Genomic DNA, 901856 nt, shown 5'->3' with positions numbered 1-901856 from the left:
TGGGTCGGATCACTGTTTCACCCGTGATGGGCAATGGTGTCGCAGATGTAAGACCAAAGCTGGTGCGGTCTGTATGACCCGCTAGGGTGTTTCAAACAGCTCCGATGAGACAGGCGTTTATCATGCGCGAGACAAAAACCGTATTGGTTCTGGGTGCTTATGGCTTCATCGGCGCATCTGTTGTGAGGCGATTGCGAGCCGAGGGTATTGCGGTCAGGGGTTTGGTGCGAAACGTCGGCATCGCTACTCGGGTTTTGCCAGATGTTGAACTTATCCAGGCTGATCTTCGAACGCTCACGCAGGTGCGCGACTGGCAGGCCATCCTGCGCGAGATTGAAATCGTGGTGAATTGCTCCGGGGCATTGCAGGATGGCGGGCAGGACGATCTGCGCGCAGTGCATCAGCTGGCAATCGCAGCTCTGGGACAAGCCTGCACGGACAACGGGGTGGCGATCATTCAGGTCTCGGCCATCGGGGCCTCGCCTGACGCTACAACCACATTCATGCGCAGCAAGGCCGAGGGCGATGCAGCCCTGCGCGCCAGTGGTGCCGTATTGTGGGTGCTCAGGCCCGGTCTGGTCATCGGGCAGAGCGACTATGGCGGCACCGCTCTGCTGCGCATGCTGGCGGCGGTGCCTGTCGTGCAACCCGTCGCTTATCCGCAGACACCGGTTCAATGCGTCGGCATGGAGGACCTATGTACCGTGATCCTCTCATGCGTTCAGGGCGATCTGCCCGAAGGCGACTATGATCTGGTTGAAGACAGTCCACACACGCTGGCTGAGGTTCTGGCGGCCACCCGCCATTGGCTTGGGTTTCCCGTCGCACACCGTGTCATATCGGTGCCTTCCGTACTAATCAAAGCGGTTGCTGGGGCTGCCGACCAGCTCGCGCGGCTGGGGTGGAGGTCGCCCTTGCGCAGCACCGCGATGAAGGTGATGGAACAGGGCGTCGTGGGTGACCCTGAACCTTTCCGCGCTGCGACTGGTCGGTCCCTGCGCGGACTTGGTGAGATTTACGATAACTTAACCTGTGCGCGTGAACATCGGTTGAGCGCTCGGATGACATTGCTGATGCCTGTAGTGATCGGAGCACTATGCCTGTTCTGGCTGCTGTCGGGGCTGATTGGCCTGACAGGGCTGTCGCAGGCATCCGAAGTTCTCATCCGTGCCGGGTGGTCCGCCGGATGGGCAGGTACAAGCGTCGTGCTGTGGTCGCTGGTTGATATCGCATTGGGGATGGCGTTGCTGTGGCGGCCTTGGGCGGCGCGAGTTTGTCTGGCTCAAGCCGCAGTCGCCGCTTTCTATTTGATTGCGGCGACACTGTTCGTGCCTGCGCTATGGCTCGATCCGCTGGGACCTCTACTCAAGGTCATCCCGGCGCTTTTGCTGTCCGTGACCGCAATCCCCATGCTTGAGAGCCGCTGATGGATCCCGACCTTATCCTGCGTTGGTTACACGTGATCGGGGCTTGCGTATTGCTGGGAACCGGCGCTGGGATTGCGTTCTTCATGTTGATGGCACATCGCACAAAGGACGCACGCGTTATTGCCCACACTGCGGGTATTGTTGTGCTGGCCGATCTGCTGTTCACGAGCTCGGCGGTCGTGCTGCAGCCTCTCACAGGCTTTCTGCTGGCGTGGCGGCTTGGATGGTCGCTTGGTGAAGGTTGGCTGCTGATGTCGATCCTGCTTTATGTCGTGACCGGCATGTTCTGGCTGCCGGTGGTTTGGATACAAATCCGCCTGCGCACTTATGCGCAGCACGCTGCAAGCATCGGTAGCGAACTCCCGCTGGCCTATTTCCGTCTGTTTCGCATCTGGTTTGCCTGCGGCATACCAGCTTTTATCACGGTATTGGCGATCCTGTGGCTGATGCTTACGCGACCCGATCTTGCGTTGTTTTAACCTACCTGAGCAACTGGTCGTAGGTATCGGGATTTCCAGACTATTAACCTCAGCGCGCGAAGCGTAAATTCGAGACATCGCCGCGCGGAGGTCTCGATTGGAATCCTTGCTTGTCCTTGTTGGTCTTATCGTATTGGCCATTCCTGTTTCGATCATCGTTTTGTTGGTCGGTCAGTCCCGGTTACGCAAGCGGGTTGAGCAGTTGGAGCGGCAACTAGCCGGGCAATTGCCTGAGCCCCCTGCTGAGACCGAGGCTCCGGTTGAACCGGTTGCAACGGAGACCAAGCCAGGACCATGGGCGGCACGACCAAAAGAGGAAGTCTTCACCGAAGAGCCTCAGGAGCCCCCCGATGATGTGCCCTCTGCCGCGCTCGTCTTGCGCGAGGACCGTTTTGCAGCGCTTGGCGCATGGCTGCGCGAGAATTGGTTTTACGCGGTCTCGGCGTTGTCATTGGCGCTGGCAGGGATATTTCTGGTTCAGTACGGGGTCGAGAACGGATTGCTGCCTCCGACCGCGCGCATTGCAGCCGCTTTGATCTTTGGCGCAGTGCTGATCACAGCCGGAGAAGTGGTGCGCCGTCGCTTTGGCGATGACGAAAGTGCCGCGACCGCGTATCTGCCTTCGGTTTTCTCGGGCGCCGGACTGGTGACGCTGTTCGGTGCCATTCTGGCCGCGCGTCAGCTGTATGATCTTATCAGCCCCGAAATTGCCCTGACTGGTATGGTTGCCGTTGCCCTGATCGGTTTGGTGCTTGGCTGGTTCCACGGCCCGCTGTTGGCAGCGGTTGGCCTGATCGGAGCCTTCGGGGCCCCCTTTGTCGTTGGTGGATCGTCAGATGACCCCACGTGGCTCTATGGTTATTTCTTCGTGATCGCCGTTCTCGGGCTGGGTATCGACACGGTCCGGCGCTGGGCCTGGATATCCGTGCTGACGCTTGTCGGAGCTTATGGCGCGGCGTTTCTTTTGGTGCTGTCCTCACCGCTCACCGAGCCCGGATACCTGACCTGCATTACAGCCTTCGCATTGATTGCCATCGCGATCCCGGTCCGGCGTTTCTGGCCCAACCACTCCGGTCCGATGATCGCTGAAGTGGTTCGACGACGGAAAGGTGATCCCTGGCCCGAGTTTCCTACTCGATTAGCCTTTGGTGCGGTCACGGCCAGTTCGGTGATCCTGTCGGTGCATTGGGCGGATTCGGCCAGCGAGTTTTGGCTGGGCGTGATGCTGCTGGCCGGACTGACGTTGGCTCTGATTCTATGGGCAAAAGATGCACGTGCGTTGCAGGATCTCACGGTGCTGCCTGCGTTGGGGTTGATCTGGTTTGTACTGGCGCACGGATTAGAATTTGGCGCAGCGGCGCGTATTTTTGCAGATACTTATGCGGAAACGGTTGAGGCCGATTTCCCGCTGATTGTCACTCTGCTGGTGGGATTGGGTGCCTTGATTTCGGTATTGGCGGCCTCGCGATCTTTCTCAGGCGGACGCGTGGCTGTGATCTGGGCTGGGGCCGCAGTTTTGTTCGCGCCGCTGATGGCGATTGCGCTCGAGGTTGGGTGGCGTCCGGCTGAGGTGATCGGAGCTTACCCTTGGGCACTACACGCCATCGCACTGGGGGCGATAATGGTTGTTCTGGCCGAGCGTTTTGTGCGGGTGGACGGAGATAACCGCATGCGGGCTTCTCTGGCCACGCTTTCAGCGCTGTCCTGTCTGAGCTTTGCCTGCATCATCGTACTCAGTTCAGCCGCGCTGACAGTTGCATTAACCGTCATGATCGTTGTGGCCGCAGCGCTGGATCGGCGTTTTGCATTGCCGCCAATGAGCTGGTTCATCTGGGCCGGAGTGCTCACGGTGACGGTCCGGCTGGTACTGGATCCGGGCCTGGATTGGGCCAACACCGCACTGCTGGCCGAAATGGTGCTGGTCTATGCCGCCGCCGTGGTCGGGTTCGTGGCGGGCTGGGCTTTGCTGAGGCCACTGAACCGACCCATCGCGTCCCTGCTGCTGGAAAGTGCGGCTTGGGCAACGGCGGGCATCCTACTGTCGCTGCTTCTGTTGCGCTGGCTTGAGGGGTTCGGCGAAGGTGGGGCGAAAGACAGTCACTGGGGGCTGAGCCTGCTGGCGGTGATCTGGTTGCTGCTGGCCTATGCGCAGGTTCAGCGCTTCTCACTCGGCGGCAAGCTGAACTACGCGCGCTATCTGCTGGCCGGTTTTTTTGCCGCGCACGGGATCGCGCGATTGGTGCAGGCTTTGTCCGAGGCGAATCCGTTGCTGAATCCGCTGACAGATCCCGTGCTTGGCCCGCCGGTTCTGAATACCCTTGCGGTGGCTTATCTTGTTCCTGCGCTGGCCATCGGCTTTTCCGCTTGGCGTATTCCAACGATGCCGGTTTTGCTGAGGCAGGCCAGCTATGGGGGCGCCTGCGCTCTGGCCGCTGTCTGGCTGGGGCTGGCGATCCGGCATGTCTGGCAGGGCGCTGGTGGCATGTTCGAGGGCAATGGCGTCACGCAGCCCGAGCTTTACACCTATACAATCACCTTGCTGGTGGTTGGGGGTGCGCTGTTCTATCAGTCGCTGGCACGCCGATCCGATCTGATGCGCAAGGCAGGGCTGGCCGTGATAGGGCTGGCCGTGGCCAAGGTGTTTCTGATCGATATCGCAGGGCTGGGCGGGCTGATCCGGGTCTTTTCGCTACTCGCGCTGGGCCTCGCACTGGCGGGGTTGGCGTGGCTCAATCGCTGGGCCAAACTGCGCCATTCGCCGCAAGGCTCGGAACCTCTGGACCATTAGGCTGTGGCGTCCTATAAGCCCGCCATGCATGACCGTTTGGCCATCATTATTCGAATTATATCCCCGGCGCTCTGATATCGCGAGACGCCGGGCAAAGGTGCTTGAGATATCGCACTGACCGCTTCGATCCATACACGACCCGAACATCCTGAGGACGCCCCAAATGTGCGCCGACACGACCCAAGCACCTGATTACAAAGACACGCTGAACCTGCCCAAAACCGAATTCCCCATGCGCGCCGGATTGCCCAAGCGCGAGCCCGCATGGCTGGAGCGTTGGGAAAAGATCGGCGTCTACGATCGCCTGCGCGAGAAAGAGGGCCGCAAACCCTTTACCCTGCATGACGGCCCTCCTTACGCGAACGGTCACCTGCATATCGGTCACGCGCTGAACAAGACCATCAAGGACATGATCGTGCGGTCGCATCAGATGATGGGCTTCGACTCGCGCTATGTACCCGGCTGGGATTGCCACGGCCTGCCCATCGAATGGAAGATCGAGGAGCAGTACCGCAAGAAGGGCAAGAACAAGGATGAGGTGAACGTTGTCGACTTCCGTCAGGAATGCCGCAAGTTTGCCGAAGGCTGGATCGACATCCAGCGCGAAGAGTTTAAGCGCCTTGGCATCACCGGAAACTGGCCCGATCCCTATATCACAATGGACTATCACGCCGAGGCCGTAATTGCGGATGAGTTCATGAAGTTCCTGATGAATGGGACGCTTTATCAAGGCTCGAAACCCGTGATGTGGTCGCCCATCGAGAAGACGGCTCTGGCCGAGGCCGAGGTCGAGTATCACGACAAAGAAAGCTTCACCATTTGGGTGAAGTTCAAGGTCGTGAACACGGGCGATGTAACGCTGGACAATGCCTATGTGGTGATCTGGACGACGACCCCATGGACCATGCCGTCGAACAAGGCCGTGGTGTACGGTGAGGACATCTCCTACGGTCTCTACGAGGTTACAGGTCGCCCCGAGGAATGCTGGGCGCGGATCGGTGAGCGTTATCTGCTGGCCGATGATCGCGCGGCGGACGTGTTTGCGCGCGCGCGTCTGGATGACTCGATGTACCGCCGTTTGTGCGATGTCACGCAGGAAGATCTGGCCAAGATCCAGCTAACCCACCCGCTGGCTGGGGCTGAGGGCAGCAATGGCGAATGGGACGACATCCGCGATTTCCGCGCTGCTGAGTTTGTGACCGATACCGAAGGCACCGGTTTCGTCCATTGTGCGCCGTCGCACGGGATGGAGGAATTCGAGCTCTACCGCGATCTGGGCATGCTCGAGCAGGTCATCACCTATAACGTGATGGACGATGGCTCGTTCCGCGCCGATCTGCCGTTCTTTGGCGGCAAGTACATCCTGTCCCGTAAAGGCGGCGAGGGTGATGCGAACAAAGCGGTCATCGACAAGCTGGCCGAGGTTGGTGGGCTGCTGGCGCGCGGCAAGATCAAGCACAGCTACCCGCATTCATGGCGCTCGAAGGCGCCGATCATCTATCGCAACACGCCGCAATGGTTTGCCTCGGTCGACCGCAAGCTGGACGATGGCATGGGTGAGATGGGCGACACGATCCGCGAACGCGCCCTGCGCTCGATCGACGAGCTGGTGAAGTGGACCCCGCAAACAGGCCGCAACCGCCTGTATTCCATGATCGAAGCGCGTCCGGATTGGGTTCTGTCCCGCCAGCGTGCCTGGGGTGTGCCGCTGACCTGCTTCACCAAGAAGGGTGCGCTGCCCACTGACGCAGATTACCTGCTGCGCAACGAAGAGCTGAACGCCCGCATCAAAGCGGCGTTCGAGAAGGACGGCGCGGATATCTGGTACACCGATGGGTTCAAGGAAAAGATCCTCGACGGCATCGCCAATCCGGATGACTACGATCAGGTGTTCGACGTGCTGGATGTGTGGTTCGACTCTGGCTCGACCCATGCTTTCGTTCTGCGTGATCGTGAGGATGGCACCGAGGACGGCATCGCTGATGTCTATATGGAGGGCACCGACCAGCACCGCGGGTGGTTCCATTCCTCGATGCTGCAGGCTTGCGGTACCAAGGGTCGTGCGCCGTACCGTAATGTGGTGACGCACGGCTTTACGCTGGATGCCAAGGGCAACAAGATGTCCAAATCGCTGGGCAACACCATCGTGCCTGAGGAAGTCGTCAAGCAATACGGCGCCGATATCCTGCGGCTGTGGGTGGCTCAGACCGACTACACCGCTGACCAGCGGATCGGGCCCGAGATCCTGAAGGGTACCGCCGACAGCTATCGCCGCCTGCGCAACACCATGCGATTCATGCTGGGCTCGCTTGCCGACTTCACCGAGGCTGACCGGGTGGAGCCGCAGGATATGCCGCGTCTGGAACGTTGGGTGCTGAGCCGTCTGGCCGAGCTGGATGAACAGGTGCGCAAAGGCTATGCCGCGTTCGACTTCCAGGGCGTATTCAGTGCGGTGTTCACCTTTGCCACGGTTGACCTGTCGTCCTTCTACTTCGACGTCCGTAAGGATGCGCTCTATTGCGATGGCGATACGTTGCGCCGCCGTGCTGCGCGAACTGTCCTCGATATCCTGTTCCACCGCCTGACCACATGGCTGGCACCGGTACTGGTCTTCACCATGGAAGAGGTCTGGCTGGAGCGTTTCCCCGGCGATGACAGTTCTGTTCATCTGGTGGATTTCCCCGACACACCCGCCGACTGGCGCGATGCAGAGCTTGAGGCCAACATGGCCAAGGTGCGCCGCGTGCGCCGCGCCGTAACCGCCGCTCTGGAAGTGCAGCGGCAAGAAAAGGTCATCGGTTCAAGCCTTGAGGCCGCTCCGATCGTCTATGTCGCGGATGCGGAAACGCGCGATTTGCTGGCCACCTTCGATGTGGACGATCTGTGCATCACTTCGGGATTGACCGTCACGGGAGATCCAAAACCCGCCGAAGCATTCCGTGTGCCGGAAATCGAAGGTGTCGGAGTGGTGTTCGAGAAGGCCGAAGGGGCGAAATGCCAGCGCTGCTGGAAGATCCTCCCCGACGTCGGACTTCACGCGCATTCGGGTGTCTGTGGACGGTGTGACGAAGCACTAAGCTAAATCAGCGGCGGAGCGCATTTGGTAGGGCCTATTGTCAGGCCCTCCCGCGCTCCGACGCATTTTTGAACGGAAGACGCAGTGGTAGCGCATGATCCGGGTTGCGCTTTACCCGCAAACACTGTCAGCATCTGGCCATGCCTATGATTGCTGTGGATACCCGGTTCGGACGCCTTGGGATTGAAGAAGAGGGCGGGGCGGTAACGCGCCTTGTCTGGAACGGTCGTGATGAGGGTGCCAGGACACCCTTGTTACTAGAGGTGGCGGCGCAACTTCGGGCCTATGACGAAGGGCGACTAACGCGGTTTGATCTGCCCTATCGTGTGGATGGGTCTAGGTTTCAACAGCAGGTTTGCGACATCATGTATGCCATCCCGTTTGGTGAGACGCTGACCTATGGTGATATTGCCAAGCAGCTGGGACAGCCAGCGCAGCCCGTGGGTCAGGCCTGCGGTGCAAATCCTATTCCCGTGATCATTCCATGTCACAGGGTTTTGTCTGCAACGGGGTTGGGAGGGTTCTCTGGAGCCGGAGGGGTTGAAACCAAAGTGGCTTTGCTGCGCCATGAGGGCGCCGCGAGCCTATTGATCTGAGACCGCAAATAGCTGTTGCAATCAGGGAGGCGCGGTTCCAACTTATACGAAATACCGAATTTGAAGGACCTGATCATATGACCGGCCAGACAGACCCTGCAGCACGTAAGAAAGCCATTATCGATCACCTGATGTCGCTTGAGGCGGAAGAGCTTGCGACGGCGCAGGCCCATTACGATGCGTTCCTGAAGGATTCCCAGCTGGATGACCGGGAAGGACACGATAAGGACGATATTGCCGCGTCGCGCGAAAATGCAGACCTGGCTGCGGCTTTCGACGCGCCGGTGCATGCGCATCATGCCAAGATCGACGTAATCGAAAACACTGATTTCAGTTTGACCGACAGGGTGCAGCCTGGTGCCGTGGTTAAGTTCAACAACCGATGTTTCGTGGTTTGCGTGTCGACCACACGGTTCGAGGTGGACGGGAAGACCTATATGGGCATTTCAACCCAAAGCCCGATCTATCTGGCTATGACTGGCCTGCAGGAAGGGGATGTGTTCACCCACAACGGTACCGAATTTGAGGTGCAGGAGGTTCTGTAACCTCAGGCCTTGCGCGGCGGGATGATCTGCTGCGCAATACCCGCGAAGACCAGATAGAGGCTGGTGATCACCAGACCCCAATGGGCCCAGCTTTCGGGGTGGAAATCAACCCATGCAGCCCAGCCGGCAAAGAAGGTCCAGCCGAAGGCCATGGGTAGTGTCAGGGACCGCCAACGCTCGGTTCTGACCGGATGGACGAACTTCAGCGGGACGAACATCGCGATCGACAGTAGTGTCACCAGCATCAGGATCACCCAGAAATTCGGCTCAAGCGCGAAGATCACGATGACGAACATGTTCCAACAGCCCGGGAAGCCAGAGAAAGAATTGTCTTTGGTTTTCATGCGCGTATCAGCGAAATACATTGCGCTGGCGAAGGTGATGACAATGATGGCAAACCAGCCTGTCCATCCGTCCATCAGGCCCGATTTGAACAGCGCAAAAGCCGGGATGAAAACGTAAGTCAGGTAGTCGATGATCAGGTCCAGAAGCACTCCGTCAAACTCGGGGGCGTTCTTTTTGACGTGGTAGTGACGTGCCAGCGGCCCGTCGATCCCGTCGACGATGAACGAGACCACCAGCCAGAGATACATCAGGCTCCATTTCTCCTCGACAGCGGCCAGCATGGCCAGCATCGCGAAAACGGCTCCAGTAGCAGTAAATAGATGAACGGCAAGAGCTTTGAATCTGAGTGTCATGGGCGTGTCATGTACGATGCGTGCGGCAGATGCAAAGCAAAAAGACGTACGGTGAAGGGATTTACGTCAGGCTTTGGGATGGGCGCGATTGTAGACTTCCATCAGGCGGGCGGTGTCCACGGCGGTATAAGTCTGAGTGGTTGAGAGAGAGGCGTGGCCCAATAACTCCTGAATCGCCCGCAGATCACCTCCGGCGGATAGAAGATGGGTGGCAAAGCTATGGCGCATGGCATGGGGGGTGGCGGTTGCAGGCAGGCCGAGTTGCATGCGTGCCTTGGCCATCACACCCTGGATTGCGCTCGGGTTCAGCGCGCCACCGCGGACGCCTCGGAACAAAGGGGCCTCGGGCGATTGGGGGTGAGGACAGAGCCGCAGATAGCGGTCGACAGCTGCGCGGGCAGCAGGGATGACCGGGACGATCCGCTCTTTGTCACCTTTGCCGAGGATGCGGAGTGTTTCTGGTAGCGGTGCGTCCTGTCCCGTCAGCGACAGGGCCTCGGAGATGCGCAAGCCGCAACCGTAAAGCAAGGTCACGACCGCGACATCGCGCGCTGCGACCCAATCCGAGGTCGACTGCATCTCGACCGTTTCGATCATGGCGCGGGCAGCGTCCTCGGCCAGAGGGCGGGGGAGCTTCTTGGTGAACTTGGGCGCGCGCGTGGATAGGACGGCGGTGGGCTCGAACCCTTCCCGTTCGGCGAGCCAGCGGTAGAAGCTTTTGACAGCTGAAAGCTTGCGGGCAAGCGATCGTGCGCCGACGCCCGAACCGCGCTGATCTGCCATCCACGCCCGCATATCCGAGACGGTGATGCGTTCGAGCGCGGCCAGCCCCTGTCGTTCGCTATGGTGCAGGGTCATGAACGAGAGGAACTCGGTCACGTCCCCACGATAGGCGTTCTGGGTATTCTCGGACCGGCCTTCTAGCGCCCGCAGGCTGTCCAGCCAGTGCTGTAATGCATCGCGACAGGCTGGTGAAATCAGGCTCACGACAGCCAGTGGCGCATGGAGCGTTCGAATACGCCTGCGAAGAATGACAGAAGATCGGTACCCAATTGCGGCGTGAAATGCCGTGGATCGCGGGCGCCCATGACGATCATGCCGGGCAGCCGACCGGTGCCGAGGTCCAGCTTGAGGCAGGCCTCGGACCGCAAATCCTCGGCTTGTGTGCCATAGACCTGAGGGTTGGGGCGGCTGATCTCGCGCAGAGTGACATCTCGCGTGGCGCCGCTACGGTCGGTGCTGAGATAGCCGTCGATAAAGTCAGGCTCAACGATGGTCAAAACACCGCCCAGCTGAGCCACGGCGGGATCGTCCTGAACGACGGTGGTTTCCAGCACCAAAGTAATGTGATCGACGCGCAGGATTTCGGCGACGTCATTGCCCAGAGCGCGCAGGAAGTCTTCGAACACCGTGGGCTCCAGCAAGCGCAGAATGGCGCGGTGGACCTGATTGGTGCCCGCCAAGTTCTCATAGGCTGCTGCGATGACCGAGCGGTGGGTGTCTTCCAACCGGTCCAGACGTTCCTCGAGCCGCTGCATCGCGATTCCGCGCAGATCGATAACGTTATCGCCGCGCGCCTGTTCGTTGGCGGCAACAAGAGCCTGCATCAGGTCTTTGTCATCCAGAACGGCGTCAGGCTCGGCCAGAATCGCCGCGCGGAGGTTGTCTTTCAATTTGGGGTCGCTGCTCATGTCCCGTCCGGTCGTTTTTTGTTTTGCGGGCTTATACCATGAGTTGCCGGATTTGCCTTGGGAAAAATGCACGCAAAGGGCGAAATTCGTTTGCGCTGTGGCGGGGCTCCCGCCCGCCATGTGCTGATCAGAGATCAGCTTTGGCCGTTGGGCCGGGCGCGATGCCTGACGGCATCGCGCGGCAGCACTAGTGATCAGAGGATTTTCTGACCGGTTTTGGCCCAATCGGCCAGGAAGGTTTCCAGACCTTTGTCGGTCAGCGGATGGTCGGCCAGTTTTTTGATCACGGCGGGCGGCGCAGTGATCACGTCGGCACCGATGCGGGCACTGTCAGTCACATGGTTCACAGTGCGGATCGAGGCAGCGAGGATTTCGGTTTCGAACCCGTAATTATCATAAACCTGACGGATGTCTGCGATCAGATCCATGCCGTCGAGGTTGATGTCGTCAAGGCGTCCGATGAAGGGCGAGATGAAGGTCGCGCCCGCCTTGGCGGCCAGAATCGCCTGATTGGTCGAGAAGCACAAGGTCACGTTGACCATCTGACCTTCATCGGTCAGCGTCTTGCAGGTCTTCAGGCCAGCCCATGTCAGTGGCACTTTGACGGCGATGTTCGGGGCGATCTTAGCCAGCTTGCGGCCTTCGGCGATCATGTCTTCGGCTTCGGTGGCGACAACTTCGGCCGAGACTGGACCGTCGACCAGATCGCAGATCTCTTTGGTCACTTCCAGAATGTCGCGGCCCGATTTCAGGATCAGCGAGGGGTTGGTGGTCACGCCGTCCACCATGCCCAGATCGTTCAGTTCGGCGATGGCGTCGATCTCGGCTGTGTCTACGAAGAATTTCATGCGGGCAGTCCTTTGATGGGTTGGCCTTGGTCGCGGATGGCTTTACCCCAAAGAGAGACATGCTGAAACCCCCCGGCCAAGGATATGCGGTGAGCGTTCAGGAGTATTTCGACCAAGGTGAGCTGGTGGCGGTGCTGACCACGCAGCCGCTGGACCGGACGCTGGATTATAAAGCGCCTGAGGGTGGGTGCTTTCTGGGCGCGTTTGTCGAGGTTCCGCTGGGGCCGCGCAAGGTGCTGGGTGTGGTCTGGGGGCCGGGGCGGGGCGGTTTTGATCTGGCCAAGGCGCGGTCGGTGATCCGGGTGCTTGAAGTTGCACCGATGCGCGAAGAGATGCGGGTATTTCTGGGCAAGGTGGCCGACTATACCCTGACACCGATGCCTGCGATGCTGCGACTGGCAACCCGCGCGCCGGGGTTGGGTGATCCTCCATCGATGCGCAAGATCTACCGGTTGGGGGACGCGGAACCGGATCGGATGACCGATGCGCGAACCCGTGTGCTGGAAGTGTTGCGCGAGTATGGCGGGTTGGCCTTCACCTTGAAAGAACTGGCCGAGCAGGCGGGGGTGACTTCGTCCGTGGTCAAGGGGCTGGTGAAACAGGGCGCGGTAAGGGAAGAGGACAGCCCGCGCGATCTGCCCTATCCACATCTTGATCCCGATCTGCCGGGGAAAGATCTGACCGAAGATCAGGCCACCGCAGTTGCCTGTCTTCAAGCCGGGCAGCGGACCGGAGATTACGGCACTACGTTGCTCAAAGGTGTGACCGGATCGGGCAAAACCGAGGTGTATCTGGAGGCTGTGGCCGAAGCGCTACGCATGGGGCGGCAGGCGTTGGTTCTGCTGCCTGAGATCGCTTTGACCGCCGAATTCTTGACCCGCGTTGAGGCGAGGTTCGGCGCGCGTCCGGCTGAATGGCATTCCGGGGCCACCATGACCGAGCGCCGCCGGGTCTGGCGCATGGTTGGGCAGGGGGAGGCGCAGTTGGTCGTGGGCGCGCGGTCGGCATTGTTTCTGCCATTCCGTGATCTGGGGCTGGTCGTCGTCGATGAGGAACACGACACCTCGTACAAGCAGGAAGACGGGGTGCATTACAGCGCACGGGACATGGCGGTTCTGCGGTCCTCAATCTGCGGCGCACGGGTTGTACTCGCCAGTGCGACGCCTTCGCTGGAAAGCTGGGCCAACGCCGAGGCCGGGAAGTACGAGCGGCTTGACCTGACCTCGCGCTTTGGGGCGGCGGTACTGCCTGAGATGAAGCCCATCGACATGCGGGCCGAGCAGATGCAGCCAGGGACGTGGATTTCTCCATCTCTGCGACAGGCGGTGCGGCAACGGATCGAAAAGGGCGAACAATCGTTGCTGTTCATCAACCGCCGGGGCTATGCGCCGGTTACGCTGTGCCGGGCCTGCGGGGAGCAGATCGCCTGTGATCATTGCGATGCGCGGATGGTGGAACATCGGTTCCTCAAACGTCTGATGTGCCACCAATGTGGTGAGACCAAACCGATGCCCGAGGCCTGCCCGTCTTGCGGGGTCGAAGGCAAGCTGGCTCCGGTCGGGCCGGGGATCGAACGGCTGGCGGAAGAGGCCGAGGTGACTTTCCCCGAGGCCAAAATTGCGATGCTCAGCTCTGACCTGTTTGGCTCGGCGCGGGCGCTGAAGGCCAAGATCGAAGAGATTGCCGAGGGGGACGCGGATATTGTCATTGGCACGCAGCTGGTGGCCAAGGGGCATAACTTTCCCAAGTTAACCCTGGTGGGGGTGATTGACGCAGATCTCAGCCTGCATGGCGCTGATTTGCGCGCGGCAGAGCGGACATTTCAACTCATGCGGCAGGTTGCTGGACGGGCAGGCCGGGCGGATAAGCCGGGTCAGGCGCTGTTGCAGACCTTTCAACCGGAACATCCGGTGATCCGCGCCATTCTATCAGGCGATGAGGAAGGGTTCTGGAAAGCCGAAGCCGCCGGTCGACAAGCCGCCGGAGTGCCGCCCTATGGGCGCATGGCGGGCATCGTCTTGTCTGGGCCTGAGGTCGGACCGGTGTTTGACATCGGCAACGCGATGGCGCGAAACGATGCGCCTCTGCGAGAAATCGGAGCGCAGGTATTTGGTCCGGCACCAGCGCCGATTGCGCGCATCCGAGGCAGACACCGCGTGCGCCTGCTGGTCAAAGCCCCCAAAGGTGCGCCCATTCAGGACGCTATCGCACGTTGGATCGCGCCCCTGCGTCTAAAAGGCGACATTCGCCTTGCCGTCGATATCGACCCGCAAAGCTTCTACTGACCCTGCGCCAGTGCAGAGCCAATGTGCGCCGCGCCCTAGGCCCTCGCCAAAGCGCAAAAATGGGCGTAGAGGGAGTCCCATGTTGAAACCCATGCCGCTTTCCGAGGCGAAGAGCCTGCCATTCTGGCGCCGTCCCATGACGCTTCTGTTCATGATGGCGTTGATGATGCCGATCGCGTTCAACGCGTGGAGTGCGCTGCTCAATAACTTCGTCATCGAAGTGGCGAATTTCGACGGGGCCGACATAGGTCTGCTGCACACGGTGCGCGAAATTCCCGGATTTCTGGCCGTTGGTGTGATCGCAGTGATCATCTTTATCCGCGAACAGGTTCTGGCCATGATCTCGCTGATGATGCTGGGGGTTGCGACGGCGGTCACGGCCTGGTTCCCCAGCCTGGGCGGGTTGTTGTTCGTGACGTTGTTCAGTTCGATCGGCTTTCACTATTACGAGACCGTAAATCAGTCACTGCAACTGCAATGGCTGCCCAAGGATCGCGCTCCGCAGATGCTGGGATGGTTGGTGGCGATGGGTTCGGCCGCGACGGCGGTGGTCTATGGGCTGATCGTGCTGACATGGGATCGTTTCGATCTGTCTTATAACTTTGTCTTCATGGCGGCGGGTGGTGTGACTGCCCTGCTGGCGCTGTTCTGCTTGATCGCCTACCCGCAGTTCGAGGCCCCCACACCGCAGACCAAGAAGCTGATCCTGCGCAAACGGTATTGGCTGTATTATGCGTTGCAGTTCATGGCAGGTGCCCGACGGCAGATATTTGTCGTTTTCGCTGGTTTCATGATGGTCGAGAAGTTCGGCTTCAAAGTGCATGAACTGACAAGCCTCTATCTGATCAATCTGATGATCAACATGATGGCGGCGCCTCTTCTGGGCAAAGCAGTGGCCAAGTTCGGTGAGCGCCGCACGCTGATCTTTGAATACACCGGTCTGGCGATCGTCTTCGCAGCCTATGGCGGGATTTATTGGTTCAGCTGGGGCGTATTGCTGGCCGCAATTCTCTATGTGATCGACCACGTGCTGTTCGCACTGGCGCTGGCGTTGAAGACCTATTTCCAGAAAATCGCCGATCCGGCGGATATCGCACCCACCGCCGCCGTGGCCTTTACCATTAACCACATCGCTGCTGTGTTCCTGCCAGCGCTGTTGGGGTTGCTGTGGGTGGTGTCTCCGGGTGCGGTCTTTGGGTTGGCGGCGGCGATGGCGTTGGTCTCTCTGGCCTTGTCCCTGCTGATCCCGCGCCATCCGGAACCGGGCAACGAAACCATTCTGTCGAAATATGCCCCTGCACCCGCCGAGTGAGCACCGCGCTTGACCTTGGCGGCCTCTGGGCCTAGGCGCTGTTTCAAATGAAACAGGAGGCCTCCATGCCCACATTCACCGCGCTGACCACTCTGACCGGCAAGAAAGCGGCCGAAAGCCTGGGCGAAGCCATGGAACGTCTGGAACCCGAACCCACCGGCGTAGGTGTGTTCGAGGTTGAGGATGGTTCGGGTCTGTGGGAAGTGGGCGGCTATTTCACCGAAACCCCGGACGAGGCAGCGCTGGCCCTTCTGGCCACCGCGTTTGAGGCCAAGCCTTTCGTAGTCTCGGAACTACCCGAAACCGATTGGGTTGCCCATGTCCGTCGTGAGCTGGCCCCGGTCGAGGCCGGACGCTTCTTTGTCTATGGCAGTCATGATGCAGATAAGCTGCCCGAAGGCAGCATTCCGTTGCTGATCGAGGCCGCGATGGCCTTTGGCACCGGTCATCACGGAACGACTCTGGGCTGTTTGAAAGCTCTGGATTTTCTTCTGGACCAGGGTTTTTCGGCCTCCAGGGTCGCCGATATCGGGTGTGGTACTGCCGTGTTGGCGATGGCGGCAGCTCGGGTCTGGGATGGCGATATCATCGCCAGTGATATCGACGAGGTTGCGGTCGATGTGGCCGAGGCCAACCTGAGGGCAAATGGTATGGCCGGTCAGGTCCACTGCGTCGAAGCCGCCGGTTTCGATCACCCGGAACTTAAGGCCCACGCGCCTTATGATCTGATCTTTGCCAACATTCTCAAAGGCCCGCTTGTGGCACTGGCCCCCGAAATCGGGGCGAATCTGCGCGCAGACGGTAAGGCGATCCTGTCGGGAATCCTCAATGAACAGGCCGATGACGTGATCTCGGTTTATCTGCAAAACGCGTTCAATCTGGTCCGCAGGGATGAGATTGGTGAATGGACGACGCTAATCTTAAGCAAACAGGGCTAAATCTGGGCCATTTGCAGGAGTTTTGTGGTTTTTTGCCACGTTTTCGTCGCATTCTCTAATTACCGTCTTTGGATGCAATCGGGGGGCGGTTTTCGGAGGCTGCCATGACAGGAAAACAACTCGAATTCGATCAGCGCATCACGCGTCTGAACAAGAAACACCAGAAACTCAGCCGGGGCTATCGGGCCACGATGCGCTCGGATGGACTGGTTGTTATGAAACCTCAGCGGATGAGATCGGCCATCCCGGCGAAGGTTCTGGTTCTTTGTTTGCTGGGTTTCTTCGGTTTCAAAGCATTCTTATTGTCGAATATCGGCGCATCTGCGTATGACACACGCGTTGCAAGCCTGGATCAGGGTACACCCGTTGAAAAGGCCGGAGCCTGGATTATGCAGGCGGATCCGGTTACTCAACTCCTCGCAGCCCAGCTGACCAAGGTTCTTTACTAAGGGTCAGATGTCCCTCCTAACGAAAACACCGCGGGCCATTCGGCGCGCGGTGTTTCTGTTCGCCCCACAGGGAGGAGGAAGGGGCGTGAGTGGTATTGCGTTGTCTTAGTAACGGCGGCCTTCGGCAACAACGTCGATGTCGCCGCGGCACAGACCGATATCGTCCAGCTCGCGGTCGGTCAGACCGCTCAGCGCGTTGCGGGTTGCGCGGGCGTCATTCCATTCTACAACGGCGTTTGCGACCGATGCGAAAGTTACGCCGATACGGCCGACGAGGCCGAATGAGCCAGTGGTGGTGCGGGTGGTATCCAATGCAGCCATATCCTGTTTCCTTCTGGTTTGCGTTAATCTCTGATCTTGCGATCTGACGGGCATCTAGGGATGTATACCGCCCCATGCAAGCGCAGAATTTGCATGTGTCCTATGCGTTTTTTGCAATGCTCGAAATTCATGAAAGCCCCTTAATTCATTGATTAATTCCAGTTTATAAAAGCGTCGAAAACAGACGGATTGCTGTCGCAAACAAGCCTCCATGCTGCAGGTGCGACATGGATGTCGTTTTCAGATCGTGTGTTGAATTCCTTGGAAAATGTTCACGCTTCGTGCTAATCGATGGAAAAAGGTCACACGAACCCGAGCAGGCCAATACAAAATATGCGAATTCTGGGCATTGATCCGGGTCTCAGGACCCTGGGATGGGGCATCATCGAATCGACAGGCAGCCGTCTAAGTCACGTGGCGAACGGCTTGTGCAAATCCGACGGCGATGATCTGGGTGAACGGCTTCTGTCGCTGCACAACCAGATTGTCGAAGTCATTGCCGAGCATCAGCCCGATCAGGCCGCCATCGAACAGACCTTCGTCAACAAAGACGGGGCAGGGACATTGAAGCTGGGTCAGGCGCGCGGTGTGGCGTTGTTGACCTTGGCGCAAGCGGGCCTGCCTGTGGGCGAATACGCCCCCAACCGGGTCAAGAAAACCGTGGTCGGCGTCGGCCATGCTGAGAAAGAGCAGGTTCTGCATATGGTCAAGTTACAGCTGCCGGGGTGCTCTCCCAAGGGTGCGGACGCCGCGGATGCTCTGGCGATCGCGATCTGTCATTCCTACTATGGGGCTGCTCCGCGGGCGCGGGTGAAAGAGGTGCGTGCATGATCGGCAAACTTACGGGACGGCTGGATTACCGCGCGGCGGATCATGTTCTGATCGACGTGCGCGGGGTCGGTTATATCGTCTATTGCTCGGACAGGACCATGGCAGCTCTGCCGGGTGTAGGTGAGGCGGTCTCGATCTACACTGATATGGTCGTACGCGAAGACCTGATGCAGCTGTACGGGTTTCTGTCCCTGATTGAGAAAGAATGGCACCGCCTGCTGTGCTCAGTTCAGGGTGTGGGCGCCAAGGTGTCGCTGGCCATTCTCAGCGCGCTGGGGCCGGATGGCGTGAGCCGCGCGATTGCGTTGGGGGATTGGGGGGCGGTCAAGGCGGCCAAAGGTGTCGGACCGAAGACGGCGCAGCGCATTGTGCTGGACCTCAAGGATAAGGCTCCGGGCGTGATGGCCATGGGGGGTACCGTGACCGAAGCGATGGATGGACCGGCGCTGGAAGTGGTCGAAACTGAGCCTTCGCCCGCACCGACGCGCGTGGCGAAACCGGTCTCGGGCTCAGCGGCAGCCTCTGCCGGGGCGCTGTCTGCGCTGGGTAATCTGGGCTATGGCCCGTCCGAGGCGGCCTCGGCGGTGGCTGAAGCAGCGGCGAACTTGCCCGATGCAGGTGAGGCCGAGCTGATCCGGGCCGCGTTGAAACTGCTGGCTCCGAAAGGGTGATTGAATGGTAGACGCCGACCCCACCCTGCGCCCTGAGCCGATGCCCGAGGACAATGACCGCGCCTTGCGCCCGCAAGGCCTGGATGAATTCATCGGTCAGGCAGAGGCACGTGCAAACTTACGCATCTTTATTCAGTCGGCCCGACAACGGGGCGAGGCGATGGATCATACGTTGTTCCACGGCCCTCCGGGATTGGGCAAGACGACGTTGGCGCAGATCATGGCGCGGGAATTGGGGGTGAATTTCCGCATGACCTCGGGGCCGGTGTTGGCCAAGGCGGGGGATCTGGCGGCGATCCTGACCAATCTGGAATCGCGCGATGTGCTGTTCATCGATGAGATCCACCGCCTGAACCCGGCGGTGGAAGAAGTGCTGTATCCGGCGATGGAGGATTTCGAACTGGATCTGGTGATCGGCGAAGGCCCTGCCGCCCGGACCGTTCGGATCGAGTTGCAACCGTTTACGCTGGTCGGAGCCACCACGCGGATGGGGTTGCTGACAACCCCGCTCCGGGATCGCTTTGGCATTCCGACACGATTGCAGTTTTATACCGTCGATGAGTTGCACGAGATCGTCACGCGGAATGCGCGCAAGTTGGGCGCGCCTGCCGATGATGAGGGCGCACGCGAGATCGCGCGGCGTTCGCGTGGAACGCCGCGGATTGCAGGGCGCTTGCTGCGACGGGTAGTGGACTTTGCCATTGTCGAGGGCGATGGGCGGATCACGCGTGATCTGGCAGACGGGGCGCTGACCCGGCTTGGCGTGGACAATCTGGGACTGGACGGGGCTGACCGCCGCTATCTGAAACTGATTGCCGAGAACTACGCGGGCGGTCCCGTGGGGATTGAAACCCTCTCGGCGGCCTTGTCCGAAAGCCGGGATTCGCTGGAAGAGGTGATCGAGCCCTATCTTCTGCAGCAAGGCCTGATCCAGCGCACACCGCGCGGGCGGATGTTGGCGCAGAAGGCGTGGACCCATCTGGGAATGGCGGCACCCAAAGGGCAGAGCGATCTGTTTGGTTGAAGCTGTGCGCTTAAGAACTTATGCCTCTCGGTGAGAGATTTGTTAGAATGAAGGGCCAAGCGTGACTCCGGAAGAGATTGAGGCGCTGTTCACCCGCGAAAGTGGAGAATTCCTGTTTGCGCGTTGGGGGCGTCCCATCGTGCCGATCGTGTTCGGTGTCGAGGATGAGACGCTCTCGACCGTCAAGGGCGCGTTTGAAGCAGTCGTCACGTTGGCCGGTCACAAGATGGCCGAGACGGATCCCGAACTCGGCGCCAATTGCATGGTTTTTTTCTTCCGCGATTGGCAAGAGCTGCTTGAGGTGCCCGATCTGGACCGGCTTATCCCGGATTTGGCACCGCTGGTCGAACGACTGGTGGCTGCTGACGCCAACCAGTACCGTATTTTCCGGTTCGAGGAAGATGGTGCCATTCGGGCGGCTTTTGTATTTCTGCGCATGGACAAAGAACTCTCTAAAGTGCCGGCAGAGACCTTGGCGCTCAGCCAGGTGGTGCAGACCATCCTGCTGTGGTCCGATGCTGCATTTCGCAGCACTTCTCCTTTGGCTATCGCCGGTGAGGCGACGATCCTGCGGCCCGATATTGCCGCGTTGATCCAGGCCGCCTACGATCCTATTCTGCCCGGTGCTGCGCAGGACCCCTCTCATGCGTTGCGCTTGTTCGCCAGATTGGAGCCGCCGCAATGAAGCATCACTACCCGGTCCGTGTTTATTACGAAGACACCGACATGGGCGGCGTGGTCTATCATGCGAATTATCTGAAATTCATCGAACGCGCCCGGTCGGACTGGGTGCGTAAGCTGGGTAATGATCAGAACGCGATGCGGGACGCAGGTATCGTCTGGGTCGTGCGGCGGATCGAGGCGGATTATCTCGCAGCCGCTAGGTTTGAAGACGAGCTAATGGTCGAGACCGAGATGGTCTCGCTCTCGGGTGCGCGGCTAACGATGTCCCAGTCGGTCAAACGCGGCGAGACGGAAGTTTTCCGCGCCGAGGTGACGGCTGTCTGCATGAATGCCGAGGGCAAACCGGTACGCCTTCCGGCAGAGATTCGCGCATTGATGTAACAATTTCACCCTTGGGGGTGGTTCTGTTGGCTTTTCACATCCATCTGCGCTAGCGTTTGGCAAAACAAGGCCAAATGGCCATCAGGCAAAACAAAGAGCAGGTTCATGGAAGCTGAAACGCTGGCGCTGGCGCAGGAGATCGATTTCTCCATGTGGGGGCTGTATGCCCGCGCGACCTTTATCGTCAAACTGGTAATGCTGATGCTGATCGGTGCATCCATCTGGTCCTGGGGCATTATCATTCAGAAGCTGATCAACTACCGCGCTGCGCGTCGCGAGGCGCAGGTGTTTGACGAAAGCTTCTGGTCTGGCAATCCGCTGGATGAATTGTTCGAGCAGATCGGAACGCAGCCCGATGGCAGTTCTGAGAAGATTTTTGCGGCTGGAATGATAGAATGGCGGCGCTCACACCGCACCGATGGCGGGCTGATCGCAGGGGCGACTGCGCGGATTGACCGGTCGATGGATGTGGCAATCGCCAAAGAGGCTGAGGGGCTGCAGAAGGGGTTGCCCATTCTGGCAACCGTGGGTTCGACAGCTCCGTTCATCGGTCTGTTTGGCACGGTCTGGGGTATCATGAATGCCTTTATCGAGATTGCCGAGCAACAGAACACAAACCTCGCCGTCGTGGCCCCCGGCATTGCCGAGGCGCTGCTGGCCACGGGTCTTGGCCTGCTGGCTGCGATCCCGGCGGTGATTTTCTACAACAAGCTCAGCGCGGATAGTGATCGGATCGTGGGCGGCTATGAGGCCTTTGCCGACGAGTTCGCCACCATCCTGTCGCGTCAGTTGGATAGCTGACGATGGGTGCGGCGGTTCAGCAAAGCTCGAGCGGGAACGGACGCAGGCGTGGGCGGCGGCGTGGGCGCGCGCAGCCGATGGCCGAAATCAATGTGACGCCTTTTGTCGATGTCATGCTGGTGCTGCTGATTATCTTCATGGTGGCCGCGCCACTTCTGACGGTTGGCGTTCCGGTTGATCTGCCCAAGACGGCTGCCAGCGCTTTGCCCGGTGATAACGAAGAACCGCTGACCGTGACCCTGACGGCCGATGGTCGGGTACAGATTCAGACCACTGACATTCAGCGCGAAGAGTTGATTGGCAGGCTGCGCGCGATTGCGGCAGAACGCAGCAGCGACCGGGTGTTCCTGCGCGCGGATGGTGCGATCCCGTACGCGCAAGTGATGCAGGTGATGGGCGCGCTTAATGCGGGTGGGTTTTCCAATGTGGGCCTTGTGACCGATACCGGCGGGCCAACGCTGGACGATGGGTGAGAGTGAGGTCGCACGGTGGATACCGGCACCAAGATTTCAGCAATTGCGCATGTCAGCCTTATCAGCTGGGCGCTGTTCGGAGGCACGTTCCGATCCGAGCCGCTGCCGATGGCTGTGCAGGATGTCTCGGTGATTTCATCCGAACAGTTTGCGGCGCTGAGCGCGCAGCGCAATGCACCCGAAGTGCCAACCGATCCGGAAGAGCTCGAGCAGCCCGAGACCCCGGATCAGATCACCGCACCGGACCCCGTGCCGGACACTCCGCCAGAGCCGGAAGCTGTACCGCAACCGGAGCCAGAGCCCGAGCCGGAGGTCCAGCCGGAAACCGTCGAGATCGCGCCTGAACCTGAACTGATCGAGGAGCTGCCAACGCTGGATCAGCCCGAACCGGAAGTGGCCGCACTGCCTGTGCCTCCGGGCCCTGAGGCTGAGCCGCAGCCTGCGGACAGAGTTGCACCTGAGGCGATTGCACCGCCTCCGCCGGAGGCGAAACCGGATGACATCGAAACCCCTCCGGTCTCATTGGACGAAGGGGCAGAGACGCAGCAGGAGCAGCAGGATCAGACCGCGCCGGAAGAGGCCGCGCCCGAGATCGTGACCGAGGCGGAAGAGGTTGAAGATCCGGCCCCGCGCACCTCTCCGCGCCCGCGTGTGCGCCCCAATCGCCCGACGCCTGAGCCCGAACCCGAGGTGGCCGAGACGTCCGAGCCCGCGCCGACAGAACCTGCACCGACCGAGCCCGTTCAGGATGAGCAGGCCATCAATGACGCACTGGCCGAGGCATTGGGGAGTGGCTCCGAGCCTTCAGGTCCGCCGCTGACCAGCGGGGAAAAGGATGCGATGCGGGTGGCCGTGTCGCAGTGCTGGAATGTCGGATCGTTGTCGACCGACGCGCTGCAGACCGTGGTGGTCGTCGGTTTCTCGCTGACACCAGATGGTAAGGTAGTCGGCGGTAGCCTGAGGATGCTGGATAGTTCTGGTGGCTCTGCAGCGTCTGCCAAACAAGCTTATGAAGCTGCGCGTCGCGCGGTTTTACGCTGTGGGGCAAAAGGATACGACCTGCCTGCTGACAAATACAGCCAGTGGCAGGATATTGAGATTACATTCAATCCCGAGAGGATGCGGATCAAATGATGAAACTTCTGACCAGCCTCTTTATTGGCCTGACCCTGCTGACAGCTCCGGCCTATGCTCAAAGCGGGCCGCTTCGTCTGGAAATTGACGAAGGCATCATTGAGCCGATGCCCTTTGCGGTCCCAAACTTCGTCCCGGACAACGCGGCGGCTGCGCAATATGCGCAGGATATCTCTCGCGTGGTGGTGTCTGACCTGACGGGAACTGGCCTGTTCCGCGAGATTTCGTCGGATGCATTCATCAGCCGGGTCAGCAGCTTTGATGCTCCGGTGCAGTTCGCGGATTGGAAGGCGATCAACGCGCAGGCACTCGTGACGGGGGCCGTGAATGTCTCGGGCAAGCGGCTGACGGTGCGGTTCCGGGTGTGGGATGTGTTCTCGGGTCAGGAACTGGGCAACGGGTTGCAGTTTGCGGGCACTACGGACGGTTGGCGGCGCATGGCGCATAAGGTGGCTGATCAGGTCTATACAAGGATAACGGGCGAGGGGGCCTATTTCGACAGCCGTGTGGCCTTTGTTTCGGAAAGCGGGCCTAAGGATCAGCGGCTTAAGCGGCTGGCGATCATGGATTATGATGGCGCGAATGTACAGTATCTGACAGACAGTGCGGCCATCGTGTTGGCCCCTCGGTTCTCGCCCACCGGCGATCGGTTGCTTTACACCAGCTATGAGACTGGCCAACCACGGATCTATCTGCTGGATGTGGGGCGCGTACAACGTCAGGAATTGCCGACACTGGAAGGTACAATGAGCTTTTCTCCGCGCTTTTCGCCGGATGGACGCTCGATTGTCTATTCGCTGACGCAGGGCGGGAATACCGACCTTTGGAAAATGGATCTGGCCTCGGGCCAAAGCGCGCGCTTAACCAATACGCCGGCCATTGAAACCGCGCCCAGCTATTCGCCGGATGGCAGCCAGATCGTGTTTGAAAGCGACCGCTCGGGGACGCCGCAGCTCTATGTCATGCCCGCAAACGGAGGTGAGGCAACGCGGATCAGCTTTGGGCAAGGTCGCTACGGCACGCCCGTCTGGTCCCCGCGCGGCGATCTGATTGCGTTCACCAAACAGAACAAAGGCCGGTTCCATATCGGTGTAATGCGCACCAAGGGAGACGAGGAACGTCTGCTGACCGCTTCGTTCCTTGATGAGGGGCCGACGTGGTCACCCAATGGCCGTGTCATCATGTTCACGCGCGAAACGCAGGGCGCCAGCGGTCGCTCGACACTGTATTCGGTCGATATATCGGGCCGTAATCTACGTCCGGTCCGCACGCCGGACGGGGGTAGCGATCCATCCTGGGGTCCATTGCAGAATTGATCTGTCCTGGCTGTGGATAACGTTCACAACGAAGATGCGGTGTGATAGAAACGCGCCAATAAACAAACGAAACACGAGGCACCTGAAATGAAACTATTGAGCAAAATCGCGGCTGTCGGGGCGCTGACCCTGATCGCCGCATGTTCCAACAATGATCCTTCCGCATTGGGCGGTGGTGGTCCCGGCGCCAACGGAGCGCTGGTGCCGGGTTCGCCGAGCGATCCGCGCTCGCCAGCCTATTTCCAGCAGACCGTGGGAGATCGGGTTCTGTTTGCGGTCGATCAATCCACGCTCAGCCCGCAGGCCCAGACCGTTCTGCAAGGGCAGGCCGACTGGCTACTGGCCAACCCCGATTTTGTGGCCAACATCGAAGGTCATGCGGATGAGCAGGGCACGCGGGAATATAACCTTGCCCTGGGCGCGCGCCGGGCGAATGCGGCGCGTGAATATCTGATCTCGCGCGGGGTGGCGGGCAACCGTCTGACCACGGTCAGCTTTGGTAAAGAGCGCCCGATTGAAATTTGCAGCACCGAGGAATGCTATTCCAAGAACCGCCGCGCGGTGACGGTGCTGACCGGCTCAACCTTGGGGTAAGATGATGCGATTTGCAGGATTGGTTCTGGCGACGGTTGTGACCGTCGCTGGTGTGGCACAGGCACAGGATCAGCAAACGCTGGCGGATATCCGTCAGGAGTTGACGGTGCTGCATGTGGAAATCCAGCGTCTCAAGCGTGAGTTCTCGACCACCGGCTCGCCCGCGCCCAACCTATCCGGCAGTTCCGTGCTGGAGCGCGTTGATGCCATCGAGGCGGAATTGCAGCGCCTGACGCGCCAGACCGAGCAGTTGAACCAGCGGGTCCAGAATATCGTTACCGATGGCACCAACCGTATCGGCGATCTGGAGTTCCGTCTGGTCGAACTGGAAGGTGGCGATCTCAGCACACTGGGTGAGACCTCGACTCTGGGTGGTGAGACGTCGACCGAGGTCGCAGTTGCCCCGACGCCCCCCCAGCCCGATGTGACTGAACAAGGTGAGTTGGCGATCGGAGAGCAGGCAGATTTCGATGCGGCCTCACAAGCGCTCGTGGATGGGGATTTCCAGACCGCAGCCAATCTGTTCTCGCAATTTGATCAGGCTTACCCGGGCAGCCCGCTGGCGGCACAGGCCAACTTGCGGCGCGGTCAGGCTCTGGAAGGATTGGGTGATACGCGCGAGGCTGCCCGGGCATTCCTGGCCAGCTTCACCGGTGATTCCGAAGGGCCGCTGGCCCCCGAAGCTTTGTTTGAGCTGGGTGCGGCGCTTGGACGTCTGGGGCAGACCGATCAGGCTTGCATCACGCTCGGCGAGGTTGGCGTGCGCTTCCCAAGCTCGGCCCCGGCAAGCTCGGCCACGCAGGAAATGGCGGCGCTGGGCTGTTCTTGACCTCTGACACCGATACGCTTCGGTCCGAAATTCTGGCACGCCTGCCAGACCCACTGCCGCGCCGTCTGGGTGTGGCCGTGTCCGGTGGCAGCGATTCGACGGCTCTGTTGCATCTGCTTGCAAGCATCGCTCGGGAAACGCAGGTCGCGCTATTTGCAGCAACTATTGATCATGGGCTGAGGCCCGAATCGGCTGCCGAGGCTGCATCGGTTGCGGTATTGGCGCAAAGCTGGGGCATTCCGCATCAAACCTTGAAGTGGCGAGATTGGGACGGGTCCGGCAATCTGCAGGATCAAGCCCGACGTGCGCGGTATCGGTTGTTGGTGGAATGGGCAGATGATCTTGGGCTGGAAGCTATTGCACTGGGACATACGGCAGATGATCAGGCTGAAACCGTTCTGATGCGGCTTGCCCGGTCGGCGGGCGTTTCTGGCCTGTCCGGCATGGCGGCAGAACGTGCTGAGGGCGGTGTCTCTTTGCTGCGCCCGATGCTTTCGATCACGCGTGCACGGCTGCGCGACTACCTGACAGAGCAGGGGATCAACTGGATCGACGACCCTTCGAATCAGGACCCGCGCTTTGATCGGATCAAGGCGCGCGACGCACTGACCCGGCTGGATCAGATCGGAATTACGGTCGAAGGTCTTTCGCGCGTTGCTGACAATCTCGCACAAGCCCGCGAGGCTTTGGCGCGATACGCGCAGGAATCCGCCCGTCATCATGTACAGGTTGTGGACGGCGATTTGTGTTTCGATCGAGAGGGTGCCACGGCGTTGCCGCACGAGATTCGTCGGCGTCTTTTGGTGGCTGCGGTCATGTGGCTGGCAAACAAAGACTATCCACCCCGTCAAAACGCTATTGATCAGGCGGTACAAGCGCTGCTGAGCGGTCAGGCGACCACTCTGAGCGGCTGTCACCTGATTCCGGATGGTAAAAATACGTGGATTTGCAGAGAGCTAAATGCCGTCAGCGCCCAGACAACACGTCCCGGCACCGTGTGGGATGGGCGCTGGGTTTTGACAGGACCCGAAGCATCCGGTGCTGAAATTCGCCCTTTAGGTGAGGATGGCATCCTGCAACTGACGGATTGGCGGTCGGCGGCCAAGCCCCGCGCGGTATTGATGTCAACACCGGCTGTTTGGGTTGATGAAACCGTTCTGGCCGCCCCATTGGCCGGTTTTGCCAATGGATGGGCGGTAAATGCTCCCTCTGGCAGGCCTGACTTCTATGCCGCAATTTTATCTCATTGAACCTGCCACAATCCTCTCTATTTTAAGGAACAACCCCGGCGGGTCCCCATCCGCCGAAACCTTCTAGGAGAATTTCCTTGGGCAACGCTCGCAACATCGCCTTCTGGGTCGTTCTGTTTCTGCTGATCCTGGCACTGTTTAACCTGTTCAGTGGCCCCAGCGGATCGCTTCAGAACAACGAACGCACTTATTCCGAATTCGTCAGCGCCGTAGACGCCGGAGACGTCACCAGCGTGACGCTGGATGGCGAACAGATCCGCTATCGCACGAATGACAATCAGGATTATGTCACCATCAAACCCGGCGATGCCGAGGTGACCAAGCTGCTGATCGACAAGAACATCCCCGTGCGTGCTGAAAAGCAGCAGCAATCCGGGTTCCAGTCGTTCCTGATCACGCTGCTGCCCTTCCTGCTGCTGATCGGTGTCTGGGTCTATTTTATGAACCGGATGCAAGGCGGCGGCAAAGGCGGGGCGATGGGCTTCGGTAAGTCCAAGGCCAAAATGCTGACCGAAAAGCATGGCCGCGTTACGTTTGATGACGTGGCGGGCATTGACGAGGCCAAGGAAGAGCTGGAAGAGATCGTAGAATTCCTGCGTAACCCGCAGAAGTTCTCGCGCCTTGGTGGCAAAATCCCCAAAGGCGCGTTGCTCGTTGGCCCTCCGGGTACTGGTAAGACTCTGCTCGCCCGCGCGATTGCGGGTGAGGCGGGTGTGCCGTTCTTTACCATTTCGGGCTCGGATTTCGTTGAGATGTTCGTAGGTGTTGGTGCGTCTCGTGTGCGCGACATGTTTGAACAGGCTAAGAAGAACGCGCCCTGTATCGTCTTTATCGACGAGATCGACGCGGTGGGTCGCCACCGTGGTGCTGGCTATGGCGGCGGGAATGATGAGCGCGAACAGACGCTCAACCAGTTGCTGGTTGAGATGGACGGGTTCGAAGCCAATGAAGGCGTGATCATTCTGGCGGCCACCAACCGTAAGGACGTTCTCGACCCCGCGCTGCTGCGTCCGGGCCGGTTCGACCGTCAGGTCACTGTGGGCAACCCCGATATCAAAGGCCGCGAGAAAATTCTGGGCGTTCACGCGCGGAAAACACCTCTGGGTCCCGATGTCGATCTGCGCATTATCGCACGTGGCACTCCGGGCTTCTCGGGTGCCGATCTGGCGAACCTCGTGAACGAGGCCGCGCTGATGGCCGCGCGTGTGGGCCGCCGCTTTGTCACCATGGAAGACTTCGAGAACGCGAAGGACAAGGTGATGATGGGGGCCGAGCGCCGCTCGATGGTGCTGACCCAAGACCAGAAGGAAAAGACCGCCTATCACGAGGCCGGTCACGCCGTGGTTGGTCTGGAATTGCCGCTGTGCGATCCGGTTTACAAGGCGACGATCATTCCGCGCGGTGGCGCGCTGGGTATGGTTGTGTCCCTGCCCGAAATGGACCGTCTGAACTATCACCGCGACGAGTGTGAGCAAAAGCTGGCTATGACCATGGCAGGCAAGGCCGCCGAGGTCATCAAATACGGTGAAGATCACGTCTCGAATGGACCTGCGGGTGACATCATGCAGGCCAGCCAGTTGGCGCGCGCCATGGTGATGCGTTGGGGTATGTCTGACAAGGTCGGCAACATCGACTATGCCGAAGCCCATGAAGGCTATCAGGGCAACACAGCCGGCTTCTCGGTATCCGCTCATACCAAAGAGCTGATCGAGGAAGAAGTGAAGCGCCTGATCCAACAAGGCTATGAGCGCGCGCACCAGATTCTGAGTGACAAGAACGAAGAATGGGAGCGTCTGGCGCAAGGTCTGCTGGAATACGAAACCTTGACCGGGGATGAGATCAAGCGGGTCATGAATGGCGAGCCGCCCAGCGAAGGCGATGATGAAGGCGATAAGCCGGACGAGGGCAACGCGCCCAGTGTCACCGCGATCCCGAAAACCAAGGCTAAGAAATCTCCGCCCGAAGGCGGAATGGAGCCGGAACCTTCGACATAAACGTAAAAACCCGGGCCTCGACCCGGGTTTTTCTTTTCAATCTGCGCCGGGTGATCTCTGGCGCATTCATACGCGATGAAAGAGGGGTACCATGCCGGTCCTGATAGAAACCGAGTTTGTGGCCGAAACTGTCTGGCTGGGACATGTTCCAGCGAGTAAATCGCTGCGGGCGCAACCTGTCGAGGCATTGACGCTCGGCTTCTCGGGCGGCCAGGGCGCGCGGCATGAGGGAGAGACACGAGCGTCCTGCGTGCGGGTCAAGAATCTGTATCCCGAGGGCACCGAAATTCGCAACGTACGCCAATTATCGGTTCTTTCTGCTGCAGAGGTGCAGATGATTGCGGATGACATGGGATTGGATCAACTGGACCCGGCCCTGATGGGGGCCAGCATCGTGTTGCGCGGTATCCCGGATTTTACCCATGTTCCCCCGTCTTCGCGGCTGCAGGCAGAGAGCGGGCTGACTATCGTGATCGACATGGAAAACCGCCCCTGTGTTTTGCCGGGGCGCGAGATCGAAGCGGAAACACCGGGTAAGGGCGCGGCGTTCAAACCTGCCGCAAAGGATCGCCGAGGTGTAACCGCCTGGGTGGAACGCCCCGGCTCTCTGCGTGTCGGAGAAAAAATGAAGCTGTTCGTTCCGGATCAGCGCCCGTGGGCGCCTGTGGTTTCCGATTAGAAACTGTTGATTGATCTTACGACGCTTCGCGACACCAGAATGTCGGAAACCAGAGTTATCTGAATGGTACACAACGGTATGGATTGCGCAGCGCCGACGCCCTGCGTCGGTTTTGCACGGCATTCAACTAAGGACTCCGGCCAATGAGCTATAAATCCGACATCGAAATCGCTCGCGAGGCGAACAAGAAGCCGATTCAGGAAATCGGTGCAAAGATCGGCATCGAATCTGCGGATCTGCTGCCCTATGGCCACGACAAGGCGAAGGTTAGCCAGGACTTCATCAACTCGGTTCAGGACCGCGAAGATGGCAAGCTGATTCTCGTGACCGCGATCAACCCGACCCCGGCAGGCGAAGGTAAAACCACCACCACCGTTGGTCTGGGTGATGGCCTGAACCGCATCGGCAAGAACGCGATGATCTGTATCCGTGAAGCCTCGCTTGGCCCGAACTTCGGCATGAAAGGCGGCGCTGCAGGTGGCGGTTACGCGCAGGTTGTTCCGATGGAGGAAATGAACCTACACTTCACCGGTGACTTCCACGCGATCACCTCGGCCCACTCGCTGCTGTCGGCGATGATCGACAACCACATCTACTGGGGCAACGAAGCTGAAATCGACACCCGCCGCGTTGCATGGCGTCGTGTGGTCGACATGAACGACCGCGCTCTGCGTCAGATCACGGCGTCTCTGGGCGGCGTGTCGAACGGCTTCCCGCGTGAGGCAGGCTTTGACATCACCGTGGCCTCCGAAGTTATGGCGATCCTGTGCCTGTCGAACGACCTGAAAGATCTGGAAAAGCGTCTGGGTGACATCATCGTTGCGTACCGCCGCGACAAGACCCCGGTTTACTGCCGAGACATCAAAGCAGAAGGCGCAATGACCGTTCTGCTGAAAGACGCAATGCAGCCGAACCTGGTTCAGACGCTGGAAAACAACCCGGCATTCGTCCACGGCGGGCCTTTCGCGAACATCGCGCACGGCTGTAACTCGGTCATCGCAACCAAAACCGCCCTCAAAGTGGCCGACTACGTTGTGACCGAAGCGGGCTTTGGTGCGGACCTGGGTGCTGAGAAGTTCATGAACATCAAGTGCCGCAAGGCGGGCATCGCCCCGTCGGCAGTGGTTCTGGTTGCCACCGTTCGCGCGATGAAGATGAACGGCGGCGTTGCCAAGGCCGATCTGGGTGCTGAAAACGTCGACGCCGTGAAGTCGGGTTGCGCCAACCTGGGCCGTCACATCGAGAACGTGAAATCCTTCGGTGTTCCGGTTGTTGTCGCCATCAACCACTTCGTCACCGATACCGATGCCGAAGTTCAGGCGGTGAAAGACTACTGCGGTGAGCACGGGGTTGAAGCGATCCTGTCGCGCCACTGGGAGCTGGGTTCGGAAGGCTCTGCGCCGCTGGCCGAGAAGGTTGTCGAGATCGTTGAAGGTGGTTCCGCGAACTTCTCGCCGATCTATCCAGATGAGATGCCGCTGTTCGAGAAAATCGAAACCATAGCCAAGCGTATCTATCGTGCCGACGAAGTTCTGGCCGACAACAAGATCCGCAATCAGCTGCGCGAATGGGAAGAAGCCGGATATGGCAACCTGCCGGTCTGCATGGCGAAAACGCAGTACTCGTTCTCGACCGATCCGACCCTGCGCGGCGCGCCGACCGGTCACTCGGTTCCTGTACGTGAGGTTCGCCTGAGCGCCGGTGCTGGCTTCATCGTGGTTGTCTGTGGTGAGATCATGACCATGCCCGGCCTGCCGCGCAAACCAGCCGCTGAGACGATTCGCCTCAACGAAGAAGGCCAGATCGAGGGCTTGTTCTAAGCGCTTGAATGATACATCTCGTGGTCCGGGGACTTCCCCGGGCCGTGAGGAGAATAGAATGCCCACTCTGACACCGCCGCGAGACTGTCATACGATGCAGGAATTGCGGCCTCAGATCGACAAGCTGGACCGCCAACTGATCGAATTGTTGGTAACGCGCTCAAGCTACATCGACCGCGCGTCCGAGCTGAAACCCGGCGAGGGGCTGCCCGCCCGCATCCCGGAACGTGTCGAAGATGTGGTGCAGCGCGTGCGCAAGAGTTCGGATGAATTGGGTATGGATCCCGATCTTGCAGAGAAACTCTGGCGCATCTTGATTGATTGGTCGATCGCCCGCGAAGAGCGTGTGCTCGGCCCCGACTGAAGACCCGGGCGCTTTCGGCGCCCGATCCGTTTTTGAAAGAAGGGATCAAAGGATGGTAGCGCAGGTTATCGACGGTAAGGCTTTTGCGGCCAAAGTTCGCGCTCAGGTGGCCGATCAGGTGGCAAAGCTGAAGGAAGAAAACGGTATCACGCCTGGTTTGGCTGTGGTGCTGGTGGGTGAAGACCCGGCGAGCCAGGTTTATGTCCGCTCGAAGGGAAAGATGACCGTTGAAGTCGGTATGAACTCTTATGAGCACAAGTTGGATGCCGACACCTCGGAAGAGGACCTGCTGGCCCTGATCGACAAACTGAACAATGATCCTGCCGTACACGGCATTCTTGTACAGCTGCCGCTGCCGAAGCATCTGAACGAGGATCTGGTGATCAACTCGATCGACCCGGCCAAGGATGTCGATGGGTTCCACATCTCGAACGTGGGCTTGCTGGGCACTGGCCAGAAGTCGATGGTCCCCTGTACTCCTCTGGGCTGTCTGATGATGCTGCGCGACTACCACGGCTCGCTGTCGGGCATGGATGCGGTTGTCATTGGTCGTTCGAACATCGTGGGCAAACCGATGGCGCAGCTGCTGCTGGGTGACAGCTGCACTGTGACCATCGCGCATTCGCGCACCAAGGACCTGCCGGATGTTGTGCGCCGCGCCGATATCGTTGTGGCCGCAGTGGGCCGCCCCGAGATGGTTCCGGGCGACTGGATCAAGGAAGGCGCAACTGTCATTGACGTGGGCATCAACCGGATCGAACGTGACGGCAAGAACAAACTGGTTGGCGACGTCGACTATGCCAGCGCCGCCGAACGCGCGGGCGCGATCACACCGGTTCCGGGTGGTGTAGGTCCGATGACCATTGCCTGCCTGCTGGCCAACACTCTGACCGCCTGCTGCCGCGCGAATGATCTGCCCGAACCAGAAGGCCTGACAGCGTAACTCTGCTTTACAGGGGCTTCGACGCAACCCCTGACATCTCATCCGGGCCGGAAAGCACCTGCGCTTTTCGGCCCGTTTTGCATCTGCATCCCAGAAAATTAATTCGCATATTAACGGGTTTGACTTAACGTCAACCGGTGATAAGCCTTCTGCTCCAGCTGGTTAGGAGGATAAGATGCCTTCCAACTAAGCGAATTCGAGAATGCGTTAGGGGCGCGCGGGTTTGTATGAGATCTAAACTGGAACCTATATTGGCGCAGGTCTACCTGCAGCGCATTCTGGCTGGCCTCGTATTCATTCCGTTGATGGCCTACTCATTCGCGCCATTTCGGGACATGACCCTATCTTTCGTCGAACGACTGGTGTTCTGGTCGGGTGTCATGCTGTTGGCCCTGGCGGCGACCTGGGCCGCGGGCAAGCTGGTGCGCGACCGATTGCTGCGCGCAGGCCTGTTGCTGCGTGACCTCGCGTTTGCGCTGTTGATCCTGATACTCTTCGCCCCGGCGTTATGGGGGCTGACCTGGGTTCTGTTCACGCTCAACGGTCTGATGGCGCCCGGATTGTTGGTGGTTGTGCCATATGGTGTGCTGTTTGCTACGGGCCTGTTGCTGGTTCGTGAGCGGGATCAGCCCGATGTGCTGGAGGAAGAGGTCAAACCACGCCTGTGCAGTCGGCTACCGTCTGGTTTTCAGGGTCAGATCTATCGGCTAACCGTCCGCGATCACTCGGTCGACGTTGTGACGTCAGAGGGGACCTTCACGATCCGCTCACGCTTTACGGACGCGATTGCCGAGATGGAGCCCGTGTCGGGCCATTGTACCCATCGGTCGCATTGGATCGTGGATGCGGCAATTACCGGGATTGAGAGGCAGAATGGCAAGACTTTCCTGCGTTTGTGCAATGATGACCTTGTTCCGGTTAGCCGGAAATACAAACCAATGCTGGAAGAGGACGGGCTTCTCTGACCCTCACCTTGGCATTGGAACCATCCGCGGATGAGCCCCGGTCAGGATCGCCCGTGCATCTGCACCCATCAGATTGGACAGCGCAACATCTGAGCTGCGCAACCCACCGGTATAAGTGCCATAGGCCGGTAAGATCAGGCGTTCATGATCGATAAGGAAAGCTGGGCGCGTGACGTGACGGCCACGCACAGATAGGCCGACTTTGGGATGATAATGCCCCGAGATCTCACCCTTCCCACGGGGCTCGGCGATATGACGGAATGTCAGCCCCTCACAAGTCCACTCGGCCAGATGCGTTCCACCCAGTTCAACCGGACCGGGGTCGTGATTGCCCTCAATCCAAATCCAGCGCCGTCCGGCCTGTAGGGTTGCGATCTGCAGCCGGTCTTCCTGCGGTAATGATTGAGAAGCACGCAGATCATCAAAACTGTCGCCCAGACAGATGACGATAGCCGCATTCGTCAACGCTAAATCAGTTATCAGTCGGGTCAGGGTATCGCGATTGTCATACGGAGGCAGGGCAGGCCCGCCCCTGCGGGCTGCCCGCTCGGACTTGCCCAGATGCAGGTCCGAGACACATAAAATCTTCTGATCTGGCCACCACAAGGCGCCAGAGCCCAGGGCAGACAACCCATGATTCGTGAACGTAAAGTCAAGCGTGTTCATGATCCGTTCTTTGCGTGTTTTCGCGTTTCGCGCAAGCGGAATCAACCGGGCATCAAGCCAGCTGCCTGCATCAGTCGGGCGCTTTCTTCGGCCAGAAGACGCTCTTCGGCTTCGCCTTTGACGGGGACTTTGCCGACCTCGAGAAACAGAGGTGCGGCCAATGGTGAGACCCGACTCAATCGTAACAAATCAACACGATCCCCGATCCGGGCGATCATCGCTTCGATTCGCCCGAAATCGACCAGCCCCCGCATGGCCTCTTCGCGAGTGATCTGCATCAGCAGGTGGTCGGGGTCGTATTTCAGTAGCGTGTCGTACAGGATATCGGATGAAAACGTCGCCTGCCGCCCGCTTTTGCGTTGCCCACCGGTGTTGCGTTCGATCAGGCCCGCAATAGTGGCTGAGGCGCGAAATGTTCGCTTCATTACGGCATTGCCCGCCAACCACGTTTCCAGCCCGTCTCGCAGCGCATCAAGCTGGAACAAAGGGCGCGGATCGGTCACCGCATCCAGCCCCCAGATCAGCGTGGCGTAGTCGGTGGCGACAAAGCCCAGAGGGGCGAGCCCTGTTTCCTCCATCCGCTTGGTCAGCAGCAGCCCCAGTGTCTGCTGCGCATTACGACCGGCAAAGCCATAGGCGCATAAATGTTCACGCCCGTTATCGGGAAAGCTCTCGATCAACAGCCGGTCGCGTTGTGGCAGCCGCGAAACGTCGCGTTGCAAAGCCAGCCAATCGGCAGTGTGGGTGGGCAACTGGGGCCAATCGGGCTGTGCAAACATACGCAGAATGCGATCGCTCAGCTGTGTCGAGGTGGCGAATTTCGTGCCCATGAAGGTCGCGATCTTGGGTTTTTTGTCCGCGCGACGGCTGACCTCAACCACCATTTCGCGCAGACCTTCATAGCGGACGATCTGGCCGCCGATCAGAAAAGTGTCGCCCGGTGTCAAAGACGCGGCAAAGCCTTCCTCCACCTCACCCAACGGTTTGCCGCCGCGATTGCGTCTCAGCCGAACCTTCAGGGTATCGGTGTCTTGGATCGTACCCAGATTCATCCGGATGCGTTGTGCGGCGCGCGGGTCACGCAGCTGCCAGCGCCCGTCAGGCCGCTGCTGCAGGCGTTGCCAACGATCATAGGCGCGCAGGGCGTACCCTCCGGTTGCGCAGAAATCCAGACAAGCGTCAAACGCGGTGCGGGTGAGCGCGGCATAGGGGCCCGCTGCGGTCATCTCAGAGAAAAGCGCATCGGCCTCAAATGGCCCTGCTGCAGCGGCGATCAGGACATGTTGGCAGAGCACGTCCCGAGGGCCCAGTCCGCGAGGTTCGCCGTCCAGATCATGCTCTTGCACCGCTTGCAGCGCAGCGACGCATTCGACCACTTCGAACCGGTTGGCGGGCACCAGAAGAGCCTTCGACGGCACGTTGTAGCGATGATTTGCCCGCCCGATCCGCTGCACCAGCCGTTTGACATTCTTTGGCGCGCCGATCTGTATCACCAGGTCGACGTCACCCCAATCGATCCCAAGATCGAGGCTGCCTGTGCAAACGATGGCGCGCAGATCACCACGCACCATCGCGGCCTCGACCCGCTCGCGTTGTTGCCGATCCAGACTGCCGTGATGGATGCCAATCGGCAGACCCTCGTCATTGGCGAGCCACAGGTTGTGGAAGAATATCTCGGCCTGCGCGCGGGTGTTGTGGAAGATCAGAGTGGTCTTGTGCTGCCTGATTTGTTCCAACACTGCTGGGATGGAGTAGGCAGCGCCACCGCCAGACCAAGGGGGCATTTCATCGGTCTGCAGCATGGTGATATCGGGATCGGGGCCAGGATCGGCCTGAATTATCCTGCAAGGATCGGGATGACGGGCCAGAAAGCGCGCAATGCCCTCCGGGTCTTCCACGGTTGCCGACAGACCTACGCGACGCAGATCGGGGCAGAGCGTCTGCAACCGTGCCAGTGCCAGCATCAGCTGATCGCCCCGCTTGCTTTCGGCCAGAGCATGGATTTCATCGACAATAATGCGCTGCACCCCGGCAAACATGCGCGGGGCGTCTTCGTACGAAGTCAGCAATGCAAGGCTTTCGGGCGTGGTCAGCAGGATATGTGGAGGATCGGCGCGTTGACGTTTCTTTTGGGTTGCAGACGTGTCGCCTGTGCGGTCCTCAATCCGGATGGGCAGGCTGATCTCATCCACTGGGATGCGCAGGTTGCGGCGAATGTCGGCTGCCAGCGCCTTGAGCGGAGAGACATAAATGGTGTGCAGCCCGTCATGCGCACCGTCGTACAGCTCGGATAAGGAAGGCAGAAACCCCGCCATCGTCTTGCCACCCCCTGTAGGGGCAATCAGCAACGTCGCCGGGTCCTGTGACCGGTCGAACATCGCTTGCTGATGCGGATGGATGGACCATCCTTTGGCGACAAACCAATCGTTAATCCGGGCGGGAATCTGCTTCATCGCTGCAGATTACCCGCTCGGGATCAGAAGGACAGGGGGTCAGTGAATGATCTTTTCTTCCTTGACGAACATGTTCGCCCAGGCGCGGTCGATCAGATCGGGGTTCATCTGGTAGGGGATGCCTTCGAATTCGCAGATCGAGATCATCTGATCGATCAGGAAGATCGGCTGGTAGTTCGCATAAATGTTGTTGATCGTCGGGTATTTGACCTTCAACAAGTGCACCAGTGCGGCCTCGTCCAATGGCATCCCGCGCTTGCGGGCCACCATGGCGAAGATCTTCAGGAAGTTCTCCTGGTTCGGACCATCGATCTTAATCTTGAAGAAGATCCGGCGCAGGGCCGCTTGGTCGAAGATCTCGTTCGGGTGGAAGTTGGTCGAGAAGATGACCAGCGTATCGAAGGGAACCTCGAACTTTTCACCCGATTGCAGACCAAGGATATCCTTGCTTTCTTCCAGCGGAACGATCCAGCGGTTGATCAGGGCCTGAGGGGGTTCGGCCTGACGTCCAAGGTCGTCCACGATGAAAATGCCACCGGTGGATTTCAATTGCAGGGGGGCCTGATAGGTCCGCGCGGTGGGGTTATAGACGAGGTCGAGCATGCTCAGCGACAGTTCACCACCGGTTACAACGGTGGGACGTTCGCATTGCACATACCGGGTATCGAAGCGTTTGCGGCGGCGCAGGCTGTTGGGGTCGTCGGCTTCTTGTTCAATCGCGGTGTGCACGATCGGGTCATAAACCGTAATCACCTGTCCAGCATACTCGATAGCCCACGGGACATAAACATTGTCACCCAGCGCGTCCCGGATCCCGTTCGAGATTGAGGACTTACCGTTACCCGGCGGGCCATACATCAGGATCGAGCGGCCAGCACTCACCGCCGGGCCCAGATGATCCAGCAGGCTGTCAGGCAGAACCAGATGGCCCATCGCCCCGGTCAGCTGATCGCGTGTGACCTGAATATTGCGGATCGATTGGCGTTTGACCTGCTCGCGATAGATGTCCAGTGGCACGGGCATCGCGCCGAAATATTCCGACTGGCTGAGGGCGTCCAAAGCGCGCGCCTTGCCTGCATCAGTCAACTGATAACCCATCTCATTGCCTGAGTTGGCATTCAGGGTGCCCGTCGCTTCCAGCAGTTTCTGTTCGCGCGCAATATCGATGAGTTCCTGCGTGACCGAACCGGGCAGACAGATTGCCGCCGCGATCTCGGTGACTGTGTCTACATTCTTGCGAAAGATCGTTTTAAGCAGAATGTCACGCATCATCACCAGCGGAAGCTGCATCTCAGCCAACCCTTTGGGGGCAGGGGGGGCCATAACGGAGGTCGTCTGCATGTTCATGAGCGGGGCTCGTCTGTCAATGTTCACACCAAAGGCCCCCTAAAGGGCCGTTTGAGGAAAATTTGACGCGGCTTTGTGGCAGGACCAAGGCGCGGGCAAGGCGCACAGATGATTGTTTACGATCCGTGAATTATGCCCAAGATCAGATAGATGGCGAGACTTCCTGCCAGAGGGAGGCCCATAGGAAACTTCTTACCCTGATCCCAGCTTTCCCAGTCCGGCGCGACTTGGCGTAATTTGGTGTGCTTGGCCAATCGGTGGGCTGTAACGGCGCCAAGCGTTGTCGCGGTCAGGATCACCATCACAAACATCAGGTCTCCCGTCCAGATAAACGGCGCAGCGGCAGCGCAGAATTTGGCATCTCCAGCACCCATCACCCCGGCGGCGTTCAGGACAATGCCAAGCAGCAAAATGACAATGATGTGAAGCAGTTGCCAACCATAGACCGGAAGCGACACTGACAGCGGGCCAAAGCTCCCAGCCACCCAGTCACCGGACCATGGCGGCAGGACAAAGAGTCCGACAACAACAAAGACCAAGGCCAGCGCCATGACTGCGTGGTTCTTGATCTTCATCTCGCGCATATCCGTGAACGCGACATAGAAACAGATCGGCAGCACGAAAGGCAAAAACCACGCCGCTGCTGCCGCTGGGATGATCATGGATCAGGCTTCCTCAAGCGCGCGGAGCGAACGGACGGCCTCGTCAAAATGCTGTGGATGGGTCGCGATGGCTTCGCGATACAGGTTTTTGGCGAGGTTGATGTCACCCTGTTTGACGGCAGAAATTGCCAGCGTATTCAGCAGCCTCGCTCGTTCGGCCTGAGTCATGGGCACTACAGGTACGCTGTAATTCCCTTGCGCGCTGCGCGCCAATACCAGGTTGTTCTTTGCGGTGAACAAAGACTGATCATGACGGATGGCTTCTGTGAAAAGCCGTTCTGCTTCGGCATATTGTCCGCGAGTCAGCTTGGAATACCCCCAGTTGTTCATCACACCTGCTGGGCGGGTCGTCAGACCAACAGCCGTTTCGTAGAAGTGGTCGGCGCTTTTCCAATCCTTTCTGGAATCAGCAACCAGCGCTTCGAGCCTATAACGTTTGAAGGTTTCATAAGTCGGGGGGATGCTATCGAGAGTTGCTTTCGCGCCGTTCCAGTTTCCGCTGCGCACTTGTGCGTCCGCGTATTCAACCTGGTCAGCGTTGTTGGCACCCTTCATGGTCAGCACGCGTTTCCACGCGGCGGCGGCCTCGGTATTGCGCTTTGCACGGGTCAGGCTGATCGCCAGCCCGCGTTGCAGATCGATGCGGTCGGGGTTCTTGATAGCTGCACCTTGGAAATAGGTAGCGGCCTCGTTGGGGTCGGCCGCGTTCAGCATCACGTCATTCAGGTTGGTCTCGTCGATGACGTTGACTTCCTGAAAGGTGCGCTCGACCTTTTCCTCTTCGGTTTCTTTGGCACAGGCGGTCAAAACCAACCCGCACGCAAACATCGTCGGAATCAAGAAGGGGTGGCGCATTTTTTGCGTCCTTTTACTGCTCTGCCTCTGTTGCCGGGTTTCTGCGCAGAACGAATTCTCCGTTACCGCGCTGCTCCAGCTCAAATTCTTGTTCTTGAGGGGTATTATTAACAGGATTTTCCATTTTTGCGAGTGCTAACCGCAAATTGTCACGGATTGCGTCACTTTCGCCATTGTCCAGCGCAAAGGCCTTGCGGAACACCTGCGAGGCCTCGGCATATTGCCCGGTCTCCATCAAGAAAACGCCCAGATTGTTCCAGGCGACAGGCCAGTCCGGATCATCTTCGACCGCACGGCGCAGCAGGGGTTCTGCTTGCCCAATCCGGCGCAGTCCCAGATTGGCAGTTCCGAGTGAGGTCAGGATTTCCGGGGTCATGCCTTGCTGAAGGGCAGCACGTGTGAACGATTCCAGCGCCAGTTCATACTCACCCGCTGCCATCAACCGATTGCCGATCGCAACCTCATCTACCGCTGGACCATCGGGATCAACCCCCGGCGCAAACGGGCCATTGGCAGAGGGCGTTTCAGTGCAAGAAGCCACCATGGCAAGAACCATGGTGGCCAATATCGTTTTGCGAAGGCTCCGATCAGAGCGCCGATTGCCTTGCTTGATCGGGAATTGTTCTACCCTAGTTCCCAAAGTCCGCGATACCTTTTGCCGAAGGGCCAACAAGGATCACCAATAGCGGAGGAACGGTCAAAGTCATAGTTGCGAGTGTCATTTTGGTAGGCAATTTGTTGGCGGCCTCTTCTGCGCGCATCACGCGCTTGTCGCGCATTTCATCGGCATAAACCCTGAGCGCATCGGCGATTGGAGTACCAAATGAGGCAGATTGGATCATGACTGTGACAAACGCGCTCACGTCCTGGACACCACATCGTGTCGCGAAATCGCGCAGGACGACGTCTTTCTCTTTACCAGCTTTCATCTCGTGAGCGACAACCTCGAACTCGTCCGCAATGTCGGGGTATGAAGCTTTCATTTCTGCAGCGACCCTGACGATCGCCTGATCCAGCGATTGCCCAGCTTCGACGCAGACAAGCATCAAATCGAGTGTATCTGGAAACCCTGCGGTGATGGCCTCCTGACGTTCAGCGACGCGCCGGGTGATCCAGTATTTTGGGATAAAGTAGCCGATTGCACCCGGGACAAGCACGCGGATGGCCATATCTTGAGTTGTCAGTTCTTCTCCATTCGAGAAGACGGTCACGAATAAAACACCCAGGATTACTCCGATAATTCCAAGAGCAAATTGAGCAAAGTGATAGAAGCGGACTGCGTCTTTCGATTGATACCCGGCCTGGCGGAGCTTGAGTTGAACCGCTGAATATTCCTCTTTGTTTTGCGGTTCGAGGAAATTTGCGAATTTCTCAAGCTGTTCATTACGCCCTGCCGCCCTCAACCGGTCCTTTTTGTTTTTCTTGGTCTTTTTGGGAGCTGCCGTCGATCGCTGCAGCTTTTTTAGCGGATCTTCCGGCTGATTCAGTATTAGCGGGATCGTGACCAGTATCATGAACAGCCCTAGGACACCGGCGACGATCAAAGGCCCGAATTCGCCAAGATTTTCTGTGAGCATATCGTTTATTTGGGTCAGAAATTCCATTGATATGTCCTCAGACTTTGATGTTCGTGAGAATGCGCATGACGATCAGGTTCAGCGTCAGCATGATACCGACAAAGAAACAGGCCGGTATGAAAAGTGAGTGGTCAATTACGTTGTCGTAATAGCCGGGGTCTTTGACCATAATAAAGACAAGACAGAACACGGGAAACCCCGACAGGAATTTGCCCGACCATTGCGCTTCTGCAGTGATCGCCTTGACGCGTCGGAATAGGCGGAACCGGGCGCGGATGACTTTAGCCAAACCCGCGAGAATTTCGGCAAGATTACCACCGGACTGCTGTTGAATCGAAACAGCAACCGCCAGAAAACGTAAATCCTGCATGTCCAGACGCTCCGCCAGATCCTTGAGCGCTTCGCCGACATCCCGGCCATAAGCACATTCATCCGATATGACACCGAACTCGGTCGCAAGTGGGTCTTCTACCTCGTTGGCAACGATCTGCACGGAAGACACAAACGGGTTACCGACACGAAGTGATCGCACCATCAGTTCAACGGCGTCGGGCAACTGCTCTTCAATCAGCGCCATACGCTTCTTTGCCTTATTGTTTACCCACGCATAGACAGCGCCAACCCCGATCGCGATAGAGATGGCGACGCGAAGTGATGTCTCAGTGGCCGTACCTATGCTCAGCCCCAGAAAGGCAAGGACTGAGACCAGAACCATAATCAAGATCAACTGCTTGGGCGAAAAGGCAATTGCAGCTTTTTGGGCCTTATCAGCAAGCAGAGAATACAGAGGTATCGTCTGCGACTTCATATGCTGCTGCATTTCTTTGCGCAGCTGCTCGAGAACCTGATCCCGCGCAATACCTTTGTCGATCATGTCCAGGCGTCTGTTGACGCGGCTGTTCAGGCTGATCGACTTACCAAAGGCAACCAGATAGATGCCCTCGACCAGGGCCAGAACCCCGACGAAGATACCGATATAGATAAGAGCCTCAACGGGCAGTTGCATTTCTCCGGTCTCCTACATCGTGGTTGGGTCGTAGATCGACGGTGGCAGGTCAAAGCCCCACAGACGGAAGCGTTCGGAATAGTGGCTGCGCACGCCGGTGGCTGTGAAATGGCCGATGATCTTGTTGTCAGGTGTCAGTCCAACCCTTTGAAACCTAAAGATTTCTTGCATCGAAATCACATCACCTTCCATCCCGGTAATCTCGGTGATCGAAGTCATACGACGTGAACCATCCTGCAGACGGCTGGCCTGTACGATCAGGTTCACAGCCGATGAGATCTGGCTGCGGACCGCCTTGATCGGCATCTCGATGCCTGCCATTGCGATCATGTTTTCCAGACGAGAGATGCCGTCCCGGGCCGAGTTGGCGTGGATCGTGGTCATCGAGCCGTCGTGACCGGTGTTCATGGCCTGCAGCATGTCAATCACCTCGGCACCACGCGTCTCGCCCACAATGATGCGGTCAGGGCGCATACGCAGGGCGTTCTTCAGACAGTCGCGTGGACTGACCTCGCCTTTGCCTTCCACGTTGGGCGGACGGCTTTCCATCCGGCCCACATGGGTCTGCTGCAGCTGAAGTTCCGCCGTATCCTCGATGGTCAGAATGCGTTCAGCGTCATCAATGAAGCTGGACAGGGCGTTCAGTGTTGTTGTTTTACCCGAACCTGTACCGCCCGAAACGATGATGTTCAGTCGAGTCGACACTGCGGCTTGAAGATAAGCGGCCATTTCTTCGGTAAACGCGCCGAAATTGACCAGATCGTCGATGCCCAGTTTGTCTTTTTTGAACTTACGAATGGAAACCAGAGAACCATCCACCGCGATCGGCGGCACCATAGCGTTGAAACGCGATCCGTCAGCAAGGCGGGCGTCGACATAAGGGTTCGATTCATCGACGCGACGACCCACGGCGGAGACGATCTTGTCGATGATCCGCATCAGATGCTTTTCATCTTTGAAGGTGATGTCGCTGATTTCCAGCTTACCCGCACGTTCCACAAAGATCTGCTGCGGTCCGTTCACCAGAATATCGTTGACCGTGTCATCCTGCAGCAACGTCTCAAGCGGGCCGAGGCCCGTGACCTCGTCGTACAGTTCCTTGTTGAGTTGGCTGCGATCTTCTCGGTTCAGAACGATGTTGCGCGCTTCCAGAACTTCGCTTGCGATTGCGCTGATCTCGGTGCGTAGCTCGGCCTCACTGGCCTTTTCGAGGGCTGCGAGATTGAGATTTTCAAGCAGTTCGCGGTGCAGTTCCAGCTTGATCTCGCCCAACCGTTCTTTGCGTTTGCGCTCTTTGTCGTTACTTACAACCTCGGCTGCTTTCTTCTGCACCGGTTTGCGGGCGACGGCCGTTGCAGTAGGGGGTGCAGCAGGCGCAGCGGGCGCGGCCGCGGGGGCAGCGGCGGGCGCTTTGGCTTCAACCGGCTGAGCCGAGGGCTGTTTCTTGTATCTTGAAAACACGGGCAGCTCCCCTTCGTGTTATGCGGCTTCGGCGTCGCTGCTGCCGAGGCTATGGAGCGATTGAGCCAGTTTGGCGATTTCCCGACGGAGCGGGTTCTTGGCTGCTGAACTGGCCAGCGGCAGGCCATGATCACCGGCTTGCATGACCGATTTGCCGCCATCGGGCAAAAGCAAGTCGATCGAAATGCCCAGGCTTTCACCCATGCGCTTGACCCGGCTCTTGCCGTTCAGATCGGTGAATTTAGGCGCCCGGTTCATTGCAAAGCGCAGTTTATTGAAAGGCAGCTCTTCGGCTTGCAGCGCGCGTTTCAGGCGCAGCGCATTCTGGGCCGAGCGCATATCCAATTCGATCAGGGCGAAATAGACATGCGCCGCATTCAGGATCGTCTCGGACCACTGAACAAGCGTTTTGGGCATGTCGACCACCACATAGTCGAAATGCGCGCGCGCGGTATCGATCACGCGCTGAATATCTTCCGGAGTGATGATGTCGAGCGGGATCATGTCCGAAGGGGCGGTCAATACCTGCAGCTTATCCTCAAAATTCTGCAGTGCCTGACCAAAGGATTCTTCGTCCATCGAGTCGGTATCCGATAGCATTTCGAAAACCGCTTCGTGGCGTGGCAGGTCCAGGTAGGTGGAAACCGTGCCGTATTGCAGATCCAGATCGATCAGACAAACCTTGGGCGCTTCCTTGGCCGAAACGGTTGCCAATTCCCAGGCGAGGTTTACAGCCATAGTTGTCGACCCAACGCCTCCGGCAAGCCCTTGAACCACAAACAGTGCACCTTCCTTTGATGCGCCACTGGCAAGAGGTGCAGCGGCGGGCTGAGGTGCAACAACCGGATCAGGTTTGTTCATCCGGTCGATTGCTTCCTGCAATTCATTCTCTGGAAGGGGGTAGGGCACGAATTCGTCGGCGCCTTTGCGCAGCAATTGATGCAGCGAGGCCGGCGTGACATCTTCTGCGATCAGGACAACCTTGATGCCTTTTTCTTTGGCCCGCACGATGATCTCGCCCATCAGCGTCAGATTGTCTTCGTCATCACCGTCCAGTGCCAGTGCCACGAATTGCAGCGATTGAGCTTCCGGTTGACTGAAAAACGCAAGCGCTTCTGCAAATCCAAGATCGCCCCAGCGCTCACCCAGCGCGGCTTCCATATCTTCGATCAAAAGATCGAAGTTCTGAACATCCCGGCTTATGGTGCAAGCCAGAATGGCGGTATTTTCGTCTTGCGGCGTCGCGCTCGTCATTAACACAATCCTCGTCGAGAGGGCTGAGCAAACCGATTGAACGCGTGGAAGGTCAGTTCTGGTTTGCTGTCGCCCGGTGCGGTCAATTTTGGCCGCAGGTCACCCAATTGTTCACAACGTCGCTTGGAAGTTGGGCAAGAATTGGGCGCAAAAGAACCAATTGTAGGGAAATGGGCGACAATGCCGCCCATGACTTGAGTATTATTCGCTGCCGCTGGTGTCGCCGTCGCGCTGAATATAGCTCAGTGGAGTGGCGCTCGCGATGTATTCTCGATAGATCACGCGGGCATATTTTCCGTCCAGCAGGTTCGGATGACGATCCACAAACCCGGATACCTCGGTTACAGTGCGACGGTTGCGTCGGTCGCGATCTGGTGTCGCCACAAGTGGTCTGGATTTTCCAAAGGAAACAACTGCTTCAAGCCTTGAGCGTGAAATCCCTTGTTGTGTCAGGAAAGCGACGGCGGCGTTCGCACGCCGCTGCCCCAAACGCTTGTTGTACGAGTCAGATCCAACCGCATCCGTATGACCATAAACGCGGAAGCGCGCCTCGGGGAATTGCTTAATCCAAGCCGCTTGCTGCAGTAGGATTCGCTGCGCCGAGACATCAAGCTTTGCACTATCAAACGCAAAGTTGATCTGTGTTGGAACTTCAGCTGCGAACCGTTGTGCCAGAATCTGGCTATACGTCAGTTCGCCATTCATGACCTGGATGTTGTTCAAGGTCGCATTGCCGAAGGTGCCAGCATCGATCTCATATCCGGCTTCGCGTGTACAACCTGCGACAGCAACCGAAAGAGCCAGTGTAATGATCCACTTATCCATTGGTTCTATCCTCTCCTATCAATCCAGGACGTAGCCATAAGACTGACCGAAATCCTGCTTGGCTACTTCGGACGCGGCACCGTTTCCAGCACGTTCTGTTCGGGCGACCTTGCCGTTTACAAAGAGATCAAACTCGCTCGGTGGTTTTACCCGGTCAGTTGGCAGAGCCAGAGCTTCGCCACGCGTTGGTGATACCAGATGTGCGGTGACAATGATGATGAGTTCGCTTTGTTCGCGTTGATACTGAGCGCTGCGGAACAGGGCACCTAAAACCGGTACATCACCCAGCCAAGGTACTTGGTTACTCAGATCGGCGAAATCATCCTGGATTAAACCCGCGATTGCAAAGCTCTCACCATCGCGAAGCTCGACAGTAGTCTTGGTTTGACGCACGATGAAGCTTGGAACGTTGTCCCCGTTGATGGTGAAGTTAGAGTTCGGGTCGATACTCGAAACTGTTGCCCCCATCTCGAGATTGATCAGATTACCGTCGACCACACGAGGCACGAACAGAACCTGCACGCCGAATTGGCGATATTCGATAGCGACGACCCCATCATCTTGCGGTACAGGGATCGGAACCTCGCCACCTGCTAGGAATTCGGCTTCCTGACCTGACAGGGCTGACAGATTCGGTTCAGCAAGGCTTCGGGCCAACCCTTTGGATTCAAGCGCTTCCAACAGCAGACGAACCTGAGTGGAGCCCGCCCCGAAACCAAAGAGGATGGCGCCGGTATTGGTTTGCACCAGCGGAATGTTGTTGCTCAAAGCGTTGGTCAGCGAACCCTGGTTGTTCAAGGTATTGAAACCAGCAGTTACGTCGCCGCCGCCAAAGCCCAGCGAAGCAGACAGGTTCTTCGCGACCGAGCGATTCATTTCTGCAAAGCGCACCTTCAACATGACCTGCTGCACGCCGCCAACATTCATCAGATTTGATACACGTTCAGGCGCGTAGCGTTCGGCCAGCTCAAGAGCGCGTGCAAGACGAGCGCTGCTGGAGACTGTGCCCGACAGGACGATGCCGTCATTGGCCGTGCGCACTTCGATCTGCTCATTTGGCAGGATCTGGCGCAGCCTTTCTTTGAACTCAGTGACATCCGGTGCAACCCGTACCCGTACATTGGTCAGAAGGTTGCCCGCTCCGTCGAACAGGGTCAGCGTGGTCATGCCTGGGGCGCGACCTAATACATAGATTGTCCGATCCGACAGCGTCGAAACGTCCGCGATTCCCGCATTTGCGATGCTGATCTCAGCAAACGGTTCTTCGCTCTCCACAACGATTGCGCGGTTGACCGGGACGTCCAGCGATTCTGCCGTCCCTTTCTTGACCACGCGAAGATTTTGGGCCCAAGCGGCATCGCCGATTGAGCTCACTACAAGCGTCAACCCCAGCAGGGTTGCGCTGATCCAGGAACGTATTGTCATGTGACCTGCCTCTCCGATCACCACTCGATTTTATGGGTCTTATGCCCTCTATCCGGAAACCCTGCGCGAAAACCGGATTTATTGCAATAATCAATGGTTTCTGGAATTTTCTTTATGTGGACAATGCGCAACATCACAACGAAATAGGCCGCGCGTAATGCGCGGCCTTTGGTCCGTAACAGACTGAATTGACGTTAGTTTGTGCAAGGGATTGGGGTTTCGACGATTTCGTTCCCACGTCGAGTTCGGACGGTGCAGACTTGTTTCTTGGGTGCCTGCGGCGCCGGGGCTGCTTCTTTGATTCCAAGCAGTTTTCGTTGATCGACTTCGATAGCGCTCGCAACCGCTTCATCCTGCGCTCCAACCAGAGCCAATGATAGCCGTCCAGTGTTTTGGGCTTGCGCGAGCGCAGCAATTTGTTCAGGTGTCGCTGCAACAGTGACCGTACGTGCAATCGTCGCACCGGTTATGTCCGATCCAGCGATTTGATCGACCGCGATCAACTGGATCTTGCTTTGAATTAAGCGCGTGATTTCCCCCTGAGCGCCTTCAACCGCGCCACGCAACGAGCCTGTCCAATAGACATCAATGTTATCTCCAGGGCGCAGAAAGCCCGATACGCCGGAGGCGACGTCAACACTGATGGCGAACGCGCGCATTCCTTTTTCAAGTTGCGACGTAAGGCCTGCGGCTTCACCGGGCCTAGTAACTTTCACCTTCATGAGTGCTTCATCTTTTTCCATCGCTCTGAGAACGAAGCGTTCGCTGTCATCGGTCTCAGGAAAAAGCACGGCTATGTCAGTGAAGCTGCCTTCAGGCACTGCTGATTCAGGCCATTGAACCATACGGACATCATCTTGCGACAGAGGTTCGCCATATCTTAGCTTACGATTCGATACGACTACGCCGATCGTTGGGACAACGCCCTCTTTGGCGCTGGCCAGCGCCTCTTGCGCGGCAAGCCGCTCGCGGGCAAGTGCACTCTGATGCTCAGTTATATAGCCCCGCGCCATATAAACTGCGCCGCCTGCCAGGACGACGCCGATGATTAAGACAAGACCAAACATAGCTCGCATATTATTACCTCACGTTCATCGTCGCGCGGATGAGTATTCAAAGCGGATGGGATGTTTTGATTGTACCCCAACGTGTTCGCGATCAACGCTAGCTTTGAATTGTGTCGAAATAAGGGACAATAAGAACAAATTCATTGTCGTATTGAGGTCGTATACCAATCGCCCCAGCTGTTTGCCGCTAAGAAAGAATAGAAAAGAGCCACATCAGATCTCTCTGATATGGCTCCAAGATTTGGCTTAGCACTAGCCGTGCTTCGATATCTTAGCTGCCGCTGTCAGAGCTGTCAGCGCTTGTCGCTCCGGTAACGCCACCAGCCGATGTGGTGCTTACAGTTGCGCCGGTCATCGCTGCTTCCACATTGTCAGCCATGCCCGAAGCACCGCCTGAGATGCCGCTGTATGCAACAGCTGCCAGGCCCACAACAGCTGCGGTCAGAACGACCCAGTCTACAGTTACGGCGCCGTCTTCGTCTTTGCGGAAGTTCTTGATGAACTTGATCATGTTACGTCCCTCCTAAAGGATCAAAAAGTAATTAACCTCGGCGTCTTCCAGAGCTTTCTCTCTCAGTCCGCTCCCGATCGTCTCGGCATGGATATATGTTTGACCCTTGTGCGTGGCAGGAATTGGGCCAATCGCGATTTTTTTCACTCAAAGCTTAACTTTTTGATGAGAAATATTGTAACATACGGAAAATAAACGAAAAAAAATAACTCCTTTTTACTTCCACCCGCCACGAGCGATGCAAAATAGCGGCAAATGAGGCGAAATTGCCCCAATTCGCGTTGTTTTTCTGGTGTAATGAGCTGTTCTCAGGTTCAAACTGTTCCAAAAGATAAAAATCGAGGCAGGCAAATGTATTTCCGGGACGCACTTATATGCGCCGGCGCGGTCGCGTTGCTAATAGGTGGCGCAGCGCAGGTCTTTGCGACTGAGCAAGAACCGCGCGGTGTTTACAAGCGGCTCTCAGCCCCCAAGCCGGGAGCGCGCGTGCGAGTCACCATCCAAATCACACCAGAACAGCATGCGACTGCTCCTTCGGCCCCCAGCACCGGGGCTTTGCTTGAGGTGCCAGACGATGTGACGCCAGCAAAGGTGCCCGCCTCGACGCCACCCAAGATTGCCGGGGCTGGGACCGGGATCGCTAAGCCTGTTGGATCCTACAAGGCGTTCTGGAATCGGGTGTCGCCCGAACTGGCGCAGGCAAATGCAGGGCGGTTGCGTGAGGCTGTGCAGGCGCTGACCGCTACGGGTGTTGCTGCGCCACGCCTGCAGACATTGCAGGAAATCGTCAATCAGCGGGGTGTTGATATTCTGCGGTCCACTGTGGGCACCAATGTGTCACCCGCGCTGGTGCTGGCCGTGATCTCGGTGGAATCGGCAGGAAAGACTGAGGCCGTGAGCTCTGCGGGGGCACAGGGTCTGATGCAGCTGATGCCGGCGACGGCCGAGCGCTTTGGGGTAAAAGACAGTTTCAAGCCCGAACAGAATATCGAGGGCGGCGTACGGTATCTGCATTGGTTGATGGAAGAGTTTGGGCAGGATCCGATTCTGGTCCTGGCTGGCTATAACGCGGGTGAGGGAGCCGTGCATAAGCACAGCGGAGTGCCGCCTTACGCCGAAACGCGGGATTATGTGCCAAAGGTCCTTGCGGCGTTTCAGGTTGCCAGCGCCTTATGTACGACGACACCACAATTTGTCTCGGACCCCTGCGTCTTTCAGACCACCAACTAAAAAAGGCCCGCATAGCAGCGGGCCTTCTGATTCATAGACGGGGCACTCAACCGACAATCGTCGCCTGAGTGGCTGCGCGCATATCGTCTTCGCTGACACCATCGGCCAGCTCTACGATCTTAAGCCCGCCTTCGACAACATCCAGCACGCCAAGATTGGTGATGATGCGATCAACGACGCCCTGGCCAGTCAGTGGCAGAGTGCACTCTTTCAGCACTTTTGAATCGCCGTGCTTGTTGGTGTGATCCATGACCACGATCACGCGGCCCACACCGGCCACCAGATCCATCGCGCCGCCCATGCCTTTGACCAACTTGCCGGGAATCATCCAGTTCGCCAGATCGCCTTTCTCGTCCACTTCCATCGCACCCAGAATCGCAGCGGCGATTTTACCGCCTCGGATCATGGCAAACGAAGTCGCGCTATCGAAATAGGACGTGCGAGACAGTTCGGTGATTGTCTGTTTCCCTGCGTTGATCAGGTCCGCGTCTTCCTCGCCTTCGAACGGGAAGGGGCCCATGCCCAGCATGCCGTTCTCGGATTGCAGCGTAATATCCTTGTCACCCACATAGTTCGCCACCAGCGTCGGAATCCCGATGCCGAGGTTTACATACATGCCATCTTCCAGCTCTTCTGCCGCGCGTGCGGCCATCTGATTGCGATCCCAGGGCATTATGCGTCCTCCTTCTTGCGGGTGGTGCGCTGTTCGATGCGCTTTTCGTGGCTGCCTTGAATGATGCGATGCACATAGATGCCGGGCAGGTGGATCGAATCCGGTTCAAGTGAGCCGCGCGGGACGATCTCTTCGACCTCAGCCACACAGATTTTACCGCAGGTCGCGGCGGGCACGTTGAAGTTACGAGCGGTCTTGCGGAACACGAGGTTCCCGGTGTCATCGGCTTTCCACGCCTTCACGATGGCGAGGTCGGCGAAGATGCCTTCCTCCATGATATAGGTCTCGCCGTTGAATTCCTTGTGCTCTTTACCCTCCGCAATCACCGTGCCTACACCTGTCTTGGTGTAGAACCCGGGGATGCCAGCACCACCGGCGCGCATCCGCTCGGCCAGTGTGCCTTGTGGGTTGAATTCCAGCTCAAGTTCACCGCTCAGGTATTGGCGCATAAACTCGGCGTTTTCCCCGACATATGAGCTGATCATCTTCTTGACCTGCTTGGTCTGCAGCAGGATGCCGATACCGAAATCATCAACACCTGCGTTGTTCGAGGCAAAGGTCAGATCCTTGGCACCCGAGGCCTTGATCGCCTCAAGCAGCATCTCTGGGATACCGCACAGCCCAAAGCCGCCCGCCGCGATGAGCATGCCGTCCGAGATCACCCCATCGAGCGCCTCATCGGCATTGTCATAGATTTTCTTCATGGAAAACTCCCCCAATGACATGGTGTTGGGCCGAGTTGTGCCGTCACGTCATTGGGAAGTCAATGAAACCCGGGCGAGGGTGGTATTTCTACCTAGCCCGCCGCCTTCTTGGTGGTTTTCTTGGCCGCCGCCTTCTTTTTCGGCGCTGCCTTTTTCTTGGTACCCTTCTTGGCCGCGCGTTCATTGACCAGTTCGATAGCCATTTCCTGCGTCACATCCTCGGGCTTGATGTCTTTGGGGATGGTCGCATTGACCTTTTCCCACTTCACATAGGGCCCATAGCGCCCGTCCAGAACCTGCATTGTGCCGCCGCCGGGGTGCTCACCTAGTTCTTTCAACGGTTTTGCCGCTGCGCGCCGTCCGCGTCCCGGATTGGCGCGCTTTTCGGCCAGCAGCTCCACGGCGCGGTTCATGCCGATCTCGAACACATCATTGGGGTCTTTGAGGTTGGCATAGACCGGTTTGGCCTCGTCGGCGAGCTGATGCATCAGGTACGGGCCAAAGCGGCCAAAGTTCGACGTGATCATACCGCCTTCAGGATGTTCCCCGATCTGACGCGGCAGGCTGAGCAGCGTCAGCGCTTTCTCCAGATCCATGTCATCCTTGCTCCAGCCGCGGGGCAGGGACGCACGCGGGGGCTTCTTATTCTCGGGCGTGGGTTCGCCGCGTTGAACATAAGGCCCGAAACGACCGGATTTCAGCCAGATTTCATCGCCTGCATCCTTGCCCAGCAGCCGTTCGTCGCCTTCGTCGCCTTCGCCCGCGATGGGGCGGGTATAGGTGCATTCGGGGTAGTTGCCGCAGCCCACAAAACCACCGGTGCGAGAGGTCTTCAGGTGCAATTGACCGACGCCGCATTTCGGGCAGATGCGCGGATCAGAGCCGTCTTCGCGCGGCGGATACAGCTGCGGTGCCAGCGCCTCGTCCAGCTTGTCTAGCACCTCTGAGATGCGCAATTCCGACGTCTCGCCAATCGCCGCCGAGAAATCACGCCAGAATTTGCCCAGCAGATCCTTGTAGTCACGGTCACCCGCACTAACGTCGTCAAGTTCCTCTTCCAGATTGGCGGTGAACTCATAGCCCACATATTGCCGGAAGAAGTTCAGAAGGAAGATCGTCACGATCCGGCCCTTCTCCTCGGGGATTAGCCGGTTCTTGTCTTTGCGCACATATTCGCGGTCCTGAATCGTGGTCACGATCGAGGCATAGGTCGAGGGCCGCCCGATCCCCAGCTCTTCCATCCGTTTGACCAGAGTGGCCTCGGTATAGCGCGGAGGCGGCTGAGTGTGGTGCTGCAATGCAAGTACGGCCTCATTGTCAGACAGGATCGCGGCTTTGTCCGAGTCGCTGGTGGCCTTGGCAAACTGATCGCGCAGCGATGTTTTGGCAAAACGCGCCGGATCGCCCTGCATGATCTGTGGCAGGCGCTTGTCATCATCGTCGACAACGTCATCGCGGCCTTCTTCATAGACACGCATGAAACCATCGAACAGCACCACCTGACCGGTGGCGCGCAGCCCGACCTGACCGTCTGTGCTGGTAATCTCAACCGTCGTACGCTCCAGCCGCGCGGCGGCCATCTGGCAGGCGATGGTGCGCTTCCAGATCAGATCATAGAGCTTGCGCTGATCCTCATCGGTCACCTTCAACGCCTTGGCATCGCGCGACATATCTGTCGGGCGAATACACTCGTGCGCTTCCTGCGCGTTTTTGGCTTTGTTCTTGTAGATGCGCGGGCTGTCCGGCACGTATTCCGCACCATAACGGTCGGTGATCGCATCGCGCGTCGCAGCCACGGCCTCGGGGGCCATGTCGATGCCATCAGTCCGCATATAGGTAATGTATCCCGCCTCATAGAGACGCTGCGCCACCTGCATCGCATGGCGTGCACCCATCCCGAACTTGCGGCTAGCTTCCTGCTGTAGGGTCGAGGTCATGAACGGGGCAGAAGGGTTGCGGGCGGCAGGTTTGGCCTCGACCGACGACACACTTAGATCGCGGCTGGTGATGGCTTGGACGGCCAGTTCAGCTTGCGTTGCGTTTGTCAGATCATGCTTGTCCAGCCTTTTACCGGCCAGAGTGACCAGACGTGCCTCATAGGTCTGCCCGCGCGGTGTTTCGAACACAGCTTTAACAGACCAGTATTCAACCGGTTTGAACGCCTCGATTTCCATCTCGCGTTCGACGATCAGGCGCAGGCAAACCGACTGCACGCGCCCCGCCGAACGCGCGCCCGGCAGTTTGCGCCACAGAACGGGCGACAGGTTGAAGCCCACCAGATAGTCCAGCGCGCGACGGGCCAGATAGGCCTCGACCAGAGGCATATCGACCTCGCGCGGGTTCTGCATCGCCTCGGTCACGGCGTCCTTGGTAATTGCGTTGAACGTCACGCGGCTGACCGGCGTATCCTTCTTTATCGAGCGGCGCTTGGTAAGCGCTTCCTGCAGATGCCAGCTGATCGCTTCGCCCTCGCGGTCAGGGTCAGTTGCGAGGATCAGGGCGTTATCTTCTTTAAGAGCGTCTGCGATGGCTTTGACATGCTTTTTGCTGTCATTGCCGACCTCCCATTTCATCGAAAACTCGTGCTCAGGATCGACTGAACCATCTTTCGGCGGCAGGTCCCGCACATGGCCGTACGAGGCCAAAACCGTGTAGTCGGGGCCGAGATATTTGTTGATTGTTTTTGCTTTGGCCGGAGATTCTACAACAACTACAGGCATTTAAGTGGAAACCTCGCTCGACGAATTGGGCGCCTTCTATGGTGGTGCAAAATGTGTGGGGCAAGACAGAATTGTCAATGCGTTCCTTTTACCGCCTGAAAAGCGGCGTGATTTCAGCATGCTAGGGGGCATTTGAGCGATATGCGCGCATCAAAACATCAGCCGATTCAAAGGACGCGCCTCCGCTCGCCAGGGATAATAGCCCGCCCGGTTGGCGCTGGATCCGCCCCTCAAGCTCAAGATCAACCAGTGCAGGGCCCAGCTCTCCGGCGGTGGCGGCAATGTCGCGCAGCAACTGATCCTCGGCAATAGGTGAAGGGCCAAGGTGATCGAGGATCTGCGCATGAATTGCCTGCACAGGGTTGCGTTTGGGGGCTGCGGTTGGCGTTTCAGGTTCCGAGAAATGCGCGACCTGTGCTGGCAGGGCTTCGAGAACATCGTCGGCGGACCGCACGAGCGTTGCCCCGTCGCGAATCAATAAATTGCATCCAGCGGCTCTTGCATCAAAAGGATGACCTGGAACAGCCAGCACCTCGCGCCCCTGATCCAGAGCGTCCCGGGCGGTAATGAGGCTTCCTGACTTGGCAGCAGCCTCAACCACGATAACCGCCTGTGCCAGCCCCGATATAATGCGATTGCGGCGGGGGAAGTGGCGCGCCTGGGGCGTCATATTCATCGGCTGTTCGGACAGGCGCAGACCCTTGTGGGCGATATCATGCGCCAGATCGGTGTTCTCTGCCGGGTAAATCACATCAACGCCCCCGGCCATGACCGCTATCGTGCCGGTCTCCAGCGATGCCAGATGCGCCGCGGTATCTATGCCGCGTGCCAGCCCTGAGACGATGGTATGTCCTTTGTTGCCCAGTTCAGAGGCTAACCCCCGCGCCATGCGCGCGCCTAGAGAGGAGCAATTGCGGGCTCCCACCATGGCGATCGTAGGTTTTTGAAGAAGAGACACGTCCCCGACGGCCCATAGCAAGGGCGGAGCGTCGTTCAGATCATCCAAGGCAGCAGGAAAATCGGCGGCCCCAAGGCACAAAAGCCGCGCCTTGGCGGCTTTTGCAGCCTTGAGCTCCGCCTCGATGACGCCGGGGGGGCAGATTTCATACCCTTCTATTCCGGCAGCGCGTGCCATTTCGGGCAGTGCGGCCAGCGCGTTCTGCGCCGAGCCATGTTCGCGCAGCAGCCTGCGAAATGTCGCTGGGCCAACCTTGCGTGAGCGCAACAGGCGAAGCCACGAAAACCGGTCCTCTTCCGTGGTGGGTGGGAGTGGGGGGTGATTGGAAGAAAGCTGCTCCTCGGTCATCCGGTGCTCCGCCTGATTGCAGAACTGGTTTACGGGTTCGGGGGTTAACAGCCTGTAAATTGCGGAAAATTAGATGCGATTTGTTGAAGGAATTCGGCTGATGATCTGCATATAGCTTTGAAAATAGATGAGAAAATTCATGCGAATTTTCTTGGCCCGGTTGGCGGGCGGATTGCGCTCAGGCGATTTAGAAGGGCACCGTGTTAACGGTGCGCCCATGTATTTTTTCTTGAGGCCGACTCAGGCGGCTGACCCACCGACAGTCAGGCCATCCATCAAAACGGTTGGCTGTCCAACACCGACCGGCACCCATTGCCCGTCTTTGCCGCACGTCCCCATGCCGGGATCCAATGCCATATCATTGCCCAGGCCGCGGATACGCTTCAATGCCGAGGGCCCATCGCCAATCAACGTAGCACCTTTGACGGGTGCGCCGATCTTGCCGTTTTCGACGCGGTAGGCCTCGGTGCAGGAGAAGACGAACTTGCCGTTGGTAATATCGACCTGACCGCCGCCGAAGCCAACAGCCCAGATTCCGTCCTTGATATCGGCGACCAGCGCCGCCGGATCGGAGTCACCGCCGAGCATGATGGTATTGGTCATGCGTGGCATGGGTTTATGCGCATAACTCTGCCGCCTCCCATTCCCGGTCGGTAATACCCCCATAAGGCGGGCGTTCTGGCGGTCTTGCATGTAACCGGTCAGGATACCGTCCTCAATCAACACCGTTCGCGAGCTTGGTGTGCCTTCGTCATCCACGCTTATCGAGCCGCGCCGGTCAGCGATGGTGCCATCATCCACCACAGTGACGCCCTTTGAGGCAATCTGCTGCCCCATCAGACCAGCAAAGGCCGAGCTTCCCTTGCGATTGAAATCGCCTTCAAGCCCGTGGCCGATGGCTTCGTGCAACAGGATACCGGGCCAGCCGGGGCCAAGCGCGACCTCCATCACACCGGCGGGTGCCGGGATTGCATCCAGGTTCACCAGTGCAATCCGCAGCGCCTCGCGCGCCTTGTCCTGCCAGTCGGCGGGGTCGATCAGGCCGTCCAGCCCGACACGACCGCCACCCCCGGCCGAACCGCTCTCACGTCGTCCGTTCTGTTCGACGATGACCGAAACATTCAGGCGTGTCATCGGGCGCACATCGCGCACTAGCACACCGTCGGGGCGCAGAATTTCAACTTCTTGAACTGCGGCAGCGATGGTGGCGCTGACCTGCACCACGCGCGGGTCCAGATCGCGGGCAAAGGCGTCAACCGCACGCAGGGTCTCTATCTTGACCGGGAAATCGGCAGATTCGATGGGATCTTCATCCGTATAAAGCCGGATATTGGTTGATCGCGGAGGCTCAGCCAGCGTACCACCACCATCGCCCACCGCTAGGCGTGCCGTTTCCGCGGCGCGTTTCAGGGCAGGGATCGAAACATCTGTTGAATGAGCATATCCCGCCACTTCGCCCTGAACAGCGCGCAGACCGAAGCCTTCGGATGCGTCATAAGATGCTGTGCGCAGACGCCCGTCATCGAACACCAGAGACTCGGACTTTCGGCGTTCGACAAAAAGCTCTCCGTCTTCGGCCCCGGCTGTTGCGGACTGCAAGACAGCAAGCGCTTCGTCTTGCGGAAGAGTGCTCTCAAAAGGGCGAAATGGGGCCTGAGTCATCGGTTGTGACCTTTCGGGTTTGATCCAGATCAAAAATAGCGTCTGTTTGACGCAAGCATTTTGCTTTATCTACCCGACGGAATATGGTTTTTAACGCGGCCAAAGACAACGGGAGAGGTGCGACCGATTCACACCTTTTCGCGAGAGACGCAAAGATCAAACGATCAGGACAGAAAATGAAGAATGCTTTGATGCTTTCCGGGCTTGCTACGGCCCTCTCCAGCCTTCCCGCCATGGCTCAGGAGCTTGAGATTATTGGCAAGCCGGTTGACGGCGGCATGGGTTTCCAGCCTGCTGCCACCAGCCTTGCCGAAGGGATTCAGTCGCTGGACAACATGATTCTGGTGATCATCACCGCGATCTGTGTGTTTGTTGCGGGTCTGCTGGTTTACTGCATCGTGCGCTACAACCAGCGCGTCAATCCGAACCCCGCTCGGTTCTCGCATTACACGCCGGTTGAGATTGCATGGACTTTGGGCCCGATCCTGATTCTGGTGTTCATCGGAGCGTTCTCGCTGCCGGTCCTGTTCAAACAGCAGGAAATTCCCGAAGGCGATATCACTATCAAAGTCGTGGGGAACCAGTGGTACTGGACCTACGAATATGTCGATCATGACTTTGCCTTCGATAGCTATCTTCTGGGCCACCCGGCCACCCTGGACGAGGGCGCGCGCCCGGCGGATGCCGACGTAACACCGTTTGTCTTGGACGATGCGATGCGGGCGAAGCTGGCCGATGCGGGCTATGGCGAAGACGAATGGCTGCTGGCCACCGACACCGCCGTTGTTGTTCCGGTTGGCAAGATTATCGTGATGCAGGTCACCGCGTCCGACGTGATCCACTCGTGGACCATTCCTTCGTTCGGCGTGAAGCAGGACGGCGTACCCGGTCGTCTGGCCGAGCTGTGGTTCCAAGCGGATAAGGAAGGCGTCTATTTCGGACAGTGCTCTGAGCTGTGCGGTAAGGACCATGCCTATATGCCGATCACTGTCAAAGTGGTCAGCGAAGAGGCCTATGAACAATGGCTGCAAGGTGCGCTTGAAGAATATGCGGGCCAGCCTGCATCCTATCAAGTGGCCTCGAACTAAGCCCTTTGCGGCCTAGGTAAACACATGCGGGCTGCGCGGAATTCGCGCAGCTTTTGCCCCGAAAAGGACCGGATATGAGCGACGCAAGCTTCAATGCCAGCACCGTTTCTGCGCAGACCCGCGCGGACGAGGCCAGCTTTGGTGATTATTTCGCCCTGCTGAAGCCGCGCGTAATGTCTTTGGTCGTTTTCACGGCTTTGGTCGGATTGCTTGCAGCTCCGGTTCCTGTGCACCCGTTCGTGGGATTCTGCGCCATTCTGTTCATTGCGATCGGTGGCGGAGCGTCCGGTGCGCTGAACATGTGGTGGGATGCGGATATCGACCGCGTGATGAAGCGCACCAAAGACCGCCCCATCCCGTCCGGCAAGGTCGAAGAAGGCGAGGCGATGGCGCTGGGATTGGCTCTGTCTGGCCTGTCCGTCATCATGCTGGGTCTGGCAACCAACTGGTTCGCCGGTGCGTTTCTGGCCTTTACCATCTTCTTCTATGTCGTCGTCTACACAATGTGGCTAAAGCGCTCGACGCCGCAGAATATCGTGATCGGTGGTGCCGCAGGGGCGTTCCCGCCGGTGATCGGATGGGTCGCGGCCACAGGTTCGATGACGCTTGAGCCGTGGTTGATGTTCGCCCTGACATTCATGTGGACGCCGCCGCATTTCTGGGCCTTGGCGCTGTTTATGCGCTCGGATTATGACGACGCAGGCGTGCCGATGCTGACCGTCACGCACGGCCGCCGTGCAACGCGCTGGCACATTCTAGTCTATACCGCGCTGCTGGCGGTGCTGGCGGTGGGTACTGCGTTCTCGGATATCGGAGGCCCGATCTATCTGGTGGTCGCACTGGTTCTGAACGGCTTGTTCCTACGGGGTGCGTGGCAGATTTCCCGCCGAAACGAAGACGATTCCGAAGCCGACAATTTCAAGGTCGAGCGCAGTTTCTTCAAACTGTCGCTGCTGTACCTCTTCCTGCATTTCGGTGCGATCCTCTTTGAGGCCTTGCTGAAACCCTATGGATTGGGAGGCTGGTCATGAGCCTGCGCAAAACCCATGAACTTCACCAGCGCCGGTTCAGCCGCAATCTGGGCGTAGGCCTGACGCTGGCAGCCTTCATCGTGATCATCTTTGGTCTGACCGTCGTGAAGGTGTCGGGCACGGATTTCAACATGGCGACGCAAGAGGTGCAGAACTGATGGCGCTTTCGGGTCCTCAGAAGACTGTTGCCCAGACTGTGGGTGTTGTGGTGCTGATGGGCAGCCTCGCTTGGGCGGCAGTGCCGTTCTATGACTGGTTCTGCCGGGTTACCGGATTTGGTGGCACCACCGGCGTGGCGGAAACCGCACCCGAGGATATTCTGGATCGCACCATCACCGTGCGCTTTGACGCCTCAAAGGCCAAGGATATGGACTGGGAGTTCAAGCCGGTCGAGCGCGAAATGGAGGTGCGTATAGGTGAAACCGGTCTGGCCTTCTATGAGGCCTACAACCCCACCGATCGCCCGATTGCCGGGCAGGCGTCTTACAATGTCGCGCCCTATTCGGCGGGTGGATATTTTCAGAAAATCGCCTGTTTCTGCTTTGAAGAGCAGGTACTGCAACCCGGTGAGCGGGTTGAGATGCCGGTGACTTTCTTCGTTGACCCTGAATTGGTCGAAGATCTGGAAGCCAAGTATGTTCATACGATCACGCTGTCGTATACATTCTATGAAATTGACCTGCCCGAGGGCTATGCCGCCCTTGACGTGCAGGCTGATACAAACAAGAACTAACGCCTGTAGGTGAGGGACGCTGATGGCACACGCAAAAGACCATGATTATCACATTCTGAACCCGTCGATCTGGCCACTGGTCGGCGCGGCGGCCGGCTTTGTGATGCTGTTCGGAGCTGTTCTGTGGATGCACGGGGTGACCCCGTGGATCTTCTGGATGGGGTTGATTGGTGTTCTGTACACCATGTTTGCTTGGTGGTCCGAAGTGGTGGTCGAAAGCCGCCAGGGCGATCATACGCCGGTTGTGCGCATCGGCCTGCGCTATGGTTTCATCCTCTTCGTGATGTCCGAGGTGATGTTCTTCTTCGCCTGGTTCTGGTCGTTCTTCAAACATCGCATGTATCCGATGTACGACTATGCTGGCACCGAATACATCCAGCCGGACATCCATGCGGTCGACCCGTTCCACCTGCCGCTGATCAACACTCTGGTCCTGCTGCTGTCGGGCTGTGCGATCACATGGGCGCACCATGCGCTGGTACATAACAATGACCGCAAGGCGCTGGTGCAGGGTCTGGCGATCGGGATCGCACTGGGCATCGCCTTTACCGCGCTACAGGGGTTCGAATATTACGAACTGCTGGCTCATGAAGGCTGGAAGTTTGGTGGCGACCAGTTCTACTCGAACTTCTTCATGGCGACCGGTTTCCACGGCGCGCATGTGATCATCGGGACGATCTTCTTGTCGGTCTGCCTGATCCGGGCGCTGAAAGGTGACTTCACCCCCGAGAAACATGTCGGGTTCGAAGCCGCGGCCTGGTACTGGCACTTTGTCGACGTCGTCTGGCTGTTCCTGTTCTTCGCTGTCTACATCTGGGGTCAGGCCCCGCTGATGTAAGCCGCGTCAGGTGATCCAATTGCAAAAGCCGCCCCTTAAGGGCGGCTTTTTCTCGATTAGGGGCGCTAGATTGCGCCCCGTACAATTGCATGGTTGCAATTCAGCCCGCGCGCGCCTTAACAAGACGCCGGTTCCCGATACGAGGTTTTACCCTGACATGCGCCGCACCCTGTTCCTGCTGATCATCGGCCTTGCCGGATTGGGCATATTGCTGTCGCTGGGCACCTGGCAGATTCAGCGGCTGGCATGGAAACAGAGCATACTGGCCGAGATCGACGCCCGTATCGCGGCAGCTCCGGTGACCTTGCCCGGGGCGGTTTCGGAAGATGCAGACAAGTACCTGCCCGTGACCGTAACCGGCGAGATGCTTCCGGGTGAAATTCATGTCCTGGTTTCGGTCAAACAGGTCGGGGCAGGGTACCGGATCATTCAGGCTTTCCGCAGCGAAGATCGGGCAATCTTGGTGGACCGGGGTTTTGTACCGACGACTGCGAAACAGATCGAACGGCTGACCGGGCCGATGGAGATCACGGGAAACCTGCACTGGCCGGATGAAGTGGACAGCTATACCCCCGAGGCGGATACCAGCAGCAACATCTGGTTCGCGCGGGATGTGCCCTCTCTGGCCGCTGCGTTGAAAACCGAGCCTGTGCTGCTGATCGCCCGGTCTGAAACCGACCCGAATGTGACGCCTTTGCCTGTGGACACAGCGGGCATCCCGAACGATCACCTACAATATGCAATCACCTGGTTTGGCCTAGCCCTGGTCTGGGCTGCGATGACCGGATACTTCCTGTGGCGCAGCCGTGCCAATTCTGAGAGTGACGCGATATGAAATACATCTCGACCCGTGGGCAAGCGCCCGAACTGACCTTTGAAGAGGCGATGCTGACCGGGCTTGCCCGTGACGGGGGCCTGTACCTGCCCGCCGAGATTCCGGTGATGACACAGGACGAGATCGCCGCTCTGGCCGGTCAGCCCTATGAGGAAATCGCGTTTCGCGTCATGTGGCCCTATGTCAGCGGCTCCTTCGCCGAGGACGAGTTCAAGGCGATCATCGCCCGTGCCTATGAAGGCTTCGGCCATGACGCCCGCGCGCCGTTGAAGCAATTGAACGAGAACCATTTCCTATTAGAACTGTTCCACGGCCCCACGCTGGCCTTCAAAGACTTTGCAATGCAGTTGATCGGCCAGCTGTTTCAGGTGGCCCTTAAGCGGCGCAATGACCGCGTGACCATCGTCGGCGCGACCAGCGGCGACACCGGCTCAGCCGCTATCGAAGCGTTTCGGGGGCTGGACGCGGTCGACGTGTTCATCCTGTATCCGCATGGCCGCGTGTCCGAGGTGCAGCGCCGTCAGATGACGACGCCTGCGGACAGCAATGTGCACGCGCTGGCCGTCGATGGAGATTTTGACGATTGCCAAGCCGCGCTGAAGGATATGTTCAACGATTTCGACTTCCGCGATGGTGTGAAGCTGGCCGGGGTGAACTCGATCAACTTTGCGCGGGTACTGGCGCAGATCGTTTATTACTTTTCGGCCGCCGTCAGCCTCGGCGCGCCACACCGGAAGGTCAGTTTCACTGTGCCAACCGGCAATTTCGGCGATATCTTCGCGGGCTATCTGGCCAAACGCATGGGTCTTCCTATCGATCGACTGGTGGTGGCAACCAACCAGAACGACATCCTGCATCGCTGTCTCTCGGGCGAAGGCTATTTCAAGGGCGACACCATCCCCTCGATCAGCCCGTCGATGGATATTCAGGTCAGCTCGAACTTTGAGCGTGCGCTGTATTATGCCTATGGCGAAGACGGCGGCGCGGTTGCGCAGTTGATGGACGAACTCAAGACCGGGGGCTTCAACGTCAGTCAAGGCGCGATGGAAGCGCTGCGCGAAAGTTTCGATTCAGGCCGTGTGTCCGAGGACGAGACGCTTGAAACGATTAAGCATACTCTGGCCCACAGCGCTGAACTGGTCTGCCCGCACACTGCCGTTGGCATCAAGGTCGCCGAAGAACACCGCGCGGCAGAGGTGCCGATGATCACGCTGGCCACCGCGCATCCTGCAAAATTCCCGGCAGCGGTCGAGAAGGCGAGCGGCGAACATCCGCCTCTTCCATCCCGCATGTCTGATCTGTATGAACGTCCGGAACGGGTGACCCGCATTGCCAACGATCTGGGCGCCCTTGAGGATCATATCAAAAGGCACATCGCTGAGTGACTGTCAGACAAGACCAACTGAAGAACGGCTTTCGTATCGTCAGTGAACATATGCCGGGGCTGCAATCTGCGGCCATCGGCATCTGGGTGACCGCCGGCGGGCGGCATGAGCGGATCGAACAGAACGGAATCGCGCATTTCCTTGAGCATATGGCCTTCAAGGGAACCGAGCGACGTTCCGCGCTGCAAATCGCCGAGGCCATCGAGGATGTGGGTGGATACATCAACGCTTACACCTCGCGCGAGGTCACAGCCTACTATGCGCGTGTGCTGAAAGACGATGTGGCGCTGGCGATGGACGTGATCGGCGATATCGTTCTGAACCCGGTCTTTGATCCGCGCGAGATCGAGGTCGAGCGTGGCGTGATCCTGCAGGAGATCGGTCAGGCCTATGACACGCCCGACGATGTGATCTTTGACTGGCTGCAGGAGCAGAGTTATCACGACCAGCCCCTTGGCCGCACCATTCTGGGACCAACCGAGCGCGTCAGTGCGTTTTCACGCGAGGACTTGTCAGGTTTCGTGGCCGAACACTACGGGCCGGAACAGATGATCCTGTCTGCTGCAGGGGCGGTGGATCACGACCAGCTGATGAAAATGGCCGAAGAGATGTTTGGCCATCTGCGGCCGCGCAAGGGTTTGACGCCCGACGCTGCACGGTTCACCGGAGGCGAGGCCCGGCAGGAAAAGGAGCTGGAGCAGGCCCACTTCGCGCTGGCGCTGGAAAGCCCCGGGTATCGCGATGACGCGATCTATACAGCGCAGATCTATTCGACGGCATTGGGTGGCGGCATGTCCTCGCGCCTGTTTCAGGAAGTGCGTGAGACGCGTGGGCTGTGCTACACGATTTTCGCCCAGACCGGGGCCTATGCCGATACCGGTACGACAACGATCTATGCGGGCACTTCGGCCGATCAGGTGGGCGAACTAGCGACGATCACTATCGACGAGATGAAGCGCGCGGCGGAAGACATGAGCCCTGAAGAGGTCGCCCGCGCGCGGGCGCAGATGAAAGCCGGGATGCTGATGGGGCTGGAAAGCCCGTCAAACCGGGCCGAACGTCTGGCGCGGTTGGTGCAGATCTGGGGGCGGGTGCCTTCGCTTGAGGACACGGTTGCCAAGATCGATGCGGTCAGCACCGAAGATGTGCGCGCCTTTGCGGAAGAAATGGCAGTGCAGGCCCCGGCGGCGCTGGCGCTTTATGGCCCCATCTCGGGCGCGCCGACATTGGGGGAACTGCAGGAGAGGCGTGCGGCGTGATGCTGTTGGGCAGACGCAAGCTGAAACTCGAAACCGAGCGCCTGACTCTGCGCCCGCCCATCCATTCCGACTTCAACGACTGGACCGCGCTGCGGCGGTCGTCAAAAGATTATCTGGTGCCGTGGGAGCCTGTCTGGGCCAACGATCATCTGAGCCGGAAATCGTTTACCAACCGGGTCTATTGGGCGCAGCGTTCGGTGGCCAGTGGAACGGCGATCCCGTTGTTTCTGTTCCGCCGCAGCGATGATGTGCTGCTGGGGGCGATCACGCTGGACAACATACGGCGGGGTCCGGCCCAGGCGGGAACGCTGGGCTATTGGACCGGTGAGACCTATGCGCGGCAGGGCTTCATGCGTGAGGCGATCGGGGCGGTTGTGCATTACGCCTTTACCCGGCTGGATCTGAGCCGGATCGAGGCGGCCTGTCTTCCGGAAAACAAGGCTTCACGTGGGTTGTTGGAAAGTTCGGGGTTCAAATACGAGGGCGTGGCGCAGTCTTATCTGCAGATCAATGGGCGGTGGCGGACGCATGTGCTCTATGCTTCTTTGCGGTCTGATCGGCGGGGCAAGACCGACGCGGGGTAGAGGGCTCTGCCCCCGCCGCGGCAAGCCGCGCCTCCCCCGGGATATTTTCGGCCAGATGAACAAGGGGCATGACTTGCTGACGTTCTGCGCTACACTCCCGTCATGCGGTGGATTGTTTTTGGGCTGATGATGTTTGCAGGCGGGGCGGTGGCGCAGGAGCGCCGGCCAAGCCATTGCATAGCTATCGCGGATGCGGCGCCCGGGATCGAGTATCTGCACAAGGCGGCCTGGCAGGACCCGGTTCCCGAGTTTTCGGTGCGGATCAGCTATGTCGCACATGCCTCGTTTCTGATCCAGACGCAGGGCGGGTTGAATGCGGTTACGGATTTTACCGGGTTCATCGGAGGCGCTGATCTGATTCCGGATGTGGTGACCATGAATCACGCGCATAGCACCCATTGGACCGCGCATCCCGATCCGGCGATACCGCATGCGCTGCCAGGCTGGGGCGAGTTCGGGCAGGGGATCGACCACTATCTCGATCTGGGTGAGATGTTGGTGCGCAATGTCTCGACCGACATTCGCTCAACCTATGGCGGGGTCGAGGAACGCGGGAATTCGATCTTCGTGTTCGAGGTCGAGGGGCTGTGTATCGGACATCTGGGTCATCTGCATCATATCCCCTCGGACGAGCAGTTTGCGGCGCTTGGGCGGTTGGATGTGGTCATGGCAGCGGTGGATGGCGGCACGACGATGCCGTTGCCCGAGATGATCGAGGTGCTGAAACGGCTGAAAAGCTCGGTGATCATACCGATGCACTGGTTCTCGGGCTTTTCGCTGGAGCGATTTCTGGTGGATATCCGGGATACGTTTCCGGTGCAGCGCGATGGGGTGTCCGAGATCGTTGTTTCGTTGCGGACCTTGCCGGACCGTCCCACCGTAGTGGTGTTGGAGCCGCAATATCTGATCGATCTGGAATAGGGCTTGTCGCTGGTGATCGCCTTTGGCAGGGATGGTGTATGGAACTGAACCCCGCCGATGAAAATTTTGCCCGCGTTATCCGCAACGCGCTCGGTAACGATGTGCTGCGCGCGCTTGAGGATCGCTATCTTGAAGAACCGCGTCGTCGGTTTGTCGGTCAGGGTGGTTTGCTGGCGATGCCGCGCTCGGTCGAGGAAGTCTCGGCGCTTGTGCGATATGCGCATGAGGCGCGAGTCCCGGTTGTGCCTTATGGCGGCGGGACCGGGTTGGTTGGCGGTCAGGTGATGGCAGAGGGTCCTGTGCCGTTGATCCTGTCACTGGAGCGCATGACCGCGATCCGTGCGATCTATCCAACCGAGAACATAATGATCGCCGAGGGTGGTGCGATCCTGGCGGATATACAGGCCGCAGCAGAACAGGCTGACCGGTTGTTCCCGCTGTCACTGGCGGCGCAGGGCTCTTGCCGGATCGGCGGCAATCTGGCCACCAATGCGGGCGGAGTGAACGTGCTGCGCTATGGCAACGCGCGCGATCTGTGCCTAGGGCTTGAGGCGGTTTTGCCCAGTGGCGAGATCTGGCATGGGCTGAGCCGGTTGCGCAAAGACAACACCGGCTTTGATCTGCGCAACCTTCTGATCGGGTCAGAAGGAACGCTGGGCATCATAACCGCAGCGGCTTTGAAGCTGTTTCCGCGACCTAATGCGGTCGGAACGGCGATGTTTCAGGTGGCATCACCTGAAGCGGCGATTGACCTGCTGTCACTGTCGCGCGATCGGGTGGGCGAGGCTGTCAGTACCTTCGAGCTGATCCACCGGCAAGGTTTGCAATTTCTGACCGAGGTTCTGCCTGATGTCCGGCAACCCTTTACGGAGCAGCCCGAATGGTCCGTTCTGATCGAACTCGGCCTGTCAGAGGGGCAGGACCCTTCTGAGATCCTTGAGATGCTCTATGCGAATGCCGAGGCACGCGGGTTGGTCAATGACGGCGTGATTGCCCAGAGCGAGGCACAACGTGCCGAGCTTTGGGCCGTGCGCGAGAACATACCGGAAGCCAACCGGTTGATCGGGTCCGTGTCCAGCCATGATATATCGGTTCCGATCTCTGACATCCCCGAGTTTATTCGGCAGGGTGAAAAGGTCGTCGCCGCGCTGGGGTCTTTTCGCCTGAATTGTTTTGGGCATCTGGGGGACGGTAATCTGCATTACAACGTATTTCCTCCGCCGGGGCATGACCGGGCGGAATACGTTGGGCAAAGGGCCGCAATCAAACGCGCCGTGCATGACCTTGTGCATGCGTTTGGCGGCTCGGTCAGCGCGGAACATGGTATCGGGCGTCTGAAGACGGAAGATTTGGCGCGGTATGGCGATCCGGTCAGGTTGAGCGCGATGCGGGCCATCAAGGATGCATTGGACCCGCTCGGGATCATGAACCCCGGCGCCGTATTGCCGGGGTGACCGCGGCCCGGGACAGTGCCAGGCCGCGATCCTGCGTTAGGACGCTGGCAAAATGACTTTGTCGATCACATGGATCACGCCATTTTCAGCCTCGATATCGGCCTGGACGACGTTGGCGTCATTGATCATCACGCCGTTATCCAGATCCACCGTGATATCTCCGCCCTGAACGGTTGCAGCGGTCATATCGTCGGACAGATCGCCCGACATCACCTTACCCGGCACCACGTGATAGGTCAGAATGGCGACCAGCTGATCCTTGTTTTCCGGCTTCAGCAGGTTTTCCACCGTACCTTCGGGCAGGGCAGCGAACGCTTCATCGGTGGGGGCAAAGACAGTGAAAGGGCCTTCACCCTTCAAAGTATCGACCAGCTCGGCGGCCTGAACCGCGGCAACAAGCGTTTCAAAGCTGCCCGCGTTCACCGCAGTGTCGACGATATCTTTGGAGTGGCCGTCCGCGAGGGCTGCGGTGGACAACAGAATGCCAGCTACTCCGGCAACAGCGTATTTGCGCAACATGATAAGGTTCCCTGGTTGAGAATGCCCTAAGTGGCATCAACCAATCTACGCAGTCGGGTCGCTGGGGGATCACAGATTTTGAACGCTTTTGTTTCTTGAATTAGGCGGCTTGCGCGCTAAGCCATCGGGCCGCCCAAATTCCAATCACAAGTTTGTGAAAAGCGTGACGGTCAGAGCCCTTCGAACTCGCACAGAACATGCACGTCCATGCCCAGATCTTCCAGAACTTTGCGCCCGCCCAATTCGGGCAGGTCAATGATGAACGCGCAGGAAATGATTTCTCCGCCCAGCCGTTCGATCAGTTTGATCCCGGCTGCAGCTGTGCCGCCGGTGGCCAGCAGATCGTCGACGACCAGAATCTTCTCGCCCGGCTGGATGGCGTCGTCGTGGATTTCCACGATGGCCTCGCCATATTCCAGCTTATAATCCTGACTGATCGTGGTGCCCGGCAGTTTGCCTTTCTTGCGGATCGGCACGAAACCAACGCTCAGTTGGTGCGCTATGGCGCCGCCCAGAATGAAGCCGCGTGCCTCAAGGCCCACAACCTTGTCGATCCGTTCGCCCGCATAGGGGTGCAGCATCTGGTCAATCGCCATGCGGAACCCGCGCGGGTCGGCAAACAGGGTGGTGACATCGCGGAACATGATCCCCTCATGCGGGAAATCGACGATGGTCCGAATGTAATCCTTGACCGTTTTGTTTCTGGACATGGGTCACCCTTTTGGCATCAAACACGCGGGGGTGTTTGGCCCATCAGGGACGGTCATGCAAGAGAACTTTGGGCCCTGCGGCTACTTGCGGCGGCGGCTGATGACGTTTGGCAGGCCATAGTACCGATACAAGGCGTCCGGCAACCATGACAGGTGCGGTTTACGCCAGTTGCGTTGATCCCGAAGAAGAAAAGCCTGCGCGACATGAAGGTTCATTGCTTTAATCTCACTTTTGTTGTTATGTGCCCGATATCTACATTTTCTATGCTATGTATATACATTGCATCGCGATATGAATCAAGGTCTGAACGGGGTCGGGGCGCGTGGCTAAGAAAGACGGAAAGAAATCCACAAAGAAAAACAGTCAGTTGGTCCTGCGTCTCGATAAGGATGAGCGAGACGCATTTGTAGAGCTGTGTAAGGAACTGGACACGTCAGCCGCACGCGAAATCCGCCGGTTCATCCGGGGATTCATGAAGGAAAACGCGGAAGAATAAGTTCAGGCAGGGCGACGCAGGACTGCGGTGGCGACGCCCATTCCGATCAAGGTCAACCCTCCGAACCGGGTCATGGCGGTGATGACGCTTGCGCGCCCGATCATGCGGCGCAATCGGTCCGCCAGCAGCGCGTAGGCCAGCGCGTTCAGCCCAGCCAGGCCAACAAAAGTGGCAATCAGGATCGCGAACTGCGGGCCGAGCGGGTCCGCCGGGCGCAGAAACTGTGGCACGAACGCGATGAAGAACGCGATGGATTTCGGGTTCAGTGCGGTTACCGCCGCGGCGTGGCCAAAAACGCTGCGGGCGGTGACATCACGTTTGGTCTCGACAGCCTGCAACCCGCCCGAAGGTGCACTGCGCAGCAGCTTGATGCCCAACCAGACCAGATAAACAGCACCAACCCATTTCAGCACAGTGAACAGAGTGGCCGAGGCCAGTACCAGCGCGCCCAACCCCAACAACGACGCAGTCATCGCCACAAGATCACCCAGAGCCACGCCGGTCGCCGAGGCAACGGCGACGCTGCGCCCTTTCGACAACGCATAGCTGAGCACAAGCAACACAGTGGGGCCGGGGATCAGCAGCAGCGCGGTCGATGCGGCCACAAAAGCCAGCCAGAGTTCTAACGACATGAGTTGTCCTATCGGTGCGTTTCCGACACCAAGCCCCGTTGCGACGGCAACGTCAACCCTTTGCGCGCTCGGTCACACGCCGCATCACCGCCTCCAACGGGCCGCGCTTGAATTTAAGGGACCAAAGTCGTGCAAAAACCGAAGACAACGCGCAAAAAAGCAGCGCGAGTAGCACAATCTGCGGTGCGCTCAGCGACCCGTCGAGTAGTCCGAACGCTTCCAACAGGCCCATCCCGATCAGAATATGCGCCATGTAAAGGGTCAGGCTCTGCCGTCCCGGTGCGGTCAGGAACGGACCGATCCGGCTGCGCTCGACCACTGGCCAGAGTTTCAGCAGCAGACCGATCACCACGCAGGCTGTGCCGGTCCCCGCCACGATATAGAACGGTCCGGGTGGGATGGATGCAGTCCCCAGATAGGCGACCAACTCCGGGTCTGAGGTCATCATCTGTGGAAACAGCGCCAGCACCGCCGCGCCAAAGCCCCACATGATCATCCGATGCTGAATGCAGAGCGTCCGGATATCGGATCGCCCGATCGCCATCCCGATCAGCAGGAAAGCGGCCCAAGGCAGCACCGGATGCCAGCCGTTGAACATTGTGTTGCGCAGAAAACCGGGCAGGGTCCAAAGGTCGGTATAGACCAGCGCTTGCCAATCCCAGCCCCGGTCATAGTCAAGAACCAGATTGGCAATCACCGCGAGGATAACGATCCCCAGCGCGCCCAGCCATAACCCGCGTTGCGAGGCTGTCAGAAACATCGCCCCCACCACAAAGTAGAGCGCATAGAAATGGAGGATATCGGCATCAAACACTGTCATGTTGATCAGGCCGATTACAAACAGAAACGCAGCACGGCGCAGCAGCACTCCCGCCGGGATGCGCGACAACCCGATGCCGATCCCCGCCAGAACAACAAACAAAGCTGCTGCGCGCCCTTCAAGTGCATTGATCAGGATCGAGGCCCAATCCGTGCCTGGCGCAACCTCAGCTGCGATGCGGAAATTCACTAAAACCATGCCGCAGAAGGCCAGAAACCGGGCCGCATCCAACGCCTCTAATCGTTTCATCAGACCTCGCAAATTTGGTAGCGGGCGGCTAAGTGCCTGCTCCTTCTCTGATATTCAGCATCAACATGGCAAGGCATGAGGCCAATTCAACCTTTTACGAGCGCAATAGCCGGGTGTTCTGACATCAGCGCAATAGGCTTAAGACTGGATGAAGCTTGATTCATATATCTTGAAACCTCCCTATGAGCCCCCAGACTCGCAGTGCAACCCAAAGGAAGAGGCGATGGCAGAGACGCAGTATTCAGATGCGAGATTGGGCAACGTCCATTTCGGTATCGGGCGCGCGAAACGCGTGTTGCTTGGCCTCCTGCTGGCCGGGGCCGTTATCTATGCCTCTGTCCTTGGCTATATGTATTTCAGCCAGCAATCGCTACTTTATAAGCCCGATGGCGAGTTGCCTGATCCGGCTTCTGTCGGGTTGGCGGATGTCGATGCATTGTCGCTGCCAATGGCCGATGGCACCGTACTGACTGTCTGGGCTGCCCCCGCCGCAATCGCTGATGCGCCGACGGTTCTGTTCTTCCACGGTCAAAGCGGAAATCTGGGCGACCGGGCCGACCGACTGCGTGAGATCCTGAACTCAGGCTATGGCCTGCTTGCGCCCAGCTATCGCGGATTTCCGGGCAGCGAGGGCGAACCCTCTGAACTGGCTCTGATCTCTGACGGTATTCAGCTTTACGACCGGCTGATTGGAGAAGGCGAGAAAGTGGTCCTGCATGGCCAGAGCCTCGGCACCGGCATCGCTGCTGCCGTAGCCCAGCAACGGCCCGGCGCAGAATTGTTAGTACTTGAGGCTCCGTTCACCGCAACCGTCGACGTCGCGGCTGAACGTTACCCGCTGCTGCCGGTCTCAGCGCTGATGAAAGATCAATTTGCAACGCGCAATCTGATCGAAAAGATCACAGTGCCAACGCTGATCTTCCATGGCACCATGGACGAGACCATCCCCCTGCACCACGGACAAGCCCTGGCCGAGATGTCCGACACCGCGCAGCTTTATGTGATCCCCGACGGCACTCATAACGACCTCTGGTCACATGGTCTGTGGGATAATGTACAGCAAACCCTGTCGCAAAACTGAGGTCAGAGCACCCGCCCAGCCACCGCATCCAGCTTGGCCAGCAAAGCCGGGTCGCGTTTTTCAGGGGCGGTCAGGATGGCATATTCCAGTGCCCGGTCACAGCCATGCGGGCAGGGCTCACGCTTGGCCCCCAGCAAGGCGGGCAGGCCCTTGACCAGCGCCCGGCCTTTCTCGGCATTGCCGGTCAGCGTGGCGATGATGGCGGCCACGTCGACCTCGCCGTGATCCGGGTGCCAACTGTCATAGTCGGTGACCATGGCGATTGAGGCATAACAAAGCTCGGCTTCGCGGGCCAACTTCGCTTCGGGCATGTTCGTCATGCCGATCACGTCACACCCCCATTGCTCGCGATACATCTTGGATTCCGCCAGCGAGGAAAACTGCGGCCCCTCCATCGCCAGATAGGTGCCACCGCGATGGATGGTAATGCCGGCGGCCTTGCCTGCGGTCTCACATGCATCAGACAGGCGCGGACAAGTGGGATGCGCCACACTGACATGGGCAACGCAGCCGGTTCCGAAAAAGCTCTTTTCCCGCGCAAAAGTCCGGTCGATGAACTGATCCACGATCACAAAATCACCCGGTGCCATGTGTTCGCGAAACGATCCGCAGGCCGAGACCGAGATCACATCCGTCATCCCCAACCGTTTCAGGGCGTCGATATTGGCGCGATAGGGCACCTCGGTCGGGGAGTGCACGTGGCCACGCCCATGACGCGGCAGGAACGCCATCTCGACCCCGCCCAGCGATCCGGTCAGGATCTGATCCGACGGCGCGCCCCAAGGCGTTTCCACCGTAACCCATTCGGCATTTTCCAGACCATCGATGTCATAAATGCCCGATCCTCCGATGACGGCGATTTTTGTTTGGGTCACGATCATTCTCCGTTGAAAATTCCTGCTGAGAGAGTTCTGCGGGCCACAGCCGTTTTTGACAAGTGGCTTCAACGGTTTGCGCGTAATTCGCGCAAGCTATGCGCCTGATGCATGTCTGGGTCCCACCACGCGCGGTATCTCAAGATGCTTTTGGCCGCTAGAAGGCCCCTTTCGCGCGAACATAACCGACCGACAGGACTGATCCATGCCCCGAGCCTTGCTGGCAAGCTTTGCCAATCGCCTAGCCATACCCGATCTGCGCTGGGTGCCCGATGAAGGGCTGACCTTCTCCCGCCTGCGGATCGAACTGCTGTCTGGTCTCACCGTTGCTCTGGCGCTCGTACCCGAAGCCGTGGCCTTTGCCTTTGTCGCTGGGGTGCACCCGCTGGTCGGCCTGTATGCCGCCTTTCTGGTGGGCCTGATCACGGCGCTGATTGGTGGTCGTCCGGGCATGATCTCAGGCGCAACCGGCGCGCTGGCCGTGGTCATGGTCGCTCTGGTCGCGCAGCACGGGGTCGAATACCTGTTCGCGACTGTAGTGCTGATGGGGATCATGCAGATCATCGCGGGGGCGATGCATTGGGGCCGCTTCATCCGTCTCGTGCCGCATCCGGTGATGCTGGGCTTTGTGAACGGCCTTGCGATTGTGATTTTTCTGGCGCAGTTGGGTCAGTTCAAAGTCCCCGGCACCATGGAAAACACGGGCCACGGTATGGGCGGCGGAGAATGGCTCTCGGGCATGCAGCTTTATACCATGCTGGGTCTGGTCGCGCTGACCATGGCAGTGATCTGGGTCATGCCCCGCATCACCCGCATCATCCCAGCGCCTCTGGCTGGCATTGTGGTCGTGGCCGCATTGGTCATCGGCGTCGGGCTGGACGTTCCGCGCGTTGGCGATCTGGCCTCGATCGAGGGTGGCTTGCCAAGCTTCCACATCCCGATGGTGCCGCTGAACTGGGAAACTTTCGAAATCATCCTGCCCTATGCCCTGATCCTCGCTGCCATTGGCCTGATCGAATCCCTGCTGACCCTGAACCTCGTGGGTGAGATTACCAACAAACGCGGAGGTGCCTCGCAGGAGTGCATCGCGCAGGGCACCGCCAACGTGGTTACCGGCTTCTTCGGAGGCATGGGCGGCTGCGCGATGATCGGTCAGTCGATGATCAACGTGAAATCGGGCGGGCGCACGCGTATCGCAGGCATCGCTGCGGCGCTGTTCCTGCTGCTGTTCATCCTCGTCGGGTCATCCCTGATCGAGCAGATCCCGCTGGCCGCGCTGGTGGGGGTGATGTTCATGGTTGTGATCGGAACCTTCGCCTGGAACTCTCTGAATATCCTGCGCAAAGTGCCTCTGACAGACGCGTTCGTGATCGTACTGGTGACTGTGGTGACGGTGATGGAAGACCTTGCTGTCGCCGTTGTGGTTGGTGTGATTGTCTCGGCCCTGGCCTATGCATGGAACAACGCCAAACGCATCCACGCCGTCACTCGGGACTCCGCTACCGAAGAGGGCGCAAAGGTTTACGAAATCCAGGGTCCGCTGTTCTTTGGTTCGTCCGAAGGGTTTGTGGAACTGTTTGACGTACCCAATGACCCTGAAACCGTGATCATCGACTTTGCAGCCAGCCGCGTAGTCGACCAATCCGCCCTTCAGGCCATCGAGAACATTGCCGCCAAATACGAGGCGGCCGGCAAGCGCGTCATGCTGCGGCACCTGAGCCGCGACTGTCATAAGCTGCTGAACAAGGCCGGCCACCTGATGGTCGACAGTGATGACGACCCGGATTACGAACTGGCTGTCGATTATTCTGTCCGAACCGGTATTTTGGGCGGCCACTGATGATATTTTGCGAGGCTCTGCCTCGCGCTCCGAGATATTTGGGGCCAGATGAAGAACGGATCCCCTGCTTCATCTGGCTATAAATATCTCGGGGGAGACGCCCGAAGGGCGGCGGGGGCAGAGCCCCCATTTCCAACCTTTCAATCGTCGGGACGGTTGAGCGAGAACAATTCCGTCACAACTGAATAATCCCGATAGCCCAATCTGGCGACGGGGTTGAACGAGGTGACGTCAAACTTGCCATCGATGATGTGATCGTCGTGCAGATGCACGCCGGTGACCTCTCCGAACACCACCCGGTTGGCCTCACCGGGAAGCGTGACGATCTGCGTGAGCTTGCATTCCAGCGCCGCGGGTGCCCCTGCAACCCGCGCGCAACTGATGGTTTCACATTCAACCGGTGTCAGCCCTGCATGGGCGAACTCATCGATATGCTTCGGCAGACCTTCCGAGCTGGCATTCATGGCGTCGCGATGCGCGTGCGCCACGATGTTGACACAGAATACGCCCGTGGCCTCGATATTGGCGATACTGTCCTTGCCGCCATTCTGATCGTGTTTCGTGCCGGTTGAGGCAAACATCACCTGCGGCGGTGTATAGGCGACCCCGTTGAAGAAGGAATAGGGGGCCAGGTTATTGATCCCTTCAGCATCGCGCGTCGATATCCAGCCGATCGGACGGGGCGTTATGATGGCGTTGAAAGGGTTGTGCGGCAGGCCGTGGCCGTCTTCGGGGCGATAGAACATCAAGGTCTCCAAGCATTTGCCCAAGGCGTATCGAAGTGCTAGGGCGAATTCCAGCAAGGAAAAGAGGGCGCGCGTGCAGCAATTCAGGATCAGGCCGGAGGCGCCGGATGATTGGTGGGAGGTCGAGGCCCTTTATGACCTGTGCTTTGCGCCCGGGCGCGAGGCGCTGTCATCCTACCGTTTGCGCGATGATGTGCCGCCTGTCGCGGGCCTTTCGCAGGTCGCACGCGACGGGCAGGGTATTCTGGCGGGCGCAATCCGGTTCTGGCCTGTGCATGTGGGTGAACACGACGCGTTATTGCTGGGCCCTGTCGCCGTGCATCCGACCCATCAGGGGGAAGGGCTGGGCGGTTATCTGATCCATCAGGGGGTCGAAGCCGGGCGCGCCAAAGGCTGGGATCGCGTCATGCTGGTGGGCGATGCACCCTATTATGCGCGGTTTGGTTTTTCTCGGCTCACAGGTGTTGAGATGCCGCCGCCTACAAACCCGGAACGGGTACTTGGGCTGGAACTCAACCCCGGGGTTTGGTCTGGAATTCAAGGGCTTGTCACTCGTTGGAGCCATTGACCCATTGAAAAACCTCTGCAAAGTGCCGATGTTTTTAAGACAGGAGGGCACTGATGCAGGACGTAGTCCTTGTCGAAAAACTTGATCCCGAGGCCGAGCTTGACCGCTTGGCGCAGCTTTACGCCTCTGCTGGAGGCTCCGGGGTTACTTTATTGAACAAGCTGGGCGGGTCGGCAGAGTCTTTGCTGGAACAGCTGCCCGAACCGGTGCGGCTTGGCCTGACCGAGGCCACCGAGCAGGCGCTTTGGCTTGCGATGCATGCCGCCGAGGGCTCGCGTCGTGCCGTGCCGGATCAAAAACCTTGGATCAATACGGCGTTGACTACGGCGATGGGTGCCGCCGGGGGGCTTGGGGGTGTGTCGACTGCTTTGATCGAGTTGCCCGCCACCACAGCGATGATCCTGCGTGCGATACAGGGCGCTGCGGCGCGGGAAGGGTTTGATCCGACGGCCGAGAACGTGAAATTCGACTCGATCCGGGTGCTGTCCGCCGCCGGGCCGCTGGAGAAGGATGATGGCGCTGATCTGGGGTTCTTTTCGATGCGTCTGACGCTGACTGGCCCCGCAATGCAACGCCTGATTGCCATGGTGGCGCCGCGTCTGTCCGTTGTTCTTGGGCAGAAACTTGCGGCTCAGTCTGTTCCGCTTTTGGGCGCGCTGGCCGGAGGGGGCACGAACTTCATCTACACGCGATATTATCAGCAGATCGCGCATGTCCATTTTGGGCTGCGACGTTTGGCAATCGACGCGGATATCCCGCATGATGAGCTGGTGAGACGTCTTTCGGGACGCATGGCTGCCTGAGGTAAGCCACGCAAAAAGCTTGGCTCATGTCCCAGTATGTGGTATTTTTCACTGTATAAACCGCAACATAAGCGGAGCGAGCAGTGAGTATGGACCGTGTTTGATGGGCGCAGTCGCGCGACGACAGATGGGCTTTCGACCGAAAGCCTCTCGCTTTCCGGGGCGCTGCCGATCTACTCTCAGGCGGCGGCCTTGTGTTATCGGGTCGATGCGGGCCAGCCTCAGATATTGCTGGTAACGACACGCAGGGCGCGGCGTTGGATCATTCCCAAAGGGTGGTTGATCAACGGGATCAGCCCATCACAGACAGCCGCCCGCGAGGCCTGGGAAGAGGCTGGTGTGCTGGGCGTTTGCGGCACCGAGAGGCTAGGGCGTTTCGCCTATGTCAAGAACAGGCCCAACAAGGCGTCAGCGTTGTGCCTAGTTGATGTGTTTCCTCTGCATGTGCGGCAGATGGCGACACATTTCCCCGAGGCCGGGGAACGCAGGCGCAAATGGCTGTCGCCCAAGAAGGCCGCACAGCGGGTGGCGTCGCCTGAACTGGCTTCACTCCTGCGTGGATTCGGACATCTCGCGCAATAGAGGCAAGATCAAGACTTGATATTGCCATGTTGGTCGGTATCTATTCGGCAACCGTATTCTGGACCTGTGATGATTCAATACGCATTGAAATGTAGCAACGGCCACAGCTTTGACAGCTGGTTTCAGTCCGCAGCCGCCTATGACAAACTGTCGGCTGCTGGGATGGTCACCTGCGCTGTTTGCGGCTGCGAAAACGTGGAAAAGGCGATCATGACGCCGCGGGTCCGACCTGCGCGCACGGCGGTTGCCGAACAGGTTCCGACCAGCCCGGACTCAGATCAGATCAGCATGTCTACCCCGTCGCCTGACGTCGAACAGGTTCTGTCCGAATTGCGCCGCAAGGTCGAAGAGAATTCGGATTACGTCGGTCAGGATTTCGCCAAGGAAGCCCGAAAGATACATCTGGGGGACGCGCCTGAACGTGCAATCTATGGCGAAGCCAAGCCCGAGGAAGCCCGCGCATTGGTCGAAGACGGCGTGCCGGTGGCGCCCTTGCCTTTTGTCCCCTCGCGAAAGACCAACTGATCAATGCATATCGTAATTACAGGCGCAGGGCGTGGGATCGGAAAAACCCTTGCAGAACAATATCGTACCAATGGTCATGCTGTTACCGGCACGGCCCGCGACGGCAGTGCCGAGGTTCGGCTGGATGTCTCTGACCCGGCGCAACAGCAGGCAATGTCCGAACAATTGCGGGACCAACCGGTCGACCTGCTAGTTTGCAACGCAGGCGTCTATCTGGACAAAGGCCATGATCTGGACGGCTACCCGGCAGAGATGTGGGACCAGACTTTTTCAGCCAATGTGACCGGCGTGTTTCTGACCATTCAGTCTTTGCTGACCAATCTGCGTGCAGCAAAGGGCAGAATCGCGATTTTGTCGTCTCAGATGGCTTCGCACACCCACGCGCCGGGGGGCAGTTACATCTATCGGGCTTCCAAAGCCGCTGCGCTGAATCTGGGGCGCAATTTGGCGACCGACCTGCGCGGTGATGGCATCGCGGTCGGTATTTATCACCCTGGCTGGGTCCAGACAGATATGGGCACGAATGCCGCAGATATCACTGCCGATCAGTCCGTCAAGGGCCTGCTCGAACGGTTTGATGCGCTATCGATTGAGACCACGGGCTGTTTCGAAACCTGGGACGGTCGCGCGCATCCCTATTGATTGGCCAATGCTGCCTTGGGAATTTCGTAGACCTCACCGGGTTCGATGAAGATCACCATGATGTCACCCGGCGTCTCATAGGTCAGCTTCGCGGTCGAGCTGCTGGAATCAGGTATTCCGTTTGTAAAGTAGATCCGCCGTACCTCTCCGGTTTTCAACTGAACGGCCAGCGTCGCGGTTCCATCTTCACGCTTGCGCAATTCGGCGGGGCAGCTGCCCATCGGCTCGCCCGAAAGTGCGGCGCAGGGCACGGTACCCAGCGAATTCTCGCCATCGGTGCCCGACAGGGTCGCGACCTGCGCGTGGGCAGCGGTTGAGATCAGGGTCAGGGCGGCGGCAAAACGATACATGGAAATCCTCATGGTCGAACAGATGCCGGCAGGCTGGCACCGGCAGACTACAATGTAAAGCGGCCCTGCGCCGCAGGTGAAACTTCTTTGCGCCCTTGCCCTTGCGTCCCCCCTCGCATAAGAGGCACGGGATCAGAAATCCCTGGCGCGGAGACTTTTGCCCCCATGCCCGTACTTGTGATGAAATTCGGCGGCACCTCGGTCGCTAATCTTGACCGTATCCGCCGCGCTGCCAAGCGTGTGGGTGTTGAGGTTGCCAAGGGGTATGACGTCATCGTCATCGTCTCGGCCATGTCGGGTAAAACCAACGAGCTGGTCGGCTGGGTTGACGAGATCTCACCGCTTTATGACGCGCGCGAATATGATGCTGTGGTGTCCTCGGGCGAGAATGTCACCGCGGGTCTGATGGCATTGACCTTGCAGGAAATGGATATCCCGGCGCGCAGCTGGCAGGGCTGGCAAGTGCCGCTGATCACTAATGGCGCGCATTCGGCAGCCCGGATCGAAGAGATCCCGCCTGAAAACATCAACCAGAAGTTCGGCGAAGGCATGCGCGTTGCGGTGGTCGCAGGTTTTCAGGGCATCAGCCCCGAAGGACGTATCACGACGCTGGGCCGGGGTGGTTCGGACACCACGGCAGTGGCCTTTGCCGCCGCGTTCGAGGCCGAGCGCTGCGATATCTACACGGACGTAGACGGCGTCTATACCACTGACCCGCGCATCTGTGAAAAGGCGCGCAAGCTGGACCGGATCTCGTTCGAGGAAATGCTCGAATTGGCCTCATTGGGGGCCAAGGTGCTGCAGACCCGCTCGGTCGAGCTGGCGATGCGCTACAAGGTTAAACTGCGCGTTCTCTCAAGTTTCGAAGAACAATCCGACGAGGCCGGTACGCTGGTCTGCGACGAGGAGGATATCATGGAATCCAATGTTGTGGCCGGTGTGGCCTATTCCCGCGACGAAGCCAAGATGACCGTCGTATCCGTGGCCGACCGCCCGGGCATCGCCTCGATCATCTTTACCGCGCTCAGCGATGAAGGCGTCAACGTCGATATGATCGTCCAGAACATCTCGGACGAAGGGCGCACGGACATGACCTTCTCATGCCCCACCAATCAGGTGACCCGCGCAGAAAAAGCGTTGCTGGCGATCAAGGAACAGGGTGAGCTGAACTATGCCGAATTGGTTGCGGACGAAGACGTCTGCAAGGTCTCGGTCGTGGGTATCGGCATGCGCTCGCAATCCGGTGTTGCGGCGAAGATGTTCAAAATCCTCTCGGATGAAGGGATCAACATCAAGGTCATCACAACCTCCGAGATCAAAATTTCCGTGTTGATCGACAGGAAATACATGGAACTTGCGGTTCAGGCGCTGCATGATGCGTTTGAACTGGACAAGGCGGCCTGAGCGTTTCAGCCAAGGGTCACGCCTGACACCATAAAACGGTTGGGCCATGGCGGACGGTACGGAAACAGAATCCCGCAAGCTGCTCGGGCGGTTACGCGAGGAGATGGCCAGCGAGGCCGCCGGTCAGGAACGCCTTGACCGGATCACGCAGCTGATTGCCGACAGTATCCGGGCAGAGGTCTGCTCGATCTATCTGTTCCGGGATGAGGAGACGCTGGAACTTTGCGCCACCGAAGGTCTATCGCCCGAGGCGGTGCACAAGACCCGGATGCGGATGGGCGAGGGGCTGGTGGGTCGTGTCGCCAAGTCCGGCAAGGTGGTGAATGCCGCCGACGCACCCTCGGCCAAAGGTTTCCGCTACATGCCGGAAACCGGAGAAGAACGGTTCTCGTCGTTCCTTGGCGTGCCGGTGCAGCGACTGGGTCAGAAACTGGGCGTTCTGGTGGTCCAGTCCCGCGAGGCGCGTGAGTTTTCGGCGGATGAGGTTTACGCTCTGGAAGTAGTCGCCATGGTTCTGGCCGAGATGGCCGAACTGGGCGCTTTCGTGGGCGAAGGCGCGGCCCTGTCGCCGCTACACCAGCAATCTGTACAGCTGGAAGGTGGCCCGGCGCAGGAAGGGTCTGCCGAAGGCCATGTCTGGCTGCATGAACCCCGCGTTGTCATTACCAACCCGATTGCGGACGATCCGCACCGCGAACGCGAGCGCCTATCCGAGGCGGTCGAAGAACTGCGTGTCGGTGTCGACAAGATGCTCGAAATATCTCAGGGCGGCGATACCGAGCAGCTGCAGGTGCTCGAAGCCTACCGGATGTTCGCCAATTCCAAAGGCTGGATGCGCCGGATGGAAGAGGATATTGCACTTGGTCTCAGCGCTGAGGCTGCGGTTGAGAAAGAGCAATCCCAGGCCCGCGCCCGCATGGGGCAGGTGACCGATCCCTATTTGCGCGAACGGCTGGCGGATCTGGATGATCTCAGCAACCGTTTGCTGCGGATCCTGACCGGGCAGGGGGCCACCAATGGCGCAGACCTGCCGCCCGATCCGATTCTGATCGCCCGCAATATCGGTCCCGGTGACCTGCTGGAATATGGCCGCTCGCTCAAGGGTATCGTGCTTGAGGAAGGCTCGGTCGGCAGCCATGCCACCATCGTTGCCCGCGCATTGGCGATCCCGCTGGTGGTGCATGTGGGCCGGATCACGACCGAGGCGTTGAACGGTGACCATATTCTTGTGGATGGCGACAATGGCGTTGTTCATCTACGCCCCGAAGATACAGTCGTCAGCGCCTTCCGCGACAAGATCGCGATGCAGGCCAAGGCGCAGGAGCGATATGCCTCGATCCGCGAAACGCCCACGGTCACGCAGGATGGCGCGCGCATCAATATGGTGATGAATGCTGGTCTGATGGCCGATCTGCCGTCGCTGGGCAATTCCGGAGCCGAGGGCGTTGGTCTGTTCCGGACTGAACTGCAATTCCTGATCCGCAACCAGATGCCGAAACGGTCCGAGCTTGTGACCCAGTATCAGCGCGTTCTGGATGCCGCGGGTGAGAAGCGCGTGGTGTTCCGGACGCTGGATATCGGCTCGGACAAGGTGCTGCCCTATATGAAGCACGTGGCCGAGCCGAACCCGGCATTGGGCTGGCGTGCGATCCGGGTTGGCCTCGACAAGCGCGGCGTGATGCGGATGCAGTTACAGGCGCTGTTGCGCGCGGCCAACGGGCGTCCGTTGACGGTCATGTTCCCCTTTGTGGCGCAGGCCGATGAGTTCCGCGAAGCCCGGTGGGAGGTCAACAAGACCATCGAGCGTGAAAAACGGCTGGGCCATGCCCTGCCGGAATCGCTTGAGGTCGGTGCGATGCTGGAAACCCCATCGCTGGCATTTGCGCCGCAAAAGTTCTTTGACGAGGTGGATTTCATCTCGATCGGCGGCAACGATCTGAAGCAGTTTTTCTTCGCCGCCGACCGCGAAAACGAACTGGTGCGCCGCCGCTATGATACGCTGAATGTCAGCTTCCTCAGCTTCATCGAACGCATTGTTGAGCGTTGCAACATCTCGGACACGCCGCTCAGCTTCTGCGGCGAAGACGCCGGGCGTCCGGTCGAAGCACTGTGTCTGGCGGCGATGGGTATCCGAACCCTGTCGATGCGCCCGGCCTCAATCGGGCCGGTCAAAAGCCTGCTTTTGCGGTCGAACCTGCAGGATGTTCGCAAGATCATCGCCGATGCTCGGCACCGTGGCGAGCAATCCGTGCGCCCGTCGGTGATGGACTGGTTGCGGTCGCAATCGTGATGGCCCTGACAGCACAAGGACAATTCCGGGCTTGATTTTCGTGTCCGGTTTCCGTATCCAGCCGGTAAATGTTAGCGATAACATAGATTGGAGCGTATCCGCGCTTCACATCCCGGCTGAAGCCCTAGATAGCAGGGTGGGGAATTCGAAAGGAAGCGGACCATGGTTTCACGCGTAATTCCGGTAGATCCGTTTGACCTCGTGCTGTTCGGCGCGACGGGTGATCTGGCGCAACGCAAGATCCTGCCAGGGCTCTATCATCGGTTCGCGGTTGGGCAGATGCCCGAAGATGCGCGCATCATCGGTACCGCGCGATCCGAGGTCGACAGCGACGGGTTTCGCGCCCAACTGCGCGTGTCGATGGATGAATTCGCCCCGAAATACGACAAAGACACTCTGGATCGTTTCCTGTCGCGTGTTGAGTATGTTCCGGTGGATGCGTTGGGGGATGCGGGCTGGCCTGATCTGGCCAAGGCACTGCGCCCGGATGTCGTGCGCGCCTTTTACCTGTCCGTGGGGCCAAGCCTTTTTTCTGGCATCGCGCAACGGCTGAACGATCACGGGCTGGCCACGCCTGACAGCCGGATCGTGGTTGAAAAACCCTTCGGCCATGATCTGGCCTCGGCCAAGGCGCTGAATGGGGGCCTGCGCGCCTGTTTCGAAGAGCATCAAATCTATCGGATCGACCATTATCTGGGCAAGGAAACCGTGCAGAACCTGATGGCCCTGCGCTTTGCCAATTCGCTGTTCGAACCGCTCTGGAACGCGACCCATGTCGATCACGTTCAGATCACCGTGGCCGAGACCGTGGGTGTCGAAGGGCGCGGCGCGTACTACGATCAATCCGGTGCGATGCGCGACATGATCCAGAACCATCTGGTGCAATTGCTGTGCCTGACGGCGATGGAGCCGCCCTCGAAATTCTCGCCCAACGCGGTACGCGATGAGAAGGTGAAGGTCATCGAAGCGCTGGAGCCGGTGGAACCCAAGGATATCGCTCGTGGCCAGTACCGCACCGAAAAAGGGGGCGATGGCTATCTGGATCACGTCGGCAACCCCGCCAGCCGCACCGAAAGCTTCATCGCGCTGAAGGCGCATATCGGCAACTGGCGCTGGGCCGGGGTGCCGTTTTACCTGCGCACCGGTAAGCGCCTGCGGGCTCGGGAATCCGAGATCGCCGTGTTCTTCCGCGATCCGCCGCATACGATTTTTCCGAATGTCGGGCCTCTGCATGGCAATGTGCTGGTGATCCGCCTGCAACCAGACGAAGGCATCACCCTCCGCACGACCATCAAGGAACCGGGGCAGGGCGGCTTCCGCCTGTCCGACGTGGCGCTTGACATGAGCTTTGCTGATGCGCTGGGCGACCACTCACAATCGCCTGACGCCTATGAACGCCTGATAATGGACGTGATCCGCGGTGATCAGACCCTGTTCATGCGCGGTGATGAGGCCGAGGCCGCCTGGGCCTGGGTCGATCCCATCATTCACGGCTGGGAAGAGCGTGGCGACAAGCCTGCGAAATATGATCAGGGCAGTTCCGGCCCCGAAGAGGCATTGATGCTGATGCATCGCGATGGGCGCCGCTGGCGTCAGATCGGAGGGTAATCATGGTCAACACAGTCATATCCGACGTCACCAAACGCATCATCGACCGCAGCGCCGATCTGCGCGGCCCGCATTTGGAACGGATGGAGCAGGCCAAATCCAAAGGCCCAGCCCGCGCGCATCTGTCCTGCAGTGGCCAGGCCCATGCCTATGCGGGTGCTGGTGAGGACCAGGATTCCATGGCAACCGGCACTGCGGGAAACCTCGGAATCGTCACCGCCTATAACGACATGCTCTCTGCCCACCAGCCTTTCGAACGCTATCCCGCCTTGATCCGCGATGCGATCCGCGTGGCGGGCGGCACCGCGCAGGTCGCGGGCGGCGTTCCGGCCATGTGCGACGGCGTGACCCAAGGCGAGGCAGGAATGGAGCTGTCTCTGTTCTCACGCGACGTGATTGCCTTGGCGACGGGTGTTGCGCTCAGCCACAACACCTATGACGCAGCGGTGTTTCTGGGCGTCTGCGACAAGATCGTCCCCGGCTTGATTATTGGCGCTCAGGCCTTTGGCCATCTGCCCGCCGTCTTCCTGCCAGCCGGCCCGATGACCAGCGGCTTGCCGAACGACGAAAAGGCAAAGGTCCGCCAGAAATTCGCTGCCGGTGAAGTGGGCCGCGAAGAGCTGATGAAGGCCGAAATGGCCGCCTATCATGGCCCCGGCACCTGCACCTTCTACGGCACTGCCAACACCAACCAGATGCTGATGGAATTCATGGGCCTGCACCTGCCAGGGTCCAGCTTTATTAACCCGAATACGCCTCTGCGCGACGCCCTGACCGAGGAAGGCGCCCGTCGCGCCCTGTCGCTCAGCGCGCTGGGCAATCACTACACGCCCGTCTGCCAGATCCTCGACGAGCGCGCTTTTGTCAACGGCATCGTCGGCCTGATGGCTACCGGAGGGTCCACCAACCTGCTGATCCACCTGATCGCCATGGCGCGGGCCGGGGGTATCGTGCTGGATTGGGAGGATTTTTCCGACATCTCCGCTGTGGTCCCTCTGGTCGCGCGGGTTTATCCGAACGGTCTGGCCGACGTAAACCACTTCCACGCTGCCGGGGGCTTGGGCTTTGCCATCGGCACGCTGCTTGAGGAAGGATTGCTGCACCCCGATACGCTCACCGTTGCGGGGCAGGGCCTGCACAACTACACCAAGGAACCCAAGCTTAAGAACGGCGAACTGGTCTGGGAAGACGGCGCAGGCCACAGCCTGAACGAAAAGATCGTCCGTCCCGCCAACGATCCGTTCCAACCCACGGGCGGCCTCTCGCGCTTGACCGGTAATCTGGGCACCGGCGTCATGAAGGTCTCGGCCGTGGCGCCAGAACACCAAGTGGTCGAAGCACCCGTGCGTGTGTTCCATGATCAGAACGCCGTGAAGGCTGCCTTCAAAGCCGGAGAGTTCACCGATGACGTCATCGTCGTCGTTCGCTTCCAAGGCCCCAAGGCCAATGGCATGCCCGAATTACATTCCCTGACACCAATCCTGTCGATCCTGCAGGGCCGGGGCCAAAAGGTCGCGCTGGTCACCGATGGTCGTATGTCCGGCGCATCTGGCAAGGTGCCCGCCGCCATCCATGTCTGCCCCGAGGCGCTGGACGGCGGGGCCATCGCCTATCTGCAGGATGGAGATCTCCTGCGCGTCGATGCCGTCAAAGGCGAGCTTGAAATCCTCACCCCCGGCGTTCTCGACCGCACCCCGGCCACTGCAGATCTCACCGCAAACCAACACGGCGTTGGCCGTGACCTCTTCAGCGCCTTCCGTCAGAATGTCGGCTCAGCCGACACCGGCGCCAGCATTTTCGGAGTTTGAACCCATGTCCAAAACTCAACGCACCCGCGAGATCTGCGCGCTGGCCCCGATCGTCCCGGTTCTGGTCGTGGATGACGCCGCCCACGCCCGCCCGCTGGCCGAAGCTCTGGTCGCCGGAGGCCTTCCCGCGCTTGAAGTCACTTTGCGCACCCCCGCCGCGCTCGACGCGATCCGTGCTATGGCCGACGTCCCTGGCGGCGTTGTTGGTGCAGGCACGCTGATCACCCCCGAGGACGTCCGCGCCGCCAAAGAGGCCGGTGCACAATTCGGCGTTTCCCCCGGTGCAACTGATGCCCTGATCGCCGCCTGCGAAGCCGAAGGCTTGCCTCTTCTCCCCGGTGCGGCCACCGCAAGTGAAGCCATGGCTCTACTGGAAAAGGGCTATGACATGCTGAAATTCTTCCCCGCCGAAGCCTCCGGCGGGGCACCCGCCCTGAAAGCCATCGGCGCACCCCTGCCGCAGATCGCCTTCTGTCCCACAGGTGGCGTGTCGCCCTCAAACGCCCTCGATTACCTGTCTCTGTCGAATGTTGTCTGCGCAGGCGGCAGCTGGGTTGCGCCCAAACAGATGGTTCAAAACGGCGATTGGGCCGGGATCGAAACACTTGCGCGCGAGGCGGCAAGCCTGACGGATTGACGCCACAGGGCGAAACGCTAGGGTAGGCCTCAATTCAAACAGGTTGCCCTCATGACAAACCAGCTCTCCCTCGCGCATGGGCGCGAGTATCTGGCCATTCCCGGCCCTTCGGTCATGCCCGACGCGGTGCTGCAAGCCATGCACCGCCCGTCGCCCAATATCTATGACGGCGAACTGATCGAGATGATGCCCGCGCTCACCCGCGATCTGAAGCGTGTGGCCGGGACTCAACATAACGTCGCCATCTACATCGCCAACGGCCACGGCACGTGGGAGGCCGCGCTTTCGAACGTGCTCGCCCTGGGCGAAACCGTGCTCGCCCCGGCCTCGGGCCGCTTCACCCATGGCTGGGCAGAGATGGCCGAGGGGATCGGTGCAAAGATCGAGCTGATCGATTTTGGCATGTCCTCACCCTGGGATATCGACCGTATCGCCGAAGCTCTGCGTGCTGATACCAGCCACAAAATCAAAGCGGTGCTCGCGGTTCATGTCGACACGTCCACGTCGATCCGGAACAATATCCCGGCTCTGCGCGCCTTGCTCGACGATCTTGATCACCCCGCTTTGCTGATGGCGGATTGCATCGCCTCGATGGGTTGCGACCGGTTCGAGATGGATGCCTGGGGCGTCGATGTCACGGTCACCGCCTGCCAAAAGGGGCTGATGACCCCGGCAGGTACCGGCTTTGTCTTTTTCAACGACAAAGCACAGGCCAAACGGGCCTCCATGCCCCGCGTCTCGCAATACTGGGACTGGCAGCCCCGCGCCAATCCCGATCTGTTCTACCAGTATTTCAACGGCACCGCGCCAACTCACCACCTCTATGGTCTACGCGCAGCACTCGATCTGATCCATGGCGAAGGCTTGGAACATGTCTGGGCCCGCCACGAACACCTTGCCAAAGCCATCTGGGCCGCTTGCGAGATCTGGACGCAAGGCGGAGCGCTTCAATTCAATGTCACCGACCCAGCGCATCGCAGCCACGCGGTCACCGCCCTGCGCCTGACCGAAGGACGTGGTACGCCGCTGCGGAACTACACTGAAAACCAGCTCGGCCTGACTCTGGGCATCGGTCTTGGGATGGAGGATTGGGACGGCTGTTTCCGGCTCGGCCATATGGGCCATGTAAACGCGCAAATGATCATGGCCATGCTTGGTGGCATCGAAACCGCCATGGCCGCGCTCGATATCCCCCGCAGCAAAGGCGCCCTCGAAGCCGCCGCAGCAGCACTCGCTAACCAGAGCTGATCCGCCTCTTCATCTGGCCACAAATATCTTCGGGGGGATCGCGCCATGGCGCGATGGGGGGCAGACAGCCCCCCTACACGGCCCGGGCCTTCGCCAAAGCCACAGGCAAAGCAGCTTCAAAGGCCGACATCTCAGTCTCCCCCCCGCAACTCACCCGAATACACCGGTTCTGAGGTGCCGCGAACGGCATCCGCACGAACACACGCTGTTCGACCAGCGAGTCCAGAACAGCCTTGGCAAACACCCCATCGCGCCCGCAATCGATCGCCACGAAATTCGTGGCAGAACTTATAGGCTCCAGCCCGTTCTCTCGCGCAATTTGTCCGATCCGGTCGCGCGCTTCGGCAATCTGCGTCTGAACTTGCACTAGCCAATCGCCATCTTCCAATGCCGCCAATGCTCCGGCCTGCGCGGCGCGATTCATGCCAAAGTGATTGCGCACTTTGTTAAAGCCCGCAATCAACTCCGGCGCACCGATGGCGTAACCCACCCGCGCCCCGGCCATGCCATAGACTTTGGAAAAGGTCCGCATCCGGATCACACGCGGATCGTCTGCAGCAACGGGCGCGGCGGTGCCTTCGGGCGCGCATTCCACATAAGCCTCGTCAAGGACCAGCAAGCAGCCGTCGGGCAGCGCCTCCATCGCGGCAACGATAGCCGCCCCTGAATGCCAGGTTCCCATCGGGTTATCCGGGTTGGCCAGATAAACCAGCTTTGCGCCCATCTCTGCCGCTTTGGCGAACAAGGCCGCCGGGTCCTCGTGATCGTCGCGATAGGGAACCGTGTGCAAAATCCCTCCGAACCCCGCCACGTGATAGTTGAATGTGGGATAAGCCCCGTCCGAGGTCACGACTGTATCGCCCGACCCGACCAGCAGCCGCACCAGATAGCCCAGCAACCCATCAATACCTTCCCCAACCACGATATTCTCGGGCGTGACGCCATGATGCGCCGCCAGTGCATGGCGTAGGTCAAAGTTCTCGGGATCGCCATACATCCAGACCTCTCCCGCCGCCCGTTGCATCGCCTCAATGGCACGAGGTGAGGGGCCAAACACGCTCTCATTCGCGCCGATCCGGGCAACGAAAGGCGCGCCACGCTGGCGCTCCTGCGTTTCGGGGCCGACAAAAGGCACGGTAGCGGGCAGGGATTGCGCAAGCGGGGTATAACGAGGACCAGTCATGGCCGCAGATAAGCGCAACCTCTGCAGAGGGGCAAGCCTTGCACCCTGTCGCAATCACCGTCAGGGTGTCCGCAACCATGGTTCGGAGGTGGCATGCGTTTTCTACTGGGGCTTGTCCTGATCGGTCTTGCTTATCTGTCGTTCTGGCCGGTCCCTGTTGATCCCGTCGCGCATGAGATGCCCAAGCCGCCCGGTTTCACTGGTGATTTTGCTGAGAACACCCATCTCGACAAAGCGCAGCTGATCTCCCTCCCGGACGGAGAGATCGGCCCCGAAGATATTGCGATCCTGCCCGGTGGTGCGGTCTACACCACCAGCCTGTCTGGCGCTCTTTATCGCATCGACGGGGATCAGCCGACCCAGGTCGATCAACTCGACGGTCGCCCTCTGGGTCTGCGTGCAGGACCGGATGGTGCGCTCTACATTGCTGACAGCTTTCGCGGTCTGATGCGCTGGTCCGGACCAGGAACGCTGGAGACGCTGGCCTCCGAGATCGACGGAGCGCCCATGATTTATGCCAACAACCTCGATGTGGCGCAGGATGGCATGGTTTATTTTTCGAACTCTTCGGACCGCTTCGATCCTGAAACGATGGGCGGCACCAAACCCACCTCGGTCATGACCATTTGGGAGCAATCTCCGACCGGCTACGTCGCGCGATATTCTCCCGACGGCAGCGTCGAGAAGATCGCCGAGGGATTTGTTTATACCAACGGTATCGCCCTTTCGCCGGACGAAGATTTCCTGCTGATCGCCGAAACGGGACGGGCGCGGGTACACAAACTCTGGCTCTCCGGCCCGAAGGTCGGAACGCAGGAGGTTTTACTCGATAACCTGCCGGGCTATCCCGACAACATCAAAGCGCAGGGCGATGGCACCTATTGGATGGCCTTCGCCAGCCCGCGCGTGCCATCCGAGGCGCTGATGCCTTATCCCTTCCTGCGCAAGGTGATCTGGCGGCTGGGCCCGATGGTGCGCCCTGCGCCGATTCACCGCGGTATGTTGGTGCAGTTCGACGGCGACGGAACCATCCTGCGGACGCTGCAGGACCCGGACGGACGGTTGGGCATTACCACCAGCGGGCAAGTTGTCGACGACCAGTTCTATGTGATGACGCTGGATTCTCCGTGGTTTGGCCGGATGCCACTCTCCGATCTGCCCTGACGTTGCAGTGGCGCCGACCGTCCCGAGCTGGCATGGTTGCCGCAACAAAGAACACCCCGGAGGTCCCATGTCCCGCGTATCCGTCGAATACAAAGACCACATCGCCCATGTCACGCTGACCCGCGGCGACAAGATGAACGCGCTGGATGATGCGATGATCAAGGCGATCCTGTCGGCGGGGCAAGAGGTCGCCGCCGCAGATATCCGCGCCGTGGTGCTGTCAGGCGAGGGCAAAAGCTTCTGCGCCGGGCTCGACATGGCCAGCTTTGCCAGCATGGCCCACACCGACCCGACCGAATGGCTGATGACCCGCAGCCACGAGGACGCCAACGAGATGCAGGAGCTCGCCCTGACCTGGCGGCGCGTTCCGGTCCCGGTGATCTGTGCCATTCAGGGCGTCGCCTATGGCGGAGGTCTTCAGATCGCGCTGGGCGCAGATATCCGCATTGCGCATCCCGAGGCCAAGCTGGCAGTGATGGAGATGAAATGGGGTATCATCCCCGACATGGGGGGCATGGTTCTGCTGCCCCAGCTTGTGCGTTCAGACGTGTTGCGTCTGCTGACTTACACTGCCCGTCCTATCGGCGCGCCACGGGCGGCGGATTGGGGACTGGTGACGAAACTCTCCGACGACCCTCTGACCGAAGCGCTTGCTCTGGCCGAGGATATTGCTGGTAAAAGCCCCTCGGCCATCCGCGCGGCCAAGCGCCTGATCGAAGTAGCCGAAAGCAAATCCCGCGCCGAGGTTCTGATCGAGGAATCCGCCGAACAGGTGGAACTTATCGGAAAGCCGGATCAGATCGAGGTCATCACGGCCCAGATGCAGGGCCGCAAGCCCGAGTTCAAATAATGCCTGCTGAGATCACACGTATCATCCTCTATTCAAAGCGCATGGATGAGATGGTGTGGTTCTACGAAACTCATTTTGGATTTACCGCCAAAAGAAAAGCAGGCGACCAGATAGTCGAGCTTGTGCCAGAAACAGGCGGGGCGCATCTTTTGCTGCACCCGGCTGGCAAGGCCGCGCGAGAAGGTCAGGTTGCGGTCAAACTCGTCTTTGACGTCGTGGATGTGCCGGCTTTTTGCGCACGCGCGCGTCTGAATGGATTGGAGTTCGGGCCAATTCATCAGGCAGATGGGTATGAATTTGCGAACGCCAAAGACCCATCGAAAAATTCGATTTCTATTTCTAGCCGGGCCTTTGTTTAACATTCTTAGCGCATAAAACTGCGCCGCGCGTCGCGGGCCATATTGTACCGCATCTCCAGCTCGGCGATGCGGGCCATGGCGGCTTTCCTGTCCGCGGGGTCGGTCAGCGTTGCATAGTCCTGCCGTGCCGCGTCCAGCTCTTTCTTGATGTTGAACTCCTCGGGCAACACCCCGGCCTGCGCCATGATCCGATGACCCGCTGTAATAGCGGGATCGCCCTGAGCTTCGGATGAGCGGTCGGGCAGGGGCTCACCTTCGCCTTCAAGACCCTGTAACTGGCCCTCGGCCTGCGCCTTTTTGATCTGGCGTTCCACCAGTTTTCCAAGCGACCCGAACATGTGCGCATCATACCGATTACGGCGACAAGGCGAAAGGGATCAAAGCATTCTGCTTGTCACAAGATGCGCGATGCCACCGGCCAGAAGCCCCCAGACCGCAGCACCCAGCCCAAAGACCGTGATGCCGGACGCGGTGATGGCCAGCGTCAGAATGGCGGCTTCACGCTCAGCAGGCACATCCAGCGCGGCATGCATCGAATTGGCCATTACGCCGATCAGTGCAACCCCGGCCAGAGTGCCCATCAACATCGGATCAGCATGGGCGGCAAAGCTGGTGATCGCCACGGCAAAGACACCAAACAGGCAGTAGAACACACCGCCCATGATCGCAGACCAGTATCGCTGCGCAGGGTCGGGATGGCTGTCCTCGTTGGAACACATCGCGGCCGTGATGGCGGCCAGACAGGTCGCGGGGGCGCCGAACGGGGCCGAAAGCAGGCTCGCGCCACCGACGGATGAAAACAGCTTGCCGGGAACGGGGGCAAAGCCAAAGCTGCGCATCACTGCGACGCCGGGGATATTCTGCGTTGCCATGGTGACGATGAACAGCGGAACGCCGATGCCGATGGCGGACGCGGCTGAGAAGGACGGCGTGGTCCAGATCGGAGCCGCGATCAGTCGGTCCGGCATCAGTTGCGTATCTCCGGCGTTCAGAGACACCACGACGGCCGCGGCGACCACGGCTGCCGGGACCGCGAACAACCGGTTGAAGCGACCCGCGATGAACCATGTCAGGATCACCGGCAGCGCCTGCCATGGAATTTCAACCGCCGCTTTGAAGGGCACAAGGCAGAGCGGCAACAACACTCCAGCCAGCATCGCCTGCGCCAGCGATGTTGGGATAGCTGCAGCCAGCCGCCCAAGGGGCTTCCACAGCCCCGCCAGCACGGTCAGAGCTCCGGCGCACAGGAACGCTCCGGTCGCGCCCGAAAACCCCTCGGCCGGGGCGGCAGACACCGCCAGCAATGCGGCCCCCGGCGTGGACCACGCGACGCTGATTGGCATTTTATACCGCAGGCTGAGGATGATGGCCGCAAGCCCCATGGCAATCGCCGCGCTCATCAACCCCGACGCCGCTTGCGCAGGCGAAGCCCCCATGGCGCCCAGCCCTTGCAGGACGATGGGGAACGAACTGAAGAACCCGACAATGGCCACAACCAACCCGGTTGAGACGGTCTGCATCGGAGGGAAAGGTCGCGCCATCGGGGCCTCGGAGGATTGTGTTGCCGAAGTGCTACCAAGCGCGGGTGGGCGCGAACAAGAGGGAAAGCTTTGAGGTTAAAGAAAAACCCCTCCGTCAGGTTTGGCGGAGGGGTTTGGATTTGAATATTTGTGAAAGATGAAGGTCAGGCGATCTCAGCCAGACGGGCGAGCGCCTCGTTCAACTTGGCCTCTTCCTCTTCGCGGGCGGCAAGGTTGGCTTTGGCTTCTTCAACCACTTCGGCCGGGGCCGATGCCACGAATTTCGGATTGTTCAAGCGACCGCGCAAACCACCGAGTTCCTTGGCCAGCTTGCCCTTGGCTTTTTCCAGCCGTTCCTTTTCCGCACCAATGTCGATGATGTCCGCCAGCGGCAGACCAAAGGAGGCACCGGGGGCGGCGATTGAGATCGTGCCCTTGGGCAGTTCATCCGCCTTGGTCAGGCTGTCGATCCGCGCCAGACGCTTGATCAGCGCCTCGTTTCGGTCCCAAGCGGCCTGGCCGTTCGCATCGATCTCGGTCACCAGCATCGGCACGTAGAGCCCCGCCGGAACCCGCATCTGCGCGCGCGCCGAGCGGGTGTTTTCGATCACCGAGATCACCCAGTTCATTTCACGATCCGCATCCGCGTCGATCAGATCTGTGGCGGCATAGGTCGGCCAATCAGCGTGCACGACCATTATTGCGCGGTTGCCGGTCAGGCCCCACAGCTCTTCGGTGATGAAGGGCATGATCGGGTGCAGCAGGACCATGCACTGATCCAGAACCCAACGCATGGTGGCGCGGGTTTCGGCCTGCGCTTCTGCGTCGTCGCCTTGCAGCAGCGGCTTGGATAGCTCCACATACCAGTCGCAGACCTTGCCCCAGACAAAGGCATAAAGCCCGTTGGCCGCATCGTTGAAGCGATAGCTTTCCAGCGCCGCGTCGACCTCTTCCCGCACGCGCGCGGTTTCGCCGATGATCCAGCGGTTTACAGCCGCTTTGGGCTTCAGGTCGGCCACGTCCAGTAACGGCACGGCGTCGGTGAAGACCTCGTTCATCTCGGCAAAGCGGACGGCGTTCCATAGCTTGGTGCCAAAGTTGCGGTAACCGGTGATGCGCTCGCGGGATAGTTTCAGCACCCCGCCGATGGCCGCCATCGAGGCGTTGGTGAACCGCAGCGCATCGGCGCCGAATTCGTCCACGATCTCCAACGGGTCGATGACGTTGCCGGTGGTCTTGGACATCTTCTTGCCCTTCTCGTCGCGGACGAGCTGGTGCAGGTAAACAGTGTGGAACGGGATCTGGTCGACCACGGCCAGCTGCATCATCATCATCCGGGCGACCCAGAAGAACAGGATGTCGAAACCGGTGACCAGAACGTCCGTGGGGAAGTAGCGCTCCAGTTCTTCTGTCTGTTCCGGCCAGCCCAGCGTGCCGATGGGCCAGAGGCCGGAGGAGAACCATGTGTCGAGGACATCGGGATCGCGCCAAACCGGGTAGACCAGCCTGGTCGGGTCTTGTTCGACCGCGTATTGAGCAAGGCTTTCAGCGAACTGATGGATCGCTTCCTGTTTGTCGGCAACTTCGACAACCGTCGCATGGCTCAGCGGGCTGGGAATGTTTGCATTGTCGTCGAGGAATTTCTCGGTAACGGCTTTAAGGCTCGCAGCGCATTCCATGACATTGCCACGGTGCAGCATGCCGCCTTCGTTCAGCAAACGGCCCAATTCGACCAAATCAAGGTCGCCGTCGTTTTCATCGTCCTTAAAGTTCTCAGCCGATAGATCGAGACCATACCAAACCGGTATCTGATGTCCCCACCACAGCTGGCGCGAGATGCACCAGGGCTCGATGTTTTCCAGCCAGTGGTAATAGGTCTTCTCGCCCGACTCGGGGATGATCTTGACCGTGCCGTCCTTGACCGCGTCCAGCGCGGGGCCGACGACCTTTTCGGCGTCGACGAACCACTGATCGGTGAACATCGGTTCGATAACAACTTTCGAGCGGTCGCCGAAGGGCTGCATGATCGGTTTGCTTTCGACCAGCGGGACCAGCTTGTCGGCCCCTTCGTGGTCGGGCTTCAACGCGGTTGATCCCAGACGGGGATCATCCGCGCGGGTCATAACGGCCAAACCGTCGGCGGTGATCTCCTCGACGACCTTCGCACGCGCCTCGAACCGGTCGAGCCCGCGCAGGTGGTCAGGGATCAGGTTGATCGCGTCGATCTCGTTCTCGGTGAACGCGCGCCCACGTGCATATTCCTGCGCCTTGCCCGCTTCTTCGGCGTAAGGCGCGCCATCGGCCCGCATCGCGCCTTTGGTGTCCATCAGGCGATACATCGGAATACCGCCGCGCTTGGCGACCATGTTGTCGTTGAAGTCGTGCGCCCCGGTGATCTTCACCGCGCCCGAGCCGAAATCAGGGTCGGGATACTCATCGGTGATGATCGGAATCTGGCGGCGATGTTCTTTCGGGCCAACCGGGATTTCGCAAAGTTTCCCGACGATTGGCGCATACCGTTCATCCGACGGATGAACCGCAACCGCGCCGTCGCCCAGCATGGTCTCGGGGCGCGTCGTGGCGATCGAGATATAATCGCGCTCTTCGCGGAAGATCACATTTCCATCTTCATCTTTTTCCAAATACTCATATGTCTCGCCACCGGCCAGCGGGTACTTGAAGTGCCACATATGACCGGCGACCTCGATATTCTCGACCTCAAGGTCCGAGATCGCGGTCTCGAAATGCGGGTCCCAGTTGACCAGCCGCTTGCCGCGATAGATCAGGCCTTTTTCGTACATGTCGACGAAGACCTTGATCACCGCGTCGTGGAAATTGGCCGAGTTCTCATGCCCGGTGCGCGGATCACGGGGCGCGCCCGCCATGGTGAACGCGTTGCGCGACCAGTCGCAGGACGACCCCAGACGCTTCAGCTGTTCGATGATCGTGCCGCCGTATTCGCCTTTCCACTCCCAGACCTTGTCCAGAAACGCCTCGCGCCCCAGCTCACGACGTCCCGGCTGCTGGGTGGCGGCCAGCATCTTTTCCACCTGCATCTGTGTGGCGATACCGGCGTGGTCCTGACCGGGCTGCCACAGCGTGTCGAAACCGCGCATCCGGTGCCAGCGGATCAGGATGTCCTGCAGCGTGTTGTTGAACGCGTGGCCCACATGCAGCGCGCCCGTCACGTTGGGCGGTGGGATCATGATGGTAAAGCTTTCATCGCGCGATTTGTTCGCGCCTGCCTTGAAGGCTCCGGCCTGTTCCCAGGCCTGATAAATGCGGGCCTCGGCCTCGGCCGCGTTGAATGTCTTTTCCATCGCCATGGGGTGCGTCCTGCGTCATCAATCTCGGGTCAGCGCCTGCAATAACGAATGCGTGCGGGAAGGGGAAGGGTCTGCGCGCTCTGGACAACGAACCCGTTCAGCCTAATGTCGCCTCTGACGCAGCCCAAAGGATCGCTCCATGGAAAAGTTCGGCAAAAGCCAGCCCGTCAAACGGACCGAGGACCTGCGGTTTTTGACCGGGAACGGCCAATACATGGATGACGCGGTACCCGAAAACGCGCTGCATGTGGCCTTTTTCCGCAGCCCGGTGGCGCATGGCCAGATCACGGCGCTGGATCTGGACGCTGCGCGTGCGGCAGAGGGCGTGCGGTTGGTGATGGCGCTGGAGGATTTGCAGGCGACAGGCATCGACACCGTGATGAACGGGGCCACTGTGCCCAACCGCGACGGGACGCAGGCGGCGGCCCCGGAACGGCACATGCTGGCCAACAAATGCGTCCGCTTCGTGGGTGAGCCGGTGGCAGTAGTGGTGGCCGATACGCTGCTGCAGGCACGCGACGCGGCTGAGTTGATCTGGATGGAAACCGAAGACCTGCCCGTAAAGATGGACGTCGGCGCGGGCGGCGAAACACTACACCCCGAGGCCCCCGACAACCGCGCCTTTGACTGGGGCCTGGGCGATGAGGCCGCAACCGAGGCCGCCTTTGCCTCTGCCGCTCACATCGTCTCGCTGAACGTAGAAGACAACCGGGTCATCATCACCTCACTTGAGCCGCGCGGATGTCAGGCCAACTGGGAGGATGGGCGCCTGCATTTTTCCTATGGCGGGCAGGGTGTCTGGGCGATGCGGGCGCAACTGGCGCAAAAGCTGAAGCTGGAAGCGGAAGATGTCCGCGTCACCACCCCGGATGTGGGGGGCGGCTTCGGTATGAAGGTGATGCCTTACCCTGAATATTTCTGCACCGCCGTTGCCGCCAAGAAATTGGGTCAGCCGGTCCACTGGATATCGGACCGGTCCGAGGCGATGCTGTCCGATCACCATGGCCGCGACCTGACCTCGCTGGGTGAACTGGCCTTTGACGCCAATCACCGGATCACCGCCTATCGCGTGCACAGCAAGGTCAATCTGGGTGCCTATAACAGCCATTTCGGGCAGGCCATCCAGACCAGCCTGTTCAGCAAGGTGCTGATGGGCGTTTATGACGTGCAAACCACCTATCTGCGGGTCGAAGGGTTCTATACCAACACCACGCAGGTCGACGCTTATCGCGGCGCCGGACGGCCCGAGGCGATCTATGTGCTGGAACGGGTCATGGACCGCGCAGCGCGCGAGCTGGGCGTCGATCCGTGGGAGCTGCGGCGCAAGAACTTCATTCGTCCCGCCGATTTCCCTTATACCTCGGCCACCGGTGAAACCTATGACGTCGGCGATTTCGACATGGTCCTCAGCCGCGCGGCCAGCCAGACCAGCGGGTTTGCAACCCGCAAGGCGGCGGATGCCGAACGGGGCCTGATCCGCGGACAGGGCCTCTGTTACTATATCGAAAGTATTTTGGGTGACCCTTCCGAGAACTCGAAGGTCGAGTTTTGCGAGGATGGCGCGGTGAACCTATACGTCGGCACCCAATCGAACGGGCAGGGGCACGAGACTGTCTATGCCCATTTCCTGTCAGATCAGACCGGGATTCCGATGGACCGGATCACCGTCGTTCAGGGCGACACGGACAGGCTCGCCCATGGTGGCGGCACGGGCGGGTCGCGCTCGGTCACGGTGCAAAGCACGGCGACGCTGGCCACCATCGACATAATGATCGCCGCATTCACGCCTTATCTCGCGGATAAGATGGGGGTCGAGGAAGACGACGTGCATTTTGATCATGAAACATTCCGGGCACCCGGCTCGAACCTGACCCCAACCCTGACCGAAGCGGCCGAGATGGCGCGTGCAGACGGGCGCATGGATCTGCTGAAGCACGAGGCCCGCGCCAATCTGGATGCCCGCAGCTATCCCAATGGCGCACATGTTGCCGAAATCGTTATCGATTCTTACACGGGCGAGACATGGGTTGATCGGTATACCGTCGTCGATGATTTCGGCAATCTTATCAATCCGATGCTTGCCGAAGGGCAGGTGCATGGCGGGGTGGGTCAGGGCATCGGCCAGGCGCTGACCGAGCATGTCGTTCACGATGCACATGGGCAACTGCTCACGGCTTCGTTGATGGATTACGCCTTGCCGCGCGCGGCTGAGATACCCATGATTAAGTTTACCTCGGCGCCGGTTCCGTCAACGTCCAACCCGATGGGGATAAAAGGATGTGGCGAGGCCGGCACGGTGGGCGCGCTGGCCGCAGTGGCAAACGCGGTTCAGGATGCGCTCTGGGATCACGGGGTGCGGCAGGCAGATATGCCTTTCACACCTCACAGAGTATGGGAATTGCTGACGCATGGTTCTGTCGCGGCTGAGTAGAAAGGTACTGGGATGGCTCGGACGGCCTCTGCGGTCCGAGCACTCGGCCGAGACGCGCCACCGCGAACCGATCAGCCATGTCATCATTCTGGACGGCACCATGTCGACGCTGGAGCCGGGCCGCGAAACCCATGCAGGCCAGACCCTGCGCCTGTGTTGCGAGATGGGCAGCAAGGTCTCGGTGTTCTACGAATCCGGCGTGCAATGGGAAAGCTGGAAATCCTCGCTGGACGTGATGATGGGGCGCGGCATCAACCGCCAGATCCGCCGCGCCTATGGCTATCTCGCCTCGCGCTACAAACCCGGCGACAAGATCTTTTTCATCGGCTACTCACGCGGCGCTTACGGGGTGCGCAGCCTTGCGGGCGTGATTGACGCGATCGGGCTGCTCAAGGCCGAACACGCCACGGTTCGCAATATCAAGCAGGCCTACCGACATTACGAATGCACCGCCAACGGCAAGGCGGCGGCTGAATTCCGGCAAGCCTTCTGTCACGAGGATGTCGCCATCGAGATGGTCGGTGTCTGGGATACGGTCAAGGCGCTGGGTCTGCGCCTGCCGCTGCTCTGGCGCTGGGCCGAGGAACGCCACGCTTTCCACAACCATCAGCTTGGCCCGGCCACCCGCCACGGCTATCACGCCATGGCGCTGGACGAGACCCGCGAGGTGTTCGAGCCGGTCTTGTGGAAATGCACCCCTGATTTCAAAGGACATATCGAGCAGGTCTGGTTCCGTGGTACCCACGGCGATGTCGGCGGTCAGTTGAACGGGTTCGAAGAGGCACGACCGCTCAGCAACATTTCCCTGATCTGGATGCTGGACAAGGCCGAGCTGCACGGGTTGCCCCTGCCCGAAGGCTGGCGCGACCGATATCCGACCGATACCCATGCGCCCTCGGTCGGCACATGGCGCGGCTGGGGCAAGATTTTCCTGCTGCGCAAGCATCGCAAGGTGGGCAAGGACCGGTCAGAGAAACTGCATGTTTCAGTCTCACCGGATGAGTTGCCCGGTTGGGTGCCGATGCCAGATTTACCGTCGCATCCGGCGCAGTAGGCAACGCTGTATCTTATCGATTTACGTGTTTTATATATATGCTGTTCACGTTGGTGCCGGGTAGACATTTCGGTGCGATTGAAAGACACACGACCCCATGCCGGATCCATATTTTTCAGAATTGAAATACCTGGGCGGACCGACTCTCGATTTCATCGAGATCGCAGTCGACGCAGGCACCGATGTGTCCGGCCTGGTCGTGACCATCTACCAGAGCAGTGGTGAGATTCGATCCACCAACACACTGGCTGGTATTACGCCGACAACGGTGGCGGGGCGCGATATTTACGTCATCGATACGACCAGTTCCGGTACATTTACCGGACTTGGGAAAACCAATGGCATCTCGCTTTCCGAGGGGTCGACGGTTTACCAGTTCAACTCTTTCAGCGATCCGCCAAGCCCGGGGCCGATTACCGCAACGGCCGGACCCGCCGGCGGCATGCAATCGACTGTCATCGGTCAGGCCGGAGCGGGCGATTCTCTGATTTCCACAGACAACGGCGGAACCTATTCGGTTAATACCGATCCCACTCCGGGAAGCATCCCTTGCCTGACCGCAGGTACATCGGTCGCCACTGATGCAGGGCCGGTTCCGGTTGAGGATCTTGAACCCGGCCAACCGATCCGTTTGGCACGAGGTGGCGCGCAACCGCTTCTGAAAATCATGTGCCGCTCGGTTAGCTCACGCGAACTGCGCCGTAACCCGAAGCTCTATCCAGTGCGAATATGCGCAGGTGCATTGGGCCAGGGCCTGCCCCGCCGGGATCTGCTTGTCTCGCGCCAACACCGCATGCTGGTGTCCTCTGCCATTGTGAAGCGTATGTTTGGCCGCCCCGAAGCTCTGGTTGCCGCCATACGGCTTGCCGGGCTGCCGGGCATCTATGTTGATGATACGGTTGACGGCATCACATACGTTCATCTGGTTCTTGCGACACACGAAGTGATATTCGCCGAAGGTGCCCCGACCGAGAGCTTGCTGATTGCTGAGGAGGCACTGAAATCAATGCCCCCTGAGACGGTTGAAGAACTACACGCGCTGTTTCCCGAGTTGTCGATCAACGCGATGGCAACAACCAAGTATCTGGTGCCGGACAATGCGCGCCAGAAAAGACTGGCGGTGCGGCATGCCCAGAACGGGTTGCATCTGCTTTCGGAATACTCCGACAGCAGATATCACGCAGACTGACATAATGCAGCCTGCGCTTCGCACAGCTTGCAAAGTTGCAGATTTACCGCCGCCGGTCGCGGCGAGAGCTCATGGGCTGGAACGCCACGCCCACATGCGCCTCGCAATAGGGCTTGCCTGCCTCAACCGGCAGGCCGCAGAACCAGAAATCCTCGGTCGCGGGGTCGCCCACGGGCCATTTGCAGGTCTTCTCGGTCAACTCCATCAGCGTCAGCTTCTTGGCCTTCTTCTCGACCTCGTTGACCTTGGCCAGCGCCTCGGGGCTGATCTCGTTGGCCGAAGGTTGCGGCGGCAAAGGCTGACCGGCAGGGATGATCTGACGGCGGGCCGGAGTGGCCGGTTTTGCTTCCGTGGCAGGGGCCGGACGGGCCGGTTCGGTCTTGGGTGCTGGTTTGGGCTTGGCCTCGGCCTTGGGTGCGGGTGCCGGTTTCTCCTTAGCTTCGGCCTTGGCCGGGCTGGCACCGGTGGCGCGGTTTGACAGGCCCAGACGGTGGACCTTGCCGATCACCGCGTTGCGGGTCACGCCGCCCAGTTCCTTGGCGATCTGGCTGGCCGACTGGCCCTCGCCCCACATCTTTTTCAGCAGCTCTACACGCTCGTCAGTCCAGGACATCATTTGCCTTTCAAAAGCGGAAAGCGGCCCCGGATTCGGGCCGCCTTGGGAATTCGTCTCAGCCCCCTATTTTAATCACTGCGGGCCGAGTTACAAGCGGTCTTCGAATCAGGTATGGGGCAGATCATGCAGAATCTCATGGATCAGGACACACGCCGCTTTGGTACGGTAAACTGGATGGGCCTCTATACGCTGGCGCGGCGCGAAACACTGCGCTTTCTGGCCGTGTGGACGCAGACTCTGTTGGCCCCTCTGGTGACGGCGGGATTGTTCCTGCTGATCTTCACCATTGCCATTGGTCCAAGCCGGCCCGACGTGATGGGCGTTCCGTTCCTGATCTTTCTGGCGCCGGGCATCATGATGATGACGGTGATCCAGAATGCATTCGCCAACACCTCGTCGTCGATGGTGATTGCCAAGGTGCAGGGAAATATTGTCGACACACTGATGCCGCCCCTGTCGCCTTTGGAAATCCTGTTGGGGTATCTGGCCGGCGGTATTGCCCGAGGTGTCCTGATTGCATTTGTCGTGGCCGCTGCGTTTCTGATCTTTCTGTCGATCGTGCCCCAGAACCTGATGATCACGCTGATCTTCGTCATCCTCGGCGGGGCCTTCATGGGCGCGCTGGGCCTGTTTGCCGGGATATTTGCCAACAAGTTCGACCAGATGGCAGCGATCACCAACTTCATTGTTACGCCGTTGGCCTTCCTGTCTGGTACCTTTTATTCGGTTGAAGCACTTCCGCCGGTCCTGAACCGCCTGAGCCACATGAACCCGGTGTTCTATCTGATCGACGGGCTGCGCTATGGCATGATCGGAGTATCCGACAGCTCTCCTTGGTTGGGCATGGCGGTCTGTGGCGCAGCAACGCTATTGGTCGGAGCAGCGACATGGCAGATGCTGCGAACGGGTTACCGTCTCAAGGCTTAGGTCGCATCGGCCAGTGATCCGGGCTGTAGGGCCACGCGGGGTCGCCCGAGCCGTGGATGCAGCCGCGCCGCTACGGCCCAGGCTCCGAACAAGGCCAGGCCGCCAGCCGCGAACACGCCAGCGACCGGTGTGATCAGCAGCACCAGCGAGGCCACGCCGGGCGTCAGAATGCCTGACACGTCGCGATAGCTGGAATAGATCGCTGACATCTCGGTCCGTTCCGAGGGTTTCACTGCCATGAGAAATGGCAATCCTGCACAGATATCCAGCACGATCAGCCATACCGATCCCAAAACCAGCGCTACGACCGAAGCGACCGGCCAGCCGGAGATCGCTGCGGCGATCACGAAACAGACCCCGCAGGCGGCAAAACCCGTGCGCACCGCCACCCGCAGCGACCGCCCCTGCACCCAGCGCAGGATCAAAGGCGCGCCGAACAACATGGCATTCGTGCTCGACAACAGGATGCCCCCGAGCTGTTCACCCAGCCCGTTCTGAATGGCAAAGATCGGCAGGTAGACCACATAGATCCACCACCCGCAGGACCGAATCATCGCAAACAGATACCCAGCCAGCAGCCGCGGCTGCGAAAAAAAGCGCGGCAGATAGGCCAGCGGATTGCTTGCCGGTCCGCGCGCCTTGGTGATCAGTTTGCCGTTGCCCAAACGCATGCTCCAGAACAGGATCAACATGGCGACCGAGGCGACTGCGCTGATGACGAAGGGGGCAGGGGCCCAGCGTTCCATCAATAGCACGCCGATCATGGGGCCTCCGGTCCAGCCAAGGGCGCTGTAGAACATGCGGCTGGTCTCGCACCGGCCAAGTTCGATCTTGCTGATGTAGTCCAGCACATAAGCGTTGAAACAGACAAAGGTCGTGACCGTGGCCACCGTGTTCAGCGCCAGCGCCAGCACGATGGAACCGGGGCTGCCCTCGATCGCCAGAACGGCGCTGACCACGAACAGGACGCATCCGGCGGTATAGGCCCAGCGCCGGGGGACGTAGCGGATAACAAACGGTATCATCAGTCCGGCAACAAGAGAGACGATCCCCACCAGAAAATACACAAACGACACTGAGGACGCGTCGCCCAGCGCGCGGTACATCACCAGCGGAAAGACCGAGATCAGGATGCCTCGGACAATGGCCTCGAAACCTGCCAGGATGCCGAAATCGCGGACCGATGGTGCAGGGGCATGGCGGACCCATTCGGGGATACGGCGTTCATGCATCTGACAATCTTTCTAATGAACTATGATCAGATTGCGCCCGGCTAAGATGATTTCATGGGGGTTTGCGACATGGGTGTCGCGCGCAGACATCGCCACGAAAAAACTTTCCCCCTATGTCTGACGCAGCCGTGCCTCGCGCCAGACTAGGATCAGACCTCCGGTCAGGATAATGGCTGACCCGATCAGGCTGACCCCATCCGGGATCACTTTGAACACCACGAAATCGTAGAAGGCGGCAAAGATCAGTGTGGCATAGCTGATGGGGGCCACAAAGGAAGCATCCGCCCGCGCCATTCCGTTGACGAAACAGGCCTGCGCACAAGCCATCAGCACGCCAATCCCCGCCAGCGCTGCCCATTGCTGGGGCGTCGGAATCTGAAACACGAAGCTGACCGCGACCGAGGCGATGGTCAGCCCCATCGCATTGTTGATCAGCAAAATCTGGATCGGAATTTCACGGCCAGAAAGTTTCTTGATGAAAATCAACTCCATCCCGATGATCGCCGCCGCCGTCAGCGCCAGCAACGCAGCGGGCTGAAAGCTGGCGGGCGTGGGGCGCAGCAGTACCAATGCGCCGATCAGCGCCACGATGGCGGCCAGCCAGCGCCAGGGGCCGACCCCTTCTTTCAGCAGCGGGATCGCCAGCATCATCGCAAAGACCGGGTTCAGGAACGAGATCGCCGTCGCATCTGCAATCGGGATGAACGCGACCGCAGCAAACATCAACGTGACCCCGAGCCAGCCAAAGCTTGTTCGCCCGATATGCAGGCCCCAATGCGGGCGGCTCAAGCGCGGGCGCAGGATACCCACGGCTGTGACGATCACTAGAAAGGCAAACAGAAACCGCCCGTGACTGATCTGCAAAGGATGCAGCGCCGGGCCCAACGTATCTGTCCCCAGCGCTTTGGCCAGCAACGTAGTCCCCGCGAGAAGGGCGCTCGCCGCAAGGATCAGCAGGGCCGCAAGGGCAGGGTTCTGGCGTATCGGGGTCATGGCTCACCCGTGCGCCAGCGTCGGGTAAATGACAAGCGGTAAATCCCGGTCTCAGAGTGATTTTTGCCCCGATCGTAAAAACGGGGTTTTCAGATCGATTGCACCCCGTTATACGACCCGCCATGATCAAACCCGCACATATCCTGCGCCTCCGACGCCGACGCCTGACCGCGTAACCGGCCCGTTTGATCCATTTGCGCTGCTCAAATGCGCGCAATCTCCACCAAATCAGTTGACGAACATGGCCCCAGTGTATCACTCACAGGGCTCAACCTATTCGAAAAGGATGATCCGATGATCCCGTCCGTTCTGCCGACCTATAACCGTGCGCCCCTGACGTTTGTGAAGGGCGAAGGCGCCTGGCTGACCGAGGCGGATGGCCGACGTTTTCTGGACCTCGGCGCGGGGATTGCGGTGAACGCGCTGGGCCATGCGCATCCGGCTTTGGTGGCTGCGCTGACTGAACAGGCGCATGCGTTGTGGCATGTCTCGAACCTCTACAACATCCCGCAGCAGCAAGCGCTGGCCGACAAGCTGGTCGAACACACCTTTGCTGATACGGTCTTCTTCACCAATTCCGGCACCGAGTCCTGCGAACTGGCCGTGAAAATGGCCCGCAAGTATTTCTATGACAACGGCCAACCCGAGAAGGTCGAGATCATCACCTTCGATGGCTCATTCCATGGCCGGTCGTCCGCTGGTATCGCCGCCGCCGGGTCCGAGAAAATGACCAAAGGTTTCGGTCCGCTGCTGCCCGGCTTCGTCCATCTGACCTTCGGAGACCTCGACGGTGTCACCAACGCCATCACTGACAAAACCGCAGCCATCCTGATCGAACCGGTTCAGGGCGAAGGCGGCATCCGCCCCGTTCCGGACGCAGAACTCAAAGCCCTGCGCCAGATCTGCGACGACAATGGCCTTCTGCTGATCCTGGATGAGGTCCAGTGCGGCGTGGGCCGCACCGGCAAGCTCTTCGCGCATGAATGGGCAGCCATCACTCCGGACATTATGATGGTCGCCAAAGGCATCGGCGGCGGCTTCCCCTTGGGCGCTGTGCTGGCCACAGAAGAGGCGGCCAGTGGTATGACCGCAGGCACCCATGGCTCCACCTATGGCGGCAACCCGCTGGGCTGCGCGGTGGGTTGCGCGGTGATCGATCAGGTCGCGACACCCGCTTTCCTTGAAGGCGTCAACCGCAAGGCGGGCCTGCTGCGCCAGAAACTTGAAGGTCTGGTCGCGGACCACCCCGAAGTATTCGAGGAGGTGCGCGGTTCCGGTCTGATGCTGGGCCTGAAATGCAAGCCCACCAATATCGACGTGGTCAATGCCGGTTATGACAACGAGGTCATCACCGTCCCCGCCGCCGACAACGTGATCCGCCTGTTGCCACCGCTCACCTTGACCGAAGACGACATCGCGCAGGCCCTGATCCGTTTGGAAAAAGCCGCGGCGCAAGTTGAAAACGCAATGGCTTCGGCCTGAACTCGCCTGATTGAAAAGTGAAATAAAATGAACCACTTCCTTGATATCCACAAAACGGACGCAGGTGATCTGCGGAACATGATCGATCAGGCCGGCGCGATGAAACAGGCGCGCCTCGGTCGTCCCAAAGCCGCCCCGGACGATGAGCAGCCTCTGGCAGGCCGCATGGTTGCGCTGATCTTTGAAAAGCCGTCAACCCGGACCCGTGTGTCCTTCGACGTTGGCGTGCGCCAAATGGGCGGGCAGACCATGGTGCTGTCCGGCAAGGACATGCAGCTGGGCCATGGTGAAACCATCGCCGACACCGCCCGCGTCCTGTCGCGCTATGTCGACATGATCATGATCCGGACCTTTGACGAAACGATCCTGACCGAGATGGCAGAATACTCGGACGTGCCCGTCATTAACGGCCTGACCGATCGCACGCATCCCTGTCAGATCATGGCCGATGTCCTGACTTTCGAGGAACACCGAGGCCCCATCGCAGGCAAAAAGGTGGTCTGGACCGGTGATGGCAACAATGTCTGTGCTTCGTTCCTGCACGCCGCAGGTCAGTTCGGTTTCGACCTGACCTTCACCGGCCCGGCACAGTTCGACCCCGAGGAGGAGTTCATGGGCTTCGCCCGCCAGAAGGGCTCGAAGATTGTGGTCGAACGGGATGCCTACAAGGCGGTTGAAGGGGCCGACCTCGTGGTCGCCGACACCTGGGTCTCGATGCACGATTCCCAGTCCGCCAAGGAACGCCGCCACAATCTGCTGCGCCCCTATCAGGTCAATGCCGACCTCATGTCGCATGCCAAGCCGGATGCGCTGTTCATGCACTGCCTGCCTGCGCATCGCGAGGAAGAGGCCACATCCGAGGTCATGGATGGCCCGAACTCGGTGATCTTTGACGAGGCTGAAAACCGCCTGCACGCGCAAAAGGCGGTCATGCGCTGGTGTCTGGGCGTCTGAGGCTCGCAGCAATCAGAGAGAGCCATATATGGCTCTCTTAAATCTCGGAGCATTCAATGCCACACGTCACCCTGGAATTCTCTGCCGGGCTCGAAAACTCTCATGATTTTCAAGCCATCTGCGAACAGCTCTATTCTGTGCTCGCCGCGCATGAAGAATTCGATGCCCCAACGCTTAAAATCCGTGCCACCTCGTTCCGGTATTTCCACATCGGGACCGAACCGCAAACCTTCATCCACGCCACGCTCTTGTTGCTGCAGGGCCGGGATGAGGCGACGCGCGCCGAGTTGAACGCGATTATTCTGAATGTTCTGGCTGCGTCTGCGCCCACGGTCGGCAGCATCACCGTGCGGGATGTTGAAATTGATCGCGCGACCTATGCCAAACGCCTGTCAGTCTGACGCGGCCTTGGCTCGCGCATGGGACCTCTAAGCGCGCCGGGTCACATCCCAGATCCGCAATCTGGCGAGCGTAGCTACGCACGCTAGAACTACTAGCACACACAATGCGATCTTGGTCATGATCTCCATCGTGCCTTCAATCAGCAGGGCATGCACGACACTGCCCAGAATGGTCACCAGCGCCAGCCCGGCATGACCCAGACGCCAGAGCCGAAATCGCAGGTTCAGGCGTAGCCGCAGAACGCCCATCGTTGCTGCAGCAAAACCCGTCCACATCGCGATCACACCCCAAACGGAAAAAGGCGTGGCCGACACGAACAGCAGCGCGTCCACAACATCCGGCGGGCTCGTGACCCACAAACCACCAACATGGATTAAAATCGCGGCGACAAGGGCCAGACCGCACCGCCTGTGCCACACGCGGCTGCGTACCGGTGAGAGCCCGGGCAGCCAGCGTCCGGCCAGCAAAGGTTGCATCAGCAGAAGGCACATCCCGACGATGCCCGCAAACCCGGCGAGGATATAGATCGGCTCGCGCCACGCCAGATAGGGGCTGAACGCCGCTGCAATGACTGGAACTAGAAGGGTGGCGGACAACGCCACCCAGATCAATACACGCCTCAACACGTATCAGGCGGGCTGCAAGACGAAATGCGCGGCAAGCGTTTTGTCCTTCGCGCTCGACATCACCGGGCGCAGGAACACCGTCTCGAATTCGCCGCTGTCATAAGCCAGATGCCCGTGCGGTTGACCAAAGGCGGGCACGATCTGTGGCATCTCCAGCCGGAATTCTCCGTTGGCATCCGTCAGCGTCGCGCCATGGCTGCGCTGATCGCGCTCATGGCCTTCGGTCGTATGCGCCCAGATCTGGATACGCTGGCCGGGCAGGGGGGCTCCGTCGCCCGCCCGCCGCACGGTGCCAGTCATCCAGAACCCGCCACCGCCGATACGCTCCACGATCGGTGCGCCCGGACGATAGTTGTTCGATCCGCCTCGCATCGACGGGGTGGGGGCCAAACCATTGGCCTGCGCGGGAACCATCAGCCCCGAAGCCAAAACCGCCCCGCCCGAGGCGATCAGAGAACGACGCGTGAGTAATGAACCGGTCATGGAACCCTCTTTTTGCGACCTCATCTGCCCCTGAAATATAGCACGCTTCTCGCGCATTCCGAGGTTGCGTTGCGAATTGTGATTTACTTTGACGCGGCAGACGACCGCTGCAATCTTGACCACAGCTTGGATTCTATCAGAAAGGCCGGTGTCATGAGCTTGACGGATCGCATCACACTAGATGAGATCGCCGCATTCCAGCGCGACGGAGCCGTGGTTCTGCGGTCCAAATTTTCGGATCATTGGCTGACCCAGCTGCGCAACGGCATCGACGCGGACCTTGCCAATCCAACCGAAAACCTGACGCGGCACACCAAAGACCCCGATGCGCCCGCATATTTCGAGGATTATTGGGCCTGGAACAAGATCCCCCAGTTCAGGGATTTCGTCCACAACTCCCCCTGCGCACCGCTGGCTGCTCAGCTTCTCGACGCGCCCTCGATCAATCTGGTGATGGACAACTGGTTCCTGCGTGAGGCCGGATCAACCTCGCGCCCGCCGTTCCATCAGGACCTGTCCTATTTCGATTTCGAGGGCACGATGTGCGTGCTGTGGCTGCCGCTTGAACCGGTAACCAAAGAAAACGGCATCGCCTTCGTCCGCGGTTCGCACCTGTGGGATAAGCTCTTCATGCGAGTGCGCTTTGCCGACGGGCATCCCAGCTATGACCCGACCGAGGTCGCGGGCCTCACCTATCATCCGCCCCCAGACGTGAACGCCGCCCCCGCAGCGTATGACCTGCTGCAATGGGATATGGAGCCCGGCGATTGCATCTTTTTCGACATGCGCACCCTGCATGGCGGGCTGTCCTCGGTCACGCCGACCGAAACGGTGCGGCGTTTCACGCTGCGGATGACCGCGCCCGATGGCGTCATCCGCTATCGCGGGGATTGGGCCAAGGGTGAGCGCGCGCAGTTCGCGGCGGAAGGCTACAGCGAAGGCGACCGGATCGACGGCGCCTTCTTTCCGCAGCTTTGGCCACGCGATGCATGAGGGCGCTGGGGTTGGTCCATAACGGAAGAACTGCACGATTTATGTGCGATTATGCGAATTACTTTCTGAATTTCCGCTCTATATCCTGCATAAGTGAACCAAAACCCCTTGCCAATGGGAGATGCAGGAATGAGCTGGAACCCAACCCACAATCCCGAATGCCTGTCCGAGAACCCCGCGCTTGAGACATTGATCATCCCGCGCGCCCGCGATCTGGGCGGGTTCGAGGTGCGCCGCGCGCTGCCTTCCGTCAAACGGCAACTGGTTGGCCCGTTCATCTTCTTCGACCAGATGGGCCCGGCCGAGTTCATCACCGAAGGCGGCATCGATGTCCGCCCGCACCCCCATATCGGCCTCGGCACCGTGACGTATCTGTATCAGGGAGAGTTCGAACATCGCGACAGCCTCGGCACCCATCAGATGATCTATCCGGGCGAGGTCAACTGGATGGTTGCCGGGCGTGGCGTGACCCATTCCGAACGCACCAGCGATGAGACGCGCGGCAAGAAACACAGCCTGTTCGGTATCCAGACCTGGATCGCCTTGCCCGAAGCGCATGAGGACATGGCCCCCGAATTCGAACATCACAAACAGGGCGCGCTGCCGCATATTCAGGATACCGGTGTCAGCGCCCGCCTGATCCTCGGCTCGGCCTATGGCGAGACCAGCCCGGTTACCATGCTGTCCGAGACCTTCTATCTCGACGTCCAGCTCGACCCGGGCGCGTCCTTCCCGTTGCCCGACAATCACGAGGACCGGGGTGTCTACGTCACCGAAGGTTCGGTCGAAATCGCGGGCGACAGCTTTGACGCAGGCCGCATGATGGTGTTCCGCCCAGGTGACCACCTCTCGGTCAAGGCCGGGCCTCTGGGCGCGCGCCTGATGCTGCTGGGCGGCGCGACCCTGAACGAAGATCGTTATATCTGGTGGAATTTCGTGTCTTCTTCGAAAGAAAAAATCGATACCGCCACCCGCGAATGGAAAACCGCAGATTGGGCAAACGGGGCCTTCCACCTGCCGCCCGGAGATGATCAGGAGTTCATCCCGATCTCGGAAGAACTGGAACGCACGCGACCAAGGCTGGCACGGGTCTGACCTGACGTCACACTGGTCTACTTCGCCCGTCCCAGCGATCCTTCCCGATAACGGAGGGTGCATCATGAAGATCGTCATCGCGGGGGCGGGCAGCATCGGTTGCTATTGCGGCGCATTGCTGGCCGCTGCGGGTCATGGCGTGACGCTTCTGGGCCGCGCCCGCGTACTTGACCCCATCCGTGCCCAGGGACTTACGGTGACAGATTTCGCCAGCCTGACCCGGACCATTCCAGCCGATCAGCTGACTCTCACCCAGGAACCCGCCTGCCTTGCCGATGCCGATCTGATCATTGTCACGGTAAAGTCCGGCGCAACTGTGCAGATGGCAGACCTGATCGCGGCTTATGCCCCGGCGAATACCACGGTTCTGTCCTGGCAAAACGGCATGGACAACATCCAAACCCTGCGCGCCGTATTGCCTGAACACGATGTCCGCGCGGGCATGATCCCCTTTAATGTCGTCCCGACTGAGGAAGCTGCGTATCACCGCGCCACCTCAGGCGAGATCATCATCGAAACCGGCCCCGGCGCTATGGCTGACCACCTCAACACAGCCGATCTGCCGGTTCAGGAAAGCGATCAGATCGAAGCGGTGCAATGGGGCAAACTGGTGATCAACCTCAACAACGCATTGAACGCGCTCTCGGGCCTGACCCTGCAGGCGCAACTGCGTGACCGCAACTGGCGCCGCCTGATGGCCGATCAGATGGCCGAGGCGCTTATGGTCCTCAAAACCGCCGGTATTCCCGTCGCCTCCACCACGCCGCTGCCCGCCTGGGCGACCCCGCATGTCCTGCGCCTGCCCACACCGCTTTTTACCCGCATCGCCGCAAAGATGCTGACCATCGATCCCAATGCGCGCACTTCGATGGCTTATGACCTGATGGCTGGCCGCCCCACGGAAATCGATAGCCTGCAGGGGGAGATCATTCGGCTGGGGCGCAGTTGCAACCTCCCCACGCCACTCAACAACCAAATTGCCCGATTGATCAAAGAGGCTCCGAACACACCTCTCAAACCCGAGCAGATCAGGCTCTGATCCGCTGCTTCATCTGGCCAAAAATATCCCGGAGCGCGAGGCAGAGCCTCGCAAAATCCCCAAACTCAGCCAAATGCCGTAAGTATCCAGAAAATCACCGCGGATATCACGGCGGCAGCCGGTACCGTCACCACCCAGGCCGCAACGATGGTCATGAAATGCGACCGCCGCACCAGCTTGCGCCGACGATGTTCTTCTCGTGCCAGCCGCAACTCGGCCGGGCGCTGTCGGTTTGACAGTTTCCACCGCCGATCCGCCTGCCATTCGCGATAGAACCCCACGCCAAATACCGCGCCCACAGCGATATGGGTCGAGCTGACAGGCAGCCCCAGCCAGCTTGCCACGATTACGGTAATAGCCGCCGACAACGCCACACAGAAGGCGCGCATCGGGTTCAGCTTGGTGATCTGACTGCCCACCATTCGGATCAGTTTGGGGCCGAATAGGAACAGACCAAAGGAAATCCCAAAGGCCCCGATCACCATGACCCAGCTCGGGATCGAAACTTTCGCGGCAAAATCCCCGAACTCCGCCGCATGTACGATGGCTGCCAGCGGACCCACCGCGTTGGCCACGTCATTCGCACCATGGGCAAAGCTCAGGAATGTGGCCGAGATCACCAGCGGCAGGCCAAACAGGGTCTTCAGCGACCGGGTGCGGTTTTCCATCCCTTCGGATTTACGCCGCACCCAGGGCACGGTCACGGCCCAGGCCAGCGCGCCAAATGCCAGCCCGATCAGCAGCGCCATCTGCAAGTCGATCTTGACGATCCGCTTCAGCCCCTTGACCGCAAGATAGGTGGCAAAAGCCCCGGCCATCACCGCGACCAATATGGGAACCCAGCGCCGGGCCGCCGCGATCTTGTCGTCCTGATACTGGATTTTCGACTTGATCAGCGCCAGAAAACCGGCAGCAATCACCCCGCCCAGAACCGGAGAGATCACCCAGCTGGCCGCAATCGCACTCATGGTGCCCCAGCTCACCGCGCTCAGCCCTGCCGCCGCGATACCTGCCCCCATGACACCACCCACAACCGAATGTGTCGTCGAGACCGGCGCACCCACCCAGGTCGCCAGATTGACCCACAGCGCAGATGAGATCAGCGCCGCCATCATCGCCCAGATGAACACGTTGCTGTTTTGCACCGACATCGGGTCGATGATCCCCTTGGAAATGGTCGAGACCACGTCGCCCCCCGCCAGCAGCGCACCGGCGCTTTCGGCAATGGCCGCGATCAGGATGGCGCCGCCCATGGTCAGCGCATTGGCCCCCACCGCCGGACCCATGTTGTTGGCCACGTCATTGGCACCGATATTGATCGCCATATAGGCCCCGAACGCCGCCGCCGCCGCCACAAGCAGCCCGCCTTCCGCCTGGCCAAACAGCACCGCAGCGATCAGCCCGGCCAGGGCGATGAACGCCAGCGCGATTCCGGGGGCCAGCATGGGACGGGCCACATGCGCATTGGCGTACTCCACACGTGAAATGCGGTGAAGATCGCTGTCCAGCGCGTGCCAGCGGGATTTGGGGGTCATGTCAGACATCAGATTTTCAGGGCCTGTTTGAATTGGCCCACGCCGCTACTCCTTTCCTCAAGGGGCAGCAACCGGTGTCGTCAAAATTTTACAAAATTGTTACATTTGCCGTAGCAAATCCTGCAATTCGGGCTCCTGCACCCGTTCTGCCGCAACCTGAGGCGAGACCCAGCAGCGGGTGCGTTGATCGACCTCGGGATAGTCCTCGGCCAGCTCGGTCACCTCGACATGGTAGACACTGGTTCGGACAGGCTGAGCCGAGCCATCTTTCAGGGTCTTATTGTACGAAAACTGCCCAACCGGGTCTTTGCGAACACCTGCGGCGCGCACACCGGCCTCTTCCCACGCTTCCTGCAACGCAGTTTCAGCGCCATCCAGCCCGTCAATCGGCCAGCCCTTGGGGATGATCCAGCGCCCGGTGTCGCGGCTTGTGATCAGAAGAACCTCTTCGCGCGACCCCGCACCACGGGTGCAAAGCGCCGCAACCTGTACCCGGTTTGGGCGCAGGATCATCGGTCGGGCAACTTCTTCCCAGATATTACGCAGCCATTTCGTCATATATCGTTTGCCTGAACAGGTTCATTCTTACTTTGAGACCTTAATTAATGATGTATAGCACATGAAACAATATTACTGTTGGAAAATGGGTGATTTTGACCGAATTTAAAGGACATGAGTCATATATGTGACCTTTGAGTAAAAATTTGTGGCCGTTTTTTCGCAAAACCCACGCCGCCCGGCTCACGATTTCCGCCGTTTTGCCCTCAGGGTCGGGTCAGCCTGGGTGGGATCTTCAGGCCAGGGATGTTTGGGATATTCCGCCCGCATGTCCTTGCGTACATCCGCATATGACCCGGCCCAGAATCCGGGCAGGTCGCGGGTGATCTGAATAGGGCGCTGGGCGGGTGACAGCAGAGTGATCTTCAACGGCTCACGCCCGACCACCGGGTGCTGGGTCACACCGAACAGCTCTTGCAGCCGGACCGAGATTTCCGGCACCGCGCCGCCATAATCAATCGGCACCTTGCGACCCAAGGGCGTCACGAACGACCCCGGCGCGCGCCGGTCCAGTTCCTGCGTCTGTGCCCAATCCAGTCGGGCGCGCAGTGCGGGCAACAGATCAAAACGCTTCCAATCCTCGGCGCTGCGCACACCCGAAAGCATCGGAAGCAGCCAATCCTCCAACCCATCCAGCAACCCCTGATCCGAGAAATCGGGCAGCTCGACCCCGCCTGCTCTCACCAGTTCTACCCGTGCTGCCAGCCGGGCCGAGGCCCCTTGCAGCCGAATGCCCAGATCGCGCACCCCGTCCAGCATCGCCCGCGCCACCGCGTCCTCGGGCACATCCTTCCAGATGCGGTCGTCCAGAGTGATCGCCCCGAACCGCTCCTGCCGCCGGGCCACCACGCGGCGTTCCCGTTTGGACCACGCGCAGCTGTCGATCCATGCGATCTGGTCGCCAAACAGATCGCGGATTTCCCCTTCGGTAATCTGCGCCGCCATGCGGACCCAAGCCTCGCGCGGGTTTCCATCGGTATCCGTCACCACCAGATAAGGCGCACTTGCCAGCGTATCACCGCTCTCCAGCACCACGCCTTTGCCACCCGAGAGCACATAGCGCGGGATATCGCCCTTGCGCCGCTGTCCGATCCGGTCGGGGTAAGCCAATGCGGCCATCGCTGCAGGGCTCAGATCGCCTGCGCCCTTGGCCTGCGCCTTCAAGCGCTTGGTTTCGCCCTTTATCCGATCCAAAGCCCCGAGATTGACCTGCCAGACCCGATTGCGCTGAAACGCCCGCACGTCACGCAGCGCCTCCAACCGCAGCAACAGATCAACCGGGGCACCCCGCAGCGGGTCCCGGTCCGCCATCAGCGCCGCCAAAGGCGCAGCCTCTGCCCCTGCGCGCACCAGCATATGCCCCAGACGGGGATGTAGCGGCAGCGCGGCAAGCGCGCGTCCATGATTGGTGATCCGCCCATTGCCATCCAATGCGCCCAGCATCCGCAACAAGGCCCGCGCCTCGGCCATCGTCCCGTCGGGCGGCGCGGTCAGAAACGCCAGATCATCGGGTTCTGCGCCCCACAGCGCCAGTTCCAAGGCCAGCCCGGTCAGGTCGGCCGCCTCGATCTCGGCTGGCGGGTAGGCGGCCAGCGCGCCTTCTTCACCCTTGGACCACAGGCGATAGCACACACCCTCTGCCACGCGGCCCGCGCGACCCGCACGCTGCGTGGCCTCGGCCCGCGTTACCCGTTCCGTCACCAGCCGCGACATGCCCGAGCCCGGATCAAACCGTGCCCGCCGCGCTTGCCCCATGTCGACCACAACGCGGATATCGGGAATGGTCAGCGAGGTCTCGGCAATCGAGGTTGCCAACACCACCTTTCGCCCCTCCTTGACCGGTGCAATCGCCGCGCGCTGTGCTGCGAAGGGCAGGGCACCGAACAAAGGTCGCACGTTGCAGGCGTCGGGCAACCGGCTGTTCAGCGCGGTTTCGGCGCGGCGTATCTCTCCCTCGCCGGGCAGAAAGACCAGCATTCCGCCGCTCGTTTCCCGCTCGGCCCGCACCACCAGATCGATCAGCGCATCCAGCCGCCGGGCCTGCGCGCCCAGAGGTTTCTCAAGCCAGCGCGTTTCAACCGGGTAGCTGCGCCCCTCGGACGTCACCAAAGGCGCATCCATCAGCCGGCCCACCGGTTCCGCATCCAGGGTGGCCGACATGGCCAACAATATCAGGTCATCGCGCAGCGCCCCGGTCACCTCAAGACACAGCGCAAGCCCCAGATCGGCATTCAGAGAGCGTTCGTGGAATTCATCGAAAATCACCGCGCCCACGCCCGGCAGGTCGGGCTCGGATTGCAGCATCCGGGTCAGAATGCCTTCGGTCACCACTTCGATCCGCGTGGCCTTCGACACCTTCACCTCGCCGCGCACGCGATAACCCACGGTCTGCCCCACCGGTTCGCCCAGCGTCTCGGCCATGCGCTCGGCAGCGGCGCGTGCAGCCAGTCGCCGGGGCTCCAGCATCACGATACGACCCTCGCACAGGTCTGCCTGCAACATCTCAAGCGGCACGCGTGTCGTCTTACCCGCGCCCGGAGGCGCCTGCAGCACCGCGCGTCCATGCGCATGCAAGGCGTTCAGAAGATCGGGAATGGCGTCATCGATGGGCAACCGGGTCATATCGCCTTATCGCCAAAGCCCCGGCCAAGGTCCAGCATCCCATGGCCGCGTCAGAGTAGGGGCTGGACAAACCGGTGCATCCCCCCTCATCTAAGGCAAATTCCAGCCGGGGGCTTACCCATGAACACTGCCGAGCTTGGCGACAGGATCTTGAACGGAGACCGCAGGGCACTGGCCCGCGCGATCACGCTGGTCGAAAGCGGGCGCGCCGACCATCGCGCGCAGGCCACCGCGTTGCTCGATCAACTGGCCAAAGCCGAACGTCAGGCGCTGCGCATCGGGCTGTCGGGCACGCCCGGTGTGGGCAAGTCCACCTTCATCGAAAGCTTCGGCATGATGCTGACGGGTCAGGGGCTGCGCGTTGCCGTACTGGCCGTCGACCCCAGCTCGGCCCGGTCGGGCGGGTCCATTCTGGGCGACAAGACCCGGATGGAGCGGCTGAGCCGCGAGAAAAACGCCTTTATCCGCCCGTCGCCCAGCCAAAGCCACCTCGGCGGTGTGGCCCGGCGCACGCGCGAAGCCATCGCGCTGTGCGAAGCGGCCGGGTTCGACGTGGTGTTGATTGAAACCGTCGGTGTCGGCCAATCGGAAACCGTGGTGGCCGAGATGTCTGACCTGTTCCTGCTGCTGCTTGCGCCTGCGGGCGGGGATGAGCTGCAGGGCGTCAAGCGCGGCATCATGGAGATGGCCGACGTCATCCTGATCAACAAGGCCGATGGCGATCTGAAAGCCACCGCCACCCGCACCTGCGCCGACTATGCGGGCGCGCTGCGCCTGTTGCGGAAACGCCCGCAAGACCCCGAGGGCTTTCCCAAGGCCATGACCGTCTCGGCGGTCGAGGAACACGGGCTCGACCAGGCCTGGGCCGAGATGCAGGATCTGACCAAATGGCGGCGAGAGGCCGGTCACTGGGACAGCAACCGCGCCGCTCAGGCGCAATACTGGTTCGAGCAGGAGGTCCGCGCCGCGCTGTTGGCCCGCCTGTCGACCGCGCAGTCGCGCTCGGAGATGGAGCGTCTTGGGGCTGAGGTCAGCAGCGGGCATCTCAGCCCCTCGGCGGCCGCGGAACAGATGCTGAGCACGCTGATGCCGGAACGGGCCTGACCCTTTATCCGGGCCTATTCGCGCGGCGAAATTCAGCTTTAGGTTGTGCTCTGGGCTGACCTGTGGTGAAAATGGTGATATCATCAGACTTTAGACCGTCAGGCTGAATGCTCAGGAGCCGCCGCCAATGCCCGATATCAACGGCACCAATGGCAATGATGATATCGATGTCACCAATGACAACGGTACCCTGAACGGGAATCCGGCCACGCCGCCAGTGACAGGTGTGCGGGGGCTTGGTGGCGATGACGATATCGACATCATCAACAGCACGATTACCGGCAATGTTCTAGGTAACGCTGGCATTGACACAATCACCGTCTCGGGCAGTACGATCGGCGGGCGCGTTGCGGGCGGGGCCGATGCTGACACCATCGATATCAACGGATCGACGGTTGGCAATATCCGGTTGGGTGGCGGCAACGACACGTTGAACTTCACCGCCACCACGGTCACCGGCGACATTCGCGGCGGCGGCGGCACAGATACGCTGAACCTGCCAGTTGGGACCGTGATCAATGATGATGTATTCGGTACCATCACCGTTGAAAACGGGGTCGGCTATTCGATATCCAGCGGCACCTTCACCCTGCCGTCGGGCACTACCGTTACCTATTCCGCCTTTGAAAATGGCAGCGGGGTTCCCTGTTTCACCCGCGACACACGGATCAAGACACCGCATGGGTCTGCCCCGATCCAGTCCCTGCGCACCGGTGATCTGATCCCCGCATTGGGGCCGGGGCCTCAGCCCATCCGCTGGATCGGTCGCCGTCGCTTTGAAAGGGCGCACCTGCAAGCCAATCCCAAACTCTGGCCCGTGCGCATCCTTGCCGGCGCGCTGGGCGGTGGGTTGCCTGCGCGCGATCTTCTGGTTTCGCGCCAGCACCGTATGCTGGTGCAGTCCAGAATCGCGCAGCGCATGTTCGGTGAAACCGAGGTGCTGATCCCGGCCATCAAACTTACAACGCTGCCGGGCATCTATGTCGATGACAGCGTTGATAGCGTCGAGTATTTCCACCTGCTATTCGACCGCCACCAAGTGATTTTTGCCGAGGATGCCCCGACCGAAAGCCTCTATACCGGGCCCGAAGCGCTGAAATCGCTCAGCCCCGCATCACGGCATGAAATCTTTGGGATCTTTCCCGAACTGGCCGAGATGAACTACGTCACGGACCCGGCCCGTCTGATCCCGCGCGGGCGTTTGCAGGCACAGCTGATCGCCCGACATCTGAGGAACAACAAACCCCTGTTGCAGACCCCGGTGATGTAGCGGAAAAGGAATTCAGCGTCTGCGCAAAGATTTCGCTGCAGCCGTCTTGACCCTCCGCGCGATTCCCACTACACGCATCCAACCAGTTTTCGGGCGCGACTTCGGGTTGCGCCCCTTGTGATTTGGCCGCGGGTCTTGTACCCGGCCTCCAGAAACAAAGGAAGAAACCATGTCGCGCCGTTGCGAACTGACCGGAAAAGGCCCGATGACTGGCAACAATGTCAGCCACGCCAAAAACAGAACTCGTCGTCGTTTTCTGCCGAACCTGAACGACGTCACCCTGCAGTCCGAAACCCTGGGCCGCGGCGTCAAGCTGCGCATCTCGGCGGCTGCCCTGCGCTCGGTCGATCACCGTGGTGGTCTGGACGCGTTCCTGGCGAAAGCCAAGGATGACGAGCTGTCCGCGAACGCTCTGAAAGTGAAGAAAGAAATCGCCAAGGCACAAGCTTCGGCCTGATCGCTTTCTCACACGAGAATTCAGCCCTGCACCTCGCGGTGTGGGGCTTTTTCTTTTTTGTCTCTGCGCGCGCACGGGATTGTCCCGAATTAATGATAAAATGCCCCGTTTAGTGATGTTGTTCACAGAATGCCCGCTGAATTTTGCATATGTTTACGCCTATTCATGGTGAGGGGGGCCTCATGTCTTTTAAAGTAACGAATTTCCTGTTGTTGTTGCCAACCACGATCATAACCGCAGTGACGCGCTGCACCCGGATGCAACGCCGGGTGAACCGTCTACATACGGGTCTGAACACCGAGTCGGTCAAGCCGCCCAAAAACTGAACCGAGCCATACTGTCTCAACCCTCCCTTTCCGCTTGATACGGTTTGGGAGGGAAGCCTATATCTTGGCCCGAGATGACGAGCTTTTTTCGCACATTGCTGCCTTATGCGCTGTCCCTGCTGGTGATCCTCACCGGGCAAGGGCTGGCTGGGTCGCGCGGTATGGATCGCGCGGTCGGGCAGATGGTGCTGTGCACCGGCTCGGGGCCCGTTGTCGTCTATATGGACGCCGAGGGCCAGCCGACCCAAGCTCCGCACTATTGTCCGGACTATGCGCTGGCGCTGCTTGGCGCGATCCACGAAGCGCCCATTGTTGTACCTCAGGCCCCGTCCCGGATGCAGGCCGCGCCTCTGTTGCGGTCGCATGACCTGATTTCCGCACCGCTGCCGCTGCACCCGGCACGTGCGCCTCCGTTCTTTGTCTGATTCCGATTCCCAAACCAAATTCAGACATTTACTTGAGGAGAGGTCAAAATGACTCTCAAATCCACCCTGCTTGCAACCCTGACCACAGTGGCCCTTGCGACTGGAGCCATGGCTGCTGATGGGATCACGGTCGACGACCCCTATGCGCGGTCTTCGAGCAAGACTGCCAAGGCCGGTGCGGCCTTCATGATGATCCAGAACCAGAGCGACACCGACGACCGCCTGATCGGCGCAAGCTCGGACGTGGCGGCGCGGGTCGAGCTTCACACGCACGTGGTCGATGACAACGGCGTCGCCAAGATGATGCATGTCGAGGAGGGCTTTGCCATTCCGGCCGGTGGAACCCACATGCTGCAGCGCGGGGGTGATCACGTCATGTTCATGGGCATCAAGGCTCCGTTCGAACAGGGGGCGACCGTTCCTGTTACGCTGATTTTCGAACAGGCCGGAGAGGTCGAGATCGAAATCCCCGTCGATCTAGAGCGATAAGCCAAAGGCAGGGGCTGGTATCAACGCCTGTCTTCGGGCCGCGCAGCGGCCGTCATCCATGCGTCAGGCCGGGCATTGCCCGGCCTGTTTCGCTACCGGTTGACGACTCGCATTTCCAGCCGATCGCCAGCCTTTTTGAACCGTGCGGCCAGAAAGAACATCACTACGGCAGAGGTCAGCGCGAAGAATGCAATCGCCCAGCCCAGTGCAACCATCCCGCTGCCGGGCCAGAAGATCAGCACCAAACCAATGATCAGCGCGAAGATGCCTGAGTTGCGCACCGTCGCGCGTTCCGGGTCTTGGGGGTGCATCTGCGGCAGCGCCATGAGCGAGCCGATGGCCACGAACAGCGCCATTGCCCCCATCAGCGTGAATGCCAGCCAAGCCACACCCTGTGGCCAGATCAGCAGCACCAGTCCGATCAGCGCAGTGCCGATCCCGACGCCGCCGACCAGCCCGCGCCGCCCGAACCCCAGCCAGGTCAGCGCGCCATCCAAAATCAGCAGCGCCCCGACCAGCCGCAGCAGCAGCGATATGCTGCTGGTGGGCCAGAACAGAGCTGCGATGCCGATCAGACCAGCCAGAATCCCGCGCAGCAGAAAAGTCCACCACAGGCTGGCCAGATTGGTGCTCAGCGTATCACGGGCGTCGATGCTGCTCTCGTCAAGGATCTCTCCATCTTTGGGCGGTAGATCAGTCATGTCACTCACTCGGCTTCCTGTTTCCTGCACCATAGACGGGAGAGTGCGCCATTGTCTGCCCTTATCGCGTGCTGCCGCGGGCCAGCAGCCCGTCGACCCAGCGCGGGATCACCTCCGACGCGGGCCCCAGATGGGTTTCGTCAAAGATCGAGCCTCCGGCAGACGGCTCAAGGTTCAGCTCGACCGTTCGCGCGCCCACAGCCCGCGCCTCTTGCACGAAACCCGCCGCAGGATAGACCTGACCCGAGGTCCCGATTGAGGCAAACAGGGTGGCTTCGGCCAGGTGATCGTAAATTTCATCCATGAAATAAGGCATCTCTCCAAACCACACCACGTCCGGCCGGGCCGAGGGCTGCTGACAGACGGGGCAGGGTTCGCCCACCTCCATCTCTGGCGGTGAGATCCAACGGTGCTCGCAAACTCCGCACAGAGCTCCCGCCAACGTGCCATGCATATGGATCACACGCTCGGCCCCTCCGGCCTCGTGCAGGCTGTCGACATTCTGGGTAACGATGACCACCTCTCCAGGCCAGTCCTTCTGCAGCCGCGCCAGCGCCTGATGGGCGGCGTTGGGCTGCGCCTTGGCGGCCTGAACGCGGCGGGCATTGTAGAACTGATGCACAAGCGCCGGGTGTCGGGCAAAACCTTCCGGCGTTGCCACATCCTCGATCCGGTGCTGCGCCCATAGCCCGCCTTCGTCGCGGAAGGTGCCCAGCCCACTTTCGGCCGATATCCCGGCCCCGGTCAGAATGACGATCTTTTCCATGCCCGCCTCTTGTATCGCGCGTTCTCATGATCTTGACCAAAGCCACCTGGGTGGCCCTGTCCAAGTGTTAGAGCATGATTGGGGTCTGCACCATCGCGGGCACGCTATGTATGGTCGGTGGCGTTTAGGGTTTTTCACATCATCGCTTGAGGCGCTTACACGCCTCAAGCGATGGACAGACCACAACAGACCAATTTGCGTCGCCCATCGAAAGGCATCAGGTATTAACTGTCGATAGAACGATCTGAACCCAGGAACGACACTAGGTTCTGCCGAACAACGTTCATTGCGCAGTTTTCTTTGACGAACGAAATTCCTTTCCGGCTTTGTTCGAGATATAAGACGGGGTTCTCGATCAATTTCTTCGCCAATCCAGCCACTTCGTCTGGTGCGCAGTACAGCGCGGATTCTCCGAAAATCTCCTTCAGACCGTGCTCCAGAATAACCGGTTTTCCGCGCGCCATGGCTTCCATCGTGTTACGTCCGAACTCCTCAATGTAGTCGTAGTGCATAAAGTTCACGAAGACATCGAGAGAATCGATGAATTCAGTGACATCAATGTCATCGAATTCATGTATTACCCAGTTTCTTGGGACGCTGGGTAACAGCCTTTTGGCTGAGGAAATGCCGCCCAAGATATGACATTCGAAGCCAGCCTCAGCAGCACAATAGGCGCGCTGCAAATCTTCGATATCGGCTGGCCACTTCGTCCAGTGATCACGGGAATGCCGCCCGATCCTTATAGGACGGTTTGCAAAATCAGGTGCGGTATCGAGCTCATCTATGACCTGCCCGGAATAAGGAGGGTGCCAGATACCAGGGTACATGTTGTCATACCCCTCAAGCCGAGACAGCGTGGTCTTAACGCGATTTGATATTGCGATCCATTCGGGCGCACGGTCAAAGTAATGCTGGCACGCGTCTGTGGCGCCTTGATCATCATACATATAGGGCGTTTCAGACCACAATTGCATGGGGCTTTGGTTAACCAGTATGCCAAGGCGATCAGCCTTTATTCTTGGCAACATGTCGATACGATGCTTCAGGATTGGTGGATGATGTACAATACATGCAGCGGCGTTGATCTGATCTTCTTTTGTCAGAAGCTCGACATTGGCCTGCCTGCAAAGATCGAGATAACCCGAGGCAACTTTCTTGAGCGAGAAATCCCAGCGTGGATAGTTGAACAGGCCAACGCGTAGACCTTCGGCTGTTGCCGCTGCAATATATCCCTCATTGCAGCGGCGTGTGCCGCCTAACAACGTCATGTCGGAAATGAGTACAAGGTCGAAACCCCGGTTCTGACGCATCAGTTTCGGCATGGCCAGTTCGGGTACAGGAAACGGCTCTTTCTGGTTTTTCCGTTTGACGATCAGGGGCTTGCCATTTGCTACTTGTTGCTCACGCCAATGCACTGACTGCATTTCATATGTTCGCCTAAGGCCGAAATTCATGCTGGACAAGGCGGTTTCAGAAGCTTGGGTCAGAGAGCCATCGTGGTGAAGCTGCAGCGTCAGCGGTGCTTTTGAGATTTTGTGGCCAATACACTCTTTGCCGAACTGAGTTTCAAAACGCTTGACCAGTTCGTTGTCTGCACCGGTGAGCACACTATCCCACTGACCGAAATCCAGGACATCGGTGCGCTTCGCCATGAACGAGGGATAGCTTCGATGCAAATATTCCAGATTGTCCCTATCGGGTCGTATATGAATACGCATGCTTTTACAGACGCGAACGGCAGTACCGAATATTCCGCGCAAATGCGGTGACTTCTGCAATGCGTTTACCTGCCATTCGATCAAGCGTGGATGAAGCCAATCGTCGCTGTCATGCACCGTCACGAATTCTCCGGTCGCCATGCCAAGCGCCCGGTTTCGGGTGAAATATGCACCCATGTTTTGATCGTTTCTGACGGCTTTGATGCGCTTATCAAACTTGGATATCTGTTGAATTCTGGCCCAGCTATCGTCCTGACTATTGTCATCAACTATGATGATCTCGAGGTTCTTCCATGTCTGATTGCGCAATGTACCAAGCGACGTATCAAGAAACTCTGCCGAGTTATATACCGGTACGAACACGGAAACGGTCGGACCTTCCGAAACAATCGATCGTGCTTGGCAATCAAGATTGCCGAACACAAATCCCTGTTCTTCGTCGATCAACTGCAGTTCTTCTAGTCCAGCTTCACGATAAATCTTGTTGATTTTTTTCAGTCTCTGGATATCAGCAACGGTTCCATGCTCGGCCAAGAGAAGGTTGCATTCGGCAAACTTCATCTCTGCGGCGTGTTTGGACTTTCTCAGATCATCAATCTTCTTCCTGGCTTCTTCTCGTCGACCGGATTGAATCAGCGCCTCAGTCAACAACACGGAAGGGCGCATTTTTTGTGCGATTTTGTGGCTGAACGCGAGCGCCTTGAAGGACTGGTCGGCTGCTTCATCCCAATTGCCACGTGCAGCGTGCCACCGGGCGAGTTCATAGGAGAGAACAGCCCGGTTTTTGTCTCCGAGCGCATCGCTCTCGATCCAGGACGGAATCGACTCTGCCGTGATCTGCCCAAACCCTTCCCAGAGCTTGCGACGAAGATCATTCACCTTTGAATGGCCGCGCGTCTCTTCAGCCTTTCTTTGCCTCTTGATGCGCTTCTTTCTCAATATGATTGGCACTGAAATTGGCAAAGTCACCAAGATCAGCAAGATCATCCCGATTCTTCTTATGCGTTTTCTATGTGTCGGAGACAAAAGCTTAATCCATACTCGAAATTATTCTGGCCCTCCTTACAACACGATCTATCCGATGCAAGGGTTAGTTGTTTCTGGGCTATCGATCTGAGCAGATCGCTGGCTAAATCTAAATCGATTCAGGCCATTTCTTGCTTATATTGATAGGTGGCATCAATTTTTTTGATGAACGTGGTACAGCTTGAGATTGTAGAGGCTATCTTGATTGACTTGCTATTCGGATCTCAGGGGCGGTGGCCCTTCCGCACGTAAATGACCTGTCATCCCGTTGATGAAAATACAGGTTTCATGCTGAAGCCAGACACCCCGGCCTTGACGATTCTAGCTCTGGCTGAGGTTCTTATCGACAATTTGAAATCGATAAAAGCTCCAAAGTATGTGCTTGAGTAGAGAGATCGCCGTGACCTGACATCGGTCGAACAACAGCGGAAATGCGTCACGTCCAGTGATGACGTGATGCCTTATACAACCCTCTGTCTGCGCAGGAAGCCTTGCCCGACCGGGGTATCGGTCATTCGTGTGCGGAGACACGGAATAGGGCATTCTGATGGGTGGATCACTCTTGCGTCTCCTCAACCCAAAGCTAATAGGCTGTGATTTTCCTGCAGGGATATCTATGCTGACGATCAGAAAACAAAGAAAAAGAACAAGCCAGGGTCCAGACGATCCGGCACTACCCGCAGATCGGGCTTATGCCCGAGTCGGGCTGCACTCATGGCAGTCAGCGATGACATGGCATTGCCGAACTCGACTGTAAGGCACTCACCCGAAATGCTCGTCAATTGAGGTTTTGTACGGTCATTCCGAGTTCCTAACTGATTATTGCGGAGTCGACTCGTAGCCTCGGAGGTGCCCCGTTGATCATTAGATCATCAGACAGATGTCGCTTCCGAGCTGAGACCAGCTCAATCTCATGGTCTGGGTTCGACGGGGTAAATCTCCAATATCGAGGCAGTGCGTTTACGCAAACGCTCCGTCAGTCAGTATGACAATCTTTTCCATGCCCGCCTCTCGCGCTACACCAGTCCCATGACACAGCGTATCCTTTTCGTCTGCCTGGGCAATATCTGCCGCTCTCCCGCCGCCGAAGGTGTTTTTCGCGCGCGCGCCCCGCATCATCGGACCGACAGCGCCGGAACTTCGGGCTGGCATATCGGAGACCCACCCTACGGCCCGATGCAACAGGCGGCCCGTGCCCGCGACATTGACCTCAGCGGCCTGCGCGCCCGCCAGATCGTGGCCGAGGATTTCCGCCGCTTCGACCTGATCATTGGCATGGATGCCGACAACATCACCAATATCGAAGCCCTGCGCCCCGACGGCAACGAAACCCCTGTCCGCCTTCTGACCGATTTCGCGCCTCACACCGATGCAAACCACGTGCCCGACCCGTACTATACCCGAGATTTTGACGGAGCATTGGATTTGATTGAAGCAGCAGTGGACGGGCTCGCGCTTCACCTGCGGAGCCAAAACTGATCGCTCTGGCAGTTTTCCAGCGCGTCAAGATGAGTTAATGGCGGCTTCAGAGGCCAATCTGGACATTGACGAGCGGCTATGCGCACCTTGAAACATGTCGCTCACGAAAGACCTTGATCTAATTTTAGAAACCGCCTTGCAAACCGATCCCAGCTTTCGGCAGATCGAAAAGGCCGTGATAGACAGTTGCATTGGTAAGACCCGGCGATACGCCTTGGAGGGCTCTATCGAAGCCTTCCTGATGTCCGCGATGCGTCTATTGGCACTTCCCAATAATGGACACACACGGTTGATCCCGAATGATGCAATCTCGGTGCTACCGCTGAGGTTCGTGAGCGTGGGGCATTCAGTGCAAGTCATTGGGGCGGCACCAGGGGTCACTGCTCCGCGAGGAGAGTTGATAGCAGTCAATGGTGCAGCTTTGAGCCAAATCGAAGCCGCCGCGGAGCAATTTCTGGCGGGAACGCCCCAAAGGAAACGGGTCATCGGGCCTATTCTTCTGGCTTGGCCCTACGCTTTGACACGTTTGGGTTTTTCGTCAAACGACGGTACGACCGAGTATCGTGTGCAGGACGAAAATGGGCAGACAACCGATCTGAAAGTGGCAAATGAAAATACTGTTCCTGGATCGACGCTCTACCCGAGAAACGAGCACGGTAAATCTGATCCAGACTGGGAGCCCGAGACCTTTGTGGAGATAAAGGACTGGCAAGAACTTGGGCTTTTAATTCTGTTGCCAAGTTTCTTTGACCCGAGCGAAACTGCGCTGCCTAAAGCCATCACATATGCAGCGGACCGCGTGGGCGCCTGCTCAAACAAAACACTCCTGATTGACGTTCGCGGAAACACCGGCGGCGATTTTCTTTTAACGATGCCCTTGATCGACGCCATCTCGCAAAGCGCAAGTCAGCAGGTTGTCGTGCTTGTCGATAAGTTCACGTTTTCCGCAGCGATAGTGTTTGTGGCCATCCTCAAACATCGTTTGGGAAATAGGCTCAAACTCATCGGGGAAGAAATGGGTGACGGGTTGACGTTCTTTGCCGAGGGCGGGTTGCTCGATTTGCCGACGAGCGGAGCGGTCATTCGATACTCATCGGCCTTTCACGATTGGAAGAATGGAACGACTGACGAAACCACTCCACCCGAGATCGCGCGGCAAATCATACCCGCAGGAGCACTGAATTTGGAGTGGGAATGGATTGCAAGACCTACTGGTGAGGATGCAAAAGGCGCTTTCTATCAGCGAATTCTCCAAAATATGAGCGGTTAGCCGAACGGCCGGCAAGGCCCGCTTAGCCGATCTTTGCCTCCGCTGGATACAAATTCGAACTCGTCTAACCTCTGCTCTAGCTCATCACCTTCAGCTGCCCACTCAACCATGGCAGCTGCGCCACAGCGGGATCGACGATCTGGCTCTGCATCAGCCGCCGGATCATGTCCGCCACCTCCTGCGGCACCTGATCTGACCAGTCGGTACGGGTGAACAGCGAGATTGTGCGCGCGAATTCGCCAAACGGGGCAGGGTGGGCCTCCATCCCGTCATGGAACCGGGCCGCGCGCATATAACCCAGCGGCGTGGTGATCGCCCAGCCCAGACCCCGCGCAACCATCGCCATCAACGCGAGGTGAGAACCGATCTCGAACCGTTCCTCGAACTCCAGCTGTTGCCGGGCCAGATGGCTTTCGATCTGACGGCTGATCAACTGCTCGCGGGCATAGCGCAAGAAGGGCAGCTCCAGCATCGGCTGTTCGACCCCCTTGGGTGCCACCAGAATGAACGGATCCTGCACCAGCGGGTATTCGACCACGCCCTCCAGCACCTCGCCTGAATGGGCCGAAACGGCCAGATGCAGGCGCTGGGCTTCCAGCTCCTCAAACAGGTCCAAACTGGGCAGCGTGATCAGCTTGAATTTCGAACGGGTCAAACTGTCGGCCAACAGTGTGGCCAGCCGGGGCGTCAGATCATTGTCGAAATCGTCGATCAACCCGATGGACAGCGTGGTCAGATGCCCCAGATCCATCACCGCCAGCTCGCTCTGGGCCACCTGCAGCTCGGCCAGAACCGCCTGCGCGCGGGCCAAAAAGCTGCGCCCGGCCTGCGTCAGCCGCATCGGCCGTCGCCCATGATCGACCAGATCAGTACCCAGAGCCTTTTCGAGATTGCGCAACTGCTGAGACACCGATGGCTGGCTGAGCCCCGTGATCTCGGCCGCCTGCGCCACCGATCCGGTCCGCGCCAGCGCCTCGAACACCTCAAGGCCCCGCAGGGTCAGCCCTTTCATCACCATCGCATATACCTTTCGCTGCGCCTTTCTGGGGCGCAGCGGGCATCAGGTCAAGGATTGCCTTGGGCTTAACTGCAGATCGCCTGCGCCATCTGGCCAAAGTTCTGATACCGATCCCACAGCGCATCATCGCGCGCGGTCTGCGACATCTTCAACTCCTGCGCCTGATGGGGGTCTTCGAACCACTTGGCCACGGTCTTCTGATCACCACGCGTCAACGCCTGATCTGCCACGCGCTGGATGCAAGTACACCGCGCCCGCGTCGCCGCCTCGCGGTCCGACGCCAAACACGCCCGCTTGATCTGCGCCGCGTCCACCGGCGGAGCAACCGCCGTCACCGATGCCGCACAAAATGCGATTAGGAGGAACTGTTTCATACTCGAGCCTCGTTTTTTGCCTGCCCGGACGGGTCTTATGCCCCTCTCGGTCTGCGGCGGAGTATGAATCAAAGTGGATTCGGGATCAATTGGGTGGTTCGAAAAAGTGATTGCAAGCGGCTGGGATGTCGCGTTTTCTGGTCCGACTTTGATTAGATCTCTTTCGTGAGACCAATATGCTTAAGAAATATGGGCGCACTTTCCACCTGCCGCAATCTCCCGGGACCACCAGCGATGACAAGATCATGTCCAGCGTTGACGCGTTGGTGTCGGCTGACGAGGTGGTCTTTACTGAAAAGATGGACGGCGAGAACACGACCATTCACAGCCACGGCTGTCACCCCCGCAGTATTGACGCACGATACCACCCGTCTCGCGATTGGATGAAGGCCTTCGCTGCCGGAATTTCGCCCCAGCTTGCCGAAGACGAGCGCATTGTTGGTGAATATCTGTTTGCGCGCCACTCTATAGCGTACTCAGCACTGCCGAATTATTTCCTGGACTTCGCCTGGATCAAGGCAAAGCGCGTGCAATCGTGGGACGCGACGCTTTCACGCTTTCTCGAGCTGGGGATCACCACTGTGCCCGAACTCTATCGCGGGCGGTTCTCTGCTAAAGTCGTGGCGGATGTGATAGCAGACTTGAATCTGGATACGCAGGAGGGGTTTGTCGTTCGCACAACGGCTGCGTTTAACGAGGAAGACATGCCCACTCACCTCGCGAAATATGTGCGCGAGGGCCACGTGCAAAGTGAGACGCATTGGATGAACGCGGAGCTGGTCAAAAACAGGTTGCTCTGAACGGTCGGAGGCCTCGCAATCAAAGGGTTTCGTTGGGGTCTCGTCCCACCTTGACCACAGCCCAATTCCGACGCATATCCCCAACCCATGACAGACCTCGCTCATATCCGCAATTTCTCCATCGTCGCGCATATCGACCATGGCAAATCCACCCTTGCTGACCGGCTCATCCAAGAGACCGGAACCGTCAAGGATCGCGACATGAAGGAACAGCTGCTCGATAGCATGGATATCGAGCGGGAACGCGGCATCACCATCAAGGCCAACACGGTTCGCATCGACTATACCGCCGACAATGGCGAGGCCTATGTGCTGAACCTGATCGACACGCCCGGCCACGTGGATTTTGCCTATGAGGTCAGCCGCTCAATGCGCGCGGTCGAAGGCTCTCTGCTGGTTGTGGACTCGACGCAAGGCGTTGAGGCGCAGACTCTGGCGAATGTCTATCAGGCCATCGACGCCGATCATGAGATCGTGCCGGTGCTGAACAAGATCGACTTGCCAGCCTCCGATTGTGACCGTGTGGCCGAACAGATCGAGGATGTGATCGGAATCGACGCGACCGACGCCATTCAGGTCAGCGCCAAGACAGGGCAGGGCATTCACGAAACGCTTGAGGCCATCGTGCAGCAACTGCCTGCGCCACAGGGCAATCTGGATGCGCCGCTCAAGGCGATGCTGGTGGATTCGTGGTACGACGCCTATCTCGGCGTCATCGTTCTGGTCCGCATCATGGACGGCACGCTGAAAAAGGGGATGCGGGTCAAGTTCATGTCGAACAACACCCTGCACCATGTCGACCGCGTAGGCGTCTTCCGCCCCGAGATGGAGATGGTCGACAGCCTTGGTCCCGGTGAGATTGGCTTCCTGACCGCCTCGATCAAACAGGTCCGCGACACCCGCGTTGGTGACACCATCACCAATGACCGCAACGGCACCGAAGAGGCCCTGACAGGCTTCAAACCCGCGCAGCCGGTAGTGTTCTGTGGCCTGTTCCCCGTCGACAGTTCCGAGTTCGAAGACCTGCGCGATGCGATCGACAAACTGGCGCTGAACGACGCCAGCTTCAGCTTTGAAATGGAAACCTCGGCAGCGCTGGGCTTTGGCTTCCGCTGCGGCTTCCTGGGCCTTCTGCACCTTGAGGTCATCCGCGACCGCATCGAACGCGAATATGATATCGAGCTTATCACCACCGCGCCGTCGGTGATCTATCACGTCTACATGAAAGACGGCGAGATGATCGAGCTGCACAACCCCGCCGACATGCCTGATCCATCCAAGGTCGACCATATCGAGGAACCGCGCATCAAGGCGACCATTCTGGTGCCCGACGAATACCTCGGCGACGTGCTGAAACTCTGCCAGGATCGCCGCGGCATCCAGCTGGACCTGACCTATGCGGGCACCCGCGCCATGGTCGTCTATGACCTGCCGCTGAACGAGGTCGTCTTTGACTTCTACGACCGCCTGAAATCGGTGACCAAGGGCTATGCCTCGTTCGACTACCAGATGACCGGCTATACCGAGGACAATCTGGTCAAGATGTCGGTGCTGGTGAATGACGAACCGGTCGATGCGCTGTCAACCATGGTTCACCGCGACCGGGCCGAGATGCGGGGCCGGGCGATGTGCGAAAAGCTCAAGGACCTGATCCCGCGCCACATGTTCAAAATCCCGATCCAGGCCGCCATCGGAGGCAAGGTCATCGCCCGCGAGACCCTCTCGGCGCTGCGCAAGGACGTGACCGCCAAATGCTACGGAGGCGATGCCACGCGGAAACGCAAACTTCTGGACAAGCAGAAGGCGGGTAAGAAGAAGATGCGCCAGTTCGGGAAGGTGGATATCCCGCAGGAGGCGTTTATTTCGGCTTTGAAGATGGATGGGTAGGGCTGTCGATCTTCAGTTTAAGCTCATCAAGCTGCCGCAGGCTCGGGGGGGCTAGTCTCGTTTTGCGAGTTCGTCCTTGATTGAACTGGTTAGAAGTGGCATGACGCGCTCACGTAGCTGTTCGATCTCAATCTTCAGCTTCTCTACCGAAACTAGTACTGCTTCCAAAATCTTTACTTGAAGTGCGTAATTTTTGTACAGATTTGCTTCGTGATTCAAATTCGCAATTCGCGCCTGCCCATTTGAAGTTGTCCAAAGAAGCTCCGCTCCTAGCTCTAATGACGACGCGATCTCAAATCTTTCCCCATTCCTTGCGACGCCTATTAGTTTTGAAGAAGTTGGGCATCCTCTTCCAACGCTGCATCGACCTGGTCCAGCACTACGAGCATGAGGCCCTTCAATTGTATAACCGTCATTCAAGTTTCCTCGCACAATTGTCCAGACGTTGTATGGATATCTGCAAACGCCTCCGCAAGCATCGCTTTCATATCTATATTGTATGCCTTCCTGAACTACTTCTCCTCCGATCCCACGATGGTTGTGCTCCAAGCGTCGCATTTCGTTTTCAAAGACGTTCTTTCGGTTTGCAGGGGATAAATAGAACTCAACGCTCAGTAATTCATCAAACCATTTGACTACTCTTTCAAAAAAGTTAGCCGCTTGATCGCGAGAGGCGCGCTGCAATACCAACAAATCCGCAAAGTACACGACCGAGTACGCAACATAATGATGATTAGAATATCCCCAAAGAATCATCGAATATATGTTTTCCTGAAAGTCTCTGGTCGCTTCCTCAACAACACTCCTACTACGGGGCCACCTTCTTGACCAAGTTGAATAGTTGTCTGCAACCGTTTGGCTTGAGGCGAGTAGTTTTACTCTAGCTTGCTGAATTGGTATTTGTTCCAGCTTTACTCCCAGTTCGGCTATTTTCGCCAAAATGAGGTCAAGCTTCCTGTCGATCTCGGCCAATTGCTTTGAAATTTGAATTAGCTGGCGCTCAATGTTTTCGATTGCTTGTCGAGTATTTCGCCCGTCTATTGTTCCGATTATCGTTGCAATGGCAGCTGTAGCCTTAATTACCAGCGCAATAGTTGCCGGGTCTGCATACAGATCAATTTCATCGTTTGAAAACAATAGGTTTTCTTCTAGCGGTTCGTAGCTGGTTGGGTCTTCGCTTACTTCTAAGAATTCACTCAGTTCGATCATAAATCTATCCTCCAAACAATATACCATATTTACCACCAAATCCGATTCGAAACACCGTTTGATCAATCTGCAAGCGACACACCTTTTTTTACTCTCGATAACACCAGCGTGCAGATAGTGGCTTCACGCAGCGCCGCCGCTGAGGCAGTGCTGCCGACTAGTGAGTTGATCGAACGAGTTTCACAGCCCGCCCTACGGCCCCATTGGTAGGTTGAAAACCCACACTACGTGGAATGGGTTTTTAACCCATCATCCACACTGTGACCCACCTCACAGCCCCAACCCCATCCCCCTGCTACACTTGACCCATCGGAATCCTCTGCAGGAGGCCCAAATGTCCACATCCATGATCCCCATCATCGCCCTCGGGTCGGCGGGTCTCTATTCCGTTGCCATGATCGCGATGAAGTTCTGGTGGAAGCTCCCCGGCGTGGGTCTTGGCCTGCTGATCGTCGCGACCCTGTTGGCCGGGGCAACGCTCGAACTCGCCGCGCTGCGCGAGGAACGGCTGGGCATCATCTATACCGGCATTCTGGGGGCCGAGGTTGTTCTGATCGCCATCGCCTCGTTCTTTCTGTTTGGCGAGAACTTCTCGTATCGCGAGGGGATCGGCATTGGTCTGGTCATCGTTGGCACCGCGCTCGCCTGGGCCTGACCCGTATGTGAAGCAATCATTAAGCCTTCTTTAGAACGCTTGTAAGCCCCGGGGCTCCTCCCAATCTGTATCCCACAGCAAGGATGTTCGCATTTGAACTCCAAAGGGTCGCTTTCAGGAGGAGATCCCCATGACCAGATATATGACTGCCGGAGCAGCCGCTCTGGCCACGAGCCTCACCCTTGCCACCGCCGCGATGGCCGATACGCCGGACCTGCGCGGAACATGGGTGGGCAGCTATACCACCGTTGGCCCGAACCGAACCACAACCGGGGATGCGCCGCGTTTCAACAATGCCGAGTGGGTGCTGGATATCCAGAAGCAGCAGGACAACGTGTTCTGGGGGCCCAGCAAGTGGCGTCCGAATGCGGCTCAGGACTGGCGCGTCATGGATGCCACCGGGACCATCTCGCTGGATGATCCGACCCGGGTCAGCATCGTGGAAAGCTCGGCCAATCCCGAGATCGGCGTCAACGCCTTGATCGATGCCCGGTATCAGGATGGCAAGATTTATGCGGATTTCCGTAGCCTGCGTCGAGGAACGACCTACAGCACCGTTCTGGAACGTCAGGTGAACTGAAGCGTCTTCGGCCTGACCGGATGTTAAAGGGGGTATATGCCGCTGCGTATTGTGAGTGCGGCAGGAGTAGTAGGTACCCCGGTCAGGTTGGAGCGCTTCTCAGGAACATGCGCCTCCACAGGGAGGAGCAGGGCCGGGCGGCGATCTCGCCGCCCGCGACAGGATCCAGCCCCCCGCGTTTGAGGATGCGGCGTTCCTCGGCTCGGGTCATCTGGATCTCGCGGACCTTCAGCGCGGCGTCGCGCGCGGTGAGGTAAGAACCGTCCGGCCCAGGTTCCATCCCCGGAATACCACGCCCTTTCGACCACCACCCGCGCAGCCCGCTGAGCGGGTGTTTGCGTCCGATCCGGCCATCATCCTGCAGCTCCCAGATCCGCTCGGCCTCGGCCATCGAGACCAACGCGGCCAGCGGTTTGCCATAGCGGGTCAGCACGATCACCTGGCGGGGGTCTTGTGCGAGGGTCGCCAGCTCTCCCAGACGGGCGCGGGCTTGGGACATGGTCAGGCGCATGGGCGAATCTCCGGTTGTACGATTCGAAAGATTGGGGGTCTGAGTGTTGTACAACTCGGACAATTCGCCCCTAACACGGCGTGCGGGGCCTTCGCAGGTGCAGAAAGTGATGAAAATCGGGGTGGGATTTCAGGTCTGGACTTTTCCGCCCACAACCCTGCGGGAAGTCGCGAATTCTTGAGATATCCACATCATTCTCCCGCCGGATATCAACAGTTTATCCACGCCTAATTTTCATGCTGCAGTGCTATTTTCTTGCCGGATCAAGGCGCTGATGTAACAGTCTAATCACTGCTTCAGTTCCTCGGGACAGGGGCGGGACGCAAAGGCCAAGGGGGTCGCAGCGGCGAAGGCAGGTTCTAGGATTTGTTCTTGGTTGCAATGGCTTACCGGTGGTGGATCAGGTGGTCCGGGCTTCGTGTTCGGGTCAGGTGGTTAGCCTCTCAGAAGGTCGATGCGGGCTGCGGCGCGACATAGCGCGTGCGGCAGTCGCCAAGGTCCCTCCGGGGGCGGCGGCAACTGGATCGAGATGCCCCTCGGGCGGATCGGACCGGCAAGGCGTCAGGAGTGTCCGCAAGGATGCATGCAAAGACCGCGTCTGAGCACCTGACGCCTTTTCCTTTTTCAGAACCATCGGTTCATACAGGCTACCACGCACCACCACCCTTCAGATGAAAACGGGGTTCTTTCGCATGAACGAAAGAACCCCGTTGGTTCGTCAGAAATGCAATGCCGCGTCTATGCACCTGTCCCATCAGATTAGCCGCCTGCAGGAACCAAGGCAACAACATATTGCGGCCTGTTGCATCGTTGCCGCAATATGCTGGAGAGGTTTAGATGTTCTCCTGAACATCCTCGGCAGCGTTCTGAATGGCGTCACCCGCCTTTTCGATGTCTTTGCCCGCGCCTTTTGCAGTTTCACATGCGGTCAATGTGAACAAGGCCAGGCCAATCATGAATGCACGGATCATCGGGAACTCCATCAGTGTTTGTTTGCTTTTGGTTAGCAGCTTTGAGAACAAACAGCTACCGGTTTTAGCGAGGAGCGAACCACGATGCCAGCCTTCGGAAAAAGCGCTCGATTAGCAGACTCATCCGAATGTCAAAGCAAACCACAATGATGAAATGACAGGAGTGATCAGGACGCTTTGGAACTGCAAAAAAGCTCATAGACCACTTCCAGCATGCGGACGGGGCGATCGTCTGCGAGCCGGTAGTAGATGGCTTTACCCTCGCGCCGGGGCACAACCAGACCTTCGAGCCTGAGCCGCGACAGCTGTTGCGAAACGGCTGCCTGCCGGGCGGATAAAAGCCGTTCCAACTCGGTCACCGATTTCTCACCAGAGACGAGATGGCACAGGATCATCAAGCGGCCTTCATGGCTGATTGCCTTTAGGAAATTTGACGCTCGCGTCGCGTTTTCAACCATCTGGTCCAGATCGTTGGGCGACATATCCTTGGTCAGCTGAGAAAGAGCCATTTTTCGTGTTCCTTACAAGTCCCGCAGTGTAATTGAGGCAGCGCGCAGCAGCCGACGCGGTGGTGTATCTTGGTACAGATATCAGGCGTGTTTTTCTATATGCACGGATCAAAATGGCGTGATGTGTCGAACACGAATGCGCGGGGTCATTCTGAATGCTTGCTCGCAAAGCCACACGCGCCGATGAACGCGCGGCCCCCCTTGCAGCCCCTCTGTGGCGGCACTAAGACTCAGGTAACTCTTCTCCGGGTAATGTCCCGATCAACATCAAAGCAGGCAGGTTCCCATGTTCGATCCAGTTGACACATACATGAACACACTCGTCCCCATGGTCGTCGAACAGACCAGCCGGGGTGAGCGTGCATACGACATCTTCTCGCGCCTCCTCAAAGAGCGGATCATTTTCATCAACGGCCCGATCCATGATGGGATGAGCCATCTTGTGGTCGCGCAACTGCTGCATCTCGAAGCGGAAAACCCGAGCAAAGAGATCTCGATCTACATCAATTCGCCCGGTGGCGTGGTGACCAGCGGCCTGTCGATTTACGACACAATGCAGTATATCAAGCCGAAATGTTCCACTTTGGTGATCGGTCAGGCGGCCTCGATGGGTTCAGTTCTGCTGGCCGGTGGCGAGAAGGGGATGCGGTTTTCGCTGCCCAACAGCCGGATCATGGTGCACCAGCCCAGCGGCGGCTATCAGGGCCAGGCCAGCGATATCATGATCCACGCGGCCGAGACACAAAAGCTGAAAGATCGCTTGTATGATATCTATGTACGTCATACCGGACAGACCAAGAAGGCGGTTGAAAAGGCGTTGGATCGTGACAATTTCATGAGCCCGGAAGAGGCCAAGGACTGGGGTCACATCGACGAGATCGTCGAAAACCGCGCCAAGATGGACGGTGACGAGGACTAAGTTCAAAACCGCGCGCTTCCGGCGTGAGGGATGATTTTGAGATTGTAGCCGCCAGAACGCTGGCCTAAGCTGCAGGCATTGACGGCAAACGCGGCCCCTTGGGTGGGGTCGCCGAGACGGAGCCCGAGGGGTAAATCATGGCGACCAATTCTGGTGGTGACGGCAAAAACACGCTCTACTGCAGCTTCTGCGGCAAAAGCCAGCATGAGGTGCGCAAGCTGATCGCGGGCCCGACCGTGTTCATCTGCGATGAGTGTGTCGAACTCTGCATGGATATCATCCGTGAAGAGACCAAGGCCAGCGGTCTGAAATCCTCGGACGGGGTTCCGACTCCCAAGGATATCTGCGAGGTGCTGGACGATTATGTGATCGGTCAGGCCACCGCCAAGCGCGTCCTGTCGGTTGCCGTGCACAACCATTACAAGCGCCTGAATCACGCCCAGAAAGCGGGCAGCGATATTGAGCTGGCCAAGTCCAACATCCTGCTGATCGGCCCGACCGGCTGCGGTAAGACGCTGCTGGCGCAGACACTGGCGCGGATTCTGGATGTGCCGTTCACCATGGCGGATGCAACCACGCTGACCGAAGCCGGATACGTGGGCGAGGATGTCGAGAACATCATTCTCAAGCTGTTGCAGGCGAGCGAATACAATGTCGAACGCGCGCAGCGCGGCATCGTCTATATCGACGAAGTCGACAAGATCACGCGCAAGTCCGAAAACCCATCGATCACGCGCGACGTATCGGGTGAGGGTGTGCAGCAGGCGCTGCTGAAACTGATGGAAGGTACAGTGGCCTCGGTACCGCCGCAAGGCGGGCGCAAGCATCCGCAGCAGGAATTCCTGCAAGTGGATACCACGAATATTCTGTTCATCTGTGGCGGCGCATTTGCTGGTCTGGACAAGATCATCGCGCAGCGCGGCAAAGGCTCTGCTATGGGCTTCGGCGCGGATGTCCGCGACAATGATGAGCGTGGCGTTGGCGAGATCTTTAAGGATCTGGAGCCTGAGGATTTGCTGAAATTCGGCCTGATCCCGGAGTTTGTTGGCCGCCTGCCGGTTCTGGCGACGCTTGAAGATCTGGACGAAGATGCGTTGGTCACCATTCTGACAAGCCCGAAAAACGCTCTGGTCAAGCAATACCAACGGTTGTTCGAGTTGGAAGACGCAGAGCTGGCTTTCACGGATGATGCGCTGAAAGCCATTGCGAAAAAAGCTATTGAGCGCAAAACCGGTGCGCGAGGTCTGCGGTCGATCCTCGAAGACATCCTGCTGGATACGATGTTCGAATTGCCGGGTATGAAGAATGTGACCGAAGTAGTGGTCAATGAAGAGGCGGTTACATCCGAGTCTCAGCCTTTGATCATCTACGCAGACACGGCAGAGTCGGCGTCCGCTGGCTAAGCACGTTCCTCAATTCACTCGGATCATTTTCGGAGACCTGGGTAGGGGGCTCTGCCCCCGCCGCCGCAAGCCGTGATACCCCCGAAGTATTTAATGCCAGATGAAGCAGGGGATCCGTCGTTCATCTGGCCGAATATATCCCGGAGCGCGAGGCAGAGTCTCGCATTTTTAACGTTTAAGCCAAATGGCAATTGGTTTCTGAGAGGGCTCGAATGACAATCAGGCGCATATCTTCAGGTGGTGAGTTCGAGGTTAAGGCAGGCTACTGCCGAGCAGTTGTTGCGGGCGGTTGGGTGCATGTCGCAGGCACAGTCGGGCAGGGTGACACCGTTGTCGAACAATGCCGATCCGCCCTTGATATCATCGGGAACGCCTTAGAGGAGGCGGGCACTTCATTCTCGAACGTGGTGCGTGTGACCTATATGCTGCCAGATCGCACCGAATTTGCGCCTTGTTGGCCTGTGTTGGCTGAGACGTTCGGAGCAAACCCGCCCGCGGCGACGATGATTGAATGCGGTTTGATCGACCCGAAGTACCGGATCGAAATCGAAGTAACCGCGATTTTGCCGGATTGACGCAGACAAGCTCCGTTGCACTGGACCTTGGCGAGCCTTTGGTCCATATCTGCGGAGACAGAAATGCCGGAGGCAGCCGATGGGAATCCTGAACAGTCTTTTGCGGGCCGTGACCTGGTGGAACGGAGCCACTCTGAACACGCAGATCTACACCTCGCGGAAGGGTGTCAAAGTCGGTGAAGACAACGAAGGCAACGTGTTCTATCGCACCGCTGATGACAGCAAGCGGTGGGTGATCTTTAATGGCGAGGCTGAGGCAAGCCGGATTGATCCCGACTGGCATGGCTGGCTGCACCGCACCTGGGATGAGCCGCCAACGGACAAGCCGCTGGCGCATAAGTCCTGGGAAAAGCCGCATCAGGAGAACCTGACCGGAACCGCGCTGGCCTACGCGCCTGCGGGGTCTTTGCGTCGTCCTGACCCGGTTGAACGCAGCGATTACGAGGCGTGGAGCCCGGAATAGGCGAGACCCAGATGTCTACTCATACCAAGACCGAAGTTATTGTCGGCGGGGTCGTGCTCGCCTGTGCCATCGCGTTTGGCGTCTACGCAAGCCAGTCCACAGGCCTGTCTCAAGCCCGCGCTGGCTATGAGTTGGGCGCGTCATTCCGCTCGCTCGAGGGCGTGGGTGTCGGCACAGATGTGCGGCTTGCAGGCGTCAAGATCGGGACAGTGACTGATGTTACGCTGAACTCTGACACCTACCGGGCCGATACACGTTTCTCTGTGGCGGATGGAATTCTCATCCCCGATGACAGCGCGATTGTGATTTCCTCGGAGGGGTTGCTGGGCGGGAACTTTGTTGAAGTGATGCCTGGCGGGTCTCCGTTTTATTTCGAGGCGGGCGATGAGATTACGGATACGCAGGGTGCGGTCAGCCTGATCTCGTTGCTGGTGAAATTCGTGGCCGGGGACGGTGGCGAATGATGCGTATGGCTCTGATGGCTGTTCTGCTGTCGGCCAGTGTCGCCTCGGCCCAGCAAAAGGTTGAGTCCGGACCGGGCGCGATGTTGCGCGGGCTTGATAAGGTCAGCGGTCAGACCGTGGATGTCGAGGTGCAGAACGGGCAGACGGAGAGTGTGTTCGGGCTGGACGTCGCTTTGGGCGATTGCCGTTATCCGGCCGAGAACCCGACCGGGGACGCGTTTGCCTATCTCACGATTTGGGAGCAGGGCAAGGCGCAGCAATTGTTTGATGGCTGGATGATCGCAACTTCACCGGCGCTGAATGCGCTGGATCATGCGCGTTACGATGTCTGGGTGATCCGCTGTATGACCCCCTGAGGTCGCTGCTTTAGATCAGCAGTGAAATCCGCGCTGACCTCAAGCGCTTGCTTTAATTCGCTATGATAGGCTGCGCGCGGTATTTCGATGGCGCCCAGCGAGGCGAGATGTGCGGTCAGAAACTGCGTGTCGAACAGGACAAATCCAGTTTGCCGCAAGCGGTCCACCAGATAGGCCAATGCGATCTTGGACGCATCGGTGCGACGCGAAAACATGCTTTCACCAAAGAAGGCCGCGCCTAAAACCACGCCATAGACACCGCCAACCAGGCGATCTGCGTCCCAGACTTCGAGAGAGTGGGCGTGGCCGGTCTTATGCAATTCGTCGTAAAGCCGACGCAGTTCCGGGTTGATCCAAGTGTCCGCCCGGTCAGCGCAACCCTCTACCACGCCTGCAAAGTCGCGATTGATGCTGATGGTGAATCCGCAGGTTCGCAGACGGCGGGCCAGACTGCGCGAGATGTGGAAACCGTCCAAAGGAAAAACGCCTCGGAACTTCGGGTCGACCCAGAAAAGTTCGGGGTCATCACGGTGTTCGGCCATCGGAAAGATACCGATGGAATAGCCGTGCAGCAGAAGTTCGGGGGAAAGGCTCATGCTGGATGCCCTGGGACCGGAAGGCCGTAACCTTCCGATCCCGTGTTCTTATTGGGCCATATTCTCCGCAAGCCAGTGCTCCAGCCAGTGGATATTGTAGTCACCGCTGTGTAGATCGGGTTCCTGCAGCAGCGCGTGGAACAGGGGAACAGTGGTGTCGATGCCGTCGACGATCAGTTCGCCCAATGCGCGTTCCAAACGTGCCAGCGCCTCGGCCCGGTCACGGCCCTGCACGATCAGCTTGGCAATCAGCGAGTCGTAGTAGGGCGGGATCGAATAGCCGTCATAGAGTGCTGAATCCATCCGAACCCCCAGACCGCCCGGAGCGTGATACGCAGTGATCTTGCCGGGGCAGGGCGAGAAATTTGGCAGCTTCTCAGCGTTGATCCGTACTTCGATGGCGTGGCCATTGATCTCAAGATCGTCCTGACCAAACGACATATCCTCACCAGCGGCGACAAGGATTTGTTCGCGCACCAGATCGACGCCAAAGATGCCTTCGGTCACCGGGTGTTCCACCTGTAGGCGGGTGTTCATTTCGATGAAATAGAACTCGCCATTTTCGTACAGGAACTCGATGGTGCCCGCGCCGATATAGTTGATTTTGGCAACCGCATCCGCACAGACCTTACCGATCTTGGCGCGTTCTTCCGGGGTGATGCAGGGGCCAGGGGCCTCTTCGAACACCTTCTGGTGGCGGCGCTGCAGCGAACAGTCGCGTTCACCCAAGTGAACCGCCTTGCCTTTGCCATCGCCAAAGACCTGAATCTCGATATGGCGCGGCGTGGTGAGGTATTTCTCGATATAGACCTCGTCATTGCCAAAGGCAGCCTTGCCCTCGGCGCGCGCGGTCATGAAAGCGCTTTCCATCTCGTCGGCGCTCATCGCGACTTTCATGCCACGGCCGCCGCCACCGGCGGTGGCTTTGATGATAACGGGATAGCCGAATTCCTCACCGATGCGCTTGGCGTCTTCCAGAGTCGGAACGCCGCCATCGGAGCCGGGAACGCAGGGCACACCCAGTTCCTTCATGGTGTCCTTGGCGGTGATCTTGTCACCCATGACGCGAATATGTTCTGCGGTGGGGCCAATGAAGGTGATGCCGTGATCTTCGACGATCTGCACGAACTCTGCATTCTCGGACAGGAAGCCATAGCCGGGGTGGATCGCCTGCGCGCCGGTGATTTCACAGGCCGAGATGATCGCGGGCACCGACAGATAGCTTTGCGGGCTGGGCGGAGGGCCGATGCAGACCGATTCGTCGGCCATGCGCACATGCATCGCATCGCTGTCAGCGGTGGAGTGGACGGCAACCGTCTTGATCCCCATCTCACGCGCGGCGCGGATCACGCGCAGGGCGATCTCGCCTCGGTTGGCAATCAGGATTTTGTCGAACATGGGCCCGCCTTACTCAACGATGACCAGAGGCGTGCCGAATTCCACAGCGTCGCCATCGCCCACCAGGATACGTTTGATGGTGCCGGATTTGGGTGCGTGGATGTGGTTCATGGTCTTCATCGCTTCGACGATCAGCAGCGTGTCGCCTTCGGACACTGAAGCGCCAACCGAGATGAACGAAGGCGCGCCCGGTTCGGGCTGCATATAGACGGTGCCGACCATGGGTGAGGTCACAGCGCCGGGGTGGCTGGCAGGATCATCCACGGCGGCAGGAGCTTCGGCAGCGGCAGGGGCGGCGACCGGAGCGGGCGCTGCGGGCGCGGCTGCCGGAACGGCGACCTGAACCGGAGCGGCAACAGTCTGCGACATACGGCTCACACGGACATTCAGGCTGTCTTCTTCGCCATATTCACGTTTGACCTGCAGTTCGGTCAGATCATTTTCGCGCAGCAATTCGGCCAGTGCCTTGATGAACGCCACATCCGCTTCGTGTTTGGTATCTGTCATGAGTGTCCTCGAAGGTTCCCCTATGGCCCGTCTGTTTCCTGCGGGCTTGGTCTGATTACGCTGGGTTATATGCTATGCGGACGGTCATGAAAAGCGCCGTTTGGGCCTTCGATTATGGGGTTTTGCGTCGTATTTCGGGCGTGGCGCCGCTCATAAGGGCATCCCTGACAGTTTGGCCACCAGCTCAGGCAGCTTTCGGGCTCCGAATTTTTCCAGCAGCCGGGCGCGATAGGCTTCGATGGTGCGATAGCTCAACCCAAGTTCGACGCCGATTTCCTTGGCCGAGAGACCCCGGCAAGACAGGATCGCCACTTCACGCTCGCGCGTGGTCAGTTCAACCAGCGGACGTTCCTCAGAGATGTCGGAAAAGCTCCAGATGCCATGCCGGAAAGGATCATCCGGTGTGAGGGATCGCCCCCGTGCGCGGCACCAGAACAGGTCGCCATCACGGCGACGCATAACCCGTTCATCAGTGTAATATCCGGTGTCGCGCATTACCTGAAGGCTGCGTGCGCCGATACGTTCCCAATCAGCAACCGATGGGTAAAGGTGCAGCAGAGGCATATTGCGATACTCGGCCTCATCCCCGCCGAAGGTCCGCGCGAACTGTAGATTGCAGCGTCGGATGATCCGGTTTTCAAGCTCGACAAGGCCGATGGGGGCGTATTCGAAGGCGGGATCGCTCATATACCTATGGTGACGCGTATTGTGCTGAAAGAGAAGGGGAGGCAACAGGTTTCCCCGATTCCAGACATCTGGAATTGTTAAGTTTGTAAATCTGCTTTGAAAATACTTGGGCAACTGTTAAAAATTATAGACTAATTCTGAAAACCAAAGCGACGATCCCAAAGGTCCAGCAGCGATGCGAGACACTCTGACAGGCAGCCGGATACGCGAAAGGCGGCAGATTTCGGGATTGCGGCAGGCCGAACTGGCGCGACAGGTTGGAATTTCGGCCTCTTATCTGAACCTGATTGAACACAATCGCCGCCGGATCGGAGGCAAGCTGCTGGTCGATATTGCCTCGGCTCTGTCGGTTGAGCCGTCGCTGCTGACACAGGGGATCGAGGCCACGCTGATCGCGGCGCTGCGCGAGGCCGCGGCGGATGCGCTGGGCCAGCAGGCGGAATTGGATGCGCTTGAGGAATTCGCGGGACGTTTTCCCGGCTGGTCCGGGGTTCTGGCGCAGATGCACCGCCGCGTGGTTTCGCTGGAGCGGACGGTGGAAACACTCTCGGACCGGCTGACCCATGACCCGCATCTGGCCGCATCGATGCATGAGGTGCTGTCGACCGCTGCCGCGATCCGATCCACCGCCGCCATTCTGGCCGAACCCGGCGACATCGAGGCCGAGTGGCAGGACCGCTTTCACAGTAATCTGCATCAGGATGCGGAACGATTGGCCGAAAGCTCCAAAGCGCTGGTGGCCTATCTGGATGACAGTCAAGAGCAGGGCGACTTACGGGGTATACCATTGGACGCGGTCGAGGCTTTCTTTGCTGAGCGGGGCTTTCACTTTCCTGAGATTGAGACAGGAGGGAAAGGCGTTGATGTGGCGTTGGACAAGCTGGAGTCGTCTGCGGCCAGAACGGTGGCGGCCGAGCTTCTGGACCTTTATGCCGCAGACGCGCGTGCCATGCCGCTTGATCAGGTTGAGGCCGCGTTGGATTCGGCAAACCCCGATCCGCTGGCCCTTGCGGCGGCCTTTTCTGTTGATTTGCCTACAGCGCTACGACGGCTGGCGTCCTTGCCCGAAGGCGTGCTGGTACGCCCTGCCGGGCTGGTCATCTGCGATACTTCGGGCAGTGTTTTGTTTTACAAGCCCACTCAGGGGTTCGGGCTGCCGCGTCACGGCGAAGCCTGCCCGCTCTGGCCCTTGTTTAGCGCGTTGAATCGCCCTCTGGTCCCGATTCGCAAGCGTGTAGTGCAACTGGGTCGAACGGCAGCTGAGTTTGAGTGTTTCGCAATCGCCTGGCCTCAACTTGTCGCAGCGTTCGGGGATGAGCCCGTATATCGGTCAATCATGCTGGTTCTGCCGGTAGAAGGTTCTGCGCAACCCGCTGAAGGTACGGCGCAAGTGGGGGCAAGTTGCCGAATTTGCCCGAAACGTGATTGCCATGCACGGCGTGAGCCTTCGATCCTGCGCGAAGGGTTTTGACAGTTTCCGGGCAGAGCGCTTAAGCTGTTTTAGACAGGTGGCCGGACGTGCGACCGGTCATGGGGAGGAATTGCAAATATGAGCCGTAAGGTTCTGCTGATCGAGGATGAGCCCAACATCACCGAAGCGATCCGGTTTCTGCTGACGCGTGAGGGTTGGCAGGTCGATACCCATGCCGAGGGCACGGATGCAGTGCAGGTCGTGCTGGCGGCCCGGCCTGATCTGGTCATTCTGGATGTGATGCTGCCGGGCAAAAGCGGCATGGAGATATTACGTGATCTGCGCGAGCACGATGAGATGCAGGGCCTGCCGGTTCTGATGCTGACCGCGCGCGGGCAATCCCGCGACCGCGAGATGGCAGAGCAGGCCGGGGTCAGCCGTTTCATGACTAAGCCGTTCTCGAATACCGAGGTTCTGACAGCTGTGCGTGACCTGCACGCGCAGGCCTCGCGATCATGAGCTCCTCGGACGAGGGTGAGGACCCTGGCGGTCCGGTCCGACCGTCGCTTTTTCTGGAGCGTCAAAGCTATCGCCGCCGCAGACTGGCTGACGCGGCGCGGCTCTTGCCGTTTCTGGGGGCGGCATTGCTGGCCCTTCCGTTGCTCTGGCCTGACAGCAATGGTGAGACCGATGCGCTGTCGCTGTCATCGGCGATGTTCTACATCTTTGCGTGCTGGGGCGTTCTGATCCTGATCAGCCTGATTTTCGGTTTTGCAGCCCGGCGTATGGCCGCGCGTGAGAAAGCCGAATCCGGGGCCGAGCTATGGCAACGCTGAACGTCCTGATACTGGTCTGTCTGGGCTATGTCGTGTTGTTGTTCGGCGTGGCCTTTGCCGCCGACCGGCTTGCTGCGCGCGGAGGCGGGAAGTGGTTGCGTTCACCACTGATCTACACGTTATCGCTGTCGATCTACTGCACGGCCTGGACGTTCTATGGAGCCGTCGGCAATGCCGCGCGGTCGGGGCTTGAGTTCGTCACCATCTATCTGGGTCCGACGCTGGTGATGGTGAGTTGGTGGTGGGGTCTGCGCAAGCTGGTGCGGATCGGACGCAGCCAGCGGGTGACCTCGATCGCTGACTTGATCTCGTCGCGCTATGGCAAGTCGAACACGCTGGCGGTTTGCGTGACCATTCTGGCGGTTCTGGGGGGCACTCCGTATATCGCGTTGCAGCTGCAGTCTATCACGCTGTCGTTTTCGATCTTTGCCGAGGCAGATCCGACCGGCCTCTATCGCGAAGGCTCCAGCGTGTTCTGGGTGGCCACTGGGCTTGCAGTGTTTGCGATCCTGTTCGGCACGCGAAACCTGGACGCCAACGAGCGGCACCACGGCGTTGTCACGGCCATCGCATTGGAGTCGGTGGTCAAACTGTTTGCCTTGCTGGCGGTTGGTATCTTCGTCGTGTGGGGTATCGCCGGTGGAATCGGCCCGATGATGGATCGAATTGATGCATCGGAAATCGGTCAGTGGAGAGTGGATGCCGGGCGGTGGACCACCTTCATCTTCCTGTCGGCTGCGGCCTTTGTCTGTCTGCCGCGGATGTTCCAGGTGATGGTTGTCGAAAACGATGACGAAAGCCATCTGCGCACCGCGGCCTGGGCCTTTCCGCTGTATCTGCTGTTGATGAGCCTCTTTGTGGTGCCGATTGCCGTGGTCGGTCTGGACTTGCTGCCGGAGGGGTCGAACCCGGACCTGTTCGTACTGACGGTGCCCCTGTCACAAGGCAATGACTGGCTGGCGATGCTCTCCTTTATCGGCGGCTTCTCATCTGCTACTTCGATGGTGATCGTGACCGCCATGGCGTTGTCGACGATGGTTTCTAACCATGTGGTCATGCCGATCTGGCTGAATACGCATGAGGGGGCGGGTTCGGTTTCAGGCGATGTGCGCACGATCGTGCTGATGGCCCGGCGGGTATCAATCGCAGCGATTATGGCGCTGGGTTATTTTTACTATCGCCTGTCCGGAGGCGGTGCGGCGCTGGCCTCAATCGGGTTGGTGGCTTTTGCCGGGATTTCGCAGATTTTGCCGGCCCTTGTGGGGGGATTGTTTTGGCGCGGGGCGACGCGAACAGGGGCTCTGGTCGGACTGAGCGTCGGCTTCTTCCTTTGGATTTACACGTTGCTGTTGCCGGGCATGGGCGGAGGAATCATCGCACCTTCGGTAATTGAGAACGGCCCCTTCGGCTGGGGTTGGCTGCGCCCGCAAGCCTTGTTCGGGATCGAGGGGATCGATCCGATGGTGCATACTGTGATGTGGTCCCTGTCGCTGAATACGATCGCCTTCTGCGTTGCCTCGATGCTGAGTTTTCCCAGTCCGCTCGAACGCCTTCAGGGGGCACAGTTCGTCAACGTCTTCGATCATTCCGCCGCACCGCGCGGATGGACCGGATCAGTGGCGCAGAGCGAAGATCTGATGATCATGACCCAGCGTATTCTGGGAACGTTGCCTGCGCAGGAGTTTTTTCAGGCCGAGGTTGCGCGGCAAAAGGGCCGCCCCGGTCGTTTGCCTGAACCTACGCCGCAATTTCTGGAGCGTCTTGAGCGCGAATTGAGCGGTTCGGTCGGTGCCGCAACCGCGCATGCCATGATCGGGCAGATTGTCGGCGGCGCGTCGGTTTCGGTCGAGGACCTGCTGGCCGTGGCCGACGAATCTGCGCAGTTGCTTGAGTATTCCGGCCAGCTCGAGGTGAAGTCGGCCGAGCTGAGCCGTACTGCACGGCAATTGCGCGAGGCGAACGCAAAGCTGACTCAAGTATCGATGCAGAAAGATGCGTTTCTCAGCCAGGTCAGTCACGAATTGCGAACCCCGATGACCTCGATCCGGGCGTTTTCTGAGATCATGCGCGACACTGATGGTTTGAGTGATGCCGAGCAGACCCGTTACGCGGCGATCATTCATGATGAAGCGCTGCGTCTGACACGCCTTTTGGATGACCTGCTGGACCTGAGCGTATTGGAAAGTGGTCAGGTCAGTCTGAACATGGGTGAGGCGACGCTGAGCCAGGTGCTGGATCGCGCTGTTTCGAGCGCGCTTACGGGTGGCGAACGGAAACTGGCGGTGAAACGTGTGCGCCCGTCCGAGCGGATTCAGCTCCACACGGATCTGGACCGTCTGGGGCAGGTGTTTATCAACCTGATCTCGAACGCGCAGAAATATTGCAACGCGGCCGAGCCGGTGCTGACCATTTCCGCTCATGATGTGGGCGGCCAAGTGGTGATCGATTTCATCGACAATGGCAGTGGTATCCCGTTCGAGGCGCAATCGATGGTGTTCGAGAAATTCGCCCGCGTCGGTTCCGACAAGGCAGGCGGGGCCGGGCTGGGCCTGGCGATTTGTCGCGAGATCATGCAGCGCCTTGGAGGCGAGGTGGCTTATCTGCCTGGGCAGGGCGGTGCAGCATTCCGGGTCAGCCTACCGCTGGCTTATCGGCAGGCGGCACAATGACGATGATATAAAGACATTCGTAACGCCCGCCGGGCTACACCAAGGGTCGCAACATCGACAAACGGTGGATTCGGGCGATGACAGTTCAGGCCAACCCAGCATTGGCGCGCAAGCTTTCGACAGGACAGGACAGCGTGGCTGAGCCGCCCCGTTCGATCCTGCGTGCCTTGCGGCTCGGGTTGGCGCGCGCTGCAGGCGATGGGCTGGGGCTGGGCTTGTCGGTGATCGGGGCAAAGCATGCCAAGCGCGCGCAGCCCGAGTTGGCCGAAAGACTGCAAGACAGCTGGCTGTTGTTGCTTTTTCTATCCGAGCAGGCAGGTGCGACAGCGGTGTGTCTGGATCCGGGATGTGTTTCGGCCATTGTCCAGCAGCAAACAATCGGGATGGTCACATCCGACCCTCCGTCTGAACGCGTCTTTACCGAGACCGATGCGGCAATGACCGCGCCATTGTTCGAGGATATGTTGGACCGTGCGCGCGGTCTTGTTGACGGGCCGGCGGATCGTATCAGTCTTTCGGGGTATGAATATGCCTCGCGGTCCGAGGATGTGCAGGCGCTGCTGCTTGCGATGACGTATGACAGATACCGTGTTGTAGAACTGACGGTCGAGCTTGCCGGTGGTGCGCGGCAGGGTGAGATTTGCATTCTGCTGCCTGACCCTCCGCAGTCTGAAAAGGAACAGGCTGAGCAGGAAAACACTCCGGGCCTGAGGCTACAGCAGGCCTCCGGCGTGATGCGGGCCGAGTTGAATGCCGTGCTCTGTCGCATGTCCCTACCGCTGACCAGCCTGTCTGAACTGGACGTGGGGGATGTTCTTCCGCTGAGCGTGGCAAAGCTGGATAAGGTTCAGATTACAACGATCGAGCGGGGGCGGATGGCGATAGGGCGGTTGGGGCAGTGCGGCGGAATGCGGGCAGTTCGAATCAACGAACACCGCGCCTCCACGGCCTTGACCTATTCAGAGCCGCAACCGTTTCTGCCCAGCCAGCCTCGAACTGACAACGCGGGTGGACAAGATATCTCGACGGCATCTGAAATCGGACTGACCGAGGGTTTGAGTAATCTCACGTCGATCGGCGTTGATGACGATGCCGGTGAATTGCTACTCACCGATTCCAAGCAAATGATCTCAGAGATTTCGCAGCTCGCAGGTCTTCCGAGGTCTGATGAAACGAGCTGAAGCGTCAGCTCTGGTCTCTCATCTGGTTCAGCGCGGGACGCAGGTTATCCAGCGCGTAGCCTGCCTTGCTGGTGGCATCGAGAATGTCATCCGTGCTCAGCCGGTCGCATTGCCCAAACGCCCAGACCACCGAACACCGCGTTCCCGAGGCGCAATACGCCAGGACAGGTCCGCTGCAATTCTCAGCCATATCGCGCTGACGGGCGACATTTTCGGGCGTCATTGTTTGGTGCGTCAATTCCAACACCTCGTACTCCAGCCCGGCGTCGCGCACGGCCTGACCGATTGCATCGGATTGCTGATCCGGCGGCACCTCGGAATTGGGTCGGTTGCAGATCACCTTGACAAATCCTGCAGCGGCGATGGCTGGCACGTCCTCAACCGTGATCTGAGGCGAGACGGCGTAGCGGGGGGTAATCGGTCGAATCTCCATGGCAATTGCTTAGGCCGCGTTTGCGATCCTGTCCAGTTGTGCCCCCACCTTCGGGGCCGCAAACATGCCTGCGATCATCGCAATCAGGAACACAATTCCGCCAGCACCGCCATAACTCAGCGACGCCATGGCTGGACCCGGGCACAAACCCGCTAGCCCCCAACCAACACCGAACAGTACCGAACCGACAACGAGACGGCGATCAAGCTCCACCCGCGGCGGGGCAGGGAAGGTGCCGCCAACCATCGGGGCCCCGCTTCGTGTCAGCCGCCACGCGACCAGCATTGGCAGGATCGCTCCGCCCATGACAAAGGCAAGCGTCGGGTCCCAATTGCCGAACACATCCAGCCAGCCCTGCACCTTGGTGGTGTCGGTCATGCCTGAAATCAAAAGACCCGTACCAAACAGAGACCCTGCGAGGAAAGCAAACAGTCCGCGCATCAGATAACCCCCAAAGTATGGCGAAACAGAACAACGGTCAGCCCGCCCGCCAGAATATAGAAAACGGTTGCCACGATACCCCGAAGCGAAAACCGAGAAATGCCGCAAACCCCGTGTCCCGACGTGCAGCCATTGGCGATGCGGGTGCCAACACCTACCAACAGGCCAGCCATGATTACGATGGCCATGTCACCCGTCAGATGGGTCTGCGACTGCGGCACGATCAGCGGGCGCAGCAGAAACGGCATCAGGATCAGCCCGGCCAAGAACGCTAGTCGCTCAGTGATCACGCTGCGGTCATTGCGTTCGAGCAACCCGCCAAGGATGCCGCTCGCGCCCATGATGCGACCGTTGCAAAGAAGATAAACGGCGGCGCCTAGTCCGATCAGAAGCCCTCCGACCAGACCCCAGACCCATTCAATCATCATGGTCGATTCCTCTTACTTTCATGCGTCAAAGTTTGTTGACCGGGATCTTCATGAAGATGTCGCCCTTTTCATCCGCTGGCGGCATCTGCCCAGCCCGCATATTCACCTGCAATGACGGCAGGATAAGGCGTGGCATCGCAAGTGTTGCGTCACGGGCATCGCGCATCTCGACGAATTCCTCGACGCTGCGCCCCTGACCAATATGGATGTTCAGTGCCTTCTGCTCGCCCACCGTGGTCTCCCACGCATATTCGTCCCGGCCTGGGGCCTTGTAGTCATGCCCGACATAGATGAGTGTCTCATCCGGTAAAGACAGGATCTTCTGGATCGAGGCATAAAGGTCTGCTGACGATCCACCCGGAAAATCGCAGCGCGCGGTTCCGAAATCGGGCATGAACAGCGTGTCTCCTACGAAGGCGGCATCGCCGATGACGTAGGTCATGCAAGCGGGCGTATGCCCGGGCGTGTGCAGAACGTCCCCGCGCATCTGCCCGATGTGAAAGCTGTCGCCTTCGGAAAACAGCGCGTCGAACTGGCTGCCATCCCGCTGGAATTCGGTCCCTTCGTTGAACACTTTGCCGAATGTGTCCTGCACAACAACGATATTCTCGCCAATCCCGATTTTCCCGCCCAATCTCTCCTGAAGGTAAGGTGCGGCCGAGAGATGGTCGGCGTGAACATGGCTCTCCAAGATCCACTCAACCTTCAGCCCGTTCTCTCGGACATACTCCACGATTTGATCCGCCGAGGCTGTATCGGTGCGCCCGGAAGCATGATCAAAATCCAACACGCTGTCGATAATGGCGCAGGCCTGACCTTCGGGTTCTTGCACGACGTATGACACGGTGAAGGTCTGCGGATCGAAAAAGGCTTTCACAATGGGCGTCATGAGGTCCTCCGGGGGTTTCAGCTCATATAGTAATAGTGGAATATGATGCAAGTTCCAAATCACGATTTGATGTCTGTCAAGGCAAACCGTCTGTTGTTTGTATATCCTTTAAGCGACCTGCGGCGTATCGCCAATTTTTTGCAGGGTCTCGGCGAGAAATTGCGATACGTTGATCGAGTCTCATGCTGATCTTAATTCTGTTACCTAAATGAGGCAGACTGGCATTTAGTGGGAGGACGCAAATGACTGCTCAGGATCTCTACACCGAAGCGGAACGTCTTGAACAAAAGCTTCACGGTGCATGTCTGGACACGCGGCTGGAACTGCAACCTTGTGTCAGCGAAGTGTTGGACAAGATGCGCGCGCGGGGCGTTCAGATACCGTCACGGCTGCGGCGGCTAGACGCGGCGCTGGTCGAGGATGCGCTGGAAGCGCGGTTTGACAATATGCCGGTCTGACCGGAATGGTCATCCAAAGGAAATCCCGAGGATGACCAGCATCAAACCGATAACGGACAGGAATAATGACGCAAGGTTCCAGGGCAGAACCGCCTGAACCGCTGCGCGCAACTCGTCATCCGTAAGGCCGGATTTGCGCGCCTTCATCACACGCAGGATACACCAGACAAGGCCGAGCAACCCGGCCAGCGACAGGGCGGCTCCGCCCCAGACGATGATGTCGAACATGGTATCTTAACCACCCTTCTGAACTGAGACCGCGCTTAGCGGATCAAAGAACGCCAGACAAGCCTGCCGCATAGAAAGCAAGCTTGCGGTCGGGCGGACGGCGATGTATCCGGCAAACTGCCCGGTGATCCGGTACCTCATTTTCAGCCTTTGGGAGAGACACAGATGGAAGATATCACCGAAGATCAGGCCGCAGCCAACTACCGCGTGACAGCAGGTGAGCTGCGCCAGTTCGTCGAACGGTTCGAACGTCTGGAGGCTGAAAAGAAAGACATAGCGGATCAGCAGAAAGAGGTCATGGCCGAAGCCAAGGCGCGCGGCTACGACACCAAGGTGATGCGCAAGGTCATCGCACTACGCAAGCGTGACAAGGACGACATCGCCGAAGAGGAAGCGGTGCTTGAGATGTATAAAGAAGCGCTTGGCATGTAGCGCGCGCCTTCAGGGTTTAATTAACCGGATATCTGGCATGCTTTGCAATCGTGCCAGATCCTGTTCATAGAGCTCTGTAAAGGCGCTGACGATATCCTGATCCCAGCCGGTCAGCTCAACTTCTTCCTCAATTGCTTCAATTTGTGCGTGTTCCTGAAAGATCTTCGCCAGTTCGGCTTTCAGACCGGCGTCGTTGGGCAGTAGACCCTGTCCTGTCAATTGCTGAAGTTCCTGTTTTCCAGCAGCGGATAAGAGAGACGACAAAAACTCATACTCCGATTCCAGTTGCGTATCTTCGGGCAATCCCGCCAGCATCCGAGCGAGATCACCCCAGATCAACGGGGAATCTTCATTGCTCCAAAGCGTTATCTTCACATCAGGCGCCAAGTCGCGCACATCTTCGATCATAGTTAGCCAGCTCAGGCAGCTCAGGTCGGTTGATCGTAGGATACCTTCCCGTTCAGCTGGGGAGAGTGACATCAAAACCTTCGGAATATAGCTGCCGGGATTGCGCAATCCGACAAATAGCTCGACCGTATCTTCCGCAAAAAGCTGATCGAGCAGCGCCAACCGTTTCCCGGCCTGTGAATAGAACTGCCCGTCCATTATGGCGGTTGTTCGTTCGCCGATATATTCTGCACTGGACAGCACGGCGCGGTTAATCTCACGCGCTTTCGGGACGATTTTCCGAAATCTTCCGAGCGTTATTTCGGCAGGCGGCCTTTCACCAACCGGTCCCAAAGCCGGTTTGAACGTGTTTTTGTAAGCTCGGCCACCCCAATACGCCGCGCCATGCTGCCCTATGGCCTTTGCATTTGTCTGGAGCAGCTTGAGCAGTGTGCCCTCGTCAGTAAAGTGCGCTCCGGCGTGGATGGCCACCTGCATTGATTTATTTCCTCCATCCGTCCGGTCGTGCTAGTTGGGTTACAGCCTGCCTTCGGCGCAGTCAAATTGCTATTCTGACGGTTGATTTTATGATGAACCGGCAGAAAAGCCGTCGCGTATTAAGATCACGCAAAAATTCGCACTTGCAGTCGCTGGCCCAAGGCATTAATCGGCTCCCAGTGCCCCTATAGCTCAGCTGGTAGAGCAACTGATTTGTAATCAGTAGGTCCGCGGTTCGAGTCCGTGTGGGGGCACCATTAACCATCTGAAATAGAAACGAAAAGGTGTACTGGGCGATCTCAGGGCGCCAGTAAACTTATTTCTAGCTTCCCTATAGCTTTCTTCAGGATTTAGACCCAGATTCGCTCGGCGGAAGCCGCAAACGGTACCCATGAGGCTTGAGTTGCGCCCCGGCACGGCGCAATGCCGCGCCGGGACTGGCGGCTGCCACGGTTAGCGAGAACCACCTCTTACCGGGCAGCCGTTGGGCTTGGATGAGCTGCCGCCGCTCGGGCGGCCAGTGCTGCTCCACGATCTGCATGGGCATGTGATCGCGGTGCGCTCGCCAGTCTTCCCAGAACTGCAGTAGCTCACGATCCATCAGGTGCCAGCACAGCTCGAACCGTTCGTAGACGGGGCAGTCGGGACCGGGCACGAGATCGCAGTGCTCAGCCAGATACACGAACCACCCGCGACGCATGTTTTCGACGCGCTGCTCCCAGCTGACGGGCTGGTCGACAGCAACCCAGTGCTTCGGGATCGATGGCAGATCGTCGATCATTTCCTCATACCCTCCCACATGGTCACCTTGCCATTGGTGCTGAAGAAGTGAGCGTCGGGGAAGGCCCGGCGCAGGAAGTTCGCCACAGAATTGGCACGCTTGCGGTCGACCAGCAGATAGTGTCGGGTCGAGCCCGGGCGATCTTGTATCACGAACCCCTTGGGATGGACGAACGGTATGGCGTCAGCCGGGATCGGAAGCTGGATGTTCCGCAGGTGCTTCTTGACCGACGACTCGTCGGCGAAGCGGCTGGGGAAACAGCGCGTCAGTAGCTCCTCGCGGGAGCACAGGACCCTCCCGTCCTCGGTGATGTACGGGGCGAACCCACGATGCAAACAGAGCTGCATCCAGTTGATGACTTCCTCTGCACTGACTCGGGCCTCGAACGTCACGCCCGGGAGTTCGAGCATGTTCTGGATGTAGATGTCGACGAGGTTGTCAGCTGTGCGCCGCGATGGCTGCACCAGCTCGATAGCCCGACGGTTCTCGCCATAGACCTTGGCGTCATACATCGCCTGCATCGCCCAGTGATCGTGCACCGGGTTGCCCCGGGCCAGCTCGTAATGGCTGCCGTCCCGCATCAGGTCGAACGCCCCGGGCTTCGAGGGCGCGTTCTCACCATCGAGGACCGGCAGCACGATCTTCTCGGCAGCGACTCGCTCGGCGCTGGCGGCCAGCACCGGGGGCGGCGGGAAGTAACGACCGAGGATGTAGAGCGCCGCGACCTTGCGGTACTTCTGCACACTGGCGATCTCGCCGAAGGCGCGGATCGCGACGTTGTCCGGTAGCTTGACCAGCCCCATCTTGTTCGCCGCCAGCAGCCGCTCCTTCAGCGTCTTCGGCACCATGAACAGGACGTCGATCCTCTTGGGCGCGTCGGGCACGATGCCGCCCTTGCAGTGGTAGCGGTTGGACAGCGAGCGGATCAGGTCGACGGCCTCCTGCGCGGCGGGTGTCAGCTCCATGCCCGGCAGGCTCTCGAACGCCCAGTTGCGGTACGACCCCCTCAGCCGGAAGAAGCGGGCGAGAGGCGTCGGCAGCGGGTCCGAGTGATACTCGCGCAGCAGGCCGACGAACGGCCTGTACAGGTCCGCCACGGCGGTCGTGGCGACGATCTCGATCCGGCTCGCCTGATAGCAGAAAGCGGGCATCTGGACGACCTGACAAGTCAGGTAGTAGCCGGTCGCCCCCTTCGCGAATCGGAGGCCCGGCAGCGTTTCGCTGTTCTGAAAGAAGCACTGCACCATGCCGCGCAGCAAGTGCACCATGCGGTACTTCAACGCGACCCTTTGGCACTGGCTGATGAAGTCGTTCGCCTCGGCCTTGTACCTCACCTCCGTCAGGTGCTCGCTGAATACTGGCGCAGGGATACGTTTGACGATGTGGTTCGACAGGGCATGCAGCGCCTTCGGCCCGGGCAGCTGAGCGAGATCGAGCTGACCCGTATGCGCAGCGCGCCGCACGGCGGCCCTGAGACGCTCGGCAGTCTGTGCCCGCAGCTTCGACGCGTTCCGGCTCTTGGCTGTCTTGAGCATCTCCCTATGCGCCTCCTCGGCGCTGATGTAGGTGGCGAGGATGTCATCGATCTCGCGGTATCCCATGCGGGTGTCAGGCAGAAGCAGCTCGCCGATGTCGCCGAGGAAGCCGGTGCTGTCGACCGGGCGTTCGTCTGCACCGGCGAAACCCATGCGCGGCGACTGGGCCTTGGCATGGGTACTGACCCAGACGTCAACCTGCTTGTCGCGCTGCTTCAGCAGGATGCAGTTATGGCGATGGCTGCAGCTGACGCAGACCGGGTCGGTGTCGCCACCGGCAGAGGCCAGCGGCTGAGTGTAGAGCTTGCGCTTGCAGTACGGCCTGCCTTTGCTATCCAGCGCGCCCATGCCCAGCCAGACGTCGCAGGTCAACTCCGACTGGTTCGCCTCGAAGAGGGCCTTGAAAGCGTAGGCGTCCTCGTAGGTCCGGGCGAACACTTCGAACCGGGGCTGGGGGCCGTCGGGGTCCTTGGCCCGCAGGGTGCGCCACCGCTCGTGGATGCGCTCGATCAGCCGGACCTCCTCGCCTTCGAGGGCCTCGCTGGTGTAAAGGTGGACCTCGCGTTCGAGCCTGATCTGCAGGCGGCGCTGGCGACGCAGCTTTCGGATGTCCTGCTCAAGCAGGCGCTTGTGCACGAGGTCTGGATCGACGGTGATGTTCAGCTTCTTCACGCGCGGTTCACCTTGCGCTGAAACTCGTCGTACCGGTCGCGCTCCTCGGGGTCAGGAGCGGCGCAATGAGCGGCGCTGCGAGGCGCTTCGACCTCGACGGTGTCGTAGCTGTCCCAGTCCGGTAGCGGGACCTCGAGCTCCGGCGGCAGGGCGATCCGGTGACGGGGCTTCGACCAAGAGCTCTTCGTTGCGCTCGGGTCTTCACCGCTGAGCAGCATCGCCTCGTAGGTCTCGATGTCGTTTTCGCAGTCCTGCTCCGCCTGCCGCAGTACCCCAATGTCCATACCCGGCCGGTAAGCGACGAGGCTACGCCGCCAGCGGGCGTAGAACTCGACCTGACTGTCCAGAACGGAACGCCGGGTGCGGGTGCTGGTGTCGTCGGTATCCATGAGGGTCTCGCATTGGACCGGCGCAGCGTACGATGCGCTGCGCCGGTCAGATACTCATTCGTTGCGACGCAGCGAGGAGCGCGGGACGTACCAGTTCACCAACTCTCCCCAGTCCTCGGGGGAACGCTGATCGATCAGGAGATCGACGTCCCAGTCGGGCAACGCCTCCGACGCCCACTTGGCGATGTAGGAGGCGGTCATCATGCCGCGCCCCTCTCCATCAGATCAACCTTAAGCTCGGCCAGCGTGTTCGGCATTCCGTGGAGTTGAAGTAGCGTGTGCTCCAGCGCGATGAACGCGTTCGCCAATTCCAGCCGCCAGTTTTCTATCTCGAACAGGGCGTCGGGATAGTCTGCGTCGACCATCTCGATGAGGTTGCTGAGCCTGCCGACTGAAAAGTGCAACTGGCCGTACAGCTCATACGTCGAGGTTTCGGAGGTGACACTGTCTGGTATCGTGTTCATGGGGTTGTCCTCTTCGGGCGGTTCTTCAGGATTTGATTGAGCCTGCGGTTGGCCTGCTCGCTGCCACTGAACAACCACGCAAAATTACCGCGCGGTGTGAAGGCGCGGCGACGAGTACCGGGCGGGGTGAGGTAAGGTGGGTGATCCGCGCCGCGTGAGATCAGGCAGTTTAAAGCATTGACCGACGAGAACCCCAGATCCTCGACGGTCTGGTCGGTGCCGATAGCCCTGTCGAGAGCCAAAGGATCGTTTTCAAGAAGCTGATCAACTTGTTCGCCGAAACCGGGGATTGTGAGATCGCCGATCCTGAACGCGTCGAACAGCATGTGAATGTTCCGCGCCATTGCAGGAACCTCCGTTGCTGATGTCGAGATCGGCAGTGCCGACCCGTTGCGATTTCGATTGATCGACCTGTGGCCACTACGCGGCAGGTGCCGTGAAGACGGGAACCCGACTTTCGTCGCCTCCCTCTTACCCGGCGTACCTAATCCGCACTTGTCGAGGGTGCGGGGGTCCCGGGGCTGGACGGTATCAGGGGATTTTTGCCTGATGCGTTCGGGGCCAGAATAGGCTTATATCTCAGGAGCTGTCAAAGAGAAAATACGGGCGGCGTGAGTGGTAACGCTATGTGGTAACGCACTTTTTCATCGTACGATGCACAGAATGGGGGGGTGCGATTTCGCAGGATCGAGGGGTTGATCCACCCCTTCACCGATGCTCTCGGCACCCAGTGCCAAGGGGGGCGATCTCCAGATGCATTTCACGCTTCACCTAGTGACTAGTCACCAACTGTCATATCGCTCCAGACAGCACTGAGACTGACAGCCAATGACCACTAGTCCGACTTACTCCGGGAAAAAGTGCGATTCATAAGGGTAATTATACTTCTCAATCGCACTTTTTCCCGGAGTAAGTCGGGGGTCCTGTCAGGAGATGTCACTCTCCTCGCATCTGGGGACTTAGGTTATCCGGGATCGAAACCGCAAATCTGCGCAAACGCGACACCCTTTTCTAGCAGCTTTTTCCGGTTCTAGAAAGCGACCCTTTTTGTGCACCGAGACGCTGCCGTCAGCCCGTCGCCCGCGATTCCTGCAGAAACGCGTCGGCTCTCACCGAGCGTTTCCTCCACGTCACGGCTGAGGAACGGTAGGGTTCCAGCTGCACCTCCACGCCGCAGCTGAGGGGCGACGGCGGCGCTGACCTGCCCAGCGGCGGCACACACAGCTCGCGCGCCGGGGGTCGCCACTCGCCGGTTCGCATCGAACCACGGGCGCGGTTTGCGTCGAACCACGGGTGCTCTCCGTCAACTTGGCGGACCCGTCGGTAACATCGTCGGAAAGCTATAGGGAAGCTGGAGATTGGGCGGTCGCGCTGATCGGCCTGCTATGCTGCGCTTCGCTGCTCTAGGCCAACTGATCACCTATCAGTCGCCAGCGCCGCGCACAGGCGCTCAGGGCCTCTGCCGGTGGTTATCGGGCCTCCGCTGGTCGCTAACGTCGTTGTACAAGGCACTCCGTGGCTTTTCGGCCAAACGAAAGCGACGCGCCCCGAAGGACGCGCCGCAGTCAGACAGATTTTGTCACACCCATGGCTCTCTCGCTTGAGAACGTTGGCAGCCATCGCATCAGTGAACGCATCAGGTCGGGCTGCCTTTGGATACCTCGATCCTTACTGCCTGCCGGGGCATCGTGCAAGCCTCCTCAGTACGTGACTGCCAGTGACTAGTCATGAGTTATCATGCTGATATTGTTTGATGTTTTCGCTTGGCGCTGCGACCCGGGGCCTGTAGTTTCCCGGGCATTCAGTGGAGCAGACACCTATGACATCACGCCGTGCCCAGCTTGCAGAAGATCGAGACCGCATCAGGCGTGAGGCCGATCCTGTTGGGTTTCTATCGCAGGTCGCCAAGGGCATGCCGGTCGGCGTCCTGAACTGGGAAGGTAACCTCGTCGAATTGGAGAGGCCCACGCTCGATCACAGGATCACAGCAGCTCGCGACCTGCTCAGCCGGATCACCCCAAGCCTGAAGGCCGTCGAGGTCGATATGAACGGCAGCACCGAGCAACAGATCAAGGTGCTCGTGAACTTCCCCTTACCGGGCAGCCAGATCGGACACAGCCCGGTGGAGATCGACCACGACGAGTTGATCGACCACGCCGCCAAGCAAATCGGACACAACATCGAGGACGCCGTCCTGCTGGACGATGACGACGAGCCAGAGCCAGAGGCAGCACAGGCCGCAGCCCCTGAGCCAGAGCCTAGCGCACAGCCTCAGCCAGCGCCACATGGCCGCAAGCTACGCAAGAGGCGTCGACCCCAACGATAACCAACCGGCGCGCAGACAGCGCCCCCACATCCATGGAGACAGGCACCATGCCCAAGTATCACAACAACCCGCCCCAGAGCCTCGAGCAGCTCGCAGGCCGCATCCTCGCCCTGATCGTCGAGCGTAATGGCGGCGACCTGACCGTCAGCTCGCGCCCCAAAGCAATCTATGCCGACGCAGCGCTGGAGCTTCTGGTCGACAACATCGAGGGCGCTTACTGGCACCCACGGCACAAGTACCTCGCCGTGTTCCCCAATGGCACCCGCGTGCACGCCGCGCTGTCCAACCGCGATGAGCACTTCTATGATCGCCCCGGCGTCGTCCATATCCACCCGGGTGCCTTCGAGCTGACCGAGGTCGCCAGCCTGTGATCCACCCCATCGCCATCCCACGCGCACCTGCCGATGGAGGTCGCGGCTCAGGCCAGATCGCCATCAACCAGCTCGAACCACGCACATGGCAGCTCACTGCATTTGATGCAGTGTCCCGCTTCAGATTTGTGGTGTGTGTATGCGGGAGAAGGTCAGGAAAATCTTGGTTCGCACTGGTGTGCGCCATCCTGACAGCGATCAACAAACCGGGTGCCACGGTCGTCTTCATCTCCGCCTCGATTAAGCAGTCCCGTGGGATCGCATGGCGCACCGCCAAGCAGCTCACCGAGGGGTTGCCGGGCGTCGTGTTCAAGGAGGCCAGCTCCACCATCGAGTTCAGCAACGGCTCCCAGATCATCCTCGCATCCGGGGAGGATGTCGAACGGCTCAGGGGCTTCTCGCTCACCATGGCGATCTGCGACGAGATCGCGATCTGGGGCGACCCGAAGAGTGCGTTCGAGGACGTGATCAGGCCCGCCCTCGCGGACCAGATGGGGCAGGCGATCTTCCTGTCGACACCAAGGGGCTTCGACTATTTGCACGCTTTGTACGAACGGGGTGAAGACGACGCCTTCCCGGACTGGCACAGCATGCGTGTCAGCTCGTTCGAACCCGGGAACCTGCCCGCGTCTGAGATCGCAACAATCAAGCTGCAGACCGAGCAGAACACGCTGCTCCGAGAATACTACGCCCGGTTCGACGCTGCAGCTGAGGACCAGCTGATCCCGGCAAGCCTCATGGAGGTTGCGCGCAAGGATCGGAACTTCTTCAGCGAGACACAGGACGTGCGGATCATCGGTGTGGACCCGGCGCGTTTCGGCGTCGACCGCTCCGTCATCCAGCGCCGGGTCGGGCTCGCACTCCTGCCGCCCATCGCCTTCGAAGAGTCGCTCGATACCATGGAGCTGGCCAAGCGGGTCGAACAGGAGCACAAAGACTTCTCCGCCGACGCGATCTTTGTCGACGCGACGGGCGTCGGCGCTGGTGTCGCAGACCGGCTTCGCGAGCAGGGCCTGCCGGTGCACGACGTCGACTTCGGGCGCGGGTCGCCTGACCCTACCAACTTTGTGAACTTCAAGAGCTGGATGTTCTGGCAGCTGCGTCAGGCGTTCGAGACGCGCCGCCTCTACGTGCCGGATGACAAGGTCCTGATCGGCGAACTGCTCAGCCTGAAGTACAGCTATGACGAGAATGGCCGGATGGCCATCGAGAGCAAAAAGGCGATCAAGAAGCGCGGCCTGCGGTCGCCAGACTTGGCCGACGCAGCAGCGCTCTGCTGGGCCGCACAGGTCTATCCGGATCGCCTCGAAAGCACACCATGGAGTGCCGCCGCAGAAGAACGGCACCGGAGGTCCCAGACAGACTGGGACCCCTACAAAGACCTGTGACTTACAAGCACACCAGCCAAAGGAGAGCGACCCATGAAGACACCCGAACTGACACCTGCAGAGATCGCCCAGCTCAAGCAGTTCCTCAAAGACCGGCGCGAACTGAACGCAGCCATCGCGGAGGCCTTCGGACGCAGTGCCGTCGCACGGCCAGTGCCCCAACAAGAGAGGCTCCACTGATGCCAGATAAACGCACCTTCCTCGCTGACGACTACCACAGCCACATGAGCCGCAGCGCCCGGGATCGGGCCGAACGTGTGCGCAAGGCGCAGGCCAGCCTCGCTGCTGACCGCGGAATGGGCACGGCCAAACCCAAGACACCACCACCGACATCGGAGGAGAAAATGTATCCACGAATGAAACAGGCGATGACCCGCGACAAGGTCAGCCGCACCCAGTCGTTCCGCGAGACCACAGGCCCCCGCAAAGTCGCCGACATGACGAGCGCCGAGAACTGGGAAGAACTGCGCAAGCGGGGCTGGCGGCTCGCGACTGAGGAAGACGTGCGCAACCTCGACCGCTATCCCAGCCTTGAGGAGCACTACGCCGTTTCTGTCGATTACACTGGTCGGCCCATCATTCGCGCCAGCACCGAGGCCGAGCGCCAGACTGGCCACGTCGAAGAGGAGATAAGCCCCAATGGATGAGAACATCGCAGCGATGCAGGCACGGATCGAGCAACTGGAGGCCGACGTCCTTCGGCTGATGAAGCGTACCTTCCCCGACGACTTCAAGCGACCAGCACCGGAGCCACCGGACCCGCTCGACGATCTTCTGGGGCCGCCCGAGTCGGACGACGATTGGTATCTCAATGCGCGCTGGGACGCGCTGATGGCGAATGCCTACTGCTTCGTCGAGTACAGCGACCGGGATGAGGCGCGGGACGAGTACATGCGCATGTGGGGCACCGAGTTGCCGGAGTATTACACCGACCCTGAGACCGGCGAGGCGGTCGAGCGGGACACGGGACGGGTCGTCACCGAAGAACACAAGCTTAAGCGCAAGATCAGCGCCTGCCGCGAAAGCCTCAAGCGGATGGAACGCGAAGGGTACGAGGATCGCGAAGACTGGACGCCCCTCGCTGACAACCGCGCCGAGCTGCACGAGGCACAGGTCGCGCTGGCGATGCTGCAGGGCAAGGAGCCGCCAAAGCGCCGCGACCCCAGTGAGGCACTGGCACGCGCCCAGCACACCGCCCGGCTAGCCACATTGGCGGAGTGATCAACATGTACAGCCCACGTACCGTGAAGACCTACACACCGACCCGGCCACCCCGGCTGACGACCGAGCAGCGCGAACTCGTCGAGACCACGCTGAACATCTGCGCTTGGTGGCTGGAGCAGAAAGGCGCGACCCATGTGGCCGTCGATCAGATCGACAGCCCGGTGATGGTCACGAACGTCGTCGGCATCCTCCAGAAGCACGAGGACAAAGTATGCCTCAAGTTCGAACCGGGCACTGAGGCAGCCTGACAGAGATCGGTCGGGGCTTGTTGGCCCTCGCCCCGGCTGACCGCGACGCGCCCGCCTTGCTTCGTTGAGCGGGCGCGTCGCACCAACCAGATCGGGCGGCGCACCGTCCGTAGCGCAGTGCCCCGGCAAATTGTCCCGGCGGACCCCACCGGGTACAGCGCATCAACCAGAGAAAGGACAACATCATGTCGAACGCAGGACAGAGCAAAGGCACCAAGGGCGGCGGTGATCGCACCCAGGGCGCGGGCGGATCGAAGGTCGGAGGCGGCGGATCGAAAGGCACCGCAGGCGGTGGCAGCAAACTTGGTGGAGGCGGATCACGCGCCTGAGACCCGCCGGTGCCTCATACGCATCGTTCCTATCCGCAATAAACGAAACGCCGCCCCCAACCGGGAGCGGCGTTTCTCATCGCGATAACCGCAATTCACATAGGCAAGGCATCCAATACATAGCTGTGAGTTTTCACCAGCGTTTCCTTGCACCAACTGCTACCTAGCCCTTAAGCCGCCCTTGGTCCCGCTTCCGCCTTTCGCTTGCGCAACAGACCGCAAGCCGCACATTCCGGACCTTCAAAAACAGGTGGTAAATGTCAGTTGAACGCAAAACAACTACCGAAGAACTAATTGTTCGATATGGCGGCTATTTATGCTGCCGTATATGCCGATGATAATGTTTCGCTGCAAGTTGCAGCTTAGCCGTAATGAAGTAGTTGATACGGTGACAACACCCAAGCGGCGCTCTATCGTGGCGGAAGGTTAATTGTTTGAGAGACTATAGATGGACCCATACGAGAACCTGTCCGAAGATGATCACGTAGCATTTCTACAGCTCGAAAAGGAATTTCGAAACGAGTTGGAAATGGGGCAAGAGGATCAAAACTCAAACTGGTCCTATATCACTGCGGACTACATGAATAAGACTCTAGCTGCAGCCGACGCATTGGGTATTGACGCTCTCTCGGAATTTATTGTGAACACGCGCGACGACAACGAGCACAACGAAAACTTCAATGATTTCCTTCGCGCCGTTGACAACGTGATTATTCAGATGCGTATCGCAAATTCACGAACTCGAAATGTCATGAGCGTAGGCCTTACCGAAGCACAAAAGACCAAGATTCACCATTTCATTGAGAAAATTCGTGGAGAAGTGGAGGCATCCACCGCACCGGTCGCGAAGAAAGAAAAGCTTTATGACATCCTAGCGAAATTGGCCCAAGAAGTAAGCAAGGCACGCACCAAATACGAGCGCTTCGCCGACCTAGCGAGATCACTTGCCGGGTTAAGTGCAGACGTCGAACGCGAAGGTGCTCGTCCTTGGTGGCCTTGGTTCGAGAAGATCATGGGGTTGTTGGATGACGCCAAGGAGGCAGAGCCGAAACTGCCTAAACCGCCTGAAATCAAAAAAATTGAACCTCCCTTAAAAGAGCTTCCCAAGCCAGATGGTGGATACGGAAACGGGGGCTATGGAGAGGGCGAGAGTCCTGATGAAGAAATACCTTTTTAATCAAAGCTTCTTCGTTGCCGCTCCACGATCTGCCCCAGTGGTTTCAAGCCGCCCTCCGAGGGGTGTTCAGTGATGCATACACGGCGAACGGCAGCTCAGTGGCCACACTAGGCTTCGCTCCGAGCCCTTAGTTGACACCGCTGTCGAACTAGGATGCTGCGAGAGCATTGAGCAACTTGCGACCGAACCAATCTCTAGTTTCACCCATACCAAGTTGAACGCGTCATGTGGGCTTGTTTCGGGAACACCAGACGGTTTCATTTTTGGGATGGTATGCCGTCAAATAGTATTGTCGATATGGATAAGTTTTATGAACCGTGTACTGAAGACGAAAAAGCTGTTTCTAAGTTTTGGCGTACGATAGTAGCTTGAGAACGGATTAGATTTGTTTGGAAGGTGTGATGAAAGTCATTGAAAGGATTGGACAAGGTGGCTTCGGTAACGTTGACCGCGTAATCTTGGCCAACGGAGAGCAATGCGCACGCAAGGAATTTGCCCAAAACCAGCCGCTTACTCTAGAACTCTTGGATAATGTGAAGAGACGCTTCTCCAAAGAGGTTAAGGTTCAATCTGCTGTTTCCCATCCAAATATTGTTCCGATAACTGGGAGCGATTTGAGCTGTGATCCACCCTATTACTTGATGCCTTTGGCCGAAAGCAGCCTCGACAAAGATCTGGGCGTAGATCGTACCCTCGGCGGCAGTTTCGTCTCGGCGTTGAGTGATATTGTCGCGGCGCTTGAAGAGCTCCACTCGATGGAGATCTACCACCGAGACCTGAAGCCCCAGAATGTACTACGCTTTTCAGAGAATGGTGGTGCAGTTTATGCCGTAAGTGATTTTGGGTTGATCTCAATGAAAGAGTCGAATCTTTCTGAATTGACAAAATCAGGAATGGGGAAAGGATCAGATTACTATACCGCACCGGAAATCCATGCCGACTTGCGCAAAGCCTCTCCTCAATCTGATGTCTACTCGTTGGGATGCATTCTTCACGACATGGTGGGCACAGAGCCGCGTATACCATTTCGTGAAATAAGAGAGGATGGAGACTTTGCGGCGATCCTTTCGGGGTGTACGAAAGATGATCCGAGCAAACGGTTTCCAACGGCGAAAGCGGTTCTCGATGCGATCTTATCGATCGAATTCGAACCCTTAGGAACAGTTAGCGCTGCTTCGGATGATTTTCTCGCTATGCTGGCCGCTACACAGCCACCTGAACCTGCTGCATGGGACGGGTTGGCTGAGTATTTGGAAACAACGGCAGAGATTGCTGACATTGCTGCTATCTGTGGCAAGCTGACTGCAGACCGCATTGATGCACTCTGCAGTTCTAACGGAACTGCAGCCAAAAGAATTGGTGTTGTGTTCTGCGAGTGGGTTTCTAGTACAGCTTTCAATTTTGAGCTTTGTGACGCTATTGCCAACCGTGTCGGGAATTTCTTCGAGGTTGGCGATCTGGAACTGAAAGTCGAGTGCCTCATGGCTCTATTGGAGATGGGAACGAGCCATAACCGTTGGTACGTGGAGCGAGAATTTGTTCGGCTGTGTGGCTCTGATATGGATGACAATTTGGCCAAACGCCTCGTTGTGAGGTTCCACATTGCTGGCGAGGCCAGTATCTGTTCAAGAATGGATCGCCTTGAGGGTTCTATAAGTTTTGGGAGAGGTGATCTGCACCCTAGACTGGTTGCTGCGCTACAAGGGCTTTGCGGATGAAAATCACATTCGCTTCAATCTCAAATGCAGGGCCACGCTCAGTGAACGAAGACTTTCTCGACTGCTGGGTTGCCAATTCTGGCGAAACCATTGCGTGTATTGCGGATGGGTTAGGTGGCATGGGTGGCGGTGAGGTCGCATCCGAATTGGCCGTTAGTCATTTCAAACAACATCTTCTAGAATGTGTTGTCACCGAGCAATCTATGCTCGAAGCGGCTCGATTGGCGCACGAGGCAATTCGCTTGGCGCAGGAGGAAGGTGCGACCAAACGTATGGCGACCACTCTGACGGCTGTAGCGTTGAAAGATGGAAGAATACTGGGAGTGCACTGCGGCGACTCTCGTGCGGCGATTGCTAGGGGGAAAGGGATCAAGCGATTAACGACCGACCACACGGAAGGGCAAAGGCTGTTTGATGCAGGCAAGTTAACTAAGGAAGAACTCGCCAAATACCCAAGAAAACATATTCTAGAAAGCGCATTAGGAGATCGGGAAACTCCCAATATTGAGCCGTTCGGATTCGACCTATTCCCAGGGGACAGAATTGTCTTAACTACTGACGGTGTCCACAATCTGGTGCTATTACGCGAGATGCAGCAATTGGCCGCAAAAGCTGCCACCCCGGCAGCGTTAGTAGATCGCGTAGCCGACGTGATTAAAGAACGTGGTGCTACAGATAACTACAGTCTCATATCGCTGTTTGCGGATTGACCGGAAATCAGAGTTGCAGGAAATAGGCTAGCGAAATTGGATTTGGTAATTTTCGAATTTATCACTTTCCCACTATGCGCGACCGCGCGAACCATCAACTTTTAGCGCTGCGAATGCCCGCTCCAATGGACGGTACGAGGCATTCTGAGACGATGGTACAGCGGGTCTAGGCTGTGTTTGCGACTTTGCAACGCCTGCTACCTGCGCATTACTGACATCCGGGGTGTTCGGTGCTGCAAACGCGGCGAATGGCGACTTGTGGTCCAAAACGCTCTAGTCTTTGAGCTCGGCGGGTGGTTCAAAAAGCAAATGCCAGCTATCCAAATTCGTCTTGTACCATGCGCCGCCATAAGGTCCGGCATATTTGGCGGGCATGGTTTCACCAGTGTAACGAACCTCAGGAATAGGACCTCTCGAAATCGGTACTTTTGAGGCATCGAAACTAGGCAGGCGTGTTTCGGTTGGTGCCTTTTCTGGTTCTCGATGGGGGATGACGACCTCGATCGGTTCTGGCTCTGGTTCCGGCTCAGGTGTGGCGGCCTTTGCTGGCACAGGCTCGCGTTCTTTTTCCTTCACACCATCCAAATCGACCAATTCAGATAGCAAGGCTTCGCGCCGGTTTTGTGCGTTGTCGCGAGGGGTCACAATTCGCAGATTGCTGGGTCGGTTGTCGGTCGGGTCGTGATTGATATGATCAACTACGCACTCTCTGGGCATCCACCGACCAAGTGCGTACGACACAATGAAACGGTGCGTGTATATTGACTTACTGCCGCTCTTGAAATGCAGATACTGTTTACCGTCGCGGTTCTCAGAGCCAAACGGCTCTTCGCCTTCCACCACGCCGTCTTTGAAACTGAACTCTTGCTCTCGAACGACAGCATCCAGAGGTGGGTAGGGGATTTCGCCGTCGCGTTCGGTGGCATACTCTGATCTGAGTAGCTCTTTGACGTACTCTACATCTTTCACTGGACAACCCCGCTCCGATTACAACCCACCGCTACAACCGAGTAGGCAATAAAACCGAGGAGCCTTCAAGGTTTGCCGATAGGTGTTGAAACAATTGGCCAACGTGGCATGATTGGTCGCCATCCGAGCTCTCGTTGGGGCAGACGATGGCTTTCATCCGCGTCCTTTTTTTGTTGCGATCTCATCCCAGTCGATGGACACCCGAGTCCATTTCTTTCTTCGCCTGAGTAAGTCAGTAATTCGCTTAGGATTCATTTTGCTTCTTGAAGTCGAGCAGGTTGCCCAACTTGGCAGTCGCGTCTCGGTTGGCCTCTTTGTAAAGGTGGGAATAGCGCTCGGTTGTGCGGCTCTCAGAGTGGCCCAGCACACCACCGACGATCTTCAGCGACAGACCCGCCGAGGCCATCAACGACGCAGCCGTGTGGCGAAGGTCATGCAGACGCACGTCCTCTATGTTGGCCGCGACCTTAATCTCGTCCCATGCCGCCTTCAGCGAACCCCGTGGCTTACCTTCGACACCGGGGAAAACCCAACGACCGGGGAAGTCTCCACGGCGGGCGCGGATACGTTCGAGGATTTCCAGCGCCTGAGGTGACAGGGTGACCTCGTGCTCGGTCTTCTGTTTCGTGGTCGAGCCCGGTTTCGTCCATTCACCTGCATCGAGATCGAACTGATCCCACGAGGCCTTCAGCAACTCGCCAGAGCGGCAGCCGGTCAGCAGCAAGAGGCGTATCGCATCAGCTGCGTCCTGAGCCTCAGCCGTCCGGTAGCCGCGGCTTTCGTAGTTTGCGAGTGCTACATTCAAATCGACCAGCTCATCCCTGCTCAGGTAGCGCTTACGTTCTACCTCATCGAAATGCTTGATGGTTGCACAGGGGTTGGTGTTTTGCGCCCGCCACTCCAGCGCGATGGCCATGTTGAACAGACCCGACATCAGCGACAGCACGCGGTTGGCCTCGTTGTGGCCATTGCGCTTTCCTTTAAATTTCACCACCACTTCATCCCGCACCTTCCGATGCAGTTCGTCTATGTCGGCACGGGTAACGTCCTTCACGAACACGCGCAGCAGTGAGGCGGGCAACTTCGTGCGCAGGCGGCGATCAGTGTCGCGCTTGTTGGAGGGGCGAAGAGTCGGGAGGTGCTTCTCGCGATATCGCTCGACCAGATCGGCGACGGTCGGCTGCTTTGCCACCGCCTGCCGGGCGCGGGTCACGTCGATCCCATCGGCTCCCTGCTGTTTCCAGTCGCGTGCGATGCGACGGGCTTCTTCGACCGCACCGGGCGCGTTAACGTCGACCGGGATGCGGGGCTCGCGGACAGGGGCATCAGCGCCTGTGCCGAGTCGGTGGCGGATGTACAGGTTCTTGTTTCCTGCGGGCGTGATCTTGCACATGAACCCCGGCAACTCGCTGCAGCGTAGTGTGATGAGCTTCTTGCCGGGGACGGTGCGGTCGATCAGGGACTTAGTCAGCTTGGGCATTTTTCCGGTCCTTGTCTGGAATGCACCGTGGGCAACGAGAACCCCGTGTCGCGGTTTCTAACTTACTCCCAGCTTCCCTCTAGCTTCCCTAGTTTAACTGCTAGTGACTGGTCTTCTTCCATCATAACTAGGAAAAACAGGGGTTTGACACAAGGCGACTAGTCGCAAAAAGTCATAAAATCTGATTTGTAATCAGTAGGTCCGCGGTTCGAGTCCGTGTGGGGGCACCAGAATATCCCATTCAATCTGTTTAAGAACAAACGGTTAGGCAGTAGTGTTTCTGCCGAAGTCCCACTAAGGCCCCACTTGTTGTCTGCCATACCTTACTATTCCTCAGCGTTCCCAAGAATCACAAAAGCGCACCAACCGGAGCGCTTTCGTTTGGGCGATATGTGAAGGGATAGACCCATCCATTCCGCCCCCTGTTGTCAATTTTGCATCGCATCCCATTCCGCCAAAGCGTGATCGAGACAGGCGCGGGCGCTGACACGCTACACCCAAAGCATAGATTTGCGCAATGGCCCTTTGGGGCCTTCTGCGTTTCGTCCCGATCCGGGCGGCAGTCGACTTCCAATCGTAGGTTGGTTTGGGACGGGGTCACCAGTGGCAGCGGGTGTCTCCGTCTCATTTTGAGATTTATTGTGACCGTGGTATCGTCTCTGGCATTGAATGGAGGCTAATTTGAAGAGAGTTTTGTTTTTGGTGGCGATGGCCACGCTATCTGGGTGTGCAAGCAATATTCTTGAGAACAAAGAGAAAGAGATTTTTGTTGGTTCAAAACCGACTGAAGTTGAGCCTACTGATAAACGGGTAGGGTCTCTTCAGGACGCCAGGGATTTGGCGCTAAGGCTGTCAGCAGCTTATTACGCCGCTGCAAATGAGTCTCAAAACACCCAAGACGCGATTAATATTATCACGAATTTGGTAGGTGCATCCGTAATCGCAGGAGCAGTAAAAGGAACTTCTGATGCTGCGTTAGCAAATCGTGGTGTCGCAGCAGTAGGTTTGCAACGGATTGGCGCAAAAGGCTTCAGCAAAACCACCATAGAGGCACTTTATGATGGTGCGCTTTCTCTGGATTGTGTTGCTGGCGTGATTTCGGTACATTTAGTTGGCGGAAAGCTAAAAGATATCGACGAAGCTGAGATAGTGACCTTGCACGCTATCCGCGAAATCAGAATTTCAGTCAGAAAAGGTTTGACCAGAGAGGTCGACACTTATTCTTCGATCTTGGAGTCGTTCAGCAGTGCGGTTCCGAAGGATGTTGATACTGGCTTTAGACTAGCAAGCCAAGGTGATGATGCCCAGGAACTGAACGCGTACCTCAAGGTTCTGAACGGCTGCGTTTCCAAGAAGGGTTTAACGGGTGCAGCCAAGGACGCCGGATAGATATCTCTCGAGATCCGGATCAAGTGCGTTTACTTGCCCGCGTAATGACTGAACTCAAATCCGAAACAATTTCGGATATCCAAGCCGGCGATAATTGCCGATATCAGCCCGGGCCAGCCAGCACGCCGCGCAGAAGCATAACCCCCCTCTGCGTCGTAGTTCCCCCGGAAAGGGGGACCATTGGGACTATTTTAGGCACGTGGTATCAATGCGTTGATCTGTTCGCAGCCGGAATTAGGCGAGTAGGTCTTTCGACTCGCTCACCACGGTTTCAACTCGTAGCCCTTGGCGAGCTCACTGATCCAGCTCTGCACATCGTCCTTAGCCATGTCCAAGCTGTCTGCCTCAGATCCCGTGTAATGAAACCCGCCGCCTTTCCTTGTTCCAGTTGGGGCAATCAGGCGGGATGACGACGTTCAAGTCCTGTTAACGTACCTTACGGTTGTATTTGGGGTTTCTTCGGTGATGATTCAGTCCAAGTAGTGCTTGCCACCACGGACTTAAGCGAAGGTTTCCAACATCGTCCTATATGCCTGCTCACCTTTACCAGTGTGGAAGTACCCCTTGACGCCAAACCTATCTCCGCTGACTACAAACGAGCCTTCAAACAGGACTTGACTTGATGCAAGTAGGTTCTTTCTGACGCTAGATTGGTTCTTTTCTGGGTAAACGCCCCAACCATTTTTTCCTTGAAAGGAAAGGTAGTCTTGCTTGTGCGCAACAAAATACTTTCCCATTTTTCGTTGCCATGCTTGGCTGGATGATTGAGCTGAATGAACACCTTGCTGTCACTATCCACCATCAACACCATCTCTCGGGCTCGACCCGTTGGATCGAAATTTGTCGCGATCCAGCAATATTTATCATCTTGAAATATGCCCCAGTGAGCCACCTTACCTTTCTGGGCGAATATACCTTGGGCGATGGAGGCACCGCCGAAAGCTGACGTTAGGATGGTCACAGCGACGAAGCGCAACAAATATGACTTCATGTTCACAATTTTCCGTAAAGACTAATGCTTCTGCCGTTCAATTATAGCGATGCAAACAGGTAGAGTTAGCAACCCTACCAAATCAAGTAAGATCGAGTATTCGTATCGTATGTTTTCGCCGTCGCCGTTTCCCGGCAGCCATCTGTCGGCAACCTTCCCAGCAATACTGGGCGTCTATCCAATATTGAACACTACATCACAACCCGGGTCTGATCTGCGGTTTAAGCCGCTTGGATCTATATCCCAAGATTCAGTGGACAGACAAATGGATCAAGATGTGATATAATCACCACGTGCCCGAAATGGGTGCCCTAAGGGGAGAAACCCACCGTCTCACAAATGGTAGAGAGTGGAGGTGGTGTGAGGGGCTGGATGAGGGGGTCTTGGCCAGCCCCTCTCTCTTTGGGGAGGCGGAACGGTGAAAGCCGCCCGTTGAAGGCACATTAGCAACTACGATTGAATACTGAAATTGAGGCTGTCCCCCAGGCAGTCTCCGGTCGTGGTTGGCAGATAGCAGCCGCCGCTTCGCGTATGGTGCAGTCTCTTGCTTACATGGCCCCAGAACCGCATGGCGGGCTTTGGTGCGCCAGAGGTCGGACTTAGGGTGAAATCGCCTTATTCCTGTCGCAGCCGGGTCAAAGTTCGATGGATACAATCAACAAAAGTGAACCATGCACCAAGATTGAGCAGTCAGATAAAATGCTGTCAGACTACATCATCGCTGGCTCCAAACTGGAGCGATGCTTCCGAACCCACGATCCCTGGGTCGTCGTCCTGCAGGCCGTATTCGTTACCTCTTTTAGTCTGATCGGGTTGGCCGTGAGCATGCTGGCTTATCGGACTCTGGAATTGCCCAGCCTGCCTTATCTTTGGCAGTTGATTATGTCCTTATGCGAGTAAGCGTCAGGTTATCCTAGCGGCTTTGCATCTGGCGTCATCCTAGAGTGCGATTTTCATTTTTGTGAGAAAATATGCCGTGGATGTGAACTGCATCACTGATCGGTTCAATAAAATCTTTCATAAACGAGATGTTAACGAGTGAACGTCTCTTTTGTTTCGGACGTTATGTTTTTCATAATCCTCCCTTTTTATTGGGCGCGCTGTACAAAAGCGCGCCCTTCTTTTTCGTGACGCCCATGGGGGATCTGATGGCCGGTAATGCTCAGACAGGGAACCCGAGTCGCTTGATCAGGTTCCAGATGTCATTGTTCGCTGTAGAGAGTTGTGCGACCACGTCCTCGATCTCTTTCATGGCCTCGTCATCCACCGTATCTTCGCGCCCCAGCTTGATATCGGTCTTGCGGTCGGCGATGCGCATAAGGATGGTCTTGGGGTTGCCGCTTTCCTGGTCGAACGAATAGATGCAGTGATTGTATTTGTTCCGGACCGACGACAGGCGCGACAGGCGCTGGGTATGTTTGAGGATCGGATCGCGTATTTCAGCGGGGCGGCCCTCCATCTTCGCTAGGCGCTCGACAAGATCGATGCGGGCGCGAGTCGTGTTCAGGGTCAGAAAGATGATGACGGCCACGTCCTTGTTGGATCCGGTCAACCCCGCGATCAGATGGATCAGCAGGCTTTCCGTGTTCGTCCACATATAGTTCAACCGGCCCACCAGAAGGATAAGCCGGTCAAACCGGGTTTCGAAGGCTTCATCCAACAGGGGCACTGCGCGCCTCATTGGGCGCGACCTCGAAATAAAAATGCGCCGCAGCTGTTCGGTTGCTGACGTCGATCTTGCCCGAGACGTTATGCATATGCAGCTTCACAGTATGCTCGGTTATACCCAGTTTGGCAGCGATGGCCTTGTTGCTTTTGCCCTGAGCGACCTGTCTCAGCACCTGTTTTTCCCGGCGGGTGAGTTTGGCATAGAGCAGCAGTTTCTCGGGTGATCGGGTCCGGGTAGCAGGCTGCTTTTCGATCGGCGCATTTGCCGCGTCTTGCAAGGCGGCCATGCTGTCGGCCAGGAAACAGGGCAGGTGTAACTCTTCATGCATCAGCAGACGTAAAATTGCGCGCCATACGTCTGGGGCGACATTCATCGGTAGATATCCGATATTGCCAAACCGCGCGCGGTCCCAGTGTTCGAACAGAAAGCGGGCCGGGCTTTTCTTGCGATAGGCGAAAGCCAGACACCCGGCCTCGGCCAGTTTTGTATATTCGGCGGGGCGGGATAAGAGATCCTCAATCATCATCTGGTCCACGACGATGATACGTTCGGCGGGCGAGTTCGCTTCGTTTTCCGCCAGGAGCGAATCCAGGTTCTCGTAGCGTGCTGCGCGCACGCCAAATTCGTTCTGAACACTTCTCAGGGTTTGGTTGGAATAAAACAGTTCCTTGCCAATAAATGCGATCGAAAGTTCTTCAGGGTATTCAATCTGACCACGTGAGTCATCTTGCAATGAGATATTCACTGTCCTTCCCCCACTAATAAAAGCGCCAGCCGCTGGAATTGAAATTGGGTGCAGGTTCAGCCGGCGCGAAACGGTAACGTAAATAGTCAAATTATCATTTGATCATAGCTGAAAGTACGAATTTCAGCAAGGGAACGCGGGAAATTGAGGCGCTGTTATAGAACTTTTGATCAGGTCGGAGTTTCGAAATTTGTCTGTAACTTTCTGAAATAAAACAGTGAATTCTTCAAAGCGCAAAAATGTTCTTCATTCCCCACAAGGTTTGCCCTTTCTAAAGGCAGTTTCTTAAAAAACCACTTTTTTAACAAAGAGTTGCCACATTTAATGCTTTCGGCCAGCTATGCACACCCTCGCATCGCTGCAAACATGACCCTGCTTCAATTGGCGAAGTTTCATTGAACCTGGCATGCCTGCGGCCCGTTTATTTCAACGACATCCCCGTGGACATGGAATCGGCTGGGCCGAGAAAGGGGGACTGACCAGACAGAAGACCAGAACTGCCGCATAAGCGTCCGTTGTGACGCTCTGTGCGTGAAATCTGTTTCAACCGCGCCTGTAGCCGCTTTGTAGATGAATGGCGGTCCGGTGCTTCAGTAAAAGTGGAATTTATTATGGAACGCAGACTAGCTCCTGTAGCGGACGTCCAAGAGATTATCGATGATCAGGACCCTGTTGTAGATGAACCATCGTCAGAAGAAGAAGTAGAACTGTCGGTTGAAGACATTAACGCTCAGCAGCAACAGCAGCAGCAGCAACAAGGTGATGACAGCAACACCAACGGTGGCGACGATAGCAACACCAACGGTGGTAACGACAGCAACACCAACGGTGGCAACGACAGTAACACCAACGGTGGTAACGACAGCAACTCGCAGTCAAATGGTGGTGACGACAGTAACACCAACAACAACAACGCATCGGTCGACATTGATTTCTCGGGCGGTGAGTGGATCCCGCGTGATGACGACAAAGTTGACGTCGACATCAAAGATGTAGAAGGCGATGTTGGTGACGTGATCACCGCGGGTGACGATGTGAATTATGATCCGGGCGACGATATCAACATCGATATCGATCTGAGCGGCCCCGGAAACGACTTCGCGTCAATCAACAGCCAGTATGCGAGTCTGAACGACAATGACACTCTGGGCACTGCAAGCGTAGAAAACTCGGGTGACTTCACCCAGAGCGGCGACGCAAATGGCGGTGAGGCCTATGCCGAAGACGGTATCGACGTAAATACCGACGGCGGTGACTCGGGTGATGGCGGCATGAGCTATGGCGGTGACGCATATGGCGACACCAATGGCAGCCATTCACTGGCCCTTGGTGGTCATTCCGGACATGCCGATGGTACGGCATCCGGCGGTAATGGTGCCGCTTCTGGTAACGCCAATAATACCAGCGTTGGTCTTGGATTGTCGGGCGCGCATGCCGATGGCAACAGCGCGGGCGGAAACGGTGGAAACGCCGATAACGATTCCGGTGCAGTCAATCTTGGAGTAGCGGGTTCCAATGCAGAATCCACCGGTGGTGAAGGCGGTAACGCCGGATCGATTGGTCTGGGTCTGGGTCTGGGACTTGCCGGATCTAATGCCGAAGGCGATGCGGGCGGTGGCGACAACGCCTCTGGTTCGCTTGCAGCTGGTCTGGGACTGGCGGGAACCGACGCTTCGAACGGTAATGCTGATGGTGGAGATGGCGACGCGCAAACCAGCGGTAACGCCGACAACACCAGTGAAGGTACCAACGAAGCCAATGATTCATCGGCTGGCGGCAATATCGGTCTTGGACTGGCAGGCGCAGGCGCGCTGGGTGCCAATGACGGGTCCGGTGGCAACGGCAATGGTGGCCAGGGTGATGGCGGCCAGGGCGACGGCGGTAACGGAAACGGTGGTTCTGGCGACGGTGGAAATGGGCCTGGTGGTGACGGATCAGGTGGTCCGGGTACCGGTGGGAACACGGGTGTAATTGAAGAAACCGTGCCATTCCTGCGTGTTGCGCCGTTGGTCGAAGAGCCCGGCGATGAAGAAGAAGAGGGCGAAGAAGAATCTGCCGCAGCTGGTGTTTCGACAGGTGATGCCAACGGTACTGGTGGAAACGGACCCGGCGGTGACGGATCTGGTGGTGCCGGTGACGGCGGTAACGGTCCTGGCGGCGACGGCGACGGTGGCAACGGTTCCGGTGGTTCCGGTGACGGTGGCCAAGGTGGCGGTCAGGCCGACGCGGATGCCGACGCAAGTGGCGTTGGTGACCAGACTGCAGCCGGACCAGTGATCGCGCAGACACCTGGCGATATCGATGGCATGACCTCGAACTGGCAAGCTCCGGACGGATCTGGTGGTGCTGGTGGTACCAACAATTCCAACGGTTCGGCTGATGCCGATGGTACCGGTACGTCAACCGCTGAAGGTACTGGCGGTGACGGCGGAACGGCCAACCCGGACGCAAGCTCGGCCGGTAGCGGTGCGGGATCTGCGGATGCGACCAACGAAGCCGGAAACGGTGGCGCGGCCGACTCCTGGGCAGATGCAGCCAATGACGGCTATGCAGAAAGCCTGGCCGAAGCGATTGCCGGATACGGTGGCGATGCCATGTCCGACAATGACGCGACATCGACCGGTACCGGTAGCGGAACAGGTACCGCGACATCTGGCGCAGGTGGCGCAGGTGGTGCTGCCGCTGCAACTGGCGGAACCAGCGGTGACGTCATGGGTACCTCGACCGGTGGTGCAACCACAGGTGCGACAAACACCGGTGGCGAAGCTTCGGGTGCCTATTCCGGCGCTGGCGGTGCAGGCGGTAACGCCGGCAGCTGGGGTTCGGACAATGGCGGTGACGGTATCGTCAACGGTGAGTCCTATGCTTCTGCAGCGGCCGTCGTCGACACATCGGCCTTCAACCAGTCGATCGTTCAGGGTGCCAACGTGCTTGGTAACTCGGTCGATACGACCATGGTTGGTGGTTCGATGACCTCGAGCTACTCGAGCGACGACACCGACGTGTAAGGCGCAAGTCTCGGGGGCCGCATTACTGGCCCCCGCACAAATGAAAACGCCGGGGCCGCATGATGCGGCCTCGGCCCAGCAAATCCAGAGCCGGAAATTTCCTGCCGGTGACGGAGTTAGGGGTCATCGAAATGTCATTCGATAGTGTTACCGAAAAGATTGCACACTTTATTGGAACTTTTGATCTTACGATTGAGCAAGCCCGCCTGAGGGATCAGTACGAAGAGTTCACCGCAATGCGCCGCAAGGCCGAACTGGAAGAACTGGAAGACCCCATCAAAATCAGAGTCAAAGCGGAATTGGATCTGGATCCGGGCAAGTATGGCCCGCTGTCCTATCTGATCAACACGCCTCCTCCTAATCCTGAGTTGCCACCTGACGTTGAGGGACCGGCGCTTCAGACAGTGGTCGCTTTGCCACCACCGCCTGCGCCCGGCTCACCGTTGCCTGACGCCGCAATGGCCGAGGCTGCTCAGGCCGTGATCATTCTTGAACCCCAGCTTGTGACCGAGTTGATCGGATCGGCTGTGACCTACACGTTCCAGTCGATCTTTTTACGCGACAACGACGTCGTCGGTGAAGGCGACTTCCGCGATCCCGAGCAGCTGACGGCTTTGGCCGAAGCGGCAATGGAGATCGCGATGTCGTTGCACGCCTTCTCAAGCCTCTCCTTTGCAATCTCGGATTACCTTTCGGTCGAATATGTCGAAGACATGGCCGAACAGATGTTGGCTCCGGTCTATGCTGATGTCGAAGGCGCAGTTGTCTATCAATTCCACGGCGAAGACGCGATGGGAGTGATCGTCAACGGCGAATACGTGAATGAAGCGCCGGTTTGGGAGGATCTTCTGCCTGCACATCATCAGCCAGAGGACGAGGAAGAAAACGCATCCCCCGATCCGTACCCGGTAGAGTGGGATCAGGATGCAAATCCGGAATTTTCCGACGGTCATGAAGTGATTGTAGGTGGCAATCTGGCCATCAATGCAGTTTCCGCCACAGTCGCCTGGGTCGATGCGCCCTACATTGCGGTTGGCGGTAAGTCGATTGAACTGACCATGGTCAGCCAGGTCGCCGTCGTTTCTGACATGGATGAAGGTACCAAGGGCGAATCCGGTACAAAAGTCGTGCAATCCTCATCGATTGAGGTCGAAGGAAACGCCGCCTATTGGGTTTCGGAAGGCGGCGAGGATGCACCGGGTCTTGTGCACGTCGATTGGATTCACGGTGATCTGATCGTGGCGAATTTCGTCAAACAGACGATCGATGCCACAGATATCGACCATATTGAAACTGAGATCTCTGCCTCGACCACGCTATACGCGATGGGCGACAATGAATTGGTCGACGTGACCAACATCCTGCAATTGGGCAGCTACTATGATCTGGTCATGATCGACGGAGACATGATCTCGGTCGATGCGTTCGTTCAGACGCTGGTCCTGATGGACGATGACATCGTGACCGGCGGCCTGCCTGAACCGCTGGACGGTTCGGATGAAAACCTCGTGATGAACGAAGTCTCACTGCTCACGGAAGGGGAAGACACCCATGAACTGATGCAGGCGCCGATGGCTGAGGCCATGGCGCTGAAGGAATCGGACATGGAAGCGTTGGAAGATGCGCTGATGAACGATCCGATGTTTGCGGGGATGGAACAGATGCGTGTCCTGAAGGTGGACGGTTCACTGGTTCAGCTGAACGTTGTGGAACAGTCGACCATGCTCGCGGATCAGGATGACGTACATCTGAGCGGCCCGAACGCCGATGAAACTGAGGTGATCGCGGGCAGCAATGCTCTGCTGAACGCGGCGAACATAACCAAGGCCGGGGTCGACTCGGTGGTGATGGCTCAGGACGGATCATATTCGGATCTGCTCTTGCATCAGGCCAGCCTGATGGACATGCCCACAAACGAGGAAATCTCTGAAATGACCAATGAGGCGATTGCCGCCCTGATGGATGAGATGGGGATGCCGGGCCATGGTGCTGAGATCGGGCCAAATGGCAATGATCTGACGCCAAGCGAGATGGCGAATGCTTCGGATGGCCTGCAAACCATGTTGGCCTGAGTTTTCTGTACATTACGAGTGACCCAAAGGTTTATTATATATGTCGATCGTTTTTTCGTCGCGACGAACCCGTTATGCCAGCCCGCTGGACCGACACGGAGGCGGCCGCCCATTTGCGCCTGAAAACTGTGAGCGGGTGACAAAGCCCTTGAAGGCCGATGCGCCTGCGGCAGAGGCCAAGTTGCGTCTGACCAAGGAGATGCGTTTGTCCGATTTCCGACCCAGTTCTGCAGCCATGACTGGTGATGTGGACGAACCATATCCGCCCTCAGATCAGGTGCCTCAGGATGAGGCGCCCAACAATAGTTCGAAACCGGATGAAACCGGCCAGAGGCAAGCGCAGCAGTCAGATTCAATGTCACAATCGCGCGTCGGCTCTCCCCTTCGGCGTGCGTCGTCGCGGCCCGCGCAAGATCAGGATCCGGTGGGCGGCGATACTGGGGTGGCCAAGCCGGAGGCCCCGGATCGTGAGAAAGCCGATCACTCGACTGCGCGCATGACCCCCTCTGCGCCATCGGACGGCAAAGACCGCATGGGCACCACGATCGAGGCGAAGGCGAACGAACCGTTGATGCGCACCAGCAAGGGCGGAGGAGACGGCAAGGGGCCACCCCAAACTTTCCACAAGCGAACCCCGCCTGAGGATTTCCAGAGAACCCTGCGCACCTCATTGAAGGCGATCTGGCGCAATTTGGCCTTTGTGCTGGTGCTGACATGCGCCACCAACGTCCTGATCCTGGCGATCCCGATCTATCTGTTCCAGATCAGTGACCGGGTCCTGACCAGCCGTTCGTTGGACACGTTGATCATGTTGACCGCGATTGTCGCAGGGGCGGTGATTTTTCAGGCTGCCTTCGATGCGGTACGGCGGTTCATGTTGATGCGCACAGCAGTTGAGGTTGCGGCCCGGCTCGGCGCTCCGGTGCTGAGCGCGGCGGCGCATGCCTCGCTGCACGGCAACGGGCGCGAGTATCAGACGCTGGGCGACCTGCAACAGGTGCGGGGTTTTCTGGTTTCGGGCACATTGATCTCATTCCTCGATGTGCCTTTTGCACCGCTGTTCATCCTGATGATCTTTCTGGTGCATCCGCAGCTTGGCATGATTGTTGTGACCACGGCCCTGATCCTGATGGTTATTGCGCTGATCAACCAGAAAATGACGGCGAAGCCTTTTGCCAAGGCAAATCAGGCACAGTCGCTGGCCAACCAGCATCTGGATTCGATGTCGCGCAACAGCCAGATCATCAACGCATTGGCGATGATCCCCGAGGCGGTGCGCATCTGGGGCCGTGACACGGCGCAATCGCTGACCTGGCAGGTCAAGGCGCAGGATCGCAATGTGATCTTCGCTGCCATATCGCGGGCTGTGCGTCTGCTGACGCAGATCGGCATCCTGGGGTGGGGGGCGTTTCTGGCCCTGCAAGGCGAGATCACCGGTGGCATGGTCATCGCAGCCTCGATCATTGCAGGCCGTGCCTTTGCTCCGATCGAGGGCTCGATTGAAGGCTGGAACACTTTCCTGCTGACCCGTGGTGCCTTTGGCCGGATCAAGGCGTTGCTGTCCAGTTCTGCCCTGCAATACGAAAAACTGCGCCTGCCGCGTCCCGAAGGCCGATTGGATGTAGAACGTCTGCTTTACGTACCCGGAGGCACCAAACGGGTGGTTTTGAATGGGATCACTTTTGCGCTGAACCCCGGAGAGACTCTGGCGATCATCGGTAATTCCGGCGCGGGCAAAACCACGCTTGGCAAGACGCTGGTGGGATCGATTCTGCCGACTTCGGGAAGTGTGCGGCTGGACCTGATGGACATCCGCAACTGGGACCCACGCCAGTTCGGTGAAAGCATCGGGTATCTGCCGCAGGACGTTCAACTGTTCCCCGGCACGATCAAGGACAATATCGGTCGCATGCGTGACGACGCCACGGATGAGCAGATCCATGACGCCGCCGTTCTGGCGGACGTACACAACATGATCGCGACGCTGCCGCAGGGGTATGAGACGGTCGTTGCCGCCGATGGTTCGCCGTTGTCGGGCGGCCAGAAACAGCGCATCGCGCTGGCGCGTGCCTTCTTTGGCAATCCGCGACTGGTGGTGCTGGACGAGCCGAACTCGAACCTGGACGTCGCGGGCGATAAGGCCCTGGCGCGTGCAATCGAGCAAGCCAAGGAAAGCCAGATCACTGTTGTCGTTATTACGCAAAAGCCGACGTTGTTGAGTGTGGTCGACAAGATCATGCTGCTGACAGACGGCCGTGTGGCGCTGTTTGGTCAGCGCGAACAGGTTCTGCAGCAACTGAACAACTCGCGACAGCAGCCGCCTGAAATTCAGGGCAATGGGGGATAAGTTATGAACGAGCTGGTAGTCCGCAAGGAAGACCCAAGCCTCTGGTATTCTGAGGTTCCGCGATCCATCACTAAGTTCATTGTGATCGGCCTGATCATGCTGGTTGTCTGCTTTGGCGGCTTTGGCGTGTGGTCCTTCCGGGCCCCACTTGCGGCGGCGGTCATCGCGCAGGGCAGCTTTGTCGCCACGGGACGCAACAAGATCGTGCAGCATCTTGAGGGCGGGATCATCGAAAACATTCTTGTCACCGAAGGCGAGGCGGTCGAGGCCGGCCAGATCATGATGACGCTGGACCAGACCTCGGCGGCGGCCAATGAGCGCGAGCTGTTCATCCGCAAAATCCGCCTGCAGGCCATGACAGAACGCCTGCTGGCCGAGCATAGCGAGCAGGAAAACCTGATTTTCTCACCCGATCTGGTCAAAGCATCGGATGATGTTGAGGTCATGACCATCCTCGACAACCAAAAGCTCAGCTTCAATGTTTCCCGCAAGACGTTGCTGAACGATATCGCGTTGCTGCAGCGGAACATGGAGGCGCTCAGGATTCGCGCCACCGGGTTCGAGGCGCAATTGACCAGCATGCAACGGCGCTCTGATATTCTTCAGGAAGAATACGACACGAAATATGCGTTGTTCGAAAAAGGATTGGTGCGCAAAGGCGACCTGAACACAATTCGCCGTGTGCAGGCTGAAGCAGAGGGACAATTGGCACGCCTGCAGGCCGAAACGGCTGAGGTCAACCAGATGTTGCTAAAATACGAAGAGCAGATTCTGCGCACCCGCTCGGCCTACCGCGAAGCGGCATTGGACGAGCTTGGCGTAATTGAAGCTGATCTTGAAAGTGTACGTGAAAAGGCGCGGCAGGCCCGCAGTGTTCTGGATCGCGCCGTCGTGCGGGCGCCGGTGACTGGGACTGTCGTACGTCTGCATCATCACACGCCCGGCGGTGTGATCGAAACCGGCGAGCAGATCGCGGAAATCCTGCCCGCCGATGCCCCGCTTATCATCGAGGCGCAAATCCCGCGCACCGAGATCGACAGTGTTGTAACCGGCCAAATCGCAACTGTGCGTCTGGTGGCGCTCAATCAGCGCACCACACCTGTTCTTGAGGGCGAGGTGTATTATGTCTCGGCCGACTCTGTGGTCGAGGACTCCGCCGGAATGCCGCAAGAGGTTTATCTGGCCCGTATCACGTTGAGTACCGACGAGATGAGCCGCGTGCGTGGTTTCATACCCACACCGGGAATGCCCGCCGAGATCATGATCCAGACCGAAGAACGTACCTTTGCCGCCTATATTGCCAAGCCGGTGGTCGACAGCATGTCACGTGCCTTCCGGGAACACTAACATGATCACTATCGCTGCATAACGACTACATCTTCCAGATTTCGCATGTTAGTTTCCCGCGAACTCAATTCGCAGGAGATGTAGCGATGCCTTTGACAGTCAAAGAGATGGTAGAGGCCGCGAATGCCGTGGTCGAACGCATTGATGCGGGCAGGGCGCAAGAGCTTCTGGCACAAGGTGCGCTGTTGTTGGACATCCGCGATGCGCCCGAATTGGAGAAGGTGGGTCGCGCCGCTGGCTCTCATCACATTCCGCGTGGAATGCTGGAATTTCGCGCTGACCTAGAACTGCCATCCTATGACCCTGAACTGCGCAAGGACCGCACCATTATCCTACATTGCGCCTCGGGCGGTCGAGCGTCGCTGGCTGGGAAGTTGCTGAAGGACATGGGGTACGAGCAGGTCTATAATCTGGGCGGGTTCACGGACTGGGTGAATGGCGGCGGCGATATTGTCGAGCCGATTGATCCGGGGATGTAGCACCCTGATCTGATACAGGTCAAAGTAGAACACATTCTGTCGCTATAATGTGAAACGCAGATATTCACAAACAGGACGACAGGCCATGCTACGCCTTGCAACCATGCTCTATTCTCTGATTGCCACTGCCCTTGCAGGCAGCGCCGTCATCGCCGTATTGGCGGCTGGAATGGTGACGGCGATGGCCATTATCTCTGCCGCAGTAGCGGGGGCGGTTGTGGCTGCGCCCGTGTCGTGGCTGGTGGCCAAGCGTCTTTACACGGGCGGTTGATCAGGCGTTCAGGAAGGTTCTGACGGCGGCTTCGAATTCGCGGGGTTTCTCGGCGTGCAGCCAGTGACCTGCGCCGGGAATTTTTGCGAACCGGGCAGCAGGGAACAGGGCGCGAATCCGGTCCCGGTGTTCGGGCAACACATAATCCGAGGCTGCGCCGGACAGGAACAGGGCAGGGCCGTTCCAGCTGCCTGATATCTCAGGAAAGCTCATGATCTTGGGCATTTCGCCGGCGAGAACGTCCAGGTTCAGCCGCCAGCGTCCGCCTTCGACATCCAAAGATTGCGTAAAGAAGCTCTGCAGGGACTTTTCCACGCCGAGATCGGCCAGCTGTGCTTCGGCGTCCGAGCGGCGTTGAACGCGGGACATGTCGACTGCTCGCATTGCCTCGATGAACTGGATTTGGCTGTGGCCGTATGTTACGGGCGCGATGTCCGCAACGACCAGCTTGCGCACCAGTTCACCATGTTCCAGGGCGAGCATCATCGAGGCCTTCCCGCCCATGGAATGCCCGACAATGTCGGCGGTGCCTCCGACGCTGTCGATCACCTCGGCCAGATCCTGCGCCAGTTGAGGATAGCCATGTTGGGCGTCCCAAAAGCTGTAGGCATGATTGCGCATGTCCACCGCAATCACCTGCCGTTCGTCCGAGAGTCGCCGCGCAATTACCCCCCAGTTGCGCGCCGAGCCATATAGGCCATGCGCAATCAGCAGGGGCGGGTGATCGGTCGGGTCGCCAAGGATGATCGTATTCAGCATGCCCCTGTGATACGCGTCGCCGGGCAGAACAACCAGCCCCATTGTCGCCCGCGTGGCACAAGGTTAAATTGCCCCGTCAGGAGGCGCAGATGACGCAGGAAACCGATATCCAGACCCAGATCGCGCAGACCATTCGTTTGCTGCGCAAAAAGCTTGGGGTGAAGGACAAGACCCTGATTGCCTCGGTTCGGCGGGCGAAGCGTCGTTTGCCGCGCAAGGTCTACAAGCAGGCGATGGTGCTGGCCCGCGCCGAACAGATGGCTGAACACCCGAAGCTCAGGATGGTTTTGGATATGCCAAAGCTCGAGAAAGCATCGGATGACGTGCAGACCCATCTGAACGCGATCAATCTGGCGGATCGGCGCTGGGGCTGGTTTCTGAGTTTTCTGGGCTCGCTGGCACTGGGCCTGATCGCGCTGGCGGCGCTGACGATTGTCGTAATGCGCTGGCGCGGGTACATCTGAACCGGTTCCAAGCCAAAGAAAAACGGCGCCCACTGAGGCGCCGTTTTCTGTTTCAGAATCTGAGTGGGATCAGAGGTTCGGATAGATCGGGAAGCGCGCGCACAGTTCGGCGACTTCTGCCTTCACTTTGGCCTCGACAGCGGCGTTGCCGTCTTCACCGTTAGCGGCCAGACCGTCCACAACCTCGATGATCCAGTCCGCGATCTGGCGGAATTCCGTCTCACCAAAGCCGCGCGTGGTTCCGGCGGGCGAACCCAGACGGATGCCGCTGGTGATGGTCGGCTTTTCGGGGTCAAACGGAACGCCGTTCTTGTTGCAGGTGATATGCGCGCGACCCAGGGCTTTCTCGGTCGCATTGCCCTTGACGCCTTTGGGGCGCAGGTCGACCAGAACGACATGAGTGTCGGTGCCGTGGGTCACCGTATCCAGACCACCTTTGATCAGTTGATCCGACAATGCCTGCGAGTTGACGACAACCTGTTTGATGTAGTCTTTGAAGGCAGGCTGCAGCGCCTCGCCAAAAGCCACGGCCTTGGCCGCGATCACGTGCATCAGCGGGCCACCCTGAATGCCGGGGAAGATCGCCGAGTTCACTTTCTTGGCGATATCCTCATCGTTGGTCAGGATCATGCCGCCGCGCGGGCCGCGCAGGGTCTTGTGCGTTGTGGTGGTTGCCACATGTGCGTGCGGGAAGGGCGAGGGGTGCTCGCCTGCGGCAACCAGACCGGCAAAATGCGCCATGTCCACGTGCAGATACGCGCCGACCATATCCGCAATCTCACGCATGCGGGCAAAGTCGATCTGGCGCGGGATGGCCGAACCACCGGCGATGATCAGTTTGGGCTGATGCTCTTTCGCCAGCGCCTCAACTTGATCATAGTCCAGCATGTTGTCTTGCTGGCGCACACCATATTGCACGGCGTTGAACCACTTGCCCGACTGGTTCGGACGTGCACCGTGGGTCAGGTGACCGCCTGCGTCCAGTGACATGCCCAGAATGGTGTCGCCGGGTTTGATCAGCGCCTGAAACACGCCCTGGTTCGCTTGCGAACCCGAGTTTGGCTGCACGTTGGCGAACTCACAACCAAACAGCTGCTTGGCGCGGTCGATGGCCAGGTTCTCGGCGATATCGACGAACTGGCAGCCGCCATAGTAGCGGCGGCCCGGATACCCTTCGGCATATTTGTTGGTCATCACCGAGCCCTGCGCCTCCATCACGGCGGCAGAGACGATGTTCTCGGACGCGATCAGCTCGATCTCGTCGCGCTGACGGCCCAGTTCGGATGTGATTGAGCCAAACAGCTCGGGGTCACGATCCGCAAGGGACTGGGTAAAGAAACCGGTATCACGAAGGTTGGCGTTCATAATGGCTCCACAGGGCTGGGGTTTATATGGCGGATTTCCTATCGGAAACCGAACGGTCGAGAAAGGTTGTAAAGCGACGAATTGGCCCGCTATGGCGTCAACTCTGGCGTAACGCGGAAAGGTATGTTTGTTTCGGAACCAAATGTGCAGCACTGGAAACCGCAAACCATGACCAAAAGAATCGCCTTCCTGGCCAGCGACGCCAAAGTGGCGCAAACCGCCCGCGACGCTTTGGTGGCTCGGTATGGCAACGCGGCGCCCAGAGATGCAGATGTGGTCGTGGCGCTGGGCGGCGACGGGTTCATGCTGCATACACTGAATGGGATTCAGCACCTCGACACACCGGTTTACGGAATGAATCGCGGCACCATCGGATTCTTGATGAATGAATATGCCGAAACCGACCTGATGGCGCGCCTCGCCGAGGCCGAAGAAGAGGTGATCAATCCACTCAGCATGACCGCGATGGATCAGTCCGGTAAGCAACATGAGGCGCTCGCCATTAACGAGGTCTCTCTGCTGCGCGCCGGCCCGCAGGCAGCCCGCCTGAAGATCAGTGTCGATGGACGGGTGCGCATGGCCGAGCTGGTCTGTGACGGGGCGCTTTTGTCCACACCTGCCGGGTCCACAGCCTATAACTACTCGGCCCATGGACCGATTGTTCCGATTGGCGCGGATGTATTGGCGCTGACGCCGATCGCTGCATTTCGTCCTCGTCGCTGGCGCGGGGCACTTCTGCCAAAAATGGCACGGGTCAGATTCGAAGTGATCGAGGCTGACAAGCGCCCGGTCATTGTTGCGGCTGATTCGATAGCTTTTCCTGATATTGACTGGGTCGAGATCAGTTCCGAACCCAGTGTGCAGCACCGTATCCTGTTCGACCCGGGGCACGGTCTGGAAGAGCGATTGATCTCGGAGCAGTTCACGTAATCGTGATCGGAATTCCCGATTTCCTCTCTGTTGTGTGAACCAGTTCACATGCGAGGGGCAGATCCTTTGTTAATTTTAATTTACTCGGAGATCACGCCAAGGTGGAAGTGAGTGGCCACCTAACGGTGTTTTCGAATGATTGCGCGTTTTATGCGCTGGCGAGGGTGGGTGGTGCTACGCTCGTCATCAGATCTCCGGGCATATTTTAGTATGCGGACCCCGGGCACAAAACCCCGGGGTCTATTTACTTCGAGAACTCCCTCAGACCTGCGTCACCATCCTGTCCCACAGAATCGGAGCCATTTGTCCAACACACTCTTCGATGGCAGCAGCGGCGTCGACGGCCATATCCTCGCGCCAACGTTGCGCGGTGACTTGTACGTTGATCGGCTGCGGTCCGTTTGGCAGCTCTGCCAGCCGCGCAGGCACGCTTGCGGCAGGCAGGCCAAGGAAGTTCATCGCATAGGAATAAACTGCGCAGCCCAACACCTCATGCACTCCTTCTGCTCCTTCGGTGTCCCGGTCGGGTTTGAAGAAGGGCTGCGGCAGGAACGGGGACAGTATCAGCGGATAATCCTGCATGAACAGCGACCATTCACGCGCGTAATGGGTGCGTTGCGCCAGCGCATGTATCAGCTCGGTTCCGACAATCGGCGGAAATTCCTGAAAATAGACCTCAAAAATCTCACGAATGGTCTCTGAGCCTGCAGCCTCTATGTCACCCTTCATCAGGGTCAGCACTTCGCCCATCAGGGCGCGATAACCCAAACGCCCGCATTCGAACACATCGGGCGGATCGACCTCAGTCACTGCATAGCCCGCATCGCTCAGGGCCTCCCGTGCGGTGTCCAGCGCCTTTGCCACCTCGGGATGCAGGTCGTAGCCAAATGTGTTCTTGGTATAGGCAACCTTTATTGGCTCTTCGAGCCGCGCCCCGTGCCAGGGCATCGGCACGTGGAAGGGATCGCGAGGATCCGCTGCGATCAGAGAAGGCATCGACAAATGCAGATCTGCCGCCGATCGTGTGATCACCCCCTGCACCGACATGGACTGAGCAAGCAATCCACGTTCCACTTTCTGGCTCGGATTCCACGCAGGCACACGTCCGAGGCCGGGTTTGACGGTAACGGCACCATTGGCGGCGGCGGGGAATCGCAGACTGCCACCGATGTCATTGCCATGTCCCAGCGCCCCAATCCCGGCCATAACAGCAGCCCCGGCGCCGCCTGATGAGCCGCCCGGCGAGATATGGCTTCCCCAAGGATTATGCGTCCGCCCATAAAGAGGGTTGTCCGTGTCGGCGCGAAAGGAAAACTCGGGTGTATTGGTCCGTCCAATCACGACGGCTCCGGCGTTTTGAAGGTTCGAGACCACAGGCGCGTCATCAGGGGCGATTACGTCCTTCAGGGCAGTAACCCCGTTGTTGGTAGAGTGCCCCTTCTGATCGACATTGACCTTGATGGTAACCGGAACACCATGCAAAGGCCCAACCGGAGCGCCGCCATCTCGCGCCTGATCAAGCGCGCGCGAGCGCTCCAAGGCTTCCGTACCAAGGTCCTCCACTACCGCATTCAGCGCGGGATTTACCTGATGCATCCGCGCCAAGGCGTCCTGAATAACCTCTTCCGCGCTCAGATCGCCTGTTCGCGTCAGCGCAGTCAGTTCGGTTGCACCAAGGCGCCAGATGTTGCCATTTGCCATGCTCGTCCTCCTCGCTTCAACCTGAGGCGAGGAACAACTAATGACAAGACCCGCTCCTGTAAAATGGATCCGCCCTTCATCTGGCCCCAAATATCTCGGAGCGCGAGGCAGAGCCTCGCACTGGCGCGTCAGCGCAAACAGGGCGCGCCGTAAGGCGCACCTTTGGTTTGCTGACTATTTACGGCGCGTAGCCAATGGTCCGCAGGGCCGAGGTGATTTCGTCCAGGATAGCCGGATCATCGATCGTGGCCGGCATCTTGTAGTCCTTGCCATCCGCGATCGACACCATCGTCCCACGCAAGATCTTGCCGGAACGTGTCTTGGGCAGACGATCCACCACCACCGCTTTCTTGAACGCTGCGACGGGGCCAATCTTGTCACGGACCATCTTGACCACATCGGCCACCACGTCATCGTGGTTCCGGTCCGAACCTGCGTTGAGGCACAGGAACCCAACCGGCATTTGCCCTTTCAACTGGTCTGAAACCCCGATCACGGCGCATTCAGCAACATCGGGATGAGCAGCCAGAACCTCTTCCATGCCACCCGTTGACAGACGATGGCCCGCGACGTTGATCACGTCATCGGTCCGGGCCATGATGTAGAGGTATCCATCCTCATCAATCATCCCTGCATCGCCGGTTTCATAATAACCTGGAAAATGCTCCAGATAGGATTTCTTGAACCGCGCCTCCGCGTTCCACAGCGTCGGCAACGTACCCGGAGGCAGGGGCAGTTTGACAGCGATTGCGCCCAACTCACCGGGTTTCATCGGATGGCCGCCTTCGTCCAGAATTTGGACGTCATAGCCCGGCATCGGTTTCGCGGGCGAGCCGAGCTTGACCGGCAATTCCTCGATCCCCAGCGGGTTTCCGGCAATGGCCCAACCGGTCTCGGTCTGCCACCAGTGATCGATAACCGGAACCTTCAATGCATCCTGTGCCCAGATGATCGTGTCGGGATCGGCACGTTCGCCTGCAAGATATAGGGCTTTCAGGCACGACAGATCGTATTGCGCCATCATCTCGGCCTTGGGATCCTCGCGCTTGACGGCGCGGATCGCGGTGGGTGCGGTGAAGAAGCTTTTGACCTTATGTTCGGAAATCACGCGCCAGAACGTGCCGGCGTCGGGTGTGCCGACGGGTTTGCCTTCGAACACGATGGTGGTGTTTCCGTGGATCAGCGGGGCGTAGCAGATATAGGAATGCCCAACGACCCAGCCCACATCCGAGGCCGCCCAAAAAACATCACCGGGGTCGACATTATAGATGTTCTTCATCGTCCAGTTCAGCGCAACCAGATGGCCCGCTGTCGGACGCACCACGCCTTTGGGGGCTCCGGTCGTGCCAGAGGTGTAGAGGATATAGGCCGGATCGTTGCCGCTGACGGGTACACATTCTGCAGGCTCGGTTCCGTATTGGAACCCGTGCCAGTTCACATCGCGCCCCTCGATCAGCTGCGCAACCTCCTGTTCGCGCTGGAAGATCACGCAGAATTCGGGCTTGTGGCTGGCAAGATCGATGGCGCCGTCCAGCAGGGGTTTATAGTGCACAACGCGACCCGGCTCCATCCCGCAGGAGGCTGCGATGATCGCTTTGGGTTTCGCGTCGTCGATGCGCACCGCCAGTTCGTTGCTGGCAAAACCGCCAAACACAACCGAATGCACCGCACCCAGACGGGCGCATGCCAGCATCGCCTCCAGCGCTTCGGGGATCATCGGCATATAGATGATGACCCGGTCACCTTTCTCAACACCCTTTGCCCGCAATGCACCGGCGAGGTTGGCGACACGGTTACGCAGCTCGACATATGAGATTTCGCGTTTGGTGTGGGTGATCGGGCTGTCATAAATGATGGCTGTCTGTTCGCCCCGGCCATTCTCGACATGCCGGTCTACCGCGTTCCAACAGGTGTTCACCTTGGCGTCGCTGAACCATTCGTACAAAGGCGCATTGTCGTCAAACAGGGCCTTGCTGGGGGCCTGAACCCAGTCGATCCCTTTTGCGGCTTCCATCCAGAAAGCGTCGGGGTCGGTTTTCCAACTCTCGTAAACGTCTTTGTACGCCATGATGGCCTCCTCCAAAACTCCTTGCGCTTTGTGTAAGGGGTACGACGCAAAGGCGACAAGCGATGCGAACAACGGCGCGTCAGTTTATCGCAAAATCTTTGCAGAATCTTTCTGTTTTGGCTGCAAACTTTTGCAAATACACTGGCGGAAGGGTTGTTTGCAGCATCCGATGCAGCTTTTTGCAAAGCTGCAAATTTATGAGTGCAAAAACCATCGCGCCTACAGAATCGCACCGAGCGCCTGTATGGGCGCCCGGGGTTATCTTGGAGTTATGCCGATGCTGCTCTACCCATAATGGGCCACTGGCGTTCCCGCAATCGCAGCCATGTTCAGCAATCCGCGGGCGGTGATCGACGGGGTCACGATATGCGCTTTATTTCCCATTCCCATCAGGATCGGCCCAACCTCAAGCCCGTCCGCTTTCATCTTCAGGATATTGCGCACGCCGCTCGCCGCATCCGCATGGGCAAAGATCAAAACGTTTGCCGCTCCTTCCAATCGCGAGCTGGGGAATATCCGCGAACGCAATTCAGGGTCCAGCGCCACATCCAGGTTCATTTCGCCTTCATAGGTGAAATCGCGCGGTTCGGAATCGAGGATTTCCAGTGCTGCCCGCAGTCGCTTGCCCGAGCCTTCGGCCTGATTGCCGAATTGCGATTGCGAACAGAAGGCGATCTTTGGTTCCAGTCCAAAACGCCGGACGTGACGCGCTGCGCCCAATGTTGTTTCGGCCAATTCTTCAGGAGTTGGTAGTTGCCGAACATGCGTATCCGCGATGAACAGAGGACCGTCTTCGAGGATCATCAGCGACAGCGCCCCGTGTGGGCGCAAGTCCCCTTCATCCAGGACCTGTTGGACATAATTCAGATGCCAACGATACTCGCCGAATGTGCCGCAGATCATGCTGTCAGCTTCTCCGCGATGTACCATGATTGCCGCGATGGCTGTGTTGTTGGTGCGCATGATGGCCTTGGCCAGATCGGGCGTCACGCCCCGTCGCTGCATGATCTGATGGTATGAATTCCAATAGTCGTAGTATCTCGGGTCATCCTGCGGGTTCACAATCTGGAAATCCTGGCCAGGACGCACGGTCAAACCCAATCGCTCGCAGCGCGCGTTGATCACATCCGGACGACCGATCAGGATGGGGGTTTCGGTGGTCTCCTCAAGAATAGCCTGGGCTGCACGCAGCACGCGCTCATCCTCGCCCTCGGCAAAGACGATCCGGCGCGAGGCGGCGGCAGCAGCTTCAAACACCGGACGCATCAACAGAGCCGATTTGAAGACGGTCTGATTCAGACGCTCTTTATAAGTCTCAAGGTCGTCGATGGGGCGTTTGGCTACACCGCTCTCCATCGCCGCCTTTGCGACAGATGAAGACACAACGCCCACCAGCCGCGGGTCAAAAGGCTTTGGAATCAGATAATCTGGTCCGAAAGTCAGTTGTTCGCCCTTGTAGGCCGCAGCGGCTTCGGCACTGGTGGTCGCCCGCGCCATTTCAGCGATGCCGTCGACACAGGCGATCTGCATGGCGTCGTTGATCTCGGTCGCGCCAACATCCAACGCGCCACGGAAGATGAACGGAAAACACAGGACGTTGTTCACTTGGTTCGGGAAGTCGCTGCGGCCCGTCGCGATGATCGCATCGGGTGCGACCTCTCGCGCGGCTTGCGGCAGGATTTCGGGCGTTGGGTTGGCCAGCGCAAAGATGATCGGCGTCTTCGCCATCTTCTCGACCATCTCGGGTTTGAGCACATTCGGCCCGCTGAGCCCAAGAAACAGGTCGGCCCCTCCGATCACATCATCCAGTGTACGCAGATCGGTTTTCTGCGCGAACTGGTCCTTATGCGGGTTCATATCCTCGGTGCGGCCTTCATAGACCAGCCCATGAATGTCACACAGCCAGATATTCTCGCGCTTTACACCCAGCTTGACCAGCATGCTGAGGCAGGCAATCCCGGCAGCACCACCCCCGGTCGAGACTATCTTGATATCCTCGAACCTCTTGCCTGCGACATGCAAGGCGTTCTTCGCCGCAGCGCCGACAACGATGGCGGTGCCGTGTTGATCGTCGTGGAAAACGGGGATGTTCATCCGTTCGCGGCAGAGTTTTTCGACGATGAAGCAATCGGGGGCCTTGATGTCTTCAAGGTTGATGGCACCGAAGGTGGGCTCGAGCGCGCAGACGATATCGGCCAGTTTCTCGGGGTCGGGTTGGTCCACTTCGATGTCGAAGCAATCGATCCCGGCGAACTTTTTGAACAGAACCGCCTTGCCTTCCATCACCGGTTTCGAAGCCAGCGCGCCGATATTGCCCAATCCCAGAACCGCTGTGCCATTGGACACCACAGCGACGAGGTTGCCGCGCGCGGTGTACTTCTCGGCATTTGCCGCATCGTCCTTAATTTCAAGGCTGGCCTCAGCCACACCCGGCGAGTAGGCGCGCGCAAGATCGCGGCCATTCGCCATAGGTTTGGTGGCTTTGATCTCAAGCTTTCCGGGCTTTGGATGGGCGTGATAGTCAAGGGCGGCCTGCCGCAGGCTGGGTGTGTCAGACATCGGCGATTTAACTCCGTTCCAGAATTTGTTTGACCGTTAAACTATTTTTTCGGGCTTGGCTACGTTGCGTCACTTCCACACCTCACAGAGACGTTTATTGTACTTTGTCACAAATCCTTTACATACGGCCAATTCGCCAGAATATTACTAGTTTCGCAGGCGGCAGGGCTTCGAGCATGAGCTACAAAGACGATCACCGCAGCGTGCCGGTTGGCACTCACACCTATTCCACGTCTGGCACAGGCTGGTTTCCACTTGGCTTGGCGCTGTCTGTGGCTGCCGTGTTCCTGTGTGCAATCGCGATCTGGCCACAGCAGGCCGCCACTTTCAACCAGGAAGGCGGTCTGATTGAGACTCTTTCGGCAGCGGCCTTGTTCATAGCGGGGTTGGTGGCGTTGATCAGGTATCGCGGACTGACGCGGATGTATATCGGGTTCGTCTGTCTGCTTTTGGCGGAACGAGAGCTTGAGGCCGATATCTATTCCGAAAGCAGCCTGCCTTTCATGGTGCTCAGCAGTTTTGATACGTTACTGGATCTGACCGCAGTGCGGGTCGCGCTGGCGTTGGTGGTCATAGGCGGAGCCGTATGGCATGGCATCCCCAACGCCTGGAGGGCGATCAAGCTCCGCGCTCCGTTCATGCTGGTGTTTTTGGGGGCCGGAAGCGTGGCCGTGATCGCGCAGCTTCTGGAGGAAGTAAGTGGTTTTTTCGAGGCCAGCCTTTCGGTCACGATGGCCGCGCGGTTGTTTGCTCTCGAAGAAACGCTCGAGATGTACTTTTCGGTTGGCATTTTGGCCGCTGTTCTGATCGGATGGCCAAAATCGAAGACTGAAGAGACAACAAATGACCTCCACCGAAAGCCAGACGCGCGCTGAAATTCGCCTACCGACCCAGGAATTACGGAACGATATCCCGTTTTACACCAAAGTTCTTGGGATGCGGATGGATATGATCTATCCGGCCGATGACCCACGGATCGCGGTTTTTTCGGGTCATGGGCTGCGGCTGCGGGTTGAAAAGGACGCGCCAGAGGCCGCAGGTACTCTGCGCATTCTCACAGACGACCCGGACGGCTTTGCCGATGGTCAGCGCAGTCTTATCGCTCCGAATGGCACGCGGGTTGAGATTGAGGAATTGAACCCTCCGATGGTGATGCCCGACACGGTACACTCCTTCGTGGTGCGCAGGCTGAAGGATCAGGCACCCTGGATCATCGGACGCGCCGGGATGCACTACCGCGATCTGGTGCCGGATCGGTTGGGCGGGTCGATCATCGCCAGCCATATCCGCATTCCCGATGGCGGCCCGGTGCCGGATATGGTGCATTTCCATAAGGTCGGATTTCAGCTGATCTTCTGCATCCATGGCTGGGTCGATGTGGTTTACGAGGATCAGGGCGACAAGATGCGTCTGACCGCCGGAGATTGCTTTATCCAGCCGCCGGAAATTCGCCACCGGGTGCTTGAGGCGTCTGACAATGTTCAGGTGATCGAGATCGGCGTGCCCGCCGAACACGTGACCGAAATCGACCATCAGATGGAGCTTCCGACGTCGCAGTATCGCCCAGATCGAGAATGGCAAGGACAGCGTTTCGTCTACAATCAGGCCAAAGACGCCGAATGGGGTCCCTTCCGCCTGCAGGGCTATATTTGTCGCGACACGACAATTGCCGAGAACACCAAGGGGGTGGCCGGTGTGCAGGTCGTACGCCTGGGACAGGGCACGCCGGAATGGGCCAGCCATGATACGGATATTCACTTTACCTTCGTCATGAATGGCGAGGTCACGTTGGAGGGCGAGGGGCGCGAACCCTATCGGTTGGAACAGGGTGATGCTTTCGTGATCCCGCCCGGTATGCGCACTCGCCTGGCCGAACCTTCCGACGATGTCGAACTGCTCGAGGTCACGTTGCCCGGAACGTTCAATACCACGATTGGCTAGAAGGCTGTGGAAATCAGCGCTTGAAGGGCTTCAAATTCTGCTACGCTTTCCGTTAGAGTGGGGTTTTCTGACCAGATGATCAAAAATCGGGAATCGCCCATGTCTCTGAAAGATGCCGCGCTCGCCGTTCGGGAAAACGCCCATGCGCCTTATTCCAATTTCAAGGTTGGGGCCGCGATCCGGTCAGGCTCGGGTACGGTATATTCTGGATGTAATGTCGAGAACGTAGCTTATCCCGAAGGCACTTGCGCCGAGGCCGGGGCAATCGCGGCAATGGTGGCCGCCGGCGAGAAAGAACTGACCGAAGTCTATGTGGTCGCCAGCAGCCCGCAGCCTGTGCCGCCTTGCGGCGGGTGCCGCCAGAAGCTGGCCGAGTTCGGAAAAGGAGACGTCGTGGTCACGATGGCGACGGTTGACGGTCTGGAAACCAGTACGACAATTGCCGACCTGTTGCCGGGCGCTTTTGACGCATCGCATATGGAAGACGGCTGAATGGACGCGCGTTCGATCATCGCCAAGCTGCGCCGTCATGAGGTGCCTACAGGCGAAGAGTTGCGGTGGTTCGCGCAGGGTCTGGCCGATGGTGGCGTCAGCGACGCGCAGGCCGGGGCCTTTGCCATGGCCGTCTGCATGGGCGGGCTAGGCGCGCAGGGTCGGGCCGATCTGACCATTGCCATGCGCGATAGCGGCGAAGTGCTGCGTTGGGATCTGGACGGTCCGGTGATCGACAAGCATTCAACCGGTGGGGTGGGGGATTGTGTCAGCCTCGTGCTGGCCCCGGCGCTGGCGGAATGTGGGGCCTATGTGCCGATGATCTCGGGGCGAGGTTTGGGTCATACCGGCGGCACGTTGGACAAGCTTGAGGCTATTCCCGGTGTGGCCACACAAATCGGACAGGGCCGTCTGGCACAGGTCCTGAAAGAAACCGGTGCCGCGATTGTTGGCGCGACAGGACAGATCGCGCCCGCGGACAAAAGGCTCTATGCAATACGCGATGTGACAGCAACGGTGGAAAGCCTTGATCTGATCACGGCGTCAATCCTGTCCAAGAAACTGGCGGCCAGCCCGGACGCGCTGGTGCTGGACGTCAAGGTGGGCAGCGGGGCGTTCATGAAAACGCTGGATGATGCGCGCAAGCTGGCAAAGGCGCTAACCGAGACGGCAAATGCGGCGGGGTGTAAAACCTCGGCTGTGATCACCGACATGAACCAACCGCTGGCCCCGGCGCTGGGCAACGCGCTGGAAGTGGCTGAGGTGATGAAGGTTATGACCAGCGGACAAGACTCGCCCCTGGCCCATATCTCTGCTGAATTGGGCGGCGTTTTGATGGCCGATGCGGGAATGTGCGCGTCGGCTGAAGAGGGCACGGCGCAGGTCACCAAAGTGATCCGCGATGGTCGTGCTGCCGAACGGTTTGGCCGCATGATGGCTGCCATGGGCGGGCCGGTGCATTTCGTCGACACTTGGGCGCGCTTCCTGCCCGAGGCCAATGTGATTCAGGAAGTGCCCGCGCCGCGCGATGGCTATGTCTCGGCCATTGATGGTGAGGCGCTGGGACTTGCTGTTGTTGCGTTGGGCGGCGGGCGTCAGGTCGAAAGTGATGAGATTGATCCGGCGGTCGGGTTGTCGGGCATCTTGCGGCTGGGCGAGAAGGTCCAGAAAGGCGCACCATTGGCCGTGGTCCACGCGGCGCGCGAAGACGCGGCGCGGCAGGCGTCTGAGGCGGTGTTGAACGCAATGACGCTCAGCGATGCACCCGCCGACCAACCACCCCATGTGCACGAGAGGATCAGCGCATGAGCCGCGCTTTCCTTGTGGTCATGGACTCGGTTGGGATCGGTGGGGCGCCGGATGCCGATCAGTTCTTCAACGGCACCGCGCCGGATACTGGCGCGAACACCTTGGCCCATATCGCGCAGGCGTGTGCGGAAGGGCGCGCTGAAGATGGACGCTCAGGCCCTTTACACCTGCCCAATCTTGATGCGCTGGGGCTGGGCGCGGCAGTGCGGCTGGCCTCGGGTGATGACGCGCCGGGGTTGGAAGCCGCGCCAACAGGGCTTTGGGGCTGCGCGCGCGAATTTTCCCCGGGGAAGGATACGCCCTCGGGCCATTGGGAACTGGCGGGATTGCCCGTCCCGTGGGACTGGCACTATTTCCCGGATACCAAACCTGCGTTTCCCGTCGATCTTAGCCGCGCTGCTGCCGATGCCGCAGGCACCGAAGGTATCCTCGGCGATTGCCATGCCTCCGGCACAGCCATCATCGCCGATCTTGGGGCCAAGCATATGAGTACAGGCTGGCCGATCTGCTATACCTCTGCTGACAGCGTGTTCCAGATTGCCGCGCATGAGGAGAGCTTTGGCCTCGACCGGTTGCTGGACATGTGCCGCACCCTTGCACCGCAGTTGCATGAGATGAAGGTGGGCCGCGTGATCGCGCGGCCTTTCGTTGGAACGGTTGAGGACGGTTTCACCCGCACCACCAATCGCAAGGACTTTGCCATCCTCCCGCCCGCACCGGTGCTGACGAACTGGGTGCAGGACGCAGGCCGTCGTGTTCATGCGGTGGGCAAGATCGGCGATATCTTCTCGATGCAAGGGATCGATACGCTGCGCAAAGGCTCGGACGCCGAACTGATGGGCCACCTGTCCGATCTGGTCGACGAGGCCGAAGAGGGCAGCCTGACATTCGCCAATTTCGTCGAGTTCGACAGCCTCTATGGTCATCGCCGGGATATCAGTGGCTATGCCCGCGCGCTGGAATGGTTCGACCGCGAAATCGGATTGATCCTGCAAAAGCTGCGCCCCGGTGACCTGATGCTGCTGACTGCCGATCACGGTAATGATCCCAGTTGGACAGGCACTGATCACACACGCGAACAGGTTCCGGTACTGGTGGCCGGGCAGGGCGCGGGCGAGATTGGGCAGATCAATTTCGCCGATGTCGCTGCCAGCGTCGCGCACCATCTGGACATCCCGGCACAAGGGCCGGGGCGGAGTTTTCTATGACCGTTGCCGACTTGCCCAAGATCGAACTGCACCTGCATCACGAAGGCGCGGCTCCACCCGCGTTCATCCGCCAGTTGGCGCATGAAAAGCGCATCGATCTGAGCGGTATTTTCAAAACCGACGGAACCTATGATTTCCGTGACTTTACTCATTTCCTCAGCGTCTACGAGGCCGCCTGCGAAGTGCTGAAATCGCCTGAAGATTTTCGCCGCTTGACGCTGGCGATCCTCGAAGAAAGCGCTGCGAATGGTGTAGTCTATTCCGAGACCTTCCTTAGCCCGGACTTCTGCGGTGGTGGCGATCTGCACGCGTGGAGAGATTATCTGACCGCCATTCAGGATGCAGCGGACGAAGCCGAACGTAAATTCAACATCACCCTGCGTGGGGTTGTTACCTGCGTTCGCCATTTTGGCCCCGAACAAGCCAAGCACAGCGCCTTTTGTGCGGCAGAGACAGCAGGCGACTGGATCACCGGCTTTGGCATGGGCGGTAATGAAGGCGTTCATACGCAGGGCGATTTCGCGTGGGCTTTTGATTGCGCCCGCGAGGCAGGATTGCGGCTGACCACCCATGCAGGAGAATTTGGCGGACCGGAAAGCGTGCGCGATGCCATTCGTGATCTGGGGGTCGAACGGGTCGGACACGGCGTGCGCGCGATCGAGGACCCGGACCTGATCCGCGAACTCGTTGACAGAAACGTGACGCTTGAGGTTTGCCCGGGCTCGAACGTGATGCTGGGTCTGTTTCCCGATTTCGCCGCCCACCCGATTGCCAGATTGCGCGATGCGGGTGTGAAGGTCACGGTTTCAACTGATGATCCGCCGTTTTTCCACACCACAATGCGGCGCGAATATGAGATGCTGGCCGCAGCCTTTGGCTGGGATGCCGAAGATCTCACCGCGTTGAATCAGAATGCCCTGAATGCGGCCTTTTGCGATGAAGACACCCGTGCGCGGGTCAAGAAAAGATTGGAGAACTCATGAGCGAACATCTGACCGTCGTCGACCACCCGTTGGTGCAACATAAGCTGACGCTCATGCGGGACAAAGGCACCTCGACCGCAGTGTTCCGGCAGTTGCTACGCGAGATCACGCTACTGCTGGCCTATGAGGTTACGCGAGAGATGTCGCTGACCACTCGCCACATCGAAACCCCTATGGAGGAGATGGATGCCCCCATTCTGGCGGGCAAGAAACTGGCTCTGGTCTCGATCCTGCGGGCCGGGAACGGCATGCTGGACGGGGTGCTGGAACTCATCCCTTCGGCTCGTGTGGGCTTTGTCGGACTCTATCGGGATGAAGAGACGTTGAAGCCGGTGCAGTATTACTTCAAAGCACCAGAAGGGCTGAAGGATCGTTTGGTGATTGCGGTTGATCCGATGTTGGCCACGGGCAACAGCTCGGCTGCAGCGATCGATCTGCTGAAAGAGCAGGGCGCCACGGATATCCGCTTCCTCTGCCTGCTGGCCGCTCCCGAAGGCGTGGCGCGTATGAAAGAGGCGCATCCCGATGTGAAAATCGTTACGGCTGCGCTGGATCGCGAGTTGAACTCGAAGGGCTATATCATGCCCGGGCTGGGTGATGCCGGCGACCGGATGTTTGGCACCAAATAGGCGCTATTGTCCGCAAATATTCTGCAGCCGAACCCAATCGCGGTCCGGCAGTACCTGTTCAAGTGTCCGCCCTGCCATCGGGTCGGCTTCGATCAGGCTCAGAACCGTTTCTCCGGTAATATCATGCGCGTAAGCGTATGGGGTTGAGGGCAGGGCGGCTTGCGCGAAGACTGCCAGCAGCGCATCGTCGGTGATCACAGGGCGCGGTTCTGACAGCACTTCCTCGGTGTAGGTATCTATGATCTCGGGCGTCAGCCCGCCTGTGGTTAGCAACCGGAATGCCGCGGCGGGGCCGGTTCGGTCCAACAACTCATCCAACGGATCCTGCTGCGCCGCGCGTGCCCGCGCTGCAATCACGTAGCCTGCTGCGACGGCGGGATCCTCGTGATCCTCGACCAATGCCCGGTTCAACAGGACTGTCCCACCCGGAAGGCTGAGGCTGTCCGACAAGCCTGCTGGCAGGATCACGATCTGTCGTACACCTGTTCGGCGGGCCAACTGATCCAGCGAGGCTTGCGCGTCCGGCGAGGCGCAGGCCTTGCCCGAGACGCGCTCGATCCGGTGCAGGATCGTATCGCCGATTTCCTGCCGCTTGATCTCGGGCACAACGGCGACCACATGGCGCTGTAGCGCACCGGGCAGCCAGAACAGCAGCAGTGCAGTAACCGCCAGCACCACGCCCGCCACACTGAGCCAGCGCAGCCGACCGGGATGTGGTCGGGCACGATCGATGGCGCGTTGCAGGCGATCGATGGCCTCGATCATGGTGGTCTCGGTCTCAGGTAGCTCCAGCGTTTCGCCCGGATCGCCATCGGGGTTGAAAATCGCCGGATAGGCACCGGGGTTTTGACGTTCCAATGCAGCCAGCGACCAGTGGGTCAGGGCCCGGTCATTGAAATCCGAAATGGTCAGAGTTGCCTCCCCAATGGACACAACAACCTCGCGCCGCTGCTCATCGGGCGTAGGGCGCCACAGACCGGTAGCTTCGATCCGCTGGTACTGTTTGAGTGCCGTCATCGGGTAATGCTGCTCGAGTAATATTTTCCTCTGAGTCTAGCATGTTGAAAACCAACGGCGCAAACCTGTTGCGCATGGTTCCGAAAATATGCTGACTGTGCCGGACCGGGCAGGCGAATTTGAGGCTAGGGTGGAGGCACGGGTGGAACAAGACAGATCCTCGGTACTGGCATCGCTTATGATGGTCTGCTCGATGATGATCATCGGGGTTATCGACAATTTTGTGATTCGTCTGGCAGAGACCATCGGGCTTTGGCAGTTTCACCTGAGCCGCGCCCTGTTGATGCTGCCTTTGATCGGTTGCCTGTCTCTGCTGGGGCTGGGCAGCCTCAGGCCACAGCGATACGGTATCGTGGCTCTGCGCAGCATTCTGATTACTGTGGCAATGCTGTTTTATTTTAGTGCGCTTGCTTTGATGCCGATTGCACAGGCGCTTGCGGGCTTGTTCACATCGCCGATCTTTGTGCTGCTCATTTCTGCTCTGGTCCTGAAGCAAAACATCGGCCCGTGGAGGATTACCGCAGTCCTGCTGGGCTTTGCAGGCATCCTTTGCGTGTTGCAACCTGATCCGAATGCCTTTGATTTCAAAACGCTGCTTCCGGTCGCAGGCGGGTTCTTCTATGCCCTGAGCGCGGTCGTGACGCGGACGCATTGTTCGAACGAAAGTACGGTTGCACTGCTGGCCGCGATGGTGGTGACACTTGGTCTGGCTGGCGGCGTGGGTTTGGTATGGCTGGCGCTGTTCCCGCTTGAGGCCGCGCCCGGCCCGGATGGCTTTGCGATGCGCGGTTGGGTCTGGCCAATATACGAAGCAGCCCCTTGGCTCGCGATACAAGCCGTCTGCTCGACGATCGCGGTGTTCATGCTGATCAAGGCCTATCAGTTGGGCGAGCCGTCATATGTCGCGGTATTCGAATACTCGGTCATGATCTTCGGCCCGCTGTTCGCGTGGGTGGCCTTTGGGCAGTCGGTCGGCCCCATGCAGATTCTGGGTATCGGTATGATTGCCACGACCGGAGTGTTACTGGGCTGGAGAGAGCGTCAGCTGCTGTTAAGGCAATCTCAGGCGAGCTGATCGGCAATCCGGATTCGGGTCTGGCTGTCTGCTTTCGTTTCCTCAAACTGCCTAAATCTACTTTCGTGCGTGGGTTTGTTTATGAAACCCCGGTGAAAAACGCCGAAATTAAGCCAAATTAGCCATAAATATGGCGAAACTAAGATGCTTTGAGGCACAAAGATCTCACCCTTCTGAATTTGTTTGAAGGTGCCAAAAGGGGGGAAGGCACGTGTTAGAAGTAGTGAGTGTTTCGGGGTATTCGAAACAAGAAGACAGAGGCCGAGAGGCCTTTTCGGGGAAAGCCGTGTCAGTACGTCGTGGGGGCCTGCTGCACGGAACCAAGGTGGCAACGACCAGTGGCTGGAAGCTGGTTGAAACGCTGGTTGCGGGTGATCTGGTGCGCACATTGGATCATGGCTTTCGCGAGCTCAGGCGCGTTTGCGTCGACCGCATCGTTGTCCCCGGCGATGAGAGACGGGCCGAGCATCTGCCAGTGCTCGTTCCGTCCCGCGCCGCCTATAACGGGCGGCCTGTCTGGCTGATGCCTGAACAGGGCATGGCGTTGGATCAGGGCAAGCTGGGGCTGGGGATTGAGGGCATCTCAATCGTGCCTGCACGTATGCTCAGCGGGGTGGGGCGGTTGCAGTCGCAAACACCGGCCCAGACCTTTGATGTAACGTCATTATTTTTCGATCAGGATGAGGTTGTCTTTATCGAAGGTGGTTTTCAGGCTTATTGCCCATCGGGACGCATGGTCGCCTCTGCGGGGATATCAAACGCCTATGAAGTCGCTGACGCCGAAGATGCCGAACTGCTGGTCGAAGCGGTTGCGACCAAGGGCGATATATCCGCCTTTGCAAACCCGTTGGGTGCGCTGCCTGCACCCATCCCGCAAGAACCAATATTCCCGATCCGGCCTCCCCTAGGGATACGCCGACCGGGGCGTCCGGGTCGGCCAAATGTGCCGCCCCTGTTTCTGCGGCCTGAATGGCAGACCTAACTTAACACTTCAAAAGAAAGATGCAGGCGCATGATTTCATGCGCCTGCATCACCTTGTTTAGGCGGCCTGAGCCTCGGGGTTGAAGCGGCCATAGAAGCTCTGACCTTTTTCCGCCATCTCGCGCAGCAGAGGCGGACAGGCGAAACGCTCGCCATAGGCCTCGGCCAGCTGATCGCAGCGTTCGGCGGCGTAAGGCGTGCCGATGATGTCCAGCCAGCTGAGCGGACCACCGGACCACGGCGCAAAGCCCCAACCCAGAATAGCGCCTACGTCGCCTTCGCGGATATCTTCCAGAACACCTTCTTCCAGCGCGCGGACCGCTTCCAGAACTTGCGCGAACATCAGACGTTCCTGCACTTCGATCAGGTCGGGCTGCGTCTCGGCCAAGGGGTACTTGTCTTGTAGGCCCTTCCAGTATTCGACGCGCTTGCCCTTGTCGTCATAGTCAAAGAAACCTGCGTTGGCCTTGCGGCCCAGACGGCCCTGTTCCTCCATCCAGAAGATCAGATCGTCTGACGGGCTTTCGGGATAGGCATTGCCCATTGCCGCCTTGGTCGCGCGTGCGATCTTGGCACCCAGATCGATCGAGGTCTCATCCGTCAACTGGATCGGCCCGACCGGGAAACCCAACTGGCGCGCGGCATTGTCGACCAGTACGGGGCTGACGCCCTCGGTGATCATGCGCGCGCCTTCGTTGATGTACGGGATGATGCAGCGGTTGGCGTAGAAGAAGCGTGCATCGTTGACCACGATCGGCGTCTTTCGAATCTGGCGCACATAGTCCAGAGCCTTAGCAACCGCACGATCACCGGTTTCCTTGCCCTTGATGATCTCGACCAGGAACATCTTTTCAACAGGTGAGAAGAAGTGGATGCCGATGAACTGCTCGGGCCGCACCGAGGCTTTCGCCAGATCGGTGATCGGCAGGGTCGAGGTGTTCGAGGCAAAGATGCAATCCTCGGGGATGATCGCCTCGACTTTCTTGGTCATTTCGGCCTTTACACCGGGATCCTCGAACACGGCTTCGATGATCAGGTCGCAGCCTTTCAGATGCTCCAGATCAGGGGTCGCTGTGATGCGGGCCAGCAGGGCCTCTTTCTTCTCAGCGGTGGCTTTGCCGCGTTTGATGCCCTTGTCCATGTAGCTTTCGCTATAGGCCTTGCCCTTGTCGGCAGCTTCCTGATCACGGTCGATTAGAACGACTTCCATACCAGCCTGTGCCGACACCAGAGCGATACCCGCACCCATCATACCTGCGCCCAAAACACCGATCTTCTTGACCCGCTGATCGGGCACATCCTTGGGCCGCACTGCGCCTTTCTCCAGCGCTTCCTTGTTCAGGAACAGTGACCGGATCATCGCAGATGAGGATGGGTTCATCAGCACATTGGTAAACCAGCGCGCCTCGATCTTCAGGGCGGTGTCGAAATCGACCAGCGCGCCTTCGTAGATCGAACTCAGCAGAGCTTTGGCTGCCGGGAATGCTCCTTGGGTTTTGCCGTTCACCATCGCGTTCGCACCAACGAAGGTCATGAAGCCAGCTGGGTGGTAGGGTGCGCCGCCGGGCATCTTGTAGCCCTTCGCGTCCCAAGGTTTGACCAGATCGGCATCCTTGGCGTTCAGAACCCATTCTTTCGCCGCCGCGACCGGATCATCCGCAACCGCGTCGATCAGTTGTGCGCCTTTGGCTTTTTTCGGGTCCATCATCTTGCCCTCCAGCAACACCGGAGCCGCCGCCATTGCGCCGACCATACGACTGAAACGCATGGTGCCGCCGCCGCCGGGGAAGATACCCAGCAGAATCTCGGGCAGGCCGATCTTGGCCTTTGGATTTGAAGTCATGACGCGGTGATGACAGGCCAGCGCGATTTCAGTCCCGATCCCGGCGCATGTGCCGTTGATCGCGCACGCGACCGGTTTGCCGCCTTTTTTCGACTTGGGGTCCATGCCCGCCAGCTCCAGCCGGCGGAGGATGTTGTGACCGCTCATGACGAAATCGAACAGAGCCTGCGCGGGTTCGTCACCAGCTTCCTGGCGGATCGTGGCCAGTGTGCTGAGGTCCATGCCGCCCGCAAACGAGCCTTCCTTGCCGCTGGTGATGACGATACCTTTGATCTCATCATCCGCCAGCGCCTGATCGATCAGTTCGCCGACCAGAGTGAACGCCTCGCGCGACAGCACGTTCATGGATTTGCCCGGAACATCCCAGGTGATGAAGGCGACGCCGTCTGCGTCTTTGCTCAGAGTGAAATCAGTCATTGTCATCTCCAATCTGGTCAGCCGTCAGCGGGCTGCCGTCTTTCCGGGTGAAGGAGAATCCGTTCTCATCATCCTTCACCATCATGTCTATGTCGCTGTAATAGCCGGTCTCGGTCGGGGTCCGTGTGCCTACCACCAGAAAGGTCGCGGGCGCATCGGTCTTGTTCACAAGGTGATGGCCATTGGCCTCACCCGCAGGCCATGCGGCGCAGTCACCGGGCAGCATCTCATGCTCACCATCGTCATCGATCAGCACGCATTTGCCGCTGAGCATAATGGCAAACTCGTCCTGCTCCATGTGGTAGTGGCGCAGCGAGGACAGAGCCTGCGGTTCCAACCGTACGATGTTGACGCCGAATTGGGTCAGCCCGCCGGCATCTCCGACGCCTTGGTTGAAACGGCCTCCAACCACTTCTGCCAGTTTTCCGGGATAGGACGAGCCCCCCCGGAACGGGATTTGCGAAAGGTCCAGCTTGGGCATCAGACGCGCTCGATGATCGTTGCTGCACCCATGCCGGACGCGATGCAGAGCGTAGCCAAACCGGTTTCCTTGTCCTGACGTTCCAGCTCATCCAGCAGGGTGCCGATGATCATCGCACCGGTTGCACCCAGCGGGTGGCCCATCGCGATGGAGCCGCCGTTCACGTTGACCAACGCAGGGTCCACATCGAACGCCTGCTGGAAACGCAGCACGACCGATGCGAAGGCTTCGTTCACTTCGAACAGGTCCAGATCGCTGATCTTCATGCCGTTGTCGGCAAGGATCTTCTCGGTCACCGGAACTGGGCCGGTTAGCATGATTGTCGGGTCGGTGCCGATCTTGGCGGTCGCCTTGATGCGGGCGCGCGGCTTGAGGCCGTATTTCTCACCGAATTCCTTGTTGCCGATCAGAACAGCGGCTGAGCCGTCCACGATGCCCGAGCTGTTGCCTGCGTGGTGGATGTGGTTGATCCGCTCCAGATGCGGGTATTTCAGCATCGCGACTTTGTCGAAGCCGGGCATCTGCTCACCCATCATCTGGAAAGATGGGTTCAACGCGCCGAGGCTCTGCATGTCGGTGCCGGGGCGCATGTATTCGTCACGGTCCAGAATGGTCAGGCCGTTCTGGTCCTTGATGGTGATCACCGACTTTTCAAACCGGTTATCTTCCCAAGCCGCAGCCGCGCGTTTCTGAGATTCAACGGCCAGCGCATCGGCGTCGTCGCGGCTGAAACCATACTCGGTGGCGATAATGTCAGCCGAGATGCCTTGTGGTACGAAGTAGGTATCCATTGCCAGCGTCGGATCTACGGCAATCGCGGCACCATCGCTGCCCATGGCCACGCGGCCCATCATTTCAACGCCGCCCGCGATATAGGCTTCGCCTGCGCCGCCTTTGACTTGGTTCGCGGCCAGGTTCACGGCTTCCATTCCGCTCGCGCAGAACCGGTTGATCGCCAGACCGGGGATCGATTGGTCGAGGTCAGAAGCCAAAACCGCCGAGCGTGCCAGACAGCCGCCTTGCTCCATCACCTGCGTGACGTTGCCCCAGATCACATCCTCAACGGCGTGACCTTCCAGGTTGTTGCGCTCTTTCATCGCGTTCAGGGTCAGGGCGGACAGGCGCACCGAGGTTACCTCGTGCAGGCTGCCATCCTTGCGGCCCTTGCCGCGCGGAGTGCGCAGGGCGTCATAGATATAGGCTTCGGTCATGGGGTCTTCTCCTTAAGCTCGATCCGACGGGTTGCCGGGCATCAGGTCGTAGGGGTGTTTCCAGCCGGGCTGTTCGCTGAGGCGCGTCAGCCAGGCGTCGATGTTGGGCCAGTCGGCACGGTCAAAGCCGAATGGTTCGGGGTAGTAGAGGTAGCCGCAGCAGCTGAGATCGGCGTTGGTCACGCCGTCCCCAACGATCCAGTCGCGGCCCTCAAGGTGGGTATTCAGAACATCATAGGCCGCTTTCAGGCGGCCTTGGTTGAAGGCAATCACATCCGCATTGCGGTGTTCTTCGGGCAGGAAGTTGCACAAGAATCGGGTCATCCCCGCGTTTGAGCTGAGCTTGTGATTGTCCCACAGCACCCAGCGCAGGATGTCGTAGTTTTCTTCCCGTGTCTTACCGCCGAACTTACCCGACTTCTCGGTGACATAAGCCTGAATGGCGCCAGATTGGGAGGTCTTGAAATCACCATCGATCAGGAAAGGCGCTTCGCCCATCACGTTGACGTCCGAGCGGAACTCGGGGCTGCGGGTGACGCCCTTGAAGAAATCCACGAAGACTGGCTCCCAATCAAGTCCCGACATTTCGAGCGCCAGAGCAGCTTTGTACGAATTGCCGCTTTCACCGAAGCAGTGCAGTTTAATAGTCATGCGATCGCCCCTCCCGTGGCGCATTGTGCATTGTCCGCCCAAGCTTACCGGCCTTGGTGCCTAGCGCTTGCGTGCCTCCAACTCGGAATTGAAGAGGCGCAACCGATGGATCAGGTTGTCCTCATCAATGACGCTGTTGAAGTTCTCGAACAGAAAAGACAGCGCTTCGCCTTCATCCAACCCTGCCTCACGGGCGAAGCCGCGGAGTTTGCGGTAGCCGTCCTCGGTCATGGCGACGGGAAATCGGCGGGTCAGGCGAAAGCGTTTTGGCATCTTGTCTCCTCCGGGATTGGGCTCGGGCAATATCGCCCGAACCCAGACTGAGATCAGAAGTTCGCCGCGTCCAGTGCCATCACCATGTCTGCGCCGGTCTGAATGCGGGCCAGATGCATCGCTGTCGCGGGCAGGCGGCGCGCCATGTAGAAACGGCCAGTGGTGATCTTGGTCTCGTAGAACTCTTTGTCCGAGGCCCCACCGTCCAGCGCTTCTTGTGCGGCTTTTGCCATCTGCGCCCACATCAGGCCCAGGCAAACATGGCCGAACATGTGCATGAAGTCATAGGACCCGGACAGAGCGTTGTTCGGGTTCTTCATGCCTTCTTGCATGAAGTACATGCCAGCTGCTTGCAGGTCTTTCGACGCAGCTTTCAGCGGTTCGATGAAGGCTTTGTCATACGCTTCGTTCTGACCTGCGTTTTCCTTGCAGAAGGTTTTGACCATTTCGAAGAACGCCATGACGTGCTTACCGCCATCCTGCGCCAGTTTACGACCCACCAGATCCAGCGCCTGAACGCCGTTTGCGCCTTCGTAGATCATCGCGATACGGGCATCGCGGGTGTATTGCGACATACCCCACTCTTCGATGTAGCCATGGCCGCCGTAGACCTGCTGCGCCTGAACGGTCATGTCGTAACCTTCGTCCGTCAGGAAGCCCTTGATGACCGGTGTCAGCAGCGAGATCAGCCCGTCTGCGTCTTTGTCACCCGAGCGGTGCGCCTTGTCGATCATGGTCGCACCCCACAAGATGAACGCGCGTGCGCCCTCGGTGAAGCTTTTCTGATCCATCAGGTTGCGGCGGATATCCGGGTGAACGATCAGCGGGTCGGCGGGGCCATCCGGGTTCTTCACACCTGTTACGTCGCGGCCCTGTAGGCGATCCTTGGCGTATTCAACAGCGTTCTGATACGCAGCTTCGGCCTGCGACAGGCCTTGCATGCCCACACCAAGACGCGCTTCGTTCATCATTGTGAACATGGCGCGCATGCCTTTGTGTTCGTCACCCAGCAGCCAACCAGTTGCCTCATCATAGTTCATGACACAGGTCGAGTTGCCGTGGATGCCCATCTTTTCTTCGATCTTGCCAACCGAAACGCCGTTCCGCTCACCCGGGGAGCCGTCTTCGTTCACGATGAACTTGGGTACGATGAACAGCGACACGCCCTTGATGCCTTCGGGGCCACCTGGGATTTTCGCCAGCACCAAGTGGATGATGTTGTCGGCCATGTCGTGGTCGCCAGCCGAGATAAAGATCTTCTGACCGGAAACCTTATAGCTACCATCGCCCTGCGGTTCCGCCTTGGTGCGCATCAGGCCCAGGTCGGTGCCACAATGCGGCTCGGTCAGGTTCATGGTGCCGGTCCATTCACAGCTGACCATGTTGGGCAGGTAAGTGTTCTTCTGCTCGTCGGTGCCGTGCGCCAGGATCGCCGAGGCCGCGCCGTGGGTCAGGCCCTGATACATGGTGAAGGCCTGATTGGAGCCCGAGAACATCTCACCCACTGCAGTACCGATCACGTAGGGCATGTTCTGGCCGCCATACTCTTCCGGCATGTCGAGACCAGTCCAGCCGCCTTCCTTCATCTGCTCGAAGGCGTCTTTGAACCCGGTAGGGGTGTACACAATCCCGTTTTCCAACCGGCACCCTTCGGTGTCGCCGACGACGTTCAGCGGGTGCAGTACATTGGTGGCCACTTTGCCAGCCTCTTCCAGAACCGCGCCGGTAAACTCGGCCTCCAGTTCGTCATAGCCGGGGATGTCCGACTGCGAGACTTTCAGAACGTCGTGCAGGATGAACTGCATTTCTTTGGTTGGCGCGTTGTAGACGGGCATGTGAAGCTCCCTTAATTCATATGTCCGGAGGCGGGTTTATTCGGCCGCCTTCTTTTCCTGTTTCATCGAGGCGATAACCTTTTCGCCCCAGCGCAACTGCTCTTTCAGTTCGTCGATGGCCTGTGTCAGCTCTTCGCGACGCGATTCCATGTCTGCCAGACGCTCGCACGCGATTTCATAAGTGCGGGACATCTGTGTCAGCTGCTGGTCACCCACGTGATACAGGTCCAGAAGCTGGCGGATTTCTTCGAGGCTGAAGCCAAAGCGCTTGCCGCGCAGGATCAGTTTCAGGCGCGCACGGTCTCGTTTGGTGAACAGGCGTTTTTGGCCTTCGCGGATCGGAAACAAAAGCTCTTTGGCCTCGTAGAACCGCAAAGTGCGGGGCGTGACATCATAGGTCTCGCACATTTCGCGGATGGTCAGTAGATCTTCGGTCATGGTTCAAACTCTCATCACTGGCGTCATGCATTCTGAGTTGCGCAGTCGATGGGCGTTTTACAACACACAAGTGACGTTTACGTAATGCGGACGCTGCGTCACAAAAAGGTTGACGTAACATCCGGTCGCGTAAGCGCAGATTTCGGCAATTATCTTGCCGTAGGGGAAGGGGCTATTTCAGTAGTTCTACGGTCTGATCGCGCAACTGTTTCAGCGCATCCATCGCCTCATCCAGTTGCGCGCGTTGCTGACGCAGCTCTTCCATCTGCCGATCCGCCATCTCGATAAAGGTAGCCATCTGCGCCTGATTGCCCTGATCTTCGTAGATCAGCAGCCACTGCCGGATCTCCTCCAGAGGAAATCCAAACTTACGACCACGCATGATTAGTTTCATCCGGGCGCATTCACGAGGCCCATAGAACCGCGACCTGCCTTCACGGTCAGGCTGCAGCAATTCGATGTATTCGTAATAGCGCAGGGTGCGCGGGGTCACGTCGAACTCGGCGCACATTTCTTTGAATGACAAACGGGTGTCGGACATTCCGGGTCTCCTTGGCTGCAACCTAGGGCGTCGTTGCCGTAAGCGCAACAGGCGGGCTTGCCCTTGGCGCAAACGCAGGCCCATAAAGGGTCAACACAAGGACAGGACCCAACCCCATGGTCGACAAGACAGTTTTAGCGCGCCAGTTCATCGAGGCGATCCCGCACGCCAAGGCCCTTGGGCTTGATCTGACCCATATCGGAGAAGGTGAGGCCGAAATCTCGATGCCTTATAACGAGCAACTGATCGGCGACCCGCGGACCGGCGTGATCCATGGCGGGGCTGTGTCGGCCATGCTGGATACCTGTTGCGGTGCCGCAGTGATGAGCCACCCCTCGGCCCCTGGCGGGACGGCGACCATCGATTTGCGCATCGACTACATGCGGGCCGCAACACCGGGGCAAAATATCCGAACCCGCGCCACCTGCTACCACATCACACGCAACGTCGCCTTTGTCCGGGCAACGGCGACGGATGACGATAACGAACGCCCCGTTGCAACCGCCTCGGGTGCCTTCACCGTGGAGGGGCGCTGAGATGGCACGACCTCGTCCCGAACCCGTACAGGTGGTCAAACAACGCCGCGATGCCGCTTTGACGGCGCTGGTTGAGGGAGTGCCGTATATCCGGTTCCTCAACATCACCTTTGATCGGCGCGGCGATGAACTGACAGGTGTGCTGAATTTCGATGAAAAGCTGATCGGCAATCCCTTTCTGCCCGCCATCCATGGCGGCGTGACCGCGGCCTTTCTGGAAGTCACCGCCGTGATAACGCTGAGTTGGGAGCATATGTTTCCTAGGATCGAAAGCGGTGAAATCGGTGCAGAGGATATTCTGACCGACGAAAACATCCGCTTTCCCAAGACCATAGATTTCACCGTCGATTATCTGCGCTCGGGCCTGCCGCGAGACGCCTATGCGCGTGCGTTCATCAACCGCTCGGGGCGGCGCTATGCCTCGGTCCGGGTTGAGGCCTGGCAGGACAACCATGCCAAGCTGTTTGCACAAGGCACAGGGCATTTCCTGATGCCACAGCCTTCGACAAAGGCATAAGCGTGGAGGACGCGACCGCGCCCATCACCCATCGGCGCGTTCTGAAGATTGCGTTGCCGATCGTGCTGTCGAATGCGACAGTGCCGATCCTCGGGGCGGTCGATACAGGCGTTGTTGGCCAGATGGGGCAGGCGGCTCCGATCGGGGCGGTCGGTATGGGCGCGGTGATCCTGTCCACCATCTACTGGATTTTCGGTTTCCTGCGCATGGGCACCACCGGGTTGGCCGCGCAAGCGCGCGGGGCCGGTGATACTGCCGAATCCGGAGCGTTGCTGATGCGCGGCCTGTTGCTGGGCGGCACGGCGGGGCTGTTCTTCATTGCAACTCAGGTCTGGGTGTTTCTTGGGGCCTTTGCATTGTCCCCTGCCAGCGCCGAGGTCGAGGCGCTGACCCGCGCCTATCTGGAAATTCGCATCTGGGGCGCGCCCGCCACCATTGCCTTATACGCGGTGACAGGCTGGCTGATCGCAGTCGAGCGGACGCGCGGCGTGTTCATCCTGCAGGTCTGGATGAATGGGCTGAATATCGTGCTGGATCTGTGGTTCGTGCTCGGCCTCGGCTGGGGCGTCGAGGGCGTCGCCATTGCCACCCTGATCGCGGAATGGACCGGCCTTGCGCTGGGGCTGTGGCTGTGTGGTGAGGCATTTGGCGGCAAGCAATGGCGGGACTGGCCGCGCATTTTTGACGCCAGCCGCTTACGTCGGATGATGCAGGTGAATGGCGATATCATGGTGCGCTCGGTTCTGCTGACCGGAGCCTTCACAACGTTTCTGTTCGTTGGCTCAGATCTCGGGGACGTAAATCTGGCGGCCAACCAAGTGCTGCTGCAGTTTCTGGAAATCACTGCCTTTGCGTTGGACGGTTTTGCTTTCTCCGCCGAGGCGTTGGTTGGGGGTGCCGTCGGTGCGCGGGATCGCCTCCAGGTCAGGCGCGCATCGGTCATGGCCTCGCAATGGGGCGTTGGCGGGGCTGTTGCGCTGGGGGTGGTGTTCTATCTGGCAGGGCCTGCACTGATTGACCTGATGTCGACCTCGCCCGAAGTGCGGAGCGCCGCGCGTGAGTTCCTGTTCTGGGCTGCGCTCGCCCCTGTGATCGGGGTAGCAAGCTGGATGTTCGACGGCATCTATATCGGTGCCACATGGACTCGCGACATGCGCAACGCAATGATCCAGTCAGTCGCGCTTTACGTGGTGGGGTTGTTTGTACTCGTGCCGATGATGGGCAATCACGGGCTCTGGGCCGCGCTGATGGTTTTGAACATCGCACGCGGCATCACGCTTGGATGGCGCTATCCCAGACTAGAGGCACAGATCGCCTAGAGCAGGTCCAACAGTTTTTCGGGCGGACGTCCGATCGCTGCTTTGTCACCCGCGATGGCCAGAGGGCGCTCAATCAGGATCGGGTGGTTGGCCATGGCCTGGATCAGCGCCTCATCGGGTGAGGTTCTGGTCAGGCCCAGCTCTTTAAATGCCTTCTCACCGGTCCGCATCATGTTGATCGCCGGAACACCCAGTTTCGACAGAACCGCCCGGATTTCATCGACCGAGGGCGCATCTTCAAGATACTTACGCACCTCAGGCTGGGCACCGTTTTCCTGCAACAACGCCAATCCGGTGCGCGATTTGGAACAACGTGGATTGTGCCAGTATTCGATCATAGCCAGTCCTCTCGTTTACTGCCCACGGCCTGCACGACCGAGGTGAATCCGTCGCGTGCCAGCAATGCGTCCAGACCTTCCGGGATATCAGAGGCCAGAGAGATGCCGCCATAGACCATCGCGGTGTAGAACTGCACCGCAGAAGCCCCTGCGCAGATTTTGGCATAGGCTTGCTCGGGTGTGCTGATGCCGCCAACCCCGATCAAAGGGATTTCTCCGTTGGTCAACTGGCTAAGCTGTGCCAGCACGCGGGTTGATTTCTCGAACAAGGGCGCGCCGGATAAACCTCCTGCCTGATCCCTGTGCGCGCTGCGCAACCCGTCGCGCGACAGTGTGGTGTTGGTGGCAATCACCGCGTCCACACCGGTTTCTCGGGCGACATCGGCAATGTCCTGCAACTCGGCCTCGGTCAGGTCCGGCGCGATCTTCAGGAAGATCGGGATCGGGCGGGGCAGGGCATCGCGCGTCTCGATTACACCGCTCAGCAAAGCGCTCAACGCCGCTTTGCCCTGCAGATCCCTCAGCTTTTCGGTGTTGGGCGATGACACGTTGACGGTGGCAAAATCCAGATGCGCCGCGCAACGGGCGAGCACCTTGGCAAAGTCTCCGGGTCGATCATCACTGTCTTTGTTCGCACCGAGGTTCAGTCCGATCACCGCGTTCTTGGGGCGGTGGGCCAGACGCTCGGCCATGACTTCCATCCCCTCGTTATTGAAGCCAAAGCGGTTGATGGCTGCACGATCTTCTGACAGACGGAACAGTCGTGGTTTCGGGTTGCCGGGCTGGGGCCGCGGGGTCACTGCACCCACTTCGATAAACCCGAAACCGACACGCGAGAGTGGCTCCAGCGCCTCACCGTTCTTGTCGAACCCTGCGGCCAGACCCACCGGGTTCGGCAATTCCAGACCTGCGACTTGGGTTTTCAGCCTGTCTGATGTGACAGGCCCAGGTGTTGGCGCAAGCCCCGAAGTCAGAGCCTTGATCGACAGCCCATGCGCGGTTTCAGGGTCAAGGCGATGCAGGGCTGCCAGCCCCAGTTTCTCGGTCAGTTTCATCCGAAGGAAGCTCCACCTTCTGTCGGCGCGCAGCGGATCAGGCGCGAGGTTTCAACAGCTGCCTGCCGGTGTATCACCGCAGCGCGATAGATGGGGTCCGTCACCATTTCCAGAAACGCATGGGCGGTGGGATAGCGGGCGATGAATACCTCGTCCCACGCCTCATCCTTCGGTCCGATCAACGTTGTCTGAAACGCACCGCGCCAGAGTATCGAAGCACCAATGCGTGCAATGATGGGCACGGTCTCGGACCCATAGTTGCGATAGGCCTGTGCGCCGGTCAGGCCGGCGTTGGCCAGCGGGTGGTCGGATGGGTAATCTGACGTTTCACGGAATTTCACCAGATTGAGCATCTCGATCGGATGGTCCCGATTGAGGTTCTTGAAAGCTTCGAATTGTTCGCGCTCGGGATCGATGAAGTGGGTCATGCCATCTCCTCCGGAAACTGATGAGCCGTTCCATCGAAGGGCAGGTCACGCGACCAGATCACGTCGGACAGGCGAATCTGACGGTAGAGATGGGGAAACAGCGCGCCGCCACGCGATACCTCCCACTTCAGATCATCGCCCATGGCGTCCGCATCACAAGCCAGAAGGGTCAGGCCTTCGACACCGGCAAAGTGCTTGGCTGCTGTCTCAGCCGCCTGCGCGGCGGTCGAGAAATGGACGAACCCATCCGTCACATCAATCGGTGCGCCATCCGAGGCTCCTTTTGCCTGCAAGGTCACCCATTCATCGGCGCGGAAAATCTTGTAAATCAGCATGAGGTCCTGATGCCTCGCGTGACGGGCAGAATCAAGCCGGATTTCCCCCTTTGACTCTCTTGGCTTCGCGGCGCACGATCTATGTAATCACTAATAGGGAGTTTCAGATGTTTACCCGATTTCTTGCATCGGCTGCAGTGCTCGGCCTGACCGCAGGTATGGCGGCGGCTGAATATAAGCTGACCATTCTGCACACCAACGACATTCACAGTCGCATCGAATCTATCAACAAGTATGATTCCACTTGCGACGCGGAAGACGAAGCCGAGGGGAAGTGCTTTGGCGGCGTTGCGCGCCTTAAAACGATGGTGGATGGCAAACGCGATGAGCTTGCAGGTCAGAATGTGCTGCTGCTCGACGCAGGCGACCCGTTCCAGGGTTCGCTGTTCTACACCACCTACAAAGGGGCTGCTGAGGCCGAGTTTATGGAAGCCATCGGTTATGATGTGATGGCCGTTGGAAACCACGAATTCGACGACGGCCCCGCAGGCTTGGCGGCTTTCATTGATACGGTCAGTTTCCCCGTGATCTCGGGCAACTTGGACCTGTCATCGTCGACTGAGTTGAAAGGCAAGGTGGATAACCACGTTGTTTTGGATGTTGGTGGCCAAAAAATAGGCATCATTTCAGCACTGGCTACAGATACGGTCGAAACCTCCAGCCCGGGCAAAGATGTCGTTTTCCAGGATGAGATCGACAGCCTTTCGGCCGATGTCGCAGCGCTGCAGGACGAGGGTGTGAACATCATCATTGCCCTCAACCACGTTGGTCTGGCCAAAGATATCGAGATCGCAGAGAAAGTACCGGGTCTGGATCTGGTGGTTGGCGGGCACTCGCACACGTTGCTGTCGAACACGGATGAGGACGCAGCAGGCGCTTATCCGACGATGGTCGGCGATGTCCCGGTTGTTCAGGCCTATGCCTATTCGAAGTATCTGGGCGAAATCACGCTGACCTTTGACGACGACGGCAACCTGATTTCGGCAGAAGGTGAGCCGATCCTGCTGGATGCCTCGGTCACCCCGGACGCAGATATCGCGGCGCGTGTCGCGGAGATGGGTGCCCCCATTGAAGAGATGAAGCAGCGCGTCGTGGCCAATTCTGCCGCTGCGATCGAGGGCTCTCGCGATATCTGCCGCGTGCAGGAATGTGAGATGGGCAATCTGGTTGCGGACGCGATGCTCGCGCGTGTGGCGGATCAGGGTGCACAGATTGCGATTGCAAATGCGGGCGGCCTGCGTGCCTCGATCGACGAAGGCGAGGTGACCATGGGCGAGGTGCTGACGGTTCTGCCGTTCCAGAACACGCTCTCGACCTTCGAGATCAGCGGCCAGGGTGTCATTGACGCGTTGGAAAACGGTGTGAGCCAGGTTGAAGAGGTCAAAGGCCGCTTCCCTCAGGTGGCGGGCATGTCCTTCACGTGGGACCCCTCGGTCGCTCCGAATGAGGGTCGTATAACCGAAGTCATGGTTGCCAAGGACGGTGGCTTTGAACCGATTGATCCGGCTGCGACCTATCTGGTGGTGACCAACAACTATGTCCGCAATGGTGGGGACGGATATTCCGTGTTCTCGGGCGACGACAAGAACGCCTATGATTTCGGACCCGATCTGGCGGATGTTACCGCTGAGTATCTGGCTGAGAATGCGCCTTACCAGCCTTATGTGGATGGACGCATCAAACAGAAATAATCTGTTTCCCCAGAAAACAGAGGCCGCCTGAATCGGCGGCCTTTGTCGTTTAGCTGAACTCGTATTCCGGCCAGAGATCGGGGGCGAACCCGTCCAGCATCGGTTGAATGTGTTCTGCAACCTCGCGCCATCCCCCGATGGAACTGGTCGAGATTTTCTTGCGCACTTGATCAGCGCTGGCCGTGCGGACCTGCTTCTCGCTTTCTTCGGGATGCATCATCCGCTCATCCCATTCGATGTCACAGAACGCGGCGACCTTTTGGCTGTTGGTATGGGGGTCAGACACAAGCTCTTCATACGAGATGGTGAGGATACGATCCCCGAATACCTTGTCCCAATGCGTCATGTACCGCCGGTAAAGGTTGGCGGAATGTGCGATTGCCTCAAAGTTTGACGCATAGCGCATGCCCGGAGCTGGGAACCGCCTGATCCATTTTGACAGCCCCACATCTCTGGGGTCGCGCAGCATATTGATCACGCGGGCATTGGGAAACGCGGATAGCAGGAAACCAATGCGCTGATAGTTATGTGGCATCTTGTCGACAAATGCAGCAGGCTCACGCGGGAGCGGCGGCGTCAGTCGGAGATACTCCCGGGCAAACTCCGCTGCAGCGTCTGCATCAAACGGTGTCTGGTCTTCAACGAACGGCCGAGAAAGATCGATGGCTAACGTGAGCTCACCGCAGCCGACAACACCCGGAGACGTACTGAGCATCACTTCCATCAACGTTGTGCCGGACCTGGGCTGACCGACCACGAAGATCGGCTTGGGCGTGTCAGAATCCTCGGCGGCCTCTACGGCCTCACGCTTCGGAAAGATTTTGCAGGTATTCTGATATTTATGTTCCTCATGGGCAGAGCGATACGGGTCGGCTTCATGCTGCATCTGATTGGCTCGTGCGAACTGCGGTAGGGCTGCAGCCAAACCTTTGCTGCGCCTGATGACCTGAGCCTTGGCAAATTCAAGCATCGAATCGTTGTGGTCACTTTTGGCGATGGCAAAGTCGATGCTTTCGGAAAGGCGCACGGCCTCTTCTTTTGTGACTGATCTGGACAGTTGATAAAGTGCCGGGGCGCATAGCGGATTGGCCTCGAACACCGTCTGAACAATGGCGGTCGCGGCTTCTGTCTCTCCATTGCGGTATAGGTCATCCGCTTTTCCAAGTGCGATTTCTTCATTGCGCGGTTCTAACTCATAGGCTCGCGATATATCGTTCGAGCTTTGATCGACAAAACCGATATGCCCATAGGCGCGGGCACGGGCTGACAACAGATCGGCATTGTCTGGATCTTTCTCCAACCGTTGCGTGGCGTGCTCAACGATCGACCGCCAGTTCTGGCCTTTCAGCTGAATTTCGTCGATGACGCGGTTCAATTCCTTGTTGTTCGGAAATTGCTTGAGCTTTTTCTCGGCATAGAGCAGCGCACGCAGTGTCTGACCTGTTTGCATCAGTGCGTTTGCCAGATTTTCGACGAACTGCGGATCGTCGGGTTTTTTCCGCGAAGCCTCTGCAAAATGTGGGATGGCTTGGGCATATCGCTTCATTTCGGTCAACACGAAACCCGCAATTGCGTGATAGGCTGGGTCTTTGGGGAATTTCTTGATCCCCAACTGCGCCTTCTTCAGGGCTTGTGGCAGCTTGCCCGCTTCAATATCGCTCAGCGCTTTGCTCTTGAGGGTTTTTACATTTTGTTGTGCCATCTGAGCGCGCCTGCCCTGTGTCATTACGAAACCAGTTCTACTGGTTCATTATCGATGCATGGTCGGTTTGCAACATCCCTTCCACAGACATGCAATCGGCTCACCGTCTTTCCTTTCGCCAATGCTCAGGCTAGACCACTGACATGGCGTTGAATTTCTCTGATCTGCCGCAGCTTTACGACCATGCGTTCGACGATATCATCGACGTACGCAGCCCGGCGGAATTTGCCGAAGATCATCTGCCCGGCGCCATCAACCTGCCGGTTCTCGACAATGAAGAACGTGCTCAGGTTGGCACGATCTATGTGCAGCAAAGCCCGTTTCTGGCGCGTAAGCTTGGTGCCGCGCTGGTCTTTCGAAATGCCGCAGCGCATGTTGAAAACAGCCTGAGCCACCACGAAGGCGACTGGCGGCCGCTGGTCTATTGCTGGCGCGGGGGTCAACGTTCGGGCTCGTTTGCCTGGATGTTGCAACAGATCGGCTGGCGAGCTGAGGTGGTCGAAGGTGGCTATCGCACCTATCGCCGGTTGGTGAAACGGTATCTCTACGACGACCCATTGCCGCACCGATTTGTGGCGCTGGATGGCTATACCGGCACTGCCAAAACTGAGCTTCTGGCGCATCTGCAGGCCCGGGGTGTGCAGGTGCTGGATCTTGAAGGGCTGGCCAATCATCGGGGTTCTCTGCTCGGTGAAATGCCGGGCGGTCAGCCTGGCCAGAAGGCTTTCGAATCCGCGCTGGCTGCGGCCTTGTGCAAGCTGGATGCAAACCGGCCTGTGGTGCTTGAGGCAGAATCATCCAAGATCGGTACTTTGATCCTGCCACCCTCAGTCTGGGCGGCGTTGCGTGCCGCGCCTCGTGTTCAGGTTACTGCTTCCATCGTGGCCCGGACCGCGTATCTGGTTCGCGCTTATGACGACATCCTGTCAGATACTGAGCGACTGCGGGATCGCCTTTCACCCTTGCGTTTTCATCGTGGTCACGAAGTCGTCGATGGGTGGATGGCCCTGATCGATGCAGGCGACAAACCGGGGCTGACCCGGGCTTTGATGGAGCAGCATTATGACCCGGCTTATGCCAAATCCCGCCGGACCCGGTCGGCTGATCTTCTTGCAGAAGTCGAAGCTCCGACATTGGATGACAAAGGCCTTTCGGCTACGGCTGAAAGGATCGCGATGGTGCTGGATCAGCTTTGAAGTCGTAACCCGGATTCCCGATCCAAGCGCCCGATGATCACTGCCGGATAGCCTGCGGCTTTCAAATCAGAGCAAAGGGATTCAGCCTGATCGGCTGGGACGGCCGCCAGTAGGCCCCCGGCGGTTTGCGGGTCATACAGCAGATCGGCTTTACCACCGCTGGGCAGATCCGGAGTTATCATGCGGTTGTCGGGATAGAGGGTCGAACGGATGCCTCGCTCGCTCAGTTTCAACGCACCTTGCATCACGGGGATTGCGCTAAGATTCAACGTCGCCCCGCAGCCGGATGCCTCGCACATGCCGTGCAAATGGCCGGCCAGACCAAAGCCGGTGATATCTGTCATCGCATGTGCATTACGCAACAAGCGCGAGGCATCCCCTTGCGGCTGGACCATTTGTGCGAAGGCTGCAGCGACCCAAGCACCATCGGCCTGACCGGCCATTTCGGCGGCCATCAGAACACCGCTGCCGAGAGGTTTGGTCAGAATCAACGCGTCGCCGGGCTTCGCGCCGTTCAGGGTGATCGGATCGGCGTCACACAGGCCGGTCAAAGTGAATCCGATGGTCATCTCATCACCCATCGAGCTGTGGCCGCCGACGATCTCGGCCCCGGCTTCGCGCATAACCTCGGTGGCGGTTGTCATGATTTCGGCCATCGTCCGCTGCTGCAGCTCTGCCGACATGCGGGGCAGGATGATCGTTGCGGTTGTGGCCTGCGGTTGCGCGCCCATAGCCCATATATCGCCAAGCGCATGGACGGCGGCAATCCGGGTCATCAGCGCTGGGTCTTCGGTGAAGCTGCGTAGATGGTCCGAGGTCATGACCTGCCGCGCACCGCCCGTTGTGATCAACGCTGCGTCGTCACCGGGCAGAGGGGTCACGTCTGGCCGATCAGGCGCTGGCAGGTTCTGAAGCACGGTTTGCAATGCGCCGCGTCCCACCTTGGCTCCACAGCCACCGCACATAGGTTTTTCACCCAAGGCTTCTTGCATTCCCGCAGTATGAAGCCGAGGCAGAGCGGGGGGCTGCATCTGCGGTAAATCGCGGAAACGGTTCATAAAACTTTGATCGATGTGGTTTTTCCATTTCCACATCAGCGGGCCGCTGAACGAGGTGCCTAAACGCTCGGCCAGTGCCGACTTGCCGCCCAGCGAGATCAGCTTCAGATAATCTTTCTGCGGCGTGTATCGGCGCATCCGGCCAGCGCCCAGGGCCGCCCTGAGATTGTCAAACAGCACAGGCGCCTCGCGCACGGCATAGACCCCGGCCTTGGGTCGCGGGTTGTCAGAGAGGTGCGCGCAATCGCCAGCGGCGAAGATCACAGGATCGCTGGACTGCAGATAGCCGTTGACGCGAATGTAACTTTCGTGAAGGTCCAGACCGCTCTCGGCCATCCATTCATAGGGCCGCGCACCAGCGGCCCCAGTTATGAAATCAGCGGGTATTTCCCGGCCATCGGTTAGCTCGACCTGTCCAGCTGATATCTGCTTGATTGCGCTGTGCTCCAGAACCTCGATACCCAGTTGCGCCATCGCTTGTCGGATCGTGGCAGCAGCTTTCGGAACCGTTGCGGTCAGGGCGGTGGCATTGTCGATCAGCGTTACCTGCGCGGTGCGTCCTTTACTGCGCAGCGCATGCGCCATGGCCATTACGAGTTCGACGCCAGCAACCCCTCCGCCAATCACTGCGACCGATGCAGGGCCGGAGCCTGCCAGATACGCGGCCCATTGCGCAGCGAACGGCCCCAGCGGTTTGGCCGGAACCGCGTGTTCCGCAAAACCGGGCAGGGCGGGCATGTCGGATGTGATCCCCACATTCACCGAAGCGACGTCAAAGGCGACCGGGGCGCGCCCGGGTACGTGAACTTCCTGCATGACGGGATCAATACCGTTGACCGCGCCCAGAATGACACGCGCACCAGCGAAACGCGCGAGCCTGACCAGATCGATATCCAATTTCCCACGCTCGTAGTGACCAGCGACAAAGCCGGGCAGCATCCCGGAGTAGGGCGCGGTGGGGCCAGGATTGATCACCGTCACCCGCGCGCCGGGCAGCGGGTTCATGCCCCATTTTCGCAGCAGCAGCGCATGCGTGTGGCCTCCGCCTATCAGAACCAGATCGCGGGTCAGGGGCAGCGGAGGTGTGTGCATGGGTCTCAGTTCGTGCTGTGGTCAGGGACATCCTCGACCTGTTCGACCGCGTGGGTGGCCCAAAGCTCATCCTCGCCCGCGTCCGGCAGATCGCTGGGCTTTTCATGACGATGAATATGCCATTTGGCAATGAACAGCGCCGTGATCGGAGCGGTCAGGAACAAGAACAGCGTGATCAGCAGCTCGTGCATGGACAGCTTGCCCTCAAGCAGAACCGAATGCGCGATTGAGGCCAGTAGGACGCCGCCGACACCCAACGTCGTTGCCTTGGTGGGGGCGTGCAGACGGGACATGGGGTCTTTCAGCTTGATCATGCCGAAGGAGCCGACAAAGCCGAAAATACCCGAAACGACCAGAAAGAAGGTGATGAGCAGTTCGTAGAAAAATGTCATACTACCCTCACTCGATGATATTGCCGCGCAGCATGAAGCGCGCATAGGCCACGGTCGAGACAAAGCCCAGCATGGCGATGATCATGGCGGATTCGAAGAAGATTTCGGTTTCGACACTCAGACCGTAAAGGATCAGCAGAGCGATAGTGTTGATCACCATGGTATCCAGCGCCAGAACGCGGGTACCGACGCCGTCGGCGGTGATGATACGCCACAAACACATCATGATCGCGGTGCCGAAACAGGCGAAAGCAAAGTAGATCGCATAGGTGATCATTCGAAAATCTCCTTCAAGCGCCGCTCGTAACGTTGTTTTATCTGATCGCGCACCTCCTCGGGGTTGGGTGCGTCAAGGCAATGGACCAGCAGACAGTGTCCTTGTGCGGACAGATCGCAGCTGACTGTGCCGGGGGTCATGGTGATGGTTCCCGCCAGCACGGTGATGGCCTCGGGCGTGCGCAGTTCCAGCGGAACGTTCACAAAGGCGGGTTGGCGATCTGCATCGCGTTTGAACAGGATGATGCGGGCCACCGCGATATTGGCCATTACGATATCCCAGAGGACCACCAACATGTACTCGGTAATCATCGGCCAATTGCGCAGCTTGGGGCGATCCGGCCAGTAGGGTTGCGTGATGAAGGGGATGATAATCCCCAACAACAGGCCAAAGACCAATGAGTTCAATGACCCGTTATTGGCCAGCAGGACCCATACGAGCGTCAGCAGAGCGGTCAGATGGGGGTGCGGAAATATCCGGCGCAGAAGCTTCATCATTCTTCCCCTCCCAGCACGGCCGAGATGTAGTCATCCGGTGTAAAAAGCTGCGCGGCAGTGTTGCTGGAGTATTCCAATGCCGGACCCGCAAAAAGCGTCAGCAGAATGAGACCCAGAACCGCTCCGAACACCGAAGTGAAGGCAAGGCCCGGATAGGGTTCGGGCGCGGTTGGTGCGCTGATGTCTTCCTCTGTTGGATCAGGCGGAACACTATATTGCGCATCATAGCATTTCCAGAAGATCATTGTCCCCGCCCGGGCCAATCCGACGATGGTGACGAAGGATCCGATCAGGATAACGGCCCAAACCGCGTTGGCATCCGGCGCCTCACGTGAGGCATCCAGAACCAGCAGCTTGCCGATAAAGCCTGACAAGGGGGGCATCCCCGCCATTGCAATAGCTCCAACAAAGAACAGGGCCGAGATCAGCCCGGTTTGCGGCATAGGTGCTTTGGGCGCGATGGCTCCGCCGCGGCGCTCCATCACCAAATCCGCGACCAGGAACATCAGGGCCGTCGCCAGCGTGGAATGGAAGATGTAATAAAGTGCCGCTGCTGTCGCGGCCTCGCTGAACAGCGAGATAGCGATCAGCAATGTGCCCATCGAGGCAATGGCACAGAAAGCCACCATGCGGGCGATATGTTGCGAGCCCAGAATGCCGATGGCACCAACGGCCAAGGTGAGCAGTGCCGCGGGCTGCAACCACGTGCCGACCAGCCCGTCGGTTACGGCAACATCCGGGCCGAAGACCAAGGTATAGACCCGCAGGATCGAATAGGCACCCACTTTGGTCATGATCGCGAACAGGGCCGCAACGGGCAGCGGTGCGTTTGCATAGCTGGCAGGCAACCAGAAATGCAGTGGCAGGACTGCGGCCTTGATGCAGAACACCAGCAAGAGCAGAACCGCCCCGACCCGCAGCAAGGCGGTGTCTTCGGGTGGAATCTCGGCCACGCGTACGGCCAGATCGGCCATGTTAAGCGTGCCGGTTACGGCATAGATCGTGCCCAACGCAAACAGAAACAGGGTCGAGCCGAGCAGGTTGTAGGCAACATACTGTACCCCGGCTTTTAGCCGCACTGAGCCGCCCGCATGCGTCATCAGACCGTAGGACGCGATCAGAAGCACCTCGAAAAATACGAATAGGTTGAATGCGTCGCCGGTCAGGAATGCTCCGCAGACACCCATAAGCTGGAAATGGAACAGCGCGTGGAAGTGCTTGCCCCGCTCATCCCAGCCAGAACCTATGGCGTAAAGGACGATCGGCAGGGCCAGCAGGGCGGTCAGCAGCACCATCATGGCCGACAGTTTATCCAGCACCATGACGATGCCGAACGGTGCGGGCCAGTTGCCCAGCTCATAAACCTGTATATCCCCACCCGAGGCCTGAGCGGTGATGGTCAGCGCAATGCCCAGCAAACCCACCACGCCCGCGACCGAGAAGATGCGTTGCAGGTCCAGGTGATAACGCAGGACCATGATGATGAATGGGGCCAGGATCGCGGGCAGGACGATCGGCGCAACGATCCAGTGGTTCATGCGTCTTCTCCCGTCGCGTCCACGCTGTCGCTTGCGCTCATGTCGATATGGTCATCCTTCGAGGACAGATAGGCGCTGAGTGCGATCATCACGATCACCGCAGTCATCCCGAAAGAGATCACGATGGCTGTCAGCACCAGCGCCTGCGGTAGCGGGTCGGTATAGGGGACGTCCTTGTATTTGTTCAGCACGGCAGGTGCGTTCAGCGCAAGCCGCCCGGTGGCAAATAGGAATACGTTTACCGCATAGGTGATCAGGGACAGGCCCAAAATTACAGGGAATGTACGGCGGCGCAGGATCAGGAAAATCCCTGCTGCGGTCATGACGCCGACTGCAGAGGCTACGAGCGCTTCCATCAGGCCTGCTCCTTCTCATTATCTTCTTCCTGAGGATGATCCCGCAGCGGGTTGATATCCATCGGGAATTCTTGCGCCATACCCGGCTGCCAGGCAAATCGCGACAGACTGTCGAGCGCCAGCATCACTGCACCCAATACTGCCAGGAACACGCCCGTATCAAACAGGATTGCAGTGGCCCATTCGAACTCTTCCAGCGGTGGCCAATTGATATAGCCGAAATCACTGGTCAGGAAGGGACGCTCGTTGAACCAGGCGCCCAGCCCTGTGGCCGCAGCGATCAGGACACCCCAGCCGATGGTGCCGTGGTAGTAGAACCTTTGCCGCTCAATCGCCCAGGTATAGCCGCTTGCCATGTATTGCATCAGGAAGGCGATGGCGACGATCAGGCCTGCAATAAAACCGCCTCCGGGTTGATTGTGACCGCGGAAGAAGATGTAGGCGCCGACCATCAATGCGATGGGCATCATAACACGGGTGACGACAACCATCATCAGGGGATGCGAATCTCCTGATTGCGGCCAGTGCGGTTTACGGTTCAGAAGATAACCACGCACGTTTGTGCTCAAGACCGCCTCAGTCAGGGCATAGATGATCAGCGCGGCAATACCCAGAACGATAATCTCGCCAAAGGTATCAAAGCCCCGGAAGTCGACGAGGATCACGTTCACGACGTTGGTGCCTCCACCGCCTTTGTAGGAATTCGCCAGATGGAATTCCGAGATTGTCGGGAAAGCAAAATCCCGCATCATCAACGCATAGATCAATGCACCCGTGCCGATCCCCGCAATCACCGAGATTGCTGCATCACGCCAACGCCGCGCGGCGCTGCTGTCCCATGGTGTCTCGGTGGGCAGGAAGTTCAGTGACAACAGCAGCAGGATCATAGTCACCACCTCGACCGAGATCTGGGTCAGGGCGAGGTCCGGGGCTGAGAGGTAGTTGAACGCCATCGATACGATCAGGCCAACAACGCCGATCAGCACCAGTGAGAGCAAGCGATTGCGATGGAACCACATGATTGCCAGTGTCGCGCCCACCAGACAGATCCAGCCGATGATCGGGATAATCTGCGCCGGAACAGGCATCCGAGTTTCAACACCGATGGTCCCCGTTGTGTACGCGTAGTAGCCAAGCCCGACAGTGAAGGCGACGAAGATGATCGCGTAACGGCTGAGGACACCGTTATGCAGCTCATCGGTGATCCAGCGACTAAGACGCGTGAACGCTTCGATGATCGCCTCAAAGATCACTTTAGCTTCAGGGCGAGGCAGAGCGTTCCAGAGCTGGTCGCCGCGTTTATGCAGTGACAGCAGGAACAGACCGCCCAGCGTTGCCACTACGGACATATAAAGCGCGGGCGTAAATCCGTGCCAGAGCTTCAGCGAGTAGTAGGGTAACTTCTCGCCTCCGATCACCGCGCTGGACACAACCGCCACCAAAGGACCGACGATTGCCGCCGAATAGAGGCCAATCAGAACAACCAACACCACAAGGAACGCCGGAGCCAGCCACAGGCCCACGGGCGGGTCATGAGGATGCGCGGGATAGTCCTCCCGTTCGGGACCCAGGAACACATGGCTGACGAAGCGGAAAGAGTAGGCCGCCGAGAACAGCGCCGCCAGCAACGCCAGACCAGGCACCAGATAATGCGAGTTCAGCCAGGTGGTGTGGACTGTCTCCTCCAGCATCATCTCTTTCGACAGGAACCCGTTCAGCGGAGGTAAACCCGCCATTGATAGGGCTGCGATGGTGCCAATCGTGAAAGTGATCGGCATCAAGTGTCGCAAACCGCCCAGCCGTTTGACATCACGCGTTCCGGTCTCGTGATCGATGATCCCGGCGGTCATAAAGAGGGCTGCTTTGAATGTCGCGTGGTTGATAATGTGGAAGATGGCAGCGACGGCGGCGAACTTGGTGCCAAAGCCCAAGAGCATGGTCACCAGCCCAAGATGAGATACCGTTGAAAACGCCAGCAGCGCTTTGAGGTCATCCTTGAACAGAGCAATCACCGCACCCAGCAGCATGGTGATCAGACCGGTGGTGGCAACGATATAGAACCACGCGTCGGTGCCCGCGAGAACGGGCCACATCCGTGCCATCAGGAACAGGCCAGCCTTCACCATCGTGGCCGAGTGCAGATAGGCTGATACGGGCGTTGGTGCGGCCATCGCGTGCGGCAGCCAGAAGTGGAACGGGAATTGAGCCGACTTGGTGAAACAGCCCAGCAGGATCAGGATCAGTGCAGGCATATAATAAGGCGAGCTCTGGATCAGTTCTTTGTTCTGAAGGATCACGCTCAGGTCATAAGATCCCACGATATTGCCCAGGATCAGCATCCCGGCGATCATTGCCAGACCACCCGAACCGGTCACGGCCAGCGCCATACGCGCACCCTGCCGCCCCTCGGGTAGGTGTTTCCAATAGCCGATCAGCAAGAATGAGCTGAGCGATGTAAGTTCCCAGAAAATAAGCAGAAGAAGGATGTTATCCGACAGAACGATCCCGACCATCGCGCCCTGAAACAGCAACAGATAGGTATAGAACTGCCCCATTGGGTCTTCGCGTGACAGGTAGAACCGAGCGTAGAGGATGATTAGCAGGCCAATGCCGAGGATAAGAAGCGCAAAAAGAAAGCCCAGCCCATCCAGCATGAAGTTTGCATTCAGACCCAAACCCGGCATCCAGTCGAACCTTGCGGTAACAACCTCGCCGCGCATCACGGACGGAATGTGGATGAGCAGCCCCATCAGGGCAAGGAAAGTGGTCAACCCTGCGGCTGAAGCAGCTGCATTTCGTCCCGCCCGGATCAGGAGGGCTGGGAATACAGCTCCGATGAAGGGAAGGGCCGCGATGAGGAATAGGGACAAGTGCGATACTCCGGTCTTGGCGGTCGATATGACTGAATTGCTAAGGATAATTTATTGGCTGCATGGAAAATGCAAGGTTTCGAAAGGCTCTAAAGATACATTCTGGATTTGAATTGCGTGCTTAACAATGACGCGAACTTGATCTGGTAGCCCGATTTGCCGAGAGCGTCGCCATTTTCGGTATGATAGAAACAGGCAGAAAGTTCAGGAGGATGCTGCATGGCAGACGTGAAGAACCGAACCCGAAGGTGGGTTTTGCTGGGCGGAAGCGCTGCGATCGCCTCGGGATTCGTGATACGTGAATACCTCCTGATCCCGCAGGATTACGTGGGCGGGCAGTTGCAAGTGGCGCAGGCCCATCAGAAAGCTGTGTCAGGTGAGGTGCTGCTAGTCGATATTCGCACCCCACGCGAATGGCGATCAACGGGTATTGGGGAAGGCGCGCGGCCACTCGATATGCGTCGTGAAGATTTTGTATCGGCGTTGATGGAACTGACGGGTGGCGACGTCTCGGCTCCTGTTGCTTTGATCTGCGCTCGTGGTGTCCGATCCGCGCGGCTGAGCAATCGGCTGACCGACGCGGGATTTACCAATATCATTGACGTGCCCGAGGGGATGCTTGGCTCTGCCGCCGGGCCGGGTTGGGTGCGCGCCGGATTGCCGGTTGAAGCTTTCTCTGAGGGGACGTGATGAAAACGCAGTATTGGATGTCTTTCTGTTTGGCGGTTGCTGGGCAATCGGCTTTCGCTGCATGCGGCCCGGTCGAGGGAACATGTGAAAGCGCCTCGGGCGAGTATCACATTGAACTGCCCGCGGCTGAAAACCCGCCACTGCTGGTGTTCCTGCATGGATATGGCGGCAGTGGTGCAGGTACCATGAAAAACCGTGGCATGGTCGATCCGTTGCTCGACCGCGGTTACGCGGTGATGACACCCGAAGGTCTGGAGCGGCCCGACCGTGGTGGCACCAAAAGCTGGAACTTCTATCCGGGATTCGGCGATCGTGATGAGACCGCGTTTCTGAGCGAAGCGGTTGAAGATGCAGCCGAACGATTTGGCATCGACAGTGATCGCGTGGTTCTGGGCGGATTTTCGGCCGGTGCCTTCATGGTGAACTATCTTGCCTGCGAAGCACCCGAGACCTTTTCGGCCTATGTGCCTGTTTCAGGCGGCTTCTGGCGTCCGCATCCTGAAGCCTGCGAAGGGCCCGTTCGGATGTTCCACACCCATGGCTGGACGGACAATGTGGTTCCATTGGAAGGTCGCCTTCTGGGTGGTGGCCGCTTTCATCAAGGCGACATCTTCGCCGGGCTGGAAATCTGGCGCATTGCCAATGGCTGTGTCGACACTAAGCCCAGTGGGTTTTCGACCACGGGCCAGTTCATGCGTCGGAACTGGATGGGATGCGCCGAAGGCAGCGCGCTGGAATTCGCGCTGTTTCCCGGCGGGCATGCGGTGCCCAAGGGTTGGGCCGATATGATGGTGGATTGGTACGAAGGATTGCCCGGCAGCTAATTATTCCGCCGGGGTGACGATGCCTTTACCCTCGATCAAGCGCTTCAACTCATCGCGATAGCGCCGTGCCGAGCGTGTGATGGCAGGCTCACTGACGTCTTCACGCATCCCGACCATGCGGCGCGCAGCGCCTGCCGATACGCCGCTAAGCGCTGATAGCGGGATCGCCAACGCCAGGCTGATCGCTATGGGGGCCAGCCAAACCGAGACCAGACCGGCGAGGATACCCACGCTCAGCGCAATGCCGCTGACAGTTTCCAGCGTGTGGCACAGCACCAGCGTGCGCAGCCCGTAGCTGCCGCCGTCGCGTGCCTGCGGGGACCAGCCCTTTTGAATGCCTAAGGCGGTGCGGAACACTGCGATCATCTGCTGCACCATCAAGATCGGAGCATAGAGGATGGACAGGACGACTTCGGACAGGAACGAGGTGAAGAACTTCCGCGTGCCGCCGAAATCCGAATAGCGCACACCGCTGAGGGGCAGGGCAGCCACGCCCAGCACCTTGGGGGCCAGCAGCATGGCGTACATCACCAGAATGATAAGTACGTGTCGCGTCTCGGACATCTCGGGCCATTGCGGGAACAGTGGATTGTCCGGGCTGAAGTAGTGCAGGACCGAGGCTTCTTTTCCCTGACCGATCAGCGCCCACATCACCAGCAGAGCAAACCAGAGCGGGGACATCAGATAACCGACCGCACCGTGGAACATATGGAACCGCGACACCGCACGGAACCCGGTCGAGCCCAATAGCTTCAGGTGCTGCAGGTTACCCTGACACCAGCGACGATCCCGCATGGCGTGGTCGATGAGGGTGGGCGGAGTTTCTTCATATGAACCGCGAATGCGTGGCAGAAAGCGCACGGCCCAACCGGCACGACGCAGCAGACCGGCCTCGACGAAATCGTGGCTCATGATCAGCTTGTCCTGGCCATTGAACGACCGCAGCTTTGGCAGACCCGCGCTTGAGGCAAACGCACAGGTGCGAATGATGGCGTTGTGCCCCCAATAATTGCCCTCTTGCCCGCACCAGCGTGCAAGCCCTTCGGCGAATGCAATGCCATAGACGCCGTTAGCAAACTGCTGCATCCGGGCAAAGACCGATTGCGCGCCGATCAGTTGCGGATAGCTCTGGATCAAACCTGCGCCCGGATCACGCGCCAGCGCATCGGTCAAGCGGGCAATTGCGCGACCAGTCATCAGGCTGTCAGCGTCCAGCACCAGCATCGCATCCCAGTCCGCACCCCAGCGGCTGACCCAATCTGCGATATTGCCGACCTTCCTATCCGTATTCTGGGGGCGGCGGCGGTAATAGAGCTCCAACCCCGGTGCAAGCGTGGTCCGCAGCGCCTCGACACTGGCCTGCTCCTGCGCCGCAATCTCGGGATCGCGCGTGTCGGACAGGATGAACATGGCATAGTGGTGCTGACCGCCACGCTTTTGCAGGTCTTCCAGCATCGTACGAGCGTTGCCCAGCACGTTCCACGGCACCTCGTTATAGACGGGCGTCAAAAGCGCCACGCGCAGTGGTTGGGGGCGGCCCTCACGCTTTGGCTGCTCTTGCCGGGACAGCGAGACCATGCCCAGCAGCACAGTGCAGACGGTGAAAGAGATCCAGAAGAAGTTGAACGAGATCAGGGTCAGCAGGATTGCTTCGACCAGATTGATCCCCTCGGCGCTGAACCAATCGGACATGACCCAGAGCAAACCCAGCGTCGCCGCCATGGCCGGCGAAAATGCGAGCGCACGCCAGAACCCGGCAGAAGGTTTCTGCCCTCCCGCAGGCACCTGCGCATCACGGAAGCCCCGCGCAAAGTTCTGCGCAGGCATCGCCAGAGGAGCCTCAGGCGGCATGATATGAAGATCGCGACTCATGTGGTCCAACGGTAGAGCCAGACCTCGGAGGCCGGCTGTTTGTCTTTCAGCAATTGCGCGCGCAGTTCGACGTGGTTGCGTTCGCCTGGTTCGAACGAAAACGCCAGCCGCAGACCGCCAGTGTCCGGGTTTCGCTGTAGAACGCCGTCTGAGGTCTCGGCATGGGGCGAGTCCACGAACACGGTGATGGCCTCGGGGTCGTCGAACAGCTCGCTGTCTTCGAAATCGATCACGGCCAGGCGACCCTCGCCAAATGTATTGTCACCCATTGCAGTATTGATCACGCGCGGCATTGGCGTGCGCTGGGGTTCCTCACCCCAGATCAGGCGATAGGACAGGTCGATCTGGCTGCCTGCCGCGTAGGGCTCCATCGGACGCCAATAGGCGACGATGTTGTCATAAATCTCCTGATCCGCGGGGATTTCCACCAGCGTGACAGTACCTTTGCCCCAATCGCCATTCGGCTCGACCCACAGGCCGGGGCGCTTGTGATAATTGGCCTCAAGGTCAGCGTAATCCGAGAATTCGCGCTTACGCTGCATCAGGCCAAAGCCGCGCGGGTTCATATCCACGAAGGACGAGATTTGCAGGCGCGTCGGGTTGGCCAGCGGTCGCCACAGGACTTCTCCGGCGCCGTTACGGATCAACAACCCGTCGCTGTCGTGGACGGCGGGGCGGAAGTCGTCAAACCGGCTGTGGTTGGTCTGATCGAACAGGAACATCGAGGTGCCGGGCGCGATGCCCACGTGAGGCAGCTCGGTGCGCGGGAAAAGCGTCGCTTCGACTTCCATGACGCAATCGGCCCCGGCAGTGACATTGAAGCGATAGGCCCCGGTGACACTGGGGCTGTCCATCAGGGCGTGCACAACCATGTCGCGCTGGCCGGGTTTTGGACGTTCAAGCCAGAACCGGATGAATTCGGGGAATTCTTCGCCATCCGGATCGCCGGTTTTCAGCGCCAGTCCACGGGCGGACAGGCCATAGACCTCGTGCAGGCCGATGGCGCGGAAGTAGCTGGCCCCTTGCCAGACGCAGAACTCGTCGGTCTTGCCGGGCCGGTGCATTTCGGTGCGCAGGCGCAGGCCCGAAAAGCCCAGCGTGTCGTCGATGGGCAGTTGCGGGACGTCTTCGGATTTGTCGAACATCGCCAGATCGAAGACGACCGGCTTGGTCATGCCGTCCTCAACAGTTGAAACCTTGACGGTGCGCGGGAAATACAAGCCTGGAGTGAAGAAATCGACGTTGAAGGGGGTCTGGGTCTCGTACCACAGCGCGCGATCCAGCCGGAATCGGATCGAGCGATATTGCTGATAGGTCAGGTCCTGCCATTCCTGCGGAACCATCTCGCGCTCGGCATAGTCACGGCTGGCCAGATCGCGGGCCATGGCGATGACATCATCGCGGCTGAACGGGGTCTCTCCGCCCGTTGCGTATGCGGCAGGGGCGAAAGCCAATGCCGTTGATGAAGTAAGAAATGCGCGACGTGTAAAATTCATTTCTTCGATTTCCAGGGATGAGACTTAAACCACGCGGCCAGATAGGCCACGCCGATAATCATGGCAAAGCCAATCATGTTAGCGACAAAGACACTGGCAACATCCCGCCCACTCAGGTCCAGTCCGACGCCGATAAGCCGTGCTGCCGCCATGGAAAATACGAAAACCGCGAGCGATTGCTGGCCCACTTTGGTGATGACCATCAGCAGGAACTGCCAGACCTTAGCGGCGGCACCTTGGCCGGTTGCGATCAGGCGGTGGCCGTGTTCTCCGGCGACAACCCAGCCCAGATAGGCCAGTGACAGGAAGTGCATATAACGGAACAGGCCAAAGTCGGTCTTGTCACGGAATTCCTTCGTCACAGGCCAGACCTTGCGGATTTCGTCAGCCAGATCAGGTGCTGCTGCATTGATCCATGTGAACACTTTCCACGAGCCAAACGGCATCGAGAAGATCAGGAACAGTGCCGCCGCCCAGATCAGGGTTTTCGACACCGGCGGCGCGGGAATCCAGCCCCGCATGAAGGCAAAGCCGGTGAAGAACAGCAATTGCCAGCCGAACGGGTTGAAGAACCATTGCCGCTCGGACCACGGCTCGGCTGGAAGGTCGAGGTAGTCGAATTGCGCGATGAACCAGATCGCGACCGAAGCCACAGCCACCGCCCAGAACCCGATCCGGTGCAACCCCATAAACAGCGGCATCATTGCCAGAACCACCAGATACATCGGCAGAATGTCGAAGTAGTTCGGCACGTAGGTCAGGGTAAATAGCCCGACCATCTGCGACGCAGGATCATTGAAGAAATGCTGCAGGTTCAGAGAGGAGATATAGTTCTTCTCGAACAACCCACTCTGATTCAGAGCTGCCATCGTCATTGCGACGAAGAAGAACAGGCAGATATGCGCCCAATAAACCTGCCAGATGCGGAAGGACACGCGCGCGGTGCCCATCCACCAGCCCTTGCGCATGAAGGCCCCGCCAAAGGCAATAGCCGAAGCCATGCCCGAGCAAAAAACAAAGATTTCGGTCGCGTCCGAAAACCCGAACCGGGCGGGGATCCATTTGGCCCACGGGTCGTTGGGAATGTGGGCAATCAGGATGATGAACATCGCGATGCCACGATAGAAATCCAGACGCGGATCGCGCGTGCGGGCAGGGGCAGCGGTCTGAGACGCCACCGGAGCAAAATCAGAAGCGGGCGAAGCAGTCGCCATACAGTTCTGTCCTTCTTGGTCTTTTCTTGTTGTTATTCGGCTGGGACGCTTTGTGCGTCGTCGCTGTCGCGTGCGGCCTCGATCAGTGCACGGCGGGCGAGTGCATAGTTGTCCTCTCCTCCGGCGCGCTTGGCGCGGCGATCGTCCAGGATGTGCTCGACCTCATCCAGACGGCCCGCGCGCAGGCCGGAATCAATTGTGATGCGCTCGAATACATCACGTTGGGCGTGGCTGCCACCCGCCAGTTGCATCCCGGCGCGGGCATTCGACAAGAAATCAAAGGCTTGGCCGTACAAACCGTCGCCGAAGGCCTCAAGCCCTTTGGCAGCAGCGATGCCCGGATCGGACATGCGGATCGGAGTGTCACCCTGATTGCGCTGGGCGTCCTTCTGGATACGCTGCAACATCTTGCCAGTCGCATCCGAACGATTGTCCCCGGTCAGCGCCAGCAAGTAGTGCAGATCGGCGAAGATCAGGCACCCGTCTTCGGTACGGGCGGCGCTGAGGTCGGCCAATTCTTCCCAACGGTTGCCGACATCAATGCCCTCAAGCTCCATCCGTGAAAGCAGCGAGGTTGCGTTCGAGATATCACGGTAATCGTCGGTTTTGTCCTGGCGAATGTGGTGATCATAAAGTTCCATCACCTGATCGACCTGACCCAGATCCAGATGCATCAGCGCCTTATGCCACCAGACGTGATAGCGGAAGTTGTTGCAATGCGCCCAGGCATCCTCGCGCCCCGCAAGCCAGTCGAGCCCCAACTGCGCGTTGCCTGTCATTTCATGAACATGCGCCACGGCGTGCAAGCCCCAGGCATCATCTGACACCATCCACAGAGCCTGACGGCCAGCGATCTCGGCCTTTTCATAAGCGCCGGTTTCCTCAAGCGCAAAAGAATGGCATCCCAGCAGATAGCCGCGGCCTGCATGATCTGGTTCGTAAGCTGGCATGATGCGCTCGATCGACCGGCGCATGCCTTGCGCATCGCCCAGAACAAAACGGGTCGCATGGCTGAGCTTCATAGCCAGAGTATCTGTGGGGTGGGCCCGTAGAATCTCTTCGAACTTTTGTACTGCCTGAGAGGGCAGGTCGGCCATGTACAGCGCCAACGCCTCAACATAGAGCCGTTCGCGGGCCGAGACTGGCTGACGTTCCATCGCCGCGTTGGCTGCGTTCAGCGCTTCGGCTGCAACGGCGATCATCTCGCGCCGACCCAGAAGAACCATGAACAGGCCCTTGACCGCATGACCCAGCGCAAAATCCGGCTCAAGTTCCAGCACTTTGCCCAAGTGCTGGGGGGTGATAGCCGCATGCGCCATGAACCCGAGCAGAACACCATTCCATGCCTCGACACTGGCGGGCTGGCTCAGGGTGTTCATCTGTCCAAAAACGTCTTGTTTCATACTCGGGTCCAATCTGGTTTCGATTTGTACACTTTACGACTTAGCAGAGTGTGCAAGCGGGTCGTAACAGTATCGACCATGCTCTCGAATTGGTGAAAACCCGTGTGTGTAAAACGCGAAAAAAACCGCCGATTCAACGGCATGTTTCAGCAACTTGCCGCCGAATTAGGCACAGTGTTTCAATCTTCAAAGGGGTTTTTGGCGCTCAGAACCGCATCTGTATCGGCCCCGCATACCGGCGGCGCACTACGATATGTTACAGGCGTGCGCGACAGGTTGAGCGGATTCCCGATCAGTTTGACTTCTCCGGGGTGGGCCTGCATCGAAATCTGCATTCCGCGCGCGGCGACCTGTTCAGTGTCAAAGACCTGATCCAGTGTCTGCACCGGCCCAACCGGAACTTTCAACGCCTCAAGCCCGGCAATGACGTTATTGGTCTCCAGCCCCCGCATGGCAGGGCGCAGGACGGCATTCAGGGCGTCGCGGTGTTCCAGACGTGCGGGGTTGGTGGCAAAGCGCGGATCGTCGGCAAGGTCGGTCTTTTCGATGAAACTGCAAAATCTTCTGAACTGACTGTCATTCCCGACCGCCAGAATCACGTGCCCATCGGAGGTCTGATAGACCTCGTAGGGCACGATATTCGGATGCCCGTTGCCGCGCCGCTGGGGCACGTCACCCGAGGTCAGATAGTTCACGCCCTCATTGATCAGCCACGCGATCTGAGCATCTACAAGCGCCAGATCAATCTGCTGACCTTCACCGGTCAGGTCGCGATGGCGCAGAGCGGCGAGGATACCCACACAGGCATACATCCCGCACATGACATCGGCGATACCAACGCCAACTTTCATCGGGGCGCCTTCAGGATCACCCGTCAGCGACATGATCCCACCATAGCCTTGCGCCATCAGGTCATAGCCGGGCTTCGATGCATTCGGGCCGGTCTGCCCATATCCTGAGATCGAGCAATAGACGAGGCTGGGAAACTCTTGCGACAGGGTGGCATAGTCCAGGCCGTATTTCGCAAGGCCGCCTGGTTTGAAGTTCTCGATCAGGATGTCCGCATGCGCTGCCAAGCGCCGGATTTCCGCCTGACCTTCGGGGCTGGCAATGTCCAGTGCAACAGATTTCTTGTTGCGATTGGAGGACATGAAATACGCGCTCAGGTCGGATCGGTTGCCCTCGGCATCTTCGACATAGGGCGGGCCCCACTGCCGTGTGTCATCACCGCCGGTGGCAGGGTTTTCGATCTTGATGACTGTTGCACCCAGATCGCCCAGCAACTGCGTACAGGTCGGTCCGGCAAGAATGCGTGACAGATCCAGAACCTTGACGCCCTTCAGCGGTCCCTCAGATGCGGCCATCATATCCTCCACGCTCGATCTCTGCTGCAATCACGGTAAATTTGTCCGCTTTTACAGCATCCTCCAGCGCGGAACGCAACTCAGAACGGTTGCGCACGGTATGGCCGTACCCACCAAAGGCCCGGCCCATGGCAGCAAAGTCGTGACGGTCGAAATCGACACCGCGATTGCCCATCTGCCTTTGGCGTTGCTTCAACTCGATCAGAGCGAGGCTTGCATCGACAAAGACCAGAAAGATCGGGTTGCCGCCCATCTCGGCAGCGGTCGACAGCTCTCCGGCGACCATGAGGAACCCGGCATCGCCTGAGAAACTGATCACCGGACGGTCCGGTTCGGCCAGTTTCAGACCGATTGCCATCGGTAAGGCGCAGCCCATGGTGCACAGCGCCGAAGACTGGATCAAGCCACGTTCTTCTACGCATTCCCACATCTGGCTGAGCAGAATACGGTGTGCGCCACTGTCTGCAGTGGCCAGCGTCTCGGGCGGCAGCACAGCACGCGTTTCAGCAATGACGGCCGCCGGCCCCCAATCTTCATCCGAGGGAAAGACCTGCGTCAACGCGGCATTTACTTGTTCCGGCTCTCCATCCGGCCACGTCTTGCGGGCAGGGTTGCCCTTGGCGATGGCCTCAAGCGTTGCGCCCGTGTCCGCCACGAGATGCAATCCGGCCTGATGCATATAGTGGTCATTCACCACCGCCGAGATATCGATAACCCGCTTGTCCTCGGGGTCCCAAATCTCGCGCCAGCCGGGGCGCATTTCGATTGGGTCATAGCCCAGACACAATATCAGATCGGCCTGTTCAACCAGCGGGACCAGATGCTTGTCGGCTAACGGGGACAGACCCGCGCCGCCCAGACACAAAGCATGATCTTCGGGTACCACCCCCTTGGCCTTGTAGGTGGTGACGAACGGAATGCCGAAATGTTCCAGAAACGCCCGCACGACGCAACGCGAGTCGTCATAGAGCACATCCAGACCGATAATGGCGAGGGGCCGTTCGGCCTGCGCCACCCAGCGGCGGGCCTTTTCCAGACATTCACCCTCGGGCGCGACGGGGGCGACCTTGACGAGACGACGGCGTTTCACGTTCGACACGCGGGTATCGGCCACCGAGATCGGAACGTCGATATGCACCGGGCCGGGGCGTGGTTGATTGGCCAGCGAAACGGCTTTGTCAGCGATGATGTCAGCCCCTTCGGCGGTCAGCATGAAGGTGCCTTTGGTGATCGAGCGATAGACCTGCGCGTGATCCATCACCTGATGCGTATAGGTCAGCGCCTCGTCCGCATCGACGCAGCCGGTCAATACGATCATTGGCACCCGGTCCTGCAATGCGTTCGCGACCACGTTGATCCCGTTCATCGCGCCAGGACCCAGTGTTGCCACCAGGATTGCAGGCGCACCATCGCGGTGGTGCACGGCCTCGGCCATGAAACCGGCGGAATTTTCGTGTTTGGCCAGGTGAAAGGTGATCCCTGCCTGTTCCAGCGCATCGACCAGTGTCAGCACCTCACCGCCGGGCATGCCGAAGGCGTGGCGGCATCCGGCCTCATAGAGGCGTTGTGCCAATAGATCCGCGGCGCGGGGGGACAGGTCCTGCATCAATCAAGCTCCGATCATCGTGTTATGCTGCAGATTGCGGAGGACGCACCCAGACGCAAGCAGGTTCACGCCACTGTGACTATTTGACGGCGCTTTCAGCAACCGCCTGAAACTTCGTATCCAGCTCCGCAGCAATTTCGCGCAATGTTTCGCCGCCCTCGTAGACATAGGGGGCAAAAACGAAACCGGGTGTTTTGTAGGACAAGGTCGCAGTCCCGTCCTCGTTTTCTGTCACATAGAAGCGAATGGGGGCTTCGATCATCGCGTTGGTCGAAGTCTCAAGCACCCGCACCGCGTAATCGTTGTTGAACGCGCCGATCACCCGATTGCCGGGAATGGTGATGCCACGCGCGGCTGCGGCTTTGGTCGGACCGGCCTGCGTGACCACGATCAGCCCGTTTTCCTTAACGGCGGCTTTGGTGTCTTCGACCAGTTGCTCATAGCTTTTGTCGCTGGGGTAGACCGCCCAGCCAGAGAGCGGTTCGGTACTGTCTGCCCAGGCAGGCAGGGCCAGCAGAGCAAATGCGATCCAGAATGCCTTCATGTGCCGACCCTCCTTCGGTGATCCCACGACTGATGGCAGAAAACCGATGAAACCGGGCTCACAATCTCGTGGGTCGCGCCAGGATTGCCGCTCAGTCCGCACGCTTTCTCAGCAAATAAATATCCATGATCCAACCATGATCTTCACGAGCGCGTGCGCGCGTGTCGATAATCTGCTGCGCCACGTCGATCAGGGGACCATTGATCAGGATTTCCTCTTTCATGCCGATATATGCTCCCCACCAGATGTCAAAATCGGCCATCTCAAGACTCTGGAACGAACATTCTCCGTCCAGCATCACCGCGACGGTCGAAGCCGTGTTAGGCCAGCCATCATCCCGGATGCGCCGCCCAGTAGTGACTATGTAAGGCGCGCCCAGTTCATTGATCGGTATTGCATGCGCCGCCGTCAGCGCCTGCAGAGCGGTGATGCCGGGGATCACCTTTGTCGTTGGTTGCGGTTCCAACCGCGCCGCAATGCGCAGCGAGCTGTCATAAAGCGAGGGGTCCCCCCAAATCAGCAGCGCCACGCGGCATGCATCGGGGTGCGCGCCCATTGCCTCATGCCAGCGCAATGCGATGGCATCATGCCACTCGTCCACCCCGCGCAGATATCCGTCATCCGAACGTCGCTCGGGGATGTCGAAATAGGCGATACGCGGTTCGGTTTCGGTGACCTGAGCGATGATCTCTTCGCGTATCCCGGCCAGATCGGCCTTGTTTTCACCCTTGCGCGGGATCAGGATCAGATCCGCCGCCTGAATCGCCTGTGACCCCTGAAAGGTCACATGATCCGGGTTGCCGGTGCCGATCCCGATCAGGCTCAACTCAATCATCCTCGAACTCCGCCAGTGGCCCATACAGAATGAGCGCCGGAGCCGTTCCAATTTCAGAACGCAGCGTCTCGGCCAAAGCACCGATTGTTGATCGGTGCAGCTTCTGTTCGGGGGTCGAGACAGACTCGGCCATGAGAGCAGGTGTGTCCAGAGGCAGGCCATGCGATTGTAATGCCTCGACCAATAGCGGGAAGGTGCGCTTGCCCATGAACACGACCGTCGTCGCCCCGGCATCGGCCAAAGCGGGCAGGTTCAGATCGGTGGGAAGCTTGCCGCTGACATCGTGGCCGGTGACAAACTGAACTCGCCGCGCCGTTAATCGGCGGGTCAGCGGGATGCCCGCCGCTGCCGCCGCCGCGATGGCCGATGGGATGCCCGGAATGATCTCATAATCTATCCCGGCTTCGCGCAAAGCGATGAGTTCTTCTTCAAGACGCCCGAACATACCGCCGTCACCCGATTTCAACCGCACGACATGCTGCCCGGTCTGTGCATATTCGACCAGCAACCGGCTGACATGATCCTGCTTGGGTGAGGGGCGTCCAGCGCGTTTGCCGACGCCCACCAGATCGGCGTCGTCGCGTGCGTGGGTCAGGATAGGGCCGCTGCTGAGGTCGTCAAACAACACTGCATCGGCTTTTTGCATCCGATCGACCGCCTTCAGTGTCAACAGTTCGGGGTCACCGGGGCCTGATCCGATGAAAGACACAAACCCGCTCATGCCGACGCCTCCGCGATCAGGTGAAAGAATGTGCCGGTAACAGTGCCACGGACCGATCCGGTCTGAGGCCCTTCCGCGCCTTCTGCGTCAAACACTCGTGCCAGAGGGGCATCGGGCTGTTCAACGATCGAAGAATAGTGGAACTCGTGCCCCCGAAGAGCGGTTCCCGCTGGCAAGCCCGGCATCGGGGCAAGTAATTCGGCCTTGCGATAACCCAGATTGAACTTGCGCTTTTGGTAGGAGGTCACCAACCCCAATAGGCCCGCCATCTCGTGCTGCACGCCGTCCTTGTCGATCAGGGCCTGACCCAAAGCCATATACCCTCCGCATTCACCATGCACAGGCTTGGTCTCGGCATGCTTGCGCAAACCGCTCTGGAAGGTCTGAGCCGCGGCCAGAGTGCCTGCATGCAATTCCGGATACCCGCCCGGTAACCACACCAGGTCCGCGTCGTCGGCCGGTGCCTCATCAGCCAGCGGTGAAAATGGTAAAATTTCAGCCCCCGCCGTGCGCCAACCTTCCAGCAAATGCGGGTAGGTAAACGAAAATGCAGCGTCTCGCGCCAGTGCGATCCGCTGTGCCGGGGGCCGCGGCAGCGCGGCTGACGATGGCCCCGCTGGGCCTGAGGAAGCCGCCCGCTTGATCGCCTCAAGATCAACATGCTCCCGCAGGAACGCGGCATACCCGACGATCGCACTTTCCAGATCCGGATGTTCGACCGCTTGTATCAAGCCCAGATGCCGCTCGGGCAGGGTCAGATCACCCCTCCTCGGTAATACGCCCAGAACCGGCAGGCCTGCGCGCTCCATGCCCAGTCGCGTCAGGCGCTCGTGGCGCGGGCTGGCGCAGCGGTTCAGGATTACGCCGGCAAAGGGCAGATCAGGATTGTACATCTTGAAGCCCAGTGCCGTGGCCGCAGCTGATTGAGCCTGACCGCCCACATCCAGTACCAGCACGACCGGCCAGCCCATCCGCTGTGCGGTCTCGGCGCTTGATCCATGACCTAACTCGCCGGGTTTGGCGACACCGTCAAACAGCCCCATCGACCCCTCGGCCACGACGATATCAGCCCCTTCGGCCTGTATAGATATCGCATTCAGCAACGGTTCTCCCATCGCCCAGCTGTCCAGATTGAACGAGGCGCGCCCCGCAGCTGCCCGGTGAAAAGCTGGATCGATGTAATCCGGTCCGCTTTTGAAAGGCTGCACAGCAAGCCCATCCTCGGCCAGTGCACGTAACAGGCCCAGCATGACCGTGGTTTTGCCGGTGCCCGAAGACGGTGCGGAAATCAAAACGCCGGGAGGGTTAGTCATCACCATGGCTCCAGCTTGACCAGGGGCTATCTGCGCTTTGCGGGCGATAGCGGCGGTCGTAGTCTTTGGAATAGAGGCAGCTTTCGTCGAACCCTTCACCCGCAAGCGCAGGTCCAACTATGATCAGCGCCGTACGCGAGATGCTTTCATCCAGCGCCTCTTTCAACGTTTTCAGTGTCGCACGGATGATCCGCTCATCCGGCCAGCTGGCGCGGTAGACTACGGCCACGGGACAATCGGAGCCGTAGGCCGGAGTCAGGTCGGCGACCACTTGATCCAGATTGCCGATCGACAAGTGAATGGCCAGCGTCGCTCCGGTTCGTGCGAAATTCTCCAGCGTCTCGCCTTCGGGCATCGAGGATGCACGTCCGGGCGTCCGTGTCAGAACCACCGATTGCGCCAAACCGGGCAGAGTCAGTTCGGTGCCTAAAGCGGCGGCTGCTGCTGCAAAGGACGGCACGCCGGGTGTTACGCTGACCGGAATCCCCATCTCTTTCAGGCGACGAATTTGTTCCCCCATCGCGGACCAGACTGACAGATCACCTGAATGCAGGCGTGCTACGTCCTGACCCGCCTTATGGGCGGCCTCGATCTCGGCCATGATCTGATCCAGATCCATCGGCGCAGTGTTGATGATCTTCGCGCCCTCGGGGCAATGGCTCAGGATTTCTTCGGGCACCAGCGATCCCGCATAGAGGCACACAGGGCACGAGGCGATGATATCGCGCCCGCGCAGGGTCAGCAGGTCGGCAGCGCCCGGTCCGGCGCCGATGAAATGAACGGTCATGTTTGTCCTCCGATGGCGATGGCGCAGGTGGCCAGCCGGTCGTCTGATATCTGTCTAGGTGAGAGCAGTCGCGCGCCCGGTCCGGCGGCGGCCAAGGCGGATGCTTCGGCAACGCTGCCGGTGCCATAGGTGGCCCGGCTGCGGTTCGAGCATGTCAGAGTGCGTTGCCCGGTCAGATCGGCAGCCGCAACGAAATGCAGGGGCAGGGCGAGGTCTTCGGCGAAAGCCGACAGCGCCGGGTGCCCCTCTTTGTCGGCAACCGTTGCCAACGCTTCGACAATTTGCCCAGACACTGCCGCTTCATAGGCAGTGCGCAGGCTGTCAGCAGTAGCCTTTGATGAAAAGCCCAGGCCAGCGACGATCATAGCGTCACGCTCCATTGAACCACCGGATAGGCCGATTTCCAACCGCGGCGCGGCCCCAGCGGCGCGGAATGCGCCAGTTCTATGCGCAGAAGCTCTCCGCCCAAGTCTTCATGCCACCGGGCTAACAGTGCCTCGCTTTCCAGCGTTACCGCGTTGGCGACCAACCGAGTTCCAGCGGGCAGCACTTCGCGCAGCCAGATCAGCAGGTCAGGGCTCAGGCCTCCGCCGATGAAGACCACATCTGGCAACGGCAGACCAGTCAACGCATCCGGTGCGGTACCATGCACGACGTTCAGGCGATCCTGCCCCAGCGTATCTGCGTTGCGGCGGATGCGCTCGGCGCGATCTTTGCGCGGCTCGATCGTCGTGGCGGTCAGGGTCGGGTCACACATCAACCACTCGATGCTGATCGAGCCGGTGCCACCACCGATATCCCACAAATGCTCGCCCCTTTGGGGGGCCAATGCAGACAGGGTCAACGCACGGATCGGGCGTTTAGTGATCTGGCCGTCGGTTTCGAAAATCTCGTCCGGTTTTCCTGTCGCTTTGGTCAGGGCGCGGCCTTCGCCATCGACCTCGAGCGCAACGCAGACCGGGTGATCGAAGGTGCCCAGCAGCGCTTCGGTCAACGAGACAGCCCGCGCGCGTTCACGAGGGCCGCCCAACGCCTCCATAACGTGCAGCCGGGTGTCGGCGAAGCCTGTCTCGGTGAGATACTGGGCCAATTCTGCGACCGCCGCGCCATTGCGCAACAGGATGATGGCACGCAGGCCGGGCGACAAATGCGGGCGCAGGCGGGTCAGCGGGGCCGCGTGCAGGCCAAAGGTTTGCGTGCTCTCCAACGGCCAGCCCAGACGCGCCGCGGCGAGCGAGAATGTCGACTGACCGGGCAGGGCGATCCATTCCCCGACCTCAAAATTGCGTGCAATCACCGAACCCGCTCCGAACCAGAACGGATCGCCTGATGCCAGAACCACGGTCGCGCGCCCGCATTCCTGCTGCAGCAATGGCAAACCGTCCGAGAAGGGTACAGGCCATTCGATCCGCCGGGCGCCGGTTTCGGGCAACAGCGAAAGATGCCGGGGAGGGCCCATGATAACTTCGGCCCGGTCCAGCACTTGACGGCTTGCGGGCGACAGGCCATCAAGCCCATCTTCGCCCAAGCCCAGAACGGTCAGCCACGGAGATTCAGACATGCCAAACCTCCTGATTCTTGGTGGTACCACCGAGGCCAACGCTCTGGCCAAAGCTGTATCCGAACAGGGGATTACGGCGATCTATTCTTACGCCGGACGGGTGGAGAAACCTCGCCCTCAGCCGTTGCCGACCCGTGTTGGCGGGTATGGTGGGGTTGACGGGCTGGCCAGTTATATCCGCGAAAACGGCGTTACTCACGTCGTGGATGCCACTCATCCGTTTGCCGCTCAGATGAGCCGGAACGCGATCGCGGCCTGCAATGAGACGCAAATTCCGCTTGCTGCTCTGACGCGCGGGGCATGGGTGCCGCAACCCGGTGACAGATGGCATCATGTGCCCGATATCGCCGCCGCGGTTGAGGCGCTTTCCGGAGTGCCACAGCGCGTGTTTCTGGCAGTTGGACGTATGCATCTTGAAGACTTCGCGGCGAAACCTCAGCACCATTACCTTCTGCGGCTGGTGGATGAACCCGAAGACCTGCCGCTGCCGAATGCAGATGTGATCGTGGCCCGAGGGCCCTTCACCGAGGCCGATGACCGCGCACTGATGCAAGATCACGGCACGCAGCTTGTTGTGTCCAAGAACGCTGGCGGCTCTGGCGCGCGCGCCAAGCTCGACGCGGCGCGGGCGCTGGGCTTGCCGGTGCTGATGATCGATCGTCCGGCCCTGCCGCAGCGGATCGAACTGAGCCATGTCACACAGGTTTTGGACTGGTTGACTCATCCCTGACCCTCATCGGGCGTAAATCGTGGTGTATAGACGATGGGCGCGCCATTCCGTTCGATCAAACGCGTGCGAGATGAGCCGACGATGACCACGGTCTGCATATCCGCCATTTCGGGTGTCGCCTCGGCCAGTGTGGAAATCCGGATCGCCTCATCCGCGCGCGATACAGCACGGGCAAACAGGATCAGCCGTTCGGGTTCGCATTCCTCACGCAGGATTTCCAGCGTCTTCACAAAGCCTTCTGGTCGAGATTTCGAGCGCGGATTGTAGAACGCCATTGAAAAGTCCGCCTGCGCGGCCAGCCGCAATCGCTTTTCGATCAATGACCATGGTTTGAGGTTGTCACTGAGGTTGATGGCGCAAAAATCGTGCCCCATCGGCGCGCCTGCCCGTGCAGAGGCCGCCAACATCGCAGTGATTCCGGGCAGAACGTCGATCCGAATATCGCGCCATACAGCCGGGCCGTTCTCCAGCGCTTCAAACACCGCAGCAGCCATTGCAAACACGCCGGGATCGCCGGACGAGACGACCACAACCTTTTTGCCCTCGGTCGCCATTTGCAGCGCGTGCTGAGATCGATCGATTTCAACCCGGTTATCGCTGGCGTGCAGGGTCAGCCCCTCGCGCTCTGCCACGCGGGCGACGTAGGGGATGTAGCCGACCACATCGGTCGCATCGGCCAATGCCGCTGTGACTTCGGGCGTCACGAGGGCCTCGTCACCCGGTCCAAGTCCTGCGATCTTGACCCAGCCACTCATGGTCGTCGCCCCTGTCCATGAACGATGATGATCGAGAAATAGGGGGTAATCTTATCGCAGGCCTCGGACAGTTTCGCCACGGTCTGGTTCGGCATCTGGGCGAATTCAACGATCCAGGCACGGTCATACAGACCGGCCGTCTTCAGGGCACGCTTCACCTTGTCGATATTGCGCCCGATCTTCATCACCACCAACGCATCGGTTTGTCCCATGCGTTCTGCCAGAGTTTCCTCGGGCAGAGTGCCAACCAGCACGGTCAGAACGTCATCGCCCCAGGTGATCGGATCGCCCGTCGCTGTCCAGGCGCCGGACATACCCGTGATTGCAGGGACAACTTCCACATCAGCATCGTCTCTTAAGCGGCTGTAAAGATGCATGAAAGATCCATAGAAAAACGGATCTCCCTCACATAGGACCACAACGTCCTCTCCTTGCTCGGACAATGCTTTCAGATGCGCTGCGCAGTCTTTGTAGAAGGCGGACAAAAGCTCATTATAGCGCGGATCGGTCACCGGTATTTCGGTTGTGACCGGGTATTCCATCGGGAATTCGACCGCATCTCCCGGGATCATCCCGTTGACGATCTTGCGCGCCTGACCGCTGCGGCCCGGCTTGCGAAAGAAAGCCACGTGGCGTGCATTGCGCAGCAAGCGGTCGGCCCGAACGCTCATCAGGTCCGGGTCGCCGGGGCCGAGGCCCACGCCATATATTTTGCCCCCGCTCATTCCGCGCGGCTCGCGATGGCGTTGATGGCTGCCACGGTAATGGCGCTGCCGCCCAGACGTCCCTTGACGATACAGGACGGGACCGGCTGTGCCTCCCACAGGGCATCCTTGGATTCGACGGCGCCGACAAAGCCCACCGGGCAACCGATGATGGCGGCGGGGCGCGGGCATTCGGGGTCTTCCAACATATTCAGCAGATGGAACAGCGCGGTGGGCGCATTGCCGATGGCGACCAGCGCGCCCTCCAGATGCGGACGCCAAAGCTCCAGCGCGGCGGCTGAGCGGGTGTTGCTCATCTCGGCGGCCAGAGGGCGCACACGGTCGTCATGCAGGGTGCAGATGACCTCGTTATCGGCAGGCAGGCGGAAGCGAGTTACGCCCTCGCTAACCATGCGGGCGTCACACAGGATCGGCGCGCCATTTTCCAGCGCGGTGCGTGCTGCGGTTACGAAACCGGGCGAGAAATGCAAGAACTCTTCCAGACCGACCATTCCGGCGGCGTGGATCATGCGGACAGCGACCTGTTCCTCGTCGGCGTCGAACCGAGTCAGATCGGCTTCGGACCGGATGGTGGCGAAGCTTTCCTTATAGATCGCCGCGCCATCGGTTTCATACGTGTAAGGCATCAGGTCAAGTCCATGTTCATTAGTGTTTCTTCGGTCAAGCCACGCTGGCAGGGCTCATCCCCCGCGCGGCCTTGTTTGACAAGATCGAATCGTCCCTCACGGCCCACCAAAGTGACATCGGCGGCGTTCATGCGGGCACAACCCTTGGCGCAGCCCGATACGTGCAGGTTGCCGGGAATGCGCGCGGCCAGTGCGCGTGCGATCCCGCGGGTTTCCACCTGGGCCTGCGGGCAGAATGGAGCGCCGGGGCAGGCGTCAGTGGTCATCAGCGGGTCGGTTTCGTTTGTGACAAATGCCGGGGCAGGTATCGCTGCCCCGCCTTCCAGCAGGATCAGCCGCCACGGCGTGACCCGAAGGGCAGAGGCGCCACTCTTCTCGATCAAATCACAGAGTTCGCGCGCAGGCAGTTGGCCGAATGCCGCGCCATAGATGGTACCTTGCGGGCAGGCACTGGGTTGAAGCGGCGCGCCAATTGGACCGGGCAAGGTGCCTTGCCAGTCGTTGGGCAAACCAATTGAAGCTACAACCCGCGTCATGCGTCGCGTCTCAGGTGTGTGATGTTCTGCAAACCAGTTCGCCAACGCGATCAACTGATCGATGGCATGGGTTTCAGACACACAACGCCCAGTATCAGCCCCGTCAGCGCGTAGGACCAGACCATCAGGGTTGGTTTCAAGCCTGATATCCGCTGAATCCGCCGCCAGCAGACGCTCGGGTCCAGTGTCGATGGCAAAGCCGAACTTGGCAGGCAAGGCGGGCAACTCGGCCAGTCGGTCGATCAACTCCTGTGTCAGACGTGCGGTCAGGTCGAGGGGTTCATAGAGCGGCGAGACCAGAATGTTGCGTCGAACCTCAATGCCGGGCTCCGCGTCCAAAAGGTTCAGCGCCGAAAGCTCCGTAAGCAGTGGCTGATGATCCGCTTCGGCAACGCCGCGCAATTGAAGGTTGGCTCGGTTGGTCAGGTCTATGGTACCGTTACCGAACCGCTCGGCCAGAGTGCACAGACCCATCGCTTGCTGGGCGTCCAGACGTGCCAGCCGGGGGCGGACCCGGACCACCAAGCCATCACCCGACATCATCGGTCGATGGGCGCCCGGGCACCAGCCCTGTACGATTGGCGCGCTCATCATAACCCCTCCAAATCGGCCCGGATCGAGTTCCGGCGCGTATTCCAAAGACCAGCCTCCAGCAGAGCGCGGAAACGGTCCTGCATGGCCTGATGCGCCTGAGGGTTGGCCTCTTGCAGGAAGGCATCTACGTCGGAGTCCCCCAGCGTCGCATCATGATAAAGATCGAACAGGTGAGGTGCGACCGTGCCGGACAGGTGGGCAAAGGAGGCCATGTGGTCCAGAGTTGCTGCGATTTCAGCTGCACCCCGGAACCCATGCCGTTGCATTCCGGCGATCCAGCCCGGATTTGCCGCGCGGGCATGCACGACACGGCTGATTTCCTCGGGCAAGGTGCGGGCGCGTGGGTTGTCCGGGTTAGTATTGTCCAGATGATAAAGCTGCGCGCTTCCGCCGGAGATCTTCTTGGCGGCGGCAAACCCTGCCTCATGCGTGGCATAGTCGTTGGCCAGCAGCAGATCGGTTTCAGTCAGGTCCTGAAGATGGACGAAGCTGTCGGCATTGGCGACGCGCTGCGAGATGCCGTCCTTATCTTGGGCGATATGTTCCCCCTCCAGCGCGAAAGAACTGGCCTCGAGCCACGCCTCGCCGGCCTGAACGCGAGCTTCGTCCGTATAGGTCTCGGAAAGATGGGTCATGTTCAACCCATAGCTGCCCGGGGCGGGGCCAAAGACGCGCGCCGCCGGTTCCTGACCGGCATAGGGATTCCAATCGGGCGCCTCATCGCGCGCCGAAAGGGCTCGCACCGCCTGACCATAGAGCGCTGACAGGGTCGGGAATACATCGCGGAACAAGCCGGATACGCGTAGCGTGACATCCAGACGTGGACGACTGAGATCGGTGATCGGCAAGACCTCGATTCCGGATACCCGTTCTGAGCCCTTGTCCCAGACAGGTTTGACGCCCAGCAGGTGCAGAGCCATAGCGAATTCCTCGCCCGCTGTGCGCATGGTGGCCGAGCCCCACAGATCGACGATTAGGCCCTTGGGATAATCACCTTCTTCTTGCAAATGCCGTCGCACCAGTTCTTCGGCCAGCTTGACGCCTTGGGTATAGGCTGCACGCGTCGGTACCGATCGCGGGTCGGTGGTGTACAAGTTCCGTCCGGTCGGCAGCACGTCCGAGCGACCGCGATAGGGGGAACCGGACGGGCCAGCCTCAATCCGTTTACCCGCCAGTGCGTCGATCAGGGCACTGCGTTCGGCATGGGCCGAGGGCGCAGGGTCAAAATTGCCGCTCACCTCGGGCACGCGGCCAAAGATATGCAGCCCGTCGCCGAACTGGCTTTCCTTGATGTCACAGACGAAGCGGTCGATGCGAGTGATGGCCTCGGCGGTGCAGGTGGCTTGATCGAGGCCAAGATCGCTTTCAAGCCCGATGGCTTGCGCTTCGTCCCGGATGTTTTCCTGCAGCCGGTCGCGGCGCTTTGGGTCCAGCCCGTCGGCGTTCGAGAATTCATCAAGCAGCGATTCCAGCCGTACCATCCGGTCGGGCGTACCGCTTTCCTTCAATGGTGGCGGTATATGCCCCAGGGTAACGGCCCCGATCCGGCGTTTGGCCTGTGCGGCCTCGCCGGGGTCGTTGACGATGAAGGGATAGATCACCGGCAGATCGCGGATCAGCGCTTCGGGCCAGCAATCGGCGGACAGGGCGACCGATTTGCCCGGCAGCCATTCCAGTGTGCCATGCGCGCCGATATGGATCAGCGCATCCGCGCCCAATCCCTTACGGAGCCACAGGTAGAAGGCGACATAGCTGTGACGCGGGGTGCGCGACAGGTCGTGGTAGTCGTCATCCCGCAGTTCGGGCGTGCCGCGTTCCGGTTGCAACGCGATCAGAGCTTGGCCCCGCCGCATGGCAGTGAAATGGAACGCGCCATCAGTGAAGGTTGGGTCGTCCTCGGGCTTGCCCCAGACGGTTTGCAGATCGGTGCGCAGTTGGTCGGGCAGGTCCGCCAGCGTGGTTTGATAGTTAGTCAGCGGCCACGAAATCCGAGCTTCTAACAGCGTTTCGCCAATCGGTTCGGCAGGCGCGGTATCATAACCCTCGGCCTGCAAGTCGGACAGCATCGCCTCGGCAGAGGCCAGCGCGTCCAACCCAACCGCATGGGCCATTTGCCAATCCTTGCCGGGATAAGTGGACAGCACCAGCGCGGGCACTTGATCCGCCTTGGGTTTATCGTCGAGGTTCAGCCAACCAATCACACGATCAATGATTGCTTCGATCCGTTCAGGTTCAGCCCGATGGGCAAAACGGGAATACTCAAGGTGCGGGTCGCGCTTTCCCGGTTCCTTAAACGAGGCGATGCCTGCCGAGATACGCCCGTCTACCTCGGGCAGAACCACATGCATGGCGAGGTCGGCGGGCGAAAGCCCACGTTCGGCTTCGGCCCACGCCTTGCGGCGCGAGGTGGCCAGAGCGACCTGAAATACCGGCACACCCGCTGCATCGAGCGGAGAGGTGCCCGATGCGCCTTTGCCCGAGAACGAAGTGGCATTGATGATCGCGGACGGGCTTAGCGCAACGACTTGATCCCGCAGCCAGTCGGCGGCAGCGGGCGCTTTCAGAGATGGAGCGAACAGACCAACAGCGTCATATCCGCGGGCACGCAGGCTGCGGATCAAGGCTGCGACCGGGGCGGTGTCCGCCGAGGTCAGGTAAGCGCGGTAAAAGGTGACGAGGATGCGTTTCGCGTCACCTGTGAACGCTTTTTCCGCTGGGATTACACCGCGATCCGGGCACCATGCGCCGCATTCGGGTAGCGTCTTGGCACCCATGACCGGCCCGGCGTAAAGTCCCGCCGCCAGCGCCATTTGAGCAAGCGCCGCCTGTGCCGCGACCTCTCCGCCGGTGTCGCACAGATGCGCCAGCCGCCGCAGGGTCGAGACGGGCAGGGTAGAGTAATCATCCAGCCGCGTATCCTCGCGACCGTCTGCGGGCAGCACGGCCAGTGCAATCCCTTTGGCCTGCGCCAGCGCCAGAACCTGCTGCAAGCCGTACGCCCAATAGGGCACCCCACCGATCAGACGGATCAGTATGCCCTTGGCCCCCTCCAACGTCTGTTCCACATAGGTGTCAACGGACAGAGGGTGTTTCAGCGCCGTCAGGTTGGCCAACCGCATCGTCGGCATCCGCCCTTCGGGGCCGCCACCGCGATGCCAGCCTGCCGCGAATGCGCCAAGGTCGCTGTCGGAAAAGGACAGCACCACCAAATCCGCCGGGCTTTGGCCCAGATCGGTCGGGGTTTCCGTTTCCTCTAACCCGTGGCTTTCGCGGAAGACGACGTGCATGGCTTTACTCGGCAGCCTCGGTCACACCCACGAGGATATCGCGGATTTCGGTCTCTTTGATATCGTCATGCTCGGCGATCACCACCAGACGCGAGCGGCGTTCCTCGCCTGGTTCCCAAGGGCGGTCATACTGATGGCGCACGCGCGCACCGACGGCCTGAACCAGCAGGCGCATGGGCTTGCCCTGAACGGCGGCATAGCCTTTGACGCGCAGGATGTTCAGTTCTTTGGCCAGACGTTCGATTTTCGCCACCAGATCGAGCGGATCGCTCTGTTCGGGCAACTCGACGATGATGCTTTCGAAATCGTCATGTTCGTGGTCGTGATGACCGTCGTGATGGCTGGGACGCGCGTCCATGTCATCCTCGGCGGCGGCTTCCAGACCCAACACGACACGGACGTCAACGACGCCCTCGGCAACTTCAACAACGGGCAGGGGGCGCGGGGCCTCTGCAGCGATGACCTCTTTGGCCTTGGCGACACCTTCGGGGCCGGCCAGATCGGGCTTGGTCAGCAGGATGATATCGGCGCAGGAAATCTGATCTTCGAACACCTCGGACAGCGGCGTTTCATGATCAATCGAGTCATCGGCCATGCGCTGGGCATCCACCACCTCGACATTCGGGGCAAAGCGACCGGCAGCGACCGCCTCGGCATCGGCCAGTGCGATGACGCCATCGACGGTGATTTTCGAACGGATATCAGGCCAGTCGAAGGCCTTTAGCAGCGGTTTCGGCAGCGCCAGACCGCTGGTTTCGATCAGGATGTGATCAGGGCGCGGCTCCAGCGCCATCAGCGCTTCGATGGTCGGGATGAAATCGTCCGCCACGGTGCAGCAGATACAGCCATTGGCCAGTTCCATGATGTTTTCCGCCGGACAATCGGGGATCGCGCAGGATTTCAGGATATCGCCATCAACGCCAACATCGCCGAATTCGTTGACCACCACGGCCAGACGCTTGCCCTGCGGGTTCTGCATCAGGTGGCGCACCAGCGTTGTCTTGCCCGAGCCCAGAAAGCCGGTGATCACAGTGACGGGAAGTTTCTCAAGGTTGCTCATTTCAGGGCTCCAATCGGGGGAATACGGGCCGCACAGTTTTTGCGGAAATGTTCGGGGCGTTCGCGCCATTTGACCAGACCATCCTCGGTCGCGAGGTATTTGGTGGCACCCTCCACGATCATGTCGACGTGGTCGGTTTCGTTGAGGTGTTCATACACGAAGGTCCAGCGATCCGGCCCCCCGCGCAAGACGATGGAACAGCCCTCATCGCAGTTCGACAAGCATTCCACGGCTTTCAAGGTGATCCCTTCGGGCAGATCGGCCTGCTCAAGCGCCTTGTGCAGAAGTGCACCGGGGCGCTGCGCATCATCTTCGACAGGCAGCCCGCGACGGCAGGTGGTGCAAACCAGCAGCTCGACCGGAGCGGTCTCGGTCATGTCTCTCATCCCCCCAAATCCTCTTCGTGGGGGACGGGGTTTCATGCGGGTCGCTTTTGACCCGACACCGGAACACCCCGTCCGGTTTAAATCTCGGGCGTTGGCAGGTCTCCCGGCTTGCGGATGTCAGAGGCGGGCCTCTGTCGGATGTCCCGCCTTCCCGGCCTTGCGGCCAGTGGCTTGGGCACCCTCTCCGTTCACGGTCGCGGGGGCGGCTGCGTTTGACGGAAAACCCGCTGACGCATTCCCTTTTCATCTGCGCACGCAGACACCAACGAAAGGGACATGCGGCACGCTTGGGCTGCTTGTCAAGCGAGTCGCGATGATCAGCGAGGAAGCAGGTAAAAAGCGACCTGTCGAGGTCGCTGGGCGGCATGATCCATCTGTGGTGACGTGTTGGCATGGATCACAAGACGCGAACAGGAGGATGCGGCGCATGAAAGTAGGGTTTATCGGGCTGGGAAATGTTGGGGGCAAGCTCTCGGGATCGCTGCTGCGTAACGGAATCGATTTGACGGTTCATGACCTGAACCCGGATCAGGTGACCCGATTTGTCACCGAGGGTGCCAAAGCCGCTGAAAGTCCGGCGCAGTTGATGCGTGATTGCGACGCGGTGATCACTTGCTTGCCTTCACCCGCCGCCTCGGACGCCGTGATGCAAGAGATGTTGCCCGAGGTCGGCCCCGGCAAAATCTGGATGGAGATGTCGACCACCGATGAGGCTGAGGTCAAACGCCTTGGTGCCATGGTCATCGAACAAGGCGGCGCAGCGGTGGATTGTCCGGTTTCAGGCGGATGTCACCGGGCTGCGACGGGCAATATCTCGATCTTCGCTGGCTGTGACCGCGAAACGTTCGAGCGTATTATGCCCTTCCTGACGACCATGGGGCGGCGCATTCTGCACACAGGTGAACTGGGGTCGGCCTCGGTGCTGAAAGTGCTGACCAACTATCTGGCCACCGCTAACCTGATCACCTGCGCCGAGGCTTTGGTGACCGCCAAAGCAGCTGGAATGGATCTTGGAACCACCTATGAGGCGATCAAGATTTCGTCGGGCACCTCGTTCGTGCACGAAACCGAAAGCCAGGTCATCTTGAACGGTTCACGCGATATCTCGTTCACCATGGACCTGGTGAAAAAGGATATCGGCCTGTTTCAGGAGGTTGCCGACCGCGCCGGTGTCCCCCTTGAGGTGAATCCGGTGATGATCAAGATATTCGAAGACGGCATCGCACGCTACGGCGAGCGCGAGTTGTCCCCGAACATCATCAAACGCCTCGAAGATGCGACCGGACTTGAGATTCAAGCACCGGGCTTTCCACCCGAAATGCTGGATGATGAACCCGAAGAGCCCGGCTATGAGGTCATTCCGCAAAACCGCGCTGCGCCGTAAGCCTGTCTGTTGTCATTGAGCCAAACCAAGTCGGCCGCTTGCAGCGGTCGGCCTGTTTCGGGTTGATCACTGACCGCATTCCGTGTCTTTGTTTGGGTAAATTTGGGAAATACGGAGCGTCCAGTGAAAACCCGCAGCCCGCACACCCATCGTGAGCTTGAACTTCTGGATGTTCTCCGTCGTCTGGGCGGGACAGCCCGAAACTCGGAACTGGCCAAAACACTAGGGGTCTCTGAGGAAACCGTGCGGCGCACGATCAAGTCGCTCTCAGCCTCGGGCGCGGTCGAACGTGTGCATGGCGGCGCTTATCTCGCCGGCACCCAAGGCGACCCCAGTTTTTTTCGCCGTATAGCGCAACACTCTGAAGAAAAGCGGTTGATCGCGGGGCATGTGGCGAGCCTGATACGGGACGGGATGACCGTCTTTCTGGATGTCGGCTCGACCACCGCTTATGTGGCCGAAGAGCTGCGGCAGTCGGGAAACCTGACCGTCGTGACCAACTCGATCGGGGTGGGGCAGACCCTGGCCGGAACCAATGGCAATCGTGTGCATTTGCTTGGGGGCGAACTGCAAAGCGATGAGCGCGGCGCATTCGGTCACGTCACGCATCGGCAGGTACAGCGTTATGCGTTTGACATCGCAGTGCTCAGCATCGATGCGATTTCGGCACGTCGAGGTTTCTTGTACCACAGTTCAGTTGAGGCAGACCTTGCGACTGTTGTCGCCAGCAACACCGACCGACTGTTTGTGGCTGCGGCGCATTTTAAATTTGGTGAAACCGCGCCTTATGTCGGACCCGAGCCGCGTATGATCGATCTACTGGTCACGGACCAAGCACCTACCGGGGATGTTGCCAAGGCATTGAAGCAATGGGGTATTCGGATCGAGATTGCAGAAACCAATCACCGGCAAGCTGGCTAGTCGTTGCGCTTAAGCGTAGCCACAATCATTCAATCAGAGATCACGATGAGTGGATTGGAAAAATGGCAGCCCGTAGGGGAATCGAACCCCTCTTTCCAGGTTGAAAACCTGGCGTCCTAACCGATAGACGAACGGGCCACTTGGTCCAGACAAGCAAAGTGGCAGCCCGTAGGGGAATCGAACCCCTCTTTCCAGGTTGAAAACCTGGCGTCCTAACCGATAGACGAACGGGCCACGCTGGCTTGTGGAGGGCCTTTTACGGTTTACCTTCCCCCCCCGCAAGACGAAAAACGCAAGCCTGCGAAACTTTTTTGACCGTTTTCGAGGTGCGTTGAAGCAGGTGTCAGACGGCCTCTGCAGCGTCTTCCAGCCGCAGCTGTACGCTCTGTCGGCCACCCCAGGTATTCACCTCAAGCCGACCCGCAAAATGGAACCGAGCGCCGCCGTGATTGGACAGGCGATCTCCCAACGGACCCTCGAATGCGCCAAAGGCGATAGCGTCCAGTCCACCGGACATGCCATCGGACAGGGACAGTTTCAGATGTGTCTCACCTACGCGCTTGGCAAAGCGCACTTGCAAGTCGGGCAGGGCATATCGAGGGGCAGGGGCCGCAGCCCCGAATGGTCCTGCTTTTTCAATCTGTTCGATCAGATCGACCGTCGCGGCCCCCGGCATCAGCGCCCCGTCCAGTTTCAGATCGGCTGGGCCGCCTTGGCCTGCGCCCTGTTTGGCGAGAAGTTCCGACAGCCGCTCCATGGCAGGCTCCAGCTGATCGCGCATCACTGTCAGACCCGCCGCCATCTTGTGGCCACCGCCCTTGACCAGCAGCCCCTCAGCCGTGAGGCGCTGGATTGACGCGCCTAGGTCAACGCCCGAGACCGACCGGCCAGAGCCCTTGCCCTCATCCCCGTCAAACCCGATCACGATGGCGGGTCGGTTTGCGGTCTCTTTCAACCGCGATGCGACGATGCCAACGACGCCGGGATGCCAACCGTTGCCCGCAGCCCAAACCAGCGGCGCATCCAGCCCGCGCTCTTCGGCCTGCGTCATGGCTGCCGCGCGCACCGCGTTCTCAATTTCGCGCCGTTCGGTGTTCAGAGCATCCAGCCGCTCGGACAGGGCTTCGGCCTCGGAAACCGAGTCGGTGCTTAGCAAACGTGCGCCCAGATCGGCCTGCCCAATGCGCCCACCCGCATTCACACGCGGCCCCAGCAGAAACCCCAGGTGATAGCTGTTGGGCGCGGTATCCATGCGCGCCACGTCCGACAGCGCGACCAGCCCCGGTCTTTGCCTTTGGGCCATAACTTTCAACCCTTGCCGGACCAGCGCCCTGTTGGCCTCGATCAGCGGCGCAACATCCGCTACCGTGGCCAGTGCCACCAGATCCAGCATCGCCATCAGATCCGGCCCTTTAGCCCCTGCCTCGCGCAATTGGCGCCCTGCTTCGACCAGCATCAGGAACACCACGGCAGCGGCGCAGAAATACCCCAGATCGCCGCTTTCATCCTGCCGGTTCGGGTTCACCACGGCCACGCAATCCGGCAGTGTTTCTCCACCCAAATGGTGGTCCAGAACGATCACATCCGCGCCCTTCGCTGCCGCGATAGGTTCGTGGCTAAGCGTTCCGCAATCCACGCAGATGATCAGATCATGGCTGGCCGCTAGTTCCTGCATGGCAGGCACGTTTGGGCCATAACCTTCGTCGATCCGGTCGGGCACATAGAGCGTTGCAGCAATCCCCATCTGACGCAACCAAACCAGCAACAGCGCCGCTGAGCTGCCCCCGTCCACATCATAATCTGCGAAGACCGCGATCTTCTGGCGCTTGCGCACGGCTTCCAGAAACCGGGTCGCGGCGCGCTCCATGTCTTTCATCGAACGCGGATCAGGCAGCAATTCCTTCAGCTTGGGCTCCAGAAATCCAGAGGCTTCCATGGCCGGCACTCCGCGGCGGGCCAGAACCTGACACAGGGCACGCGGCAGATCAGTCTGTTGCGCCATCATCTCAGCCGACCGCTCGACCTCGATCGCCGGTCCAACCCAACGCCGTCCTGTCAACGATTGCTCAACACCCAGAAACGCCACGTCTCACCTCATGCACCAAGGCCGGACCCTATCGGACCCGGCCTTTAATCTTTTTACCAATACGCTCGACGAAGGCAGCGGCGCAAGTCGCTAAGCGTCGTTATGCGACCACATCGGCGTGCGGTAGGACATACGGCGCACCGAGCCCGTCTTGGACCGCATCAGCAGTGTTGTTGTCTCAACCCAGCCCGGCTCGCGCTTGATGCGCGGCAGCAGCGAGCCGCCGGTTACGCCGGTGGCGGCAAAGATCACATCGGCTGTCACCATCTCGTCGCGCGCGTACACGCGGTCCAGATCGGTGATGCCTGCCTTGGCGGCGCGGCCACGCTCGTCATCGTTGCGGAACAACAGGCGGCCAAAGATCTGACCGCCCATGCATTTCAGTGCTGCGGCAGCCAGCACACCCTCAGGCGCGCCGCCTTGACCCATATACATATCGATGCCGGTCGCTTCGCTCTCGGCACAGTGCATGACACCAGCCACATCACCATCGGTGATCAGACGGATCGAGGCCCCGGTCTCGCGCACTTCGGCGATCATCGCCTCATGGCGTGGACGTTCCAGAATGCAAACGGTGATATCGGCAGGCTCACAGCCTTTGGCCTTGGCAAGCGCTTCGACCCGTTCGCGCGGGGTCATGTCCAGATTGACAACATTCTCAGGATAGCCGGGGCCAACCGCCAGCTTGTCCATATACACATCCGGTGCGTGCAACATCGAGCCGCGCGGACCCATGGCGATGACGGTCAGCGCGTTGGGCATATCCTTGGCGGTCAGGGTGGTGCCTTCCAGCGGGTCCAGCGCGATATCCACGCCCGGGCCGTTGCCCGTGCCGACCTCTTCGCCGATATAGAGCATCGGCGCTTCGTCGCGTTCACCTTCGCCGATGACGACAACGCCCGCGATATCCAGCAGGTTCAACTGCTCGCGCATGGCGTTCACCGCAGCCTGATCGGCGGCTTTTTCATCACCCCGTCCAACCAGCGAGGCCGAGGCCAGCGCGGCCTGTTCCGCGACCCTTGCCAGCCCCAAAGACAGCAGGCGGTCGTTAAAATCGATCTTGGCAGCACTCATATTTTGGTATCCTCAGGTCAATAAAGCCGTAATGTCCGGCATAGCTTGCGTTTCATGCAGGCCGCAAGCTCAAACCTCTTCAATCCGCAGCGCAACAGGCTCGCCCGCGATGACATCGGTATCGCGCAAGCCCTCGAGCGCGACGTCCAGTGTTGTGCGGGTGGTCTTGTGCGTGACGATCAGTACGGGCGCGGTGCTTTCGGCATGACCATACTGGCGCATCCGGTCGATTGAGACACCGGCATCCCCCAAAATGGCGGCCACTTTGGCCAGCGCACCGGGTTTATCCAGCAGGCCCAGCCGCAGATAGTAGGGCGCGGGCAGCCCTGTGACGGCAGGCTTTGCCTCTTCCAGCGACGTGGCAGGCCGTCCGAATGTCGGGATATGCAGCCCGCGCGCCAGATCACAGACATCGCCCATCACGGCGCTGGCCGTTGGTCCTTCGCCTGCGCCAGGGCCACGCAGAATGATCTGTTCGACCGCGTCACCATCCAACACAACCATATTGGTGCCGCCTTCCAGTTGGCCCAGCGGCGAGTCACTGGGAACCAGACAGGGCTGCATCCGTTGCTCCAGCCCCCGCGCGGTGCGTTGCGCCACGCCCAGCAGCTTGATCCGATAGCCCATGTCATCAGCCTGATCGATATCATCCAGGCTGATCTGCTGTATGCCTTCAATCTCGATTCCGTCGAAATTTGGCTTGGTGCCGAATGCAATCGATGACAGCAGCGCCAGTTTGTGCGCCGCGTCGATGCCGCCCACATCCAGATTTGGATCTGCTTCGAGATAGCCCAGCTGCGCACATTCCTCGAACAGCGCGTTATAGCCAAGTTGCTGCGACTGCATCCGCGTCAGGATGTAATTGCAGGTGCCGTTCATCACACCCATGACGCGCGTGATATCGTTCCCTGCCAATCCTTCGGTCAGAGATTTGATGACCGGGATGCCACCTGCCACTGCGGCTTCAAACCGGATCACACGACCTGCAGCCTCGGCCTTCTCAGCAAGCTCCTGCCCGTGGATCGCCAGCAGCGCCTTGTTGGCTGTAACCACATCCTTGCCGCTGGCCAGCGCAGCCTCGACCGAGGCCTTGGCCGGGCCGTTTTCGCCGCCCATCAGTTCCACAAACACATCGATATCGTCGCGCTTGGCCAAAGCAACGGGGTCGGTCTCCCATGCGTAGTCCGACAGGTTCACGCCACGATCCTTGCTGGCGTCACGGGCCGACACGGCGGTGATCTCAATGGGACGTCCGGTGCGCGCCTGCAGCAGGTCCGCATGGCGACGCACAATCTTGACCACGCCCACACCGACGGTTCCCAAACCCGCAATTCCAAGCCGCAGCGCCTGTGTCATTCCCTTGGGTCCTTTCGCTCGAAATTCCGCCGCTGGCGGGCCATCCTTTGCGCGCTGCCTTAGCGGGTTCAGGGCAGGGGTGCAATCCGTCAGAGCGTCTTGCGTGCTAGTTTATCTGGGCGTTTTGAAGGGCCTCGGCCCGTTTCGCCAGTGCCTCGCTGCGGGCAGTCAGGTCCTCTTCGACCTCGGCCGCCTCGTTGACCGGATCAACGGGCGCGCCCAATGTGGCATCCAAAGGAAGCAGCTTGGGGTAGGGGGACCTACGCAACGCTTCGGTTTCGCTGCCTTCCAACTCGGGGATATCGGCGCAGCCTGCGGCGGTGAGCAGCAGGAATATCAGTGGTAGAGGCTTCATAACGTGCGGCATAGTCCCCGTGATGCACCTTTTGTCAGCGCTGTTCAAGCGGGCTTCTATCTGAACAAATGTTCAGATACTGTATTGCCATGGCGCGCACGCAAGGTTCACATTCTGATATCACCGGTCCCCGTATTCGCAAGGCTGCGTTGGGCCTGTTTGCCCGTCATGGCTATGCCGCCGTGTCCATGCGGCAGATCGCGGGTGAGGTCGGCGTACAGGCCGGCGCGCTCTACAACTATACGCCCGACAAGCAAAGTTTGCTTTATCGTTTGATGCGAGAGCATATGCAGGACCTGTTGTCTGCCTATGACGATCTCACCCGATTTGATGATCCACAGGATGCGCTGCGCCAGTTCGTAGGCTTCCACATCCGTTTCCATCTGGAGCGCCCGGATGAGGTTTTCATCGCCTATATGGAACTTCGCAACCTGACGCCTGATAACTTCTCCGAGATCGAATCTTTGCGTCGCCAGTACGAGGATTCACTCGAGAGCATCTTGCAGCGTGGACATCAGACCGGGCAGTTTGCCGTCAGCGATACCAAGATCGCCACCTTGGCGGTCATTGCCATGTTGAACGGTGTGATCACCTGGTATCGCAGCGGCGGGCGGTTGTCTCTGGATGAGGTCGAACAGGTCTATTGGGACATGGTGCGCAAGGCCGTGTCCGCCTGACCCTAGTGGGCCGGGCGGATGAAGGTGCCGTTGCGCAGCTCTCGAAACGCCTGCTGCAACTCAGCCTGAGTGTTCATGACAATCGGACCATGCCACGCCACGGGTTCGTTGATCGGAGCCCCCGAGATCAGCAGAAACCGCACGCCATTGGGACCGGCCTGAACTGTCACCTCATCGCCTGAGCCAAAGCGGATGAGTGTTCTGTCCCCGGACATATCGCGGATATTGACCTCTTGCCCCGCGATCTCCTTTTCCAGCAATATACCAGTCGGTTGCGACGCATCGGCAAAAGCGGCCTCACCTTCGAACACATAGGCGAAGGCACGGCGATACGTGTCGATGCGAAAGGTCTTCCTCACACCTGCCGGTATGCTGACGTCCAGATATTGCGGATCGGCTGCGATCCCGTCGACCGGGCCGGTGCGCCCCCAGAACTCGCCCACGATCACGCGCACAATGGTGCCATCATCGTCAGTGATTTCGGGAATATCGCGGCTTTGAACATCCTGATAGCGCGGCGCGGTCATCTTCTGATCCGATGGCAGATTGCCCCACAACTGGAACCCGTGCATCTGACCGCTGGCCGCGCCTTTCGGCATCTCCTGATGCAGAATGCCCGATCCGGCGGTCATCCATTGCACGTCACCCGCCCCCAGCGTTCCGCTGTTGCCCAGCGAGTCACTGTGATCGACGGTTCCTGACAAAACATAGGTGATCGTCTCGATCCCGCGGTGTGGATGCCACGGGAAACCGGCCATGTAGTCCCGAGGGTGTTCGTTCCGGAAATCGTCAAACAGCAGAAACGGATCCAGCTCCGACGGATCCTGAAATCCAAACGCCCGGTGCAGTTTAACGCCTGCGCCTTCCATCGTCGGCACGGCCTTGCGGGTTTCCACAGTAGGTCTGAGTGACATCGAAGCCTCCATCATAACTGGACGCAATCTAAGCCGGGGGCCTGTGCAATCAATTCGCGCAGATACACGCGTTCTGTGCAGGGGTGCTCAGACCCATGACGGGCACTGTCCTTTGCTTGTCAAAGCAGCTAAAGCAGGCAAGAACGCAGGAGAGACACATGCAAGAAGACGTGCTGGCCACGGTCGCGGCCTCGGCCCCGCGCCGCTGGATGGGGGTAGGGATGCTGACCACGGTCGGAGCGCTGGTGATCTATGTCGCACTGGCCACGCCGCCTCAACTGGGCTGGCAAGTGTTCCTGCTTTTGGTCGGAGCAGCTTCATTCTGGCTGTCTCGCTGCATGTGGGTTGCAACCGCAGATACAATTGAACTGACCCGATCATCGCTACGGACGGGATCAGGGCAGGTGATATGCAGCTTGGATGAGATCGAAGCGGTCGACCGCGGCGTCTTTGCCTTCAAACCATCGAACGGTTTTCTGATCAAAACCCGCAACTCGGGGGCGAACGCCTGGGCCCCCGGTCTCTGGTGGCGCCTGGGTCGCCGCGTTGGCATCGGCGGCATGACAGCCGCCGCCGAAACCAAGTTCATGTCAGAGATGCTGACAGCGATGCTGGTAGAGCAGGGTTAACCCGCTCTGCTCATGCTCCGCTACCCTCTTGCGCGTCATCAATGTCGTTACCGACATCTTCAAGGTCAATAATCAGGGTTCTGAAGTCGGCCGAGATTTCATTTGTGAAACGCGGACGAGTGAATATGAAATTATCGAAAGAAATATCTTTCACCAGGATTTCGTTAAAGATTGGCACATATTCATTCGAGGTCTCGACCAGGATCAAAGTGTCTCGATTTGGCATCGGAGGTAGCGCTGCGCGTATGTCTTCGACATTGTCGTCCGTCCATATCCAACTGTAACCGCGCGCAGTCGACCACTGTACGTAGTGGCGATCATCGTCCTCATCAAAGACCAGCAGGGAAACACGCATAGACATTGGTGATCCATTGTTCACCATGCGTATCATCAATTCGTAAAGCGAGTTAATATAAGTATCGTTGATGGTCTCGGTTTCGCGCGAGATGAGGTCGCCGATCGTGTAGGCGGCCTTCAAGTTGGATGCGCTTTGGCGAAATCCCTCAAACCAAGTGTAAGTGGCCGTGGCAGTCCAGAGCAGCATTGGGAAAATCAGGACAGCATCAACTGTCATTGTCCCCACTTCATTCCGCTTGAAAAGCCTAAAGCTCTTTAGGAGTTTCTTTATCTGTTTCATGACTTAGATCGGCTCCTGAACAAATGCGGTGGTGGCCGTCAGAGAGTATTGCCCCGTCCCATCCGGTATCTTTTTGCCAATCGCAGAGGTTGGAAAAACCGGATCAATCCGCGCACAGGCTCGTAAGATCATCAACTCGTTCGATTGGCCATTGACGAAGTTTCTTACTGGCCTGATCTCTTCGGAATTGTCCGTGCAATCCGGTTGCGCGTCGAGGACGATGCCCTCAAATGCGCTTTGCTGGATCATCTCAAGGCGCAGATTCACCGAGCAGTTTTTGATGAAATGGGCGCGATCACAGATAACATCCTTGATGTCATCATGCTCTCTTATGGTTCCCGTTCCCAGTCGAATGTCACGAACGGTCAAGTCGACCGCTCTTTCAAGCATAGATTGATGCATCGTGACAAGTGCCAGTTCCACAGCCGACAAGATGAAGAACATGAAAGCGGGAAATATCAATACGAACTCGATCGTCGCCGTACCATTTTCCGAACGGCGAAAGCGCCGTGCAAGAGAAGCCAATTTACCCATCATTGTGTCAGTCTCAGTTTGCGGATTGACGAGGCGATCGATGCGAACGCGTCTTCGAGGTCCAACCCTTTTACATTGTACACGTGGCTATCCGAGCTCGCGCAATCCTGCAGCAATTTGTAACCACTGCGCGGAGCTTCGAATGCGATGCCATAAACGACGATTCCTTGGTCCTTGGCAGAGTTACAGATGTGTTTTGTGCGCTGGTTTTTTGCAGAGGTTTCCACCTTCGAGAAAGCCTTGCTGTACCACTCGGCCCACGCGCTGGATTGCCAGTAGTAGTTATACCGGGCGTTCCAAGCCAGCGAAACGCGATTGAAGAGTTCTGGGTAGGTTAGACGCACTGCCTCGCCGGGCTCTTCATTGGCCGCGGTCTCAGGGTCGGGTGTGCCATAGGGGTGATCCGCCCATTCGTTGCGCTGAGGCCAAAAGAAGTTTGGTTTACCCTGAGAATGATAGATGGTGTAGTCGCCTTCGACGGTGTTACTCCGGCCCCAGTTGGTAAGGTTCCCAGAATCCGGATTGTACCAGACATCCGAATATCCTTGGCGAAGCGAGGGGTTCAACATGTATTGATCGGTGTTCTTGCCATCAGTCATGACAATAGCGATTTTCAACACATCCGAGTTATAGTTTGTCGGGCGTTCGCGGAAGTTCGTCGGAACAATATTTAAGGGCGCAAATTGAGGATCTGGATCGGTTTGTGTCGCCAGTATTCCTACAATGTCGCGCATGCTGGGATCCAGTAAGGCGACACCCCATTTCATGCCGATATCGATAGATGTATTTCCGTTCGGGCTCAATTGGCTGATATGCTTCAACAATTTAGCCCGATTATTGGTGACGGGAGTAATGGCACTACCCGCGCGAACCGGACAGACCGGTATACTGATCCCGTTCTCGGAATAAGTGAACGGATCGAAATGTGCTGTACGTTCGAGCGTGTCACCACGGTGTAAATCTGCATCGCTGTACTGTTCAGGAATGAAGTTCACGCAATGGGAGTAGTTATGCTCATTGGTGACGTTCGTGAACTTGTTCAACAGCTCTTCGCCAGCATTCACCTGGGTTGCGTAGGGGATGATTGAAATCGAAATTTCGTTCTGCCCAGGCTTATCCAGCATTAAGTTCACAAAGTCAGACGCAGCGTCTCTTAGGACCGCCATTTTCGAAAAACTGGGGTCAGCAGACCGTTCGCTCATCGATCCGGAAATATCCAAGATAAGGGAAATCTCGACTGCGCCGATAGATTCTTCCGCGGTGCTTGCAGCCGGCGCAATCATGGATTCAATGCCAGAAAGGCGCATGAAGTTTGTCCGCACAACTGTTTCTGCAGTCGCCGACACCGTGCGCGAGCCAAAGCTCTCTGTAACATCGATAGATTTGAGCCTGTCGCCAAGACCTGCCTTGTCGAGATAGGCTTCTACCACATCTCGCGGTGCTGCGGTTTGGTCGAGGTCCGCGGCCGCGAGAACAGCGCGGTCAAGCGTCGATTGCAGCGTTGCGCGGTCTCGCTCATAGTTCATCATGTCCACGCCAATACCTGTAGCAGCGAGCATCGCGAGGAAAACAAACACTACAAAAAGGGTAAACGCGCCCTCCTCATTTTTGGCGAATTGCCGGAGGGTCGTAAATTTGTTCTTTGGCTTGGCAGAGCCAAAACTAGTTAGATTCTTCTTCATATTGGTGACTCCGCTGAGCAGGCCGATAAAGCCCCCAAGGAAAAAATTACTGTACAACTTTAGTGTTCAAACGTGGCGGGAATTGGGCGAAAAGGGCTTGCTTTTGGCCGGTTTGCGGGCATTTCGAAGATAATCCGGCGGTTGCGCGTGGCTCTGTTGTCGCCCTGTGGACAATTTGGTTCAGAGACGGCTTGAGAGCGACTCAGATCGTTCTGATTTGCGCAGACTTAATGAATTGTTCAAAAGTAGACTTAATGAATTGATCAAAAAATGTGCAGATGGCGATTGCGGCTTAGCGCCAGTGATGCGACAAAACGTCATGACGTTTGCCAGTTACCGGTACGGAGGATTATATGACCGGCATCAAAGAACCCAGCTTTCGTGAGAGTGTTGACCTGATGTTCAACAGGGCCGCGTCCCTGATGGATTTGCCGCCGGGTTTGGAAGAAAAGATACGGGTCTGTAACGCCACCTATACCGTGCGGTTTGGTGTTCGCCTTCGCGGTAAGATCCAGACCTTCACCGGATACCGCTCGGTCCATTCGGAGCACATGGAGCCGGTAAAAGGCGGAATCCGTTATGCGCTGGCTGTGAACCAGGATGAGGTCGAGGCGCTTGCCGCGCTGATGACCTATAAATGTGCGTTGGTTGAAACACCGTTTGGCGGCTCGAAAGGCGGATTGTGCATTGATCCGCGTCAGTATGAAGAACACGAGTTGGAGCAGATCACCCGCCGTTTCGCCTATGAACTGGCCAAGCGTGACCTGATCAACCCGTCTCAGAACGTGCCTGCCCCGGATATGGGAACGGGTGAGCGTGAGATGGCCTGGATGGCTGACCAGTATGCGCGGATGAACACTACAGATATCAACGCGCGGGCCTGTGTGACCGGCAAACCGTTGAATGCGGGCGGCATCTCGGGGCGGGTCGAAGCAACCGGTCGTGGCGTTCAATATGCGTTGCGTGAATTCTTCCGTCATCCCGAAGACGCCAAGAAAGCGGGGTTGTCCGGGAAACTGGATGGCAAGCGCGTGATCGTGCAGGGTCTGGGGAACGTGGGTTATCACGCGGCCAAGTTCCTGAGCGAAGAGGACGGTGCGCGGATTATCGGCATCATCGAGTGGGATGGGGCACTGTTCAATCCCGATGGCATCGATGTTGAGGCGGTGCGCCAGTGGATCGTCAAGCATGGAGGCGTCAAGGACTATCCGGACGCAACACATACCGCAGAAGGTGCGACTGTTCTGGAAGAGGAATGCGATATCCTTATTCCGGCGGCTCTGGAAGGCGTGATCAACCTGACGAATGCCGAGCGCATTAAGGCTCCGCTGATAATCGAAGCCGCGAATGGTCCCGTGACGGCAGGTGCGGACGAGATCCTGCGCAAAAAAGGCACCGTCATTATTCCTGACATGTACGCAAACGCCGGGGGTGTGACGGTATCCTATTTCGAATGGGTCAAGAACCTCAGCCATATCCGGTTCGGACGCATGCAGCGCCGTCAGGAAGAAGCGCGGCATGAGCTTATTGTCAGCGAATTGGAACGGCTGGATCGCTATCTGGGTGATGCATGGTCGATGTCGCCGGACTTCAAAGCCAAGTACCTCAAGGGTGCGGATGAGCTGGAGCTGGTTCGTTCGGGCCTCGATGACACGATGCGGATTGCCTATCAGTCGATGAGTGAGGTTTGGCACAGCCGCGCGGATGTCGAAGATCTGCGGACGGCCGCATATATCGTTGCGATCGACCGCGTTTCGAAGAGCTATCGCGCCAAAGGGCTCTGAGCTCAGCGTATTTAAGAGATATGCCGGACCAACTTTGTTGGTCCGGTTATTGTTGCTGGATGATGTCCACGACAATTGAATAACGACCCCGATGCCTTTGATGGTTTCATTTAGGGTGCCTTCGCTGGTGCCGGGTTTGATGGCGCGTTGACGTTGGAAGACGTCAATGAGCGAAAGATCAGCCAGCAAAGATGGGTACGGCTCAGATTGCAGGCGCTGCATTTCGGCTTCGGCATTGAAGAGGCCCCGCTCTCGCATTTCGCCCGGGTTTCGTCGCCTACAGACAAGTCCATGTCGAAAACGGGAGCGGCGCGCTCTGGAGGCGTTGATACTGCTGGTCAGAGTTGGTTTGATGCCGACCAGAACCGCAGGGAGGTCTGAATGCGTTTTTCCGGCTTGAGAGTTCTCAAGGAAGGGTTGACCGGCAACAAGGGTTGGACGCCGCATTGGCGCGACCCCGAGCCGAAGGCCGAATATGACATCGTTATCATAGGCGGCGGCGGTCACGGTCTTAGCACGGCTTATTACCTGGCCAAAGAGCACGGCTTGACCAATGTAGCTGTACTGGAAAAGGGTTATATCGGCGGTGGCAATGTGGGGCGAAACACGACGATCGTCCGGGCGAACTATTTTCTGCAGGGTAATTCCGAGTTCTATTCGCATTCCCTGAAGCTGTGGGAGGGTCTGGAGGAAGACCTGAACTACAACGTCATGCATTCTCAGCGTGGGATCATCAATCTGTTCCACTCGGATGGACAGCGCGATGCAGCGGCGCGACGTGGGAATATGATGATCAGTCAGGGCGACGACGCGATCATGCTGAGCCGCGACGAGTTGCGCGAAATGGTGCCCTATCTGAATTTCGACGATCTGCGCTTTCCTCTTTATGGGGCGCTCTATCACCCGCGCGGGGGGACGGCGCGCCATGATGCGGTCGCGTGGGGGTATGCGCGCGGCGCGGATCAGCGTGGTGTTGACCTGATTCAGAACTGCGAAGTGACCGGGATTGATATCGAAAACGGTGCCGTGCGCGGCGTGCAGACCACCCGCGGGCCGATCCGGGCGAAGAAAGTGGCGATGGTCGCAGCAGGCCGGTCGGGACAGGTGGCGGCGATGGCAGGGATGCGGCTACCGATAGAGAGTCACGTTTTGCAGGCCTTTGTGACCGAAGGACTCAAACCCTGCATCGATCATGTCGTGACCTTTGGCATGGGGCATTTCTACATCAGCCAGTCCGATAAGGGCGGGCTGGTCTTTGGAGGTGATCTGGATTTCTACGCCTCTTACGCGGCGCGGGGTAATTTGCCGACCGTTGAAAGTGTGATGGAGGCCGGGGTTGCCCTGATGCCGATGATTGGTAAGGCGCGCGTGCTGCGGTCCTGGGGCGGTATCATGGATATGTCGCCCGACGGCTCTCCGATCATTGATCGGACGGATATCGACGGGCTCTATCTGAACTGCGGCTGGAACTACGGCGGGTTCAAGGCGGTTCCGGGCTCGGGCAATGTATTTGCGCATCTGATCGCGACGGGTCGGTATCATGAGAACGCCACCGGTTTCCAGCTCGATCGCTTCCGCACCGGGCGCGGGATCATTGATGAAGAGGGCAAGGGCTCTCAACACAATCTGCATTGAGGGTGGCGATGTCGGATTTGAGTATTTCTGAAAAGATGAAGCAGGGGGCGTGGTCATGAGGATCGCATGTCCGTATTGCGGTGAGCGGGATCGTCGCGAGTTCTATTACCGCGGAGCTGCTGTCGATCTGGAACGTCCGACCCCGGATGCCGGTGAGGCCGCTTGGGATGATTTCGTTTATCTGCGAGACAATCCGGCGGGTCCAACCCGAGAGCTTTGGTATCACGAAGGTGGCTGCGGCGCGTGGATCGTCGTCACCCGCGATACGACCACCCATGAGATGTTGGGAGCGCAATTGGCGTCCGAGGTGAATACATGAGGATCGCGGGCAAGGGGCTGATTGATCGTACGCAAACGGTGCCGTTTGTTTTTGATGGCGTCGGTTATGAGGGGTTTCAGGGCGACACGCTGGCCTCGGCCTTGTTGGCCAATGGCGTCCGCCTCATGGGGCGGTCGTTCAAGTACCACCGCCCGCGCGGTGTTCTGACGGCGGGGAGCGAGGAACCCAACGCCTTGGTGACAGTCGGACAGGGCGCAGCGCAAGAGCCCAATGTGCGCGCCACCATGCAGGAGATCTATCCCGGGCTCGACGCGCGCAGCCAGAACCGTTGGCCCAGCCTTGGTTTCGATGTCATGGCGGTCAACGATCTGGCGGCTCCGTTTCTGGGGGCGGGGTTTTACTACAAGACCTTCATGTGGCCGAAGAGCTTTTGGGAAAAGCTGTATGAACCCGTCATCCGCCGCGCGGCGGGGCTTGGTGCATTATCTGGTGAGGATAATGTCGACAAGTACGAAAGCGCCTATGCCTTCTGTGATCTGCTTGTCATTGGTGCGGGGCCCGCCGGATTGATGGCCGCCTTGACCGCTGCGCGTGCCGGGGCGGATGTCATTCTTGCGGATGAGAACGCGCGAATGGGCGGACGGCTGCTGGCTGAGACCTATGAAGTCGATGACAAGCCGGGTCATGACTGGGCGGGTGAGGTTCTGGCCGAGCTGAGCAGTATGGATAATGTGCGCCTAATGACCCGCACCACGGTTGCGGGGGCATACGATCAGGGCACCTTTGCGGCGTTGGAGAAAGTGCTGCACCACACAGATCGCCGCCCGAACGGCGCTCCGCTAGAGACCTATTGGCGGATCGTGGCAAAACGCTCGGTTCTGGCCGCAGGCGCGTTGGAGCGTCCGGTGGCGTTTCGCGACAATGACCGCCCAGGTATCATGACTGCCGGAGCGGTGCGGGCCTATCTGAACCGCTGGGGTGTCAGCCCGGGAAAGAACGTGACGATCTTTGGCAATACCGACGACATTCATCGTACGGCGCGCGACTTGCTACAGGCCGGTGTCCATGTGGCCGCCGTGATCGATAGCCGCCACGACGCGCCCTTGTCGGATGACTATGAGGTGCTGCGTGGCGCGCAGGTCTGTGGCAGTTCAGGCCGCAAAGGTCTGGAATCGATCACCGTCCGACGAGCCAGTGGCGAAGATCGCATCCATACGGATTGTCTGGCGATGACCGGAGGATGGAACCCCTCGGTACATCTGACCTGCCACATGAATAGTCGTCCGACATGGAAGCGCGAGATTGAAGGCTTCGTGCCAACACCAGGGGCCGTGCCGGGCATGGTGACTGCGGGGGCGTGCAATGGCTCGTTCTCGACCGCGGCCTGCCTGCGCGAAGGCGTTGAGGCGGCTGAAGGCCTACTTGGTGATCTGGGTTTCAAAGTGCCCACGACCGCTTTGCCGCAGGCCGAGGATACGCCTTACGAGATCGCTCAGCTCTGGGCCGTACCCGGCAAAGGGCGCGCGTGGCTGGATTTCCAGAACGATGTGACAGTGAAAGACGTCAAACAAGCGGCGACCGAGAACTTCCGGTCGGTCGAGCATATGAAGCGTTACACCACGCAAGGCATGGCGACGGATCAGGGCAAGAACTCGAACGTGGCGGCGCTGGCCATTTTGGCCGATGCAACCGGGCGCGGGATACCCGAGACCGGGACCACGACGTTCCGCCCGCCCTATTCTCCGATTGCCATCGCGGCGCTGGGCGCAGGGGCCGAAGGTGCAGGGTTCAAACCGCAGCGCTTTACAACCTCGCACAAGGCGACCGTGGCGCGGAAGGCTCCTTTGATCGAGGCTGGGCTTTGGTATCGGCCCAGCTATTTCCCGAAAGATGGAGAAACCAATTGGCGGCAATCCTGCGACCGTGAGGTCAATATGGTGCGTCAGGCAGTTGGGGTGTGCGATGTGTCGACCCTCGGCAAGATCGACATACAGGGGCCGGATGCGGGCGCGTTTCTGGATTTTGTCTATACGAATATGTTCTCGACCCTGAAAGTCGGTCGTGCGCGCTATGGTCTGATGCTGCGCGAAGACGGGTTTGTCATGGATGACGGCACCACGGCGCGGCTGGGCGAGACGCACTATCTGATGACCACCACCACCGCTGCGGCGGGCGAGGTGATGAAACATCTGGAGTTCGTACATCAGGGTCTGCGGCCCGATCTGGATGTGTCGTTCACTTCCGTTACCGAGCAATGGGCGCAGTTCGCGGTGGCCGGACCGAATTCGCGCGAGTTGTTGAACGGGCTACTGGATGAACCTCTCGATGATGAAAACTGGCCATTCATGGCTTGCGGCCCGGTCTCGGTTCTGGGCGTTCGGGGGCGTTTGTTCCGCATCTCGTTCTCGGGCGAGCATGCCTATGAGATCGCCGTGCCTGCACGCTATGGAACGAGCCTATTCGACATTCTGACGGAACGGGCCGAGGCGCTGGGCGGCGGTATGTACGGGATGGAGGCTCTGAACGTTCTTCGGATTGAAAAGGGCTTTATCACGCATGCCGAGATCCACGGGCGAACGACTACCTATGACATCGGCATGGGCCGGATGGTGTCGCAGAAGAAAGACTGTATCGGCAAAACCATGTCTGAACGTGCCGGTCTGGAAGAGCCGGGTCGCGAGCGGTTGGTCGGTTTGAAGCCGATCGGTGAAAGCAGGGAACTGCTGGCCGGCGCTCATCTTTACAACGAAGAGGCTGAACCGGTGCGTACAAATGACCAAGGATATCTGACCTCGGTCTGTTACTCTCCTACGCTGGAGACGATGTTGGGCTTGGGTTTTCTTGCGGACGGACCCGAGAGGTATGGGGAAATCGTGAAAATGGTCGATCATCTGCGCGGCGTTACGACTCTGTGCGAAGTGGTGAACCCGGTCTTCTTTGACCCTGAAGGAGGACGCGTCCGTGGATAAGCTGATCGCCAAAACGCCTTGCGACGGGATGCTGCCTCTGACTGTTGGCTCGGTCACGCTCAGCGAAGAAGAAGCGGGGGCGATCCATTCGATTTCGCCTTTCAAGGGAAAGCAAAAGGCGCTGTCGGAAGCTCTGAAAACAGCGCATGGGATGACCTATCCGTCGGCCAACCGCGCAACGGGTAAAGCGGGTGCGCGGGCAATCTGGTTCGGCCCGGCGCATGCGATGCTGATGGGACCTGTACCTGACGCGACCTTGACCAAGAATGCAGCTATCGTGGACCAATCAGATGCTTGGGCTGTGGTCCGATTAGAGGGCGCTGACGTCGAAGACGTACTGGCGCGCGTGGTGCCAGTCGATCTGCGCGGCACACAATTCAAGCGTGGGCACACTGCGAGGACCTTGCTGTTTCATATGACCACATCGATCACGCGCGTTGGTGAGAACGCGTTTCAGATCATGGTCTTCCGATCCATGGCCGAGACACTGGTTCACGATTTGAAAAGGGCGATGGAAGGCGTCGCCGCGCGCGGGTAAGCTGCACTGAAAGAAACGAATCCGGGAGATCCCCATGTTGCGTATCGCCATCGTTGCGGCCCTGCTGGCCACCCCAGTGGTTGCTCAGGAAACCAAGGAACAAAGCTGTAAGTATCAGGCTGATGTGGTTGCAGCGATACAGAAGGCACGCCTTGACCGGGTCAAGGAACGCGACGTCGCGCAGGCCGTAGCTGATAGCGGCCCGACATGGCCCGAGAACTATAATGCGGCGGTTCCTCTGATTGCGCCTTGGGTATATGAGCAAAAGATGCGCGACGTGCGTAAGAAGGATCTCGGTGCGGCATGGCTGGAGCTATGTTTGCAGCAATAATCCACAGTCCGGACATTTCCCTGTGGACAACCGCGCGCCATGCCCTTGGCGCGCGTTTCGATTTCTGGCAGGTTTGAAAGATGTCTTTGCCCCCCGGATTTCTGGATGAACTACGCACACGCCTAAGCCTGTCGCAGGTTGTCGGGCGCAAGGTCATGTGGGATCAGCGCAAGTCCAATCAGGGTAAGGGCGACATGTGGGCACCGTGCCCGTTTCATCATGAAAAGACTGCCTCGTTCCACGTCGATGATCAGAAGGGGTTCTATTACTGTTTCGGCTGCCACGCCAAAGGGGATGCGATCAGTTTCGTGAAAGAGACTGAGAATGTCTCGTTCATCGAAGCGGTCGAGATTCTGGCGCGCGAGGCCGGGATGCCGATGCCAGCGCGCGATCCTAAAGCTCAAGAGAAACAGGATCGGCGCTCGCAACTGGCTGAGGTGATGGAGCAGGCGGTCCAGTTCTTCCGCCTACAGCTCAAGACCGGGGCTGGAGCCGCAGCGCGCGACTACCTGACCCGTCGGGGACTGGACGCACAGGCTTTGGATCGGTGGGAGATCGGGTTTGCCCCTGACGCTTGGCAGGCGTTGTGGGATCATCTGACCGGCAAGAACGTGGCCGAGGACTTGATCCTAGGAGCCGGTCTGGCCAAGCCGTCGAACAAGGGCAAGAAACCCTATGACACCTTCCGTAACCGGATCATGTACCCGATCCGCGACCCGCGCGGACGCTGCATCGCCTTTGGCGGTCGGGCCATGGACCCCAATGACAACGCCAAATATTTGAACTCGCCTGAGACCGATTTGTTCGACAAAGGGCGCAGCCTCTACAATCACGGCCCTGCGCGGCAGGCGGCGGGGAAGGGGCAGTCTCTGATTGTGGCCGAGGGCTACATGGACGTGATCGCTCTGGCCGAGGCCGGATTTAGCGCGTCGGTTGCGCCTTTAGGGACGGCGATCACCGAGCATCAGTTGCAATTGCTTTGGCGTATCTCAGACGAGCCCATTATCGCTCTGGACGGTGACACCGCTGGTCTGCGTGCGGCGATGCGGGCGGTCGATTTGGCATTGCCGTTGCTGGAGGCGGGCAAATCCTTGCGCTTTGCTTTGATGCCCGAAGGTAAAGACCCCGACGACCTGCTGCGCGCCGAAGGGGCGGGGGCGGTTCAGGCTGTGCTGGATGCTGCAATCCCGATGGTCAAACTGCTGTGGCAACGCGAGACTGACGGCAAGGTCTTCGACAGTCCCGAGCGTAAGGCGGCGCTGGATAAATCCCTGCGTGAGAAGATCAAGCTGATCCGCGACCCCTCGATCCGGTCGCATTACGGGCAGGAAATTAAGGACCTGCGCTGGCAATTGTTTCGCCCACAGCGACAATCGCAAAACCGAACGTGGCAACCGCGCGGAAAATGGCAGCCGCAGGCGCAGCCTGCCACGCCCGGTGCACGCGCGTCGTTTCTGGCGTCGTCCGAGAATGCGGATATCCAGCTACGTGAAGCGGCCATTCTGGCAATTGCCATCCTAAATCCGCAGGTTGTCGTACAATTTGAGCATCAGCTTGAGGAAATGGATTGCCACGATCCCGATCACGCCGCCTTGCGCGAAGCGATCCTGCGCCATGCCATCGACGATCCTGACAACCTGAAAGACCACATCGTTCAAACTTTGGGGCCGGAACCCCTTGAAAACCTGCTGGCCCTTCGCCATGTCGCAGTGATCCCCTGTGTGTACAAACCGGGCGACGTTGAAAAGGCCGAGATGACGCTGGCCGAGGAACTCGCAAAGATCAAAGCGCTCCGGGGGTTGGATGCTGAGATTGCCGAAGCGGCGGAGGAACTGTCCGATCTGGCCGATGAGGCGCTGACATATCGGCTGGCGCAAGCCGCCGAAGAGCGCAACCGCACAAGCCGTAGCCAGAACGAAGACAGGGCCGTATTCGACATCGCCGACAATGGTGCGCGAATCAACCGCGACGAGAAAGACGCGTTTGAGGCCATCATGTCGGGTATCAATTTCGAGCGGAAACGCCGGTAATGTGGTGTTTTCGTAAGGCACTGGAAAAGAAAAACGGGTAAACGGGTGGCCGAATCACTTCTACGCGCTAATGATTCGGACCAAACGAATCACCCATCCCTGCAGGAGCATTGAATGGCCGCCAAGGATACGAACGAAGACCGCAAATCCGACGAGCAGGAACAGGAAATCTCGCTGGACATGAGCCAGGCCCAGGTCAAGAAGATGATCGCCGAGGCCCGCGAGAAAGGTTACATAACCTACGACCAGCTCAATCAGGTTCTGCCGCCTGATCAAGTCAGTTCGGAACAGATCGAAGACGTTATGTCGATGCTGTCCGAAATGGGCATCAACATCATCGAAGATGAAGAGGCCGAGGAGGAAGAGCAGAAGGGCTCGACCGAACTGGTCACGACCGAAGGCCCGCGCGAGGTTGCGCTGGCCGGAGCGCAGACTGAAAAGCTGGACCGTACCGACGACCCCGTGCGCATGTATCTGCGCGAGATGGGCAGCGTCGAACTGCTGAGCCGTGAGGGCGAGATCGCCATCGCCAAGCGGATCGAGGCCGGTCGCAACACGATGATCGCGGGCCTGTGCGAAAGCCCGCTGACCTTCCAGGCGATCACGATCTGGCACGACGAATTGCTGAGCGAAGACATCCTGTTGCGGGACGTTATTGATCTGGAAACCACCTTCGGCAACCAACTGGACGAAGACGGTGACGTCGAAGAACCTGTTGTCGATACCTCTGCGGTGCAGGCTGCAAAGCCGGAAAAAGACACCGGCCCAGAGCTGGACGCTGACGGTAACCCGATTGCCAGCGACGATGACGACGATGAGGACGATCAGGCCAATATGTCTCTTGCCGCAATGGAAGCGGCACTGAAGGATCAGGTTCTGACCACTCTGGAACGCATCTCGACCGATTTTGCGATGCTGTCTGAAATGCAAGACAGCCGGATTTCAGCCACATTGAACGAAGATGGCACCTTCAGCGCCAAGGACGAAGAGACCTATCAGAAACTGCGTGCGGAAATTGTTGAGTTGGTGAACGGTCTGCACCTGCACAACAACCGGATCGAGGCGCTGATTGACCAGCTTTATGGCATCAACCGCCGCGTTATGTCACTGGACAGTTCCATGGTGAAGCTGGCTGATCAGGCTCGGATCAACCGCCGCGAATTCATCGATGCCTATCGCGGGCGCGAGCTCGATCCCAACTGGTTGGCTGAAATGGCCGAAAAGCCGGGCCGGGGCTGGCAGATGTTCATCGAACGCTCGACCGACAAGGTTGAGGAACTGCGCAATGACATGGCTCAGGTCGGGCAATATGTCGGTCTGGATATCCCGGAATTCCGCCGCATCGTGCAGCAGGTACAAAAGGGTGAGAAAGAGGCGCGGCAGGCCAAGAAGGAAATGGTCGAGGCCAACCTTCGTCTGGTGATCTCGATCGCCAAGAAATACACGAACCGTGGCCTGCAATTCCTTGATCTTATTCAGGAAGGTAACATTGGCCTGATGAAGGCGGTGGACAAGTTCGAATATCGCCGCGGCTACAAGTTCTCGACCTACGCCACATGGTGGATTCGTCAGGCGATCACGCGCTCGATTGCTGATCAGGCCCGCACGATCCGTATTCCGGTGCATATGATCGAAACGATCAACAAGCTGGTCCGGACCGGTCGTCAGATGCTGCATGAGATCGGCCGCGAGCCGACGCCGGAAGAGCTGGCCGAAAAGCTGCAGATGCCGCTTGAGAAGGTTCGCAAGGTGATGAAAATCGCCAAAGAGCCGATCAGTCTCGAAACGCCCATCGGCGACGAGGAAGACAGCCAGCTTGGTGATTTCATCGAGGATAAGAATGCCGTGCTGCCACTGGACAGCGCCATTCAGGAAAACCTCAAGGAAACCACCACACGGGTTCTGGCCTCGCTTACGCCGCGTGAAGAACGCGTTCTGCGGATGCGCTTTGGCATTGGCATGAACACTGACCATACGCTGGAAGAAGTTGGTCAGCAGTTCAGCGTGACCCGCGAACGTATCCGTCAGATTGAGGCGAAAGCGCTGCGGAAGCTGAAACATCCCAGCCGGTCGCGGAAACTTCGGTCGTTCCTGGACCAGTAAGTCAAAGGCGCCTTGGGGCGCCTTTTTCTTTGTGCCGTTCACGATGGCCGAACTTCACTTCAATTTGGCGAGAACGCGCAAGGATCGCGTGGTGGCACGCTCTATATCGCGGGTGTCCACTCATGGGACAGGCCGGGGCGAGGTGGTGACGCTGATGACCCTCGGCCACCCTCATCTGCGGTTCAGAGGATGGTCGACGCGTTTGCGGAATGCACTAGGGGCTTGTCCGGTCCAGCGTTTAAAGGCAGTGGAAAAGGCGGCCTGGTCAGAATAGCCCAGGCAATAGGAAATCTCGGACAGGTTCATACCATTCTTGATGAACGTCTGCGCCAGATCGCAGCGCAAATCCTCGACGATCTCACGATAGCTGGCCCCCTCATCCGCCAGCCGACGCGCCAAGGTGCGCGGGCTAAGACCAAGCTGCGCTGCGGCTTCTTCGGCTTGAATGATGCCACCCGGCATTGACCCGGTGATCAGACCTTCGATCTTTGCCCGCGTCTTTTGCTGAGGTGAGCGACGCTCGGCCAGCAGGCGCTCGGCATATTCCAGCAAATGGGCGCGTAGACTGGGGTCATAGGTCGGAACCGGGGTGTCCAGAGATGGCAGCGACAGGATGATCTCAAGCCGTTCCACCCCGAATATCACGGGGAACCCTCCGATTTTCGCGAATGCATCCGCGTGCTGACCAACTTCGTGTTGAAAGCGAATTTCAATCGGTTGCAGCTGGGTTTGTGTTAACGCGCGCATCCGGGCAATGGCCGCGAACAACAGGAACTCGGTGCGGCGGTGATAGCGGTGGAATCCGGGGTCCTTCCAGTTCGCCTCGAGCGAGGCGGAGTTGCCTGACACACGCAGGCGGAAGGCCAGAGCCGGGTCGATGATGCCATGAAAACGTGCGGTGTTCTCCATCACCTGTTTCAGATCGCGTGAATATTTACTGATATAGGCCGTGACGCTTGATGAAGAGCTGAACTGCAGCCCTGCGCTTGCACCAAAGGTGATATCGCCGACCGCGTCGCAGGCATGGCGTACAAACAGCGCCTCTTTATGCGCACTGTACTGAGTTGCTGGTGGAGCGATATCTGACCGTTGCAAATCGCTGTACCCGAGTACGCGATCAACGACCATTGCATTTGCACGGGCCTCAAGTGCGTGGGACAGCAACTGAATTCTGGAGATATCAACGTCCATCTATCCTGCCTGAAACACATGCGAATGTATCTGTACAGCCTAGCGGTAATACTGCACGCAACGCCAGCATTTGGACAATGACCTGAACTCGCAAGGAATTGACCGGAATTGCCAAGACGGACGGCCTGACCCGAAGTATCTTGAAATTGTTGTCGGGTTTGCACCTTTATCGGGGATAAGGTCAGAGCCTGGGCGAGCGGTCTACCAAACCGTCTCAACGGGTTCCCCGGCACCTCCCGTTCCATTCATGTCGCATTGCAGCGGTCCGATGAGCGTGCGAGCATTCCGCAATTCTGCGGCAACTCTTTTAAATATCATGCCAGACCTGACCATGCCGGAAACTGATCTGATCGTCTTTGACGGTGAATGCGTGCTGTGTTCAGGTTTCTTTCGGTTCATGTTGCATCACGACAAGGAACATCGGTTCCTCTTTGCCACTGCGCAGTCTCGGCTTGGGCAAAGACTTTATGCGCAGCTGGGTCTGCCGGTCACGGATTTTGAAACCAATCTGGTCATCGTCAACGGGCGGGTTCACCAAAGGCTGGATGCCTTTGCGGCGGCGATGCGGGCTTTGCCGGGGCTGTGGCGGGTTCTTGCACTTTGCCGATACCTGCCGCGCATCGTAAAAGACCCGCTTTATCATGCGATTGCCCGAAATCGATACGCGTTGTTTGGGCGGCGTCAGACCTGTCTAATTCCTGATCCGTCGCTAACCGAGCGGTTTGCAATCGATGGATTCTGACGACGATCCGTTTTTGCAAGCGCTCGCTGGAGGGCGGGGTCTGTCGCCAGCCGTCCGAGCCTTGCATCGGCGCGAAGGGCGGTATCTCGGGCGTTGCGATGTCACGCGGGGCAGGGGGCCGTTTGTGGCGATGGCTCTGCGTGCCGGTAGGTTCCCGCCCTCGGGCCAGGACCTGCCCGTATCGCTCAACATTCAGCGCGATGGTGACAGATGGATTTGGACGCGTGACTTCGCGGGTCACAAGACCCGTTCGTGGCTCAGCGTTGACCGATCTCGGGACTGCGTCCGCGAGCAAATCGGAGTGCTGACGATTTGGATGCGGCCCAGCCCTGCCGAAGCAGGATTGAGCATCGCGATCCATCGGCTCTGCCTGTTCGGCATTCCGTGCCCGCGGTCTCTGCTGCCCCGATCGGCTTCGACCGAAGGCGAGGATGATCAATCGCGGTTTTGTTTCGACATCTCAGCATATTTGCCCGGAGGTGGTCTGTTGATCCGATATCAGGGTTGGCTGGCACCCGATAACGAAAATCAGGGTGTCGCCTGAAATGATTGTGAGGCACACTGTTCTGACGAGCGCGCCGGGCTAAGCTATACCTCAGGTGGAAACAGGAAGATGGTAACGATGAAACAGTTTATCTCATTGGTGATTGCGGCTCTGATGGCGCTGAGCGTACCTGTCACCGCAAACGCGTCCCGCAATGGTTTTCAGACCGCGGCGATCAACAATACCGAATTCGAAGTTATTCCGCGCGGGCGCCAGGACATTGACGGTTATTGGTGTGCGGCTGCTGACTTTGCACGCCGAAATCTGGGTGCAGGTTGGCAGGACAGGATCTATGTGCTGCGCGGCTATGGCCCAAGTGTCACGACGGGGCGCAAGACAGCTGTTCAGTTTGCGCTGAAGATGCCCGCCAATGTCGATCAGCAAGGCAGTATCTCTGTCGGGTTCAAAGCCGGTGACAGCATGTCGGTACAAGGTGCGAATGGCCGCTGTAATCGCCGGTTGCTGCGCAATTGATACATGGCGCAGTCTGAATTCACGATCCAGACGCAGGGCGCGGGACTCTATGAGTTTACCGCGCCCGTGCGTACGTGGCTGCAGCCGTTTTCAGATGGTTTGCTGACGCTCTTTGTGCGGCATACGTCGTGCTCATTGCTGATCCAGGAAAATGCCGACCCCGAGGTTCAGACCGACTTGCGCGCCTTCTTCGACCGACTGGTGCCGCCTTCGGATCATCCTACGATGTCCTATCTGCGCCACACTTATGAGGGACCGGACGACATGCCTGCTCATATCAAGGCGGCGATGATGCCGGTTTCGCTGTCGATTCCGGTCACAGCCGGGCAGCCTGTTCTGGGCACATGGCAAGGCATCTATCTGTTTGAACACCGTAACGCCCCGCATTTGCGAAAGGTTGCAGCGCACTTCTCGTGACCCTTTATTTAGCGGTGAAAAATTCCGACTACCCAAATCCTAGCGGCTGTCCTATAGTTGTGGATAAGTAGGCCGTAGTGCTTACAACAAGAGGCGGAACTAGGGACGAGGAGACGGCGGATGCGCTGCCCGTTTTGCGGAAATATCGATACTCAGGTCAAGGATTCACGCCCGGCAGAGGATCACGTGGCGATCCGCAGGCGCCGGTTTTGTCCGGCCTGTGGCGGCCGGTTCACCACATATGAACGTGTGCAACTGCGCGATCTGGTTGTTATCAAGACCAATGGAAAACGCGAGGATTTCGACCGCGACAAGCTTGAGCGTTCGATCCGCATCTCGATGCAGAAACGCCCGATTGAGCCGGACCGGATCGACCAGATGATCTCGGGCATCGTGCGCCGACTTGAGAGCATGGGCGAGACGGATATTCCATCCAATAAAATAGGTGAAATCGTCATGGAGGCGCTGGCCCGGATTGACACTGTTGCGTATGTTCGCTTTGCAAGTGTCTACAAGAATTTCCAGGCGGCCGATGATTTCGAGGAGTTCGTCCACGAGTTGCGCCCGCCGCAGCCCACGACGGATGAGTGAGCGAAACAGATAAGCGATTTATGGCGCTGGCCCTGTCACTAGGGCGGCGCGGCCAGGGCCAATGCTGGCCTAATCCCTCCGTCGGGTGCGTTGTCGTGCATAATGGGCGGATTGTCGGGCGCGGCTGGACGCAGCCCGGTGGACGTCCGCATGCAGAAACCGAAGCCTTGACACAGGCCGGGTCAGCGGCGGAGGGCGCGACGGCTTATGTCTCGCTTGAGCCATGCGCGCACCACGGAAAGACACCGCCCTGCGCACAGGCATTGATCGACGCCAAGGTCGCACGCGTCGTCTGCGCAATTGAGGACAGCGATCCGCGGGTGGCCGGGCGGGGCTTTGACATGTTGCGCGCTGCCGGGATCGACGTGCAGACCGGTGTCATGGCTTATGAGGCCGAGCAGGACCATGTCGGGTTCTTCCTAAAAACGGAACAAGGCCGCCCGTTTGTGACGCTCAAACTGGCCAGCAGCTTTGATGGGCGGATCGCAACGGAGAGCGGCCACAGCCAGTGGATCACGGGCCCCGAGGCGCGGCGGGCAGTCCATGCGATGCGTGCCCGGCATGATGCGGTTATGGTCGGGGCAGGGACGGCGCGGGCGGATGATCCGTCGCTGACAGTGCGCGATCTGGGCGTGACGCAGCAACCCGTACGTGTGATCGTGTCTCGCCATCTCGATCTGCCCTTGATGGGGCAACTGGCTCGGACTGCGAAAGATATTCCAGTCTGGCTCTGCCATGGCCCGCACCCCGATGCCGAACGCGCCCGCACGTGGGAGGGGCTGGGCGCAAGGTTAATTCCCTGCGCGCTTCAGGGGCATCACGTCGACGCCGCCGACCTTTTACAACAGCTTGGTCAGGCCGGTCTGACACGCATTTTCTGCGAGGGAGGGTCGGCTTTGGCAGGCTCTCTGCTCAAGGCTGATCTGGTGGACGAGCTGGTGGGCTTCACCGCAGGGTTGATGATCGGGGCCGAGGGGCTGTCTGCAATTGGCGCGCTTGGTCTTGAGACGCTCGAAGCCGCCCCCCGGTTCGATTTGATCGAGACGCGGGTTTTGGGCGGTGACCTCCTGCATCGCTGGGCGCGGACGACGCGCTGAAGGTCAACGCCACAGATGTGCGTAGGTCGCCAATGCGCCTTGGAGTTTCGACAGAATGCGATTGATCGGTCCCCGAGAGTATGACCCCTCCTGCGCCAGTCGCTCAACGGCGATTTCGACCGGGCAGGGTTGTCCGGTCTCTGGATCGAAATAGCGCGGATAATCGATCAGCGCAGCATGCACCAGGCCCAGCAAGGACGGCCGTGCCCCCCTGCGCGCCGGAACCGCTCCCAAGTCAACCGTTAGTCCCCAGCCTGCGTAAAAGGGTGCTCCCAGAGTGGTGACTTTCACATCGCGTAATAGCGCCTCGAAACCCATCAGGGATGTCATGGTCCAAAGCTCATCCACCTGCGTCAGCAGCGTCGCGGGATCGGTCTTGTAAGCGATCACGTCAGCCAGACCCTCGGCATCGATCTGCCCATCGCGCAATCCGGCTTCGACATCAGGATGGGGTTTGTAGATCAGGACCGCATCCGGGTTGGCCTTACGTGCCGCACGCAGTAGCTCCAGATTGGTGCGGACGGTGCTGGTGCCCAACCTGATCGAGGCGTCATCTTCGACCTGCCCGGGCACCAGTATGCGGCGGCCTTCCGGAAGCAGCGGCGCGGGATTGCCTGTGTTGTACTTGCTCAGCCCGTCTGCCAACAGCTGCGCCACCAGGCGTTCGGCCCGGAGCCGTTGGTCCGGTCGCAAGGTTTCGCGCGCGGCGATCCATTCCTCCAGCCGACTTGGGCGTGTGGGGTCGTAGTAGATGCCCAGTTCATCCGTCACGAGCGAGAGAGGAGGGACAAGTTCCGCCCCCAGCCCGCGCGAGCGCAAGAAGCCATCCTCAACGTGAATAACATCAGCCGCTTCTCCAGCCCGGCTGGCCCAGCACATATGCGGTCCAGATGGTGTCTTTGGTGGCTCGGCCACAAACCGGAGCTTGCCATGCTGGCCGAACATCTGCTGCAGATGGCGGCGCTTCCACACTCGCATTCCCGATGCTGTCCAGCCCTTATGATCCTCGCGCCACGCGCGGGTGGAAGCTTCGAGCGTATCCAGCACGGATTCAAGCTCGCACAGCCTGTCATGAAACGGGTCATACCAGCGTGGATAAAGGATCATGGCTGCCGCGAACAATTGCGCGCGTGTCAGGTTGCGCTGGCGACGCTGCACGGGAAACTCGTCCTGCGTCAACCCCCAGCCAGCATAGAAGGGCTGACCGAATACACGGGGTCTATGCCCCGCCAGTATCGCTTCGAACCCCAGTTGCGACGATACCGTGTAAACGCCCACCGCCCCTTCGAGCAGGGATAACGGGCTGATCCGGGTGCTCAGGAACGAGATCCTCTCATTCAGGTCTTCTTGCAGGAAATATCCATCCCGATGGCCGCTGGCAGTCTCCGGATGGGTTCTGATCAGAATACGCGCGCTCGGGTTTTCCTCTTGCGCGACGAACAGCATTTCCAGAAATCGTGCACGGCCAGCGCCGCTTGCCGTAACGGCTGCATCACCTTCTGTCTGGTCGATGACAAGAACGTAGCCCGGATCGGGAGGTGGCTGATTCAGATCGAAGGCGGAATACTTGCTTAGATGTAATTCGTGCATGCGTGCGATACTGTCACGTGCACGGTTTAACAGCGCGGTGTTGTCCAGCGGGTGGGTGGCGAGAAGCGTTTCCAGATCGGACGGGGCGCTTGGATCGAAATGCAGGCCCGATCGGTCCAGCAGCAGGCCAATCGGCGGTTCGCCCCCACGACCGGGATGGAGCGAACGCAGGAACGCATCCTCGACCCGCAAAACCGCTACGTCGCGCTTTTCAGCGATCGACAGCCCGCGATGCGACGTCGGACTGTTGCCCCAGACGCCAACCAGATCTCCGGCCTGTGGCAGGCCGAGCTTTATATCATAACCTGCCAGCGACAGAATGCGCCGCACCCGTCGCTGTGTCAGGAACCCCCCGTTATAAACAAAAAGCCGAGAGCGTTCGCCCTCGGCTGGCTGTTCCGGCTCAACACGCATGTATCAGCCACCCGTTAGGGTTGCCACATTCGCAATCGGCGTCAGACCCCCTGCGATGAGCGAGATGGATTTGGTCCACTGCGCATACGGGGCCTCGGTCACATAGATCGTGTCATCGTCGCGGATGACGAAATCGCGGGCGATGAACAAGCCGTTGGGGGCGGTAAGGTTCAGCAGATAGATCATGCGCTGGTCACCCTGAAGATCGGCTCGACCCACGACGTTTCGGGCGATGTCCTGACGCTCTTTGCGCAGTACGAAGATACCGGTCGGATCTGAAGAGAGAGATTGAAGGCCGCCGACCTGGGCCAGCGCTTCGAGCGCCGAGAGGTCCTGGCTTTCAAAAGCCACGCGGGATTGTCCGCCAGTGGAGCCCAGTGCGATATAGGACCGGCTGTCCTGTTCGACCAGAATACGGTCACCGCCACGCAGGGCGATGTCTGTTTCAGGGTTGCGAAACAGATCGTCATACCAGATCGTACCGCGCTGATTGCCGCGAATGACAGTTACCAACGCGATGTCTGAGGCCACCGCCACGCCACCCGCACTGGCCAACATGGTCGACAGGGTGCCGGTGGGGCGTTCGATCGGGTAAATCCCCGGGGCACCGATGGTACCGGTCAGCGAAACCGTCGAGCCGTCTCCGGGGGTCCGGCTGACCTGAACCTGCGGATCGGGGGTCTGCTCTTCCAGTTTTGAGGAAATCAGAGCGCGCAGTTGTTCGGGAGTATTGCCCGCGGCGCGAAGACGCCCGGCATAGGGCACGAAGATATAACCATCGCTGTCGACCTGCAATTCGGTCAGGCTGGCGGCACCTCCTGCGGCAGAGGTCAGCAGGCCATCCTCGACGTTTTCCCAGACGGTCAGATTCAGGGTATCGCCGGGGCGAACGGTATCAGAGGCTACGCTCTGCGCGCTGCGGAAGGATTGTGAAAACCCGAATTGTGGAACGGCCGCAGCGGCGCGGGCGACGCGATCATCGACCTCGACAACAAACGCGTTGCCGCCGTTTTCAACCGATCCGGCCAGGATTTCAGTTTTGTTCGGGCCGGATTTCGGAAGCTGGCACGCCGCCAGCAGGCCGAGAGCCGCCACAAGAACGGCCCCCCGTGTCCATCGGGTTGGAAAGCGCTGCACTGCCGATTTACCTCAGTCGTCTTTGTTTTGGGAAGGTTACCCGGTAGGTTGTGAAACTTCCAGCACCACTTGATCGGGGTCAGCGAACAAGCTGCAACTGTGGCGCAGGGGCCGCGTTGCGGCCAAGAACGATTTGATAGGGGTCCTGAGGCCGCAGCATCATGTCAACGGTCCGCCGCAACAATTGGTGTCGTCCGCGACGCGAATAAAACCCGCCCGGAACCTGGCTGGTTTCCAGTAAGAACCGTCGATAGGTGCGATAGGCCGCGCTGTCAGGTGCGGTTGGTGCGGCGAAAAACGCCTCGATGGATTGGCCGGATACGAATTCTGGCTTGTCATAGACAGACCGCCCGAAAAGCCTAAGGGGGATACCGCGCCACAGCGCTTGCTGCCCCGCCGTTGAGTTTACGGTCACCGCTGATCGCGCTTCGGCCAGCAGCTTGGCCAGTTTGCCTCCAGGTACGTAATGCACACGTCCGGCAAGGCCGTGCTCGCGTGCGAACTCCTTAGCAAGCCGTCGCAGCGGCTCACGATGGTTCTCAAGCGGGTGTTCCTTGATGACCAGATGGTGATGCGCGTGCGCCCCTTTGGCGAAGCCCGCGATCACTTGCTCAAGAAAGCTGCTCATACAGCTGAAATCAGAATGTGACTGGACCGAGCTGTCATGGCCCAATTGCAGCAACACCAGATGATAGGGGAACCCGCCCCATTTGACTTTAGCCGTGGCGATCCTGCGTTGAATGCGATGAAACGGCATCAGGGATAACCGTTTGAAATACAGCCGGAACTCTGTCGAAACCGGTAAGCTCCGGTGGGGTCGGAAATTGCGATAGCGGTGATTCAGGAACAAGACGAACCAATGGTAAAGAGCGCCATAAAAGATGTGCTGACGCATATCTCCCCAATGCGATGGCGGTGGTGGGGTTGGTCCTTCAGACTGCGCAAGCGCGGCCCGCATGTCGGCCACATCCAGCTTCATCAATCGAGAGTTCCCATTCGAACCATTGCGTTCATAGGTCACCCACCAGGGGCGCAGATATCCTTCCTCAAACACATGGACGGTCAGGCCACGCTCTTTCGCGATGCGCACTGCCTGCGCATGTACCGGTCGGGTATCGCCATAGAGCACGATGTCAGTCACGCTGTGGTCGCAGATCAGATCGCTGAACGTTTGCGGCCAGCGTTCGGGTGTGTCGAGATAAGGAATATAGCTGCCCCGGTCAGACCAGAACGCCTGATCACCAGCATTGAAACCAACGCGCCAGACCCGAGCCCCCGCCGCGCCCAGCATTCGACCCAGTGAATTGAAGAACGGGCCATGTGGTCCCTGTAGAAACAGGAACACGCGCCTGTCTGGGCAGGGGGGGCTGAGTGTCATAGGGTCTGCTCTTGCCGTGGTGTTGTGGTGCGTATTGCTAAAATTATGCCTCTTTGCCACTTTGACGGCAAGGCAGGGCTTGCCGGGTGGGTCATCGATCTTTACCTGCGAAGGCGAAGCTATGCTCCGAGGGTTACCAAAATGTTTACAGGCATCGTCACCGACGTCGGCACCGTCACCGAACTGGACCAGCAGGGTGATCTGCGCGCCCGGATTGAAACTGCTTATGACACGGCAGGCATCGACATTGGCGCCTCGATCGCAAGCGATGGGGTGTGCCTGACCGTTATCGCGCTTGGTGACAACTGGTATGACGTTCAGATCAGTGCCGAGACGGTTTCGAAAACCAATCTGGACAGCTGGCGAGTCGGCAAACAGATCAATCTGGAGCGCGCCCTGAAAGTGGGTGATGAACTGGGGGGCCACATCGTATCGGGTCACGTGGATGGCGTGGCCGAGGTCGTGGCGGTCAAGGATGAGGGCGATAGTACGCGGGTCACCCTGCGCGCGCCCGCCGATCTTGCACGGTTCATTGCGCCAAAAGGGTCTGTTGCGCTGAATGGAACCTCGCTGACGGTGAATGATGTAGAGGGTTGCGATTTCGGGATTAACTTCATCCCGCACACCAAAGAAGTCACAACCTGGGACGATGTATCGGTCGGGGATCGGGTGAACCTCGAGATCGACACGTTGGCGCGGTACGTGGCGCGTTTGGCGGAAATGTCCTGAAACAGGCGCGTTGCTTGCGATGTGCAGGCTTTTGAGGACTGGCCTTTGCACCCTCACTGGTCTATTCCGCCCTGCAAACATGCCATCTGAAAGGCTGCCCCATGAGCTTTGAAACCCCCGGACCGGTCGAGGCCCAATTGCGCGAGGCGATCAGCCCGATCGAAGAGATCATCGAAGAGGCCCGCAATGGCCGGATGTATATTCTGGTCGACCACGAAGATCGCGAGAACGAGGGTGATCTGGTTATCCCGGCGGAATTTGCTGATGCCGAGGCGATCAACTTCATGGCCACCCATGGGCGCGGCCTGATCTGTCTGCCCATGACTGCAGAGCGGGTCGAGCATCTGGGTCTGCCGATGATGGCCGTGAACAACTCGTCCCGGCACGAGACAGCGTTCACCGTTTCGATCGAAGCACGTGAGGGAGTTTCAACCGGGATATCCGCCGCTGATCGCGCGTTGACGGTGGCAACTGCGATCAACGAGCAGAACACCATGGCGCATATCGCGACCCCCGGTCATATCTTTCCCCTGCGTGCCAAGCGGGGCGGGGTGCTGGTGCGCGCGGGCCACACCGAGGCCGCTGTGGATATCTCGCGCCTGGCTGGGCTGAACCCTTCGGGTGTGATTTGCGAGATCATGAAGCCGGATGGCACCATGGCCCGCCTGCCTGATCTGGTCGCGTTCGCCAAAGAGCATGGCATGAAAATTGGCACGATCAGTGATCTGATCAGTTATCGCTCGCGCAATGACAATCTGGTTGTCGAAACTTCGCGTGAGACGGTGAACTCTGAATATGGCGGCGAGTGGGAGATGCGGATTTTCACCGACCAGACCCATGGCATTGAACACGTTGTCATGATCAAGGGTGATATTACCACGCCAGAGCCGGTCCTGACACGAACCCATGCCTTGCATGAAGCGCCCGATATTCTGGGCCTCGGCCCAAAATCCTCGCGCGAACTACCCCGCGCGATGGAGAAGATTGCCGAAGAAGGGCGGGGCGTCGTTTGCCTGTTCCGTCAACCGCGCAATTCGCTGTACGCCGCGGACGACGAGGGCCCGCGCACCATCAAGCAAACCGGTCTGGGCGCGCAGATCCTGTCCAAGATGGGTGTTCAGGAACTGGTGTTGCTGACGGATTCGCCGGAAACCGTGTATCTGGGGCTTGACGCGTTTGGCCTGTCCATCGTCGGTACCCGCTCGATCCTGAAGGAAGACTGATCATGGCTGAACAAGACAAGCACGGCATTCTGCCGACGCCGACATTCGACAAACCGGTGAAGCTGCTGCTCGTGGCCGCTCCGTTCTATCGCGCCATCGCCGACAATCTGATTGCGGGCGCCAAGGCCGAGATCGAGGCCGCTGGCGGTACCTGTGAGGTTGTCGAGGTGCCCGGTGCGCTGGAGATTCCCACTGCCATCGCCATGGCCGATCGTCAGTGCAATTTTGACGGCTATGTCGCGCTGGGCTGCGTCATTCGCGGTGAAACCACGCACTACGAAACCGTCTGCAATGACTCGAGCCGTGCCATCCAGCTGATGGGCCTGCAGGGGCTGTGCATCGGTAACGGCATCCTGACTGTCGAGAATGACGATCAGGCCGAGGTCCGCGCCAACCCCGAAAAGATGAATAAAGGCGGTGGCGCAGCTGCTGCGGCCTTGCATCTGATCGCGCTCAGCCGTAAGTGGGGCTCTTCCAAAAAGGGCGTGGGCTTCAAGCCGCCGTCCGAGTCCATCCTTGTGGCGGGCGACAGCAACGGATCCACGACAGCATGACCCAGACAGACGCGCCGAAACCGGCCAAACAGAAACGCCTGATGAAATCCGCCGCCCGGCTTTATGCCGTGCAGGCGCTGTTCCAGATGGAGCAGTCAGGCCAGACGACCGAACAGGTTGTGAATGAGTTTCTGGATCACCGGTTTGGCGCTGTCTATGAAGGCGAAGAAATGCTGGATGGCGATATCAGCGTCTTCCGCAAGCTGGTTGATGACGCTGTGAACTATCAGGCGCCCATCGACCAGATGACCGACCGGGCTTTGGTGGCAAAATGGCCCATCGCGCGCATCGATCCGACACTGCGCGCTGTGTTCCGTGCGGCTGGTGCAGAGCTGACCCAAAGCGATACACCGCCGAAAGTCGTCATCACCGAATTCGTTGACGTGGCGCGTGCGTTCTTCCCCGAGGGTAAAGAGCCCAAATTCGTCAACGCCGTACTCGACCACATGGCGCGCGAGGCCCAGCCCGAGGCGTTCTGACGCCTTTACCGCGACCAGACATGCGCTAAACTGAATGTCAGAGCGCAAGGAGGTTCGCCATGCCCAAACTGGTCCGTCTCTATATCACGCAGGTTGCTTGGGGTTTTGTCATCTCGGCTGTGTTTGTCGGGGTGCTGCTGGCACTCAACGTGGCTAATCTGCGCCACCTCATTACCAGTTCGGAAATCGGTCTGATCGCGCTTGCGATGATCTGGTTCATGAACGGGATTGTCTTTGCGGGTGTGCAGTTCGCCTATGCGATCATGAGCATGGCGGAAAAGCCCAACAAGCCACGCGGCGGAACACCTGTTGCACATGGGCTGAAGCCTGCGCCCATAAAGCAGGAAGCCCACGCAGGGCGCTGAATTTTTTGGAAAATATGTGGCGGGACCACCAGTCAACCGTGCGGTTTGATTCCCGAGGACCTGTATGTACAGGTGGGCGCCAGGTAATCAGGCCAGGACCTGAACAGAGCCAGCCCCCTCGGAATTGCTTAAGGCCACCAGAATGCTACCTGTCACAAGAAGGGCAGAACCCGCCACAGGCCTAACTAGGGCGTCTGACGGGTTCGCACAAGGGGTCAGGCGTCAACAGTTTCGTGCAAGGCTGTGCGCATCTTGCCGAAATGTTCGTCCCAACCATTGTCCAGCGCAAGGATCAGACCGAAAGCGTCGGCACCCTGTGGCAGACCTTCGTGAACCAGCGCGAGGCGGGTGCCGCCCGCAACAGGCTCCAGCGTCCATTTCACAACGCTGACGGCATCGCCCATCGGTTTCACTGTGAATGTGTATTCCAGATAATGCGGTTCACGGGCTTCGCGCACTTCACCCCAGATCAGAAGGTCTCCGCTCGTGGTGCCAAACATCTCGAGCTTTTCACCTGCTGCAAGAGGGCGCTGTGGTTTATGGAACCATTCGGCCAGACGCTCGGGTTGCGTGAGGTAGGCCCAGACGGTTTCAGGCTCGGCACGCAGGAAGATGGTTTTCTGCAATACGGCGTTCTTCATTTCTTATTCCTTTCAATGGCTTCTTTCAGATTGGCAAGGCGGTCATCCCAGAACCGGTCGAAGAAACTGAGCCAGTCCAAGACCGGAGCCATCCCTTTGGGTTCAAGGCGATTGATACGTTCACGCCCACGGGCCTCGACGGTGATCAACCCGCCGTCCGACAGTACGGTCAGGTGCTTTTTGACGGCGGCGCGGGTCATGTCGAAGCGCTCTGTCAATTGCGCGATCGTCATATCCTGCGCCGCCAGCATCTGAACGATGTCGCGACGGGTCGGGTCCGCTAGTGCGCGGAACGCGTTTTGGGTCTGTGTGTTCATCGGGCACCTCAGATTAGATACCATTTGGTTTCATATTATTGAAATACCAAATGGTACTGTGTCAAGTTGCTTGATTTTTGTTCACTAATTGTTCACATTTGAAGCATGACACTCGACCTGCAACCTGGACAGAAACTTGCGCGCGGCGTATCGCGTCACTTAGCGACCCATGGCTATGTTTCGATTGAAGAATTCGTCCCATCCCGCGGGCTGCGAGTGGATGTTATGGGCCTGGGCCCTAAGGGTGAACTGTGGGTGGTCGAATGCAAGTCCAGCCGCGCCGATTATCAGTCGGATTCCAAGTGGCAGGGCTATCTGGAATGGTGCGATCGATTCTTCTGGGCAGTTGATACGGATTTCCCAACCGAGCTTTTGCCAGCGGAAACAGGTCTGATCATCGCAGATGCTTACGACGCGGAAATCATCCGCATGGGGCCTGAAAGCAAACTGGCCCCGGCGCGACGCAAGAAAATGGTGCAGAAATTCGCAGTGGATGCGGCCCGTCGTCTGCAGACCCTGCGCGACCCTCGGATTTAATCTTTGACCGCCCGAGCTGCCTGCGCGGCCGCGCGGATTTCCTCGGCGATTTCTTCGGCTTCTTCAGGATCGAAATCCATTGGTATCTCGACACCGGGGCCTTCGATGAACAGGCGTACCATGCCATGATCGGTCGGGCCGATCTGCAGGTTCGCTTCGATATCGCGTTCGGTGTTAATACCCATGTTCGCCTCCGGGAAATGCGTCTTGGTGCTAACGTGCGATGGGTTGAGAATCAAGCGGACTATGAGGTCAGATAAAGCATGGAGACGATCACTCTCAGACCATTCCGCGCCGGGGATGCGCCGTGGTTGGTTGAACAACATGATGCGCTGTATACCCGCGACGAAGGATTTGATGACAGTTTTGGCCCTCTGGTGGCGCGCATCTTAGAGGATTTCATCGCGAACAATGATCCGGCTTGCGAACAAGGTTGGATCGCCGAGCGAGAGGGCCAAAGATTAGGCAGTATTTTCTGCGTCAAGCAGGATGATCAAACAGCCAAGCTGCGCCTGTTTCTGTTGGTGCCGGAAGCGCGCGGGAAGGGGCTGGGAAAACGATTGCTGACCACTTGTATGGGCTTTGCGCGTGACGTTAGATATCACGAGATGGTGCTTTGGACGCATGAAAGCCACGCGGCCGCCTGCGGGCTTTACCGCGCTTACGGATGGGAGCTGATTGACAGCAAGCCGGTGCATTCTTTCGGAGTCGATCTGGTCGAACAAAGCTGGCGAATTCGGCTTTAATCCCCTTGCAATCCCCGCACGCCTTCGCTAAATCGCCCTTCACGAGTGCCGCCTTAGCTCAGTTGGTTAGAGCGCTGGATTGTGGATCCAGAGGTCCCCTGTTCAAGCCAGGGAGGCGGTACCATTTCCCAAAACCTCAGAACGGTTTGCCCTATGCAAGTCTTTCGGTATATCCGGTGCTTGGCAAAAGCCGCATCCTGAAGACATGAGCATGACATGCCGGAAAAACATTCCATAGACATCCGCAGAAGCGCACGCCTGAGCGTGGCACCCATGATGGATTGGACTGACAAGAATTGCCGGTATCTGCATCGTTTGCTCAGTGCTGAGACCCTGCTTTATACTGAAATGGTCACGGCACCCGCTCTGGTGCGCGGCGGCGCGCTGCATCTGCTGGACTATAACCCGCAGGAGCATCCGGTTGCGCTGCAGCTAGGAGGTTCGGACCCGCAGGAACTCGCGCAAGCGGCACAAATGGGGGCTGAGGCCGGATATGACGAGATCAACCTGAACTGTGGTTGCCCCTCGGATCGGGTCCAGTCCGGGACCTTCGGCGCGGTGCTGATGCGTGAGCCCGAAAGGGTTGCTGATTGCGTTGCGGCGACGCGTGAAGTGGTGGACATCGAGGTCACAGTGAAATGCCGCATCGGCGTGGACGAACAGGAACCCGCGGAGGTTCTGCCTGCATTCCTTGACCAAATCCGCTCGGCGGGATGTGATCGGGTCACGATCCATGCGCGCAAAGCCTGGCTGCAGGGGCTAAGCCCAAAGGAAAACAGGGATATTCCGCCTCTGGATTATGAGCTGGTGCACCGGATGAAGGCGGAATTTCCGGATATGCATATCTCGATTAACGGCGGTATCACGTCGCTGACGCAGGCACAGGAGCATCTGAAGGCCGGATTGGATGGCGTCATGATCGGGCGCGCGGCCTATCACCAGCCGACGGATATTCTGGCTGCGGCTGATCCGTTGATTTTCGAAACGGGGAAGGTTGCTGACCCCATCGAGGTGGTGCAAGACATGCTGCCCTATGTCGAGGCGCATCTTGCCAAAGGTGGAAGACTGCACCAGATCACTCGGCATATGCTGGGGCTGTTCGCAGGGCGTCCAGGCGCGCGGGGCTGGCGGCGGATGCTGTCCGAGGGTGCCGTACGTGAAAACGCGGGACCGGAAGTGATCCTGCAGGCTCTGGACACCGTCGCGGGGGTGTCACAGGTGGAACGGGTGGTTTGAGACGGCTCTGGTCCGGTATGGGGGAATAATGCCCGAGACGATGTTGTTCGCCCAGATGCTGGGCCTTTTGCTTGTGATCGGTGCCTTTGCCGGGGTGCTGGCCGGGTTGCTAGGCGTTGGCGGCGGAATCGTTCTGGTTCCAGCTTTTTTCTATGCCTTTCAAACGCTTGGATATGGCGGGCCGCAGTTGATGCAATTGTGTCTGGCAACATCTTTGGCGACGATCATTGTGACCTCAATCCGGTCGGTATTGAGCCACAACAAAAAAGGTGCTGTCGACTGGAGCATCTTGCGCGGTTGGGGACCGGGAATCGCGGTGGGGGCGGTGATTGGTGTTCTGGTGGCGTCAGCACTGCGTACGGAACTGCTGCAGGCGCTGTTTGGCGTGCTCGGTATGGTAATCGGCATCTATCTTGGCCTGGGGAAATCCGAATGGCGGTTAGGAGATGCTATGCCAAAAGGGCTGCGCCGGGCCGCACTATCACCCTCGGTCGGGTTTCTTTCGGTTTTGATGGGCATTGGTGGGGGCAGCTTCGGAGTCCCGCTGATGAGCCTCTATAACATCCCCATCCACCGCGCGGTGGCCACGGCTGCCGGATTTGGTGTGATCATCGCAGTGCCCTCGGTGATTGGATTTATGTTTCTGAACATCGCGCCGGAACACCGGCCACCATTGACCATCGGAGCGGTCAATCTGGTGGCCTTCGGCATCATCGTCGCCATGACCATGATCACCGCGCCCTGGGGTGTGAAACTGGCCCACGCGATGGATCCGAAACCGCTGAGGCGGGTCTTCGCAGTGTTCCTGACGCTGGTTGCGCTGAACATGTTGAGAAAGGCATTGGGGTGGTAGAGGCCTTTCACCAGCGGGGATGGGTGAATTTCCCTTACGAACAGGCTTTGGTGGATTGGGTCGAGCATGCTCTGCCTGTGGCACGAACATCCGTCACTGATCCGACGCATGCTAAATGGCACGATTGCGAGGGGACGTGGTTCATTGGGGTCGATGCGTTGGAAAATGACGTGCAGGGCAGGGTGGCTGGCTCTCCGGCTCTGGCTGGGTCGGCGATTGCGCTGGCGCATCAGCAATATGGGCCGATTGATCTGCACAAGGGGCAGGTCTCGGTGATTTATCCGGGTTACCCGCGACCCCGGCGCGGCGAAAGTGAGGGCGCCGCGCGATATCGCGCTCGGCGGGATGCGGCACATGTGGATGGGCTGAAGCCGATGGGGTCTGACCGGCGGCGTCGGGTCGATGAACCGCATGCGTGGATATTGGGGATCCCGCTGACCGAGGCCAGTGCCGATGCAGCTCCGATGGTGGTTTGGGATGGCAGTCACAAAATTCTTGGTGAGGCGTTTCGCGAGGCGCTGAAGGATACCCCGCGGGATCAATTGGCCAGTGCCGATATCACCGACATCTATCAGGCTGCTCGGCGTGAAGTGTTCGAGACCTGCCCGCGAATCGAACTGCCTGCGCGCCCGGGTGAGGCTTATCTGCTGCACCGTCATTGCCTTCATGGCGTCGCGCCCTGGGCCGAAGGGGCGCGGGCCGGGCCGGATGGCCGGATGATCGCCTATTTCCGCCCCGAGTTTCCCGGCGGAGTGGCGCAATGGCTCGAATCCCCGTAACTTCCTGCCATTCTTTGGTTTTGGAGGGTTGGTTCGATGATTACGGTACACACAAATGCCGATGGCACCCTGATCGAGGTTGAGCTGTCGGGTGAGGTCACCAGCACCGATTATGCGACAACGCTTGTCCCCGCGATCGAGGCTGTACTGGAAGAGCATGACGCCATTCGCCTTCTGGTAATCGTGACATCCGAGTTCAAAGGATACGATCTGGGTGCGGCCTGGTCGGATACAAAGCTGGGGCTCAGCCACTGGCGCGGGTTCGACCGGATTGGAGTTGTGGCAGATCAGGGGTGGGTGCAAACCAGCGTCCGTCTGGCCGCGCCGATCCTGCCTTGTCCGGTGCATGTGTTCGACATATCCGAACTGGAAGGAGCTCGCCGTTGGATTCGCGAATCACTGGGCGCGATCCATGTGACCGATCTGGGTGGTCCCTGTATTCAGATCAGCCTGATGGGAAAGCTCGATTCCGAAGAATACAAGCAGGCGCAGATTGATCTGGATGCATTGTTGCAAAACCGCGAAGGATTTCGGCTGTTGATTGATCTGCGGGAATTCGACGGCTGGCAGGGATTGACGGCGATGGGCGCGCATTTCCGCCTTGCCGCCGGGCATATCGGGCAACTGGATCGCGCCGCGATTGTTGGAGATAAGACCTGGCAGAAGATGGCGCAACGTATGGCGAGCCACGTTCTGGGCACCCGTACCGAGTATTTCCCAGCGGAGGATTATGAGCACGCCAAATCCTGGTTGGCTGCTGGCTGATCCTTCAAGGCTTTAAAGGTACGATCAAAGTGACGCGGCGTTACAAATCACGCAGCGTTTATCCGTGTAGTTTCGGCAAGGCATTGAAGTGTCATAAGGAAACTTGGGTGAAGCAGTTTTCTGCTAAATTATCGCAGCTTTTCCCCCTTATTCCCCCTCCGCGGTTCACTACATGCGCCGCATTGCTGCTAACAACCCAGATTTGCAAGTGCGCTGTATTGTTGACCTCATGAGGTGAGCAACCGCTGGCATTTGTCTGGACTCGGTGGGAGGAAAAAGATGCTTTTGAAGAAGTTGCTTTCCAGTGTTTTTGACGGAAGTTCCGTGTCCGCGTCACCGCGCAATCGGTCGGGGCACGATCTGTCCCAGCAGATCAGTGACAGGAATCGGATGGAAAAGACCGAGATTATGGAGCTGTTTCAGCGTGATCTGTCGCCAACGCCAGAGTTCTACAAAGCCCGAGAAAAGCAACAACCTGAAATACGCAGGTGATCAGTCACGGCTCAGCCGCGCGGCACGTCCGCCGCGGCGCTTTGCCAGACGCGGTTTGCGGTCCGGCAATTCCTGCATGATTTCTGCACGCTCGGAACTGTCCATCTTGGACCAGCGGGTGATCTCATCAATAGTACGATAACACCCGGTGCAGATGCGTTCGGTCGGATGAACAACGCAGATCTGGATGCAAGGGCTTTCGACCTCGTCCCGTTTCCAAACCATGTTTGTCATCTGCGTTTCCTTATCCGTCAAAGAAAGCGCAACCTATCCAGCGCCCCTTGCAAGATATAACCAGCTGCGACGTGATCAATAACCTGTCCGCGACGCTTTCGTGTCGTATCCGCCTCAAGCAGGGCCTTTTCTGCGGCAACGGTGCTCAGACGTTCGTCCCAGAAACCGATGGGAAGGTCCGTCAGGCGGGTCATATTTCGCGCAAATGCACGGGTGGACTGGCACCGGGGTCCTTCGCTGCCATCCATATTGCGGGGCAAGCCGAGGACGATTCCGCCGATCTCACGCTCGGTCACGATTTCGATCAGCCGTGCGGAATCCAGTGTGAACTTTTTGCGCCGGACCGTCTCAAGCGGGGTGGCCACGCCACGCATCCGGTCCGAGACGGCAACGCCGATGGTCTTCTCACCCAGGTCCAGCCCCATCAAGGCGGACATCGGAGTCAGAGACGCGGCGAAATCTTCGAACGCGTCATGGATCATTGCGCGATTCCGGCTTGCAGCGCGGCAGCGTCGATCATCTGCAGCGCCTCGGCGTCGCCAGCGAACACCTCCATGGCCTCGTTTCTGATGTCTATGGCGCGCTGACCCTCGCCCAACACACCCAGAGCGGCAATCAGGCGTGCCCATTCTTCAGGCGTTCCGCCTTCGGTCGCCAGACGATCCGACAGGCCATCGACCATGCCCCGTATCATCTCCTGTCGTTCTTCCGGCGACATCTCGGCGGCAGCACTTACGTCGTCCTGATTGGGGCCGGGTGCTGCGGAAAAGTCGGGCGCGTTGAACACCCCTGCGCGGAAGGCCAGTTCATCGATCTGTGCGCGGATCGCACTTGCCCATGGTGCGCCAGCCGGGGCGTCGTTCAAGGTTTCAACCCAAACACGATAGGCCATGTCAGGCCGCCCGGTTTGCGCCAGCATCTGACCCCAGTAGTACCGGGCCGGACCGAGGGTCGGGTCACGCTCCAGCGCCTGCCGCAATGCGCTTTCGGCTTCGGGAGAGACATATCCTCCGGCAGCCAGAATCATCATTTCAGCCAGATCAGAATAAGCTTCGGCCGGGGCGTTCGCGCCAGACAGCTCAATGACTCGTGTTTGCGCTTCGTAGCCTGCCTTGAAATTTCCGGCGTTGGTTTCGTGCTGCGCCAGAAGGATATGCCCTTGCAGATCATCCGAGCGCTCGGCCACAGTTTCACGCAGGCGGTTCAGCAAGGTGGCATAGTTTTCTTCCAGTGGAGGCACCTGAACCGGCGGTGCCAATTCTTCGGATTCAAGCTGACTGAGACGGTTGGTGCGCAGATCGTCGGCCATCTCCAATCGGGCGGTCAACGGCATGTCAGGAAAACCTGCAGCCCCCATCTGGCGATACATCGCCAATGCGCCACCCACCAGTATGATTGCTATCAAGATCAAGGCGATGACGGAAACTGCGCGCGATGGCCCCGCAGCCGAGGCCTCGCCCCGCATCTGTGTATCCGCGGCCAGAATGCGGCGTGAGATTTCGGTGCGCACGCGTTCGGCGTCTGCGTCAGCGATCACGCCACGCGCCAAATCCCGATCAACGCCCGCAAGCTGTTCGCGGTACACCCTGAGGTCATAGGCAGCTGCCGGCTCTTCCAAACGGCGGCCGCGCAACAGAGCGAACCCCAGAAATCCGGCGATCAGCAGGGCGATGAGGAATATGAGAACCCAGAACGGCATGGTCCCTCCGAAAATGTTGCCCTGATTTAGACCTCTGAGCCCGCAGACAAAAGGGACAAATGGCCGCGAGGTGCGCTCATGTCGCAATAGTGCATTATTGCGACGTTGTGCGGCGTGGGTAAACTGTCCGGGCACGGCATATCTGCGCCCAATCACCGAACCGGATGGATTCGCTTATGAAACACTACTCAGCCTTTGCTGTGGCGCGTGAAGCGCTGCGCTATCACACCGGGTGGGAACGCGCCTGGCGTTCGCCCGAGCCGAAGAAGCGTTATGACGTCATCATCGTTGGTGCCGGCGGGCATGGCCTGGCGACGGCCTATTACCTGGGCAAGAACTACGGCATCCAGAATGTTGCCGTGATCGAGAAAGGCTGGCTGGGCGGCGGTAACACCGGTCGGAACACGACCATCATCCGATCGAACTATCTGCAGGACCCGTCTGCGGCGATCTACGAAAAGGCGCGTAGCCTGTATGAAGATCTGAGCCAGGAGCTGAACTATAACGTCATGTTCAGCCCACGCGGCGTGATCATGCTGGCGCAGACCCAACACGAGATTCGCGGTTATCAGCGTACAGCGCATGCGAACGCACTGCAGGGTGTGAAAACCGAGTGGATCGGTCCCGAGCGCGTCAAGGAACTGGTGCCGATCATCAACCTAGAAGGCCCGCGCTATCCGGTTCTGGGCGGGCTCTGGCAGGAACGCGGCGGCACAGCACGCCACGATGCCGTGGCATGGGGCTATGCCCGCGCCTGTTCAGCCATGGGCATGGACATCATCCAGAAATGCGAAGTCACTGGCGTACGGTCCGAGAACGGTCGTGTTGTTGGGGTCGACACCACAAAAGGGGCCATCGACTGTGACAAGCTGGGCGTTGTAGTAGCTGGACACTCGGGTCAGTTGGCCGAGATGGCTGGCTTCCGTCTGCCGCTGGAAGCCGTTGCGCTGCAGGCGCTGGTCTCTGAGCCGATCAAACCCTGCATGGATGTGGTCGTGATGGCCAATACCGTTCACGGCTATATGTCTCAGTCCGATAAGGGAGAGATGGTGATCGGCGGCGGTACGGACGGGTTTAACAACTACACCCAGCGGGGCTCGTTCCATCACATCGAGGAAACCGTCCGCGCATTGGTCGAAACCTTTCCGATGATCTCGCGTCTGAAAATGCTGCGCCAGTGGGGTGGGATTGTGGATATGACGGGCGACCGTTCGCCCATTCTGTCGAAAACACCGCTGCAAGGCTGCTTTATCAATGCGGGTTGGGGCACCGGTGGTTTCAAGGCCATTCCGGGGTCGGGTTGGGGCATGGCACAGCTGATGGCTACGGGTCATTCGCCGCTGACCGAAGCCTTCTCGCTGGACCGCTTCAAAGAGGGCCGTTTCATCGACGAAAGCGTCGCGGCCGGGGTGGCGCACTGATGTCAGTCGCCGAAGTGAGACCCGTGAATGGTGTCCGAGCTATTTGGGCTTTCGGAACGCGGCTTGATGGCCTTCTTTTCCTCAGATCGGAAAACGAAAACGGCGATCAACCCAAACACGACAAGCGTGCCGACAATGGTCAAAACAATGGTCAAAATATCCATACTCTCAACGTGGGCGTGTGGTCGAGAGATTTCAAGCGAGGAGTAGCCTCATGCTGATCCTGAATTGCCCCTATTGCGGCGTCGATGCCGAAGAAACTGAGCTGGCCGCAGGTGGCGAAGCGCATCTGAAGCGTTATGGCCCGGGCTCGTCAGACGATGAGTTCCACGACTATCTGTTCATGCGCGAAAACCCAAAAGGCGTCCATTTCGAACGCTGGCGCCATGCCAATGGATGCGGCAAGTGGTTCCACGCCGCGCGCTGCACGAACACGCTTGAGGTCTTTGGCACCTATCCGGCGCAGACCACCGAACCGCCGCAAGAGATCAAGGACGCCATCACCGCCAAACGTCCCGGCTGGACGTGGAGAGAATACGAATGATCCGCACAGCCATCCGTAATACCGCCTGCGAAAGGTCCGCATCATGAGCACCCGTCTCGCAAAACAAGGCCGCCTGATCGATCGGTCTAAAAAGGTTTCTTTCACCTTCAACGGCACCTCTATGCAGGGCTTCGAGGGTGACACGCTCGCGTCTGCCCTGTTGGCCAATGATCAGATGATGATGGGCCGTTCGTTCAAGTACCACCGCCCGCGCGGCGTTGTCGCCAGCGGTGCGGAAGAGCCGAACGCTCTGGTCGGTCTCGGTGAGGGCAACCGGTTCGAGCCGAACCAGCGCGCCACCATGACCGAGTTGTTCAACGGCCTGACGTCCGTGTCGCAGAACCACTGGCCGAACCTGGAATTCGACATCGGGTCAATCAACACTCATCTGTCGCGTTTCCTGCCAGCTGGCTTCTACTACAAGATGTTCATTCATCCGAAGCCATTCTGGAAGCATGTCTACGAGCCGTTTATCCGTCAGTCCGCAGGTCTGGGCAAAGCGCCGGACAAGGACAACCAAGATGCGGACACCTATGAGCATTTTTACCACTTTACTGATGTTCTGGTGATTGGTGGTGGTGTCGCAGGTTTGCAGGCCGCCAAGGTGGCGGCCCAGTCCGGTGCCAAGGTGATGCTGATCGAGCAGACCGCGCACTGGGGCGGTCGCGCTCCGGTTGATGGCGGAACCATCAACGGTGAGCCTGTGGATAAGTTCGTGGAACAATTGGTTTCCGAACTCGAAACAATGGACAACGTGATCATGCGCAATCGCTGCATGGGCGCGGGGGTCTATGACCATGGCTACGTGCTTGGGTATGAGCGCCTGACAGACCACAAACCGGGTACGCAAGGCCCACGTCATCGTCTGTGGCGCATTCGTGCGAAACAGGTCGTGACCGCGACTGGTGCCATCGAGCGTCCGCTGTCATTTGCGGGCAACGATGTGCCGGGCGTCATGCTGGCGTCGGCTATGCGCGACTATGTCGTCAACTGGGGCGTCACCCCGGGTGATCGCGTCATCATTGCTACCAATAATGACGACGCTTACCGGACCGCGATCATCCTAAAACAGGCGGGCGTGGATGTCCTGCGTGTGGTTGATGCGCGCGACACGGCTGGACCCTTGGCCGAAGAGGCGCGTCAGCTGGGTATCCGTGTTGATCCCGGCAAGGCGATCGCGAAGGTCAAAGGTGGCAAGCGCGTCAAGAAGGTTGCGATCTGTAATCAAGAGGGGATTGGCGGCGCTCGGGAAGAGGTCGAATGTGACGCGGTCGCCATGTCGGGCGGCTGGTCCCCGGTCGTGCATATGTGGTCGCATTGCGGTGGCAAGCTGATCTGGGACGAGGCCAACGCGCATTTCCGCCCCGACCCATCGCGTCCTCCGCTGGGTGCCGATGGCGAAGGCTTCGTGCTCGCCGCTGGAGCCTCGAACGGTCCGCTGGCTTTGGGCGAAGTTCTGACCGATGCGGATGCGGCGGGTAAAGCGGCAGCCAAGGCAGCCGGGTTCAGCGCGAAGCGCACCAAAGCGCCGGTTGGCGAAACCACGGCCGAAGCCCCGATGGCAGCCGTCTGGCTGATGCCCTCGAATGCCGAGATTGGCCTGCGCATGAAATCGTGGCTGGACTTCCAGAACGACGTGAAAGTTTCGGACGTTCAGCTTGCCGCGCGCGAAGGCTATGAAAGCGTCGAACACACCAAGCGTTACACAACGCTCGGCATGGCGACGGATCAGGGTAAATTGAGCAATATCAATGGACTGGCGATCCTCGCTGACGCACTGGATTCAGAGATTCCGAAGGTCGGCACCACCACCTTCCGTCCGCCTTACACGCCCATTTCGATGGCGTCGATTGGCGGTGAGGCGCGTGGTGAGGTGTTCCAGCCGATCCGTCAAACCCCGATGCACAACTGGCATGATAAGAATGGTGCTGATTGGGAACCGGTCGGCCATTGGCGCCGTACATACGCCTACGTCCGTCCCGGTGAATCCGTGCATGACGCGGTGAACCGTGAGGTCAAGAACACCCGCGAAAACCTCGGTCTGCTGGATGCGTCGACACTGGGTAAACTGATCGTCAAAGGTCCCGATGCCGGTAAGTTCCTCGACATGATGTACACCAACATGATGTCCACGCTGAAGGTCGGCAAATGCCGCTATGGCCTGATGTGTTCCGAGAACGGCTTCCTGATCGATGACGGCGTTGTTGCCCGCATCGACGAAGATACATGGCTGTGCCACACCACCACCGGTGGGGCCGAGCGTATCCATGGTCACATGGAAGAATGGCTGCAAACCGAATGGTGGGACTGGAAAGTCTACGTCGCCAACGTCACCGAGCAATATGCTCAGGTCGCGGTGGTTGGCCCCAATGCCCGCAAGATGCTGGAGAAACTGGGCGGCATGGATCTGTCGAAAGAGGCGTTGCCGTTCATGGAGTGGCGCGATGGCAAGATCGGCGAATTCGACGCGCGAGCCTATCGCATCTCGTTCTCGGGTGAGCTGTCCTATGAAATCGCTGTTCCTGCCTCTCAGGGGCAGGCGTTCTGGGATGCTTTGATGGACGCAGGCAAAGAGTTCGGCGTAATGCCTTACGGCACCGAATGTCTGCACATCCTGCGGGCCGAGAAGGGCTTTATCATGATCGGCGACGAGACCGACGGCACCGTGATCCCGCAGGATCTGGGGCTGCATTGGGCGCTGTCGAAAAAGAAAGAGGACTACCTCGGCAAGCGGGCCCATTCGCGTAGCCATATGGCTGATCCTGAACGCTGGAAACTGGTCGGTTTGGAGACTGTGGATGGATCGGTTCTGCCCGACGGTGCCTATGCGGTGGGCGAGGGCGTCAATGCCAACGGTCAGCGCAACATGATCGGACGGGTGACCTCGACTTATTACTCGGCCAATCTGGGTAAAGGCATCGCCATGGGGCTGGTCAAGCATGGCCCGGATCGTATGGGTGAGATTGTCGAATTCCCGGGAACGGATGGCAAAATCTACAAAGCCAAGATCGTGGACCCGATCTTCTATGACAAAGACGGGGAGAAGCAGAATGTCTGAACCCATCAGCGCACTGAACCACGCCAGCTATGACGGTATCGCCAAGGTCGAGGAATGCGGCCTGCAGGGCATGATAACCCTGCGCGGAGACCTGTCCGACAAGGTTCTGGCCAAAACCGTCAAGGACGCCACGGGCAAGAAAGTGCCCGGTCAGCGAGAGGCTCTGGTCGAGGGCGATACCGGCGTGTGTTGGATGTCCACCGACGAGCTGTTGGTGCTTGTGCCCTATGCCGAGGTGGAGGCCAAACTGGCCGCGATGACCAACGCGCTTGGCGGTACGCATGCGCTGGCCGTCAATGTCTCGGATGCCCGTGCGGTGTTTACGGTCTCGGGCAGCAAAGCGCGCGAAGTTCTGGGCAAGGTTGCTCCGGTCGACCTGTCTCTTGCGGCGTTCCAACCGGGCCAGATCCGCCGTTCGCGCCTCGCGCAGGTGGCTGGTGCCTTCTGGATGGACGACGCCGAGACCCTGCGGATTGTCTGTTTCCGATCAGCGGCTGACTATGTGTTCAAGCTGCTGAAGGTTGCAGCGCAGCCCGGCAGCGAGGTTGGGGTTTACTAGTCGTTAAGCTGTCTACTGCGATTGCCCCGGACCTACCGGGGCAATCATGCTAATTTACAACTTTACAAACGCCGGTGCCAAAAGGTTTGTTTGCTGCATTCACATTTGTAAAACTGGTACGAACTCGAGCCGTGCTGTTCGCCGCATCTAGATTGGCCTGATACTTCATACGAAGGTTCGGTCCTTCACTCGATGGAAGGGTGACGTTCCAAAGTAGTCGATACTTACTAGCCTGTTTCACTTTGAGTTTGGCCTTGGTCCAGTCGTGATGTCTGCTGACGACTTGGGCCTCGCCCGTTTCGGCATCTATCTGGAAGTAATATTCTGGTGCGATCCAACCGTGGCTGTCGGGTTTTGTAATGTCACATTTGTATTCGATGGGCTCCGCCCAAGTGGTTTGCGTGGACAGAACGAATACGGCAATTGCTGTTGAAAGAAACTTCATAAGTCGTTTTCCTTGCTACTCTTTCGTGGGCGAAACGAAACAAGCCGCAGTCACAGTTGCAAGAAAAAAACAATTATTGCGGGAATTCATTTTGTCGCATTCTAGTCGCTGAACTTGATCGTGCGGTAGCGCGCTAATTCTTGCGGTTCAAGAAGACATTGAACGTCAATTGGACGCCCTGTTTCATCGTGGATTCCATTATAAAAGGATAGGCTCGCGAGCAAGTCGCCGGTCTTTGCCCACCGGTCCTCCTCGGTCAGCAGTGGTGAATGAAGAGATAGAAACAATGTCGGTCGTTGCGTTTTTAACCAGGACAACAAAGTCGGCAGCACAAAGAACTCGGCCCCTTCGATATCCATTTTGACCAGCGATACGTTCGACAGATTATTTGCCGCCTCGAACTGATCCCATGCAATTGTCAGGGCGTCGCTGCCATGCGTACCGTCATGCAGCAGCGAACTGGTGGAATCGCCGGGCTCTCCTCGAACCGAGGCCATGCGGGCGACGCCGAACTGATCGGATAAGGCGACGCCGAAGGCCGAGACGTTGCGGATGTCGTTCAGGTCCAGATTCCAGGCAAGATACCGGAACGCGGTGGGATCTGGTTCAAAGCACCAGACGTGTCTCGCCCTCCGGGCACCGTATAGAACCGTTGGACCAATCCATGCGCCAATATCCAGATAGTCGCTGTCGGGCGACAGGAACTTGTCCAAAACCGCAAATGTTTCAGGCTCCCAATTGCCAGCCGATGCCTTGCGCCAGAATTTTGAGTGGTAGGGATCCAGCCGGAATGCCTCACCATTCAGACTTCCCGCATAGTATCCGCGGGCGCGGTAGAACATCTTGCGCGCCTGTGTCAGCATCGCGGGCCTCCGGGTTTTCTTGTCTCAGCTCTTGACCTGCGGCATTTGCCAAAGCATGTAACCTTTGGAAACCGCAACATTCATTTCAACAGGGGGCCGAGATGGCTTTTGAACTTCCTGATCTTCCTTATGCACATGACGCGCTGGCAGCCAAGGGTATGTCCGCAGAAACGCTGGAATATCACCACGACCTGCACCACAAGGCCTATGTCGATAACGGCAACAAGCTGATTGCGGGCACTGAGTGGGACGGCAAGTCGCTGGAAGAGATCATCGTTGGCACCTACGACGCGAACGCCGTCGCTCAGAACGGTATCTTCAACAACATCAGCCAGCTGTGGAACCACAACCAGTTCTGGGAGATGATGGGCCCTGACGGTAACGCGATGCCCGGCGAGCTGGAGAAGGCTCTGACCGAAAGCTTCGGTTCGGTTGACGAGTTCAAGTCGCAGTTCAGCGCCGCTGGTGCCGGTCAGTTCGGCTCGGGCTGGGCGTGGCTGGTCAAGAACTCGGATGGCTCGCTGGCCGTAACCAAGACCGAGAACGGCGTGAACCCGCTGTGCTTTGGTCAGACCGCGCTGTTGGGTTGCGACGTGTGGGAGCATTCCTACTACATCGATTTCCGTAACAAGCGTCCTGCTTACCTGTCGAACTTCCTCGACAATCTGGTGAACTGGGAAAACGTCGCATCGCGGATGTGATTTGATCCAAACGGGATCTAAAGTGGCCTGCTGGCGGTGACGCTGGTGGGCCTTTCGTTTTATATGGGTGTTTCTATTACCGTGGTAGTGCTTCGCAAACGGCGTCAAATGACAGTTCTGAGCTTAATCTAGACATTGACGAGCGGCTGCGCCCACTGTGAGCCATGTCGCTGACGGAAGACCTGAAGCAAATTCTAGAAACTGCCTTGCCAACCGATCCCAGTTTTCGGCGGATCGAGAAAGCCGTGATAGACAGCTGCATTAGTGATTGCAGACGATACGCTTTGGAAGGCTCAAAAGAGGCCTTTCTGATTTCCGCGATGCGCCTATTGGCACTTCCCAACAATGGGCACACACGGCTGATCCCGAATGATGCGATCTCGGTGCTCCCGCTGAGGTTCGTGAGCGTGGGGCGTTCGGTGCAACTCATAGGGGCGGCACCAAGGGTAACTGCGCCGCGAGGCGAGTTGATTGCAGTCAACGGCGCAGCATTGAGCCAAATCGAAGCCGCCTCAAATGAGTTTCTGGCGGGAACGAGTCAAAGAAAACGGGTCATCGGATCAATTCTTCTGGCTTGGCCGTATGCTCTGGCTCATCTGGGGTTTTCTTCAAAAGACGATACGACCGAGTATCGCGTGCAAGACGGGAATGGGCGGATAACCGGTTTCAAAGTGGAGAATGGATATACCGTTCCTGCATCAACGCTCTACCCGAGAAACGAACACGGCAAGGTTGATCCGGCCTGGAAACCTAAGAGATTTGTAGAGATTGAGGACTGGCAGGGACTGGGGCTTTCAATAGTGTTGCCAAGTTTCTTTGATCCAGACGAAAGTGCGCTGCCGAAAGCTATCTCGGGTGCAGCAGAACATGTACGCGCCTGGCCAGACAAAACGCTCTTGATTGACATTCGTGGAAACACTGGTGGCGACTTCCTTCCAACGATGCCATTGATCGACGCCATCTCGGAAAACGCAGGCAGTCAGGTTGTTGTGCTTGTCGATAAATTCACGTTTTCCGCAGCGATCGTGTTTGTAGCCATCCTTAAATGTCGTGTGAGAGATAGGCTCAAACTCATCGGGGAAGAAATGGGTGATGGGTTGAAGTTCTTTGCTGAGGGTGGGCTGCTCGATTTGCCGACAAGCGGAGCGGTCGTTCGATACTCATCAGCCTTTCACGACTGGAAGAATGGAACGACCGACGAAACCACTCCGTCCGAGATCGTGCAGCAAATCGTACCCGCCGGGGCACTGAACTTGGATCGGGAATGGGTCGCAGGACCTGCTGATGCGGATGCACAAGGCGCGTTCTACCAACGAGTACTCAAAAGCCTGAGCGATTAGACGAACTGCCAGTAAGCCCGCTTGGCTGACTCTACAGATTGTGTCATGCGAACGTGCTGATCCAACTCGGCGACGCAGCCGCGAGAGAAAACCTGCCGATACGTCAACTTTCGACCCAAGACCTATTGTACCGGCCCGCACAACCCCTAGCTATAGTATGCGGAGGGAGAGAACCGCCAATACATTCAGGACTGATCACGCAGCGCGCGGAAACATCTAGATCGTGCGATAGATAAGCTGTGCCCGAGGGACGGGGAAAGCCACGTCAATCTTTGCAGGAGACTATAATGGCCGCACTTGAACAGGGAACATGGGTTATCATTGCTGATGGGGAAAAGGCTCTGGTGATGGAGAACATCACCGACGCGCAGGACCCCAATCTTGTTGTCGTATCCGTTGAGGAGCAGGAGGTGACCCCGGCAAAACCCTCCGACAGGGCAGGGCGCAGGTCCGATACCGGCCCTAACCAGAAATCCGCCGTGGAAGAGGATACCTGGAAGGCTCACGCTAAATCCCTGTTTGTTCAGGACGTGGCCAATCTGCTGAACCGGAAGGGGCTGAAGGGGGCCTATAAGCGGTTGGTTCTGGTCGCCAGTCCCCATGTGCTGGGCCTGTTGCGGCGCAGGTTGCATAGCGAAGTATTGGCGAAAGTGGTGGCCGAGGTGGACAAGACTTTGACCAACCATCCGCTGCACAAAGTCGAACGCATCCTCAAGTCGCGGCTTGCAAAGCCCGCCTGATCATCAAGCGAAGGCACGGGCGGTTATTACCGCCCGATTGCTTGTCCTGTTAGATCAGAAAGTCACGCAGCCGGGCGATGGCCTCATCAGGCGTTTCGACCCAAGTGATAAACTCGGCCAATGACGCATCTGCGAAGCCCTGATCAATCACCTGATCCAGCAGCGAATGCAGCGCATCCCAGTACCCGTCGACATTCAGCACCAGAATGGGTTTGTCATGCAGACCCAGCTGCCGCCATGTGAGCGCCTCGAACAGTTCATCCAGCGACCCGGGGCCGCCGGGCAGCACGATTACGGCGTCGGCGTTCATGATCATGACCTTCTTGCGCTCGTGCATGGTCTCGGTGACCACAAATCGCGTCAGATCGGTTTTGCCAACTTCGCGCTGCAACAGGTGGACAGGGATGACGCCGAACGTGTCTCCTCCGGCGGTTTGTGCAGCACGCGCAACCTCACCCATCAGCCCCACATCTCCTGCGCCGTAGACCAGACGCCAGCCTTCTTTGGCCAGCAGGGTGCCGAACGACCGGGCCGCCTCGGAATAGGCCGGACTCGCACCATTGCGTGACCCGCAATACACACACACGGATTTCTGGGACATGGGTCGGTCTCTCTGCTCTTGTGTTCGGGGTTTTGACCCCTGATAGCGGGATTGATAGGTTGGCTCAACCGTCTGTCGGAATGCTTGGCTGTCAAAGCATTTACGCGACGGAGTGAAAGGAAAAGAATGAACGCCAATTCGGGAAGCGGAAGCTCGGGCACCTTCATCTGGGGGCTGGTTGCCGGGATTGTTGCAGTGATCGCCGCTGGCGGATTGTACTTGTCGGGTATCTTCGGCACAGCGCCAGAGCCACAGACGCCTGAGGTGGCCGAGGTGGCTCAGCCAGACGAAGAGACGGCTGAGGCCACGCCAGAGCCCGAAGCCGGGCCGATCGAAGAGACGCCATCCGAAACGGTTGAGGCGGAGCCAGAAAACGAAGAGGTCGCAGCCCCCGCCGTGCAGGCGCCTGTTCTGGATCAGATTTTTGTCGAACCCGACGGCAACGCCGTTCTGTCAGGCAATGCCGAACCGGGGGGCGAGATCATCGTGCTGCTGGACGGAGAGACCGTGCACAGCTTTGTCGTGGATAACAGTGGTCAATTTGCCGAGTTTGTTACGATCCCGTTTGCAGATGCTGCGCGTGGGCTGGTGCTGGAAGTACAGGGTGATGGTGAACCCGTGCGGTCGGATGACTATCTGATTGCGGCATTGCCGAAGCCACCTGCGCCTGAGGAAACCACTCCTTCCGTTGAAGAGCCAAGCGTTGAAGTTGCCGAGGCCGAGACGACCCTGGAAGCACAGGAACCGAATGAGGAAACCACCGAGGCGGTGACGGAATCAGAACCCGAAGCGCCCGCGTCGGAGACTGCTGAGGCAGACACGACAGACGTTGCCAGTGGCGAAACGGATGTGACTGAGCAGGCTGAGGCGACGCCAGAGCCGCAACCTGAGGCGGAAGCATCGCAAACCTCCGAAAGCCAAGATCAGCAGATCGCGGTCATCCGGTCCGGAGAAGAGGGCGTCGAACTCGTTCAGCCTCCAACCGTTACGGATGTCCCGCCCAAGCAGATTGCTCTGGATACGATCGGCTACTCGGATACCGGCGACGTGGAACTGACGGGTCGCGCACAGGATGGATCGGCCGTGCGCCTTTATCTCGATAACCGGCTGATCGCCGACCTGCCACCCGCGCCGGACGGCCAGTGGCGTGGCGAAGTCGAAGGCATTGATCCGGGTGTTTACACCTTGCGCGTGGATGAAGTCGCACCCGATGGTACCGTGGTCAGTCGGCTTGAAACACCGTTCAAACGCGAACCCGTCGAAGTCTTACGCGCCGCCGAAGAGACCGAGCAGGGCGAGACCCCGAGCGAGACGCCTCCGATCCGGTCTGTCACGGTACAACAGGGTGATACACTCTGGGCAATCTCGCGTGAGCGGTTTGGCGACGGTATCCTCTACGTCAGGCTGTTCGAGGCAAACCGCGATTCAATCCGCGATCCAGACCTGATATATCCGGGGCAGATTTTCACAATCCCCGAGTAACACTCTGCCTCGGCCCGTTCGGGCCGGCGCATTCTCTGACCGCAGTCAAGGTACGTGATGAGACGATCCTCAGCCCTGAAAGTCGATGCCGACGAACAGCGTTCCGGCTGGCGCACGATCCGCAAGGTCGCGCCCTATCTCTGGCCCGATGACGAGGCCTGGGTAAAGCGCCGGGTGGTTCTGGCGCTGGTGATGCTGGTGGTGGCCAAGCTGATCGCGGTCTATACCCCGATCCTTTACAAAGGCGCGGTAGACGGTCTGGCGGGCGAAGGTGTTCCACCGCTGGCGCTGGGGGCGGTGGGGCTGACGGTGGCCTATGGCGTCGCGCGTATGATGACGGTGGGCTTTCAGCAGTTGCGCGACGCGCTGTTTGCACCGGTGGGTCAGCGGGCGCTGCGGGCTTTGGCGCTGGAAACGTTTCAGCATATCCATCAGCTTTCGATGCGCTACCACGTCACCCGACGCACCGGCGGTCTGAGCCGGATCATCGAACGCGGGGTTAAGGGTGTCGAGTTCCTGCTGCGGTTCCTGCTGTTCTCCATCGGGCCGCTGATACTGGAATTGCTGTTGGTGGCCATTATCCTGATGTGGCTGTTCGACGTCTGGTATCTGGTCGTAGTGGCGGCGACCATCGCACTGTACATCTGGTTCACCTTCGCCGTGACCGAGTGGCGCGTAAAGCTGCGCCGCGAGATGAATGATCAGGACACCGAGGCCAACCAGCGCGCCATCGACAGTCTTCTGAACTTCGAAACAGTCAAGTATTTCAACGCTGAAACACGCGAAGCTGAACGCTATGACGTTTCGATGAAGGCTTATGCCAAGGCGGCATTGAAGACCGCCTATTCGCTGGCTTTCCTGAATTTTGGCCAGTCCTTCCTGATCACCTGTGGTCTGATTGGCGTAATGGTTCTTGCCGCAATCGGTGTGCAAAACGGTCAGCTGACCGTGGGCGATTTCGTGATGGTCAATGCCTATATGATCCAGATCACCGTGCCGCTGAACTTTTTAGGCACGGTCTATCGCGAAATCCGTCAGTCGCTGGTGGATATGGGGCAGATGTTCGACCTGCTCGAACAACCTGCCGAGGTCACCGATAAGCCTTGCGCGCCGAACCTGAAAGTCAATGGGGGCGAAGTCACTCTGGAAGATGTGCGCTTTGGCTATGAGGCAGACCGCGAAATTCTCAAGGGTGTGTCCCTGACAGTCCCGGCGGGGCAGACCGTGGCCATCGTGGGGGCGACCGGGTCAGGCAAATCTACCATCGGGCGGTTGCTGTTCCGGTTCTACGATGTCACCGGCGGCGCGTTGAAGATCGACGGGCAGGATGTGCGTGATGTCAGTCAGCCCAGCCTGCACGCGTCTATCGGAGTCGTGCCGCAGGATACAGTGCTGTTCAACGATACGATCCGCTACAACATCGCTTATGGCCGGGAAGGGGCGTCGCAGGAGGATGTCGAGGCGGCGGCCAAGGCGGCTCAGATCCATGATTTTATCGCCAGCCTGCCCGAGGGCTATGACACCAAGGTGGGCGAGCGTGGTCTGAAACTGTCCGGGGGCGAGAAGCAGCGGGTCGGCATTGCACGAACGTTGCTCAAGAACCCTCCGATCCTGTTGCTGGACGAGGCGACCTCGGCGCTGGATACCGACACCGAACAGGACATCAAGGATGCGCTGGCCCGCGCGGGCGAGGGGCGCACGGTGATCACCATCGCCCATCGCCTCAGCACTATTGCCGAGGCCGACCGGATCGTCGTTCTGGAACGCGGCGAGATCATCGAACAGGGCACCCATGACGAATTGCTGGCGCGCGAAGGCCGCTATGCTCAGCTTTGGAGCCGTCAGCAATCGGATGCGCAGGCGGCCTGATCCCGCGCGCTCGATATGCTATTATGAGGCTTTGACAGGCGAAGGATTTGCTATGTTTGGATTTCTCAAAAGCCTAAGCCCCCCAATGGTCGCCGCCCTGATCCTGTTGCCCGGGATCGCCCTTGCTGACCCCATTGTAGGTGTCTGGAAGACCGAGCCGGATCGTAAGGACCTGACCTCTCACATCAAAATCACCGCGTGCGGTGACAAGTTCTGCGGTCAGATTCTGTCGGCCTATGATCCGTCAGGCAAAGAGGTACAGACCCCGAATATCGGTAAAAAACTGTTCTGGGATGTCGCCAGCGAAGGTGGCGGCAAATATGGCGGCGGTGAGTTCTGGGTGCCGTTGATCAATGTCGAAGCGGTGCCACAGATGACGCTGAAGGGCGATACGCTGCAGGTCAAAGGGTGCGAGCATCTGGTCTGTGCACACCAGACCTGGTCACGACTGAAGGGCTAAGAAAAAGGGCCGGTGGAACCGGCCCTTATCGTGTTATTCAGCTGCTTTAAGCGGTGGTCCCGGCGGTTGATCCGGGTCCTGTTTGACCTCGGTCGCGGCGCTCTCATTCCACACAATCTCGGACGCCTGCATGTCGCGCGCGCTTTGACCAATGGCCATGTCCTGCGCGATCTTGCCTGAGCGTCCCTGTGTGGCCCGCGCCAGCGCCTTGCCGCCCCAGATCGCATAGGTCGTCACCCAAACCCGCAGCGCCAGCAGCGAGGGCGTCACGATCAGCGTCAGCACCGTCGCGGTGCCCAGACCGAACACCACCGCAGTGGCCAACTGCTTCCACCACAGCGCCGTTGGACTGTCGATCGAATAGCCGCCATTGATGAAGTCCAGCGACAGCCCGAACATCATCGGCGTCAGACCGGCCATGGTGGTCAGAGTGGTTAGCAGAACGGGACGAATGCGTGCCTCGGCTGTGCGGACGATGGCCTCGATCCGGGGCATGTAGCGGCTGTATTCCTGATAGGTATCGATCAGAACAATATTGTTGTTCACCACGATCCCCGCCAGCGCCACGATGCCTGTCCCGGTCATGATGATCGAGAACGGCTGCTGCATCACCATCATACCGATCAGCACACCGGTGGTCGAAAGCACAACAGCCAACAGTACCAACACCGAGTTGTAGAACGAGTTGAATTGGGCCAGCAGGATCACGAACATCAGACCCAATGCGGCAAGGAATGCGCTGGACAGGAAGGCCTGGCTTTCGGCCTGATCTTCCTGATCCCCGGTCCATTCCCAAGAGATGGTGCGACCAAACGGATCGGTCTGCAGCCATTCTGTCAGCACCGCAATCCGCTCGTTCGGGTTGATCAGGGCAAAACTGGCGCTGCCATCGTCGATGCTTGCACGCAACTGACCGACATTCTCAGCACCGGTCAGTTGCACCAGCTCATAGTCGCTGCCATCAGGTCCCGTAATGACCGCATTGTCAGGAGTCGCACCTTCGATCAGCGGACGCACCACTGCCAGCCGCTCTTGGCTGCCATCCGGACCATCGGTCACGACCTTGCTCAGACCCGGCTCAACATCGGCTTTCACATCATAATACCGCTCCTGATCGACGCGGTTGATCTCGGCCAGTTTAGCGACCGGCTGGCGGGTCACGAAGTTTGACAGTGGCACCAGACCGTCCGGCGTACGGACCTTGAGTGTATCAAGCGTCGACAGCACCCGGTCCTGATCGGGCAGGCGGACGCGAATCTCGATCTCTTCATCAGTCGAATCCGGGCGCATCTCACCCAGCAGGATGCCGCGGGTCACAAGCTGTACCATCGCACCAACGGTGGCGACGTCGGCACCAAATCGACCGGCCTTGGCGACATCCACGTCGATCTGCCAGTCAATACCCGGCAGGGGCAGGGTGTCTTCGATCTTGATCAGTCCGGGGGTCTGTTCGAACGCCTCACGTGCGGCGAGAGTGGAGGTGGTCAGTTCTTCCCATCCGTCGCCCTTGATGCGCAGGTGGACAGGTTTGGCCGATGCAGGACCCTGTTCCAGCGCCTGAATATCAACGATGAAGCCAGGAAGAGTTGCCAGTTCTGCCGTCAGTTCGTCCAGAACATAGTTGCCGTCATATTCTGCTGCGACCACTTCCTTTTCAAAACCGAGCAAGCCAGCAATCGGCCCCCAGAACCAACCGGTGATTTGCTCGGAACTGTTCGGGCGATCTTCCCAGGGAATAAGCTCGAACTGAACCCGGCCGATGGTGTCCGCGGGGGCTTCGGCGCCGCCGTTGTTCTGATTGAGACCACCTTCGCCCGCAAAGGCAAATACGTTGATAACGGAAGGATGCGCTGCAATGACCTCCTCGGTGGCCATCACCATTTCATCCTTTTCCCTCAGCGACAGGTTGCCCCTTGCCCGCACATAGGCCGTGGCCTGTTCGGGTTCGCTTTCGACAAAGAACTCGACACCGCGGTTGTTCTCTCCAAAGGCGGTCATGACGCTGATGACGGCGAAACCGACCACAGCAATCGACACGATTGGCATGATCGGATTGCCGACCAGGAATCTGACCACATAACCAAAGGTGGTGTGTTCCTTGGCTGTGTGCACATGATCATCCGGCGCACGCTGGATTTTGGCCGCGCTCAACGTGACCGAACCCGCAAAGGCACCGAAGAGGAACATCAGCGCCCCGGCAATCGCGCCGCCGGGCAACAGATAACCGGGGTTCAGCATCTGCATCGCGCCGAGGAAGATCATATAGAGCGATGGCGGCACCAAGAGCGCGCGTACCCACCAAGGCGCGCGTGCGCGCAGCCAGTTGGAACTGCGCTCGAAACTGCGGCTCATCCGGCCCGATACGCCGCCCACGACCGGAAGATAGAGCAGCGCCACGATCAGCGACGCGGACAGGACGAAGATCAGCGTGATCGGCAGCATCTTCATGAACTCGCCGGGAATTCCGGGCCAGAACAGCATCGGCAGGAATGCGCACAAGGTCGTGGCAGTCGACGAGACAATCGGCCAGAACATCCGTTGCGCGGCCTCGACATAGGCGTGCATCGGACCGACGCCTTCTTTGATGCGCTTGTCGGCGTATTCCACCACGACGATGGCACCATCGACCAGCATGCCCACCGCGAGGATCAGACCGAACATCACCATGTTCGAGATTGTGACCCCGATCATCGCCAGAAAGGCAAAACACAGCAGGAAGGACGTCGGAATTGCAAAGCCCACCAGCAACGCGGCGCGCGTCCCCAGCGACGCAAGAACCACGATCATCACCAGTGCCACGGCGGTCAGAACCGAGCCTTCAAGTTGACGCACCATTGAATCGACGATGCGGCTCTGGTCGTTCGAGGTGCCGACATCGACAGCGGCCTGCAACTCGGCCGGCCATTTGGTCTGGGCCTCGGCGACGGTGGCTTTGATCAGCGCGACCGTGTCGATCAGATTGTAGCCCTTGCGCTTGACCACCTGCAGCGCGACGGTGGGTTCTCCGTTGAACCGGGCCGTGCCTGCGCGGTCCTCAAAAGTATAGTTGATCTCGGCCAGCTCACCCAGGGTGACCACGCGGTCGCCATTGACCTTGACCGGCAGGCCATAGACGTCCTGCGCAGTTTTGAAGGACGAGGGGATTTTGACCGAAAACGTGCCTTGTTCCGTCTCAACTTCACCGGCGGCAATCAGTTGGTTGTTGTTCTGCACCACGCTGATCAGTTCAGCGGCGGTGACGTTATAAGCCTCCAGCCGCAATGGGTCGATCACGACCTCAAGCATCTCGTCACGGTTCCCGGCGATGCCGGCCTCAAGCACAGCATCCAATGCCTCAAGCTCGTCCTGCAGGTCTTTGGCAACGCGTGCCATTGTACGTTCAGGGACGGGACCCGTCAGGTTGACGATGACGATGGGGAATTCCGAGAAGTTAACCTCGGTAATCGTATATTGCTCGGCCCCCTCGGGGAAGTCGGCCTGTGCGCTGTTCATGGCGTCGCGCACATCTGCGATGGTGGCGGATTTGTCCCAACCGAACTCGAACTCCAATAGAAGGCCCGCATAGCTCTCGGCAGCAGTGGCGGTCATCGTATCAAGCCCGTCGAGATCGGCCATCTCGGTTTCCATCGGCTTGATCAGCAGGCTTTCGCTGTCCTCGGCTGAAATGCCCGGAAACTGCACCGATACGAACAGCATCGGGATGTCGATATCCGGCTCACCTTCTTTCGGCAGGCCCACATAGGCGAACCCGCCAACAACCAGCGAGATCGCGATAAAGGCCAGAACCATCCTGGCCCGGCCTGCGGCCCAACTGACGATCCCCGTCATTGCGATGCTTCCCTGTAGGTCGGTGCAACGGTCACGCCTCTGGTGACGAATTCCTGCCCGATTACAATTATATCAGCGGTTTCAGGCAGGCCACCCACCCAAACGCCATCTGCGGTGTCGCGCAGCAGTTGGATCGGCACAAAGTCGACCACATTATCGGCGATCACGGTTCGCACGCCAAGCTGACCTTCGTTGTTCAGGGTCAATGCCGACTGCGGCAGCAGATGCGCTTTGACACCTTCGGCTGCGATCTGAATGTTTGCGGTCTGGCCATCACGGATCAGCAATTCCGGGTTGGGAACAGTGATCTCTACCTCAAATGTCCGGGTGGTCTCATCGGCTGAGCGGCTGAGGAAAGTCACACGCCCCTCGACCTGCAACCCGGTGACCAGCTGCGCCGACGCCATCGAGCCGACGATGATCCGGTTTACCTCGGTCTCGGGCACGAAACCGACCAGCTTGATCGGGTCCAGCTGGATCACGGTCGCGCACAGCGAACCGGGCTGCATCAGGCTGCCAAGCTCGGCTGTGTCACTTTCCAACAGTCCTTTGAACGGGGCTTCGATGGTGAGCCTGTCCATCTCGCGGTGCGCAGCGGCCACTTCGGCGGTTGCGGCTTCGATCCCGGCTTGGGTAGCCTCCAGCCCAGCCTCGGCGCTTTTGATGCCTGCTTTGGCCGAGCTCATTTCGGCCTCGCTCGAGATGCGGCGGGTTTCCGATCCAAACCCGGTTTCCGACAATTTGCGCGCGGCGGTCAGATTGATTTCGGCTTCGGCCAAACGAGCGTGGGATTCTTGCAGACGCGCTTCAGCTTCGGGCACACGGCTTTCGGCCTCAAGTTTGGCGGCCTTCGCTTCGGCGAGGCTTGCAGGGCGGGTGCCCGGGTCAAGTTCACACAGCAAGTCGCCCGTCTCAACAAAGGCCCCTTTGCGCTTGGGCTCGGAGACAACGGTCGAGGTGGTCTCGGCAAGAACCTCAACCTGACGGTTGGCTTTAGTCTGTCCGCGCAGCTGAACAGCACTGCCAATTTCCCGCGCAGTCGAGCGTGATACGACGACGCCAATCGCGTCCGCGATCTGTGTTTGTTCGGTTTCCGTGGCGTCAACTGGCGCTTCGGTCTGTTCTTCTCCACGGCCAGCAAACGCGAACAGCGCGTCGCGTTCGAAAACAAGGAAATACAATGCGACTATAACCAATACGGCGTTGATGAATGAAATCAAACGCATGCGGTGTATTCTCCAGATCTGATCGGCCACCCGGTTGCGGCGCTTACGCCTTGAAATGGGGCCGGGTCTTTGGCTTGTCCATACTGAACTGAATAGTTCGGTTCACTTTTTTTAGCAAGTCCCGGGGACAACCGAGCAATTGTGTGAATTCGGACACTTGGCTTGGCCCAAAGGCCGGGGTATGACATGGCGCTAGAAAACCGAACACCTAAGCCTGGGGGCAGGGATGAGCGATACCGACAGTTTCATTGATGAGGTCACTGAAGAGGTGCGCCGTGATCGCATGTTCCTGCTCTTGCGGCGCTGGGGTTGGGTCGGTGTTGTCGCTGTCATCGCCATTGTCGGCGGGGCTGCGTTCAACGAGTACCGCAAGGCGCGCGACGCGGGTCAGGCCGAGGCGTTGGGGGATGCGATTCTGACGGCTCTTGCTGAAAACGGCTCGGCCGAACGGGCGACCAGCCTGCAGGCGGTCGAGACGCAATCGGTGGGCGGAGATGCGGTGCTGAACATGCTGCTCTCGGCGGCTCAAATCGAGGCCGGGTCCGATCAGGATGCTGTAAACAGCCTGAACGCAATTGCGACACAGGGCGATCTGCCCGAGATTTATCGCGCAATCGCGAGCTTCAAGGCGTTGCTGCTACAGACGGAAACTCTGCCGGTTGCCGATCGTCGCCAGCAATTCGAAGCGCTGGCAACACCCGGTGCCCCTTTGCGTCTGCTTGCGGAAGAGCAGCTTGCTCTGATCGATGTGGCCGACGGCAATACGCAGGCGGCGCTGGACCGGCTGCAAGCGCTGCGGCAGGACGCCGAAGCCAGCATCGATCTGCAGCAGCGTGCAGCGCAGCTGATCGTGGCGTTGGGTGGTAAGCCCGAGCCCGTCGCGGCCCAACAGGGCTGACCCGGGCGGCGAAACAGGATTTCACAGACGAGTTCATAAGATCATGGTAGCACGTTACTTCTCACGCCTTGGATTGCCCGTCGCGGCGATTGCCCTGACAGCACTGAGCGCCTGTCAGGAACCCGAGACGATCCTGCCGGGCGAACGGGAAGATATCCGTCCTGCCCTTGACAATGAAACGGTTGAGACGCGCGGAGCCAAGCCCATTAGCCTTCCGGCCCAAAGCCGCAATGCAAGCTGGTCGCAAAGCCCGGGGACCCCGGCCTTCCGCACGACAAACGCCGCACTCAGCACGACGCCACAGCGGGTTTGGTCCGCCAATATTGGCAGCGGCGACAGTCGCAGACAGCGGATCACCGCTGATCCTGTTGTTGCAGGCGGTTTGATTTATACGCTCGATTCGGGCGCGAATGTCTCGGCTGTGACCCCACAAGGGCAAGTGGCCTGGACCACGAACCTTATCCCACCTTCCGAGAAAGATGGCGACGCCACGGGAGGCGGGCTCGCCCATGCTGACGGGGTTCTGTATGTCTCATCCGGCTTTGGCCGGCTGACCGCGCTGGACGCCAAGACCGGTGCTCAGAAATGGCAAAAGCGCTTGAACGCTACTGGTAGCGGCGCGCCGTTGGTCAGCGGCGGAATCCTCTATCTCGTCGCCGGGGATGAGACGGGTTGGGCCGTCAACACCAAGGATGGTCGGATTCTCTGGCAGATCGATGGCACCCCGAGCGTCGGCAATGTACTGGGCGCACCCGCGCCGGTCATCGCCTCGGAATTTTCTGTCTTTGCATTTGGGTCCGGTGACATTGCGGCAACCTTCCGCCGAGGGGGGATCCTGCGTTGGACCGCTTCAGTAGCGGGTGGTCGCCGTGGCCGAGCGGCTGCTCAGATCGTGGACGTCACCGCCGGGCCTATGGTGTCTGGCAATGCTATCCTGATCGGCAATCACTCGGGCCGTACCGTCTCGTTCGATGTCGATTCAGGTGAGCGGAACTGGACCGCGCTTGAGGGGGCGGTCGACACGGTCTGGCCAGCTGGAAACAGCGTCTTTTTGATTAGCGACCGCAGCCAATTGGTGCGGTTGAATGCTGCAGACGGTACGATTGTCTGGGCCATCGACCTGCCGGGCTTTGTCAAAGACCGGCCGGGACGCCGCGGACCGATCTTTGCCCATTACGGCCCGATCATGGCCGGGGGACGGCTGGTCTTAGCCTCGAATGACGGTTTCCTGCGCTTCTTCAATCCTGTCGACGGTGCGCTGCTGCATCAGGTCGAAGTCCCCGGCGGGGCGACGACGGCGCCTGTGGTGGCGGGTCAGACGCTCTATGTCGTGTCGACCAAGGGTGAATTGCACGCTTTCCGTTGACGACAAGATGCGTTAAAGGGCGCATCTTGAGTCTTGAAAGTTGAGTATCATGTCGCTGACCCTCGCCATCGTGGGGCGCCCGAATGTGGGTAAATCCACTCTGTTCAATCGCCTCGTGGGCAAACGCCTGGCTTTGGTCGACGACCAGCCCGGCGTGACGCGCGACCTGCGCGAAGGCGAAGGGCGGCTGGGTGACCTGCGCTTTACCGTCATCGATACGGCAGGTCTTGAGGACGCGACCGACGACAGCCTGCAAGGCCGGATGCGTCGCCTGACCGAACGCGCCGTGGACATGGCCGATGTCTGCCTGTTCATGATCGACGCGCGCGTGGGCCTGACGCCAACCGATGAGATGTTCGCCGAAATCCTGCGTAAACGGTCCAAACACGTGATCCTTGCGGCCAACAAAGCCGAAGGCAACGCGGCGGATGCCGGCGTGCTTGAGGCCTATAACCTTGGACTGGGTGAGCCTGTGCGCCTGTCAGGTGAGCATGGCGAGGGGATGACGGACCTTTATGCGCAGTTGATGCCGCTGGCCGATGCCGCCGAGGAAGCGCAAGCAGAAGAGACGCCGGAAACCAATATCGAACTGGACGAAGACGGCGAGGGCGAAGCGCCCTTGATCACCGCTGCCAAGCCGTTGCAGGTGGCTGTCGTAGGTCGTCCGAATGCCGGTAAATCCACGCTGATCAACAAGATCATTGGTGAAGATCGTCTGCTAACCGGTCCCGAGGCCGGGATCACCCGCGACGCGATCAGCCTGCGGATCGATTGGGGCGGGCCGGATGGGGACAGCACCCCGATGCGGATCTTTGATACCGCCGGGATGCGCAAGAAAGCCAAGGTGCAGCAGAAGCTTGAGAAGCTCTCGGTCTCGGACGGTCTGCGTGCGGTCAAGTTTGCCGAGGTTGTCGTGGTCTTGTTGGATGCGGCTATCCCGTTCGAACAGCAAGACCTGCGTATCGCCGATCTGGCCGAGCGTGAAGGGCGCGCCGTAGTTGTCGCCGTCAACAAGTGGGACGTCGAGGACAACAAGCAGGAAAAGCTGCGCGATCTCAAGGAATCCTTCGAACGCCTTTTGCCACAGTTGCGTGGCGCACCGCTGATCACTGTTTCGGCCAAAACCGGACGCGGGCTGGAGCGTCTGCGCGCCGCCATCCTACGCGCCCATGACGTATGGAACCGTCGCGTGCCGACGGCTGCACTGAACCGCTGGCTGACGGCCATGCTGGAGCAGCATCCGCCGCCAGCACCGCAGGGCCGCCGGATCAAGCTGCGCTATATGACACAGGCCAAGACCCGCCCGCCGGGGTTTGTCGTCATGTGCTCGCATCCTGACAAGATGCCCGAAAGCTACAACCGCTATCTGGTCAACGGTCTGCGCGAGGATTTCGACATGCCGGGCACGCCGATCCGGCTGACCTTGCGCGGTCAGGGGGACAAGAACCCCTATAAAGGACGGCGTAAGAAAAACGCCGGTGCGCTGGCGAAGCATCTCAAGGGACGGGCGTAACTGCGCTAATTTTCAGCGTTTTCAGCGAGGGGGCGTGACAGCCCCTTTTTTGCGCGCTAGCATTCAGTAGCGTGCATTTGTTTTCGCGCGCAGCTTGTCTGCGGGTTTTCCGCACATAATTTTGCAACAGGTAATAACCGGACCACCCTGGGGAGCGGGCGCGATGGATCTGAGGGAATATACTAGACAATACGCGGTACAGGATAATCGGCTTGCCGCGCTCAGCTATTTCGGAACATTTGCTGTCTATTTCGCATCGCTGACACTGGCGATCATCTATGTCGACAGCTGGTATATCATGATCCCGGCCGGGATCGTTTTTGCCTTTTCAGCCGTGCGTCTCTACGTACTGCAGCATGATTGCGGGCATCACTCGCTGTTTGAAACGCGCGAGCAGAACGAATGGGCAGGTCACGGATTGTCACCGTTTACCTTTGCGCCTTTTGAGGTGATGAAACAGAACCACAATCTGCACCATGCCGGTATCGGTAATCTCGAACATCGCGAGACCGGTGAAATTCACACCATGACACTGCGCGAATGGAATGAGGCGGGTTGGAAAAAGCGTCTGTTCTACAGGCTTTATCGCAATCCCTTCATTCTGGTTCCTGTGGGTGCGCTGTTTACTTATTTCATCCGCTATCGCTGGCCCAAGAACACTGTCCGGTTCGGTGTCATGGGTGTGGTGCTGCACAACCTTTCGATCGTCGTGTTTCTGGGGCTGCTCTATCTGATCGCTGGTACCACGGGCATTCTGGTCTGGCTGGTATTCTCGCTGCTGGGCGGGATGCTGGGCGTGTTTCTGGTGTATTTGCAGCATAACTTCGAAGACACCTATTGGGATCGCCGCCCTGATCTGGATCCGAAGATTGCGGCGCTTCAGGGATCGTCAGCGTTGGATTTCGGATGGTGGTTTGACAATGCGGTGGCTTGCATCACATTGCATGACATCCACCATTTCAACGCGCGTATTCCGTCCTATCGGCTGCGTGCATGCCACTATAGCCTGCCGCCGGAGTTTACTCCGCGCCGGATCAAATTTCCCGAAGCGGTGGCTGCGCTGAACCTCAAGCTATGGGATGAAGAGGCCAAGCGTCTCGTCCCGTTTCCAAAGCGGTCGCAAGAGCAAAGGGTGGCGCAGACCAGTTGATTGGCGGGTGCGCAGCTCTTGTCTGTGTGTATAGGCCGTGTATATACATGTGTGAGGGATGACAGGAAAGGATCCGCGATGACTGCAGTTACCGATGTGCGCGGCGTGGGACAGGCGCTGGCACAGGCGCTGAATGCAAACGGCTTTAAAACAGCCGAGGCTGTGGCGAAGGCCGCGCCCGAGGATTTGGTAAAAGTGCCGCGTATCGGTGCAGCGCGAGCCGCAATCCTGATTGCTGCTGCAAAAGAGGCGGTTGCCAAATCGACCCAGACCAAGGCTCCCGCGCGTCGCGCGCCAAACCGGAAGCCTCCGGCGCGTCGGGCACCTGCGCGCAGCACCGCAGCAGCCAAAAAAGCCGAAGCCGAACGCAAGGCCGAAACGACGCGTAAAGCGGCAGAAGAGCGCGCTGCGGCAGAGCAGGCGGCGGCGGAGGCCAAGGCAAAGAAGAAGGCAAAAGCCAAGGTTAAAGCCGAGAAAGCCGCCCGGAAGAAATCCGAGATGGAGGCTGTTTTCTCCAAGGCTAAGGAAAAGCTCAAAGAGAAAGCCAAAAAGGACAAAAAGCCCAAAGGCGACGGTAAGAAGAAGGCTGACAAGAAGAAAGCCGACAAGAAAAAACCGAACAAGAAGAAGTCCGACAAGAAATCCGGTAAATCCAAGGATAAGAAAAAGGCGAAGAAGTAATACCTTCTCCGCCTCGCTTTGGTTGACCGGCACCTGTTGAGTGCCGGTTTTCTTATGCCAGAGTGCCGTTGGTCTGCAGAGTCATCTTACCACCCAGATAGGGTGCCAGAACCTCAGGCAGGGTGACCGTACCATCTGCGTTCTGACCGTTCTCCAGCACCGCGATCAGGCAACGCCCAACAGCCAAACCCGAGCCGTTCAGCGTATGAACATATTCGGGTTTGCCACCACCTTCGGGACGGAAACGCGCATTCATGCGGCGTGCCTGAAAATCACCGGTGGTCGAAACAGAACTGATTTCGCGATAAGTGTTCTGCCCTGGCAGCCATGCCTCGATGTCGAAGGTACGGCGCGCGCCAAAGCCCATATCGCCGGTGCATAGAACGACGGTGCGGTAGGGGATGCCGAGTTGTTCCAGCAAATCCTCGGCACAGCGCAACATGCGCTTCTGTTCCTCATCCGATTTCTCAGGATGGGTGACCGACACCATCTCGACCTTCTCGAACTGGTGCTGGCGCAACATTCCCGCGGTATCCTTACCGGCGCTACCTGCCTCGGACCGGAAGCAAACCGTGTGGGCGGTCATGCGAATGGGCAGGGCGGCTTCGTCCAGTATATCGCCCGATACCGAATAGGTGAGCGTCACCTCGGAGGTCGGGATCAACCACCAGCCATTGGTGGTCTGATAACTGTCCTCGCCGAATTTCGGCAGTTTGTCGGTGCCATACATCGCTTCATCGCGAACCAGAACTGGCGTTTGCGTTTCGGTCAGTCCGTTCTTGTCGATATGCGTGTCCAGCATGAACTGCGCCAGCGCGCGATGGACGCGGGCAACACCCTTAGACAGGTTCACGAACCGGCTGCCGCTGGTCTTGGCAGCGGTCTCGAAATCCATGGCCGCAGCGACGGCGGGGATGTCGTAATGCTCCTTCGGAGCAAAATCGAACTCTCGCGGAGTGCCCCAACGGTTGACCTCGACATTGTCGTCTTCGTCTTCGCCCAATGGCACATCTTCGGCAGGCAGGTTGGCGATGCGGGCCAGTTGGTCGGTCAGCAACGCGTCCAGATCCTTGGCCTCGGTCTGCATCCGGGCAATCTCAGCCTTCTTCTCGGCGACCAGCGCGCGCAAACGCTCGAATTCAACCTCATCGCCGCGCCCTTTCGCCGCGCCGACTTCCTTGCTGGCCTTATTCTGCTCGGCCTGAGCGGTCTCGGCGGCCAGAATCTTGGCCCGTCGACTTTCGTCCAACCGCAGCAGATCTGACGACACCGGCGCGTCCCCGCGGCGCGCAAGGGCGGCGTCGAAGGCGGCTGGGTTTTCGCGAATGGCGCGGATGTCGTGCATGGTTCAGATCCTTAAATGCGTGAATCACTGAAACCGCTTATGCACCATCTGAAAGGCAGGGTGTAGCGCCGGTTACGACTTATCCGGGTCGTCGTGGGTTTCATGTGCCAGATGGCCATCCCATTCTTCGACCGGGATTTTTGGTTCGGGCGGATCAGCCATGTAGGACGGCGTCATGATCTGCACATTGTTCTCGTTGAATACAGCCACGATGTTGCGATGCAGATCCGAGCGGATTTTCGGAATGATGCTTCCGCGTGTGGTATATCCGTTGATCTGATAGTTGATCGCGTAATCCGCCAAAGCCGTCCATAAAACAAAGGGCTCAGGCTTGGCCTTGATCCCCTTGGTACGATGTGCGGCTTCGATCAGCATCGCCTCGACTTTTTCGGGCGGCTCTTCATACCCAATCCCGACAGTGGTGTGCAGCAACAACCCGTTGCCATCGGTTTTCTTTGAGAAATTTACAACGTCCGAATTCATCAACTGGGCATTCGGGATCGAGATCAACTCATTCTTGATGGACTTCAGATGTGTCTCCATCAGCTTGATCTGCACGACGTCACCGATATGGTCTCCGATCTGGATGCGGTCTCCGATCGAGGTGGACCGGCGATAGATCACAAAGAGCCCCGCCAGCATGTTCGATACGACCGAATTCGCCCCCAGCGACAGCATAGCACCCACCAGAATGGTCAGACCCTGAAATGCCGCAGAATCCGACCCCGGGATGTAAGGCACCGCAAATACCAGCGCGATCAGGATCACAACCACCCGTGCGATGTTGAACGTGGGGTTTATCCAGTGCTTTTCGAAATCGCCCATATCGAACGAGCCTGCCTCGACCGCATCGAAGAACACGCGCATGCCCCTGATAATGTACAGCGTTATCCATGTGATAAGCGCCAGCATGATCAGGTTCGGAATATAGCTGAGCACGCCTTTGAAGATCAGCAGGACTGGTTCGGTCAGATAGGTCAGCAGTAGCTGCGCGAAATATCGTGTTTCCGCAAAGGCCAGCAGAACGAAAGAGAGGTAGTAGTAGAAGCCGAGGAAGAAGATCACCAGCAGGACGAAATTCAGGCCATACCGGATCAGCGCCGCTATGGCTTCGGCCTGCACGCTTTTGGCGGTCGCGGTTTCGACGTCTCTGAGATACCGCTTTACCAGTTTCAGTGTGCGCCGACGAATCCTTCGGTTCAGCCACAGGATCACCACAACGAACAGAGCAAACCCGACCGTCCAGCCCGCTGCTTCGATGGCCCCCGAGACCCGCGCTTGTTCGGTTCGGTTCGCGCGATAGGTGACGATGGCCTCTTTGATGGCTTCCCCGTGGAGCAGGCTGAGCACATCAAGCTCCATCTGATCCAGCTCCGCATCGGCAACCGTCACGATCGAAACGATTACGTCATCGGCCAGAATGCGCGTGCCCAACTCGGTTTCTTCGAAACGTATCTCGACGGTCGGGTTTTCCGAGGCTTCAGCGACCGCGACTATGCTGTTCTGCACCCGTTCTGCGCGTTCGCTGGCAGGCAAAGCGCTGGAACCGCGCAGGAAGAACAAGGTGTCGCCATCGACAATGACGGGTGCCTTGAATACTTCGGACTCTTCTTCTGTAGCAGGCGCATCGGCAGGGGCATCCTGTGACCACGCGGGCAGCACCGGCAGGCACAGGAAGAACACTGCCGCAAGCATGCAGATCGCCGTTCTAAGGGCTTGGAAGAATTGAGTCATTATGCCTCCCTCCCTGCAACTATATCCAACCAGAGCGGTCTGCCTAGAACATATCTGCAACGTTGCATTTCAAACCTGCGGGGCAGATCGTGGTATTGGCATCGCCTTTGCTTGCAAACCCTCGGTTCAAAGCATAGGTTCCCGCCAACTTTGCAGAGAGCCCTCTGCATCATCAAAACAAAGGAATATCCCATGGAAGGTGGCGCAATCGCCCAGTTTCTCCCGCTGATCCTGATCTTTGCGATCATGTATTTCCTGCTGATCCGTCCGCAGCAGAAAAAGATGAAGGAACATCAGGCTATGGTCGAGGCCGTGCGCCGGGGCGATCAGATCGTCACCCAGGGTGGACTGATCGGTAAAGTGTCGAAGGTCAAGGAAGGCGAGAACGAGATCGAGGTTGAACTGGCTGAGAACGTCAAGGTTCGTGTCGTCAAATCGACCATCGCTCAGGTTCTGAACAAGACCGAGCCGGCGAAGTAAGTTCGCGCGACAATTCCTTGAAAAGGCAGGGTAATGCTGCAAATTGATACCTGGAAGCGGGTTCTGATCTGGGCGGTCTGCGTGATCGGTCTGATCCTGGCCCTGCCGAATGCGTTCTACACGCGCGTCGAGCAATCCAACGACGCTAAAGCCGCGATTGAGCTTGGCATTGATACGCCCGAGATGCAGGCCGAAGCGGGGCAATGGCCCGATTGGTTGCCATCGTCTCTGGTCAATCTCGGTCTCGACCTGCGTGGCGGCGCGCATCTGTTGGCCGAGGTGAAGGTCGGCGATGTCTACGAATCCCGGATGGAGGCGATGTGGCCGGAAATCCGCGATGCGCTGCGGGACGAGCGCGGTACCATCGGAACGATCCGCCGTCAGGACTCGGCCCCCGACCAGATTCGCGTGCGCGTCAGCCAGCCCGAAGGCATTTCCCGCGCTCTGGAGGTTGTGCGCGGCTTGGCACGTCAGGTGCAGACCCTGACCGGGGTAGGTGCCACGGATATCGAGGCCTTTGCTGACGGCGATACCATCGTCGTACAGCTGTCAGAGGCCGAAAAACTGGCCTCGGATGACCGTACCGTGCGTCAGTCGCTGGAAATCATCCGCCGCCGGATCGACGAGGTCGGCACGCGCGAACCGACGATCCAGCGCCAGGGTGCGGATCGTATCCTGATCCAGGTGCCGGGTATCGGCAGCGCCGGTGAGTTGAAAGAGATCATCGGGACAACCGCGCAGTTGACCTTCAATCCGGTTGTTGGTCGTGGCTCTGACCCCGACGCGATTCCGGGTGTTGGTGAAGAGATCGTGCCTTCGCTTGATGAAGAGGGTTTGTATTACACGCTAGAGTCGGCCCCGGTCGTAACTGGCGAGGAACTGGTCGACGCTCAGCCCTCGTTCGATCAGAACGGTCGCCCTGCAGTGAGCTTCCGCTTCAACACTTCCGGAGCACGCAAGTTCGGCGACTATACTCTGGATAATATCGGCGCCCCCTTTGCCATCGTGCTGGATGATGAGGTCATCTCGGCCCCGGTGATCCAAAGCCACATCCCGGGCGGATCCGGCATCATCACCGGCAATTTCACCGTCGAGGAAAGTACCAATCTCGCCGTTCTGCTGCGTGCAGGCGCTTTGCCCGCTGGTCTGGAATTCCTCGAAGAACGCACCATCGGTCCGGAATTGGGTCAGGACAGCATCGACGCGGGTAAGGTCGCCACCATGGTCGCCTTTGCCGCCGTTCTGGTCTTCATGGCTCTCAGCTATGGCCTGTTCGGTATCTTTGCCAATATTGCGCTGATCCTGAACGTTGGCTTGCTGTTCGGGCTGTTGTCTCTGATCGGCGCAACGCTGACGCTGCCGGGTATCGCTGGCATCGTTCTGACCGTCGGTATGGCGGTGGACGCCAACGTGCTGATCTTCGAGCGTATACGCGAAGAACTTAAGTCGGCCAAAGGCCCGGCGCGTGCGATCGAACTGGGCTACGAAAAAGCGCTGTCCGCCATTCTGGACGCCAACGTGACCACGTTCATCACTGCGACGATCCTGTTTGCCATGGGCAGCGGCCCCGTGCGCGGCTTTGCGATCACTCTGGGACTGGGGATTCTGACCTCGGTCTTCACCGCGATCTTCGTGACACGCCTGATGGTCGTCATGTGGTTCGAACGCCGCCGTCCGAAAACGATCGAGGTTTGACATGAGACTGAAACTTGTACCCCAAGGCACCTCGTTCGATTTCTTCAGCCGCTGGAAGATTTGGTTGGGCATTTCTGCTCTGATGATGGTCGTGGCCTTCGCCTCGTTCATGCTGCAGGGCCTGAACTTCGGCATCGACTTCCGGGGTGGCACCACGATCCGGACCGAAAGCACGCAACAGATTGACGTTGGAGCCTATCGAGACGCCATCGCGCCGCTGGAGCTGGGTGATATCACCATTACCGAGATCTTTGATCCCACCTTTGGACCCGATCAAAACGTCGCCATGATCCGTATCCAGGCGCAGGATGATGCCGAGGCCGTCGCCGCCAGCACCATCACCGCCGTGGAAGAGGCGCTGCAATCCGTGGTTCCCGATATCGAGTTCGTTTCGGTCGAATCCGTCGGCCCCAAGGTTTCAGGTGAGTTGATCCAAACCGCCGTGATCGCTGTGGTGCTCGCCATCGGGGCCGTGCTTGTCTACATCTGGCTACGGTTCGAATGGCAGTTCGCGCTGGGTGCGGTGGCAGCACTGGTTCATGACGTGATCCTGACCATCGGCATCTTCTCGGAACTGCAAATCCGTTTCGATCTGGCCATCATCGCGGCGCTGCTGACCATTGTCGGTTATTCGCTGAACGACACCGTGGTTGTTTTCGACCGGGTCCGCGAGAACCTGCGGAAATACAAGAAGAAAGACCTCAAAGAGGTGCTGAACATCTCGATCAACGAAACCCTCAGTCGGACGGTGATGACCTCGGTCACCACGCTGCTGGCGCTAATCTCGCTCTATGTGCTGGGCGGAGACGTCATCCGCGGCTTTGTCTTCGCGATGATCTGGGGTGTGATCATAGGCACCTATTCGTCGGTCTTCGTGGCCTCGACCATTCTACTGTGGCTGGGGGTCAAACGCGACTGGTCGAAACCGTCGAATACGGCGGGCAACCAGTTCGCCAATATCGATGCCTGAGTATTTCGGCCAGACTCCGACCAGTCTGGCCGTTATCATTTCAGCCGCCCTGATCGGAGGTATCGTTCGCGGCTTCTCGGGCTTCGGAACAGCGTTGATATTCCTGCCCATGGCCAGCCCGTATCTTGGCCCCTTCGGCGCGATCATCGCACTGACCATCATGGATATCTTTGGCCCGCTGCCGAACCTGCGTCGCGCCTGGAACGCAGTCGACAGGTCTGATCTTACCCGCCTGATTCTGGGATGTGCGGTGGTCCTCCCAATTGGCCTTTGGCTGCTCGCCCGCTCTGAGCCCGAGCTGTTTAGATACCTCGTCAGCCTAATCTCACTGTCCATGTTGGCCGCACTCGCGTTCGGCCTGCGCTATCACGGCAGAGTAGGGCGGGGAATGGTAACAGTAATCGGGGGTGCTGCGGGTTTTCTTGGGGGGATCGCGGGGATACCGGGCCCGGCGGTCATCCTGTTCTACATGTCGCGCCCACTCCCCGTTGCCGTCATCCGCGCCACGATCCTGCTGTTCCTGTTTGCCTTCGATTTCCTGATCCTCGGCTACCTCACGGGAATGGGGCGCGTTACGTTTGCAACCGTCGGTATGGGGCTGATGCTTGCCATTCCCAACATCGCGGGGAACTGGCTGGGTGGCTGGATGTTCCGGCCCGAGCGCGAAAGGCTCTACCGCATAACCGCTTATCTGGTGATTGCGTCAGCTGCCTTGTCCGGTCTGCCGCTTTGGGGTTAAAACCCCGCCATGCGCCTGAATGAGATCACCTATACCAACGCCCAGCCGATCGACGGCTACGGCCCCGGCTTTTTCCGCATTGGCGGGCAAGTGCATGAAGGCCTCGTGCTGACCGGCCCCACAGGAACCACAGCCTGGGGCGGTTATGCTGATGAAAACGCACTTCTGGCTTTGTCGGATCAGATCGATGTTCTTTTCATCGGAACCGGCATGGACCTGACCCACATCCCCGCCAAGCTGCGTTCAACGCTTGAAGAAGCTGGCATTGGTGTCGAAATCATGAACTCCCCCGCTGCCTGCCGTACCTACAACGTGCTGCTTTCTGAAGGCCGCCGCGTCGCGCTGGCGCTGATCCCCGTCTGAGGATCCGTTCTTCATCTGGCCGAAAATATCTCGGGGAGCGCGAGGGGCTGGCCCCTCGCTTCAAACACTCCCAACCGTTCTGCGGCATTTCCGACCTTTTTCCCGCACGCACAATCCGTTAATCGGACGTCATGACTTTGATAGTAACCGATCTGGCCATCACGCGCGGAGGCGTCCCCGTTCTGGAAGGGCTCAGCTTTTCGCTCTCTGCCGGAAAGGCTTTGATCCTGCGTGGCCCCAACGGGATCGGCAAGACAACCCTGCTGCGCACACTTGCTGGCCTGCAGCCACCGCTGGCAGGCCATATCGAAGGCGCCGATGATCAGATCGCCTATGCCTCACACTCTGATGGCCTGAAACCAACACTGACGGTGACCGAAAACCTCAGCTTCTGGGCGTCGGTCTTCGGAGTGCAGGGCATCCAGAAAGCGCTCGATGCGTTTGCGCTGAACGAACTCGCGGATCGGCACGCGGGTAACCTGTCTGCGGGGCAGAAACGGCGGCTCGGATTGGCCCGGATGCTGGTCACCGGTCGTCCGATCTGGATGCTGGACGAGCCCACTGTGTCGCTGGACAAAAACGCCGTACAGATGTTTGCCGACGCCGTGCGCGCACATCTGGGGCAGGGCGGCTCTGCCCTGATTGCCACTCATATCGACCTCGGTCTGGATGGAGAGGTTCTGGATGTCGGCCCCAACAAGGCCAAGCCCAAACCCATCGATGATTTCGACGGAGGTTTCCTGTGATCGCCCTGTTGCTGCGCGACCTGAAATTGGCCTTCCGCGCGGGTGGAGGGTTTGGTCTGGGTCTGGCTTTCTTCCTGATCGTGACCGTATTGGTGCCTTTCTCGGTCGGCCCGCAATCTTCGCTATTGTCCACCATTGCGCCTGGGGTCCTCTGGCTGGGCGCATTGCTTGCCTGTCTTTTGTCCCTCGACCGCCTGTTGGCCCTGGATTGGGAGGACGGCTCGCTCGATCTGCTGGCCACCGCGCCACTGCCACTGGAATCGGTGGTTACCATCAAAGCTTTGGCCCATTGGCTGACGACTGGCCTGCCATTGGTTCTGGCCGCGCCGTTTCTGGGTGTGTTGCTGAACCTACCGGTGCCCGGCTTCTTCTGGCTGGTTATCTCTCTGCTGATCGGCACCCCGGCCATGAGTGTCATCGGCACCTTCGGCGCAGCCCTGACCGTCGGCCTGAAACGCGGAGGTTTGCTGTTGTCGCTGCTGGTGCTACCGCTTTATGTCCCGACCCTGATCTTCGGAGCCGAGGTCGCCCGCCGCGGGGCCACGGGGATGGAGACGCAAACCCCACTGCTTATGCTGGCCGGTATCACGGCCGCCACGGTTGCACTGCTGCCCTTTGCCAGCGCCGCCGTCCTACGTATCAATCTCAGGTAACAGGATCGATGATTGACCGAGGTCAATTGAGAACCATACCGACTTGGACTAGATAGGGCTCATGACAATCGCAGCCAAAGCCAACGCCCTCTGGGAATACGCCAATCCGCGCAAGTTTCTTGCAACGAGCGAGCGCATCCTGCCGTTTTTCTGGATAACCTCGGCTGTCTGCCTGGTCACTGGGCTGGTCTGGGGGTTCTTTTTCACACCGGATGACTACAAGCAGGGATCGACCGTCAAGATCATCTATCTGCATGTGCCCGCCGCGCTGATGGCAATCAACTGCTGGCTGATGATGTTGGCGACTTCGCTGGTCTGGCTGGTCCGTCGCCATCATGTAAGTGCTCTGGCCGCGCGTGCCGCCGCACCGATCGGCATCGTTATGACCCTGATCGCTCTGGCCACCGGCGCGATCTGGGGTCAGCCCATGTGGGGGACGTGGTGGGCCTGGGATCCGCGCCTGACTTCGTTCCTGATCCTGTTCCTGTTCTATCTGGGCTATGTTGCCTTGTGGGAAGCGATCGAGGATCCCGACACTGCCGCCGACCTGACCTCGGTCCTTTGCCTTGTGGGATCGGTCTTTGCGCTCCTCAGCCGCTACGCGGTGAACTTCTGGAATCAGGGGCTGCATCAGGGCGCCTCGGTCATGCGGGCCGGGGCGATTACCGGAACGGATACCGAAGAGAAGGTTAGCAATATCTACTTCTATCCGCTGCTGCTTTGCATCATCGGCTTCGTGCTGCTGTTCATCGCACTGGTCTTCTATCGCACGGGCACGGAAATCCGATCCCGTCGGACCAAGGCACTGCTGGCGCGGGAAAGGATTAACGGATGATCCCCGATCTTGGTAAATATGCCGACACAGTCTTGTGGTCCTATGTCGTGTCAATCGGGCTTCTGATCGCGTTGGTGGGTTTCAGCGTGGTCCGGGGCCGCAAGGTACGGGCCGAGATGGAAAAGGTCGAACAAAGGATGTCGCGCAATGGCTAAGATCTCGCCCCTGATGATCGCGCCTCCGCTGATTTTCGGAGCCTTCGCTGTACTCGCTGGCATCGGCATGTTCCGCGACGATCCCAACGCGCTGCCGTCAGCGCGCGAGGGCCAGCCCGCACCGCCCGTCGTGTTGACCGAGTTCGCGGGCAAACCGGGTTTCGATGACGCCACTCTGCGCGATGGTGAGGTCAAGCTGGTCAACTACTGGGCCAGCTGGTGTGCGCCCTGCCGCGTCGAACACCCCAACCTGCAGGCACTGTCGGACGAGGGCATTCCGGTCTACGGAATCAACTACAAAGACAAGCAGGACAATGCCGAGGCTTTTCTGACCGAACTGGGGGATCCCTATGCTGGGATCGGGCGGGATGAACAGGGCCGTATGGGGCTGGATTGGGGCGTCTACGGCGTGCCTGAAACCTATGTGATCGACGGTGAGGGCACGATCATCCTACGCTTTGCAGGGCCGATAACGCAGCGGGTGATCGATAGCACGATCCGTCCCGCGCTTGAGAAGGCGGCAGGCGGTTCATAACCGGTAACCTCCGGTCGCAGCCAGTACCTCTCCGGTGACGAAGGACGCGGCGTCGGAGGCCAGAAATCTGACCACTTTGGCGATATCTTCGGGCCTTCCAGCCCGACCTAAAGCCGTATCTTTGACGAATAACTCCGTCAGTTCCTCTGACCGGGGCGCTTCGGGAATGTTGATAGCTCCCGGAGCTACCGCATTCACGCGTATCCCTTGTGGCCCGAGCTCCTTGGCCATGGCGCGGGTCCACAAGTTCAGCGCGGCCTTGCTGGCCCCATAGGTCACCGCATCCCGCGGCGGCAGAACGGCGTTCATTGAAGAAATGCTGATGATCGAGGCATCGCGTTTCAGATGCGGCAGCGCGGCTGTCAGCAATGCAGCAGGGGCCAGCAGATTCAGATCCAGAATGGCGCGATGGTCTTCTGCCTGAAACTCCTCTTTCGGCGTAGATTTCACGAGACCGGCGTTGTTGACGATCACATCAAGCCGACCGAACTGCTCCATCACCTGAGCGATCACTTTCGCAGGTTGATCGGGCGCAGACAGATCGGACCGTATGGCCAGATTTTCCCCGCCCAAAAGCTCAGGTGCTGGTTTGCTTGACAGCCACGTAAAAGCAACACGGTGATCGCGGCTGAAATCCTCGACAATTGCACGCCCTATTCCGCGTGCGCCGCCTGTTATCAATGCAACTTTTTCCATCGTTGCAGAAAATCGTCATAGCGCCGAAGTTTCAATGACGAATATGCGCAGTTATTTGCGGATCAAAATCCAGATCATTGCACCGATGAATGCAAATGTGATCAGGTTCATCAGGGTATCTGTCAGATCACCGATCAGCATGGTTCTGGCCCTCCTCCCGTAACCCTCGGAACAGGCAGACCATCAGCAGGACTGAGATGAACACAAAGGGTAACGCCCCGAGTGAGATCAGGATTTTCACCGAATTCACCGACCCGGACAGGATCATCGCCACGCTCAACAGACCCAGCAATGCGCCCCAGATCAGGCGCACGCGCGGGGGTGGGTTTTCGTCCCCATCGGTCGAGAATGTGCCCAGAACAAAAGCCGCGCTTACGACGCTGGTCACGATGAACAGAAACGCTGCTGCTACGGTTGCCAACGTCGTGATCAACGACAGGGGCAGGCGGTCGAGCAGGGCGAAGGTCACCCGTTCAATGTTCGTTTGCGTGTAGACCAACAGCTCTCCGGCGCCGTTGAGGGCCTCGAACAGGCCGATGCCGCCAAAGGCGCCAAACCAGAAGATCGAGAACAGCGTGGGTGCGAAAAGCACCCCGATCACGAATTCTCGTATGGTTCGACCGCGTGAGATCCGCGCAACGAACACGCCCACAAATGGCCCCCAGGCGATCCACCAGACCATGTAGGTAAGGGTCCAGTCGCTGAACCATTTGGCGACGTCATCGCCGAAGAAAGTGAAGGTCTGAAAGCCGCGTGGGATGACATTGGTGATGTAGTCGCCAAATCCCTGAACCACTGTATTCAGAAGATATTCGGTCGGACCGAGGATCACCGTGTAAGAAACCAAACATATTGCGATCAGCATGGCAGCATTGGACAAACGCGCCATGCCCTGACCCAGATCGATCAGCAGCGCCGGGATATATGCTGCGACCATGGCTAGAAAGACGAGGCCGATCAAAAGGGCTCCGACCGTTTCCTGACCGCCCAGAACCGCGATCCCGTCTGCCACCTGAAACACGCCCATTGCCATCGAGCCACCGACACCGATGGCAATGGCAACTATGGCCATGAAATCCGACAGCCACCCGACACGCTCGGCCCAAAGTTCGCCGGGAAACAGGCTTTTGATCGGAGCACTGACCATCATGCCCGTCCCGCGCCGAAAGCTGAAATAGGCGATAGTCAGCGCGGTCGAGCCGTAAATGGCCCATGCGTGCAGGCCCCAGTGGAAATTCGTTGCTAACATCGCCTGCTGCGCGGCGACATAGTCGGGGGCCATGCCCGAGATGAAGTTGAAATGGGTCAGCGGCTCGGCGACCGCCCAGAACAGTAGACCAACGCCCATTCCGGCGGAAAACAGCATTGAAATCCATGTGGCGGTTGAGAATTCAGGCTCTTCATCATCTCGGCCTAGACGGATCTTGCCATACGGAGAAAATGCCAGAACCAGGCACCCGATCAACATGCCCGAGGCAGCCAGCATCACAAACCAGCCACGACTGTGGAAAGTTTGCTGTACGATACCATTGGCCCAGGTCACCAAACTCTGGATGTCGATGACACCCCAGATACCGATCACAGCAATAACGCTGAGCGAGCAGACCAGCAGGGCGTTGGGTTTTTTCATGGCGGATGGCGTCCGTAGGTGACCTCTCCTAACAGTTTCAGATTTTTGAATTAATGGCCAGAAAACAAAAAACCCCCGACGCTAGGCCGGGGGTTCGGATTTGATATGACGCAGTTGCGTTACGATGCTTTTGCGAGGTTACGCAACACATACTGCAGCACGCCGCCGTTTTCGATGTACTCGATCTCGGGTGCGGTATCGATACGGCACTTCAGCGTGATCGTCTTCTCGGTGCCGTCGCCATAAACGATGGTGCAGGGAACTTCCTGCAGCGGCTCAACCGAGTCCAACCCGTGGATCGATACGGTCTCATCACCTTTCAAGCCCAGCGACTTGCGTGTGTCACCGCCTGTGAACTCGAACGGGATGACGCCCATGCCAACCAGGTTCGAGCGGTGGATACGCTCAAAGCTTTCGGCGATCACGGCCTTGACGCCCAGCAGCGCAGTGCCTTTGGCCGCCCAGTCACGCGAGGAACCTGCACCGTACTGTTCGCCGCCAAAGACGACCAACGGAGTGCCCTGTTCCTGATAGGCCATCGACGCTTCGTAGACCGAAGTCTGCGCGCCATCGGGGCCTTTGGTGTAGCCGCCTTCAACGCCGTCCAGCATCTCGTTCTTGACGCGGATATTGGCGAAGGTGCCGCGCATCATGATCTCGTGGTTGCCACGGCGCGAGCCATACGAGTTGAACTCCCGCGGTTGAACCTGACGATCTGTGAGATACTTACCGGCGGGTGTGGTCGTCGCGAACGAACCAGCGGGCGAGATGTGGTCAGTGGTGATCATGTCCCCCAGGATCAGCAGAACCTTGGCACCTTCGATGTTCGAGATCGTTCCCGGTTCGGCCCCCATGCCCTGGAAATAGGGTGGGTTCTGGATGTAGGTCGATGTCGCAGGCCAGTCATAGGTCTCCTGCTGCGGAACATCGACACCCTGCCATTTCTCGTCACCTTTGAAGACGTCGGCATATTTCGACTGGAATGCCTCGCGGGTCACGGTCTGTTCGACCAGCTCAGCGACTTCCTGTGCCGTCGGCCAGATGTCTTTCATGTAGACATCGTTGCCGTCCTTGTCCTGACCGATCGGTTCCAAAGTCAGGTCAATATCCAGCGTACCGGCCAGCGCATAGACCACGACCAGCGGCGGCGAGGCCAGATAGTTGGCGCGCACATCGGGCGAGATGCGGCCTTCAAAGTTCCGGTTGCCCGACAGAACCGAAGTGGCAACCAGATCGCCCTCGGCAATCGCTTCCGAGATCTCTTGCTGGATCGGACCCGAGTTACCGATACAGGTGGTGCAGCCATAACCCACGAGGTTGAAGCCGATCTTGTCCAGATCTTCCTGCAGATCCGCCGCCTCAAGATAGGCAGACACAACCTGCGATCCCGGTGCCAGCGAGGTTTTGACCCAAGGCTTGCGGTTCAGACCCAAAGCGGCGGCTTTGCGCGCCACCAGACCGGCGCCGATCATCACATAGGGGTTCGATGTGTTGGTGCACGAGGTGATCGAAGCGATTACGACCTTGCCCGATTCCATGGTGTAGTCTTCGCCTTTGACGGCGACTTCTTTGCCCATGGGACGCTTGAAAGTCTCCTCCATTTCCTTGGTGAAAGCGGCCTTGGCGTCGGTCAGCGCAACATAGTCCTGCGGGCGTTTCGGGCCCGAGATCGCGGGGACAATGGTGCCCATGTCCAGCGACAGGGTGTCGGTGTAGATCGGCGCATAGTCCGCGCCGCGCCAGAAGCCGTTCTCTTTCGCATAGGCTTCGACCAACGCGATACGGTCTTCATCACGACCGGTGTTGCGCAGGTAACGCAGCGTTTCGTTGTCGATCGGGAAGAAACCACAGGTCGCGCCATATTCCGGGGCCATGTTTGCAATGGTCGCACGGTCGGCCAGCGGCAGACGGTCCAGACCTTCGCCGTAGAATTCGACGAATTTACCGACCACGCCCTTTTCGCGCAGCATCTCGACGACCTTCAACACGAGATCTGTGCCGGTGGTGCCTTCGACCATCGCGCCAGTCAGCTCAAAACCAATAACTTCCGGGATCAGCATCGAGATCGGCTGACCAAGCATCGCCGCCTCGGCCTCGATCCCGCCGACGCCCCAACCCAGAACGGCCATGCCGTTAACCATGGTGGTGTGGCTGTCGGTGCCGACCAGCGTATCGGGGTAGGCGACCTCTTCACCGCTCTGGTCGGTGTCGGTCCAGATGGTCTGGGCCAGATATTCCAGGTTCACCTGGTGGCAGATACCGGTGCCGGGGGGCACAACGCGGAAGTTGTTGAACGCGTTCTGGCCCCATTTCAGGAACTGGTAGCGTTCCATGTTGCGCTCATATTCGCGGTCCACATTCATCTGGAATGCGCGCGGGTTGCCGAACTCGTCGATCATGACCGAGTGGTCGATGACCAGATCAACTGGGTTCAGCGGGTTGATTTTCTGCGCGTCGCCGCCCAGACCCTTGATGCCGTCGCGCATCGCGGCCAAATCGACCACGGCAGGCACGCCGGTAAAATCCTGCATCAGAACGCGGGCAGGGCGGTATGCAATCTCGCGCGGGTTTTTACCGCCATTCGCGCCCCATTCGCCGAAGGCTTTGATATCGTCGACCGAGACCGAAAAACCGTCATCCTCGAACCGCAGCATGTTCTCCAGCACCACTTTCAGCGCGGCCGGGAGTTTCGAGAAATCGCCCAGACCGGCCTCTTGCGCGGCGGGGATCGAGTAATAGGAAATGGACTTGCCATTCACGCTCAGGCTGCGGCGTGTCTTGGCGGTATCCTGTCCGACTTTGATGGGCATCTTATGGCCTCCCTCTCAAATGACGTGGAATATGGGATTCGCTGAGGGGTATCTGCATGACGTTTGCTTTCGGTTCAAGGTCCAACAGGCCGCCTGCGGCAATTTTTGTATACCATTGCACACATTTTCGCGAAATTTTGCCAAAATAGTCTCAAGAAACCTTGATTGGTGGTTCAGGTGATTCCGGTTTAGATCTTTAATAAGACCACTCAGACCGAGAGATTTCATGCTCAGAACAGCCGCCCTGACCGCGATTGCCTCATCTTTCTTTACGACCGCAGCCGTGGCGGAAGCCGATCCGGTGGTGGTTGAGCTGTTTACGTCGCAGGGCTGCTCGTCCTGCCCGCCGGCGGATCGGATCATGCAGGAACTGGCGCAGCGCGATGACGTCATCGGGTTGGCCTTGCATGTGGATTATTGGGATTACATCGGCTGGAAGGACGAATATGCCAGCCCCGCGCATACGGAACGTCAGCGGGCTTACGCGCGCGAAGGCGGGCGAACCATGATCTATACGCCGCAGATGGTGGTGAATGGACAGCAGGATGTTGTGGGGGCCAAAGCAGGCGAATTGAATCGTCTGATCAACGCCCACCTGACGGCCGCGCCCGAGGCTGAAGTGAGCGCGACACGTACAGGCGAAGATGTGGTGGTGGACGTCACCCCGGTCGAGCTTCCCGCTGGCCAGACCTATGAGGTGCGCGTCGTGCAGTATTCTCCGATGCGCCACGCTTCGATCCGGCGCGGTGAACTTGCAGGGTATGAGCTGGACTACGCCAATGTGGTGGAAAACTGGCAGATCGCCGGGCACTGGGATGGTGTGGCACCGCAGGAATTCAAGGTATCGCTCGCATCTGACCTGCCTGCGGTCGTGTTGATCCAACGCGCGGGTCATGGGCCAATCGTCGCTGCAACGCGTGTGAAGTGATCAGGGCATATCCTGAGGTTGCACCCCAAGTTTCTTCCACGCTTTCCAGCGGCGGTGAATCCAGAACCATTGCCCCATGTGCTGCCGTACCATCGCTTCCAGATCGTCATTGGTGAATTGGGTCATGGTCTTGGGATCGGTATGGTGCACCGGATCGTGCAACACGATCTCAAAATCAATGCCATTGGGTTGGCGCACCGCATAGCAGGGGATCAGCACCGCCTTGTATTTGATCGCCAACTCAGCATTCAGGACCGAAGTCACGGCGGGTTTGCCAAAGAAAGTCAGCTCTTCACCGCCATGGGCATGGAGGTCTGACACAATCGCGATGATGCCGCCTTTCTTCAGCGAGCGGACCATCTCGACCATGCCGCGACGGCCTTGTTCGAACATGGGCGCGCCAGTCTGATAGAAAGCATCCACATACATCTCGTTGAAATAGGGGTTGGCCATGCGGCGATAGAGGCAGCCGATCGGCTGGCCGCTGCGCGCTTGCAGTGCGACACGTGCCGCTAGGTAATGCCCGAAATGCGCGGTGATCATCATCACTGGACGCCCTTCGACAACGGCCTTGTCAAAAGCCTCGACACCCGGCCCCGAGATCTTGGCCTTGCTTTGACGGTCGATGAAACCATCGGCCGAGAAATGCTCCATGATCGCCCGCCCGGCATTGTCAGGCACCGCCCGGCAGATGCGTTTGACCTCATCCTCGGGCAGTTCAGGGCAGGTGAGCTTCAGGTTGCGCCGCACACGTGTGCGGAAGCCCACCAAGGGTGCAAGCCAGCTGGTTAAGGCCCCCATCGCGCCAATGCGCCGTTCATAGGGCAGCATACGCATGCCGCCGATCACCCCTTTCAGGAACAGGTTGGCGACATAGTATTTTCCAAGCTCAAATCGGCTCAGTTCCGACTTTTCGACGGGCATGGGGAAGGGCACCTGGGCGTTGTGAATTGCGCGATCAGACATACAGGCCCCGTTCTTTGATCACAAGTGGGGCTAGGCGTCCTCCTCCTCAGTCTCAATCTGAGTAATGGCACCTTCGTCCAGCAAGGAACGGATGGCGGCAACGATCTGTGTCATCGCCTCTTCCGCTTCGGCTTGTTTGACCTTGCCGCGATCTGCCATCTCTTCGCGCAGATTGTCGGCCATCCGAGAAGATATGTTGGACAGGATAAACTCAACCGCCGCCGCGTCGTCTTCGGTGCTTGCGCCTGCAAAGGCGGTCACAAGGACGGGCTGTTCCACTGCGCGCAGGATTACAGGAATATCACGCGGCTGAATACGCTTGGGAATATGAGCAAATATGAAGATCGATTGCCGAACTACACTGGCAAAATCTGCATCCTCTTCGTCCAGCGCAGACAGCAAACCGTCGCGTGTGGCCGCCGCTGACTGATTGAGGATCGCGCCAACCCGCGCGCCGGGGCCATCGCGAAAGGCCGGAGTGGGGCGCTGGTCCAGTTGCGCGGCCAGAGACCACCCGATGCGTTCCACCGCTTCCGGCGTCACGTTCGCGGTTTTCGAAACCGCATATGTGATCCGGCGTGCCGTTGGGCCGGGCAGGTGACCGAGGATCTGTGCTGCCGTGGCAGTTTCAAGCTTTGACAGCATCACCGCTGCCACCTCGGTGCTTTCCGCCTTGGCCATTTCGGCCAGCTCTTCCGGGGGCACCTCGCGCAAGCGTTGCCATGGATCGCCAACCTGTCGCACTCCGGCCACTTTGCGGAGCCGCGCGGCGGTTGCCGGAGCAATCTTGCCATTCACCGCGTCCAAAGCCCCGGCCAATCCATGCGGAAAGGACAGGCCAACGCCATCCAGCGCATCCACGAACTCCTGCGCCACGGCGGCCAGTGTTATCCGATCAACAAGGCCCATCTGCCCCAATTGATGGGTCAGTTTCTCCTGCAATGGATCGGGTAGTTCCTCAAGCGGGATGTCGGCGCCTTCGTTCAGGAGCAACCGAACCACAACCGCTGCTTTTTCCCGGTTGCTGAGCTGGCGGGGCACAATCCGATCTGCCCCATCATCCTGATCGGAGAGCGGGGGTTGGGCGCCCGGCGCCCTTTGTACCAATGCGTGTGTGTCCTGCATCTGCCTGCAATGCCAAGTTCGCGTTGCAGGCAGAATAAGGAGAGTCGGGTAAAGAAACCCTGAAGCTTAGTAGCTATAGGTCAGCCCAGTACGAATGGCTTCGCGCAAGGAGGCTTCGGCCCAGGTGCCCTCGCCGCCGCGTGCCTTGATCTCGCGCCATTGTGCAATGGCCAGCTCGGTCTTGCCTTCGGCGACAAAGCCCTGCGCCATGTAGCTGCGGGCCAGGATGTTGTCGGGGTTAGCGTCGATGGCCTTCTGATAGAAGGCATTGGCCAGTTCCAATTCACCCATCTTGCGGTAGGTAAATCCCCAATAGGTCTGAACCCGGTCATCCTCCTGATCCATGATGCGGAGAATGCTCTGAGCGTTTTCATATTGCCCGTCATAGGCCAGTTCACGCACCGCATCATACAATTTATCTTCGGTAAAGTTGGTTCTGTTGGGTTTTACACACCGTCCAGCCGCCTCGTCATATACGCGGCCAAACAGGCATTTCTTGGTGGTGTTGGTCGGTTTGGGAGGGCTGCTGTCACCGCCGCCTGCGGCGTGAACCATGGGGGCAAAGGCAAATGCCTGAAATGCAATTGCGGATGCAAGGACTAAGCGCATAATTTGTCTCCGTTCTCGGGGCTGCTTCTTGAAATCATAGTGCGTTCTTCAGAAAAGCTAACACCGGACGGGTCGCATTTATTCACAAACAGGAAAGAACGTCTTCAGCTGTTCACGATTTTTGTGCAGCTTTGCGCTTCCTGATCCCAGACCGAGCCTTCGGCGCAGGATTGGGTTTGTTTGGTAGAGTTACTGCATGCAATGCCAGCAGAGGCCAAGCAAACAAGGGCGATGGTGCAAAGAGCGGTTCGGATCATGATCTGTCCCTTTCGCAGAGATTATCACCGCATCATAACCGATTTTCGCGTATTCGTAAAAAGGCCCGACCTGCGTTTGAGCAGGCCGGGCCATATTTTCGGGGTTTTGCGCGTTTATTCGCCGAAGACCCGTTCAAAAATCGTGTCGACATGCTTGGTGTGATAGCCGAGATCGAATTTCTCTTCGATTTCCTCGGGGCTCAGCGCGGCGGTGACGTCGGGGTCTGCCAGCAGTTCTTCTTTGAAATCGGTGCGATGTTCCCAAACCTTCAGCGCGTTGCGCTGAACCATGGCATAGGCGTCTTCCCGGCTGACCCCTGCCTGTGTCAGCGCCAGCAGGACGCGCTGGCTCATCACAAGGCCGGGGAACTTGTTCATGTTCTCCAGCATGTTCTCGGGGAAGATCAGCATCTTGTCGATTACGCCGGTCAAACGGGCCAGCGCAAAATCCAGCGTAATCGTGGAGTCCGGCCCGATCATCCGTTCGACCGACGAATGCGAGATATCGCGTTCGTGCCAGAGCGCCACGTTCTCCATCGCTGGGATCACGGCCGCACGCACCATACGCGCTAGGCCGGTCAGGTTCTCGGTCAGTACCGGATTTTTCTTGTGTGGCATGGCTGACGAGCCTTTTTGGCCCATCGAGAAGAATTCCGCCCCTTCCAGCACCTCGGTCCGCTGCATGTGGCGGATTTCGATGGCAATGTTCTCGATGCTGCTGGCGATCACGCCCAGCGTGGCAAAGAACGCCGCGTGGCGGTCACGCGGGATGACCTGCGTGCTGATCGGCTCGGGGACCAGCCCCAACTTGTCGCAGACATGCTCTTCGACGTGCGGATCGATATTCGCGAAGGTGCCAACTGCGCCGCTGATCGCTCCGGTGGCGATTTCAGCGCGGGCATCGCGCATGCGCGACAGGTTGCGGTCCATCTCGGCATAGAAACGGGCAAAGGTCAGGCCCATCGTGGTCGGCTCGGCGTGGATGCCGTGGCTGCGGCCAATACGGACGGTGTTCTTATGTTCGATGGCGCGACGCTTGAGAGCAGCCAGTAGACCTTCGAGATCGGTAATCAGGATGTCCGCAGCGCGGGTCAGCTGCACGTTGAAGCAGGTGTCCAGAACGTCCGAACTGGTCATGCCCTGATGCACAAAACGGGCTTCTTCACTGCCCACATGCTCGGCCAGATGGGTCAGGAAAGCGATGACATCGTGTTTGGTGACGGCCTCGATCTCGTCGATGCGGGCGACGTCAAATTCCACGTCCTTGGCTTTCCACACCGCCTCGGCGTTTTTGCGCGGGATCACGCCCAGATCGGCCATAGCATCGCAGGCATGGGCCTCGATCTCATACCAGATGCGGAATTTGGCCTCGGGCGACCAGATAGCGACCATGTCAGGGCGGGAATAGCGGGGAATCATTGGCGGCAGCACCTTTTTGTGATTGGGATGAGGCGTTGGCGCGGGGTTTAGCCGCGTGCGCACGAGGGAACAAGATGCGAGTGCCGGGATGAGACGGTTTGCCCTGATTTTGTTGCTCTGGCCGGGTATATTGGCGGCGGAAGAGTTTCGCGCGCTCACGGGCGATGAGATATTGCGGGCGTTGACTGACAGGAAGCTCGAATATGGCGCAGGTATCTGGCAAATCTTCGAGGGTTCCATGCAATCCCGGTATTTCTCGGGTCGTCCAAGTACGGGGCGCTGGGCTGTACGTGGGGATCAATATTGTTCGATCTGGCCACCATCCGAGCTTTGGGCCTGTTATGACGTCCACCAACGCGGCGATACGATCCGGTTTGTCGACAAATCGGGCGGGATAACCGATGGAACCTATATCGAATGACCTTGCCTGCATCTCTTTCTGACTTCGAAGGACGCTGGAGCCTTGATCGGCTGATCCGGGACGACCGGGCAGGGCAACTGGTTCACGCCGATGGAAACGCCGTTTTTCGGCGCGAAGGGGGTGCATTGCTTTATGATGAGACCGTCACGCTGCGTATTCCCGACCAACCTGAAATGACAGGCACGCGCCGTTACCTATGGCGCGAAGCGGGCGACCAGATAGCGATCCATTTCGATGATGATCGCTATTTTCATGCTCTGAAACTGGGGCAGGACCGGGCCGAGGACCACCACGATTGCCCGCCCGACAGCTATGATGCATTATATGATTTCTCAGGGTGGCCGCACTGGAAAGTTCGTTGGAGCGTGTCCGGACCGCGAAAATCCTATGAAATGGAGACCAAATATACGCGGCGATAGCGTAATCATCTTGCAGTAGAGGCCCAGAATCTGCATTGCTGCATGCGCAAAGAGATCCGCAAGTGGAGAGAACAAAATGAATGCGAACGTATTGGCCAATGCGATTGGCCCGCGCGAGGGGACAGCGCTACGCGTCAAACAGGTTGTACTGGTTGCTCTGGGCATCGTTGCTCTGGCAGTTGCTGCAAAAATCAAAGTACCGATGTGGCCGGTTCCGATCACTATGGGCACCTTTGCCGTGCTGACCATCGGCACCGCTTATGGCGCGCGCCTGGGCCTGATCACCATGCTGGGTTACCTGCTGGTTGGCGCGCTGGGCTTTGATGTGTTCGCCGGTTCGTCGGCCGAGAAATTCGGTCTGACATACATGATGGGTGGCACGGGCGGCTATCTGGTCGGTTATGTTCTGGCGACATTGGCTTTGGGTGCTCTGGCCGCGCGTGGCTGGGACCGTTCGGTTGGCAAGCTGGCGCTGGCACTGGTTCTGGCGAACGTGCTGATCTATGTGCCCGGCTTGCTGTGGCTGGGTCAGCTTTATGGCTGGGACAAGCCAATCCTGGAATGGGGCCTCACACCCTTCCTGCTGGGTGACGCGATCAAGCTGGCTCTGGCCGCACTGTTGATCCCGGCTGTTTGGAAACTGGTCGGCGACGCCCGCACCTGATCCTACGCCTTTTGCTAAGATCCAAACCCGCGTCCGAGTGCTTCGGATGCGGGTTTTTTATTGCGGCGACAACGTCATGCTGGACAAGAGCGGGCAGGGCGGGTCAATCTGAGCCTTGAGAAATCATTAGGCTATTGAGATATGCGTATTCGACTAAAGTCAGCGCTCGCGCTGTGTGGCGCATTGTGGTTCGCAGGCGCTGCACTGGCTGAAACTCCGGTAACATATACTGATGATGGGCGAGCACTATTCCGCTTTAATGTACCCGATTTCTGGGCCGTTCGAACCGGTGGTCTGCGCGAGATCGAAGACACCGAACTGGGTGATGCCCGTGCCGTTGCACGGGTTATGGGAATCAAGCCGGTCACGGATGATAACGTCTGGATGGGCTTCGTCTCACCCGCCGGAGTATCCGATATTCAGGGTGGCATCCGCTATCTGGACGATATCGACAAGTTTCTGGTCAACGACCCAACGGTTACCAGCACCAGCGATACTCGTATAGGCGGACTTCCTGCTCGGGTGATCCGGGGCTCTGGTTCGCGTGAAGGACGCGGAGTGAATTTCACCGCGACGATCATTGATCTGCCGCAGGGCCGTGTCGCAGTCGCGGTGGCGATCCTGCGAGATGGGGCCAATCCGGCTTATGTGGACGATCTGAACGACATCTTCTCGTCCTTCCGGTCATTGCAGTGACGGAGGTTCGGATGACACGCAAACTTATCAAACGATCCGCTCTGGCTCTGGGCCTCGGCTTGTCGACCCTTTCCCTTTCGGCCTGCGACGGCGTCACAATTGGCGTTGGGTACGGGTATGACCCGTTTTATGACTCGATGCTGTGGAACGACTATTATCATAATCGTGACGTGAATGTTGACGTGGACATCAATCGGCCTGAGCGGCCCGATCGCCCAAAGCCGCCTGTTTCAAAACCTCCGCAGCGGCCAAAGCCTCCGATCGCCAAACCGCCTGCGCGTCCGCGCCCGCCCGTGGCGCGCCCTCCGGTGGCAAGACCTCCGATCCACCGCCCGTCACCACGGAGGCGCTAATCCGAAAGCAACTGCACGGCAGCGCCTTGATGGCCGATGCGCAAGGCGTTAGTCGAGCAATTCGGTCGTGATCCGTGCCGATCCTTCCAGGGTCCGGTGGACAGGGCATTTGTCCGCAATCTCCATCAGCTTGGCTTTCTGATCGGCGTCAAGCGGCCCCTCAAGCCGGATCTTGCGGCGGAACAGATCAACCTTGCCCTCACTGGCAAGCCCCGCGTCCTGCGCATGCACCTTGTTGTGGCAGACATCGACGGTAATTCCGGTCAGCGGCCAGTGCTTGCGGCGCGCATACATGCGGATCGTCATCGAGGTGCAGGCCCCGAGGCCAGAAGATACAAAACCATAGGGCGACATGCCGCGATCCGTGCCTCCATAAGAGGCCGGCTCGTCCGCCACGGCGTGATGACGCGGACCGGATTGGATGTCCTGCAGAAATCCCGACGGATCAGCCTCGGTTACGCGCACGACGCCCTCTGGCGCACCGGGTGGAGGCGCGGGCGGGCAGAGCTTGACGTAGCGAGATACCCAGGCCGCGATTACGTCGGCCGCATAGTCGGCATCCTCTGCGCGGGTGATCAGGTGGTCAGCATCGTCGAGCGTTACAAAGCTTTTCGGATGTTTCGCCGCCAGAAAGATGGTGCTGGCATTGTCGATGCTGACAGTCTCATCCCGCGGGGCATGCAGGATCAGCAGGGCTGCTTTCAGCTCGGCAATGGCCGGCGACAATGCGGTTTGTGAAATGTCGTCCACGAACGCCTTTCCGATACGGAAAGGCCGTCCACCCAGAGACACTTCGGCGCTGCCTTCCGCCTCAATCTCGGGCAGGGCAGCTTCAAAATGGTGCGAGACATGGCCGGGATCGGCGGGCGCGCCCAATGTGACCACTGCCTTAACCGAGGGGATGCCAGCGCGGGCACGCAGCACGGCGGCCCCGCCAAGTGAATGGCCGATCAGCAGTGCAGGGGCCATATCGCGCCCTGCGAGATACTGTGCCGCTGCGATGAGGTCCTCAACGTTTGAGGTGAAGGTGGTGTTCGCGAATTCTCCGCCCGAATGGCCGAGCCCGGTAAAGTCGAACCGCAGTACAGCAATGCCCATTGCGGCCAGGCGAGCAGAAATACGTCGCGCTGCCGGGATGTCTTTGGAGCAGGTGAAACAATGCGCAAACAGCGCCGTTGCCAGCACGGGCCCATCCGGCAGATCGAGGCGCGCGGCCAATTGACTGCCGTCGTGACCGGCAAAGGTGATGCGTTCGGTGGGCATGGGTGTTCCTTGGTGTTGGGATCACGCCAATACTGTGTGCTGCGGGCGGTTCGCTCAACCCTTATGTCAGAAGCGTCACGGTAAGGTGAGGATTTGACACCAAAACCTGCGCCGGATCGCGGGTCCGTCGTGTCTCATGAAAACTGAACATACATCATTGGTTGTGATGATACATCAAATAAACATTCATTTTACTAATGTATGTGGGGCGCCTACCTCTTAGCCATCACTGGTTCAAATATCGGAGGCTAAAATGGCACATGCACCCATAGTTACACCAAGACCAACTGTGCGCCCCGGAGTATTGTTTGCAATCCTCCTGACGGGCGCAATCGGCTTTGCCCTCGGGCAGAACTGGCCGCTTTTCGAATCTCAGCAAACCGTCGTGTCGGCACCAGAGGACTGGCACGGTAATGTCAAACGTTCAGATTGGGGACGGGATCGTTAACCTCTATTCCAGTCCCATAAGCTGTGCGTCGAACGGGTATTTGGTCAGGTTCTCATAACCATCTTCGGTGATCAGGACCTGATCTTCTAGCTTGATCGAGAAATCTCCGCCAACTTCGCCCACGGCGGCTTCGACGCACAGCACCATGCCCGGTTCGAGCGGGTAGTCGTATGCACCCTCGACCGCTTTGTCCGGATAGGCGACAAGGGGCCATTCATCACACAAGCCGACCCCATGCATCAGGCAGCCGTATTTCTGAGCCTGGAACTTGTCGTCCAGCCGGTGGGCATTGGCAGTCAGTTCCGGGATCGTGACGCCGGGCTTCAGCATTTCCATATTGGTCATGATGTGTTCATGCGCGTGCTGCATCGCATAGATCATGTCAGCGCGGGGTTTCTGATCGCCGATCCACCACGTGCGCGAGATATCGACACAAATACCGTAGGACCCGATCAGGTCTGTATCAAAGGCGATGATCTCATTCTGGCGTGTGATCCGCGGACCGCATTCCTGAAACCAGGGATTAGTACGCTGGCCCGAGGCCAGCAGGCGGGTCTCGATCCATTCGCCGCCGCGCCGGATGTTTTCTGCGTGCAGGACGGCCCAGATATCATCTTCAGATGTCTTTCCATCGCCCACATTGGCACGCGCAAACCGTTCCATCTCCGCAACGGCAGTCTCACAGGCATGACTGGCGCAGCGCATGGCGAGGATCTCGTCCGGCCCTTTCACGGCGCGGGTCTTTTCGGTGAGTTCTTCACCCTCCATGACGTCAAACCCCTGCGCTTCAAGTGCGCGCAAACCGTGCAGCATGATCTTGTCCACGCCCAGCCGTTTGTTGGCGCCGCCATGTTCCTCGATCAGCACCCGCACCTCGTTCGAGAATACATCAGCAGCAATGTCGATCTTGTCGCCGCGATCAAAATAGAACAGGTCCGCACCCGAGCGCTGCTCACGCACGAGCGGGTTGAATTTCGACAGAAACGGGGAGTTCTTGTAGTCCCAGATCACCATATATCCGTCTGCGCACACCAGCACGGCCCGGAACGGGTTATGAGTGTTCCACAACTGCATATTGGTGCTGTCGGTTGCGTAGCGGATGTTGAGCGGATCAAACAGCAAAACACCGCCCCAACCGCGATCCACAATCCCCTGGGTTAGCCGTTTCCAGCGATACTCGCGCATGCGTTCTAGGTTTGGCAGGCTTAACCCGGCCGCAGCCCATTCATCAAACGCCAACTGGGTCGGCCCGATCTCGATCCGGTCGTTGTCGTTGGGGGTTCCATCCCCAAGGGTGGCGCCTTTGGTCGGGTCAATCTTGCGGGTATCGCGATATGGGCTGTTCACGGGGCGGGCCTCTCTGTTGGTCTGGTCACACTGCAAAGCAAGTTTCACCTCGTCTTTAAGGTTTGCGACTGAAAGCGGGTCGCTTTTTGACCGACAGGGTTGGCAAGGGATGTTATGCCTCTGACATGACAGCGATTTTGCAACGAGACATCCCTTACGACCCTCTGGCTCCGAATCCGTTACCCGGCATACGCCCGGCTGATCCCGACCACTGGCTGCTGCGGGATGATGCCTTTGCGGGTCAGATGCAGCGGCGCGGAGCGCTTCTGGCAGAGCACAAGGCGGATGTTCTGGCGCAAAGCCCCGAGGCATTGGCCCCGGCACAAGAGTTGCTCGATCTTGTATTGCGGCAGACCTATCCGGGCTCTGCCGAACAGGTATGCCGCCCCGATGGCGTGCAGATCACGATAGACAGATCAAAGCCGTTGGAAATACTTTGCCAATTGGTGCAGGAGGATTTCTGTATCCTGCAGAAACAGGGTGACGAGCATGTCTTGACCGGAGCCATCCTGTGCTTTCCCGCAAGCTGGACGCTGTCCGAGAAATTCATGCACCCGTTGATTGCGATTCATGGGGAGGTTGACGCATACGACGCGAATATCGCCAGGCGGGTGCAGCGGTTATTCGATGGCATTCAAGTGGGTCGTCCCCTCTGGCGGTTCAATACGCTGTGGTATCACGATGCCGAGCTGTTTCAGCCTCGCAGCAATCAAGAGCCGCGCAGGATCCGGGATCGCGACAGGGCCCGATATCTGCGCAACGAGCGTCAGATCCTGCTGCGTCTGCCGCAGACGCAGGCGGTCGTCTTCTCGATCCATACATATGTTCTGTTGGCTGACCGCTTCCTGAAAATGGAAAACCCCGCCTGATGGCGGGGCTTCCAAGGAGGGTCTTCGGTAATTCTGTTAGATGCCCAAGGCGGTCGCGACCTCGGCGAAGGCGTTGGTTGAGTGCAACCCGAAAATCGCCATCGTAAAGGCCAGTACCTGCGTATTAAGGCGGAAGTCTTCACCCCGGATCAGGTTCACGGCGGCCAGGGAAATCGCAATCGGGGCCGAGACGCTAGCGACAGCACCTGTCATGCCCCAACTGGTGAGCCTTAGAATATCGTTGGGTTTCTCCGTTTCATCGACAGAAGCGGGAGAATCCTGCACAGTGACCGGCGCCTCGGGTTCAGTGCGGAATGCGATGCTGAGCAGTTGCTCATCGCTCAGCTGGATGGGACGGGGTTTGGTGGTTCTGGGTTCGTCCATCACCTCATCGGGATCAGGCAGATCAAGTCCGGCAAACCGCCCGCTGATGGAGTCGAAAATCTGCTTTCGATCCCGGGGTTTACGCGGCGCGATTGAATCAAATGCCCCAAGAAACTGTTCGATCGTCAAAACCGTCTTGGGGGACAACCACTCGACACGCTGGGTCGAACAGATGTCGACCATGCGATAGAGGATGACGACAAGCATAAGTTCGCTAATCTCGCTGTCATCCAGAAGGGCAGATACCGGGCAAATCGTGATCGTCAGCCTGTTGCTCGGCAATGATACGACGGGCCGTTTCAGTGTCTTCAGCCCGGCAGCGCGGTCCATGCGTACGTGACGCGAATGCTCGGCCTCGACGGGCGCTGAATCCAACGTAAGACGCACGAGATACTGGCTGGTGACAATACTGGCCTCAGAGGTGCTCAGCAGGGTCTTGCGCTCGACCAGATGCCCATAGTCTTCAAGCGTAGTCTTCACGACATCACAAAAGCGCTCAAGCGCGCCATCTGTGGTGCCGTTGAATTGCAGACCACCATGATACATGTGCTTTGCGGTCACAGCTTGTTCCTTTGCCGTAATATTCCTCACGACAGATTAACCGCGGATGTAGGGCAAATTTTGACGAAACGGGAGAAAAGTCAGATTTTTCCGGAATTGATTACGCTTTGGAAACCAAGAAACTAAGGGGGTGCCTTAATGTCTGTGGCAAGAATGTGGCTGAAATCAGGTTCAGCGATGTCGGTCGTCGGGCAAGATTAGTTATCGATTCGCCATGCCATAATTGCGATGGATTGCTGGTAGACCGAGGCCGCATTCCACTGCTTGATGACTGCAAAATTCGGCTCGCCCGGTTGATAGCCTTTGCCGGGTTTCCACCCTTTCTTACGAAGAAAATTTGCGGTCGAGGCCAGGGCATCGGTCATGTTGTAGAAGTCGACCTGACGGTCTCCGGTGGCGTCGACACCATAGGTCAAGGCATTGCCCGGCAGGAACTGTGTATGACCCAACTCGCCATGTTTTGCCCCTTTTGTCGCCATCGTGATACTACCCTGATCCACCAGTTTGAGTGCTCCGATGGCATGAGGGATAAAGAATTCGGATCGGCGACAATCATAGGCCAGAGTGGTGATTGCTGACACAACCGGACTATCGCCCATAAAGCCACCGAACCCGGTTTCCATGCCGTGGATGGCGATCAGGACGCCCGCCGGCACGCCGTATTGTTTCTCTAGCGCCGCATAGAATTGCGGGTTGCGGGCTTTGCGTTTGCGCCCCTGCGCGATGATCGTGTTTGCGCCACGCACCTGCATGAACTTGTCCAATGAATACTTGAAGCTTTTCTGGTTGCGGTCGGCCGCGATCGTTCTTGTTTGGTACTGGGTTTGGGCCAGCGCTTGCAGGCCTTTCTTTTTGACGCCTGCGCGTTTGGCCTGTTTCGCGAAATCCTGTTTCCAGGCTTCGAAGCCAGCGCTGGTGTTGCCACACGTGGCCGAGAAGGCAAGTCCGGGTGTGATCAGTGCGAGTGTCAGTAGAAGCGGGCGAAGCATAAGACCTATCCGTTTGGGTAAATTGAAAGTGCAGAACGCGTTGACCGCCGGTGCGACGGGTTAATAAAGATCCAGTTCTCCGGCGGCTTTCAGGCTTTCAAACCATTCGTCCGGCGTCTGCTTGATCTTGGCATGCTTGACCATCATTGCGTTCATATTCGGCAAGTTGGAGGAATTCGGCCAGTTCTCTGGCTGCCAGAGATTTGCGCGGATAACGCATTTGGGGCAATGCGCGAAAACAGTCTCAACATGGATCAAAAGCGCAAGCTTGGGCGCGTGCGCATTCACTGCCATCGATTGCAGTAGTTTGGGATCCGCACATATGCGCGCCTTGCCGCGCAGGCGCAGCGTTTCCATTTTTCCGGGAACAAAGAATATCACGCTGACCCTGGGGTCTTGCAGCACATTATGAAACGTATCTACACGTTTGTTCCCGGGCCGGTCCGGAATGGCGATCAGAGAGTCTGACAGTACCTGAACAAACCCGGGCGGATCGCCGCGTGGAGAAATATCGAGATGCCCCTCCGGGTTGGCAGAGGCGATCAGACAGAACGGAGAGGTTTCGATGAAATCGCGACACATCTGATCTAGTCCAGACAACTCTTTATCGATGATCTGGGGCAGCGGCTGTCCGCAGATGCGTTCCAAGTCTTCGGGTGAAGTTACGAAATCTGAAAATTCGGCAAATCGGGCGTCGCTGGCGGTCATATGTATTCTCCGCAGGGTGCAATGATCCAAGTGTGGAAGATCAGCCGCAATCCGTCAAACCCCGTCGAAAAAAGGGGCGCCCGATGGGCGCCCCTCTGAGAATTTTCGCAGAAAATTCTTAATCAGCAGCTGTAGTACATGCCGTATTCTACAGGGTGCGGAGTGTGCTCGTAGGTTTCGACCTCTTCCATCTTCAGCGCGATGTAGCCGTCGATCTGGTCTTTGGTGAACACGTCGCCCTGCAGCAGGAAGTCGTGATCGGATGCCAGAGCTTCCAGAGCCTCACGCAGCGAGCCGCAAACGGTCGGGATGTCGGCCAGTTCTTCAGCAGGCAGATCGTACAGGTTCTTGTCCATGGCTTCGCCCGGATCGATCTTGTTCTTGATGCCGTCCAGACCAGCCATCAGCAGCGCGGCAAACGCCAGGTAGGGGTTCGCGGCCGGATCGGGGAAGCGGGCCTCGACGCGCTTGGCTTTCGGGCTTTCGGTCCACGGAATACGGACACAACCCGAGCGGTTACGAGCCGAATAGGCGCGCAGAACAGGGGCTTCGAAACCGGGGATCAGACGCTTGTAGCTGTTGGTCGCCGGGTTGGTGAAGGCGTTCAGGGTCTTGGCGTGCTTCAGGATACCGCCAATGAAGTACAGCGCCTCATCCGACAGGTCAGCGTATTTGTCGCCTGCAAACAGCGGCTTGCCATCTTTCCAGATCGACATGTTCACGTGCATGCCAGTGCCGTTGTCACCTGCGATCGGCTTCGGCATGAAGGTGGCCGATTTGCCGTAGGCATGTGCAACGTTGTGGATGACGTACTTGTATTTCTGCAACTCGTCTGCCTGCTTGGTCAGGCTGTCGAAGATCAAGCCCAGCTCGTGCTGACAGGACGCAACCTCGTGGTGGTGCTTGTCGACCTTCATGCCCAGACGCTTCATGGTCGACAGCATTTCCGAGCGCAGGTCCTGGCTCTCGTCGATCGGGTTGACTGGGAAGTAACCGCCTTTGACGCCAGGACGGTGGCCCATGTTGCCCATCTCGTACTCGGTGTCGGTGTTCCACGACGCGTCGGTTGCATCAACTTCGTAAGATACCTTGTTGATGCTGTTAGAGAAACGGACATCATCGAACAGGAAAAACTCAGCTTCGGGCCCCATGTAAGCAACGTCGCCGATACCCGATGCTCTCAGGTATGCTTCGGCCTTCTGAGCAGTTCCGCGCGGGTCACGCTCATAGGCTTCGCCGGTGTCGGGCTCAACAACCGAGCAGTGCACGCAGATGGTTTTTTCCGCGTAGAACGGATCGACATAAGCGCTGTTGGTGTCGACCATCAGCTTCATGTCGGAGGCTTCGATCGACTTCCAGCCCGCGATGGACGAACCGTCGAACATGAAGCCTTCTTCCAGAAAGTCTTCGTCAACCTGATCGGCCATCAGTGTGACGTGCTGCAGCTTGCCGCGCGGGTCGGTGAAACGGACATCGACGTATTCGGCGTCTTCGTCCTTGATCAGCTGAAGAACTGCGTCCTTGCTCATTCTTTTGATTCCTCTGATTTGAAGATGGTGCGTTACAGGGCTTCCGAACCGGTCTCACCGGTACGGATGCGAATGGCTTGTTCGACGGGTGAGACAAAAATCTTGCCGTCGCCGATCTTGTCGGTCTTTGCGGCACCGACAATGGCCTCGATTGCGGCGTCGACCTGATCGTCGTCCAGCACGACTTCGACTTTCACCTTGGGCAGAAAGTCGACAACATATTCCGCGCCGCGATAAAGCTCGGTGTGGCCCTTCTGGCGGCCAAAGCCCTTTACCTCGATCACGCTGAGGCCTTGCACGCCCACGTCCTGCAGCGCCTCTTTTACTTCGTCCAGTTTGAACGGCTTGATGATCGCTTCGATCTTTTTCATTCCGGCTCACCTTGCATGGTTGTCTGGATCGCACTGATCACGTCTAAGATGGTGCGGCAATCCGATTGCTGTATTGCTCGATGTCAGATGCATGGAAATCAGGCGTTGGATCAAATTTTGATCGCTGTGCACAAAAAGTAATCGAAATTGAATCGCTTGAGGGAGTTGAGATGACGGAATTGCTGACCGCTGCGCAGATGCGCGCCATCGAACAAGAGGCGATCGAGTCCGGCAAGGTTACCGGCCTGGAATTGATGGAGCGGGCAGGGCAGGGCGTTGTTGAGGCGATCTTTGAAGAATGGCCAGAGTTGCGCGGGCGAGGGGCCAACCCCTCGCGCTCCCCGAGATATTTGGGGCCAGATGAAGGGGATCCCTTGCGCGCGGTGGTGTTGTGCGGTCCAGGGAATAATGGCGGTGACGGTTTCGTGGTGGCGCGGCTGCTGCGTGAGCTGGGTTGGAAGGTTGAGGTCATTCTCTTTGGTGATCCGGCCAAGCTGCCGCCGGATGCGCGGGTGAACTACGAACGATGGGAGGGGCGGACACTGGGCTTTGCTGAGACCATTGAGACGGAGATGCAGCATCCGCATCTTTCCATTGATGCGCTGTTTGGAACCGGGTTGGCGCGGCCAATCGACAATCCGGCTCTGTGGGAGCATCTTTGGCTGCACGATGACGCAGAAGATGCGTGGGAAATGCGAGGGCAGGGCGCGGGGACGGAAATCATCCCGCCACGGACGGTGGCGATCGACTTGCCATCCGGTCTTTGTTCGGATTCGGGTAAAGTGTTGGGTGGCACGTATCCCTCGCATGGTCGTCGGTGCGCGCGTTCGGCTCTGACGGTCTCGTTTCATTCCCGCAAGCTTGGGCATGTTCTGGGTGAGGGTCCATCTTTCTGTGGTCGGCTGGTCGTAAAGGATATCGGGCTGAGCCGCGTATCAGACAGCCCCGAGATCGTGCAATCGGTAGAGCGGCCAACAGCTTCAAATCTTTGCAAAGGCGGATCTGGCCATAAATACGCGCATGGTCACGCATTTGTCCTGACAGGCGGGGCTGGAAAAACCGGGGCTGCGCGCCTTGCGGGGCGGGGAGCATTGCGGATCGGGGCTGGTTTGGTGACGCTGGGCGTGCCGCCCTCAGCACAAATGGAAGTGGCCAGCCAAATCACGGCGCTGATGATGCAACGAGTCGAGGGTGCCGATCATCTGCTGGGGATACTGGCAGATGAGCGATTGAATGCGCTTTGCCTTGGGCCCGGTTTGGGGGTGGAACGCGCGCGAAAATTGGCGCCGGTTGCACTGGCGGCGCAGAGGTCGGTTGTGTTGGATGCTGATGCGCTGACAGCTTTTTCCGATGATCCTCAAAGCCTGCATAGCCAATTGCATGACCGCTGCGTATTGACCCCTCATGGGGGCGAATTTATGCGCCTTTTCCCGGATATTGCCGAGAGATTGAAAGCTGTTTCAGATGTAGGACCTGCATACTCCAAGGTCGACGCCGTCCGCGACGCTGCAAGGCGGACAGGTTGCGTTGTGCTGTTCAAGGGGCCAGATACAGTAATTGCAGCACCGGATGGGCGATGTGCGATCAATTCAGCCCTTTACGAGAGAGCCGCGCCTTGGCTGGCGACAGCCGGATCGGGCGATGTGCTTGCAGGGTATATCGCCGGGTTGCTGGCGCGCGGGCTTGAACCGATGCAAGCTGCCGAGACGGCAGCATGGCTGCACGTGGAGTGTGCGCGGCAATTCGGCCCCGGTCTGATCGCCGAGGATCTGCCAGAGAAGTTACCCTCGGTATTCAAACAACTTGATATTTAGGTATTTTGAGAAAAGAATGACATGGCACCAGCAAATCCGGTGATGCTTAGCGGTCGGTTTGCTCTGGTTGCAGTGCGTATGTCTGCAGGATGTGTAGCGCGGTGTCGAAATTTGTTAGGAGGTGTGTCGATTACGCGTCTCACGATCAATTAAAGCATTGATATAAATATAGTTTCTGAAGGCATTCGGGGTTGCCTGTAGTGAAGGCAGAATGCCCCGCCAGCAGATATCCGCCCCTGTTTTTACTGCCGTGTTTCCGGCGCCTTTGGGCCGCGCGTGAAACCTGAACTTGGATGGTGATTGAAATGACCCGCACACTTAAACTGTCTTCGATGGCTGCAATACTGGCTGCGACCACGGCAATTCCAGCCGCAGCCGAGCTGAAATACGAAAACAACTCCGGCGGTTATGTACTGCTTTACGGTCAATTGGACCCGGTCATCGTTTCGGTTGACGATGGTGAGGAAACCGAGACTCGGTTGCTCGACAACGATTTGTCCAACAGCCGGGTCGGCCTTCGGCTGATGCAGCCATATGGCAGCAATGAATTCATGTTCCGCTTTGAAACCGGTTTGGGCCTGCCAAGCACCGGTACGGCCAATCAGGACGGGACCAACACCAATGGCTGGTCGCGCGAAGATATCCGGCATGTCGATTTCTCGCTGAAGGGTGGGTACGGCAAGTTTTCAGCCGGTCAGGGCAGCATGGCTTCGGATGGGGCGGCAGAAACTGATCTCTCTTATGTCGGAACGGCTCTGTATTCCTTCACCAACGATGAAAATGGCGCGTTTTTCTACCGTGGGTCGGATGGCATTCTGAGCGATATCACCGTGGGTGACTCGGCTGGTAACTTTGACGGCGCGCGCCGCGGGCGCATTCGCTATGACACGCCGGATTTCAATGGGTTCTCGGCCGCGATTGCCTATGGTCAGAACATCTTGTCCAGCAGCGATGACGACGACTATTACGACATCGCGTTTTCGTATGGGAACACATTCGCCAATGGCGTAGAGTTTGCCGCAAGTCTCGCTTACGCTGTGCGTGACTTTGACGACGGATCGGGCAAGCGGAAGGACACGATCGGGTCGGCCTCGGTCCTGTTGCCAAGTGGTTTCAGCTTTACGGCGGCGCTCGGGTCGCGTGATGACACGGCGACAGGGGCCAGCGATCCAGACTACTGGTACACCAAGCTGGCCTATGAGGGCGATTGGGTGTCCTGGGGCAAGACCGGGATCGGTATCGACTATTTCGATGGGTCGGACTTTGAGAACTCAGGATCCAGCACCAAGTCCTGGGGGGTCGCGGTGGTTCAGCGGATCGACAGCATCAATACGGATGCCTACCTGAAGTACCGCAGCCATGATTTCGACGATACGGTCGATTTCGAAAAGAACGAGGCTTGGGTTCTGGGTGCGCTCTGGAAGTTCTGAACTTCAAGGTCTGAGAATAAGGTGCCCCGGTTAGGTCCGGGGCGCTTTTTTGTTCAAATCGGCGGCAAAACAGGACCGATAAAGGCATTGCCCCCTTGCACGTAGGGGGCTGGGCAAATAGAAGGCGTCAAATTTGCCCGGCGCGCCCGTTTTGCGCGCCCCGAATCCTATGGGGACTACCATAATGCAGGTTACCGAGACGCTGAACGAAGGTCTGAAACGCGGCTACAACATCGTTGTGACCGCAGCCGAGCTGGACGACAAGGTCAATGAGAAACTGACCGAAGCGCAGCCGGAAATCGAAATGAAAGGTTTCCGCAAAGGTAAAGTACCGATGGCTCTGCTGAAAAAGCAGTTCGGCCAACGTCTGTTGGGCGAAGCGATGCAGGAAACCATCGACGGTGCGATGAACAAGCACTTTGAAGACAGCGGTGAGCGTCCTGCGCTGCAGCCCGAGGTCAAGATGACCAATGAGGACTGGAAAGAAGGCGACGACGTTGAGGTCGCCATGTCATATGAGGCGTTGCCCGAGATTCCCGAAGTCGACCTGAAGTCGGTCGAACTGGAGAAGCTGGTTGTAAAAGCAGACGACGCAGCCGTTGAAGAAGCGCTGAACAACCTGGCCGAGACCGCTCAGAACTTCAAAGCGCGCCGTAAAGGCTCCAAAGCCAAAGATGGCGACCAGATCGTGTTCGACTTTGTTGGCAAGGTTGACGGCGAAGAGTTCGAAGGCGGATCGGCCGAGGACTACCCGCTCGTTCTGGGCTCGAACAGCTTCATCCCCGGCTTTGAAGAGCAGCTGGTTGGTGTGAAGGCCGAGGAAGAAAAAGACGTTAACGTCACCTTCCCCGAAGAATATGGTGCCGAGCATCTGGCCGGTAAAGACGCCGTTTTCACCTGCACCATCAAAGAGGTGAAAGAGCCGGTCGCGGCTGAGGTTGACGACGAGCTGGCCAAGAAATTCGGTGCCGAGGATCTGGCCGCGCTGAAAGCACAGATCGCCGAGCGTCTGGAAGCCGAATATGCCGGTGCTTCGCGCGCTGTCATGAAGCGGGCTCTGCTGGACGTGCTGGACGAGAAAGTCTCGTTCGACCTGCCGCCGTCGCTGGTTGAAGCCGAAGCCAAGCAGATTGCGCATCAGCTGTGGCACGAAGAAAACCCGGATGTCGAAGGCCACGATCACGATCCGATCGAGCCCACCGATGAGCACAACAAATTGGCCGAGCGCCGCGTGCGTCTGGGCCTGCTGCTGGCTGAGCTGGGCCAGAAGGCCGAGGTTGAGGTGTCTGATGCCGAGATGACTCAGGCAATCATGAACCAGGCGCGTCAGTACCCGGGTCAGGAACGCCAGTTCTTTGAGTTCGTGCAGCAGAACGCTCAGATGCAACAGCAACTGCGCGCGCCGATCTTTGAAGACAAGGTTGTCGACTACATCGTCGAGCTGGCTCAGGTCGAAGACAAAGAAGTCAGCAAAGACGATCTGCAGAAAGCCGTTGAGGCACTGGAAGAGGAATAATCCTCTTCCTTCCCCCACCATTCATGGGGGCACAAAAAAGCGGAGCCGTCTGGAAAAAGGACGGCTCCGCATGGGTGGCTTTGTGCTATGAGGTGAGGGGGTCAGGCCTCATGAGCAAAAGCACGGGGGGTCTGTAACAGAGCGGTCTTTTGCTCTGGGGTGAATGTGTCGGACAGAGCTTCGATCAGTTTCAGCACTGCCTGTCTCTCTGCCTCGGTCTTTGCGGCACTCATCTGCTCGACAAAGTATTTCTCAAGATCAGTGAGCGGTTTGTGGTCGCGATTTGCCGGGCTGAGTTTCTCGGTCTTTTTGGCTTCGAAGAACTCCAACGCCTTTTCTTCCTCGATAAAGACATCGTGGTGAATGTCTGCGAATTCACGAAGGCCCGAAATCCTCTCTTCACTGCAATCCAGCAGAGCGGCCATTGCCGGCACTTTACCCATCGGAACGGTTTCGCCCACATAGTCGTAGGGCGCACAGTTTGAGCGTTTGAGGACGCGGTTCATAACCGGATCAATCACGGTGATAATGTCCTGAATACCCGCGTTGCGACAGTATTCCAGCGATCCGATCATCAATTCACAAGTCGCATAAGAGACCGAGTTCATCTCTTTGCCACGTGTCAGGCGTTGCGTATCGACGCAGAACCGGGTGGATTCCCACATGGTCGCACTGCGCATTGGCGCCTCGCCGCATAGGATGTCCGAAAACACATCCGAAAGCATATGTGGACCGGTGGTCTGGAGTGCACGTACTGCGGCTACGACGTTCCCCTCATCGTCGAGACCAATTACGTATGCAGGATCCAGGTGATCGAACTGATCGATTTCTTTGCCGTCTTCGATGTGGACATCCCATCCAAGTCGTCCACCAAAAACCCGAGCGCGCAGTTCGAACATATCGTCAAGAACTTCGGTGAACAGATGTCTGTTCAGCCCATCAACTACCAAAATCATGTTAACCCCCTTCGAGTTGTCTGTCCTGTGGATAAGACGTTACCCGGATTCGCGAGCGAATCTATTGGGGGTTTCCCGTAATATTGGCTTTTTTAGGTCGGATTTCGGGGGAATTTTGCTTTAGCCCGGGTAAATTAGCCCGATTCCAATCGCACGGCCCACCGCCTGCGGTGTGGTCAGCGCATTAAGCTTTTCGCGAGAAGAGCGCAAGTGCACTTCAACTGTGCGGTGAGAAATCGACAGGATATCGCCGATATCCTGTTGCGATTTACCTGCTGCGGCCCATTGCAGAATTTCCAATTCACGGCTTGAAAGCGTCGGGTGATACAGCATCCGGCTGATCGTATCCGACGTCATCACGTTGTCATGGATGTGCACGGCCAGCGATTGCAGATCGCTGATCACGTTAGGGACCAGCTTTTTCCACTCCTCACGGCTGCAATCACGCACCGCACTCAGCAGGCCAATGTCGCCATAAGGGCCGCGTACGGGGATCGTGACCCCTTGATCGGGGATGCCGAAGTCGTGGGCGTCGCGAAACACACGCTGAAAGTCTTTACCACGTTCCAGGCGACTCCAGTCCACGGGTGCAATGCTGCGCTGGCTCATATGCAGGGTCGGGTCAATCAGGTGAAGGCCTTGTTCCTGATAATGATTCTTCCAGTCGTCGCCATATGTCACATGGCCGTGGATCGTGCCCGCAGCCGGATTCATCCCGGCATAGGCCGCGTGGTCCATTTCGTATTTGTCACAGACCTGGCGCAGGAACTCATCATAGCGAGAGTCCTGTTCGGGAAGAGTGCTGAGATCAACAATATCCATACGGTAACGACCAGCTAGACCCGAGTGAGCGGGCGGATCCCTTTGGCCAGGAAAAAAGATACTGCCTTCCCTGACGTCATAGAGCACATCACATTTCCCATATTATGACAAGAAGATGTGGGAAATGTCTGCTTTTTTAGGGGAAATGTGCCTTTAATACACATCAAATTCGCCCCTCCTGAATGAGGTTCCGCAAGGTTCCTCTGTTTGGCGATGGTGTCCGTTGTTGCGTTCGAGTGGTTATGTTTGAGCTTTAACGGGGAAATGCGCAACAAAAATGCCTATTCTGTGGCAGAAACCAGACCAGTTTCCACCAACATGCCGCGTTTTTTCGCCTCTGGGTAGTATCCCTTGGCATATAGGAAGATCGCGCGTTGCTGATCTCCGTCCGATAACAACCAAGCCCCGCGCAGGTATTTGCCTGCATACTCCAGGTTCGTATCTGCATCCAGCAGGCCCTGAGCGTTCCCGGTATAGCCCATTGAACGGGCCGTGGCGGGCAGAATCTGCAGCAAGCCGTAATAGGGACGATTCACGGCCCAAGGGCGGTGCGTGCTTTCGCGGATCGCCAGCTTATGCACCAACTCACGAGGCAACTCGTAGTGGTCTGCCCATTTATTGATCGATGCGCGCAGTTCCGGCGTTTCGTTCGGATAGAGAGGGGGATCAAACGTGTCCGCCCGGCTGGGCGTATCCGGACCGCCACACGCAGCGAGCGGTGCTGCAATCAGAAAAGCAATGACAGTGCGTCGAACGAGGGGGGGCATGGCAATACTCCGTTTTGCAGAGCCGGATGATATGGATCGAGCATCTGACCGCAAGGCCCAGGGCGGTTTCGGGCCAAAACTCGCTGCTGATGAGTGCGACAGAAAAAAAGGGCCACGCAAACGCGTGGCCCTTTAGCATTGATAGCTTCGCCAGATCAGGCTTTGGCTTCGTCTTCTTCAGCCGGAGCTTCCTCAGCAACCAGCTCTTCGTCGTCCGAAGCGGCGGAACCGATGTCGTCGAACAGTTCGGCGATTTCGAATTCAGCAGCGGCTTCTTCTTCAGCAGCCAGTTCCTGGATCGATTTACCCGAAGCCTGCAGTTCGGCTTCTTCTTCCGAACGGGCGACGTTCATCTTGATCTCAACTTCGACCTCGGGGTGCAGTTTGACCGCCAGCGAGTGCAGACCCAGTTCCTTGATCGGAGCGATCAGGGCGATCTGTTTCTTGTCGACGGTGAAGCCTGCTTCGGTCGCAGCGTCTGCGGCGTCACGCGGAGTGACCGAGCCGTACAGAGCGCCGGCATCCGATGCCGAGCGAATCACGATGAACTGCTGACCGTCCAGCTTTTCAGCCAGTGCTTCAGCTTCTTTCTTGGTTTCCAGGTTGCGGGCTTCCAGCTGCGCTTTCTGGGCTTCGAACGAAGCGATGTTCGACTCGGACGCGCTCAGGGCTTTGCCCTGGGGCAGCAGGAAGTTGCGGGCGTAGCCAGGCTTGACGTCAACGACGTCGCCCATCTGACCCAGTTTCGCAACGCGTTCCAGAAGGATAACTTGCATGTCAGTCTCTCCTTACTTCACGGCGTAGGGCAGCAGGGCGAGGAAACGGGCGCGCTTGATAGCACGGGCCAGTTCACGCTGCTTTTTCGCCGAAACGGCGGTGATGCGCGAAGGTACGATCTTGCCACGCTCAGAGATGTAGCGCTGCAGCAGACGGGTGTCTTTGTAGTCGATTTTCGGCGCGTTCTCACCCGAGAACGGGCAGACCTTGCGGCGGCGGAAAAATGGTTTTGCGGCCATGGTTTATGTCCTTTCGTCAGGCGTTGATCAGCGGCGCTCGCGGCGGCCTTCGCGCTCATCGCGCTTCTGCATCTGGACCGAGGGGCCCTCGGCATGCTCGTCGACCTTGATGGTCAGAACGCGCATGACGTCTTCGTGCAGGCGCATCAGGCGCTCCATTTCCTGAACGGCGCCAGCGGGGGCGTCGGTCTTCAGGAAGGCATAGTGGCCTTTGCGGTTCTTGTTGATCTTGTAGGCCATCGTCTTGACGCCCCAGTACTCGCTGTCGACGACGTTGCCGCCGTTGTCAGCCAGAACGGTGCCGAAATGTTCGACGAGGCTTTCTGCCTGCGCGTTGGACAGATCCTGACGCGCGATCATTACATGCTCATACAGTGGCATGTGCACTCCTGTTTATATCAAGGCGCATTTCAAAGGCGGGGCCATATGGTCCTTCGCGACCCTGCCACGAGAGGCTGCGCGATTCATAACTCCTGCGAAGGATGGCCCCGTATACACGTTTATGGCGGCGGAGCAAGCCCTGCCACAGATGCCCTTGTGAAGTCGTCCAATTTCCTTTGAGGCGCCCAATTCCTGACTCTTTTCGCCGTGAGGTTGTTCATGAAACCGGGAACACCCGGATACTTGGAAAACCACAGACAGGGCAAGACAATGGCCGTCATGAACACAAATACTTTTGTAGAAGCAGCACCCGCCGCTGCATTTGAAAAATCCGTACCCGTTCTGATCACTTTCGCGCCCAACTGGCGTGCCCGGATGGTGCTTCTGCGTGTAGTCGGAGCTTTTCTAATTCTGTCTGCCTTTTCGATGTGGCTGATGCCTGGGTCGATCATGGGTGCCGAAGTCTGGCCGCTGAAGCTGGTCGCGTCGCTGATGTTTCTGATTGTCGGGGTAAGTCTGCTGACGATTGAGGTTATGGATGCGCGTCCTGATGCCTATTTCGACCCAATCCGCCGCGAAGTGCGCATCCTGCAGAAGAACGAAAACGGTCGCCCGCAGACGGTACTGCGTCGCAGCTACGACTCGCTGGGCGGTGCACGCTTTGCGGATGATCAGGTCGAGCTGTTTGACGTTGACGGTAGCCTGCTGATGAAACTGCCGCTGGAATCGGCGGATGTCGGCTCAGCGCTGAAAGGTCAACTCAGCCAAAACGTGACGATTTTCGCCTGAATTCAGTTCTGTTCAAATAGGAACAGAATTTGTGAATCGAAAAGACTTGTGTGCTGCCTTTGGGCGGCACATTTTTGTTGGTGAGCAACCCACCCGGTTTGCAACAACACCACTGCGGAGATTGTTATGAAATCCACCCTTCTTGCTGCCGCTCTGGCCGTGTCTGCCACGACTGCTTTCGCCAGCGCCGAAAAATATGTTTTGGACCCCAGCCACAGCCAGGTCATCTTCAGCTATAATCACCTTGGTTTTTCAACTACCACAGGCATGTTCTCGGGCTTTGAGGGCGAGATCATGTTCGATCAGGAAGACCCCGGAGCGTCGAGCGTGACCGTGTCGATGCCGGTCATTGAAATGATCACCGGTTGGAAACCGCGCGAAGATCACTTCATGACCGAAGATTTCTTTGGCGCAGCCGAAGGTGATCTGGTGACCTTCACTTCAACCGGTATCGAGGTGACGGGCGAGAACACTGCCAACATCACCGGTGATCTGACCATGAACGGTGTCACCAAATCGGTCGTTCTGGATGCCAAGCTGAATCAGGTGGGTGAGCACCCGATGGCGGGCAAGCCATGGGCGGGATTTGACGCCACCACCACGCTGGTTCGCAGCGATTTTGATCTGGGCCAATTCGCACCGTTTGTTGGCGATGAGGTCGAAATACGTATCTCGGTTGAGGCTCAGAAGGCCGACTAATAGGCGCCTTCGATACGTAAGTCAGACCGCCGGAGGCACCCCCTCCGGCGGTTTTTTGTTTCATTCAGCGCGTGTCGCGGTGAGTTCCGCACTGACTGTGACCGTGAAGCCCAGCGAGTCTTCGGTGGGTTGGGACGTGCCCACACCAAAGTCCAGCCGGTTCACATCAACCGATCCGGTCATGATGGCGCTGCCGTCCTCCACCTCGAGCGTAAATGGCAGCACGATATCCATTGACTGGCCTTTGATTGTCAGCGGTCCGCGCGCCTCGTAGCCGGTTTCGGTCTTGAACAGATCGGCTTTGAACTGCGCGGTAGGAAACTGGGCGTTGTCGAAGAAATCAGCAGCCATGGCCTGGTCGGTGACGGTTCCAAGGCTGAGCGAACCGATGGAAATGGTCACGTCTGCTGAACCGGCCAGCCCGGGTTCTTCTGGCTCGTCAAAGGCGATCGCAACGGTCCAGTCAGCAAAGGTGCCGGTCACGGGGCTGTTCAGCTGAGAGATCGTGATCGACAGGGTGCCATCCTGAACCTGCCAATCCGATTGGACCTCGGTCAGTTCAGCTGTGTCGATTGCGGCGTCAGAGCTGTGCGAAAACACACCGATGGACCAGCCTCCGGCAAGCACCGCAACCCATACCGCAAGCGCAGCAACTGCGGGTGCGGCCGAGTGATGTTGCGCGGGGGGCTCTGGGGCGTTTGCGTCGCCCGGCAGCATCCGCCGTAGCGTGCTGTCCTTGTCCACCACGTGGTGCTTCAGCGCCCCAAGAATGTGCAGGATCAATGATCCGCCCAATATCCAGACAAACAGCCAATGCAGGCTGGCAGTGAACTCGGCCAGGAGGGGCGATTTCGGAACCAAAGGCAGGTTCTGGCCAAAGGGCCACAGGATCGGGGCAAAGCCCTCTGCTGCGGCGTGGTGGACCCAACCGCTCAGGGGGGCAAGGACAAGGGAGCCGTATAACAACCAATGGACCGTTTCTGCAGCAAAAGCCTCGGGCTTGTTATCGGCGTTGAGCAGCCCGGGCTTGGTCTGGGTCAGCGCCCAGAGGATTCGGGCCAGAGCGACGAAGAAAACGGTAACCCCAACGGTTTTATGCAGCGAAAACAGCCGAGCCGCCCGTGCTATGTCTTCTTCGGTGGTTGCGATATTTGGGTCGTAGATCGCATGCGCCAGTTCGTTGGCGAACCATCCCAGTGGCAGGGCGGTCAGGATCAGTAGGGCAGTCAGCCAATGAAACGCTTTTGTTATACCGCCATAGCTGGAATGCGTGTTCGTCAGGGGCATGAGGGGAGCTCTCTGCTTTGCTTGTGTGCTGCTAGGGTAGTGGGATGATGTGCGGACACAAGGCAGAGAAATGCACAGTAACGGTGTCCTGATGCAGAACGCAGGCAATGCTTGTGCCGCGCCGTCAGTCAGTTTACACCCCGCCGAAACCTGACGTCACGCAAGAGGCACCAATGACACGCGCGTTTGTTTTCCCGGGGCAGGGCGCCCAGACCATCGGAATGGGCAAGGCACTGGCCGAGGCCTATCCGGCTGCTCAGGCGGTTTTCGATGAGGTGGATGAAGCCCTGGGCGAAAAGCTGAGCGCGCTAATTTGGGAAGGCGATATCGCGGAGCTGACCTTGACGCAGAATGCGCAGCCGGCGCTGATGGCGACCTCAATGGCAGCAATGCGCGCGCTTGAGGCCGAAGGCGCGTCGATTTCAATGGCATCTTATGTGGCGGGTCACTCGCTGGGTGAATACTCGGCGCTGGCTGCGGCCGGAGCGTTGTCGGTCGCCGATACTGCCCGCCTGCTGCGGACGCGTGGGCAGGCGATGCAAAGCGCCGTGCCGGTGGGCGAGGGCGCAATGGCCGCCATTCTGGGTCTCGACCTTGAGGCGGTGCGCGCCGTTGCGGAAGAGGCCGCGCAAGGTGAGGTCTGTCAGGCCGCCAATGACAACGACCCGACCCAGGTTGTCGTGTCTGGTTCAAAGGCCGCTGTTGAGCGCGCAGCCGAGATTGCCAAGGAAAAAGGCGCCAAACGCGCAATTATGTTGCCGGTAAGTGCTCCATTTCACTGCGCGCTGATGCAACCTGCTGCAGATGTTATGGCAGAGGCTTTGGCTTCTGTGGAAATCAAGGCATCTGCCGTGCCGCTGATCGCCAATGTGCGCGCCGAGGCTGTGACTGACCCGGATGTGATCCGTCAGTTGCTGGTTGAACAGGTCACCGGCTCGGTTCGGTGGCGCGAAAGCGTGCAGTACATGGTCGCGCAGGGCGTGACTGAGGCGTGGGAGATCGGCGCGGGCAAAGCTTTGTCGGGCATGATCCGCAAGATCGATCGTGCATTGGCCTGCACAGCGGTCGGGACGCCCGAGGATGTACAAAAAGCCGTTAACCCCGGCGCATAAACAAAGGACAGTCGCCGGATTTCGGCGGCCAGAGAGGAAACATAGATGTTTGATTTGACAGGTAAGAATGCGCTGATCACAGGCGCTTCGGGTGGCATTGGCGGCGATATTGCCCGCGCGCTGTATGACGCGGGTGCCTCCGTTGGTCTATCGGGGACACGGGTTGAACCGCTGCAGGCGCTGGCCGAAAGCTTGGGAGACCGCGCGCATGTTCTGCCCTGTAACCTGAGTGACCCGGAGGCGGTCGAGGCGCTGCCGAAGCAAGCGGCCGAGGCGATGGGCTCGGTTGACATTCTGGTCAACAACGCAGGCATCACACGGGACAACCTGTTCATGCGTATGTCCGATGAAGAATGGCAGAGCGTGATCGATGTGAACATGACCGCGACGATGAAGCTGTGTAAAGGCGTGATCCGTGGCATGATGAAGGCGCGCTGGGGCCGTATCGTGAATGTCTCGTCTGTTGTGGCCGCGATCGGCAATCCGGGTCAGGCGAACTATGCTGCGTCCAAGGCCGGGATGATCGGCTTTTCCAAGGCTCTGGCGCATGAGGTTGCGACTCGTGGCATCACCGTGAACGCGGTCGCGCCGGGCTTCATCACCACGGCGATGACCGAAAAGCTGACCGATGAGCAAAAGAAAGGTCTGCTGCTCAAGGTTCCGGCGGGTCGCATGGGGGATCCGCAGGAAATCGCGGCTGCCGTTCTGTACCTTGCAAGCCCCGAAGCGGGTTATGTGACCGGAAGTACCTTGCATGTGAATGGCGGCATGGCCATGTTGTAATCGCAATTCGGGGCGGATGCGAAAGCGTTTGCCTTGCGCGTTGTCTGTGCTATAGGCGGCGCGTATGCGCAGGGACCGGTCGGAAGGCCGGTTCTCTGATTTCCCGGGGACCCGGGACCCAAACCGCCCGGAACGGGCAAAACAAGTCCATCCCGAACGGGCAAGGGCAGAACCGGGCGGACCGCCCTGAAATTGAAATGAGGAATAGACATGAGCGACGTCGCAGATCGCGTTAAGAAGATCGTTGTTGAGCACCTGGGTGTTGAAGAGGACAAGGTTGCTGAAAACGCCTCGTTCATCGACGATCTGGGCGCAGACAGCCTGGACACCGTTGAGCTGGTAATGGCGTTTGAAGAAGAGTTCGGCATCGAGATCCCGGACGACGCAGCCGAGACTATCCAGACCTTTGGCGACGCGGTCAAATTCATCAGCGAAGCTTCCTAAGCTTACCCGTCTGATCCAAAAGCGGCGCTTCCGGGCAACGGAGGCGCCGTTTTTTTATGCCTTGCCGCAATTCACACTTGCCTTGAGAGGCGTGCGCTCGTCACTCTGAAGCCTGAGGCACAATTCCGAGCGGGCAAGGGCATGATAAGATCCACCCCGATGATCAATACGGCGCGTCTGACTTTATGTGCGATGCGCCCTGAGGATTTTAAGAGATTCGCTGAAATCTGGCGTGACCCCGAGGTCGTGCGCCATATCAGTGGCGCTCCGCTGACGCGAGGTGAAGCGTGGGACAAGTTTCTGCGCAACGCCGGGCACTGGCACATGACCGGTTTCGGTCAATGGGGCGTGGTTCTGCAATCGAATCGAACGTTGATCGGCCAAGCCGGGTTCTTTTATGGAAACCGTTCTCTGGGTGAGGATTTCGATGGTTTCCCCGAAGCCGGCTGGGTTCTGACCACCGAGATGCAGGGGCAAGGGTATGGGCAAGAGGCCGCACAGGCAGCTCATGACTGGTTCGACCGGGTCATTCCCGGCCCGTTGGTCGCGCTGATTGATGCCGACCATGTGGCATCACAAAGGTTGGCTGAAAAGCTGGGCTACAAGCTTCTGCGCGAAACCGAGTACCGAGATACGCCGGTCCATCTGTTTCGCCGTGACGGACCTCCTGCACGAGTGTGAAACGCATCCGGCATGACGATGCCGCAAAATGGACGAACTGTGCCGATCTTGGTGAATTCTGCGCCAGATTGAGACTCTATGCTATCGTGGAAACCCGGAGTGATTCAGCGGAGGATATGGATCATGATGATTTACCCCACGATGGAGCTTCAGAACGGTCGATGCGTCACGTTGGACAAAGGCCGTATCGAAGACGCGATGATCTGGCATGTTGACCCGGTTGAGACCGCGCGCGGCTGGACTGCTGCGGGCGCCGAATGGATGCACCTGACGGATTTCGATGCGATCGAAGGCCGTTATACCAACGCAGAACTGGTGGAAGAGATCATTCGCTCGGCTGAGATTCCGGTGCAACTGGCTGGTGGCATGCGGACCCGTGAGCATGTGGAACATTGGATCAACAAAGGTGCTGGGCGAATCGTGATCGGCACGCTGGCGGCCTGGGACCCCCAGTTGGTGAAAGAACTCGCCAAGCTCTATCCTGACCAGATCGTATTGGCCGTTGATGTATGGCAGGGTCAGGTGATGACCGAAGGCTGGCGCAGCCAAAGCGCCTTTACGCCAGACGCCTTCATCGAAGCCTTCGCAGATACGCCATTCGCCGCCATTCTGGTCACAGATATCGACAGCGACATGGAAGATGTCGAAGCGCAGCTGGGCCTGATCTCAGGTCTGGCCGAAAAATCGCGCACGCCGATCATTGCCAGCGGTGTGGTGCGGACATCCGATGATATTTCGCGCTTGGCCTATATCCCGAATATCTCGGGCGCGATTGTTGGACGTGCGCTGTTCCGCAAGACAGTCGATCTGGGCGAGGCGCTGGAAGTGGCGAAGCTGGCCCACGAACCGATTGCTGAGTTCCAATAAACCTCTGGTATGAGGCGAAGATCCGCCCCGACTGTTCGGCAGCCGGGGCGGGTTTTGGTATCCGGGTATACGTTTAAGCTGTCGGCGGACCGCTCTCGGACATGCAAGACCTAGGTTGCTAGGTCAGAATCCGCCGTTGCTCTTGCCCCCGGACCCCGGGCCGGGGTATGAGCGGTTCTCATAACAGGAAGCAGGCAAGAGGCATTTCATGCGCAGAGTCGTTGTAACCGGTCTGGGATTGGTCACTCCTTTGGCCAGCGGGGTCGAGGAAACCTGGTCGCGTCTGCTGGACGGTGAGTCCGGCGCAGGCCCCATCACGCTGTTTGATGCCGAAGGCAGCGGGGTCACCACGACCTATGCCTGCGAAGTTCCGCGTGGCGATGGCACCAACGGGACGTTCAATCCCGATGACTGGATGCCGCCGAAAGAGCAGCGCAAGATTGAGGATTTCATCCTCTATTCCATCGCTGCGGCCGAGATGGCCTGCAAGGATGCGGGTTGGCTGCCTGATGATGAAGAAGACCGTCTGCGCACCGGTGTGCTGATTGGCTCAGGCATTGGCGGGCTGGGATCAATTGCCCAAACTGCGAACCTGATCCGGGACAAGGGTCCACGCAGGGTGTCGCCGTTCTTTATTCCGGGTGCGCTGATCAATCTGGCCTCAGGGCAGGTATCTATCCGGTTTGGCTTCAAAGGCCCCAACCACTCGGTTGTGACCGCGTGTTCGACCGGTGCCCACGCGATTGGCGATGCCAGCCGTATTATCCGTGCAGGTGATGCAGATGTCATGATCGCAGGTGGCGGTGAAGGCTGTATCTGCGAAATCGGCATCGCGGGCTTCAACGCTTGCAAGGCTCTGTCCACCAAATATGCCGATGAACCGAAGAAGGCGAGCCGCCCCTATGACATCGACCGCGACGGCTTTGTCATGGGTGAGGGCGCAGGCATTGTGGTGCTTGAGGATTATGAACACGCCAAGGCGCGTGGCGCGAAGATCTATGCCGAGGTGCTGGGCTATGGCATGTCGGGCGACGCCTATCACATCACCGCACCTTCCGAGGATGGTGACGGCGCGGAGCGTTCGATGAGAGCCGCGCTGCGCAGCGCTGGGCTGGAGCCGAAAGATCTGGACTATATCAATGCGCATGGCACTTCGACCATGGCCGATACCATTGAACTGGGCGCGGTTGAGCGTTTGCTGGGCGATCATGCCAGCAGCGCGACCATGACCTCGACCAAGTCGGCAACGGGTCACCTGTTGGGTGCGGCGGGCGCGATTGAGGCAATCTTTTCGATCCTCGCGATCCGGGATCAGGTCGCCCCTCCGACGATCAACCTGGACAACCCTGCGGTAGAAACGCCGATCGATCTGGCCCCGAACGCAAAGCGTGAGCGTGAGATCAACGTGGCCCTGTCGAACTCGTTCGGATTTGGCGGAACCAATGCAAGCGTGATCTTCGGAAAGGCCAGTTAAATGTGGCGGGCGTTGGCGTCGAACGCACTGACCGTTCTGATCGTTTGCCTGTTCCTGTTGGGCGGCGTCGTGCTGTGGGGTCAATCGCAATACACGTCAGATGGCCCGCTGGAAACTGCGATCTGCCTGCAAGTCAGACCGGGTTCGAACATGACCCGCGTCAGTCAGGAACTGGAAGATCAGGGTGCGATCAGCAGCGGGCTGATCTTTCGCCTTGCCGCTGATTATGCTGATAAATCTCAGCAACTGAAAGCTGGTAGCTTTCTGGTACGCGAAGGGTCGTCGATGGAGCAGATCGTCGACGAGATCACGAGCAGCGGGGCCAGTACCTGTGGCACCGAGATCGAATATCGTATCGGTGTAACCCGGATGCAGACCCGTGTGCGTGAGTTGAATCCGGCGACGCTGAATTTTGATGAGGTCGCTTCGTTTGTGATCGGCGAAGAGGAAGCGCCTGAAATCTATGCGGAAAAACGCGGTGAAGCGGATACGCGTTACCGTGTTTCTCTGGCTGAAGGTGTCACCAGCTGGCAGGTTGTCGAGTCACTTAAAGCGATGGATCTGCTGACTGGTGAGGTGGCTGAACTGCCCGCCGAAGGAATGCTTGCCCCTGATAGTTATGAGGTCAGGCCCGGTGAGGATCGGAATGTAATCCTGGCAGATATGCAGGAAAAACAGCAGCTTAGGATCAATGCGGCTTGGGAGGGGCGTCAGGACGGATTGCCTTTGAACAGTCCTGAGGAGATGTTGATTCTGGCTTCGATCATCGAAAAGGAAACTGGGCAGCCGGAAGAGCGCGGTCAGGTGGCGAGCGTTTTCGTCAACCGTCTGAACCAAGGTATGAGGCTGCAGACAGACCCGACAGTGATCTATGGTGTCACCAAAGGGCAAGGGACCTTGGGTCGGGGCTTGCGACGGAGTGAATTACGCCGTGTAACGCCCTGGAATACTTATGTAATCGAAGGATTGCCGCCGACCCCGATTGCCAATCCGGGTCTTGCCAGCCTTGAGGCCGCGGTTGCACCGGACAATACGGATTTCATCTTCTTTGTTGCGGATGGGACCGGGGGGCATGCTTTTGCCAAAACGCTGGAAGAGCACAATCGAAACGTCGCCAAATGGCGCGAGATCGAAGCGGATCAGAATTCGGGGAATTGAGCCGCGTGGCCTAGAATGTCCGAGTTGTACGTCGCCGGAAACACGGATCTTCCGTTTTGTACAAACCGGAGGTCCGCAGTATTTCGCGGATCGTCGTGCGCAGTAACAGTTTGGAAAGATCTGCCATGATAAGAATTGCCCTGACAGTTTTTACCCTGCTCGTGACGGCGACGGTCGCGATGGCGCATTCGCCTGTGCAGCGAACCACTCCGGTGGATGGCGCGGTTATCGATCAGGTCCCGTCTGAGATATCGCTCGTCTTCGGGCGCAAGATTCGTCTGACGCGGGTGGATTGGCAGTTGAACGGGGATCAGATGGGTACAGTTGATCTGGGCGCGGCAGGTGAATTCACGACGGAAATCGTGCTGCCCTTCGATGCGGCAGGACCGGGCGCGTATCAGATCGAATGGCGTGGCTTGTCCGAGGATGGACATCCGCAAATGGGCAGCTTTAGCTTTACGGTCGAATGACGGGTGACTGACCCGATCAGCATAGCCTCGATCCTCGCAAAATGGGCGCTTTATGTCGGTGTGCTGGGCGCCGCCGGATCCGTGTTCTGCGCGGCGCTATTTCGGGTTGAGATACGGCAGAGCCTGATTGCCTCATTCGCGGGAATTGGGATGCTGTGCGCCGTCCTCTCTTTTGCATTGAAGGGCAGCGCTTTGACCGGCGATATGTCGGGGGTTGTCGATCCCGAGATGCTGGGCCTGCTATGGCAAACTCAGAGCGGCGTGGCTCTGAGATGGCAGTTGATCGGGCTGGCGTTGATGCTTGTTGGCCTGTTTAGGCTGCGCTTTGCCCGGATTCTGCAGATCGCGGGCGGGGTGCTTGCCCTCTGCGGTCTTGCAACCATTGGCCATGTGCATGACCGGGACGCTCCGGTTTTGCTTTACAGCCTTGTCCTGCATCTGATCTGTGCGGCGACGTGGATCGGAATATTGATCCCCTTGCATCGGTTGGCCTCTGATCCGGAGCAGGCAGAGGCTGCCGCGTGGCTTGGGGAGCGATTTGGTCAGGTCGCGATGGTGTTCGTGCCGCTGCTGCTGTTTGCGGGGGGCTATATGGCCTATGGGCTGACGGGTTCGGTCGCGGTAATGCTGACCTCGGGCTATGGGCAGGTGTTGTTGGCGAAAGTGGCGCTTGTTGCTGCGTTGCTGGCGCTGGCGGCGCTGAACAAGCTGCGATTTGTACCCGGTTTGCGCGCCGGGAACTCCTTGGCGGCATCTGGTCTGGTCCGCACAATCAAGGCCGAAGCAGGGCTGATGGCCGTGATCCTGCTGGTGACCGCGATCCTGACAACCAGTGTGACGCCGCCAAGCCTGCATTGATCAGAGGGCGGGAACCCCTCTGACCCTGCCCATCACGCCGCCTTGGGGCGACGCGGACGGCGGCGTTTTTGGCCTACGGGTTTCGGTCCGCTGTTATTCTGCGGTTTCGGGCCGCGGCGGCGATTGCCCTGACGACGGGCAGGTTTGGCGGGGGTGATCGCCTCGGGCATCTCACCACTGGCCACCGGAATTTCGATCTTCATCAGCTTTTGGATCTGACGCAGCAGGTCGACTTCTTCGGCTGAGCAGAAGGCAATGGCTTCGCCCTCGCGCCCGGCGCGGGCCGTGCGGCCGATGCGGTGGACATAGTTGTCGGGCACTTCGGGCAGGTCGTAGTTGATCACATAAGCCACGCCGGGGATATCGATGCCGCGCGCAGCGACGTCGGTGGCGACGAGGATGTTGATCTCACCCGCGCGGAAGGCCTTGATGGCGCGGTCGCGCTGGCCCTGGCTTTTGTTGCCGTGGATCGAGGCCGCGTTGTAGCCATCGGCGACGAGGCCTTTCATCAGTTTTTCGGCCCCGTGTTTGGTGCGGGAAAAGACCAGCGTCAGCGCGTCCATATCCGCCGACAGGATTTCGCGCAGCTTGGCGGGTTTTGCCGGCTTTTCAACGAAATGGATCGACTGGGTGATCTTGTCCGCCGCTTTGCCGGGGGGCGAAACCTGCACCCGCTGCGGGTTGTTCAGGTAGGCGCGGCTGAGTTCTTCCATCTGCTTCGGCATGGTGGCCGAGAACAGCATGGTTTGGCGCGGCGTGCCCAGTTCCGGCGCGATGCGGCGCAGGGCGTGGATGAAGCCCATATCGAGCATCTGGTCTGCCTCATCCAGCACCAGATGGCGGACCGAGCTGAGGTCGACGGCCTTCCGCTCCATCAGGTCGATCAGTCGGCCGGGCGTGGCCACGAGGATATCGGTGCCGCGCGACAGGAACATGATCTGCTTGTTGATTGACTGGCCGCCGACCACGGTGGCGACGCGCAGTTTGGTCTTTTTGGTGAGGTTGCGCAGGCTGTCGGCGATCTGGTTCACCAGCTCGCGGGTCGGCGCAAGGATCAGGGCCTTGGCGGTTTTGGGATCGGGCTTGCCGGGCTGCGCCAGCAAGTGGTCAATCAGCGGCAGGCCGAAGGCCAGCGTTTTGCCGGTGCCGGTCTGAGCGAGGCCGAGGATATCGTGGCCGTTCAGCGCCAGCGGAATCGCCTGATTCTGGATCGGCGTGGGTTGGGTGAAATTGGCGCGTTGCAACGCGTCGTTCAGGGCGGGCGCGAGGCCCAGCATGTCGAAGTCGAACAAAGAACTATCCTTTTTCGCCCATGGCTTTGGCGCATGGGCAAGTCGCAATGGGCCGCATCCGCGACCGGCAGGGGTTGTGCGAGACCTCGGGACAGGCAGGCGGTTCCTGCGATGTCCGGTCGTCGCGTCAAGAACCCTGCGTGATGGGGAACTATGGGTGGATCGGGCGCTGTGGGGGCTCTGGATGGCCCGAATGCTCACGCTTCAGCGCTGTTTGAAGGGCACATGCGGGTTGGGCGCGAGAATGTCAAGCTGTCGGGTCGGGTTTTCCGCGTGCTTTCTGAGAGTGTTGCAGCGTTTACTGGGCCAGTCCGACCGCCTGATGGATCGCAAATCCTGTTTTGACCGCGCAATAGGTCGGGAACGGCATCCGTCCCGAGGTCTCGATATCGCGCCTTATCCAGTCGTGATCTTCCAGCTGATGCAGGGATGACGAGAGGGCGCGGTCGGTGATGGGGGTCAGGTCAGACTTGATCGCCGAAAAGCGATGCGGGGTGCCGGTCAGGGCCAGGATAGGTACGGTCCATGACTTACGAAGAAGCTTGTGCGCACTGGTGTCCGGGGCGATCTGAATGATCGCGCTGGCGATCCCGGCGGCCTGGATCCCGGCTGGGGTCAGGCGAAATTCTGGGCGCAGAGGGTGACCGTGGCCGGGGTTTCGCTCGATCAGGCCAAGCTGGGCAAGGTGATCGAGACTTGCCGCAAAGGCTGTTCGGCTGGCGCTGGTTGCGGCGAGCAAAGGGGCCTGACGACCGGGAACACCCGAATGCATCAGGGCCAGGATGTTCAGCGACCATGCGCGCGCGGTCAGCTTGACAAGTAAATTAATGTCCATAAAGTATAGTAACTATATTTTCAGACAAGGGAAAGACCGATGCCGCTCGTTTCATTGAAAAACACGATCACATTTGCGATTTCGGTCCGGGATCGCCACACCAGCGCGGATTGGTATCGCGATATGCTCGGGTTCGAACTGATCCACCATATCGATGAAGCCGGGTGGAGCGAGATGCGCACCAATGTGGAAGGCGTGACATTGGGTCTGGGAGAACAGGCAGAGCCGTCGCCGGGCAATTGCGTCCCGGTCTATGAGGTTGGTGATATTGCCACGGCGCGGGACGCTTTGGAGGCCGCAGGGGTGGCGTTCGATGGCCCGACCGAGACGATCAAAGGCATGGTCAGTACGGCAACGTTCTATGATCCGGACAAGAACGCGATGATGCTGGCGCAGGATTTGACCGGTGGTTGATGTTAACATACCGCACTGTGCCTGTTGCGTCCGTGTTGCGTAACACATTGACTTTGCGCACTTAATCGCGTACTCCTTATGTCATGCTAGAAGAAGTGGGCAACGGCCCCGGGGTGACCCGGTGGCCGTTTTTCGTTTCTCTCGTGCGGAAAAACTCACGCATGAGGTCACAGGCAAACATGATTTTGATTACCCCGGAAGAGCGGATTTCCCAGACGGCTGAATTGTTGCAGTCGCTCGAAAGATCCATTCGCGATCTGCGCCAAGCAGCGGAAGAACTGCGAAAACAGATCGGTGCCGGGGAGGATGCAGACCTTGCCGGAACAGGCAAGCAACTGGGTCAGCTAGAGGGGCTGATCCGAAGTTGCCAGAAAGTGGAGACAAGCTTTGTCGAACAACATCACAGACAAGCCGGAATTGCCCAAGGGGGCTATGCGCTCGACCTTGATCGGGCAAGATCTGAGATCGGCTGCAGGCTGGCTCGCCTCCGCGCCTGCTGCGGTGCAGGACAGATTTCTGAGTGAGATCGGGGAGGGGGGGCTGTGTGCCCTCCCTTTCCTGTTTGAGTTCTGGGCGCTGCCGCATCAGTTGCCGCCCGAGGGCGACTGGCGGTCGTGGGTGATCATGGGCGGGCGCGGGGCCGGTAAGACGCGGGCGGGGGCCGAGTGGGTGCGGTCTGTGGTTGAGGGGTCTTTGCCGTTGGATAAGGGGGAGGCGTGTCGTGTTGCGTTGGTGGGGGAGACGTTTGATCAGGTGCGCGATGTGATGATCTTTGGCGATAGCGGGATTTTGCAGTGCTCGCCGCCGGATCGCATGCCCATGTGGACGGCATCCGAACGCAAGCTGGTCTGGCCCAACGGGGCCGAGGCGCAGGCATTCTCGGCGCATGATCCTGAGGGGTTGCGCGGCCCGCAATTCGATGCGGCTTGGGTGGATGAGCTGGCCAAGTGGAAAAAGGCGGGCGAGACCTGGGATATGTTGCAATTTGCGTTGCGATTGGGGCAGCGGCCTCGGGTCTGTGTGACGACCACACCACGCAATGTGAAGGTTTTGAAGGACTTGCTGGCGTCGCCGTCCACCGTGCAGACCCATGCGCCGACCGAGGCGAACCGGGCCAATCTGGCGGACTCGTTTTTGCAGGAGGTGCGCGCGCGATACGCGGGCACGCGGCTGGGGCGGCAGGAGTTGGACGGGGTGCTGCTGTCGGATGCCGAGGGGGCGTTGTGGACCGGCTCGATGTTGGAGGCGGCGCGCTGTGCGCAGCTGCCCGCGTTGGACCGTATCGTCGTGGCGCTGGATCCGGCGGTGACGGCTGGCTCGGATGCGGATGCCTGCGGGATCGTGGTCGTCGGCGCACAGGTGCAGGGGCCGCCCGAGGAGTGGCGGGCCTATGTGCTGGCCGACCGGACGGTGCAGGGCGTTGGCCCGGCGGGTTGGGCGCAGGCGGCGATTGACGCGATGGACGAATTCGGAGCCGAACGGCTGGTGGCCGAGGTCAATCAGGGCGGGCAACTGGTGGAAGAGGTCGTGCGGCAAGTGGACCCTCTGGTCCCGTTTCGTGCGGTGCGGGCATCACGCGGTAAGGTCGCGCGGGCCGAACCTGTGGCAGCGTTGTACGAGCAGGGTCGGGTGAGCCATGTGGCGGGGCTGGACGCGCTGGAGGAGCAGATGTGCCAGATGACCGCGCGGGGGTTCGAGGGGCAGGGCTCGCCCGACCGCGTCGACGCGCTGGTCTGGGCGCTGCATGAGTTGGTGGTGGCCCCCGCGGGGGGTTATCGGAGGCCTAGGGTGCGGGTGTTGTAGCGCCGAGCGGTCAATAATATCTGCCAGCGAGTTTCGACAGAATCCAGGCAAATCGAGCGAGTAGCGTGTCCAGCGCCGTAACAGCACCTTTTGTTTGGAAACGCAGGCCGAGCCGCCCTTACGAATAACAAGCAGCCTATTCGATGTACGGATAGGCCACTGTCGATCGCCCAAATCAACGATGACCAATCTATTAGTCATGGATCTGCCCGGAGCTTGTATGACGTCCACCACGCGTACTTTTTGGTACTCGACACCGATTTTCATGTCATAAATAACTAGGGCTACGATTAGAAATAAGACACATCCCCCAAGAGCATTGAGTGTTCGCTGTATTTTTGCGCGAATTGGGATTCTCAAAAAAGTCAGCCTCTAAGAAGTAATGCGGATGACGTTAGCAATGGACTTGGGTTCGCACAATCTTTGATTGAATATTGCAAGCCAACTATCTTGCGTTGCCCATCCCCCGTACGCCCCATTCCCAAGCCTTAAACTTCTTTCCGTCATAACTCCTTTCAACAAGCCGGGCAGAGCGGCGGCAGAAAGGAGCACAGATGGTATTCGATTTCTTGCGTCGTGGATCGGCTGAGGCAGCGCCCGAGGCGAAGGCGGGCGCGGCGGGGCCTGTGGTGGCGTGGCAGACGGGTGGGCGTGTGGCGTGGAGCCCCAGGGATGCGGTGTCGCTGACGCGGACGGGGTTTTCGGGGAACCCGGTGGGGTTTCGCTCGGTCAAGCTGATTGCCGAGGCGGCGGCGGCGTTGCCTTTGGTGTTGCAGGATCAAGCGCAGCGGTTTGATGCTCATCCGATCCTGTCGTTGATGCGCCGTCCGAATGCGGCGCAGGGGCGGGCGGAGTTGATGGAGGCCTTGTTCGGGCAGTTGCTGCTGTCGGGTAACGCCTATGTCGAGGCGGTTCATGCCGAACAGGGGTTGCCGATTGAACTGCACGTTTTGCGCTCGGACCGGATGAGCGTGGTGCCCGGGGCAGATGGCTGGCCTAAGGCGTATGATTACGCTGTCGGTGGCAAGAAGCACCGCTTTGCGGCGGAAAACATCTGTCATATCAAGTCATTCCATCCGCAGGATGACCATTACGGGTTCTCGCCCATGCAGGCGGCGGCGATGGCGATTGATGTGCATAACAGCGCGTCTCGGTGGTCCAAGTCGTTGCTCGACAATGCGGCGCGGCCTTCGGGGGCGCTGGTGTGGAGGGGCGGTGATGGCCACGGGGTGATGGCCGAGGATCAGTTCCGGCGCCTGTCGGACGAGATCGAGCAGAACTATCGCGGGGCGCGGAATGCGGGCCGTCCGATGGTTCTGGAAGGGGGGCTGGATTGGAAGCCGATGGGCTTTTCGCCCTCGGACATGGAGTTTCAGAAAACCAAGGAAGCCGCCGCCCGCGAGATCGCGCTGGCCTTTGGTGTCCCGCCGATGCTGCTGGGGATACAAGGCGACGCGACCTATTCGAACTATCAGGAGGCCAACCGGGCGTTTTATCGCCTGACCGTGCTGCCTCTGGTGACGCGGGTGGCGGCGGCGGTGTCAGAGTGGCTGGCGGGGTTCTCGGGTGAGGATCTGGTGCTGAAGCCCGATCTGGATCAGGTGCCTGCATTGTCGGCAGAGCGCGATGCGCAATGGGCGCGGGTGAGCGGGGCTGAGTTCCTCACGGATGCCGAGAAACGCGCGCTGCTGGGGCTGCCGGAGTGTGGCGATGGGTGACGGGTATCCTCCGTTCGACTGCGCGCCGGGTCTGCGTCTGGCCGCGCATGAGCGGGTGGCGGAGATCCAGCACGCTCACCTTTGTCGGCGGTTAGATCAGATCGAAGAGATGATGGAACGGCTGGAGAAGCGGTTGTGGCTGACGGTCTATGGCGTGGTCGCCGTGATCCTAGCGCAGGCCTTTCAGTCGATCTTGGTGGTAACACCATGAGTTCAGTGAGTTACATGGGGAAGTTCATGGATTTGGAACATAAATTCGCACGGTTTGGAGACGGCTTGTCGGTGACCGAGGATGCGGCGATCGAAGGGTATGCCAGCCTGTTCGGACAGGTCGATCAGGGCAGTGACGTGGTGCAGCGCGGAGCGTATCGCGGCTCGCTTGACGGGCTCAAGGCCGCTGGTCAGCGGGTCAAGATGCTGTGGCAGCACGATCCGGCGCAGCCCATCGGAGTCTGGGACGAGGTGCGCGAGGATGACCGGGGCCTGTGGGTCAAGGGGCGTCTGCTGGAGAGCACTCAGAAGGGCCGTGAAGCGGCAGAGTTGATCCGGGCGGGCGCGATGGATGGCTTGTCGATTGGCTATCGCACCAAACGGGCCGTGAAGAATGACAAGGGCCAGCGGGTCCTGACCGAACTGGAGCTGTGGGAGGTGTCTTTGGTAACCTTCCCGATGCTGCCCAGTGCGCGGGTGGCGGCGAAGGGGAGCGACCCCGACGCCGAGAACACCTGGCGCAGTATAGCCGAGGTGTTCAACGACGCCCGGCAGGAGCTGGCGCGGACCTAGCGCGCCTCAAACCCCACTCAGAACAGGACATGCTGATGAGCAAGACCGAGACCCCGGCCTTGACCGGAGAGGGTGCGCCCCTGGTTCAGGAGGTGAAGCAGGCGATGGCTGGCTTCGTGAATGAATTCAAGGGCCTGAAGGCTGAAGTTAAAATCAAACTGCAACAGACAGAAGAGCGACTGACCATGCTGGATCGTAAATCAACCATCGCGGCGCGCCCGCATCTTGCGGCATCGATCGAAGACGGAGCCCCGCATCAGAAGGCATTCGACGCTTATGTGCGTTCGGGTGAGGATGACGGGTTGCGCGGGCTAGAGATTGAGGCCAAGTCGCTTTCGACGGCGGTGAACAGCGACGGTGGCTATTTGATCGATCCGCAGACGGCTGAGATGATCAAGTCGGTATTGAATTCGACCGCTTCGATCCGTTCGATTGCGTCGGTGGTGAATGTCGAGGCAAACTCATTCGACGTGCTGATCGACCACACCGATGTGGGCGCGGGTTGGGCGGATGAGACCTCGGCCACGGCTGAGACCTCGACCCCGTCGATTGATCGCATCTCGATCCCGTTGCACGAGCTGAGCGCGCTGCCCAAAGCCTCGCAGCGTCTGTTGGACGACAGCGCGTTTGATGTTGAGGGCTGGCTGGCCGGTCGTATCGCCGACAAGTTCGCCCGCGCCGAGGCGGCGGCGTTTATTGGTGGCGATGGGGCGGACAAGCCCAAGGGTATTCTGGACCACCCGGCTGTCGATAATGACGTCTGGACCTGGGGCAATCTGGGTTATGTGGCGACTGGCACGGATGGCGGTGTCGATGCGGATGCCATTGTGGATGTGGTTTATGCGCTGGGCGCGCAGTACCGCGTCAATGGCACCTTTGTGATGAACTCGAAAACCGCCGGTCTGATCCGCAAGCTGAAGGACAGCGATGGTCGCTTCCTGTGGTCGGACGGTCTGGCCGCCGGTGAGCCCGCGCGTCTGATGGGTTACCCGGTGCTGATTGCCGAAGACATGCCGGATGCGGCGACCGACAGCTACTCGATTGCTTTTGGTGACTTCCAGTCGGGCTACACCATTGCCGAACGTCCCGATCTGCGCGTCCTGCGCGATCCGTTCAGCGCCAAGCCGCATGTCCTGTTCTACGCAACCAAGCGCGTGGGCGGCGATGTGAGCGACTTTGCTGCGATCAAGCTGGTGAAATTCGGCACCGCCTAAAGCGGGCTGAATCCGGGGGGCTTTATGGCCCCTCGGGCGGCGGGCGCGGGCCGGGGTGAGATCCCCCGCGTTGTCTAGCTGCTCCCCTCCGTCCGAGCAACGTGGGGCGGCGCGTGCCCGTCAATTCCTGAAGTTACGGCCCCGGAGGGGTCCGAGATTGCGGAGTGAATGGATGATGTTGATCGAAGAAACCGCCATCGCGGATGCGGCGCTGCCGGTGGATCAGTTCAAGGCGCATCTGCGGCTGGGCACGGGCTTTGCTGAGGATGATGTACAAGATGAAGTGCTGAAGAGTTTTCTGCGCGCGGCCCTTGCGGCGATCGAGGCGCGCATCGGCAAGGTGCTCATCGAGCGCGATTTTTCCTGGAGCTTGAACGGCTGGCGCGACGCGGCGGGTGAGGTGCTGCCAGTGGCACCAGTGGGTGCAATTGGCGCTGTGACACTGACGGATGCGGCGGGGGCCGAGACCGGGTTGGATGCGGCGACCTTCCGGTTGGAGCGCGATGCGCAGCGCCCTCGATTGCGTTCGACGGGCTCGTGTTTGCCCAAGGTGCAGACTGGTGGTTCGGTGAAGATTGTTTTCACGGCTGGAATGGCTGCGGATTGGGGCGGATTGCCCGCTGATCTGGGGCAAGCGGTGCTGCTGTTAGCGGCGCATTATTACGAATATCGCGATGAGACGGCGCTGGGCGCGGGGTGCATGCCCTTTGGCGTCACCAGCCTGATCCAGCGCTATCGCACAGTGCGCTTCGGTGCAGGGGTGACGCAATGAGCGTGCCGCGATTGAACCGCAAACTGGTGCTGGAGGCTCCGGTACGTAGCGCCGATGGCGCGGGTGGATACACCGAGACATGGGCCGCGCTGGGTTCGCTTTGGGCGGAAGTCACCGCGCGCAGCGGTGCGGAACGCGCGGTCGGTGGCGCTTCGGTGTCGCGGGTTGGCTATCGGATCGTAGTCCGGGGTGCACCCGAGGGATCATCAATGCGGCCCACGCCTGATCAGCGCTTTGTTGAGGGCGCGCGCCGGTTTGTCATTCGTGCGGTGGCCGAGCGCGATCCGCGCGGCCAGTACCTGACCTGTTTTGCAGATGAAGAGGTGGCGGCATGAGCTATAGCGTTGCAGCCGCTTTGCAGGCGGCGGTGTTTCAACAACTGGCGGGCGATGCGCAGGTCAGCGCCCTTTCGGGTGGTGCGATCTATGACGCGGTGCCGTCGGGAGTGTTGCCTCAGACCTATGTGACGCTCGGGCCGGAGGAGGTGCGGGACGCCTCGGACCGGTCGGGCGTGGGCGCGGTGCATCGGTTCACGGTCTCGGTTGTGTCCGAGGCGGCGGGCTTTGGCGCGGCCAAGACGCTGGCAGGTGCCGTCTGTGACGCGCTGGAGGGTGCGCCGTTGACATTGGATCGCGGCCATCTGGTGGGCCTGTGGTTCGAACGCGCCAGCGCCCGACGCACGGGAACCGGCGGAGCAATCCGCCAGATCGATCTGAGATTCCGCGCCCGCGTGGAAGACGACTAAGCAATCAACGGAGAGAGCATATGGCTGCCCAGAACGGAAAAGACCTGTTGGTCAAAGTGGATATGAACGGCACCGGTCTGTTCGAGACCATCGCGGGCCTGCGCGCCACGCGGATCAGTTTCAACGCGGAAAGCGTGGATGTCACCAGCCTGGAAAGTCAGGGCGGGTGGCGCGAGTTGCTGTCGGGGGCGGGGGTCAAGTCGGCCTCGATCTCGGGCTCGGGCGTATTCAAGGACGCGGGCACGGATGAGCGCGCGCGCCAGCTGTTCTTTGACGGTGAGACGCCCGCGTTTCAGGTGATCATCCCCGATTTCGGCATTGTCGAAGGACCGTTTCAGGTCAGCGGCATCGAATATGCGGGCTCGCATAATGGTGAGGCGACCTATGAGATGAGCATGGCAAGCGCCGGTGCGCTGAGCTTTACGGCGCTCTGATGGCCAATCCGTGGACGGGCGAGGTGGCGCTGACCATCGACGGGGAGCAGCGGGTGCTCAAGCTGACTCTGGGCGCTTTGGCGGAATTGGAACAAGAGCTTGGCGCCGGATCTCTGGTGGAACTGGTGCAGCGGTTCGAAGGCGGGGCCTATTCCAGCGGCGATGTGCTGGCGTTGCTTGTCGCCGGGCTGCGCGGTGGTGGGGCGCAGGTGAGCCGCGATGACCTACTGCACGCCGAGATCGAAGGCGGGCCGATGGCGGGGGCCAAGGCGGCAGCCGAGTTGCTGGCGCGCGCCTTCATGGTGCCGGAGTGAGTGGGTTCGACTGGCCCGTGCTGATGCGGGCCGGGTTTCTCGGCCTGCGTCTGACGCCGGATCAGTTCTGGCGTCTGACCCCGGCCGAGCTGCGGCTAATGCTGGGGCAGGGCGCGGGGATGCCGGCGATGAACCGGGCGGGGCTGGATGCGCTGCTGGCGGCCTATCCGGACAAGACACAAGGAGAGCGTGATGACGGATCGTGAGGGTTTTGACGACCTGCAGGAGCGGGGAGAGGCGCTGGGTGACGCGCTGGGCGATGCGGCGACCATGGCCGGAGCCTTTGATGGTCAGATGCGGCGAATAAGGGCCGCGTTTGAAGAGACTGGTAAAGATGTGGCCACGCTGGAGCGCGGCATGTCCGGCGGGTTGCGCAAGGCGTTTGATGGCGTGGTGCTGGATGGGATGAACCTGTCGGGCGCGCTGGATGTGCTGAAGAACTCGATGATCCGCACGGCGTATTCGGCGGCGATCAAGCCGGTGACGGATCATTTTGGGGGCATGCTGGCCAATGGGGTTGGCAATCTGGTGCAGGGGATTTTGCCCTTTGCGGATGGAGGCAGTTTTTCGCAGGGACGCGTGATGCCGTTTGCCAATGGCGGCGTGGTCAGCGGCCCGACGATGTTCCCGATGCGGGGCGGCACCGGGCTGATGGGCGAGGCAGGCCCCGAGGCGATCATGCCACTGGCGCGCGCGGCCGATGGCAAGCTGGGTGTGCGGACACAGGGCGGGGGCCGGGCGGTAAACGTGGTGATGAACATCTCTACACCCGATGTGCAGGGGTTCCGCCGCTCTCAGGGTCAGATCGCGGCGCAGATGAGCCGTGCTTTGGGTCGCGGCAATCGCAACAGATAAGGGGAGCAGGACATGAATTTTCATGAGGTGAGATTTCCCGCCAGCCTGAGCTTTGGCTCGGTCGGCGGGCCGGAACGGCGTACGGATATTGTGACGCTGGCCAACGGGTTCGAAGAGCGCAACACGCCTTGGGCGCATTCGCGCAGGCGCTATGATGCGGGGCTGGGGATGCGGTCGCTGGACGATGTCGAGACGCTGATCTCGTTCTTTGAGGCGCGGCAGGGCCAGATGTTTGGATTCCGCTGGAAGGACTGGTCGGATTTCAAATCGGGCGCGGCGACGGCTGAGGTCGAACAGGGCGATCAGGTGATTGCGCGCGGCGATGGGGAGACGATCTCGTTTCAGTTGGTCAAGACCTACAGCTCGGGCGGGTTCAGTTATGTGAGACCTATCGTGAAGCCGGTGCTGGGGACGGTGAAGCTGGGGCTGGATCAGGATGCTCTGCGTGAGGGCATTGATTTTGAGGTTGATCTGGCGACCGGGCGGGTCATCTTCACCACACCGCCGCCCGAGCAAATTGAGATCACGGCAGGGTTCGAATTCGACGTTCCGGTGCGGTTCGATACGGACAAGATCCAGACCAGCGTTGCCAGCTTTCAGGCCGGGGACGTCCCGAATGTGCCGGTTGTCGAGGTGCGGGTCTGATGAGCGGCGACAAACAGGCGCTGCAGGCGCATCTGCAAAGCGGTCTGACCACCACCTGCCGCTGTTGGGCGATTACCCGTAGCGACGGGCAGGCATTTGGTTTCACGGACCATGACATGGAGCTGAGCTTTGACGGATTGGTCTTCAAGGCCAGCACCGGCCTGACCGCTGCAGCGATCGAGCAGGCAACCGGCCTGTCGATCGACAATTCCGAAGCGATGGGCGCGCTGTCTGATGCCTCGGTCCGGGAAGAGGATATCGAGGCGGGGCGCTTTGACGGGGCCGAGGTGCGGGCCTGGTTGGTCAATTGGGCCGATCCCCAGCAGCGCATGCTGCAGTTTCGGGGCTCGATCGGGGAATTGCGGCGTGCGGGCGGGGCGTTTCATGCGGAATTGCGCGGTCTGACTGACTTGTTGAACCGGCCTTTGGGACGGATTTATCTGAAACCATGCACGGCGGTGCTGGGGGATCGCGCGTGCCGTTTTGCTCTGGACACGCCGGGGTATCGCGCCGAGGCCGAAATTGTCTCGGTCGAGGGTACGGTTTTGCGTTTGCAGGGCGCGGAGGGTGCTGATGCGGGATGGTTTGAGCGGGGCAGGCTGGACGTGCTGGACGGTGCGGCGCAGGGCCTGTGGGCTTCGGTCAAACTGGACGAACAGGCCAGCGGCGGGCGCGTTGTAACGCTGTGGTCCGCGATTGGCGGCGGGCTGGTTGGCGGTGACCGCGTTCAACTGACTGCCGGTTGCGACAAGCGCATGAGCACCTGCCGCCTGAAGTTCGACAACATCCTGAATTTTCAGGGCTTCCCTGATCTTCCACATGAAGACTGGGTGATGGCCACACCGAAGAAAAGCGATCCAAACAGAGGGGGCAGCAGGCGGTGATCGGGGTTAAGCAAGATATTGTTGACGAGGCGCGGCGCTGGCTGGGCACGCCTTATGTGCATCAGGCCTCGGTCCGTGAAGCCGGGGCGGATTGTCTCGGCCTGCTGCGGGGCGTTTGGCGCGCCGTGAAGGGGCACGAGCCCGAGGCGGTGCCGGTCTATAGCATGGACTGGTCCGAGCCACAGGGCGAGGAGCGCATGTGGGCCGCTGCCCGCCGCCATCTGATCGAGAAATCGCCCGACGACATAGCCTCGGGCGATGTGTTGTTGTTTCGAATGCGCGACGCAGCGGTAGCCAAGCATCTGGGGATCGTCAGCGGGTCAGACCCGGTGCGTTTCATCCATGCCTATTCCGGGCATGGCGTGGTCGAAAACACTCTGAGCGAACCCTGGCGTCGCCGTGTCGTTGCCTGTTTCGCGTTCCCGCTGGAGGATCTCTGATGGCTACTATTCTTCTATCCGCCGCCGGTGCGGCGCTGGGCGGGTCGATTGGAGGGTCGGTTGCGGGTCTTTCGACGGCGATTATCGGTCGCGCGGTGGGTGCAACGCTGGGCCGGGTGATCGACAATCGTCTGATGGGGCAATCGGTCATGGGCGGCGGCAGCGAGGTGGTCGAGACCGGCCGTCTGGACCGCTTCCGCCTGACCGAAACCGGTGAGGGTGCGCCGGTGGCCACGGTGTTTGGCCGTATGCGTGTGGGCGGTCAGGTCATCTGGGCTTCGGACTTTCTGGAAACGCGCAGCACTTCGACCACGACCCAGTCCACCGGAGGCGGCAAGGGCAGCTCTCCGAAACCGGCTGAGGTGAAGACGACAACCCACAGCTATAGCTATTCCGTCTCGCTGGCGATTGCGGTCGGTGCGGGCGTGGTTGCCGACATCACGCGCGTGTGGGCGGATGGCGAAGAGGTTGAGCGCAGGTCACTGAACATGCGCATCTATCGCGGCGGTCCCGAGCAACTGCCCGACCCGTTGATCGAGGCCATTGAAGGCGCGGGTCAGGTGCCGGCATATCGCGGTACGGCTTATGTTGTGATCGAAGACCTACAGCTGGGTCCTTATGGCAATCGAGTGCCCCAGTTTTCGTTCGAGGTGGTCCGGCAGGAACAGGAGGGGATGCCCGATGCCGCGGATGCGCTGTCACGGATCGTGAAGGGCGTCGCGCTGATGCCGGGAACGGGCGAATATGCGCTGGCCTCATCTCAGGTGAACTACAGCAAGGGCAGGGGGCGCAGCTGGGCAGCGAATGTGAACTCGCCCTCGGGTCGATCCGATCTTGTGACTTCGATGCGGGCGCTGACCCGAGAATTACCGGGATGCGAGGCGGCCTCGTTGATCGTGTCGTGGTTTGGCGACGATCTGCGCTGCGGTGAGTGTCAGATTCGTCCTAAGGTCGAGCGCAAGAGCGTTGATGGCGAGAACATGCCTTGGAGCGTGTCCGGCGTTTCCCGCGCGGCGGCCAGTAAGGTCCGCTGGGTCGATGGGCGTCCGGTGTATGGCGGAACCCCAGCCGATGCAGCGGTGGTTCAGGCGATCAAACATCTGAAAAAGACCGGCAAGCGGGTCATGTTCTATCCGTTCATTCTGATGGAGCAGCTGCAGGGGAACGGTCTGCCCGACCCTTGGTCGGATGCAGGCGATCAGCCGTATCTGCCGTGGCGGGGCCGGATCACGTTGGACGTTGCTCCGGGGCGAGAGGGCTCGTCGGATCAGACTGCCGCAGCCGATGCGCAGGTGGCGGCGTTTTTTGGCACTGCAAGGGCCTCTCATTTCTCTACCGGCAGTGGCCGGGTCACCTATCGCGGCCCGCAGGAATGGGGGCTGCGGCGGTTCATTCTGCACTATGCGGCCCTGTGCAAAGCAGCCGGAGGTGTGGAGTCGTTCTGCATCGGCTCAGAGTTGCGCGGGTTGACGCAGATCCGTGGCGCTTCGGGCTTTGCCGCGGTTGCGCAGTTGCGGTCACTGGCTGCTGAAGTGCGCGAGATTCTGGGGTCGGGCACCAAGATCGGCTATGCCGCCGACTGGTCCGAATATTTTGGGTATCAGCCGCAGGATGGCAGCGGTGACCGGTATTTCCATCTGGATGCGCTGTGGGCTGACGACAACATCGAATTCGTGGGCATCGACAACTATATGCCTCTGTCCGACTGGCGCGAGGGCGAGGGTCATCTCGATGCCGGGGTCGGGTCGATCTATGATCTGGACTATCTGCGCGGCAATATCGAGGGCGGCGAAGGCTACGACTGGTACTATGCCTCGCCCGAAGCGGCAGATGCGCAGGTGCGGACGCCGATCACCGATGATGCCTATGGCGAGCCATGGGTCTGGCGTTACAAGGATTTGCGCAACTGGTGGGCCAACCGGCACCATGAACGCATCGGTGGGGTCCGGCAGGAGAACCCTACGGGCTGGGTGCCCGGGTCAAAGCCGATCTGGTTCACTGAATTGGGCTGTGCTGCCATCGACAAAGGCACCAATCAGCCGAACAAGTTTCTGGACCCGAAGTCTTCGGAATCGGAATTTCCGAAATATTCCAATGGTATGCGCGACGACTTTATACTAGTTCAATATCTTCGTGCGATGCTGGGCTATTGGGGTGATCGGCAGATCAATCCGACGTCCGAGATCTATGGCGGCCCGATGGTGGATATGTCGAACGCCTATGTCTGGGCTTGGGATGCGCGGCCCTATCCGACCTTTCCGAACCTACGTTCGCAATGGACGGATGGCGACAACTATGCGCGTGGGCATTGGTTGAACGGGCGGTCCGGGTCGCGGACGCTGGCCTCGGTGGTGACCGAAATTTGCCATGGCGCGGGGGTGACGGATATCGATGTCTCGGCGCTTTATGGTATGGTGCGTGGCTACGCGGTCGAGGACGTGATGAACGCGCGTCAGGCGCTGCAGCCCCTGATGCTGCGCTATGGGTTCGACGCGATTGAGCGCGATGGCGTGCTGGTGTTCCGCACCCGTGACGGACGTCGGCCGCATGAGCTGGAGCCTGAGCAGATTGCTATCAGCTCGGACCTAGATGGGTCAGTCGAGTATCGACGCGAGGCCGAGGCCGAGATCACGGGCCGCGTGCGCCTGCGCTTTGTTCAGTCGGATGCCAATCACGATGTGGTTGCCGAGGAAGCGGTGCTGCCGGATGACAGCACCCATGCGGTGGCGGTGAATGAGATGCCCCTGTCGATGACCCGCGCCGAAGGGCGGCAGACGGTCGAGCGGTGGCTGAGCGAGTCTCGCATCTCGCGTGAGACGGCAAGATTCGCTTTGCCGCCGTCCCTCTTGCATGTGGGAGCGGGGGATGTGGTGCGTCTGCCTGGCCTCGGGCGGGGATCGGGGGCGCTCTATCGTATCGACCGGCTGGAACAGGCAGAGATGCAATTGGCCGATGCGGTGCGGATCGAACCGGGGGTTTATGCGCGCGCTGACATGCAGGATGACGGGGTGACGGCGAAACCGTATACGGCCCCGGTTCCGGTTCTGCCGGTGTTCATGGATTTGCCCTTGATCACCGGTTCTGAGGAACCTCACGCGCCTTATCTGGCGATCTCGGCTGATCCCTGGCCCGGCAGCGTGGCGGTCTATTCCGCAGCGCAGGACGAGGATTATGCCCTGCAGGAGGTTATAGCCGGGCAGGCGGTCATCGGGTTTACGGAAACTCCGCTGCGGCGCGTCAGTGCTGGCATCTGGGACGAGGGGCCGGCGCTGCGGGTGAATCTGATCGACGGGTTGCTGGAATCGCGCGCCCGGTCGGCGTTGCTGAGCGGTGCCAATCTGGCGGCGATCGGGGATGGCACTCCGGGCAATTGGGAGCTGTTCCAGTTCGCCGAGGCCAGCTTACAGGAGACCGGCATCTACCATCTCTCTGGTCGTCTGCGCGGCCAGTTGGGAACGGACGCGCTGATGCCGGATGTTTGGCCCGAGGGGTCAAGCTTTGTTCTGCTGGATCAGCGGGTTTACCAGACCAGCCTTTTGCGCACCGAACGGCGGGTGGCCAAGCACTATCGTATCGGTCCTGTAACGCGCGGGTACGAGGATCCGGCCTATGTGCATCTGGTCGAGGCCTTCGACGGCAATGGGCTGCGCCCTTACGCGCCAGCGCATCTGCGGCGGGCGCCGACTGACGCGGGGGACATGTTCACATGGGTACGACGCACGCGGATTGACGGGGATGACTGGGGTGGGCTTGAAGTTCCGCTGGGGGAAGAGGGCGAATCCTACCTGATCCGAATTATCGCTGACGGGGCGGTTTTGCGTGAGGCGGTCGCAAGTGCGCCGAGCTGGGAATATTCGGCCGCGATGAAGGCCGAGGATGGCCTGAGCGGAGCGTATGAGATCACGGTCGCGCAGGTCTCGGCCACTTACGGGCCCGGAGCAGTTGCCCGCCTGATGGTGGTCTGACGCGCCCATGCGTCCCGTTCTGCACGGAGATATCAGCGCGGCGGCGCGGGCATTGCTGGCCGCGCCGTCGCCGGAACGTCGTCGATTATGCGTCCGGATGATCGCCGAAGCCGAACGCGCGGACAGGCATGTCCGAGCGACCAGACGGTTGCACCCGGTCTATGGCAACGGTGCCTTGATGAGCGCGGCGCGCAGCCGGGCACTGGCGGATGAGCCGGGTTTTGACGATCTGCAATATTGCCAGTGTTTTGAAATGGTTCTGAGCGCCCTGATCCGGTTTCATATCAGCCGGAGGCGCAGCTGACGCATTTGGTGGCGGCCAGATCCAGCTCTAACCTGCCGCGCGGGATATCCTCACCGCAATCTTCGCAATAGCCGTATTCACCCTCGGCCATGCGATCCAGCGCGGCCTGAAGGCGCAGGGTTTCGGTATCCCTGCGCGCCTGCTGCGCCTTGGCCATGGCCTGATTCTGCAAGGCATCCATGCGGCTGAGCCGCCCAACTGCCTGTTGATCGAGCTCGACCACGGCCTGCGCCTCTTGCCCGCTTTCGGATTGGGTTTGCAGGGCAGTCAAGTTTTGGTGGATCAAGTCTTTGAAATACTTCAGATCGTCAGGGTTCATTTTTTGTTGTAGGGCACATCAAGGGTTTGCGTTTGGTGATTTTATCACTAGATGGCATTCTAGGCGGAGCAAAGGATCAAAGCCATGTTCGAAACGCGCAGCCAAGTCACCCCTGTCGATCCGGTTTGGGATCGTATCACATCCGAGGCCCAGGCGGCCGTGGAGAAAGAACCGCTGATGGGCGGGTTGGTGCATGCCTGTGTTCTGCATCACCGCAGTCTTGAACGCGCATTGTCCTACCGTATCTCGGCCAAGCTGTGCTCGAACGAAATGTCGATGATGGTGCTGCGAGAGATCGTGGATGAGGCCTATGCCGACGACAAGGGGCTGATTGAAGCCGCGCGCGCTGACCTGATGGCGGTGTATGAGCGTGATCCGGCCTGCCACCGGTTGCTACAGCCGATCCTGTACTTCAAAGGCTATCAGGCCATGCAGGCCTATCGCGTGGCCCATTGGCTGTGGCGCAAGGGCCGCCATGATCTGGCCTATTTCTTCCAGATGCGCTCGTCCGAGATTTTCGGGATCGACATTCATCCTGCCGCCAGAATCGGCAAGGGGATCATGATCGACCACGCCCATTCCATCGTGATCGGCGAAACCGCCGTGGTGGGCGACAATGTCTCGATGCTGCATTCGGTGACGCTGGGCGGGACCGGCAAGGAAGAGGAGCAGCGCCACCCCACTATCGGCGACGGTGTTCTGATCGGAGCCGGGGCCAAGGTGCTGGGCAATATCGAGGTTGGTCATTGCAGCCGCATCGCGGCGGGTTCGGTGGTGCTGCAAGAAGTGCCGCCATGCAAGACCGTCGCTGGCATTCCCGCCAAGATCGTGGGTGAAGCAGGCTGCGAGCAGCCTTCGATCTCGATGGATCACATGCTGGGGAAAGACCAGTAAGGATCAGTTCGAGCGGTTGTTCTTTCGGTTCTGCCGCTCGCGCCGCCGCTCTTCACGCTTTTGTTTCCGCAATTCGATGCGCCTCTGACGCTCGGCTTTTTGCTGTGCGATCACGGCAGGGTCGGTGGAATTGAACTTGGAATTCTCACCCGGATAGCTGTTGGGCTTCGCGATTGCAGCCGCAGGGAGTGTAGTTGCGGTCACGGCAACCAGAAGCAGGGTTTTGGTCAGGTCAGAAATGCGCATGGTCCACCTTTGGATTGCAAAACTGTCTGCATGAAGGTGGGGAAATCGGGGGGCGTGAGCAACCGTCGGGCTGATCACGCTTTCTCACATCACAGCGGTGATCGCGAGAGGCCCCGCCGGGGTCTGAACCCCGGCAGCGGCGATTGTGTCAGGCCAGCATGACCATCGGGTTTTCCAGATTATCGACGATGGCTTGCAGCAACTGCGCGCCAAGAGCGCCGTCGATGACGCGGTGATCGACTGACATTGTAACGGACATGACAGTTGCAACCGTCAGCTCGCCATCATCACCTACAACCGGTTTCTTCAGACCAGTGCCTACGGCCAGAATACCTGCATGCGGCGGGTTCACGATAGCGTCGAAATTGTCGATGCCGAACATGCCGAGGTTCGAGACCGCGAAGGTGCCGCCCTGGTATTCATGCGGGGCCAGCTTGCGCTCGCGTGCGCGACCGGCGAGGTCCTTCATCTCGGTCGAGAGTGCCGAGAGTGATTTGGTGTCAGCGTCCTGCAGAACCGGTGTGAACAAGCCGCCTTCGATCGCAACGGCAACCGCTACGTCGGAAGGTTTAAGTTGCAGAACCCGGTCGCCCGCCCAGACAGCGTTGCATTCGGGAACCTGCTGCAACGCGTTGGCGACGGCCTTGATGATGAAATCGTTGACGCTGAGCTTCACGCCCCGGCCTTCGAGCTGCTTGTTCAACTGGCTGCGGAACTTGAGCAGCGCGTCCAGCTTGATATCGCGGCGCAGATAGAAATGCGGGATGGTCTGTTTGGCTTCGGACAGGCGTGCGGCGATGGTCTTGCGCATGCCGTCGAGTTTGATTTCCTCGTAATCGCGCCCTTCGTACATCTTGGCGACAGCATCCGCCGAAGGCCCTGCAGGCGCGGCGGCTGGGGCTGCTGCAGCTGCGGGCGCTGGTGCCGCAGCAGGCGCGGCAGTTGCGCTTTCGACATCCGCCTTGACGATACGTCCATGTGGGCCGGAGCCGGTAATCTGAGCCAGATCCAGACCCTTTTGCGAGGCAATCCGACGGGCCAGCGGGGAGGCGAAGATGCGACCACCATCGGCTTTGACCGGAGCTGCCGGAGCAGGGGCGGGCGCCTCGGGTGCCGCTGACGCGGCAGCCTCGTTGCCCGCTGCGGCTGCAGGTGCAGCCGCTGGAGCAGCGGCGGGTGCGGCCGCGATATCATCAGCGCTTTCACCATCTTCCAGCAGAACTGCGATGGCGGTGTTGACCTTGACGCCTTCGGTGCCCTCAGCGATCAGGATCTTGCCGATGGTGCCTTCGTCGACGGCCTCGAACTCCATCGTCGCCTTGTCGGTTTCAATTTCGGCCAGCAGGTCGCCCGAGGAGACAGTGTCGCCCTCTTTGACGAGCCATTTTGCAAGCGTGCCTTCCTCCATCGTTGGGGACAGGGCGGGCATCAGGATTTCGGTGGGCATCTCAGCGCTCCTCAATCAAAGTAATTTGGTCAAAAGGCGCCCTTGGGCGCCCGGTGCCGCGTGCGAGCGTCGCAATCGCAGCCTCGATTTTATCTTTGTTTTCAGCCATCCAGACATAGGCTGTCTGGTGCGAGGGGCGCGCGCCGATCAACCGCATATCCGCCGCCAGCCGTTCGGGCACAAGCGCCCGCACGGTCCGGTTGTCGATGTCAATCTCGACACGGTAGCATTCGGTTGCTGGATCGCGGCCCCTGATCTCCATTACCGGTAGGTCACCTGTTTCACCGCTGCGATCACCTCATCCGTGGTGATCAGCGCCAGCTTTTCGAGGTTCGCGGCATATGGCATCGGAACATCTTTGCCGGTGAGGGTGATGACCGGACCGTCGAGATAATCGAACGCTTCCTGCATGACCACCGAGCTGATGTAGCTACCGACGGAACCCTGCGGCCAGCCTTCTTCGACGGTCACAAGACGGTTGGTTTTCATCACCGAGTTGATGATCGCGCCGGTGTCCATCGGGCGGATGGTGCGCAGGTCGATCACTTCGGCGCTGATGCCGTCTTCGGCCAGTTTGTCTGCGGCTTCCAATGCGTATTGCATGCCGATGCCAAAGCTGACGATGGTCACGTCAGAGCCCTCGCGCCAGATGCGCGCCTTGCCCAGCGGGATGGTCAGGTCATCCACCTGCGGTACGTCGAAGGACCGACCGTAGAGGATTTCGTTTTCCAGGAAGATCACCGGGTTGGGATCACGGATCGCCGATTTTAGCAGACCTTTGGCGTCGGCTGCCGAATAGGGCATGACGACTTTCAGACCGGGAATCTGCATGTACCACGCGGCGTAGTCCTGAGAGTGCTGCGCGGCCACGCGGGCGGCGGCACCGTTGGGGCCACGGAACACGATGGGACAACCCATCTGACCGCCGGACATATAGAGCGTCTTGGCAGCCGAGTTGATGATGTGGTCAATCGCCTGCATGGCGAAGTTGAAGGTCATGAATTCGACAATCGGTTTCAGGCCACCAAAGGCCGACCCGACCGCGATACCGGCAAAGCCATGCTCGGTGATCGGCGTGTCGATCACGCGTTTAGGGCCGAATTCGTCGAGCAGACCTTGCGAGATTTTATAAGCGCCCTGATACTCGGCGACTTCTTCACCCATCAGGTAGACGTCTCCGTCACCACGCATTTCCTCGGCCATCGCATCGCGAAGCGCTTCGCGGACGGTCTCGGTCTTCATTTCAGCGTCGGCCGGCCAATCGGGCGACAGGTCCACAACCGGAGCAGCAGGGGCTGCTGTCGGAGCGGGGGCCTCAACCGCCGCAGGGGCGGCTTCGGTCACCGCTGCGGCTGCGGGTGCAGCCGCGGGCAGGGCGGAGGCGTCTTCGCCTTCTTCAACCAGGATCGCGATGGGGGTGTTGACCTTGACCCCTTCGGTGCCTTCGTCGATCAGGATCTTACCGACGATGCCTTCATCGACGGCTTCGAACTCCATCGTCGCCTTGTCGGTTTCGATCTCGGCCATGATATCGCCCGAGGATACGGTGTCGCCTTCCTTGACCAGCCATTTGGCCAGCGTGCCCTCTTCCATCGTGGGCGAAAGGGCGGGCATGAGAATTTCGGTTGCCATGTCTATTCGTCCTCTCAGGCGTAGATATCTGTCCAGAGCTCATCCAGCGACGGCTCGGGGCTTTCTTTCGAGAATTCGGCGGCCTGGTTGACGATCTCTTTGATCTCTTTGTCGATCGCCTTCAGGTCATCCTCGGTCGCGTGTTTGCCGGTCAGCAGCAGCTCGCGCACATGTTCGATCGGGTCACTTTGTTCTCGGACCTTCTGAACCTCTTCGCGGGTGCGGTATTTGGCCGGGTCGGACATCGAGTGGCCGCGGTAGCGGTAGGTCTTGACCTCAAGGATGTAGGGGCCTTTGCCCGCGCGGCAGTGGGCCACCGCTTTTTCGCCGGCGGCTTTGACCGCCAGCACGTCCATGCCGTTGACCATTTCACCGGGTATCCCAAAGGCCTGGCCGCGGTGGTAGATGTCAGCGGAAGAAGTCGAGCGCGCCTGAGCGGTGCCCATGGCGTATTGGTTGTTCTCGATCACGAAAACCACCGGCAGTTCCCACAAGGCCGCCATGTTGAAGGTCTCATAGACCTGACCCTGGTTGGCCGCGCCGTCCCCGAAATAGGTGAAGGTCACGCCACCATTTTCTTTGTACTTGTCGGCGAAAGCCAGACCCGCACCCAGCGGCACCTGAGCACCGACAATACCGTGGCCGCCGTAGAAATGCTTCTCTTTCGAGAACATGTGCATTGAGCCGCCTTTGCCCTTGGACAGGCCGCCCTCGCGCCCGGTGAGTTCGGCCATCACGCCGCCCGGGTCCATGCCGCAGGCCAGCATGTGGCCGTGATCACGGTAGGATGTGATCCGCTTGTCGCCCTCTTTGGCGGCAGCCTCAAGGCCGACAACAACCGCTTCCTGACCGATATAGAGGTGGCAGAAACCGCCGATCAGACCCATTCCGTAGAGTTGGCCCGCTTTTTCCTCGAATCGGCGGATCAGCAGCATCTCGCGGTAATATGTGGTCAGTTCTTCCGCAGAAACATTTGGTTTCTTTGTGGTTTTTCGCGCAGCCATAGTGGCGATCTCCCCCTTTCGGCAAGATAGTTTAGCGTTAAACTATCTATTAAGGCATTTCTCCTCATCTGGCGAGGGTAAAAGTGACGCGGAGGCAAGCGCGCGAATTGCGGCTGGCGGGAGCTTATTTATTGGGCGAGACGGTGCAGAGATTTTTCGACGAAAAATTTTGTCAGCGGATGACGATCTCATCCGCGCGGATCATACCAAGGACCGAGCGGGCCTGCTGATCCAACAGATCGAGATCAAGATAGGTGTCCGACAGGCGGCGGGTCAGGTTTTCCATCCGGTCGATCTCGGCGTTCAGTTGGGCCAGATCGCGCGATAGGGCGTTGCGTTCCGCTGCAATCTCAACGCGGCGAAACAGGCCGTAGTCCCCCTGCACAGCGGCAAAGGTGAAATATACGCCCAGCATGAAGGCAACCGAGAAGAAGATGAAAGCCCCCAGACCGGGCCGATGGGAACGGGTCACTGTGTTAACCGCCGTATAACAAACTGCCTCAGAAACGCACCCTTTGCGGATGTCTGAACGCACTATGTCACAGGTGATTCGCCTTGTGAATCCCCTGTGACGAAAAAGCTGAGGCCTGAACTTTGGGCGCTTATTGATCCAGTGCTGCCACGCCTGGCAAAGTCTTGCCTTCCATCCATTCCAGGAAGGCGCCGCCAGCGGTGGAGATATACGAGAAATCGGCCGCCGCGCCAGAGGCATTCAGCGCTGCGACCGTGTCGCCTCCGCCAGCGACCGAGGTCAGTTTGCCATCGCGGGTCAACGCTGCGGCTTTCAGGGCGGCGGCGTTGGTGGCCGCGTCGAACGGGGTGAGTTCGAATGCGCCAAGAGGGCCGTTCCAGATCAGGGTCTGGCTTTTCTCCAGCACTTCGGACACTGCGGCGACGCTTACGGGGCCTGCGTCCAAGATCATGGCGTCCGAGGGGCATTGATCAGCGGGCAGGACTTGATGCGGCGCGTTGGCCTCGAATGCCTCGGCCACGACGATGTCACACGGCAACACAATGGTGCAGCCTGCGGTTTCGGCCTTGTTCAGGATCTCGGCGGCTGTGTCGGTCATCGCGTGTTCTGCAAGGGACTTGCCGACGTCGACGCCTTTGGCCACCAGGAAGGTATTCGCCATGCCACCGCCAATAACCAGGTAATCAACCTTCTCGATCAAGTTGCCCAGCAGGTCCAGTTTGGTCGACACTTTTGCGCCCCCGACAACTGCGGTGACAGGCCGCTTGGGCGCGCCCAGAGCGGCCTCAAGGGCGCTCAGCTCCTGTTGCATCAGGCGACCGGCGCAGGCGGGCAGCAGGCGGGCAAGCGCCTCGGTCGAGCTATGGGCGCGGTGCGCGGCTGAGAAGGCATCGTTGCAATAGATATCGCCCAGCTTCGCCATGCCTTCGGCCAGGGCGAAGCTGTTCTTAGTCTCTTCGGCATGGAAGCGAGTGTTTTCCAGCAGAAGAACCTCTCCGTCATCCAGTGATGCGGCAGCGGCTTCTGCTTCTGGCCCGACGCAATCATCGGCAAAACGAACCGGCGTGCCGAATGCGGCCTCAAGGGTGGGAACCAGTTGTTTCAAAGACATCTCGGCAACGCGTTCGCCCTTGGGGCGTCCGAAGTGCGCCAGCAGGATCGGCTTGCCACCTGCGGCGAGGATGTCGCGTACGGTGGGCACGATGCGCTGGATACGCGTGTCATCCGTGACTGCGCCATCTGCGACGGGAACATTGATATCCACGCGCACCAGAACCCGTTTGCCGTTCAGATCCATATCGTCCAGAGATTTCCAGCCCATCGCGCTTGTCCTTGCCCATTGCATCCAGTGTCAGGCGGTTCTTTTCCTGCATTTTGCCCTCAGGTCAATGCGTCACTTGGCATTCGTGCGCCCGCGTCATAGGTATTTGCGCAAGTTTCAAAGACAGGAGGGCCACATGGCCGAGATCAAAGACCCCGAAAACACAATCATCGTCGAGCTGAAAGACGGCAATGTCGTTATCGAGCTGTTGCCTGATGTGGCCCCTCAGCATTCGGCCCGCATGAAAGAGCTGGCCCGTGGTGGTGAATATGACAACGTTGCTTTCCACCGCGTGATCGACGGGTTCATGGCACAGACCGGCGACGTGCAGCATGGCGACATGGAAGATGGGTTCAATCTGCGCATGGCGGGTACAGGTGGTTCTTCGCTGCCCAACGTTCCGGCTGAGTTCTCGAAACTGCCCCACGATCGCGGTACGCTGGGCGCCGCGCGCTCGGCCAACCCGGATTCGGCCAACTCTCAGTTCTTCATCAACTTCAAGGACAATCACTTCCTGAACGGCCAGTACACCGTCTATGGCCGCGTCATCGAAGGGATGGAGCATGTGGACGCCATCACCCGTGGCGAGCCGCCTGCAAGCCCTGACCGCATGATCAGCGTCAAGGTGGCCGCCGATGTATAAGCTGGCCGCCGCGTTTGCATTGCTGGCCAGCCCGGCGCTGGCCACCGGTCTTGAAATCGAAATCGAAGGTGAAGGGGCCAATGGCACCGTCACCGTTGATCTGTTCGAAGACCTTGCACCTAAACACGTTGAGCAGATCACCGCCCTGGCTGCCGCTGGTCAGTATGATGGCGTAGTGTTTCACCGCGTGATCGACGGCTTCATGGCACAGACCGGCGATGTTGAGTTTGGCCGTATCGGTGGCGACATGCGTCGCGCGGGTACCGGCGGTTCGGATCGCCCCGATCTGCCTGCCGAGTTTTCGGACTACAACTATGATCGCGGCGTTGTCGGCATGGCGCGTGCGCAGGATCCTGACAGCGCGAACTCGCAGTTCTTCATCATGTTCGAGCCTGGCCCGTTCCTGAACGGCCAGTATACTGTTGTCGGTCAGGTGACAGATGGCATGGATGTGGTTGATGCGATCAAGCGGGGCGATGGCCCGAATGGTGCTGTGATCGGTCAGCCTGATGCGATGAAAAAAGTCACTGTTACGGAATAAGAAATAAGCCCGGCGCTGGTTGCGGCGCCGGGCTTTGGACTATTGATCAATAAAGTCCCGGATTGCCTTGGTATATCCCTCCGCGTCCTGAAAAGACGCAAAATGACTCACATCTTCCAGAATCAAAAGATCGGCACCGGGGATGGCCTCGGAGATAGCCTTTGAATGTTCGGTCAGGATCGCTTCGTCATGTGCGCTTTGCACGACCAGCGTGGGGACCGTAACCGATGCCAACCCTTCAAGGCCGCCGGGCTTTTCCGTCGCCCACATGGCCGCGACTCCACCCAGAAACGCTTCGAACCCATCCGGGGTAGGTGACATCTGGGCATAATCCTCTGTCATCATGCCGACATAGGTGCCGAAAACTGCGTTGGTTTCGACCGACGGGTCGATACCGTCCAGCGTGACGTTGCCCGCATGGGCGAAGTGGCTGGCCAACCGATCCGGTGCGGTGGTCGAAATCGTATAGCCGATATTGGCGCCGTCCGACCAGCCGACCAGATGGACCTGATCGATGTCTAAGTGATCCAGCAGAGCCAGATAATCCCGCGCCAGAAGATCATAGGCATAGGTGCTGCCGTCGTTGGTCGAGCGTCCGTGCCCGCGTGTATCCGCAACGATGACAGAGTGATCCTGCGCGAGGTCCGCCACCTGCGCTGCCCAGATATCCCCATGCGCGAGGCCGCCATGGATCATCAGGATGGGGATGCCGTCGCTCTCTCCATAGGTGGCGTAATACATGTCGATGCCGTTAACCTCGGCGGTGCCGGAGGTTGCGGCTTTGGGCATGGCCGGGGCCTGCGGAATGGTCAACCATTGCTCGTTGGCCCAGCTGGCAGAGGCCAAGCAGCCCAGAAACGCCGTTGTGATGAGCTTGTTCATTGCGTCCTCCCAAATCATTGGCGCGACGCTGGATACCGCCGCCCTGTCGCGCGATGGTATCGCGATTTTCAGGGCGGCGGGTAGAATTTATCTGACGTCCAAGTCAGTCGTCGGTTGTCATAACCTTCCAGATCAGCGCGCCAATCGCGCCACCGATCAATGGTGCCACCCAGAACAGCCAAAGCTGCGCCAGCGCCGGACCATCGGCAAACAGCGCCACGCCGGTTGAGCGGGCGGGGTTTACAGATGTGTTGGTCACCGGGATCGAGATCAGGTGGATCAGTGTCAGCCCCAATCCGATTGCTATCGGGGCGAATCCGGCGGGGGCTCCGCTGGAGGTCGCGCCCAGGATGATCACGATGAAAAACGCCGTGAGGACGATTTCGATCACCAGGGCAGACATCATCGAATACCCTTCTGGTGACGCCTCGCCATATCCGTTGGAGGCAAAGCCGCCCACACCCTCAAACCCCGGCGCGCCACTGACGATCAGATAGAGAACGGCTGCCGCAACGATGGCGCCGATTACCTGAGCGATCCAATAGGGGATCAGATCCTTGGCGTCGAACCGCCCGCCGATCATCAGCCCGAGGCTGACCGCCGGGTTGAAGTGCCCGCCCGAGATATGACCGACAGCGTAGGCCATGGTCAGTACGGTCAGGCCAAAGGCGAAGGATACGCCCAGCCAGCCGATGCCCACATCGGCCACACCCGCGGCCAGCACCGCGCTGCCGCAACCGCCCAGCACCAGCCAGAACGTGCCGAAGAATTCGGCCATGAGTTTTGATGACATGGAATCTCCTCCGAAAAACAATGGCTTTAAGGGTAATTCAAAAAATACTTTTTGTGAAATTGTGAATGGTCGGGGAATTCCGGCTAAGATACGTCAGATTGGAGGCGTTGTTGCGGAGCTTGGTTCCGTGTCCGGTTGATCAAGAATGTTTGTTCTGCGTCCTCTTCGACCGGTTCTGCATCGCGACCGAACGTCGATATTAGGCAGAGGGTATCGGGAAGGTCGAAAATGCGTCATCCTGTGGCGCGTATCCCAGAACTTTGCAGGTTTCGGTCAAATCTAGCCGTTTGAAACGATTGTTTGAGATTCCGTGTGCAATGAAACTCCCGTTAATCTCAGCTAGAATTGCTCGATCAATCAGGTGAGTTGCATCACGATGGCTAAGCCAAGCGCTGAGATCGCGCTTGGTTTCAAGCGGCGGGCCGTCAGCAGGCTCGAACGCCCCTATTCGCAAGGAAACGCAGGACATACCGAAGCGCGTTGCGTAGAGTGAACACAGAGCTTCCCCATAACACTTGGAGACACCGTAGAGATTGGCCGGAGCGACGGCCATCCCCGGCACAATCTGTCGGTCTACAGGGTATCCTTCGATAGTTTGCGCGCTGCTGGCGTAGACGAAGCGACTGACCTTTGCCTTACGAGCGGATTCAATCAAATAGGTTGTCGCCAAGATATTGGCGGGCAGCACATCGTCAAATTCAGCGTCTGGGTCTGGCACGCCAGCAAGATGCACAACCGCGTCCACGCCCTGGCACAATGCGTCAGCGGCATTTACATCAGAAAGATCAGATTGCACAAAGCGATGCGGACCCGGGACCGGTTGCGTAGGCTCCTTTATATCAGTCAGCACAAACTCATAGCGCTCCTGATACGCGGTAAAGAATGCCTGGCCGATCCGACCGGATGATCCAGTAACCAAAACCTGCCGCATTGTTTGTTCCCTCTAGCTTTACGAAACGGCTGCTAGTCCTAAAGAAGTCGCTGGCCAAAGGAAAGTGGACTTTCAGTAGAGCGGCCTCTTCGGCCTCTTTGTCCACATTGTGATCATTGCCAGGCTTAGGCGAACACCCACAAAACAAAAAAACGCCGCAGGTAGTCCTGCGGCGCCAATTGATTTTGCTACTTCGTTGACCGGAGCGTTACTGCTTCACTTCCGCCGCCGGATTGGCACCGGATTTGCCACTGCGGCCCGGGTTCAGCGGGTCGTCTTGACGCTGTACGGAGCCTTCGAAATGCGCGCCGCTTTCGATGGCGATGGTCTTGTGGATGATGTCGCCTTCGACACGTGCGGTCGAGGTCAGGCGGACCTTCAGGCCACGCACGCGGCCCACGATACGACCATTGACCACGACGTCATCTGCGGTGACTTCGCCCTTGATGGTGGCGGTTTCGCCGATGGTCAGCAGGTGGGCGCGGATGTCGCCTTCGACAGTGCCCTCAACCTGGATATCGCCCGAGGTCTTCAGGTTACCGGTGATGTGCAGATCCGACGACAGGACCGATGCAGGTGGCTTGGCCTTGGGCGGGGTGCTGGCCTTGGTTTCAGCCGGTGCGGGCGCCGCCGGGGTGGCCGGTGCGGCCGGTTTTGCTGCCTCAGTCTCTTTCGATCCGGGCTCGTTGATTTTGCTCTTAGAAAACATTTCTCGCAGCCTTGATGTAAGTCATTGGGTTTACAGGTTTTCCGTTCACGCGCACCTCATAGTGCAGGTGTGTGCCGGTCGACCGTCCGGTGCTACCCATATCAGCAATATGATCCCCGCGCGAGACCCTTTGACCAACCTTTACGCGTAACTTGGTGTTATGAGCGTAAAGTGTCTCAATCCCGAACGCGTGCCTGATCTTGACCAGCCGTCCAAAGCCCGATTGCCAGCCCGCGTGGGTGACGACTCCGTCAGCGGTCGCGAAGATATCAGTGCCCTGCGGACCCGCGAAATCTGTGCCGTTATGCATACGGCGTCCACCGGTCTTGGGGTCGCGACGGGTGCCGTAGCCGCTGGTGAAGCGAACTGCGGCGCGCACCGGGCTGGCGAAGGGGGCCTTTTCGGCAGCGATGCGATAGAGATTCAGCTGGTCCATCTGTTCCAGTAGGATATTGGCGCGGATCTGGTCGGGGGTCAGTTCCTCACCGCGTGTGCTCAGGGATAAAGGGGTCAGCGGACCGCCCATACCGCTATATCCGCGCCGGACCTCTTCGAGGATACGATCTGTTGGCATACCTGCGCTGCGGAACATCTTGTCCAGCGGTTCGACCGAGATCAACATGGCCTCTTCCAACTGGCGGAAGATCTCGTCGCTGCGTTCCTGCATGAGGCGAATTTCAAGCTCAAGCTCATCCTTTTGATCCAGAGCTCCCTGTGCGTCGGCAGCGATCTGGTCGCGTTGCGCTGCAGTGCGCGCCAATGCGTCGGTCATGAATGCCATCTGGACCGGATTGGCCGAAGCCATCACGTAAGCTGCATCTCCAATGGCGCTTTGTTGCAGGTCCGCCAATTCGATGCGGGCCTCTTCACGCTGCTTCATGGTGGCGCGCAGGGTGGTCTGGATAACCTCGATTCCCGTTTCCAGCTCGCGACGGCGATTTTCCGATTCCAGCAATTCGGATTGCATGGCCGAGACCTGTTCAAGCGCTGCATTGAAGCGCTCATGGGCGGCCAACGCCTCTGCTGCGCGGGCGTCCCGTTCCGATGACAGGATGTTCAGGCGTTCCTGATAAGTGGCCTGATCGCGCTTGGCCTGCTCGCGGAAATTGCCTGATCCGATGCTGTCCATCAGCAGGATCGAGGTGGCAATCGCGGTCCAGGCGACCATGATGCCGACCCCTGTCACGGCCGCGATCTGAGTCTCAGAACTCAGCCGAATGAACCGTGTGTCATTGTCGGATTTCAGAAATACCCGGCGTTCAGGAAAGTGCCGCTCGAGCAGTGAGTGTAGTTTGATTGCCAGACGTGTCCGCACGCGTCCTACCTCAGTTGTCCCCATATCCCGGAGCCGATCGTGAGTGAGTAGCCGCTCCTTGGGGCGATTGCATAATGCGGACGGATCATTCGGGCAAGTTTGTTAACCAATTCACAGCCCGAACCGGGGGTTTCCCGCAGGCGATCGGCGGTAATTTGCCTAAACCGGGCGTTTGCGGTCAGTCTGCCACACCTCCAGGCGGTGGCAGATCTTCGGTCAGTGGCCAGTAGAAATCGGGCGGCAGGCCGGCCTCGGCGCGTTTCTCTTCGTTGAAGGGAGGCTTCAGTGCGCCGTGGAAATAGCGGCGGACGAGGTTGTGAAATACATCTTTGGGATCGGCGTTTTCACGTCCGCACAGGAAGTGGAACCATTTCGAGCCATAGGCGACGTGGCCGACCTCTTCGGCATAGATCACTTCGAGCGCCGCGACAGCGTCATCAGCTTTGGCTTTGCGGAAGATGTCGATCATGCCCGGGGTTACATCCAGCCCGCGCGCCTCGAGCACCATGGGAACCACGGCGAGGCGGCCCATCAGATCGTGGGCGGTGTCTTCGGCGGCGCGCCACATGCCCGCATGGGCGGGCAGGGCGCCGTAGTGGCTGTCCATCTGCTCAAGGCAATCGCAGACCATCTCGAAGTGGCGCGATTCTTCTTCGGCGCATTTCACCCAGTCGTCGTAGAAACCGATTGGCATCGGGACATGGCCGAACCGCGCGATGATGTCCCAATGCAGGTCCACCGCGTTCAACTCGATATGCGCGACGGCGTGCAACAGCGCGATCCGTCCTGCCTCGGAGCCCGGCCTGCGGCGCGGCACATCGCGAGGTGACAGGAGTTCGGGCTTATCCGGACGCGCGGGCGACAAGGGCGGTTCTGCCGTGCCGATCTCGATTCCCGGCGTTTCGCCGTTGCGGGCGGCAAACCACGCGGCGGCATGGCGTTTGGACAACGCGGTCTTTGCGCGCCCGTCTGCCGTGGTCAGAACCTCGGTCGCCATTTCGGTCAGTGTTTTCGCCACGGTCGCCCCCTGCGCTGCATCGCGCGGGGCATACCCCGTATGTCCGCGCGGGTCGAGAGGGTCAGAGCGCCTGCACGGCCTCCAGCACCTCGTCGACATGGCCGGGCACTTTCACCTTGCGCCAGACGCGCGCGATCTTGCCCTCGGCACCGATTAGAAAGGTCGAGCGTTCGATGCCCATGGATTTCCGGCCGTACATGTTCTTTTCGACCCAGACGCCATAATCCTCGCACACGGTCTGGCCTTCGTCAGACAATAGCGGCGTCGTCAGCCCGTGTTTGGCGACAAACTTGTCATGCTTGGCGACGGTATCACGCGAGATGCCGAAAACGTTAGCACCTGCGTCACTAAATGCTTGAAGCTGTTCCGAGAAACCGATGGATTCCTTGGTGCAGCCCGGCGTATCATCGCGGGGGTAGAAAAACAGAACGACGGCGCGGCCACGCTGTTCCGACAGGGTCACTTCTCCGCCGCCGTCGCGAGGCAGCGTAAAGTCTGGGGCGATGTCTGAAACGTCGGGCATATGAAAACTCCGGCTGAGAAAATTAACGGTTGGCTCATATCATAGGGCGCCGCGAGCAGGTTGAAAGGCGTGGAACGCAAATTGGTCCAGCAAGATCAGCAGGATGAGACTGAGAGCGGCAAGAAGCCGCGTCGCCGGTCGCGTCGGCGGACGGCTGGCCTGTGGGCCATGCGCGGCGTCTTTGTTCTGGTGTTTTTGGGGCTAGTGACCGGATTCATGGTGGTCGGGCAGCGGATGCATGCTCCGGCCTGGGTGCGCGACCGTGTCGAAGCACGGCTGGACAAGGCATTGGGCGGCGTGCAGGTCCGGTTCGGCGACGTAAGTTTCATCATTCATGAGGGGTGGCGGCCGCGTCTGCGCCTGACGGATGTGCGCATCAGTGATGCGGCCGGGCAACAGATAGCCGAGGTGTCGGACCTACGCGCCAGCCTAGCGATGCGGCCATTGTTGCGGGGCCATGTTCGGCCCAAGCGGATCATCCTGCAGGGCGCGCAGATCGCACTGACACGAGGCGAAGATGGTGCGCTATCTCTGACCGTGGGCACCGGCAGTGCGCCGGTTGGCGAGGCGCCGAACCTTGCGCAGTTGATCGAGGCCTCGGATGAGGTGTTTCGATCCCCCGCGCTGTCGGCGCTGACCTCGGTTCGGCTGGATTCGATCACTCTGGACTATCGTGACCTGCGGCTGGGTCGCTCGTGGGTGCTGGATGGCGGCCATATTCAAGCCACCCGCAGTGCGCGCGAGGTACGGCTCGCCACCGGTTTCTCGGTACTGGCCGGGCGCGATTATGTCAGCGGGATTGAGGCGAACTATACCAGTTCACTGGACAGTGCAGCGGCGCAGTTCGGTATCTCGATCACTGATCTGCCTGCCGAAGATATTGCCGGACACAGCCCCGCGCTGGCCTGGATGCAGGTGTTGCGCACGCCGATCTCGGGTGCCTTACGCGGGAGTGTCGATGCCGATGGCGCGCTCGGGCCGGTCTTTGCCACACTGAACCTTGGAGAAGGGGCGGTACAGCCAACGCCCGAGACCCGCCCGGTCCGGTTCGATTCGGCGCGTACCTATTTCACCTATAACCCGCAGCAGGAAGTGTTGGACTTCAACGAAATCTCCATCCACTCCGCCTGGGGCGAAGTCCATGCCGAGGGTAAGGCGTTTCTTGAAGGGGTCGAGGCCGGGCGTCTCGACAGTATGGCCGGGCAGTTCCGGCTGAGCGGGATTGAGGTCAACCCGGCAAACTTGTTCCCCGAAGCGCTGAACCTGAAGCGTGCGGATGTTGATTTTCAGATGAAGCTTGCGCCCTTCCGGATGCGCGTGGGGCAGATGACGGTCGAGGATGGCGCGCATCGTCTGCGGCTCAGCGGTGCGCTGGCCGGGTTGTCCGACGGATGGTTGGCCGAGGTTGACGCGCAAATCGACCAGATGAACTCGGACCAGTTGCTGAACTATTGGCCTGAGCGTCTGGCCCCCAAGCCGCGCCTTTGGGTCACCGAAAACCTGCATTACGGAGAAATGTCGGATCTCGACTTCGCCTTGCGCCTGCGCCCCGGCGAAAAGCCTGACATCTACGCGGATTTCGAGTTTGAAAACACCAGTCTGAGATTTGCGAAAACGCTGCCCCCGGTACAAGACGCGCAAGGACAGGCCAGCCTGTTGAATCGGCGGTTTACCGTGACCGCGCAAAAAGGTGTGGTGGTTGCCGATCAAGGGGGGCAGGTAGATGCCGCTGGCACCTCTTTCATCATTCCCGATACCGGCATTAGGAGATCGACCCCGGGTATCGCGCGGATACAGGCGCGTGGCAGCGTCACGGCGGCACTGTCTTTGCTGGACCGCCCTCCGTTGTCGCTGCTGACCAAGGCCAATCTGCCAGTCGATCTTGCCGATGGACAGGTCAGTCTTGACGGCACGCTGTCGCTGCCGCTGATCAAGGGGCTGACGTTGGAGGATACGCGGTTTCATTTCGACGGCACTCTGGCGGATCTCGACAGTGATAAACTTGTGCCGGGGTTCGAGGTCAGTGCGGATCGGTTGAACCTGTCCGGAGATCAGACCGGGGTCTTGATTGACGGGCAGGGTCTCTTTGGTGTGGTGCCGGTCACGGCCCTTTGGCAGCAACCTATCGGAGGGGATAAGGCGCAGCGCAGCACGCTGAGCGGGCAGATCGAGCTTTCGCCTCGTCTGATGGATCAGATCAACGCCGGTTTGCCGCGCGGCATGCTGACGGGGCAGGGGGTGGCGGATTTCTCGTTGGGCATAGGGGCAGGCGATCCTCTCAAACTAACGGCGCAATCCGATCTGGTGGGTGTCACACTTGCGATCCCCGAACTTGGCTGGCGCAAGGCGGCGGCGACCAGCGGCTCTTTGACAGCCGAGGCAACGCTGGGCGCAAATCTGAGTGTCGATTCCCTGCGGATCAATGCCGCTGGGTTGCGAAGCGCGGCCTCGATTTCATTCCATGATGGGGCTTTTGATCGGGTCCGGTTCAGTTCGTTCGAGATCGGAGATTGGCTGGCCGTTCCTGCCGAGCTGATCGGACGTGGGGCCGCGCTGCCTGATATTCGGGTCCTGGGGGGCGTGCTGAATCTGGGCAAATCGACCTTGGGCGAAGGCGGCGGCGAGGGGGGCGCTAGCGGGCCGGGGCCGAAGATGGATGTCACGTTGGATCGGTTGCAGGTAACCGAAACGGTTGCGCTGACAGGCTTGACCGGTTCGTTCCAGACCACCGGAGGTTTGACCGGTGCCTTTGCCGCGCAAGTGAATGGCGGCGCGCCAATCAGGGGGCAGGTGTCCCCGCGTGGGGGGCGCAGCGCGGTTAGCCTGACCTCTGAGGATGCAGGTGCCGTGATGCGGTCCGCGGGTCTTATCACTCAGGCGCGTGGCGGCAACCTGCAGGTGCAACTCGACCCGATTGCCGAGCCCGGAAACTATGATGTGGACCTGCGAATCGAGAATACGCGGATCAAGGATGCCCCTGCGATGGCGGCCCTGCTGAATGCCATCAGCCTGGTTGGCTTACTGGACGAAATGGCGGGGCAAGGGATTTTCTTTTCCGCGATCGAAAGCACGATGCGCCTCACGCCGACCGAGGTGAAGGTTCTGAGCGGCAGTGCCGTCGGCCCGTCGATGGGCCTGTCCTTTGATGGCACCGTCGACACCGTCGCCGGAAGGCTGAACCTGCGCGGTGCGATTTCTCCGATTTATCTGTTGAACGCGATTGGAAGTGTTTTGACCCGAAAAGGGGAAGGTGTATTTGCGTTCAACTACACTCTGACCGGGCCACTGGCCAATCCGAAGGTGTCGGTGAACCCGTTGTCAGGCCTTGCCCCGCTGTTTCTGCGCAACCTATTGCGGCAGCCTGCGCCAACCGTCTCGGATGGTCCGAACGCGACGCCCGACCGATCCGAACGCCCGCATCCCGCCTTCCAGTCGCGCGGCGAAGATCGCTGATCTCAGCAGTGGCCGAATCTTTAGCGGCATTGTATTGGCGCGGCCATGAAACTCAGCGATTTCGACTTCCACCTGCCTGAACACCTGATTGCCACGCGGCCTGCCAGCCCGCGATCCTCGGCGCGAATGCTGGTGGCGCAGGGCGATGGCATCCGCGACCAGCATGTGTTCGACCTGCCTGATCTGTTGCAGCCCGGCGACCGTCTGGTGCTGAACGACACTCGTGTTATTCCGGCGCGGCTCAGCGGGCGACGTCACCGTGACAGCGCACAAGGTCCGGTCTCAGCCGCAATCGAAGCGACCTTGCTTGAGCCGCAGGCCGATGGCAGCTGGACCGCGCTGGTCAAACCGCTGAAGAAGGTCAAACCGGGGGAACAGATCGTATTCTCCGATGACCTGAGCGCCACCCTGGAAAGGGTCGCCGACGGGCAGGCCTATCTGCGGTTTAATCTGACAGGCGAGGATTTCGACAAAGCGCTGGAACAAGCCGGTGCGATGCCGCTGCCGCCATACATTGCAGCCAAGCGTGCGGCAGATGAGCAAGACAAGACCGACTATCAAACGGTCTGGGCACGCCATTCCGGGGCGGTTGCGGCGCCGACCGCCTCGCTGCATTTTGATGATCCTTTGTTGCAGGCCCTCACCGCGCGTGGGGTGGAGTTCACCCATGTCACCCTGCATGTTGGCGCTGGTACGTTTCTGCCTGTGAAGGTCGAGGATGTTACAACGCACAAGATGCATGCCGAATGGGGGTGCGTCAGCCCTCAGGCCGCTGCCGAGATCGCCGCGACCAAGGCCGCAGGCGGGCGTGTCATTCCGGTGGGCACGACCGCGCTGCGCCTGATTGAAAGCGCAGCAAGGGGCGGAGAGATCACCCCTTGGGAAGGTGAGACCGATATCTTCATCTATCCCGGCTTCCAGTTTCATGCCGCCGATGCCTTGATGACCAATTTTCACCTGCCGAAATCTACGCTGCTGATGCTGGTTTCGGCGCTGATGGGGCAGGACCGGGTGCGTACGATCTATGACCATGCAATCGCGGGGGAATATCGGTTCTTCTCGTATGGCGATGCATCATTGTTGATCCCCTGAGGCGCGGATTTTCGGTTAGCGTCCTCACAATGTCGTAGACAAGCGCGACGCAGGCTGTAAGTGGGCATCAGGTAAACTGAAACTACTTTGGCATTTGGATAGGCAGCATGCTTCAGGTTCTTTCCAGCGCTTGGGCGCTTCTTCTTGGAATGGGATTGCTGATGATCGGCAATGGCCTGCAGGGCACGTTGCTGGGTGTGCGGGGCGATATTGAGGGGTTCTCGACCCTTGAGATGTCGTTCGTGATGTCTGCTTATTTCGTGGGCTTCCTTGGCGGTTCGCGCCTTGCGCCCGAGATGATCCGGCGGGTGGGGCATGTCCGCGTGTTTGCGGCGCTGGCCTCGTTCATCTCGGCCGTGATGATCATGTATCCGATGCTGACGGACCCGATTGCCTGGTCTCTGGGCCGGGTGGTGATCGGGTTCTGTTTCTCGGGCGTGTACGTGACTGCAGAGAGCTGGTTGAACAATGCGGCCAGCAACGAAAACCGGGGGCAGGCGCTGTCTCTGTATATGATCGTGCAGATGGCAGGTGTGGTCAGTGCGCAGGCTTTGCTGCTGGTCGGAGATCCCGCGGGGTATGAGACTTTCGTGATCGCATCGATCCTGATTTCGGTCTCGTTTGCCCCGATTCTGCTGTCGATCTCGCCGACACCGGCTTTTGAGACTACCAAACCAATGACATTGCGCAAACTGATGGAGACATCACCACTGGGTTGTGTGGGGATGTTCCTGCTGGGCGGCGTGTTTTCGGCCCAGTTCGGGATGAGCGCGGTCTACGGCGCGCAAGCAGACCTGTCGCTGGTCGAGATTTCGACTTTTGTCGCGGCGTTTTACATCGGAGCGGTTGTGCTGCAGTATCCGATCGGTTGGATATCGGACCGTGCGGACCGGCGTATCCTGATCATGTTGGTGGCAGCCGTTGGCGGCGTCGGGGCCTTGATCGGCATGTTTTTCGGGGCAGGATCATTCCCGATCCTGCTGCTCTCAGCGTTTGCGATCGGGGGCATGACAAGCCCGCTCTACTCGCTGTTGATCGCCTATACGAACGATTATCTGGAATATGATGACATGTCCGCCGCCTCTGGCGGGCTGATTTTCATCAACGGTCTGGGCGCCATTGCAGGCCCGGTCATCACGGGTTGGTTGATGGGCGTTGGCCTGCTTGGCCCTGCCGGGTTCTTCCTGTTCATCGCGGCGCTGATGTTCGCCATGGCGATCTACGGTGCCTACCGTATGACTCAGCGCGCTTACGTGCCCGTGGATGAGACCGGAGCCATCGCGCCGATTTACCCGACTTCATCCCCGGTTGCGCTTGAAGTTGCACAGGAAGTTGTCATCGAAGCGGCCCAGGAAGAGCAGGATACGCAAGAACCTGCCTGACGCCGGATTTGTGACTTTTGTGTTGCAATATGTTACTGTCACAAATCTGTAAAAGAGATTTAAATGACGCTACGTCCCTGGGGAGGACAATTACGGAGTTTAGGGCAATGGTTGCTCCTGAAAAAGTATTGAGTTTTTGGTTGGATGAGGTTGGGCCCAAGGGCTGGTACCTGCAGGATGAGGCGCTGGACGAGCAGATCCGCGACAAGTTTCTGTCAACTTGGAAGGCCGCGTGCGAGGGAAAATTCTCGCTCTGGCTGACCTATCCCAGCGGTGCGCTGGCTTATATTATCCTTATGGATCAATTCCCTCGTAACATGTTCCGCGGCAGCGCCAAGGCGTTTTCATCGGATCGTGCGGCGTTGGCGGCTGCGAAATGTGCGGTCGACAAGGGATGGGACATGAAGATTGACGAGCCGGCGCGGCAGTTCTTTTACCTGCCGATGATGCATTCGGAAAATCTGTGTGATCAGGAGCGCTGCGTGCGCCTGATGCACGAGCGGATGCCGCAGGCCGGCGAAGGAAATCTTCTGCACGCTCGGGCGCATCGCGAAGTGATCCGCAAGTTCGGTCGTTTCCCGTATCGAAACGATGCACTGGATCGCAGCACAACTGAACACGAAGCCGCATATGTCAGCAACGGTGGCTATGGCAGCACCGTTCGTGAGTTGCAGGCAGCTGCGACCTAGGTTGCGGGCGTGCACCCTCTGACCGACTGAAGGCCGTGGGTCACGCTATCCACCGTGGTGGTAATGGCGTGATCGATCAGATCTTCAGGAGAGTCCACCAGGCCCGTCAGTCGGGCCTGTGTTTTTTCCAGACCTTCCTCCAACCCGTTCAACCGCTGCAGTGCTGCATTCAGTTGTCGCGCCGTCGCAGGATCAGATGCATCATCCTGCGCGCGGATTGCAGCCATGTCGCTGCGCAACGCCGCAAGCTCTCCACGAAGGCCTTGCGCCTGATCTCGTAACGGCGTCACCAGTTGCAGGTTTTCTGCAAAACCGGTCCGGATATTGTCGACCGATTGCGCCAGCTTCCAACCCAAGAACAGGCAGAGGGCCAGCAGGATCAGGGTGGCGTTCAAAAGGGCAAGCAAAAGATCTTTGAGTGTTTTTGCCATCATGGCCTCTCTCAAATACACAGGTTTGGAAACGAATTGGTTCGGTTCTAGCCTTTGGTGAGGCGTGGGTATAGGCTGAATTCAGCGCCTGACGGGCGATTTGACCCCGCGTCACATATGTCGCGGGCGGAGTTGTTGATGCGCTGTGAAAAATAGTTTAACGGTAAACTAGTTTTGAAACCGATCTGCGCCGAGAGGGACACATGGCTGCAAAATCTTATGATCTGATCGTAATCGGGGCCGGCCCCGGAGGCTATGTCGCTGCCATTCGCGCAGCCCAGCTGGGCCTGAAAACCGTCGTTGTCGAGCGTGAGCATCTGGGCGGCATCTGTTTGAACTGGGGCTGCATCCCGACCAAGGCGTTGCTGCGCTCGTCGGAAGTCTTCCATCTGATGGAGCGCGCTAAGGATTTCGGCCTTAAGGCAGACAAGGTGGGTTATGACCTCGACGCGGTCGTCAAACGCTCGCGCGGGGTTGCCGCCCAGCTGTCAGGCGGGATCGGTCATCTGATGAAGAAGAATAAGATCGACGTCGTAATGGGCGAGGCGACGATACCTGCGAAAGGTAAGGTCAGCGTCAAGACCGACAAAGGCACCGAAGAACTGACGGCGAAGAACATCGTGCTGGCCACGGGCGCGCGGGCCCGCGAACTGCCCGGTCTGGAGGCGGATGGTGATCTAGTCTGGACTTATAAACACGCGCTGCAGCCGCCCCGGATGCCCAAGAAACTGCTGGTCATCGGATCGGGCGCGATCGGCATCGAATTCGCTAGTTTCTACAACACGCTGGGCGCGGATACGACGGTGGTCGAGGTTATGGACCGCGTGCTGCCGGTTGAAGACGCTGAGATCAGTGCCTTTGCCAAGAAAGCCTTTACCAAACAGGGCATGACCATCATGGAAAAGGCGATGGTCAAGCAGCTGGATCGCGCCAAAGGCAAGGTGACTGCGCATATCGAGGTGAAGGGCAAAGTAGAGAAGCATGACTTCGATACGGTAATCTCGGCGGTTGGTATCGTGGGGAATGTCGAAAACCTGGGGCTTGAGGCTCTGGGCGTAAAGATCGACCGCACCCATGTGATCACCGATGAATTCTGCCGTACCGGTGTTGATGGGCTCTATGCCATTGGCGACATCGCGGGCGCGCCCTGGCTGGCACATAAAGCCAGCCACGAAGGTGTGATGGTGGCTGAATTGATTGCCGGTAAACACGCGCATCCGGTTAAGCCCGAAAGCATAGCGGGTTGCACATACTGCCAGCCGCAGGTTGCATCGGTAGGTTATACCGAGGCGAAGGCCAAGGAGCTTGGCTTTGACATCAAGGTCGGTCGCTTCCCCTTTATCGGCAACGGCAAGGCCATCGCCTTGGGCGAACCTGAAGGAATGATCAAAACCATCTTTGATGCCAAGACGGGTGAGTTGCTGGGCGCACATATGATCGGCGCCGAAGTCACTGAGCTGATTCAGGGCTATGTGGTTGGTCGTCAGTTGGAGACCACCGAAGAAGACCTGATGAATACGGTCTTCCCACACCCAACGCTGTCAGAGATGATGCATGAGAGCGTTCTGGATGCCTATGGGCGTGTGATCCACATGTAAGGGAAGGGGGCTCTGCCCTCGCCACGGCAAGCCGCGACTCCCCCGGGATATTTATGGCCAGATGAAGCAGGGGATCCGGTCTTCATCTGGCCGAAAATATCCCGGAGCGCGAGGCAGAGCCTCGCTGGAATCCTTATTTGTTCAGCGCATCCAAAATGCGGGCCCAGGAGCGGATACCTTTGTGGAAGCTTTTGACGTCGTATTTTTCGTTCGGCGAGTGGATAGCGTCGTCGTCATTGGCATAGCCCACGAGCATCGAATCCAGCCCGAGCACGGTATCGAAATAGCCGACGACCGGGATCGAGCCGCCCATGCCGGTAAAAACGGCCTCGCGATTCCATTCGTCGGAAAGGGCGCCGCGTGCTGCTTCGAATTCCGGGCGGTTGAGGTTCATGACAGAAGCGGGCGAGCCTTCGAGGTCGTTGTCCCAGACGACTTTGACGTCAGGGGAAAGACGCTCTTCTACGTGTTTGCGAATTTTGTCGCGCAGTGCGTCTGGATCCATGTCACCGACAAGGCGGCAGGTGATCTTGCAATGTGCCTCGGACGGAATAACGGTTTTTGATCCTGCGCCATTATAGCCACCCCAGAGTCCGTTAACTTCGAGCGTCGGGCGTGCCCATTGCTGTTCCAGGGTAGAGTAGGCTTTTTCACCGTGAGGCTGGGTGTAGCCGACCGAGTTCAGGTATTCCGCCTCGTCGAACCCGCAATTTTCCCATTGGCGTAATTGGTCGGCAGGCACCTCATGAACGCCTTCATAGAACCCTTCAACGGCGACACGCCCAGTTTCTTCGTCATAGAACGAGGTAACGATGCGAGAGAGTTCGCGGAGCGGGTTCAGGCCGGGTCCTCCGTAATGGCCCGAGTGCAGGTCGATGCGCGGGCCGATAATGGTGAATTCATCTTTCAGCATCCCGCGCAATTGTGATGCGATCGAAGGCACACCACGAGAGACCATCGAGGTATCGCAAACCAGCGCCAGATCTGCCTTCAACTCTTCCTTGTTCGCTTCGAGGAACGGCACCAGCGAGGGTGAGCCGGATTCCTCTTCGCCCTCGAAGAAGAATGTGATGCGGCAGGGCAAGGTGCCGTGGACAGCTTTCCACGCACGGCAGGCCTCGACAAATGTCATGAGCTGGCCCTTGTCATCCGATGCACCGCGCCCGCGGATTACATCCCCATGTTCGGTTTGTTCCAGTGCCGGATCAAACGGGTCGCGGTTCCATAGTTCAAGCGGGTCAACCGGTTGCACATCGTAATGGCCATAAAACAGGACATGCGGCCCATCGCTGTCTTCGCCAACATGGCCCACCACCATCGGGTGGCCCGGGGTCGGGCGCTTCTCGGCTGCGATGCCGAGGCTTTGCAGATCGGCCACCAGCCAGTCAGCGGCCTTGTCGACATGCTCTTTATAGGCGGGGTCGGTCGAGATTGAAGGGATGCGCAGGAACTCCATCAGGCGATCGATAGAGGGGGTCAGATCAGTGTCGATCCGGCTCAGTACGGCGTCAAGCGACATGGGGCTCTCCTGAAAAGTGCTGAATTCGGGCAGAGCCTAGCAGCATGGGCGGGGCCGTCCAGCAGGATTCTGGGGCAAAGGCATAGGGGCGGCCTGCGTCGTTTCCTCGCGTTTTCTGGCCGTAACTTTGCTTGTCGGTTCGGGCGTTAGGCGTTATTTGATGCAAATCAAAGTTGGGTTCAACGTTTCGGCGGTAGGCAAGTCGGACAGATGAACGCGACGCCACATTTGCAGAAACCCTGTAGTGTAGCGAAAAAAGTAGTCCGGAGGTATGATGGCCGGGCATCCAAGGAGGGTCCGGTGGACTATACTGCTCAGCTCGATACAGCGATCGCCAAGCTGCATGACGAAGGACGTTACCGGACCTTTATCGATATTGAACGCCGGAATGGTCATTTTCCGCATGCGGTGCGGACCTGTCCGGACGGGTCGCAGCAGAACATCACCGTGTGGTGTGGCAACGACTATCTTGGCATGGGGCAGAACCCGGTTGTTTTGAACGCCATGCACGAGGCGGTCGACGCGGCGGGCGCGGGCTCGGGCGGGACGCGCAATATTTCGGGCACCACCGTTTATCATAAGCGGCTGGAGGCTGAGCTTGCTGATCTGCATGGCAAAGAAGCCGCGCTGCTGTTTACCAGCGCCTACATCGCCAATGATGCCACGCTTTCGACACTGCCCAAGCTGTTTCCCGGCCTGATCATCTATTCCGACGCGCTGAATCATGCCTCAATGATCGAAGGCGTGCGCCGCAATGGTGGGGCAAAGCGTATCTTCCGTCACAATGACGTCGCTCATCTGCGCGAGCTGATGGCGGCGGATGATCCGGCTGCGCCCAAGCTGATTGCGTTTGAATCGGTCTATTCCATGGATGGCGATTTTGGTCCGATCGAAGAGATCTGCGACCTCGCTGATGAATTCGGTGCGCTGACTTATATCGATGAGGTTCACGCGGTCGGTATGTACGGCCCGCGCGGCGGCGGCGTGACCGAGCGGGATCGTCTGGCCCATCGGATTGACATCATCAACGGAACACTGGCTAAAGCTTATGGTGTCATGGGTGGCTATATCGCGGCCAGCGCCAAGATGTGCGACGCGATCCGGTCATATGCACCCGGCTTTATCTTCACCACCTCGCTGCCACCTGCGGTTGCAGCAGGGGCGGCGGCGTCGGTGGCCTATTTGAAAACCGCGCCTGAACTGCGCGAACAGCACCAGACACAGGCCAGCATTCTCAAGCTGCGCCTGAAAGGGCTGGGCATGCCTCTGATCGATCACGGCAGTCACATCGTGCCAGTAATCGTCGGCAACCCCGTCCACACCAAGAAGTTGAGCGATATGCTGCTGGATGATTATGGCATCTACGTGCAGCCAATCAATTTCCCGACCGTTCCACGCGGTACTGAACGCCTGCGGTTTACCCCGTCTCCGGTACATGGACCTGACGAAATGAACCGTCTGGTTCAGGCGATGGACGAACTTTGGTCACATTGTGCGCTAAATCGCGCCGAACTTGCTGGATAACCTCACGCTAAAGTGTGCAACGAGTTTGCTGCGTGTTAGGCTTACGCTAACAAAACTGGCAGACGAATCGTTTAGGGTCGATTCGCTGACGGCGCGTAACACGCGACAGGCAAAGATGGGGCAGCAGGAATGATTGGGCGCAGATCACAGCGCGATTCCGGAGAAGACATGGACGTCAGACCGAAAGGGTTTGATGACTATGAGGTGCGACTTGGCGATGTCATGCGCGGCGAGCGTGCGACGATGGGCAAGTCTCTTCTGGACGTACAACGCGAACTGCGGATCAAGGCCAATTATATCGCCGCCATCGAGAACGCTGACCCGGACGCCTTTGACACTCCTGGCTTTATCGCTGGCTATGTGCGGTCCTATGCCCGTTATCTGGGGATGAACCCGGATGAGACGTTCCAGACTTTCTGCAAGGAAAGCGGTTTCGAGGTCGCTCATGGCATGTCGGCTGAGGCGTCAGTCGTTAAGAAAGCGCAAGGCGGTTTGCCTGCGCGTGGGCCGATGGGGCGCGACCCCTTTGTTTCGCCCAACACTCCTTATATCCCCGGTCGCGAATCCGTTGTCAGCCAGATTGAACCACGGGCTATTGGTTCGACACTGGTTCTGCTGGCCGTCATTGGCGGCATTGGCTATGGCGGCTGGTCGGTCCTGAACCGTATTCAGCAGGTACAGGTTAGCCCGGTTGAACAGGCGCCTGTCGTCTTGACCGATCTCGACCCGCTTGATGCGGCACAGGTGCGGTCGGATGAGGTCGAACTGGCCAGCGTGGACACTCCAAGCTCCGAAGCGCTGGATCGTCTGTATCGTCCGCAGGCGCTGGATGTGCCTGTTCTGGTGGCGCGTGACGCCCCGATCTCGACACTCGATCCGCGCACGGTTGGCACTTTCAGCCCGCCAGAACCGCCGCAGATTCAAGTGACAGAAGTTCACACGGTCGAGCGTCCGGAGTTGCCGCAGGTTGTTGAGAAGATTGACACAAACCTGAAAATCGTTGCTGTGAACCCGTCGTGGATGCGCGTCACGGCTGCCGATGGCAGTGTAATTTTCGAAGGGACGCTCGGGACGGTTGAACAGGGTAGCACGTTCGAGGTCCCGCTTATGGAAGAGCCGCCGCAGTTGCGCGCAGGTGCCTCGGGCTCCGTCTATTTCTCGATGAATGGTGAGCATTTTGGCCCGGTCGGCGCGCCCGGCACGGTGACCAAAGGGGTCGTGCTGTCGAAAGATTCGGTGGCCGAGAACTTCACCGTGGCCGATCTTGAAGCCGATCAGAACAGCGCGCTCAAGCAATTGGTGGCCGAGCTGCAGACCGAGGCGACAGAAGCGCCCGCCGAGTGATCTTGGCATTGCTCCTTGGGGGTTGGCGAACTATCTAAGGCGCAACTCAGGCTGATCCGGATCGATCCTCATGTCGCTCAATCACGTGCGCCCGTGGCGCAACATCTATCGCCGCAAATCCCGTCAGATCATGGTTGGCAACGTGCCCGTCGGTGGCGACGCGCCGATTGCCGTGCAGACCATGACCAACACGCTGACCACCAATGTCGCGGCGACTGTTGCGCAGGTGCAGGCGGCGGCAGAGGCGGGGGCGGATATCGTGCGCGTCTCGGTCCCGGATGAAGCCTCGTCAAAAGCGCTGAAAGAGATCGTGCGCGAAAGCCCAGTGCCCATCGTCGCCGATATTCATTTCCATTATCGCCGCGGCATAGAATCCGCTGAGGCCGGCGCAGCCTGCCTGCGCATCAACCCCGGCAACATCGGCGATGAGAAGCGTGTGAAAGAGGTCATCGCTGCCGCGCGCGACCACAACTGCTCGATCCGGATTGGGGTGAACGCAGGGAGTTTGGAAAAGCATCTGCTGGAGAAATATGGCGAGCCGTGCCCCGAGGCGATGGTTGAAAGCGGGCTCGAACATATCCGCATCCTTGAGGATAATGACTTTCACAATTTCAAGATCAGCGTGAAGGCCAGCGACGTGTTCCTGTCGGCCGCGGCCTATCAGGGCATTGCCGAGGCCACAGACGCCCCCATCCATTTAGGCATCACCGAGGCCGGAGGGTTGGTCAGCGGTACGATCAAATCGGCCATCGGTCTGGGCAATTTGCTGTGGATGGGTATTGGCGACACGATCCGCGTCAGCCTATCCGCCGATCCGGTGGAAGAGGTCAAGGTGGGCTATGAGATCCTGAAATCTCTGGGCCTGCGCCATCGTGGGGTGAACATCATTTCATGCCCTTCTTGCGCGCGGCAGGGTTTTGACGTGATCAAAACGGTAGAAGCGCTGGAGCATCGGCTGGAACACATCAAAACGCCCATGAGCCTGTCGATCATCGGCTGCGTTGTGAACGGCCCGGGTGAAGCGCTGATGACAGATGTCGGTTTCACCGGCGGCGGGGCAGGGTCCGGTATGGTTTATCTGGCGGGCAAGGCCAGCCACAAAATGTCGAACGACCAGATGATCGACCATATTGTGGAAGAGGTCGAGAAAAAAGCCGCTGAGTTGGACGCCGCGGCTGAGGCCGCAGAATAGCGCCGAAACGAAACAAACTCCGTTGAAACCGAGATCGCTGCGGATCGTAAACAGACTATGCCACCGTTCAGCTTTCTTACGCGAGAGGCTGCTATCTCTGATTTGCGACCGTGACGAAGATCGCCTGTGGCGCATTCCTGGGTTATTTGGCGGCGCGAGGTGAAATTGTGTTACTCGCCAAATTTCGGGTATATGAACCCGTTCACCGGATAGTTGCTGCCATATTGTCCCGGTTGGCTTTCGACCCGGACCAGCGTCCAATCATTGTTTTTGGATACGTCCTTGACGCCCATTTTCAACGATACTTTGTTGCGGTGCCAGTTGGCGTGGTTGATGATGACTTCGCGCTCGGTGACGATATCGGATACGACCGCCACATGGCCCAAAGGCATTCCGCTGGTTGCCCGAAACGACATCACCGAACCCACAATCGGTTCGTTGCCCCGGTCAAAAGCACTGCGCGCTTTCCCCCACCAGTCTTTGGCGTTGCCGCGAATTTCAATGCCGCTGAGGTTTCGTGCGTAGGGCACACACCACACTCTTTGCCCCCGGGCCTGCTTTTTAGAGACCTCTTGCAGCGCCATTGCCTGACGTTCCGGATCGAGATCCACCTCGTTTGGGTTCTTAGCGCAGGCGGAAACAAGAACAATTAACCCCACCGCAATTGCAGCGCGGGCAGGCAGGCGTGACCTGATCGTATTTGTTTTCCGAGTGCGGTTTTGCAAGAAACTTCGGTGCCGGTTTGAGTGGTAACCGAGTTCTAGTGTGATCTTGCGGGTGATGAAAAGAGGCCCGTTAAAACCCGGCAATTTTTTGCCAGTTCTAAATGCCGAATGTGACCCAATAGCCGCGATGGACAGTCCGCTCACATCCTTAGTCACGAGTGATGCGCTTGGTCAGTCAGCTTGCAAAAAAGTTCACATCCAAAAAAGGCGGCTTTGTAAATCAAAGCCGCCTGAGCCTCTTAAAGACGTGAACCCCGGCCAAACTGCCGCCTCGTGTTCACCCTTGTTCCGCGCGCACCCCATTCGCGATCTGCTGCATCTGATCGGCAGGCAGAAAGCCACGCAGCATCTCGGTGCCCAGAACGAAGGACGGTGTACCCGAAATCCGCATCTTTTGCGCCAATTCGCGTGTCTGTGCGATTTCGGCAGTGACCTCATCGCTGTCCATGGCTGCGACGATGGCGTCGCTGTCCAGTCCCAGCCCATCCGATATCCGGCGCAGAGTGACCTCGGATGGTTCACCGCTGAATTCCAACAGGGCATCGTGAACCTGCTTATAGGCGTCGTCTCCGGCCACCTGTTTCGTCGCAATCGCGAACCGGGAGGATACGACCGATGCGTCGCCCAAAATCGGCAGTTCCTTGATCACCAAACGGATATTGCCATCCTCGGCCAGCAGGCTGGCCACCTCAGGCACGGCACGGCGGCAGTAGCCACAGCGGTAGTCCATGAACTCGACCAGAGTGATGTCACCGTCGGGGTTGCCACCCACCCAGCTGTAGCCGTCATTGAACAACGCGTCTGCGTTGGCGGCGACCAGTTCCTTGTCGGCGGCGGCCTCGGCGGCAGCGTTGCGTTCTTCCAGAATGTTGATCGCTTCAATGATCACTTCGGGGTTTTCCAGCAGGTATTCGCGCACCTGCGCACCGAATTCGACCTTTTCGGCGTCACTCATGGCGTTCAGGTCCAGCGCGTGGGCTGGAGCGGCAAGCATGGAAAGCCCCAGAAGGGCGGGTGCTGTATGTCTGAGGATCATTTCCGTTTCCTTTTCTTTTTCTTCGCCCGTTCCGAGGCGATCAGCACATCTTGTGCCCGTTGCCACCCCGGAGACCCTTCGGGCAACTGCCCGATGGCGCGTCTTGCGTGGATCCCTGCATCGTCCAGTCGACCATGCAGGGCATATCGTTCTGCGGTGACCGCCGAAGCCATCCCGGTGTTGCCCACCTTGGCGTAGGCTGCGCCAAGATCCTGCATCAACCGGGCGTTTCGGTAGTCCCTTGCACGTGCTTTTTCAAGCGCTTGCAAGGCTTCTTTCGTCTGACCGTCCGCCAGCAGGGCGCGCCCGTACCCGGCAAGGATCAGCGAGTCATTGGGTGCCATATCAACAGCTGCGCCATAAGCTGCAACCGCTTCTTTCAGACGGCGGTTTTCCAGCAGGATTTGGCCTTTCAACTCATAGAAGAATGGGTCATCGGGCCGGATTTCAAGAGCCTTGTCGATGGCTGCGCGCGCACGGGCCAGATCCCGGTTCTGATGATGGGCCGAGGCCTCGCGCATCAGGCGGATGTCGGGATCGGTCTCCTCAGCAGCGCGGCGCAGAGTCCAGCCGGGTGATCGCAACCACGCTGACAGCTTGCCTTTGACCCTCGCGAACCAATAGTCGGCATTGGCGTTCTGTTTGGCTTTGTCTCCGAACTCATCAAGGAAATGCTCGGCCGCGCGCAAACGTTCCCGGCTGGTGGGGTGCGAGCGCATATATGGGTCCTGATTGGCCTCGCTCAGCAGTTCCTGACCAGCGAATTTGCGATGCAGGTTGACCATTCCGCGCGGAGAGATGCCCGCCCACCGCAGATAGCTGGCCGCGCTGCGATCGGCCGAGGCCTCTTCCGCGCGCGTGTGTCCCAGAAAGCTGCGCAGGGCCGAGGATGACGTGCCCGCGGCGATACCAGCCGCCGCTTCCCCTCCACCAGCGGCAGCGACGATCAGCGCCAGCGCGGTACCGAATTGGGCGTTGCGTTGGGCTGCGCGCAGGTTCTCGGCCCGACGGGCCAGATGACCGTTTGCGATATGCGCAGCCTCATGGGCGATAACGGCCTGCAACATCTCGGGCGTGTCGACCGACAGGATCAGCCCGTAGTTTACGTAGATGGTGTTGTAGTCGATGACGAACGCATTGAAGGTGCTGTCATTGACCACCAATATCCGGACGCGGTTGGTGCTTAGACCTGCTGCGCGCAAGATCGGAAAGGCCAGTTCGCGCAGGCCATGTTCGATATCAGGATCGCGGATCAGGTTTTGCGCCTGGCTTTGTGCGCTTGCGGCCAGCCACATTACCGCAGCCAGCATCAGGGCCGGGATTGACGCCAGCCGGGATACGCGTTCAAAAGCCATGGCTGCAACATGGGAGATGGGCATGAGAAACTCAACCCGGTCCGGGGTCGATCCGTTTATTGTGATGGATGTGATGGAAGCCGCGCGCAAAGCCGAAGAAGCCGGGCGTCACATCATCCATATGGAGGTTGGCCAGCCCGGAACCGGCGCGCCCAAAGGCGCGACCGAAGCGTTGGCGAAGGCGATGGCGCAAAGCCCGCTGGGCTATACGGTCGCCCTTGGGATGCCCGCCCTGCGCCAACGCATCGCGCGACTTTATGGCGAGTGGTACAATGTCGACCTGAACCCCGAGCGGGTGGTTATCACCCCCGGGTCCTCGGGTGGGTTTCTGCTGACCTTCACCGCGCTCTTTGACAGTGGCGATCGTGTCGGCATCGGCGCACCCGGCTATCCGTCCTATCGGCAAATTCTCAAGGCGCTGGGTTTGGTGCCTGTCGATCTGCCCACCGCGCCCGAAAACCGGCTGCAACCGGTGCCCTCCGACTTCAACGGACTGGATTTGCAAGGCCTGATGGTCGCATCGCCTGCCAACCCCACGGGCACGATGCTGGATCACGCCGCGATGGGGGCGCTGATCGAGGCGGCGCAGGGGCAGGGGGCGTCATTCATCAGTGACGAAATTTACCATGGGCTTGAATACGAGGCCAAAGCGGTCACGGCGCTGGAACTCACCGACGAATGCTATGTGATCAACTCGTTCTCCAAGTATTTCTCGATGACCGGCTGGCGGGTGGGCTGGATGGTCGTCCCCGAGGATCAGGTGCGTGTGGTTGAGCGGATCGCGCAGAACATGTTCATCTGCGCTCCGCACGCCAGTCAGGTGGCCGCGCTGGCTGCGATGGATTGCGATGAAGAACTGCAGGCCAATCTGGACGTCTATCGCCGCAATCGTGCGCTGATGCTGGATGGTCTGCCCAAAGCCGGGTTCACCAATATCGCGCCACCGGATGGGGCGTTTTATGTCTATGCCGATGTCTCGGATCTGACCGATGACAGTCGCGCTTTCGCCGCCGAGATTCTTGAAAAGGCAGGTGTTGCCGTCACGCCGGGGCTGGATTTTGACCCCCAGCGCGGTCACACGACTCTGCGTTTTTCCTATGCGCGTGCGACGGCTGACATTCAGGACGGGCTGGAACGTCTGCGTCGGTTTATGGCAGAGCGTGGCGCGATCGCTGCACCGGTCTAGGGCGTTCACAAAGCTTGGTTGATGCTATAGGCTTTGCGCCAATCGATCTCGGGATAACTTGAGGCCATGAGCAGGATTTTCTACGCATTCGCCCTGATCTGGGCGCTGTCAGGTGTTGCCGTCGCGCAAGAGTTCAATGCGCTCGCCCGCGTGCTGCCCGAGCAAAGCCGCATCAGCGATGAAGGCCGTTCCGGTGTGCGCCTCGATCTCGGTCTCAGTCAGGGTGTGCCCTATCGCGTTTTCACCCTACGCGATCCTTACCGCATGGTGCTGGATTTTCAGGAGGTCGACTGGGCTGGGCTGGACCGTCAGAGCTTTCTGCAAACCAACCGCATAAGCGGGGTGCGGTTTGGTGCCTATGTGCCCGGCTGGTCACGTCTGGTGTTGGAGCTGGGCGCGCCTCTGGCGATTGAAACAGCTGATCTGCGGGTCGATGAAACTACTGGTGCTGCGCATCTTTCGCTGCAATTGGTGGGCACTGATTTTGACAGTTTCGCAGCCAGCGCAGGGGCTCCGCGCCAGCCAGGGTGGGATTTACCCGAACCTGTGCTCACGCCCGAAGCCTCAGGACGGGACAATTCGGGAGTCTTGCGGGTGATGCTGGACCCCGGCCATGGTGGCATTGATCCGGGAGCTGAAGTTCCGAATACGAATGAAAAGACGCTCATGCTGACCTTCGCGCGTGAGCTGCGCGAAATGCTGTTGCGTGCAGGTGGGTTCGAGGTGGTGATGACACGCGTAGACGATCAGTTTGTCAGCCTTGAACGCCGCATCGCCCTGGCGCATCGGGCGGGGGCCGATGTGTTCGTTTCGCTGCATGCTGATTGGCTGTCCGAAGGGCGCGCGCACGGGGCAGCGGTCTATACCCTTGCTGATGAGGCGTCTGACATTGCCAGCCAGAAACTGGCCGAGCGGCATGACAGGGGGGACTTGATCGCCGGGATCGATCTGAGTGGATCGGATGATCAGGTTGCCGATGTGCTGCTGGATCTGGCGCGGCAAGAAACCAAACCACGTACGAATGCACTGGCGCAGGCACTGGCCGAAGGGATGACCCAGCAGGGTGGACCGATGAACAGCCGCCCGATCCGTACCGGCTCATTTTCGGTTCTGAAAGCTGCGGATATTCCATCGGTTCTGGTCGAGCTTGGGTTTCTGTCCAGCCCACGCGATTTGAACAACATCCGGAACCCGGAATGGCGTGCCTTGATGGCGCATGGTATCGTGCAGGGGCTCGAGGCCTGGCGGCAGGATGATCAGGTGAAACGCAGCCTGATTGGGCAATGACGCAGCGGCGCAAAATGGCCATTGTAGGGTTTCGTGTTTTGACCCGGGGCAGGCGCATCCCTATATTGGCGTCACCGCGAGAAAAAGGCAGTAACGTGATCCGGTTTGTTCTTTCGTTTTTCGGGGCGATCTTCAGCCTCGTGACTTTGGGTATATTTATGGCCGCGCTGGTTGTTGGCGCGGTGTTCTGGATGTATGGGCGCGACTTGCCCAGCCACGAGTCGTTGGCGCAATACAAACCGCCGACGATCAGCCGGATATATTCGGGCGAAGGTCAGCTGATCGACGAATTCGCGCAGGAACGCCGCCTGTTCACCCCGTCCGAGGAAATTCCCGATCTGGTGAAACAGGCCTTTATCTCGGCGGAAGACAAGAATTTCTATACCCATCAGGGGTATGACCCACGCGGGATTGTCGCCGCCGGGGTCGAGGCGGTGCGTACCAAGGGGGAAACCGTACGCGGGGCGTCGACGATTACCCAGCAGGTGATGAAGAACTTCCTGCTGTCCGGTGACCGCCGGGCTGAGCGCAAGATCAAAGAGATCATCCTTGCCACGCGGCTTGAGGATACCTTGGATAAGGAACAGATCCTCGAACTCTATATGAACGAGATCTTTCTGGGCCAGAACTCTTATGGCGTGACCGCCGCGGCGCAGACCTATTTCAACAAGACGCTGCAGGAACTTGCCCCGCATGAGGCCGCGATGCTGGCGGCGATGCCCAAGGCGCCCTCGGATTACCACCCGGTCCGTCAGAAAGAACGCCTGCTGAACCGCCGCAACTATGTGCTGCGCGAGATGCAGCAGAATGGTTACATCGATCAGGCGACCTATGAGGCTGAGGTCGAGATGCCTTTGCGTTCGGTCCAGAACGGCGACTTTGAGAGCTTCCGCACCGCCCTGCCGCCGCGTGATTACTTCACCGATGAAATCCGCCGCCAGTTGAGCGAGGACTTCGGCGAAGGCGAATTTTTTACCGGCGGTTTCACCGTGCGCGCATCCGTGGATGAAGAGATGCAGGTCGAGGCCGCTAAGGCCTTGCGCACAGCGCTTCAGAAATACGACCGCTCACGCGGACGCTGGCGCGGCACAGGTGATGTGATCCCGGAAGAGAAGCTGGCGGATGAGGCGCAATGGCGCGAGGCGCTGGCGATCATGGAAATCCCACGCGACGTGGTGCTGCCGACGCAGTGGTACCCGGCGGTGGTGCTGAACGTTGCCGATCAGTCCCTGACAGTTGGTATCGAGGATGGCCCCGCTGACGGTGCCATTCCGCGGTCTGACATCCAGTGGATGCAGGGTAATTTCCAGGACAACTTCAAACGCGGCGACGTCATTCTGGTGATGGCCGGGGAAGAGGGTCAGTGGTCCGCCCGTCAGGTGCCCGAAGTGCAGGGTGGCTTTGTCGCGATGGACGTGAATTCGGGCCGTGTTCTGGCGATGCAGGGCGGGTTCTCGTATCAGGACACCGTGTTCAACCGCGCCACACAGGCGCAGCGTCAGCCGGGGTCGAGTTTCAAGCCCTTCGTCTATGCCGCCGCACTGGACAGTGGCTATAGCCCGGCGACGATCGTTGTGGACGCACCGATTGAGGTGAATACGCCACAGGGTCTGTGGCGGCCCAAGAACTCGTCGAACAAGTTCTATGGGCCAACGCCTTTGCGTACGGGCATCGAACAGTCGCGGAACCTGATGACTATTCGTCTGGCGCAAGAGGTGACGATGCCGGTGGTCGCAGGCTATGCCGAGCGGTTCGGCGTCTATGACCGGATGGGGGCGTTCCTTGCGAACTCACTGGGGTCCGAGGAAACCACACTCTACAAGATGGTCGCGGCTTATGCGATGTTCGCCAATGGTGGTGAGCGGGTTGAACCGACCCTGGTCGACCGTATTCAGGACCGGTATGGCAAGACGATCTATCGCCATGATGACCGGCAATGTCTGGATTGCAATTCGAGCTGGCTGGAACCGGACGAAGCGCCTCAGATCATCACGGATCGCAGTCAGGTAATGGATGCGATCACCGCTTATCAGCTGACTTCGATGATGAAGGGCGTGGTGGATCGGGGAACCGCATCCAGCGTCGTCAATCTGCCGGTGCCGACAGCAGGCAAAACTGGCACCACCAACGAATCCAAGGATGCGTGGTTCATCGGATTTACCTCGAACATCGTTGCCGGCTGCTATATCGGCTACGATCGCCCGCGCCCGATGGGGCGGGGGGCCTATGGCGGCACCATGTGTGGCCCGGTCTTCCAAAGCTTCATGGAAAAAGCCGTCGATAAATATGGCGGTGGCCCGTTCGAAGTGCCGCCGGGTGGGCAGTTCATCAAGATCGACCGATTCAGCGGTGCACGCCTGCCGGCAGATGCATCGGGTGACTATGTTGTCGCCGAATATTTCCGCGATGGCGTCGACGGCTTTATCGACCGCGTCTATGACGGTGGCTTTGCCGTGGGGTCGGAGCTGCCGTTGTTTGAAGAAGTCACCCGAGGCGGTCGCCAAGTGACGACCTCGACCGGCAACACGATTACGGTTGGTCCCAACGCCAGTCAGGGTGACCTGCAGGGCGGCGGTCTTTATTGATCTGTGATCTCTAGCAAAAGATGAAGCAGACCGGCCTCATGGTCGGTCTCGATTTTCCCATCGGCGCGCCAGAAGATAGACAGCGCGCATTTCGCGGCGGCCCATTGTGCGAGCCGCTGAGCACTGACGTTCATAGCATCGGAATAAAGGGTCAGGCATCGGTGGATCTGACCGCGTTGGCGCACCAGTTCGGGCATGCCCTTCGGGTGGCGCAAAGCGTTGGCAAGCTCAAACGCGGGGTCACCCAGATAGCCTTTGGCGTCTATGACCCGAGGCCCCGTGGCGGTCAGTATAACGTTGTCGGGATGCAGGTCCCCGTGCAGCGGTACTGCTTCAGGCTGGTTGTCCAGCAAGGCGCGCGCCAAGTCGATTGCTCGGACCATGTCATGTCGAAACGGCACGGGGCAGTTCGGTGCAAACTCGCAGCAGAGTAACGGGTCAAACACCTGCTGCAGCGGTTTCAGCCGTGTCGCCTTGACCACTGGCGCACAATGCAGGCGTTGCGCGGTTTCAGCCAGCGCGGTGAGGGCGGTATCGGGCTGTCCGGCGCGGGCCAGATCGCCCAGCGATGGGCCCTCCAGCCACTCCATCAGCACGGCATTGTTCTCCTCTGCCAGAACCGTGACCGCGCCGCGGTTTTGCCAAAGCCTGAGGAGGTCGGTGCCAGCCGCCTCGTTGCCCCGATCTTTGCGGCGATAGAGTTTCAGCGCTGCGGGACCATTGGCTGTTTGAACCTGCCAAAGCTGAGCGTGACCGGTGTCAGCGATGTGTGACACGAGGCTCAGACCCCACGCATCCGCAATCTTTTCCGCAGCGCTTTGCATTCCGATCCTGCCTGTCTTGTGGTGGCCCGCACCTCTTGCTATCACGCAGGCCTGATTGAGCAAGTTGGGACAAGACCATGCGCGCCGAAACCCAGAACATCGTGGCGGAAATCGAAAAGTCGCTGGAGCTGCTGGCGCAGCGCATGGACTATGAAACTGCGCCGCATCGGTTGGAGGAATTCAACGCGCGCGTCGAGGATCCGAACCTGTGGGATAACCCCGAGAACGCGCAGAAGCTAATGCGCGAGCGGCAGTTGCTGGTTGATGCCATCGAGACATATGAATCCATCAAGACCGATCTGAGCGACAATATCGAACTGATCGAACTTGGCGAGATGGAGGAAGATCAGGAAGTCGTCGACGACGCCGAAGCTTCGATCAAGGCGTTGCGGGCCAAGGCCGCCAAGAAAGAGCTTGAGGCGCTGCTGGATGGTGAGGCCGACGGCAATGATACATTCCTTGAGATCAATTCGGGCGCGGGCGGCACCGAGAGCTGTGATTGGGCTTCGATGCTGGCGCGGATGTATGTGCGTTGGGCCGAGAAGAAGGGGTATACGGTCGAACTGCAATCCGAGACAGCCGGTGAAGAGGCGGGGATTAAATCTGCCGCTTATAAGATTTCCGGGCATAACGCTTATGGCTGGCTGAAGTCGGAGAGCGGTGTGCATCGGCTGGTGCGCATTTCTCCTTATGACTCGGCTGCGAAACGGCATACCTCGTTCAGCTCGGTTTGGGTCTATCCGGTGGTGGACGACAATATCGAGATCGAGGTGAACCCCTCCGACATTCGTATCGACACCTACCGATCTTCGGGCGCGGGGGGACAGCACGTGAACACGACGGACTCGGCGGTGCGGATCACGCATATCCCGACCGGGATTGTGGTGACGAGTTCCGAGAAATCGCAGCATCAGAACCGTGACATTGCCATGAAGGCGTTGAAATCGAGGCTGTATCAGCAAGAGCTGGATCGCCGGAACGCGGATATCAACGCGGCGCATGAGGCCAAAGGGGACGCGGGCTGGGGCAACCAGATCCGGTCCTACGTGCTGCAGCCCTATCAGATGGTCAAGGATCTGAGGACCAACCATGAGACTTCGGACACCAAAGGGGTGTTGGATGGCGATCTGGACGGGTTCATGGCGGCGACGCTGGCGTTGAATGTGGCGGGTAAATCCCGGTCCGAGGCGCAGGGCGACTAGGCTGGGCAGGGGGCGCTGCCCCCGTCGCAGCAGGCCGCGACTCCCCCGGGATATTTTGGGCCAGATGAAGCGGGATTCCGTTCGCGCCTCTGGTCGGGAAAAGATACATTGAAACAGTGGGTTTAAATGGTGGGGCGGCTTGGCTAGGCTGAGCGGCGAAAGCCTGATGTGAGCCTGCCCATGAACCTGAGCCAAACCTCTGCCACAGATCTGTTGGGCGCCCTTGCGCAGCGCTCGATCTCTGCGGGTGAGGTTATGCGCGCGACGCTGGATCGGATCGCTGAGGTCAATGGCCGCGTAAATGCGATCGTTGCGCTACGGGATGAAGCGGCGTTGCTGGCAGAGGCGCAGGCGCTGGATGACGGCCCGATCCGAGGGCCGTTGCACGGTTTGCCGATTGCGGTGAAGGATCTAGTAAACGTCGCGGGGGTGGCGTCGACGCAAGGCTCGCCGCTGTTCAAGGACCACGTTCCGCCGTCTGATGACTTGATCGCAGCGCGGATGCGGGCAGCTGGCGCGATTCTGATAGGCAAGACCAACTCGCCCGAGTTCGGGTTGGGATCGCACACGTTCAACCCGGTCTATGGCGCCACGCGCAACCCGTATGACCCGGCGCGATCCTGTGGTGGGTCATCCGGTGGTGCGGCGGTGGCTTTGGCCACTGGCATGGTAGCGCTGGCCGATGGGTCGGACATGATGGGCAGTTTGCGCAACCCGGCTGCGTGGAACAATGTGTACGGGTTTCGGCCCAGCTGGGGGCGGGTGCCCTCTGAACCTGTCGGGGACAGCTATCTGCATCAGCTATCGACCCTTGGCCCCATGGCACGCAGCCCGGAGGATATCGGGATTTTGCTGGATGTGATCTCGGGCCCGGATTCGCGGATGCCGCTGAGCCTTGATGTCGATGATGTCTCTCCGGTTTCCAAGGCCGATCTGAAAGGCATGCGGATCGGATGGCTGGGCGATTGGGGCGGCGCGTTTCCTTATGAGGCTGGAATATCAGAGCTGTGTGAGGGCGCTCTGGACGTGTTTGCTCAGCTTGGGGCGCGTATTGAGTCGGTTGCCCCGCCATTTGACGCCGAACGGGTTTGGGACAGCTGGATTACCTTGCGATCCTGGAGCGTAGCCACAGGGTTGGAAGCCTTGTCGGACCGGAAAGCCTCACTCAAGGACAGTGCGCAATGGGAGTTGGAGCGTGGATTGGCGCTGAGCGCGATGGACGTGCATCATGCCAGTGTCACAAGGTCGGAGTGGTTTCGGCAGGCGGCGGCGCTGTTTGAAAGCTATGATGCGCTGGTACTTCCGGCGGCTCAGGTTTGGCCCTTTGATATCGACCAGCCATACCCGACCGAGGTCGCGGGGCAGGTGATGGACACCTATCACCGCTGGATGCAGGTGGTTACTCCGGTCAGTTTGCTGGGTCTGCCCTGTCTGGCGGTGCCAGCCGGGTTTGGCGCGCAGGGATTGCCGATGGGTTTGCAGCTATTCGGGCCACGCGGTTCCGACGCGCGAATGCTGGCAGTCGGGGCAGCTTATCATGAGGCGACGTGCTGGCCACAGAAAAGACCGACCAACTAGATCGGTCACGGGAGGAGAGACAGAGAATGGATAAGCCTTTTGGTGTTCCAACAATGAAAGCGGTTGACGCAGCCATGCTGAAGGACGCGCTGCGTCAGGGTTGGCAGGATTTCCGCCGCGCGCCGGTCTTCGGTCTTTTGTTTGCCGGGTTCTACGTGGTGGCGGGCTGGGTGATGGCCTGGGTCACACTGCAGAGTGGAACCTCGTTCTGGCTGGTACTCGCCGCGATCGGGTTCCCGCTGATCGGTCCGTTTGCCGCCGTGGGTCTCTATGAAGTTTCTCACCGACTTGAGCAGGGCGAACCGCTGGATTTTGGTGCGATCTTTGGGGTTGTCGTGCAGCAAAGCCGCAGGCAGCTGCCGTCGATCTGTGCCATCATCGTGGTGATGTTCCTGTTCTGGTTTTTCCTCGGGCACATGATTTTTGCACTTTTCATGGGGCTGTCGACGATGACCAACATCTCATCGTCGTTTGAGGTGTTTCTGACACCAAATGGATTGTCCATGCTGGCCATCGGGACAGTCGTCGGGGCCATATTTGCGATCCTGCTTTACATGATCACGGTTCTGTCGATCCCGATGTTGCTGGATCGTGAGTTGGATTTCGTCACCGCGATGATATCGAGCTATGCCTATGTCGCTGCAAATAAAGGCGTGATGTTGGGCTGGGGCGCTTTCATTGCCATTGTCACCTTTCTGGCAATGATCCCGTGGTTTTTGGGTTTGTTGGTGGTATTGCCGCTGATGGGCCACGCCAGTTGGCGCCTCTATCGGCTGATCACTGAAGACGCAGTGGCAGACGAAGCGGCCTGAATACAGGCCCGGATGTGTCAGCGCGCTTCTGGGGCGTGCGGTGCTCTGCGTCTTAGACGCAGGGCTGCAGACAGATCGTACGCGAGGTGACGTAGTTCCAGCCGTTGAATATTCGGACCTAGGGCAGATCGGTCTGGTAGCCGCAGCAGATAACCCAGCCACCGCAACTCGGTGTCCGAGGGTTGTGGCGTCACTACCATCACCCGGCAATCCCGCCCGCCCTGACGGGACATCAGCGCGCAGATCTGTGTACCGGATTGCGTGACAACCCCTTGAAGCTCGCGTGCGGGGGCGGGTTCATCGGGCATCGCTGAGTGCGGCTCATAACCGCGCAGCAGGGCGCAATGGCCAATGCGGCGCACAAGCAGCAGCTGGTGCCGTGCGGCATCGCTTCCGTTCAGATCTGCCTCGATCGCGTGATAGAAACCGGGTGCGAACAGCGCGTTGGTTCCGGCAGCGAGAAAGCGGTCGATGGTGTCGGACGCCGGGTGCGCAGGGGGTGTTTCAATCTCTTCCAAAGGTTTCAGCAGGATACGGGCATCCACGGCAAAGAACCGACAAATCCGATCCAGCACGTCGGGTCGCGGAAAGCTCTCGCCACCCAAATATCGATTGAACTGTGTCCGGTTGATGCCCAACTGGCGGCAGAGTTCCGAAACCGAAGGATAGCTGCGCGCAAGCTGTTTGAGGTTTTCGCCAAACATGCTGCGCAATTCGGCGGGGTTGCGGATGGTATCGGTCACGTTCGTCCTGGGATTCTGCTGGTTTTTAGTAAAACGCGATCACATCGGCGCAATGGCCGAATGTCAGTCAGAAATCGTAACGAAGACCCTAGCGGAGGCCTGATGACACGCCGCTACAGGCTACACGCTAACGTGGCATGTGCCAAAATCAATAGGGTTTTGGCTAACTTGTCTGATCTTTTTTATGTTCTGGTCTAGATGTGATGAAAATAACCGCGCGTTTGTGTACGGGCGGTTATTTCAGTGATCGAACCGCGAATGAGGCGGCAGAGAGGTCGGATTTCAGGTTCTATCGCCACGCAACAAGGCAGCAACACCAGTGCGCGCGATTTCAGCAAGACCCAGGGGCCGCATCAGATCCGCAAACGCGTCGATCTTGTCTGGCGCACCTGTGATCTCGAAGATGAACGAATTCAGGGTGCTGTCGACCACATTGGCCCGAAAAATATCCGCCAGACGCAGCGCTTCGACCCGTTTTTCGCCTTCGCCGACGACCTTGATGATCGCCAGTTCGCGTTCAACTGATGAGCCTTCGACGGTCAGGTCATGCACATCCCGCACCGAAACGATCCGGCCCAGCTGTGCCTTGATCTGTTCGATCACCTGCGGCGTGCCGGTGGTCACGATGGTGATCCGGCTGAGATGTCCGGTGTGGTCCACCTCGGCGACGGTGAGACTTTCGATGTTATAGCCGCGGCCCGAGAACAGACCGATCACCCGCGCCAATACGCCGGGCTCGTTTTCGACCAGAACGGCGATCGTGTGCTGCTCCTGTACGTCCGAGAAAGTGGGGCGTAGGTTGTATGCGGAATGGCGGGTTGCGCCTTTTTTGATTTGTAGGGCAGACATTTATGTCCCTTTCATCATCCTGCGATGGTCGGACACCGAAGCGCCCGACAAAATTCGTCGAATTTTGTTAAACCAGAACCGATCCCTTGGAATCGATCACGCCCTGGGTCTCGGCTTCACCAAGCAACATCTCGTTATGGGCTTTGCCCGACGGGATCATGGGGAAGCAGTTCTCGTGCTTTTCGACCAGACAGTCAAAGATCACCGGGCCGTCATAGTTTATCATCTCCATGATCGCGTCATCCAGATCGGCGGGGTCAGAACAGATGATACCTTTGGCACCAAACGCTTCGGCGAGCTTGACGAAATCGGGCAGGGCCTCGGACCACGAATGCGAGTACCGTTCGCCATGCAGCAACTCCTGCCACTGGCGGACCATGCCCAGGCGTTCGTTGTTCAGGATGAACTGCTTCACCGGCAGGCGATACTGAACGGCGGTGCCCATCTCCTGCATGTTCATCAGCCACGAAGCCTCGCCGGCCACGTTGATCACCAAGGCATCCGGATGCGCCATTTGCACGCCGATTGAGGCCGGGAAGCCGTAGCCCATGGTGCCCAGACCGCCAGACGTCATCCAGCGGTTGGGGTCTTCGAAGCCAAGATATTGCGCGGCCCACATCTGGTGCTGGCCAACTTCGGTGGTGATATAACGGTCGTGGTTCTTGGTCAGTTCTTCCAGCCGTTGCAAGGCGTGTTGCGGTTTAATGGTCTTCTCGCTTGCCGTGAAAGCCAGGCAATTCACCTTGCGCCAGTCATCGATCTGCTTTTGCCATTCGGCAACAGCTGGCGTGTTGGTTTTGCGGCCGCGCGATTTCCAGATGTTCAGGATGTCTTCCAGAACATGGGCAACGTCACCGACAATCGGGATATCCACTCGGATGACCTTGTTGATCGAGGACGGGTCAATATCGATATGCGCCTTGACCGAATTCGGCGAGAACGCATCGATCCGTCCGGTGATCCGGTCGTCGAAGCGGGCACCGATGTTGATCATCAGATCGCAATCATGCATCGCCATGTTGGCCTCATAAAGACCATGCATCCCCAGCATTCCGATCCAGTTCTTGCCTGAAGCCGGATAGGCGCCAAGCCCCATCAGGGTCGAAGTGATTGGAAAGCCGGTCGCCTCCACCAACTCGCGCAGCAACTGGCTGGCCGCGGTGCCAGAGTTGATGACGCCGCCGCCGGTGTAGAAAACGGGTTTCTTGGCGGTCTCCATCGCGGCAACCAGTTCAGTGATCTCTTCCAGATCACCTTTGAGCACGGGTTGATAATGTGAGGTTGAAGGCTTCGGTCCGCTGTATTCTCCATTCGCAAACTGAACATCCTTGGGGATGTCGATCAGAACGGGGCCGGGGCGGCCCGACGTGGCGACGTGGAAGGCCTCGTGCAGGGTGCCGGACAGCGAGTCGGTATCTTTCACCAGCCAATTGTGCTTGGTGCAGGGGCGGGTGATGCCTACGGTGTCGGCTTCCTGGAACGCGTCCGAGCCAATCATGAAGGTCGGCACCTGACCGGTCAGAACAACGATCGGGATCGAATCCATCAGCGCATCGGTCAGACCGGTCACCGCATTGGTCGCGCCGGGGCCAGACGTCACCAGCGCAACGCCCGGTTTGCCGGTGGACCGCGCATAGCCTTCGGCTGCGTGTACCGCGCCCTGTTCGTGCCGTACAAGAATGTGACGGATATCGTTTTGCAGAAAGATCTCATCATAGATCGGTAGGACGGCGCCACCGGGGTATCCGAATACCGTGTCCACGCCCTGATCCTTAAGGGCCTGAACCACCATCTTTGCGCCGGTCATCTCACGTGTCATCTGCTTTGCTCCGTTCGCGACATGTGTCTTGCGTTCTGCATAAAAAAAGCCCCCGAGATTTTTCGGAGGCGCATGGGTTCGATTATGGTTTACCGTTACCGGCCCATGCGCGTGGTTCCTACGATTACGACTAGCGTTCTCATCGCCAGAGGCTCCTTCTTTGCGTGCAGGGACATTATGAGGGGCGCGCGGGGGCGTCAACAGGCAATTGCTCAAATTTTCTAACTCGGGGGCGGTATTTTGCGACATATTATTGCGCATTTTGCCGCATGTTGGGAATTTCCGCCAAAAATCGAAGTTATTCACTGATTTGGCGGAGGATGCGGAGGTCTGAAAGCGGCAACGCGATGTCCGAAACGGGCATGATCGGTCGACCTGTCTGCGTCACGCTTGTCTGTAACCTCACGAAAAAAGGAGATCAGTGATGCTGCACGATCTGGTGGATCTCGGGCGATACCCGATCGATTGTCCGGGATCCTGGGCGTATAACCGCATGATCGAGGATCTTCGGCGTGAGCTTGATCAGGACGGTTGCGCGGTGTTGCCCGGTTTTGTGCACGAAGCCGGGTTGGAGCATCTGGTGCGCGAAGCCGAAGCTACCGCCCCACAGGCGTATCGTTCGTTCAACCGGACCAATGCCTATTTCACTAAAGATGATCCGCGCTTTGGGATCGGCCATCCAATACGCCGTTTCTACGACCGGTCGAACGCCTTTGTTCCGGCGGATAACTTTGCCAAAGATGGTCCCCTGCGTCGGATTTACGAATTTGAAGAGTTCATGCCCTTTATCCGGACCGCTCTGAACGAGCCCGAGGATCGGTTCTTTCGATATGATGATCCGCTGGCCGATGTGATCATTAACGTGGTCGAGGAGGGGCAGGGCTTTCCCTGGCATTTCGACACCAACAACTACACGGTCACGCTGGCAATCCAGAATGGCGAAGAGGGCGGAGCGTTTCAGTATGCCCCCAACCTTCGCAGCGCTGATGAGGAGAATTTTCCGGATGTCGCGGCGGTACTGGATGGCAACATGGCGCGGGTTCACACGCTTGAGCTGCAGCCAGGTGATCTGCAGATATTCCGCGGGCGGTATTCATTGCACCGGGTGGCACCGGTCAGCGGCCCGCGCAAGCGGTATGTCGGGATTTTTTCGTTCGTCGAAACAGAAGGCATGTGTGGAGGAGTCGAGCGGACCCGCCAACTATACGGCCGCGTGTTGCCGCATCATCATGAGCGTGAAGGATTGCGAAACGATCAACTTATTGACTGAGCCATGCTAGAGTTTCAGCCATTGGATCGGGAGGATCAGATGGCGCGGATATTGCAGCTCACACCGTTTGTACTGTGCTCATCTCTGGACAGGCAAATCGAATTTTATTGCGCTCGGTTGGGATTTACCTGCACCTTCAAGCAGGACAACTATGCTTTCTTACGGCTTGATGTGGTTGCCATCCGTTTGCTGGAATGCCCGCCGCGCCCGGATGGGCGTCCGCTGGGTGACGAACAATCTTTCTATATCGATGTCGAAGGGATTGACGCTTTGTATGAAAAGCTGCGTCCTGGTTTGCAGGACTTGCCCGAGGGGCGCGTGCGGCCTCCATTCGATCAACCCTATCGACAGCGCGAGTTCCACGTCATCGACGAGGACGGGACGCTGGTGTTTTTTGGCGAAGACATCAGCCCGCGCGGCAGCGGGTAGCACTCCCGCCCGTTGTCAATGCGCCTTTGGCGCACCTCCTCCGGTTGGGCCGGGCAGCGCGTGCCGCGCTGCGGTCAGAACCCGGGACTGGTGCCTTGCAGCACCCCATGTTCTAGCGCATAGCGGGTCAGGCCCGCGGTGGAGGAGATGCCAAGCTTGCGTTTGATGTTCTTGCGGTGGGTCTCGACGGTACGTACCGAGATATCCAGCGCCAGCGCGACCTCTTTGTTGGATTTGCCCTGCGCCAGTTCCAGCAGAATGGTCTGTTCGCGGCCTGTCAGCGCCTCGCGCGTGTTGCCGTCCTTTGGCTCCAGCGATCCGCTGGCCCCGGTGCAGAGGTAGCGCTCGCCGCGCATCACCGCATCGATGGCCTGCTTGATCTCTTCAGTGGGCACGTCCTTGAGCACATAGCCCTTGGCCCCGTGGCTGAGCGCGGTCGAGATGTATTCCGGGCTGTCATGCATCGACAGGATCAGGATGCGCGTGTCGGGCAACCGTTCGAGAATGAGTTCGGTTGCGCTGAGCCCGCTGAGACCTGGCATGTTGAGGTCCATCAGTATTACGTCCGGTTCCAGCTGTGTCGCCTGATCGACCGCCTCCTGACCGTTGGAGAGGGTGCCGACCACTTCGATCTCGTCATAGCCTTCGAGCAGAGATTGGATGCCCTCAGCCACCATCGGGTGATCGTCGACAATAAGAACCCGGATCGAATCAGACATCAGGAACCGGCCTTTCGTTTCGGTGTTGCGTCTTCCTGCGGTGGCAGCAGGTGGCTGAGCGGCAGGCTGGCCTCGATTACGGTGCCGCTGCGTTGACCGCGGGATGACAGAATGCGAAGCGAGCCGTCAAGCTGTTCTATCCGTTCCTGCATGTTGCGCAGGCCGATACCGGTGGAGGCGCTGTCCGTTTCGCTGCGCAGCCCGCAGCCATTGTCCGTGATGCGCATCGTGGCGCCTTTCTTGTGGCCGCGCAGGTCGATTGTAACACGGGTCGCGCCCGAGTGACGCTCGATATTGGTCAGCGCCTCTTGGGCAATCCGGTAGAGCGCGATCTTACTGTCCTGATCCAGCCGGTTGCGGAACACCACTGTGGTGAACTCGGTCTCGATCCCTGTGCGTTCGCGGAAATCGTCGGTCAATGCCTTAAGCGCGGGGCCGAGGCCCAGATCATCCAGCACGCCGGGTCTGAGATCGCGACTGATGCGGCGCACTTCGGTGATGGCGGTGCCCAGATTGTCGATGCCTTTCTCTAATGGTTCCTGCGCACCTGTATCGTCGCCGCGGGTCAAGCGGCGGCGGGCGTTGTCCAGCGCATAGCGGACACCGACGAGGATCTGGCTGATGCCGTCATGCAGTTCGCGCGCCACGCGGCCGCGTTCTTCTTCCTGCGCGTCGAACACGCGCTGGGTCAGCTCTTTGAGTTTGGCATCGGCCAGACGGCGTTCACGGAAATTCAGCAACATGCCTGAGGCGAAAACGATCAGCACGGCAGCCAGAACGATGCCTCCGATATAGAGGAAGGTGCGCTGAACGCGCGCTTCGACTTCGGCCCGTGCATTAGCGACTGTTGCGACTATATCATCAATAAAGACGCCGGTGCCGACGACCCAGCGCCAATCCTGCAGGCCGACGACATAGGCAATCATCTGCGCCTCTTCCCCGGTCGAGGGTTTTTGCCACATGAAGCTGTGCCAGCCCGCACCCTGACGGGCGAGCGTGATGAACTCGTCCACGATCGGTATGCCGTCGCTGTCGGTCAGATCTGACCAGTTGCGGTTGATGAACTCGGTCTGGCGCGGGCTGACAAGGTTGTTGCCGTCATAATCGTAGACGAAGAAAAACCCGTCCTTACCATAGATCATCGCCGACAGGATCTGTGTAACGAGGTTCTTTGCAACTTCATCATCTGGCGAGGCGCGACCGTAGATATAGGCAAACCCGTTGCGGGCCTGAGTCACATAGTTGCGCAGTTCATCCTTCTTGGCCTCGATCAGACGACGTTCGAGGGCTTGTATCTCGCGTTCGGCGGTTGCACGGGATTCATAGGCGACCACCAGCGCAATCGCAGCCACCGCTGCAAGCAGCGGGATAGCAGCGACCAGCGACAGTTTTTGCGCATAGGTCAGCGAGATGAGATTTCGGAATCCTCTCATGGTCGAATCGATACGCAAGCTGCCGGGAAATTGCAAAAAGATTGGGCGATCAGTGGTCCTGGTCCTCGATTTTTAAGACGGGGCAGGTGAAATCGGCCTGATTTATGCCCCGAGCGCGGAAAAATTGGCTCGGCTACGTAGTAGTAGGTATTCACATTCATGTGCTTGCAATTAGGCTGACGCGCACTGGAAACGATCGGCCCGGCATCAGCCGGGTAATGAATATGTAGGGGAGGAACACTCATATGGATCGTCGTAAGTTTCTGAAAACGTCAGCACTGGGCGGCTCGGCTGCTGCCGCGACCACTCTGGCCGCGCCCGCTTATGCGCAGGGCAAGCGGACGCTGACCATGGTCACCTCGTGGGGCCGTGGCCTTGCGGGCGTTTTCGACAGCGCGCAGCGTTGTGCCGACAGCATCACTACAATGTCGGATGGTGACCTGAACGTTGAAATCAAAGCCGCCGGTGAACTGGTTGGTGCGTTCGAAGTGTTCGACGCGGTATCGTCCGGTCAGGCCGATATGTACCACGCGGCGGATTACTATTTTGTGGGTCAGCACCCGGGCTATGCCTTCTTCACCGCTGTTCCGTTCGGCATGACCGCGCAGGAACTGGTGAACTGGTACTATCATGCCGGCGGTATGGAGCTGCATGACGAACTGGGCGAAATCTTCGGCCTGAAATCCTTCCTGGCCGGTAACACCGGTGCGCAGGCAGGTGGCTGGTACTCGAAAGAGATCAACAGCCCCGAAGACTTCAACGGTCTGAAGTTCCGTATGCCGGGTCTGGGCGGTAAGGCACTCGGCAAACTAGGTGCATCGGTTCAGAACATTCCGGGCTCGGAAGTGTATCAGGCGCTGTCGTCCGGCGCGATTGACGGTACCGAGTGGATCGGTCCGTGGGCCGACGAAAAAGCGGGCTTCCAGGAAATCACCAAGACCTATTACACTGCAGGCTTCCACGAGCCGGGCGCGGGTCTGTCGCTGGCCACCAACCGCGAAGTATTTGACAGCCTGTCCGCCGCTCAGCAGAAGATCATCGAGATCGCAGCTGCCGAAGCACACCAGTGGAACCTGGCGCAATTCCTGGCCAACAACGGCGCGGCGCTGCAGCGCCTGCAGGCCGGTGGTGTCAAGGTCATGGAATTCCCCGACAGCGTCTGGGATGCCTTCGGTCAGGCCAGCCAGGAAGTGCTGGACGAGAACATGGGCGACGAGCTGTTCAAGCGCATTCACGACAGCGCCATGGAGTCGATGGCGGCATCGTCGGGCTGGAACAACCTGTCGTCCGGTGTCTACACCGCACAGCGCGACCGCGTGCGCGGTTAAGCACTTCCGCTCAATGCAATCGGTTCCCCCGTTCGGCGGGGGAGCCTTTCCCGTTGCACATAAGCGGTTCGGACATACCGCAATAATGAAACGTGCAACCGATGCGACCTGGGGACAACATGCAGGACGAAAACGGTATCTCGTTCTTCGGCGCCCTGTGGAATGGACTGATCTGGTTCATTCAGAACATTGCCGAAGCCTTCTATAATTTCGGATACGCCATCACGCATCCGCAGCTCTGGCTGAACTGGTCGGACAAAGAAGCAATCATGCGCTTTGTCTATTACGGCGGTTCGGTTGAGTTCTTCTTCGTGATCTTCGCGCTGTTTCTGGTGCTGACGGCCATTGGCCTTTACTACCGAAACTTCATGTGGGGAATGGTGCGCGTGTTGGAAGGATTTGCCAACACAACGGGTCGCTTCTTTGCCTGGGCGGGTCTGCTGATGGTCATACAGCAGATTGTTATCGTTTTCATGCAGCGGGTGTTTACACGCCCGGATATGTCCTTCGGGCTGGGTATCCCTTTTCAGATGGATATCAGCTGGTTCGCAGAAGAACTTAAACTCTATAACGCCATGGTGGTCTGCCTGTGCTGCACCTATACGTTCGTGCAGGGCGGTCACGTCCGGGTTGACCTGATCTATGCCGGTATCAGCCATCGCGCCAAGCGCGTTGTCGACATGTGCGGGGCGGTTCTGTTCATGATGCCGATGGCGGTGCTGACATGGATGTATGGCTGGTACTTCATGTGGCGGCACCTGATCGTGCCGAAGCCCTCGGCCAGCGATACTCTGGACCGGCTGATCGCCAAGTCCCGCGCGTTGCGCTGGAACGTTGAAACCATCGGGTTCAGCCCAAACGGCTTCAACGCTTATTTCCTGTTCAAAATTCTGCTGGTGGCCTTTGCCGCGATGGTGTTCCTGCACGCGATCGCGTTCCTGTATCGGTCTTATCTGGAATATGTGGAAGGGCCGGAAAGCATTGGAAAATACCTCGACAAGGACAGCCTTGGCGAGGGTGAAGAAGCCTACGAAGGCGCGCATTAGGGACGGAGAACCAGACAATGCTATTCGGACTTGATGGCGTCGAGATAGGCCTCATTATCGTATTCTTCTGCCTTTTCGGGGGCATCCTTTCGGGCTTTCCGGTGGCCTTTGCCATTGGTGGGGCCGGGGTGATTTCTTTCGGGATCATCGCCGCGCTGGACAGCGCCGGGCTGTTGATCCATCAGGCGATCGACACCGGGTCACAAGCTTACCGCGACTTGGTAAATACCGGGGTCAAACCGGATGTCATATCCGTGTTCCGATACCCGGATTTGCCAAGGATAGGTGAGCCGGTCTTTTTGCAGGGCTGGGAAACAGCGCTGGACCGGAATGTTTCCTTCATCGTGAACCGGATGAACGAACGGGTTCTGGCCGGGCAGTCGATTGAAACCCTGCTGGCGGTGCTGATGTTCGTGCTGATGGGCATCACGCTGGAGCGGTCGAAGATCGCAAACGACCTGTTGACCACGATGGCGCGCGTGTTTGGCCCGTTGCCCGGTGGTCTGGCGGTGTCGATTGTGGTTGTGGGTGCCTTCCTAGCTGCGTCGACCGGCATCGTGGGCGCAACAGTTGTCACCATGGGTCTGTTGGCCTTGCCGACCATGTTACGTAACAACTATTCGCCGGAACTGGCGACAGGTGTGATCGCAGCCTCAGGTACGCTGGGGCAGATCATTCCGCCGTCCATCGTGATTGTTCTTCTGGGAACGCTGGCAGGTGACCTCTATTCAACCGCGCAGGAAACCCGCGCCGTCGAGGCAGGGTGTACTGACGCACTGACCTATCTGGGTGAGCCCGCCGTTGTCTCGGTGGGTACGCTGTTCCAGGCGGCTCTGCTGCCGGGGATCATGCTGGCGCTGCTCTATGCGCTCTATGCCTTTGGCTATGCGCTGTTGAACCCGGAAAAGGCTCCGGCGGTTGAACTGTCGGGCGGGTCTGGTGAGACCATCACCCGGTCCGAGGGCCTGACTTGGCTGCTGGGCGCTCCGGTGGCTCTGATCGCAGGTGCGATGCTTCTGGGAAGCGCGGGCGTGATCGGCAGCCAGAACGTCTCGGTTTCGGCCTTTTCGGATATCGGGCAGGGCGCATCGCTGCGCACCAATGTGTCTGAGGAGTGCAAAGCCTCGATGATCGAGCTGCATGGCCAATCCGCTTGGGATCAGGCCGTGACCGAACAGGAAGCAATCGATGCCGCGGGCGGAGCTTCTGAGGCACAGCGTCTGAGCGAAGAGGAGTTGGCCGCTGCGCAAGAGGCCAAGATCGCCGCAGCCGCGCCGATTGGAAACGGCGTAGCCGTGATCATAATCCTGCTGGGTCTGACACTGGTGTTGGGCCGCGGGATTGCGCCGTCGCGGTCGCCGCAGCCACTGATTGTGGGTGCTATCGGCTTGTTGCTGATGCTGCTGGTCGATGTGCTGCTGATTGCGCCGACAACTTCATCGGGGGCGACGTTCCTGTTGTTGGCCATACCCTTTGCAATCGCCATGTACGGCTGCAAAGAGGCGGCCGCCCGCTGCGCCACCAATGATCTGATCCGCGTGGTTTTCCCGCCGCTGGTTCTGATCATCGCGGTTCTGGGTTCGATCCTTGGCGGTGTCACCAACCCCACACCTGCTGCAGCGCTTGGGGCAGGCGGGGCCATTATGCTGGCGGCCTATCGCAAGCTTCAGGATCAGGGGCGGTCGGGCAAGGTGATCATCTGGTCAACCTTCGCCGTGATCATCGCACTGCTGATGGGCGTGAACTTCGATTTGCGTATCAATCAGGGCAATGTCTCGGTTGAAAGCTGGATCGCCTTCATCATCGCCTATTCGGCCTACCTCTATGCGCTGTTCGGTCTGCTGTTCGGCTGCTGGGTGCTGTTCGCCAGTGGGGTTCTCACGCCGGTGGTGCGTGAGACGGCCAAGGTGACGTCGATGGTCTTCACCATCCTGATCGGCTCGCAGTTGCTGAACCTGGTGGTGATCTCGTTCGGGGGTGAGCACTATATCCAGCAATTCCTGCGCAGTTTCGACAACGAGTTCACGGTCTTCCTGATCGTGATGCTGGTGCTGTTCATTCTGGGCTTCGTGCTCGATTTCCTTGAGATCATCTACATCGTGATCCCCATCGTGGGCCCGGTGATCTATGGCGGGTCGTTCGATCCGAAATGGGTGACGATCATGGTGGCGGTGAACCTGCAGACCTCGTTCCTGACGCCGCCGTTTGGATTTGCCCTGTTCTACCTGAGGGGCGTTGCACCGAAAGAAGTCACAACAGGCCATATCTATCGCGGCATCGTACCGTTCGTGATCATTCAGGTGGTGGGTATTGGGATCCTGTGGTTCTTCCCGACGATCGTGACCATCGTCCCCGATCTGATCCCGAACTGATCCGGAAACCAAACGTCAAGGAGGCCCCGCGGGGCCTCCTTTTTTCGTGTCAGGTTTGTGGCTGAGGATGTGTCAGCCTGGCAAATTCCTGTTCGACATTGTGGTCGATCCCGAGATCGGCGGTATCGAACGTCCCGGCCTTTGGGTTGTCGAACACGGTCTTGTCCAGCTTGCCGACCTTTTGCCCGACAATGGTGGTCACAACCGCATCGCCGGTAATATTCACAACTGTCCGCATCATGTCGAGGATACGGTCGACGGCCAGAATGATCCCGATACCCTCCAGCGGCATGCCCAACTGGTTCAGAACCATCGCCAGCATCACGATTCCCACGCCCGGCACACCTGCGGTACCGATTGAGGCCAGGACCGAGATCGAGATCACGGTCAGATAGCCGCTCAGCCCCAGATCCATGCCATAGGCGTTGGCAAGGAACACGGTGGCCACGCCATGCATGATCGCGGTGCCATCCATGTTGATCGTCGCCCCCAGAGGGATGCCGAATGAAGCGACAGAGCGATCCACGCCGATGCGCTGTGTCACGCATTGCAGGCTGGCCGGGATCGTCGCGTTCGAGCTTGAAGTCGAAAACGCAAACACCTGGGCCGAGCGCATCTTGCGCAGGAAGGTGCGCGGGTTGAGCCCCGTTGTGAAATAGAGCAGGGCCATCAACGTGACACAGAGATGGAACACCAGCGTCAGGCTGATCGTGGTCAGATAGCCGATTACCGGGCCGAACAGGCCAAAGCCCTCCATCGCAAAGGTCTTGGCGATCAGGCTGAATACACCGACAGGAGCAAAGGCCATGACGATCTTGACGATTTTCATCGCCAATTCATTCATGAATTCACAGCCTTCGACAAAAGCTTTGGCACGACTGCCCATCATCAGAACCGCAATGCCAACCACCATCACGTAAAAGATGATCTGCAGCATCTCGCCATTGGCCAGCGCGTTTATCGGGTTCTTGGGGATTATGTTCGCCAGAATCTCCCACGTGGTCTGCGGGTTGGCTACTGTCACGCCGTCTCCGGCCAGATACAGGCTTTCGAAGCCTTTGCCGGGGCCGATCAGACTGGCGAATATCAACGCAGTGGTTACGGCCAGTGCGGTGGTTGCCAGATAGGTGACAAACGTCATGCCGCCCACGCGACCCAAAAGCTTGACGTCCCCGATCCCGACCACTCCGCAAAGCAACGAGAACACGACGAGCGGGACAACCAGCATCTGCAGGGCGTTCAAAAACATCTGGCCGAGCATCGACAGCGCTCCGTCCACCAACGTGGTGTTCAGGGCCGAGATATCCAAATAATTCAAAACCAGCCCAAAAACCGACCCAAGGGCCAGGGCGATCAGGATCTGGGTCGTCAGATTGGCCGAGACCAGTCGGCGCATGGCGTTTACCATTTTCCCCTCCTTCAAAACCTCTGCAACAGAGTGGGAAGTCTGTTGCAGTAATAAAAAAACCAGCCCTGACAGCAGATAGTTTGCTGCAGGCGTCAGAACTGGACTGAGCATCAAGAAGTTCGGTTAACTTGGTGACCCTAGGTCAATTTTCAACTGCCTAAAAATTACGCAGGGTGTTCCAAATTGCCGCATGATTAGGCAGCTTGCTGTTGATGGTGTCTAGAGATCTGAAAAGTATAGATTTAATCAAGAAGGGAAGGTTCTGAAAACTCGATGAGGTCCCATCGATTTCCAAATGGATCACGCCAGACCGCGACAATTCCATAGGGTTCATGCCGTGGCACTTCCTCAAAGCCAACGCCAGCCTCAAGCATGGCTGCGTGGTCCCTGTAGAAATCGTCAGTTTCGAGGAAGAAACCAACGCGCCCTCCGGTCTGGTTCCCGATCGACGCCGCCTGGTCTGCATCGACCGCCTTTGCCAACAGCAATGACGCGCCAGCAGACCCTGGTGGTGTCACACAGACCCAGCGTTTGTCGTCGCCCAGATCGATATCCTGCGTCAGTGCAAAATTCAGAACCCCAGTGTAGAACGCAATCGCAGCGTCATAATCCGGCACTACCAAAGTGATCGCATGAAGGCTCTGCCGCACGCCGGTCAGCCTTTGGTCGGATGTCGGTCGGGCAATTGGATATTCGCCACCTGCTCGGCAATCGGGGCCGAGGACAGAGGGTGATGCGCCGCCTGCGCATATTCATTGGGGCTTTTGATCAACCGCCATTCACCCTGAATATAGGCTTGCAAGCCTGCGAATTTGGCCTTGTATCCCATCTTGGGGCTGCCGGGCACCCAGTAGCCCAGATAGACATAGGGCAGCCCAGCCTCGCGTGCGATCTCGATATGATCGAGGATCATGTATGTGCCCAGCGAGTTCTGCTGAAACTGGGGATCGTAGAACGAGTAGACCATGCTCAGCCCGTCCTCGAGGACATCAGTCAGGCTGACCGCGATCAACTCATCGGTTTTGGGGTCGGCATATTCGACAACGCGGCTGCGGATCGGGGTTTCTTCGATCATCGCGGCAAATTCGAACACGTCCATATCGGCCATGCCGCCATCCGCGTGGCGGGCGTCGAGGTAGCGGCGGAACAGGTCGAACTGTTCATCCGTTGCCCAGGGTGAAGTGGCGCGCCGTTTCAGGTAGCCGTTTCGCTTGCCGGCGCGTTTCTGGCTTTTGCTGGGGCGGAAGGCTGACACGTCGATCCGGGCTGACAGGCAGGCGGAACAGTCGGTACAAGAGGGGCGGTAGAGCACGTTCTGCGAGCGCCTAAATCCTTGTTGCGACAGGCAATTGTTCAACTGATCCGCGCCTTCCCCCTGAAGGGCGGTGAACAGTTTGCGTTCCATCCTGCCCTCAAGATAAGGGCAGGGCTGGGGGGCGGTCACATAGAACTGTGGCGCTATTGGCAGCGTGTGTCGCATGAAGGTCCCGCATTTCCTCGGGACGGATGATAGCAACGGTTCCCGGCGCCGCCAAGAGACTCACAGAGTTGTTTTTCAGGCCCGCTGGTTGATCATGACGGTGCCTAGGAACGCGTCCGTAAGCCCCTGACAGCGTGCGCTTGTCATCATCATGATGACCGAGATGATTTGCAGCACTGGGATCGCCATGCTGACGAAATACCCCGCCGTGTGCGCGATGGCCTTGCCGGTATCCATGCGGGCGCCAAAGGCGTCGCGTAGCTCAATCCCCATGAAGCGCATGCCCAAGGTGGCCGATCCGTTTGCGATGGTCACCACGCGATAGATGAAGCTGATGACGGCGTAAATCAGAGCGAGGATGAAAAAGCCCATGCCAAAGGTCAGCAGGATAGCGACGGTACACAACAGCGAGATGAAGGCGATATCGAACAGCCATGCGAAGAAACGCTTGGTTGCGACGGATTGGTAGAATTCCGGCTGGCTGTCGGGATCGGGCAGGTGAGTCATGTCTTGGTCCGGTTGTTAGTCAAAAGCACCCTGTCCCGAAGGTCGGGGCAGGGCAAGTCAGGATCAGGCGGGTTGTTCGCCGGGTTCCGCATCATCGCGATTGTCGCGGGCACGTTCGTCCATGAACTGATCGAACTCGGCCTTGTCCTTGGCGTCGCGCAGGCGGCGCAGGAAGGATTCAAAATCTTTCTGCTCACGCTCTAGCCGGGCCAGAGTGTCCGCCTTGTAGGCGTCAAAGGCGCTGTTGCCCGAAGGTTTCATGGCGCTCATGTGACTGTTCCACGACGAACGGCGGCTGCAGGATTTGCTGAACATGCGTTTGCTCCAGATCATATAAGCCAGAAAGGCTAGGCCGATAGGCCAGAAGAAGATAAAGCCAAGGACCATTGCGGCGATCCAGGCCCCTTTGCCCTTGCTGTCAAGCCAGGCCTCGGCGCGGTGCAGCCAACCCGGGTTTGCAGGAACGGCGTGTTCGGACAATGCGGTCATTAGGTCTCTCCACTCAGGATGTAAATGCTCTTCACATTTCCTAGATGGGAGGGGTGAATGGCGTATGCAAGGGGTAATGTGAAAAAGATTTACATGGCCGTTTTCGACGGTTGACGCCGTGGCGGAACAGGCGCAATTTCTGATCATGCAAGATATTGAAAACAAACCCGCTCCGACGCTAGATCAGATCCTTTCGCTGGAAAAGCAGGTCTGGGCGGCGTTGGTTGATGGCAACGCCCAGGCTGACCGGGCACTGTTGAGCCCGGATTTTCTGGGAGTCTATCCGAGCGGCTTTGCCAACCGGGATGATCATGTGGGCCAGTTCGCTGATGCGCCCACGATGGCGACCTATGAGTTGTCCGAGGCCAAGCTGCGGATTCTGACGTCAGACATCGTTCTTTTGAGCTATCGCGCGGATTACACGCGTCCGGGCGCGCCACAGGCCGAGGCGATGCTGATATCCTCGCTGTGGGAGCGGCGGCATGACAACTGGATCAACAGCTTCAGTCAGGACACGCCGTTGGAACGCATATGAGCCTTGCCATCAACAGAGTCCCGCGCGCCTTTGATGCCGCGCTTGGGGCGGAAACCCGCGCCGCACTGGCGGATCTGAACACCGAACAGGGTGAGTTGATCACGGGCACGGCGGGGTCTAGCCCCTATCTGAAAGGGCTGATTGATCGCGAAAGGGACTGGTTGCCCGGAGCGTTGCAGGACCCGGATAAGGCTTTGGCGGACGTGATGGCCGCCGCGCGTGCGCTGCCAGCGGATCAGTTGAAGCCCGGCCTGCGATTGGCCAAGCGGCGGCTGGCGCTTCTGACTGCACTGGCCGATCTGGCGGGGGCATGGCCGCTTGAGAAGGTGACAGGCGCTCTGACGGATTTCGGCGCGCTGGCCGCAGATGTGGCTGCCAAGGCGGAGATCGCTGCTCTGGTCCGGCGTGGCAAGTTGCCCGGCATGACCGAAGAAGATGTCGAGACAGCTGCCGGGATGGTCATTCTGGCGATGGGCAAGATGGGCGCACATGAGCTGAACTACAGCTCGGATATCGACCTGATCGTTCTGTTCGATGAAACGCGTTTTGACCCGGATGACTTTTATGACGCCCGGCACGGCATGGTCCGGGCCACACGCAATTTCTGTGCCACGCTCAGTGATAAGACAGCAGATGGTTATGTCTTTCGTACCGATCTGCGTCTGCGCCCCGATCCGGCGGTGACGCCGGTCTGTCTGGCGATGGAAGCGGCCGAGCGCTACTACGAGAGCCTCGGGCGGACATGGGAGCGCGCAGCCTATATCAAGGCGCGCGCTTGCGCCGGCGACATTGCAGCGGGTGAGCGTTTTCTTGAGGCGCTGCGCCCGTTTGTGTGGCGACGCCATCTGGATTTCGCCGCCATTCAAGACGCCCATGACATGCGATTGCGCATTCGTGAGAACAAGGGAACGGGCGGCAGCCTTTCCATCCCCGGCCATGATATGAAACTGGGGCAGGGTGGCATTCGCGAGATTGAGTTCTTCACCCAGACACGACAATTGATTGCTGGAGGCCGGGATCCCGATCTAAGGGTGCGCGGTACGGTGCCGGGGCTGGCGGCGCTGGCCGCAAAGGGTTGGGTGCCCGAGGACGTGGCTGAAAAACTGACCGATCACTACCGCGCTCATCGCGAGGTCGAGCATCGCATCCAGATGGTACATGACGCCCAGACCCACAAGGTGCCGCAATCCGAAGACGGTATCGAACGGGTGGCCTGCCTGATGGGCCTCAGCAGTGCCGAACTGCGCGCCGATCTGACCCGCCGCCTGACCGAGGTGCATGAACTGACCGAAGGCTTCTTTGCTCCCGGTGCCAGCCCGCGCCCTGCGGCCACGCAAGAGGTTGAATTCGACAAGGGCGTGCTTGCCCGCTGGACCACCTATCCGGCACTGCGCTCGCAGCGCGGCGCGCGCATTTTCGAACGTTTGCGACCAGAACTCCTGTCGCGTCTCGCCAAAACTGCGAAACCCGACGAGGCCCTGCTGGCGCTGGATGGCTTTCTGGCGGGCCTCCCCGCCGGGGTGCAGTTGTTTTCGCTGTTCGAGGCGAATCCGCAGCTGATCGATCTGCTCGTCGACATCGTCGGCACCTCACACGCTCTGGCCACGCATCTGTCGCGCAATGCTGCCGTGTTTGATGCGGTCATCGGAGGTAGCTTTTTCAGCGATTGGCCGGGGCAGGCGGTGTTGCAATCCGATCTGGCGCAGGCTTTGTCTGCGGAAGATGATTACGAAACCCAGCTCGATCTCGCCCGGCGCTGGTGTAAGGAATGGCATTTCCGCATCGGCGTTCACCATCTGCGCGGGCTCATAGACGGGGCGCAAGCGGGGCAGCAATACGCGGAACTGGCGCAGGCCGTCATCGCATCGGTTCTGCCTTGCGTCGAAATCCAATTCGCCAAAAAACATGGGCCAGCACCCGGGCGCGGGGCGGCGGTGCTGGGCATGGGCTCGCTCGGGGCCGGGCGGATCAATTCGCAATCTGATCTGGATATGATCGTCATCTATGACCCGCTGGATCAAGAGATGTCGGACGGTCCGCGCCCTCTGGCCACGCGCACCTATTACGCGCGCTTCACGCAGGCCCTGATCACCGCGCTGTCGGCCCCGATGTCGCAGGGGCGACTTTACGAGGTGGACATGCGCCTGCGCCCTTCGGGCAATCAGGGGCCTGTCGCCACCAGTTGGAGCAGTTTCACCAACTATCAGCAGAACGAGGCCTGGGTATGGGAACACCTCGCCCTGACCCGAGCGCATGTGGTGGCCGGAGATGCCGGGCTGGCCGAGGACATCGAAAGCTTCCGCACCGAATTTCTCGCTCGCCCGCGCGACCGAGCCAAGGTTCTGAACGAGGTCGCTGAAATGCGCACCCGTCTGGCGGCCGCCAAAGCCCCGGCGGGTGTCTGGGATGCCAAGAACGGTCCCGGGCGGATGATGGATATTGAATTGCTGTCCCAGAGTGGAGCCTTATTGTCCGGCATGACAAAACGCGACGTACAGTCCGGGCTGGATGGCGCGGTCGCTGCCGGGCTGCTGGAGGTCGCGCAGGCACAAACGCTGAAGGACTGTTACGCCCTATGCTGGTCCGTACAATGCGCGGCGCGTCTGCTTTCGGGCAAAGCCATCGAGGCGGACACGATCGGAGAGGGCGGCACGGCATTCCTCTGCCGGGCTACCGGTTTCGATCGGGTCGAAGAGCTGCAGACTGCGTTGCAGGACAGTTACGTCACCGCCGCCGCGTTGATCGGCGATGTGGTTGAGGGAGGGTAAAGATGGCGCGCAGTGATGATCCGAATGATCACAAGGGGCTGATCCGCGAAGCCTATCGCATCGACGGCATCACCTTGCCCGAGTGCCGCAGCATCTTCCTTGATTGGGCGCTCAGCCTACCGGAAGACCGGGATCAGAAAGAGGCGTTAACCTCGCTGCATACGCTCTATGTCGCACAAGCGGGCGATCATCCGATGACGCAGGTTCTGGCCGAAGGGTTGCAATCGGCGCAGGCCCCGAAGCGGCGTGGCGGCTGGCGCAGCCGGAACCGCTAAGAGGGCTTTCACCTCAGCCGCTTCAGAGCTATGAGGGCGCCATGACCGCCTCATCCGACCGTCCCCGTATTCGCCTGAAACCCAAAGCCAACGCGCGTGGGTTGCGCCATGGATTTCCATGGGTCTACGCTAACGACATCGTGACCGACCGGCGCACTCGCAAGATCGCTGCCGGAGCGTTGGCGGTGCTGGAAGACGACAAGCGGCAGCCCATTGCGCTGGTCGCCGTCAATCCAGAGTCGAAAATCATGTGCCGGGTGCTGGATCGCGACATTGACGCCCAACTGAACACAGATTGGTTCGAAACCCGGCTGCGTCGTGCGCTGGAGATGCGCAAACGCCTGTTTGACGCGCCATACTATCGCTTGATCCACGCTGAAGCCGACGGCTTTCCCGGCGTGATTGTCGACCGGTTCGGGGACGCTTGCGTCATCCAGCCCAACGCTGCCTGGGCCGAAGCGCATCTCGAAGCCCTGACGGATGCGCTGGTCTCGGTGACCGGGGTAACCACGGTACTGAAGAACGCAACCGGCCGCACCCGAGGGCTGGAGGGACTCGACGACATAAACCAGACCCTGCGTGGAGCAGCCCCCGAAGCACCACTTCCGGTTCCCATGAACGGCGCGACCTACATGGCCGATCTGACCGGGGGTCAGAAAACGGGCCTGTTCTACGATCAACGTCCCAACCACGCCTTTGCAGCCCGCCTGGTGCATCCTGAGGCGCAGGTGCTGGACGTGTTCAGCCATGTCGGCGGCTTTGGTCTGGCCATGCTGGCGGGCGGTGCTGCCCAAGCACTCGCGGTCGATGGTTCTGCCGCCGCTCTGGCGCTGGCGGAACAAGGGGCCGAGGCTGCAGGTGTCTCTGACCGTTTCAGCACCCGCCAAGGTGATGCGTTCGATGTTCTGACGCAACTGGGCGAGGAAGGCGCGACGTTCGATGTGGTGATCTGCGATCCACCGGCCTTTGCACCTTCGAAACAGGCGCTTGACGCTGGTTTGCGCGCCTATGAACGGATCGCGCGACTTGCTGCGCCGCTGGTGAAATCTGAGGGCTATTTGGGCCTGTGCTCTTGTTCCCACGCAGCGGACCTCGGTCGTTTCCGCGATGCCTCCTCACGCGGCATCGGTCGGGCAGGGCGGCAAGCACAGCTGATCCACACGGGCTTTGCCGGACCGGACCACCCTCAACTGCCGCAACTGGCCGAAAGCGGTTACCTCAAGGCCGTGTTCTACCGCCTATGAAAGCCGTTCTCGACACATGCGTCATCTATCCTACGGTGATGCGAGAGATGCTGTTGGGCGCCGCTAAGCTCGGCCATTTCCAGCCGATCTGGTCCGCGCGAATCCTCGAAGAATGGGCGCGTGCCGCCCGCAAGATCGGACCAATGGGCGAAACACAGGCCCGTGCTGAAATTGCCTTGACCCAATCACAATGGCCCAAGGCCGAACATCCTGCAGCGTCAGGATTGGAAAAACGCCTCTGGCTGCCGGATGCCGCCGATATCCACGTTCTCGCAACCGCCGTCGACAGTTCCGCCGATGTCATTGTTACCGTGAATGCAAAGGACTTTCCCAAACATCTGCTGGCGGAAGAAGGTCTCAATCGTCGCGATCCCGACGGGCTGCTCCACAGTTTTTGGTTGGAAGATCCAGAGGGCATCGCCGCCATCGCAGCCGCTGTTCTGGCCGAGGCCAATCGTCTTTCTGGCGATCAATGGACCCTGCGCGCCTTGATGAAAAAAGCCCGTCTCCCGCGCCTCGGCAAAGCCCTCACAATCTGACGGGGGTCTTTCTTCATCTGATGGCGGAGCTGGACCCTCGCATCCGAACTTATCGACCCGATCTCCAACGCTGCTCAAGCACCTCTAGCGCTGCGATCCGTTCATCCGTCTTAGGATGGCTCATCAACCAGGCCGGAACCACGCCGGCGCGCTGCTCCGTCAGTTCCTCAAGCTTGTGAAACAGCGATTTCTGCGGCCCGATCCCGATCCCAGCCTTAGTTAGCAAGGCAGCGGCATACTCATCCGCCTCATACTCATCCCCACGCGACAGGCGCGAGGCCAGTAGGTGCGTCAGCATATTCGCAATCCACGCGCCGATGAAGGGAATGAACCGGTTCAGCAACATCATCAGCGCCGCCCGCATCGCGTTCTGGCCGGAAAAATCGATCATCCGCCGCCGTGCATGCCCCAAAGCCACATGCCCCAGCTCATGCGCGATCACACTGGCCATCTCTTCGGCCGAGACTTCACCATTGCGAAACTTGCGATAGAACCCGCGCGTGATGAAAATACGCCCGTCCGGTGCGGCCAGCCCGTTCACCGGATCGATCTCGTAAATATAGACGGGCACCCGATCAATCTCCAACGCGGCTGCCAATCTGTCTGTCATGCGCTTGAGCGCAGGATCTGCCAATTCGGTTGACTTGGCATCCAGTTCACGATGGGTGCGCCAGACGGAAATCCGGTACATCGCAACGGCATAGGCAATGGCCAGCAGGATCGGGGTGAGGCGAAGCATGGCTTAGATATGGGCGGCCCGCCTTATAGAGGCAAGCCGCTATTCCCAACTTAACCCCGATTAGAGGGTGTTACGCAGTCCAATGCTACCGGCTAGGCGATGGCAACTGAAGGTTCGAGTGAAACTCGGAGAGAGACTGCTTGGTCAAAACCGCGCCCTTTGAAGCCTCGAAAAACGCATGTTCAGCCTCTTTCTCTGCAACCAAGGTGTCCGTTCTCAAATCCCTCACATCCGCCCGCAGATCGTCACGCGCCTCCTCATAGGCTTCCGCATCGCGTAGTTCGTCCTCAAATGCGCTGAGGTCGTCATCGTAATTCGGGTCTGTGGGATCAAGTGCGTCGATATCATCAGCGATGTCTTCACTGCTTCGGCCATCATAGCTCTCGTTCAGGTCACGCAGTTCGCGGCGTGCCTCATAGAGGTCTCCGCGCAGATTATAGTAGGTTTCCGCCGCGGCCTGATAGGTCGCGATCTTGCCCACATTGCTATTGGGTGAGGCGTTGCGGAACGCTGGGGTCGCCGCCTTGGACGCATTCAGGTTTCGTAGCTTGTCCGAGCCATAGGGGTCGGTGATCGCTGCAACAAGCGGATCACGGTAATAGCGGTAGCGGCCCTTCTTTCGATCGGAATATCGATTGCCATAGTGCAGCCGGTAATCAGTTTCTTCGTAGATATTCTTTTCGACCGAATAGTCGTAGTTACCGGGATCGTACGGCACCGGCTGGATCGTCGCCCCGTCCTTGTGCCGATAACCCGGCTGCGGCAGATCGAGATATCCATGGAACTCTTCCAGCGTTCCGTTAGTCAACGTCCGCCCTTTCGACGCGTCAAAGAACGCGGTTTCTGCATCCTGCAGAGCATCGCGGGTTTCGTATCTCAGATCCCTCACATCTGCCCGCAGATCGTCACGCGCCTCCTCATAGGCTTCTGCATCGCGTAGTTCGTCCTCAAATGCGCTGAGGTCGTCATCGTAATTCGGGTCTGTGGGATCAAGTGCGTCGATATCATCAGCGATGTCTTCGCTGCTTCGGCCATCATAGCTCTCGTTCAGGTCACGCAGTTCGCGGCGTGCCTCATAGAGGTCTCCGCGCAGATTATAGTAGGTTTCCGCCGCGGCCTGATAGGTTGCGATCTTGCCCACATTGCTATTGGGTGAGGCGTTGCGGAACGCCGGGGCCGCCGCCTTGGACGCATTCAGGTTTCGCAGCTTGTCCGAGCCATAGGGATCGGTGATCGCTGCAACAAGTGGATCGCGATACTGACGTTTGTCGGATCTCTTCCCATTATGGGGCTTAGACTGATAATCCGTACGCGCAACCGGACGAGGAGAATACTCGACCGGAGCAACGGACGCCTTGCGGTGAGTTTTTTTTGTACGGTTCGCGCCCGATGTGGATTTCGCTCGCACGCGTTTGCCAAAGAGTTGCTCGACATCGCGTTTGAATTCTCGCCCCAGCCCGGCGAGCGTGGTTTTTTGAACCTTGCCGTTCTGGCCTTTGTTTTTGGCTGACCGTTGGGGCTTGGTTTTCTGCTTCTTATGCTTCTTGCCAAAGCCAAATGCCTTGTTCGAGCGTATGGTTCTGGATTTAGCCTTACCAGTATCTTTCCCAGCGCTTTTGGCGCCCTGACCTTTGCCGGATTTCCCTTTGTCTCCGCCTTTATTGCCTTTTCCAGAGTTACCCTTGCCGCCGCGTCCCTTGCCGTTCCCGTTGCTTTTGTCACTCTTCGCATAAGCAGCGTCTGGTGCCAGTGCGAAAGTGGCGACAGCGCCAGATGCAAGAACCAACGCGGTAATGGTCAATACGGAAGTCAGAATCTTGAGCAGTTTAGAATTGGTCATCTCAGCCCCCCAGCCTCAACCATTTTCTTTTTATATCACGAATTCGCGTGGGGCAGAGAATTTTACAACGATTGTCTCTGATGCGAGCATTGTGGGACGTGGATTACCAGAATATGAATCGATTGTTTCTGATATCGGGCCAATTCGGCGTCCAGCAAGGCTTAACGTGTCAGTTCTCGCATGCCCTGTTCCAGCCCGGCCAGCGTCATGGGCACCATGCGATCCTCGAAAATCTCCCGGATCATGCTGACCGAATGGGTGTACTCCCAATACTTCTCGGGCACCGGATTGATCCAGAGGTTCGACGTCCACTGCTCGCGTGCGCGCTGCAGCCAGACCTGACCGGCTTCCTGGTTCCAGTGCTCATTGGCACCGCCGGGATAGGCGATCTCATAGGGGCTCATTGAGGCGTCGCCGACAAAGATGCATTTGTAATCCGGGCCATAGGTGCGCAGAACCTCATGTGTCGGTGTCTGCTGGTCCCAGCGGCGGCGGTTGTCGCGCCAGACGCCTTCGTAAAGGCAGTTGTGGAAGTAGTAATATTCCAGATGCTTGAACTCGGTCCGGGCGGCGGAGAACAGTTCTTCGACCACCTTGATATGCGGGTCCATCGAACCGCCGACGTCCAGAAACAGCAGCACTTTGACGGCGTTGTGACGCTCAGGGCGGGTTTTGACGTCGAGATAACCGTGTTCGGCCGTGGCGCGGATGGTGCCGTCCAGGTCCAGTTCTTCGGCAGCACCTTCGCGCGCCCAACGCCGCAGGCGTTTCAGAGCAACCTTGATGTTGCGGGTGCCCAGCTCGACCGTATCATCGAGATTGCGAAACTCGCGTTTGTCCCAAACCTTCACAGCGCGCTGGTGGCGGCTTTCCTTCTGGCCGATGCGCACGCCTTCGGGGTTGTAACCATAGGCACCAAAGGGCGAGGTTCCGGCGGTGCCGATCCATTTGTTGCCACCTTGGTGACGGCCTTGCTGCTCTTTCAGCCGCTCGCGCAACGTCTCCATCAGCTTGTCGAACCCGCCGAGCGCCTCAATCTCTGCCTTTTCTTCGGCGCTGAGGTGCTTTTCGGCCATCTTTGCCAGCCAATCCGCCGGAATATCGACGGCTTCTAGGACCTGATCAAAGCTGATCTCGTTCAGGCCCTCGAAACTGGCCGCAAAGGCGCGGTCGAACTTGTCGATATTGCGTTCGTCCTTCACCATCGACACGCGGGCGAGGTAGTAGAACGCTTCGACGTCATAGGTCGCCAGCCCTTTCTTCATGCCTTCCAGAAAGGTCAGGTATTCGCGCAGGGATACGGGAATGCCAGCTTTGCGGAGGTTTTCGAAGAAGGGCAGGAACATAGGTCTAGACCATGCGAACCAGAATCAATGAGATGATCAGACCCAGCAGGGCAAAAGCGATGCCGTAACCGGCGGCATATTGCGCCATATCCGCGCCGCTGCCGTTGCGTTTGCGCGCGGCCCGGGCACCCAAAATCGCGCCCAGAATCGCCATGCCCAGAACCACTACCATCTGCAGTTATCCACCCGTGTTTGCGGTGGACGCCTGTGCAAGACCTTCCGACACCGAGCGCACCACCAAATCCGAGCCGAAGCCGTAGCGCGCCCACCCAATGCTGTCCAGTCTGACGGTGCGTGCCTGATCGATTTGTCCCGACTGTCGCAGGGCCTCGGACTTTAGTAACAGCAAAGTGGCAAGCAAGGCCGCATTTTCGGCCTTTGTCATGACCTTGATGGCATCGTTTAATTCAGGCAGCGCGTCTTCACCTTGGCCTTGCGCCAGTGCGAAGGCAGTGGTCTGCGCAGTCACATGCGCCCGCTGCACTTCGGTCCCGGGGGTGGCGTCGAGATACTTCAGAGCCAGCGCATATTGCAGTTGCGCCGCATCTGGATCATCGAACTGCCCCATGCGGCCCAGCAGATAATGCGGGTAGGCACGGCGGTGATCGGTCCAGCCTTGCTGCTTGCCGATCCGGGCGGCTTCTTCTGCGGCTTTGACCCGCTTGGCCGAGCCTGAGCCGGATCCCAAAGCACGTTGTACGGCGTTGATCCAGGCGCGAGGCGTCTCGGTCACAGGTTGCGGGGCAATCCGGTCGCCGCGCGGGTTCAGTCGGCTGAGTACGCCGGGCAGGACTGCCGCAACCTGTTCCTGGGTCATGCCGCTTTGCAGTTCGGGCGCATAGGCCGTGCGCAAGATCAGCATGTCGAACCCGGTTAACACGGTGTGGAAATTGTCGTCGTTGAACACCGAATCCGGCAGGCGATATAGATCGTTCAGCGGACCGAGCGCCTGGGCCAGCTCTTCATGCAGGCAGTCGCGAACTTCCTGCGGGCTGGCGTCATAGGGGATGAAGATCCCGATCCGCTCGCGGCTGCGCAACTCGGTCCAGTTGCTTTTGCTTTTGCGTCGATCACGGCGGTATTCTTCCAGGCTTGAGGCATTGGGCACCACGAAACATGCCGCTTGCGGCAGGATACGACGGATTTGCTTTTGACTGACTGCTTCGATGGTGATGCTCGCCTGACCTTCCGGGATCTGGCGGATGTCGATCCGCGCCTCACGCTGCAGCCGGGTCAGCAGGCGGCTGAGGTCGGTCTGCATCGAAGGCGGAGGCGTTCCGGTCAGTCGCACGGTGATTGGGCCTTCGAACCGGGTGAAGACCGGCAGTTCAGCACCGCTTTCCAGAGCGAAATGCAGCGATAGGAAATCCGCCGCGATGTTCTTGTTGGACCGGGCAGGCGCGCCGGGGCGGGCGGTGCCAAACGTCTTGGACGGGGGCAACGCCTCCTCGATCACCTTGATGCGCGTCGGCAGCTCGATCCGGTCGACCGAGGTACAGGCGGAGAGAGCCGCCAGCAGGAGGGCTGCACCCAGACGCTTCATGGTCGTTGATACTTCAGAAACGGCGTTAATTTGCCGATGCGGTCGTAAAGCTGGCGCGCGGTGTGATTGAATTCCTGCGTCAGCCAATAGACGTTCGGCGCTTGTTGCCGGTCAGCTTCGTCATAAACCGCCTGAATCAGCGCACGCCCTACACCGGTGCCGCGCGCCTCGGGGCGGGCATAGAGGTCCTGCAGATAGCAGACGCGTTCGACCTTCCAGGCATGGCGGTGAAACAGATAGTGGGTCAGCCCCACCAGCCTGCCGTCCAGCTCGGCCACAAAGCAGGAAAAGTCTTGCGGATCATCACCTAAGAGGCGAGTGAAGGTGGTGTCATAGACCTCCTCCGAGACCTCGGACTCATAGAATGCCAGATAGTCGCGCCACATCTCGGCCCACGCCGCCCGGTCGTCGGGGCGCAAAGGGCGGATGATGGGGACGGTCGACATTTTCGGATTTCCTGCTCTGCGGGGCCCGTTTACATGCCGGGCTTTGGTTGTTGCAATGCTGACATCCGGCCCCGCGGAAGGCAAGCCGTGATCACCGGATGTTCATGTGTTCAGCGTTTGCTGCGCGCCATAAATGCAAGGCGTTCGAACAGATGCACGTCCTGTTCGTTCTTCAGAAGTGCGCCATGCAGTTTGGGCAGGGCATTGGCCCCATCACGCTTGAGGTCTTCTGCCGTCAGATCCTCGGCCAGCAGCAGCTTGAGCCAATCCAACACCTCCGAAGTCGAAGGCTTTTTCTTCAGCCCTTGCGTCTCGCGGATCTCGTAGAACTGCGTCAGGGCTGTGGTCAGCAGCGCATCCTTAATGCCGGGGTGATGTACCTCGACAATGCGGCGCATGGTGGCCTCATCCGGGAAACGGATGTAGTGGAAGAAACAGCGACGCAGGAAGGCGTCGGGCAGTTCCTTTTCGTTGTTCGAGGTGATGATCACGATAGGGCGGTTCCTGGCCCTGATCGTCTCGCCGGTCTCGTAGACATGGAACTCCATCTTATCGAGTTCCTGCAGCAGGTCGTTGGGGAATTCGATATCGGCCTTGTCGATCTCATCGATCAGCAGGACGACCTTTTCATCAGCTTCAAACGCCTGCCAGAGCTTGCCCTTGCGGATGTAGTTCGAGACATCGTGCACACGCTCTTCACCCAACTGGCTGTCGCGCAGGCGGCTGACCGCATCATATTCATACAGACCCTGCTGCGCGCGGGTTGTGGATTTCACGTTCCATTCGATCATCGTCAGCCCAAGCGCGCCTGCCACCTGCTTGGCCAGCTCGGTCTTGCCAGTGCCGGGTTCGCCCTTGACCAGCAGCGGGCGCTCCAGCGTCACGGCAGCGTTCACGGCAATATTCAGGTCGTCGGTGGCGACGTATTCGGCGGTGCCTTGGAAGCGTGCGGTCATGTGACCCTCATGTAGTGGAGCAATATTCAATCCGGGTTACAGAGAGGCGACATTTTTGACAACCCGGATCGCAGCGTCGCGACGCTGCGATCCGGGCTTTGAAGTGATTCGTCGATGCTTCATTAAGCTTGCGGTTGAACCTGCCCGGAAATTGCCCGGTTCCTTCCACAAAGAATTTAGCTTTTGTTGTTAGTGGTCTCATATTTAGACATGCCGGAGCGACGGCGCGTCGGGTAACACGTTTGCATAGTGACATTCCTGACGTGGTCGGATACACGCTCCGCAGAAGGGGGTGCCGAATGTCAGGTGATACAACCGCTACCGACGTTTCAGCCCATACCGAGGGAGCAACAATGAAGCAGGAAGTTTTTCTGCCGGAGGATTACCGTCCGGCCGAAGATGAGCCTTTCATGAATGATCGTCAGCTTGAGTATTTTCGTCGCAAGCTGCTGGATTGGAAAAACGAGCTTTTGGCAGGTAGCCGCGATACGATCGAAGGGCTGCAGGACAATACCCGCAACATTCCGGATGTCGCCGACCGCGCCAGCGAAGAAACCGATCGTGCGCTGGAACTGCGCACCCGGGATCGTCAGCGCAAGCTGGTCGCCAAGATCGACTCGGCCCTGCGTCGGATCGATGAGGGGGAATACGGGTATTGCGAGAAAACCGGTGATCCGATCTCGCTCAAACGTCTGGATGCGCGTCCGATTGCGACCATGACGCTTGAGGCACAAGAGCGTCACGAGCGCCGCGAAAAGGTTCACCGCGACGATTGATCGCTGGAAATAGACAGAAACATCAAACGCCGGGGTCTTCCACTCCGGCGTTTTTGCGTTATGGCGGAGGCATGAATATCAAGGGTCTGAATTTCTGCGTCATCGGTGGTGGCATCGGCGGGCTGGCCGCGGCTCTGGCGCTGCGTCAGCGCGGTGCGCAAGTGACGGTGTTCGAACAGGCTCCTGAACTTACCGAGGTTGGGGCAGGCCTGCAGATCAGCGCGAACGGCATGGTGGTTCTGCATGCTCTGGGTGTGGTCGGCGACGTGCCTGAGGCCGGACAACGCTCGGCGGGGACGGTGCTGCGGGATTATCGCAAAGGGCGTGTGATTAGTCGGGTTGCCGGGCCTGCGGCGGGGGCTACCTATTATTATCACCGGGCCGATCTCCTGGACCTTCTGCACAAGGCGGCTGAGCGGGCAGGGGTAAACATCCGTCTGGGTACGCGCGTTACCGAGGTCCGCAAACATCCCGGAGAGGCCGAGGTTGTTCTGGCCTCGGGCGAAAGGCTGCGCGCCGAATGCGCCATCGTCGCCGATGGTGGCCGCAGCGTGATCCGCCCGTTGTTAAATGGCCCCGAGACACCGGAGTTTACCCATCAAATCGCATGGCGCGCGACCGTGCCCTGTTCCGAACGCACCGAGACCCCACGCGCCTCGCTGACGATGGGCCCTGGCCGTCACGTGGTCAGTTATCCGCTGCGGGATCAGAGCCTGATGAATATCGTCGCTATCGAAGAACGTTCGGATTGGCGCGAGGAAGGCTGGCGACGTGAGGGTGATCCGGACGACCTGCGCACGCGGTTTGCCGATTTCGGAGGGCCGGTTCGCGATCTGTTGAACCAGGTGGATGAGGTGCATCTATGGGCGCTGTTCCTGCGCCCAGTTGCCCGAAGCTGGCAGAATGGTCGTCTGGCATTGCTCGGCGATGCTGCGCACCCAACCCTTCCGTTCATGGCGCAAGGTGCTTGTTTGGCGCTGGAAGACGCGTGGGTTCTGATCCGCGCGTTTGAGGAACAATCCGGCGTGGCGCAGGCTTTGTCCGCCTATGAGGCTAAGCGCCGACCACGGGCCAGACAGGTGGTGGCCGCCGCAAATGCGAATGCACGCAATTTCCATTTGCGCGGCCCGATGCGTCTGGCGGCGCAAGCGGCGCTCTCGGTGATTGGCCCGAGGCTGTCACGTAAATATGATTGGATCTACGCCTACGACGCGACGGCGTGACCGTCAGAGGTCGAGGTCGACCCAGACCGGTACGTGATCTGACGGCTTTTCATGCCCACGCACTTCGGCATCTATCTGGCAGTCGCGCATCAGATCAGCCGCTTGCGGTGTCAGCAGGAAATGGTCGATCCGAATACCGTCATTCCGGTTCCAGGCGCCAGCCTGATAGTCCCAGAACGAATAGTGACCCGGCCCTTGAGTTCGGGCACGAAATGCCTCTGTGAAACCAAGATTTAGGATTTTCCGAAACGCCGCACGGCTTTCAGGTCGAAACAGAGCGTCCTCACGCCAGGCCTCGGGCCTTTTGGCATCCTCCGCTTGCGGAATTATGTTGTAGTCACCGGCCATCAAAGCGGGCTCTTCCGAGGCAAGAAGCGCGCGCGCCCGGTCGTATAGCCGCTGCATCCACGCAAGCTTATAATCGTATTTAGGGCCCGGAACCGGGTTCCCGTTTGGCAGATAGAGGCCACAAATTCTAAGGGCCCGATTACCCACCACCGTCGCCTCAATCCAACGCGCTTGTTCGTCCTCGTCGTCGCCCGGCAAGCCTCGCGTCACATCTTCAAGCGGGAACTTAGATAGGATCGCAACACCATTGAAACTCTTCTGTCCGTGGGTTTCGACATTATAACCGCGCTCTTCGAACATTTCGCGCGGGAAGTTCTCGTCCACCGATTTGATCTCTTGCAAGAGTACGATATCCGGTTGCGCGTCATCCAGCCAACGGGGCAGAGCCTCAGCCCGCGCCTTGATGCCATTGATGTTGAACGTGGCGATTTTCATGCGCGATCCTCCGACAGCCTTATGGCAACCTATCGCGCAGAACCGGGCGAACGGCAAGTCGAGACGGTGGGAAGCGAGGGGCCAGCCCCTCGCGCGAGCTTACATCGAAAATGATGTGCCACAGCCGCAGGACGAGGTGGCGTTCGGGTTTTCGATCACAAACCGTGCACCGATCAGTTCCTGGGTGAAATCTATCACCGCGTTTTCCAGAAACGGCAGTGAGATCGCGTCGACGATGACTTTCTGGCCCTTGCCTTCGAGGATCAGGTCGTCGTCTTTCGGAGTGTCCAGTGCGATTTCATATTGAAAACCGGAACATCCGCCACCTTCAACCGCGACGCGCAGGGCTTGGCCCTGATCTGCAGCGCCGATTTCGGCCAGGCGATCGAAGGCGCGATCTGTGACGGTTGGGGGCAGATTCATGCCGGTCTCCAAAGGTTTATTTCCTCAGCGCAGTACAATATATGAAACCTGAAGACAGGCGACAAGGACAAGACCTTTGGAAAGAGCGGGTTTTGCCTCGGATCCGGGCCGCGCAAGGGGGCGGCTTGTGCCGGAGGAAGAGAGCAGCTTTCGGTCGTGCTTTCAGCGCGACCGCGACCGGATCATTCATGCCAGCGCGTTTCGGCGCCTCAAGCATAAGACACAAGTATTTGTGGAACATGAGGGAGACAGCTACCGCACACGCTTGACCCACTCGATTGAAGTGGCGCAAGTCGCGCGGACCATTGCTGGTGCGCTGGGCTTGAACCCGGAACTGACAGAGGCTGTGGCACTGGCGCATGATCTGGGTCATACACCGTTCGGGCATACAGGCGAGGATGCGCTTCATGCGCTGATGGCGCCGTATGGCGGCTTCGATCATAACGCTCAGGCCATTCGGATCGTGACCAAGCTTGAGCGTCACTATGCCGAGTTCGACGGGTGCAACCTGACTTGGGAGTGTTTGGAAGGTATCGCCAAGCACAATGGACCTGTGGTTGGCGAGTTGCCCTGGGCTTTGGCTGAATGCAATCAGGGCTTTGATCTCGAACTCCATACACATGCGAGTGCTGAGGCGCAGGTGGCCGCGCTTTCAGATGATATAGCTTACAACAATCACGATCTGTTTGATGGGTTGCGCGCGGGACTGTTCAGCGATGAGGATATCCAGCAGCTTCCCATAATCGATGCCTGTTTCGCTGATGTGGATGCTAAATATCCAGATCTGGACGCTTACCGCCGCAGGCACGAGGCATTGCGGCGGGTCTTTGGTGTGATGGTCTCGGACGTGATCGACACGTCGCGCGGGCTGATCTCGGCTTCGGGGGCACAGACGGTCGAAGAGATCAGACATCTGGGTTATCCGGTCATTCAATTCTCGGATGCGCTGTGGATGCAGCTCAAGCAGATCCGGGCATTCCTCTTTTCGCGTATGTACCGCGCACCCAGCGTGATGCAAGTGCGCGCCAAGGTGAGCAAAGTGGTTGAGGAATTGTTCCCGATCTATCTGAACGATCCGAAGCAAATGCCGCGACATTGGCATCGCGATATCGAGGCGGCAACCGATGAAACTGCTTTGGCCCGGATCGTTTCAGATTACATCGCGGGCATGACCGACAGGTTTGCGCTGCAGGATCATGCCCGACTGACCGGAGATCACTCGATCGCGATATAGGCGATGGCCCAGACCTGCTGGCTGGCCTGCGTTTGGGCCAATTCCGCGTCATCCGTAGCCGGGAAAACGATCATGGTAGGGCCGTAACCGCCGATGCCCATGGGCGCACCATCTGCATGGGTGGCCACGATGGGTCGGTGCGTTTCGATGCTTTGCCATGGGATTTCCGCCTGGTAGCCGTCCAGCGCCATGGGTAGGGCAGATTTGCCCTCGGCCCCGGCCATCGCCATCACGTCAGACAGCAGAGGCCCTGAGAAGGTATAATCACGCTGGTTGTCTGGGGGGCCGTAGGGGATGGTGATCTCGATCTGCTCCAGCCCGTCCAGCATCGCCGCATCAAAGCCTGAGGCGCCAGTATGTGTAACTTCGAGGTAGCCGAGCAGTCCGCCGACATCTTCACCTCGTGGGGGCAGGTTGGTTTCGGTGACGGCGCCACCAAGCGTCAGCAATATATGGCCCTGTGGCGAGGGCATTTCGGCCCAGCTGGGCAAGGCGGTAGTCAGCAACAGGGCAAAGGGCAGGGTGAGGCGCATCAAAGGGCTCCAGTCAGCTTTTTTTTCGACCTTAGCCCTGTTCGCGGTTAATCCAAGCGCAAACTTTAGGCGTCCATTGACCTTGGCGGTTTGCGTGGTAAACCCCGCGACAAGCAAAAGGACATCCGAAATGAACCTGTTTTCCGAGATCCGCGGCCTTGTACTGGACGCGCTGGCGCAGATGCAGTCCGAAGGTGCGCTGCCTGAGGGGTTGAGCTTTGACAACGTGGCGGTCGAACCGCCGCGCGATGCCGCGCATGGAGACATGGCGACCAACGCGGCCATGGTGCTGGCAAAACCGGCGAAGATGAAGCCGCGCGACATTGCTGACGTACTGGCCGGAAAGCTGGCGGCAGATGAACGGATCACCAGTGCTGAGGTGGCAGGGCCGGGCTTCCTGAACCTGCGTCTTGCGCCGTCGGTTTGGCAGGGCGTTCTGGCGGCGGTGCTTGAGACGGGCACGGACTATGGGCGCTCAACCATGGGGCATGGGCAGAAGGTGAATGTCGAGTATGTCTCGGCCAATCCAACCGGGCCGCTACATGTGGGCCACACGCGGGGCGCGGTGTTCGGCGATGCGCTGGCAAGCCTGCTGGCCTATTCGGGCCATGATGTGACCCGCGAATACTACATCAACGATGGCGGCGCGCAGGTGGATGTGCTGGCGCGTTCGGCCTATGAGCGGTATCGCGAAGCCAACGGGCTGAGCCCTGAGATCGCCGAGGGGCTGTATCCCGGCGATTACCTGATCCCGATCGGTGAGGCGCTGAAGGAGAAATACGGCGACAGCCTGATTGACAAGCCGGAAAGCGAGTGGCTGGAAGAGCTGCGCGAGTTTTCGACCGACGCAATGATGGACCTGATCCGGGCTGACCTTAAGGCGCTGGGCGTCGAGATGGATGTGTTCTTCTCGGAGAAATCGCTCTATGGCACGGGCCGGATTGAGGCTGCGCTGCAGTCGCTGACCGATAAGGGCCTGATCTATGAAGGCGTGCTGGAGCCTCCCAAAGGCAAGAAACCCGAAGATTGGGAGCCGCGCGAGCAAACCCTGTTCAAATCGACCGAGCATGGCGATGATGTCGACCGCCCGGTCAAGAAATCGGACGGCAGCTGGACCTATTTTGCACCGGATATCGCTTATCACTACGACAAGGTAAGCCGTGGCTTTGACGCTCTGATCGACGTATTCGGCGCGGATCACGGAGGCTATGTGAAGCGGATGAAAGCTGCTGTGTCGGCGCTGTCTGATGGCAAAGTACCGCTGGATATCAAGCTGACTCAGTTGGTGAAGCTGTGGAAGAACGGCGAGCCCTTCAAGATGTCCAAACGCGCCGGGAACTTTGTTACGCTGCGCGATGTGGTCGATCAGGTCGGGCCTGATGTGACCCGTTTTGTGATGCTGACTCGCAAGAACGACGCGCCGCTGGATTTCGATTTCGATAAGGTGCTGGAACAGAGCCGAGAGAACCCGGTGTTCTACGTTCAATACGCCCATGCCCGGGTCATGAGCGTCCTTCGCCGTGCTGCTGAGGCCGGGATTGCTGCCGATGACGCCGCCCTTGTCGGGGCCGATTTGGGCAAGATTGACCACGCCTCTGAGCTGACCGTGGCCAAGAAGCTGGCAGAATGGCCACGTCTGGTTGAAATCGCGGCGCGTACCAACGAACCGCATCGGGTTGCCTTCTATCTCTATGAATTGGCTGGGGATTTTCACGCGCTGTGGAACAAGGGCAACGACGAAACCCAGCTTCGCTTTATTCAGGATGGCGATGTTGCCACAAGCCAGTCGAAAATCGCATTGGCGCGCGCTGTTTCTGTTGTGATTTCAGCGGGCTTGGGTATTCTTGGCGTTACCCCGGCGCAGGAGATGCGGTAAACAATATCGCCCGAACCGCCGGTCTGAGGTAGGCAAGAAATGACCCGCGCGCCACTTTTTAAGGCGCGAAACGGGCGGTGAGGCGGATATGGCACGTTACGATTACTCGGGGCAGGCAAGCCCCGAGCAGATGCATTACTCGAATCAAACGCATCCTGAAGATGCGTATGGCTATCCCGACGAAAGCTATGGCTATGACGAGGCCCCGCGCGCAGGCGCAGGGTTGGGTCGCATTGTCAATGTGCTTGGGGCGGTTGCGTCTCTGGCACTGGTCGCAGGCGTTGGCGTCTGGGGTTATCAATTGATCATGCGCGACGTCAGCGGCGTGCCGGTTGTGCGGGCTGCCGAAGGGCCCATGCGCGTGCAGCCCGAGAACCCGGGTGGCACGCCTGCCGATCATCAGGGTCTGGCTGTGAACGCTGTGGCCGCAGTTGGAACTGCAGCCCCCCCGGCGGATCGCCTGATCCTTGCCCCGCGCCCTGTGTCGTTGACCGACGAAGACACGCCTATGGCTGCGCTTGAGGCGACAAACGCCGTGCAAGTGATCGAAGAACCTACCACCGATCAGGCCGTCGTGAATGCACTGGTCGAAGGGCTTGCCGCCGAAACCCAGCCTGAGCAGGGCGAAGAGCAGAACATGCAACTCGCCGCGCTGGTCACGCCTGAAGAAGAGCCCGCGATTGATCCGGTTGATTATGCCGCACAACAGCCTGACCCGGCGATTGCCGCGCTGCCGGGCGTGCGCCGGTCGCTGCGCCCGCAGGTACGTCCGGCCCGAGCCACGCCCAGCTCGATTTCATCCAACAGCGCCACCGAGGCGGCGATCAACGCTGCCGTGAAGGCAGCGGTTGGGTTGGATGTCGATCCCGACACTCTGTCCAAAGGCACGCGGTTGGCTCAACTCGGCGCTTATGAAAGTTCCGATGTAGCGCAGGCCGAATGGGCGCGTCTGAATGGGCGCTTCGGCGAGTATATGGATGGAAAACAGCGTGTTATCCAAAAAACCTCAAGCGGTGGGCGTACCTTCTATCGCCTGCGTGTCATGGGGTTCGATGATCTGAGCGACTCGCGTCAATTCTGCGCCGCACTGGTCGCGCAAGGCGCCGATTGTATCCCGGTCGCCGTCCGGTGAGCTTTGGAGCAGTTATCACCGATGCCGAAGGACTACGCCTGACATCGGATGAAAAAGCCCTGTTCAAGGAGATGAACCCGTTTGGGTTCATTTTGTTTGCTCGCAATATTGAAACTGCCGATCAGACTCGCGCTTTGTGCGCCGATTTCCGCGAGGCAGTCGGGCGGAATTGCCCGATCACAATTGATCAGGAAGGTGGTCGCGTGCAGCGCTTGCGCGCGCCCTTGGCCCGCGAATGGTTGCCCCCTTTGGATCATGCCGCACGCGCCGGAGATCAGGCCGAACGCGCGATGTATCTTCGCTATCGTCTGATCGCACATGAATTGCTGGAATTGGGGATCGACAGCAACTGTGCGCCAATGGTTGATCTGGCCCGTGACGATACACATGCTTTTCTGAAGAACCGCTGCTATGGCTCTGATCCCGAACAGGTTTCTGCGGTTGGTCGAGCCGTTGCCACCGGGCATCTTGATGGTGGCGTGTTGCCGGTAATAAAACACATGCCGGGCCACGGCCCGTCGACGCTCGACAGTCATCACGACCTGCCGCATGTGGACCTGTCGCTGGATGCGCTGGAAGTGGTCGATTTTGCCCCGTTCCGAGCACTCAATGATCTGCCGATGGGAATGACAGCTCATCTGGTCTACGATCAGATTGATCCCCGGCCCGCGACCATTTCTGCCGGAATGATGACCTTGATACGTGAGCGGATTGGTTTCGACGGTCTGATTATGACCGACGATATCACGATGAAAGCACTCAACGGCGCGCCCGCCGACTTGGCTCGCCAAGCCTTGGACGCCGGATGCGATGTCGCATTGCACTGCAACGGGGCGTTTGAAGAACGTGCGCAGGTGCTCGAAGCCGCCGGATTAATGACCGATGCAGCACAAGCCCGCGCAGATCGTGCGCTGGCTCAGCGGCAACCGCCACAGGAACTTGACATCCAAGCCGCCGAGGCGGAACTATCTGCCCTAATGGGCGGGCAGGTATATGCAGGATAACCTTTTCAGCGAAGACCCGGTCTCGGTCGCCGATCGGCTTGCCGCCGAGGCGTTGATCGTTGACGTCGACGGGTTCGAAGGCCCGTTGGATGTGCTGCTGACCCTGTCGCGGACGCAAAAGGTGGACCTGCGCAAAATCTCGGTTCTGGCGCTGGCGCAGCAATATCTGACCTTCGTCGAAAAGGCACGGCAGCTGCGGATCGAACTGGCCGCCGACTACCTGGTGATGGCGGCTTGGCTGGCCTTTCTCAAATCCCGTTTGCTGTTACCCCCCGATCCGGATGATGAAGGGCCGTCGGGTGAGGAACTGGCGGCGCACCTCGCGTTCCAGTTGGAACGCCTGCAGGCTATGCGTGATGCCGCCGCACGGCTGATGGCGCGTGATCAGTTGGGTCGCGATTTCTTCAAGCGCGGGCAGGGCGAGGATGTCACCCGCATTCGCACCGTGACCTACTCCGCCACGCTGCTGGACCTGATGCAGGGCTATGCGCGTATCCGCACGCGCGACGAGTTCCGCCCCTTCGTAATGGACCGCGACGCCGTCTTTACGATGGAACAAGCGTTGGAGCGGATGCGACCCCTGATTGGCTTTGCCGGTGCCTGGACGGACATGGAGACTTATCTGCCCGAAGGCTGGGATGCCGACCCGGTGCGGCGACGCTCGGCCACGGCTGCAACCTTCGCAGCCTCGCTTGAGCTGGTGAAAGAAGGACATATGGAGATCAAGCAAAGCGAGACCTTTGCCCCGATCCATCTGCGTAAGAGGACCGAAACACGTGAGTGACGCACCCGAAGAGACAGGTACGCTGTTCGAAGCACCTCCGCTGGCCGAGCAAGAGCGGATGGTCGAAGCTGTGCTGTTTGCCAGCGCCGAGCCGGTGACGATTGCCGATCTTGAAGCGCGGATGCCCCATGGCAGCAATGCCGCGCAAGCCGTTGAATCGCTTCAGAAGCGCTATGAAGGACGTGGTGTGCGTGTCGTACGAGTGGGCGAGGCTTGGGCGATCCGTACCGCACCCGATCTGGGCTTTCTAATGCAGAAGGAAACAGTTGAGACCCGCAAGCTGAGCCGGGCCGCAATCGAAACGCTGGCGATCGTCGCCTATCACCAGCCCTGCACGCGGGCCGAGATCGAGGAAATCCGCGGTGTTTCCGTCTCGCGTGGCACCATCGATCAGCTTCTTGAAATGGAGTGGATCAGGCTAGGTCGACGCCGCATGACGCCGGGTCGTCCGGTGACCTTTGTGGTGACGCCCGAGTTTCTGGATCATTTCGGCTTGGAGAATGCCCGCGACTTGCCGGGCCTGAAAGAGCTGCGCGCCGCAGGGTTGCTGGAAAACCGGCCTCCGCCCGGCACCGTGCCTCTGGGCGAGGGGCAGGAAGCAGACGAGGACGAAGATCAGACAGAGCTGTTCGAGGAAGAGTGATCGGTCAGCCCTTTTGTTGCCGCAGAACGTGTCTATTGTAGAGTGCAGGAAACGGAGTTGAGCCAATGAATGCCAATCGGATCATCGACATGATCGTGCGCCAAGTGACCCGTCGCCTTGTGAACCATGGGGTCAACAAGGGGATCGATCTGGCAAGCCGAGTGGGACGCAAACCGGATCAGTCAGAGACCCCGGGCAACCCGGAAGCTGACCGCCAGATGCATGACACCGCCGCGCGCCAGAAACAGAACGCCAATCAGATGAAGCAGATGACCCGCCAGATGCGCAGGTTCATGAAGTTCTGAGGATCAACCAACAGCCTTGAAATGCTTGGACAATTTCAGGCCCTGACCCTGATAGTTCGAAGCAATGCCTGCGCCATATAGCTGCGTCGGCATCTCAGCCATCTTCTCATAAACCAGCCGCCCAACGACCTGTCCGTGCTCAAGCACAAAGGGCGCCTCATGGCAGCGTACTTCCAGCACACCACGTGATCCGGCACCGCCCGCTTCGGCATGACCGAAACCCGGGTCGAAGAACCCGGCGTAATGCACACGGAACTCACCCACCATGGCCAGATATGGGGCCATTTCTGCGGCGTACATTGGTGGGATATGCACCGCCTCGCGGCTGACGAGGATGTAGAACGCACCGGGGTCAAGGATGATGCGCCCGTCCTTGGTGCGCACCTCCTCCCAATATTCCTGCGGGTCGTATTCGCCGATCCGGTCCAGATCGATCACCCCGGTATGGGGTTTGGCGCGATAACCGACCAGATCGGTGTCGGGCAGCCGCAGATCGACCGAGAACCCCAGGCCGTCCTGAATGACGGCTGGCCCGTCGACCAACGGCGTCTGTCCATGCAACGCGGTCAGTTCGGCGTCGCTCAGAACAGCCTGACCCTTGCGGAAACGGATCTGATTCAGCCGCATGCCGGGGCGCACCAGCACCGAAAAAGAGCGCGGACAGATCTCTGCATAAAGCGGGCCGGTATAACCTGCGGGCACCCGGTCAAACTCGGTGCCGCCATCGGTGATGGTGCGGGTCAACAGGTCCAGCCGCCCGGTCGAGCTTTTGGCGTTGGCCACGGCGCTGACATCGCCGGGCAGCGCAAGCGCTTCCATCAGGGGCACCAGATAAACGCAGCCTTTTTCCAGAACCGCGCCGTCGGTGATGTCGATGCGATGCATCTCGAACTCAGCCAGACGATCTGCAACGGTGCGTCCTTCGCCTGCCAGGAACGAGGCACGCACCCGATAAGCCACTGTTCCCAAACGCAGATCAAGGCTGGCCGGCTGCACTTGGGCCGGGATAACATCCGGGTTCGCAGTGATCTCACCACGCGCGATCATCGCTTCCAGCTGCTGGTTTGGGCAAACACCTGTCATCTTGATCCCCCCTGATGCCAGAGCGGGATCCGGCCTATGTGCCATAAACGTCGGTGTGATTTGGTCGGGCTAGCAGGACTCGAACCTGCGACCTTCCGTCCCCCAGACGGACGCGCTACCAGGCTGCGCCATAGCCCGACGTTGAGGTGTTCATAAAGACTTTCCCGGCAGGGGCAAGAGGAAATCATCGCCTTTTTTGCTATCCCGCCGCGTGGTGTTCAACGCGATCCAGCCAGCTGCGCAGATCCTTTGCGATCGGCGCAATTTGCTTCAGCAGCTCGTCGTCATAGTCGCCTCGATTCCACGCCAGCGAAGCAATACCCCCCATCAACGGAGCCGCATCGACCTCATCAGGCTGTTGTGGCTGTTCCACGGTTGCCGGGGCCGGGGGCTTTGTGGCGGCGGGCTGGACGGGCTCACCCAGATCCAAGTTGATCTGATCCGCTGGCTCTGCCGCCGGTTTTGCGGTGAAGGGCACAACCGTGCTTTCGGGCGCAGGCTCTGGCGCGGTTTCGTCGAGCGCGGGGGACAAAGACGCCACATGTGCCACACCTTGTTCGCGCAGGATGCGCTGAACGCCTTTGATGGTAATCCCATCTTCATGGAGCAGTTTCTTGATGCCACCCAGCAGGCGCATATCATTAGGGCGGTAGTATCGCCGCCCTCCGGCTCGTTTGACGGGCTTGACCTGCGTGAACTTGCTTTCCCAGAATCGCAGCACATGAGCCTGAACTCCGAGCCAATCCGCAACTTCACTGATCGTGCGAAATGCGTCGGGAGACTTACTCATAACACAGACGTCCTGAACTTACTTGCGATTCCCGGCTGCGACGCGATCCTTCATCAGGTGCGACGGGCGGAAGGTCAGCACGCGGCGCGGCTGGATGGGAACTTCTTCACCGGTTTTGGGGTTGCGGCCAATGCGGGCGGTTTTATCCCGAACGCTGAACGTGCCAAAAGACGAAATCTTCACCTGCTCGCCACGCACCAGTGCGTCGGACATGTGGTTCAGTACGCTTTCGACCAACTGCGCGCTTTCGTTGCGTGACAGGCCCACCTCACGGAAGACGGCCTCGCTCAGATCCATTCGGGTTAGTGTTTTGTCGCCCATACTTTTTCCCCTGTTGATGGGGAAGCATATGGCGATGCGAAATTCGCTGTCAATATCAATGAATTGCGGGCGGCTCTGTAAGCCGGATTGTGCCGGTTACCAGCGTAGGGCGACCGCGCCCCAGGCCAAACCGCCGCCGATGGCTTCAGTCACGATCAGATCGCCCTGTTTGATCTGTCCACGCTGCTTGCCAACGGACAGTGCCAGGGGAATCGATGCTGCCGAGGTGTTGCCGTGGTCCTGAACCGTGACGACGACATGGTCCATCGGCAGACCCATTTTCTTGGCGGTGCCCTGAATGATGCGGATATTGGCCTGATGCGGCACGATCCAGTCCACATCGTTGCTGGTCAGGCCCGCACGTTCCAGTGCGACCTCGGCTGTTCTAGCCAGTTTCTCGACCGCATGACGGAAAACCTGATTACCCTGCATGCGCAGATGCCCGGTGGATTGGGTCGAGACCCCGCCATCGACATAAAGCAGATCCTTGTAACGCCCGTCCGAATTCAGATCGGTCGCCAGAATGCCACGATCATCAGGCGTGCCATTGCCTTCCTGTTCTTCCAGCACCAATGCACCTGCGCCATCGCCGAACAAGACGCAGGTCGAACGATCGGTCCAGTCCATGATTCGCGAAAAGGTCTCGGCCCCGATCACCAGCACTCGCTTGGCCTGACCAGACAGGATCAGAGCATTGGCATTGCTCAGTGCGAATACAAAACCGGCGCAGACGGCTTGCACGTCAAACGCAAAGCCGTTGGTCATGCCCAACCGGGCCTGAACCATTGTCGCTGCAGACGGAAAGGTCAGATCGGCGGTTGAGGTTGCCAGAACGATGGCGTCAATGTCTTCAGCAGTCAGCCCGGCATCAGCCAGCGCGGCCTCGGCCGCTTTGGTGGCCAGATCGGAAGTGGTTTCATCATCGGCTGCGAAATGTCGCCGCTCGATACCGGATCGGCTGCGAATCCACTCATCCGTCGTATCCAGTGTTTGCTCGAACTCAGCGTTTGGCACAACGCGCTCCGGCAAATAATGTCCGACACCTACAACAACTGAGCGGCCTGCCATGCTGGGGTACTGCCTTTTTTGTTATTATTCCGATTGAGACACGGAATGGGCCGCATCTTGTGCAAGTGCGGCTGTTGATGCAACCCGTGCCGCCAATTTTTCGGAGAAGCCGGATTCAGCCAGCGTAAATGCCAGTTTGACCGCTGCTGAAACGCCTGTCGCGTCTGCTCCACCATGAGATTTAATGACGGTTCCGTTCAGGCCAAGAAAAACGCCCCCATTCACGCGACGGGGGTCGATCCGCTTTTTCAGACGGTTGAGCGATGTGATCGCAAGGATCGAGGCCAGCCTAGACAGGGGGGAATACTTGAACGCCTGCCGCAAAAGATCTCCGATCAGGTTGGCAGTGCCTTCGCCGGTTTTGATCGCGACATTGCCTGTGAACCCGTCCGTCACGATCACATCGGCCTTGTCGCCGGGGATATCACTGCCTTCGACAAAGCCCACGAACTCAAAATTCGCCTGATCGGCAAAATCCGAGATCATCGCATGCGCTTCTTTCAGCTCGGCCCGGCCTTTGTGTTCTTCGGTTCCGACATTCAGCAGGCCAATACGGGGGCGGCTGAGCGCCATACCGTTGCGCGCGTAGGAGGCGCCCATCAGCGCATATTGCAGCAGGTCCTTGGCGTCGGCCCGCACATCCGCGCCTACGTCCAACATCACGTTGAACCCCTGCGGATTGCGTGAGGGCCACAGGATCGCGATGGCAGGGCGGTTCACGCCGGGCAGCTTGCGCAGCCGCAGCATCGACATCGCCATCAATGCGCCGGTGTTGCCGCAGGATACCGCGCCATGCGCTTCACCTGCGCGCACCGCCTCAAGCGCGGACCACATTGAGGTGTTCTTGCCGCTGCGCACAACCTGGCTGGGTTTGTCCTCCATCGTGACCACGTCGGGGCAATCACGAAAAACGACGCGCCCATCAAGGACACGCCGTTTGGAAACCAGCTTGCGCAATTCCTGTTCCTGACCGTGCAGGATGAACCCGATCTTCGGGTTCTTGTCCGCAGATTTGGCAATACCCGCCACAACGACGGCAGGGCCCGAATCTCCGCCCATAGCGTCAACCGAGATGATGATCCGTCCGGTTTGCGTAGGCTGATCCGTCATGCCTTGGCCTGCGTCCAATCAGGCTTAGGCCGCGTCTTCGTCCAGGTCGATTTCGTCGGCCTGAGCGACGACTTCGCGATCGTCATAGTGGCCGCAAGAGGCACAAACGTGGTGCGGGCGCTTCAGCTCGCCGCAGTTCGGGCATTCGTTCGGGTTTGCAGCAACCAGAGCGTCGTGTGCGCGGCGGTTGTTGCGACGCGACTTGGAAACTTTGTTCTGTTGGACGGCCATGGTCTCAACCTTTGTCTGATATGGGCTGACAGATTCGCTGTCAGCCGGGTTACGTACTTTGTTTTCTCGTGGTTTGACGCGCGTTTAAGGGGCTCGCCCCGCAATGTCCAACCCTAAATCCGATGAGCGCGCGAAAATACTGCGATTCTCGTCATGTTCAAGCGGTTTTTCTGACGGCCTGCTATGACAGGAAATCCCCCGCCTGTCACTCGTCTTTTTTCAGCGCATCCCGCAGCCCCGCCAGGCCGGCAAAGGGTTTGACATCCTCATCCGTCAGGGCCTGTTTGCCCGGTTCGGTATAGTCGGATTGGCCCAGTTCAGCACCGTCTTTGCGCGGATATTGGGGCAGGGCCAGCGACAGGGCTTCAACCATGATCAAGGCAGGATCGATTTCGGGGCCAAGCGGTTCAGATTCATCATCTTCGGGGATTTCGAACTCTGGCTCGTCCGGATCGGTCCAGTTGGCCAAAAAGATGCGACTCACCGGGACATCTATGCGCGTGGTCACAGGTTCCAGCGTCACGACGCAGGGCTGGATCACCGTCGCGCCCAGCTTTCCGGTAAGCGCCCAGTCACGTTTACCCTGCGCATGCAGCTCGCCTACAAAGCTGAGTTTGCGCAAACCCAGCAGGCCAAGCTCCAGTTTGATCGCCTCAAGTGCCTCGCCGGTCGGGCGCAAATCAAACGGTGTCGGAGCGTTTTGCGGCAGGTCCGCGACGCGCAAAGATGTCTGGTTGCTCATTCGTGAGGTTTTCCTGTGTTGAACCGGGACTGCGGTTTGATGTAATCGGATAGGGTCCGCAAGGGGCCAAGGCAAGAGGGTGTGCATGTTGAAGGGTGTGAACAGGTTGAAACCAGCGTCGAAAACGCTTGTCTTTGCGGCCTGTCTGGCAGTCGCAGGCGCATGTACGCCGATCTTTAAGAATCACGGCTATGTGCCGCCGCCAGAAGATCTGGCCAAGATCAAGGTCGGTGTCGATACGCGTGAAACCGTGGAAGAGGCCGTTGGCGCACCCAGTTCAGCAGGTGTGGTACGGGATTCGGGTTACTATTATGTTGCCTCGCGCATCCGTACGTCCGGGCCCAGACGGCCCAAGGTCGTCTCGCGCGAGCTGGTTGCGATCAGTTTTGATCAGCGCGGCGTTGTGCGCAACATCGAACGGTTCGGGCTTGAGGATGGCTATGTCATCGTCCTCGACCGCCGTGTGACCGATTCCAACATCGAGGACAAAGGATTCTTGCGTCAGTTGCTTGGCAATATCGGCAACTTCAATCCGGCGAATATCCCAGGGGTCTCCAACTAAGTCGCTCAACACGCTTGCAGGTTCACGGGGCAGTCACACATACTGTGCTAGGGACCAGACAGATGCGAACCGGTCTGCAACCGCGGAGGGTGCGACGATGGCTGATTTGTTGAACAGGGGCCGCTATCGCGCCCGGCTGGCTCAGACCGGGCGGGACATAGCGGCTGCGCAAGCCCTGCGCACGCTGGCGTTTGGCACCTCCCAGACGGATCATGACGCATATGACGCCCGATGTGCGCATGTTCTGATTGAAGATATGCATGCAGATGGTCATCTGGTCTGCTGTTTTCGAATGCTGACGATGCAGGATGGTTCCGAGATCGGGCAGAGCTATTCGGCGCAATTCTATGATTTGTCAGCGTTAAATGACTTTACCAACCCTATGGTTGAGATGGGCCGTTTCTGCATTCACCCCGATTGGACCGATCCCGATATCCTGCGTGTCGCATGGGGCGCGATGACGGCATATGTGGATCAGAACGGGGTTGAGATGCTGTTTGGCTGCTCGTCCTTCGCGGGGACCGAGACGGCCGAGTATCTGGATGCGTTTGCCATGCTGAAACATTGTCATCTGGCACCCAAGCGCTGGTTGCCGCGGGTGAAGGCACCGGATGTGTTTCGCTTTGCCGCGCGCCTGCGTCGTCGTCCGAATGTGAAACAGGCGATGCTGCGGATGCCGCCTTTGCTGCGGACCTATCTGATGATGGGGGGATGGGTCAGCGACCATGCCGTGGTGGATCGGCGTATGAACACGCTGCATGTGTTTACGGGGCTTGAGATCGGAGCGATTCCCCCAGCCCGCAAACGCTTGCTGCGGGCGGTGGCCGGGTGATCCGAGTATTTCGGAAAAGGTGAAGCAGGGGCGTTGACGCGTTGCCTTGGCCGGTTTAGCTGGCGGGCATGGCGAGAATTCCTTTGTTGCAGATGTCCGGCATTTCCCTGACTTTCGGGGGCGATCCGGTGTTTTCCGAACTTGATCTGGTGGTTCAACCCGGTGACCGCGTGGCGCTGGTGGGGCGAAACGGATCCGGAAAATCGACCCTGATGAAAGTAATGGCAGGGCTGGTCGAGGCGGATCAGGGGGATATTGTGATTCCGCCCGGTAAATCCGTGGGTTACATGGAGCAGGACCCGGGAATGGAAGGGTTCGCGACGCTGGGCGACTACGCCTCCAGCGGGTTGGAGCCCGGTGAGCTGTACAAGGTGGAACGCGCTGGAGAGGGCCTAAAATTCGACCCGGATCGCGCGGTCGAGACCGCCTCGGGCGGCGAGCGGCGGCGGGCGGCGTTGGCCAAGCTGATGGCCGAAGCGCCGGACCTGATGCTGCTGGACGAGCCGACCAACCATCTGGATATCGAGGCGATTGCCTGGCTGGAGCGTGAGTTGGGCGCGACGCGTGCGGCCTATGTTCTGATCTCGCACGACCGGGCGTTTCTGCGCGCACTGACACGAGCAACGTTGTGGATTGATCGCGGCGTTGTGCGGCGGCAGGAGCAGGGCTTTGCAGCCTTCGAGGGCTGGCGCGACAAGGTCTGGGAAGAGGAGGATCAGCAGCGCCACAAGCTGAACCGCCTGATCAAGTCCGAGGCGCGATGGGCCGTTGAAGGCATCAGCGCGCGACGCAAGCGCAATCAAGGCAGGGTGCGCGCCCTGCAAGCCTTACGGGCCGAGAAAGCGGCGCAGATCAAGCGTCAGGGCTCGGCGGCTATGGCATTGGAATCAGGTCCTAAATCCGGTCGCAAGGTGATTGAGGCCAAGGGTGTTACCAAGGCTTTTGGCGCACAGCAGATCGTTCGGAATTTTGACCTTTTGGTGCAGCGCGGTGATCGGGTGGCCTTTGTCGGACCCAACGGTGTAGGCAAAACGACGCTGCTGAAAATGCTGCTGGGTCAGGTTGAACCGGATGAAGGCAACATCTCTCTGGGCACAAATCTTGAGATCGCGGTGTTTGATCAGACCCGTGCGCAGCTCGACCCTGAAATGACGCTGTGGGACAGCCTGACCGGTGATCCCGAGATGCGGGTTTCGGGCAAGGCTGATCAGGTGATGGTGGGTGGGCAACCCAAGCATGTGGTGGGCTATCTCAAAGAGTTTCTGTTCGATGAACGGCAGGCAAGAGCGGCTGTTAAGTCCTTGTCCGGAGGGGAAAAAGCGCGATTGCTGTTGGCCAAGCTGATGGCGAAACCGTCGAACCTTCTGGTGCTGGATGAACCGACAAACGATCTGGATGTCGAGACGCTGGATCTGCTTCAGGAATTGCTGGACGACTATGACGGCACCGTGCTGCTGGTCAGCCACGACCGGGATTTTCTGGACCGTGTCGCCACGACGACAATCGCGATGGAGGGCACCGGACGGGCAACCGTTTATGCCGGTGGCTGGTCTGACTACATCGCGCAGCGCGGTGATGTTTTTGAGAAAAAAGAAGAGAAAACAAAGACGTCGAAGCCGAAGGTGAAGCAAGAAGCCAAGCCAAAGGTAGGGCTGTCCTTCTCGGAGAAACACCGGCTTGAGAAACTGCCTGCCGAGATCGCGCGGCTTGAGGCTGAGATCGCCAAGCTTGAGGAACTGATGTCAGACCCCGAGCTGTTCACGCGTGAGCCGGTGAAGTTCCAGAAAGCCACCGATGCCCTAGTCGAGCGGCAGGAAAAGCTGTCGGCGGCCGAGGAAGAGTGGCTGATGCTGGAGGAGAAGGCCGAGGCCGGATAGTCCGTGTTGTACATCCTGAAATCGCTCAGGTGTCCGAGTTGTACAACTTTTTCTGTAAACGAGTGGAAAACAGATTCTATCCGCGCGCGGTGATCGGACGGGCCGGGTTGCCCACAACCGTTTCATCGGGTGCCACCGATTTCGTCACCACGCTGCCCGCGCCGATGATGGCGCGGTCACCGATTGAAACACCGGGCAGTATGATGGCCCCGCCGCCGATCCAGACGTTTTCCCCGATGGTGACCGGGTGGGCGATCTCAAGACCCTGCGCGCGCCGGGTCGAATCTTGGGCATGTTCAGCGCAGTAGATCTGGACTTTGGGTCCCAGCAAGGTTCCGTTGCCGATCCGCACAGGGGCGGTGTCCAATATGGTGCAGCCGGCGTTGAAATAGACCCGGTCGCCCAGCGACAGGTTGATCCCATAGGCGCAGTGGAAGGGGGCCTCGATGAAGCAGTCCTGCCCAATCTTACCAATCAGTGCGGCCAGTTCATCTGCCATGGCACCGCGATCATCGGGTGGGCAGGTGTTGTGGGCATGAACAGCGCGGCGCGCGGCCTGGCGCATCTGCTCTAGTTCAGGATCGAGGCAGGTGTACCACTCACCTGCCGCCATTTTCTGCCGCTCGCTCATGCCATCAGGGTTAACGCATCCGCAGGGCGCCGTCGATGCGGATGACCTCGCCGTTCAGATAGCCCATCTCGACGATGAACCCGGCCAACCGTCCATATTCGCGCGGATCGCCCAGACGGGGCGGGTTGGGGACGTCGGCGGCCAGTTGTTGCTGCACTTCTTCGGGCAGTCCGGCCAGCATCGGGGTCATGAAGATACCCGGCGCGATGGCCATGACACGGATGCCGGTCGAGGCCAGATCGCGTGCCATCGGCAGCGTCATCCCCACAATGCCACCTTTCGAGGCCGCATAGGCCGCTTGACCCTTCTGCCCGTCAAAGGCCGCGATTGATGCGGTGTTGATGATCACGCCGCGCGCGCCATCGGATTCGGGGTCGTTCTTCGCCATTTCAGCGGCGGCGAGGCGCGAGACGTTGAAACTGCCGACCAGATTGATGTCGATGGTGCGTTGAAAAGCGTTGAGAGGGTGGGGGCCGTCTTTGCCGACCGTCTTGGCCCCGATCGCGATACCGGCGCAGTTCACGGCGGCGGTGATCTTGCCCATCGACTGGACAGCCTGTTCGATGGCAGCGGCAACCGATGCCTCGTCGGTCACGTCAGTCTGCACGAAATGACCGCCGATCCCGGCAGCGACCTGCGGGCCACGCTCGGCGTCGCGGTCGAGGATTGTGATCTGTGCGCCCTGTTCGGCGAAATGGCGGGCGGTGGCCTCACCTAGGCCGGACGCGCCGCCGGTGATGACCGCTGCGGTGGTGGATAGCTGCATGGCCGGTTCCTCTCTCGGATATGAACGATTGTTCAATAACTGCAAGACCCGCATCCTGTCTACTGTTTTGAGCGTGCCGAGGTGCCAAACGACCGTTCACGCGAGGGTCGCCGTTTCGTGAATGAACAATCCGTTCCGACCACGTGTTTGACACTCAGGAGGTACCGATATGGTTATGTTAACGAATGCGAAGCGTGCACTGGGCGCGATGGTAGCGGCTCCTGTTTTGGGGGTATTGATGGTTGGCAGTGTGGCTGCCGCGCCGGAGGTGTGCGATGGACGCACGGCGCGGGATTTGGCCAATGCCGGAGACTATGCGGGGCTGTGCGACTGTGCGCAGGTGACCCCGAGCTTTCTGAAGCGGCTTCAAAGGCGGTCGGATTTCGAAACAGTTCTGGGGGTCACGGGTGCGCAATGCCCGGGGCTGGCGGGGCTGCTGACCGATTTGCCAACCGCCAGTATTTCAGCAGCGACATCGCGTGGCGAGGACCGAAGCTCTGACGGCAATGGCGTTGGTGATGGCGGTGCAGGCGGCGGAGGCGCTGGCGGCGGCGGCGGAGGTGACGGTGGCGATGGTGGTGCCGGAGGTGATGGTGGCGATGGCGGTGCCGGAGGCGACGGTGGCGATGGCGGTGCCGGAGGTGATGGTGGCGACGGCGGTGCCGGAGGTGACGGTGGCGATGGCGGTGCCGGAGGTGACGGTGGTGACGGCGGCAAACCGGGCGGAAAGCCTGGCGGTAACGACGGCGCAAAGAAAAGTGGCAATGATCGCGCGGATAAAGCGCGCGCCAGAGCCGACAGGGCGCGAGCCGGTGCAAGGGCAGCGGCAGCGAATGCGAGATCCCGTGCCGACGCCGCCAGAGGCAAAGGCAAGGGTAAAGGTAAAGGTAAGGGCAAAGGCCGCAAGTAAGGCGAAGGCCGGGTGCCCATCAATTCGCGCAATTGCCGAAGCAAAAAAGGAAACGGCCACCTCATGCAGGTGGCCGTTTTTTCTTTGTGGCAGTTGGAGTTAGCCCAATTGCACCAGTGCGTGGCGTTTCTTGCCCGCGCTCAGCTTGATCGGAGAAGACAGCGCGCCAGCGTCGATCATCAGACCGGCATCGGTCAGCGGGGTGTCGTCCAGCTTGGCGCCGTTTTCGGCGATCAGGCGCTTGGCCTCTTTGCCGGATTTCGCCAGACCCGATTTCACGATGATCTGGACGATGGACATGCCATCACCCAGCTCATCCATGCTGAGCGTGAGGGTCGGGAGATCACCGCCCACACCGCCTTTTTCGAACACTTCGCGCGCGGTGGCCTCGGCGTTCGCGGCCGCCTCGGCCCCGTGCAGCAGGGTCGTGACCTCGTTGGCGAGGCGGATCTTGGCTTCGTTGATCTCGGACCCTTGCAGCGCGCCGAGACGGTCACACTCATCCACCGGCAATTCGGTATAGAGCTTGAGGAACCGCCCCACATCCGCATCAGTGGTGTTGCGCCAGAACTGCCAGAATTCATAAGGAGACCGCATCTCGGCGTTCAGCCAGACTGCGCCGTCCTGCGATTTGCCCATCTTCTTGCCGTCGCTGGTGGTCAGCAGGGGCGAAGTCAGACCATAGATCTCGTGATCCAGCACGCGGCGGGTCAGGTCGATGCCGTTGACGATATTGCCCCACTGGTCACTGCCGCCCATTTGCAGAACACAGCCATAGCGGCGGTTCAGCTCAAGGAAGTCATAGGCCTGCAGGATCATGTAGTTGAATTCGAGGAAGCTGAGCGATTGCTCGCGATCCAGCCGCGATTTCACGGATTCAAACGAAAGCATCCGGTTGACCGAGAAATGCCGCCCGATATCGCGCAGGAAATCGAGGTAATTCAGATCGTCCAGCCACTCGGCATTGTTCAGCATCAAGGCCTTGTTCTCGGCCTCGGTGTCGTAGTCGATATAGGCCGCAAACACCTTTTTGATGCCTGCGATGTTTTCGTCGATCTGTTCGGGGCCCAGCAGGGGGCGTTCATCGGCGCGGAACGAGGGGTCACCCACTTTGGTGGTGCCGCCGCCCATTAGAGTGATCGGCTGGTGACCGGTTTTCTGGAACCAGCGCAGCATCATGATCTGGATCAGGCTGCCCACATGCAAGGACTTGGCCGTCGCATCAAAGCCGATATAGGCCGGTTTGCACCCACTGATCAGCGCGTCGTCAAGGCCCTGATAATCGGTGCAGTCGGCAAGAAAGCCGCGCTCGATCATCGTGGCGATGAAATCCGATTTTGGGTGGTAGGTCATGACGCTCAACAGGCCTTGTGTTCTGGCCCTCTTAGCAAGGGCTGGTGTAAATTATCGGTCAGCAAAAATCTAACTTGACCCGCTTGGCTGCACGAAGGAGCAACTTTCGTGCAACCGGGTTCTAAATCCCTATGGTTCGAGGATTTGTCAACATCGCCTCGCTTGAAAAGGTATGAGTTCCTTGAAGCTTTGCGTTGTCAAAGCTATCGGGCTGAGGCACCCCGATAGCATCGTATCATTCAACTCGCTTCGGCCCTGAGGCAGTTTCTGCGACATCCTGCAGACAGATCATCAATTGCCGATGCTCGGAAGCCTCTCAACCAGAATTTCCCCCACGACTGCGTGGCCCTGTGGCGATAGATGGCCGTCATATCGCCAATACAATTGATGCCTCTGCAAGCCGCGCTGATGAAACATTGGCAACAGGTCGATGGTTTCGATGTCCTGGGTTTGAAGGAACTCAACAACTTCCTGGTAGTACGTTCCATCAAATGAAAGCGATCGTGGCGGTGGTATTAGGACGACAACCAGACGATAGCCGTGCTCGGCTGCATGCATTTGCCATGTACGAAAGGCTTGCTGGTTCGGGCCCGAAATCGGCTGGTCGCGATAAGGAAACACCTTTGTGGATGGCGCTGGCCTGTTCGTCGGTGGTTCGCCGTAGATCTTTTGTCCGTTATAGTCGATTGCGGATGCCAAGTTCTCTGCTGCATCGTTGCGGGAACCCGTGATCGCATCGAGTATGCGATTCAAAATATTTGCGGATAACGAATAGCATTGCACCATGATCGAGAGTGAAGCGCCGCAGGATACCGAGCTGGGTGGTGATGCCAACGCCGCTTGCAACTTGTCGTTCAGCCATTCGCCGTCGACTTCGATAGGAGCGCCGTTTGAATCGAAGTAGCGTTTATGGACCAACCATCCATCCAGGACGGTACTGTCGGGGTAGAGATAATCGCCGACGACGTCATTTTCGAAGAAGGATAGAACCACCGTCTCGGGGTATCGGCCGATCTGTTCGGTCAGATTAACAAACTTGTCGAACTGATGCAGCGTCGAAGTCGAGGAAACGCCGCACTTGAGCGATGGCACGCCGCTGCTTTCTTCGAACTTGTCGGAGAACCGCTCTCCGAACGGGGTGAATCCCCAAGTGAAACTGTCCCCCGCGAAATATATGTAATTCTCCGGGATTTCTGTCCACTGCTTATCAAAACAACCCATGGAATTGGAGTGGATGGGGTAGCTGATTTCAGGCAGATGGTGAATTGTTTCGCGGTTGGCGGCGATATCGAAGCCGCGGTCAGATTGGGCTTCGTAATAGTTCTGGGGATAAGACGCCGGTTTTCCCGTATATGTGTCCGCCTGCCGGTAGTAGTGGTATTGCCACGCGATCGAGTTCGGAACGAAGAAATAGGCAGCAATATCAAAGAGTACGAGAACAAACACCAATAGCAATAGCTGGCCTGCGAGAAATTTCATTGTCTTTGCTATTCGACCGACCGAGGATTGCATGTCTTGCTTTCTCCGAATTCAAAAGTAGTTCTAGGTATTTGCAGAATTTCACCAAAGCATCGGTGTGGTTCTTTCCGGATGTAAGGGCGGCATCATCGCATTGCGCTTTCTCGCGAAGGCGACCTTTCGAAAGCAGGGAGAATGGGCACAGAAATAGGACATATGCGTCGAGATATTTCGGAGGCGCCGCGCAAAACTGCATATCACCTCAACATTGTAGCGATTTGCATTTGACCCCCTTGCAATGCACCGCTCGCTAATTGAGGCGAACATACGAAATACCGGCAACAAATGCGTCAAGGCCCGATGACCGCGCGTAGTAGTACAAATCACTGGTCTTATTGATGAACCCGGCGTTTTTGAAGTTCAGCGAGGTGTTGCAGAGGACGCCAACACCGGAAAGCGCCTTGAACTCGGTGAGAAGATTGTAAAGCACAGGGTTCTGATCCCGATTTACAGTCTGAACACGCGCCGAGGCGTCAACGTGACGTACCGCCTTCAAGGCCGGGTTGGTGGTATTCTGAAAATACAGCATATGAGGCGATGGTCCCGACCAGTCGAAGTGCTCGGAGATATCCTCTTCAAGGCAAACCGGAGCTACCGGGGCATCGTCGGCGCGCCCTTTGATCCTGTTCAGGCGGGTTCGGTTTTCGGCCTTGAAAGGGGATGCGAAAATAGATCGGTTCCCGAGGGCACGAGGCCCAATTTCGCAACACCCTGCCGCCCAACCGACAACCTTGTCTTCATACAGGTCTGCAGCGATTTCCCGGAGGTTCAATTCGCCGACCGTAGTCTCTGGCATGTCGATACGGTCATCTACGAAGGGCTGACCACAATAGACCGACCAATCAAGCTTGGCGCATCCACTATAATGGCGCATGGCGTCGACGGCAGTCCCAATCGAGCTGCCGGAATCGCTGGTGCAGGGCGGGACAAAGACATCGCGAAACAGACCACACTCGCGCCATCGCGTGTTCCAGTTACAGTTGAGGCCACAATCACCTGAAATCAGCAAAGGATAACCTTTGTTCAGATGAGTCTTCGCGAACTCAAAAAAAGCGTTGTAAATGGCGTCGGAGTACTTTGCGGCCAGGTTCCTGAAGCGGCTCGAGTCGATGCCGATATTGTGGAAAGGCGATGATGCGAAATCGCTTTTGCTTGGGGTGAATGACGCCTTGTCCTGGTAGAGCAACTGAGCGATCAAAGTTTCGGCATCGGTGTCTTGCGCATGGGCGTCCCCGATAGCACCCGCTGCCATCAGCTTGCCCGGTGCTTTCTTGCTGAAACCATCGTGGGCGTGCAACCGTTCAGGATCGGCCAGATCAAGAAGAAACGAATACCTGAGCCAAGGTTTCGCCATGACCTGACCAAGGTGGCGAATGTTCAGATCTGCATCAATTTCATAGAAATCGCCAAGTGCTTCCTCCCAAACAAGCGCATAGCAAGGTTCGCCCTGTTCGAACGGAGACAAGGCATAAGCGCTCCAGATATGGGATCTTTCGTGGGTTGAAGAATAGAAGTCGATTGTTCTTCCAAAGAACGTTTTTTTGCCAACCACTTCGGAACGGTTGCCGAGGCCCTGATGACCGGCACCGGTTAATGTCGCGTGGCCATTTGCCGTAGATGACCACCCGCTGAGCGCCAGGACATCCGGCAAATCCTTGAACCATGTCGCGGCGTCGATAAACGTGTCCGGATTGACTGCAGAGCTTCTGGGATAGCTATCTTTTTCAGCCTCATATGAGAACAAAAGCTCTTTCTTGTCGGTATCAATACCAGCGATGGTGCCATCGTGCCCGGGTTTAAAGGAAAGAACTTTCATAATAACTCACTCGCAAAATCATATTTCGAGCAAGCGTATTGAGGAATGTATGGCTTAATCAAGTATTGTTGACACCCAAAGGTGACAAACCCAACGATTAGTGGCAACGAATTGGCGCAGCTTGTGTTGATCGAGCTTTTGCATTCAGGGCAGTAGAGGTTGCTGCCTCCGCTGTCAGAGCGCCATCATCGCGATGGAGAATTCTGGATCAATTTTCCAGATCGCTCGGGATTGTCGTTCCTTTGGAGACATTGATTTCACATTCATAGATACTGTTTGCAAGAATCCGCTCTGCTGTTGTACTAGGGTTCTGTGTTATTTTTTTCGAGTGCTTCATTCTTGGCTTGGATCGTTTTTATCGTCGGCCTTGACACAATTTGAAGAAAGGGTCGTGCGTGTCAGACATAGCATCCCATTCAGAAGTAGAAATCGGTTCTGAACGCAGCTTTGGTCTTGTGTTTGCGGCTGTGTTCATGATCATTGCATTGTGGCCATGGGTCATTCATGGGAACCCGGTTCGACTTTGGGCCATCGCGATTGCAGCTGTGTTCCTGGCCGCTGCCTTTTTCGCGCAGCCCCTTCTGAAGCCCCTCAATAAGATCTGGTTCAAGTTCGGAATGCTGCTGAGCATGATCGTCTCACCGATCGTTATGGGCATCATTTTTTTCGTGACTGTCACGCCGATTGGACTGATCCGCCGTCTGAAGAATCCAGATCCGTTGAAACAGAAATTTGACGGTGATGCGGACAGCTATTGGATCGTGCGCGAAGCGTCTTCATCGGATTCGATGCGCAAGCAATTTTAGTATTTAGCGGAGTTTACCTATGTCTTTTGTCGCCGAGCTTTGGGAATTCATGAAGGTCCGAAAGAAGTTTTGGCTGTTGCCCATTCTCTTGATGATGGTGCTTCTGGGTGGTCTGATCGTTCTGACCCAAGGTTCAGCGATTGCTCCGTTCATCTATACAATCTTCTAAATCGCCTTTTGGGTGAGAAGACTGGCGGAATGGTTTACCAGATTATTAACCTTTGGAAGGGTAGAGCGTCATGACGGCGATACTTGGTGTTTCGGCTTTCTATCATGATAGCGCGGCGGCCATTCTCGTGGACGGCGAAGTTGTCGCGGCAGCGCAAGAAGAGCGATTTACGCGCAAGAAACACGATGCCGGATTTCCACATGAGGCCATCGCCTATGTGCTTGAAGAGGCGGGAATGTCCTTGTCCGATGTCGATCATCTGGCGTTCTACGACAAGCCTTTCCTGAAGTTTGAACGTCTGCTTGAGACTTATGTCGCCAACGCACCGCGCGGTTTCAAAAGTTTCCACCTCGCGATACCGGTCTGGATCAAGGAAAAGCTCTTTCAGAAAGATCTGATGCTGAAGGAACTGAACAAGATCGAGAAGGGCACCAAAAAGACGTTTCGCAATCGTCTGCTCTTTGCCGAGCATCACATGAGTCACGCGGCTTCGGCCTTTTATCCATCGCCTTTTGAAGAGGCCGTTGTCCTTACGCTGGACGGTGTTGGCGAGTGGGCGACGACCACCGTGGCCATCGGGCGCGGTAAAGATCTGGAAATGGTGAAGGAGATACACTTTCCCCATTCGCTCGGGCTGCTTTACTCTGCCGTGACTTATTACACGGGCTTTCGGGTGAACTCGGGAGAATACAAGGTCATGGGGTTGGCTCCTTATGGCGAGCCGCGGTTCAAAGACCTGATGCTTGATAAGCTGATCGATCTGAAACCTGACGGGTCTTTTCGTTTGAACCAAGAGTACTTTAACTACGCCACTGGTCTGACCATGACCAATGAGAAGTTCTCCCAGCTGTTCGGACGACCAGTTCGCAAACCTGAAGAAGATCTGCTGGACCAGTTTCACATGGATATGGCGGCGTCGGTTCAGGCGGTGACCGAAGAGATTGTCATGACGATGACTCGTAGTCTTGCCAAAGAGTACGACATCCCAAATCTCTGCATGGCGGGTGGTGTTGCCCTGAACTGCGTGGCGAACGGCAAAATCCTTCGCGATGGGGCATTCAAGGATGTCTGGATACAACCCGCTGCAGGAGATGCAGGCGGGGCACTGGGAGCAGCCTATGCGGCCTGGCATCAGGAACTTGGACACGAACGCAAGGTTGCATCGGGTCGCGACGGCATGCGCGGCAGCTACCTGGGCCCGGTTTTCTCGCAAAGCAATATCGAGGAACGCATCGCAAAGGTCGGCGCAAAGTTCACGACAGTTTCCGAAAGCGAGATGATTGAAACAACCGCGACTGCCCTTGCCGAAGGAAAAGCGGTTGGTTGGTTCAACGGCAGAATGGAATTTGGGCCGCGCGCACTTGGTGGTCGTTCCATTTTGGGTGATCCGCGCTCGGCTTCGATGCAGAAGACGCTGAACCTAAAGGTGAAATTCCGCGAAAGCTTCCGACCCTTTGCCCCCTCTGTCTTGCGCGACGACATGGCTGATTGGTTCAATTTGGACTATGATAGCCCCTACATGCTGCTTGTCGATCACGTACGAGAGGACAAGCGGCGCGAAATGACCGACGACGAACAGAACCTGTTCGGGATCGATAAGCTCAACGTGAAACGTTCGGAAATCCCGGCGATCACGCATGTTGATTACTCGGCACGTATTCAAACCGTGCATGAGGATACGAACCCGCTGTATCACAAAGTCATATCTGCCTTTAAGGACAAGACCGGTTGCCCGGTTGTGGTGAATACATCTTTCAATGTCCGCGGTGAGCCGATCGTGTGCACTCCGGAAGATGCCTTCCGATGCTTCATGGGAACTGACATGGATATGCTCGTGGTTGGGAATTCGATCCTGCGCAAAGATGATCAGGATCCGGCCTTGTCAGAAGACTATAAAAACAAGTATGAGCTCGACTAAATGGGTCAAAGCCGGTGCGCCGGTCAGGAACATTGGCAGATCCAACTGACAATCTTGCACTAGATTGCCGTTCATAAATCAATCGATTGTTGGCAACGCGAAGGTACCGCTAAGCGCGCTATCCAAGTGTGCGGTAGGTTTTGGATATGCCGTGCCAAAGGGGCTGATGTTGCGGGACGCCGGGACTGAGCAAACCGGATAGGGGAAAGGTGCGTTCTCAGGAAAGCTGGGGGTGCTCTGAAAGACGCTCTGGTCCGGGAAAAATGCGGGATTGGTGACAAGGTGTCTTGTCAGCCTCGGTGAGATGCGGGCAGGTTGAGGCCATTGCATCGTCTGGTTGAGTGGCTGTCAGAGGTCAGGCCGAAGGCGGGCTGGATAGAGCAGGAGAAACGCGTGAGCCGGAGCAACGGGAAAACAGGGCCGATCCGGGCGCTGGGGGCGATGTCTGGAACCTCGCTGGATGGCGTGGATGCGGCGGTGGTTGAAACCGACGGGCAGCGTATTTTCGGATTTGGCGACAGCCGGTATCGCGCGTATTCCGAGGAGGAACGTGCCACGTTGCGGGCGGCGCTGGGGCAATGGCACGGGCCCGAGGTTGAGGCGGCCGGAGAACTGGTAACCCTTGCTCATGCCGAGGCTTTGGCCGAGTTCGAAGATGTAGATCTGATCGGCTTTCACGGTCAAACTCTGGCGCATGAGCCACGCGGGCGCGGCACGTTGCAGGTGGGCGATGGTGTGGGCCTGTCGCAGGCTTTAGGTCTGCCCGTCGTCTGGGATTTCCGCAGCGATGATGTCGCTTTGGGTGGCGAAGGTGCACCGCTGGCTCCATTCTTTCATTTCGCCTGTGCCAAATGGATTGGCGCCACGGAACCCTTGTGTTTTCTGAACTTGGGCGGGGTTGGGAATTTGACCTATGTGGACCCCTCGTTCGATGGGCCGGAGGCGCCGGGGGCGTTGCTGGCCTTTGATACCGGACCCGCGAATGCGCCGGTCGATGATCTGATGCAGGCACGGCTTGGGTTGCCGATGGATCGGGACGGTGCCTTGGCGCGCGGGGGTACGGTGGAAACCGGCGCGTTGGAGCTGTTTTTGGCTGAACCGTTTTTCAACCGGATGCCGCCGAAGTCTCTGGATCGCAACGACTTTGCCGAGATGATCGGATTGGTGCAGGAACTGAGCGATGCGGATGCGGTGGCGACACTGACCGGCATGTGCGCAGCGGGTGTGGTGCAGGGGATGGAGCATTGTCCCAGACCGCCCGCGCGGATGTTGGTCACCGGCGGAGGACGGCGTAATCCGGTGCTGATGGAGATGCTGCGGGTTGCGCTGGATTGCCCGGTGGAACCGGTCGAGGCGGTGGGTCTTGATGGCGACATGCTGGAGGCGCAGGCTTTTGCCTATCTCGCAGTACGTGTCGCGCGCGGGATGCCGACCTCGTGCCCCGGAACGACTGGGGTAAGCGCGCTTGTGGGGGGCGGGGTTGTGTCGTCTCCGGCGCGCGGGGCTGTGGTGAGCGGGTAGGGGGCTCTGCCCCCGTCGCTGTGCGACTCCCCCGGGATATTTTGGGCCAGATGAAGAGCGGATCTATTGCTTTGTGTTTAGGTTGCACCAAGGCATCGAAACACGCGTTTTAGCGCCTAAGGGTTCGGGTGTAGTCTATCGAGAATTCTGCGTATCCGTTTGAGGTGGTTTTCAGGTGGGCCTGGGTCCAGTTGTGGAAGGCTGGCAGTTGGTGGAACGGTACGTTTGGGAAGGCGTGGTGTTCTGCGTGGTAGGGCATATTCCAGGCGATGAACCGGATCAGGCGGTTGGTGAAGGTGGTGCGGGAGTTTTCCAGCATATTCGCCACAGGCGGGCAGAGGCCGTGTTCTGCAAGCAGGTAGAGGCGCAGGAAAGGCTGGCCGATCAGAACGGGCAAGAGCCAGAGCCAGAAAAGTACCGGTGTGAAGAACAGGCTGAGCGCGGCGAGGAGGTAGAGGGTGAGAAGTAGTCGTGCCTCGCCCCTTATGGCGCGGTGCTGGCGGGGCGGCAGGTAGGGGGCGCTGACACGGCCCAGAGCATTTTGGATCAGCGTGTGCGCCATGCCTGACCAGTAGGGCCCACCGCTGAGATAGATCAGTAGGCTCGGCCAATTGTCCGGGCGGGGTTTACCTGCAAGTTCAGGGTCTTTGTCGGGGTGATTGGTCCATTTGTGGTGGGCTAGGTGAAAGTAGCGGAACCATGTGAAGGGCAACGCGATGGGGATCGAGACCACGTGGCCGACCGCGTCGTTGATCCAGCCCGTGCGGAACGGTGTCTTGTGGGTACATTCGTGGCTGAGGGTGAAGAGGAAGACCAGCAATATGCCTTGTGGGAGAAGCAAGAGCGGCCAGAGAGGGACCTGCAGCAGGATGCCGGTTGAGGTGAGGCCGAGAGCCACGAGGTAGAGCGCGAGGTGGATCAGGCCTGCGCTGTTGGAGCGCTGTTGCAGCTGGGTTTTAACCTCGGGTGGCAGGGTTGCTATGAGGCTGCGGTGATCCACCCGGTCAGCCTCTGACGATATCGAAACCGGGGGCGGCGAGGGTGAAGCCGTCGAACTCGAAACCCGGAGATACGGTACAGCTGACCAGCGTGTAGTTGCCGGTGCTGCGGGCGGCTTGCCAGTGGTTCTTTGGCACGATCAGTTGCGGTACGCCTTGGGTCAGGTCCGGGGTCAGCAGGTGATCGATCGCGGGGCCATCATCGGATGCGCTGAGCGACAGGATCAGCGGGGCGCCGGCGTGGTAGAGCCAGATCTCGGTCGCGTCGACGCGGTGCCAGTGGCTGCTTTCACCCTCGGCCAGCAGGAAGTAAATGCAGGTACCGGTGGCGCGGCCTGCGTTATCGGCGCGCCAGGTTTCGCGAAACCAGCCGCCCTCGGGGTGGCGTTGCAGGTTGAGGCGGTCGATGATGTCTTGCGCGGTCATGGCAATCCTTCGTGGGGTTGGTGCGATTATGCACGGGCGGGTGCGATCCGCTATGGCATTTGCGTCTGCACAGCATATGTTTGCCGCATGACACTGACGATCCCTTTCGACAACAGCTATGCCCGTCTGCCCGATGCGTTTTATGCGCGGCAGGCTCCGGTTCCGGTGCGCGCGCCGCGCTTGGTTGCATTCAACGCTGATCTGGCGCGGTTGCTGAGGATTTCGCCGGGCGAGGTCGAGGAGATGGCGGAGGCTTTTGCGGGTAACACCGTGCCCGAGGGGGCACAGCCGCTGGCGCAGCTGTATTCCGGGCATCAGTTCGGGTCCTACAATCCTCAGCTGGGGGATGGCCGGGCCGTGCTGTTGGGGGAGACGGTCGGTGAGGACGGTGTGCGCCGTGATATTCAGCTGAAGGGGTCTGGCCCCACGCCTTTTTCGCGGCAGGGCGACGGACGGGCCTGGCTTGGGCCGGTGTTGCGGGAATATGTGGTCTCTGAAGCGATGCATGCGCTGGGCATTCCAACCACGCGGGCATTGGCTGCGGTGGAGACCGGAGAGATCGTGCTGCGTGAGGGGGCGATGCCGGGTGCGGTTCTGACGCGGGTGGCGCAGAGCCATCTGCGGGTGGGCACGTTTCAGGTTTTTGCCGCGCGCGGGCAGTTGGAGAGCCTGAAGCGGCTGACGGAATATGCGATCCAGCGGCACTATCCCGAGGCTGAAGGGCCGATGGGTCTGTTGCGTGCAGTGCGCGATGCACAGGCGCGGTTGATAGCGCAGTGGATGAGCGTTGGCTTCATTCATGGGGTGATGAACACGGACAATTGCTCGATCGCGGGTGAGACCATCGATTATGGGCCATGTGCCTTCATGGACAGCTATCATCCGAACACGGTCTACAGCTCGATTGATCGGATGGGGCGCTATGCCTATTCTAACCAGCCCGAGATTGCGGTGTGGAATCTGGCGCAGCTGGCGACGGCACTGATCCAGCAGTATAAGGATAAGGAGGCAGCTGTCGAGGAGGCAACCGAGATCGTGCATGCCATGCCCGATCTGATGCAGGAGCACTGGCTGCAGCGGTTCCGGGCCAAGATCGGGCTTACCCGGGCTGAGGAGGGCGATCTCGAGATGATCTCGGACCTGCTGACCCGGATGGCGCAGAACAGTGCTGATTTCACCAATACATTCCGGGCGCTGGGCGGGGATCGCGCGCGCGACCAGTTCACCGATCCGGCGGCTTATGATCAATGGGCCGAGGGATGGCAGGCGCGGGTGCAACGCGAAGAGGCTTCGGCGGAGGTGATGGTTGCAGCGAACCCGGCGTTCATTCCCCGCAATCACCGGGTCGAGCAGATGATCCAGGCGGCGGTGCAGGGGGACTACGCCCTGTTCCAGCGGCTGAATGATGTGCTGTCACGGCCTTATGAGGATCAACCGGAAGCCAGTGACCTGAAACGCCCACCGGCTGAGAGTGAAGTGGTGCATGCCACGTTCTGCGGGACCTGATCCAGATTTATTTCCGCACGATTTCGAGCACTGCGGCGCTGACGATCAGCACAGCGCCCAACAATTCGCGCAATCCGAAGGGTTCGCCCGCGAACGCCGCTGCTGATGCGAGGCCGACGACGACCTCGCTCATCAACAGCAATCCGACGCGACCGGGCGAGAGTTTTGTGGCGGGCCAGATGGTCATGTAGACCATCGGCAGGGTGTAGAACACGGACAGCAGGACAAGTTGCAGCACCCAAAGGGTGTCTTCCGGCGCGATGGCAGGCAGCATGGGGGCTTCCAGAAACACCAGGCTGATCAGAGACAGGATTATGGCGCCCAGAACAAAGGCGAAGACCTGCCCGAAAGCCGACACTTGCACGGTCCGGTACAGGCCCATGGTTCCCAGTGCCCAGCAGATACCCGAAGCCAGGGCGAGCCAGTCACCGATATTGCTGGGCCAAGGCACAATGCCACTGTCGCCCAGAACGATGAACAAACCGACCATACCGAAGACAAGGCCAAAAAACCGCTGCCAGCTGAGGCGTTCTCCGAGAAAGAGCAGCCCCAGAAGTGTGCTCCAGATCGGTGTCAGGTAAAACAGCAGGATCGAGCGCACGACATCGGTATAGACGAGGCTGATGGAGTACAGGCTGAATGCGGCACCGGTGAACACGCCGCTGAGCAGCAGCCCGCGCCACTGCAGGGCCAATTGACGACGTTCGCGCCAGATCAGCGGGAGCAGACCAAGCAAGGCGACGCTGTACATCGCGATCCCCGGCCACGGACCGGTGAGCCCGAGGTCCAGAAAGAAACGTACGGGGATCCAGTAGAGGCCCCACATCATCCCTCCGATCACGAGGACGATGCTTGCCTTGGTCAAATCGCGTCCGGGGGCTTCGGTGGAAACCATGTTGGCTCGGGTCCTTTGTCTCGCAAGATAATCAGGCATTAAAGCTGTGTACGGTGAGTGCAAGCTTTTTGCGCAGAATGCTTAAGGTGGTGAATGCAGGCGAGAACCATAAGACAGTTTTTGCGGCTTCGACTTGCGATTGCCGGGTTTCATGGCAATCTAAGGTCCAAACGGAATTCGGATACTTATGACCCAGACCCTGCGCCTTGCGAGCTACAATATCCAGAAATGCCTGGGCCTCGATTTCCGGCGGCAGCCGCAGCGGATCATGCAGGTCATCGACAGCATGCAGGCCGATATCGTGGTGCTGCAGGAGGCGGACAAGAGGCTGCCTCCGCGCCCGGCCGCCCTGCCGCATTTCATGCTGGATGAGGCGGGTTGGCAGATCGTCGATCTGGGCGGCGCGGGCAGTCTGGGCTGGCATGGCAACGCGGTGATCTGGCGCGGGGATGCGATTACGGTTCGGCAGACCGGGCATCATGAGTTGCCGGGGCTGGAGCCCCGGGGGGCCGTGCGGGTGGAGTTTGATACGCAGATCGGCCCATTACGTGTGATGGGGATGCATCTGGGGTTGTTGCCCGCGTCGCGCCGTCAGCAGATCACCCATATCCGGCGATGTGATTCTGATCTGGACGAGATGCCCACGGTCTGGGCCGGAGATTTCAACGAATGGTCGCGCCAACCCGTGTTGGATCATCTGGCCCCGGACATGCAGTTCCTACCTCCGGTGCCCAGCTTTCCTGCGGCGCAACCATTGGGCGCGCTGGACAGAATCGCGCTTGGGCAAGGGCTTGAGGCCACTCTGCACGGGGTGCATGACGCGCGACCGGCGCATATCGCCTCGGACCATTTGCCGGTCTGGGCAGACCTGCGCCGCGCGGCCTAGCGCAAAATCGTCGGTGGCGCAGCGCGCGCGGACATATTAAGACAGAAGTCCGAACAGTTCCGGGGGTCACCATGTCCGATACGATTATCGCCCGTTGCGAGGCCAAAGGCCTGCGCATGACCGGTCAGCGCCGGATCATTGCCCAGGTATTGCAACAGAGCGAAGATCACCCGGATGTCGAGGAGCTCTATGCCCGTGCCTCGGCTGAGGATGCGGGGATCTCGATCGCCACCGTCTATCGCACCGTGAAGCTGTTCGAAGAGGCCGGGATTCTGGAGCGTTTGGAGTTCGGCGATGGCCGCGCGCGCTATGAGGATGCCGAGCGTGATCACCATGATCATCTGATCGATATGCAGTCGGGCGAAGTGATCGAATTTGTCGATCCCGAGATCGAGGCCTTGCAGGAAAAGATTGCGGCCAAGCTGGGTTACAGGCTGAAGGGCCACCGGCTTGAGCTGTACGGGGTACCGTTGGACAAGGACTGACCCATCACGAAATGCGATAGGTCGACACACGGGAAATCATCAAACAGGTCGCAATTCGACTTGCGAGGTCGCAGTCAATCCGGTTTTGCTGCGGCAAGGGCCCCACGGTTCCCGGCCTTCTCTGATGGAAACGCGCATGAATAACGTAAACGGCATCCTGCTGCTTGTCGGATCGATGGCAGCCTTTGCGATCGAGGATATGTTCATCAAGTACCTGTCGGTCACTGTGCCGACCGGGCAAATCCTGATTGCGCTGGGCGTTGTCTGCGGCCTGGCCTTTGCGTTGTTGTCAGTGGCGACGCGCAGACGGATCTTCGATCCGGCTGCATGGAAGCTTTTGCCAATTGCCCGCGCCGCGTCCGAGGGGGTGGGTGCGGTGCTGTTCGTGACCGCGCTGTCGTTGATCGATCTGTCTACGGTTGCGGCGGTGTTTCAGGCCTTGCCGCTGGTCGTGACCATGGGCGCTGCGTTGTTTCTGGGCGAAAAGGTCGGCTGGCGGCGGTGGAGTGCGATTGGTGTCGGCTTTGTCGGTGTTTTGATGATCATCCGTCCGGGGCTAGAGGGGTTCCAGCCGGAAACGCTGCTGGTCGTTGCGACCGTCGTCTTTATCGCCGCGCGCGACCTGATCACGCGCAGGCTGGATGCGCGGATCGCGTCCACCGTTGTTGCGATGCAAGCCTATATCGCCGCGACACTGGCCGGGCTTGTGTTGATGCTGTCTACCGGGCAGTCCTATGCCCCGGTCCAGGCGGCGCAGGTCGGGCCTTATCTGGCCGCAGTGGTGTTCAGCATGTTGGGCTATTACGGCATCGTGGCGGCGATGCGGGTGGGCGAGGCTTCGGCCATGATGCCGTTCCGCTATACGCGCCTTGTGTTCTCGATGATCGCGGGTGTGCTGATGTTCAACGAGCGGCCTGATGCGATGACCCTGGCGGGGGCCACGTTGATCATCGGGTCGGGTCTTTACACCTTTGTCCGCGAACGCCGTCTTGCGCGCGAGATGGTTCCAGCCTGATCAGTGTTGGCGCAAACAGAAAACTGTTAGCCCTAAAGGCAGGAAAATATACGTGTTAGCGATAACGTGACCGGTTTACTTTTCGCCGGTTGCTGTTATGAGGCGTGCAACTGATTGCAGCCACAGGGACGGGCCTCATGAGCACCATCATCGACATCCACGCACGCGAAATCCTGGACAGCCGGGGCAACCCGACGGTTGAGGTTGATGTGATTCTGGAAGACGGCACCATGGGTCGCGCCGCTGTGCCCTCGGGTGCGTCGACCGGCGCCTATGAGGCGGTCGAGAAGCGCGACGGCGACAAGGCGCGCTATATGGGCAAGGGCGTGCTGGAAGCGGTTGCTGCCGTGAACGGCGAGATCGCCGAGGAACTGGTGGGCTTTGACGCAACCGAGCAGGTGGCTATCGACCAAGCGATGATCGAGCTGGATGGCACCGAGAACAAGGGTCGTCTGGGCGCAAATGCCATTCTGGGCGTCTCGCTGGCGACCGCGAAGGCGGCAGCGGATTTCACCACGCAGCCTCTGTACCGCTATGTCGGCGGCACCTCGGCGCGCATTTTGCCGGTGCCGATGATGAATATCATCAACGGCGGTGAGCACGCGGACAACCCGATCGACATTCAGGAATTCATGATCATGCCAACCTCGGCTGCGAATATCCGCGAAGCTGTGCGCATGGGGTCCGAGGTGTTTCACACGCTGAAGAAAGAGCTTTCGGCGGCTGGTCTGGCCACCGGTGTGGGTGACGAGGGCGGATTTGCGCCCAACATCGCATCGACTCGCGAGGCGTTGGATTTCATTCTGAAGTCCATCGAAAAGGCGGGCTACAAGCCGGGCGAAGAAATCCACCTGGCCTTGGATTGTGCGGCGACCGAATACTACAAGGACGGCAAGTATGTCTTGTCGGGTGAGGGCAAGACCCTGACCTCGGAAGAGAACGCGGCTTATCTGGCCGCGCTGGTTGCAGACTACCCGATCATCTCGATCGAAGACGGCATGTCCGAGGATGACTGGGACGGCTGGAAAGCGCTGACCGACGCGCTTGGCAATGAAGTGCAACTGGTGGGCGACGACCTGTTTGTTACCAACCCCGAGCGTCTGGCCGAAGGCATTGACCGGGGATGCGCCAACTCGATGCTGGTCAAGGTGAACCAGATCGGATCGCTGACCGAGACGCTGCGTGCCGTCGATATGGCGCACCGCGCGCGGTATACCAACGTGATGTCGCACCGCTCGGGCGAGACCGAAGACGCCACCATTGCCGATCTGGCTGTGGCGACCAATTGCGGTCAGATCAAAACCGGCTCGCTGGCGCGGTCGGACCGGTTGGCCAAGTATAACCAGCTGATCCGTATCGAGGAATCGCTGGGTGAGGTCGCGGAATATGCGGGCGCGTCGATCCTGAAGCGCTGAGCGCACCGCACCTTTTTGAACCAGATCAGGCCCCGGCTTCCACGCCGGGGCCATTTTTTTCTTTGCGTAATCCTCGATCTGTCTAAGCTGAGCATCACAGGTCACAGTGCTGTGGCTGTTGGGAGAGGACGTCTTATGACCACATTCAAACACATCACTGGCGCGGCGGCGCTATTGATCCTGCCTCAGATCGCGCTGGCCGAACGTCCGCCCGAAACGGTGTGCCAGAAGATGGTTGAGGGCGATCCCAGCGGGCAGATCACCATGGAGGAATGCCTGTGCACCTATAACGTCGCCGACACGGTTCTGGACGATGATATCAAGGCGCTTTTGTTCCAATCCTGGTATACTGGCGAGAACGTGACCGCGCAGTTGGAGGCGCTGCCTGAGCCCAAACGCGTGCAGCGTCAGTTCAAGACCATGGAGCGGACGTTCAAGAAAAACTGCCTCTGAACGGCGTATAATACCTACATAAAAATCATTATGTGTGAACTTGTTCCTATTGCCGTCAGGTAAGGCGCGGTAGTCTGCCTGCATTGCAGAAAGGGGGGCAAGATGTCTGCTTCGAAGGTTTTTCTTGTGATTTCATTGGTTTCTGCCGGATTTCTGGCCGCATGTTCCGAGCCGGGAACCTATCCGATCACGGGCGCGGAGGTCTCGCAAGACGATCCGGTACAGGAAATGTACAATCCAGGGCTGATTTTCCGGGGTGAGTCGCGCTAAAGCGTTTTGCTCATCAACATATAGCGTTCGCGCGGTTTGAAGCCTGATCGCAGATAGAGTTTCTGCGCAGTTTCGTTGGTGCGGTCGACTTCAAGATGCAGGGCGGTCAGCCCGGCCTCGGCCAGCGCTTTGGGGAGATCGTGCAGCACTTCGGTTGCGATACCGCGGCCACGGACGGCTGGGCGGATGTAGATTTCGTCAACGAAGGCGTCCATGCCGCCGAATTCGACCGACCAGCCGAAGGTGAGGACAACATAGCCAAGCGGCGCGCGGCCCGGCCCGATCAGATACACGCACCCATGCGGTATGCCGTCCAACAGCGGGGCCAGCGCGTCGCGCCGATGCGCATCGTCCTGCGCGATGCCGGATTCCGAATGAAACGCCGCGACCAGCGCCATCAGGCGGTCCAGATCGTCGGGGCGGGCGAGGCGGAGTGCGGCGGTCATAGACGGGCCAGCCTTTCTGTGAGCAGGTCGAAGAAACCCTGGGCGTCCACGTCGCCCATGAACATGGCGTTTGGTGCACGGTCGGTGACCCGCCACCAGTCGGCCACCGTCATGCCCAATGTCAATTCTGACTGGGTTTCGATTTCAACATTGATGTGGCGGCCCGAGAACAGATCGGGCCGGATCAGATAGGCCGTGACGCAGGGGTCGTGCAGCGGCGCGCCCTCCGAACCGTATTTTTCCTTGTCGAAACGTTCGAAGAAATCGGTCATCTCTGCCACTGCATGACCAACCTTGCTGTCCAATGCCCGGAATGCATCGTTGCGATGAGGCGTGACCAGAGCGTCATGTGTGACATCCAATGGCATTACGACGACATGAATGCCGGATTTAAACACAATATCAGCAGCTTCCGGGTCGACATAAATGTTGAATTCGGCTGCTGGTGTGATGTTTCCAACCTCAAAATACGCACCACCCATCAGGACGATTTCCTGCACCCGGTCGATGATGTCGGGCGCTTTTTGGAAGGCAGTGGCGATGTTCGTCAGCGGCCCCAGAGGGCAGAGCGTTACTGTGCCGGGCTCTTGCGCGCGCAGGGTATCGATGATGAAATCGACCGCGTGGCCTTCGGCCAGAGGCATTTCGGGATCGGGAAGAACAGGGCCGTCGAGCCCGGTTTTGCCATGCACATGCTCGGCCGTGACAAGCGGGCGTTTCAGGGGCCGGTCGCACCCGGCATAGACGGGGATATCGGTGTGGCCCGCCAGTTCGCAGACAATGCGGGCGTTTTTGGCGGTCAGCTCCAGCGGCACGTTTCCGGCGACGGCGGTGATGCCCAGAACCTCGATCTCTTCGGGGCTGGCCAACGCCAGAAGGATGGCGACAGCGTCGTCCTGACCGGGATCGGTGTCGATGATGATCTTGCGGGGCATGGGGCTCTCCGGGGGGGCGTGAAGGTCGGACACTCGCAAGTGTCGCGGGACTTGTCTACCAGATTTACACGTCCGCCGGGGCATCCACCGGCGGGAGTTTGCCGTTGGCGCGGTGTTCTTCGATTTTCACCTCGTCCCACAACGCGTCCATCTCGGCCAGATCGCTTTGCGTGGGCGTTCTGCCGCGTTCGGCCAGCCGCGCTTCGACCTTCTCAAAACGGCGGGTGAACTTGGCGTTGGTGCGGCGCAGGGCGGCCTCGGGTTCGATGCCTAAGTGCCGGCCGAGGTTGACGATCACGAACAGCAGATCGCCGAATTCATCCTCGAGCGCGTCGGCATCCATGCTGTCGCGCGCTTCTTCCAGTTCGGCGGCCTCTTCGGTGATCTTGGCGAGGACATGGCTGGCATCGGGCCAGTCGAACCCGACACGGGCGGCGCGTTTCTGCAGCTTGTGGGCACGTAGCAGGGCGGGCAGGTTGGCGGCAACCCCGTCCAGCGCCCCTTTCTGTTCCTTGCCCGCGCGTTCAGCGGCTTTGATGGTTTCCCAATCCAGCGTCTGTTGATCCGCCGACTTGTCTCGGGACTCATCACCGAAGACATGTGGGTGACGGGTAACCATCTTGTCCGACATGGTGCGCACCACGTCTTGGAAGGTGAAATGCCCAGCCTCTTCAGCCATTTGCGCGTGGAAGACGGATTGGAACAGCAGGTCGCCCAGTTCTCCTTTCAGCTCGTCGTAGGCCTCGCGTTCGATGGCGTCGGCGACCTCATAGGCTTCCTCAATCGTGTAGGGCGCGATGGTGGAAAAATCCTGTTCGATGTCCCACGGGCAGCCGGTTTGCGGGTCGCGCAGGCGGCGCATGATTTCCAGCAAACGCTCGATACCCGCGTCCGTGTCGTGGATCAGAGGATTTTCGGCCATTGCGAACCCTTTCGTTCCGGTGTCAGATGCATCCATCCCGCAGTCAGGATCAGGAGTCCACCCCAGATGCCCGTCGTCAACCGAATTGCCGATTACGCCGCTGATATGGCCCAATGGCGCCAGCACTTGCACACGATCCCCGAATTGGAGTTCGAATGTTATGAGACCGCCGCATTTGTGGCGGATCGTCTGCGCGAGTTCGGGGTGGATGAGCTGCATGAGGGGATCGCCAAGACCGGGATGGTCGCGATCATCAATGGGCAGGGTGAGGGCCCGACCATCGGATTGCGCGCCGATATGGATGCTTTGCCGATCACCGAGGAGACGGGCGTGGACTACGCCTCGAAAAACCCCGGCATGATGCATGCCTGTGGTCATGACGGGCATACTACGATGCTGCTGGGTGCTGCGCGCTATCTGGCCGAAACGCGGAATTTTGCGGGCCGGGTTGCGCTGATCTTTCAGCCTGCCGAGGAAGAGGGCGGCGGCGCGGGCGTGATGGTTGAAGAAGGCATCATGGATCGGTTCAATATCTCTCAGGTTTACGGCATCCATAACACTCCGGGCCGGCCCGAGGGGCTGTTCGAGACTACGCCGGGGCCGCTGATGGCCGCAGTAGATACGTTTGAGATCCATATTCAGGGCGTGGGCGGCCACGGGGCCATGCCGCATGAGACGCGCGACCCGGTGATGGCGGCTTGCGGAATGGCGCAGGCGATCCAGACAATTGTCAGCCGCAACCACTATGCGCTGGACGATCTGGTGGTGTCGGTGACACAGATTCACACCGGGACGGTGAATAACGTGATACCTGATACCGCTTATCTGAACGGCACCGTTCGCACCTTTGATCCCGCAGTGCAGAAGATGGTCAAAGACAGGATGGCGCAGATCGTTGCGGGGCAGGCGGCATCATATGGTGTCGAGGCCAAACTGGAGTATCAAGAGGGCTATCCCGCCACGATCAACGACGCCGACAAGGCCGCATTCGCGGCAGAAGTGGCGCGGGATGTGTCAGGGGCCGAGCGCGTAACGGCCAATGCGGGGCGCGAGATGGGGGCCGAGGATTTTTCCTACATGCTACAGGCCCGACCCGGTGCTTATCTGTTCCTTGGACAGGGCGAAGGTGCCGGGCTGCATCATCCGAAATACAACTTCAATGATGAGATCGCACCGGTGGGGGCATCGTTCTTCGCACGACTCGTCGAAACGGCTCAGCCACTGCGCTGATTGGGGAAAGACATGGCTCTGGAAGACGCAAAGAACCAGGTGGATGAGGCATTCACCAACCCCGATCTCAAGGGGCTGTCCTATGAGAACACTTTTGGTGGTGCTACGTCGTTCCTGCGGCGGCTCTATACCAAGGACCTTGCAGGCGTTGATATCGCGGTCACTGGTGTGCCCTTCGATCAGGCGGTGACCAACCGTCCTGGAACCCGGCTGGGGCCGCGCGCGATCCGTGAGGCCAGTTCACTGCAGTCGCCGGATGCGCCCTATGGCTGGCCCTTTGATGCACTCAGCGAGCTGGCGATCGTAGATTATGGGGATATGGCCTATGACTATGCCAATATCCCGGCCTTTCCCGACACGCTGACTGATCACATACGTACCATTTTGGCGGCAAATGTGGCCTCGGTCACGTTGGGCGGGGATCACTATATCAGCTTCCCGATCCTCAAGGCCTATGCCGAGAAATTTGGGCCCATGTCGCTGCTGCAATTCGATGCGCATACGGATACCTGGGCCGATGATGACATGTCCCGCGTGGACCACGGCACGATGTTCTACAAGGCGGTGAAATCGGGGCTGGTTGATCCGAAACGCTCGGTTCAGGTGGGCATTCGCACCACCAACGAGGATACGCTGGGCGTCAACATCATCGACGCGCGCGAGGTTTACGAATCCGGCCCCGCCGCCGTTGCGCAGAAGATCAAAGACATTCTGGGCGATAGCCCCGTTTACTTGAGCTTTGATATCGATGGTCTGGACCCGGCCTTTGCGCCCGGAACCGGGACGCCAGTCTGGGGCGGTCTGACCTCGATCCAGGCGCAAATCATCCTGCGCGACATTGCCGGGATCAATATCAAAGGTGGCGATGTGGTCGAGGTGTCTCCGCCATTCGACACCTCTGGTGCGACGGCGATTGCGGGGGCGCATGTGGCGACGCAGATCATTTGTCTGCTGGGGTGGAACAAGCTTGTGAAGCCTTAACCTTTGGTTAGGCATAATCCCGGTATCTGCTTGGTGAGGCACCGGATCGGAGACATCATATGACCGAATTCAACCAACCGATTGGCGGCAATGATCTGGCGCGGTTTTCTGGCCCGAATACCTTCATGCGCTTACCGCAGGCGTCTTCGCTGGAGGGGCTGGATGTGGCTGTGCTAGGCGTTCCGATGGATATCGGCACCTCGTGGCGGTCGGGCACGCGGTTTGGACCCAAGCAGATCCGCAGCGAGAGCGCGATGATCCGGCCCTATAATATGGCCAATGGCGCGGCGCCGTTTGACCATCTGCAGATCGCAGATATCGGGGATCTGGCGATCAATACGTTCTCGCTGGCCGACAGTCTCAAGATCATCAAAGACAGCTATGACGGTATACTGGGGCAGGGTGTCATCCCGGTGGCGATGGGCGGAGATCACTCGATCACCTTGCCGATTCTGCGGGCAATGGCAGCCAAGCACGGGCCAGTGGCTTTGGTGCATGTGGACGCTCATGCGGACGTGAATGACGAGATGTTTGGCGAGAAAGAAACCCACGGAACAGTCTTCCGTCGCGCCTATGAGGAAGGGTTGATCGTGCCCGACAAGACCTTCCAGATCGGCATTCGCGGCTCGGGCTACGCGGCCAGCGACTTTACCGAGGCGCAAGGTTGGGGGTTCCGCCAATACCCGGCATGGGAGCTATGGCAGCAGAACCTGACCGAGATCGGCTCACTGATCCGCAAGACGGTCGACGATCATCCGGTTTATATCACCTATGACATCGACAGCCTCGACCCGGCTTTTGCACCGGGAACCGGAACGCCCGAGATTGCGGGTCTGACCACGCCACAGGCGCTGCAGCTGATCCATGCGCTGGCGGGTATGAACGTGGTGGGCTGTGATCTGGTAGAGGTATCTCCGCCCTATGATCCGTCAGGCAATACCGCGTTGACTGCGGCGAACCTTCTGTTCGAGCTGCTGTGCATCCTGCCGGGGTGACGCCACGATAGGGGTGTTGGTCGCCCTCGGACTGGGTAGGCTTTGCGCAAAGGGATCGAAGGGCAGATGAAAATGGTGCTTTGGCTGTTGATTTCGGTGGGCATTGCGATGGGCGCATATGTTCGTCTTGCGCCGTCTGACCCAACGCGCTGGCATGTTGCCCCCGAAGGCGTGGATCGAGATTTTAGGAACGGCGTAGTGCGGGTCGTTGAGGCAGCCCCGGGAGGGCTGGAGCAACTCGATCATATTGCCCGCTCGACGCCGCGCACGACGGTGCTGGCAGGTTCGATCGAAGAGGGAATGATAACCTATGTCATCCGTTCCAGGGTATTCGGGTTTCCCGACTACACTACCGTGCAGCATGACGGGGATAAGCTGCGCATCTATGCGCGCTCAAGATTTGGTCGGAAAGATTTCGGCGTCAATCGACAGCGGGTCACCCACTGGCTTGCTTTGCTGCAACCCTGACGACAAGCACCCCTCTTGCACCTCGCGCCACATGGGCACGTTCAGCGACATCTGGCATTGGGCCATGAACATGCGGCCGTCGACCTGTAGGCAGATCATCTCGCCCAGCTCGATGCGGCTGCCGGATTTATCGGTGCAATAGCAATCGCGGGTCTTGCCATCGGGGCCGACGTAATCGGCCATTGCAGGGCTTGAACAGAGGGTTAGGGCCAGGATCAGTCGTCTCATACACCAAACCTAGCACAAGGCAGGGCCTTGACCAACGCCCCCGGATGAGAGACACCGCCCGGATGATCCCCGAAGAACGTCTTGAACAGATCACCCAGCGATTCCAGTACCTCGAAGCGGCCATGGCGGATGGTGCCTCGGGCGGGGATATTGCGGCTTTGGCCAAGGAATATTCGGATCTTAAGCCAGTCGTTGATCAGATTATGGCGTGGCGGCAACTGGTCAGTGATCTGACCGAGGCCGAGGCGATGTTGGCTGACCCGGACATGAAAGAGCTGGCGGAAGAAGAAATCCCCGAGCTGCAGGCACGTATCCCCGAGGCGGAACATGCGCTGCAACTGGCATTGTTGCCCAAGGATGCCGCTGATGCGCGCCCGGCGATGCTGGAGATTCGGCCCGGTACGGGTGGGGATGAGGCTGCGCTGTTCGCCGGAGACCTGCTGCGCATGTATCAGCGCTATGCCGAAGCGCGGGGCTGGAAGTTTGAGATAATCGAGGAACAGGCCTCTGATCTGGGTGGGATCAAAGAGGTCGTGGCCCATATCAAGGGTGACAACGTCTTTGCGCGGATGAAATACGAATCCGGTGTGCATCGGGTGCAGCGGGTGCCAGAGACGGAAAGCGGCGGGCGCATTCATACCTCTGCGGCGACGGTGGCGGTTCTGCCCGAGGCTGAAGATGTGGACATCCAGATTGATGCTAACGACATCCGGATCGACACGATGCGTAGCTCGGGCGCCGGGGGGCAGCACGTCAACACCACCGACTCGGCGGTGCGGATCACGCACTTGCCGACCGGGCTTGTGGTGACCAGTTCCGAGAAATCCCAGCATCGCAACCGTGAGATTGCGATGCAGGTGTTGAAGACGCGGCTTTATGATCTGGAGCGTCAACGCATCGACAGTGAGCGTTCTGCAGATCGCGCCAGTCAAGTGGGTTCGGGCGACCGGTCGGAGCGGATCAGGACTTATAATTTCCCCCAAGGTCGCATGACGGATCACCGTATCAACCTGACGCTCTATAAGCTCGATCAGGTGATGCAGGGCGATCTGGATGAGGTGATCGACGCGCTGACCGCAGATGATCAGGCCCGGCTGCTGGCCGAGATGGCGCAATGATTGCGGCGTTGACGGCAGCTCAGGCAATGGTGGCCGCCACTGCGCGTTTGCGGGCCGCAGGCGTGCCCGATCCGGCGCGGGATGCGCGGGTGCTGCTGGCCCATGCAGCGCGGATCGAGGCCAGCCGGGTGACGCTGATCGCGCCCGAGGAACTGCCTGTCGATATTGCGGAGCGCTATGACCAGCTGATCTCGTTGCGGGCCATTCGGGTGCCGGTGTCGCACCTGTTGGGCGAGCGGGAATTCTATGGCCGCCGGTTCCGGGTCAGCCGCGATGTGCTTGATCCACGCCCCGAAACCGAGGCTTTGATCGAGGCGGCGCTGAGCGAGCCGTTTGACCATCTGCTGGACCTGGGTGTGGGCTCGGGCTGTATCCTGATCACCTTGCTGGCCGAGCGCAGCAGCGCCTCGGGGCTGGGTGTGGATCTGAGCGAATCTGCCTGCCTGCAGGCCAGCGCCAACGCCGTGCAGCATCAGGTGCAGCCACGGGTGGAGATTCGGCAATCCGATTGGTTTGAGAACATTGAGGGGCAATTTGACCTTATTGTTTCAAATCCGCCCTATATTTCCGTTGAGGAAATGGATGATCTGTCGCCCGAGGTGCGCGAGCATGAACCGCGCATGGCCCTGACCGATGAAGGGGACGGGTTGGGGGCGTATCGCCGGATCGCCGCCTCGGCACCGGATTTTCTGATGCCGGGTGGGCGGTTGCTGGTCGAGATCGGGCCGACGCAGGGCAAATATGTTTCGGCCTTGTTTGATGCGGCGGGGTTGGTGGATATCCGCATAATCCCTGATCTGGACGGTCGGGATCGGGTTGTGGGTGCCAGAATGCCGCAGTAATGGGCCCGGCTGAGGCTGAAATGTGCCGATTGATGTAAAAAAGCTGCGAAATATCGGACAAAGCCCTTGTCTGAATGCGCAGGACATGTTTACTCAGGATTAGTCGGCGAGGTTGACGCTGTTTCAGCGCGCCCCTGACGCCAAGCCCAAAAAGTCGATGACGCGTTAAGGCACAAGCCACCGAGCAGCGTTAGATACGGGTTGATCGACAGTGAGTTTATAAGGCTGACGTAAAGTAAGATGAGATCTTCCAAATCCCGTTCGCGGGCCAAGAACAACCGCAATCGTCCTTCTGGCGGCAACGTCGTAAACCGGGTTTTTGACAGCTCGGGTCCTGAGGGCAAAGTGCGTGGCACCCCGCAGCAGATCATTGATAAGTACAACCAGCTGGCGCGCGATGCGCAGCTGTCCAATGACCGTGTGGCCGCCGAGAACTTTCAGCAGCACGCCGAGCATTATCTGCGCATGTTGAGCGAGGCGCAGCGCGAGATTGAAGCCCGCCGCGAAGAGCAGGAACGCCAGAACCGTGAACGGCAGGCTGAGCGTGATCGCGAACGTGCTGAGCGTCAGGAACGCGAGGCGGCCCGTCAGGCCGATCCGGCAGAGGCTCCGCAGCCTGATGTGATGGATTTCAGCGCGCCCGAGGCCACACCCGAAAGCGGGCTAGTCGAAACACCTGAGAACAAAGGGGCGGAGGCACCTGAGAAAAAGGAAAAGCCCGCTCGCAAGCCCCGCGCGCGCAAGCCGAAACCTGCGCCTGCGGCAGAGGCTGAAGCTGAGCCCAAGACAGATGGCGATACGCCCGAAGCGGCTGAGTAAGACCAGCCTCAGAAGAGACAAAGCCCCGAGGTTTCGACCCGGGGCTTTTTTCTTGGTGTCAGTTTTTCTGAACTTCGCGGGCCAGGGCGCAGAACGCCTCTAGCGGGACCTGTTCGGCGCGTTCCGTGGGCTGGATGCCTGCGGCAAGAAGGCGGTCCTCGATGTCAGGTGCCACGCCTTTCAGCGAGGCGCGCAGCATCTTGCGGCGCTGATTGAAGGCGGCGGCCACGACACGGGACAGAGTGGCGGCGTCCGCCGGATAGCGGGGCTCGGACAGCGCGGTCAGGTGGACCACGGCGCTGGAGACCTTTGGTGGTGGTGTGAAGGCCCCGGGCGGCAGCGACATGGCGATGCGCGCTTCGGCCCGCCATTGGGCGAGGATGGCGAGACGGCCATAGGCTTTGCCGCCGGGTTGGGCGACGATGCGTTCGGCCACTTCGCGTTGGAACATCAGCGTCAGGCTTTGCCAGAAGGGCGGCCATTGTGGCGGGGTGAGCCAACGGACCAGAAGCTCGGTCCCGACATTATAGGGTAGGTTGGCGGCCACGCGAATGGGCGGTGTCAGATGGGCCAGCGGGTCGATTTCAAGCGCATCGCCATTGATCACCTCTAGCTGGCCCGGATAGGCGGCGGCGATATCGTTTAGGGCGGCGATACAGCGTGTGTCTTTTTCCACCGCCACGACCTTGCGGGCCCCTTCGGAGAGCAACCCCCGGGTCAGGCCACCGGGGCCGGGGCCGATTTCGAGGACATCGCATTGTGTCAGATCCCCGGCCTGCCGTGCGATCTTGGCGGTCAGGTTGAGGTCGAGCAGGAAGTTCTGGCCCAGCGATTTGCGGGCTGAGAGCTGGTGCGTCGCGATGACCTCACGCAATGGGGGAAGGGAGTCGATGGCGCTCATGGCTTCACCGTTGCGTGGGTTGGAGGCGGAGCGCCAGAGAATTTTGGCCTCCGGCGGGGATATTTTTGGCCAGATGATGCATTAGCGGGTGTTGGCCATGGATTGGGCGAGCCTTAGCGCTTCGATCAGGCTGGTGGGGGCGGCGATGTTCTTACCGGCGATGTCCAGTGCCGTGCCGTGGTCGGGGGAGGTGCGGATGAACGGCAGGCCCAGCGTGACGTTCACGCCTTTGTCGAAATCCAGCGTTTTGATCGGGATCAGGGCCTGATCGTGGTACATGCAGATTGCTGCGTCATAGTTGGCGCGTGCGGCGGCATGGAACAGGGTGTCCGCCGGGTGCGGGCCGGTGAGTGTGGTGTTTTCGATGCTCAGGTCGGACAACAGGGTCGCGATCCAGTCCATCTCCTCGGTTCCCATTTTGCCGCCTTCGCCTGCATGCGGGTTCAGGCCGGCAATCGCGATCCGGGGGGTCGGGATGCCGAATTGGGTTTGCAGGCTGTGGGCTGTGATCTCGATCGTGTCGCGCAGCAGGTCGGGCGTGAGCGCCGATGGAACTTGCGATAGCGGGATGTGAATGGTGGCCGGGACGACGCGCAGCTGATCGCTGGCCAACATCATCACAACGCGTTTGCGGCCGGCCAGAGCGGCGAGGAACTCGGTATGGCCCGGATAGGCGAAACCGGCTCCGTCGATCAGGGCCTTTTTGTTGATCGGTGCGGTGCACAAGGCAGAGGCCGCGCCCGACTGGACCAGCGCAACGCCCTGTTCAATGGCATCGATGACCGAAGGCGCATTGGCCGGGCCGGGATGGCCGGGCCGGTTGGGGGCGGGAAAATCCAGTTGCAGAACAGGCAGGGCGGATGCGCTGGCCGCGCGCGCCTCAGACGGATCGGCTATCCGGGCAACAGGGGTGTCCTGTGGCAGGTGCGCGGCGTCGCCGATGTAAAAGAACGGGCAATTGTCGCGTAGCGCCTTCCATGCCTTGGCTGCGATCTCGGGGCCAATTCCGGCGGGATCACCGCAGCTGAGGGCGATGGGGGCCGTCATTGCTCGATGATGACGGCGTCAGCCCGGAGTTGTTGCAACAGACTATCGGCAAAGGCCTGCAGGCGCTGCTGGGTCAATGCGTTGGCGACATCGGCGCGGGTGGTCTCTTCGCCCAGATTGCGGGTGCGGTTGCACAGCATCAGGAACACCAGGGTCTGACCGTTATTGCGCGTCAGCGTAGTCGACACCTCGTTCGGGTCCAGCTTGGCCAATTCCAGCGCGATATCCCGCGGGATCTCGGAAGGTTTGGCGGTGACGCGATCCAGCACCTCGGCAGGTTGATCCTTGGCAAGGCCATAGAGGTCATCGCAGGTGTCGATTTCTTCGCGCAGCTTAGCGGCGTCTGCCAGTGTTTCGGCGCTGCGACCTCCTGCGAGGTAATAGGCGGCGTAGTCGATCTCGGAATAGTTCGGGGTGCCGGGGGCAACCTCGCGGATACCGCGCATCTGGAACAGGGCGACGGCATTGCTGAGCGACAGAGGTTGCGTGATCTCTCCGTTTTTCAGACCAAGGATAACCGGTTGCAGCGCGGGAGGCAGATTGCTGAGCGACAACCAGTCGAGCCGCCCGCCTTCTTCGCGCGTGGCGGCAGCGGAATATTGAATAGCGGCTGACGAGAAACTTTCCTGATCCGTGAGCTGGGAAATCTCATCGGCCAGTGCTTCGGCTTGTGCCAGCGTCTGCGGGGTGACCGGGATGATGATTTCGGATAGCAGAACCTGAAGGCCGCCACCGCCACCTTGCCCGAGGGCGCGGTTGATCTCGTCTTCGGTGGGGCGCGATTGCGACAGGTAGCGCGCGCTGACATATTCGCGCCACGACAGCTGATCGGCGACGAAATCGCGCACGGTCTCACGCGAGACGCCAGCTTCGTTGAGCAATCTCAGAAAATCTTCGCTGCCAAGATTGCCCCGAGCGGCGAGTTCATCGATTCCGGTCTGGACGTCTTCGGGGGCGACCTGAATTCCGACCTCACGCATCGCTTGTTTGCGCAGACGGTCCTGAATCATCGCTTCGCGCACCTCGGCCTCGGAACTGCCGGGGGCACCGAGCAACTCAAGGAATTGCTGCCGTTGCTGCAGTTCGTACCAGGTCACGATGTCCTGATTGACGCGGATGGCGGGTGAGAACAGGCTTTGACTGAAAGCCTGCGGTGCGGTCATGCCACCCAATGCGACGGCAAAGAAGGCGGCGCGCCAGCCAGAGCGGAGAATTGTGGTGAAACCTGAGATCAGCTGCATCTTTTCTTGAACTTCTTGCCTTCGCCTTCGACGGAGTACCCTGTCAGGGCTACGGTAAAGCCGAATTCTGTCGAAGGCTCAATACTTGATGTCGAGGTAAAGCGCCTGTTGACGGTCATATTAACTTGCACACATTCGTTACTGTAGGTCAGCCCGAAGCCCAGACGGAGTGGTTCGGATTCGCTGATATCATATCGCGCACTCGCACGTGTCAGCCAGTTTTGGTCGATCCGATAGCGCCCGGCAACCCTCAGTTCCGAAATTTCATCATTATTGAGCTCGGCCGGATCGGGTTCAAGCCAGACATAGCCGCCGCTCAGCGATGTGTCACCCTTGGTCCAGGCGGCGCGGAGCTCGGCCTTGGTGAAGCTGAAATCGCTGTTCAGCAATCCGCGTGCCGCAAGGGTCAGGCCCCGGCCATTGTTCAGCTGCCCTGCCAGCAGCAGGTCGGATTTGGTACCTTGCAGGCCCGAGGTCAGGGTGAAATCCGGGTCGGCATCGGCGCGGAAGACCTGTCCGATGGTCGCCAGCGCATGCCAGCCATCGGCCGCGTACCGCGCCCAGTTCACGCCGATGACCGCAGTGGTTCCGTCCTCGCGCCGGTCTTCGGCTGGAAAGCGGGAAAGCGACAGAAGGTTGCCCTGATCAAATTCCTGAAACGTGCTTTCGTCGTTCGGGACATCCGTGTCCGAGACATCAGTCCAGCCGATCTGAGCGATGGGCTCCAGTATCTGGGTGGCGCCGCTTTGCTCGCGCCGTTGCATGGGATAGCGCAGAGTGAAGGCCGCGCGCGGTGTGGCGCGGGTCACATCATTGGGAAAGTTGCTGTCGTTGCGGATGTTGAACGTATCGATCGCGGCACCCAGCTGGGCGTCGGCGCGCAGACCTGTGGCAAAGGTCCAGCTGCGCAACCATTCGGCATCGAATGTCGCGCGGGCGACGTCGCGCCCGACAATGTCCTCATCGCTGGTGCGGGTATGGGTATGCCCGATAAAGGCCAACGCGACTTCACCCCCAATGGCTTTGGGGAAATAGCGCTTGCGGAAGTCGATGTCGAAAATGCGCGAGGGAATCTCATCCTGCTCTTCGCTGTCACGGAGGGTTTCATAGTGGATGAAGCTGGTGCGGAACGCGGTGTCCCGTTTGATCCGTTCCAGGGCGATCTCGCTGCGCAGACGGTCGAAATCGGGCAGGCCGTAATCGGCCAGATAGGCATCATCCGAGGTGGTTTTGATGTCGAAAGTCAGGCGATAGCTGTTCTGCAGGTTGAAATAGCCATCCGCGAAGAAATAGCCGCGATCCTGATTGGGTTGGATGTCATCCCGGGTGTAGGCGCCGCGCAGACGGATTCGGCCGTTTTTGAACGCTTGCCGATAACGCAGCCCCAGTGTGCGGGTTTTGGACGACACATATGGGGTGACCGTCAGGTCCTTGTGATCGCCAAGCTTGAAGAAATAAGGTACCTGCAACCCGGTTCCGAGCTGCGAAGTCGTGCGGATCGACGGCACAAGAAACCCGGTGGCGCGGTCCAGGGTCGGGTCGGGCAGGCGCAGGGCCGGGAAATAGAATACCGGCACGTCCAGGACACGGAATTGGGCACCCTCGAAATAAAGCTGCCGTTCGACCTGATCATGGGTCACCTTGCGGGCGCGGATTTGCCAGAGCGGCGGTTTGCCATTGGCACAGACATGGCACGAGGTGGCTGCCACCTTGCTGAACTGCGTATAGCGTCCAGCGGCACGGGTTGCCTGCACCGAAGCGATCTGAACCTGCTGATCAAACACCATTCGCGCACCGGTCAGCAGACCGTTCTGAATGCCGCTGTCCAGTTGCGCGGAATCAGCCAGCAGCGTGGATTGGCCGCCCTGATCGATGCGGATCGGACCGGTCAGGGTCAGCTCTCCGGTCTCGCGGTCATAGGTGATGCTTTGGGCGGTCAGCTTCACGTCGCCTTGAAAGGCTTCCACATTGCCCTCGGCAACCAGTTTGCGGTCGGGGGTGATGAAGATCTGATCGGCCACCAGCAGCGCGGGCTGGTCTTGGCCGCCTGCGTCGGTTGTTGGGGTGGTGTCGTCACTCTGTGCGCTGGTCGCAACGGGCAGTGACAGGATCAGAGCGCTGGATAGCAGCAGGGGAAGCAGGGCACGCATCAGCCGTCCTCCGCATGCAGCAACAGACCCAGCGACAGCAGGATCCCGGCAAAGGGCGGGGCCCAGGCGGCGACAAAGATGGGCAGCTGCCCGTTTTCCCCCAGAATCTGAGCGAAATTGCGGATGAAATAGATACCAAAGCCCAGCAGGACTGCGGTCAGCACCGCGACGCCAGTGCCACCAAAACGCACATGGCGCATGGTGAAGGCCGCGCCAATCAGGACCATCGAGACCAGAAATAGCGGGCGCGCCAATTGGACCTGCAGCCAGACTTCGTATTGCTTGGTTGAAAATCCAGCCTCGCGCAGATCACGAATCAACTGTGGCAGGTCGTAGACCGAGACTGAATCCTGTTGTCCCAGAGTATCCAGGATACGGTCACGGGTGAGCGTGGTCGGCAAATTCAGCACCTCATGTGTGATCGCATTGGTTTCGGGGTTGAGGTCGTCTGCAATCGTCCAGACCTTGGCCTCATGCAGTGCCCAGTGGCCGTTCTCCAGATCGGCGCGCAGGGCCAAAATTTGTTCAGTCGGTTTGCCGCCCGAGGAAAACGTTGTGATCGTCACGTCGCGCAAGGAAAAGCGGTCGCCATTGACCGTGCCAAGCGCATGGATGACTGACTGACCGCTGGCCGAGCCCTGACGAAGCCACAGCCCATCGCGGCTGATGGACAGGGTCGAACTGCCGTTGTTGCGAAAGTCATCTGACAGGCGCTGGTACTCCTCGGATGTTGCTGCGGCGATTGGATTGAGCAATGAGACAGCAAGCGCGCCAATGGTCAGCGCCAACAGGACCGGGGCTAGCAGCGCCCGGATGCCCGAGCGCCCGATGGCGCGTGTCACCACCAGTTCCGAGCTGCGCGCGAGGCCTACGAACAATGCAATCGTCGCAAGGATCATCAACAGCGGCAGCATCTCACTGATGGCTGTGGGGGTGTTCAGCAGGGTCAGTCGCAAAAGCTGCCCGAAGGACAGGCCGACCCCGTCAAAGCGGCGCACCTGCTCGATCAGGTCGATCAGGATCATCAGGGTCAGAAAGATTCCGCCGATCACGAGAAAACTCTGGATGAAACGCCGGGCAAAATAACGGTCGAGGATCACGCAGGCATCTCCGCCCGATTGCGGCACTGGAGAATCGCGCGCCGCACTGGATTGATGCGCGACAGCCTATGCCTGCCGAATGATGCCACGTTATGTCCCCCGGGCCTGCAATTATTTTCGGGCGACCATAATGCAAATGCCCGTCGGGGAAAACTGCTATCTGGTCAACTGCGACCGTGCGGGCTAGGTCTTGGGCAATGCATTTTTCAGGAGAAAGATATGAGCAGTCTGATGCCCGTCCGTTTTACCCCCGTTGATCTGGATGCAATGGCGACGGCCAAGGGCCGCGTCACGATCATCATCCCGGAGGACGGCAAGATGAGCCCCGCCGCCCGTCGCGCCAACCGCCTGACCAAGGGGGCCGTTGCGCGTCTGGTTGACAGCGAACGGTTCGGAAAGGCCAAATCGGGCGATGTAATCCCGATGGCGTGGCCTACGGGTATGGAAGCGGTTGCCCTGGACGTGCTGGTGCTGCCGCGCCGCCCCGACAGTGATGAGGCGCGCAAGGCCGGGGCCAAGCTGATGAAGCTGGCTGCGGGTAAACCGGTTCTGGTGATGGCGGCCAATCAGGTTCGGGTCGAGGATCTGGCCCTGGGCATGGTGCTGCGCGCCTATGATTTTGATGCCCACAAAACCAAGGACTCGGACCCCGCTGGCGAAATTGTGATCGCGCATGGCAAGTCTGATGAGGCCGAGGCGGCCTTCGCGCCGCTTTATGCCGTCGCTGACGGTGTGCGGATGACCCGTGATCTGACCAACGAGCCTGCCAATGTGCTGACGACCACAGAATTCGCCAATCGTCTGGCCGAGATGGAAGCGCTGGGGCTGAAGGTTGAAGTTCTGGAAGAAGACAAGCTGGCCGAGTTGGGCATGCGTACACTGCTGAGTGTCGGGCAGGGATCGGTGAGCCCTTCGAAAGTTGTGGTGATGCATTGGAACGGCGGCGACAAGGATGACGCCCCGCTGGCGCTGGTCGGCAAGGGCGTTGTGTTCGATACCGGGGGGATTTCGCTGAAGCCCGCGGGCGGCATGGAAGACATGACCATGGATATGGGCGGCGCTGGCGTTGTGGCGGGCACCATGCGCGCGCTGGCCAAGCGTAAGGCCAAGGCCAATGTTGTCGGTCTGGTCGGGCTGGTCGAAAACATGCCATCGGGCAATGCAACCCGCCCCGGTGATGTGGTGAAATCGATGAAGGGCGACACCGTCGAGATCATCAACACCGATGCGGAGGGCCGTTTGGTTTTGTGCGACGTGATGTGGTACGCGCAGGATCGGTTCAACCCGGTGGGCATGATCGATCTGGCCACCCTGACCGGTGCGATCATCATCGGTCTGGGGCATGAGAATGCCGGGGTCTTTTCGAACAATGACACGTTCTGCGAGGCCTTCCTGAAATCGGCCAAGGCCGAGGATGAGGGTGCATGGCGGATGCCTCTGGGTCCGAAATACGACGAGATGCTGAAATCGCGCATCGCGGATATGAAGAACGTGGGCGGACGGCCTGCTGGTTCAATCACCGCCGCGCAATTCCTGCAGCGTTTCGTCAAGGAAGAGACGCCGTGGATTCACCTCGATATCGCGGGCGTGGCCTCGGTCTCGTCCGAGACGTCTTATGCACCCAAAGGGGCCACCGGCTGGGGCGTGCGTGCGCTGAGCCGGTTCGTGCAGGACAATTTCGAGAGCGCGGAAGACTAAAACCGTGGGGGCCGTCTATTTCTACCACCTGACCCGTCAGCCGCTGGAGCACACTCTGCCCGTGCTGCTGGACAAGGCGCGGCAGGCCGGGTGGCGGATCGCCGTGCGGGGTGTTGATCCGGCGCGGATGGACTGGCTGGATGAAAGATTGTGGCTGGGGCCCGAGGAGGGGTTCCTGCCACATGGCCGCGTCGGTGGCCCGCACGATGCGGCACAGCCGATTTTGCTGACCACCGGATCAGAGGCTGCCAATGACGCGACCTGCGTGATGGCAGTGGACGGGGCGCAGGTCGAGGCCGATGAGGTTCAGGCGCTGGAGCGGGTCTGCATTCTGTTTGATGGGAATGATCCGGATGCGGTTCAACATGCGCGCGGGCAGTGGAAGGCGCTGACCGGCGCGGGATGCTCGGCACAGTATTGGTCAGAAGAATCAGGGCGTTGGGAAAAGAAGGCCGAGGCTTGATCGGCCAATTTGTTTAGGAGATTTCAGATGAAAACGAAGCCTTTGGGCCGTACGGGGATAATGGTGTCAGATCTATGTCTGGGCACGATGACGTTCGGCACGCAGACCGCAGAGATCGATGCGCATCGTCAGATGGATATGGCGCTGGCGGGCGGGATCAATTTCGTCGATGCGGCCGAGATGTACCCGGTCAACCCGATTTCGAAAGAAACGGTGGGGCGGACCGAAGAAATTCTGGGCAACTGGAATGCGGCCAACCGCGCGCGGCGCGGAGATTATGTGCTGGCGACCAAACATTCGGGCGAGGGGTTCATGCATGCGCGCGATGGGGCGCCGATCACGCATGAGACCATTCCCGAAGCCATCGAGGGTTCGCTCCGGCGGTTGCAGACGGATTGTATCGATCTCTATCAGTTTCACTGGCCGAACCGCGGCAGTTACATGTTCCGGCAGAACTGGGATTTTGAGCCGCGTCCGCATGATCCGGTTCAGGTCGTCGAAGAGATGCGTGGCTGTCTGAACGCGCTTCAGGCTCAGGTCGAAAAGGGCAATATCCGCGCCTTTGGTCTGTCGAATGAAAGTGCCTGGGGCACGGCGCAATGGCTGCACGCCTCGGATGAAGTCGGTGGCCCTCGGGTTGCGTCGATCCAGAACGAATATTCTTTGATGTGCCGATTGTTCGATACCGATCTGGCCGAGCTTTGCATGTATGAAGATGTGGGATTGCTGGCCTTTTCGCCGCTGGCAGCGGGATTCCTGACGGGTAAGTATCAGGGCGGCGCGGTACCCGAGGGATCGCGTATGTCATTGGTGCCGCAGATGGGCGGGCGTAAAACGGGCCGCGTATTTGATGCGGTTGTGGCCTATCTGGAGATCGCAGCCCGTCATGGGCTGGACCCGATTCACATGGCGTTGGCCTGGTGTCAGAGCCGCCCCTTCATGGGATCGGTGATCTTCGGGGCAACGACGACCGAACAGCTGGAGCATATCCTGGCGGGCAAGGATCAGGTGTTGTCGTCAGAGGTGATGGCCGAGATCAGCGCGGCACATCGGGCGTTTCCGATGCCTTACTAGAGTGGAAGGGGGCTCTGCCCCCGTCGCCTTTGGCGACTCCCCCGAGATATTTTTAGCCAGATGAAGAGGGATCCCGTCAGTGATGGGTGGGCTGTGTGCGGTCTTGTCTGAGGTCGCGGGCTGAGAGGCCGTGGGCCGTGCGGAAGGCGCGGGCGAAGCTGGATTGGGACGTGAAGCCGGTCGCCAGCGCGACATCCATTAAGGACAGGTTGGTGTCGGTGACCAGACGGCGCGCCTCGGCCAGACGCAGTTGCAGGTAGTGGTCCTGCGGTGTCGTGTCCAGGCGCAGGCGGAACTGCTGTTGCAGGGTGCGCGGGCTGGTGCCGAGTGTGTCGGCAATATCGGCGAGGGGGAGCGGGTCGTCGAGCGACGCCTCCATCAGCGCGTTTGCCTTGGCGGTCAGGGCAGTGTGGCGGTGCGGCGCTCCGGTGCGGCTTTGGGGCTTTGAGGGCTCGGAAAGGCCGTCGTAGAGGAACAGGCCGGAGACACGCGCGGCAAAGCCTGCGCCGTGTCGCGCGGCGATGATGTGCAGCATCATGTCGATTGCCGGGACCGCTCCGCCAGAGGTCAGGCGGCTTTCGGATACGGTAAACCGGTCGGGGCGCACGTCGACGGCTGGGAAACGGGCGGCAAAGTTGTCCAGATCCTCCCAATGGGTGGTTGCGGCGTGGCCGTCGAGCAGACCGGCCTCGGCCAGCAGCCAGGGGCCGCCATCGATGCCTGCCATGGTCGCTCCGGTGCCAGCGATGCGGCGCAGACCTGCCAGCAGGCTGGGCGTGGCGTGGCGGGCGAGTTGGAACCCGGCCACGACGATCATCAGGTCGCAGCTTTGCAACCGAGCCAGCGGAACGCCCGGTACTTGCAGCGCGCTGGTCAACATCGCCGGGTCTTGGGTGGCGGTGACATAGTCCCAGTCAAACGCAGGGCGATCGGCCAACCGGTTGGCGGCGCGCATCGGGTCGACCGCGGCGGCGAAGCTGAGCGTGTTGCACTCATCCAGCACCAGCACCGCGGTTTTCAGGGCGCGATGTTCGGGTTGGAGTATGTTTTTTGCGGATTTCATCAAGTTCGATTCGCATTCTGGCAAGTGTTTCCACAAGGCTGCGCCAGAGTCGCAGGCAACGCAAATCGGAATCCGGGGAGAAGTCTGGGGAAAACCTGACGCACAAGCCGGTATAACTTGGGGAAAACATCATGCCTCTGGAAATGAACCGCGAAGTCTTCATCACCTGCGCTGTCACCGGATCGGGCGGGACGCAGGATCGCAGCCCGCATGTGCCACGTTCGCCCCAGCAGATTGCCGATAGTGCGATTGCGGCGGCAAAGGCGGGGGCCGCTATCGTGCATTGCCATGTGCGCGATCCTGAAACCGGTGCGCCGTCGCGCGATCTTGGCCTGTACCGAGAGGTGACGGACCGCATTCGGGATGCCGAGGTGGACGTGGTTCTGAACCTGACCGCCGGGATGGGCGGAGACATCGTGTTTGGTGGTGTCGAAAGCCCGTTCCCGGTGAACGAGGCGGCGACCGACATGATCGGCGCGACCGAGCGCGTCGCGCACGTCGCCGAGTGTTTGCCGGAGATTTGTACCTTGGACTGCGGCACCATGAACTTTGCCGAAGCCGATTATGTCATGACCAACACCCCCGGCGCACTGCGGGCGATGGGGCAGATGATGACCGATATGGGCGTGAAGCCTGAGATCGAGGCCTTTGACACCGGCCATCTCTGGTTTGCCAAGCAATTGGTGAAAGAAGGGATTCTTGAGCCGAACGCTCTGGTTCAGCTGTGTATGGGGGTGCCGTGGGGCGCGCCGGATGATCTGAACACTTTTATGGCGATGGTCAACAATGTGCCGGATGACTGGACGTTCAGCGCGTTCTCGTTGGGGCGGAACCAGATGGCCTATGTCGCGGCGACCGTGCTGGCAGGGGGCAACGTGCGCGTGGGGCTCGAGGATAATCTGTGGCTGGACAAGGGCGTGCTGGCCGAGAACTGGCAGCTGGTTGAGCGGGCTGGCACCATCATCGAGAACATGGGTGCGCGGGTGATCGGGCCACAGGAGGTTCGTGAGAAACTGGGGTTGGTGAAGCGGGCACCCAAGGGCTGAGAACCCATCTTGCGCCCAACAGCTGAAAAGGGCAGGCCGGGGCATCGGCAGAAGGAATGAGATGATGCGTTTGTTGCCTTTGACGTTGGTCGCCTCCGGTATGATTGCCCTGATCGGGTGCCTGCCAGAAGGCGACGAAACCACTGGCAAGCCTGTCGAGTCAGAGAGAACGGCATGCGAAGCCCAGGGTGGCACCTATGAGATCGGTGGTCTGGCGCAAAGCTATGTTTGTTTCACGCCCCTGCCGGACGCTGGCACCACCTGTGAAAAGGAAACCGATTGTGCAGGCTTCTGCCTTTCGGAAACAAGACAATGCAGCGCGGTCACGCCGCAATTCGGGTGCATACCGCACCTGGATGAAACGGGGCGTGAGCTGGTGATTTGTATCGATTAGAGGACAGCATGACGAAAACAGCAGCGATTATCGGTGGTGGCGTGATCGGCGGCGGATGGGCCGCTCGGTTTTTGCTTAATGGATGGAACGTGCGGGTTTTCGATCCGGACCCCGAGGCCGAGCGCAAGATTGGTGAGGTTCTGGACAATGCGCGGCGATCTTTGCCGGGGTTGAGCGATGTACCTTTGCCAGCAGAAGGAACGCTGACGTTTCACGGTGATCTGGCCGATGCCGTTCAGGGGGCTGTCTGGATTCAGGAAAGCGTGCCGGAGAGGCTCGATCTGAAACTGAAGGTATACAAGGGTTTGCAGGAGGCGTGTGATCCGGGTGCGATCATCGGGTCCTCAACCAGCGGGTTCAAGCCATCTGAGCTGCAGGAGGGGGCGCTGCGACCCGAACAGATCGTTGTGACGCATCCGTTCAACCCGGTTTATCTGTTGCCGCTAATCGAGTTGGTGCCGACCGACAAGAACCCGCCAGAGATGGTGGCGCTTGCGCAGGATCTGCTGAAATCGGTGGGTTTCTTTCCGCTGCATATCAAGAAGGAAATCGATGCGCATATTGCCGATCGGTTCCTGGAGGCCGTCTGGCGTGAGGCGCTGTGGCTGGTCAAGGACGGCATCGCCACGACCGAGGAAATTGACGAGGCGATCCGTATGGGTTTTGGCATCCGCTGGGCGCAGATGGGTCTGTTCGAGACCTATCGTGTCGCAGGGGGCGAGGCCGGGATGCGGCATTTCATGGCGCAGTTTGGGCCTGCGCTCAAATGGCCATGGACCAAGCTGATGGATGTGCCTGAATTCACCGATGAGCTGGTCGATATGATTGCAGATCAGTCGGATGCGCAGTCCGGCATGCACTCGATCCGGGAGTTGGAGCGCATCCGCGACAACAACCTCGTGGGTATGATGCGGGCGCTCAAGGCTCAGAATTATGGGGCCGGGGCGGTGTTGAACCAGCATGATGCGGCTCTGAAGCCCGGCGCTTTGCCGACGCTGGATCAGGCGGATTTGAGCCAGCCGATCCTGACACTTTCGCGCGCCGTTCCCTTGGACTGGACCGATTACAATGGCCACATGAACGAGGCGAAGTATCTGGAAGCCTTTGCCGCCGCGACCGACCGGTTCATGGAGATCATCGGTTGCGACATGGACTACATCCAATCGGGCGGCAGCTATTTCACCGCTGAAAACCACATCCGTTACATGAACGAGGTCCACGCAGGCGCAAAGATCGACGTGCGCACGCAGATGCTGCTGGGGCAGGGCAAGAAGTTGCATGTGTTCCATGAAATGTATGCGGGCGAGACGCTGCTGGCGACCGGCGAAAGCTTTTTGCTGCATGTCAGTCTGGAAACCCGTCGCCCCAGTGCGCCATCGCCCGAGATCGAGGCTGCGATGGCGCGGATTGCCGAGGCTCATGCCGGGTTGCCTTATCCCGAAGGTGCAGGGGCGGCGATCCGCAAACCGGCATGAGCGGCAAGGTCCTGATCACGGCCGGAGCATCGGGCGTCGGGCGCGCAATGGCCGAAGCATTCGATGCGGCAGGTGCCGAAGTCTGGGTCGCTGATCTGGATGCGGATGCATTGGCGCAGTGCCCGCCGCATTGGAGGCGTAACCAGCTTGACGTATCTGATGAGACAGCGGTTGAAGCTCTGTTCGCCGAACTCAGGACTGAATGGGATGGGTTGGACGTGCTTTGCGCCAATGCCGGTATTGCCGGGCCGACAGCCGCGGTTGAGGATGTGGCCTTAACCGATTGGCGAACCTGTCTTTCCGTGAATCTTGAGGGCGCGTTCCTGTGTAGCAAATACGCGGCCCCAATCATGAAACGCCAACGCAGTGGCGCGGTTCTGATCACCTCGTCCACGGCGGGTCAGTACGGATATCCCAACCGTGCGCCTTATGCGGCGGCGAAATGGGGAATGGTGGGGCTTGGCAAGACACTGGCGATGGAGCTTGGGCCACATGGCATCCGCTGCAACGTCATCTGCCCCGGCTCAGTCGAAGGCCCCCGGATGGAGGGCGTGCTGCAACGCGAGGCCGCAGCCAAGGGTATGACCCGCGATCAGGTTTATGACGGCTATGCTTCGGGCACGTCTATGGGCCGCTTTGTCGAGGCTCGGGACATCGCGAATATGGCCGTGTTCCTCGCGTCAGATGCGGCACGGCTGGTGTCGGGTCAGGTGATCGCTGTGGATGGTCATACGGTCAATCCCGACCCGAAGCTTTGATCTAGCCCTGATTTGGCCCCCGGATCTGGCGGATGGCGCTGCGGACGGCTTGCCAGTCCTGCGCCTCCTGCGGGTTTCCGGCGGCTTCGCATTCTCGCATCTTCTGTGCGGCTTCTGCCTCGGCCCGATCCCCATGGGCGGTGTAGAGGGCACGTGCGTATTCAGCGGTTTTGAGTGCGTCCATTCCTGTCATCCTCCATCTCAGATCGGAATGTCTGATGGTTCGCGCCCGACGACTATACTACAGGATCGCGCTCAGGTCATGCCCGCGTGATCTGCTGCCGTAGTTGCTGCAGATAAGAGGGGAATTCGCGGGCGGTCATATCGGCCTCGCGCACCAGCCGGTCGAAATGGCGGGTGAAGACCTCGATCCGGTCGCGGTCGCGAAACGCCATATAGTGGCTGCCTGCATAAAAGACACAGAGCAGGGGGCCGAAAATCGTAACGGGCGCGGAGTAAAGCCGTTTGGCATCATAGAGATAGATGCGCAGCCGGGGATAGAGCTGTTCGCAGAGGTTTAGCAGGTGATCGATCTGATCCAGCCGGATTTGCAGGGGCAGGCCCTCGTAATATCCGGTGGCATTGGCAAAGCTGTGAAGTTCATACAACGGCATCGCGACTTCATAGTCTGATTGCGCGCTGCGCATCCAGGAAAGACGATCTTCGGACGCGCCAATCGCCTGATCTGCTGTACGACCCAGATGCGGGGCATATTCCCATTCCAGCACGGCGCGGGTCTTGAGCATGTCGGGCAGGGTGGCGGGGACATAGCGGATTTTGTAGCCTGCGGCCTCCTGATGCCATTCGAAGATGCGTTCATCGACCAATGCGCGGGCGGCCTCGGTCAGGGTCAGGGAACTGGCAAGCAGCTCAGCAGCGCTTTCGGGACGGTCCGAGAGCCCCAGCAACCAATCAACCGAGACGCCGAGCGCCGAGGCGCAGCCGCCCACCACATGCGCGTTGGGCAGGCGTGCGCCTGCTCCGGTCAACAGTTGTGAGATGGTCGAGCGATCCACGCCGATGTCACGTGCAAGGGCGCTTTGACTGACATCCCGGTCCTGCATCGCGCGGGCAAGACGGTGGCGGAACTGCGCGGCGCGGTCGCGTTTGTCGACTTTATCAAGCATATGTTGATTTATATCATATATGTTGATGATTGTTAATCATATTCAGAATTCCCGAACCGTGGCCCTGTCTGTAACGCTGGAATTACAAAAACAATAAATGGGGTCCGGAATGGAGACGCGACGAAGATCGGTCGTGAAGGCCGTGGTGTGGAATGTGATGGGGCTGGCGGTGATGACGCTGGTTGGCCTGATTGCCACGGGATCAGCCGCTGTCGGAGGGGTGCTGGCGCTGGTCAACACGGCGATCGGCCTGACGCTCTATGTGATTTACGAGCGTATCTGGGCCGGTATCGCGTGGGGTCGCAATGGCTGACCCCACGACACCGAAATCGCCTGAATGGGTCACGTTCGGCCTGATCGTTGGATGTTACCTCGCCTGGCTGGGCACTGTGTTCTGGCTGGCGGGCGTTACGCTGTGGTTGGCCATCCCCGCGATGGGGCTGATCGCCGCGCTGCATTCGTCGCTGACGCATGAGGCGCTGCACGGGCATCCGTTTCGACAGAAATGGCTGAATGAGGCGCTGATGGCGTTGCCCCTGACACTTTTCATACCGTTCAACCGGTTCCGCGACCTGCATCTGGCGCATCATTGCGATGCCAACCTGACCGACCCTTATGACGATCCGGAAACCAATTATCTTGATCCTCAGGTCTGGGCCGGTCTGGGGATGTGGCAAAAGCGGCTTTACCTGCTGAACAACACCCTATTGGGGCGCATGGTTTTGGGGCCTGCTATTGGACAGTTGGCCTTTATGCGGGATGAGTGGCGCGGCGCGCGGCGCGGTGATCGGGATATTCTGCTGGCCTGGGCCTTGCATCTGCCCGGAGTGGCTGCGGTGCTTTGGATCGTTTCCCTGTCGCCGATGCCAATCTGGGCGTTTGTCCTGTCGGCCTATATCGGGTTGGGTCTGGTCAAGATCCGCACCTTTCTGGAACATCGTGCACATGAGAAATCCCGTGCGCGCACCGTTATCGTTGAAGACCGTGGCCTTTTGGCTTTTCTGTTTCTGAACAACAACCTGCATGTCGTTCATCACATGAATCCCGCAGCCCCCTGGTACCGTCTTCCCGCGCTTTATCGGGCAGGGAAAGAGCGATATCTGGCCTGCAATGAATCCTATGTCTATCGCTCTTACGCGCAGATATTCCGGGACTATTTCTGGCGCGCCAAGGATCCGGTGGCGCATCCGCTCTGGCCAAAGCTCTGATTTAACGACAGAAGGGAAGCCATGAGTTTGTGGATTCCCATCACCCTCGCAGCCGCGACGTTTCAGACCGTGCGGTTCATGCTGCAAAAATCGCTGAGCAGCGTGAAGCTGTCGGCCGCCGGGGCAACCTTTGCGCGGTTTGCCTATTCTATGCCACTGGCGCTGTTGGGTCTGTTCATAGCGCAGCAGGTGACGGGGTTTGAGTTGCCGACGCTCACGGCGCGGTTCTGGGTGTTTGCCGTGATCGGCGGGACCACACAGATTCTGGCGACGATCTGCGTGGTCGCCTTGTTCAAACAGCGCAACTTTGCGGTCGGGATCACGTTCAAGAAAACTGAGGTTATTCAAACCGCTATCGTCGGGTTTCTCATCCTCGGGGATCAGGTTTCAACCGGTGCGCTGGGGGCCATTCTGCTGGGGTTGATGGCGGTTCTGTTGCTGTCCAAAACACCCGGTGGCGAGGGTGCATGGTGGCGCAATCTGACCAACAAGGCCTCGCGGCTTGGGCTGGGGTCCGGGGTGCTGTTTGCCTTTTCCTCGGTCACCTATCGCGGCGCGTCACTGGAACTTGGGGACAATGACGCGTGGTTCCGCGCTCTGGTGACGCTGGCCGTGGTCGTCAGCTTTCAGTTCCTAAGCATGGGGATTTGGCTGTTGTGGCGTGACCGGGCCGAGTTGCGGGCGGTGTGGCAGACACGAAGCACCGGTGTCTTTGTCGGCCTCACCAGTCTTGGCGGTTCGTTCTGTTGGTTCTTCGCCTTCACGCTGCAAAACGCGGCTTACGTGAAGGCGTTGGGGCAGGTGGAACTGATCTTCAGCTTGTTTGCTTCGCTGCTGTTCTTCCGTGAAAGCATCACCCGGCGAGAGATCGCCGGGATTGCCTTGCTGGGTCTGTCGATACTGGCGCTGGTGCTGGCGATTTAAGACGCGTCTGCATCCGCCAGAGCGGAAGTTCCCGCGCGCCGCTCTTCAAAGCTGAGAGCGATGAAGCTGGGCAGATGATCGCCCATGCCCACCACTGCCGGACCGGCATCATCGCGGCGACCGCGGCCGCGACCCTTGGGCTCGCGATCCTTCTTGCCTTCGCTCTTCTTGCTCTCGGCAGGTTTGGCTTTTTTCTCGGGCTTCGGCTTTTCGGCCTTCGGTTCTTCCTTGACCGGATTGTCGATGCGCGGAATGTCTTTCTGAATCAGCTTTTCGATTGCATCCAGAGCCTTCTCGTCGCGACCCGAACAGATCGTGACGGCTTTACCTTCGCGTCCGGCGCGGCCGGTGCGGCCAATGCGGTGAACGTAATCCTCGGCATGGCTGGGGACGTCGAAGTTGAACACATGGCTGACTGAGGGGATATCCAAACCCCGTGCAGCCACGTCCGAGGCCACCAGCAGGCGCAGCGAGCCATCGCGGAACCCGTCCAGCGTTTTCATCCGCTGCGACTGATCCAGATCGCCATGGATGGCGGCGGCGTTATAGCCGTATTTCTTCAGTGACTTCGCGCAGATATCCACGTCCGTCTTGCGGTTGCAGAAGATGATGGCGTTGGTGCATTTTTCACCTTCGGCGTCGATCAGAGCGCGCAGGACCTTGCGCTTGCCGCTGGCCTCGCGGTCGCGGCGACCGCCTTTGAACAAGACGACGCCCTGTTCGATGGTTTCCGAGGCGGTGGCCTGACGGGCAACCTCGATCCGGGCAGGGGCGGACAGGAAGGTATCGGTGATGCGCTCAATCTCCGAGGCCATGGTGGCCGAGAAGAACAGCGTCTGGCGGGTAAACGGCGTCAGCGAGAAGATGCGTTCGATATCGGGGATAAAGCCCATATCCAGCATCCGGTCGGCCTCATCTACCACCATGATCTGAACGCCGGTCAGCAACAGCTTGCCGCGTTCGAAATGGTCCAGCAGACGGCCCGGTGTGGCGATCAGCACGTCGACGCCGCGGTCGATTAGGGCGTCCTGTTCCTTGAAGCTGACACCGCCAATCAACAGTGCTTTGGTCAGTTTCACATTTTTGGCATATGTGTCGAAATTCTCGGCCACCTGAGCGGCCAGTTCCCGCGTCGGGCACAGCACCAGCGACCGTGGCATCCGCGCGCGGGCGCGACCTCGGGCCAGCAAGGTGATCATCGGCAGAGTGAAGCTGGCGGTCTTGCCAGTTCCGGTCTGGGCGATCCCCAGAACATCGCGACCCTCAAGCGCAGGTGGAATCGCGCCTTCCTGGATCGGAGTGGGGGTTTCGTATCCGGCTTCCTCAATGGCTTTGAGGACCTTCGGGTTCAGGTTCAGTTCGCTAAACTTTGTCATGTATGTCCGGTTCATGCGGACACTAGACCTGGCCCGCGCGTCTGAAATATGCCGGGCCCGGATGGCCATGCGCCCTTTGCGCATAACGGCTGAGGCGGGGCATAACAAAAACGTGGGGCAGGGTCAAATGAAGAGGGGTTCATCTGTCGCATCTCCGCTCAATACGCGAATTTATGCAACAATTCAGATGCTTCCGGGGAAGTGTTTCGCCACTTTCTGATCCAGATCCAAGCGCCGATGCCGGATCAGATCGTGATCTTCCAGCCTTGTGCGCACATCCGCGTCGACGGCGCTCATTTCATCGTAGAAGGCGCGCAACCCCTCGGGACCCTGTTCCGCTTCGATCCAGCTGAGAAGTTCATGCATGTTCAGGCCGCCCCGGTCGCGGGGGACGTTTGGCGTCATGCCCGCCTGATAGGAGCCGCGCTCCATCCGGAAGTTCAGATGCGCCTGCCAATGGTCCCAGCTGGGTGCGTGGCGGTGGCACAGGTCAACCTGCGGCATTTCCGTCTTTACCGGCAGAAGCACTTTGTTCTGGAACAGGTTGTGAATGCGGTAACTGAGATTTTCCATCCCTGTGCGGACAAATAATTTGCCCTGTACATGGCTGAGAAACCCGCCCAGCACAAAGGCCCCGTAATTCGGATAAAGGTTCTGAACCAAAGCCTCGCGATCAGGGCCGTTCGGGATGTGCGCCTTATAGAGGTCTTCGGCGCCGGTGATCGCCTCAATCGGGCGCACCCGGACGGCGGGGGTGGTTTCGGGGATTTCCTGTAGCAGATCAGCGATGGAGTTTGAGGGCCAGAGGAACTCATCCACATCAATATGCGCCAGCCAGTCCAGATGGGTGTTGCGATAGACGAAAGTCGCGTGGGTCGTTTGCCGAATCTGGTGCTTTTCCGGGCGCTTTCGTTTGCGTTCTTCCCAAAACGCAGCGTCACAGATTCGCGCGCGGATTCTAGGATGTTGTTGCAACGCGCGCAGGGCGCGGTGGTTCGGTTCGTCCAGATAGATGTACAGCCGATCTGCGCCCAGATCGAGGTGATGGGCGACGAAGCGCATGATGTCCTCGGTCGGGCCGCGGACCATCGACACGATGCCCCAGGTTGGACGGTCCTGCGTCATATCCGGCCCATCATCCGCCGATCAGGTCATCATTTCTTTGGTAGCGGTCAGATTGAGCGCCGGATAGTCGCGCACGACCCGGTCGATGTCCCACTGCAGCCGGGTCAGATAGACGATGTCGCCATCATGATCATTTGCGATGTGCTGCTTGTTGGCGTTGACGAATTTCTCGACCTCTGCCTTCTCACCACTGACCCAGCGGGCCGAGGTGAATTGAGATGCTTCGAACCGCACGGGCAGGCCATATTCCATCTCGATCCGGCTGGCGAGCACTTCGAACTGCAGCGCGCCGACGACGCCAACGATAAAGCCCGAACCGATCGAGGGTTTGAACACCTTGGCGGCACCTTCCTCGGCAAACTGCATTAGGGCTTTTTCAAGATGTTTGGCTTTTAACGGATCCGCTGCGCGAACCGTCTGCAGCAGTTCCGGCGCGAACGATGGGATGCCGGTCACGCGCAGCGCTTCACCCTCGGTCAGCGTGTCACCGATGCGCAGCTGGCCGTGGTTCGGAATGCCGATGATGTCCCCGGCCCATGCCTCTTCCGCGAGTTCGCGGTCAGAGGCGAGGAACAGGACGGGGTTCGAGATTGCCATCGGCTTTTTTGACCGCACATGCGTCAGCTTCATGCCGCGTTTGAAGTGGCCCGATGCCATGCGGACAAAGGCCACCCGGTCGCGGTGCTTGGGGTCCATATTGGCCTGCACCTTGAAGACAAAGCCCGCGACCTTCTTTTCGTCCGGTGCGATCTGTCGGGGTTCGGCGGATTGAATCTGAGGTTGCGGGCCATAGGCTCCGATGCCTTCCATCAGTTCTTTGACACCAAACGAGTTGATGGCCGAGCCGAACCAGATTGGAGTCATGTGCCCTTCCAGAACCGCCTGAGGGTCAAGCGCGGGCAGCAGTTCGCGCGCCATCTCGACCTCTTCCAGTAGCTGTTCCAGCAGATGCTCGGGTACGTGTTCGGCCAGCTTGGGATCGTCCAAGCCGTTGATCTGGATGCTTTCTGCCACCTTGTTGCGGTCGGCGCGGTCCATCAGCTCCAACCGGTCGCGCAGCATGTCATAACAGCCGATGAAGTCGCGTCCCACGCCAATGGGCCATGCGGCAGGGGTGACGTCGATGGCCAGCATCTCCTGAATTTCGTCGATGATCTCGAACGTATCGCGGCTTTCGCGGTCCATCTTGTTACAGAAGGTCAGGATCGGCAGATCGCGCAGACGGCAGACCTCGAACAGCTTCTGCGTCTGGCTTTCCACACCTTTTGCACCGTCGATTACCATCACGGCTGCGTCCACGGCGGTCAGCGTGCGATAGGTATCTTCCGAGAAATCGCTGTGGCCGGGGGTGTCGACAAGGTTGAACCGGAAATCCCCATAGTCGAACGACATTGCCGAGGCGGAGACCGAGATACCTCGATCCTTCTCCATTTGCATGAAGTCCGAGCGCGTGCGCCGCGCTTCACCCTTGGCGCGCACCTGACCGGCCATCTGGATCGCGCCCCCGTACAGCAGGAACTTTTCCGTCAGCGTCGTCTTACCCGCATCGGGGTGCGAGATGATGGCGAATGTCCGGCGTCGGGCGATCTCGGGCGGCAGGGTGGGTTGGTTCGAGGTATCAAGCATAGGGGCGCGTATAGGCGGGGAAACCTGCCGAGGCAAGACAAAGGGGGTGGATCGAATCGTGGCCTTATGGCAATAAGAACATATAGTGAACAAATGATGGAGTGAATCAATGAATTTGAAAGAAATCTCAGAAGAACTGGTTGCCGGATGCCGCGAGAATCGGGCCAAGGAAAACCTCGGGAAGCTCTACGCGCCTGATGCTGTTTCGGTTGAGGGTCAGGATTTTGCCGGTATGGGGCGCGAAACGCATGGTGTTGAGGCCATTCGTGGCAAGCATGAATGGTGGGAGGGCGCGCATGAGGTGACAGGCGCGTCGGTCAGTGGCCCGTACCCGCATGGCGAGGATCGCTTTGCCGTGATCTTCGAGGTGCAAGGCAAGGTGAAAGAAACCGGCGAAAACTTTGATATGAAAGAGGTCGGTGTCTATCACGTGGCCGATGGCAAAATCGTTCGGGAAGAGTTCTTCTACTGAGCAAGCTATACATTCTGGTCTTCCTCTGCGGGCCGGTGCTAGATGTGCGGAAGATTTGGGGAGGATCAGAATGGATCTGGGAATACGCGGAACACGCGCGCTGGTTTGTGCCAGCAGCAAAGGCTTGGGGTTGGGCTGTGCCGAAGCATTGGCCGAGGCCGGAGTCGATCTGGTGATGAACGCGCGCGGGGCCGAAGCGCTTGAGGCCGAGGCGACGCGGTTGCGGGCTGAATATGATATCGACGTGCAGACGGTGGCCTGTGATGTGACCTCGGCTGAGGGCCAGGCGCAGGTGATCGAAGCAGCACAGAACGTTGATATCCTTGTGACAAATGCGGGTGGGCCTCCGCCCGGACTATGGTCGGACTGGGAACGGGACGATTTCATCAAAGCGCTGGATGCCAACATGCTGACGCCGATTGCGTTCATCAAGGCCCTGCTGCCGGGGATGATGGACAAGGGCTGGGGCCGGGTGGTGAACATCACTTCGCAATCCGTTCGCGCGCCGATTGCCGTTTTGGGCCTGTCCAATGCAGCGCGGACTGGATTGACCGGTTATGTTGCGGGCACCTCACGTCAGGTGGCGCCTCATGGTGTGACCATCAACAACCTTCTGCCGGGTATTCATGCCACCGACCGGGCCGATGCGCTGGACAGCAATGTTTCGCTGCAGAAGAATATCTCGATTGAGGACGCTCGGGCCGAGCGCGCCGCAACGATCCCGGCCCGGCGCTATGGCACGCGGCAGGAGTTTGGGGCGGCCTGCGCCTTCCTGTGCTCGCAGCATGCCGGGTTTATCGTCGGGCAGAATATCCTGCTTGATGGCGGCGGCACCAATCTGACGATGTAATCATGGCGCAGGGTTATTCGCTCAAGGATCAGTTATTCAACGCCGAAAAAGTGAGTTATCTCAGCGGCTTGTTTTTGGACGTCGAGACGAGCTTCGATGCCTCGGCGTTTGAGGCGCAGGTGATGTCACGCCTGCCGGGTCTCGAATTGAAGGAACGGATGGTCTGGATCGCTGAATGCCTGCAACAGGCCGTTCCGGGTGATCTGTCACAGGTCGCGCCGGTGATCCTTCGCGCATTGCCGGCCCCGCTTGATCCCGACAAGACGGATGACGATTTCGGCGACTTCATCTTTGCGCCTTTGGGCGATTGGGTGGTCTCGGTCGGGCTGGATCATCCGGAACTGGCTTTGGACGTGATTGAGGAACTGACCCAGAGGTTCTCGATGGAATGGGCTATCCGCCCGTTTCTGAATCGGCATCCCGATTTGGTGCTGGAGCGGATGCAGGACTGGTGCGGGCATTCCAGCTATCATGTCCGCCGACTGGTCAGTGAAGGAACGCGACCTCGGTTGCCTTGGGGGCAGGGGATTGGGTTGGACCTGTCTGATCCGCTGCCGCTGCTGGATCGGTTGCATGGTGACCAGACGCGCTATGTCACGCGGTCGGTGGCCAATCACCTGAATGATATCACCAAGAAAAACCCCGATCTGGTGCTGGAGCGATTGCAGAGCTGGCGAAACGGCGGGCAGCAATCCGGGGATGAGTTGTCGTGGATGACGTCGCATGCATTGCGGGGATTGGTGAAATCGGGCCATCCGGGTGCGATGACAGCGCTGGGATATGACCCCGAGGCCGATATATCGGTTGATGTTCAGGTGAACGGAGAGGCCCGGATCGGGGAAGCGCTGGACTTTTCGACCACGCTCGCGGGTGCAGCAGAGCAACCGGTTCTGGTGGATTATATCATTCACTTTCAGAGGCCTGGGGGCAAAGTCTCACCCAAGGTTCATAAGCTCAAACAAACAGTTCTTGTGGACGGCACGCTGATGCTGTCGAAGCTTCATAAGCTCAAAGGCAATGCAACTACCTTCAAATTGGTGCCCGGTCCGCATCGGTTGGAAATACAGGTGAATGGACGTGTTCGCGCAAGCGTTCCGTTTGAGCTTTTGGCCTGAGTTGAGTCACGCTTTCGTCAGATCAACCGCCTCTGGATTGCGGCCCGTATGGGGTGGCATTAGCTGCTGTGCAATCGATTGAAAGAAGGAATGCTCAGATAAAGCATGAGGCTGTGCAGAACTACTATGGCGAAGTGCTCCAGGGTAGCGCCGATTTGCAGACGAACGCGTGTTGTACTCCGGATGACATGCCGGATCACGTCAAAGGAATTCTGTCGCAAATTCATGATGATGTGCTGACGCGTTACTATGGCTGCGGATTGATTGCCCCGCTGGACCTTGAGGGGATGAGCATCCTTGATCTGGGCTGTGGCGCAGGGCGGGACGTGTATGCTTTGTCTGCGATGGTGGGTGAGACGGGTCGCGTTGTGGGAGTGGACATGACGCCCGAGCAACTGGACGTGGCGCGCGCGCATCAGGAGTTCCACGCCAAGGCTTTTGGGCATTCATCCAGCAATGTCGAATTCCACCACGGCTATATCGAAAAGCTGGATGAGCTGGATTTAGAGCCCGGAAGCTTCGATATCATCGTGTCGAACTGCGTGATCAATCTGGCGACCGACAAGGCCGCGGTTCTGCGCGGTGCGCATCGGTTGCTGAAAGAGGGCGGCGAGATGTATTTCTCGGACGTCTATGCTGATCGCCGGGTGCCCAAAGCGATGGCCGAGGATGAAGTTTTGTACGGCGAATGCCTGTCTGGTGCGCTTTACTGGAATGACTTTCTATCGATGTCGCGCGATGCGGGATTTGGCGACCCGCGCCGGGTCACGCACCGACAGCTGACCATTGAAAACCCGGTTTTGGAACAACGCGTTGCGCCTTTGAGCTTTATCTCGGCAACTTACCGTTTGTTCAAACTGTCCGGGCTGGAACCCGCTTGCGAAGATTATGGTCAAGCCGTGATTTACAAGGGCACGATTCCCCATGCGCCGCATAAGTTCGTGCTGGACGATCACCACGCCATTGAGGCCGGTAAGGTCTTTCCTGTCTGCGGCAACACCTGGATGATGCTGCAGGATACACGCTTTGCCCGGCATTTTGAGTTCATCGGCGATTTCTCGACCCATTACGGCATCTTCGAAGGTTGCGGTGGCGACAGCCCGTTTGTTGTCGAGGGCGACACAGCGTCCACCGGGTGTTGCTGACGCCTTGCGCCTGAGGGGCGGGGTTGTTATCCCCGCCTAAGCCCGATGGATTTGATCGGGAAAAGGCTACGGGGTCTATCGGTGAACGTGACGACAACTCCTCCGCGACTGGAGATCCGCAATATGGTGGCGCGCTTTGGCGGGCGGACCGTTGTGGATGATGTCTCGCTGACGGTGCAGGCGGGGCAGGTCACCTGTCTGCTGGGGCCGTCGGGCTGTGGTAAGTCGACCACCTTGAGGATGATCGCTGGGGTTGAGATGCAGACCTCGGGCGAGATCTATGTCGATGGCAAGCTGATCTGCGACACAGTGTTCCGGGTGCCACCCGAGCGGCGTGAGATCGGCCTGATGTTTCAGGACTTTGCCCTGTTTCCGCATCTGAGCGTCGCCGACAATGTGGGCTTTGGCCTGAAGGGCAGTAAAGACGAAAAGCGTGTACGGGTTGACGAATTGCTGACCAAGGTCGACCTGATGCGCTTCATCGATGGCTTCCCGCATCAGCTTTCGGGCGGGGAGCAGCAGCGGGTGGCGTTGGCCCGTGCCCTCGCGCCACGTCCACGGATCATGTTGATGGATGAGCCATTCTCGGGCCTCGACAACCGTTTGCGGGACGGGATCCGGGATGAGACGCTGGCGATTCTCAAGGAAGAAGACGCCGCCGTTCTGCTGGTCACGCATGAGCCGGAAGAGGCGATGCGGATGGCCGATGAAATCGCATTGATGCGGCGCGGTAAGATCGTGCAGCAGGGCGCGCCGTATAACGTCTATACCCGCCCCGCGGACAAGGCCGCCGTGGCATTCTTCAGTGATGTCAACGTTCTGCAGGCGCAGGTTAATGGAGCGCTGGCGCAAACTCCTTTTGGTCGCTTTCTGGCACCGGGCGTGCCGGATGGAACCGATGTCGAAATCGTTTTTCGACCGCAACACGTGAAACTGGATTTTGATCGCAACGGCAAAGGTCCGATGCCCACGCCGACTGATGGCGTGGCTGCACGCGGCGTGGTCGAGAGAGCCCGGTTTCTGGGCAATGAAAGTCTTGTCGAGTTCCGGATGGACTATGACGGATCGATCCTGAAAGCGACGGTTCCGAATGTCTTTGTGCCGAAAGAGGGGCGCGTCATGTGGCTGACCATCCGCCGCGATCGGTGCTTTGTATTCCCAGCCTGAGGCCTTAAGACCACGATTTCCGTCCGAGTGGTGCGCGAATGCCGCAGATTGGGCCCGACGGTCGCTTGCCGCAGCGCTGGGGCGGGTCTATCAAGGGCGAAACGCAGGGGCGGACCGGGCATGCGCATTCTTCTGACAAATGATGACGGCATCAACGCGCCGGGCCTTATCGTGCTTGAAGCGATAGCCAAAGAGCTGGCCAGGCCTGTCGGAGAGATCTGGGTTGTGGCCCCGGCCTTCGAGCAATCAGGGGTAGGCCATTGCATCAGCTATACGCATCCGATGATGGTCGCCAAGCTGGGTGAGCGCCGGTTTGCGGCCGAGGGCTCTCCGGCGGATTGCGTGTTGGCGGGGCTGCATGACGTGATGAAAGATACGCCGCCCGATCTGGTTTTGTCCGGTGTGAACCGAGGTAATAACTCGGCGGAAAATGCGTTGTATTCCGGTACGTTGGGCGGCGCAATGGAAGCGGCTTTGCAGGGTGTTCCTGCAATAGCGTTGTCGCAGTTCTTCGGTCCGCGCAATCTGGGTCTGGACGATCCCTTTGAGGCTGCGGCCCGCCATGGCGCGGCGCTGATCCGCCGCATTCTGGATGCAACACCGCAGGCACAGGGCGATTATCGGCTGTTCTACAATGTGAACTTTCCACCGGTTCCAGCCGATGAGGTTCTGGGTACTCGGGTGGCGTCACAAGGATTCCGCCGCGATACTCATTTCTCGGTCGAGCCGCACAGCTCGCCCTCGGGCCGCAGGTTCCTTTGGATCAAAGGTGGGTATCAGCACAACCCGACTGCACCCGGGACGGATGCGGCGGTGAATCTGGATGGATACATCTCGGTCACGCCGATGCGGGCCGATCTGACGGCGCATGACGCACTTGAGGCGTTGAAGGTCATCGAATGACAGGACCAAGCGCGGAAACCACCATGCAGTTTCTGTTTGCCCTGCGCTCGCGCGGGGTGACTGACGCGCGCGTGCTGGCGGCGATGGAGCAGGTGGACCGGGGACGCTTTGTCAAAGGTTTGTTTGCTAAGCGCGCCTATGAGGATACGCCGCTGCCGATTGCCTGCGGGCAGACGATCAGCCAGCCCTCGGTCGTGGGGTTGATGACGCAGGCGTTGAAGGTGAGCCCTCGGGACACGGTGCTGGAGGTCGGGACCGGGTCGGGCTATCAGGCGGCGATCCTGTCCAAGCTGGCGCGGCGGGTTTATACAGTGGAACGGCACACGCGGCTGGTACGCGAAACCGGGCAGCTGTTTCGGGAGATGGGCCTGACCAATGTCACCGCGATGTTGTCGGATGGTTCGTTTGGTTTGCCCGAGCAGGCTCCGTTTGATCGTATCATTGTGACCGCAGCCGCCGAGGACCCGCCCGGGCCGCTCTTGGCGCAGTTGAAAATCGGCGGTATCATGGTGTTGCCGGTGGGACAATCGGATGCGGTTCAGACCTTGATCCGTGTGACACGCACCGAGACCGGACTGGACTATGACGAACTCTTACCCGTTCGTTTCGTGCCCCTGTTGGAGGGGCTGGGAAAAGACGGAGTTTAAAGGTATATTCAGAGTTATACGCTGGAACCCCGAAGAACAGGGGCAGGTGTTGAGGACAGTATAATGAGAGCAGTTTCTAAATCAGCAATGCGTCGCTGTGCGACAGGTGTGGCCGCCCTGACAATTCTGGCCGGGTGCGAAGGGCCGTTCGATTATGACCTGCGCGGTAATGTCGGCGGATTTTCAACCACTGATGCCGCGCTGGCCGCGACCGCCAGCCGACCCACACCCGATGCGCGGGGCGTTATCACTTATCCCAACTATCAGGTTGCCGTGGCGCGCCGGGGCGACACGGTGGGCGATGTGGCCAGCCGCATCGGCATGCCGGTGGCCGAGTTGGCCCGGTTCAACGGGTTGCAAGCCAACGACTCGCTGCGGGATGGGGAAGTTCTGGCCCTGCCACGCTCGGTCGGTGGCGGCGGGAGCGGTGTGGACATTGCGTCCATCGCCGGCACCGCGATTGATGAGGCACCGGATACCGGTTCCGTTCAAACCACTGCCCTGGCACCCGTTCAGACCGCCCCAGCTCCCGCGCCGTCGGGGCCCGAGCCGATCCGGCACAAGGTCAAGCGGGGTGAGACGGCCTATACGATTTCGCGCCTGTATCAGGTGTCGGTCGAGTCGCTGGCCGAGTGGAACGGGCTGGGGTCGGATTTCGCGGTGCGCGAGGACCAGTATCTGCTGATCCCGGTCAAGAACCAGCCAGCGCCGCGTGCTGCCGCACCGGCTGCCACGGCGACCGCGGTGACACAGCCGGGCGAGGGCTCTCCTACACCGACGCCGCCCAGTGCAACGCAACCCCTTCCGGATGAGAAGGTTGCCGTCGCCACGCCTGCGCCGGATGTCACCGCCGAAGCACCCACCAATTCTGGAACATCAGCTCTGGCGCTTCCAGTGGGTGGCACCATCATTCGTACCTATGAGAAGGGTAAGAACGAGGGCATCGATATTGCAGCCGCACCCGGTACTACGGTCAAGGCGGCCGAGGCGGGGACGGTTGCCGCGATCACTGCAGATGCGGATCAGGTTCCGATCATTGTGGTCAAGCACAACAACGACTTGCTGACGGTTTATGCCAATGTCGACAATATCACCGTCAAGAAAGGTGATCGGGTACGTCGGGGCCAGAAGCTCGCTGCCCTGCGCGGTGGCGACAATGCTTATGTGCATTTTGAGGTGCGCCAGGGCTTTGAGTCGGTGGACCCGGAACCCTATCTGAAGTGACCGGAATGGCCCGTTCCGGGCCATGCCTCCGGCGGGGATATTTATGGCCAGATGAAGGGCGGATCACACGTAAGGATCGTAGTCGCTGAGCCGTTTGCCGGGTTCGTCGGTGAAGAGTTCCGGCAACGGTCTGATGGATTCGATCAGGTCGATGCGGAAGACGCGGAAGGCGTCGCGTAGCTCGCACCAGGCGGTGAGGGTCCAGACGCGTCCCCAGTATTCCATGTGCAGCGGACGGATCGTTCGATCTGTCAGGGCGCCGTCTATGCGGCGGTAGTTGAGATGCAGTTTCTGGCGTGATTTGATCGCGGCGCGGATCGGAGCCATATGGGCCAGCCCGCGCGCGGCATCGGCAAAGGGATAGACGGCGAATTTCCAGCTGTCGGCCTCGGCAATGACCTGAGTGGGCAGGACGGCATCAATCTTTTCGGCCAGAGATTCGGCGGCGGATTTGAGATCAGGATCAGCAGCCTCGGCCACGATTGCCATGCCGAGGTTCAACGCCTCTAGTTCAGCCGGTGTCAGGTTCAGCGGGGGCAGGGTGATCTGTTCGCGCACCATGTAACCCACGCCACGTTCGCCTTCGACCGGAACGCCCGAGGCCACCAGCGTATCCATGTCGCGATAGATCGTGCGGACCGACACTTCGAGCCGGTCCGCGATATCCTGCGCGCGGTGCAGCTTGCCGTCGCGCAGGATCTGGATGATGTCGAACAGGCGGTCAGTGCGGCGCATGACACGCCGTCCGGACCGCGTTTAGGCGGTCATGTTCCATAGCACATTCTCATGGCGCATCTGGACACTGTCGGGGTCGATCACCGCCATCATGGCGGCGGCGCAATCCTGCTGCATGAAGGCGGCGGCAGCGTCCTGTGCGGATTTCATATCTGCCCAGACGACATAGTCGGTCCAGCGGCCATCTTCGCCCTGGCTGAGTTGGCGGTGCGCAAAGCCGGGGGCAGCGCGCACGAAGGCCTCGGACGCCTGGCTGAGTTTCACATATTCCTCTGGCGTGGTGCCGTCGGTGAGGGTGAAGGTGACGATTTCTGCGACATGGGTCATGTGGTTCTCCGTTGACCTGGTTTCGATATCGTCCTTCTAGGGCTTCACAACTGACATAAACCTGTCAGTTGTGAAAAGCCAGTCTGCAAAAAATGTGTGATCTGTTCAAATTCACGCGCAGATTTGATCTGACGCACTTTTGCCGGGGCGCGTGCAGGCGTAGACACAGGGTCAGATATATTCCCGGCGCGCTGCGTCGACGTAGAAGGAGACAAGACATGCTCAACAATATCGGCCTTCCCGGCCTGCTGCTGATCGCCGTTGTGGTTCTGGTGCTGTTTGGCCGCGGCAAGATCAGCTCGCTGATGGGTGAAGTGGGCAAGGGCATCACCGCGTTCAAAAAGGGCGTCAAGGACGGTTCCGAAGAGTTGGAACAGGATGCGTCCGAACTGGCCAAAGACGTCACCCCTGAGACTGATAAAGACAAGGTCTGAGCCTAGATGTTTGATCTGGGCTGGACCGAGCTTCTGGTCATCGGCATCGTTGCGCTGATTGTGGTGGGGCCGAAAGACCTGCCTGTGCTGTTTCGCAATGTCGGACGGTTCGTCGGCAAGGCGCGCGGCATGGCGCGCGAGTTCAGCACTGCGATGAACGAGGCGGCCGATGAGGCTGGCGTCAACGAGATCAAGAAGGGCCTGAAGGCGGCAACCAATCCGGTGGGCAGCGCGATGGACGGCATCAACGAAGCTGCCCGTGACGTAGCCAAGTCCATCGATCCGACCAAGTTCGACCCTGACAGCGAAACGGGCAAGCTGGCCACCGAACGGGCCGAACAAGCCAAGAAGATTCAGGCCACGACCGCCCGTGCGGCCGCTGAACGTAAGGCCAAGGAAGCCGCGGATGCGCTTGCCAAGGCGGAAGAGGCCGAAGCGGCGTTGAAAACCGAAAGCAAAACATGACCAAGACCGACGAGATCGAGGACAGCTCGGCCCCATTGATCGAGCATCTGGCCGAGCTGCGCACACGGCTGATCCACTGCGTTGTGGCGTTCCTGATTGGCATGATCATCTGTTTCACCGTGGCCACGCCGCTCTTTAACTTCCTCACGCAGCCTTTGTGTGAGGTACTGACCGAGCGTGGGCAGGATTGCGGGCTGATCTTCATCTCTCCACAGGAAGGGTTCTTTGTCGCCATCAAGGTCTCGCTGCTGGGCGGGTTCATTCTGGCCTTCCCTTATATAGGGATGCAGATGTGGCGGTTTGTGGCGCCGGGTTTGTATAAGTCCGAGAAGAACGCGTTTCTGCCGTTCATGCTGGCCTCGCCCTTCATGTTCCTGCTGGGGGCAAGCTTTGCGTTCTATGTCGTCACGCCGCTGGCCTATGATTTCTTCCTTGGGTTCCAACAGTTTGGCGCTGAAGGGGAGGCCGTTGCCGAAGGCACGACCGCTCCGCTGAGCGTGGTATTTCAGGGCTCGGCGCAGGAATATTTGAACCTAACCATCAAGTTCATCGTCGCCTTTGGTTTGTGCTTTCAGCTGCCCGTATTGCTGACCCTGATGGGCAAGGCAGGCCTGGTCAGCGCCGAAGGTCTAGGCGCAGTGCGCAAATATGCGGTGGTTGGCATTCTGGTGCTGGCAGCGATCGTGACGCCGCCGGACGTGATCACTCAAATCATCCTCTTTGTGGTGGTTTACGGGCTTTATGAGATCTCAATATTCCTTGTGGCTCGTGTCGAGAAAAAGCGCGAAGAACAGCTGCGGGCCGATGGCTACTATGACGATGAAGAAGCCGAGGCAGACGCAGACATGATGCAGGATTACGAAGAGACCAAGTAATCCGCTGCAGGATCTGAAAAGGCGCACCCTGAACCGGCGCGCCTTTTTCATGCGCTGCTCTTGTTGTGCCGCGCGGAACATGGTTGAACTCGGCCGGAACACCCCGGAGGAACCGATGGACGATCAAGCCCTCAACCGTATCGCTGACGCGCTGGAGCGCATGGCGCCCGCGCCGCTGGCCGCACCCGATTTCAACGCGGCCCCGGCCTTCGTCTGGCATGTGGAACCCGACCGGCTGGAGCCCGTCACTCAGGTCAACCGGGTCGATCTGGATTTGCTGGTGGGGATTAATCGGTCTCGTGACACGCTGCTGGACAACACACGCCGCTTTGCCGCTGGCTACAAGGCTAACAACGCGCTGCTCTGGGGCGCGCGCGGAATGGGCAAATCCAGCCTTGTCAAAGCCGTCCATGGCACGCTGCAGGATGAGCATCCCGACCTGAAACTGGTGGAACTGCAGCGCGAGGATATGGCCTCGGTCGCGCGCCTGCTGAACCACCTGCGCTCTGCGCCGCACCGGTTCATCCTGTTCTGTGATGATTTGTCATTCAGCCACGATGATCAGCATTATAAGTCGCTCAAGGCGGTACTGGACGGCGGCATCGAAGGCCGCCCTGAGAATGTGGTGTTCTACGCCACCTCGAACCGCCGCCATTTGATGCCGCGTGACATGATCGAAAACGAACGCTCCAGCGCCATCAACCCGTCTGAGGCGGTCGAGGAAAAGGTCTCACTCTCCGACCGTTTCGGCCTGTGGCTGGGCTTCCACCCCTGCGATCAGGACGAATACCTTGCCATGATCGACCGCTACTGCGCCGCCCATGGCGTCAAGGTCGATCCGGAAACCCTGCGCGCCGAGGCCATCGAATGGCAAGCCACCCGCGGCTCGCGTTCGGGCCGCGTGGCCTGGCAATTCTTCGTCGATCTCGCCGGGCGCAACGGCGTTCATATCGCGTAATCCGCCCGCTTCATCTGGCCATAAATATCCCCGCCGGAGGCATGGCCCGCAAGGGCCATCCCCTATAGCTGCGCCAGAATACGCGCTGCCTCATCCGCAGTGCTGGTCAACACATCCCGATCCTCACCGGGATGGAACCGCGCGCGCACGGCTGTGGGCATCGGGGCAGGCTCAACAATCGATACGCGCGGACCGGTCCGCGCTGTCTCGGCGGCCCAACTGCGCGCCAGCGCCATCTGCGCTGCTTTGGTGGCGCCATAGATGCCATAGAACTTCTCGCCCGCTTTCGGGTCATCAAAGAACACCGCATGGCCGGCATCGCCCAGCAAAGGCGTCACATACGGGATCAGAACCGAGGTGGCCGTCGCATTGGTGTTGACCGCCTTTGCCCATTCCTTCGGATCAACAAAATGCGCAGGCGTCAGCGCCGAGGTGTGGATCGCCGTGTGCAGCCACAGATCTATCTTGCCCCAGCGGTCATGAATACCCCGGCACAGCGTAGCCATCGCGTTGGGATCGGCGATGTCCATCGGGGCCAGGGTGGCCGAGCCGCCTTTGGCCTGAATGCGGTCGTCCAGCTCTTCCAGCCCGCCTTGGGTACGGGCGACGGCGACGATGTGATAGTCGGGGGAAAGGGCTTCGGCCAGCGCCGCGCCCAACCCGCGCGAGGCCCCGGTAATCAGGGCGATTTTGGTCTGATCGGTCATGAGGGGGGTTTGAACCCGTCCGCGCAAAGCGTCAAGTCAGGAACAACCGCCGGGAATGTCGATCCGGCGGTTCTGGCCGCTTTGTCGCAGCACAACGCCCTGTTCATCAATCGCCACCACGCGACCAGAACCCAGCCGACCGCCGGGTTTCACCTTCTTAACCCGCCCCGAAGACAATCGGACCAGAGCCTGCAGTTCGGCCTTTGGGCCAAATACGCCCAGGACCGAAACCGAATTCTTCTTCAACGCACCCCGCTGCGTGGCTGCGCTTTTGACCGTTGTATTTGCCATGATCTGCGGTCGGGCTATGCGCCCCGACCCCGTATAGTGAGTGGTTCGAGGCGCCGCGTAACATGGGCTATGTCGGAGCTAAAGAGCCGTTATGTTCACATCTGGGGGAGCAGAAATGCCACCCGGCCAAGCCGCTGTGGACTCAGCATAAATGATGAGCGGATTTTGACCGAGGGCGCCTACAGCCAAGCCGCAACTGGTCTTCCATGCAATCGCTCAACGGATTGCCTGTCAGACAGCGTTCAGCCCGAGGCCAGTTTTGCTGCGTTCCATGAGCTGCCGACCACCTGCATATCCTCACGCTTCTTGCTGACCCGGCTGCTGTTTTCGAGGCTGTCCAGATAGTCCTTGTTCACCCCGGTGATGTAGTTTCCGTCAAAGCAGGAACAGTCGAAGGCTTCGATCTCGGGGTTGCCCTCCTTGGCGGCCCAGATCAGATCGTCGAGATGCTGGTAGAACAGCGCATCTGCGCCCAATTCCTCACGGATTTCTTCGATCTCTTTGCCATTGGCAACCAATTCGGCCTTGGTGGGCATGTCGATGCCATAGACGTTGGGATATTTCACCGGCGGTGAGGCGCTGGCGATATAGACCTTCTTTGCACCGGCCTCGCGGCACATCTGGACGATCTTCTTGATTGTATTGCCACGCACAATCGAGTCGTCGATCAGCAAAACGTTATGTCCGTCGAACTCCAGAGGAACCGCGTTGAGTTTGCGGCGCACGGATTTCTGCCGTTCTTCCTGACCGGGCATGATGAAGGTGCGACCAACATAGCGGTTCTTCACCAGACCTTCGCGATAGGGAATGCCGGTGATCTTGGCCGCTTCGAGCGCGACAGGGCGGGCGCTGTCGGGAACGGGGATGATCCGATCGATCTGAAGGCCCGAGTCCTGAATTTGCTTTGCCAGCGTTTGGCCCATCCGCATCTGGGTTTTGTAGACCGATACGCCATCCAGCAAGGAATCTGGCCGCGCCAAGTAGACATACTCGAAAATACATGGGGTCAGCTTGCCTTCGACGGCTTGGAACTCATGCATGTTGCCGTCGAGATCGATCAGGATCGCCTCGCCAGGGCGCAGATCGCGCAGCTTATCAAACCCGTTGATGCCAAAGGCCACATCTTCCGAGGCGAAAGCATAATCATCCCCATCGCCCGGCGCCTCGCGTTTCGCCACTGAAAGAGGCCGGATGCCATAGGGATCACGGAAGGCTAGCATGCCGACACCGGCGACCAGACAGATCACCGAATAGGCGCCCTGAATGCGCTCCATCGTCATTTTTACGCCGGCAAACAGGTTGCGGATCGGGTCGGCGTTGCCGTTCACCTTGATCGCATCGGCGACCTTGTCGGCCAGCACGTTCAGCAGGACCTCGGAATCCGACGTGGTGCGCAGGTGACGGCTGTACTTGGCCGTGACCTTCTCGCGCTGTTCTTCGGTATTGGTGATGTTGCCGTTATGGACGAGGTAGATGCCATAAGGGGCGTTCACGAAAAATGGCTGCGCCTCGGCTGCGCTGAGCGATCCTGCGGTGGGATAACGCACATGGCCCATGCCGACCTTACCCAGCAGGGTTTCGGCGTCGCTGGCGTTGAATACATCCTTGACCAGGCCGTTGGCCTTTTTCTCGCGGAAGAACTCACCATTATAGGTCACGATGCCTGAGGCATCCTGACCCCGGTGCTGCAGCATCAGCAACCCGTCATAGATTTCCGCAAAGACATCATGTGTCCGGCTTGCGATCCCCAAAATCCCACACATACACGGGCTCCAATTTCTATGACTTGTTCTGGCTGGCGTTTCGATCGGGTCGGCTGCGGGTCGGTATCCGAATGTGGTGTTGTTGACCGCTCAGACGGCAAACAGGCACAAGCGCGAGGGCGGCTAGTGCGAAAGAAAACAGATACAGCAAGATCGGCAGCTCCGATTCCATCTCGGTACGGCCTCCACATAATGCCAAACGATGCGTGTGTCATCAAAGGATCACATTTGTGATTTGCCGCAGGCGAGATTTGTACATGCCGTGGGTTTGGGATGACAAATGGGCAGACCTATGCTGTCATATGTTGGCGAGTGTTTTTGCGGACACTCTGGCAACACTGGGTGGAGCACAGCTATGTGGCAACACAAACAGAACAGGCCCAAAGAAGAACTCGTCAAACGGCGGTGTCATCGCTGTCGCGGGGCTGGTCGCGCACCCTGTGAGATCTGCAATGGCAGCGGCGAAGTGGTCAAGAGCCGCGACCAATTCGGCAAACCTGTCTCAAGCCGGTGCGACGGGTGTTTTGGGCTGAAAAGCATCCGATGCAATATCTGCGGCGGAGAAGGGTTCGTTTGATCCCTGCGGCCTGGGCATGAAAAAGCCCGGTCGGAGCCGGGCTTTCATCAGTTCAGTTTGACTGCGTTCAGCCTTCCGACGCGCTGTCTGCTGTGCAGCTGGCAACCAGCTGTTCATACTGGGCGGTAACCCAACCCAGCGCAGCTTCGGGGTTTTGCTCTTCGATCTTACCGCTGAACTGTTCGAACACTTTGGCCGAGCGACTTTCGTCGACGATTGTATAGGACTGACCGGTCATAACGGTGTCGTAGACAAAGAATGCAATCGCAACTAGCAGGATGCCGCGCGCGATGCCGAAGAAGAACCCAAGCGCTTGATCCAACCCGCCAATCGCTGAGCGTTGCACCAGCGATGAGAACAGCGGAGTAAAAATGCTGACTACGATCAGAGCGATTGCGAAGACCGCAGCAAAGCCGGTAATAACCGAAAGCTCGCAACTGTCGCGCAGGAACTCTCCAACCACCGGCACTTCTTTCACCAGCGGCACGGCTTGCGGTGCGAAGATGAATGCCAGAACGGCGGCGGCAACCCAGCCCGCGATGGCCAGAACCTCGCGCATGAAACCGCGCGAATAGGCCAGCAAGCCCGACAGCACGATGATCAGGGCAACAACCCCGTCAATAATTGTAAAACCTTCCATGGCCCTCGCCTGTTCTTTTTACTGCCCCTCGGGGCGCGACCTTAACCTGCTCCGAAGGTTTCGCCAACAAACCCAACCAAATCAGAGGGTCGGGTGAGTGTCAGACCTGCCACAGTGCCGGTTTTGCCACCCGCCGGAGCAATTGCCGCTGTGAAACCAAGTTTTTGCGCTTCTTTCAACCTGTTTTCGGTCTGCGGGGCCGGTCTAAGTGCCCCGGACAGCGAGATTTCTCCGAAAACCACGGTGTCTGCGGGCAGGGCAGTGTCTTCGCGGGCGCTGAGCAGCGCGGCGGCAACGGCCAGATCGGCGGCGGGTTCCGAAACTTTCAGTCCTCCGGCCACGTTCAAGTAGACGTCGAGCCCGGCAAAGGGGATGCCGCAGCGCGCCTCGAGTACTGCGAGGATCATCGCCAGCCTGCCGCTGTCCCAGCCCACCACGGTGCGGCGGGGCTGCGAATGGGGCGATGGGGCTACAAGTGCCTGCAATTCCACCAGAACGGGCCGTGTGCCTTCGATGCCCGCGAACACCGCCGAGCCGGGGCTGGGCGTGCCGCGTTCTGACAGGAACAGGGCCGAAGGGTTGGTGACCTGCGCCAGTCCCTTTCCGGTCATCTCGAAGACGCCGATCTCATCCGCCGGACCAAAGCGGTTTTTGACCGCGCGCAGGATGCGGAACTGGTGGCCGCGTTCGCCCTCGAAGTAAAGCACGGTGTCGACCATGTGTTCGACCACGCGCGGGCCTGCGATCTGGCCCTCCTTGGTGACGTGGCCGACCATGATGATCGAGACACCGTGTCGTTTCGCAAACGTGGTCAATTCATGTGCTGCAGCCCGGACTTGTGACACCGAACCCGGCGCGCTGTCCACATTATCGGCCCACATGGTCTGGATCGAGTCGATGATGGCAAGGCCGGGTTTTTCTGCCTCTAGTGTCGTGAGGATGTCCCGAAGGTTGGTTTCAGCGGCCAATTGCACCGGCGACTCTTCCAGACCTAAGCGGCGCGCGCGCATCCTAACCTGTGCGCTGGCTTCCTCGCCCGAGACGTAGATGGTTTTGACGCCTTTGCGGGCGAAACGCGCGGCGGCTTGCAGCAGAAGGGTGGATTTGCCGATGCCGGGGTCTCCGCCGACCAATAGGGCCGAGGCGGGGACGAGGCCACCGCCCAGAACCCTGTCGAGCTCTTCAACACCACACAGGGTGCGGGGTGGCGGTGTTTCTTCGGTCGAGAGGTCTGACAGGGTGATCGACTGTCCGCGCTTGCCGCCCAGCGATTTCTTGGCGGGGCCAGCGGAGAGCGGTGTCTCCTGAACGATGGTGTTCCATTCGCCGCAGCCATCGCAGCGGCCTGACCATCTTGTGTGCGAGGCACCGCAGGCGGAGCAGGAGAAGGATTGTGTCTTTGCCATGTCGCCCTTGGTGCCCGAGGAAGGGCGGTTCTTCAAGCCCTTGCGGGCTTTCCTCACCGCCGGTGGCGCGCCGCGTCGTCAGGCCCTGCGGGCCATCCTTCGCGGCGGGCGCTAAGCGCGCCTATTCCGCGGCCCGAGGTGGGGTCATGGCGACCACGCTGGCTGCTGTTTTGTCGTCGGAGGGGGATTGCAGTTGCGCCGACAATTCTGGCAACAGGTCGAACAGCTCATCCCTGAGGCGGGCGAGTTGCGATTTTGCGATGGATTCCTCGATCTCGATATCGCGGGTCCATTGGCGCAGCTCATGCTGGATGGTCTGGGCGTCTTCGATCCGGTTTTGGAACTGCTCAACCTCTTCCTGGCGCTGTCTGAGGAAGGCACGGGCGCGTTCCACCTTTGCATCGCCATAGGTCTCGGCCAGTTCCTGACTGATCTGGCTCATCTGAGCGGCCAGTTCCAGTACCTGCGGCTCCAGCCCCTGCAGATCGGGGTGATCGCGCAGGAAGGCCATGCGTTCTTTCACCGCGTCGAATTCCGAGGACAGCGCAAAGGCACCGCTGCGGTCGGCGGCATGGGCGAGCTGATACGCCCCGGCCACGTCCTGCATGTTCAGCGAGAAGTTGCGGTGCGTCCGCTCCAGCGCCATCATTCGGGCGCTTGAGGGCAGGTAGAAGGTCAGCATAAGGATCAGCGCGGTCAGGCCGATCTGAACGTAGGGACCAGCGTCTATCGCGGCACCACCGCTGAGGCCAGCCTGCAGGGACAGCCACGGCAGGATACCGAAGGCGGACAAAACAGTTGTTGTGACCGCGAATAATGCGGCGGCGCAGATCAGGAAAAATGTCAGTTTCAATAAGGCATTCTGAAATTGCAATGTGATAGAGTGAAGGGCGGCCATGATGTCGATCTCCTTCTTCAACCGATACGAAACCGGGTCAAAGCGGACGACAATCAAGCACGATCTGGTCCGCTGAGGACCCGTGAACTACAAAAACGTTGCTGCTCGAAATATCATAAAGATACTCAGAAATGCGTTTTCAATCAATTACGTCTGAGGTTTTCGTGATCCAGATGTCATCTCTGTAATGTGACCTAGGGTCAACGAAGCGAGGATGCAGCCGGTGAACAGGTAAAGGCCCCAGGCTGTTTCGATGGTGGCGTATGAGATGCCTTTGGCCAGTGTGATGTAAAGCGCGATGAGGAAGATATCGGCCATCGCCAGCTTGCCGAGGATGTTCAGTGCGGGTTGGACGCGCGGGTCCAGCAGGTTCCATTGGATCAGCGCGGTCCCGATGGTTTTGATGTAGGGTGCGAAGAGGGCGAAGACAGTGACGATCAGTGCGAGGAAGATGTCGGATTTCCACAAGGATTGCAGCCCGGTGATGACGCTGATTTCGCTAAGGCCGAAAATCGGCAACAGCCCCGCGCGCATCAGCGGGGCGAACCACGCGATGGGGTAGAGGATCAGGAGTGAAAGGGTGGCGAGGCGGAGGGTCATATGTACTTTTTAGGTGTTCCGCCGCCTATCGGGCGACGCGTTTCAGTTATGTGTTAGCTTAATTCAAGAATTCAAACTCGTTTTTGTCAGTGGGGAGACCTCAGATGCCAGCTTTTGTGGCTTTCAAGTCAATTGTTGATCCTTCGGATTGCGATTTTCTGGGGCATATGAATGTCTCGCGGTACTTTGCGGCTTGCTCAGATTCGGTGTTTGCTATCCAATCGGAGATGGGATTGAACGCAGACGATATGCGTTCGGGACGGAAGCTATCATTTGCGGTGGTACATGCGGAGAGTAGTTTCCTCGCCGAACTTCGAGCGGGGGAGGCTATTCAGATGGAGAGTGAGGTACTCGAGATAGGCGGGAAGTCGGTCACCTTCCGACACAGATTGCTGCGCTCTGCCGACAGAAAAACTGTATTCTCAACAGTGTTCAAATGCGTCTTGTTAAATCTCGAATCTCGAAAAGCCGAATTGCTTCCAGATGAGGTTGTCGCGAGCGCGAAAAACTGGCTAGTGAGTGAGAAAGATTAGCGCACTGCCTCAATCGGCCCCTCTGCACTCCCGCTGATGAACTGCTCCACATAGGGATCGCCCGAGGCGTCCATCTGGCTGACCGGGCCGGTCCACTGGATCACGCCTCCGTGCAGCATGGCGACGTTATCGGCAATGGCGCGGACCGAGCTCATGTCGTGGGTGATGGTCATCGCGGTGGCGCCCATCTCGGTCACGATTTCTCGGATCAGGTCGTTGATGACGCCGGACATGATGGGGTCGAGGCCGGTGGTGGGCTCATCAAAAAAGATGATCTCTGGCTCGGCGGCGATGGCGCGGGCGAGGCCGACGCGCTTTTGCATACCACCTGACAGCTCGGCTGGGAACCGGTCCGCAACGTTGGATTTCAGGCCGACGCGGCGCAGTTTTTCGATGGCGATTTCGCGCGCCTCATCCGCCGGGCGTTTCAGCGAGCCGCGCAAAAGGCGGAAGGCGACGTTTTGCCAGACGGGCAGGGAGTCAAACAGCGCTGCGCCCTGAAACAGCATCCCGAAGCGGGCCAGAAACGCATCGCGGTCGCCTTTGGCGGCGTCTTTGCCGTCGACATAGATCATGCCGCTGTCGGGCTTGATCAGGCCGAGGATGCATTTCAGCGCCACGGATTTGCCAGTACCCGAGCCGCCGATGATGACCATCGAGGTGCCCTTGGGAATCTCAAGGTTCATGCCTTGCAACACGTGGTTGTCGCCAAAGGCCTTATGTACGTTCTCCATCCGGATCATAGCGAGAAGAACACCCCTGTGAGTACGAAATTGGCGGCGAGGATCAGCACGGCGGCGGCCTCAACCGAGCCTTTGGTGGCGCGGCCCACGCCCTGAGCGCCGCGGCCCGAGGACATGCCGTAGTAGCAGCCCATGATGGCGGCGATGACGCCGAAGGCGGCCCCTTTGACCAGCGACGAGACGATGTCGCGGGTCTCAAGAAAATCGACGGTGTTTTTCAGATAGGCCGCCGGGTTGAAGCCCAAGTTTTGCGTGGCGACGGTGTAACCGCCTGCGATGCCGATGATATCTCCGACCCCGACCAGCGCCGGGACGGTGATTAGGGCGGCCAGCACGCGCGGGGCGGTGAGGTATTTCATCGGGTGCGTGGACAAAGTGACCAGAGCGTCGATCTGCTCGGTCACTTTCATCGTCGCAATCTCGGCGGCGATCGAAGACGTCACGCGGGCGGCGATCATCAGGCCGACCAGCACCGGGCCAAGCTCTCGCACCATGCCGATGGCGACGATCTGGGGCACCACGGCCTCAGCATTGAAACGCGCGCCGCCTGCGTAGATCTGCAGCGCCAGCGCGCCGCCGGTGAAAATGGCGGTCAGGCCAACCACGGGCAGGGACAGCCAGCCGATGTTCAGCAGGGCGATGCCGAATTCGCGCGGATAAAACGGGGGGCGGAAAATATGCGAAACCGCGTCGAGCGCGAACAGCGCGACGCGGCCAAACGCGGCCAGCATGTTCAGGATGGCGCGTCCCAGCTCACCCGGCAATGAGATGGGGTTCATTCCACGTAGCCTCGGGAATAGCGGCTGCCGAGCGAGGTCAGGATTTCATAGCCGATGGTTCCGGCGGCCTCGGCCAGATCATCGACGGTTTGGTGCCCGTTCAGGATACGCAGGCGATCAGGTTTGTACGGCAAGTCGGTAACATCCACGGTGATCAGGTCCATCGAGATACGTCCTACCACCGGGCAGGGCTGATCACCAGCGAATGTATCAATGCCGCCGCCGATGGCACGATGTAGCCCATCGGCATAGCCCGCCGCGACGGTTGCGATCCTGGACGGGCGGCGCGCGGTCCAGCTGTTGCCGTAGCCCACGGTCTCACCCACAGCGACGTCGCGCACTTGAATCACCGGAAGATCAACAGTCACCACCGGCTTGGCTCCGGCAAAGGGCATCCCGCCATAGAGACCGATGCCCGGACGGCAGAAGTCAAAGTGGAATTCAGGCCCCAGCAGAGTGCCCCCGGTTGCGGCAAGCGAGCGGGGGGCTTCAACCCCGTCGGTCATCTGCTTGAATGTGTCGAGCTGCTGACGGTTCATCGGATGGTCAGGTTCGTCCGCGCAAGCCAGATGAGACATCACCACCAGTGGATCAAGTTCCAACGCTTTGTGCCGCAGTTCGGCCCAGTCCGCCGGTTCCAGCCCCAGACGGTTCATGCCGCTGTCCAGCTGGATGCCGAAGCGATGATCCGGCAGCGCCTCAAGATGGCGTTTGAACTGCTCAGGCGAATTGATCAGCGGAGTCAGATTATGATGGCGCAGCAGATCGGTATCGCCCTCCATATGGCCAGAGAACACGGCAACCAGCGCCTCGGGTCCCACGGCCTCGCGAACGATGGCTCCTTCTTCAGCAGCAGCGACAAAAAACTTGCGCACGCCTTCTTCAGCCAGCGCCCAGGCAACCGGTTCCGCGCCCAGACCATAGGCATCAGCCTTGACCACGGCGCCGGTTTCGACTTCCGTCTTTGCATCCAGCGCGCGCCAATTATGGGCGAGCGCGTGTAGATTGATCGTTAAACGTGCAGTACTCATGATCCCGTTCAAGACATTGCCCGTTCCAAGGTCAAGAGGGAATGGTGATTTGAAAACGGGTTTCATGTATCGATATGATATCGCCGCGCCGCGAGGCCAATAAATCCAAGGATTTGCGCGACTTGTCGCAAAGCGGCAAAAGGTATCGGATTGTATTCACATCAGTGTTAAAACGCGTAGGCGAGGCCTATCGTTCATGTTTTTCACGCGGGTTGTTGAGCAAACCGATGTGCCGGTTGCATTGCCACACGGGGCATGGGCGGTATGCCCGCCGATTACATGGGAATGAGAGGCATCAACATGGCCATCCAGTTCATATCCGGTCACGACCAGCGCGCAGCCGATATTGTTGCGCTTTTCACCGCCGTCTTTACCGCTTCGGAAGGTGCAGATGAAGGCAAGCTGATCGGCTCACTGGTGCACGACCTGATCATGACCACGCCGGATGGCGACCTCTATGTGTTTTCGGCAGTTGAGGGGGATGCATTGCTGGGCTGCATCTGCTTGTCCCGTCTACGCTTTGATCAGGACGCTCGGCAGGTGTTTATCTTGTCTCCGGTCGCGGTCAGCACAGAACATCAGAGGGGTGGCGTGGGACAAGCGCTGATCACGCATGGATTGGATCAACTGCGTACGGCAGGCGTCGATCTTGTTTTCACCTATGGAGACCCGGCTTATTACGGCAAAACCGGCTTCCAGCCAATCTCGGAGGCGTTTGCAAAGGCTCCAATGAAGTTGAGCTATCCGCACGGCTGGTTGGCACAATCTCTGACCGAAGCCGAGATGACACCCCTCAAGGGTGCGTCGCGTTGTGTTGAAGCGTTGAACAAGCCAGAGCTCTGGTAGGCGTCAATACCCTTCGATCTGACCGTCCTGTTGCCAAGGTTTTACCAGATTGCCGAAGCGGGTGAATTGCGCTTCGAAGGACAGCTCGACCGTGCCGATGGGGCCGTGGCGCTGCTTGCCGACGATGACCTCGGCCTTGCCGTGCAAGCGCTCCATAGCCTGCTTCCACTCTTCCATCTTTTCCAGCTCGTGATCGCCGGGCTTTTCGCGTTCCTTGTAGTATTCCTCACGAAACACGAACATCACCACGTCGGCGTCCTGTTCGATCGAGCCCGATTCCCGCAGGTCAGACAGTTGCGGGCGTTTGTCGTCGCGGTTTTCCACCTGACGGGAGAGCTGAGACAGCGCGATCACCGGGATGTTCAACTCTTTGGCGATGGCCTTCATGCCCATCGAAATCTCGGCGATTTCGTTGACGCGATTGTCGGCCATGCCGCGGCAGAGCTGCAGATAGTCGATCACAAGCAGGTCCAGCCCATGCGTCCGCTTCAGCCGCCGCGCGCGGGCTGCCAATTGTGAGATCGGCAGGGCCGGGGTGTCATCGATGAATAAGGGGCAAGCTTCCAGTTCCTTGGCTGCGTCCACGAAGCGGCGGAACTCGGCTTCGGTCATGTCGCCTTGGCGGATTTTGTGTGAGGAAATCTCGGAAGCTTCGGCCAGAACCCGGCCTGCCAGCTGCTCGGCGCTCATTTCGAGCGAGAAGAACCCAACGACGCCACCGTCAATGGCGCCCTCTGAGCCATCCGGCTTGGTGCCGCGCTTATAGGCCTTGGCCACATTGAACGCCACGTTGGTCGCCAGCGAGGTTTTCCCCATCGATGGGCGACCGGCCAGAATGATCAGGTCGGACGGATGCAAGCCGCCCAACTGCTTGTCGAGATCGGCCAGACCGGTGGAAATCCCCGCCATGCCGCCACCACGCTGGTAGGCCTCGTTGGTGACGTTGACGGCTTCTGTGACCGCCTTGAGGAAGGATTGGAAACCCTGTTCGGTCTGGCCCTGCTCGGAAAGCTGATAAAGCTGTTGCTCGGCCTCGACGATCTGCTCCTTGGGCTCGCTGGCCACGTCGACCCGCGCGGCCTTGTCCGAGATATCCCGACCCAGCCGGATCAACTCGCGCCGGATGGCGAGGTCATAGATCATCTGAGCATAGTCATGCACCGCAAAGGCGCTGATTGAGGCACCAGCCAGTTTGACCAGATAGGCCGGGCCGCCCAATTCTTTCAGGCCCTCGTCTTCGGCCATGAAGGATTTCAGCGTCACGGGTGAGGCCAGCGCATTCTTGGCTATACGTGTGGCTGCCACCTCATAGATGCGGGCATGAACCGGATCATAGAAATGCTCGGCCCCGATGATCGAGGCGACCCGGTCATAGAGATCATTATTTGTCAGAATCGCGCCCAGAAGTTGCTGCTCGGCCTCGATCGAATGCGGCATGGTTTCCGGATTCTGAATCTGTGCCGCTGCCTGCTCGATACTACTGATCTCGTTCATTGCTGCTCTCATCGTCCCCATGGGACAAGGTCCATAGCTTAGACCTGCGAGTCGGGGCAAATTGTATGTTTTTGGGGATAGGTTGTGAATATCTCCCGACCCCTGCATATTGAAGCAAGATGGGGTCGAGCGTCAACATATTGTGCGATTGGTGCCTGTCGCGCGACCGCTGTTTCCAGTTTGAAAACAGTTGTCGCAACGTCAACTTTTGTTGGCTTCCTGCCACCCGCGCGGGTCGCTCAGGAAGGCTTCGACACCGCTAAGGGTCTCTTCGTCAAAGGCCTTTTGCGCCTTGGCCTCGGCCAGAACATCCCACCAGGTGCATAAGGAGTGCAGCTTCACGCCGTGGTCACCCAGCGTCTTCTCGGTCTCGGGGAAAATACCGTAGTAGAAAATCACGGCCGTATGCCCGCAGGTCGCACCCGTTTCGCGGATCGCATCCACGAAGGATAGTTTCGAGCCACCATCGGTTGTCAGATCCTCGACCAGCAGAACGCGTTCACCTTCGCTCATCTCGCCTTCGATGCGGGCGTTGCGGCCATAGCCTTTGGGCTTCTTGCGCACATAGGTCATCGGCAGGGCCATCCGCTCGGCAACCATGGCCGCGAACGGGATGCCTGCAGTCTCGCCGCCAGCGATGTTGTCAAACGCCTCGAAGCCTGCGTCGCGCATCACGGTGATGGTCAGAAAGTCCATCAGGGTCGAGCGGATGCGTGGGTATGAGATAAGTTTGCGACAATCGATATAGGTCGGGCTGGGCAGGCCCGAGGCCAGCGTGAAGGGCTCGCGCGAGTTGAAGTGCACGGCCTTGATCTCCAGCAGCATCCGTGCGGTCAGGCGGGCGATTTCGGTGCTGTCGGGGAAGGAACTGGGGATCATGGCGCAAACCTCTGGGCTGGAAGGGTGTCGCAGGCTGATAGCCCGACCTCCGGTCCGGAGTCGAGAGGCGAACGCCGAAAAGAAAAGCGGACCCCTAGAGGTCCGCTTTGCCCTTGCGGGCAGTAGAGCGCCAAGGTGGGCTTAGCTGCTCATGTCGTAGGCGCGTTCCCCATGAACCGAGAGGTCGAGCCCGTTTGTTTCGGTCTCTGCGTCTACGCGAAGCGGGGTGATCAACGCAACCACCTTCACCAACACAATCGTGACAATTGCCGTAAAAGTACCCACGATCACCAGCCCGCCCAATTGCGCGGTCCATGTGCCCAGACCGAACAGCGCGATCATCAGCGTGCCGAAGATACCCCCGACACCGTGAACGGCGAAAACGTCCAGCGTGTCGTCGATGTTCAGCTTGTTGCGGATCACGCTGACGGCCTCCTGACACAGGATACCTGCAACGGCTCCGATGATCAGAGCCTGAACCGGACCCACAAAACCCGAGGCCGGGGTGATCGAGGCCAGACCCGCAATGGTGCCGGTCACCAGACCAACCATCGAGGCCTTGCCAAAGCGGATGCGTTCCCACAGCGCCCAGGTCAGCGACGCGGTGGCGGCGGACAGATGCGTGACGGTCATGGCCATCGCGGCGCCCCCGTCTGCAGCCAGTTGCGAGCCGCCGTTGAAGCCGAACCAACCGACCCACAGCATCGCGGCGCCCACCATCACGTAACCGGGGTTGTGCGGCGGTGTCGTGCGGTTGCGGCGCGGGCCGAGGACAACGGCAATGATCAGTGCCGCCAAACCGGCGGTTTCATGGACGACGATGCCGCCCGCAAAATCGCGCACGCCGATCTCTCCCAGAATGCCTCCGTCCGCGAGCATCCCGCCACCCCAGATCCAATGCACAACAGGCGCATAACACAGCAGCATCCACAGCGCCGAGAAGGTGAGGACAAAGCCAAAGCCCACCCGCTCGACATAGGCGCCGACGATCAGGGCGGGGGTGATGATCGCGAAGGTCATCTGGAAGGCGAAGAACAGGACCTCGGGCAGGGTGCCTGCGAGGCTGTCGACGTCCACGCCGTTCAGAAACGCTTTGCCCAGACCGCCCCAGAGACCACTTTCACCCGGGCCGAAGGCGATTGAATACCCCGCGACCAGCCACAGAATGCTCATCAAACAGGCAATCGAGAAGCAATGCATGAAGACGCTGAGGACATTTCGGGCACGCACAAGCCCGCCGTAGAACAGGGCAAGGCCCGGTAATGTCATGAACAGGACCAGTGCTGTTGCCACAATGATCCACGCTGTATCGGCTCCGTTCATGGGCCGCTCTCCTTTCCCTGTAGGGGCGTCGATTGGGCAAACACACCCCAACCGACGCCTTGTGAGTGGTGTGCGGCGGGTTGAAGCCGAGCTGAGTTGGGGAAAAAAGAGGCAGAGGTGCAAAAAGCCGCCTGTTTAGGCGGCTTTTTCTCAACTGGTGATGAAATTTGCGCCCATATGGCGCATGCGCCTTAAAATTAGGCGGATTGTGAAAGTCCGCTTAGCAGCATCTGCAACGCATGATCACGCGCGGCTTTGCGCACATTATCCCGCCCCAGCGCGCCGAATTCGACTGTTTCAGTCCGGGTGGGTTGGCCGTCAGTGGCGAGACCAAAGCAAACGCGGCCTTCTGGCTTATGCTCGGACCCTCCGGGACCGGCGATACCGGTGATCGAAACCGCCAGTTGAGCCTGCGAGTGGTGCAGCGCGCCTTCGGCCATTTCGCGCGCGACCTCTTCCGAGACCGCCCCGTGCGCCCTAAGCGTATCGGCACGCACGCCCAGCATCTCTTGCTTGGCGGTATTGGTGTAGGTGACGAAACCGCGCTCGACCACAGCAGAGCTGCCGGGGATGTCGGTCAGCGCAGCGGCGACCATGCCGCCAGTGCAGCTTTCGGCTGTTGCGAGCATCACGCCTTGCGCTTTGGCGCGGTCCAGCAGGTCGGTCACGGTCATAGGCCCAAGACCCCATGTGAAACCCCGGCGAGGATGATGACGCCGATTGCGGCAAAGGCCCCGGCGATCACATCGTCCAGCATCACGCCCATCGGATCTCCGCGCCGATCGGCCCAGCCGACGGGGCCGGGTTTGGTGATGTCGAACAAGCGGAACAGCAGGAAACCGGCGATCCAGCCAGGCCAGAGCGCGGTGATTTCGATCCCATGCGCCCAGGATGGGTAGGAAATGGCCCAGATTGCAATGAACTGGCCAGCAACCTCGTCGATGACGATTTCGGACGGGTCGTGGTCCTCTTGCCCTGCGGTCATGACACGCGTGGCCCAGAGGCCGCCGAAGAAGGCAGCAAAGGTCCCGATAACCAGCAGAGGAAAGCCGCCGAGCGTATGTAGCACCCAAGCCAAAGGTAGCGCGGCCAGCGATCCCCAGGTGCCGGGCGCAGGGCGCAGATAGCCGACGCCACAGACGGTTCCGATCAGACGTGCCGCAGTCATGACTTCACCAGACAGGCTGTGGCGAGCGAGGCGATACCTTCGCTGCGTCCGGTAAAGCCCAGCCTCTCCGACGTTGTCGCCTTGACCGAGACCTGATCGGCCTGCAAGCCCATGATCCGCGCCATCTCGGTACGCATGGCCTCAGCATGTGGCCCGATCTTGGGGTATTCACAGACCAGCGTGCAGTCGACATTTGAGATTGTGTAACCCATCTGCCCGGCCAGATCGACGGCGTGGCGCAAGAAGATCTCGCTGGCGGCCCCCTTCCACTGCGGGTCGGAGGGCGGGAAGTGCTGCCCGATATCACCTTGCGCCAGCGCGCCATAGATCGCGTCGGTCACCGCGTGCATGCCGACATCCGCATCTGAATGCCCCTGCAGCCCGCGATTATGCGGCACTTTTACACCGCAGAGGATCACGTGATCTCCGTCGCCAAAGCGGTGCACGTCATAGCCGTTGCCCAGCCTTACATCCATATCCTTACCCATTATGCGTTCAGCCCGAGCAAAATCCTCGGGCCGGGTGATTTTCAGATTATCCGCGTCGCCGGGAATGATCGCGACATCAATCCCGGCATCACGCGCGACCTCGACGTCATCTGCCGCGCCTCCGGCATGAGCCTCGTGCGCTGCGGTGATCGCGTTGTAGAGAAACCCTTGCGGAGTCTGCGCAGCGAAGAGGCCGGAACGATCCTGCGTACCTGTCACCACCGATCCATCCCCAGTCCAGAGCGCATCGGTGACGGCCAGACCGGGCGCCGCCGCGGGATGTGTATCGAGCGCAGCGAGAACTTCTCCAATCACCCGAGCGCTGACGCAAGGGCGGGCCACGTCGTGAATTAGAACCTTTTCAATGCCATACGATTCCAACGCCTGCAGTCCGTTGCGGACCGATCCTGCCCGGTCTGCACCGCCCTGAGCGAGAATCAAACCGGTCGTGCTGAATTCTTCCCACGCTTCGGTGTCCTCTTCGGCCAGCACCAAAACGACATGATCCACTAAGCTTTCAAAGCGATCGAGGGTCCAATCGACCACGCGCCGCCCACCCAAGGCGCGCCACTGCTTGGGCACGTCGCCCCCGGCGCGCTGGCCGCGTCCGGCGGCGACGATGATGGCGGCTGTGGTCATCTGCGGGTTCTCCTGATTGAGGCATTGTTTAGGGGGCGGTGAATGCAGAGGCAATCACCCGCGTCAGTTTGCCTAAAAAATAAGCAAGTGATGATTTTGCGAGCTTGAATGCCGCCGTTTTGTTGTTCATATGCTGCGATTTCGATATCAAATGCGCAACTGCTCAAGGATTAGGCACATTGACCCTGCGTCTTGCTGAAAAGGATCTGACCCCTCCGGTGCTGCTGGCGCCGATGGCCGGAATCACCGACCGCCCGTTCCGCGATCTCGTGATGCGCTTTGGTGCAGGTATGGTGGTCAGCGAAATGGTCGCCAGCCAGGAGATGGTGCAGGCCAAGCCGGGTGTCCGCGAACGGGCCGAGCTGTCGGCGGATGTGGAAAATACCGCCGTGCAACTGGCCGGACGCGAGGCGCATTGGATGGCCGAGGCCGCCCGGCAGGTCGCCGACCGGGGCGCGCGGGTGATCGATATCAACATGGGATGTCCCGCCAAGAAGGTCACCAACGGCTATTCCGGATCGGCCTTGCTGAAGACACCGGATCATGCCCTGACTCTGATTGAGGCCGTGGTGGAGGCGGTGGATGTACCGGTGACGCTGAAAACGCGTCTGGGTTGGGATGACAGCTTGCTGAACGCCCCGGATGTGGCGCGGCGGGCGCAGGATGCGGGTATCCGGATGGTCACAATCCACGGGCGCACGCGATGCCAGTTCTACAAGGGGCGGGCCGATTGGCAGGCGATCCGGGCGGTGAAAGACGCGGTTTCGATCCCCGTCATAGCAAATGGGGATATTGTTGATACGGAGGCCGCGAAAACTGCGCTGGATCAATCCGGGGCTGACGGCGTGATGGTGGGACGCGGCGCGCAGGGCAAGCCTTGGCTGCTGGCACAGATATGTCACGATCTTTATGGCGCTGAGGCTCCGATCATTCCGACGGGTTCGGACCTGATCGACATGGTGCGCGCGCATTATCAGGCGATGCTGGCGTTCTATGGCACTGATCTGGGTCTGCGTGTCGCGCGTAAGCATTTGGGCTGGTACATGGATGAAGCTGGAACGCCTGCCATGCTGCGGCGCGCAGTTCTGACCTCGCGCGATACGGATGAGGTGCTGCGGCTGTTGGGGGAAGCACTGAACGGCCCAGCGGAGGAAGCGGCATGACTTCGGATCAGAGCATCTGGACCTCGCTTCCGGTTCCGGCCTTCATCATCGATGCCGAGGATCGGATATCTGACGTCAATTCCTCGGGCGAGGGGTTTCTGAACGCCTCGCGCAAGGCGGTGATTGGACACCCCGTATGGGATCAACTGGCAGTCGATGCGCCGTTGGAAGAGGCGTTCTTGCGGGCTCGTCAGCAAGGGACCCCCTTGTTCGTCAACGATGTGGATGTGGGCTCGGGCAATCGCGCACCGCTGCAATGTGCGCTGCAGATCGCGCCGCTTATGGGACATCCCGGTTCGATGATCATGATCATCTCGCCACGAGAGCTGGCGGGGCGGATGACGCGGGGCAATACGGTGAAATCGGCGGCGCAATCGGCCATCGGCATGGCCGAAATGCTGGCGCATGAGATCAAGAACCCCTTGGCGGGCATCACTGGCGCGGCACAGCTGCTCAGCATGAATATCTCTCAGCAGGACCTTGAACTAACTGATCTTATCGTCGAGGAGAGCCGCCGCATCGTGAAGCTGCTGGAGCAGGTGGAGCAGTTCGGAAACCTGTCGCAGCCCGATTTCAAACCGGTTAATATCCACGACGTTCTGGACCGCGCGCGGCGGTCGGCGCTGCTGGGCTTCGGCGCGCATATGACGATTGTCGAGGATTATGACCCCTCGCTGCCATTGGCCTACGGAGATCCGGATCAGTTCCTGCAAGTGGTGCTGAATTTGCTCAGGAACGCCTCGGAAGCTGCTGATGGAAATGGCATAATTCGGTTGCGCACTTATTTCGAACATTCGTTCCGCCTACGGCGCAGTGACGGGTCGGGACACTCGCTGCCCTTGCAGATTGAGATCATCGATGACGGGCCGGGGCTGCCGGAAAACATTCGGAGCGATATTTTTGATCCCTTCGTGTCAGGCAAGGAGAATGGCACCGGGCTGGGGCTGGCTCTGGTCAGCAAGATCGTTTCCGATCACGACGGATGGATTTCAGCGGAGTCCGTGCCCGGGCGCACGGTTTTCCGCCTGTCCCTGCGGCGCGCACCGCCGGACGCATATGAAAAGGAGAGCATCTGATGGATGGCACAGTTCTGGTTGCTGATGACGACCGCACGATCCGCACGGTTCTGACGCAGGCCCTGACGCGGGCAGGGTGCAAGGTGCATGCGACCTCTTCACTAACAACACTGATGCGTTGGGTGGCCGAGGGGAAAGGTGATGTTGTAATCTCGGACGTGGTGATGCCAGACGGGAACGGATTGGAGATGCTGCCAAAGATCGCGCAGGACCGCCCCGGGCTGCCGGTCATCGTGATCTCGGCCCAGAACACCATCATGACGGCCATTCAGGCGGCTGAGGCAGATGCTTACGACTATCTGCCCAAGCCCTTCGATCTGCCCGATCTGATGAAACGCACCGCTCGGGCATTGGATCAGAAGCAACGCGCGCAAACGGAGCCGGTGGAGGTCAGCGAGGATCGCCCTGATGAACTGCCATTGGTGGGCCGAACCCCGGTGATGCAGGCGTTGTACCGTCTGGTTGCACGCGTGATGAACACCGATCTGTCGGTGATGATCTCAGGCGAAAGTGGGACAGGTAAGTCTCTGATTGCACGTGCTATTCACGATTTCTCGGACCGTCGAACGCTGCCTTTCGTGACCGCAACGGCCGCTGATCTGAGCGATCTCGAAGGTCCGGCGCGGGTTATGGCGCGGGTGCGCGGCGGAACGTTGTTGATTGATGAAATAGCTGACATCGATGATGAGATTCAGGCGCGGATCGTGCGTATGATGGACACTCCGGGCGATCATGTGCCGCGTTTCATGGCCACCAGCCAATCGAACCTGACCGACGCGATGGAGAGCGGTCGCGTGCGGCAGGATCTCTATTACCGCCTCTGCGGCGCTACGATCCATGTTCCGGCCCTGCGGGAACGCGTTGATGATATCACTTTGCTGACCGACCACTTTCTGACGCGGGAAGAGCGGGAAAGCGGGGCGCAACGCCGCCTCAGCCCCGAAGCTGTTGAGCTTGTGCGCCGGTATTCGTGGCCTGGAAATGTGCGTCAGCTGGAAAATGCGATCCGTCGTTTGAGCCTGACAAGCCGTGCTGATGAAATCTCACGCACCGAGGTCGAGATGGTGCTGGGCAGCCAGCCCGAAGCCGAACCGGTTCTGGGCGATGGCGAACGTGAAAAACTTTCTTCTTCGGTTGGCCGTCACTTACGGCGCTATTTCGATCTGCATGGAAATATCCTGCCGCCACCGGGCCTCTATCAGCGCATTTTGCGCGAGGTCGAGGCGCCGTTGATCGAGATCGCGCTGGATGCGACCGGGGGCAATCAGGCAAAATGTGCTGATCTTCTGGGGATTAACCGGAATACGCTGCGGAAAAAGATCACTGACCTCGATATTCAGGTGACACGCCGTCGCAAACTGATGTAATATCGCCACACAAACCGTGGCATTCGGGTTCGCGCCCGGGAACGACCACGACATATGGCGGTAAGCCGCGAATGCGGCACATCAGTAAGAGGGCAGACGGTGGCAACCCGGGCACAGAACGGGCCGATCCTATCGATCAACCGGTGGCGCAAGTCCCGGAAGATGCGCAATTTCAGCACCTTGGGGCTCGTGATGCTGGGCCCGATTCTGGCGCTTGCGACGTATCTGGTCATTGGTCCCTTCGATCTTGGCGCTGCGGCCCCGACGCTGCGGCTGATTCTTCTCGCCGATCTGGTCTATGTGCTGGTCGTGGCCGCGCTTGTTCTGGGACAGTTGTTCAGTCTGATCGCAGCGCGGCGGGCCAAGTCAGCGGGCTCACGGCTTCACCTGCGCTTGATCGGCGCGTTCACGCTGCTTGCCCTTGTGCCCACGGTAACTGTGGCAATCTTCGCTGGTCTGACCGTGAACATCGGCCTCGAAGGCTGGTTCTCGGACCGCGTGCGGCAGGTTGTGGGGTCATCGCTGAGTGCGGCGGAGGCATACGAGCAGGAGCATCGTCAAGGTCTGACGCAGGACGCGATGGCGCTGGCGCGCTTTCTGGATAACGCACGGACGCTCGACTACTACATCTCGGATGCGGAACTGCGAGAAGTTCTGGCACAGGGGCAGTCGCAGATTCAGCGCGGGCTGCGCGAAGCTTATGTGATCGATGGCAGCAGCGAGATCCGGTCGCGTGGCGATCGCTCGTATCTGTTCGACTATGAGGCCCCGACGCCCGAAGAGATGATCGAGTCGAACGATCAAGGCGTGGCGATCATAGCCGATTGGGATAACAGCGAATTCAGGGCTCTGGTGCCGTTGCAGGCTTATCTGGATCGCTATCTCTATGTCAGCCGCGAGGTTGATGGCGACCTGTTGACCCTGTTGGATGAAACCAAGGAAACGGCACAGTTCTACAGTCAGCTGGAAAGTGAACGGGGCAGGGTGCTGTTTGAGTTTGGCCTTCTGTATCTCGGTTTTGCGGTGATCCTCATTCTGGCTGCGATGTCTCTGGGCATGTGGTTTGCCGAACGTCTGTCACGCCCGGTTGGCCGCCTGACAACTGCGGCGCAACGTGTCGGTGCAGGGGACCTGAGCGTTCAGGTCTATGAAGAGGCCAGCGATGATGAGATCGCCATGCTGGGCCGCTATTTCAACCAGATGACCCGCCAGTTGAAAGGGCAGCGCGATACCCTGTTGGAGAACACACGCCACATCGAACGTCGCCGCCGACTGTTCGACTCGGTTCTGAGTTCGGTGACCTCGGGCGTGGTGGGCGTAGATCCAGATGGATGCGTGACCTTCGTGAACCGCTCGGGTGAACGTCTGCTGGACTGGACCAGCGGTGAACAGCATCTGGCCATCGGCATTGCCGTGCCTGAATTCCTGCCGCTGTTCGAAGATCTGAAGTCCAGCGGTCAAGAGGCGGTGCAGGGAGAGGTCAAGGTGACCCGCAAGGGCCAGTTGGAAAACCTTCTGGTGCGCATGGCCACGCGGCGGGGCGAGGATGGCGGGTTGGAAGGCTATGTGGTGGCCTTTGATGACGTGACCGATCTGGTCAGCGCGCAGCGTATGGCGGCGTGGGGCGACGTGGCGCGTCGTATTGCGCATGAGATCAAGAATCCTTTGACTCCGATCCAACTGAGCGCGGAGCGGATCAAACGCAAATTCTCGCGCAAGCTGGATGAAGAAGATTGCGACAGCCTTGAGTCGATGACTGACGTGATCGTACGGCAGACCAATGATCTGCGGCGGATCGTGGACGAGTTCTCGAAATTCGCGCGGATGCCCGAGCCGGAACGGCATGAGGAAAACATCGTCACACTGGTGCGCGAGGCGGTGCTGCTGCAACAGGCCGGACAGCCGGATGTACAGATTGATGCAGACCTGCCCGAACAACCCGTTCTGGCGGATGTTGATGCAACGATGTTGAGCCAAGCCCTGACCAACTTGATCAAGAATGCGGGCGAGGCCATTGAAACGTTGAAGAAAAAAGGCGCGCCCGACAATCTGAAACCGCAGATTAAGGTGGCCGTGTCCAGCGACGATGCGGGAATGCAGATCACCATTGCCGATAATGGTATCGGGCTGCCCGAGGATCGTGCGCGGTTGTTTGAACCTTATGTGACAACTCGTGATGAGGGCACAGGCCTTGGCCTGCCTATCGTGAAGAAAATCATCGAAGAACATGGCGGAGCGCTGACATTAGAAGACGCGCCCACCTTCGACGGACAGGACCATTTCGGCGCGATGGCTGTCATTCGTCTTCCCGGGGCCTCAGGCGGCCCGTCAGTCGCGCCGGAAAAACAGGCGATTAAAACAAACAAACTGAAAGCAGGCCAAAGATGAGCGACATTCTGATCGTAGATGACGAACGCGATATTCGCGAATTGGTGTCCGATATTCTAGAGGACGAAGGCTATTCCACCCGGCTGGCGGCGAACTCGGATGAGTGTATGTCGTCGATCAATGCCGAGCCTCCGGGGCTGTTGATCCTGGATATCTGGCTAAAGGACAGCCGCATGGATGGGATCGATATCCTGAAAGCGGTGAAACGCGACAATCCGGATGTACCGGTGGTGATCATTTCGGGCCACGGTAACATCGAGATCGCCGTGGCGGCCATCAAGCAGGGTGCTTACGATTTTATCGAGAAGCCCTTCAACATTGACCAGTTGATGGTGGTGATCCGTCGCGCGATGGAAACCTCGCGCCTGCGCCGCGAGAATGCCTCGCTGAAGCGGAAAGAGGTGAGCTGCTCCGACATGATCGGCAAGTCGGCTTCGTTCCGGGCGATGCAGGGTCAATTGGACAAGGTGACCAAATCGAACGGGCGCGTGATGTTGAGCGGCCCGGCCGGGTCAGGCAAGGAAATCGCTGCGCGCTACATCCACGCTCATTCGAACCGTGCCAACGCGCCTTTCGTCACCGTCAATTGTGCGGGGATTGAGCCTGAGCGGGTTGAAGAGGTTCTGTTCGGTCGCGAATCCTCGGAACGGGGGATCGAATCCGGTCTGCTGGAAGAGGCGCATGGCGGGGTGATCTATTTCGATGAGGTGGCCGATATGCCCCTGGGCACCCAGTCCAAAATCCTGCGAGTGCTGGTGGATCAGCAGTTCCAGCGTGTGGGCGGCAGTGACAAGGTGCGCGTCGATCTGCGGGTCATTTCATCGACCAACCGCGATCTGGAAGATGAAATCGCAGCTGAACGGTTCCGCGAAGAGCTTTATCATCGCCTGAATGTGGTGCCGATTGCTGTCCCGTCGCTGGAAGAACGGCGCGAGGATATTCCGGTTCTGGCCCAGCATTTCATCGAAATGTGCAACGAAACTCAGGGTTTGCCTGCCCGCGAATTGTCGGACGAGGCGGTCGCCCTGCTGCAAACGATGACTTGGCCGGGCAATGTACGTCAGCTTAAAAACCTGATCGAGCGTGTGCTGATCCTTGGCGATGGCACCGGGCCGATCGAGGCGCGCGAGCTGCCGAGTGAGGAAGAGAAATCCGATGAATCCGGTCGCGTTGTCCTGTCTGGGGCATTGGCGACCCTGCCGCTGCGCGAAGCACGCGAGGCGTTCGAGCGGGAATATCTGCTGACCCAGATCAACCGTTTCGGGGGCAATATCAGCCGCACCGCCAGTTTTGTCGGCATGGAGCGCAGCGCCTTGCATCGCAAGCTGAAATCGCTGGGGGTTGTGACGTCGAACAAATCAGGCGCGCGTGTCGCTCAGATTGATGAGCCTGAACCGGCAGAGTGATTTCTGCGACCAAGGGGAAGCAATTGATCAGCAGGTATGCAAAAGCCGATGGTACAGGGCCCATCGGCTATCCTGCATTTGGTCGCAGGCTTAGACGGCTTCGCCGGTCGGTTGGCCTCAAGCAATCCGCTTTGGCTGATATGCTGGAAGTGGATCAGGCCACGATTTCGAGGTGGGAGAGCGGGGCTCACACCCCTTCGGCAGAGATACAGCAGGGCGTTTTCTCAGTTCTGGCCCCAGTGCGCGTTCAGGATTCAGCGCTGAAACGGCTGGTGGCCCAATCGACTGACTGCGTTCATTTGGTTGAGGAGGCCAGCCATACCTGTCTGGCCTATTCGGCCAGTCGGGCCCGAGATTGGAAAACCTCACAGAGTGCTCTGCTGGGTGTCTCTCTCTGGCAGTTTGCCACGGATGAAATCCGGCAGGCCGAAGCAGAGCTGCAAAGCGAAGGCTGGTGGGACATGCACACGCCCGCGCCCAAGGCCTTTCTGACCTCAGAGGCCGTGCATGACCGTATCAGGATCAGTGCAGGTCAGATCGTTTGGGAGCGGTTGTATCTGGCCGATGGCACCCCGGTTCGTCTTGTCAGCGGATCGCGGGGGCAAGTCGCATAATTTATGCGTTCCCGCGCGCAGCCGGGCAGGTTAGACCCGGAACATGACATTTCCTTACCTGAGATTTGCGCAAGTCATACTGATCTGGTTTGCAGGGCTAGGTGCTGCCACGCAATTCGCCAAGATCGCTGTACCTTTCGCCGAAATCAGCCTGCTGTATCTCGAGCAATCCGCAGTGATCGGCTGGTTGCTGTCCATCATCAGCCTGATGGGGGCGGTGTTCGGGGCGACCTCGGGCGCGATCACTGCCCGGGTTGGGCCGATGCGTCTGCTCTTGTCCGGGCTGGTTCTGGGTGGCGCTTTGTCTTTGCTGCAGGCGAGTCTGCCGGGCTTCTATATGATGCTGGCAAGTCGCGTCGCCGAAGGGGCGTCGCATCTGGCAATCGTTGTCGCGGCCCCCACGCTGATTGCCCAGATTACCACCGGCAAGGCGCGCAATCTGGCGATGGTGTTGTGGAGCACCTTCTTTGGCGTCGCCTTCGCGCTGAACGTGTGGTTCGGCCTGCCAATTGTAGACCGTTTCGGACTGCCCACCTATTTCGCCCTGCACGGAGCCCTGATGCTGTTGATCGCCGCAATGATCGCGCTGAGCCGGATCAAGATCGAGATGGGACCGATTACGGAAACGGGTCGCGGATGGGCTGCGTTTCTTGAGGCTCATGTCAGAACCTACCGCTCACCCTTTATTTCGGCACCCGCCATCGGGTGGTTCTTCTATACGCTGACCTTTGTTTCGCTGCTTGCAATTCTGCCGGGACAGTTGCCTGAGGGGCAGGGCGCGTCGGTTGCGGCACTGATGCCTTTGGCTGGGATTGCGTTGTCCTGGCTGTTGGTGCCGCTGCTTCTGAATGTCTTTTCCTGTGTCGCCGTTGTTAATCTAGGCTTTGGTCTGGGCATAGTGAGCATCGGGGCCTTGTTTATCGGGGCACCGCTGGCGGTTGTCGGTATTGCCTTGTTTGCCGTGCTGGGGCTGGTTCAGGGCGGCAGTTTTGCTGCGGTGCCCCAGCTCAATGACACGGCCGAGGCGCAGGCGCTTAGCTATGGTGGAATGGCGCAGATGGGCAATGCCGGAAACCTTCTGGGCACGCCGGTTCTGCTGGCGATCCTTGTGGGTATTGATGAAACGGCGATGTTCGGGGCTGTTGTCGGGTTCTACGCCATCGCAATGATGCTGCATATCTTTCTTGGACTGCGCCGCGCTATGGTCACCGACTAGCGGCTGAGGACTACCCTGTTTGCCCCGGCGTGATGATCTGGAACGAGCCATCGTCAAACTTCACGAAACAGGACTCGGTGCTCAAGGGCGGAAATGTGGTCGTCCGAGTGGGCACAACCCGCGATTTCACCCCTTGTTTGCAGGGTGGCAGGCTGACCGGGCGATACCCTTTTGAGGCCATACACTGCGCCTCGACCTTGTTTCGCAGGCCCTGATTCACATCGACCGTGTAAATCCGTCCCGGCTCCCACCAGCCCGGATTTCGATAGCATCTGCCATTGCGGTCGCAATAGGTGCGACCGGGCCAATAGACCGGCGGGCTCTGCCGGACCTGATTGGCGACGGGGGCGTCTTTCAGTGCCTGCACCTGACAGGCGGTGGTCTCGGTCTGCATGCGCGCGACGCTCTCGCCCTCGCGGTAATAAAGCGACAGTGGTCCGCAAGCAGAAAGGGTCAGCAGGCAAATCAGGCCGGGCAGCAATGTTTTCATGCGCTTATCTTGCCGCAGCTTATGCGGTATGACAATTCAATTGACCGCTTTGGGGGCATCTGTCATTCAAAGATTTCAGGCAGAGGGGCCAATTGTATGAAGGTCATCATATGCGGTGCCGGTCAGGTGGGCTGGCAGATTGCGCGTCATCTTTCGGGCGAGCTGAACGATGTGACGGTGGTCGATAACAACCCCGATCTGGTGCGCCGCGCGACCGAGACGCTGGACGTGCAGGGCATTGCAGGGTTCGCCAGCTATCCGGATGTGCTGGAACGGGCAGGGGCGCGTGACGCCGATATGATCATCGCCGCAACCCATTCGGACGAGGTGAATATGGTCACCTGTCAGATGGCGCATTCGGTGTTTGCGATCCAGCGCAAGATCGCGCGGCTGCGCTCGAAATCCTATCTGGAGGCGATCCATTCCGATCTCTACCGCCGCGATCATCTGCCCATTGATGTTGTGATCAGCCCCGAACGCGAGGTTGCGGCAGCGGCCATGCGGCGCCTCTCGGCCCCATCGGCTTTTGACACCGAACTGTTCATGGATGGTAAGGCGCAGCTTTTGGGCATTCGGGTCGATGAGGACTGCCCGATTGTGAATACGCCTCTGCGTCAGCTGACCGATTTGTTCTCGACCCTCAGTTCCATCGTCGTGGGCGTCCGGCGCGAAGGGTCGCTGTTTGCCCCTGAACCGGATGATCAGCTGTTTGTTGGCGACGAATGCTATGTCTTCACCAGCGTCAAGGATGTCGACCGCACGATGGAGGTGTTTGGCAAAGCGCAACGCCAGCAGGATCGGGTTGTGATCGTTGGGGGCGGTAATGTCGGGCTGGAAGTGGCCCGGACGCTGGAAGAGCGTGAAAGCCGCGTGCGTGCCAAGATTATCGAACGTGATCGCAGATGCGCTGAAATCGCCGCTGAGGCGTTGGAACGGACGATCGTTCTGAACGGCGACGGTCTGGATTCGGCGCTGCTGAGCGAGGCGGGGATCGAACGCGCGGATGCGATGCTTGCGGTTACAGATGATGATCGTACCAACATGCTGGCCGCCGTGCGTGCCAAGGGCGAGGGCTGCGCGCTGGCGATTGCATTGATCAATGACCCCAGCATGGTGGCGCTGATGGGCCCGTTGGGCATCGACGCCTATATCAACCCGCGCGCCACGACCGTCAGCTCGATCCTGCGCCATATCCGCCACGGGCGCGTTCGTCAGGTCTATTCCATCGGCGATGCCGAGGCCGAAGTGATCGAGGCCGAGGTGCTTTCAACCTCACCGATGGCCGGGCAAAAACTGCGTGACATCGATTTCCCCGAAGGCGTTCTGGTCGGAGCGGTACGTAAGGGCGACGAAGTAGTGCGCCCGACCGGCAGCCTTCGCATTGATGAGAAAGACGTGGTCGCCATCTTTGCGATGGCCAAGGACGTACCCGAGGTGGAACGCCTGATGCAGGTCTCGATCGATTTCTTCTGATGTTGCAAGCGCGCGGACAGCATCGGGTCGGAGTGCTGCGGCGGCTGCCGTTGCTTCTGATGATCTGGGGCGTTTCGGCGCTTGCGATGTGGATACCAGCGATCTACGCGCTGACACTGGATGATCACCATACCTCGCGATCATTCTTTTATTCCGGGCTTCTGGGCCTGTTTGTGGTGTCGATCATTGCCGTGGCGATGTCGAACAGAACACCGCGACGCGGGACGCTGGGCCAGTTGGCCGTTCTTCTGGCCTCGTTCACGATCCTGCCGATTTTTCTGGCTATCCCGTTCCACGAGGCGCTTGGCACGACGAGCTTTCTGAACGCCTATTTCGATATGGTCAGTGCGCTCACCACCACCGGGGCTGATCTGTTTCCTGATCCCGGACGCCTGTCTGCACCACTGCATCTGTGGCGCGCTCTGGTGGGTTGGCTGGGTGGGCTGCTGATGTGGATTGCGGCAGCGGCGATCCTTGCCCCGCTGTCGCTGGGAGGGTTCGAGGTCACTGCGCGCGGACAACCGGGCCGCCCGGTCACCGGAGTGGCGCAAAGCGAAAAGATGGACCCGCGCGGACATCTGATCCGCGTGACACGTACGCTGACCCCGGTCTATGCCGGGCTAACCGCTGTAATCTGGATCCTGTTGCTGATCGCGGGGGAGCAAGGTCTGACAGCCGTTTGCCATGCGATGTCGGTGATGGCGACGTCGGGAATCTCGCCTGTCGGAGGGTTGGAGGGGTCGACAGCTGGCTTCACAGGGGAGGCGATCCTGTTCCTCTTTCTGTTCTTCGCCCTGTCTCGGCTGACATTCTCAACCGATACGGCCACCTCGGGCTATACCCGACTGGACAAAGACCCCGAGCTTCGCATCGGCGTTTCAATCGTGCTTGCCGTGGCCGTGCTGCTGTTCCTGCGGTTTTTGTCGGGCGTGGCGGAGCTGAGCATTGATGTCACTCCGCTGCAGGCGCTGCAGGTGATCTGGGGCATGATCTTTACCGCGATGTCGTTCCTGACCACGGCAGGGTTTGAGAGTGCAAATTGGAATGATGCGCAGCAACTCTCGGGCCTGGGCACGCCGGGGCTGATCTTGATGGGGCTGGCACTGATCGGGGGCGGGGTTGCAACCACGGCAGGCGGGGTGAAGCTGCTGCGTGTCTTTGCGCTCTACCTCAATGGCAAGCGTGAGATTGACCGGCTGATCTATCCCTCATCGGTAAGTGGCGAGGGCGGGGGCAACCGCCGCATCCAAAGCGACGGTGCCTTCATCGCGTGGATCTTTCTGATGATGTTCGCTCTGACGCTTGCGATGTTTGACCTTTTGCTGGCCGCGATGGGGGTCGGGTTTGAACAGGCAATGGTGCTGAGCGTTGCCGCACTCAGCACGACGGGGCCGTTGATCGAGCTGGCCACGGACGTTCCGATCCGCCTGATCGACCTGTCCGGCGGGGCCAAGTTGACGCTTTGTGCGGCGATGGTGATCGGGCGGCTTGAGACGCTGGCCATCGTTGCGCTGATTACGCCCACCCTGTGGCGCGATTGACCTATCGTCAACGGTTGGCGTTACTGCCTGATTTTTCATCTGGAATATCTGTGCGCGGCACTCCATACTCCTCCAGAGGGAGCGCGTTGGTCCGCAGCGCGTAGCAAGAACAATGGCGAGATAATAAAATATGGCTTCGGACAGACAGAATCTGCAGGACGCGTTCCTGAACAATGTACGGAAAGCAAAGGTCCCGGTCACAATATTCCTGATCAACGGCGTGAAATTGCAGGGTGTGATCACCTGGTTCGACAATTTCTGCGTGCTTCTACGCCGCGACGGACAGTCGCAGTTGGTCTATAAGCACGCGATTTCGACCATCATGCCGTCACAGCCGATCAACCTGTATGAGGGCGAAGACGCCTCTTGATGGAACATGAGAGGGCGCGCACCCGCGCTTGGGTGCTGCATCCCGAAATCAAATCAGATGAACAGCGCCGCGTCCCCGAACCGGCGCTGGAAGAAGCGGTGGCATTGGCTGCCGCTTTGCCCGATCTGGATGTGGTCGGGTCTGAAATCGTGCGCCTGCCGCGCGCGCAAGCCGGATTGTTGTTCGGCAGCGGCAAGATCGAAGAACTGGCAGAACGCCTGCACGACAATGAGATCGAGCTGGTTCTGATCGATGGGCCGGTGACGCCGGTTCAGCAGCGCAATTTGGAGAAGGCGTGGAAGGTCAAAATCCTCGACCGAACTGGCTTGATTCTGGAAATCTTCAGCGACCGTGCGCGTACCCGAGAAGGTGTGCTGCAGGTCGAGATGGCCGCTCTCAGCTATCAGCGTACGCGGCTGGTGCGGGCCTGGACCCACCTGGAACGCCAGCGTGGTGGCCTTGGGTTTGTCGGCGGACCCGGCGAAACCCAGATTGAGGCTGACCGGCGCGCCATCGACGAACAACTGGTCCGCCTGCGCCGCCAGTTGCAGAAAGTGGTGAAGACACGCACCTTGCACAGGGCCGCGCGAGCCAAGGTTCCGTACCCGATTGTCGCTCTGGTCGGATACACCAACGCCGGGAAGTCCACGTTATTCAACCGTCTGACCGGGGCCGAAGTGATGGCCAAGGACATGCTGTTCGCCACGCTCGACCCGACCATGCGGCGGGTTGAGCTGCCGGACGGCCCCGAAGTGATCCTGTCCGACACGGTGGGTTTTATCTCAAACCTGCCAACTGAGTTGGTCGCCGCCTTCCGCGCCACGTTAGAAGAGGTGCTGGGCGCAGATCTGGTCGTGCATGTCCGCGATATCAGCCACGAAGAGACGGATGCACAGGCGCAGGATGTTGAGACGATCCTGACCTCTCTGGGGGTCGAGGATGATCGGCCCCGGCTTGTGGTCTGGAATAAGATCGACTTGCTGAGCCCCGACGAACGCGAAGCCGCGACGGCACGGGCTGAGCGCGATCCGGCAATCTTTGCGATATCGGCCGTGACGGGCGAGGGCGTTGATCCTCTGCTCTCTGAAATTGCAACGATTCTGCAGGGCGCGAGGCATGAGGTGACGCTGTCATTGGGCTTTGCCGAGGGCCAAAAGCGTGCATGGCTGTTCCGTCAGGATGTCGTGCGATCAGAGGAACAGACCGAAGAAGGTTTTGAGATCACCGTGCTCTGGACCGACAAACAAGCGGCGCGTTTCGCAGCGCTTTAGGTTCCGTCAATCTGGCTTTGACGCTCGTCCGCATCAAACCACTCCGATGAGCTTTGGATCTTATTGTCCGGCGTTAGTTCCCATTGCTCCCAACCGCGCGTGACAACACGGTTTCCGGTGGCTTTGTGATGCCCTTCGAGCGTTCTGACGAACAAGGCATGCGGTCCGGCCCATCGCATCATGTCGCAACGCACTTCGAGATCGGGAAACTCTGCGTACAACGCACGCGCCATCTCAGTGATTGCTGCATGGCCCTGCAGAGTTTCGCCGTGATTGATGGTGATCCGGCCTTCAGGGGCGAAGAAACGAGCGACGGATTCAGGATCACCCGAACTCCAGGCGATGGCATAATCACGTGCGAGATTGTTCAAGGTATCGCGAAGGCTGCCCATGCATTTCCCCCTTCGTACAATGCGACGGCCTGATGATTTTAGGCGAAAACGAATGAGTGCGTCCACGAGCGGCGCAGAAAGGGGCGGGGATTTGCCGATTTGATTAGCGCGGGTTGAGCATGGTCACCCCGACTGCCGCAGCGCGGGCAAGTCCGATATCCAGTGACATCGGGATATATTCCCCCCTTCGCCACAGCTGTGCCTGATCGTCGTAGTAGCGCGACAGGAAATGGCCTGATTGCCCGGTCGCGGTGATAAAGACCGAACTGTCGGGATCGGCGAAATCGTAAACGCCACGATAGCCTGCACCATGCACGTTCTGGAACGGGTCCGGCCCTTCGCCCGAGGTTCGCCCACGCAGCAGAGTGTTGTCGCCACCGCTGGTGGATTGACGGATGTTGACGAAGAATCGCAGCACCGGAACGTCACCCAACACGGGGTGGTCATGGGTTGCCTGATGCGCATCGCCCCAACGCAAGGACTCAAGCGCAGAGCCATAGCGCTCGGAAATCCAGATAATGGCGTCGTCCAGTGCTAGCCGCGCCATGTCAATACAGGTCTCAAGCGGTGCGCTTTGATGTACGTCGCACCAGACCGAGGCCCCATCGATGTCGCGGTAAACCCGCTCGATGAAGAGGGGATCCACGTGCTTGAATTCCGTAGCAAGCGGGCCGAGTTCGTCCGTGATCAGGCGGATCTGTAGCGCGCGCAGCCACGCGGCATAGATCAGCGGTTCCGGCAGATGTTCGTTCATCTCACCGTTCCAGTTGGCCAGCAGGTCCAGCGCAATCCGACGTTGCCGTTCGGGGGTTCCTTCGGGCGCGGATTCGCCCGTGAACCAGAGGTCGGCACCGATCAGCGGCAGCAGGGACCGCGCCGTGAAGCTGACCGTATCTAGTTGCGCTTCGATAAAGCTGTCGCGGGTGTGCACTTCGCGCGACTGCATCAGGCGTTCCCAGCGATTGATCCTCTGCGTGTCGCCCCATTCATAGGAAACGTGTCGCGGAAAAGGGCGGTCAATGATCTTGTTATTCGTGTTGCCGAGCACGCCGCCGACCGGGGCCACAAACTCAGGGTTGTCGGCATAGGGCAGTCGACCCTGCCAGCGGTTCCGTTCCAGCCAGCCGGGAGACGGAATGCGACCGCGGCTTTGATGGTTCAGGTCGCGCCGGGGCATCGCTCCGATCAATTTCAGGCCGATCGTGTCTTTGTCGACCAGCGACAGGTTTTGCGATGGGGCAATGAAATCTTCACCCAGATCAATGGCTTCGCGCACCGTGTCAGCGTTCATCAACGCCAGAGAGGCGCTCATCGAGGTGTCGCGAGGGCTCAATGCGCTCCACGACAATGACGCCACGTGGCCCGGCGGTGTGATGGTTTCCAGATCGTAATCGGTGCCCGGCAGAACGGGGCCATTCTCGGTCCAGCGCAGGGTCAGGGTGATTGGTGCGGTATCCTTGATCTCGATGATCGAGGGGCGGGTCTGAAAGCGTTTGTAGCCGTCGGGTGTGAGGTATTCCTCGGGATTATCAGGGTTCAGCTGTTCGATGTGAACGTCCTGATCATCCAAATAAGACGAGGTCAGCCCCCAACCCAGACGCTCGCTGCGCCCGGCCGAGACCGCCGGAATGCCCGGAATGGTCGCGCCGATTACGCCGCCTTTGGCCAGCTCCAACCGTGCCAGATACCAGATGCCGGGTGCGGTGAAACCCAGATGCGGATCGTTGGCCAGCAAAGTGCCGCCGCTGGCCGACCGGGACGGCGCAGCGGTCCAGGCGTTTGATGCGCCCGCCAGACCACGCTGCGGGAATGGGGACAGGGGCGAGTCGGGCATCGATGTGCCTTGCGCATAGCGCGGCAGGTTTGGCAACAGCGCGGCGTATTCGGGCAACGCCGCGATACCGGGGCCGGGGACGTCGGGTAGTATGTCGGCAAGTCGCGCAGGATCGTCCAGCATCAAAGATGTACGCGCGCGCAGAACTTCGTCTGCGAGGTGGCCCGAAAGTTGCAGGCTCATCAGCTTCATGATCGCTAGACTGTCGCCCGGCTGCCACGGGGGGACCGGCGCGTTGAACAAGAACATCTCGGGCGCACCCCGGCCAAGCGCCTCTTCGTTGATTTCGGTCAGGCGCGCGTTAATCCCTGCTGAATAAGCGCGCAGGGCGGCCTTGGTATAGTCATCCTGCACCTCGACCGAGCGATGGGCGAGCCCATAGAGGTCCAACCGGCGCAACAACTTGTCGATAGTAACGGTGCGTTGTCCAAAAACTTCGGACAAACGGCCCTGTACGGTGCGGCGCAGAATGGTCATCTGCCACAACCGATCCTGCGCGTGCGCGTATCCAAGGCCAAAAAACACATCCGGATCGGAAGCACCCAGGATATGCGGCACGTTCGCCGTGTCGCGTACGATTTCGACGGGGGCGGTTATTCCTTCTACGTCAAGGGTTTGATCGTATTCGGGCAGGGACTGGCTTGCCAGGAAATAGACCAGCCCCACGGCGGCGATCACCAGCAGGATCAGGCCCGTCGTAAGTCTCACCAGCCAGCGAAAAACCAGACCCATTTGTCCCCCGAAATCTCTGCGTCATTATTTTCGCCGAGGTTACTGGAAGCCCAGCCGGACCGAAAGAGGAATGCCGCCTGTCTTCGTCGAAAACCATCGAAACTCAGAGCCCCGCCACAACATGCAGCGGGGCTCGTCCGAGGGGGAGGGTGGTATCTTGAGTATCAGGGGATGATGCGCGTGTATTTGGTGCCTTCGACCGTCGCGCCGAATTTCAAACCAGCCTGCCCGAAAACCGCAGCCAGAACGGGTTTGCGCAATTGCGTGGTGTCGGTCGACAGGGATTCTCCTGTCGCATCGACCACGTAACCGATGTCTGCCCCGGCGGTCCAACCGTTCGAGCGGCGGAAATCGTTCAACGCCTCGTCGGTCATGAAGAACAGCACATGCGCATATTGCTGCGCACCGATCTGAAGGCCCGCGCTGCCTGAAATGGCCGAGTAATAGTCCACGGTCGCGCCTTGAATACGCAGCGCGCCTTGACCATAGGCACCGCCGAAGATGAACCCAGCCTCGGTGATCAGCGGCATGACCAGCATTCCGTTGGCCTTGTTCGCGATCTCAAGGGTGTTGGGGTACTTGTTGTACATCTCGTTCAGCGTTGCATCGACACGCGCGTCGATGGTGGCCGCATTCGAGTTGCCGACCCCATTGCCGCAAGCTGCGGTCAGGGTCAGCCCGGCCATGCCAAAAGCAAAGCCGCGACGGCTGAGTCGGGGGGAGTTTGAACTGCTCATGTTTCTCTGTCTCTGTATATGTGCCTGATATGTCGGGTGTTCCCGATCTTGTATGCAAGAATACGCCGATTGCAGCCGCCTGTCACGGGAAAGCTGTGCCGCGGGCGCAGCAAATCGGCGAAAAATTGCGACAATCTGAGACGTTAGCCTTGCAGAATGCGAGCAGCTTCGGGTGCAAAATAGGTCAAGATGCCGTCACAGCCCGCGCGTTTGAAGGCCAACAGGCTTTCCAGCATCACTTTTTCGCCGTCGATCCATCCGTTCTGTGCAGCAGCCTGGATCATCGCGTATTCACCAGACACTTGATATGCATAGGTCAGTGCGCCAAAGCTGTCTTTCACGCGGCGGCAGATGTCCAGATAGGGCATCCCCGGTTTGATCATGACCATATCCGCGCCCTCGGTCAGATCGCGTTCGATCAGACGCAAGGCCTCGTTCGAATTGGCCGGATCCATCTGGTAAGTCTTCTTGTCGCCTGTCAATGCGCCCGAGGCCCCCACGGCATCGCGGAACGGGCCGTAAAAGGCACTGGCATACTTTGCGGCATAGCTGAGGATCATCACATTGTGATGCCCTGCCGCTTCGAGCGCATTGCGCATCGCGCCGATCCGGCCATCCATCATATCCGAGGGGCCGATAATATCGGCCCCGGCTTCGGCCTGCGCCAGCGTCATTTTCACCAGCGCTTCGACCGTCTGATCATTCACGATCTCGCCATCGACCACATAGCCGTCGTGGCCGTTGATGTTGTAGGGATCGAGCGCCACGTCGGTCATCACCGCAATATCCGGAGCCGCCGCCTTGATGGCGCGAATCGCGCGGTTGGACAGGTTGTCGGGGTTCCAGGCTTCGGCGCAGTCTTCGGTTTTCAAGCTGGGATCAGTGTAGGGAAACACGCAAATTGCCGGTATGCCGATGGCCTGCGCCTCGACTGCGGCTTTGGCGATCAGGTCGACGGATCGACGCACGACACCGGGCATCGATGGTACAGGCTCTTCAATACCTTCCCCATCGCGCACAAAGACCGGCCAGATAAAATCATCGACCGTCAGGGTATTCTCACGCACCAGTCCCCGTATCGCCTGCGATTGGCGGGCCCTGCGGAAGCGGGTCAGGGGATAGGGGGCGATGGTCGGTTTCATGGCGCGCTCTCCTTGAACAATCGCACATTGGGTGGCATGAATTGCCCGTGGTCTCAAGGGTAACAATGGACGCGCCGATGCGATGAAGGTCCCTGCAGACGGTGAATAAAGGGCTGACGCTTGGACATATACTCTACGATTTTCGAACTCATCGACATGCGTAGCTTCTCGAACCTATGGTATTGGATCGGATTGGCCGTGCTTTGGTCCTCGGCCAGCCATTGGGCGATGGGGGTACCTTACGATCTGGTGGTACGTGCACGCCGGGTTGGTGGCCAGACCGAGCGCGATCTGCTGGACATCGTTCGCATCAATGGGAACCGGTTGCTGTATATCGTTGATGTGTCCGGTCTGGCTATCCTGGCGCTCAGTTGTTTTATCTTCACCGGCCTCGCGACGCTGGGATTTTTCTACGGTGTCGAGTTCGCACAGGCGGTGTTTCTGCTGCTGTTTCCCCTATGTTTCGTAATGCTGATAAATATCTCGGCAGCTCGGCGGTTGCACCGGCAGGAGCCAACGCTCGAGACTGTATCAAAGATACTGACGCGATGCCGGGTCTATACTCAGATCATTGGAATGATTTCGATCTTGATCACATGCCTCTGGGGGATGTACCAGAACTTCTCGATTGGCCTTTTGGGCTGGTAAAATCGGAAAGGACGAGGCGATGACGGCTCCGAACCATGTTACGGTTGGCGGTGCCCCTGAGGGGTTTGACGCGCAGCTTGTCCTGAACGAGATTGCCCGTTCGGGCGGCCCTGTTGTTCACGTGGCCCGCGATGACAAGCGGATGGAGGCGATGCGGGCGGCGCTTGCATTCTTCGCCCCGGACATGCCGGTCTTCGTGTTTCCGGGCTGGGACTGCCTGCCTTATGACCGGGTATCGCCGAACGCCGATATCGCAGCAGCACGGGTGGCGACGCTTGCGGCGCTGGTGCACCAGATGCCGGCTCGGTTTGTCCTGCTGACGACGCTGAATGCGGCGACACAGCGGGTGCCTGCGCGGGATGTGCTACGCGAGGCTGCCTTCACGGCGCGTGTCGATCATCGGGTTGATGAAGAGGCTTTGCGGAATTTCCTGGTGCGCATGGGGTTCACCCAAAGCCCGACCGTTATGGAGCTCGGTGACTATGCAATTCGCGGCGGGATTATCGACATTTTCCCGCCGGGTGAAGCTGGCCCCGTCCGGCTGGACCTGTTCGGGGATGTATTGGACGGGGCGCGTCGGTTTGATCCTGTATCGCAACGCACGACCGAGAAGCTTGAGGTGGTCGAACTCGCCCCGGTGTCTGAGGTCATTCTGGACGAAGCCGCCATTACCCGGTTCCGTCAGAACTATCGCATTGAGTTCGGCGCGGCCGGTACCGATGATCCGCTTTATGAGGCGGTCAGCGCGGGCCGCAAGCACCAGGGCATTGAGCATTGGTTGCCGTTCTTCCATGAAAAACTGGAAACACTTTTTGATTATCTGCCCGAGGCCTCCGTTTCGCTGGACGATCAGGTCACACCTGCTCGGCTGGCGCGTTGGGATACGATTTCCGACCAGTACGAGACGCGCAAGCTGGCACTCGAAAATCGCTCGCGCATGGATACGGTTTACAAACCGACCCCACCCGGTTTGCTGTATCTGGATGACGCCGCGTGGGAGCAGGCCGTAGGTGACCGCCGCGTTCTGCAATTCAGCCCTCTGCTGCAGGCCAGCGGGCCGGGTGTGATTGACGCGGGTGGCCGTATCGGGCGCAACTTTGCACCCGAGCGGCAGCAGGAAAGCATCAGCCTCTTTGGCGCTCTGGCCAGTCATATCACCGACAAGATGGCCAAGGGGCCGGTTCTGATCGCGTCTTATTCCGAAGGCGCGCGCGAACGTCTGACCGGGTTGATTGAGGATGAAGGTCTGGCCGAGGCGATCCCTGTGACCGACGGTACCCGCGTTGGGAAACGCGGACTGCATCTGGCCGTCTGGGCGTTGGAGCACGGGTTCGAAACCCCTGACCTGACGGTGATCGCTGAACAGGATGTACTGGGCGACCGCCTGATCCGTCAGCCCAAGAAACGCCGCAAGGCCGAGAACTTCTTGACCGAGACCCAATCGCTCAGCCCCGGTGATCTGGTGGTGCATGTGGATCACGGTATTGGCCGCTATCAGGGGATGGAAGTTGTTACGGCAGCAGGTGCGGCGCATGAATGCTTGCTGTTGGAATATGCCGAACAGTCCAAGCTGTACCTGCCGGTCGAAAACATCGAGCTGCTGTCGAAATACGGCCATGACGAGGGGCTGCTGGACCGTCTGGGTGGTGGTGCGTGGCAGGCCAAGAAGGCCAAGCTGAAAGAGCGTATTCGCGAGATGGCGGACAAGCTGATCCGCATCGCTGCCGAGCGTGCCTTGCGCAAGGCGCCGGTCATGGATCCGCCGCCGCATGCGTGGGAGGAGTTCAGCGCACGTTTCCCGTATCAGGAAACCGACGACCAGCTGCGCGCGATAGCGGAAGTCATGGAGGATCTGCATTCCGGCGCGCCGATGGATCGTCTGATCTGCGGCGATGTGGGTTTTGGTAAGACCGAGGTTGCGATGCGTGCTGCCTTTGTCGCGGCAATGTCTGGCGTGCAGGTGGCTGTGATCGCCCCGACCACTCTGCTGGCCCGACAACATGCGGCCTCGTTCAAGGATCGCTTCCGCGGTTTCCCGCTGGAGGTCCGGCAATTGTCGCGCTTTGTTTCGGCGAAAGAGGCGCAGCAGACCCGCGATGGGCTGGCGCGCGGCACGGTGGATATCGTGATCGGCACGCATGCGCTGCTGGCCAAGGGGATACGGTTCCAGAACCTAGGTCTGCTGATCATCGACGAGGAACAACATTTCGGTGTGGGTCATAAAGAGCGGCTGAAACAGCTGCGCTCGGACGTGCACGTCCTGACGCTTACCGCCACGCCGATCCCGCGTACGTTGCAATTGTCGCTGACCGGCGTACGTGATCTCTCAATCATCGGCACTCCGCCCATCGACCGTCTGGCGATCCGCACCTATGTCAGCGAGTTTGACGCGGTGACGATCCGTGAAGCGCTACTGCGCGAGCACTATCGCGGCGGGCAGAGTTTCTATGTGGTGCCGCGCATTTCGGACTTGCCCGAGATCGAGGAATTCCTGAAGGAGCAGTTGCCAGAGCTGACCTATGTGGTTGCACACGGACAGATGGCAGCGGGCGAACTCGATGACCGGATGAATGCCTTCTATGACGGCAAATATGATGTGCTGTTGGCGACCACGATTGTGGAAAGCGGGCTGGATATTCCGACTGCGAACACGATGGTCGTGCATCGAGCGGATATGTTCGGCCTTGCGCAGCTCTATCAGATCCGGGGTCGGGTGGGGCGCTCGAAAACCCGCGCCTATGCCTATCTGACAACCAAGCCGCGTCAGAAACTTACGGCGACGGCCGAGAAGCGCCTGCGGGTTCTGGGCTCGCTGGATACGCTGGGGGCCGGGTTCACGCTGGCGTCTCAGGACCTAGACATTCGCGGGGCAGGTAACCTTCTGGGCGAAGAGCAATCGGGCCAGATGCGCGATGTTGGCTATGAGCTTTATCAGTCGATGCTGGAAGAGGCGATTGCCAAGATCAAAGCGGGTGAGATGGAAGGCCTGTCGGATGCTGACGACCAATGGGCACCACAGATCAATCTGGGCGTACCGGTTCTGATCCCCGAGGATTACGTGCCCGATCTGGACGTGCGGTTGGGGCTTTATCGCCGCCTGTCGTCTCTGTCGACCAAGGTCGAGCTGGAAGGGTTCGCCGCCGAGTTGATCGACCGTTTCGGCACCCTGCCGAAAGAGGTCAACACCCTGATGCTGGTCGTGCGTATCAAGGCGATGTGCAAACGCGCTGGCATTGCCAAGCTAGATGGCGGGCCGAAGGGCGCGACGATCCAGTTCCACAACGACAAGTTCGCCTCGCCTGAAGGTCTGGTCGAGTTCATCCAGAACCAGCGCGGGCTGGCCAAGGTCAAGGACAACAAGATCGTCGTGCGCCGCGACTGGAAGAAGGACAGCGACAAGATAAAAGGGGCTTTTGCCATTGCCCGTGATCTGGCCGAAAAGGTTGTGGCCCAGAAGAAAAAGGCGAAGGCTTAGTCTCCGGTCACAAAGGTGCAGAGCTGCCACTCACCTGCGTCGGATTTCACAATTGCGGCGCGGTAACCGACCATCGAAGTCAAGAAATCGCTGAGCAGATATCCCGAAGTCCCATCGGTCAGTCTTATCTTCTGATATTCTTCGTCAGGCTGAAAGTCAGGGACGATCACAATCTCATGGCTGATCAGCGCGAGGATGGCTGCGCCGCGCGATGGGGTCTGGCGCAGAGTGATGCTTTCGCCCGAAACAAAGAACGCCGTGAATGGGTCCACCGCAGCGGGCAAGGTGATCCGCCAATGATGCGGCATCCAGAATTCGCCCTGATCGTCGAAATATCCCGGTTGGGAAAGCGTTTTCTGTAATTGCGACCAGTAGTATTCACGAAGCTCCGCAGCTTCGTCCTGAAACTCTTCATCCAGTATCTCCGGAGGCACGGTGAGGTTGGTATGGAACTCTTCCGGGCCACCGGTGCTGCCATGGCTGAGATAGATATCTGGGCAGGCGGCGGCGACGACGGCATCTGTATCGCGGGCGTCGATCTTTGCCCGCAGGTCTTCGCGGAAAGCGAGCAACGTGGGATCGCGCTCCGCCTCATCAACGGGTGGAAAGGTCTGGCGCTGCGCAAGCGCCGGACCAGCAATCAGCAAGCTGGCCACCAGAAGGGGTATTCTCATTCAGCGGCCCTCATTGCGGCTTGTGCGCAGAAACAGGATGCTCCGACTGCGCGGTCGGCGCGGGCAAGCGCGAGGTCCAGACGTTGTTTGATCTGCCGGATTTCCACCGCCTCTCCGCGCGCGCTCAGGCAATCGTGCAGGCCCTTCAGGCTCCAGACATTGTCGGGGTGGATCGAGGCGCGGCTGAGCGTGCCGCCCAGACCCAGATCTTCGCGATAGACGGCCTCGGCCTCGGCGACATGGCCCTGTTCAAACAGCAATGCGCCGAGTGCGTGGCGGGTCGGCTGCATCCATCCCCATGGTTCATCATAGGGCAGCGTATCATCCAGTTCGACCGAGCGGCGCAGATGGGCATAAGCGATCTCATAATTGCCTTTGCGATACTCGATCTCACCGCGCAGCATTTCCCCTGCAATCTCCAGCAGGTCGATGACCCGGTTGTTGTGCAGGCGGCGGGTCTCGGGCACGCAGGTTTTTGCGGCGAGGAACAGTTGCTCTTCTGCTTCGGCCTGTGTCACCTCTCCGGTCGCGGCATGGGCGATGGCGCGGGCATAATGCGTGGTCGCGGTCAAGGTGCGGTACAGATCGGGATCCTCGGGCAATTCCAGTGCCTTGGCTTCTTCCCAGCGGCCAAAGCGGATCAGAATATGCGGCCCCATGGACATGTAGCTTTCGAAATAGTCCGCCATGGGCGGGCTTTCGACGCGCAACATATCCTCGGGCGTTGTTTCCCACAGGCCCTGATTGGCTCGCAGGGCCGGTTCCATCTGACCGAGGAACATAGCGCCGTAGATGGTGAAGTGATAATTGTGCTGGCGATAGCCGGTATAGATGTTGAACGCACCTTCACGCTCATAATACTTCAGATCGGCGACCGAGGCCTGTTCGTTCCAGTGGACAACGTTTTGATAGTGGCCGCACAGCACGTCGATATGGGTGGGCATGTGCACCAGATGCCCCGCATCCGGTACCAAAGTGCGCAGGATATCCCCCGCCTTCAGGGCCTTTTCTGGCGTTGGAGACATCTCCATCAGATGGACATAAAGATGAAGCAATCCGGGATGAGACATGGCCGCCGGATCGTTGGCCATCGCGGTTTCCAAAGCCTCCTGCGCCTCGAACGTGGCTGCGCCTTCAGCAGGTTGACCGGTCTTTAGATCCCACATCTGCCATGGCGTGAGGTTCATCAGCGCCTCGACATAGATCGTACGCAAATCCAGATCGTCAGGCTGTTCGGCAAAGGCCGCGCGCATCGCGTCGGCGTAGTCGTAGTCCCATCGGTGCATGCCCTCCGTCGGATCACGCTGCGGGTATCGTGCGGGCAGGGCGCGGATGAGGGCTTGTTCAACCGGGGTACACTTGTCCAGCAGCGACATTGCCCGCTGCGTTGAATCGTAGGCAATCGCCAACGATTTGCTCTGATTTTGATCGTCGCGTAAATCCCATGGCAGGTTGTAGTTCGGCCCTGCCGCATAGGCGACGCCCCAATGCGCCATGGCGCAGTCGGGGTCATGTTCGGCGGCCTTTTGGAAACAGGCGACTGCTTCGTCGTGGTTATAACCATAGGTCCAGACCAGCCCGCGATCGAACCAGAGCTGCGCCTCGGACGACGATGTCGTGACCGCACAGGAATATGTCCCCAGATCGTAGTAATCGCTCATGAAAACCCCCTCCCAAGTCTGGAAGGCAGGTTAGCGCGATTCAGGCGCGCTGCACAGATCAGGCGAGAAGTCTGTTTTCGATCCGGCCCATATGCAGCATCAGGCCGAAGCCCACGATGCACATGATCAATACAGCAGTCGTTAGCGGCGTGATCGAACCATCGAACAACAAACCGACCGGAGCCGCGATAGCAGCTGCCAGCACGGTGGCGATCGAGCCGATCACCGAGGCCGCCATGCCTGCGATATGGCCCATCGGCTCCATCGCGATGGCGTTCAGGTTGCCCATGGTCACACCCGCCATGAAAAAGACCGACGTTTGCCAGGCCACGAACAGGCCGAACGAGGCGTCGGGCGACAATGGTGTCATGTTCAGGAAAATGACGCAGCTGGTGATCAGAATTTGCCCTCCCAAGGCCCATGTCACCATCCGGCGCATGCCAACACGGACAACCAGCGCCGCGTTCAACAGGCTGGCCGAGCCTGAGATCAACGCCACGAAGCCGAACCAGAACGGAAAGCTTTCGGCCCGGTCATGCACGACGTCAAAGATCGGTTGCACCATTGTCAGCATGGTGAACAGCAGGCCCATGCAAAGCGTTTGCACCATGATCGACAGGCGGACGGTGGGATGCGCGATCATCTCTTGTACCGCCGCAATCATCAGCGGCAAGCGGAAGGGGCGGCGGTTTTCGGGTGCTAAGGATTCGGGCAGTCGAACGGTCATCCAGATCACAATGACCAATGCGAACAGGATGAATGACACGAAGATACCGCGCCAGCCGACCAAAGCGATAACGCCTGCGCCAAGCAGCGGAGCGATCGCAGGAACCAGAGTGAAAATCATCATCGCGATTGAGATGATGCGGGCCATCTCGCGCCCGGCAAAGAGGTCACGAATGATTGCCATTGCCACAACGCGCGGACCAGCTGCGCCCAACCCCTGAGCCACCCGCGCCGCCAGTACCAGTTCGAGCGACGAACTGGCCCAGGCCACGGCGGAGGCGAGGATGTAAAGTACCACACCTCCGTAGATCACAGGCTTTCGTCCGACTGCATCCGAGATTGGCCCCGTAAAAAACGTGCCGATCCCCATGCCCAGAACAAAGGACGTCAGGATCAGCTGGGCCTTGTTGAGATCACCGGGGCTGAGCTCTGCCCCGATTTCAGGCAGGGCGGGCAGCATTGAATCGATCGAAAAGGCAATCGTGGCGAACATCATCGCGACCAGCGCAATGAATTCGCCCCGCGACATACGATTGGTCATGGGAAGCTCCTTCCCAGCAGCGCTATCACGGTGCAACGGGTTGGACTAGATCAGGAATGCACAGAGGTATGTGCTATTCTGCAGGGGAAGCCTCAAGTTGAGACATGATGTCCGCGATCACTTTCCCCCATAATTCAGGGGGTTGCGCACCAGGAACCGCATGTTGATTGGCCACGATGAATGTCGGAACCGAATTCACGCCCATCTGCCGCGAATGCGTATCCCGGTTGCGGATATCTTCCCGGTCGGCGTTTGACTTCAGCAGTTTCAGTACAACGGCGGCATCCATGCCGACGGTGTCGGCGATATCTGCCAGAACCTCATGATCGCCAATATCGCGCGCCTCGACGAAATAGGCGTTGAACAGCGCGTCAACCACGGCGTTCTGTTTGCCCTCGATCCCGGCCCAGTGGATCAGCCGGTGGGCATCCAGCGTGTTGGGGGTGCGTTTCATGCCCTCGAAATCGATTTTCAGACCAGCGTTATCGGCATGTTCTACCACGGGTGCATAGGCGCGGACGGCACCGTCCTTGCCGCCGAATTTACGTTCAAGGTATTCGCGCCGGTCCATACCCGCGTCAGGCATGTCGGGATTCAGCTGAAACGGATGCCATTCGATCACAAAGGGGTGGTTCGGCACCTCTGCCAGCGCTTTGTCCAGATGGGTCTTGCCGATATAGCACCAGGGGCAAATCGGGTCGGACATGATGTCGAGCTTAACGGTCTGTGTCATTCGGACGTCGCCTTGAAATAGGCCGGCAGGGCGCGGCGCAGGAGTTTGCTGTTGCCTCCGGTAGGCAGGGCGGACAGATGGACAAAGGCGCGCGGCTGTTTGTAGCGCGCCAGCTTGTCAGACACATAGGCGCGCAACACCTCCGCGTCCAGTTCTTCGGGGCCGGTGTAGAAGGCAACGATGATCGAGCTGTCCTGTTTCACCTCAACCGCCGCCGCGCCGACCTGAGTGATGCCGGGGTGGGTAGACAGTGCCGCCTCGACCTCGACCGGAGATACCCGGTACCCACCCGCATTCATCATATCGTCGTCGCGGCCGAGATAGATGATCTGACCGTCTGCTGCCATCGCCCCCTGATCGCCGGTCAGGAACCAGTTCCCGGCCATGCGCGCCTCGGCCTCTTCCGGTGCGTTCAGGTAGGTCAACATCAGACCGGGGTCGTTGCGATGAATTGCAATTGTACCCTCTTGCCCCTGAGGGACCGGTCCGTCAGGCCCAACGATGGCGATCCGGCGACCGGGCTGTGGTTGGCCCAGAGCCTCTCCGCGGGCCGGGTGGGTCGGGCTGGATGAGATAAAGGTCGAGCATTCGGACATGCCGTAGGCTTCGTACAGTTCGGTGCCGGTGCTCTGCATCCAGCGTTCGTGCAGGTGACGCGACAGTTTCTCGCCCGCCGAGAGGCCATGGCGCAGGTTGGGCAAGCTCATACGTTCGGGGGCCTGCAACATCTTGCGATAGACGCCCGGCGCGGCGGCGAAGATCGTGGCTCGATGCTGATTCAGCAACGCGGGCAGATCCGCGATATCGGTGCCGGGTTCAGGGATCAGCGCGGTTGCGCCGATGGTCCACGGGTCCATCAACCCGGTGCCCAGCGTATAGGTCCAGTTGAACGCGCCTGCATGGCACAGCCGGTCGGATGGCGTTAGCCCGTACCAGCCATCAACCATCATCTGTCGCGCCCAGATCGCCCGGTGGGCATGAGCGACCGCGCGCGGCTTGCCCGACGTGCCCGAAGTATAAACCACATAGGCCATGCGGTCTGGATCCCCCATCTCAAAGCGCGCAGGGGGCAGGCTGCGCATCTCGGTAAGGTCGAACAGGGTGATCTGACGCGGATGCGGGGCGCAGGCCACGTCCGGGTCGCGCAGGATGGCGGCCGGGTTGAGGTCGCTCAGGATGCCAGCGGTCTCAGCTTCGGTCAGTTGCGAGGATGTCGGGACCGGAACAAGGCCCACTGCGATGGCACCCAGATAGGCAATCGGGAAATCGACGGTGTTGCCTAACCGCATGACCACGATGTCTCCGGGCGTGAGGCCCGCGTCCAGCAGCCCGGCTCCGGTGCCAAGGATCGCGGCCTTTAAGTCGGCATAGGTCCAGTCATGGGCCAAGTGAGCGCCAAGAACGGACAGGGCCGTTTTATCAGCGCATTCGTCTGCATGGCGCAGAACATGCGCCGCCAGATTGAAGGGGTCGGGACAGGGCGCAAAGGGCCCCTGATCAAAGATCGACAACATGGCCTACGGCTACCGTCGGGTGTCGCGCGTTGCAAGCGGCGCGGCCTGGCCCTATAGAAAGAGCCATGAGCACGAATGATCACAAATCCATCGTCCGCATTGCGCGCGACAACGGCAACAGCACTGAATTGGAGCCCGTCGATCTGGGTGCGCGGGTGCGTGAGCTGCGCAAGGCGCGCAAATGGACGTTGGAGCAGGCCGCCACTCAGGCCGGGCTGGCACGTTCAACGCTTAGCAAGATCGAGAACGGTCAGATGTCTCCGACCTATGACGCGCTGAAAAAGCTGGCTACCGGCCTGGAGATCTCGGTGCCGCAGCTATTCACGCCACCGCAGCGCGATCAGGTGATCGGTCGTATGGCGGTGACCAAGATGGGTGAGGGGGCCGCGCATGCAACCGCGACCTACGAGCATGAGCTATTGGCCGAAACGCTGACCAAAAAACAGATGCTGCCGTATCGCGCCCGCGTTCGTGCGCGATCGATGGAAGAATTTGATGGCTGGGTGCGCCATGATGGTGAGGAATTTCTGTACGTGCTGACCGGTGTTGTCCGGTTGTTCACCGAGTTTTATGAACCCGTCGAGATGCGTCGGGGCGACAGTGCCTATTATGATGGCAGCATGGGGCACAATGTCATTTCGGTCAGTGATGAGGATGCCACGATCCTGTGGGTGACTTCACTTAGCTAATGACTGGGCGGCCTCGCGGTTCAGAGCCTCGGTAAACAGGAAATCCTCAAGCTCTTCACGCGCTTCGTTGACTGTCAGGTGATGACGCTCGGCCAGATAGGCCTCGAACTGTTTGCGATCTTCGCCAACGCGGGCCATATCCCTGTCTCGCAGGTTCGGAAACCTGCGTTTCGCGCGCGCATAAGACGCGCCCCAGTCTTGCGTCAGATCAGCCCAGTTCAGCATCTGCGAGCCTTCCTTTGTTAGTGTTTCAGGATTGCTCTCCCCCAAACCAGCGTACGGAGTGAGGCGTGATGCTGCGGACATGACAAAATGTCGCAGGGTACAGCCGGGTCATTCGGGTGCAAAAAACCCGCTGCGGCGTAACCGCAACGGGCCTACGGACCTGCTGTTTAGTGAGTGGCGGCCGGTCCGTAATTCCTCTGGCTTGAACAGCCAGATCAGTAAAACATGCCCGATAAATACAGCGATTATCTGCATTATAACGAACGTCGGTATATGTGCAGGGTATATCCCCAAGAACCTATCCGTAAAGCCATCTTGTGATGATAGCTGCCAGAATCTCAAAACTTACCGATGATGTATATTTGTAGGCGTCAGCGATATGGAGTTACACAAGGACTGGTATCGTATCCACTTGTGCTGAAATCCGCCGAAAATCACGAAAATCAGGCCGAGGGCGGCGATGATCTCGGAAAATCACTGGTGCGAACCGGTGCTGTGCAGAGTCTCGGATGTCCATAGTATCGGACGATCGAATATATGGCGTCTGGTTTGGGCACCGCCGGGTTGAAATGCGTACCCGGGACTCGGGTCAGATCAGGCAGGTCTCGTTGGCGATTTGGTCACCGGCAGCGAAGACAAATTTCATCTTGAGCGTGTCATTCCTCATACCACCAGACCTGAGGCATATATTCGGGTCCATCGCCATAGATCGGCCAAGTGCTTGGGTGCTTCAGTTCCTTGGCGTGGGCGATGCGCCCAACGTCAAAGTTCCAGATCGGGATCACATAGCGCCCGGCAGTCAGAACGCGATCCAGCGCGCGGGTGGCGGCAACGAAATCCTCGTGGCTTTCCGAGGTCAGCATCGCGTCGATCAAACCATCAACCGCAGGCGAAGTGACGCCCATCAGGTTCCGCGTGCCGGGCGTGTCCGCATTCTCGCTGCCCCAATACAGGCGCTGCTCGTTGCCCGGAGAAAGCGACAAGGCGCGACGGAAGATGGTCATGTCAAAATCCAGCTCGGAGGTGCGCCCGGTATATTGCGCGCTGTCGACCTGTTCGATTGTCACTTGAATACCCAGACGTTCCAGCGCGCGGGTATAGATCTCCATCGCCGTCATATTGTCGCTGTCGCCTTGTTGCAGCAGGACCGTGATGGTGAAAGGCTCGCCTTTGTCATTGCGCAGGACACCGTCCTGAATGGTCCAACCTGCCTCGGTCAGCAGGTTTGCGGCCGCGCGGATGTTAGCACGGTTCCGGGCCGATCCATCGCCTGCTGGCGGGGTGTACCCTTCAAGCGTTCCCGGCGGCAGATCAGTGGCGTAGGGTTCCAGCAGTTCAGCAACGCGGCCGGTTGCCGGACCTGGCTGCATGGCCAGATCAGAACCTGAGAAATACGACGTAATCCGGGGCTGTGCGCCACCGGTGATGGTGTCGTTGATGAATTCGAAATTGAAGGCCAGCGTCAACGCTTCGCGCACGCGCCAGTCGTCGAACGGGGCTTTGCGCGTATTCATGACATAGCCCGTCATGCCCGAGGGCTTGCCATGTGGGATTTCCGTCTTGATGACATCGCCACGTTGCACTGAGGGAAAGTTGAACTGGGTGTCCCACTTATCGGCGTTGAACTCACGCACGGCGGTCAGTTCTCTGGCCTTGAACGCCTCGAACAGAACCGTAGCATCACCGTAGAATTCGAGCCGCATTTCATCGAGGTTCATGGTGCCTTTGCGGAACGGGATATCAGCACCCCAATAGTCAGGGTTCCGCCGCAGGGTTACATAGCGACCGGCCTCATAATCATCGATGACGTAAGGCCCGGTTCCGATGGGGATATCCTGCAGCGGAGCGTCGGCGAAATCCTTCCCCTCCCATTGGGCTTTCTGCAGGATCGGGCGTAGACCGGCGATCAGGGCCAGCTCTCGATCCGGTTCGTTGAAGGTGATGCGCACACTGCGCGGCCCGGTCTGTTCGATGCTGTCGATTTTGCCCCAAAGCCCGCGATAGCGCAGGTGGCCTTCGGTGCCCAAAGTCTCATATGACCAGATCACGTCATCGACGGTCACGGGGGTTCCGTCTGAAAATGCGGCGTTCTCGCGAAGTGTAAATTCGACCCAGGAGCGGTCGTCGGCCGTCTCAACTGATTCGGCTAACAACCCGTAAAGAGTGAAAGGTTCGTCCCAGGATCGGCCCATCAGGCTTTCATGGGTCCAAAATCGCAACTGCCAGGGTGACGTGCCTTTTTGCACAAACGGATTGAGGCTGTTATAGGCGCCGGTGTTTCCGAACACGACTTTGCCGCCCTTCGGCGCGTCCGGATTTGCATAGGGCAGCGACACAAAATCCGGTGGTAAGGCCGGGTCCCCATACATAGCTATGCCATGGACCGATTCTGCAGAAACCAAAGAGGCAGTAAAAATGCAGGTGATTCCCGCGATAACGTGTCTGAACGGGCGGAGATAATCGGGGCTCATTTTGGAAACAATCCTGCTCTGGCCTTATTTTGTTTGGGATTCACCGTAGCCATGATTTTTCTTATTATCAAACTTTTAGCTTGGATGGATGCAAAGAATTGCTTATAAAGGTTGCACTGCTCGATAGGTTTCTTGCCTGTATGAAACCTGCCTCAATAACTTAACGCCCGCTTCGTGCGGGCGTTTTTTTATGCAGATCTGAGCCGGGAAACAAACCCGTCATCATTCCCCGTTTTCTTTGCAGGTGCAGCATGGCACAGTGCGCGCGAAATGAAATCCAGCAGGGAGAATGTCATGGGTCTGTCGGGCAAAACAGCCGTCATCACGGGGTCGAATTCAGGGATTGGGCTGGGCATCGCGCGCGAGTTGGCCAAGGCCGGGGCGGATGTGGTGCTGAACTCGTTCACCGACCGCGACGAGGATCACGCGCTGGCCGCCGAGATCGGGCAGGAGACGGGAACCAATGCGCGCTACATCAAGGCGGATATGTCCAAGGGTGCCGAGTGCCGCGCCCTGATCGAGCAGGCGGGCGCTTGTGACATCCTGGTGAACAATGCGGGCATTCAGCACGTCGATCCGATCGATCAGTTTCCGGCTGACAAGTGGGACGCGGTCATTGCGATCAACATGAACTCGGCCTTCCACACCACGGCTGCGGCCCTGCCGATGATGCGTGCGGCGGGCTGGGGACGGATCGTGAATATCGCCTCGGCCCATGGTCTGACGGCCTCGCCCTTCAAAGCGGCGTATATCGCGGCCAAACATGGCGTGGTTGGGATGACCAAAACCGTGGCGCTGGAAACCGCGCAGGAGCCGATCACCTGCAACGCGATCTGCCCGGGATATGTTCTGACACCTTTGATAGATTCCCAGATCCCTAACACGATGAGAGAATACAACATGACCCGGGAAGAGGTCATAAAGAATGTATTGCTCGAGCGGCAGCCGTCAAAAGAGTTCGCTACAATCGAACAACTGGGCGGTACGACGATCTTCCTGTGCTCGGATGCGGCAGCGCAGATTACAGGTACGACGATTTCGGTCGATGGAGGTTGGACCGCCTTGTGAGTTTTCATGGGGGCACCGCCCCCATGCCTCCGAAGTGATATTAATCAGAAGAAGAGGTTGGGGTTGTGAAGAGGATCAATCTGGCATTGCAGGGTGGTGGGGCGCATGGGGCGTTCACCTGGGGCGTGCTGGACCGTTTGCTGGACGAAGAGGACATCGAGGTTGCAGCGATCACAGGAACCTCGGCGGGGGCGCTGAACGGGGCAGCGTTTAAGTCGGGGATGGTACGAGACGGGCGTGAGGGCGCGCGGGCTTCTCTGGATGGGTTGTGGAAGCGCATGGGGGCCGTCGGGGATATGCGGATTGCCCATTGGATGCGCGGCATTGAGCCCGCTCATGTTGCTCAGGCGCTGGAATACTCGGTTCCGTTTTCGATGGCCGAGACCTGGTCGCGGCTGGTGTCGCCCTATGCCTATGGTCCGTTCTACCGCAATCCGCTTACCCCGGTTGTGGATCGCTTCAACTTTGACGAAATCTGCGCAGATGAGGGGCCAGAGCTTTTTGTCTGCGCGACCTGTGTGCGCAGCGGCAAGATCCGCGTGTTTACCGGGGAAGAGATTTCGACAGATGCCATTCTGGCCTCGGCCTGCCTGCCCAACCTGTTTCAGGCGGTTGAAATTTTTGACCCCAAATCCGGGCGAACCGAGGCCTATTGGGATGGGGGCTATACGGGCAATCCGGCTCTCTATCCATTGTTCAACAATGGTTTGCCGGATGATGTGGTGATCGTGAACATCAACCCACTGGAACGTGACGAGGTTCCCAAAACGCCGCAGCAAATCCAGAACCGGATCAACGAGATCAGTTTCAACTCATCGCTCTTTCGCGAATTACGAGCTATCAATTTCGTGCAGCGCTTGCTGGCCGAGGGCAAACTGAAAGCGGGAGAGATGAGCCGGGTGCTGGTGCATATGATTGCGGATGACGCCTTGATGAACGACCTCTCGGCGGCGACCAAAATTGTACCCAACCCGGTTGTGTTGAACCGGTTGAAAAAGGCCGGACGCAACGCGGCAGAGCAGTTTCTGACTGCTTATAAAGACGATCTGGGAGAGCGCAGCACAGTCGATCTGCCTGCGATGTTTGGCTGATTATTCAGGTGGTTGGGTCGGGTCTTTGTCGTTCGGATAAACAAGACCGGCTGAAATCACCAGTTTGGCTGCGTCCTCGATGGACATGTCCAGCAGGATCACGTCCTCGGCGGGGAAAAACAGCAGGAAACCGGATGTAGGGTTCGGAGTTGTGGGGACAAACACGCTCAGCAACTCGCCCCCGGTTTCAGCGCGCTCACTCACTTCGCCCCGGGCGGTGGTCGAGACAAAGCCGATGGCCCAGATGCCTCGGCGGGGATACTGGATCAGGCAAGCCTTTTCGAAAGACCGCTCGGTCTGCGCGAACACCGTTTCCGAGATTTGCTTGATCCCGGAATAGACCGAACGAACAACGGGCATACGGTCGACGAGGCTCTCGGCGAAATGGATCAACGAGCGGCCCAGGATGCCTTTGGCAATCCAGCCGACGATGACCGTGAAGAGCAGGAAGATGACGACGCCCACGCCGCGCAAGTTGATGCCGACATATTCCGAAGGCTGGAACCGCTGCGGGATCAGCGGCAGTACCGCGCTGTCGATCCAGCCCACGACAGACCAGATCAACCAAACAGTCAGCCACACGGGCGCGATGACGACAATGCCCGTCAGAAAAGACGCGCGCAGCCGGGACAACAGACCCGGTCGGCGGTGAGGTTCTTCGTCAAACGGAGTGTTCATTGCGGTCCTGAGTGGTTTGCGGATTTAGGTAAGCAGTCTGGGCCTTTGGTACAATAGGCCCCTTTACGGTGCCGATTTTGCCAATTCTCGCGCGATGGCGGCAGCCAGGCGGGCATTGTTGCGGACCAGAGCGATATTGGCAGTAAGGGAACGGCCCTCGGTCTGTTCGTAGATACGCTGCAGCAGATAAGGGGTAACGCCCTTGCCGGTGATGCGGTGCGTCTCGGCGTCGGATTGGGCCGATGCGATGATGGGCGCCAATTCATCGGACGGGATCTGATCGGCATCGGGGATCGGGTTGGCCACCAATTGTCCGCCGGGTAGACCCAGCGCGCGACGGGTGGCGTGGGCTTTGGCAATCTTGGCAGCATCGTCCATGCGCAGCGGGGCCGCGAGCGGAGACTTTGCGGACCAGAACGCCGGAAACTCGTCCTGCCCATGCGCGATGACGGGCACGCCCAGCGTTTCCAGAACCTCAAGCGTTTTGGCTAGGTCGAGGATGGCTTTGGCCCCGGCCGCTACAACGGTGACCGGGGTGTGGGCAAGCTCGTGCAAATCGGCAGAAATATCGAATGAAGTTTCGGCCCCCTGATGCACCCCTCCGATGCCCCCGGTCGCAAAAACCTCGATACCGGCGTAATGTGCGGCGATCATCGTGGCCGCAACCGTGGTTGCGCCTGTGCCGCCGGTAGCGAGGCACGCCGCCATGTCAGCACGCGACAGTTTGGCGACGCCCTGAGCCTGACCCAATGCACTCAACTGGTCGGCTTCGAGACCGACATTCAGAACACCGTCGATAACGGCGATTGTGGCCGGAACTGCACCGGCATCACGGATATCCTGTTCGACCTGGGCCGCAACCTCGATGTTCTGAGGGTAGGGCATGCCGTGGGTAATAATGGTGCTTTCCAGTGCCACGATGGGTTGGCCTGCATCTTTGGCAGCACGGACCTCGGCGGAATAGTGAAGGGTGATCACAGTGGGGTTTCTCCGGAAACATAGGTTGCGGCGGCATGCAGGGCGCGGCTGAGGGCCGCGTCATTCACTGCGCCATTTGCCTCGGCGGCGATATGGGCGGCCATGAAGGTATCTCCGGCACCAGTCACACGAGTGACCAGAACCGAAGGGGGTGTTTGGGTCAGAACACCGTCAGTATCCCCGACAGTGGCTGAGTTTCCGCCATCGGTTACCAGTACCCGCAGGGCACCACGATCCAGCAGACCCTTGGCGGCGCTTTCGGAATCGGTGAATTCGCGCTGACATAGCAGGCCGGCCTCTTCGAGGTTCACATACAGTGTCGCGCGGGCGTGTTTGAGGAAGGGCAGCAGCCGCTCGGCCTTACCGGGTGAGGCGGGCGCGACGCGCAGATCGGCTTTGGCGAAGGCGGGGCTTTGGGCAATCTCTTCCAGAAGGGTGAGTGTCAGGTTGCCATCCAGTGCAATGGGGCCTTCGAAAGGTGTATTTTCGTAACCCAAAGGCCCGTGCATGAGAGGGCGCAGGATTTTGGCTCCGGCGGCTTCCAGCGAATGCGCATCGGCAATGGCGGCGATCAGCCCGTTTGCGCCCTCGACAGCCATATATCTGTCGGTTGGCAGGTCTTGCGAGCGATAGATGTGATCGGTGACCATCCCGAGGCGCGCGCAGGACTGAACCAGTTCGTCGCCCTCGGGGTCGCGGCCTATTGCGGTCAGCAGCGTGGGAGTCATCCCAAACCGCACCAGCGTCATGGCGATGTTCATGGCGACGCCACCGGGCAGGCGGGTGATGCGACCCGGCACGTCCGAGCCCTGACGCATGGCGCTGGCCGACCGTCCGATCACGTCCCAAAGGACTGAACCGATGCACAGGATTTCGCTGTTCTTATTCATGCCACGTGTCATGCCGCAGCCCCGGCGTGGGTGCAAGGGTTAACGCTCACATCCCTCAGCGCATTGCGGCAATCAGAGAGTTCAGCGCGTCCAGCGGGTTATCTTGTGACCAGATTTCCTCGCCGATGCCGAAGAAATCAGTGCAGGGGGTATGGTCCTGCACCAGTTCCGGGGTCAGCCCACCTTCGGCCACGACCGGAACCTCGATCATCTCGGACCACCATTGGAACAGGTCTTTCTCGGCCTGCGTACCATCGCCCAGCGTGACAGAGCCGACCGGGCCAAAGGCCACATAATCCGCACCATTCTCACCAGCGGTCATGCCATCATGGCTGGAGGTGCCGCAGAAGCTGCCTACGATCGCGTCTGCGCCCAATTCCTTGCGGGCAGCCCGGATGGAGCGCGCGCCGTCATCCAGATGCACGCCATCCAGCCCCAACCGCTGCGCAAGCAGAACGTGGTTGGAAATCACGATGGCCACGTCCCGCGCATGCGCCACCTCGCGGCAGGCATCGGCCGCGCGCGAGATGGTGTCTTCGTCGCTGCCTGCCAAAGCCAGACGAATACAGGCAATGTCAGCCCCATCCAGCACACGGCCCAATTGTTCGGGGAATGTGCTCAGCGCGATAGTCGGAGGCGTGATCAGGTAAATCTGCGGCTGCTCTGGAGTGTCCATTGCGCGTCCTTCGGCTTTGAATTCTTTCGCGCGGTTTAGCGGATTGCGCGGGGGAAGCAAACTTTTATGCCCGCTGAGCATCTATTTGAGAGCAGAACAGGCAGGGGCGGCTTGCCCTTGATCCATGTGGCCAGTAGAGCAGGCGGAGTTTTTCGGAGTGAGCCATGCCCAGCGATACATCCCAGCCTTCCTTCGTTCTGGTGCGCCCGCAGATGGGTGAAAACATCGGCGCCGCCGCGCGGGCGATGTGGAACTTTGGGCTGGACCGGATGCGGATCGTGGCACCGCGGGACGGGTGGCCCAATCCCAAGGCGGTGGCGATGTCCAGCGGGGCCGGACGGCTGCTGGACGAGGCGCAGCTATTCGATGATCTGGCGGGCGCGCTGGCGGACACCACCTTTGTCTTTGCCACCACGGCGCGGCAGCGCGGGTTGACCAAGCCCGTCTATAGCCCGGAGCGCGCAATGCAGCTCGCAGCTGAGAAAGTGGCGGCGGGCGAAAAGGTGGCTGTGCTGTTTGGCCCGGAACGTGCAGGGCTTGAAAACGAAGATATTGCCAAGGCCAACGCCATCATCTCAGTCCCTGTGAATCCGGAATATGCCTCGTTGAACCTTGGGCAATGCGTGCTGCTGACCGCCTATGAATGGATGCGCCAGACTGGGGACGTCGTGCATGAGGCAACTGATCTGGGCAAGGGCGACTGGGCCACGGGTATCGAGGTCGAAAAACTGGTCGAACATTACGAGGACCGGCTGGAAGAGGCCGGGTTCTTCTATCCACCCGAAAAGGCGGAGGGCATGAAGGTCAATCTGCGCAATCTGTGGTCGCGGATGCGGATGACACGTGCGGATGTGCAGATGCTGCACGGGATCATGCGGCAGATGGTCCGCTGGAAGGACAAAGGCTGAGGCTGGACCTCGGCTGCCGGTGGCCCTAGCTTGCGATGAAATTCAGGACATGAGGACAGCATGAGCGGTAAGCGCAGCATCTTCGAGGAAGTCTCGGACACCAAAAAGCAACAGGCAGTTCAACCCGGTATGATCGATCGGGGCCGCGGTGGCGCGCGCAATGCAATCCGCGCCTGGCTGATGATCCTGTTTGCTCTGGTGGTGGTGATGATTGCGGTGGGCGGGCTAACGCGCCTGACTGATAGCGGTCTCTCAATCACCGAATGGCGACCTATCACCGGGGCCATCCCGCCGATGAATGAGGCTGACTGGCAATCCGAGTTTGATAAGTACAAAGAAATCGACCAGTGGCGCATTCAGAACCAGTGGATGGAACTGGATGATTTCAAAACCATCTATTGGTGGGAATGGGGTCATCGTCAGCTGGGCCGTGTGATTGGCCTCGTCTGGGCCATCGGGTTCTTCGGCTTTCTTGTGGCACGCAAAATCCCGACGGGATGGACCGGCAAGCTGCTGATCCCTGGCGCTCTGGGCGGCGTTCAGGGGGCTGTCGGCTGGTGGATGGTTGCCTCGGGCGTCACGCAAGGTGAAGGTATGACTGCCGTTGCCAGCTATCGTCTGGCGACGCATCTGGGGCTGGCCTTCGTGATCCTCGGTTTTCTTGCCTGGTATATCTTTGAACTTGGCCGGGAAGAGCGTGACCTGATGCAGGCCCGGCGTGCGAAAGAGACCAAACTTTTCTCTCTGTCGACCGGCCTGCTGCATTTCACCTTTTTGCAAATCCTCATCGGTGCGCTGGTGGCAGGAATCGACGCCGGGCGGTCCTACACCGACTGGCCCCTGATCGGTGGGCAACTGCTACCGCCTGATGCGGCGATGCTTGAGCCGATGTGGCGCAACTTCTTCGAAAGCCCCGGTCTGGTGCAGTTCATTCATCGTTGCGTGGGCTATCTGCTGCTCATCTTCGCCTTTGTCGTCTGGCGGCGGGGGCAAACCAGCGCACATCCACAAACGCGGTTCGCATTCAACGCGGCCTTTGCGGCGCTATCGCTACAGGTGGTTGTGGGCATCGTGACCGTCGTTTACGCAGCCCCGTGGCAGATCGCCATTTTCCACCAGTTCATGGCCGTGGTCGTCTGGACCTTGATCCTGCGAGCGCGGTTCCTGACAGCTTACCCCATCGCAACCTCTCTGCGCGGAGCATGATCCATGACAGCATTCAATGATCTGATGGCCTTTCAGCGCGAAACCTCGGCCTTGGGCCAGATTGCCGGTCGGTTGGGATGGGATCAGGAAACGGTGATGCCGCGCGGTGCCGCTGCGCAGCGGGCAGAGGAGATGGCAGCGATTGAGGCTGTTCTGCATGCCCGCCGTTCCGACCCGCGTGTTGCGGACTGGCTGGAGCAGGCTGCGCCTCAGGACGAGGTTGGCAAGGCGCAGCTGCGTGAAATCCGTCGCGCCTATGACCGGGCGGTAAAGGTGCCCGCTGATCTGGCGACGGCAATTGCCCGGGTAACCTCGGCGGCGCAGGGTAAATGGGCGCAGGCGCGTGCGGACGAAGACGTTTCGGCTTTCCTTCCGGTATTGGAAGAGGTTGTTTCCCTGAAACGCCAGGAAGGCGAAGCGCTGGCACAAGGCGGCGATATCTATGACGCGATGGTCGAGGATTATGAACCCTACACGACCGGGGCCCAGATTGCCGTAATCTTTGACGAAATGCGCCCGCGTCTGGTTGCCCTGCGCGCCGCGGTCCTGGATCGTCCCGAGCCTGCTGCACTGACGGGTCGTTTTGATGAACTCACTCAGATGCGCCTGTCACAAAAGCTGGCTGTGGCCTTTGGGTATGATCTGAACAATGGACGCGTAGACAAGGCCGTGCACCCGTTCAGCTCGGGCAGCGGTCTGGATGTGCGCATCACGACCCGAACCAGTGAAACCGACCCGTTCAACTGCTTCTATTCCACAATTCATGAAGTCGGACATGCTGCTTATGAACAGGGGATCGACCGCGACTATCTGCTGACCCCACTGGGGCGCGGCGTATCAATGGGCGTGCATGAGAGCCAAAGCCGTATCTATGAGAACCAGTTGGGCCGGTCTCGTGCCTTTACCGGTTGGCTGTTCGAGCAGATGACTGATGCGTTTGGTGATTTTGGCGTCGCGGACGCGGATGCGTTCTATGCCACGGTTAATCGGGTCCATAACGGGTATATCCGGACCGAAGCCGATGAGGTTCAATACAATCTTCACATCATGCTGCGCTTTGATCTGGAACGCGCCCTGATGGCCGGCGACTTGCAGGTGAGCGACCTTGAGGCTGCTTGGAATGATCGTTTCAAAGCGGATTTCGGGTATGCGGTGGATAAGCCCTCGAACGGGTGTTTGCAGGATGTGCATTGGTCGGTTGGCTTGTTTGGCTATTTCCCGACCTATTCGCTGGGCAACGTCTATGCGGGATGCCTGTATCAGGCGCTGCGCACGGCAGTCCCCGGACTTGAGGGGCAGTTGGCAGCTGGCGATACATCCGAGGCCACCGGCTGGCTTCGAGAGCAGGTTCAGCAACACGGAGGACTGTACGCGCCCCGCGAAATCATCCAGCGCGCCAGTGGCGTGGAACCGGGACCAGAGCCGCTGTTGGCCTATCTGGAGCAGAAGTTTGGGGCGTTATACGGGCTTTGAGGCCCACTCGGTTTGATCGGGCTCGATCTTAGATGGGTCCAGACGGTACCATTTCGATACGCAGGGCGACGGCGGCAAAGAACAGGCCGCTACCAGTCAAGACGAACACATGCCATATGGTGTTGTGATAGGGCAGCCAGTCCAAAAGGTAGAAAACCACGCCTGCGGTGTAGATCAGACCCCCGGCAATCATAAGCGTCAAGGTGCCCGGCGAAAGCTCGGCCAGCATGGACTGCCCGGCCCAGACTGCGGCCCACCCCATCAGCAGATAAAGCGCCAGTCCGAACCAGCGGAAGCGGCTGGGGTCGATCATCTTCAGGACCGACCCGAGCGTCGCCGAAGACCACAGGCCCAGCAACAGCCCCGGTGGTTGTGAGGCTGAAAGCAATAGAAACGGTGTATAGGTGCCAGCAATTTTCACATAGATGCCGGAATGATCGAGACGGCGCAGAAACTCTGCCCATTCATCATGTTCGATCATGTTGTAAAGCGCCGAGAAGGTCAGCATCAGAACCAGCGTGATACCATAGATCGAAGCCCCCAGGACCGCCGCCGGGTCGGACCGATAAAAGACTGTCATGATGATCAGCATCGGAGCCGCGATCAGCGCCGAGGACACGCCCAGCACATGAATGACACCATCGCTTATGCGTTCAGCGCGGCTGTAGGCAGGGCGGATATGGGCGAAAGACCACATAATAAAAGGCTAGGGCTGCGGTGGGTCTCGGGCAAGTCCGCCAACGGGGCCGTTGGCATGAACGTGACCCAGAATAACAAAAACGCCCGCAAAACGGGCGCTTTGTTACACTTCTGTAGTGCTTTGTTATTCTTCGCTTTCTTCATCACCCTGATCGGCTATCCAGGCGACGCTAACAACTTCTTCACCTTTGCCGGTGTTGAAGACCCGCACACCGCCCGCGCTGCGAGACCGGAATGAGATGCCTTCGACCGGCACACGGATCGACTGGCCTTTGGACGTTGCCAGCATGATCTGGTCATCAATCTCAACTGGGAAAGACGCAACCAGTTCGCCGCCCCGCATTGCCTTGTCCATCGCCGCGACACCCATGCCGCCGCGTCCGCGGACGGGGTAATCATGGCTTGAGCTCAGCTTGCCTGCGCCACCGGTCGTGATGGTCAGGATCAGGTTTTCGGCCGCCGACATCTCGGCATAGCGTTCCTGTGTGATTGAGCCGGGCGCGGCTTCGTCCTCGTCTGTCTCTCCATCATCAGCAATCCCCGCAACGGCGCGGCGCATTTTGAGATAAGCAGCGCGCTCATCCGGATCAGCTTCGAAGTGGCGGATTACGGACATCGAGACGACACGGTCGCCATTGGTCAGCTTGATGCCGCGCACGCCAGTCGACTCGCGCGAATTGAAGACGCGGACATCGGTAGTGCGGAAGCGGATCGCGCGGCCTGAGTTGGTCACCAGCATCACGTCTTCATCTTCTGAACAGATGCGGGCGTTTACCAGTTCCACGCCCTCGGGCAGCTTCATTGCGATCTTGCCATTGCGGCGAACGTTGGTGAAGTCCGACAAGCGGTTGCGGCGCACGTCGCCCGCGCTGGTGGCGAAGACGATCTGCAGGTTTTCCCATTCTTCATCCGGCACATCGACCGGCATGATCGCCGCGATGGAAACGCCCGTTGGGATCGGCAGGATGTTGACGATCGCCTTGCCTTTACCGGTGCGTCCCGATTGCGGCAGGCGCCAAGTCTTGAGCTTGTAGACCATGCCATCGGTGGTGAAGAACAGCAGTTGAGTATGCGTGTTGGCCACGAAGAGGTTGGTGACAACATCCTCTTCCTTGGTCTGCATCCCCGACAAGCCCTTGCCGCCGCGTTTTTGGGCGCGGAAATCGGCCAGCGGCGTACGTTTGATATAGCCGCCCGAGGTGACGGTCACGACCATATCCTCACGCTCGATCAGGTCCTCGTCTTCCATGTCGCCGGACCAGTCAACGATCTCGGTACGGCGGTCGACGGCGAATTTCTCGCGGACGTCGCGCAGTTCATCGGCGATGATGCCCATGATGCGCTCGCGTGAGGACAGAATATCCAGGTATTCCTTGATCTTGGCGGCCAGTTCTTCCAGCTCGTCCGTGACCTCTTTGACGCCCAGTTGGGTCAGGCGCTGCAGGCGCAGGTCGAGGATGGCGCGGGCCTGAACCTCGGTCAGGTTATAGGTGCCATCGTCGTTCATCTTGGACAAAGGATCGTCGATCAGGCGCAGATAGCCCTCGATCTCGGATGCAGGCCAACGGCGGGTCATCAGTTTCTCGCGCGCCTCTGCGGCGTCTGCCGACGAGCGGATCGTGGCGACCACTTCGTCCACGTTGGAAACGGCCACGGCCAGACCACACAGGATGTGGCTGCGTTCGCGCGCCTTGCGCAGGTCGTATGCGGTGCGGCGGGCGACTACATCTTCGCGGAAGTCGATGAAGGACGTCAGGAACCGGCGCAGGGTCAACTGCTCGGGACGGCCACCATTCAGGGCTAGCATGTTGCAGCCAAAGGACGTCTGCATCGGCGAGAAGCGGAAGAGCTGGTTCAGCACAACCTCGGGCGTTGCATCGCGTTTCAGTTCGACCACCACGCGCACGCCATTGCGGTCGGATTCGTCCTGTACATGCGCCACGCCTTCGATGCGTTTCTCGCGCACCGCTTCGGCGATCTTCTCGATCATCGAAGCCTTGTTTACCTGATACGGGATCTCATCCACGACAATGGCGTAGCGATCCTTGCGCAGTTCTTCGACCCGCGTCTTAGCACGGATGATGACGCTGCCACGGCCCTCCAGATAGGCTTTGCGTGCGCCAGAACGGCCCAGCATCACGCCGCCGGTGGGGAAGTCGGGGCCGGGGACGTATTCGATCAGTTGTTCCGAGGTCAAATCCGGATCGTCGATCAGCGCAAGCGTGGCGTCGACCACTTCACCCAGATTGTGCGGCGGGATGTTCGTGGCCATACCCACAGCGATACCACCGGCGCCATTGACCAGCATGTTCGGGAAACGCGCGGGCAGGACGGTCGGTTCCTTGTCCTTGCCGTCGTAGTTGTCCTGAAAATCAACCGTCTCTTTTTCGATATCGGCCAACAGCGCGGCGGCGGGCTTGTCCATCCGCACTTCGGTATAGCGCATGGCCGCGGGGTTATCGCCGTCCATCGAACCAAAGTTGCCCTGACCGTCCAGCAACGGCAGCGACATCGAGAAATCCTGCGCCATCCGCACCAGTGCGTCATAGATGGCTGAGTCACCATGCGGGTGGTATTTACCCATCACATCGCCAACCGGGCGGGCCGATTTGCGATACGCTTTGTCATGCGTATTCCCGGTCTCGTGCATGGCATAGAGAATCCGCCGGTGAACCGGTTTCAGGCCATCGCGCAGATCGGGGATCGCGCGGGACACGATGACCGACATGGCATAGTCCAGATAGGACGTGCGCATCTCGGATTCGATGGAGACCGTCGGGCCGTCATAGACTGGGCGCTCGGGCGGGGTTTCATCCATGTTTTCTGGGGTTTCTGGCGTATCGCTCACGTAGGCTGCCCGTGTCTTGTTCTTGATCTATATCTTGTGGATGCACCTTATCAGACCCGGCATATAAGGTGCAAGCAAGCTGATGATTTAGCAAAAAATACCGCAGTAACACGAGGGTAACATATTGTTATATAAGTATTAGGAGGGTTCCGTGTTACCCTGAGAAGACCTTTTAACAAATTTGGAGGTCTGAATGGCGCAAAGCGAAACCGAATTGATGCTCAAGGGGTACGGGCTGACGACGGCGGAGTTCTTTTATCACATGCCCGATTATATTCATGTTCTGAATACCTTTATCTGGCAGGATTACGACCTTGCTCCGGATCATCCGAAACTCTTTAAATTCGTTGAATTCTGGCAAAAAGAGATCGAAGGACCGTTGCATTCGGTCCGGTTCACCCATCGTAAGATGATCGCCCCGGGGGAGTGGCGAAATATGGTGGGTGAATTCCGGGTGAATTAACCCTCAGGCTGAACAGCTTGCCCCGCCTAACACGCAGAATTTGGCGCAGTGGGGGTGGTTCAGATGAACGTCGGATTCCGCCTCGGCAAGGGTTGCACCCATTTCGAATTCAGGCGCATAGGGCAGCAGCGTGCAGGCCAGAACAGCGGGACGTTCGGCACCTTTGCGCTTTACCACCATTCGTGAGTTGGCGCACATCACCGCATCAGGCGATTTGTTCAGAATGCCCCAGCAAGCTGTTGTAATCTCGGGCACTTCCACAGTTTCATCCATCTCGGGGAACAGGACGGTCTGAGCAGGGTTCTGGGCGTCGATGTCAAACCCATGCTTTGCAAAAAACGCGGCATAGCCTGCGCGGCTTTCGGCGTCGGTATCACCCCAGAGCGTGCGACCAGCGATAGCCATCTTGAACCCATTGTCGCGCAACCACTCCATTCCCGTGACCGTTTTGTCAAAACTGCCTGCGCCACGTTCCTCATCATGAAATTCAGGCCGATAATGATCGACCGAAATCCGCAGGGTCAGCTTATCGCCATAGGTTTGCTGCAAATCCAACAACCTCTCGCGCGTTTTGCGACGCATCATCGGCAACATCGCATTGGTCAGGATCAGCACCTCGTATCCACGCTCCAGCGCCGTACGGGTCATGTCGATCATCTCGGGGTTCATAAAGGGTTCGCCGCCTGTAAATCCGATCTCGCGGATAGGCCATTTACGCTTTTCAATCTGATCCAGATAGTCACGCACTTCGTCAGCGGTGATGTAGACCAAGGCGTCATTCGTTGGGCTGCTGGCTATGTAGCAGTTCACACATTCGATATTGCACAGGGTTCCAGTATTGAACCACAACGTCTCGGGGTTGGTCAGGGTGACCGAGGCGCGTGTCTGGCCGTCTGCTGTCACCTTTTTGTTCTGAAACTTGCCGATATTGGCAGCCTGCGGGACGTTGTCTTTCATTCCGGTATCCGGTTCAGTGCGCTTGCCTTCCTGACCTAACCAATCAGGTGGGTTTCGTTAAGTGGGACAACCTGTCATTGACGGAGTTTTGATGGCAGCGATTTATTGCTTTATGGTTGCGCTAACATTGGACATGGCCCAAGCGGCAAGGTAAGGAAAACGCATGGTTTCTCGTGTCATACCTGTCGACCCGTTCGATCTGGTCATTTTCGGCGCAACTGGCGATCTGGCGCAGCGCAAGATCGTTCCAGCGCTGTTTCGACGCTATTGCGCTGGTCAATGGCCTCAGGACACTCAGATTATTGGTGCTGCGCGGGGTGGGCTGGACGCCGAGGCGTTTCGGGCGATGGTCTCCGAATCGCTCCATCGGCACGCGCCGGATCAGGTTAGGGATGCCGAGGCGCTGCAGGGGTTTCTGCAGCGCGTTGATTATGTTTCGCTGGATGCCTTGTCGGATGAGGGTTGGGCGAGGCTTGCCGGAAAGTTGCAGCCGCAACGCGTACGGGCCTTCTATTTCTCGGTTGGGCCACGCCTGTTTGGACCACTGGCCGAGCAGATCAAAGCGCATGACCTTTTGACCGAGCAGGCGCGGATCGTGGTTGAAAAACCGTTCGGACATGATCTGGAAAGCGCCCGAGCGTTGAACGCAACGCTCGCAGCGCATTTTGATGAGAGCCAGATCTATCGGATCGATCACTATCTGGGCAAAGAGACGGTGCAGAACCTGATGGCCGTCCGTTTCGGCAATATGCTGTTCGAGCCGCTGTGGAACAGCCAATATGTCGACCATATTCAGATCACCGTTGCTGAGACCGTCGGCATTGACGGGCGTGAGGATTATTATGAGCGCGCGGGTGCGATGCGCGACATGATGCAGAACCACCTGATGCAGCTTCTATGCCTCATCGCGATGGAGCCACCGGCGAAATTCGACCCCGACGCGGTGCGTGATGAAAAGCTGAAGGTGATCCGGGCGCTGGATCCGGTTGAGCCGCACCACATCGTGCGCGGTCAATTCGTCGACGGTGCAGCGGGCCAAGGTTATCGTGACGTTGTAGGAAACCCGCGCTCCACAACTGAAAGCTATGTGGCTTTGCGCGCCCATATCAGCAATTGGCGGTGGGCGGGAACTCCGTTCTATCTGCGTACGGGCAAAGAATTGGTGGCACGGTCTTCGGTCATCAATGTGATGTTCAAGGACGCGCCGCATTCGATCTTCGGGGAAGAGGCGGGGCGCCATGCAAATGCGCTGTCTATCCGGCTGCAGCCCAATGAAGGCATTACGCTGAAGGTGACGATCAAGGAACCCGGGCAGGGCGGTATGCGTCTGGTCGACGTGCCGCTGGACATGAGTTTTGCCGAGGCGCTGGGACCCGAAAGCCAGAATCCACCTGATGCCTATGAACGGCTGGTGATGGATGTTATTCGCGGCAACCAGACCCTGTTCATGCGCGGTGATGAGGTCGAGGCCGCCTGGGCCTGGACCGACCCGATCATCGCTGGCTGGGAAGCACGGGGCGATGTGCCCAAACCTTATGAAAGTGGCAGCACCGGCCCCGGCGACGCCGAATTGCTGATGAAACGAGATGGTCGCCGCTGGCAGGGGATAAACCCATGAATATCAAAGAATATGCCGACCGTGACATGCTGGCGATAGATGTCGCCAATGATCTCGCCGGAGACTTGGAATCCGCCTTGCTGCACCATGACATGGTCTCGCTTGCGGTTCCCGGCGGGACGACACCAGGGCCGGTGTTCGACGTCCTCTGCGCCGCCGATCTGGAATGGGATCGGGTGCGGGTTCTGCCCACTGATGAGCGCTGTGTTGCGGGGGATAGCGAACGCTCAAACGAGCGTCTGATCCGAGAGCGTTTGCTGACCAGCCGCGCCTCGGTTGCGCAATATGTGCCACTCTATGTTGAAGGCCACGAACCTGAGGAAGTTTTACCCGAGATTGAGAGCTTGATTAACCCAGTGCTGCCGCTGTCAGTGCTGGTGCTTGGGATGGGTGAGGATATGCACACCGCCTCGCTTTTTCCGGGGATGGACGGGTTGGCGGCCGCGCTGGACAGCCATGCGCCAACGCTTGCGGTGGCACGCACCGATGTGCAGCCAGAACCGCGCATTACCCTGACTGCGCCGGTTCTGGAGGGGGCGCTTTCGAAACATCTGATCATTTTCGGCACCGCCAAACGTGATGCGCTTGAGCGGGCTATGACGTTGCCGCCCGAAGATGCTCCGATCGCGGCAGTGCTGAGTGGTATGACGGTTCATTGGGCGGAGTAGACGCGATGCAGTTGGATAGCCTCAAGACCTATGTCGCGGTGACCCAGGGCCGACGTATCGAGGATCTGTTCGCTGACGATCCAGCGCGCGCGCAGGGGTTCTCGGCCTCGACCGGTGATCTGCTGTTTGATTACTCGAAAACACAGATTGATGAGAGTGTCCGGTCGGGTTTGATTGATTTGTGCGATCAGGCGGGGCTGGCCGAACGCCGCGAGGCCATGTTTACAGGCCAGAAGATCAACGAGACCGAAGACCGTGCGGTGCTGCATACGGCGCTGCGCAACCTTGATGGCGACCCGGTTGAGGTTGATGGGCAGGATGTGATGCCAGATGTGCTCAACACCCTGCAGCGGATGCGTATCTTCGCCGAGGAAGTGCGCGGCGGCGCGATCCAAGGGGCGGGGGGCAGCTTTACCGATGTAGTGAGTATCGGCATCGGCGGCTCGGATCTGGGACCGGTCATGGCGACCCATGCGCTGTCGCCATATCACGATGGGCCACGGCTGCATTATGTGTCGAACGTGGATGGCGCGCATATTGCCGATACTTTACGTCCGCTTGATCCGAAGCGCACGCTGGTCATCGTGGCTACGAAAACGTTCACCACGATCGAGACCATGACCAATGCACGTACCGCACGGGCGTGGATGGTGGACGGGGGTGGGGACCTGTCTCAGCAATTCGCGGCTGTCTCGAGCGCTGTGGACAGGACGGCCGCATTCGGCATCCCCGAAGAGCACGTGTTCGGGTTCGCCAGCTGGGTCGGCGGGCGCTATTCCGTTTGGGGGCCGGTGGGACTGCCAGTGATGATCGCCGTTGGATCAAACGCGTTTGATGCGTTTCTGCGGGGCGGGCAGGCGATGGATTTGCATTTTCGCTCGGCAGAATGGGTCGAGAATATGCCGGTGATGTTGGCCCTGGTCGGTATCTGGCATCGTCAGGTGCTGGGGCATGCCAGCCGCGCGGTGCTGCCCTATGATCAACGCCTGCTGCGCCTTCCTGCCTATTTCCAGCAGCTTGAGATGGAATCGAATGGTAAATCCGTCGCCATGGATGGCAGCGATCTGACAATACCATCCGGCCCAGTGGTCTGGGGTGAGCCCGGCACCAACGGGCAGCACGCGTTCTATCAGCTGATCCATCAGGGCACCGATGTGATCCCCTGCGAGTTCATGGTGGCTGCCGAGGGGCATGAACCCGAATTGGCGCATCATCACCGGTTGTTGCTGGCCAATTGTCTGGCCCAGTCCGAGGCTTTGATGCGGGGGCGCTCGTTAGAGAAAGCCCGGTCACGTATGGCGGAAAAAGGTCTGACCGGAGACGAGTTGGAGCGTCAGGCAAGGCACCGCGTATTCTCGGGCAATCGCCCTTCGACCACGTTGATTTACCCACAATTGACACCTTTTGTGCTGGGCCAGATCATCGCGATCTACGAACATCGTGTGTTTGTCGAAGGGGTATTGCTGGGCATAAACTCTTTCGATCAATGGGGCGTTGAGCTGGGCAAGGAACTGGCGACTTCTCTGGGTCCTATTGTCGATGGAGAGAGTGGCACCGAGGGCAAGGACGGTTCGACCGCCGCTCTGGTCGAATACGCTTTACGCCATCGCAGTTGACGCCGCGCCCGGTCGCACTCTCTTATTGTCAGACAATTGAATTCTTGGCAGGGTTGCTGCCAAGAGACTAAGGCGCGGCCAAGCGCTGACGATGGGAGGAATGTCCATGCTGGGACAGATGATGACGCAGCCTTTGCTGATTTCGTCGCTGATTGATCACGCCGAACGCTATCACGGCCAGACCGAGATTATCTCGGTCGAAACCGACGGAACCGTAACCGAGACCAACTGGGCGGGCATTGCGCAGAATGCGCGACGGATGGCCTCGGCGCTTGTGAAGCTGGGGCTGCAGCCGCAGGATCGCGTGGGTACACTGGCTTGGAACAACCGCCGCCACCTAGAGATCTACTATGCCGTATCCGGTGCCGGCTTCGTCTGCCACACGATCAATCCACGCCTGTTTCCGGAACAGCTGACTTATATCATTAACCATGCGCAGGACCGGGTCCTGTTTTTTGATGCAACCTTCCTGCCGTTGGTATCTGCTCTGCAAGAACATCTGACCGAGGTGCAGCATTTCGTTCTGATGGGCGCGCGCGATGAGGCCGCGCTGTCTCAGGTGCCGGGGCTGGTTTTCTATGATGAGCTGATAGAAACCGGGGATGCGGATTTTGCGTGGCCCAGCTTTGACGAAAATACTGCCTCCAGCCTGTGCTACACGTCGGGTACGACAGGTAATCCCAAGGGGGTTCTCTATTCGCACCGGTCCACATTGCTGCATAGCTTTGCGTCAAATACGCGCGATGTGATCGGCTATTCTGCCATGGATGTGGTGATGCCGGTGGTGCCGATGTTCCACGTCAATGCCTGGGGGTCCCCTTACGCCAGCGCGATGTCTGGCTCGCGCATGGTGATGCCAGGGCCTGATCTGCATGGCGAAGCGCTGGTCAACCTGATCGACACCTTCGGAGTGACACTGGCGATGGGCGTGCCGACCATCTGGCAGGGCCTGCTGGCCCACGCCGCGAAATGTGGAACGAAGCTGGAAAGTCTCAATCGCACTGTGATCGGTGGTGCCGCATGTCCACCCTCGATGATCGAAACCTTCCGCGAGACCTATGGCGTAGACACCGTTCACGCCTGGGGGATGAGTGAAATGAGCCCTCTGGGCACCACAAACTATCCCATGGCCAAACATCTGGAGATGCCCATCGAAGCGCAGCACAAGTTGCGTGAGAATCAGGGCCGCCCACCCTTTGGGGTAGAACTGAAGATCGTCGACGATGACGGCAATGATCTTCCTCATGACGGTGAAACTCAGGGTGATCTGATGGTGCGCGGTCACTGGGTGCTGGATAGTTACTTCCACATGCAGGATGAAGCCCTGCTGCAGGATGGCTGGTTCGCGACGGGCGATGTGGCGACGCTGGATCCGGACGGATACATGACGATCCGCGACCGGTCGAAGGACATCATCAAATCAGGCGGCGAATGGATTAGCTCTGTCGAGTTGGAGAATATCGCCGTCGCGCACCCTCAGCTGGCAACTGCTGCCGTCGTAGGCGTGCCGCATCCGAAATGGGATGAACGTCCGCTGTTGGTGGCCGTGAAGGCCGAAGGCGAAGAGCCGACCGAGCAGGATTTATTAGCATTCTTTGACGGTAAAATCGCCAAATGGCAGGTGCCGGACAAGGTTGTGTTTGTCGACGCTTTGCCCCTGAACGCGACCGGAAAGGTCCTGAAACGCACATTGCGTGCGGATTTCAGCGATGCGCTGATAGGGTAAGTGCCAGTTTGGGAAGAATGGCTCCGGCGGTAGGGATCGAACCTACGACCAATTGATTAACAGTCAACTGCTCTACCGCTGAGCTACGCCGGAACGGTTCGCGCCGTATAGCAACCTGTATCTGCGCCGTCCAGAGGGCGTTGGAGTTTTTTCGACGAAAAAACTTGCCAGTGGCAAACGATGCAAATCTAGCTGATTTTGGGAAGATTTGGCTCCGGCGGTAGGGATCGAACCTACGACCAATTGATTAACAGTCAACTGCTCTACCGCTGAGCTACGCCGGAACTGAGGGGCGTATAACAACAGCAATTTTCGCCGTCCAGAGAGGAAGTGCATAGCTGACGAAAAATTTTTTGCGAGCTCATACGAGACGCCTGAAACGCGCACCGGCAGACAGGTCACCCTGGGGCGCAACGCGGGATTTGCCGGTCAGATCGACCAGATGGGCGAACACATTGCGCTCAGCCGCGGGAAGCAGTGCTTTTGGGGTTTCGACGTAGATCTGCTCAGCCAGCCCCTGAGCCGTCGCGGGGCCTTGCGACAACGCATCAAGAATCTGAGTTTCTCTTTGCAATCTGTGTTCAATCAGCCAATCCAGACGTTCGGCGGGGTTTGTGATCGGCGCTCCATGACCTGAGTGGAAAACCGACCAGTTGCGCGCGCGCAGGCGACGGCAAGCAGCCATGAAATCCGTCAGGTCTCCATCCGGAGGGGAAACCAAGGAACTGGCCCAACCCATGACATGATCCGCTGTGAAACAGATATCGCCCCAGGCAAACGCGATGTGATTGCCCAGATGACCTGGCGTATGGATGACTTCCAGCTCCCAGCTGTCGGTCGCGATCACCTCACCATCTTCAAGTTCGACATCAGGGCGGAAATCGGTATCGATTCCCTCTCCACCACCTGCAAGACCATTTTGCGCCAGCTGCGTCATGACGGCGCTGCGTCCGGCCTGAGGTCCTCCGAAGGCGAGAATCGGAGCGCCTGTGTGTGCCGATAACGGGGCGGCTAGCGGAGAGTGGTCCAGATGGGTGTGGGTGACAAAGATATGGCTGATCCGCTGCCCCGGTTTCAGGGCAGCCAGGATTGCGTCGAGATGGGCATCGCTCAGCGGACCGGGGTCGATCACCGCGATGTCTTTATCCCCCAGAAGATAAGTGTTTGTCCCGCGATAGGTCATCGGAGATGGGTTGGGTGCGAGCAATCGGCTCAGGCCCGGCGAAAGCTCATGAATCTGTCCGGGAGTTGGGTTGAAATCGTCGGGAGCCTGCATCGTGACCTCTTCCTCTTACCCGGGCGGCCCGCTAGGTTTAGCCCATGTCGACGCAATGGCTCAAACCCTATATGCCGCGTAGCCTATATGCGCGTGCAGCGCTGATTCTGGTGCTGCCGGTCATTGTTGTCTTGTTGGTTGTTTCCATTGCCTTTCTGCAGAAACATCTTGAGGAAGTCACGGCACAGATGACCCGCGCCGCCGCGCGTGAGGTCATGCTGGTGCTGGATCTCATGCAGGGTATGGAGACTCAGCAACAAGCGTTGGCTGCTGCGCGCACGGAGCTTTCGGTTCTGGATATGACGGCCCGGTTTCTGCCCTTGAACGAGGAACCGCAGAGTGAGTCGCGCCGATGGTACGATTTCATCGCGCCGCAGGTGGATACCGAGATGCGCGCCCTGATTCCCGAACTTCAGGAAATCGCATTGCCCGACGGCAATGAGGTCCGTCTGTATCTGGCGACCGATCTTGGAACGCTTGAATTGAGCTTTGATCGTCGGCGTCTGTCGCCCACCGCCCCGCATCAGTTGATCGTGACGATGGTGTTCTTTGCAGGTTTGATGACCTCAATCTCTTTCCTCTATATGCGCAATCAGCTGCGCCCGATCACCCGGCTTGCCGATGCGGCTCAGGCGTTTGGACGTGGCCGTGTCGTGCCTTATACGCCCGGTGGTGCAATCGAGGTGCGGGCAGCAGGAAGCGCGTTTGTCGATATGCGCGCCCGGATTGAGCGACAGATCGAACAGCGCACGCTTATGCTGTCTGGGGTCAGCCATGATCTGCGAACTCCGCTTACCCGGCTCAAACTGGGGCTGTCGCTGTTGCCAGAGGATGAAGCGGCACCACTGCAGAAGGACGTCGATGAAATGCAGTCGCTGCTGGATGCGTTCCTTGAGTTCTCGCGAGGAGCTGCAGAAAGCGCACCCGAAGCAGTCGACCCCGAAACCTGGTTGAGTCAGATCGTCGATGATGCGCAGCGGGCCGGGCAGCAGGTCGAGCTGGTATCCGTCGAAGGGCAGGGCAGTGCAATGTTACGCCCAACAGCTATGCGTCGGGCTGTTGAAAACCTGATCGGAAACGCGATCCGTTATGGAAACAAAGCCGAAGTCAGCCTGCACATGACACCAAAGTCGCTGCGGATCAGGGTCGAGGATGACGGCCCCGGTATTCCGGCCGAACAACGTACAGAAGCGGTGAAACCCTTTACCCGACTCGATCCTGCGCGAAATCAGAATCAGGGCAGCGGCGTTGGCCTTGGCCTTGCCATCGTGGCCGATATCGCACGCGTCCATGGTGGTACTCTGCGGTTGGGCAGCAGTAAAAAATTGGGTGGGCTTTGTGCGGATATCGTGATTGGGCGGTGATTTGGTAGGCCCGGCAGGACTTGAACCCGCAACCAAAGCGTTATGAGCGCTCTGCTCTAACCAATTGAGCTACAGGCCCGCCATGTCGCCTTGGGTATCACGATCAGCCCCCGCGTCAAGCCTGACCGTTGCAACATGTTGCACAATAGAATAACCCGCGCGCAAAGCACTCATGAGGGATTGGCCATGACAGCGGGCAAGAACGGAATCACCTACGCCGATGCGGGTGTCGATATCGATGCAGGGAACGCTCTGGTCGACCGAATCAAGCCTGCAGCCAAGCGGACCAATCGCTCGGGCGTAATGAGCGGGCTGGGTGGATTTGGTGCTCTGTTCGACCTCAAGGCGGCAGGGTACGAAGATCCGATCTTGGTCGGCGCAACCGATGGTGTTGGCACCAAACTGCGGATTGCAATCGACACCGGCGTTGTTGATGGCGTTGGCATCGATCTGGTGGCCATGTGCGTCAACGATCTGATCTGTCAGGGGGCCGAGCCGCTGTTCTTCCTTGATTATTTTGCCACCGGAAAACTCGATACAGACACTGCCGCGCGCATCATCGAAGGTATCGCCGAAGGTTGCGTTCAGTCCGGGTGTGCTCTCATTGGTGGCGAAACAGCCGAAATGCCGGGCATGTATCCGGATGGCGATTTCGATCTGGCCGGGTTCTCGGTCGGTGCGATGGAACGGGGCACAGCGCTGCCGGAAGGCGTGCAGCAGGGGGATGTTCTGCTGGGCTTGGCCTCGAACGGGGTGCATTCCAACGGCTATTCTCTGGTGCGCAAGCTGGTCGAGATTTCGGGGCTGGGCTGGGATGCTGCTTCTCCCTTCGGCGACGGGACATTGGGCGAGGCGCTGCTGACCCCAACGCGGCTTTACGTTCAGCCTGCGCTGCAGGCGATCCGGGCAGGGGGCGTACATGCGTTGGCGCATATCACAGGCGGTGGCCTGACCGAAAACCTGCCGCGCGTGCTGCCCGAAGACCTTGGAGCCGAGATCGATCTGTACTCATGGGAATTGCCCGCGGTCTTCAACTGGATGGCGGAAACTGGCGGGATTGCCGAGGCAGAAATGCTCAAGACCTTCAACTGCGGCATCGGCATGATCGTGATCTGCGCAGCGGACCAGGCCGAGGGGCTGGAGGCTCTGCTGGCTGACGCAGGCGAAACCGTCTCGCGGATCGGCATCGTCACTGACGCGCTGGGTGTCGCCTATTCGGGCAAGCTGCTGTGAGCCATAAACGCGTCGCCATCCTGATTTCCGGGGGCGGCTCGAACATGCTGTCACTGGTCGACAGCATGACTGGTGATCGTCCGGCACGCCCCTGTCTGGTCTTGTCTAACGATGCCGAGGCAGGTGGCCTGAAAAAAGCGGCTGAACGGGGCATCCCGACGGCTGCGGTTGATCACCGCCCCTTTGGCAAGGACCGAACCGCGTTCGAGGCCGAATTGTTGAAACCTCTGCTTGAGGCCGAGCCTGATATCGTCTGCCTTGCCGGGTTCATGCGGGTGTTGACCGGGGATTTCGTTTCGCGGTTTCAGGGACGCATGCTGAACATTCACCCGTCGCTGCTGCCCAAATACAAGGGACTGAACACCCATGCGCGTGCGATCGATGCTGGTGATGCCGAACACGGTTGCACCGTCCACGAAGTGACGGCCGCGCTGGATGATGGCCCGATTCTGGGGCAGGCCCGCGTAGGGATCGAATCCGGCGACACACCTGAAACCCTCGCCGCGCGTGTGCTGGCATGGGAACACAAACTCTACCCAGCAGTGTTGCAGAGGTATTCTCTGGGCAACACCGACCCGGTTCTTTTGCCCTGACCCGCACGGGTGATTTACACGCGCCGATTATTCGTCTTATGGTCGCATATCGCTCGGGATGAGGACAAAACGGGCAGCAACAAAAACTATAAAAGCAAGAACACAACGGCGCATGAAAACCCTGACAACGACGCAAGAGCTGGCCGCTTTCTGCACGGCCGCCGCGGACCATCCCTACGTCACCGTGGATACAGAGTTTCTGCGCGAACGAACCTATTATTCCAAGCTGTGCCTCGTACAGCTTGCGGTGCCTTCAGATGATGAAGACAGTGCGGTGCTGGTCGATCCTTTGGCCGATGGCATGTCGCTGGAACCGTTGTACGAACTGTTCCGCAACGAGAACGTAGTCAAAGTCTTTCATGCGGCTCGTCAGGACCTTGAGATTTTCTGGGTTGATGCCGGTGTTTTCCCGACCCCTCTGTTTGACACTCAGGTGGCGGCGATGGTTTGCGGCTTCGGCGAGCAGGTGGGATATGAGACCCTTGTACGCAAGATCTGCAAGGAAGGCGTCGACAAGACCTCTCGGTTCACGGACTGGTCGCGTCGCCCGTTGAGCGATGCGCAAAAGTCCTATGCGCTGGCGGACGTGACCCATTTGCGGCGCATCTATGAATACCTCGCGGCCGAGTTGGAGAAGACCCGGCGAGATCATTGGGTTGCCGAAGAGTTGCGCATTCTGACCCGCTCTGAAACCTATGATATCCGCCCTGAGGAGGCTTGGCGGCGGGTCAAAACACGCACAAACTCGGCCAAATTTCTGGCGGTTGTGCGGGAACTGGCAGAGTTCCGCGAAGCCTATGCGCAGGAAAACAACGTTCCGCGCAGCCGGGTGTTCAAGGATGATGCGCTGATTGAGATGGCCTCGATCAAACCGAAATCGCCTTCGGATCTGGGTGGTTCGCGTATGTTGTTGCGCGAGGCACGCAAGGGTCCGATAGCGGACGGAATTCTGGCAGCGGTGAAACGGGGCGTGAACTGCCCGCCGGACCGATTGCCGAAGGTGGATAACAGCCGTGACAAGTTGAAGGTCAATCCGGCTTTGGCCGATTTGTTGCGCGTGCTTCTGAAGTCCAAGACAGAAAGCGCAGGTGTGGCCGCGAAACTGATCGCCTCCAGCGCTGATCTGGATCAGATCGCTGCCGGTGAACGTGAAGTACCTGCACTATCCGGCTGGCGGTTCGAGGTGTTCGGCGAAGACGCACTGAAACTGTGCGACGGCAAGATCGCCTTGGCGGCTAAAGGGCAGGCGGTGCGTGTGGTTTCGCTTTAGCGGCGACGCGATTCCAGCGCGTTCTGCGCACCTTTGACCCGAACCAACCGAATACCTTCCAGCTCCTGCGTGCTGACGGTGACAGCCTCAGAGACCATGCGTGAGCGCACATTGCCCTGAACTGTGGCGTATTCCGGGTAATCCACGCGGAAAGTAAACTCCATCACGCCATTTTTGCTCAACTCTTCTGACCGGACCCGCGCCAACTGGGCGTTGAACGCCCCCTGACGGATCGCTGTGCCTGCGGCATAGATAATGGCACCTGTCGGGGTGGGATCGATACGGAGTTCATCAATGATGGCGATCGGCACGCTGTTATCCTCGGCCTCGGGGCGGGCAAACAGGCCGCTGCCATCGCTTTGCTCGGGGACGAGGGCGTTTGCATCATCGACCGAGTACTCCACTGGAGCCGGGGTGCTGTTGCCAAACCAATTCGACGGGTTCACTCGGGAATCGCGCCAACCGCTGCACGCGGACAGAAACATCGAGGCGACCAGAAGAACAGACAGAGTTTTGTGCATGGACCCAACACTTTGCGCAACTTTACCACCATCGGGTTAACGCAAATTCAGCGGCTTGAAAAGGCACGCTAGGGGCTGGACAGCGGGGAAAGCTGGACATAGTTCACATTTGTGATCGCTCAACGCAAGGACAGCCCATCATGGCCACGCCAGCCTTTGAAGAAATTGTCGAAGATTTCGAGTTCCTGGAAGACTGGGAAGATCGCTATCGCCATGTGATCGAACAGGGCAAAGCAATGGAGCCTCTGGACGAAGCGTTCAAAGTACCTGCCACCAAAGTGACCGGTTGCGCCAGTCAGGTTTGGTTGCATCCAACCATAGAGGACGGCCGGTTCCGTTTCGACGGAGATAGCGACGCGCTGATCGTACGCGGCCTCATTGCAGTGCTGCGCACACTCTACAATGGCTTGTCGGTGGCCGAGGTGCCCAAGGTGGACGCGGGTGGAGAGTTGGCGCGGCTGGGCCTGCACGACCACCTTTCGGCGCAACGTTCGAACGGTTTGCGGGCGATGATTGAGCGTATTCGCGAGGTTGCTTTAGCGAGCGCCTGACGATCAGCCGCGCGCGGCCCATTCCGATAAAGTGACCTCCAGATCGCCATAACCGGTCAGGCGGCGCTCGAATTCAAGGCCCATGCGGTCGGCACAATCCTGTGCGCGGCGTGTCAATTCAGGATCGTCGGTCTGCGCCTGATAGACGAGTTTGGTGTAGTTGCCGAAATACATGTCCCGCAGTTCTGGATGACGGTCCAGCCCGAGGGGTTTCCAGACGAAAGCATCGAATTGCCGGGCCAGAAAGTCGGTCAGATAAAATGCGGTGGTTTCGTCATCGCCATGGGCGGCAAACGTGGCATTGCCTTCAAAGAAAGAATAGCAATGGGGCCCCTTGATCATCTCGACCCCCAGTTTTTCGCACGCAGCCTGAAGCAATCCGCCGGTGCCGCAATCGGCATAGACAATATATATGCGGTCGTAGTTGTCGCGATGTTTGGCAACGGCGTCTTCGACCGCTTGTGTGATCTTCTCAGGATGGACGTGCAGGATCGCCGGCAGGCAGGTCAGCGCGATATGATCCCAGCCATTGCGTTCTTTGAGGTCCAGAATCTCGCGCGCCAGTGCGCCGCAGGCAATCAGCAGAATGGATTCGGCTGCACGCGCTGTCGCATAGCCCTGACGAGTCAGGCTCTCATCATCTGGCAGGGGGATATCGGTCATCTGAACGCGCCTCCGGGGCTGATATTGATATAGGTACGCATCGCCAGAACGAAAAAGGCCGCCCCTGATTGGACGGCCTGTCTCACAGCATGGTCTGTGCCTCAGCCGGCCAGTTGATTGTGCCTGCGTGACATGAAGTCTTTGGCCATTTCCACGGCTACAGCAGCATCACGGCAGTAACCGTCTGCACCGATGGCTTTTCCGAATTCTTCGTTCAGCGGAGCACCACCGACCAGTACCACGTATTCCTCACGCAGACCCTGCTCGACCATCGTGTCGATCACGACCTTCATGTAGGGCATGGTGGTCGTCAGCAGAGCCGACATGCCCAGAATGTCGGGCTTTTCGTTTTCCAGTGCTTCCAGGTAGTTCTCGACCGGGTTGTTGATGCCGAGATCCACAACTTCGAACCCTGCGCCTTCCATCATCATCGCCACAAGGTTTTTGCCGATGTCATGGATGTCGCCCTTGACGGTGCCGATGACCATCTTGCCGACACGCGGCGCGCCTGTTTCGGCCAGCAGGGGCTTCAGGATTGACATGCCGCCTTTCATGGCGTTGGCGGCCAGAAGCACTTCGGGAACGAACAGGATGCCGTCGCGGAAGTCGTGCCCCACGATGGTCATGCCACCGACGAGGGCTTTGGTCAGGATGTCGTAAGGCTGCCACCCGCGTTCCAGCAGGATATTCACACCTTCTTCGATTTCCTCTTTCAGGCCGTCATACAGGTCATCGAACATCTGTTCGACAAGTTCGTCGTCGTTGAGTTCGGACAGGATGATGTCTTCTTCGTCGGACATGGGGCATTTCCCTGAGCTTGGCGGGCGCTCGGCCCGTGGTGGCATTTTTTTTGTTTTGGCCATTTCGTCGCAGTTCTACTGTGACGATTGCGACCTCGGCGGATACGGGACCGACCTATAGGTCGAATTATCACGGTCAGCGAGGTAATTTTTTGCAAGATCATCCTGCAGCTTTCTCATCTTCTGCGTCAGGCTGATGTTTTTTGTCGAATTTTCTGGCCGGTTTGGACGCTCGCCAGGCCGATATGCTCGGAATCAAGCACTTGTCAGTGTTTGGAGTTTCGACTAAATCTGAAATAAAGAACAAAGAGAGAACATATGCCAGCCCAACCAAAGCGTTCGGGGCGCGGGGCCGCTTCCAATGCCACGGGCCGGTTTGAGCGTTTTACAACCGAAACAACAGATGATGGCTGGGACTTGCCAGAGGACCTGCCCCCCCTGCGTACCGAAGTCAGGGATGAGATCGCGCACACGTTTATCACCTATAACAAGTCCCCGGATTTGCCCTTTGATTGCTCTATCAACCCGTACCGAGGATGCGAACATGGCTGTGTTTACTGTTTTGCCCGCCCGACGCATGCCTATCTCGGCTTGTCACCCGGGTTGGATTTCGAAACACGTCTGATCGCCCGTCCAAACGCGGCGGAAATCCTCAGGCGAGAGCTGTCTACGCGCAGATACAAAGTGGCGACGATCGCGCTTGGAACCAACACCGATCCATACCAGCCGATTGAGAAAAACCGCGAGATAACAAGAGAGTGTTTGAGGGTTCTGAGTGAATTTCATCACCCTGTGGGGATCGTAACCAAAGGTGCTCTGGTTGAGCGTGATCTGGATATTCTTGCCCCCATGGCGCGCAAGAATCTGGTGCGTGTCGGTATTTCTTTGACCACGCTTGATCCATCCCTGTCGCGCAAGATGGAACCGCGCGCACCGTCACCGCTGCGCCGGTTGCGTATGATCCAGAGATTGACCGAAGCCGGCGTGCCGGTGCGCGTCATGACCTCTCCGATTGTGCCGGGGCTGACCGATCACGAGCTAGAGCATTTGCTTGAGGCCGGTCAGGAAGCTGGTGCAGATGCCGCCAGCTGGATCATGCTGCGACTGCCCCGCGAAGTCTCGGCTTTGTGGCAGGAATGGTTGGATCTGCATGAACCGGGCAGAGCGGCGAAAGTTATGGAGCGATTGCGCGAAATGCACGGGGGCAGGGACTATGACCCGCGATGGGGGCACAGGATGCGAGGAGAGGGGACCTATGCCCAGATGATCGCTCAGCGTTTCAAAGCGGCCTGCAAAAGGCTGGGGCTCGCGATCAGAACACCGCCGCTCAGCACCGATCACTTCAGGCCCCCGCCGCAGCCCGGAGATCAACTTACGTTGTTCTGAAACGTGTCAAAAGCTGATCCCAAGCCCCACGGTGAAGCCATTCACCGTATCACTACCGTAGTACCGGACCATCAGCCGGGTGGTGGTGACCCAAGGCACCCACGTGTCTGAAAGATCGACCTCGATCCCGCCGCCAACGCGCGCCAACCAATCGGTGCCGAGCACAATCGATTGATCACCGATAAGATAAGAGAGGGACAGATCGCCGACCCAGCGCACAGGCCGTCCGAACATGCGTTTGCCACTGGGGAAACGATATCGGGTCCACAGAACGGCATTGGCTGCGGTCGATTGAATCAGAAGGTCTTCATCATCACCGATGGGCCAATATTCGATATGCGTATAACGCAGGCTGGCTTCAAACTCGCGATCATTTTCAAGCGGCAGATCATAATCGACGGTCAGGGATCCACCTGCACCCCCGGCCCACAATCCTCCGCTTTCGACGAAGTCGCGGTCCAGGCCCAGCCGGTTGGCTATAACTTGCGCCCCGACAGACGCATCGGATTGTGTGCGTCCAATCGAGATGTGCGCCATTGGTGTGAGTTTCCAGCGTTCGCCCAGGTCGAACTGGTACCCGACGCCACCCGTGACGGCGAGACTGGTCCATTTCAACGGAAGGGTCGTGGTGTTGCCCGTGTCGCTGAAAGTGAAGACCGGATCATACCGGGCATAACCGATATATCCTTCAAGATAGAGCGGGATGCCTTCGCTCAAGCGGAACCCTCCACCCAATTGCGCCGATTTAAAGTCGTACTCGCGATTGTCCGTGTTGGATTGCAGTGAAATCGCACTGGCTGAGTCATCCGGGATTCCTGCCAGGCTGAGAACCGCAAGCGAGCCTGCCGCGTATTCGCGCTGTACATCATTAAAGGCGTCTTCCAGCGGTGTCTGTGCGACGGCGGGTAGGCCGATTAACAGGAAAAAAAAGATAATAATGTTACGCATAAGGCCGTATGTCTGAGGAAAATTTCCGTGCGACACTAAGCTCAGCCTTGTTGTCTGCAAAGCTATGGCAAGGCTCCTCGCGCGGATTTCGCACCGGAGACTACATTTCGGTAACACCAAAAGACAAAGCCCCGGAGAACCGGGGCCTTGCTATGGGAACGTCCGATGGACACCACAGAAGAGTTAGCGGTTTTCGATATCCACATAATCCCGCATTGTTTCACCCAGATACAGCTGGCGCGGGCGGCCGATCTTGTTCTGAGGATCGGCAATCATCTCTTTCCACTGACTGACCCAGCCAACGGTGCGCGAAAGCGCGAAGATCGGGGTGAACATCGAGGTCGGGAAGCCCATCGCCTCAAGGATGATGCCCGAATAGAAGTCGACATTCGGGAACAGCTTCTTCTCGGCGAAATAGGGATCTTCCAGCGCCTCGCGCTCAAGTTCCTTCGCGACTTGCAGCTTGGGGTTGTCTTCAACACCAAGCAGATCCAGCACCTCGTCGGCGGACTGCTTCATCACCTTCGCGCGCGGGTCGAAGTTCTTGTAGACCCGGTGGCCAAAACCCATCAGGCGGAACGGATCGTTTTTGTCTTTGGCGCGCGCAATGTATTCCGGAATGCGATCGACGGTGCCGATTTCTTCCAGCATCTCAAGGCAGGCTTGGTTGGCGCCACCATGGGCCGGGCCCCAGAGGCAGGCGATACCGGCAGCGATACAGGCAAATGGGTTCGCACCCGATGACGAAGCCAGACGCACGGTCGAGGTCGATGCGTTCTGTTCATGATCGGCGTGCAAGGTGAAGATGCGATCCATCGCGCGGCTGAGGATCGGATTGACCTCATATTCCTCGGCTGGAACGCTGAAACACATCCGCAGGAAGTTCGACGCATAGTCCAGATCGTTGCGCGGATACACAAAGGGCTGACCGGTGTGATATTTGTAGGCCCAGGCCGCGATGGTTGGCATCTTGGCGATCAGGCGGTGCGAGGCGACCTCGCGCTGATGCGGGTCCGCGATGTCGGTCGAGTCGTGATAGAACGCGGACATCGCGCCAACCACGCCAACCATGATGGCCATCGGATGGGCGTCACGGCGGAAGCCGCGGTAGAAATACTGCATCTGCTCGTGCAGCATTGTGTGGCGGGTGATCGTGGTTTCGAACTTTTCCAGATCCTTGGACGCCGGAAGCTCTCCGTACAGCAGCAGATAGCAGACTTCGAGGAAATGCGATTTCTCAGCCAGTTGATCGATCGGGTAACCGCGGTGCAGCAATTCGCCCTTTTCGCCGTCGATATAGGTGATCGTGCTGTCGCAGCTGGCGGTCGAGGTAAAGCCGGGGTCGTAAGTGAACACATCAGCCTGGCTATAAAGCTTGCGGATGTCGATGACATCTGGGCCAGCGGTGGGTGAGTGTACCGGCAGCTCATAGGTGTTGCCATGGACAGTCAGGGTGGCTGTTTTTTGGCTCTCGGTCATGTGTATCCCTTCTTCATTCATGCGCATGTCGGTTCGCTGTCCGACCAAACGGGCAACGGCTGCGCGCAGTCGCGCAGTCCGGGTCTTAACGGAGCAGCGTTACCCGAATGTGAAACCGGGATCAGGTCGCTGCATCAGAAAGCCGCGCCAGGGTTTCATCCCGCCCAAGCACAAGCATCATGTCAAATACCGAAGGTGTGACCGCCCGACCTGCCAGCACCGCACGCAGCGGACCCGCCAGTTTGCCGAACTTAACCCCTTTCGCTTCTGCGAAGGAATTCAGGGCCTCCTCCAGTTCGTTCCGAGACCAGCTAACATTTTGCAGCTGCGGCGTCAATTCTTCCAGTATACCGTCGGATACCGTCGATAGCGCCTTTGCCGCCTTCTCATCGGGGGTGATGGGGCGTGAGGTGAGTGCAAATTGAGCTTTTTCAATGAGTTCCGGGAATGTCCGGGCTCGATCCTTGAGGCAATACATCGCACGTTCCAGATCACCGGATTGTGCACGGGTGAGAGCAGGCAGGCCCGCAGCCACCAGATAGGCTTCGATTTCTTGCCGCAGTGCAGCATCGTCCGAGATGGCGATGTGCTGACCGCAAAGGTTTTCCAGCTTTTTCAGATCGAACCGTGCAGGGCTTTTGCCAATCCCATCCAGATCGAACCACTCCTGCGCCTGCGCGTCGGTGAAGAATTCATCATCGCCATGGCTCCAGCCCAGGCGGGCCAGATAGTTACGCATACCAGCGGCAGGGTAGCCCATCGCCTGATATTCCTGCGCGCCAAGTGCGCCATGGCGTTTCGACAGCTTCTTCCCGTCCGGACCGTGAATCAGCGGAATATGCGCCCAGACCGGAACGTCCCAATCCATCGCCTCATAGATCATCATCTGCCGGGCCGCGTTGTTGAGGTGATCATCCCCCCGGATCACATGGGTCACGCCCATATCATGATCGTCCACTACAACGGCCAGCATATAGACCGGTGTGCCATCCGAACGCAGCAGGATCATGTCGTCGAGCTGATCGTTGCGAATGGTCACGTCGCCCTGCACCTGATCGCGGATCACGGTGCTTCCGTCTTGCGGCGCTTTGATGCGGATCGCAAAGGGCGCATCCGGATGGGTCGATTCATCTGCATTGCGCCATGGGCTCCGGAACAGGGTCGATTTACCCTCGGCGCGTGCCTGTTCTCGAAACGCTGCGATTTCGTCCTGCGTCGAGAAACACTTGTAGGCTTTGTCCTCGGCCAGAAGCTGATGCGCCACCTCGGCATGACGATTGGCCCCTTCGAACTGGCTGATGACCTCGCCATCGTGGTCCAGACCCAGCCACTCCATGCCTTTCAGAATCGCGGCTGTCGCCTCAGGGGTCGAGCGTTCGCGGTCGGTATCTTCAATCCGCAGCAGGAACTTGCCACCACGACCCCGCGCATAGAGCCAGTTGAACAAAGCGGTGCGCGCGCCACCGATGTGAAGAAATCCGGTGGGAGAGGGGGCAAAACGGGTGACGACCTGATCGGACATTGTGTGGATTAACCTTTTGGTAACCGTAGCGAGCATAGTTTGGCGACTATCTACCCAGCCCGAAGGACGGGGGCAACCATGCGTGTTCTGGCACGGGCCGAGGCCGCGTTACTGACCCAACGTGGGTATCTGTTTCCATGGGCTCCGGTTTGCCTGGCGGTTGGAATTGGCTGGTATTTCAGCCTTCGGTTCGAACCGGACGCTGCGCTTTATGTTGCCGTGACGGTTCTGGCATTGGTCAGCGCGGTCGCCGCCCGGTGGATGCGGGCGGCCTGGGCGCCGCTGGCGATCGGTGTTGCCCTTGTGGCGGCAGGGTTTCTGCTTGCGGGTGCGCGGGCACACACCGTTGCAGAGCCGGTCTTGCAATGGCGCTATTATGGCCCGGTCGAGGGGAGGGTCGTGGCGCTGGACCGCTCTGCGTCGGACGCGCCGCGGGTTACTCTTGATCAGGTGCGGATCGGGGACGTTCCTGCGGATCAGAGGCCCCGGCGCGTCCGGCTTTCGTTACATGGCGATTCTACGCATTTGTCGCCGGGGCAGAGGGTAATGACCACTGCACATCTCTCGCCACCGCAAGGTCCGGTCGAACCCGGTGGTTTCGATTTCCGCCGCCATGCGTGGTTTCAGCGACTGGGCGCAGTCGGCTACACTCGGGTACCTGTTCTGACGATCGCGCCTGCTGACCAGGGCGTTGAAGGCGTCCTGGTCACCGCATGGCGTATGGCAATTTCGGATCACGTGCGCTCGGTGCTGCCCGGCGAGGTCGGTGGTTTCGCCGCTGCCGTTACCACAGGTGACCGAAGTGGGATGGATCAGGCCGCGCTGGACAGGCTGCGCGCTTCGAACCTGGCGCATCTACTGGCGATCTCTGGGTTGCATATGGGGTTGTTGACAGGGTTTGTCTTTGTGGCCTGCCGCATGGGGCTGTCGTGCATTCCCTCTGTTGCCTTGCGCTTGCCCGTCCGCAAACTCGCCGCGTTTTGCGCGCTGTGTTCCGCGACGATCTATTTGTTCCTGTCCGGCGGAAACGTCGCGACCGAGCGCGCTTTTGTGATGGTCTGCGTCATGTTGGGTGCTGTGCTTCTGGATCGCCGCGCGATCTCGCTGCGCGGAGTGGCAGTTGCTGCATTGATCGTCATGGTTCTGCGGCCCGAGACACTGCTGAGCCCGGGATTTCAGATGTCTTTTGCGGCCACCACAGCGCTTGTGGCCGTGTTCGGTGCCTTGCGCGACCATGGTCGTCTGCCCGGGCCCAAATGGCTGGGGCCGGTTTGGGCGGTGTTGATATCATCGGGCGTTGCCGGGTTGGCGACAGCCCCGATCGGAGCGGCGCATTTCAATACGTTGTCGCATTACGGTCTGGTGGCAAATCTTCTTTCGGTTCCAATGATGGGCAGTCTGGTTGTCCCGGCGGCAGTTATCGCGGCGTTGCTGGCGCCGTTTGGGTTGGACGGCATAGCGCTGCATGTCATGGGGTTGGGATTGCAGTGGATACTGGCCGTTGCAGATTGGGTATCAAATCTTGATGGCGCACAGAGTCACATCGCCAGCCCACCGGATTTTGCGTTGCCGGTTCTTTCAGTTGCGCTGCTGTGGCTCATCCTGTGGCGGGGGCGCGCCCGTTGGCTGGGTGTTATTCCGGCGAGTTTTGCTTTGGCGATGTGGGGGCAGGGATACCGGCCCGACGCTCTGATAGCCGAAACAGGCGGGCTTGTCGGGGTGATGACCGAACAAGGCCGTGCCTTGAGCAAAGAGAAGGGTGGGGGCTTTGTCGCTTCGGTCTGGTTGGAGAATGACGGAGATTCCGCTGATCAGACAAAAGCGGCAGGGCGTTGGCCAAATGCCTCGCGCGGCGTTCAGCGTTATTTGGTTGGAGATAAGGAACTTGTGCACCTCACCAGAAAGCGTGCGGCGCTTGCATTTGATGAATGCGAGAGCGAGCAAATCGTGGTGGCTCCGGTTTCACTGGAGCTGAGAGGGGATTGCATTTTCTATGACCCAAACAAGCTGCACGAAACGGGGAGTCTGGCGCTTTCGAACGGACGGCTGCTCAGCAGTGCCGAGGTGACGGGAGACCGGCTTTGGTCGCCCAGCACCCATCAGTAACTGCGGATCAGGCCAACCAGTCGGCCCTGAACCTTGACTTTGTCTTCGGGCAGGACGCGCGTCTCGTATGCGGGGTTTGCAGCTTCAAGCGCGATGGCCTGACCCCGGCGGAAGAAACGTTTCAACGTGGCCTCCTGGTCTTCGACCAGCGCCACCACGATGTCACCATTGTCGGCGGCTGAGGTTTCGCGGATCACCACAACGTCGCCATCATTGATGCCCGCGTCGATCATCGAATCTCCCCGCACTTCAAGCGCGTAGTGTTCACCGTGACCTGAAACCATCGTGCCCGGCACCGCGACCCTGTGGGAAACATGGCTGATGGCTTCAATCGGCACACCGGCGGCAATCCGACCCATGACCGGGAGTTCCATTGCGTCGACTGTAACGGGTTCGAAATTGGCCGGCCGCGGACCTTCCGGGCGATCCCCTTCGATCACGCGCGGTTTGAACGCAGCGGTCGGCTCTCCACCAAGGCTTTCGGGAAGTTTGACAATCTCGATCGCGCGGGCCCGGTGGGCGAGGCGGCGGATGAAGCCACGCTCCTCCAACGCGGTTATCAGACGGTGGATACCGGATTTCGACCGCAAATCCAGTGCAGCCTTCATCTCATCAAAACTGGGCGGAACACCGTCCGCCTGCACGCGTTTATGGATGAATTCCAGCAAATCCAATTGCTTCTTGGTCAGCATCGCTCGCACCTCATCGCTCATGCGTTTTCTTTTGTTCTACGCATGTTCACGTTTTGTGTCAACGGATTTGCTGAATTGGCAGGTAAAGCACCTCTTCCCCGGCGGCGCGGGCGGGATCATTCGGCTGGCGCACCAGTAATGCGTTGGCCTGCGCCAAAACACTTAGAAGTGAGCTGTCCTGATCCTCGCACGCACGAATGCCGCCGTCGTCCAAGAGCGCCCGCATGTAATGTTCTCGCGGACCATTTTCAGCAAGCGGTGCTGCAAGGCGAGCGCGTTTGAACGGGTTCAGAACCCGTTCGATTCCCAGCATCCGACGTACCATCGGGATCAGAAAGAGGTAGCCGCAGACCATCGCGCTGACCGGATTGCCAGGCAGACCGACCATCGCGGCATCACCCAGACGACCAGCCATCAGCGGTTTACCAGGGCGCATACGGATCTTGTAGAACGAACGCTCCATCCCCAGTGCTTCAGAGACATCGGCGACCAGATCATATTCACCAACGGACGCCCCGCCGATTGTCACCACTAGATCGGCGCTTTGCGCCAGACCAAAGGCCGTTTCTAGCGAGGCAACCGTGTCTTGTGCGATGGGCAGCACGCGTACATGTGCGCCAGTGTCTTCCAGCAACGCCTTGAGGCCAAAGGTATTCGAAGCAATGATCTGATCGGGGCCGGGGGTCTCACCCGGCATGACCAGCTCGTCGCCAGTTGAGATCAGCGCCACCACCGGTTTCCGTGTCACCGGGACCGAGGCAATATTCATCGCTGCCATCAGCGCCATATCTTCCGGGCGGAGCCGCCGTGGCGCAGTAATCTGCGCGCCAATTGCAAAATCCACTCCCGCCGGGCGAATGTTGGATTTCGGGCCCGGCGCATCCGTGATGGTGATCAGATCGCCGCGCCGATCTACGTCTTCCTGTATGACGACAAAATCGGCACCTTCGGGCACGGGAGCACCGGTGAAAATACGGATTGCCTGACCGGGTCCCACTGTGCCGTCGAAACGCTTGCCAGCTGCCGCTTCGCCGACCACTTTGAACATGGCGTGCAGTTCGACTTCAGCGGCTTTGACCGCGTAGCCATCCATCGAAGAAGCCGCAAATGGCGGCTGATCACGGGTGGCAGAGACGTTCTGCGCAAGAATACGTCCCGAAGCTTCGATCAAGGGAACACTCTCGGCAGGTAGCGCGGAGACAAGGTCGAACAGAAGGGCGCGTGCGTCTTCGACTGAAATCATGTCGCTTCGTAACGCCCTGATTTCCCGCCATCTTTAAGAAGAACGCGAATCCCGCCGATCTCCATAGCTTTATCGACGGCCTTGGTCATATCATATACGGTCAATGCCGCAGTCGACACGGCTGTCAGCGCCTCCATCTCAACCCCGGTTTGACCCGAAGTCTTGACGATTGCCTCGATCTGCACGCCGGGCAGATCCGAATCCAGTGTCAGTTCTACCGCGACCTTGGTGACCGGCAGAGGATGGCAGAGCGGAATCAGGTCCGGCGTTTTCTTCGCACCCATGATCCCGGCAAGCCGTGCCACGCCCAGAACATCGCCCTTATTGGCGCGGCCTTCTGAAATAAGATCAAAGGTTTCTCGCTCCATCTTGATGTGACCTGCCGCGACCGCGACCCGGTCGGTCACCGCCTTATCCGAGACATCCACCATATGCGCCTGACCTTGGGCGTCGAAATGGGTCAACGGCATCACATCACTCCGGGGATCAACGGGTTGGCCAACAGGGATCGGGTGGCCGAAGCCACGTCACCCTTCCGCATCAGGCTTTCGCCTATCAGGAAGCAGCGCGCGCCATAACGGGCGATGTCGGCCAGATCAGCGGGCGTACTCAGACCGCTTTCGCACACGATGGTCCGATCGGCTGGAACCAGTTTTGACAGATGGCGTGTCGTATCAAGAGTGGTCTCGAAGGTCTTGAGATTGCGGTTGTTTATCCCGATCAAAGGACTTTTTAACTGGGTCGCGCGTTCCAGCTCTTCAGCGTCATGGACTTCGATCAGAACATCCATTCCCCAGTCAAAGGCGGTTTGTTCGAGTTCTGCCGCCTGTGTATCCTCGACGGACGCCATGATGATCAGGATGCAATCCGCACCCAGCGCACGCGCCTCGACCACTTGATAGGGGTCATACATAAAATCCTTGCGCAACGCCGGCAGCGAACAGGCCGCGCGCGCCTCCGTCAGAAATTCTTTTGCGCCCTGAAAACTGGGAGTATCGGTCAGCACCGACAGGCATGCTGCGCCGCCGTCTTCATAGGCCTGGGCCAACGCAGGCGGATTGAAATCCCCGCGGATCAGACCTTTCGAGGGGCTGGCTTTCTTGACCTCGGCAATCAGCCCGTAGCCGTTGCGCGTGGCATTATGCAGAGCGTTGGCGAAGCCACGCACTTCGGGTGCATTACGAGCCTCAGACTCCAGTGTTTCCAGCGACTTATGCGCCTTGTCTGAAGCGACTTCTTCCAGCTTGTAGGCTTTGATCCTGTCCAGAACGGTCTCGGTCATGCGGCTTCCTGTGTAATGCGTGCCAGCGCGTTGATCTTTTCGCGAGCTTTGCCGCTGTCTATGCTTTCCCGCGCCATGGCGACGCCTTCGCGCAAATCGTCGGCTGCGTCGGCGACGACGAGAGCGGCGGCGGAGTTCAGCAACACCGCGTCGCGGTAGGCCGAGGGCTGCCCGTCCAGCAGAGCGTGGAACGCGACGGCGTTTTCTTCCGGTGTGCCGCCGATGATGTCCTCGAACGGGTGAACCGGCAGGCCTGCGTCTTCGGGATGAAGCTCGACCTCTTTCACAATACCGTCCTCTACAGAGGCGACCCAGCTGATGCCCGTAATCGTCAGCTCATCGGTGCCGTCCGATCCGTGCACTAGCCAGGCATGTTCTGCGCCCAGAAGGCCCAGAGTTTCAGCCATCGGGCGTATCAGGTCGCGGCTGAAAGCACCGGTCAGTTGGCGTTTCACGCCAGCCGGATTGGTGAGCGGGCCCAGAATATTGAAAATTGTCCGCGTCCCGAGTTCTTGTCGTGAGGGCATAACATGGGCAATCGCAGGGTGATGCATTGGGGCCATCATGAAGCCGATGCCGACCTCTTGTATCGCTTTTTCAACCACTTCTGACCCGACCATCACGTTGATGCCAAGCTGGCCGAGCGCATCTGCCGCGCCGGATTTCGAGCTCAGGTTCCGGTTGCCGTGTTTCGCAACCGTGACCCCGGCTCCTGCCGTTACAAAGGCCGTCGCGGTTGAGATGTTCAGGGTGCCTTTGCCATCGCCACCCGTGCCAACGATATCCATAGCACCCGCCGGTGCTTTCACAGCGTTGCATTTCGCGCGCATAACGGCGGCGGCGGCTGCATATTCGTCAACGGTCTCACCCCGCGTACGCATCGCCATCAACAGCCCGCCGATCTGGCTTGGTGTCGCGGCACCTTCAAACAGGATGCTAAAAGCTTGTTCTGCCTCGGCGCGGGTCAGAGACCGATCAGCCGCAGCGCCAATCAGCGGTTTCAGAGCGTCGCTCATGCGGGGACTTTCATTTCATTCAGGAAATTCTTGAGCAGGGCATGTCCGTGCTCGGAGGCGATGGATTCCGGGTGGAACTGAACCCCATGGATTGGCAACTCTTTGTGCTGCAGGCCCATGATGGTGCCGTCTTCGAGTTCCGCCGTGATCTCAAGGCAGTCAGGCAAGCTTTCGCGTTCGACAACCAGTGAGTGATAGCGAGTGGCCTCAAAGGGCGAGGGTAGCCCGGCGAAGACACCTTTGCCGGTGTGGTTCATCGTGCCCATCTTGCCATGCACGATCTCATGGCAGCGCACGACCTTGCCACCAAACGCCTGACCGATGGTTTGATGCCCCAGACAGACACCCATCAGCGGTGTTTGCGTCTCGGCCGCTGCCTCGGTCAATGCTAGGCAGATGCCGGCTTGATCCGGGTCGCAGGGGCCGGGGCTTAGCAAAATACCAGCCGGGTTCATCGCCATCGCTTCCTGCACGTCCAGCGCATCATTCCGGCGTACGACCATCTCGGCCCCAAGCTCACCGAGGTAGTGAACAAGGTTGTAGGTAAACGAGTCATAGTTGTCGATCAGCAGCAGCATTTGAGCACTTATCTTCTTATGGGCATTTCAGGCTGGCGATGCAGCCCGTTGCCACGGTATGATGTCGGGACATACATGCTCAGGCTTGTGCGGCAGCGTCAAGAGGACATACCCAACTTGGCGCAGCACAAGTGAGCACCGCGGAAGATGGTGTATGGGCGGAAGAGGCACGAAACAACGCGAGAGGCGAGATTTCGATGGGCGGATTTTACGGTGGACTGATCGCCGGGGCGGTCTCTGTACTGGCTTTGGGTGTCGTCTTGTCGCTGACGACGCCTTTGTCGCGCAAACCCGAAGTGACGGCTGAGGCACCAGAGGTGGCTGAAGCTCCGGAACTTGCGCAGGCTGTCGAGATCGAAGAGGCCAGTGTTGATGCGGATCTGGTTGAGCTGCCGCCTTCGGGACCAGAAAGCCCCGATGCCGCGTCGGATTCGCTCGACGCGCTCTCCGGCATCGAGTTGGAACCGGGCCAGCGACCCGAACCCGTTGATGTGCCCACTGAGTCTGAAACCCCTGAGCCGGTCTCAACGACGACGGTGACTGTACAGACGGACGCTCCTGCCGCGCCGCAGGCTCCTGCGTCAGCTCCTGCTTCACCTCAACCGGAGGCGGAACCCGAGGTCATCGCAGAAGCGCCTCCGCCGCCTGCGCCTGAGAGCGAGCCAGAGCCTGAAGTGGTCGCCGAAGCCCCGGAACCTGAGAGTGTCGAGACAATCCCTCAAGCGGAGAGTATCGATGAGGCGCCAGACACAGAGTTGCCTCAGATAGCCGCCATTCAGCCGGATACAATTGAGACACCCGAGCCTGAGGTTTCGCCTGAGAATGCAGAGCCTGATACTGCGCCGCAGGACAATCCGATAGCGGTTGAGGGTGAGGAAGATACCCAGCCAGTATCAAAGCCTCGTGTCCGCACGTTGCCGCAAATTGGAGGGGATGGGTCGACTGGTTCCAGCACCTTGGTTGGCAAACGCGTTGTGCCGCTGACGGATCGCGACGATCCACCCGCCGAGTCGACGGATGAGACGGTTGCGGAAGCAAAAAAACCGATCGAAGAACATGCGGCAAACTTTGAAAACCCTGAGGCAAAGCCGCTGATGTCGATCATACTGATCGATGATGAGGGCGCCTTTGGTGCCGAAGCGTTGCAGGACTTTCCCTATCCGCTGAGCTTCGCCATCAGCCCAACTGATCCGGATGCCGCCGAGAAAATGGCCCGTCATCGCGAGGCTGGGTTCGAGGTGCTTGCGCTTGTCGATATGCACGAAGCGTCGACTGCACAGGACGCCGAGGTATCGCTGTCTGTGTGGTTGGATCAGTTGCCCCACACGGTTGGTATCCTTGAAGGTATCGAGACGGGCATCCAGGGCAACCGCAAGCTGGCCGATCAGGTCACGGCGATTGCAGGCGACAGTGGGCGCGGGGTGGTCATGCAGGATAGTGGTCTGAACACGGTGCAGAAATTGGCCGCGCGCAATGGCATCCCCTCAAGCGTTGTGTTCAGGGATTTCGACGGGGCCAAGCAGGACCCCAAGGTCATGCGCCGCTTTCTGGATCAGGCGGCCTTTCGCGCCGGGCAGGAGGGTGCTGTGGTGATGCTGGGACGCTTGCGCCCCGAGACGATCTCGGCTCTGTTGCTTTGGGGACTCGAAGACCGCGGCAGCCGCGTGGCGATGGCCCCGATCTCGGCCGTGATGATGCAAGAGGTTCAGCAGGACGACTCCGGGTCCTGAACATAAAACGGCGGCAATGATGTGCTGCCGTTCTTAGCTGTTCCCATTTCCAGTAAATCGCGCTGCATCGGCCGCCGCACGGCGGATCGCGTTCGATTTGTGGACGGTCTCCATATATTCCGCCTCGGGGTCGCTGTCATAGACAACGCCGCCGCCCGCCTGGATATAAAGCTTGTGGTCTTTGACGATGGCCGTGCGTAGGGCGATACACATATCCATATCGCCGCCAGCACTGAAATACCCAACGCCGCCACCATAGATACCACGCTTTTCGGGTTCCAACTCGTCGATGATCTCCATCGCACGCACTTTGGGCGCACCCGAAACCGTACCGGCAGGCATCCCGGCAAAGAACGCATCCAGCGCGTCTTTGTCCTCGGCCAGTTCCCCGACCACGTTCGACACGATGTGCATCACGTGGCTGTAGCGTTCGATGATGAACTCTTCGGTGGGGCGTACTGTACCGATCTTCGCGACGCGACCGGTATCGTTACGGCCCAGATCCAGCAGCATCAGATGCTCTGCCAATTCCTTCTTGTCGGCCAGCAGATCGACCTCGTTGGCCTTGTCTTCTTCGGGCGTTGCGCCGCGTGGACGGGTGCCTGCGATAGGGCGTATTGTGACTTCGTTACCGAAGACCCGCACGAGGATTTCCGGGCTGGCACCCACCACCTGAAAGCCGCCAAAGTTGAAATAGAACATGAAGGGCGACGGGTTTGTGCGTCGCAACGAACGGTAGAGCGCGAAAGGGGGTTGCGGGAAATCCTGCGTCCAACGCTGCGCCGGGACGACCTGAAAGATATCGCCTGCGCGGATGTATTCCTTGGCCTTTTCTACGGCCTCCATATAACCCGACTTGGTGAAGTTCGACACAGGCGGTCCAACTTCAATCGCCTCGCCCAGATCGCGCGTCTCAGCAGGCATCGCGCGTTCCAGATCACGCACGGCGTCCATCACGCGTTCTGCTGCTTGCGCATAAGCGGCTTTGGCGGTTTGGCCTTCGCTGACCCATGCGGGCGATACAACGGTGACTTCGCCTTTGACGCCATCTAATACGGCGATGACCGACGGGCGCAGCATGATCGCGTCCGGTAGGTCCAAGGGATCGGGATTCACATCCGGCAGGTACTCCACCAGCCGCACCATGTCATACCCCAGATAACCGAACAGCCCGGCAGCCGCCTGCGGCAGATCATCCGGCAGCGCGATGCGGCTTTCGGCCAGCAAGTCGCGCAGATTGTCCATCGGGTTGCCATTCTGCGGTTCAAACGCTTCGGCGTCGAACCGGGCAGACCGGTTCAGGGCTGAAGCTTCGCCATGACAGCGCCAGACCAGATCGGGCTTCATACCGATGATCGAATAGCGCCCGCGCACCTCACCCCCGGTCACCGACTCGAGCATGAAGGCATCCTTCTGCGCCCCCGTCAGCTTGAGCATCAGCGAAACCGGCGTATCCAGATCGGCGGCAAGGCGGGTATAGACGACCTGATTTTCGCCCGCGTCATAGGCGCGCGCGAAACTGTCGAAATCCGGTGTCAGGGCCATCTGATGTCTCTTCTAGTAGCTTGAACGCACTGCGTTCAGCGCTTGCTGATCCAGCACGGGGCGCGCACGCGTTTGAGCGTCACGCACGTAGATATCAAAAATGTTCTGTGCCAGCGCCTGATTCATCTGTGCGGCCAGCGCGTCCTGCATCCGGCGTTGTTCATCGGTCTCCGCCGGGGGCAGCTCTTCGTCCAGCCGCACGATCAGTGCAGTGCCATTGCCGGGAATGACGCGCAGCTCAGCAGGGTCCATTTCGAAGACCTGAGTCATGAAATCGACAGGCACGTCCTCAAGAAACGCGGTGCGGGTCAAAGCGTTTTCGACGCGGAAGGGCAGACCAGTCGCGGTGAAATCGCCATCCGCCGCAAGTTGCGTCAGGATCGAATTGGCCTGGTTTTGCAGTGCTTTTGCAGTCTCATCCTGCACCCAGGCACCGGCAACCCGAGCGCGCGCGCTTTCCAATGGTTCGGGACGTTCGGGCAGAACCTCATCCAAACGCATGGCAAAGAGCGATCCATCTTCGAGGAATGCGACCTCAGGGAAATCGTCTTCCTGAATGGCGACCGCGGCTTCGCGGAATCCGTCATAGGCGGCGACACCTTCATCGCTTTGTTGCGTCCAGTCGATCTGACCCAGCTCAAGCTCGGTCTCGTCAACCAGCTCTTCCAGCGTTGCGCCGCCTGCCAGCAGGTCATTTATGTCTTCGGCCTGCGCTTCGATTTGACGGCGCGCACGCTCGGCAGCCAGTTCTTCGCGCAGCTCGGGCTCAGCTTCTTCGAATGTCACGTTGTTCGCAGCCAGCGAGCCGTTTATGCGGAACAAGGCAGGGCCGAAGGTGGACGGCAAAGGACCAACGACATCGTCGATCTCGGCGGCGAAGACTGCATCTGCGGCTTCGCCCAGGTCTTCGCGGGTCACATCTCCCAAATCCACATCGCTGAGATCAAGCTGACGATCGCGAACCAACTGCTCGAAGTCAGCACCGCCAACTTCCAGCTGCGCCAATGCCTCGGTCGCGGCCTCTTCGCTGGGATAGGTCAGGCGTTCGACCAGACGGCGTTCGGGCTGCTGATATTGATCTGCACGCTGATCATACAAACGGCGCAGTGAGTCCTCATCGACCTCAACCGTGTCTAATAACATCTCGGGCGACAGAATGGCGTAGGTCAGGCGTTTGGTGCGGGGCAGGGTAAAGCGATCGCCGTTTTCGTCGTAATAGGTCTGCACCTGCTCATCCGTTGGCTCAGCAACCGGAGTTTCAAGCGCATCGGCAGACAAAGTCGCGACGGTAAAGCTGCGGCGGGCGAGGACATAGTTCGACAACGCCTCGGTCATTGTCAGAGGCATTTCGACTCCGCTCGTGACCGCGCCCTGAACGATGGTACGTGCAGATTCCTTGCGCAGGTCAGACTCGAATTCAGCATCGGACATGCCGACCTGATCCAGTTGAAAGTCATAGGCTTCGCGGTCGAATGTGCCATCGACGCCCTGAAAGGCGGGGATCTGCACGATCTCGCGCTGCAGGTTTTCATCGCCAATCGAGATTCCGAGCTGACCTACCTCATTGTCCAGGGCAGCGAGTGCGATCAGTCGGGACAAGGCAAGTTGATCCAGACCCAGATCAATGGCCTGCGAGATTTGCATCGGCTGGCGGGTCTGGGCCTCGACCGCGCGGATTTCGCGCTGCAATTCGCGGAAGTATTCGTCGACCGAAACACTTTCATCCCCGACCTGAGCCACGGTACGTACCGTGCCCGTCAGGCTGGTCGCACCGAATCCTGCAAGGCCCAGCATTAAAAGACCCATAAGGATCCATACAAAGGTCTTGGATAGGTTTTTCATGCCTGCGGCCATGGTGCCCTCTTGGTTGTATTGGCGAGTGTCTGCCCTGTTGGTTGCGGCCCTGAATACGATGCACGGCGCGGGGGGGCAAGCTCAGATGGACAAGCCCTGCAGCCGGTCGAATAATTGCGCGATCCCGGCGCGGTCGAGATTGGCAAACGCGACCCTGACCTGCCGCTTTCCGGCCGGGTCATGGTCGGGCATGAACATCGTGCCGGGCAGCAGCAGAACCCCGGCCTCGGCCACCAACCGTTTCGCCAATTCGTCCGAGGGAATATCGAACGGGTGTTCGAGATAAGCGAAATACGCACCCAGACCCAGCAAACGCCAGCCCTTTTCGGTAAGGCGTGGCATGCCTTCCGTGATCGCTGCGCGGCGGTCGAGGATTTCATCCCGCTCGCCCGCGACCCATTGTGACAGGTTCTGCATGCCCCAGAGCGCGGCGAACTGCCCGATTTGACCGGGGCAGATCGCGACAGTGTCGAGAAACTTCTCAATCTCGGCCGACAGGGCAGGACTGGTCGCAATTGCACCGACGCGGTGACCCGTCAGCCGATAGGCCTTCGAGAATGAATAGAGGTGGACTAGCGTGACGTCCCAGTTGGGCTGCTGAAACAGCTCATGTGGAGGGCCGCTGCGACTGTCGAAATCGCGATAGGTCTCATCGACCAACAAACGCAGACCGAATTCCTGCGCGAGGTCATAGAACGCGCGCACCAACCCAGCAGGGTATTCTACACCACCGGGATTATTCGGGGTAACCAGCGCAATCGCGCGCGTTTTGTCAGTGATCAGAGCGTGCGCCTTGTCTGGGTCGGGTAGAAGATCATCGCCAGTGGGCAGGTCGATGGCCGTGACCCCGGCCATATCAAGCCACATTTTATGGTTGAAATACCATGGGGTTGGCAGGATGACTTCATCCCCTTGATCGGTGATTGCAGAAATGACGGCCGAGAAGGCTTGGTTACAGCCGGAAGTGATCGCCACCTGGGTGGCGGTGACATGTGCTTCGTAGTGGGCGCTGATCTGCGCGGCAAGCTCGGTCCGAAGATCATCGTTACCCAAAACAGGGCCGTAGAGATGAGCGCTGTCTTGCGATACGGCGAATTCTGCCATCGCTTGTCGCAGTGCCAGTGGTGGCGGGTCAACCGGCGCCGCCTGGCTGACATTGATCAAAGGCCGATCTTCGGAAAACGTAACGCCGTCAAGCCAGCGACGCGCCTCCATCACCGGTGGAGGGAAGGTGGCGCTGGTGCGTGTCTGAGCCATGGCAGGACAGTCCTTTTGCGAGGCTCCGCCCCGCGATCCGAGGTTTCTTGAACAGCAAAAAAAGGTCAGTCGGTGCCGCGATAGGGCTCGACATATTGCAGGGCCATGTCCCACGGAAAGAAGATCCACGTGTCCTGGCTGACCTCGGTAATGAAGGTATCAACCATCGGGCGGCCTTTGGGTTTGGCATATACGGTGGCGAAATGAGCTTTGGGGTACATCTCACGCACGAGTTCCAGCGTCTTGCCGCTATCGACCAGATCATCGATGATCAGAATGCCCTCGCCATCTCCCATCAAATCGGCGTCAGGAGCCTTCAGTACCTCGGCCTCGCCCTGTTCCTGATGGTGATAGGATCTCACGCTGACGGTATCGACGGTGCGAATGTCGAGTTCGCGGCTGACAATCATCGCAGGAGCCATGCCACCGCGAGTGATGGCCACGACGGCGCGCCATGCGCCGTCGTCGGGGCCTTGCCCGTCAAGCCTCCATGCCAAGGCGCGCGAGTCGCGGTGAATCTGGTCCCAGCTGATGTGAAAGCCTTTTTCGTGGGGCAGGCGATCCTTGGCGCTCATGTGTTAACCCTTCTCAACGTCTGGTGCGTCAACGGCTTTCATGCCGACAATGTGATAGCCCGAATCCACGTGCAGGTTTTCACCGGTCACACCACTGCTGAGATCAGACAGCAAGTAAAGCGCTGAGTTGCCTACGTCGTCGATCGTGACGTTGCGGCGCAGGGGCGAGTTATACTCGTTCCACTTCATGATGTACCGGAAATCACCGATGCCGCTGGCTGCGAGCGTCTTGATCGGACCGGCCGAGATCGCGTTCACACGAATGCCATCCTTACCGAGGTCTTCGGCAAGATATTTCACCGAAGCTTCAAGCGCGGCCTTTGCGACGCCCATGACATTATAATGCGGCATCACCTGCTCGGCACCGTAATAGGTAAGCGTGATGGCGGAGCCTCCCTCGGTCATCAGCTTTTCGGCGCGCTGCATGACTGCGGTAAACGAATAAACCGACACGTCCATGGTCAGCTTGAAGTTCGCACGGCTGGTATCGACATAGCGGCCGCGCAGCTCGTTCTTGTCGGAGAAGCCGATGGCGTGCACGACGAAATCCAGCTTACCCCATTTCTGTTCGAGTGCTGCGAACAGCCCATCGATTGATTCTTCGTCGCTAACATCGCAGGGCAAAACGACCTCGCTGCCCAGTTGCGCCGCCAAAGGGTCGACACGTTTCTTCAGGGCATCACCCTGATAGGAAAAGGCCAGTTCGGCCCCGGCATCGGACAAGGCGCGGGCGATTCCCCATGCGATTGATTTGTCATTGGCCAGTCCCATGATGAGGCCGCGTTTTCCGGCCATCAACTGATTTGACATCTTCGGTTCTCCGCATGTCGTCGCGTTATGTTCGGTTGGTTTATGCCATTGATTGGCCTGCATCAAGGCCATGCGCTCTTGCCCGCAGCGGGTTCTCGCCTTAGGGTCAGGTTCAACTGTTTCCAGGGGATGGAAATGAACGAGCGCAGTGGCATCTTTGCCGGGGCCGATCCGTTTGAAATTGCGGGACGGTGGCTGGCTGAGGCAGAGAAGACAGAATCAAACGATCCGAACGCGATTGCGCTGGCGACCGTGGATCCAGAGGGTCTACCCAATGTCCGGATGGTATTGCTGAAGGAAATCGAAAAAGACGCGTTTGTCTTTTATACCAATTATCACAGCGCCAAAGCCCAGGAACTCGATGACGCCGGCAAGGCAGCCTTCGTGATGCACTGGAAATCTTTGCGGCGTCAAATTCGTGTTCGTGGTACCATCACCCGCGAGGACGGTCCGCAGGCGGATGAATACTATGCATCGCGCTCGCTCAAGAGTAGACTAGGGGCTTGGGCGTCGCATCAGTCGCAACCGCTTGAAAGCCGTGCAACTCTGATGGCCGAAGTGGCTAAAGTGACGGCCAAGCTGGGAACGAATCCGCCGCGCCCTAAATTCTGGGGTGGGTATCGATTGGTGCCTGTTGAGATTGAGTTTTGGGCCGACGGAGCCTTTCGGCTGCATGATCGGTTTCAGTGGAGACGTGACGGTGACGCATCTAACTGGCAAGTGCAGAGGTTAAATCCGTGACGTTCGCGTATCGTGAAATGCAACAGTCGGTAAACAAAGGCTTTTTTCAGCTTGAATTTGCGGGCCAATACCATAAACAACAAACCCTTAACGACTTGGTAATCTTCGTGATGGGAAAACAGTGCCAGAAGATCTGAACAGCATGTACCGCGTTCGTGGACACGTAAAATGGTTCGACCCCGCCAAGGGGTACGGATTTGTTGTGTCCGACGAAGGTGGGCCGGATATTCTGTTGCACGTCAACGTCTTGCGGAATTTCGGTCAAAGCTCGGTCGCGGACGGGGCCGGGATCGAGATCATGACCCACAAGACCGACCGCGGTGTTCAAGCGGTCGAGGTCGTCAGTGTGGACCCACCGGTTCGTGCCGAGACCATGATGCTTGCCGATTTTGCCGAGCTTGATCCGAACGTGATCGGAAGCGCGCCGCTCGAGGCTGCGCGGGTCAAATGGTTCGATAAGGGCAAGGGTTTCGGGTTTGCGAACGTGTTCGGCAGCAGCGAAGATGTGTTTCTTCATATTGAGGTTCTGCGTCGCTCGGGCCTTGCTGATCTGCAACCGGGCGAGGCGCTGGCCATGCGGGTCATCGATGGCAAGCGCGGGCGCATGGCCGCTCAGGTGCTAGCCTGGGAAGCGGCACTGAACAGTTAAGCAGTACATGAAGAAATTCGCGACAGCTCCAATTGCTCTCACGGTTCTGTTCTCTGGGACCGCCTGGGCCGAGTGTCGTGCTGACCGGGTTGAGCTGCGAAATGATGCGGCGCAGGTTCGGTTCGACATCGAACTGGCAGTGACCCCAGAGGAACGGTCGCGCGGATTGATGTTCCGTGAGAGCATGCCCAGCCGGTCGGGGATGTTGTTTATCTTCGATCCGCCGCAACGCGTGGCATTCTGGATGAAGAACACACTGATTCCGCTCGACATGATTTTTGTGGATCGCGCTGGCGCGGTGACGCGCGTGCATGAAGGGGCCGTTCCTGGCGATCTGACCCCGATCGAGGGCGGCGATTCGGTCTATGCTGTGCTTGAAATCAATGCAGGGCTCGCTGCACGCTATGGCATTCGGCCCGGAACTCAGATGCGACACGAAGTTTTTTCGCAAGGTCCCGCAATTTGGCCCTGTTAGGGCTTTTCAAATCAGATTGCCGCGTTTAGGAAGGCGCACGGTCCGGGGCGTGGCGCAGTCTGGTAGCGCACCTGTTTTGGGTACAGGGGGTCGTAGGTTCGAATCCTGCCGCCCCGACCACTTCTCTCAGCTTACACCGGCGTTCCGCCGAAAGTGTTGTAGAGGCGCGAAAAATCGCGATCCAAATCCTTGCTTTCTACCGGAATCCTTAGCGTTTTGCCGCTTTTCTGCGGAACAAGGAAAAACAACTCGGCATCTACGCGATAGCCTTGTTGGTTTTTTGTCGAGCTCAGCCGTGTCACGATCTGAGGCAGATTCTGCGGATAACCGTCATAGCTGAGAATCAGATAGGCGGTGGCCTCAGGGGACAGTGTCTCGTGGCACTCATAGCTGTTTGAACTGGTTTTCCGATAGCTGTCACCGGGGCCGGAGCAATCTGTCTTGAAGGTGTTGAACAAGCTTACTGGATAACTTGGGAACTGAGCGCTGCGCGAGGCAAGCAGCGCCTCTTGTGATGCACAAGACACGGTCAGGGCCAGAAGGGGCAACAGAAGCAGCAGGCGCATGGCGGAATAAAATCCCGTACAGAAAAAACACAACACGCTGACTATGCCATGTGTTCAGCAGAGTAGACGATGATTCTCTAATAGTGTTCTTAATGGCCGCGTGCTTGATCAATTTCGCGTAACTGTGGCGTTCAAAACGGGAAATCAATTTGGGACTAATGGCTCGTGCGTGATTGATCCGGGTGACCGGCCTGTGGAGGAATCATCGACCGGCGATTTCCCGCCTGTTTGTCAGATTGGGTCAAGCCAAAAGATTTCAAAAATGACCCAAAAAGCCCGTTGACCAACTATGGGTATATACGTCAGATTGTATAGACCGATGAGAGAGCCACTAAATCTGGTAGGTAATGACCGGAAGCGGGCGTCGGGCAAGGGACGGACAGCAAACCAATATAACGTGCGACTGCGTAAGCGGTTCTGCGCTGTAACGGGCAGCGCTAGGTCCTTTGTGCCTTTGTTGAATCGGTTGTGCGGGCGGCACCCCGCAACACAAGATTTGGTGTCGGGGTTGAGAATTTTGGACAACGTGAAGCTGGGGCAGCGGACATGAAGATTGAAAGAAAATTCACCAAACCGGGGCAGGATGCATATGCCGAGCTGGATTTTGTGTCCGCAACGTCCGAGATCCGCAATCCGGATGGCACCATCGTGTTCCGCTTGGACGAGATCGAGGTTCCCGCGAAGTGGAGCCAGGTAGCCAGCGACGTCATCGCGCAGAAGTATTTCCGCAAGGCGGGTGTTCCGTCCAAGCTGAAAAAGGTCAAGGAGAAGGACGTCCCTGAGTTCCTGTGGCGCTCTGTTCCCGCTGATGACGCTGAATTCGATGGTGAAACTTCGTCAAAGCAGGTGTTCGACCGTTTGGCTGGTGCTTGGGCCTATTGGGGCTGGAAGGGCGGCTATTTCTCGACCGAGGACGACGCGCGCGCTTACTTTGATGAGATGCGGTATATGCTGGCAACCCAGCGCGCCGCGCCTAACTCGCCGCAGTGGTTTAACACCGGTCTGCACTGGGCATATGGAATCGACGGTCCGGCGCAGGGTCACCATTATGTTGACTACAAAACCGGCAAGCTGACCAAATCGAAATCGGCTTACGAGCACCCGCAGCCGCATGCGTGCTTCATCCAGTCCGTAGATGATGATCTGGTCAACGAAGGCGGTATCATGGATCTGTGGGTGCGCGAGGCGCGCCTGTTCAAATACGGCTCAGGTACCGGGACCAACTTCAGCCATCTGCGGGCTGAGGGCGAGGCGCTGTCGGGTGGCGGCAAGTCCTCGGGCCTGATGGGCTTTCTCAAGATCGGTGACCGCGCCGCCGGCGCGATCAAATCGGGCGGGACAACCCGTCGCGCAGCAAAGATGGTAATCGTCGATGCGGATCACCCGGATATCGAGCAATTCATCGAGTGGAAAGTGATCGAAGAGCAGAAGGTTGCCTCGATCGTTGCGGGATCAAAGATGCACGAGAAGATGCTGAATGGCATTTTCGAGGCCATCCGCAGCTGGGACGGTGCGCAGGACGATGCGTATGAGCCCAACAAGAATGATAGTTTGAAGAAAGCGGTGCGTGAGGCGAAAAAAGTTGCGATCCCCGAAACTTACATCAAGCGCGTGCTGGACTATGCGCGGCAGGGTCACGACAGCATCGAGTTCCCGACTTACGACACGGACTGGGATTCGGAGGCCTATAGCTCGGTCTCGGGTCAGAACTCGAACAACTCGATCCGCGTGACCAATGCGTTCCTGACCGCTGTCGAGAAAGATGCCGATTGGGAACTGATCAACCGCACCGACGGCAAGGTCGCTCGCACCGTCAAGGCGCGGGACCTTTGGGAGAAAGTTGGCCACGCCGCTTGGGCCTGTGCCGATCCGGGCATTCAATTCCACGATACCGTCAACGAATGGCACACATGCCCCGAAGATGGTGAGATTCGCGGCTCGAACCCGTGCTCGGAATATATGTTCCTCGATGACACGGCCTGTAACCTGGCGTCGATGAACCTGCTGACCTTCCTCAAGGATGGTGAGTTCCAGGCGGCGGACTATATGCACGCTTCGCGCCTGTGGACCCTGACGCTGGAAATCTCGGTGACCATGGCGCAGTTCCCGTCGAAGGAAATCGCGCAACTGTCCTATGACTTCCGTACTTTGGGTCTGGGTTACGCCAATATTGGCGGTCTGCTGATGAACATGGGCTACAGCTATGACTCGGACGAGGGCCGGGCGATCTGTGGCGCGCTGACCGCGATCATGACCGGTGTGGCTTATGCGACCTCGGCGGAGATTGCAGGCGAGCTTGGCCCGTTCAAAGGATATGAGCGCAACGCCGATCACATGCTACGCGTCATCCGTAACCACCGCCGTGCGTCGCAAGGTGTGACCGACGGTTATGAGAAGCTGGCCGTGAAGCCGGTGCCTCTGGACCACGGCAATTGCCCGGACAAACGTCTGGTCGATCTGGCCATGTCGGCTTGGGATGAGGCGCTGAACCTCGGTGAGAAGAACGGCTACCGCAACGCGCAGGCCACAGTTATCGCACCGACCGGCACTATTGGTCTGGTGATGGACTGCGACACAACCGGGATCGAGCCCGATTTTGCGCTGGTTAAATTCAAAAAGCTGGCCGGTGGCGGTTACTTCAAGATTATCAACCGCTCGGTGCCGTCGGCGCTGGAAAAGCTGGGTTATTCCTCGGCTCAGATCGAAGAAATCGTGGGCTATGCGGTTGGTCACGGCACCATCGGCAACGCGCCGGGGATCAACCACACTTCTCTGACTGGCCACGGCTTTGGCCCCAATGAACTGGCGAAAGTGGACGCCGCGCTGGAGTCGGCCTTTGATATCCGGTTCGTGTTCAACCAGTGGACGCTGGGCGAGGATTTCTGCACCGGTGTTCTGGGCATCCCGGCAACCAAGCTGAACGACCCGACCTTCGATCTGCTGCGCCATCTGGGCTTTACCAAAGCCGATATCGACGCAGCGAACGACCACGTCTGCGGAACCATGACGCTGGAAGGCGCGCCGCACCTGAAGGAAGAGCATTACGCGATCTTCGATTGTGCCAACCCGTGTGGTAAAAAAGGCAAGCGTTTCCTTGGGGTTGATAGTCATATCACCATGATGGCAGCGGCGCAGAGCTTCATCTCGGGCGCGATCTCGAAAACGATCAACATGCCGAATGACGCGACCATCGAGGATTGCCAGAAAGCATACGAACTCAGCTGGTCGCTGGGTGTGAAGGCCAATGCGCTTTATCGTGACGGCTCGAAACTGTCGCAGCCTCTGGCGGCGGCGCTGGTCGAGGATGACGACGAAGCGGCAGAAGTTCTGGAAAGCGGTTCGACGCAGGAAAAAGCTGTCGTTCTGGCCGAGAAGGTGATCGAGAAGGTTGTGGTCAAGGAGATGATCCGCAGCCATCGCGAGAAACTGCCCCATCGCCGCAAGGGTTATACCCAGAAGGCGATCGTTGGTGGCCACAAGGTTTACCTACGCACCGGTGAGTTCGAAGACGGCAAGCTGGGCGAAATCTTCATCGACATGCACAAGGAAGGCGCTGGCTTCCGAGCGATGATGAACAACTTTGCTATCGCGGTCTCTGTTGGCCTGCAATACGGCGTGCCGCTGGAAGAGTTCGTCGACGCCTTCACCTTCACCAAGTTCGAACCGGCGGGAATGGTGCAGGGCAATGACTCGATCAAGAACGCGACGTCGATCCTCGACTACATCTTCCGCGAACTGGCTGTGTCCTATCTGGACCGCACCGATCTGGCCCATGTGAAACCCGAAGGGGCCACCTTCGACGATCTGGGGCGAGGTGAGGAAGACGGTTTGTCAAATGTTTCGGAGATCAGTGAAAGCGCGGCGACCAAGTCCTTGGAAGTGTTGAAGCAAATCAGCTCTACTGGCTATCTGCGCAAACGTCTGCCGCAGGACCTGATGGTCTTCAACGGCGGTCAGGCTGATGTGACCGGCATGACCGAAACCGCAGCCACTTTTGAAGCGCCTGCTGAAACGGTGGTTGCGACCGGAATGGACGCCCGCACCAAGGCCAAAATGCAAGGATACGAGGGCGATCCCTGCGGTGAATGTGGAAACTACACGTTGGTGCGCAACGGCACCTGCATGAAATGCAACACTTGCGGTGCAACAAGCGGGTGTAGCTGAGTTTAGCGCCCCGGCAACCCGGGGTGCAGGGGTCGGATAGCTGCCACAGGTACCGACCCCGACGAATACGGAGCAAGGCGCTGAGACTTACCATCGATGCCTTGGTCCACTCGGCCGACATGCCCGTGTTGGCCGGGAACAGGGTGGGGCGGAATATTTGCTCCCTCCCACTCTCTCACGGGGCGGGTGCGCTCGCCCCATGCGCAGTCCAGGCCGCAGGCAAAAAAACACCGGGCGGTCAACGAAATGAGCCTGGAAGGCGAAACTGACAGGGGGCTTCGGCCCCCTTTCTTTTTTGGGCCGCCGAGTCGGTCTTTTCAGCAGACCCTTGCCGGATCGCACGCCTTTCATCGGGTAAAGCTTGCCTAATCTTCAGTTGGCCGTTTTGCCCGGCAGGGCTTTGCAGATGCGACTCAGTCAAACACGCAGAGATTGGCCTGAATGGCTTGGGATCGCGGAATGCGGGTGACCTGTGTGATCAAGAGGCGTTTTGTGGTGCCTGTCCGGACGAGAAATACACCTAAAACACACTCAGGAGGCACAAATGGAACCGAAGAAACTGGCGATACTTTCCACTCTGGCTTTTGGACTGCCGATGATGGCTCTGGCACAGGGAACGGCTGACACAAATGGCGACGGGGTTCTGACCATCGAAGAAGTGCAGGCGGTTGTACCTGGTGTCGATGCCGATGGCTTTGCGCTGATGGATGCCAATGGGGACGGAGCGTTGGATCCCGAAGAGATCGCGGTCGCGCAGGAAGCAGGGTTGCTACCGCCATCCAACGGGTGAACGTAGCGATAAAGAAGGCAGCTCGATATGCATCGAGCTGCCTGTTTTCAACATCTTACGTAGGCAAGTGAATGTTGAACCTGCTGCGCAGTTCAGCATCCAGAACCGGATCGAACCGAGCCATGGAAGGGGTCGCCAAGATCTCTTCCTTCCGAGCGATGGCCTTTTCGATCAGATCGGGCTTTCCGAGTTCCGCCCACTCCTTGGGCGAGGTCCGGTCGCCGAAAGTCGGATAGACGTAATCTGCCTGCATCCGGCTGAGCGTCGCATCCGTACCCAGATAGTGCCCGGGGCCACCCATGCAGACCTCGGCGATTTGATCCAGCGCGAGCGTTTCATCACTGACCTCAATGCCGCGCACGCAGCGCTGCGCCTGACCGATCAGATCATCGCTGAGGATGAGGCTTTCATGGCAAAAGCCTAGCAGAGAGGCGTGCATGCCAGCCGCTTCGTACACCATGTTCAGACCCGACAGGCCTGCCATGACGTTGGAACACATCTGCTCCCACCCGGCTTGCATATCGGGCAGTTTCGAGTCCGATGCGCCCGCAGCGGCACCGCCGGGCAGATTATAGAAGCGATGCATTTGCGCACATCCAGCGGTCAGCAAGGCTTGCTCGCCTGATCCGATAGACATCGCGCCCGTCCGCAGGTCGAGGCCAAAGGGCCAGGTGCCAAAAATCGCCGGAGCACCGGGACTTACGGCGTTTACATAAACCAGTCCAGCCAGACATTCAGCGGTAGCTTGCATGATCGCTCCGGCGATGGTTGAGGGCGCGGTAGCACCGGCCATGCCAGCGGAAAGCAGCAGAACGGGCATCCCGGCCTTGATGCATTCCTCCATCACTTCGCAGCTTTCGGTCGCAAATTTCATTGGCGGAACAACAAAGCAGTTCGAGTTCGACACGAAAGGTCGCTCGCGATAGGCGTCCTCGCCACCGGCAATCATGTGGATCAACTCCATTGCCGGTGCGACATGGCTGGGTTCTGTGAAAGAAGTGCCGATGTGTTTGAAGGTGCCCGAACACGCGGCGTAGATTGTGTTCAGGTCCATCTCAAGGTTGTCAGGGATATCGCGGCAGACCATCGGGCGCTGAACAAAGTGAATGTTTTCAAGCTGTTCGCAGATACGCGCGGCGTCGTGTAGATCTTGGACGGTTGAGTCACGATATTCCTGTCCTTGGACATCGACCATGCTGACCGCAGCACCGGCCGTGCCATAGTGAACCTTGGTACCAGTCAGTTCCAGATCGGTTTTTCCATCCCGACTGTACAACGTGACCGAGCGATTGGCCTTGGCAATCGTATCTTCCACCAGCGCACGCGGAAAACGAATGCGGCCATCGTCGCCCAATGTGCACCCGGCGGCGGTCAGATAATCGATACCGCTTTGCGGCGCATCTGCCAGACCGATGGTTTCGAGCGCCGTCAGGGCAGCCTCGTGGATGCGCTCGATCTGGGCCTGGGTCAGGACATTGAGGACACCGCCTTCCATTCCGGGACGGATGGGGCGGAGATGCTCTGGCAGTGCCGTGGCGCGGGCAGCACGGCGCGCAGCGCGCCCACCACTGCGGGAGGAATTACGGGTTTGATCGTTCATAGAATTGAGTCCGGTTCTGAGATTGCAAGCGTATATTCAGGTGTGATCAGCGTGTCGCTGGCCTGCCGCGTGCCGCACGTCCCCGATCCGCACCAATGGTGCGGCTGATCAGGCGTATTTTTCCGACATCACTTTGCATGCGTGCCCTCAGTCTGGTGTCCTGAGTGTTCCAATACCGGGCGACATAATCTGTCCCGTTTGCGACTTGGGTATGGATATTTTTATCAGAAATTAGTCATGGAACCACAACTAAGCGTGAGAAAATGTTTTTCCCGTTACGCTAGAAATCTGTTACTCTGTACATAGTTAATTAACGAAAGCGCGAGAGTTTAAGTTATAATCATTGCTGCAAGGTGTTGAAACGCAGCCCCGCCAATCCGCCCAGACCGGCACCATAGGTTCGGAGGTCTGAATGAAATCGATAAAGGCCACATTTGTCGCAGCACTGTTCGCGGTAGCTGGGCCCGTTCTGGCCGAGGATTGGACCGGTGCCTATGCCGGGTTCAGTTTTGGTTATGCGGATGTAGATGGATCTGGTGGTGCAGGGGGCAGCGGTGGCAGCTTTGGACCGCTTATCGGTTACGACTACGATTTTGGCAATTTCGTTCTGGGTGGTGAACTGGAATATAACCGCCTGAACCTTGATCTGGGTCAGTCTCAGGGAAGCCTCGATAGTATGTCTCGCCTGAAGCTGCGCGGCGGGTACGATTTTGGCCCGGCCCTCGGCTATGTGGTGGTGGGCACCGCACGCGCCAGTACCTCGGGTGATAGCGACACGGCTGCCGTTTACGGGATCGGTGTTGCCTATCCGCTAGGCGATCGGTTCGTCATCAGTGGCGAGGCTTTGCGACAGGATTTCGATGATATTCCAACCTCGGGCCGAGGTCTGGATGCAAATGTGTTCAATTTGCGGACCACGTTCCGGTTCTGATCCGGGCATCAGGCGGTAGCTGTCTGAACTCCTCCGGCCAACTGCGCAGCGAAATCGCAGAGCAATTTCAGCGAGGCGGCAAACTTCTCATCCGCTATCGTCATGGCGACACGGACGTGTCCGGCGGCGGCGGTCCCAAAACTCTCACCGGGCATAACGGCGATGGAATGGGTGTCCAATAGTGCGTTGGCAAAGGCTTCTCCGCTGAGGCCGGTGGCGCGGATATCGAGCATCAGGTACATCGCTCCTTGTGCCGGGATCAAACCAACGGCTTGTTGCGCGCCCAGCACTTCAAGCGCCAATGCGCGGCGACGTCTAAATGGCTCGGATATCCGATCTTCCAGTTCGTGACCGGCGCTCAGGGCAAAGCTGGCGGCGTCCTGAATGAAACCGGGCACTCCGTATGTCGTATGGGTGGCAAGGTTGATCAGGTGTTCGATCACCTCCTCCGGCGCGACGATCCAGCCACAGCGTGAGCCTGTCATGGCGTGAGATTTCGACATTGATCCGATCACCAATGTACGCTCGGCCATGCCGGGCAGGGCGCGCGGCGAGACATGGGTGCCGTCCCAGACCTGAGTGTCATAGACTTCATCCGAGATCAGCCACAAATCGCGGCGCTCGCAAAGCTTCGAAATGGCCGAGAGCGTTTCGGTGGAATACACCACTCCCGTTGGGTTGTTCGGCGTGTTGATCAGCAGCGATACCGCGCCGTCAGCGGCCGCGTCGATATCCTGCGCGCGCGGTTGAAACGCATCTTCTGCACGGGTTGCGATGGGTCTGGCAATAGCACCGGCCCCGCGAATTGTGCCGGGATAGGTGGCATAATAAGGATCGAGATACAGGCCAACATCACCAGGATCGCAGAGCGCCGTATGCGCAGCGAATAGCGCGGCCTGTCCACCCGGCGTAATCATTACGTTGTCACGTGTTGTTCTGACCCCGGTGCGCAGCTGAACGCGGGCAGCGACTGTATCGCGCAGCAGGTCTGTGCCGGGCACCATGGCATAGCCGGTGTGACCGTCACGGGCAGAGGCATCCATCGCAGCCAGAATTGAAGGATCGGTTCGGATATCATGTTCGCCAATGGTCAGTTCGGTGACCGCGCGACCTTCGCCGATCATCCGGCGCGCGCGGTAGAAAACGTCCCATCCATCCGATCCACCGCCTGTCAGATGCGTGATGCGATGCGATAATTTCATGACGCGCCCTCCGGTCCTTACGCCGAATGGGGCAGAGCGCCGCAGCTTTGTCAATCAGCTTCGTGGCGGCAAGCCAGATTGCACTTTCTTGGTCAGCGATGCGCGGACAATGTCGTACGAGGTGACCAGACGGTGCCGCATCTCGTCGACTTCGGTTTCCCAAGGCAGCCGGACCCAACTGCGGTGAAAATAGGGGGCTTTGGTGCCGATCCCGGCATCAATCAGCATCTGCGCGGTCTCTATGTCGGGCGTCTTGATCGAAACTCCGTCGCCGACCGAACCGACGCAGGCGAACATCTTGCCGCCAACTTTCCATGCGTCGTGGCCGCCACCCCAAGGGTCGGAAAGTTCGGCACCGGGCAGGTCTGCGCATACGGAATTGACGTAATCACGGGTCATGGTGGGCAGACTGCCGCTGAGGGCGCTAAAACTCAAGGCTTGGCTCAAAACCGATCCCGTGCTAGGCAAAGCGCATGAACCGGAAAACTTGCATCATTATCTGCTGCATTACCTGCTGATTTCTCAAGCGGGCCGGTTTCTTTCGTTTTCATCTCTGAGACAAGTTGCTAAGCCCGCGCCAACGCGTGACGTATATGCTGTTTCAGGAGCACGACCAGATGACGACGATCAAACTGCACAACACAAGGACACGGACGAAAGAGGATTTCGCGCCGATCGATCCCGACAATGTGCGGATGTATGTCTGTGGTCCGACGGTCTATGACCGGGCGCATTTGGGGAATGCACGGCCTGTGGTTGTGTTCGACGTGCTCTATCGTTTGTTGCGGCATGTGTACGGTGCTGATCACGTGACCTATGTGCGCAATTTCACCGACGTGGACGACAAGATCAACGCCACCGCTCTGGCGCGTAAGAAGGCCGGAGCCGAGGGTTCGCTTGAGCAGTTGGTGCAGGAGCGTTCGGACGAGACCATTGGCTGGTATCTTCATGATATGGGCGCGCTTGGGGCGATGGAGCCGAACGCGATGCCTCGTGCCACAGAATATATCGCGCAGATGATTGCGATGATCGAAGACCTGATCGCCAAGGGGCATGCCTATGTCGCCGAGGGTCACGTGTTGTTCGCGGTGGACAGCTGGAAGGAACACTACGGTGCGCTGTCGGGGCGGTCGGTTGATGACATGATTGCCGGTGCACGGGTCGAGGTCGCGCCTTACAAGAAGAACCCGATGGATTTCGTGCTTTGGAAGCCGTCGACCGATGAGTTGCCCGGCTGGGACAGCCCATGGGGCCGGGGGCGTCCAGGCTGGCACATTGAGTGCTCGGCGATGAGCTATGAGCTGTTGGGCGAAAGCTTTGACATTCATGGTGGCGGCAACGATCTGATGTTCCCGCATCATGAGAATGAGATTGCTCAGAGCAAATGCGCTCATCCGCATGGCGAATTCGCGCGTGTGTGGATGCACAATGAGATGCTGCAGGTCGAGGGCAAGAAGATGTCCAAATCGCTGGGCAATTTCTTCACCGTTCATGACTTGCTGGAGAAGGGTGTGCCGGGTGAGGTGATCCGGTTTGTGTTCCTGCAGACCCATTATCGCAAGCCGATGGACTGGACCGAGAAGAAGGCACGCGAAGCCGAGGCAACGTTGCGCAAGTGGCGGGCGCTGACAGCAGGCATCGAGCCCGCTGCCACCGCGGCACCTGCGGTCATTGATGCGCTTGCAGATGACATGAACACGGCAGGTGCCATCGCTGAACTTCATCGTTTGGCTGCTGACGGCAACGCTGCTTTATTGCTGGCGAGTGCACAGGTGGTCGGGCTGTTGACGGATGAAATGGCAGCTTGGGCGCAAACCGCCGTGGCCGATCTGTCATCCCACGCAGAAAAACTGGCCGATGCGCGCGCTCTTGCGATGCAGAGCAAGGATTTCTCTGAGGTCGATCGCTTGAAGGCGGCCTATGTCGCCGCAGGGCTGGAGGTTCGGATGAGCAAGGACGGTGTGGAATTGGTGCCAGGTGCTGGCTTTGATGCCGCGAAGTTGGAGGCGGTCGAATGATCAAAGAGCGCCTTTACCTCTATGACACCACCTTGCGCGACGGGCAGCAGACGCAAGGCGTACAGTTCTCGACCGCAGAGAAGGTACAGATCGCGCAGGCTCTGGATTCGTTGGGGCTTGATTACATCGAAGGAGGCTGGCCCGGGGCGAACCCTACTGACAGCGCCTTTTTTGATGCCGCGCCCAAGACTTCGGCCTGTATGACCGCGTTTGGGATGACCAAACGCGCGGGCCGATCGGCGGAGAATGATGACGTTCTGGCTGCCGTGATGAACGCGGGAACACCAGCCGTTTGTCTCGTGGGGAAATCGCACGATTACCACGTGACCCATGCGCTTGGTATCACGCTGGAGGAGAACACCGAGAACGTTCGTGCCTCGGTCGCGCATATCGTGGCGCAGGGGCGGGAGGCTCTGTTTGATGCCGAGCATTTCTTTGATGGCTACAAGGACAATCCGGAATATGCGGTTGAAGTCTGTCGCGCTGCGCTCGATGCAGGGGCACGATGGGTGGTTCTGTGTGACACCAATGGCGGAGCCTTGCCGGCAGAAGTCGGACGGATCGTGTCCGAGGTGATTGCGGCCGGTCTACCCGGGGATCGGCTGGGTATTCATACTCATAACGATACCGAAAATGCCGTGGCGTGCTCGCTGGCTGCAGTCGATGCGGGAGCGCGGCAGATACAGGGGACACTGAATGGTTTGGGGGAGCGCTGCGGTAACGCCAACCTGACCGCTTTGATCCCGACGCTGATGCTGAAAGAACCCTATGCCTCGCGTTATGAGATTGGCGTGAAGCCCGAGGCACTGGCCGGGCTGACGCGGATCAGCAGGATGCTGGATGACATCCTCAACCGCGTACCCAGCAAGCAGAGTGCCTATGTTGGCGCGTCGGCGTTTGCCCATAAGGCCGGGCTGCATGCCAGCGCGATCCTCAAGGATCCGACGACCTATGAGCATATCGACCCGGCAAGCGTCGGGAATGCGCGCATTATTCCGATGTCGAACCAGGCTGGGCAATCGAACCTGCGCAAACGTCTGACCGATGCGGGATTGGCGGTTGAAGCGGGTGATCCGGCGCTGGGGCGCATTCTGGAACGGATCAAACTGCGCGAGGCCGAGGGCTATTCCTATGACACCGCGCAGGCCAGTTTCGAGCTGTTGGCGCGGGATGAGCTGGGGCAATTGCCTGAGTTCTTTGAGGTCAAGCGCTATAAGGTGACCGTTGAGCGCCGGAAGAACAAATACAACAAGATGGTCAGCCTGTCAGAGGCGGTTGTTGTTGTGAAAGTGGATGGCGAAAAGAAGCTGTCGGTCAGTGAGTCGCTGGATGATAGCGGCAGTGATCGCGGCCCGGTGAACGCGCTGGCGAAAGCTCTGGCCAAGGATTTGGGGCAGTATTCGCAGATACTGTCGGATATGCGGTTGGTCGACTTCAAGGTGCGCATCACTCAAGGCGGGACCGAGGCGGTCACGCGCGTGATCATCGACAGCGAAGACGGGCAGGGGCGGCGTTGGTCCACAGTTGGCGTCAGTGCGAACATTATCGATGCCTCGTTCGAGGCGCTGTTGGACGCGATCCAGTGGAAGCTGGTGAACGATTGCAGCCCGCAGTCAGCGGCAGCCGAATAGCGTGGAATTCGACGACGACATCAAGGCGTGCGCGGCGCTGGTGCACCGGGCTGATCCAGACCGTTTCATGGCGGCGATGGCAGCACCCGTACCGGCGCGGGCAGTTCTGTTCCCGATCTATGCGCTGAACGTCGAGGTGGCCCGCGCGCCGTGGGTGACGCAGGAAAGCATGATCGCCGAAATGCGCCTGCAATGGTGGCGCGATGCCCTGCAGGAAATTGCTGAAGGCCCCATCGTGCGTCGGCATGAGGTTGTTACGCCGTTGTCGCGTGTACTCTCTCCGCATCTCGCGGCGCAGCTGGATGAGTATGTGGCTGTAAGGCGTTGGGATGTTTATCGTGATCCGTTTGAGGATGAAGATCATTTTGACGCTTACATAAACCATAGCGCCGGGACTCTGATGGTTGTATCCGCGCAGGCTCTGGGCTCGGCAGACGAAACTGTGCTGCGTGACTTTGGTTATGCGACGGGGATTGCAAATTGGTTGCGCGCCATTCCCGAACTTGAGGCGCGCGGTCGCATTCCCTTGCTTGATGGTACACATGACGGCGTTCGGGCGTTGGCGCAAAAGGCGCTGGACCGATTGGCGCGGGCGCGCTCCGTGCGCAATGAAGTCTCGACCCAAGCGCGGCATGCGTTCTATGCAGGCTGGCAGACGGAATGGGTACTGCAGAAGGCTATGACACAGCCCGGGAGCGTGGCTTCGGGCGCGTTGGCGCAGGGTGAAATCCGCCGCCGGTTCTCCCTGATGAAGACAGCAGCAACCGGACGCTGGTAGGGTCAGGCAGTTTGGGGGTCTGATGGCCTCAGGACCAGCCACAACAGCGCGCCGCCCGCAAGGGTCAGCAGCGGGATCATGGCGAGGTTGACCGCCGTCCAGCCTTCGACCGCTGAACCGCCCGAGCAGTTCATTAACCCGCCAGACGCAAGCGAGGCGAAGGTCACGCCGCCAAAGACCAGCAGGTCGTTCAAGCCCTGCATCCGTCCACGTTCGTGTACTTCGTGCGAGTCGGCCAGCATGCTGGTGGCGCCGATAAAGCCAAAGTTCCAGCCTATGCCCAGTAGGATCAGCGCGACGAAGAAGTTACCAAGATCAACACCTTGCAGGGCGACAACGCCCGCACCGCCAAGGATGGCTAGCCCGAGGGCCACGATCTTTTCGACCCCAAACCGCGCGATCAGGTGGCCGGTGAAGAAGCTGGGAATATACATCGCCAGCACGTGACTTGTAACGATGTCCGCGGCATCACCTTCAGTATATCCGCACCCGACGACGGCCAAAGGTGTAGACGTCATTACAAGGTTCATCAGCGCGTAAGAGACCATGGCGCAGATGATCGCCACTGCGATGCGTGGGGTTTTCAGTAACTCCAGCCGTGTGCGACCTTTGGGTTCATCTTCGGCGGGTTTGGGCGGAGTAGGGATGTCGAGGAAGAAGAACAGAGCAGAGCCAACCACATTGATTGCGATCACGGCCAGATAGGTGCCCAGAAACGGGATCACATAAGCCTGTGAGGTCAGTTTGACGATCTGAGGGCCGATGATAGCTGCTGCGAGCCCTCCGGCCATGACGTAAGAAATCGCCTTGGGCCGGAATGCGTCGGACGCGGTATCGGCGGCGGCAAAGCGATAAAAGCCATGCGCGCTCATGTATATGCCGGTCAGAAAGCTGCCGATCAGGAAGATCGGGAACGAGCCGAGGTAAAGGCCATAGGCGCCGATAACCCCGCCTGTGGCACCCGCGGTTGATCCCACAAGAAACCCGGCGCGGCGTCCCCAACGTTGCATGATGGCCGAGATCGGCGTGGCCGCCAGCATCGAACCCAGAACGATCAGTGAAATCGGCAGCGTTGCAAGGCAGGCGTTGCTGGCCAGCGATTGACCGGCCAAGCCGCCGACGATGAACATCATCGGCATCTGCGCACCCAATATCGCCTGCGCCGCCACCAAAACGGCAACGTTGCGTTTGGCCTGACTGTCGTCGGGGGTGGCAGCGATCATTGTCATGAGCGAATGGTTATCTACGATTGAGACTCGGCACAAGCGGGTTGCATATGCGGCACATCAGCCTAACGTGCGGACAAGGATCATTTATCGGAGAGCGCATGTCCGTCGGACGCATCATCGAAACACCGGACTGCGTAAATGAAGGGGCCGAATGGTTGGCTGGGGCCTGCCCGAGGATGGCCTATGCGATGGAGCAAACAGGCCCTCTGCCATTGCGGCGTAAGCCGGACGGGTTTGCGCAGCTCCTCAGCGCGATTGTCAGTCAGCAGGTCAGCGTGGCCTCGGCAAATGCAATCTGGAAACGATTGCAGGACGCCAAATTGACTGGCCCGCGCAAGATCGTGTGGGCCACGGATGACGACCTAAGAGCGGTAGGTCTCAGCCGTCAGAAAATCCGCTATGCCCGCGCGTTGGCCGAGGCGCGGATCAATTACAAAGCGCTTCGCGATGCACCGGATGACGAAGTGGTCGCAATTCTGACCGAGGTACCAGGGATCGGTGTCTGGACCGCCGAGATTTACGCCATGTTCTCGCTGGGCCGTGCCGATGTGATTGCACCGGGTGACTTGGCCCTGCAAGAGGCTGCGCGCATCCTCTACGACTTACCAGAAAGACCAAAAGACAAAGAGTTGCGCCAGATGGCCGAAGCGTGGTCGCCGTGGCGATCAGTTGCGGCACGGGTGCTGTGGGCCTATTACCGGGTCGCAAAAGACAGAGAAGGGATCAGATGACACGGGTTTTGAATGCGCTCCGGAAAGAGCCGGTTTCGGGGGATACACGCTCGGTCGTGGTGTTTGTGCATGGCTATGGCGCGAACGGTGCTGATCTGCTGGGGCTGGCTGATCCTCTGGGTGAGCATCTGCCGGATACGCTGTTCGTGGCGCCCGACGCGCCGGAACAAATCCCAGGCATGCCGAACGGCTTTCAATGGTTTCCGATCCCGTGGATTGATGGCTCGTCAGAAGAAGAGGCGCGACGTGGCATGGAAATGGCGGTTGAGGATTTCAACGCATTTCTGGACGCGCTGATGGTGGATGAAGATGTCCTGCCAGAGCAGGTCGTTCTGTTTGGCTTCAGCCAAGGCACCATGATGAGCCTGCATGTCGCCCCGCGCCGCGAAGACCCGGTGGCCGGGATCGTCGCCTTCTCGGGCCGTTTGCTGGAACCAGACTTGCTGCCGGACGAAACCGTGAGCCGCATGCCAATTCTGCTGGTCCATGGTGACGCCGATGATGTGGTGCCGCCTCAATCACTGCCCGAGGCCGCCGAAGCGCTGCAAACAGCCGGGTTCAAAGAGATTTATGCCCATGTGATGAAGGGCACCGGCCATGGCATCGCGCCGGATGGCCTGAGCGTCGCGCTGGCCTTCATGCGCGACAAGCTGAGCCTGTAAGATGATCGTCATCCGCCCCATGATGAGAGAGGATGTGGCAGACGCCTGCAGCATCCTCAATCAGATCATCGAGATCGGCGGAACGACAGCGTTTGAGTTTCCATTCTCTGAAACACTATTTGTGCAAAGCTATCTCAAAGGGTCCGACAAGCTTTGCTGCCATGTTGCGCTGGATAACAAAGGTCAGGTGGCTGGCTTCCAATGGCTCGGCATCCACGAAAGCCTGCCGGATGATTGCGCCGACATAGCGACGTTCACCCGTCGAGAGCCAGTGTTGAAAGGGGCAGGGCGTGCCTTGTTTGCGGAAACTGAGAAATTGGCCCGTGCTCTGGGTTTCAGCAGCATCAACGCGACCATACGGGCCGATAATACTCTGGGTCTGAATTATTATGAAAAGATGGGTTTTCGCGATTTCTCGGTAAAATATGGTGTGCCACTTCGTGATGGGACTCCGGTGGATCGGATATCCAAACGGCTCGATCTAAGCTAATCCCACAGATGTGCCTCGGTAAACTCAACTGAGTTACCTGAGGGGTCGCGCACATAAAGCGAGTGCGCTCCATTGGGCCAGTCGAATTCGGCGTCCACCGGTACGTTCCAGTCAAGCAGGTGCTTTCGCATCACTTCGATCTCGGGTCGGGTCAGAACCAGACATACATGGCCGGGTCCGCGCGCGCCGTGAGGTGGGACAGGCAGATCGGGGTTCAGTGGTGGCTTTTCGGTCTTGTCCGCATTGAAAATCAGCAGGACCGAGCCGCCGATTCGATAGAAGACGTGCCTGTCAGACACCCGCTGAATCTTCGAAAGTCCAAGCAGCTCACCATAGAACCGCTCGGCCGCGTCCAGATCATCCACGTAAAGAGCTGCTTCTAGTATCGCTGACGGGGTGGGTATGTCGGGCGTTACTTTCATGAAGCCAGTCTAGCATTTAGGGGCAGTCCCTGTCATCGGCGCGGACGTCTGTCCCGTTTGCGCGATGGTGCGGCGCTTATCTCTGGCATCGGCAGGCTCTCCCACTGGCCGGGCTCAAGGCCGTCCAAGGACCAGTCTCCGATCCGGGCGCGGATCAGGCGCAAGGTCGGATGGCCTACAGCTGCCGTCATGCGGCGAACCTGACGATTGCGACCTTCACGGATCGTCAGTTCGATCCAACTATCCGGTACTGTCTGACGGACACGGATCGGCGGGGTGCGCGGCCAGAGGTCTGAAGGCTCATCAATTAAACGCGCCTTGGCGGGACGCGTCAGACCATCCTTAAGCTCAACGCCATCACGCAGCGCCTTAAGTGCGGCTGCGTCGGGTAGGCCTTCGACCTGTACCCAATAGGTTTTGGCCATCTTGTGCTTGGGATCGGATATCTGTGCCTGCAGCCGCCCGTTATCGGTCAGCAGCATCAAGCCCTCACTATCTCGGTCCAGCCGCCCGGCTGGATACACGCCGGGCAGATCGATGAAGTCCGACAGTGTGGCGCGGGGCGAGTCGGCGTTGGCGCGGTCGGTGAACTGCGGCAACACATCGAAAGGTTTGTTGAAGCGGATGAACCAGGACATGCCACCGCCATAGCGTCCGGGCCACATCTGCGCAACCTGTGGATAAGTGTCACTTATCTGTTACGGATTCGTCCTAACCAGTACCCGAGATGTTGTGTGAACTCGGCACTTGTCAGAGATTTAACACGATATATAGTTAACTTAAGGCCGGGGCGGGTGTTCCCCGCTCTGATGTCACAAACGGGCAGTACAGAGCGAGGAGCGATTCTGATATGGACGGAGACTTCAGGACCGAATTTGTCAGGGAACCCGGTGCGCTGAGGCATCATCCGGCATTGGTTCTGAACGCCGATTATCGCCCGCTTTCCTATTATCCGCTGTCTCTCTGGCCCTGGCAGGAGGCCATCAAAGCGGCGTGGCTGGACCGCGTGGACATAGTTGCCGAATACGACGAAGTGGTTCGAAGCCCAAGTACCGAGATCCGAATACCCTCGGTCGTTGTTTTGAAAGATTATGTAAAACCCAGAAAGCGCGTGGCCTTCACGCGCTTTAATTTATTTCTGCGGGATGAATTCAAGTGCCAATACTGTGGCAGCCGCGGAGAGCTTACTTTCGATCACGTCGTTCCGCGTGCGGCGGGTGGTGTTACCAGCTGGCAGAACGTGGTTGCTGCCTGCAGCCCGTGTAACCTGCGCAAGGGGTCGAAATCGCTGCGGCAAGCCCGGATGTCTCTGAACAAACCGCCGCGCCAACCTGATGCTGAGGCCCTTCGCAATATTGGCCGTAAATTCCCGCCAAACCACCTTCACGACAGCTGGATCGATTTCCTCTATTGGGATGCGGAGCTGGATCAGCAATAATCGCCTAGCGCGCTCGCCAGGCAGCAATCCAGATCAATGCAAGCGCGCTTGAGAGCAGCCCGTTCCAACCTGCCATGGAAATTCCGAGCATCTCCCACGGGATGTCGTCGCAGCGTACCAGTGGGGCAGACATGATCTGATCCAGCAATTCCTCGGCGCTCAGTCCACCGATTGGACCCGAGGTGCACGTCGAGGGGCCCTCCCACCAACCTTGTTCAACGCCTGCATGGAACAAACCGATCCCGGCGGTTGTTGCGGCGGCGAGCGCACCTAGCAAGGGCAAAGGGCGGATGCCCGGAAACGCAAAGGCCAGCACACCCAGTATCACAACCATCCCATGCGGATAACGCTGCCATATACACATTTTGCAGGGAGCCAGTCCGCCGATGTATTGAAACGCCCAAGCACCCAGTAATAAGGCAGCCGACCCTGTGGCGGCCAGCAAAATCAGTGATTTCCGTGTCATAGGTAACGTACCAGGAAGAAACCTCCGACCAGCAACACGATGAATATCGTAAATACCAGCCCAAGTCGTTTTTCGATGAAGTCTCGGATCGGTTCGCCGAAGCCCCAGAGCAAACCAGCCACGACGAAGAATCGCAGTGCCCGCGCGAGTATCGACGTTGCGATGAAGGTTCCCAACGGCATCCCGGTCCAACCCGACATGATCGTGATCACTTTGTAAGGGAACGGCGTAACTCCGGCGGTGAGCACGGCCCAGAAGCCAAAATCGTTGAAGCGGGTGTTGAACTCTTCCATGGCATGGGCCTTGCCCATGGCTTCCAGCACAGGTTGGCCGAGGCTTTCATAGAAGAAGGCACCGATTGCATAACCCAGAATTCCCCCGAGAACGGAAGCCACCAGCGCGACCGAGGCAATCAACCATGCCCGAGACGGGCGTGCCAGGATCATGGGAATCATCAAAACATCCGGCGGGATGGGAAAAAACGAGCTTTCTACAAAAGCGACAACCGCCAGCGCCCAAAGCGCGTGAGGATGCTCGGCCAGACGAATGGTCCAGTCATAAAGTGATCGCAACATAAGGTACAAGTATCCCGGCAATTGTTGGGCCAAGCCAAAGCATGCACCTGCAGAGGGGTCAACCTCTGTCATTTAAACAAACGTGCCAATGGTTGTTTTTTGCCTCTGGACCTTCCGTCAGTTGAAGGCTAATCCAAGTGACGTGGCCCAAGTGGCGGAATGGTAGACGCAGGGGATTCAAAATCCCCCGGTAGTGATACCGTGCCGGTTCGAGTCCGGCCTTGGGTACCAAAGTAAAAACAGAGGGTTAGGGAAACCGGCTCTCTGTTTTTTCTTTTCCCCGGTACTCATGTGGTACTCACCTTGGTACTCGTTGCGTTCTCACTTGCCCGAACGGATTCGAACAACCTTGTTTGCCGCGGTGGATCTATCACGCACATAGCGGTCAGTTGTGCTGATCTGGGTGTGTTGCGCGGCGTCCCTAAGTTCGAATGGATCGACAAGAGATTTGGCCTCGGTGATCCCGCCTGCGCGGTTGTCACTGATCCTCAGTTCGTCCGGCAGTTCCAGGTCGCGAACAATGCGCTTGAACTGCTTGGTCATCAGATCGCTATGAGGTGGAATGCCGTCACCCATTTTGATCACCGGCCCCAACCTTTGATCCTCTGGAATAGCCAGCAAGCGCCGGCGAATCTCAGGGGTGTTGGTCAGATCAAACACATAGGGTTCTGGCATCGATCGCGCGGTCTTACTGATCACGGTTTCGAATTGAGTAACCTTTGTATCGAACATCTCCCATGTCAGGCCTTTGACCCACCGAAGTGTTCTGGTCTTGGTTCTATGGATGATGCCGCCTTCACCACTCTCGGCAGGTTCCCACTCACCGTAGACGTTGACGCCTCTCAGCATGAACTCGAAACGGATGAGCACGGATAGGGACAACTGCCACAGACCAAGCTCATCGGCGCGCGCGACAATGGCCTCGACCTGATCGCGGGTGCAAATGACTGTGCGCTTGGCGCCGTTGGGTAGCCGCATTTCACTGCGGATCGCCTTGAGCCTCAGGCAATCATCCATGATCCCGTGTTTCTTGCCGATCTTAATCCCATAGGAATTGACGAACCCCCAGTGGGTGAACCACTTCTTGATATAGTGATCGGAGCGGGGTGCTGGGCGTCCTTGTACTTCTCGATCGAGCATCAACTTGCGCCACTCGACCATGCGACCGTAGTCAGTTTCCGAGATCATAACCTCACCGATAGCGGCATCGATCTTGTCGAGAACTTTCACGTAACCGGCGCGAGTGCTTGGTCCTACATCGTTGATCGGACTGATTTCGTCATATTTGAAACGCGAGATCAGCCAGCCCCAAGTTCCAGCCTCACGGCCTTTCACTTCACCGGCGTACCAGTTCAGCAATTCACGAGTTAGAACGCGGCAGTGGCGGGCTCTTTCGAGATCCTTTCCATCTCCCTTGATGCCTTCAAGGTTGTATAACCTGATGGAGTACCCGGCATCTAAATACTTTTTCGGGGGGCGCCAGAAATAGGTTCCTCTGGCTTTGCGGCGCTTCATGCACGGCGCATAGTCTGGTTCTGAATCATCCCAGACACTTGGTTTAAAACGCATCCTTTCTCTCCTGGTTGGTTTCCGACAACCGCTCAGGACGCGCGCTCATTCTCATGTTTCGTTCGCGCGCCCATTCCTCAACAGCTTCAACGTGCCGTTTGCCCACAGCGGGGTCAATCTTCGGGAAGCCGTATTGCGCCTCCAACATCGCCGAGTTCGACCGTAGCCATGTGACGTTGTGGCCCAACATCTTGGCGATGGTCTCTTCTTTGACGTAGAGCGGGGACATGGTTTAGGTGTCCCTCCGCTTTGCCCGACGGCATTTAAGCCCGATTTTCTTGGCGTCCTTGTAGATCGTAGCTGATGGGACATTGAGCCGCTGACCTATTTCGGAGGCGGTCAGACCTTCTCCGATCAGCATCCGAACCTTGCTGCGGCGCCTTGCAATCTCTTTGCTTGATGCCGTCTTTGGCGCTCTCGAAGGCGGAGGGCGCATACGCTCGATCAACGGTTCTTCGCGCTGCTGCGGTTGGGTGCGGATAAAATGCTCACCTTTCCAATCTTGGCCGATCATCATCCTTCCTCCACCCTTACCGGGTCCGCCTGTACCGTGGCACGACCCGCTTCAAAAGCGCGGACCATCTGACCAAGGCTATAATCCATGTCGCCGTTATCTCTGCGGAGCGCGATGCAATTGGACGTTACCCATTTGAAAGCTTCGTCATGGCCCTTCATTGGTGCTGGCTCTCGCACGTTTTCCTGTACCGTGAGTAAATCCATCGCTTCAACTCTCCCCGTGGAAAACAAGGGTGAGGGGCTTCATGGGGTTTCCTTTGGCTGCGAGGGTCATTTTCCGGACGCCTCATTGATCGCGTGCTTCAGCTTTGCGGCTGCCATAATGGTTGGCTTGATTTCGTCTGGCGCGTCGTCGTAACCGCGCGTCCAGCGACCGCTCAGCCGAGGCAATAGCGCGCGAGGGATAGCCTCCCAGTTACTGGGTTCTGTATTGGTCCGGTTACCATCTAGGCACTTGAGGGCCATGCCTTTTGGAACTGGGCCGTTTTCCTGTTCCCACAGATAACGATGCTTGTGCATGAAGCGCGTTGAGTGGCCGGTGTGAGGATTGACCAGCGGCACTTTCATCTCAATGTAGCCGTCTTTACCGACCCGCTCAGACCAAAGCGGAACGCTGTTCGCAGGTGCATCACCTTTCTTGAATTGAGTGCGCGCGCTGTTGGCGTTGTAGGGCATTTTCTTGCCCTTGTTCTCCGGTGTGCGTCCTGGCTCATATCGACCAGTTCGCCCGGTCATCCAACCTTTGCGTTTGCAGAGTGCTTTGTAGTTGTTGAGAGATACGTCGCTGCGACCAAACTTCTCAACGAACTCAGCATGTGCCTCGCGACGAACGTTTGTCTTGTGCGCCTCGATCCACGCCAGTTCATCATCACTGTATTTGATCTGCCGCCCCTTCATTCTGCGCTCTTCCCAATCTGAGGCAAATGACCGACGATCTTCTCTCCATGCTCCGCATAGAGCTTTGCTGCCTTGAGCTGCAGTTCTGCGTTCCCAGTAATCTTCTCGGCAACATCAACCATTGCGCCGGCGCGCTTGACCTCTTGCTCGATTTGATCAGCCGACAAATCCTCATCGGAAAGCCGTTCAAGCTGGGCGAACAAGTGGTTGTTTAGATCTCCGAGTTTGTTTCTCATAATGGTCCTCTCAGGTCAGCGAGTTAGTCCAGGCAACTATGGCTCAGGCGTTTTTGAGGAAGTCGGGAAAAGGTCATGAGTACATTGCCCCTTCCATGGCTTGGTTCTTGAGCTTGTCCCAGATGCGGATCAGTTTCGGGTATTGATCCACATCGCCTTTGAAGAACCGGCGTCGGCGCGCGAAATAGACCTTTCGCAGTCGTTTCGATGTGGTGGACCAGCACTTGCCGCAGATTATTTCGGTCGTGTCATCGTCCACCTTCCCAGTGCGGCGGCAGAAGGGGATGCAGCAAGACAGTCGGGTCATGCATCACCCATCAGGGCATTGGGGAACCCGTTGTGTTCGAGGCCATCCAGCAACCGGCCAGCGGCTTTCTTGCCGACGCGCTGAAAGGTTGCGTGCCCATAGTCCAGCAAGCCCAACCCATCATCCCAATTTGTCGACAGATCAAAATCCGCTGGGAAAAGAACATGGCCATCGTCTGTCCGCAGGTTCTGGGATGACCAGAAGGGTGCGGTTCTTGGTTCCCATGGCAGCCATTCGCCCCATTGCTTAAAGAAAAACGCGGTTCCCGCCGCCTCACATTGATCCCGCAGGCTGCGCGCCCAGTCGGGGTGCATAGGACGGGCATTCGGCCCGCTTTCGCCGCCAACGATGACTTGATCCAGCTTGCCGCCGCCAATCATGTCAATGGGGCCGAGTAACGGTTCGGCGCTGACAAAGCGAACAGCGGCGGGCGTGCGCGCCAGTTCGGGCCAGCGTTCATTCCATCGCTTCTGATCCTCTGTCGACACGCCCAGCCAGACATTTGGCAGGGGTTCACCAGCAACGTTGCCAGCGGCGGCCAGACCCGACATCATCCCTAATCCAAGGTCATGCATAGCAGCGCTGGCAACCGAACGCTTTGAGGCCACAAGGGTATCGACATACTCCCGCATCCGATCCGCGCGCTTGGTCAGCACCTGAAACGTGTGTTGAGGGCAAAGCGCCATGACGGCGAACACTTGGTCAATCCATTCGGCCGGCATGTTTTCGTGAAACAGATCGCCCATGCTGTTGACGAAATATGTGGTGGGTGTCTTGCGCTTGAGCGGTTCCAGCAGAGCCTTTTCCACCAACTCAAGCTTGCCAGTGAATACCGGCTTGCCGTTCACCAGTTTGGCCGTGCCGTGGTATTGCGGCGTGCTAGGATTCTTGGACAGCCGGTAAGCCATCCGCATGGCGTAGCAGTTGGTGCAGCCGGGCGATGCCAAGCTGCAGCCTACAATCGGATTCCACGTGCGCTCGGTCCATTCGATTTTGGTCATCAGATGATCTCCCCATCTGGAACAACCACCAGACCGGCCATGATCCAACGGGACATGGTTGCCTGCTGGGCGCGCATTACCTGCAGCCAGAAGGCGTCTGGATATCGTTCACGGATGATAAGGCCTCGCGGATCGACACCGGCCAGTAGATCATGGCAGACACTGCAGCCAGCAGCGGCAAACACATCACTGACCTTGGTCGAGGTACCTTTACCGATCGACTTTTCAACATGGCAGCCGACGACGGTTTCAGGACTAGCGCACGAGATGCCGATGAATGTACCAATGCGCAGCTCACACGGCATGTTGCGGCATTCGGCCATCAGAGCCTCAGAGCGAACCTTCGGAAGTAAGTGGGGGTTGGTGATCACGTTCATGGGCGACCGCCCAACCCGCAATATCCGCGGCGCTCCATCTTCACGCCGTAGCGCTCAGGAGCCTTCTTGACGTTGGATACCGCCTTCTTGTGGAACAGCTCGGCCTTTCGACCTTTGCCCTCATCTTGAGCCAAGGAAGCCATCTCGCGTTGGATTGCGGCCTGAAAGCTTGGCTCCGATGCGCTCGGCGGCAGATCCCGGTACAACGCACATTCTGAGCCCATGCACTTAGGCTTCATGTCGATGCCAAAGGTTCGGGCGAGGGGGCAGTATTTGTCGGTGATCATTCCAATACCTCCTGAGGCTCACACGCAGGCGGCAGATCCGAGAACCGTTGAATTTCGGAGAAGGCGGCATCGACGTCGAACCAGCGAAGCCAATGCCCTTGGCTCTGTAAACCGATAGTGGTCGGGTACAATTCAAGGCGGCGGCCATTATCGAAGAACAGCGTCACGTGGATTTCTGAGTTCCAGCGAAGAGAAAACCCGCTTGTTTCTTTCAGTCTGGATCTGACATGCTCAGCATTTCGTGCCTTTTGTTTTCGCGTGTAACGAGGCTTGGTGGTCATTCCGTTTTTCATGGTTCAAGCCCACCCGAAATTGTGGCGAGGCAATTGCGAAATGCCTTTCGACTTTCGTACATCGCCCCTGCGGATTGGTTTCGTTCGAGCGTGTCAAGGGACTTGCATTTGAGTCCGTAGACACGCGTCGCATCGTCGTACCTCTTGGCGGCTTTGATGAGTTCTTCCAGCGCCTCGGGATCGACAACGGTAAGAGTGATATCCCCGATGATCATCTCTCAGCCTCCGCGTTCAGTTTGGATTGCTGCTTGAACCCGGCCATCCAGCGCGCCCGACGTGGATCAGCGCCATCCTGATAAGGACAATCAGCGGCTTTTTTGCCGTCGTTGGCCGCTGTTACACCCTCCGCAAACTCAAACTCTGAGGGATCGATATCGGGCTCATCCTGGCTATCCTCTTCTGGTGGGAGGATTTCGCCGTCGATGGGCTGGCCGGGTTCCTGCTCGGGCTCTGCCGCCTCGTCTTGTTGAACATCAGTCTCGGTCTGATCGAACTGCTCGGGTGACAGTTCGTCTATCGTGCCCTCACGCGCGCTTTCCGCCATCTGCGCGAAACCGCCTTTGCGCGGGGTCACATCCTTCATTTCAGCGGCGTGCTGGATTTCTTCTTTCTCATAGACGCCCAGCAGCACGTCAGGGAAATGGCGGCGGCACATCGCGCGCGCGCTGTAATACCATAGCTGCTGATCAGGATCGGATTTCCAGAGCGGCGAGTTTTTGGTTGTGATGCTGCCGATCTTTGGAGATGTGTATTCGATGGTGTCGCCATCCTCTGCGCTCACGCAGAACAAAACACACTGACGGTCATCACCTTCCCCGGTGTACTTGCCCTTCAACCGACCCTGAATCGGTGCGCGCTGCTCGATCACGGCGTGGATGAGCTGCGCTTCGTAGGCGATCCGGTCATTGACCATGTAGGATTTGTTGGCGACGGCAAACGGGTCCATGCGCCAGTTCAGCGCTTGCATCGATACTGCCATGCAGGCCCCGGGCTTTCCGCGCAGATGCTTAGGTACAGCCTGGCCCGCAATGGACATGAGTTTCGAGAACTCCATGACCTGACCCATATCCTTGAAGGCGAGACCACCCACAGTGTTCGATATCTCGGCAACAGAAAGGGTCTGAGCGTCGATCTTGGCTTCGACCTTTTGTTCGATTGCGGTGGTGTCGCTGACAGGCTGGTTCATGGTGCCGTTCCCTCTGTGTTCATCTGCTCAAGCAGCATTTCTCGGTGTTCGTCGGGGCGCTGATACGCGCCGATATCTTCCCCGGGCTCCGGCCAATGACCGGCGTCGAGGCATTCCTTGAAGCGGTAGATTGCGCGTGCGTTGCGCCATGCGCCGATCTGCAAATCTTCTTCCAAGATCTCGCGAAGGATGGAGAAGTGCGGGCGTTCGTCACTTTGGAAGACGAGCCCAACGGATGACGGCCAGTTGCCGGTCAAGCGTTCAAACCCGGTGGCGGCAAAGCCCATCTGCATGTCGTAGCCGTGTTCAGTAATGCGGCGATCACATAGGCGATAATCAAACCGGCCACCTTGCGGAGAGACCTTTTTATAGTCCGACAACATACCGTCAAACGAAACCTGGTCGGGGCGGGCCAGACACCAGATGCCCGTCCGCTCATCCTGCCAAGCCATTGTAACTTCTGGAACGCCGCCTAGTGCAGCGCTGGCCGCTGGATCTGATGCAAGCGCCTTGCCCATGTCCAGAATGAGAGACCACTGGCGCTCTGTGATCTTGTCTCTTGGGTCTTGGTCGACTTCCCGCCAATAGGCGACGCTACGGTGTGCGCTCTTAGATCCGCGCCGCTCTTTGATAGCGACAAGCTGTTGGCGAGTAGGGCGCTGTGGTCTGTCGTCAGGCAGGACGAGGAAATGCTTTTCAACCTCTTCCTCGCCCCCCTCGACATAGGCCGCCATGGCCCGACCCATACGCTTTGCGGCGGTATCGATGCTTTCCCAGCGGTTCGGGTTAAGCTGATGGAATGCCCAGACATCACCGGGGGTTGCCAACTCCATCTTACGCAGCACGCCGCTGGTCACGCTGACACCATCGCACGGTTGGCGGTGGTGGCGATCGAGGCTGATGTTGTAGAAGCCGGGTTCTGTGATCAACTCACCATCGGCAAGGGTGCGGATCTCGGGTGTCATAGTTTGCAGCCCACCGCGCCAGCAGTGATGAACGGAAACTCAACCGCTAGCTTGTCACCCGACCAGATGCAGACACGCCGCATTTTGCAATGCAATCCCGGCTCGTCTGTTTGGACAGTGATGCGCGTACAAATGACATCAGGGCGGGAACTGACAAGCGGCCTACCAACATTGAAGTACCGGGAGCCTTCATCTCCATCAGGCATGGTTTCAGCCCATGTGGCGTCAACCACATCCATCAGAACTTCACCGTCACATGGGGGATCTCGCCCGCGATCATCGCGTCGACAATTTCCTCATAGTTCTCGGGCTTTAGGCCAGCGATGGCTTTAACAACCTCAGAACGGATGCGGCGTCGGTTGGCGGCGTCGGCCTTGCGCTTTTCGGCAGCCTCTTCCTCGGCACGCTTTTCGGCCGCAATTCGGTCGCGCTCGGCCTGTGCAGCGGCCTCCTCGCGTTCCTTAGCCTCCTGCAGTTCGCGTTGATGGCGCTCCTCGGCCTCGCGGGTGGCGCGTTCGGCGGCTTCCTTTGCAGCCTGCTCCTCGGCGGCTTTGCGCTCCTCTTCGGCCTGACGTGCAGCCTCAAGTTCACGACGCTTGCGATCATCCTCTTCGCGCTCAGCCTTTTCACGGCGGTACTCTTCCAGCTCACGCTCTTGGGCCTCACGGGCTTCGGCAATGGTTAGATCGCTCTGGAATTTAGTCAGTGCCTCTGCCTTCTGTTGGCGGGCGTCACCTTCGAACTCTTCCCATGAAGGGCCAACCTCGACCGCCTCGATCATTTCGATCTTAGCTTTCAACTCCGCGCTGCTATCGTGTGCGGTCAGCGTGTCGATAGCGAACTGATCAAGCGCCTTCATGTGCGCCTGAACGCGTTCCGCTTCCTTGGCTTCAAAGTCATCGGCGGGCTTCTTGATCTTGTCACGAAGCTCGTCCAGGCGGTCGGTTGCAAGCTTGCGCAGATCATTGACGGCTTTGGTTTTGGTGCGCCATTCCTCGGTCAGATCCTTGCCCACACCGTCGATGAGAGTTTTGGAGCGAGATACCTTTGCCGCCAGTGAGCGCGCCGCCTTACGCCCTTTGTCCGTCGAATAGTCCTGATGGATGGCAAGGGCGTCTTTCTCGATGCGCTTAACCAGCTTTTCGATCCCGTCTTTCTGGGAGAAGAGGGCAGGGATTTCGGATTTCTCGGGAAGGGTGGTTAGCTCTGTGTTGGTGGTCTCGGTCATGGGTTCCTCAAAAGAAAGGGCGGATGGCTCTGCGTGGGGACGTTTCGCCACCCGCCAGTTGAGCGAAGGTTTCTTTTTGAGGCAGGCCTTCGCTGGGGATAGTCAGGCGGGCAGGTTTGCCCAAATCAGTCTGCAGACGCAGGCAATCAGGATCGCCAGAAGGATCTTGCTCAGACCGTCTAAGATGCGCTGTGCAGGTGTCCGTTCATCCTCAATCATCAGGTCGATGTTGAAGGGCTCAAACGGGCTGCGAAGTTCGTCCCGGCAGGCAGATAAGCCGTTCCTTTCGTGAGCGATTGTGGCCTTGGTGCTGCCTGCCGGGGTTAGCGCCCGAGGGGACTTGGGCGCGGGGGGATGGGTGAACGGGCGGGTCATGCCGCCGCCTTTCGGGTCAGGCGAACGCAACGATTGCCGGTGCCGCCGCAGTATTCGCAGGTCTCCGTAACGTTGCCACCGGTCGGGCTTTCGTAGCTGACAACACCGCTACCCTTGCAGTAACGACAGAAGTCGCTCGGGTCTGAGATGTACTGGTGCTGCGCCATTCTTGCCTCCTGTTAGTCGCCCCGCGATCTGCTTGCGCGTCTTCGGCGGGGCGGCCCGAGGTATCGGGCTGAGGCAACAGCTATAGTTTTAAAACTATCTTTGCAAGAAAAAAATAGTTATAAAACTATTCAACAGCTAACCAGCCTACAGAATGTGGGGTGCCATCTATTTCTGAGACATGATTGTGCTCGACAACCTGGAATCCCAGGCGACGGAAGATGCGATAGATCTTGCAAGGCATCAGTGCAACGAGTTGCTCGCCACCCAATTCTTTCGCTCTTTGGACAGTCTTTTTGACTATTTCTCGTTGTACGGTTATGGCCTTCTTAGGGTTCAGATCGCGCCGCACAAAGAAGCGCGTGGCTTCAAAAATCCGAGGATCGCTGGGTAGATTTTCCGGTAGCATCTCTAGTGGAATACCCTGGATTAGGCCGTTCTGGGCGTCCTTGAGCATATACGTTTCAGCGCCATAGCTAGGTGCATCGGTCCGCAAAAGCCGAGCACCCCCGACGCAGTGGCCATCCTCGATAACGATGATCCAGTTCGCGCCTGGGCGATCGTACCAATCGAACTCAAAGGTGTCGGTGTGGGGCAGAGCCCAGCCTTTACGATCTACAAATTCTTTTTTTCGCAACATCCAGTATTCGTTCCAGGCATTACCTGCGTGCTGAATGTTTGAAAAGTCTACGGCGATAGACTGCATCTATTAACTCCCTAAGGCTGTCCCTAGGCTGTTTTAGACGCAGTAGTTAGCGTGCGTAATGCACGGGTATGTTGTGGCTGGTTTTGGCTACTTGTTGCGCAGAACACGAAGCAATTGTGCATCCGAATTGACTTTATACTTCTTAAAAATCCGTCGTTTGGCTGTTTTCAAGCCGTCGTTGCTGATTCCAAGGATCTCGGCGATTTGTGTCATAGGTAGTCCCACGCCTAGAAGATCCACTAATCCTTGCTGCGATTTCGTTAGTGGTTCGATGTGAATGCTTGAGCGTTGAACTACGCGCTGCATTGAGGCCTGAACAAAGCTTAGATCGGAGTCTGAAACTTCCCCGTCGTGATACGCGCTCACCACATACCCGCCGCAAGATAGCGCGAATCCTTGCCTTAGACCGAAATCATATGCGGCGTTCATCACAGGGTTTTTCTTCATTCGTTTGTGGATATCACTCCATCTTAGCGGGGCCACGCCCGCGAGTGCACAGAATGGAAGCGGATCAAGTCTTTGAAGTTCATTCTCAAAGTAATGTTTCTGCCAATCCGGATCGAAAGTCGAATCAAAGTCCAGTTCTCCGGTGTGGAATCCCGTCCCAACCGCATATTCACCGAAGCCGATCTTTGAGAGTTCCTCTCCTAAGAGTTGTAACGTACTTGTCATAATGACTTTCCCTTGATATCAAAATGGAACCCCTCGGGGTGCATTTTATAGTTATATAATAGACTCGAAACTACAAGGGCTGTGGAATGGATGTGAGAGCCCGGCTACTTAGTGTGGCCGAGAAAATACATGAAAAACATGGTGACATGGGCGTTCGGGAGGTAGTTAAGACACTAGAAAAGCTTCTAAGATCCGAAGTGCCTGTGGAAGCTTCTCAGCATCGGCCTGCTGCACCAGACGAATGAGTTTTGCCTTTGGGTCTTCTGCGCCTTCTAGGAACAAGGAACTAATGGGAATATCGAGTTCTTCTGCCCATGTGGTAAGGACTTCAAGACCAATTGGCCACTTGTTCTTTTCGGCCTGATAGTAGTAGCTCTCCTGCTTGCCTGCGAGTACTGACAGAACCTTCTTGCCCGTATTGATTTGTGCTCGCTTTGCCTCGATGATCTCCCATTGGTGTAGGAGTTCGGGGTCGGGAATTCTCTTCTTTGGTGCCATTCGCGAAAAATAGTCGAAAAACTATTACATAGCAATATCAATTAAATAGACCCCCTAGGGGTTCATTTCCACAATAGAGATAGTTATAAAACTATTGTAGCGCAATAGTTGAGAGACTATTACGGTTCAAAATGAGGACCGAGTATGTGGCGCGATTTTGATGTTCCAGCTTCCGAGGAAACCATCCGGAAGGCAGCGAACAAGGCACTTCCTAAGGTGCTAGAGAAAACTAGAAAGAACAAAACCCAACTGAGCATGGACCTGTTTAATTGTCGGTCTGCCCTAGGCCGCTTTCTTACGGGAAAGGAATTTAGCTACACACGCCTGCGCAAGTTGGTCGATGGTTTCGACGCGGCCCTCTCCGTAAAACAGGAGGGGATTGCCGAGCCCGAGGCCGATAAGGCCGCATCGGGGTGACGATGTGGCCTTACTAGGTTCACTCCCACAACGGCTTGCCATCGTTGCCAAAGACTGGGCCGCTCAGTTTTATGCGTGCAAGCCAGCGGGCGGCGACTCTATTGTAACACTCCAGCTTTTTGTCGTTAGCGACGAACGTGGTTTCGCAGATAAAGAATTCGGAGCCACTGAATTCTGTGCCAAGACAGTTCTTGGTGTCTTCAATCGTTTCAGCATTCGGGCAGTGAAAACTCCAAGCTGTTCCAATGGCACGAAAGTATCGATCATCGATATCATCGGCCACAACAGGCACCCCGAAAACAGCAGCCACAAGAGCCAATCTCATCATCTGATCTCTCCCATCCAAGCACACCTAACGTGCGAACTTTGGGCCGCATTTTCAACATTATTCCCGGACGGCCGACTTCAAGTCGGGTTTCCGGGTCTATGGGGCGCGGGCTCTGTCCGTGGGTGCACCCCAACAACCCCCGACCAGATAGGAGGCCGATATGGCAGATGAGGGTAAGGAAGTACGAGAGGCATTTGATGGCCCGGAAGTCGAGCATGACCAACTGATTTCAGAAATCGAGCGCATGATCCACAGCGAGCGGGAACGTTCGTCTGATGCGTCGGAAAGTGCGGCTGAAACCAAGGAATTCTTGGATGAAACCGGACTGAATAGCACTGCCGTTGGCTGGGGCAAGACCATCATCAAGAAGCTGGATAAGAAGAACGGCCAGCAAAAGGCGATGGATATCATTCGGTCGTTGAAGCTGACGTTGCCGATGATTGAAAACCACTGCGGTGGTCAAGGTACGGCTGAAATGGATCTGGACGGCCCACAGGATGAGCCGGAGGATCGGGTCGATCCCCCGACTGATCTTGAAGAGGGTAATTTCGAGTTCCGCAAGGCTACTCCTGAGGGCACCGAACCCGCTGATCCCGAGACCGAGGAATTCAACGCCGAGGTCGATGAGGCCATGGGTGACGGCGAGGTTGTGACCCCCATCGATTTTGGCGGGGATAACGCGGCATGAAGGATAGCGGATTTATCGATATCGCTACCAGTATCCTGTTCGGGGATTTCGGGGCGATAGCAAAAACCTTCGCTCCGCCACCACGTGTCGGCCCCAAAGTCGAGCGTGGATCGGGGGCTAAGCGTGCCCGCAAGCGCCTGGCCGAAAAGCACAAGGCCAACAAATCTATTCCATCGGGTGAGCGCATGACACGGCAACGTCGTCGGGCGCTCGAGCGTGCTGCAGACAAGGAAAGCCGGATCACACCGGCTGAGTTTGGCCGTCGCAAGATGGAGATCATCAAGCGGAGCCGTGCCGCATGAAGATCCTCGCGCTGGATATCGCGACAACCACAGGGATTTGCGTTGGGACACCCGGCGCAAATCCCAAGGCGTGGTCAATCTGTCTTGGCGATGCCCCTCAAATACGGGGGGGCATGTCCCAGGCCGATAAGTTCAGGTTGGAAAGCCGCAGGCTCAACAACGCGCTGATCATGACGCAGGGACTTATACAAACCCACAGCCCCGATCTGGTCGTTTTGGAGGCCGCAATTGGCGGTGACGACGCCAGCGCCTACCTGATCAAGCTATTCGGATGTGTTCAAGCGTGTACGAAAAACAGAGGCGTTAACCTAATCCATGTCTACCCCTCGACAGTGCGTAAGCATTTCATGGGAAAGGCCAAAACGAGAAGGGACTTCCCTCATCTAAAACCCGCCAAGGCAAAGATCGCGATCAAGGAAGAGATTGCGGCGCGCTGCGAGCTGCTGGGTTGGAAAATACCTGATCTCGATGCAGCTGACGCCGCAGCAACATGGGATTGGGCCTGCGCAACACAGGTCATAGGCCATCAATCCGCACCGGTAGGGGGGCTGTTCTGATGCTACCCTGCCACGCCATGAAACGGGCCTTGGAACGCTGCCCCAGCGTCTGTCCAGGTGTCCTGATCCGGCGCATCAAGCATGGTGTTCTCAGTGGTGATGATCGTGTTGTCCAGTACGTCGCGCGCATCAGGAAAGAGGATTTCAAAGACCTCTATTATTTACGACTTCCCAATGGCTTCCCCCGATACACGCTGGTGATCACACCAACGGGTTTCGTCGTCACGTTTCTTCTGCCCGGATCGCCGATTTGGACCACGCGCGGGCAGTTTCTATTGGGCGAAAACGGGCTGGAAGAGATCAACGGGCAGGAGCTTTCGTGTGATGTGTAGAGCCCAACAGAACAGCATGTGGCAGCACACTGTCAGGAAGATGCTGGGGCAGGGATTTGGCGTCGAGGATATCGCCGCGATCAGAGGTTTCGACGTCGAAGATGTGCGGCGTGAAATCAGAATCTTACGGGAGGCCGGAGAGCTTGCCGCGATCTATGAGAGGTGCAGGAGATGAGGGAACGCGGCAGGCGATCAAAACGGCTTTATGCGGCCATTCCGAATGCTGCTATGCGAGATGAAGAAATCTCCATAGAAGCCCGTGGGTTGCTGGCTTTGCTGATGACGTACTCCGATGATTGGGAATTCAATAAAACCCATCTGCGTCAGGTCACTGGCATGGGACGCGACAAGTTCGAAAAAGCCATGGGGGAACTGAGGAAAGTTGGCTATGTCGAGTTGATTCAGAACCGGTTGGACAATGGTCAACTTGATGGATCGACTTGGATCATCCGAGATGACCGAGGCCCTGAAAATCCGGGTGTCGGTACCGAGGCCCTGAAAAACCGAGGCCCTGAAAAACCGAGTCCCGGTGATTCCGCATACATAAGAAGAACAATAGATAAGAAAACCAATTTAGAAGAACCCCAAACCCCAAAGGGGCATGATCTTTTCTCAGAAATTGAAGAACCTGAATCACAGGCGGATGGTCCTGATCCTGTCGATGAAGGATTCAAAGAATTCTGGGACGATGTTTGGCCGAAACACCAACGCAAGGTTGCTAAGGTTGATTGCGCCAAGGTCTATCGATTGGCTTGTACTGGAAAACACAAAAAGGCGGAACGGATCGGACCGGCCGAGTTGAACCGTTGCGCCAAGGCCTACATCGCATCTGTCCGAGATCTCGAATACCTGAAAGCTCCGCTGGCTTGGCTGCGACAGCCTGGCTGGGAACCGTTCATGCAGTCGGCGCAAACCTACGACTTCGACACGCTGTCAGCGAACCGGCAAAGCCTACTGCTCAACGGACAGTGCCCGCCATCGATGCTGGAAAACGGCAAGCCCAACGCTGAGGCACAGCACTGGCTCAACAGATTTGGGAAGGTGGACGCATGAGAGCCCATCAACCCAAAAAACGTCGCGATGATTGGATCACGCCCGCTTACTTGTTCGAAGCGATTGGCGAGAAGTTTGATCTGGACGTGGCAGCGCCCCTTGATGGAAAAACCAACGTGCCATCATGGAACTGGTATCACAAGATAGACGATGGCCTGCGTCGACGTTGGTACGGGTTTGTCTGGATGAATCCGCCTTTCGGTCACCAGTCAACTAAACGGCTGTGGTTAAGTCGCTTCTTTGAGCATGGAAACGGCATTGCACTTTTGCCAGATCGCACGTCTGCACCTTGGTGGCAGGAGTTTGCACCAAGGGCTGATGCTGTCCTTTTCGTCTCCCCGAAGATCAAGTTTGAACGTCCTGATGGTTCTCTGGGCGAGCAGCCGGGCGATGGAACAACGCTTATCGCCTGTGGTCGACGCGCTACGGCGGCGCTGTTGCGTGCTTCGGATCTAGGGCAGGTGTTTGTGGGAGTGGCAGCATGATGCAGGCCGAGATCAAAGCTTCCCCGCTGTTTTCAATCGAAGCCGAACAACAGTTGTTGGGCGCGATTCTGACCAACAACGAGTTGTTCGATCAGATCTCCTCGATGCTCAAGCCCGATCATTTCTACGATCCGGTTCATGCACGGATTTACCAGTTGGCGGCCGCGCGGATCGAGAAAGATCACTTGGCGTCTCCGGTGACGATGAAAACCGACATGGCAGAGGATGAGGGTCTCCAGCAGCTGGGCGGCGGCAAGTACCTGGTCAAACTGGCGGGTGCCGCAGTGGCGTCGTTTGCGATCCGGGATTACGCGGACATGATCCGCAAGCTCCATGATCGCCGCCTCATGGCTGAGCGCTTGAAACAGCTGGGGGGTGAGGTCGAGCGGGGTAGGGAAGCGGGCGAAGTAGCCGCGGAATTGGAATTGCTCCTGCATGAACGTGCGGATGACAGCGACGAACCCCGCACGATGTCATTCCTGGCCGCTCAAAGCCGTTCATTTCAGCAGATGGCGGATATCAACAACGGAGAGTTGGTGGCGGTGCCGACGGGGATCAAGGCGCTGGATGAGGCCGTGTCTCTGATGCCGAAGCGGTACACGATCATTGGTGGCGCCACATCCATGGGAAAGACCGCTCTTGCCCTGTCCATCGCCAAGAACGCGGCCACTGCTGGTTTTGGGGTCGGTTTTGTAACCCTTGAGATGCCCGAGGAAGATCTCGCAAACCGGATCAACTCCACTGTGTCTCAGATCCCGTACAAGGCCTATGACCGCGAGATGAGCGAGGCGACGTTTCGGAAAGTGATGGAGGCCGCAAAATCGCTTCAAGCCCTGCCGATGGAAATATTCTCAGAGCGCGTCCGTGATGTGCCGGCCATTCTGTCCGAGGGCAAGAAACTCAAGCGCAAGATGAAGCCCAACGGGCCGTTCAAAGGCTTCAAGCTGCTGGTGATCGACTACATCCAGTTGGTGAGGGGCAGGGGCGAAAGTGCCCTTGTTCGGCTGTCGCAGGTCGCCAATGATCTGAAACAGGTCGCCAAACAGTTGGATGTGCATGTGATCGCACTGGCTCAGATCGATCGCAATATCAGCAAGGAAGATAACTTTCTCAACGCGCGGCCCCGTCCTGCCGATCTCCGGGGTTCTGGTGATCTTGAGAACGCCCCGGACAACGTGCTGTTTGTGTTCCGGCCGGAATACTATTTGAAACGCCAGACACCGCCGAAGAAGGAAGAAGACCGAGCGGATTGGGAGGCCGATCTGTCCGCTTGGAAAGACAAGGCCGAGATCATCGTGGGTAAGGCCCGGATGGGTGAGATCGGCTCCGTCACCGTGGCCTGCGATATGGCAACCAACCGGTTCTTTGATCTGCCTGATACGCAAGGGGAGATCGAATTCTGATGTCTGGGTGGTCTGGAGGATTAGCAGAGTGGGATGAAGGTGGTACGACGTACCTCTCTGTCGCGTTCACTTGGAAACTAGATGATGCGTGAAGAACGGGAAAAAGTTATGGCGATGGAAGGCTTATCTTTCGACGGTAACGCGATGTTCCACCAGATCAAGAACCTGAAACTCTACATGCTGCAGCACATCAGGCTAGAGGCGCAGTTCCAGCAGGGCCGATGAGGTTTTCGGTCGTGATTATATCGATGCAAAGTTTATCCCACTTCTGAGCGCGCAGAGCATCACTCAGCGCCACACACGCCCAGACGGGTGCGCCGTTGTTCGTCCACTTGGTCAGGGCTTGCGGGGTCAGCCCATAGAGCCTGGAAAACTCAGTTTTCCAGCGCTTGGTCCCGAAAAGTTGGGTTGCCATCTGGTCGACGGCTTCGAACCTTTCCCCCGGTGTCATTTCCTTGTAAGCCGTCATGGCTACGTTCCTTTCGTGGCAGTCCCGCGCCTGTTTCCGCTGACGTCCTTAGTCAGTTGGCGCGGGACACTTCTATCCGAACAACTCAAGTTGGGTCATAACCGGAGTAGTGTTTCGCTCACAACCGGGGATAACGGTTTGCTCACCTGCCGGTGTGAGTTCGGTTTTGTGTTCAGATGCAGGAGCATCGAATAGGCTTGGCTGCATCGTCAGTTGGTCAATCGCTCGCAATTGCCGCAAACCATAGTGGATGTGATTGTGTTTCAAACTGAGCGCACAAGTTGGCTCATTGTATGTCTGTTTGAACCAATCATAAGGTTCGGGTCCGATGAATGTGCGCAAGTGTCTGATCTCTCGCGCAACCTCGCGATAGCGTTTGGCGTCACGGATCAAGCATTTAACAATGCTTGCACGCATTGAGCGAATTTCCTTTGAACGCTTAGGCTCCTGCATCCGGTCCAACTTATTAAACTGCTCCGCGTGATGATCCTGTATCGGCTCGGCCAGAACTTTTTCGCGTATCTGAAGGAAGGTCAGAACCGGACCCCCAAGGCGATAATACCAAGGGTGCCCGCTGTCGTAGGCTCCGCCATATGGTGCAAAAGCGGTTTTCATTGTTTGCCGCTCCATGTCCGAGCGTCGTTGACCTCGCATATCTCATCGCAGTTGCCGCAGTAAAGATTGCTGTCACCGCGTGGATATCCGTCATCAGAGACCGCCCATTCCTGATTCTCGACGTCCCAATAGAGGGTTACGTCATCGGAGTGATAAAGGCTCTGTTCCCCGCAGTTGGGGCAAACGTAGCTGATGGGCAAATCTGGATTGCATTCAGGATGTTTGCATTGCCCGCTTTCACACAAGGCAGTGATTGCGGCTTGTTCGCCGTCGTGCTCTTCAAGGCTACTCATAGCGCGCCCTCCGAAATGTCGACCGCAGGGCCTTCGGCTCCGCACTCAGCTTGATAGTTGTCGCGCGCAATCCGGTCTTGTCTAAAGAACTCAAGCCCGACAAGGTCGCAAGCGTGCCGCAAGTCGGCCAGTGCATCACGAACCATGTTTTCCGGGTCTCCGTCCTCTTCGTGTGGGTGGTAGACCTCGGCCAAGGCGCACAATACGCGTGCCCCTCGCCAGTTGTTGTTAAGCTGGGCGTTGCTTTGCTCGAAATCGCGCAGCATCGTTTCAACTTTGTCCATTGTGTTCATCATCGTGCGTTTTCCTTTCGTGTTGTCATGCGGTTTCCGGCGCATGGTGCTGCCGCCCACACGGGGCGACAGGCGATGCGTCAAAGGTATCCAGCAACCTCCATGCCCGGCTCGTCGTAAAAGGCCGTGATGTGGATGTCTGGGTATCTCTCGCGCAGTGCTTCGATGATGGGCTGCGGCGGTGACCACGCAGTGTCAAAGCGATAGACAAGGTATTCACCATCCTGTTCAACATCTTGGATGTGTGCGGCGTTCCATTTTGTGCCCCAGTTGTCGCAAGACCAGTCGTACCAGTCTGTTGACCCAGCTTCTAAGAGTTGCGCGCGGTCGTTGTCATTTAAAGGACGCTCGATTCGATCCTTGAAATCAGCCTCAGGGTTTTCACAGAACCAAACTTCGTGAGTTTCCCCGTTAAAGGTTTTACCGCCTTTGACCGTGTGCCTAAGGATTTTGGGCATGGGTATGACGTTGTTGAAATCAATCTCGCCGTTTTCGCCGCTCAATAGCTCGCGTATCTGATCGGCTTGCACCTTGGTATCACACGAGAATTCCAGTCGGTTTTCGCACCAATTTGGCATCGTCATATTCCTTTCGTTGCTGGTCCCGAGGTTTCCGACTCGGGTGTGGATGGCCCACAGTGACGCGCCACCGAAGCGGCGCGCTGCAATGGGTCAGCCGTCAACCAATCCTTTCCACTGTGCGCTGCGCAGCATGGTCGCAACCTTGCTCTCGCGGCCAATGGTGGTTGTCAGGGCGTTTGCGCCTTCCTTGCGCTGTCCGTGGGTCTGCCAGTGCGTTACGGCGTTGTAGAGGCCCCAAACGGTTTGATCCTCACGGCGGAACTGATCCAGTATCTTGTTGACCAGAGGTTCAGAGAAATGCGGGGTGCCGTTCGCCTTGTTCGGCAGTTTGGCAATGGTCTGCTTTAGCATCTCCTCTGCCTTAGCAACCGTGATCCGGGTTTTCGCCCACAGACCGAACTTTTCAGCGTCATCGGTCATCCCTGTCATGGCGTTGCCGATCTTGGCGCGCATGGCCTCAGTGTGAAAGTTGGTGGTGTGCTTGCCGTAAACACCAGCGCTGAAATCTGGGCGGGTCATCCCGTTCATGCAAATCAGCCGTTCATAGGATGTGACAACGCGCACAGCCAAAGAGCCGTTGTGCGAATTGAAAATGGATGTCTTAAACAACATCGTGTCGGGTCCGTCATCCAGATAAGAACTAGACCCTGTGGGCTGCAGGAAATCGCCCGTAATGATGTCTACACGCATCACAGCGCCGTTGTCGGAGAACTGAGGGGTGATGAACGCGCCTTTCTTCCCCTGCAGGTCATACAGGCTGTTCCGTGTGGGCGTGCGTTCTTCCAGATCATAACCCCGGCTTTCAAAGTGCTGAATAATCGGGTTCACAACGTCACGGTGTTGCACTGGCTTAAAGTTGGGGCCTGCAATGGCGATGGTCTCGTGCGTGTCGTTGCGGACAACCGCGCGACCCAGATCAGCCGAAAGGGGCTGTGCATCGGGACCATAGAGCGGGCGGATAACTGCATCAAAGGCGCGATCATCTTTGATTTGCGTAATAGCATTCATGTCATTTCCTTTCGTGGGTTCAGGGTGGGTTTCCGACCACCCGGTGAAACCCAATATAGCGGCCTCACTTAAATATACAACCCAGTAATATAAAAAACATCAAAATGGGCAACAAAGGTTAATAAACGGTATTGAAAGGTAATAGACAGGTTGCTAGATAGTGGGTGGGCCGGACGGAAACCCGGCTCATTGCAAAGCGCACGAAAGGGACTAAGATATGAGCGTAGAAACCGTGGACAAAGACATGCTGGACGCACAAGAGACGCAGGCCCGCATCGCCAAGCTGATGGCCGAAACCACCAAGATTAACCGGGAAACCGTGCTGTACCCGTTTGTCGTTGGTGCAACGGTCACGCTCGCTATTGTCGCCGTGGTCAAGATATTCCTGACATGAACAATCACGCATAGACAGACGAGGGGGCCGCAAGGCCCCTTTCCTTTGTGACGGTCAAGCCTTCCCGCTATAGACCATGAACATTAGTAGAACATGATTTAGAGTATATACCGCCGTAAATTGACGTCATGCAGGTGCGTCAATGGATCAAAGCGGCGGAAAAGAACGGCTGGCGGGTGGCCTCGGTCACTGGCAAGCGTCTGCGTTTACGCTGCACCCACGTAGGATGCCCCGGCGAATACATCGCTGATTTGGACAACCTCGGCGATCCGCCAGCGCCCTGCGATCTCCCCCATAAGAACGGATATGCCCGAAAGACCTTTGAGAGTTACGAGGGCTTAGTGGATGAGCTGCGCAGCAAGCGCCGCCGTCTGGGACTAAATCAAGATGACCTCAGCGCCGCAATGGGCGTTGCCGATGGATACATCAACAAGCTCGAAAGCATGGCCCGCATCGCCACTTTCCCGACCCTTCAGCTATGGGCGCAAACACTCGGGATGTCGATCACGACAACACCCGCCACGCTGCCGCCAGCCACAACCCGCGCCATAGAAGACCGCAAAGACCGCCCGTATCAACCAAATCAGGCCCGTTTCAAACATGACCGATAACACGCCAACACAACAGGAAGAGGGCGCAGCCCCCCCTTCGGTCGAGATCACATTTGACGGCCTTGGACTGTATCCGCAAACAATCGAAGCCCTAGAGCTAATGGCATATGAGGGCCTGTCCCTCCACCTCGCCGCAAAGCAAGCAGGGATAAGACCGGACAACTTCGCAAGGTCATTTAACAGCCCACCAGTCCGCCGCGTGTATAATCAAATAGTTAAGGCCATAAGAGACAACGCCGCCGCTCAAGCATACGTCAGAAACGTTAACCTTTCTCAGACCTCGCAGAGCGATCACGTCAAAGCAGACCTGAATAAGTGGATTGCAGGAGTTGACGGTATCGCAGCGGTCAAAAGGGTCGAGGGTCGCATGCATCACCAGCATAGCTTTGGTGGGTTCGACTATGACGATGATGAGCCTATTGACGTCACGCCAGAGGATTACCAAACCCCTGCGGATGATGCGCCAAACCCAACAAAACAAGGGCAATCTGACAACGGCGGTACTCATGATGATGAGTAACATGCGCAAACAAGGGGGTTCCGGCGCTTGTATCCAAGGCGATACGCCCACCCCCTTTTGCATGACCCCTATGGCAACCGGCCCCCAAAAATCGCGCGGTCAGTGCACTCATCCATGCAACCCCTCTCTCACTACTCCAAAACGTATTACGCACTCCCTTCGTAATACGCTTGGTCTCTTCAGACGTATTACGCTCGCGAGGTTGGTGTAATGGCCAAGAAAATTTTTTCGTTTCGGTTGGACCCTGATTTGATTGATCGGATCGATGCTGCATCTGATGATCGGACAGCGTTTGTTACTGCGGCAATTGAATTGGCAGTCGGTATTTTGGATCGGCCAACCCACGCGCTGACGGCTGAACAGGCTATGGAGCCGAATGGGCTACTTGCGGATCTTCCGATGAAAGAGGTAGCGGCGGATAACCCTGCTCCGAGATCGGAAAAGCCGGTTGCTCCGAAAAAAAATTCGACCGCGGGCGCTTTGAAGAAGAAAGCGAGTCAGGCGGCGGTGGATTTGCGCTCAGCAGAGGTCGCACGTCGGAGTGAAGCCGACGATCAACAGGTTTTGGATTTCCTGAAATGTGGGGTTCGGACTGAGCGTGAGATCGCGAAATCGATTGGCTGGGCGGAGATGCGGGTTTCCAAAGCCGTCGCGAGACTTGGAGCGGCTGGCAAGGTGAAGTTTCGGGGTGGAGCGATTGAGGTGGTTGACTGATGCGATTCCTCTTCGCTTGGCTTGTTCTCGTTTTTTCGGCCGGTTCGGGTTTCGCCCAGAATTGTGCGGAGCGTGAGCAAGTCATCGCGAAGCTGCAGGACAGCTATTCCGAGGAACTGAGGTTTGGTGGCCTGCAGAAGACGAGGGGCGCGCAATCGGTAATGGAGATCTGGGCATCCCGGGAAACGGGTTCTTACACAGTGCTGGTCACCCACGCCAACGGGATCTCCTGCATCGTGGCGGTGGGCACCGATTTCTTTGAAGCGATCCCAAAAACTGGTCCCGAAGGGGACCCGCTCTAATGGCGACGAAAAACAACACGTTTGAGGTGCGAGATGTCTGACGTAATCGATTTCCCGGATCTAACCCAAAAAGATGAGATCTGGGTGTGCGGGTGCGGTTGCAGGAGTTTTGAGCTTCGGGCAAATGGCACAGCCGCGTGTTCGGCTTGCGAGGGCGTGATCGATGTGGAAACAGGCGGTTGGTATGACAAGATCGTTGACGGCCCAGAGTGGAACCGAGAGACGCCAGTTTTTGTAGATCTCGCCGGCGGCGAGACTGCGGAGTTTGCGAGGGCTCACCTCGCGCGCGCTGCAGCTGATCCTTCGGCGCGTGCAGTTATCGTCGTCTGGCAGACAGATCGGGTTACCGCCTGGCTGGATGCGACCACCCCGGAAGACTTCACGGAGTTATGCGAACTGATCGACTCCTACCGAGTAATGGCAGAAATCACGGTCGAGGGCTCCGAATGAACGCGCCAGTCAAACCCAAGGCGTTCAAGTACGTCCCTGACGGCAAAGTCATCAAATCCTTTTTCTGGGACAGATCCCCGGTCTCCATTATTCAGGGTCCGGTGGGGTCGGGAACGTCGACCGCGTGCTGCCACAAGATGTGGAAGATCTCGCTTGAACAGGCGTCAGATGAGAACGGCGTCCGTCGAACGCGCTGGATCATCGTCAGGAACACTTACAACGATCTCAAAGAAACCACGATAAAGACCTGGAAATTCTGGTTCGAGGAAGTCGCGCAAGGTGTCTTCGGCGAATTGAAGATGACCAACCCGCCGAACCATCACATCAGATGGGACAAACCCGACGGGACGATTGTTGACGCCGAGTTCATCTTTCTGGCGCTGGATCAGGAAGAAGACGTTCGAAAGCTGTTGTCGCTGGAATGTACCGGGATTTGGTTCAATGAAGCCCAGTTTGCCGACAAAACGATCTTTGATGCCGCGCGAAACCGGGCGATGCAGGGCCGGTATCCACCGTTATTGAGTGGCGGGCCTACTTGGAAAGGGCTGATCGCCGATTTGAACGCACCGCCAGAGGGCCATTTCATCCCCTATATGCGCGGCGATGTTCCGCTGCCCGAGGATTGGGACGATGATCTGAGGCGTGAGTACACGAAGCCCGACAATTGGAAGTTCTTTGTTCAGCCCCCGGGTCTTATCGAGATTATCAAGGATCGTAAGGTTGTCGGCTACAAGGAAAACACGCCGGAGAACCGTATCGAAATGGGCCTTGATCCCTCTGATGCGTCAGAAAACCGGAAGTGGCTGGATGAAGACTACATGGAGCTGATCAAGGGCTCATCCAAATCCTACATCGATACCTATGTGATGAACCGGGTCGGCTTCTACAGGTCTGGAAAACCGGTGTTCGAGAGCTTCCGGCCGGAGATCCACGTTGCCAAGGAAAAGATCAACCCAATCCCCGGGCTTCCCCTGATCGTTGGCCTCGACTTCGCCAGAAATCCGGCGATGGTTGTGATTCAGGTTCTCCGCGGCGCCGTCTATGTGTTGCACGAATACGGTGTCATAAACCAGGCGGCCACGACCTATGCTCCGCTGTTCAAGAAACGGCTGTATCGGCACTTCCCCGATTGGATGGGAAAGAACAGCCCCGGAATACAGTTCTGGGGCGATCCCTCTGGTGACAGCAAAGGGCAGGGGACCGATCGCACTCCCTACCAGATCTTCAATTCCAACGGCATGAGTGTGGTCGCGGCCCCGGGCAACAATTCGCTGTCCATTCGTTTGAATGCCGTGCAATCGACTTTGGACACCATGGTTGACGGTGGGCCCGGGCTGCTGGTCGATCCCTCCTGTATCACCCTTAAATCCGGGTTTGTCAGCGGCTACCACTACGCCAAGATCAAAGGCAAAAATGCCCATCACGACGAACCCTACAAGAACACGTTCGCCGACTATCACGACGCCCTGCAATATGCCTGCCTCGGCGCCGGGATTGGGTTTGCCGCGCTCAATCCAAGCGGAGAAAAACCGAAACCCCAGAAAATCGAACGCAAACGCTATTCTCTGAAGAGGCGAGGCCGTGCAAGATAACGATCCCTTTCTCTACCCGTTCGATCAAAGCCTGATCTGGCATGTTGTGTTCCATCCGGGCCGTCGCTGGTGGTCACGCCGTTTCTGCCATGTGTCCCTCGTGGGCTACGCAAACGAAACCTGGTTGCATCTGGATCTACAGCGTCACGGGGTCAATGCGGCCGCGATCTATCACTACGAAGAAGTTCAAGAATATCTGGAATTCCTCTGCACCCACTACACAGTGGTTAAGTTCGGCCCAGCACAACCGCAATCGTCCCGCTCGTTTTTTGGCCCAATGACCTGCGTGAACTTCGTCAAACATATGCTTCGGCTGCGTTCCAGTGCATTGCGGCCTGATGCCCTGTTCAAAGACCTTCTCCGCATCGAAGGAACGGAGATCGTCAATGAAGTCGCCGAAAGTAGAGCAGCCGGAGGAAACACCGGAACAGAAGGCGGAGCGTGAACGCGCGCGTAGCGAGAACATCCGGGCCACCCAAGAGGGTCTATCAACCCAGACCGCTCTATTCCGCAATCTCCGCTCACCCCGCGTTTCCATCGCAACCGGACGCAGCGTGTAATGGCCGACGACGAGTTCAAAAACCGGTTTGCAGTGGCACGCGCGCATCGACGTAACACCGTCGAAGAGGACGGGCGCGAGATCTACAAGTTCTGTTTCAACGGCAGGGAACAGGAATGGGATGACCGCAACCGGAACTCCGATGATCCCGAGGAAATCTTTACGGAAGCTGCGGCCACGGTGGCCGAAGAATTCACGGGGGAATTGTTCTCGACAATGACACCCGAGAATTCGCCATGGACGGAATTCGAAGCCGGGAATCCCGTGGACGAAGACAACGAAGCCGCAGCAACAGAAGAACTGAAAACGCTTGAAAACAAATTGTCCAAGGCGTTGCGGTCATCCAATTACTACGACGAAGGCCCCTCTGCGTTTCAGGATGCAATTGTCGGCAATATCGCGATGTGGGTGGACCGACCGTCGCTCAATTCACCGATTGTCTGCGAAGCGGTTTCGCTTCCCGAACTGTATCTGACGCTTGGGCCTCGTGGTCTTGAAGACAGGTTCCGTAAACAATCCTACCACTATCGAAACCTCAAAGAGCTGTTTCCCGACGCTGACTTTTCGCGAGCGATGAAACAGAAGATCGACACCGCCAAAACCGGTCAGGCCAAGGTGATCTGGGGCTTCTGGCGCAACTATGACGATCCCGACAATCCGATCTGGCGGCAAGAGATCCGCGTCGACGGCAAATCCATCGGTATGGACGATGACATCGGTGAAGAGGGTTCGATGCCGCTTATCGTCGGCAGATACAATCCATACCCGAAATCGGCTTGGGGCCGCGGTCCTGCCCGTCGGATGCTGCCCACATTACGCGGGCTTGATGAACTGGTCCGTATGAATTTCGAGGGCTTGGACCGAGAGTTGGACCCTGCATATGTCTATCCTCATGATGGTATCCTTGATCTCTCCGAAGGGATTGAACCAGGTCTTGGATATCCGTCGATGCCAGGCAGCGCGGAGAACGTGAAGGCATTGACCGGCGGAAATCTAGACTTCGGGTTTTTCTCAGAGGAACGCCTTGAGGAACGGATTCGCGAGGGCTTCTACCGCGAAATTGAACAGCGCGGAAAAACACCGCCGACCGCTTCCCAATACATCGGTCAGGAAAACAAACAGGTTCGTCGTATGGCGTGGCCGGCAGCAAAGACCTGGCGCGAATTCGGTGTGGGTCTATTGCGCCGTACCGAATACTTGGAGAGGCAGCCCGGTGGGTCACTTGTTGGCGTCGAACTTCCTCTTCTGGACGATCGCAAGGTTATCGCCAGGCCGATTTCACCACTGGAACGCGCCCAAGCCCTGCAGGATGTCACCACCGCTGACAGCATCGTTGGCATGGTGCAGGAGCGATTGGGCGAGCAACAGGCCGCGATCCTGATCGACGGCCCCAAAACCTACAGAAAAATCAAAGAAACGCTGAAAGACCGGATCGTCGAATTCCGGTCCGAAGATCAGATCATGAAACTTCTCGACCGCATGCAACCGCAACAGGTGCCCAATGAGCAACAAGGCTAAAGCGAAGTTCATGGCTGATATGCGGGATGAAAGCCCGGTTCAGTCCTATCTCGCCGCGCATTTGAACTGGATGCGTGATGAAAACCCCGATGGCGCGGAACAACTGCACGCCGATATCATCGAGACTTTCACCACCGATGCAGGGCTTAGGGTGCTGAAACTAATGGAAAAATCAGTCCTGTTCGCGGGTGCTCCAAACGGCTCATCCGACAGTGCATTGCGAGAAATGAACGCGGTGCGGAATTTTGTTCTCGAAATCAGAAGGTTGGTATCCCATGGCTAAGCGCCTGAAACGTCCCAGTGATCCTTATGACCCCGCATGGGTCGAATACGCCCGTCAAAATCCGGGCCTGCGCCGGTCCCTATCCGCCGCTGATACTGGCGATAACGGTGACGGTGATGACGGCGGCGATATCGATTACTCGGGTGTAATCCCTGACAGCTTCAAAGGCGAAGATGGGAAATGGGATACTGAAGGGTTCAGGGCCAACTATGACGAACTGGCGTCCTTTAAGTCTCAGGCAGACGAACGAACCGAAGCGCTGCCAAAGGAAGCCAGCGGCTATGCGTTTGCGCTGCCCGAAAACCATGCGTTGCCTGAGGGTTTCGACCCCGAGTCCATGAAAACCAAGGATCACGACGGCAACGATGTCGAGTTCGACGTCAACAAGATGATCGACCCCGAAGATCCTGATCTTCCCCTGTTGCAAGAGGCGATGCTGAAACACGGCGCAGATCCGGCGCTGATGGGCGATCTCGCATCGATCCTCGCAAACCGTGAGCTGCGTTCGGTGATGAACGCGATGTCGGTGGCCGAAGAAGAAACCGCAAAGCTAGGCCCGAATTCGAAGTCCCGGTTCGCCACTGCCAAGCGTTCGCTAGATGCACGATTGGCGCCGGCACTGTCCAAGGCAGTGATGGACAGCATCACCAGCGCCGATGCGCTGCGGGGCATCGAGGCGTTGCTGAAAAAGCCGGGTTCCACAACCACGCCGGCAGACACCAAGAAAGATTGGTCCGAGATGAACCCGACAGATCGTCTCGTCTCGGGTCTGAAAGAGCGCAAGAAAAGCGCGTAACTTAGGAGGGCTACATGGCCGACGAACTTCTTAACCTGGTCGAGTTTGCCAAAGGCCACGAAGACCCGGTTGCGTCCGCGATGATCGAGCAGTTCGCCCGTGAATCGGACGTTCTCACCACCATCATGTTCAAAGCCGCTGACAAGGGCCTGAACGTGTTTGACCGTGAAACCTCGGAACCTGTCGTTGGGTTCCGCGCGTTGAACTCTGAACCCGAGATTTCGCATGGCAGCCAGGAAGAGTTTCAGGACGCTTGCTTCCCGATCTCCGGCCTGATCGAGTTCGACCGGATTAAGTTGAAGCGGTACGGTGAACGCAAGCGTGCGACCTATATGCTGGGTCAGATGAAGAAGGGCGCGCGGGTTTGGACCGACACCTTCATCAACGGCAGCAACAGCGCCGACCCCAAGGTGTTCAGCGGCTTGAAGGTGCGCTTGACTGCCGACGATGCCGGTAATGTCGACGGTTCCACCGACGACTCGCGTTTGCTCGCGAACTCTGAAGCATCGGGTGGTGGCGCATTGTCGCTCAGCAAACTGGATGCTGCGGTGGATCTGGTTGCCAGCCCGACGCACATCCTGATCTCGCGCCGGATGCGGACCCGCTTCAAGGCGGCCGCCCGCGACCCGAACCTGACGAACAACCGGGTGACCGATGACTACGACAGCCAGCTCGGCCGTCGTGTCCTTCGCTTCGGTGATCTGCCGTTCCTGACCGGATACGAGGTTTCCAAGGACTCGCAGTTCTTGCCCTACAACGAGGTCGCCCATGGCGGTGGCGCTGCGGTCACCACCTCGATCTATCCGGTTTCGTTCCGCGAAGATGGGGTCTGCGGTATCCAAACCTCGGAGCCCGAATTCGAACCGGTTGACACCGATCGCGGCATCTTCAAGCGCGATCTGTTCGAATGGGACTGCGGGATCACTATCGAGGATTTCTATTCGGCGATCCGCCTGTCCTCGATCACCGACGCCCCGATTGTGGCATAAGGAGGTAAGTCCATGACGAACAAGTTCTATCCCTTCGACAGCCGCCTTGAACACCGGGCGCTCGGATCTGCTGCACTAACGGCAGAAACCGTGATCGGCACCATCGATGAGCGTGCAGCACAGCGCACCATGTACCTGACAAAGGTGAACATCGAGGCGATCAAGATCAGCGCCAACAACGAAACCTATCAGGTTGTTGTTGAGTGTTCGAACGATGACTTTACGACTGTAGAAGTCGCGGCGATCCTTGATCTTGGTGCGACCGAGGTACGTCAATCGAGTGCGGGCGACAACGCCGCCGGTGATGAATTCGACATCTACTGGGCGTCCGAGATCAACGGGGTGAAGTACCAGAAATCCCGGGTCAAGCTCTTTGTAGGCGGCACCTCACCATCGATCACCGTGGGCGTCTGGTCCACCATCATGACAGGATAAGCCTATGCTGATGAAGACGATTGTACCTGTTGAAAAGCCAGGCTCTTTCAAAGACGTTGATTTCACGCTCGAAGAATACAATGCCGCTAAGAAACGTGGCCCGGTTGAAGTGCCAGTGGCAACGGCGTTGGAAGCCCTGAAAAACGGCAAGGGTCTCTATCGGATCAAATCCGAAGAGAAAAAAGTCGAGGTCGAAATCAAGGGGCTCAAAGATCCCGAGGACATGGACCCCGCCGAGTTGGTTGCTGAGATGACTTCGCACGGGAAGCCACCTCGTAAGCGCATGGAGCGCACCGCAGCAATCGCGTTCCTTCGTGAGCTGCGTGAGAAAGCGGCAAAGTTCATCATCGAAGATGAGGACGCGGGAAAAAACGACGACTGACCCCCTCGGTTAGAGTTGGATAAATGGGCCTTTCGGGGTCCATTTTTTTGTCTGTGCATTGCGGCAAAACTCCCTCGGGCGCGATCTTCCCCGCATGGCAGTTCGTACCAAAACAACGATTTTCAACGCAGCTTTACTGCGCACGGGAAACTCTGACGTCACCGAAGGCGAGGGCAGCGGTCTATGGCGTGCGTTGGAAGCCAATTATGATGAGATCGTTCGAGCTGCTTTCGAAGAGGGCAACGGCAGTTATCCGTTTGGAAAGGTCAGACGAACTCTCACCAGTCGGTCGGACGGAAACTTCGGGTATGACGATAGCTATGTGATCGGCTTGGACATCATTCACGTCACCGAAGTTTTTCTGGATGAACACGCCTGTTCAGACCTGCAAGAGCCTTGGGAGATTGATGCCCAGGCCGGAACGTTGTTGGTGAACGCCGGAACGCGAACAGTCGAAGTTGAAGGCATCAAAGAGGGCTTGGAATACACCTGGTCCGGCAAATTTGCGTTGGGCGTACAGCGCAAGTGCGAGGCGGTGATCAAAGATGTAGAAGAAGAATTCTCGGAGTCAGAGCGGAAAGACGAGACCGCAGACTTCATCTTTATGAAAGCATCGGTCAAAGGGTCACGCAACCGGTCTAAGGGCAGAGTTTTTAAGAAAGGACGCGGCCGCATCACGACAGCGCGTCGAACACGGTCGACCCGTGTCATGCGGAGCCGTGATTGATGGCGCGTCGGAAAGAAACGATTTGGCAACGCGATTTCAGCTTTGGTGCTATCCGAAAGGAAGCGGTTGAGCGAGATGACACTGCCCTCGTCGAGCGCTCATGCCGGATACTCAAAAACACGATCACAACAACCACCGGCCAGATCGAAGGCCGCCCGGGCACTATTCATGTCAGCGGCACCGAAGCCAAGGAGGGGGTTGAGGTCGATTTGGGGCAAGGTCGCGTCTATGATCTGCAAATCGTGCCGACCGGCCTTGTTCTCTACGACAAAGCCGGTGCGGTGGAATACACCGGATCTCTAACATGGACAGCAGCGACCGGTAAGTTCGGAACGTTTACCTTTGATGAGATACCATTCTGGGTTCTGCCTGATCCCGACACATCGACCATTCTGATCGGATCGCAGCGCTTTCCGATTCAGGCGCTCAGTGTCGATGACGCTGGTGCTTGGACGTTTGGAGCCTTGCAGTTTGCCACGGGCCTTTCCGGCGTGATCCAGCAACCCTATTGGCGTTATTACGTGGGTGTCACCATCTCACCCAGCGGGAGAACAGGTTCAATCACAGTCACCGCATCCGAGTCGATTTGGGTTGATGCACATGAAGGTATGGCGATCCGGTATCAGGATCGTGAAATCATCCTTGGCACCCGAGTGAGCGGAACCGTGATGAATGCAACGGTGACCACCTCGCTACCGCCCACCTTTGACATCGTGGTTGCGTCATCCACCAATTATGAAATTGGTGAGGTTGTCGAACACGAGACCCTGGGCGGTAAGGGCATCATCACCGATATCTCAGGAAACACGATCGAGGTGATGGCAACGGACGCCTATGACGGGTTCGATGCGGCGAGTTCACCCAAGCTGATTTCCCCCAAAGGATCATCTACGATCTCTTCGGTTAACTCCGCAAGTTCGCCAGCGGCGACATTCTTGTGGGATATGCAAATGCAGTCGGCAATACACGGATACGCGGGTCATGCCGCGCGCCATGTCAGACGAACGCTGCTTTGCGATTTCCCCGGGGCACCGCAAGGTTTTGCGGTCTCTGTGGCCAACGCCATCAACGACTTCAAGATGGGCGCCGAGGATGCCGACGGGTTCGTAGAGGCTGTTGGGTCTGATCGCGGCGGAGAACTCAAATACATGGTGTCTGCCGAAGATCTAATTTTCCTGACAACAAAAGGAATCTACTACCAACAGACCCGTGATGGCTCTGGGATAACACCCAGCAATATCCGACCGATTGCGTTTTCTCAGATCGGCTGTGCAGCGGTTACACCTGTCACGGTTGACGATGGTTGTGTGTTCGTTGATGCGGTGGGTGAACAGATTTTCTCCGCCGTATTGTCCGGTGATGCCTATAAGTCATGGCGGGTTCAGGCACTCACCAAATACCATTCGCATCTGATCAACAAACCGGTTTTTCTGGGCGCCACCTCGACGGGATCGGAGAATCCAGAATACTACATCTACGCCGTCAACAATGATGGAACCGCGGCGGTGTGCCAGATCGACCGAGATGACAATTCACTATCGTGGCGCCCATGGGATACCGATGGGAGCTTTCTCGCGCTATATCACTGTTTCGGAAAGACCTTCGCAGTGGTCGAAAGAACCATCAATGGGGTGGTGACCAGGTTCCGTGAGAGGTTTGAAACCGGCGTTCCCATGGATTGTGTTGCCGCTGTTTTGGTTAATGAGGCCAACCCGGAAGGTCAGGCCGGTGTGGCGTTCGATCAGGGGGTGACAGCATTTGCCACTCATCTGGACGGTCATACCGCGAGCGTCTTTATGGAAGACTGGGATCTGGGCGATTACACGGTCAATGCGGACGGCAAGCCAGTGGATACCAACGCCTCGGTGATCCCTTATCCGGATGTCGACCGTATCGCACAGATCGGCTTGAACTTTGAGATCATGATCACGCCCTGGTCCCGTCGATCAGTGAGAACCCAGCGTGGCATCCGTGCGGTAAAGAAGCTGATCAAGATGTATGTCACGGTACAAGATTCGACAGCGTTTGAAGTCGATGGGTTCCAACAGGGTGCGTATCGCGCCGGTGAGGATCTAACGGTTCCACCCCCGCGTCGGAGCGAACAGATCCAGTCCACTTTCGTTGGTAAGACCGGGTACGAAGCGATTCCCATATCGCAGACGCGGCCCGGGTTTCTTCGAATTCTCAAGATTGGCTACAGGGTGGTGATCTGATGGACCCAGTAACAGCATTCACGGCGGTTAGTGTGGTCGGAACTCTGGCGGGTGGCGCATCTGCAAGTGCATCGGCGATGTCAGAGGCCGCGCGTTTGGAAAGCGAAGCCAAACTTGCGGAAACCCAGACTTTGCAGCGCGATACCATCGCACGCGAGGATCTGAATAGTTTCCTGTCCACTGTGCGCGCTTCACGCGCCGCCAACGGTCTCTCGGGTGACTCTCCCAACGCCGTTCTCCTGCAGCAAACATCTGTCAGAAACGCGGATCGTGACCGCCGTATCCAGCGGGCCGACGGCAGTCAGCAGGCACAGAACTTCAGGACAGCCGCAGAGTCGAAGCGGGAAGAGGGCAGGTTTTCCTTGCTGACCGGTGTCGCGCGCGCCGGCGTTCCTCTGGCTCGGTATGGCGCCTACAAGTATGGAGGTTAGAGATGGCCAGAATACCCGAAGTCATCCGAAAGCGCGCGGTCTCTAATGTAGCCGCTCAACCGCCAAAAGCGGGGCAGGGGTTCGCCGCTCTGGCCGAACTCGCGCGGATCGGTTCTGAGTTCGTTGAACCTGCGGCTGACAAGCAAGCCCAGGAAGAAGGATTCGACGCGGTCTATCGCGATGAAGACGGTACGCTCCAGGTCGACGAGAAATCTGTACTAGGTGGTCGACACGCCGATATCCATAATGCGGCGGCCTTCTCCAAGTATCTTTCTCAGCGCAGCATCGATATGTCGGAAAGCTTTACGGAGCTGGCGCGGAAGTATGAGTTTGATCCTGCCGGGTTTAAGGATGCCTCGGACAGCTACATCAAACTGTTGGAAGAGGATGAGAGCATCCCCAGGCTGTTGAAAGAGGATCTATTAGCCAACGCCAGGACAGAGGCCAGCCGTCGCTTCAACGGGTTGTACAACCAAGCGACGAAGCGCACAGAACGCGAGAGCGATCGAAACACCGCCACCCATCGGGATATGATGGTCAACGACTACATCAACCTCTTCGCGGCGGGTGATGAAGAAGCGGCTGCAGCAAAACTCGCAGAGATCGAGCAGTTGTCCGCGTTTCGGGGAAACGCCCCCTACATCACTGAGACTCCAGCCGAAACCGAGGCGTTCCTGCGCGGGACCCGGGCAGCGGCCAAGGCGGCGCGTCAGATGCGTGTCCTTGGTGAACTTGAGGGTAGCAGCGAGATCCCGGATGACCTGCGTGATGAATTGGAGCAAACGCTTGAAGACCCTGATCTATCGCCTGGGGTGCGGCAGCGCCTCTACAACGCCACACAAGGGCGGTTGAAGGGGATCGACGCTAACGCGTTTGTCGGCAGCATCACAGCCGACAACTATGAGGCCAAGGTTGTTCGGATTGAGAGTGGCGGCAATGCTGACGCTCAGAACCCAAACTCTACGGCAACCGGGCCTCACCAGTTCATTGAAGGCACTTGGCTGGAAGCGGTTAAACAGTTGCGCAAACAAGGTGGGGCGAATTGGGCAGCGGGTCTGAGTGAAACCGAATTATTGGAAATGCGCAAAGACGCCAGTGCATCCTCTGAGGTATTCCAACACTTTCGAGCCCAAAACGCGGCGGTGCTGACGGACGCAGGTGTTCCGGTGAACGAAGCGACCGAGTACCTGGCCCATTTCTTTGGCGCTGGTGGGGCAGTCGATGTTCTAACGGCTGATCCAACGGCTAAGCTATCCGAGATCGTCCCGGTCAAGGTAATCGAAGCCAATCCACACCTTGCCAATATGACCGCCAGCGATGCCAAAGACTGGGCGGTGCGAAAGATGACGATGAAAGCGTCCGACGTGGCAATGATGCAGGTCCAGATCGATCGGATTGAAGACACCGAAATGCGCGCTTTGGCATCGGCCGCGCTCAAGGATCAGTTCGATATCCGCAAGCGCCTGGAAGATGCAGCGGCCCTGGAATACCGTGAAAGGCTCAACGCTCAGGATGACACGTTGACCGAACAGGAGGTTAGGCAGGATCACAGCATTTCTGATGCCGCGCAGGACGCAATTGTTTCGGAGCTTCGGAAACAGAGAAAGACCCAGATTGAGGTCCAGCAAACGATTCACCAGTTGGAGGATGATACCAGCCGATGGAATCCGTATGATAGCAAAGCTCGAAATAGGGTGGACGACGCTTACAATGCAGTGTTGGGCAGCGAAACGCCTCTCTCACCAGCGGGTCAAACCATGGCGGGTGAAATCGCTATGCGCACAGGCTTTCTGCCTCGCACGATGTTCGATGCGATCCGCGGGGCAGCTAGCTCAAATGATCCCCAACAATTCGCCACAGCCATGGAGTTTTTGAACCAGGTCACACAGCGCCAGCGCGGCGCGATCGATATGTACGATGGCAAGGGCGCGGTTAACGCGGCGCTCAGCGACTATTCGTTCTTCTCTAAGTTCATGGGATCAGAAGAGGCCGCGCAGCGCGTGATCGACAACAACTCCCCGGAGATGATTGCCAAGCGCAAGAATCTCACTGATGCGGCTAAGACAGCCGCCAAAGATTTGGACAACGGTGACTTGATCGATCATCTCTCCAACAAGGGGATCGATGCGGAACTTGGTAGCGAAGCCCAGCAGGCAGAAATGATGGCCGAGTATGAACGCCTGTTCAAAGATGCGTTTGTCGCCACCGGAGATCCCGGCTTGGCAAAAAACCGCGCGCTCACCGAATTGTCCCGGGTCTACGGGCCCAACATGGTCAGCGGTGGCAGGCGTTTGATGAAGTATCCACCGCAAAACTTTTATCCGTCCTCGATGCGCAACCCCAACTATATGAGTGACCAGCTCGAACAAGCGGTCAGTGAATTCGCGTTTGGTGACGACGCAAATGATGCCTGGGGATTCTCTCGTATCACCGATGCGATCAGCGGTCGCAGATGGATCGACAGCGAGCGGATTGTATTGATGTCGGATCAAACCACACGCGAAGAGATCTCCGCGCGTCAGGCACCGTCCTATACCGTGATGTACATGGACGATGACGACGAACTTCACGCGGTCCCTGGGCGGTTCTACTTTGACCCGCCGTCCGGCGAATCTGAGGCCGCGCACGCTGAATTTGATGCCGTTCCCCGGGAGAAGGAATCCGAGGTCACGAACCTGCGCCTCTGGGTCGAACATTTTCGGGAACAGGGCCAGTCGTTACGCCAGGCGCAGGACGAGGTGATCAACAACAAAGACAAGTATCGTGGTGCGCCGCCGGAGACCAATTGATGCCGTTTAAAGACACCGAAGACTTCTTTGGCCCGCTGGCACTCCCCGAGGGCATGAGCGTTACCCCGACTGAAGAAGCACCGGGCGGGATCTGGGATATCGTTGGTGCGGGGTTTCGAACTGACAATCCCATTGCCTCGACACTCACTGGGTTCAACTACGATCCGCTGAAACCCTTCGATCCCGAGTACAGGCCATGGGACGACATCCAGGGCACAGAATACGAGGATTTCGCAAGCAGGTTTGCGGGTGCGCGCGACCATGAAGATGTAGTTGCCATGAAGGCGCAGATAGACCGCGAGTTGCAGGACCGGCAGATATTGGATGCGGCCGGCATGTGGGGCGTACTCTCACAGTTTGGGGCGGCGCTGTTCTCACCGACGACAATTCTCCCGGGCGGGGCAGTGGTAAAGGGCGCCAAAGGCGTTTCTATTGCGCGCACTGGGCTGTCTGTGGCTGGATCTGCCGCGTTTGCCGCAGCTTTGGACGAGGCGGTTTTACAGGGCACTCAGCAGACGCGCACCGCCACAGAAAGCGCGTTCGTCATCGGTGGATCGTTCGTTCTGGGTGGTATGCTTGGGGCCGCAGCGGGCAAGTTGAGCGCAAATCAGTTCAAGGCTGCATCTCAGCGGGTCGAGGAGGCAATAGCGCTGACCTATGATTACGACGAAGCCCTGCGGTCTATGGGCGCTGCCGAAAGCCGCACAGACCTGACGCTGCGCCGGGAACAGATTTTCCAGATGGTGAACCGTATACCTGCACTGCGTGGGGTTGTTCGAAGCGATCCGATCTTGCGTGCCCAACTTTCGCCGTTGCAGGAGGTGCGTGGCGCTCTGGTGGACCTGGTTGAGACACCCTTGCAATATGCGGCCAACGATGCCGGTCAGAGCGTCAGGATCGGCGGTCCATCTGTTGAAGCCCGTATCCGCGACCGTGAGAGAAACGAACTGGCAGCGGCGTTGTCTTTGCTGTCGCGATCGTTTTCTGAGTACGCCAAGGATGGGCCGAGCGGTACTATTGGTACGCTGACAGCCCCCATTACAACCAGGTTCAATAACCTGATGGCAAAAGATCGAAAGCTCACCGCAACCGAGTTCATGGAAGAGGTTGGTAAAGCTATGCGTCGGGGCGATAAGCACCCGATCCCGCAGGTTCAAAGTGCCGCCGATGCTTTGCGGAGTAACATTTTTGATAAGATCAAGGATGAGGCTATCGAAGTCGGCATTTTCGATGAAGCCTTGCAGATCAAGAACGCAGAATCCTATTTCACGCGGGTCTACAACACCGAACGTATCCGCCGGCACTTCGGAGATGGTACCAGTGACGATATCGCCGTGATGTTGCGGGATCAGTTCGTGACCCGTCGAGAACTGGCACAAGAGAGACTGGCTTTTGATCGAACCGTTGATGACCTAGAAACCCAGAAGTTCCAAGCACGAGAAAATGCGCGCACTGCACAGTCCGCGCTCAACCGGGCAATCAAAAAAGCGCAGGCCAAGCGCAACCGGGCGTCGGCGGCCGTGGGTCGGGAACAGGCTGTTGGTCGCGCTACCGGTGCGCTGAGCAAGAGCTTGCAGCGCCGTGCGGATGATCTGAGGAAAGGTGTATTGGAAGGTCCTGAACTTGAGGCGTTCAAGGAAAGCCTGCGAGATGCACGCAAGCGAGCCAACCTTGAACCACCCGATGTTTTGAAAACCATCCGAGACATGGGCGGTATCAAAGACGATGGGTCAGGTGAGTTGCGTGCAGCCCTTGATACAAAAACAATCACGATCAAACGTCATGACGGGATGGACCCAGATACCATGCGTGGTGCGCTGGAAGAGCTTGGTTTTTTGCCACAAGGCTCAACGGTAAACGATTTCTACGATTTGCTGCGACGTGCGGCCAACGGCGAAAAGATCTACTCGATCCGTGAGAATGCTCAAGAACTGGCACGTTTTGACGCCGCAAACGAGTTCGCAGCTTCGTTGGAAGAGTTGGGCATCGATATCAACCAACCACTTGACAAGATCATACGCCAGTTGCCTGAAAAGGCGCGCAACCAATCGGCGCAGAAAGCCAAATCCAATGAGGCTGGGCGTGCGCAGTCTGCGGCCAGCAAAAAGGAAGCGAGTGCTGACGCTAGATTGCTTTCGGCTATTGATCGGCTGGATGACGCGAAGGCCCGGCTGAAAGAACTTGACAATGAGATCGGCCCAAAGGTTCGGGAAGAAATCAAAGCTTCTCAGGACGAATTGAAGCGCATCCTGCCTGAGCTTCGCAAAGCCAAAAAAGCGCAGGACGCCGAAGAGTTCTATGCAAACGCTGATGACGCCGAGATCGATCAGGCAGTGAATGACACGGTGCGATCCATCCTTGGTCTCAAGCCTGGTCAACACAGCTACGAAGCCGCATTGTCATCGCCTACACGCGCCCGGGTTTTGGATGTCGATGATCTTGTACTTGAGCCTTGGCTGGAATCGAATGCTGAAGCGATCATGTCGCAATACTTCCGGCAGATGGTTCCCGATATTGAGTTAACCAGGCGGTTCGGTGACGCCGAAATGACCAATGCGCGAACTCGAATCTCTGAGGAAATCGCTCAGCAGATTAAAAAGGCGAAGTCGGCCAAGGCTCGGATTAGAATTCAGGAAGAAGGCGCAGAGCGACTTCGAGATCTGGAAGGTATGCGCGACCGTCTTCGGAATCGGTATGGAGTGCCAGACAATCCCCGTAGTGGATGGATACAGGGGAACCGCGCGCTGCGCACGGTCTCCTACATGGGTTACCTCGGCGGCATGATGTTGTCGGCAATACCGGATGTAGCCGGTGTTCTCGGTCGCGGTGGTGTCGAGGGTGCCTTCGGAACCGCAGCAACAGCGCTGACAAATCCGAAAAAACTATCTCTGGCAGCCAAGGATATGGCAGAGATCGGTGCGGCTTCCGAGTGGTGGTTGAACTCTCGCGCGATGTCATTGGCTGAAATGTTTGATCCCTACGGCGCCGGAACCAAGATGGAGCGTTTCTTGGGGCAGGGTGCCCGGCATTTCTCCATTGCGACCGGCATGATCCCCTGGAATGTCGGCTGGAAATCAGTTGGCGGTGCAGCGGTAGCGTCGAAGATGTCGAAGGCCGCGGATGCTGTAAGGGCTGGAAAAGCCACGAAGAAACAGTTGCGTTCTTTGGCAGAGAACGGAATCGAACCGCACATGGCGGAAAGGATCGCCAAGCAGCTCGACCAGTTCGCAGACAAAGACGGAGTGTTGTGGTTACCGCGTGGGCAGGATTGGACGGATACCGAGGCGTTTGACGCTTTCCGTCGCGCAATGAACCGTGAGTTTGATCTTATGGTTGTCACACCTGGCCAAGATAAGCCCCTCGCGTTTTCGACTGAGCTGGGCAAGTTCTTCTTTCAATTCAAGACATTTGCGATGTCGGCTCATCACAGGATTTTGCTTTCAGGCATTCAACGCGCCGATGCGGATGTGCTTGCCCAGGTGACTATGGCAATGATCCTCGGGGCGCTTACCTCCAACATCAAAGCGGACCTCGCGGGATACGACCGCAAAGAAGGCGATGCGCTTTGGGAAGACGCCATTGACAGATCAGGTCTCGGCGGATGGTTTATGGAGCCCTATAACGCAGCCTCGGCGTTGACCGGTGGGCGCTTGTCGTGGACTGGCGAGCCTGTTTCACGCTTTCAGGCCAGAAACCAGTTTCAGGGTATTCTCGGCCCGAGTGTAGATATGGTCCTTGGCGGTCTTGAAGCCGCCAGCGCATTCGGCGGTGGAAAGGCCAGTCACAGTGACGTGCGCAAACTTATGCGACCGATCCCGGGCAACAACATCTGGTATCTACTTCCTCTGTTCAGAAAAGTTGAAGAAGCCGCGACTGCGGCGACAGGTGCAACTCCACGTCAGAACTAGCTCATACTTGTGTGCATTGCGAGAACTGCAGGTGACAGGGGATTTTATCGCAAACCAGCGGTGAGGTCCGATGACACTAGCGCAGTCGACAAGGTATAAACTTTATCAGCCGGTCGTTCTGACCGATGAGTTCATCATCACGTTCCCGATATTCTCGGTGGCTGATTTATCGGTACTCATTGATGGTGTCGAAACGGAGTTGTTCTCGGTAACCGCAACGTTTGTCGATGGCCGCGCAACCAATGCAATCCTGACGCTGAACACCGCCGTCACCGATGTGGACGTGGAGATTTACGGAACCCGCACACCCCGCCGGGAAAGCCAGTATCTCGGTAACTCACCTAATCTCGCCGACAACTTACAAAACGATGTAGACGCGGTTACCGCAGTCCAACAAGAGCAAAGCCGCGATTTTCAATCTACGATGCGGGTGTCCTCGCGTTCAGACAGTTTTAGTCCGATCACCATCAATGCAGAGGCGCGGGCTGGCCGCATGGTGGCGTTTAACGCAGAAGGGGACGGCATTGAAGTTGGCCCGACGGTAGAGAAGATTAATCAGGCTGATGAGTTCGCCCGCCAAGCGGAGCTATCGAGCCAGGGTGCTTCAGCGGCGCGCAGCGGAGCGGAGTCTGCCCGCACACAGGCCGAATTGTCAGCTTTGGCGGCTGGCGCTCAGCTGTATGACAGCGTTGCAAATGGCCTAGCAGACACATCCGACACCGACGTGTTCCTGGTGCAGATAGAGCCCGGCACACAGGTTTATCGCAACGACGCCGGGTCAGAAACACAGCTGGGTTGGCTGGGCGAAATCATCTTCGATGATGTAACGGTCTTGTTGGCTTCGTCACTCATCGGCTTCGCTGAAAGCACCATAATTCGGACCCGGAAGGAGGGCTTCTCTTATCGGGTAGCGAATTCCAGTGCTACTGACCACCACGTTCAGATGGCCGGGGGTGTAAAGCTCTATGTCCAGCCGAGTGTAGGTGGCTGGGACGTGAAGGCATTCGGTGCGCTTGGCGATGATGTCCAAGATGATGCGACCGCAATAAACGGGGCAATCCAGTCCGGTGCGCAAAAAATACTGCTGACTGAGGGCACGTTTAAGATCGGTTCAACCGCAGACGATTTCCTGTTGTTTGATGCTGCTGCGGCCGGCATGGAGTTTGTAGGTGCTGGCGGTACCATCAAACTGGCGAGTTCCACGCCCATTCTGAGTTCAATTGCGGCGATTCAAGTTGAAGACTGTGATAATTTGGTGATCCGAAACATACGTTTCGATGGAAATGCGGCGAACAACACTTCCAACACAATGTCAGCCACGGGCCTTGTTGGATTTGCAAACGTTCTTCGTTCGCACGGCGTGGTTGTTTCCAATTGTACGGTTGAGAACAGCAACAATAACGGGGTCTATTTTACGAGCGGGTCTCGTGGCTGCATCTGTTCCAACAACGTGTTTCGTAACTGCTTTGGCACCGAAATGCGCGTTGGTCTTGCTGATAGCAGCGTCCTTTCCGAAGGTCTGTTTATCGGTAACACAGTCGTTCACGACGCGGATATTCATGCAGGCGTTCCCAAGCAAGACGGCGTGATGAATAATCGCTGGGGTGGCGACGCGATGTTCATCGGAAACAAGGTTATGATTGAGTCCACGGTGACTCAGGTTCCCGCTTCGCTGATTTGGATTGCTCAAGGTCGCAGGACAATCATTGAAGGCAATGAGGTGATTTCCGAGGCGACCGGATCTTATGCAATTCAAGGCAATATTACCGCTGACGCGGAAGAGATAATTGTACGCAATAACAATTTCAAATCAGCGCAGGGCATACTTCTGACCGATGATGGGGGCGCTAGGTCCTGCCGAACTATCATAATCGCCGGGAACGATATTGTTGCCACCACTCAAAGCGCCATTCAAATCTTGCCAACTACCTCTTTCACCGTTGATCACGTTGTTATTGCCAATAACGCTCTCGAATACAGCAACGGCTACGGAATTATGTCGCGAGTTGGCAACAGTGTCGTGGCCGGGAACCGTATCAAGCGGATTGGTGGCGCACACGGTATCTATATCGAGCTTGCCGATAATGTCGTCAATGGCAACAGTATTGACGTTGGTGGCTCCGATAACCGCGGCATCGAAATTTACGCGACCGACAGCGTGATCTCCAACAATCGTGTCAGAAATTACATCGGCTTACCGATCAGGGAACAAGGGTCAGCCGACTGGAACCTGATTCACGGCAACCACTCACGGGGCGGCATGATCACAACGCTCGGTGCGAACACTGTCGTTGCAGACAATATCTGACGGACTTGCGGAGCATAACAAGATGACCAGCAAACCCACTTTTACCAGTCAAATCAGCCTCGGTAATTGGCTCACTTTGTTTGTGATGGCGTGTTCCATGGCCGTCGGCTGGGGCGCGATGCGCACTCAGCAGGAAGCAATTGAGCAAACGCTTTCAAAAATCGAAGCGGACAGTAAGACCCACAGAACCGCTGTGCTGTTTCGACTTCGAGAGTTGGAAAAAGAAGACACGCGGGTGCAGGAGCGATACAGCGCCATGCTCCATCTTCTTTCCCGCATCGATAACCGATTGGAACGTATCGAGAGGAAAAGCCAATGAAGCTTATTTCAAACTGGCGGGAAATCCTGCTGAGCGCGTGGTCGATGTACGGCATTTACCTGACGATCGCGCTGACGATCGTTGAGGCAATTCTGTACTCGATGGATCGAGGCATGGACCCGATGCTGTACGCTGCGCTTGTAGCGGTGGTCCAGGCATTGGCGGGATTGGGTCGGCTGCTCGACCAGCGCGTCGCGGAAGATGATGATGACGGGGGTATCCAAGATGCCACGTAGGATCAGCAAGCGCCGCACAGCCACAGGAGCTGTCGCGGGGCTTGCTCTGACCGTCTCTTTCATCGGCGGATGGGAAGGGCTCGAAACCAAGGCTTACAAAGATGTCGTGGGCGTTTGGACGGTCTGCTACGGCGAAACCAAGGGCGTGCAGCCAGGGGACGAATACACCAAGGCAGAATGCGATGAGATGCTGGGGAAGGAACTTGTTCGCTATGAGGCAGGGCTTGACCGCTGCCTGGATGCGGATGTTCCGGCTGGTGCTAAGATCGCCTTTGTCTCTTGGACCTACAATGTTGGCGTCGGTGCGGCCTGCCGGTCGACACTGGTCCGAAAGGCCAACGCTGGTGATCTGTTAGGAGCTTGCCGGGAACTGCCACGCTGGAACCGGGCAGGGGGGCGTGTATGGCGCGGCCTGACCAATCGTCGGCTTTCTGAGCAAAAGATGTGCTTGCGTGCCGTGCGTGACGCATGATGCGCGCCGCTCCGTATCTGGCTGCGGTTGTCGTGTTCCTGGGCGCGCTGTGGTGGGCCTACGGGCAGGGCATCGCCAAGTGCCAGGCTGATCACGACGCCGAACGGCTTGCCATGATCGAGGCCGGCCAAAAGCTTGAAGCTGCCCGCGCCGAAGCTGCAAGGCAGCGCGACAAACTCGCTGATCAATTGGAGGTAGCAGCCAATGCGGACCCTGTTGTTGTTGAGCGGTGCCTTGGTCCTGACCGGGTGCGCAGGCTCAACGCCCTTCGTTAAGCAAGCTGATCCTTGCGCCAATCCAGTACAGATCCCGAACGGCTGGCTAAGTGACAAGCAGGTAGAATTGCTTTGGGCCGAGGACCGCAAGGAATTGCTGAACTGTGGGGATAAGGTTGAAAGCCTGTCAGGTCGACCGGCGGAGCCCCACTAGGTCAACGCTCGATATTTTTCCTGAAGTTTTTTTAGTTCTTTTTCGAGCCTAACATTTTCCACTACTTGTTCGCCTAATGCTTTTATGCTTCCTTTAAGATATTGATGCCTTCCGTATAGGTAACCCAAGTAGAACACAATCAAACCCAATAACGACGCGATCAGCGCTTCGTTCATTGTGATAACCTGTGTAATTTGTGTCATTACATGTTCTTCCACGTTCAATCCCTGCCTCTTATTAAAAGTGTCCGAAGTTAGAATCACTAAAATATCCAAAATGACTAAAAAATCTAGTGTGGCATAGGGGATTGACCTATTGAAGGCCCAGACAAGCTAGACGAGCAATGCAGCTCTTGGCTGCCAATACATAGCCCGCAGTGGGTTCGAATCCCTACCGCCAGTCGTTCGATCAGTGAGGTGTGCTCAGGAATGCCCAACAGAAATGGACTCAGTGCCGAGGATTTTGACTTCGAGATCAACTTTCAGAAAAGCGGCGACGTCTACACCAGATATGGTGAGTTTCTGGGAACATGGGACACTGATGAAAGTGATGTTTGGTACGAGTTCACGCCTGATGGTGTCTCTGAGGTGCTGTTTTCTGATCAATATATGAAGTCACTCAGCGATCAGATCCAAATCTGGCTTTTCAAAAAAAGTCAGGGCTTATGAGCCATAGACACCCCCCTATACCTCAAGGCACTCCCAACCGGTAGAACTTCCTGATCCCCACAGGATGCCGTCCGCACCACGGGCAGATTAGATCCCTCAGCGCGTCGTGATATGTGGCTTTGGGTCCAAGTATCTCCAACAACTGGCTCGGCAAGAAGTCCTGACCCTTGTGACACCTTCGATCATCACAACAGACGTGAAGCCCGAAGTCATCGGAAATCTCGGCTATCGGCTCAGGTAGGATTTTGGTCATCCCAAGAAACTGATGAACAGCGGCAGATTCGCCAAGTACAACATGAGTGTTCAAAAGCCCCAGCCTGACTAGCCGGGGCTTTTTCTTGAGTACCTTCTTATTGATAACGCGCAGGAATTGAAGAATTCAAAATCCCCCGCCTTCACGGGCGTGAGAGTTCGAGTCTCTCCTTGGGCACCACATCAATCATTTCAGAGCAATATACGCTTAAAAAATAGGGTTCTGGGCTGCTCTTCAGAAAACCTGTCAGGCGAAACACCTGGTTTTCTGATGCGAAACTGAGCCGCACATATCGACGTTCAACCAGAAGATCTGAACCTGGCAAGCAATCTTTCTGCCGATATCGTTGGCGGGTCGGTGACAAATCCCTAATACCCGGTCATTTCAAGATAACCGCGCCCGCTGTGGCTGCCTGAAATGGTTATCGGGCCTTCCCAATACTCGAAGCTTGTACCCATCCAGGATCGGGGGGTCAGGGCGGCTACTTCAACATCAAGCTCACGATCCGGCACCTGAACGCGCCATCTGGTCGGAATGTCGCGCTGCGCGACCGGACTGGTCCCGAGGGCTGTGAATTTGACCGACCCATCTGGCAGCGCCTGCGTCTGGCCATCCGCGTTGATCCATGTCGCGGCGGTGAAATCGCCGCGCGCACCGCGCAGGCGGAAAGCCATCAGTTTGTCTCCGCCGTTGAAGCTGAGCGAGAACCAATCCCAGCCGCTCTGATCTTCGGCCAGCGGTTGCGAGGACCACTCGCGGTCCAGCCAGCCCTGACCGGTCACAGAGATATCACGGTCCGGCAGATGTAGGGTGCCCTCGACGCTGTAGAAAGGTTGCGAGTAATAGAAGCTGGCTTGCCCGTCGGCGGATTTAATAGAGTATCCGTCTTCTCCGTGGAACACCAGCGGACCCTGCGCTTGAAGACTTAGATCATAGCCGAAATCATTGCCGTTGGCGGTCAGGTCCATCGAACCCTCGATGTCTCCGCGCATGTGCCATTCGTCGATCCAGGCTTCGAACGGATTTGCGATGACACCTGCCTGACCAACGCCCCCGCGCGACAGGCGTTCGGTGAAATAGTGCGCATCAGGCGTCGTGACCGCGGCGTGGCCCATCCAGATTTGAGGGCTTTGCCATCCGTCGGCTTCCGACGGTTTCAGCGCCGAGCGAAACAAGGTCCATTGGATGCCATAGTCGCGCCCGTCCTCTCCGGTTAGATTTGCGGTCAGATACCACCACTCGATCCGGTAGGTTGAGTGCGGGCCATGATCGCGGGGGAACTGGAAACTGTATCCAGCGGCTGGGCGATCGAATCCATCGGCGCTGCCACCTAGCCCGGCATAGCCTTGCGCCCAGGCCGTAACCGGGAGCAGGAGGAAGAGAACGAGGGCTTTAACGTTCATTTGCGAAAACTCTCAGCAGGGCGGCAGGGGGCAGGCGGAGCAGCCGCCAAGCGGGCAATGCCGCCGCGAGGGTCGCGGCGATCAAGGTTAGCAGAAACAGTCCAATCCAGTCGCCGGGGAAGAGGTGCATCGGGAGCTTCCAGCCAAAGGCCTGGACGTTGATCACTGTCAACAGAACCCAGGCAAGCACCACCCCAAGCGGTAGCGCCAGACAGGCGGTCAGGGCGGTCAGTAGCACGCTGCGCAGAAGCTCCAGCCGTGCCAGCTGTGCGCGTGTGAGCCCTAAAGACCAAACCGGAGCGACCTGCGGCAGGCGTTGTGTCCACAGCGTCAGCAGGCTCGTCAGGATCGCAAAGCCCGCGACCCCGAGCGTCAAGATGTTCAGGGCCGAGGTCACGACGAAGGTTTTTTCGAATATCGCCAGTGATTGGGCTTTCATTGCTGCCTGGTGGACAACTGCGCGAGCTGGCAGATCGAACCGCTGCCGCAGGGTTTGGGCCAGATCGGTTGCGCGGTCTGGCGCGATACGGATACCAAAGCGTCGGTCGTCCGTGCCGGGGGCGATCTGATCGAGAATGGGCATCGCAACGATCGCCTGTCCGGTGGGGTTACCATAGTCGGAATACACGCCAGCGATGCTCAGTTCATGTTCCGGCGAGAGCGACAGCGTATCGCCGGGCCATAGATCGGCGCGGCGGGCGAGTTGTTCATTGATCAACACATCACCGCGTAGCAGGACGTTATCCCATACATCGGTTGCTTGGGCGATCAGCGGCCAATTCTGGCGATAGGTATCATCATCGACGATGCCATACAGAAACAATGGACCTGTCTCATGCGGCAGTTCGGTGCTGCGAATGGGTAAGATTGCCGCGACTTGCTGGTCCAGCCATTCCGCTATCTGCGCGGCCTGAGCTTCGTCTTGTGCAGTCACGTAGAGCTCGGACGTCAGGCGCTGGTCGAGCCAGCCGATAAAGGTGAGCCGAAAACTCGAGACCATCGTGCCCACGCCGATGTTCGCGGCGAGCGCCAGAAGCAATGCCATCAGCGCGAGTGAGAGGCCCGGCAACTGCGCGCGCATGTCGGCCCAAACCCATTGCGCTAGCGGGCCTTTTGCCCGACGTGCAAAGTAAGAGAGGATTGCGGACAGCAGTGCGGGCAGGGTCAGGGCGGCACCCGTCAACACTCCGGCCAGCAGTGCGAAACCTGATAGCAAACCACCGGCTGCGAAAAAGATGATGATCCCAGCGGCGATCAATCCAAGCCCCAAGGCTCCGCTGAGGCGCGCGGATCCCTGACTGCGCCAAGCTTGCAAACCGGGGCCTGCTAGAATTGGCATGCGCGACAGCCGCCACAGGGCATGGCCGCTGGCGACAAGGGTGCCGCCGATTGCCATGGCAAGCCCCGCCGCGATCCATTGCGGGCGCAGGGATATCTGTCCGTCGACCGGTGCGCCGTAGAGCCCGCGCAAGGTGGCGGCAACGTCGGGCAGCAGTGCGCCTGCCAGGAAGAAGCCCAGGATGAGGCCCAGGATGCCTCCGATCAGGGCAATGAACAGCAATTCGCCCAGCACGATGATCACGAGCTGTATCAGCGGCAGCCCCAGCGCGCGCAGGGTACGGATCATGCCGCGTCTTTGCGCAAAGGCCAGTCCGACTGTGCCGTGGACAATGAATAGGCCGACCGCGAATGAAAGCAGACCAAAGGCCGTCAGATTCAGGTGGAAACTGTCGGTTAGTTGCGCGGTGTCCATTTGCGCCGACGCGCTGATGCGTTGCAATTCAGGTGCGACCTCAGACAAGGGCGGCACTGCGCGGGGCTGCTGGGGGAGGATCACCAGCCGCGAGATCTGCCCCGAACGCCCCAGCAGACGTTCGGCCACGCCGATATCGGTAAGGATGAGGTCCGGGGGCAGGGCGGTGGTCTCAATCACAGGCGGAAAAGTCTCCGTCACCTCGAACAGGGGGACAAGGTCGGGAGCCATAATCAAACGCCCCGGCGCGGTCAGAACATCGGAGGGATCAGGGGGGGTGGTGCTTTCATTGACTTCTGTAACAGCGGGCAAGGCAGGGTAGGCCACCATGTCGACACCCATCAGGCGCAGGCGACGCTCTGCCACGCGCAGGGTGCCTTCGAGAACCGCCGCAACCTGCCAGCCAACGCGCCTGAGTTCTGCATATTGCTGCAAGGTAATGGTGCCACCGGGATTCTGAAGCTCATCGAACTGCCCAATGGCAAGCTGGGCATTGGCGCGTGCATAGCTGGCACGCGCTTCGGCGTTGATGGCCTGAACGGCGGACCAGAGACAGGTGGCCAGAGCAATCCCTGTCAGCAACGTCACCAGTTGCAGCGGATGCGCGCGCCAGTGAGATAGCAGAGACTGAACGGCAGGACCAATCATGTAATGCGACCACCCGACAGATGCGCGCGTCGGTCGAGCCGCGCGGCAATCTCGTTCGAATGCGTGACAAGCAGCAACGCTGCACCCGTATCGGCCACCAGAGACAGCATCAGGTCCAGCACGACGGCACTGGCCGTTTCGTCCAGATTGCCGGTGGGCTCATCCGCAAGCAGCAGTTTGGGCCGCGTTGCCATGGCGCGTCCGATAGCAACGCGCTGTTGCTGGCCGCCCGAGAGGCTTTCGGGGTATCGATCCTGCAGCTCGGACAACCCGAGCCGTTCGCTCAGATGCCCGATCCACTTGGTGTCGCCTCGCCCCGCCAGGCGTGCATGAATCGAGAGATTTTGCGTGACTGTCAGCGATGGGATCAGGTTAAACTGCTGAAACACCAGCGACAGGCTGTTGCGACGCAATGCAGCGCGGTCAGTGTCATTCAGCGGCGACAGCGGTTGACCGTCCAGAGTGATCTCTCCGCCGTCAAACCCATCCAGCGCCGCGACCAGATGCAGAAGGGTGCTCTTGCCACTGCCACTTTCGCCGGTTAGCGCCAGTGTTTGACCTTGTTCCAGACTCAGCGAGACATCGTTCAGAACGGGTCGTCCTCCGGCATAAGATTTCCGGACGTGATCAATCGACAGCAGCATGCGTGGCCTCATCTGGTTTGGTCACAATGTGCAACGCAACCCGGCAGTGTCCAGAGCGGAATTCGGTTCTATTCGCCGCAGGCCTCAGGGTTGTTCACCGACACAGAAAGCCCCATGCTGCAAACAACGTCAGCGCAGAGGTCCGAGGCCGTTTCATGACTTTGTCACAGCAAATCCTTTGGGGCAGCCTCTATCTGGGTATTTGCTTTCTGATCGAGATTATCCTTCTGACTGTCTGTGTCATCGTCATCCGCAGGCTGGTGGACTGGTGGGAGACACGAAATACGATCATAGCGACTGCGGGACCGATCACGGTGGCGCTTTTGTTTATCGTTTTGACCCATACCGTGCAGGTCTGGATCTGGGCGATTGTCTGGGTGCTGGGGGATGTGTTGCCGGACTGGAACTCGGCGCTGTATTTTTCGCTGGTGACGTTCACGACGCTGGGTTACGGCGACATCGTGTTGGGTGAAGGGTTGCGGATATTCGGGGCGTTCGCTTCGGTTACGGGGCTGCTGGCATTTGGCCTGTCCACCGCTTTCCTTGTCGCCCTGATGACTCGCGTGTTCGAAGAACGGTTCCTGAGCTAGAGGATCGGCGCAAAGAGCCGCGCGAGCGGTGCGCCGAAGCGTATATGCACTGGTTGTTGCAGTAGATTTTGGGTCAGCTCGTAGCTCGATTCGAAATCGGTCTCGAGCATCTGTGCCACCGCATTCGCTGCGCGCGGGTCAAAGAACAGGGCCATCGCCTCGAAATTCAGCCGGAAAGAGCGGTTGTCCAGATTGGTGGTGCCAACCGCCGCCAAGGTATCGTCGACGACAAAAGCCTTCTGATGCATGAACCCGTCGGTATAGCGGAACACCCGCGCGCCGCAGTCACGGATTTCGTCGAAATAGGCAAAGGCGGCCAGCCAAGGCAGGCGGTGATCGATTACGTCGGGTACCAGAATGCGCACATCAACACCGCGCAGCGCGGCATGTTGCAGGGCGGTCATGATGTCGATGTCCGGCACGAAATAAGGTGAGGCGATCCAAAGGCGCTCTTTTGCTTCGGTGATGGCGGCAAAGAACATCATCGAACCGGTTTCCGTCTCGTCGCCCGGGCCGGTCGCCACAAGCAGAGCGTTCATATCCTGATCGGATTCGCTGCCAGCCCAGTCGAGCTCGTCGATCAAGTCTTCATCCCGAGCCCAGTGCCAGTCTTCAGTGAAGATCAATTGCAGCTGCCGGACGACATGGCCGGTCATTCGGATATGCGTATCGCGCCAACGCCCGAACCGAGGGCTTTGTCCAAGATACTCCACCCCGATGTTATGGCCCCCGATGAATCCGGTTTCACCATCGATGATCACCGTCTTGCGATGGTTGCGATAGTTCAGCTGGAACCGGAAATTCGGGCCGCGTTGTTCGCGGGGATCCGCAACATCAACCCCACCTTCACGCAGGGTTTCGAGGTAGCTGGTAGGCAAACCATAGCTGCCGACCGCATCGGTCATGAAACGCACATGCACGCCACGTTTGACGGCAGCGATCAGACGCTCTTGAACCTGCCGACCAAGGTCATCGTCACGCACGATGTAGAACTGGATCAGCACATAGTTTCTGGCCTTGTCTATCTCGTCCAGGATGGCATCAAAGGTGACTTGTCCATCGATCAATAGCTCGGCACCATTGCCGCGCGAAACGGGTAGGTGGGCAAGGGCCTCGAACGGTCGCGGATTGATCCGCAAGGTTTCCGGGTCGGGTTTCGAGAAATCGGCGAAGGTCTTGATTCCCTCGACTACGCGCTCGCTTTCCTGACGGGCGATGCGATAGCCGCGAAATCGGTGGTGGCCGAGAAACAGATAGAGCGGAACACCAAAGACTGGTGCTGACAACAGGAACACCACCCAGCCGACTGCACCTTGTGGGGTACGCGCGGTTTGGGCAGCCCGCACCGAAAAAACCACTGCCGCACAGTAAAGCGCAAATACAGAGATCGAAACGAGCAAGGTCCACATCGGCGTCTAACAGTCCGGGATTGTTCAGTTTGTCCCAGTGTAGACACGTGACCAGTCCTTGGCCATATCAACTATGACCCAGCCCATATCCGGCCCCTTATCCAGCCCGTCGACCAGCCGCCCGATCGTGCTTTCGCGGTCATAGGCCCATTCCCGATCAGGGTCGGTATGATGGATCAAAACACCCAGACGCGGCCCATCGCCAGCCGTTGTCCATTCCAGCATGGCGAAATCTCCGTCCGAGTTGCCCCCGGCCAGAACGGGACGTTTGCCGATGGTCCGTTCGATGTTGATTGGCTTGCCTTCCTTGTCGTCGACAAAGGCAATCCCAGGGGCCTTGATGATCATCGGAGCATCCCCCGACGTGTCATAGACAGTCTCTCCGTAGGTGCCCAGGACCTGATCCGGGGGGATACCATAGGCCTCTTCTGCAAAGACGCGCATGAAATGCAGCCCACCGCCCGAGACGATATAGGTTGTGAACCCTTCATCGCGCAGATAGCGCAGCAGTTCGACCATCGGTTGATAGGTCATTTGGTTGTAAGGTAGATCGGTGTCGCGATGACGCGCAGTGTTCAGCCACGTGGCGACGGAGGTCTGAAATTCTTCGACGCTATCGCCGGAATGGGTGGCGTTGATCACCTCGATCAAAGCGTCATGCCCGCCTTCAAGAACGGTCTCGAGATCACCTTCGGCAGCTGCTTTCAGGGTATGGGTCGAGAGAATGCCGGGATCTTGTTTAGCCAGTTCAGCCAGCCGATCCATCGCGAAGATGAACTGAAAATATACCGGCTGTTCTGCCCAAAGCGTGCCGTCATTGTCGAAGACGGCAATCCGATCTGCCGGGGTCACATAGTCCGGCCCTTCCGGATCAGTGACCGCGCTAACAAATTCGACGATTGCCTCTTTCGCACCCGTCGAATTCCAACTGGGTAATGGGTCCGCAAGCAGAGGCAGCGGCGTGAAGGCCAATAAGGCGCCTAGAACAACGTGTCGCATGAGAATCTCACCGGTTTTACAATTCTAAAAGGCCGCCCTTTACAGGGCGACCAATGATGCAGAACTGCCGAACCTAGTTGTTGGTCGGCGTTGTCAGCTTCTCCATGACCTGATCCAGGTTGAAGCTGGCAGCTTTCTGACGGGGTGGGAACTCCTCGAACGTGCCCAGGAAAGCGCCTACATATTGCTGGGCTGGCACGAGGAAATAGGCCCGGTCCAACAGCCAGTCATAGTAGGTGTTAGAGGTCCGATAGGCCCGTTCATACGGGTCGCGTCGCAGATTGACGATCAGAGGGATGCGCAGCTCGGTCCATGGTTCGATCCAGGCGCGCAGGGTTGCCCATGCTTTCTGCTCAAGGAAGATCAGTTTCCAATCTTCGAAGCGCAGCGCCGTGAGGTCGCCATCATCCGAGAAATAGAAGATCTCTTTGCGCGGGCTCTCTGTGCTTTCACCGGTCAGCAGAGGCAGCATGTTATAGCCATCCAGATGCACTTTGTACTCGCGCCCCATGCCAGAGGAACTGTAACCGGCCTTTAGCTTTTCCTTGATGTCGGGATCACCGGCAACCGCAAGGTAAGTGGGCAGCCAGTCCATGTGATGGACGATTTCATTGGTCACAGACCCGGCTTCAATCTGACCCGGCCAGCGCACCATGGATGGAACGCGCCATCCACCTTCCCAATTGGTGTTCTTTTCACCCCAGAATGGCGTCGCTGCCGCATCGGGCCAGGTGTTCATGTGTGGTCCGTTATCTGTGGAATAATGGACGATCGTGTTGTCGGCGATGCCAAGCTCGTCCAGCAGATCCAGCAATTGCCCCACATGCATGTCGTGTTCGATCATGCCCGCAGTATATTCATCCGCAACGCGGCCCGAAATTTCATTGGCCTTTGCGCGCATCTCGTCTTTGACATGGGTGCGGAAATGCATTCGCGTGCCGTTCCACCAGACATAGAAGGGTTGGCCTTGCTCATGTGCCCGCTGGATGAAATCGATCGCCGCGGCCACGGTTTCGTCATCCACAGTTTCCATGCGCTTGCGGGTCAAAGGGCCCGTGTCTTCGATGGTGCCATCGGACTTGGATTTGATGACGCCGCGCGGACCATACGCCTCGCGGAAGGTACGACCATCGGACAGTATCCGGTCACCCGGATAGTCCTCGTTTTCTGGCTCTTCTTCAGCGTTCAGGTGGTAGAGGTTGCCAAAAAATTCATCAAATCCGTGGTTTGTCGGAAGGTGCTCATCCTTGTCGCCAAGGTGGTTTTTGCCAAACTGACCAGTGACATATCCGTGGTCTTTCAACAAACCCGCGATGGTCGGGTCTTCGACCTGCATACCAAGATCAGCACCGGGAAGACCAACCTTGGATAGACCGGTCCGGAATACGGACTGTCCCATGATATAAGACGACCGACCGGCGGTGCAGGATTGTTCACCATAGTAATCGGTAAAGATCATACCTTCATTGGCCACGCGGTCGATATTGGGTGTCTGATACCCCATCAGACCCATGGTATAGGCCGAAATGTTCGACTGACCGATATCATCGCCCCATATCACCAAAATATTGGGCTTCTGATCCTGCGCCCAGGCGGGCAGGGCGAGCGCGACGGAAAAGGTCGCAACTGCGAACTTGCGCATCGTGTTGCGCCAGCTATCTGTAATCATTTGTGGAGGTGACATGGGGTGCTCCTGATTAAACGAGCCTTAATGGCCCGACCAATTGAGTTTTAGAGGCAGCGACTAGTCTGAACTTTGAAGCCGTGCGCAAGCTGTTGATTACCGACAGAAAAAATATGTAATGGTCCGGGAATCGAACGGAACTAGCTTAAGCGATGAAACGTGTCGAAAACCTATCATATGATCATTTTGAAAGATGCTAATGTTTGATAATGATGACGATATGAGAACTCTGACCCAAACCGACTGGTTTGGCACGCGTGATGCAAAGTTCCAAAACGACCTTTTGACCTGTGCAGTTGCCAGAACCTTCGACCCTGGCGAAACCCTCTATCACCATGGCGACCCGGCAAATGGTATCCACGCGGTACTTGATGGATCTGTACAGATCACGGCACCAGCCGATGATGGGCAGGAATTCGTGCTTCATCGGGATGGCATAGGCTTCTGGATTGGGGACCTTGCACTTTTTGCCGAGGCGCAGCGACTGGTCAGCGTCGTGAGCACTCAGAAGACTCGTACGTTGTTCTTTCCAAGCTCACGTATAGAGCGGCTGGTTCAAGAAAATCCTGAATATGTCCGCGATTTCTATGCGTTGACGCGGGAAAACATGAAAACAGCCCTGCGTATCATGGCGAACTTGGCGGTCACAGGTTCGGAAAAACGTCTGGTTCTGCGTCTGCTGCATCTGGACGAGGGCACGTCTAAATCCAATGGCTGGATCATTGTGTCTCAGGACGAGCTTGCGGCGATGGTTGCAGTGTCGCAACCAACGTTGCGTCGCAGCCTTCATCGCCTGGCGGACTTAGGCTTGGTTGAGTTGGGATATGGCCGTCTACGCTTGATCGACAGGCGCAAATTGATCGCAAACTGTCAAAGTTGACTCCTAGGGATTGAGCGGCGGCAACGCTCCGCGTTCGGGTCGTGCGCTACGGTCTAAGTCTTTCAGGCATTGCATTGCCGAAGCCCAATCTTCAGAGGGTTTCTGGTTCCCGCCGGAATACCGCGCGGCTCCAATCGTAGTCAGGCTGCGTTCGAGCGGTAATGCGTGATCGGGTCGATTGCTGCGCTTTTTCCAAAGCTCCAAAGCCCCATAAGCAGCGGCTAAATCCTGCGCCTGCAACGCAGATTTCAAGGCGTCAGTGGCGTATTTTCTCGAGGCAAGATATCTACGCTGCCGCGCATCGTTCCAGACCCGATAGCGTGGGCGAATAAATCGTACCGCAAGCCATGAAGCCGAAACAATAAACGCGATCCAAAGTGCTGCCCTAACAAGGGTTTCCGTGTCGGGAGGCTGCCACTTTGGCGGCGCCAGAATCAGCTCGGTTGCAGGGATCGAGGTCGTTTCGACTTTGTTGGTCTGCAAATTGAACCAGTCGATTGACACAGCGGGTAATTGCGTCTCGCCACCCTCCTGCGCGATATACACCGTCTCTTCGACACGTGTTCCGGACAGCACTCCACGATCTTCTGTTTCTGTAAAGCGAGGCTCCTTGGGATATGCGCGCAGTAAGGAAGCGGGATCAGGCGGCGTCAATTTGGGGATCAACAGTGGTATGGTGCCTGTTATCCGCGCGATCAGTTCGCGTGTGATGGCATCACCGGCCTGCATATCGGTCGGGCCGTCCACCTGCTGTTCAAGCAAAAAACCGGTTGCGATGATCAACGGATCAAGTCCTCGGGCACCTTCAGGCACCTCGGCGCTGAGCTGCACAGGCGGGAGCGCCAACGAAACCTGAACGGGATCGTTGGTCTGAGGATCGGCATAAGTCACGACAATCTCTTGCGAGTTAAACGAAACCGGTCCTGCCGCCAAAGGATATAAGCGATAGCTGCGCTGAACGCCGGACCAGGTCGCTCCATTCACCGTCTCGCTGATCGGTCCCGAAGCGCGCTCAGGCAGACGAACCAAAAGGTTTTGTTGTTCCAATGAAGGAAACACCGGAGGTTGCGGCATGTAGGTCGGCACCAAAACCCTGATCCGTACGATGGCTGGTTGACCTACAATGACAGGCTTATCAGGGACTTCGATTGTGACCTGAGGCGCAGTCGCTTCGCTGCCCTGAGCGAACACGGAACGAGCGAAAAGAAGAATGAAGAGAATAACGTATCTCATTACTTTTGCTCCTGATTTTCCAAAAGAAACCGGTTGCGCAAGAAATCTTGCATATCGGTATCAATCGTACTGATCCACTGATCTGCTGAAAGCGTCTGTGGCCCCTCCTTGGGCGCTTGAAGCGTAGTTTCGCTACCGCGCGCCGCGTCATTGTCGAACACTGTGTCGTCCGCACCGATGCCAGCTTCCTCGCCTGTATCGGACTGTTCACGGGTCGTTTCGACAAAATCCAGGATGGCTTTGGACAGCTCGAGATTGTGCTGCGCTTCGGGCCAACCCGGACGCCGATCCAGAGCGGTCTCGAAGGCTGCTATGGCGGGGCGATATTCTCGGTTTCGTATTCGGGCCATGCCTTCGGCAAACGCCGCTTCCGGAGTGTCCAGCCCGGCGAAAATGTTGGACGCTTGCGGATACTGCCCGTCCCTTAGATAGGCATAACCTTTGTGATAGGGGTCCTCAAACAACTCCGCCGCATCGCCAAAGCGCTTTTGGTTCATCGCAATCTGACCTTGTTGGTCAGGAGTAAGGAACCAATCTCTCCATCCATCGGCGCGCGCTCCGGAGGGAGGCAGAACGAATATTCCCAGTAACGCCCAACGGATCACCCAGCCTTTTCTGAACCATAGTAGCGACAACATGGCAGCGGGCCACGCCAGGATCCAGCCGTTATCCTGCCAGTCCAGGCGGTCGTCTTCATCCAGCGCGGCTGTGTAGGCTGATTGAATCTGGCGTTGCAGTCGATCAATGTCTCGATTGTCGTCGGAGAACGGAACGACCGATGCGCCCTGGATGTTATCCAGCTGCGAAATACGTCCACTATCTGGCAACATAGTTAGATAGAAAATATCGGTAGTTGAGGTATTTATCTCGGACACTTGAGACGGATCGAGGTCGTCCAATACGAACAGTACAGCCCCCGGGGTCTCGCTGTCATCCAGTATGGATTGAGCCAACACGAGGGCGTCAGTTGCGGCGTCACCTTCGACTGGCATGACCGCTGGCGTTAGACCCTCAAGCAGAGGGCGAAGGATGTTGGCATCTTCGGTCAAGGGGGCCACACGGTGCGGCGTTCCTGCATATGCTATCAAGGCGGTGCGTGCGCCAGAACGTTCGTTGATCAGATCGGCGATTTTGAACTTTGCGCGGTCCAACCGCGAGGGCGCAAGGTCAGCGCTCTCCATACTGTCCGTGACTTTGAGGGCGATTACCAATGGGGCGGTGTCCGCGATCAGCGGGTTGGATGCACGCGACCAAGTAGGACCTGAGGCCGCGAGGGCGACAAGTGTCGCGATGATCATCGCGACATCAATTGGCTGAACGTGGCGGGTCTCGTCCTTACCTACCTGCAAAGCAGCGGCCAGATGTGGGGAGATCCCCACAGGCGGCTTGGCTTCAGTCGCGGGTTTTGGCCTGATCAACCACCACAACGCGGCGATCGGGATGAGAAGCAGAAGGTAATAGCCTCTTATAAAATGGAAATCAGACAGCTCCATTATTGAATGACTCCCTTACGCTGCTGGGAGAAATGGAACCCGATTGCGCTGATAAGAATGACAATCAATGCAAATGCCAACGGAATATGGGTGAGGCTTTGTCTGGGACGATAGCTTTGAGTTTCCACTATTCTGGGGTTGAGCTGATCAATGTGTTCGTAGGTCTTTGCGAGAGCTGAGGTATCATCGGCAAAGAAGTATTCACCTCCGGTGCGATCGGCGATGTCCTTCAGCGCTTGCAGATCCACGCGGTCTTCTCCCGAGGCGTTGGGATCTCCGACGCCAATCGTATAGACGACCACATTTTTTTCAGCGGCGATTGTCGAAGCATTTATCGGCGTCATTCGGCTTGACGTATCGGCCCCGTCGCTGAGGACGATCATAAGACGTTGGTCGACCTCACTGGATTCAAACGTTCTGATCCCGAGCCCGATCGCATCGCCCAAGGCTGTATTCGGACCTGCCATTCCAACTTGAGCTTGATCCAGGAACCCATTCAAACTACTCAGGTCTTCCGTGAAAGGTGCTTGAATGAAGGCGCGTGTGCCAAAGATAATCAGGGCCATTCTATCGCCATCTCGTTCGGAAATAAATTTTCTCAAGACGTCTTTGACAGCTTCCAGCCTTTGCATCGGAGCGCCAGATTCGGTTTCGAAATCGCGCTGATCCATTGAGCCCGAAATGTCCAACGCAAGAACGACGTCACGCGCTGACTTTTCTATCACTATGGGATCGCCCAATCGTTCCGGACCGGCCAGCGGCAGCACTAATAGAATCCAGATCAACACTACACTCGCCATTTGAAGCTGGGACCGCCCTGGGATCACTGAACCCGATTTCGGCTCAACACCTGCCGCCTTCGCAACACGGCGAAAGAATGGAATGCGTATGGAAGCGGCTTTTTCGCGCTGGGGTGGAGCAAGAAAGTAGACTAGCAACGGCAACGGAAGTAACAGAAATACCCACGGAGCAGCGAACGAAAACATCACGCTCTCCGATACGGTTTGTGGGATTTGACCCAGTGCCGTGCAAGCTGCGTGATGGCAGGGTTTGGTGGGATGTCTTGATATGGAGCTTTTGCAAGCAGCTGCCCCGTTTCGTCGTTAAACGATTTACTATCAATTGTTTGAGATAGAAACTTCAGCCAATCTTCACCATAAATTCCCGCGACTTGTTCGCGCGGATACGCGGCCAGTGCAGTGCGGCGAAGGATCTCGGCAACCTTTGCGGCAGAGAGATCGGACGACGCAAGCTCTGCCAGCGCGTACCGCCTGTAGGCATTCATGCGCCTGTGCCTAAGGATCATGACTGTGCCGAAAGCAGCAATACTCAGCAGTACGGCGACGATTGCAACCCACCCCCATGTCTGGGGCATCATCGAAATAACCGTAGGCTCCGGCGCTGGTGCGAGCATGTCCAACAGATCAACCAAAGATTTTCCCGTTGTATCGACACTCATTTCAGACCCCCACGATGTCCAAACAAGCGCAGCAACTGATCCAACGCGGGTTCCGCCGTTGTCAAAGAAATGACCGGAAAACCATATCGTCGGGACCAGATGTGCAGTTGCGCCAACCGATCCTCCATGGATTTTCGGATTTTTGCTGATAATTCAGGATCGGAACTGTCGATTTCGATCTGCTCGTCACCGTCGGAAACCGTCATTTTCAAGTTCGGTGCGAGGACCTGAGCCGTTGGATCCGCAATATTGAACACGATCAGATCGTTTGAGAGCGCCATGCGGCGCAACAAAGGTTCAGACCCCGCATCCAGCCCATCACAGTCCGAAAACAGGCAGATCAATCCACTGGTCTGGGTGATGCGCGCAGCTTCTGAAAGAATATCGTTCAGAGACACGGTTGGCTGTAGATTAAAGCCTGCTTGCAAGCGTGAATTGGCAGCTCCGATGGAGGATAAAAACCGGGTAAGGGCTGCTGCGCGGCGCTGTGGTCTGTGTTCGGCAACGTCTGTGTCGCCAAATACGAGGCCTCCGACACGATCGCCTTGGCCAAGAATCCGATGCGCCGCAATCGCAGCAGCTTCGGCAGCGATGACGGATTTCATGTAGACTTTTGTTCCGAAGAACATCGAAATGCGCTGATCGACCAGCAGAAGAGCAGGGCGATCACGCTCTTCGGTATAGACCCTAACGTGAGGTTTTCCCGTGCGCGCAGTGACCTTCCAATCGATGGTTCGGATGTCGTCACCCGGCAGGTAGCCGCGCAGTTCTTCAAAATTCAGGCCGCGGCCGCGTAAGCGCGAGGCGTGACGACCATTCAGGATCGATCGCGCGGGTTGGCGAGGTAGCAGGCTGAGTGCCCGCGATTTGAGCCCCAGCTGCAAAAGATGGTCAGCATCGACATGGATGCGTGGGTCGTTCGGATATGGCGCAGTCTGGGTCATGCTCCGATTTCCGTGGTGGCTAGGGCAATGCAACCAAGCGCAACAGTTCTGCGATCACATCATCCGCGGATTTTCCCGATCCTTGGGCTTCGAAACTGAGGGTCACGCGATGGCGAAATACATCATGCGCAATGGCGCGGATGTCCGCAGGATCGACATAATCGCGACCGTTCATCCAGGCATGCGTGCGCCCGCATTTGTCCAGAGCCAGCGATGCGCGCGGACTCGCTCCAATCTCAATCCAACTCGCAAGTTCCGGGCTTAAAGCTTCGGGTGTGCGCGTCGCCTGTACGAGGTCAGCCATATAGCGATCCATTGCGTCTGAGACGTGGATTTGCCCAATCTCGGAGCGGGCGGCAAATACAACATCCTGCGGAATGGCTGCGGGGGTTTCAGCGGACCCACCTTTGGCAGCAGCGATTTCTTCGCCCCGGACAAGGCGGATCACTTCCACTTCGTCCTCAACCGGGGGATATGTGATCTGCACATGCATCAGAAACCGGTCCATCTGAGCCTCAGGTAAAGGGTAGGTGCCTTCCTGCTCGATGGGGTTCTGCGTCGCCATCACAATAAACAGGGGTTCCATCTTGTGGGTGGTGCCGGAAACGGTGACCTGCCGCTCCTCCATCGCTTCCAGCAGGGCGGCCTGCACTTTGGCGGGTGCTCGGTTGATCTCATCCGCAAGAACGATGTTGGCGAAGATGGGTCCAGGTTCGAATTTGAACTCACCCCCCGTATCGGTCTGCTGGAAAATCTCGGTTCCGGTCACATCCAAGGGCAACAGGTCCGGTGTGAATTGAATGCGGCTAAAACTTGCATCCATGTTCTTCGCCATTGCCTTGACCGCGCGCGTCTTGGCCAGGCCAGGCAGGCCTTCGATCAAAAGGTTGCCATTTGCCAGAAGACCGATCAGCAGGCGATCAATGACCTCGGTCTGGCCAATGATCGATTGGCCCATACGGGATCTGAGATCCATGATCTGGTTGAGTGCGCTCATAAAGAATATCCCGTAACCGCCCGAAATGCAGGCTTTGCAACCAGATGTCTGCGAAAGCCGAGACTCGGGATTTTCAAGTGATGTTAAATTGTTATCAGGACGACGACGTTCGGGCCACTAGGAATTCCGGTTTATGAGTTTTTGAATATCAATCGTAATCTGCTCGCGGATAGATCCCGGGTTGCAAGTGTCACGCAGCGTGGTTGACCAATGCTTTGGCCTTTTCTGCCTGAGTTTTCGGTTCCAATACAGGCATTCCAAGATCGTTCGCTGACCGTCCTCCAAGTTTGATGGAATGTCATACCCGTTCAGGGTGGCCCAAACCCCGCTCCACAAACGTGCCACGGACCATGGGTTATACCCGCCGCCGCCAAGGACCAGAAATCGGGACGTCAGGGCCTGAAGGCCGGCGACGGCACGCCAATGTGCATTGTTTGACAAAGCCAGCCGGGACAAGGGGTCTTCGGCAATCGCATCTGCGCCGCATTGCAAGACAATGGCCTGCGGGTGGAATGCCTGAGTTACCGGAAGGATCATCTCGTCCAATATGGCCTGAAACTCATCGTCGTTCAGTCCGTGATCAACGGGCAGGTTCCAGGCGGCACCGCCCGCGTCATCTTCCAGCTGTCCCGTGAAGGGCCATCTGCGGGCCTCATGCACCGAGATCATCCGCACCTTGGTCGAACCGTGAAAGGCAGCTTCGACTCCATCGCAGTGATGCGCATCTATGTCTACATAAACGATCCGCTCCAGCCCCAGATCAAGTAGCCTGAGGATTGCGAGAACGGGATCGTTCAAATAGCAAAATCCGTTGGCCCGATCGGCCATCCCATGATGAGTACCCCCGGCCGGGTTGAAGACGACCCCTCCGTCGCGGATCAGTTCTGCGCCCAGCATGGACCCACCGGCGGCGGTTGCCGGGCGTCGATACATCTCAGCAAAGACCGGGTTGGACAATGTTCCCAGCCCATATTTGCGTTTAACATCGTCAGTGACCGACTGGGTCTTTTCCGCCCGTTGCAGCGCCGAAATATAGTCCGGCGCATGAAACCTGTGCAGCGCCTTTGGTTTGGCGCATGGGCTTACCCTGTAGTTTTCCGAATCGAGCCACCCTAATGACTGGCACAGATCGATCACAGTGGACACGCGCGGGATCGCCAGAGGATGCTTCGCGCCATAAGTCGAGTTCCGATAGATCTCGGACCCTATGAATATAGGGCGGCGCATTGGTTATTTTGTGGCTCGTGCATCGCCGTCTTCACCTAGCCTGCCGTCCAGCGACATCAAGATCGCGACGGGACGTAAGGCCGGGATGTGGCTAAAGATGATCAGGATGCAGACCGTCAGCGGCACGCTCAGAAACGCGCCAATCAGGCCCCAGACCGTTGTCCAGAAGGTCAGCGCCAGGATCACAAGGAAGGTCGACATGTTCAGCGAACGGCCCAGCATGGCAGGGTCCAGAAAGTTGCCAATCACGAACTGGATGGTCCCGCAGCCCAGTACGATCACGAGGAAGGGCCCGATAGTCTCGAATTGCACCAACGCAATCATGGCCGGGAAGATCACAGCGATGATCGAACCGATTGATGGAATGAAGTTCAGGGCGAAGGTCAGGACGGCCCAGGTCTCTGCGTATTCCAGCCCCAAAAGCTTGAAAATGGAATAGCTGATGGTGGCTGTGATCAGGCTGATCAGGGTTTTCACTCCAACATAGCGCTGCAGGCTGAACGAGATCGCATCCAGCACCGCAGCCAGATCCGCCCCAAGCTGCGGGCTACCTGCTGCAAGCCGGATTTTCTTGCGAAAGGCCAGACGCTCGGCCATCAGAAAGGCCACATAGAGGCTGATCAGAAAGAACTGGTTGAGCAGGGATGTTGCGCTGCCCAATAACACGCGCGCCACGTAGGACATGTCGATACTGACCAGATTGTCCCGGATAAAGCTGGTCACATCATTGCCCACAAGCCCGGTGATCCTGTTCACGGCGCCGTCGAACTGGCTTTCATAGGTATTGATTGAGCGGGCGAACTGCGTGGCCTGACTGCCGAGGATGTACATGATCATGAACAAACCCGCCAAAACCACCGTCACACCAGCGATATTTGCCAGCCAGATCGGCGCGCGGGTCAGGGCGATGACCCGATCGCTCAGCGCAATGATCAGGACATTCACTAGCAGAGCCATGGTCAGCGGCACCAGAAAGTTGGCCCCCGCATAAAGGCCCAGCACGACCAGAGTGGCGACAATCGCAATGTCGCGCAGTACGCCCAGTTGAAGACGGGGCCGAGCCTGGTTGTCATCGGGGTTCATTGGATAACCTTGCTGTGCGTTGAGGCCGATCCTGCACGGGCTGACCGGTTTATGCAATCCGTGCAGGTGCTTACGTGCGAAAATTCACAAAACTACACAGATTGGCAGTTCAGAGTGGTAGGAAGGCAGGTTAGGGTCAGAAAATGTCACGTATTGCGATTCCATCCTCCGGCCAGTTTGTGCGAGGCCTCTGGCTTGCGGTGCGGCGGTTCAATGACAAGAACGGCTTTGTCATGAGCAGCCATGTCGCCATGTCATTGATGATGGCGCTGTTTCCGTTCGTTCTGTTTACTGTGGCGTTGGCCGGGGCGTTATCGCAGGGCTATGTGACGGATGAACTGATCGAACTGATCTTTGGCGCGTGGCCCAAGGATGTCGCCGACCCGATCATTTCAGAACTGCGCGCGGTGTTGGCCGGGGCCGGCTCGGGCGTAATCACTCTGGGCGGTCTGTTGGCGATCTATTTTGCCTCGAACGGCGTCGCAGCTGTGCGCAAGGCGATGACGCAGGCCTATCACGATAAGGACAGCTGGCCGTTCTGGAAAACGCGGCTGTTGTGTTTTGCTTTGGTCATCATCGGCGGCGCAGCAATCCTCGCCATCGCGGCGGTCGAGGTGGTTTTACCGGTCTACACGCGTCTGGTGTCCGAGACGACGGCGGTGGATGTCGATAACTGGCTTTCGGTTGACCGCTTGCGCTGGACCTTCACTGTCGCCGTGCCGGTGGGGACGGTCCTTTTGGCGCATTTGGTTTTGCCGACACGACGCCACAGTCTGGCACAGATTCTGCCGGGGGTGGTGCTGACGCTGGCGCTTTGGGCTGCGGGCGGTTGGGGATTTTCTGTCTATATCGCTCAGTTCGCATCTTACAGCGCGACCTATGCCGGGCTGGCGGGTGCGATGGCGGCGCTGATTTTTCTTTATCTCTGCTCGGCCATGCTCATCCTTGGCGCGGAGTATAATGGCGCGCTGATCGATCTGAAAAAGGCAGAGGACGGATGAGAGTTGTCCTGACGGCGGTCGTGCTGTTGGCGATGGCTCAGACCGGTTGGTCGCAGGACTATGTCGGGTCCGAAGCTTGCACCGATTGCCATCAGGAGGAGGCCGCCGCGTGGCGAGGCTCGCACCACGCCCTTGCGTGGACCGATGTGTCGGATGGCAAGGTTTCGGCGGATTTTGCGGGCTCCGGTTTTGAACATGACGGGATGACGGTCACGTTTGGCGATCAGGACGGTACATTCAGCGCGCAGGTGACCGAAAAGGATGGCACCACCACGGATTATCCTGTCCATTCTGTGGTCGGCGTCGAACCATTGCAGCAATATCTGTTCGAAACAGAACCCGGCAGGCTGCAGAGTTTCGATGTTGTCTGGGATACGGAAAAGGGCCGTTGGTTCCATCTCTACCCCGATCAGAACTTGCCGCCGGATGACGGTTTGCACTGGACGGGGCCATATAAGAACTGGAATGCGCGCTGTGCTGAATGTCACGCGACCGGGTATGTGAAGAACTATGATGCTGTCACCAGAACCTACGCCTCGACACAGGCTGAGATTGGTGTCGGGTGTGAGGCGTGCCATGGGCCAGGGTCTGCGCATCTGGAATGGGTCACAGGCAAAGAACTGAACGATGGGCTGACCGAGTTTGGGTTCTCCATGAGCTGGGGCAGGGGCCAGACCGAGGCTGAGATTCAACAATGCGCGGGTTGCCATTCCCGGCGCGAGGCCTTGGAAGACGGCAATCCCTTGCCTGGAACCGCCTATCATGACGCTTACAATCTCGCCGTTTTGCGCCCGGGCCAATATTATCCGGACGGGCAGATACTGGATGAGGTCTATGTTTATGGCTCATTCCTGCAATCCCGCATGTATGCGCGCGGCGTGGGCTGCATGAATTGCCATGATGCCCACCGGGCCGACCTGAAAGCCGAGGGCAATGGTGTCTGCACGCAGTGTCATTCGCCCGCGGGCAATCCCGAATTTCCAACGCTGCGACAGGCCGAGTACGACACTCCGGACCACCACCATCATGCCGAGGAGTCGGAGGGGGCCCAGTGCAAAAGCTGCCACATGATCGAGCGGGTCTATATGGGCGTCGATGGCCGCCGTGACCACAGTTTTCGTATCCCGAGACCTGATCTGGGGCTTGGGGTCGATGCCTGTACCGATTGTCACACGGATCAGGATCAACCCTGGGCCGCGCGAGAGATCGAAGGCTGGTTTCCCGAGGCCACACACAGGACAGCACACTACGGAACAACGTTTGCGGATGCCGCCGGTGGCCAACTGGATAACCCTGATGCATTGACGGTGATTGCTCTGGATACGCAGCAGGCAGGCATCGTGCGAGCTACGGCTCTTTACTTGCTGCAACCCTTTGCGTCACCTGATTTGGCCGAGGCGTTGATGCCGACCCTGACCGACCCTGACCCTTTGGTACGCGCCAACTCGGTAGCTCTGCAGCGACAAGCTCCATTGGCTGAGCGTATCTCGCGGCTGGAGCCCCTTTTGTCGGACCCCTTGCGCAACGTGCGCATCGCCACCGCGAAAGAGTTCCTGCCGATCCCGCCTCAAGCCCTCACTCCTCAGCAGAACGCCAATGCACAGCAGGGTATGGCAGACTGGCAGCGCAGCATGTCCAATCGTTTGGACTTTCCCGAAACCCATCTGGTTCTGGGCGGCCTCGCACTGACGTTACGCAACGCACCGGCGGCAGAGCGGGCTTTCCGCGAAGTTGTTTTATTGGATCCCCAGCGCGCCGAGGCTTGGCCGATGCTGGTCCAACTCGCGCATATCAACCGCGGCCGACAGGCTGCTTTGGATGTTCTGGCTGAGGGCCTTGAGGTGCTTCCCGACGATCCAATCCTGCGCCAATTGGCGAGCGAACTGGCGCAATGACCGGCATCGAACAGACCGATTTCCGCCACGATGCGGGCTCATTGTCTCACTAAACTCACCCTTGAAACTAAAGGTGAGCTATGACGGATCGTTCAGCAACACGTCCGCCGCAATTGTCTGGTACGCGGAACACAACTCTGGATCAGAGGATCGAGGAACTGCGCGCGCGCAAGCCCGTGGATATCAACCATGGTGAGGCGTTGCTGCTGCAAGGCATCGCCGCGGCTTCTCTGCGCGAACAGCGTCTGGCACAGGGCAAGATCGATCTCGACTGACGTTCAGCCCCGAAAGCCTGTAGCAACCACAAATTTCTCGGAGCTGTCCGATCGGGATGCAGGCGGTTTGACGTTGGCGACCTTGGTGAATTTCTGCTTCAGTAGCTTCTGCAGATCCCCTTCGGCCCCACCGGCCAGAACCTTGGCAACAAAAGTGCCACCTTCTTCCAGCACGTCAAATGCGAAATAGGCAGCGGTTTCACACAGCGCCATGATCCGCAAATGGTCGGTCTGCTTATGACCCGACGAGGCTGCGGCCATGTCCGACATCACCACATCCGCTTTGCCGCCCAGCCAGTCTTTGACCTTCTGATCGGCGTCATCTTCCATGAAATCCAGCACATGGGCGGTTGCGCCTGCGACTGGTTCGACCTTTTGCAGATCGACTCCAAGAACGGTGCCAATACGCTTTCCACTTTTCTCACCCAGCGCGTTGACCCGCTTGACCGCGACCTGCAGCCAGCCGCCGGGGGCGCAGCCCAGATCGACCACGCGAGCGCCCGGCACCAGAAACCGAAATTTGTCGTCCAGCTCCAATATCTTGAAGGCCGCGCGTCCGCGATACCCTTCGACCTGTGCGCGTTTTACATATGGGTCGTTCAACTGCCGTTCGAGCCAACGGGTCGAACTCAGCTTGCGCCCGCGCGCGGTTTTGACCTTAACCTTCAGGTCACGTTGCCCGCGACCCGAGATGTTCTTTCCACTCGGTGTCTTCGCCATGTGATTGATCTCCTGAAAGCTGACCGTCCATACCGCCTTGCTGGATGAGTGGCAAGGCGACGCTAATCCCTCACTAGCAGGTCTGGCCATGGTGAAGAAATGCCAAACGCCAACCAACCCGCCCCATTCATTATCTGCGCAGTACAAGATGGCCTATCCCGTGTTGATGGCTCGAAGCTGCGTATCAGATCCCGGGCCTCCGAAGCCTGAGGGTTTGGTACGGCAATATGAATGCCGCCAATCGCCCAAGACCAGTGCGGAGCCATGCTAACCAAGTTGAAACCCGGGCTAAAAACGTCAAAACCCGCAGCTTCGAGTGAGCAGATTGCAGTTGCAGCGGTGCTGGTACGGTAGGCGATGGCAACTACTGTAAAGGCGTCTGTGAGCAATCAGAACGGCCCGTCTTCCAATACACCGTCCGCGCTCATCTGTGCGTAAAGAAGGCCTTCGCGCAAGCCGCGGTCTGCCACCGAAAGGCGATCGGTGGGCCAGCATCTGAGCAGTGCCTGCAAGATGGCTGAGCCGGACATGATCAGGGCCTGCCGATCATCGCCGATCCGGGGATCCCTGCGCCGTCCCTGAGGTCCGAGTTCCAGATAGCCGCGGATCACTTTGTCGATCTGATCGCTGGTCATGCGCAGCCCATCGACCTTGGTTCGGTCATAACGCTTCAGACCCAGGTGAGAGGCCGCGACGGTCGTGACCGTGCCGCTGGTGCCGACGATCTGGAAGCCTTCGCGGGCTTGCTCGTCCTTGTAAGGCGCAAAGTCGGCCAGATTCTCTTCGAAGAACCAACTCATCAGAGCGAAGCGCGCTGCATCGTCTTCGACGTCATTGAACTGATCCCGCAAGGTGGCAACACCCAGCGGGACGCTGATCCAGTCGACGACCTTGGCAGCAGGGAATGGGCTGTCGGCGGTGTGGAAGCCATTGTGCAACCGCATGATCGCCGCCGGACGGTCGCGTCGCGGAACGGATGAGATGTCGATCCACACCAGCTCGGTCGAGCCGCCGCCGATATCCACCACCAGCAACTGTTCGGTCTTGGTCGAAACAAGTGGAGCGCAGGAAATCACGGCCAGACGCGCTTCTTCCTCGGGCTGGATGATTTCGAGAGTCAGGCCGGTTTCACGCCGCACTTGCCGGATGAAATCGCGCGAGTTCTTGGCTCGGCGGCAAGCCTCGGTTGCGATCAGGCGCATGCGCTTGACCTTGTTGCGTTTCAGCTTTTGCTGGCAGATCCGAAGGGCCTGAACGGTACGCGACATAGACGCCCGCGACAGTCGTCCGGTACGTTCCAGACCGGCGCCCAACTGCACCGATTTGGAGAAACTGTCTACCACATGGAACCCGCTGCCCTTGGGCTGCGCTATCAACATGCGGCAGCTATTTGTTCCCAGATCCAGTGCCGCGTACAGTGCATCCGGATCGGGTCTTGCCGGCGCGGGGCTTTCGACCGCCTTCGGGAACGCGCCCGCACCTTTGGGACGCTTGGGCGCCATTCGTCACGCCCTCCGATTTTTGAGTTAGTTTGACCCTAGGCGGCGTATCGCCGACGTGCAAGTGATTTCAGTTTTGAAATTACCTGGACTGTCACACTGCGTTCATACTGAAATGCGAATTCCGTGCTGATCCCCTGATCGGGATTCCTTACAAGCTCTCAGCCAGATACGGAGACTGCCATGAAAGATGAGCGCATCCTGACATTCGATGAATTTGACGAAGTTGTGAATCCACGTCCGGAAGAATGCGAATTTGACCGCGTGGTTGAACGTGCGTTGTCGCGTCGCGGCTTTCTGGGCGGTGTTCTGGCCGTGGGCAGCTTCACGGCTGTTGGCGGCTCGCTTATTTCATCGGGTGCGCGCGCTGCGACGGACCGGTTCTCGTTCGAAGCGATCCCTGTTTCCACCGCGGACGACGTGATTGTACCTGCGGGCTACAAGGCCGAAGTCATGGTGCGCTGGGGTGATCCGCTGTGGTCCGACGCGCCCGAATTCGATCATGCGACGCGTGGCACCGCCGCCAGTCAGGAACGCGCCTTTGGTGACAACACCGATGGGCAGGACGTTTTCTTCCATGACGGTCATGTTCTGCTGGTTGTGAACAACGAATACACCAACCGCGATATCCTGTGGGGCAACAATCCGGATGCCAAGGCGGCCTCGGATGACGATGTTGCGAAGGGCATGATGGCGCACGGTGTCACCGTGGTTGAGATTGCAAATGCCGACGGCACCTGGAGTATCGTTAAGGACAGCCCATATAACCGCCGCATCACACCGCAGACCGATATGGCCATTACCGGTCCGGCGGCAGGTCACGATCTGATGAAAACTGCTGCTGATCCGTCGGGTACCACTTCCAAAGGTACCTGGAACAACTGCGGCAACGGCATGACACCGTGGGGCACCTATCTGGCCTGTGAAGAGAACTTCAACGGCTACTTCTCGGCAGAAGATGAAAACCATGAGGTCAGCGCCGAACTGAAGCGTTATGGCGTTTCATCGAAGGACTGGGGCTATGGCTGGGCCAAGATCGACGACCGGTTCGACGTCTCGAAAAACCCCAATGAACCGAACCGTGCCGGTTACGTGGTTGAGATCGACCCGACCGATCCGAACTCGACCCCGCGCAAACTGACCGCCTTGGGTCGCTTCAAGCACGAGAATGCCGAAACCATCGTCAACAATGATGGCCGCGTTGTTGTCTATATGGGTGATGATGAGCGGGGTGAGTTCCTGTATCGTTTCGTTTCGGATGGCGTTTATGCCGCTGGGGTTGATACAAATGCTCTGCTGGAAAACGGAACTCTGTCAGTTGCCAGGTTCAATGACGATGGTACGGGTGAGTGGCTGGAGCTGACACCTGAGACGACCGGTCTTGCCTCACCTGCCGAAATCAGCATCCACACGCGTCAGGCGGCCTCGACCGTTGGGGCCACCACCATGGACCGGCCCGAGTGGGTTGCGGCCAACCCGAACGCGCCCGAGGTCTATTGCTGTCTGACCAACAACAAGAACCGTGGCGTGAAGCCGAATGCGGGTGGTGACGACACCTCGGCCAATGGCCCGAACCCGCGTGACGCCAATCACTATGGCCAGATCGTGCGTTGGCGCCCGGACGGCGGTGACCATACAGCGTCGGGTTTTGGCTGGGACCTGTACGTGCTGGCGGGCAACCCAACCGTGCATCAGGACGCTTATGCGGGTTCGGATAACGTCAATGCCGATAACATGTTCAACTCGCCCGATGGCCTGAAATTCGACAGCAATGGCCTGCTGTGGATCCAGACCGATGGTAACTATGGCAACGAAGGGGACTTCGTAGGGCAGGGTAACAACCAGATGTTGGCCGGTGATCCGGTCACCGGGGAAATCCGTCGCTTCATGGTTGGCCCGAACGAGTGTGAGGTTACTGGCCTGAGCTGGTCGCCGGATCGCCGTACCATGTTTGTGGGCATTCAGCACCCGGGCGAGGATGGCAACAGCCATTGGCCCGAAGGTGGTGACGCGGTGCCGCGTTCGGCCATTATCGCGATTACCCGCGAAGATGGCGGTTTGGTCGGTTAAGCCGATTTCCACCCTTGAAACGCCCCGGATGGCTTATGCCGTCCGGGGTTTTTTCTTTTTATGAAGGGCATTCACAGAGATATTGAGAAATTTGCTATGCGTGTTTGCCCAGGAATTGGCTAAAAGCCCGGAAGACTGGCGTAACGAAAAGGTCGTTTGAAAAGCGTCGGGTGTCGAAAATCGACCGACCCGAGCTCACATTGAAGTTTAGAACCGCTCCATCGGGTTAGAAGGAATCACAGCAATGCCTGACGTCACCATCGTATACTGGCGCGACATTCCCGCTCAGGTCATCGTCGGCAAAGGCCGCCGTGGTGCCAAGCGGCAACTGGAAGAACGGTTCGAGCAAGCCATCGACCGGGCAGCCATGAAGGTGAACGCAAAGGACAGTGATGCCTACCTGGCAGATTGGCGCAAGGCCAAGCCTTTTGCGGTTGAGGGCGACCCGTCCGAGATTGCCGAGGCCGAAGCTGTGCGCCTTGAAGCTGAATACGATCAGGACCGTATCAAGGCGCTGATCGCGAACGACGGTTGGGCATGAGCCCCAAATCTTTATGGGAGGCCGCGATGGCTTTGCTGAACTTCAAGAAACGTGATGCGGCCGCGAAGGCCCCGGTGAACCCGACTGTCGAAGCCTTCCTGCAAGGCTATTCGATCGAGGTGATGCCGCGTACCGCAGAAAAGGTCGAGGATTTCCGCGCGTTGTTGCCGGAAGGTACCCGTGTCTACATTGCCCATATCGAGGGTACACCGATCGAAGACATGGTGAAAACTGCCAAGCGCATCGCCGACGAAGGGTACCCCGTGATGCCGCACTTCCCGGCGCGGATCATCAAGGACGCCGCGACGCTGGAGAACTGGATTTCCATGTATCAGGGCGAAGCAGGAGTTGAGCAGGCGCTGCTACTGGCGGGTGGGGTTGCAAACCCGCACGGTGATTTCGACAGCTCGATGCAATTGCTGGAAACCGGTCTTTTTGACAAGGCGGGCTTCAAGCATCTGCATGTGGCTGGTCATCCGGAAGGCAACAAAGACATCGACCCCGACGGTTCGACAAAGAACGTCGACGATGCGCTGCGCTGGAAGCAGAAGTTCTCGGAAACCACCGACGCCGAAATGGCGCTGGCGACACAGTTTGCCTTTGATGCCAAACCGATCATCGCCTGGGCGGATAGTCTGAAAGAAGCAGGCATCGACCTGCCGATTCACATCGGCATCGCTGGCCCTGCCAAGCTTCAGACCCTGATCAAGTTCGCCATCGCCTGCGGCGTCGGCCCGTCGCTCAAGGTTCTGCAAAAGCGCGCCATGGATGTCTCGAAGCTGCTGCTGCCTTATGAGCCGACAGACGTGCTGACCGAACTGGCGAACCACAAAGCTGCGAACCCCGACTTCAACATCACCAAAGTGCACTTCTTCCCGCTGGGTGGTATCAAGACCAACGCCAACTGGGCGATCGAAAACGGCGGCGCTTCGGCAAAGCCTGTAAACTCCTAAGGACCGGACATGACCCGTACAGTCGTTGAATCAAAAACAAAAACTGCCGTTCTGGGCTTTGACGAACCGTTCTGCGTGATCGGTGAACGGATCAACCCGACTGGCCGCAAGAAACTGGCGGCCGAGCTGGAAGCAGGCGACTTCTCGACAGTCGAGAAAGACGCCATCGCTCAGGTTGCTGCAGGCGCTACCGTTCTGGATATCAATGCGGGTGTTGTTTACAACTCGAACCCCAACCCAAACGAGACCGAGCCGCCCCTGATGACCAAAATCGTCGAGCTGGTGCAGGGGCTGGTTGAAGTGCCTCTGTGCATCGACTCATCGGTTCCCGGTGCGCTCGAGGCAGGTCTGGAAGCTGCCGAGGGTCGCCCGCTGTTGAACTCGGTCACGGGTGAGGAAGAGCGTCTGGAACTGGTTCTGCCGCTGGTCAAGAAATACAATGTGCCGGTTGTGGCGATCTCGAACGACGACACCGGTATTTCGGAAGACCCCGATGTGCGGTTCGACGTGGCCAAGAAGATCGTTGAGCGTGCCGCCGATTTCGGCATCCCTGCGCACGACATCGTGGTTGACCCGCTGGTCATGCCAATTGGCGCGATGGCAACCGCTGGCAATCAGGTATTTGCTCTGGTCCGCCGTCTGCGCGAAGAGTTGGGCGTAAACACCACTTGCGGCGCATCGAACATCTCGTTCGGTCTGCCAAACCGGCACGGCATCAACAACGCGTTCCTGCCGATGGCGATGGGTGCAGGCATGACCTCGGCGATCATGAACCCGGTCGCTCTGCCGGTTGGTCCCAAGAAACTGGCCGAGAAAAAGGCCGAGGTCGAAGCCAAGGGCATCGTTCTACCTGCGGATATGGATGATGAAACGTTCTGCCAGCTGTTCGGCCTTGGCTCGACCAAGCCGCGCGCGGGCAAAGAAATGGAAGCCATCCGCGCCGCGAACCTGCTGACCAACAATGACCCGCATGGCGGTGAGTGGATCAGGTTCAACAAAGCGCCTGACGAAGCAGGTGCCGCCGCTGGTGGTGGCCGCCGCGGAGGTGGTCGTCGTCGTCGCGCGTGATCCTGAATAACTAAAATCGAAAGGCCGGGCCCAGCGCCCGGCCTTTTTCGTTTTGACACTGATTAAGATTTTACTCTGTCGAAGCCACGAAAACACTAGTCGTTAGGTGAGGGTCACATAAGTGCAACGCCAGTTCTCTTGGAGTTCATTGATCCTTGATCGAATTTCGATTCAATCATTTAAATTCAAAGAGATTGGCTGGAACTCGTTGACAATCAACGACCCCGGGCAGTTATTGGTGGCACTAGGGTTTCAAATGGTGTTGCCGATATGGTTTCATGAGATTTCACGTGACCAAGATAGTCTGATGGATAGCCCCTCAAAACGCGCATCTGGTGTTGTACCAAGCGGAGCAAGTTTGCATGAAGAGATCAAGGAACATCAAACTGATTAATTTGTTCCTGATAAACGAATTACGCGGAGTAATAATTTATTTAGAGTAATTATAATTAACGGTTTGCTAATTGGACTTGTTTTGATTGCGGCAGAACTTCTGTTTGGAACTTGGTTCTCTGAGAAGCATGCTATGATGAAGTTCACCCAGGTTAGAAACTTCAAAAATGTACAAGATAATCCAGTTCACGTCGGTAAATCCACGATCACGTGTACCCGTGACTCATTTGGATTTCGTGGATTGGAGGGGGACGTATCAGAAATTGATATTTTGACGGTTGTCGGTTCCACGACCGATCAGAGATGGATTGACGATTCAGAGACCTATCAAGCCACTCTGCGCGAGTTGTTTGCTGATGATGGCAAGGATGTTTCGATCGCCAATGCAGGTATTGATGGTCAGTCAACCTTCGGGCATATGGCCAACTTCACTTCCTGGTTTAATAAAATACCAGGTCTCAGTGCACGCTACGTGCTATTTTATGTTGGAATAAACGATCTTCTCAAGTCTGAGCCTGAATCTTCGTATGATGTGGTTGCATTGGAAGATAGCACCTATAACGATCTGAAGGCATTTATCAAAGACAAGTCGATATTCTATCAATTGTATAGAATATCGAGAACTGCTCTTTCAGAAGAACATGCACTTAATGAACTAAACAGGACGAATATCGCTGACCACGAACCTCTTGTAACAGAGCCGCTGATTTCTGCCCCTTTGTCTGACATTTTCAGCACTTCACTGGATAGCTACGCCGAGCGCATCGCAGAATTAGACCGAATGACCCGTGAATTCGGTGCAGAGCCGATTTTTGTCACGCAGAGAAGTGCCCGATGGGACCGTCGCGATGGGAAAATTTTCGGCATCGCCAAATACGAGCCAGATTCCTTCGAATTGGTTCGTCATCAACTACCGGAAGAATTTCAAACATTGAACGGTGTCGACTTCTATCGGATTGAACGTGCTTTGGCGGAAGCACAAATGGAAGAGTGTGAGAAACTGGGTGCCATTTGCCTCGATCTTTTGACAGAAATTGAGTTTAACCTAGCGATTGATTTCTATGATCCAATCCACACTACCGCGCTCGGTTCACGGGCAATAGGTGAGTACCTTTATTCTAAACTTCACGATCTTGATTTGGATTGATTGCAGGTCATTTGTTGGTTTGAACGGAAGCTGGTGGGCGTAGGTTCAGAACAAGTGATTTGAGAAGGATCCTTGTTGTATGGTTTACAAACCAAGCGGCGAACATGTTTGTTCATTTCTATTTGAATTCGACTTGTTTGTGCTGAGAGCTACTTATCAACAGATCGCTTATGTGCGTGTAAATATGCAAGCCATTTGACCGATATATGCTGGTGTTGGACGGCGAAGTATCCGGATAAGATCTAAGGCCAATGTCCTGCCGTTCGTCGTCGAGTTGATTGCGATAGGACCACGGTGCACCAGCCCGCGCTTCAATTAGATACTGTCATCTTCCACCTGGATGATAAGTTCGGAACTTACTTATGATTTCTCTTGTGTGGAAAGGTGGTTGATGCTTCGCGCAATATTTTTTTTGCCCTACGCATATGAGACTTGAACTTAAGTTGTGATCGTTTGCGAAAATCTGCTGCCAACTGATACAGGCGACGTTTGCCAAAATTGCAGCATTCACTGCGACTTGCAAAAACTTTCTATTACAACACGGTATACGCTACGCGGCCCATTTTCCGTCCATCACTGGGCCACACGCGCCTGTAGCAGGTTTATTACAGCAGGGATCTTCACGCCTTCGGACGTTTGGTATGCTTTGAATTCTTCGGCAACGGCATCGACGATAGCGTCGACATCCGTTTGCATGCCCTCGAAATGAGCGACAACCCGCGCCGCCGGGCCAACGCGGGTGCACAACAAGGCTGCGTCCGCCACGGTCTTTGGGCCAGAGAGCATCAAGGGGATCGCCTTGACCCTTATATCCGTCAATCCGGCAGAGGACATAAGACCTGCGACTCTGTCGCGGTCGTGAAAGGCCAACGGCCCCGGCGCGTTTCGGTCTACCTTAGGAGGTTGGCCCAATCGTTTGACAGCAGCGACATGCGGTATTTTGAACCACGGGTTTTCAGACAGACCGCCCCAGGCCGCGAATGTCATTTGTCCGCCGGGCTTCAGCGCGCGTGCCATATTTGCAAAGGCCGCAACCGGGTCTGAGAAGAACATGACTCCAAAGCGCGAGATCATGGCGTCGCAGTTGTTTGTCCCCAGATCAGCGACCTGTGCATCGGCATATTGAAACGCCAGATTGGAAAGTTGGGCACGGGCCGCGCGGTTGCGCGCCCGTTCCAGAAACTGTTCCGAAATATCGACACCCAGCACATGGCCGTCGGAACCAACCTGCTGTGAGGCCCGCAGTGCGCTAGCTCCGGTGCCGCAGCCGATGTCGATGACGCGCATTCCATCGGACAACGCGGCACGGTCGAGGACCAGATCCAGAACGGGAGTGAAGAGGTGATCCAGCTGATCTTCGAAAGTCAGCCAGCGCGTGCCCATTTCGGACTTGCCCCAGAACTCTTCCTGATCTCCGTTGATCGTCAGCATGTTGCCCTCCGCCGTTTGGGGCGACTATGACCTCCTGCGACGTCGACGACCAGACTTTTCCTCATCCCCGCCGCCGGTGTTGAAGGATGGCGCGGGCAGGGTGACGACCTGCGCCAGTTCCGGGAACGGATCGGTTTTATGAGGGATCGCGTTGGCGGCGACGAAATGGTCCTGGAACTTGGGCTCGATGGCGGTTTCGACCTTGGTAATTCCTCGCACGACGCGCTCGATTTCGGCGCGTGATCCGATGTTGCACAGCGCGATCCGCGCACCGGTTCCGGCGGCGTTGCCCGCGCTTGAGACCTTGTCCAGCGGCGCGTCAGGGATCATGCCCAGCACCATCGCGTGTTTGGTCGAGATATGAGCACCAAATGCACCGGCCAGAACGACACGATCGACCCGGTCGACTTCCATTTCATCCATGAGCAGGCGCGCACCGGCGTAGAGTGCGGATTTGGCCAGCTGGATTGCGCGGATGTCGCCTTGGGTAACGGTGATGCGCGGTCCGCCTTCGGCGCTCGCATCGTGGATCAAATAGGCATGGGTGCGCCCTTCGGGAACGCAGCGCGCGGTGCCTGTCTGCTCAGCGGATCCGATCAGACCGCTCTCGTCGAGCAGGCCAGCGATACGCATTTCGGCCACGGCTTCGATAATGCCCGATCCGCAGATGCCGGTGATACCGGTGGTGGCGATGTCCTGATCGAACCCGTCCTCGTCCGACCATTTCTCAGACCCGATCACGCAGAAGCGAGGTTCTTTGGTGACAGGATCGATCTCAATCCGTTCAATCGCACCAGGCGCAGCACGCTGGCCCGAGCTGATCTGCGCACCCTCGAATGCAGGGCCGGTGGGCGAAGAACAGGCCAGAACGCGGTGGGTGTTGCCTAGCAAGATTTCCGCATTGGTACCGACGTCGACAATCAGAACGAGGTCGTCGGATTTGCCGGGTTCTTCCGACAAGGCCACGGCGGCACAGTCCGCGCCGACGTGGCCCGCGATACAGGGCAGAATATAGACCTGCGCGCGCGGGTTCATGGCGGTCAGGTCCATCTCGCGCGCAGGCAGGGACATGCTTTCGGACGTGGCCAGCGCAAACGGGGCTTGGCCCAGCTCGACAGGGTCCAGACCCAGCAGCAGGTGGTGCATCACCGGGTTACACACAAACACCGTCTCTACGATCAGTGCCGCGTCAATTCCGGCTTCTTCGGCGATCGAAGTGGTCAGGTCATTGATCGCCTCACGCACGGCTTTCGTCATTTCCTGGTCGCCGCCGGGGTTCATCATGGCGTAAGACACGCGGCTCATCAGGTCTTCGCCGAAGCGGATCTGAGGGTTCATCAGGCCTGATGAAGCCTTGACCTCACCGGTTTCCAGATCCGTCAGGTGCGCAGCGATGGTTGTTGAGCCAAGGTCGATGGCCAGACCATACAGGCCTTGCTCGTGCAGACCGGGCCAGATTTCGACAATACGGGCCACGTCATCCTTGTGGCCTTTGTGGACGGCCACGGTGACCTCCCACTTGCCCTTGCGCAGCACGGGCTGCAGCTTGGACATCAGGGACAGATCGGCGGTGACGGCTTCTATGTTCCATTGTTGGCGCAGGGCGCGTTCCAGCCGTTCCAGATCACCGGTTGGGGAATGCATGTCAGGCTCTTCTACCACCACGAAATAGAGCCGCGTGGCCGGGTCCATGATGATCGCACGCGCAGCAGCGGCCTTGCGGACGACCTGACGGTGGACCTGGCTTTCGGGTGGGACGTCGATCACCACATCACCCTGTACCGACGCCTGGCAGCCCAATCGGCGACCCGGCTTCAGACCGCGTTTGTCGTCATAGCGCTGCTCGACCGCGTTCCACTCGCTCAGGGCGTCATCGGAAACGGTGACGCCGTGTTTGGGGAATTCGCCATAGCTGGGGGTGATCTGGCATTTCGAACAGATGCCGCGCCCACCGCAGACCGAATCCAGATCAACGCCCAGCTGACGTGCTGCGGTCAGAATCGGCGTGCCGATGGGAAAGTGCCCGCGTTTGCCGGAAGGGGTGAAGACGACAAGAGGATCGGTGGTCATGAAAGGCCTGCCTTTGTATTCGCGCGTATGCCGCGGAAGATATGGGTTTGAGCGAAAAGGGAAAGGGCATTCAGCGGCACGTTTTGCACCGCTTGCGTCGTTTTCGGGCGCGGCAAAGCCCCGCATGGAAAAACAACTTGGGTTCAGGGCTTTCCCTCGGGTGAAATCCATGTAATAGGGTCACCGCCAAACGGGCTTTTGCATGGGGTTTTCAGATGCAGATTCGTGAGGCACTCACCTTCGACGACGTTCTCCTGGTTCCGGGCGCATCTTCGGTGCTTCCGGCTACGGCAGATACCACCACGCGCGTGACGCGTGAGATCACCATGAACATTCCGCTGCTCAGCTCGGCGATGGACACGGTGACCGAGGCGCGCATGGCCATTGCAATGGCGCAGGCCGGGGGTATCGGTGTTGTCCACAAGAACCTTTCGGTCGAAGAACAGGCGCGCGAGATTCGCCGGGTTAAACGGTTCGAATCCGGCATCGTTTACAACCCGGTGACGCTGCGGGCGGATCAGACACTGGCGGATGCGCAGGCTTTGGTCGAGCGGTATAACTTCACCGGTTTCCCTGTCGTTGACGGCGACGGGCGGGTCGTCGGCATCGTGACGAACCGGGACATGCGCTTTGCAACCTCGGACGATACGCCGATCAAGGCGATGATGACCTCGGACAACCTCGCGATGCTGCAAGAACCCGCCGATCTGGAAGAAGCCAAAAGCCTGATGCGGGCCCGCCGGATCGAAAAGCTGTTGGTTGTCGACGGTAGTGGCAAACTGACCGGCCTGCTGACCCTGAAAGACACTGAACAGGCCGTGCTGAACCCCACTGCTTGCAAAGACCACCTGGGTCGTCTGCGGGTGGCCGCGGCGACCTCTGTGGGTGATGCCGGCTTTGAACGGTCCGAGCAACTGGTGGATTCCGGCGTCGATATTATCGTTGTGGATACTGCACATGGCCATTCTCAAGGGGTTCTGGATGCGGTGAAACGCGCCAAGATGCTGTCGAATGAGGTGCAGATTATTGCAGGCAATGTTGCCACCGCCGAAGCGACCAAGGCGCTGATTGATGCTGGCGCGGATGCGATCAAGGTGGGCATCGGACCGGGCTCCATCTGTACGACAAGGATGGTTGCGGGTGTCGGGGTGCCTCAGCTGACGGCAATCATGGATTGTGCTGCCGCGGCAGGTGACGTTCCTGTAATTGCGGATGGCGGTATCAAATTCTCGGGCGATTTTGCCAAAGCAATCGCGGCGGGAGCCTCTTGCGCCATGGTCGGCTCGATGATTGCGGGCACCGATGAAAGCCCGGGTGAGGTGATCCTGTATCAGGGTCGCTCGTTCAAATCCTATCGCGGCATGGGAAGTTTGGGCGCAATGGCGCGTGGCTCGGCGGACCGATACTTCCAGAAGGACGCGGCCAACGACAAGCTGGTGCCTGAGGGGATAGAGGGGCAGGTGCCCTATAAGGGATCGGCCAGCGCAGTTGTCCATCAACTGGTCGGCGGCTTGCGTGCGGCGATGGGCTATACCGGATGTGCGACGGTGGACGAGATGCGAAAGAACTGCAACTTCGTCAAAATCACAGGCGCGGGTCTGAAGGAAAGCCATGTGCACGATGTTCAGATCACGCGGGAAAGCCCGAACTATCGCGTGATGTGATCGGGCCTGATCAGGATCGGAGCCAACGATGACCCCGGCAGCGCGCGTGCAGGCCGCGATTGAGATACTGGATCAGATACTGTCTGGTGCGCCTGTCGAAAAGGCGCTGACGGGCTGGGCCAGGCAGAGCCGTTTTGCGGGCTCAAAGGATCGCGCGGCGGTCCGTGATCACGTGTTTGGCGCGCTTCGTTGCAAACGGTCTTTCGCGGCGTGTGGCGGCGCAGAGACAGGGCGCGGGTTGATGATCGGCGCGTTCCGCTCGTCGGGTGGTGATCCCGCTCAACTATTCACAGGTGAACGGTTTGCGCCTGCACCGATCTCCGACGGTGATCAAGCGCGGGTGTTCCAGTCAGAGGCCGAGCGCTTGGATATCCCCGAATGGCTCTGGCCTGAATTTCAGCAGGCATTGGGCGATGAGGCCGAGGCCGCCGCCATCGCGCTGCAATCTCGCGCACCCGTGCATCTGCGCGTCAACAGAGCAAAGGTAGAGCGTGAAGATGTGATCCGTCTACTCTCAGAGGGCGGCATTCAGACAAGCGCACATCCCGCTTGTGATACCGCGCTTGAGGTCGCAGAGGGGGAGCGCAAGATCGCGCAGAGCGATGTTTATAAGAGGGGGCTCGTTGAGTTGCAGGATGCTGCAAGTCAGGCGGTCGTCGCGGCGCTCGACCTTCAGCCCGGTATGCGGGTTCTGGATTATTGTGCAGGCGGGGGCGGTAAAACGCTGGCGCTGGCGGCTTCGAAGGGCGTGCAGGTCTTTGCCCACGATGCCAATCCCGGTCGTATGCGCGATCTGCCTGCCCGAGCGTCAAGAGCGGGTGCAGAGGTGACTATTTTGCAATCGGACCAGCTGGCTCAACAAGCGCCGTTCGATATCGTTTTGACGGACGTGCCGTGTTCGGGCAGCGGTTCCTGGCGGCGGGCGCCCGCCGGGAAGTGGGCGCTGACGCCCGAGCGTTTGAGAGATCTTTCCAGCATTCAGGCAGACATTCTGCGAGATGTGTCACCCCTGGTTGCCGCACGCGGCGTGCTGGCCTACGCCACCTGTTCTATGCTGACTGTTGAGAATGATGCAGTGGTCGACAGGTTTCTTAAGGACTACCCTGAGTGGCAATCGGGTCTGCGCAGATCGTGGCTAGTTTCCCACGGAACGGATGGATTCTACACCGCGCACTTGACGCGATCTTGATTACATAAAATCAACCATAGGCAGTTCACGCCGTGATTTTGTTAAGCGGCAGTTAACCATTGCGGGCCGATATTGGTCAAAAATTGACTTAACATGAGCTGTTTATGTCCAGTATTTCTGCTGTTTTTTCCAGTGGCTCAGAGCGATGGAGTGGTGCGCGTGCGCGATATGCCTCACTCGGGGTGATCGCCATCGTTTTGTGCGTGCTCTCGCTGTTCGGGCAGTTGCCGCGGCCTTGGAACGTCATGGCCGCAACGATCGGGGTTTCCTTTCTGTCGGTCGGAACTCTTGAGATCGCGCGCGCTTGGTTTTCACGCCGATCGGAACTGCAGGCGCTTACATATCTTTCAACATACCTGAATCATCAGGGCGCGACCTGCTTGGTGGCAGATGCAACCGGACGCGTCCTGATCGCTAATGAATGTGCTGCGGCGCGTTATAAGGCAGCCGCAGGCAATCGTTTGGAAGACTGCCTACGATCTGCTGTGGCCAACCCAGCAGCTGTTTTGCTCAGCCTTCAAACTCTCGCCAAGGCAAAGGGGTTCGCGCGGAGAGAAATCGTTACACGTGGGCAATCGGTATCGATTGAGGTGTCGATGTTGAACGAAGATCGGTTTTGCTGGCGCATCTCACTGGGTGCTGGCAGCTTCTGGAATGATCTTGAGGTTCCGATCATGACCGTAGGACGCGACAATGTCGTGCTGGACCTGAACAAAAGCGCAGTTGATTTGCTAGGCAAATCTCCCGCTACGGCTGATCAGGTGCTTTCCAACGACGGTCGCGATGGCATCCAACAGATGGAGACGGAGAGTGGAAAAAGACGCGTGATTGTCGCAACTCTGCGGAAGAGAGAGTCATCCCGTGAACTTCTGATGATACCACTTGAAAATGCAGAGCCTGCATCCGATCTGGCTTCGTTCGCTGATCTGCCTGTTCCAATCATGCGGCTGGCTCCCGAAGGGCAGATCCTTGAGGCCAACCCTCTTGCACGCCAATTGATCGGCGAGATTAGGCCGGGATGCGCCAATCTTGAGGCAATGATGCAGGGGCTGGGATATCCAATCCGGGATTGGCTGACCCGCACGATGGAGCAGGATGCTGGGCCGCGCTCCGAATTCCTGCGTCTGACGCGGCGAGACAGAGAGGTTTTCGTGCAAGTCACGCTCTCGCGAATACAGCGTGAAGGGCAGGCTGGTCTGATTGCTGTCCTGAATGATGCGACCGAGCTCAAGACGCTTGAAGCGCAGTTTGTGCAAGGACAGAAGATGCAGGCGGTGGGGCAGCTTGCTGGCGGCGTTGCGCATGACTTTAACAACCTTCTGACTGCGATTTCAGGTCATTGCGACCTGTTGCTGTTACGTCATGATCAGAATGATCCGAACTATGGTGACCTGGTGCAGATCAACCAGAATGCCAACCGCGCGGCGGCTCTGGTCAGCCAGTTACTGGCGTTTTCGCGTAAACAAACCTTGCGTCCCGAGACGCTGGATTTGCGTGACACAATCTCGGATCTGATCCACTTGCTGAACCGGCTGGTGGGTGAGAAAGTGAGGCTGACACTCAGCCATGACCCTGTTCTGAAACCCGTATGTGCAGACAAGCGTCAGCTTGAGCAGGTACTGATGAATCTCGTGGTGAATGCGCGGGATGCGATGCCGGAAGGTGGAGAGATTCGGATCGAGACCGAAGTCTTATCTCTGGACCGGCCCTTTACGCGTGACCGGGCAACCGTCCAGCCCGGAGAATATGTCACGGTCAAGGTGATCGACAGTGGTGTGGGAATACCCGCGGACAAGCTGCAAAAAGTGTTCGAACCTTTCTACACGACCAAACGCACAGGCGAAGGTACGGGGCTTGGCCTATCCACTGTATATGGGATTGTGAAGCAAACCGGAGGATTCATTTTCGTCGACAGCGTGCGGGGAAAAGGCACCGAATTTACTGTCCTATTGCCGGTGGCGGCTGCGATTGAAGCCACTGAGCCTGAGGTGCCCATCGTTCAGGAAGAACAAGTCGCACGGCAGGGCGAAGGTGTGGTTCTGCTGGTCGAAGACGAAGCGCCGGTTCGGGCCTTTGCAACGCGGGCTTTGCGGCTGAAAGGCTATACGGTGCTCGAAGCGGAATCAGCCGAGGACGCGCTGCATCTTCTCGAAGACCCCGATTTGTCTGTGGATGTTTTTGTCACCGATGTGGTCATGCCGGGCATGGACGGTCCGACCTGGGTACGCGAAGCCCGACAGTCGCGCCCGGATGTCAAAGTTGTCTTTATGTCTGGCTACACCGAAGGGGCCTTTGGCGAATCCGGGCCTGAAATCGAGAACTCGACCTTCCTACCCAAACCTTTCTCACTCACGCAGTTGACCGAGGCTGTGTTCCAACAGCTGAGTTAACGCGCAGATTGATGCAGGGTGAATTCAGCCGCGTTTAACGATCGAAAGCGCTGTTCAGTTTGCGCTGACATATCTAACGGTCGGTCTGGTGAGACATTCTCGGATGTCAGATGGATTTCGCAGTCCAGACGATCCTGGAGAAACGCCAGTATCTGGTCCTGATTCTCGTATTTGAATAGATGAGTGACCCCGGCACCGTTACTGCGCGGTCTGAAAAAATCGGATTGGCATCCGACATCCGCAAATGCCGGGCGTGGCGTGTTCATATAGGCGTTGAGGAATTCGTCGAAACTCAGACTTTGCGTTGAATAAGGGTGTCCCGCGCGCTCGGACCGGGTGCGGTACCGATACCAACTGCCCAGCCAATCGATGGGCTCGCGGACCACAGCCATCACCTCCATCTCGGTGTCGAACATCTTGCGGAACATTGTTTGAAAGAACCGGTCAAAGCGGCGCATGTTCGCGTGTTTCAGATCCGTCGGACCAGAGACGACGATATCGGCCCGGTCGCGTAATGCGGTCTGATAGGCGGTGCTGCCGGTTTTGGGAACGGATAAAAGCGCCAGACGCTCTTTGTAAAACACAAGCATTTATCTTTTCTCTTCAACGCTTTTCGTGTCGCAGATTGTCGTAAACGACTCTTTAACACAATTGCTCAACAGTGGGTTTCATAAGTTTTAGTTGAAATGTTCTCTTTTTGGTCCCATAAGGAACAAGAGGCGAACAAAGCAGCGATTGCCGCCCGTCAAAGGGTGTGACAAAAGGGATAGTGACAGGACAATGGCGGATCTTCTGACAATGAGCGACAAGAAAAACGCAGACAAGCAAAAGGCGCTCGACAGCGCGCTGGCGCAGATCGAACGGCAGTTCGGCAAGGGCTCGATCATGAAGCTTGGCGAGGATGCCAAGCAGGATATCGATGCAAGCTCGACCGGCTCGCTGGGGTTGGATATTGCGCTGGGAATCGGTGGTTTGCCGATGGGGCGAATTGTTGAGATTTACGGACCCGAAAGCTCGGGTAAGACAACGCTGACATTGCATTGCATTGCAGAACAGCAGAAACGCGGTGGTGTTTGTGCCTTCGTCGATGCGGAACACGCGCTGGACCCGCAATATGCACGCAAGCTGGGCGTTGATTTGGATGAGTTGCTGATCTCGCAACCCGATACCGGCGAACAGGCGTTGGAGATCACCGATACGCTGGTGCGGTCGGGCGCGGTAAACATGGTCGTGGTCGACTCGGTGGCGGCGCTGACGCCGAAATCTGAGCTTGAAGGCGATATGGGTGACAGCAATGTGGGTGTTCAAGCTCGTCTGATGAGCCAGGCGATGCGGAAACTCACCGGCTCGATCAGCCGCTCGAACTGCATGGTGATCTTCATCAACCAGATTCGGATGAAGATCGGTGTAATGTTCGGCAGCCCGGAGACCACCACCGGCGGTAATGCTCTGAAATTCTACAGCTCGGTCCGTCTGGATATCCGCCGCATCGGTGCGATCAAGGATCGTGACGAAGTGGTCGGCAACCAGACCCGCGTGAAAGTCGTCAAGAACAAGGTCGCGCCGCCGTTCAAGCAGGTTGAATTCGACATCATGTATGGCGAAGGCATCAGCAAGATGGGCGAACTGCTGGATCTGGGCGTCAAGGCCGGTGTGGTCGAGAAATCGGGTTCGTGGTTCAGCTATGGGGATGAGCGGATCGGGCAGGGGCGTGAGAATGCCAAGCAGTATCTGCGCGACAACACCCGAGCTGCGCTGGAGATTGAGGACAAGATTCGTGCAGCCCACGGTCTGGATTTCGAGATGCCGCCCGAAGCGGAAGAGGATGATATCCTCGAGGCATAAGAAACGCTGACGGGAACAGTAGAAATCCCCCGGCACCCCGATGGTGCCGAGAATACCTTGAACAGGGCGGTCCATCGGGGCCGCCTTGTTTCGTTTCGGGGTAGCCAATGCTGTGGACACTCCCGAGGTGGGGGGCTAAACCTTCGCAGACCCTAGTGAATGCGCGTCGAGAGAGCCCAAATGCCCACGCTGAACGATATCCGATCAACCTTTCTGAACTACTTCGCCAAGCAAGGCCATGAAGTTGTGGCGTCCAGCCCGCTTGTCCCGCGCAATGACCCGACGCTGATGTTCGTGAACTCGGGCATGGTGCAGTTCAAGAACCTGTTTACTGGCCTCGAGACTCGGGACTATAGCCGCGCAACCACGGCGCAGAAATGCGTGCGCGCCGGTGGTAAGCACAACGATTTGGACAATGTGGGTTATACTGCGCGTCACCATACGTTCTTTGAAATGCTGGGGAATTTCTCGTTCGGGGATTACTTCAAGCACGATGCCATCCCGTTTGCCTGGGAGTTGATCACCAAGGAATTCGGCATCGATAAGAACCGTCTGCTGACAACAGTCTATCACACCGATGATGAGGCGTTTGAAATCTGGAAGAAAGTCGGCGTGCCCGAAGACCGGATCATCCGCATCGCCACCAACGACAATTTCTGGCAGATGGGCCCGACCGGCCCCTGCGGCCCGTGCACCGAGATTTTCTATGATCACGGCGATCACATCTGGGGTGGTCCTCCGGGCTCGGCTGAAGAAGATGGCGACCGGTTCATCGAAATCTGGAACATCGTTTTCATGCAGAACGAGCAGTTCGAGGACGGCTCGATGGTGGAACTCGACATGCAGTCCATCGACACCGGCATGGGGTTGGAGCGGATCGGTGCGTTGCTGCAAGGCAGCCACGACAACTATGACACAGATCTGTTCAAAACGCTGATTGAGGCGTCAGCAGATGCCACCGGCGTTGACCCTTATGGAGATCAGAACGTGCATCATCGGGTGATCGCGGATCACCTGCGCTCGACCTCGTTCCTGATTGCGGATGGGGTGATGCCCAGCAACGACGGGCGGGGTTACGTGTTGCGTCGGATCATGCGACGGGCCATGCGTCATGCGCATCTACTGGGCGCAAAGGACCCTATCATGCACCTGCTGGTGCCGACGCTGGTGCAGCTGATGGGTGCCCAGTATTCCGAACTCGGTCAGGCTCAAGCTTTGATCGAAGAAACGCTTCTGCTTGAAGAGACGCGGTTCAAGCAAACCCTCGACCGTGGCCTCAAGCTGTTGGACGACGAGGTTGCAGGCCTGTCTGCAGGCGCAGCTTTGCCTGGTGACGCAGCCTTTAAACTCTATGACACATATGGTTTCCCGCTCGATCTGACACAGGATGCGCTGCGCGAGAAAGGCCTGACTGTTGATACCGATGGCTTTGATGCGGCGATGGCCGAGCAAAAAGCCAAGGCGCGCGCCGCTTGGGCCGGATCCGGCGAAGCAGCTGATCAGGCTGTTTGGTTCGACGTATTGGATACGGCAGGGGCCACCGATTTTCTGGGGTATGACACCGAGAAGGCCGAGGGGCAGATTGCCGCGCTGGTCGTAGATGGCGCATTGGTCGACAAGATCGAGCAGGGCGGCACTGGATGGGCCATCGTTAACCAGACGCCTTTCTATGGCGAGGCTGGTGGCCAGGTCGGGGATTCAGGTGAGATCAGACGTCTGGAAGAGCGTGAGGATATCTCTCGCGTCGAAGACACAAAGAAATTCGCCGACGGCAAAGTCTATGCGCATAAAGTCACCGTGGAACGCGGTGCGCTGTCCAAAGGCGATGCGGTCGAACTTGAGGTCGATCACGCCCGTCGCACGGCTATTCGTGCCAACCATTCGGCCACGCATCTGCTGCATGAAGCCTTGCGAGAAACGCTTGGTGATCACGTTGCGCAGCGCGGGTCGCTGAACGCGGCTGAACGTCTGCGGTTCGATTTCAGCCACTCCAAAGCTCTGACTTTAGAAGAAATTCACAAGGTCGAACGCGAGGTGAATGATTTCATCCGCCAGAATTCGGCTGTTGAAACCCGTATCATGACACCCGATGACGCGCGCGCCTTGGGTGCGCAAGCGTTGTTTGGCGAGAAATACGGCGATGAAGTACGCGTTGTTTCTATGGGCAAGGCACCCACGGGCAAAGGGCAGGATGGTGAAACCTGGTCGATTGAGCTTTGCGGGGGCACTCATGTACGTCAGACCGGTGATATCGGCACGTTCGTGGTGCTGGGTGACAGTGCCAGCAGCGCGGGTGTCCGACGGATCGAGGCTCTGACCGGTGACGAAGCGTTCAAATATCTGTCGGCGCAGGATCATCGTTTGGGGACAATTGCGTTGGAGCTGAAGGCTCAACCGGATGATGTCGTCGCGCGCGTGAAATCCCTGCTGGATGAACGTAAAGCGCTGCAGAACGAGGTAGCTCAGCTACGCCGCGATTTGGCAATGGCCGGCGGTGCAGGGCAGGGTGGTGGCGCCGATGCCCGAGAGGTGAATGGCGTTGCGTTTTTTGCCCAGTCGCTGACTGGCGTATCAGGCAAGGATTTGCCCGCGCTGATTGATGAACACAAAAGCCGTCTGGGATCGGGGGCAGTTCTGCTGATCGCGGATACGGGCGGCAAAGCGGCCGTGGCTGCGGGCGTGACCTCTGACCTGACCGACAAAGTGTCGGCGGTGGATCTGGTCAAGGCAGCAGTAACAGAACTGGGTGGCAAAGGCGGTGGCGGTCGACCTGACATGGCGCAGGGCGGGGGCAAAGATGCCTCGAACGCAGACGCAGCCATCAAAGCTGCCGAACAGGTATTGGGAGGATAAGATGCCAGCAGCACTTTGGATTGCACATGTCACGGTTACTGACGCCGACGCTTACGGGAAATACGCCGAACTCGCCGGTCCGGCCATTGCGGCGCATGGCGGGGAGTTCATTGCCCGTGCTGCCCGCTATGTGCAGTTGGAAGGGAAAGAGCGGCCTCGTAATGTGGTTGCCCGGTTTCCTTCTCTTGTGGCCGCTGTAGACTGCTATCATTCTGCCGAATACCAAAAGGCGCTCGATCATGCGCGCGGTGCCAGCGAACGAGAGTTAGTCGTGGTCGAAATCACCGATTGAGAATCACTTACCTCCGAAACCGCATGACTTTTATGTGATTGCGAAGCTCTAAGGCACGACAGCCTGATAGTGCTGTCGTGTAGTGGTGATTTATCGGATAAAAGTAATATAATACAATTGCTTGTGCGGGTGCGATTGGAGCATTCTGCCGACTGAATGTGGCGCTTGCGCCATGATCTGGTGCGGAAATGGTCACAAAAAACGACGAATTTCCGCCGCTTTTCCTCGACAAATTCTTCAATGATTGCGTGCTGCCCGCAGTTTACGGATATTTTCCCGTGAGCAGATAGGGTTCTGAGCCACGCTGATCGCTTGGATTGAACGGAACTTGAGGGACAGGCATGAAACTGGTTGGCACTATTGTAAAAGCCTTTGGCAAGCGCGCCATCAGGTTTGGTGGCCATTGCGGCTTGGCTGCTCTGGTTGGAAGCGCTCTGCTGTATGGTTCGAATGCATGGGCCCGGGACGCTGCCTTTATCCCAAGCGTTGTGACAACACCGCCGCCGTCGGGCGCGCAGCAATTGTGCAGACAATATGCCTGGGCATGTTCGTATAAGGCTGGGGCTGCGATGCCCAGCGAACAGGAAATGAAACTGGTCAAGCAGATCAATCGCCGTGTGAATGCCTCGACACGCGAAGTGACGGACCAATCCCAATACAAGACCCGCGAGCTTTGGGCGCTTCCGACCTCACTGGGCGGCGATTGCGAAGATTTTGCGCTGCTTAAGAAACGGGACCTGATCAAAGCCGGAATCGATCCACGAAAGCTGTTGATTGCGACTGTTTTGGATACGCGCAGAAATTCTCATGCAGTTCTGGTGTTTCGCTCGAGCCAGGGTGATCTGGTTTTGGATAATCTGACAAACCGGATCAAGCCATGGTCGGAAACGCGGTATCTGTTCTTGCGTATGCAAGATCCAAAGCAGCCACGTCGCTGGGTTGGAGTCTATGGACGGAGCTAGGAGCACTTTGCCCCTAGCTCAATCACCGAATACATAGCCTCTAAGCGTAGTCCAGTTTCAAGACGTTGCTTCACTAAGCCGTAGGATTATGCGTCGTTGTTTTTAGGCGGGTCCGACTTAGGCGGGTCCGACTTAGGTGGGTCCGACTTAGGCGGGTCCGACTTAGGCGGGTCCGACTTAGGCGGGTCCGACTTAGGTGGGTCCGACTTAGGTGGGTCCGACTTAGGCGGGTCTGACTCAGGATCAGGATCCGTTTCGACGTCCGGGTCACCATTGTCGTCAGGCCCGTCATCGTCGCCGAAGGTCTCATCGTCGCGACCGTCGCCGGTTCTCTTTTCAGCAAAGCCAACAGATGCGGTTGGAAGGTCGGTCAATATGGCAGCAAAAGCTGGGCAATCCAGCAAGGTTTGCTCGAGTATTGATTCAAAGTCGGCCCGTCGCTGTATGTATCTGACCATCCGAGAGCTCACGACATCGCAAGCGCAAAGGGTGGTCGAAGATACAGATTGCTTAGCCGTTTTGACGGTGCACATGTCTGAGGCCTGGGCTGCTCCGGCCGACATGAAAGGAAGTGTTGCGGAAACGAAAACAAAAGATAGCAGTTTGGATCTGATGCGCATGGCGCCTCTCCTTGGAACTCGTAAATTACATCAACTACATCGCGGTATACTGAAGCGATGACATACTTTGAACATAAAGTGATCGTTTTTTTGACGTTTTGACAAGGGGAAGGCAGGGTGGTCTCGCTCCTTGACAGAAATGCGGTTCTGAAAATTGATTAAAAATCAAATAGAAAGCCCGCCAATGAGGCGGGTCTTCGTTTTTCGTAGACGTCTCGATATGACGCAAAATTGCCACGATTGTATCATTGTTTCCAATCTGTGAACAAGATTACTGCGCTGTCACGCGGATTTGGACATCCTCTTGCGTTCGTGCGGATCAAGGTAACGTTTGCGCAGACGAATGGCGTTCGGTGTCACCTCGACCAGTTCGTCATCATCAATATAGGCGATGGCCTCCTCCAGCGAAAACTGAACATGCGGAGTGAGGCGAACCGCATCGTCCGAGCCACTGGCGCGCACATTGGTCAGCTTTTTGCCCTTCAGCGGGTTTACCTCAAGATCGTTGTCGCGCGAATGCTCACCGATCACCATGCCCTGATAGACATCAGTCTGCGGTCCGACAAACATGCGGCCCCGCTCTTCAAGGTTCCAAAGGGCGTAGGCGACCGCCTGACCGTTCTCCATTGAGATCAAAACACCCGCGCGACGGCCTGGGATCGGGCCTTTGTGCGCCGCCCAACCGTGAAACACGCGGTTCAGAACACCCGTACCGCGGGTATCGGTCAGGAACTCTCCGTGATAACCGATCAGGCCGCGCGACGGGACGTGGGCGATAATGCGGGTCTTGCCTGCGCCTGCGGGGCGCATCTCGGCCAGTTCACCTTTGCGCGCACCTGTGATCTTTTCAATGACCGAACCGGAATATTCGTCATCCACGTCGATCGTGACTTCCTCGATGGGCTCCAATCGCTGGCCATCTTCTTCGCGAAACAGAACTTGCGGGCGTGATATGCTGAGTTCGAACCCCTCGCGGCGCATGTTTTCGATCAGAACACCCATTTGGAGTTCGCCGCGGCCGGCAACCTCGAAGGCTTCGCCGCCGGGGGTGTCTGTGATGCGAATGGCAACGTTCGATTCAGCTTCTTTCTTCAGGCGGTCGCGGATTACTCGAGACTGAACTTTCTTGCCGTCGCGACCGGCCAGCGGAGAATCGTTGATGCCGAATGTCACCGTGATGGTCGGCGGATCGATGGGTTGCGCGGGCAGGGCCTCTTCAACCTGTGGAGAGACGAGCGAGTCTGCCACGGTGGCTTTGCTCATACCTGCGATGGTGACGATGTCACCGGCTTCTGCGACGTCGATCGGCTGCTGTGCCAGACCACGGAACGCCAGGATTTTCGAAGCACGGAAATTCTCGATCAGAGTTCCGTCACGGCTGAGCGCTTTGAGGCTGTCGCCCGCTTTCAATGTACCGCTCTCGACGCGACCGGTGAGGATGCGGCCGATGAACGGGTCGCTGCCCAATGTAGTGGCCAGCATCCGGAACGGTTCGCTTTTTTGCTCGATCTGTTTCGGGGCAGGGACGTGGTCGACGATCAGATCGAACAGTGCAGTCAGATCCTCGCGTGGACCGTCCAGTTCCATATCTGCCCAGCCCGAGCGACCTGAGGCGTACATCGCAGGAAAATCCAGCTGATCATCGTCAGCACCGAGATTGGCGAAGAGGTCAAAGCACTCATCCAATGCGCGGTCGGGCTCGGCATCTGGTTTGTCGACCTTGTTCAGCACTACAATCGGGCGCAGGCCCAGAGCCAGTGCCTTGGAGGTTACGAACTTGGTCTGGGGCATCGGGCCTTCGGCGGCATCAACCAGCAGGACAACACCATCAACCATGCTGAGGATACGCTCGACCTCTCCACCGAAATCGGCGTGACCGGGCGTGTCAACGATGTTGATGCGCGTGTCTTTCCACTCGACTGACGTCGCCTTGGCCAGAATAGTGATGCCGCGTTCGCGTTCCAGGTCATTGCTGTCCATGGCGCGCTCGGCCACGGCCTGATTTTCCCGGAACGCGCCGGATTGTTTGAGTAGCTCATCCACCAGAGTCGTCTTGCCGTGGTCCACGTGAGCGATGATTGCGATGTTGCGCAGGTCCATGAGAGGTCAGCCTTTGAACGGGAAGTTGCCCGGCGCATAACGTGGTGCGGAGAAATATGCCAGCCCTAACCGGCGGTCAGTGACTGGCTGCGGCAGAAAACAGGCAGATGATCAGGATACCGCCCAGTATCATAGCCAGCCCAATGATTATGGGCCAGTTCAGCCGTCGGCTGTGAAGACAAGAAACGCGATCGGTGTGGTCAGGATGGTTCCGAGTCCGGCACGGATCGTACAGAAAATGTTAACCGGGATGACCGTCCGCACGAGGACAAGTCGATCCAAGGTGGGGTTTACCAAAGGTAAGGGAAACCCGACTATTCCGAAAGATACCTATCGTGTTAAGTACAACATGGTTTTTAGTGAATTTTTAACGAGTTTGGTAATATGACGACTTTTGCAAAATCTGTCATTATCGTTTCGGTATTGATTGTGGCGCTGGGGTGGCTTGCAGACGGGGGGTCCGTCGACATTGATGCAGCCCAGAATGTTGAGCGGTTAACGGGTATTCCAGTTTAAGCGCCCATCGAACGATAGTAGAGAAAAGGAGCCCTCGGGCTCCTTTTTTCGTTTCAAAGCATGGGCCAGGAAATCTGGTCACTGCTTTTCAATTGCTTTGAGCTTCGAGCGATGTTGCGACAGTCTTTTCACAACAAACTGCCGCGCTTTGCGCTCGGCCAATCGAACGCGGATTTCGGTCAGAAACGCCTCTTCCAGTGATTGTGAGGCGGCCCCGAGAACCTCGCCGACCTCAACAAAGAAGCGCTCATCTCCTGTTTCATCCATGACCTTCATCGTGTCCTCGGCCAGCTTGGCGGCCAGGGTATTGATGGTGTCAGACATCAGCGCGTGTTCTCGGTCAGGCGACGTTTCACGTAGTCGGTCACGTCGGTCATCAACGTATCCATGTGACGGTCCTGGAAGAAGTGATCCGCACCTTCGACCTCATGATGGGTGATGGTGATCCCTTTCTGCTCGTGCAGCTTGCCCACCAGCGAAGTGGTGTCTGCTGGCGGCGCCACACGGTCAGCCGAGCCATTGATGATCAGGCCCGAAGACGGGCAGGGTGCCAGGAACGAGAAGTCATACATATTTGCAGGCGGCGATACGCTGATGAAGCCGGTGATTTCGGGACGGCGCATCAGCAGCTGCATCCCGATCCAGGCCCCGAATGAGAAACCGGCAACCCAGCAGTGCTTCGAGTTGTTGTTCATCGACTGCAGGTAATCCAGCGCCGAGGCTGCATCGCTCAGTTCACCAACGCCCTGATCGTATTCGCCCTGGCTGCGGCCCACGCCGCGGAAGTTAAAGCGAAGCACGGTGAAGCCCATGTTGTAGAAGGCATAATGCAGGTTATAGACAACCTTATTGTTCATCGTCCCGCCGAACTGAGGATGCGGGTGCAACACGATGGCGATCGGTGCGTCTTTTTCCTTTTGCGGGTGGTAGCGGCCTTCCAGGCGTCCTTCGGGTCCGGGAAAAATCACCTCGGGCATATGTGCTTTTGTCCTGTTTTTTACCGTAGCGGCCCCGAGACTATCTTGACGGTAATTCTCGGGTACTTTAGAACGGTTCTAATTACATCATTGTCGCGTCATAACGCTGCCAGTGGGAGATACGCATTGGCTGCACCGACGTCAATGTTTTCGCGCGGTTCTTGCCGAGAGGGAATGAAATGAAGCTGTCGACCAAAGGCCGCTACGCGATGGTTGCGCTGGCCGATATCGCTTTGCAGTCGCCCGATAAGCTTGTGACGCTTGGCGAGATTTCCGAACGTCAGGATATCTCGCTTCCCTATCTTGAGCAGTTGTTCGTCAAGCTGCGACGGGCCGAACTGGTCAGTTCCGTACGCGGTCCGGGTGGTGGATACCGTCTGGCGCGCCCGGCATCTGATATTCGGGTGGTCGAAGTTTTGGCAGCCGTGGATGAGACCGTGGATGCGATGCACAAAGGAGCAGGGGCATCGGGCGGGTCTTCGGGCAGCCGTGCGCAGTCGCTGACCAACCGGTTGTGGGAAAGCCTCAGCGCGAATGTCTATGTTTTTCTGCACCAGACACGCCTGTCCGACGTGATCCGGAATGACCTTGCGCCCTGTCCAGCAGTGCCGAGCCTGTTCGCGGTCGTGGACGACTGATCCGATGCGACTTATGCCTATGTGCCCCACGCTGACACCAGAAAAGATGTATCCATGAAACGTGTTTATCTGGATCACAATGCCACAACGCCCCTGCGCCCAGAGGCACGCGCAGCCATGGCGGCGGCGATGGATGTGATGGGGAATCCGTCGTCTGTGCACGCAGAAGGGCGTGCAGCAAAGGCAGTAGTGGAACGTGCGCGGGCACAGGTCGCAGAGGCGGTGGGCTGCCGTCCAGAAGAAGTCATCTTTACCTCTGGCGCTACTGAGGCCGCACGGGTTCTGGAAAATCGCCCCGAGGATTGCGATGTGTTCGTCGAGACCACCGCGCATGATGCGCTCTGGTCGCATATCGATCTGTCCAACTGTGAGCAACGACCCTTTGGCCCCGGCCATACATTGGCAATGGGCCTTGCGAACTCTGAGACCGGGATTATTTCGCAAACCCCAGAAAGGGTAGAAAATCAGTGGCCTTATGGCGCACGGCGCGCGGATTGGTTGTTGCTGGACGTGACACAGGCCATTGGGCGCATTCCCTTTTCTTTCGCCTGGAGCGGGGCGGATATGGCTGTCCTCTCAGCGCACAAGATCGGCGGGCCAAAGGGTGTTGGTGCTCTGATTCTGAGGCAAGGGCTGGATATCGCGCCCTTGGCCAGCGGCGGCGGTCAGGAGATGGGACGTAGGTCCGGCACGGAAAATGTGATTGGTATAGCAGGTTTAGGCGCGGCTATTGAGGCATCAATGCGCGATCTGGCTGATGGTGTTTGGTCAAAAGTCGGAGAACTTAGAAATATTCTAGAAAACGCTCTTGAGGCTAACTCTAAAGCTACTATTTTTGTCGGGAAAGATCAGGAGCGACTCCCGAATACCATGTGTTTTGCGACGCCCGGCTGGAAGGGCGAAACACAGGTCATGCAGATGGATTTGTCAGGCTTCGCTATCAGTGCGGGTTCGGCCTGTTCAAGTGGCAAGGTCAAGACAAGTCGGGTCCTGACTGCAATGGGTTTTGATGAGACGGTTGCATCGAGCGCGATCCGCGTTTCGCTGGGGCCTGAGACGACGAAAGAAGAAGTGCTGCGTTTCGCGGAAGCGTGGCTCGAAAAAGAGAAAAAGCATCGCGCGCGTGCCGCGTGATCAGACGGAGGGTGTCACATGGCCGCTTTGGACCAGACCCAGGTAAAAGAGGGTGTCGATCAGGAAACCGTGGATGCGGTTCGCGAGGTCAGCACTTATAAATACGGCTGGGAAACCGATATCGAGATGGAATACGCGCCAAAAGGCGTGAACCCCGATATTGTCCGTTTGATCTCGGAGAAGAATGAAGAGCCGGAATGGATGACCGAATGGCGTCTGGCCGCGTTCGAGCGTTGGACCCAGATGGAAGAGCCCAAATGGGCGATGGTCAGCTATCCTGAAATCGATTTTCAGAACCAGTATTATTATGCCCGTCCAAAATCGATGGAAGAAAAGCCCAAATCGCTGGATGAGGTCGATCCCAAGCTGTTGGCCACTTACGAAAAGCTGGGTATCCCACTGAAAGAACAGATGATTCTGGCGGGCGTCGAAGGCGCTGAAGATGCTCCGGCAGAAGGCCGCAAGGTTGCAGTTGATGCTGTGTTCGACTCGGTCTCAGTCGGAACCACCTTTCAGGCCGAGCTGAAAAAGGCTGGCGTGATCTTCTGTTCGATCTCTGAAGCGATCAAAGAACATCCTGAACTGGTCAAAAAGTATCTGGGATCAGTCGTACCAGTTTCAGACAATTTCTACGCGACGCTGAACTCGGCCGTGTTCTCGGACGGCTCGTTCGTCTACGTGCCACCGGGCGTGCGCTGTCCGATGGAGTTGAGCACCTATTTCCGCATCAACGCCGAGAACACGGGTCAGTTTGAGCGCACGTTGATCATCGCTGACAAGGGCTCTTACGTGTCGTATCTGGAAGGCTGTACGGCGCCGCAGCGCGACACGGCACAGCTGCACGCGGCGGTGGTTGAGATCATCATCGAAGAAGATGCCGAGGTGAAATACTCGACCGTTCAGAACTGGTTCCCGGGGGATGAGAACGGCAAGGGCGGCATTTATAATTTCGTGACCAAGCGCGCTGATTGCCGTGGGGATCGTTCCAAGGTGATGTGGACACAAGTGGAAACTGGTTCTGCCGTAACCTGGAAATACCCGTCATGCATCTTGCGTGGTGACGACAGCCAGGGTGAGTTTTACTCGATCGCGATTGCCAACAACTATCAGCAGGCTGATACCGGCACGAAGATGGTGCATTTGGGCAAGAACACCAAATCGCGCATCGTGTCGAAGGGGATTAGCGCTGGTAAGGCGCAGAACACCTATCGCGGTCTGGTCTCGATGCACCCCAAGGCCAAGGACAGCCGCAACTACACCCAGTGTGACTCGCTGCTGATCGGAGATAAGTGCGGCGCGCACACGGTTCCGTATATCGAGGTCAGGAACAACTCCAGCCGCGTTGAGCACGAGGCGACAACCTCCAAGGTGGACGACGATCAGCTGTTCTACTGCCGTCAGCGCGGTATGGACGAGGAAGAAGCCGTGGCTTTGGTTGTGAACGGGTTCTGTAAGGACGTACTGCAAGCGCTGCCGATGGAGTTCGCGATGGAAGCGCAGCAGCTGGTGGCGATCAGCCTTGAAGGCTCGGTCGGCTAACCGAAAATGCAGGTCACGTCGTTCATAACTGGTGATGCTGAACGTATCGCGGGTGGCTACGGTGGGGCGTCTATGGGACGCTCTGCTATCACTTCTCCGTTTCGCGCGGAGATTGTGAATTGCCCCTCTCGACTCTGCTTGGTAAGCAAATGCAAAGTTATTGATTTTGTGATTGCCAAGAACGCCAATGAGCGAAAAACAAGCAACAAGTTTTCAGGATCGTGTAGAGCGTATCAATACGCGGGCGCAGGAAGCAAAGAAACATGCTCCGAAGCGGAAAGGCGACACGATCTGGACACGCCTTGCCTATCCGGCAGCGTTCATCGGAGCGTTTGCTCTGGGCGTCGGCGCGTTCTTTTTCTCGCGATTTCTGCAACTAAAGCTGGCAGGGTTGCCCGGCGAAGCCAAGGGAAGCGGGCAGGATTTCATCGGTTTGGCCCTCGCAGGTGGCGTCGTGTTCCTGATCTCATTCTTGCTAAAGAACAATCAGAAGGAATTCGCCACAATGAGCGCGTTTGCGATGATTGTGACCACCTTCACGTTTCACAACGCGGTTTGGGCGTACCCCGACGCATTCGAAGTGGTTTACGGCCCGGAATGGGTCGAATTCGTACAGCAACAGACCGAGCCGCGCAGTCTCCAGGTGTTCCACATCGCAATCGAGTTCGACTGAGTGGTTTCTCGCGCCCTGTTATTGCGCGCGACTTTCAATCGAACCCTAACATCAACACGAAACACTCGATCGACGTATGCGCAACGGATTGCGCCTTTCTTTTCGTGCCCGCAACGTATGCGGCTGAGGCCACGTCGATCTCCAAGAACAAACCCATCGATCCGATGGGCACGCTATTTACGAGGTAAATCATGCTTGAAATCAAGAACCTGCACGTGAAACTTGAAGAAGAGGATAAAACGATCCTCAAGGGCGTTGATCTGACGGTTGAGGCCGGCAAGGTGCATGCGATCATGGGGCCAAACGGTTCGGGTAAGTCGACACTCAGCTACGTCTTGTCGGGTCGTGATGGCTATGAGGTGACCGATGGTACGGCCACTCTCGAAGGCGAAGACCTGCTTGAGATGGAACCGGAAGAGCGCGCAGCTGCGGGGATCTTCTTGGCGTTCCAATACCCGGTCGAAATTCCGGGTGTAGGTAATATGACGTTCCTGCGCACCGCGGTAAACGCTCAACGCAAAGCGCGCGGGCAGGAGGAACTGTCGGCAACCGATTTCCTGAAAGAGGTGCGGGCTAAGGCGAAGGCTCTGAAGATCGACGCGGATATGTTGAAGCGCCCAGTGAATGTGGGCTTCTCGGGCGGCGAGAAAAAGCGCAACGAAATTCTGCAGATGGCAATGCTCGAACCCAAGATGTGCATCCTGGATGAGACGGACTCGGGTCTGGATGTGGATGCCATGAAGCTGGTGTCCGAGGGCGTAAACGCGCTGCGTGACGAAGGGCGCGGGTTCCTTGTGATTACACACTATCAGCGGCTGCTGGATCACATCAAACCCGACGTGGTGCACATCATGGCCGATGGCCGCATCGTGAAATCCGGCGGTCCCGAACTGGCGCTGGAAGTTGAGAACAACGGCTATGCCGACATTCTGGCCGAGGTGAACTGATGGCTTTGCCCCAAGCAAAACAGACGGCAACCGAGGAACGGCTGGCTGCGATGGCCATGCCGGACGCCGGGTGTACCCGCAAAGCGCGCGAAGCCGCATTGGCGCGTGTTCGCGAAATGGGTCTGCCTGGGCGCCGGGATGAGTATTGGAAATACACCCGACCGGACACTCTGACCTCTGCCGAGGCCGTCCCGGCGGCACTGTTCCACACCGACGAACCCATGATGTTCCATGAGTTCGACCGCCTGAAGATCGTTTTTGTCGATGGCGTGTTCAGCCCCGAAGAATCGGACGACCTGTCGCTGGAAGGCGTCTCAATCGACCGGTTGGAGGATATCTGCTGCAAAGACATCCATTGGGCAAAAGAGCTGTATGGCGTTCTTGAAACCCGTGGTCAGAACCCGGTTCAGCGACCTCTGGCGGCCTTGAATACGGCCTTCGCCTCAGATGGTGTGGCTATTCATGTCACGGGCAAGCCGTCTAAGCCGATCAGCCTGATTTATCGTCATGCGTCCGAGACTTCGGATGCCATTCTGCACCATATCGTGCGGGTTGAGAGTGACGCCGAGGTGACGATCCTGGAAAATGGCCCGGCAGCCTCGCGTTTCAACAAGTGCATAGAAATCGACATTGCGGATCGCGGAACCTTGCATCATGTGCGTGCGCAGGGCCGTGATCATCAGCGCCGCGCGGCCACCCATATGTTCACGCGAATGGGGCACGAGTCTGTCTATAAGTCGTTCACATTGACCGTGAATGGCGTGCTCACCCGTAATGAGCAGGTTGTCGAACTGACCGGAGATGACGCCGTGGCGCATGTCGCTGGCGCATGTGTAGGTGACGGGGATTTCCATCACGATGACACGGTGTTCATCACCCATGATGCGGTGAACTGCGAAAGCCGTCAGGTGTTCAAGAAAGTGCTGCGTAACGGCGCAACGGGCGTATTTCAGGGTAAAATTCTGGTCAAGGAGGGCGCGCAGAAGACGGATGGCTATCAGATCAGTCAATCCTTACTGCTGGACGATGACAGCCAGTTTCTGGCCAAGCCCGAGCTTGAGATCTATGCCGATGACGTGGCCTGCTCGCACGGCTCGACCTCAGGTGCCATTGACGAAACGGCGCTGTTCTATTTGCGGTCGCGCGGCGTACCGGTCAATGATGCAACCGATATGCTGACACTGGCCTTCCTTGCAGAAGCCGTGGAAGAGATCGAGGACGAAGCGCTGGCCGATGTGATCGTCGAACGCCTTGAAAGCTGGTTGGCGCGCCGAAACTGATGCCGGTCACAACCGATATCGTGGCCACGTATCGCGGACCGGGGCGCGTTGTGCGTCGCCTGTTGGATATGGGGCCACGGGAAGATCGAGCGCTGGCGTTTGTCATGGCCTTTTGTGTGGTTGGCTTTATCGCTCAATTACCCAGCCTTGCGCGTAAGGCGCATCTGGAAGGGTCCGAGTTGAATATGCTGATGGGCGGAGCTTTGCTGGGCTCTGTCTTTATTCTACCGCTGATCTTCTACGGTCTGGCCTGGCTGTCTCATTTGGTTGCACGGGCTATCGGAGGCAAGGGTACTAGCTATGGCGCGCGTCTTGCGCTGTTCTGGGCGCTGCTGGCCTCGGCACCGCTGGTGCTGCTCAATGGCCTGGTGGCCGGGTTTATCGGCCCGGGGCCTGCGCAGTCTTTGATTGGTCTGTTGTGGGTTGCAGTTTTCGTCTGGTTCTGGTTCTCGGGGCTGAGGCAAACGCAAAGGGCACCTGAATGAGCTCTACCACGTTGATGAATATGGTCGTTCTGACCCTGTCGAACCCTGCCGAGGCCGCACGTCGTCTGATGGCGATGCGGTTTGGTCGTGACGTGTTGTGGCTGGCGTTCTTTTTGGCGGTGATTCTGAACGGGATTGTACAATCTGCCTCTGGTGTCATCTTGCCCCTGATCTCGCCTGATGTGCAGCAACTGGCAGTTCCGATGGTGCAAACCCTGCTGGTATCCGCCGGGGCCATCCTGATCAGCGTAGTGACGTTTCAGCTTGTCGGGCGGATGCTGGGTGGAACCGGCGCGATAACCGAGGTCGCAACACTGGTGATATGGCTGCAGATTCTGCAGATCGCTGGCCAGGCGATTGTCCTTATTTCGGCGTCGCTCGCACCGTTTCTGTTTCTTCCTGCCAGCCTCATAATGTTGGGTCTGAGTCTGTACATCACTCTGCATTTTCTGAATGAAGCGCACCGGTTTGGCTCGCTTGGCAAATCGTTCCTGGTGATGCTCATCTCAGGTGTTCTGGCGATCCCCTTCGTTCTTTGGTTGTCCCCCGGCGGGCCTGTATAGGGAATTCCTTTCTATGTACGACGTAGAGAAAATCCGCGCTGACTTTCCGATCCTGTCACGAGAGGTGAATGGTAAGCCGTTGACCTATCTGGATAACGGTGCCTCTGCGCAGAAACCTCAGGTGGTGATCGACGCGGTTGCGCAAGCCTATGCGCATGAATATTCGAATGTGCATCGTGGACTTCACTACCTGTCGAATCTCGCGACCGAGAAATACGAAGCCGTGCGCGGCACAGTCGCGCGCTTTCTGGGTGTTTCTGATGAGAATGAGATCGTACTGAACTCCGGCACGACCGAAGGAATCAATCTGGTCGCCTATGGCTGGGCAATGCCGCGCCTTGAGGCGGGGGATGAGATCGTCCTGAGCGTCATGGAGCACCACGCAAATATCGTACCTTGGCATTTCCTACGCGAACGTCAGGGCGTCGTCCTGAAATGGGTTGATGTCGACGCTGCGGGCAATCTGGATCCGCAAGCAGTCATCGATGCGATCGGCCCCAAGACCAAGCTGGTTGCGGTCACCCATTGCTCGAACGTGTTGGGCACAGTGGTGGATGTTAAAACCATCACGCAAGCCGCTCACGCCAAGGGTGTGCCGGTTCTAGTCGATGGCAGTCAGGGGGCCGTGCACATGCCGGTCAATGTCGAAGATATCGGCTGCGATTTCTACGCGATCACTGGCCACAAGCTCTATGGCCCTTCGGGGTCGGGCGCGATCTTCATCAAGTCCGAACGTATGGCCGAAATTCGCCCCTTCATCGGTGGCGGGGACATGATCAAAGAGGTTTCGAAAGATCAGGTGACCTATAACGATCCGCCTATGAAGTTTGAGGCAGGAACCCCCGGGATCGTTCAAACCATCGGGTTGGGTGTGGCGCTGGACTACATGATGGATCTGGGCATGGAGAGTATTGCCGCCCATGAGGCAAGTCTGCGCGACTATGCCATGCAGCGCCTGACCGGATTAAACTGGTTGCAGGTGCAGGGTAAGACCGCCGACAAGGCCGCAATCTTCAGCTTCACGCTGGATGGGGCAGGGCACGCGCATGATGTTTCGACCATTCTGGACAAGAAAGGCGTTGCTGTGCGTGCAGGCCATCATTGTGCCGGACCTCTGATGGATCATTTGGGCGTCACCGCCACCTGCCGCGCCAGCTTTGGTCTCTATAACACTACGGATGAGGTTGATACGCTGATCGATGCGCTGGAACTGGCGCATGATCTGTTTGCCTGATCCGGTCGTATTTGCAGTTGCACCCGGATCGGAACGAGGGTAGCTAACGGCCAAGGCACCTGTAGCTCAGCTGGATAGAGCGCTGCCCTCCGAAGGCAGAGGCCAGAGGTTCGAATCCTCTCAGGTGCGCCACCGGGCTAAACCGGAAGCTATATTTTGAAATAAAAACAATTCATTACCGTTCTGCTGTGCAATATATCCTGCGATACACGCAGAGGTGCGACCAATGGCGATTGTCGTGAAACTGCTGCGCCAACAGCCTGAAATCGCACTACGCTCAGTGATAAACTTCATTCTTATAGACAAATAGAGCGGAACCAATGAAAATTGGACAAAGGGAGTAGTGTTCATATCGAGTTGCATTTTTGGGAGGTGAGCTTGGTTTGTATTCCAAAGTTTTGAAAAGATTTATTTATTTTGTAATCTGCGCTGTTTTGGTGGCGTTCAGTATCGGTGTTCTATGGATCAGATCAGCAGATTTTCATTCCGAGGGTCTTTTGTTTGGATATTGGCGGTTCCGTGATGTCGCGCTTGCGATATTGATCCTAGGATTGGCATTGGCGTTTGCCGTCGCAGGTCTCGGGCGGCAAGCATCCTTAGTTTTTTGGGCGACTATAACACCGTTGGTTTTGTTCCTAATACTGCTGGAAGGCGTTGGTCGACTTGGATTTGTCGACTGGGACGCTCTGTTTGGAAAGAGGATCGCGAATACAGAAAGCCCTGGCTGGGCATTGTTGCCGAACACAAGCGTATCTGGGCAAACTTATCAGGACATTGCATCCATGATGCAGGTACCCAGCGATCCAATCGAGTTTGATTTCAGAACGGATCGGTACGGTTTTCGGAACTCATCAGACAGTGAGGCAGATATCGTCATTCTTGGCGACTCGGTTGTGTTGGGTGCGCTGGTACCCAAGGCAATGACTGTCGACAGTATCGTATCCGAAGCGCTGGATCTGCCGGTGATGCAAGCGGCTTTGCTGGGCATATCGGTGCAGGAACAGCAGAAAATGCTGTTGGAGTCCGGTGTGCCGTTGAAAGACAAGCTTGTTGTCCAGTTTCTATTTGAAGGTAACGATCTGCTGGATTCAGCGGAATTTCGGCAGCCCGCTCAACCACAGTCGGATGAACCCCCAGTTCGTCGACAGTCTTCGATCACCAGAAATATCTGGTTGCGCCTTGTTCAAATGAGCAATCCACGAAAAGCGCTAAACAGCTGCAAAATTGAAGGCTCAGACTATCTGTTTTTATGGACCCGTAAGTCTTTTGCGGGCTTCGAAGATGAATTCTCCGCTATCACGGCCGCGATCGTGACGTTTAAGGAAAGGCTGGCTGATGTCGGCGCAGACTATGCATTGATTTTTGTACCAACTAAGTACCGCGTATTACACGAACTCTGTGATTTTCCTGAAATCAGTGTCATAAGTTCTCCCTCGGAGAATCTGTCTGATCTACCTGAAATCGCGGCGTCCTGGGCTATGGATGTCGGGATTCCCTTTTGGGACGTGACGCAGCATTTGAAAGATGCGGCTCATTCGGGAAATTATCCTTGGTTTTGGGGGGATACCCATTGGAACGCAGAAGGTCACAAGGCAGCGGGTATTTCGGTGGCGGACTGGTTAGGCAACCGATAAATACGTGTTCTCAGGCACGTGTTTTTGACGCGACCTTGTGCACAAAGGCCTCCGGTTTTGTGCAGAGAGCGAAGGGTGGGGCAGTCAGAAGCCTTTAAGCCTGAGGTGCCCATATAAGAGAACCTGCTCTCCGAGGATGGATATACCCTGTTTGTACCGCGATGACGGTACCACTCTGTGCTGGTGGACAAAACACCCCCACCACCAGAACCATCTGAGGGGCCAACTCACCAGAACGAAGGTATGCGGTATCAGCCGCGCCAAGTGCGGATGTCGCCACAATCCATGTGTACGAAGTTCGAGCGGTAGTACTGCCCAACGCCACCTGCGCGGCAGGACATTGCGGCTTTGGCCATCTGAGAGACGGAGCGGGACGACAAGCGCAGATCGGCGGCTTGGCCCTTCATGTGAAGCGAGTTTTTGGCCACTCCGCGCGATCGGGAGCGTAGCATTGCATTGGTCTTGGGAGAGCGATAGCCCGAAAGCAGCATATAGGGCTCGCTGACATCCAGCATATTGTGCGCGGCGGCCATGATATCGATGGTGCGCAGGTCCATGGGTTTGACCTGATCATTGCGCCAATCACGCATGAAGTAGTTCACTTCTTTGACGGCGTCCTTGATGTATTTGCCATCGACCCAATATACCATATCCAGACGCTCACCCGTGCGGCCTGAATACATGCGAATGCGGCGAATATCGCCCCCTCCGCGGAGGAATCCTGCTGCCTTGGAATAGGTCGGAGCTGCTACGACTGCCGTTGCGGCGAATGCGCCCAATAAGGCACGCCGGGTCACGCCCGATGCACTGCTCTTGGTCATTTGTGTTTCGTCCCGTACTGTTCCTGCCTGCACACGATGTTACGCGCGCTGTATTAATTTTTTCCCATCCCAGATGCGGGAGTTATGGCACAGACGGATTCAACAGCCAAGAAATCTTTGGCCGCAGCTGAATCAAGGGGGAATTTTCGGCAGTTTTTTGCGCAACTGATGCAAGTATGCTTTGATCTACAGCAGTTGGCTGCGCCGCCGATGCAAACACGCACCAGAGGCGAAAAGATGCACTTTGGTGATGCATTTGTGAATAGACAACAATCGCACAGCTTAACATTATCATTGGACGCGTCCAAGCAGTGCGCGTCAAGCTATTGAATAACCAAGGTCATCTCATGTCGTTTGTTTCCCGTTCCCGCGTTTTGCTTTTCACCCTACTGGCATCTACGGCATCCTTTGCTCAGGCGAGCACGGATGGAACAGCCTTTCAGATGGCCGTTGCCGAGAACACGGCATCAGCACCCGTTTTGGCCGAATTTTACCGTGATAACGGTTTTGATCCGGTATGGGTCGGCGACACTTCCGAACATGAAGCGCGGCGTGCGGCTTTGATCAAGGCACTGTCAACAACCGATCTGCACGGGTTACCTGCCGCGCGTTATGACGTGCAATCGTTGATGGACCAAATGCGGCAGGCGCGGACCACTCGCGATCTCGGTCGGGTCGAGGCGGAAATGAGCCGTGTCTTCGTAAAATACGCACGTGATCTGCAATCCGGGACTGTGACGCCGTCGCAGATCGACAATGGGCTCGTCCGCAAGATTGAACGACGCTCGGCCAGTGAACACCTTCGACGGCTCACCACGTCGGAGGGCGGGAGCTATCTTAAGGATCTGATGCCGCAATCCCCACAGTATCTGGCGCTGATGAAGCAGAAGAGGGTGTTGGAAGATTTAATCTCACAAGGCGGATGGGGCGCGACCGTACCAATCACCAAGCTGGAGCGCGGGGATACCGGCCCAAGCGTCCTCAAACTGCGGAACCGGCTGGTGTCGATGGGTTACCTCAAGCCGACCGCCAGCCCGACCTATGATGGCGCGCTGATCGAGGCCGTCAGGGCGTTTCAGACCGCGCATGGTTTGGAACCAGATGGCGTTGCAGGCAAAGGTACGATCACCGAAGTCAATCGCCCTGCGTCGGATCGGCTCAAGGCTGTGCTCGTTGCGCTTGAACGGGAACGTTGGCTTCCGGAAGAGCGTGGCGCGCGCCACGTATTGGTAAATCAGGCGGACTTTTCAGCCAAGATTGTTGATGACGGTCGGGTCACTTTCGAAACCCGCGCCGTGATTGGGAAGAACACGAGTGATCGCCGCAGCCCCGAATTCTCGGACGAGATGGAGCATATGGTGATCAATCCCAGCTGGTATGTACCACGCTCGATCATCACCAAGGAATACCTGCCAAAGCTGCAATCCAATCCGAATGCGGTCGGCCATATCCAGATCACTGACCGTAGTGGTCGGCAGGTAAATCGCGGCGCCGTGGATTTCACCCAATTCACCGCTCGGAACTTCCCGTTTTCGATGCGGCAACCCCCGAGCCAAAGCAATGCATTGGGCTTGGTGAAGTTCATGTTCCCCAACAAGTACAACATCTATCTGCATGATACGCCTCAGAAATCTCTGTTTACACGAGAGGTGCGCGCCTTCTCGCATGGCTGTATCCGGTTGGCGCAACCGTTCGAGTTCGCATACGCGCTGTTGGCCAAGCAGGAGGAAGATCCGAAGGCGTTTTTCCACCGCGTGCTGAACACAGGGAAAGAAACCACCGTGAAGCTGGATAAAAAAGTTCCGGTACATCTGATCTACCGCACCGCCTATATCGGCCCGAAGGGCGACGTTCAGTACCGCCGCGACGTCTATGACCGTGACGCCAAGATTTGGAAGGCGTTGCAAAAGGCAGGGGTGGTCCTGCCGGACGTTCAGGGGTAATCACGAGGGCAAGTCCTGCCATAAGGAAGCCCGACATGCAGTTCACCGTTGAGCAAATCGCCGAAGCCATCGGGGCCGAGGCCGCTGGTCAGACAGGCCTGACCATCCTACGCGCCGCCGAACCGGGGGATGCCGGGCCAACCGATCTGGCGATGGCGATGTCTCCGAAATATGCCGAGGCACTGGCGAAGGGATCTGCGCGGGCGGCTGTGCTTTGGGATGGTGCCGACTGGCAGTCCTTGGGCCTTGAGGCGGCGATATTCGTACAGCGGCCGCGGATGGCGATGGCGGGAATTACGTCAATGCTGGATCGCGGGCAGGGGATCGAGCCTGGAATCCATCCATCTGCCGTGATTGATCCAACTGCCGAGATTGGTGCGGACGTATCCATCGGGCCGCTGGCCGTCATCGGCGCGCGCGCTCAGATCGGGGCCGGCTCGGTCATCGGTGCGCATTGCGTGGTCGGCATGGATGCGCTGCTGGGTAAGAACGCCTTACTGCGCGAAATGGTAAGCATCGGGGCACGGGCACAGATCGGAGATCGTTTTACCGCCCAGCCGGGGGCGCGCATCGGGGGCGATGGGTTCAGCTATGTCACTCCCGAGGTATCGGGTGCAGAAAACGCCCGAAAAACGCTGGGTGATCAAGGAGATGCCAAGGCGCAGAGCTGGTTGCGAATTCATTCCTTAGGTGCGGTCGAGATTGGCGATGATGTCGAAGTAGGATCAAACTGCACGGTCGATTACGGGACCATTCGCAATACGGTGATCGGGAGCGGGTCCAAGCTGGATAACCTCGTGCATGTGGGCCACAACACGCGCGTCGGGCAAGATTGCCTGTTGTGCGGCCAAACCGGGGTTTCGGGATCGGTCGAGATCGGGAACAACGTCGTCCTTGGCGGTCAGACCGGCGTGGTCGATAATATTTTCATCGGTGATGGCGTGATTTCTGGTGGCGGTACAAAGATTCTGTCGAACGTGCCCGCGGGGCGCGTCATCATGGGCTATCCTGGCATCAAAATGGAAAGCCATACCGATATTTATAAGGCACAACGCCGTCTGCCGCGTATGGCCCGTGACGTCGAGGCGTTGAAAAAGGCTGTTTTCAAACAGCCGCCGAGCGATTAAATCATCCCCAACGCGAAAATCAGGGGACCGATATGAGCATCAGCGACCGCGTCATTGCAATCATTGCCGAGCAGGCCGTTCTGGAGCCTTCGGACGTGACGCCCGATAGCACGCTCGAAGATCTGGGTATCGACAGCCTGGGTTTGGTCGAGAGCATCTTTGCCATCGAAGAAGAGTTCGACATCTCGGTACCCTTCAACGCCAACGAGCCTTCGGCCAGTGATTTCGATATCACCAACGTGGCTGCGATCATTGCGGGTATTGAAAAGCTCGTGGCGGAAAAGGTCTGACGCCGGGCTATGAAACGCGTTGTCATTACGGGTGCGGGCACCATCAACTCGCTGGGTCATTCGGTGCCCGATACTTTCGAAGCAATGCGCGAAGGTCGTTGCGGCATTTCCGAGCTGGAGTTCAGAGATGTCGAGCGTCTGTCGATCAAGATCGGCGGTCAGGTACGTGGCTTTGAGGCAGAGGCTCGGTTCAACCGCCAGCAGATGAGCCTTTATGACCGCTTCACCCAGTTCACTCTGATTGCGGCGAAAGAAGCGATCGATCAGTCTGGGATCGTGTTTTCGGGCGAAACTGCTGCGCTGTCCGGTGTGGTTCTTGGGACTGCCGGTGGCGGGGTTTCGACCTGGGACGACAATTACCGCTCGGTCTATGAAGATGGTAAGAACCGGGTCCATCCGTTCGTTGTACCGAAGCTGATGAACAACGCAGCAGCCAGCCATGTCTCGATGGAGCATAACCTCAAAGGGCCCAGCTTTACGGTATCGACGGCCTGCGCCTCGTCCAACCATGCGATGGCGCAGGCGTTTCAACTGGTTCGCAGTGGTGCCGCACCTGCCATGGTCACAGGCGGATCGGAATCGATGCTGTGCTTTGGAGGGGTCAAGGCATGGGAAGGGCTGCGCGTGATGTCCAAAGATGCTTGCCGCCCGTTCAGTGCCAACCGGAATGGCATGGTTCAGGGCGAAGGTGCAGGCATCTTTGTGTTCGAAGAATACGAACACGCACGGGCCCGGGGGGCAGATATCCTGTGCGAGGTTGTAGGATTTGCGATGTCGTCAGATGCCGCTGATATCGTGATGCCAAGCAAGCAAGGGGCCTCCCGCGCCATGGCCGGTGCGCTGAAGGACGCGCGCCTGAATGCCAGCGATGTATGTTATATCAACGCGCACGGGACGGGCACGGCGGCCAATGACAAAACGGAATGCGCTGCGGTTGCCGGTGTGTTTGGCCCGCATGCGGATGAACTGATGATCTCATCCACCAAGTCGATGCATGGCCATCTCATCGGTGGGACCGGCGCGGTCGAATTGTTGGCATGTATCATGGCGCTGCGCAATGGCGTGATCGCTCCGACCATTGGTTATGAAGAGCCCGACCCGGAATGCGCACTGGACGTAGTGCCCAATGAAGCACGTGAAGCAAAGGTCAATGTCGCCCTCAGCAACGCATTTGCCTTTGGCGGTCTGAACGCCGTTCTTGCGCTGAAACGGATATAAGAAAGCCGCCGTGTAAGAACGGCGGCTTTGTAAAGTAACCCTTGAGGCTTATCTCACCGAAACATTCAGTCCATCAAATGCTGAGGTGAAGCCCGAAAGCGACATATCCATGTTCAACACCTGATCCGGAAGGCGGGCAGGAACCAGCGACAGAACCGCCTTGGAGCCTGCTTTCATCGCGTCGATATCGCCCTGGGTAAATCCGAGCTGCGCAATACAGCCGACCGAAACGCAGTGATGATAATTGTACAGCTTACGCGGCGCGCCATCGATCGACACCGCCAGCTGCGCCTGCAGCAGCGTCTCTAGCGGAACAACCACATTTGCCCATGCAACGGCTGCGCCGCCTTCCGGCAGTTTGCCGAGCGACACTTCGGCAATGGGATCGCCTTGTTGATTGTTGAGAATCTGAACCATCGCGCAGGGATCTTCTTCTTCCTGCGTCTTGATGCAGGAGATGTTCCAATCACCAACCTGCTCACGCACATATTGCTCGCCGATCCGAGGGCCTGATTGACCCAGGTCCAGATCGCTCCCTACTTCGGCTTCGGCCTCAGGGGCATCTGTGGTTTCCTGTGCATAGGCCGCACTGCTTAGCAATGCAGCAGCAACCAGATTTAAAGGGAGAAGTTTCCTGATCATGAATGCCTCATCTTTATGATCCCGCTTTTTGATCCGTCTATCACTCTGTGCTTGTGGTGTCAGGCTCAAACCGAATACCTGCGCTGGAATTGAACGGATTTTTGCCGAAACGGGATAAAGAGACCGCGTTACAGCCAAAGAAAAAGGGAGCCGGTGGAGCGGCTCCCTTCATGAAATTTTTCTCCCCGTCGGACTGGCCGACTTAGTTATGCGCAGACGTTACGAAAGGGGAACCCAAGGGTCAACTGCTAAGCCAAAGAATTTAACTATTCGAGACCTGAATCTTGCCATATTTCGTAAAAAAGCCGCGCCCGAAGGCACGGCCAGTCGACAGGGAGGAATTTGCCCCACCGCGACAATGCCGCGATGAGGTGAGATTTACTCTCGCAGCCAAAGGTTAACTTTGTATGCTTGGCGCAGATCGGTAGAACTGGGACAGATATTGAATGGACAACAAGATCTTTATCGGCGGCGCGGGCGAAGGATACAGCCACGCGCAAGGGCTTTCGTTGAAATACGCCAACCGACACGGCTTGATCGCAGGGGCGACGGGTACCGGGAAAACGGTCACGCTGCAAATTCTGGCCGAAGGGTTCTCGCAGGCGGGGGTCCCCGTTTTTCTAGCCGATGTCAAAGGTGATCTGTCGGGGCTGGCGTTGCCAGGGAGCGCTGATCACAAGCTGCATCAGGCGTTCATGGATCGGGCAAACCGTATCGGGTTTGATGCATTCTCCTACAACGCATGCCCAGTGACTTTCTGGGACCTGTTCGGAGAACAAGGGCATCCGGTGCGCACCACCGTGACTGAGATGGGGCCGCTGTTGTTGTCGCGGTTGCTGGAGCTCAGCGAGGCACAGGAAGGTATTCTCAACATCGCCTTCCGCGTGGCGGACGAAGAAGGGATGCCTCTGCTGGATCTGAAGGATCTGCAGGCGCTGCTGGTTTGGATCGGCGAAAACAGGGCGCAGCTGTCTTTGCGCTATGGCAATGTCTCGACCGCATCGATCGGAGCGATTCAGCGCCGTCTGCTGGTGTTGGAAAACCAGGGCGGGACTAATTTGTTTGGTGAGCCTGCGCTTGAACTCTCGGATCTGATGCGGACCGATGAGAACGGGCAGGGGATGGTCAATATTCTCGCCTCGGACAAATTGATGGGTGCGCCGCGTCTTTACGCAACCTTTCTGCTGTGGCTTCTAAGCGAGCTGTTTGAGGAATTGCCCGAAGTCGGAGACCCGGAAAAACCCAAACTGGTCTTCTTCTTTGATGAAGCGCATCTGCTGTTCGAGGACGCGCCCAAGGTTCTGGTCGATAAGGTCGAACAGGTCGCGCGCCTGATCCGCTCGAAAGGCGTTGGGGTGTACTTCATCACGCAAAACCCGGCAGATATTCCCGAGGATATCCTCGGGCAATTGGGCAACCGGGTGCAGCACGCTCTGCGTGCATTTACTGCAAGGGATCGTAAGAATCTGCGCCTGGCGGCTGAGACCTATCGCGAGAATCCGGCCTTTGACACCGAAACTGCCATCCGTGAAGTCGGCGTGGGTGAAGCGGTGACCTCGATGCTGCAGAAGAAGGGCGTACCGGGCGTTGTTGAACGGACGCTGATCCGGCCTCCGGGCTCGCAACTCGGGCCGATCACGAAGGCTCAGCGCAGGACGGTGATGGATGCCTCAGCAATGCAGGCGAAATATGGCGAGAGGGTCGATCGGAAATCGGCTTTCGAGATCCTTCAGGCCCGGGCTAATGCAGCCGCACAGGCGGCGGCAGAGGCCGAATCTGAGGAGGTTTTGGAGCAACAAAACCCAATGCAGCGCGAATACGCGTCGGCTCGTAGATATTCGGGCAGCCGCGTCGGACGGTCCTCGTCACGCGTTGCGCGCAAGAAAGATTCATTTGCAACAGCGATGAGCGAGGCGGTGATAAAGGAACTGAAAGGAACGACCGGGCGCCGCATTGTGCGCGGGATACTGGGTGGCCTGTTCCGAAATCGATAGAGAATGAGTGAGGCGCCCCGCAATATATCAGGGGCGCCAGATCTGTTAGCGATTCAGACGACGCAGCCCTTCCTGGCGGCAATATCCATCTGCCTCCGGCACCGACATTTTGGTGGCCGGAAAGTCAATCGCACGGTCCCATGTCACACGATCCTGCCGGTACAACTGGCAGGTTACGACACCTTTGGGCGTCTGAACCTTCACCGGAGTGGTTTCAAGTTGCTCGGGCGACGGGATGCATGCGCTCAGCACCGCCAGAAGCGGGGTGGCTATAGCAAAGAATCTGAGTGGTCGTTTCATAGCAAATAAGGTGCTCTTATCCTGGTTAACTTCGTAATCGTTAAAGGGCCTGCCCAAACACAAGTCGTATGAAGACAGAGTGGCGATGTGGTGGATCGCGGGTGGGGCTGTTTAGACCGTTTTGATCACCCATACAATAAACCGCGCCGTCAAACGGCGCGGTAGGGGAAATTCTCACGAAATTTTGCTTATTTCTCGGGGATCAAACCCCTTGGACTGAATCTGAGAACAATCAGCAAGATCAAGCCCATCGTGAACAGGCGCATATGCGCTGCACTATCGATCAGATGCGTCTTGAGAGCGCTGCCATCGGGCATTCCTGAGGTGATCAGGTTCATCAGCCACAAGCCGATGGGTTCAACCTGCACCCAAAGGAACCAGATCAGGAACGCGCCCAGAACGGCGCCGAAGTTGTTGCCTGACCCGCCGACAATGACCATGACCCAGACAAGGAAGGTAAAGCGCAGCGGGTTGTAGGTGCCCGGCGTCAACTGCCCGTCCAGAGTGGTCATCATGGCACCTGCGATACCGCAAATGGCCGAGCCGAGGACGAAGATTTGCAGATGCCGACGAGTGACGTCCTTGCCCATCGCTTCGGCCGCAACTTCGTTGTCACGAATGGCACGCATCATCCGGCCCCACGGGCTCTTCAGTGCCATCTGCGCCATCCACAGCAGCAGCAGCAAGACGATCAGGAACAGCAGCGAATAGCCCAGTTTGACCGAAAGCGTCGAGGCGATCACCGGGTCAATTCCCAACCAATCCGCGCGTGCGATGAACGAGGGGTCTTGCTGCAGCTCAACCTCATAGCCAACCACAGGCGAGGGGCGGGGGATGCCGTAGACATTCTTTACGCCGCGCGCCAGCCAGTCTTCGTTTTTCATGATGGCGATGATGATCTCGGCAATGCCCAGTGTCGCAATCGCCAAATAGTCCGAGCGCAGACCCAACGCGGTTTTGCCAATCAGCCAGGCGGCACCCGCAGCCAGCAATCCCCCGGCAGGCCATGCCAACAGGACCGGCAGGTTCAGGCCACCGATATTGCCTGCAACGGCGGGATCAATCGCCTCAATCGCCGCGATGCTGGGGTCAAAGATTGCACGGTAGACAAAGAAACCAACAACGAGAATACCGATGATGGCCAGCGTTTGCACACGCCCTTTTGGCATCTTCTGCGCAACCATCACTGCCGCAACAACTGTCGCTGCACCCAGCAATAGGGCAAGCACGACGCCATAGCCGCCCGCCGACCAAGCTCCGGGCGTTGGCGGGGTCGAGACCAGCACAACCGCCAGCCCGCCCAGCGCGACAAAGCCCATGACACCAACGTTGAAAAGGCCCGCAAAGCCCCATTGCAGGTTCACCCCAATCGACATGATGGCCGAGATCAAGCCCATGTTCAGGATCAGAATTGCCGCGTTCCAGCTTTGCGTGAAGCCGGTCAGCAGGATCAGAGCGCCGACGACAACAAAAAACAGCGTGTTTTTGACGGGCTCGCTCATATCACTTTCCCCTTGAACAGGCCCGTGGGCTTAAACAGCAGCACGATCAGCAGGATCGCAAAACTGACGGCGAATTTGTAATCAGTGGACAGGAACTGGACCAATCCTGACGGCTCCAGGTTTTCCGGGGCCAGATAGGTCAGAACTTTCTTCCACGCATAGGTGATGGTCACCTCGGAGAATGCGATAATGAACCCACCTGCGATGGCTCCAATCGGATTGCCAAGGCCTCCCACAATGGCCGAGGCAAAGATTGGCAGCAGAAGCTGGAAATAGACAAAGGGCTTGAAGCTCTTGTCCAGCCCGTAGAGCACACCCGCCGTAGTCGCCAGCGCGGCCACGATGATCCAGGTGATCATCACAACGCGTTCGGGGTTGATGCCGGACAGCAGCGCCAGATCCTCGTTATCCGAATAGGCACGCATCGACTTGCCGGTGCGGGTCTTGTTGAGGAACCAGAACAGCAGCGCCACAGCAACAACGGCAACAATCACAGTGATCCCCTGAGAGGTCTTGATCGCCAGCCCTTCCCTCAGCCCGGTCATTGCCTTGAAATCCCGTGCCGAGACGATGAAGCGCGCGCCGTCCGAGAACCTCTGATCATCCGGTCCGATGATGAACCGCACCAGCCCGTTCATGATGAACATCACACCCATCGACACGATCACGAGAATGACAGGTTTGGCCTTTTGTTCCCGGTAGAAGCGATAGACCAGCCGGTCGGTGACCAGCACCAGCACGATACAACCCAGAATGGCAAAGGGCAGCGCGAGCAAAGCGGTCGGCAGCGGCCCGAAACTGACGCCTGCCGCTTGCAAGCCCCACGTGACCAGCACCGCGATCATCGCGCCAAAGGCCATCGTGTCACCATGGGCAAAGTTCGAGAAGCGCAGGATGCCATAGATCAGCGTCACCCCCAAAGCACCCAGCGCCAACTGGCTGCCATAGGCGATTGCGGGAACAAGGACGAAGTTGGAGAGCGCCACAAGGGCGTTGAGGAAGTCCATTATTTACGTTGCTCCGATTGGCAAAAGCCTTCGACGGTCCTTATGAACAGCTTATCGCGGCCAACCAGAGTGTCGCTCAAGACTGCTGTTCCGAGTTCATAGTTGGGCTTGTCGGCGTGAGTAACGCCCTGATAAATATCGAGCCTTGGACTCCCAATGCCGATGCCATAGGCAAACACCGACAAGATTGGATCATCCGTTATACGAATATGAGCCCAAGTACTTGTAGGGTAATCTTCGCCATTTTCGTGCCAAACAACTCTATCATCGAGGGACGATAACATCACCTTCCGGTCATCTTCGAACTCACAATGAAGAACCACTCCGCTTGCATGTTGTTCCGTTTGGAGTGTTGTGCCCTCGGCAGACACGATGCCACCCAGGAAGCACACACAACAAAGGCTGAGAAGACTGGTTTTCATCCTCACCCCCCCAAGAAACTCTTGCGTACTTCGGGATCGGCTAGCAGTTCTTTGCCTGTGCCGGTATAGGCGTTCCGCCCCTGAACCAGCACATATCCCTTGTCCGCGATCTCCAGCGCCTGACGGGCGTTCTGTTCGACCATCAGGATCGGCAACCCGGTACGTGAGACCTCAATGATCCGGTCGAACAGTTCATCCATTACGATGGGCGAAACGCCGGCGGTGGGTTCGTCCAGCATCAACACTTTGGGCTGGGTCATCAGCGCGCGGCCCACGGCGACCTGCTGGCGTTGACCGCCCGACAGCTCTCCCGCAGCCTGATTGCGTTTGTCGCGGAGGATAGGGAACAGGTCATAGACCTGCTCCATCGTCTGGCTGATGTCGTCGCGGCGGATGAAGGCGCCCATTTCCAGGTTCTCTTCCACCGTCATCGAAGTGAAGATGTTCGAGGTCTGGGGCACAAATCCCATGCCACGTACCACGCGATCCTGCGGTGTGAGCGAGGTGATGTCTTCACCGTCGAGCCGAACCGCGCCCGAGCGCACATCCAGCATACCGAAAACGGCCTTCATCGCGGTGGACTTGCCCGCACCGTTGGGGCCAACGATCACAGCAATCTCACCTTTATCGACGGCGATGGTGCATTCGTGCAGGATGTCCGGACCCTTGCCGTAACCACCGGTCATGGTGTCGCCGATCAGAAAAGGGCCGCCCTCAACCCGATGCGTCTCACCGCTTTTGCGATGGGCGGGGGTCATAGTGCCGACGCCATGCGCATTGGTGATCGAGGCGTCCTTGTTGCCTTTATCGTCCTGGTAGGGGTTGTCGCTCATGCACCCGCCTCCAGTTTATCTTTGTTTTTCAGGCCGGTACCCAGATAGGCTTCGATCACATGCTCGTTGGCCTTGATCTCGTCCAGAGTACCCTCGGCGAGCACCTTACCCTCGGCCATGCAAATGACCGGGTCGCAGATCTTGCCGATGAAATCCATATCGTGCTCGATGACGACGAAGGTATAACCGCGCTCCTTGTTCAGGCGCAGGATCGTGTCGGCGATGGTCATCAGCAGGGTGCGATTCACACCCGCACCGACCTCATCCAGGAACACGATCTTGGCGTCGACCATCATGGTGCGGCCAAGTTCCAATAGCTTCTTCTGCCCGCCCGAGACCTGACCGGCCTTGTGATCGGCCAGATGTTCTATGGTCAGGAACTCCAGCACCTCATCGGCCTTAGCCTTCAGCGCGCGTTCCTCATCGGCGATGCGTTTGCGACCGAACCATGTGTTCCAGAGCGATTCACCTGATTGCGCGCCGGGCACCATCATCAGGTTCTCGCGGCAGGTCATCGAGGAGAACTCATGCGCGATCTGGAAGGTACGCAGCAGGCCCTTGTGAAACAGCTCATGCGGGGGCAGGCCGGTGATGTCCTCACCATCCATGAAAACCTTGCCGCTGGTCGGCGGTAGGACCCCTGCGATTACGTTGAACAGAGTGGTTTTTCCGGCCCCGTTCGGCCCAATCAGACCGGTGATCGAGCCCTGTTGGATTTCCAGCGATGCCCCGTCCACCGCATGAAACCCGCCGAAATGCTTGTGCACGTCTTCGACGACGATCATCTTTTCCCCTAGCCGCCGTTTTCGGCGTCGTTGCCCCATCCCCGTGTGAAAGGTGCGGCCTTTTGTCATTGAAACAGCCCGGACACAAGGCCCGGGCTGCTTGTTTTTATGACTGTTAACGCAGGATCAACGGAAGTTGACGGTCTTGTTCTCGCCGTCGGTGACTTCGATCTCACGATACGAGCCAGCGCTTTCGCCGGGGCCGATCAGCTCAACACCCGATGCGCCGACATAGTCGATCTCCTGACCGGCAGCCAACAGTTCCAGACCTTTGGCCAGTTCACCCGGATAGATCTTCTCACCCGGAGCGTTGGCAACGTCCATGATCTTGGCGCCGTAGTCAGCCGCGTTGGTCGAACCTGCGGCCTGCATGGCCAGCATGAACAGCGCTGCTGCATCATAGCTTTCCGGCGAGTAGGGCGACGAGCCGTCGAAACCGGCGGCTTCGGCCATGGCAAAGTACTTCTCAGCACCTTCACCACCCGAACCGGCGATCTGACCGAACGAACCGTTCAGGTCGGGACCAACGTTTGCAGGTAGCGAGTCACCGATCATGCCGCCGGGCAGACCGAAGGTGTCAAACGCACCGCTGTCCAGCGCCGATTGGATGATGCCCAGACCGCCTTGGTCCAGATAGCCCGCAACGACCAGAATGTCGCCACCGGCCGAGGCCAGCGCGCCAACTTCTGCCGAATAGTCGGCTTTGCCGTCTTCGTGCGCAGCAACGATGGTGACTTCACCACCCGAAGCCTCGAACGAGGACTGGATCGCATCTGCCAGACCCTTGCCGTAGTCGTTGTTGGTATAGGTCAGCGCGATCGAGCTGATGCCACGATCGTTCAGAATGTCAGCCATCACCTGACCCTCACGCGCATCCGACGGCGCGGTGCGGAAGAACAGGCCGTTGTCTTCCATGGTCGACAGGCCCGGCGAAGTGGCGGAGGGTGAAATCATCACCATGCCGTTCGGGATCGCGACGTTTTGCAGGATCGCACCCGTGACGCCGGAGCAGTCGCCGCCGATGATACCGGCAACGCCGTCTGCGATCATACGTTCGCCGTTCGAGGTGGCCAGACCGTTGTCGATGCAGCCCGTGTCGGCGCGGGTCCCGGTGACGGTCGCACCGTCCAGCAGTTTCCCGGATTCGGTGACCTCGGCCATCGCCATTTCGGCGCCCGAACCCATGGCAGGTGCGAGCGATTCGATTGGGCCGGTGAAGCCGAACAGCACGCCCAGTTTGACGTCTTCGGCCATTGCGGTACCCGCCAGCAGAGCGGTGGCTGCAGTTGCAGTCAGCAGCTTTTTCATATGGTTACTCCCTATTGTGAACGTATTCGTTCTGCGCACGACCCTAGGCAAGCCATGCGAAAAAGAAAAGTCCTAACGCAAACGTGTTTTTGTGGGGCATAAACCTATTTGTTCTCATGATGATAAAACCGCCTGCCTGAGGAAGAGATCATGAAGTTCAAAGCGTTTGCGATTCTAATCCTGCTGTCTAGCGCGGGGATTGTCCGCGCCGATATCCTCGAAACGTCAGAAGGCGCGGTTCTTGTCCAACCTATGATCGAAGAGCTCGATACCCCTTGGGCGGTCGGAATATTGCCAGATGGTTCTTTTCTGGTGACTGAGCGTGACGGGCAGTTGCTGTATGTGTCTGATGGCAAATCCCAGAGAGTGCAGGGCGCCCCGAAAGTTTCTACAAACGGGCAGGGCGGTTTGCTGGATGTGACAATTGCACGAGACTTCGGCCAGACGCGTGAGATTTTTTTGACCTTTTCCAAGCCGCAAAGCGGTGGGGCGGCAGGCACCGCGCTCGCGGTGGCGCGTTTATCGGAAAACGGCAAGCGTCTGGCCAACACGCGGATCATCTTTGAGGCCCTTCCCGGCGGCTCCGGTGGACGTCATTTTGGCTCACGCGTTGTCGAGGCCAATGATGGAACGCTCTTTGTCACGATTGGAGACCGGGGGGATCGGCCGCAGGCACAGAACCGGACAAATCACATCGGATCCGTGATCCGGATTAATCGTGATGGATCGGTGCCTTCGGACAATCCGTTTGTAGGGCAAGGCGATATTCGCCCTGAAATCTGGACCTATGGCCACCGCAATCCGCAAGGGGCCGGTTTGGATGCTCAGGGGCGTCTTTGGACTGCCGAGCACGGTGCGCAGGGTGGTGACGAGGTAAATCTGATTCAGCCGGGGCGAAACTATGGTTGGCCCGTTATTTCGTATGGCAAGCACTACTCAGGCAAGAAAATCGGAGAAGGCACCGCAAAAGAAGGCATGGAGCAACCGCAGCACTATTGGGACCCGTCCATCGCGCCCTCTGGGCTGATGGTATATTCTGGTAAGCTTTGGCCGAGCTGGGCTGGAAACCTTTTCGTGGGGTCACTCAAGTTCGATTACATTTCCCGGCTGGCTGGGACACCGTTGCGCGAGGTCGAGCAGATAAAAGGCCCTGAAACGGAACGCGTACGCGATATCGTCGAAGCGCCCGATGGGTCGATCTGGTTTATTTCTGTAGGTGAGGGAGCAGTTTACAGGATGACACCTGCCAAGTAACACAGAAGCATCACAACCTATTGGAATGCTTTATGACGCGAGTTCTGATTATTGTCGTTGCGCTTTTTTCCGCTATGCCCGCTCTGGCCGAAGAGTTTTCATCCTACGAAGGGTATCAGAGCTTTTTGGACAAGAAGATGAAGAACCGGGAATTCTCTACTGTAATCAGAGATTTCGGAGGTGCGGATGAATATACTGAGCAAGAGCTGGCCCGCATCCAGACCCAGCTTCGAGATGTGGTTCCTTATTATTTGACAAACGCGGCAGTCATTAAGCGTGTTGAGTTGGAAAATGGCTTTTCGCAGGAGTTGCGAGCCTATTGGAATGACATGAAAAGCTATGTTTACTTCTACGCGCTGTTACATGAACGCGATGACGATTTGATAGTTATTCAGTTCTATCTCAACACCAATCCCGAGGAACTTTTGACAAGGTTCTAGTATTAAACCGACAGCCTCCCGCTCTGCGCACCACGCTCGCGATAGGGCGTGGTGTTATAGTGCGCCCGGTAGCATTTTGAGAAATGGCTGGGCGAGGCAAAACCACAGGCCAGAGCTACGTTGATGACGCTCATATCGGTCTGCATCAGCAGATTGCGCGCTTTGTGCAGGCGTAGCTCCATGTAATACCGCTTGGGCGAGCGGCTGAGATAGCGGCGGAACAGGCGCTCTAATTGGCGGGTGGACATGCCCACATCCTTGGCCAGGATCGAGGGTGAGATCGGCTCTTCGATATTCTTTTCCATCATCAGGATCACCTGACTGAGCTTCGGATGCCGCACCCCGATACGCGTCGGCGTCGACAAACGCTGAGTGTCCTGATCGGTACGGATCGAGGAATAGATCATCTGATCGGCAACCGCGTTCGCAAGATCCTCGCCATAGTCATCGGCGATAATCTTGAGCATCAGGTCAATTGATGAGGTGCCGCCCGCCGTCGTCATCCGGTTCCCATCGACCTGAAACACTGATTTGGTCAGTTCAACAGTGTCGAATTCTTCCGAGAAACTGTCCGAGTTTTCCCAGTGGATCGTGGCCCGTTTGCCTTCCAGTAATCCGGCTTTGGCCAGCGTATAGGCGGCCGTACAAAGCCCTCCGATCTTCAACCCCTTGCGCGCCTCGCGGCGCATCCAGTTCAGAACCCGTTTGGTGGTTGCTGCCTGAACATCAACTCCGCCGCAGATCAGGATCACGTCGTCGCGTTGCAATTCTTCAAGATCGGCATCCAGTTTGAAGGTGGTTCCCGCCGAACACTGTACAAGTTCACCGCCTTCACCGGTCAGTTTCCAGGTGTAGAGCTCCCGGTTCGCCATCCGGTTGGCAATCCGCAGACTGTCGAGCGCAGACGCAAAGGAAAGCAGCGAGAACTTATCCAGCAGAACGAAAACAAAATTGAGCGGCTTGCCCGCTTCTCGATCCACGGTGACAACTTGGCGTTGCTCTTGCATGGCGATGTGTCCTTGATTCGGTGCACGCCGGGTTCGAAACGTCGGCGGATATAGCTGTCACCATGCTCAAAGCTTGTTTGCGGCGTCAAGAGGCGCAAATGTGATATGGTCTCTGACGAATGCATTTTGTATAGAGACCACCTGAATTACCTCAGCGGAGATCCAAGCTATGACCGAATGGCAAAAAACGAACTGGCGCAGCAAGCCCCGGGTTCAGATGCCAGACTATACCGACGCGGCCGCGCTGGCCAAAGTCGAGGCGCAGCTTTCGCAGTATCCCCCGCTGGTTTTTGCAGGCGAGGCGCGGCGTCTCAAGCAACATCTGGGTGCCGCCGGTCGCGGCGAGGCCTTCTTGCTGCAGGGCGGCGATTGTGCTGAAAGCTTTGAACAATTCAGTGCTGATGCGATCCGTGACACGTTCAAGGTGATGCTGCAGATGGCCATGGTTCTGACCTATGGCGCCAAGGTGCCCGTGGTTAAAGTGGGTCGGATGGCGGGTCAGTTCGCCAAGCCCCGCAGCGCCCCGACCGAAGTGTTGGATGGTGTGGAACTGCCCAGCTACCGCGGTGACATCATCAACGAGCTGGCCTTTACGCCCGAGGCTCGCATCCCGAATCCCGGCAAGATGCTGCAGGCCTATACGCAGGCGGCCGCGACGCTGAACCTTTTGCGCGCGTTCTCGACTGGTGGTTTCGCCGATATGAGCATGGTGCATTCGTGGACTCTGGGTTTCACCGATGAACAGGACGTTCAGAAATACTCGGAAATTGCCGACCGCATTCAGGACACCATTGATTTCATGGGCGCTGCAGGCATCACGGCCGATACCACGCATGAGTTCTCGACGGTCGAATTCTACACCAGCCACGAAGGCTTGCTGCTGGAATACGAAGAAGCGCTGACCCGTCTGGATTCGACCTCGGGCAACTGGTTGGCCGGTTCCGGTCACATGATCTGGATTGGTGATCGGACACGTCAGCCCGATGGCGCGCATGTCGAGTTCTGCCGCGGCGTTCTGAACCCGATCGGCCTGAAATGTGGTCCGACAACGACAGCGGAAGACCTGAAGGTCCTGATGTCCAAGCTAAACCCCGAGAACGAAGAGGGTCGCCTGACCCTGATTGCGCGTTTTGGTGCGGGTAAGGCTGGTGAGCATCTGCCACGTCTGATCAAGGCTGTGAAGGAAGAAGGTGCCAAGGTGACCTGGGTCTGCGATCCGATGCATGGCAACACCATCAAGTCGGCGACGGGCTACAAGACGCGCCCGTTCGACTCGGTCCTGCGCGAGGTGCGCGACTTCTTCGGAGTGCATCAGGCCGAGGGCACCGTGCCCGGCGGTGTACATTTTGAGATGACCGGTCTTGATGTCACCGAATGCACCGGCGGCGTACGCGCCGTGACGGAAGAGGACTTGTCGGATCGCTACCATACGGCCTGCGACCCGCGCCTGAACGCGACACAGTCGCTGGAACTGGCATTCCTGGTGGCGGAAGAATTGACCAATCTGCGCCGCGATCGCGTCAAACGTGCCGCGAGTTGAGAGACCGCGACAGTTTAGAAATCAGAACGGCGGGCCACTGACCCGCCGTTTTTCTTAGTCATCGCGGGAAGATACCAGCCGAAGATATGGTTCGGACCGCACAAACTCGCTTTGCTGTTCGGCAAAACCCATAGCCTCATGCGGAGCGGGTTTGGGCGGTTGCCGTAGCTCTGACAGTTCGCGCACCCGATGATCAGTTATCGAGAAACGACGCGGTGTGGTGCCAATCACGCCGTCACTGAGCATGACACCCAGCACGCGGCTGACATCCCCAAGATCGCTTTTAAGCGGCAACAGGATCATACGAGCTTGCAGGCATGCACGGCCCAGTTTGCCTTTTGAGGTCAATCCAAGTTCGACCACAGCCGGTGCCGTGAACACCCGGTCGAGATAGGTTTTGACATCATCACGCGCGCTGGGTTCGAAAAAGGCAGTCAGAGGCATGCCGCGCACCTCCATCCCAGCCAGCTTGTTCAGGTGGCTTCCGGCGAGACGAAACCGTGCCAGACCCGGTGCAATACGTTCGAGTATGAACGTGTATTCCAGAACATTCTCTAACCCGCGAGGATCGATCTGTGACCGCATCGGCACGCCGTCGCCGCCAAGAAGGGCGGTCCAATAAGCTTCGGCCTGACGAATTGGGGACAGGCTGCGCCCGCTGTCAAATCGGTCCATCGCGACGATCTTTCCAAATCCTGAGCCAGAGCCAGTCCCGAAAAAGGTTTTCATTTCATCACCCTATCGTCAATCAGTCGCGATTTTCCTAAAATGCCATCTTTCGGGCATAGCTGGGGTTCATCAGCGCTTCCGACTGTCAGATTGACACGGGTTAATACAATTTTGGATCAATTCTTTAACGAATGGTTAACCGATCGCGTCTCTGCCACAAATGAGCAAGGTCTTGCCCCTAGCCCGTTGTTGGCATTAGGTGCGGCGAGCGGTTTTGACGGAAAGGGCAGGCATGATCAAATCCATGACCGGTTTCGCCTCGGGCAAAGGAGCGTTTGGCCCCCATAGCTGGAGCTGGGAGCTGCGCAGCGTAAACGGCAAGGGACTGGATATGCGCCTGCGCGTGCCGGACTGGTTGACCGGGCTTGAGGCTGCGCTGCGGGGGGAGCTGTCGAAACAGGTCAGCCGGGGCAACGTGACGTTATCGTTACGGCTGAACCGGGAAGAGAGCGCCTCTGACATCAAGCTGAACGTTTCAGCCATGGAGGCCGCTCTGGCGGCGCTATCGCAGACCGAGGCGATGGCCGCTGCGCGTGGTATCGAACTGGCGGGATCCAAGGCCAGTGATCTGCTGACGCTGAAGGGCATGCTTGAAGCGGGTAGCGAAGATGATGATCCCGCTCCGTTGGTTGAGAAGCTCAAGACCGAATTCAGCGGCTTGCTGGCTGCTTTCCTAGACATGCGTAAGGCCGAGGGGCAAGCGCTGGCCGGCATTCTCGGCGGTCAGTTAGATCAGATTTCTAGGCTGACAGAGACGGCTGCCGATCTGGCCGAGCAGCGGCGAGAGGAGATGGCACAGGCGCTAAAGGACAATCTGGCGCGTGTTGTCGATAATGCGCAAGGTGTCGACGCTGAACGAGTCGCGCAGGAACTGGCGCTGATCGCCGTCAAGGCGGACATCACTGAAGAGATCGACCGTCTGGCCGCTCATGTCGCCGCCGCGCGTGCGCTGCTGGATCAGGACGGTCCGGTCGGGCGCAAGCTGGATTTCCTGATGCAGGAATTCAATCGCGAGGCCAATACGCTCTGTTCAAAATCGCAAAATGCCGAGCTGACATCCGTCGGGCTTGAGTTGAAGGCGGTGATCGATCAGATGCGCGAACAAGTTCAGAACGTGGAATAGGAACGAGGGCACACACATGGCAGATCGCCGGGGTCTATTAATCATTCTGTCCTCGCCCTCGGGCGCAGGCAAGTCCACTTTGGCCCGACGTTTGATGCAATGGGACAGCGATCTGGAGTTTTCGATCTCGGCCACCACGCGTGCACCACGACCGGGCGAAGAACATGGGCGCGAATACTACTTCCTGTCAGAAGACGCGTTCAAACAGCAGGTTGCCGATGGGCAAATGCTGGAACATGCCCACGTGTTCGGGAACTTTTATGGCTCACCCGCCGATCCGGTGCGCGAGTCGATCAACAAGGGCCGTGACGTGTTGTTCGATGTCGATTGGCAGGGGGAAGTGCAGATCAGGAATTCGGATTTGGGCAAACATGCGTTGTCGATCTTCATCCTGCCACCGTCGATTCCCGAACTGAGGCGCCGCCTGGAAGGCCGGGGGCAGGACAGCGAAGACGTGATTGCCAAGCGCATGCTGAAAAGCTGGGATGAGATCAGCCACTGGGGTTACTACGATTATGTCCTGATCAACGACGATCTGGACGCGACCGAGGAGAAGCTGAAAACCATCGTCAGTGCCGAGCGGATGCGCCGCATTCAGCAGCCGCGCCTGCAGAACCACATCCGTACCTTGCAGACCGAGTTCGAGGAACAGTCATGACGATCTATGCTTTGGGAGAGCATCAGCCTCAGATTCACGAGGATACCTGGGTCGCGCCTGATGCCAACCTGATCGGTAAGGTGGTGCTGGAACAGGGGGCCTCGATCTGGTTTGGCTGCACAATCCGCGCAGATCACGAAGAGATTCGCGTTGGTGCGGGCAGTAACGTGCAGGAAGATTGCGTGATGCATATCGATGCCGGATACCCGCTGACCATCGGCGCGAATTGCACCATCGGGCATAAGGTCATGCTGCATGGATGCACGATCGGGGACAACTCTCTGATCGGCATGGGGGCTATCGTTCTGAACGGGGCAAAAATCGGTAAGAATTGCCTGATCGGGGCAGGGGCCCTGATCACTGAAGGCAAAGAGATCCCTGATAATTCGCTGGTCATGGGAACGCCGGGCAAGGTTGTGCGTCAGCTTGATGATGAGGCCGCGCAACGCCTGACGCTGAGCGCGCTGCACTATCAGGACAACATGCGCAAGTTCCGCGAAACGCTGAAACCGGTCTGATATCGCATGTCGGATCCCTTTCATGCCGAGCTTGTATCTGCCATCCCGATGCCGACCCTGCTGGTTGACCAATCTGAGCGGATCGTTGCGGCGAACACCGAAGCGCGTACTCTGTTGGGTGCGGCGATTGAGGGACGGCACTTCGCCACGATCCTTCGGCAACCTCAGGTGATCGAAGCGATTGAGCAATGTATTCGGGCAAAGCAGCCTAGCAACGCGCGGCATCTGTCCAATGATGGTGCACAAGATACGACCTTTGAGGTGCAGTGCCGGTACATGAACGACTCACGGGTTGTGCTTGTGGTGTTTCAGGATGTCACCCATCTGGAGCAGGCCGGTCAGATGCGACGCGATTTTGTGGCCAATGTCAGTCATGAGCTGCGGACGCCGCTGACCGCTCTGATGGGGTTCATCGAAACGCTGCGCGGGCCTGCGCGCGATGATACGGCGGCCCGAGAGCGATTTTTGCAGATCATGGCGGACGAGGCCAATCGAATGAATCGGTTGGTGGGGGATCTGCTGTCACTCAACAGGGTGGAAAGCGAAGAGCGGGTCAGGCCAAAGGAACCTCTGGAACTGACCGGCCTGATCCAATCCACATTGAACACCCTTCGACCTCTTGCAGATGATGCCAATGTAAAGCTGTCACTGGACGCCCCGGATGATCCGGTGACGATGGTGGGTGACAGCGATCAGTTACGACAGGTTATCACCAACCTTGTGGAAAACGGCATAAAATACGGCGGCAGCGGGGGGCTGGTTCAGGTCGTAGTGACGTTGTCGGAGCGCGATACTGCCATGCGCGGGCCAGCCGTGAGAATCGGAATCATTGATCAGGGTCCCGGCATCAACCCAATACATCTTCCCCGCTTGACCGAGCGTTTCTATCGCGCAGACAGCCATCGCTCGCGCGAGTTGGGTGGAACAGGGCTGGGGCTTGCGATCGTCAAACACATTGTCAACCGACATCGGGGCAGGTTGCGGGTGGAAAGTGAGCTGGGGCAGGGTGCCGTGTTCACCGTCATACTGCCCCGTTGAGGTCAGATGGCGGACAGGCGATCCGCCGCTGACGTATCGTCAAGTTAAGAAATTTTCAAAATATCCTAACTTGTCATAAAACCGTTACATACCTGTCACAAAAGGCTTACGCGCGGCTCTTAGGGCTTTGCGCAGATCATCATGGGGATGATCAGTACCCATCCTTCTCAAGGAGACTGAAATGTCCTTTGTAAAACTGTCGGCTTCTGCGCTGGCAATCGCTGCCGTCTCGGCAACTGCTGCTGCTGCACGTGACAACGTTCAGGTTGCCGGTTCGTCGACCGTACTGCCTTATGCTTCGATCGTTGCCGAACTGTTTGGTGAAAATACAGACTTCCCGACCCCGGTTGTTGAATCGGGTGGTTCGTCGGCTGGTCTCAAGCGGTTCTGCGAAGGCGTTGGCGAAAACACAATCGACGTTGCAAACGCATCGCGCGCCATCCGCGAAAAAGAAATCAAAGCTTGCGCCGAAAACGGTGTGACCGACATCATGGAAGTACGCATTGGCTATGACGGCATCGTGTTCGCAAGCCAGCAGTCGGGCCCGGCCTTTACCGCATTTCAGCCGGCAGACATCTACAACGCCATCGGTTCGAAAGTCATGAAAGACGGCGCGCTGGTCGACAACAGCTTCAACAGCTGGGCCGAGTTCAATGGCGACCTGCCGGACGTTGAGATCGCGATGTTCATCCCGGGCACCAAGCACGGCACCCGTGAAGTGTTCGAAGACAAGGTTCTGCTTGCAGGTTGTGAAGCGACCGGCGCCATGGAAGCCATGATCGCAGGCGGCATGAGCGAAGATGATGCCGAAGATGCATGCCTTGACGTTCGTACTGACGGTAAGTCGGTCGACATCGACGGTGACTACACCGAGACCCTGGCCCGCATCGACACCAACACCAACGGCATCGGTGTTTTCGGTCTGGCGTTCTACGAGAACAACACCGACAAGCTGAAAGTGGCCACCATGGGTGGTATCGCGCCTTCGACCGAGACCATCGCGTCGGGTGAATACCCTGTTTCCCGCCCGCTGTTCTTCTACGTTAAGAAAGCGCATATCGGCGTGATCCCTGGCCTGAAAGAATACGCTCAGTTCTTCACTCATGATGAGATTGCAGGTGCGTCGGGTCCGCTGGCCAACTACGGTCTGGTTGCCGACCCTGAGCTGGCAAAAACGCAGGATGCGATTGCCAACGAAGTAACTTTGGGTTCGGGCAGCTAATTCCAAACCCCGTGTTAATTGAGCGGGGGCGGCATTTATAGTCGCCCCCGTTTCTTTCCCTAATCCCGATCAAGACCTGTGGGGGCAATATGCCAATTCTTTGGCTCATTCTGATCGTACTTGCGATCGCGGCAGTCGGATATGTGTTGGGGCGAATGCGCGCCTTGCAAAGTGCCAGAGGGGACAGCCGTAACCTGCATTCTCTTCCCTCGTTTTATGGGGCGAATGTTGCGCTGAAAGTTATCGTTCCCGCCTTTGGTCTGTTGATCGTCTGGCTGCTGGTTCAGCCGCTCTACGTGAATTCTCAGGTCTCGGAGATGGTTCCCGAAACGGCGATCAAGGAAGGATCGTCGCGTAGCCTTGTTATGGCCGAAGTGCGCCGGACGGCTAATGGTCTGGACAGTGCGGTCGCTCAGGGGCATCTCACCGAAGAGACCGCACAGGATGCGCAGGCGGATGTTTCCGAGATGACCCAGCGGCTGAAAGACGCGGGCCAGGTTGTGACCTCGGAAATCACACAGCCCGTGTTGCATGCCGCCCAGGCATACCGGTCGATTAACTCGACCGGCTATACGATTATGTCCATTGCCGTGATACTGATCGCCTTGGCAGGTGCCGCGTTCAGCTGGTTCCAGACACATTCGGAATACCGCGCCCGCAATGTGGTTGAGCAGGGAATTCGTGTGATGCTGCTGGCGGCTGCATCGATTGCGATCCTGACGACGGTCGGCATCGTACTGTCGCTGGTCTTCAACACGTGGGAATTCTTTAAGCTTTATCCAGCATCAGAGTTCTTCTTCGGAACAACATGGGCCCCCAGTTTCTCGGGCCGTGGTGGCGCGTCTGATCTGGGTATCATCCCGTTGCTGTGGGGCACATTCTACATCTCGTTGGTTGCATTGCTGGTGGCTGTGCCGATTGGTTTGTTTGCTGCTATTTACCTCAGCGAGTACGCTTCTTCCCGCGTGCGCTCGATCGCCAAACCGATGCTGGAGGTCCTGGCCGGTATCCCGACCATCGTTTACGGTCTATTTGCCTTGCTAACCGTTGGCCCACTGTTGCTGAGCGTGTTCGGAGATGACGGCTTAGGCTGGATGAAAGCCGGCACCGCGGTGATGACCGCCGGTCTGGTCATGGGCATTATGCTGATCCCGTTCGTCTCATCGCTGTCTGATGATATCATCAATGCGGTGCCGCAGGCGATGCGTGACGGGTCTTATGGGCTGGGGGCCACCCAGTCCGAGACCATCCGGCAAGTCGTTTTGCCCGCAGCATTGCCCGGCATCGTAGGTGCGATCTTGCTGGCCGCCTCGCGCGCAATTGGTGAGACCATGATTGTGGTTCTGGGGGCAGGGGCCGCAGCACGGCTCGACCTCAACCCGTTCGAGGCCATGACAACCGTCACCGCAAAGATCGTCAGCCAGTTGACCGGCGACGCGGATTTCGCCTCGCCCGAAGCGCTTGTGGCCTTCGCGCTCGGCATGACCTTGTTCATCCTCACGCTGGGGCTGAACGTTTTCGCCCTTTATATCGTGCGTAAGTATCGGGAGCAGTACGAATGACCGACGCCAGCATGCAAAGCCCCGAAACCGGCCGTCACGCGGTCTCGCTTACGGCGTCCGATGCACGGACCAAGAAACGCGCTGCTGCTGAAAAACGCTTTCGCGCGTACGGAATCGTTGCCATCGCGACTGGCTTGTTCTTTCTGGTCGTGCTGTTCACCTCGATCCTGTCGCAAGGCATCCCGGCCTTCAAACGCACTGTGATTAGCGTCGAGTTCACTCTGACGCCAGCACAGCGCGACGAAGCCGAAGGTACGCTATTCAAGACCAAAGCTTATTCCGATCTGTTTATTGCAGAGCTGAATGAACAACTGGCCGAAAGCGGTATCACGGTGGATTTCGATCAGGATGCCATCGAGCGTCTGTTGGGCAAAATCGGGGGTACGATCCGAACCTTCTATGCCGATAATCCAAGCAAGCTGGATGAGCCGATCATGTTCGATCTGGCGGCTTCAAGCCGGGTGGATGGGTATTTTAAGGGCAGGGTGTCGCGTGACACCCTGCAGGACAGCCGCTTCCTGCAACTCAGCGATCTGGATCTGGTGGACGCTTTGAAAGAAGCGGGCATCATCAAGCAGGCCTTCAACTGGCCGTTCATCACCGGAGCCGACTCGGGCGTGGATAACCCCGGTGGCGCAGGCATCGGTGCCTCGGTCGTTGGCTCATTCTTCATGATGCTGGTGGTACTGTGCCTGTCGCTGCCCATCGGTGTGGCCGCGTCGATTTATCTGGAAGAGTTCGCACCACAGAACAGGTTCACCGATCTGATCGAGGTGAATATCTCGAACCTGGCCGCCGTTCCGTCCATCGTGTTCGGTATTCTGGGCCTGGCCGTGTTCATCCAATTCATGCATCTGCCGCAATCGGCGCCGTTGGTTGGCGGTCTGGTGTTGACGCTGATGACTCTGCCTACCATCATCATCTCGACCCGTGCCTCGCTGAAGGCGGTTCCCCCGTCTATCCGTGACGCGGCATTGGGGGTAGGGGCCTCGAAAATGCAGGCCGTGTTTCATCACGTGTTGCCACTGGCCGCGCCAGGTATCCTGACTGGTACAATTATCGGGCTGGCGCAGGCCCTGGGTGAAACCGCACCGCTGCTGCTGATCGGCATGGTGGGCTTTGTTGCCCGCGGCTACCCCGATGGTTTCCTCGCAGGCTTTACCGAGCCGAACTCGGCAATGCCTGCACAGATTTACACATGGGCCGCGCGTGCTGATGTCGGGTTTTATGAGAAAGCCTGGGGTGGCATCATCATCCTTTTGATGTTCCTGCTGACCATGAATATCATCGCAATCATCCTGCGCCGCCGCTTTGAACGCCGCTGGTAATTGGGGGCTAAAATGAACGACATGACACGAGTGGAGAGAACCGTGGACTCCAAAAACATCAAGATCAACGCCAAGCAGGTTCAGGTCTATTACGGCGAGACCCACGCCATCAAGGACGTGAGCGTTGATATCGAAGATAAGACCGTGACGGCCTTCATCGGTCCCTCGGGCTGCGGCAAGTCCACCTTTCTGCGCTGTCTGAACCGGATGAACGATACGATTGATATCTGTCGCGTTGAAGGTGATATCCTGCTGGATGGTGAGGACATCTATGACAAACGCGTCGATCCGGTACAGTTGCGTGCCAAGGTCGGCATGGTGTTTCAGAAGCCGAACCCGTTCCCCAAATCGATCTATGACAACGTGGCCTACGGTCCACGCATCCACGGCCTCGCAAAGAACAAGGCGGAACTGGATGAGATCGTTGAGAAATCCCTACGCCGTGGTGCGATCTGGGATGAAGTCAAGGATCGTCTGGATGCCCCCGGCACCGGCCTCTCGGGTGGTCAACAACAACGCCTTTGCATTGCGCGTGCGGTCGCAACCGAACCTGAGGTTCTGTTGATGGACGAGCCTTGCTCGGCGCTTGACCCAATCGCAACGGCTCAGGTTGAAGAGCTGATCGATGAACTGCGCTCGCGCTATTCGGTGGTGATCGTGACTCATTCGATGCAGCAGGCGGCAAGGGTCAGCCAGAAGACAGCATTCTTCCATCTGGGCAATCTGGTTGAATTTGGCGAGACGGGGCAAATCTTCACCAACCCCGAAGACCCTCGCACAGAAAGCTACATCACCGGCCGGATCGGCTGAGCACAGGATTATTGCAATGAGCGAACAACATATTGCATCCGCGTTCGACCGCGACCTCGAAACCATTCAGGCGCATATCATGAAGATGGGCGGTTTGGTCGAGGCCGCGATCATGGGTGCGGCCCGGTCGCTGGAAACCCGCGACGAAGAACTGGCGAAAGAAGTACGTCAGGGCGACAAGGCCATCGACGCGCTGGAAGAGCTTATCGACGAAGAAACCGCACGACTGATCGCGCTGCGCGCGCCAACGGCGGGTGATCTGCGTCTGGTGCTGTCAGTTTTGAAGGTGTCGACCAACCTTGAGCGGATCGGCGACTATTCCAAGAATATCGCCAAGCGCACGACCGTGCTGGTCAACGCTGGTGAAATCAACGGCAGCGCCGCCGCCCTACGTCGGATGGCGCGCGAGGTTGAGCTGATGCTGCGCGATGCATTGGATGCCTATATTCAACGTGACGCCGAACTCGCGACGGATGTGATTGAACGCGATCTGGAGGTTGACCAGATGTATAACGGGCTGTTCCGCGAATTCCTGACTTTCATGGCAGAAGATCCGCGCAACATCTCGTCCTGCATGCATCTGCACTTCATCGCGAAGAACATCGAACGCATGGGTGATCACGTTACGGCAATCGCGGAACAGGTGGTCTATTTGGTCACTGGTGAACGGCCGACCGAAGCACGGCCCAAGGCCGATAACACCTCGCAAACGATCTAGGAGGCTGACCTTATGTCCGCTGATCAACCGACGGTGCTGGTGGTTGAAGATGAATTGGCCCAGCGTGAGGTTCTTTCCTATAACCTCGAAGCCGAGGGGTTCCGGGTCACAAAAGCCGCGAATGGTGACGAGGGTTTGTTGCTCGTCGAAGAAGACCGCCCGGACATTATCGTTCTCGACTGGATGATGCCCAATCTCAGCGGTATTGAGGTCTGTCGCCGCCTGAAGACACGGCCCGATACCCGATCGATCCCGATCATCATGCTGTCGGCGCGTTCGGAAGAGGTCGATAAGGTGCGCGGTCTGGAAACCGGGGCGGATGACTACGTGATCAAGCCTTACTCGGTGGTGGAGTTGATGGCGCGGGTCCGCACTCAGCTGCGTCGGGTGCGTCCAGCGACGGTGGGTATTCGGCTAGAATTCGATGATATCATCCTGGACTCAGAAACCCATAAGGTCAGCCGGGACAATAAGCCTTTGAAGCTCGGCCCAACCGAGTTCCGCCTGCTCAGCACCTTCATGGAAAAACCGGGTCGGGTCTGGAGCCGTGAACAGCTGCTCGACCGGGTCTGGGGCCGCGATATCTATGTCGATACGCGCACTGTGGACGTTCATATCGGTCGTTTGCGCAAGGCATTGACGCAGCACGGTGGTGAAGATCCGGTACGGACGGTCCGTGGGGCAGGGTACGCGTTAGGCTAACGCGGCAACGTCTCTTCGGTCTGGGCCTGGGAGGCAAGCCAGTGTCGGAACTGTCGCAACGAATCGTCCTGCGACTTGTCGTGGGGCCAGACCAGATAATAGGCACCCAGCGTCTCAAATGCATCGGGGAAGGCGGCGACCAGGTTACCTGTCGCAAGGTCCTGCTCAATTAGGTAGTTGGGCAGCAACGCCACACCTAGACCGTGCAAGGCAGCCTGATTGATTGTGTTGAATTGATCATGCACGGTGCCGGGCAGGGGATGCGGAGCCTCGACCCCCATTTGTCGGAACCACTCTTGCCAAGCCCGTGGACGCGTCTGGATGTGTAGCAACGGCAATTTGAGCAATTCGTCTGGTGTAGACGGTGTTCCCTGCGGTAGCAGCTCAGGCGCGCAAACCGGCAGAACGCGTTCCATTTTTAGCAACAAACGGTCGGTTCCTGGCCAGTCAGGCTCACCAAAGTGCAACGCAGCGTCAAAGGGTTCCGACGCGAAATTGAACGGCCTCAGCCGAGTTGTCATGTTGATGGTTATGTCCGGATTCAAACGCGCGAAATCCGGCAGACGCGGTACCAGCCAACGCATCCCAAAGGTCGGCAGGATTGCCAGATTCAACGTACCTCCAACAGGCGACACGTGCAATTTCAGCGCAGCCTGCGCGATCTGGGACAAGGCTGGCCGAATCTCTTGCACATAATCCTGCCCGGCCTTGGTCAGCGACAATCTCTTTCGGTCACGGCTGACGAGTTCTGCGCCCAGATGCGCCTCAAGCGTTTGCAGCGACCGACTGACAGCGCTCTGCGTCAATGCCATTTCGTCGGCAACCGCCGAGGCAGAGCCTAGTCGATCCAGCGCTTCCAATGCACGCAGGGCGGAGATCGGGGGCAGGATGGGGCGGCGCATACTCATCTATGCGTTTTAGTCATGAAAATGTGCAAATGTCTCGCTGTTTTTTGAGGAAACCTCAGATTATGATGCGCGAGACATTGTATCGGAGACTCATCATGAACGCGCCAGAGACCAAACCAGTTCTAAGGGCCAAAGACGCGCCCGATTTGGGAAACTTTGCTTGGGACGATCCTTTCCGTCTGGCAGATCAGTTGGAAGAAGATGAACGATTGGTTGCTGACAGTGCCCGCGCATATGCGCAGGAAAAGCTGCAGCCGCGCGTCACTCAGGCGTTTCAGAACGAGGAGACCGATCCTGAAATCTTTCGGGAAATGGGCGAAATGGGCCTGCTGGGCACGACAATCCCCGAGGAATATGGCGGCATCGGTGCGGGATATGTGAGCTATGGGCTGGTCGCGCGCGAGGTTGAGCGGGTGGATTCCGGCTATCGCTCGATGATGTCGGTGCAAAGCTCGCTGGTGATGTATCCGATCTATGCCTATGGCAGCGAAGAGCAGCGCCGGAAATACCTGCCAAAGCTGGCCAGCGGTGAATGGATTGGCTGTTTCGGGCTGACCGAACCGGATGCAGGCTCTGATCCTGCTGCCATGAAAACCCGGGCTGAAAAGACTGACGGTGGCTATCGTCTGACTGGCAGCAAGATGTGGATTTCGAATGCTCCGATTGCAGATGTGTTTGTCGTGTGGGCCAAGTCGGATGCGCATGATGGCAAGATCCGGGGCTTTGTGCTGGACAAGAACACCAAGGGGTTGAGCGCGCCGAAGATCGAAAACAAGCTGAGCCTGCGCGCCTCGATCACCGGCGAAATTGTGATGGAAGGCGTTGAGGTCGGCGAAGATGCGTTACTGCCGCATGTGCAGGGCCTGAAAGGACCGTTCGGATGTCTGAACCGCGCGCGTTATGGGATCAGTTGGGGCGTTATGGGGGCGGCTGAGAGCTGCTGGCATGCTGCGCGTCAATACGGTCTGGATCGAAAGCAATTCAATCGGCCATTGGCGCAGACCCAACTGTTCCAACGCAAACTGGCTGAGATGCAAACTGAAATCGCTCTGGGCCTTCAGGCAAGCCTGCGTGTCGGGCGTTTGATGGATCAGGCCGAAGCTGCGCCCGAGATGATCTCGATCATCAAGCGCAACAACTGCGGCAAGGCGCTGGACATCGCGCGGATGTCACGGGACATGCATGGGGGCAATGGTATCTCGCTTGAGTTCCAGGTGGTGCGCCACATGATCAATCTGGAAACCGTGAATACCTATGAGGGGACGCATGACGTGCATGCGCTGATTCTTGGTCGGGCGCAGACCGGGTTGCAGGCATTCTACTGATATAACACTTTCCGCATAATCGGTATTATGAAAAAAAACTATCGTCAGAAAATCCACTCTGGCGATGGTTTTCCAACGTGTTAGGCTGATCTGCGAAACTCAGAGCACAGACAGACATGCACCTGAACGATAAGACAGTTGTTGTGACCGGCGCCGCTGGTGGCATTGGCCAAGGACTTGCTGAACGATTTGCCAATGAAGGTGCGCGCATTGTTTGCGCAGATATCGACGCTGCCGGTGCGCAGCACGTTGCGGACAAGATCGGTGGTCATGCCATTCATTGCGATGTTTCTCAGGAAGCTGACATCTGCAACTTGATCGAAACCGTTGAGGATAGCATCGCACCAATAGATCTGTTTTGTGCGAATGCCGGTATTCTAACACTTGGCGGGCTTGATGTTCCGGACACCGAATGGGAACGGATTTGGCAAATTAACGTCATGTCTCATGTCTGGACCGCTCGGCATTTATTACCGCGTATGGTGGCGCGTGGCGGCGGATACCTGATGACGACCGCCTCGGCCGCAGGGCTGCTCAATCAACCTGGCGCGGCACCATATGGCGTCACAAAACACGCCGCCATTGGGTTTGCAGAATGGGTCGCGTTGACCTATGGGCATCAAGGAATCCGAGTGTCGGTTCTGTGCCCTCAGGCGGTACGTTCGGACATGACCCGTGGACATGAGGATTCAGTTGCGGCGATCGACGGTATGCTTGAGCCCGAAGCAGTCGCTCAGGCCTGTGTCGAAGCGCTGGCCGAGGAGCGGTTTCTAATCCTGCCGCATCCTCAGGTATTGGACTATATGCGGTTGAAAACAGCAGATTATGACCGCTGGATCGACGGAATGTCCAAGTTGAATCAAAAATATACCAGCGAAACTTAACGCGAGCGACGTCGCCGAAGCAAACCTTCCTGCGCGACTGAGGCAACCAATGTGCCGTCTTGCGAATAAATCGATCCCCGGTTGAAACTACGCCCCTGCCCCGTCCATGGCGATTCCATCGCGTAAAGGTGCCAGTTCTGGAACTGTACCGGCGCGTGAAACCAGAGCGCATGATCCAGGCTGGCACCATCGATCTCACCAGTGAACCAACTGAGGCCATGCGGGCGCATGCCCGAACTCAGCAAACTCATGTCAGACGCATAGGCCAGCAGCAGGTGCTGCGTAATCCGGTCGGCCTGTGCTGCAGCCCCCATACGGAACCACACATGGTTCCGGTCATCTGCTTTGTCCGGCGTAAAAAGGTCCAGCGGAGCGACCTCACGTACTTCGATTGGACGTTCGCGCAGAAGTTCTGTTTTGAGCACTTCAGGCACGCGACTCAGATACTTCTGACGCATTTCATCGCGTGATGGGTGATGCTCTGGTGGCTCCACTTTCGGCATAGGATGCTGATGATCCCAACCATCATCCTGTTTGTGGAACGATGCCGAAAGGTTCAGGATTTGCTTTCCATGTTGGATTGCAACCACACGACGGGTGGTGAAAGAACCTCCATCTCGGGCGCGATCCACTTGATATATAACAGGAATCGAAGGATCGCCGGGCCGAATAAAGTAAGCGTGCAGCGAATGACACAACCGGTCATCGACGGTCCTGTAAGCTGCTGCAAGGGCCTGCGCGATCACTTGCCCACCAAAGATGCGCGTTGGGGTCTCTCCACCAGAGCCAGTACCCCGGAACAGATCAACTTCAAGCGCTTCGATGTTGAGCAGGTCAAGCAGAACGCGTTCGGCTTCGGTCATAAGTGGGTCTCCGGCTTAGCGATGTCCCCGGCTATCATCCACACCGAGGTCATTCAACGAGCGCACCATGTACAAGTGCCTTCAATTCCGCACGCGAGGGGTAAGAGCTGGAAGGTGAAAGCTGAGTAAAGAACACCGCTGAGAAATCATTGACTTGATCCACCCAGAAATAGGTGGACGCCATGCCACCCCAACCGAAATCACCGACCGAGCCCGGACACCGCAGGCGCGCCGGGTCCAAAACCACGGCACCTCCAATGCCAAACCCGGTTCCTTCCATGGGTTGCTCGGCAAAGCTTTGGGGGCCCATCGATGCAATATCGCCGGGTAAGTGATTGCGTAGCATGAATTCTATCGTCTTTGGCCCCAGAATGCGCTCCCCGTTTCCTGAGCCTTTGTTGCGCAACATTTCAGCGAAGCGACTGTAATCATCGATCGTACTGATCAGCCCGCCTCCACCAGAGAAAGTCGTTGTGGCTTCAAACGGAGAGTCTCCGGCGCAATCAACTAGGCGCAGCGTATCGCCCCCGGTCTTGGCCGCATTCAATGCCATCGCGTCGCCTTCAAGCGGCGTATAGAGCGAGGCGAACCGATCCCCTGCCCCGTTCGGCACTGAAAACCCCGTCTCGTGCATGCCGAGTGGCTCAAAAATGTGATCGGCCAGAAAGCGCTCGAAGGACTGCCCCGAGGTGACCTCGATGACGCGACCGATGACGTCGATACCCACCGAGTATTCCCAGCGGTGGCCCGGTTGAAAAGCCAGAGGCAAAGTGGCCAGGACCTCGACCCGATCCGCGAGCGGACCCTGTGCCGGTGAAAATATCAGTCCAAGCTCATCCATCGCCTCGGGCAGCAACCCGGGATTAAACGGATAACTGAGACCACTGGTATGCGTCAGCAACTGATGCAGGGTTGGCGTTGGTGCGGCCTCGGTCTGATCCAAGCGCGTGGCGCCGGGAATCAGGGCTTGCATCGACTGAAACTCGGGCAGGAACTCGGAAACGGGTGCGTCGAGATGAAACTGCCCGCGCTCAACCAGCATCATGAGCGCAACCGAGGTCACGGGTTTGGTCATAGAATAAATACGCACGAGGCTATCGCGCTGAAACGGCAAGTCATTTTCAAGACACCGGCGACCACAGCTGTGAAAGAACGCCTCCTGCCCGTTGTGCAGAATCAGTAGGCTGCTGCCGACGTATTTTTTCTCGTCTACATATCGCTGCATCCAGGATTGAATGCGGGTTAGTGCGGTTGGGTCAAATTTCATGATCTACGCCTCCAGCGCGGATAGGCCATGTTGAGCAAATACCGGAACATATGCACCAAAGGCGCGCGCCCTTGCAGGGTCTGAGGCGTTGCCATCCAGCGACCGTTTGTAGACACCTTGAAGTATGGCCGCCATGCGGAAGAAGTTGAAGGCGAGATAGAAGCCGAAATTCTCGATCCCCGGCAGGCCGCGCCGCGCGCAATAATCTGCAATAAATGACTGATCCGATGGGAGGCCTAGTGCATCGCGATCCACCCCGGCCAATCCACGCCCTTCCTTACCCGGTGGCAACTGCCACTGCATGATTACCGCCGCAAGATCCGCGTAAGGATGGCCGATGGTCGACAGTTCCCAATCCAGCACGCCAATGCAGTTCGTTCCAGTGTGCTCGAACAACATGTTATCAATCCTATAGTCGCCATGAACCAATGTTCTCTGGCCGTCATCCGCAGGGATTTGTTGTTTAAGTTTGCCGATCAAGCTATTCATATAGTTTATATCTTCGGTTTCCGAAGCTCGGTACTGCTTGGTCCATCGCCCGATCTGTCGTTCGAAGTAATTCCCCGGAGGGCCGAAATCCGACAGGCCTGCGGCATCGATGTCTACCATGTGCAACTCGGCCAGAACGCGGTTCATCTCATCCAATATGCCAGCACGAGTGGCGTTGTTTTCACCCTTCATAACAGGATCAACGAATGAGCGTCCGTCCAGATGCTCCATCACATAGAACGCTGAGCCGATGATGCTGTCGTCTTCGCACAGAAGGTACACCTGCGGCACCGGGACCCTGGAGCTGATCAGAGCGCTTTGAACCCGAAACTCACGATCCACTGCATGCGCAGACTTGAGCAATACGCCCGGTGGCTTGCGCCGCAGAACGTAGTTCTTACTAGGCGTTTGCAGCAGATAGGTCGGATTGGATTGCCCGACCGTGAATTTCGTTGCTTCAAGCGGGCCCTGATAATCACCTAGATGTGTTTCAAGGTACGCATTTACCGCATTTATATCTAACGTATTTTCCTGATCAGTCATCCGAAACCCAGATGTTGAAAGCAGCTATAGAGCGTCGGCAAAGATGTTCCCGCCGCTCTGCACATTTATCCCGCCCGAGACTGGCAGGACCGCCCCGGTGACATAGCTGCCCCCGCGTCCACAGAGGAAGAGCACGCAGCCTCCGATATCCTCGGCACGACCTACGCGGCCAAGCGGGACGGATTTGCCAACACGCTCACGTTTGTCCTCATCTTCGGTGGCAAAGGCTGTCATGCGCGACACGAACGGTCCCGGCGCAAGCGCATTCACTGTCACGCGGTAAGGTGCCAACTCCTTGGCCATGATCTTGGACAGATGGATCACTGCCGCTTTCGACGCGGAATAGCTATAGGCGCCGTCACCCATCGGCGTTTCGCCCATCACCGACCCAACATTGACCACGCGCGCCGGGTCGTCATCCGAGGCGGATTTCATCAACAGCGGCAACAGCTTTTGGGTCAGATCAAAAATACCTGCTACATTGACCGACATCACCTTATCCCATGCTGCATAGGGGAACTGCCCCATAGGCGCACCCCAAGTGACGCCGGCATTATTCATCAGGATTTCTAGTGTTTCTGTCCGTTTCCTCACTTCAGCGATCAGAGCATCTATTCCCTCTTCACTGCCGATATCCCCTGCAAACCCCTCAGCCGATCCGGGCGCATCCATCGCGTTCAGCTCCGCAGCCACGGCCTCACATGCATCGCCCTTACGTGAAGCGATCAATACATGGGCCCCTGCGCGTACCAGAGCCTCGGCCGCCATCCGACCGATGCCTGTTGCACCTCCGGTGACCAGAGCGGTTTTGCCGTTCAGCGAAAACAAAGTCTCAGGCGTCATGTGCTCTCCTCTACCCAGATACCGTTACGGAAGCTGACAGGTCATCTTCTTGACAACCCGTGCCTGTAATCCAACGATTTCAGCACCACCGAAGCAAGGGGCAAGAGAAGGCATGCAAACATTACTCAGCGTCACACCGGGCGGTCCCGAGTCTTTGGAGCTAACCACACTGCCCGACCCGACACCTGGCAAGGGCGAACTGCTGATCCGTGTCCGGGCTGCTGGTGTGAACTTCCCCGATACTCTGATCATTCGCGATCTGTATCAGATGAAGCCACCACGTCCCTTTGCTCCGGGCGGAGAGATTGCGGGCGAAGTCCTCGCGCTTGGTGACGGAGTGTCAGGATTTGAGATCGGCGATCGTGTTTTGGCCCTGTCCGGGCATGGAGGGTTCTCGACACATCTTACCCCCAAAGCTGCGACTGCGGTGAAGATTCCCGACACGATGCCTTTTGATGACGCTGCCTGTTTCATTTTTACCTACGGCACATCTTATCACGCTCTGAAAGACCGGGCACAGCTGCAGGCCGGAGAAACCGTTCTGGTATTGGGCGCGGCTGGTGGCGTGGGGTCTGCAGCAATAGAGCTGGCCAAGGCTATGGGCGCGCGCGTCATTGCGGCGGTTTCTTCCGAAGACAAGGCAGAGTTCTGCAAACAGATTGGTGCGGATGAGACGCTCGTTTACTCGCGCGAATTGGATCGAGGCTCCCAGAAAGCGCTTTCCGCCAAGATCAAATCGCTTGCTGGGGGCGATGGGGTCGACGTCGTCTATGACGCCGTGGGCGGAGACTATGCCGAACCCGCCTTGCGCAGCATGGCATGGGGCGGGCGCTATTTGGTGGTCGGTTTTCCGGCAGGCATCCCGAGCCTTCCGTTGAATCTGACCCTGCTCAAAGGCTGCCAGATTGTTGGGGTCTTTTGGGGCGCATCGGTGTTTCGCGACCCCAAAGGCCATGCTCGAAATATTGAAGAGCTATTTACACTCTACAACGACGGAAAAATCTCGCCACGTATCAGCTTGCGATTGCCCCTGACACGCGCGGCAGAGGCAATTGAGCTGCTGGAACAGCGTTCGGTTCTCGGAAAGGTCGTTGTGACAATGCAGGATGTGTGATCCTTATTACATCTGCAAATATTCCCATCAGCCACGATGCGTCGATGCGACCTTACCTTCTCTGAACGAGGCCGCTGGACGCCCAGATTATTCGAGTTTATGAAAAAGAGAGATGGGGACAGTTTGAAGATGCATAATATCCTGGTTCTGAATGGTCCGAACCTGAATTTGCTGGGCACAAGACAGCCCGAGGTTTACGGCCATACGACATTGAAGATGATCGAAGACCTGTGCGTGTCTCACGGCCAGACGATTGGCCTGTCGGTTTCTCATCTTCAGTCCAATCACGAAGGCGCCCTGATCGATGCGATCCATTCGGCACGCGGGGTGCAGGATGGCATCGTTCTGAATGCCGGTGGCTATACCCATACTTCGGTGGCCCTGATGGATGCGATCTCCTCGGCGCAAGTGCCGACGGTCGAGGTGCATCTGTCTAACATCCACGCTCGTGAGGTGTTTCGTCATACCTCTTACATCGCCCGAGTCGCGATCGGCCAAATCTGCGGATTTGGCGCACAAAGCTATGTCATGGCGCTTGACGCCCTTGCAGCCCATCTCAGCGAGAGGAGCGTGGTATGAACCTCAGGGAATACCTCAGCTTTCTAAGTTATACCAAGACTCTAGAAGAGCTTTGGGACGCGCATTGCCGCCAGATGGCAGGGTATGGTTTCGATCGGCTGCTCTATGGTTATACGCAATATCGCACTGCGACTTCGCTAGGTGATCCCGAAGATTTTGTTATCCTCAGCAACCATTGTACCAACTATCTGGACGGCTTTTTGCGTTCCGGGCTTTATTTCCACGCCCCGATGCTGAAGTGGGCGCTGGATAATGAAGGCGCGGCAAGCTGGAGCATGATAAATGACATGATGTCCAGCGGTGTAATGTCAGCCGAGGAACGCAGAGTATATGACTTCAACAAATCTTTTGGTGTGACGTCTGGCTATACAGTCAGCTTCAATTCGGTCTCGATGCGTTCAAAAGGCGCTATTTCGTTGGCAGCGCGTGACCACGACCAGAAAGAGATGGACGAGGTCTGGCGCAAGCATGGTGATGATATTCTGCTGATGAACAATGTTGCTCATCTGAAAATACTCACCTTGCCGTACAACGCTCCGAACCGCGCCTTGACGAAACGCCAGCGTGAAGCCCTGCAATGGGTGGGTGACGGAAAGACCACGCAAGATATTGCCCTGCTGATGGGGCTAACGGCGGCGACCGTAGAAAAACACCTCCGGCTCGCGCGCGAAGCGCTCTCGGTTGAGACGACGGCCCAGGCCGTATTGAAGGCCGCGCTTCAGAATCAGATGTTCGTGATGGAAGTCTGACCCGGTTCTGACGCCGTATTGCGTCAGATTGACCTTGGGTAAGGAATACATGACTTTCCGAATCTATCTATAAAATTGCAAATTGATACTGTTCCGTGAGTGGTGGCTTTAGCCAGGGAACATTCTGATCAGATCTTTGCCATAACAAAGCTCTCTGATTGATCTGACCAAGAGGCGCCTATTCGTCCGCGTCACTTAGTTGGAAATTGTTGAGGGGCCCTGTCCATCCCCATCATGCGGGGCCCCTCAATCTCACCAGAAAATCGTGCCATCAGCTTGTACCTACAAGAAACTGATAGTTACTTGTTTCATATGAAAAAACCCGACTGCGTGAGCAGCCGGGTTCTTGAATTTCAATGCCAGAAAATAGCTTGCGTTAGCCCTGAGCGGCCTTTGCAACTTCTGCGGCAAAGTCTTCTTTTTCGACTACGATGCCTTCGCCGACTTCCATGCGAACAAATCCGGTGATGGTTGCGCCCGCTTCCTTGGCCGCTGCTTCGACGGTCAGGTCAGGGTTCACAACGAAGGACTGGTTCAACAGGGTCGATTCGGCGACGAATTTCTTCATACGGCCTTCGATCATCTTTTCGATCACCTGCTCCGGCTTGCCGGATTCACGGGCGATGTCCATCTGAACCTGCTTTTCTTTCTCGACAACAGCCGGGTCCATGTCCGCTTCGGACAGAGCTGCGGGGTTCACAGCCGCGATGTGCATCGCAACCTGCTTGCCGATCGCTTCGTCGCCACCGGTCAAAGCAACCAGAACGCCGATTTTGCCCATGCCGTTGGTGGCTGCGTTGTGGACGTAGGAAACCACAGTGTCGCCCGACAGTTTGGCCATGCGGCGTACCGACATGTTTTCACCAATGGTGGCGATCTTGTCGGTCAGGGTGTCTGCAACCGACTTGCCGCCCAGATCAGCAGCCAGCAGAGCGTCGATGTCGTCAACGCCTTCGGCAGCGTAGGTGATCTTGCCAACCATTTCCTGGAAGTCGGCGTTTTTCGCAACGAAGTCGGTTTCCGAGTTCACTTCGACAGCAACACCGTTGCCACCGTTGACGTGAACAGCAACCAGACCTTCTGCTGCGGTACGGCCCGATTTCTTGGCCGCTTTGGCCAGACCTTTGGTGCGCAGCCAGTCGACGGCTTCGTCCATGTTACCGCCGGTTTCGGTCAGCGCCTTCTTTGCGTCCATCATGCCTGCGCCGGTCGAGTCGCGCAGTTCTTTAACCATTGCTGCTGTGATTGCCATCTTTAGGCTCTCCTCAATTCAAACGGAATTGGGGCAGGTCTACCCTGCCCCATATGTCAATAACGTGACGGGCAGCTTACGCTTCGGCTTTGGCTTCCGGTGCGGCTTCTTCTGCGGGTGCTTCTTCAGCAACCACTTCCTCAACCGGAGCTTCTTCGAACGCGCCCAGGTCAACACCTGCAGCACCCATCTGAGCGGTCATACCGTCCAGAGCGGCACGTGCAGCTAGGTCACAGTACAGAGCGATTGCGCGGGCCGCGTCGTCGTTGCCGGGGATGATGTAGTCAACGCCGTCGGGCGAGCAGTTAGTATCGACAACAGCCACAACCGGGATACCCAGCTTGTTGGCTTCGGCGATGGCCAGTGCTTCTTTTTTGACGTCGATGACGAACAGCAGATCAGGAACGCCGCCCATTTCGCGGATACCGCCCAGCGATGCCTGCAGCTTGGCCTGATCACGCTCCATGCCCAGACGCTCTTTCTTGGTCAGGCCTTCAGCGCCCGATTCCATCGCTTCGTCGATTTGGTTCAGACGGTTGATCGACTGGGAAACGGTTTTCCAGTTGGTCAGCGTGCCGCCCAGCCAGCGGTGGTTCATGTAGTACTGAGCCGACTTTTCAGCCGCTTCAGCGATCGGGCCAGCGGCCTGACGCTTGGTGCCTACGAACAGAACGCGGCCACCTTTAGCGACGGTGTCACGAACAGCCTGCAGAGCCTGATCCAGCATTGGAACGGTCTGGGTCAGGTCCATGATGTGGATTCCATTGCGCGAGCCGTAGATGAACGGGCCCATGCGGGGATTCCAACGCTGTGTCTGGTGACCAAAGTGAACGCCAGCTTCCAGCAGCTGACGCATGGAGAACTCGGGAAGAGCCATGCTATTCTTTCCTTTTCCGGTTTACGCCTCGGCGGGGGTGAAAGAAGCGGATGCTCCAACCGGCGGGCCAGATAAGGATGTCTCCCCTATAAAGCCCAAACCCCGCCTGCGGGTTTGAATGGCGCGCGTATACGGCAGGTTTGGTGGCAGCGCAAGGGCCTTTTGCCCTTATTTTTCAAGCAAAGCGAGCGCATGGGCGTGACGCACAGCCTCTTCGCAATGCGTGGCCAATTCCTTGCGATTACCGAAGTCGTTTACTTTTGCTGGCGCGTGATAGATCAGCTCAACCGATCCTTGCCTGCGTGCGCCGAGCGTTTTCAACAAGTGAGGCCCGAAATCCATATCGCCCCACCAGCCATAGAACCGGCCCGGCTGCTCTTTGGGTGCGTGATAGACAACAGACACCGGTTGTACATACATGAAATCACGCAATTCATCAGCAAAGAATGCAGCGAAAAGCGTTGATTTGAATGGCAAAACGCGAAGACCGTCAGTCGAGGTGCCTTCCGGAAAGAACAAGAGTTTATGGCCTGCAGATAGGCGTTCTCGAAATACAAGTGTTTGTTCGCGCGCTTTCTTTCGGTCGCGTTCGATAAATACCGTTCCGGTCGCGCGGGCCAGCCAACCGATACCGGGCCATTTCGCGACCTCGGCCTTTGAAACAAAATAGACACGCTTGCGCGCGTTGAGCGCAAAGATATCAAGCCATGAAGTATGGTTCGCGACGACAGCACCGCGTTCTTGCATCAACGTGCCGGAGGATCGAAAACCGATGCCCAAGATGCGAAATGCATTTCGGCAGACCATCTGAGTGATGAACGGCGTGATCGGGCGACGGAGCCCGAACAGGGGACGCTCGATCATGCGCACGATTAGCAGAATGATCAGCCCACCAAAAACAAGCACCGCCAATGGCAAACCGCGCAAGATTGCCAAGAGCCAGCCCGCGATTCCCAGTTCTAAAGGATCGGGATCGTCGTCACTTTGCCACGAGGTGTCGCTCACCGGTTCAGGCTCCGCTGTAAATTCGGCGCTGCCGTTCGTTCATACGGGCGGTATCAAGGATCAGGCACACATCAGTCGTGTTAAAGGCATGATCGATAAAGACCCCCTCGCCCACAAAACCTCCCAGGCGCAGGTAAGCTTTGATCAGCGCGGGCACCTGCACCATTGCTGCTCGGCGGTCCAGTGCGTCCTTCGCGACCAGATCCATCGATTGATATACGTCCGGCTGCGCGCGAACCCTGAGATCAAGTGGGGCCAGATGATTGTGATGTAGCATCGACAGCGGCTGCGCCAGAGCATGGATATCGATGCCGTGAAAGCTGGCAACTCCGAACAGAACCTCGATCTCTCGTTCAGCTACGTATGCGGCCAATCCGTTCCAAAGATGGTACATCGCGGTGCCGCCGCGATAGTCCCGATGCAAGCAAGATCGGCCGAGTTCCAGCAGCTTTCGTCCGCTTTCCTTAAGCACGGTCAGATCATACTCATCTTCGGAATAGAACTGCCCAAGTTCTGCGGCGCGTTCACCCGGTAAAAGCCTGTAAACACCGACGGTTTTCCCAGTCTGATTGTCGACAGCCAGCATATGGTCAAAATACGGATCGAATTGATCTCGTTCCAATCTGGCCTCGTGATCGACCATTTCGCCGCCGCCGCCAAGTTCTTGAACGAATACATCATAGCGCAGACGCTGAGCGGCGCGCAGTTCATCATCGGTTTCGGCCAGCTTAATTGTGAACGAAGGGCCTGTGTCTGGCATCGAGAATTCCGTCTAAGAGTTTTGCGCTGATAGCGCAGGTTTCCGGGCGATGGCAATATTTCCGCGACGGTTCGCACTTATGGTCGACGGCGTTAACCTTTCCTAAACCAGTTTCACGGATCAAAGACCGGCATCAGGGCTATGCGTGTCCCGTCGATTACCACTTTTCCCTGCTCGCGAAAGTTCACGGTGATCTTGCCTCCGATATTGGACTGCACCTGTCCAACGCCCCAATCGGGGAAATCGGGGTGGCGGACATACATGCCTGGTGCAAGAATAGCATTCAGGTCTGTCATATCGGGGCTCCGGCTTCTTGCGGCAGATACAGCAGGAGGTACGCATGGGTGCAACTGACGTCAACCTGGCCGAGTTGATCGGATCGCGGATTTGCCATGACCTGATCAGCCCGATCGGGGCTATTACCAACGGGTTGGAACTGTTGGAGATGGTCGGTGCAGTGCAAGGCCCTGAGATGGAGCTGATCTCGGGCAGTGTCGGCAGCGCGGGCGCACGGATCCGGTTCTTTCGGGTGGCCTTTGGCTCTGCCAGCGATCAGCCTCTGGGGCGGACCGAAGTGAGCGAGCTGTTGCGTGACGTGGAACGCGCGGGTCGGGTCCGCATCAACTGGAACCTGACAGATGCGTTGCCCCGCAATCAGGTCAAACTGGCCTTTTTGGCCCTGATGTGTTGCGAAAGCGCGATGCCCTTTGGTGGTGAGGTTGATATCACGACACAAGACGGCGCATGGGCTGTGACAGGTGTTGCCGACAAGCTGAATATCGACGGCAGCCTGTGGAAGGGCGTCGTGAACGGTTGCTTTGGCGATAAAGTCAGCCCGGCACAGGTTCAATTCGCGCTTCTGCCGCAGACCGCGTCCGCGATGGGGCGCAGGGTCGCGGCGGAAACCACCGCAACCCGCGTCACGCTGAAGTTCTAGCTACGGACGGTTCCGTTACCACGCACCAAATACTTGAAACTGGTAAGTTGAGCGGCGCCAACTGGGCCGCGCGCATGCATCTTGCCTGTGGCAATGCCGATCTCGGCGCCCATACCAAACTCTCCACCATCCGCGAACTGGGTCGAGGCGTTGTGCATCAGGATCGCGCTGTCTAGCCGTTCGAAGAATCGATCGGCGGCGACGGCATCCTCAGTCATGATGCAATCGGTGTGGTTTGAGCCGTATCTCCGAATATGCGCGATGGCCGCATCAATATCAGCGACGGGTCGCGCGGCAATGATGCTGTCGAGATATTCTTTGCCCCAGTCTGCATCTGTAGCGGGCACAGTATTATCAGTCGCCAACACACCTTCTGCGTGCACCACGACACCAGCAGTCTGAAGCGCCGCAACAAGATCGCGACCAAGCGTTTCGGCCACGTCTTGATGAATCAGCAAGCACTCTGCAGCGCCGCAAATGCCGGTGCGACGGGTTTTGGCGTTCAGCACAACATCCAGCGTTTTCTGCGGATCTGCGGCTTTGTCGACATAGATATGAACGATGCCTTCAAGATGCGCAAAGACCGGCACGCGGGCCTCGCGTTGGACAAGGCCCACAAGACCTTTGCCGCCTCGGGGCACAATGACGTCGACGTAATCGGTCATGGTCAAAAGCTCTTGCACAGCGGCGCGGTCGCGGGTGGGCACAAGCTGTATGGCATCTTCGGGCAAATTTGCGGCTTTCAGCCCCTCGACCAGACAGGCGTGGATCGCAGTTGATGAATGAAAACTTTCCGACCCGCCACGCAAGATCACCGCATTGCCGGATTTCAGGCACAGAGCGCCCGCATCGGCCGTCACATTCGGGCGGCTTTCATAGATCACGCCAATCACGCCCAGAGGCGTACGCACGCGCTGAATGTTCAGGCCCGAGGCCATGTCCCATTCGGCCATCACCTCACCCACCGGATCGGCCTGATCAGCCACTGTGCGCAGACCGTCAACCATGCCCTGAACGCGCGCCTCATCCAGCATCAACCGGTCCATCATTGCGGGGCTAAGGCCCTTCTCGCGACCGAACTCAAGATCTTTCTTATTGGCTTCGATGATGTCGGCGCGATTGTTCCAAACAGCTTCGGCTGCCGCAATCAGTGCTGCGTGCTTGCGTTCGGCATTTGCAAAGGCAAGCTCTTGCGAGGCGGCTTTGGCGCGCGCACCAAGGTCGGTCATCATTGCGGGAATGTTGTCGAAATCCTTCATCTCAAGCGCCTTTCGGTTTCAGTATATCAGGTCGCGCCGTCACAGCGCCAGATCGTCCCGGTGGATCAACGCCGCTCGGCCGGGATAACCCAGTGTCGCTTCGATCTCGGACGATTTCCGCCCTTTGATCGCATCCGCCTCTTGCGCGGTATAGCGGCTGAGCCCTTGTGCCAACCTCCGTGCCTGCGCATCCAGAATGGCCACGGGATCGCCGCGACCAAAATCTCCGTTCACCGCAACGATGCCAGCGGGTAGCAGGCTCTTGCCATTGGAGAGCGCCTTTGCCGCGCCGTCGTCGATCACGATCTCACCACGCGGTTTCATAGCCGAGATCCAGCGTTTCCGTGCCGCATGCGGATCGAGCGTGGCGGTGAACCAAGTGCAGTTTGCGCCATTTTCAAGCGTTTTCAGCGGGTTCAGGGGCGATCCTTCGGTAATTGCCATGTCACACCCAGCCGCCGTCGCCATCTTAGCGGCCAGGAGTTTGGTCTTCATGCCACCTTTGGATAACCCCGACCCGGCATCGCCCGCCATTGCTTCGATCTCGGGCGTGATTTGTTCAATCACATCGTAACGGGTGGCTGATGCGTCCTCGTTGGGATTGCCCGAATAGAACCCATCGACATCCGAGAGCAGGATCAACTGATCCGCCCCGATAGTCACGGCAATTTGCGCCGCAAGCCGGTCATTGTCGCCATATCGGATCTCATCCGTTGCGACTGTGTCGTTTTCGTTGACAATAGGAACTACCCCCAGACCCAGAAGAGTTTCCAGAGTAGCGCGCGAGTTCAGGTACCGTCGCCGATCTGCGCTGTCTTCCAACGTAACCAGCACTTGGGCGGTCTTGATCTCATGCGGTGCCAACGCTTCTTCATACGCACGGGCGAGCCGGATTTGCCCAACGGCCGCAGCGGCCTGCGATTGTTCCAGCGGCAGGTTCTGCATCGGCAGGCCAAGTACGCCTCGACCCAACGCGATTGACCCGGACGAGACCAGAACGACGTCCGTCCCCTGCCCCTTCAGCCAGGCCACGTCCTGTGCCAGAGATTTCAGCCAATCCGACCTGAGCAATCCTGTGTCCCGGTCGACCAACAAGGCCGATCCGATCTTGACCACCAGCCGGCGGGCATGAGTCAGGGTTGCCAAGGCGCAGCCTCCTCAGCAGGCTTCTGACGCAGGCGGTTTTCGTCGATTTGTGCCCGCAAAGCACGCAACACTTCGGTCACGCCCAGATGTGCGACGCCGGACATGGTCATGACCGGGCCGCCGACGGCCTCTTGCAGTTCGGTCTTGATCAGGTCGCGTTCCTCATCATCCAGCGCGTCAATCTTGTTCAAGACGGTGATACGCGGCTTATCCGCCAGCTCTCCGCCGTAAGCTTCGAGTTCGGTGATGATGGTGTGGTAGTCCTCAACCACAGTGTCCGAGGTGCCGTCGACCAGATGCAGCAGCACCGCACAGCGTTCCACGTGGCCAAGAAACCGGTCTCCAATTCCGCGACCTTCGTGCGCGCCTTCGATCAGACCGGGAATGTCCGCCACGACGAATTCCACGTTATCAACGCCGACAACGCCCAGATTGGGGTGTAGCGTAGTGAACGGATAGTCAGCGATCTTGGGACGGGCATTCGATGTTGCTGCCAGAAAGGTCGACTTGCCAGCGTTGGGCATGCCCAACAGGCCCACATCCGCAATCAGCTTCAACCGCAGCCAGATCGTGCGGTCGATCCCCGCCTGCCCCGGATTGGCGCGACGCGGGGCCTGATTGGTGGCTGATTTGAAATGCAAGTTGCCAAAGCCGCCATTGCCGCCCTTGGCCAGAAGGAACCGTTGGCCGACCTCGGTCAGGTCGCAGATCACGGTTTCTTCGTCTTCGTCCAGAATCTCGGTCCCAACCGGAACGCGCAGGACGATATCATCACCATCCTTGCCGGTACGCTGCTGCCCGCGACCGGGCTGGCCGTTCTTGGCGAAAAAATGCTGCTGGTAGCGGAAATCGATCAGGGTATTCAGCCCGTCCACAACCTCGGCCCAGACCGAGCCGCCCTTACCGCCGTCCCCACCATCGGGCCCGCCGTATTCGATGTACTTTTCGCGTCTAAAGCTGACGCAGCCGCCACCTCCGGCCCCGGACCGGATGTAGACCTTTGCAAGATCGAGAAATTTCATGTGTGTCCCCTACTGCAAAGGCCCCATCGGCCACAAGTCAGAGTTTCTTTGTATAGGTCCAGGTGGGCACATTCGCATCGCGCGCCACCGAATAACTTTCCGCATCGCCAAGATACTGGAACCCGCAATGAGTCAGCACCCGAGCCGAGGCCGGGTTATCCTGAAACACGCTGGCGAACATGTTGGCGTTCTCCAGCGGGTTGGCGTTCACCAATGCTTCGACGGCCAGCGATGCCACACCCGTATTCCAATAGACTGGGGCGACCCAATAACCGACCTCGGACTGGTTGCGGTCCAGCCGGGTCAGGGAAATCACGCCGATCAGTTCTGGTCCGCCATCTTTGGTGGCATCCATCGCCCAGACATCCTCGTCCCGGTCCTCGGCCATCGCGCGCGTGACATACGCTTCGATTGAACCCGGCGGGAGTGGATGCGGTATGCTGGAAGTCATGCGCGCCACGCGCTCATCGCCTGCATAATGTTCGATGAGACCCATATCCGACCGACGCAAGGGGCGCAGATCGAACCGCTCGGTTTCAATGACCGGCTGGTTTATTATCGTCTCAAGTTTCATGAGTGCGTTCCTCCTCCGAACAACACAAAAAGTACGGACGCAACAGTGACACTCGCTAACGTCCACATCAGATATTTTTCCGCAGGGCGTCCTTCAACCGCATGGGCGATCCGATCCCCTGCAAAAGTCCAGATCGGGTGTAAAATCACCTGGCAAAGCAACAAACAGACAGCAATCGTAAACGTTGCGTTAAAGCTGGATGTTCCCGCTGCGACAAACCCCGTGAAACCGGCGATAATCATCGCCCAGGCTTTGGGATTAAGCGGATGCACGACCAACCCGGCCAAGAAGCCGGGGACCTGCTCATCCGCCTGCCCTCTGGAAAGCCGCAGATTAGCGATTTTCCATGCCAGCCAGCAAATATAGGCAGCAGAGGCGTATTTGAGCGCTTCGAACATCAGCGGCGCCTGATCGGCCACCTGCATCAGTCCAAACCCGACAGGCCAGATGATCAACTGTTTACCCAGAATGACCCCGCCTACAAAGGGCAGCGCCGCCCGAAAGCCATAACGCGCACCTGTTCCCAGGAGGACCATGTTGGCTGGCCCCGGCGTGCCGACCTGAGAGGCGGCAAAAATCAGGAAACTGGTGGTTGCGACGGCCATCGGGTTCTTGTTCACAACTGCGTTAAAACGAAAAAGGGACCGGCACTTTGTGCCGGTCCCCCATGAATTTTTCTTAAACCTTCTGGGTTTCGGCTTACTCTGCGGCCTCCGCCACTGGCAGGACCGAAATAAAGGTGCGGTTTTTAAGTCCCTTATGGAACTTCACGGCGCCATCGGTGGTTGCAAAGATGGTATGGTCTTTGCCCATGCCTACGCCTTCGCCCGGCCAGAACTTGGTGCCGCGCTGACGCACGATGATGTTGCCTGCGATGGCGGCCTGGCCACCATACAGTTTCACGCCAAGGCGGCGACCAGCTGAGTCGCGACCGTTACGGGAGGAACCGCCAGCTTTCTTATGTGCCATTCTCTCTCTCCTTAGCCCTGAGCCAGCTCTTTGGCTTGCTCAACCCATTCGGGTTTTACTTTGATGGTGTCGATAGCAGCAATCTGCTCATCCGACAAGGCGGCCAGAGCGGCAAAGCTCTCGATACCGGCCTCAACCAGCTTTTTGGCAGCGGCAGGGCCGACACCGTTCAGCTTGGTCAGATCGTCAGCGGCAGCAGCGGCGGGTGCCTCTGCCTTGGCTTCAGCTTTCTTGGCAGGCTTTGCAGCAGGTGCCGCTTCGCCAGCCGGAGCGGAACCGGTTGCAGCTTTGATGCCCGACTTGTCAGCGCCCGACAACAGGATGTCGGTGATCTTGACCAGAGTCAGTTTCTGACGGTGGCCAACGGTACGCTTCGAGCTGTGCTTACGACGGCGCTTGACGAATTTGATGACCTTGTCACCTTTGATCTGTTCGATCACTTCGGCCTGTACGCCTGCGCCTTCAACGAAAGGTGCACCAACAACCGGAGCGTCGCCGCCCAGCATCAGAACATCGTTGAATTGAACTTTTTCACCTGCGTCGGCAGCCAGTTTTTCAACGCGGAGCACATCGCCCGCCTGAACCTTGTACTGCTTGCCGCCAGTCTTGAGGACCGCAAACATGCGTCTTTCCTTTTCTAACCCGCGTTCTGTGGTCCCCGGTTGGGTGTTACTGGCCTCGGCCACCTCGAACAGCGCGCCCTTTTCGGGCTGTGTGACGACCCGCGGGACCAGCCCGATAGGTCAATAATAACGAGACCCGGCGCGGAGATTCCGGCCGGGATGCGCGCTTATCTAAACATTCAGGGGCAAAGTCAACCCAATTCGGCAGTCACAGATCAGAGGCTTGCATTGCCTGTGCAACAATCTGTCCCAACTGGAATGAGATGCCGTCGATCATCTGATCGAACCCTTCAAACAGTGCCTTGTTCAAGGCCCGTCCGGTTTCGGTACGTGAAAAGGCGATATTTTCCCGCATCTCGGATTCGGACAGCGGCTGATAAGCCATTAACAGGAAGGAGTACATCCATTCCGTCGTCTCTTCCTTTGTTTCGTCCTGCTGCGCGAGCAACTGCTCAAGCCACGCCCCTTCGTCCGCAAGCGGCCCCTGCCCGCTCGCCAGTCCCCGGTAGAAGCTGAGATCGGCACTCAGTGTTCCCCGGACATTCTGTTCAATCAGGTCATTGACCTGAACATACTCATCAACCAGGCGGAACAAGGCATCGTCATGATCAGCCTGTTCATAAGCTGCGCGGGCCATCTCCTCAATCGCATCGTCGGACAAGGCTCGGCGGGCCGAATTCTCGAGCGATACTATGGTCTGGCCCAGATCACTTTCGAAGAAGATTGCGGCCTGTTCCAGTTGAGCGTCGGTCATATTCCGTTCTACAGCGTTCGACATTTGCTGATGCATCCAGACCGGATCATAGAGCTCTTCGATCTGAGCCTCGAAATAGGATCCGCCCGCGCTGCCGAGTATCGTTTCATTTATCGACTGGCCTTGGGTCTGCCCCTCTTCGCTCAGGATTTCAAGGAACTCTGACAGCTGCATAGCCTGCGTCAGACGCTCAACCTGCTCCCCAGCGGCGAGCGGGACGGCTGATAGGAACAGCGCCAGTACAGCGTCCAGTAAGCGCATCAGATGTCTTGCGCAGGGCGCAGCTCGGCCATACGCGTGGCCAGAACCTCAAAGCGCATGGCCATGATCTCGTACTGAATGGCATTCAGCAGCTCATACACCTCCTGCATCAGCGGCTGCTCCAGCGCTTCGACATAGGCATCTACATCCGCATCCGAGAAGTCCTGATACGTATAGGCCGCGCCTGCCAGTGCAGATATCTGCAAGGACCGACGCGTTTCGCCCTCGTTCTGTCGCATCATCTCACGCAATTCGTCGCCATTGAGTTGCAGTTCAATGATGCCGGACGCGCTGGCCGCCAGCAAAAACCGCACCTGAATTTCCTGCAGAGCCCGCAAAGATGTATCGCTTGCATCCACAGCCCGGTTCATCCGCTTCAAGCTTTCGACGCGGTTCGAGCCGCTTTTGATCAACTCGGACACAATCTCCTGCCCTTGCTGCTGTTTCGCCGCGTCATCGTCGTCCATATGCGCGGCGTTCTCAGCAACAACCAGTCTTTGCCCCAGATCCGACGCGTAGAATTCAACCGCATGTTTCAGGGCATCGTCGTTGAGGGTCTGTTCGAGTATCGAAACGGCTGTATCGTGCATCTCTTCGGTATCGAACACCTCTTCGGTCAGCCTGCTCCAATCCGAGCCGAAGCCGTCAGCATCAATCCCCAGCATTTGCGGGGCCGAGGCCGAAGCCAGTGCAATGCTCTCAAGCGCCACATCGAAACCGGTTGTGGTCAGAAACGCCTCGATCCGGTCGCGGTTCGCTGCTTGGGCGGTTGAAGTGAAGGCGAGCAGCGGCAGGACAAGCCAAAGGGTGAAACGGCGTAGATGATAGGTCATGACTATCAGCCTAGGTGTTTTCTGCGTACTGGCAATGGAAAATCCCGTCTTAGTGAATTTCGGGAATTTTCTGCTTGCACCCCTGCGCGTTCCTCACTAAATCCCCCCCTCACAGACCCCCGCGGAGAGGTGCCGGAGTGGTCGAACGGGGCGGTCTCGAAAACCGTTGTGGGTGCAAGCCCACCCAGGGTTCGAATCCCTGTCTCTCCGCCACAATTCTTCAAGCCCCAACATCAAAAAAATTGGCCACAGCGATCGCTGGCGGCGTGAACCCGCCGTTGACTGTGGGGTTAATCAGCGTGCCATGGCTCAAACCCGGAATATGCTGCAATTTCACGGGTTTTCCCCTTTGAGCCGGGGTAGATTTAACCCATCTCGGCGACACATCTTTTGAAGGAGACACTTATGTCACGCCTACTACTTATCGTTGTCATCGCCGCCATTGGCGCTGGCGCCTTTTATTTTGCAACCAAACCCGAGCCCACACCGGCTGAAAAGCTGCAAGCCGCTGCTGAGGATGCGACCGAAGCGGTAGGTGAAGCCGCTTCCGCCGCGCAAGAAGCTGCAACTGAAGCATTGAATGAAGCAACCGAGCAGGCGTCCGAGGCGGCTTCATCGCTCGCGGATCAGGCCAGCGAAGCGGCCTCATCAGTTACCGAACAGGCCAGCGACGCCGCAAACGCGGTGGCCGAACAGGCGGATACGGCCGCCGCTGCGGCAGGCGATCAGGTGGCAGCCCTTGCTGCGCAGGGCCAGGAGCTTCTGAACACCTGGGTGCAGGACGGGATGCTGACCGCGCAAAATTTTGACTATGATGCGATGGTTGCTTCTGTGCAGGACAGCGCATTGGCGCAGAATGTCAAAACACAGGTGATCCAGATCCTCGATGACATCAAAGCTTCGCCAGAAACCGTGGTAGCCAAGATTCAGGACCTGCGCACGCTGATGTCCCAACCCTAAAACACGCGCCGGGTTGGCCACATCAGGCCAACCCGCACTGCCAATCAATGGATTCCGCGGCGTCACTGACTTTGCGGATTGACCCTGACGGCTGACTTTGCTTGCCTCTAAGCAGATATTCCGCGGAATTAGATCGCTTTGTCAGAGGCTTCCGCTGCACAGATAACGTAACGATGGAATCCCATATGACCGCCCTGCCCGATACGATGTTCGCTATTGTTCAAACTCATGAAGGGTATTCGGGCAGCGCCACGGGGCCAACATTGACTGAGGCGTCTGATTGGCTGGCCGAAGCAGAGCTTCCCGTCCCCACGCCAGGCCCCGGGCAGGTTCTGATCAAACTTCGCACTGCCTCGGTCAATCCCTCCGATATCCACTTCATCAAGGGTGAATATGGCCAGCCACGCGTCAAAGGCGCCGCCGCTGGATTCGAAGGTTGTGGCGATGTCGTCGCAACAGGTAGTGGGGCCGAAGCGCTGCAGGGGCAGCGTGTGGCCTTTGTCGCGGCGGGTTCAGGCGCTTGGGCCGAATATGTGATGACGCAAGCGATGATGTGTATCCCCCTGCGACCGGACATTTCGGATGAGGACGGTGCTGCTCAGATCGTGAACCCTCTGACTGCGATGGCGATGGTGGATATTGCCCGCGACGCCGGAGAGGCTTTTGTAGTCTCTGCCGCGACCAGTCAGCTAGGCAAACTTATGTGCAGCTTGGGGCGTGATCTGGGTTTGAAGCCAATCGCGCTGGTGCGCCGGGCGGAAACGTCGGACACAATGAAAGAGCTTGGAGCTGCCGAAGTTCTGGTGACCGGTGATGCCGATGTTGCAGATCAGTTCGCAAAGATCAGCGCAGCCCTGAAACCCCGTGTCTTTCTGGATGCTGTCGCCGATCAGCTCTCCGAGCAGGTTTTCTGCGCCATGCCAAATGGCGCGCGCTGGGTGTGCTACGGCAAACTCAGTCCCGAATTGCCGACGCTGACACAGATGGGTCAGCTGATATTCATGAGCAAACAGATTGAAGGGTTCTGGCTGACCCGCTGGATGATGGACACACCCCCTGCTGATCAGATGCGCGTTGTTGGTGAAGTTCAAGCGCGGTTTGCGGATGGCCGGTGGCGCACGGACGTGTCGGCCCGGCTTTCTTTACGGGAGGTTTTGCCAAATCTCGCGAACGCGCTGAAAAAGAGTGACGGCAAGGTGATTATCACGCCATAGTAGAACAAAGCGCCGGGCAAATCCGGCTGAGGGAGGGTGAGATTGGATAACGCACAGCTGCTGATCAGCGGGCTGGCGAACGGCTGTGTCTATGGCCTGATCGCTCTTGGCTTTGTGTTGATTTACAAGGCCACCGAGGCGGTGAATTTCGCGCAGGGCGATTTCATGATGCTGGGTGCTTTCGTTACCATCGGCCTGACCAACACAGAGTATATGGGCCTGCCCTTTTGGTTGGCGCTGCCGATCTCATTGGGGATCATGGGGGCGTTGGGGTATCTGGTCGACCGGCTGATCATCCGCCGCCTGTTTGGCGAAAGCCAGACAGCTGTGGTGATCCTGACCATCGCATTAGGCTTTGTAATCCGATTTGTCGCCGGGCTGATCTGGGGGCATGAGCCGCAAACTCTCCAGAACCCTCTCGCGGGTAAGGAATTCCGTTTTGGTAGTCTGGTCCTGGGAATGGAGGATGTGGCCGTGATCGTTGTCACCGTCCTGCTGACATGGGGCCTATACGTGTTTTTCAGCAAAACCAAGTTGGGGCTTGCGATGCAAGGCGCGTCTCAGAACCAATTGGCGGCGTATTATATGGGCATCCCGGTCAAGCAGGTGCAGGGGTTTATCTGGGCTCTGGCCGGAGTTGTTGCGGGGATTGCCGGGATTTTGTTCGCGGCAAAGGGCTCGGTTGATCCCACAACCGGATTGCTGGGGATCAAGGCTTTCGCGGCTGCGGTGATCGGCGGGTTCGGCAGCCTGCCCGGCGCCCTGGTCGGAGGACTTATCGTAGGTGTCATTGAGCCTTTCGCCAGCCGCTATATCGCTGCTGGGTATAGTCAGATTGCCCCCTATGCCTTGTTGCTGGCGGTGCTGATCTTCCGACCGCACGGGCTGTTTAGCCAAGTGCGGGTCAAGAAGGTCTGATCGCCATGCGGGTTGTTTTCAAAACCAACTATATGCAGGACATTCGTCCGTGGAAGGACGGTTATCAGCTAAGCCTTTACCTGATCCTGTTGGCCATCGTTGCCGCCGCACCTTGGTGGCTGGACGATTTCTATCTTGGGGAACTGACCAATGTTCTGATCTGGGCCATTGCAGGGCTCGGCCTGATGATCCTGACCGGTCATACCGGGCAGGCCAGCCTTGGCCATGCCGCCTTTCTGGCCGTCGGGTGTTATGCAAATGTCATCCTGATCGAAGCAGGCGTGCCCTTTTTGCTGGCTTTCCCGCTGGCAGGCCTGTTGACCGGCATCGTCGGCGCAACGGTCGCCATCCCTGCCCTACGCCTGCACGGCATCTATCTGGCGATTTTCACGCTGGCCCTGTCCGTGCTGATGGACGACATCATTGTTCTGGCCGAGCCCATCACCGGAGGCGTTGCCGGCAAATATCTTGGTGGCGTCGAAATCTTCGGGCATCTGGTCGACCGCTGGGCCACGCCGGGACAGTTCTTCTGGCTGGTGCTGACCGTCGCCGTCATCGTCACTTTTGTGTATATCAACCTGCTGCGCTCGCCTTTGGGTCGCAGCTTTATCGCTGCACGGGATTCTGAGGTCTCGGCGCAAGCCATGGGCGTTGATATCGCACGCACCAAAACGATTTCGTTTGCGCTGTCCTGCGCGGTCACCGGTCTGGCGGGTGCGCTAATGGGGCTGTTTGCTGGGGCGTTCAACAATGAGACGTTCAGTGTTGTGATCTCGATCCAATTGCTGATGATGATCGTTATCGGCGGACTAGGTTCGATCCATGGCGCGTTTCTGGGGGCAATCGTGATCGGGTTTCTTCCGCAGTTCCTGTCGATTTCAAAGGAATACGCGGCCGTCCTGTTTGGCGGCAACACGGTCGCCATTCCGGGGTTGGAGTTTGGCATCTTCGGCATGATCCTGATTGCTTTCATCCTGTTTGAGCCAATGGGTCTGTATGGTCGCTGGCTGAAAATCCGAACATGGTTCGAGCTGTTTCCCTTCTACCGCAAGGACATGTTCAAACGGCAGAAATCCTACCTCAAGACGGAGCGTCTGAGATGAGCCTGCTGGAGTTCGAAAACGTAACACTCAAGTTCGGCGGGCTGACTGCGGTGGATGACCTGTCATTCGAAGTCCAGGAGGGCGAGGTATTCGCCATTGTCGGCCCGAACGGCGCGGGAAAATCGACGGTCTTCAACCTGATCTCGCGCTTTTACGACCCCTTTGCCGGGGCGATCCGGTTTGATGGGCATGACCTGCTGCGTGTCAAACCCTCGGCCGTCGCGGCTTATGGTGTTGCGCGGACGTTCCAGAATATCGAGCTGTTCGAGCACGCAACCGTTTTGCAGAACCTTCTGGTCGGGCGTCACCGCCATCGCAAGACCAACCTGATCTCGGAAATCCTGTTCACGCCTTCCGCGCGCAGGCAAGAGATCGAAAACCGCGAAAAGGTTGAGGAAATCATCGACTTCCTCGATCTTCAGGCCTTTCGCGACAAGATGATCTCGGGCCTGCCTTACGGCGTGCGCAAGGTGGTCGAGGTCGCCCGCGCGCTTGCCACTGATCCGAAGTTGCTGCTGCTGGACGAACCCGCCTCGGGCCTGTCGGTGGAAGAGACCACCGATATGCGCTGGTGGATTGATGATATCCGGCGGCAGATGGGGATCACCGTTCTGATGGTGGAACATGACATGGGACTGGTCTCGGGCGTTTCCGACCGGGTGCTGGCGATGGCAGACGGAGCAAAACTTGCGCTAGGAACCCCGGCAGAAGTTCAATCGCATCCGGCCGTGGTCGAGGCCTATCTGGGAAAGGCCTCATGAGCCAACCGATCCTCAGCATCCGCAATATCGAAAGCTTCTATGGTCCGATCATGGCCATTCGCGGTGTATCGCTGGATGTGCACCCGGGTCAGATCGTCTCGATCCTGGGCGCAAATGGCGCGGGCAAGACGACTCTGATGAAAACCGTATCAGGCGTGATGGATCCTGAAAAAGGCACGATCACATTTGATGGTCAGCAGATACAGGGATCGGAACCACATAAGGTGGTGCAGCAGGGCATCGTTCATGTGCCGGAGGGACGCGAGGTTTTCCCGCTGTTGACGGTTGATGAAAACCTGAGCCTTGGGGCCTATACCCTTTCGGATAAAGGCCAGATCGATCATGATCGCGATCTGGTTTTTTCATATTTTCCCGTCTTGAAAGAGCGCCGCACACAAGAGGCTGGTACGCTATCTGGCGGGCAGCAGCAGATGCTGGCAATCGGGCGAGGCCTTATGGCCAACCCACGCATCATGCTGCTGGACGAGCCTTCGCTGGGCCTGTCCCCACTGCTGGTGCAAGAGATTTTCGGCATCCTGAAACGCCTGAATGACGAGCAGAACATGACAATGATGCTGGTTGAGCAGAATGCGAATGCGGCGCTGGAGCTTGCCCACCATGGCTATGTGATGGAGATCGGGCGGATCGTCATGGATGGCGCGGCTGAAACCTTGCTGCAGTCCGAGGATATCCAGAATTTCTATCTGGGCGTTCAGGAGGAAGGTGCGCGGGAAAACCGCCGCTGGAAACGCAAGAAGACCTGGAGGTGAGCCAGATGGATGCAAGCCCCCTTCCCCCTCAGACCACGATCAACGGCGTGCGGTTCAACGCAACACCCGGACAGCGGCCCCTGCGCGTCGATGGCTGCACCACGATTTGCGAGCTGTTCCAGAAACGATGCGCCGAGTTGGGGTCGCGCACCGCGCATCGTGAGAAGGATTTCGGTATCTGGAAGTCCTATTCCTGGGCCGAATACTGGCAGCACGCCAAATGGATCGGGCTGGCCTTGCGCAAGCTGGGCCTGCAGCGTGGCGAGGTCGTCTCGATCCTGTCCGAGGACCGCAAGGAATGGGCGTGGTTCGATATGGGCATCCAATGCGTCGGAGGGATTGCTTCGGGCGTCTACACCACGGATTCGGCCAACCAGCTGAAGTACCTGATCAATGACAGCGACAGCCGATTTCTGATCGTTGAAGATGAAGAGCAGTTGGACAAGTTCCTTGAAGTCGAAGAGAATCTGCCCGATCTGCTCAAGGTCATTATCCTTGAGGACGAAGGCCTGCACGACCTCAGTCATCCCCGCTGCATGATGATCGGAGATCTGTATGCTCTGGGTCAGCAGACCGAGGCCGACGAACCCGGCGCGTTTGAGGCCGAAATCGCGCGGGCCACGCCGCAGGATACTGCTCTGCTGATCTATACCTCGGGTACGACCGGCAACCCCAAGGGCGCCATGCTGAGCCATGAGAACATCATGGCCGCGATTGAGGGCGGAGCGCATTCCCTGCCCTCACTCGCGACGGACGAACAGCTGTGTTTCCTGCCGCTCTGCCATGTTCTGGAGCGCGATGTTTCGATCTATTACCCACTGGCGACAAAAAGCACGGTGAATTTCGCGGAGAGCCCCGAAACGGTGTTCGCGAACCTGCAAGAGGTCTCTCCGGCCACCTTCACCGCCGTCCCCCGTGTGTGGGAGAAGATTTATTCTCACGTCATGTTCATGGCGAAAGAAGCAACACCGACTGGGCGTTTCGCCTTTAGGCAGGCGCTGAAGGCGGGCATGGCGCGGGCAGACTATATCCTTGCCGGCAATCCCGTCCCCCTGATGATTGGGCTGCGGTTCTGGTTATGGGACCGGCTGGTCTTACACAATCTGCGCCGGATGCTGGGAATGGACCGGATGCGGCGCGGAGGTTCGGGCGCTGCTCCGATCTCACCGGATTTGCTCAGGTGGTACTGGGCCATCGGTGTACCCATCGTCGAAGGCTTCGGGATGACCGAAACCGCAGGCATCTCGGCTCTGAACACGCTTGAGGCCAACAAGATCGGCACCATTGGAAAACCGGTTCCCGGCAACGATCTGCGGATCTCGGAAGAGGGAGAGATTCAGGTCAAAGGTCTGAATGTCTTTCAGGGCTACTGGCGCAATAATGCCAAGACAGCTGAGAGCTTCACCTGCGACGGTTGGCTGCGCACCGGTGACATGGGGCATATCGACGAGGAAGGTTTTGTTACAATCACAGGCCGCCTGAAAGACATCATCATCACCGCAGGCGGCAAGAACATCACACCTGCTGAGATCGAGAGTGGTCTGAAATTCAGCCAATATATCTCAGACGCCGTGATCATCGGGGATCGGCGCAAATATCTGACAGCGCTGGTGATGATCGATCAGGAAAACGTCGAGAAATTCGCGCAGGAGCGGAAGATTCCATTCTCGAACTTCGCCTCCCTCTGTGCGGCCTCTGAAGTGACGGCGCTGATCGGCGATGAAATCGCAGCAGTCAATAAGGACTTTGCACGGGTCGAACAGATCAAGGATTTCCGGCTGATCGATGTGTTGCTCACCGCTGAGGATGAAGAGCTGACCGCCACGATGAAACTCAAGCGTGGTCTGGTGGAAAAGAAACACGCACATCTCATTGAAGATATGTACAATTAGTTAAGGGGCGACCCAACAGGGAGGAGAAGAATGAAACATTTGTTTAAGGGCATTGCCGCAGCCACGGCATTGACTGCATCTGCCACGATGGGCTGGGCACAAACCCAAGGCGTGACGGATGATGAGATCGTCATCGGATCGGTGAATGACCTCAGCGGTATATTCGCGGCCGTGGGCGTGCCAGCGACCAAGGGCGCAAATGTGGTCTTTGACCGGGTCAACGCCGAGGGCGGTGTTCACGGGCGCAAGATTCGCTTTGTGGTCGAGGACAACGGCTATCAGATGCCGCGCGCGATGCAGGGCTATAACAAGCTGCTGAACCGCGACAAGGTGTTTGCCATGTTGCAGTCACTGGGCACGCCGATGAATGTCGCTGGGTTCAAGCTGCTGGACCCGAAAGGTATTCCTAACGTCGCCCCCCTGACCGCGGCGCGGCAAATGCTGAAAGAGCCTGTGAAGAACAAGTTTACCTCGTTCTCGACCTACTATGATCAGGCGCGGATCGGTGTGAAATATCTGAACGGTGAGTTTGGCTCGCAAACCGTTTGCACCATGTATCTGCCCACCGATTTCGGCGAGGAAATTCTGGAAGGCAGCAAAGCCGGGGCCGAAGAGGCTGGCATTGCTTTTGGTGCAGAGACCACCCACAAGCCAGACGAGACGGATTTCGTCGGGTCCTTGAGCAAGCTTAAGGAAGAAGGTTGCGATATCGTCACGATGGCGCTCGGTGTGCGTCAGGCGATCACCGTTGTTGGAACGGCCAAGAAGATGGGTCTGACCGATATGAAGTTTCTCGGCACCTCGGCCAGCTTTCTGACCGTTGTGGCACAGGTGCCCGGCGGTGTGACGGATGGTTTTTACGCTGCAGCGTCCTGGCTGGACCTGTGGGCCCGCGCCGAAGAGCCCGCCCCGGCTGCTTTCATCGCGGAATACAAAGCGGCCACGGGCGAAGACCCGGTCGGTTTCTCGATGCTGGGCTATTCAGCGGCCGAGATGATGGTCAAGGCGCTGGAAGCCGCAGGACCTGACCTCACTCATGACAGCTTTATCGCTGCGATGGAGTCGCTGGATTACATGGACGAGTTGGTCGGCAACCAGATCACCTATGGCCCGGACGACCATCAGGGCGCAGATACCGTCTTTGTCAGCGTCGTGGAAAATGGTGCCTGGAAACTGGTTTACGAAGAATAAACCCACCAAAGAAAAAGGGCTCGCAATTGCGAGCCCTTTCCAATTTTGTGTCCGTAGCGATTAACGCTTCGAGAACTGGAACGAACGACGTGCTTTGCGCTTACCGTATTTCTTACGTTCCACAACGCGGCTGTCGCGGGTCAGGAAGCCAGCGGCTTTCAGAGCGCCACGCAGCGAGGGATCGTACAGTTGCAGGGCTTTTGAGATGCCGTGCTTGACCGCACCGGCCTGACCGGTCAGGCCACCGCCTTTGACGGTTGCAACAACGTCGAATTCGCCTTCAACACCAGCAACCTGGAACGGCTGGCGCAGGATCAGCTGCAGAACGGGACGAGCGAAGTACTTGTCCTGATCTTTGCCGTTCACGGTGACCTTGCCGGAGCCCGGCTTGATCCAAACGCGGGCAACAGCGTCTTTACGCTTGCCGGTGGCATACGAACGACCCAGTTCGTCACGTACGGGTTCACGTACGATGACTTCTTCGGCCACGGTTTCAACGCCTGCGACGGCGCTCAGCTCTTCGAGAGTATTGATCTGATCAGCCATCGGTCATTAGCTCCGGGTGTTTTTCTTGTTCATGGACTTTACGTCCAGAACTTCGGGCGCTTGCGCCTCGTGGGGATGCTCGGCACCGGCGTAAACGCGCAGGTTGGTCATCTGCTGACGCGCCAGACGGTTACCCGGCAGCATGCGCTTGACCGCCTGGGTCACAACGCGCTCGGGGTGTGCACCCTCAAGGATCTGCTGCTTGGTGCGCGACTTGATGCCGCCCGGGTGGCCAGTGTGCCAGTAGAAGTTTTCTTCGCGCTTCTTGCCGGTCATCTGGATTTTGTCAGCGTTGATGACGATGACGTTGTCGCCCATGTCCATGTTCGGGGTGAACGACGCTTTGTGCTTGCCACGCAGGCGCATGGCGACGATCGAAGCAAGGCGGCCCAGAACAACGCCCTCGGCGTCGATCAGGATCCATTTCTTGTCGATGTCTGCAGGTGTTGCAGAAAAGGTTTTCATGGCAGGATAGTCCTGTTTGATGTGAAAGACCGCCCCCTTACGGAGCGGTCCGAATTCGATGGAGGGGGTTTAGACCTACTCGCAATGCAGGTCAACACACGCAATTCAGATTATTAACAACAATAACAATAACTTATAAAATAGGTATTATTTTACCCCAAGAATGTCACTACTATGTCGAACCCTGTGAAGCTCAGGTGTAGCCCGCTGATCGAGTTTTAGATTGGAGATTGTCATGCAGGAATTGAAACAGGTCATCGCTGACTATGGAGCGGCGTGGCAGGAAACCGATCCGGAACGCCGGCGCGACCTGCTCGAACGTTGTTTTGCAGAGACCGGCCGCTATGTCGATCCAACGGCGGATGTTTCGGGGCGAGATCAACTGAGCGCACATATTGGCGCGGTCTTGGACGACACAAATGGACGGGTTGATATCACCAGCGAACCAACCACACATCATGATGTGGTTCATTTCACTTGGCACATGGTCGCGCCAGACGGTGCGGTCATGGTCGCTGGTCATGATTTCATTCGCTTGGACGCACAAGGCAAGATCGCCCATCTGGCCGGTTTCTTTGGAGACCCGGTGCCTTTGTCCTAAACGCTGATCTGTTCGGGCGGAGTATCCAGCAATGCCCGCAAACGCAGCATTGCATCTTCGAACTGAGACAACGAAACATGCCCGTTCACGGCAATGCGCACTGCATTCGGCGCACGCCCGTCGCGCAGGGCGAACTCGTCGGCTGATCGCAGTTGGATCCCTTCCCGCTCGGCAGCCCGGCTGAAGGCGGCCGACCGCCAACCCGAGGGCAGGTTTAGCCAAAGGAACGGAATATGCGGGTCCCAGTTCAAATCGAAACCTCCAAGGGCATTCACAGCGACGCGGACATACTCACCCGTCTTGGAGCGGACCTCAGAGGCGAGTTGCCGCGCAGAAGGATGGCTTAGCAATAACCGGGTCAATTCTGCCAATGGCTGAGCGAGCCCAAAATACCCATATTCCGCCGACCTGCGTAGATCGACGCTACGCTCTTTTGGAGCGATGGCAAAACCGACACGCAACGCGGGTGTCAGAGTTTTTGAGATCGAAGAGACATGCCAGCCTCGTTCTGGCGCCAGCGCGCGATAGCTGGGCGCGCGAGCGTCGCCCATGCGATAGCAGTCGTCTTCGATGATCTGCAGATCGTGCTTGCGCGCGACCTCAACCACTTCCTTGCGGCGCTCCAGCGGTGAATGCCCGCCAGTCGGGTTCTGCACTTCGGGTGAGACGCAAATTGCCTGCGCCTGTGTTTGCCTCAGAATGTGATCCAGGGCATCGGGGCTGATGCCCCATTTATCCATTTTCACACCAACAACATCTGCCCGCATCAATTCTCCGGCCCGGCGGAAGCCTGCATAGGACAGGTCTTCGACCAGAACCACGGGTTTGGCTCCGCTGAGGACGGTCTGGAACACAACGCAAAGCCCGCTCTGACCGCCATGCGTCAGAACGATATCATCCGCCGTTACCGCACCCAATGGTAGGTCTGAGAGCCAATCCACCACCACTTGCCGCACAGGCTGATAGGCGTCGCGCGTTGGATAGTTCATGAACATACGCGGATCACCCTGTGCGACCTTGGTCAGGCACTCTCGGATCAACGTAACCTGCCCCACATCAGGCAGGCGTGGGCTGAACAGGCTGACATTGGCGTCGTGCTTGCCATCCCGCAAATGCAACTGCCGCGACCAGACATCATCAAGGATCGGTGATCGCGGAGGGGCGACAAATGTACCACGTCCGACTTCGGCTTGTAACAATCCCTCGTCCGTCAGAATGGTATAAGCCCGTGCAACCGTGCCCGGTGTGATCTGCAATCGATACGCAAGATCGCGCACCGGGGGCAGCTTCACGCCAACCTCCAGTGTTTTGTTTTCAATTGCTTTTCGAATCGTATCGGCGACCAAAGTGTATTTTGGACCCTTCGCTTTGGGTAGCGATTCCGGCCAAATTGTATCCATTACAATTCTTCCTTTGATTTCGACACAATCTTGAATGTATCAACTCAATATATCGAACATCTCAACTTTGTGTCAATACAATTTGAAAGGATACCCACTATGACACGCGCAATGCACAACCCCGCCCTCATACTGCTGAACGACAGCCCCCGGCTGCCGCTGATCGCGGTTCTGGCCGTGCGGTTTGCGGCGTCGGTCACTCAGTGGGAGCAACGCCGCCGCAGTCGCATCAATCTGGGTAAGCTGGATGACAGGCTGTTGCGGGACGTCGGTCTGACCCGCCCTCAGGCTGACGTCGAAACCAGTCGCTATTTCTGGATGAGGTAAGTTATCCCCAGTCCCTTTTTTCATGGGACCTCTTCCTGGCCGGGGCTTGCCCCCGGCCTTTTTTATCCGAACGCGGCCGCTGCGGAGCCTTCGGGCGGTATGGAATAAGTCATGCTGGCCCGCGCAACCGGCTTATCCGATCCCTCGGAATACATAAGCACGTCACCTACAGCCAGTGTCCGCCCGAGTTTCAGCAGGCGACACTCAGCGATCATGTCCCTGCCACCTTCGGGCTTCCGAAGAAAGTCCATCGAGCTGCTGGTGGTGACCGCCAGTGATTGCCGTCCTTTGCGCGCCAGAACCATCGCATAGACACACACGTCAGCCAAGCCGAACATAGACGGCCCTGAGACCGTACCGCCCGGGCGCAGATGCCTGTCTTTGACCCGCAGCCGCATTGTGATGGTCGTCTCGGTCAGGTCCTCAACGACGAAATCTCCGTGAACCTGCGGAAATACCTGTGTCAGATACTCAGCCAGTTCTTTTTTGTTTAGCGCTAACGACATGCTTCCCCTCTTCGCCCTGCCCCCCTAGAGTTGGCCCAACAGCCAGCAGGAGGGCAAGATGGCAATTCTGGAACGTAACGACACAGGCGCCATTGCGCGGCTTGAGATGAACGCGCCTGAGCGCCTGAATGCACTGAGCGACGAGATGTTGGCCGCCCTTCAGGCCGAACTGGACGCCCTGCGCGAGGACAAATCGATTCGGGTTGTCATTCTCTCAGGTGCGGGCAAGGCGTTCTGCGCGGGGCATGATCTGAAGCAGATGACTCAGGGGCGGCAAGCTCCGGATGGTGGACTTTGCTATTTCCAGGACCTTTTCGATCGCTGCGCCAAGATGATGATGTCGATTCAGTCCCTGCCCCAACCTGTCATCGCGCAGACCCATGGCATCGCGACAGCCGCTGGCTGTCAGTTGGTCGCCACCTGTGATCTGGCTTTGGCCGCTGAAGGGACGCGATTTGGCGTCAACGGCGTCAATATCGGCCTGTTCTGCTCTACGCCAATGGTGGCGCTCAGCCGGAACATTCCGCGGAAACAGGCGTTTGAAATGTTGACGACCGGAGATTTTATCAGCGCTGACCGCGCCGCTGAGTTGGGTCTGATCAATCGCGTCGTGCCCGCCGATCAGTTGGAACAGGAAACCAATGCCTTGGCCGAGAAACTGGCGGCCAAGCTGGGCGCAGCTGTAAAGATCGGAAAAGAGGCGTTCTATCAACAGCTTCCGATGTCCACGGAACAGGCCTATGACTATACCGCCGAGGTAATGGCACAGAATATGATGCATCGTGACACCGAAGAAGGCATAACCGCATTTATCGAGAAACGACCGCCTAATTGGCAGCAATAACGCGATTATTTTATGCATTTTTACCTACTGTTCGCATTTTTGCACTTTTCAAAAGGGCGACACTGTGGCAATGGTGGGTCAAGGCTGAGGCCTCTTATGACTTTTGGGTCGCCGTGGGCGGAAGGTCCCTCCAAGCTGGTTTCTCTCACCGGCGTTGACATTCCCGCAGCGGCGACCCCAAGACCCTCCTAAGAAAATACACCCAATACTGCGCATTGCGCAGGACGTTGCAGTGCCCTATGTGGCAGCCCATGACAGAGAAATTGCATATCGTGGGCGGCGGCATGGCCGGGTCCGAGGCCGCTTGGCAGGCCGCAGAGATGGGTGTGGACGTCGTGATCCACGAAATGCGGCCTCAAGTGGGCACGTTTGCGCATCAAACCGGCAATCTGGCCGAGATGGTGTGTTCGAATTCGTTCCGCTCGGACGACGATGAGCAGAACGCCGTGGGCCTGTTGCATTGGGAGATGCGCGCGGCCAATGGTCTGATCATGACTACTGCAGACGCCCACCGCTTACCCGCGGGCGGAGCGCTAGCGGTAGACCGCGATCCATTTGCTGAGACGGTAACAGCCAAGCTCAAAGCTCATCCGCGCGTGTCTGTTACCGGCGAAGAATTTACTTCGCTACCTGCCGAAGGCCATTGGATCTTTGCTACCGGTCCGCTGACTTCTGCCGCTTTGGGAGATGCCATTCGCGCGGAAACCGGGGCTGAGGCACTTGCCTTCTTCGACGCCATCGCGCCTATCGTCTATGCCGACAGCATCGATATGAGCCAGGCCTGGATGCAGTCCCGTTATGACAAGGGCGAGACTGAGGAAGAGCGGACCGCCTACCTGAACTGCCCAATGGACCGCGACCAGTATGAAGCGTTCATCGATGCTCTGCTGGCCGCCGACAAGACAGAGTTCCACGAAGGCGAAACCGCCGGATATTTCGACGGCTGCCTGCCGATTGAAGTTATGGCTGAACGTGGCCACGAAACTCTGCGGCATGGTCCGATGAAGCCCGTGGGCCTGACCAACCCGCATCAGCCGGATGTAAAACCACATGCCGTAGTTCAGCTGCGCCGAGACAACGCTCTGGGCACTCTGTTCAACATCGTGGGTTTTCAGACCAAGATGAAATACGGCGCGCAAACAGATGTATTTCGCATGATTCCGGGGCTTGAGAATGCCAGCTTTGCGCGGCTTGGAGGCATTCATCGCAATACCTTCATCAACTCTCCAACCTTGCTGGATGCGCAAATGCGGCTGAAATCTCGGCCCAATGTCCGATTTGCCGGTCAGATCACCGGGGTCGAAGGTTATGTGGAAAGCGCCGCGATGGGCCTGCTGGCCGGTCGCCTCGCCGCCGCTGAAATTCTGGGTCGGACTCTGCCCGATGTTCCGCAGGACAGTGCCATGGGCGCTCTGATCCACCACATCACTGGCGGTGCAGACGCCAAAACATTCCAGCCGATGAACGTGAATTTCGGCCTGTTCCGCCCCGTGGACGGCCTGAAGGGCGGCCGCCGGGGCCGTAAGGATCGCTATAAGGCCTATACCGACCGCGCCAAGTCGGCTTGGTCGGACTGGTTGGCGCATTGCTGACTGGACGATCTGCCCCGCCTGCGCCTAACATAAGGTATGAGCGATAAGTTTCTGAAAAATACGTATGGATTGAACTCGGCCCAGGAAACCCGCGACCACTACCAGAAATGGGCGGCCTCATACGATGATGAGGTGGGAGAGCATGGCTACGTTACCCCGGATCGCGTTTCGGCTGCGCTGAAGTCGTATATGCCAGATGATCAGGTCCCTATCTTGGACTATGGCTGCGGAACTGGGCTGTCAGGCGTGGCGCTTTACAAAGCGGGCTTTCGAGTTATCGACGGGATGGACCCGACGCCGAAGATGCTAGAACAAGCCGCAGCCAAAGGCGTATACCGCAATCTCATAGGTTTTGAACTCACTGATCCCGAGCCGATCGAGGCAGGCTCCTACACCGCGATCACCGCCATCGGCGTGATCGGTTCGGGCGCGGCGCCGCCAGAGACCTTCGATCTGCTGATGAACGCTTTGCCACGCAACGGATATCTGGCGTTTTCGTTTAACGACTATACTCTGGCTGATCACACGTATACCTCTCGGCTGAATGACTGGCTGGACATGGGCCACGCGCGGCTGCTGTTTCGCGAATACGGTCCGCATCTGCCCGGCATGGACATGAAATCTGACGTCTACGTTGTTGAAAAAGCTTGACCTTCACCACCCGTTTTGCCCCATCTCCTACAGGACCTCTGCATCTTGGTCACGCCTATTCTGCGCTTTTGGCGCAGGATATGGCCAAAGCCGAAAACGGACAGTTCCTGCTGCGGATTGAGGATATAGATCAGTCCCGATCTCGCCTGCACTGGGAAGAGCAAATCTATGAAGACCTGTCTTGGCTTGGGTTGCGCTGGCCGCAACCTGTTATGCGGCAATCGAATAGGTTGCCGCGATATCAGCAAGCGCTAGAAGAGCTGATCAAGCAGAACCTGGTCTATCCTTGTTCCTGCAACCGCGCTGATATTGAAGCCGCCGCTGGGGCACCTCAGGAAGGTGTACCCCAATTCGGCCCGGATGGGCGCATCTATCCCGGCACCTGCCGGAAGCGCCCGCTTTCCGATGCTGGCGCAAACGATGTGTTGAGGCTCAACATGCGCAAAGCGCTTGAAGCGGCTGATCTAACATCATTTTGTGAAACCGGCCCCAAGTTCTTTGGAATGCATCATCTTCAACCCGAGCACTTGATCCATTCGGTCGGTGACATAATCCTCGTGCGCCGGAATATGGGAAGTTCCTACCATCTGTCCGTAGTCGTCGACGATGCCGATCAGTTCATCACCCATGTCGTACGCGGCGAGGATCTGTTCGACGCGACCCAAATCCATGTCCTGCTGCAGAGCCTGCTTGGCCTGCCTACGCCGGTCTATCACCACCATAGCCTGATCCGAGACGAGAACAGCAAGCGCCTTGCCAAACGGGACGACGCGCGCGCCATCACGATCTATCGAGAGCAAGGTACCTCCCCCGACGATATCCGAACGATGGTCGGCCTTTGACCCGGCGTCGCCTTTTCCTGGATACCAGTGCCGCGAGCGGTGTTCATTCCATCGGCGACATCAGCTCAACTTCGGTTCCGTCGCGCACAGCGGTGTAAAAACAGCTACGCCGATTGGTGTGGCATGCAGGCCCTGTCTGCCGCACAAGCACCAACAGGCAGTCCCGGTCACAATCGACGCGGAAATCCACCAGTTTCTGTACATGGCCCGAGCTTTCGCCTTTGATCCAGAACGCCTGCCGCGACCGAGACCAATAAGTCACGCGACCGGTCTTTAATGTGCGTTCAATTGCTTCGGCACTCATCCATGCCATCATCAACACTTCACCGGTACCCTCGTCTTGTGCAATCGCAGGTACCAGTCCTGCTTCGTTATACTTGAGTGTCGACGGATCGAACGAAACAGTTTGTGTCATGGCAAAAACCTTTTGCATCCCGGAACATGGTCACTATGTATGGGGAACAGCCAACGAGGGAAAGCCATGAGCGGCGAAACCGATCTGATCAAGCTATATTCAGGACGCATTCTTGCGCTTGCCGCTGATATCCCCCATCTCGAGCGGCTTGAAAATCCGGACGCAACCGTAAAGAAGCGCGCGCCGCTTTGTGGCTCGACAGTGACTGTGGACGTTAAGGTCGAAGACGGGCGGATTTCTGATTTTGCACAGGATGTGAAAGCCTGCGCTTTGGGTCAGGCTTCGGCTTCGGTGGTCGGAAGCGCGGTGATTGGCGCAACCCGAGCTCAGGTGGAAACCGCGCGCGAGCAATTGTCTGCAATGTTAAAGAAAGACGGCCCTGCCCCCGATGCACCGTTTGACGGGCTTGAGGTGCTGATGCCGGCGCGCGACTACAAAAACCGTCACGCCTCAATTCTTCTGGCGTTGGAAGCCACTGCCGAGGCTATGGAACAAGCTGAACAGGCCAACTGCGCCTGAGCGTGGTCTTTTTCGACAAACCCGTCTAATCTCCGCCAAAATCCGGGGGAGTAAGGCGTGGAAAAACTTCTTGAGCATTTCGTGACCCTCTGGGTTGTTATTGATCCAATTGGCACGATCCCCGTCTTCATAGCGGTCACCGCAAGCGTCGGGGTCGCTGCCCGGCGTAAAACCGCTCTGCTGGCTGCGCTCGTCAGTGCGGGTATACTTCTGTTCTTCCTCGTCTGTGGGCAGCTGGTGATTGAGGCGCTGGATATCGGTCTCAATTCCTTTCAGGTCGCGGGCGGGATTATTCTGTTCCTGTTCGCGCTGACCATGATCTTTGGCGAAAGCAAACAGGATATCGAACAGCGCGAGGCTCAGGAAGATCTGCAAGACAGGATGCATAAGACCAATCCTGCGATCTTTCCGCTGGCGGTTCCGTCCCTCGCCTCACCTGGCGCGATGCTGGCGATTGTCGTGCTGACCGACAACAATCGTTACAGCATTGCCGATCAGGGCATAACCGCTCTGGTGATGTTGGTGGTGATTGCCATTGCCTTTGTGCTGATGTTGCTGGCCGAGCCCATCATACGTTGGATCGGACATTCGGGCGCCGCGATCATCAGTCGGATCATGGGGATGATCCTGGCCTCGGTCGCGGTGAACTCTGTGTTGTCGGCGATGCTCGAAATCATCAAAACCGGGCAGCTATAAAAAAGCCGCCGCTCCTTCCGGGCGGAAAGGGCGGCGGTAGGTTGTGCGTGTCTCACGTAGGGTCCGGATTTCCGCGCGGGGCCGAGGCTGGCCCCTTCAAGGGGTTTGGGACAGGCAGGTCACCCTTGACTGAGATGGGGAAACAAGCGCGGTGCTATCGGCATGAGATCGCAGGCAGAAAAGCTTAAAACCCCGTCGGCAGGTGAAGGGCAACCACCAGCATGACCACCAGAGAGACTGCGCCTACAGCATCCTGCAAAATCGTTGCTTGCGAACGGCTGAAAGCGGTCTTGATCTGGGCCAGCATGGTCTCACCTCCGGTCGGGTTTAATCTTTTGTTGACCTTTTGTTCTCATATTTTGGAGAGTCGGTAAAGAACTTTTTGAGAACATTTGCGAACTTTTGAGGATTTATGACTTAACCCACTGAAATCAAACGGATTGCCTGATCCTGCTTCATCAGCCACAGAAGAACACGCGCGGCCTTTCCCCGATCTGAGGTCAAGTCCGGGTCGGTAGTCAGCAATGCGCGCGCGTCGGATTGGGCAACGGCCATCAACCCGGCCTGTCGCTCAAGATCTGCGATGCGGAACTTTGGTAACCCCGATTGTGCGGTGCCAATCAGATCCCCAGCTCCGCGCATCTGCAGATCGGTCTCGGCGATCCGAAACCCGTCTTCGGTCTCACGCAAGACCTCCAACCGCTTGCGCCCACCTTCGCTGAGCGGTGGCTGATACATCAACAAACAGGTCGAGGCATCCTCACCCCGCCCTACGCGACCGCGCAGCTGGTGCAATTGCGCCAGCCCGAAAATCTCGGCCCGCTCAATTACCATAATGGTCGCGTTGGGCACGTTCACACCCACCTCGATCACGGTTGTGGCCACCAGAACCTTGGTCTGCCCAGATTGGAACGCCGCCATGGCAGCGTCTTTCTCAGCTGGTGGCATTTGCCCGTGTACAAGCCCTACGACGCCATCGCCCAACAGCGCGCGCAATCGTTTAAACCGCTCCTCAGCCGCTGTCAGATCGGAAACTTCAGACTCGTCCACCAGAGGGCAAACCCAATAGCATTGCTTGCCCGCTTCAATCGCGCCCCGGAGATGGGCCACGACCTCATCCATGCGTTGCGTGCTGACGATGGCGGTTTTGATCGGTTTCCGGCCCGGAGGTTTTTCGTCCAGAACCGAAACATCCATATCCCCGTATTGTGCCAAAGCCAGGCTGCGCGGGATCGGAGTCGCCGTCATCACCAGAACATCTGCGCGCTGCCCTTTCTCGGACAGTTCCATCCGCTGACGGACGCCAAAGCGGTGCTGTTCGTCGACAATCGCCAACCGCAAAGCGTTGAATTCGACATCGCTTTGGAAAACGGCATGGGTGCCGACGAGGATTTGGATATTTCCCTGTTTCAATGCCGCCAGCTTGGCGCGCCGTTCTGCACCTTTGTCTCGTCCCGTCAGGATTTCGAGCACAACGCCAGCTTCCTCGGCCAACGGGCGCAACCCTTCCAAATGCTGACGGGCCAGAATCTCGGTTGGGGCCATCATTACGCCCTGCCCGCCTGCCTCGACGGCGACGAGCAAGGCCATGAACGCCACTAGTGTCTTGCCAGCCCCCACATCACCCTGAAGCAACCGATTCATTCGGCTGTCCGAGGCCATGTCTGCCGAGATTTCCTCAATCGCGCGCGTCTGCGCCCCGGTTGGACGGTACGGCAGGCTTGCCAATACCCTGGACTGCAGCGCACCTGTTCCGACACTGACGACCCCACGGGTCTTGCGTTCCTTTTGACGCGCGATCGCTAAAGTGAGCTGGTGCGCCAGCAACTCATCATAGGCCAACCGTTCACGCGCCGGAGCAAATGAGGCCACATCATCAGCACCTTTCGGGTGATGCGCCGCTTGCATCGCTGCTTGCCAATTCGGCCAGCTTTGCTGAGCGACCTGGGCTGGATCAGCCCACTCAGTCAAAGCAGGCGTGCGTGCCAACGCGCTTTGTGCAGCTTTGTAGGCCGTCTTCTGAGTGACGCCTTGTGTAAGATGGTAAACAGGCTCGAACTCAGGCAACTCGCCTGCACTTTCAGGGGCCACGACATGGTCGGGATGCACCATCTGCGCCATGCCATCGAACAGCTCAAGTTTGCCCGACACCACTCGGCGCGCGCCCTGCGGCAGTATTTTCTTCAGGTAGTCCCCGCGCGCATGAAAAAAGACCAGCTGGAAATCGGCCTGAGCATCTTCGACGTGAATACGATAGGCACCGCCCTTGTTGCGAGGAGGTCTGTGCGGGCCGACGGTCACCTCCACGGTCAGGGTCGTTGGTAAATCCGCGCCTTGGATCGTGTCTCGCCGCCTGCGGTCGATCACTGCATAGGGCAACGCGAACAGCACATCACGCGGCGACTCGATCCCGAGCTGCCCCATCAGCTGCGCCGTCTTGGGACCAACACCGTCGAGCGTTTCAAGCCCTGCGAACAGCGGAAAGAGTTGTTCGGGTCTGCCGCTCATGCATCCCCGATCAGCTGCAGCCAGCCATCTTCGTCGAGTGTTTCTATACCCAGATCTGCTGCCTTCTTCGCCTTCGATCCGGCCCCGGGACCAGCTACAAGAAGATCAGTCTTCTGACTGACCGAGCCGGATACTTTTGCGCCCAACGCTTCAGCCCGTGCCTTGGCCTCGGCGCGGGTCATCTTTTCCAGCGTTCCGGTAAATACGACGGTTTTGCCCGCAACCGGGCTGTCCGACGACGGCGCCTCGGGTGGAACAATCGTCAGGTGCGCGCGTAGATCGTCAAAAGCCTTGCGCTCTTCGGCGTTAGCGAAAGCGTCGGATAGTGACAGGCCCAGAGTGGCCCCTATTCCATCGATCCCAATCAGATCGGACCATGCATTTGCAGCTGAGGCAGGTACGTCCAACCGCGCCACGGCCGCATCGCGCGCTTCCTTCAGCCGTGCGCGCCGACCCTCGGCACTGGCGGCGATCCGTTCAGCCTCTTCCGCTTCGTCTGCCGCCCGCTGCGCCAAGGACGCAGGGCGTGCAGTGTCAATCGCTGCGGCCATAACGTCCCAATCACGGTAAAACAGCGCTAAATCGCGCGCGCCGACCTCACCGACATGGCGAATACCAAGGGCAAACAAAAGTCTTGCAAAGGGAATTGTCCGCTTTTCATCGATGGCCGCAAACAGGTTACCAGCCGAGGTGTCGCCCCAGCCATCCCGATTCTTCAGGCGCGCCAGATTGCCCGCATCACGATCCTGCAGCGTGAAGATGTCAGCAGGAGTGTTGATCGGCAGGATCGAGTCGCTATGGAACATCTCGATCTGTTTTGCGCCCAAACCTTCGATATCGAAAGCCTTGCGCGACACAAAGTGTTTAAGCTTCTCAACCGCTTGTGCCGGACAAATTAAACCACCGGTGCAGCGCCGAACCGCATCGCCCTCTTCCCGGATCGCATCGCTGCTGCATTCGGGACATTTCGACGGGAAATCATAGGGCTCGGCATCGTCAGGCCGCTTGGACAGGTCCACATCCGAGATCTTGGGGATCACGTCGCCCGCGCGATAGACCTGCACCCAATCGCCGACACGAATGTCCTTGCCATCGCGGATCACCCCGCCTTTGGCGTCTCGCCCGGCGATATAGTCCTCGTTGTGCAAGGTCGCGTTCGAGACAACCACACCACCAACCGTGACCGGGTGCAACCGAGCAACCGGGCTGAGCGCTCCGGTTCGGCCGACCTGAATGTCGATCGCCTCCAGCCGCGTCCAGGCAAGTTCTGCCGGGAATTTATGTGCTATAGCCCAACGAGGCGTCGTCGAGCGAAACCCCAGACGAGCCTGCAGGCCAAGGTCATCGACCTTATAGACCACGCCATCGATATCGTAGCCCAAGGTTGCGCGCTGCGCTTCGATCTCACGGTAGTGTTCGAGCATCTGATTTGTCGTGGCACACAGGCGGGTCAAATCGTTGACCTGAAATCCAAACTCTCGGAGTCGCCCGATCGCTGCCATCTGCGTTTCCGCTAATGGTTCGGACAGCGTCCCCCAGGCATAAGCAAAGAATCGCAGCGGTCGAGACCGGGTGATTTCTGAATCAAGCTGCCGTAGGGACCCCGCCGCCGCATTGCGCGGGTTTGCGAAAGCTTTTCCACCGGTTTCGGATTGCCGAACGTTCAGCGCGTCGAAGTCCTGATGAGACATATAGACTTCGCCCCGAACCTCCAGAATCTCCGGGGCGCCCTCAATCCGGTGTGGGATATCCTCGACCGTACGGGCGTTTGCGGTGACGTTTTCGCCGACTTCGCCATCCCCGCGCGTCGCAGCCTGCACCAGCTCGCCGCCTTCGTACCGCAAAGACAGGGACAAGCCATCGATCTTGGGCTCTGCTGTATAAGCCAGCGATGCATATGTGCTCAGGCCCAGATATTTGCGAATCGAGCGGTCGAAATCGGCGACGTCGTCGTCATCAAAGGCGTTGCCCAACGACATCATACGCATCGAATGGGTCACCTTGGCAAACCCGTCTGCAGGGCGTGCACCGACCTGATCCGAGGGGCTGTCGACGCGCTTTAGATTCGGAAACCGGTCCTCGATTTCGGCATTTCGGCGCTTGAGCGCATCGTAATCTGCATCCGAAATCTCAGGGGCATCTTTGGCATGATACAGATCATTGGCGCGCAGCAAAGCCACGGCGAGCCGAGCAAGTTCTTCCCGCGCTTCGTCTTCGCTCAAATCAGCTACCGCGATGGTCTTGCTCATGTCCCCGCCCTGTCACGTTGTCTTGGACCCCAGTGATAGGGCGAGGCCATGGTCAGGTCCAGTGTTGTGCTGAGCCGCGAGTGGGATTGCCGCCCTGGACCGGCGGTGGCAAACTTCTTGTGCGTTCAGGCCCCAACCGCGATGCGGGTTTCGTCGACGCTGCCCGACTGTGGATCGCGCAGGACATAGCCACGGCCCCAGACCGTCTCGATATAGTTCTCTCCACCCGTGGCATTGCTGAGCTTCTTGCGCAGTTTGCAAATAAACACGTCGATGATTTTCAGCTCGGGCTCATCCATGCCGCCATAGAGGTGGTTGAGAAACATCTCTTTGGTCAGCGTCGTACCCTTGCGCAGGCTCAAAAGCTCGAGCATCTGGTATTCTTTGCCGGTCAGATGCACGGTTTTGCCGCCAACCTCGACCGTTTTGGCATCCAGGTTTACTGCCACCTGACCGGTATGGATCACCGATTGCGAATGACCTTTGGAGCGACGGATGATCGCGTGAATACGCGCCACAAGCTCTTCGCGATGGAACGGCTTGGTTAGATAATCGTCCGCGCCAAAACCGAAGCCCTTGATCTTGCTTTCAGTATCGTCAGCACCCGAGAGGATCAGGATTGGCGTTTCAACCCGGGCAATACGCAACTGCCGCAGCACTTCGTGTCCGTTCATGTCCGGCAGATTCAGGTCCAGGAGGATCAGGTCATAATCATACAATTTGGCCAGATCGATCCCCTCTTCACCCAAGTCTGTCGCATACACATTCAGATTCGCATGCGTCAGCATCAACTCGATGCTTTTGGACGTGGTGGGATCATCCTCGACAAGAAGTATTCGCATTCAACTGCTCCAATTCGGTTAAAATCTTCGGTTCGAAATGAGACTGGTCAAAAATGGTTAACCTGCCGTTACCGTTGATTCATTTATTCATGTTCTCCTTTAGGTTGTCGATATTTTTTTAGCGCCGTGACCTTGAGTGCATCAGCTCCATGTTCGGCTACGGCAGAAACCCAGGCATTGAACTCTTCATCACTAAGCCCGTATCGCTTTTTGGCATCAGACAAAGAAATCAGACCGTACAACACGCCACGCACGACAACGATCTTACGTGATGCAACCCAGCGTCGTGTGTCCGCAGGTGGCAGATCTGCCCGCGTCAGAACGGTTCCATCTGGTAAGGTGACTGACCTTGGCCCTTCCACTTTGTGCAAATACATCTGTTACACCTTCTTTTGCTGCGACAAAGCTGCACCCAGCCTACTTAAAACAGCGTGAAACCGCCCCTTGAGAGTGTGTAGAATTTTCCTATATTCTGCCGGTCTTCTTTAATCCTGACTGGAATCGATATGGCCCTCGATACCGAGACCCCGCTGAACTCGCTTGGCTTCGCCAAACCGCCCTCGGAAACGCGGGTGGTGGTCGCCATGTCCGGAGGTGTGGACAGTTCGGTCGTCGCCGCGCATCTGGCAGAACAAGGCTATGACGTGGTCGGGGTGACCTTGCAGCTTTACGACCACGGCGCAGCGCTTGCCAAGAAAGGCGCCTGTTGTGCTGGGATCGACATCCACGACGCACGGCGCGTGGCCGAGGAGCGCGGGTTTCCGCATTATGTCCTGGATTATGAAAACATCTTCAAGGACGCGGTAATTGATGAGTTCGCCGATAGCTATCTGGCTGGCGCGACCCCAGTGCCCTGCATCCGCTGCAATGAACGGGTAAAGTTCAAGGACCTTCTGGAAACGGCGAAGGACCTTGAGGCCGATTGCATGGCCACCGGTCATTACATCCAGCGCAAGATGGGCCGCAATGGCCCGGAACTGCACAGCGCCGAGGATGCCAACCGCGATCAGTCTTATTTCTTGTTCTCCACCACGCCCGAGCAACTGGATTATCTGCGCTTTCCTTTGGGCCATCTTCCCTCCAAGGACGCCACCCGCGAGATGGCGGCGCAGTATGGGTTGGCCGTAGCAGACAAGCCGGACAGTCAGGACATCTGTTTCGTGCCCAACGGCAACTATGCCAGCGTGATCGAAAAGCTGCGCCCCGGTGCGGCAGAGCCCGGCGAGATCGTTCATGCCGATGGCCGCGTACTGGCGCAGCATGATGGTGTGATCCACTACACGATCGGTCAGCGCCGCGGTCTTGGCATTGGCGGCCTCAGCGAACCGCTCTACGTGGTTAAACTGGACGTGGACAAGAAGCAGGTCGTCGTCGGCCCAAAAGAGATGCTGGCCACCCGCGTCGTACCCGTGCGCGAGATCAACTGGTTGGGCGATGAACCCTTCACCTCGCGCGACGAATGGCATCTGTCGGTAAAGGTCCGCTCGACCCGGCCGCCGCGTGAGGCGATCATTCGCCCCCTTTCCGACACAACGGCAGAGGTCGAATTGCTGACGCCGGAAGAAGGGATATCGCCCGGTCAAGCCTGCGTGTTCTATGCAAGCGAAGGCAGCCGGATTTTTGGCGGCGGCTGGATCTGGCGTGGCTATTAAGCCGAAATCGGATCGACCTCGGCCTCGATCTGTATCTGAAGCGCATCGTTGAAGCGATTGAATGCGCCGGTAAGAGCGATGCGCCAAGTCAGCTCAACGATCTGCGCATTGCTGAACCATTCACGCAGGTCCGAAACCTCAGAATCGCGCATCCTGCCTGATCGTGTCGTCACCGCTTCGGCAAACCGGACCACCGCTTTGTCACAGTCGTCCAGTTCGGGATGATCATCGACATCGGGCAAACGCGCCGCGCCTTCCGGGCTTAACCCCGTCACAGTCAGCAGCGGTGTATGATGCGACACGCAATAGTCGCAGGCGTTCAGCTTGGAAACAGTTACCATCGCCAATTCGAGCGCACGTCTCGGCAGATTTTCCTGAGCGCGCAATGTGGTCAGCAGACCCGTCACATGCTCAAGCACCGGCGGGCAATAGGCCGCGACGCGTGCCCAGTTATCGAATGGTCCATAGCCCTGCAGCGCCGCAAGAGACGCGCAGGCCGCGTCGGTCATTTCATCATCGCTCAGCGGTGGGATTCGGGTCATGGGCTATCTCCTTCGCAGCCAGCATATCCAAGCCTTCAGGTGCTGCAACAGATGCCGACCGATCACAATACGTTGGTTACGTCAGATCAGAGCACATCAGTTGGTGAGTTGAACAGGATGTAGAGCCCGACACAGACCATTATGTAAGGTGCGACCCGATCCATCCGGGCCACCTGCGGGCCAAGGCTTTTGGCCCGTGGCGCACCCCATGTTGCAACGGCAACCAATATACAGGCAGCGATGGCGGCTCCCACCAAGGCGGCAATACGGAACGATGGCGTCGAATCTGCTAACAGCGGGGTCATGACCGCAAAGCTGTCGACCGACAGGCTCAGAAATAAGGTAATAACTGAGCTAACGGCACCTTTGGAACTTACGTCATCCGCTTCGGTCCCCCGAAACTGCAGCCAGATTCCGCGCAGGCCGAAGATCAACGGAACGATACCAAGGTATCCGATCCACTCGGGAATACCGCTCTGATCCAATCCGACCGCAACGGTCATCGCGAGAGATAGGACAATGGCCTGTGCGATGGCAAAGCCGACGATGGCGCGGCGTTGTTCCATGATCAGGATCAGGCCCAGCAATACCGCCAGATTGTCGAGGTTCGTCGACACCATCGCCACCCCAGCCGATATGGCGAAAAGGACATGCTCGAACATGGTGCTACGACATCCGTTCCAGGATTGCGCGCGCTGCTCGTAGGCCGGGGGCCTCGCCGCCTCGCCCCAGACGCTGCATCGTCTCAGCCATCGCCTGTTGCTGGTTTCCGGGGGTCGCCGCGACGGCTCTTAATGCATCAGCAATCTTGCCGGGTTGGCAGTCGTCCAGCAGACATTCGGGGACCGTTCGTGTTTCTGACACCAGATTGACCAGAGTGACTGTGTCCAGTTTCACCATGCGCTTTGCGATCAGCGTGGTTAGCCAGTTCAGGTTATAAGCAATCACCATCGGTGTCGCCTGCGCCGCGAGCTCCAGAGAAACGGTACCAGACGCCGCAAGCGCAAGATCAGCTGCAGCAAAGGCTGCCCGTTTCTGCGCCTGAGCCTGAACCGAGGGCAATTCTCGTGGATCGATAACAACCGGCTGACCCGGCCAATCCTTCACCTGCTCAGCAACCGCATCCACCATATGTGCAACGGCGGGAACAACAACGCGCATGTCAGGCCGATCTTGCAGAAATTGCCCGAGAGCGGCGCCAAATATCGGCGCCAACCTTTCAACCTCACCCCGTCGAGAACCGGGCAGCGCAAGGATAATCGGCGCATCACCCAGATCGTGATCGGCGCGAAACTGCGCTACGTCCTGATCTGTGGCGACGGGTTCGTTCACAACCGGATGGCCAACGAAATCGCACTCCATTCCGGCGCGTTCCATATATGGCGGTTCGAACGGCAACAGGACGAGGACGTGATCAATCACTTTCGCCATTTTATCGGCACGCCCCGGCCGCCAAGCCCAAACGCTGGGCGCAACATAGTGCACGGTGCGGATGTTGCTTTCGGCCTTTACCAGCTTCGCGACACGTAGGGAAAAATCCGGGCTGTCGATGGTAATCAGAACATCCGGTTGCGTCTTAAGCACGGCCTGAGCGGTTTCGGCTATACGACGTTTGAGGTGAAAGAACTTGGGCAGAACTTCAACCAGCCCCATGACGCTGAGTTCCGACATGGGAAATCGGCTGCTCACCCCCTGCGCCTGCATCAAGGGACCACCCACGCCGTCAAACGTGACGTCAGGAATCAGCGCGCGCAGACCTTCCATCAACGCGGCCCCTAAACGGTCGCCCGAAGGTTCCCCGGCGACCAGAAAGACGCGCATCAGACCGCGCGCTCACGGACCTGCAGGAACAGGCCAAGACGATTGCATTCTTCGATGACACGGTCGCGCTGCAGCACGATGACACCGCCCTTTTCGATCACAATACCGCCCAGACCAGCGGCCACAGCGCCAGATACCGTATCGGGCCCGATGGCGGGCATATCTGCACGTCGGTCCTGATCGGGCTTGGGGCCTTTGAACAGAACACCACCGCCCGCATCCGGGCGTTGCGTCAATGACTGCAGCATCCAAGCAGTGCCATAGATGCTCTCAAAGGCCAGTGCCTGACCTTTCAGGACCACGCAGGCCTGACCGATATCAGCGGCCCCCATCGCGCGTAGAACTCCCGCCGCCCGATCTGCATCGGCCAGATCGGACTCGGACGGGTGGACCTCGGTCAGGCAACCGAGCGGGGGTAGCAGGTCCGGTGCAATCTCATGGGCAGCCCGAACGGCCAGCCCGGCATCTTCAAATATGCCGATGACAGCTCGCAATGCGCCATCATCGCCCGACATGATCGCCTTCTGCAAAATCGGCACTAAGGGCATGGTCGCGGCATCAATCCGTGCGGGATCAACAACGGGGCGACGAACTGCGCCGGCCATGCAGATCTCGGTGATCCCACGCGCTTTGAGGTCAGCAATGAAACTGCCCAACTGTTCCAGCGGAAAGATCACGTCTGCTGTCAACGTATCGGGCTCGAATCCCTCCATCGCGCAGATCAGCGGACGCTCGGACAGGCATCCAACCACCGCGTCCGGCAACACACCCGTTCCCGCGATCAAGGCCAGCATCGGACTACTTCCTTGGTGTCAGGAATGAGCGATCGGTCTCGCCTGTTACGAAATCGACGATCTGACGTACATATTCGCTTTCGGCATCGTCGCCCAACCTCTTGGCGCGATCCATAAAGGTACCCTCACCTTCAGACAGTTCGCGGAAGGCGGCGCGCAGGGCCGAAATATCCGCCCGGGTCACACCCCGGCGCTTCAGCCCAACAAGGTTCAGGCCATCCAATTCACCCCGAGGAGCCTGCACAAGGCCATAAGGAATGACGTCATTGGCCACCATCGTCAGAGCGCCGATGATCGCGCCGCGACCCACACGAACCCATTGATGCAGACCAGAGATCCCGCCGACGATGACGTCATCCTCGATAATGCAATGCCCGGCCGCGCCTGCGTGGTTCACCATGATCACGCGGTTTCCGATCTGCACATCATGCGCTACATGAACGCCGGCCATCAGCAGACAATCGTCCCCGATGCGCGTGACACCTCCACCGCCTTCGGTGCCGGTATTGACCGTGACGTGTTCGCGGATACGGTTTCGCTTGCCAATCTCCAGGCGCGTATTTTCACCACCAAATTTCAAGTCTTGCGGAATTTCTCCGACAACCGAGAAATTGAAGATTACCGTATCTTCACCAACGCTGGTATCGCCGGTCACCACAACATGAGATTTCAGCTCAACCCGATCACCCAAACGGACCTGCGATCCGATGTAACAGAAGGGACCGATGATGCAGCCCTGCCCGATCTGAGCCCCGTCTTCGATAATGGCGCTGGGATGGATACCGCTCATGTCGTCTTTTCCATATCCCAATCGACATAGGCCGAGAATTCGGCCTCGGCGGCAACTTCGCCTTCAACGGTTGCGCGACCGCTGAATTTGAAGATTTTACCGCCTTTCTTGCCACGCACCGTTTCGACATGCATCTCAAGTACGTCGCCAGGCACAACCTTGCGGCGGAACTTACACTTATCGATGTTCATGAAGTAGATCAGCAGCTCACTGTCGATCACGTCCATGCCGACGCCCAACATGACACCGGCGGTCTGCGCCATCGCCTCGACAATCGTGACGCCGGGCATGATTGGAGTGCCCGGAAAATGCCCCTGAAAATGGGGTTCATTCATGGTGACGTTCTTGATACCAACTGCGGATTGATAGCCCTGGATGTCCACGACCTTATCGACCAGCAAAAACGGATAGCGATGCGGCAATATCCGCTGAATCAGCTGAATGTCGGCGCTCTTGGATTCCGTGGTCATGGTTTGGATGTCCTGTTTTGGATGTCTCGTTCAAGCGTGGTTAGCAATACCGATACGTAAGGGCAAGTCAGCCTATTCGCCGCTGGTGCCGCCAAGTGCGCTACCGTCGCCAATCGCAGCATTGATGCGTTCAATCGCGGCGTCCGTGATGTCTGAGGCGTCCGTGCTAAGCACAACCGTCGCCCTTTCAATCACTACCGAAGCCTGGGATTCGCGCAGCAACTCGATCAGAACAGGCTGCGCCAGTTCGAAAAACCGGCCGCGCGCCTCTTCACCGCGCCGCGCCAGAAGGTCCAGCTTGGCGCGCTGACCCTCGCGATGGGACTGGACCTTTTCGTCAAACGCCTCTGCCAGGGGTCGAAACTCTTCAGCCGACAAAGACTTACGCTTTTCGGTCAGGTCTTTTTCTTCCTCGCTCAACTCAGAAACGATCCGCTCGTTCTCCTGAGCCAACAAGGCGCTCTCGGTCTCGATTTCACGAAATACCCGCTGACCAAAAGCGGATTCGGCGAAAAACCTTTCGCTGGAAATTGTCAGTACGCCGGTTTGAGGCACACCAAGCTGCTGTGCCCTTACGGGCAATGCAGACAAAAAGACCAAAATACACAGGGCCCAAAAAGGGCCCTGCAATAACATTATGTTCCTGTTACGCATTCGGGATCAGAACTGAGCCTGAATGGTCAGGTCGAAGTTCCGCTCGTTATCGAACTCTTCCTTCTTGAGAGCCTTCGAGAAGTTGAAGCGCAGTGGACCAAAGGGCGTGGTCCACAGAACCGAAACGCCGATGACATGACGGATCGAACCGTTGGCACCCACAATATCAGATCCTGCAGTGTTCACGTTGTCAATGTTGTAGAGATTGCCAACGTCATAGAACACACCGCCCCGCAATCCCAATTCCTCGGGCAGGCCCAGCGGGAAGTCGGATTCGAAACGAGCTACCCAATAGTAGTTACCCCCGATCGCGTCATCCTGGCCATTCGAGAGATCACGCGGGCCGAGACCAGCGGGCTCAAAGCCGCGGAACGTATTCGGACCCAGCACGAAACGGTCGATTGTTCTGCTGAAGTCGTCACCAGTCCAATTCAACGCCCCAAGTTCCAGACTGGCGCGAAGCACAACTTCTTCATTCCATACCCGCTTTTGCGCGATGGCGCGCGCGGTCGTCTGAATGAATTCGTTGTCACCACCAAGTCCGGCCGCATCCACACCAACCTCGAAAAGAACACCAGCTGTTGGATTCAGCCCGCCCAAACGGCTGTCATAGACATAAGACAGGCCAATCGAACTCGTGGTGCGTTTGCCTTGGGCAATTTCCGAGGCAATCACAGCACCGTTGGTTTCGTTGCTTTGCTGTGTCATCTCGCTGCGGTCCCACCCATAGCGCAGGCGCAAAGCCGAAAGCTCACCGATGGCATAGCTGATCTGAGGGTTGAAGAAGACCGTTTTCGTATCAAAGCTGGCAAAGCTCGAGTTCGTGGTAGAAAGCCCCAAACCCAAATCAAAGCGCAGCTTTCGGCCCAACAGATAAGGCTCGGTAAAGTTGATCGAGTATTCTTCCGAATCCTGCGCAGTCGACAGGGTCACACCCAGATTCTGCCCACGTCCCAGAAAGTTGGATTCATTCAGACCAATTGCGATCCCGAAGCCATCTGTGGCCGAAAAACTACCACCAAGGCTCAGCGACCCGGTTGGTTGTTCTTCAACATCGACGTCAACAATAACCTGGCTGGGTGTCGACCCTTCACGTGTCTCCACATCCGCGACCGAGAAGAAGCCAAGCGCACGAATACGCTCAGCGCTCTGGCGAATTTCACGAGGATTGAACGGGTCACCTTCGACCGTATCAAACTGGCGTCGGATGACACGGTCCAGAGTGGTCGTATTGCCTTCGATATCGATCCGCTCCACGAAGATGCGCGGCCCGCGGGTCAGTACGAACTGCACGTCCAACGTCAGATCTCGCGCGTTTCGGGTGATACGAGGCTCAACGCGCAGGAAGTCGACGCCGTTCTTGATCCCCAGCCGCTCCATCCGAGCGATCGAATTTTCCACCAGCGACGGCGAGTAGATAACGCCGGGTTTGATTTTCAACGCGTCTTGATAGACCGCAGGGTCCACACCCGGAATTTCGCTCACTGTGGAAATCTGGCCAAACGCGAAACGCTGGCCTTCCGTAATATTCATGACCAGGAAAAAGGCGTCACGTTCACGCGTAAATTCAACATTCGCGCTGTTGACCCGAAAATCGACATAGCCCCGCGACAGATAGAAATCGCGGATCACTTGTTTGTCGAACTCGATACGGTCCGCGATGAAAGTGTCTCCACGCAGGAACGTACGAAGGAAGTTCGCCTGCTTGGTTTCGAGCACACGGCGCAGACGACGGTCCGAATAGGCCCGGTTGCCCACGAAGCTTACGCGCTCCACCTCGATGGTCGTGCCTTCGGCAACCTCAAAAACCAGATCGACCCGATTGTCGCTCCGGCGAATGATGCGCGGGATAACAGTGGCCGACACCCGGCCTTGCGAGGAATAGATCTGAGCGATCAGCTCGGCATCCGCTTCGGCCACCTGCGGTGTGAAAACGCGCCGTGTCTCGGATGAAATCGCGTCCAGTAGAACATCGTCTTTAACACGGCGGTTACCTTCGATGCTGATCTGGTTGATTGTCGGGTATTCTTCGACCTCGATAACCAGGGTATTGCCACGCGGTGTCAGCTCGACTGTCTCAAAAACACCACTGTCAAGCAAACGCTGGAAGGCGTCGTTCAGCTCTCCAGCACTTACCGTCTGCCCTGGCTCGATTCCCGTCCGGGCGATGATGGTCGAGGTTTCGATACGGCGATTGCCTTCAACATCGAAGCTGTTGATCGTATAAGACTGCGCCTGTGCCGGCTGCGGCAATACCAGTAAACCCGGTATAGCAAAGAAGAAAAAGAACGTTAGTGCCTGCCACAAAATATTGTTTTGCCGCCCGCGAGAGCCGCAGTATGTGCCCGTGCCTCTGCTGTCAGTCATTTTTGTCACTACCCAGAATTTTCAGACTTTAGCTGCTGAGTAGCCCGATTGTGGCATCATGTCAAAAGCGCAAAACGTAAAAAACGGCCTGCAGGCCGTTCCAAGATGTCACAGTGGTGCAGAAAGAATCACAGACCGACGAGATACCCGCCAACCGCCAGCGCCAATGCTGTGACTCCAAAGCTGAGCAGCACATCCCAGTTCAACAGAAACAGATAGCTGAAGCTCTGATACGATTTCTGCAGTGTCTTGGTCATAGCCCTTGAGCCCATTCTTTAAAATGCACCCAAGAGCATAGGACCGAAATGAGGCAATTTTGCGTCCGAACCGTGCCGTGCCTGCCTTAATCAGCAGAACAGGTCATTGCTGACCGAAAAGATCATCAAAGACAGGATCAACGTTACTCCGATGCCCATCAGAACACGCAGCGCCTTGTCGCTGGGCGGTTTACCGGACACCGCCTCATAGGCGTAAAACAACAGATGTCCGCCATCCAGCGCCGGGATTGGGAAAAGGTTCAAAAGGCCTACCGCAGTGGACAACACAGCGATGAAAAAGATGAAGCTTTGCGTACCCTGGCTGGCCATCGCCCCCGATACTTCGGCAATCCCAATTGGCCCGGAAATGTTGCAGGTGCTGATGGCCCCCGTAATCATATGCCATATGCCCGAAAGTGAGCCTTCGATGATGCGCCCGGTCTGAGTGACACCACCTTTTAACGAGTCCCAAACTCCGGCCGGAACCTTCTCGGGTTCAATCATCATGCCGCCGACGATGCCAATACGCCAATGGGTGACAAATCCGCCTTCCGGCTTTGGTTCGTCCGTCCGGCGCGGGGCCAGAGCGAACTCCAGATCTGCGCCGTCGCGCCAGACCGTCAGCAACAAAGCCCGACCATCCGAGCCTTCGACATGCTCCTTCAGTTGATCGAAGGCAAAGATCGGATCACCATCAACAGCCGTGATGACATCGCCTGACTGCAACTGGATATCCATGGCTGCGCTGCGTGGCGCAACTTGTTGAATCAAAGGTGGAAACAGCCAAGGACCCTGGACGTCAATCGTCTCACCATCGCGGATGACCGTATAGTCCAACTCCGGCAGTACCGGCAAGGCGTCGATAAAGTCCGACCAGTTGTTCTCGTCGTCGAAATCCGGGGTTTGCAGCCCGGCGATGGCGATGATTTCATCGCCCTCCTGTAAACCTTGCACCGTCCCCGGTAGCGGTTGCAGTGCACCAACCGTAAGTGGTTCACGCGACACACCGTCTGACCAGAGAACCAGGCCAAACACCAAAATCGACATCGCGAAATTAAAGATCGGTCCAGCCGCCACGGTCGCTGCGCGCGCCCAGAGCGGGGCACCATGCATCGTGCGACGCAGTTCTTCCGGGCTTTGATGGGCGATGTCGGCCATCGCTTCTTCATCTTTGCCCGAAGCGGCATTCGCATCGCCCAGGAACTTTACATAGCCTCCGAACGGAAGCAGCGCGATTTGCCAGCGGGTGCCGCGCTTGTCGATGCGGCTCCAAAGCACAGGACCAAACCCGATCGAAAAAACTTCGGCATGAATGCCTGACCAGCGGCCAACAATATAGTGCCCGTATTCATGCACTGCTACGATCGCCGAAAGCGCCACAACAAAGGCCAGGATCGTATAGAGAAGATTGCCGAATTGCGGGATCAGAGAGAGTATGTCCAAAGGTGTTTATCCTGCTCGTTGCAATACGGTTTCATCGACCCATTGCCGTGTCAGATGGTCCGTTTGCTGCACATTATCAAGTGTCAAAGGGGCATCAATAAGGCCGTCCGAGGCCTCAAATCGATCAAGCACTGCAGCCACTGCATCTGCCATATCCAAGAACCCGATCCGGCGCGCAATGAAATGGTCCAGAGCACGTTCCTTGGCCGCGTTGAAGATTGCGCCGGACAGACCACCGCGTGCCATAACCTCTCGCGCAAGCCGCAGGGCGGGATAGCGCGTCTCGTCCGGCGCAACAAAGCGCAGTTGCCCAAGTTTGGCGAGGTCCAGTCGCTCGACCGGCAAATCGCGCCGTTCAGGCCAATGAAGCGCATATCCGATTGCATGGCGCATATCCGGCGCTCCGAGATGTGCCATCAACGCACCGTCCTGAAACCCAACCAGCGCGTGGACGATTGATTCAGGATGAACCAGTACTTCAATTCGGGAAGGGCTTACTCCAAAATATTCTTTGGTTTCTATGACTTCCAACGCTTTGTTGAACATCGACGCGCTGTCGATCGTGATCCTTTGACCCATATCCCAATTTGGGTGACTCGAGGCTTGCTCGACCGTGGCATTGGCCAAATCAGCCAATGGCCAATCGCGGAATGCCCCGCCACTGGCAGTTATGATAACCCGCTCGACGCAGTTGATGTCCTCGCCCACAAGCGCCTGAAACACCGCCGAATGTTCGCTGTCGACGGGCAACAGCTTTGCGCCGTGTGCTCGAGCAGTGTCCAGCACCAGTGAACCCGCGCAGACCAGCGTCTCTTTGTTGGCCAGCGCGAGTGTCGCGCCCTGTTTTAGTGCTTCGATCCCCGGAGCCAGCCCGGCTGCGCCAACGATGGCCGACATGACCCAATCCGCCGGGCGCGTGCCTGCCTCAATCAAAGCCGCCTGCCCCGCAGCAGCCTGAACGCCGCTTCCAGCCAGAGCGTCACGCAGATCATCCAACCGATCTTCGAAGGCGGTCACCGCGATATCGGCGCGCAGACGTTTGGCGTCCTGCGCCAACTGGGCGATGTTACCAGCACCGGTCAACGCCACCACCTTGTAGGCGTCGGGATGTCGTGCGATCAGATCAATGGTGTTCTGCCCTATCGATCCGGTCGCCCCGAATATCGATACTCTGCGCATCACATGCCTCCGGGTGCGTATATCAGCCCTGCAATCAACACAAAGACCGCTGCGCCCATCATGCCATCAAAACGATCCAGGAACCCTCCGTGCCCCGGGATCAGGTTCGAGCTGTCTTTGACCCCAAGCTTACGCTTCACGGCGCTTTCGACGATGTCGCCGGCCTGGCTGGCCATTGAAGCAAGCACCGATACCAGAACGAAAGCTGCCCCAAAGCCCACATAAGCGGCGAAGATAACCCCGACCAACGCGGCAGCCAGCCAGCCTCCGACCGTACCCGACCAGGTCTTCTTGGGGCTTACCTTTGGCCAGAACTTAGGTCCACCCAGCGTTTTGCCTACAAAATATCCCGCGACGTCGGTGGCGACCACGATCAGGATCAGCCAAACCATCCAGCCGAACCCCATATTTTCTCGGATCGAGATGAAGCCCAACCCCGAGGCCGCAATCCAGAACGCAAACATAACATAAAGTCCGCGCGCGCGGCTGACCTGCCCCGCCCCAACCAGAGCCGGAGCCAGCAGGAAAGGAAGTTTGTAAAGCGGAGGCAAATGATAACTCAGGATAACGGCAACGCCAGTCAAGATCGCAAGCTGAATGGCGACGCCCTTACGGTCGGGGTCCACCATACGCACCAGTTCCCAGGTCATCAGACCGCAGGCTGCGGCAATGAATACCTCGAACCACAGTCCGCCCAGCCAGACTTCGATCGCGCCGATGATGACGAGTACCGCAGCCGACAGGACCCGGGTGGTCAGATCAGACCATCGGCCATCAGTCATGCTGGAACCGCTCCAAACCTCCGCTCGCGCGCGCCATAACTGCGGCACAGGCGCTCGAGCTCGGCGGCGGTGAAATCGGGCCACAGCGTATCGATGAATTCATATTCGGAATAGGCGGATTGCCAGAGCAGGAAGTTTGAAATTCGCGCCTCGCCACTGGTCCTAATCACAAGATCCGGATCCGGAAGTACGCGCGTATCCAAGTACTTAGGTAGAGTTTCCTCATCCACGTCTTCGGGCCGCAGGCGCCCCTCAGACACATCACGAGCCAGACGTTTGGTTGCGCGAGCCACCTCATCACGCCCGCCGTAGTTAAGGGCTACGGTCAGATGAACCAGATCATTATCCTGCGTCTCTCGCTCCAGCGTGTCCATTAACTCGATCAGCTTTGTGTCCAGACGCACGCGATCGCCGATGAACCGCACCCGGATACCATTGTCCTTCAACGTCTTGGTTTCTTTGACGATATACCGACGAAACAGGCTCATCAGACCAGCTACTTCGGCCTGCGTGCGTTTCCAGTTTTCCGTCGAAAAGGCGAAAATCGTGAGGTATTTGATCCCCAACTCGGGGCAGGCCTCAACCACTTCACGCACACGGCGCGCGCCCGCGTGATGGCCAAACAACCTGGGCCGCCCGCGCGCCTGCGCCCAGCGGCCATTCCCGTCCATGATGATGGCCACATGGCGCGGCCCTGTATCGAGGGCGGTATGGGGATCTTTCGGCATGTTTCGCGCTCAGACCTGCATGATCTCGGCTTGCTTGGTCTCAAGCGCATCATCAACGGCTTTGATCATCATGTCGGTCAGGTCCTGCACCTCGGCTTCCCAGAGCTTCTGGTCATCCTCGGACAGACCATCGGCTTTGCCCTTCTTGATCTGATCCATGCCATCGCGCCGAACATTACGGATCGAAACCCGCGCGCTTTCTGCATATTGTCCGGCAACCTTGCCCAGCTCTCGGCGGCGCTCTTCGTTCAATTCCGGGATCGGCAGCATGATGATCGTGCCATTCAGTTGAGGGTTGATCCCCAACCCGCTCTCACGGATTGCCTTTTCAACCTTTCCCACCAGCGACTTGTCCCAAACATTGACCGTCACCATACGCGGCTCGGGCACGTTCACTGTCCCTACCTGATTGATCGGCGTCATCGAGCCATAGGCGTCAACCATCACCGGTTCGAGCATTGAGGCCGAGGCCCGCCCTGTCCGAAGCGATGCGAATTCGGTTTTGAGGTTTGCCATAGCGCCGTCCATGCGGCGTTTCAGATCATCGGTGTCCAGGTCAAAATCATCAGACATGCTGCTCACTCCCCGTCTTCAGGTGCTGTTCGGATGGGTCTTAAGCCATCACAAATGGGATGTATAGCAATCATGGGCAGGAATTGTGGCAATGACCAGAACTGTTTCTGGTATCTTCTGCACAATCACAACGACAAAGCCGGTCGGATGGCGTACCCGACCGGCTTCAGGCACTGGTGCTGATCAGCTGTTAACGTCGACCACGACGCGCCCTTTGACCTGCCCGTTCAAAATATCTGCCCCCAATGCGGGCAGATTTGACAATGTTGCCGGATGCACCATGGCTTCAAGCTTATCCATCGGCAAATCGGTTGCGATGCGCTGCCAGGCCCGCACGCGGTTGTCATATGGCTGCATGACGCTGTCGATCCCAAGCAGGTTGACCCCGCGCAGAAGAAACGGAATCACTGTCGCTGGCAAAGCAGCCCCTCCGGCAAGGCCAACAGCCGCAACCGAGGCGCCATATTTCATCTGCCCCAGAACCCGCGCCAACATGGCACCGCCGACGGCATCCACACAGCCAGACCAGGTTTCACTCTCCAATGGGCGCTTGGTGGTTTCGTTTAACTCATCCCGAGGCACAATTGTCGTCGCTCCCAGCGAGGTGAGATACTCTGCCGTCTCCGGGCGCCCCGTGACAGCGGCAACTTCATAGCCAAGATGTGCCAAAATCGCAGTCGCGACCGAGCCTACGCCGCCGGCGGCCCCCGTCACCAGCACCGGGCCATGCCCCGGCTCCAAGCCATGATCTTCAAGCGCCATAACGGCCAGCATCGCGGTGAATCCAGCGGTCCCAACCGCCATCGCCTGACGTGCAGACAAACCTTCTGGCAGAGGTACAAGCCAATCTGCACGCGCGTTGGCCTTTTGGGAATATCCACCCCAATGCGCCTCTCCTACGCGCCACCCGGTCAGCACAACCTTGTCACCGGGTTTGTATCGCTCGTCCGAAGACGCCTCGACCGTCCCCGCATAGTCGATCCCTGGAATATGAGGGTAACTGCGCACCAGTCCGCCCCCTTTGGGCGACATGCACAGACCATCCTTGTAGTTCACGGTCGAATAATCGACAGCAACCGTCACCTCGCCCGCAGGCAAGTCATCCACGCTGAGCTGCTTGACCGACGCGCTCGCCAGCCCGCTCTCTTCATCCTTGTCCATGACCAATGCGTTAAACATCTGATATCCTTTCTGTTTCAAACGACCAGATCTGCTTCTTCATCTGGCCCAAAATACCCCGGGGTAGTCGCGCAGCGACGGGGGCAGAGCCCCCTTCCCCGATCAAATCCAGAACCTGTCCTTCACGACCGCGCTTCGCGGTCCGTCGGGCGTCTCTATCTCCAGCACGGTGCCCGGATCCCAATGGCTCAACCGCAGCATTCCAATCGAGACATTGACCTGAAAATCCGGCGACCACGCGGCCGAGGTCACCTGCCCAACAGGCTTGCCGCCGCCGTAGACAGGCCAGGGCCGATCACATGGCGGGACAGCATCACCGGAAATCTCAATCGGTCTGATCTGCTGCACGGGCCCCTCTTTGGCGACCCGCAGCAAAGCATCGCGCCCGACGCAACCGATAGCCGTGTGAGTGTTGCAGAACTTGCCGAGACCGCATTCGTGTGGCGTGTTGTCGTCGGTCATGTCGTTGCCGTAAGACAGCAAACCGCCCTCGATCCGTTCGATCAGGTTCGGACAGCCGGCGCGCACGTTCAGGTCTTCACCTGCAGCAAACAGAGCATTCCACAGTGGCATGCCGATATCTCCGCCCTCAACGTAAATCTCGAACCCGCCCTGCTTTGAATAACCCGACCGCGCAACGGCCAGATCGCGTCCTTCAAACTGAAACATATCGAATTTGAAGAACCGAATGTCGCGCACGCGGTCGCCGAACACCCGTGCCATCAGATCATCGGCTTTCGGTCCTTGTACCGCCAACGGAGAGACATCCGGCTCATCTACCAGAACATCCAGACGATAGCCGTTGGCCAATCCTTTCACCCAAAGCAGCAAATCGCTGTCGGCGATTGAGATCCACCACCGGTCGTCCGACAGTTTCACTGCAACCGGATCGTTCAGCATCCCGCCCGTTTCATCCACGATCGGTACATAGAAACACTGACCGGGCAGCATCCCGCGCAGGTCGCGTGGTGTCAGCATCTGCATCAGACGGGCGGCGTCCGGCCCCCGCAGCTCGACCTGGCGTTCGCATGAGACGTCCCAGACCTGCACATGGGATTTGAGATGCCCGTAGTCTGCCTCGACGCTTTCGAAAACCGTGGGCAGTAACATACGGTTATAGACGGTGTATCCCTTGACCCCCGCCGCCTCGACACCCTCAGAGAAGGGCGTGCGACGCAGTCGGCGAGAAAGTGAGATTTGAGCCATTCATGCCTCCTCAGGCAACACCAGCGTTGATGACAACCACTTTGGGCTGAAACGCCCGCATGTCTTACTTGGGTCCATGCCAGTCAATCGGACAAATTTCGGCGGATTTACCGCCGAAATCCCAGACACGACCATAGTCGCGCACCTTAGATTTGGTGCCCTTCGCCACGATAATGTCTGGCCCCATCCAGTATTTTGAGTTCGAGACCATCACGGGATGCTCTGGGTCCTTGCCTGCCAGCATCTCGATTTCACCCTGGATCTTGCGCCCGATCACGATGCGCCGCTTGGCGCCGTCACGCTCGATCACGACCGGAGCACGCTCAGCCCCGATGATCTCGCTGACCAGCATGGTAAACAGACCCGTTGTGCCACCTGCCTGACCGCTGAAGATCTGCAGCAGACCGTTATAGGCTTTGCCGCTGGCGCGTTCGTCGACATAGGCCGCGACCTTCCACTGACCTTCGCCCATACGGCCCGGGATATCGACCAGCAGGCCCACATTCAGGCCTGACAGGTCTTCGCCCTCATAATGACCTTCATCGATGATGATGCCCATCCAGGCATGGCAGTGCCCTTCTGTCGGAGGGTGCGCCCCAAGCGATACAACGCAGGGGCAGAACACATCGCATGAACAGTTCAGGATTAGTTCACCCTTGATGGCCCAATCGGTCGGGCTCATCTCGCGGCGTTTGGGGTTTGGCAACCGGCTGTCGATCCGTTGACTGATCGGCAGTTTGTCCGATTCCGGTTTTCTGTTTTTTGCCATCGGCTTATCCTCCGTATGCAATGTGATACGCCAGCAGTCCAAAACCGCCCGCAATCAGCGCGAACCCCATGGGTCGCGTTACCGCGTGCCCGATCTGAGGAAGTTTCTCCAACACCATGAACAGGGTCGCGAGACCCATCCACAACAAGCTCATAACCCCACCAACAAAGCCGAGCGCCATGAACCCCCAGCAGCATCCGACGCAGAACGAGCCCAGCCCCAAGCCCATTCGCAGACCGCCGGTGAAACCCGTCTTCCAGTGCCCAAGAAAATAGGTCATCGGGGCGTGGCAAACCCCATGGCAGACCTCTTTCACGCGGGTGAACTGGAATACGCCAACCGCGATCAGCAGCCCAGCTGCCAGATAGGGTGATTTGGCGATACCCAACATGTCAACCGCGCCACCAAACAGCAAAGCCAGTTGCAGGCTGGTGATCAGGGCCGCGAAACCGACCCAAACAATGAAGTAACCACTCAGAACGCCCAGCCACCCTGCCCGCGTTCCGTTTGCACTGCGGATCAGGTCGTCATAGCTGCGCAAGGTGGGCACAAGCGTTGGCAGCATCATCGCCGCCATCATGATGGCCCACATCCAGAATAGCGGGCCAAACTCGGCCATGGGCATATACATGTCCATCCGCGGATCCATCTCGGCCATGGCTTGTCCCATCGGGCCGGGCCTGCCGATCCAGTCCAGATCCATATCGCGGCTCATGCTGAACATCATCCACCACGCCCAAAGTATCGTGATGTAGAAGCCCAACCAAAGCGCGCTGCGGAAAACTGAGCGACTCACTTGCCCCTCCCGACTCAACTCTCTTGCTTTTCAAATGTCAGACTTTTAAATGTCAGACAAATGAAAATTCACGAATCTGTATAAACACCATGAAAATCGACCCGCGAAACCCTGCTGATCTGTCGGCCCAAATTGCCCAGGCAATCCGGGACGCGATCGTATCTGGCCGGTTGATTGTCGATGAGCGGTTGCCCTCCGAATCCGAGCTCGCTGATCAGTTTCAGGTCTCGCGCCCGACGGTTCGTGAGGCATTGAAGCGGCTTGCCGCACAGTCTTTGATCCGTACGCAACGCGGTGCATCGGGTGGTGCATTCGTGAACAGGCTGAACTTTGAGGATGCCTATTCTCAGCAGATTACGACCTCGACCCTGCTACTGTCGATGAACGCAGTCAGTTTCGATACGGCTTGCGAAGCCCGCTATGCGCTGGAACGTGCCTGTGCATCGCTTTCGGCGCGGCGACGCACAGCCGATCAACTGGCCACGATGCGAGCTGAAATCTTTCGGCAATCGCAACCGGGTTTGACGGATGAAGCCTTTTGCGCCTCTGACGTGGCCTTTCACCGCGCGCTGGTCGATGGCGCGTGCAATCCGGTTTTGTCCTACCAACTCGCGGGGGCTGTCGAAGCAATGCAGCCCCTGATGAACATGATTACCTTTACAGCTCGGTCGCGCGAACAGATCATCGCCCTGCACACCGACATCGCCGATGGGCTGGAGGCAGGCGATGCGGCGGCCGTGGATGCCGCGCTGATCAAACTGGAAAGCTATACGAGACAACTGGCGCAAGATGTCGCCGAACAGCGGCGCAAACCCGCATAAGAACGAAACCAACGAGGACCCCGAGCAGGCAGCATGACATCCGGCGACAAGACCGGAACTCTCACTATGAATTGAATATCAATGACTTACGGGAGGAAGTTATGAACCAAAGACCGGACCCAACCTTTTACCCATCGGCCAAACTGGCAATGGAGGGCCCAACCGAGACGTTGGCCTTCACGTTGATGCTCAGCCCCGATTTTTCGCAACCTGACGGGCTGGCCGTGGTGAATGTCGATCCGACATCGGATGACTATGGCAAGATCGTTCATCAAGTGATCATGCCGGAAAAAGGGGATGAATTTCATCACTTTGGCTGGAACGCCTGTTCATCAGCACTGTCACCGCTCAGCGGCCACGCATTTCTGGAGCGCCGCTATCTGATCATTCCCGGCATCCGGTCTAGCCGCATCTACATCATCGATGTGAAAAACCCGTTGGAAGCCAAGATCCACAAGATCATCGAACCCGAGGAAGTCTTTGCCAAGACAGGTTATTCTCGTCCTCATACGATCCATTGCGGCCCCGAGGGTATCTATGTCAGCACGCTTGGCGGTGGTGGAGAAGACGGAACCGATGGCCCTCCGGGTATTTTCATCATGGATTGTGAGAGTTTCGAGATCATCGGACGCTACGAGATCGAACGCGGCGTGCAGGACAAACATTATGATTTCTGGTGGAACCTGCCGCGCGACTACATGGTCAGCTCGGAATGGGGCCTGCCGCCGCAATTCGAGAACGGGTTGGTGGCTGAGGATCTATTGTCGAACAAATACGGCCACAGTATCCACTTCTGGAATCTGAGAAACCGCACCAACATCCAGACCATTGATCTGGGCGAAAACCATCAGATGGCGCTGGAAATCCGGCCTGCGCATGACCCGGTCAAGCAACACGGGTTCTGTGGCGTTGTTGTGGACACAACGAACTTGCAGGGGGCAATTTTCACTTGGTGGCGCTACGATGATGGTACGTTTGAAGCCAAGAAAACCATCACCATCGACCCGCAACCCGCTGATCCGGATGACTTGCCGGAACTGCTGAAAGGTTTTGCGGCCGTGCCGCCTCTGGTCACGGATATCGACCTCAGCCTCGACGACAAATACCTCTACGTCGCCTGTTGGGGCACCGGAGAAATGCATCAATATGATGTGTCAGACCCGATGAACCCTACGCTTGCGGGTAAGGTTGAAATCGGCGGGATCGTGAAGAAAACGAAACATCCCAACGGTCAGACATTCGGCTACGGCCCTCAGATGGTGGAGATCAGTCGCGACGGCAAGCGCGTCTACTGGACCAATTCTCTCTATTCCACTTGGGACGATCAGTTCTATCCCGAAGAAGGTGGGGCAGCGATGGTCAAGGCGGATGTAGGTGAAAACGGTGGCCTGACGCTTGATCCCAAGTTCTGGGTCGAGTTCCCCAAAGGCTATCGCAGCCACCAGATTCGTCTTGAGGGTGGAGACTGCTCGACTGACAGCTTCTGCTACCCTTCAGTCTGACTTGGAGGTTCTGATGACATCAACGGCTGGCCTTTGGTTGGCAGTTGTTCTCAGTGGTGCCTATCACGGATTGAACCCCGGGATGGGTTGGCCTCTGGCCGTGTCGTCCGCCCTGATGGAGCGACGGCAATCCGCCCTCTGGCGCGCCCTTGCAGCGCTCGCCGGAGGGCATTTTCTGGCCATGCTGGGCGTCCTATTACCCTTCGCATTGATGGCCGTATTGGTTGATTACCAATGCGAAATCCGGATCGCCGCCGCCCTGATCGTGATCGCGATGGGGGCTTATATCGCCATCACCCGACGCCATCCTCGCATGCTGTCCCGCATCCCGCCTGGCAGGCTGGCGCTCTGGTCCTTTCTGGTGGCGCTGGCCCACGGGGCTGCGCTGATGCTGGTGCCGATATATCTGGGCCTTTGCGGGCTGGATGAGCTGGATGCGGGCCACCGGGCAGTGTCTAAAATCATGACCACAAACGGGATATTGGTGCTCGCCGTCGCCGCGCTGCATACCGCTGCGATGGTACTTGGCGGGGGCATTCTGGCCTTTGCTGTCTATCGCTGGCTTGGTCTGCAATTCTTGTCGCGCAGTTGGTTCAATCTGGAACTGGTCTGGGCGCTTAGCCTGATTCTGGTCGGTGGTCTGGGACTGTGGTCGGCGATCTGATCAAATCTCATTTCTGTAAGGCCTTGTATCTTGGTCAAAAACCGGTTTTGTCTGCCACCAAGACAGTCAGGAGGCATCGAGATACAAATCAGCGCACGCCCAACCGAAATCCTTCGTCAAGGTCGATGGAGCAATGGCAGGTGGCCACAACTCATGCCTTCACCCGCGAACTCGCAGCGGGCACCCTGCCCGCTGACAAGATGCGCTGGTAACTGCAACAGGACTATCAGTTCGTCGATGGCTTCGTACGCCTTCTGGCCAGCGCGATTGCGCATGCACCTAGCCTTGCAGACAGTGTGCCCGCGGCGCAATTCCTTGCGGTGATCACCGGGCCGGAAAACACCTATTTCCTGCGCGCGATGGCGGCTCTGGATACGGCACCCATCAATCAGCCTGCGCCTGCGACATTGGCCTTCCAACAACTGATGGCCGAAGCTGCCGCATCGGGCCGGTATGAGAACATGCTGGCGGTTCTAGTGGTCGCCGAATGGGTCTACCTCAGTTGGGCCACCCCGGTGAATCCCCCGGCCCCGGCCCTTCCGTTCTGGTTTGCCGAATGGATTACGCTACATGCAGGCGAAGGGTTCGAAGGTGTGGTCGCCTATTTGCGCGACCAGTTGGACAGGGTCTGGCCCACGCTGGATGCCGATGCGCAGGCTGAGGTGACACGCCTGTTCCACCGTGCCGTCGAACTTGAACTGGAGTTCTTTGAAGCCGCGTACGCGGCCTGACAGAGGGGAATAAGATGGTCTCGGCGTTGAACATTCTTGCCGCAGTTCTGACGATCGGATTCGGCGCATTTGGCTTTCTGGCCCCTACTTTCACCGTAAATGCGCTGGATCTGGCCCCTACCAACAGTACGATGGGCCTTAGCGAGATGCGTGCCTCGGTTGGAGGCTTATTTGTGGTCACAGGCATCGCGGTTCTGTGGCTGAACCATCCGATGGCTTATGTGATGCTGGGCGTGGTTTATGCAGGTGCTGCGCTGGGACGGTTCGTCTCGGTGGCACTGGACAACCCTCCGCTGGTCAAAGCGCTGACATTCGGGGGAATCGAGTTGGTTCTGGCCCTTTGGTTGATCCTCGCGAACATGAACAAGACGGCGTAAGTTATTGGCATTATTGCGCGCTGCAATCTTCAATCTGAGTTTGCATCGGGCCTGATCCTCACCTATATAAGACATGTCCTTCGGGACTATGGACATAAACGCGCTCGTAATAAGCGGATCGGACCCGGGGGCGGTACCCGGCGGCTCCACCAATCATCCTTCGTTTGGGGATCATGGGGCCGAAACAGGATCGACGAACGTCTAAAGGGGTTAGCTTTGTCTCGGCTGTCTGCCACCGTTATCGGCGAAACTAGTACAATTGCAAACGACAATCGTGCTCCGGTTGCAGTTGCTGCGTAAGCAGTAGCAAGACCGAAACTTAAGCCCTTGCGCCTAGCCGCGTAAGGCGGGGTTCGCAGGTACCTGGCAACAGAAACCTGCATTTTTTCCTCTTATGTCTGTTTCTTGCTCAGAACTCACCCGAGATTCAGTGTTTATTCACTTCTCTGTTTCATCCTTTCGTCGGATGACAGGAGGTCGAGATGTCGAAAGCAGACAAGTTGCGCGCGTGGTATTCTGAGGTCTGGGAAAAGGGAAACATTGACGCCATCGACCAATTCTTTGCCCCGGATACACTGGCCGAGGGGCTGATCCCCGAGATGCAGGTTGGCGCGGATGATTTCAGGGATCTCGTAATGGCCTTTCGACATGTTCTTGGCGACATCTCGGTAGAGTTGCCAAAGATCATCGAAAACGGCGATTGGGTATCTGGTATTCTTCACGTTCGCACGTTCCGAGCTGATAATGGCGCTCCGCTTGAAGTGACCGGGCAAGTGATGGCGCGGTTCAAGGGTGATAAGATGGTCGAAGCCTACAATCAGTTTGACTTCATTTCGCTCTTTGAGCAGTTGGGGCAATTTCCTCAGGACACATTGCCCGTTTGCATGACAGGCCAAAGACTAGACTGGGCCTGAAGCACGCAACCGCACGCTTGACCGCAGCTGAGTTTCCGCGCTAGCAGAAAACGCGGGGTTGGCTTGCGAACACCCTATCAGATGGCAGATCAAGTTCGCATGTATCCGAACCACGAAGGAGACATGCGATGGCCGCCACCGGGTCACAGACACTGGCTCCGTCCATGTTGGAACTGGTCCGAGTGTTCGGCCGTATCGGCCTTTTGTCCTTTGGCGGCCCTGCAGCGCAGATTTCCCTGATGCATCAAGAGCTTGTCGAGCGGCGCGCGTGGCTCGACGAACAGACCTATCTGCGCGCTCTATCGTTGTGCATGCTGCTGCCGGGCCCCGAAGCGATGCAACTCGCCACCTATGCAGGTTGGCGGCTACGCGGCGTTGCCGGAGGTTTGGTCGCCGGCACCCTTTTCGTCCTGCCCGGTGCCTTTGTAATCGCGGTTCTGGTCGCGCTTTATGCCGCGTATGGCACGCTCCCGCTGGTGCAAGCCGGATTTCTGGGCGTGAAAGCAACGGTCATTATCATCGTTCTGAAAGCGCTGCGAAATCTCTCGCGCAAAGCGCTGACAGATCGTGAACACCAAGTGATCGCCGTGCTCGGGTTTCTGGGTATATTCGTCTTCAACCTGCCCTTCCCCTTGATTATCCTGTGCGCAGCGCTCTGGGGATATGTCACATCGAAGGACACCGCGCCGGTTCCGACCGGGCCGCTCCCCGCAGCTTCCCATCCAATCCGAACCTGCATGATCTGGCTGCCCTTGTGGCTAGGTCCGCTGGTGCTTTTGGAACTGAGTGATCAGAATTTGCTCAGCGATCTTGGCTGGTTCTTCGCCAAGCTTGCCGTGGTCACGTTCGGCGGCGCCTATGCGGTTCTGGCGTATATGACTCAAACTGTAGTTGAGACATATCAATGGATCAGCACGGACCAAATGATCGATGCGCTGGGACTGGCTGAAACCACACCCGGGCCCTTGATACTGGTGACACAGTTCGCCGCCATGCTCAGCGGTCAACTTGCCGGGGGCGCGGCATTAGCGCTGGCGGCAGGTGCGGTCGCTCTCTGGGCGACTTTTGTACCGTGTTTCTTATGGATATTCCTTGCGGCTCCACATCTGGAGCGAATCTCCGCTCGCCCACACCTGGCAGCTGCGATGCACGGGATCACGGCTGCGGTTGTCGGAGTGATTCTCAACCTGTCCGTGTGGTTTGGTCTGAACGTGTTATTCGGCAATATCGTCGGATGGGCTTGGGGGCCGGTTTCTCTTCCCTTGCCTGACCCAAACACGCTGAATTTCGATGCTCTGATCCTTACCTTGGCCGCTGGCGCGTTGATTTTCCGTTTGAAATCCGGTTTAGCCACCACATTGTTCTTAATGGTTCTGGCCGGAATCGGATTGCACTTTTTGTAATCAATGCAGCCCAGCACGGCCTTTCGTTTCCGTCCAAATCCCTTATGCTGAGATCAACCACTTTCGAAGGATCAACCATGTCGCAAGACATCGACTACGGGAATTTGATGCACACGGCCATGCGCGGCCTGATCAAGACCGTCCTGACGGGCGTGTCTGAACATGGCCTGCCCGGTGCTCATCATTTCTTTATCACGTTCGACACGCGGCAAGAGGGTGTCGAACTGGCTGACTGGCTGCGTGAACGGTATCCGGACGAGATGACAATTGTCATGCAGCACTGGTTCGAGAATCTTGAGGTCGGAGAGAACGGGTTTTCAATCACTCTGAATTTCGGTGACGCGCCGGAACCGCTGTATATTCCATATCTTGCCATCAAGACCTTCGTGGACCCTTCGGTCGAGTTCGGCCTGCGCTTTGAAAGCCCTGAAGATGAGGACGAGGCGGATTACCAGCCTTCCGAAGCTCCGATGGAGGTGGATGTGGAAGAGCCCGAGCCACATCATGATGCCGATGTGGTCTCGTTGGACAGCTTCCGCAAATAAGCCGCTTCAAACCCCGCCTGGTGCGGGGTTCATTCCTTTTTCAGGAAAGTCTCGACCGAGCGTGATTTCACGCCATTCCGAAATCTGGAAAACGACAGATCCAAACCGCCTTCCGCGAGGGTGCGATCGAACTGTTGCAATTCGTAATCGCCTGTCTCTCCGATGAACAACGAGAATACGGTCAGCGTATCACCCTCGATCCGGCCCCAGACAAAGGGCTCTCCCTTCATCGGGTCCAGCGGCACTTCGTGACCGAACACATTGCGCTTCATAGCAGCGGAATACACATCAGGACGTTCAGTTGTCTGGAAATCGACTGAGTATTTCCCCTCTTTGATCCGCCCATCTTCCTTATAGGTTGTCGTCGTCCAGCTGATATTGAAACCGCCCCGTATTTCGTGAATCGAAACGCTCATATCCCGGGGCATAGATGTACCATCAGAATCAACCACATCGGCTGAACCGACGTAGTCCCCAACAAATGATTTGATGGTGTTAGCCAAAGCATGCGGCGCCAGAAACGCCAGGAAAGTCGTCATGACGAGGGCGAATATGATCCCGTATCGGGCCGATCCAAAAACTGTCACGCGCATAGCTGCCTCCGTCGCGAGTCTTCTTTCCATTCTAACTTTAGCCCGCCCGTGTACAATGGCACTGTTTTCGCTAACAGAAATTATTTGAGCGGGTGCCTCATCTATACCTTTGAACAGCCGATGTTTAAGGTGCGCGCAACTGGCCGATTGCGTCACGACACCGCTCGGGCTAAACGGCATACAACCGCATACCAGACGGAGTGACAGATGTCCCAGACCCGCACCGAATCCGACAGCTTTGGCCCGCTTGAGGTTCCTGCTGACAAGTATTGGGGCGCTCAAACGCAGCGTTCGATCATGAACTTTCCCATTGGTTGGGAAAAGCAACCCGTCGCTATCGTGCGCGCGCTGGGCGTGATCAAGAAAGCTTGCGCGATGGAAAACAAGGCCATCGGCAAGCTGGACGCCAAGATCGCCGATGCAATCATTCAGGCCGCTGGTGAGGTGATCGAGGGCAAGTTCGACGACAACTTCCCACTGGTCGTTTGGCAAACCGGATCCGGTACCCAGTCGAACATGAACTCGAATGAGGTAATTGCGAACCGCGCTATCGAAATTATGGGCGGCGTGATCGGCTCGAAAGACCCGGTGCATCCGAACGATCACTGCAACATGGGCCAGTCGTCGAACGACACCTTCCCCACCGCCATGCATATTGCGACTGCTGTCAGCGTGCGCGACGTGTTGCTGCCCGGCCTGACCAAATTTGCGGAGGCGCTTGAGAAAAAGGCGGCTGAGTTCGCCGGTATCATCAAGATTGGCCGCACACACACCCAAGATGCAACTCCGCTGACGCTGGAGCAGGAATTCGGAGCCTATGCCCACCAGATCCGTCAGGGTATCGCCCGGGTCGAGACCGCGATGCCTGGCATCTATGAGCTTGCTCAGGGAGGCACCGCCGTTGGCACCGGTTTGAACACCCATGGTGGCTGGGACGAAGCCGTCGCTGCCAATATGGCTGAAATCACCGGCCTGCCCTTCGTAACCGCTCCGAACAAATTCGAAGCATTGGCAGCACATGACGCTATGGTCTTCCTGTCGGGTGCTTTGGCGACCATCGCTGGTTCTTGCTACAAGATCGCCAATGACATTCGCCTGTTGGGTTCTGGACCGCGTTCGGGACTGGGTGAGCTAATCCTGCCCGAGAACGAGCCGGGTTCGTCGATCATGCCGGGCAAGGTCAATCCAACGCAGGCCGAGGCACTGACGCAGGTGGCTGCCCACGTCATGGGTAATGATGCTGCAATCAAATTCGCGGGCTCACAGGGTCACTTCCAGTTGAATGTCTACAACCCGATGATGTCCTATAACCTGTTGCAGTCGATCCAGTTGCTGGGTGATGCCACCGACAGCTTTACCGAGCGGATGTTGCTGGGCATTCAGGCCAACGAACCGCGCATCGACAAGCTGATGAAGGAATCGCTGATGCTGGTCACTGCACTGGCTCCGACGATCGGCTATGACAACGCCACCACGGTTGCCAAGACCGCGCATAAGAACGGCACCACCCTCAAGGAAGAGGCGATTGCGCTGGGCTTTGTGGACGAAGCGACGTTTGACGCAGTCGTGCGTCCTGAACAGATGATCGGCCCGAAAGACTGATGGGTAAGCCGGTCAATCTGAACCGGTATCGAAAAGAAAAGGCGCGGGCCGACAAGAAGGCCCGTGCAGACCAAAACGCTGTGGCTTTTGGTCGGACCAAGGCCGAGAAAGAGGTGGTGAAGCTGCAGCAGGACAAACTGAAGCGGGACCTCGACAATCACGAGCTGGATGAATGAGCGGCCGCCCGATCAAACGATCACTGACCCTCAAGGGCCATCGAACATCGGTATCCCTTGAGGATGAATTCTGGCGGGCATTCCGTGACATAGCCGAAGAAAAAAAACAGGCAATCAACGCATTGGCCGCCGAGATTGATGTAGAGCGTGATCCGGAAACCGGTCTCGCTTCGGCCATTCGGGTTTTTGTTCTGAATTGGTATCGAACCCGCGATTGACGCTTGTCACACACTTTCCAGAGCGTATAGCTTAAGATGGAACAAAAAGGGTACATTGTCATGAGCAAAACTGTTACCGGACCCGATGGCCAACCGCGCTGCGCCTGGTGTCAGGCCGCGCCCGAGTTCTTTAACTATCACGATGAAGAATGGGGCTATCCGGTTGCGGATGACCAGCGATTGTTCGAGAAACTGTGCCTCGAGAGTTTTCAGTCAGGCCTAAGCTGGCGGACGATCCTGAATAAGCGAGAGAACTTTCGCAAAGCCTTTAGTAACTTTAATTTCAACAAGATGGCTACGTTTTCTGAAGCAGATGTTGAACGTCTTCTGCAAGACAGTGGCATCATACGGCACCGTGGCAAGATCGAAGCGGTGATCAACAACGCCCGCCGCGCGCAAGAGTTGATCAAGGCCGAGGGCTCTCTGGCCGCTTATGTCTGGCGGTACGAGGCCGAAACGCCTCCGCCGCCGCAAACGGCATCAACCTCACCGGAATCCATCGCAATGTCGAAGGCTCTGAAGAAACGGGGGTGGAAGTTCGTCGGCCCCACCACGGTCTTTGCCTTCATGCAAGCCATGGGTTTGGTCAATGACCACGCCGAGGGGTGCATCGGACGTAAAAAAGCGGCGCAGTTGCGCCGCTCTTTCACCAAACCTGTCTGAAGATCAGATCGAGGCGCGATAAATCTTTTCGATATTGCTGCCCAACGCGGCATTGAACTCTGCATCCGACTGCTGCTTGGACAGGCCTTCGGTCAACGCACGCGAGAATGAGGCGATCATCTTGCCGTTCTGATCCAGCAAATCACACGCTTGTTCGGTCGAGTAGCCGCCCGACAATGCGACCACGCGCAGAACACGCGGATGATCCGCCAGCGCATCATAGAGGTTTACCTGGCTCGGGATGGTCAGTTTCAGCATGACCTCCTGCCCCTCGGCCAGTTGATCGAGGTTTTTCAGAATCTCGGCTTTCAGAATATCCTCGGCCTCAGCTTTGGTTTCCGAGTGGATGTTCACCTCGGGCTCGACAATCGGCACCATGCCCGCGTCTGTCACAACGCGCGCCACTTCGAACTGTTGCGCCACAACCGCGGCGATGCCTTCGTTGTTGGCCTCATGAATGACCGAACGCTCTTTGGTGCCGAATACGCCTTCCGCCTTGGCAAGCGTTTCGGCCAGACCCGGGATCGGTTTCATCATTTGAACGCCATTGGCCTGATCCTCGAGACCCTTGTCGATCTTCAGGAACGGCACTATCTGCTTGGCCGACCAAAGGTAATCCGCGACCTTCTTCCCATCAATTTCTTCACCAAGAGTCCGTTCGAACAGGATCGCACCGATCACCTTCTGACTGGTGAAGTCATCGGCCAGAATGATGCGCGCACGCATTTTCTGGATTTCACCGAACATTTCTTCGTCTGAGCTGTAGTCCGACGCCTCAACGCCATAAAGCGCCAGCGCCTTAGGTGTCGAACCCCCGCTTTGGTCCAGTGCTGCAATAAATCCTGCGCCTTCGGACATCTGTGCGCGCTGTTCTGCCTTGGACATAACTCATTCCCGTTCAATATGATTCCGTATTTGTCCTCCGCATACAGCAAGCCGTCGGACGATGGTAGTTTGTTAGCGCTCAACCAGACGTAACCAAATACCGTCTTTCGAGCGGACCGTCAGATGCGCGACCGGTATGGGCGTTTTGCCCTCTATTGTTTCGAAGCGAAAACGCCGCAACAGAATCGACAGGATCAGTGGGCCTTCAATCATGGCAAAACCCGCACCGGTGCAGACCCGTGGGCCGGCGGAAAACGGGATATAAGCCTCGCGCAGGCATGTTCGACCATTTTTAGTGGCCCAACGCGCAGGATTGAAATCGTCGGGGTTGTCCCACAGGCGCTCCTGCCGGTGCAGGTGCCATGGGCTGATCACGATCTGCGCGCCCTTCGCAATATCCCGGTCGCGGAAGCGTTCCGGGCCTGTCGTCTCACGCACCATCATGGGTACAGGCGGGTAGAGTCGCAGCGCTTCACGAAACGCGTCTCGGCTGAGCCTCAGCTTCGACATCACGGCAAAATCGTCGATATTGACCGCCTGCGCCTCGTTTGCGACCTTCTCTTGCCAATCAGGATAAAGCGCCATGAGATAGAGCGCCCACGCCAAGGCCGAAGCACTGGTTTCGTGCCCTGCAAGAAAGAAGATTGCCACCTGATCGATCATTTCTTCGGTGCCAAAACAAGCGCCTGTCTCCGGGTCGGGCGTCGTCATGATCTTCGTCGCGAGGTCATCCGGAGCGTTACCCGCAGAGATCGCGTTCGCACGTTCCGCTGTCAGACGACCAATCAGTGTCCGGATTTCCCGCGCCGTCTCCCGGGTTCGGCGCATATGAAACCGAGGCATCCAACGTGGCAGCGGAATAAACGCGGCCAGATTCAGCAGCGGTTGCGCACGTTGATAGGTGCGGAACTTGTCAAAAACCTGCGTTGCGACCTCATGCTCAATCGGGACCGAGAACAGGGTGCGAAAGATCACATCGGCAGCAACGTGGCTGGTGATCTCTTCGCATTCCACCACCTGACCGGCCTGCGCGGTCAATCTATCGACACAAGCCTGCGCCGCATCGACCATGGCCGGAAAACTGTCTTTCAGCCGCCCGCCCTCGAACGCCGGGTCGATGATCCGCCGCTGACGCTTCCATGTTTCTCCATTGGTCAGGAAAACCGATTGCCCCAACAACGGACGCAGCCCTTCGCTGATACGCTCGGATTTGGGGAAATCGTCTGGCCGGTCTTTCAACACGGTTCTGATCAGATCGGGCTGGTTGATCATGTAAGACCGAAAGAACGGCGTTTTGAATTCGGCCATCCAAGCGCGGTAGAGCCTTTGTGGCTGAGCTGACAACAGATCCTTTCGGAACAGGCGCATGTACTGCCAGAGAGATACCTTGTCGGGGCGCGCCTGTGGCTTCGGTGGTCTCATGCGCGCACCGAAGTGTATTTTGAGGTCGGTTTCTCGATACGTGATTGTGAGGGTGTGCGGTCCCTAAACCGGTTCGCCAAGGTCCTGGGGCCTGCGGTAATACGGAAATAGTCATAATCTCCGGGCCGATCGAATGCGCCGAGATATTGAAAATGCAGACGGAAGAATCGCCATCGTAACTGCTTCCAGCGTTCAGCGGACAGGGTCTGGGTGAAGGCGGCTGACAACACCAGAGGCCCGCGCTTCTGAGATGTCGCGACACCACTGACGGCAACCGGATCGCATAACGCGAATGCGCAGCCATCCCCCGGAGCTGAGACATCGACCCATGTCAGATCAGGGTGCTCTGATAGATAACGCAGGTCCGAACGTAACCCGCTGGCATCTGGCAGAAAGGACACCATCGGTACAACCTGCCCCAATGTCAGGAAAGATAATGCAGGACCGTCGCTTGGAATCTTCTGGCCCCGCAACAGCTCTGCCAGTACCGAGATACCCAGATGGGCTCCTGAACTGTGGCCTACAACCAGAACCTCATCCACATCGGCCTCAAGGGAGTCTGAGATCAGGTTGGAAAATTGCCTCAGCCGTTGTTTCATTTCTGGCGCATACGAGCCCCGCAGGCGCGCTGAATGCGCGTAGTCATGCATCAGGTAATAGGCAAACAACCGATTATCGAGCTTCCGAAACCAGAGCAGTAGCGCATAGGCGACCCCAATCGCAGGCAACAGTCCCCACCCCCCGATCAGTGGATGCAGCGCAGCGGACAGACCCCAGGCAAACCCCAGAGCGGCGATCAGTTGCAACAACAGCATACCGACGGGATAAAGCGCTGCGATCACCGGGCCTTTGCGCAACTGCATCAAGCGCCAAAGTGTTCCCGTCGAGATATAAATCCAAGCAGTGCGAGCAAGCTGCAGATAGGTCGCAGGGATTGAGCGCGCCATGCTCTGGCGCACGATATCGGACCATACCAGCACATCGACCACCGCCGCGACCGTGGCCCCTTCCTGTTCCGAATGTATCTGCCAACCATAAAGGTCATTCCCGGTTCGCCCGCGGATCGAGATTTCATATCCCGAAATCGCAGCCTGGGCCTGGCCTTCGGTGCGGTAAAGCTCACGATAGCGGCGCGGATGAATCGGGTCGTAGCCGGGAATATAGAACACCCGGCGTTTGCGCACTTCTGGATGGGGTTGTTGACTGCTCATTGACCCGGCCCTCTGCCGCGCAGATTAGCGCAGAGCGGCAAGCGGTGTAAGACCCGCCGTCGCGACATCCACGTTTAGCGCCAGAGGGTTAACCGAACGTGGCCAGAACCGGGAAAGTTTCCAGCAGCCACCAGCTGAATTCGGTGAACAGACCTGTAATCAGCATAATACCCACGAACAGCAGTAGCCCGCCCATCACCTTCTCAATGGTCGCCATATGCGGTTTGATCCGGTTCATCACGGACATCGAGCGGTTCAGGAACATTGCCGCCAGCAGGAAAGGAATCCCCAAGCCCGCCGCATAGACGCCCAGCAGCAGGGTGCCCCGCGCGACCGAGGCTTCGGATGCAGCCAGCGAAAGAATTGCACCCAGCTGAGGCCCAATGCAGGGCGTCCAGCCGAACGCAAAGGCAAGGCCAAGAATATAGGCTCCGAAGACCGAACCACCGGAATCCCCAGTCTCAACCCGCGCTTCGCGATCCAGTAGCGGGATACGGAAGACGTTCAGAAAGTGCAGTCCGAAAACGATGACCACCGCACCTGAGAGTTTGGCGAAAAGCACTTGATTCTGCAGAACAAACGCCCCGAAGGCAGAGGCCGTGAAGCCAAGCAGCAGGAACACCGTCGACAGACCCAAAACGAAGAACAGCGCCGACAGGGTCGCCTTGCGGCGCGCGCGCGCCTCGTCCTTCATCTCGTTGATCGAAACGCCGCTCATATACGCCAGATATGGTGGCACAATCGGCAACACACAGGGCGATAAAAAGCTGATCAAACCGCCGAGCATGGCGATGAACATGGCGGGCAGAAGCCCCGCGTCGATGATATCTATTCCGAACATGGAATAGCACATATGGTATCAAATCGATTTCGTCACGGGGCCATTCAGTCACATCCTCGTGGTTGCACGCTGGACAGCATCGCGCGTTGGAAATATCTCAATCCCATGACTGATGAGACCGAAACACTCGACGCGCTGGGGCTGTTGTGCCCGCTGCCCGTGCTGAAAGCGCGAAAACGGCTGAAATCCCTACCCGCCGGAGGGTTGCTGCGCGTGCTTGCTGATGATCCGGCGGCCATCATCGACGTGCCGCATTTCTGCAGTGAGGCCGGGCATACGCTGGTTTCGCAGGACACAACAAATGGATATCAGGTTTATCTGATCCAAAAATCCGGTTGATCAAAAAAGAAAAAGGCGGACCTGATGGCCCGCCCTTTCGATCATTGTCCCAGTGACCACCAACCGCGCCGTTTCGGCTTGGCCGGGGTTGGCTCGGGTTCTTCCGCAACGGTTTCAAGAACAGGTTCCGGTGTTTCTTCCGCCTGAGCTTCCTCGGTCGCGACTTCCGGTTCTGGCTCAGCAGCCTCGGCTGTTTCTGTCTCAGCGGCTGCTTCGGGTTCTGACATATCCTCTGCGACGGCTTCTGGTTCCGGCTCCACCGCGGCGCTCTCGGTTGCCGCATCCTGCTCCTCATCCGCCACTTCAGCAACCTCTGCCTGGACCGGCTCAGGCTCCGAAGTGCTCACTTCGGCGGCAGGCTGAACCTCCTCAGAAGCGTCCGCTTCGACCTCTTTCTTGCGACGACGCGGAGCACGGCGCTTCTTAGGCTTCTCAGCCTTCTCCGCCGCTTCGACAGCAGGCTCTTCTTCGACTGCTTTTTCCTCAGCGGCTGCATCGTCATTCGCAGCATCCGACGCGACAGCATCATCCGCATTGTCGTCCGAAGTCTCGGCACCACCTTCTGCGGCCTCAGCATTGCCAGAGCTCTTCTTCCGACGCCGCCGACGCCGCTTGCGCTTGGGTTTTGCTTCTTCTTCGGCCTGTACATCGGTCTCTTCGACGACTTCTTCCTCTTCCGAGGCATCCACCATGTCCATCAGCGAGGCATCAACCGAAACTACAGGTGCCGTCGCCTCAGGCACCACACGGCTGGCGGTCTTGAATTTCTCCATCGAGAAATCAGGGCTGACCAGATGCACGTCGCCCTCGATCCGAACCGACAGGCCATAGCGCGCCTCGATCTGCGCGATATGCTCGCGCTTCTGGTTCATCAGGAAGTTCGCAATGCTGACCGGGCAGCGCACCAGAACCTCGCGCGAACGGCGGCGGGTGCCTTCCTCTTCGATCTGGCGCAGGATCGACAACGCCATGTTGTCGTCCGAACGGATCAGGCCGGTGCCATGACAGGCCGGGCACGGCTGCGTAGTGGCCTCAATCATGCCGGGGCGCAGACGCTGGCGACTCATCTCAAGCAGTCCAAAGCCCGAAATCCGGCCCACCTGAATGCGTGCACGATCAGTCTTCAGTTTGTCTTTCAAACGCTTCTCGACGGCCGCGTTGTTCTTGCGCTCGTCCATATCGATGAAATCGATGACGATAAGACCGGCCAAATCGCGCAGACGCAGCTGACGCGCCACCTCTTCGGCGGCTTCAAGATTGGTCTTGAGCGCGGTTTCCTCGATCGAGCCTTCCTTGGTCGCCCGACCCGAGTTCACGTCAATCGCCACCAGCGCTTCGGTTACGCCGATCACGATGTAACCACCGGATTTCAGCTGTACCGTCGGGTTGAACATTCCCGCCAGATAGCTTTCGACCTGATAGCGCGCAAAAAGCGGCAGCGCGTCCTCATACCGTTTCACGTTCTTGGCGTGGGACGGCATGATCATCTTCATGAAGTCCTTAGCGATGCGGTAACCGCCCTCGCCTTCAACCAGAACCTCATCAATATCACGGTTGTAGAGGTCGCGGATCGACCGTTTGATCAGATCGCCTTCCTCATAAATCTTCGCAGGCGCGATGGATTGCAACGTCAGTTCACGGATCTGCTCCCACATGCGCTGCAGGTATTCATAGTCGCGCTTGATTTCGGATTTCGTCCGCTTGGCCCCAGCCGTGCGTACGATCAGACCCGCACCCGTCGGTACGTCAATTTCAGCGGCAATATCTTTGAGTTTCTTCCGATCCGCAGCGTTGGTGATCTTACGGCTGATCCCGCCGCCACGTGCCGTGTTTGGCATCAGCACACAATAGCGGCCAGCCAGCGACAAATAGGTGGTCAGCGCAGCACCTTTATTGCCACGCTCTTCCTTGACGACCTGCACCAGCAGAACCTGGCGCACTTTGATCACTTCCTGGATCTTGTAACGACGCGGGCGCGGCTTGCGCGGAGGACGAATGTCCTCGCTATCATCTTCATCCGCTACGGATTCGATCGAGTCGTCTTTCGACGCTGCATCGGTGCTTTTGCCTTCTGCCTCGTCATCTGCATCCGGATCGTCGTCAGAAACCTTTGCCTCTTCAACATCAGAATCGGCCTCGACCTCTTCCGAGGCGACATCCCCGGCTACTTCCTCTGCTTCGGCAGGAGCTTCTTCTTCCGCGTCAGCGGTCTCATCAACGGCCTCAGCAGACTGTTCTGCCTCTTCTGATGTGGCATCCTCTACCGGCGCTTCCTCAGCCGCAGGCTCGACACTATCGCTGGGCTCTTCTACCGGAGTTTCGGCAACAATCTCCATCGGCGATGTCCCCTCAGGCACATCGGCTTCTTCACTGTCATCCAGATCAATAGTTTCCATGCCAGTCGGCTCAGAGGAAACCTCCAGCGTCTCGACCGGATCGTCCGATTTCACATCGGCAGCTTTGGACCGCGAGCGCGACCGGCGCTTTTTCGGTTTTGCTTCTTCGGCCTCGTCGCGCACCTTCATGGCCTCAGCATAGGCGCGCTCTTCCTCCATCAGCGCCTCGCGGTCAGCGACGGGGATCTGATAATAGTCCGGGTGAATTTCCGAGAAGGCCAGGAAACCATGACGATTTCCGCCATAATCCACAAAGGCCGCCTGCAGAGACGGCTCGACCCGAGTTACTTTTGCAAGATAGATGTTGCCAGCAAGCTGGCGTTTGTTTTCGGATTCAAAGTCAAATTCCTCAACCTTGTTTCCGTCGACCACCACAACGCGGGTTTCCTCCGCATGGGTGGCATCGATAAGCATTTTCTTAGCCATGTGTCCTTGGTGCACCGCGCCAAACGCGTTGTCCTGACCCGTCCAGGCGGACAGGCGCTTTTGGGGAGGTGTCTTGTACGGGCGATATCGGACGGCGCGCGGCAGGGTCTGGCGCATTGGCCCCCTGCCCGTATACTCAATCGTTGCGCGCGCGTCATCGCGGTTCTTCTCCGACAGGCGCGTCTCGACGCGGCCCGCCCATTTATTCCTTTCGCCCGCATTTACGGGCTCAGGCGTTCATCTGCCCCAACCAGGGCACAATCGGTCTGCCGTGCCGCGCGGGATCGATCCTCACCATCAGCTCAGCAGCGAAACTCAAAATAACGGGGCTTGCAGGCACAAATGCCCGGCCCGTCTGCTCACAATAAAAGCAGTCCTGTGGAAAAGACAATGGGCAAACTGCACGACACTGCCCTCAAGCGCCACTGGATCCCTTCATCTGGCCATAAATATCTCGGGGGTGAATTGAACCGAAGGCTCAAGAGGGGGCTGGCCCCCTCACGACCCTTACAAATAGTCCGAACGCTGCAGCCCGTATTTGGCCATCTTCTCGTTCAACGTCCGGCGCGGCAGGCAAAGCTCATCCATCACCGACGCGATTGAGCCCTTGTGACGCCGCATGGTATTATCGATCAGCATCCGTTCGAAGGCTTCGACATATTCCTTCAGCGGCTTGCCCTCAGTCGTCATTACCGGCTGCATTTCCTCATGATCGGACATCAGCAGCGAAGCAATCGTCCCCGAGCCGCGTCGTGACTGCAGCACAGCGCGTTCCGCGATGTTGATCAACTGACGCACGTTCCCCGGCCACGGTGCCTGCAACAGCTGTGCCGCCTCCTGAGCGCTGACCTGAGGTGAATCACAGCCGTATTCCTCGGCGAACTGCTCGCTCAAACGCGTGAACAACGTCAGAATGTCTTCACCGCGCTGACGCAAGGGCGGCATCGTGATGCGCAACGCCGCAAGGCGATAGAACAGGTCCGGTCGCAGAACATCCTCGGAGGTTTTGCCCGCTTCCTGCAGGTTCGAAATCGCCACGATCCGCGTTTCTGCAGGCGTCCCCTGCTCATTCATAACACTTAGCAAACGCGCCTGCAGCGTGTCACTCAGCGCTTCGACATCTTCGAGGACCAGCGTACCGCCACGCGCCTCTTCGATGGCAGGCAATTGGGTGTCCTCGGGCAACATCGGACCGAACAGGCGTTTCGACAACGCTTCCTCTTCCAGCGCAGCACAAGAGACCAACACAAATTTCTTTCCAGCGCGGCTGCCAACCGCGTGCAGCGCGTGGGCCACCAACGTTTTGCCGGTCCCGGTTTCCCCATCAATCAGGACATGGCCGTCCGCCTGCCCCAAATCCAGAATATCCTCGCGCAGCCGTTCCATGACTGGGCTAGCCCCGATCAGCTTGTTCATGATCTGCGTACCACCCGACAGCTCGCGCCGCAGGGCACGGTTGTCCAAAGTCAGACGCCGCGCATTACTGGCGCGTTTGGCCAGTTCAGACATCCGGTCAGGGTTGAAGGGCTTTTCGAGGAAATCGAACGCCCCGACGCGCATCGCCTCAACAGCCATAGGAACGTCGCCATGACCTGTGATCATGATCACCGGCAGCGTGCTGTCCGCCCCCATCAGCTTTTTCAGCAATTGAATGCCATCCATCCCAGGCATCTTGATGTCCGAGATCACGATTCCCGGATATTCGGGCCCGAGCACCTTGAGCGCATCCTCAGCGCTGGCGAAAGTTTCGGTGTCATATCCCGACAGAGCCAGCCATTGGCTGATCGACTGGCGCATGTCCTGTTCATCATCCACGATGGCGATTTTCATGGCCTGTGCCATAGTCATTTCCTTTATTCCGCGGCCTCAAGGCCGTCGCTTCCCAGAATGGGCAATTGCATCTCAAACACCGCGCCGCCCTGTTGGCCGTTGCGCGCGGTCAGCCGTCCGCCATGGTCGTTCACGATCCCGGACGAGATGGCAAGCCCCAGACCCACGCCGTCTCCCGGGCGTTTGGTCGTATAGAACGGTTCAAACAGGTTCTCGATATCCTCGATCCCGTGACCATTGTCGCGCACGGTCAGAATAGCGGTGTCACCCGCGGCGAGGATGATCTCGACATCCGGTTCCTGCACAGATTTGGTGGCGTCCAGCGCATTGCGCAAGAGATTGACCATAACCTGTTCGATCCGCATCCGATCTCCCATCACTATAACAGGTTCTTCGGGCAAAATCTGCGTGATCTTAACATGCCGCTGGCGCAGTTGCGGCTCCATCATCGACAGACTTGAGGCCAGCGCTTCCCCAAGGTTTACTGGCGAAAACGCATCCGCGCCCTTACGCGCATAGGATTTGAGCTGGCGCGTGATCGCCCCCATCCGTTCAATCAGCCCGTCGATGCGGCCAAAGCTGGCCAGCGCCTCTTCGGGCCGGTTCCGACGCAGCAACAGACGCGCGCCCGCAAGATAGGTTTTCATCGCAGCCAGCGGCTGATTCAACTCGTGACTGACCGCCGCAGACATCTCACCAAGCGCCGCCAGTTTCGAACTTTGCGCAAGGGTTTGCTCGGCAACTTCCAGCGTCTTTTCAACGCGTTCTCGCTCAGCAATTTCCCGCTGCAGCCTTACGTTCAATGCGCGAAGCTCCGCCGACTCGCGTTGGAACAAGGTCATGCGTGACGTGGCCCTACGGCTGAGTGCATAGAAAGCCAGCGCCAGAAGAATCGCAAACGCCATGATTTCCAGCGCCAGAACGCTGTTCACCTTCTCCCGTATCGAGGAATAGGTGGTAAACGACATCATCTGCCATCCTCGGAAGGGAATACGGGTCTCCATCCGCATCACAGCCTCGCCCTGCAGATACGCGTCGGGCGGTAATGCATTCCAGTCTGTTGTAGCTCGGATCGCGCGCTGTATCGCACTTTGCGGAGGTTGCCGCAGGATAGCGGTGCTTTCGTCCAGACCACGCCATTGAGGTTCCGTCGAAAGAATAATTGTTCCGGTACTGTCCGTAACCATCACCGCATCCGAAATCCCGGCCCAGGCGCGCTCGAACTTTTGAAGGTCTACCTCAACCACGATCACGCCAAGGATTTCGGAATTGGCCTCGATCCGGCGCGAATAAGTAAAACTGTAGCCGCCTGCTTCGCGCGGAATCACCGAAAATATGGTGGCGTTGGAGCGCATCGCGTCAATAAAATAGGGCGATCCGCGATGTCCCTCGCCCAGTCGGTTCCGCTCGGTCGCCGCCCGTGTCAGCCCGTCCCGGTCCAACAGAAAGATTGAGGCCGCCCCGATCTCTTCAACAAAAGAGATCAGGCGTTGGCTGGACAACGTATAATCACTGGATTGAAGCGCCGAGATCAGCGTCGGGTCCCGCGCAAGCAATTGCGGCACAATCGAGTTGCGCCGCAGTTCACTCAGCAGGTTGCCGGAATACAGCGTCAGGCGCAGTTCGGCGCGGTTGCGTGTGGATTCCGTAAAGCGGTCGGTCAGAAGGCTGTTGGTGATCCATACCGTGGCGACGGTCGCAATCAGCAACAGGAAGACGGCAAGGCGCAGTCGCCAGCCCATAGGCGACCCGCGCAGCCGATTCAAAAATCCAGCGCTGTGTGATTGATCTTCCGCACTCATCCTTTGACGCTACGCGTCCCGACCGATCACCTCAAGTCACGCTGGTGCCAGCACCCCTGCCAATGCGCGGAAGAGCGCCGTCCCATCAGTGCCTCCATGGCCTGAATCCGCCGCCCTTTCGGGATGCGGCATCATCCCCAACACGCGACGGTTGTTTGACAAAATGCCTGCAATATCGTCACGCGAACCGTTGGGATTGTCGGCATATGTAAAGGCGATGCGGTCCTGATCTTTCAGCGCCGCCAGAGTCTCATCATCGGCGAAATAATTGCCGTCATGATGCGCAATCGGAATGTCGATCACATCCCCGGCATTGTAACCTTCGGTGAAAGCGCTGTTGCTGGTTGCGACTTTCAGACCGATGGTCTTGCAGATGTATTTGAGACCCGCGTTCCGCAGCAGCGCGCCCGGCAGAATGCCGGTTTCAGTCAGGACCTGAAAACCGTTGCAAATACCTACTGCATAGCCACCCCGTTCGGTATGAGCGGCCAATGCCTTGCAGATCGGCGATTGCGCGGCAATCGCGCCACAGCGCAGGTAATCGCCATACGAGAAGCCCCCCGGCACGCCGACTATATCGACGCCCTCGGGCAGCGTGGCGTCTTTGTGCCAGACCATATCAACCGAGAACCCGGCCTGTTCGAAAGCAACGGCAAGATCGCGGTCACAGTTGGACCCAGGGAAAACGATGACGGCTGCGCGCATGGCGGACCCTCCTAAGAGACAAAGTCAGTGATAACGGCAACACCCGGAGGCGTTGGATGGTCAAAGGCGGCAAGCTCAGCGCTTGCTTGATTCAGTGAGATTTGGCGTGTGACCAGCGGGCTTAGGTCGACCCCTCCGCCTGCGATCAACGACAGAAGCGACGGATAGCGCCAGCTGGGCATGCCGCGCGTTCCGTAGACGGACAATTGACCGGAATAGAGAACATCCATCGGCAAAGCCATTGTGGTGTGATCGCCAGCAGGCATACCGATTTGCACCATCCGGCCCAGTTTGCGCAGCGAGCGCATGGCAGACACGGTTGTGACCTCGATGCCCAGAGCCTCGATAGCAACATGTGCGCCACCGCCCGTCAGGTCTTTGACCGCTTGCGGCGCGTCGCAAGTGGTCGCATTGACCACTGCGTCTGCGCCAAGGCTTTTTGCATAGGCCAGCTTGTCGTCTGCAATGTCGACTACGATCACGCGGGTGCCCAAAGCCTTGCCCAGCAGCAGGGTCGAGATACCGACTCCTCCGCCACCGAAGACGGCCAGCCATTCCCCGCCCTGTATCCGCGCCCGACCGACCAGGGCCTGCCACGCGGTCGTCACCCGGCATCCCAGCGCCGCCGCAATCTCAGGAGCCAATGTGTCAGGCAGAGCGGTCAGATTCGCATCTGCATGGGCAACCGAAATGAATTCGGCAAAGGCACCATCACAGGTGAACCCCGGAACAACTTGATCGGAGCAGATCGTCTGATGGCCCTGCGCACAATCGGAACAATGCCCGCAGGCCAGAATGAAAGGTGCAATCACCCGATCCCCGACGCGCCAGCGGATGACCCGGTTACCGACAGCGACGACTTCGCCGCAATACTCATGGCCTGGGATCATCGGCAGGACAACATCCGGGTCAGAACCGGACCACGCGTGCCAGTCAGAGCGGCATACGCCACAGGCCAGAACCCGCACGACAACGCCATCCTCCGCCGGTTCCGGGTCAGGAACCGTCGTCACCTCAAGCGGCTGTCGATAAGAGATCAGACGCGCGGCCCGCATGCCCTCAGACCAGTTCGATCTCGTAGCGTTCGATGACCGTGTTGGCCAACAGCTTTTCGCACATCTCGGTCACGTCAGCCTCGGTCGCACCTTCGGCGAGTTCCAGATCGATGACCTTGCCCTGACGCACGCCTTCGACCTGATCAAAACCCATTGCACCCAATGCGTGACGCACAGCCTCGCCCTGCGGATCCAGAACCCCGTTCTTGAGCATCACATGCACACGTGCCTTCATGTTCGAAAACTCCAGTCGTGGACCGCTCTCGGGTCCGTTTCGTTGCGTGCGGGATATCCCGCTTGGGTCTGTCGGACAACCCTGCCTCAAGGGGCAAGATCAGTTGATCAGGGTTGGCTTGGTTACATTGCTTTTCGGCAGAACGCCAAGGCGGCGTGCAACCTCGGAATAGGCGTCAGTCAAGCTACCCAGATCGCGCCGGAACACGTCCTTGTCCAGCTTCTGGCCGGTTTCAATGTCCCACAAACGGCAGCTATCGGGGCTGATCTCATCCGCGACGATGAGGCGCTGATAGTCGCCTTCGAAAACCCGGCCGATCTCGATCTTGAAATCAACCAGTCGGATGCCGACGGCCAGCATCACTCCGCTCATGAAGTCATTCACGCGCAGCGCGAGGCTGAGGATATCGTCCATGTCCTGCTGGCTGGCCCAACCGAAGGCCGCAATGTGTTCTTCGGTGACCAGCGGATCACCCAAAGCATCATCCTTATAGCAATATTCAACGATCGGGCGCGGCAGCTGCGTACCTTCTGCAATGCCCAGACGTTTGGACATAGAGCCAGCGGCATAATTGCGCACGATCACTTCCAGCGGAACGATCTCGCAATTCCGGACCAGTTGCTCGCGCATGTTGAGGCGGCGGATGAAGTGGTTCGGAATGCCGATCTGTGTCAGGCCGGTCATGAAGAACTCGCTCAGGCGGTTGTTCAGGACCCCCTTACCGTCGATGACATCTTTCTTTTCGGCGTTGAACGCGGTGGCGTCGTCCTTGAAGTACTGCACGATGGTGCCCGGCTCGGGGCCTTCATACAGAATCTTTGCCTTACCTTCGTAAATCTTCTTGCGACGCGCCATGAGCGACCTTTCCAGGCTGGAGAAAGGGAATGAGTCCCTTCACGTTGGCGCCCTCATAGTGCAAGCCCCGCGTTCTCGCAAGTTCGCTACCCCGAGGGCCTTTGACGCAGCGCAAATACCTTGCGCCCCGGGTGTCGTATTGTCATATCATCAGAAAGAAATCGTAATCCAAGGGGTCCCCAACCAATGACCACATTCGACGAACGTGAAGCCGCGTTTGAAAGCAAATTCGCCCATGACGAAAAGATGCAGTTCATCGCACGTATGCGCCGCAATCGATTTATGGCGGTTTGGGCATCGACGCTGAAGGGCGAAACCGTTGAACAGGCACGGAAATACGGCGAGGTATTGGTCCATGCCGATCTGCAGAATGTCAGCGAAGACGATGTTGTCGAGGCGGTCAAGGGCTATCTTGGCGATCTCGCGGACGAGGCAAAGATCCGTTCGAAAATGGCAGAACTTCTGGTTGAAGCCAAAGAACAGGTGATGGCGGAAGCCGAACACTGATGGCCTGAAAATGCAAAACTCATGATCTTCATGAGTTTTATGAGTTTGATTTGACGCCCCGGTCGTGAGACACGGGGCGTCTCATATTTTTGGGCTCAAGCCCCTATTTTTTGGAATACCCAAATGACAAACGCGCTCAGCAAGCTTCTGGAAACTGTCGATGTCATCCTTGCGGATGGTGCGACTGGCACCAACCTGTTCAACATGGGCCTGCAATCCGGCGACGCGCCCGAGCTGTGGAATGTCGATGCGCCCGACAAGATCCGCGCGCTGTATCAGGGTTCGATCGATGCAGGCAGTGATCTATTCCTGACCAACACATTCGGCGGCACTGCGGCGCGGCTGAAATTGCATGACGCTCAGGGTCGCGTGGCTGAGTTGAACCGTATCGGTGCGGAACTTGGCCGTGAGGTCGCAGACAAGGCAGGCCGCCCCGTGATCGTGGCGGGTTCGGTCGGCCCGACCGGAGAGATCATGGAACCCGTAGGCAGCCTGACCCATGCCGAGGCGGTCGAGATGTTCCACGAACAGGCCGAGGCGCTGAAAGCCGGTGGTGCCGATGTGCTGTGGCTTGAGACCATTAGCGCCCCGGAAGAGTTCCGCGCCGCAGCCGAGGCCTTCGCGCTGGCCGATATGCCCTGGTGCGGCACCATGAGCTTTGACACTGCCGGTCGCACGATGATGGGCGTCACCTCATCCGACCTGGCGACAATGGTTGAGACTCTGCCTAATCCGCCTTTGGCCTTCGGTGCCAATTGCGGAACGGGTGCTTCGGATATTCTGCGCACCATCCTGGGATTTGCAGCGCAGGGTACCGAGCGTCCCCTGATTTCCAAGGGAAATGCGGGTATCCCGAAATATGTGGACGGGCACATCCACTATGACGGTACACCCGAGCTGATGGGGCAATACGCTGCGATGGCCCGTGATTCAGGCGCGACCATTATCGGCGGCTGCTGCGGTACGATGCCTGCGCATCTGCGCGAGATGCGCAAAGCACTGGACACGCGACCGCGTGGCAATCGCCCAACTCTGGATGAGATCGCGCTGGCGCTCGGCCCGTTCACCTCTGCCTCGGACGGCACCGGGGACGACGCCGCGCCAGAACGGCGTACTCGTCGTCGTCGCCGGGCATAATGTGACGATCAGCGTCCCTCGAACTTCGCGGGGCGCTTTTCAAGGAAAGCAACGACTCCTTCGGCAAAGTCGCGCGTGCGTCCGCATTCACCTTGCAGATGCGCCTCAGCCGCCAGTTGCTGCGGCAGAGTGTTGTCGTAGGTGCCTCGAATTGCCTGTTTGATCGCACGGAAACCTGCGGTCGGGCCATTGGCCAGATAAGCAGCCCGTTTACGCCAATGCGCATCAAACTGATCATCCGCCACGGCTTCCCAGATCAGCCCCCACTCATCTGCTTGTCGCGCGCTGATCTTGTCAGCAAACAGCGCCGCACCCATCGCTTTGGCGAATCCCATTTGACGTGGCATGAACCACGTGCCACCGGCATCGGGCAACAGACCGATCCGGGCAAAGGCCTGTAGGAAATAGGCGCTTTCAGCCGCAATCACCACATCCGCGCACAGTGCCAGGTTGGCTCCTGCCCCCGCCGCCGGCCCGTTGACGGCGGCGATGGTTGGGACCGGACAGTCATAGACTGCTTCAAGCATCGGCTCATACTCATCCCGCAAAGCCCGTTCCAGATCGATCGAACCTGTGCTTGAGGCGTCTCCCAGATCCTGACCGGAGCAGAAGGCAGGCCCAGCACCAGTCAGAACGATAGCGCGCGCCTGCCGTGCGGCCTCTTTCATGGCGTAAGTAACTTCTGCCCGCATCTGAGTGGTCAGTGCGTTCATTTTGTCCGGCCGGTTCAGTGTCAGAACCGCCAGATCATCTGCAATCTCCAATTGGACTGCTTTGTATTCCATCGAAAAACCTCACCAGCGCAGCGTTTTGCAAAACCTTACGCAAATGTGAGGGAAGGAAAAGAAGAACCGCGCGTCAGTCTTTCAGAATTTGGCGCAGACGCTCTTGTTCTTCTTCGCTGAGTTTATCACCGGGACCGGAAGCCTGTGCATGCGCCCGTTTGCGCAAGAAGCTCCACCCCATGCCTGCCGCGATAAGCAACATGACGGGACCGGCCAGCCACAACATCAGGTTCGACCCTGTTATAGTGGGCTTTAGCAGTACGTACTCACCATAGCGGTCGACAATGAAATCCACCGCCTCCTGATCCGTATCCCCGGCCACCAACCGCTCGCGCAGAAGAATACGCAGGTCGCGCGCAAGATCGGCGTTGCTTTCGTCGATGCTTTCATTCCGGCACACCAGACAGCGCAGCCCGGTGCTGAGCTCCCGCGCGCGCTCTTCAAGCACAGGATCGTCCAGAATTTCATCCGGTTGCACGGCCATAAGCGGGCCAGCCATCAACATCAGGATCAGAACGAGGCGTTTCATTCGGCGGGTACTCCGCTCGCTGGCGTCTTGCGGGCACCCGCTGCCACACGGAAGCGGCGGTCCGACAGGCTGAGCAAACCGCCCAGAGACATCAGAATGCACCCAGCCCAGATCCAGTTGGCCAGAGGTTTGATATAGGTGCGCATGACCCAACCTCCGTCCGCCTGCTGATCACCGATCACCACGTAGAGATCGCGCAGGAAGCGATAGTCAATCGCCGCCTCTGTCGTGGGCATACGCGCCACCGGATAGTCGCGTTTCTCGGGGTGCAGCATTGTGATCGGACGGCCATTCAACTCAACCGCAACGTCGGCGGTGGTCGAGAAATAGTTCGGCCCCTCAACACGTCGTACATCCTGCAGCGTCAATGTGAACTGACCAACCTCGAACGGCTCACCAGGTTGCGCAACGCGGATATCTTCCACCTCCCAAGCGGTCAGACCTGCGATGGCAAACATGGTGACACCCAGACCCGTATGAGCGACGGCCTTGCCCCAATCGGCACCCGGCAAGCGGAACAAGCGGGCAAAGCTGCCCTTGCGCCCTGTGCGGCTCCACAGATCAACAATGGCTCCGAAGGTAATCCACGCCCCAAGGAACAGCCCCGCTGGCCCCAACGCGCTACGCCCGGTCTGAAGAACCCAAACCAGTATCGCCAGTGCAACTGCCAAGACGAAAGCATAACGCAGTGACCACGCCGCCTTGCCCAAGCGACCCCGCTTCCACGGGATCATCGCACCCAATGGAAGGACTATCCCAAGCACTACCATAAAGGGCGTGAATGCAGCGTTGAAGAACGGCGCACCGACCGAAAGCTTTCGATCAAACGCCATCTCAGCCACCATCGGCCAGAGCGTACCAAAGAACACCACGAAACAGCTGACTGCCAGCAGGATGTTGTTCAAAACCAGCGCACTTTCGCGGCTGACCATACCAAAGACACCCTTCGCCTCCATCGCTTGCGCGCGTGCGGCAAACAGGGTCAGAGCACCGCCTGTGAAGACCACGAGGATGAACAGGATGAACACGCCACGCTCAGGGTCGTTGGCGAATGCGTGGACCGAAGTCAGCAGGCCCGAGCGCACGATGAAGGTGCCAATCAGCGAGAAGCCAAAAGCGATGATTGCCAGCAAGATGGTCCAGCTTTTCAGCGCCTCGCGCTTTTCGACCACAATGGCCGAATGCAGCAGCGCGGCAGCAAGAAGCCAGGGCATGAAGCTGGCATTTTCAACCGGATCCCAGAACCAGAACCCGCCCCAGCCAAGCTCGTAATAGGCCCACCAGGACCCAAGCGCGATGCCGATGGTCAGGAAGATCCAAGCAGCCAGAGTCCAGGGACGCACCCAACGCCCCCATGCCGCGTCAACCCGGCCTTCGATCAATGCAGCAACAGCAAAGCTAAACGCCATGCTGAGACCAACGTAGCCCAGATACAGGAACGGCGGATGGAAGGCCAATCCCGGATCTTGCAAGAGTGGGTTAAGGTCACGCCCGTCAAACGGCGGAACAGGCAACCGGTCAAAGGGGTTCGAGGTGAACAGAATGAAGGCGTAAAACGCTACGCCGATCGCCGCCTGAACAGCCAGCACCCGTGCTTTCAACGTTGGTGGCAGCCCCCCGCCGAACACCGCAGCCATGGCGCCAAATAGCGCGACAATCAGCACCCACAGCAGCATTGAACCTTCGTGGTTACCCCAGGTTCCACTGACCTTGTAGAGCATTGGTTTCGCCGAATGGCTGTTCTCAACCACGATCCGCAACGAGAAGTCAGACGTCGTAAAAGCCCAGACCAGAGCGCCAAACGAAAACGCAGTCAGAATGAACTGCGTGATCGCTGCCGGCTCAGCAAATACCATCCATCCGGTCCAGCGTTTTGCGGCGCCTACAAGCGGTACCAAGGTCTGAACGATGGCAACCAGAAAGGCGAGGATCAGTGCGAAATGTCCGAGCTCTGTAATCATGGCGGACTTATAGTACGAAGGCCCGCCAAGCGCCATTCACATTCGCCCGCAACCGCCGTACACAATGTCGCGCCTTAGCTTCTGCGCAAGCGTCTCCATTCATTAAGCGCGGGGTTCGAGTCAGCCTCAACCCCTTCCGTCTCAATCGCTGTATCTGCGGTGTCGGAGCTATCGCTTTTCAAGGCACCAAGCGTTTCGAGGTTGGCGACAACATCGGGCAGAAGACGCATCGAGCTGCTGATTTCCCGTTGGAAATCCTGTGCTTTCACCTGATGGCGTGCCCCGAAATAGAAGGTGACGATAACGCCCAACAACCACCAAAGAGGCTCGGGTACAAGTGCGATGCCCTGCATTCGCTGGGCAAACCAAACCGGATCGATCATTGCGGAGACAAATAGTCCCAAAGTGCCCAATGCCATTGCCGGGCGCGGCAGGCGATTCAAACCGTCGATGAACCGATCAAAACAACCTTTCCCCTGAGCCTGAAACTCGGCTCCGAACTGGGTCATCGCCGAAGCTTGCAACATCGTCGCGCGCGCGGCCCCGCTTTCGCTGTTTTCGCGAAAAACTTCTGCCGTTTCGCTAACCACATTTCGACCACTGCCGAACAACAGGCCCAAAAGCCCCGAAATCAATCCCATTCCGAAACCCTCCGCTGAAACTCTGCATCATTCAGGTGATAGATGGGCGACAAAAACTCCTCAGCCCGTCTGATCCATCCGCCTTTCCCACCGGCCCTGGTTCTGGCGTATTTGCGCAATGCCGGTTTTCGATCCGCCAGCCGGAAGTAGTAGTTTCGACGTTCGATCCCATAGGCATCCCGCAGCACGGTTGGTTTTGGCTCTGCCGCATTCTCGCAGGCCTGCGCAGTCTGGGGTCCGACCAGCCCATCAATAGCAAGATCATATCCCATCCGGCGCAACAGATTCTGCAGAATCGTCACCGCCTGCACCCCCGCATTTACATGCATGTCGAATACCGTGGGCCATAACACCTCGGGCAATCGATCAATCTTGGGCTTCGAAAAATAGTGTTTCAGATAGATCTCAACGGCCTGCGCTCGGGTCAACGCCCGTACATCCGCGCGGTTCACCGCCCCGTCACCGGTCAAGTCCAGGCCCAACCGCCGCATAGTATGAATTGTGACACCATACTTCGTCGCACCGCCGGGATCATCCGGATCATCAACAAAGCCGCCTTCGCGCGTAACGATACCTTCAGCGATCTGCTGAACCGTCTGCATTGAACCACCCCTTTGCTCAGATGGCTCAAACGGTCAAGCAAAGGCATTAATACCTCGACAAATCAAAGGGCGTTGCCAGCTTTCTGCGCGCAACGCCCTGTTTCTTCTGTTCTGAAAAACCTCTGTCGGAGGAAGGCCGCTATGACCTGTTCAGCTGTCGCCGCTCTCTTTGTAAACACCCTGCTCTTTCAGCGCGTCCACGACCTCTTTCGGCATGTAGGTTTCATCATGTTTCGCAAGAATTTCAGTCGCTTCGAAGACGCCATCGACGTAACTTCCAGTGCCCACCATCCCTTGGTTTTCAGAGAACAAGTCAGGCAGCACACCGGTGAAAGCCACGGGCACGCTCTCGCCCCCATCGGTCACAACGAAACGCACCGTCTCACCCTGCCCGCGAATGATCGAGCCTTCTTCGACCAGACCGCCGATGCGAAACACTTCGTTCGGTTGTGGAGGCTCGGCGATCACCTGACTAGGAGAGCGGAAGAAGTTAATGCCATCTTTCATGGCAACGCCAATCAACGCCGTCGATAGGGCCAAGGCCACCGCGGCTAGCACAATGATCTGAATTCGACGACGTTTCTTGAGCGTTTTCATACCGTCCTCACGGGAACAGAGGGGCCATCATCAGCCCCAGGGTTTCATCCTCACCTAACATCAGGTTAGCGTTCTGCAAGGCTTGCCCGCTGCTACCTTTTGTCAGGTTATCCAGTGCCGCAATCACGATGGCGCGGCGTTCGATCCGATCACCGACCACCCCGATGTGACAGAAGTTCGAACCGCGAACATGATGGGTCGAAGGTGTTTCTCCGAAGGGCAACATCTCAATGAAGGGTTCGCCTTCATAGGCCGATTGAAGCGTCTCATAAACGCTCTGCGGATCGCCCTTCACATATGTGGTGGCCAGAATGCCCCGGTTGGCCGGGATCAGATGCGGTGTGAACTGCACATGTACGGTACGACCCGTCAGTTCCGAGAACTCCTGATCGAACTCACCCAGATGCCGGTGCGTCCCACCTACCGCATAGGCGTTCGCGCCTTCGCTTAGCTCTGCGTGCAGCAGGTTCTCTTTCAAAGCGCGACCCGCACCCGAGACAGCGCATTTCAGGTCCAGAATGATGTCATCCAGATCAATCACGCCCGCCGAGATCAGCGGCCGCAGCACATATTGCCCGGTCGCGGCGTTGCATCCGGTCCCGGCGACCAGCCGCGCGGCGCGAATGTCATCCCGGTAAAACTCGGTGAGGCCATAGACGGCTTCTTCCTGATGCCCCAGCGCGGCGTGCGGGTTGCCGTACCATTTCTGGTATTCATCACCATCCCGCAGCCGGAAATCCGCCGAAAGGTCGACGATTTTCAGAGTATTGGGAAAGTCCCGAATGACTTCCTGACTGGTTTTATGCGGCAAGGCACAGAAACACAGATCGATCTGCGAAAAGTCGATCTCGGAGATTTTGCAGAGCACCGGCAAATCCATATGACGCAAATGTGGAAACACCTGTGCCATGGTCTGCCCTGCCTTGCGCTCGGCGGCCAGAGCTTTGATTTCCATATTCGGATGCCCGGCAATCAGCCGCACGAGTTCTGCGCCGGTATAGCCGGAAGCACCTAGGATTGCGATTTTGTGGGTCATGTCAGACCTCTTTCATTCATGTGTCACATGGGTGACCGCCGCTGTGACGGTCAACGAAATACGAGATGGAAAAGGTGCCGTCCTTGACCTTGGTCAGGCGGCCGCAAAGGTGATTTGTCGTCGGAGGAACTGGGTCGCACGATCCGTCACCACCCCCGGCTTGCCCGTTGTGAGGAAGCCAGACTTACCTTCACCCAGCATATTTGGATGGCGTTTCAGGTAATCTGCCAAGCTCTCAGCAACCAAGTCACCCTGACTGTAAACCTTCACATCCGGACCAAGCGCCTTCTGGAACGTCTCTGCCATCAGAGGATAATGCGTACAGCCCAGAATCGCTGCTTGCGGTTCCGGCATCTTGCGCTTCAGGGCATCAACATGGCTGCGCACCAAAGCCTCGGCCAAGATCATGTCACCGTCTTCAATGGCGTCGACGACACCGCCGCAAGCTTGTGCCTCAACGTCCACGCCAATCGCCCGAAACGCCAGTTCCCGCTGAAATGCGCGGCTGGACACGGTCGCGGGTGTCGCAAACAGCGCGACATGCTGCACCTGCACCTCGCGTGGTGGAGAGTTATCGCCCCATTGCCGTTCCGTCAGCGCCTCGATCAGAGGCACAAAGACACCCAGCACGCGCTTTCCCTCGGGGACGCCCGCCTCTTGCATCCGGCGCAGAGCGGCAGCACTGGCGGTGTTGCAGGCCAGAATCACCAGATTGCAGCCGCTATCCCACAGGTTCTGCACAGCGTCTCGCGTCAGGTTATAGATATCCTCGGCATCGCGCACACCGTAGGGCGCGTGCGCGCTGTCCGCATAATACAGAAAATCTACGTCGGGCAGACGTTTCTGCGCGGCGTTCAGGACGGTCAGACCGCCCAACCCGGAATCAAAGATACCTACTGCCATTTGCCCCTTCAGGCGCGATGCCGTTCCTCGAATTCATAGCCATAGTCATAAGACTTCAGCGGCTCTGGAGACAGCTCATACGTGGCTTTGCGCAGGAAATCCATCATCTTGCGCGTATCCTTGCCCAGTGGGTCCAGAATGTCGCGCCCGATAGGCTCACCAACAACAACACGAACCGGGGTATCGACGCGCTTCTTAAACTCTTTGATCAGCAAACCCATCCGCAACGTGTTGTGCAAATGACTGGCGATCTGGAACAGGCGCGAGGTGTGGCCGTCAAAAAACAGAGGCACCACAGTCGCGTTGGATTTGGCAACCATCCGCGCGGTAAATCCGCGCCAGCCAGGATCCATCGGATGGGCAAATGGCTTGACCGCAGTGCTGACTGTACCACCCGGGAAAATCCCAATGGCACCACCTTCGCTCAGATAGTTCAAAGCGGTCTTTCTGGTCTCAAGGTTCAGCTTCATCGCCTCTTTCGTCTCATCGAACGAGATCGGAAGGATGATGCGATTGATATCCTCGGCCTTACGGAAAACACGATTTGCCAGAATGCGAAAATCTCCGCGCGTCTGGGACAGGATATGCCCCATCATCAGCCCATCCAAAATGCCATAGGGATGGTTAGCAATTAGAATCAGCGGCCCATCCTGAGGGATATTCGACAGCGCGCCGCCCACCACATCCAATGTCAGACCATAGCGATCCACCATTACGGACCAGAAATCACGCCCCTGTGCGACCTCTTGCTCGTACCCATCGGCACGCCGGATCAGGCGCATGCGGCCGGTTGTGTTCTCCATCAGCTTGATCATCATCCGCCCGCCCCGCGTTTCTGCGGAGTGGGCGTAGGATATGTCACGGGCGACGTGATGGCGCGAGGGCATTGGCTACTCCGGATTGCTGCCGCCTAGATAAGGCCGGATCGCCATTTTGCATAGCTTACGTGACAGGCTTGTGAAGCTTCACTCTGCCGCAGCCTGCAGTTCTGGCCCACCATCGCGGATGACAGCCAGCAACTCCTCGCGCCGTTTTGCGGCCTTGGCTTCGTTTGCCACTAGCACTGGGCCAAAGCCACGAATGTCCAGCGGCAGAGCAGCAAGCGCAGCGATCGCATCACTGGTCTCAGGCGTCAATTTGGGCAGAACCTCTTTCATGTCTTTTTCATACTGGCGGATCAAAGCACGCTCCATTTTGCGCTCTGCCGTGTACCCAAAGATATCCAGAGGCGTGCCACGCAGGCCTTTCAGCTTTGCGAGTATCTTCAACGGCCCCAGAAACCACTCACCGAACGCCTTCTTGGCCGGACGCCCGTTCTCACCCTTCGTTCCCAAAGTCGGAGGCGCAAGGTGGAAAGTCATCTTGAAGTCACCATCAAACTCGGCCTCCGCCTTCTGGCGACTGTCGAGCAGCAACCGTGCGACCTCGTATTCATCCTTGTACGACAAGAGTTTATGGTAACCCTTGGCTATCGCCTCACGGACTTTTTGATCCTCGACACTTTCAACCAGTTTGCGATAGCGCTTCGCCAATCGCTTGCTCTGATAATCGGTCAGATGCGCGGCGCGGAAGTCGATCACCTGATCGAGTATCTTTGGCATCTCCGCCACATTCGGACGCAAAATACCGGCTGCCTCTTCGGGATGGGTCACCGCCCAGCGACCGACCTCAAACGCCCGTTTGTTGCGTTCAACCGCTGCGCCATTCAGCTCAATCGCCTCGACGATCGCCTGATGGCTGATCGGCAGCAAACCACGCTGCCAAGCCGCGCCGAAGATCATCATGTTGGAATAAATCGAATCCCCCATCACGGCCCGCGCCAGATCTGTGGCATCAAACAGGGCCACTCCGTCCTTCAGTCGCGCCTGAAGGGCAAGCTGCAGCTGATCGCTGGGGATCGTGAATTCGGTATCGCGGGTAAAGTCGCCGGTAATGATCTCATGACTGTTCACCACCGCCCCGGTTCGACCGGTCTGCGTGAGACCCAGCGTTTTAGCCCCTGCAGAAACCACCAGATCACCGCCAATTAGCGCATGCGCTTCACCGGTGGCGACACGAATGGCGCTGATGTCCTCGGGTCGGTTGGCCAGGCGGCAGTGGATATGAACGGCACCGCCCTTCTGCGCGAGGCCCGCCATCTCCATCATACCGGCGCCTTTACCGTCAATCTGCGCCGCCTGCGCAAGAACCGCGCCAATCGTGACGACGCCGGTTCCGCCAACACCTGTGATCACCACATTATGGGTGCCATCGATCTGCGGCAGTACGGGGTCCGGCAGGTCCGGCAGGTCTAGCTCTGTTGTCGCTTCCTTCCGGATTTTCGCACCTTCAACGGTCACGAACGACGGGCAGAATCCTTTCAGGCATGAGAAATCCTTGTTGCAGCTTGACTGATCAATCGCCCGCTTGCGGCCAAGTTCAGTCTCTTTGGGAACAATGGATACGCAGTTCGACTGAACACCGCAGTCTCCGCAACCTTCACATATGTCAGTGTTGATAAACACCCGCTTATCGGGATCCGGGAACGTGCCGCGTTTACGCCGCCTGCGCTTTTCGGCAGCGCAGGTCTGGACATAAACAATAACCGATACCCCCTCGATTTCACGGAACTTTTCCTGAACCTGCATCAACTTGGCACGCTCGAAGGTCTCAACGCCCGAGGGTAAGGCGGCAAAATTCACATCTTCCTTTTCGTCATAGACAACGGCCACATTGCTGACGCCCATCGCCTTGACTTCGGCCACGATACGTTCAGCGCTCAGTCCGCCTTCGTTCTCTTGCCCACCGGTCATTGCAACCGCGTCGTTATAGAGGATCTTGAAGGTGATGTTCGTACCAGCTGCCAGCGCCGCCCGGATCGCCTGCACGCCCGAGTGGTTATAGGTCCCGTCTCCAAGGTTCTGGAACACGTGTTCGGTTGTCGAAAACGGAGCTTCGCCGATCCAATTCGCCCCTTCTCCGCCCATCTGGGTAAACCCGGTGGTTTCGCGATCCATCCACTGCACCATGTAGTGACAGCCGATCCCTGCGTAAGCCCGGCTACCCTCTGGCAGTTTGGTCGAACTGTTATGCGGACATCCTGAACAGAAATATGGCAAACGCGCAGCAATCTCCTGAGCGTTATCAGCCCGTCTTGCCTCGGATAGTGCTTCCAAGCCGGCGCGCACGCCATCCGTGTCGCGCCCTTCTTCGATCAGGATCTCGCCAAGCTTCTCGGCAATCATGATCGGGTCAAGCGCCCCACGTGTCGGGAAAAGCTCTTCACGATGCAGCGTGCCGGCCCCGCCTTTGTACCAGCCGTAAACACGGCGTCCGCGCCGGTCATCGAAGATCGCCTCTTTGACCTGAACCTCGATCAGCTTGCGTTTCTCCTCGACGATCACGATCAGGTCCAGCCCTTCAGCCCAATCGTGGAAGCCCTTCATATCCAAGGGGAATGTCTGGCCGATCTTATAGGTGGTAATGCCCAGACGCTCGGCTTCTTCCGCGTTGATGTTCAGCAGCGACATGGCATGAGCCAGGTCCAGCCAGTTCTTGCCTGCCGCCACAAACCCGATCTTGGCGCCGGGCTTACCCCAGACGCGCTTGTCCAGCTTGTTGGCGTGCGAGAACACCTCAGCCGCAAAGCGCTTGTGGTCGATCACACGCGTTTCCTGAAGATGCGGCGTGTCGCCTAGCCGAATGTTCAAACCACCTTCGGGCATATCGAACTGAGGAGTAACCAGTTGCATCCGATCCGGGCGGCCATCGACGACCGAGGTCACCTCAATCGTGTCCTTCATGGTCTTCAGCCCGACCCAAACCCCTGCGAACCGGCTGAGCGCGAAGCCGTAGATGCCGTAATCCAGTATCTCTTGCACACCTGCGGGACTGACCACGGGCATATACATATCCACCAGCGACCATTCCGATTGATGCAACACGGTCGAACTTTCGCCCGTGTGGTCATCGCCCATCGCCATCAAAACACCGCCATGCTTGGCCGTACCCGCCATATTGGCATGACGCATCACGTCACCGGATCGGTCGACGCCGGGGCCCTTCCCGTACCAGAGGCCAAAAACACCATCGAATTTTCCGTCGCCGCGCAATCCCGCCTGCTGACTACCCCACAACGCAGTTGCTGCTAGATCCTCGTTCAAACCGAACTGAAATGTGACATCGCTTTCGGCCAGCTGCTTCTCTGCGCGGGACATCTGTAGATCAACCGCGCCAAGAGGTGACCCCCGATAGCCGGTGACCAGACCTGCCGTGTTCAATCCCGCCTGCGTATCACGCGCCTTTTGCATCAGCATAAGCCGCACAAGCGCCTGTGTACCGTTCAGTAGGACCGGGCTTTTGGACAGATCAAAGCGGTCGTTGAGCGAAATCTTTGGCTGACTCATCAGACGTCTCCCCTCGTCGGATTAGTGTGCTTCATTCTCGTGTATTTTAGGTCACAATTACTGACCTGTATAGTAATTTTACCCTATTCCATAACGATTTCCGGGTTTGAATGTGGAATTTGTTACGTGTTTCATATAGGGCTTCCCAAAGATAACGAAAGTTGCGGCGATGGATTGGGACAAGCTCAGAATATTTCATGCGGTTGCGGATGCAGGCAGCCTCACGCATGCAGGAGACAAGCTTAATTTGTCTCAATCTGCTGTGAGCCGTCAGATTCGTGCGCTCGAAGAATCGCTGGATGCGACCCTTTTTCATCGCCACGCACGCGGACTGATTCTAACCGAACAGGGTGAGCTGCTTTTTGATGCAACCTCGGCCATGTCCAAGCGCCTTGATGCGGCAGCGGCACGCATTCGCGACAGCGAGGATGAGGTTTTTGGTGTCCTGCGTGTGACCACCACCTTTGGCTTCGGGACTCTTTGGCTGGCGCCGCGCCTGCCGAAGCTCTACGAACAATACCCTGATCTGAACATTGACCTGATGCTGGAAGAACGCGTGCTGGACCTGCCCATGCGCGAGGCGGACGTCGCCATCCGCATGAAAGAGCCCAGCCAGGCCGATCTGGTCAGAAAGCGGCTGATGACCGTTCAGATGCTGCTTTACGCGACCCCAACCTATCTTGAGACCCACGGTGGCGCACCCGGAACGCTTGAGGAGATCTCAAAGCACAGGCTGATCTGCCAAACACCCTCGGCCCCTCAAGTCGGAGCAAGTGCGGCGATGGTACGTCATCTGATGACCTACAACCCTGCCTCGTTGATGACGGTAAACAACTACTTCGGAGTTCTTCAGGGGGTGATACACGACCTCGGGATCGGCGTACTTCCCGATTATGTGACCGATGACTTTCCTGATCTGGTACCGGTCCTGTCCGATATCGAAAGCGCGGACGTACCCGTTTACCTCGCCTACCCCGAAGAATTGCGTCATTCCAAGCGGATAGCAGCATTCCGTGACTTCGTTCAGGATGAGATTATCGCCCATCGCAAGCAGCTTCGGCAGTTGGGCAAACTTTAGCTATGCACCAAAAGCATAGCGGGCATGACGTCTAAAGACCCCAATAATCCTTGATCGTTCATAAAGTGATCCCTAAATGAGCAATCGAAGGCGGTGATGCTGTAACGCTCATCATCTTCATACCTCCCTGTTGGACTACGGCCGAGCTTAGTGCTCGGCCTTTTTTTTGGTCATACCCGGCATCAAGTCTGCGAAACTTCTGGGAAAAATGCACGCATAAGCATATGATCCCGAAAACGATAGAAATTTCGTGTTCGAGGGCAAATCTATGTTCCATCCATTCCGCCTGGTGCTGGCGATTGTATCCGCATTGTTTCTTGCGGTTCCGCTTTATGCACAAGATACCGGCGCCACGGCAACGGTCACCATCCCTGAAGATCTTACCCCCGAACAGGTAGACGACCTGGTCGCACGCATGTCCGACGATCAGGTGCGCGCGATTCTATTGGAACGCCTTGATGCGGTTGCTGAAAAACAGGCCGCAGAGAAAGCGAGTGTCGACGACCCGCTGACGGAAATTAGCGAAATCTGGGCTGAAATGGTTTCATCCTGGACACATGTTCTGACCACGCTACCCAATATCGTGACCGCACAGATTACCGCGTTCAGCAATTTCTCGGATACGTTCGGGACAACTGGGGTCTTTGTGCTTATGGGGCTGGTCCTATCGGTGCTGATTGCAGGGTTCATAGCCGAGAAACTGTTCATCTTCCTGACCCGGCGCTGGCACGAGGCGACCGAGGTCGCCGATGAAGCCGACCTATGGGGCGCTGTGCGATACCTGTTCCGCCGCTTCTGCCGCGAGATCGCCGGGCTGATCGTGTTCTACGTGGTCATTCGTGCCATCGGGCGTGGTCTGTTGACCACTGAACAGATCACCTATGCCGCGCCGTTTGTGTTCTATCTGATCTGGGTGCCACGCCTTGGGGCTGCCGCGTCGCGCTTTGTGCTGGCCCCTGAGAAACCGCAATTCCGGCTGGTCAATATTGACGATCATTGGGCCAAATACCTGCATCGCAACCTAATCGGCCTGCTGATCCTGATCGGCTTCACTCTGTTCGTCATCCGGTTCAACGCGCTTAATGGCGTCACCGGTGACGATACCCGCATCGGCTTCTGGCTGAACGCTGCGATCCATATCTATATCGGCGTCATCGCCTGGACTGCACGCGAGGGGTTGTCCCAAATGATGTTGGGCACCGACCCGGACCACACCAGGTTCGACGAGGAGGTCGCGCGTTATTACCCCTATTTCGCCATTGGCGTCTCGGTGGTGATCTGGCTGCTGGTTGAGTTTCTGATTGCCCAACGCGATCCTGCGGTGATGCGCGTGCTGGTCAACGGGGCGCATTTCAACACCATGTTCTGGCTGCTGATCGCACCGGCGCTTGATACCCTGATACGCGGATTGGTCCGTCACCTGCAGCCGCCAATGTCCGGTGAAGGGCCGCTGGCCGAGCGTGCGTATCGGTCGGCCAAGCGCAGCTATATCCGCATCGGTCGCGTGGTTGCAGGGCTATTTGTGGTCTTCATGATTGCAAACGCATGGCAATTGGACCTGCGCCATGTCGCCTCGGCCGGGGTCAGCGCTGAGGTGGGCGGAACTATCATCGAGTTCCTGCTGATCATCGCCATAGGCTACATCATGAACGAGGTCGTCTCGTTGTGGATCAATCGCCGTCTGGCCAAGGAACAGACCGCAGCCGAAGCCCTAGACGAAGAAGCCGGCGGTGAAGGCGGCGGTGCGGGCGGGTCACGCTTGGCCACAGTTCTGCCGCTGCTGCGGATCACTGCGCAGGTTACGATTGCTGTTATCTTCGGGCTTTTGGCCCTTGGTGCGCTGGGTATCAACATTACTCCGCTTCTGGCCGGCGCAGGTGTTCTGGGTCTGGCCATCGGCTTTGGTGCGCAGAAACTGGTTGCCGATATCGTCGGCGGCATCTTCTTCCTGATCGACGATGCCTTCCGGGTCGGCGAATATGTCGATGTGGGTGGCACTATGGGTACGGTCGAGAAAATCTCAATCCGTTCGATGCAACTGCGTCACCATCGCGGCCCGGTTCATACGATCCCCTATGGCGAGATTCAGAAGCTGACCAATTTCAGCCGTGACTGGGTGATCATGAAGCTGAAATTCACCGTGCCCTTCGACACTGATCCCAACAAGGTAAAGAAAATCTTCAAGAAGATCGGTGCCGAGATGATGCAAGACGAAGTTCACAAGGATGGCTTCCTGCAGCCGTTCAAATCTCAGGGTGTGTTCGATTTCGATGATGTCGGCATGATCATCCGCGGCAAGTTCATGGCCAAGCCGGGCAAGCAGTTCACGCTACGCAAGGAAATCTTCAACCGCGTGAAGGCCGAGTTCAACGCCAATGGCATCGACTTTGCCCGCCGCGAGGTGCGCGTCGCCATTCCCGGACTGGAAGAGGCCGAGAACCTGAGCGAAGAACAAAAGGCAGCGGTAGGTGCTGCGGCGGCCGATGCGGTCAACAAAGGGCAAAACCCGGCCTGATGTCTTTGCTTCAACTAATCTCAGGCATTGGCTGAAGCAAATGACTTGGACACTCACCGCGGAACCGGTCTTATGGTCGGTTCCGTTTTTCATTCTCTGATGCCCCTGCGCGGGTTTGGCCCTTTCCTCAAGCGGCCCATTGCCCTAAAAGGCGCGCAATCTCGGCCCACTTGGACACAGGACAGAAGATGCAAGAGCCCGCAATCACACCCGATCTGATCGCCGCACACGGGCTCAAGCCCGAGGAATATGACATGATCCTCGAGATCATCGGGCGCGAGCCGACCTTCACCGAGCTTGGCATTTTCTCGGCCATGTGGAACGAGCACTGCTCCTACAAATCGTCCAAGAAGTGGCTGCGCACCCTGCCGACCTCTGGCCCTCAGGTGATCTGCGGCCCGGGTGAGAATGCGGGCGTGGTCGATATCGGCGATGGCCAAGCCGTGGTGTTCAAGATGGAAAGCCACAACCACCCCTCCTACATCGAACCGTATCAAGGCGCGGCGACTGGCGTGGGTGGTATCCTGCGTGATGTCTTCACCATGGGCGCGCGCCCGATTGCATCGATGAATGCGCTGTCCTTTGGCGAACCCGCCCACCACAAGACCCGTCAATTGGTGAATGGCGTGGTTGAAGGTATCGGCGGTTATGGCAACTGCTTTGGCGTACCTTGTGTCGGTGGCGAGGTTCGCTTCCACCCCGCATACAATGGCAACTGCCTGGTGAACGCGTTTGCCGCTGGTTTGGCCGACAGCGATAAGATCTTCTACTCGGCCGCATCCGGCGTCGGCATGCCCGTGGTGTATCTGGGCGCTAAAACCGGCCGTGACGGCGTGGGCGGTGCGACCATGGCCTCGGCCGAGTTTGACGATACCATCGAGGAAAAACGCCCCACGGTTCAGGTCGGCGACCCCTTCACCGAAAAACGTCTGATGGAGGCCACGCTGGAACTGATGCAGACCGGCGCCGTGATCTCGATCCAGGACATGGGTGCTGCGGGCCTGACCTGTTCGGCCGTTGAGATGGGTGACAAAGGTGGCCTTGGCGTGCGTCTCGATCTGGAAAACGTACCCCAGCGCGAAGAGAACATGACAGCATATGAGATGATGCTGTCGGAATCTCAGGAACGCATGCTGATGGTGCTGAAGCCCGAGCTCGAGGCCGAGGCCCGCGCTGTATTCGAGAAATGGGACCTTGATTTTGCAATCGTCGGCGAAACGATCGCCGAGGACCGTTTCTTGATCATGCACAATGGCGAAGTCAAAGCCGATCTCGTGCTGTCCAAACTGTCCTCGACCGCACCAGAATATGACCGTCCATGGGAGCCCACACCCGCAGCTGAGGAGCTGGCCGAGGTTCCTCAGATTGACCCGATTGATGGCCTGCGCGCCCTGCTCGCTTCGCCCAACTACGCGGGCAAGCAATGGGTCTATGAGCAATATGACACCATGGTCATGGCCGACAGCACCCGCACTCCGGGTCTGGGCGCGGGAATGGTCCGCGTGCATGGCACAGACAAGGTGCTGGCTTTCACCAGCGACGTGACTCCGCGCTATGTCCGCGCCAACCCGGTTGAGGGCGGCAAGCAGGCGGTGGCTGAGGCCTATCGCAACCTGACCGCTGTTGGTGCCAAACCGCTGGCTACCACAGACAACCTGAACTTCGGCAATCCCGAAAAGCCCGAGATCATGGGGCAGTTCGTCGGCGCGATTCAAGGTATCGGTGCTGCCGTTGGTGCGCTGGACATGCCCATCGTGTCTGGCAATGTCTCGCTTTATAACGAAACCGACGGTCAGGCGATCCTGCCTACACCGACCATCGGCGCAGTTGGCTTGCTGGCACATTCAGACGACATCATCGGCAATGAAGTCCGCGAGGGTCATGTGGCGCTGGTGATCGGCGAAACCAAAGGTCATCTGGGTCAATCCGCACTGCTGGCCGAAGTGTTCAATCGCGAAGACGGTGACGCACCGCAGGTTGATCTGGACGCGGAAAAGCGTAACGGAGACTTCATCCGAGCCAATCGTCAGATGATCAAGGCTTGCACCGACTTGGGCGATGGCGGCCTTGCCTTGGCGGCCTTTGAACTGGCCGAAGCTGCAGGTGTTGGCGTCTGCCTCGACGATGCCGCGACCGAATTCCTGTTTGGCGAAGACCAGGCGCGCTATCTGGTGGCTTGCAACTTCGATCAGGCCGAGGCCCTGATGATTGCGGCCGGTCAGGCCGGTGTTCCACTGGTTTCGGTCGGTCGTTTCACCGGTGACTGCGTGAAGATCGGCAATTCCGAAGCTTCGCTGGCCGAGCTGACCGATACCTTCCGCAGCAGCTTTGCCGAGGCCGTCGCCTGATCGGCGCACCCTTCGACAGGTTCATATCAGCAAATCCTGTACGTAGCCCTACGTGCAGGATTTGCTGTTTTACCGCACCGCTCCCATCTTGCACGCTCCGGTGCATCGCTCTACATCTTGGGAAAGACCTTCAGGAGTGAACCTACATGCCGATGAGCGCCCACGAGATTGAAACTCTGCTACGCGAAAGCTTTCCCAATGCGGAAATCCAGGTTGGTGGCAGCGATGGCGTACACATGTCCGCCATGGTCGTGGACGAAAGCTTTCGAGGTAAGAACCGCGTCCAGCAGCAGCGCGCGGTCTATGCGGCCTTGAAAGGCAAGATGGACGGCCCAGATGGAGAGCTGCACGCATTGGCGCTGACCACTAAAGTACCGGAATGAAAACCACGTTTTGGGATCTTCTGTCGGCCATAGTTCGTTGGAGAGTACCGAAGACCGAAGGTAAGCCCCCGTTAGGCATGGAAGCAACGAATGTTGACCTTGTGAACAAGGTACAGGCCGAGAACGAACGATTAGAACGTATGAATGGGCGCGACTAGACGCCATTGACAAGGAAACGCGAAATGACCGACGTGAAATCCCAAATCGACGAAACCGTCAAAGCCAACGACGTGGTGCTATATATGAAAGGCACCAAAGAAATGCCCCAGTGCGGGTTTTCCTCGCGCGTGGCGGGAGTGCTGAACTATATGGGCGTCGAATATGCCGATGTGAACGTTCTAGCCGATGAAGCGTTACGCCAGGGCATCAAGGACTATTCTGACTGGCCGACCGTGCCTCAGCTCTACGTCAAAGGCGAATTTGTCGGCGGTTGCGACATCATCACCGAGATGACGCTATCGGGCGAGCTGGACACTTTGTTCGATGAAAACGGCGTCGGCTACAACAAAGACGCCGCCGACAAGATCCGCGAAGCAAACGCCTGATTTATCGGCTGCTACAGTTCCTGAACAAGACCAGTTCGGGGGCTGTGCTGCCTTCGGCCTGATGGCTGATCGTGGCTTCCCACCCTTTGGATCGCAACGTGTAAGTTCCGTCCGCACCGACAGATTCATAGCGTATGCCTGACCCGCTTTCGGTTTGCTGCATCGCTATCAACTGGCCATCGATGACCATCGCGGCGGCACCAGTTCCATCCGCAGCGTTGAAGTAGGCCACTGGTACCTGCGTGGCGTTCTCACATGAGAACGTCACCGTGAGTATGTCGATCTCTGCCAACGCCGCTGGAGCCCAAAGCGATAGCGCACAGGCGCAAAGCGATACGCACTTCAGGCGTATCATACTGTTTTCTCTTCAATAACAGCCGCCAAAGCTTCTGCCCGCGCGGCCATTTCCG

Annotated in this window: 911 protein-coding genes, 12 tRNA genes, 1 other RNA gene, 2 pseudogenes and 1 riboswitch (2 of these 927 cut by a window edge); of the genes and pseudogenes, 484 read left to right on the top strand and 442 right to left on the bottom strand. The window is 58.4% G+C overall.

Translation table 11 applies throughout. The annotated features are described in order from the left end of the window. The 7 genes from ACR0IV_RS08300 to ACR0IV_RS08270 all read left to right on the top strand — a co-directional run. Positions 1-27 carry the 3' portion of a VIT1/CCC1 transporter family protein gene (locus tag ACR0IV_RS08300; protein ID WP_480469111.1) on the top strand. It extends 684 nt beyond the left edge of the window, so 27 of the gene's 711 nt are visible here — the last part of the coding sequence; the start codon falls outside the window, past its left edge; it ends in the stop codon at positions 25-27. A gap of 95 nt (positions 28-122) precedes the next feature. Continuing rightward, complete coding sequence (locus ACR0IV_RS08295; protein ID WP_480657076.1) at positions 123-1427, top strand: SDR family oxidoreductase; 1305 nt, start codon at positions 123-125, stop codon at positions 1425-1427. Then, complete coding sequence (locus ACR0IV_RS08290) at positions 1427-1906, top strand: DUF2269 family protein (protein WP_480657077.1); 480 nt, start codon at positions 1427-1429, stop codon at positions 1904-1906. The genes ACR0IV_RS08295 and ACR0IV_RS08290 overlap by 1 nt, the downstream gene beginning before the upstream one ends. Before the next feature lie 97 nt (positions 1907-2003). Then, positions 2004-4694, top strand: a complete 2691-nt coding sequence (locus tag ACR0IV_RS08285; RefSeq protein ID WP_480657078.1) for a DUF2339 domain-containing protein — start codon at positions 2004-2006, stop codon at positions 4692-4694. 163 nt (positions 4695-4857) lie between these two features. Then, a complete protein-coding gene (ileS, locus tag ACR0IV_RS08280) occupies positions 4858-7776 on the top strand; it encodes an isoleucine--tRNA ligase (RefSeq protein ID WP_480657079.1) in 2919 nt (972 codons plus the stop codon). 134 nt (positions 7777-7910) lie between these two features. Beyond that, positions 7911-8366, top strand: coding sequence for a methylated-DNA--[protein]-cysteine S-methyltransferase (locus ACR0IV_RS08275; RefSeq protein ID WP_480657080.1), 456 nt, complete (start codon positions 7911-7913; stop codon positions 8364-8366). A gap of 77 nt (positions 8367-8443) precedes the next feature. Next, positions 8444-8911 carry a hypothetical protein gene (locus ACR0IV_RS08270; protein ID WP_480469117.1) on the top strand — a complete coding sequence of 156 codons (468 nt, stop codon included), beginning with the start codon at positions 8444-8446 and terminating at the stop codon, positions 8909-8911. Positions 8912-8913: 2 nt separating this feature from the next. Here the strand turns inward: ACR0IV_RS08270 and ACR0IV_RS08265 are convergent, their stop codons facing one another. From ACR0IV_RS08265 to fsa, 4 genes are all read right to left on the bottom strand, one after another. Continuing rightward, complete coding sequence (locus tag ACR0IV_RS08265) at positions 8914-9609, bottom strand: CDP-alcohol phosphatidyltransferase family protein (protein ID WP_480657081.1); 696 nt, start codon at positions 9607-9609, stop codon at positions 8914-8916. A gap of 66 nt (positions 9610-9675) precedes the next feature. Then, on the bottom strand, positions 9676-10596 hold the full coding sequence (locus tag ACR0IV_RS08260; protein WP_480657082.1) for a tyrosine recombinase XerC: 921 nt from the start codon (positions 10594-10596) through the stop codon (positions 9676-9678). Beyond that, entirely contained in the window at positions 10593-11300 is a 708-nt protein-coding gene (locus tag ACR0IV_RS08255) for a DUF484 family protein (protein WP_480469120.1), read from the bottom strand. Before ACR0IV_RS08255 ends, ACR0IV_RS08260 begins: the two co-directional genes overlap by 4 nt. Before the next feature lie 194 nt (positions 11301-11494). Next, positions 11495-12148: a fructose-6-phosphate aldolase gene (gene fsa, locus ACR0IV_RS08250; protein WP_480469121.1), complete on the bottom strand. Its 654-nt coding sequence runs from the start codon at positions 12146-12148 to the stop codon at positions 11495-11497. A 59-nt stretch (positions 12149-12207) separates the two neighbouring features. Between fsa and ACR0IV_RS08245 the strand changes: the two genes are divergently transcribed. From ACR0IV_RS08245 to ACR0IV_RS08230, 4 genes are all read left to right on the top strand, one after another. Further along, the gene (locus ACR0IV_RS08245; RefSeq protein ID WP_480657083.1) at positions 12208-14433 is read left to right on the top strand and encodes a primosomal protein N'; all 2226 of its coding nucleotides are present in this window, start codon (positions 12208-12210) and stop codon (positions 14431-14433) included. Positions 14434-14512: 79 nt separating this feature from the next. Next, positions 14513-15745: an MFS transporter gene (locus ACR0IV_RS08240; protein WP_480469123.1), complete on the top strand. Its 1233-nt coding sequence runs from the start codon at positions 14513-14515 to the stop codon at positions 15743-15745. Between the two features lie 65 nt (positions 15746-15810). After that, positions 15811-16683 (top strand): 50S ribosomal protein L11 methyltransferase, encoded by an 873-nt coding sequence (locus tag ACR0IV_RS08235; RefSeq protein WP_480469124.1) that lies wholly within the window; start codon positions 15811-15813, stop codon positions 16681-16683. A 104-nt stretch (positions 16684-16787) separates the two neighbouring features. After that, the gene (locus ACR0IV_RS08230; RefSeq protein WP_480469125.1) at positions 16788-17132 is read left to right on the top strand and encodes a hypothetical protein; all 345 of its coding nucleotides are present in this window, start codon (positions 16788-16790) and stop codon (positions 17130-17132) included. A gap of 105 nt (positions 17133-17237) precedes the next feature. Here the strand turns inward: ACR0IV_RS08230 and ACR0IV_RS08225 are convergent, their stop codons facing one another. Further along, positions 17238-17453, bottom strand: a complete 216-nt coding sequence (locus ACR0IV_RS08225) for a DUF1127 domain-containing protein (RefSeq protein WP_480469126.1) — start codon at positions 17451-17453, stop codon at positions 17238-17240. Positions 17454-17786: 333 nt separating this feature from the next. Here ACR0IV_RS08225 and ruvC point away from each other — a divergent pair, with 333 nt between their 5' ends. The 18 genes from ruvC (at position 17787) to ACR0IV_RS08135 (ending at position 34206) form a co-directional block, all read left to right on the top strand. After that, positions 17787-18284, top strand: coding sequence for a crossover junction endodeoxyribonuclease RuvC (ruvC, locus tag ACR0IV_RS08220; protein ID WP_480657084.1), 498 nt, complete (start codon positions 17787-17789; stop codon positions 18282-18284). Then, entirely contained in the window at positions 18281-18955 is a 675-nt protein-coding gene (gene ruvA / locus ACR0IV_RS08215) for a Holliday junction branch migration protein RuvA (protein ID WP_480657085.1), read from the top strand. Before ruvC ends, ruvA begins: the two co-directional genes overlap by 4 nt. A 4-nt stretch (positions 18956-18959) precedes the next feature. Beyond that, the gene (gene ruvB / locus ACR0IV_RS08210) at positions 18960-19979 is read left to right on the top strand and encodes a Holliday junction branch migration DNA helicase RuvB (protein ID WP_480469129.1); all 1020 of its coding nucleotides are present in this window, start codon (positions 18960-18962) and stop codon (positions 19977-19979) included. Positions 19980-20040: 61 nt separating this feature from the next. Then, positions 20041-20664, top strand: coding sequence for a hypothetical protein (locus ACR0IV_RS08205; RefSeq protein ID WP_480469130.1), 624 nt, complete (start codon positions 20041-20043; stop codon positions 20662-20664). Continuing rightward, entirely contained in the window at positions 20661-21044 is a 384-nt protein-coding gene (ybgC, locus tag ACR0IV_RS08200; RefSeq protein ID WP_480469131.1) for a tol-pal system-associated acyl-CoA thioesterase, read from the top strand. The genes ACR0IV_RS08205 and ybgC overlap by 4 nt, the downstream gene beginning before the upstream one ends. Before the next feature lie 105 nt (positions 21045-21149). After that, complete coding sequence (tolQ, locus tag ACR0IV_RS08195; RefSeq protein WP_170397391.1) at positions 21150-21845, top strand: protein TolQ; 696 nt, start codon at positions 21150-21152, stop codon at positions 21843-21845. A gap of 2 nt (positions 21846-21847) precedes the next feature. Beyond that, positions 21848-22318 carry a protein TolR gene (gene tolR, locus ACR0IV_RS08190; RefSeq protein ID WP_480657086.1) on the top strand — a complete coding sequence of 157 codons (471 nt, stop codon included), beginning with the start codon at positions 21848-21850 and terminating at the stop codon, positions 22316-22318. A 15-nt stretch (positions 22319-22333) separates the two neighbouring features. After that, a complete protein-coding gene (locus tag ACR0IV_RS08185) occupies positions 22334-23452 on the top strand; it encodes an energy transducer TonB (protein WP_480657087.1) in 1119 nt (372 codons plus the stop codon). After that, positions 23449-24768 carry a Tol-Pal system beta propeller repeat protein TolB gene (gene tolB / locus ACR0IV_RS08180; protein ID WP_480657088.1) on the top strand — a complete coding sequence of 440 codons (1320 nt, stop codon included), beginning with the start codon at positions 23449-23451 and terminating at the stop codon, positions 24766-24768. The genes ACR0IV_RS08185 and tolB overlap by 4 nt, the downstream gene beginning before the upstream one ends. Positions 24769-24855: 87 nt before the next feature. Further along, positions 24856-25362: a peptidoglycan-associated lipoprotein Pal gene (gene pal / locus ACR0IV_RS08175; RefSeq protein WP_480469135.1), complete on the top strand. Its 507-nt coding sequence runs from the start codon at positions 24856-24858 to the stop codon at positions 25360-25362. Between the two features lie 4 nt (positions 25363-25366). Next, the gene (gene ybgF / locus ACR0IV_RS08170; RefSeq protein WP_480658541.1) at positions 25367-26191 is read left to right on the top strand and encodes a tol-pal system protein YbgF; all 825 of its coding nucleotides are present in this window, start codon (positions 25367-25369) and stop codon (positions 26189-26191) included. Then, on the top strand, positions 26188-27441 hold the full coding sequence (gene tilS, locus ACR0IV_RS08165; protein WP_480657089.1) for a tRNA lysidine(34) synthetase TilS: 1254 nt from the start codon (positions 26188-26190) through the stop codon (positions 27439-27441). Before ybgF ends, tilS begins: the two co-directional genes overlap by 4 nt. Positions 27442-27518: 77 nt before the next feature. Beyond that, positions 27519-29435, top strand: a complete 1917-nt coding sequence (ftsH, locus tag ACR0IV_RS08160) for an ATP-dependent zinc metalloprotease FtsH (protein ID WP_480657090.1) — start codon at positions 27519-27521, stop codon at positions 29433-29435. Between the two features lie 91 nt (positions 29436-29526). Beyond that, positions 29527-30114 (top strand): MOSC domain-containing protein, encoded by a 588-nt coding sequence (locus ACR0IV_RS08155; protein ID WP_480657091.1) that lies wholly within the window; start codon positions 29527-29529, stop codon positions 30112-30114. 143 nt (positions 30115-30257) lie between these two features. Beyond that, positions 30258-31934 (top strand): formate--tetrahydrofolate ligase, encoded by a 1677-nt coding sequence (locus ACR0IV_RS08150; RefSeq protein ID WP_480657092.1) that lies wholly within the window; start codon positions 30258-30260, stop codon positions 31932-31934. A gap of 58 nt (positions 31935-31992) precedes the next feature. Further along, entirely contained in the window at positions 31993-32298 is a 306-nt protein-coding gene (locus ACR0IV_RS08145) for a chorismate mutase (RefSeq protein ID WP_480657093.1), read from the top strand. Between the two features lie 52 nt (positions 32299-32350). Next, entirely contained in the window at positions 32351-33241 is an 891-nt protein-coding gene (gene folD, locus ACR0IV_RS08140) for a bifunctional methylenetetrahydrofolate dehydrogenase/methenyltetrahydrofolate cyclohydrolase FolD (protein WP_480469141.1), read from the top strand. Positions 33242-33468: 227 nt separating this feature from the next. Next, complete coding sequence (locus tag ACR0IV_RS08135) at positions 33469-34206, top strand: LytTR family DNA-binding domain-containing protein (RefSeq protein WP_480469142.1); 738 nt, start codon at positions 33469-33471, stop codon at positions 34204-34206. Between the two features lie 3 nt (positions 34207-34209). On the opposite strand, the gene pdeM is transcribed toward ACR0IV_RS08135, so the two are convergent. The 14 genes from pdeM to ACR0IV_RS08065 form a co-directional block, all read right to left on the bottom strand. After that, positions 34210-34872: a ligase-associated DNA damage response endonuclease PdeM gene (pdeM, locus tag ACR0IV_RS08130; protein ID WP_480657094.1), complete on the bottom strand. Its 663-nt coding sequence runs from the start codon at positions 34870-34872 to the stop codon at positions 34210-34212. Positions 34873-34913: 41 nt separating this feature from the next. Then, positions 34914-37325, bottom strand: coding sequence for a ligase-associated DNA damage response DEXH box helicase (locus ACR0IV_RS08125; RefSeq protein WP_480657095.1), 2412 nt, complete (start codon positions 37323-37325; stop codon positions 34914-34916). 39 nt (positions 37326-37364) lie between these two features. After that, the gene (locus tag ACR0IV_RS08120; RefSeq protein WP_480469144.1) at positions 37365-38672 is read right to left on the bottom strand and encodes an ATPase; all 1308 of its coding nucleotides are present in this window, start codon (positions 38670-38672) and stop codon (positions 37365-37367) included. Between the two features lie 116 nt (positions 38673-38788). Further along, the gene (locus tag ACR0IV_RS08115; RefSeq protein ID WP_480657096.1) at positions 38789-39334 is read right to left on the bottom strand and encodes a prepilin peptidase; all 546 of its coding nucleotides are present in this window, start codon (positions 39332-39334) and stop codon (positions 38789-38791) included. 3 nt (positions 39335-39337) lie between these two features. Continuing rightward, positions 39338-40189, bottom strand: coding sequence for a tetratricopeptide repeat protein (locus tag ACR0IV_RS08110; protein WP_480469146.1), 852 nt, complete (start codon positions 40187-40189; stop codon positions 39338-39340). 13 nt (positions 40190-40202) lie between these two features. Further along, on the bottom strand, positions 40203-40745 hold the full coding sequence (locus ACR0IV_RS08105) for a tetratricopeptide repeat protein (RefSeq protein ID WP_480469147.1): 543 nt from the start codon (positions 40743-40745) through the stop codon (positions 40203-40205). A gap of 73 nt (positions 40746-40818) precedes the next feature. Further along, positions 40819-41793, bottom strand: coding sequence for a type II secretion system F family protein (locus ACR0IV_RS08100; RefSeq protein ID WP_480469148.1), 975 nt, complete (start codon positions 41791-41793; stop codon positions 40819-40821). Between the two features lie 10 nt (positions 41794-41803). Continuing rightward, positions 41804-42772 (bottom strand): type II secretion system F family protein, encoded by a 969-nt coding sequence (locus ACR0IV_RS08095; protein ID WP_480469149.1) that lies wholly within the window; start codon positions 42770-42772, stop codon positions 41804-41806. A 12-nt stretch (positions 42773-42784) separates the two neighbouring features. After that, positions 42785-44233: a TadA family conjugal transfer-associated ATPase gene (locus ACR0IV_RS08090; RefSeq protein ID WP_480657097.1), complete on the bottom strand. Its 1449-nt coding sequence runs from the start codon at positions 44231-44233 to the stop codon at positions 42785-42787. Positions 44234-44251: 18 nt separating this feature from the next. Continuing rightward, positions 44252-45487 carry a CpaE/TadZ family protein gene (locus ACR0IV_RS08085; RefSeq protein ID WP_480469151.1) on the bottom strand — a complete coding sequence of 412 codons (1236 nt, stop codon included), beginning with the start codon at positions 45485-45487 and terminating at the stop codon, positions 44252-44254. Positions 45488-45688: 201 nt separating this feature from the next. Further along, complete coding sequence (locus ACR0IV_RS08080) at positions 45689-46312, bottom strand: OmpA family protein (RefSeq protein WP_480469152.1); 624 nt, start codon at positions 46310-46312, stop codon at positions 45689-45691. A gap of 18 nt (positions 46313-46330) precedes the next feature. After that, the gene (locus ACR0IV_RS08075) at positions 46331-47737 is read right to left on the bottom strand and encodes a type II and III secretion system protein family protein (RefSeq protein ID WP_480469153.1); all 1407 of its coding nucleotides are present in this window, start codon (positions 47735-47737) and stop codon (positions 46331-46333) included. Positions 47738-47931: 194 nt separating this feature from the next. Then, entirely contained in the window at positions 47932-48813 is an 882-nt protein-coding gene (gene cpaB, locus ACR0IV_RS08070) for a Flp pilus assembly protein CpaB (protein WP_480657098.1), read from the bottom strand. Between the two features lie 262 nt (positions 48814-49075). Then, on the bottom strand, positions 49076-49315 hold the full coding sequence (locus ACR0IV_RS08065; RefSeq protein ID WP_480657099.1) for a Flp family type IVb pilin: 240 nt from the start codon (positions 49313-49315) through the stop codon (positions 49076-49078). Positions 49316-49666: 351 nt separating this feature from the next. Between ACR0IV_RS08065 and ACR0IV_RS08060 the strand changes: the two genes are divergently transcribed. Then, positions 49667-50545, top strand: coding sequence for a lytic transglycosylase domain-containing protein (locus ACR0IV_RS08060; protein ID WP_480657100.1), 879 nt, complete (start codon positions 49667-49669; stop codon positions 50543-50545). 46 nt (positions 50546-50591) lie between these two features. On the opposite strand, the gene ACR0IV_RS08055 is transcribed toward ACR0IV_RS08060, so the two are convergent. The 5 genes from ACR0IV_RS08055 to tldD form a co-directional block, all read right to left on the bottom strand. Continuing rightward, positions 50592-51218, bottom strand: a complete 627-nt coding sequence (locus tag ACR0IV_RS08055) for a 3-oxoacid CoA-transferase subunit B (protein WP_480657101.1) — start codon at positions 51216-51218, stop codon at positions 50592-50594. Then, positions 51218-51922, bottom strand: a complete 705-nt coding sequence (locus tag ACR0IV_RS08050; RefSeq protein ID WP_480469158.1) for a CoA transferase subunit A — start codon at positions 51920-51922, stop codon at positions 51218-51220. Before ACR0IV_RS08050 ends, ACR0IV_RS08055 begins: the two co-directional genes overlap by 1 nt. Before the next feature lie 92 nt (positions 51923-52014). Further along, positions 52015-54642 (bottom strand): type I DNA topoisomerase, encoded by a 2628-nt coding sequence (gene topA, locus ACR0IV_RS08045; RefSeq protein WP_480657102.1) that lies wholly within the window; start codon positions 54640-54642, stop codon positions 52015-52017. Positions 54643-54763: 121 nt separating this feature from the next. After that, a complete protein-coding gene (gene dprA, locus ACR0IV_RS08040; RefSeq protein ID WP_480657103.1) occupies positions 54764-55948 on the bottom strand; it encodes a DNA-processing protein DprA in 1185 nt (394 codons plus the stop codon). A gap of 240 nt (positions 55949-56188) precedes the next feature. Continuing rightward, entirely contained in the window at positions 56189-57610 is a 1422-nt protein-coding gene (tldD, locus tag ACR0IV_RS08035) for a metalloprotease TldD (protein ID WP_480657104.1), read from the bottom strand. 176 nt (positions 57611-57786) lie between these two features. On the opposite strand from tldD, the gene coxB reads away from it, so the two are divergent. The 11 genes from coxB to ACR0IV_RS07980 all read left to right on the top strand — a co-directional run bounded on the left by coxB (position 57787) and on the right by ACR0IV_RS07980 (position 67738). Then, positions 57787-58698: a cytochrome c oxidase subunit II gene (coxB, locus tag ACR0IV_RS08030; protein WP_170589221.1), complete on the top strand. Its 912-nt coding sequence runs from the start codon at positions 57787-57789 to the stop codon at positions 58696-58698. 74 nt (positions 58699-58772) lie between these two features. Then, positions 58773-59729 (top strand): heme o synthase, encoded by a 957-nt coding sequence (gene cyoE, locus ACR0IV_RS08025; protein ID WP_480657105.1) that lies wholly within the window; start codon positions 58773-58775, stop codon positions 59727-59729. Continuing rightward, positions 59726-59887, top strand: a complete 162-nt coding sequence (locus ACR0IV_RS08020; RefSeq protein ID WP_480469164.1) for a hypothetical protein — start codon at positions 59726-59728, stop codon at positions 59885-59887. The genes cyoE and ACR0IV_RS08020 overlap by 4 nt, the downstream gene beginning before the upstream one ends. Beyond that, positions 59887-60462 carry a cytochrome c oxidase assembly protein gene (locus ACR0IV_RS08015; RefSeq protein ID WP_480657106.1) on the top strand — a complete coding sequence of 192 codons (576 nt, stop codon included), beginning with the start codon at positions 59887-59889 and terminating at the stop codon, positions 60460-60462. The genes ACR0IV_RS08020 and ACR0IV_RS08015 overlap by 1 nt, the downstream gene beginning before the upstream one ends. A gap of 22 nt (positions 60463-60484) precedes the next feature. Next, entirely contained in the window at positions 60485-61300 is an 816-nt protein-coding gene (locus ACR0IV_RS08010; RefSeq protein WP_480469166.1) for a cytochrome c oxidase subunit 3, read from the top strand. Between the two features lie 157 nt (positions 61301-61457). Beyond that, positions 61458-62135 (top strand): SURF1 family protein, encoded by a 678-nt coding sequence (locus ACR0IV_RS08005; protein WP_480657108.1) that lies wholly within the window; start codon positions 61458-61460, stop codon positions 62133-62135. Beyond that, positions 62132-63520, top strand: a complete 1389-nt coding sequence (thrC, locus tag ACR0IV_RS08000) for a threonine synthase (protein ID WP_480657109.1) — start codon at positions 62132-62134, stop codon at positions 63518-63520. Before ACR0IV_RS08005 ends, thrC begins: the two co-directional genes overlap by 4 nt. Further along, on the top strand, positions 63517-64779 hold the full coding sequence (locus ACR0IV_RS07995; RefSeq protein ID WP_480657110.1) for a M16 family metallopeptidase: 1263 nt from the start codon (positions 63517-63519) through the stop codon (positions 64777-64779). The genes thrC and ACR0IV_RS07995 overlap by 4 nt, the downstream gene beginning before the upstream one ends. After that, positions 64779-65363: a GNAT family N-acetyltransferase gene (locus tag ACR0IV_RS07990; RefSeq protein WP_480469170.1), complete on the top strand. Its 585-nt coding sequence runs from the start codon at positions 64779-64781 to the stop codon at positions 65361-65363. Before ACR0IV_RS07995 ends, ACR0IV_RS07990 begins: the two co-directional genes overlap by 1 nt. A 102-nt stretch (positions 65364-65465) precedes the next feature. Next, positions 65466-66284, top strand: coding sequence for an MBL fold metallo-hydrolase (locus ACR0IV_RS07985; protein ID WP_480657111.1), 819 nt, complete (start codon positions 65466-65468; stop codon positions 66282-66284). 38 nt (positions 66285-66322) lie between these two features. Further along, the gene (locus ACR0IV_RS07980; protein WP_480657112.1) at positions 66323-67738 is read left to right on the top strand and encodes an FAD-binding oxidoreductase; all 1416 of its coding nucleotides are present in this window, start codon (positions 66323-66325) and stop codon (positions 67736-67738) included. 36 nt (positions 67739-67774) lie between these two features. On the opposite strand, the gene ACR0IV_RS07975 is transcribed toward ACR0IV_RS07980, so the two are convergent. After that, complete coding sequence (locus ACR0IV_RS07975; RefSeq protein WP_480469173.1) at positions 67775-68257, bottom strand: fasciclin domain-containing protein; 483 nt, start codon at positions 68255-68257, stop codon at positions 67775-67777. Between the two features lie 170 nt (positions 68258-68427). After that, positions 68428-68967 carry an adenine phosphoribosyltransferase gene (locus ACR0IV_RS07970; RefSeq protein WP_480469174.1) on the bottom strand — a complete coding sequence of 180 codons (540 nt, stop codon included), beginning with the start codon at positions 68965-68967 and terminating at the stop codon, positions 68428-68430. Between the two features lie 323 nt (positions 68968-69290). Between ACR0IV_RS07970 and ACR0IV_RS07965 the strand changes: the two genes are divergently transcribed. Continuing rightward, the gene (locus ACR0IV_RS07965) at positions 69291-69464 is read left to right on the top strand and encodes a hypothetical protein (protein ID WP_480469175.1); all 174 of its coding nucleotides are present in this window, start codon (positions 69291-69293) and stop codon (positions 69462-69464) included. A 2-nt stretch (positions 69465-69466) separates the two neighbouring features. On the opposite strand, the gene ACR0IV_RS07960 is transcribed toward ACR0IV_RS07965, so the two are convergent. Both ACR0IV_RS07960 and ACR0IV_RS07955 read right to left on the bottom strand, forming a co-directional pair. Then, positions 69467-70096, bottom strand: a complete 630-nt coding sequence (locus tag ACR0IV_RS07960; RefSeq protein WP_480469176.1) for a LysE family translocator — start codon at positions 70094-70096, stop codon at positions 69467-69469. 52 nt (positions 70097-70148) lie between these two features. After that, a complete protein-coding gene (locus ACR0IV_RS07955) occupies positions 70149-71165 on the bottom strand; it encodes a DUF418 domain-containing protein (RefSeq protein WP_480657113.1) in 1017 nt (338 codons plus the stop codon). Between the two features lie 223 nt (positions 71166-71388). Between ACR0IV_RS07955 and ACR0IV_RS07950 the strand changes: the two genes are divergently transcribed. Beyond that, positions 71389-72246, top strand: a complete 858-nt coding sequence (locus ACR0IV_RS07950; protein WP_480657114.1) for an alpha/beta hydrolase — start codon at positions 71389-71391, stop codon at positions 72244-72246. Positions 72247-72248: 2 nt separating this feature from the next. On the opposite strand, the gene ACR0IV_RS07945 is transcribed toward ACR0IV_RS07950, so the two are convergent. Continuing rightward, positions 72249-73121 carry an S-methyl-5'-thioadenosine phosphorylase gene (locus ACR0IV_RS07945; RefSeq protein WP_480469179.1) on the bottom strand — a complete coding sequence of 291 codons (873 nt, stop codon included), beginning with the start codon at positions 73119-73121 and terminating at the stop codon, positions 72249-72251. Positions 73122-73326: 205 nt separating this feature from the next. On the opposite strand from ACR0IV_RS07945, the gene ACR0IV_RS07940 reads away from it, so the two are divergent. Next, on the top strand, positions 73327-74961 hold the full coding sequence (locus tag ACR0IV_RS07940; protein WP_480469180.1) for a SulP family inorganic anion transporter: 1635 nt from the start codon (positions 73327-73329) through the stop codon (positions 74959-74961). 140 nt (positions 74962-75101) lie between these two features. Here ACR0IV_RS07940 and ACR0IV_RS07935 read toward each other — a convergent pair whose 3' ends face one another. Next, positions 75102-75707, bottom strand: coding sequence for a flavin reductase family protein (locus tag ACR0IV_RS07935; protein ID WP_480657115.1), 606 nt, complete (start codon positions 75705-75707; stop codon positions 75102-75104). A gap of 73 nt (positions 75708-75780) precedes the next feature. On the opposite strand from ACR0IV_RS07935, the gene ACR0IV_RS07930 reads away from it, so the two are divergent. The 5 genes from ACR0IV_RS07930 to ACR0IV_RS07910 all read left to right on the top strand — a co-directional run bounded on the left by ACR0IV_RS07930 (position 75781) and on the right by ACR0IV_RS07910 (position 78827). Then, positions 75781-76275: a GNAT family N-acetyltransferase gene (locus tag ACR0IV_RS07930; RefSeq protein ID WP_480469182.1), complete on the top strand. Its 495-nt coding sequence runs from the start codon at positions 75781-75783 to the stop codon at positions 76273-76275. A 53-nt stretch (positions 76276-76328) separates the two neighbouring features. Next, entirely contained in the window at positions 76329-77078 is a 750-nt protein-coding gene (locus ACR0IV_RS07925; RefSeq protein ID WP_480657116.1) for an EcsC family protein, read from the top strand. A gap of 96 nt (positions 77079-77174) precedes the next feature. Further along, entirely contained in the window at positions 77175-77660 is a 486-nt protein-coding gene (locus ACR0IV_RS07920) for an NUDIX hydrolase (protein WP_480657117.1), read from the top strand. Positions 77661-77729: 69 nt separating this feature from the next. Next, positions 77730-78185 carry a DUF1178 family protein gene (locus ACR0IV_RS07915; protein ID WP_480657118.1) on the top strand — a complete coding sequence of 152 codons (456 nt, stop codon included), beginning with the start codon at positions 77730-77732 and terminating at the stop codon, positions 78183-78185. 3 nt (positions 78186-78188) lie between these two features. Further along, positions 78189-78827 (top strand): SDR family NAD(P)-dependent oxidoreductase, encoded by a 639-nt coding sequence (locus ACR0IV_RS07910; RefSeq protein ID WP_480657119.1) that lies wholly within the window; start codon positions 78189-78191, stop codon positions 78825-78827. Here the strand turns inward: ACR0IV_RS07910 and ACR0IV_RS07905 are convergent. Continuing rightward, positions 78821-79177 carry a hypothetical protein gene (locus ACR0IV_RS07905; RefSeq protein WP_480657120.1) on the bottom strand — a complete coding sequence of 119 codons (357 nt, stop codon included), beginning with the start codon at positions 79175-79177 and terminating at the stop codon, positions 78821-78823. The genes ACR0IV_RS07910 and ACR0IV_RS07905 overlap by 7 nt on opposite strands. Positions 79178-79342: 165 nt before the next feature. Here ACR0IV_RS07905 and ACR0IV_RS07900 point away from each other — a divergent pair, with 165 nt between their 5' ends. The 6 genes from ACR0IV_RS07900 (at position 79343) to ACR0IV_RS07875 (ending at position 88172) form a co-directional block, all read left to right on the top strand. Then, positions 79343-80581: an aspartate kinase gene (locus ACR0IV_RS07900; protein ID WP_480469188.1), complete on the top strand. Its 1239-nt coding sequence runs from the start codon at positions 79343-79345 to the stop codon at positions 80579-80581. A 46-nt stretch (positions 80582-80627) separates the two neighbouring features. After that, a complete protein-coding gene (ptsP, locus tag ACR0IV_RS07895) occupies positions 80628-82871 on the top strand; it encodes a phosphoenolpyruvate--protein phosphotransferase (RefSeq protein WP_480469189.1) in 2244 nt (747 codons plus the stop codon). A gap of 162 nt (positions 82872-83033) precedes the next feature. Further along, positions 83034-84479, top strand: coding sequence for a glucose-6-phosphate dehydrogenase (gene zwf, locus ACR0IV_RS07890; RefSeq protein ID WP_480657121.1), 1446 nt, complete (start codon positions 83034-83036; stop codon positions 84477-84479). A gap of 2 nt (positions 84480-84481) precedes the next feature. After that, positions 84482-86287 carry a phosphogluconate dehydratase gene (gene edd / locus ACR0IV_RS07885; protein WP_480469191.1) on the top strand — a complete coding sequence of 602 codons (1806 nt, stop codon included), beginning with the start codon at positions 84482-84484 and terminating at the stop codon, positions 86285-86287. Between the two features lie 4 nt (positions 86288-86291). Continuing rightward, positions 86292-86924, top strand: coding sequence for a bifunctional 4-hydroxy-2-oxoglutarate aldolase/2-dehydro-3-deoxy-phosphogluconate aldolase (locus tag ACR0IV_RS07880; RefSeq protein WP_480469192.1), 633 nt, complete (start codon positions 86292-86294; stop codon positions 86922-86924). Between the two features lie 51 nt (positions 86925-86975). Further along, positions 86976-88172, top strand: coding sequence for a pyridoxal-phosphate-dependent aminotransferase family protein (locus ACR0IV_RS07875; RefSeq protein WP_480657122.1), 1197 nt, complete (start codon positions 86976-86978; stop codon positions 88170-88172). 73 nt (positions 88173-88245) lie between these two features. Here ACR0IV_RS07875 and ACR0IV_RS07870 read toward each other — a convergent pair whose 3' ends face one another. Continuing rightward, a complete protein-coding gene (locus ACR0IV_RS07870) occupies positions 88246-89355 on the bottom strand; it encodes a pyridoxal phosphate-dependent aminotransferase (RefSeq protein ID WP_480657123.1) in 1110 nt (369 codons plus the stop codon). Between the two features lie 93 nt (positions 89356-89448). Here ACR0IV_RS07870 and ACR0IV_RS07865 point away from each other — a divergent pair, with 93 nt between their 5' ends. The 3 genes from ACR0IV_RS07865 (at position 89449) to ACR0IV_RS07855 (ending at position 91728) form a co-directional block, all read left to right on the top strand. Continuing rightward, positions 89449-90519, top strand: a complete 1071-nt coding sequence (locus tag ACR0IV_RS07865) for an SMP-30/gluconolactonase/LRE family protein (RefSeq protein ID WP_480657124.1) — start codon at positions 89449-89451, stop codon at positions 90517-90519. A 67-nt stretch (positions 90520-90586) separates the two neighbouring features. Beyond that, positions 90587-91369, top strand: a complete 783-nt coding sequence (locus tag ACR0IV_RS07860) for a crotonase/enoyl-CoA hydratase family protein (protein ID WP_480657125.1) — start codon at positions 90587-90589, stop codon at positions 91367-91369. Beyond that, on the top strand, positions 91369-91728 hold the full coding sequence (locus ACR0IV_RS07855; protein ID WP_480657126.1) for a VOC family protein: 360 nt from the start codon (positions 91369-91371) through the stop codon (positions 91726-91728). The genes ACR0IV_RS07860 and ACR0IV_RS07855 overlap by 1 nt, the downstream gene beginning before the upstream one ends. Positions 91729-91733: 5 nt before the next feature. On the opposite strand, the gene ACR0IV_RS07850 is transcribed toward ACR0IV_RS07855, so the two are convergent. The 3 genes from ACR0IV_RS07850 to ACR0IV_RS07840 all read right to left on the bottom strand — a co-directional run bounded on the left by ACR0IV_RS07850 (position 91734) and on the right by ACR0IV_RS07840 (position 96574). Then, positions 91734-92066, bottom strand: coding sequence for a DnaJ family domain-containing protein (locus tag ACR0IV_RS07850; protein ID WP_480657127.1), 333 nt, complete (start codon positions 92064-92066; stop codon positions 91734-91736). 39 nt (positions 92067-92105) lie between these two features. Next, positions 92106-93269 (bottom strand): benzoate/H(+) symporter BenE family transporter, encoded by a 1164-nt coding sequence (locus tag ACR0IV_RS07845; protein ID WP_480657128.1) that lies wholly within the window; start codon positions 93267-93269, stop codon positions 92106-92108. 143 nt (positions 93270-93412) lie between these two features. Continuing rightward, positions 93413-96574, bottom strand: coding sequence for a valine--tRNA ligase (locus tag ACR0IV_RS07840; protein ID WP_480657129.1), 3162 nt, complete (start codon positions 96572-96574; stop codon positions 93413-93415). A 139-nt stretch (positions 96575-96713) separates the two neighbouring features. On the opposite strand from ACR0IV_RS07840, the gene ACR0IV_RS07835 reads away from it, so the two are divergent. The 3 genes from ACR0IV_RS07835 (at position 96714) to ACR0IV_RS07825 (ending at position 101248) form a co-directional block, all read left to right on the top strand. Next, a complete protein-coding gene (locus ACR0IV_RS07835) occupies positions 96714-99005 on the top strand; it encodes a xanthine dehydrogenase family protein molybdopterin-binding subunit (protein ID WP_480657130.1) in 2292 nt (763 codons plus the stop codon). Continuing rightward, positions 98983-100059 carry a DUF2235 domain-containing protein gene (locus tag ACR0IV_RS07830; protein ID WP_480469201.1) on the top strand — a complete coding sequence of 359 codons (1077 nt, stop codon included), beginning with the start codon at positions 98983-98985 and terminating at the stop codon, positions 100057-100059. The genes ACR0IV_RS07835 and ACR0IV_RS07830 overlap by 23 nt, the downstream gene beginning before the upstream one ends. 97 nt (positions 100060-100156) lie before the next feature. Continuing rightward, positions 100157-101248: a Hint domain-containing protein gene (locus ACR0IV_RS07825; RefSeq protein ID WP_480657131.1), complete on the top strand. Its 1092-nt coding sequence runs from the start codon at positions 100157-100159 to the stop codon at positions 101246-101248. 43 nt (positions 101249-101291) lie between these two features. On the opposite strand, the gene ACR0IV_RS07820 is transcribed toward ACR0IV_RS07825, so the two are convergent. Continuing rightward, positions 101292-101861 (bottom strand): GcrA family cell cycle regulator, encoded by a 570-nt coding sequence (locus tag ACR0IV_RS07820; protein WP_480657132.1) that lies wholly within the window; start codon positions 101859-101861, stop codon positions 101292-101294. 126 nt (positions 101862-101987) lie between these two features. Between ACR0IV_RS07820 and ACR0IV_RS07815 the strand changes: the two genes are divergently transcribed. Continuing rightward, complete coding sequence (locus tag ACR0IV_RS07815) at positions 101988-102791, top strand: ABC transporter permease (RefSeq protein WP_480657133.1); 804 nt, start codon at positions 101988-101990, stop codon at positions 102789-102791. Here ACR0IV_RS07815 and ACR0IV_RS07810 read toward each other — a convergent pair. Further along, positions 102788-104023, bottom strand: a complete 1236-nt coding sequence (locus ACR0IV_RS07810; protein WP_480657134.1) for an MFS transporter — start codon at positions 104021-104023, stop codon at positions 102788-102790. The two genes, ACR0IV_RS07815 and ACR0IV_RS07810, sit on opposite strands and share 4 nt — an antisense overlap. Before the next feature lie 111 nt (positions 104024-104134). Continuing rightward, entirely contained in the window at positions 104135-105016 is an 882-nt protein-coding gene (locus ACR0IV_RS07805) for a DMT family transporter (protein ID WP_480657135.1), read from the bottom strand. 294 nt (positions 105017-105310) lie between these two features. On the opposite strand from ACR0IV_RS07805, the gene ACR0IV_RS07800 reads away from it, so the two are divergent. Genes ACR0IV_RS07800 through ACR0IV_RS07790 form a run of 3 tightly spaced genes read left to right on the top strand, consistent with a single transcriptional unit; the run spans position 105311 to position 107853 of the window. Next, the gene (locus ACR0IV_RS07800) at positions 105311-106498 is read left to right on the top strand and encodes an acetylornithine transaminase (RefSeq protein WP_480657136.1); all 1188 of its coding nucleotides are present in this window, start codon (positions 105311-105313) and stop codon (positions 106496-106498) included. A 27-nt stretch (positions 106499-106525) separates the two neighbouring features. Then, the gene (gene argF / locus ACR0IV_RS07795; RefSeq protein ID WP_480657137.1) at positions 106526-107452 is read left to right on the top strand and encodes an ornithine carbamoyltransferase; all 927 of its coding nucleotides are present in this window, start codon (positions 106526-106528) and stop codon (positions 107450-107452) included. A gap of 56 nt (positions 107453-107508) precedes the next feature. After that, on the top strand, positions 107509-107853 hold the full coding sequence (locus tag ACR0IV_RS07790; protein WP_480657138.1) for a 5-carboxymethyl-2-hydroxymuconate Delta-isomerase: 345 nt from the start codon (positions 107509-107511) through the stop codon (positions 107851-107853). 27 nt (positions 107854-107880) lie between these two features. Here the strand turns inward: ACR0IV_RS07790 and ACR0IV_RS07785 are convergent, their stop codons facing one another. Next, positions 107881-108477 (bottom strand): ferric reductase-like transmembrane domain-containing protein, encoded by a 597-nt coding sequence (locus ACR0IV_RS07785; RefSeq protein WP_480657139.1) that lies wholly within the window; start codon positions 108475-108477, stop codon positions 107881-107883. Positions 108478-108483: 6 nt separating this feature from the next. Further along, the gene (locus ACR0IV_RS07780; protein ID WP_480657140.1) at positions 108484-108963 is read right to left on the bottom strand and encodes a twin-arginine translocation pathway signal; all 480 of its coding nucleotides are present in this window, start codon (positions 108961-108963) and stop codon (positions 108484-108486) included. Positions 108964-109116: 153 nt separating this feature from the next. Between ACR0IV_RS07780 and ACR0IV_RS07775 the strand changes: the two genes are divergently transcribed. The 3 genes from ACR0IV_RS07775 to ACR0IV_RS07765 all read left to right on the top strand — a co-directional run bounded on the left by ACR0IV_RS07775 (position 109117) and on the right by ACR0IV_RS07765 (position 112090). Continuing rightward, on the top strand, positions 109117-109956 hold the full coding sequence (locus ACR0IV_RS07775; RefSeq protein ID WP_480657141.1) for a phytanoyl-CoA dioxygenase family protein: 840 nt from the start codon (positions 109117-109119) through the stop codon (positions 109954-109956). A 129-nt stretch (positions 109957-110085) separates the two neighbouring features. Then, positions 110086-111051 (top strand): pirin family protein, encoded by a 966-nt coding sequence (locus ACR0IV_RS07770; RefSeq protein ID WP_480657142.1) that lies wholly within the window; start codon positions 110086-110088, stop codon positions 111049-111051. A 64-nt stretch (positions 111052-111115) separates the two neighbouring features. Then, the gene (locus ACR0IV_RS07765; protein WP_480657143.1) at positions 111116-112090 is read left to right on the top strand and encodes a 2-dehydropantoate 2-reductase; all 975 of its coding nucleotides are present in this window, start codon (positions 111116-111118) and stop codon (positions 112088-112090) included. Between the two features lie 65 nt (positions 112091-112155). Here ACR0IV_RS07765 and ACR0IV_RS07760 read toward each other — a convergent pair whose 3' ends face one another. The 3 genes from ACR0IV_RS07760 to hrpB all read right to left on the bottom strand — a co-directional run bounded on the left by ACR0IV_RS07760 (position 112156) and on the right by hrpB (position 116805). Further along, on the bottom strand, positions 112156-113634 hold the full coding sequence (locus ACR0IV_RS07760; protein WP_480657144.1) for an inorganic phosphate transporter: 1479 nt from the start codon (positions 113632-113634) through the stop codon (positions 112156-112158). 90 nt (positions 113635-113724) lie between these two features. Beyond that, positions 113725-114183: an NUDIX hydrolase gene (locus ACR0IV_RS07755; RefSeq protein WP_480657145.1), complete on the bottom strand. Its 459-nt coding sequence runs from the start codon at positions 114181-114183 to the stop codon at positions 113725-113727. Between the two features lie 183 nt (positions 114184-114366). Further along, positions 114367-116805: an ATP-dependent helicase HrpB gene (gene hrpB, locus ACR0IV_RS07750; RefSeq protein ID WP_480657146.1), complete on the bottom strand. Its 2439-nt coding sequence runs from the start codon at positions 116803-116805 to the stop codon at positions 114367-114369. Between the two features lie 120 nt (positions 116806-116925). On the opposite strand from hrpB, the gene meaB reads away from it, so the two are divergent. The 6 genes from meaB (at position 116926) to ACR0IV_RS07720 (ending at position 120876) form a co-directional block, all read left to right on the top strand. Next, positions 116926-117909 carry a methylmalonyl Co-A mutase-associated GTPase MeaB gene (gene meaB, locus ACR0IV_RS07745; protein WP_480657147.1) on the top strand — a complete coding sequence of 328 codons (984 nt, stop codon included), beginning with the start codon at positions 116926-116928 and terminating at the stop codon, positions 117907-117909. A 127-nt stretch (positions 117910-118036) separates the two neighbouring features. After that, on the top strand, positions 118037-119179 hold the full coding sequence (locus ACR0IV_RS07740) for a Hint domain-containing protein (protein ID WP_480657148.1): 1143 nt from the start codon (positions 118037-118039) through the stop codon (positions 119177-119179). 169 nt (positions 119180-119348) lie between these two features. Beyond that, positions 119349-119636 (top strand): 50S ribosomal protein L28, encoded by a 288-nt coding sequence (gene rpmB, locus ACR0IV_RS07735; protein ID WP_008756960.1) that lies wholly within the window; start codon positions 119349-119351, stop codon positions 119634-119636. Between the two features lie 182 nt (positions 119637-119818). Beyond that, on the top strand, positions 119819-119962 hold the full coding sequence (locus ACR0IV_RS07730) for a hypothetical protein (RefSeq protein ID WP_480469218.1): 144 nt from the start codon (positions 119819-119821) through the stop codon (positions 119960-119962). Positions 119963-120036: 74 nt separating this feature from the next. Continuing rightward, positions 120037-120387, top strand: a complete 351-nt coding sequence (locus tag ACR0IV_RS07725) for a hypothetical protein (protein WP_480657149.1) — start codon at positions 120037-120039, stop codon at positions 120385-120387. A gap of 48 nt (positions 120388-120435) precedes the next feature. Next, positions 120436-120876: a copper chaperone PCu(A)C gene (locus ACR0IV_RS07720; protein ID WP_480469220.1), complete on the top strand. Its 441-nt coding sequence runs from the start codon at positions 120436-120438 to the stop codon at positions 120874-120876. Between the two features lie 92 nt (positions 120877-120968). Here ACR0IV_RS07720 and ACR0IV_RS07715 read toward each other — a convergent pair whose 3' ends face one another. The 3 genes from ACR0IV_RS07715 to ACR0IV_RS07705 all read right to left on the bottom strand — a co-directional run bounded on the left by ACR0IV_RS07715 (position 120969) and on the right by ACR0IV_RS07705 (position 125048). Further along, positions 120969-121577 (bottom strand): HdeD family acid-resistance protein, encoded by a 609-nt coding sequence (locus ACR0IV_RS07715; RefSeq protein ID WP_480657150.1) that lies wholly within the window; start codon positions 121575-121577, stop codon positions 120969-120971. Positions 121578-121638: 61 nt separating this feature from the next. Continuing rightward, complete coding sequence (locus ACR0IV_RS07710; protein ID WP_480657151.1) at positions 121639-122343, bottom strand: NAD-dependent deacylase; 705 nt, start codon at positions 122341-122343, stop codon at positions 121639-121641. A 224-nt stretch (positions 122344-122567) separates the two neighbouring features. After that, positions 122568-125048, bottom strand: coding sequence for a glycosyltransferase (locus ACR0IV_RS07705; protein WP_480657152.1), 2481 nt, complete (start codon positions 125046-125048; stop codon positions 122568-122570). Positions 125049-126116: 1068 nt separating this feature from the next. Here ACR0IV_RS07705 and ACR0IV_RS07700 point away from each other — a divergent pair. Both ACR0IV_RS07700 and ACR0IV_RS07695 read left to right on the top strand, forming a co-directional pair. Further along, the gene (locus ACR0IV_RS07700; protein WP_480657153.1) at positions 126117-126566 is read left to right on the top strand and encodes a low molecular weight protein-tyrosine-phosphatase; all 450 of its coding nucleotides are present in this window, start codon (positions 126117-126119) and stop codon (positions 126564-126566) included. Positions 126567-126660: 94 nt separating this feature from the next. After that, the gene (locus tag ACR0IV_RS07695) at positions 126661-127836 is read left to right on the top strand and encodes a S41 family peptidase (protein ID WP_480657154.1); all 1176 of its coding nucleotides are present in this window, start codon (positions 126661-126663) and stop codon (positions 127834-127836) included. 76 nt (positions 127837-127912) lie between these two features. Here the strand turns inward: ACR0IV_RS07695 and ACR0IV_RS07690 are convergent, their stop codons facing one another. Both ACR0IV_RS07690 and ACR0IV_RS07685 read right to left on the bottom strand, forming a co-directional pair. Then, positions 127913-128854, bottom strand: a complete 942-nt coding sequence (locus ACR0IV_RS07690; RefSeq protein ID WP_480657155.1) for a LysR family transcriptional regulator — start codon at positions 128852-128854, stop codon at positions 127913-127915. A 65-nt stretch (positions 128855-128919) separates the two neighbouring features. After that, positions 128920-129228 (bottom strand): hypothetical protein, encoded by a 309-nt coding sequence (locus tag ACR0IV_RS07685; RefSeq protein WP_480657156.1) that lies wholly within the window; start codon positions 129226-129228, stop codon positions 128920-128922. Between the two features lie 176 nt (positions 129229-129404). On the opposite strand from ACR0IV_RS07685, the gene ACR0IV_RS07680 reads away from it, so the two are divergent. Continuing rightward, the gene (locus ACR0IV_RS07680) at positions 129405-130028 is read left to right on the top strand and encodes an RNA ligase family protein (protein WP_480657157.1); all 624 of its coding nucleotides are present in this window, start codon (positions 129405-129407) and stop codon (positions 130026-130028) included. Positions 130029-130115: 87 nt separating this feature from the next. After that, positions 130116-131915, top strand: coding sequence for a translation elongation factor 4 (gene lepA, locus ACR0IV_RS07675; RefSeq protein WP_170720791.1), 1800 nt, complete (start codon positions 130116-130118; stop codon positions 131913-131915). A gap of 51 nt (positions 131916-131966) precedes the next feature. On the opposite strand, the gene ACR0IV_RS07670 is transcribed toward lepA, so the two are convergent. Further along, positions 131967-133124 carry a hypothetical protein gene (locus ACR0IV_RS07670; RefSeq protein WP_480657158.1) on the bottom strand — a complete coding sequence of 386 codons (1158 nt, stop codon included), beginning with the start codon at positions 133122-133124 and terminating at the stop codon, positions 131967-131969. Positions 133125-133458: 334 nt separating this feature from the next. On the opposite strand from ACR0IV_RS07670, the gene ACR0IV_RS07665 reads away from it, so the two are divergent. Together ACR0IV_RS07665 and ACR0IV_RS07660 are read left to right on the top strand one after the other, a co-directional pair. Beyond that, positions 133459-133779 (top strand): hypothetical protein, encoded by a 321-nt coding sequence (locus tag ACR0IV_RS07665; RefSeq protein ID WP_480657159.1) that lies wholly within the window; start codon positions 133459-133461, stop codon positions 133777-133779. Positions 133780-133909: 130 nt separating this feature from the next. Then, positions 133910-134359 carry a hypothetical protein gene (locus ACR0IV_RS07660; RefSeq protein ID WP_480535918.1) on the top strand — a complete coding sequence of 150 codons (450 nt, stop codon included), beginning with the start codon at positions 133910-133912 and terminating at the stop codon, positions 134357-134359. 82 nt (positions 134360-134441) lie between these two features. On the opposite strand, the gene ACR0IV_RS07655 is transcribed toward ACR0IV_RS07660, so the two are convergent. The 3 genes from ACR0IV_RS07655 to ACR0IV_RS07645 all read right to left on the bottom strand — a co-directional run bounded on the left by ACR0IV_RS07655 (position 134442) and on the right by ACR0IV_RS07645 (position 136350). Further along, positions 134442-134870: a type II toxin-antitoxin system prevent-host-death family antitoxin gene (locus tag ACR0IV_RS07655; protein WP_480657160.1), complete on the bottom strand. Its 429-nt coding sequence runs from the start codon at positions 134868-134870 to the stop codon at positions 134442-134444. An 833-nt stretch (positions 134871-135703) separates the two neighbouring features. Then, entirely contained in the window at positions 135704-135841 is a 138-nt protein-coding gene (locus tag ACR0IV_RS07650) for an entericidin A/B family lipoprotein (RefSeq protein ID WP_480469242.1), read from the bottom strand. Positions 135842-136008: 167 nt separating this feature from the next. Next, entirely contained in the window at positions 136009-136350 is a 342-nt protein-coding gene (locus ACR0IV_RS07645) for an ArsR/SmtB family transcription factor (RefSeq protein ID WP_480469243.1), read from the bottom strand. 286 nt (positions 136351-136636) lie between these two features. Between ACR0IV_RS07645 and ACR0IV_RS07640 the strand changes: the two genes are divergently transcribed. From ACR0IV_RS07640 to ACR0IV_RS07615, 6 genes are all read left to right on the top strand, one after another. Then, positions 136637-137269: an ATP-dependent Clp protease proteolytic subunit gene (locus tag ACR0IV_RS07640; RefSeq protein ID WP_480469244.1), complete on the top strand. Its 633-nt coding sequence runs from the start codon at positions 136637-136639 to the stop codon at positions 137267-137269. A 137-nt stretch (positions 137270-137406) separates the two neighbouring features. Next, the gene (clpX, locus tag ACR0IV_RS07635) at positions 137407-138672 is read left to right on the top strand and encodes an ATP-dependent Clp protease ATP-binding subunit ClpX (RefSeq protein ID WP_480535923.1); all 1266 of its coding nucleotides are present in this window, start codon (positions 137407-137409) and stop codon (positions 138670-138672) included. A 212-nt stretch (positions 138673-138884) separates the two neighbouring features. Next, the gene (locus ACR0IV_RS07630; protein ID WP_480469246.1) at positions 138885-139247 is read left to right on the top strand and encodes a RidA family protein; all 363 of its coding nucleotides are present in this window, start codon (positions 138885-138887) and stop codon (positions 139245-139247) included. Positions 139248-139326: 79 nt separating this feature from the next. Beyond that, positions 139327-139710: an NADH:ubiquinone oxidoreductase subunit NDUFA12 gene (locus ACR0IV_RS07625; RefSeq protein ID WP_480657161.1), complete on the top strand. Its 384-nt coding sequence runs from the start codon at positions 139327-139329 to the stop codon at positions 139708-139710. Between the two features lie 11 nt (positions 139711-139721). Further along, entirely contained in the window at positions 139722-140174 is a 453-nt protein-coding gene (gene mlaD, locus ACR0IV_RS07620) for an outer membrane lipid asymmetry maintenance protein MlaD (protein ID WP_480657162.1), read from the top strand. Then, positions 140171-140530: a DUF2155 domain-containing protein gene (locus tag ACR0IV_RS07615; protein ID WP_480657163.1), complete on the top strand. Its 360-nt coding sequence runs from the start codon at positions 140171-140173 to the stop codon at positions 140528-140530. The genes mlaD and ACR0IV_RS07615 overlap by 4 nt, the downstream gene beginning before the upstream one ends. Here the strand turns inward: ACR0IV_RS07615 and aat are convergent. The 4 genes from aat to ACR0IV_RS07595 all read right to left on the bottom strand — a co-directional run bounded on the left by aat (position 140494) and on the right by ACR0IV_RS07595 (position 143718). Continuing rightward, positions 140494-141126: a leucyl/phenylalanyl-tRNA--protein transferase gene (aat, locus tag ACR0IV_RS07610; protein ID WP_480469250.1), complete on the bottom strand. Its 633-nt coding sequence runs from the start codon at positions 141124-141126 to the stop codon at positions 140494-140496. The two genes, ACR0IV_RS07615 and aat, sit on opposite strands and share 37 nt — an antisense overlap. 48 nt (positions 141127-141174) lie before the next feature. Next, the gene (accC, locus tag ACR0IV_RS07605) at positions 141175-142524 is read right to left on the bottom strand and encodes an acetyl-CoA carboxylase biotin carboxylase subunit (RefSeq protein ID WP_480469251.1); all 1350 of its coding nucleotides are present in this window, start codon (positions 142522-142524) and stop codon (positions 141175-141177) included. 9 nt (positions 142525-142533) lie between these two features. After that, complete coding sequence (accB, locus tag ACR0IV_RS07600; RefSeq protein WP_480469252.1) at positions 142534-143031, bottom strand: acetyl-CoA carboxylase biotin carboxyl carrier protein; 498 nt, start codon at positions 143029-143031, stop codon at positions 142534-142536. Positions 143032-143181: 150 nt separating this feature from the next. After that, positions 143182-143718: a helix-turn-helix transcriptional regulator gene (locus tag ACR0IV_RS07595; protein ID WP_480469253.1), complete on the bottom strand. Its 537-nt coding sequence runs from the start codon at positions 143716-143718 to the stop codon at positions 143182-143184. A 175-nt stretch (positions 143719-143893) separates the two neighbouring features. On the opposite strand from ACR0IV_RS07595, the gene ACR0IV_RS07590 reads away from it, so the two are divergent. From ACR0IV_RS07590 to ACR0IV_RS07570, 5 genes are all read left to right on the top strand, one after another. Next, the gene (locus tag ACR0IV_RS07590; RefSeq protein WP_480657164.1) at positions 143894-145189 is read left to right on the top strand and encodes a helix-turn-helix domain-containing protein; all 1296 of its coding nucleotides are present in this window, start codon (positions 143894-143896) and stop codon (positions 145187-145189) included. Positions 145190-145267: 78 nt separating this feature from the next. Then, on the top strand, positions 145268-145648 hold the full coding sequence (locus tag ACR0IV_RS07585; protein WP_480657165.1) for a response regulator transcription factor: 381 nt from the start codon (positions 145268-145270) through the stop codon (positions 145646-145648). After that, positions 145645-145965, top strand: a complete 321-nt coding sequence (locus tag ACR0IV_RS07580) for a hypothetical protein (RefSeq protein ID WP_480657166.1) — start codon at positions 145645-145647, stop codon at positions 145963-145965. Before ACR0IV_RS07585 ends, ACR0IV_RS07580 begins: the two co-directional genes overlap by 4 nt. Next, entirely contained in the window at positions 145953-148634 is a 2682-nt protein-coding gene (locus ACR0IV_RS07575; RefSeq protein ID WP_480657167.1) for an ATP-binding protein, read from the top strand. Before ACR0IV_RS07580 ends, ACR0IV_RS07575 begins: the two co-directional genes overlap by 13 nt. Before the next feature lie 77 nt (positions 148635-148711). Then, positions 148712-149815 carry a FliM/FliN family flagellar motor switch protein gene (locus tag ACR0IV_RS07570; RefSeq protein WP_480657168.1) on the top strand — a complete coding sequence of 368 codons (1104 nt, stop codon included), beginning with the start codon at positions 148712-148714 and terminating at the stop codon, positions 149813-149815. Positions 149816-149819: 4 nt separating this feature from the next. Here the strand turns inward: ACR0IV_RS07570 and ACR0IV_RS07565 are convergent, their stop codons facing one another. Genes ACR0IV_RS07565 through ACR0IV_RS07550 form a run of 4 tightly spaced genes read right to left on the bottom strand, consistent with a single transcriptional unit; the run spans position 149820 to position 152006 of the window. Continuing rightward, positions 149820-150248 (bottom strand): protein tyrosine phosphatase family protein, encoded by a 429-nt coding sequence (locus ACR0IV_RS07565; protein WP_480657169.1) that lies wholly within the window; start codon positions 150246-150248, stop codon positions 149820-149822. Positions 150249-150257: 9 nt separating this feature from the next. Next, positions 150258-150689, bottom strand: coding sequence for a DUF6691 family protein (locus ACR0IV_RS07560; protein ID WP_480657170.1), 432 nt, complete (start codon positions 150687-150689; stop codon positions 150258-150260). After that, entirely contained in the window at positions 150689-151117 is a 429-nt protein-coding gene (locus ACR0IV_RS07555; protein WP_480657171.1) for a YeeE/YedE family protein, read from the bottom strand. Before ACR0IV_RS07555 ends, ACR0IV_RS07560 begins: the two co-directional genes overlap by 1 nt. Positions 151118-151142: 25 nt before the next feature. Beyond that, complete coding sequence (locus ACR0IV_RS07550) at positions 151143-152006, bottom strand: MBL fold metallo-hydrolase (protein ID WP_480657172.1); 864 nt, start codon at positions 152004-152006, stop codon at positions 151143-151145. A 242-nt stretch (positions 152007-152248) separates the two neighbouring features. On the opposite strand from ACR0IV_RS07550, the gene ACR0IV_RS07545 reads away from it, so the two are divergent. Further along, positions 152249-152464 (top strand): hypothetical protein, encoded by a 216-nt coding sequence (locus ACR0IV_RS07545; protein WP_480469263.1) that lies wholly within the window; start codon positions 152249-152251, stop codon positions 152462-152464. A 9-nt stretch (positions 152465-152473) separates the two neighbouring features. Here the strand turns inward: ACR0IV_RS07545 and ACR0IV_RS07540 are convergent, their stop codons facing one another. Further along, positions 152474-152692, bottom strand: coding sequence for a hypothetical protein (locus ACR0IV_RS07540; RefSeq protein WP_480657173.1), 219 nt, complete (start codon positions 152690-152692; stop codon positions 152474-152476). Between the two features lie 165 nt (positions 152693-152857). Between ACR0IV_RS07540 and ACR0IV_RS07535 the strand changes: the two genes are divergently transcribed. After that, entirely contained in the window at positions 152858-153124 is a 267-nt protein-coding gene (locus ACR0IV_RS07535) for a DUF2312 domain-containing protein (protein WP_480469265.1), read from the top strand. Between the two features lie 9 nt (positions 153125-153133). Here the strand turns inward: ACR0IV_RS07535 and ACR0IV_RS07530 are convergent, their stop codons facing one another. Beyond that, on the bottom strand, positions 153134-154009 hold the full coding sequence (locus ACR0IV_RS07530) for a hypothetical protein (protein WP_480657175.1): 876 nt from the start codon (positions 154007-154009) through the stop codon (positions 153134-153136). A 181-nt stretch (positions 154010-154190) separates the two neighbouring features. Between ACR0IV_RS07530 and ACR0IV_RS07525 the strand changes: the two genes are divergently transcribed. Further along, positions 154191-154266 (top strand) — tRNA-Thr (locus tag ACR0IV_RS07525). 86 nt (positions 154267-154352) lie between these two features. Here ACR0IV_RS07525 and ACR0IV_RS07520 read toward each other — a convergent pair. Genes ACR0IV_RS07520 through ACR0IV_RS07495 form a run of 6 tightly spaced genes read right to left on the bottom strand, consistent with a single transcriptional unit; the run spans position 154353 to position 158194 of the window. After that, positions 154353-154790: a hypothetical protein gene (locus ACR0IV_RS07520; protein WP_480733690.1), complete on the bottom strand. Its 438-nt coding sequence runs from the start codon at positions 154788-154790 to the stop codon at positions 154353-154355. Beyond that, the gene (locus tag ACR0IV_RS07515; protein WP_170733216.1) at positions 154787-156997 is read right to left on the bottom strand and encodes a hypothetical protein; all 2211 of its coding nucleotides are present in this window, start codon (positions 156995-156997) and stop codon (positions 154787-154789) included. Before ACR0IV_RS07515 ends, ACR0IV_RS07520 begins: the two co-directional genes overlap by 4 nt. Beyond that, complete coding sequence (locus ACR0IV_RS07510) at positions 156994-157386, bottom strand: hypothetical protein (protein WP_480657177.1); 393 nt, start codon at positions 157384-157386, stop codon at positions 156994-156996. The genes ACR0IV_RS07515 and ACR0IV_RS07510 overlap by 4 nt, the downstream gene beginning before the upstream one ends. A 54-nt stretch (positions 157387-157440) precedes the next feature. After that, positions 157441-157590 (bottom strand): hypothetical protein, encoded by a 150-nt coding sequence (locus ACR0IV_RS07505; protein ID WP_480657179.1) that lies wholly within the window; start codon positions 157588-157590, stop codon positions 157441-157443. Beyond that, entirely contained in the window at positions 157587-157850 is a 264-nt protein-coding gene (locus ACR0IV_RS07500) for a hypothetical protein (protein ID WP_170733214.1), read from the bottom strand. Before ACR0IV_RS07500 ends, ACR0IV_RS07505 begins: the two co-directional genes overlap by 4 nt. Then, positions 157847-158194 (bottom strand): hypothetical protein, encoded by a 348-nt coding sequence (locus tag ACR0IV_RS07495; RefSeq protein ID WP_170466065.1) that lies wholly within the window; start codon positions 158192-158194, stop codon positions 157847-157849. The genes ACR0IV_RS07500 and ACR0IV_RS07495 overlap by 4 nt, the downstream gene beginning before the upstream one ends. Positions 158195-159669: 1475 nt before the next feature. Between ACR0IV_RS07495 and ACR0IV_RS07490 the strand changes: the two genes are divergently transcribed. The 11 genes from ACR0IV_RS07490 to ACR0IV_RS07440 all read left to right on the top strand — a co-directional run bounded on the left by ACR0IV_RS07490 (position 159670) and on the right by ACR0IV_RS07440 (position 167341). Then, positions 159670-160176 carry a hypothetical protein gene (locus tag ACR0IV_RS07490; RefSeq protein WP_170733213.1) on the top strand — a complete coding sequence of 169 codons (507 nt, stop codon included), beginning with the start codon at positions 159670-159672 and terminating at the stop codon, positions 160174-160176. A 47-nt stretch (positions 160177-160223) separates the two neighbouring features. Then, positions 160224-160547: a hypothetical protein gene (locus ACR0IV_RS07485; RefSeq protein WP_480657180.1), complete on the top strand. Its 324-nt coding sequence runs from the start codon at positions 160224-160226 to the stop codon at positions 160545-160547. Next, positions 160544-161935 carry a terminase large subunit domain-containing protein gene (locus ACR0IV_RS07480; RefSeq protein WP_480657181.1) on the top strand — a complete coding sequence of 464 codons (1392 nt, stop codon included), beginning with the start codon at positions 160544-160546 and terminating at the stop codon, positions 161933-161935. Before ACR0IV_RS07485 ends, ACR0IV_RS07480 begins: the two co-directional genes overlap by 4 nt. Positions 161936-161968: 33 nt before the next feature. Beyond that, a complete protein-coding gene (locus ACR0IV_RS07475; protein WP_170733210.1) occupies positions 161969-162115 on the top strand; it encodes a hypothetical protein in 147 nt (48 codons plus the stop codon). Continuing rightward, the gene (locus ACR0IV_RS07470; RefSeq protein WP_170733209.1) at positions 162115-162582 is read left to right on the top strand and encodes a hypothetical protein; all 468 of its coding nucleotides are present in this window, start codon (positions 162115-162117) and stop codon (positions 162580-162582) included. The genes ACR0IV_RS07475 and ACR0IV_RS07470 overlap by 1 nt, the downstream gene beginning before the upstream one ends. Further along, positions 162575-163156, top strand: coding sequence for a hypothetical protein (locus ACR0IV_RS07465; RefSeq protein WP_480657182.1), 582 nt, complete (start codon positions 162575-162577; stop codon positions 163154-163156). Before ACR0IV_RS07470 ends, ACR0IV_RS07465 begins: the two co-directional genes overlap by 8 nt. Before the next feature lie 5 nt (positions 163157-163161). Continuing rightward, the gene (locus tag ACR0IV_RS07460) at positions 163162-163407 is read left to right on the top strand and encodes a hypothetical protein (RefSeq protein WP_480657183.1); all 246 of its coding nucleotides are present in this window, start codon (positions 163162-163164) and stop codon (positions 163405-163407) included. Between the two features lie 185 nt (positions 163408-163592). Next, positions 163593-163736 carry a hypothetical protein gene (locus tag ACR0IV_RS07455; RefSeq protein ID WP_170733206.1) on the top strand — a complete coding sequence of 48 codons (144 nt, stop codon included), beginning with the start codon at positions 163593-163595 and terminating at the stop codon, positions 163734-163736. Between the two features lie 448 nt (positions 163737-164184). Next, positions 164185-164913 (top strand): hypothetical protein, encoded by a 729-nt coding sequence (locus ACR0IV_RS07450; protein WP_480657184.1) that lies wholly within the window; start codon positions 164185-164187, stop codon positions 164911-164913. Positions 164914-165314: 401 nt separating this feature from the next. After that, on the top strand, positions 165315-166631 hold the full coding sequence (locus tag ACR0IV_RS07445) for a serine/threonine protein kinase (protein ID WP_480657185.1): 1317 nt from the start codon (positions 165315-165317) through the stop codon (positions 166629-166631). Then, entirely contained in the window at positions 166628-167341 is a 714-nt protein-coding gene (locus ACR0IV_RS07440; RefSeq protein ID WP_480657186.1) for a PP2C family protein-serine/threonine phosphatase, read from the top strand. The genes ACR0IV_RS07445 and ACR0IV_RS07440 overlap by 4 nt, the downstream gene beginning before the upstream one ends. A gap of 273 nt (positions 167342-167614) precedes the next feature. Here the strand turns inward: ACR0IV_RS07440 and ACR0IV_RS07435 are convergent, their stop codons facing one another. Together ACR0IV_RS07435 and ACR0IV_RS07430 are read right to left on the bottom strand one after the other, a co-directional pair. After that, complete coding sequence (locus ACR0IV_RS07435; protein ID WP_480657187.1) at positions 167615-168310, bottom strand: HNH endonuclease signature motif containing protein; 696 nt, start codon at positions 168308-168310, stop codon at positions 167615-167617. 244 nt (positions 168311-168554) lie between these two features. Then, on the bottom strand, positions 168555-169790 hold the full coding sequence (locus tag ACR0IV_RS07430) for a tyrosine-type recombinase/integrase (protein WP_480657188.1): 1236 nt from the start codon (positions 169788-169790) through the stop codon (positions 168555-168557). A gap of 681 nt (positions 169791-170471) precedes the next feature. Between ACR0IV_RS07430 and ACR0IV_RS07425 the strand changes: the two genes are divergently transcribed. Further along, positions 170472-171179: a hypothetical protein gene (locus ACR0IV_RS07425; RefSeq protein ID WP_480657189.1), complete on the top strand. Its 708-nt coding sequence runs from the start codon at positions 170472-170474 to the stop codon at positions 171177-171179. 589 nt (positions 171180-171768) lie between these two features. On the opposite strand, the gene ACR0IV_RS07420 is transcribed toward ACR0IV_RS07425, so the two are convergent. The 3 genes from ACR0IV_RS07420 to ACR0IV_RS07410 form a co-directional block, all read right to left on the bottom strand. Then, entirely contained in the window at positions 171769-172170 is a 402-nt protein-coding gene (locus ACR0IV_RS07420) for a hypothetical protein (RefSeq protein WP_480657190.1), read from the bottom strand. Between the two features lie 1162 nt (positions 172171-173332). Continuing rightward, positions 173333-173839: a hypothetical protein gene (locus ACR0IV_RS07415; protein ID WP_480469275.1), complete on the bottom strand. Its 507-nt coding sequence runs from the start codon at positions 173837-173839 to the stop codon at positions 173333-173335. Further along, the gene (locus tag ACR0IV_RS07410; protein WP_480657192.1) at positions 173823-174584 is read right to left on the bottom strand and encodes a helix-turn-helix transcriptional regulator; all 762 of its coding nucleotides are present in this window, start codon (positions 174582-174584) and stop codon (positions 173823-173825) included. Before ACR0IV_RS07410 ends, ACR0IV_RS07415 begins: the two co-directional genes overlap by 17 nt. A gap of 611 nt (positions 174585-175195) precedes the next feature. Here ACR0IV_RS07410 and ACR0IV_RS07405 point away from each other — a divergent pair. The 6 genes from ACR0IV_RS07405 (at position 175196) to ACR0IV_RS07380 (ending at position 184108) form a co-directional block, all read left to right on the top strand. Then, positions 175196-177592: a beta strand repeat-containing protein gene (locus ACR0IV_RS07405; protein ID WP_480657193.1), complete on the top strand. Its 2397-nt coding sequence runs from the start codon at positions 175196-175198 to the stop codon at positions 177590-177592. Positions 177593-177723: 131 nt separating this feature from the next. Further along, positions 177724-179664: a type I secretion protein gene (locus tag ACR0IV_RS07400; RefSeq protein ID WP_480657194.1), complete on the top strand. Its 1941-nt coding sequence runs from the start codon at positions 177724-177726 to the stop codon at positions 179662-179664. A gap of 40 nt (positions 179665-179704) precedes the next feature. Next, positions 179705-182011, top strand: a complete 2307-nt coding sequence (locus ACR0IV_RS07395) for a type I secretion system permease/ATPase (RefSeq protein ID WP_480657195.1) — start codon at positions 179705-179707, stop codon at positions 182009-182011. Positions 182012-182014: 3 nt separating this feature from the next. Beyond that, positions 182015-183358 (top strand): HlyD family type I secretion periplasmic adaptor subunit, encoded by a 1344-nt coding sequence (locus ACR0IV_RS07390; RefSeq protein ID WP_480657196.1) that lies wholly within the window; start codon positions 182015-182017, stop codon positions 183356-183358. Between the two features lie 86 nt (positions 183359-183444). Further along, positions 183445-183837 carry a rhodanese-like domain-containing protein gene (locus tag ACR0IV_RS07385; RefSeq protein ID WP_480469281.1) on the top strand — a complete coding sequence of 131 codons (393 nt, stop codon included), beginning with the start codon at positions 183445-183447 and terminating at the stop codon, positions 183835-183837. A gap of 85 nt (positions 183838-183922) precedes the next feature. Then, positions 183923-184108 (top strand): hypothetical protein, encoded by a 186-nt coding sequence (locus tag ACR0IV_RS07380; RefSeq protein ID WP_480469282.1) that lies wholly within the window; start codon positions 183923-183925, stop codon positions 184106-184108. On the opposite strand, the gene ACR0IV_RS07375 is transcribed toward ACR0IV_RS07380, so the two are convergent. Continuing rightward, positions 184109-184909, bottom strand: a complete 801-nt coding sequence (locus ACR0IV_RS07375) for an alpha/beta fold hydrolase (protein WP_480733680.1) — start codon at positions 184907-184909, stop codon at positions 184109-184111. It abuts the gene before it with no gap. 47 nt (positions 184910-184956) lie between these two features. Between ACR0IV_RS07375 and ACR0IV_RS07370 the strand changes: the two genes are divergently transcribed. Continuing rightward, a complete protein-coding gene (locus ACR0IV_RS07370; protein WP_480657198.1) occupies positions 184957-185331 on the top strand; it encodes a hypothetical protein in 375 nt (124 codons plus the stop codon). Between the two features lie 69 nt (positions 185332-185400). Here the strand turns inward: ACR0IV_RS07370 and glyA are convergent, their stop codons facing one another. Continuing rightward, on the bottom strand, positions 185401-186696 hold the full coding sequence (gene glyA, locus ACR0IV_RS07365; RefSeq protein WP_480469285.1) for a serine hydroxymethyltransferase: 1296 nt from the start codon (positions 186694-186696) through the stop codon (positions 185401-185403). Between the two features lie 168 nt (positions 186697-186864). On the opposite strand from glyA, the gene ACR0IV_RS07360 reads away from it, so the two are divergent. Continuing rightward, the gene (locus ACR0IV_RS07360; RefSeq protein ID WP_480469286.1) at positions 186865-187626 is read left to right on the top strand and encodes an NAD kinase; all 762 of its coding nucleotides are present in this window, start codon (positions 186865-186867) and stop codon (positions 187624-187626) included. A 261-nt stretch (positions 187627-187887) separates the two neighbouring features. Here ACR0IV_RS07360 and ACR0IV_RS07355 read toward each other — a convergent pair whose 3' ends face one another. From ACR0IV_RS07355 to ACR0IV_RS07345, 3 genes are all read right to left on the bottom strand, one after another. Further along, positions 187888-189327 (bottom strand): amidase family protein, encoded by a 1440-nt coding sequence (locus ACR0IV_RS07355; RefSeq protein ID WP_480657199.1) that lies wholly within the window; start codon positions 189325-189327, stop codon positions 187888-187890. Positions 189328-189505: 178 nt separating this feature from the next. After that, complete coding sequence (prpE, locus tag ACR0IV_RS07350; RefSeq protein WP_480657200.1) at positions 189506-191395, bottom strand: propionate-CoA ligase PrpE; 1890 nt, start codon at positions 191393-191395, stop codon at positions 189506-189508. A 285-nt stretch (positions 191396-191680) separates the two neighbouring features. After that, on the bottom strand, positions 191681-193954 hold the full coding sequence (locus tag ACR0IV_RS07345; protein ID WP_480657201.1) for an NADP-dependent malic enzyme: 2274 nt from the start codon (positions 193952-193954) through the stop codon (positions 191681-191683). A gap of 176 nt (positions 193955-194130) precedes the next feature. On the opposite strand from ACR0IV_RS07345, the gene ACR0IV_RS07340 reads away from it, so the two are divergent. The 7 genes from ACR0IV_RS07340 (at position 194131) to upp (ending at position 200515) form a co-directional block, all read left to right on the top strand. Next, positions 194131-194829: a hypothetical protein gene (locus ACR0IV_RS07340; protein WP_480657202.1), complete on the top strand. Its 699-nt coding sequence runs from the start codon at positions 194131-194133 to the stop codon at positions 194827-194829. Then, positions 194798-195895, top strand: a complete 1098-nt coding sequence (locus ACR0IV_RS07335; protein WP_480657203.1) for a cupin domain-containing protein — start codon at positions 194798-194800, stop codon at positions 195893-195895. The genes ACR0IV_RS07340 and ACR0IV_RS07335 overlap by 32 nt, the downstream gene beginning before the upstream one ends. A gap of 75 nt (positions 195896-195970) precedes the next feature. Further along, positions 195971-196387 carry a cytidine deaminase gene (locus tag ACR0IV_RS07330; RefSeq protein ID WP_480657204.1) on the top strand — a complete coding sequence of 139 codons (417 nt, stop codon included), beginning with the start codon at positions 195971-195973 and terminating at the stop codon, positions 196385-196387. Further along, complete coding sequence (locus tag ACR0IV_RS07325) at positions 196388-197695, top strand: thymidine phosphorylase (RefSeq protein ID WP_480657205.1); 1308 nt, start codon at positions 196388-196390, stop codon at positions 197693-197695. Next, positions 197692-198903: a phosphopentomutase gene (locus tag ACR0IV_RS07320; protein ID WP_480657206.1), complete on the top strand. Its 1212-nt coding sequence runs from the start codon at positions 197692-197694 to the stop codon at positions 198901-198903. The genes ACR0IV_RS07325 and ACR0IV_RS07320 overlap by 4 nt, the downstream gene beginning before the upstream one ends. Next, the gene (locus ACR0IV_RS07315) at positions 198900-199886 is read left to right on the top strand and encodes an adenosine deaminase (RefSeq protein WP_480657207.1); all 987 of its coding nucleotides are present in this window, start codon (positions 198900-198902) and stop codon (positions 199884-199886) included. The genes ACR0IV_RS07320 and ACR0IV_RS07315 overlap by 4 nt, the downstream gene beginning before the upstream one ends. Beyond that, positions 199883-200515 carry a uracil phosphoribosyltransferase gene (gene upp / locus ACR0IV_RS07310; protein ID WP_480469296.1) on the top strand — a complete coding sequence of 211 codons (633 nt, stop codon included), beginning with the start codon at positions 199883-199885 and terminating at the stop codon, positions 200513-200515. Before ACR0IV_RS07315 ends, upp begins: the two co-directional genes overlap by 4 nt. 3 nt (positions 200516-200518) lie before the next feature. Here the strand turns inward: upp and ACR0IV_RS07305 are convergent, their stop codons facing one another. Continuing rightward, entirely contained in the window at positions 200519-201532 is a 1014-nt protein-coding gene (locus tag ACR0IV_RS07305; protein ID WP_480469297.1) for a hypothetical protein, read from the bottom strand. A 142-nt stretch (positions 201533-201674) separates the two neighbouring features. Between ACR0IV_RS07305 and ACR0IV_RS07300 the strand changes: the two genes are divergently transcribed. Continuing rightward, positions 201675-202607 carry a DMT family transporter gene (locus ACR0IV_RS07300; protein WP_480657208.1) on the top strand — a complete coding sequence of 311 codons (933 nt, stop codon included), beginning with the start codon at positions 201675-201677 and terminating at the stop codon, positions 202605-202607. A gap of 286 nt (positions 202608-202893) precedes the next feature. Beyond that, positions 202894-203589: a Hint domain-containing protein gene (locus ACR0IV_RS07295; protein ID WP_480657209.1), complete on the top strand. Its 696-nt coding sequence runs from the start codon at positions 202894-202896 to the stop codon at positions 203587-203589. 58 nt (positions 203590-203647) lie between these two features. Here ACR0IV_RS07295 and ACR0IV_RS07290 read toward each other — a convergent pair whose 3' ends face one another. The 8 genes from ACR0IV_RS07290 to ACR0IV_RS07255 all read right to left on the bottom strand — a co-directional run bounded on the left by ACR0IV_RS07290 (position 203648) and on the right by ACR0IV_RS07255 (position 211279). Then, positions 203648-205849, bottom strand: a complete 2202-nt coding sequence (locus ACR0IV_RS07290; protein WP_480657210.1) for a 3-hydroxyacyl-CoA dehydrogenase NAD-binding domain-containing protein — start codon at positions 205847-205849, stop codon at positions 203648-203650. Further along, a complete protein-coding gene (locus tag ACR0IV_RS07285) occupies positions 205842-206330 on the bottom strand; it encodes a cupin domain-containing protein (protein ID WP_480657211.1) in 489 nt (162 codons plus the stop codon). The genes ACR0IV_RS07290 and ACR0IV_RS07285 overlap by 8 nt, the downstream gene beginning before the upstream one ends. Next, on the bottom strand, positions 206330-207541 hold the full coding sequence (locus tag ACR0IV_RS07280; protein ID WP_480469302.1) for an acetyl-CoA C-acetyltransferase: 1212 nt from the start codon (positions 207539-207541) through the stop codon (positions 206330-206332). Before ACR0IV_RS07280 ends, ACR0IV_RS07285 begins: the two co-directional genes overlap by 1 nt. Positions 207542-207553: 12 nt before the next feature. After that, positions 207554-208192: a glutathione S-transferase family protein gene (locus ACR0IV_RS07275; RefSeq protein WP_480657213.1), complete on the bottom strand. Its 639-nt coding sequence runs from the start codon at positions 208190-208192 to the stop codon at positions 207554-207556. 60 nt (positions 208193-208252) lie between these two features. Continuing rightward, positions 208253-208465, bottom strand: a complete 213-nt coding sequence (locus ACR0IV_RS07270; protein WP_480657214.1) for a hypothetical protein — start codon at positions 208463-208465, stop codon at positions 208253-208255. A gap of 53 nt (positions 208466-208518) precedes the next feature. Continuing rightward, positions 208519-210300 (bottom strand): acyl-CoA dehydrogenase C-terminal domain-containing protein, encoded by a 1782-nt coding sequence (locus tag ACR0IV_RS07265; protein WP_480657215.1) that lies wholly within the window; start codon positions 210298-210300, stop codon positions 208519-208521. A 36-nt stretch (positions 210301-210336) separates the two neighbouring features. Further along, a complete protein-coding gene (locus tag ACR0IV_RS07260; RefSeq protein WP_039536426.1) occupies positions 210337-210738 on the bottom strand; it encodes a MerR family transcriptional regulator in 402 nt (133 codons plus the stop codon). 172 nt (positions 210739-210910) lie between these two features. Continuing rightward, entirely contained in the window at positions 210911-211279 is a 369-nt protein-coding gene (locus tag ACR0IV_RS07255) for a MerR family transcriptional regulator (RefSeq protein ID WP_480469305.1), read from the bottom strand. A 116-nt stretch (positions 211280-211395) separates the two neighbouring features. On the opposite strand from ACR0IV_RS07255, the gene ACR0IV_RS07250 reads away from it, so the two are divergent. From ACR0IV_RS07250 to ACR0IV_RS07240, 3 genes are read left to right on the top strand one after another with little or no spacing between them, the layout of a single operon-like run. Continuing rightward, positions 211396-211815: a PaaI family thioesterase gene (locus ACR0IV_RS07250; protein WP_480469306.1), complete on the top strand. Its 420-nt coding sequence runs from the start codon at positions 211396-211398 to the stop codon at positions 211813-211815. A gap of 1 nt (position 211816) precedes the next feature. Continuing rightward, positions 211817-212332 carry a PaaI family thioesterase gene (locus ACR0IV_RS07245; RefSeq protein WP_480469307.1) on the top strand — a complete coding sequence of 172 codons (516 nt, stop codon included), beginning with the start codon at positions 211817-211819 and terminating at the stop codon, positions 212330-212332. 2 nt (positions 212333-212334) lie between these two features. Continuing rightward, positions 212335-213651 carry an MATE family efflux transporter gene (locus ACR0IV_RS07240; protein ID WP_480657217.1) on the top strand — a complete coding sequence of 439 codons (1317 nt, stop codon included), beginning with the start codon at positions 212335-212337 and terminating at the stop codon, positions 213649-213651. On the opposite strand, the gene arsC is transcribed toward ACR0IV_RS07240, so the two are convergent. Genes arsC through ACR0IV_RS07220 form a run of 4 tightly spaced genes read right to left on the bottom strand, consistent with a single transcriptional unit; the run spans position 213648 to position 215807 of the window. Next, on the bottom strand, positions 213648-213989 hold the full coding sequence (arsC, locus tag ACR0IV_RS07235) for an arsenate reductase (glutaredoxin) (protein WP_480657218.1): 342 nt from the start codon (positions 213987-213989) through the stop codon (positions 213648-213650). The genes ACR0IV_RS07240 and arsC overlap by 4 nt on opposite strands. After that, complete coding sequence (locus ACR0IV_RS07230; RefSeq protein ID WP_480657219.1) at positions 213986-215044, bottom strand: quinone-dependent dihydroorotate dehydrogenase; 1059 nt, start codon at positions 215042-215044, stop codon at positions 213986-213988. The genes arsC and ACR0IV_RS07230 overlap by 4 nt, the downstream gene beginning before the upstream one ends. Next, positions 215041-215472: a DUF1330 domain-containing protein gene (locus ACR0IV_RS07225; protein WP_480657220.1), complete on the bottom strand. Its 432-nt coding sequence runs from the start codon at positions 215470-215472 to the stop codon at positions 215041-215043. Before ACR0IV_RS07225 ends, ACR0IV_RS07230 begins: the two co-directional genes overlap by 4 nt. Next, positions 215469-215807, bottom strand: a complete 339-nt coding sequence (locus ACR0IV_RS07220; protein WP_480657221.1) for a DUF952 domain-containing protein — start codon at positions 215805-215807, stop codon at positions 215469-215471. The genes ACR0IV_RS07225 and ACR0IV_RS07220 overlap by 4 nt, the downstream gene beginning before the upstream one ends. Positions 215808-215914: 107 nt before the next feature. On the opposite strand from ACR0IV_RS07220, the gene ACR0IV_RS07215 reads away from it, so the two are divergent. Continuing rightward, positions 215915-217498 carry a bifunctional metallophosphatase/5'-nucleotidase gene (locus tag ACR0IV_RS07215; protein WP_480657222.1) on the top strand — a complete coding sequence of 528 codons (1584 nt, stop codon included), beginning with the start codon at positions 215915-215917 and terminating at the stop codon, positions 217496-217498. Between the two features lie 49 nt (positions 217499-217547). On the opposite strand, the gene ACR0IV_RS07210 is transcribed toward ACR0IV_RS07215, so the two are convergent. Then, positions 217548-219200 (bottom strand): tetratricopeptide repeat-containing sulfotransferase family protein, encoded by a 1653-nt coding sequence (locus tag ACR0IV_RS07210; protein ID WP_480657223.1) that lies wholly within the window; start codon positions 219198-219200, stop codon positions 217548-217550. Between the two features lie 143 nt (positions 219201-219343). Here ACR0IV_RS07210 and mnmH point away from each other — a divergent pair, with 143 nt between their 5' ends. Next, positions 219344-220396, top strand: a complete 1053-nt coding sequence (mnmH, locus tag ACR0IV_RS07205) for a tRNA 2-selenouridine(34) synthase MnmH (RefSeq protein ID WP_480657224.1) — start codon at positions 219344-219346, stop codon at positions 220394-220396. Here mnmH and selD read toward each other — a convergent pair. The 7 genes from selD to ACR0IV_RS07170 are packed head-to-tail and all read right to left on the bottom strand — an operon-like array spanning position 220387 to position 228476. Next, complete coding sequence (gene selD / locus ACR0IV_RS07200; RefSeq protein ID WP_480657225.1) at positions 220387-222546, bottom strand: selenide, water dikinase SelD; 2160 nt, start codon at positions 222544-222546, stop codon at positions 220387-220389. The two genes, mnmH and selD, sit on opposite strands and share 10 nt — an antisense overlap. A gap of 5 nt (positions 222547-222551) precedes the next feature. Next, positions 222552-222938: a Na+/H+ antiporter subunit G gene (locus ACR0IV_RS07195; protein ID WP_480657226.1), complete on the bottom strand. Its 387-nt coding sequence runs from the start codon at positions 222936-222938 to the stop codon at positions 222552-222554. A gap of 7 nt (positions 222939-222945) precedes the next feature. Beyond that, on the bottom strand, positions 222946-223215 hold the full coding sequence (locus tag ACR0IV_RS07190; protein ID WP_480469318.1) for a K+/H+ antiporter subunit F: 270 nt from the start codon (positions 223213-223215) through the stop codon (positions 222946-222948). Beyond that, a complete protein-coding gene (locus tag ACR0IV_RS07185) occupies positions 223212-223709 on the bottom strand; it encodes a Na+/H+ antiporter subunit E (RefSeq protein ID WP_480471885.1) in 498 nt (165 codons plus the stop codon). The genes ACR0IV_RS07190 and ACR0IV_RS07185 overlap by 4 nt, the downstream gene beginning before the upstream one ends. Then, positions 223709-225250: a monovalent cation/H+ antiporter subunit D gene (locus tag ACR0IV_RS07180; protein ID WP_480657227.1), complete on the bottom strand. Its 1542-nt coding sequence runs from the start codon at positions 225248-225250 to the stop codon at positions 223709-223711. The genes ACR0IV_RS07185 and ACR0IV_RS07180 overlap by 1 nt, the downstream gene beginning before the upstream one ends. Continuing rightward, positions 225247-225606: a Na+/H+ antiporter subunit C gene (locus tag ACR0IV_RS07175; protein ID WP_480469320.1), complete on the bottom strand. Its 360-nt coding sequence runs from the start codon at positions 225604-225606 to the stop codon at positions 225247-225249. The genes ACR0IV_RS07180 and ACR0IV_RS07175 overlap by 4 nt, the downstream gene beginning before the upstream one ends. Then, positions 225606-228476: a monovalent cation/H+ antiporter subunit A gene (locus ACR0IV_RS07170; protein ID WP_480657228.1), complete on the bottom strand. Its 2871-nt coding sequence runs from the start codon at positions 228474-228476 to the stop codon at positions 225606-225608. The genes ACR0IV_RS07175 and ACR0IV_RS07170 overlap by 1 nt, the downstream gene beginning before the upstream one ends. A gap of 219 nt (positions 228477-228695) precedes the next feature. Between ACR0IV_RS07170 and ACR0IV_RS07165 the strand changes: the two genes are divergently transcribed. Both ACR0IV_RS07165 and ACR0IV_RS07160 read left to right on the top strand, forming a co-directional pair. After that, positions 228696-229166 (top strand): rhodanese-like domain-containing protein, encoded by a 471-nt coding sequence (locus tag ACR0IV_RS07165; protein WP_480657229.1) that lies wholly within the window; start codon positions 228696-228698, stop codon positions 229164-229166. After that, a complete protein-coding gene (locus ACR0IV_RS07160; RefSeq protein WP_480657230.1) occupies positions 229166-229990 on the top strand; it encodes a CE1 family esterase in 825 nt (274 codons plus the stop codon). Before ACR0IV_RS07165 ends, ACR0IV_RS07160 begins: the two co-directional genes overlap by 1 nt. Here the strand turns inward: ACR0IV_RS07160 and mdoH are convergent, their stop codons facing one another. The 13 genes from mdoH to cbiE form a co-directional block, all read right to left on the bottom strand. Continuing rightward, positions 229991-231862 carry a glucans biosynthesis glucosyltransferase MdoH gene (mdoH, locus tag ACR0IV_RS07155; protein WP_480469324.1) on the bottom strand — a complete coding sequence of 624 codons (1872 nt, stop codon included), beginning with the start codon at positions 231860-231862 and terminating at the stop codon, positions 229991-229993. Continuing rightward, complete coding sequence (locus ACR0IV_RS07150; protein WP_480657231.1) at positions 231859-233358, bottom strand: OpgD/OpgG family glucan biosynthesis protein; 1500 nt, start codon at positions 233356-233358, stop codon at positions 231859-231861. The genes mdoH and ACR0IV_RS07150 overlap by 4 nt, the downstream gene beginning before the upstream one ends. After that, entirely contained in the window at positions 233355-234572 is a 1218-nt protein-coding gene (locus ACR0IV_RS07145; protein WP_480657232.1) for an OpgC family protein, read from the bottom strand. The genes ACR0IV_RS07150 and ACR0IV_RS07145 overlap by 4 nt, the downstream gene beginning before the upstream one ends. Before the next feature lie 32 nt (positions 234573-234604). After that, positions 234605-235975, bottom strand: a complete 1371-nt coding sequence (locus tag ACR0IV_RS07140) for a tetratricopeptide repeat protein (protein ID WP_480657233.1) — start codon at positions 235973-235975, stop codon at positions 234605-234607. A 179-nt stretch (positions 235976-236154) separates the two neighbouring features. Next, on the bottom strand, positions 236155-237339 hold the full coding sequence (locus tag ACR0IV_RS07135) for a CaiB/BaiF CoA transferase family protein (RefSeq protein WP_480657234.1): 1185 nt from the start codon (positions 237337-237339) through the stop codon (positions 236155-236157). Then, a complete protein-coding gene (locus ACR0IV_RS07130; protein WP_480657235.1) occupies positions 237326-238945 on the bottom strand; it encodes a thiamine pyrophosphate-binding protein in 1620 nt (539 codons plus the stop codon). Before ACR0IV_RS07130 ends, ACR0IV_RS07135 begins: the two co-directional genes overlap by 14 nt. 79 nt (positions 238946-239024) lie before the next feature. Then, positions 239025-239489 carry a DUF302 domain-containing protein gene (locus ACR0IV_RS07125; protein WP_480657236.1) on the bottom strand — a complete coding sequence of 155 codons (465 nt, stop codon included), beginning with the start codon at positions 239487-239489 and terminating at the stop codon, positions 239025-239027. 91 nt (positions 239490-239580) lie between these two features. Then, positions 239581-240324 carry a precorrin-6A synthase (deacetylating) gene (gene cobF / locus ACR0IV_RS07120; RefSeq protein ID WP_480657237.1) on the bottom strand — a complete coding sequence of 248 codons (744 nt, stop codon included), beginning with the start codon at positions 240322-240324 and terminating at the stop codon, positions 239581-239583. Beyond that, complete coding sequence (gene cobA, locus ACR0IV_RS07115; protein ID WP_480657238.1) at positions 240317-241045, bottom strand: uroporphyrinogen-III C-methyltransferase; 729 nt, start codon at positions 241043-241045, stop codon at positions 240317-240319. The genes cobF and cobA overlap by 8 nt, the downstream gene beginning before the upstream one ends. Then, positions 241042-242364 carry a cobyrinic acid a,c-diamide synthase CobB gene (locus tag ACR0IV_RS07110; protein WP_480657239.1) on the bottom strand — a complete coding sequence of 441 codons (1323 nt, stop codon included), beginning with the start codon at positions 242362-242364 and terminating at the stop codon, positions 241042-241044. The genes cobA and ACR0IV_RS07110 overlap by 4 nt, the downstream gene beginning before the upstream one ends. Beyond that, complete coding sequence (cobM, locus tag ACR0IV_RS07105) at positions 242351-243145, bottom strand: precorrin-4 C(11)-methyltransferase (RefSeq protein ID WP_480657240.1); 795 nt, start codon at positions 243143-243145, stop codon at positions 242351-242353. The genes ACR0IV_RS07110 and cobM overlap by 14 nt, the downstream gene beginning before the upstream one ends. Further along, a complete protein-coding gene (locus tag ACR0IV_RS07100; RefSeq protein ID WP_480471886.1) occupies positions 243142-243510 on the bottom strand; it encodes a cobalamin biosynthesis protein in 369 nt (122 codons plus the stop codon). The genes cobM and ACR0IV_RS07100 overlap by 4 nt, the downstream gene beginning before the upstream one ends. Further along, positions 243507-244706, bottom strand: a complete 1200-nt coding sequence (cbiE, locus tag ACR0IV_RS07095; RefSeq protein ID WP_480657241.1) for a precorrin-6y C5,15-methyltransferase (decarboxylating) subunit CbiE — start codon at positions 244704-244706, stop codon at positions 243507-243509. Before cbiE ends, ACR0IV_RS07100 begins: the two co-directional genes overlap by 4 nt. On the opposite strand from cbiE, the gene ACR0IV_RS07090 reads away from it, so the two are divergent. After that, positions 244705-245436, top strand: a complete 732-nt coding sequence (locus tag ACR0IV_RS07090) for a cobalt-precorrin-6A reductase (RefSeq protein ID WP_480657242.1) — start codon at positions 244705-244707, stop codon at positions 245434-245436. The genes cbiE and ACR0IV_RS07090 overlap by 2 nt on opposite strands. Here ACR0IV_RS07090 and cobJ read toward each other — a convergent pair. The 7 genes from cobJ to ACR0IV_RS07055 are packed head-to-tail and all read right to left on the bottom strand — an operon-like array spanning position 245427 to position 253396. Further along, on the bottom strand, positions 245427-246191 hold the full coding sequence (gene cobJ / locus ACR0IV_RS07085) for a precorrin-3B C(17)-methyltransferase (protein WP_480657243.1): 765 nt from the start codon (positions 246189-246191) through the stop codon (positions 245427-245429). The two genes, ACR0IV_RS07090 and cobJ, sit on opposite strands and share 10 nt — an antisense overlap. After that, complete coding sequence (locus ACR0IV_RS07080) at positions 246188-246916, bottom strand: precorrin-2 C(20)-methyltransferase (protein ID WP_480657244.1); 729 nt, start codon at positions 246914-246916, stop codon at positions 246188-246190. The genes cobJ and ACR0IV_RS07080 overlap by 4 nt, the downstream gene beginning before the upstream one ends. Continuing rightward, positions 246913-247542 (bottom strand): precorrin-8X methylmutase, encoded by a 630-nt coding sequence (locus ACR0IV_RS07075; RefSeq protein ID WP_480657245.1) that lies wholly within the window; start codon positions 247540-247542, stop codon positions 246913-246915. Before ACR0IV_RS07075 ends, ACR0IV_RS07080 begins: the two co-directional genes overlap by 4 nt. Beyond that, positions 247542-248669: a precorrin-3B synthase gene (gene cobG / locus ACR0IV_RS07070; RefSeq protein WP_480657246.1), complete on the bottom strand. Its 1128-nt coding sequence runs from the start codon at positions 248667-248669 to the stop codon at positions 247542-247544. The genes ACR0IV_RS07075 and cobG overlap by 1 nt, the downstream gene beginning before the upstream one ends. Beyond that, a complete protein-coding gene (cobN, locus tag ACR0IV_RS07065) occupies positions 248669-251959 on the bottom strand; it encodes a cobaltochelatase subunit CobN (protein WP_480657247.1) in 3291 nt (1096 codons plus the stop codon). Before cobN ends, cobG begins: the two co-directional genes overlap by 1 nt. Before the next feature lie 4 nt (positions 251960-251963). Then, positions 251964-253019: a cobalamin biosynthesis protein CobW gene (cobW, locus tag ACR0IV_RS07060; RefSeq protein ID WP_480657248.1), complete on the bottom strand. Its 1056-nt coding sequence runs from the start codon at positions 253017-253019 to the stop codon at positions 251964-251966. Further along, on the bottom strand, positions 253016-253396 hold the full coding sequence (locus ACR0IV_RS07055; protein ID WP_480469343.1) for a DUF1636 family protein: 381 nt from the start codon (positions 253394-253396) through the stop codon (positions 253016-253018). Before ACR0IV_RS07055 ends, cobW begins: the two co-directional genes overlap by 4 nt. Before the next feature lie 85 nt (positions 253397-253481). Beyond that, positions 253482-253687, bottom strand: a riboswitch (cobalamin riboswitch). Positions 253688-253718: 31 nt separating this feature from the next. Here ACR0IV_RS07055 and ACR0IV_RS07050 point away from each other — a divergent pair. Beyond that, entirely contained in the window at positions 253719-254789 is a 1071-nt protein-coding gene (locus tag ACR0IV_RS07050; RefSeq protein WP_480469344.1) for an NAD(P)-dependent oxidoreductase, read from the top strand. Between the two features lie 123 nt (positions 254790-254912). After that, positions 254913-255710: a DeoR/GlpR family DNA-binding transcription regulator gene (locus ACR0IV_RS07045; protein WP_480469345.1), complete on the top strand. Its 798-nt coding sequence runs from the start codon at positions 254913-254915 to the stop codon at positions 255708-255710. A 63-nt stretch (positions 255711-255773) separates the two neighbouring features. Here ACR0IV_RS07045 and ACR0IV_RS07040 read toward each other — a convergent pair. From ACR0IV_RS07040 to ACR0IV_RS07015, 6 genes are all read right to left on the bottom strand, one after another. After that, positions 255774-255848, bottom strand: a tRNA-Glu gene (locus ACR0IV_RS07040). Positions 255849-255869: 21 nt separating this feature from the next. Further along, a tRNA-Glu gene (locus ACR0IV_RS07035) sits at positions 255870-255944 on the bottom strand. 109 nt (positions 255945-256053) lie between these two features. Then, the gene (gene recJ, locus ACR0IV_RS07030; RefSeq protein WP_480657249.1) at positions 256054-257796 is read right to left on the bottom strand and encodes a single-stranded-DNA-specific exonuclease RecJ; all 1743 of its coding nucleotides are present in this window, start codon (positions 257794-257796) and stop codon (positions 256054-256056) included. Between the two features lie 90 nt (positions 257797-257886). Continuing rightward, a complete protein-coding gene (gene glpX, locus ACR0IV_RS07025) occupies positions 257887-258870 on the bottom strand; it encodes a class II fructose-bisphosphatase (RefSeq protein ID WP_480469347.1) in 984 nt (327 codons plus the stop codon). 69 nt (positions 258871-258939) lie between these two features. After that, a complete protein-coding gene (locus ACR0IV_RS07020) occupies positions 258940-260226 on the bottom strand; it encodes a homoserine dehydrogenase (RefSeq protein ID WP_480469348.1) in 1287 nt (428 codons plus the stop codon). A gap of 106 nt (positions 260227-260332) precedes the next feature. Then, on the bottom strand, positions 260333-260581 hold the full coding sequence (locus ACR0IV_RS07015; RefSeq protein ID WP_480469349.1) for a hypothetical protein: 249 nt from the start codon (positions 260579-260581) through the stop codon (positions 260333-260335). Between the two features lie 89 nt (positions 260582-260670). Between ACR0IV_RS07015 and ACR0IV_RS07010 the strand changes: the two genes are divergently transcribed. Continuing rightward, a complete protein-coding gene (locus ACR0IV_RS07010; protein WP_480657250.1) occupies positions 260671-261258 on the top strand; it encodes a TetR/AcrR family transcriptional regulator in 588 nt (195 codons plus the stop codon). A 2-nt stretch (positions 261259-261260) separates the two neighbouring features. On the opposite strand, the gene ACR0IV_RS07005 is transcribed toward ACR0IV_RS07010, so the two are convergent. Beyond that, positions 261261-262172, bottom strand: a complete 912-nt coding sequence (locus ACR0IV_RS07005; RefSeq protein WP_480657251.1) for a pirin family protein — start codon at positions 262170-262172, stop codon at positions 261261-261263. Between the two features lie 158 nt (positions 262173-262330). On the opposite strand from ACR0IV_RS07005, the gene ACR0IV_RS07000 reads away from it, so the two are divergent. Continuing rightward, the gene (locus ACR0IV_RS07000; RefSeq protein WP_480657252.1) at positions 262331-262801 is read left to right on the top strand and encodes a hypothetical protein; all 471 of its coding nucleotides are present in this window, start codon (positions 262331-262333) and stop codon (positions 262799-262801) included. Between the two features lie 10 nt (positions 262802-262811). Here the strand turns inward: ACR0IV_RS07000 and ACR0IV_RS06995 are convergent, their stop codons facing one another. From ACR0IV_RS06995 to ACR0IV_RS06985, 3 genes are read right to left on the bottom strand one after another with little or no spacing between them, the layout of a single operon-like run. Next, a complete protein-coding gene (locus tag ACR0IV_RS06995) occupies positions 262812-263438 on the bottom strand; it encodes a TadE/TadG family type IV pilus assembly protein (protein ID WP_480469353.1) in 627 nt (208 codons plus the stop codon). A gap of 3 nt (positions 263439-263441) precedes the next feature. Then, entirely contained in the window at positions 263442-263975 is a 534-nt protein-coding gene (locus ACR0IV_RS06990) for a TadE/TadG family type IV pilus assembly protein (RefSeq protein ID WP_480733649.1), read from the bottom strand. Further along, the gene (locus tag ACR0IV_RS06985; protein WP_480561515.1) at positions 263972-265654 is read right to left on the bottom strand and encodes a TadE/TadG family type IV pilus assembly protein; all 1683 of its coding nucleotides are present in this window, start codon (positions 265652-265654) and stop codon (positions 263972-263974) included. Before ACR0IV_RS06985 ends, ACR0IV_RS06990 begins: the two co-directional genes overlap by 4 nt. Positions 265655-266007: 353 nt before the next feature. On the opposite strand from ACR0IV_RS06985, the gene ACR0IV_RS06980 reads away from it, so the two are divergent. From ACR0IV_RS06980 to rpoD, 9 genes are all read left to right on the top strand, one after another. After that, entirely contained in the window at positions 266008-267438 is a 1431-nt protein-coding gene (locus ACR0IV_RS06980; RefSeq protein WP_480657253.1) for a Glu/Leu/Phe/Val family dehydrogenase, read from the top strand. A gap of 147 nt (positions 267439-267585) precedes the next feature. After that, on the top strand, positions 267586-267819 hold the full coding sequence (locus ACR0IV_RS06975; protein WP_480657254.1) for a hypothetical protein: 234 nt from the start codon (positions 267586-267588) through the stop codon (positions 267817-267819). Further along, entirely contained in the window at positions 267820-269073 is a 1254-nt protein-coding gene (locus tag ACR0IV_RS06970) for a sarcosine oxidase subunit beta family protein (RefSeq protein WP_480657255.1), read from the top strand. Positions 269074-269128: 55 nt separating this feature from the next. After that, positions 269129-269392, top strand: coding sequence for a sarcosine oxidase subunit delta (locus ACR0IV_RS06965; RefSeq protein ID WP_480469358.1), 264 nt, complete (start codon positions 269129-269131; stop codon positions 269390-269392). After that, positions 269389-272322: a sarcosine oxidase subunit alpha family protein gene (locus ACR0IV_RS06960; protein WP_480657256.1), complete on the top strand. Its 2934-nt coding sequence runs from the start codon at positions 269389-269391 to the stop codon at positions 272320-272322. Before ACR0IV_RS06965 ends, ACR0IV_RS06960 begins: the two co-directional genes overlap by 4 nt. Beyond that, positions 272315-272860: a sarcosine oxidase subunit gamma gene (locus ACR0IV_RS06955; RefSeq protein ID WP_480657257.1), complete on the top strand. Its 546-nt coding sequence runs from the start codon at positions 272315-272317 to the stop codon at positions 272858-272860. Before ACR0IV_RS06960 ends, ACR0IV_RS06955 begins: the two co-directional genes overlap by 8 nt. Positions 272861-272894: 34 nt before the next feature. Next, positions 272895-273191: a hypothetical protein gene (locus ACR0IV_RS06950; protein ID WP_480657258.1), complete on the top strand. Its 297-nt coding sequence runs from the start codon at positions 272895-272897 to the stop codon at positions 273189-273191. Positions 273192-273271: 80 nt separating this feature from the next. Then, positions 273272-275221 (top strand): DNA primase, encoded by a 1950-nt coding sequence (gene dnaG, locus ACR0IV_RS06945; RefSeq protein WP_480657259.1) that lies wholly within the window; start codon positions 273272-273274, stop codon positions 275219-275221. A 114-nt stretch (positions 275222-275335) separates the two neighbouring features. Continuing rightward, on the top strand, positions 275336-277324 hold the full coding sequence (rpoD, locus tag ACR0IV_RS06940; RefSeq protein ID WP_480657260.1) for an RNA polymerase sigma factor RpoD: 1989 nt from the start codon (positions 275336-275338) through the stop codon (positions 277322-277324). Positions 277325-277495: 171 nt separating this feature from the next. Here the strand turns inward: rpoD and ACR0IV_RS06935 are convergent, their stop codons facing one another. Continuing rightward, positions 277496-278515 (bottom strand): helix-turn-helix domain-containing protein, encoded by a 1020-nt coding sequence (locus tag ACR0IV_RS06935; RefSeq protein ID WP_480657261.1) that lies wholly within the window; start codon positions 278513-278515, stop codon positions 277496-277498. 316 nt (positions 278516-278831) lie between these two features. Between ACR0IV_RS06935 and ACR0IV_RS06930 the strand changes: the two genes are divergently transcribed. The 6 genes from ACR0IV_RS06930 (at position 278832) to ribD (ending at position 282380) form a co-directional block, all read left to right on the top strand. Then, on the top strand, positions 278832-279257 hold the full coding sequence (locus ACR0IV_RS06930) for a thiol-disulfide oxidoreductase DCC family protein (protein WP_480657262.1): 426 nt from the start codon (positions 278832-278834) through the stop codon (positions 279255-279257). Further along, entirely contained in the window at positions 279247-279801 is a 555-nt protein-coding gene (locus tag ACR0IV_RS06925; RefSeq protein WP_480657263.1) for a DUF4166 domain-containing protein, read from the top strand. The genes ACR0IV_RS06930 and ACR0IV_RS06925 overlap by 11 nt, the downstream gene beginning before the upstream one ends. A gap of 78 nt (positions 279802-279879) precedes the next feature. Further along, the gene (locus ACR0IV_RS06920; RefSeq protein WP_480657264.1) at positions 279880-280275 is read left to right on the top strand and encodes a hypothetical protein; all 396 of its coding nucleotides are present in this window, start codon (positions 279880-279882) and stop codon (positions 280273-280275) included. 3 nt (positions 280276-280278) lie between these two features. Then, the gene (locus ACR0IV_RS06915) at positions 280279-280692 is read left to right on the top strand and encodes a secondary thiamine-phosphate synthase enzyme YjbQ (protein ID WP_480657265.1); all 414 of its coding nucleotides are present in this window, start codon (positions 280279-280281) and stop codon (positions 280690-280692) included. Between the two features lie 120 nt (positions 280693-280812). Then, positions 280813-281283, top strand: a complete 471-nt coding sequence (gene nrdR / locus ACR0IV_RS06910) for a transcriptional regulator NrdR (protein WP_480469369.1) — start codon at positions 280813-280815, stop codon at positions 281281-281283. Further along, positions 281280-282380, top strand: a complete 1101-nt coding sequence (gene ribD, locus ACR0IV_RS06905; RefSeq protein ID WP_480469370.1) for a bifunctional diaminohydroxyphosphoribosylaminopyrimidine deaminase/5-amino-6-(5-phosphoribosylamino)uracil reductase RibD — start codon at positions 281280-281282, stop codon at positions 282378-282380. Before nrdR ends, ribD begins: the two co-directional genes overlap by 4 nt. A 3-nt stretch (positions 282381-282383) precedes the next feature. On the opposite strand, the gene ACR0IV_RS06900 is transcribed toward ribD, so the two are convergent. The 3 genes from ACR0IV_RS06900 to ACR0IV_RS06890 all read right to left on the bottom strand — a co-directional run bounded on the left by ACR0IV_RS06900 (position 282384) and on the right by ACR0IV_RS06890 (position 286899). Continuing rightward, the gene (locus ACR0IV_RS06900) at positions 282384-284384 is read right to left on the bottom strand and encodes a capsular polysaccharide biosynthesis protein (RefSeq protein ID WP_480657266.1); all 2001 of its coding nucleotides are present in this window, start codon (positions 284382-284384) and stop codon (positions 282384-282386) included. Positions 284385-284387: 3 nt separating this feature from the next. Continuing rightward, the gene (locus ACR0IV_RS06895) at positions 284388-285521 is read right to left on the bottom strand and encodes a polysaccharide biosynthesis/export family protein (protein ID WP_480657267.1); all 1134 of its coding nucleotides are present in this window, start codon (positions 285519-285521) and stop codon (positions 284388-284390) included. A 79-nt stretch (positions 285522-285600) separates the two neighbouring features. Next, entirely contained in the window at positions 285601-286899 is a 1299-nt protein-coding gene (locus ACR0IV_RS06890) for a capsule biosynthesis protein (protein ID WP_480657268.1), read from the bottom strand. 141 nt (positions 286900-287040) lie between these two features. Between ACR0IV_RS06890 and ACR0IV_RS06885 the strand changes: the two genes are divergently transcribed. The 5 genes from ACR0IV_RS06885 to ACR0IV_RS06865 all read left to right on the top strand — a co-directional run bounded on the left by ACR0IV_RS06885 (position 287041) and on the right by ACR0IV_RS06865 (position 290249). Next, positions 287041-287628 carry a riboflavin synthase gene (locus ACR0IV_RS06885; RefSeq protein WP_480657269.1) on the top strand — a complete coding sequence of 196 codons (588 nt, stop codon included), beginning with the start codon at positions 287041-287043 and terminating at the stop codon, positions 287626-287628. Positions 287629-287729: 101 nt separating this feature from the next. After that, the gene (gene ribB / locus ACR0IV_RS06880) at positions 287730-288851 is read left to right on the top strand and encodes a 3,4-dihydroxy-2-butanone-4-phosphate synthase (RefSeq protein WP_480657270.1); all 1122 of its coding nucleotides are present in this window, start codon (positions 287730-287732) and stop codon (positions 288849-288851) included. Positions 288852-288853: 2 nt separating this feature from the next. Further along, positions 288854-289405, top strand: a complete 552-nt coding sequence (locus tag ACR0IV_RS06875) for a 6,7-dimethyl-8-ribityllumazine synthase (RefSeq protein WP_480657271.1) — start codon at positions 288854-288856, stop codon at positions 289403-289405. Then, positions 289402-289884 carry a transcription antitermination factor NusB gene (gene nusB, locus ACR0IV_RS06870; protein ID WP_480657272.1) on the top strand — a complete coding sequence of 161 codons (483 nt, stop codon included), beginning with the start codon at positions 289402-289404 and terminating at the stop codon, positions 289882-289884. The genes ACR0IV_RS06875 and nusB overlap by 4 nt, the downstream gene beginning before the upstream one ends. A gap of 59 nt (positions 289885-289943) precedes the next feature. Next, positions 289944-290249 carry a hypothetical protein gene (locus ACR0IV_RS06865; RefSeq protein WP_480657273.1) on the top strand — a complete coding sequence of 102 codons (306 nt, stop codon included), beginning with the start codon at positions 289944-289946 and terminating at the stop codon, positions 290247-290249. 215 nt (positions 290250-290464) lie between these two features. Here ACR0IV_RS06865 and ACR0IV_RS06860 read toward each other — a convergent pair whose 3' ends face one another. Continuing rightward, the gene (locus ACR0IV_RS06860; RefSeq protein ID WP_480657274.1) at positions 290465-290890 is read right to left on the bottom strand and encodes an SRPBCC family protein; all 426 of its coding nucleotides are present in this window, start codon (positions 290888-290890) and stop codon (positions 290465-290467) included. Next, positions 290887-291207, bottom strand: a complete 321-nt coding sequence (locus ACR0IV_RS06855; protein ID WP_480469380.1) for an ArsR/SmtB family transcription factor — start codon at positions 291205-291207, stop codon at positions 290887-290889. The genes ACR0IV_RS06860 and ACR0IV_RS06855 overlap by 4 nt, the downstream gene beginning before the upstream one ends. 105 nt (positions 291208-291312) lie before the next feature. Between ACR0IV_RS06855 and ACR0IV_RS06850 the strand changes: the two genes are divergently transcribed. Continuing rightward, on the top strand, positions 291313-291744 hold the full coding sequence (locus ACR0IV_RS06850; protein WP_480657275.1) for an MmcB family DNA repair protein: 432 nt from the start codon (positions 291313-291315) through the stop codon (positions 291742-291744). On the opposite strand, the gene ACR0IV_RS06845 is transcribed toward ACR0IV_RS06850, so the two are convergent. After that, on the bottom strand, positions 291741-291929 hold the full coding sequence (locus ACR0IV_RS06845) for a DUF6324 family protein (protein WP_480657276.1): 189 nt from the start codon (positions 291927-291929) through the stop codon (positions 291741-291743). The two genes, ACR0IV_RS06850 and ACR0IV_RS06845, sit on opposite strands and share 4 nt — an antisense overlap. 78 nt (positions 291930-292007) lie before the next feature. Here ACR0IV_RS06845 and ACR0IV_RS06840 point away from each other — a divergent pair, with 78 nt between their 5' ends. The 7 genes from ACR0IV_RS06840 to ACR0IV_RS06810 all read left to right on the top strand — a co-directional run bounded on the left by ACR0IV_RS06840 (position 292008) and on the right by ACR0IV_RS06810 (position 296615). Next, positions 292008-292490, top strand: a complete 483-nt coding sequence (locus tag ACR0IV_RS06840; protein ID WP_480657277.1) for an N-acetyltransferase family protein — start codon at positions 292008-292010, stop codon at positions 292488-292490. A 47-nt stretch (positions 292491-292537) separates the two neighbouring features. After that, positions 292538-292614, top strand: a tRNA-His gene (locus tag ACR0IV_RS06835). A gap of 92 nt (positions 292615-292706) precedes the next feature. Beyond that, positions 292707-293726, top strand: coding sequence for a tRNA dihydrouridine(20/20a) synthase DusA (dusA, locus tag ACR0IV_RS06830; protein ID WP_480657278.1), 1020 nt, complete (start codon positions 292707-292709; stop codon positions 293724-293726). Between the two features lie 28 nt (positions 293727-293754). Beyond that, complete coding sequence (locus ACR0IV_RS06825) at positions 293755-294579, top strand: sulfite exporter TauE/SafE family protein (protein WP_480657279.1); 825 nt, start codon at positions 293755-293757, stop codon at positions 294577-294579. A 23-nt stretch (positions 294580-294602) separates the two neighbouring features. Continuing rightward, positions 294603-295358 (top strand): hypothetical protein, encoded by a 756-nt coding sequence (locus ACR0IV_RS06820; protein WP_480733636.1) that lies wholly within the window; start codon positions 294603-294605, stop codon positions 295356-295358. Positions 295359-295394: 36 nt separating this feature from the next. Continuing rightward, complete coding sequence (locus tag ACR0IV_RS06815) at positions 295395-296123, top strand: SpoIIAA family protein (RefSeq protein ID WP_480657281.1); 729 nt, start codon at positions 295395-295397, stop codon at positions 296121-296123. 279 nt (positions 296124-296402) lie between these two features. Further along, on the top strand, positions 296403-296615 hold the full coding sequence (locus tag ACR0IV_RS06810; protein WP_480657282.1) for a hypothetical protein: 213 nt from the start codon (positions 296403-296405) through the stop codon (positions 296613-296615). Here the strand turns inward: ACR0IV_RS06810 and ACR0IV_RS06805 are convergent, their stop codons facing one another. The 3 genes from ACR0IV_RS06805 to ccmI are packed head-to-tail and all read right to left on the bottom strand — an operon-like array spanning position 296616 to position 298548. Beyond that, a complete protein-coding gene (locus tag ACR0IV_RS06805) occupies positions 296616-296849 on the bottom strand; it encodes a DUF1289 domain-containing protein (protein WP_480657283.1) in 234 nt (77 codons plus the stop codon). Positions 296850-296866: 17 nt separating this feature from the next. After that, positions 296867-297331, bottom strand: a complete 465-nt coding sequence (gene ruvX, locus ACR0IV_RS06800) for a Holliday junction resolvase RuvX (protein ID WP_480657284.1) — start codon at positions 297329-297331, stop codon at positions 296867-296869. Continuing rightward, entirely contained in the window at positions 297328-298548 is a 1221-nt protein-coding gene (gene ccmI / locus ACR0IV_RS06795; protein WP_480657285.1) for a c-type cytochrome biogenesis protein CcmI, read from the bottom strand. The genes ruvX and ccmI overlap by 4 nt, the downstream gene beginning before the upstream one ends. 176 nt (positions 298549-298724) lie before the next feature. Between ccmI and ACR0IV_RS06790 the strand changes: the two genes are divergently transcribed. The 4 genes from ACR0IV_RS06790 (at position 298725) to ACR0IV_RS06775 (ending at position 304130) form a co-directional block, all read left to right on the top strand. Next, positions 298725-299969 carry a sarcosine oxidase subunit beta family protein gene (locus ACR0IV_RS06790; RefSeq protein WP_480469392.1) on the top strand — a complete coding sequence of 415 codons (1245 nt, stop codon included), beginning with the start codon at positions 298725-298727 and terminating at the stop codon, positions 299967-299969. Between the two features lie 214 nt (positions 299970-300183). Continuing rightward, entirely contained in the window at positions 300184-300513 is a 330-nt protein-coding gene (locus tag ACR0IV_RS06785; RefSeq protein WP_480469393.1) for a sarcosine oxidase subunit delta, read from the top strand. Positions 300514-300556: 43 nt separating this feature from the next. Next, a complete protein-coding gene (locus ACR0IV_RS06780; protein WP_480657287.1) occupies positions 300557-303571 on the top strand; it encodes a sarcosine oxidase subunit alpha family protein in 3015 nt (1004 codons plus the stop codon). Then, positions 303564-304130 carry a sarcosine oxidase subunit gamma gene (locus ACR0IV_RS06775; RefSeq protein WP_480657288.1) on the top strand — a complete coding sequence of 189 codons (567 nt, stop codon included), beginning with the start codon at positions 303564-303566 and terminating at the stop codon, positions 304128-304130. The genes ACR0IV_RS06780 and ACR0IV_RS06775 overlap by 8 nt, the downstream gene beginning before the upstream one ends. Positions 304131-304179: 49 nt before the next feature. Here the strand turns inward: ACR0IV_RS06775 and ACR0IV_RS06770 are convergent, their stop codons facing one another. Further along, entirely contained in the window at positions 304180-304575 is a 396-nt protein-coding gene (locus tag ACR0IV_RS06770; protein WP_480657289.1) for a hypothetical protein, read from the bottom strand. 101 nt (positions 304576-304676) lie between these two features. Further along, the gene (locus ACR0IV_RS06765; protein WP_480692657.1) at positions 304677-305438 is read right to left on the bottom strand and encodes an FkbM family methyltransferase; all 762 of its coding nucleotides are present in this window, start codon (positions 305436-305438) and stop codon (positions 304677-304679) included. 101 nt (positions 305439-305539) lie between these two features. Between ACR0IV_RS06765 and ACR0IV_RS06760 the strand changes: the two genes are divergently transcribed. The 3 genes from ACR0IV_RS06760 (at position 305540) to ACR0IV_RS06750 (ending at position 308219) form a co-directional block, all read left to right on the top strand. After that, positions 305540-306139 (top strand): superoxide dismutase, encoded by a 600-nt coding sequence (locus ACR0IV_RS06760; protein ID WP_480657291.1) that lies wholly within the window; start codon positions 305540-305542, stop codon positions 306137-306139. Between the two features lie 164 nt (positions 306140-306303). After that, positions 306304-307479 (top strand): S41 family peptidase, encoded by a 1176-nt coding sequence (locus ACR0IV_RS06755; RefSeq protein ID WP_480657292.1) that lies wholly within the window; start codon positions 306304-306306, stop codon positions 307477-307479. A 287-nt stretch (positions 307480-307766) separates the two neighbouring features. Further along, on the top strand, positions 307767-308219 hold the full coding sequence (locus ACR0IV_RS06750) for a baeRF12 domain-containing protein (protein WP_480469399.1): 453 nt from the start codon (positions 307767-307769) through the stop codon (positions 308217-308219). A 49-nt stretch (positions 308220-308268) separates the two neighbouring features. Here ACR0IV_RS06750 and ACR0IV_RS06745 read toward each other — a convergent pair whose 3' ends face one another. Next, positions 308269-308820: an LOG family protein gene (locus ACR0IV_RS06745; RefSeq protein ID WP_480657293.1), complete on the bottom strand. Its 552-nt coding sequence runs from the start codon at positions 308818-308820 to the stop codon at positions 308269-308271. A 126-nt stretch (positions 308821-308946) separates the two neighbouring features. On the opposite strand from ACR0IV_RS06745, the gene ACR0IV_RS06740 reads away from it, so the two are divergent. The 3 genes from ACR0IV_RS06740 to ACR0IV_RS06730 are packed head-to-tail and all read left to right on the top strand — an operon-like array spanning position 308947 to position 312631. After that, positions 308947-310302, top strand: coding sequence for a LysM peptidoglycan-binding domain-containing protein (locus tag ACR0IV_RS06740; protein ID WP_480657294.1), 1356 nt, complete (start codon positions 308947-308949; stop codon positions 310300-310302). A 57-nt stretch (positions 310303-310359) separates the two neighbouring features. Continuing rightward, on the top strand, positions 310360-312171 hold the full coding sequence (locus ACR0IV_RS06735) for an ABCB family ABC transporter ATP-binding protein/permease (RefSeq protein WP_480657295.1): 1812 nt from the start codon (positions 310360-310362) through the stop codon (positions 312169-312171). 52 nt (positions 312172-312223) lie between these two features. Beyond that, positions 312224-312631 (top strand): DUF2147 domain-containing protein, encoded by a 408-nt coding sequence (locus tag ACR0IV_RS06730; RefSeq protein WP_480657296.1) that lies wholly within the window; start codon positions 312224-312226, stop codon positions 312629-312631. Positions 312632-312664: 33 nt separating this feature from the next. Here the strand turns inward: ACR0IV_RS06730 and ACR0IV_RS06725 are convergent, their stop codons facing one another. Together ACR0IV_RS06725 and ACR0IV_RS06720 are read right to left on the bottom strand one after the other, a co-directional pair. Then, positions 312665-316459 carry an efflux RND transporter permease subunit gene (locus ACR0IV_RS06725; protein WP_480657297.1) on the bottom strand — a complete coding sequence of 1265 codons (3795 nt, stop codon included), beginning with the start codon at positions 316457-316459 and terminating at the stop codon, positions 312665-312667. Then, positions 316456-317685: an efflux RND transporter periplasmic adaptor subunit gene (locus ACR0IV_RS06720; RefSeq protein WP_480657298.1), complete on the bottom strand. Its 1230-nt coding sequence runs from the start codon at positions 317683-317685 to the stop codon at positions 316456-316458. Before ACR0IV_RS06720 ends, ACR0IV_RS06725 begins: the two co-directional genes overlap by 4 nt. A 226-nt stretch (positions 317686-317911) precedes the next feature. Here ACR0IV_RS06720 and ACR0IV_RS06715 point away from each other — a divergent pair, with 226 nt between their 5' ends. The 5 genes from ACR0IV_RS06715 to ACR0IV_RS06695 all read left to right on the top strand — a co-directional run bounded on the left by ACR0IV_RS06715 (position 317912) and on the right by ACR0IV_RS06695 (position 323293). Next, positions 317912-318583: a hypothetical protein gene (locus ACR0IV_RS06715; protein WP_480469406.1), complete on the top strand. Its 672-nt coding sequence runs from the start codon at positions 317912-317914 to the stop codon at positions 318581-318583. A 43-nt stretch (positions 318584-318626) separates the two neighbouring features. After that, positions 318627-319949: a PQQ-like beta-propeller repeat protein gene (locus ACR0IV_RS06710; RefSeq protein ID WP_480469407.1), complete on the top strand. Its 1323-nt coding sequence runs from the start codon at positions 318627-318629 to the stop codon at positions 319947-319949. 49 nt (positions 319950-319998) lie between these two features. Next, positions 319999-321462 carry a ribosome biogenesis GTPase Der gene (der, locus tag ACR0IV_RS06705; RefSeq protein WP_480657299.1) on the top strand — a complete coding sequence of 488 codons (1464 nt, stop codon included), beginning with the start codon at positions 319999-320001 and terminating at the stop codon, positions 321460-321462. Positions 321463-321625: 163 nt separating this feature from the next. Beyond that, positions 321626-322612 (top strand): fatty acid desaturase, encoded by a 987-nt coding sequence (locus tag ACR0IV_RS06700; protein WP_480657300.1) that lies wholly within the window; start codon positions 321626-321628, stop codon positions 322610-322612. 78 nt (positions 322613-322690) lie between these two features. Next, positions 322691-323293, top strand: coding sequence for a helix-hairpin-helix domain-containing protein (locus tag ACR0IV_RS06695; RefSeq protein WP_480657301.1), 603 nt, complete (start codon positions 322691-322693; stop codon positions 323291-323293). A gap of 52 nt (positions 323294-323345) precedes the next feature. Here the strand turns inward: ACR0IV_RS06695 and serS are convergent, their stop codons facing one another. Together serS and ACR0IV_RS06685 are read right to left on the bottom strand one after the other, a co-directional pair. Then, the gene (serS, locus tag ACR0IV_RS06690) at positions 323346-324638 is read right to left on the bottom strand and encodes a serine--tRNA ligase (protein ID WP_480469411.1); all 1293 of its coding nucleotides are present in this window, start codon (positions 324636-324638) and stop codon (positions 323346-323348) included. A gap of 72 nt (positions 324639-324710) precedes the next feature. After that, on the bottom strand, positions 324711-326372 hold the full coding sequence (locus ACR0IV_RS06685) for a mechanosensitive ion channel family protein (RefSeq protein ID WP_480657302.1): 1662 nt from the start codon (positions 326370-326372) through the stop codon (positions 324711-324713). A gap of 192 nt (positions 326373-326564) precedes the next feature. Here ACR0IV_RS06685 and yajC point away from each other — a divergent pair, with 192 nt between their 5' ends. From yajC to ACR0IV_RS06635, 10 genes are all read left to right on the top strand, one after another. Further along, a complete protein-coding gene (gene yajC, locus ACR0IV_RS06680) occupies positions 326565-326852 on the top strand; it encodes a preprotein translocase subunit YajC (protein WP_480469413.1) in 288 nt (95 codons plus the stop codon). Positions 326853-326885: 33 nt separating this feature from the next. Further along, positions 326886-328547 carry a protein translocase subunit SecD gene (secD, locus tag ACR0IV_RS06675; RefSeq protein WP_480657303.1) on the top strand — a complete coding sequence of 554 codons (1662 nt, stop codon included), beginning with the start codon at positions 326886-326888 and terminating at the stop codon, positions 328545-328547. Between the two features lies 1 nt (position 328548). Further along, the gene (gene secF, locus ACR0IV_RS06670) at positions 328549-329517 is read left to right on the top strand and encodes a protein translocase subunit SecF (RefSeq protein ID WP_480657304.1); all 969 of its coding nucleotides are present in this window, start codon (positions 328549-328551) and stop codon (positions 329515-329517) included. Beyond that, positions 329510-330256, top strand: coding sequence for a sulfite exporter TauE/SafE family protein (locus ACR0IV_RS06665; protein ID WP_480657305.1), 747 nt, complete (start codon positions 329510-329512; stop codon positions 330254-330256). The genes secF and ACR0IV_RS06665 overlap by 8 nt, the downstream gene beginning before the upstream one ends. A 9-nt stretch (positions 330257-330265) precedes the next feature. Further along, complete coding sequence (locus ACR0IV_RS06660; RefSeq protein ID WP_480657306.1) at positions 330266-330619, top strand: Mth938-like domain-containing protein; 354 nt, start codon at positions 330266-330268, stop codon at positions 330617-330619. A gap of 131 nt (positions 330620-330750) precedes the next feature. Continuing rightward, complete coding sequence (gene ccmA, locus ACR0IV_RS06655) at positions 330751-331365, top strand: heme ABC exporter ATP-binding protein CcmA (RefSeq protein WP_480657307.1); 615 nt, start codon at positions 330751-330753, stop codon at positions 331363-331365. Continuing rightward, positions 331362-332018, top strand: a complete 657-nt coding sequence (gene ccmB / locus ACR0IV_RS06650; RefSeq protein ID WP_480531669.1) for a heme exporter protein CcmB — start codon at positions 331362-331364, stop codon at positions 332016-332018. Before ccmA ends, ccmB begins: the two co-directional genes overlap by 4 nt. A 61-nt stretch (positions 332019-332079) precedes the next feature. After that, positions 332080-332853 carry a heme ABC transporter permease gene (locus tag ACR0IV_RS06645; RefSeq protein WP_480657308.1) on the top strand — a complete coding sequence of 258 codons (774 nt, stop codon included), beginning with the start codon at positions 332080-332082 and terminating at the stop codon, positions 332851-332853. Further along, complete coding sequence (gene ccmD / locus ACR0IV_RS06640; RefSeq protein ID WP_480469421.1) at positions 332850-333008, top strand: heme exporter protein CcmD; 159 nt, start codon at positions 332850-332852, stop codon at positions 333006-333008. Before ACR0IV_RS06645 ends, ccmD begins: the two co-directional genes overlap by 4 nt. Beyond that, the gene (locus ACR0IV_RS06635) at positions 333001-333543 is read left to right on the top strand and encodes a DsbE family thiol:disulfide interchange protein (RefSeq protein WP_480469422.1); all 543 of its coding nucleotides are present in this window, start codon (positions 333001-333003) and stop codon (positions 333541-333543) included. The genes ccmD and ACR0IV_RS06635 overlap by 8 nt, the downstream gene beginning before the upstream one ends. Here the strand turns inward: ACR0IV_RS06635 and ACR0IV_RS06630 are convergent. The 3 genes from ACR0IV_RS06630 to acnA form a co-directional block, all read right to left on the bottom strand. Then, positions 333538-334239: an SDR family NAD(P)-dependent oxidoreductase gene (locus ACR0IV_RS06630; protein ID WP_480657309.1), complete on the bottom strand. Its 702-nt coding sequence runs from the start codon at positions 334237-334239 to the stop codon at positions 333538-333540. The two genes, ACR0IV_RS06635 and ACR0IV_RS06630, sit on opposite strands and share 6 nt — an antisense overlap. 127 nt (positions 334240-334366) lie before the next feature. After that, positions 334367-335869, bottom strand: coding sequence for a BCCT family transporter (locus ACR0IV_RS06625; protein ID WP_480657310.1), 1503 nt, complete (start codon positions 335867-335869; stop codon positions 334367-334369). A 119-nt stretch (positions 335870-335988) separates the two neighbouring features. After that, positions 335989-338679 carry an aconitate hydratase AcnA gene (gene acnA, locus ACR0IV_RS06620; protein WP_480657311.1) on the bottom strand — a complete coding sequence of 897 codons (2691 nt, stop codon included), beginning with the start codon at positions 338677-338679 and terminating at the stop codon, positions 335989-335991. Between the two features lie 226 nt (positions 338680-338905). Here acnA and ACR0IV_RS06615 point away from each other — a divergent pair, with 226 nt between their 5' ends. Then, positions 338906-339607 carry a DUF1223 domain-containing protein gene (locus tag ACR0IV_RS06615; RefSeq protein WP_480657312.1) on the top strand — a complete coding sequence of 234 codons (702 nt, stop codon included), beginning with the start codon at positions 338906-338908 and terminating at the stop codon, positions 339605-339607. Here ACR0IV_RS06615 and ACR0IV_RS06610 read toward each other — a convergent pair whose 3' ends face one another. From ACR0IV_RS06610 to purB, 5 genes are all read right to left on the bottom strand, one after another. Then, on the bottom strand, positions 339608-340531 hold the full coding sequence (locus tag ACR0IV_RS06610; protein WP_480658544.1) for a lysophospholipid acyltransferase family protein: 924 nt from the start codon (positions 340529-340531) through the stop codon (positions 339608-339610). Between the two features lie 72 nt (positions 340532-340603). Beyond that, complete coding sequence (locus tag ACR0IV_RS06605) at positions 340604-341698, bottom strand: flagellar motor switch protein FliG (RefSeq protein ID WP_480657313.1); 1095 nt, start codon at positions 341696-341698, stop codon at positions 340604-340606. 66 nt (positions 341699-341764) lie between these two features. Continuing rightward, complete coding sequence (locus tag ACR0IV_RS06600; protein WP_480657314.1) at positions 341765-342307, bottom strand: tetratricopeptide repeat protein; 543 nt, start codon at positions 342305-342307, stop codon at positions 341765-341767. 104 nt (positions 342308-342411) lie between these two features. After that, entirely contained in the window at positions 342412-342564 is a 153-nt protein-coding gene (locus tag ACR0IV_RS06595; protein ID WP_480469429.1) for a chitin-binding domain-containing protein, read from the bottom strand. 114 nt (positions 342565-342678) lie between these two features. Beyond that, positions 342679-343983: an adenylosuccinate lyase gene (gene purB / locus ACR0IV_RS06590; RefSeq protein ID WP_480469430.1), complete on the bottom strand. Its 1305-nt coding sequence runs from the start codon at positions 343981-343983 to the stop codon at positions 342679-342681. A gap of 88 nt (positions 343984-344071) precedes the next feature. Between purB and ACR0IV_RS06585 the strand changes: the two genes are divergently transcribed. The 5 genes from ACR0IV_RS06585 to ACR0IV_RS06565 all read left to right on the top strand — a co-directional run bounded on the left by ACR0IV_RS06585 (position 344072) and on the right by ACR0IV_RS06565 (position 346536). Then, positions 344072-344404 (top strand): hypothetical protein, encoded by a 333-nt coding sequence (locus tag ACR0IV_RS06585; protein ID WP_480469431.1) that lies wholly within the window; start codon positions 344072-344074, stop codon positions 344402-344404. After that, a complete protein-coding gene (locus ACR0IV_RS06580; RefSeq protein WP_480657315.1) occupies positions 344401-344823 on the top strand; it encodes a DUF6314 family protein in 423 nt (140 codons plus the stop codon). The genes ACR0IV_RS06585 and ACR0IV_RS06580 overlap by 4 nt, the downstream gene beginning before the upstream one ends. A 76-nt stretch (positions 344824-344899) precedes the next feature. After that, complete coding sequence (locus ACR0IV_RS06575; protein WP_480657316.1) at positions 344900-345487, top strand: biotin transporter BioY; 588 nt, start codon at positions 344900-344902, stop codon at positions 345485-345487. A 141-nt stretch (positions 345488-345628) separates the two neighbouring features. Beyond that, a complete protein-coding gene (locus tag ACR0IV_RS06570; protein ID WP_480657317.1) occupies positions 345629-346183 on the top strand; it encodes a hypothetical protein in 555 nt (184 codons plus the stop codon). 11 nt (positions 346184-346194) lie between these two features. Next, complete coding sequence (locus ACR0IV_RS06565; protein WP_480469435.1) at positions 346195-346536, top strand: hypothetical protein; 342 nt, start codon at positions 346195-346197, stop codon at positions 346534-346536. Between the two features lie 48 nt (positions 346537-346584). Here the strand turns inward: ACR0IV_RS06565 and ACR0IV_RS06560 are convergent, their stop codons facing one another. Both ACR0IV_RS06560 and dddP read right to left on the bottom strand, forming a co-directional pair. Next, entirely contained in the window at positions 346585-347799 is a 1215-nt protein-coding gene (locus ACR0IV_RS06560; RefSeq protein ID WP_480657318.1) for a bifunctional alpha/beta hydrolase/OsmC family protein, read from the bottom strand. A gap of 451 nt (positions 347800-348250) precedes the next feature. Then, positions 348251-349594, bottom strand: coding sequence for a dimethylsulfonioproprionate lyase DddP (gene dddP, locus ACR0IV_RS06555; protein ID WP_480657319.1), 1344 nt, complete (start codon positions 349592-349594; stop codon positions 348251-348253). A gap of 125 nt (positions 349595-349719) precedes the next feature. Here dddP and ACR0IV_RS06550 point away from each other — a divergent pair, with 125 nt between their 5' ends. Further along, positions 349720-350463 (top strand): heme-dependent oxidative N-demethylase family protein, encoded by a 744-nt coding sequence (locus ACR0IV_RS06550; RefSeq protein ID WP_480657320.1) that lies wholly within the window; start codon positions 349720-349722, stop codon positions 350461-350463. A 36-nt stretch (positions 350464-350499) separates the two neighbouring features. Here the strand turns inward: ACR0IV_RS06550 and ACR0IV_RS06545 are convergent, their stop codons facing one another. The 5 genes from ACR0IV_RS06545 to ACR0IV_RS06525 form a co-directional block, all read right to left on the bottom strand. Next, the gene (locus ACR0IV_RS06545) at positions 350500-351408 is read right to left on the bottom strand and encodes a hypothetical protein (protein ID WP_480657321.1); all 909 of its coding nucleotides are present in this window, start codon (positions 351406-351408) and stop codon (positions 350500-350502) included. 197 nt (positions 351409-351605) lie between these two features. Continuing rightward, positions 351606-352397, bottom strand: a complete 792-nt coding sequence (locus tag ACR0IV_RS06540; RefSeq protein WP_480657322.1) for a lytic murein transglycosylase — start codon at positions 352395-352397, stop codon at positions 351606-351608. Positions 352398-352457: 60 nt separating this feature from the next. Then, complete coding sequence (locus tag ACR0IV_RS06535) at positions 352458-353105, bottom strand: MSMEG_1061 family FMN-dependent PPOX-type flavoprotein (protein ID WP_480657323.1); 648 nt, start codon at positions 353103-353105, stop codon at positions 352458-352460. 122 nt (positions 353106-353227) lie between these two features. Then, entirely contained in the window at positions 353228-354634 is a 1407-nt protein-coding gene (glnA, locus tag ACR0IV_RS06530) for a type I glutamate--ammonia ligase (protein WP_480657324.1), read from the bottom strand. Between the two features lie 32 nt (positions 354635-354666). Further along, positions 354667-355005 carry a P-II family nitrogen regulator gene (locus ACR0IV_RS06525; RefSeq protein ID WP_480469443.1) on the bottom strand — a complete coding sequence of 113 codons (339 nt, stop codon included), beginning with the start codon at positions 355003-355005 and terminating at the stop codon, positions 354667-354669. Between the two features lie 170 nt (positions 355006-355175). Between ACR0IV_RS06525 and ACR0IV_RS06520 the strand changes: the two genes are divergently transcribed. The 3 genes from ACR0IV_RS06520 to tig all read left to right on the top strand — a co-directional run bounded on the left by ACR0IV_RS06520 (position 355176) and on the right by tig (position 359765). Then, on the top strand, positions 355176-356819 hold the full coding sequence (locus tag ACR0IV_RS06520) for an NAD(P)H-hydrate dehydratase (RefSeq protein WP_480657325.1): 1644 nt from the start codon (positions 355176-355178) through the stop codon (positions 356817-356819). 305 nt (positions 356820-357124) lie between these two features. After that, positions 357125-358249 (top strand): porin, encoded by a 1125-nt coding sequence (locus ACR0IV_RS06515; RefSeq protein ID WP_480657326.1) that lies wholly within the window; start codon positions 357125-357127, stop codon positions 358247-358249. 184 nt (positions 358250-358433) lie between these two features. After that, positions 358434-359765, top strand: coding sequence for a trigger factor (tig, locus tag ACR0IV_RS06510; RefSeq protein WP_480657327.1), 1332 nt, complete (start codon positions 358434-358436; stop codon positions 359763-359765). Between the two features lie 101 nt (positions 359766-359866). Here tig and ACR0IV_RS06505 read toward each other — a convergent pair whose 3' ends face one another. From ACR0IV_RS06505 to rpsF, 6 genes are all read right to left on the bottom strand, one after another. Continuing rightward, positions 359867-360721 (bottom strand): acyl-homoserine-lactone synthase, encoded by an 855-nt coding sequence (locus tag ACR0IV_RS06505; RefSeq protein WP_480657328.1) that lies wholly within the window; start codon positions 360719-360721, stop codon positions 359867-359869. A 120-nt stretch (positions 360722-360841) separates the two neighbouring features. Continuing rightward, a complete protein-coding gene (locus tag ACR0IV_RS06500; protein WP_480469447.1) occupies positions 360842-361543 on the bottom strand; it encodes an autoinducer binding domain-containing protein in 702 nt (233 codons plus the stop codon). Positions 361544-361824: 281 nt separating this feature from the next. Next, on the bottom strand, positions 361825-362310 hold the full coding sequence (locus tag ACR0IV_RS06495; protein ID WP_480657329.1) for a transglycosylase SLT domain-containing protein: 486 nt from the start codon (positions 362308-362310) through the stop codon (positions 361825-361827). Between the two features lie 155 nt (positions 362311-362465). Beyond that, a complete protein-coding gene (gene rplI, locus ACR0IV_RS06490) occupies positions 362466-363086 on the bottom strand; it encodes a 50S ribosomal protein L9 (RefSeq protein WP_170414354.1) in 621 nt (206 codons plus the stop codon). A 12-nt stretch (positions 363087-363098) separates the two neighbouring features. Further along, positions 363099-363326 carry a 30S ribosomal protein S18 gene (gene rpsR / locus ACR0IV_RS06485; RefSeq protein ID WP_005608650.1) on the bottom strand — a complete coding sequence of 76 codons (228 nt, stop codon included), beginning with the start codon at positions 363324-363326 and terminating at the stop codon, positions 363099-363101. A gap of 27 nt (positions 363327-363353) precedes the next feature. Then, positions 363354-363707 carry a 30S ribosomal protein S6 gene (rpsF, locus tag ACR0IV_RS06480; RefSeq protein ID WP_170382745.1) on the bottom strand — a complete coding sequence of 118 codons (354 nt, stop codon included), beginning with the start codon at positions 363705-363707 and terminating at the stop codon, positions 363354-363356. 270 nt (positions 363708-363977) lie between these two features. Here rpsF and ACR0IV_RS06475 point away from each other — a divergent pair, with 270 nt between their 5' ends. Further along, the gene (locus ACR0IV_RS06475) at positions 363978-364496 is read left to right on the top strand and encodes a hypothetical protein (RefSeq protein WP_480561512.1); all 519 of its coding nucleotides are present in this window, start codon (positions 363978-363980) and stop codon (positions 364494-364496) included. A 126-nt stretch (positions 364497-364622) separates the two neighbouring features. After that, positions 364623-365195: a YceI family protein gene (locus tag ACR0IV_RS06470; protein ID WP_480657330.1), complete on the top strand. Its 573-nt coding sequence runs from the start codon at positions 364623-364625 to the stop codon at positions 365193-365195. Between the two features lie 60 nt (positions 365196-365255). Here ACR0IV_RS06470 and ACR0IV_RS06465 read toward each other — a convergent pair whose 3' ends face one another. After that, positions 365256-366482: a cytochrome b/b6 domain-containing protein gene (locus ACR0IV_RS06465; protein WP_480657331.1), complete on the bottom strand. Its 1227-nt coding sequence runs from the start codon at positions 366480-366482 to the stop codon at positions 365256-365258. A gap of 173 nt (positions 366483-366655) precedes the next feature. Between ACR0IV_RS06465 and fabD the strand changes: the two genes are divergently transcribed. The 9 genes from fabD (at position 366656) to ACR0IV_RS06420 (ending at position 374329) form a co-directional block, all read left to right on the top strand. Then, positions 366656-367594: an ACP S-malonyltransferase gene (fabD, locus tag ACR0IV_RS06460; protein WP_480657332.1), complete on the top strand. Its 939-nt coding sequence runs from the start codon at positions 366656-366658 to the stop codon at positions 367592-367594. Between the two features lie 45 nt (positions 367595-367639). Next, entirely contained in the window at positions 367640-368377 is a 738-nt protein-coding gene (gene fabG, locus ACR0IV_RS06455; RefSeq protein ID WP_480657333.1) for a 3-oxoacyl-[acyl-carrier-protein] reductase, read from the top strand. A gap of 210 nt (positions 368378-368587) precedes the next feature. Beyond that, on the top strand, positions 368588-368821 hold the full coding sequence (locus tag ACR0IV_RS06450; protein ID WP_008756330.1) for an acyl carrier protein: 234 nt from the start codon (positions 368588-368590) through the stop codon (positions 368819-368821). Positions 368822-368962: 141 nt separating this feature from the next. After that, positions 368963-369502 (top strand): GNAT family N-acetyltransferase, encoded by a 540-nt coding sequence (locus ACR0IV_RS06445; RefSeq protein WP_480657334.1) that lies wholly within the window; start codon positions 368963-368965, stop codon positions 369500-369502. 123 nt (positions 369503-369625) lie between these two features. Beyond that, positions 369626-370369, top strand: a complete 744-nt coding sequence (locus tag ACR0IV_RS06440; RefSeq protein WP_480657335.1) for a 1-(5-phosphoribosyl)-5-[(5-phosphoribosylamino)methylideneamino]imidazole-4-carboxamide isomerase — start codon at positions 369626-369628, stop codon at positions 370367-370369. 208 nt (positions 370370-370577) lie between these two features. Beyond that, complete coding sequence (gene fabF, locus ACR0IV_RS06435) at positions 370578-371843, top strand: beta-ketoacyl-ACP synthase II (RefSeq protein ID WP_480657336.1); 1266 nt, start codon at positions 370578-370580, stop codon at positions 371841-371843. Continuing rightward, positions 371844-373001 (top strand): endolytic transglycosylase MltG, encoded by a 1158-nt coding sequence (gene mltG, locus ACR0IV_RS06430; RefSeq protein ID WP_480469457.1) that lies wholly within the window; start codon positions 371844-371846, stop codon positions 372999-373001. Between the two features lie 125 nt (positions 373002-373126). Continuing rightward, a complete protein-coding gene (locus ACR0IV_RS06425) occupies positions 373127-373471 on the top strand; it encodes a copper resistance CopC family protein (RefSeq protein ID WP_480657337.1) in 345 nt (114 codons plus the stop codon). A 3-nt stretch (positions 373472-373474) separates the two neighbouring features. Then, entirely contained in the window at positions 373475-374329 is an 855-nt protein-coding gene (locus ACR0IV_RS06420; RefSeq protein ID WP_480657338.1) for a copper resistance D family protein, read from the top strand. A 32-nt stretch (positions 374330-374361) separates the two neighbouring features. Here ACR0IV_RS06420 and ACR0IV_RS06415 read toward each other — a convergent pair whose 3' ends face one another. Beyond that, a complete protein-coding gene (locus ACR0IV_RS06415) occupies positions 374362-375621 on the bottom strand; it encodes a DEAD/DEAH box helicase (RefSeq protein ID WP_480657339.1) in 1260 nt (419 codons plus the stop codon). 298 nt (positions 375622-375919) lie between these two features. Next, on the bottom strand, positions 375920-376456 hold the full coding sequence (locus tag ACR0IV_RS06410) for a winged helix-turn-helix transcriptional regulator (protein ID WP_480657340.1): 537 nt from the start codon (positions 376454-376456) through the stop codon (positions 375920-375922). Positions 376457-376495: 39 nt separating this feature from the next. Here ACR0IV_RS06410 and ACR0IV_RS06405 point away from each other — a divergent pair, with 39 nt between their 5' ends. From ACR0IV_RS06405 to ACR0IV_RS06320, 18 genes are all read left to right on the top strand, one after another. Next, positions 376496-376870 (top strand): VOC family protein, encoded by a 375-nt coding sequence (locus tag ACR0IV_RS06405; protein ID WP_480657341.1) that lies wholly within the window; start codon positions 376496-376498, stop codon positions 376868-376870. A gap of 432 nt (positions 376871-377302) precedes the next feature. Next, the gene (locus ACR0IV_RS06400; RefSeq protein WP_480657343.1) at positions 377303-378673 is read left to right on the top strand and encodes a DNA-packaging protein; all 1371 of its coding nucleotides are present in this window, start codon (positions 377303-377305) and stop codon (positions 378671-378673) included. 554 nt (positions 378674-379227) lie between these two features. Beyond that, complete coding sequence (locus tag ACR0IV_RS06395) at positions 379228-380391, top strand: phage portal protein (protein ID WP_480657344.1); 1164 nt, start codon at positions 379228-379230, stop codon at positions 380389-380391. Continuing rightward, positions 380384-380602: a GTA head formation protein, RCAP_rcc01685 family gene (locus ACR0IV_RS06390; protein WP_480657345.1), complete on the top strand. Its 219-nt coding sequence runs from the start codon at positions 380384-380386 to the stop codon at positions 380600-380602. Before ACR0IV_RS06395 ends, ACR0IV_RS06390 begins: the two co-directional genes overlap by 8 nt. A gap of 26 nt (positions 380603-380628) precedes the next feature. Continuing rightward, on the top strand, positions 380629-381174 hold the full coding sequence (locus ACR0IV_RS06385; protein WP_480657346.1) for an HK97 family phage prohead protease: 546 nt from the start codon (positions 380629-380631) through the stop codon (positions 381172-381174). A 35-nt stretch (positions 381175-381209) separates the two neighbouring features. After that, a complete protein-coding gene (locus ACR0IV_RS06380) occupies positions 381210-382388 on the top strand; it encodes a phage major capsid protein (protein ID WP_480657347.1) in 1179 nt (392 codons plus the stop codon). A 172-nt stretch (positions 382389-382560) separates the two neighbouring features. After that, a complete protein-coding gene (locus ACR0IV_RS06375; RefSeq protein WP_480657348.1) occupies positions 382561-383160 on the top strand; it encodes a head-tail connector protein in 600 nt (199 codons plus the stop codon). Continuing rightward, the gene (locus ACR0IV_RS06370) at positions 383157-383495 is read left to right on the top strand and encodes a phage head closure protein (protein WP_170686158.1); all 339 of its coding nucleotides are present in this window, start codon (positions 383157-383159) and stop codon (positions 383493-383495) included. Before ACR0IV_RS06375 ends, ACR0IV_RS06370 begins: the two co-directional genes overlap by 4 nt. Then, entirely contained in the window at positions 383492-383905 is a 414-nt protein-coding gene (locus ACR0IV_RS06365; RefSeq protein WP_480657349.1) for a DUF3168 domain-containing protein, read from the top strand. Before ACR0IV_RS06370 ends, ACR0IV_RS06365 begins: the two co-directional genes overlap by 4 nt. Positions 383906-383925: 20 nt before the next feature. Continuing rightward, positions 383926-384339 carry a phage major tail protein, TP901-1 family gene (locus tag ACR0IV_RS06360; RefSeq protein WP_480657350.1) on the top strand — a complete coding sequence of 138 codons (414 nt, stop codon included), beginning with the start codon at positions 383926-383928 and terminating at the stop codon, positions 384337-384339. Next, on the top strand, positions 384339-384653 hold the full coding sequence (locus tag ACR0IV_RS06355; RefSeq protein ID WP_480657351.1) for a gene transfer agent family protein: 315 nt from the start codon (positions 384339-384341) through the stop codon (positions 384651-384653). The genes ACR0IV_RS06360 and ACR0IV_RS06355 overlap by 1 nt, the downstream gene beginning before the upstream one ends. Then, entirely contained in the window at positions 384650-384859 is a 210-nt protein-coding gene (locus ACR0IV_RS06350; RefSeq protein WP_170374019.1) for a rcc01693 family protein, read from the top strand. Before ACR0IV_RS06355 ends, ACR0IV_RS06350 begins: the two co-directional genes overlap by 4 nt. Then, a complete protein-coding gene (locus ACR0IV_RS06345) occupies positions 384846-385508 on the top strand; it encodes a phage tail tape measure protein (protein WP_480657352.1) in 663 nt (220 codons plus the stop codon). The genes ACR0IV_RS06350 and ACR0IV_RS06345 overlap by 14 nt, the downstream gene beginning before the upstream one ends. Before the next feature lie 12 nt (positions 385509-385520). Beyond that, the gene (locus ACR0IV_RS06340; RefSeq protein WP_480657353.1) at positions 385521-386153 is read left to right on the top strand and encodes a phage distal tail protein, Rcc01695 family; all 633 of its coding nucleotides are present in this window, start codon (positions 385521-385523) and stop codon (positions 386151-386153) included. Then, positions 386153-387037 (top strand): DUF2163 domain-containing protein, encoded by an 885-nt coding sequence (locus ACR0IV_RS06335; protein WP_480657354.1) that lies wholly within the window; start codon positions 386153-386155, stop codon positions 387035-387037. The genes ACR0IV_RS06340 and ACR0IV_RS06335 overlap by 1 nt, the downstream gene beginning before the upstream one ends. Continuing rightward, the gene (locus ACR0IV_RS06330; protein ID WP_480658546.1) at positions 387037-387477 is read left to right on the top strand and encodes an NlpC/P60 family protein; all 441 of its coding nucleotides are present in this window, start codon (positions 387037-387039) and stop codon (positions 387475-387477) included. The genes ACR0IV_RS06335 and ACR0IV_RS06330 overlap by 1 nt, the downstream gene beginning before the upstream one ends. Further along, positions 387477-391442 carry a baseplate multidomain protein megatron gene (locus ACR0IV_RS06325; protein ID WP_480657355.1) on the top strand — a complete coding sequence of 1322 codons (3966 nt, stop codon included), beginning with the start codon at positions 387477-387479 and terminating at the stop codon, positions 391440-391442. The genes ACR0IV_RS06330 and ACR0IV_RS06325 overlap by 1 nt, the downstream gene beginning before the upstream one ends. Positions 391443-391449: 7 nt before the next feature. After that, positions 391450-391746: a DUF7742 family protein gene (locus ACR0IV_RS06320; protein WP_480657356.1), complete on the top strand. Its 297-nt coding sequence runs from the start codon at positions 391450-391452 to the stop codon at positions 391744-391746. On the opposite strand, the gene ACR0IV_RS06315 is transcribed toward ACR0IV_RS06320, so the two are convergent. Beyond that, positions 391727-392065, bottom strand: coding sequence for a TraR/DksA family transcriptional regulator (locus ACR0IV_RS06315; RefSeq protein WP_480469479.1), 339 nt, complete (start codon positions 392063-392065; stop codon positions 391727-391729). The genes ACR0IV_RS06320 and ACR0IV_RS06315 overlap by 20 nt on opposite strands. Before the next feature lie 84 nt (positions 392066-392149). Here ACR0IV_RS06315 and cysE point away from each other — a divergent pair, with 84 nt between their 5' ends. Continuing rightward, positions 392150-392959 carry a serine O-acetyltransferase gene (gene cysE / locus ACR0IV_RS06310; protein ID WP_480469480.1) on the top strand — a complete coding sequence of 270 codons (810 nt, stop codon included), beginning with the start codon at positions 392150-392152 and terminating at the stop codon, positions 392957-392959. Positions 392960-392962: 3 nt separating this feature from the next. Here cysE and ACR0IV_RS06305 read toward each other — a convergent pair whose 3' ends face one another. The 7 genes from ACR0IV_RS06305 to ACR0IV_RS06275 form a co-directional block, all read right to left on the bottom strand. Then, the gene (locus ACR0IV_RS06305; protein WP_480469481.1) at positions 392963-393205 is read right to left on the bottom strand and encodes a hypothetical protein; all 243 of its coding nucleotides are present in this window, start codon (positions 393203-393205) and stop codon (positions 392963-392965) included. Between the two features lie 148 nt (positions 393206-393353). Continuing rightward, on the bottom strand, positions 393354-394652 hold the full coding sequence (locus tag ACR0IV_RS06300) for a pyruvate dehydrogenase complex dihydrolipoamide acetyltransferase (protein ID WP_480657357.1): 1299 nt from the start codon (positions 394650-394652) through the stop codon (positions 393354-393356). 1 nt (position 394653) lies between these two features. Next, a complete protein-coding gene (locus tag ACR0IV_RS06295) occupies positions 394654-394914 on the bottom strand; it encodes a hypothetical protein (protein WP_480657358.1) in 261 nt (86 codons plus the stop codon). Beyond that, a complete protein-coding gene (locus ACR0IV_RS06290; RefSeq protein WP_480657359.1) occupies positions 394914-396284 on the bottom strand; it encodes a pyruvate dehydrogenase complex E1 component subunit beta in 1371 nt (456 codons plus the stop codon). The genes ACR0IV_RS06295 and ACR0IV_RS06290 overlap by 1 nt, the downstream gene beginning before the upstream one ends. Before the next feature lie 14 nt (positions 396285-396298). Next, positions 396299-397288, bottom strand: a complete 990-nt coding sequence (pdhA, locus tag ACR0IV_RS06285; protein ID WP_170585104.1) for a pyruvate dehydrogenase (acetyl-transferring) E1 component subunit alpha — start codon at positions 397286-397288, stop codon at positions 396299-396301. 172 nt (positions 397289-397460) lie between these two features. Then, positions 397461-397760: an FtsB family cell division protein gene (locus ACR0IV_RS06280; RefSeq protein WP_480469485.1), complete on the bottom strand. Its 300-nt coding sequence runs from the start codon at positions 397758-397760 to the stop codon at positions 397461-397463. A gap of 130 nt (positions 397761-397890) precedes the next feature. Further along, entirely contained in the window at positions 397891-399081 is a 1191-nt protein-coding gene (locus ACR0IV_RS06275; RefSeq protein WP_480657360.1) for a phosphoglycerate kinase, read from the bottom strand. A 136-nt stretch (positions 399082-399217) separates the two neighbouring features. Here ACR0IV_RS06275 and ACR0IV_RS06270 point away from each other — a divergent pair, with 136 nt between their 5' ends. Both ACR0IV_RS06270 and ACR0IV_RS06265 read left to right on the top strand, forming a co-directional pair. Then, positions 399218-399724 (top strand): peptidylprolyl isomerase, encoded by a 507-nt coding sequence (locus ACR0IV_RS06270; RefSeq protein ID WP_480469487.1) that lies wholly within the window; start codon positions 399218-399220, stop codon positions 399722-399724. Further along, the gene (locus ACR0IV_RS06265; protein WP_480469488.1) at positions 399717-400265 is read left to right on the top strand and encodes a peptidylprolyl isomerase; all 549 of its coding nucleotides are present in this window, start codon (positions 399717-399719) and stop codon (positions 400263-400265) included. The genes ACR0IV_RS06270 and ACR0IV_RS06265 overlap by 8 nt, the downstream gene beginning before the upstream one ends. A gap of 39 nt (positions 400266-400304) precedes the next feature. On the opposite strand, the gene ACR0IV_RS06260 is transcribed toward ACR0IV_RS06265, so the two are convergent. The 7 genes from ACR0IV_RS06260 to ACR0IV_RS06230 all read right to left on the bottom strand — a co-directional run bounded on the left by ACR0IV_RS06260 (position 400305) and on the right by ACR0IV_RS06230 (position 406436). Beyond that, positions 400305-401147 (bottom strand): alpha/beta fold hydrolase, encoded by an 843-nt coding sequence (locus ACR0IV_RS06260; RefSeq protein WP_480657361.1) that lies wholly within the window; start codon positions 401145-401147, stop codon positions 400305-400307. Between the two features lie 103 nt (positions 401148-401250). After that, the gene (gene aqpZ, locus ACR0IV_RS06255; protein WP_480469490.1) at positions 401251-401940 is read right to left on the bottom strand and encodes an aquaporin Z; all 690 of its coding nucleotides are present in this window, start codon (positions 401938-401940) and stop codon (positions 401251-401253) included. Between the two features lie 199 nt (positions 401941-402139). Next, complete coding sequence (locus ACR0IV_RS06250) at positions 402140-402871, bottom strand: NAD-dependent epimerase/dehydratase family protein (protein ID WP_480657363.1); 732 nt, start codon at positions 402869-402871, stop codon at positions 402140-402142. A gap of 208 nt (positions 402872-403079) precedes the next feature. Continuing rightward, a complete protein-coding gene (locus tag ACR0IV_RS06245; protein ID WP_480469492.1) occupies positions 403080-403580 on the bottom strand; it encodes a bactofilin family protein in 501 nt (166 codons plus the stop codon). Then, the gene (locus tag ACR0IV_RS06240; protein WP_480658548.1) at positions 403570-404895 is read right to left on the bottom strand and encodes a DUF5930 domain-containing protein; all 1326 of its coding nucleotides are present in this window, start codon (positions 404893-404895) and stop codon (positions 403570-403572) included. Before ACR0IV_RS06240 ends, ACR0IV_RS06245 begins: the two co-directional genes overlap by 11 nt. A gap of 178 nt (positions 404896-405073) precedes the next feature. After that, on the bottom strand, positions 405074-405892 hold the full coding sequence (locus tag ACR0IV_RS06235) for a ferritin-like domain-containing protein (RefSeq protein WP_480658550.1): 819 nt from the start codon (positions 405890-405892) through the stop codon (positions 405074-405076). Positions 405893-405974: 82 nt separating this feature from the next. Further along, complete coding sequence (locus ACR0IV_RS06230) at positions 405975-406436, bottom strand: peroxiredoxin (protein WP_480657364.1); 462 nt, start codon at positions 406434-406436, stop codon at positions 405975-405977. 69 nt (positions 406437-406505) lie between these two features. Here ACR0IV_RS06230 and ACR0IV_RS06225 point away from each other — a divergent pair, with 69 nt between their 5' ends. From ACR0IV_RS06225 to ACR0IV_RS06210, 4 genes are all read left to right on the top strand, one after another. After that, positions 406506-409889: a YhdP family protein gene (locus tag ACR0IV_RS06225; RefSeq protein ID WP_480657365.1), complete on the top strand. Its 3384-nt coding sequence runs from the start codon at positions 406506-406508 to the stop codon at positions 409887-409889. 45 nt (positions 409890-409934) lie between these two features. Beyond that, on the top strand, positions 409935-410981 hold the full coding sequence (queA, locus tag ACR0IV_RS06220) for a tRNA preQ1(34) S-adenosylmethionine ribosyltransferase-isomerase QueA (protein WP_480657366.1): 1047 nt from the start codon (positions 409935-409937) through the stop codon (positions 410979-410981). A 107-nt stretch (positions 410982-411088) separates the two neighbouring features. Then, the gene (locus ACR0IV_RS06215; RefSeq protein ID WP_480657367.1) at positions 411089-412363 is read left to right on the top strand and encodes an MFS transporter; all 1275 of its coding nucleotides are present in this window, start codon (positions 411089-411091) and stop codon (positions 412361-412363) included. 107 nt (positions 412364-412470) lie between these two features. After that, on the top strand, positions 412471-413052 hold the full coding sequence (locus tag ACR0IV_RS06210) for a DUF924 family protein (RefSeq protein WP_480469498.1): 582 nt from the start codon (positions 412471-412473) through the stop codon (positions 413050-413052). Here the strand turns inward: ACR0IV_RS06210 and ACR0IV_RS06205 are convergent. Further along, the gene (locus ACR0IV_RS06205) at positions 413049-413483 is read right to left on the bottom strand and encodes a hypothetical protein (protein ID WP_480657368.1); all 435 of its coding nucleotides are present in this window, start codon (positions 413481-413483) and stop codon (positions 413049-413051) included. The two genes, ACR0IV_RS06210 and ACR0IV_RS06205, sit on opposite strands and share 4 nt — an antisense overlap. 203 nt (positions 413484-413686) lie before the next feature. Between ACR0IV_RS06205 and lpdA the strand changes: the two genes are divergently transcribed. Further along, positions 413687-415081 carry a dihydrolipoyl dehydrogenase gene (lpdA, locus tag ACR0IV_RS06200; protein ID WP_480657369.1) on the top strand — a complete coding sequence of 465 codons (1395 nt, stop codon included), beginning with the start codon at positions 413687-413689 and terminating at the stop codon, positions 415079-415081. 133 nt (positions 415082-415214) lie between these two features. Here lpdA and ACR0IV_RS06195 read toward each other — a convergent pair whose 3' ends face one another. After that, a complete protein-coding gene (locus ACR0IV_RS06195) occupies positions 415215-416600 on the bottom strand; it encodes a dipeptidase (RefSeq protein WP_480469501.1) in 1386 nt (461 codons plus the stop codon). 300 nt (positions 416601-416900) lie between these two features. On the opposite strand from ACR0IV_RS06195, the gene hemA reads away from it, so the two are divergent. The 3 genes from hemA (at position 416901) to ispG (ending at position 420660) form a co-directional block, all read left to right on the top strand. Further along, on the top strand, positions 416901-418124 hold the full coding sequence (gene hemA / locus ACR0IV_RS06190; protein WP_480469502.1) for a 5-aminolevulinate synthase: 1224 nt from the start codon (positions 416901-416903) through the stop codon (positions 418122-418124). Positions 418125-418253: 129 nt separating this feature from the next. Further along, entirely contained in the window at positions 418254-419468 is a 1215-nt protein-coding gene (locus ACR0IV_RS06185; RefSeq protein ID WP_480657370.1) for a helix-turn-helix domain-containing protein, read from the top strand. Between the two features lie 70 nt (positions 419469-419538). Further along, positions 419539-420660, top strand: a complete 1122-nt coding sequence (ispG, locus tag ACR0IV_RS06180; protein WP_480657371.1) for a flavodoxin-dependent (E)-4-hydroxy-3-methylbut-2-enyl-diphosphate synthase — start codon at positions 419539-419541, stop codon at positions 420658-420660. 170 nt (positions 420661-420830) lie between these two features. Here ispG and ACR0IV_RS06175 read toward each other — a convergent pair whose 3' ends face one another. The 3 genes from ACR0IV_RS06175 to ACR0IV_RS06165 all read right to left on the bottom strand — a co-directional run bounded on the left by ACR0IV_RS06175 (position 420831) and on the right by ACR0IV_RS06165 (position 423800). Further along, a complete protein-coding gene (locus tag ACR0IV_RS06175; protein ID WP_480733578.1) occupies positions 420831-421529 on the bottom strand; it encodes a CHAP domain-containing protein in 699 nt (232 codons plus the stop codon). 133 nt (positions 421530-421662) lie between these two features. After that, a complete protein-coding gene (locus tag ACR0IV_RS06170) occupies positions 421663-422421 on the bottom strand; it encodes a DsbA family protein (protein WP_480657373.1) in 759 nt (252 codons plus the stop codon). Next, a complete protein-coding gene (locus ACR0IV_RS06165; RefSeq protein ID WP_480657374.1) occupies positions 422418-423800 on the bottom strand; it encodes a M48 family metalloprotease in 1383 nt (460 codons plus the stop codon). The genes ACR0IV_RS06170 and ACR0IV_RS06165 overlap by 4 nt, the downstream gene beginning before the upstream one ends. Here ACR0IV_RS06165 and ACR0IV_RS06160 point away from each other — a divergent pair. From ACR0IV_RS06160 to ACR0IV_RS06150, 3 genes are all read left to right on the top strand, one after another. After that, complete coding sequence (locus ACR0IV_RS06160) at positions 423799-424962, top strand: pyridoxal phosphate-dependent aminotransferase (protein WP_480657375.1); 1164 nt, start codon at positions 423799-423801, stop codon at positions 424960-424962. The two genes, ACR0IV_RS06165 and ACR0IV_RS06160, sit on opposite strands and share 2 nt — an antisense overlap. Before the next feature lie 66 nt (positions 424963-425028). After that, positions 425029-426249, top strand: a complete 1221-nt coding sequence (locus ACR0IV_RS06155; protein WP_480657376.1) for an N-acetylmuramoyl-L-alanine amidase — start codon at positions 425029-425031, stop codon at positions 426247-426249. 95 nt (positions 426250-426344) lie between these two features. Beyond that, positions 426345-428834 (top strand): penicillin-binding protein 1A, encoded by a 2490-nt coding sequence (locus ACR0IV_RS06150; protein WP_480657377.1) that lies wholly within the window; start codon positions 426345-426347, stop codon positions 428832-428834. On the opposite strand, the gene ACR0IV_RS06145 is transcribed toward ACR0IV_RS06150, so the two are convergent. Further along, positions 428828-429658: an aminoglycoside phosphotransferase family protein gene (locus ACR0IV_RS06145; protein WP_480657378.1), complete on the bottom strand. Its 831-nt coding sequence runs from the start codon at positions 429656-429658 to the stop codon at positions 428828-428830. The two genes, ACR0IV_RS06150 and ACR0IV_RS06145, sit on opposite strands and share 7 nt — an antisense overlap. Before the next feature lie 77 nt (positions 429659-429735). Here ACR0IV_RS06145 and prfB point away from each other — a divergent pair, with 77 nt between their 5' ends. The 3 genes from prfB to ACR0IV_RS06130 all read left to right on the top strand — a co-directional run bounded on the left by prfB (position 429736) and on the right by ACR0IV_RS06130 (position 433250). Continuing rightward, a complete protein-coding gene (gene prfB, locus ACR0IV_RS06140) occupies positions 429736-430860 on the top strand; it encodes a peptide chain release factor 2 (protein WP_480469512.1) in 1125 nt (374 codons plus the stop codon). 180 nt (positions 430861-431040) lie between these two features. After that, positions 431041-432438 carry an amidase gene (locus tag ACR0IV_RS06135; protein ID WP_480657379.1) on the top strand — a complete coding sequence of 466 codons (1398 nt, stop codon included), beginning with the start codon at positions 431041-431043 and terminating at the stop codon, positions 432436-432438. A 26-nt stretch (positions 432439-432464) separates the two neighbouring features. Next, on the top strand, positions 432465-433250 hold the full coding sequence (locus tag ACR0IV_RS06130; RefSeq protein ID WP_480469514.1) for a DUF2189 domain-containing protein: 786 nt from the start codon (positions 432465-432467) through the stop codon (positions 433248-433250). Between the two features lie 17 nt (positions 433251-433267). Here the strand turns inward: ACR0IV_RS06130 and ACR0IV_RS06125 are convergent, their stop codons facing one another. The 3 genes from ACR0IV_RS06125 to ACR0IV_RS06115 all read right to left on the bottom strand — a co-directional run bounded on the left by ACR0IV_RS06125 (position 433268) and on the right by ACR0IV_RS06115 (position 436661). Further along, a complete protein-coding gene (locus tag ACR0IV_RS06125; RefSeq protein WP_480657380.1) occupies positions 433268-433993 on the bottom strand; it encodes a helix-turn-helix domain-containing protein in 726 nt (241 codons plus the stop codon). A 282-nt stretch (positions 433994-434275) separates the two neighbouring features. Further along, positions 434276-434842: an acetolactate synthase small subunit gene (gene ilvN, locus ACR0IV_RS06120; RefSeq protein WP_480657381.1), complete on the bottom strand. Its 567-nt coding sequence runs from the start codon at positions 434840-434842 to the stop codon at positions 434276-434278. 67 nt (positions 434843-434909) lie between these two features. Beyond that, on the bottom strand, positions 434910-436661 hold the full coding sequence (locus tag ACR0IV_RS06115; RefSeq protein ID WP_480657382.1) for an acetolactate synthase 3 large subunit: 1752 nt from the start codon (positions 436659-436661) through the stop codon (positions 434910-434912). A gap of 424 nt (positions 436662-437085) precedes the next feature. On the opposite strand from ACR0IV_RS06115, the gene ACR0IV_RS06110 reads away from it, so the two are divergent. Next, positions 437086-437931, top strand: a complete 846-nt coding sequence (locus tag ACR0IV_RS06110) for a HalD/BesD family halogenase (RefSeq protein WP_480657383.1) — start codon at positions 437086-437088, stop codon at positions 437929-437931. Positions 437932-437970: 39 nt separating this feature from the next. Further along, the gene (locus tag ACR0IV_RS06105; protein WP_480657384.1) at positions 437971-438360 is read left to right on the top strand and encodes a bleomycin resistance protein; all 390 of its coding nucleotides are present in this window, start codon (positions 437971-437973) and stop codon (positions 438358-438360) included. 74 nt (positions 438361-438434) lie between these two features. Here ACR0IV_RS06105 and ACR0IV_RS06100 read toward each other — a convergent pair whose 3' ends face one another. Together ACR0IV_RS06100 and ACR0IV_RS06095 are read right to left on the bottom strand one after the other, a co-directional pair. After that, positions 438435-439079 carry a response regulator transcription factor gene (locus tag ACR0IV_RS06100; protein ID WP_480657385.1) on the bottom strand — a complete coding sequence of 215 codons (645 nt, stop codon included), beginning with the start codon at positions 439077-439079 and terminating at the stop codon, positions 438435-438437. Further along, the gene (locus ACR0IV_RS06095) at positions 439079-440512 is read right to left on the bottom strand and encodes a cache domain-containing protein (protein WP_480657386.1); all 1434 of its coding nucleotides are present in this window, start codon (positions 440510-440512) and stop codon (positions 439079-439081) included. Before ACR0IV_RS06095 ends, ACR0IV_RS06100 begins: the two co-directional genes overlap by 1 nt. A gap of 245 nt (positions 440513-440757) precedes the next feature. Between ACR0IV_RS06095 and ACR0IV_RS06090 the strand changes: the two genes are divergently transcribed. The 3 genes from ACR0IV_RS06090 (at position 440758) to ACR0IV_RS06080 (ending at position 445258) form a co-directional block, all read left to right on the top strand. Then, entirely contained in the window at positions 440758-441840 is a 1083-nt protein-coding gene (locus tag ACR0IV_RS06090) for a TRAP transporter substrate-binding protein (protein ID WP_480469522.1), read from the top strand. Positions 441841-441959: 119 nt separating this feature from the next. Next, positions 441960-442886, top strand: a complete 927-nt coding sequence (locus tag ACR0IV_RS06085; RefSeq protein WP_480658552.1) for a TRAP transporter small permease subunit — start codon at positions 441960-441962, stop codon at positions 442884-442886. 17 nt (positions 442887-442903) lie between these two features. Continuing rightward, positions 442904-445258, top strand: a complete 2355-nt coding sequence (locus ACR0IV_RS06080) for a TRAP transporter large permease (protein ID WP_480469524.1) — start codon at positions 442904-442906, stop codon at positions 445256-445258. A 49-nt stretch (positions 445259-445307) separates the two neighbouring features. Here the strand turns inward: ACR0IV_RS06080 and ACR0IV_RS06075 are convergent, their stop codons facing one another. From ACR0IV_RS06075 to ACR0IV_RS06055, 5 genes are all read right to left on the bottom strand, one after another. Then, complete coding sequence (locus ACR0IV_RS06075; protein ID WP_480657387.1) at positions 445308-446666, bottom strand: dicarboxylate/amino acid:cation symporter; 1359 nt, start codon at positions 446664-446666, stop codon at positions 445308-445310. Between the two features lie 242 nt (positions 446667-446908). Further along, a complete protein-coding gene (locus ACR0IV_RS06070; RefSeq protein ID WP_480657388.1) occupies positions 446909-447316 on the bottom strand; it encodes a VOC family protein in 408 nt (135 codons plus the stop codon). A gap of 5 nt (positions 447317-447321) precedes the next feature. Next, positions 447322-448146, bottom strand: coding sequence for an arginyltransferase (locus tag ACR0IV_RS06065; protein WP_480657389.1), 825 nt, complete (start codon positions 448144-448146; stop codon positions 447322-447324). Between the two features lie 75 nt (positions 448147-448221). Next, the gene (locus ACR0IV_RS06060) at positions 448222-448653 is read right to left on the bottom strand and encodes an RDD family protein (protein ID WP_480469528.1); all 432 of its coding nucleotides are present in this window, start codon (positions 448651-448653) and stop codon (positions 448222-448224) included. A 63-nt stretch (positions 448654-448716) separates the two neighbouring features. Continuing rightward, positions 448717-449142, bottom strand: a complete 426-nt coding sequence (locus ACR0IV_RS06055; RefSeq protein WP_480657390.1) for a DUF2852 domain-containing protein — start codon at positions 449140-449142, stop codon at positions 448717-448719. Between the two features lie 145 nt (positions 449143-449287). On the opposite strand from ACR0IV_RS06055, the gene ACR0IV_RS06050 reads away from it, so the two are divergent. From ACR0IV_RS06050 to ACR0IV_RS06030, 5 genes are read left to right on the top strand one after another with little or no spacing between them, the layout of a single operon-like run. Then, on the top strand, positions 449288-449677 hold the full coding sequence (locus ACR0IV_RS06050; protein WP_480657391.1) for a DUF4440 domain-containing protein: 390 nt from the start codon (positions 449288-449290) through the stop codon (positions 449675-449677). Then, positions 449674-452445 (top strand): [protein-PII] uridylyltransferase family protein, encoded by a 2772-nt coding sequence (locus ACR0IV_RS06045; RefSeq protein ID WP_480657392.1) that lies wholly within the window; start codon positions 449674-449676, stop codon positions 452443-452445. The genes ACR0IV_RS06050 and ACR0IV_RS06045 overlap by 4 nt, the downstream gene beginning before the upstream one ends. 2 nt (positions 452446-452447) lie before the next feature. Further along, a complete protein-coding gene (locus ACR0IV_RS06040; RefSeq protein ID WP_480657393.1) occupies positions 452448-452720 on the top strand; it encodes a hypothetical protein in 273 nt (90 codons plus the stop codon). Positions 452721-452761: 41 nt separating this feature from the next. Then, positions 452762-453964: an RSP_2647 family RNA methyltransferase gene (locus ACR0IV_RS06035; RefSeq protein ID WP_480657394.1), complete on the top strand. Its 1203-nt coding sequence runs from the start codon at positions 452762-452764 to the stop codon at positions 453962-453964. Beyond that, on the top strand, positions 453961-454503 hold the full coding sequence (locus ACR0IV_RS06030; RefSeq protein WP_480657395.1) for an RSP_2648 family PIN domain-containing protein: 543 nt from the start codon (positions 453961-453963) through the stop codon (positions 454501-454503). Before ACR0IV_RS06035 ends, ACR0IV_RS06030 begins: the two co-directional genes overlap by 4 nt. A 49-nt stretch (positions 454504-454552) precedes the next feature. On the opposite strand, the gene ACR0IV_RS06025 is transcribed toward ACR0IV_RS06030, so the two are convergent. From ACR0IV_RS06025 to ACR0IV_RS05995, 7 genes are all read right to left on the bottom strand, one after another. Continuing rightward, on the bottom strand, positions 454553-455242 hold the full coding sequence (locus ACR0IV_RS06025; RefSeq protein ID WP_480469535.1) for a M48 family metallopeptidase: 690 nt from the start codon (positions 455240-455242) through the stop codon (positions 454553-454555). Between the two features lie 85 nt (positions 455243-455327). Continuing rightward, on the bottom strand, positions 455328-457082 hold the full coding sequence (locus tag ACR0IV_RS06020; protein WP_480657396.1) for a hypothetical protein: 1755 nt from the start codon (positions 457080-457082) through the stop codon (positions 455328-455330). 161 nt (positions 457083-457243) lie between these two features. After that, positions 457244-458428, bottom strand: coding sequence for a vWA domain-containing protein (locus tag ACR0IV_RS06015; protein WP_480657397.1), 1185 nt, complete (start codon positions 458426-458428; stop codon positions 457244-457246). A gap of 4 nt (positions 458429-458432) precedes the next feature. After that, positions 458433-458600 (bottom strand): hypothetical protein, encoded by a 168-nt coding sequence (locus ACR0IV_RS06010; protein WP_480469538.1) that lies wholly within the window; start codon positions 458598-458600, stop codon positions 458433-458435. Between the two features lie 6 nt (positions 458601-458606). Further along, on the bottom strand, positions 458607-459971 hold the full coding sequence (locus ACR0IV_RS06005; protein WP_480657398.1) for a DUF2927 domain-containing protein: 1365 nt from the start codon (positions 459969-459971) through the stop codon (positions 458607-458609). Then, positions 459968-460417 (bottom strand): N-acetyltransferase family protein, encoded by a 450-nt coding sequence (locus ACR0IV_RS06000; protein ID WP_480657399.1) that lies wholly within the window; start codon positions 460415-460417, stop codon positions 459968-459970. Before ACR0IV_RS06000 ends, ACR0IV_RS06005 begins: the two co-directional genes overlap by 4 nt. Before the next feature lie 110 nt (positions 460418-460527). Then, positions 460528-461373 (bottom strand): AAA family ATPase, encoded by an 846-nt coding sequence (locus ACR0IV_RS05995; protein WP_480657400.1) that lies wholly within the window; start codon positions 461371-461373, stop codon positions 460528-460530. A gap of 353 nt (positions 461374-461726) precedes the next feature. Here ACR0IV_RS05995 and dksA point away from each other — a divergent pair, with 353 nt between their 5' ends. Together dksA and ACR0IV_RS05985 are read left to right on the top strand one after the other, a co-directional pair. Then, a complete protein-coding gene (gene dksA / locus ACR0IV_RS05990) occupies positions 461727-462149 on the top strand; it encodes an RNA polymerase-binding protein DksA (protein ID WP_170432517.1) in 423 nt (140 codons plus the stop codon). Between the two features lie 71 nt (positions 462150-462220). Beyond that, positions 462221-463372, top strand: coding sequence for an FAD-dependent oxidoreductase (locus ACR0IV_RS05985; RefSeq protein WP_480657401.1), 1152 nt, complete (start codon positions 462221-462223; stop codon positions 463370-463372). A 3-nt stretch (positions 463373-463375) separates the two neighbouring features. Here ACR0IV_RS05985 and xth read toward each other — a convergent pair whose 3' ends face one another. Next, entirely contained in the window at positions 463376-464155 is a 780-nt protein-coding gene (xth, locus tag ACR0IV_RS05980) for an exodeoxyribonuclease III (RefSeq protein ID WP_480657402.1), read from the bottom strand. 99 nt (positions 464156-464254) lie between these two features. Further along, on the bottom strand, positions 464255-464578 hold the full coding sequence (locus tag ACR0IV_RS05975; protein WP_480657403.1) for a HesB/IscA family protein: 324 nt from the start codon (positions 464576-464578) through the stop codon (positions 464255-464257). Between the two features lie 76 nt (positions 464579-464654). On the opposite strand from ACR0IV_RS05975, the gene ACR0IV_RS05970 reads away from it, so the two are divergent. Further along, complete coding sequence (locus ACR0IV_RS05970) at positions 464655-465812, top strand: deoxyguanosinetriphosphate triphosphohydrolase (protein WP_480469545.1); 1158 nt, start codon at positions 464655-464657, stop codon at positions 465810-465812. Here the strand turns inward: ACR0IV_RS05970 and ACR0IV_RS05965 are convergent. Next, positions 465794-466345, bottom strand: a complete 552-nt coding sequence (locus ACR0IV_RS05965) for a putative pterin-binding protein (RefSeq protein WP_480657404.1) — start codon at positions 466343-466345, stop codon at positions 465794-465796. The genes ACR0IV_RS05970 and ACR0IV_RS05965 overlap by 19 nt on opposite strands. A gap of 130 nt (positions 466346-466475) precedes the next feature. Here ACR0IV_RS05965 and argS point away from each other — a divergent pair, with 130 nt between their 5' ends. The 6 genes from argS (at position 466476) to ACR0IV_RS05935 (ending at position 472089) form a co-directional block, all read left to right on the top strand. After that, on the top strand, positions 466476-468221 hold the full coding sequence (gene argS / locus ACR0IV_RS05960; protein ID WP_480657405.1) for an arginine--tRNA ligase: 1746 nt from the start codon (positions 466476-466478) through the stop codon (positions 468219-468221). Positions 468222-468309: 88 nt separating this feature from the next. After that, positions 468310-469353, top strand: a complete 1044-nt coding sequence (locus ACR0IV_RS05955) for an SPOR domain-containing protein (RefSeq protein ID WP_480657406.1) — start codon at positions 468310-468312, stop codon at positions 469351-469353. After that, entirely contained in the window at positions 469350-470357 is a 1008-nt protein-coding gene (gene nagZ, locus ACR0IV_RS05950) for a beta-N-acetylhexosaminidase (RefSeq protein WP_480657407.1), read from the top strand. The genes ACR0IV_RS05955 and nagZ overlap by 4 nt, the downstream gene beginning before the upstream one ends. After that, a complete protein-coding gene (locus ACR0IV_RS05945; RefSeq protein ID WP_480657408.1) occupies positions 470347-471141 on the top strand; it encodes a segregation and condensation protein A in 795 nt (264 codons plus the stop codon). The genes nagZ and ACR0IV_RS05945 overlap by 11 nt, the downstream gene beginning before the upstream one ends. Continuing rightward, the gene (gene scpB, locus ACR0IV_RS05940; protein ID WP_480657409.1) at positions 471134-471784 is read left to right on the top strand and encodes an SMC-Scp complex subunit ScpB; all 651 of its coding nucleotides are present in this window, start codon (positions 471134-471136) and stop codon (positions 471782-471784) included. The genes ACR0IV_RS05945 and scpB overlap by 8 nt, the downstream gene beginning before the upstream one ends. A 65-nt stretch (positions 471785-471849) precedes the next feature. Next, positions 471850-472089, top strand: a complete 240-nt coding sequence (locus ACR0IV_RS05935; RefSeq protein WP_480469551.1) for a hypothetical protein — start codon at positions 471850-471852, stop codon at positions 472087-472089. A 3-nt stretch (positions 472090-472092) separates the two neighbouring features. On the opposite strand, the gene ACR0IV_RS05930 is transcribed toward ACR0IV_RS05935, so the two are convergent. The 8 genes from ACR0IV_RS05930 to ACR0IV_RS05895 all read right to left on the bottom strand — a co-directional run bounded on the left by ACR0IV_RS05930 (position 472093) and on the right by ACR0IV_RS05895 (position 477434). Beyond that, entirely contained in the window at positions 472093-473172 is a 1080-nt protein-coding gene (locus ACR0IV_RS05930; RefSeq protein ID WP_480657410.1) for a 2'-deoxycytidine 5'-triphosphate deaminase, read from the bottom strand. Positions 473173-473233: 61 nt separating this feature from the next. Next, positions 473234-473310, bottom strand: a tRNA-Pro gene (locus ACR0IV_RS05925). A 61-nt stretch (positions 473311-473371) separates the two neighbouring features. After that, positions 473372-473962 carry a MerR family transcriptional regulator gene (locus ACR0IV_RS05920; protein ID WP_480657411.1) on the bottom strand — a complete coding sequence of 197 codons (591 nt, stop codon included), beginning with the start codon at positions 473960-473962 and terminating at the stop codon, positions 473372-473374. A gap of 18 nt (positions 473963-473980) precedes the next feature. Continuing rightward, entirely contained in the window at positions 473981-474283 is a 303-nt protein-coding gene (gene ihfA / locus ACR0IV_RS05915; RefSeq protein WP_008755922.1) for an integration host factor subunit alpha, read from the bottom strand. A 96-nt stretch (positions 474284-474379) separates the two neighbouring features. Continuing rightward, positions 474380-475351, bottom strand: a complete 972-nt coding sequence (locus ACR0IV_RS05910; protein ID WP_480469554.1) for a beta-ketoacyl-ACP synthase III — start codon at positions 475349-475351, stop codon at positions 474380-474382. Positions 475352-475375: 24 nt separating this feature from the next. Further along, positions 475376-476461, bottom strand: a complete 1086-nt coding sequence (gene plsX / locus ACR0IV_RS05905) for a phosphate acyltransferase PlsX (RefSeq protein WP_480657412.1) — start codon at positions 476459-476461, stop codon at positions 475376-475378. A gap of 24 nt (positions 476462-476485) precedes the next feature. After that, complete coding sequence (gene rpmF, locus ACR0IV_RS05900; protein ID WP_008756996.1) at positions 476486-476692, bottom strand: 50S ribosomal protein L32; 207 nt, start codon at positions 476690-476692, stop codon at positions 476486-476488. Between the two features lie 205 nt (positions 476693-476897). Beyond that, entirely contained in the window at positions 476898-477434 is a 537-nt protein-coding gene (locus ACR0IV_RS05895; RefSeq protein WP_480657413.1) for a YceD family protein, read from the bottom strand. Positions 477435-477519: 85 nt separating this feature from the next. On the opposite strand from ACR0IV_RS05895, the gene ACR0IV_RS05890 reads away from it, so the two are divergent. The 3 genes from ACR0IV_RS05890 (at position 477520) to ACR0IV_RS05880 (ending at position 480705) form a co-directional block, all read left to right on the top strand. Further along, a complete protein-coding gene (locus ACR0IV_RS05890) occupies positions 477520-477996 on the top strand; it encodes an outer membrane protein assembly factor BamE (protein WP_480657414.1) in 477 nt (158 codons plus the stop codon). A gap of 97 nt (positions 477997-478093) precedes the next feature. After that, complete coding sequence (locus ACR0IV_RS05885) at positions 478094-478828, top strand: GNAT family N-acetyltransferase (RefSeq protein ID WP_480657415.1); 735 nt, start codon at positions 478094-478096, stop codon at positions 478826-478828. 68 nt (positions 478829-478896) lie between these two features. Beyond that, a complete protein-coding gene (locus tag ACR0IV_RS05880; RefSeq protein WP_480657416.1) occupies positions 478897-480705 on the top strand; it encodes an ABC-F family ATP-binding cassette domain-containing protein in 1809 nt (602 codons plus the stop codon). A 76-nt stretch (positions 480706-480781) separates the two neighbouring features. On the opposite strand, the gene ACR0IV_RS05875 is transcribed toward ACR0IV_RS05880, so the two are convergent. Both ACR0IV_RS05875 and ACR0IV_RS05870 read right to left on the bottom strand, forming a co-directional pair. Next, positions 480782-481336, bottom strand: a complete 555-nt coding sequence (locus ACR0IV_RS05875) for a sugar O-acetyltransferase (RefSeq protein WP_480657417.1) — start codon at positions 481334-481336, stop codon at positions 480782-480784. 10 nt (positions 481337-481346) lie between these two features. After that, positions 481347-482102 (bottom strand): 3-hydroxyacyl-CoA dehydrogenase, encoded by a 756-nt coding sequence (locus ACR0IV_RS05870; protein WP_480469561.1) that lies wholly within the window; start codon positions 482100-482102, stop codon positions 481347-481349. 169 nt (positions 482103-482271) lie between these two features. Here ACR0IV_RS05870 and ACR0IV_RS05865 point away from each other — a divergent pair, with 169 nt between their 5' ends. Continuing rightward, positions 482272-483012: a hypothetical protein gene (locus ACR0IV_RS05865; protein ID WP_480657418.1), complete on the top strand. Its 741-nt coding sequence runs from the start codon at positions 482272-482274 to the stop codon at positions 483010-483012. Between the two features lie 99 nt (positions 483013-483111). On the opposite strand, the gene tyrS is transcribed toward ACR0IV_RS05865, so the two are convergent. From tyrS to ACR0IV_RS05850, 3 genes are all read right to left on the bottom strand, one after another. After that, positions 483112-484365 carry a tyrosine--tRNA ligase gene (gene tyrS / locus ACR0IV_RS05860; RefSeq protein ID WP_480657419.1) on the bottom strand — a complete coding sequence of 418 codons (1254 nt, stop codon included), beginning with the start codon at positions 484363-484365 and terminating at the stop codon, positions 483112-483114. 291 nt (positions 484366-484656) lie between these two features. Next, positions 484657-485844 carry an alginate O-acetyltransferase AlgX-related protein gene (locus tag ACR0IV_RS05855; protein ID WP_480657420.1) on the bottom strand — a complete coding sequence of 396 codons (1188 nt, stop codon included), beginning with the start codon at positions 485842-485844 and terminating at the stop codon, positions 484657-484659. A gap of 289 nt (positions 485845-486133) precedes the next feature. Then, a complete protein-coding gene (locus ACR0IV_RS05850; RefSeq protein WP_480657421.1) occupies positions 486134-487699 on the bottom strand; it encodes a carbamoyltransferase C-terminal domain-containing protein in 1566 nt (521 codons plus the stop codon). Positions 487700-488094: 395 nt separating this feature from the next. Here ACR0IV_RS05850 and ACR0IV_RS05845 point away from each other — a divergent pair, with 395 nt between their 5' ends. The 4 genes from ACR0IV_RS05845 to ACR0IV_RS05830 all read left to right on the top strand — a co-directional run bounded on the left by ACR0IV_RS05845 (position 488095) and on the right by ACR0IV_RS05830 (position 492113). Continuing rightward, a complete protein-coding gene (locus tag ACR0IV_RS05845; protein ID WP_480657422.1) occupies positions 488095-488505 on the top strand; it encodes an SxtJ family membrane protein in 411 nt (136 codons plus the stop codon). 19 nt (positions 488506-488524) lie between these two features. After that, positions 488525-488674, top strand: a complete 150-nt coding sequence (locus ACR0IV_RS05840; RefSeq protein WP_480469566.1) for a DUF5989 family protein — start codon at positions 488525-488527, stop codon at positions 488672-488674. Positions 488675-488744: 70 nt separating this feature from the next. Next, complete coding sequence (locus ACR0IV_RS05835; protein ID WP_480469567.1) at positions 488745-490592, top strand: carbamoyltransferase family protein; 1848 nt, start codon at positions 488745-488747, stop codon at positions 490590-490592. A gap of 393 nt (positions 490593-490985) precedes the next feature. Next, positions 490986-492113 carry an anhydro-N-acetylmuramic acid kinase gene (locus tag ACR0IV_RS05830; protein ID WP_480469568.1) on the top strand — a complete coding sequence of 376 codons (1128 nt, stop codon included), beginning with the start codon at positions 490986-490988 and terminating at the stop codon, positions 492111-492113. A gap of 109 nt (positions 492114-492222) precedes the next feature. Here ACR0IV_RS05830 and ACR0IV_RS05825 read toward each other — a convergent pair whose 3' ends face one another. Together ACR0IV_RS05825 and ACR0IV_RS05820 are read right to left on the bottom strand one after the other, a co-directional pair. Further along, positions 492223-493113 (bottom strand): fatty acid desaturase, encoded by an 891-nt coding sequence (locus ACR0IV_RS05825; protein WP_480657423.1) that lies wholly within the window; start codon positions 493111-493113, stop codon positions 492223-492225. 4 nt (positions 493114-493117) lie between these two features. Continuing rightward, on the bottom strand, positions 493118-493537 hold the full coding sequence (locus ACR0IV_RS05820) for a cupin domain-containing protein (RefSeq protein ID WP_480657424.1): 420 nt from the start codon (positions 493535-493537) through the stop codon (positions 493118-493120). 87 nt (positions 493538-493624) lie between these two features. Between ACR0IV_RS05820 and ACR0IV_RS05815 the strand changes: the two genes are divergently transcribed. Then, positions 493625-495043, top strand: a complete 1419-nt coding sequence (locus ACR0IV_RS05815) for a protein adenylyltransferase SelO (protein WP_480657425.1) — start codon at positions 493625-493627, stop codon at positions 495041-495043. 7 nt (positions 495044-495050) lie between these two features. Here the strand turns inward: ACR0IV_RS05815 and ACR0IV_RS05810 are convergent, their stop codons facing one another. After that, positions 495051-495938 (bottom strand): DMT family transporter, encoded by an 888-nt coding sequence (locus ACR0IV_RS05810; RefSeq protein ID WP_480657426.1) that lies wholly within the window; start codon positions 495936-495938, stop codon positions 495051-495053. Between the two features lie 187 nt (positions 495939-496125). On the opposite strand from ACR0IV_RS05810, the gene ACR0IV_RS05805 reads away from it, so the two are divergent. The 6 genes from ACR0IV_RS05805 (at position 496126) to ACR0IV_RS05780 (ending at position 500462) form a co-directional block, all read left to right on the top strand. After that, positions 496126-496824, top strand: coding sequence for an endonuclease/exonuclease/phosphatase family protein (locus tag ACR0IV_RS05805; protein WP_480469573.1), 699 nt, complete (start codon positions 496126-496128; stop codon positions 496822-496824). A 71-nt stretch (positions 496825-496895) separates the two neighbouring features. Beyond that, positions 496896-497309, top strand: a complete 414-nt coding sequence (locus ACR0IV_RS05800; RefSeq protein WP_480469574.1) for a Fur family transcriptional regulator — start codon at positions 496896-496898, stop codon at positions 497307-497309. 136 nt (positions 497310-497445) lie between these two features. Then, a complete protein-coding gene (locus tag ACR0IV_RS05795; protein ID WP_480469575.1) occupies positions 497446-498324 on the top strand; it encodes a DMT family transporter in 879 nt (292 codons plus the stop codon). Between the two features lie 137 nt (positions 498325-498461). Further along, positions 498462-499739, top strand: coding sequence for a phosphopyruvate hydratase (gene eno / locus ACR0IV_RS05790; RefSeq protein ID WP_480469576.1), 1278 nt, complete (start codon positions 498462-498464; stop codon positions 499737-499739). Between the two features lie 135 nt (positions 499740-499874). Then, complete coding sequence (locus ACR0IV_RS05785; protein WP_480657427.1) at positions 499875-500192, top strand: hypothetical protein; 318 nt, start codon at positions 499875-499877, stop codon at positions 500190-500192. Positions 500193-500294: 102 nt separating this feature from the next. Further along, positions 500295-500462 carry a hypothetical protein gene (locus ACR0IV_RS05780; protein WP_480469578.1) on the top strand — a complete coding sequence of 56 codons (168 nt, stop codon included), beginning with the start codon at positions 500295-500297 and terminating at the stop codon, positions 500460-500462. Here the strand turns inward: ACR0IV_RS05780 and ACR0IV_RS05775 are convergent. The 3 genes from ACR0IV_RS05775 to mazG form a co-directional block, all read right to left on the bottom strand. Continuing rightward, positions 500459-500908 carry an N-acetyltransferase family protein gene (locus ACR0IV_RS05775; protein ID WP_480469579.1) on the bottom strand — a complete coding sequence of 150 codons (450 nt, stop codon included), beginning with the start codon at positions 500906-500908 and terminating at the stop codon, positions 500459-500461. The two genes, ACR0IV_RS05780 and ACR0IV_RS05775, sit on opposite strands and share 4 nt — an antisense overlap. Continuing rightward, positions 500905-501843 carry a nucleoside hydrolase gene (locus ACR0IV_RS05770; protein ID WP_480657428.1) on the bottom strand — a complete coding sequence of 313 codons (939 nt, stop codon included), beginning with the start codon at positions 501841-501843 and terminating at the stop codon, positions 500905-500907. Before ACR0IV_RS05770 ends, ACR0IV_RS05775 begins: the two co-directional genes overlap by 4 nt. 64 nt (positions 501844-501907) lie before the next feature. Next, entirely contained in the window at positions 501908-502765 is an 858-nt protein-coding gene (mazG, locus tag ACR0IV_RS05765; RefSeq protein ID WP_480469581.1) for a nucleoside triphosphate pyrophosphohydrolase, read from the bottom strand. Positions 502766-502831: 66 nt separating this feature from the next. Here mazG and ACR0IV_RS05760 point away from each other — a divergent pair, with 66 nt between their 5' ends. The 4 genes from ACR0IV_RS05760 to ACR0IV_RS05745 all read left to right on the top strand — a co-directional run bounded on the left by ACR0IV_RS05760 (position 502832) and on the right by ACR0IV_RS05745 (position 506439). After that, complete coding sequence (locus tag ACR0IV_RS05760) at positions 502832-503995, top strand: M20 aminoacylase family protein (protein WP_480657429.1); 1164 nt, start codon at positions 502832-502834, stop codon at positions 503993-503995. Positions 503996-504007: 12 nt separating this feature from the next. Beyond that, on the top strand, positions 504008-504976 hold the full coding sequence (gene speB / locus ACR0IV_RS05755) for an agmatinase (RefSeq protein ID WP_480469583.1): 969 nt from the start codon (positions 504008-504010) through the stop codon (positions 504974-504976). Positions 504977-505035: 59 nt separating this feature from the next. Continuing rightward, positions 505036-505971 carry an agmatinase gene (gene speB, locus ACR0IV_RS05750; RefSeq protein ID WP_480469584.1) on the top strand — a complete coding sequence of 312 codons (936 nt, stop codon included), beginning with the start codon at positions 505036-505038 and terminating at the stop codon, positions 505969-505971. A gap of 66 nt (positions 505972-506037) precedes the next feature. Further along, positions 506038-506439 (top strand): DUF1499 domain-containing protein, encoded by a 402-nt coding sequence (locus ACR0IV_RS05745; RefSeq protein ID WP_480469585.1) that lies wholly within the window; start codon positions 506038-506040, stop codon positions 506437-506439. Here the strand turns inward: ACR0IV_RS05745 and ACR0IV_RS05740 are convergent. Next, a complete protein-coding gene (locus ACR0IV_RS05740) occupies positions 506365-506667 on the bottom strand; it encodes a hypothetical protein (protein WP_480469586.1) in 303 nt (100 codons plus the stop codon). The two genes, ACR0IV_RS05745 and ACR0IV_RS05740, sit on opposite strands and share 75 nt — an antisense overlap. 62 nt (positions 506668-506729) lie before the next feature. Between ACR0IV_RS05740 and prfA the strand changes: the two genes are divergently transcribed. From prfA to ACR0IV_RS05725, 3 genes are all read left to right on the top strand, one after another. Next, entirely contained in the window at positions 506730-507785 is a 1056-nt protein-coding gene (prfA, locus tag ACR0IV_RS05735; protein ID WP_480471891.1) for a peptide chain release factor 1, read from the top strand. After that, positions 507782-508627 carry a peptide chain release factor N(5)-glutamine methyltransferase gene (gene prmC, locus ACR0IV_RS05730; RefSeq protein ID WP_480657430.1) on the top strand — a complete coding sequence of 282 codons (846 nt, stop codon included), beginning with the start codon at positions 507782-507784 and terminating at the stop codon, positions 508625-508627. Before prfA ends, prmC begins: the two co-directional genes overlap by 4 nt. A gap of 240 nt (positions 508628-508867) precedes the next feature. After that, on the top strand, positions 508868-509446 hold the full coding sequence (locus tag ACR0IV_RS05725) for a DUF4167 domain-containing protein (protein WP_480469588.1): 579 nt from the start codon (positions 508868-508870) through the stop codon (positions 509444-509446). Positions 509447-509504: 58 nt separating this feature from the next. Here the strand turns inward: ACR0IV_RS05725 and rsmA are convergent, their stop codons facing one another. The 5 genes from rsmA to lptG form a co-directional block, all read right to left on the bottom strand. After that, complete coding sequence (gene rsmA, locus ACR0IV_RS05720) at positions 509505-510347, bottom strand: 16S rRNA (adenine(1518)-N(6)/adenine(1519)-N(6))-dimethyltransferase RsmA (protein WP_480657431.1); 843 nt, start codon at positions 510345-510347, stop codon at positions 509505-509507. An 81-nt stretch (positions 510348-510428) separates the two neighbouring features. After that, a complete protein-coding gene (pdxA, locus tag ACR0IV_RS05715) occupies positions 510429-511394 on the bottom strand; it encodes a 4-hydroxythreonine-4-phosphate dehydrogenase PdxA (protein ID WP_480657432.1) in 966 nt (321 codons plus the stop codon). Continuing rightward, positions 511391-512635, bottom strand: a complete 1245-nt coding sequence (locus ACR0IV_RS05710; protein WP_480657433.1) for a peptidylprolyl isomerase — start codon at positions 512633-512635, stop codon at positions 511391-511393. Before ACR0IV_RS05710 ends, pdxA begins: the two co-directional genes overlap by 4 nt. Next, complete coding sequence (locus ACR0IV_RS05705) at positions 512626-514785, bottom strand: LPS-assembly protein LptD (protein WP_480657434.1); 2160 nt, start codon at positions 514783-514785, stop codon at positions 512626-512628. The genes ACR0IV_RS05710 and ACR0IV_RS05705 overlap by 10 nt, the downstream gene beginning before the upstream one ends. Next, positions 514785-515885 carry an LPS export ABC transporter permease LptG gene (gene lptG / locus ACR0IV_RS05700; RefSeq protein ID WP_480657435.1) on the bottom strand — a complete coding sequence of 367 codons (1101 nt, stop codon included), beginning with the start codon at positions 515883-515885 and terminating at the stop codon, positions 514785-514787. Before lptG ends, ACR0IV_RS05705 begins: the two co-directional genes overlap by 1 nt. 219 nt (positions 515886-516104) lie before the next feature. On the opposite strand from lptG, the gene ACR0IV_RS05695 reads away from it, so the two are divergent. The 3 genes from ACR0IV_RS05695 to ACR0IV_RS05685 are packed head-to-tail and all read left to right on the top strand — an operon-like array spanning position 516105 to position 519120. Beyond that, positions 516105-517583, top strand: coding sequence for a leucyl aminopeptidase (locus ACR0IV_RS05695; protein ID WP_480657436.1), 1479 nt, complete (start codon positions 516105-516107; stop codon positions 517581-517583). A gap of 4 nt (positions 517584-517587) precedes the next feature. Next, positions 517588-518046 carry a DNA polymerase III subunit chi gene (locus tag ACR0IV_RS05690; protein ID WP_480657437.1) on the top strand — a complete coding sequence of 153 codons (459 nt, stop codon included), beginning with the start codon at positions 517588-517590 and terminating at the stop codon, positions 518044-518046. A gap of 27 nt (positions 518047-518073) precedes the next feature. Continuing rightward, complete coding sequence (locus ACR0IV_RS05685) at positions 518074-519120, top strand: aldo/keto reductase (RefSeq protein WP_480657438.1); 1047 nt, start codon at positions 518074-518076, stop codon at positions 519118-519120. 76 nt (positions 519121-519196) lie between these two features. Here the strand turns inward: ACR0IV_RS05685 and ACR0IV_RS05680 are convergent, their stop codons facing one another. Beyond that, positions 519197-520183: a GlxA family transcriptional regulator gene (locus tag ACR0IV_RS05680; protein ID WP_480657439.1), complete on the bottom strand. Its 987-nt coding sequence runs from the start codon at positions 520181-520183 to the stop codon at positions 519197-519199. 131 nt (positions 520184-520314) lie between these two features. On the opposite strand from ACR0IV_RS05680, the gene bcoG reads away from it, so the two are divergent. The 4 genes from bcoG to ACR0IV_RS05660 all read left to right on the top strand — a co-directional run bounded on the left by bcoG (position 520315) and on the right by ACR0IV_RS05660 (position 523856). After that, positions 520315-521229: a 3-dehydrocarnitine:acetyl-CoA trimethylamine transferase BcoG gene (gene bcoG / locus ACR0IV_RS05675; protein WP_480657440.1), complete on the top strand. Its 915-nt coding sequence runs from the start codon at positions 520315-520317 to the stop codon at positions 521227-521229. Positions 521230-521290: 61 nt separating this feature from the next. Then, positions 521291-521623, top strand: coding sequence for a hypothetical protein (locus tag ACR0IV_RS05670; protein WP_480657441.1), 333 nt, complete (start codon positions 521291-521293; stop codon positions 521621-521623). An 8-nt stretch (positions 521624-521631) separates the two neighbouring features. Next, positions 521632-523098 carry a carnitine 3-dehydrogenase gene (locus ACR0IV_RS05665; RefSeq protein WP_480657442.1) on the top strand — a complete coding sequence of 489 codons (1467 nt, stop codon included), beginning with the start codon at positions 521632-521634 and terminating at the stop codon, positions 523096-523098. Beyond that, complete coding sequence (locus ACR0IV_RS05660) at positions 523095-523856, top strand: SDR family oxidoreductase (protein ID WP_480657443.1); 762 nt, start codon at positions 523095-523097, stop codon at positions 523854-523856. Before ACR0IV_RS05665 ends, ACR0IV_RS05660 begins: the two co-directional genes overlap by 4 nt. 1 nt (position 523857) lies before the next feature. On the opposite strand, the gene ACR0IV_RS05655 is transcribed toward ACR0IV_RS05660, so the two are convergent. Then, positions 523858-524040 carry a hypothetical protein gene (locus tag ACR0IV_RS05655; RefSeq protein WP_480469602.1) on the bottom strand — a complete coding sequence of 61 codons (183 nt, stop codon included), beginning with the start codon at positions 524038-524040 and terminating at the stop codon, positions 523858-523860. Positions 524041-524116: 76 nt separating this feature from the next. Further along, the gene (locus tag ACR0IV_RS05650) at positions 524117-524983 is read right to left on the bottom strand and encodes a helix-turn-helix domain-containing protein (RefSeq protein WP_480657444.1); all 867 of its coding nucleotides are present in this window, start codon (positions 524981-524983) and stop codon (positions 524117-524119) included. 109 nt (positions 524984-525092) lie between these two features. On the opposite strand from ACR0IV_RS05650, the gene ACR0IV_RS05645 reads away from it, so the two are divergent. From ACR0IV_RS05645 to ACR0IV_RS05635, 3 genes are read left to right on the top strand one after another with little or no spacing between them, the layout of a single operon-like run. Next, the gene (locus ACR0IV_RS05645; RefSeq protein ID WP_480657445.1) at positions 525093-525296 is read left to right on the top strand and encodes a DUF2061 domain-containing protein; all 204 of its coding nucleotides are present in this window, start codon (positions 525093-525095) and stop codon (positions 525294-525296) included. Further along, on the top strand, positions 525289-526191 hold the full coding sequence (locus tag ACR0IV_RS05640; protein ID WP_480657446.1) for a fatty acid desaturase: 903 nt from the start codon (positions 525289-525291) through the stop codon (positions 526189-526191). Before ACR0IV_RS05645 ends, ACR0IV_RS05640 begins: the two co-directional genes overlap by 8 nt. 21 nt (positions 526192-526212) lie before the next feature. Continuing rightward, a complete protein-coding gene (locus tag ACR0IV_RS05635) occupies positions 526213-527115 on the top strand; it encodes an EamA family transporter (RefSeq protein WP_480657447.1) in 903 nt (300 codons plus the stop codon). Here the strand turns inward: ACR0IV_RS05635 and ACR0IV_RS05630 are convergent. The 3 genes from ACR0IV_RS05630 to ACR0IV_RS05620 form a co-directional block, all read right to left on the bottom strand. Beyond that, positions 527112-528491, bottom strand: coding sequence for a DEAD/DEAH box helicase (locus ACR0IV_RS05630; protein ID WP_480657448.1), 1380 nt, complete (start codon positions 528489-528491; stop codon positions 527112-527114). The two genes, ACR0IV_RS05635 and ACR0IV_RS05630, sit on opposite strands and share 4 nt — an antisense overlap. A gap of 183 nt (positions 528492-528674) precedes the next feature. Continuing rightward, entirely contained in the window at positions 528675-529616 is a 942-nt protein-coding gene (locus ACR0IV_RS05625) for a glycosyltransferase family 2 protein (RefSeq protein ID WP_480657449.1), read from the bottom strand. A 21-nt stretch (positions 529617-529637) separates the two neighbouring features. After that, on the bottom strand, positions 529638-531242 hold the full coding sequence (locus tag ACR0IV_RS05620; protein ID WP_480657450.1) for a peptide chain release factor 3: 1605 nt from the start codon (positions 531240-531242) through the stop codon (positions 529638-529640). 109 nt (positions 531243-531351) lie between these two features. On the opposite strand from ACR0IV_RS05620, the gene ACR0IV_RS05615 reads away from it, so the two are divergent. From ACR0IV_RS05615 to ACR0IV_RS05580, 8 genes are all read left to right on the top strand, one after another. Next, positions 531352-531714, top strand: coding sequence for a nuclear transport factor 2 family protein (locus ACR0IV_RS05615; protein WP_480469610.1), 363 nt, complete (start codon positions 531352-531354; stop codon positions 531712-531714). A 70-nt stretch (positions 531715-531784) separates the two neighbouring features. After that, on the top strand, positions 531785-532564 hold the full coding sequence (locus ACR0IV_RS05610; protein ID WP_480657451.1) for an SDR family oxidoreductase: 780 nt from the start codon (positions 531785-531787) through the stop codon (positions 532562-532564). 2 nt (positions 532565-532566) lie between these two features. Beyond that, entirely contained in the window at positions 532567-533679 is a 1113-nt protein-coding gene (locus ACR0IV_RS05605) for a hypothetical protein (RefSeq protein ID WP_480657452.1), read from the top strand. A 98-nt stretch (positions 533680-533777) separates the two neighbouring features. Then, entirely contained in the window at positions 533778-534824 is a 1047-nt protein-coding gene (locus ACR0IV_RS05600; RefSeq protein ID WP_480658554.1) for a methyltransferase domain-containing protein, read from the top strand. A 45-nt stretch (positions 534825-534869) separates the two neighbouring features. Continuing rightward, positions 534870-535991 carry an ABC transporter ATP-binding protein gene (locus ACR0IV_RS05595; RefSeq protein ID WP_480657453.1) on the top strand — a complete coding sequence of 374 codons (1122 nt, stop codon included), beginning with the start codon at positions 534870-534872 and terminating at the stop codon, positions 535989-535991. A gap of 120 nt (positions 535992-536111) precedes the next feature. Then, on the top strand, positions 536112-536894 hold the full coding sequence (surE, locus tag ACR0IV_RS05590; RefSeq protein WP_480469615.1) for a 5'/3'-nucleotidase SurE: 783 nt from the start codon (positions 536112-536114) through the stop codon (positions 536892-536894). Beyond that, the gene (locus ACR0IV_RS05585; protein ID WP_480469616.1) at positions 536891-537541 is read left to right on the top strand and encodes a protein-L-isoaspartate(D-aspartate) O-methyltransferase; all 651 of its coding nucleotides are present in this window, start codon (positions 536891-536893) and stop codon (positions 537539-537541) included. The genes surE and ACR0IV_RS05585 overlap by 4 nt, the downstream gene beginning before the upstream one ends. Before the next feature lie 63 nt (positions 537542-537604). Further along, positions 537605-538765, top strand: a complete 1161-nt coding sequence (locus ACR0IV_RS05580; protein ID WP_480657454.1) for a peptidoglycan DD-metalloendopeptidase family protein — start codon at positions 537605-537607, stop codon at positions 538763-538765. Between the two features lie 63 nt (positions 538766-538828). On the opposite strand, the gene ACR0IV_RS05575 is transcribed toward ACR0IV_RS05580, so the two are convergent. Further along, positions 538829-539500 carry a helix-turn-helix transcriptional regulator gene (locus ACR0IV_RS05575; protein WP_480657455.1) on the bottom strand — a complete coding sequence of 224 codons (672 nt, stop codon included), beginning with the start codon at positions 539498-539500 and terminating at the stop codon, positions 538829-538831. 21 nt (positions 539501-539521) lie between these two features. Beyond that, a complete protein-coding gene (locus ACR0IV_RS05570) occupies positions 539522-539827 on the bottom strand; it encodes a hypothetical protein (protein ID WP_480657456.1) in 306 nt (101 codons plus the stop codon). 218 nt (positions 539828-540045) lie between these two features. Here ACR0IV_RS05570 and ACR0IV_RS05565 point away from each other — a divergent pair, with 218 nt between their 5' ends. The 4 genes from ACR0IV_RS05565 to ACR0IV_RS05550 all read left to right on the top strand — a co-directional run bounded on the left by ACR0IV_RS05565 (position 540046) and on the right by ACR0IV_RS05550 (position 542559). After that, positions 540046-540261, top strand: coding sequence for a twin-arginine translocase TatA/TatE family subunit (locus ACR0IV_RS05565; RefSeq protein WP_008758019.1), 216 nt, complete (start codon positions 540046-540048; stop codon positions 540259-540261). Between the two features lie 6 nt (positions 540262-540267). Then, positions 540268-540726, top strand: coding sequence for a Sec-independent protein translocase protein TatB (gene tatB / locus ACR0IV_RS05560; RefSeq protein WP_480469621.1), 459 nt, complete (start codon positions 540268-540270; stop codon positions 540724-540726). Continuing rightward, positions 540723-541601: a twin-arginine translocase subunit TatC gene (tatC, locus tag ACR0IV_RS05555; protein WP_480469622.1), complete on the top strand. Its 879-nt coding sequence runs from the start codon at positions 540723-540725 to the stop codon at positions 541599-541601. Before tatB ends, tatC begins: the two co-directional genes overlap by 4 nt. Before the next feature lie 115 nt (positions 541602-541716). Further along, on the top strand, positions 541717-542559 hold the full coding sequence (locus ACR0IV_RS05550; protein ID WP_480657457.1) for an ATP-binding protein: 843 nt from the start codon (positions 541717-541719) through the stop codon (positions 542557-542559). A gap of 62 nt (positions 542560-542621) precedes the next feature. Here ACR0IV_RS05550 and ACR0IV_RS05545 read toward each other — a convergent pair whose 3' ends face one another. The 7 genes from ACR0IV_RS05545 to ACR0IV_RS05515 form a co-directional block, all read right to left on the bottom strand. Further along, the gene (locus tag ACR0IV_RS05545) at positions 542622-543266 is read right to left on the bottom strand and encodes an SDR family NAD(P)-dependent oxidoreductase (RefSeq protein ID WP_480657458.1); all 645 of its coding nucleotides are present in this window, start codon (positions 543264-543266) and stop codon (positions 542622-542624) included. A 36-nt stretch (positions 543267-543302) separates the two neighbouring features. Continuing rightward, positions 543303-543557, bottom strand: a complete 255-nt coding sequence (locus ACR0IV_RS05540; RefSeq protein WP_480657459.1) for a hypothetical protein — start codon at positions 543555-543557, stop codon at positions 543303-543305. A 242-nt stretch (positions 543558-543799) separates the two neighbouring features. Further along, a complete protein-coding gene (gene purF, locus ACR0IV_RS05535; protein WP_480657460.1) occupies positions 543800-545320 on the bottom strand; it encodes an amidophosphoribosyltransferase in 1521 nt (506 codons plus the stop codon). 644 nt (positions 545321-545964) lie between these two features. After that, positions 545965-546537, bottom strand: a complete 573-nt coding sequence (locus ACR0IV_RS05530; protein ID WP_480469627.1) for a CvpA family protein — start codon at positions 546535-546537, stop codon at positions 545965-545967. 41 nt (positions 546538-546578) lie between these two features. Then, positions 546579-547943, bottom strand: coding sequence for a DNA repair protein RadA (gene radA, locus ACR0IV_RS05525; RefSeq protein ID WP_480657461.1), 1365 nt, complete (start codon positions 547941-547943; stop codon positions 546579-546581). Between the two features lie 121 nt (positions 547944-548064). Further along, complete coding sequence (locus ACR0IV_RS05520) at positions 548065-548841, bottom strand: DNA repair protein (RefSeq protein ID WP_480657462.1); 777 nt, start codon at positions 548839-548841, stop codon at positions 548065-548067. 147 nt (positions 548842-548988) lie between these two features. Next, a complete protein-coding gene (locus ACR0IV_RS05515; protein WP_480657463.1) occupies positions 548989-549441 on the bottom strand; it encodes a paraquat-inducible protein A in 453 nt (150 codons plus the stop codon). 104 nt (positions 549442-549545) lie between these two features. On the opposite strand from ACR0IV_RS05515, the gene ACR0IV_RS05510 reads away from it, so the two are divergent. After that, entirely contained in the window at positions 549546-549974 is a 429-nt protein-coding gene (locus tag ACR0IV_RS05510; protein WP_170470693.1) for a thioesterase family protein, read from the top strand. On the opposite strand, the gene ACR0IV_RS05505 is transcribed toward ACR0IV_RS05510, so the two are convergent. The 3 genes from ACR0IV_RS05505 to alr are packed head-to-tail and all read right to left on the bottom strand — an operon-like array spanning position 549971 to position 552527. After that, positions 549971-550717: an ABC transporter ATP-binding protein gene (locus tag ACR0IV_RS05505; RefSeq protein WP_480657464.1), complete on the bottom strand. Its 747-nt coding sequence runs from the start codon at positions 550715-550717 to the stop codon at positions 549971-549973. The genes ACR0IV_RS05510 and ACR0IV_RS05505 overlap by 4 nt on opposite strands. Beyond that, positions 550714-551496 carry an MlaE family ABC transporter permease gene (locus ACR0IV_RS05500; RefSeq protein ID WP_480657465.1) on the bottom strand — a complete coding sequence of 261 codons (783 nt, stop codon included), beginning with the start codon at positions 551494-551496 and terminating at the stop codon, positions 550714-550716. Before ACR0IV_RS05500 ends, ACR0IV_RS05505 begins: the two co-directional genes overlap by 4 nt. Continuing rightward, positions 551493-552527, bottom strand: coding sequence for an alanine racemase (gene alr, locus ACR0IV_RS05495; protein WP_480657466.1), 1035 nt, complete (start codon positions 552525-552527; stop codon positions 551493-551495). Before alr ends, ACR0IV_RS05500 begins: the two co-directional genes overlap by 4 nt. A gap of 300 nt (positions 552528-552827) precedes the next feature. Here alr and ACR0IV_RS05490 point away from each other — a divergent pair, with 300 nt between their 5' ends. Next, on the top strand, positions 552828-553373 hold the full coding sequence (locus tag ACR0IV_RS05490; protein ID WP_480692647.1) for a GNAT family N-acetyltransferase: 546 nt from the start codon (positions 552828-552830) through the stop codon (positions 553371-553373). A gap of 3 nt (positions 553374-553376) precedes the next feature. Here ACR0IV_RS05490 and ACR0IV_RS05485 read toward each other — a convergent pair whose 3' ends face one another. The 6 genes from ACR0IV_RS05485 to ACR0IV_RS05460 all read right to left on the bottom strand — a co-directional run bounded on the left by ACR0IV_RS05485 (position 553377) and on the right by ACR0IV_RS05460 (position 559364). Further along, complete coding sequence (locus ACR0IV_RS05485) at positions 553377-554867, bottom strand: replicative DNA helicase (protein WP_480657468.1); 1491 nt, start codon at positions 554865-554867, stop codon at positions 553377-553379. A gap of 201 nt (positions 554868-555068) precedes the next feature. Beyond that, the gene (locus ACR0IV_RS05480; RefSeq protein ID WP_480657469.1) at positions 555069-555746 is read right to left on the bottom strand and encodes an orotate phosphoribosyltransferase; all 678 of its coding nucleotides are present in this window, start codon (positions 555744-555746) and stop codon (positions 555069-555071) included. A gap of 141 nt (positions 555747-555887) precedes the next feature. Then, a complete protein-coding gene (locus ACR0IV_RS05475) occupies positions 555888-557069 on the bottom strand; it encodes an ammonium transporter (RefSeq protein WP_480657470.1) in 1182 nt (393 codons plus the stop codon). A gap of 197 nt (positions 557070-557266) precedes the next feature. Continuing rightward, a complete protein-coding gene (locus tag ACR0IV_RS05470) occupies positions 557267-557743 on the bottom strand; it encodes a CinA family protein (protein ID WP_480657471.1) in 477 nt (158 codons plus the stop codon). After that, positions 557740-558237 carry a phosphatidylglycerophosphatase A family protein gene (locus ACR0IV_RS05465; RefSeq protein ID WP_480657472.1) on the bottom strand — a complete coding sequence of 166 codons (498 nt, stop codon included), beginning with the start codon at positions 558235-558237 and terminating at the stop codon, positions 557740-557742. Before ACR0IV_RS05465 ends, ACR0IV_RS05470 begins: the two co-directional genes overlap by 4 nt. After that, positions 558234-559364: a bifunctional 2-C-methyl-D-erythritol 4-phosphate cytidylyltransferase/2-C-methyl-D-erythritol 2,4-cyclodiphosphate synthase gene (locus tag ACR0IV_RS05460; RefSeq protein ID WP_480657473.1), complete on the bottom strand. Its 1131-nt coding sequence runs from the start codon at positions 559362-559364 to the stop codon at positions 558234-558236. The genes ACR0IV_RS05465 and ACR0IV_RS05460 overlap by 4 nt, the downstream gene beginning before the upstream one ends. A 179-nt stretch (positions 559365-559543) precedes the next feature. Between ACR0IV_RS05460 and dusB the strand changes: the two genes are divergently transcribed. The 7 genes from dusB (at position 559544) to ACR0IV_RS05425 (ending at position 568594) form a co-directional block, all read left to right on the top strand. Beyond that, a complete protein-coding gene (gene dusB, locus ACR0IV_RS05455; protein WP_480657474.1) occupies positions 559544-560527 on the top strand; it encodes a tRNA dihydrouridine synthase DusB in 984 nt (327 codons plus the stop codon). Next, positions 560524-561603, top strand: coding sequence for a two-component system sensor histidine kinase NtrB (locus tag ACR0IV_RS05450; RefSeq protein ID WP_480657475.1), 1080 nt, complete (start codon positions 560524-560526; stop codon positions 561601-561603). The genes dusB and ACR0IV_RS05450 overlap by 4 nt, the downstream gene beginning before the upstream one ends. Next, positions 561603-562970 carry a response regulator gene (locus ACR0IV_RS05445; RefSeq protein WP_480657476.1) on the top strand — a complete coding sequence of 456 codons (1368 nt, stop codon included), beginning with the start codon at positions 561603-561605 and terminating at the stop codon, positions 562968-562970. Before ACR0IV_RS05450 ends, ACR0IV_RS05445 begins: the two co-directional genes overlap by 1 nt. Before the next feature lie 162 nt (positions 562971-563132). Further along, positions 563133-565358, top strand: a complete 2226-nt coding sequence (locus ACR0IV_RS05440; RefSeq protein ID WP_480657477.1) for a sensor histidine kinase NtrY-like — start codon at positions 563133-563135, stop codon at positions 565356-565358. Then, positions 565355-566764 (top strand): nitrogen assimilation response regulator NtrX, encoded by a 1410-nt coding sequence (gene ntrX, locus ACR0IV_RS05435; protein ID WP_480469646.1) that lies wholly within the window; start codon positions 565355-565357, stop codon positions 566762-566764. Before ACR0IV_RS05440 ends, ntrX begins: the two co-directional genes overlap by 4 nt. A gap of 23 nt (positions 566765-566787) precedes the next feature. Further along, complete coding sequence (locus ACR0IV_RS05430) at positions 566788-567378, top strand: helix-turn-helix transcriptional regulator (protein WP_480657478.1); 591 nt, start codon at positions 566788-566790, stop codon at positions 567376-567378. Positions 567379-567421: 43 nt separating this feature from the next. After that, positions 567422-568594 (top strand): MFS transporter, encoded by a 1173-nt coding sequence (locus tag ACR0IV_RS05425; RefSeq protein WP_480657479.1) that lies wholly within the window; start codon positions 567422-567424, stop codon positions 568592-568594. Positions 568595-568604: 10 nt separating this feature from the next. On the opposite strand, the gene ACR0IV_RS05420 is transcribed toward ACR0IV_RS05425, so the two are convergent. Further along, on the bottom strand, positions 568605-569084 hold the full coding sequence (locus tag ACR0IV_RS05420) for a hypothetical protein (RefSeq protein WP_480657480.1): 480 nt from the start codon (positions 569082-569084) through the stop codon (positions 568605-568607). 96 nt (positions 569085-569180) lie between these two features. On the opposite strand from ACR0IV_RS05420, the gene trkA reads away from it, so the two are divergent. The 4 genes from trkA (at position 569181) to hflX (ending at position 573739) form a co-directional block, all read left to right on the top strand. Then, positions 569181-570557 carry a Trk system potassium transporter TrkA gene (gene trkA, locus ACR0IV_RS05415; protein ID WP_480469650.1) on the top strand — a complete coding sequence of 459 codons (1377 nt, stop codon included), beginning with the start codon at positions 569181-569183 and terminating at the stop codon, positions 570555-570557. Continuing rightward, positions 570557-572098, top strand: coding sequence for a TrkH family potassium uptake protein (locus ACR0IV_RS05410; RefSeq protein ID WP_480657481.1), 1542 nt, complete (start codon positions 570557-570559; stop codon positions 572096-572098). The genes trkA and ACR0IV_RS05410 overlap by 1 nt, the downstream gene beginning before the upstream one ends. 130 nt (positions 572099-572228) lie before the next feature. Continuing rightward, entirely contained in the window at positions 572229-572468 is a 240-nt protein-coding gene (gene hfq, locus ACR0IV_RS05405; RefSeq protein ID WP_005982826.1) for an RNA chaperone Hfq, read from the top strand. Next, positions 572468-573739, top strand: coding sequence for a GTPase HflX (hflX, locus tag ACR0IV_RS05400; protein WP_480657482.1), 1272 nt, complete (start codon positions 572468-572470; stop codon positions 573737-573739). Before hfq ends, hflX begins: the two co-directional genes overlap by 1 nt. Here the strand turns inward: hflX and ACR0IV_RS05395 are convergent. From ACR0IV_RS05395 to hemB, 4 genes are all read right to left on the bottom strand, one after another. Continuing rightward, complete coding sequence (locus ACR0IV_RS05395) at positions 573736-574131, bottom strand: nuclear transport factor 2 family protein (protein ID WP_480657483.1); 396 nt, start codon at positions 574129-574131, stop codon at positions 573736-573738. The genes hflX and ACR0IV_RS05395 overlap by 4 nt on opposite strands. Before the next feature lie 103 nt (positions 574132-574234). Continuing rightward, complete coding sequence (locus tag ACR0IV_RS05390; protein ID WP_480657484.1) at positions 574235-576697, bottom strand: penicillin acylase family protein; 2463 nt, start codon at positions 576695-576697, stop codon at positions 574235-574237. Positions 576698-576861: 164 nt separating this feature from the next. Further along, the gene (locus ACR0IV_RS05385; RefSeq protein WP_480469655.1) at positions 576862-577434 is read right to left on the bottom strand and encodes a lipid-binding SYLF domain-containing protein; all 573 of its coding nucleotides are present in this window, start codon (positions 577432-577434) and stop codon (positions 576862-576864) included. Positions 577435-577577: 143 nt separating this feature from the next. Next, entirely contained in the window at positions 577578-578576 is a 999-nt protein-coding gene (gene hemB, locus ACR0IV_RS05380) for a porphobilinogen synthase (protein WP_480657485.1), read from the bottom strand. A 120-nt stretch (positions 578577-578696) separates the two neighbouring features. Between hemB and ACR0IV_RS05375 the strand changes: the two genes are divergently transcribed. Both ACR0IV_RS05375 and mfd read left to right on the top strand, forming a co-directional pair. Further along, positions 578697-579224 (top strand): component of SufBCD complex, encoded by a 528-nt coding sequence (locus tag ACR0IV_RS05375; protein ID WP_480657486.1) that lies wholly within the window; start codon positions 578697-578699, stop codon positions 579222-579224. Between the two features lie 19 nt (positions 579225-579243). Continuing rightward, positions 579244-582699 carry a transcription-repair coupling factor gene (gene mfd / locus ACR0IV_RS05370; RefSeq protein ID WP_480657487.1) on the top strand — a complete coding sequence of 1152 codons (3456 nt, stop codon included), beginning with the start codon at positions 579244-579246 and terminating at the stop codon, positions 582697-582699. On the opposite strand, the gene ACR0IV_RS05365 is transcribed toward mfd, so the two are convergent. The 5 genes from ACR0IV_RS05365 to ACR0IV_RS05345 form a co-directional block, all read right to left on the bottom strand. Further along, complete coding sequence (locus tag ACR0IV_RS05365) at positions 582696-583373, bottom strand: SH3 domain-containing protein (protein ID WP_480657488.1); 678 nt, start codon at positions 583371-583373, stop codon at positions 582696-582698. The genes mfd and ACR0IV_RS05365 overlap by 4 nt on opposite strands. Next, the gene (locus ACR0IV_RS05360) at positions 583370-585034 is read right to left on the bottom strand and encodes a tetratricopeptide repeat protein (RefSeq protein WP_480657489.1); all 1665 of its coding nucleotides are present in this window, start codon (positions 585032-585034) and stop codon (positions 583370-583372) included. The genes ACR0IV_RS05365 and ACR0IV_RS05360 overlap by 4 nt, the downstream gene beginning before the upstream one ends. Positions 585035-585092: 58 nt before the next feature. Beyond that, a complete protein-coding gene (locus ACR0IV_RS05355) occupies positions 585093-586301 on the bottom strand; it encodes an MFS transporter (protein WP_480469661.1) in 1209 nt (402 codons plus the stop codon). 73 nt (positions 586302-586374) lie between these two features. Continuing rightward, on the bottom strand, positions 586375-587034 hold the full coding sequence (locus tag ACR0IV_RS05350; RefSeq protein WP_480469662.1) for a DsbA family oxidoreductase: 660 nt from the start codon (positions 587032-587034) through the stop codon (positions 586375-586377). Further along, positions 587031-588548 (bottom strand): class I adenylate-forming enzyme family protein, encoded by a 1518-nt coding sequence (locus tag ACR0IV_RS05345; protein ID WP_480657490.1) that lies wholly within the window; start codon positions 588546-588548, stop codon positions 587031-587033. The genes ACR0IV_RS05350 and ACR0IV_RS05345 overlap by 4 nt, the downstream gene beginning before the upstream one ends. A gap of 65 nt (positions 588549-588613) precedes the next feature. Between ACR0IV_RS05345 and ACR0IV_RS05340 the strand changes: the two genes are divergently transcribed. After that, complete coding sequence (locus tag ACR0IV_RS05340; RefSeq protein WP_480657491.1) at positions 588614-589237, top strand: helix-turn-helix domain-containing protein; 624 nt, start codon at positions 588614-588616, stop codon at positions 589235-589237. Here the strand turns inward: ACR0IV_RS05340 and ACR0IV_RS05335 are convergent. After that, a complete protein-coding gene (locus ACR0IV_RS05335) occupies positions 589226-589462 on the bottom strand; it encodes a hypothetical protein (protein ID WP_480484996.1) in 237 nt (78 codons plus the stop codon). The genes ACR0IV_RS05340 and ACR0IV_RS05335 overlap by 12 nt on opposite strands. A gap of 656 nt (positions 589463-590118) precedes the next feature. Beyond that, the gene (locus ACR0IV_RS05330) at positions 590119-591933 is read right to left on the bottom strand and encodes an extracellular solute-binding protein (protein ID WP_480657492.1); all 1815 of its coding nucleotides are present in this window, start codon (positions 591931-591933) and stop codon (positions 590119-590121) included. Positions 591934-592227: 294 nt separating this feature from the next. Between ACR0IV_RS05330 and ACR0IV_RS05325 the strand changes: the two genes are divergently transcribed. Together ACR0IV_RS05325 and ACR0IV_RS05320 are read left to right on the top strand one after the other, a co-directional pair. Then, a complete protein-coding gene (locus ACR0IV_RS05325) occupies positions 592228-593001 on the top strand; it encodes a 3-hydroxybutyrate dehydrogenase (RefSeq protein ID WP_480658556.1) in 774 nt (257 codons plus the stop codon). 65 nt (positions 593002-593066) lie between these two features. Beyond that, the gene (locus tag ACR0IV_RS05320; protein WP_480657493.1) at positions 593067-594092 is read left to right on the top strand and encodes a patatin-like phospholipase family protein; all 1026 of its coding nucleotides are present in this window, start codon (positions 593067-593069) and stop codon (positions 594090-594092) included. On the opposite strand, the gene ACR0IV_RS05315 is transcribed toward ACR0IV_RS05320, so the two are convergent. The 4 genes from ACR0IV_RS05315 to ACR0IV_RS05300 form a co-directional block, all read right to left on the bottom strand. Next, a complete protein-coding gene (locus tag ACR0IV_RS05315) occupies positions 594093-594770 on the bottom strand; it encodes a DUF502 domain-containing protein (protein ID WP_480469668.1) in 678 nt (225 codons plus the stop codon). A 63-nt stretch (positions 594771-594833) separates the two neighbouring features. Further along, on the bottom strand, positions 594834-595748 hold the full coding sequence (locus tag ACR0IV_RS05310) for a pseudouridine-5'-phosphate glycosidase (protein ID WP_480469669.1): 915 nt from the start codon (positions 595746-595748) through the stop codon (positions 594834-594836). Beyond that, positions 595745-596638 carry a PfkB family carbohydrate kinase gene (locus ACR0IV_RS05305; protein WP_480469670.1) on the bottom strand — a complete coding sequence of 298 codons (894 nt, stop codon included), beginning with the start codon at positions 596636-596638 and terminating at the stop codon, positions 595745-595747. Before ACR0IV_RS05305 ends, ACR0IV_RS05310 begins: the two co-directional genes overlap by 4 nt. A gap of 55 nt (positions 596639-596693) precedes the next feature. Beyond that, the gene (locus tag ACR0IV_RS05300; RefSeq protein ID WP_480657494.1) at positions 596694-597314 is read right to left on the bottom strand and encodes a thiamine phosphate synthase; all 621 of its coding nucleotides are present in this window, start codon (positions 597312-597314) and stop codon (positions 596694-596696) included. Between the two features lie 164 nt (positions 597315-597478). Here ACR0IV_RS05300 and ACR0IV_RS05295 point away from each other — a divergent pair, with 164 nt between their 5' ends. From ACR0IV_RS05295 to ACR0IV_RS05285, 3 genes are read left to right on the top strand one after another with little or no spacing between them, the layout of a single operon-like run. Then, entirely contained in the window at positions 597479-598222 is a 744-nt protein-coding gene (locus ACR0IV_RS05295; protein WP_480657495.1) for an RNA methyltransferase, read from the top strand. Between the two features lie 60 nt (positions 598223-598282). After that, positions 598283-599428, top strand: a complete 1146-nt coding sequence (gene ctaA, locus ACR0IV_RS05290) for a heme A synthase (RefSeq protein WP_480657496.1) — start codon at positions 598283-598285, stop codon at positions 599426-599428. A gap of 3 nt (positions 599429-599431) precedes the next feature. After that, positions 599432-600901 carry a carboxypeptidase M32 gene (locus tag ACR0IV_RS05285; RefSeq protein ID WP_480657497.1) on the top strand — a complete coding sequence of 490 codons (1470 nt, stop codon included), beginning with the start codon at positions 599432-599434 and terminating at the stop codon, positions 600899-600901. 28 nt (positions 600902-600929) lie between these two features. On the opposite strand, the gene trhA is transcribed toward ACR0IV_RS05285, so the two are convergent. Further along, positions 600930-601598 carry a PAQR family membrane homeostasis protein TrhA gene (gene trhA, locus ACR0IV_RS05280; RefSeq protein WP_480657498.1) on the bottom strand — a complete coding sequence of 223 codons (669 nt, stop codon included), beginning with the start codon at positions 601596-601598 and terminating at the stop codon, positions 600930-600932. Positions 601599-601724: 126 nt separating this feature from the next. After that, positions 601725-604448, bottom strand: coding sequence for a DNA gyrase subunit A (gyrA, locus tag ACR0IV_RS05275; protein ID WP_480657499.1), 2724 nt, complete (start codon positions 604446-604448; stop codon positions 601725-601727). Between the two features lie 193 nt (positions 604449-604641). Between gyrA and ACR0IV_RS05270 the strand changes: the two genes are divergently transcribed. After that, positions 604642-604911, top strand: coding sequence for an usg protein (locus ACR0IV_RS05270; protein ID WP_480469677.1), 270 nt, complete (start codon positions 604642-604644; stop codon positions 604909-604911). Positions 604912-604914: 3 nt separating this feature from the next. Here the strand turns inward: ACR0IV_RS05270 and ACR0IV_RS05265 are convergent, their stop codons facing one another. Further along, entirely contained in the window at positions 604915-605868 is a 954-nt protein-coding gene (locus tag ACR0IV_RS05265) for a radical SAM protein (protein WP_480657500.1), read from the bottom strand. Positions 605869-606031: 163 nt separating this feature from the next. On the opposite strand from ACR0IV_RS05265, the gene zwf (ACR0IV_RS05260) reads away from it, so the two are divergent. From zwf (ACR0IV_RS05260) to ACR0IV_RS05245, 4 genes are all read left to right on the top strand, one after another. Continuing rightward, positions 606032-607486 (top strand): glucose-6-phosphate dehydrogenase, encoded by a 1455-nt coding sequence (zwf, locus tag ACR0IV_RS05260; RefSeq protein WP_480657501.1) that lies wholly within the window; start codon positions 606032-606034, stop codon positions 607484-607486. After that, a complete protein-coding gene (pgl, locus tag ACR0IV_RS05255) occupies positions 607483-608154 on the top strand; it encodes a 6-phosphogluconolactonase (protein ID WP_480469680.1) in 672 nt (223 codons plus the stop codon). Before zwf (ACR0IV_RS05260) ends, pgl begins: the two co-directional genes overlap by 4 nt. 5 nt (positions 608155-608159) lie before the next feature. Then, positions 608160-609770, top strand: a complete 1611-nt coding sequence (gene pgi / locus ACR0IV_RS05250; protein ID WP_480657502.1) for a glucose-6-phosphate isomerase — start codon at positions 608160-608162, stop codon at positions 609768-609770. A 106-nt stretch (positions 609771-609876) separates the two neighbouring features. Further along, the gene (locus ACR0IV_RS05245; RefSeq protein WP_480657503.1) at positions 609877-611496 is read left to right on the top strand and encodes a long-chain-fatty-acid--CoA ligase; all 1620 of its coding nucleotides are present in this window, start codon (positions 609877-609879) and stop codon (positions 611494-611496) included. Positions 611497-611514: 18 nt separating this feature from the next. On the opposite strand, the gene ACR0IV_RS05240 is transcribed toward ACR0IV_RS05245, so the two are convergent. From ACR0IV_RS05240 to ACR0IV_RS05230, 3 genes are all read right to left on the bottom strand, one after another. Further along, a tRNA-Asn gene (locus ACR0IV_RS05240) sits at positions 611515-611589 on the bottom strand. A 116-nt stretch (positions 611590-611705) separates the two neighbouring features. Continuing rightward, positions 611706-611780: transfer RNA gene (locus tag ACR0IV_RS05235), tRNA-Asn, on the bottom strand. A 77-nt stretch (positions 611781-611857) separates the two neighbouring features. Next, entirely contained in the window at positions 611858-612772 is a 915-nt protein-coding gene (locus ACR0IV_RS05230; RefSeq protein WP_480469683.1) for an MBL fold metallo-hydrolase, read from the bottom strand. Between the two features lie 44 nt (positions 612773-612816). On the opposite strand from ACR0IV_RS05230, the gene ACR0IV_RS05225 reads away from it, so the two are divergent. Then, complete coding sequence (locus ACR0IV_RS05225) at positions 612817-614136, top strand: ATP-binding protein (RefSeq protein ID WP_480657504.1); 1320 nt, start codon at positions 612817-612819, stop codon at positions 614134-614136. 2 nt (positions 614137-614138) lie between these two features. Here ACR0IV_RS05225 and ACR0IV_RS05220 read toward each other — a convergent pair. Continuing rightward, a tRNA-Ile gene (locus ACR0IV_RS05220) sits at positions 614139-614215 on the bottom strand. 107 nt (positions 614216-614322) lie between these two features. Here ACR0IV_RS05220 and purM point away from each other — a divergent pair. From purM to rnd, 3 genes are all read left to right on the top strand, one after another. Further along, a complete protein-coding gene (gene purM / locus ACR0IV_RS05215) occupies positions 614323-615369 on the top strand; it encodes a phosphoribosylformylglycinamidine cyclo-ligase (RefSeq protein WP_480657505.1) in 1047 nt (348 codons plus the stop codon). Further along, a complete protein-coding gene (gene purN, locus ACR0IV_RS05210) occupies positions 615366-615962 on the top strand; it encodes a phosphoribosylglycinamide formyltransferase (RefSeq protein WP_480657506.1) in 597 nt (198 codons plus the stop codon). Before purM ends, purN begins: the two co-directional genes overlap by 4 nt. A gap of 112 nt (positions 615963-616074) precedes the next feature. After that, positions 616075-617232, top strand: coding sequence for a ribonuclease D (gene rnd / locus ACR0IV_RS05205; RefSeq protein WP_480657507.1), 1158 nt, complete (start codon positions 616075-616077; stop codon positions 617230-617232). Here the strand turns inward: rnd and ACR0IV_RS05200 are convergent. After that, positions 617229-617753, bottom strand: a complete 525-nt coding sequence (locus tag ACR0IV_RS05200) for a hypothetical protein (protein ID WP_480469688.1) — start codon at positions 617751-617753, stop codon at positions 617229-617231. The genes rnd and ACR0IV_RS05200 overlap by 4 nt on opposite strands. 140 nt (positions 617754-617893) lie before the next feature. On the opposite strand from ACR0IV_RS05200, the gene ACR0IV_RS05195 reads away from it, so the two are divergent. Then, entirely contained in the window at positions 617894-618304 is a 411-nt protein-coding gene (locus tag ACR0IV_RS05195) for a SufE family protein (RefSeq protein WP_480657508.1), read from the top strand. Between the two features lie 3 nt (positions 618305-618307). Here ACR0IV_RS05195 and ACR0IV_RS05190 read toward each other — a convergent pair whose 3' ends face one another. Further along, positions 618308-618967, bottom strand: a complete 660-nt coding sequence (locus ACR0IV_RS05190) for a DUF1638 domain-containing protein (protein WP_480657509.1) — start codon at positions 618965-618967, stop codon at positions 618308-618310. A gap of 101 nt (positions 618968-619068) precedes the next feature. Beyond that, a complete protein-coding gene (locus tag ACR0IV_RS05185) occupies positions 619069-619767 on the bottom strand; it encodes a corrinoid protein (protein ID WP_480469691.1) in 699 nt (232 codons plus the stop codon). A 318-nt stretch (positions 619768-620085) separates the two neighbouring features. On the opposite strand from ACR0IV_RS05185, the gene ACR0IV_RS05180 reads away from it, so the two are divergent. Beyond that, on the top strand, positions 620086-621153 hold the full coding sequence (locus ACR0IV_RS05180; protein ID WP_480469692.1) for a PA0069 family radical SAM protein: 1068 nt from the start codon (positions 620086-620088) through the stop codon (positions 621151-621153). Positions 621154-621159: 6 nt separating this feature from the next. Here the strand turns inward: ACR0IV_RS05180 and ACR0IV_RS05175 are convergent, their stop codons facing one another. The 3 genes from ACR0IV_RS05175 to gltX all read right to left on the bottom strand — a co-directional run bounded on the left by ACR0IV_RS05175 (position 621160) and on the right by gltX (position 625102). Then, positions 621160-622101 carry an autotransporter outer membrane beta-barrel domain-containing protein gene (locus tag ACR0IV_RS05175; protein WP_480469693.1) on the bottom strand — a complete coding sequence of 314 codons (942 nt, stop codon included), beginning with the start codon at positions 622099-622101 and terminating at the stop codon, positions 621160-621162. Between the two features lie 183 nt (positions 622102-622284). Further along, positions 622285-623580, bottom strand: a complete 1296-nt coding sequence (gene gltA / locus ACR0IV_RS05170; RefSeq protein WP_480469694.1) for a citrate synthase — start codon at positions 623578-623580, stop codon at positions 622285-622287. A gap of 121 nt (positions 623581-623701) precedes the next feature. After that, positions 623702-625102 (bottom strand): glutamate--tRNA ligase, encoded by a 1401-nt coding sequence (gene gltX, locus ACR0IV_RS05165; RefSeq protein ID WP_480657510.1) that lies wholly within the window; start codon positions 625100-625102, stop codon positions 623702-623704. A gap of 78 nt (positions 625103-625180) precedes the next feature. On the opposite strand from gltX, the gene ACR0IV_RS05160 reads away from it, so the two are divergent. Beyond that, positions 625181-627208 carry a ComEC/Rec2 family competence protein gene (locus tag ACR0IV_RS05160; RefSeq protein ID WP_480657511.1) on the top strand — a complete coding sequence of 676 codons (2028 nt, stop codon included), beginning with the start codon at positions 625181-625183 and terminating at the stop codon, positions 627206-627208. Here the strand turns inward: ACR0IV_RS05160 and lexA are convergent. From lexA to ACR0IV_RS05130, 6 genes are read right to left on the bottom strand one after another with little or no spacing between them, the layout of a single operon-like run. Beyond that, a complete protein-coding gene (gene lexA, locus ACR0IV_RS05155) occupies positions 627202-627900 on the bottom strand; it encodes a transcriptional repressor LexA (RefSeq protein WP_480471894.1) in 699 nt (232 codons plus the stop codon). The two genes, ACR0IV_RS05160 and lexA, sit on opposite strands and share 7 nt — an antisense overlap. A gap of 58 nt (positions 627901-627958) precedes the next feature. Then, positions 627959-629143, bottom strand: a complete 1185-nt coding sequence (locus ACR0IV_RS05150; protein WP_480657512.1) for a molybdopterin molybdotransferase MoeA — start codon at positions 629141-629143, stop codon at positions 627959-627961. Further along, complete coding sequence (moaC, locus tag ACR0IV_RS05145; protein WP_480657513.1) at positions 629140-629613, bottom strand: cyclic pyranopterin monophosphate synthase MoaC; 474 nt, start codon at positions 629611-629613, stop codon at positions 629140-629142. Before moaC ends, ACR0IV_RS05150 begins: the two co-directional genes overlap by 4 nt. Further along, a complete protein-coding gene (gene trpC / locus ACR0IV_RS05140; RefSeq protein WP_480657514.1) occupies positions 629613-630425 on the bottom strand; it encodes an indole-3-glycerol phosphate synthase TrpC in 813 nt (270 codons plus the stop codon). Before trpC ends, moaC begins: the two co-directional genes overlap by 1 nt. Continuing rightward, complete coding sequence (gene trpD, locus ACR0IV_RS05135; protein ID WP_480657515.1) at positions 630422-631441, bottom strand: anthranilate phosphoribosyltransferase; 1020 nt, start codon at positions 631439-631441, stop codon at positions 630422-630424. Before trpD ends, trpC begins: the two co-directional genes overlap by 4 nt. Beyond that, complete coding sequence (locus tag ACR0IV_RS05130; protein ID WP_480469701.1) at positions 631438-632019, bottom strand: anthranilate synthase component II; 582 nt, start codon at positions 632017-632019, stop codon at positions 631438-631440. Before ACR0IV_RS05130 ends, trpD begins: the two co-directional genes overlap by 4 nt. Before the next feature lie 131 nt (positions 632020-632150). On the opposite strand from ACR0IV_RS05130, the gene ACR0IV_RS05125 reads away from it, so the two are divergent. Beyond that, complete coding sequence (locus ACR0IV_RS05125; protein ID WP_480657516.1) at positions 632151-633749, top strand: divergent polysaccharide deacetylase family protein; 1599 nt, start codon at positions 632151-632153, stop codon at positions 633747-633749. 33 nt (positions 633750-633782) lie between these two features. Here ACR0IV_RS05125 and trpE read toward each other — a convergent pair whose 3' ends face one another. From trpE to fabI, 5 genes are all read right to left on the bottom strand, one after another. After that, positions 633783-635294 (bottom strand): anthranilate synthase component I, encoded by a 1512-nt coding sequence (trpE, locus tag ACR0IV_RS05120; RefSeq protein ID WP_480657517.1) that lies wholly within the window; start codon positions 635292-635294, stop codon positions 633783-633785. A gap of 12 nt (positions 635295-635306) precedes the next feature. Continuing rightward, on the bottom strand, positions 635307-637148 hold the full coding sequence (locus tag ACR0IV_RS05115; RefSeq protein ID WP_480657518.1) for a peptidyl-prolyl cis-trans isomerase: 1842 nt from the start codon (positions 637146-637148) through the stop codon (positions 635307-635309). A gap of 81 nt (positions 637149-637229) precedes the next feature. Next, entirely contained in the window at positions 637230-638405 is a 1176-nt protein-coding gene (locus tag ACR0IV_RS05110; protein ID WP_480657519.1) for an aminotransferase, read from the bottom strand. A 65-nt stretch (positions 638406-638470) separates the two neighbouring features. Continuing rightward, the gene (gene gpt / locus ACR0IV_RS05105; protein ID WP_480469706.1) at positions 638471-638980 is read right to left on the bottom strand and encodes a xanthine phosphoribosyltransferase; all 510 of its coding nucleotides are present in this window, start codon (positions 638978-638980) and stop codon (positions 638471-638473) included. Positions 638981-638983: 3 nt separating this feature from the next. After that, positions 638984-639790 carry an enoyl-ACP reductase FabI gene (gene fabI, locus ACR0IV_RS05100; protein WP_480657520.1) on the bottom strand — a complete coding sequence of 269 codons (807 nt, stop codon included), beginning with the start codon at positions 639788-639790 and terminating at the stop codon, positions 638984-638986. Between the two features lie 135 nt (positions 639791-639925). Here fabI and pdxH point away from each other — a divergent pair, with 135 nt between their 5' ends. From pdxH to ACR0IV_RS05080, 4 genes are all read left to right on the top strand, one after another. Continuing rightward, positions 639926-640531, top strand: a complete 606-nt coding sequence (gene pdxH / locus ACR0IV_RS05095; protein ID WP_480657521.1) for a pyridoxamine 5'-phosphate oxidase — start codon at positions 639926-639928, stop codon at positions 640529-640531. 121 nt (positions 640532-640652) lie between these two features. Then, positions 640653-641180: a cold-shock protein gene (locus tag ACR0IV_RS05090; RefSeq protein ID WP_480469709.1), complete on the top strand. Its 528-nt coding sequence runs from the start codon at positions 640653-640655 to the stop codon at positions 641178-641180. A 7-nt stretch (positions 641181-641187) separates the two neighbouring features. Beyond that, the gene (locus tag ACR0IV_RS05085) at positions 641188-641655 is read left to right on the top strand and encodes a DUF192 domain-containing protein (protein ID WP_480657522.1); all 468 of its coding nucleotides are present in this window, start codon (positions 641188-641190) and stop codon (positions 641653-641655) included. A gap of 43 nt (positions 641656-641698) precedes the next feature. After that, a tRNA-Pro gene (locus tag ACR0IV_RS05080) sits at positions 641699-641775 on the top strand. A gap of 11 nt (positions 641776-641786) precedes the next feature. Here ACR0IV_RS05080 and ACR0IV_RS05075 read toward each other — a convergent pair. Further along, positions 641787-642221, bottom strand: coding sequence for a hypothetical protein (locus ACR0IV_RS05075; RefSeq protein WP_480657523.1), 435 nt, complete (start codon positions 642219-642221; stop codon positions 641787-641789). Between the two features lie 546 nt (positions 642222-642767). On the opposite strand from ACR0IV_RS05075, the gene ACR0IV_RS05070 reads away from it, so the two are divergent. Together ACR0IV_RS05070 and ACR0IV_RS05065 are read left to right on the top strand one after the other, a co-directional pair. Then, positions 642768-646385, top strand: coding sequence for a vitamin B12-dependent ribonucleotide reductase (locus ACR0IV_RS05070; RefSeq protein ID WP_480657524.1), 3618 nt, complete (start codon positions 642768-642770; stop codon positions 646383-646385). A gap of 544 nt (positions 646386-646929) precedes the next feature. Further along, positions 646930-647175, top strand: coding sequence for an EF-hand domain-containing protein (locus ACR0IV_RS05065; protein WP_480469713.1), 246 nt, complete (start codon positions 646930-646932; stop codon positions 647173-647175). A gap of 55 nt (positions 647176-647230) precedes the next feature. Here the strand turns inward: ACR0IV_RS05065 and ACR0IV_RS05060 are convergent, their stop codons facing one another. Continuing rightward, the gene (locus tag ACR0IV_RS05060; protein ID WP_480657525.1) at positions 647231-648775 is read right to left on the bottom strand and encodes a trimethylamine methyltransferase family protein; all 1545 of its coding nucleotides are present in this window, start codon (positions 648773-648775) and stop codon (positions 647231-647233) included. 412 nt (positions 648776-649187) lie between these two features. Between ACR0IV_RS05060 and ACR0IV_RS05055 the strand changes: the two genes are divergently transcribed. After that, complete coding sequence (locus tag ACR0IV_RS05055; RefSeq protein ID WP_480657526.1) at positions 649188-649706, top strand: outer membrane protein; 519 nt, start codon at positions 649188-649190, stop codon at positions 649704-649706. 8 nt (positions 649707-649714) lie between these two features. Here ACR0IV_RS05055 and ACR0IV_RS05050 read toward each other — a convergent pair whose 3' ends face one another. Continuing rightward, the gene (locus ACR0IV_RS05050; RefSeq protein WP_480469716.1) at positions 649715-650908 is read right to left on the bottom strand and encodes a pyridoxal phosphate-dependent aminotransferase; all 1194 of its coding nucleotides are present in this window, start codon (positions 650906-650908) and stop codon (positions 649715-649717) included. Positions 650909-650962: 54 nt separating this feature from the next. Further along, positions 650963-651307 carry an MmcQ/YjbR family DNA-binding protein gene (locus ACR0IV_RS05045; protein WP_480469717.1) on the bottom strand — a complete coding sequence of 115 codons (345 nt, stop codon included), beginning with the start codon at positions 651305-651307 and terminating at the stop codon, positions 650963-650965. 218 nt (positions 651308-651525) lie between these two features. Here ACR0IV_RS05045 and cysS point away from each other — a divergent pair, with 218 nt between their 5' ends. The 3 genes from cysS to ACR0IV_RS05030 are packed head-to-tail and all read left to right on the top strand — an operon-like array spanning position 651526 to position 655335. Then, on the top strand, positions 651526-652926 hold the full coding sequence (gene cysS / locus ACR0IV_RS05040; RefSeq protein ID WP_480657527.1) for a cysteine--tRNA ligase: 1401 nt from the start codon (positions 651526-651528) through the stop codon (positions 652924-652926). After that, on the top strand, positions 652923-654557 hold the full coding sequence (gene cimA, locus ACR0IV_RS05035) for a citramalate synthase (RefSeq protein ID WP_480657528.1): 1635 nt from the start codon (positions 652923-652925) through the stop codon (positions 654555-654557). The genes cysS and cimA overlap by 4 nt, the downstream gene beginning before the upstream one ends. Before the next feature lies 1 nt (position 654558). Then, positions 654559-655335 (top strand): squalene/phytoene synthase family protein, encoded by a 777-nt coding sequence (locus ACR0IV_RS05030; RefSeq protein ID WP_480657529.1) that lies wholly within the window; start codon positions 654559-654561, stop codon positions 655333-655335. 2 nt (positions 655336-655337) lie between these two features. On the opposite strand, the gene ACR0IV_RS05025 is transcribed toward ACR0IV_RS05030, so the two are convergent. Beyond that, a complete protein-coding gene (locus ACR0IV_RS05025) occupies positions 655338-656564 on the bottom strand; it encodes an MFS transporter (protein ID WP_480657530.1) in 1227 nt (408 codons plus the stop codon). Positions 656565-656662: 98 nt separating this feature from the next. Here ACR0IV_RS05025 and ACR0IV_RS05020 point away from each other — a divergent pair, with 98 nt between their 5' ends. From ACR0IV_RS05020 to ACR0IV_RS05010, 3 genes are read left to right on the top strand one after another with little or no spacing between them, the layout of a single operon-like run. Continuing rightward, positions 656663-657295: a DNA-3-methyladenine glycosylase family protein gene (locus ACR0IV_RS05020; protein ID WP_480657531.1), complete on the top strand. Its 633-nt coding sequence runs from the start codon at positions 656663-656665 to the stop codon at positions 657293-657295. Beyond that, positions 657292-657957 (top strand): alpha/beta hydrolase, encoded by a 666-nt coding sequence (locus tag ACR0IV_RS05015; RefSeq protein ID WP_480657532.1) that lies wholly within the window; start codon positions 657292-657294, stop codon positions 657955-657957. The genes ACR0IV_RS05020 and ACR0IV_RS05015 overlap by 4 nt, the downstream gene beginning before the upstream one ends. A 1-nt stretch (position 657958) precedes the next feature. Further along, on the top strand, positions 657959-658447 hold the full coding sequence (locus ACR0IV_RS05010; RefSeq protein WP_480657533.1) for an N-acetyltransferase family protein: 489 nt from the start codon (positions 657959-657961) through the stop codon (positions 658445-658447). On the opposite strand, the gene ACR0IV_RS05005 is transcribed toward ACR0IV_RS05010, so the two are convergent. Both ACR0IV_RS05005 and ACR0IV_RS05000 read right to left on the bottom strand, forming a co-directional pair. Next, complete coding sequence (locus tag ACR0IV_RS05005; protein ID WP_480657534.1) at positions 658444-658869, bottom strand: VOC family protein; 426 nt, start codon at positions 658867-658869, stop codon at positions 658444-658446. The genes ACR0IV_RS05010 and ACR0IV_RS05005 overlap by 4 nt on opposite strands. A 32-nt stretch (positions 658870-658901) precedes the next feature. Beyond that, positions 658902-659507: an rRNA large subunit pseudouridine synthase E gene (locus tag ACR0IV_RS05000; RefSeq protein WP_480471895.1), complete on the bottom strand. Its 606-nt coding sequence runs from the start codon at positions 659505-659507 to the stop codon at positions 658902-658904. Positions 659508-659719: 212 nt separating this feature from the next. Here ACR0IV_RS05000 and ACR0IV_RS04995 point away from each other — a divergent pair, with 212 nt between their 5' ends. Beyond that, positions 659720-660307 (top strand): HNH endonuclease, encoded by a 588-nt coding sequence (locus tag ACR0IV_RS04995; RefSeq protein WP_480469726.1) that lies wholly within the window; start codon positions 659720-659722, stop codon positions 660305-660307. Positions 660308-660311: 4 nt separating this feature from the next. On the opposite strand, the gene ACR0IV_RS04990 is transcribed toward ACR0IV_RS04995, so the two are convergent. Both ACR0IV_RS04990 and ACR0IV_RS04985 read right to left on the bottom strand, forming a co-directional pair. Next, on the bottom strand, positions 660312-660773 hold the full coding sequence (locus ACR0IV_RS04990; RefSeq protein WP_480657535.1) for a disulfide bond formation protein B: 462 nt from the start codon (positions 660771-660773) through the stop codon (positions 660312-660314). After that, on the bottom strand, positions 660770-661348 hold the full coding sequence (locus tag ACR0IV_RS04985; RefSeq protein ID WP_480657536.1) for a YqaA family protein: 579 nt from the start codon (positions 661346-661348) through the stop codon (positions 660770-660772). The genes ACR0IV_RS04990 and ACR0IV_RS04985 overlap by 4 nt, the downstream gene beginning before the upstream one ends. Positions 661349-661493: 145 nt before the next feature. On the opposite strand from ACR0IV_RS04985, the gene ACR0IV_RS04980 reads away from it, so the two are divergent. Next, positions 661494-661579: transfer RNA gene (locus tag ACR0IV_RS04980), tRNA-Leu, on the top strand. A 90-nt stretch (positions 661580-661669) separates the two neighbouring features. On the opposite strand, the gene ACR0IV_RS04975 is transcribed toward ACR0IV_RS04980, so the two are convergent. The 20 genes from ACR0IV_RS04975 to ACR0IV_RS04880 all read right to left on the bottom strand — a co-directional run bounded on the left by ACR0IV_RS04975 (position 661670) and on the right by ACR0IV_RS04880 (position 672626). Continuing rightward, complete coding sequence (locus tag ACR0IV_RS04975) at positions 661670-662917, bottom strand: site-specific integrase (RefSeq protein ID WP_480657537.1); 1248 nt, start codon at positions 662915-662917, stop codon at positions 661670-661672. Then, complete coding sequence (locus ACR0IV_RS04970; protein WP_480657538.1) at positions 662907-663146, bottom strand: hypothetical protein; 240 nt, start codon at positions 663144-663146, stop codon at positions 662907-662909. Before ACR0IV_RS04970 ends, ACR0IV_RS04975 begins: the two co-directional genes overlap by 11 nt. Positions 663147-663149: 3 nt before the next feature. Further along, positions 663150-663434 carry a hypothetical protein gene (locus ACR0IV_RS04965; RefSeq protein WP_480733491.1) on the bottom strand — a complete coding sequence of 95 codons (285 nt, stop codon included), beginning with the start codon at positions 663432-663434 and terminating at the stop codon, positions 663150-663152. Then, the gene (locus tag ACR0IV_RS04960) at positions 663431-663637 is read right to left on the bottom strand and encodes a hypothetical protein (RefSeq protein ID WP_480657540.1); all 207 of its coding nucleotides are present in this window, start codon (positions 663635-663637) and stop codon (positions 663431-663433) included. Before ACR0IV_RS04960 ends, ACR0IV_RS04965 begins: the two co-directional genes overlap by 4 nt. 66 nt (positions 663638-663703) lie before the next feature. Further along, the gene (locus ACR0IV_RS04955) at positions 663704-664330 is read right to left on the bottom strand and encodes an HNH endonuclease signature motif containing protein (protein ID WP_480657541.1); all 627 of its coding nucleotides are present in this window, start codon (positions 664328-664330) and stop codon (positions 663704-663706) included. Further along, a complete protein-coding gene (locus tag ACR0IV_RS04950) occupies positions 664327-664566 on the bottom strand; it encodes a hypothetical protein (RefSeq protein WP_480657542.1) in 240 nt (79 codons plus the stop codon). The genes ACR0IV_RS04955 and ACR0IV_RS04950 overlap by 4 nt, the downstream gene beginning before the upstream one ends. Before the next feature lie 73 nt (positions 664567-664639). Further along, positions 664640-664873: a hypothetical protein gene (locus ACR0IV_RS04945; RefSeq protein WP_480657543.1), complete on the bottom strand. Its 234-nt coding sequence runs from the start codon at positions 664871-664873 to the stop codon at positions 664640-664642. Further along, complete coding sequence (locus ACR0IV_RS04940) at positions 664870-665874, bottom strand: phage Gp37/Gp68 family protein (RefSeq protein ID WP_480657544.1); 1005 nt, start codon at positions 665872-665874, stop codon at positions 664870-664872. The genes ACR0IV_RS04945 and ACR0IV_RS04940 overlap by 4 nt, the downstream gene beginning before the upstream one ends. Then, a complete protein-coding gene (locus tag ACR0IV_RS04935; protein ID WP_480657545.1) occupies positions 665874-666251 on the bottom strand; it encodes a nuclease domain-containing protein in 378 nt (125 codons plus the stop codon). Before ACR0IV_RS04935 ends, ACR0IV_RS04940 begins: the two co-directional genes overlap by 1 nt. Then, positions 666248-666538, bottom strand: a complete 291-nt coding sequence (locus ACR0IV_RS04930; RefSeq protein WP_480657546.1) for a hypothetical protein — start codon at positions 666536-666538, stop codon at positions 666248-666250. Before ACR0IV_RS04930 ends, ACR0IV_RS04935 begins: the two co-directional genes overlap by 4 nt. Then, on the bottom strand, positions 666535-666819 hold the full coding sequence (locus ACR0IV_RS04925; RefSeq protein ID WP_480657547.1) for a hypothetical protein: 285 nt from the start codon (positions 666817-666819) through the stop codon (positions 666535-666537). The genes ACR0IV_RS04930 and ACR0IV_RS04925 overlap by 4 nt, the downstream gene beginning before the upstream one ends. 8 nt (positions 666820-666827) lie before the next feature. Beyond that, a complete protein-coding gene (locus ACR0IV_RS04920; protein ID WP_480657548.1) occupies positions 666828-667046 on the bottom strand; it encodes a hypothetical protein in 219 nt (72 codons plus the stop codon). Further along, complete coding sequence (locus tag ACR0IV_RS04915) at positions 667043-668017, bottom strand: Rmf/CrpP family protein (protein ID WP_480657549.1); 975 nt, start codon at positions 668015-668017, stop codon at positions 667043-667045. The genes ACR0IV_RS04920 and ACR0IV_RS04915 overlap by 4 nt, the downstream gene beginning before the upstream one ends. Beyond that, positions 668014-668982 (bottom strand): PD-(D/E)XK nuclease-like domain-containing protein, encoded by a 969-nt coding sequence (locus tag ACR0IV_RS04910; protein ID WP_480657550.1) that lies wholly within the window; start codon positions 668980-668982, stop codon positions 668014-668016. The genes ACR0IV_RS04915 and ACR0IV_RS04910 overlap by 4 nt, the downstream gene beginning before the upstream one ends. Before the next feature lie 238 nt (positions 668983-669220). Next, complete coding sequence (locus ACR0IV_RS04905; RefSeq protein ID WP_480657551.1) at positions 669221-670210, bottom strand: hypothetical protein; 990 nt, start codon at positions 670208-670210, stop codon at positions 669221-669223. Between the two features lie 102 nt (positions 670211-670312). Then, positions 670313-670585, bottom strand: a complete 273-nt coding sequence (locus ACR0IV_RS04900; RefSeq protein ID WP_480657552.1) for a hypothetical protein — start codon at positions 670583-670585, stop codon at positions 670313-670315. Next, on the bottom strand, positions 670582-670752 hold the full coding sequence (locus ACR0IV_RS04895; protein ID WP_480657553.1) for a hypothetical protein: 171 nt from the start codon (positions 670750-670752) through the stop codon (positions 670582-670584). The genes ACR0IV_RS04900 and ACR0IV_RS04895 overlap by 4 nt, the downstream gene beginning before the upstream one ends. Positions 670753-670877: 125 nt before the next feature. After that, entirely contained in the window at positions 670878-671456 is a 579-nt protein-coding gene (locus tag ACR0IV_RS04890; RefSeq protein WP_480657554.1) for an acyl-homoserine-lactone synthase, read from the bottom strand. Positions 671457-671543: 87 nt separating this feature from the next. Beyond that, on the bottom strand, positions 671544-672128 hold the full coding sequence (locus ACR0IV_RS04885; protein ID WP_480657555.1) for a helix-turn-helix transcriptional regulator: 585 nt from the start codon (positions 672126-672128) through the stop codon (positions 671544-671546). A gap of 165 nt (positions 672129-672293) precedes the next feature. Next, positions 672294-672626, bottom strand: coding sequence for a hypothetical protein (locus tag ACR0IV_RS04880; RefSeq protein WP_480657556.1), 333 nt, complete (start codon positions 672624-672626; stop codon positions 672294-672296). A gap of 144 nt (positions 672627-672770) precedes the next feature. Between ACR0IV_RS04880 and ACR0IV_RS04875 the strand changes: the two genes are divergently transcribed. Beyond that, positions 672771-673043: a hypothetical protein gene (locus ACR0IV_RS04875; RefSeq protein WP_480657557.1), complete on the top strand. Its 273-nt coding sequence runs from the start codon at positions 672771-672773 to the stop codon at positions 673041-673043. Positions 673044-673062: 19 nt separating this feature from the next. Here the strand turns inward: ACR0IV_RS04875 and ACR0IV_RS04870 are convergent, their stop codons facing one another. Beyond that, a complete protein-coding gene (locus ACR0IV_RS04870; RefSeq protein WP_480657558.1) occupies positions 673063-673371 on the bottom strand; it encodes a hypothetical protein in 309 nt (102 codons plus the stop codon). Between the two features lie 160 nt (positions 673372-673531). Between ACR0IV_RS04870 and ACR0IV_RS04865 the strand changes: the two genes are divergently transcribed. From ACR0IV_RS04865 to ACR0IV_RS04825, 9 genes are all read left to right on the top strand, one after another. Next, positions 673532-674059, top strand: coding sequence for a hypothetical protein (locus tag ACR0IV_RS04865; protein ID WP_480657559.1), 528 nt, complete (start codon positions 673532-673534; stop codon positions 674057-674059). Continuing rightward, positions 674056-674361 (top strand): hypothetical protein, encoded by a 306-nt coding sequence (locus tag ACR0IV_RS04860; RefSeq protein WP_480657560.1) that lies wholly within the window; start codon positions 674056-674058, stop codon positions 674359-674361. Before ACR0IV_RS04865 ends, ACR0IV_RS04860 begins: the two co-directional genes overlap by 4 nt. Beyond that, positions 674358-674918, top strand: coding sequence for a hypothetical protein (locus ACR0IV_RS04855; protein WP_480657561.1), 561 nt, complete (start codon positions 674358-674360; stop codon positions 674916-674918). Before ACR0IV_RS04860 ends, ACR0IV_RS04855 begins: the two co-directional genes overlap by 4 nt. Then, a complete protein-coding gene (locus tag ACR0IV_RS04850) occupies positions 674918-675250 on the top strand; it encodes a hypothetical protein (protein WP_480692643.1) in 333 nt (110 codons plus the stop codon). The genes ACR0IV_RS04855 and ACR0IV_RS04850 overlap by 1 nt, the downstream gene beginning before the upstream one ends. Beyond that, positions 675243-675425 (top strand): hypothetical protein, encoded by a 183-nt coding sequence (locus tag ACR0IV_RS04845; RefSeq protein WP_480657563.1) that lies wholly within the window; start codon positions 675243-675245, stop codon positions 675423-675425. Before ACR0IV_RS04850 ends, ACR0IV_RS04845 begins: the two co-directional genes overlap by 8 nt. Then, positions 675422-676303 (top strand): hypothetical protein, encoded by an 882-nt coding sequence (locus ACR0IV_RS04840; protein WP_480657564.1) that lies wholly within the window; start codon positions 675422-675424, stop codon positions 676301-676303. The genes ACR0IV_RS04845 and ACR0IV_RS04840 overlap by 4 nt, the downstream gene beginning before the upstream one ends. Beyond that, positions 676300-676788, top strand: coding sequence for a DNA N-6-adenine-methyltransferase (locus ACR0IV_RS04835; protein WP_480657565.1), 489 nt, complete (start codon positions 676300-676302; stop codon positions 676786-676788). The genes ACR0IV_RS04840 and ACR0IV_RS04835 overlap by 4 nt, the downstream gene beginning before the upstream one ends. Continuing rightward, positions 676785-678191, top strand: a complete 1407-nt coding sequence (locus ACR0IV_RS04830) for a DnaB-like helicase C-terminal domain-containing protein (protein ID WP_480657566.1) — start codon at positions 676785-676787, stop codon at positions 678189-678191. Before ACR0IV_RS04835 ends, ACR0IV_RS04830 begins: the two co-directional genes overlap by 4 nt. A gap of 81 nt (positions 678192-678272) precedes the next feature. Continuing rightward, positions 678273-678416, top strand: a complete 144-nt coding sequence (locus ACR0IV_RS04825; protein WP_480657567.1) for a hypothetical protein — start codon at positions 678273-678275, stop codon at positions 678414-678416. On the opposite strand, the gene ACR0IV_RS04820 is transcribed toward ACR0IV_RS04825, so the two are convergent. From ACR0IV_RS04820 to ACR0IV_RS04795, 6 genes are all read right to left on the bottom strand, one after another. Then, entirely contained in the window at positions 678382-678660 is a 279-nt protein-coding gene (locus tag ACR0IV_RS04820; protein ID WP_480657568.1) for a hypothetical protein, read from the bottom strand. The genes ACR0IV_RS04825 and ACR0IV_RS04820 overlap by 35 nt on opposite strands. A gap of 72 nt (positions 678661-678732) precedes the next feature. Beyond that, positions 678733-679275: a hypothetical protein gene (locus ACR0IV_RS04815; protein WP_480657569.1), complete on the bottom strand. Its 543-nt coding sequence runs from the start codon at positions 679273-679275 to the stop codon at positions 678733-678735. Continuing rightward, positions 679272-679568 (bottom strand): hypothetical protein, encoded by a 297-nt coding sequence (locus ACR0IV_RS04810; RefSeq protein ID WP_480657570.1) that lies wholly within the window; start codon positions 679566-679568, stop codon positions 679272-679274. The genes ACR0IV_RS04815 and ACR0IV_RS04810 overlap by 4 nt, the downstream gene beginning before the upstream one ends. After that, positions 679565-679852 carry a hypothetical protein gene (locus ACR0IV_RS04805; protein WP_480657571.1) on the bottom strand — a complete coding sequence of 96 codons (288 nt, stop codon included), beginning with the start codon at positions 679850-679852 and terminating at the stop codon, positions 679565-679567. The genes ACR0IV_RS04810 and ACR0IV_RS04805 overlap by 4 nt, the downstream gene beginning before the upstream one ends. A gap of 89 nt (positions 679853-679941) precedes the next feature. Then, on the bottom strand, positions 679942-680391 hold the full coding sequence (locus ACR0IV_RS04800; protein WP_480733470.1) for a DUF1281 family ferredoxin-like fold protein: 450 nt from the start codon (positions 680389-680391) through the stop codon (positions 679942-679944). A gap of 141 nt (positions 680392-680532) precedes the next feature. Next, positions 680533-681450, bottom strand: a complete 918-nt coding sequence (locus ACR0IV_RS04795; protein ID WP_480657573.1) for a DUF932 domain-containing protein — start codon at positions 681448-681450, stop codon at positions 680533-680535. Positions 681451-681667: 217 nt separating this feature from the next. On the opposite strand from ACR0IV_RS04795, the gene ACR0IV_RS04790 reads away from it, so the two are divergent. From ACR0IV_RS04790 to ACR0IV_RS04675, 24 genes are all read left to right on the top strand, one after another. Next, on the top strand, positions 681668-681844 hold the full coding sequence (locus ACR0IV_RS04790) for a hypothetical protein (protein ID WP_480657574.1): 177 nt from the start codon (positions 681668-681670) through the stop codon (positions 681842-681844). 128 nt (positions 681845-681972) lie between these two features. After that, complete coding sequence (locus ACR0IV_RS04785; RefSeq protein ID WP_480657575.1) at positions 681973-682455, top strand: helix-turn-helix domain-containing protein; 483 nt, start codon at positions 681973-681975, stop codon at positions 682453-682455. Next, a complete protein-coding gene (locus tag ACR0IV_RS04780; protein ID WP_480657576.1) occupies positions 682445-682975 on the top strand; it encodes a hypothetical protein in 531 nt (176 codons plus the stop codon). Before ACR0IV_RS04785 ends, ACR0IV_RS04780 begins: the two co-directional genes overlap by 11 nt. Positions 682976-683185: 210 nt before the next feature. Next, positions 683186-683689: a hypothetical protein gene (locus ACR0IV_RS04775; protein ID WP_480657577.1), complete on the top strand. Its 504-nt coding sequence runs from the start codon at positions 683186-683188 to the stop codon at positions 683687-683689. Further along, the gene (locus ACR0IV_RS04770) at positions 683689-683991 is read left to right on the top strand and encodes a hypothetical protein (RefSeq protein ID WP_480657578.1); all 303 of its coding nucleotides are present in this window, start codon (positions 683689-683691) and stop codon (positions 683989-683991) included. The genes ACR0IV_RS04775 and ACR0IV_RS04770 overlap by 1 nt, the downstream gene beginning before the upstream one ends. 33 nt (positions 683992-684024) lie before the next feature. After that, positions 684025-684441 (top strand): hypothetical protein, encoded by a 417-nt coding sequence (locus ACR0IV_RS04765; protein WP_480657579.1) that lies wholly within the window; start codon positions 684025-684027, stop codon positions 684439-684441. After that, entirely contained in the window at positions 684438-686033 is a 1596-nt protein-coding gene (locus ACR0IV_RS04760; RefSeq protein ID WP_480657580.1) for a hypothetical protein, read from the top strand. Before ACR0IV_RS04765 ends, ACR0IV_RS04760 begins: the two co-directional genes overlap by 4 nt. Next, the gene (locus ACR0IV_RS04755) at positions 686023-686478 is read left to right on the top strand and encodes a hypothetical protein (RefSeq protein WP_480657581.1); all 456 of its coding nucleotides are present in this window, start codon (positions 686023-686025) and stop codon (positions 686476-686478) included. Before ACR0IV_RS04760 ends, ACR0IV_RS04755 begins: the two co-directional genes overlap by 11 nt. A 114-nt stretch (positions 686479-686592) precedes the next feature. Further along, positions 686593-688110, top strand: a complete 1518-nt coding sequence (locus tag ACR0IV_RS04750) for a portal protein (protein ID WP_480657582.1) — start codon at positions 686593-686595, stop codon at positions 688108-688110. Then, positions 688094-688393 carry a hypothetical protein gene (locus tag ACR0IV_RS04745; RefSeq protein WP_480657583.1) on the top strand — a complete coding sequence of 100 codons (300 nt, stop codon included), beginning with the start codon at positions 688094-688096 and terminating at the stop codon, positions 688391-688393. Before ACR0IV_RS04750 ends, ACR0IV_RS04745 begins: the two co-directional genes overlap by 17 nt. Beyond that, on the top strand, positions 688386-689189 hold the full coding sequence (locus ACR0IV_RS04740) for a hypothetical protein (protein WP_480657584.1): 804 nt from the start codon (positions 688386-688388) through the stop codon (positions 689187-689189). The genes ACR0IV_RS04745 and ACR0IV_RS04740 overlap by 8 nt, the downstream gene beginning before the upstream one ends. Positions 689190-689203: 14 nt before the next feature. After that, positions 689204-690178 (top strand): major capsid protein, encoded by a 975-nt coding sequence (locus ACR0IV_RS04735; RefSeq protein WP_480657585.1) that lies wholly within the window; start codon positions 689204-689206, stop codon positions 690176-690178. Positions 690179-690190: 12 nt separating this feature from the next. After that, positions 690191-690613 (top strand): hypothetical protein, encoded by a 423-nt coding sequence (locus ACR0IV_RS04730; RefSeq protein WP_480657586.1) that lies wholly within the window; start codon positions 690191-690193, stop codon positions 690611-690613. Between the two features lie 4 nt (positions 690614-690617). Continuing rightward, on the top strand, positions 690618-690995 hold the full coding sequence (locus ACR0IV_RS04725) for a hypothetical protein (protein ID WP_480657587.1): 378 nt from the start codon (positions 690618-690620) through the stop codon (positions 690993-690995). A 94-nt stretch (positions 690996-691089) separates the two neighbouring features. Next, the gene (locus ACR0IV_RS04720; RefSeq protein WP_480657588.1) at positions 691090-691722 is read left to right on the top strand and encodes a hypothetical protein; all 633 of its coding nucleotides are present in this window, start codon (positions 691090-691092) and stop codon (positions 691720-691722) included. Continuing rightward, positions 691722-693935, top strand: a complete 2214-nt coding sequence (locus ACR0IV_RS04715; protein WP_480657589.1) for a phage tail protein — start codon at positions 691722-691724, stop codon at positions 693933-693935. The genes ACR0IV_RS04720 and ACR0IV_RS04715 overlap by 1 nt, the downstream gene beginning before the upstream one ends. Further along, positions 693935-694366: a hypothetical protein gene (locus ACR0IV_RS04710; protein WP_480657590.1), complete on the top strand. Its 432-nt coding sequence runs from the start codon at positions 693935-693937 to the stop codon at positions 694364-694366. Before ACR0IV_RS04715 ends, ACR0IV_RS04710 begins: the two co-directional genes overlap by 1 nt. Before the next feature lie 2 nt (positions 694367-694368). Then, entirely contained in the window at positions 694369-697155 is a 2787-nt protein-coding gene (locus tag ACR0IV_RS04705) for a hypothetical protein (protein ID WP_480657591.1), read from the top strand. Then, entirely contained in the window at positions 697155-701063 is a 3909-nt protein-coding gene (locus tag ACR0IV_RS04700) for a hypothetical protein (RefSeq protein WP_480657592.1), read from the top strand. The genes ACR0IV_RS04705 and ACR0IV_RS04700 overlap by 1 nt, the downstream gene beginning before the upstream one ends. 70 nt (positions 701064-701133) lie before the next feature. Beyond that, positions 701134-703371: a glycosyl hydrolase family 28-related protein gene (locus tag ACR0IV_RS04695; RefSeq protein WP_480657593.1), complete on the top strand. Its 2238-nt coding sequence runs from the start codon at positions 701134-701136 to the stop codon at positions 703369-703371. Positions 703372-703393: 22 nt separating this feature from the next. After that, positions 703394-703690 carry a hypothetical protein gene (locus ACR0IV_RS04690; RefSeq protein ID WP_480657594.1) on the top strand — a complete coding sequence of 99 codons (297 nt, stop codon included), beginning with the start codon at positions 703394-703396 and terminating at the stop codon, positions 703688-703690. Then, the gene (locus ACR0IV_RS04685; RefSeq protein ID WP_480657595.1) at positions 703687-703926 is read left to right on the top strand and encodes a DUF7940 domain-containing protein; all 240 of its coding nucleotides are present in this window, start codon (positions 703687-703689) and stop codon (positions 703924-703926) included. Before ACR0IV_RS04690 ends, ACR0IV_RS04685 begins: the two co-directional genes overlap by 4 nt. Further along, entirely contained in the window at positions 703916-704398 is a 483-nt protein-coding gene (locus ACR0IV_RS04680) for a lysozyme (protein ID WP_480657596.1), read from the top strand. The genes ACR0IV_RS04685 and ACR0IV_RS04680 overlap by 11 nt, the downstream gene beginning before the upstream one ends. Next, on the top strand, positions 704395-704673 hold the full coding sequence (locus tag ACR0IV_RS04675; RefSeq protein WP_480657597.1) for a hypothetical protein: 279 nt from the start codon (positions 704395-704397) through the stop codon (positions 704671-704673). The genes ACR0IV_RS04680 and ACR0IV_RS04675 overlap by 4 nt, the downstream gene beginning before the upstream one ends. A gap of 150 nt (positions 704674-704823) precedes the next feature. Here the strand turns inward: ACR0IV_RS04675 and ACR0IV_RS04670 are convergent, their stop codons facing one another. Next, on the bottom strand, positions 704824-705003 hold the full coding sequence (locus tag ACR0IV_RS04670; RefSeq protein ID WP_480733460.1) for a hypothetical protein: 180 nt from the start codon (positions 705001-705003) through the stop codon (positions 704824-704826). 252 nt (positions 705004-705255) lie between these two features. Here ACR0IV_RS04670 and ACR0IV_RS04665 point away from each other — a divergent pair, with 252 nt between their 5' ends. Further along, on the top strand, positions 705256-705495 hold the full coding sequence (locus ACR0IV_RS04665; protein WP_480657599.1) for a hypothetical protein: 240 nt from the start codon (positions 705256-705258) through the stop codon (positions 705493-705495). A 621-nt stretch (positions 705496-706116) separates the two neighbouring features. Here ACR0IV_RS04665 and ACR0IV_RS04660 read toward each other — a convergent pair. Genes ACR0IV_RS04660 through ACR0IV_RS04650 form a run of 3 tightly spaced genes read right to left on the bottom strand, consistent with a single transcriptional unit; the run spans position 706117 to position 710196 of the window. After that, positions 706117-707151 carry a lipocalin-like domain-containing protein gene (locus ACR0IV_RS04660; RefSeq protein ID WP_480657600.1) on the bottom strand — a complete coding sequence of 345 codons (1035 nt, stop codon included), beginning with the start codon at positions 707149-707151 and terminating at the stop codon, positions 706117-706119. Further along, positions 707141-709552, bottom strand: coding sequence for an ABC transporter permease (locus ACR0IV_RS04655; protein WP_480657601.1), 2412 nt, complete (start codon positions 709550-709552; stop codon positions 707141-707143). Before ACR0IV_RS04655 ends, ACR0IV_RS04660 begins: the two co-directional genes overlap by 11 nt. Beyond that, positions 709549-710196 carry an ABC transporter ATP-binding protein gene (locus ACR0IV_RS04650; RefSeq protein ID WP_480657603.1) on the bottom strand — a complete coding sequence of 216 codons (648 nt, stop codon included), beginning with the start codon at positions 710194-710196 and terminating at the stop codon, positions 709549-709551. The genes ACR0IV_RS04655 and ACR0IV_RS04650 overlap by 4 nt, the downstream gene beginning before the upstream one ends. Before the next feature lie 155 nt (positions 710197-710351). Between ACR0IV_RS04650 and ACR0IV_RS04645 the strand changes: the two genes are divergently transcribed. Beyond that, positions 710352-710786, top strand: a complete 435-nt coding sequence (locus ACR0IV_RS04645) for an ion channel (RefSeq protein ID WP_480469732.1) — start codon at positions 710352-710354, stop codon at positions 710784-710786. Here the strand turns inward: ACR0IV_RS04645 and cls are convergent. The 3 genes from cls to ACR0IV_RS04630 form a co-directional block, all read right to left on the bottom strand. Then, a complete protein-coding gene (cls, locus tag ACR0IV_RS04640; protein WP_480657605.1) occupies positions 710783-712195 on the bottom strand; it encodes a cardiolipin synthase in 1413 nt (470 codons plus the stop codon). The genes ACR0IV_RS04645 and cls overlap by 4 nt on opposite strands. Positions 712196-712219: 24 nt before the next feature. After that, positions 712220-713194 (bottom strand): HAD family hydrolase, encoded by a 975-nt coding sequence (locus tag ACR0IV_RS04635; RefSeq protein WP_480657606.1) that lies wholly within the window; start codon positions 713192-713194, stop codon positions 712220-712222. 73 nt (positions 713195-713267) lie between these two features. Further along, positions 713268-714836 (bottom strand): arylsulfatase, encoded by a 1569-nt coding sequence (locus ACR0IV_RS04630; protein WP_480658558.1) that lies wholly within the window; start codon positions 714834-714836, stop codon positions 713268-713270. A 262-nt stretch (positions 714837-715098) separates the two neighbouring features. Between ACR0IV_RS04630 and ACR0IV_RS04625 the strand changes: the two genes are divergently transcribed. Continuing rightward, positions 715099-715758, top strand: a complete 660-nt coding sequence (locus ACR0IV_RS04625) for a Crp/Fnr family transcriptional regulator (RefSeq protein ID WP_480469735.1) — start codon at positions 715099-715101, stop codon at positions 715756-715758. Between the two features lie 3 nt (positions 715759-715761). Here ACR0IV_RS04625 and ACR0IV_RS04620 read toward each other — a convergent pair whose 3' ends face one another. The 8 genes from ACR0IV_RS04620 to ACR0IV_RS04585 all read right to left on the bottom strand — a co-directional run bounded on the left by ACR0IV_RS04620 (position 715762) and on the right by ACR0IV_RS04585 (position 724194). Further along, complete coding sequence (locus ACR0IV_RS04620; RefSeq protein ID WP_480657608.1) at positions 715762-716991, bottom strand: hypothetical protein; 1230 nt, start codon at positions 716989-716991, stop codon at positions 715762-715764. Continuing rightward, the gene (locus tag ACR0IV_RS04615; protein ID WP_480657609.1) at positions 716991-718484 is read right to left on the bottom strand and encodes a VWA domain-containing protein; all 1494 of its coding nucleotides are present in this window, start codon (positions 718482-718484) and stop codon (positions 716991-716993) included. The genes ACR0IV_RS04620 and ACR0IV_RS04615 overlap by 1 nt, the downstream gene beginning before the upstream one ends. Next, positions 718484-719470, bottom strand: a complete 987-nt coding sequence (locus ACR0IV_RS04610) for a VWA domain-containing protein (RefSeq protein ID WP_480657610.1) — start codon at positions 719468-719470, stop codon at positions 718484-718486. Before ACR0IV_RS04610 ends, ACR0IV_RS04615 begins: the two co-directional genes overlap by 1 nt. Next, positions 719470-719943: a DUF4381 domain-containing protein gene (locus ACR0IV_RS04605; RefSeq protein ID WP_480657611.1), complete on the bottom strand. Its 474-nt coding sequence runs from the start codon at positions 719941-719943 to the stop codon at positions 719470-719472. The genes ACR0IV_RS04610 and ACR0IV_RS04605 overlap by 1 nt, the downstream gene beginning before the upstream one ends. Further along, on the bottom strand, positions 719940-720887 hold the full coding sequence (locus ACR0IV_RS04600) for a DUF58 domain-containing protein (RefSeq protein ID WP_480657613.1): 948 nt from the start codon (positions 720885-720887) through the stop codon (positions 719940-719942). The genes ACR0IV_RS04605 and ACR0IV_RS04600 overlap by 4 nt, the downstream gene beginning before the upstream one ends. A gap of 19 nt (positions 720888-720906) precedes the next feature. Next, complete coding sequence (locus ACR0IV_RS04595; protein ID WP_480657614.1) at positions 720907-721884, bottom strand: AAA family ATPase; 978 nt, start codon at positions 721882-721884, stop codon at positions 720907-720909. Between the two features lie 117 nt (positions 721885-722001). After that, entirely contained in the window at positions 722002-723111 is a 1110-nt protein-coding gene (locus ACR0IV_RS04590) for an acetoin utilization protein AcuC (RefSeq protein WP_480657616.1), read from the bottom strand. A gap of 3 nt (positions 723112-723114) precedes the next feature. Next, entirely contained in the window at positions 723115-724194 is a 1080-nt protein-coding gene (locus tag ACR0IV_RS04585) for an AI-2E family transporter (protein WP_480657617.1), read from the bottom strand. 143 nt (positions 724195-724337) lie between these two features. On the opposite strand from ACR0IV_RS04585, the gene ACR0IV_RS04580 reads away from it, so the two are divergent. The 3 genes from ACR0IV_RS04580 to ACR0IV_RS04570 all read left to right on the top strand — a co-directional run bounded on the left by ACR0IV_RS04580 (position 724338) and on the right by ACR0IV_RS04570 (position 727365). After that, complete coding sequence (locus ACR0IV_RS04580; protein ID WP_480657619.1) at positions 724338-725195, top strand: YihY/virulence factor BrkB family protein; 858 nt, start codon at positions 724338-724340, stop codon at positions 725193-725195. Then, positions 725192-727090 carry a multiheme c-type cytochrome gene (locus tag ACR0IV_RS04575; RefSeq protein ID WP_480657620.1) on the top strand — a complete coding sequence of 633 codons (1899 nt, stop codon included), beginning with the start codon at positions 725192-725194 and terminating at the stop codon, positions 727088-727090. The genes ACR0IV_RS04580 and ACR0IV_RS04575 overlap by 4 nt, the downstream gene beginning before the upstream one ends. Before the next feature lie 80 nt (positions 727091-727170). Next, positions 727171-727365 carry a hypothetical protein gene (locus ACR0IV_RS04570; protein WP_480657622.1) on the top strand — a complete coding sequence of 65 codons (195 nt, stop codon included), beginning with the start codon at positions 727171-727173 and terminating at the stop codon, positions 727363-727365. 3 nt (positions 727366-727368) lie between these two features. Here the strand turns inward: ACR0IV_RS04570 and ACR0IV_RS04565 are convergent, their stop codons facing one another. Both ACR0IV_RS04565 and ACR0IV_RS04560 read right to left on the bottom strand, forming a co-directional pair. Continuing rightward, a complete protein-coding gene (locus tag ACR0IV_RS04565) occupies positions 727369-728085 on the bottom strand; it encodes an RlmE family RNA methyltransferase (RefSeq protein ID WP_480657623.1) in 717 nt (238 codons plus the stop codon). A gap of 389 nt (positions 728086-728474) precedes the next feature. Further along, a complete protein-coding gene (locus tag ACR0IV_RS04560; RefSeq protein ID WP_480469748.1) occupies positions 728475-729587 on the bottom strand; it encodes a Ppx/GppA phosphatase family protein in 1113 nt (370 codons plus the stop codon). Positions 729588-729767: 180 nt separating this feature from the next. Between ACR0IV_RS04560 and ACR0IV_RS04555 the strand changes: the two genes are divergently transcribed. From ACR0IV_RS04555 to ACR0IV_RS04530, 6 genes are all read left to right on the top strand, one after another. Then, complete coding sequence (locus tag ACR0IV_RS04555; protein WP_480657624.1) at positions 729768-731654, top strand: PhoX family protein; 1887 nt, start codon at positions 729768-729770, stop codon at positions 731652-731654. Between the two features lie 244 nt (positions 731655-731898). Further along, complete coding sequence (locus tag ACR0IV_RS04550; RefSeq protein ID WP_480657625.1) at positions 731899-732195, top strand: virulence factor; 297 nt, start codon at positions 731899-731901, stop codon at positions 732193-732195. Positions 732196-732221: 26 nt separating this feature from the next. Continuing rightward, the gene (locus ACR0IV_RS04545; protein ID WP_480469751.1) at positions 732222-733148 is read left to right on the top strand and encodes a methylenetetrahydrofolate reductase; all 927 of its coding nucleotides are present in this window, start codon (positions 732222-732224) and stop codon (positions 733146-733148) included. A 9-nt stretch (positions 733149-733157) separates the two neighbouring features. Then, entirely contained in the window at positions 733158-734216 is a 1059-nt protein-coding gene (locus ACR0IV_RS04540; protein WP_480469752.1) for a methyltetrahydrofolate cobalamin methyltransferase, read from the top strand. 121 nt (positions 734217-734337) lie between these two features. Next, positions 734338-734610, top strand: coding sequence for a hypothetical protein (locus ACR0IV_RS04535; protein ID WP_480469753.1), 273 nt, complete (start codon positions 734338-734340; stop codon positions 734608-734610). A 132-nt stretch (positions 734611-734742) separates the two neighbouring features. Next, a complete protein-coding gene (locus tag ACR0IV_RS04530; protein ID WP_480657627.1) occupies positions 734743-735756 on the top strand; it encodes a hypothetical protein in 1014 nt (337 codons plus the stop codon). A gap of 573 nt (positions 735757-736329) precedes the next feature. Here the strand turns inward: ACR0IV_RS04530 and ACR0IV_RS04525 are convergent. Both ACR0IV_RS04525 and ACR0IV_RS04520 read right to left on the bottom strand, forming a co-directional pair. Beyond that, complete coding sequence (locus tag ACR0IV_RS04525; RefSeq protein WP_480657628.1) at positions 736330-737187, bottom strand: class I SAM-dependent methyltransferase; 858 nt, start codon at positions 737185-737187, stop codon at positions 736330-736332. Between the two features lie 24 nt (positions 737188-737211). Then, positions 737212-739257 carry an ASKHA domain-containing protein gene (locus ACR0IV_RS04520; protein ID WP_480657630.1) on the bottom strand — a complete coding sequence of 682 codons (2046 nt, stop codon included), beginning with the start codon at positions 739255-739257 and terminating at the stop codon, positions 737212-737214. Positions 739258-739472: 215 nt separating this feature from the next. Here ACR0IV_RS04520 and guaB point away from each other — a divergent pair, with 215 nt between their 5' ends. The 3 genes from guaB to ACR0IV_RS04505 all read left to right on the top strand — a co-directional run bounded on the left by guaB (position 739473) and on the right by ACR0IV_RS04505 (position 744500). Further along, positions 739473-740921, top strand: a complete 1449-nt coding sequence (gene guaB, locus ACR0IV_RS04515; RefSeq protein ID WP_480469757.1) for an IMP dehydrogenase — start codon at positions 739473-739475, stop codon at positions 740919-740921. 28 nt (positions 740922-740949) lie between these two features. Beyond that, positions 740950-742110, top strand: a complete 1161-nt coding sequence (locus ACR0IV_RS04510; RefSeq protein WP_480469758.1) for an RsmB/NOP family class I SAM-dependent RNA methyltransferase — start codon at positions 740950-740952, stop codon at positions 742108-742110. A gap of 104 nt (positions 742111-742214) precedes the next feature. Next, a complete protein-coding gene (locus tag ACR0IV_RS04505) occupies positions 742215-744500 on the top strand; it encodes an ATP-binding protein (protein ID WP_480657632.1) in 2286 nt (761 codons plus the stop codon). Here the strand turns inward: ACR0IV_RS04505 and ACR0IV_RS04500 are convergent. Beyond that, complete coding sequence (locus ACR0IV_RS04500) at positions 744497-745090, bottom strand: gamma-glutamyl kinase (protein WP_480469760.1); 594 nt, start codon at positions 745088-745090, stop codon at positions 744497-744499. The two genes, ACR0IV_RS04505 and ACR0IV_RS04500, sit on opposite strands and share 4 nt — an antisense overlap. 190 nt (positions 745091-745280) lie before the next feature. On the opposite strand from ACR0IV_RS04500, the gene recA reads away from it, so the two are divergent. From recA to ACR0IV_RS04480, 4 genes are all read left to right on the top strand, one after another. Continuing rightward, entirely contained in the window at positions 745281-746345 is a 1065-nt protein-coding gene (recA, locus tag ACR0IV_RS04495; protein WP_480469761.1) for a recombinase RecA, read from the top strand. Positions 746346-746525: 180 nt separating this feature from the next. Next, the gene (gene alaS / locus ACR0IV_RS04490; RefSeq protein WP_480657633.1) at positions 746526-749198 is read left to right on the top strand and encodes an alanine--tRNA ligase; all 2673 of its coding nucleotides are present in this window, start codon (positions 746526-746528) and stop codon (positions 749196-749198) included. Position 749199: 1 nt separating this feature from the next. Beyond that, positions 749200-749490 carry a DUF1330 domain-containing protein gene (locus ACR0IV_RS04485; RefSeq protein ID WP_480657635.1) on the top strand — a complete coding sequence of 97 codons (291 nt, stop codon included), beginning with the start codon at positions 749200-749202 and terminating at the stop codon, positions 749488-749490. 341 nt (positions 749491-749831) lie between these two features. Further along, the gene (locus tag ACR0IV_RS04480) at positions 749832-750452 is read left to right on the top strand and encodes a transglutaminase-like cysteine peptidase (protein ID WP_480657636.1); all 621 of its coding nucleotides are present in this window, start codon (positions 749832-749834) and stop codon (positions 750450-750452) included. A 73-nt stretch (positions 750453-750525) separates the two neighbouring features. Here ACR0IV_RS04480 and ACR0IV_RS04475 read toward each other — a convergent pair whose 3' ends face one another. After that, entirely contained in the window at positions 750526-750693 is a 168-nt protein-coding gene (locus tag ACR0IV_RS04475; RefSeq protein WP_480733882.1) for a pentapeptide repeat-containing protein, read from the bottom strand. On the opposite strand from ACR0IV_RS04475, the pseudogene ACR0IV_RS04470 reads away from it, so the two are divergent. Next, a pseudogene (locus tag ACR0IV_RS04470) lies at positions 750618-751133 on the top strand (hypothetical protein); the annotation flags it as partial. The gene ACR0IV_RS04475 and the pseudogene ACR0IV_RS04470 sit on opposite strands and share 76 nt — an antisense overlap. A 221-nt stretch (positions 751134-751354) precedes the next feature. Here ACR0IV_RS04470 and typA read toward each other — a convergent pair. The 3 genes from typA to ACR0IV_RS04455 all read right to left on the bottom strand — a co-directional run bounded on the left by typA (position 751355) and on the right by ACR0IV_RS04455 (position 754665). Then, positions 751355-753172: a translational GTPase TypA gene (gene typA / locus ACR0IV_RS04465; protein WP_480657637.1), complete on the bottom strand. Its 1818-nt coding sequence runs from the start codon at positions 753170-753172 to the stop codon at positions 751355-751357. A gap of 594 nt (positions 753173-753766) precedes the next feature. Continuing rightward, complete coding sequence (locus tag ACR0IV_RS04460) at positions 753767-754012, bottom strand: hypothetical protein (protein WP_480469766.1); 246 nt, start codon at positions 754010-754012, stop codon at positions 753767-753769. Beyond that, positions 754012-754665, bottom strand: coding sequence for an alpha/beta hydrolase (locus ACR0IV_RS04455; protein ID WP_480469767.1), 654 nt, complete (start codon positions 754663-754665; stop codon positions 754012-754014). The genes ACR0IV_RS04460 and ACR0IV_RS04455 overlap by 1 nt, the downstream gene beginning before the upstream one ends. Before the next feature lie 179 nt (positions 754666-754844). Between ACR0IV_RS04455 and iscR the strand changes: the two genes are divergently transcribed. The 11 genes from iscR (at position 754845) to ACR0IV_RS04400 (ending at position 764792) form a co-directional block, all read left to right on the top strand. After that, positions 754845-755303: a Fe-S cluster assembly transcriptional regulator IscR gene (iscR, locus tag ACR0IV_RS04450; protein WP_480657639.1), complete on the top strand. Its 459-nt coding sequence runs from the start codon at positions 754845-754847 to the stop codon at positions 755301-755303. Positions 755304-755357: 54 nt separating this feature from the next. Further along, positions 755358-756437 (top strand): cysteine desulfurase family protein, encoded by a 1080-nt coding sequence (locus tag ACR0IV_RS04445; RefSeq protein WP_480657640.1) that lies wholly within the window; start codon positions 755358-755360, stop codon positions 756435-756437. An 18-nt stretch (positions 756438-756455) separates the two neighbouring features. Further along, positions 756456-757976: a Fe-S cluster assembly protein SufB gene (sufB, locus tag ACR0IV_RS04440; protein ID WP_480469770.1), complete on the top strand. Its 1521-nt coding sequence runs from the start codon at positions 756456-756458 to the stop codon at positions 757974-757976. Positions 757977-758163: 187 nt separating this feature from the next. Next, positions 758164-758649, top strand: a complete 486-nt coding sequence (locus ACR0IV_RS04435) for a hypothetical protein (protein WP_480657642.1) — start codon at positions 758164-758166, stop codon at positions 758647-758649. Between the two features lie 191 nt (positions 758650-758840). After that, a complete protein-coding gene (sufC, locus tag ACR0IV_RS04430) occupies positions 758841-759596 on the top strand; it encodes a Fe-S cluster assembly ATPase SufC (RefSeq protein ID WP_480469772.1) in 756 nt (251 codons plus the stop codon). Further along, positions 759596-760876, top strand: a complete 1281-nt coding sequence (locus tag ACR0IV_RS04425; RefSeq protein ID WP_480657643.1) for a SufB/SufD family protein — start codon at positions 759596-759598, stop codon at positions 760874-760876. Before sufC ends, ACR0IV_RS04425 begins: the two co-directional genes overlap by 1 nt. After that, positions 760876-761361: a YIP1 family protein gene (locus tag ACR0IV_RS04420; protein ID WP_480657645.1), complete on the top strand. Its 486-nt coding sequence runs from the start codon at positions 760876-760878 to the stop codon at positions 761359-761361. Before ACR0IV_RS04425 ends, ACR0IV_RS04420 begins: the two co-directional genes overlap by 1 nt. Next, positions 761358-761924: a Yip1 family protein gene (locus ACR0IV_RS04415; RefSeq protein WP_480657647.1), complete on the top strand. Its 567-nt coding sequence runs from the start codon at positions 761358-761360 to the stop codon at positions 761922-761924. The genes ACR0IV_RS04420 and ACR0IV_RS04415 overlap by 4 nt, the downstream gene beginning before the upstream one ends. Positions 761925-761937: 13 nt before the next feature. After that, positions 761938-763158: a cysteine desulfurase gene (locus ACR0IV_RS04410; protein WP_480657648.1), complete on the top strand. Its 1221-nt coding sequence runs from the start codon at positions 761938-761940 to the stop codon at positions 763156-763158. Positions 763159-763213: 55 nt separating this feature from the next. Continuing rightward, positions 763214-763290: transfer RNA gene (locus tag ACR0IV_RS04405), tRNA-Arg, on the top strand. A gap of 251 nt (positions 763291-763541) precedes the next feature. Beyond that, on the top strand, positions 763542-764792 hold the full coding sequence (locus ACR0IV_RS04400) for an alginate O-acetyltransferase AlgX-related protein (protein WP_480657650.1): 1251 nt from the start codon (positions 763542-763544) through the stop codon (positions 764790-764792). A gap of 251 nt (positions 764793-765043) precedes the next feature. Here ACR0IV_RS04400 and mepK read toward each other — a convergent pair whose 3' ends face one another. After that, entirely contained in the window at positions 765044-765613 is a 570-nt protein-coding gene (gene mepK, locus ACR0IV_RS04395; RefSeq protein ID WP_480469777.1) for a peptidoglycan L,D-endopeptidase MepK, read from the bottom strand. A 347-nt stretch (positions 765614-765960) separates the two neighbouring features. Here mepK and ACR0IV_RS04390 point away from each other — a divergent pair, with 347 nt between their 5' ends. Genes ACR0IV_RS04390 through ACR0IV_RS04375 form a run of 4 tightly spaced genes read left to right on the top strand, consistent with a single transcriptional unit; the run spans position 765961 to position 770191 of the window. Next, the gene (locus ACR0IV_RS04390; protein ID WP_480657651.1) at positions 765961-767556 is read left to right on the top strand and encodes a L,D-transpeptidase family protein; all 1596 of its coding nucleotides are present in this window, start codon (positions 765961-765963) and stop codon (positions 767554-767556) included. Between the two features lie 35 nt (positions 767557-767591). Next, positions 767592-768683, top strand: coding sequence for a UDP-3-O-(3-hydroxymyristoyl)glucosamine N-acyltransferase (lpxD, locus tag ACR0IV_RS04385; protein ID WP_480657652.1), 1092 nt, complete (start codon positions 767592-767594; stop codon positions 768681-768683). Between the two features lie 32 nt (positions 768684-768715). Then, the gene (locus ACR0IV_RS04380; protein WP_480657653.1) at positions 768716-768973 is read left to right on the top strand and encodes an acyl carrier protein; all 258 of its coding nucleotides are present in this window, start codon (positions 768716-768718) and stop codon (positions 768971-768973) included. A gap of 9 nt (positions 768974-768982) precedes the next feature. Then, the gene (locus ACR0IV_RS04375; protein WP_480657654.1) at positions 768983-770191 is read left to right on the top strand and encodes a beta-ketoacyl-[acyl-carrier-protein] synthase family protein; all 1209 of its coding nucleotides are present in this window, start codon (positions 768983-768985) and stop codon (positions 770189-770191) included. Positions 770192-770239: 48 nt separating this feature from the next. Here the strand turns inward: ACR0IV_RS04375 and ACR0IV_RS04370 are convergent, their stop codons facing one another. Further along, positions 770240-770833 (bottom strand): invasion associated locus B family protein, encoded by a 594-nt coding sequence (locus ACR0IV_RS04370; RefSeq protein ID WP_480469783.1) that lies wholly within the window; start codon positions 770831-770833, stop codon positions 770240-770242. A 446-nt stretch (positions 770834-771279) separates the two neighbouring features. Here ACR0IV_RS04370 and ACR0IV_RS04365 point away from each other — a divergent pair, with 446 nt between their 5' ends. Continuing rightward, positions 771280-772827: a helicase HerA-like domain-containing protein gene (locus ACR0IV_RS04365; RefSeq protein ID WP_480657655.1), complete on the top strand. Its 1548-nt coding sequence runs from the start codon at positions 771280-771282 to the stop codon at positions 772825-772827. A gap of 45 nt (positions 772828-772872) precedes the next feature. Here ACR0IV_RS04365 and ACR0IV_RS04360 read toward each other — a convergent pair whose 3' ends face one another. From ACR0IV_RS04360 to ACR0IV_RS04330, 7 genes are all read right to left on the bottom strand, one after another. Beyond that, complete coding sequence (locus ACR0IV_RS04360; RefSeq protein ID WP_480469785.1) at positions 772873-773127, bottom strand: hypothetical protein; 255 nt, start codon at positions 773125-773127, stop codon at positions 772873-772875. A 188-nt stretch (positions 773128-773315) separates the two neighbouring features. Next, complete coding sequence (locus tag ACR0IV_RS04355) at positions 773316-774629, bottom strand: branched-chain amino acid ABC transporter permease (protein ID WP_480657656.1); 1314 nt, start codon at positions 774627-774629, stop codon at positions 773316-773318. Next, positions 774626-775636, bottom strand: a complete 1011-nt coding sequence (locus ACR0IV_RS04350) for a branched-chain amino acid ABC transporter permease (RefSeq protein ID WP_480657658.1) — start codon at positions 775634-775636, stop codon at positions 774626-774628. Before ACR0IV_RS04350 ends, ACR0IV_RS04355 begins: the two co-directional genes overlap by 4 nt. Continuing rightward, a complete protein-coding gene (locus ACR0IV_RS04345) occupies positions 775636-776058 on the bottom strand; it encodes a hypothetical protein (protein WP_480657660.1) in 423 nt (140 codons plus the stop codon). The genes ACR0IV_RS04350 and ACR0IV_RS04345 overlap by 1 nt, the downstream gene beginning before the upstream one ends. Before the next feature lie 2 nt (positions 776059-776060). Further along, complete coding sequence (locus ACR0IV_RS04340) at positions 776061-776891, bottom strand: ABC transporter ATP-binding protein (RefSeq protein WP_480657661.1); 831 nt, start codon at positions 776889-776891, stop codon at positions 776061-776063. Then, positions 776888-777676, bottom strand: a complete 789-nt coding sequence (locus ACR0IV_RS04335) for an ABC transporter ATP-binding protein (protein ID WP_480469790.1) — start codon at positions 777674-777676, stop codon at positions 776888-776890. The genes ACR0IV_RS04340 and ACR0IV_RS04335 overlap by 4 nt, the downstream gene beginning before the upstream one ends. Positions 777677-777802: 126 nt before the next feature. Next, positions 777803-778984 carry an ABC transporter substrate-binding protein gene (locus ACR0IV_RS04330; protein ID WP_480469791.1) on the bottom strand — a complete coding sequence of 394 codons (1182 nt, stop codon included), beginning with the start codon at positions 778982-778984 and terminating at the stop codon, positions 777803-777805. A 150-nt stretch (positions 778985-779134) separates the two neighbouring features. On the opposite strand from ACR0IV_RS04330, the gene ACR0IV_RS04325 reads away from it, so the two are divergent. Further along, positions 779135-780238, top strand: a complete 1104-nt coding sequence (locus tag ACR0IV_RS04325) for a PQQ-dependent sugar dehydrogenase (RefSeq protein ID WP_480657662.1) — start codon at positions 779135-779137, stop codon at positions 780236-780238. Between the two features lie 32 nt (positions 780239-780270). After that, positions 780271-780678 (top strand): hypothetical protein, encoded by a 408-nt coding sequence (locus tag ACR0IV_RS04320; protein WP_480657663.1) that lies wholly within the window; start codon positions 780271-780273, stop codon positions 780676-780678. Positions 780679-780680: 2 nt separating this feature from the next. Here the strand turns inward: ACR0IV_RS04320 and ACR0IV_RS04315 are convergent, their stop codons facing one another. Then, positions 780681-781685, bottom strand: a complete 1005-nt coding sequence (locus ACR0IV_RS04315) for a GlxA family transcriptional regulator (RefSeq protein ID WP_480469794.1) — start codon at positions 781683-781685, stop codon at positions 780681-780683. Between the two features lie 169 nt (positions 781686-781854). Here ACR0IV_RS04315 and ACR0IV_RS04310 point away from each other — a divergent pair, with 169 nt between their 5' ends. Further along, complete coding sequence (locus tag ACR0IV_RS04310) at positions 781855-783225, top strand: class II 3-deoxy-7-phosphoheptulonate synthase (RefSeq protein ID WP_480657665.1); 1371 nt, start codon at positions 781855-781857, stop codon at positions 783223-783225. A gap of 54 nt (positions 783226-783279) precedes the next feature. Here ACR0IV_RS04310 and ACR0IV_RS04305 read toward each other — a convergent pair whose 3' ends face one another. Further along, the gene (locus ACR0IV_RS04305; protein WP_480469796.1) at positions 783280-783954 is read right to left on the bottom strand and encodes a PAS domain-containing protein; all 675 of its coding nucleotides are present in this window, start codon (positions 783952-783954) and stop codon (positions 783280-783282) included. Between the two features lie 232 nt (positions 783955-784186). On the opposite strand from ACR0IV_RS04305, the gene ACR0IV_RS04300 reads away from it, so the two are divergent. The 10 genes from ACR0IV_RS04300 (at position 784187) to phoB (ending at position 793633) form a co-directional block, all read left to right on the top strand. After that, positions 784187-785077, top strand: coding sequence for a YicC/YloC family endoribonuclease (locus tag ACR0IV_RS04300; RefSeq protein ID WP_480657666.1), 891 nt, complete (start codon positions 784187-784189; stop codon positions 785075-785077). 16 nt (positions 785078-785093) lie between these two features. Beyond that, positions 785094-785735, top strand: coding sequence for a guanylate kinase (gene gmk, locus ACR0IV_RS04295; protein ID WP_480469798.1), 642 nt, complete (start codon positions 785094-785096; stop codon positions 785733-785735). Further along, on the top strand, positions 785732-786253 hold the full coding sequence (locus ACR0IV_RS04290) for a gamma carbonic anhydrase family protein (protein WP_480469799.1): 522 nt from the start codon (positions 785732-785734) through the stop codon (positions 786251-786253). Before gmk ends, ACR0IV_RS04290 begins: the two co-directional genes overlap by 4 nt. 6 nt (positions 786254-786259) lie before the next feature. Further along, on the top strand, positions 786260-787291 hold the full coding sequence (locus ACR0IV_RS04285; protein ID WP_480657668.1) for an ATP-binding protein: 1032 nt from the start codon (positions 786260-786262) through the stop codon (positions 787289-787291). A 181-nt stretch (positions 787292-787472) separates the two neighbouring features. Further along, complete coding sequence (locus ACR0IV_RS04280; protein ID WP_480469801.1) at positions 787473-788513, top strand: substrate-binding domain-containing protein; 1041 nt, start codon at positions 787473-787475, stop codon at positions 788511-788513. 89 nt (positions 788514-788602) lie between these two features. Beyond that, the gene (gene pstC, locus ACR0IV_RS04275; RefSeq protein ID WP_480657669.1) at positions 788603-790075 is read left to right on the top strand and encodes a phosphate ABC transporter permease subunit PstC; all 1473 of its coding nucleotides are present in this window, start codon (positions 788603-788605) and stop codon (positions 790073-790075) included. Continuing rightward, the gene (pstA, locus tag ACR0IV_RS04270; RefSeq protein WP_480657671.1) at positions 790072-791403 is read left to right on the top strand and encodes a phosphate ABC transporter permease PstA; all 1332 of its coding nucleotides are present in this window, start codon (positions 790072-790074) and stop codon (positions 791401-791403) included. Before pstC ends, pstA begins: the two co-directional genes overlap by 4 nt. Positions 791404-791415: 12 nt before the next feature. Beyond that, complete coding sequence (gene pstB / locus ACR0IV_RS04265; protein WP_480469804.1) at positions 791416-792213, top strand: phosphate ABC transporter ATP-binding protein PstB; 798 nt, start codon at positions 791416-791418, stop codon at positions 792211-792213. 16 nt (positions 792214-792229) lie between these two features. Then, positions 792230-792931: a phosphate signaling complex protein PhoU gene (gene phoU / locus ACR0IV_RS04260; protein WP_480469805.1), complete on the top strand. Its 702-nt coding sequence runs from the start codon at positions 792230-792232 to the stop codon at positions 792929-792931. Positions 792932-792943: 12 nt separating this feature from the next. After that, positions 792944-793633 carry a phosphate regulon transcriptional regulator PhoB gene (gene phoB / locus ACR0IV_RS04255; RefSeq protein WP_480469806.1) on the top strand — a complete coding sequence of 230 codons (690 nt, stop codon included), beginning with the start codon at positions 792944-792946 and terminating at the stop codon, positions 793631-793633. Here the strand turns inward: phoB and ACR0IV_RS04250 are convergent. Beyond that, positions 793630-794541 (bottom strand): LysR substrate-binding domain-containing protein, encoded by a 912-nt coding sequence (locus tag ACR0IV_RS04250; RefSeq protein ID WP_480657672.1) that lies wholly within the window; start codon positions 794539-794541, stop codon positions 793630-793632. The two genes, phoB and ACR0IV_RS04250, sit on opposite strands and share 4 nt — an antisense overlap. Positions 794542-794636: 95 nt before the next feature. Between ACR0IV_RS04250 and ACR0IV_RS04245 the strand changes: the two genes are divergently transcribed. Together ACR0IV_RS04245 and ACR0IV_RS04240 are read left to right on the top strand one after the other, a co-directional pair. Continuing rightward, a complete protein-coding gene (locus tag ACR0IV_RS04245; protein ID WP_480657673.1) occupies positions 794637-795866 on the top strand; it encodes an acyl-CoA dehydrogenase in 1230 nt (409 codons plus the stop codon). 116 nt (positions 795867-795982) lie between these two features. Next, positions 795983-796750 carry an SDR family oxidoreductase gene (locus ACR0IV_RS04240; protein ID WP_480657674.1) on the top strand — a complete coding sequence of 256 codons (768 nt, stop codon included), beginning with the start codon at positions 795983-795985 and terminating at the stop codon, positions 796748-796750. Here the strand turns inward: ACR0IV_RS04240 and ACR0IV_RS04235 are convergent. Genes ACR0IV_RS04235 through ACR0IV_RS04220 form a run of 4 tightly spaced genes read right to left on the bottom strand, consistent with a single transcriptional unit; the run spans position 796747 to position 800755 of the window. Then, positions 796747-797613, bottom strand: coding sequence for an acyl-CoA thioesterase (locus ACR0IV_RS04235; protein WP_480657676.1), 867 nt, complete (start codon positions 797611-797613; stop codon positions 796747-796749). The two genes, ACR0IV_RS04240 and ACR0IV_RS04235, sit on opposite strands and share 4 nt — an antisense overlap. Before the next feature lie 49 nt (positions 797614-797662). After that, on the bottom strand, positions 797663-798880 hold the full coding sequence (locus tag ACR0IV_RS04230) for a serine hydrolase domain-containing protein (RefSeq protein WP_480657678.1): 1218 nt from the start codon (positions 798878-798880) through the stop codon (positions 797663-797665). Positions 798881-798883: 3 nt separating this feature from the next. Beyond that, entirely contained in the window at positions 798884-799912 is a 1029-nt protein-coding gene (locus ACR0IV_RS04225) for a phosphotransferase (RefSeq protein WP_480657679.1), read from the bottom strand. A 24-nt stretch (positions 799913-799936) separates the two neighbouring features. Beyond that, on the bottom strand, positions 799937-800755 hold the full coding sequence (locus ACR0IV_RS04220; RefSeq protein WP_480657681.1) for an SDR family NAD(P)-dependent oxidoreductase: 819 nt from the start codon (positions 800753-800755) through the stop codon (positions 799937-799939). 112 nt (positions 800756-800867) lie between these two features. On the opposite strand from ACR0IV_RS04220, the gene ACR0IV_RS04215 reads away from it, so the two are divergent. The 3 genes from ACR0IV_RS04215 (at position 800868) to ACR0IV_RS04205 (ending at position 803197) form a co-directional block, all read left to right on the top strand. Continuing rightward, complete coding sequence (locus ACR0IV_RS04215; RefSeq protein WP_480657682.1) at positions 800868-801869, top strand: NADPH:quinone oxidoreductase family protein; 1002 nt, start codon at positions 800868-800870, stop codon at positions 801867-801869. Between the two features lie 129 nt (positions 801870-801998). Beyond that, on the top strand, positions 801999-802448 hold the full coding sequence (aroQ, locus tag ACR0IV_RS04210) for a type II 3-dehydroquinate dehydratase (RefSeq protein ID WP_480657684.1): 450 nt from the start codon (positions 801999-802001) through the stop codon (positions 802446-802448). Continuing rightward, complete coding sequence (locus ACR0IV_RS04205; protein WP_480657686.1) at positions 802445-803197, top strand: autoinducer binding domain-containing protein; 753 nt, start codon at positions 802445-802447, stop codon at positions 803195-803197. The genes aroQ and ACR0IV_RS04205 overlap by 4 nt, the downstream gene beginning before the upstream one ends. 376 nt (positions 803198-803573) lie before the next feature. Here ACR0IV_RS04205 and tsf read toward each other — a convergent pair whose 3' ends face one another. The 5 genes from tsf to ACR0IV_RS04180 all read right to left on the bottom strand — a co-directional run bounded on the left by tsf (position 803574) and on the right by ACR0IV_RS04180 (position 807387). Beyond that, positions 803574-804449, bottom strand: a complete 876-nt coding sequence (tsf, locus tag ACR0IV_RS04200) for a translation elongation factor Ts (RefSeq protein WP_480657687.1) — start codon at positions 804447-804449, stop codon at positions 803574-803576. 76 nt (positions 804450-804525) lie between these two features. Further along, positions 804526-805326, bottom strand: coding sequence for a 30S ribosomal protein S2 (rpsB, locus tag ACR0IV_RS04195; RefSeq protein WP_480469818.1), 801 nt, complete (start codon positions 805324-805326; stop codon positions 804526-804528). Positions 805327-805494: 168 nt separating this feature from the next. Continuing rightward, positions 805495-806331 carry a lyso-ornithine lipid O-acyltransferase gene (gene olsA / locus ACR0IV_RS04190; protein ID WP_480657688.1) on the bottom strand — a complete coding sequence of 279 codons (837 nt, stop codon included), beginning with the start codon at positions 806329-806331 and terminating at the stop codon, positions 805495-805497. Positions 806332-806335: 4 nt separating this feature from the next. Further along, positions 806336-807091 carry an L-ornithine N(alpha)-acyltransferase gene (gene olsB, locus ACR0IV_RS04185; protein ID WP_480657689.1) on the bottom strand — a complete coding sequence of 252 codons (756 nt, stop codon included), beginning with the start codon at positions 807089-807091 and terminating at the stop codon, positions 806336-806338. Between the two features lie 113 nt (positions 807092-807204). Further along, positions 807205-807387, bottom strand: coding sequence for a DUF3553 domain-containing protein (locus ACR0IV_RS04180; protein ID WP_010440107.1), 183 nt, complete (start codon positions 807385-807387; stop codon positions 807205-807207). Positions 807388-807431: 44 nt separating this feature from the next. On the opposite strand from ACR0IV_RS04180, the gene ACR0IV_RS04175 reads away from it, so the two are divergent. After that, entirely contained in the window at positions 807432-808028 is a 597-nt protein-coding gene (locus ACR0IV_RS04175; protein ID WP_480657690.1) for a histidine phosphotransferase family protein, read from the top strand. On the opposite strand, the gene ACR0IV_RS04170 is transcribed toward ACR0IV_RS04175, so the two are convergent. From ACR0IV_RS04170 to ACR0IV_RS04130, 9 genes are all read right to left on the bottom strand, one after another. Continuing rightward, complete coding sequence (locus ACR0IV_RS04170; RefSeq protein ID WP_480657691.1) at positions 808025-809287, bottom strand: glutamate-5-semialdehyde dehydrogenase; 1263 nt, start codon at positions 809285-809287, stop codon at positions 808025-808027. The two genes, ACR0IV_RS04175 and ACR0IV_RS04170, sit on opposite strands and share 4 nt — an antisense overlap. Positions 809288-809326: 39 nt before the next feature. Continuing rightward, a complete protein-coding gene (gene proB / locus ACR0IV_RS04165) occupies positions 809327-810433 on the bottom strand; it encodes a glutamate 5-kinase (protein WP_480657692.1) in 1107 nt (368 codons plus the stop codon). Continuing rightward, positions 810421-811455: a GTPase ObgE gene (gene obgE, locus ACR0IV_RS04160; protein ID WP_480657694.1), complete on the bottom strand. Its 1035-nt coding sequence runs from the start codon at positions 811453-811455 to the stop codon at positions 810421-810423. The genes proB and obgE overlap by 13 nt, the downstream gene beginning before the upstream one ends. Positions 811456-811492: 37 nt before the next feature. Next, positions 811493-812029 carry a GNAT family N-acetyltransferase gene (locus tag ACR0IV_RS04155; protein ID WP_480469825.1) on the bottom strand — a complete coding sequence of 179 codons (537 nt, stop codon included), beginning with the start codon at positions 812027-812029 and terminating at the stop codon, positions 811493-811495. Next, positions 812026-812634, bottom strand: coding sequence for a LysE family translocator (locus tag ACR0IV_RS04150; RefSeq protein ID WP_480657695.1), 609 nt, complete (start codon positions 812632-812634; stop codon positions 812026-812028). Before ACR0IV_RS04150 ends, ACR0IV_RS04155 begins: the two co-directional genes overlap by 4 nt. A 94-nt stretch (positions 812635-812728) precedes the next feature. Then, entirely contained in the window at positions 812729-812998 is a 270-nt protein-coding gene (gene rpmA, locus ACR0IV_RS04145) for a 50S ribosomal protein L27 (RefSeq protein WP_039535512.1), read from the bottom strand. A gap of 11 nt (positions 812999-813009) precedes the next feature. Further along, the gene (locus ACR0IV_RS04140) at positions 813010-813621 is read right to left on the bottom strand and encodes a 50S ribosomal protein L21 (protein WP_480657697.1); all 612 of its coding nucleotides are present in this window, start codon (positions 813619-813621) and stop codon (positions 813010-813012) included. A gap of 208 nt (positions 813622-813829) precedes the next feature. Further along, positions 813830-814636 carry a DUF2059 domain-containing protein gene (locus tag ACR0IV_RS04135; protein WP_480657699.1) on the bottom strand — a complete coding sequence of 269 codons (807 nt, stop codon included), beginning with the start codon at positions 814634-814636 and terminating at the stop codon, positions 813830-813832. Beyond that, complete coding sequence (locus ACR0IV_RS04130) at positions 814636-815469, bottom strand: DUF2059 domain-containing protein (protein WP_480657701.1); 834 nt, start codon at positions 815467-815469, stop codon at positions 814636-814638. Before ACR0IV_RS04130 ends, ACR0IV_RS04135 begins: the two co-directional genes overlap by 1 nt. 123 nt (positions 815470-815592) lie before the next feature. Here ACR0IV_RS04130 and ACR0IV_RS04125 point away from each other — a divergent pair. The 9 genes from ACR0IV_RS04125 (at position 815593) to ACR0IV_RS04085 (ending at position 824278) form a co-directional block, all read left to right on the top strand. After that, a tRNA-Ser gene (locus tag ACR0IV_RS04125) sits at positions 815593-815682 on the top strand. Between the two features lie 192 nt (positions 815683-815874). After that, on the top strand, positions 815875-816429 hold the full coding sequence (locus ACR0IV_RS04120; RefSeq protein ID WP_480657702.1) for a hypothetical protein: 555 nt from the start codon (positions 815875-815877) through the stop codon (positions 816427-816429). A 185-nt stretch (positions 816430-816614) separates the two neighbouring features. Further along, the gene (locus tag ACR0IV_RS04115; RefSeq protein ID WP_480658562.1) at positions 816615-817643 is read left to right on the top strand and encodes an alcohol dehydrogenase catalytic domain-containing protein; all 1029 of its coding nucleotides are present in this window, start codon (positions 816615-816617) and stop codon (positions 817641-817643) included. 42 nt (positions 817644-817685) lie between these two features. After that, complete coding sequence (locus ACR0IV_RS04110) at positions 817686-818561, top strand: branched-chain amino acid ABC transporter permease (RefSeq protein WP_480657704.1); 876 nt, start codon at positions 817686-817688, stop codon at positions 818559-818561. Positions 818562-818566: 5 nt separating this feature from the next. Beyond that, a complete protein-coding gene (locus ACR0IV_RS04105) occupies positions 818567-819664 on the top strand; it encodes a branched-chain amino acid ABC transporter permease (RefSeq protein WP_480657706.1) in 1098 nt (365 codons plus the stop codon). Further along, positions 819661-820425: an ABC transporter ATP-binding protein gene (locus ACR0IV_RS04100; RefSeq protein ID WP_480657708.1), complete on the top strand. Its 765-nt coding sequence runs from the start codon at positions 819661-819663 to the stop codon at positions 820423-820425. The genes ACR0IV_RS04105 and ACR0IV_RS04100 overlap by 4 nt, the downstream gene beginning before the upstream one ends. After that, the gene (locus ACR0IV_RS04095; RefSeq protein ID WP_480657709.1) at positions 820422-821195 is read left to right on the top strand and encodes an ABC transporter ATP-binding protein; all 774 of its coding nucleotides are present in this window, start codon (positions 820422-820424) and stop codon (positions 821193-821195) included. The genes ACR0IV_RS04100 and ACR0IV_RS04095 overlap by 4 nt, the downstream gene beginning before the upstream one ends. Before the next feature lie 5 nt (positions 821196-821200). Then, positions 821201-823087 (top strand): AMP-dependent synthetase/ligase, encoded by a 1887-nt coding sequence (locus ACR0IV_RS04090; protein WP_480657711.1) that lies wholly within the window; start codon positions 821201-821203, stop codon positions 823085-823087. A gap of 30 nt (positions 823088-823117) precedes the next feature. Beyond that, a complete protein-coding gene (locus ACR0IV_RS04085) occupies positions 823118-824278 on the top strand; it encodes an ABC transporter substrate-binding protein (RefSeq protein WP_480657712.1) in 1161 nt (386 codons plus the stop codon). Between the two features lie 60 nt (positions 824279-824338). Here the strand turns inward: ACR0IV_RS04085 and rpsI are convergent, their stop codons facing one another. Beyond that, positions 824339-824824 carry a 30S ribosomal protein S9 gene (gene rpsI / locus ACR0IV_RS04080; RefSeq protein ID WP_039535473.1) on the bottom strand — a complete coding sequence of 162 codons (486 nt, stop codon included), beginning with the start codon at positions 824822-824824 and terminating at the stop codon, positions 824339-824341. Between the two features lie 6 nt (positions 824825-824830). After that, positions 824831-825289, bottom strand: a complete 459-nt coding sequence (rplM, locus tag ACR0IV_RS04075; RefSeq protein ID WP_039536983.1) for a 50S ribosomal protein L13 — start codon at positions 825287-825289, stop codon at positions 824831-824833. A 235-nt stretch (positions 825290-825524) separates the two neighbouring features. Here rplM and ACR0IV_RS04070 point away from each other — a divergent pair, with 235 nt between their 5' ends. Beyond that, on the top strand, positions 825525-825890 hold the full coding sequence (locus ACR0IV_RS04070) for a nuclear transport factor 2 family protein (RefSeq protein WP_480469838.1): 366 nt from the start codon (positions 825525-825527) through the stop codon (positions 825888-825890). On the opposite strand, the gene ACR0IV_RS04065 is transcribed toward ACR0IV_RS04070, so the two are convergent. Continuing rightward, positions 825887-827290 carry an aminotransferase-like domain-containing protein gene (locus ACR0IV_RS04065; RefSeq protein WP_480657713.1) on the bottom strand — a complete coding sequence of 468 codons (1404 nt, stop codon included), beginning with the start codon at positions 827288-827290 and terminating at the stop codon, positions 825887-825889. The genes ACR0IV_RS04070 and ACR0IV_RS04065 overlap by 4 nt on opposite strands. A gap of 99 nt (positions 827291-827389) precedes the next feature. Here ACR0IV_RS04065 and ACR0IV_RS04060 point away from each other — a divergent pair, with 99 nt between their 5' ends. Beyond that, on the top strand, positions 827390-827617 hold the full coding sequence (locus tag ACR0IV_RS04060) for a DUF1127 domain-containing protein (RefSeq protein ID WP_480657715.1): 228 nt from the start codon (positions 827390-827392) through the stop codon (positions 827615-827617). Positions 827618-827679: 62 nt separating this feature from the next. Here ACR0IV_RS04060 and ACR0IV_RS04055 read toward each other — a convergent pair whose 3' ends face one another. Next, a complete protein-coding gene (locus ACR0IV_RS04055) occupies positions 827680-828123 on the bottom strand; it encodes a PaaI family thioesterase (RefSeq protein ID WP_480469841.1) in 444 nt (147 codons plus the stop codon). Between the two features lie 49 nt (positions 828124-828172). Here ACR0IV_RS04055 and ACR0IV_RS04050 point away from each other — a divergent pair. The 4 genes and pseudogenes from ACR0IV_RS04050 to gluQRS all read left to right on the top strand — a co-directional run. Continuing rightward, positions 828173-828967: pseudogene (locus ACR0IV_RS04050) on the top strand (enoyl-CoA hydratase); the annotation flags it as partial. A 251-nt stretch (positions 828968-829218) separates the two neighbouring features. Then, the gene (gene trmFO, locus ACR0IV_RS04045; protein WP_480469842.1) at positions 829219-830559 is read left to right on the top strand and encodes a methylenetetrahydrofolate--tRNA-(uracil(54)-C(5))-methyltransferase (FADH(2)-oxidizing) TrmFO; all 1341 of its coding nucleotides are present in this window, start codon (positions 829219-829221) and stop codon (positions 830557-830559) included. 36 nt (positions 830560-830595) lie between these two features. Next, entirely contained in the window at positions 830596-831210 is a 615-nt protein-coding gene (locus tag ACR0IV_RS04040; protein ID WP_480657716.1) for a class I SAM-dependent DNA methyltransferase, read from the top strand. Next, positions 831207-832052, top strand: coding sequence for a tRNA glutamyl-Q(34) synthetase GluQRS (gluQRS, locus tag ACR0IV_RS04035; protein ID WP_480657718.1), 846 nt, complete (start codon positions 831207-831209; stop codon positions 832050-832052). The genes ACR0IV_RS04040 and gluQRS overlap by 4 nt, the downstream gene beginning before the upstream one ends. A 43-nt stretch (positions 832053-832095) precedes the next feature. Here the strand turns inward: gluQRS and hisI are convergent, their stop codons facing one another. Further along, positions 832096-832485: a phosphoribosyl-AMP cyclohydrolase gene (gene hisI, locus ACR0IV_RS04030; protein ID WP_480657720.1), complete on the bottom strand. Its 390-nt coding sequence runs from the start codon at positions 832483-832485 to the stop codon at positions 832096-832098. Positions 832486-832533: 48 nt separating this feature from the next. Between hisI and ACR0IV_RS04025 the strand changes: the two genes are divergently transcribed. Further along, positions 832534-832986, top strand: coding sequence for an iron-sulfur cluster assembly scaffold protein (locus ACR0IV_RS04025; protein WP_480657721.1), 453 nt, complete (start codon positions 832534-832536; stop codon positions 832984-832986). Between the two features lie 57 nt (positions 832987-833043). After that, a complete protein-coding gene (locus tag ACR0IV_RS04020) occupies positions 833044-833682 on the top strand; it encodes a MarC family protein (protein WP_480657722.1) in 639 nt (212 codons plus the stop codon). 184 nt (positions 833683-833866) lie between these two features. Here ACR0IV_RS04020 and ACR0IV_RS04015 read toward each other — a convergent pair whose 3' ends face one another. The 5 genes from ACR0IV_RS04015 to sciP all read right to left on the bottom strand — a co-directional run bounded on the left by ACR0IV_RS04015 (position 833867) and on the right by sciP (position 839658). Further along, positions 833867-833989: a hypothetical protein gene (locus ACR0IV_RS04015; protein ID WP_480469848.1), complete on the bottom strand. Its 123-nt coding sequence runs from the start codon at positions 833987-833989 to the stop codon at positions 833867-833869. A 110-nt stretch (positions 833990-834099) separates the two neighbouring features. Beyond that, entirely contained in the window at positions 834100-836190 is a 2091-nt protein-coding gene (gene recG, locus ACR0IV_RS04010) for an ATP-dependent DNA helicase RecG (RefSeq protein WP_480657724.1), read from the bottom strand. Continuing rightward, positions 836187-838439, bottom strand: a complete 2253-nt coding sequence (gene ligA, locus ACR0IV_RS04005) for an NAD-dependent DNA ligase LigA (protein WP_480657726.1) — start codon at positions 838437-838439, stop codon at positions 836187-836189. Before ligA ends, recG begins: the two co-directional genes overlap by 4 nt. Positions 838440-838564: 125 nt before the next feature. Beyond that, positions 838565-839281: a response regulator transcription factor CtrA gene (gene ctrA / locus ACR0IV_RS04000; protein ID WP_480469851.1), complete on the bottom strand. Its 717-nt coding sequence runs from the start codon at positions 839279-839281 to the stop codon at positions 838565-838567. A gap of 83 nt (positions 839282-839364) precedes the next feature. Then, positions 839365-839658: a CtrA inhibitor SciP gene (gene sciP, locus ACR0IV_RS03995; RefSeq protein ID WP_480469852.1), complete on the bottom strand. Its 294-nt coding sequence runs from the start codon at positions 839656-839658 to the stop codon at positions 839365-839367. Positions 839659-839787: 129 nt separating this feature from the next. Between sciP and mnmA the strand changes: the two genes are divergently transcribed. Next, complete coding sequence (gene mnmA, locus ACR0IV_RS03990) at positions 839788-840933, top strand: tRNA 2-thiouridine(34) synthase MnmA (protein WP_480657728.1); 1146 nt, start codon at positions 839788-839790, stop codon at positions 840931-840933. On the opposite strand, the gene ACR0IV_RS03985 is transcribed toward mnmA, so the two are convergent. From ACR0IV_RS03985 to ACR0IV_RS03900, 18 genes are all read right to left on the bottom strand, one after another. Beyond that, positions 840930-841475, bottom strand: coding sequence for a carboxymuconolactone decarboxylase family protein (locus ACR0IV_RS03985; RefSeq protein ID WP_480657729.1), 546 nt, complete (start codon positions 841473-841475; stop codon positions 840930-840932). The genes mnmA and ACR0IV_RS03985 overlap by 4 nt on opposite strands. 86 nt (positions 841476-841561) lie before the next feature. Further along, positions 841562-842137 (bottom strand): hypothetical protein, encoded by a 576-nt coding sequence (locus ACR0IV_RS03980; RefSeq protein ID WP_480657731.1) that lies wholly within the window; start codon positions 842135-842137, stop codon positions 841562-841564. 4 nt (positions 842138-842141) lie between these two features. Next, entirely contained in the window at positions 842142-843296 is a 1155-nt protein-coding gene (gene lpxB, locus ACR0IV_RS03975) for a lipid-A-disaccharide synthase (RefSeq protein ID WP_480657733.1), read from the bottom strand. Continuing rightward, positions 843296-844090 carry an LpxI family protein gene (locus ACR0IV_RS03970; protein ID WP_480657734.1) on the bottom strand — a complete coding sequence of 265 codons (795 nt, stop codon included), beginning with the start codon at positions 844088-844090 and terminating at the stop codon, positions 843296-843298. Before ACR0IV_RS03970 ends, lpxB begins: the two co-directional genes overlap by 1 nt. A gap of 4 nt (positions 844091-844094) precedes the next feature. Further along, positions 844095-844880 (bottom strand): acyl-ACP--UDP-N-acetylglucosamine O-acyltransferase, encoded by a 786-nt coding sequence (gene lpxA, locus ACR0IV_RS03965; RefSeq protein ID WP_480657736.1) that lies wholly within the window; start codon positions 844878-844880, stop codon positions 844095-844097. Further along, positions 844877-845350: a 3-hydroxyacyl-ACP dehydratase FabZ gene (fabZ, locus tag ACR0IV_RS03960; protein WP_480657737.1), complete on the bottom strand. Its 474-nt coding sequence runs from the start codon at positions 845348-845350 to the stop codon at positions 844877-844879. The genes lpxA and fabZ overlap by 4 nt, the downstream gene beginning before the upstream one ends. A 72-nt stretch (positions 845351-845422) precedes the next feature. Continuing rightward, positions 845423-845905 carry an OmpH family outer membrane protein gene (locus ACR0IV_RS03955; RefSeq protein WP_480692628.1) on the bottom strand — a complete coding sequence of 161 codons (483 nt, stop codon included), beginning with the start codon at positions 845903-845905 and terminating at the stop codon, positions 845423-845425. Between the two features lie 105 nt (positions 845906-846010). Next, on the bottom strand, positions 846011-848371 hold the full coding sequence (gene bamA / locus ACR0IV_RS03950) for an outer membrane protein assembly factor BamA (RefSeq protein ID WP_480469861.1): 2361 nt from the start codon (positions 848369-848371) through the stop codon (positions 846011-846013). Positions 848372-848499: 128 nt separating this feature from the next. Further along, a complete protein-coding gene (locus tag ACR0IV_RS03945) occupies positions 848500-848628 on the bottom strand; it encodes a hypothetical protein (RefSeq protein ID WP_480469862.1) in 129 nt (42 codons plus the stop codon). Positions 848629-848718: 90 nt separating this feature from the next. Further along, positions 848719-850071, bottom strand: coding sequence for an RIP metalloprotease RseP (gene rseP / locus ACR0IV_RS03940; RefSeq protein ID WP_480657740.1), 1353 nt, complete (start codon positions 850069-850071; stop codon positions 848719-848721). A 6-nt stretch (positions 850072-850077) separates the two neighbouring features. Continuing rightward, positions 850078-851250, bottom strand: coding sequence for a 1-deoxy-D-xylulose-5-phosphate reductoisomerase (gene dxr, locus ACR0IV_RS03935; RefSeq protein WP_480657741.1), 1173 nt, complete (start codon positions 851248-851250; stop codon positions 850078-850080). Then, a complete protein-coding gene (locus ACR0IV_RS03930; RefSeq protein WP_480657743.1) occupies positions 851250-852032 on the bottom strand; it encodes a phosphatidate cytidylyltransferase in 783 nt (260 codons plus the stop codon). Before ACR0IV_RS03930 ends, dxr begins: the two co-directional genes overlap by 1 nt. Further along, complete coding sequence (locus ACR0IV_RS03925) at positions 852029-852760, bottom strand: isoprenyl transferase (RefSeq protein WP_480657744.1); 732 nt, start codon at positions 852758-852760, stop codon at positions 852029-852031. Before ACR0IV_RS03925 ends, ACR0IV_RS03930 begins: the two co-directional genes overlap by 4 nt. Positions 852761-852769: 9 nt before the next feature. Beyond that, complete coding sequence (frr, locus tag ACR0IV_RS03920; protein ID WP_480657745.1) at positions 852770-853333, bottom strand: ribosome recycling factor; 564 nt, start codon at positions 853331-853333, stop codon at positions 852770-852772. A 183-nt stretch (positions 853334-853516) separates the two neighbouring features. Then, positions 853517-854512 carry an acryloyl-CoA reductase gene (gene acuI, locus ACR0IV_RS03915; protein WP_480657747.1) on the bottom strand — a complete coding sequence of 332 codons (996 nt, stop codon included), beginning with the start codon at positions 854510-854512 and terminating at the stop codon, positions 853517-853519. Positions 854513-854614: 102 nt separating this feature from the next. Then, entirely contained in the window at positions 854615-855718 is a 1104-nt protein-coding gene (locus ACR0IV_RS03910) for a dimethylsulfoniopropionate demethylase (protein WP_480657749.1), read from the bottom strand. A gap of 64 nt (positions 855719-855782) precedes the next feature. Then, the gene (locus ACR0IV_RS03905) at positions 855783-856487 is read right to left on the bottom strand and encodes a DUF1326 domain-containing protein (RefSeq protein WP_480657751.1); all 705 of its coding nucleotides are present in this window, start codon (positions 856485-856487) and stop codon (positions 855783-855785) included. Positions 856488-856491: 4 nt separating this feature from the next. Further along, positions 856492-857283 (bottom strand): DUF2182 domain-containing protein, encoded by a 792-nt coding sequence (locus ACR0IV_RS03900; protein ID WP_480657753.1) that lies wholly within the window; start codon positions 857281-857283, stop codon positions 856492-856494. 89 nt (positions 857284-857372) lie between these two features. On the opposite strand from ACR0IV_RS03900, the gene ACR0IV_RS03895 reads away from it, so the two are divergent. From ACR0IV_RS03895 to ACR0IV_RS03855, 9 genes are all read left to right on the top strand, one after another. Further along, positions 857373-858104, top strand: a complete 732-nt coding sequence (locus ACR0IV_RS03895; RefSeq protein WP_480657754.1) for a FadR/GntR family transcriptional regulator — start codon at positions 857373-857375, stop codon at positions 858102-858104. 101 nt (positions 858105-858205) lie between these two features. After that, entirely contained in the window at positions 858206-859606 is a 1401-nt protein-coding gene (locus ACR0IV_RS03890; protein WP_480657756.1) for a selenium-binding protein SBP56-related protein, read from the top strand. Between the two features lie 13 nt (positions 859607-859619). Further along, positions 859620-860270, top strand: a complete 651-nt coding sequence (locus tag ACR0IV_RS03885) for a hypothetical protein (protein ID WP_480657757.1) — start codon at positions 859620-859622, stop codon at positions 860268-860270. Between the two features lie 212 nt (positions 860271-860482). Beyond that, positions 860483-861001: a TenA family protein gene (locus ACR0IV_RS03880; protein ID WP_480658563.1), complete on the top strand. Its 519-nt coding sequence runs from the start codon at positions 860483-860485 to the stop codon at positions 860999-861001. 14 nt (positions 861002-861015) lie between these two features. Continuing rightward, positions 861016-861378 (top strand): DUF4345 family protein, encoded by a 363-nt coding sequence (locus tag ACR0IV_RS03875; RefSeq protein WP_480657759.1) that lies wholly within the window; start codon positions 861016-861018, stop codon positions 861376-861378. A gap of 36 nt (positions 861379-861414) precedes the next feature. Beyond that, positions 861415-861762: a transfer-messenger RNA gene (gene ssrA / locus ACR0IV_RS03870) on the top strand. A gap of 98 nt (positions 861763-861860) precedes the next feature. After that, the gene (locus ACR0IV_RS03865; RefSeq protein WP_480657760.1) at positions 861861-862292 is read left to right on the top strand and encodes an ester cyclase; all 432 of its coding nucleotides are present in this window, start codon (positions 861861-861863) and stop codon (positions 862290-862292) included. A 128-nt stretch (positions 862293-862420) separates the two neighbouring features. Then, positions 862421-863695, top strand: a complete 1275-nt coding sequence (chrA, locus tag ACR0IV_RS03860; protein ID WP_480657762.1) for a chromate efflux transporter — start codon at positions 862421-862423, stop codon at positions 863693-863695. Positions 863696-863772: 77 nt separating this feature from the next. Next, positions 863773-864240, top strand: a complete 468-nt coding sequence (locus ACR0IV_RS03855) for an SspB family protein (RefSeq protein ID WP_480657764.1) — start codon at positions 863773-863775, stop codon at positions 864238-864240. A 29-nt stretch (positions 864241-864269) separates the two neighbouring features. Here ACR0IV_RS03855 and ACR0IV_RS03850 read toward each other — a convergent pair whose 3' ends face one another. After that, positions 864270-864833, bottom strand: a complete 564-nt coding sequence (locus tag ACR0IV_RS03850) for a hypothetical protein (RefSeq protein WP_480657765.1) — start codon at positions 864831-864833, stop codon at positions 864270-864272. A gap of 207 nt (positions 864834-865040) precedes the next feature. Here ACR0IV_RS03850 and fumC point away from each other — a divergent pair, with 207 nt between their 5' ends. The 4 genes from fumC to ACR0IV_RS03830 are packed head-to-tail and all read left to right on the top strand — an operon-like array spanning position 865041 to position 867492. Further along, positions 865041-866435 carry a class II fumarate hydratase gene (gene fumC / locus ACR0IV_RS03845; protein ID WP_480657766.1) on the top strand — a complete coding sequence of 465 codons (1395 nt, stop codon included), beginning with the start codon at positions 865041-865043 and terminating at the stop codon, positions 866433-866435. Beyond that, a complete protein-coding gene (locus tag ACR0IV_RS03840) occupies positions 866435-866611 on the top strand; it encodes a DUF4169 family protein (RefSeq protein WP_480657767.1) in 177 nt (58 codons plus the stop codon). The genes fumC and ACR0IV_RS03840 overlap by 1 nt, the downstream gene beginning before the upstream one ends. Beyond that, the gene (locus tag ACR0IV_RS03835) at positions 866608-866829 is read left to right on the top strand and encodes a ribbon-helix-helix domain-containing protein (RefSeq protein ID WP_480657768.1); all 222 of its coding nucleotides are present in this window, start codon (positions 866608-866610) and stop codon (positions 866827-866829) included. Before ACR0IV_RS03840 ends, ACR0IV_RS03835 begins: the two co-directional genes overlap by 4 nt. Before the next feature lie 60 nt (positions 866830-866889). Continuing rightward, complete coding sequence (locus tag ACR0IV_RS03830; protein WP_480657769.1) at positions 866890-867492, top strand: DNA-3-methyladenine glycosylase I; 603 nt, start codon at positions 866890-866892, stop codon at positions 867490-867492. Positions 867493-867495: 3 nt separating this feature from the next. On the opposite strand, the gene ACR0IV_RS03825 is transcribed toward ACR0IV_RS03830, so the two are convergent. The 4 genes from ACR0IV_RS03825 to ACR0IV_RS03810 form a co-directional block, all read right to left on the bottom strand. Next, a complete protein-coding gene (locus tag ACR0IV_RS03825; RefSeq protein ID WP_480657770.1) occupies positions 867496-868377 on the bottom strand; it encodes a fructose bisphosphate aldolase in 882 nt (293 codons plus the stop codon). Positions 868378-868449: 72 nt separating this feature from the next. Further along, positions 868450-869799, bottom strand: coding sequence for a cytochrome P450 (locus ACR0IV_RS03820; RefSeq protein WP_480657772.1), 1350 nt, complete (start codon positions 869797-869799; stop codon positions 868450-868452). Further along, a complete protein-coding gene (locus ACR0IV_RS03815) occupies positions 869796-871010 on the bottom strand; it encodes a hypothetical protein (protein WP_480657773.1) in 1215 nt (404 codons plus the stop codon). The genes ACR0IV_RS03820 and ACR0IV_RS03815 overlap by 4 nt, the downstream gene beginning before the upstream one ends. An 88-nt stretch (positions 871011-871098) precedes the next feature. Next, positions 871099-871851, bottom strand: a complete 753-nt coding sequence (locus ACR0IV_RS03810; protein WP_480657774.1) for a cytochrome c biogenesis CcdA family protein — start codon at positions 871849-871851, stop codon at positions 871099-871101. A 105-nt stretch (positions 871852-871956) separates the two neighbouring features. On the opposite strand from ACR0IV_RS03810, the gene ACR0IV_RS03805 reads away from it, so the two are divergent. Further along, positions 871957-872190: a sulfurtransferase TusA family protein gene (locus ACR0IV_RS03805; RefSeq protein ID WP_480657775.1), complete on the top strand. Its 234-nt coding sequence runs from the start codon at positions 871957-871959 to the stop codon at positions 872188-872190. Between the two features lie 41 nt (positions 872191-872231). On the opposite strand, the gene ACR0IV_RS03800 is transcribed toward ACR0IV_RS03805, so the two are convergent. The 7 genes from ACR0IV_RS03800 to purC all read right to left on the bottom strand — a co-directional run bounded on the left by ACR0IV_RS03800 (position 872232) and on the right by purC (position 881494). Beyond that, a complete protein-coding gene (locus ACR0IV_RS03800) occupies positions 872232-875012 on the bottom strand; it encodes an Rne/Rng family ribonuclease (protein WP_480658565.1) in 2781 nt (926 codons plus the stop codon). A 507-nt stretch (positions 875013-875519) separates the two neighbouring features. Continuing rightward, a complete protein-coding gene (locus ACR0IV_RS03795; RefSeq protein WP_480469890.1) occupies positions 875520-876854 on the bottom strand; it encodes a sigma-54-dependent transcriptional regulator in 1335 nt (444 codons plus the stop codon). Positions 876855-876865: 11 nt separating this feature from the next. Then, positions 876866-878644, bottom strand: a complete 1779-nt coding sequence (locus ACR0IV_RS03790) for a sensor histidine kinase (RefSeq protein ID WP_480657776.1) — start codon at positions 878642-878644, stop codon at positions 876866-876868. 36 nt (positions 878645-878680) lie between these two features. Then, on the bottom strand, positions 878681-879349 hold the full coding sequence (purQ, locus tag ACR0IV_RS03785; protein ID WP_480469892.1) for a phosphoribosylformylglycinamidine synthase subunit PurQ: 669 nt from the start codon (positions 879347-879349) through the stop codon (positions 878681-878683). A gap of 11 nt (positions 879350-879360) precedes the next feature. After that, entirely contained in the window at positions 879361-880404 is a 1044-nt protein-coding gene (locus ACR0IV_RS03780; protein ID WP_480657777.1) for a zinc-dependent alcohol dehydrogenase family protein, read from the bottom strand. 4 nt (positions 880405-880408) lie between these two features. Then, entirely contained in the window at positions 880409-880639 is a 231-nt protein-coding gene (gene purS, locus ACR0IV_RS03775) for a phosphoribosylformylglycinamidine synthase subunit PurS (protein ID WP_170374301.1), read from the bottom strand. A gap of 99 nt (positions 880640-880738) precedes the next feature. After that, on the bottom strand, positions 880739-881494 hold the full coding sequence (gene purC / locus ACR0IV_RS03770; protein WP_480469894.1) for a phosphoribosylaminoimidazolesuccinocarboxamide synthase: 756 nt from the start codon (positions 881492-881494) through the stop codon (positions 880739-880741). Between the two features lie 186 nt (positions 881495-881680). Between purC and ACR0IV_RS03765 the strand changes: the two genes are divergently transcribed. Together ACR0IV_RS03765 and bmt are read left to right on the top strand one after the other, a co-directional pair. Continuing rightward, positions 881681-882001, top strand: coding sequence for a DUF1476 domain-containing protein (locus ACR0IV_RS03765; RefSeq protein ID WP_480469895.1), 321 nt, complete (start codon positions 881681-881683; stop codon positions 881999-882001). 123 nt (positions 882002-882124) lie between these two features. Continuing rightward, entirely contained in the window at positions 882125-883138 is a 1014-nt protein-coding gene (gene bmt, locus ACR0IV_RS03760) for a betaine--homocysteine S-methyltransferase (RefSeq protein ID WP_480657779.1), read from the top strand. A gap of 8 nt (positions 883139-883146) precedes the next feature. On the opposite strand, the gene ACR0IV_RS03755 is transcribed toward bmt, so the two are convergent. From ACR0IV_RS03755 to ACR0IV_RS03710, 10 genes are all read right to left on the bottom strand, one after another. Next, positions 883147-883923 carry an enoyl-CoA hydratase-related protein gene (locus tag ACR0IV_RS03755; protein WP_480657780.1) on the bottom strand — a complete coding sequence of 259 codons (777 nt, stop codon included), beginning with the start codon at positions 883921-883923 and terminating at the stop codon, positions 883147-883149. Positions 883924-883996: 73 nt separating this feature from the next. Then, complete coding sequence (locus tag ACR0IV_RS03750) at positions 883997-884452, bottom strand: cytochrome c-type biogenesis protein (RefSeq protein WP_480657781.1); 456 nt, start codon at positions 884450-884452, stop codon at positions 883997-883999. Further along, on the bottom strand, positions 884449-886413 hold the full coding sequence (locus ACR0IV_RS03745; RefSeq protein WP_480657783.1) for a heme lyase CcmF/NrfE family subunit: 1965 nt from the start codon (positions 886411-886413) through the stop codon (positions 884449-884451). Before ACR0IV_RS03745 ends, ACR0IV_RS03750 begins: the two co-directional genes overlap by 4 nt. 74 nt (positions 886414-886487) lie before the next feature. Beyond that, entirely contained in the window at positions 886488-887054 is a 567-nt protein-coding gene (locus ACR0IV_RS03740) for a holin family protein (RefSeq protein WP_480657785.1), read from the bottom strand. After that, entirely contained in the window at positions 887045-887656 is a 612-nt protein-coding gene (locus tag ACR0IV_RS03735; RefSeq protein ID WP_480657786.1) for a holin-associated N-acetylmuramidase, read from the bottom strand. The genes ACR0IV_RS03740 and ACR0IV_RS03735 overlap by 10 nt, the downstream gene beginning before the upstream one ends. A gap of 150 nt (positions 887657-887806) precedes the next feature. Next, positions 887807-888253 (bottom strand): cytochrome c maturation protein CcmE, encoded by a 447-nt coding sequence (gene ccmE, locus ACR0IV_RS03730; protein WP_480469902.1) that lies wholly within the window; start codon positions 888251-888253, stop codon positions 887807-887809. Between the two features lie 7 nt (positions 888254-888260). Next, positions 888261-889289 (bottom strand): N-acetyl-gamma-glutamyl-phosphate reductase, encoded by a 1029-nt coding sequence (gene argC, locus ACR0IV_RS03725; protein WP_480657787.1) that lies wholly within the window; start codon positions 889287-889289, stop codon positions 888261-888263. Positions 889290-889382: 93 nt separating this feature from the next. Beyond that, the gene (locus ACR0IV_RS03720; protein WP_480657789.1) at positions 889383-890192 is read right to left on the bottom strand and encodes a glutamate racemase; all 810 of its coding nucleotides are present in this window, start codon (positions 890190-890192) and stop codon (positions 889383-889385) included. A gap of 8 nt (positions 890193-890200) precedes the next feature. Further along, a complete protein-coding gene (locus ACR0IV_RS03715; protein ID WP_480657790.1) occupies positions 890201-891079 on the bottom strand; it encodes a lysophospholipid acyltransferase family protein in 879 nt (292 codons plus the stop codon). A gap of 78 nt (positions 891080-891157) precedes the next feature. Continuing rightward, positions 891158-894577, bottom strand: coding sequence for an indolepyruvate ferredoxin oxidoreductase family protein (locus ACR0IV_RS03710; protein ID WP_480657792.1), 3420 nt, complete (start codon positions 894575-894577; stop codon positions 891158-891160). Between the two features lie 169 nt (positions 894578-894746). Here ACR0IV_RS03710 and ACR0IV_RS03705 point away from each other — a divergent pair, with 169 nt between their 5' ends. From ACR0IV_RS03705 to grxD, 5 genes are all read left to right on the top strand, one after another. Then, positions 894747-895655: a LysR family transcriptional regulator gene (locus tag ACR0IV_RS03705; protein ID WP_480657794.1), complete on the top strand. Its 909-nt coding sequence runs from the start codon at positions 894747-894749 to the stop codon at positions 895653-895655. A gap of 268 nt (positions 895656-895923) precedes the next feature. Then, entirely contained in the window at positions 895924-898170 is a 2247-nt protein-coding gene (locus tag ACR0IV_RS03700; RefSeq protein ID WP_480657795.1) for a mechanosensitive ion channel family protein, read from the top strand. A 188-nt stretch (positions 898171-898358) separates the two neighbouring features. Further along, complete coding sequence (gene purL / locus ACR0IV_RS03695) at positions 898359-900518, top strand: phosphoribosylformylglycinamidine synthase subunit PurL (RefSeq protein WP_480469909.1); 2160 nt, start codon at positions 898359-898361, stop codon at positions 900516-900518. Between the two features lie 146 nt (positions 900519-900664). Further along, positions 900665-900901, top strand: coding sequence for a BolA/IbaG family iron-sulfur metabolism protein (locus tag ACR0IV_RS03690; protein ID WP_039530494.1), 237 nt, complete (start codon positions 900665-900667; stop codon positions 900899-900901). 182 nt (positions 900902-901083) lie between these two features. After that, the gene (gene grxD / locus ACR0IV_RS03685; RefSeq protein ID WP_480657796.1) at positions 901084-901446 is read left to right on the top strand and encodes a Grx4 family monothiol glutaredoxin; all 363 of its coding nucleotides are present in this window, start codon (positions 901084-901086) and stop codon (positions 901444-901446) included. A gap of 1 nt (position 901447) precedes the next feature. Here grxD and ACR0IV_RS03680 read toward each other — a convergent pair whose 3' ends face one another. Together ACR0IV_RS03680 and ACR0IV_RS03675 are read right to left on the bottom strand one after the other, a co-directional pair. Further along, positions 901448-901801, bottom strand: a complete 354-nt coding sequence (locus ACR0IV_RS03680) for an MliC family protein (RefSeq protein WP_480657798.1) — start codon at positions 901799-901801, stop codon at positions 901448-901450. Beyond that, positions 901798-901856 carry the 3' portion of a cell division protein ZapA gene (locus ACR0IV_RS03675; RefSeq protein WP_480469912.1) on the bottom strand. 334 nt of this gene lie beyond the right edge of the window, so only the last 59 of its 393 coding nucleotides appear in the window; the start codon falls outside the window, past its right edge — the gene reads right to left on this strand; the stop codon is at positions 901798-901800. Before ACR0IV_RS03675 ends, ACR0IV_RS03680 begins: the two co-directional genes overlap by 4 nt.

The organism is Ruegeria sp. C2, from assembly GCF_056537765.1.
The sequence above is the reverse complement of the archived record's forward strand: the minus strand, read 5'-3'. Positions and strand labels throughout refer to the sequence as shown.

Coding starts and splice junctions, on each gene's coding strand:
- ACR0IV_RS08295 (WP_480657076.1), top strand. CDS start 123: ATGCGCGAGACAAAAACCGTATTGGTTCTGGGTGCTTATGGCTTCATC.
- ACR0IV_RS08290 (WP_480657077.1), top strand. CDS start 1,427: ATGGATCCCGACCTTATCCTGCGTTGGTTACACGTGATCGGGGCTTGC.
- ileS (WP_480657079.1), top strand. CDS start 4,858: ATGTGCGCCGACACGACCCAAGCACCTGATTACAAAGACACGCTGAAC.
- ACR0IV_RS08275 (WP_480657080.1), top strand. CDS start 7,911: ATGCCTATGATTGCTGTGGATACCCGGTTCGGACGCCTTGGGATTGAA.
- ACR0IV_RS08270 (WP_480469117.1), top strand. CDS start 8,444: ATGACCGGCCAGACAGACCCTGCAGCACGTAAGAAAGCCATTATCGAT.
- ACR0IV_RS08265 (WP_480657081.1), bottom strand. CDS start 9,609: ATGACACTCAGATTCAAAGCTCTTGCCGTTCATCTATTTACTGCTACT.
- ACR0IV_RS08255 (WP_480469120.1), bottom strand. CDS start 11,300: ATGAGCAGCGACCCCAAATTGAAAGACAACCTCCGCGCGGCGATTCTG.
- fsa (WP_480469121.1), bottom strand. CDS start 12,148: ATGAAATTCTTCGTAGACACAGCCGAGATCGACGCCATCGCCGAACTG.
- ACR0IV_RS08245 (WP_480657083.1), top strand. CDS start 12,208: ATGCTGAAACCCCCCGGCCAAGGATATGCGGTGAGCGTTCAGGAGTAT.
- ACR0IV_RS08240 (WP_480469123.1), top strand. CDS start 14,513: ATGTTGAAACCCATGCCGCTTTCCGAGGCGAAGAGCCTGCCATTCTGG.
- ACR0IV_RS08235 (WP_480469124.1), top strand. CDS start 15,811: ATGCCCACATTCACCGCGCTGACCACTCTGACCGGCAAGAAAGCGGCC.
- ACR0IV_RS08230 (WP_480469125.1), top strand. CDS start 16,788: ATGACAGGAAAACAACTCGAATTCGATCAGCGCATCACGCGTCTGAAC.
- ACR0IV_RS08225 (WP_480469126.1), bottom strand. CDS start 17,453: ATGGCTGCATTGGATACCACCCGCACCACCACTGGCTCATTCGGCCTC.
- ruvC (WP_480657084.1), top strand. CDS start 17,787: ATGCGAATTCTGGGCATTGATCCGGGTCTCAGGACCCTGGGATGGGGC.
- ruvA (WP_480657085.1), top strand. CDS start 18,281: ATGATCGGCAAACTTACGGGACGGCTGGATTACCGCGCGGCGGATCAT.
- ruvB (WP_480469129.1), top strand. CDS start 18,960: ATGGTAGACGCCGACCCCACCCTGCGCCCTGAGCCGATGCCCGAGGAC.
- ybgC (WP_480469131.1), top strand. CDS start 20,661: ATGAAGCATCACTACCCGGTCCGTGTTTATTACGAAGACACCGACATG.
- tolQ (WP_170397391.1), top strand. CDS start 21,150: ATGGAAGCTGAAACGCTGGCGCTGGCGCAGGAGATCGATTTCTCCATG.
- tolR (WP_480657086.1), top strand. CDS start 21,848: ATGGGTGCGGCGGTTCAGCAAAGCTCGAGCGGGAACGGACGCAGGCGT.
- tolB (WP_480657088.1), top strand. CDS start 23,449: ATGATGAAACTTCTGACCAGCCTCTTTATTGGCCTGACCCTGCTGACA.
- pal (WP_480469135.1), top strand. CDS start 24,856: ATGAAACTATTGAGCAAAATCGCGGCTGTCGGGGCGCTGACCCTGATC.
- ybgF (WP_480658541.1), top strand. CDS start 25,367: ATGCGATTTGCAGGATTGGTTCTGGCGACGGTTGTGACCGTCGCTGGT.
- ACR0IV_RS08155 (WP_480657091.1), top strand. CDS start 29,527: ATGCCGGTCCTGATAGAAACCGAGTTTGTGGCCGAAACTGTCTGGCTG.
- ACR0IV_RS08150 (WP_480657092.1), top strand. CDS start 30,258: ATGAGCTATAAATCCGACATCGAAATCGCTCGCGAGGCGAACAAGAAG.
- ACR0IV_RS08145 (WP_480657093.1), top strand. CDS start 31,993: ATGCCCACTCTGACACCGCCGCGAGACTGTCATACGATGCAGGAATTG.
- folD (WP_480469141.1), top strand. CDS start 32,351: ATGGTAGCGCAGGTTATCGACGGTAAGGCTTTTGCGGCCAAAGTTCGC.
- ACR0IV_RS08135 (WP_480469142.1), top strand. CDS start 33,469: ATGAGATCTAAACTGGAACCTATATTGGCGCAGGTCTACCTGCAGCGC.
- pdeM (WP_480657094.1), bottom strand. CDS start 34,872: ATGAACACGCTTGACTTTACGTTCACGAATCATGGGTTGTCTGCCCTG.
- ACR0IV_RS08125 (WP_480657095.1), bottom strand. CDS start 37,325: ATGAAGCAGATTCCCGCCCGGATTAACGATTGGTTTGTCGCCAAAGGA.
- ACR0IV_RS08120 (WP_480469144.1), bottom strand. CDS start 38,672: ATGAACATGCAGACGACCTCCGTTATGGCCCCCCCTGCCCCCAAAGGG.
- ACR0IV_RS08115 (WP_480657096.1), bottom strand. CDS start 39,334: ATGATCATCCCAGCGGCAGCAGCGGCGTGGTTTTTGCCTTTCGTGCTG.
- ACR0IV_RS08110 (WP_480469146.1), bottom strand. CDS start 40,189: ATGCGCCACCCCTTCTTGATTCCGACGATGTTTGCGTGCGGGTTGGTT.
- ACR0IV_RS08105 (WP_480469147.1), bottom strand. CDS start 40,745: ATGGTTCTTGCCATGGTGGCTTCTTGCACTGAAACGCCCTCTGCCAAT.
- ACR0IV_RS08100 (WP_480469148.1), bottom strand. CDS start 41,793: ATGGAATTTCTGACCCAAATAAACGATATGCTCACAGAAAATCTTGGC.
- ACR0IV_RS08095 (WP_480469149.1), bottom strand. CDS start 42,772: ATGCAACTGCCCGTTGAGGCTCTTATCTATATCGGTATCTTCGTCGGG.
- ACR0IV_RS08085 (WP_480469151.1), bottom strand. CDS start 45,487: ATGACGAGCGCGACGCCGCAAGACGAAAATACCGCCATTCTGGCTTGC.
- ACR0IV_RS08080 (WP_480469152.1), bottom strand. CDS start 46,312: ATGGATAAGTGGATCATTACACTGGCTCTTTCGGTTGCTGTCGCAGGT.
- ACR0IV_RS08075 (WP_480469153.1), bottom strand. CDS start 47,737: ATGACAATACGTTCCTGGATCAGCGCAACCCTGCTGGGGTTGACGCTT.
- cpaB (WP_480657098.1), bottom strand. CDS start 48,813: ATGCGAGCTATGTTTGGTCTTGTCTTAATCATCGGCGTCGTCCTGGCA.
- ACR0IV_RS08065 (WP_480657099.1), bottom strand. CDS start 49,315: ATGATCAAGTTCATCAAGAACTTCCGCAAAGACGAAGACGGCGCCGTA.
- ACR0IV_RS08060 (WP_480657100.1), top strand. CDS start 49,667: ATGTATTTCCGGGACGCACTTATATGCGCCGGCGCGGTCGCGTTGCTA.
- ACR0IV_RS08055 (WP_480657101.1), bottom strand. CDS start 51,218: ATGCCCTGGGATCGCAATCAGATGGCCGCACGCGCGGCAGAAGAGCTG.
- ACR0IV_RS08050 (WP_480469158.1), bottom strand. CDS start 51,922: ATGAAGAAAATCTATGACAATGCCGATGAGGCGCTCGATGGGGTGATC.
- topA (WP_480657102.1), bottom strand. CDS start 54,642: ATGCCTGTAGTTGTTGTAGAATCTCCGGCCAAAGCAAAAACAATCAAC.
- dprA (WP_480657103.1), bottom strand. CDS start 55,948: ATGACCGAGGAGCAGCTTTCTTCCAATCACCCCCCACTCCCACCCACC.
- tldD (WP_480657104.1), bottom strand. CDS start 57,610: ATGACTCAGGCCCCATTTCGCCCTTTTGAGAGCACTCTTCCGCAAGAC.
- coxB (WP_170589221.1), top strand. CDS start 57,787: ATGAAGAATGCTTTGATGCTTTCCGGGCTTGCTACGGCCCTCTCCAGC.
- cyoE (WP_480657105.1), top strand. CDS start 58,773: ATGAGCGACGCAAGCTTCAATGCCAGCACCGTTTCTGCGCAGACCCGC.
- ACR0IV_RS08020 (WP_480469164.1), top strand. CDS start 59,726: ATGAGCCTGCGCAAAACCCATGAACTTCACCAGCGCCGGTTCAGCCGC.
- ACR0IV_RS08015 (WP_480657106.1), top strand. CDS start 59,887: ATGGCGCTTTCGGGTCCTCAGAAGACTGTTGCCCAGACTGTGGGTGTT.
- ACR0IV_RS08010 (WP_480469166.1), top strand. CDS start 60,485: ATGGCACACGCAAAAGACCATGATTATCACATTCTGAACCCGTCGATC.
- ACR0IV_RS08005 (WP_480657108.1), top strand. CDS start 61,458: ATGCGCCGCACCCTGTTCCTGCTGATCATCGGCCTTGCCGGATTGGGC.
- thrC (WP_480657109.1), top strand. CDS start 62,132: ATGAAATACATCTCGACCCGTGGGCAAGCGCCCGAACTGACCTTTGAA.
- ACR0IV_RS07990 (WP_480469170.1), top strand. CDS start 64,779: ATGCTGTTGGGCAGACGCAAGCTGAAACTCGAAACCGAGCGCCTGACT.
- ACR0IV_RS07985 (WP_480657111.1), top strand. CDS start 65,466: ATGCGGTGGATTGTTTTTGGGCTGATGATGTTTGCAGGCGGGGCGGTG.
- ACR0IV_RS07980 (WP_480657112.1), top strand. CDS start 66,323: ATGGAACTGAACCCCGCCGATGAAAATTTTGCCCGCGTTATCCGCAAC.
- ACR0IV_RS07975 (WP_480469173.1), bottom strand. CDS start 68,257: ATGTTGCGCAAATACGCTGTTGCCGGAGTAGCTGGCATTCTGTTGTCC.
- ACR0IV_RS07970 (WP_480469174.1), bottom strand. CDS start 68,967: ATGTCCAGAAACAAAACGGTCAAGGATTACATTCGGACCATCGTCGAT.
- ACR0IV_RS07960 (WP_480469176.1), bottom strand. CDS start 70,096: ATGTCGTTAGAACTCTGGCTGGCTTTTGTGGCCGCATCGACCGCGCTG.
- ACR0IV_RS07955 (WP_480657113.1), bottom strand. CDS start 71,165: ATGAAACGATTAGAGGCGTTGGATGCGGCCCGGTTTCTGGCCTTCTGC.
- ACR0IV_RS07950 (WP_480657114.1), top strand. CDS start 71,389: ATGGCAGAGACGCAGTATTCAGATGCGAGATTGGGCAACGTCCATTTC.
- ACR0IV_RS07940 (WP_480469180.1), top strand. CDS start 73,327: ATGCCCCGAGCCTTGCTGGCAAGCTTTGCCAATCGCCTAGCCATACCC.
- ACR0IV_RS07935 (WP_480657115.1), bottom strand. CDS start 75,707: ATGTTCTATCGCCCCGAAGACGGCCACGGCCTGCCGCACAACCCTTTC.
- ACR0IV_RS07925 (WP_480657116.1), top strand. CDS start 76,329: ATGCAGGACGTAGTCCTTGTCGAAAAACTTGATCCCGAGGCCGAGCTT.
- ACR0IV_RS07915 (WP_480657118.1), top strand. CDS start 77,730: ATGATTCAATACGCATTGAAATGTAGCAACGGCCACAGCTTTGACAGC.
- ACR0IV_RS07910 (WP_480657119.1), top strand. CDS start 78,189: ATGCATATCGTAATTACAGGCGCAGGGCGTGGGATCGGAAAAACCCTT.
- ACR0IV_RS07905 (WP_480657120.1), bottom strand. CDS start 79,177: ATGTATCGTTTTGCCGCCGCCCTGACCCTGATCTCAACCGCTGCCCAC.
- ACR0IV_RS07900 (WP_480469188.1), top strand. CDS start 79,343: ATGCCCGTACTTGTGATGAAATTCGGCGGCACCTCGGTCGCTAATCTT.
- ptsP (WP_480469189.1), top strand. CDS start 80,628: ATGGCGGACGGTACGGAAACAGAATCCCGCAAGCTGCTCGGGCGGTTA.
- zwf (WP_480657121.1), top strand. CDS start 83,034: ATGGTTTCACGCGTAATTCCGGTAGATCCGTTTGACCTCGTGCTGTTC.
- edd (WP_480469191.1), top strand. CDS start 84,482: ATGGTCAACACAGTCATATCCGACGTCACCAAACGCATCATCGACCGC.
- ACR0IV_RS07880 (WP_480469192.1), top strand. CDS start 86,292: ATGTCCAAAACTCAACGCACCCGCGAGATCTGCGCGCTGGCCCCGATC.
- ACR0IV_RS07875 (WP_480657122.1), top strand. CDS start 86,976: ATGACAAACCAGCTCTCCCTCGCGCATGGGCGCGAGTATCTGGCCATT.
- ACR0IV_RS07870 (WP_480657123.1), bottom strand. CDS start 89,355: ATGACTGGTCCTCGTTATACCCCGCTTGCGCAATCCCTGCCCGCTACC.
- ACR0IV_RS07865 (WP_480657124.1), top strand. CDS start 89,449: ATGCGTTTTCTACTGGGGCTTGTCCTGATCGGTCTTGCTTATCTGTCG.
- ACR0IV_RS07860 (WP_480657125.1), top strand. CDS start 90,587: ATGTCCCGCGTATCCGTCGAATACAAAGACCACATCGCCCATGTCACG.
- ACR0IV_RS07855 (WP_480657126.1), top strand. CDS start 91,369: ATGCCTGCTGAGATCACACGTATCATCCTCTATTCAAAGCGCATGGAT.
- ACR0IV_RS07850 (WP_480657127.1), bottom strand. CDS start 92,066: ATGTTCGGGTCGCTTGGAAAACTGGTGGAACGCCAGATCAAAAAGGCG.
- ACR0IV_RS07845 (WP_480657128.1), bottom strand. CDS start 93,269: ATGGCGCGACCTTTCCCTCCGATGCAGACCGTCTCAACCGGGTTGGTT.
- ACR0IV_RS07840 (WP_480657129.1), bottom strand. CDS start 96,574: ATGGCGATGGAAAAGACATTCAACGCGGCCGAGGCCGAGGCCCGCATT.
- ACR0IV_RS07835 (WP_480657130.1), top strand. CDS start 96,714: ATGGAAAAGTTCGGCAAAAGCCAGCCCGTCAAACGGACCGAGGACCTG.
- ACR0IV_RS07830 (WP_480469201.1), top strand. CDS start 98,983: ATGGTTCTGTCGCGGCTGAGTAGAAAGGTACTGGGATGGCTCGGACGG.
- ACR0IV_RS07825 (WP_480657131.1), top strand. CDS start 100,157: ATGCCGGATCCATATTTTTCAGAATTGAAATACCTGGGCGGACCGACT.
- ACR0IV_RS07820 (WP_480657132.1), bottom strand. CDS start 101,861: ATGTCCTGGACTGACGAGCGTGTAGAGCTGCTGAAAAAGATGTGGGGC.
- ACR0IV_RS07815 (WP_480657133.1), top strand. CDS start 101,988: ATGCAGAATCTCATGGATCAGGACACACGCCGCTTTGGTACGGTAAAC.
- ACR0IV_RS07810 (WP_480657134.1), bottom strand. CDS start 104,023: ATGCATGAACGCCGTATCCCCGAATGGGTCCGCCATGCCCCTGCACCA.
- ACR0IV_RS07805 (WP_480657135.1), bottom strand. CDS start 105,016: ATGACCCCGATACGCCAGAACCCTGCCCTTGCGGCCCTGCTGATCCTT.
- ACR0IV_RS07800 (WP_480657136.1), top strand. CDS start 105,311: ATGATCCCGTCCGTTCTGCCGACCTATAACCGTGCGCCCCTGACGTTT.
- argF (WP_480657137.1), top strand. CDS start 106,526: ATGAACCACTTCCTTGATATCCACAAAACGGACGCAGGTGATCTGCGG.
- ACR0IV_RS07790 (WP_480657138.1), top strand. CDS start 107,509: ATGCCACACGTCACCCTGGAATTCTCTGCCGGGCTCGAAAACTCTCAT.
- ACR0IV_RS07780 (WP_480657140.1), bottom strand. CDS start 108,963: ATGACCGGTTCATTACTCACGCGTCGTTCTCTGATCGCCTCGGGCGGG.
- ACR0IV_RS07775 (WP_480657141.1), top strand. CDS start 109,117: ATGAGCTTGACGGATCGCATCACACTAGATGAGATCGCCGCATTCCAG.
- ACR0IV_RS07770 (WP_480657142.1), top strand. CDS start 110,086: ATGAGCTGGAACCCAACCCACAATCCCGAATGCCTGTCCGAGAACCCC.
- ACR0IV_RS07765 (WP_480657143.1), top strand. CDS start 111,116: ATGAAGATCGTCATCGCGGGGGCGGGCAGCATCGGTTGCTATTGCGGC.
- ACR0IV_RS07760 (WP_480657144.1), bottom strand. CDS start 113,634: ATGTCTGACATGACCCCCAAATCCCGCTGGCACGCGCTGGACAGCGAT.
- ACR0IV_RS07755 (WP_480657145.1), bottom strand. CDS start 114,183: ATGACGAAATGGCTGCGTAATATCTGGGAAGAAGTTGCCCGACCGATG.
- hrpB (WP_480657146.1), bottom strand. CDS start 116,805: ATGACCCGGTTGCCCATCGATGACGCCATTCCCGATCTTCTGAACGCC.
- meaB (WP_480657147.1), top strand. CDS start 116,926: ATGAACACTGCCGAGCTTGGCGACAGGATCTTGAACGGAGACCGCAGG.
- ACR0IV_RS07740 (WP_480657148.1), top strand. CDS start 118,037: ATGCCCGATATCAACGGCACCAATGGCAATGATGATATCGATGTCACC.
- rpmB (WP_008756960.1), top strand. CDS start 119,349: ATGTCGCGCCGTTGCGAACTGACCGGAAAAGGCCCGATGACTGGCAAC.
- ACR0IV_RS07730 (WP_480469218.1), top strand. CDS start 119,819: ATGTCTTTTAAAGTAACGAATTTCCTGTTGTTGTTGCCAACCACGATC.
- ACR0IV_RS07725 (WP_480657149.1), top strand. CDS start 120,037: ATGACGAGCTTTTTTCGCACATTGCTGCCTTATGCGCTGTCCCTGCTG.
- ACR0IV_RS07720 (WP_480469220.1), top strand. CDS start 120,436: ATGACTCTCAAATCCACCCTGCTTGCAACCCTGACCACAGTGGCCCTT.
- ACR0IV_RS07715 (WP_480657150.1), bottom strand. CDS start 121,577: ATGACTGATCTACCGCCCAAAGATGGAGAGATCCTTGACGAGAGCAGC.
- ACR0IV_RS07710 (WP_480657151.1), bottom strand. CDS start 122,343: ATGGAAAAGATCGTCATTCTGACCGGGGCCGGGATATCGGCCGAAAGT.
- ACR0IV_RS07705 (WP_480657152.1), bottom strand. CDS start 125,048: ATGATCTTGCTGATCTTGGTGACTTTGCCAATTTCAGTGCCAATCATA.
- ACR0IV_RS07700 (WP_480657153.1), top strand. CDS start 126,117: ATGACACAGCGTATCCTTTTCGTCTGCCTGGGCAATATCTGCCGCTCT.
- ACR0IV_RS07695 (WP_480657154.1), top strand. CDS start 126,661: ATGTCGCTCACGAAAGACCTTGATCTAATTTTAGAAACCGCCTTGCAA.
- ACR0IV_RS07690 (WP_480657155.1), bottom strand. CDS start 128,854: ATGGTGATGAAAGGGCTGACCCTGCGGGGCCTTGAGGTGTTCGAGGCG.
- ACR0IV_RS07685 (WP_480657156.1), bottom strand. CDS start 129,228: ATGAAACAGTTCCTCCTAATCGCATTTTGTGCGGCATCGGTGACGGCG.
- ACR0IV_RS07680 (WP_480657157.1), top strand. CDS start 129,405: ATGCTTAAGAAATATGGGCGCACTTTCCACCTGCCGCAATCTCCCGGG.
- lepA (WP_170720791.1), top strand. CDS start 130,116: ATGACAGACCTCGCTCATATCCGCAATTTCTCCATCGTCGCGCATATC.
- ACR0IV_RS07670 (WP_480657158.1), bottom strand. CDS start 133,124: ATGATCGAACTGAGTGAATTCTTAGAAGTAAGCGAAGACCCAACCAGC.
- ACR0IV_RS07665 (WP_480657159.1), top strand. CDS start 133,459: ATGTCCACATCCATGATCCCCATCATCGCCCTCGGGTCGGCGGGTCTC.
- ACR0IV_RS07660 (WP_480535918.1), top strand. CDS start 133,910: ATGACCAGATATATGACTGCCGGAGCAGCCGCTCTGGCCACGAGCCTC.
- ACR0IV_RS07655 (WP_480657160.1), bottom strand. CDS start 134,870: ATGCGCCTGACCATGTCCCAAGCCCGCGCCCGTCTGGGAGAGCTGGCG.
- ACR0IV_RS07650 (WP_480469242.1), bottom strand. CDS start 135,841: ATGATCCGTGCATTCATGATTGGCCTGGCCTTGTTCACATTGACCGCA.
- ACR0IV_RS07645 (WP_480469243.1), bottom strand. CDS start 136,350: ATGGCTCTTTCTCAGCTGACCAAGGATATGTCGCCCAACGATCTGGAC.
- ACR0IV_RS07640 (WP_480469244.1), top strand. CDS start 136,637: ATGTTCGATCCAGTTGACACATACATGAACACACTCGTCCCCATGGTC.
- clpX (WP_480535923.1), top strand. CDS start 137,407: ATGGCGACCAATTCTGGTGGTGACGGCAAAAACACGCTCTACTGCAGC.
- ACR0IV_RS07630 (WP_480469246.1), top strand. CDS start 138,885: ATGACAATCAGGCGCATATCTTCAGGTGGTGAGTTCGAGGTTAAGGCA.
- ACR0IV_RS07625 (WP_480657161.1), top strand. CDS start 139,327: ATGGGAATCCTGAACAGTCTTTTGCGGGCCGTGACCTGGTGGAACGGA.
- mlaD (WP_480657162.1), top strand. CDS start 139,722: ATGTCTACTCATACCAAGACCGAAGTTATTGTCGGCGGGGTCGTGCTC.
- ACR0IV_RS07615 (WP_480657163.1), top strand. CDS start 140,171: ATGATGCGTATGGCTCTGATGGCTGTTCTGCTGTCGGCCAGTGTCGCC.
- aat (WP_480469250.1), bottom strand. CDS start 141,126: ATGAGCCTTTCCCCCGAACTTCTGCTGCACGGCTATTCCATCGGTATC.
- accC (WP_480469251.1), bottom strand. CDS start 142,524: ATGTTCGACAAAATCCTGATTGCCAACCGAGGCGAGATCGCCCTGCGC.
- accB (WP_480469252.1), bottom strand. CDS start 143,031: ATGACAGATACCAAACACGAAGCGGATGTGGCGTTCATCAAGGCACTG.
- ACR0IV_RS07595 (WP_480469253.1), bottom strand. CDS start 143,718: ATGAGCGATCCCGCCTTCGAATACGCCCCCATCGGCCTTGTCGAGCTT.
- ACR0IV_RS07590 (WP_480657164.1), top strand. CDS start 143,894: ATGCGAGACACTCTGACAGGCAGCCGGATACGCGAAAGGCGGCAGATT.
- ACR0IV_RS07585 (WP_480657165.1), top strand. CDS start 145,268: ATGAGCCGTAAGGTTCTGCTGATCGAGGATGAGCCCAACATCACCGAA.
- ACR0IV_RS07580 (WP_480657166.1), top strand. CDS start 145,645: ATGAGCTCCTCGGACGAGGGTGAGGACCCTGGCGGTCCGGTCCGACCG.
- ACR0IV_RS07575 (WP_480657167.1), top strand. CDS start 145,953: ATGGCAACGCTGAACGTCCTGATACTGGTCTGTCTGGGCTATGTCGTG.
- ACR0IV_RS07570 (WP_480657168.1), top strand. CDS start 148,712: ATGACAGTTCAGGCCAACCCAGCATTGGCGCGCAAGCTTTCGACAGGA.
- ACR0IV_RS07565 (WP_480657169.1), bottom strand. CDS start 150,248: ATGGAGATTCGACCGATTACCCCCCGCTACGCCGTCTCGCCTCAGATC.
- ACR0IV_RS07560 (WP_480657170.1), bottom strand. CDS start 150,689: ATGCGCGGACTGTTTGCTTTCCTCGCAGGGTCTCTGTTTGGTACGGGT.
- ACR0IV_RS07555 (WP_480657171.1), bottom strand. CDS start 151,117: ATGATGATTGAATGGGTCTGGGGTCTGGTCGGAGGGCTTCTGATCGGA.
- ACR0IV_RS07550 (WP_480657172.1), bottom strand. CDS start 152,006: ATGACGCCCATTGTGAAAGCCTTTTTCGATCCGCAGACCTTCACCGTG.
- ACR0IV_RS07545 (WP_480469263.1), top strand. CDS start 152,249: ATGACTGCTCAGGATCTCTACACCGAAGCGGAACGTCTTGAACAAAAG.
- ACR0IV_RS07540 (WP_480657173.1), bottom strand. CDS start 152,692: ATGTTCGACATCATCGTCTGGGGCGGAGCCGCCCTGTCGCTGGCCGGG.
- ACR0IV_RS07535 (WP_480469265.1), top strand. CDS start 152,858: ATGGAAGATATCACCGAAGATCAGGCCGCAGCCAACTACCGCGTGACA.
- ACR0IV_RS07530 (WP_480657175.1), bottom strand. CDS start 154,009: ATGCAGGTGGCCATCCACGCCGGAGCGCACTTTACTGACGAGGGCACA.
- ACR0IV_RS07520 (WP_480733690.1), bottom strand. CDS start 154,790: ATGATCGACGATCTGCCATCGATCCCGAAGCACTGGGTTGCTGTCGAC.
- ACR0IV_RS07510 (WP_480657177.1), bottom strand. CDS start 157,386: ATGGATACCGACGACACCAGCACCCGCACCCGGCGTTCCGTTCTGGAC.
- ACR0IV_RS07505 (WP_480657179.1), bottom strand. CDS start 157,590: ATGATGACCGCCTCCTACATCGCCAAGTGGGCGTCGGAGGCGTTGCCC.
- ACR0IV_RS07500 (WP_170733214.1), bottom strand. CDS start 157,850: ATGAACACGATACCAGACAGTGTCACCTCCGAAACCTCGACGTATGAG.
- ACR0IV_RS07495 (WP_170466065.1), bottom strand. CDS start 158,194: ATGGCGCGGAACATTCACATGCTGTTCGACGCGTTCAGGATCGGCGAT.
- ACR0IV_RS07490 (WP_170733213.1), top strand. CDS start 159,670: ATGACATCACGCCGTGCCCAGCTTGCAGAAGATCGAGACCGCATCAGG.
- ACR0IV_RS07485 (WP_480657180.1), top strand. CDS start 160,224: ATGCCCAAGTATCACAACAACCCGCCCCAGAGCCTCGAGCAGCTCGCA.
- ACR0IV_RS07475 (WP_170733210.1), top strand. CDS start 161,969: ATGAAGACACCCGAACTGACACCTGCAGAGATCGCCCAGCTCAAGCAG.
- ACR0IV_RS07470 (WP_170733209.1), top strand. CDS start 162,115: ATGCCAGATAAACGCACCTTCCTCGCTGACGACTACCACAGCCACATG.
- ACR0IV_RS07465 (WP_480657182.1), top strand. CDS start 162,575: ATGGATGAGAACATCGCAGCGATGCAGGCACGGATCGAGCAACTGGAG.
- ACR0IV_RS07460 (WP_480657183.1), top strand. CDS start 163,162: ATGTACAGCCCACGTACCGTGAAGACCTACACACCGACCCGGCCACCC.
- ACR0IV_RS07455 (WP_170733206.1), top strand. CDS start 163,593: ATGTCGAACGCAGGACAGAGCAAAGGCACCAAGGGCGGCGGTGATCGC.
- ACR0IV_RS07450 (WP_480657184.1), top strand. CDS start 164,185: ATGGACCCATACGAGAACCTGTCCGAAGATGATCACGTAGCATTTCTA.
- ACR0IV_RS07445 (WP_480657185.1), top strand. CDS start 165,315: ATGAAAGTCATTGAAAGGATTGGACAAGGTGGCTTCGGTAACGTTGAC.
- ACR0IV_RS07440 (WP_480657186.1), top strand. CDS start 166,628: ATGAAAATCACATTCGCTTCAATCTCAAATGCAGGGCCACGCTCAGTG.
- ACR0IV_RS07430 (WP_480657188.1), bottom strand. CDS start 169,790: ATGCCCAAGCTGACTAAGTCCCTGATCGACCGCACCGTCCCCGGCAAG.
- ACR0IV_RS07420 (WP_480657190.1), bottom strand. CDS start 172,170: ATGAAGTCATATTTGTTGCGCTTCGTCGCTGTGACCATCCTAACGTCA.
- ACR0IV_RS07405 (WP_480657193.1), top strand. CDS start 175,196: ATGGAACGCAGACTAGCTCCTGTAGCGGACGTCCAAGAGATTATCGAT.
- ACR0IV_RS07400 (WP_480657194.1), top strand. CDS start 177,724: ATGTCATTCGATAGTGTTACCGAAAAGATTGCACACTTTATTGGAACT.
- ACR0IV_RS07395 (WP_480657195.1), top strand. CDS start 179,705: ATGTCGATCGTTTTTTCGTCGCGACGAACCCGTTATGCCAGCCCGCTG.
- ACR0IV_RS07390 (WP_480657196.1), top strand. CDS start 182,015: ATGAACGAGCTGGTAGTCCGCAAGGAAGACCCAAGCCTCTGGTATTCT.
- ACR0IV_RS07385 (WP_480469281.1), top strand. CDS start 183,445: ATGCCTTTGACAGTCAAAGAGATGGTAGAGGCCGCGAATGCCGTGGTC.
- ACR0IV_RS07380 (WP_480469282.1), top strand. CDS start 183,923: ATGCTACGCCTTGCAACCATGCTCTATTCTCTGATTGCCACTGCCCTT.
- ACR0IV_RS07375 (WP_480733680.1), bottom strand. CDS start 184,909: ATGGGGCTGGTTGTTCTGCCCGGCGACGCGTATCACAGGGGCATGCTG.
- ACR0IV_RS07370 (WP_480657198.1), top strand. CDS start 184,957: ATGACGCAGGAAACCGATATCCAGACCCAGATCGCGCAGACCATTCGT.
- glyA (WP_480469285.1), bottom strand. CDS start 186,696: ATGAACGCCAACCTTCGTGATACCGGTTTCTTTACCCAGTCCCTTGCG.
- ACR0IV_RS07360 (WP_480469286.1), top strand. CDS start 186,865: ATGACCAAAAGAATCGCCTTCCTGGCCAGCGACGCCAAAGTGGCGCAA.
- ACR0IV_RS07355 (WP_480657199.1), bottom strand. CDS start 189,327: ATGGCAAATGGCAACATCTGGCGCCTTGGTGCAACCGAACTGACTGCG.
- prpE (WP_480657200.1), bottom strand. CDS start 191,395: ATGGCGTACAAAGACGTTTACGAGAGTTGGAAAACCGACCCCGACGCT.
- ACR0IV_RS07345 (WP_480657201.1), bottom strand. CDS start 193,954: ATGTCTGACACACCCAGCCTGCGGCAGGCCGCCCTTGACTATCACGCC.
- ACR0IV_RS07340 (WP_480657202.1), top strand. CDS start 194,131: ATGAGCTACAAAGACGATCACCGCAGCGTGCCGGTTGGCACTCACACC.
- ACR0IV_RS07335 (WP_480657203.1), top strand. CDS start 194,798: ATGACCTCCACCGAAAGCCAGACGCGCGCTGAAATTCGCCTACCGACC.
- ACR0IV_RS07330 (WP_480657204.1), top strand. CDS start 195,971: ATGATCAAAAATCGGGAATCGCCCATGTCTCTGAAAGATGCCGCGCTC.
- ACR0IV_RS07325 (WP_480657205.1), top strand. CDS start 196,388: ATGGACGCGCGTTCGATCATCGCCAAGCTGCGCCGTCATGAGGTGCCT.
- ACR0IV_RS07320 (WP_480657206.1), top strand. CDS start 197,692: ATGAGCCGCGCTTTCCTTGTGGTCATGGACTCGGTTGGGATCGGTGGG.
- ACR0IV_RS07315 (WP_480657207.1), top strand. CDS start 198,900: ATGACCGTTGCCGACTTGCCCAAGATCGAACTGCACCTGCATCACGAA.
- upp (WP_480469296.1), top strand. CDS start 199,883: ATGAGCGAACATCTGACCGTCGTCGACCACCCGTTGGTGCAACATAAG.
- ACR0IV_RS07305 (WP_480469297.1), bottom strand. CDS start 201,532: ATGACGGCACTCAAACAGTACCAGCGGATCGAAGCTACCGGTCTGTGG.
- ACR0IV_RS07290 (WP_480657210.1), bottom strand. CDS start 205,849: ATGACTGATTTCACTCTGAGCAAAGACGCAGACGGCGTCGCCTTCATC.
- ACR0IV_RS07285 (WP_480657211.1), bottom strand. CDS start 206,330: ATGCCCAAGCTGGACCTTTCGCAAATCCCGTTCCGGGGGGGCTCGTCC.
- ACR0IV_RS07280 (WP_480469302.1), bottom strand. CDS start 207,541: ATGACCGAAGCCTATATCTATGACGCCCTGCGCACTCCGCGCGGCAAG.
- ACR0IV_RS07275 (WP_480657213.1), bottom strand. CDS start 208,192: ATGACTATTAAACTGCACTGCTTCGGTGAAAGCGGCAATTCGTACAAA.
- ACR0IV_RS07270 (WP_480657214.1), bottom strand. CDS start 208,465: ATGCCAAAACGCTTTCGCCTGACCCGCCGATTTCCCGTCGCCATGACC.
- ACR0IV_RS07265 (WP_480657215.1), bottom strand. CDS start 210,300: ATGCCCGTCTACAACGCGCCAACCAAAGAAATGCAGTTCATCCTGCAC.
- ACR0IV_RS07260 (WP_039536426.1), bottom strand. CDS start 210,738: ATGACCGAAGATCTACTGACCATCCGCGAAATGTGCGAGACCTATGAT.
- ACR0IV_RS07255 (WP_480469305.1), bottom strand. CDS start 211,279: ATGTCCGACACCCGTTTGTCATTCAAAGAAATGTGCGCCGAGTTCGAC.
- ACR0IV_RS07250 (WP_480469306.1), top strand. CDS start 211,396: ATGGTCGACAAGACAGTTTTAGCGCGCCAGTTCATCGAGGCGATCCCG.
- ACR0IV_RS07245 (WP_480469307.1), top strand. CDS start 211,817: ATGGCACGACCTCGTCCCGAACCCGTACAGGTGGTCAAACAACGCCGC.
- arsC (WP_480657218.1), bottom strand. CDS start 213,989: ATGATCGAATACTGGCACAATCCACGTTGTTCCAAATCGCGCACCGGA.
- ACR0IV_RS07230 (WP_480657219.1), bottom strand. CDS start 215,044: ATGAAACTGACCGAGAAACTGGGGCTGGCAGCCCTGCATCGCCTTGAC.
- ACR0IV_RS07225 (WP_480657220.1), bottom strand. CDS start 215,472: ATGACCCACTTCATCGATCCCGAGCGCGAACAATTCGAAGCTTTCAAG.
- ACR0IV_RS07220 (WP_480657221.1), bottom strand. CDS start 215,807: ATGCTGATTTACAAGATTTTCCGCGCCGATGAATGGGTGACCTTGCAG.
- ACR0IV_RS07215 (WP_480657222.1), top strand. CDS start 215,915: ATGTTTACCCGATTTCTTGCATCGGCTGCAGTGCTCGGCCTGACCGCA.
- ACR0IV_RS07210 (WP_480657223.1), bottom strand. CDS start 219,200: ATGGCACAACAAAATGTAAAAACCCTCAAGAGCAAAGCGCTGAGCGAT.
- mnmH (WP_480657224.1), top strand. CDS start 219,344: ATGGCGTTGAATTTCTCTGATCTGCCGCAGCTTTACGACCATGCGTTC.
- selD (WP_480657225.1), bottom strand. CDS start 222,546: ATGCACACACCTCCGCTGCCCCTGACCCGCGATCTGGTTCTGATAGGC.
- ACR0IV_RS07195 (WP_480657226.1), bottom strand. CDS start 222,938: ATGACATTTTTCTACGAACTGCTCATCACCTTCTTTCTGGTCGTTTCG.
- ACR0IV_RS07190 (WP_480469318.1), bottom strand. CDS start 223,215: ATGATCACCTATGCGATCTACTTTGCTTTCGCCTGTTTCGGCACCGCG.
- ACR0IV_RS07185 (WP_480471885.1), bottom strand. CDS start 223,709: ATGAAGCTTCTGCGCCGGATATTTCCGCACCCCCATCTGACCGCTCTG.
- ACR0IV_RS07180 (WP_480657227.1), bottom strand. CDS start 225,250: ATGAACCACTGGATCGTTGCGCCGATCGTCCTGCCCGCGATCCTGGCC.
- ACR0IV_RS07175 (WP_480469320.1), bottom strand. CDS start 225,606: ATGGAAGCGCTCGTAGCCTCTGCAGTCGGCGTCATGACCGCAGCAGGG.
- ACR0IV_RS07165 (WP_480657229.1), top strand. CDS start 228,696: ATGGCAGACGTGAAGAACCGAACCCGAAGGTGGGTTTTGCTGGGCGGA.
- ACR0IV_RS07160 (WP_480657230.1), top strand. CDS start 229,166: ATGAAAACGCAGTATTGGATGTCTTTCTGTTTGGCGGTTGCTGGGCAA.
- mdoH (WP_480469324.1), bottom strand. CDS start 231,862: ATGAGTCGCGATCTTCATATCATGCCGCCTGAGGCTCCTCTGGCGATG.
- ACR0IV_RS07150 (WP_480657231.1), bottom strand. CDS start 233,358: ATGAATTTTACACGTCGCGCATTTCTTACTTCATCAACGGCATTGGCT.
- ACR0IV_RS07145 (WP_480657232.1), bottom strand. CDS start 234,572: ATGGCGACTGCTTCGCCCGCTTCTGATTTTGCTCCGGTGGCGTCTCAG.
- ACR0IV_RS07140 (WP_480657233.1), bottom strand. CDS start 235,975: ATGAAACAAGACGTTTTTGGACAGATGAACACCCTGAGCCAGCCCGCC.
- ACR0IV_RS07135 (WP_480657234.1), bottom strand. CDS start 237,339: ATGGCCGCATCTGAGGGACCGCTGAAGGGCGTCAAGGTTCTGGATCTG.
- ACR0IV_RS07130 (WP_480657235.1), bottom strand. CDS start 238,945: ATGCAGGACCTGTCCCCCCGCGCCGCGGATCTATTGGCACAACGCCTC.
- ACR0IV_RS07125 (WP_480657236.1), bottom strand. CDS start 239,489: ATGAAGGCATTCTGGATCGCATTTGCTCTGCTGGCCCTGCCTGCCTGG.
- cobF (WP_480657237.1), bottom strand. CDS start 240,324: ATGATTGAGTTGAGCCTGATCGGGATCGGCACCGGCAACCCGGATCAT.
- cobA (WP_480657238.1), bottom strand. CDS start 241,045: ATGAGCGGGTTTGTGTCTTTCATCGGATCAGGCCCCGGTGACCCCGAA.
- ACR0IV_RS07110 (WP_480657239.1), bottom strand. CDS start 242,364: ATGGTGATGACTAACCCTCCCGGCGTTTTGATTTCCGCACCGTCTTCG.
- cobM (WP_480657240.1), bottom strand. CDS start 243,145: ATGACCGTTCATTTCATCGGCGCCGGACCGGGCGCTGCCGACCTGCTG.
- ACR0IV_RS07100 (WP_480471886.1), bottom strand. CDS start 243,510: ATGATCGTCGCTGGCCTGGGCTTTTCATCAAAGGCTACTGCTGACAGC.
- ACR0IV_RS07090 (WP_480657242.1), top strand. CDS start 244,705: ATGCCAAACCTCCTGATTCTTGGTGGTACCACCGAGGCCAACGCTCTG.
- cbiE (WP_480657241.1), bottom strand. CDS start 244,706: ATGTCTGAATCTCCGTGGCTGACCGTTCTGGGCTTGGGCGAAGATGGG.
- cobJ (WP_480657243.1), bottom strand. CDS start 246,191: ATGAGTGGCTGGGTCAAGATCGCAGGACTTGGACCGGGTGACGAGGCC.
- ACR0IV_RS07080 (WP_480657244.1), bottom strand. CDS start 246,916: ATGAGCGGGGGCAAAATATATGGCGTGGGCCTCGGCCCCGGCGACCCG.
- ACR0IV_RS07075 (WP_480657245.1), bottom strand. CDS start 247,542: ATGCCTTACACGTATGAAACCGATGGCGCGGCGATCTATAAGGAAAGC.
- cobG (WP_480657246.1), bottom strand. CDS start 248,669: ATGAGCGCGCCAATCGTACAGGGCTGGTGCCCGGGCGCCCATCGACCG.
- cobN (WP_480657247.1), bottom strand. CDS start 251,959: ATGCACGTCGTCTTCCGCGAAAGCCACGGGTTAGAGGAAACGGAAACC.
- cobW (WP_480657248.1), bottom strand. CDS start 253,019: ATGAGCAACCTTGAGAAACTTCCCGTCACTGTGATCACCGGCTTTCTG.
- ACR0IV_RS07055 (WP_480469343.1), bottom strand. CDS start 253,396: ATGACCGAGACCGCTCCGGTCGAGCTGCTGGTTTGCACCACCTGCCGT.
- ACR0IV_RS07050 (WP_480469344.1), top strand. CDS start 253,719: ATGATCAGCGAGGAAGCAGGTAAAAAGCGACCTGTCGAGGTCGCTGGG.
- glpX (WP_480469347.1), bottom strand. CDS start 258,870: ATGAGTGCTGCCAAGATCGATTTTAACGACCGCCTGCTGTCTTTGGGG.
- ACR0IV_RS07020 (WP_480469348.1), bottom strand. CDS start 260,226: ATGACACAGGCGCTGCGGCTTGGAATTGCGGGTTTGGGAACCGTCGGT.
- ACR0IV_RS07015 (WP_480469349.1), bottom strand. CDS start 260,581: ATGAAGCCTCTACCACTGATATTCCTGCTGCTCACCGCCGCAGGCTGC.
- ACR0IV_RS07010 (WP_480657250.1), top strand. CDS start 260,671: ATGGCGCGCACGCAAGGTTCACATTCTGATATCACCGGTCCCCGTATT.
- ACR0IV_RS07005 (WP_480657251.1), bottom strand. CDS start 262,172: ATGTCACTCAGACCTACTGTGGAAACCCGCAAGGCCGTGCCGACGATG.
- ACR0IV_RS07000 (WP_480657252.1), top strand. CDS start 262,331: ATGCAAGAAGACGTGCTGGCCACGGTCGCGGCCTCGGCCCCGCGCCGC.
- ACR0IV_RS06995 (WP_480469353.1), bottom strand. CDS start 263,438: ATGAAACAGATAAAGAAACTCCTAAAGAGCTTTAGGCTTTTCAAGCGG.
- ACR0IV_RS06990 (WP_480733649.1), bottom strand. CDS start 263,975: ATGATGGGTAAATTGGCTTCTCTTGCACGGCGCTTTCGCCGTTCGGAA.
- ACR0IV_RS06985 (WP_480561515.1), bottom strand. CDS start 265,654: ATGAAGAAGAATCTAACTAGTTTTGGCTCTGCCAAGCCAAAGAACAAA.
- ACR0IV_RS06980 (WP_480657253.1), top strand. CDS start 266,008: ATGACCGGCATCAAAGAACCCAGCTTTCGTGAGAGTGTTGACCTGATG.
- ACR0IV_RS06970 (WP_480657255.1), top strand. CDS start 267,820: ATGCGTTTTTCCGGCTTGAGAGTTCTCAAGGAAGGGTTGACCGGCAAC.
- ACR0IV_RS06965 (WP_480469358.1), top strand. CDS start 269,129: ATGAGGATCGCATGTCCGTATTGCGGTGAGCGGGATCGTCGCGAGTTC.
- ACR0IV_RS06960 (WP_480657256.1), top strand. CDS start 269,389: ATGAGGATCGCGGGCAAGGGGCTGATTGATCGTACGCAAACGGTGCCG.
- ACR0IV_RS06950 (WP_480657258.1), top strand. CDS start 272,895: ATGTTGCGTATCGCCATCGTTGCGGCCCTGCTGGCCACCCCAGTGGTT.
- dnaG (WP_480657259.1), top strand. CDS start 273,272: ATGTCTTTGCCCCCCGGATTTCTGGATGAACTACGCACACGCCTAAGC.
- rpoD (WP_480657260.1), top strand. CDS start 275,336: ATGGCCGCCAAGGATACGAACGAAGACCGCAAATCCGACGAGCAGGAA.
- ACR0IV_RS06935 (WP_480657261.1), bottom strand. CDS start 278,515: ATGGACGTTGATATCTCCAGAATTCAGTTGCTGTCCCACGCACTTGAG.
- ACR0IV_RS06930 (WP_480657262.1), top strand. CDS start 278,832: ATGCCAGACCTGACCATGCCGGAAACTGATCTGATCGTCTTTGACGGT.
- ACR0IV_RS06925 (WP_480657263.1), top strand. CDS start 279,247: ATGGATTCTGACGACGATCCGTTTTTGCAAGCGCTCGCTGGAGGGCGG.
- ACR0IV_RS06920 (WP_480657264.1), top strand. CDS start 279,880: ATGAAACAGTTTATCTCATTGGTGATTGCGGCTCTGATGGCGCTGAGC.
- ACR0IV_RS06915 (WP_480657265.1), top strand. CDS start 280,279: ATGGCGCAGTCTGAATTCACGATCCAGACGCAGGGCGCGGGACTCTAT.
- nrdR (WP_480469369.1), top strand. CDS start 280,813: ATGCGCTGCCCGTTTTGCGGAAATATCGATACTCAGGTCAAGGATTCA.
- ACR0IV_RS06900 (WP_480657266.1), bottom strand. CDS start 284,384: ATGCGTGTTGAGCCGGAACAGCCAGCCGAGGGCGAACGCTCTCGGCTT.
- ACR0IV_RS06890 (WP_480657268.1), bottom strand. CDS start 286,899: ATGACACTCAGCCCCCCCTGCCCAGACAGGCGCGTGTTCCTGTTTCTA.
- ACR0IV_RS06885 (WP_480657269.1), top strand. CDS start 287,041: ATGTTTACAGGCATCGTCACCGACGTCGGCACCGTCACCGAACTGGAC.
- ribB (WP_480657270.1), top strand. CDS start 287,730: ATGAGCTTTGAAACCCCCGGACCGGTCGAGGCCCAATTGCGCGAGGCG.
- ACR0IV_RS06875 (WP_480657271.1), top strand. CDS start 288,854: ATGGCTGAACAAGACAAGCACGGCATTCTGCCGACGCCGACATTCGAC.
- nusB (WP_480657272.1), top strand. CDS start 289,402: ATGACCCAGACAGACGCGCCGAAACCGGCCAAACAGAAACGCCTGATG.
- ACR0IV_RS06865 (WP_480657273.1), top strand. CDS start 289,944: ATGCCCAAACTGGTCCGTCTCTATATCACGCAGGTTGCTTGGGGTTTT.
- ACR0IV_RS06860 (WP_480657274.1), bottom strand. CDS start 290,890: ATGAAGAACGCCGTATTGCAGAAAACCATCTTCCTGCGTGCCGAGCCT.
- ACR0IV_RS06855 (WP_480469380.1), bottom strand. CDS start 291,207: ATGAACACACAGACCCAAAACGCGTTCCGCGCACTAGCGGACCCGACC.
- ACR0IV_RS06850 (WP_480657275.1), top strand. CDS start 291,313: ATGACACTCGACCTGCAACCTGGACAGAAACTTGCGCGCGGCGTATCG.
- ACR0IV_RS06845 (WP_480657276.1), bottom strand. CDS start 291,929: ATGGGTATTAACACCGAACGCGATATCGAAGCGAACCTGCAGATCGGC.
- ACR0IV_RS06840 (WP_480657277.1), top strand. CDS start 292,008: ATGGAGACGATCACTCTCAGACCATTCCGCGCCGGGGATGCGCCGTGG.
- dusA (WP_480657278.1), top strand. CDS start 292,707: ATGCCGGAAAAACATTCCATAGACATCCGCAGAAGCGCACGCCTGAGC.
- ACR0IV_RS06825 (WP_480657279.1), top strand. CDS start 293,755: ATGCCCGAGACGATGTTGTTCGCCCAGATGCTGGGCCTTTTGCTTGTG.
- ACR0IV_RS06815 (WP_480657281.1), top strand. CDS start 295,395: ATGATTACGGTACACACAAATGCCGATGGCACCCTGATCGAGGTTGAG.
- ACR0IV_RS06810 (WP_480657282.1), top strand. CDS start 296,403: ATGCTTTTGAAGAAGTTGCTTTCCAGTGTTTTTGACGGAAGTTCCGTG.
- ACR0IV_RS06805 (WP_480657283.1), bottom strand. CDS start 296,849: ATGACAAACATGGTTTGGAAACGGGACGAGGTCGAAAGCCCTTGCATC.
- ruvX (WP_480657284.1), bottom strand. CDS start 297,331: ATGATCCATGACGCGTTCGAAGATTTCGCCGCGTCTCTGACTCCGATG.
- ccmI (WP_480657285.1), bottom strand. CDS start 298,548: ATGCCGTTCTGGGTTCTCATATTCCTCATCGCCCTGCTGATCGCCGGA.
- ACR0IV_RS06790 (WP_480469392.1), top strand. CDS start 298,725: ATGAAACACTACTCAGCCTTTGCTGTGGCGCGTGAAGCGCTGCGCTAT.
- ACR0IV_RS06785 (WP_480469393.1), top strand. CDS start 300,184: ATGCTGATCCTGAATTGCCCCTATTGCGGCGTCGATGCCGAAGAAACT.
- ACR0IV_RS06780 (WP_480657287.1), top strand. CDS start 300,557: ATGAGCACCCGTCTCGCAAAACAAGGCCGCCTGATCGATCGGTCTAAA.
- ACR0IV_RS06775 (WP_480657288.1), top strand. CDS start 303,564: ATGTCTGAACCCATCAGCGCACTGAACCACGCCAGCTATGACGGTATC.
- ACR0IV_RS06770 (WP_480657289.1), bottom strand. CDS start 304,575: ATGAAGTTTCTTTCAACAGCAATTGCCGTATTCGTTCTGTCCACGCAA.
- ACR0IV_RS06765 (WP_480692657.1), bottom strand. CDS start 305,438: ATGCTGACACAGGCGCGCAAGATGTTCTACCGCGCCCGCGGATACTAT.
- ACR0IV_RS06760 (WP_480657291.1), top strand. CDS start 305,540: ATGGCTTTTGAACTTCCTGATCTTCCTTATGCACATGACGCGCTGGCA.
- ACR0IV_RS06755 (WP_480657292.1), top strand. CDS start 306,304: ATGTCGCTGACGGAAGACCTGAAGCAAATTCTAGAAACTGCCTTGCCA.
- ACR0IV_RS06750 (WP_480469399.1), top strand. CDS start 307,767: ATGGCCGCACTTGAACAGGGAACATGGGTTATCATTGCTGATGGGGAA.
- ACR0IV_RS06745 (WP_480657293.1), bottom strand. CDS start 308,820: ATGTCCCAGAAATCCGTGTGTGTGTATTGCGGGTCACGCAATGGTGCG.
- ACR0IV_RS06740 (WP_480657294.1), top strand. CDS start 308,947: ATGAACGCCAATTCGGGAAGCGGAAGCTCGGGCACCTTCATCTGGGGG.
- ACR0IV_RS06735 (WP_480657295.1), top strand. CDS start 310,360: ATGAGACGATCCTCAGCCCTGAAAGTCGATGCCGACGAACAGCGTTCC.
- ACR0IV_RS06730 (WP_480657296.1), top strand. CDS start 312,224: ATGTTTGGATTTCTCAAAAGCCTAAGCCCCCCAATGGTCGCCGCCCTG.
- ACR0IV_RS06725 (WP_480657297.1), bottom strand. CDS start 316,459: ATGACGGGGATCGTCAGTTGGGCCGCAGGCCGGGCCAGGATGGTTCTG.
- ACR0IV_RS06720 (WP_480657298.1), bottom strand. CDS start 317,685: ATGCGTTTGATTTCATTCATCAACGCCGTATTGGTTATAGTCGCATTG.
- ACR0IV_RS06715 (WP_480469406.1), top strand. CDS start 317,912: ATGAGCGATACCGACAGTTTCATTGATGAGGTCACTGAAGAGGTGCGC.
- ACR0IV_RS06710 (WP_480469407.1), top strand. CDS start 318,627: ATGGTAGCACGTTACTTCTCACGCCTTGGATTGCCCGTCGCGGCGATT.
- der (WP_480657299.1), top strand. CDS start 319,999: ATGTCGCTGACCCTCGCCATCGTGGGGCGCCCGAATGTGGGTAAATCC.
- ACR0IV_RS06700 (WP_480657300.1), top strand. CDS start 321,626: ATGGATCTGAGGGAATATACTAGACAATACGCGGTACAGGATAATCGG.
- ACR0IV_RS06695 (WP_480657301.1), top strand. CDS start 322,691: ATGACTGCAGTTACCGATGTGCGCGGCGTGGGACAGGCGCTGGCACAG.
- serS (WP_480469411.1), bottom strand. CDS start 324,638: ATGCACGACATCCGCGCCATTCGCGAAAACCCAGCCGCCTTCGACGCC.
- ACR0IV_RS06685 (WP_480657302.1), bottom strand. CDS start 326,372: ATGACTCAATTCTTCCAAGCCCTTAGAACGGCGATCTGCATGCTTGCG.
- yajC (WP_480469413.1), top strand. CDS start 326,565: ATGGAAGGTGGCGCAATCGCCCAGTTTCTCCCGCTGATCCTGATCTTT.
- secD (WP_480657303.1), top strand. CDS start 326,886: ATGCTGCAAATTGATACCTGGAAGCGGGTTCTGATCTGGGCGGTCTGC.
- secF (WP_480657304.1), top strand. CDS start 328,549: ATGAGACTGAAACTTGTACCCCAAGGCACCTCGTTCGATTTCTTCAGC.
- ACR0IV_RS06665 (WP_480657305.1), top strand. CDS start 329,510: ATGCCTGAGTATTTCGGCCAGACTCCGACCAGTCTGGCCGTTATCATT.
- ACR0IV_RS06660 (WP_480657306.1), top strand. CDS start 330,266: ATGCGCCTGAATGAGATCACCTATACCAACGCCCAGCCGATCGACGGC.
- ccmA (WP_480657307.1), top strand. CDS start 330,751: ATGACTTTGATAGTAACCGATCTGGCCATCACGCGCGGAGGCGTCCCC.
- ACR0IV_RS06645 (WP_480657308.1), top strand. CDS start 332,080: ATGACAATCGCAGCCAAAGCCAACGCCCTCTGGGAATACGCCAATCCG.
- ccmD (WP_480469421.1), top strand. CDS start 332,850: ATGATCCCCGATCTTGGTAAATATGCCGACACAGTCTTGTGGTCCTAT.
- ACR0IV_RS06635 (WP_480469422.1), top strand. CDS start 333,001: ATGGCTAAGATCTCGCCCCTGATGATCGCGCCTCCGCTGATTTTCGGA.
- ACR0IV_RS06630 (WP_480657309.1), bottom strand. CDS start 334,239: ATGGAAAAAGTTGCATTGATAACAGGCGGCGCACGCGGAATAGGGCGT.
- ACR0IV_RS06625 (WP_480657310.1), bottom strand. CDS start 335,869: ATGAAAAAACCCAACGCCCTGCTGGTCTGCTCGCTCAGCGTTATTGCT.
- acnA (WP_480657311.1), bottom strand. CDS start 338,679: ATGCCCATCAAAGTCGGACAGGATACCGCCAAGACACGCCGCAGCCTG.
- ACR0IV_RS06615 (WP_480657312.1), top strand. CDS start 338,906: ATGCTCAGAACAGCCGCCCTGACCGCGATTGCCTCATCTTTCTTTACG.
- ACR0IV_RS06610 (WP_480658544.1), bottom strand. CDS start 340,531: ATGCCCGTCGAAAAGTCGGAACTGAGCCGATTTGAGCTTGGAAAATAC.
- ACR0IV_RS06605 (WP_480657313.1), bottom strand. CDS start 341,698: ATGCAGGACACACACGCATTGGTACAAAGGGCGCCGGGCGCCCAACCC.
- ACR0IV_RS06600 (WP_480657314.1), bottom strand. CDS start 342,307: ATGCGCTTAGTCCTTGCATCCGCAATTGCATTTCAGGCATTTGCCTTT.
- ACR0IV_RS06595 (WP_480469429.1), bottom strand. CDS start 342,564: ATGATCCGAACCGCTCTTTGCACCATCGCCCTTGTTTGCTTGGCCTCT.
- purB (WP_480469430.1), bottom strand. CDS start 343,983: ATGATTCCCCGCTATTCCCGCCCTGACATGGTCGCTATCTGGTCGCCC.
- ACR0IV_RS06585 (WP_480469431.1), top strand. CDS start 344,072: ATGAGACGGTTTGCCCTGATTTTGTTGCTCTGGCCGGGTATATTGGCG.
- ACR0IV_RS06580 (WP_480657315.1), top strand. CDS start 344,401: ATGACCTTGCCTGCATCTCTTTCTGACTTCGAAGGACGCTGGAGCCTT.
- ACR0IV_RS06575 (WP_480657316.1), top strand. CDS start 344,900: ATGAATGCGAACGTATTGGCCAATGCGATTGGCCCGCGCGAGGGGACA.
- ACR0IV_RS06570 (WP_480657317.1), top strand. CDS start 345,629: ATGCGTATTCGACTAAAGTCAGCGCTCGCGCTGTGTGGCGCATTGTGG.
- ACR0IV_RS06565 (WP_480469435.1), top strand. CDS start 346,195: ATGACACGCAAACTTATCAAACGATCCGCTCTGGCTCTGGGCCTCGGC.
- ACR0IV_RS06560 (WP_480657318.1), bottom strand. CDS start 347,799: ATGCCCACCGAACGCATCACCTTTGCCGGTCACGACGGCAGTCAATTG.
- ACR0IV_RS06550 (WP_480657320.1), top strand. CDS start 349,720: ATGACAGCGATTTTGCAACGAGACATCCCTTACGACCCTCTGGCTCCG.
- ACR0IV_RS06540 (WP_480657322.1), bottom strand. CDS start 352,397: ATGCTTCGCCCGCTTCTACTGACACTCGCACTGATCACACCCGGACTT.
- ACR0IV_RS06535 (WP_480657323.1), bottom strand. CDS start 353,105: ATGACCGCCAGCGACGCCCGATTTGCCGAATTTTCAGATTTCGTAACT.
- glnA (WP_480657324.1), bottom strand. CDS start 354,634: ATGAGCAAGGACGCAGTTCTTCAGCTGATCAAGGACGAAGACGCCGAA.
- ACR0IV_RS06525 (WP_480469443.1), bottom strand. CDS start 355,005: ATGAAAAAGATCGAAGCGATCATCAAGCCGTTCAAACTGGACGAAGTA.
- ACR0IV_RS06520 (WP_480657325.1), top strand. CDS start 355,176: ATGACGGAATTGCTGACCGCTGCGCAGATGCGCGCCATCGAACAAGAG.
- ACR0IV_RS06515 (WP_480657326.1), top strand. CDS start 357,125: ATGACCCGCACACTTAAACTGTCTTCGATGGCTGCAATACTGGCTGCG.
- tig (WP_480657327.1), top strand. CDS start 358,434: ATGCAGGTTACCGAGACGCTGAACGAAGGTCTGAAACGCGGCTACAAC.
- ACR0IV_RS06505 (WP_480657328.1), bottom strand. CDS start 360,721: ATGATTTTGGTAGTTGATGGGCTGAACAGACATCTGTTCACCGAAGTT.
- ACR0IV_RS06500 (WP_480469447.1), bottom strand. CDS start 361,543: ATGGATATTGTTGATCTCAGCACTCTTCCCGAACAGGACTCTCGCTAT.
- ACR0IV_RS06495 (WP_480657329.1), bottom strand. CDS start 362,310: ATGCCCCCCCTCGTTCGACGCACTGTCATTGCTTTTCTGATTGCAGCA.
- rplI (WP_170414354.1), bottom strand. CDS start 363,086: ATGCAAGTTATCCTTCTGGAACGCGTTGCGAAACTGGGTCAGATGGGC.
- rpsR (WP_005608650.1), bottom strand. CDS start 363,326: ATGGCCGCAAAACCATTTTTCCGCCGCCGCAAGGTCTGCCCGTTCTCG.
- rpsF (WP_170382745.1), bottom strand. CDS start 363,707: ATGCCACTGTATGAGCATGTAATGATCGCGCGTCAGGATCTGTCCAAC.
- ACR0IV_RS06475 (WP_480561512.1), top strand. CDS start 363,978: ATGGCCGTCATGAACACAAATACTTTTGTAGAAGCAGCACCCGCCGCT.
- ACR0IV_RS06470 (WP_480657330.1), top strand. CDS start 364,623: ATGAAATCCACCCTTCTTGCTGCCGCTCTGGCCGTGTCTGCCACGACT.
- ACR0IV_RS06465 (WP_480657331.1), bottom strand. CDS start 366,482: ATGCCCCTGACGAACACGCATTCCAGCTATGGCGGTATAACAAAAGCG.
- fabD (WP_480657332.1), top strand. CDS start 366,656: ATGACACGCGCGTTTGTTTTCCCGGGGCAGGGCGCCCAGACCATCGGA.
- fabG (WP_480657333.1), top strand. CDS start 367,640: ATGTTTGATTTGACAGGTAAGAATGCGCTGATCACAGGCGCTTCGGGT.
- ACR0IV_RS06450 (WP_008756330.1), top strand. CDS start 368,588: ATGAGCGACGTCGCAGATCGCGTTAAGAAGATCGTTGTTGAGCACCTG.
- ACR0IV_RS06445 (WP_480657334.1), top strand. CDS start 368,963: ATGATAAGATCCACCCCGATGATCAATACGGCGCGTCTGACTTTATGT.
- ACR0IV_RS06440 (WP_480657335.1), top strand. CDS start 369,626: ATGATGATTTACCCCACGATGGAGCTTCAGAACGGTCGATGCGTCACG.
- fabF (WP_480657336.1), top strand. CDS start 370,578: ATGCGCAGAGTCGTTGTAACCGGTCTGGGATTGGTCACTCCTTTGGCC.
- mltG (WP_480469457.1), top strand. CDS start 371,844: ATGTGGCGGGCGTTGGCGTCGAACGCACTGACCGTTCTGATCGTTTGC.
- ACR0IV_RS06425 (WP_480657337.1), top strand. CDS start 373,127: ATGATAAGAATTGCCCTGACAGTTTTTACCCTGCTCGTGACGGCGACG.
- ACR0IV_RS06410 (WP_480657340.1), bottom strand. CDS start 376,456: ATGGACATTAATTTACTTGTCAAGCTGACCGCGCGCGCATGGTCGCTG.
- ACR0IV_RS06405 (WP_480657341.1), top strand. CDS start 376,496: ATGCCGCTCGTTTCATTGAAAAACACGATCACATTTGCGATTTCGGTC.
- ACR0IV_RS06400 (WP_480657343.1), top strand. CDS start 377,303: ATGCGCTCGACCTTGATCGGGCAAGATCTGAGATCGGCTGCAGGCTGG.
- ACR0IV_RS06395 (WP_480657344.1), top strand. CDS start 379,228: ATGGTATTCGATTTCTTGCGTCGTGGATCGGCTGAGGCAGCGCCCGAG.
- ACR0IV_RS06390 (WP_480657345.1), top strand. CDS start 380,384: ATGGGTGACGGGTATCCTCCGTTCGACTGCGCGCCGGGTCTGCGTCTG.
- ACR0IV_RS06385 (WP_480657346.1), top strand. CDS start 380,629: ATGGATTTGGAACATAAATTCGCACGGTTTGGAGACGGCTTGTCGGTG.
- ACR0IV_RS06380 (WP_480657347.1), top strand. CDS start 381,210: ATGAGCAAGACCGAGACCCCGGCCTTGACCGGAGAGGGTGCGCCCCTG.
- ACR0IV_RS06375 (WP_480657348.1), top strand. CDS start 382,561: ATGATGTTGATCGAAGAAACCGCCATCGCGGATGCGGCGCTGCCGGTG.
- ACR0IV_RS06370 (WP_170686158.1), top strand. CDS start 383,157: ATGAGCGTGCCGCGATTGAACCGCAAACTGGTGCTGGAGGCTCCGGTA.
- ACR0IV_RS06365 (WP_480657349.1), top strand. CDS start 383,492: ATGAGCTATAGCGTTGCAGCCGCTTTGCAGGCGGCGGTGTTTCAACAA.
- ACR0IV_RS06360 (WP_480657350.1), top strand. CDS start 383,926: ATGGCTGCCCAGAACGGAAAAGACCTGTTGGTCAAAGTGGATATGAAC.
- ACR0IV_RS06355 (WP_480657351.1), top strand. CDS start 384,339: ATGGCCAATCCGTGGACGGGCGAGGTGGCGCTGACCATCGACGGGGAG.
- ACR0IV_RS06345 (WP_480657352.1), top strand. CDS start 384,846: ATGACGGATCGTGAGGGTTTTGACGACCTGCAGGAGCGGGGAGAGGCG.
- ACR0IV_RS06340 (WP_480657353.1), top strand. CDS start 385,521: ATGAATTTTCATGAGGTGAGATTTCCCGCCAGCCTGAGCTTTGGCTCG.
- ACR0IV_RS06335 (WP_480657354.1), top strand. CDS start 386,153: ATGAGCGGCGACAAACAGGCGCTGCAGGCGCATCTGCAAAGCGGTCTG.
- ACR0IV_RS06325 (WP_480657355.1), top strand. CDS start 387,477: ATGGCTACTATTCTTCTATCCGCCGCCGGTGCGGCGCTGGGCGGGTCG.
- ACR0IV_RS06320 (WP_480657356.1), top strand. CDS start 391,450: ATGCGTCCCGTTCTGCACGGAGATATCAGCGCGGCGGCGCGGGCATTG.
- ACR0IV_RS06315 (WP_480469479.1), bottom strand. CDS start 392,065: ATGAACCCTGACGATCTGAAGTATTTCAAAGACTTGATCCACCAAAAC.
- cysE (WP_480469480.1), top strand. CDS start 392,150: ATGTTCGAAACGCGCAGCCAAGTCACCCCTGTCGATCCGGTTTGGGAT.
- ACR0IV_RS06305 (WP_480469481.1), bottom strand. CDS start 393,205: ATGCGCATTTCTGACCTGACCAAAACCCTGCTTCTGGTTGCCGTGACC.
- ACR0IV_RS06300 (WP_480657357.1), bottom strand. CDS start 394,652: ATGCCCACCGAAATCCTGATGCCCGCCCTGTCCCCAACGATGGAGGAA.
- ACR0IV_RS06295 (WP_480657358.1), bottom strand. CDS start 394,914: ATGGAGATCAGGGGCCGCGATCCAGCAACCGAATGCTACCGTGTCGAG.
- ACR0IV_RS06290 (WP_480657359.1), bottom strand. CDS start 396,284: ATGGCAACCGAAATTCTCATGCCCGCCCTTTCGCCCACGATGGAAGAG.
- pdhA (WP_170585104.1), bottom strand. CDS start 397,288: ATGGCTGCGCGAAAAACCACAAAGAAACCAAATGTTTCTGCGGAAGAA.
- ACR0IV_RS06275 (WP_480657360.1), bottom strand. CDS start 399,081: ATGGGCTGGAAATCTCTGGACGATATGGATCTGAACGGCAAACGGGTT.
- ACR0IV_RS06270 (WP_480469487.1), top strand. CDS start 399,218: ATGGCCGAGATCAAAGACCCCGAAAACACAATCATCGTCGAGCTGAAA.
- ACR0IV_RS06265 (WP_480469488.1), top strand. CDS start 399,717: ATGTATAAGCTGGCCGCCGCGTTTGCATTGCTGGCCAGCCCGGCGCTG.
- ACR0IV_RS06260 (WP_480657361.1), bottom strand. CDS start 401,147: ATGAACAAGCTCATCACAACGGCGTTTCTGGGCTGCTTGGCCTCTGCC.
- aqpZ (WP_480469490.1), bottom strand. CDS start 401,940: ATGTCATCAAAACTCATGGCCGAATTCTTCGGCACGTTCTGGCTGGTG.
- ACR0IV_RS06250 (WP_480657363.1), bottom strand. CDS start 402,871: ATGCGGCAGGTTTTGGTTACTGGATCATCCGGTCGGATCGGCCAGGCA.
- ACR0IV_RS06245 (WP_480469492.1), bottom strand. CDS start 403,580: ATGTTTTCTAAGAGCAAAATCAACGAGCCCGGATCGAAAGAGACTGAG.
- ACR0IV_RS06235 (WP_480658550.1), bottom strand. CDS start 405,892: ATGGCGACCGAGGTTCTGACCACGGCAGACGGGCGCGCAAAGACCGCG.
- ACR0IV_RS06230 (WP_480657364.1), bottom strand. CDS start 406,436: ATGCCCGACGTTTCAGACATCGCCCCAGACTTTACGCTGCCTCGCGAC.
- queA (WP_480657366.1), top strand. CDS start 409,935: ATGAAACTCAGCGATTTCGACTTCCACCTGCCTGAACACCTGATTGCC.
- ACR0IV_RS06215 (WP_480657367.1), top strand. CDS start 411,089: ATGCTTCAGGTTCTTTCCAGCGCTTGGGCGCTTCTTCTTGGAATGGGA.
- ACR0IV_RS06210 (WP_480469498.1), top strand. CDS start 412,471: ATGGTTGCTCCTGAAAAAGTATTGAGTTTTTGGTTGGATGAGGTTGGG.
- ACR0IV_RS06205 (WP_480657368.1), bottom strand. CDS start 413,483: ATGGCAAAAACACTCAAAGATCTTTTGCTTGCCCTTTTGAACGCCACC.
- lpdA (WP_480657369.1), top strand. CDS start 413,687: ATGGCTGCAAAATCTTATGATCTGATCGTAATCGGGGCCGGCCCCGGA.
- ACR0IV_RS06195 (WP_480469501.1), bottom strand. CDS start 416,600: ATGTCGCTTGACGCCGTACTGAGCCGGATCGACACTGATCTGACCCCC.
- ACR0IV_RS06185 (WP_480657370.1), top strand. CDS start 418,254: ATGATTGGGCGCAGATCACAGCGCGATTCCGGAGAAGACATGGACGTC.
- ispG (WP_480657371.1), top strand. CDS start 419,539: ATGTCGCTCAATCACGTGCGCCCGTGGCGCAACATCTATCGCCGCAAA.
- ACR0IV_RS06170 (WP_480657373.1), bottom strand. CDS start 422,421: ATGATCCTCAGACATACAGCACCCGCCCTTCTGGGGCTTTCCATGCTT.
- ACR0IV_RS06160 (WP_480657375.1), top strand. CDS start 423,799: ATGAGAAACTCAACCCGGTCCGGGGTCGATCCGTTTATTGTGATGGAT.
- ACR0IV_RS06165 (WP_480657374.1), bottom strand. CDS start 423,800: ATGCCCATCTCCCATGTTGCAGCCATGGCTTTTGAACGCGTATCCCGG.
- ACR0IV_RS06155 (WP_480657376.1), top strand. CDS start 425,029: ATGAGCAGGATTTTCTACGCATTCGCCCTGATCTGGGCGCTGTCAGGT.
- ACR0IV_RS06145 (WP_480657378.1), bottom strand. CDS start 429,658: ATGCAAAGCGCTGCGGAAAAGATTGCGGATGCGTGGGGTCTGAGCCTC.
- prfB (WP_480469512.1), top strand. CDS start 429,736: ATGCGCGCCGAAACCCAGAACATCGTGGCGGAAATCGAAAAGTCGCTG.
- ACR0IV_RS06135 (WP_480657379.1), top strand. CDS start 431,041: ATGAACCTGAGCCAAACCTCTGCCACAGATCTGTTGGGCGCCCTTGCG.
- ACR0IV_RS06130 (WP_480469514.1), top strand. CDS start 432,465: ATGGATAAGCCTTTTGGTGTTCCAACAATGAAAGCGGTTGACGCAGCC.
- ilvN (WP_480657381.1), bottom strand. CDS start 434,842: ATGTCTGCCCTACAAATCAAAAAAGGCGCAACCCGCCATTCCGCATAC.
- ACR0IV_RS06115 (WP_480657382.1), bottom strand. CDS start 436,661: ATGACACGTGAGATGACCGGCGCAAAGATGGTGGTTCAGGCCCTTAAG.
- ACR0IV_RS06110 (WP_480657383.1), top strand. CDS start 437,086: ATGCTGCACGATCTGGTGGATCTCGGGCGATACCCGATCGATTGTCCG.
- ACR0IV_RS06105 (WP_480657384.1), top strand. CDS start 437,971: ATGGCGCGGATATTGCAGCTCACACCGTTTGTACTGTGCTCATCTCTG.
- ACR0IV_RS06100 (WP_480657385.1), bottom strand. CDS start 439,079: ATGTCTGATTCGATCCGGGTTCTTATTGTCGACGATCACCCGATGGTG.
- ACR0IV_RS06095 (WP_480657386.1), bottom strand. CDS start 440,512: ATGAGAGGATTCCGAAATCTCATCTCGCTGACCTATGCGCAAAAACTG.
- ACR0IV_RS06090 (WP_480469522.1), top strand. CDS start 440,758: ATGGATCGTCGTAAGTTTCTGAAAACGTCAGCACTGGGCGGCTCGGCT.
- ACR0IV_RS06085 (WP_480658552.1), top strand. CDS start 441,960: ATGCAGGACGAAAACGGTATCTCGTTCTTCGGCGCCCTGTGGAATGGA.
- ACR0IV_RS06080 (WP_480469524.1), top strand. CDS start 442,904: ATGCTATTCGGACTTGATGGCGTCGAGATAGGCCTCATTATCGTATTC.
- ACR0IV_RS06075 (WP_480657387.1), bottom strand. CDS start 446,666: ATGGTAAACGCCATGCGCCGACTGGTCTCGGCCAATCTGACGACCCAG.
- ACR0IV_RS06065 (WP_480657389.1), bottom strand. CDS start 448,146: ATGCGACACACGCTGCCAATAGCGCCACAGTTCTATGTGACCGCCCCC.
- ACR0IV_RS06060 (WP_480469528.1), bottom strand. CDS start 448,653: ATGACTCACCTGCCCGATCCCGACAGCCAGCCGGAATTCTACCAATCC.
- ACR0IV_RS06055 (WP_480657390.1), bottom strand. CDS start 449,142: ATGACCGCATTGTCCGAACACGCCGTTCCTGCAAACCCGGGTTGGCTG.
- ACR0IV_RS06050 (WP_480657391.1), top strand. CDS start 449,288: ATGCAAGATATTGAAAACAAACCCGCTCCGACGCTAGATCAGATCCTT.
- ACR0IV_RS06045 (WP_480657392.1), top strand. CDS start 449,674: ATGAGCCTTGCCATCAACAGAGTCCCGCGCGCCTTTGATGCCGCGCTT.
- ACR0IV_RS06040 (WP_480657393.1), top strand. CDS start 452,448: ATGGCGCGCAGTGATGATCCGAATGATCACAAGGGGCTGATCCGCGAA.
- ACR0IV_RS06035 (WP_480657394.1), top strand. CDS start 452,762: ATGACCGCCTCATCCGACCGTCCCCGTATTCGCCTGAAACCCAAAGCC.
- ACR0IV_RS06030 (WP_480657395.1), top strand. CDS start 453,961: ATGAAAGCCGTTCTCGACACATGCGTCATCTATCCTACGGTGATGCGA.
- ACR0IV_RS06025 (WP_480469535.1), bottom strand. CDS start 455,242: ATGCTTCGCCTCACCCCGATCCTGCTGGCCATTGCCTATGCCGTTGCG.
- ACR0IV_RS06020 (WP_480657396.1), bottom strand. CDS start 457,082: ATGACCAATTCTAAACTGCTCAAGATTCTGACTTCCGTATTGACCATT.
- ACR0IV_RS06015 (WP_480657397.1), bottom strand. CDS start 458,428: ATGTTCCTGCCCTTCTTCGAAAACCTCCGCAAAGCTGGCATTCCCGTA.
- ACR0IV_RS06010 (WP_480469538.1), bottom strand. CDS start 458,600: ATGGTAGTGGTTCTGGGCATGGCGATTCTGGGCGCGATTTTGGGTGCC.
- ACR0IV_RS06005 (WP_480657398.1), bottom strand. CDS start 459,971: ATGAAGCGTCTGGGTGCAGCCCTCCTGCTGGCGGCTCTCTCCGCCTGT.
- ACR0IV_RS06000 (WP_480657399.1), bottom strand. CDS start 460,417: ATGTCGACCGTCCCCATCATCCGCCCTTTGCGCCCCGACGACCGGGCG.
- ACR0IV_RS05995 (WP_480657400.1), bottom strand. CDS start 461,373: ATGACCGCACGCTTCCAAGGCACCGCCGAATACGTCGCCACCGACGAC.
- dksA (WP_170432517.1), top strand. CDS start 461,727: ATGAAGCAGGAAGTTTTTCTGCCGGAGGATTACCGTCCGGCCGAAGAT.
- ACR0IV_RS05985 (WP_480657401.1), top strand. CDS start 462,221: ATGAATATCAAGGGTCTGAATTTCTGCGTCATCGGTGGTGGCATCGGC.
- xth (WP_480657402.1), bottom strand. CDS start 464,155: ATGAAAATCGCCACGTTCAACATCAATGGCATCAAGGCGCGGGCTGAG.
- ACR0IV_RS05975 (WP_480657403.1), bottom strand. CDS start 464,578: ATGAATCTGCCCCCAACCGTCACAGATCGCGCCTTCGATCGCCTGGCC.
- ACR0IV_RS05965 (WP_480657404.1), bottom strand. CDS start 466,345: ATGCGCCTCACCCTGCCCTTTGCCCTGTTGCTGACTACCGCCTTGCCC.
- argS (WP_480657405.1), top strand. CDS start 466,476: ATGAACCTGTTTTCCGAGATCCGCGGCCTTGTACTGGACGCGCTGGCG.
- ACR0IV_RS05955 (WP_480657406.1), top strand. CDS start 468,310: ATGGCACGTTACGATTACTCGGGGCAGGCAAGCCCCGAGCAGATGCAT.
- ACR0IV_RS05945 (WP_480657408.1), top strand. CDS start 470,347: ATGCAGGATAACCTTTTCAGCGAAGACCCGGTCTCGGTCGCCGATCGG.
- ACR0IV_RS05935 (WP_480469551.1), top strand. CDS start 471,850: ATGAATGCCAATCGGATCATCGACATGATCGTGCGCCAAGTGACCCGT.
- ACR0IV_RS05930 (WP_480657410.1), bottom strand. CDS start 473,172: ATGACAGGTGTTTGCCCAAACCAGCAGCTGGAAGCGATGATCGCGCGT.
- ACR0IV_RS05920 (WP_480657411.1), bottom strand. CDS start 473,962: ATGAGTAAGTCTCCCGACGCATTTCGCACGATCAGTGAAGTTGCGGAT.
- ihfA (WP_008755922.1), bottom strand. CDS start 474,283: ATGGGCGACAAAACACTAACCCGAATGGATCTGAGCGAGGCCGTCTTC.
- ACR0IV_RS05910 (WP_480469554.1), bottom strand. CDS start 475,351: ATGGCAGGCCGCTCAGTTGTTGTAGGTGTCGGACATTATTTGCCGGAG.
- plsX (WP_480657412.1), bottom strand. CDS start 476,461: ATGACGGATCAGCCTACGCAAACCGGACGGATCATCATCTCGGTTGAC.
- rpmF (WP_008756996.1), bottom strand. CDS start 476,692: ATGGCCGTCCAACAGAACAAAGTTTCCAAGTCGCGTCGCAACAACCGC.
- ACR0IV_RS05895 (WP_480657413.1), bottom strand. CDS start 477,434: ATGAGCAACCAGACATCTTTGCGCGTCGCGGACCTGCCGCAAAACGCT.
- ACR0IV_RS05890 (WP_480657414.1), top strand. CDS start 477,520: ATGTTGAAGGGTGTGAACAGGTTGAAACCAGCGTCGAAAACGCTTGTC.
- ACR0IV_RS05885 (WP_480657415.1), top strand. CDS start 478,094: ATGGCTGATTTGTTGAACAGGGGCCGCTATCGCGCCCGGCTGGCTCAG.
- ACR0IV_RS05880 (WP_480657416.1), top strand. CDS start 478,897: ATGGCGAGAATTCCTTTGTTGCAGATGTCCGGCATTTCCCTGACTTTC.
- ACR0IV_RS05875 (WP_480657417.1), bottom strand. CDS start 481,336: ATGAGCGAGCGGCAGAAAATGGCGGCAGGTGAGTGGTACACCTGCCTC.
- ACR0IV_RS05870 (WP_480469561.1), bottom strand. CDS start 482,102: ATGCAGCTATCCACCACCGCAGCGGTCATCACCGGCGGCGCGTCCGGC.
- ACR0IV_RS05865 (WP_480657418.1), top strand. CDS start 482,272: ATGGTTATGTTAACGAATGCGAAGCGTGCACTGGGCGCGATGGTAGCG.
- tyrS (WP_480657419.1), bottom strand. CDS start 484,365: ATGACCTACCACCCAAAATCGGATTTCATCGCCACGATGATCGAGCGC.
- ACR0IV_RS05855 (WP_480657420.1), bottom strand. CDS start 485,844: ATGAAATTTCTCGCAGGCCAGCTATTGCTATTGGTGTTTGTTCTCGTA.
- ACR0IV_RS05850 (WP_480657421.1), bottom strand. CDS start 487,699: ATGAAAGTTCTTTCCTTTAAACCCGGGCACGATGGCACCATCGCTGGT.
- ACR0IV_RS05840 (WP_480469566.1), top strand. CDS start 488,525: ATGTCTTTTGTCGCCGAGCTTTGGGAATTCATGAAGGTCCGAAAGAAG.
- ACR0IV_RS05835 (WP_480469567.1), top strand. CDS start 488,745: ATGACGGCGATACTTGGTGTTTCGGCTTTCTATCATGATAGCGCGGCG.
- ACR0IV_RS05820 (WP_480657424.1), bottom strand. CDS start 493,537: ATGACCGCGCAAGACATCATCGACCGCCTCAACCTGCAACGCCACCCC.
- ACR0IV_RS05815 (WP_480657425.1), top strand. CDS start 493,625: ATGACACTGACGATCCCTTTCGACAACAGCTATGCCCGTCTGCCCGAT.
- ACR0IV_RS05810 (WP_480657426.1), bottom strand. CDS start 495,938: ATGGTTTCCACCGAAGCCCCCGGACGCGATTTGACCAAGGCAAGCATC.
- ACR0IV_RS05805 (WP_480469573.1), top strand. CDS start 496,126: ATGACCCAGACCCTGCGCCTTGCGAGCTACAATATCCAGAAATGCCTG.
- ACR0IV_RS05800 (WP_480469574.1), top strand. CDS start 496,896: ATGTCCGATACGATTATCGCCCGTTGCGAGGCCAAAGGCCTGCGCATG.
- ACR0IV_RS05795 (WP_480469575.1), top strand. CDS start 497,446: ATGAATAACGTAAACGGCATCCTGCTGCTTGTCGGATCGATGGCAGCC.
- eno (WP_480469576.1), top strand. CDS start 498,462: ATGAGCACCATCATCGACATCCACGCACGCGAAATCCTGGACAGCCGG.
- ACR0IV_RS05785 (WP_480657427.1), top strand. CDS start 499,875: ATGACCACATTCAAACACATCACTGGCGCGGCGGCGCTATTGATCCTG.
- ACR0IV_RS05780 (WP_480469578.1), top strand. CDS start 500,295: ATGTCTGCTTCGAAGGTTTTTCTTGTGATTTCATTGGTTTCTGCCGGA.
- ACR0IV_RS05775 (WP_480469579.1), bottom strand. CDS start 500,908: ATGACCGCCGCACTCCGCCTCGCCCGCCCCGACGATCTGGACCGCCTG.
- ACR0IV_RS05770 (WP_480657428.1), bottom strand. CDS start 501,843: ATGCCCCGCAAGATCATCATCGACACCGATCCCGGTCAGGACGACGCT.
- mazG (WP_480469581.1), bottom strand. CDS start 502,765: ATGGCCGAAAATCCTCTGATCCACGACACGGACGCGGGTATCGAGCGT.
- ACR0IV_RS05760 (WP_480657429.1), top strand. CDS start 502,832: ATGCCCGTCGTCAACCGAATTGCCGATTACGCCGCTGATATGGCCCAA.
- speB (WP_480469583.1), top strand. CDS start 504,008: ATGGCTCTGGAAGACGCAAAGAACCAGGTGGATGAGGCATTCACCAAC.
- speB (WP_480469584.1), top strand. CDS start 505,036: ATGACCGAATTCAACCAACCGATTGGCGGCAATGATCTGGCGCGGTTT.
- ACR0IV_RS05745 (WP_480469585.1), top strand. CDS start 506,038: ATGAAAATGGTGCTTTGGCTGTTGATTTCGGTGGGCATTGCGATGGGC.
- ACR0IV_RS05740 (WP_480469586.1), bottom strand. CDS start 506,667: ATGAGACGACTGATCCTGGCCCTAACCCTCTGTTCAAGCCCTGCAATG.
- prfA (WP_480471891.1), top strand. CDS start 506,730: ATGATCCCCGAAGAACGTCTTGAACAGATCACCCAGCGATTCCAGTAC.
- prmC (WP_480657430.1), top strand. CDS start 507,782: ATGATTGCGGCGTTGACGGCAGCTCAGGCAATGGTGGCCGCCACTGCG.
- ACR0IV_RS05725 (WP_480469588.1), top strand. CDS start 508,868: ATGAGATCTTCCAAATCCCGTTCGCGGGCCAAGAACAACCGCAATCGT.
- rsmA (WP_480657431.1), bottom strand. CDS start 510,347: ATGAGCGCCATCGACTCCCTTCCCCCATTGCGTGAGGTCATCGCGACG.
- pdxA (WP_480657432.1), bottom strand. CDS start 511,394: ATGACGGCCCCCATCGCCCTCAGCTGCGGTGATCCCGCCGGAATTGGC.
- ACR0IV_RS05710 (WP_480657433.1), bottom strand. CDS start 512,635: ATGCAGCTGATCTCAGGTTTCACCACAATTCTCCGCTCTGGCTGGCGC.
- ACR0IV_RS05705 (WP_480657434.1), bottom strand. CDS start 514,785: ATGCGTGCCCTGCTTCCCCTGCTGCTATCCAGCGCTCTGATCCTGTCA.
- ACR0IV_RS05695 (WP_480657436.1), top strand. CDS start 516,105: ATGAGCAGTCTGATGCCCGTCCGTTTTACCCCCGTTGATCTGGATGCA.
- ACR0IV_RS05685 (WP_480657438.1), top strand. CDS start 518,074: ATGAAAACGAAGCCTTTGGGCCGTACGGGGATAATGGTGTCAGATCTA.
- ACR0IV_RS05680 (WP_480657439.1), bottom strand. CDS start 520,183: ATGAAATCCGCAAAAAACATACTCCAACCCGAACATCGCGCCCTGAAA.
- bcoG (WP_480657440.1), top strand. CDS start 520,315: ATGCCTCTGGAAATGAACCGCGAAGTCTTCATCACCTGCGCTGTCACC.
- ACR0IV_RS05670 (WP_480657441.1), top strand. CDS start 521,291: ATGATGCGTTTGTTGCCTTTGACGTTGGTCGCCTCCGGTATGATTGCC.
- ACR0IV_RS05665 (WP_480657442.1), top strand. CDS start 521,632: ATGACGAAAACAGCAGCGATTATCGGTGGTGGCGTGATCGGCGGCGGA.
- ACR0IV_RS05660 (WP_480657443.1), top strand. CDS start 523,095: ATGAGCGGCAAGGTCCTGATCACGGCCGGAGCATCGGGCGTCGGGCGC.
- ACR0IV_RS05655 (WP_480469602.1), bottom strand. CDS start 524,040: ATGGACGCACTCAAAACCGCTGAATACGCACGTGCCCTCTACACCGCC.
- ACR0IV_RS05650 (WP_480657444.1), bottom strand. CDS start 524,983: ATGCTTGATAAAGTCGACAAACGCGACCGCGCCGCGCAGTTCCGCCAC.
- ACR0IV_RS05645 (WP_480657445.1), top strand. CDS start 525,093: ATGGAGACGCGACGAAGATCGGTCGTGAAGGCCGTGGTGTGGAATGTG.
- ACR0IV_RS05640 (WP_480657446.1), top strand. CDS start 525,289: ATGGCTGACCCCACGACACCGAAATCGCCTGAATGGGTCACGTTCGGC.
- ACR0IV_RS05635 (WP_480657447.1), top strand. CDS start 526,213: ATGAGTTTGTGGATTCCCATCACCCTCGCAGCCGCGACGTTTCAGACC.
- ACR0IV_RS05630 (WP_480657448.1), bottom strand. CDS start 528,491: ATGACAAAGTTTAGCGAACTGAACCTGAACCCGAAGGTCCTCAAAGCC.
- ACR0IV_RS05625 (WP_480657449.1), bottom strand. CDS start 529,616: ATGACGCAGGACCGTCCAACCTGGGGCATCGTGTCGATGGTCCGCGGC.
- ACR0IV_RS05620 (WP_480657450.1), bottom strand. CDS start 531,242: ATGCTTGATACCTCGAACCAACCCACCCTGCCGCCCGAGATCGCCCGA.
- ACR0IV_RS05615 (WP_480469610.1), top strand. CDS start 531,352: ATGAATTTGAAAGAAATCTCAGAAGAACTGGTTGCCGGATGCCGCGAG.
- ACR0IV_RS05610 (WP_480657451.1), top strand. CDS start 531,785: ATGGATCTGGGAATACGCGGAACACGCGCGCTGGTTTGTGCCAGCAGC.
- ACR0IV_RS05605 (WP_480657452.1), top strand. CDS start 532,567: ATGGCGCAGGGTTATTCGCTCAAGGATCAGTTATTCAACGCCGAAAAA.
- ACR0IV_RS05595 (WP_480657453.1), top strand. CDS start 534,870: ATGGATTTGATCGGGAAAAGGCTACGGGGTCTATCGGTGAACGTGACG.
- surE (WP_480469615.1), top strand. CDS start 536,112: ATGCGCATTCTTCTGACAAATGATGACGGCATCAACGCGCCGGGCCTT.
- ACR0IV_RS05585 (WP_480469616.1), top strand. CDS start 536,891: ATGACAGGACCAAGCGCGGAAACCACCATGCAGTTTCTGTTTGCCCTG.
- ACR0IV_RS05580 (WP_480657454.1), top strand. CDS start 537,605: ATGAGAGCAGTTTCTAAATCAGCAATGCGTCGCTGTGCGACAGGTGTG.
- ACR0IV_RS05575 (WP_480657455.1), bottom strand. CDS start 539,500: ATGCGCCGCACTGACCGCCTGTTCGACATCATCCAGATCCTGCGCGAC.
- ACR0IV_RS05570 (WP_480657456.1), bottom strand. CDS start 539,827: ATGACCCATGTCGCAGAAATCGTCACCTTCACCCTCACCGACGGCACC.
- ACR0IV_RS05565 (WP_008758019.1), top strand. CDS start 540,046: ATGCTCAACAATATCGGCCTTCCCGGCCTGCTGCTGATCGCCGTTGTG.
- tatB (WP_480469621.1), top strand. CDS start 540,268: ATGTTTGATCTGGGCTGGACCGAGCTTCTGGTCATCGGCATCGTTGCG.
- tatC (WP_480469622.1), top strand. CDS start 540,723: ATGACCAAGACCGACGAGATCGAGGACAGCTCGGCCCCATTGATCGAG.
- ACR0IV_RS05550 (WP_480657457.1), top strand. CDS start 541,717: ATGGACGATCAAGCCCTCAACCGTATCGCTGACGCGCTGGAGCGCATG.
- ACR0IV_RS05545 (WP_480657458.1), bottom strand. CDS start 543,266: ATGACCGATCAGACCAAAATCGCCCTGATTACCGGGGCCTCGCGCGGG.
- ACR0IV_RS05540 (WP_480657459.1), bottom strand. CDS start 543,557: ATGGCAAATACAACGGTCAAAAGCGCAGCCACGCAGCGGGGTGCGTTG.
- purF (WP_480657460.1), bottom strand. CDS start 545,320: ATGTGTGGGATTTTGGGGATCGCAAGCCGGACACATGATGTCTTTGCG.
- ACR0IV_RS05530 (WP_480469627.1), bottom strand. CDS start 546,537: ATGGAAGGTTTTACAATTATTGACGGGGTTGTTGCCCTGATCATCGTG.
- radA (WP_480657461.1), bottom strand. CDS start 547,943: ATGGCAAAGACACAATCCTTCTCCTGCTCCGCCTGCGGTGCCTCGCAC.
- ACR0IV_RS05520 (WP_480657462.1), bottom strand. CDS start 548,841: ATGGCCGCCCTTCACTCTATCACATTGCAATTTCAGAATGCCTTATTG.
- ACR0IV_RS05515 (WP_480657463.1), bottom strand. CDS start 549,441: ATGACCCTCCGCCTCGCCACCCTTTCACTCCTGATCCTCTACCCCATC.
- ACR0IV_RS05510 (WP_170470693.1), top strand. CDS start 549,546: ATGCCAGCTTTTGTGGCTTTCAAGTCAATTGTTGATCCTTCGGATTGC.
- ACR0IV_RS05505 (WP_480657464.1), bottom strand. CDS start 550,717: ATGATCCGGATGGAGAACGTACATAAGGCCTTTGGCGACAACCACGTG.
- ACR0IV_RS05500 (WP_480657465.1), bottom strand. CDS start 551,496: ATGAACCCCATCTCATTGCCGGGTGAGCTGGGACGCGCCATCCTGAAC.
- alr (WP_480657466.1), bottom strand. CDS start 552,527: ATGAGTACTGCACGTTTAACGATCAATCTACACGCGCTCGCCCATAAT.
- ACR0IV_RS05490 (WP_480692647.1), top strand. CDS start 552,828: ATGGCCATCCAGTTCATATCCGGTCACGACCAGCGCGCAGCCGATATT.
- ACR0IV_RS05485 (WP_480657468.1), bottom strand. CDS start 554,867: ATGAACGAGATCAGTAGTATCGAGCAGGCAGCGGCACAGATTCAGAAT.
- ACR0IV_RS05480 (WP_480657469.1), bottom strand. CDS start 555,746: ATGATCCCCAGTTCCTTCCCCGACAGCACCGAAATCGCCCGCCTGACC.
- ACR0IV_RS05475 (WP_480657470.1), bottom strand. CDS start 557,069: ATGAACGGAGCCGATACAGCGTGGATCATTGTGGCAACAGCACTGGTC.
- ACR0IV_RS05470 (WP_480657471.1), bottom strand. CDS start 557,743: ATGACCGTGACCGACCTGCTGGACCGCGCCAAAGCGCAAGGCGTGATG.
- ACR0IV_RS05465 (WP_480657472.1), bottom strand. CDS start 558,237: ATGACTGCGGCACGTCTGATCGGAACCGTCTGTGGCGTCGGCTATCTG.
- ACR0IV_RS05460 (WP_480657473.1), bottom strand. CDS start 559,364: ATGACCACAGCCGCCATCATCGTCGCCGCCGGACGCGGCCAGCGCGCC.
- ACR0IV_RS05450 (WP_480657475.1), top strand. CDS start 560,524: ATGACTTCGGATCAGAGCATCTGGACCTCGCTTCCGGTTCCGGCCTTC.
- ACR0IV_RS05445 (WP_480657476.1), top strand. CDS start 561,603: ATGGATGGCACAGTTCTGGTTGCTGATGACGACCGCACGATCCGCACG.
- ACR0IV_RS05440 (WP_480657477.1), top strand. CDS start 563,133: ATGCGCAATTTCAGCACCTTGGGGCTCGTGATGCTGGGCCCGATTCTG.
- ntrX (WP_480469646.1), top strand. CDS start 565,355: ATGAGCGACATTCTGATCGTAGATGACGAACGCGATATTCGCGAATTG.
- ACR0IV_RS05425 (WP_480657479.1), top strand. CDS start 567,422: ATGACATTTCCTTACCTGAGATTTGCGCAAGTCATACTGATCTGGTTT.
- ACR0IV_RS05420 (WP_480657480.1), bottom strand. CDS start 569,084: ATGAAAACATTGCTGCCCGGCCTGATTTGCCTGCTGACCCTTTCTGCT.
- trkA (WP_480469650.1), top strand. CDS start 569,181: ATGAAGGTCATCATATGCGGTGCCGGTCAGGTGGGCTGGCAGATTGCG.
- ACR0IV_RS05410 (WP_480657481.1), top strand. CDS start 570,557: ATGTTGCAAGCGCGCGGACAGCATCGGGTCGGAGTGCTGCGGCGGCTG.
- hfq (WP_005982826.1), top strand. CDS start 572,229: ATGGCTTCGGACAGACAGAATCTGCAGGACGCGTTCCTGAACAATGTA.
- hflX (WP_480657482.1), top strand. CDS start 572,468: ATGGAACATGAGAGGGCGCGCACCCGCGCTTGGGTGCTGCATCCCGAA.
- ACR0IV_RS05395 (WP_480657483.1), bottom strand. CDS start 574,131: ATGGGCAGCCTTCGCGATACCTTGAACAATCTCGCACGTGATTATGCC.
- ACR0IV_RS05390 (WP_480657484.1), bottom strand. CDS start 576,697: ATGGGTCTGGTTTTTCGCTGGCTGGTGAGACTTACGACGGGCCTGATC.
- ACR0IV_RS05385 (WP_480469655.1), bottom strand. CDS start 577,434: ATGAGCAGTTCAAACTCCCCCCGACTCAGCCGTCGCGGCTTTGCTTTT.
- hemB (WP_480657485.1), bottom strand. CDS start 578,576: ATGAAACCGACCATCGCCCCCTATCCCCTGACCCGCTTCCGCAGGGCC.
- mfd (WP_480657487.1), top strand. CDS start 579,244: ATGACGGCTCCGAACCATGTTACGGTTGGCGGTGCCCCTGAGGGGTTT.
- ACR0IV_RS05365 (WP_480657488.1), bottom strand. CDS start 583,373: ATGAGAATACCCCTTCTGGTGGCCAGCTTGCTGATTGCTGGTCCGGCG.
- ACR0IV_RS05360 (WP_480657489.1), bottom strand. CDS start 585,034: ATGAGCGATTACTACGATCTGGGGACATATTCCTGTGCGGTCACGACA.
- ACR0IV_RS05355 (WP_480469661.1), bottom strand. CDS start 586,301: ATGACCAATCGTATGTCGCGGGGCGAATTCATTGCGCTGGTCGCGATG.
- ACR0IV_RS05350 (WP_480469662.1), bottom strand. CDS start 587,034: ATGACACAGACCGTTAAGCTCGACATCATGTCCGACCCGATTTGCCCC.
- ACR0IV_RS05345 (WP_480657490.1), bottom strand. CDS start 588,548: ATGTTGTCGATCTTTGATCAGGGGCCCTTTGCGCCCTGTCCCGACCCC.
- ACR0IV_RS05340 (WP_480657491.1), top strand. CDS start 588,614: ATGAGCACGAATGATCACAAATCCATCGTCCGCATTGCGCGCGACAAC.
- ACR0IV_RS05335 (WP_480484996.1), bottom strand. CDS start 589,462: ATGCTGAACTGGGCTGATCTGACGCAAGACTGGGGCGCGTCTTATGCG.
- ACR0IV_RS05330 (WP_480657492.1), bottom strand. CDS start 591,933: ATGAGCCCCGATTATCTCCGCCCGTTCAGACACGTTATCGCGGGAATC.
- ACR0IV_RS05325 (WP_480658556.1), top strand. CDS start 592,228: ATGGGTCTGTCGGGCAAAACAGCCGTCATCACGGGGTCGAATTCAGGG.
- ACR0IV_RS05315 (WP_480469668.1), bottom strand. CDS start 594,770: ATGAACACTCCGTTTGACGAAGAACCTCACCGCCGACCGGGTCTGTTG.
- ACR0IV_RS05305 (WP_480469670.1), bottom strand. CDS start 596,638: ATGAATAAGAACAGCGAAATCCTGTGCATCGGTTCAGTCCTTTGGGAC.
- ACR0IV_RS05300 (WP_480657494.1), bottom strand. CDS start 597,314: ATGGACACTCCAGAGCAGCCGCAGATTTACCTGATCACGCCTCCGACT.
- ACR0IV_RS05295 (WP_480657495.1), top strand. CDS start 597,479: ATGCCCAGCGATACATCCCAGCCTTCCTTCGTTCTGGTGCGCCCGCAG.
- ctaA (WP_480657496.1), top strand. CDS start 598,283: ATGAGCGGTAAGCGCAGCATCTTCGAGGAAGTCTCGGACACCAAAAAG.
- ACR0IV_RS05285 (WP_480657497.1), top strand. CDS start 599,432: ATGACAGCATTCAATGATCTGATGGCCTTTCAGCGCGAAACCTCGGCC.
- trhA (WP_480657498.1), bottom strand. CDS start 601,598: ATGTGGTCTTTCGCCCATATCCGCCCTGCCTACAGCCGCGCTGAACGC.
- ACR0IV_RS05270 (WP_480469677.1), top strand. CDS start 604,642: ATGGCGCAAAGCGAAACCGAATTGATGCTCAAGGGGTACGGGCTGACG.
- ACR0IV_RS05265 (WP_480657500.1), bottom strand. CDS start 605,868: ATGAAAGACAACGTCCCGCAGGCTGCCAATATCGGCAAGTTTCAGAAC.
- zwf (WP_480657501.1), top strand. CDS start 606,032: ATGGTTTCTCGTGTCATACCTGTCGACCCGTTCGATCTGGTCATTTTC.
- pgl (WP_480469680.1), top strand. CDS start 607,483: ATGAATATCAAAGAATATGCCGACCGTGACATGCTGGCGATAGATGTC.
- pgi (WP_480657502.1), top strand. CDS start 608,160: ATGCAGTTGGATAGCCTCAAGACCTATGTCGCGGTGACCCAGGGCCGA.
- ACR0IV_RS05245 (WP_480657503.1), top strand. CDS start 609,877: ATGCTGGGACAGATGATGACGCAGCCTTTGCTGATTTCGTCGCTGATT.
- ACR0IV_RS05230 (WP_480469683.1), bottom strand. CDS start 612,772: ATGCAGGCTCCCGACGATTTCAACCCAACTCCCGGACAGATTCATGAG.
- ACR0IV_RS05225 (WP_480657504.1), top strand. CDS start 612,817: ATGTCGACGCAATGGCTCAAACCCTATATGCCGCGTAGCCTATATGCG.
- purM (WP_480657505.1), top strand. CDS start 614,323: ATGACAGCGGGCAAGAACGGAATCACCTACGCCGATGCGGGTGTCGAT.
- rnd (WP_480657507.1), top strand. CDS start 616,075: ATGAAAACCCTGACAACGACGCAAGAGCTGGCCGCTTTCTGCACGGCC.
- ACR0IV_RS05200 (WP_480469688.1), bottom strand. CDS start 617,753: ATGCACAAAACTCTGTCTGTTCTTCTGGTCGCCTCGATGTTTCTGTCC.
- ACR0IV_RS05195 (WP_480657508.1), top strand. CDS start 617,894: ATGGCCACGCCAGCCTTTGAAGAAATTGTCGAAGATTTCGAGTTCCTG.
- ACR0IV_RS05190 (WP_480657509.1), bottom strand. CDS start 618,967: ATGACCGATATCCCCCTGCCAGATGATGAGAGCCTGACTCGTCAGGGC.
- ACR0IV_RS05185 (WP_480469691.1), bottom strand. CDS start 619,767: ATGTCCGACGAAGAAGACATCATCCTGTCCGAACTCAACGACGACGAA.
- ACR0IV_RS05180 (WP_480469692.1), top strand. CDS start 620,086: ATGCCAGCCCAACCAAAGCGTTCGGGGCGCGGGGCCGCTTCCAATGCC.
- ACR0IV_RS05175 (WP_480469693.1), bottom strand. CDS start 622,101: ATGCGTAACATTATTATCTTTTTTTTCCTGTTAATCGGCCTACCCGCC.
- gltA (WP_480469694.1), bottom strand. CDS start 623,580: ATGACCGAGAGCCAAAAAACAGCCACCCTGACTGTCCATGGCAACACC.
- gltX (WP_480657510.1), bottom strand. CDS start 625,102: ATGTCCGATCAGGTCGTCACCCGTTTTGCCCCCTCTCCCACCGGATTT.
- ACR0IV_RS05160 (WP_480657511.1), top strand. CDS start 625,181: ATGCGTGTTCTGGCACGGGCCGAGGCCGCGTTACTGACCCAACGTGGG.
- lexA (WP_480471894.1), bottom strand. CDS start 627,900: ATGCTGACCAAGAAGCAATTGGATTTGCTGGAATTCATCCATAAACGC.
- ACR0IV_RS05150 (WP_480657512.1), bottom strand. CDS start 629,143: ATGATTTCAGTCGAAGACGCACGCGCCCTTCTGTTCGACCTTGTCTCC.
- moaC (WP_480657513.1), bottom strand. CDS start 629,613: ATGCCGTTGACCCATTTCGACGCCCAAGGTCAGGCGCATATGGTGGAT.
- trpC (WP_480657514.1), bottom strand. CDS start 630,425: ATGACCGAGACCGTTCTGGACAGGATCAAAGCCTACAAGCTGGAAGAA.
- trpD (WP_480657515.1), bottom strand. CDS start 631,441: ATGAGCGACGCTCTGAAACCGCTGATTGGCGCTGCGGCTGATCGGTCT.
- ACR0IV_RS05130 (WP_480469701.1), bottom strand. CDS start 632,019: ATGCTGCTGCTGATCGACAACTATGACTCGTTTACCTACAACCTTGTT.
- trpE (WP_480657517.1), bottom strand. CDS start 635,294: ATGGCCCTGACACCGGATTTCGACAGTTTCGCGCGCGCCTATGACGCG.
- ACR0IV_RS05115 (WP_480657518.1), bottom strand. CDS start 637,148: ATGGCCGCAGGCATGAAAAACCTATCCAAGACCTTTGTATGGATCCTT.
- ACR0IV_RS05110 (WP_480657519.1), bottom strand. CDS start 638,405: ATGGCTCAGACACGCACCAGCGCCACCTTCCCTCCACCGGTGATGGAG.
- gpt (WP_480469706.1), bottom strand. CDS start 638,980: ATGAGCGCCAAGGATCGCCTGCCCCACGAAAAAGGCTTTCACATCAGC.
- fabI (WP_480657520.1), bottom strand. CDS start 639,790: ATGTCAAATCAGTTGATGGCCGGAAAACGCGGCCTCATCATGGGACTG.
- pdxH (WP_480657521.1), top strand. CDS start 639,926: ATGAACGAGCGCAGTGGCATCTTTGCCGGGGCCGATCCGTTTGAAATT.
- ACR0IV_RS05085 (WP_480657522.1), top strand. CDS start 641,188: ATGAAGAAATTCGCGACAGCTCCAATTGCTCTCACGGTTCTGTTCTCT.
- ACR0IV_RS05075 (WP_480657523.1), bottom strand. CDS start 642,221: ATGCGCCTGCTGCTTCTGTTGCCCCTTCTGGCCCTGACCGTGTCTTGT.
- ACR0IV_RS05070 (WP_480657524.1), top strand. CDS start 642,768: ATGAAGATTGAAAGAAAATTCACCAAACCGGGGCAGGATGCATATGCC.
- ACR0IV_RS05065 (WP_480469713.1), top strand. CDS start 646,930: ATGGAACCGAAGAAACTGGCGATACTTTCCACTCTGGCTTTTGGACTG.
- ACR0IV_RS05060 (WP_480657525.1), bottom strand. CDS start 648,775: ATGAACGATCAAACCCGTAATTCCTCCCGCAGTGGTGGGCGCGCTGCG.
- ACR0IV_RS05055 (WP_480657526.1), top strand. CDS start 649,188: ATGAAATCGATAAAGGCCACATTTGTCGCAGCACTGTTCGCGGTAGCT.
- ACR0IV_RS05050 (WP_480469716.1), bottom strand. CDS start 650,908: ATGAAATTATCGCATCGCATCACGCATCTGACAGGCGGTGGATCGGAT.
- ACR0IV_RS05045 (WP_480469717.1), bottom strand. CDS start 651,307: ATGACCCGTGATTACGTCAATTCCGTATGCGCAGACCTGCCCGGTGCC.
- cysS (WP_480657527.1), top strand. CDS start 651,526: ATGACGACGATCAAACTGCACAACACAAGGACACGGACGAAAGAGGAT.
- cimA (WP_480657528.1), top strand. CDS start 652,923: ATGATCAAAGAGCGCCTTTACCTCTATGACACCACCTTGCGCGACGGG.
- ACR0IV_RS05025 (WP_480657530.1), bottom strand. CDS start 656,564: ATGACAATGATCGCTGCCACCCCCGACGACAGTCAGGCCAAACGCAAC.
- ACR0IV_RS05020 (WP_480657531.1), top strand. CDS start 656,663: ATGTCCGTCGGACGCATCATCGAAACACCGGACTGCGTAAATGAAGGG.
- ACR0IV_RS05015 (WP_480657532.1), top strand. CDS start 657,292: ATGACACGGGTTTTGAATGCGCTCCGGAAAGAGCCGGTTTCGGGGGAT.
- ACR0IV_RS05010 (WP_480657533.1), top strand. CDS start 657,959: ATGATCGTCATCCGCCCCATGATGAGAGAGGATGTGGCAGACGCCTGC.
- ACR0IV_RS05005 (WP_480657534.1), bottom strand. CDS start 658,869: ATGAAAGTAACGCCCGACATACCCACCCCGTCAGCGATACTAGAAGCA.
- ACR0IV_RS05000 (WP_480471895.1), bottom strand. CDS start 659,507: ATGTCCTGGTTCATCCGCTTCAACAAACCTTTCGATGTGTTGCCGCAG.
- ACR0IV_RS04995 (WP_480469726.1), top strand. CDS start 659,720: ATGGACGGAGACTTCAGGACCGAATTTGTCAGGGAACCCGGTGCGCTG.
- ACR0IV_RS04990 (WP_480657535.1), bottom strand. CDS start 660,773: ATGACACGGAAATCACTGATTTTGCTGGCCGCCACAGGGTCGGCTGCC.
- ACR0IV_RS04985 (WP_480657536.1), bottom strand. CDS start 661,348: ATGTTGCGATCACTTTATGACTGGACCATTCGTCTGGCCGAGCATCCT.
- ACR0IV_RS04975 (WP_480657537.1), bottom strand. CDS start 662,917: ATGCGTTTTAAACCAAGTGTCTGGGATGATTCAGAACCAGACTATGCG.
- ACR0IV_RS04970 (WP_480657538.1), bottom strand. CDS start 663,146: ATGTCCCCGCTCTACGTCAAAGAAGAGACCATCGCCAAGATGTTGGGC.
- ACR0IV_RS04965 (WP_480733491.1), bottom strand. CDS start 663,434: ATGATGATCGGCCAAGATTGGAAAGGTGAGCATTTTATCCGCACCCAA.
- ACR0IV_RS04960 (WP_480657540.1), bottom strand. CDS start 663,637: ATGGATTTACTCACGGTACAGGAAAACGTGCGAGAGCCAGCACCAATG.
- ACR0IV_RS04955 (WP_480657541.1), bottom strand. CDS start 664,330: ATGAAGGGGCGGCAGATCAAATACAGTGATGATGAACTGGCGTGGATC.
- ACR0IV_RS04950 (WP_480657542.1), bottom strand. CDS start 664,566: ATGAGAAACAAACTCGGAGATCTAAACAACCACTTGTTCGCCCAGCTT.
- ACR0IV_RS04945 (WP_480657543.1), bottom strand. CDS start 664,873: ATGACCCGACTGTCTTGCTGCATCCCCTTCTGCCGCCGCACTGGGAAG.
- ACR0IV_RS04940 (WP_480657544.1), bottom strand. CDS start 665,874: ATGACCAAAATCGAATGGACCGAGCGCACGTGGAATCCGATTGTAGGC.
- ACR0IV_RS04935 (WP_480657545.1), bottom strand. CDS start 666,251: ATGAACGTGATCACCAACCCCCACTTACTTCCGAAGGTTCGCTCTGAG.
- ACR0IV_RS04930 (WP_480657546.1), bottom strand. CDS start 666,538: ATGATCACCGACAAATACTGCCCCCTCGCCCGAACCTTTGGCATCGAC.
- ACR0IV_RS04925 (WP_480657547.1), bottom strand. CDS start 666,819: ATGACCACCAAGCCTCGTTACACGCGAAAACAAAAGGCACGAAATGCT.
- ACR0IV_RS04920 (WP_480657548.1), bottom strand. CDS start 667,046: ATGATCATCGGGGATATCACTCTTACCGTTGTCGATCCCGAGGCGCTG.
- ACR0IV_RS04915 (WP_480657549.1), bottom strand. CDS start 668,017: ATGAACCAGCCTGTCAGCGACACCACCGCAATCGAACAAAAGGTCGAA.
- ACR0IV_RS04910 (WP_480657550.1), bottom strand. CDS start 668,982: ATGACACCCGAGATCCGCACCCTTGCCGATGGTGAGTTGATCACAGAA.
- ACR0IV_RS04905 (WP_480657551.1), bottom strand. CDS start 670,210: ATGACCGAGACCACCAACACAGAGCTAACCACCCTTCCCGAGAAATCC.
- ACR0IV_RS04900 (WP_480657552.1), bottom strand. CDS start 670,585: ATGACCCGCCCGTTCACCCATCCCCCCGCGCCCAAGTCCCCTCGGGCG.
- ACR0IV_RS04895 (WP_480657553.1), bottom strand. CDS start 670,752: ATGGCGCAGCACCAGTACATCTCAGACCCGAGCGACTTCTGTCGTTAC.
- ACR0IV_RS04890 (WP_480657554.1), bottom strand. CDS start 671,456: ATGCAGTCTATCGCCGTAGACTTTTCAAACATTCAGCACGCAGGTAAT.
- ACR0IV_RS04885 (WP_480657555.1), bottom strand. CDS start 672,128: ATGACAAGTACGTTACAACTCTTAGGAGAGGAACTCTCAAAGATCGGC.
- ACR0IV_RS04880 (WP_480657556.1), bottom strand. CDS start 672,626: ATGGCACCAAAGAAGAGAATTCCCGACCCCGAACTCCTACACCAATGG.
- ACR0IV_RS04875 (WP_480657557.1), top strand. CDS start 672,771: ATGTGGCGCGATTTTGATGTTCCAGCTTCCGAGGAAACCATCCGGAAG.
- ACR0IV_RS04870 (WP_480657558.1), bottom strand. CDS start 673,371: ATGATGAGATTGGCTCTTGTGGCTGCTGTTTTCGGGGTGCCTGTTGTG.
- ACR0IV_RS04865 (WP_480657559.1), top strand. CDS start 673,532: ATGGCAGATGAGGGTAAGGAAGTACGAGAGGCATTTGATGGCCCGGAA.
- ACR0IV_RS04860 (WP_480657560.1), top strand. CDS start 674,056: ATGAAGGATAGCGGATTTATCGATATCGCTACCAGTATCCTGTTCGGG.
- ACR0IV_RS04855 (WP_480657561.1), top strand. CDS start 674,358: ATGAAGATCCTCGCGCTGGATATCGCGACAACCACAGGGATTTGCGTT.
- ACR0IV_RS04850 (WP_480692643.1), top strand. CDS start 674,918: ATGCTACCCTGCCACGCCATGAAACGGGCCTTGGAACGCTGCCCCAGC.
- ACR0IV_RS04845 (WP_480657563.1), top strand. CDS start 675,243: ATGTGTAGAGCCCAACAGAACAGCATGTGGCAGCACACTGTCAGGAAG.
- ACR0IV_RS04840 (WP_480657564.1), top strand. CDS start 675,422: ATGAGGGAACGCGGCAGGCGATCAAAACGGCTTTATGCGGCCATTCCG.
- ACR0IV_RS04835 (WP_480657565.1), top strand. CDS start 676,300: ATGAGAGCCCATCAACCCAAAAAACGTCGCGATGATTGGATCACGCCC.
- ACR0IV_RS04830 (WP_480657566.1), top strand. CDS start 676,785: ATGATGCAGGCCGAGATCAAAGCTTCCCCGCTGTTTTCAATCGAAGCC.
- ACR0IV_RS04825 (WP_480657567.1), top strand. CDS start 678,273: ATGATGCGTGAAGAACGGGAAAAAGTTATGGCGATGGAAGGCTTATCT.
- ACR0IV_RS04820 (WP_480657568.1), bottom strand. CDS start 678,660: ATGACGGCTTACAAGGAAATGACACCGGGGGAAAGGTTCGAAGCCGTC.
- ACR0IV_RS04815 (WP_480657569.1), bottom strand. CDS start 679,275: ATGAAAACCGCTTTTGCACCATATGGCGGAGCCTACGACAGCGGGCAC.
- ACR0IV_RS04810 (WP_480657570.1), bottom strand. CDS start 679,568: ATGAGTAGCCTTGAAGAGCACGACGGCGAACAAGCCGCAATCACTGCC.
- ACR0IV_RS04805 (WP_480657571.1), bottom strand. CDS start 679,852: ATGGACAAAGTTGAAACGATGCTGCGCGATTTCGAGCAAAGCAACGCC.
- ACR0IV_RS04795 (WP_480657573.1), bottom strand. CDS start 681,450: ATGAATGCTATTACGCAAATCAAAGATGATCGCGCCTTTGATGCAGTT.
- ACR0IV_RS04790 (WP_480657574.1), top strand. CDS start 681,668: ATGAGCGTAGAAACCGTGGACAAAGACATGCTGGACGCACAAGAGACG.
- ACR0IV_RS04785 (WP_480657575.1), top strand. CDS start 681,973: ATGCAGGTGCGTCAATGGATCAAAGCGGCGGAAAAGAACGGCTGGCGG.
- ACR0IV_RS04780 (WP_480657576.1), top strand. CDS start 682,445: ATGACCGATAACACGCCAACACAACAGGAAGAGGGCGCAGCCCCCCCT.
- ACR0IV_RS04775 (WP_480657577.1), top strand. CDS start 683,186: ATGGCCAAGAAAATTTTTTCGTTTCGGTTGGACCCTGATTTGATTGAT.
- ACR0IV_RS04770 (WP_480657578.1), top strand. CDS start 683,689: ATGCGATTCCTCTTCGCTTGGCTTGTTCTCGTTTTTTCGGCCGGTTCG.
- ACR0IV_RS04765 (WP_480657579.1), top strand. CDS start 684,025: ATGTCTGACGTAATCGATTTCCCGGATCTAACCCAAAAAGATGAGATC.
- ACR0IV_RS04760 (WP_480657580.1), top strand. CDS start 684,438: ATGAACGCGCCAGTCAAACCCAAGGCGTTCAAGTACGTCCCTGACGGC.
- ACR0IV_RS04750 (WP_480657582.1), top strand. CDS start 686,593: ATGGCCGACGACGAGTTCAAAAACCGGTTTGCAGTGGCACGCGCGCAT.
- ACR0IV_RS04745 (WP_480657583.1), top strand. CDS start 688,094: ATGAGCAACAAGGCTAAAGCGAAGTTCATGGCTGATATGCGGGATGAA.
- ACR0IV_RS04740 (WP_480657584.1), top strand. CDS start 688,386: ATGGCTAAGCGCCTGAAACGTCCCAGTGATCCTTATGACCCCGCATGG.
- ACR0IV_RS04735 (WP_480657585.1), top strand. CDS start 689,204: ATGGCCGACGAACTTCTTAACCTGGTCGAGTTTGCCAAAGGCCACGAA.
- ACR0IV_RS04730 (WP_480657586.1), top strand. CDS start 690,191: ATGACGAACAAGTTCTATCCCTTCGACAGCCGCCTTGAACACCGGGCG.
- ACR0IV_RS04725 (WP_480657587.1), top strand. CDS start 690,618: ATGCTGATGAAGACGATTGTACCTGTTGAAAAGCCAGGCTCTTTCAAA.
- ACR0IV_RS04720 (WP_480657588.1), top strand. CDS start 691,090: ATGGCAGTTCGTACCAAAACAACGATTTTCAACGCAGCTTTACTGCGC.
- ACR0IV_RS04715 (WP_480657589.1), top strand. CDS start 691,722: ATGGCGCGTCGGAAAGAAACGATTTGGCAACGCGATTTCAGCTTTGGT.
- ACR0IV_RS04710 (WP_480657590.1), top strand. CDS start 693,935: ATGGACCCAGTAACAGCATTCACGGCGGTTAGTGTGGTCGGAACTCTG.
- ACR0IV_RS04705 (WP_480657591.1), top strand. CDS start 694,369: ATGGCCAGAATACCCGAAGTCATCCGAAAGCGCGCGGTCTCTAATGTA.
- ACR0IV_RS04700 (WP_480657592.1), top strand. CDS start 697,155: ATGCCGTTTAAAGACACCGAAGACTTCTTTGGCCCGCTGGCACTCCCC.
- ACR0IV_RS04695 (WP_480657593.1), top strand. CDS start 701,134: ATGACACTAGCGCAGTCGACAAGGTATAAACTTTATCAGCCGGTCGTT.
- ACR0IV_RS04690 (WP_480657594.1), top strand. CDS start 703,394: ATGACCAGCAAACCCACTTTTACCAGTCAAATCAGCCTCGGTAATTGG.
- ACR0IV_RS04685 (WP_480657595.1), top strand. CDS start 703,687: ATGAAGCTTATTTCAAACTGGCGGGAAATCCTGCTGAGCGCGTGGTCG.
- ACR0IV_RS04680 (WP_480657596.1), top strand. CDS start 703,916: ATGCCACGTAGGATCAGCAAGCGCCGCACAGCCACAGGAGCTGTCGCG.
- ACR0IV_RS04675 (WP_480657597.1), top strand. CDS start 704,395: ATGATGCGCGCCGCTCCGTATCTGGCTGCGGTTGTCGTGTTCCTGGGC.
- ACR0IV_RS04670 (WP_480733460.1), bottom strand. CDS start 705,003: ATGAACGAAGCGCTGATCGCGTCGTTATTGGGTTTGATTGTGTTCTAC.
- ACR0IV_RS04665 (WP_480657599.1), top strand. CDS start 705,256: ATGCCCAACAGAAATGGACTCAGTGCCGAGGATTTTGACTTCGAGATC.
- ACR0IV_RS04660 (WP_480657600.1), bottom strand. CDS start 707,151: ATGAACGTTAAAGCCCTCGTTCTCTTCCTCCTGCTCCCGGTTACGGCC.
- ACR0IV_RS04655 (WP_480657601.1), bottom strand. CDS start 709,552: ATGATTGGTCCTGCCGTTCAGTCTCTGCTATCTCACTGGCGCGCGCAT.
- ACR0IV_RS04650 (WP_480657603.1), bottom strand. CDS start 710,196: ATGCTGCTGTCGATTGATCACGTCCGGAAATCTTATGCCGGAGGACGA.
- ACR0IV_RS04645 (WP_480469732.1), top strand. CDS start 710,352: ATGACTTTGTCACAGCAAATCCTTTGGGGCAGCCTCTATCTGGGTATT.
- cls (WP_480657605.1), bottom strand. CDS start 712,195: ATGTGGACCTTGCTCGTTTCGATCTCTGTATTTGCGCTTTACTGTGCG.
- ACR0IV_RS04635 (WP_480657606.1), bottom strand. CDS start 713,194: ATGCGACACGTTGTTCTAGGCGCCTTATTGGCCTTCACGCCGCTGCCT.
- ACR0IV_RS04630 (WP_480658558.1), bottom strand. CDS start 714,836: ATGCGCAAGTTCGCAGTTGCGACCTTTTCCGTCGCGCTCGCCCTGCCC.
- ACR0IV_RS04625 (WP_480469735.1), top strand. CDS start 715,099: ATGAGAACTCTGACCCAAACCGACTGGTTTGGCACGCGTGATGCAAAG.
- ACR0IV_RS04620 (WP_480657608.1), bottom strand. CDS start 716,991: ATGAGATACGTTATTCTCTTCATTCTTCTTTTCGCTCGTTCCGTGTTC.
- ACR0IV_RS04615 (WP_480657609.1), bottom strand. CDS start 718,484: ATGGAGCTGTCTGATTTCCATTTTATAAGAGGCTATTACCTTCTGCTT.
- ACR0IV_RS04610 (WP_480657610.1), bottom strand. CDS start 719,470: ATGTTTTCGTTCGCTGCTCCGTGGGTATTTCTGTTACTTCCGTTGCCG.
- ACR0IV_RS04605 (WP_480657611.1), bottom strand. CDS start 719,943: ATGAGTGTCGATACAACGGGAAAATCTTTGGTTGATCTGTTGGACATG.
- ACR0IV_RS04600 (WP_480657613.1), bottom strand. CDS start 720,887: ATGACCCAGACTGCGCCATATCCGAACGACCCACGCATCCATGTCGAT.
- ACR0IV_RS04595 (WP_480657614.1), bottom strand. CDS start 721,884: ATGAGCGCACTCAACCAGATCATGGATCTCAGATCCCGTATGGGCCAA.
- ACR0IV_RS04590 (WP_480657616.1), bottom strand. CDS start 723,111: ATGCGCCGCCCTATATTCATAGGGTCCGAGATCTATCGGAACTCGACT.
- ACR0IV_RS04585 (WP_480657617.1), bottom strand. CDS start 724,194: ATGAACCCCGATGACAACCAGGCTCGGCCCCGTCTTCAACTGGGCGTA.
- ACR0IV_RS04580 (WP_480657619.1), top strand. CDS start 724,338: ATGTCACGTATTGCGATTCCATCCTCCGGCCAGTTTGTGCGAGGCCTC.
- ACR0IV_RS04575 (WP_480657620.1), top strand. CDS start 725,192: ATGAGAGTTGTCCTGACGGCGGTCGTGCTGTTGGCGATGGCTCAGACC.
- ACR0IV_RS04570 (WP_480657622.1), top strand. CDS start 727,171: ATGACGGATCGTTCAGCAACACGTCCGCCGCAATTGTCTGGTACGCGG.
- ACR0IV_RS04565 (WP_480657623.1), bottom strand. CDS start 728,085: ATGGCGAAGACACCGAGTGGAAAGAACATCTCGGGTCGCGGGCAACGT.
- ACR0IV_RS04560 (WP_480469748.1), bottom strand. CDS start 729,587: ATGGCGCCCAAGCGTCCCAAAGGTGCGGGCGCGTTCCCGAAGGCGGTC.
- ACR0IV_RS04555 (WP_480657624.1), top strand. CDS start 729,768: ATGAAAGATGAGCGCATCCTGACATTCGATGAATTTGACGAAGTTGTG.
- ACR0IV_RS04550 (WP_480657625.1), top strand. CDS start 731,899: ATGCCTGACGTCACCATCGTATACTGGCGCGACATTCCCGCTCAGGTC.
- ACR0IV_RS04545 (WP_480469751.1), top strand. CDS start 732,222: ATGGCTTTGCTGAACTTCAAGAAACGTGATGCGGCCGCGAAGGCCCCG.
- ACR0IV_RS04540 (WP_480469752.1), top strand. CDS start 733,158: ATGACCCGTACAGTCGTTGAATCAAAAACAAAAACTGCCGTTCTGGGC.
- ACR0IV_RS04530 (WP_480657627.1), top strand. CDS start 734,743: ATGATGAAGTTCACCCAGGTTAGAAACTTCAAAAATGTACAAGATAAT.
- ACR0IV_RS04525 (WP_480657628.1), bottom strand. CDS start 737,187: ATGCTGACGATCAACGGAGATCAGGAAGAGTTCTGGGGCAAGTCCGAA.
- ACR0IV_RS04520 (WP_480657630.1), bottom strand. CDS start 739,257: ATGACCACCGATCCTCTTGTCGTCTTCACCCCTTCCGGCAAACGCGGG.
- guaB (WP_480469757.1), top strand. CDS start 739,473: ATGCAGATTCGTGAGGCACTCACCTTCGACGACGTTCTCCTGGTTCCG.
- ACR0IV_RS04510 (WP_480469758.1), top strand. CDS start 740,950: ATGACCCCGGCAGCGCGCGTGCAGGCCGCGATTGAGATACTGGATCAG.
- ACR0IV_RS04505 (WP_480657632.1), top strand. CDS start 742,215: ATGTCCAGTATTTCTGCTGTTTTTTCCAGTGGCTCAGAGCGATGGAGT.
- ACR0IV_RS04500 (WP_480469760.1), bottom strand. CDS start 745,090: ATGCTTGTGTTTTACAAAGAGCGTCTGGCGCTTTTATCCGTTCCCAAA.
- recA (WP_480469761.1), top strand. CDS start 745,281: ATGGCGGATCTTCTGACAATGAGCGACAAGAAAAACGCAGACAAGCAA.
- alaS (WP_480657633.1), top strand. CDS start 746,526: ATGCCCACGCTGAACGATATCCGATCAACCTTTCTGAACTACTTCGCC.
- ACR0IV_RS04485 (WP_480657635.1), top strand. CDS start 749,200: ATGCCAGCAGCACTTTGGATTGCACATGTCACGGTTACTGACGCCGAC.
- ACR0IV_RS04480 (WP_480657636.1), top strand. CDS start 749,832: ATGAAACTGGTTGGCACTATTGTAAAAGCCTTTGGCAAGCGCGCCATC.
- typA (WP_480657637.1), bottom strand. CDS start 753,172: ATGGACCTGCGCAACATCGCAATCATCGCTCACGTGGACCACGGCAAG.
- ACR0IV_RS04460 (WP_480469766.1), bottom strand. CDS start 754,012: ATGTCTGACACCATCAATACCCTGGCCGCCAAGCTGGCCGAGGACACG.
- ACR0IV_RS04455 (WP_480469767.1), bottom strand. CDS start 754,665: ATGCCCGAGGTGATTTTTCCCGGACCCGAAGGACGCCTGGAAGGCCGC.
- iscR (WP_480657639.1), top strand. CDS start 754,845: ATGAAGCTGTCGACCAAAGGCCGCTACGCGATGGTTGCGCTGGCCGAT.
- ACR0IV_RS04445 (WP_480657640.1), top strand. CDS start 755,358: ATGAAACGTGTTTATCTGGATCACAATGCCACAACGCCCCTGCGCCCA.
- sufB (WP_480469770.1), top strand. CDS start 756,456: ATGGCCGCTTTGGACCAGACCCAGGTAAAAGAGGGTGTCGATCAGGAA.
- ACR0IV_RS04435 (WP_480657642.1), top strand. CDS start 758,164: ATGAGCGAAAAACAAGCAACAAGTTTTCAGGATCGTGTAGAGCGTATC.
- sufC (WP_480469772.1), top strand. CDS start 758,841: ATGCTTGAAATCAAGAACCTGCACGTGAAACTTGAAGAAGAGGATAAA.
- ACR0IV_RS04425 (WP_480657643.1), top strand. CDS start 759,596: ATGGCTTTGCCCCAAGCAAAACAGACGGCAACCGAGGAACGGCTGGCT.
- ACR0IV_RS04420 (WP_480657645.1), top strand. CDS start 760,876: ATGCCGGTCACAACCGATATCGTGGCCACGTATCGCGGACCGGGGCGC.
- ACR0IV_RS04415 (WP_480657647.1), top strand. CDS start 761,358: ATGAGCTCTACCACGTTGATGAATATGGTCGTTCTGACCCTGTCGAAC.
- ACR0IV_RS04410 (WP_480657648.1), top strand. CDS start 761,938: ATGTACGACGTAGAGAAAATCCGCGCTGACTTTCCGATCCTGTCACGA.
- mepK (WP_480469777.1), bottom strand. CDS start 765,613: ATGACCAAGAGCAGTGCATCGGGCGTGACCCGGCGTGCCTTATTGGGC.
- ACR0IV_RS04390 (WP_480657651.1), top strand. CDS start 765,961: ATGTCGTTTGTTTCCCGTTCCCGCGTTTTGCTTTTCACCCTACTGGCA.
- lpxD (WP_480657652.1), top strand. CDS start 767,592: ATGCAGTTCACCGTTGAGCAAATCGCCGAAGCCATCGGGGCCGAGGCC.
- ACR0IV_RS04380 (WP_480657653.1), top strand. CDS start 768,716: ATGAGCATCAGCGACCGCGTCATTGCAATCATTGCCGAGCAGGCCGTT.
- ACR0IV_RS04375 (WP_480657654.1), top strand. CDS start 768,983: ATGAAACGCGTTGTCATTACGGGTGCGGGCACCATCAACTCGCTGGGT.
- ACR0IV_RS04370 (WP_480469783.1), bottom strand. CDS start 770,833: ATGATCAGGAAACTTCTCCCTTTAAATCTGGTTGCTGCTGCATTGCTA.
- ACR0IV_RS04365 (WP_480657655.1), top strand. CDS start 771,280: ATGGACAACAAGATCTTTATCGGCGGCGCGGGCGAAGGATACAGCCAC.
- ACR0IV_RS04360 (WP_480469785.1), bottom strand. CDS start 773,127: ATGAAACGACCACTCAGATTCTTTGCTATAGCCACCCCGCTTCTGGCG.
- ACR0IV_RS04355 (WP_480657656.1), bottom strand. CDS start 774,629: ATGAGCGAGCCCGTCAAAAACACGCTGTTTTTTGTTGTCGTCGGCGCT.
- ACR0IV_RS04350 (WP_480657658.1), bottom strand. CDS start 775,636: ATGGACTTCCTCAACGCCCTTGTGGCGCTCTCCAACTTCGTCCTTGTT.
- ACR0IV_RS04345 (WP_480657660.1), bottom strand. CDS start 776,058: ATGAAAACCAGTCTTCTCAGCCTTTGTTGTGTGTGCTTCCTGGGTGGC.
- ACR0IV_RS04340 (WP_480657661.1), bottom strand. CDS start 776,891: ATGAGCGACAACCCCTACCAGGACGATAAAGGCAACAAGGACGCCTCG.
- ACR0IV_RS04335 (WP_480469790.1), bottom strand. CDS start 777,676: ATGATCGTCGTCGAAGACGTGCACAAGCATTTCGGCGGGTTTCATGCG.
- ACR0IV_RS04330 (WP_480469791.1), bottom strand. CDS start 778,984: ATGAAAAAGCTGCTGACTGCAACTGCAGCCACCGCTCTGCTGGCGGGT.
- ACR0IV_RS04325 (WP_480657662.1), top strand. CDS start 779,135: ATGAAGTTCAAAGCGTTTGCGATTCTAATCCTGCTGTCTAGCGCGGGG.
- ACR0IV_RS04320 (WP_480657663.1), top strand. CDS start 780,271: ATGACGCGAGTTCTGATTATTGTCGTTGCGCTTTTTTCCGCTATGCCC.
- ACR0IV_RS04315 (WP_480469794.1), bottom strand. CDS start 781,685: ATGCAAGAGCAACGCCAAGTTGTCACCGTGGATCGAGAAGCGGGCAAG.
- ACR0IV_RS04310 (WP_480657665.1), top strand. CDS start 781,855: ATGACCGAATGGCAAAAAACGAACTGGCGCAGCAAGCCCCGGGTTCAG.
- ACR0IV_RS04305 (WP_480469796.1), bottom strand. CDS start 783,954: ATGAAAACCTTTTTCGGGACTGGCTCTGGCTCAGGATTTGGAAAGATC.
- ACR0IV_RS04300 (WP_480657666.1), top strand. CDS start 784,187: ATGATCAAATCCATGACCGGTTTCGCCTCGGGCAAAGGAGCGTTTGGC.
- gmk (WP_480469798.1), top strand. CDS start 785,094: ATGGCAGATCGCCGGGGTCTATTAATCATTCTGTCCTCGCCCTCGGGC.
- ACR0IV_RS04290 (WP_480469799.1), top strand. CDS start 785,732: ATGACGATCTATGCTTTGGGAGAGCATCAGCCTCAGATTCACGAGGAT.
- ACR0IV_RS04285 (WP_480657668.1), top strand. CDS start 786,260: ATGTCGGATCCCTTTCATGCCGAGCTTGTATCTGCCATCCCGATGCCG.
- ACR0IV_RS04280 (WP_480469801.1), top strand. CDS start 787,473: ATGTCCTTTGTAAAACTGTCGGCTTCTGCGCTGGCAATCGCTGCCGTC.
- pstC (WP_480657669.1), top strand. CDS start 788,603: ATGCCAATTCTTTGGCTCATTCTGATCGTACTTGCGATCGCGGCAGTC.
- pstA (WP_480657671.1), top strand. CDS start 790,072: ATGACCGACGCCAGCATGCAAAGCCCCGAAACCGGCCGTCACGCGGTC.
- pstB (WP_480469804.1), top strand. CDS start 791,416: ATGAACGACATGACACGAGTGGAGAGAACCGTGGACTCCAAAAACATC.
- phoU (WP_480469805.1), top strand. CDS start 792,230: ATGAGCGAACAACATATTGCATCCGCGTTCGACCGCGACCTCGAAACC.
- phoB (WP_480469806.1), top strand. CDS start 792,944: ATGTCCGCTGATCAACCGACGGTGCTGGTGGTTGAAGATGAATTGGCC.
- ACR0IV_RS04250 (WP_480657672.1), bottom strand. CDS start 794,541: ATGAGTATGCGCCGCCCCATCCTGCCCCCGATCTCCGCCCTGCGTGCA.
- ACR0IV_RS04245 (WP_480657673.1), top strand. CDS start 794,637: ATGAACGCGCCAGAGACCAAACCAGTTCTAAGGGCCAAAGACGCGCCC.
- ACR0IV_RS04240 (WP_480657674.1), top strand. CDS start 795,983: ATGCACCTGAACGATAAGACAGTTGTTGTGACCGGCGCCGCTGGTGGC.
- ACR0IV_RS04235 (WP_480657676.1), bottom strand. CDS start 797,613: ATGACCGAAGCCGAACGCGTTCTGCTTGACCTGCTCAACATCGAAGCG.
- ACR0IV_RS04230 (WP_480657678.1), bottom strand. CDS start 798,880: ATGAAATTTGACCCAACCGCACTAACCCGCATTCAATCCTGGATGCAG.
- ACR0IV_RS04225 (WP_480657679.1), bottom strand. CDS start 799,912: ATGACTGATCAGGAAAATACGTTAGATATAAATGCGGTAAATGCGTAC.
- ACR0IV_RS04220 (WP_480657681.1), bottom strand. CDS start 800,755: ATGACGCCTGAGACTTTGTTTTCGCTGAACGGCAAAACCGCTCTGGTC.
- ACR0IV_RS04215 (WP_480657682.1), top strand. CDS start 800,868: ATGCAAACATTACTCAGCGTCACACCGGGCGGTCCCGAGTCTTTGGAG.
- aroQ (WP_480657684.1), top strand. CDS start 801,999: ATGCATAATATCCTGGTTCTGAATGGTCCGAACCTGAATTTGCTGGGC.
- ACR0IV_RS04205 (WP_480657686.1), top strand. CDS start 802,445: ATGAACCTCAGGGAATACCTCAGCTTTCTAAGTTATACCAAGACTCTA.
- tsf (WP_480657687.1), bottom strand. CDS start 804,449: ATGGCAATCACAGCAGCAATGGTTAAAGAACTGCGCGACTCGACCGGC.
- rpsB (WP_480469818.1), bottom strand. CDS start 805,326: ATGGCTCTTCCCGAGTTCTCCATGCGTCAGCTGCTGGAAGCTGGCGTT.
- olsB (WP_480657689.1), bottom strand. CDS start 807,091: ATGCCAGACACAGGCCCTTCGTTCACAATTAAGCTGGCCGAAACCGAT.
- ACR0IV_RS04180 (WP_010440107.1), bottom strand. CDS start 807,387: ATGACAGACCTGAATGCTATTCTTGCACCAGGCATGTATGTCCGCCAC.
- ACR0IV_RS04175 (WP_480657690.1), top strand. CDS start 807,432: ATGGGTGCAACTGACGTCAACCTGGCCGAGTTGATCGGATCGCGGATT.
- ACR0IV_RS04170 (WP_480657691.1), bottom strand. CDS start 809,287: ATGAAGGATTTCGACAACATTCCCGCAATGATGACCGACCTTGGTGCG.
- obgE (WP_480657694.1), bottom strand. CDS start 811,455: ATGAAATTTCTCGATCTTGCAAAGGTCTACATCCGGTCCGGGGCCGGA.
- ACR0IV_RS04155 (WP_480469825.1), bottom strand. CDS start 812,029: ATGAAACTTGAGACGATAATAAACCAGCCGGTCATTGAAACCGAGCGG.
- ACR0IV_RS04150 (WP_480657695.1), bottom strand. CDS start 812,634: ATGGCCGTCGCAACCACCAGTTTCCTGATTTTTGCCGCCTCTCAGGTC.
- rpmA (WP_039535512.1), bottom strand. CDS start 812,998: ATGGCACATAAGAAAGCTGGCGGTTCCTCCCGTAACGGTCGCGACTCA.
- ACR0IV_RS04140 (WP_480657697.1), bottom strand. CDS start 813,621: ATGTTTGCGGTCCTCAAGACTGGCGGCAAGCAGTACAAGGTTCAGGCG.
- ACR0IV_RS04135 (WP_480657699.1), bottom strand. CDS start 814,636: ATGCGCTTACTGGACGCTGTACTGGCGCTGTTCCTATCAGCCGTCCCG.
- ACR0IV_RS04130 (WP_480657701.1), bottom strand. CDS start 815,469: ATGACCTATCATCTACGCCGTTTCACCCTTTGGCTTGTCCTGCCGCTG.
- ACR0IV_RS04120 (WP_480657702.1), top strand. CDS start 815,875: ATGTCACGCCTACTACTTATCGTTGTCATCGCCGCCATTGGCGCTGGC.
- ACR0IV_RS04115 (WP_480658562.1), top strand. CDS start 816,615: ATGACCGCCCTGCCCGATACGATGTTCGCTATTGTTCAAACTCATGAA.
- ACR0IV_RS04105 (WP_480657706.1), top strand. CDS start 818,567: ATGCGGGTTGTTTTCAAAACCAACTATATGCAGGACATTCGTCCGTGG.
- ACR0IV_RS04100 (WP_480657708.1), top strand. CDS start 819,661: ATGAGCCTGCTGGAGTTCGAAAACGTAACACTCAAGTTCGGCGGGCTG.
- ACR0IV_RS04095 (WP_480657709.1), top strand. CDS start 820,422: ATGAGCCAACCGATCCTCAGCATCCGCAATATCGAAAGCTTCTATGGT.
- ACR0IV_RS04090 (WP_480657711.1), top strand. CDS start 821,201: ATGGATGCAAGCCCCCTTCCCCCTCAGACCACGATCAACGGCGTGCGG.
- ACR0IV_RS04085 (WP_480657712.1), top strand. CDS start 823,118: ATGAAACATTTGTTTAAGGGCATTGCCGCAGCCACGGCATTGACTGCA.
- rpsI (WP_039535473.1), bottom strand. CDS start 824,824: ATGGCTGATCAGATCAATACTCTCGAAGAGCTGAGCGCCGTCGCAGGC.
- rplM (WP_039536983.1), bottom strand. CDS start 825,289: ATGAAAACCTTTTCTGCAACACCTGCAGACATCGACAAGAAATGGATC.
- ACR0IV_RS04070 (WP_480469838.1), top strand. CDS start 825,525: ATGCAGGAATTGAAACAGGTCATCGCTGACTATGGAGCGGCGTGGCAG.
- ACR0IV_RS04065 (WP_480657713.1), bottom strand. CDS start 827,290: ATGGATACAATTTGGCCGGAATCGCTACCCAAAGCGAAGGGTCCAAAA.
- ACR0IV_RS04060 (WP_480657715.1), top strand. CDS start 827,390: ATGACACGCGCAATGCACAACCCCGCCCTCATACTGCTGAACGACAGC.
- ACR0IV_RS04055 (WP_480469841.1), bottom strand. CDS start 828,123: ATGTCGTTAGCGCTAAACAAAAAAGAACTGGCTGAGTATCTGACACAG.
- trmFO (WP_480469842.1), top strand. CDS start 829,219: ATGACAGAGAAATTGCATATCGTGGGCGGCGGCATGGCCGGGTCCGAG.
- ACR0IV_RS04040 (WP_480657716.1), top strand. CDS start 830,596: ATGAGCGATAAGTTTCTGAAAAATACGTATGGATTGAACTCGGCCCAG.
- hisI (WP_480657720.1), bottom strand. CDS start 832,485: ATGCAAAAGGTTTTTGCCATGACACAAACTGTTTCGTTCGATCCGTCG.
- ACR0IV_RS04025 (WP_480657721.1), top strand. CDS start 832,534: ATGAGCGGCGAAACCGATCTGATCAAGCTATATTCAGGACGCATTCTT.
- ACR0IV_RS04015 (WP_480469848.1), bottom strand. CDS start 833,989: ATGCTGGCCCAGATCAAGACCGCTTTCAGCCGTTCGCAAGCAACGATT.
- recG (WP_480657724.1), bottom strand. CDS start 836,190: ATGAGCGGCAGACCCGAACAACTCTTTCCGCTGTTCGCAGGGCTTGAA.
- ligA (WP_480657726.1), bottom strand. CDS start 838,439: ATGAGCAAGACCATCGCGGTAGCTGATTTGAGCGAAGACGAAGCGCGG.
- ctrA (WP_480469851.1), bottom strand. CDS start 839,281: ATGCGAATACTTCTTGTCGAGGATGATCCCACCACGTCCAAAAGCATC.
- sciP (WP_480469852.1), bottom strand. CDS start 839,658: ATGTATTTGCACAAAGTGGAAGGGCCAAGGTCAGTCACCTTACCAGAT.
- mnmA (WP_480657728.1), top strand. CDS start 839,788: ATGGCCCTCGATACCGAGACCCCGCTGAACTCGCTTGGCTTCGCCAAA.
- ACR0IV_RS03985 (WP_480657729.1), bottom strand. CDS start 841,475: ATGACCCGAATCCCACCGCTGAGCGATGATGAAATGACCGACGCGGCC.
- ACR0IV_RS03980 (WP_480657731.1), bottom strand. CDS start 842,137: ATGTTCGAGCATGTCCTTTTCGCCATATCGGCTGGGGTGGCGATGGTG.
- lpxB (WP_480657733.1), bottom strand. CDS start 843,296: ATGCGCGTCTTTCTGGTCGCCGGGGAACCTTCGGGCGACCGTTTAGGG.
- ACR0IV_RS03970 (WP_480657734.1), bottom strand. CDS start 844,090: ATGCTGGCCTTGATCGCGGGAACGGGTGTGTTGCCGGACGCGGTGGTT.
- lpxA (WP_480657736.1), bottom strand. CDS start 844,880: ATGAGCGGTATCCATCCCAGCGCCATTATCGAAGACGGGGCTCAGATC.
- fabZ (WP_480657737.1), bottom strand. CDS start 845,350: ATGACCACGGAATCCAAGAGCGCCGACATTCAGCTGATTCAGCGGATA.
- bamA (WP_480469861.1), bottom strand. CDS start 848,371: ATGACTGACAGCAGAGGCACGGGCACATACTGCGGCTCTCGCGGGCGG.
- ACR0IV_RS03945 (WP_480469862.1), bottom strand. CDS start 848,628: ATGACCAAGACACTGCAGAAATCGTATCAGAGCTTCAGCTATCTGTTT.
- dxr (WP_480657741.1), bottom strand. CDS start 851,250: ATGCGCAGAGTATCGATATTCGGGGCGACCGGATCGATAGGGCAGAAC.
- ACR0IV_RS03930 (WP_480657743.1), bottom strand. CDS start 852,032: ATGACTGATGGCCGATGGTCTGATCTGACCACCCGGGTCCTGTCGGCT.
- ACR0IV_RS03925 (WP_480657744.1), bottom strand. CDS start 852,760: ATGCCGAAAGATCCCCATACCGCCCTCGATACAGGGCCGCGCCATGTG.
- frr (WP_480657745.1), bottom strand. CDS start 853,333: ATGTCTGATGATTTTGACCTGGACACCGATGATCTGAAACGCCGCATG.
- acuI (WP_480657747.1), bottom strand. CDS start 854,512: ATGTTTAACGCATTGGTCATGGACAAGGATGAAGAGAGCGGGCTGGCG.
- ACR0IV_RS03910 (WP_480657749.1), bottom strand. CDS start 855,718: ATGGCTCAAATCTCACTTTCTCGCCGACTGCGTCGCACGCCCTTCTCT.
- ACR0IV_RS03905 (WP_480657751.1), bottom strand. CDS start 856,487: ATGGCAAAAAACAGAAAACCGGAATCGGACAAACTGCCGATCAGTCAA.
- ACR0IV_RS03895 (WP_480657754.1), top strand. CDS start 857,373: ATGAAAATCGACCCGCGAAACCCTGCTGATCTGTCGGCCCAAATTGCC.
- ACR0IV_RS03890 (WP_480657756.1), top strand. CDS start 858,206: ATGAACCAAAGACCGGACCCAACCTTTTACCCATCGGCCAAACTGGCA.
- ACR0IV_RS03885 (WP_480657757.1), top strand. CDS start 859,620: ATGACATCAACGGCTGGCCTTTGGTTGGCAGTTGTTCTCAGTGGTGCC.
- ACR0IV_RS03875 (WP_480657759.1), top strand. CDS start 861,016: ATGGTCTCGGCGTTGAACATTCTTGCCGCAGTTCTGACGATCGGATTC.
- ACR0IV_RS03865 (WP_480657760.1), top strand. CDS start 861,861: ATGTCGAAAGCAGACAAGTTGCGCGCGTGGTATTCTGAGGTCTGGGAA.
- chrA (WP_480657762.1), top strand. CDS start 862,421: ATGGCCGCCACCGGGTCACAGACACTGGCTCCGTCCATGTTGGAACTG.
- ACR0IV_RS03855 (WP_480657764.1), top strand. CDS start 863,773: ATGTCGCAAGACATCGACTACGGGAATTTGATGCACACGGCCATGCGC.
- ACR0IV_RS03850 (WP_480657765.1), bottom strand. CDS start 864,833: ATGCGCGTGACAGTTTTTGGATCGGCCCGATACGGGATCATATTCGCC.
- fumC (WP_480657766.1), top strand. CDS start 865,041: ATGTCCCAGACCCGCACCGAATCCGACAGCTTTGGCCCGCTTGAGGTT.
- ACR0IV_RS03840 (WP_480657767.1), top strand. CDS start 866,435: ATGGGTAAGCCGGTCAATCTGAACCGGTATCGAAAAGAAAAGGCGCGG.
- ACR0IV_RS03835 (WP_480657768.1), top strand. CDS start 866,608: ATGAGCGGCCGCCCGATCAAACGATCACTGACCCTCAAGGGCCATCGA.
- ACR0IV_RS03830 (WP_480657769.1), top strand. CDS start 866,890: ATGAGCAAAACTGTTACCGGACCCGATGGCCAACCGCGCTGCGCCTGG.
- ACR0IV_RS03825 (WP_480657770.1), bottom strand. CDS start 868,377: ATGTCCAAGGCAGAACAGCGCGCACAGATGTCCGAAGGCGCAGGATTT.
- ACR0IV_RS03820 (WP_480657772.1), bottom strand. CDS start 869,799: ATGAGACCACCGAAGCCACAGGCGCGCCCCGACAAGGTATCTCTCTGG.
- ACR0IV_RS03815 (WP_480657773.1), bottom strand. CDS start 871,010: ATGAGCAGTCAACAACCCCATCCAGAAGTGCGCAAACGCCGGGTGTTC.
- ACR0IV_RS03810 (WP_480657774.1), bottom strand. CDS start 871,851: ATGTTCGGAATAGATATCATCGACGCGGGGCTTCTGCCCGCCATGTTC.
- ACR0IV_RS03805 (WP_480657775.1), top strand. CDS start 871,957: ATGACTGATGAGACCGAAACACTCGACGCGCTGGGGCTGTTGTGCCCG.
- ACR0IV_RS03800 (WP_480658565.1), bottom strand. CDS start 875,012: ATGGCTAAGAAAATGCTTATCGATGCCACCCATGCGGAGGAAACCCGC.
- ACR0IV_RS03795 (WP_480469890.1), bottom strand. CDS start 876,854: ATGGCACAGGCCATGAAAATCGCCATCGTGGATGATGAACAGGACATG.
- ACR0IV_RS03790 (WP_480657776.1), bottom strand. CDS start 878,644: ATGAGTGCGGAAGATCAATCACACAGCGCTGGATTTTTGAATCGGCTG.
- purQ (WP_480469892.1), bottom strand. CDS start 879,349: ATGCGCGCAGCCGTCATCGTTTTCCCTGGGTCCAACTGTGACCGCGAT.
- ACR0IV_RS03780 (WP_480657777.1), bottom strand. CDS start 880,404: ATGCGGGCCGCGCGTCTGATCTCTTATCGACAGCCGCTTGAGGTGACG.
- purS (WP_170374301.1), bottom strand. CDS start 880,639: ATGAAGGCACGTGTGCATGTGATGCTCAAGAACGGGGTTCTGGATCCG.
- purC (WP_480469894.1), bottom strand. CDS start 881,494: ATGGCGCGTCGCAAGAAGATTTACGAAGGTAAGGCAAAGATTCTGTAT.
- ACR0IV_RS03765 (WP_480469895.1), top strand. CDS start 881,681: ATGACCACATTCGACGAACGTGAAGCCGCGTTTGAAAGCAAATTCGCC.
- bmt (WP_480657779.1), top strand. CDS start 882,125: ATGACAAACGCGCTCAGCAAGCTTCTGGAAACTGTCGATGTCATCCTT.
- ACR0IV_RS03755 (WP_480657780.1), bottom strand. CDS start 883,923: ATGGAATACAAAGCAGTCCAATTGGAGATTGCAGATGATCTGGCGGTT.
- ACR0IV_RS03750 (WP_480657781.1), bottom strand. CDS start 884,452: ATGAAACGCCTCGTTCTGATCCTGATGTTGATGGCTGGCCCGCTTATG.
- ACR0IV_RS03745 (WP_480657783.1), bottom strand. CDS start 886,413: ATGATTACAGAGCTCGGACATTTCGCACTGATCCTCGCCTTTCTGGTT.
- ACR0IV_RS03740 (WP_480657785.1), bottom strand. CDS start 887,054: ATGGGATTGATTTCGGGGCTTTTGGGCCTGTTGTTCGGCAGTGGTCGA.
- ACR0IV_RS03735 (WP_480657786.1), bottom strand. CDS start 887,656: ATGCAGACGGTTCAGCAGATCGCTGAAGGTATCGTTACGCGCGAAGGC.
- ccmE (WP_480469902.1), bottom strand. CDS start 888,253: ATGAAAACGCTCAAGAAACGTCGTCGAATTCAGATCATTGTGCTAGCC.
- argC (WP_480657787.1), bottom strand. CDS start 889,289: ATGACCCACAAAATCGCAATCCTAGGTGCTTCCGGCTATACCGGCGCA.
- ACR0IV_RS03720 (WP_480657789.1), bottom strand. CDS start 890,192: ATGGCAGTAGGTATCTTTGATTCCGGGTTGGGCGGTCTGACCGTCCTG.
- ACR0IV_RS03715 (WP_480657790.1), bottom strand. CDS start 891,079: ATGCCCTCGCGCCATCACGTCGCCCGTGACATATCCTACGCCCACTCC.
- ACR0IV_RS03710 (WP_480657792.1), bottom strand. CDS start 894,577: ATGAGTCAGCCAAAGATTTCGCTCAACGACCGCTTTGATCTGTCCAAA.
- ACR0IV_RS03705 (WP_480657794.1), top strand. CDS start 894,747: ATGGATTGGGACAAGCTCAGAATATTTCATGCGGTTGCGGATGCAGGC.
- ACR0IV_RS03700 (WP_480657795.1), top strand. CDS start 895,924: ATGTTCCATCCATTCCGCCTGGTGCTGGCGATTGTATCCGCATTGTTT.
- purL (WP_480469909.1), top strand. CDS start 898,359: ATGCAAGAGCCCGCAATCACACCCGATCTGATCGCCGCACACGGGCTC.
- ACR0IV_RS03690 (WP_039530494.1), top strand. CDS start 900,665: ATGCCGATGAGCGCCCACGAGATTGAAACTCTGCTACGCGAAAGCTTT.
- grxD (WP_480657796.1), top strand. CDS start 901,084: ATGACCGACGTGAAATCCCAAATCGACGAAACCGTCAAAGCCAACGAC.
- ACR0IV_RS03680 (WP_480657798.1), bottom strand. CDS start 901,801: ATGATACGCCTGAAGTGCGTATCGCTTTGCGCCTGTGCGCTATCGCTT.